General features: G+C 52.1%; 748 protein-coding genes, 6 tRNA genes, 12 pseudogenes, 4 riboswitches and 2 other annotated features (1 of these 772 only partly in view). Of the genes and pseudogenes, 549 read left to right on the forward strand and 217 right to left on the reverse strand.

Annotated elements, in window-relative coordinates:
* From helD to NST84_RS04380, 7 genes are all read left to right on the forward strand, one after another.
* Positions 1-1,127, forward strand: the end of a protein-coding gene (gene helD, locus NST84_RS04350; protein ID WP_342564415.1) for an RNA polymerase recycling motor HelD. Its footprint begins 1,303 nt before the window's first position; only the last 1,127 of its 2,430 coding nucleotides appear in the window; its start codon lies beyond the left edge, outside the window; its stop codon occupies positions 1,125-1,127.
* 97 nt (positions 1,128-1,224) lie between these two features.
* Positions 1,225-1,776 (forward strand): GNAT family N-acetyltransferase, encoded by a 552-nt coding sequence (locus NST84_RS04355; protein WP_342564416.1) that lies wholly within the window; start codon positions 1,225-1,227, stop codon positions 1,774-1,776.
* Positions 1,777-2,043: 267 nt separating this feature from the next.
* Positions 2,044-2,535, forward strand: coding sequence for an NUDIX hydrolase (locus tag NST84_RS04360; RefSeq protein WP_342564417.1), 492 nt, complete (start codon positions 2,044-2,046; stop codon positions 2,533-2,535).
* Between the two features lie 3 nt (positions 2,536-2,538).
* Positions 2,539-3,294 (forward strand): WecB/TagA/CpsF family glycosyltransferase, encoded by a 756-nt coding sequence (locus tag NST84_RS04365; protein ID WP_342564418.1) that lies wholly within the window; start codon positions 2,539-2,541, stop codon positions 3,292-3,294.
* 189 nt (positions 3,295-3,483) lie between these two features.
* Positions 3,484-4,464: a phosphotransferase gene (locus tag NST84_RS04370; RefSeq protein ID WP_342564419.1), complete on the forward strand. Its 981-nt coding sequence runs from the start codon at positions 3,484-3,486 to the stop codon at positions 4,462-4,464.
* A gap of 54 nt (positions 4,465-4,518) precedes the next feature.
* Complete coding sequence (gene aroB, locus NST84_RS04375; RefSeq protein ID WP_342564420.1) at positions 4,519-5,658, forward strand: 3-dehydroquinate synthase; 1,140 nt, start codon at positions 4,519-4,521, stop codon at positions 5,656-5,658.
* A gap of 79 nt (positions 5,659-5,737) precedes the next feature.
* A complete protein-coding gene (locus NST84_RS04380) occupies positions 5,738-6,067 on the forward strand; it encodes a hypothetical protein (protein WP_342564421.1) in 330 nt (109 codons plus the stop codon).
* Positions 6,068-6,642: 575 nt separating this feature from the next.
* On the opposite strand, the gene NST84_RS04385 is transcribed toward NST84_RS04380, so the two are convergent.
* The 3 genes from NST84_RS04385 to NST84_RS04395 are packed head-to-tail and all read right to left on the reverse strand — an operon-like array spanning position 6,643 to position 9,692.
* On the reverse strand, positions 6,643-8,565 hold the full coding sequence (locus NST84_RS04385; RefSeq protein ID WP_342564422.1) for a hypothetical protein: 1,923 nt from the start codon (positions 8,563-8,565) through the stop codon (positions 6,643-6,645).
* A 58-nt stretch (positions 8,566-8,623) separates the two neighbouring features.
* On the reverse strand, positions 8,624-9,547 hold the full coding sequence (locus NST84_RS04390) for a hypothetical protein (protein ID WP_342564423.1): 924 nt from the start codon (positions 9,545-9,547) through the stop codon (positions 8,624-8,626).
* On the reverse strand, positions 9,540-9,692 hold the full coding sequence (locus NST84_RS04395) for a hypothetical protein (RefSeq protein ID WP_342564424.1): 153 nt from the start codon (positions 9,690-9,692) through the stop codon (positions 9,540-9,542). Before NST84_RS04395 ends, NST84_RS04390 begins: the two co-directional genes overlap by 8 nt.
* Before the next feature lie 221 nt (positions 9,693-9,913).
* On the opposite strand from NST84_RS04395, the gene NST84_RS04400 reads away from it, so the two are divergent.
* From NST84_RS04400 to NST84_RS04460, 13 genes are all read left to right on the forward strand, one after another.
* Positions 9,914-11,665, forward strand: coding sequence for a vWA domain-containing protein (locus NST84_RS04400; protein ID WP_342566345.1), 1,752 nt, complete (start codon positions 9,914-9,916; stop codon positions 11,663-11,665).
* Positions 11,666-11,678: 13 nt separating this feature from the next.
* The gene (locus NST84_RS04405) at positions 11,679-15,068 is read left to right on the forward strand and encodes a tubulin-like doman-containing protein (protein ID WP_342564425.1); all 3,390 of its coding nucleotides are present in this window, start codon (positions 11,679-11,681) and stop codon (positions 15,066-15,068) included.
* Between the two features lie 4 nt (positions 15,069-15,072).
* Positions 15,073-17,541: a transcription initiation factor TFIID gene (locus tag NST84_RS04410; RefSeq protein ID WP_342564426.1), complete on the forward strand. Its 2,469-nt coding sequence runs from the start codon at positions 15,073-15,075 to the stop codon at positions 17,539-17,541.
* 695 nt (positions 17,542-18,236) lie between these two features.
* Positions 18,237-19,514 carry a vWA domain-containing protein gene (locus NST84_RS04415; protein WP_342564427.1) on the forward strand — a complete coding sequence of 426 codons (1,278 nt, stop codon included), beginning with the start codon at positions 18,237-18,239 and terminating at the stop codon, positions 19,512-19,514.
* 45 nt (positions 19,515-19,559) lie between these two features.
* The gene (locus tag NST84_RS04420) at positions 19,560-20,195 is read left to right on the forward strand and encodes a beta-mannanase (protein ID WP_342564428.1); all 636 of its coding nucleotides are present in this window, start codon (positions 19,560-19,562) and stop codon (positions 20,193-20,195) included.
* 57 nt (positions 20,196-20,252) lie between these two features.
* Entirely contained in the window at positions 20,253-21,515 is a 1,263-nt protein-coding gene (locus NST84_RS04425; protein ID WP_342564429.1) for a hypothetical protein, read from the forward strand.
* Positions 21,512-24,760 carry a hypothetical protein gene (locus NST84_RS04430; protein ID WP_342564430.1) on the forward strand — a complete coding sequence of 1,083 codons (3,249 nt, stop codon included), beginning with the start codon at positions 21,512-21,514 and terminating at the stop codon, positions 24,758-24,760. Before NST84_RS04425 ends, NST84_RS04430 begins: the two co-directional genes overlap by 4 nt.
* Before the next feature lie 1,343 nt (positions 24,761-26,103).
* Positions 26,104-26,311, forward strand: a riboswitch (cobalamin riboswitch).
* A gap of 334 nt (positions 26,312-26,645) precedes the next feature.
* Positions 26,646-31,865, forward strand: a complete 5,220-nt coding sequence (locus NST84_RS04435; protein ID WP_342564431.1) for a DUF4430 domain-containing protein — start codon at positions 26,646-26,648, stop codon at positions 31,863-31,865.
* Between the two features lie 242 nt (positions 31,866-32,107).
* Positions 32,108-32,944, forward strand: coding sequence for a DUF4430 domain-containing protein (locus NST84_RS04440; protein WP_342564432.1), 837 nt, complete (start codon positions 32,108-32,110; stop codon positions 32,942-32,944).
* The gene (locus tag NST84_RS04445) at positions 32,941-33,885 is read left to right on the forward strand and encodes an energy-coupling factor transporter transmembrane component T (RefSeq protein WP_342564433.1); all 945 of its coding nucleotides are present in this window, start codon (positions 32,941-32,943) and stop codon (positions 33,883-33,885) included. The genes NST84_RS04440 and NST84_RS04445 overlap by 4 nt, the downstream gene beginning before the upstream one ends.
* Entirely contained in the window at positions 33,801-35,474 is a 1,674-nt protein-coding gene (locus NST84_RS04450) for an ATP-binding cassette domain-containing protein (RefSeq protein ID WP_342564434.1), read from the forward strand. Before NST84_RS04445 ends, NST84_RS04450 begins: the two co-directional genes overlap by 85 nt.
* Entirely contained in the window at positions 35,468-36,154 is a 687-nt protein-coding gene (locus NST84_RS04455; RefSeq protein WP_342564435.1) for an ECF transporter S component, read from the forward strand. The genes NST84_RS04450 and NST84_RS04455 overlap by 7 nt, the downstream gene beginning before the upstream one ends.
* Positions 36,155-36,291: 137 nt before the next feature.
* The gene (locus NST84_RS04460) at positions 36,292-38,001 is read left to right on the forward strand and encodes a methyl-accepting chemotaxis protein (protein WP_342564436.1); all 1,710 of its coding nucleotides are present in this window, start codon (positions 36,292-36,294) and stop codon (positions 37,999-38,001) included.
* A 110-nt stretch (positions 38,002-38,111) separates the two neighbouring features.
* On the opposite strand, the gene NST84_RS04465 is transcribed toward NST84_RS04460, so the two are convergent.
* The 5 genes from NST84_RS04465 to qoxA form a co-directional block, all read right to left on the reverse strand.
* Complete coding sequence (locus tag NST84_RS04465) at positions 38,112-39,656, reverse strand: stalk domain-containing protein (protein WP_342564437.1); 1,545 nt, start codon at positions 39,654-39,656, stop codon at positions 38,112-38,114.
* A gap of 251 nt (positions 39,657-39,907) precedes the next feature.
* On the reverse strand, positions 39,908-40,201 hold the full coding sequence (qoxD, locus tag NST84_RS04470; protein ID WP_342564438.1) for a cytochrome aa3 quinol oxidase subunit IV: 294 nt from the start codon (positions 40,199-40,201) through the stop codon (positions 39,908-39,910).
* 1 nt (position 40,202) lies between these two features.
* Positions 40,203-40,799, reverse strand: coding sequence for a cytochrome (ubi)quinol oxidase subunit III (locus NST84_RS04475; protein ID WP_342564439.1), 597 nt, complete (start codon positions 40,797-40,799; stop codon positions 40,203-40,205).
* Entirely contained in the window at positions 40,796-42,739 is a 1,944-nt protein-coding gene (qoxB, locus tag NST84_RS04480) for a cytochrome aa3 quinol oxidase subunit I (RefSeq protein WP_342564440.1), read from the reverse strand. The genes NST84_RS04475 and qoxB overlap by 4 nt, the downstream gene beginning before the upstream one ends.
* Before the next feature lie 74 nt (positions 42,740-42,813).
* Positions 42,814-43,824, reverse strand: coding sequence for a cytochrome aa3 quinol oxidase subunit II (gene qoxA, locus NST84_RS04485; protein WP_342564441.1), 1,011 nt, complete (start codon positions 43,822-43,824; stop codon positions 42,814-42,816).
* A 509-nt stretch (positions 43,825-44,333) separates the two neighbouring features.
* Between qoxA and NST84_RS04490 the strand changes: the two genes are divergently transcribed.
* From NST84_RS04490 to NST84_RS04535, 10 genes are all read left to right on the forward strand, one after another.
* Positions 44,334-45,470: a polysaccharide deacetylase family protein gene (locus NST84_RS04490; protein WP_342564442.1), complete on the forward strand. Its 1,137-nt coding sequence runs from the start codon at positions 44,334-44,336 to the stop codon at positions 45,468-45,470.
* Between the two features lie 585 nt (positions 45,471-46,055).
* Positions 46,056-46,442, forward strand: coding sequence for a GntR family transcriptional regulator (locus NST84_RS04495; protein WP_342564443.1), 387 nt, complete (start codon positions 46,056-46,058; stop codon positions 46,440-46,442).
* Positions 46,435-47,337: an ABC transporter ATP-binding protein gene (locus tag NST84_RS04500; RefSeq protein WP_342564444.1), complete on the forward strand. Its 903-nt coding sequence runs from the start codon at positions 46,435-46,437 to the stop codon at positions 47,335-47,337. The genes NST84_RS04495 and NST84_RS04500 overlap by 8 nt, the downstream gene beginning before the upstream one ends.
* Complete coding sequence (locus tag NST84_RS04505) at positions 47,291-49,300, forward strand: hypothetical protein (RefSeq protein ID WP_342564445.1); 2,010 nt, start codon at positions 47,291-47,293, stop codon at positions 49,298-49,300. Before NST84_RS04500 ends, NST84_RS04505 begins: the two co-directional genes overlap by 47 nt.
* A gap of 118 nt (positions 49,301-49,418) precedes the next feature.
* Complete coding sequence (locus tag NST84_RS04510) at positions 49,419-49,589, forward strand: hypothetical protein (protein WP_342564446.1); 171 nt, start codon at positions 49,419-49,421, stop codon at positions 49,587-49,589.
* A 92-nt stretch (positions 49,590-49,681) separates the two neighbouring features.
* The gene (locus NST84_RS04515) at positions 49,682-50,509 is read left to right on the forward strand and encodes a nucleotidyltransferase domain-containing protein (protein WP_342564447.1); all 828 of its coding nucleotides are present in this window, start codon (positions 49,682-49,684) and stop codon (positions 50,507-50,509) included.
* A 25-nt stretch (positions 50,510-50,534) separates the two neighbouring features.
* Positions 50,535-51,980: a 3' terminal RNA ribose 2'-O-methyltransferase Hen1 gene (locus NST84_RS04520; protein WP_342564448.1), complete on the forward strand. Its 1,446-nt coding sequence runs from the start codon at positions 50,535-50,537 to the stop codon at positions 51,978-51,980.
* Positions 51,977-54,592, forward strand: coding sequence for a polynucleotide kinase-phosphatase (locus NST84_RS04525; protein ID WP_342564449.1), 2,616 nt, complete (start codon positions 51,977-51,979; stop codon positions 54,590-54,592). The genes NST84_RS04520 and NST84_RS04525 overlap by 4 nt, the downstream gene beginning before the upstream one ends.
* Positions 54,593-54,614: 22 nt before the next feature.
* Positions 54,615-55,178 carry an RNA 2'-phosphotransferase gene (locus NST84_RS04530; protein ID WP_342564450.1) on the forward strand — a complete coding sequence of 188 codons (564 nt, stop codon included), beginning with the start codon at positions 54,615-54,617 and terminating at the stop codon, positions 55,176-55,178.
* 396 nt (positions 55,179-55,574) lie between these two features.
* Positions 55,575-56,090, forward strand: coding sequence for a mismatch-specific DNA-glycosylase (locus NST84_RS04535; protein ID WP_342564451.1), 516 nt, complete (start codon positions 55,575-55,577; stop codon positions 56,088-56,090).
* Positions 56,091-56,161: 71 nt separating this feature from the next.
* On the opposite strand, the gene NST84_RS04540 is transcribed toward NST84_RS04535, so the two are convergent.
* Positions 56,162-57,130 carry an MraY family glycosyltransferase gene (locus NST84_RS04540; protein ID WP_342566346.1) on the reverse strand — a complete coding sequence of 323 codons (969 nt, stop codon included), beginning with the start codon at positions 57,128-57,130 and terminating at the stop codon, positions 56,162-56,164.
* A gap of 128 nt (positions 57,131-57,258) precedes the next feature.
* Between NST84_RS04540 and NST84_RS04545 the strand changes: the two genes are divergently transcribed.
* The gene (locus NST84_RS04545; protein WP_342566347.1) at positions 57,259-57,942 is read left to right on the forward strand and encodes a YjjG family noncanonical pyrimidine nucleotidase; all 684 of its coding nucleotides are present in this window, start codon (positions 57,259-57,261) and stop codon (positions 57,940-57,942) included.
* A gap of 130 nt (positions 57,943-58,072) precedes the next feature.
* On the forward strand, positions 58,073-58,756 hold the full coding sequence (locus NST84_RS04550; protein ID WP_342564452.1) for a hypothetical protein: 684 nt from the start codon (positions 58,073-58,075) through the stop codon (positions 58,754-58,756).
* 92 nt (positions 58,757-58,848) lie between these two features.
* Here NST84_RS04550 and NST84_RS04555 read toward each other — a convergent pair whose 3' ends face one another.
* A complete protein-coding gene (locus tag NST84_RS04555) occupies positions 58,849-59,835 on the reverse strand; it encodes a ring-cleaving dioxygenase (protein ID WP_342564453.1) in 987 nt (328 codons plus the stop codon).
* 238 nt (positions 59,836-60,073) lie between these two features.
* Here NST84_RS04555 and NST84_RS04560 point away from each other — a divergent pair, with 238 nt between their 5' ends.
* The 8 genes from NST84_RS04560 (at position 60,074) to NST84_RS04595 (ending at position 68,940) form a co-directional block, all read left to right on the forward strand.
* Positions 60,074-60,901 carry an AAC(3) family N-acetyltransferase gene (locus NST84_RS04560; protein ID WP_342564454.1) on the forward strand — a complete coding sequence of 276 codons (828 nt, stop codon included), beginning with the start codon at positions 60,074-60,076 and terminating at the stop codon, positions 60,899-60,901.
* Between the two features lie 1,277 nt (positions 60,902-62,178).
* A complete protein-coding gene (locus NST84_RS04565) occupies positions 62,179-63,597 on the forward strand; it encodes an RtcB family protein (RefSeq protein ID WP_342564455.1) in 1,419 nt (472 codons plus the stop codon).
* 125 nt (positions 63,598-63,722) lie between these two features.
* Positions 63,723-64,655 carry a manganese-dependent inorganic pyrophosphatase gene (locus NST84_RS04570; RefSeq protein ID WP_342564456.1) on the forward strand — a complete coding sequence of 311 codons (933 nt, stop codon included), beginning with the start codon at positions 63,723-63,725 and terminating at the stop codon, positions 64,653-64,655.
* 164 nt (positions 64,656-64,819) lie between these two features.
* Positions 64,820-65,257, forward strand: a complete 438-nt coding sequence (locus tag NST84_RS04575; RefSeq protein ID WP_342564457.1) for an Rrf2 family transcriptional regulator — start codon at positions 64,820-64,822, stop codon at positions 65,255-65,257.
* Between the two features lie 141 nt (positions 65,258-65,398).
* Positions 65,399-66,046, forward strand: a complete 648-nt coding sequence (locus NST84_RS04580) for a nitroreductase family protein (protein ID WP_342564458.1) — start codon at positions 65,399-65,401, stop codon at positions 66,044-66,046.
* Between the two features lie 484 nt (positions 66,047-66,530).
* On the forward strand, positions 66,531-67,232 hold the full coding sequence (locus NST84_RS04585) for a pirin family protein (RefSeq protein ID WP_342564459.1): 702 nt from the start codon (positions 66,531-66,533) through the stop codon (positions 67,230-67,232).
* 60 nt (positions 67,233-67,292) lie between these two features.
* Positions 67,293-67,622, forward strand: coding sequence for a hypothetical protein (locus tag NST84_RS04590; RefSeq protein ID WP_342564460.1), 330 nt, complete (start codon positions 67,293-67,295; stop codon positions 67,620-67,622).
* 223 nt (positions 67,623-67,845) lie between these two features.
* Positions 67,846-68,940 carry a Glu/Leu/Phe/Val dehydrogenase gene (locus NST84_RS04595; RefSeq protein ID WP_342564461.1) on the forward strand — a complete coding sequence of 365 codons (1,095 nt, stop codon included), beginning with the start codon at positions 67,846-67,848 and terminating at the stop codon, positions 68,938-68,940.
* A 92-nt stretch (positions 68,941-69,032) separates the two neighbouring features.
* Here the strand turns inward: NST84_RS04595 and NST84_RS04600 are convergent, their stop codons facing one another.
* Entirely contained in the window at positions 69,033-69,692 is a 660-nt protein-coding gene (locus NST84_RS04600) for a peptidylprolyl isomerase (protein ID WP_342566348.1), read from the reverse strand.
* Positions 69,693-69,897: 205 nt separating this feature from the next.
* On the opposite strand from NST84_RS04600, the gene NST84_RS04605 reads away from it, so the two are divergent.
* Positions 69,898-71,136 carry an MFS transporter gene (locus NST84_RS04605; protein WP_342564462.1) on the forward strand — a complete coding sequence of 413 codons (1,239 nt, stop codon included), beginning with the start codon at positions 69,898-69,900 and terminating at the stop codon, positions 71,134-71,136.
* A gap of 90 nt (positions 71,137-71,226) precedes the next feature.
* Here NST84_RS04605 and NST84_RS04610 read toward each other — a convergent pair whose 3' ends face one another.
* Together NST84_RS04610 and NST84_RS04615 are read right to left on the reverse strand one after the other, a co-directional pair.
* Positions 71,227-71,835 (reverse strand): hypothetical protein, encoded by a 609-nt coding sequence (locus NST84_RS04610; RefSeq protein WP_342564463.1) that lies wholly within the window; start codon positions 71,833-71,835, stop codon positions 71,227-71,229.
* Positions 71,836-71,855: 20 nt separating this feature from the next.
* A complete protein-coding gene (locus NST84_RS04615; protein WP_342564464.1) occupies positions 71,856-72,035 on the reverse strand; it encodes a hypothetical protein in 180 nt (59 codons plus the stop codon).
* 246 nt (positions 72,036-72,281) lie between these two features.
* Between NST84_RS04615 and NST84_RS04620 the strand changes: the two genes are divergently transcribed.
* Both NST84_RS04620 and NST84_RS04625 read left to right on the forward strand, forming a co-directional pair.
* Positions 72,282-74,180: an ATP-binding protein gene (locus NST84_RS04620; protein WP_342564465.1), complete on the forward strand. Its 1,899-nt coding sequence runs from the start codon at positions 72,282-72,284 to the stop codon at positions 74,178-74,180.
* A gap of 106 nt (positions 74,181-74,286) precedes the next feature.
* Complete coding sequence (locus NST84_RS04625) at positions 74,287-76,203, forward strand: HAMP domain-containing sensor histidine kinase (protein WP_342564466.1); 1,917 nt, start codon at positions 74,287-74,289, stop codon at positions 76,201-76,203.
* 21 nt (positions 76,204-76,224) lie between these two features.
* Here NST84_RS04625 and NST84_RS04630 read toward each other — a convergent pair whose 3' ends face one another.
* Both NST84_RS04630 and NST84_RS04635 read right to left on the reverse strand, forming a co-directional pair.
* Positions 76,225-76,473: an NHLP leader peptide family RiPP precursor gene (locus tag NST84_RS04630; protein ID WP_342564467.1), complete on the reverse strand. Its 249-nt coding sequence runs from the start codon at positions 76,471-76,473 to the stop codon at positions 76,225-76,227.
* 98 nt (positions 76,474-76,571) lie between these two features.
* A complete protein-coding gene (locus NST84_RS04635; protein WP_342564468.1) occupies positions 76,572-77,513 on the reverse strand; it encodes a hypothetical protein in 942 nt (313 codons plus the stop codon).
* A gap of 114 nt (positions 77,514-77,627) precedes the next feature.
* On the opposite strand from NST84_RS04635, the gene NST84_RS04640 reads away from it, so the two are divergent.
* Complete coding sequence (locus NST84_RS04640) at positions 77,628-77,939, forward strand: hypothetical protein (RefSeq protein ID WP_342564469.1); 312 nt, start codon at positions 77,628-77,630, stop codon at positions 77,937-77,939.
* Between the two features lie 44 nt (positions 77,940-77,983).
* Here NST84_RS04640 and NST84_RS04645 read toward each other — a convergent pair whose 3' ends face one another.
* Complete coding sequence (locus tag NST84_RS04645; protein WP_342564470.1) at positions 77,984-79,927, reverse strand: family 20 glycosylhydrolase; 1,944 nt, start codon at positions 79,925-79,927, stop codon at positions 77,984-77,986.
* 83 nt (positions 79,928-80,010) lie between these two features.
* On the opposite strand from NST84_RS04645, the gene NST84_RS04650 reads away from it, so the two are divergent.
* From NST84_RS04650 to NST84_RS04755, 22 genes are all read left to right on the forward strand, one after another.
* Positions 80,011-80,868 (forward strand): AraC family transcriptional regulator, encoded by an 858-nt coding sequence (locus NST84_RS04650; RefSeq protein WP_342564471.1) that lies wholly within the window; start codon positions 80,011-80,013, stop codon positions 80,866-80,868.
* A 789-nt stretch (positions 80,869-81,657) separates the two neighbouring features.
* The gene (locus NST84_RS04655; protein ID WP_342564472.1) at positions 81,658-83,103 is read left to right on the forward strand and encodes an ATP-binding protein; all 1,446 of its coding nucleotides are present in this window, start codon (positions 81,658-81,660) and stop codon (positions 83,101-83,103) included.
* 23 nt (positions 83,104-83,126) lie between these two features.
* Positions 83,127-83,762, forward strand: coding sequence for a response regulator transcription factor (locus NST84_RS04660; RefSeq protein ID WP_342564473.1), 636 nt, complete (start codon positions 83,127-83,129; stop codon positions 83,760-83,762).
* Positions 83,763-84,119: 357 nt separating this feature from the next.
* Complete coding sequence (locus NST84_RS04665; RefSeq protein WP_342564474.1) at positions 84,120-84,860, forward strand: Wzz/FepE/Etk N-terminal domain-containing protein; 741 nt, start codon at positions 84,120-84,122, stop codon at positions 84,858-84,860.
* Entirely contained in the window at positions 84,844-85,485 is a 642-nt protein-coding gene (locus NST84_RS04670) for a CpsD/CapB family tyrosine-protein kinase (RefSeq protein ID WP_342564475.1), read from the forward strand. Before NST84_RS04665 ends, NST84_RS04670 begins: the two co-directional genes overlap by 17 nt.
* 48 nt (positions 85,486-85,533) lie before the next feature.
* Positions 85,534-86,427 carry a UTP--glucose-1-phosphate uridylyltransferase GalU gene (gene galU / locus NST84_RS04675; RefSeq protein ID WP_342564476.1) on the forward strand — a complete coding sequence of 298 codons (894 nt, stop codon included), beginning with the start codon at positions 85,534-85,536 and terminating at the stop codon, positions 86,425-86,427.
* A gap of 91 nt (positions 86,428-86,518) precedes the next feature.
* Complete coding sequence (locus NST84_RS04680) at positions 86,519-87,211, forward strand: sugar transferase (protein WP_342564477.1); 693 nt, start codon at positions 86,519-86,521, stop codon at positions 87,209-87,211.
* Positions 87,212-87,236: 25 nt separating this feature from the next.
* Positions 87,237-88,172, forward strand: coding sequence for a glycosyltransferase (locus NST84_RS04685; RefSeq protein ID WP_342564478.1), 936 nt, complete (start codon positions 87,237-87,239; stop codon positions 88,170-88,172).
* A 9-nt stretch (positions 88,173-88,181) separates the two neighbouring features.
* Positions 88,182-89,528 (forward strand): O-antigen ligase family protein, encoded by a 1,347-nt coding sequence (locus tag NST84_RS04690; RefSeq protein ID WP_342564479.1) that lies wholly within the window; start codon positions 88,182-88,184, stop codon positions 89,526-89,528.
* Entirely contained in the window at positions 89,525-90,298 is a 774-nt protein-coding gene (locus tag NST84_RS04695) for a WecB/TagA/CpsF family glycosyltransferase (protein ID WP_342564480.1), read from the forward strand. Before NST84_RS04690 ends, NST84_RS04695 begins: the two co-directional genes overlap by 4 nt.
* 32 nt (positions 90,299-90,330) lie before the next feature.
* Positions 90,331-91,824 carry an O-antigen ligase family protein gene (locus tag NST84_RS04700; RefSeq protein WP_342564481.1) on the forward strand — a complete coding sequence of 498 codons (1,494 nt, stop codon included), beginning with the start codon at positions 90,331-90,333 and terminating at the stop codon, positions 91,822-91,824.
* Positions 91,790-93,175 (forward strand): oligosaccharide flippase family protein, encoded by a 1,386-nt coding sequence (locus NST84_RS04705; protein ID WP_342564482.1) that lies wholly within the window; start codon positions 91,790-91,792, stop codon positions 93,173-93,175. The genes NST84_RS04700 and NST84_RS04705 overlap by 35 nt, the downstream gene beginning before the upstream one ends.
* Positions 93,176-93,193: 18 nt before the next feature.
* On the forward strand, positions 93,194-94,048 hold the full coding sequence (locus NST84_RS04710; protein WP_342564483.1) for a glycosyltransferase family 2 protein: 855 nt from the start codon (positions 93,194-93,196) through the stop codon (positions 94,046-94,048).
* Entirely contained in the window at positions 94,035-95,228 is a 1,194-nt protein-coding gene (locus NST84_RS04715) for a glycosyltransferase family 4 protein (protein ID WP_342564484.1), read from the forward strand. The genes NST84_RS04710 and NST84_RS04715 overlap by 14 nt, the downstream gene beginning before the upstream one ends.
* On the forward strand, positions 95,222-96,361 hold the full coding sequence (locus NST84_RS04720; protein ID WP_342564485.1) for a glycosyltransferase family 4 protein: 1,140 nt from the start codon (positions 95,222-95,224) through the stop codon (positions 96,359-96,361). Before NST84_RS04715 ends, NST84_RS04720 begins: the two co-directional genes overlap by 7 nt.
* A gap of 45 nt (positions 96,362-96,406) precedes the next feature.
* Positions 96,407-97,507, forward strand: coding sequence for a glycosyltransferase (locus NST84_RS04725; protein WP_342564486.1), 1,101 nt, complete (start codon positions 96,407-96,409; stop codon positions 97,505-97,507).
* Between the two features lie 4 nt (positions 97,508-97,511).
* On the forward strand, positions 97,512-98,852 hold the full coding sequence (locus tag NST84_RS04730) for a UDP-glucose/GDP-mannose dehydrogenase family protein (protein WP_342564487.1): 1,341 nt from the start codon (positions 97,512-97,514) through the stop codon (positions 98,850-98,852).
* Between the two features lie 524 nt (positions 98,853-99,376).
* Positions 99,377-100,750: a sugar phosphate nucleotidyltransferase gene (locus NST84_RS04735; protein ID WP_090717576.1), complete on the forward strand. Its 1,374-nt coding sequence runs from the start codon at positions 99,377-99,379 to the stop codon at positions 100,748-100,750.
* Between the two features lie 138 nt (positions 100,751-100,888).
* A riboswitch (cyclic di-GMP riboswitch) is annotated at positions 100,889-100,968 on the forward strand.
* Between the two features lie 13 nt (positions 100,969-100,981).
* Entirely contained in the window at positions 100,982-103,885 is a 2,904-nt protein-coding gene (locus tag NST84_RS04740; protein ID WP_342564488.1) for a PA14 domain-containing protein, read from the forward strand.
* Between the two features lie 213 nt (positions 103,886-104,098).
* Positions 104,099-105,616: a glycosyl hydrolase gene (locus NST84_RS04745; protein WP_342564489.1), complete on the forward strand. Its 1,518-nt coding sequence runs from the start codon at positions 104,099-104,101 to the stop codon at positions 105,614-105,616.
* Between the two features lie 172 nt (positions 105,617-105,788).
* Positions 105,789-108,341 (forward strand): discoidin domain-containing protein, encoded by a 2,553-nt coding sequence (locus NST84_RS04750; protein ID WP_342566349.1) that lies wholly within the window; start codon positions 105,789-105,791, stop codon positions 108,339-108,341.
* A 353-nt stretch (positions 108,342-108,694) separates the two neighbouring features.
* On the forward strand, positions 108,695-109,150 hold the full coding sequence (locus NST84_RS04755; RefSeq protein WP_342564490.1) for a DNA starvation/stationary phase protection protein: 456 nt from the start codon (positions 108,695-108,697) through the stop codon (positions 109,148-109,150).
* Positions 109,151-109,241: 91 nt separating this feature from the next.
* On the opposite strand, the gene NST84_RS04760 is transcribed toward NST84_RS04755, so the two are convergent.
* Both NST84_RS04760 and NST84_RS04765 read right to left on the reverse strand, forming a co-directional pair.
* Positions 109,242-109,946, reverse strand: coding sequence for an AIM24 family protein (locus tag NST84_RS04760; protein WP_342564491.1), 705 nt, complete (start codon positions 109,944-109,946; stop codon positions 109,242-109,244).
* Positions 109,947-109,990: 44 nt separating this feature from the next.
* A complete protein-coding gene (locus NST84_RS04765) occupies positions 109,991-110,518 on the reverse strand; it encodes a hypothetical protein (RefSeq protein WP_342564492.1) in 528 nt (175 codons plus the stop codon).
* Between the two features lie 271 nt (positions 110,519-110,789).
* On the opposite strand from NST84_RS04765, the gene NST84_RS04770 reads away from it, so the two are divergent.
* The 5 genes from NST84_RS04770 to modB all read left to right on the forward strand — a co-directional run bounded on the left by NST84_RS04770 (position 110,790) and on the right by modB (position 115,239).
* A complete protein-coding gene (locus tag NST84_RS04770) occupies positions 110,790-111,476 on the forward strand; it encodes a M50 family metallopeptidase (protein ID WP_342564493.1) in 687 nt (228 codons plus the stop codon).
* Between the two features lie 187 nt (positions 111,477-111,663).
* Entirely contained in the window at positions 111,664-112,314 is a 651-nt protein-coding gene (locus tag NST84_RS04775) for a hypothetical protein (protein WP_342564494.1), read from the forward strand.
* Positions 112,315-112,570: 256 nt separating this feature from the next.
* On the forward strand, positions 112,571-113,536 hold the full coding sequence (locus NST84_RS04780; protein WP_342564495.1) for a WYL domain-containing protein: 966 nt from the start codon (positions 112,571-112,573) through the stop codon (positions 113,534-113,536).
* 220 nt (positions 113,537-113,756) lie between these two features.
* Entirely contained in the window at positions 113,757-114,545 is a 789-nt protein-coding gene (gene modA, locus NST84_RS04785) for a molybdate ABC transporter substrate-binding protein (RefSeq protein ID WP_342564496.1), read from the forward strand.
* A gap of 37 nt (positions 114,546-114,582) precedes the next feature.
* Positions 114,583-115,239, forward strand: coding sequence for a molybdate ABC transporter permease subunit (modB, locus tag NST84_RS04790; RefSeq protein WP_342566350.1), 657 nt, complete (start codon positions 114,583-114,585; stop codon positions 115,237-115,239).
* Positions 115,240-115,328: 89 nt separating this feature from the next.
* Here modB and NST84_RS04795 read toward each other — a convergent pair whose 3' ends face one another.
* Both NST84_RS04795 and NST84_RS04800 read right to left on the reverse strand, forming a co-directional pair.
* Positions 115,329-116,342, reverse strand: a complete 1,014-nt coding sequence (locus tag NST84_RS04795; RefSeq protein WP_342564497.1) for a helix-turn-helix transcriptional regulator — start codon at positions 116,340-116,342, stop codon at positions 115,329-115,331.
* A 121-nt stretch (positions 116,343-116,463) separates the two neighbouring features.
* The gene (locus NST84_RS04800) at positions 116,464-117,219 is read right to left on the reverse strand and encodes a polysaccharide deacetylase family protein (RefSeq protein WP_342564498.1); all 756 of its coding nucleotides are present in this window, start codon (positions 117,217-117,219) and stop codon (positions 116,464-116,466) included.
* Positions 117,220-117,427: 208 nt separating this feature from the next.
* Between NST84_RS04800 and dgt the strand changes: the two genes are divergently transcribed.
* Positions 117,428-118,837, forward strand: a complete 1,410-nt coding sequence (dgt, locus tag NST84_RS04805) for a dGTP triphosphohydrolase (protein WP_342564499.1) — start codon at positions 117,428-117,430, stop codon at positions 118,835-118,837.
* Positions 118,838-119,051: 214 nt separating this feature from the next.
* Positions 119,052-120,827, forward strand: a complete 1,776-nt coding sequence (locus tag NST84_RS04810) for a methyl-accepting chemotaxis protein (protein WP_342564500.1) — start codon at positions 119,052-119,054, stop codon at positions 120,825-120,827.
* 130 nt (positions 120,828-120,957) lie between these two features.
* On the opposite strand, the gene NST84_RS04815 is transcribed toward NST84_RS04810, so the two are convergent.
* Positions 120,958-121,917 (reverse strand): D-2-hydroxyacid dehydrogenase, encoded by a 960-nt coding sequence (locus NST84_RS04815; protein ID WP_342566351.1) that lies wholly within the window; start codon positions 121,915-121,917, stop codon positions 120,958-120,960.
* A gap of 87 nt (positions 121,918-122,004) precedes the next feature.
* Here NST84_RS04815 and thpR point away from each other — a divergent pair, with 87 nt between their 5' ends.
* Both thpR and NST84_RS04825 read left to right on the forward strand, forming a co-directional pair.
* Positions 122,005-122,610: an RNA 2',3'-cyclic phosphodiesterase gene (thpR, locus tag NST84_RS04820; RefSeq protein ID WP_342564501.1), complete on the forward strand. Its 606-nt coding sequence runs from the start codon at positions 122,005-122,007 to the stop codon at positions 122,608-122,610.
* An 82-nt stretch (positions 122,611-122,692) separates the two neighbouring features.
* Positions 122,693-123,589: a cell wall hydrolase gene (locus NST84_RS04825; RefSeq protein WP_342564502.1), complete on the forward strand. Its 897-nt coding sequence runs from the start codon at positions 122,693-122,695 to the stop codon at positions 123,587-123,589.
* 73 nt (positions 123,590-123,662) lie between these two features.
* Here the strand turns inward: NST84_RS04825 and NST84_RS04830 are convergent, their stop codons facing one another.
* Positions 123,663-124,850 (reverse strand): glycosyltransferase, encoded by a 1,188-nt coding sequence (locus NST84_RS04830; protein ID WP_342564503.1) that lies wholly within the window; start codon positions 124,848-124,850, stop codon positions 123,663-123,665.
* A gap of 303 nt (positions 124,851-125,153) precedes the next feature.
* Here NST84_RS04830 and NST84_RS04835 point away from each other — a divergent pair, with 303 nt between their 5' ends.
* From NST84_RS04835 to NST84_RS04855, 5 genes are all read left to right on the forward strand, one after another.
* Positions 125,154-125,744 (forward strand): TetR/AcrR family transcriptional regulator, encoded by a 591-nt coding sequence (locus NST84_RS04835; RefSeq protein WP_342564504.1) that lies wholly within the window; start codon positions 125,154-125,156, stop codon positions 125,742-125,744.
* A 246-nt stretch (positions 125,745-125,990) separates the two neighbouring features.
* Entirely contained in the window at positions 125,991-128,345 is a 2,355-nt protein-coding gene (locus NST84_RS04840) for a YhgE/Pip domain-containing protein (protein ID WP_342564505.1), read from the forward strand.
* A 375-nt stretch (positions 128,346-128,720) separates the two neighbouring features.
* On the forward strand, positions 128,721-133,316 hold the full coding sequence (gene gltB / locus NST84_RS04845; protein ID WP_342566352.1) for a glutamate synthase large subunit: 4,596 nt from the start codon (positions 128,721-128,723) through the stop codon (positions 133,314-133,316).
* A 955-nt stretch (positions 133,317-134,271) separates the two neighbouring features.
* Positions 134,272-135,201, forward strand: a complete 930-nt coding sequence (locus tag NST84_RS04850; RefSeq protein WP_342564506.1) for an ABC transporter ATP-binding protein — start codon at positions 134,272-134,274, stop codon at positions 135,199-135,201.
* Positions 135,194-135,976, forward strand: coding sequence for an ABC transporter permease subunit (locus NST84_RS04855; protein WP_342564507.1), 783 nt, complete (start codon positions 135,194-135,196; stop codon positions 135,974-135,976). The genes NST84_RS04850 and NST84_RS04855 overlap by 8 nt, the downstream gene beginning before the upstream one ends.
* Positions 135,977-136,025: 49 nt before the next feature.
* Here the strand turns inward: NST84_RS04855 and NST84_RS04860 are convergent, their stop codons facing one another.
* Both NST84_RS04860 and NST84_RS04865 read right to left on the reverse strand, forming a co-directional pair.
* Positions 136,026-136,475 (reverse strand): polymer-forming cytoskeletal protein, encoded by a 450-nt coding sequence (locus tag NST84_RS04860; RefSeq protein WP_342564508.1) that lies wholly within the window; start codon positions 136,473-136,475, stop codon positions 136,026-136,028.
* 24 nt (positions 136,476-136,499) lie between these two features.
* Positions 136,500-137,693, reverse strand: coding sequence for a M23 family metallopeptidase (locus tag NST84_RS04865; protein ID WP_342564509.1), 1,194 nt, complete (start codon positions 137,691-137,693; stop codon positions 136,500-136,502).
* Positions 137,694-137,937: 244 nt separating this feature from the next.
* On the opposite strand from NST84_RS04865, the gene cls reads away from it, so the two are divergent.
* Together cls and NST84_RS04875 are read left to right on the forward strand one after the other, a co-directional pair.
* A complete protein-coding gene (gene cls / locus NST84_RS04870) occupies positions 137,938-139,371 on the forward strand; it encodes a cardiolipin synthase (RefSeq protein ID WP_342564510.1) in 1,434 nt (477 codons plus the stop codon).
* Between the two features lie 167 nt (positions 139,372-139,538).
* On the forward strand, positions 139,539-140,450 hold the full coding sequence (locus NST84_RS04875; protein WP_342564511.1) for a YitT family protein: 912 nt from the start codon (positions 139,539-139,541) through the stop codon (positions 140,448-140,450).
* A gap of 205 nt (positions 140,451-140,655) precedes the next feature.
* Here NST84_RS04875 and ligD read toward each other — a convergent pair whose 3' ends face one another.
* From ligD to NST84_RS04890, 3 genes are read right to left on the reverse strand one after another with little or no spacing between them, the layout of a single operon-like run.
* Complete coding sequence (ligD, locus tag NST84_RS04880) at positions 140,656-141,540, reverse strand: non-homologous end-joining DNA ligase (RefSeq protein ID WP_342564512.1); 885 nt, start codon at positions 141,538-141,540, stop codon at positions 140,656-140,658.
* A 27-nt stretch (positions 141,541-141,567) separates the two neighbouring features.
* On the reverse strand, positions 141,568-142,521 hold the full coding sequence (locus NST84_RS04885) for a DNA ligase (protein ID WP_342564513.1): 954 nt from the start codon (positions 142,519-142,521) through the stop codon (positions 141,568-141,570).
* 33 nt (positions 142,522-142,554) lie between these two features.
* Positions 142,555-143,526, reverse strand: coding sequence for a Ku protein (locus NST84_RS04890; RefSeq protein WP_342564514.1), 972 nt, complete (start codon positions 143,524-143,526; stop codon positions 142,555-142,557).
* 208 nt (positions 143,527-143,734) lie between these two features.
* On the opposite strand from NST84_RS04890, the gene NST84_RS04895 reads away from it, so the two are divergent.
* The 8 genes from NST84_RS04895 to NST84_RS04930 all read left to right on the forward strand — a co-directional run bounded on the left by NST84_RS04895 (position 143,735) and on the right by NST84_RS04930 (position 151,092).
* Positions 143,735-143,908 (forward strand): hypothetical protein, encoded by a 174-nt coding sequence (locus NST84_RS04895; RefSeq protein WP_342564515.1) that lies wholly within the window; start codon positions 143,735-143,737, stop codon positions 143,906-143,908.
* Between the two features lie 63 nt (positions 143,909-143,971).
* A complete protein-coding gene (locus tag NST84_RS04900; RefSeq protein ID WP_342564516.1) occupies positions 143,972-144,154 on the forward strand; it encodes an H-type small acid-soluble spore protein in 183 nt (60 codons plus the stop codon).
* 451 nt (positions 144,155-144,605) lie between these two features.
* Positions 144,606-145,601: a multidrug resistance efflux transporter family protein gene (locus NST84_RS04905; protein ID WP_342566353.1), complete on the forward strand. Its 996-nt coding sequence runs from the start codon at positions 144,606-144,608 to the stop codon at positions 145,599-145,601.
* Positions 145,602-145,705: 104 nt separating this feature from the next.
* A complete protein-coding gene (tsaE, locus tag NST84_RS04910) occupies positions 145,706-146,209 on the forward strand; it encodes a tRNA (adenosine(37)-N6)-threonylcarbamoyltransferase complex ATPase subunit type 1 TsaE (protein WP_342564517.1) in 504 nt (167 codons plus the stop codon).
* Complete coding sequence (gene tsaB, locus NST84_RS04915; protein WP_342564518.1) at positions 146,193-147,026, forward strand: tRNA (adenosine(37)-N6)-threonylcarbamoyltransferase complex dimerization subunit type 1 TsaB; 834 nt, start codon at positions 146,193-146,195, stop codon at positions 147,024-147,026. Before tsaE ends, tsaB begins: the two co-directional genes overlap by 17 nt.
* Positions 147,023-147,547 (forward strand): ribosomal protein S18-alanine N-acetyltransferase, encoded by a 525-nt coding sequence (gene rimI / locus NST84_RS04920; protein WP_342564519.1) that lies wholly within the window; start codon positions 147,023-147,025, stop codon positions 147,545-147,547. Before tsaB ends, rimI begins: the two co-directional genes overlap by 4 nt.
* Entirely contained in the window at positions 147,544-148,593 is a 1,050-nt protein-coding gene (gene tsaD, locus NST84_RS04925) for a tRNA (adenosine(37)-N6)-threonylcarbamoyltransferase complex transferase subunit TsaD (RefSeq protein ID WP_342564520.1), read from the forward strand. The genes rimI and tsaD overlap by 4 nt, the downstream gene beginning before the upstream one ends.
* Positions 148,594-149,029: 436 nt before the next feature.
* Positions 149,030-149,322 (forward strand) — a binding site (T-box leader).
* A 213-nt stretch (positions 149,323-149,535) separates the two neighbouring features.
* Positions 149,536-151,092, forward strand: a complete 1,557-nt coding sequence (locus tag NST84_RS04930) for a 2-isopropylmalate synthase (RefSeq protein WP_342564521.1) — start codon at positions 149,536-149,538, stop codon at positions 151,090-151,092.
* Between the two features lie 384 nt (positions 151,093-151,476).
* Here the strand turns inward: NST84_RS04930 and NST84_RS04935 are convergent, their stop codons facing one another.
* Complete coding sequence (locus tag NST84_RS04935; RefSeq protein ID WP_342564522.1) at positions 151,477-153,432, reverse strand: ABC-F family ATP-binding cassette domain-containing protein; 1,956 nt, start codon at positions 153,430-153,432, stop codon at positions 151,477-151,479.
* Positions 153,433-153,660: 228 nt separating this feature from the next.
* Here NST84_RS04935 and NST84_RS04940 point away from each other — a divergent pair, with 228 nt between their 5' ends.
* From NST84_RS04940 to NST84_RS04985, 10 genes are all read left to right on the forward strand, one after another.
* On the forward strand, positions 153,661-154,302 hold the full coding sequence (locus NST84_RS04940; RefSeq protein ID WP_342564523.1) for a 5-formyltetrahydrofolate cyclo-ligase: 642 nt from the start codon (positions 153,661-153,663) through the stop codon (positions 154,300-154,302).
* On the forward strand, positions 154,292-154,765 hold the full coding sequence (gene moaC, locus NST84_RS04945) for a cyclic pyranopterin monophosphate synthase MoaC (protein WP_342564524.1): 474 nt from the start codon (positions 154,292-154,294) through the stop codon (positions 154,763-154,765). Before NST84_RS04940 ends, moaC begins: the two co-directional genes overlap by 11 nt.
* Before the next feature lie 77 nt (positions 154,766-154,842).
* The gene (locus NST84_RS04950) at positions 154,843-155,328 is read left to right on the forward strand and encodes a MogA/MoaB family molybdenum cofactor biosynthesis protein (RefSeq protein WP_342564525.1); all 486 of its coding nucleotides are present in this window, start codon (positions 154,843-154,845) and stop codon (positions 155,326-155,328) included.
* A 132-nt stretch (positions 155,329-155,460) separates the two neighbouring features.
* A complete protein-coding gene (tatA, locus tag NST84_RS04955) occupies positions 155,461-155,700 on the forward strand; it encodes a twin-arginine translocase TatA/TatE family subunit (protein ID WP_342566354.1) in 240 nt (79 codons plus the stop codon).
* Positions 155,701-155,822: 122 nt separating this feature from the next.
* Positions 155,823-156,593, forward strand: a complete 771-nt coding sequence (gene tatC / locus NST84_RS04960; RefSeq protein ID WP_342564526.1) for a twin-arginine translocase subunit TatC — start codon at positions 155,823-155,825, stop codon at positions 156,591-156,593.
* A gap of 339 nt (positions 156,594-156,932) precedes the next feature.
* The gene (gene groES / locus NST84_RS04965) at positions 156,933-157,214 is read left to right on the forward strand and encodes a co-chaperone GroES (RefSeq protein WP_068720745.1); all 282 of its coding nucleotides are present in this window, start codon (positions 156,933-156,935) and stop codon (positions 157,212-157,214) included.
* 141 nt (positions 157,215-157,355) lie between these two features.
* Positions 157,356-158,987 (forward strand): chaperonin GroEL, encoded by a 1,632-nt coding sequence (gene groL, locus NST84_RS04970; RefSeq protein WP_342564527.1) that lies wholly within the window; start codon positions 157,356-157,358, stop codon positions 158,985-158,987.
* Between the two features lie 495 nt (positions 158,988-159,482).
* Positions 159,483-159,821, forward strand: coding sequence for a hypothetical protein (locus tag NST84_RS04975; RefSeq protein ID WP_342564528.1), 339 nt, complete (start codon positions 159,483-159,485; stop codon positions 159,819-159,821).
* The gene (locus tag NST84_RS04980) at positions 159,818-159,994 is read left to right on the forward strand and encodes a hypothetical protein (RefSeq protein ID WP_342564529.1); all 177 of its coding nucleotides are present in this window, start codon (positions 159,818-159,820) and stop codon (positions 159,992-159,994) included. Before NST84_RS04975 ends, NST84_RS04980 begins: the two co-directional genes overlap by 4 nt.
* Complete coding sequence (locus NST84_RS04985; RefSeq protein ID WP_342564530.1) at positions 159,981-160,313, forward strand: hypothetical protein; 333 nt, start codon at positions 159,981-159,983, stop codon at positions 160,311-160,313. Before NST84_RS04980 ends, NST84_RS04985 begins: the two co-directional genes overlap by 14 nt.
* 90 nt (positions 160,314-160,403) lie before the next feature.
* On the opposite strand, the gene NST84_RS04990 is transcribed toward NST84_RS04985, so the two are convergent.
* The gene (locus NST84_RS04990; protein WP_342564531.1) at positions 160,404-161,633 is read right to left on the reverse strand and encodes a hypothetical protein; all 1,230 of its coding nucleotides are present in this window, start codon (positions 161,631-161,633) and stop codon (positions 160,404-160,406) included.
* Between the two features lie 167 nt (positions 161,634-161,800).
* Here NST84_RS04990 and msrA point away from each other — a divergent pair, with 167 nt between their 5' ends.
* The 11 genes from msrA to NST84_RS05045 all read left to right on the forward strand — a co-directional run bounded on the left by msrA (position 161,801) and on the right by NST84_RS05045 (position 175,097).
* Positions 161,801-162,796 (forward strand): peptide-methionine (S)-S-oxide reductase MsrA, encoded by a 996-nt coding sequence (gene msrA / locus NST84_RS04995; RefSeq protein WP_342564532.1) that lies wholly within the window; start codon positions 161,801-161,803, stop codon positions 162,794-162,796.
* A gap of 212 nt (positions 162,797-163,008) precedes the next feature.
* On the forward strand, positions 163,009-164,085 hold the full coding sequence (locus tag NST84_RS05000; RefSeq protein WP_342564533.1) for a cobalamin-dependent protein: 1,077 nt from the start codon (positions 163,009-163,011) through the stop codon (positions 164,083-164,085).
* Between the two features lie 21 nt (positions 164,086-164,106).
* Positions 164,107-165,792, forward strand: a complete 1,686-nt coding sequence (locus NST84_RS05005; RefSeq protein ID WP_342564534.1) for an ATP-binding protein — start codon at positions 164,107-164,109, stop codon at positions 165,790-165,792.
* 220 nt (positions 165,793-166,012) lie between these two features.
* Positions 166,013-167,566, forward strand: a complete 1,554-nt coding sequence (hutH, locus tag NST84_RS05010) for a histidine ammonia-lyase (protein WP_342564535.1) — start codon at positions 166,013-166,015, stop codon at positions 167,564-167,566.
* A gap of 46 nt (positions 167,567-167,612) precedes the next feature.
* Positions 167,613-169,304, forward strand: a complete 1,692-nt coding sequence (gene hutU / locus NST84_RS05015) for a urocanate hydratase (RefSeq protein ID WP_342564536.1) — start codon at positions 167,613-167,615, stop codon at positions 169,302-169,304.
* Positions 169,291-170,568 carry an imidazolonepropionase gene (gene hutI, locus NST84_RS05020; protein WP_342564537.1) on the forward strand — a complete coding sequence of 426 codons (1,278 nt, stop codon included), beginning with the start codon at positions 169,291-169,293 and terminating at the stop codon, positions 170,566-170,568. The genes hutU and hutI overlap by 14 nt, the downstream gene beginning before the upstream one ends.
* Positions 170,565-171,830: a Zn-dependent hydrolase gene (locus tag NST84_RS05025; RefSeq protein ID WP_342564538.1), complete on the forward strand. Its 1,266-nt coding sequence runs from the start codon at positions 170,565-170,567 to the stop codon at positions 171,828-171,830. Before hutI ends, NST84_RS05025 begins: the two co-directional genes overlap by 4 nt.
* A 30-nt stretch (positions 171,831-171,860) precedes the next feature.
* The gene (locus NST84_RS05030) at positions 171,861-173,183 is read left to right on the forward strand and encodes an amidohydrolase (RefSeq protein ID WP_342564539.1); all 1,323 of its coding nucleotides are present in this window, start codon (positions 171,861-171,863) and stop codon (positions 173,181-173,183) included.
* Positions 173,184-173,348: 165 nt separating this feature from the next.
* Positions 173,349-173,924 (forward strand): GNAT family N-acetyltransferase, encoded by a 576-nt coding sequence (locus NST84_RS05035; protein ID WP_342564540.1) that lies wholly within the window; start codon positions 173,349-173,351, stop codon positions 173,922-173,924.
* Between the two features lie 59 nt (positions 173,925-173,983).
* Complete coding sequence (locus NST84_RS05040; protein WP_342564541.1) at positions 173,984-174,715, forward strand: ZIP family metal transporter; 732 nt, start codon at positions 173,984-173,986, stop codon at positions 174,713-174,715.
* 88 nt (positions 174,716-174,803) lie between these two features.
* Positions 174,804-175,097, forward strand: coding sequence for a hypothetical protein (locus NST84_RS05045; protein ID WP_342564542.1), 294 nt, complete (start codon positions 174,804-174,806; stop codon positions 175,095-175,097).
* A gap of 486 nt (positions 175,098-175,583) precedes the next feature.
* Here the strand turns inward: NST84_RS05045 and NST84_RS05050 are convergent, their stop codons facing one another.
* The 4 genes from NST84_RS05050 to NST84_RS05065 form a co-directional block, all read right to left on the reverse strand.
* Positions 175,584-176,492 (reverse strand): aldo/keto reductase, encoded by a 909-nt coding sequence (locus NST84_RS05050; protein ID WP_342564543.1) that lies wholly within the window; start codon positions 176,490-176,492, stop codon positions 175,584-175,586.
* Between the two features lie 151 nt (positions 176,493-176,643).
* Complete coding sequence (locus NST84_RS05055) at positions 176,644-177,633, reverse strand: aldo/keto reductase (protein WP_342564544.1); 990 nt, start codon at positions 177,631-177,633, stop codon at positions 176,644-176,646.
* A 130-nt stretch (positions 177,634-177,763) separates the two neighbouring features.
* A complete protein-coding gene (locus tag NST84_RS05060) occupies positions 177,764-178,612 on the reverse strand; it encodes an AraC family transcriptional regulator (protein WP_342564545.1) in 849 nt (282 codons plus the stop codon).
* Positions 178,613-178,806: 194 nt separating this feature from the next.
* Entirely contained in the window at positions 178,807-179,118 is a 312-nt protein-coding gene (locus tag NST84_RS05065; protein WP_342564546.1) for a (2Fe-2S) ferredoxin domain-containing protein, read from the reverse strand.
* 340 nt (positions 179,119-179,458) lie between these two features.
* Here NST84_RS05065 and NST84_RS05070 point away from each other — a divergent pair.
* Together NST84_RS05070 and NST84_RS05075 are read left to right on the forward strand one after the other, a co-directional pair.
* Positions 179,459-179,965: pseudogene (locus NST84_RS05070) on the forward strand (general stress protein); the annotation flags it as partial.
* Positions 179,966-180,253: 288 nt separating this feature from the next.
* A pseudogene (locus tag NST84_RS05075) lies at positions 180,254-180,643 on the forward strand (YsnF/AvaK domain-containing protein); the annotation flags it as partial.
* Positions 180,644-180,772: 129 nt separating this feature from the next.
* Here NST84_RS05075 and glpX read toward each other — a convergent pair.
* From glpX to NST84_RS05095, 4 genes are all read right to left on the reverse strand, one after another.
* Entirely contained in the window at positions 180,773-181,768 is a 996-nt protein-coding gene (glpX, locus tag NST84_RS05080) for a class II fructose-bisphosphatase (RefSeq protein ID WP_342564547.1), read from the reverse strand.
* Positions 181,769-181,833: 65 nt separating this feature from the next.
* Positions 181,834-182,634 (reverse strand): pyruvate, water dikinase regulatory protein, encoded by an 801-nt coding sequence (locus tag NST84_RS05085; RefSeq protein ID WP_342564548.1) that lies wholly within the window; start codon positions 182,632-182,634, stop codon positions 181,834-181,836.
* Positions 182,635-182,652: 18 nt separating this feature from the next.
* Positions 182,653-183,309, reverse strand: a complete 657-nt coding sequence (locus NST84_RS05090) for a helix-turn-helix transcriptional regulator (protein ID WP_342564549.1) — start codon at positions 183,307-183,309, stop codon at positions 182,653-182,655.
* Between the two features lie 176 nt (positions 183,310-183,485).
* The gene (locus NST84_RS05095) at positions 183,486-184,436 is read right to left on the reverse strand and encodes an EamA family transporter (RefSeq protein WP_342564550.1); all 951 of its coding nucleotides are present in this window, start codon (positions 184,434-184,436) and stop codon (positions 183,486-183,488) included.
* Positions 184,437-184,659: 223 nt separating this feature from the next.
* Between NST84_RS05095 and NST84_RS05100 the strand changes: the two genes are divergently transcribed.
* Positions 184,660-186,078 carry a PLP-dependent aminotransferase family protein gene (locus NST84_RS05100; protein WP_342564551.1) on the forward strand — a complete coding sequence of 473 codons (1,419 nt, stop codon included), beginning with the start codon at positions 184,660-184,662 and terminating at the stop codon, positions 186,076-186,078.
* A gap of 54 nt (positions 186,079-186,132) precedes the next feature.
* Complete coding sequence (locus NST84_RS05105; RefSeq protein WP_342564552.1) at positions 186,133-186,315, forward strand: hypothetical protein; 183 nt, start codon at positions 186,133-186,135, stop codon at positions 186,313-186,315.
* A gap of 176 nt (positions 186,316-186,491) precedes the next feature.
* On the opposite strand, the gene cysC is transcribed toward NST84_RS05105, so the two are convergent.
* The 9 genes from cysC to NST84_RS05150 all read right to left on the reverse strand — a co-directional run bounded on the left by cysC (position 186,492) and on the right by NST84_RS05150 (position 195,207).
* A complete protein-coding gene (cysC, locus tag NST84_RS05110) occupies positions 186,492-187,298 on the reverse strand; it encodes an adenylyl-sulfate kinase (RefSeq protein WP_342564553.1) in 807 nt (268 codons plus the stop codon).
* Positions 187,295-188,167: an STM4011 family radical SAM protein gene (locus tag NST84_RS05115; protein ID WP_342564554.1), complete on the reverse strand. Its 873-nt coding sequence runs from the start codon at positions 188,165-188,167 to the stop codon at positions 187,295-187,297. The genes cysC and NST84_RS05115 overlap by 4 nt, the downstream gene beginning before the upstream one ends.
* Positions 188,164-189,675, reverse strand: a complete 1,512-nt coding sequence (locus NST84_RS05120) for an STM4012 family radical SAM protein (RefSeq protein WP_342564555.1) — start codon at positions 189,673-189,675, stop codon at positions 188,164-188,166. The genes NST84_RS05115 and NST84_RS05120 overlap by 4 nt, the downstream gene beginning before the upstream one ends.
* Positions 189,676-189,714: 39 nt before the next feature.
* Positions 189,715-190,500 (reverse strand): STM4013/SEN3800 family hydrolase, encoded by a 786-nt coding sequence (locus NST84_RS05125; protein ID WP_342564556.1) that lies wholly within the window; start codon positions 190,498-190,500, stop codon positions 189,715-189,717.
* 22 nt (positions 190,501-190,522) lie between these two features.
* Positions 190,523-191,839, reverse strand: a complete 1,317-nt coding sequence (locus NST84_RS05130) for an STM4014 family protein (protein ID WP_342564557.1) — start codon at positions 191,837-191,839, stop codon at positions 190,523-190,525.
* Positions 191,836-192,681, reverse strand: a complete 846-nt coding sequence (locus NST84_RS05135; protein WP_342564558.1) for an STM4015 family protein — start codon at positions 192,679-192,681, stop codon at positions 191,836-191,838. The genes NST84_RS05130 and NST84_RS05135 overlap by 4 nt, the downstream gene beginning before the upstream one ends.
* A 156-nt stretch (positions 192,682-192,837) precedes the next feature.
* Complete coding sequence (locus tag NST84_RS05140; protein ID WP_342564559.1) at positions 192,838-194,247, reverse strand: nucleoside recognition domain-containing protein; 1,410 nt, start codon at positions 194,245-194,247, stop codon at positions 192,838-192,840.
* On the reverse strand, positions 194,225-194,956 hold the full coding sequence (locus NST84_RS05145; RefSeq protein ID WP_342564560.1) for a FeoB small GTPase domain-containing protein: 732 nt from the start codon (positions 194,954-194,956) through the stop codon (positions 194,225-194,227). Before NST84_RS05145 ends, NST84_RS05140 begins: the two co-directional genes overlap by 23 nt.
* On the reverse strand, positions 194,953-195,207 hold the full coding sequence (locus tag NST84_RS05150; protein ID WP_342566355.1) for a FeoA family protein: 255 nt from the start codon (positions 195,205-195,207) through the stop codon (positions 194,953-194,955). Before NST84_RS05150 ends, NST84_RS05145 begins: the two co-directional genes overlap by 4 nt.
* Before the next feature lie 442 nt (positions 195,208-195,649).
* Here NST84_RS05150 and NST84_RS05155 point away from each other — a divergent pair, with 442 nt between their 5' ends.
* Entirely contained in the window at positions 195,650-195,910 is a 261-nt protein-coding gene (locus NST84_RS05155; RefSeq protein WP_342564561.1) for a hypothetical protein, read from the forward strand.
* A 535-nt stretch (positions 195,911-196,445) separates the two neighbouring features.
* On the opposite strand, the gene NST84_RS05160 is transcribed toward NST84_RS05155, so the two are convergent.
* The 3 genes from NST84_RS05160 to NST84_RS05170 all read right to left on the reverse strand — a co-directional run bounded on the left by NST84_RS05160 (position 196,446) and on the right by NST84_RS05170 (position 199,161).
* Positions 196,446-196,898 carry an SRPBCC domain-containing protein gene (locus NST84_RS05160; RefSeq protein ID WP_342564562.1) on the reverse strand — a complete coding sequence of 151 codons (453 nt, stop codon included), beginning with the start codon at positions 196,896-196,898 and terminating at the stop codon, positions 196,446-196,448.
* A gap of 112 nt (positions 196,899-197,010) precedes the next feature.
* Positions 197,011-197,970 carry a WYL domain-containing protein gene (locus NST84_RS05165; protein WP_342564563.1) on the reverse strand — a complete coding sequence of 320 codons (960 nt, stop codon included), beginning with the start codon at positions 197,968-197,970 and terminating at the stop codon, positions 197,011-197,013.
* A gap of 33 nt (positions 197,971-198,003) precedes the next feature.
* Positions 198,004-199,161, reverse strand: coding sequence for a phosphodiester glycosidase family protein (locus tag NST84_RS05170; RefSeq protein ID WP_342564564.1), 1,158 nt, complete (start codon positions 199,159-199,161; stop codon positions 198,004-198,006).
* 210 nt (positions 199,162-199,371) lie between these two features.
* Here NST84_RS05170 and NST84_RS05175 point away from each other — a divergent pair, with 210 nt between their 5' ends.
* Both NST84_RS05175 and NST84_RS05180 read left to right on the forward strand, forming a co-directional pair.
* Complete coding sequence (locus NST84_RS05175; RefSeq protein ID WP_342564565.1) at positions 199,372-199,953, forward strand: histidine phosphatase family protein; 582 nt, start codon at positions 199,372-199,374, stop codon at positions 199,951-199,953.
* 146 nt (positions 199,954-200,099) lie between these two features.
* Positions 200,100-200,951, forward strand: a complete 852-nt coding sequence (locus NST84_RS05180; protein ID WP_342564566.1) for a GGDEF domain-containing protein — start codon at positions 200,100-200,102, stop codon at positions 200,949-200,951.
* 79 nt (positions 200,952-201,030) lie between these two features.
* Here NST84_RS05180 and NST84_RS05185 read toward each other — a convergent pair whose 3' ends face one another.
* Positions 201,031-201,768: a glycerophosphodiester phosphodiesterase gene (locus NST84_RS05185; protein ID WP_342564567.1), complete on the reverse strand. Its 738-nt coding sequence runs from the start codon at positions 201,766-201,768 to the stop codon at positions 201,031-201,033.
* A 118-nt stretch (positions 201,769-201,886) separates the two neighbouring features.
* Complete coding sequence (locus NST84_RS05190) at positions 201,887-202,492, reverse strand: hypothetical protein (RefSeq protein ID WP_342564568.1); 606 nt, start codon at positions 202,490-202,492, stop codon at positions 201,887-201,889.
* Positions 202,493-202,554: 62 nt separating this feature from the next.
* On the opposite strand from NST84_RS05190, the gene NST84_RS05195 reads away from it, so the two are divergent.
* The 5 genes from NST84_RS05195 (at position 202,555) to NST84_RS05215 (ending at position 207,080) form a co-directional block, all read left to right on the forward strand.
* On the forward strand, positions 202,555-203,103 hold the full coding sequence (locus NST84_RS05195) for a YhcH/YjgK/YiaL family protein (RefSeq protein ID WP_342564569.1): 549 nt from the start codon (positions 202,555-202,557) through the stop codon (positions 203,101-203,103).
* A 176-nt stretch (positions 203,104-203,279) separates the two neighbouring features.
* Entirely contained in the window at positions 203,280-204,203 is a 924-nt protein-coding gene (locus NST84_RS05200; RefSeq protein ID WP_342564570.1) for an AraC family transcriptional regulator, read from the forward strand.
* Between the two features lie 39 nt (positions 204,204-204,242).
* A complete protein-coding gene (locus NST84_RS05205) occupies positions 204,243-205,322 on the forward strand; it encodes a Gfo/Idh/MocA family oxidoreductase (RefSeq protein WP_342564571.1) in 1,080 nt (359 codons plus the stop codon).
* Positions 205,323-205,379: 57 nt separating this feature from the next.
* On the forward strand, positions 205,380-206,111 hold the full coding sequence (locus tag NST84_RS05210) for a ThuA domain-containing protein (protein ID WP_342564572.1): 732 nt from the start codon (positions 205,380-205,382) through the stop codon (positions 206,109-206,111).
* Complete coding sequence (locus NST84_RS05215; protein WP_342564573.1) at positions 206,112-207,080, forward strand: sugar phosphate isomerase/epimerase; 969 nt, start codon at positions 206,112-206,114, stop codon at positions 207,078-207,080.
* Between the two features lie 445 nt (positions 207,081-207,525).
* Here NST84_RS05215 and NST84_RS05220 read toward each other — a convergent pair whose 3' ends face one another.
* Entirely contained in the window at positions 207,526-208,416 is an 891-nt protein-coding gene (locus tag NST84_RS05220) for a helix-turn-helix transcriptional regulator (protein WP_342564574.1), read from the reverse strand.
* Positions 208,417-209,008: 592 nt separating this feature from the next.
* Here NST84_RS05220 and NST84_RS05225 point away from each other — a divergent pair.
* The 13 genes from NST84_RS05225 (at position 209,009) to NST84_RS05285 (ending at position 229,930) form a co-directional block, all read left to right on the forward strand.
* Complete coding sequence (locus NST84_RS05225; RefSeq protein WP_342564575.1) at positions 209,009-210,436, forward strand: sugar ABC transporter substrate-binding protein; 1,428 nt, start codon at positions 209,009-209,011, stop codon at positions 210,434-210,436.
* A gap of 68 nt (positions 210,437-210,504) precedes the next feature.
* Entirely contained in the window at positions 210,505-211,440 is a 936-nt protein-coding gene (locus tag NST84_RS05230) for a sugar ABC transporter permease (protein WP_342564576.1), read from the forward strand.
* Positions 211,437-212,306: a carbohydrate ABC transporter permease gene (locus tag NST84_RS05235; protein ID WP_342564577.1), complete on the forward strand. Its 870-nt coding sequence runs from the start codon at positions 211,437-211,439 to the stop codon at positions 212,304-212,306. The genes NST84_RS05230 and NST84_RS05235 overlap by 4 nt, the downstream gene beginning before the upstream one ends.
* 24 nt (positions 212,307-212,330) lie before the next feature.
* On the forward strand, positions 212,331-219,086 hold the full coding sequence (locus NST84_RS05240; protein WP_342564578.1) for a DUF5695 domain-containing protein: 6,756 nt from the start codon (positions 212,331-212,333) through the stop codon (positions 219,084-219,086).
* A gap of 287 nt (positions 219,087-219,373) precedes the next feature.
* The gene (locus NST84_RS05245) at positions 219,374-221,209 is read left to right on the forward strand and encodes a sensor histidine kinase (RefSeq protein ID WP_342564579.1); all 1,836 of its coding nucleotides are present in this window, start codon (positions 219,374-219,376) and stop codon (positions 221,207-221,209) included.
* A 5-nt stretch (positions 221,210-221,214) separates the two neighbouring features.
* Entirely contained in the window at positions 221,215-222,399 is a 1,185-nt protein-coding gene (locus tag NST84_RS05250) for a response regulator (protein ID WP_342564580.1), read from the forward strand.
* A 203-nt stretch (positions 222,400-222,602) separates the two neighbouring features.
* Complete coding sequence (locus tag NST84_RS05255) at positions 222,603-223,895, forward strand: extracellular solute-binding protein (RefSeq protein ID WP_342564581.1); 1,293 nt, start codon at positions 222,603-222,605, stop codon at positions 223,893-223,895.
* A 131-nt stretch (positions 223,896-224,026) separates the two neighbouring features.
* Positions 224,027-224,908: a sugar ABC transporter permease gene (locus NST84_RS05260; RefSeq protein WP_342564582.1), complete on the forward strand. Its 882-nt coding sequence runs from the start codon at positions 224,027-224,029 to the stop codon at positions 224,906-224,908.
* On the forward strand, positions 224,905-225,723 hold the full coding sequence (locus tag NST84_RS05265) for a carbohydrate ABC transporter permease (RefSeq protein WP_342564583.1): 819 nt from the start codon (positions 224,905-224,907) through the stop codon (positions 225,721-225,723). The genes NST84_RS05260 and NST84_RS05265 overlap by 4 nt, the downstream gene beginning before the upstream one ends.
* A gap of 157 nt (positions 225,724-225,880) precedes the next feature.
* Positions 225,881-226,588 carry an N-acetylmannosamine-6-phosphate 2-epimerase gene (locus tag NST84_RS05270; protein ID WP_342564584.1) on the forward strand — a complete coding sequence of 236 codons (708 nt, stop codon included), beginning with the start codon at positions 225,881-225,883 and terminating at the stop codon, positions 226,586-226,588.
* On the forward strand, positions 226,585-227,484 hold the full coding sequence (locus NST84_RS05275) for an ROK family protein (RefSeq protein ID WP_342564585.1): 900 nt from the start codon (positions 226,585-226,587) through the stop codon (positions 227,482-227,484). Before NST84_RS05270 ends, NST84_RS05275 begins: the two co-directional genes overlap by 4 nt.
* Positions 227,485-227,720: 236 nt before the next feature.
* Positions 227,721-228,419 carry a copper homeostasis protein CutC gene (locus NST84_RS05280; RefSeq protein ID WP_342564586.1) on the forward strand — a complete coding sequence of 233 codons (699 nt, stop codon included), beginning with the start codon at positions 227,721-227,723 and terminating at the stop codon, positions 228,417-228,419.
* The gene (locus tag NST84_RS05285) at positions 228,416-229,930 is read left to right on the forward strand and encodes an alpha-L-fucosidase (RefSeq protein ID WP_342566356.1); all 1,515 of its coding nucleotides are present in this window, start codon (positions 228,416-228,418) and stop codon (positions 229,928-229,930) included. The genes NST84_RS05280 and NST84_RS05285 overlap by 4 nt, the downstream gene beginning before the upstream one ends.
* Positions 229,931-229,938: 8 nt before the next feature.
* Here NST84_RS05285 and NST84_RS05290 read toward each other — a convergent pair whose 3' ends face one another.
* The 3 genes from NST84_RS05290 to NST84_RS05300 form a co-directional block, all read right to left on the reverse strand.
* Entirely contained in the window at positions 229,939-230,490 is a 552-nt protein-coding gene (locus tag NST84_RS05290) for a hypothetical protein (protein ID WP_342564587.1), read from the reverse strand.
* A 99-nt stretch (positions 230,491-230,589) separates the two neighbouring features.
* On the reverse strand, positions 230,590-232,260 hold the full coding sequence (locus tag NST84_RS05295; RefSeq protein WP_342564588.1) for an AraC family transcriptional regulator: 1,671 nt from the start codon (positions 232,258-232,260) through the stop codon (positions 230,590-230,592).
* A 138-nt stretch (positions 232,261-232,398) separates the two neighbouring features.
* Complete coding sequence (locus NST84_RS05300) at positions 232,399-233,421, reverse strand: ABC transporter substrate-binding protein (protein ID WP_342564589.1); 1,023 nt, start codon at positions 233,419-233,421, stop codon at positions 232,399-232,401.
* A 350-nt stretch (positions 233,422-233,771) separates the two neighbouring features.
* Here NST84_RS05300 and NST84_RS05305 point away from each other — a divergent pair, with 350 nt between their 5' ends.
* The 4 genes from NST84_RS05305 (at position 233,772) to NST84_RS05320 (ending at position 240,241) form a co-directional block, all read left to right on the forward strand.
* A complete protein-coding gene (locus NST84_RS05305) occupies positions 233,772-237,131 on the forward strand; it encodes an Ig-like domain-containing protein (protein ID WP_342564590.1) in 3,360 nt (1,119 codons plus the stop codon).
* A 188-nt stretch (positions 237,132-237,319) separates the two neighbouring features.
* Positions 237,320-238,381 (forward strand): SPFH domain-containing protein, encoded by a 1,062-nt coding sequence (locus NST84_RS05310; protein ID WP_342564591.1) that lies wholly within the window; start codon positions 237,320-237,322, stop codon positions 238,379-238,381.
* A 294-nt stretch (positions 238,382-238,675) separates the two neighbouring features.
* Complete coding sequence (locus NST84_RS05315) at positions 238,676-239,659, forward strand: sugar kinase (RefSeq protein WP_342564592.1); 984 nt, start codon at positions 238,676-238,678, stop codon at positions 239,657-239,659.
* Between the two features lie 291 nt (positions 239,660-239,950).
* Positions 239,951-240,241, forward strand: a complete 291-nt coding sequence (locus NST84_RS05320; RefSeq protein ID WP_342564593.1) for a hypothetical protein — start codon at positions 239,951-239,953, stop codon at positions 240,239-240,241.
* A 134-nt stretch (positions 240,242-240,375) separates the two neighbouring features.
* Here NST84_RS05320 and NST84_RS05325 read toward each other — a convergent pair whose 3' ends face one another.
* A complete protein-coding gene (locus tag NST84_RS05325) occupies positions 240,376-240,966 on the reverse strand; it encodes a hypothetical protein (protein ID WP_342564594.1) in 591 nt (196 codons plus the stop codon).
* 200 nt (positions 240,967-241,166) lie between these two features.
* On the opposite strand from NST84_RS05325, the gene NST84_RS05330 reads away from it, so the two are divergent.
* On the forward strand, positions 241,167-242,081 hold the full coding sequence (locus NST84_RS05330) for a L,D-transpeptidase family protein (RefSeq protein WP_342564595.1): 915 nt from the start codon (positions 241,167-241,169) through the stop codon (positions 242,079-242,081).
* A 198-nt stretch (positions 242,082-242,279) separates the two neighbouring features.
* A complete protein-coding gene (locus tag NST84_RS05335) occupies positions 242,280-243,203 on the forward strand; it encodes an SMI1/KNR4 family protein (RefSeq protein WP_342564596.1) in 924 nt (307 codons plus the stop codon).
* A 98-nt stretch (positions 243,204-243,301) separates the two neighbouring features.
* On the opposite strand, the gene NST84_RS05340 is transcribed toward NST84_RS05335, so the two are convergent.
* Positions 243,302-243,766: a VOC family protein gene (locus tag NST84_RS05340; protein WP_342564597.1), complete on the reverse strand. Its 465-nt coding sequence runs from the start codon at positions 243,764-243,766 to the stop codon at positions 243,302-243,304.
* A gap of 99 nt (positions 243,767-243,865) precedes the next feature.
* Here NST84_RS05340 and NST84_RS05345 point away from each other — a divergent pair, with 99 nt between their 5' ends.
* The 6 genes from NST84_RS05345 (at position 243,866) to NST84_RS05370 (ending at position 248,647) form a co-directional block, all read left to right on the forward strand.
* Complete coding sequence (locus tag NST84_RS05345; RefSeq protein ID WP_342564598.1) at positions 243,866-244,807, forward strand: YafY family protein; 942 nt, start codon at positions 243,866-243,868, stop codon at positions 244,805-244,807.
* A gap of 415 nt (positions 244,808-245,222) precedes the next feature.
* Entirely contained in the window at positions 245,223-247,067 is a 1,845-nt protein-coding gene (abc-f, locus tag NST84_RS05350) for an ABC-F type ribosomal protection protein (protein ID WP_342564599.1), read from the forward strand.
* Between the two features lie 37 nt (positions 247,068-247,104).
* Positions 247,105-247,341 carry a hypothetical protein gene (locus NST84_RS05355; protein WP_342564600.1) on the forward strand — a complete coding sequence of 79 codons (237 nt, stop codon included), beginning with the start codon at positions 247,105-247,107 and terminating at the stop codon, positions 247,339-247,341.
* Positions 247,342-247,377: 36 nt separating this feature from the next.
* On the forward strand, positions 247,378-247,854 hold the full coding sequence (locus NST84_RS05360) for a hypothetical protein (protein ID WP_342564601.1): 477 nt from the start codon (positions 247,378-247,380) through the stop codon (positions 247,852-247,854).
* Between the two features lie 57 nt (positions 247,855-247,911).
* Positions 247,912-248,487 (forward strand): RDD family protein, encoded by a 576-nt coding sequence (locus NST84_RS05365; RefSeq protein WP_342564602.1) that lies wholly within the window; start codon positions 247,912-247,914, stop codon positions 248,485-248,487.
* 25 nt (positions 248,488-248,512) lie between these two features.
* A complete protein-coding gene (locus tag NST84_RS05370; protein ID WP_342564603.1) occupies positions 248,513-248,647 on the forward strand; it encodes a hypothetical protein in 135 nt (44 codons plus the stop codon).
* A gap of 196 nt (positions 248,648-248,843) precedes the next feature.
* Here the strand turns inward: NST84_RS05370 and NST84_RS05375 are convergent, their stop codons facing one another.
* The 3 genes from NST84_RS05375 to NST84_RS05385 are packed head-to-tail and all read right to left on the reverse strand — an operon-like array spanning position 248,844 to position 252,121.
* Positions 248,844-251,204, reverse strand: a complete 2,361-nt coding sequence (locus tag NST84_RS05375; protein ID WP_342564604.1) for a hypothetical protein — start codon at positions 251,202-251,204, stop codon at positions 248,844-248,846.
* The gene (locus NST84_RS05380) at positions 251,194-251,532 is read right to left on the reverse strand and encodes a hypothetical protein (protein WP_342564605.1); all 339 of its coding nucleotides are present in this window, start codon (positions 251,530-251,532) and stop codon (positions 251,194-251,196) included. The genes NST84_RS05375 and NST84_RS05380 overlap by 11 nt, the downstream gene beginning before the upstream one ends.
* Complete coding sequence (locus tag NST84_RS05385; RefSeq protein WP_342566357.1) at positions 251,525-252,121, reverse strand: sigma-70 family RNA polymerase sigma factor; 597 nt, start codon at positions 252,119-252,121, stop codon at positions 251,525-251,527. The genes NST84_RS05380 and NST84_RS05385 overlap by 8 nt, the downstream gene beginning before the upstream one ends.
* A 201-nt stretch (positions 252,122-252,322) precedes the next feature.
* Between NST84_RS05385 and NST84_RS05390 the strand changes: the two genes are divergently transcribed.
* The 4 genes from NST84_RS05390 (at position 252,323) to NST84_RS05405 (ending at position 256,761) form a co-directional block, all read left to right on the forward strand.
* Complete coding sequence (locus NST84_RS05390; RefSeq protein WP_342564606.1) at positions 252,323-253,006, forward strand: YjgB family protein; 684 nt, start codon at positions 252,323-252,325, stop codon at positions 253,004-253,006.
* Positions 253,007-253,167: 161 nt separating this feature from the next.
* Complete coding sequence (locus NST84_RS05395) at positions 253,168-254,319, forward strand: winged helix-turn-helix domain-containing protein (protein ID WP_342564607.1); 1,152 nt, start codon at positions 253,168-253,170, stop codon at positions 254,317-254,319.
* Between the two features lie 117 nt (positions 254,320-254,436).
* Positions 254,437-255,708 carry an MFS transporter gene (locus NST84_RS05400; RefSeq protein WP_342564608.1) on the forward strand — a complete coding sequence of 424 codons (1,272 nt, stop codon included), beginning with the start codon at positions 254,437-254,439 and terminating at the stop codon, positions 255,706-255,708.
* A gap of 414 nt (positions 255,709-256,122) precedes the next feature.
* The gene (locus tag NST84_RS05405; protein ID WP_342564609.1) at positions 256,123-256,761 is read left to right on the forward strand and encodes a hypothetical protein; all 639 of its coding nucleotides are present in this window, start codon (positions 256,123-256,125) and stop codon (positions 256,759-256,761) included.
* On the opposite strand, the gene NST84_RS05410 is transcribed toward NST84_RS05405, so the two are convergent.
* The 3 genes from NST84_RS05410 to NST84_RS05420 form a co-directional block, all read right to left on the reverse strand.
* Positions 256,753-257,556 (reverse strand): TatD family hydrolase, encoded by an 804-nt coding sequence (locus NST84_RS05410; protein WP_342564610.1) that lies wholly within the window; start codon positions 257,554-257,556, stop codon positions 256,753-256,755. The genes NST84_RS05405 and NST84_RS05410 overlap by 9 nt on opposite strands.
* A complete protein-coding gene (locus NST84_RS05415; RefSeq protein WP_342564611.1) occupies positions 257,549-258,667 on the reverse strand; it encodes a copper amine oxidase N-terminal domain-containing protein in 1,119 nt (372 codons plus the stop codon). Before NST84_RS05415 ends, NST84_RS05410 begins: the two co-directional genes overlap by 8 nt.
* Before the next feature lie 244 nt (positions 258,668-258,911).
* On the reverse strand, positions 258,912-259,448 hold the full coding sequence (locus NST84_RS05420; protein ID WP_342564612.1) for a DoxX family protein: 537 nt from the start codon (positions 259,446-259,448) through the stop codon (positions 258,912-258,914).
* A gap of 254 nt (positions 259,449-259,702) precedes the next feature.
* Between NST84_RS05420 and NST84_RS05425 the strand changes: the two genes are divergently transcribed.
* Together NST84_RS05425 and NST84_RS05430 are read left to right on the forward strand one after the other, a co-directional pair.
* Positions 259,703-260,119, forward strand: coding sequence for a MarR family transcriptional regulator (locus NST84_RS05425; RefSeq protein WP_342564613.1), 417 nt, complete (start codon positions 259,703-259,705; stop codon positions 260,117-260,119).
* Between the two features lie 228 nt (positions 260,120-260,347).
* On the forward strand, positions 260,348-260,512 hold the full coding sequence (locus NST84_RS05430) for an aspartyl-phosphate phosphatase Spo0E family protein (RefSeq protein WP_342564614.1): 165 nt from the start codon (positions 260,348-260,350) through the stop codon (positions 260,510-260,512).
* Between the two features lie 39 nt (positions 260,513-260,551).
* Here NST84_RS05430 and NST84_RS05435 read toward each other — a convergent pair whose 3' ends face one another.
* Entirely contained in the window at positions 260,552-261,127 is a 576-nt protein-coding gene (locus NST84_RS05435) for a TetR/AcrR family transcriptional regulator (protein WP_342564615.1), read from the reverse strand.
* A 302-nt stretch (positions 261,128-261,429) separates the two neighbouring features.
* On the opposite strand from NST84_RS05435, the gene NST84_RS05440 reads away from it, so the two are divergent.
* From NST84_RS05440 to NST84_RS05450, 3 genes are all read left to right on the forward strand, one after another.
* Entirely contained in the window at positions 261,430-262,593 is a 1,164-nt protein-coding gene (locus NST84_RS05440) for an MFS transporter (RefSeq protein ID WP_342566358.1), read from the forward strand.
* 155 nt (positions 262,594-262,748) lie between these two features.
* Complete coding sequence (locus tag NST84_RS05445; RefSeq protein WP_342564616.1) at positions 262,749-263,339, forward strand: sigma-70 family RNA polymerase sigma factor; 591 nt, start codon at positions 262,749-262,751, stop codon at positions 263,337-263,339.
* The gene (locus tag NST84_RS05450; RefSeq protein WP_342564617.1) at positions 263,336-264,292 is read left to right on the forward strand and encodes a DUF4367 domain-containing protein; all 957 of its coding nucleotides are present in this window, start codon (positions 263,336-263,338) and stop codon (positions 264,290-264,292) included. Before NST84_RS05445 ends, NST84_RS05450 begins: the two co-directional genes overlap by 4 nt.
* 88 nt (positions 264,293-264,380) lie before the next feature.
* Here the strand turns inward: NST84_RS05450 and NST84_RS05455 are convergent, their stop codons facing one another.
* The 3 genes from NST84_RS05455 to NST84_RS05465 all read right to left on the reverse strand — a co-directional run bounded on the left by NST84_RS05455 (position 264,381) and on the right by NST84_RS05465 (position 265,915).
* Entirely contained in the window at positions 264,381-264,701 is a 321-nt protein-coding gene (locus NST84_RS05455; protein ID WP_342564618.1) for a hypothetical protein, read from the reverse strand.
* On the reverse strand, positions 264,698-265,357 hold the full coding sequence (locus NST84_RS05460; RefSeq protein WP_342564619.1) for a hypothetical protein: 660 nt from the start codon (positions 265,355-265,357) through the stop codon (positions 264,698-264,700). The genes NST84_RS05455 and NST84_RS05460 overlap by 4 nt, the downstream gene beginning before the upstream one ends.
* Before the next feature lie 135 nt (positions 265,358-265,492).
* Entirely contained in the window at positions 265,493-265,915 is a 423-nt protein-coding gene (locus tag NST84_RS05465) for a MarR family transcriptional regulator (protein ID WP_047171033.1), read from the reverse strand.
* A gap of 141 nt (positions 265,916-266,056) precedes the next feature.
* On the opposite strand from NST84_RS05465, the gene NST84_RS05470 reads away from it, so the two are divergent.
* Positions 266,057-266,920 carry an AraC family transcriptional regulator gene (locus tag NST84_RS05470; RefSeq protein WP_342564620.1) on the forward strand — a complete coding sequence of 288 codons (864 nt, stop codon included), beginning with the start codon at positions 266,057-266,059 and terminating at the stop codon, positions 266,918-266,920.
* 6 nt (positions 266,921-266,926) lie between these two features.
* On the opposite strand, the gene NST84_RS05475 is transcribed toward NST84_RS05470, so the two are convergent.
* The 4 genes from NST84_RS05475 to NST84_RS05490 all read right to left on the reverse strand — a co-directional run bounded on the left by NST84_RS05475 (position 266,927) and on the right by NST84_RS05490 (position 270,189).
* Positions 266,927-267,901, reverse strand: a complete 975-nt coding sequence (locus NST84_RS05475; RefSeq protein WP_342564621.1) for a hypothetical protein — start codon at positions 267,899-267,901, stop codon at positions 266,927-266,929.
* Positions 267,902-267,934: 33 nt separating this feature from the next.
* Entirely contained in the window at positions 267,935-268,927 is a 993-nt protein-coding gene (locus tag NST84_RS05480) for a hypothetical protein (protein WP_342564622.1), read from the reverse strand.
* Positions 268,927-269,832 (reverse strand): WYL domain-containing protein, encoded by a 906-nt coding sequence (locus NST84_RS05485; RefSeq protein ID WP_342564623.1) that lies wholly within the window; start codon positions 269,830-269,832, stop codon positions 268,927-268,929. The genes NST84_RS05480 and NST84_RS05485 overlap by 1 nt, the downstream gene beginning before the upstream one ends.
* 174 nt (positions 269,833-270,006) lie before the next feature.
* The gene (locus NST84_RS05490) at positions 270,007-270,189 is read right to left on the reverse strand and encodes a hypothetical protein (RefSeq protein ID WP_342564624.1); all 183 of its coding nucleotides are present in this window, start codon (positions 270,187-270,189) and stop codon (positions 270,007-270,009) included.
* A 190-nt stretch (positions 270,190-270,379) separates the two neighbouring features.
* On the opposite strand from NST84_RS05490, the gene NST84_RS05495 reads away from it, so the two are divergent.
* The 10 genes from NST84_RS05495 to NST84_RS05540 all read left to right on the forward strand — a co-directional run bounded on the left by NST84_RS05495 (position 270,380) and on the right by NST84_RS05540 (position 282,147).
* A complete protein-coding gene (locus NST84_RS05495) occupies positions 270,380-270,844 on the forward strand; it encodes a hypothetical protein (RefSeq protein WP_342564625.1) in 465 nt (154 codons plus the stop codon).
* 422 nt (positions 270,845-271,266) lie between these two features.
* Entirely contained in the window at positions 271,267-272,349 is a 1,083-nt protein-coding gene (locus NST84_RS05500) for an outer membrane lipoprotein carrier protein LolA (RefSeq protein WP_342564626.1), read from the forward strand.
* Positions 272,350-272,574: 225 nt separating this feature from the next.
* Positions 272,575-273,756: an alanine racemase gene (alr, locus tag NST84_RS05505; RefSeq protein WP_342564627.1), complete on the forward strand. Its 1,182-nt coding sequence runs from the start codon at positions 272,575-272,577 to the stop codon at positions 273,754-273,756.
* A 211-nt stretch (positions 273,757-273,967) separates the two neighbouring features.
* Positions 273,968-274,249: a ribbon-helix-helix protein, CopG family gene (locus NST84_RS05510; protein ID WP_039878289.1), complete on the forward strand. Its 282-nt coding sequence runs from the start codon at positions 273,968-273,970 to the stop codon at positions 274,247-274,249.
* Positions 274,250-274,252: 3 nt separating this feature from the next.
* Positions 274,253-274,603, forward strand: a complete 351-nt coding sequence (locus NST84_RS05515; protein WP_039870351.1) for a type II toxin-antitoxin system PemK/MazF family toxin — start codon at positions 274,253-274,255, stop codon at positions 274,601-274,603.
* A gap of 207 nt (positions 274,604-274,810) precedes the next feature.
* Entirely contained in the window at positions 274,811-275,365 is a 555-nt protein-coding gene (locus NST84_RS05520) for a TetR/AcrR family transcriptional regulator (RefSeq protein ID WP_342564628.1), read from the forward strand.
* 225 nt (positions 275,366-275,590) lie between these two features.
* A complete protein-coding gene (locus NST84_RS05525) occupies positions 275,591-276,799 on the forward strand; it encodes an MFS transporter (RefSeq protein ID WP_342564629.1) in 1,209 nt (402 codons plus the stop codon).
* 120 nt (positions 276,800-276,919) lie between these two features.
* Positions 276,920-279,148 carry a Tex family protein gene (locus tag NST84_RS05530; RefSeq protein WP_342564630.1) on the forward strand — a complete coding sequence of 743 codons (2,229 nt, stop codon included), beginning with the start codon at positions 276,920-276,922 and terminating at the stop codon, positions 279,146-279,148.
* Positions 279,149-279,688: 540 nt separating this feature from the next.
* Positions 279,689-280,984, forward strand: coding sequence for an SLC13 family permease (locus NST84_RS05535; RefSeq protein WP_342564631.1), 1,296 nt, complete (start codon positions 279,689-279,691; stop codon positions 280,982-280,984).
* Between the two features lie 20 nt (positions 280,985-281,004).
* Positions 281,005-282,147 carry a glycerate kinase gene (locus NST84_RS05540; protein ID WP_342564632.1) on the forward strand — a complete coding sequence of 381 codons (1,143 nt, stop codon included), beginning with the start codon at positions 281,005-281,007 and terminating at the stop codon, positions 282,145-282,147.
* Between the two features lie 57 nt (positions 282,148-282,204).
* On the opposite strand, the gene NST84_RS05545 is transcribed toward NST84_RS05540, so the two are convergent.
* Entirely contained in the window at positions 282,205-283,233 is a 1,029-nt protein-coding gene (locus NST84_RS05545) for a sugar diacid recognition domain-containing protein (RefSeq protein WP_342564633.1), read from the reverse strand.
* A gap of 112 nt (positions 283,234-283,345) precedes the next feature.
* Here NST84_RS05545 and NST84_RS05550 point away from each other — a divergent pair, with 112 nt between their 5' ends.
* A complete protein-coding gene (locus NST84_RS05550; protein ID WP_342564634.1) occupies positions 283,346-283,495 on the forward strand; it encodes a hypothetical protein in 150 nt (49 codons plus the stop codon).
* Positions 283,470-284,195: a hypothetical protein gene (locus tag NST84_RS05555; protein WP_342564635.1), complete on the forward strand. Its 726-nt coding sequence runs from the start codon at positions 283,470-283,472 to the stop codon at positions 284,193-284,195. The genes NST84_RS05550 and NST84_RS05555 overlap by 26 nt, the downstream gene beginning before the upstream one ends.
* Before the next feature lie 419 nt (positions 284,196-284,614).
* On the opposite strand, the gene NST84_RS05560 is transcribed toward NST84_RS05555, so the two are convergent.
* Positions 284,615-285,583, reverse strand: coding sequence for an S-layer homology domain-containing protein (locus tag NST84_RS05560; protein WP_342564636.1), 969 nt, complete (start codon positions 285,581-285,583; stop codon positions 284,615-284,617).
* An 81-nt stretch (positions 285,584-285,664) separates the two neighbouring features.
* Positions 285,665-286,171: pseudogene (locus tag NST84_RS05565) on the reverse strand (SDR family NAD(P)-dependent oxidoreductase); the annotation flags it as partial.
* A gap of 168 nt (positions 286,172-286,339) precedes the next feature.
* On the opposite strand from NST84_RS05565, the gene NST84_RS05570 reads away from it, so the two are divergent.
* From NST84_RS05570 to NST84_RS05600, 7 genes are all read left to right on the forward strand, one after another.
* Positions 286,340-288,319: a translation factor GTPase family protein gene (locus tag NST84_RS05570; RefSeq protein WP_342564637.1), complete on the forward strand. Its 1,980-nt coding sequence runs from the start codon at positions 286,340-286,342 to the stop codon at positions 288,317-288,319.
* Between the two features lie 616 nt (positions 288,320-288,935).
* On the forward strand, positions 288,936-289,781 hold the full coding sequence (locus NST84_RS05575; RefSeq protein WP_342564638.1) for a transporter substrate-binding domain-containing protein: 846 nt from the start codon (positions 288,936-288,938) through the stop codon (positions 289,779-289,781).
* Positions 289,782-289,799: 18 nt separating this feature from the next.
* Entirely contained in the window at positions 289,800-291,134 is a 1,335-nt protein-coding gene (locus NST84_RS05580) for a CapA family protein (protein WP_342564639.1), read from the forward strand.
* 40 nt (positions 291,135-291,174) lie between these two features.
* Complete coding sequence (locus tag NST84_RS05585) at positions 291,175-291,930, forward strand: amino acid ABC transporter permease (protein ID WP_342564640.1); 756 nt, start codon at positions 291,175-291,177, stop codon at positions 291,928-291,930.
* On the forward strand, positions 291,930-292,682 hold the full coding sequence (locus NST84_RS05590; RefSeq protein WP_342564641.1) for an amino acid ABC transporter ATP-binding protein: 753 nt from the start codon (positions 291,930-291,932) through the stop codon (positions 292,680-292,682). Before NST84_RS05585 ends, NST84_RS05590 begins: the two co-directional genes overlap by 1 nt.
* 276 nt (positions 292,683-292,958) lie before the next feature.
* The gene (locus NST84_RS05595; protein WP_342564642.1) at positions 292,959-293,216 is read left to right on the forward strand and encodes a hypothetical protein; all 258 of its coding nucleotides are present in this window, start codon (positions 292,959-292,961) and stop codon (positions 293,214-293,216) included.
* 168 nt (positions 293,217-293,384) lie between these two features.
* Complete coding sequence (locus NST84_RS05600) at positions 293,385-293,861, forward strand: ferritin-like domain-containing protein (RefSeq protein WP_342564643.1); 477 nt, start codon at positions 293,385-293,387, stop codon at positions 293,859-293,861.
* A 100-nt stretch (positions 293,862-293,961) separates the two neighbouring features.
* On the opposite strand, the gene NST84_RS05605 is transcribed toward NST84_RS05600, so the two are convergent.
* Positions 293,962-294,516 carry a CGNR zinc finger domain-containing protein gene (locus NST84_RS05605; RefSeq protein ID WP_342564644.1) on the reverse strand — a complete coding sequence of 185 codons (555 nt, stop codon included), beginning with the start codon at positions 294,514-294,516 and terminating at the stop codon, positions 293,962-293,964.
* 229 nt (positions 294,517-294,745) lie between these two features.
* Between NST84_RS05605 and NST84_RS05610 the strand changes: the two genes are divergently transcribed.
* Together NST84_RS05610 and NST84_RS05615 are read left to right on the forward strand one after the other, a co-directional pair.
* The gene (locus NST84_RS05610; RefSeq protein WP_342564645.1) at positions 294,746-295,237 is read left to right on the forward strand and encodes a DinB family protein; all 492 of its coding nucleotides are present in this window, start codon (positions 294,746-294,748) and stop codon (positions 295,235-295,237) included.
* Positions 295,238-295,383: 146 nt separating this feature from the next.
* On the forward strand, positions 295,384-295,551 hold the full coding sequence (locus tag NST84_RS05615) for a hypothetical protein (protein WP_342566561.1): 168 nt from the start codon (positions 295,384-295,386) through the stop codon (positions 295,549-295,551).
* Between the two features lie 120 nt (positions 295,552-295,671).
* On the opposite strand, the gene cmpA is transcribed toward NST84_RS05615, so the two are convergent.
* Both cmpA and NST84_RS05625 read right to left on the reverse strand, forming a co-directional pair.
* A complete protein-coding gene (cmpA, locus tag NST84_RS05620; RefSeq protein WP_342564646.1) occupies positions 295,672-295,809 on the reverse strand; it encodes a cortex morphogenetic protein CmpA in 138 nt (45 codons plus the stop codon).
* 111 nt (positions 295,810-295,920) lie between these two features.
* Positions 295,921-296,280, reverse strand: coding sequence for a hydrolase/acyltransferase (locus tag NST84_RS05625; protein ID WP_090715390.1), 360 nt, complete (start codon positions 296,278-296,280; stop codon positions 295,921-295,923).
* 132 nt (positions 296,281-296,412) lie between these two features.
* Here NST84_RS05625 and NST84_RS05630 point away from each other — a divergent pair, with 132 nt between their 5' ends.
* Positions 296,413-296,886: a SprT family protein gene (locus NST84_RS05630; RefSeq protein WP_342564647.1), complete on the forward strand. Its 474-nt coding sequence runs from the start codon at positions 296,413-296,415 to the stop codon at positions 296,884-296,886.
* Positions 296,887-296,890: 4 nt separating this feature from the next.
* Here NST84_RS05630 and NST84_RS05635 read toward each other — a convergent pair whose 3' ends face one another.
* On the reverse strand, positions 296,891-297,547 hold the full coding sequence (locus tag NST84_RS05635) for a pentapeptide repeat-containing protein (RefSeq protein ID WP_342564648.1): 657 nt from the start codon (positions 297,545-297,547) through the stop codon (positions 296,891-296,893).
* Between the two features lie 168 nt (positions 297,548-297,715).
* Here NST84_RS05635 and NST84_RS05640 point away from each other — a divergent pair, with 168 nt between their 5' ends.
* Positions 297,716-298,171, forward strand: coding sequence for a DinB family protein (locus tag NST84_RS05640; protein ID WP_342564649.1), 456 nt, complete (start codon positions 297,716-297,718; stop codon positions 298,169-298,171).
* A gap of 149 nt (positions 298,172-298,320) precedes the next feature.
* Here the strand turns inward: NST84_RS05640 and NST84_RS05645 are convergent, their stop codons facing one another.
* Entirely contained in the window at positions 298,321-298,749 is a 429-nt protein-coding gene (locus NST84_RS05645; RefSeq protein ID WP_342564650.1) for an Lrp/AsnC family transcriptional regulator, read from the reverse strand.
* A 128-nt stretch (positions 298,750-298,877) separates the two neighbouring features.
* On the opposite strand from NST84_RS05645, the gene NST84_RS05650 reads away from it, so the two are divergent.
* From NST84_RS05650 to NST84_RS05700, 11 genes are all read left to right on the forward strand, one after another.
* The gene (locus NST84_RS05650) at positions 298,878-299,642 is read left to right on the forward strand and encodes an MBL fold metallo-hydrolase (RefSeq protein ID WP_342564651.1); all 765 of its coding nucleotides are present in this window, start codon (positions 298,878-298,880) and stop codon (positions 299,640-299,642) included.
* A gap of 102 nt (positions 299,643-299,744) precedes the next feature.
* Positions 299,745-299,820, forward strand: a tRNA-Asn gene (locus NST84_RS05655).
* A 5-nt stretch (positions 299,821-299,825) separates the two neighbouring features.
* Positions 299,826-299,914 (forward strand) — tRNA-Ser (locus NST84_RS05660).
* Positions 299,915-300,446: 532 nt separating this feature from the next.
* Positions 300,447-301,352, forward strand: coding sequence for a branched-chain amino acid ABC transporter permease (locus NST84_RS05665; RefSeq protein WP_342566359.1), 906 nt, complete (start codon positions 300,447-300,449; stop codon positions 301,350-301,352).
* A gap of 12 nt (positions 301,353-301,364) precedes the next feature.
* Positions 301,365-302,330, forward strand: a complete 966-nt coding sequence (locus tag NST84_RS05670) for a branched-chain amino acid ABC transporter permease (protein WP_342564652.1) — start codon at positions 301,365-301,367, stop codon at positions 302,328-302,330.
* On the forward strand, positions 302,302-303,081 hold the full coding sequence (locus NST84_RS05675; protein ID WP_042173550.1) for an ABC transporter ATP-binding protein: 780 nt from the start codon (positions 302,302-302,304) through the stop codon (positions 303,079-303,081). Before NST84_RS05670 ends, NST84_RS05675 begins: the two co-directional genes overlap by 29 nt.
* A gap of 5 nt (positions 303,082-303,086) precedes the next feature.
* On the forward strand, positions 303,087-303,788 hold the full coding sequence (locus tag NST84_RS05680; protein ID WP_342564653.1) for an ABC transporter ATP-binding protein: 702 nt from the start codon (positions 303,087-303,089) through the stop codon (positions 303,786-303,788).
* A 69-nt stretch (positions 303,789-303,857) separates the two neighbouring features.
* Positions 303,858-305,054, forward strand: coding sequence for an ABC transporter substrate-binding protein (locus NST84_RS05685; RefSeq protein WP_342564654.1), 1,197 nt, complete (start codon positions 303,858-303,860; stop codon positions 305,052-305,054).
* A 103-nt stretch (positions 305,055-305,157) separates the two neighbouring features.
* Positions 305,158-306,288, forward strand: coding sequence for an alanine dehydrogenase (gene ald / locus NST84_RS05690; protein WP_342564655.1), 1,131 nt, complete (start codon positions 305,158-305,160; stop codon positions 306,286-306,288).
* A gap of 195 nt (positions 306,289-306,483) precedes the next feature.
* A tRNA-Glu gene (locus tag NST84_RS05695) sits at positions 306,484-306,558 on the forward strand.
* A 3-nt stretch (positions 306,559-306,561) separates the two neighbouring features.
* Positions 306,562-306,644, forward strand: a tRNA-Leu gene (locus NST84_RS05700).
* Between the two features lie 72 nt (positions 306,645-306,716).
* Here the strand turns inward: NST84_RS05700 and NST84_RS05705 are convergent.
* Both NST84_RS05705 and NST84_RS05710 read right to left on the reverse strand, forming a co-directional pair.
* A complete protein-coding gene (locus NST84_RS05705; RefSeq protein WP_342564656.1) occupies positions 306,717-307,259 on the reverse strand; it encodes a hypothetical protein in 543 nt (180 codons plus the stop codon).
* A gap of 122 nt (positions 307,260-307,381) precedes the next feature.
* The gene (locus tag NST84_RS05710; RefSeq protein ID WP_342564657.1) at positions 307,382-307,579 is read right to left on the reverse strand and encodes an XRE family transcriptional regulator; all 198 of its coding nucleotides are present in this window, start codon (positions 307,577-307,579) and stop codon (positions 307,382-307,384) included.
* A 142-nt stretch (positions 307,580-307,721) separates the two neighbouring features.
* Between NST84_RS05710 and NST84_RS05715 the strand changes: the two genes are divergently transcribed.
* The 3 genes from NST84_RS05715 (at position 307,722) to NST84_RS05725 (ending at position 308,912) form a co-directional block, all read left to right on the forward strand.
* Positions 307,722-308,087: a helix-turn-helix domain-containing protein gene (locus NST84_RS05715; RefSeq protein ID WP_342564658.1), complete on the forward strand. Its 366-nt coding sequence runs from the start codon at positions 307,722-307,724 to the stop codon at positions 308,085-308,087.
* An 84-nt stretch (positions 308,088-308,171) separates the two neighbouring features.
* A tRNA-Leu gene (locus NST84_RS05720) sits at positions 308,172-308,254 on the forward strand.
* 295 nt (positions 308,255-308,549) lie between these two features.
* Positions 308,550-308,912: a DUF1304 domain-containing protein gene (locus tag NST84_RS05725; RefSeq protein ID WP_342564659.1), complete on the forward strand. Its 363-nt coding sequence runs from the start codon at positions 308,550-308,552 to the stop codon at positions 308,910-308,912.
* 81 nt (positions 308,913-308,993) lie between these two features.
* On the opposite strand, the gene NST84_RS05730 is transcribed toward NST84_RS05725, so the two are convergent.
* Positions 308,994-309,473: a glutathione peroxidase gene (locus NST84_RS05730; protein WP_342564660.1), complete on the reverse strand. Its 480-nt coding sequence runs from the start codon at positions 309,471-309,473 to the stop codon at positions 308,994-308,996.
* 171 nt (positions 309,474-309,644) lie between these two features.
* Between NST84_RS05730 and NST84_RS05735 the strand changes: the two genes are divergently transcribed.
* The 3 genes from NST84_RS05735 to NST84_RS05745 all read left to right on the forward strand — a co-directional run bounded on the left by NST84_RS05735 (position 309,645) and on the right by NST84_RS05745 (position 311,057).
* Positions 309,645-310,073: an organic hydroperoxide resistance protein gene (locus NST84_RS05735; protein ID WP_342564661.1), complete on the forward strand. Its 429-nt coding sequence runs from the start codon at positions 309,645-309,647 to the stop codon at positions 310,071-310,073.
* Between the two features lie 188 nt (positions 310,074-310,261).
* Positions 310,262-310,540 carry a hypothetical protein gene (locus NST84_RS05740; RefSeq protein WP_039870410.1) on the forward strand — a complete coding sequence of 93 codons (279 nt, stop codon included), beginning with the start codon at positions 310,262-310,264 and terminating at the stop codon, positions 310,538-310,540.
* A 97-nt stretch (positions 310,541-310,637) separates the two neighbouring features.
* Positions 310,638-311,057 carry a thiol-disulfide oxidoreductase DCC family protein gene (locus NST84_RS05745; RefSeq protein WP_342564662.1) on the forward strand — a complete coding sequence of 140 codons (420 nt, stop codon included), beginning with the start codon at positions 310,638-310,640 and terminating at the stop codon, positions 311,055-311,057.
* A 56-nt stretch (positions 311,058-311,113) separates the two neighbouring features.
* On the opposite strand, the gene NST84_RS05750 is transcribed toward NST84_RS05745, so the two are convergent.
* On the reverse strand, positions 311,114-312,298 hold the full coding sequence (locus tag NST84_RS05750; protein ID WP_342564663.1) for a copper amine oxidase N-terminal domain-containing protein: 1,185 nt from the start codon (positions 312,296-312,298) through the stop codon (positions 311,114-311,116).
* A 286-nt stretch (positions 312,299-312,584) separates the two neighbouring features.
* Here NST84_RS05750 and NST84_RS05755 point away from each other — a divergent pair, with 286 nt between their 5' ends.
* Genes NST84_RS05755 through NST84_RS05800 form a run of 10 tightly spaced genes read left to right on the forward strand, consistent with a single transcriptional unit; the run spans position 312,585 to position 323,157 of the window.
* Entirely contained in the window at positions 312,585-313,754 is a 1,170-nt protein-coding gene (locus NST84_RS05755; protein WP_342564664.1) for a hypothetical protein, read from the forward strand.
* Entirely contained in the window at positions 313,747-315,015 is a 1,269-nt protein-coding gene (locus NST84_RS05760) for a CpaF family protein (protein WP_342564665.1), read from the forward strand. Before NST84_RS05755 ends, NST84_RS05760 begins: the two co-directional genes overlap by 8 nt.
* Entirely contained in the window at positions 315,009-315,842 is an 834-nt protein-coding gene (locus NST84_RS05765) for a type II secretion system F family protein (protein WP_342564666.1), read from the forward strand. Before NST84_RS05760 ends, NST84_RS05765 begins: the two co-directional genes overlap by 7 nt.
* A gap of 27 nt (positions 315,843-315,869) precedes the next feature.
* Complete coding sequence (locus tag NST84_RS05770; protein ID WP_342564667.1) at positions 315,870-316,742, forward strand: type II secretion system F family protein; 873 nt, start codon at positions 315,870-315,872, stop codon at positions 316,740-316,742.
* Between the two features lie 13 nt (positions 316,743-316,755).
* Entirely contained in the window at positions 316,756-316,944 is a 189-nt protein-coding gene (locus NST84_RS05775) for a Flp1 family type IVb pilin (RefSeq protein ID WP_342564668.1), read from the forward strand.
* Positions 316,944-317,609, forward strand: a complete 666-nt coding sequence (locus NST84_RS05780; RefSeq protein ID WP_342564669.1) for a TadE family protein — start codon at positions 316,944-316,946, stop codon at positions 317,607-317,609. Before NST84_RS05775 ends, NST84_RS05780 begins: the two co-directional genes overlap by 1 nt.
* A 45-nt stretch (positions 317,610-317,654) precedes the next feature.
* Entirely contained in the window at positions 317,655-319,922 is a 2,268-nt protein-coding gene (locus tag NST84_RS05785) for a hypothetical protein (RefSeq protein ID WP_342564670.1), read from the forward strand.
* A 15-nt stretch (positions 319,923-319,937) separates the two neighbouring features.
* Entirely contained in the window at positions 319,938-320,912 is a 975-nt protein-coding gene (locus tag NST84_RS05790) for a TadE/TadG family type IV pilus assembly protein (RefSeq protein ID WP_342564671.1), read from the forward strand.
* Between the two features lie 17 nt (positions 320,913-320,929).
* A complete protein-coding gene (locus tag NST84_RS05795; protein ID WP_342564672.1) occupies positions 320,930-321,442 on the forward strand; it encodes an A24 family peptidase in 513 nt (170 codons plus the stop codon).
* Between the two features lie 20 nt (positions 321,443-321,462).
* A complete protein-coding gene (locus tag NST84_RS05800) occupies positions 321,463-323,157 on the forward strand; it encodes a DUF6382 domain-containing protein (protein ID WP_342564673.1) in 1,695 nt (564 codons plus the stop codon).
* An 8-nt stretch (positions 323,158-323,165) separates the two neighbouring features.
* On the opposite strand, the gene NST84_RS05805 is transcribed toward NST84_RS05800, so the two are convergent.
* Positions 323,166-324,071 carry a TIGR01777 family oxidoreductase gene (locus tag NST84_RS05805; RefSeq protein ID WP_342564674.1) on the reverse strand — a complete coding sequence of 302 codons (906 nt, stop codon included), beginning with the start codon at positions 324,069-324,071 and terminating at the stop codon, positions 323,166-323,168.
* Positions 324,072-324,099: 28 nt separating this feature from the next.
* Positions 324,100-324,564, reverse strand: a complete 465-nt coding sequence (locus NST84_RS05810; RefSeq protein ID WP_342564675.1) for a DUF2621 domain-containing protein — start codon at positions 324,562-324,564, stop codon at positions 324,100-324,102.
* Between the two features lie 172 nt (positions 324,565-324,736).
* Here NST84_RS05810 and NST84_RS05815 point away from each other — a divergent pair, with 172 nt between their 5' ends.
* From NST84_RS05815 to NST84_RS05880, 14 genes are all read left to right on the forward strand, one after another.
* A complete protein-coding gene (locus tag NST84_RS05815; RefSeq protein ID WP_342564676.1) occupies positions 324,737-325,864 on the forward strand; it encodes a deoxyribonuclease IV in 1,128 nt (375 codons plus the stop codon).
* Positions 325,865-325,911: 47 nt separating this feature from the next.
* Positions 325,912-326,808: a formyltetrahydrofolate deformylase gene (gene purU / locus NST84_RS05820; RefSeq protein ID WP_342564677.1), complete on the forward strand. Its 897-nt coding sequence runs from the start codon at positions 325,912-325,914 to the stop codon at positions 326,806-326,808.
* A gap of 115 nt (positions 326,809-326,923) precedes the next feature.
* Positions 326,924-327,691, forward strand: a complete 768-nt coding sequence (locus NST84_RS05825; RefSeq protein WP_342564678.1) for a hypothetical protein — start codon at positions 326,924-326,926, stop codon at positions 327,689-327,691.
* A gap of 15 nt (positions 327,692-327,706) precedes the next feature.
* Entirely contained in the window at positions 327,707-328,771 is a 1,065-nt protein-coding gene (locus tag NST84_RS05830) for a hypothetical protein (RefSeq protein WP_342564679.1), read from the forward strand.
* Positions 328,768-330,345 (forward strand): ATPase, T2SS/T4P/T4SS family, encoded by a 1,578-nt coding sequence (locus NST84_RS05835; RefSeq protein WP_342564680.1) that lies wholly within the window; start codon positions 328,768-328,770, stop codon positions 330,343-330,345. Before NST84_RS05830 ends, NST84_RS05835 begins: the two co-directional genes overlap by 4 nt.
* 13 nt (positions 330,346-330,358) lie before the next feature.
* On the forward strand, positions 330,359-331,408 hold the full coding sequence (locus NST84_RS05840; RefSeq protein ID WP_342564681.1) for a hypothetical protein: 1,050 nt from the start codon (positions 330,359-330,361) through the stop codon (positions 331,406-331,408).
* Positions 331,409-331,420: 12 nt separating this feature from the next.
* On the forward strand, positions 331,421-332,290 hold the full coding sequence (locus NST84_RS05845; protein WP_342564682.1) for a hypothetical protein: 870 nt from the start codon (positions 331,421-331,423) through the stop codon (positions 332,288-332,290).
* A 30-nt stretch (positions 332,291-332,320) separates the two neighbouring features.
* A complete protein-coding gene (locus NST84_RS05850; protein ID WP_342564683.1) occupies positions 332,321-332,593 on the forward strand; it encodes a hypothetical protein in 273 nt (90 codons plus the stop codon).
* Between the two features lie 6 nt (positions 332,594-332,599).
* Positions 332,600-332,743: a hypothetical protein gene (locus NST84_RS05855; RefSeq protein ID WP_342564684.1), complete on the forward strand. Its 144-nt coding sequence runs from the start codon at positions 332,600-332,602 to the stop codon at positions 332,741-332,743.
* A 14-nt stretch (positions 332,744-332,757) separates the two neighbouring features.
* A complete protein-coding gene (locus NST84_RS05860; protein WP_342564685.1) occupies positions 332,758-333,138 on the forward strand; it encodes a hypothetical protein in 381 nt (126 codons plus the stop codon).
* Between the two features lie 29 nt (positions 333,139-333,167).
* Positions 333,168-333,656 carry a hypothetical protein gene (locus NST84_RS05865; RefSeq protein WP_342564686.1) on the forward strand — a complete coding sequence of 163 codons (489 nt, stop codon included), beginning with the start codon at positions 333,168-333,170 and terminating at the stop codon, positions 333,654-333,656.
* 73 nt (positions 333,657-333,729) lie between these two features.
* The gene (locus tag NST84_RS05870; RefSeq protein ID WP_342564687.1) at positions 333,730-334,353 is read left to right on the forward strand and encodes a hypothetical protein; all 624 of its coding nucleotides are present in this window, start codon (positions 333,730-333,732) and stop codon (positions 334,351-334,353) included.
* 1 nt (position 334,354) lies between these two features.
* The gene (locus tag NST84_RS05875) at positions 334,355-336,646 is read left to right on the forward strand and encodes a hypothetical protein (protein WP_342564688.1); all 2,292 of its coding nucleotides are present in this window, start codon (positions 334,355-334,357) and stop codon (positions 336,644-336,646) included.
* Positions 336,640-340,476, forward strand: coding sequence for a hypothetical protein (locus NST84_RS05880; protein WP_342564689.1), 3,837 nt, complete (start codon positions 336,640-336,642; stop codon positions 340,474-340,476). The genes NST84_RS05875 and NST84_RS05880 overlap by 7 nt, the downstream gene beginning before the upstream one ends.
* A 49-nt stretch (positions 340,477-340,525) precedes the next feature.
* Here the strand turns inward: NST84_RS05880 and NST84_RS05885 are convergent, their stop codons facing one another.
* Positions 340,526-341,164, reverse strand: coding sequence for a hypothetical protein (locus tag NST84_RS05885; protein WP_342564690.1), 639 nt, complete (start codon positions 341,162-341,164; stop codon positions 340,526-340,528).
* 328 nt (positions 341,165-341,492) lie between these two features.
* Here NST84_RS05885 and tkt point away from each other — a divergent pair, with 328 nt between their 5' ends.
* From tkt to NST84_RS05900, 3 genes are all read left to right on the forward strand, one after another.
* Positions 341,493-343,541 carry a transketolase gene (tkt, locus tag NST84_RS05890; RefSeq protein WP_342564691.1) on the forward strand — a complete coding sequence of 683 codons (2,049 nt, stop codon included), beginning with the start codon at positions 341,493-341,495 and terminating at the stop codon, positions 343,539-343,541.
* 33 nt (positions 343,542-343,574) lie between these two features.
* A complete protein-coding gene (locus tag NST84_RS05895) occupies positions 343,575-343,892 on the forward strand; it encodes a pyrimidine/purine nucleoside phosphorylase (protein ID WP_342564692.1) in 318 nt (105 codons plus the stop codon).
* A 175-nt stretch (positions 343,893-344,067) separates the two neighbouring features.
* The gene (locus NST84_RS05900; RefSeq protein WP_342564693.1) at positions 344,068-345,588 is read left to right on the forward strand and encodes a M14 family metallocarboxypeptidase; all 1,521 of its coding nucleotides are present in this window, start codon (positions 344,068-344,070) and stop codon (positions 345,586-345,588) included.
* A gap of 121 nt (positions 345,589-345,709) precedes the next feature.
* Here NST84_RS05900 and NST84_RS05905 read toward each other — a convergent pair whose 3' ends face one another.
* A complete protein-coding gene (locus NST84_RS05905) occupies positions 345,710-346,615 on the reverse strand; it encodes an NAD(P)-dependent oxidoreductase (protein WP_342564694.1) in 906 nt (301 codons plus the stop codon).
* Positions 346,616-346,912: 297 nt separating this feature from the next.
* Between NST84_RS05905 and NST84_RS05910 the strand changes: the two genes are divergently transcribed.
* The 3 genes from NST84_RS05910 to NST84_RS05920 all read left to right on the forward strand — a co-directional run bounded on the left by NST84_RS05910 (position 346,913) and on the right by NST84_RS05920 (position 349,611).
* On the forward strand, positions 346,913-348,268 hold the full coding sequence (locus NST84_RS05910; RefSeq protein WP_342564695.1) for a glucose-6-phosphate isomerase: 1,356 nt from the start codon (positions 346,913-346,915) through the stop codon (positions 348,266-348,268).
* 125 nt (positions 348,269-348,393) lie between these two features.
* Entirely contained in the window at positions 348,394-349,026 is a 633-nt protein-coding gene (locus NST84_RS05915; protein ID WP_342564696.1) for a YigZ family protein, read from the forward strand.
* A 3-nt stretch (positions 349,027-349,029) separates the two neighbouring features.
* Positions 349,030-349,611 (forward strand): TetR/AcrR family transcriptional regulator, encoded by a 582-nt coding sequence (locus NST84_RS05920; RefSeq protein WP_342564697.1) that lies wholly within the window; start codon positions 349,030-349,032, stop codon positions 349,609-349,611.
* A 148-nt stretch (positions 349,612-349,759) separates the two neighbouring features.
* Here NST84_RS05920 and NST84_RS05925 read toward each other — a convergent pair whose 3' ends face one another.
* Positions 349,760-350,161, reverse strand: coding sequence for a secondary thiamine-phosphate synthase enzyme YjbQ (locus NST84_RS05925; RefSeq protein ID WP_342564698.1), 402 nt, complete (start codon positions 350,159-350,161; stop codon positions 349,760-349,762).
* A gap of 195 nt (positions 350,162-350,356) precedes the next feature.
* On the opposite strand from NST84_RS05925, the gene cysT reads away from it, so the two are divergent.
* The 7 genes from cysT to NST84_RS05960 all read left to right on the forward strand — a co-directional run bounded on the left by cysT (position 350,357) and on the right by NST84_RS05960 (position 356,024).
* Positions 350,357-351,172, forward strand: a complete 816-nt coding sequence (cysT, locus tag NST84_RS05930) for a sulfate ABC transporter permease subunit CysT (RefSeq protein WP_342564699.1) — start codon at positions 350,357-350,359, stop codon at positions 351,170-351,172.
* Positions 351,169-351,966 (forward strand): sulfate ABC transporter permease subunit, encoded by a 798-nt coding sequence (locus NST84_RS05935; RefSeq protein WP_342564700.1) that lies wholly within the window; start codon positions 351,169-351,171, stop codon positions 351,964-351,966. Before cysT ends, NST84_RS05935 begins: the two co-directional genes overlap by 4 nt.
* 2 nt (positions 351,967-351,968) lie before the next feature.
* Positions 351,969-353,033 carry a sulfate ABC transporter ATP-binding protein gene (cysA, locus tag NST84_RS05940; RefSeq protein WP_342564701.1) on the forward strand — a complete coding sequence of 355 codons (1,065 nt, stop codon included), beginning with the start codon at positions 351,969-351,971 and terminating at the stop codon, positions 353,031-353,033.
* A gap of 70 nt (positions 353,034-353,103) precedes the next feature.
* Positions 353,104-354,123: a sulfate ABC transporter substrate-binding protein gene (locus NST84_RS05945; protein WP_342564702.1), complete on the forward strand. Its 1,020-nt coding sequence runs from the start codon at positions 353,104-353,106 to the stop codon at positions 354,121-354,123.
* 186 nt (positions 354,124-354,309) lie between these two features.
* Positions 354,310-355,098, forward strand: coding sequence for an MBL fold metallo-hydrolase (locus NST84_RS05950; RefSeq protein WP_342564703.1), 789 nt, complete (start codon positions 354,310-354,312; stop codon positions 355,096-355,098).
* Positions 355,099-355,123: 25 nt separating this feature from the next.
* Positions 355,124-355,276 (forward strand): hypothetical protein, encoded by a 153-nt coding sequence (locus tag NST84_RS05955; RefSeq protein WP_342564704.1) that lies wholly within the window; start codon positions 355,124-355,126, stop codon positions 355,274-355,276.
* A 166-nt stretch (positions 355,277-355,442) separates the two neighbouring features.
* A complete protein-coding gene (locus NST84_RS05960; RefSeq protein WP_342564705.1) occupies positions 355,443-356,024 on the forward strand; it encodes a GNAT family N-acetyltransferase in 582 nt (193 codons plus the stop codon).
* Between the two features lie 138 nt (positions 356,025-356,162).
* Here the strand turns inward: NST84_RS05960 and NST84_RS05965 are convergent, their stop codons facing one another.
* Positions 356,163-356,969 carry a Cof-type HAD-IIB family hydrolase gene (locus NST84_RS05965; protein WP_342564706.1) on the reverse strand — a complete coding sequence of 269 codons (807 nt, stop codon included), beginning with the start codon at positions 356,967-356,969 and terminating at the stop codon, positions 356,163-356,165.
* A 42-nt stretch (positions 356,970-357,011) separates the two neighbouring features.
* On the reverse strand, positions 357,012-357,956 hold the full coding sequence (locus NST84_RS05970) for a DMT family transporter (protein ID WP_342564707.1): 945 nt from the start codon (positions 357,954-357,956) through the stop codon (positions 357,012-357,014).
* A 223-nt stretch (positions 357,957-358,179) separates the two neighbouring features.
* Here NST84_RS05970 and NST84_RS05975 point away from each other — a divergent pair, with 223 nt between their 5' ends.
* Positions 358,180-358,896 carry a metal-dependent hydrolase gene (locus tag NST84_RS05975; protein ID WP_342564708.1) on the forward strand — a complete coding sequence of 239 codons (717 nt, stop codon included), beginning with the start codon at positions 358,180-358,182 and terminating at the stop codon, positions 358,894-358,896.
* A 202-nt stretch (positions 358,897-359,098) separates the two neighbouring features.
* On the opposite strand, the gene NST84_RS05980 is transcribed toward NST84_RS05975, so the two are convergent.
* Positions 359,099-360,103: a lipoate--protein ligase gene (locus tag NST84_RS05980; protein ID WP_342564709.1), complete on the reverse strand. Its 1,005-nt coding sequence runs from the start codon at positions 360,101-360,103 to the stop codon at positions 359,099-359,101.
* A gap of 242 nt (positions 360,104-360,345) precedes the next feature.
* Between NST84_RS05980 and cobD the strand changes: the two genes are divergently transcribed.
* The 4 genes from cobD to NST84_RS06000 all read left to right on the forward strand — a co-directional run bounded on the left by cobD (position 360,346) and on the right by NST84_RS06000 (position 364,697).
* Positions 360,346-361,458: a threonine-phosphate decarboxylase CobD gene (cobD, locus tag NST84_RS05985; protein ID WP_342564710.1), complete on the forward strand. Its 1,113-nt coding sequence runs from the start codon at positions 360,346-360,348 to the stop codon at positions 361,456-361,458.
* Between the two features lie 618 nt (positions 361,459-362,076).
* A complete protein-coding gene (locus tag NST84_RS05990) occupies positions 362,077-362,832 on the forward strand; it encodes an adenosylcobinamide amidohydrolase (protein WP_342564711.1) in 756 nt (251 codons plus the stop codon).
* Positions 362,833-363,022: 190 nt separating this feature from the next.
* A complete protein-coding gene (gene cbiB, locus NST84_RS05995; RefSeq protein WP_342564712.1) occupies positions 363,023-363,970 on the forward strand; it encodes an adenosylcobinamide-phosphate synthase CbiB in 948 nt (315 codons plus the stop codon).
* A 22-nt stretch (positions 363,971-363,992) separates the two neighbouring features.
* Entirely contained in the window at positions 363,993-364,697 is a 705-nt protein-coding gene (locus tag NST84_RS06000; RefSeq protein WP_342564713.1) for a histidine phosphatase family protein, read from the forward strand.
* A 48-nt stretch (positions 364,698-364,745) separates the two neighbouring features.
* Here the strand turns inward: NST84_RS06000 and NST84_RS06005 are convergent, their stop codons facing one another.
* On the reverse strand, positions 364,746-365,432 hold the full coding sequence (locus NST84_RS06005; RefSeq protein WP_342564714.1) for a sialate O-acetylesterase: 687 nt from the start codon (positions 365,430-365,432) through the stop codon (positions 364,746-364,748).
* A gap of 227 nt (positions 365,433-365,659) precedes the next feature.
* On the opposite strand from NST84_RS06005, the pseudogene NST84_RS06010 reads away from it, so the two are divergent.
* Positions 365,660-366,461 (forward strand): annotated as a pseudogene (locus tag NST84_RS06010) (polysaccharide deacetylase family protein).
* A gap of 40 nt (positions 366,462-366,501) precedes the next feature.
* On the forward strand, positions 366,502-367,530 hold the full coding sequence (locus tag NST84_RS06015; protein WP_342564715.1) for a glycoside hydrolase family 88 protein: 1,029 nt from the start codon (positions 366,502-366,504) through the stop codon (positions 367,528-367,530).
* A gap of 507 nt (positions 367,531-368,037) precedes the next feature.
* On the opposite strand, the gene NST84_RS06020 is transcribed toward NST84_RS06015, so the two are convergent.
* Complete coding sequence (locus NST84_RS06020; RefSeq protein WP_342564716.1) at positions 368,038-369,747, reverse strand: glycoside hydrolase family 2 TIM barrel-domain containing protein; 1,710 nt, start codon at positions 369,745-369,747, stop codon at positions 368,038-368,040.
* 153 nt (positions 369,748-369,900) lie between these two features.
* On the opposite strand from NST84_RS06020, the gene NST84_RS06025 reads away from it, so the two are divergent.
* From NST84_RS06025 to NST84_RS06060, 8 genes are all read left to right on the forward strand, one after another.
* Complete coding sequence (locus NST84_RS06025) at positions 369,901-370,743, forward strand: AraC family transcriptional regulator (protein ID WP_342564717.1); 843 nt, start codon at positions 369,901-369,903, stop codon at positions 370,741-370,743.
* A gap of 99 nt (positions 370,744-370,842) precedes the next feature.
* Positions 370,843-372,297, forward strand: a complete 1,455-nt coding sequence (locus tag NST84_RS06030; RefSeq protein WP_342566360.1) for a PLP-dependent aminotransferase family protein — start codon at positions 370,843-370,845, stop codon at positions 372,295-372,297.
* A 21-nt stretch (positions 372,298-372,318) separates the two neighbouring features.
* On the forward strand, positions 372,319-373,383 hold the full coding sequence (locus NST84_RS06035; protein WP_342564718.1) for a D-alanine--D-alanine ligase: 1,065 nt from the start codon (positions 372,319-372,321) through the stop codon (positions 373,381-373,383).
* On the forward strand, positions 373,376-374,563 hold the full coding sequence (locus NST84_RS06040; protein WP_342564719.1) for an aminotransferase class I/II-fold pyridoxal phosphate-dependent enzyme: 1,188 nt from the start codon (positions 373,376-373,378) through the stop codon (positions 374,561-374,563). The genes NST84_RS06035 and NST84_RS06040 overlap by 8 nt, the downstream gene beginning before the upstream one ends.
* Positions 374,564-375,231: 668 nt before the next feature.
* Positions 375,232-376,293, forward strand: a complete 1,062-nt coding sequence (gene cobT, locus NST84_RS06045) for a nicotinate-nucleotide--dimethylbenzimidazole phosphoribosyltransferase (protein WP_342564720.1) — start codon at positions 375,232-375,234, stop codon at positions 376,291-376,293.
* Complete coding sequence (gene cobU, locus NST84_RS06050; RefSeq protein WP_342564721.1) at positions 376,290-376,838, forward strand: bifunctional adenosylcobinamide kinase/adenosylcobinamide-phosphate guanylyltransferase; 549 nt, start codon at positions 376,290-376,292, stop codon at positions 376,836-376,838. Before cobT ends, cobU begins: the two co-directional genes overlap by 4 nt.
* On the forward strand, positions 376,835-377,647 hold the full coding sequence (cobS, locus tag NST84_RS06055) for an adenosylcobinamide-GDP ribazoletransferase (protein ID WP_342564722.1): 813 nt from the start codon (positions 376,835-376,837) through the stop codon (positions 377,645-377,647). Before cobU ends, cobS begins: the two co-directional genes overlap by 4 nt.
* Before the next feature lie 450 nt (positions 377,648-378,097).
* Positions 378,098-378,424, forward strand: a complete 327-nt coding sequence (locus NST84_RS06060) for a YnfA family protein (RefSeq protein ID WP_342564723.1) — start codon at positions 378,098-378,100, stop codon at positions 378,422-378,424.
* Between the two features lie 615 nt (positions 378,425-379,039).
* On the opposite strand, the gene NST84_RS06065 is transcribed toward NST84_RS06060, so the two are convergent.
* A complete protein-coding gene (locus tag NST84_RS06065; RefSeq protein ID WP_342564724.1) occupies positions 379,040-380,728 on the reverse strand; it encodes a methyl-accepting chemotaxis protein in 1,689 nt (562 codons plus the stop codon).
* Positions 380,729-381,060: 332 nt separating this feature from the next.
* A riboswitch (PreQ1 riboswitch) is annotated at positions 381,061-381,106 on the forward strand.
* Between the two features lie 10 nt (positions 381,107-381,116).
* On the opposite strand from NST84_RS06065, the gene NST84_RS06070 reads away from it, so the two are divergent.
* Positions 381,117-381,839, forward strand: coding sequence for a queuosine precursor transporter (locus NST84_RS06070; RefSeq protein WP_342564725.1), 723 nt, complete (start codon positions 381,117-381,119; stop codon positions 381,837-381,839).
* Positions 381,840-381,942: 103 nt separating this feature from the next.
* Here the strand turns inward: NST84_RS06070 and NST84_RS06075 are convergent, their stop codons facing one another.
* Positions 381,943-383,037: a Xaa-Pro peptidase family protein gene (locus NST84_RS06075; protein ID WP_342564726.1), complete on the reverse strand. Its 1,095-nt coding sequence runs from the start codon at positions 383,035-383,037 to the stop codon at positions 381,943-381,945.
* A 48-nt stretch (positions 383,038-383,085) separates the two neighbouring features.
* Positions 383,086-383,820 (reverse strand): MBL fold metallo-hydrolase, encoded by a 735-nt coding sequence (locus NST84_RS06080; protein ID WP_342564727.1) that lies wholly within the window; start codon positions 383,818-383,820, stop codon positions 383,086-383,088.
* Positions 383,821-383,968: 148 nt separating this feature from the next.
* On the opposite strand from NST84_RS06080, the gene NST84_RS06085 reads away from it, so the two are divergent.
* Together NST84_RS06085 and NST84_RS06090 are read left to right on the forward strand one after the other, a co-directional pair.
* Positions 383,969-384,826, forward strand: coding sequence for an SDR family oxidoreductase (locus NST84_RS06085; protein WP_342564728.1), 858 nt, complete (start codon positions 383,969-383,971; stop codon positions 384,824-384,826).
* An 18-nt stretch (positions 384,827-384,844) separates the two neighbouring features.
* Entirely contained in the window at positions 384,845-385,348 is a 504-nt protein-coding gene (locus NST84_RS06090) for an N-acetyltransferase family protein (protein WP_342564729.1), read from the forward strand.
* A 48-nt stretch (positions 385,349-385,396) separates the two neighbouring features.
* Here the strand turns inward: NST84_RS06090 and NST84_RS06095 are convergent, their stop codons facing one another.
* Positions 385,397-385,726, reverse strand: coding sequence for a helix-turn-helix domain-containing protein (locus tag NST84_RS06095; RefSeq protein WP_342564730.1), 330 nt, complete (start codon positions 385,724-385,726; stop codon positions 385,397-385,399).
* Between the two features lie 90 nt (positions 385,727-385,816).
* Here NST84_RS06095 and NST84_RS06100 point away from each other — a divergent pair, with 90 nt between their 5' ends.
* The 8 genes from NST84_RS06100 (at position 385,817) to NST84_RS06135 (ending at position 393,024) form a co-directional block, all read left to right on the forward strand.
* A complete protein-coding gene (locus NST84_RS06100) occupies positions 385,817-386,077 on the forward strand; it encodes a YqkE family protein (RefSeq protein WP_342564731.1) in 261 nt (86 codons plus the stop codon).
* Positions 386,078-386,424: 347 nt separating this feature from the next.
* Positions 386,425-387,864 carry an RtcB family protein gene (locus tag NST84_RS06105; RefSeq protein ID WP_342564732.1) on the forward strand — a complete coding sequence of 480 codons (1,440 nt, stop codon included), beginning with the start codon at positions 386,425-386,427 and terminating at the stop codon, positions 387,862-387,864.
* 1 nt (position 387,865) lies between these two features.
* Positions 387,866-389,152 carry an AAA family ATPase gene (locus tag NST84_RS06110; RefSeq protein WP_342564733.1) on the forward strand — a complete coding sequence of 429 codons (1,287 nt, stop codon included), beginning with the start codon at positions 387,866-387,868 and terminating at the stop codon, positions 389,150-389,152.
* Between the two features lie 137 nt (positions 389,153-389,289).
* The gene (locus NST84_RS06115) at positions 389,290-389,793 is read left to right on the forward strand and encodes a sigma-70 family RNA polymerase sigma factor (RefSeq protein WP_342564734.1); all 504 of its coding nucleotides are present in this window, start codon (positions 389,290-389,292) and stop codon (positions 389,791-389,793) included.
* Complete coding sequence (locus NST84_RS06120) at positions 389,786-390,997, forward strand: anti-sigma factor (RefSeq protein WP_342564735.1); 1,212 nt, start codon at positions 389,786-389,788, stop codon at positions 390,995-390,997. The genes NST84_RS06115 and NST84_RS06120 overlap by 8 nt, the downstream gene beginning before the upstream one ends.
* 205 nt (positions 390,998-391,202) lie before the next feature.
* Complete coding sequence (locus tag NST84_RS06125) at positions 391,203-391,709, forward strand: metallophosphoesterase (protein ID WP_342564736.1); 507 nt, start codon at positions 391,203-391,205, stop codon at positions 391,707-391,709.
* 115 nt (positions 391,710-391,824) lie between these two features.
* On the forward strand, positions 391,825-392,289 hold the full coding sequence (locus NST84_RS06130; RefSeq protein ID WP_342564737.1) for a GNAT family N-acetyltransferase: 465 nt from the start codon (positions 391,825-391,827) through the stop codon (positions 392,287-392,289).
* Positions 392,290-392,313: 24 nt separating this feature from the next.
* Entirely contained in the window at positions 392,314-393,024 is a 711-nt protein-coding gene (locus tag NST84_RS06135) for an HAD family hydrolase (RefSeq protein ID WP_342564738.1), read from the forward strand.
* A gap of 520 nt (positions 393,025-393,544) precedes the next feature.
* Here the strand turns inward: NST84_RS06135 and NST84_RS06140 are convergent.
* Complete coding sequence (locus tag NST84_RS06140; protein WP_342564739.1) at positions 393,545-394,663, reverse strand: FAD:protein FMN transferase; 1,119 nt, start codon at positions 394,661-394,663, stop codon at positions 393,545-393,547.
* A gap of 269 nt (positions 394,664-394,932) precedes the next feature.
* Here NST84_RS06140 and NST84_RS06145 point away from each other — a divergent pair, with 269 nt between their 5' ends.
* Positions 394,933-395,505: a TetR/AcrR family transcriptional regulator gene (locus tag NST84_RS06145; protein ID WP_342564740.1), complete on the forward strand. Its 573-nt coding sequence runs from the start codon at positions 394,933-394,935 to the stop codon at positions 395,503-395,505.
* A gap of 102 nt (positions 395,506-395,607) precedes the next feature.
* Positions 395,608-397,704, forward strand: a complete 2,097-nt coding sequence (locus tag NST84_RS06150; RefSeq protein ID WP_342564741.1) for a YhgE/Pip domain-containing protein — start codon at positions 395,608-395,610, stop codon at positions 397,702-397,704.
* Positions 397,705-397,979: 275 nt separating this feature from the next.
* On the opposite strand, the gene NST84_RS06155 is transcribed toward NST84_RS06150, so the two are convergent.
* A complete protein-coding gene (locus NST84_RS06155; protein ID WP_342564742.1) occupies positions 397,980-398,912 on the reverse strand; it encodes a glycosyltransferase in 933 nt (310 codons plus the stop codon).
* 588 nt (positions 398,913-399,500) lie between these two features.
* On the opposite strand from NST84_RS06155, the gene NST84_RS06160 reads away from it, so the two are divergent.
* Positions 399,501-400,223, forward strand: a complete 723-nt coding sequence (locus NST84_RS06160; RefSeq protein ID WP_342564743.1) for a DsbA family oxidoreductase — start codon at positions 399,501-399,503, stop codon at positions 400,221-400,223.
* Between the two features lie 436 nt (positions 400,224-400,659).
* Here NST84_RS06160 and NST84_RS06165 read toward each other — a convergent pair whose 3' ends face one another.
* On the reverse strand, positions 400,660-402,240 hold the full coding sequence (locus NST84_RS06165; protein WP_342564744.1) for an oleate hydratase: 1,581 nt from the start codon (positions 402,238-402,240) through the stop codon (positions 400,660-400,662).
* Between the two features lie 239 nt (positions 402,241-402,479).
* On the opposite strand from NST84_RS06165, the gene NST84_RS06170 reads away from it, so the two are divergent.
* Entirely contained in the window at positions 402,480-402,827 is a 348-nt protein-coding gene (locus NST84_RS06170; protein ID WP_342564745.1) for a VOC family protein, read from the forward strand.
* Between the two features lie 34 nt (positions 402,828-402,861).
* Here NST84_RS06170 and dhaS read toward each other — a convergent pair whose 3' ends face one another.
* From dhaS to NST84_RS06210, 8 genes are all read right to left on the reverse strand, one after another.
* Positions 402,862-403,431: a dihydroxyacetone kinase transcriptional activator DhaS gene (dhaS, locus tag NST84_RS06175; RefSeq protein ID WP_342564746.1), complete on the reverse strand. Its 570-nt coding sequence runs from the start codon at positions 403,429-403,431 to the stop codon at positions 402,862-402,864.
* 64 nt (positions 403,432-403,495) lie between these two features.
* Entirely contained in the window at positions 403,496-403,891 is a 396-nt protein-coding gene (locus NST84_RS06180; protein WP_342564747.1) for a hypothetical protein, read from the reverse strand.
* A 23-nt stretch (positions 403,892-403,914) separates the two neighbouring features.
* The gene (locus tag NST84_RS06185) at positions 403,915-404,430 is read right to left on the reverse strand and encodes a hypothetical protein (RefSeq protein WP_342564748.1); all 516 of its coding nucleotides are present in this window, start codon (positions 404,428-404,430) and stop codon (positions 403,915-403,917) included.
* Between the two features lie 425 nt (positions 404,431-404,855).
* Positions 404,856-405,893 carry an RluA family pseudouridine synthase gene (locus tag NST84_RS06190; protein WP_342564749.1) on the reverse strand — a complete coding sequence of 346 codons (1,038 nt, stop codon included), beginning with the start codon at positions 405,891-405,893 and terminating at the stop codon, positions 404,856-404,858.
* A 94-nt stretch (positions 405,894-405,987) separates the two neighbouring features.
* Positions 405,988-406,173, reverse strand: coding sequence for a CLC_0170 family protein (locus NST84_RS06195; protein WP_342564750.1), 186 nt, complete (start codon positions 406,171-406,173; stop codon positions 405,988-405,990).
* Between the two features lie 29 nt (positions 406,174-406,202).
* The gene (locus NST84_RS06200) at positions 406,203-407,423 is read right to left on the reverse strand and encodes a Ger(x)C family spore germination protein (protein ID WP_342564751.1); all 1,221 of its coding nucleotides are present in this window, start codon (positions 407,421-407,423) and stop codon (positions 406,203-406,205) included.
* Positions 407,423-408,520 (reverse strand): GerAB/ArcD/ProY family transporter, encoded by a 1,098-nt coding sequence (locus NST84_RS06205; RefSeq protein WP_342564752.1) that lies wholly within the window; start codon positions 408,518-408,520, stop codon positions 407,423-407,425. The genes NST84_RS06200 and NST84_RS06205 overlap by 1 nt, the downstream gene beginning before the upstream one ends.
* Positions 408,468-410,156, reverse strand: a complete 1,689-nt coding sequence (locus NST84_RS06210) for a spore germination protein (protein ID WP_342564753.1) — start codon at positions 410,154-410,156, stop codon at positions 408,468-408,470. Before NST84_RS06210 ends, NST84_RS06205 begins: the two co-directional genes overlap by 53 nt.
* Before the next feature lie 233 nt (positions 410,157-410,389).
* Here NST84_RS06210 and recQ point away from each other — a divergent pair, with 233 nt between their 5' ends.
* Both recQ and NST84_RS06220 read left to right on the forward strand, forming a co-directional pair.
* The gene (recQ, locus tag NST84_RS06215; protein ID WP_342564754.1) at positions 410,390-412,225 is read left to right on the forward strand and encodes a DNA helicase RecQ; all 1,836 of its coding nucleotides are present in this window, start codon (positions 410,390-410,392) and stop codon (positions 412,223-412,225) included.
* 15 nt (positions 412,226-412,240) lie between these two features.
* The gene (locus NST84_RS06220; RefSeq protein ID WP_342564755.1) at positions 412,241-414,127 is read left to right on the forward strand and encodes a B12-binding domain-containing radical SAM protein; all 1,887 of its coding nucleotides are present in this window, start codon (positions 412,241-412,243) and stop codon (positions 414,125-414,127) included.
* A gap of 420 nt (positions 414,128-414,547) precedes the next feature.
* On the opposite strand, the gene NST84_RS06225 is transcribed toward NST84_RS06220, so the two are convergent.
* The 5 genes from NST84_RS06225 to NST84_RS06245 form a co-directional block, all read right to left on the reverse strand.
* Positions 414,548-415,510 carry an alpha/beta hydrolase gene (locus NST84_RS06225; protein WP_342564756.1) on the reverse strand — a complete coding sequence of 321 codons (963 nt, stop codon included), beginning with the start codon at positions 415,508-415,510 and terminating at the stop codon, positions 414,548-414,550.
* A gap of 181 nt (positions 415,511-415,691) precedes the next feature.
* Positions 415,692-416,660 (reverse strand): type I phosphomannose isomerase catalytic subunit, encoded by a 969-nt coding sequence (locus NST84_RS06230; protein ID WP_342564757.1) that lies wholly within the window; start codon positions 416,658-416,660, stop codon positions 415,692-415,694.
* Between the two features lie 35 nt (positions 416,661-416,695).
* Positions 416,696-417,088, reverse strand: a complete 393-nt coding sequence (locus NST84_RS06235; protein WP_342564758.1) for a VOC family protein — start codon at positions 417,086-417,088, stop codon at positions 416,696-416,698.
* Positions 417,054-417,695 (reverse strand): class I SAM-dependent methyltransferase, encoded by a 642-nt coding sequence (locus tag NST84_RS06240; RefSeq protein ID WP_342564759.1) that lies wholly within the window; start codon positions 417,693-417,695, stop codon positions 417,054-417,056. Before NST84_RS06240 ends, NST84_RS06235 begins: the two co-directional genes overlap by 35 nt.
* Positions 417,695-418,618, reverse strand: coding sequence for a TIGR01212 family radical SAM protein (locus tag NST84_RS06245; RefSeq protein ID WP_342566361.1), 924 nt, complete (start codon positions 418,616-418,618; stop codon positions 417,695-417,697). Before NST84_RS06245 ends, NST84_RS06240 begins: the two co-directional genes overlap by 1 nt.
* 382 nt (positions 418,619-419,000) lie before the next feature.
* Between NST84_RS06245 and NST84_RS06250 the strand changes: the two genes are divergently transcribed.
* On the forward strand, positions 419,001-419,183 hold the full coding sequence (locus tag NST84_RS06250; protein WP_039870595.1) for a hypothetical protein: 183 nt from the start codon (positions 419,001-419,003) through the stop codon (positions 419,181-419,183).
* Between the two features lie 194 nt (positions 419,184-419,377).
* Positions 419,378-420,094, forward strand: coding sequence for a tRNA (guanosine(46)-N7)-methyltransferase TrmB (gene trmB / locus NST84_RS06255; protein ID WP_342564760.1), 717 nt, complete (start codon positions 419,378-419,380; stop codon positions 420,092-420,094).
* A gap of 121 nt (positions 420,095-420,215) precedes the next feature.
* Here the strand turns inward: trmB and NST84_RS06260 are convergent, their stop codons facing one another.
* The gene (locus NST84_RS06260) at positions 420,216-421,331 is read right to left on the reverse strand and encodes a glycosyltransferase (RefSeq protein WP_342564761.1); all 1,116 of its coding nucleotides are present in this window, start codon (positions 421,329-421,331) and stop codon (positions 420,216-420,218) included.
* 44 nt (positions 421,332-421,375) lie between these two features.
* The gene (locus tag NST84_RS06265; protein WP_342564762.1) at positions 421,376-421,903 is read right to left on the reverse strand and encodes a phosphatase PAP2 family protein; all 528 of its coding nucleotides are present in this window, start codon (positions 421,901-421,903) and stop codon (positions 421,376-421,378) included.
* 413 nt (positions 421,904-422,316) lie between these two features.
* Between NST84_RS06265 and NST84_RS06270 the strand changes: the two genes are divergently transcribed.
* The 4 genes from NST84_RS06270 to rplT all read left to right on the forward strand — a co-directional run bounded on the left by NST84_RS06270 (position 422,317) and on the right by rplT (position 424,998).
* Complete coding sequence (locus tag NST84_RS06270; protein WP_342564763.1) at positions 422,317-423,555, forward strand: glycosyltransferase family 2 protein; 1,239 nt, start codon at positions 422,317-422,319, stop codon at positions 423,553-423,555.
* Positions 423,556-423,651: 96 nt separating this feature from the next.
* Positions 423,652-423,795: a sequence feature (ribosomal protein L20 leader region), on the forward strand.
* 55 nt (positions 423,796-423,850) lie between these two features.
* Positions 423,851-424,348 (forward strand): translation initiation factor IF-3, encoded by a 498-nt coding sequence (infC, locus tag NST84_RS06275; protein ID WP_039870606.1) that lies wholly within the window; start codon positions 423,851-423,853, stop codon positions 424,346-424,348.
* A gap of 57 nt (positions 424,349-424,405) precedes the next feature.
* Entirely contained in the window at positions 424,406-424,606 is a 201-nt protein-coding gene (rpmI, locus tag NST84_RS06280) for a 50S ribosomal protein L35 (RefSeq protein WP_062320217.1), read from the forward strand.
* A gap of 32 nt (positions 424,607-424,638) precedes the next feature.
* Positions 424,639-424,998 carry a 50S ribosomal protein L20 gene (rplT, locus tag NST84_RS06285; RefSeq protein WP_342564764.1) on the forward strand — a complete coding sequence of 120 codons (360 nt, stop codon included), beginning with the start codon at positions 424,639-424,641 and terminating at the stop codon, positions 424,996-424,998.
* Between the two features lie 82 nt (positions 424,999-425,080).
* On the opposite strand, the gene NST84_RS06290 is transcribed toward rplT, so the two are convergent.
* Positions 425,081-425,623, reverse strand: coding sequence for an acyl-CoA thioesterase (locus tag NST84_RS06290; RefSeq protein WP_342564765.1), 543 nt, complete (start codon positions 425,621-425,623; stop codon positions 425,081-425,083).
* A gap of 306 nt (positions 425,624-425,929) precedes the next feature.
* Here NST84_RS06290 and NST84_RS06295 point away from each other — a divergent pair, with 306 nt between their 5' ends.
* From NST84_RS06295 to NST84_RS06315, 5 genes are all read left to right on the forward strand, one after another.
* Positions 425,930-427,009, forward strand: a complete 1,080-nt coding sequence (locus tag NST84_RS06295; RefSeq protein ID WP_342564766.1) for a BMP family ABC transporter substrate-binding protein — start codon at positions 425,930-425,932, stop codon at positions 427,007-427,009.
* 176 nt (positions 427,010-427,185) lie between these two features.
* Complete coding sequence (locus tag NST84_RS06300; protein ID WP_342564767.1) at positions 427,186-428,724, forward strand: ABC transporter ATP-binding protein; 1,539 nt, start codon at positions 427,186-427,188, stop codon at positions 428,722-428,724.
* Positions 428,717-429,790, forward strand: coding sequence for an ABC transporter permease (locus NST84_RS06305; RefSeq protein ID WP_342564768.1), 1,074 nt, complete (start codon positions 428,717-428,719; stop codon positions 429,788-429,790). The genes NST84_RS06300 and NST84_RS06305 overlap by 8 nt, the downstream gene beginning before the upstream one ends.
* Positions 429,791-430,747, forward strand: coding sequence for an ABC transporter permease (locus tag NST84_RS06310; RefSeq protein WP_342564769.1), 957 nt, complete (start codon positions 429,791-429,793; stop codon positions 430,745-430,747).
* 209 nt (positions 430,748-430,956) lie between these two features.
* A complete protein-coding gene (locus NST84_RS06315) occupies positions 430,957-431,328 on the forward strand; it encodes a hypothetical protein (protein ID WP_342564770.1) in 372 nt (123 codons plus the stop codon).
* Here NST84_RS06315 and NST84_RS06320 read toward each other — a convergent pair.
* Positions 431,325-431,777 carry a GNAT family N-acetyltransferase gene (locus NST84_RS06320; protein ID WP_342564771.1) on the reverse strand — a complete coding sequence of 151 codons (453 nt, stop codon included), beginning with the start codon at positions 431,775-431,777 and terminating at the stop codon, positions 431,325-431,327. The two genes, NST84_RS06315 and NST84_RS06320, sit on opposite strands and share 4 nt — an antisense overlap.
* A 589-nt stretch (positions 431,778-432,366) precedes the next feature.
* Between NST84_RS06320 and ilvB the strand changes: the two genes are divergently transcribed.
* The 10 genes from ilvB (at position 432,367) to NST84_RS06370 (ending at position 448,364) form a co-directional block, all read left to right on the forward strand.
* Positions 432,367-434,115: a biosynthetic-type acetolactate synthase large subunit gene (gene ilvB, locus NST84_RS06325; RefSeq protein WP_342564772.1), complete on the forward strand. Its 1,749-nt coding sequence runs from the start codon at positions 432,367-432,369 to the stop codon at positions 434,113-434,115.
* Complete coding sequence (gene ilvN / locus NST84_RS06330) at positions 434,112-434,600, forward strand: acetolactate synthase small subunit (RefSeq protein ID WP_342564773.1); 489 nt, start codon at positions 434,112-434,114, stop codon at positions 434,598-434,600. The genes ilvB and ilvN overlap by 4 nt, the downstream gene beginning before the upstream one ends.
* Positions 434,601-434,782: 182 nt before the next feature.
* On the forward strand, positions 434,783-435,775 hold the full coding sequence (gene ilvC, locus NST84_RS06335; RefSeq protein WP_342564774.1) for a ketol-acid reductoisomerase: 993 nt from the start codon (positions 434,783-434,785) through the stop codon (positions 435,773-435,775).
* Between the two features lie 110 nt (positions 435,776-435,885).
* Complete coding sequence (locus tag NST84_RS06340; protein ID WP_342564775.1) at positions 435,886-437,427, forward strand: 2-isopropylmalate synthase; 1,542 nt, start codon at positions 435,886-435,888, stop codon at positions 437,425-437,427.
* A gap of 311 nt (positions 437,428-437,738) precedes the next feature.
* Complete coding sequence (locus tag NST84_RS06345) at positions 437,739-438,197, forward strand: Ig-like domain-containing protein (protein WP_342564776.1); 459 nt, start codon at positions 437,739-437,741, stop codon at positions 438,195-438,197.
* A 523-nt stretch (positions 438,198-438,720) separates the two neighbouring features.
* The gene (locus NST84_RS06350) at positions 438,721-445,503 is read left to right on the forward strand and encodes a SpaA isopeptide-forming pilin-related protein (protein WP_342566362.1); all 6,783 of its coding nucleotides are present in this window, start codon (positions 438,721-438,723) and stop codon (positions 445,501-445,503) included.
* A gap of 214 nt (positions 445,504-445,717) precedes the next feature.
* The gene (locus NST84_RS06355; protein WP_342564777.1) at positions 445,718-446,260 is read left to right on the forward strand and encodes an RNA polymerase sigma factor; all 543 of its coding nucleotides are present in this window, start codon (positions 445,718-445,720) and stop codon (positions 446,258-446,260) included.
* The gene (locus tag NST84_RS06360) at positions 446,257-446,712 is read left to right on the forward strand and encodes a zf-HC2 domain-containing protein (protein WP_342564778.1); all 456 of its coding nucleotides are present in this window, start codon (positions 446,257-446,259) and stop codon (positions 446,710-446,712) included. The genes NST84_RS06355 and NST84_RS06360 overlap by 4 nt, the downstream gene beginning before the upstream one ends.
* Positions 446,713-446,756: 44 nt before the next feature.
* Entirely contained in the window at positions 446,757-447,254 is a 498-nt protein-coding gene (locus NST84_RS06365) for a hypothetical protein (RefSeq protein ID WP_342564779.1), read from the forward strand.
* A gap of 18 nt (positions 447,255-447,272) precedes the next feature.
* Positions 447,273-448,364 carry a DUF4097 family beta strand repeat-containing protein gene (locus NST84_RS06370; protein ID WP_342564780.1) on the forward strand — a complete coding sequence of 364 codons (1,092 nt, stop codon included), beginning with the start codon at positions 447,273-447,275 and terminating at the stop codon, positions 448,362-448,364.
* Between the two features lie 97 nt (positions 448,365-448,461).
* Here the strand turns inward: NST84_RS06370 and NST84_RS06375 are convergent, their stop codons facing one another.
* A complete protein-coding gene (locus NST84_RS06375; protein ID WP_342564781.1) occupies positions 448,462-449,442 on the reverse strand; it encodes an aldo/keto reductase in 981 nt (326 codons plus the stop codon).
* A 239-nt stretch (positions 449,443-449,681) separates the two neighbouring features.
* Between NST84_RS06375 and leuB the strand changes: the two genes are divergently transcribed.
* From leuB to NST84_RS06400, 5 genes are all read left to right on the forward strand, one after another.
* On the forward strand, positions 449,682-450,764 hold the full coding sequence (gene leuB, locus NST84_RS06380) for a 3-isopropylmalate dehydrogenase (RefSeq protein WP_039870636.1): 1,083 nt from the start codon (positions 449,682-449,684) through the stop codon (positions 450,762-450,764).
* 250 nt (positions 450,765-451,014) lie between these two features.
* Positions 451,015-451,554: a peroxiredoxin gene (locus NST84_RS06385; RefSeq protein WP_342564782.1), complete on the forward strand. Its 540-nt coding sequence runs from the start codon at positions 451,015-451,017 to the stop codon at positions 451,552-451,554.
* A gap of 217 nt (positions 451,555-451,771) precedes the next feature.
* The gene (locus NST84_RS06390; RefSeq protein WP_039870638.1) at positions 451,772-452,179 is read left to right on the forward strand and encodes a hypothetical protein; all 408 of its coding nucleotides are present in this window, start codon (positions 451,772-451,774) and stop codon (positions 452,177-452,179) included.
* Positions 452,180-452,576: 397 nt separating this feature from the next.
* Positions 452,577-453,677 carry an ATP-binding protein gene (locus NST84_RS06395; RefSeq protein ID WP_342564783.1) on the forward strand — a complete coding sequence of 367 codons (1,101 nt, stop codon included), beginning with the start codon at positions 452,577-452,579 and terminating at the stop codon, positions 453,675-453,677.
* Between the two features lie 144 nt (positions 453,678-453,821).
* The gene (locus tag NST84_RS06400) at positions 453,822-455,315 is read left to right on the forward strand and encodes a leucyl aminopeptidase (protein ID WP_342564784.1); all 1,494 of its coding nucleotides are present in this window, start codon (positions 453,822-453,824) and stop codon (positions 455,313-455,315) included.
* An 87-nt stretch (positions 455,316-455,402) separates the two neighbouring features.
* On the opposite strand, the gene NST84_RS06405 is transcribed toward NST84_RS06400, so the two are convergent.
* The 4 genes from NST84_RS06405 to NST84_RS06420 all read right to left on the reverse strand — a co-directional run bounded on the left by NST84_RS06405 (position 455,403) and on the right by NST84_RS06420 (position 458,123).
* Complete coding sequence (locus NST84_RS06405; RefSeq protein WP_342564785.1) at positions 455,403-455,540, reverse strand: hypothetical protein; 138 nt, start codon at positions 455,538-455,540, stop codon at positions 455,403-455,405.
* A 110-nt stretch (positions 455,541-455,650) separates the two neighbouring features.
* The gene (locus NST84_RS06410; protein ID WP_342564786.1) at positions 455,651-455,833 is read right to left on the reverse strand and encodes a FeoB-associated Cys-rich membrane protein; all 183 of its coding nucleotides are present in this window, start codon (positions 455,831-455,833) and stop codon (positions 455,651-455,653) included.
* Positions 455,834-455,871: 38 nt separating this feature from the next.
* Positions 455,872-457,884 carry a ferrous iron transport protein B gene (feoB, locus tag NST84_RS06415; protein ID WP_342564787.1) on the reverse strand — a complete coding sequence of 671 codons (2,013 nt, stop codon included), beginning with the start codon at positions 457,882-457,884 and terminating at the stop codon, positions 455,872-455,874.
* Positions 457,881-458,123 (reverse strand): FeoA family protein, encoded by a 243-nt coding sequence (locus NST84_RS06420; protein ID WP_342564788.1) that lies wholly within the window; start codon positions 458,121-458,123, stop codon positions 457,881-457,883. Before NST84_RS06420 ends, feoB begins: the two co-directional genes overlap by 4 nt.
* A 242-nt stretch (positions 458,124-458,365) precedes the next feature.
* Here NST84_RS06420 and NST84_RS06425 point away from each other — a divergent pair, with 242 nt between their 5' ends.
* The 4 genes from NST84_RS06425 (at position 458,366) to NST84_RS06440 (ending at position 462,030) form a co-directional block, all read left to right on the forward strand.
* Complete coding sequence (locus NST84_RS06425; protein ID WP_342564789.1) at positions 458,366-459,325, forward strand: aldolase catalytic domain-containing protein; 960 nt, start codon at positions 458,366-458,368, stop codon at positions 459,323-459,325.
* Positions 459,326-459,493: 168 nt separating this feature from the next.
* Complete coding sequence (locus NST84_RS06430; protein WP_342564790.1) at positions 459,494-461,620, forward strand: EAL domain-containing protein; 2,127 nt, start codon at positions 459,494-459,496, stop codon at positions 461,618-461,620.
* A 68-nt stretch (positions 461,621-461,688) separates the two neighbouring features.
* A tRNA-Gly gene (locus tag NST84_RS06435) sits at positions 461,689-461,762 on the forward strand.
* A 154-nt stretch (positions 461,763-461,916) separates the two neighbouring features.
* Positions 461,917-462,030 carry a YjcZ family sporulation protein gene (locus NST84_RS06440; RefSeq protein ID WP_209443652.1) on the forward strand — a complete coding sequence of 38 codons (114 nt, stop codon included), beginning with the start codon at positions 461,917-461,919 and terminating at the stop codon, positions 462,028-462,030.
* A gap of 73 nt (positions 462,031-462,103) precedes the next feature.
* Here the strand turns inward: NST84_RS06440 and NST84_RS06445 are convergent, their stop codons facing one another.
* Positions 462,104-463,459, reverse strand: a complete 1,356-nt coding sequence (locus NST84_RS06445) for a dipeptidase (protein WP_342564791.1) — start codon at positions 463,457-463,459, stop codon at positions 462,104-462,106.
* Between the two features lie 233 nt (positions 463,460-463,692).
* On the opposite strand from NST84_RS06445, the gene NST84_RS06450 reads away from it, so the two are divergent.
* The 4 genes from NST84_RS06450 to NST84_RS06465 all read left to right on the forward strand — a co-directional run bounded on the left by NST84_RS06450 (position 463,693) and on the right by NST84_RS06465 (position 466,245).
* Positions 463,693-464,676 carry an RNA methyltransferase gene (locus NST84_RS06450; RefSeq protein WP_342566363.1) on the forward strand — a complete coding sequence of 328 codons (984 nt, stop codon included), beginning with the start codon at positions 463,693-463,695 and terminating at the stop codon, positions 464,674-464,676.
* A 46-nt stretch (positions 464,677-464,722) separates the two neighbouring features.
* Entirely contained in the window at positions 464,723-465,340 is a 618-nt protein-coding gene (locus NST84_RS06455; RefSeq protein WP_342564792.1) for an NUDIX hydrolase, read from the forward strand.
* A gap of 202 nt (positions 465,341-465,542) precedes the next feature.
* Complete coding sequence (locus NST84_RS06460; RefSeq protein ID WP_167336671.1) at positions 465,543-465,695, forward strand: hypothetical protein; 153 nt, start codon at positions 465,543-465,545, stop codon at positions 465,693-465,695.
* Positions 465,696-465,861: 166 nt separating this feature from the next.
* A complete protein-coding gene (locus NST84_RS06465) occupies positions 465,862-466,245 on the forward strand; it encodes a VOC family protein (RefSeq protein WP_342564793.1) in 384 nt (127 codons plus the stop codon).
* 68 nt (positions 466,246-466,313) lie between these two features.
* Here the strand turns inward: NST84_RS06465 and NST84_RS06470 are convergent, their stop codons facing one another.
* Positions 466,314-466,787, reverse strand: coding sequence for an ASCH domain-containing protein (locus NST84_RS06470; RefSeq protein WP_342564794.1), 474 nt, complete (start codon positions 466,785-466,787; stop codon positions 466,314-466,316).
* 53 nt (positions 466,788-466,840) lie between these two features.
* Positions 466,841-468,778 (reverse strand): ABC-F type ribosomal protection protein, encoded by a 1,938-nt coding sequence (abc-f, locus tag NST84_RS06475; protein ID WP_342564795.1) that lies wholly within the window; start codon positions 468,776-468,778, stop codon positions 466,841-466,843.
* A gap of 450 nt (positions 468,779-469,228) precedes the next feature.
* Here abc-f (NST84_RS06475) and NST84_RS06480 point away from each other — a divergent pair, with 450 nt between their 5' ends.
* A complete protein-coding gene (locus NST84_RS06480) occupies positions 469,229-469,606 on the forward strand; it encodes a PH domain-containing protein (RefSeq protein WP_342564796.1) in 378 nt (125 codons plus the stop codon).
* Positions 469,607-469,612: 6 nt separating this feature from the next.
* Here NST84_RS06480 and NST84_RS06485 read toward each other — a convergent pair whose 3' ends face one another.
* Together NST84_RS06485 and NST84_RS06490 are read right to left on the reverse strand one after the other, a co-directional pair.
* The gene (locus tag NST84_RS06485) at positions 469,613-470,152 is read right to left on the reverse strand and encodes a chromate transporter (RefSeq protein WP_342564797.1); all 540 of its coding nucleotides are present in this window, start codon (positions 470,150-470,152) and stop codon (positions 469,613-469,615) included.
* Positions 470,153-470,734, reverse strand: coding sequence for a chromate transporter (locus tag NST84_RS06490; protein WP_342564798.1), 582 nt, complete (start codon positions 470,732-470,734; stop codon positions 470,153-470,155). It abuts the gene before it with no gap.
* A 281-nt stretch (positions 470,735-471,015) separates the two neighbouring features.
* Between NST84_RS06490 and ggt the strand changes: the two genes are divergently transcribed.
* The 14 genes from ggt to NST84_RS06560 all read left to right on the forward strand — a co-directional run bounded on the left by ggt (position 471,016) and on the right by NST84_RS06560 (position 488,995).
* Entirely contained in the window at positions 471,016-472,593 is a 1,578-nt protein-coding gene (gene ggt / locus NST84_RS06495) for a gamma-glutamyltransferase (RefSeq protein ID WP_342564799.1), read from the forward strand.
* Between the two features lie 23 nt (positions 472,594-472,616).
* On the forward strand, positions 472,617-473,864 hold the full coding sequence (locus NST84_RS06500; protein ID WP_342564800.1) for an amidase family protein: 1,248 nt from the start codon (positions 472,617-472,619) through the stop codon (positions 473,862-473,864).
* 775 nt (positions 473,865-474,639) lie between these two features.
* The gene (locus tag NST84_RS06505) at positions 474,640-476,214 is read left to right on the forward strand and encodes a PucR family transcriptional regulator (protein WP_342564801.1); all 1,575 of its coding nucleotides are present in this window, start codon (positions 474,640-474,642) and stop codon (positions 476,212-476,214) included.
* A 64-nt stretch (positions 476,215-476,278) separates the two neighbouring features.
* On the forward strand, positions 476,279-476,899 hold the full coding sequence (locus tag NST84_RS06510; RefSeq protein WP_342564802.1) for an NTP transferase domain-containing protein: 621 nt from the start codon (positions 476,279-476,281) through the stop codon (positions 476,897-476,899).
* Between the two features lie 216 nt (positions 476,900-477,115).
* The gene (locus tag NST84_RS06515) at positions 477,116-478,279 is read left to right on the forward strand and encodes a BMP family ABC transporter substrate-binding protein (protein ID WP_342564803.1); all 1,164 of its coding nucleotides are present in this window, start codon (positions 477,116-477,118) and stop codon (positions 478,277-478,279) included.
* A 107-nt stretch (positions 478,280-478,386) separates the two neighbouring features.
* Positions 478,387-479,919, forward strand: coding sequence for an ABC transporter ATP-binding protein (locus tag NST84_RS06520; protein WP_342564804.1), 1,533 nt, complete (start codon positions 478,387-478,389; stop codon positions 479,917-479,919).
* On the forward strand, positions 479,916-481,037 hold the full coding sequence (locus NST84_RS06525) for an ABC transporter permease (RefSeq protein WP_342564805.1): 1,122 nt from the start codon (positions 479,916-479,918) through the stop codon (positions 481,035-481,037). Before NST84_RS06520 ends, NST84_RS06525 begins: the two co-directional genes overlap by 4 nt.
* 30 nt (positions 481,038-481,067) lie before the next feature.
* On the forward strand, positions 481,068-481,997 hold the full coding sequence (locus NST84_RS06530; protein WP_342564806.1) for an ABC transporter permease: 930 nt from the start codon (positions 481,068-481,070) through the stop codon (positions 481,995-481,997).
* A 208-nt stretch (positions 481,998-482,205) separates the two neighbouring features.
* Positions 482,206-482,694, forward strand: a complete 489-nt coding sequence (gene uraD, locus NST84_RS06535; protein WP_342564807.1) for a 2-oxo-4-hydroxy-4-carboxy-5-ureidoimidazoline decarboxylase — start codon at positions 482,206-482,208, stop codon at positions 482,692-482,694.
* Positions 482,691-483,074, forward strand: a complete 384-nt coding sequence (gene uraH / locus NST84_RS06540; protein WP_342564808.1) for a hydroxyisourate hydrolase — start codon at positions 482,691-482,693, stop codon at positions 483,072-483,074. The genes uraD and uraH overlap by 4 nt, the downstream gene beginning before the upstream one ends.
* A 37-nt stretch (positions 483,075-483,111) precedes the next feature.
* On the forward strand, positions 483,112-484,506 hold the full coding sequence (locus NST84_RS06545; RefSeq protein ID WP_342564809.1) for an allantoinase: 1,395 nt from the start codon (positions 483,112-483,114) through the stop codon (positions 484,504-484,506).
* A gap of 11 nt (positions 484,507-484,517) precedes the next feature.
* Positions 484,518-485,789, forward strand: a complete 1,272-nt coding sequence (locus NST84_RS06550; RefSeq protein WP_342564810.1) for a Zn-dependent hydrolase — start codon at positions 484,518-484,520, stop codon at positions 485,787-485,789.
* 20 nt (positions 485,790-485,809) lie between these two features.
* Positions 485,810-487,039 carry an alanine--glyoxylate aminotransferase family protein gene (locus NST84_RS06555; RefSeq protein ID WP_342564811.1) on the forward strand — a complete coding sequence of 410 codons (1,230 nt, stop codon included), beginning with the start codon at positions 485,810-485,812 and terminating at the stop codon, positions 487,037-487,039.
* Between the two features lie 141 nt (positions 487,040-487,180).
* Entirely contained in the window at positions 487,181-488,995 is a 1,815-nt protein-coding gene (locus tag NST84_RS06560; RefSeq protein ID WP_342564812.1) for an adenine deaminase C-terminal domain-containing protein, read from the forward strand.
* Between the two features lie 271 nt (positions 488,996-489,266).
* Here NST84_RS06560 and NST84_RS06565 read toward each other — a convergent pair whose 3' ends face one another.
* Entirely contained in the window at positions 489,267-490,289 is a 1,023-nt protein-coding gene (locus NST84_RS06565; RefSeq protein WP_342564813.1) for a serine hydrolase domain-containing protein, read from the reverse strand.
* A 276-nt stretch (positions 490,290-490,565) separates the two neighbouring features.
* Here NST84_RS06565 and NST84_RS06570 point away from each other — a divergent pair, with 276 nt between their 5' ends.
* On the forward strand, positions 490,566-491,018 hold the full coding sequence (locus tag NST84_RS06570; protein WP_342564814.1) for an IDEAL domain-containing protein: 453 nt from the start codon (positions 490,566-490,568) through the stop codon (positions 491,016-491,018).
* A gap of 72 nt (positions 491,019-491,090) precedes the next feature.
* Here the strand turns inward: NST84_RS06570 and hemH are convergent, their stop codons facing one another.
* Positions 491,091-492,128: a ferrochelatase gene (gene hemH / locus NST84_RS06575; RefSeq protein WP_342564815.1), complete on the reverse strand. Its 1,038-nt coding sequence runs from the start codon at positions 492,126-492,128 to the stop codon at positions 491,091-491,093.
* A 495-nt stretch (positions 492,129-492,623) separates the two neighbouring features.
* Between hemH and NST84_RS06580 the strand changes: the two genes are divergently transcribed.
* Both NST84_RS06580 and NST84_RS06585 read left to right on the forward strand, forming a co-directional pair.
* The gene (locus tag NST84_RS06580) at positions 492,624-494,909 is read left to right on the forward strand and encodes an FMN-binding protein (protein WP_342564816.1); all 2,286 of its coding nucleotides are present in this window, start codon (positions 492,624-492,626) and stop codon (positions 494,907-494,909) included.
* Positions 494,910-495,126: 217 nt separating this feature from the next.
* Positions 495,127-496,083 carry an HD domain-containing protein gene (locus NST84_RS06585; protein ID WP_342564817.1) on the forward strand — a complete coding sequence of 319 codons (957 nt, stop codon included), beginning with the start codon at positions 495,127-495,129 and terminating at the stop codon, positions 496,081-496,083.
* Positions 496,084-496,480: 397 nt separating this feature from the next.
* On the opposite strand, the gene NST84_RS06590 is transcribed toward NST84_RS06585, so the two are convergent.
* Positions 496,481-497,143: a 3'-5' exonuclease gene (locus NST84_RS06590; protein WP_342564818.1), complete on the reverse strand. Its 663-nt coding sequence runs from the start codon at positions 497,141-497,143 to the stop codon at positions 496,481-496,483.
* A gap of 148 nt (positions 497,144-497,291) precedes the next feature.
* On the opposite strand from NST84_RS06590, the pseudogene NST84_RS06595 reads away from it, so the two are divergent.
* Positions 497,292-497,807 (forward strand): annotated as a pseudogene (locus NST84_RS06595) (TerD family protein); the annotation flags it as partial.
* Between the two features lie 180 nt (positions 497,808-497,987).
* On the forward strand, positions 497,988-498,710 hold the full coding sequence (locus NST84_RS06600; protein ID WP_342566364.1) for a VWA domain-containing protein: 723 nt from the start codon (positions 497,988-497,990) through the stop codon (positions 498,708-498,710).
* A gap of 84 nt (positions 498,711-498,794) precedes the next feature.
* Here NST84_RS06600 and NST84_RS06605 read toward each other — a convergent pair whose 3' ends face one another.
* Positions 498,795-499,352: a GNAT family N-acetyltransferase gene (locus NST84_RS06605; protein ID WP_342564819.1), complete on the reverse strand. Its 558-nt coding sequence runs from the start codon at positions 499,350-499,352 to the stop codon at positions 498,795-498,797.
* A gap of 293 nt (positions 499,353-499,645) precedes the next feature.
* Between NST84_RS06605 and NST84_RS06610 the strand changes: the two genes are divergently transcribed.
* The 9 genes and pseudogenes from NST84_RS06610 (at position 499,646) to NST84_RS06650 (ending at position 508,795) form a co-directional block, all read left to right on the forward strand.
* On the forward strand, positions 499,646-500,539 hold the full coding sequence (locus NST84_RS06610; protein ID WP_342564820.1) for a LysR family transcriptional regulator: 894 nt from the start codon (positions 499,646-499,648) through the stop codon (positions 500,537-500,539).
* 378 nt (positions 500,540-500,917) lie between these two features.
* A pseudogene (locus NST84_RS06615) lies at positions 500,918-501,055 on the forward strand (amino acid ABC transporter permease); the annotation flags it as partial.
* A complete protein-coding gene (locus NST84_RS06620; protein ID WP_342564821.1) occupies positions 501,052-501,804 on the forward strand; it encodes an amino acid ABC transporter ATP-binding protein in 753 nt (250 codons plus the stop codon). The pseudogene NST84_RS06615 and the gene NST84_RS06620, both read left to right, overlap by 4 nt.
* A gap of 11 nt (positions 501,805-501,815) precedes the next feature.
* Positions 501,816-502,832: an LLM class flavin-dependent oxidoreductase gene (locus tag NST84_RS06625; protein WP_342564822.1), complete on the forward strand. Its 1,017-nt coding sequence runs from the start codon at positions 501,816-501,818 to the stop codon at positions 502,830-502,832.
* Between the two features lie 42 nt (positions 502,833-502,874).
* A complete protein-coding gene (locus NST84_RS06630; protein ID WP_342564823.1) occupies positions 502,875-504,056 on the forward strand; it encodes an amidohydrolase in 1,182 nt (393 codons plus the stop codon).
* A 44-nt stretch (positions 504,057-504,100) separates the two neighbouring features.
* Positions 504,101-505,192, forward strand: a complete 1,092-nt coding sequence (solA, locus tag NST84_RS06635; RefSeq protein WP_342564824.1) for an N-methyl-L-tryptophan oxidase — start codon at positions 504,101-504,103, stop codon at positions 505,190-505,192.
* A 36-nt stretch (positions 505,193-505,228) separates the two neighbouring features.
* Positions 505,229-505,708, forward strand: coding sequence for a DinB family protein (locus NST84_RS06640; RefSeq protein ID WP_342564825.1), 480 nt, complete (start codon positions 505,229-505,231; stop codon positions 505,706-505,708).
* A 459-nt stretch (positions 505,709-506,167) separates the two neighbouring features.
* Complete coding sequence (locus tag NST84_RS06645) at positions 506,168-507,505, forward strand: LLM class flavin-dependent oxidoreductase (RefSeq protein WP_342564826.1); 1,338 nt, start codon at positions 506,168-506,170, stop codon at positions 507,503-507,505.
* 27 nt (positions 507,506-507,532) lie between these two features.
* Positions 507,533-508,795: an amidohydrolase gene (locus tag NST84_RS06650; protein ID WP_342564827.1), complete on the forward strand. Its 1,263-nt coding sequence runs from the start codon at positions 507,533-507,535 to the stop codon at positions 508,793-508,795.
* Between the two features lie 471 nt (positions 508,796-509,266).
* On the opposite strand, the gene NST84_RS06655 is transcribed toward NST84_RS06650, so the two are convergent.
* Both NST84_RS06655 and NST84_RS06660 read right to left on the reverse strand, forming a co-directional pair.
* Entirely contained in the window at positions 509,267-509,962 is a 696-nt protein-coding gene (locus NST84_RS06655; protein WP_342564828.1) for a PspA/IM30 family protein, read from the reverse strand.
* A gap of 96 nt (positions 509,963-510,058) precedes the next feature.
* Complete coding sequence (locus NST84_RS06660) at positions 510,059-510,280, reverse strand: PspC domain-containing protein (RefSeq protein ID WP_342564829.1); 222 nt, start codon at positions 510,278-510,280, stop codon at positions 510,059-510,061.
* 400 nt (positions 510,281-510,680) lie between these two features.
* On the opposite strand from NST84_RS06660, the gene NST84_RS06665 reads away from it, so the two are divergent.
* Complete coding sequence (locus tag NST84_RS06665; protein WP_039870832.1) at positions 510,681-511,310, forward strand: YfbR-like 5'-deoxynucleotidase; 630 nt, start codon at positions 510,681-510,683, stop codon at positions 511,308-511,310.
* Between the two features lie 53 nt (positions 511,311-511,363).
* On the opposite strand, the gene NST84_RS06670 is transcribed toward NST84_RS06665, so the two are convergent.
* Complete coding sequence (locus NST84_RS06670; RefSeq protein WP_342564830.1) at positions 511,364-512,080, reverse strand: CPBP family intramembrane glutamic endopeptidase; 717 nt, start codon at positions 512,078-512,080, stop codon at positions 511,364-511,366.
* Between the two features lie 260 nt (positions 512,081-512,340).
* On the opposite strand from NST84_RS06670, the gene NST84_RS06675 reads away from it, so the two are divergent.
* From NST84_RS06675 to NST84_RS06710, 8 genes are all read left to right on the forward strand, one after another.
* Complete coding sequence (locus NST84_RS06675) at positions 512,341-512,706, forward strand: zinc ribbon domain-containing protein (protein WP_342564831.1); 366 nt, start codon at positions 512,341-512,343, stop codon at positions 512,704-512,706.
* A gap of 162 nt (positions 512,707-512,868) precedes the next feature.
* The gene (locus NST84_RS06680) at positions 512,869-514,740 is read left to right on the forward strand and encodes a hypothetical protein (protein ID WP_342564832.1); all 1,872 of its coding nucleotides are present in this window, start codon (positions 512,869-512,871) and stop codon (positions 514,738-514,740) included.
* Between the two features lie 14 nt (positions 514,741-514,754).
* The gene (locus tag NST84_RS06685) at positions 514,755-515,510 is read left to right on the forward strand and encodes an OmpA family protein (protein ID WP_342564833.1); all 756 of its coding nucleotides are present in this window, start codon (positions 514,755-514,757) and stop codon (positions 515,508-515,510) included.
* Positions 515,500-516,732, forward strand: coding sequence for a hypothetical protein (locus tag NST84_RS06690; protein ID WP_342564834.1), 1,233 nt, complete (start codon positions 515,500-515,502; stop codon positions 516,730-516,732). The genes NST84_RS06685 and NST84_RS06690 overlap by 11 nt, the downstream gene beginning before the upstream one ends.
* A gap of 14 nt (positions 516,733-516,746) precedes the next feature.
* Positions 516,747-519,503 (forward strand): DEAD/DEAH box helicase, encoded by a 2,757-nt coding sequence (locus NST84_RS06695; RefSeq protein ID WP_342564835.1) that lies wholly within the window; start codon positions 516,747-516,749, stop codon positions 519,501-519,503.
* A 209-nt stretch (positions 519,504-519,712) separates the two neighbouring features.
* Entirely contained in the window at positions 519,713-519,907 is a 195-nt protein-coding gene (locus NST84_RS06700; protein ID WP_342564836.1) for a hypothetical protein, read from the forward strand.
* Positions 519,908-520,113: 206 nt separating this feature from the next.
* Positions 520,114-520,512 (forward strand): hypothetical protein, encoded by a 399-nt coding sequence (locus tag NST84_RS06705; RefSeq protein WP_342564837.1) that lies wholly within the window; start codon positions 520,114-520,116, stop codon positions 520,510-520,512.
* Positions 520,513-521,132: 620 nt separating this feature from the next.
* Positions 521,133-521,879: a hypothetical protein gene (locus NST84_RS06710; RefSeq protein WP_342564838.1), complete on the forward strand. Its 747-nt coding sequence runs from the start codon at positions 521,133-521,135 to the stop codon at positions 521,877-521,879.
* 413 nt (positions 521,880-522,292) lie between these two features.
* On the opposite strand, the gene NST84_RS06715 is transcribed toward NST84_RS06710, so the two are convergent.
* Positions 522,293-523,486, reverse strand: coding sequence for a transposase (locus tag NST84_RS06715; protein WP_342562212.1), 1,194 nt, complete (start codon positions 523,484-523,486; stop codon positions 522,293-522,295).
* 147 nt (positions 523,487-523,633) lie between these two features.
* Here NST84_RS06715 and NST84_RS06720 point away from each other — a divergent pair, with 147 nt between their 5' ends.
* Entirely contained in the window at positions 523,634-524,317 is a 684-nt protein-coding gene (locus tag NST84_RS06720; RefSeq protein ID WP_342564839.1) for a thioredoxin domain-containing protein, read from the forward strand.
* A 355-nt stretch (positions 524,318-524,672) separates the two neighbouring features.
* Here the strand turns inward: NST84_RS06720 and NST84_RS06725 are convergent, their stop codons facing one another.
* The gene (locus NST84_RS06725) at positions 524,673-526,004 is read right to left on the reverse strand and encodes a DUF3999 family protein (RefSeq protein WP_342564840.1); all 1,332 of its coding nucleotides are present in this window, start codon (positions 526,002-526,004) and stop codon (positions 524,673-524,675) included.
* On the reverse strand, positions 525,946-528,540 hold the full coding sequence (locus NST84_RS06730; protein ID WP_342564841.1) for a DUF2339 domain-containing protein: 2,595 nt from the start codon (positions 528,538-528,540) through the stop codon (positions 525,946-525,948). The genes NST84_RS06725 and NST84_RS06730 overlap by 59 nt, the downstream gene beginning before the upstream one ends.
* Before the next feature lie 164 nt (positions 528,541-528,704).
* Here NST84_RS06730 and NST84_RS06735 point away from each other — a divergent pair.
* A pseudogene (locus NST84_RS06735) lies at positions 528,705-528,890 on the forward strand (HAD hydrolase family protein); the annotation flags it as partial.
* Positions 528,891-529,028: 138 nt separating this feature from the next.
* Here the strand turns inward: NST84_RS06735 and NST84_RS06740 are convergent.
* A complete protein-coding gene (locus NST84_RS06740) occupies positions 529,029-530,444 on the reverse strand; it encodes a glycoside hydrolase family 1 protein (protein WP_342564842.1) in 1,416 nt (471 codons plus the stop codon).
* Positions 530,445-530,570: 126 nt separating this feature from the next.
* On the opposite strand from NST84_RS06740, the gene NST84_RS06745 reads away from it, so the two are divergent.
* The gene (locus NST84_RS06745) at positions 530,571-531,548 is read left to right on the forward strand and encodes a LacI family DNA-binding transcriptional regulator (RefSeq protein ID WP_342564843.1); all 978 of its coding nucleotides are present in this window, start codon (positions 530,571-530,573) and stop codon (positions 531,546-531,548) included.
* Positions 531,549-532,104: 556 nt separating this feature from the next.
* Here NST84_RS06745 and NST84_RS06750 read toward each other — a convergent pair.
* Positions 532,105-532,944 (reverse strand): AraC family transcriptional regulator, encoded by an 840-nt coding sequence (locus NST84_RS06750; protein WP_342564844.1) that lies wholly within the window; start codon positions 532,942-532,944, stop codon positions 532,105-532,107.
* A 201-nt stretch (positions 532,945-533,145) separates the two neighbouring features.
* Between NST84_RS06750 and NST84_RS06755 the strand changes: the two genes are divergently transcribed.
* From NST84_RS06755 to NST84_RS06770, 4 genes are all read left to right on the forward strand, one after another.
* Entirely contained in the window at positions 533,146-533,805 is a 660-nt protein-coding gene (locus NST84_RS06755; RefSeq protein WP_342564845.1) for a ThuA domain-containing protein, read from the forward strand.
* Positions 533,806-533,918: 113 nt separating this feature from the next.
* A complete protein-coding gene (locus NST84_RS06760; protein ID WP_342564846.1) occupies positions 533,919-535,022 on the forward strand; it encodes a Gfo/Idh/MocA family oxidoreductase in 1,104 nt (367 codons plus the stop codon).
* Positions 535,023-535,909: 887 nt separating this feature from the next.
* Entirely contained in the window at positions 535,910-536,899 is a 990-nt protein-coding gene (locus NST84_RS06765; RefSeq protein ID WP_342564847.1) for a glycoside hydrolase family 43 protein, read from the forward strand.
* A 216-nt stretch (positions 536,900-537,115) separates the two neighbouring features.
* Complete coding sequence (locus NST84_RS06770) at positions 537,116-538,645, forward strand: glycoside hydrolase family 43 protein (protein ID WP_342564848.1); 1,530 nt, start codon at positions 537,116-537,118, stop codon at positions 538,643-538,645.
* An 81-nt stretch (positions 538,646-538,726) separates the two neighbouring features.
* Here NST84_RS06770 and NST84_RS06775 read toward each other — a convergent pair whose 3' ends face one another.
* Both NST84_RS06775 and NST84_RS06780 read right to left on the reverse strand, forming a co-directional pair.
* On the reverse strand, positions 538,727-539,602 hold the full coding sequence (locus tag NST84_RS06775) for a GNAT family N-acetyltransferase (RefSeq protein ID WP_342564849.1): 876 nt from the start codon (positions 539,600-539,602) through the stop codon (positions 538,727-538,729).
* A gap of 57 nt (positions 539,603-539,659) precedes the next feature.
* The gene (locus tag NST84_RS06780; RefSeq protein WP_342564850.1) at positions 539,660-540,517 is read right to left on the reverse strand and encodes a helix-turn-helix domain-containing protein; all 858 of its coding nucleotides are present in this window, start codon (positions 540,515-540,517) and stop codon (positions 539,660-539,662) included.
* A 195-nt stretch (positions 540,518-540,712) separates the two neighbouring features.
* Between NST84_RS06780 and NST84_RS06785 the strand changes: the two genes are divergently transcribed.
* A complete protein-coding gene (locus tag NST84_RS06785) occupies positions 540,713-542,416 on the forward strand; it encodes an ABC transporter substrate-binding protein (RefSeq protein WP_342564851.1) in 1,704 nt (567 codons plus the stop codon).
* A gap of 100 nt (positions 542,417-542,516) precedes the next feature.
* Here the strand turns inward: NST84_RS06785 and NST84_RS06790 are convergent, their stop codons facing one another.
* Positions 542,517-543,413 carry an AraC family transcriptional regulator gene (locus NST84_RS06790; RefSeq protein WP_342564852.1) on the reverse strand — a complete coding sequence of 299 codons (897 nt, stop codon included), beginning with the start codon at positions 543,411-543,413 and terminating at the stop codon, positions 542,517-542,519.
* A 225-nt stretch (positions 543,414-543,638) separates the two neighbouring features.
* Between NST84_RS06790 and NST84_RS06795 the strand changes: the two genes are divergently transcribed.
* Positions 543,639-547,022 carry a DUF5107 domain-containing protein gene (locus tag NST84_RS06795; protein WP_342564853.1) on the forward strand — a complete coding sequence of 1,128 codons (3,384 nt, stop codon included), beginning with the start codon at positions 543,639-543,641 and terminating at the stop codon, positions 547,020-547,022.
* A 58-nt stretch (positions 547,023-547,080) separates the two neighbouring features.
* Positions 547,081-549,093 carry a sugar-binding domain-containing protein gene (locus NST84_RS06800; protein WP_342564854.1) on the forward strand — a complete coding sequence of 671 codons (2,013 nt, stop codon included), beginning with the start codon at positions 547,081-547,083 and terminating at the stop codon, positions 549,091-549,093.
* 605 nt (positions 549,094-549,698) lie between these two features.
* Here the strand turns inward: NST84_RS06800 and NST84_RS06805 are convergent.
* From NST84_RS06805 to NST84_RS06815, 3 genes are read right to left on the reverse strand one after another with little or no spacing between them, the layout of a single operon-like run.
* The gene (locus NST84_RS06805) at positions 549,699-550,790 is read right to left on the reverse strand and encodes a Gfo/Idh/MocA family oxidoreductase (RefSeq protein WP_342564855.1); all 1,092 of its coding nucleotides are present in this window, start codon (positions 550,788-550,790) and stop codon (positions 549,699-549,701) included.
* Between the two features lie 18 nt (positions 550,791-550,808).
* Positions 550,809-551,621: an undecaprenyl-diphosphate phosphatase gene (locus NST84_RS06810; protein ID WP_342564856.1), complete on the reverse strand. Its 813-nt coding sequence runs from the start codon at positions 551,619-551,621 to the stop codon at positions 550,809-550,811.
* Positions 551,622-551,654: 33 nt separating this feature from the next.
* Positions 551,655-552,248, reverse strand: a complete 594-nt coding sequence (locus NST84_RS06815; RefSeq protein WP_342564857.1) for a DedA family protein — start codon at positions 552,246-552,248, stop codon at positions 551,655-551,657.
* A gap of 403 nt (positions 552,249-552,651) precedes the next feature.
* Between NST84_RS06815 and NST84_RS06820 the strand changes: the two genes are divergently transcribed.
* The 21 genes and pseudogenes from NST84_RS06820 (at position 552,652) to NST84_RS06920 (ending at position 581,319) form a co-directional block, all read left to right on the forward strand.
* Complete coding sequence (locus NST84_RS06820) at positions 552,652-554,919, forward strand: helix-turn-helix domain-containing protein (protein ID WP_342564858.1); 2,268 nt, start codon at positions 552,652-552,654, stop codon at positions 554,917-554,919.
* Between the two features lie 230 nt (positions 554,920-555,149).
* Complete coding sequence (locus NST84_RS06825) at positions 555,150-556,103, forward strand: ABC transporter permease subunit (RefSeq protein ID WP_342564859.1); 954 nt, start codon at positions 555,150-555,152, stop codon at positions 556,101-556,103.
* Between the two features lie 15 nt (positions 556,104-556,118).
* On the forward strand, positions 556,119-557,018 hold the full coding sequence (locus NST84_RS06830) for a carbohydrate ABC transporter permease (protein WP_342564860.1): 900 nt from the start codon (positions 556,119-556,121) through the stop codon (positions 557,016-557,018).
* A gap of 58 nt (positions 557,019-557,076) precedes the next feature.
* Entirely contained in the window at positions 557,077-558,702 is a 1,626-nt protein-coding gene (locus NST84_RS06835) for an ABC transporter substrate-binding protein (RefSeq protein WP_342564861.1), read from the forward strand.
* A gap of 135 nt (positions 558,703-558,837) precedes the next feature.
* Positions 558,838-559,656 carry a protein phosphatase 2C domain-containing protein gene (locus tag NST84_RS06840; protein WP_342564862.1) on the forward strand — a complete coding sequence of 273 codons (819 nt, stop codon included), beginning with the start codon at positions 558,838-558,840 and terminating at the stop codon, positions 559,654-559,656.
* Positions 559,657-559,755: 99 nt separating this feature from the next.
* Positions 559,756-559,929: pseudogene (locus tag NST84_RS06845) on the forward strand (RNA polymerase subunit sigma-70); the annotation flags it as partial.
* Positions 559,930-560,731: 802 nt separating this feature from the next.
* Positions 560,732-562,081, forward strand: coding sequence for a radical SAM protein (locus tag NST84_RS06850; protein WP_342564863.1), 1,350 nt, complete (start codon positions 560,732-560,734; stop codon positions 562,079-562,081).
* Between the two features lie 4 nt (positions 562,082-562,085).
* A complete protein-coding gene (locus tag NST84_RS06855) occupies positions 562,086-563,300 on the forward strand; it encodes an MFS transporter (protein ID WP_342564864.1) in 1,215 nt (404 codons plus the stop codon).
* The gene (locus NST84_RS06860; RefSeq protein ID WP_342564865.1) at positions 563,278-564,645 is read left to right on the forward strand and encodes a DUF2087 domain-containing protein; all 1,368 of its coding nucleotides are present in this window, start codon (positions 563,278-563,280) and stop codon (positions 564,643-564,645) included. Before NST84_RS06855 ends, NST84_RS06860 begins: the two co-directional genes overlap by 23 nt.
* Positions 564,629-565,675, forward strand: a complete 1,047-nt coding sequence (locus NST84_RS06865; RefSeq protein ID WP_342564866.1) for a ThiF family adenylyltransferase — start codon at positions 564,629-564,631, stop codon at positions 565,673-565,675. Before NST84_RS06860 ends, NST84_RS06865 begins: the two co-directional genes overlap by 17 nt.
* A 16-nt stretch (positions 565,676-565,691) precedes the next feature.
* Positions 565,692-566,588, forward strand: coding sequence for a M28 family peptidase (locus NST84_RS06870; protein WP_342564867.1), 897 nt, complete (start codon positions 565,692-565,694; stop codon positions 566,586-566,588).
* A gap of 661 nt (positions 566,589-567,249) precedes the next feature.
* Entirely contained in the window at positions 567,250-567,951 is a 702-nt protein-coding gene (gene sigK, locus NST84_RS06875; protein ID WP_039870896.1) for an RNA polymerase sporulation sigma factor SigK, read from the forward strand.
* Positions 567,952-568,343: 392 nt separating this feature from the next.
* Positions 568,344-572,150 carry a DNRLRE domain-containing protein gene (locus tag NST84_RS06880; RefSeq protein ID WP_342564868.1) on the forward strand — a complete coding sequence of 1,269 codons (3,807 nt, stop codon included), beginning with the start codon at positions 568,344-568,346 and terminating at the stop codon, positions 572,148-572,150.
* 113 nt (positions 572,151-572,263) lie between these two features.
* Positions 572,264-576,733: an RHS repeat-associated core domain-containing protein gene (locus tag NST84_RS06885; RefSeq protein ID WP_342564869.1), complete on the forward strand. Its 4,470-nt coding sequence runs from the start codon at positions 572,264-572,266 to the stop codon at positions 576,731-576,733.
* A gap of 133 nt (positions 576,734-576,866) precedes the next feature.
* Entirely contained in the window at positions 576,867-577,325 is a 459-nt protein-coding gene (locus tag NST84_RS06890) for a hypothetical protein (protein ID WP_342564870.1), read from the forward strand.
* Complete coding sequence (locus NST84_RS06895; protein WP_342564871.1) at positions 577,326-577,505, forward strand: hypothetical protein; 180 nt, start codon at positions 577,326-577,328, stop codon at positions 577,503-577,505.
* A gap of 94 nt (positions 577,506-577,599) precedes the next feature.
* Positions 577,600-578,160 carry an RNA polymerase sporulation sigma factor SigK gene (gene sigK / locus NST84_RS06900; protein ID WP_342564872.1) on the forward strand — a complete coding sequence of 187 codons (561 nt, stop codon included), beginning with the start codon at positions 577,600-577,602 and terminating at the stop codon, positions 578,158-578,160.
* A 252-nt stretch (positions 578,161-578,412) separates the two neighbouring features.
* A complete protein-coding gene (locus tag NST84_RS06905; RefSeq protein ID WP_342564873.1) occupies positions 578,413-578,724 on the forward strand; it encodes a hypothetical protein in 312 nt (103 codons plus the stop codon).
* 32 nt (positions 578,725-578,756) lie between these two features.
* A complete protein-coding gene (locus NST84_RS06910; RefSeq protein WP_342564874.1) occupies positions 578,757-579,173 on the forward strand; it encodes a hypothetical protein in 417 nt (138 codons plus the stop codon).
* Positions 579,174-579,297: 124 nt separating this feature from the next.
* Positions 579,298-580,269, forward strand: a pseudogene (locus NST84_RS06915) (transposase); the annotation flags it as partial.
* Between the two features lie 561 nt (positions 580,270-580,830).
* On the forward strand, positions 580,831-581,319 hold the full coding sequence (locus NST84_RS06920; protein WP_342564875.1) for a hypothetical protein: 489 nt from the start codon (positions 580,831-580,833) through the stop codon (positions 581,317-581,319).
* A gap of 1 nt (position 581,320) precedes the next feature.
* Here the strand turns inward: NST84_RS06920 and NST84_RS06925 are convergent, their stop codons facing one another.
* The 3 genes from NST84_RS06925 to NST84_RS06935 form a co-directional block, all read right to left on the reverse strand.
* Complete coding sequence (locus NST84_RS06925) at positions 581,321-581,590, reverse strand: S8 family serine peptidase (RefSeq protein ID WP_342564876.1); 270 nt, start codon at positions 581,588-581,590, stop codon at positions 581,321-581,323.
* A gap of 270 nt (positions 581,591-581,860) precedes the next feature.
* Positions 581,861-583,480 carry a response regulator gene (locus tag NST84_RS06930; protein ID WP_342564877.1) on the reverse strand — a complete coding sequence of 540 codons (1,620 nt, stop codon included), beginning with the start codon at positions 583,478-583,480 and terminating at the stop codon, positions 581,861-581,863.
* Complete coding sequence (locus NST84_RS06935) at positions 583,467-585,269, reverse strand: histidine kinase (RefSeq protein WP_342564878.1); 1,803 nt, start codon at positions 585,267-585,269, stop codon at positions 583,467-583,469. The genes NST84_RS06930 and NST84_RS06935 overlap by 14 nt, the downstream gene beginning before the upstream one ends.
* Before the next feature lie 221 nt (positions 585,270-585,490).
* On the opposite strand from NST84_RS06935, the gene NST84_RS06940 reads away from it, so the two are divergent.
* From NST84_RS06940 to NST84_RS06965, 6 genes are all read left to right on the forward strand, one after another.
* Positions 585,491-587,059 (forward strand): extracellular solute-binding protein, encoded by a 1,569-nt coding sequence (locus NST84_RS06940; RefSeq protein WP_342564879.1) that lies wholly within the window; start codon positions 585,491-585,493, stop codon positions 587,057-587,059.
* Positions 587,060-587,125: 66 nt separating this feature from the next.
* Positions 587,126-588,034 (forward strand): ABC transporter permease subunit, encoded by a 909-nt coding sequence (locus NST84_RS06945; protein WP_342564880.1) that lies wholly within the window; start codon positions 587,126-587,128, stop codon positions 588,032-588,034.
* A gap of 23 nt (positions 588,035-588,057) precedes the next feature.
* On the forward strand, positions 588,058-588,927 hold the full coding sequence (locus tag NST84_RS06950) for a carbohydrate ABC transporter permease (RefSeq protein WP_342564881.1): 870 nt from the start codon (positions 588,058-588,060) through the stop codon (positions 588,925-588,927).
* 68 nt (positions 588,928-588,995) lie between these two features.
* Complete coding sequence (locus NST84_RS06955) at positions 588,996-590,855, forward strand: heparinase II/III family protein (RefSeq protein WP_342564882.1); 1,860 nt, start codon at positions 588,996-588,998, stop codon at positions 590,853-590,855.
* A complete protein-coding gene (locus NST84_RS06960; protein ID WP_342564883.1) occupies positions 590,848-591,966 on the forward strand; it encodes a glycoside hydrolase family 88 protein in 1,119 nt (372 codons plus the stop codon). Before NST84_RS06955 ends, NST84_RS06960 begins: the two co-directional genes overlap by 8 nt.
* A gap of 27 nt (positions 591,967-591,993) precedes the next feature.
* A complete protein-coding gene (locus tag NST84_RS06965; RefSeq protein ID WP_342564884.1) occupies positions 591,994-594,018 on the forward strand; it encodes a beta-galactosidase in 2,025 nt (674 codons plus the stop codon).
* Positions 594,019-594,071: 53 nt separating this feature from the next.
* On the opposite strand, the gene NST84_RS06970 is transcribed toward NST84_RS06965, so the two are convergent.
* Positions 594,072-596,333, reverse strand: a complete 2,262-nt coding sequence (locus tag NST84_RS06970; RefSeq protein ID WP_342564885.1) for an FAD-dependent oxidoreductase — start codon at positions 596,331-596,333, stop codon at positions 594,072-594,074.
* A 126-nt stretch (positions 596,334-596,459) separates the two neighbouring features.
* Between NST84_RS06970 and NST84_RS06975 the strand changes: the two genes are divergently transcribed.
* Positions 596,460-597,266, forward strand: coding sequence for an AraC family transcriptional regulator (locus NST84_RS06975; protein ID WP_342564886.1), 807 nt, complete (start codon positions 596,460-596,462; stop codon positions 597,264-597,266).
* Between the two features lie 247 nt (positions 597,267-597,513).
* Positions 597,514-597,606, forward strand: a pseudogene (locus tag NST84_RS06980) (sigma factor-like helix-turn-helix DNA-binding protein); the annotation flags it as partial.
* Between the two features lie 7 nt (positions 597,607-597,613).
* On the opposite strand, the gene NST84_RS06985 reads toward NST84_RS06980, so the two are convergent.
* The 9 genes and pseudogenes from NST84_RS06985 to NST84_RS07025 form a co-directional block, all read right to left on the reverse strand.
* Entirely contained in the window at positions 597,614-597,856 is a 243-nt protein-coding gene (locus NST84_RS06985) for a hypothetical protein (RefSeq protein WP_342564887.1), read from the reverse strand.
* Between the two features lie 268 nt (positions 597,857-598,124).
* The gene (locus tag NST84_RS06990) at positions 598,125-601,265 is read right to left on the reverse strand and encodes an amidase family protein (protein WP_342564888.1); all 3,141 of its coding nucleotides are present in this window, start codon (positions 601,263-601,265) and stop codon (positions 598,125-598,127) included.
* 342 nt (positions 601,266-601,607) lie between these two features.
* Complete coding sequence (locus NST84_RS06995; protein WP_342564889.1) at positions 601,608-602,024, reverse strand: VOC family protein; 417 nt, start codon at positions 602,022-602,024, stop codon at positions 601,608-601,610.
* 68 nt (positions 602,025-602,092) lie between these two features.
* A pseudogene (locus NST84_RS07000) lies at positions 602,093-602,370 on the reverse strand (DinB family protein); the annotation flags it as partial.
* 64 nt (positions 602,371-602,434) lie between these two features.
* The gene (locus tag NST84_RS07005; protein ID WP_342564890.1) at positions 602,435-603,151 is read right to left on the reverse strand and encodes an ABC transporter permease; all 717 of its coding nucleotides are present in this window, start codon (positions 603,149-603,151) and stop codon (positions 602,435-602,437) included.
* Positions 603,151-604,101 (reverse strand): ABC transporter ATP-binding protein, encoded by a 951-nt coding sequence (locus NST84_RS07010; protein WP_342566365.1) that lies wholly within the window; start codon positions 604,099-604,101, stop codon positions 603,151-603,153. Before NST84_RS07010 ends, NST84_RS07005 begins: the two co-directional genes overlap by 1 nt.
* Before the next feature lie 200 nt (positions 604,102-604,301).
* The gene (locus NST84_RS07015) at positions 604,302-605,357 is read right to left on the reverse strand and encodes a HAMP domain-containing sensor histidine kinase (protein WP_342564891.1); all 1,056 of its coding nucleotides are present in this window, start codon (positions 605,355-605,357) and stop codon (positions 604,302-604,304) included.
* 1 nt (position 605,358) lies between these two features.
* Positions 605,359-606,054 (reverse strand): response regulator transcription factor, encoded by a 696-nt coding sequence (locus NST84_RS07020; protein ID WP_342564892.1) that lies wholly within the window; start codon positions 606,052-606,054, stop codon positions 605,359-605,361.
* A 1-nt stretch (position 606,055) separates the two neighbouring features.
* Positions 606,056-606,943 carry an AraC family transcriptional regulator gene (locus NST84_RS07025; protein ID WP_342566366.1) on the reverse strand — a complete coding sequence of 296 codons (888 nt, stop codon included), beginning with the start codon at positions 606,941-606,943 and terminating at the stop codon, positions 606,056-606,058.
* Positions 606,944-607,075: 132 nt separating this feature from the next.
* On the opposite strand from NST84_RS07025, the gene NST84_RS07030 reads away from it, so the two are divergent.
* Positions 607,076-609,775, forward strand: coding sequence for a glycoside hydrolase N-terminal domain-containing protein (locus tag NST84_RS07030; protein ID WP_342564893.1), 2,700 nt, complete (start codon positions 607,076-607,078; stop codon positions 609,773-609,775).
* A 121-nt stretch (positions 609,776-609,896) separates the two neighbouring features.
* Here the strand turns inward: NST84_RS07030 and NST84_RS07035 are convergent, their stop codons facing one another.
* Entirely contained in the window at positions 609,897-610,742 is an 846-nt protein-coding gene (locus tag NST84_RS07035) for an AraC family transcriptional regulator (RefSeq protein WP_342564894.1), read from the reverse strand.
* A 179-nt stretch (positions 610,743-610,921) separates the two neighbouring features.
* Here NST84_RS07035 and NST84_RS07040 point away from each other — a divergent pair, with 179 nt between their 5' ends.
* The 9 genes and pseudogenes from NST84_RS07040 to NST84_RS07080 form a co-directional block, all read left to right on the forward strand.
* Positions 610,922-613,105: an alpha-galactosidase gene (locus NST84_RS07040; RefSeq protein ID WP_342564895.1), complete on the forward strand. Its 2,184-nt coding sequence runs from the start codon at positions 610,922-610,924 to the stop codon at positions 613,103-613,105.
* Positions 613,106-613,232: 127 nt separating this feature from the next.
* Positions 613,233-615,017, forward strand: coding sequence for a histidine kinase (locus NST84_RS07045; RefSeq protein WP_342564896.1), 1,785 nt, complete (start codon positions 613,233-613,235; stop codon positions 615,015-615,017).
* A complete protein-coding gene (locus NST84_RS07050; RefSeq protein ID WP_342564897.1) occupies positions 615,010-616,560 on the forward strand; it encodes a response regulator transcription factor in 1,551 nt (516 codons plus the stop codon). Before NST84_RS07045 ends, NST84_RS07050 begins: the two co-directional genes overlap by 8 nt.
* Before the next feature lie 85 nt (positions 616,561-616,645).
* Entirely contained in the window at positions 616,646-617,602 is a 957-nt protein-coding gene (locus NST84_RS07055; protein WP_342566367.1) for a sugar ABC transporter permease, read from the forward strand.
* A gap of 16 nt (positions 617,603-617,618) precedes the next feature.
* Positions 617,619-618,557 carry a carbohydrate ABC transporter permease gene (locus NST84_RS07060; RefSeq protein WP_342564898.1) on the forward strand — a complete coding sequence of 313 codons (939 nt, stop codon included), beginning with the start codon at positions 617,619-617,621 and terminating at the stop codon, positions 618,555-618,557.
* A gap of 83 nt (positions 618,558-618,640) precedes the next feature.
* A complete protein-coding gene (locus NST84_RS07065; protein ID WP_342564899.1) occupies positions 618,641-620,341 on the forward strand; it encodes an ABC transporter substrate-binding protein in 1,701 nt (566 codons plus the stop codon).
* A gap of 249 nt (positions 620,342-620,590) precedes the next feature.
* Entirely contained in the window at positions 620,591-623,992 is a 3,402-nt protein-coding gene (locus NST84_RS07070) for a glycosyl hydrolase (protein WP_342564900.1), read from the forward strand.
* 81 nt (positions 623,993-624,073) lie between these two features.
* Positions 624,074-625,048, forward strand: a complete 975-nt coding sequence (locus NST84_RS07075; protein WP_342564901.1) for a glycosyl hydrolase — start codon at positions 624,074-624,076, stop codon at positions 625,046-625,048.
* A gap of 10 nt (positions 625,049-625,058) precedes the next feature.
* Positions 625,059-625,324, forward strand: a pseudogene (locus tag NST84_RS07080) (sigma factor); the annotation flags it as partial.
* 228 nt (positions 625,325-625,552) lie between these two features.
* Here NST84_RS07080 and NST84_RS07085 read toward each other — a convergent pair.
* Positions 625,553-627,133 carry a DUF4179 domain-containing protein gene (locus NST84_RS07085; RefSeq protein WP_342564902.1) on the reverse strand — a complete coding sequence of 527 codons (1,581 nt, stop codon included), beginning with the start codon at positions 627,131-627,133 and terminating at the stop codon, positions 625,553-625,555.
* Positions 627,105-627,689, reverse strand: a complete 585-nt coding sequence (locus tag NST84_RS07090) for a sigma-70 family RNA polymerase sigma factor (protein ID WP_342564903.1) — start codon at positions 627,687-627,689, stop codon at positions 627,105-627,107. The genes NST84_RS07085 and NST84_RS07090 overlap by 29 nt, the downstream gene beginning before the upstream one ends.
* A 551-nt stretch (positions 627,690-628,240) precedes the next feature.
* Here NST84_RS07090 and NST84_RS07095 point away from each other — a divergent pair.
* Positions 628,241-630,628 (forward strand): amylo-alpha-1,6-glucosidase, encoded by a 2,388-nt coding sequence (locus NST84_RS07095; protein WP_342564904.1) that lies wholly within the window; start codon positions 628,241-628,243, stop codon positions 630,626-630,628.
* A gap of 70 nt (positions 630,629-630,698) precedes the next feature.
* On the opposite strand, the gene NST84_RS07100 is transcribed toward NST84_RS07095, so the two are convergent.
* The 3 genes from NST84_RS07100 to NST84_RS07110 are packed head-to-tail and all read right to left on the reverse strand — an operon-like array spanning position 630,699 to position 632,564.
* Positions 630,699-631,064, reverse strand: coding sequence for a GntR family transcriptional regulator (locus NST84_RS07100; RefSeq protein WP_342564905.1), 366 nt, complete (start codon positions 631,062-631,064; stop codon positions 630,699-630,701).
* Positions 631,064-631,717, reverse strand: coding sequence for an ABC-2 transporter permease (locus tag NST84_RS07105; protein WP_342564906.1), 654 nt, complete (start codon positions 631,715-631,717; stop codon positions 631,064-631,066). Before NST84_RS07105 ends, NST84_RS07100 begins: the two co-directional genes overlap by 1 nt.
* Positions 631,710-632,564, reverse strand: coding sequence for an ABC transporter ATP-binding protein (locus NST84_RS07110; protein WP_342564907.1), 855 nt, complete (start codon positions 632,562-632,564; stop codon positions 631,710-631,712). Before NST84_RS07110 ends, NST84_RS07105 begins: the two co-directional genes overlap by 8 nt.
* A 189-nt stretch (positions 632,565-632,753) precedes the next feature.
* Here NST84_RS07110 and NST84_RS07115 point away from each other — a divergent pair, with 189 nt between their 5' ends.
* The 3 genes from NST84_RS07115 (at position 632,754) to NST84_RS07125 (ending at position 638,953) form a co-directional block, all read left to right on the forward strand.
* Positions 632,754-633,569, forward strand: a complete 816-nt coding sequence (locus NST84_RS07115; protein ID WP_342564908.1) for a Cof-type HAD-IIB family hydrolase — start codon at positions 632,754-632,756, stop codon at positions 633,567-633,569.
* 272 nt (positions 633,570-633,841) lie between these two features.
* Complete coding sequence (locus NST84_RS07120) at positions 633,842-638,155, forward strand: S-layer homology domain-containing protein (RefSeq protein WP_342564909.1); 4,314 nt, start codon at positions 633,842-633,844, stop codon at positions 638,153-638,155.
* Between the two features lie 192 nt (positions 638,156-638,347).
* Positions 638,348-638,953, forward strand: coding sequence for a DUF1349 domain-containing protein (locus tag NST84_RS07125; RefSeq protein WP_342564910.1), 606 nt, complete (start codon positions 638,348-638,350; stop codon positions 638,951-638,953).
* A gap of 118 nt (positions 638,954-639,071) precedes the next feature.
* On the opposite strand, the gene NST84_RS07130 is transcribed toward NST84_RS07125, so the two are convergent.
* The gene (locus NST84_RS07130) at positions 639,072-639,521 is read right to left on the reverse strand and encodes a DUF1569 domain-containing protein (protein ID WP_342564911.1); all 450 of its coding nucleotides are present in this window, start codon (positions 639,519-639,521) and stop codon (positions 639,072-639,074) included.
* 188 nt (positions 639,522-639,709) lie between these two features.
* Here NST84_RS07130 and NST84_RS07135 point away from each other — a divergent pair, with 188 nt between their 5' ends.
* From NST84_RS07135 to NST84_RS07145, 3 genes are all read left to right on the forward strand, one after another.
* The gene (locus NST84_RS07135; protein ID WP_342564912.1) at positions 639,710-641,125 is read left to right on the forward strand and encodes a PAS domain S-box protein; all 1,416 of its coding nucleotides are present in this window, start codon (positions 639,710-639,712) and stop codon (positions 641,123-641,125) included.
* A gap of 126 nt (positions 641,126-641,251) precedes the next feature.
* Positions 641,252-643,906, forward strand: coding sequence for a hypothetical protein (locus NST84_RS07140; RefSeq protein WP_342564913.1), 2,655 nt, complete (start codon positions 641,252-641,254; stop codon positions 643,904-643,906).
* 8 nt (positions 643,907-643,914) lie between these two features.
* Positions 643,915-644,574: a hypothetical protein gene (locus NST84_RS07145; RefSeq protein WP_342564914.1), complete on the forward strand. Its 660-nt coding sequence runs from the start codon at positions 643,915-643,917 to the stop codon at positions 644,572-644,574.
* Positions 644,575-644,842: 268 nt separating this feature from the next.
* Here the strand turns inward: NST84_RS07145 and NST84_RS07150 are convergent, their stop codons facing one another.
* A complete protein-coding gene (locus NST84_RS07150) occupies positions 644,843-645,046 on the reverse strand; it encodes a hypothetical protein (RefSeq protein WP_342564915.1) in 204 nt (67 codons plus the stop codon).
* Between the two features lie 230 nt (positions 645,047-645,276).
* Between NST84_RS07150 and NST84_RS07155 the strand changes: the two genes are divergently transcribed.
* Positions 645,277-646,149, forward strand: a complete 873-nt coding sequence (locus NST84_RS07155) for a YitT family protein (protein WP_342564916.1) — start codon at positions 645,277-645,279, stop codon at positions 646,147-646,149.
* A gap of 86 nt (positions 646,150-646,235) precedes the next feature.
* Here NST84_RS07155 and NST84_RS07160 read toward each other — a convergent pair whose 3' ends face one another.
* The 5 genes from NST84_RS07160 to NST84_RS07180 form a co-directional block, all read right to left on the reverse strand.
* Positions 646,236-647,159 carry a carbohydrate ABC transporter permease gene (locus NST84_RS07160; RefSeq protein ID WP_277469640.1) on the reverse strand — a complete coding sequence of 308 codons (924 nt, stop codon included), beginning with the start codon at positions 647,157-647,159 and terminating at the stop codon, positions 646,236-646,238.
* A 14-nt stretch (positions 647,160-647,173) separates the two neighbouring features.
* Positions 647,174-648,154: an ABC transporter permease subunit gene (locus NST84_RS07165; RefSeq protein ID WP_342564917.1), complete on the reverse strand. Its 981-nt coding sequence runs from the start codon at positions 648,152-648,154 to the stop codon at positions 647,174-647,176.
* Positions 648,155-648,240: 86 nt separating this feature from the next.
* The gene (locus tag NST84_RS07170; RefSeq protein WP_342564918.1) at positions 648,241-649,935 is read right to left on the reverse strand and encodes an extracellular solute-binding protein; all 1,695 of its coding nucleotides are present in this window, start codon (positions 649,933-649,935) and stop codon (positions 648,241-648,243) included.
* Positions 649,936-650,062: 127 nt separating this feature from the next.
* Positions 650,063-651,520 (reverse strand): response regulator, encoded by a 1,458-nt coding sequence (locus NST84_RS07175; protein ID WP_342564919.1) that lies wholly within the window; start codon positions 651,518-651,520, stop codon positions 650,063-650,065.
* On the reverse strand, positions 651,517-653,265 hold the full coding sequence (locus NST84_RS07180) for a histidine kinase (RefSeq protein WP_342564920.1): 1,749 nt from the start codon (positions 653,263-653,265) through the stop codon (positions 651,517-651,519). Before NST84_RS07180 ends, NST84_RS07175 begins: the two co-directional genes overlap by 4 nt.
* A 259-nt stretch (positions 653,266-653,524) precedes the next feature.
* On the opposite strand from NST84_RS07180, the gene NST84_RS07185 reads away from it, so the two are divergent.
* The 9 genes from NST84_RS07185 to NST84_RS07225 all read left to right on the forward strand — a co-directional run bounded on the left by NST84_RS07185 (position 653,525) and on the right by NST84_RS07225 (position 671,672).
* Entirely contained in the window at positions 653,525-655,840 is a 2,316-nt protein-coding gene (locus NST84_RS07185; protein WP_342564921.1) for an AraC family transcriptional regulator, read from the forward strand.
* On the forward strand, positions 655,837-657,333 hold the full coding sequence (locus tag NST84_RS07190) for an extracellular solute-binding protein (protein WP_342564922.1): 1,497 nt from the start codon (positions 655,837-655,839) through the stop codon (positions 657,331-657,333). Before NST84_RS07185 ends, NST84_RS07190 begins: the two co-directional genes overlap by 4 nt.
* A 279-nt stretch (positions 657,334-657,612) precedes the next feature.
* Positions 657,613-658,548: a sugar ABC transporter permease gene (locus NST84_RS07195; protein ID WP_342566368.1), complete on the forward strand. Its 936-nt coding sequence runs from the start codon at positions 657,613-657,615 to the stop codon at positions 658,546-658,548.
* A 41-nt stretch (positions 658,549-658,589) separates the two neighbouring features.
* Complete coding sequence (locus NST84_RS07200) at positions 658,590-659,462, forward strand: carbohydrate ABC transporter permease (protein ID WP_342564923.1); 873 nt, start codon at positions 658,590-658,592, stop codon at positions 659,460-659,462.
* 114 nt (positions 659,463-659,576) lie between these two features.
* Positions 659,577-661,118 carry an extracellular solute-binding protein gene (locus NST84_RS07205; RefSeq protein ID WP_342564924.1) on the forward strand — a complete coding sequence of 514 codons (1,542 nt, stop codon included), beginning with the start codon at positions 659,577-659,579 and terminating at the stop codon, positions 661,116-661,118.
* Positions 661,119-661,243: 125 nt separating this feature from the next.
* Positions 661,244-665,941 (forward strand): pectinesterase family protein, encoded by a 4,698-nt coding sequence (locus NST84_RS07210; protein WP_342564925.1) that lies wholly within the window; start codon positions 661,244-661,246, stop codon positions 665,939-665,941.
* An 18-nt stretch (positions 665,942-665,959) separates the two neighbouring features.
* Complete coding sequence (locus NST84_RS07215; protein ID WP_342564926.1) at positions 665,960-668,560, forward strand: Ig-like domain-containing protein; 2,601 nt, start codon at positions 665,960-665,962, stop codon at positions 668,558-668,560.
* A complete protein-coding gene (locus NST84_RS07220; RefSeq protein WP_342564927.1) occupies positions 668,557-670,410 on the forward strand; it encodes an S-layer homology domain-containing protein in 1,854 nt (617 codons plus the stop codon). Before NST84_RS07215 ends, NST84_RS07220 begins: the two co-directional genes overlap by 4 nt.
* A 188-nt stretch (positions 670,411-670,598) precedes the next feature.
* Positions 670,599-671,672: an SGNH/GDSL hydrolase family protein gene (locus NST84_RS07225; protein ID WP_342564928.1), complete on the forward strand. Its 1,074-nt coding sequence runs from the start codon at positions 670,599-670,601 to the stop codon at positions 671,670-671,672.
* A 109-nt stretch (positions 671,673-671,781) separates the two neighbouring features.
* Here the strand turns inward: NST84_RS07225 and NST84_RS07230 are convergent, their stop codons facing one another.
* The 3 genes from NST84_RS07230 to NST84_RS07240 form a co-directional block, all read right to left on the reverse strand.
* Positions 671,782-672,303, reverse strand: coding sequence for a DUF3231 family protein (locus NST84_RS07230; protein ID WP_342564929.1), 522 nt, complete (start codon positions 672,301-672,303; stop codon positions 671,782-671,784).
* A 174-nt stretch (positions 672,304-672,477) separates the two neighbouring features.
* Positions 672,478-674,265, reverse strand: a complete 1,788-nt coding sequence (locus NST84_RS07235) for an alpha-glycosidase (protein WP_342564930.1) — start codon at positions 674,263-674,265, stop codon at positions 672,478-672,480.
* Between the two features lie 142 nt (positions 674,266-674,407).
* A complete protein-coding gene (locus NST84_RS07240) occupies positions 674,408-674,716 on the reverse strand; it encodes a spore coat protein (protein ID WP_342564931.1) in 309 nt (102 codons plus the stop codon).
* 199 nt (positions 674,717-674,915) lie between these two features.
* Between NST84_RS07240 and NST84_RS07245 the strand changes: the two genes are divergently transcribed.
* Positions 674,916-675,215, forward strand: coding sequence for an iron-sulfur cluster assembly accessory protein (locus NST84_RS07245; RefSeq protein WP_342564932.1), 300 nt, complete (start codon positions 674,916-674,918; stop codon positions 675,213-675,215).
* Between the two features lie 709 nt (positions 675,216-675,924).
* On the opposite strand, the gene NST84_RS07250 is transcribed toward NST84_RS07245, so the two are convergent.
* Positions 675,925-676,806, reverse strand: a complete 882-nt coding sequence (locus NST84_RS07250; RefSeq protein ID WP_342564933.1) for a hypothetical protein — start codon at positions 676,804-676,806, stop codon at positions 675,925-675,927.
* 294 nt (positions 676,807-677,100) lie between these two features.
* Here NST84_RS07250 and NST84_RS07255 point away from each other — a divergent pair, with 294 nt between their 5' ends.
* Positions 677,101-679,041 carry a DCC1-like thiol-disulfide oxidoreductase family protein gene (locus NST84_RS07255; protein WP_342564934.1) on the forward strand — a complete coding sequence of 647 codons (1,941 nt, stop codon included), beginning with the start codon at positions 677,101-677,103 and terminating at the stop codon, positions 679,039-679,041.
* 190 nt (positions 679,042-679,231) lie between these two features.
* On the opposite strand, the gene NST84_RS07260 is transcribed toward NST84_RS07255, so the two are convergent.
* A complete protein-coding gene (locus tag NST84_RS07260) occupies positions 679,232-680,056 on the reverse strand; it encodes an AraC family transcriptional regulator (RefSeq protein ID WP_342564935.1) in 825 nt (274 codons plus the stop codon).
* A gap of 134 nt (positions 680,057-680,190) precedes the next feature.
* Here NST84_RS07260 and NST84_RS07265 point away from each other — a divergent pair, with 134 nt between their 5' ends.
* Positions 680,191-682,503, forward strand: a complete 2,313-nt coding sequence (locus NST84_RS07265) for a sugar-binding domain-containing protein (RefSeq protein ID WP_342564936.1) — start codon at positions 680,191-680,193, stop codon at positions 682,501-682,503.
* A gap of 66 nt (positions 682,504-682,569) precedes the next feature.
* On the opposite strand, the gene NST84_RS07270 is transcribed toward NST84_RS07265, so the two are convergent.
* The 3 genes from NST84_RS07270 to NST84_RS07280 form a co-directional block, all read right to left on the reverse strand.
* Entirely contained in the window at positions 682,570-683,847 is a 1,278-nt protein-coding gene (locus NST84_RS07270) for a glycoside hydrolase family 27 protein (protein WP_342564937.1), read from the reverse strand.
* A 115-nt stretch (positions 683,848-683,962) separates the two neighbouring features.
* Positions 683,963-684,844 (reverse strand): AraC family transcriptional regulator, encoded by an 882-nt coding sequence (locus tag NST84_RS07275; protein ID WP_342564938.1) that lies wholly within the window; start codon positions 684,842-684,844, stop codon positions 683,963-683,965.
* A 116-nt stretch (positions 684,845-684,960) separates the two neighbouring features.
* Complete coding sequence (locus NST84_RS07280; protein ID WP_342564939.1) at positions 684,961-687,627, reverse strand: cation-translocating P-type ATPase; 2,667 nt, start codon at positions 687,625-687,627, stop codon at positions 684,961-684,963.
* Positions 687,628-687,992: 365 nt separating this feature from the next.
* On the opposite strand from NST84_RS07280, the gene NST84_RS07285 reads away from it, so the two are divergent.
* Positions 687,993-689,075, forward strand: a complete 1,083-nt coding sequence (locus NST84_RS07285; protein ID WP_342564940.1) for a rhamnogalacturonan acetylesterase — start codon at positions 687,993-687,995, stop codon at positions 689,073-689,075.
* Between the two features lie 1,085 nt (positions 689,076-690,160).
* Here NST84_RS07285 and NST84_RS07290 read toward each other — a convergent pair.
* Positions 690,161-691,039 carry an AraC family transcriptional regulator gene (locus NST84_RS07290; RefSeq protein ID WP_342564941.1) on the reverse strand — a complete coding sequence of 293 codons (879 nt, stop codon included), beginning with the start codon at positions 691,037-691,039 and terminating at the stop codon, positions 690,161-690,163.
* 209 nt (positions 691,040-691,248) lie between these two features.
* Between NST84_RS07290 and NST84_RS07295 the strand changes: the two genes are divergently transcribed.
* Entirely contained in the window at positions 691,249-693,930 is a 2,682-nt protein-coding gene (locus tag NST84_RS07295; protein WP_342564942.1) for a glycoside hydrolase family 78 protein, read from the forward strand.
* 159 nt (positions 693,931-694,089) lie between these two features.
* Here NST84_RS07295 and NST84_RS07300 read toward each other — a convergent pair whose 3' ends face one another.
* Entirely contained in the window at positions 694,090-694,671 is a 582-nt protein-coding gene (locus NST84_RS07300) for a hypothetical protein (protein ID WP_342564943.1), read from the reverse strand.
* 122 nt (positions 694,672-694,793) lie between these two features.
* Positions 694,794-695,351: an AAA family ATPase gene (locus NST84_RS07305; protein ID WP_342564944.1), complete on the reverse strand. Its 558-nt coding sequence runs from the start codon at positions 695,349-695,351 to the stop codon at positions 694,794-694,796.
* A gap of 135 nt (positions 695,352-695,486) precedes the next feature.
* Here NST84_RS07305 and NST84_RS07310 point away from each other — a divergent pair, with 135 nt between their 5' ends.
* Both NST84_RS07310 and NST84_RS07315 read left to right on the forward strand, forming a co-directional pair.
* Positions 695,487-695,705 carry a hypothetical protein gene (locus NST84_RS07310; protein ID WP_342564945.1) on the forward strand — a complete coding sequence of 73 codons (219 nt, stop codon included), beginning with the start codon at positions 695,487-695,489 and terminating at the stop codon, positions 695,703-695,705.
* A gap of 117 nt (positions 695,706-695,822) precedes the next feature.
* On the forward strand, positions 695,823-698,216 hold the full coding sequence (locus NST84_RS07315; RefSeq protein ID WP_342564946.1) for a glycoside hydrolase family 95 protein: 2,394 nt from the start codon (positions 695,823-695,825) through the stop codon (positions 698,214-698,216).
* 20 nt (positions 698,217-698,236) lie between these two features.
* Here NST84_RS07315 and NST84_RS07320 read toward each other — a convergent pair whose 3' ends face one another.
* Positions 698,237-699,097, reverse strand: coding sequence for an AraC family transcriptional regulator (locus NST84_RS07320; protein ID WP_342564947.1), 861 nt, complete (start codon positions 699,095-699,097; stop codon positions 698,237-698,239).
* A 464-nt stretch (positions 699,098-699,561) separates the two neighbouring features.
* Between NST84_RS07320 and NST84_RS07325 the strand changes: the two genes are divergently transcribed.
* The 4 genes from NST84_RS07325 (at position 699,562) to NST84_RS07340 (ending at position 706,187) form a co-directional block, all read left to right on the forward strand.
* Positions 699,562-700,575 (forward strand): ATP-binding protein, encoded by a 1,014-nt coding sequence (locus tag NST84_RS07325; protein ID WP_342564948.1) that lies wholly within the window; start codon positions 699,562-699,564, stop codon positions 700,573-700,575.
* A gap of 367 nt (positions 700,576-700,942) precedes the next feature.
* Complete coding sequence (locus tag NST84_RS07330) at positions 700,943-703,327, forward strand: alpha-L-arabinofuranosidase C-terminal domain-containing protein (protein WP_342564949.1); 2,385 nt, start codon at positions 700,943-700,945, stop codon at positions 703,325-703,327.
* A 60-nt stretch (positions 703,328-703,387) separates the two neighbouring features.
* The gene (locus NST84_RS07335) at positions 703,388-705,202 is read left to right on the forward strand and encodes a family 43 glycosylhydrolase (RefSeq protein WP_342564950.1); all 1,815 of its coding nucleotides are present in this window, start codon (positions 703,388-703,390) and stop codon (positions 705,200-705,202) included.
* Between the two features lie 28 nt (positions 705,203-705,230).
* On the forward strand, positions 705,231-706,187 hold the full coding sequence (locus tag NST84_RS07340; protein WP_342564951.1) for a family 43 glycosylhydrolase: 957 nt from the start codon (positions 705,231-705,233) through the stop codon (positions 706,185-706,187).
* Between the two features lie 208 nt (positions 706,188-706,395).
* Here NST84_RS07340 and NST84_RS07345 read toward each other — a convergent pair whose 3' ends face one another.
* Entirely contained in the window at positions 706,396-709,923 is a 3,528-nt protein-coding gene (locus NST84_RS07345; protein ID WP_342564952.1) for a M14 family metallopeptidase, read from the reverse strand.
* A 440-nt stretch (positions 709,924-710,363) separates the two neighbouring features.
* Here NST84_RS07345 and NST84_RS07350 point away from each other — a divergent pair, with 440 nt between their 5' ends.
* From NST84_RS07350 to NST84_RS07385, 8 genes are all read left to right on the forward strand, one after another.
* Positions 710,364-712,148 (forward strand): histidine kinase, encoded by a 1,785-nt coding sequence (locus NST84_RS07350; RefSeq protein WP_342564953.1) that lies wholly within the window; start codon positions 710,364-710,366, stop codon positions 712,146-712,148.
* 3 nt (positions 712,149-712,151) lie between these two features.
* Complete coding sequence (locus NST84_RS07355; protein ID WP_342564954.1) at positions 712,152-713,639, forward strand: response regulator; 1,488 nt, start codon at positions 712,152-712,154, stop codon at positions 713,637-713,639.
* Complete coding sequence (locus tag NST84_RS07360; protein ID WP_342564955.1) at positions 713,636-714,955, forward strand: extracellular solute-binding protein; 1,320 nt, start codon at positions 713,636-713,638, stop codon at positions 714,953-714,955. The genes NST84_RS07355 and NST84_RS07360 overlap by 4 nt, the downstream gene beginning before the upstream one ends.
* 1,502 nt (positions 714,956-716,457) lie before the next feature.
* Entirely contained in the window at positions 716,458-717,840 is a 1,383-nt protein-coding gene (locus NST84_RS07365) for an extracellular solute-binding protein (RefSeq protein WP_342564956.1), read from the forward strand.
* 85 nt (positions 717,841-717,925) lie between these two features.
* Positions 717,926-718,792 carry a sugar ABC transporter permease gene (locus tag NST84_RS07370; protein ID WP_342564957.1) on the forward strand — a complete coding sequence of 289 codons (867 nt, stop codon included), beginning with the start codon at positions 717,926-717,928 and terminating at the stop codon, positions 718,790-718,792.
* Entirely contained in the window at positions 718,789-719,625 is an 837-nt protein-coding gene (locus NST84_RS07375) for a carbohydrate ABC transporter permease (RefSeq protein WP_342564958.1), read from the forward strand. The genes NST84_RS07370 and NST84_RS07375 overlap by 4 nt, the downstream gene beginning before the upstream one ends.
* 601 nt (positions 719,626-720,226) lie before the next feature.
* On the forward strand, positions 720,227-724,348 hold the full coding sequence (locus NST84_RS07380) for a glycoside hydrolase family 3 C-terminal domain-containing protein (protein WP_342564959.1): 4,122 nt from the start codon (positions 720,227-720,229) through the stop codon (positions 724,346-724,348).
* A 338-nt stretch (positions 724,349-724,686) separates the two neighbouring features.
* Complete coding sequence (locus NST84_RS07385; protein ID WP_342564960.1) at positions 724,687-725,769, forward strand: HD domain-containing phosphohydrolase; 1,083 nt, start codon at positions 724,687-724,689, stop codon at positions 725,767-725,769.
* A 90-nt stretch (positions 725,770-725,859) separates the two neighbouring features.
* Here NST84_RS07385 and NST84_RS07390 read toward each other — a convergent pair whose 3' ends face one another.
* The gene (locus NST84_RS07390) at positions 725,860-726,729 is read right to left on the reverse strand and encodes an AraC family transcriptional regulator (RefSeq protein WP_342564961.1); all 870 of its coding nucleotides are present in this window, start codon (positions 726,727-726,729) and stop codon (positions 725,860-725,862) included.
* Positions 726,730-726,878: 149 nt separating this feature from the next.
* On the opposite strand from NST84_RS07390, the gene NST84_RS07395 reads away from it, so the two are divergent.
* The 7 genes from NST84_RS07395 to NST84_RS07425 all read left to right on the forward strand — a co-directional run bounded on the left by NST84_RS07395 (position 726,879) and on the right by NST84_RS07425 (position 738,314).
* Positions 726,879-727,937 (forward strand): glycoside hydrolase family 88 protein, encoded by a 1,059-nt coding sequence (locus tag NST84_RS07395; protein ID WP_342564962.1) that lies wholly within the window; start codon positions 726,879-726,881, stop codon positions 727,935-727,937.
* A 31-nt stretch (positions 727,938-727,968) separates the two neighbouring features.
* Complete coding sequence (locus tag NST84_RS07400; protein ID WP_342564963.1) at positions 727,969-730,566, forward strand: hypothetical protein; 2,598 nt, start codon at positions 727,969-727,971, stop codon at positions 730,564-730,566.
* On the forward strand, positions 730,547-732,121 hold the full coding sequence (locus NST84_RS07405; protein WP_342564964.1) for a glycoside hydrolase family 28 protein: 1,575 nt from the start codon (positions 730,547-730,549) through the stop codon (positions 732,119-732,121). Before NST84_RS07400 ends, NST84_RS07405 begins: the two co-directional genes overlap by 20 nt.
* Positions 732,122-732,424: 303 nt before the next feature.
* Entirely contained in the window at positions 732,425-733,384 is a 960-nt protein-coding gene (locus NST84_RS07410; RefSeq protein ID WP_342564965.1) for an ABC transporter permease subunit, read from the forward strand.
* The gene (locus tag NST84_RS07415) at positions 733,378-734,268 is read left to right on the forward strand and encodes a carbohydrate ABC transporter permease (protein ID WP_342564966.1); all 891 of its coding nucleotides are present in this window, start codon (positions 733,378-733,380) and stop codon (positions 734,266-734,268) included. The genes NST84_RS07410 and NST84_RS07415 overlap by 7 nt, the downstream gene beginning before the upstream one ends.
* 71 nt (positions 734,269-734,339) lie before the next feature.
* Positions 734,340-735,977 (forward strand): extracellular solute-binding protein, encoded by a 1,638-nt coding sequence (locus NST84_RS07420; RefSeq protein ID WP_342564967.1) that lies wholly within the window; start codon positions 734,340-734,342, stop codon positions 735,975-735,977.
* Positions 735,978-736,085: 108 nt separating this feature from the next.
* Positions 736,086-738,314: a helix-turn-helix domain-containing protein gene (locus NST84_RS07425; protein ID WP_342564968.1), complete on the forward strand. Its 2,229-nt coding sequence runs from the start codon at positions 736,086-736,088 to the stop codon at positions 738,312-738,314.
* 508 nt (positions 738,315-738,822) lie between these two features.
* On the opposite strand, the gene NST84_RS07430 is transcribed toward NST84_RS07425, so the two are convergent.
* Complete coding sequence (locus NST84_RS07430) at positions 738,823-740,319, reverse strand: glycoside hydrolase family 43 protein (RefSeq protein WP_342564969.1); 1,497 nt, start codon at positions 740,317-740,319, stop codon at positions 738,823-738,825.
* Positions 740,320-740,490: 171 nt separating this feature from the next.
* Between NST84_RS07430 and NST84_RS07435 the strand changes: the two genes are divergently transcribed.
* The 17 genes from NST84_RS07435 (at position 740,491) to NST84_RS07515 (ending at position 762,882) form a co-directional block, all read left to right on the forward strand.
* Positions 740,491-741,399 (forward strand): ArsR family transcriptional regulator, encoded by a 909-nt coding sequence (locus NST84_RS07435; RefSeq protein ID WP_342564970.1) that lies wholly within the window; start codon positions 740,491-740,493, stop codon positions 741,397-741,399.
* A 250-nt stretch (positions 741,400-741,649) separates the two neighbouring features.
* Positions 741,650-742,360, forward strand: coding sequence for a DNA alkylation repair protein (locus NST84_RS07440; protein ID WP_342564971.1), 711 nt, complete (start codon positions 741,650-741,652; stop codon positions 742,358-742,360).
* A gap of 407 nt (positions 742,361-742,767) precedes the next feature.
* Entirely contained in the window at positions 742,768-744,177 is a 1,410-nt protein-coding gene (locus NST84_RS07445; protein ID WP_342564972.1) for an MFS transporter, read from the forward strand.
* A gap of 139 nt (positions 744,178-744,316) precedes the next feature.
* A complete protein-coding gene (locus NST84_RS07450) occupies positions 744,317-745,273 on the forward strand; it encodes an ROK family glucokinase (protein WP_342564973.1) in 957 nt (318 codons plus the stop codon).
* Complete coding sequence (locus NST84_RS07455; protein WP_342564974.1) at positions 745,270-747,339, forward strand: methyl-accepting chemotaxis protein; 2,070 nt, start codon at positions 745,270-745,272, stop codon at positions 747,337-747,339. Before NST84_RS07450 ends, NST84_RS07455 begins: the two co-directional genes overlap by 4 nt.
* A 90-nt stretch (positions 747,340-747,429) precedes the next feature.
* Positions 747,430-748,068 (forward strand): hypothetical protein, encoded by a 639-nt coding sequence (locus NST84_RS07460; protein WP_342564975.1) that lies wholly within the window; start codon positions 747,430-747,432, stop codon positions 748,066-748,068.
* A 72-nt stretch (positions 748,069-748,140) separates the two neighbouring features.
* Positions 748,141-748,662, forward strand: coding sequence for a hypothetical protein (locus tag NST84_RS07465; RefSeq protein WP_342564976.1), 522 nt, complete (start codon positions 748,141-748,143; stop codon positions 748,660-748,662).
* A gap of 157 nt (positions 748,663-748,819) precedes the next feature.
* Positions 748,820-749,611: a sugar phosphate isomerase/epimerase family protein gene (locus tag NST84_RS07470; RefSeq protein ID WP_342564977.1), complete on the forward strand. Its 792-nt coding sequence runs from the start codon at positions 748,820-748,822 to the stop codon at positions 749,609-749,611.
* 15 nt (positions 749,612-749,626) lie between these two features.
* Positions 749,627-750,715: a Gfo/Idh/MocA family oxidoreductase gene (locus NST84_RS07475; RefSeq protein WP_342564978.1), complete on the forward strand. Its 1,089-nt coding sequence runs from the start codon at positions 749,627-749,629 to the stop codon at positions 750,713-750,715.
* Between the two features lie 245 nt (positions 750,716-750,960).
* Positions 750,961-752,058, forward strand: coding sequence for a Gfo/Idh/MocA family oxidoreductase (locus NST84_RS07480; RefSeq protein ID WP_342564979.1), 1,098 nt, complete (start codon positions 750,961-750,963; stop codon positions 752,056-752,058).
* A gap of 18 nt (positions 752,059-752,076) precedes the next feature.
* Positions 752,077-753,045: a sugar phosphate isomerase/epimerase gene (locus tag NST84_RS07485; RefSeq protein WP_342564980.1), complete on the forward strand. Its 969-nt coding sequence runs from the start codon at positions 752,077-752,079 to the stop codon at positions 753,043-753,045.
* Between the two features lie 32 nt (positions 753,046-753,077).
* On the forward strand, positions 753,078-755,576 hold the full coding sequence (locus tag NST84_RS07490; RefSeq protein WP_342564981.1) for a helix-turn-helix domain-containing protein: 2,499 nt from the start codon (positions 753,078-753,080) through the stop codon (positions 755,574-755,576).
* Positions 755,577-755,609: 33 nt separating this feature from the next.
* On the forward strand, positions 755,610-756,596 hold the full coding sequence (locus NST84_RS07495; RefSeq protein ID WP_342564982.1) for a TIM barrel protein: 987 nt from the start codon (positions 755,610-755,612) through the stop codon (positions 756,594-756,596).
* Between the two features lie 19 nt (positions 756,597-756,615).
* On the forward strand, positions 756,616-757,008 hold the full coding sequence (locus NST84_RS07500) for a DUF6379 domain-containing protein (RefSeq protein ID WP_342564983.1): 393 nt from the start codon (positions 756,616-756,618) through the stop codon (positions 757,006-757,008).
* Positions 757,009-757,078: 70 nt separating this feature from the next.
* A complete protein-coding gene (locus tag NST84_RS07505) occupies positions 757,079-757,267 on the forward strand; it encodes a hypothetical protein (protein ID WP_342564984.1) in 189 nt (62 codons plus the stop codon).
* Positions 757,268-757,391: 124 nt separating this feature from the next.
* Positions 757,392-758,744 (forward strand): sodium-dependent transporter, encoded by a 1,353-nt coding sequence (locus NST84_RS07510; protein ID WP_342564985.1) that lies wholly within the window; start codon positions 757,392-757,394, stop codon positions 758,742-758,744.
* Between the two features lie 205 nt (positions 758,745-758,949).
* A complete protein-coding gene (locus tag NST84_RS07515; RefSeq protein WP_342564986.1) occupies positions 758,950-762,882 on the forward strand; it encodes a glycosyl hydrolase 53 family protein in 3,933 nt (1,310 codons plus the stop codon).
* A gap of 212 nt (positions 762,883-763,094) precedes the next feature.
* Here NST84_RS07515 and NST84_RS07520 read toward each other — a convergent pair whose 3' ends face one another.
* Entirely contained in the window at positions 763,095-763,964 is an 870-nt protein-coding gene (locus tag NST84_RS07520; RefSeq protein WP_342564987.1) for an AraC family transcriptional regulator, read from the reverse strand.
* A gap of 114 nt (positions 763,965-764,078) precedes the next feature.
* Between NST84_RS07520 and NST84_RS07525 the strand changes: the two genes are divergently transcribed.
* Together NST84_RS07525 and NST84_RS07530 are read left to right on the forward strand one after the other, a co-directional pair.
* A complete protein-coding gene (locus NST84_RS07525; protein ID WP_342564988.1) occupies positions 764,079-765,608 on the forward strand; it encodes a glycoside hydrolase family 31 protein in 1,530 nt (509 codons plus the stop codon).
* A 468-nt stretch (positions 765,609-766,076) separates the two neighbouring features.
* Positions 766,077-766,568: a pyridoxamine 5'-phosphate oxidase family protein gene (locus tag NST84_RS07530; RefSeq protein WP_342564989.1), complete on the forward strand. Its 492-nt coding sequence runs from the start codon at positions 766,077-766,079 to the stop codon at positions 766,566-766,568.
* 80 nt (positions 766,569-766,648) lie between these two features.
* Here NST84_RS07530 and NST84_RS07535 read toward each other — a convergent pair whose 3' ends face one another.
* The 3 genes from NST84_RS07535 to NST84_RS07545 form a co-directional block, all read right to left on the reverse strand.
* Complete coding sequence (locus NST84_RS07535) at positions 766,649-768,361, reverse strand: methyl-accepting chemotaxis protein (RefSeq protein WP_342564990.1); 1,713 nt, start codon at positions 768,359-768,361, stop codon at positions 766,649-766,651.
* A 191-nt stretch (positions 768,362-768,552) separates the two neighbouring features.
* Positions 768,553-770,835 carry an alpha-galactosidase gene (locus NST84_RS07540; protein ID WP_342566369.1) on the reverse strand — a complete coding sequence of 761 codons (2,283 nt, stop codon included), beginning with the start codon at positions 770,833-770,835 and terminating at the stop codon, positions 768,553-768,555.
* 55 nt (positions 770,836-770,890) lie between these two features.
* Entirely contained in the window at positions 770,891-771,880 is a 990-nt protein-coding gene (locus NST84_RS07545) for a LacI family DNA-binding transcriptional regulator (protein WP_342564991.1), read from the reverse strand.
* A 192-nt stretch (positions 771,881-772,072) separates the two neighbouring features.
* Here NST84_RS07545 and NST84_RS07550 point away from each other — a divergent pair, with 192 nt between their 5' ends.
* Positions 772,073-773,905 carry a sensor histidine kinase gene (locus tag NST84_RS07550; RefSeq protein ID WP_342564992.1) on the forward strand — a complete coding sequence of 611 codons (1,833 nt, stop codon included), beginning with the start codon at positions 772,073-772,075 and terminating at the stop codon, positions 773,903-773,905.
* On the forward strand, positions 773,856-774,998 hold the full coding sequence (locus NST84_RS07555) for a response regulator (protein WP_342564993.1): 1,143 nt from the start codon (positions 773,856-773,858) through the stop codon (positions 774,996-774,998). The genes NST84_RS07550 and NST84_RS07555 overlap by 50 nt, the downstream gene beginning before the upstream one ends.
* On the opposite strand, the gene NST84_RS07560 is transcribed toward NST84_RS07555, so the two are convergent.
* On the reverse strand, positions 774,943-775,713 hold the full coding sequence (locus NST84_RS07560) for a hypothetical protein (RefSeq protein WP_342564994.1): 771 nt from the start codon (positions 775,711-775,713) through the stop codon (positions 774,943-774,945). The genes NST84_RS07555 and NST84_RS07560 overlap by 56 nt on opposite strands.
* Positions 775,714-775,890: 177 nt before the next feature.
* On the opposite strand from NST84_RS07560, the gene NST84_RS07565 reads away from it, so the two are divergent.
* From NST84_RS07565 to NST84_RS07585, 5 genes are all read left to right on the forward strand, one after another.
* A complete protein-coding gene (locus NST84_RS07565; RefSeq protein ID WP_342564995.1) occupies positions 775,891-777,213 on the forward strand; it encodes an extracellular solute-binding protein in 1,323 nt (440 codons plus the stop codon).
* An 81-nt stretch (positions 777,214-777,294) separates the two neighbouring features.
* A complete protein-coding gene (locus tag NST84_RS07570) occupies positions 777,295-778,173 on the forward strand; it encodes a sugar ABC transporter permease (RefSeq protein WP_342564996.1) in 879 nt (292 codons plus the stop codon).
* Positions 778,174-778,189: 16 nt separating this feature from the next.
* Positions 778,190-779,038 (forward strand): carbohydrate ABC transporter permease, encoded by an 849-nt coding sequence (locus NST84_RS07575; protein WP_342564997.1) that lies wholly within the window; start codon positions 778,190-778,192, stop codon positions 779,036-779,038.
* 307 nt (positions 779,039-779,345) lie between these two features.
* Positions 779,346-780,026: a hypothetical protein gene (locus tag NST84_RS07580; RefSeq protein ID WP_342564998.1), complete on the forward strand. Its 681-nt coding sequence runs from the start codon at positions 779,346-779,348 to the stop codon at positions 780,024-780,026.
* 340 nt (positions 780,027-780,366) lie between these two features.
* Complete coding sequence (locus NST84_RS07585) at positions 780,367-781,263, forward strand: metallophosphoesterase (protein WP_342564999.1); 897 nt, start codon at positions 780,367-780,369, stop codon at positions 781,261-781,263.
* Positions 781,264-781,489: 226 nt separating this feature from the next.
* Here NST84_RS07585 and NST84_RS07590 read toward each other — a convergent pair whose 3' ends face one another.
* Genes NST84_RS07590 through NST84_RS07600 form a run of 3 tightly spaced genes read right to left on the reverse strand, consistent with a single transcriptional unit; the run spans position 781,490 to position 784,517 of the window.
* On the reverse strand, positions 781,490-782,755 hold the full coding sequence (locus tag NST84_RS07590; RefSeq protein WP_342565000.1) for an ABC transporter substrate-binding protein: 1,266 nt from the start codon (positions 782,753-782,755) through the stop codon (positions 781,490-781,492).
* 41 nt (positions 782,756-782,796) lie between these two features.
* Positions 782,797-783,636 carry a carbohydrate ABC transporter permease gene (locus NST84_RS07595; RefSeq protein WP_342565001.1) on the reverse strand — a complete coding sequence of 280 codons (840 nt, stop codon included), beginning with the start codon at positions 783,634-783,636 and terminating at the stop codon, positions 782,797-782,799.
* Positions 783,636-784,517: a sugar ABC transporter permease gene (locus tag NST84_RS07600; protein WP_342565002.1), complete on the reverse strand. Its 882-nt coding sequence runs from the start codon at positions 784,515-784,517 to the stop codon at positions 783,636-783,638. Before NST84_RS07600 ends, NST84_RS07595 begins: the two co-directional genes overlap by 1 nt.
* 144 nt (positions 784,518-784,661) lie before the next feature.
* On the opposite strand from NST84_RS07600, the gene NST84_RS07605 reads away from it, so the two are divergent.
* On the forward strand, positions 784,662-785,114 hold the full coding sequence (locus tag NST84_RS07605) for a VOC family protein (RefSeq protein ID WP_342565003.1): 453 nt from the start codon (positions 784,662-784,664) through the stop codon (positions 785,112-785,114).
* Positions 785,115-785,144: 30 nt separating this feature from the next.
* Positions 785,145-785,846 (forward strand): SDR family oxidoreductase, encoded by a 702-nt coding sequence (locus tag NST84_RS07610; RefSeq protein ID WP_342565004.1) that lies wholly within the window; start codon positions 785,145-785,147, stop codon positions 785,844-785,846.
* A 162-nt stretch (positions 785,847-786,008) separates the two neighbouring features.
* On the opposite strand, the gene NST84_RS07615 is transcribed toward NST84_RS07610, so the two are convergent.
* A complete protein-coding gene (locus NST84_RS07615) occupies positions 786,009-787,232 on the reverse strand; it encodes a sugar efflux transporter (protein ID WP_342565005.1) in 1,224 nt (407 codons plus the stop codon).
* 199 nt (positions 787,233-787,431) lie between these two features.
* On the opposite strand from NST84_RS07615, the gene NST84_RS07620 reads away from it, so the two are divergent.
* Positions 787,432-790,251, forward strand: a complete 2,820-nt coding sequence (locus NST84_RS07620; RefSeq protein ID WP_342565006.1) for a glycoside hydrolase family 3 C-terminal domain-containing protein — start codon at positions 787,432-787,434, stop codon at positions 790,249-790,251.
* A 71-nt stretch (positions 790,252-790,322) separates the two neighbouring features.
* Here NST84_RS07620 and NST84_RS07625 read toward each other — a convergent pair whose 3' ends face one another.
* Positions 790,323-790,706, reverse strand: a complete 384-nt coding sequence (locus NST84_RS07625; RefSeq protein WP_342565007.1) for a hypothetical protein — start codon at positions 790,704-790,706, stop codon at positions 790,323-790,325.
* A 93-nt stretch (positions 790,707-790,799) separates the two neighbouring features.
* Positions 790,800-792,080 (reverse strand): helix-turn-helix domain-containing protein, encoded by a 1,281-nt coding sequence (locus tag NST84_RS07630; protein WP_342565008.1) that lies wholly within the window; start codon positions 792,078-792,080, stop codon positions 790,800-790,802.
* A gap of 163 nt (positions 792,081-792,243) precedes the next feature.
* On the opposite strand from NST84_RS07630, the gene NST84_RS07635 reads away from it, so the two are divergent.
* On the forward strand, positions 792,244-794,505 hold the full coding sequence (locus tag NST84_RS07635; protein ID WP_342566370.1) for a glycoside hydrolase family 3 C-terminal domain-containing protein: 2,262 nt from the start codon (positions 792,244-792,246) through the stop codon (positions 794,503-794,505).
* A 371-nt stretch (positions 794,506-794,876) separates the two neighbouring features.
* On the opposite strand, the gene NST84_RS07640 is transcribed toward NST84_RS07635, so the two are convergent.
* Positions 794,877-795,812, reverse strand: coding sequence for an MBL fold metallo-hydrolase (locus NST84_RS07640; RefSeq protein ID WP_342565009.1), 936 nt, complete (start codon positions 795,810-795,812; stop codon positions 794,877-794,879).
* Between the two features lie 271 nt (positions 795,813-796,083).
* Positions 796,084-796,189: riboswitch (guanidine-I (ykkC/yxkD leader) on the forward strand.
* A gap of 91 nt (positions 796,190-796,280) precedes the next feature.
* Here NST84_RS07640 and NST84_RS07645 point away from each other — a divergent pair.
* The 7 genes from NST84_RS07645 (at position 796,281) to NST84_RS07675 (ending at position 803,745) form a co-directional block, all read left to right on the forward strand.
* Positions 796,281-796,637 carry a multidrug efflux SMR transporter gene (locus NST84_RS07645; RefSeq protein ID WP_342565010.1) on the forward strand — a complete coding sequence of 119 codons (357 nt, stop codon included), beginning with the start codon at positions 796,281-796,283 and terminating at the stop codon, positions 796,635-796,637.
* Positions 796,638-796,952, forward strand: a complete 315-nt coding sequence (locus NST84_RS07650; protein WP_342565011.1) for a multidrug efflux SMR transporter — start codon at positions 796,638-796,640, stop codon at positions 796,950-796,952.
* Between the two features lie 109 nt (positions 796,953-797,061).
* On the forward strand, positions 797,062-797,925 hold the full coding sequence (locus NST84_RS07655; protein ID WP_342565012.1) for an aldo/keto reductase: 864 nt from the start codon (positions 797,062-797,064) through the stop codon (positions 797,923-797,925).
* Positions 797,926-798,524: 599 nt separating this feature from the next.
* Entirely contained in the window at positions 798,525-799,985 is a 1,461-nt protein-coding gene (locus NST84_RS07660; protein ID WP_342565013.1) for a PTS mannitol transporter subunit IICBA, read from the forward strand.
* Positions 799,986-800,082: 97 nt separating this feature from the next.
* Positions 800,083-802,149, forward strand: coding sequence for a BglG family transcription antiterminator (locus NST84_RS07665; RefSeq protein ID WP_342565014.1), 2,067 nt, complete (start codon positions 800,083-800,085; stop codon positions 802,147-802,149).
* A gap of 16 nt (positions 802,150-802,165) precedes the next feature.
* Positions 802,166-802,600 carry a PTS sugar transporter subunit IIA gene (locus tag NST84_RS07670; RefSeq protein WP_342565015.1) on the forward strand — a complete coding sequence of 145 codons (435 nt, stop codon included), beginning with the start codon at positions 802,166-802,168 and terminating at the stop codon, positions 802,598-802,600.
* Positions 802,600-803,745 (forward strand): mannitol-1-phosphate 5-dehydrogenase, encoded by a 1,146-nt coding sequence (locus NST84_RS07675; RefSeq protein WP_342565016.1) that lies wholly within the window; start codon positions 802,600-802,602, stop codon positions 803,743-803,745. Before NST84_RS07670 ends, NST84_RS07675 begins: the two co-directional genes overlap by 1 nt.
* A 70-nt stretch (positions 803,746-803,815) precedes the next feature.
* Here NST84_RS07675 and NST84_RS07680 read toward each other — a convergent pair whose 3' ends face one another.
* A complete protein-coding gene (locus tag NST84_RS07680) occupies positions 803,816-804,232 on the reverse strand; it encodes a hypothetical protein (RefSeq protein ID WP_342565017.1) in 417 nt (138 codons plus the stop codon).
* Positions 804,233-804,274: 42 nt separating this feature from the next.
* On the reverse strand, positions 804,275-805,348 hold the full coding sequence (locus NST84_RS07685) for a M42 family metallopeptidase (RefSeq protein WP_342565018.1): 1,074 nt from the start codon (positions 805,346-805,348) through the stop codon (positions 804,275-804,277).
* Positions 805,349-805,535: 187 nt separating this feature from the next.
* Between NST84_RS07685 and NST84_RS07690 the strand changes: the two genes are divergently transcribed.
* The 17 genes from NST84_RS07690 to NST84_RS07770 all read left to right on the forward strand — a co-directional run bounded on the left by NST84_RS07690 (position 805,536) and on the right by NST84_RS07770 (position 820,316).
* Positions 805,536-805,709 carry a hypothetical protein gene (locus NST84_RS07690; RefSeq protein ID WP_342565019.1) on the forward strand — a complete coding sequence of 58 codons (174 nt, stop codon included), beginning with the start codon at positions 805,536-805,538 and terminating at the stop codon, positions 805,707-805,709.
* 183 nt (positions 805,710-805,892) lie between these two features.
* Positions 805,893-806,342, forward strand: a complete 450-nt coding sequence (gene spoVAC / locus NST84_RS07695; RefSeq protein ID WP_342566371.1) for a stage V sporulation protein AC — start codon at positions 805,893-805,895, stop codon at positions 806,340-806,342.
* Between the two features lie 2 nt (positions 806,343-806,344).
* Entirely contained in the window at positions 806,345-807,385 is a 1,041-nt protein-coding gene (spoVAD, locus tag NST84_RS07700; RefSeq protein WP_342565020.1) for a stage V sporulation protein AD, read from the forward strand.
* The gene (gene spoVAE, locus NST84_RS07705; RefSeq protein WP_042174395.1) at positions 807,382-807,732 is read left to right on the forward strand and encodes a stage V sporulation protein AE; all 351 of its coding nucleotides are present in this window, start codon (positions 807,382-807,384) and stop codon (positions 807,730-807,732) included. Before spoVAD ends, spoVAE begins: the two co-directional genes overlap by 4 nt.
* 158 nt (positions 807,733-807,890) lie before the next feature.
* The gene (locus NST84_RS07710) at positions 807,891-809,363 is read left to right on the forward strand and encodes a methyl-accepting chemotaxis protein (RefSeq protein WP_342565021.1); all 1,473 of its coding nucleotides are present in this window, start codon (positions 807,891-807,893) and stop codon (positions 809,361-809,363) included.
* 266 nt (positions 809,364-809,629) lie between these two features.
* Positions 809,630-810,586 (forward strand): MoxR family ATPase, encoded by a 957-nt coding sequence (locus NST84_RS07715; RefSeq protein ID WP_342565022.1) that lies wholly within the window; start codon positions 809,630-809,632, stop codon positions 810,584-810,586.
* Between the two features lie 2 nt (positions 810,587-810,588).
* Positions 810,589-811,839 carry a DUF58 domain-containing protein gene (locus tag NST84_RS07720; protein WP_342565023.1) on the forward strand — a complete coding sequence of 417 codons (1,251 nt, stop codon included), beginning with the start codon at positions 810,589-810,591 and terminating at the stop codon, positions 811,837-811,839.
* Complete coding sequence (locus NST84_RS07725) at positions 811,836-814,070, forward strand: transglutaminase domain-containing protein (RefSeq protein ID WP_342565024.1); 2,235 nt, start codon at positions 811,836-811,838, stop codon at positions 814,068-814,070. The genes NST84_RS07720 and NST84_RS07725 overlap by 4 nt, the downstream gene beginning before the upstream one ends.
* 112 nt (positions 814,071-814,182) lie before the next feature.
* Complete coding sequence (locus NST84_RS07730; RefSeq protein WP_342565025.1) at positions 814,183-814,707, forward strand: YqeG family HAD IIIA-type phosphatase; 525 nt, start codon at positions 814,183-814,185, stop codon at positions 814,705-814,707.
* Complete coding sequence (gene yqeH, locus NST84_RS07735) at positions 814,707-815,834, forward strand: ribosome biogenesis GTPase YqeH (protein ID WP_342565026.1); 1,128 nt, start codon at positions 814,707-814,709, stop codon at positions 815,832-815,834. Before NST84_RS07730 ends, yqeH begins: the two co-directional genes overlap by 1 nt.
* A gap of 34 nt (positions 815,835-815,868) precedes the next feature.
* Positions 815,869-816,750 carry a shikimate dehydrogenase gene (gene aroE / locus NST84_RS07740; RefSeq protein WP_342565027.1) on the forward strand — a complete coding sequence of 294 codons (882 nt, stop codon included), beginning with the start codon at positions 815,869-815,871 and terminating at the stop codon, positions 816,748-816,750.
* 49 nt (positions 816,751-816,799) lie between these two features.
* Positions 816,800-817,093 (forward strand): ribosome assembly RNA-binding protein YhbY, encoded by a 294-nt coding sequence (gene yhbY / locus NST84_RS07745; protein WP_342565028.1) that lies wholly within the window; start codon positions 816,800-816,802, stop codon positions 817,091-817,093.
* Positions 817,094-817,128: 35 nt separating this feature from the next.
* Complete coding sequence (locus NST84_RS07750; RefSeq protein WP_342565029.1) at positions 817,129-817,731, forward strand: nicotinate-nucleotide adenylyltransferase; 603 nt, start codon at positions 817,129-817,131, stop codon at positions 817,729-817,731.
* On the forward strand, positions 817,703-818,281 hold the full coding sequence (gene yqeK / locus NST84_RS07755; RefSeq protein ID WP_342565030.1) for a bis(5'-nucleosyl)-tetraphosphatase (symmetrical) YqeK: 579 nt from the start codon (positions 817,703-817,705) through the stop codon (positions 818,279-818,281). The genes NST84_RS07750 and yqeK overlap by 29 nt, the downstream gene beginning before the upstream one ends.
* Positions 818,278-818,625 (forward strand): ribosome silencing factor, encoded by a 348-nt coding sequence (gene rsfS / locus NST84_RS07760; protein ID WP_342565031.1) that lies wholly within the window; start codon positions 818,278-818,280, stop codon positions 818,623-818,625. Before yqeK ends, rsfS begins: the two co-directional genes overlap by 4 nt.
* Positions 818,622-819,533 carry a S1-like domain-containing RNA-binding protein gene (locus NST84_RS07765; RefSeq protein ID WP_342565032.1) on the forward strand — a complete coding sequence of 304 codons (912 nt, stop codon included), beginning with the start codon at positions 818,622-818,624 and terminating at the stop codon, positions 819,531-819,533. The genes rsfS and NST84_RS07765 overlap by 4 nt, the downstream gene beginning before the upstream one ends.
* A 15-nt stretch (positions 819,534-819,548) precedes the next feature.
* The gene (locus tag NST84_RS07770) at positions 819,549-820,316 is read left to right on the forward strand and encodes a class I SAM-dependent methyltransferase (RefSeq protein WP_342566372.1); all 768 of its coding nucleotides are present in this window, start codon (positions 819,549-819,551) and stop codon (positions 820,314-820,316) included.
* Between the two features lie 118 nt (positions 820,317-820,434).
* Here the strand turns inward: NST84_RS07770 and NST84_RS07775 are convergent, their stop codons facing one another.
* A complete protein-coding gene (locus NST84_RS07775; RefSeq protein WP_342565033.1) occupies positions 820,435-820,593 on the reverse strand; it encodes an asparagine synthase in 159 nt (52 codons plus the stop codon).
* Between the two features lie 508 nt (positions 820,594-821,101).
* Here NST84_RS07775 and NST84_RS07780 point away from each other — a divergent pair.
* The 4 genes from NST84_RS07780 (at position 821,102) to NST84_RS07795 (ending at position 824,814) form a co-directional block, all read left to right on the forward strand.
* A complete protein-coding gene (locus NST84_RS07780; protein ID WP_342565034.1) occupies positions 821,102-822,439 on the forward strand; it encodes an extracellular solute-binding protein in 1,338 nt (445 codons plus the stop codon).
* Between the two features lie 65 nt (positions 822,440-822,504).
* Positions 822,505-823,401 carry a sugar ABC transporter permease gene (locus NST84_RS07785; RefSeq protein WP_342565035.1) on the forward strand — a complete coding sequence of 299 codons (897 nt, stop codon included), beginning with the start codon at positions 822,505-822,507 and terminating at the stop codon, positions 823,399-823,401.
* Positions 823,402-823,404: 3 nt separating this feature from the next.
* A complete protein-coding gene (locus NST84_RS07790) occupies positions 823,405-824,238 on the forward strand; it encodes a carbohydrate ABC transporter permease (protein ID WP_342565036.1) in 834 nt (277 codons plus the stop codon).
* Between the two features lie 219 nt (positions 824,239-824,457).
* Positions 824,458-824,814, forward strand: a complete 357-nt coding sequence (locus NST84_RS07795) for a hypothetical protein (RefSeq protein WP_342565037.1) — start codon at positions 824,458-824,460, stop codon at positions 824,812-824,814.
* Between the two features lie 274 nt (positions 824,815-825,088).
* Here NST84_RS07795 and NST84_RS07800 read toward each other — a convergent pair whose 3' ends face one another.
* A complete protein-coding gene (locus NST84_RS07800) occupies positions 825,089-825,916 on the reverse strand; it encodes a carbonic anhydrase family protein (RefSeq protein WP_342565038.1) in 828 nt (275 codons plus the stop codon).
* 239 nt (positions 825,917-826,155) lie between these two features.
* Positions 826,156-827,112 carry a winged helix-turn-helix transcriptional regulator gene (locus NST84_RS07805; RefSeq protein ID WP_342565039.1) on the reverse strand — a complete coding sequence of 319 codons (957 nt, stop codon included), beginning with the start codon at positions 827,110-827,112 and terminating at the stop codon, positions 826,156-826,158.
* Between the two features lie 462 nt (positions 827,113-827,574).
* Here NST84_RS07805 and NST84_RS07810 point away from each other — a divergent pair, with 462 nt between their 5' ends.
* From NST84_RS07810 to NST84_RS07830, 5 genes are all read left to right on the forward strand, one after another.
* Complete coding sequence (locus NST84_RS07810; protein ID WP_342565040.1) at positions 827,575-828,819, forward strand: extracellular solute-binding protein; 1,245 nt, start codon at positions 827,575-827,577, stop codon at positions 828,817-828,819.
* Positions 828,820-828,898: 79 nt separating this feature from the next.
* The gene (locus NST84_RS07815; RefSeq protein WP_342565041.1) at positions 828,899-829,777 is read left to right on the forward strand and encodes a sugar ABC transporter permease; all 879 of its coding nucleotides are present in this window, start codon (positions 828,899-828,901) and stop codon (positions 829,775-829,777) included.
* Between the two features lie 56 nt (positions 829,778-829,833).
* The gene (locus NST84_RS07820; protein WP_342565042.1) at positions 829,834-830,748 is read left to right on the forward strand and encodes a carbohydrate ABC transporter permease; all 915 of its coding nucleotides are present in this window, start codon (positions 829,834-829,836) and stop codon (positions 830,746-830,748) included.
* Positions 830,749-830,781: 33 nt separating this feature from the next.
* A complete protein-coding gene (locus tag NST84_RS07825; RefSeq protein ID WP_342565043.1) occupies positions 830,782-832,260 on the forward strand; it encodes an alpha-N-arabinofuranosidase in 1,479 nt (492 codons plus the stop codon).
* A 34-nt stretch (positions 832,261-832,294) separates the two neighbouring features.
* The gene (locus NST84_RS07830; RefSeq protein ID WP_342565044.1) at positions 832,295-833,254 is read left to right on the forward strand and encodes a family 43 glycosylhydrolase; all 960 of its coding nucleotides are present in this window, start codon (positions 832,295-832,297) and stop codon (positions 833,252-833,254) included.
* Positions 833,255-833,349: 95 nt separating this feature from the next.
* Here NST84_RS07830 and NST84_RS07835 read toward each other — a convergent pair whose 3' ends face one another.
* From NST84_RS07835 to NST84_RS07865, 7 genes are all read right to left on the reverse strand, one after another.
* Positions 833,350-833,550, reverse strand: coding sequence for a hypothetical protein (locus NST84_RS07835; RefSeq protein WP_342565045.1), 201 nt, complete (start codon positions 833,548-833,550; stop codon positions 833,350-833,352).
* An 83-nt stretch (positions 833,551-833,633) separates the two neighbouring features.
* Entirely contained in the window at positions 833,634-834,491 is an 858-nt protein-coding gene (locus tag NST84_RS07840; protein WP_342566341.1) for an IS3 family transposase, read from the reverse strand.
* Between the two features lie 11 nt (positions 834,492-834,502).
* A complete protein-coding gene (locus tag NST84_RS07845; RefSeq protein ID WP_342564345.1) occupies positions 834,503-834,799 on the reverse strand; it encodes a transposase in 297 nt (98 codons plus the stop codon).
* Between the two features lie 183 nt (positions 834,800-834,982).
* Positions 834,983-835,297: a multidrug efflux SMR transporter gene (locus NST84_RS07850; protein ID WP_342565046.1), complete on the reverse strand. Its 315-nt coding sequence runs from the start codon at positions 835,295-835,297 to the stop codon at positions 834,983-834,985.
* A gap of 2 nt (positions 835,298-835,299) precedes the next feature.
* Entirely contained in the window at positions 835,300-835,638 is a 339-nt protein-coding gene (locus tag NST84_RS07855) for an SMR family transporter (protein WP_342565047.1), read from the reverse strand.
* A 13-nt stretch (positions 835,639-835,651) separates the two neighbouring features.
* Positions 835,652-836,233, reverse strand: a complete 582-nt coding sequence (locus NST84_RS07860; protein ID WP_342565048.1) for a TetR/AcrR family transcriptional regulator — start codon at positions 836,231-836,233, stop codon at positions 835,652-835,654.
* Between the two features lie 140 nt (positions 836,234-836,373).
* Positions 836,374-837,234: an AraC family transcriptional regulator gene (locus NST84_RS07865; RefSeq protein ID WP_342565049.1), complete on the reverse strand. Its 861-nt coding sequence runs from the start codon at positions 837,232-837,234 to the stop codon at positions 836,374-836,376.
* A 422-nt stretch (positions 837,235-837,656) separates the two neighbouring features.
* Here NST84_RS07865 and NST84_RS07870 point away from each other — a divergent pair, with 422 nt between their 5' ends.
* From NST84_RS07870 to NST84_RS07880, 3 genes are all read left to right on the forward strand, one after another.
* Entirely contained in the window at positions 837,657-839,288 is a 1,632-nt protein-coding gene (locus NST84_RS07870; protein WP_342565050.1) for an extracellular solute-binding protein, read from the forward strand.
* A 111-nt stretch (positions 839,289-839,399) separates the two neighbouring features.
* The gene (locus tag NST84_RS07875; RefSeq protein ID WP_342566373.1) at positions 839,400-840,257 is read left to right on the forward strand and encodes an ABC transporter permease subunit; all 858 of its coding nucleotides are present in this window, start codon (positions 839,400-839,402) and stop codon (positions 840,255-840,257) included.
* 30 nt (positions 840,258-840,287) lie between these two features.
* Positions 840,288-841,190 (forward strand): carbohydrate ABC transporter permease, encoded by a 903-nt coding sequence (locus NST84_RS07880; RefSeq protein ID WP_342565051.1) that lies wholly within the window; start codon positions 840,288-840,290, stop codon positions 841,188-841,190.
* 95 nt (positions 841,191-841,285) lie between these two features.
* Here the strand turns inward: NST84_RS07880 and NST84_RS07885 are convergent, their stop codons facing one another.
* Positions 841,286-841,816: a hypothetical protein gene (locus tag NST84_RS07885; protein ID WP_342565052.1), complete on the reverse strand. Its 531-nt coding sequence runs from the start codon at positions 841,814-841,816 to the stop codon at positions 841,286-841,288.
* Between the two features lie 213 nt (positions 841,817-842,029).
* Here NST84_RS07885 and NST84_RS07890 point away from each other — a divergent pair, with 213 nt between their 5' ends.
* Complete coding sequence (locus NST84_RS07890) at positions 842,030-844,792, forward strand: YhgE/Pip domain-containing protein (protein WP_342565053.1); 2,763 nt, start codon at positions 842,030-842,032, stop codon at positions 844,790-844,792.
* Positions 844,793-844,902: 110 nt separating this feature from the next.
* Here NST84_RS07890 and NST84_RS07895 read toward each other — a convergent pair whose 3' ends face one another.
* Entirely contained in the window at positions 844,903-845,877 is a 975-nt protein-coding gene (locus tag NST84_RS07895; RefSeq protein ID WP_342565054.1) for an aldo/keto reductase family protein, read from the reverse strand.
* Between the two features lie 541 nt (positions 845,878-846,418).
* Here NST84_RS07895 and NST84_RS07900 point away from each other — a divergent pair.
* From NST84_RS07900 to NST84_RS07925, 6 genes are all read left to right on the forward strand, one after another.
* Complete coding sequence (locus tag NST84_RS07900) at positions 846,419-848,167, forward strand: histidine kinase (protein WP_342565055.1); 1,749 nt, start codon at positions 846,419-846,421, stop codon at positions 848,165-848,167.
* Positions 848,164-848,964, forward strand: coding sequence for a response regulator (locus NST84_RS07905; protein ID WP_342565056.1), 801 nt, complete (start codon positions 848,164-848,166; stop codon positions 848,962-848,964). Before NST84_RS07900 ends, NST84_RS07905 begins: the two co-directional genes overlap by 4 nt.
* Before the next feature lie 53 nt (positions 848,965-849,017).
* Positions 849,018-850,298 carry an extracellular solute-binding protein gene (locus NST84_RS07910; RefSeq protein WP_342565057.1) on the forward strand — a complete coding sequence of 427 codons (1,281 nt, stop codon included), beginning with the start codon at positions 849,018-849,020 and terminating at the stop codon, positions 850,296-850,298.
* A 196-nt stretch (positions 850,299-850,494) separates the two neighbouring features.
* The gene (locus tag NST84_RS07915; protein ID WP_342565058.1) at positions 850,495-851,907 is read left to right on the forward strand and encodes a carbohydrate ABC transporter substrate-binding protein; all 1,413 of its coding nucleotides are present in this window, start codon (positions 850,495-850,497) and stop codon (positions 851,905-851,907) included.
* A 63-nt stretch (positions 851,908-851,970) separates the two neighbouring features.
* Complete coding sequence (locus NST84_RS07920) at positions 851,971-852,942, forward strand: sugar ABC transporter permease (protein WP_342565059.1); 972 nt, start codon at positions 851,971-851,973, stop codon at positions 852,940-852,942.
* 3 nt (positions 852,943-852,945) lie between these two features.
* A complete protein-coding gene (locus NST84_RS07925) occupies positions 852,946-853,800 on the forward strand; it encodes a carbohydrate ABC transporter permease (RefSeq protein ID WP_221799219.1) in 855 nt (284 codons plus the stop codon).
* 344 nt (positions 853,801-854,144) lie between these two features.
* Here the strand turns inward: NST84_RS07925 and NST84_RS07930 are convergent, their stop codons facing one another.
* On the reverse strand, positions 854,145-854,975 hold the full coding sequence (locus NST84_RS07930; RefSeq protein WP_342565060.1) for an AraC family transcriptional regulator: 831 nt from the start codon (positions 854,973-854,975) through the stop codon (positions 854,145-854,147).
* 139 nt (positions 854,976-855,114) lie between these two features.
* On the opposite strand from NST84_RS07930, the gene NST84_RS07935 reads away from it, so the two are divergent.
* Entirely contained in the window at positions 855,115-856,401 is a 1,287-nt protein-coding gene (locus tag NST84_RS07935) for a Gfo/Idh/MocA family oxidoreductase (protein ID WP_342565061.1), read from the forward strand.
* A 75-nt stretch (positions 856,402-856,476) separates the two neighbouring features.
* On the opposite strand, the gene NST84_RS07940 is transcribed toward NST84_RS07935, so the two are convergent.
* Complete coding sequence (locus NST84_RS07940) at positions 856,477-856,932, reverse strand: CBS domain-containing protein (RefSeq protein ID WP_342565062.1); 456 nt, start codon at positions 856,930-856,932, stop codon at positions 856,477-856,479.
* A 144-nt stretch (positions 856,933-857,076) separates the two neighbouring features.
* On the opposite strand from NST84_RS07940, the gene NST84_RS07945 reads away from it, so the two are divergent.
* The 19 genes from NST84_RS07945 (at position 857,077) to tyrS (ending at position 882,732) form a co-directional block, all read left to right on the forward strand.
* Positions 857,077-857,508, forward strand: a complete 432-nt coding sequence (locus NST84_RS07945; RefSeq protein ID WP_342565063.1) for a MarR family transcriptional regulator — start codon at positions 857,077-857,079, stop codon at positions 857,506-857,508.
* 36 nt (positions 857,509-857,544) lie between these two features.
* Positions 857,545-858,024, forward strand: coding sequence for a MarR family transcriptional regulator (locus NST84_RS07950; protein ID WP_342565064.1), 480 nt, complete (start codon positions 857,545-857,547; stop codon positions 858,022-858,024).
* A gap of 220 nt (positions 858,025-858,244) precedes the next feature.
* Positions 858,245-858,904, forward strand: coding sequence for a TIM-barrel domain-containing protein (locus NST84_RS07955; RefSeq protein ID WP_342565065.1), 660 nt, complete (start codon positions 858,245-858,247; stop codon positions 858,902-858,904).
* Positions 858,905-858,942: 38 nt separating this feature from the next.
* The gene (locus tag NST84_RS07960) at positions 858,943-861,777 is read left to right on the forward strand and encodes a X2-like carbohydrate binding domain-containing protein (RefSeq protein ID WP_342565066.1); all 2,835 of its coding nucleotides are present in this window, start codon (positions 858,943-858,945) and stop codon (positions 861,775-861,777) included.
* A 291-nt stretch (positions 861,778-862,068) separates the two neighbouring features.
* A complete protein-coding gene (locus NST84_RS07965) occupies positions 862,069-864,369 on the forward strand; it encodes a helix-turn-helix domain-containing protein (protein ID WP_342565067.1) in 2,301 nt (766 codons plus the stop codon).
* A 429-nt stretch (positions 864,370-864,798) separates the two neighbouring features.
* Positions 864,799-865,680 carry an ABC transporter permease subunit gene (locus NST84_RS07970; RefSeq protein WP_342566374.1) on the forward strand — a complete coding sequence of 294 codons (882 nt, stop codon included), beginning with the start codon at positions 864,799-864,801 and terminating at the stop codon, positions 865,678-865,680.
* A 15-nt stretch (positions 865,681-865,695) separates the two neighbouring features.
* Positions 865,696-866,601 carry a carbohydrate ABC transporter permease gene (locus NST84_RS07975; protein WP_342565068.1) on the forward strand — a complete coding sequence of 302 codons (906 nt, stop codon included), beginning with the start codon at positions 865,696-865,698 and terminating at the stop codon, positions 866,599-866,601.
* A 97-nt stretch (positions 866,602-866,698) separates the two neighbouring features.
* The gene (locus tag NST84_RS07980; RefSeq protein WP_342565069.1) at positions 866,699-868,366 is read left to right on the forward strand and encodes an ABC transporter substrate-binding protein; all 1,668 of its coding nucleotides are present in this window, start codon (positions 866,699-866,701) and stop codon (positions 868,364-868,366) included.
* Between the two features lie 36 nt (positions 868,367-868,402).
* Positions 868,403-869,545 carry an SGNH/GDSL hydrolase family protein gene (locus tag NST84_RS07985; RefSeq protein ID WP_342565070.1) on the forward strand — a complete coding sequence of 381 codons (1,143 nt, stop codon included), beginning with the start codon at positions 868,403-868,405 and terminating at the stop codon, positions 869,543-869,545.
* A gap of 334 nt (positions 869,546-869,879) precedes the next feature.
* Entirely contained in the window at positions 869,880-872,210 is a 2,331-nt protein-coding gene (locus NST84_RS07990) for a glycoside hydrolase family 95 protein (protein WP_342565071.1), read from the forward strand.
* Between the two features lie 499 nt (positions 872,211-872,709).
* On the forward strand, positions 872,710-873,393 hold the full coding sequence (locus NST84_RS07995; protein ID WP_342565072.1) for an isochorismatase family cysteine hydrolase: 684 nt from the start codon (positions 872,710-872,712) through the stop codon (positions 873,391-873,393).
* Between the two features lie 72 nt (positions 873,394-873,465).
* Positions 873,466-874,461 carry an ABC transporter substrate-binding protein gene (locus NST84_RS08000; protein ID WP_342565073.1) on the forward strand — a complete coding sequence of 332 codons (996 nt, stop codon included), beginning with the start codon at positions 873,466-873,468 and terminating at the stop codon, positions 874,459-874,461.
* 11 nt (positions 874,462-874,472) lie between these two features.
* Positions 874,473-875,294 carry an ABC transporter ATP-binding protein gene (locus NST84_RS08005; protein WP_342565074.1) on the forward strand — a complete coding sequence of 274 codons (822 nt, stop codon included), beginning with the start codon at positions 874,473-874,475 and terminating at the stop codon, positions 875,292-875,294.
* Positions 875,291-876,043 (forward strand): ABC transporter permease, encoded by a 753-nt coding sequence (locus tag NST84_RS08010; RefSeq protein WP_039871344.1) that lies wholly within the window; start codon positions 875,291-875,293, stop codon positions 876,041-876,043. Before NST84_RS08005 ends, NST84_RS08010 begins: the two co-directional genes overlap by 4 nt.
* A complete protein-coding gene (locus tag NST84_RS08015; protein ID WP_342566375.1) occupies positions 876,043-877,113 on the forward strand; it encodes a ring-opening amidohydrolase in 1,071 nt (356 codons plus the stop codon). The genes NST84_RS08010 and NST84_RS08015 overlap by 1 nt, the downstream gene beginning before the upstream one ends.
* Before the next feature lie 24 nt (positions 877,114-877,137).
* Entirely contained in the window at positions 877,138-877,569 is a 432-nt protein-coding gene (locus tag NST84_RS08020; protein ID WP_342565075.1) for a cupin domain-containing protein, read from the forward strand.
* A 15-nt stretch (positions 877,570-877,584) separates the two neighbouring features.
* Positions 877,585-879,219 (forward strand): PucR family transcriptional regulator ligand-binding domain-containing protein, encoded by a 1,635-nt coding sequence (locus tag NST84_RS08025; RefSeq protein WP_342565076.1) that lies wholly within the window; start codon positions 877,585-877,587, stop codon positions 879,217-879,219.
* Between the two features lie 5 nt (positions 879,220-879,224).
* Positions 879,225-881,009 (forward strand): allophanate hydrolase, encoded by a 1,785-nt coding sequence (gene atzF / locus NST84_RS08030; protein ID WP_342565077.1) that lies wholly within the window; start codon positions 879,225-879,227, stop codon positions 881,007-881,009.
* A 460-nt stretch (positions 881,010-881,469) separates the two neighbouring features.
* Positions 881,470-882,732 (forward strand): tyrosine--tRNA ligase, encoded by a 1,263-nt coding sequence (tyrS, locus tag NST84_RS08035; protein ID WP_342565078.1) that lies wholly within the window; start codon positions 881,470-881,472, stop codon positions 882,730-882,732.
* Positions 882,733-883,116: 384 nt separating this feature from the next.
* Here tyrS and NST84_RS08040 read toward each other — a convergent pair whose 3' ends face one another.
* The gene (locus tag NST84_RS08040) at positions 883,117-883,302 is read right to left on the reverse strand and encodes a hypothetical protein (protein ID WP_342565079.1); all 186 of its coding nucleotides are present in this window, start codon (positions 883,300-883,302) and stop codon (positions 883,117-883,119) included.
* A 216-nt stretch (positions 883,303-883,518) separates the two neighbouring features.
* On the opposite strand from NST84_RS08040, the gene NST84_RS08045 reads away from it, so the two are divergent.
* From NST84_RS08045 to NST84_RS08055, 3 genes are all read left to right on the forward strand, one after another.
* Complete coding sequence (locus NST84_RS08045) at positions 883,519-884,550, forward strand: FIST N-terminal domain-containing protein (RefSeq protein WP_342565080.1); 1,032 nt, start codon at positions 883,519-883,521, stop codon at positions 884,548-884,550.
* 13 nt (positions 884,551-884,563) lie between these two features.
* Entirely contained in the window at positions 884,564-885,595 is a 1,032-nt protein-coding gene (locus NST84_RS08050; RefSeq protein ID WP_342565081.1) for a methyl-accepting chemotaxis protein, read from the forward strand.
* A 170-nt stretch (positions 885,596-885,765) separates the two neighbouring features.
* Entirely contained in the window at positions 885,766-886,488 is a 723-nt protein-coding gene (locus NST84_RS08055; RefSeq protein WP_342565082.1) for a GntR family transcriptional regulator, read from the forward strand.
* A gap of 63 nt (positions 886,489-886,551) precedes the next feature.
* Here the strand turns inward: NST84_RS08055 and NST84_RS08060 are convergent, their stop codons facing one another.
* Positions 886,552-887,943 (reverse strand): ATP-binding protein, encoded by a 1,392-nt coding sequence (locus NST84_RS08060; RefSeq protein ID WP_342565083.1) that lies wholly within the window; start codon positions 887,941-887,943, stop codon positions 886,552-886,554.
* A 330-nt stretch (positions 887,944-888,273) separates the two neighbouring features.
* Here NST84_RS08060 and NST84_RS08065 point away from each other — a divergent pair, with 330 nt between their 5' ends.
* The 5 genes from NST84_RS08065 to NST84_RS08085 all read left to right on the forward strand — a co-directional run bounded on the left by NST84_RS08065 (position 888,274) and on the right by NST84_RS08085 (position 897,885).
* A complete protein-coding gene (locus NST84_RS08065; RefSeq protein WP_342565084.1) occupies positions 888,274-890,658 on the forward strand; it encodes a phosphoketolase family protein in 2,385 nt (794 codons plus the stop codon).
* Positions 890,659-891,058: 400 nt separating this feature from the next.
* The gene (locus tag NST84_RS08070; protein WP_342565085.1) at positions 891,059-892,951 is read left to right on the forward strand and encodes a serine hydrolase domain-containing protein; all 1,893 of its coding nucleotides are present in this window, start codon (positions 891,059-891,061) and stop codon (positions 892,949-892,951) included.
* 210 nt (positions 892,952-893,161) lie between these two features.
* Positions 893,162-893,995, forward strand: a complete 834-nt coding sequence (locus NST84_RS08075; RefSeq protein ID WP_342565086.1) for a PRD domain-containing protein — start codon at positions 893,162-893,164, stop codon at positions 893,993-893,995.
* A 116-nt stretch (positions 893,996-894,111) separates the two neighbouring features.
* On the forward strand, positions 894,112-896,019 hold the full coding sequence (locus NST84_RS08080; protein ID WP_342565087.1) for a beta-glucoside-specific PTS transporter subunit IIABC: 1,908 nt from the start codon (positions 894,112-894,114) through the stop codon (positions 896,017-896,019).
* Between the two features lie 393 nt (positions 896,020-896,412).
* Positions 896,413-897,885: a 6-phospho-beta-glucosidase gene (locus tag NST84_RS08085; protein WP_342565088.1), complete on the forward strand. Its 1,473-nt coding sequence runs from the start codon at positions 896,413-896,415 to the stop codon at positions 897,883-897,885.
* Positions 897,886-898,843: 958 nt separating this feature from the next.
* Here the strand turns inward: NST84_RS08085 and NST84_RS08090 are convergent.
* A complete protein-coding gene (locus NST84_RS08090) occupies positions 898,844-900,838 on the reverse strand; it encodes a beta-galactosidase (protein ID WP_342565089.1) in 1,995 nt (664 codons plus the stop codon).
* 243 nt (positions 900,839-901,081) lie between these two features.
* On the opposite strand from NST84_RS08090, the gene NST84_RS08095 reads away from it, so the two are divergent.
* The 17 genes from NST84_RS08095 to NST84_RS08175 all read left to right on the forward strand — a co-directional run bounded on the left by NST84_RS08095 (position 901,082) and on the right by NST84_RS08175 (position 922,083).
* Positions 901,082-902,050: a sugar ABC transporter permease gene (locus NST84_RS08095; protein ID WP_342565090.1), complete on the forward strand. Its 969-nt coding sequence runs from the start codon at positions 901,082-901,084 to the stop codon at positions 902,048-902,050.
* A gap of 16 nt (positions 902,051-902,066) precedes the next feature.
* A complete protein-coding gene (locus tag NST84_RS08100) occupies positions 902,067-902,954 on the forward strand; it encodes a carbohydrate ABC transporter permease (RefSeq protein ID WP_342565091.1) in 888 nt (295 codons plus the stop codon).
* A gap of 33 nt (positions 902,955-902,987) precedes the next feature.
* Complete coding sequence (locus NST84_RS08105) at positions 902,988-904,625, forward strand: extracellular solute-binding protein (protein ID WP_342565092.1); 1,638 nt, start codon at positions 902,988-902,990, stop codon at positions 904,623-904,625.
* Positions 904,626-904,728: 103 nt separating this feature from the next.
* Complete coding sequence (locus NST84_RS08110; RefSeq protein ID WP_342565093.1) at positions 904,729-907,086, forward strand: helix-turn-helix domain-containing protein; 2,358 nt, start codon at positions 904,729-904,731, stop codon at positions 907,084-907,086.
* Positions 907,087-907,153: 67 nt separating this feature from the next.
* Complete coding sequence (locus NST84_RS08115) at positions 907,154-909,964, forward strand: hypothetical protein (protein WP_342565094.1); 2,811 nt, start codon at positions 907,154-907,156, stop codon at positions 909,962-909,964.
* Positions 909,961-910,653, forward strand: a complete 693-nt coding sequence (locus NST84_RS08120) for a DUF1961 family protein (RefSeq protein ID WP_342565095.1) — start codon at positions 909,961-909,963, stop codon at positions 910,651-910,653. The genes NST84_RS08115 and NST84_RS08120 overlap by 4 nt, the downstream gene beginning before the upstream one ends.
* A gap of 39 nt (positions 910,654-910,692) precedes the next feature.
* Entirely contained in the window at positions 910,693-910,836 is a 144-nt protein-coding gene (locus tag NST84_RS08125; RefSeq protein WP_342565096.1) for a hypothetical protein, read from the forward strand.
* A 5-nt stretch (positions 910,837-910,841) separates the two neighbouring features.
* Complete coding sequence (locus tag NST84_RS08130) at positions 910,842-911,642, forward strand: polysaccharide deacetylase family protein (protein ID WP_342565097.1); 801 nt, start codon at positions 910,842-910,844, stop codon at positions 911,640-911,642.
* Positions 911,643-911,804: 162 nt separating this feature from the next.
* A complete protein-coding gene (locus NST84_RS08135; RefSeq protein ID WP_342566376.1) occupies positions 911,805-913,001 on the forward strand; it encodes a hypothetical protein in 1,197 nt (398 codons plus the stop codon).
* A 216-nt stretch (positions 913,002-913,217) separates the two neighbouring features.
* Complete coding sequence (locus tag NST84_RS08140) at positions 913,218-914,603, forward strand: MATE family efflux transporter (RefSeq protein ID WP_342565098.1); 1,386 nt, start codon at positions 913,218-913,220, stop codon at positions 914,601-914,603.
* 195 nt (positions 914,604-914,798) lie between these two features.
* Entirely contained in the window at positions 914,799-916,415 is a 1,617-nt protein-coding gene (locus tag NST84_RS08145; RefSeq protein WP_342565099.1) for an ABC transporter substrate-binding protein, read from the forward strand.
* Positions 916,412-917,404 (forward strand): ABC transporter permease, encoded by a 993-nt coding sequence (locus NST84_RS08150; protein WP_342565100.1) that lies wholly within the window; start codon positions 916,412-916,414, stop codon positions 917,402-917,404. The genes NST84_RS08145 and NST84_RS08150 overlap by 4 nt, the downstream gene beginning before the upstream one ends.
* Positions 917,401-918,267, forward strand: coding sequence for an ABC transporter permease (locus NST84_RS08155; protein WP_342565101.1), 867 nt, complete (start codon positions 917,401-917,403; stop codon positions 918,265-918,267). Before NST84_RS08150 ends, NST84_RS08155 begins: the two co-directional genes overlap by 4 nt.
* Entirely contained in the window at positions 918,267-919,037 is a 771-nt protein-coding gene (locus NST84_RS08160; RefSeq protein ID WP_342565102.1) for an ABC transporter ATP-binding protein, read from the forward strand. The genes NST84_RS08155 and NST84_RS08160 overlap by 1 nt, the downstream gene beginning before the upstream one ends.
* On the forward strand, positions 919,028-919,813 hold the full coding sequence (locus NST84_RS08165) for an ATP-binding cassette domain-containing protein (RefSeq protein WP_342565103.1): 786 nt from the start codon (positions 919,028-919,030) through the stop codon (positions 919,811-919,813). The genes NST84_RS08160 and NST84_RS08165 overlap by 10 nt, the downstream gene beginning before the upstream one ends.
* The gene (locus NST84_RS08170; protein WP_342565104.1) at positions 919,797-920,864 is read left to right on the forward strand and encodes an aminotransferase class V-fold PLP-dependent enzyme; all 1,068 of its coding nucleotides are present in this window, start codon (positions 919,797-919,799) and stop codon (positions 920,862-920,864) included. The genes NST84_RS08165 and NST84_RS08170 overlap by 17 nt, the downstream gene beginning before the upstream one ends.
* Positions 920,857-922,083, forward strand: coding sequence for an amidohydrolase family protein (locus NST84_RS08175; RefSeq protein WP_342565105.1), 1,227 nt, complete (start codon positions 920,857-920,859; stop codon positions 922,081-922,083). The genes NST84_RS08170 and NST84_RS08175 overlap by 8 nt, the downstream gene beginning before the upstream one ends.
* Positions 922,084-922,746 lie beyond the last annotated feature (663 nt).

Genomic DNA, 922,746 nt, shown 5'->3' on the forward strand with positions numbered 1-922,746 from the left:
TCAAAAAAGTGCAGCGGCAGTCGGCAGTCTTCGATTTTGCTGAGCAATACGAGGAAATCTACGGCGAGCTGCGCGGAAAAGAGCAGGGTGAGGAGAATGTATTCGACTATGCCGAGCAGGAGGAGGGGCTGCTGCTGCGCCTGATCGTGAAGGAGAGCTTCAAGCCGCTGCGCCGGGAGGTCAGACGCCTGAAATTTATTGATGTAACCGGGCTTTACGGCCAATTGTTTACGGACAATGCGGATAGTTACCGGCAAATGACCGATGCTGCGGCTGTACCGGAGCTATGGCCGGAGATTTGCGGGCAGACAAAGGAAAAGCTGGACCGTTCTGAGCTGTTCTACGAGGATGCAACCCCGTATCTGTACCTGAAAGAGCTCATTGAGGGGACCCGGACAAATACCATCGTCAGACATCTCTTTATAGATGAGGGCCAGGATTACTCGCCTTTCCAGTATGCGTTCCTAAAGCAGCTGTTTCCAAGGGCGCGGATGACGGTGCTCGGCGATTTCGGGCAGGCGGTTTTTCCGCAGGCGACCAATTTGGCCGCCAACGATTCGTCATTAACCGGGCTTTACGGTGAAGAAGAGACCTCTTTGATCACTCTTGTCCGCAGCTACCGTTCCACCCGCCAGATCGTGGAGTTCACTAAATCGCTGCTGCCTGAGCAGGAGATCGTCCCCTTTGAGCGAAACGGCGCGGAGCCTTGCCTAACGAAGCTGGGCAGTGCAGGTGAGCGTGCGGTACGTATTAAAGCGGATATCGCAGCACTCCGGGCAGAAGGCCTGGATTCCATCGCTGTCATTACCAAAACAGCCGCCGAAAGCCGTGAAGCCTATAATGCACTCTCGTCAGAAGGCTGTGAGGAGTTGAGGCTTGTTACGAAAGAGACGCTCACTTTTGAAAAAGGCATACTGGTCCTCCCCGTCTATCTCGCCAAAGGTGTCGAGTTCGACGCCGTGCTGATCTACGATGCTTCTGCGCAGGTGTATCACCGGGAGAGCGAGCGGAAGCTTTTTTATACGGCATGTACGCGCGCGATGCACCAGCTGATGCTCTATACGGCAGGGGACTGGACGCCATACATCTTGGGCATTGACGAGACTTTATATAATGCAAAAAGCTGAAGGGTGATCGGCCCAACTCAATTATAATTAAAGTCTGCGTTGCTGCACGCCCCTGCTCCAGGTTATGCTTATTTCAAACCATCTGGAGGACCACACTATGATAAAAGCTTTATCAGAAATGCACCTGGAAACGGAGCGTCTCATCATCCGTCCGTATACCCACAGCGATCTGCAGGAATCGTTTGAGCTTATGCAGAACCCGGAAGTGCTGACGTATATGCATATGGATGTCTTTTCCCGGGAGGAGTATCAGGGTGTGTTCGATTGGCTGATCAGCAGCTACAATACCCCTTTTGACGGGGATTTTAAATATTCATTTGGAATCCGTGAAAAAAATTCCGGGACCTTTGTCGGCTGGTGCGGTGTAGGCACACTCGATTTTAGCGCTCCTGACAAAGAGCTGTATTACCTGATTGGCCGCCAGTATTGGGGCCGGGGTTTTGCTGCTGAAGCGGCTGCGGCAATGGCGGCGTATGCGTTCGGGACGATCGGGCTGGACCGGTTATACGCCAAGGCGGACCCGCGGAATACAGCTTCGGTCAAGGTTCTTGGCAAGCTGGGCTTCACGTTTGAACATGTGCTTGAAGGGCTAGGCGGCGATTTCGCAGATTGTAATGGTGAAAAGATGTTTGTGCTGAACAGGGAATAATTCAAATATGACAACGTATTTAGAAAGACATCCCTGAGTAATAATGTGACACTCCTGCCGCCTGAAGCGGGGGTGTTTTTTTGTGCCTGCCCGTCTGGTGGAAGCTGAACGGTGGAGACGGGGAAATCCGCCCGGCTGTGCATCCGTTTACGAATACTTTATCTGGGTGTAGCTTTTTTAGCTTATCCGCAGGGGGAGGTCGTGGTATAATTTTCCTGTGTGTTCGTATCCGGGAAAGTGAGTGATCTATGCATGCGGCTCAGGCAGATGGCGGCAGCTTTTTTGTTTAATGAAGATAAAGAGATACTGCTTCTGCAAAAAAAGGCCAACAGCCGATTTCTCGGCGGACATTTGGTTCCTGTTGGAGGGCATATTGAGGACGGGGAATTTAGTGATCCGCAGCGGGCCTGCTTAAGGGAAATTGAGGAAGAAACGGGACTGGCGGAGCAGGATCTAGGCGGATTGACGCTCAGGTACATCGTTAACCGGCTCAAGGCCGGACAGGAGATCCGCATACAATACATATTCATGGGCATTGTTGCACCTGGAAGCCGTATTGCTTCCGGTGAAGAAGGTGAGCTGCTGTGGAAGGATACCGGCAGACTTGACGGCGCTCATATAACGGCGTCAACAAGCGCAGTGCTACAGCATTATTTTGAAACAGGAATACATAATAATCACATTTATATGGGCACCATGCATTCGCTGCAGGGGGAGCCTGCGGTGAGCTGGAGCATACTGGATGATTGGGAGGAGTAAGGGATGAACGGTTGTGTATCGATTCTGGGTGTGCCGTTTTCCAGGCTGACGCTTGACGAGACGGTGGTATATCTGGCTGAGCAGATTGACAAGGAGCGCTCCGGACTGTTTCATCTGATTACAGCCAATCCGGAGATTACGCTGGCGAGCCAATCTGATCAGCTGCTGCAGGAGATTATCCTTCGTGCAGATCTGGTCGTGCCCGATGGCATCGGGATTGTGCTGGCTGCCAAAAGAAAAGGCGAACCTGTCCCGGAACGTGTCACCGGCTATGATCTGCTGCTCCGGCTGCTTGAACAGGGAAATAGGCAGGGCTGGAGCTTTTATTTTCTGGGGACGGATGAAGAGACAAGCCTTCAGGCGGTGGAGCAGATTAACGTCAGATATCCGCAGGTGAAGCTTGCCGGCAGGCATCACGGATTTTTCAGCACTGAGGACGAGCCGGGGATTATAGCAGAGATTCAGAGAAGCAAGCCGGATGTTCTGATTCTGGCTATGGGGGCACCTTATTCAGACAAGTGGCTGCATAAGCACCGTCATGGGCTTACGGGAGGGAAGCTTGCTTTTGGAGTCGGCGGCAGTCTGGATGTTATCTCGGGAAAAGTGAAGCCGGCTCCGCCGATCTGGAAAAAGCTCAATCTGGAGTGGGCCCACCGCTTGCTTTTCGCTCCGGTAGCCAAAGGCCAGAAGTCCCGCTGGCGCAGACAGGCTGCGCTGCCCAAATTCGTCTATCGGACGATGATCCGGAAAGGGAATTGAAATGATACATTGAAAGATAAAAACAAGCTTCAGAGAATAAGAGATTATTGGCAGCAAGACAATGTTCTTTATAAATGAAGACGATCAGATCCAGGCTGAAATCAGCTATCAAAATCCTGTTATCCGGTTTGACAGCCGGAACCAGTAAGTGTAACTGTAAGCCCATCATAATTAAGGAATGAGTGCCATATGGAATTGATCGACAGCAGCAGAAGGATTGACCTGATTAAGGATACCGTTTATTGCTTTATCTCGCCCGAAGCTGAAGTCCTGGATATCGAGAGTACGCCGATGAAAATGGGGTCACAGGCTGTAGAGCTGATGCGTAATAAAGTCTGGCTGCAGCCCGCGACAGGAATACAGGGCGGAGCAGCTGAAAAAGAGGAGATCTCGCTAATAACGAAGCAGGCTACTTTTGTGGAACGTTCGGCACTTTCCAGACTCTATTCGCAGGGGGCCAAGGTTCCGTTCAGCCTCTCGGGCCAGCCGCTGCATGAAGGGCGCAGCCTGCTGTGCATTGAGGATATAGACTACAGGACAGATTACAGCAGACTGGATATTCCCGCGCTTCAGCGTAAGGAGATCGAGGCGCTGGCTTATATTCATCATGTTAATTTAGGCTGCAAATGCGATCTGCCTTGGCTGCCGCCGGTGAATGAGGCCTACATTGCAGTAATGATTAATGAAAATTGGAAAATGGCCTGGGAACACGCCAAACAGAATCCGGCCTTTGCCGAAACCTTCGGGCCGGAGACTCTTACGGGAATTGAGAGAATTGCCGGGCGGATTGTGGAGGACATGGTGCCGGTAATCTACGATACAGACACCTATACAATGGTTCATAATGATCTGAATCCGGGCAATGTTCTGGTTTATAACAATGATAAGATTCGTTTCATTGACTGGGAAGAAGCCCGCTATGGCTCGCTGTTCATGGATATTCCCATGCGCTGCGAGACTTTGCAGCAGGCAGAGGAATACCGGAGACATCTTAACACCTTAGGCTGTCATATACCGCAGCAGCATTTTGCAGAGCTGTTCCGGGCGGCTTCCCGTTACCTTGGCCTGCGGTTTATGTGCTGGAATCTGGAAGTATGGCAGCAGAACGAACAGGCCAGAACGGATTTGGTCAAATATATGAAGATGGTGACGGCTCCGCTTTATAGTTAAAGGGGCTGTTGCATATGCGCTGCGTTGTTACTGAAGGAAAAAGGAGGAGAAGTTATGTCCCGGAGTTTCGAGGTTGTACTGAAAAAGGTAGTCGATCACTCTTATGCCATTGAAATCGGTGAAAAGCTGTTCCCGTCGCTCATCCGCGACCTGCAGCAGGGACTTGTCCCCGGCGTAAGCAAGTACGCTGTGATTACAGATTCTTCCGTTGAGCGGCTGTACGGGCGTCCGCTGCTTGAGCTGCTGCGGCAGCATGGCTTTGCGGCAGAGCTGTTTGCCTTTCCGGCCGGCGAGAAATCCAAGACCCGCGAGACCAAAGCGCGGCTGGAAGATGAGCTGCTGAGCCGCTCCTACGGGCGGGACTGCTGCATTATCGCCGTCGGCGGCGGTGCAGTAACGGATCTGGCCGGTTTTTTGGCCGGCACATTCGGCCGCGGGGTGCCGAGCCTGAACTATGCGACTACGCTGCTGGCAGCAGCCGACGCATCGGTCGGCGGCAAAACCGGCGTAAACACCCCGGTCGCCACGAATCTGATCGGCGTATTCCATCAGCCGCGCAAGGTGTACGTTGATCTTGCCGCCTGGCATACACTGCCGGTGCGTGAGTTCCGGAGCGGTCTCGCAGAGACGATTAAGCATGCCTGTCTGGCCGATGCCGGATTTTTCCGTTATCTGGAGGAAAATATCGGCAAAGTCGTTACGCCGGACGGTGAGCTGATCCTTGATCCTGAGACCTGTGAACAGATTGCCTTGCACAACTGCCGGATCAAATATGAGGTGGTTCAGCAGGACGAGCATGAAAGCAACCTGCGGCAGATTCTGAACCTCGGCCATACAGCCGGAAGGGCGCTGGAAGCGGTCAGCGGGTATGCGCTGCTGCATGGAGAAGCTATAGCCGTGGGACTCGTAATCCAGGCAAGACTCGGAGTGAAGCTCGGTTATATGACCTGTGATGAGGCCGACCGGGTCGAAGCCCTGCTGCGGAGAGCGGGCCTGCCGACAGAGGTGCCGGCTTCCATTACGAACCCGATGCTGGTGGACAAAATGTACACGGACAAGAAGGTGCGCAGCGGACAAATCCGTTTTGTTTTCCAGGATGGAATCGGAGCGATGAAGAGGTTTGCGGACGGCTCCTATTCTGTTCCGGTGGCAGAGGACACGATTACGGCACTGCTGCAGGAACTGCGGGGGTAACGGGCCTCCCATTATCCGGTGAAAGCATCTCAGCTTATCGGGGTAAGTAATAGTAAAGGATAAGCAGGAGGCGATTGAAATGGGTAACCCGATTAAGGAATTTAAGAACAGCATCGACGGTCTAAAACAGTCACTGGATGGTGTGAAGCAGTCGGTAGACCGTCTCAAAAAGCCGGTAGACGAAGTAAAAGCAAATGTACAGGAAACACTGGACGAGGCGAAAAGCCGGACGGACGGTGTGAAATCGGAGCTTGGCCGGATGAAGGTCTGTGTGCAGGAGACGAAAGAGGTGCTGGGTGAGGTCAAGAATACCCTATCCGCAGCCTCGGAAATACTGTATACGCAGAAGCGTCATAAACGGCTGTTAAGCCGCAGGAAAAAAGCGGATATGGCCGGCTCGGCAGGGTAATGAAGTTTTTGGAGTAATCAGGTAAGCGGGAACAGGCTGGATTACGCGGAGACTGCGGATTGGTGAGAGGCGGATTTTTTCCTGCGGAAAGAGTAAACAGGATGAATACGAAGGATACCGCGGTGTATAATTAGCTGTTTGGCGGACAAGAAGAGGCCTGCTGCCGATCTAACGGACTGAGATGACGTTATTTGCCTGATTTGAGGTATAGCACAATTCTAACGGACTCCGCAGCCCTTATTGTCCATCTATTCGTGCAAAACTCGGATTGTTGGCTTAAATAAGGATTTCTGAGTCCGTTAAAAGGAAAAACCACTGCCAAACCGGCATTTTACGTCATCTGTGTCCGTTAGGAGTTTCCAGGCCTCTCGGGGACGCGGGGTTTGTGACAGCATCACCCAATCAACTATCATCCGCCAACAAACAGAGCAGTGGTCCTCAGGTAAACGGAAGTCTGAGGCTCGCTGCTCTGTATGGTTTACCGGCTGTCATTCGGTATGCCTCTGAAGGAGGAATACCCGAAGCAAGCAGTTGTTGTATGTTTTTTACCGGTGATTGTGTATGGCTGATACTGTTTAATTTGAGCCAGCCTCTTCATTGGCGTTGGTACCTGTCTCCGCACCTGTGTCCTCCGGCGTCAGATTCAGTTCACCCTCTGCACCCGGGTTCATATTCTGGTGGAAGTCCGTATTCATGTCTGTGCCCGCATCTGCATCGTTTGACCCGGCACTCTCGAGCGAGTCAACCACGAATACGGGGACATACTGCTCTCCGGTTTCCGTCTGCACATAATCATAGCCGCCCTGGTACTGGCCGGTGACTACAGCAGATCCTGTAGCAGAACCAGCTCCGCCTTGCAGGGAAAGGTAACGTCCGTCAGAGAGGCCGACACTCCGGCCGTTATTGTCCCTATAGATGTCAACACTCAGCTTAACGTTCTCATATTGGTGAAGCTCCAGATCGTAAGCGGAGATAAAAAGCGGCTCTGTCACTACCGGGCGAATTCCGGTGAACTGATAGCTGCCGTTGCTTAAAGTGTACACCCCAATCTCACCGGACACGCCGTTGCCAGTATCTGCATTAGCGACCAGAATTGAGGCGTCCTCAGCCTGTAGCTCATAGCTGTCACCGGAAAAGGAGAACAGCACGGAAATACCCTCAGGCTTGATCTGATAACCGGTGTAAGCGGTGCGGCCGTCATCCAGGCTTGCCTCGGCTACCACAACAGGCACTTCGGCCACAGCAGCCAGCTGGCCGGCAAAGGAAATGCCGCTCAGCCGCGCGAAGTCCGGGATAATGTCGCCTGTGCGCGTAGAGATGATTCCATCTTCTTGCAGATCGGCATAATACAACCGGCCGCTGGTATCTATCCCGGCTACGGCGATTTTAGCTCCATCCTGCCCGGAAACAGAAGTGACCAAAGTATATTTCCCTGTCTCATCACCGCCCGGCAGCAGCCGGACGGGCTCGGCGATGTTCCAGGCCAGCTGCGCTGCAGCAATGTCTGCCGAAGTATCCTGCAGCGTAGTGAGGCTGCTGTACAGCTGAATTGCCTCAGCGAACTGCCCGTTCCGTACAAGCCGGGCAGCGCTGGACAACAGCTTTGACGTGCTGCGCTTAATGGAGGCCAGCAGCTTGGACGAGTCGGCATCAAGTCCGGCCGATGCAGCGTAATTACTGTACATCACAGCATGACCTGCAAAAGCTGGTACGTTATCTCCATCAAGATCTTTGTCGAGGATAAGCTGCGCGCTTTCCTCGGCCTGCTCCTGTACCCATGGAGCTGTATAACTGTGACTGCTGTAAGCCTGAGCCATGGATAAGGCACTGTCGAGCATGGGCTGAAAGCTGCCGGCTGCCGCCAGAGCCTTAAGCCCGGCGATATCATGTGCTTCAAACTCAGCTGCCAGCAGCGCCGTCTTGTCGTCTGCTCCTCCATAATAAGCATCCGGAATCAGCAGGAGGTTCCATTTATACGTCTCGCCCGTATCTCCGCCACTGCCGCCGGCTGCAAGCTCGGCCAGGAACTGTTCCTTGAACTGCCGGAATCCCTCCGTCAGCTGCACGGAAATGCCCGACTCCTCCGAGAGCTGGCGGTAAAAGGCTTCATACGGTCCGCCGCTGATGAAATATTTGGCCTTCAGGCTGAGCAGAGAAGCGTAGCTCTCCATGAAGCCGGCGAAATCCTTCGTAACGAGCTGATCCGCAGATGTGCGGACCAGTGTATCAAGGCTGCTGCGGATTGCCGTAATCGGCGCCAGCTCCGTGAGCCGTCCGGCAATTTGTTCCTCTTTATAATGGATAGAAAAATTATCCGCCGCCTGGCGGTACAGCCGCTCGGCGGCAATCAGATCCCCGGCGGTATACATCTGCTCAGCCTCCTGCACCACGCGGATCTTGTCCCCGATCAACAGCACCTTTGAGCCGAGCAGCCCCAACATACATATACACAGAATGATCATAATATTCCGCAGGGTTATGGCTTGTTTGAACGTCATAGTATAGTAGCCCCTTTTTTTCGAAAATAAAGCCTGCCTGAAATCTCCGGCACGCTATTCAAAAATCGGGGTCCCAGCGGTATTTCGCTTCCCTGACTTCGGCTACCTTCTGGTCCAGTCCGTTCCAGGCCTCATACGGGCTGGCGGAGATCAGCCTGGATAAGCGCAGAAAGCGGTCCTTGGGCAGCTCGTGGATATATCTTCCGATCATTCCGGAATAGAGCAGCACATAACGCTTGAGGCGTACGGACGCTCCGGCAACGCCGGCCAGAATGTCTCTGCCCTTATCCATTTCAAGAATTTGCGCCTCATAATTTTTGACATAGCGGAGCGTGCGGTCCTTAATCAGCTCGGGCCGGACCCGGGCAATCTCGCCGATATATTCGGCAAGCAGCGGCTCGAAATCTCGCAGCAGCAGCTGCTCCAGCTCCAGATTCATATCCTTGCGCAGCTGGAAGCCGTGCAGCAGGGCAACACGCTGGCGGGCGATCCGGTCACCGCGCAGCAGGATGGAGATTTCGCGCAGCTTCTCATAGGCCAGCACATCATCTTCACGTAATACAGCAACGGCCTCCTGGCGGTTCAGCTCCAGCCCTTCCCGGATGCGGTCGATATTCCGGCCTAACAGCTCGTTGAGGGAGACGAGATTTTCATTCTGCCGGACTTTCCGCTGCATATAGTAGAGAGCTGCGGTCAGCACAGCTCCACCGGCGCCGCTGAGCGCCATCTGCTGCAGGCTCTGGCCAAAGTAGACTGCCGCCAGTGTGAGCAGCACGACAAGCAGCAGGCGGGTCTGCATTTTGCGCCCGGCCAGCGATGCGGCCTGCTGCTCAACCGGTCTGAGCGCGGCGCGGCCGCATTTGAGACAGCGTTCTTCGCCGAGCGCGGTATAATTGCCGCAGTGCCGGCAGATCCGCAGCTTGCTGTAGGTGTAGCGCGGAGCCTTGAACGGCCGGAAGGTGACAGGTCTTTTCTTAGTCACGGGATGAAGTCCCTCCATTCAGTGCGGCGAGCAGACGCTCATCGATATCATCACGGGTAAGCGGCTTGCGCCGCCTTGAGGCATACAGTGAAATTTGAATGACGGCATAAAGAAACGCAATGCCGAGTATGACGTATGAAATCATGGAACTCTCCCTTTCATGCAGGCGTAAAGTTGAAGTTTACAATGTTTAATTATATCATAATGGCATGCTATTGACAGATTTTAGCTAAGTGCCGCAACGTCCCTATTACCGAATATAACACAAGAGGAGCCATCTTTATGCTTCGTACACAGCTTTGCCCCAGAACAACCAAGAATATGCTGCAGAGGCTGATCCCGGCACTGCTGCTGATTTTGTGCCTCATGACATCACCCTTTGCAACACTTCGGGCTTCGGCAGCCCCGGCTGTATCAGCGGCCGGCCCGTCCCGGATTGATGCGGTGCTGCTGATCGATGTCAGCAACTCCATGAATAAGAGTGACAAGAGTAATATCGCCGGCGAGGCGATGAAGATGTTTATAGATATGCTGTCGACGCAGGGTGACAAGGTGGGAATCGTAGCCTACACCGACAAGGTACAACGCGAAAAGGCTTTGCTTGAAATCGGCTCGGCTGATGACAAGCAGGACCTGAAGGATTTCATCGACGGGCTGAACCGCGGACCTTACACGGACATTGCTGTCGGTATGGAAGAAGCGGTTAAAGTGCTGCAGAACGGCAGTGATCCAAGCCATGAGCCAATGATCGTCATGCTGGCTGACGGCAACAATGACCTCGACGAGGCCAGCGGCCGGACCCAAAGCCAGTCTGACAAGGAGCTGTCCGCTGCAGTAGACGCTGCCAAGCAGAAGGGCTACCCGGTTTATACTATAGGGCTCAATGCTGATGGCAAGCTGAATAAAGACATTCTGGCCGGGCTGTCTGATGATACAGGCGGCAAATCGTTTACAACGAACTCCGCGGACGATCTGCCGCAGATTCTGAGCGAGATTTTTGCCAGCCATCTGAAGCTGAAGATTGTTCCGGTCCAGTCGATCACGGCAGACGGCAGCTTCCAGGAGGTTACGGTCAACGTTCCGAACAGCAGCGTGCTGGAAGCGAACATTTCGATTATGTCTGCACAGCCGGTAACCGCGAAGCTGACCGATCCGTCGGGCAAGGAAGTCGCGATCCCGTCAGATGATGTGCTGCTGTCCAAGTCGTCCACTTATAGCCTGATCAAGCTGCTGTCGCCGGAGCAGGGGGACTGGAAGCTGCAGGTGAAGGGCGTTCCCAAGGACAAAATCGACATCAATCTCGTATTCAACTATGATCTCGAGCTCAAGATCGATGCGCTGCCGTCAGCAGCGTACAAGAAGGGCGACACCATCGACATCATCTCCCATCTGTACAGCAACGGTGCTCAGGTAACACTCAGCAATTTATATCAAGATATGAATGCTGTGCTGCTCGCTACGGACCTTGATACAGGGACTGTGGAGGAAATCCCGCTGGACAATTCCGGGGCGGAATTTAAGGGCGCTTTTAAAATTAAAGAGAGTCATAACTATGAGCTCAAGGTCCGCGCGGAGGAGAGCAGCTTTTACCGTGAAAGTGATGTGCTCAAGATCGATGCCAAGACGGGGGCTGTAAGCACGGCGCCTGCAACCGGCAGCGGAACAACCGGGGAAGAGCCGCTTCAGGAAAAAGAGTCCTCGAACACCCTGTACTTTATCATCGGCGGCATACTCCTGCTGCTCATCGCGGCGGCTGCGGTATGGATGCTGCGCAAGCAGGCGAACCGCGGCTTTGTCGGTCAGATGGTTGTAGAGGTGCTGGACGGCAACACAGGTGAAAAGACGTATCCGCAGTATAAGAAGCTGTCCGGCTTCCGCGGCAAATTCACGCTTCATCAGCTGCTCCAGCTGGCTCCTGAACTGAAGGAGAGCGAGAAGGTTGTATTCACACCGGGCAAAAATGACCGGCTGCTCCTGCGCAGCAGCGAAGGCATCACAGTAGAAAGATCCGGACGGGCGGCTGACGCCTCGCGCGGGCTGGAGCTAAAGAGCGGGGACCGCGTTTCGGTACCGCTGCAGACAGTAGACAAGACCATTCTGTTGGAGTTTTTAATATAGAGGGGGAGAACCTATGAAACCGGTAGTAAGAGAGCATATTCAGCAGCTTGACGTATCGCTTGGCGGGGGAATCGTCAGCGACAAGATCAGAGTAGATACGATTGATAACCCGATTCTGATCATCGGCCTGGGGGGCACGGGGATAGATGCCCTGCTGCGCCTGAAATACCAGATTAACCGCCGCTTTAAGCTGCCTGAGGACCCGATTTCCAAGAAGAAGCGCGATAAGCCGGACAATGTGGAGTTTCTGGCTTTTGAAACGAACGAACAGGACCGCGGCAAAAAATACAAAGGCATCGGCCTTGATCCGCAGAACGAATTCGTGCTGCTGGCGAACGCGGAAATCGGCGGCCTGCTGCAAAACAGAAGCATCCTCGATCCGTATATCACGGAATGGCTGTCGCCGGAGCTGAGTATCACCGATGGCATGAACGGGGCTGCCGGTGTGCGCCAGGCCGGACGCCTGCTGCTGTTCACCAAGATCAACCAGGTCGTCGGTGCGATCGACAAGAAGATTAAGACACTGTCCGTCGGCACTAACAAAAAGCTGATGGTATTTCTGCTTACCGGCCTTTCCGGCGGTACAGGCAGCGGTTCTTTTCTCGATATCGCTTATATTGTGCGCGGGATTATTGAACGTGACTATGGCGCGGCAGGCATCGACCGGGTTAACACCCTAGGCTACCTGTTCACACCGGATGTCAATCTGTCCAACAAAAGTCTGAGCGAGCACACCCGCGAGTATATCCGCAAGAACGGTTATGCTGCGCTCAAAGAGCTGGATTACTGGATGAACGTGGATAGCCGGGGTGAGCGGTTCCGCCAGCAGTACGGCAATATTTTGACGGTTAATTCGCCGTTGCCGCCGTTTAACCTTTGCCATCTGATCTCCGCAACGAATACCGAAGGCAAGCTGCTGGAGAATGCTTACGACTACTGCATGAACGTAACAGCGGAGAATATCACGAACTTTATGGCCAGCGAGGAAAAAGCCTCCGGCGAGGAATTCGCCATCCATGACTATATCAGCAACATCAACACGAACATTGCCCAGATGAACAAAACGTATCCGGCCAACTATCAGTACAACATTATCGGGGCTTCATCGGCCGTGCTGCCGATTGAGGAGATGACCACCTATCTGGCCTACCGCCTGTTCGATAAAATGGACAAGATGTTCCAGCAGGCTCCGGGCCAGGAGGATGTCGAGAAATTTGCCCGCAAGCTGGGCATCGACCTCGATACGATGATCAAAACCTTTGAATCCCGCGTACCAGAACCGCTGCCGGGCTATCAGAACAGCGAGCGGCTGAGCCACGCCAATGTCATCAAGAACCAGGTTGTCGACATGGATACTGAGCTCGAACAGAGCTTCCTGTCCCGTGCGCGCGAGGAATATATCAAGGCGAAGAAACAGCTGCCGGGCGAAATCACCGGACGGTTCGGCGAGGAGCTGGAGCGGATTTTCCTGCATCCGGAGCAGGGTCCGTTCTATGTGTCCCGCCTGCTCTATACCGAGAAGGGCTTCTGCATTCTGAAGCTGATCCAGTCCTATATCGAAGCGCTGCGCGAGAGCCTGCTGCGTCTGCCGCGTGATATCGAGACGGCTCAGGACAGTGCGGAGGAGAAGCTGGGCGATGCGCGGAGCGCTTTTGTATCCAAAGAGAAGAAGAAGAATGCCTATATCGAAGCCAAAATCAATGAGTACTGGCTGCATGCCGATGTGGAGCGTACGGAGCAGATGATTCAGTTCTACGAGGATCTGTTTGAGCTGCTGAATGAAGAGAACAGCCGGATTTACGGGGTGTTTACGGAGATTCTGAGCGCGCTCAGCACGATTTTTGAGAAGAACGGCAATATTCTGCTGAACGGTGATGAGCAGACCGACCACCGCGGCAACAAAACCTACTACTGGAATATCGTCAATGTGCCGGATATTGCGGCGAACATCTCCAAGCTGATGGACCAGAAGGACGGCGACGACCTGATCCGTGATTTTGCCCGCGAAATGCTGAAGCATTCCGGCCGCTGGGTGAGAGAGCAGGAGATTGATATCGTCCGTTCGATTTCCGAGTTCCTGACCGACAAGTTCGGCGATCTGATTACCCGTTCGATGGAAGACTTCCTTGTGATGAAGTACGGCCGCGAGGAGCCGCTGGACAAATTTGTGGAGCGGATTATTGCCGGAAGGCTGGATGAGGATGCAGTGCCGATTTTCCATCTCAGCAACAGCTCGGGCAGCCTGCACTTCCCGTCATGGGGCTTCGTCTCCGTGCCGGTTAAAGCACCGGGTATCCTGAAGGGGATCCGGAATTACCAGAACAATGCGCTCGGCAAATCGCAGTTTACGATTAAAGAGAGCGAGGTTAAGAACCGGATTTTCTGGCTTAACACCCGGAACGGCGTGCCGCTCTTTGTCTATACTCCGCTAAGAGTATATGAAGAAAACTACGAACGCACCATCCTGGATAAGGAAGGGATCGGCCGCCATCTGGTGATGACCGACAAGAACAACTGGACCTATCTGCCGTCTCCGATTCCAGAGAAGTCCTGGGGCGATACCTATATGAATGCCCGTGTGCGTGAGTACAATGCCAGAGTCCGGGCTGATTTTGAGCGGGCGTTGGCGTCCGGGGTTATTATCGAAAAAGGTCTGGATGAAAATACGAGCAGCCGCTACTCGGTGATATTCACCAAACCGTTTGATATCGATAAGCTGCTGAGCGGCTATGATCTGCAGCTTGGGTCTTCCCGTCCGAACCTTGGTGAAGTGAAGAAGGCGGCTGATGAGCTGCGGTCGCTGCGCGAGAACGGACTGGAGCGCGAAAGCGTGAAGGATATTTTCGGCAGCATTAACAAAGAGATGGCTCAGGAAAACCTGATCCGTTCGCCGCAGCTGATTGCCCGTGTGCGTGAAGAGCTGGTTAAATATGATTCACTGGCAGCCAAGGCTGCCGAGCTGGATGCGCTGCTGCGTCAGTACCTTGATGAAGATAAATGGCTGGACCAGTTCATTGAAGCCCTCTACACCGACACCATTGTCAAAAAAGGTGCACTTTACGTCTACGACCGCGACGAGGAAGAAGATGCCTGGGAGCCGTTCGCTAATTTAATGAAGGAACGCAGCTATGTGGAATATGCCGTATACCGTCATTTCCGTGCGCTGGATGAGAAGAGCCGCAGTGTGCTGCTGCGCAAAGCGGCCCGCCGTTCCGGAGAAATGACCGCAGCTGAAGATGTAACCCCGCTGCTCTATAAGCTGGAAGGGCTGTATGTCTCCTTCCTGGAAGCGCGTGACAGTCTGGAATATGAGCGGGTAGAGCATGCCGACGGCGATGAAATGTACGGCTTCTACAAGAGTCTGACCGGCAAGCTGGCCAGCATCCGCAGAAAGCTGAAGTAAGCCTATGATTAGAACAGAAGCACTGGTCTATGCAGAACGATATGCGGCGCAGGAAGAGGCGCTGCACAGCAAGGGGGATGGACGCAGCAGCATCCATTACCCCGCCCTGTTTCTGTTCCTTGGTGACAAGGTATCGGCAGCGATTGAGCCGGTGCTTATGCGCTGTGAGCGGAAATGGGATAATGCCGCAGGAGTGCTGGCGCTGCATGCCGGCGCAGGCCGGGATAGTAAAGAGCAGCGGCCGTCTGGGAGTACAGATTGGGAGCATAAAGAACAGCAGCCGTCTGGCAGTGCGGGCCGGGATCATAAAGAGCAGCAGTCCGCCGGCGGCAGCCGGGAACGGGTGATGACGATGGCCCTGCCGGATGCGGCAGGGCGTGATCCCCGTACAGTGCGCAAGGACGTCTACCGGGAATTTCATGAGGACGGCCGTTATCTGGCGGGGATGAACCGGACGCTCCGGCGGATCACCAACAGCATAGCAGACTATGGACGGCTGTATTCTTCTTTTGACGTAATCCATCTCACTATCATTACGCGGGTCGATGACCCGCTTAATGTGCTGCTGCCGGAGGTTGCCCTGCTGGCCCGGGCGGTGCTTAGCCAGTCGTTCAAATCGGTGCAGACTGACCTGTACACGTTGATCAACGAGCGGGAGCAGGGGGATAACTTCGGATATTCCAGCTCGGCCGGGCTGGCTTTTCTGCGTGAGCTGGACGGAATGCAGCTGCCGGACTATACGTTTAAAGCGCCGCTCCTCGTTACGGAGGACGGATTATCTATTCCTGTGTCCCACGGCCCTTCCGCCCTGTTTGATCTGGTTTACCTGCTCTCGGATAAAAATGAGCGGGGGATGAGCCCGGTGAACGGCATGGAGGATAACTATGAGATTATTGCGCACATCAGTCTGCTCAAGAACCGGGTGCGTCCTTCTTCCGATCAGGCTTCCGGTCACGGCGGCTACAACAATATGACGTTCAAAAGCGGCATCCGCGGCAGTACCGGCCGGCAGGGCTATGCCTCCGCCGGATTCTCGGCGGTGCGCAGGCCGAGCAAGCCGATTGCCATGGCGGTGCTGTACCATGCTTTTCATGTTCTGGCCGCGAAGCTGCAGACCGGCGGCGGCTGGAGCCTGCGCGACCGCCAGGCGCTGCTTGGCCTGACGCCGGAGGCACTGCGCGAGCGTGCTGCGGGTTTACTGCCCGATGAGGCGGGCATCGCCGAAATGACCGGTCTGATGAGCCACGGCCGTCCGTCCTACAGCGAGCTGAAGCCGCTCTCGCTGCGCGAGGCGGAAGCTTTGCTGTTCGGCGACGGCGGCGAGGCGTATTTCCGCAGCAACTTTGCGGATGGTTCCGCTGCGCGTGCTGCGGCCCTTGACCCTGCGCGCGAGTGGGCCACCGTACTGGCGGCTCAGGAGCAGGCAACTCCGCCGGTGACGTTCTACCAGCTGGCGGAGTGGACGGCCGAGCAGGGCGAGGCCGGGGGCAGTGTGCTGAACGCGCTGCGTCAGCACATGAATGGTTTGCGCTCGGCGCTGGCGGGCGCCGAGGAGGAGCTGGAGCAGTTCTACGCGCAGAGCGTGGAGCGCCAGCCGTTCCAGCGGGTGCCGCTGCTGGACAAGCGGACCGTGCGCAATTTCATTCATTATTTGTTTGAGAGTATATATAGTAGGAAATACGAGATTCTCAGGCTGAAGCTGGAGCTGGACATTGCGCTCCGCTATGATGCTGCACTGGAACAGCTGCATGCCGAGAGCAGAGCCAAAGTGCAGACGATGCAGGCGCTGGAAGAAGAGCTGCGCAGCCTTGCGCTGGCAAGCATTGGGCGGTCCGGCGAAGCAGTAGACCAGAATATCATGGAATACTACCGCACTGTGACCGCCGAGGTCATGCTGGACATTGAGACCCGGCGTGGGGCGGGCATTTTCTTCAGCGACCGTTTCATGGGCAGCATCTCGGAGCTGCTGCGCCAGGGCGGAGCGGCTGTTGTCCGCCGCCTGATCGACGTATGCCAGAGAGAGCTGCTGACAGCGGGGGCGTTCACCCTTCCCTTCGAAGAAGAGCTGCTGCGGCGGGCCAATGTTGCAGCGGCGTACGAGAACCGGGAGATTGTGTCCAGGGAGGAGCTGTTCAAGCAGCTCTATCTGGGTCTTGAAGACAGCGCGGCGATCAACGTCCGCCTGTTCGAATACACGCAGGAGCACCGCCATGAGGAAAAATATTTCTTCGGCGACAGCGGCTCCGAATTTCTGCGGTACGCACTGAATGCAGACGGAACAACCAGGATCTACCGCCTGGGCGTTGTCCACGAGCAGCGCCGGAGCGGAGTCGAGAAGCTTAACCTGATGGGCGGCTTCCATCTGGAGGACCTGCTCTATTACCGCAACGGCAAGGTATACTACGAAACCTATGTACAGAACGGTTATAGGCTGCACGGTGTAGATGAGGAGCAGTTGCCTGAGCTTAGGTAAGCAAGGAGTGCCGGAGGTTAAAGTGTGGTAATAATATTAATAAAATACTAGGAGAACTGAGGGGGCTGAGGTGCTTAGGAGTTGATGAACTAGGTGCTGATGTGCTGCGGAGCTAAGGTAACTAAGATGCTAGGTGCTGAGATGTTAAGGTGCCAAGGTGCTAGGGTGCTAAGGTGCTAGGGTGCTAAGGAGCTAAGGTGCTGAGTTACTGAGGTGCTAGGTTAGGTAAGTAAGTGTCTATAGTATTAAGTATAAAGCGTATTAGCATAGCACGTATTCCCGCCTCTGAAATCATCGAATGCTGGTAAACAGCTCAGATGAAAGGCAAAAATGCCTTTGATTTCAGCCAATGCAGGCAAACGGCCCGAATGAGAGGCAAAAATGCCCTTGAATTCGGCCGATGGGAGCAAACGGCTCAAATGAAGGGCAAAAATGCCCTTGAATTCGCCCGATGGGAGCTAACGGTCCAAATGAAGGGCAAAAGTGCCCTTCAATTCGGCCGATGCGGGCAAACAGCCCGAATGAGAGGCAAAAATGCTTCTCATTCCAGTTGATTCGCCAGCTGTGAGCAGCAAGGGAGTTTTTCCGCCGCCTATTTCGCCAGGGAACACACGTCCACGAGGATTACAGGCTGGCTGTGCTCCGGCAGCAGTATGAGTATAAATATTAGTTTGTTTCTGAAAGGATGAGGATGGATGCAGCGGAAAATCAATCTGCTCTTATTGTGTTTCAGCCTGCTTGGCGGCGGAGTGGCGTATGTGCTCGGGGAGCTGCTGCTTGGCCGCAGGCCGTATGATCTGCCGTCGATTATTATTGTCGGCCTTTATTTTGCCATTGTAGCATTTGGCATCCTGGTCGGTGCACTGCTGGCTGAGATGATCTCGCCGCGGCTGAACGGGCTGTCGTGGAAGCAGCGTTATCTGGGACTGTCATGGAAGCTGCTGCCGCTAGTGGTAGTCATGCTGTTTGGTCTCGGCACACTGATGGAGTTTGTATACGAGCTGAATTTTGGCGGCATTAAAGCGGTCAAAAATGTCGTTATGGTCATCGATGACTCCGGCAGCATGCAGCAGAGCGATCCGGCCAACAGCCGATATACCGCAGCCGAAGCGCTGGTACAGCAGATGGACAAAGATAATCAGGTGGCTGTAGTCACCTTCAGTCAGGAGGCTGCGGTGGTACAGCCGCTGATTTCACTTGAAAATACCGAAAGCCGTACCAAGGTATCGGAGGTCATTCGCAATCTGCAGACAACCGAAGGCGGCACGAACATCAGCGGTGCTCTGACCGAGGCTATGAATGTGATCAGCAGTGATGGAGAAGCCGGCCGGGGAGCCATGGTTATCCTGCTGTCCGACGGCTTCAGCGAATTTAACACAGCTACTGAGCTGAATGAATATAAAAGCCGGGGAATCGCCGTCAACACCATCGGGCTTGCGCTGGATGACCAGTCCGGCCCGCTTCTGCTGCAGGATATTGCTACGGCAACAGGCGGGCAATACTACGATGTTACCGATGCAGGACGCCTGGGTGAAGTGTTCCAGCAGATCTATGACCGGCTGGGCGACCGTACCCTGCTGACTGAGCGCAGCGATGCGACAGCAGACAGCCCTTATTATGCTGTTGTGCGGATTCTGGCACTGATACTGATCGGCACCGCACTTGGTATCGGGCTTGGCGTTGTGTTCGACAACCGTCATCTGGCCAAAAGCTTCGGCATCGGCGGCTGGGTAGCCGGTCTCTGCGCCGGTCTGATTCTCGAATTCGGGCTTAGCGGCCAGTCGTTCAGCGATGCATTGATCCGGCTAAGCGCAGTTCTGTTGCTGGCAGCTATTCTGTCACTCTTTACTTATGTGGTACCGGTTGGTGAAGGACGTCTGACCCGCCGCGGGAGAAGAGATGCAGCGGCTGCAGCGCCGGCATCGGGTGAATTCCATTCCCCACGCAGAAACAGGAACAGCAAGGGCTTTTAGAGCCCGGCAGCACAGCAAATGTTAATGTGAAGGGAGTAGACAGTCATGAGGTACGCCGAAGTAAATCCCTCTGCACCGGCAATCAGTGAAGTAACTGCCCGGGTAGAGGACCGGTTTTGTACGCTGAGATGGCGCTGGCCGGACGGCGTGCAGGCGGTCTGCATCCACAAAGAAACAGCAGAGGGGCTGGACCGCGGGGAGCTTCCGCCTTCCGGCATGAAGCTGTACACCCGTGAGGAATACAAAGCGAACAACGGATACCGGGACCGGATGGAAGACATCGGACTGGTGGTTTATACCGTATATGCACGGATCAACGAAAATGGCGAGACGCTGCTTATCAGGCAGCCGGACGGCTCAAACCGGATTACAGTCAGCGCCGGCAAGGCGAGAATTTATTTTTCCATCCAGCACAAAAAAGCGATATTTGCCAAGCAAAAAACAGTACATATGACGATTACCGCTGAAGTGCCGGTGCCGAAGGATGTACTCTGCTATGTCAAAAAGAGAGGCGGGTACCCGGCTTCCCGGGAGGACGGCGTGCTATTCCCGTTTGTGCAGGATTTTGCCGCCGGACGGAACATACTGCCGCCAATCGAGATCGGCAAAGAGGATTTTGTGCGGATTTTTTTCACCGATGGGCGTAAATACGGACAGTATTACGAGCTGGTACCGGAATAAGTGACCAACAGAAAGTAACGCTCAGACAACGAAGAAACGTTTGGGAGGGAAAAGAAAATGTCTTTTTTCAGCCGGTTTATGAAGAAAAGCCAGCCGCAGCCGCGGCCGCTTTTTTATGATATTGTGTGCCCTTACTGCTTCACGAAATTCCAGCCGGAGGAAGTGGTTTTCCGGGCTATGCACAGCCGTGAAGATGATGAAAATTACGCGCTGGGCGAAGATGATGCCTTGAACAAGTATCGTGAGCGCTTCGGGCTCGATACGGTGGATGATATGGAAGCGATACTGAATCCGGCAGATATTCCGGAAGAGTACCACCACTATACGGATCATGTGCTGACCGGGCTCACCGACCGCTACGGGGTGCTGACGCGCAGACGGCTCTGCCCGGCCTGCCATAACGAGCTGCCTGTAACCGCCGGCAAGGTGCCGAGCAACATCATTTCGATCATCGGGGCTTCCCAGGTCGGGAAGTCGGTGTATATGACCTCGCTGATTCATACGCTGCAGCATACGACGGCGGGACATTTTGACGCAGCCTGTATGCCGCTGAATGCCGAGATCAGCCGCAAGTTCCGCACGCTGTACGAAGAGCCTTTGTTTGAGCGCGGCGATCTGCTGGCTTCGACCCAGAAGGAAAAAATGCAGGAGCCGTTCATCTTCCAGTTCGTCTTCAAAGATGAGAGCAAGCCGCCGCTGACGCTGGTGTTCTTCGATGTCGCCGGTGAAGGCATGGTCGACCAGGATTATCTCGGCCTGCACGGCCAGCATATCAAAAACTCCGCCGGCATCCTGTTCATGGTCGATCCGCTGCAGATCCGCTCCGTCCGCGAGAAAATCCGCATCAACTACGGCGACAAGCCAGGTGAGTGGGTATCGCAGTATGATGAGCCGCGCGATGTGGTGCTGACGATGTTCGGCGATTTTATCGCTTATCAGGAGAAGAGTAAAACCGATATTCCGACAGCGGTTGTCCTGGCTAAAAGCGATATGCTGCATTCGCTCAAGGATGAAGACGGGGATTATATCAAGGCGAACAGCAATGTATTCAACAACTACGTGCACCGAAAAACGCTGAATCTGGATGAGTTCCACAATATTGACGGAGAAATCCGCCGGTTTATTGAGAAGGTGGACCGCCCGTTCAAGGATACGATGGATGTTTATTTTGCCAATACAGGATATTTCGCCGTGTCTGCGCTGGGCAGCAATCCGGTCAATCAGAAAATCGAAGGTGTGGTCAGCCCGATCCGCGTAGACGAGCCGTTTATCTGGCTGCTGCACAAGCTGAAATATATTGAGGGGAGCGACGGGCCGTGAACAGATTTTCAGGGTCCGGGATCACCCAGCAGATGTATACCCGACAGCGGCGCGGGGTTTACCGGTCAACCGAGGGCTTCGATACGGTAGCGAAATCGGAAAGCTTAGATAATAATTTTGTCAAAAAAATCCTCCATCCCTTCTGCCTCTACGATGCTCCGGCTGAGCTTAGCGCACGCGGTGAGAAGAATGAGGAGGTTTACCCGGCTGCACTGCACCTGTTCCATACGGAGACGAACGATACGGTGATCGGGCAGAGCCGCTATCTGGCGGCTGATTTTACGGGGCAGCGGAGCGCTTTTTTTGCCCATAACTTTATTGTGCCGCCGATCCGCTCTGAAGAGATTGTGGAGCAATACGGGGACTGGCTGCATGCGGATTTTGCGGTCAGCTATGAAGGCGAGCTTGGCGGGACCTTACCGGAGCTGGACCATATTCCTGTACAGCAGCGAGAAAGCCGGCCTGATCCGCTGACTGTGCTGCGTACGCTCGGTTTTAACGAAGAAACGTTCAAGGCCCTGCTGCAGGCGGTCATGCTCTCCGTAGCCGGGAAGAAAAAAATCTATATTGCGCTCGATGTGCCGATCAGCGAGATATCGCGGCATGCCGCCGGCCTGACAGAGGTCCTTTTCAGCGTGCTGCCTAACGATTTTCGCCGCAGACTGGGCGTGATTACGTATGCTAATGAGCCGCAGAGCCGCAAATACATTCATCTGACCTTTGTGGAAAAAGGCTCGCTGCGTCCCGGGGACCGCAATATCGAAAAGGATTATGTGTTCGATCTGGCTTCCGGCCGGATGCTGAATACTGATTTTGGCGGGACCCGGCAGCCCTTTGCCGAGCTGGTCTGGAAGACGCTTAACCGGAAGGGCAGCATGGAGGATTATGCCCGGTTTGCCGATTCCCTGCTGACAGGGGAAGGGGTGGAGCGTAAGCTGCAGCTGGCTGTTTACAATGAGCTGGCAGTCTTTTATGAGATTGAGCAGGGCGATGAGCAGTTATATACGGACAATAAAATCGCTGTGCTCAGCGGTTTGTTGTCCTACCTGAAGCCCCAGGGAGCGCTGGAGTCACGGGTGCGGCTGAATGATCTGTTTCTGGAACGGTTCGACCGCGAGTATGATGCCATCCGGCAGCGCGGGATTCCACAGCCTGAGGTGCTGGAGCAGTTTAAGGAATATTTTGAGCTGGAAGGACATAACTACCGCGGTAAAATCGTCGATTATTACATCAACGGCATGCTGAATGGTACAGCTGCGGGGCGCGGGGATGTGCTGGCTGCGGCTTATGGCATTATTGAGAGCAATGACGGGCTGAGTGCAGCTTTTTTCAAAAAAGTGCTGGGCCAGCCCGTATTCCGCAGACAGCTGCTGGAGCCCTATATGGAATCCCGGCTGGCTGCTTCGGTTGATTCAAAAGATGTGATGCGCTTCGTGTTCCATTGGGGACGCTTTTTACCGGAGGTGCTGCAGCAGGACTTTGCCCGGGACATGGTCAAGGAGTATCTGCTTGAGAGGCTGGCCGGGGATAACAATCCTGTGGCTGCCGTAGCGGCTGCCCATGATTTTGTCGAGAAGGCGGAAAAAGAGCGGCGCAGAGGCAGCGGCCTCTATCCGGAGGCGATGTCGCTGCTGCTGGAGCTGGCGAATGCGGCGGACCGCTTTTTGCTGAGCCGTGTGGATTTGGACGAGCTGACGCTGGAGCAGCTGCTGGATATTTCGTTCCTGCGCTACCGCGACTCCGAGGACTGGCAGCCGCCGCTCGATTCGATCAGCAGACGCAAGGCGAATGCCCTGCGGGCGGCCTACCGCTGGTTTGGCGAGGAGAAGCCGGATGAGGGGATTTTTGCCGGACTTGCTCCGCGTGAGCTGGACGATGTGCAGCTGCTCGGACGGCGCTGGCTGAAGGATATGCGCGGAGCAGAGCCGTTTGAGCGTCTGCCGCTGGCGTTCTATCATATCAGTGAGCGCGAAGACGGGCCACTGGATTATGATGCACTGCTGGAGCTGGTTATGCGCAAGGCGGGCGGAGATAAAGAAACGGTGTACCGCTTCTTTGACTGGTCGCAGGGCAGCAGGCTGTTCACGGTTTCTAATAAAAAGCTGTGGCCGGGATATAAGCGGGCCATTCTGAAGTACTTCATGAACAAAGACCGTGAAGCCTTCAAAAACCGGGATTTCCGCAAAAGCTATGTAGCTGCCGCAGGACCGGCACTGCAGAATGTTTATAACGAAGCCCGCAGCAAGCTGGCTTCACCGCTGGCGCGGTGGGTCAGTCGCAGCCGATTTCAACTCCTGATCAGCGGCACCATTCTGGGGCTTGTGATCATCGGGGTGATTATTGCAGTCAGCCTGCTGCGCCCGGACCCTGCCGATACAGCGCAGCCGGAGAATAGCTCCGGAACCGGCGCGGTTACCGTTGCGCTTGGCAGCGGCGGTACAGCCGGCACCCGGTTGGTGTTCACCTTTGCCGGTGCCGCAGAGTGCTCCGCCTTTAAGCCGGCGGAGATTGGAATCGTGTCCGGGGATAAGGTGACGGACACGTACGATGTTGTTGCGACGACAGGCAGCTGCCTGACGGCGTTGCCGGAACCGGGAGCCGCGGGTGACAGCGGCTCTGGTGAGGACGGCGCAGCGGCGGGCAACGCCGGCGGCGGAACGGGCGGCAACGCGTCCGGGAACGCGGGAGCCGGGACAGACGACGCAGGGGCGGGCAACGCCGGCGGCGGAACGGGCGGCAACGCGTCCGGGAACGCGGGAGCCGGGACAGACGACGCAGCGGCGGGCAACGCTGGCGGCGGAACGGACGGCACTGCGTCCGGGAACGCGGGAGCCGGGACAGACGACGCAGCTGCGGGTAATGCTGGCGGCGGAACGGACGGCACTGCAGGCGTTGGGGCAGGAGACGGGGACGTGTCCGTCTCTTCTCCGCCGTCAACCGGCCAGCAGGGCGCCGGGGCTTACCAGGTCACAGTTGACCTGAAAGCGGGTGCCGTAATTGCAGCCGGAAGTATGATTACAGCCGGTGAGTACAAGCTGATTGTTCAGCCTGACCCGGCAGCGGGGGCCATCGCTTCACCGGCGGTGCAGCCTTCCGCTACAGCTGGAGCAACGCCTGACGATTCTGCTGGTGCGGGTGGCAACGGTGGAAATGATGCCGTTGGCAACAATACGGTTGATGGGGATAATACAAACAAAGCGGGCTCTAATGATGCTGATGCTGAGAGGACTCCCGGGGCGGAGTAGCCCTGTTTTGCATAACTAATTAATGTACAAATTAACTTGATCCTGAACAGTACCGGTGGCCGGATGGCGGCGCGGGTACGTTCAGGATTTTTTTCTGCGGATGGGGAGGAGTATTACTAAATGTGAGTTACATTGAACCTTGAACTTTGAATCTTGAACAGCTGAACCGTTCACAGATATTCGCAACAGCTCGCAACAATGCGCAGACAGCTGGGCAGGTGCGTTCCTGATAGCGTTCCTAATGATTTTGCAGCGAACGAGCTGGAACTAAGTGGATTTTAGACAACTAGTTTCTGCTAAAATCAGCGAAGGACAGAACTAAGTGGAAATTCGCTACTTATTTGAGGAGAATTCTCCTAAAAGTGCTAAAACCTGGTGAATTAAGTGTCCATTTTCCACTTAGTTACACTGAAATGGGGATTTCGGCGGAATTAAATTGCTTTTTTCCAACTAGCTCGCGTGTCCCCTTATATTTGAGGGTGAAGCAGCCTCAGGATAGGTTAGTTTGAAGGCGGGAACTTGGTGGCGGATCAACGTGCGGTTGGATAGGCCAGAGTAAGAGTAAGTGTAAGAGTAGAGTAGAGTAGTCTGCAAGATGGGATAGTTTGCTGAAGTGGTAGTGTGAGTAATCCGAACAGCACAATCGTCCGGTGATGGCTGGGCGGGTGCATTCCTGATGGCGTTCCTGATGATTTTACAGCGAACGAGCTGAAACTAAGTGGATTTTAGACAACTAATTCCTGCTGAAATCAGCGATGGACAGAACTAAGTGGAAATTCGCTACTTATTTGAAGAGATTTCTCCGAAAAGTGCTCAAACCTGGTGAATTAAGTGTCCATTTTCCACTTAGTTACACTGAAATGGGGATTTCGGCGGAATTAAGTTGCTTTTTTCCAACTAGCCCGCGTGTCCCCTTCTATTTGAGGGTGAAGCAGCTTCAGGATAGGTTAGTTTGAAGGCAGGAACTTGGTGGCGGATCAACGTGCGGTTGGAGAGGCCTGAGTAAGAGTAGAGTAGAGTAGAGTAGAGTAAAGTAGTTTGATAGAAAAGTTGTTTTTGCGCGGCAGGTGTTTGTGGCAATTAAATGTGTGGTTGGAGCGGGCAGGTAGGAGCAGGGAGTCTGTATGTTTAGAGAGCCAGCGTGGTTGAGGTAGCTTTCCTATTAAGAGTATTAAGAGTAGTCTGCGTAGACGACGCCCTCCCCGTATAAGCCAATTGGTTAGAAGGAATAACGCCTAATCGTTTCCGGGCTTATCTAGCTGACATGGGATGGAAAGAGATTGTATCAGCTTTTCCTATGGACATAGAGGGGAATAGTAGATATTATTATGAATAATAAAATTTAATAAGCTATTGAAAAAGGTGCGCGTTCTATCCAGATAGAATCCGCTTAATAGGGAAGGCCGGTGCAAGTCCGGCGCGGTCCCGCCACTGTAAATGCTGAGCGACTCCTGATAAAGGTGCCACTGTCTGGCTGTTTAAGCCGACGGGAAGGTAGGGGGAAGCGATGAGGCATAAGCCAGGAGACCTGCCTTTTTCATGGACGTTTCACTTCTTCGTGGGGTAAGAATGCGGAACACATGCAGATGAACTGCGGCTAAAAAAAGGGTGTATTATGCGTTAGTGTGCCTTTTTGGAATATGAACTTGCTGATAACGGTCTTACTATCCGCAGGCTCCAATGACAGCCGATTAATTTGTATTCTTCCCGGCCGCCCTTAACAGGGGCGGTTTTTATGTTGCAATGGGGGAGCCCAGGCTTCCGGCTCTAATTCTCCCCCTGCTCCGGCAGAGACGGATACTTTCCCCAGAGGATGCAAATCCGGATTCTGCTGTCTGCTGTGCTGTAAAGCAAGTTCATTCTATTAACGGAAAAGAGGTTAACAATGAAGAAGAAATTTTCTGCCCGGTTTCTGAGACTTGGCCTGGCTTTATTGCTGGTTATCTCGATTATAGGAGGCGCAGTCGTTCCTTCCGGGCAAAGCTATGCTGCAGCGGACGCTTCGGCGGTTACAGGAACGGAAAGTGTAACGGAGTCTGTGTACGCAGCGGACGATTCCTCCGCTCAACTGCTGAGTACGCTGGCGGCAGCGGCGGTGAACGAACAGGTTACTGTAAAAGAGGCCACTTACCAAACTGCCGAGTATATTCTTGGCAGCGGTATAAAGTCGGACTGGCAGGCCATTGCCCTGGCTCAGGCAGGCTATCAAATACCGGATAGCTACGCCCAGAACCTTAAGCTCGATGTGCAGAAGGCAGGAGGCAGCTTTGCCAATGTCACTGATTATGCACGTACTGTGCTTGCGGTGAAGGCAGCAGGTCTTAATCCGGAGAATTTTGCCGGGGAAGGATCGTCTGCAGGCTACAACCTGATTGAAAAGATTTATAACAGCGATAGAATCAGCGGACAGACGCTAAATGCTCCAGTGTACGCGCTGCTTGCGCTGGATTCCGGTCATTACACCATTCCGGGCGATGCCAAATGGACCAAGTCTGCGCTGTTAAGCGAGATTTTGGCCAAGCAGAATGCGGACGGCGGCTTTACCCTGTCATCTGGTGCAAGCGACCCGGATATGACAGCGATGGCTCTGGCAGCCCTGGCTGCACACAAGAATGAGCCGGTCGTAGCGACAGCCGGACAAAAAGCCGTAGCCTGGCTCGCTGCCGCCCAGGACAGCAAAGGCGGATATGGCGACAACAGTGAGAGTGCCGCCCAGGCTATCATTGGCCTGACTTCTTTTGGCGTAGACCCGGCAGGGGCTGAGTTTGCTAAAACAGAAGGCGACCTGATCTCAAGACTGCTGAGCTTCTTTAAAGCGGGCGGCGGTTTTTCCCATAATGAAGCAGGCAATGTAAATGCTTATGCAACCGAACAAGGGCTGCAGGCACTGGTCGCCTACAACCTGTTCAGCGGTGGCAACAACGGAAAGCTGTATGACTTTACTAAACCGGCAGCCCAGAATCCGCTGGTATATGTACCGCTTGTAATTGAAGGGCCACAGGGAACGCTGGGTCAAGGCAATGCCTATGCGGGTACTGCCCTCGAAGCGCTGGAGAAGGTTGCAGCCCAGAACGGGCTGGCGCTTACGAACCCATCCGGAAACTACGTTACAGCAATCGGCAATGTAGCGGCGGGAATGTTCGGCGGCTGGGACGGCTGGAGCTATGCCGTAGTCCGCAGCGGGCAGTGGCTGTATCCGGATGTAGGTATGAAGGACTTCAGCCTCAAGAGCTCGGACCGGATTGTTGTATATTACGGCGGGGCTGATACACAGCTGATTGAATCGGTAACCTTGTCCAAGGCGCAGCCCGAGGAATATGAGCCGTTCACGGTTACTGTTAATCAGATCCAGTGGGTTTGGGACAATGCAACCAGTACTTCCAGTCCAGTAGTCTCCAAGGCAGCAGGTGTTGAGGTTGCAATCGGCAGCCAGACTGCGAAGACTGACCAGGATGGCAAAGCCGAGTTCAGTGAAGGTCTGGCGGAAGGCGACTATACGCTGGCTGTTAGCGGTTATGCAGCAAATCAGGCGCCGGCAGTTGTCAAACACACTCAGACACTCAGCGTTGTTTCTCAAAATGTATCCATCCAGCTGTCTGTGGAAGGACCGGAAGGCAATATTGCAGAAGGTACGCTGAAGGCAGCCAATGTTCTGGCGGCGCTTAAAAAGCTGACCGCTTCGAACAATATCCCGCTGCAGATTACTGAGTCCACGTTCGGCAGCTATGTATCCGGTATTGCCGGATATCCGGGTGAAGACTACAACGGGTACTGGAGTTTTGTTGTCCAGCGTGACGGGAAATGGACTTATCCTAGCGTCGGCATGGGCGATTTCGAATTGCAGGCTTCTGATAAAGTATTGGTCTACTTCGGCGGTGCAGGTACGCAGGTTGTTCAAACAGTCCAGGTAACCCCGGAGCATCCTAAGCCGGAGGAACCGTTTACGGTAAAGGTTACCCAAGTAAAGTGGGTATGGAATAATGCAACATTTACAAGTGATCCGGTAGAATCAGCGGCAGCCGGTGTGCAGGTAACGATTAACGGCACAACGGTAACCACGGACGATAAGGGCACGGCTTCTTTTGAAAAAGGACTGTCTGCCAAAGTCTACACGCTGGCTGTAACCGGCTACGTTAAAGGGGCTGCCCCTACAATTGTAAGGCACACGCAGGCCTTCAAGGTGGCTCCCGGAAATGTGACAGCCTCTCTGGCAATTGAAGGACCGCAGGGTCCTCTAGCGGAGGGATCACTTGAGGCATTTAATGCTTATGATGCTCTGCAGCAGCTGACGGCTTCCAAGAACATTGCGCTGCAGGCTACAGAATCCCAGTATGGTATTTTCGTTCAGGGAATCGGCGGAATCGAAGGCGGAGTCTACCATAAGGACGGCTATTGGGGCTTTGTTGTATCCCGGGCCGGTAAATGGATATTCCCTGATACCGGGATGAACGATTTTGTGCTGCAGGCCTCCGACAAGGTGCTTGTCTACTACGGCGGCGGCAGTACACAGCTTGTTGATTCAATGGCGGTTACGCCTGCACAGCCTAAGCAGGGTGAGGCATTCACGGTTAAGGTTATGCAGGTTGCACAGGTCTGGGATGCAAACTATGTACCGGAACTGGTTGTGTCTGCAGCTGCAGGGGTTCAGGTTAGTGCCGGCGGAGTTACAGTTACAACAAACTCAGACGGAACAGCAACCTTTGGGCAAGGCCTTACGGCCGGTACACATACTCTGGCTGTAACGGGATATGCGGAAGGCCAGCTGCCAAGCATTGCCCGTTATACACAGGCATTAACTATTGCGTCTACAGACACGGTTCCACAGCCGGCGACGGCGACGATTTCTGTCACAGGCGACAGTATAAAAGGCACTATTCTCTCTAGTACTACTGTAACGCTGAACGAGGGTGAGACAGCTTACAGCCTGCTGGTCCGCCAGCTTGGAAGCAAGGTAGTGAGCGAAGGCAGCGGCGACAGCGTCTATATTAAATCCATTGACGGTCTCGCGCAGCTGGACCGCGGTAAAGACAGCGGCTGGATGTATTCCGTTAACGGCAGCTTCCCGAATACAAGCGCGGGCAGCTATAAGTTAAGCCGCGGCGATGTACTGGCCTGGCGTTATACAACCAACGGCGGAGCTGATATCGGTAATCCGCCAAATGGCCCGGGAAATACAGGAACAGCGGGATCCGGAAGTCTTGCCGGGGTCACCATTACTGCAGGCAATACGCTTCCGCTCCAGCAGGTTGGCCAGACAACAGCCGTGATCGGCGATCTGATGTCTGCGATAGAAGCAGCCAAGCTTAAAGAGCGTCTGGCGGCCAATGTGGCCAGCTTCCAACAGAATGTAACTCCGGGTACAGCGTCCGTACTGAAGGACAGCGGCGGTGAAGTGCAGCTGCAGATTCCGGCAGGTGCGGTGCTGAGTCCAGTGGACATTATTGTCCAGGAGTTACCTGCGAACCGCCCTGAAGTGGTTTCGGGAATGTATGATTTCCAGCCTGACGGTACGAATTTCCTGCAAACAGTAGATCTGCAGATTGTACTACCGGTTACCACTTCTAATCAGGCCAATCTGGCACTGGCCTGGCTGAACGAGAATTCAGGCAACTGGATTCCGGTTCCGGCGGTGCTTGATATCAGTACCGGGACCATTACCGGTAAGATCAGCCACTTTACTACGTATGCGGTTGTAGACCGCAGCAAGCTTGAGCCGCAGCAGGCCAAGCTGAAAACGGACATCGCGGCTACAGCCAAGACCGTAGCGGCATCCGGAGAGCTGAGCGACTGGCAGGCAATCGGTCTTGCCCGCAGCGGTCATACTGTTCCGGCAAGCTATTTAAATACGGTAAGAGAGCAGCTTGCTGCAAACAATGGTGAATTCCGCAAAGTGACGGACTACGAACGTCTGGCACTGGCCGTAGCGGCTGCCGGAGCAGACCCGCAGAATACCGGCGGCTATAATCTGATTGAGAAAATTTACAATAACAGCAACATGGCTGGACAAGGCAGCAATGGTCTTATTTTTGGCTTGATTGCTCTGGACAGCGGCTCTTATGCAGTACCTGCAAATGCGCTGTGGACCAAAGAACGTCTAATTGCTTCGATTCTGGAGCTGCAGAGCAAGGACGGAGGCTTCCCGCTGACTGCCGGAGGGACCGATGATGTGGATCTGACGGCGATGGCTGTCACCGCACTTTCCTCACATACCGGCCAGACAGCAGTACAGACAGCACTCGACAAGGCGGTTACATGGCTGTCCGGACAGCAGCAGGAGAATGGCGGCTATATGGTGTCGGGTACCGAGAACAGTGAAAGTACCGCCCAAGTCATCATTGCTCTTAGCAGTGCCGGCATTGGACCGGGAGATATCCGCTTTGTAAAAGAAAAAGGCGGACTGCTCAGCCATCTGGCTTCGTTCAGACAGGCTGACGGCAGTTATGCCCATACTGCAGGACAGCAAGGCAATGGTCTGGCTACCGAGCAGGCGCTGCTTGCACTTACTGCCTATGACCGCTACCTGACAGGTGCTGACAAGCTGTTCAGCATTACGCCAGGGACAGTCAGCACTGCTAAGTTTACCGATGAGAACCAAATCTCTGCCTGGGCACTGGCTTCCGTGCAAGAGGCCTTTAATAAGGGCTTGATGAAGGGCGTCAGTGAAACGGAGCTAGTCTTTGCTCCGAAGCAGAAGATCACCCGTGCAGAGTTCGCAGCCCTGCTGCTGAGACTGACCGGTGAAACGCCGTCTGACTCTTCCGCCGCTTCCGGATTCAGCGATGTAAAAGCCGGCTCCTGGTATTACGGAACGGTGCTGAAGGCGAAGGAGCTGGGGATCATCTCCGGAGTGAGCGAAACCGTCTTTAATCCTAACGGTTATATTTCCCGTCAGGATATGGCGGTCATGATTATGAGAGCTTTCAAGCTGGAGAGCAGCAGCACGGCGGGTACCTTTACGGACGAGAGCCGGATCAGCAGCTATGCGCTGTCCGCGGTACGTACCGTATCTCAGCTTGGCTATATGAGCGGCTACAACGGCTCCTTTGATCCTGCAGCTGCGGTAACCCGGGAAATGGCCGCTGTGGTTGCAGTCCGGCTGCCATAAAGTGCTGGATCAGTCCGCACGAAAGGTTACAAAGAAGGGGCAGATTTAGTGCCCGTTTTAAGCTAAAATAAAAGAAGCTGATCGCATAGGGATAGAACGGGGGCAGAAGGCCCTCGTTCTTTCCCTTTTTTCTAAGATAAAAAAAGCTGCAGGTTTTGTTATTCCGTCAAGTTAAGTAAAATGAATCTATTGCAATGCGAATTCCCTGCTTTACGGGTTTATTTCTGGAGGTGCGAAGATTAATGATTAGACCGGCTATGCGCCGTTTGATGTACCCTGCGCTGCTGCTGGCAGCGCTCCTGCTGCCGGGCTGCGCAGCCCCCGGCAACGAGGCTGCCGCCCCTGACGGCGGCAGCCCTAGTGCCACGGCTGCGGCCGCAAGCCCGCAGCCGGCGGCCACCGCGTCTCCGCAGCCCGGAGACGCTGCCGTCACCGCCCCGCCGTCCGCGCCGGCGGGCAGCACCCAGCCGTCTCCCGCAGCCGCGGAGACGGCTTCCCCGGGCGCGGCCGCAGCCGCCGCGCCTGCTACACCGCCTGCGGGCAGCAGCCCCGCAGGCACGGCTACGGCGCCGCCCGCCAAGGGCGCCGGCGCCACCGCGGCGGCAGCGGCGAAGCCGTCCGCTGCCGTAAGCCCTTCCGCCGGCGCAGCGAAGCCGGCAGCCACACCATCGCCGAAGCCGGCAGCAACGCCGCCGCCGGCGAAACCCACGGCGGCACCGCCTGCCGCCGTGGCCGACACAGCAGTCATCTCCATTACAGGAGATGACGAGCACGGGGTGATTCTTGCGCCGGCGGCGTTCGAAATCAAGGAGGGGGAAAGCGCGCTGGATCTGCTGAAGCGGATCACCCGCCAGCATAAGATCCAGATGGAATTCCAGGGAGCCAAGGGCTTTGCCTATGTCGAAGGCATAGACAATCTCTATGAATTGGACCATGGTGCCGGGAGCGGCTGGATGTACCGGGTGAACGGGGAGTTTCCTGACAAGAGCGCCGGAGGCTACACTGTACAGCCCGGAGATACGATAGAGTGGCTGTACACACTTGATCTCGGCAAGGATCTCGGAGCCAAAGCGCCATGAGCAGCGGCTTCCGGGCCATGCATCCGGCGGTAGCGCTGCTCTATTATGCCGGGCTGCTGCTGTTTGCTGCCTTGCTGATGCATCCGCTCTTCCTGATCACCGAGTTTGCCGGAGTAATCATCCTCCTGCTGCTGCAGGGACAGGGCCGGCAGCTGCTGCGCGGGCTGCCCTTCTATCTGCTGATGGCCGGCTCAGTGGCCGTGCTGAACCCGTTATTTTCACACAGGGGGGCGCATATCCTCTTCTACTTATGGGATCAGCCGGTTACACTGGAATCGGTGCTGTACGGGCTGATTATGATGCTGGTGCTGCTTACGATTTTTGTGTTATTCATCTCTTACAATTACACGGTAACAACAGATAAATTTATGTACGCGTTTGCTGCAGTCGCCCCCAAAACGGCGCTGCTGACCCTGATGGCCCTCCGGTTTGTACCTTTATTCCAGAGAAGGCTGCGCGAAATTACGATGATTCAGCGTTTTAGGGGGATCGACGTCGCCAAGGGCAATCTGCGCAAAAGAATGCGGGACGGTATGACCCTGCTGAAGGTACTGCTGACCTGGTCACTGGAGGAGGCGCTGCAGACGGGGGATTCCATGAAGGCACGGGGGTACGGTATCCGCAAACGCAGTACATACTCAGTCTATAAAATGGATCGTGCCGACAAAGCCGTTCTCCTGCTGCTTGTAGTCAGCGGGCTGATTCCGCTGATTCTCTGGCTGCAGGGATATGGAACATTTGAAATCTATCCGCGTATGAAGCCTTTAGTATTCGGCACAGGGGAAGTGCTGATGTATATCAGCTTTTGCCTGTTCGTGCTCATACCGCCGGGCTTGGAAGGAAAGGAGATCTGGTTATGGAGATCATCGCGGCGGAAGGCTTATCCTTCCGTTACCCCGGAGCAGAACGGGACTCGCTCCATGAGCTCACCTTTACGGTAGAGGAAGGCGAGTTCGTTGTGCTGATGGGGCCCTCAGGCGGCGGCAAAACAACGCTGCTGCGCCAGCTGAAGCGCGAGCTTGCGCCGGTTGGGACAGGCAGCGGAATAATCCGTTATGCAGGACTGCCTCTGGCAGAGCTGCCAGAGGAACGGGCAGCCGGGGAGATCGGCATGGTCTTCCAGAACCCGGAGGCGCAGATTGTCATGGATACCGTATGGCATGAGCTGGCCTTCGGGATGGAGAATCTGGGCTTCACCCCGCAGGTGATGCGGAGCAGGCTGGCGGAGATGGCCGGACTGTTCGGCCTGGAGCCGCTGCTGTACAAGCCGGTGCATGAGCTGTCCGGCGGACAGAAGCAGCTGCTTAATCTGGCTTCCGTTCTGCTGCTTCAGCCAAAGCTGCTGCTGCTGGACGAGCCGACCTCACAGCTGGACCCGGTTGCGGCGCGTGAATTCATTCAGACTTTGCACCGGCTGAATCAGGAAATGTCGGTGACTATTGTTATCAGCGAGCACCGGCTGGAGGAGGTACTGCCGCTGGCCGACCGTGTACTGCTGATGGAGGACGGCATGCTGAAGGCGGCATGTCCGCCGCGTGAGCTCGTCTCTAAAGCAGCGGAGGGAACGTTTGCAGCGATTGAGACCTATTTGCCGACAGCAGCGCGCCTGTTCCTGGCATTGCCTGCACAGGGGAAAGCGGAAGCTCTGGCGGAATTCACGCCGCTTACGGTGCGCGAGGGCAGGCGCTGGCTGCACAACCTTGCACCGGCAGCGGCCGGTGAGCCGCAAGGCGGCAATCCGGCTGCCATTCCCGGCAATCACACTGCTGCCTTGCCGCATGACGCTGCTCCTCCGCTGCTAAGCGCAAGAGAGATTACCTTCCGCTATGAGAAGGAGGGCCGTGAGGTGCTGCGCAAGCTGAGCCTGACGCTGCACCGGGGCGAGCTGCTGGCCATCCTCGGCGGCAACGGCGCAGGCAAGTCCACGCTGCTGCATGTGCTGAGCGGGCTGGCCAAGCCGCAGCGCGGCAAGGTGGAGCTGGCCAAAGGAATTACGGCGGGCTTTCTCGCCCAGAATCCGCTGCTCTATTTCAGCTATGATACCGCGCTGGAGGAGCTGCAGCACATGGCTGCATATGCCCGCCTGGCACCGGAGGAGGCCTTCGCAGAAATCGGCCGGCTGGCTGAAGCATTCGAGCTGCAGCAGGTGCTCGGCAGCCACCCGCATGATCTCAGCGGCGGCCAGCAGCAGAAGCTGGCGCTGGCAATGGTCATGCTGCTGAAGCCGGCTGTGCTGCTGCTGGACGAGCCGACCAAGGGCCTCGACCCTGTTGCCAAAATACGCTTTGCCGGACTGCTCCGGCAGCTGCTGGAGCAGGGGATGAGTATTACGGTAGTAACTCATGATGTGGAGTTTGCTGCACGGTATGCTTCCCGCTGTGCGCTGCTGTTTGACGGCGGCATCACAGCGGAGGGAACGCCGGCGGACTTTTTCAGCAGCAACTATTTTTATACAACCGCGGTTAACCGGATCGCGCGGGATTTACTGCCCCGGGCGCTGACCATTGAGGATGTGATAGCAGCATGGTAAGGTTACGCCTGCCGCTCATTATTACTGTAGCGGTATTTCTGGCCGGACTGGGGCTTATGGCAGCATTGAAGGACCGTCACTATATGCTTTTGAGCCTTGTGCTGCTCGGTGCGGCGCTGCTGCCTGTGTTTCTGCGGCTGGAGCGCCGGAAGCTGGAGTCCAGGGAGCTTGTGCTGCTGGCTGTATTGTCGGCCATTGCCGCAGTCAGCCGTATACCGTTCGCCGCATTGCCCAGCGTGAAGCCTGTATCGGCCCTTGTAATGCTCTCGGCCTATGTGTTCGGGGCTGAAGCGGGTTTTATTATAGGGGCAGTGGCAGCGCTGGTGTCCAATATCTATTTCGGGCAAGGGCCCTGGACACCGTGGCAGATGTTCGCCTGGGGAATGGCCGGGCTCAGTGCAGGCTGGCTGCGGAACTCCTGGTGGATGAAAAAACGCGGCGGAATGCTGCTGTTCGGCTTTCTCTGGGGTTTTTTGTTCGGATGGATCATGAACCTGTGGTATCTCATCAGTATGCCCGAAGCCCTCAGCTGGGGTCTGGTGGCGGCTGCTTACGCATCCAGCTTTTATTTTGACCTGGCCCACGCCTTATCAAATGTATTCTTTCTGGCGGTGCTTGCCGGAGGCTGGACCAATGTGCTGGAGCGCTTCCGCCGGAAATACGGGCTGCTGCAGGATTAATCGAAATCATTAGCTTTGTCGAAATGTTCAGCTGACAGCAGATTGTTCGACAAAAATTTAACTTATGCATCATTTTTCGACTTTTTTCGCCGATATAGATGGTATGGCATGATAAGGAGAAGGCGGGAATAAGGATAATGAGGAATTTAAAAGTAAAATTCAAAATGGCAGTTCTGGCCGCTGTTGCAGTAATCCTGGTGATCGGTGTTGGTACTGAAGGCATTATTTTCACGGATAAGCTTGCTGAGCGTTCCCGGGAAACTTACAACCAGAATTTGATTCCCATCTATCTGGTTACTGAAATACGCGCCAACAACCGGGCGATCGAGTCTTTTCTGCTGGAGGATCTGCTGACCCGGGAAGAAGACAGAAGTGAGCAGCTTACCGTTGAAATACAGGACAAAATTATGCAGAACAACGAGCTGATGAACCAGCTGGAATCCATCGAGTTTAAGAATCTGCAAATTACAGCCGGAATTGACGAATATGTATCGATGCTTGAGGATTACCGGACACAGCGGGATAGTATCATTCAGCTGGCAGACAAAAATATGAATGAAGAAGGCTATCAAATCTTTTCAGGCAGTACCTTCAACGATTCCCGGACCAGGATGGTGGGTCTGCTTGATAATGTTGCAGCTTCCCTGGTTGCGGATGCGCAGGCGCATAACGAGCTCACACTGACCGATGCCAAAACCTCCCGGACGATCAGCACCCTGCTGATTACTGCTGCCTGGGTGCTGTGCATTACCATCAGCATCGTGATCTCCCTGCTGATTACCAAACCGCTTAAAGAGCTTCAGATTCTGATGAAACGTGCGGAAGCAGGCGATCTGACAGCAACGGCTGCTTATACCTCCAAGGATGAGATCGGCCAGATCAGCCAGTCTTACAATTCAATGCTTGCCAGCCTCAAGCGGATGATGCAGGGGATTTCGGAGAGCACCGAAATGCTGTCGGCTTCTTCACAGGAGATGAGTGCAAGCGCAGAGCAGACGGCGCGCGCTTCCCAGCTGATTGCCGAGGCTTCAGCCGATATTGCAGCCGGTTTTGAGGCCCAGGCGGACAGCATTACCCGTACCACTGCATCCGTGCAGACCATGGCAGAGGATATTGCCGCAGTGGAACGCAGCAGCAATGATATGGCCGGGCTGATGACCGGCGCTGCCGCTTCAACGGGATACGGTGCCGAGGCGGTAAACAGCATCATTGCCCGGATGAGCGAAATCAATTCCAGCGTTTCTTCAACACAGGCTATTGTCGGCAATCTGGGCAGCCTTTCGGGGGAAATTAATACGATTATTACTACAATCAACGAGATTGCCACCCAGACGAACCTGCTCTCGCTGAATGCTTCAATTGAAGCAGCCAGAGCAGGCGAACACGGACGCGGCTTCGCCGTGGTTGCGGAGGAAATCCGCAAGCTGGCTGAAGCGACAGGACAGAGCTCCCTGAAGGTTACGGATATTATTACGGACATCCAGCAGCAGACCGGCAGCGCAGTTGATTCAATGACGGCCGGGTCAGAGCTTGTAGCGCTGGGTGTGGCGCAGAGCGAAGCCGTTTCATTGGCTTTCGCGGAAATCCAGTCCGCCATTCAGTCGGCTGTTCAGCAGACTGAGCGGATCAGGACTGCAGTCGAACATGTCTCGGAGGAATCAAAATCGGTGTCAGAGGCTATGAAGCAGGTGGGCGAGGCTTCCCGCAAGGGTGCGGAGGATGTTCAGGATGCCAGTGCCGCCAGCGGTGAGCAGCTGTCTGCCATGGGTGAAATGTCCATGTCAGCCCAATATCTGGCCACGCTGGCTGAAGATCTGCAGAAAGAGCTGGCAAGATTCAAGCTTTAATACTTAAGCGCCGGTTTATACACATATTAGACAGCAAACAGCCCCTGGAACAGTTAAGTTCCAGGGGCTGTTAAGCATTCTTGCCGGACCAGCCCGTTATTCAAACGAACTTAGCTAGAGAACGGAGTCAGGCGCCCGCCATCGCTCAGCGTGATGGTTGCCCCTGCCAGCCAGCTGTTGGTGCTTGCTGCGGCATCGTAATAGATGGTATGTCCGTTGTCCTTGATATTGGACAGGGTGGTATCACCGTCGGTTAATACACTCAAATAGGAGTCCGCCGTAACGTTCCACACGCTGGTTGCATCAAGCGTAAAGGAAACAGACTTGGCGGTATTGGCAGTGTCGAGCGCACCGGTCAGGGAACTGCCGTTTGAGAGAACGAGTGCAACCGAACTAATACTGTCTGCTGTGACATCACCGGTCAAAGGCTGGGCATCGGCGTTAAGTGTTACTGCAGCGCCATTGGAGCCCTTGGTGCCCCATTGATCGGCACCCGCAGCCAGCAGAATGCCGGAGTTGCTTGACAGTCCGGTGTTCTTCAGGTTAATCACTGCATCAGTGTTGGTAGCATAGAACAGCGGTCCGGCATAAGCAGTGAGCGAGCCGCCGGTCATTGTCAGCGTGCCGGTTCCTGCCTCGGCATCACCGGAAAAGCTCTGGTAGAGCATAATTCCGCTCTTTTTGGCTCCGGACAGATTGGTATTTTTAAGCGTGATGGAATTGTTGCCTTCAATTACGGCTGCTTCAGAGCCTTGTGATGTAATCAGCGCATCTGAAACGGAAATCGTACCTGTGGAGTAAATCCCCGGCGAATCGGTGCCGATTGTCAGCATAGTGCCGCCGGTAACATTAACAGTGCCGTTTCCCCGGTCAGTAGCGATACTGGCAGAATGGGTGCCGGATGTTGTGATATTGGTGTTGGTAGCATTGACGGTCCCGGTATAAGTGGCATCCAGCCCGTGGGAGGAATCCTCAGTAGTGGTGATGGTTACACCGGATACATTGACTGTTGAGCCGGCACCTGTAGCAAATACGGCATTTGCACCGTTGGCACTGGTTGTAAGCGTTGAATCATTCAGGGTGATGGTACTGCCTCCGGCAGCAAGCAGTGCGGCATTCAGCCCGTAAAAGTTGCTGTTGTCCTCAGAAGAGGTGCCGCCGGCTTTGCTTAAAGTTACACCATTCAGCGTTAGAACACCGCCGGCTGTAACCTTTACTGCAGAGGTATCCGTAGTTACGGCAGAGATGGTATCGTCTGCTTTGCTCGCTGTGCTGCCTTCCAGCAGATAGGTTGCGCTTCCCAGGCTGGCCGCATCCGCAGTACCGGCTGTTTGTTGCGGCAGGGTGCTTGTCCCGCCGTTTGAGGTCAGGCTTACCGTTTTGGTGGTCTTGTCATAGCTGGCGGTCAGCCCGACCGCTTCTGAAATGGCCCTGGCCGGAAGATAGACGGTGCCGTTATAGATGAATGGTTCTACAGTAGCGCCTGTGGCATCCTGCAGCGCGGTTTCCTGGCCGTCCAGCGTAACGACGATATCGTTGTAGGTGACGGCAATCTGTTTCGTGATCGTGTCGGCATAGGCGGACACTGACATGGCGAGTGAGGCGGTTACGGCAGCTCCAACGACAAAACCCTTCATTCCACTTTTTTTACTCATACTTGTTCTCATCCTTTACTGTTAGTATAGGTACTGCTATGTAGAGCCATATATCTGTGCTGTGAATGTCTACATTGTAGAGCCGCTAACTGAGAACCATCTGAGCCTGCGCTGAATGTTGGTTGAATCCGGGCTGAATGTTTGTTGAAAATGCGGGAGATCAGGTGGCATATATCAAAAAAAACAGCCCGCACCGGAGTATATACCGGAAGCGGGCTGTTTCAGCCAAGAAAATGTTGAAGCTGTAGCGCTTAGGAGTACCAGCCCCATACGAAGATGAAGAGGGTACCAAAAAGGGTGATCAAACCTACGAACAAGGCATAAGCAATGTTGACGTAGAGCTCTTTTTTGGTATCTGCCGATTCGCCGATGTGCATGAACACGAACAGCTGCAGGGAGGCCTGGATAATTGCAGTGACTGTCAGAACTACCACATTAGCTGTATGAGACAGATCGCCGTAGATAACAATCAGCGCAGCGGCTGAAAGGACCAGTGAGGCCAGATAGCCCATTACATGGCGGATTGGAAATAGTTGCTTTATCATGTCACATCAGTCCTTTCAGATAGACGAAGCTGAAGATGAAGATCCAGACAACGTCTAAGAAATGCCAGAACAGTGAGAAGATAAATGTTTTGTTGGCTGTAGCAGGAGTAATTCCCCGGCGCCACAGCTGGATCATGATGCCTACTCCCCACAGGAAGCCGAAGCTGACGTGGGCACCGTGCGTTCCCAGCAGTACGAAGAGACTGGAGAGGAAGCCGCTGGTCTGCAGTGTAGCACCTTCATGAACATAGGTGAAGAATTCATCGATCTCAATCCCGATAAAGCCGAGACCCATAAGCAGTGTAATGCCCATAAGGATCATCGTGGCTTTCTTGTGGCCCAGACGCATGGCATGCACAGCCAGGCCGATCGTGAACGAGCTGGTCAGGAGCAGGAAGGTCTCAGCCAGCACCGGTCCGATTTCGAACAGCTCAGGGCCGCTAGGGCCGCTGGCATAACGGTTAACCATTACAAAATATACAGTAAACAGCGTAGCAAAGAGCGGGATTTCAGCTCCAAGGAAAACCCAGAAGCCGAAGATTTTGTTACTGTTTTCTTCAGTTGAATATTCCAGCGGCTTCGACGCATCTATTTTCATACAGTCTCACCCCGCAGTTTCTTTTCAGTAGCAATAACTTCTTCAGCGCTCACATAGAAGCCGTGATCCTGGTCAAAGGACATTGCAGCCAGCATGACAATGACGCCGACTCCGGCAACGATAGCAGGAATCCACATGCTGAATACGAGGAAGAAGCCCAGGAAGAAGAAGATTACACCCAGGATAAACGGCTTCCCGGTATTGTTAGGCAAGTGAATCTTGGTGATTTTATCTTCGAACAATGATACTTTTTTCTGCTTCGCTTCCCAGAACGGATCCAGAGAATCAACTTTAGGCACAACTGCGAAGTTGTAAGCCGGAATCGGACTTGGTGTAGCCCATTCCAGGGTACGTCCATCCCAAGGATCGCTTGTTGTATCTCTCGGCATGTAGCGGGTACTCCAGTAGATGTTGTACACCAGCAACAGGAAACCGATAGCCAAACCTACCGCACCGACGAACGACAGCATATTCAGCGGACCGAAGCCGGTCTCTTCCGAATAAGTGTACATCCGGCGTGTCATCCCCATCAGACCGAGGAAGAACAGCGGGAAGAAGGTTACGTTGAAGGAAATAATGATCCACCAGAAGGCATGCTTGCCGAGACGTTCGTTCAGACGGAAGCCGAATACTTTCGGGAACCAGTAGTGGAACCCGGCAATAACGGCGAATACAGCGCCCGGAATCAGAACGTAGTGGAAATGCGCTACCAGGAACATCGTGTTATGGTACTGGTAATCGGCACTGGCCATAGCCAGCATGACGCCGGTAACCCCGCCGATGGTAAAGATCGGAATGAAGGCCAGCGTGTAAAGCATTGGTGTAGTAAAGGTTATTCTACCCTTACGCAGGGTAAACAGCCAGTTGAATATTTTGACCCCTGTCGGTACAGCAATCGCCATCGTAGTGATGGAGAAGAAGCTGTTGACCATTACGCCCTGACCCATGGTGTAGAAATGGTGCGCCCATACCAGGAAGGACAGGAGAGAGATGATAACCATACTGAATACCATTGACTTATATCCGTACAGGTTCTTTTTGGAGAAGGTGGCAATAATCTCACTGTATATACCGAAGGCCGGCAAAATAACAATGTATACTTCAGGATGTCCCCATACCCAGAACAGGTTGGCCCAGAGCATATCCATCCCGCCGTTGGCCATCGTAAAGAACTGTGAGCCGAACAGCCGGTCGAACATCATCAGTGCCAGTGCTACGGTAAGCACGGGGAAAGCGAAGACGATAATGATGTTAGTGATCAGTACGGACCAGGTGAACATCGGCATCTTCATCAGTTTCATGCCCGGAGCACGCATTTTGAGGATGGTAACAATGAAGTTAACCCCTGTAATCAGCGTACCGATACCGGAAATCTGCAGGGCCAGAGAGTAGTAGTTGTTGCCTACAGTCGGGCTGAATTCCAGACTCGCCAGCGGGAAGTAAGCGGACCAGCCTGCATCCGGAGAACCGCCGATGACGAAGGAGATGTTAAGCAGCATGGCGCCGAAAAAGAAGAGCCAGAAGCTGACGGCGTTGAGGCGCGGGAAGGCAACGTCTCGGGCACCGATCTGCAGCGGAATGATGACGTTCATCAGACCGATGATAAACGGCATGGCCATAAATAGGATCATGATCAGGCCGTGAGTGGTAAAGACCTCATTATAGTGCTGTGCATCAAGGAATTTCATTTCAGGCGCTGCAGTCTGCAGACGCATCATCATGGCGTCCACACCGCCGCGGAAGAGCATCAGGAGGGCAGCAAGGATATACATGACCCCGATTTTCTTGTGGTCCACAGTGGTCAGCCATTCGCGCCAGAGATATCCCCACTTTTTGAAGTAGGTCAACCCGACAAGAATCCCGATGGTGGCCAGTGCAATACTGATCATGGCTCCATAAATGAGGGGTTCGCCGTGAACCTTAAATTTCTCTAAATCCATTAGGGTGGCTCCTTTCAGGTTGTTGCTGTTGCATGATTCATGCTATCTAAGAGCGGATAGCTCTCATGGTTAGGTTATTGGTGCGTGTGTTCATCTACAGGTGAGCTTGGCAGCGGCTCATCTACCTCAGGGGCAGGGTTGCCGTCGAACTCGGTCTGGCTCGAAGGCACAGGAGAAGGATGGATTTCCTTGTTATCCTCGTGTTCTTCACCGCCGTTTTGCATATCCATTTCCGTACCGTCACCGCTCATATGCTCGCTGTGATCGCCAGGAGGCGGACTGAATTCCAAGTGGGTAGAGGAATAAGTCTTGCGTCCGAGATGCTCGGCAGCCAGAAGTCCTTTAAATTCGTCTTCTGTCAGCGCAGGAGCAGTCTCCTTCACTTCCTTAACCCAGTCCTGATAATCTTTATCGGTCATAACAAGTGTTTCAAACTCCATGTGGGCAAAGCCCTTACCGCTGAAGTTCGAGTTCTTTCCGATAAAAGAGCCTACGGTATCACCGGACAGATTGAGGTAGGTAAGCATGTCGCTCATTGCGTACTTCTGGCCGGCAAGCTGCGGAACCCAGAAGCTTGTGATTGTTCCGAAGGAATACAGTCTGAATTCAACTGCACGGTGAACCGGAATGTTCACATAGTTTACCGTTTCGATTCCTTCCTCAGGGTAGCTGAAATGCCATTTCCAGTTAGAGGAGGAGGCATAAATGACAAGCGGATCCTGATCCTTATACTCATTTGCCACATTCTCAACAGCATGGGTGGACTTTACAGTCACAACGGACAGGAAGGCTACAATGATGATCGGGATAATAATCCAGATGGCCTCAAGTACCTTATTGCCCTCCTCATGTTCAGGAATGTAACCTTCATTGCTCTTCTTTGCCCGGTATTTCACCAGGACGAAGATATATAAGATGTAGACAACTGCCAGGACGAAGGCCATCACCGCAATGGAGAGGATAATGGTGTCAGACAGCGTCCGTGCAGCCGGGCCCTTAGGATTCAGTACGGCGAGCGAACTGCATCCCGGAAGAATAAAGAGCAGGCTGAGAAACAAAGCGTATAACGGTCCCTTTTTTTTCATATAGAACTCCTTCCTTCAATAATTCTTTTCATTAGCCGTTCGTTGTTGGCGGGCGAATAATTGACCTGTATCTATATTAAGAATTACTTACCCGAATTGCAAAATACATTTAATGTAAAATAGTCTAGAAAAGACCTCAAAAATGGCGATAAAGTTAATAATGTGTGATCAATTTGTTACAGGTATAGTTATGTATGATAAACATCACTGTAGTGGCGGGCTTTAAGCTTATTTTAAGGTAGTTCAAACTTTGTTCAAACTTTCCCTATTGTTACTAATTTCGTCACATTTATCACGGTTAAAATGTACATTGATTAAACGCTTTCTTTATTGATCTGACAGCATTCGACGAAAGTTGCGCCAAGATTGGCTAAAGGTACCCTTGTGTCATATGTCACAGCGTGAAAAGGTAACAATATTTTAGGCGTCCGGTTACAATCTCTCAAATTTCGTTATATCTATGTATGATAGAGTTAAATGTAAATATACATAGATTGGAGATTCTGCTTGTGTTTAAAAAAGGATTGCTGGTGATTATGTCTTTATTCTTATGTCTTGGTGTGCTGCAGACTACGGCAAGTGCTGCGGGAGCGGGCTCCTCCAGTCTTAAGCTGGGTGTGAATGATAAGCTGACTGAAATTGAAGCTGTTCCGGTAAAAGGAAGCTATTACGTACCGGTGCGTGCCTTATCCGCAGAGCTGAAATGGACGCTTACAGGCCTGACAGACGGGATTGCAGTTGCAGCAGGCAACAAATCAGTGCGTCTGCTTAACAATAACGGCGGACTTAAGCTGCAGGACGGAACCATTGTGCCGATGGACAGCTTTTTAAAGAACGGGAATCTGATGGTTCCGGTGAAGATAAGCAGTTACCTCGGATATAGCATAACCTTTCAGGGCGATAAATATTTACTGAGAGTGCGGGACGGATCTGCGGCAATGAGTGATGAGGCCTTTGTGAAGCAGTATCAGGATAAATTGAAGCCTCAAGCCGCCAGTCCGGCTGCTCCGTCCGGAAACAATGGAGTTAAAGGGCGGACTCTGTATTTGACCTTTGATGACGGACCGTCGGCTACCACAGTGCAGCTTCTGGATATCCTGGATAAATATGAAGCCAAGGCAACCTTCTTTATGATCGGTCCGAACATGAACCGTTACCCCTCACAGGTGAAGCGGATTGTTAAAGGTGATCATGGGCTTGGACTTCATGGCATGACCCACGTTAAAGATAAATTTTATGCATCGCCTTCAGCGGCGCTGGCTGAAATGAATTCGGACAATGCGGTGCTGAAGAAAATCAGCGGGGCGGAAACGACACTGATCCGTCCTCCGTACGGAAGCAAGCCTTACTTTACTAAGAGCTTCCGGGACAAGGTGCTGACCCAGGGCTATCACCTGTGGGACTGGAACGTCGATTCCGAGGACTGGAGATACAAGGAGAACAGCGATAAAATCTATAACTCGGTTATGAGCCAGGTGAATAAGCTGCAAGCCTCCAAGATAAGTCCGGTTATTCTGATGCATGACCAGAAGGCAACACTCAAGGTGCTGCCGCGTCTGCTGGAAACCTTTAAGAAGGAAGGCTATAGCTTTGCTGTAATCACGAAGGATCTGAAGCCGCTGAACTTCTGGAATGATGAGCGCTAAGCGGGGATTTTATTGCGTGTTAATATGTTTGTGAAATGAGGACGGCAGACTTAGTCTGCCGGCTTTTTTGCTGTTTGTGAGCTGCTTGCGTATAAACGTTACTGGTGGCGGAACTACGAAACGAATTGAAATAAGTGTATTTGTTGCAGCTAAAGTAGCATGTAACGCTGCTTTTTCAGGAATAAGTGTATTCCGTGCAACTAAAACCGACAGGATAACCTGATTTAGCTGAAATTACCGCAATATAAGTGTACAGAGTGCAGTTAAAGCCGACCAAGACTCAAAATTGCCTTTTTAAGGTGCACAAAATGCAGTTATCCGGTGAGCTGCTCAAAGGCAGCGATTCTGCTAGGGGCTGAATCAAGCCACCGGCACTGATTTCGATGAAAAAGCGGCGAAAGTCCATCTCCATAACTTCGGACGACAGGAACCCCCGAATAGCTAAATCAAAGAAACGGCTAACCCGCTCAAAGCGGGCAGGCCGTTTCTTTGCGTTGACATTTTTGTGAGACTGTATTAATAATAGTAGTACAGTTAATACACCTAAGATTACCATATTTGTAGTTTAGTTAAAGGAGGGCGCCTATGTTTGAACTGGATGTCCGCAGCCGCAAGCCGATCTATGAGCAGCTGACTGACAAGGTTAAAGAGATGATTATGCATGGCATCCTGCAGGCGGACGAACAGCTTCCATCGGTTAGAACATTGTCCTCACAGCTTACAGTTAACCCTAATACGATTCAGAAGGCGTACCGGGAGCTGGAGCGTGAAGGCTTTATTTATTCCCTGCCCGGAAAGGGGAGCTTCGTGGCACCGCTCGCGCAGGAGCGCAGCGAGAGCCAGCGGATGGAGCTGCGCGGAGAGCTGCTGCGGCTGATGGCGGAGGCGGTATATCTCGGCTTCACCGAGAGTGAGATAAGCGCATTGTACCGGCAGGTTCTGGAACGCAGAGAGGGGGAGAAGCATGATTGAGATTCGTGGGGTAAGCAAAGTTTTTCAGGGTGAAAAGGCAGTTGACAGCCTCTCGCTCACTGTGCAAAAAGGGACGATCTACGGCCTGCTCGGATCAAACGGTGCAGGCAAAACTACGCTGCTGAAAACACTTGCCGGCATTTACCGGCCTGATGAAGGGACGGTTACAGTTGGCGGTGAGCCGGTCTTTGAAGCACCTGATGTAAAGCGGAGGATTATTTTCATGCCGGACAGCCCGTACTTTTTCCCGCAGGCGTCGGTGCGGAGTATGGCTGCTTTTTACCGGTCCATCTATCCTTCCTGGAGTGAGAAGCGGTTCGGGGAGCTGGGTGCGGCTTTTAAGCTGGACCGCAAACGGAAGCTCAGCAGATTCTCCAAGGGGATGCAGCGGCAGGCAGCGCTATGGCTTGCGCTGAGCTGTACGCCGGAGGTGCTGATTATGGACGAGCCGATCGACGGGCTTGATCCAGTCATGCGCCGGCAGATCAAGAATCTGCTGTTCCAGGAAGTGGCGGAGCGCGGCCTGACTGTCCTGATCTCCTCGCATAATCTGCGCGAGATCGAAGATTTGTGCGATCATGTCGGCATCATGCACGGCGGCCGGATGCTGGTGGAGAAGGAGCTGGATGACCTGAAGGCGGACACGCATAAAATCCAGGTGGCCTTCCGCGACGAACGCCACGCGGGCGCGCTTGCCGCGAAGCTGCAGATCCTTCATCAGGAGCAGCGGGGCAGTGTCAGCCTGTATATCGTGAAGGGCGACCGTGAGCGGATCGCACAGGCTTTTCATGTGTATGAGCCGTATGTGTTTGATCTGCTGCCGCTGACGCTGGAGGAAATCTTTATTTATGAAATGGGGGATGCCGGTTATGATGCGCAGCCGATTCTTCTTTAACAGCAGTGTCATCCGCCAGGATCTGCGCCAGCACGGCTGGATCGGAATCATTTATTCGCTCGGTCTTATATTCGCGCTGCCGCTGCAGCTGTTTCTGAGTAATGACCCCAATCCGGAACGCCGGTCTGTAGACAATCTGTTCTTCATCGGCGGAGAGATCCAGATGCTGTTCTCCGTTACAGTGCCGGTTGCGGCAGCCCTGTTCCTGTTCCGTTATCTGCAGGCCAAAGCGCCGTCCGACCTGTGGCACAGCCTGCCGCTGCGCCGGGAGCACCTGCTGGTGTCCCATACGGTAAGCGGACTGATTCTGGTACTGGGACCCGTCTGGCTGACTGCTGCTGTGACCGGAATGGTGCGGGCACTGGACGGTAACATGTATATTTACTCCTGGGCAGACGTAGGGATATGGTGCCTGACGCTGACGATCCTAACCCTGTTCCTGTTTATTTTCAGCATGTTTGTCGGCATCTGTACCGGCCAATCCGTGCTGCAGGGTGTGGTAATCTACATTCTGCTGGTTCTGCCTGCTGTACTGCTGATGCTGGTTAATGAACATTTCAGCATGTATTTGTACGGTTACCCGGCATGGTACGGATCAAGGGGCCGGAGTGAAGTCTGGTCTCCGCTGATGCATATGATCTATGTAAAAACCAATCCGTTCACCGCCGGTTATCTGTGGCTCTATTCGGTACTGTCCGTCCTGTTGTTTGGGCTGTCCTTCCTGCTGTACCGTAAGCGCCACGTGGAGAAGACGGGTCAGGCCATTGCCTTTACGTACTTTAACCCGTTGTTCAAAGCGGGGGTTATGCTCTGTGCCATGCTGATCTCAGGCACTTATTTTGCTCATCTCCGGCAGCAGCAGCTTGGCTGGATGATCGCCGGCCATCTGATCGGTGCGCTGATCGGCTACATTGCCGCGGAGATGCTTATCCGCAAAACCTGGCTGATTCTGACCCGTAAGGCACCGCTGGAGTTTGCCGGATATGCGGCGCTGCTGGGGCTTGTGCTGTATATTCCAGTGTCCGGACTCACCGGCTATGAAAACCGGGTGCCGGCTGCGGATCAGGTTGTAGGCGTATATGCCGGAGATCGATATGCGGCATATGGTGCTTATTGGAACGATGAATTCTCTCCAAAAGGAGAGGACCCTCTCACTGCAGATCGGGATTATATCGAGGCTGTCCGCAAGCTGCATCAGGAAATGGTAAGCGCGCGTCCCGAACATCGGCAAGGTATGAATTACCGAGAATTTTCACTTGTGTATAAGCTGGATAACGGCCGAACTCTGAACAGGACTTACCTGGTTCCAGCAGTCGGCTTTGAACCGGAGCTGCGGACGGTGATGGAGAGTGAGGGGTATAAGCGCAAAGCGTATATGCTCTCCCGGTTAGATGGGGACATCGAAGGCTTCCGCCTGAGTAACTATACAAGGGCGCTTAGTATCTCCGATCCACAGGAAGTTACAGAATTTAAAGACATTTTAAAACGTGAAATCTTGAATATGACCTATGAGGATCAGACGGACGACGAACGTTCTTATGCGGGAGTTCAGTCTATGGGCAAGCCTGAAGAGACCGGGTATCAGCTTTATTATAACTATGATTGGAGAGCTTCCTTTAAGGAGCTTACCGCCTGGCTTGAGCAGAAAGGCTACGCCGAAAAAGTACGTACGAATCCTTTGGATTTCTCATCTGTGGAAATTGTGCCGAATGACTACTTCAGCCGCTTCACCGGCAACGACCGTTATGATCCTGAGCGTCATCTGGAGTTGGCCCGCAGCGAAGATCGTGCGGCAGAGATTACGGATACTGAGGCTATCTCTGATATCCTCGAGCATACGCATTATTACTCAGCCTCGGGCGGGGGATATCTGGTGAAGCTGGCATATAGAGAAGGAAGAGTAGATTATGTAATCCTGCGCGAAGAAGATTTAACCCCGGCAATCAAGGCGGTTCTTCCATAGTGTTCAGGTTGACAAAAACTGGAGCCGTGGCTTATGCTGTTGGAAAATGCTAACATCATGTACAACATATCTTTTTAAATTTCAAAACCAAGCAAAATATTAAGGAGGTCAGGAACAGATGAATACTTACAATAATGCACTCAATCACAATAATAGCTTTGAGAATCTTCTACAATCCGAGAATTCACGTATGTATTCCATCTCTCTGGCCTCCCTGGATCATAGCCTTGTCTCAGCAGCAGGTTATTTATTGACGGCACCGGTATTAACCGGAAGCGGCAACATATAACAGGCAATCTGCTGCAAACAAGGGTAAGGCCATGGACAATAGAGTCCATGGCCTTTTTTTATCTTTTAGGAGCGGAAAGGAGCTTGAAAAGAATGGCTGAAATCCAAGCTGAAATTATACGCCAGCTGCGCACGATTGAGGCGGAAGAAGATGTACGTATACTGTATGCCTGCGAATCGGGCAGCCGGGCCTGGGGTTTTCCGTCCAAGGACAGTGACTACGATGTGCGTTTCCTGTACGTGCGCCGGCCTGAAGCGTATCTGTCGATTTTTGAACCAAGGGATGTTATTGAACGGCCGATCAATAATTTGCTGGACATCAATGGCTGGGACTTGAAAAAAGCGCTGCTGCTGTTCCGCAAATCCAACCCGCCGCTGCTGGAGTGGCTGCAGTCCGGTATCCGTTATGAGGAAAATTACACGGTGGCAGAGCGAATCCGCCAGCTGTCACCGCTCGGTTTTTCGCCGAAATCCTGCATTTATCATTATCTGAATATGGCCCGCGGCAATTACCGCACCTATCTGCAGGGCAGTGAGGTCAAGATCAAAAAGTACTTCTACGTGCTCCGCCCGCTTCTGGCCTGTGCCTGGATTGAGAAATATAACGAGATTCCGCCGCTGGAATTCTCTGTGCTGGTAGAAACGCTGATTCCGGAGGGAACACCGCTGCGTGAGACCGTAAACCAGCTGCTGATTCGTAAAATGTCCGGCGATGAGCTGAATGTAGAGCCGCGGCTTGAGGTTATAAATAACTATCTGGAGCAGTCCATTGCCCATTTTGAAAAGTCGGCTTTCCTGTTTGAAGCGGCTGGCGGCGTATCAGATGCACAACTGGATGAACTATTTTACAGAGCACTGGCGGAGGTCTGGGATGAACAAGACTCCTGGCCTGCAGGACTGAACTGGTCAGGAGGCCGCTAGGCAACTATGATGGAGGGAACTAGAGATGCATTTAATAATCAGGGCAACCGGAGCCGGGGCGGGGATGCTATCCCATCTGCTGGCCAAAAACCCGAATAACCTGTATGACCGGACGGAAAAAGAAGCGAGAATCCGCATCGTTTTTACCGCTTCTTCCGAGGAAGAGGCGGAGGCAGTCATCTATGTGACGCCGGATCCGGTAGAACTTGTGAAGGGAGATTCCGCGGCACACAACGATATTACGCAATATATCAATGACCGTGAATTTGTGGCCAGCAGCCTGTTCTGCTCCTATATCCGTGCGGCACTCGGTACGGCGCTGAACGGCAAGCCCAAAGAGGCTTATCTGCCTTGGGTTTCACAGCCGCTCCAGCTGGAGCTGGGGTTTGGCCCTGTGGCCTCCAATCTGCCGGACCGCACCGTGGAAGAGCTGTTTACCGCCCTTGGCTATGAGGTTTCACTGGAGCGGGGAGATGCAGAATATTCCTTTGCACTAAAAGCGCGCAGCTCAGCCCGGTATATCCGGCTTAAAGGGCAGCAGACGCTGCAGACCGCACTGCAGCAGCTGTTTGTGCTGATTCCCGCTCTAGATGATTACAAGCATTATTACATCAGTGATGATGAGGTGGACAAAATCCGGCGTTACGGCGCAGGCTGGCTGGAGCAGCATCCGCAGCGGGCGCTCATTCTGAAGCGCACGCTGCGTTTTGCCGGAACAATCAGGCAGTATGAGGCGATGGCGGAAAAGGATCTGCGGGAAGCTGCCGGCAGTCCTGGAACACCGGCGGACAGCCCCGCCTTGAAAGAACCTTCACCGGCCGGTTCCGCCGAGCTGCCGGAGGTTCAGGAACCGCCAAAGGTCCGGCTCAACGATCTCCGTTATGAGGCGATTGCCCGGAAGGTCGGGGAGCTGGAGGCCAAAGCCGGCATCGTGGACTTCGGCTCCGGTGAAGGCAAGCTGTCGGCCAGGCTGAGCAGTGTGCCGGGTGTCCGCGAGATTCTTGCAGTGGAGCCGTCGGCTGCTGCACGGCTCCGGGCAATGGAACGCTTCGCCAAGCTGGAGGGCAGACCGGGAGCGGTTGTTCCCGAGCCCGTGACGGGCTCGCTGTTTTATTTTGATGAGTCGCTGCGCGGCAGGGATGTTATGATTCTTTGTGAGGTTATTGAGCATATCGATGAACACCGGCTGGACCGGGTGATGGACAATATTTTTAGCCAGTATGCCCCCAAGACACTGATTGTGACAACGCCGAATAAGGACTACAACACCGTTTACGGGATGGAGCAGGAAGAGATCCGGCACGCTGACCACCGGTTTGAGTGGGGGCGCGAAGCCTTCTCGGCCTGGTGCAGCCGCTGGACTGAAGCTTTTCAATATACAGCTGAAATTACAGGAATCGGTGAAGGCTCTGCGGAGCATGGATACCCGACGCAGATGGCGGTATTTACGAGAGGAGAACACCTGCAATGACGGAAAAAAATGAAGCACAGCGGACCATTCCGTTTCCGCACGGAGGCATTATCGTGCTGGTCGGGCCGTCAAACAGCGGTAAAACCACTCTGCTTCGCAGACTGGTAGAGGAAGGTGTGCTGCTGGAGACGGAAATGGTATCCTCGGATACCTACCGTACGCTGGTCGGAGATGTCGAATACCTGGACTGGAGGGGAAGGCCGCGGGAGGAGGCTGATATCCTTTACAATGATTATCAGAAGCTCTCCGGCCTGGCCTTTGAGGCGATGAACACCGTGGTGTCGATGCGCAGCAGACTGGGCAAGCTGACGGTGGTCGACGCTACGCATCTGCAGCCGGAATACCGCCGCAAATATATAGATATCGCTGCGGAGCATGATTTGCCCTGTGTGGCCTGGGTGCTTGATGTGCCTGAGCAGACACTGCTTGCGCGGGACAAGACGCGGGAGCAGCCGCGCGGCAGACAGCGGGTCAAAAGCCAATATAGCCAGTTCAAGCGCTCCCTGCGCGGGCTGCGCGATGAAGGCTTTGACTTTACATACATGCTGAAGGAGCCTGAGGCTGTGCAGTTTGTGCGCCGGGACAATCCGTTGCTGGCTGATATCGGTACCGGGATTGATGTGATCGGGGATATTCACGGCTGCTATGATGAAATGCTGGAGCTGCTCGGGGAGCTGGGCTATGCTGCCGGTGAAGACGGGCTGTATAGGCATCCTGACGGCCGGACACTGGTCTCGGTCGGCGATGTTATGAGCCGCGGTCCCCGGTCGCTGGATACGATGATCTTCTGGAAGCGGCACTGCGATGCCGGGATCGCCAGGATGACTGACAGCAACCACGGCTGGAAAATCGCCCGCTACCTCAGCGGCCGCAATGTCACCTTGAGTCACGGTGACGAAAATATCGCCGCAGAGCTCGGGTTATTAGCAAAGGAAGCCGGTATGGAAGCGACGGCAGCTTTAAAAGAAGAGCTGAAGCAGTTTCTTCTGTCTGCCCCCAGCCATCTGGTCATGTGCCGGGACGGGGTGCGGCGGCTTGTCATCACCCATGCCGGCATCCGTGATGAATATATCGGCAGACAGTCGCGGCGTATTCAGGATTTCTGCCGTTACGGCGACACCGATGGTATGGATGCTATAGGGACGCCGGTACGCAAAGAGTGGTATACAGGCCATGAATCAGGTGAGCTGATTATCTGGGGGCATGATCCGCGCCCGTATCCGGCGGTGGTGATGAATACGATTAACATCGATCAGGGAGTGGTATTCGGCGGCTCCCTTACGGCTTACCGCTACCCGGAACAGGATTTTGTCAGCGTAAAGGCGCACCGCGATTATGCGGAAGACGCGGACAGCCCGCTGATCCGTTGGGAGCGCGGACGGTTTGCTCTGCCTAACCTCGGCAAGCTGGTGAACGGCTATTCTGTCTTTACAGATGCATACGGCGAGCTCTCGGTGCGCGGGGATTATGTGAAGGCGGCGGTCGACAGCGTCTCCCATTATACAGTGCCGCTGGAGGAGCTGGTGTACATTCCGCCGACTATGAGTCCTACGCCGGCTGTGTCGGCTGATGAGTCTTACCTGGAACATCCGCAGGAGGCATTTGACTACTTCCGTTCGCAGGGAGTTACCACAATGGTAGCCGAGAAAAAGCATATGGGCAGCCGTGCTGTCCTTCTCCTTTTCCGCGACGACCAGGCAGCTGTATCCTATATCGGGCGGCCGGTACTGGGCACTATCTATAGCCGTACAGGCCGGGCGTTCTTTGACAAGGAGACGGAAGCGCAGGTGCTTGCCCGGCTGAATGCCGATCTGGTGCAAGCCGGTTATTTTACCAAATACAATACGGAAATGCTGCTGCTGGATGCAGAGATTATTCCCTGGAACCTCAAAGCGAGGGAACTGATTGCCACCCAATATGCCCATGTCGCCGAAGCGGCAAAAATGGACCGTGAGCATCTGTTAACCAAGCTGCAGCAAGCTGAGGCGGCGGGCCGCGATGTATCGGGCTGGGTGCAGGAAATGGAAGCGAAGCTGCATAATGTCCAGGTCTTCCGCCAGGCCTTCCAGCAGTACTGCTGGGATGTGAGCGGGCTTGAGGGCATCCGGATCGCCCCGTTTCATGTGCTGGCCCATAGCGGGCAGAGCTTTTTTGACCACAGCCATATCTGGCATATGGAGCAGGCCAGTCTGCTGGCCGGAATTTCGCCGTTGTTCATGGAGACAGAGTACCGGGTAATCCGCAGCGGGGCTGATGAAGCAGAGGTCATCAAATGGTGGCAGGACATGACAGAGGACGGCCATGAAGGGATCGTCATCAAGCCGGAAACCTTTATTACAAAGAACGGCAGGCAGATGGTCCAGCCGGCCATCAAGGTGCGGGGACGGAAATACCTGCACATTATTTACGGAATTGACTACCTGCAGCCGGATAACCTGAAACGGCTCAAGCAGCGCAGGACCTCCAAAAAAGAGCGCCACGCCCTGATGGAATGTGCGCTCAGCGTGGAATCTGTAAACCGGTTCATCCGCAGGGAGACACTGGAGCGCGTGCATGAATGCGTGCTGGCTGCCCTTGCGCTGGAGTCGGACCCGGTTGATCCCCGGCTGTAGCAGGAAGAGGGGGATTTATACGATGTTGAATGCGGGAGCTGAGGTTTCCCTGAGCAAATTTATGACCAAGATACTGCGGCATACGCCGGAGGAGTACGGAATAATCCTTGATCCGGAGGACGGCTCCTGCCTGCTGGAAGAGCTGCTTGATGTACTCACTGCAGCTCCTAAATGGGCCGGTATTACAGAGGCGGATGTCCGGCGGACGGTAGCGAACAGTGAGAAGCAGCGCTTTGCCATTGAAGGGGAGCGGATTCGTGCGCGGTACGGGCACAGCCATACCAAGGTAGCCTATCCGCCGGGAGAGCCTCCGGCCCTGCTCTATCACGGAACGCACCGGGCTGCGCTGCCCGTCATTCTGAGGGAAGGGCTGAAGCCCATGGGCCGGCAGTATGTCCATCTGTCGGAGGGTCTGCATTTTGCATCTCTGGTCGGCCGCCGCCGGGGTGAGCTTGTGCTTCTTGCCGTAGATACGGTTAAGTCAGCGGATTCCGGTGTAACCTTCTATTATGCGGGCAATGAGGTGTGGCTTGCAGGAGCTGTTCCTGCGGACTGTATAGCTGAGCTGGAGAACGCGGAGAATTAATTATATATAACGTCTGTAAAACGCTAATAAAACGCCTCTCGTTCCCCACATTAGGGGAAACGGCGGGCAGCGGATTGAGCCCCCTATCAAACGCTAACCTCAGTCAGTGGGTTCAAGGTCAAATCAGGTTAAGTGTACTTTGTACAATTAAAAACAGAGGAAATTAATCATTATTAGAAAATAAATGTATTTTGTACATCTATTTTCCTCAAAAAAGCCGGTTTCGGGTGTTTTCAGCAAATATAAGTGTACAGAGTGCAGTTAAAACCTGCAGCGGAGCTAATTAGTCAGGTTTAGTTGCAGAAAGTACAGTTACTTCGGTTATAACTTAATTGCGTTCTATATAGATTGAACTTGAAATATTTAAGTTAAGGGAAAAGTGGCGGAGGGATGTTCATGGAAGAAGTGCCGGATCACCTGGAGAACGGCTTGCAGATCGTATTCATTGGCTTTAACCCGAGCATCCGCTCCGGGGAGCTGGGGCATCATTATGCGAATCCGCGCAACAATTTCTGGAGGATTCTTCAGCAGTCCGGCCTGACGCCGCGCCTGTATGAGGCTGCGGAGGACGGCGGGCTGCTTAAGCTTGGCTACGGCTTCACAAATATTGTAGCCCGGCCTACGGTAGGCGCGGAGGATATCACCCGTGAAGAATATACGGCCGGGCGGGAGCAGCTGCGCGGGAAGCTGGAGCAGTACCGGCCGCAGATTGCCTGCTTTGTGGGCAAGGGGGTCTACACGGAGTTCAGCCGCAGATCCAAAGCGGAGTGGGGCTTCCAGACAGCAGAGCCCGTTGTCGACGGGGTACGCGAGTTCGTCGCCCCCTCCTCCAGCGGGCTGGTCCGGATGCCGATGACGGAGATTGTAGGCATTTACCGGCAGTTATATGACTTCATCCAGGAGAATGGCTGAAGGCAAAAAACACCTCCCTCAAATACGAGGGAGGTGTTCCTGTGTCAGGCAGCAAGCTGCTGCAAAGTCCGTTACGTTTCAATCAGCAGCAAAATAATGGAGGACAGCGACAGGCAGACGCTGACCAGATAAAGTACGGCCACAACCTGCTTCTGGTTCAGTCCGGCCTTCAGCAGCCGGTAGTGCACCTGGCTGGCATCGGCCTGATAAATCGCTTTGCCCTGAAGGAACCGCTTGATCACGACAAAGATATTGTCGAAGATCGGCACGCCGAGCGCCAGAATCGGGATGAACAGAGACAGCATCGTAGCCTGCTTAAACGCCCCGTCCAGCGCAATAACGGCCAGAATGAAGCCCATGAAGGTAGCGCCGGCATCACCCATGAAGATTTTGGCAGGGGCTTTGTTGAAGCGCAGATAAGCCAATGTAACACCCACCAGGGAAATCGCCATGATTGCGGAAGCGGATTGACCCTTGGTAAGCGCAACGATAAACAGTGTAATGGCTGAAATCGCTGTAAGACCGCCGGCCAGACCGTCCATGCCGTCAGAGAAGTTGATTACTGTCGTAACGCCGAAGATCCAGACGATCGTCAGAATAAACTGCAGGATGAACGGCAGGGAGACATAATCTCCCGAGAACGGGTTAATGAAGCCGGTAAAGGCATTGCCGGACAGAAAGACAAGAATGGCCGCCGCAATCTGGACAACGAATTTGGGCAATGCCGGGAAATCCTTGCCTTTGGTTTTGTACCAGTCATCAATAGTACCTATAGTGAGCAGAAGCACCCCGCCAATAAAGAGGGCGAGCGTCTCCAGCGAGAAATCACGTGCGAACAGCAGGTATGTAATGAAAAACCCGATAAATATCGCATAGCTGGCTGTCAGGGGAATAGGCTCCCTGTGGATTTTGCGCTCTACATCCTCGCGGGGCCTGTCCACAAAATCAAGCCGGAACGCAAGCCTGCCAAGCGGAGGGATGAGCAGATAAACGATACAAAACGATACCAGAAATGCCAAAACGTAAAAAATGACAATCACCACCGTTGATTTTTTTAAAAGATAAGCTTAAGATGTTCCACGATAAATTGTCTTATGTGCAGGGCTGTCTCGATTATATCGCAGAGGGCATTACCTTGTCGATTGTACATAAATTTTGGAGGCTGATGATGAAATACGATGTAATTCTGTTTGATGCGGACGATACGTTGTTTGACTATGGCATGGCTGAGGGCCAGGCGTTTCTGAATGTGTTCACCCATTTCGGGCTGCCGGCCGGAGCACAGGAGTATGCTGACAGCTACCAGGAAATTAACCGTGCGCTGTGGGCTGATCTGGAGGCGGGGCAGATTACCTCTGCTGCGCTGCGGGTGGAGCGTTTCAACCGGCTGTTTGTGCGGCATAATCTGCAGTATAATCCGGAGGAATTCAGCGCGGCGTATCTGCGGTTTCTGGGGGAAGGCACGTTTCTGATCCAGGGAGCGGTTGAGCTGTGCGGTGCGCTTGAAGGCTGCAGACTGGCGATTATCACGAACGGGTTCAGGGATGTGCAGCTGTCCCGGATTAAGGGCTCGCCGCTTGCGGAGACGTTTGAGCAGATCATTATTTCGGAGGAAGCGGGCCATCAGAAGCCGGGGGCGGGGATCTTTGATTATGCATTTGACAAGCTTGGCATCTCTGATAAAAGCAGGGTGCTGATTGTCGGCGACTCGCTGACCTCCGATATCCGGGGCGGGATTAATTATGGCATTGATACCTGCTGGTTCAATCCTTTGGCCAAGACTAACAGCGCCGGTGTTACGCCGACCTATGAAATCCGTGAACTGTCAGAGCTGCTGGATATCGTAAAATAAAAAGCGGCTTGGCGGCGGTAACGGCTGTGTTTTGCCCAGGTGAAAGGTTGGAAGGCTTCTTCCGGTGTTTAATATATTAGGACACAGTATTTATTTCCACATTATCCTAATATACGGGGGAGGACTTTTTATGAAAATGAACAAAAAATGGCTGATCACCGCAGTTGCCGCAGGTATGGCGCTGACCGGTTCAGCCGGTGTATATGCCGGAGCCAAGCTTCAGGAGATCAAGGCTTACCTGAACAACAGCATTGGTGTAGTCGTGGACGGCACGCCATACTGGCTGAGAGACGGCAACGGCAAAACCTTAAGACCGATTACCTACGAGGGCCTTACGTATTTGCCGGTGCGCTCGGTTGCTGAGGCGCTGGATGTGCCGATTACGTATGATGCCGCGAATTATAAAGTCCGGATCGGCAGCGGTGCGGAAGCGGGAGCCTCTACAGGCTCTGGTTCGGGTTCAGGTTCGGGAGCTGCTGCGCCTGTAGAGAGCACGATGCGGCCGGTTAACCTGCCGCAGGATTTTCCGATACCGAGTGACGCTATTATCGCGACTACACTGGATACGGATGCCGACGGCGTGAAGAAGGCTGCATTCAGTTATTCCACGCAGGAATCACTGGAGACGATGGGTTTTGTATACAATGAATATGTCAAAATCAAACGGCTCGACAATGCCTCGCAGACGGTGTCAGCAACCACAGTGAAAATTACCGGCCGGCTGGGCGGCACAAGTCCGGTTTCGATTACTGGCAAGCCGTCTACGGCGCGTCCCGGGTTTAATATCTTTACCATTACCTGGTCGGAGAGCTGAGGGCTTACGGGGACAGGTGCAAATAGAAACAGCTGCGTTCCTGTGCGGAACGCAGCTGTTTAAGCTGGGCTAGTGTATAAATGTTGTTTGACTCAGGATTGCTGGCGGGTATCCAGCGGTTTGAGGTAAGCTTCGATCTGCTCCCGCTTTGCTTCCAGGAACGGAGGCAGGGCAAGGGATTCGCCGAGATGCTCCAGCGGCTCGTCGGTGGCAAAGCCCGGACCATCCGTAGCCAGCTCGAACAGGATGCCGTTCGGCTCGCGGAAGTACAGGGACCGGAAGTAGAAGCGGTCCACAAAGCCGGAGTTGGGCAGCTGCACGGCGCGGATCCGCTCGATCCATTGTTTCAGCTCCGTATCGTTGTCTACCCGGAAGGCGACATGGTGCACGCCGCCCCGGCCGAGGCGCTCCTGCGGCAGATCATTGCGCTCCTCCAGATGCACCTCAGCGCCGGAGCCCCCTTCGCCGGTCTCAAATACCACGATGTCCGGCTGTCCGGCCGCCGGCGAAGGATAGCTTCCTTTGCGGCGGAAGCCCATCAGATCCTGCAGGACGAGCGTTGTCGGCTCGGCGTCCTCTACGGTCAGATGAGCCGGGCCAAGGCCGGTGATGCCGTATTCCGCCGGCACCGGGCTGGCCGGCCATGGCTTGCCGCCGGCTACCCCCTGGTTGTTCTGGTCGGAGACCAGCAGGAACCGCTGGCCCTCATGATCGCGGAAGCCGAGTGTAAGGCGGCCGCCGCGGTCAGCGGTTCCGGCGTCATGGTCCACGTTGAAGGCTGTAAAGCGCTCCTTCCAGTAATCCAGTGCCTTATCATCCGGTACGCGCAGCGACAGGGCGGAGATGCTGTTGTTACCGTCCCGGTTGCGTCCGGCGTTCGGGAGCTCAAAAAAAGTCAGCTCTGTGCCCGGATTACCGGCTTCATCGCCGTAGAACAGGTGATAGACGGAGATGTCATCCTGGTTGACTGTCTTTTTGATCAGCCGCAGTCCAAGTACTTCGGTGTAAAATTTGTAGTTTTCCGGCGCTTTGGCTGTAATGGCGGATACATGGTGCAGGCCTTTTAGTGTTAAACTCATGATAGATCCTCCTCAGGATTGTGTTGTTATGGAATGGTGTAAGCGTATTTTTTGAATGTTGTGAGTGAAGTTCACAGCAGGAAAAGGTGTAGCTCACGGATGCTTTTCATTATTTCATTATTTACAAAAGGACTGGAGTTATTTTAGTGAAATTATTTAAGTTACTATAATTTTAATAGTAAGTTAGTTGAATTGCAAGTGGAAACTACATATCGGTCTTAAAAAGGAGTGTACTGCCATGCATACAAAAATCAGCCTGCTCAACCAGTTGAAGGAGCTCGGAATCAATCCGAAAGGAACCTTGCTGGTCCATTCCTCCTTAAAAAGCATCGGAACCGTGGAGGGAGGCGCAGATACCGTACTGGATGTACTGTCAGAGTATATGAAGGACGGGCTGCTTGTCCTGCCTACACATACCTGGTCGTACATAGATGCGGCTAATCCGCGCTTCTCTGTGCAGGGTTCACCATCCTGTGTTGGCGTTCTGCCGGAGCTGTTCCGGAAACGTCCAGGCGTTATCCGTTCATGGCATCCTACCCACTCTGTTGCTGCCCTTGGGCGGGATGCCGAAGCTTTTACCGCCGGGGATCATTGCTGGGATACTCCCTGCGCCCGGGGTTCTGTCTATGGCAAGCTGCTGGACCGGGAAGCGGAGATTATGCTGCTTGGCGTAGATCTGCGGCGCAACACTTTCATTCACGGCATAGAGGAGTGGCTGGATATTCCAGGCCGGATGACCGATGAGCCGGAGCAGCTGTACACGGTTACGCCGGACGGAACCGAGATTGCCGTACCGTCGCGCAGGCACTGCGGACTGTCGTGGTCGCAGCATTTCTGGAAGGTGGAGCATGTGCTGGAGGATGGCGGAGCGCTGCGGAGAGGACAGTTTGGCGATGCCCCTGTCATGATTTGCGGGGCTGCGGAGACTACAGACATCCTAAGCCGCATGCTGGCCGTGAATCCGGACCTGTTCGGAGATAACGAGCCGCTGAACGGCCGGTTTGTACCTGAACCGCTGCCCAAGACTTCGCGGGGATTGCCGCAGTATGGTACCGGCCCGAGTTAGTGGACGGGACGTATGCGTACATAGCTGTTTATTTTTCAGCGCTGCTGTAGATCATATTGGCTGTCTTTGAGTTTGAGTTTGGTATTAGCTATAGGTTGCTCAAGGCTGGTGGGTATTTGTTGAGCAGCGAGCAGCAGAAGGTAATTGATTGACATTGTCTGGGAATACATGGTAAGCTGGCTACAAATTTACGCCGCAGATGGCTTAGGGAGGAGCAGGAACAATGCAGACGCTGAACAGGGATGAACACATTAGCCGACTTTTTGACCGGGAGCTAGCCATACCTTTCGCACGTCCGGCATATTCCTATCCAGAGGAAACTCAGGTTTCACGCAGCACTCCCTTGCCCTGGGTCAGGCAGATCTGATTCTGCACCCTTATCTATGGCAATATCGGGATCTCAGGCTGCGTGTACCGCAGCCTTTTTCTTTGACCTTTTGTAAGAGGCGGAGAGAAGGGCGGCGCGACGCAGCCTTTTTGCTGTTATTAGGCAGAATGCAGGCAAGGTTAGAGGAGAGAGTCCCGCTAACGGTACTGAACCCCGAGCTCTAGCACCTGAATAAAGGGGGGGATCCCACTAGTGGTACTGAAGCCGGGCTCTCGCACTGAAATAAAGGGAAAAATCCCACTAAAGGTACTGAAAGCCGGGCTCTGACACTGAAATAAAGGGAAAAATCCCACTAAAGGTACTGTAAGTCGGGCTCTAACACTGAAATAAAGGGAAAAATCCCACTAAAGGTACTGTAAGTCGGGCTCTAACACTGAAATAAAGGGAAAAATCCCTTTGATCGTGGCGCCAGCGGCGTCTTAACCCCCATATTCCCTGAAAGGAGAGAGAGTAATGAACACAGTATTGAGATGGAATGAGCAGGATATAGAGCGGGAAGCAGTACATGGCATACAGCCGGGCACAGGTTGTGATCTGAAGCAGGCTCCAGCCCCAGCCCCAATCCCGGCAACAGATCCCGAGCCACTTCTGTATCCGCAGTCCCTTCGTTACGCCACATCCAGACGGCGCGGCGGGGAGCGCGGGCTTTATCCATCCGGCAGCTATCCATCTCATCCCGCCCTCTCCCCCTCCCCCTCTCACAGGGAGCAGCGGTTTAGGCGTGGTCTGCATTAGCCGCAACACGGCACAGCCGTGCTGCGGCCCCAGATCCAGGATGAGAGCCGCCGGATTGCGCAAGGTTTCGCTATGCCTGTTTACAGGCAGGAGCAGAGACGGGCGCAGGCCGGCGGCTTTTTATATATAAATTAGAACTACAGGAGGAGAAATAATGAACAAAAGCATCAAATCGCACGGCAACAACCACTATCAGCTGGAACTCCCGCACGGATCGCTGCATGTGTTCGCCAATCAGGAAATTTTCGGGTCTTTTGAAGAAAAAGTGTTTGAGATGGCTGATAACAATCTGCGGATTCCGCGCAATAAATATATGGCTTATACACCGGATGCGCATGTCGGCGTGGGGACCTGTATCGGCACAACGGCGGTGTGGAATATGAAGGACGGGATGGTCTCGCCTTCGATTGTCGGTGTGGATATCGGCTGCGGGATGCGCGTGCACACGACGCCGCTGCATAAGCGGGACCTGCAGGATAAGGAGATCCGCCGGAGACTGATCGAAGCCATCGAAAAATATGTCCCGACCAATGAACGCGTCAACAGCAACTATGCCGACATCGATATTATGGAAGTTGTGCGCAGCGGCCTAAACGGTCTGCCGGAAAAATATATCCCGTCCCCGCAATGGATCACCCATGTGGAGGAAAGCAACTTCCGTTATGACCATACTGCGCTGGAGCAGCTGCCGCCCAAAATCCGCAAAAATGCCCATGGCCAGCTCGGGACTCTGGGAAGCGGTAATCATTTTTGTGAAATTCAGTACCTGGAGATCGCTGAGGAGCATAAGGAGCTGGCGGCAAAATGGGGTCTTTTCGACGGCGGTGTTGTCGTCATGATCCATTCGGGCTCGCGTGCCTGGGGAGCAATGGTCGGCCGGGAGCATACGAAGACTATTAAAGAAGCAATGCATCTCTGGGGTGTAACGAACCCAGATCCGAACCTGAACTACGCGCCGGTCAGCAGCCGTGAAGGCCAGACGTATCTGAATCTGATGTACTCTGCGCTGAACTTTGCCGTGACCAACCGGCATATGATTGCGTTCGGGGTACAGGAGGGCTTTCGTGAGCTGTTCGGACCACAGTTTGAAATGCCGGTGCTGTATGACCTGATGCATAACTATGCGTTAAAAGAGTTCCACCGCGGGCAGCCGATGCTGGTGCACCGTAAGGGGGCGACACGGGCGCTGCCGCCGGGGCATTTTTTGAACACGCCGGTGTACAAAGCTACAGGGCATCCGGCGCTCATCCCCGGCTCAATGGGTACCTCATCGTACATTATGCTCGGCCGCGAGGAGGGCTTGAAGAACTTTTATTCCATTTGTCATGGAGCCGGCCGGGTGCGTTCGAGAAGAGCGACACGGCTGGCGGTGACTGTGGATGAGTTCAGCCAGTCGCTGCGGGTCGGTACGGACGAGGAGATTACGGTTAACCACCGTTCCCTGGATACCATTCTCGATGAATGTCCGCAAGCCTATAAGGACGTAGACCAGATTATCGACAGCATCACAGGTGCCGGGCTGGCTGATGTGGTAGCCAAGTGTAAACCAATGGCTGTAATTAAAGGCATTTAGCTCTGGAAATTCCCGCTTAAATCGGTCAGACAAATTCAAATCCAATGTTCTGGGCCAGTCTCTGGCTTGTCCCTATCAATGTATGGTATATTATTCTCACAAAAAACAAAGTAAGGAGATTGGAAATGGAAAAAACACTCGTCTTTGGACACAAAAATCCGGACACGGATACAATCTGTTCAGCTATTGCGTATGCGGCACTAAAGAAAGAACTGGGCTGGGATGCTGAAGCGGTACGCCTGGGAGAAGTAAGCGGGGAAACTCAATTTGCGCTGGATCAATTCGGCGTGGCTGCACCCCGTCTTGTTACAAATGTTGCCGGAGAAGCCGCTCAGGTGATTCTGGTTGACCATAACGAACGCCAGCAGAGTGCAGACGGAATTGAGCAGGTCCGCGTAGTTGAAGTAATCGACCACCACCGGATCGCCAACTTCGAAACCGCACATCCGCTCTACTATCGTGCTGAGCCTGTAGGCTGCACAGCGACTATCCTGAACAAGCTGTACAAAGAAAACGGTGTAACCATTCCTAAAGAAATTGCCGGCCTGATGCTGTCCGCAATCATTTCCGATTCCCTGCTGTTCAAATCGCCGACCTGCACCGAGCAGGACGTAGCTGCTGCACGTGAGCTGGCTGAAATCGCTGGTGTAAATGCAGAAGAATACGGTCTGGATATGCTCAAAGCCGGGGCTGACCTCAGCGATAAGAGCATTGCCCAGCTGATCTCCCTGGATGCTAAAGAATTCAAAATGGGAGACTACAAGGTAGAAATCGCCCAGGTCAACGCGGTTGACGTTAACGATGTGCTCTCCAAGCAGGCTGAGCTGGAAGCAGCTCTAACAGCCATTATTGCTGAAAAAGAACTGGATCTCTTCCTGTTCGTAGTAACCGACATCCTGAACAACGACTCTGTAGGTCTGGCGCTCGGCCGTCTCGCTGGTGCAGTAGAGCAGGCTTACAATGTGAAGCTGGATGACAACAAAGCGCTGCTTAGAGGCGTTGTTTCCCGCAAGTCACAGATCGTACCTGTACTGACTGAAACAATCGCTAAGCTGTAGTCATTATTAGAGGACAATCAGGCATACCAGCTGACGGTCCATATTTTTAAGCAGCAAGCCTCTGCCTTGGACCTGTGGTCGTTAGGGCAGGGGCTTTTTTTGCCAAAATAGGCTCCGGCGTTCTATACTTAATGTACATCAATGTGTCAGAAAGGAGCACTGGCATGACAAAAACACGATCCAGCGGCGTTTCTCAGCATAAATCCTTCGGACTGGTGCTGCAGGCACTCGTAGTCCTGGCCCGTAAAGGGGATACCTGTTCAAGCTGTGAAATGGCCGAGCTGCTCTCCTCTGAGGCGACGCTGCTGAGAAAGACGATGGCTAAGCTCACGCGTGCGCAGATCCTGATAACCAAAGAAGGGCGCGACGGCGGCTACGGCCTTAACCGTGACCCTGAACAGCTGACGCTTGCCGAAATTTATCAGGCTCTTGAAGCAGCGGATACATGCAGCAAAGCGGTGAATGAAACGATGTGCGGCAATGCGCTGGGTGAGCAGATGATGGACGCCTGCGGCGATATTTTTGCGGAAATGGACCGCAGTATGCTGGCTGTGCTGGAAAAATATACACTGGCTGATATGGTGCGCAAGTCTGGTTGTTGACAGGATGCTTTTTTGTGAATTATACTGTGCATAATAAATTACAGTTAAATGTGTAACAGCATAGAGGAGCAGATATTTTTTTGACGTTAACTGTGCTTTTATAAACACAGAATTGGGATCAGGAAGAGGAGGAGTTAGACAATGTCAACGGAATTGAAAGCGGAAGTGGAATTTAATAAGGTGATCCGGGAGCGGCATTCGGTACGGAAGTATGATCCGTCCTGGAAGATTTCCGACGAGGAAATTAAAGAGATTCTGAATGATGCCATTCTGGCCCCGTCCTCATCCAATTTGCAGCCTTGGCGCTTTATCGTGGTTACAGATCAGGAACTGAAGCAGCAGCTGCTGCCAATCGCCTACAACCAGCAGCAGGTCGTTGATTCTTCCGTTACAATCGCTGTTCTTGGAGATATCGAAGCCTACCGCAATGCGGAAAAAATATATGAGTACGCTGAGGCAGCCGGATTCATCACTGCAGAAATAGGCTCAGCGATGGCTAAGCGCAGCAGAGACAGCTATTCGGCCATGCCGGTCCAAAAGCTGAAGGAAATCGCCCTGGTCGACGGCGGCCTGATCTCCATGCAGCTGATGCTGGCAGCCAAGGCAAAGGGTTACGATACCGTACCTATGGGCGGCTTTATTCCCGAAAAATTGCGCGAGCTGTTCAGCATTTCTGAACGTTATGAGCCAGTGATGCTGATCTCTATCGGTAAAGCGGCGGCGGAAGGCCGCTCCACAGCCAGACTGCCGCTGGATGAAGTGACTCATTGGAACGGTTTTGAGGGATAAGCGCGTAATGCAAGGCTGAAAGAAGAGAAGACGGGTCAAGCCGAGCATGGCGGAGACCGGCAACGCCGTGTAAGCCGGAAACAACCGGGCAGATAGCGGTCAGCCTGATAATTCAATAAGATTAAGGAGCAGTTGGCCTATGCTGACTGCTCCTTTTCTTTTGGACAGATGAATTGACAGGCTGCTGTAAACGTTGAACAGGCCGCTAGCCAGCCGAAATTGAGGGAGTAAAGGGGAAAATCCCACAACTCAGGCCGCTGCTGGTCTGATCCCACCGTCAACCACCCGGCACAGACAGCTGCTCCCTAGCTCAGCCGACAGCTATTTCTGGTTTCCCGCGGTTTCTGCTATATTATTGTTAGTGACTGCTGCACAGAAAGGCTTTATGCGGCTGAATAACTATTGTTTGCAGTAAAAACGACCTTTTGTATAAAGCAGCCATCATTAAAGTGTAAGCTCATCAGACAATCAGGAGGGAATCCTTATGATCAAGGTTTATTCCGCGGAATCGGCGCACCAGTTCGATCACGGCTGGCTGAAGGGCAGCCACAGCTTCTCGTTCGGGGATTTCTATGATCCGGACAATACTGCTTTTGGCCCGATGCGTGTCTGCAACGATGATACGATTGCGCCGGGCCGAGGCTTCGGCGCCCATCCGCACAGCGACATGGAGATCGTCTCTATCGTGCTGTCCGGCAAATTACGTCATGAGGACAATCTGGGCAATGTTGCTGAGACGGAGTTTGGCGGCATTCAGCGGATGTCAGCCGGGACCGGCGCAATCCATACCGAACACAATCCTTCGGACACAGAGCCGGTACGGCTGCTGCAGCTGTGGTTTATGCCGCGTACCCGCGGAACGGCACCGTCCTATACAACCGGGCGGTTTGATCCCGCCAAGCTGGAGGGCAAGCTGCTGCCAGTAGTAGCACCAGAACGTGCAGAAGAGATCGTGGACATTGCCCAGGATATGACAATCTATCTGGGCCGGGCTGCGATAGGCCAGGAGCTGGCCTTTGAGCAGGAGGCGGGCCGCCGGATTTTTATTTACTTAATTGAAGGACAGGTTAAGCTGCCGGATGATCAGGTTCTGCGTCCGGGAGACTCGGCCCGGATTGAGGGGAGCAGCAGCCTGAAGCTTACTGCGGAAGAGGATGCCCTGGTCATGGTCATTGATCTGCCGTAACTTAGATCAGTCTTGGTCACGCTTATGTAAACAATCCTATTTTGAAAGGGGGAACCAATGATGCAGCAGCAGGAAAGGGTGCTGGTGAAGCACTCCGTAACCGGACGTATGCTTGTTAACAGCACAGAAGGGCCGACTTATACTTTTAATCCTCAGGGGGAGCTTACACTGATTAAGCTTTACGGTGTAAAGACTGCGCAGGGAGCGGCCGTAGTGGAATTGAAAGCAGAGCTGAACGTGTTCCGGTTTGAAGAGCCGGCGGAGGGCCCGGTTATCAAGCATTGGTATTACGTCGGGGATAATCCCGTCCAGTATGATGCTGATGCAGAATGTCTGAGCATCACCGTACAGTCGGAAATTGAATACCGGCCGGATGAATACTGGGAATAGGGGCGCGTTTGCGCCTCTTTTTTAAATATAAGAATTGATATGTTCTAGACTAGCCGTTTCTGTTTGTCATTACATAGTACGTTATATTGATGTACGCTTTTGGATTTATTTCGCAGGATCTCCTAAGAAAAGGACAAATGATCTTGACAATAAAAGTTGGGTATACTAGCTTTGTTATGAAACGTAACACCTTTAATGAAATGAGACAGGAGAAATGAACACAATGGAATTGTTTACAGCAATGGAGCGGGACGATTACGAGGAACTGCTGTTCTGCCAGGATAAGGCATCAGGTTTGAAGGCAATTATTGCCATTCACGACACTACACTGGGACCGGCGCTGGGCGGGACGAGGATGTGGACCTACGCGACCGAAGAGGCCGCTGTCACTGACGCGCTCCGGCTTGCCAAAGGGATGACCTACAAGAATGCGGCGGCCGGACTGAACCTGGGCGGCGGTAAAACCGTAATCATCGGCGATCCGAAAAAAGACAAGAATGAGGCGATGTTCCGCGCCTTTGGCAGATACATACAAGGACTCAACGGGCGTTATATTACAGCTGAGGATGTCGGAACGACTGAAGCGGATATGGATATTATTCATCAGGAGACGGACTTTGTAACCGGGATCTCGGCTACGTACGGTTCTTCCGGTAATCCGTCACCGGCCACAGCCTTCGGAGTGTATCAGGGGATGAAGGCGGCAGCCAAAGCGGCCTTCGGCAGTGATTCGCTGGCCGGCAGAACGGTTGCGGTACAGGGCGTCGGCAATGTCTCGTTTACGCTGTGCAAATATCTGCATGAAGAAGGGGCAGAGCTGATTGTTACGGATATTAATAAGGAAGCGGTAGCCCGGGCGGTTGAAGCTTATGGCGCCAAGGCAGTCGATCCGGCTGATATTATCAGTGTACAGTGCGATATCTATGCACCTTGCGCACTTGGGGCGACGATTAACGACGAGTCGCTGCCGGTGCTTAAGGCCAAGGTGGTTGCAGGTGCAGCCAATAACCAGCTGAAGGAGCCGCGCCACGGGGATGCCCTGCATGCGATGGGCATCGTCTACGCACCCGATTATGTCATAAACGCCGGCGGCGTGATCAACATTGCCGACGAACTGAACGGCTACAATCAGGAACGTGCTTACAAGCAGGTCAGCAAAATCTATGACAGCATTACACGCGTGCTGGAGATTTCCCGCACCAGCGGTATTCCGGCGTATGCCGCAGCGGACCGTCTGGCTGAGGAGCGGATTGCCCTGCTGCGCAACACCCGCAGCACCTTCCTGCGCAATCCGCATCATGCTATCAGCAGAAGATAACAGCCAGCCTGTACCGGAAGCCATCCGGTGCAGGCTGCTGGAATAAGAAGAAGCCCGTCCCCGGATAACCCGGAGAGGGCTTCTATGCTGTACTATTGTGCTTTTTCCGGCTCCGGATAAGTAACGCCCAGCGTGTCTACCGTAACCTTGGCCATAACCGGCGGGGTATCCGGCCGGTCGGAGCTGTCGCGCGGCAGGTTAACGATCGACTGGACCACATCCAGGCCTTCCGTTACCTTGCCGAAAGCGGCATAGCTCCCGTCGAGGCTCGGGTATTCGGCAGCCATTATGAAGAACTGCGAACCGCCGGAGTTCATATCCTGGCTTCTGGCCATGGACAGCACGCCTTCGGTGTGCAGCAGGTTATTCGTGAAGCCGTTGGCCGAGAATTCGCCGGCTATGCTGTAATCCGGACCGCCCATACCAGTGCCGTCAGGATCACCGCCCTGAATCATGAAGCCCGGAATCACACGGTGAAAAATTGTTCCGTCATAGAAGCCCTTTTGAATCAGGGAAATGAAGTTGTTCACCGTATTTGGGGCAACCTCAGGATAAAGCTCGGCCTTGATAATGCTGCCGTTATCCATTTCAATGGTGACAACCGGATGGCTGGCTGTTGCCGAAGGGACGCCTTCGGTGGCTGCGGTTTGGTTTCCGCTGGCGTTGCCTGCAGCATTATTGCCTGCAGCGTTGTTGTCTGCCGGCTTGTTGCCGCAGCCTGCTGCGAAGATCATCAGCAGGGACATCATCATCAGCAGAATGACAGGGGTTTTTCTTATGCGCTTCACGTTCTAAATCTCTCCTTTAATCTTAAGTAGACTGGTTTGCTCATCCATCATCATACATGGTTTGTCCTGTCGGATGCAAAGCCCGGGAATTAAGGTGATTTGGCATATCGGAAAAAGAGGTCTAGAATAATAGATACTTCAGGGTTTAACAGAAGGGGCGGTGGTTGTTTTGGCATTTTCATGGAAAAGGAATCTGATCGTGCTCTGGATAGGGGTGTTCTTCTGCAGCACAGCCTATTCGATTTCGATTCCGTTCCTCTCGATTTTCCTCAGTGACCAGCTCGGAGTAACCAGCCATCTGGAGATCTGGTCGGGTGTGAGCTTTGGGATTACCTTTCTGGCCAGTGCGCTGATCTCCCCTTACTGGGGGTCTCTGGCTGATAAATACGGGCGCAAGCCGATGCTGATCCGTTCAGGCTTCAGTCTGGCCGCACTTTATCTGATCAATTATTTTGTACATGACCCGTATGTGTTTCTGGCTGTGCGAGTGCTTCAGGGGCTGCTGGCCGGATTTGTTCCGGCGGCGATTGCGATGGTGGCGACCAATACTCCGGAGGAAAAGACGGGTTATGCGCTCAGCATAATGTCTACGGCAGGTGCCACAGGCAGTATTATAGGCCCTCTGATCGGCGGGGTGGTCAGCTATTATTCGAGCAACCGCAGCGCTTTTCTGTTCTCGGCGGCAATTGTGCTCATTTCAGCGCTGATCGCGACCTTTTTCGCCAAAGAGGAGAACTTTAACCGTTCTGCAGCAAGGTCGCGTGTCAGCGATGACATCCGGGAGGCAGTCAAAAATAAAGCGTTCATCACACTGCTGTCCTTAGCTGGAATCAGCACCTTTTCGGTAATGATACTGGAGCCGCTGCTGCCGATTTATCTGCTGGACATGGGCATCTCCAAGAACTCGGCCTCGCTTAGCTCAGGGATTGTTTTCTCCGCTGTCGGGATAGCAACGGTAATAATGGCTCCGCAGTGGGGCCGGATCGGCAGCCGCAAGGGCTTCGGCTTTATCCTGTTTATCGGTCTGATCGGCGGGGGCATCGGCAATATCCTGCAGTATTTTGTCTCCGGCTATGTGGAATTTGCGATTCTGCGGTTTGTCTACGGCCTGTTCTATGCCGGGGTGCTGCCTTCAGTCAATGCGATGATTGTCCAGAGTATTGAACCGGGCTTCCGCGGCCGGGCGTTCGGACTGAATCAGGCGGCTTCCCAGCTGGCAACGATGGCCGGGCCGATTATCGGCGGACTGCTGGGCGCGTTTATTCCCATCCGCTGGGTATTCGTCATTAACGGAATGATGCTGCTTGCAGCAGCACTGCTGGTAAAATTGCGGAACCTGGAGGCCAAGGTTGGTGAAGCGCGTGTGCATGGGGAGGCAGCGGATGCAGGGGCAGCCGGCAATATGTAAAGTAAGTAACTACTCTTTTATATCACACAAAAAGGCCGGAAGCACCGGAAAATCATTTCCGAAAGTGCTTCCGGCCTTTTGCTTAGTCCGTTAACCGTCTTCTCCGTTGGAGCCGTTCAGGATATCGGTTCCCGGCATGGCATTAACCGGAGGGGAAACCGGGTCCACGGCAGTCCCGGGCTGCAGCTCATCTGCATCCGGAATATCCTCCAGCGGCTGTTCTTCCTCGCCGTCGAAGGCTTCCTCATCGCTGGCATAATCGATCACGCTGCCGGTCAGACCGGCAGCTCCGGCGGCGAACACCGCATCCGATTCCAGCAGCTCGTCCCGCTCAGGGGCAGGAGAGGCGAGGATGCCGCTGTCCCGGTCAGCCCTGCGGCCAAGCGCCGGCTGCGGTTCATTGACGCCGATATCGGCAGCCAGTATGGTGTCGGCTTCCAGCGCCGGGTCAGAGCCTTCATCCGCGATGCCGTCAACATAATCAACAGGCCGTTCATTAGCCGGGTCATGTGTGGCCAGCGATGATTCCAGCGGCTGACGCTCTGCATCCAGGGTTACACCGCTGACGCCCTGCTCAGTAATAGTGCCCAGCGGACGCAGATCTTCTTGCGGAATATCCTGCTCGGGCGAGACACCGCCCATTTTCTGATAACGCTCATATGCAAAATCGGCTTCTGTTTTGTTGAAGTCATTCCCCATAGCCGTTCATCTCCTTAGCTTTATGTCTGTCCCTCTTCGGGAACAGCATGATTAATGGCTGCCTCCTGATCCTTATCCGGCAGTGCATCAGGATAAGTGCCTTCCTGGAACAAGCCGAAATCCTCATCGATATCCCGCTCGGTTACCAGATCGTCTTTATCCGGTTCTGGGCTTGCGGCAGGTTTCTTATTGTCGCTCATTGCCGAACCTCCTTACCTGAATCTATAGTATTTCTATACCCGTTTAAGCGGCTGCGAATCTGCACCTCAGGGTCTTTATGAAGCCTTCTTAATATATTCATTCTTCATTTTGATTAACCATGCTGATAAAAAATTCAGGTATTTCGCGGAAATAACCATTTGGAGGCAGGGAAAGTGCGAAGGTTGTCGAAACTAAGAATCATACGAACTAATAAAATCCAACTTATGATTTATTGAGGTGTCAAAATGAAGCTGCCATCACCAAAAAGAGCGGCCGCCATATTCATGCTCCTGCTCTTGACCGTTCTGGTAACTGCAGGCTTTACTATCGGGCGGAACGGTGAGCGGGACATCGTCCTGCTGGACTGGGAGCTGAAATGGGCGCATTCCGGGGAGGAATCTGTTGCCGGAGCGGCAGCGGCCCCGCAGGAGGACTGGCTGAAAATGTCGTCGGATAGAAGCAGGCCGCTGCCGCCTGCAGATGCGGATGCAGCCTGGCTGCGTTTTGAAATCCCGCAGGCCAAGACTCATTCAGCGCTGCTTATTGATAAAATATATGGAACAACACTCAAAGCCTACCGGAATAACACGCTTATATATGATTCCAGACAGATGGTTAATTTTACCGGCAGTAAAGTCCTGATTCCGTTATCAGCCCAGCAGGGCGACGGACCGCTGTATTTGTGGAGCAGCGGGGGCGACAGAGGCTTCGGGGTAGGGGGGCAGATCAGGGCAGGGAATTATGACGGCCTGATGACTCTCTATGTCAAACAGGATTTAGTGGATGTAATCCTGGGAACCTCGCTTATTTTTATGGCGGCTGTCTTACTGGTATGTTTATACTTTATACGGGTGCAGATGTTCTCCGGCGGTTACTATCTCGTCCTTGTGATCCTTGCCTTCGGTGTTCTGTTTATTACATACTCCCCGTTTCTGTCACTTATTCTGGATAGCAGGGAGCATCTGGTGGAGGCCTGCTTTGATACGGCTTTATATATACTGCTGCCGGCTTTTACCTTATATTTTGAACGGATTTTCGGACCCGGCAAAAGCAGGCATCTTGTACGCTTCCGCAATATTCAGCTCGGGTATTCGTGTTTTTGCTTTGCGTTCCTTATACTGAATGCGCTGCTGTCGTACCGGCTGGAACAGCTGTACAGGATCATGACGGTTGACGTGCTCGGAGTGCTGATGATTGTGCAGCTGTCCTATCTGCTGGCCATGGCCGTGGTGTATGCCTACAGGGGCAATAAGGATGCGGCGATTTTCTCCACCGGTTTCGCCGTCTTTGCCGTCATTTCACTCAGCGAACTGATGTTGTACTTCACATCCAAGAGCCCATTCCATCTCTTTTGGTGGAAGTGGGGTGTGGTGGCATTCATTCTCTCACTGATCGTTATTCTCGGCAGGGGCTTCGCCAGAAACTATGAGCAGGCGCTGAGCTATTCCCGGGAGCTGGAGCAGTTCAACAATACCGCGCAGCGCTCGGAAAAAATGGAGATTATCAGCGAGCTCGCCGCCTCCGTCGCCCATGAAGTGCGCAATCCGCTGCAGGTGACGCGCGGGTTCCTGCAGATTCTGGGCGAACGGTCTGCCCGCAAGGAGAAGGAATATCTCAATATGGCGATGGAGGAGCTGGACCGGGCCTCTCTGATCATCACGGACTTTCTCACCTTTGCCAAGCCGGGAATGGAGGAAGTGGATGTATTTGAGCTGTCGGGGGAGTTGCGGCATGTTGCCGGTATTCTGGGCCCGCTGGCCAATCTGCAGGGGGGGACGATTGAACTGCAGCTGCAGGAAGGACTTCATGTACTGGGGAGTCCCGCCAAGTTTAAGCAGGCTTTTATTAATCTGATCAAGAACAGTGTGGAGGCGCTCGGCGAAGAGGGGCTGATCACGGTGTCAGCCTGGAAATCCGGCCAGCATATCATCATCAGTGTGAAGGATAACGGGGAGGGTATGAAGCCCGGCGAGCTGGCCCGGCTGGGTGAGCCTTTTTATTCAAATAAAACCAAGGGAACCGGCCTGGGGCTGATGGTTACCTTCAGGATCGTTGAGGCGATGAACGGCACCATTCAGTTCCACAGTAAAAAGGGTCAGGGAACCGAGGTTATTGTGAAATTACCAGCTGATCACAGTAAATAGAAAAAATTGATAATATTCGTTTATTTAAAGGGATAAGGGCATTGCTGGGCGAAATACTAGTTGTGTCCTGTCCCGCAATACCAATACTTTCTTTTGGGGTGCTTGCATGCGCTTGATCGGTAAAAGTGTACATATAACAGCGATGCTTCTGCTGCTTCTGGTGACGTTCGGGTCGCTGACAGCCTCAGGGGAAGGCCATTATGCTGCAAATGAAATTACAGAATGGCAGATGCAATGGGGCAGCCGCACAGGGGATACTGGCCTTGAAGTCCCGTCCGGGACTCAGGGAGGCTGGTTCAGCAGTGGAACGGCTAAGCCTGCAAGTGAGCTTCCGGATGGTATATCCTCGGCCTGGACCCGGATTGAGCTGCCGGCTGTTCAATATGTGTCGCCTGCTGTTTATATCGGTAAGCTGTATGCCCTGCATATCAAAGTGTTTGTCGAGGACCGGCTGATTTTGGAGGGTGACCGCAGCTATATCAAGGATAATTACTCTTTGCTCGTCCCGCTGGACAGCGGGGATAGCGGCAAGACAATGTATATCTGGGCTTCAACGCTCCAGGACCGGATCGGAATCAAGGATAGCATTGTTGTCGGTGAGCATAGCGAGCTGATCCGCAGTTATGTCAAAAACGGGCTGATTGATGTCATCCTGGGCGGTTCCTTTATTTTTGTAGCGCTGGTGCTGTTTATGTGCGGATTCTTTCTGGACAGGGATCATTTTTCGATTGCGGTACCATTATCCATTGTTATTGCAGCTACAGGGGTATTGTCTATAACCTACTCGCCCTTCATTTATACTTTTTACAGCGCCTACGGAGCGTTAAACATTATCTTTCTTGACCTGGGGCTGCTGTCACTTTTGCCGGCGCTTACCTTTCTGTTTGAGAAAATATTCGGCAGCGGCCGCTTCTCCATCATCCGCCGGTTCCGCATTTTTCAGACGGTCTATTCCGCGATCTGCATCGTGTGCCTGATCATTAATACGCTGGCTGACAACCGTTATGTAGAGTTTTATTATTTTATATCCACCACGGTAATCGGCTTTATTATGATCGCACAGTTCACTCTGCTCATAGCCTGTGCCATTCTCTTTTCGCTCAAAAAGAACAAGGATGCGATCACATTTGCCATAGGCTTCGGCACCGCCGCTTTGACAGGGGTAACCGAGCTGGTCTGGTATTATATCAAGAACGGCAACTATGATCTGTTTTACTGGAAATGGTCGCTGGTAGTGTTCATTCTTTCGCTGATTGTCATTCTGGGCCGCAGGCTGGCCTTAAACCACCGGCAGGTGGTCAGATATTCACGGGAGCTGGAGCTGTTTAACAATGAACTGCAGCGTTCCGAGAAGATGGAGATTATCAGCGAGCTCGCCGCTTCAGTAGCGCATGAGGTGCGTAATCCTCTGCAGGTGACAAGAGGGTTCCTGCAGCTTCTCAGCGAGAAGGCAAGCGGCAGCGAAGAGCAGTATTTATCAATGGCGCTCAGTGAGCTGGACCGTGCTGCAAATATCATCACCGATTTTCTGACCTTTGCCAAACCGGAATTCGAGCAGATTTCAATCCTGAATGTCCGTGAGGAGTTCAAGCACATTGAGAGTATTATGCTGCCGCTGTGTCATCTGAACGGGGGGAAAATGCTTATGCAGGCCGGTGAGGGCTTGTGGGTCAAAGGCAATTCCTCCAAATTCAAGCAGGCTTTCATCAATATTATTAAGAACAGCATCGAATCACTGGGCGATGAGGGTACGGTACAAATGATTGCTTACGGTGTCGGTGATTATGTGTATATTCATATTCAGGATGACGGAGAGGGTATGGACCGCGAGGTGCTGAACCGGCTTGGGGAGCCGTATTTCTCGAACAAAACGAAGGGGACGGGCCTTGGCCTGATGGTGACCTTCCGGATCATTGAAGCCATGACGGGCGAAATCCGTTTTGAAAGCCAAAAAGGAGCCGGAACCGAATCCGTTACGACTTTGCCTCTGGCAAAGCCTCCGGAAGGTTCAGGCTCCCTGTGAAGTCAGAGGCGTGATGTATGCTTACCAGGAACCGAGGGTGGTGACATCCGTTTTCATAATACCTGAGGACGGACTTGGAGGGATGACCAGATAGAACTCATTGGAGCCTTCCTCGACCGTTTTGAGTGTAATATGATCAGGCAGATTGATACCTAGTGCTTCTCTGAGAGCTTCTTTCGGATCGGTAAGCAGCCTTGCTTTGAAACCCGGATCTTCCCATGCTTTCTGAATCACTTGATTCTTAAAAATCGCCTCTGACACAATAATCATCCTTCCCCGAAATGGTAATATTACCCGGTAAGCATACCATAGCATTTTATTTGAATCTATGACTATTTTTGGTTGTTAGCAGTATTTTCATAGAAAAATTAGCTTTTCATATGCCTGGACAGCCAATATTGCAGGCCGCCCCCCTGCAGCAGCTCTTTTTCGGCTTCAATCGCTGCGGCAATCTGCCGGAGATTGTCTGCCAGCATCTGGTGAAAGGCGGTAAGTGCGGATATACGGAATGCTCCCGAGAGCAGCCGCTCATGATTGTCTGCAGCAATGGCCGCATACTGCCGGAGACCGCCGAAGTTATAAATAAACGCTTTCACTTCATCGGGTTCTATAACGTCAGTAGCGTTCCGGGACGGGAGCTGACGGCGGACCATTGCCAGCAGACAATTATAGCTGCCTTCAGCCAGATCCTCTTCCCAATCCTCATAATCGTCGAGCAGCTGCAGGGTGATCAGCACCTCCTGTATAGCAGTTTCCGCGGCAGCGATCGAGGATTCCATGCCGCTGAGCAGCAGAGCAGCTATGGCAGACAGCTTGAGGGGCGCCGCTTTACCAGCTATCCGGCTGCGGTCGTTATAGTAATAATCGCCTGCGCTTTCGCCGCTGACGCAGTCTGACCATTCAAAGAGATACCGTTTGAAGTAGGTCCAAAAGGAGGAGCCGGCAGGAAAAAGCGGGCGGTAGAGCTCCAGAAATTCCGCGTACAGCAGGTTGGCCAGCGGCAGCAGCTCAGCCGCAGAGCTGCGCCGGTTGTCCATCAGATCATCCTGCAGGAAGAAGTAGAGCATCAGCAGAACATTGCCGGAGGACATAATGTGTGTCTCCCTTGGACCTAGCCCGCACTCCCGGCGTAGCCAGAAAGGGAGGAGGTAGCAGATGTAATTCTTTTTGCTGCGGGCCTGAAAGACATCAAACTGCTCAAGATAAGCCAGACCCCGTGTATTCAGCGGCTCCGGGAATCCGGAAATGATGACCCTGCATTCATGAAATACGGCTTGAAGCTCCTGTTCATAATCGTTCAGCCAATCCATAAGCCTGTCCCCTGTCACTATAAGATTGCCGGTAAATCAATAGCTGTCTGGTATCCTGATTGTATGCTGCAGCAACGTCTTTTTCAATTAGAATCTGAAGGGGGGATAAAGCGGATGAAATGGTTTACATTCGGGCAGATGCTGATGCAGATCCGTATCGGCCAGAAGGCTGCTACACCTGACGGGCGCACCGTAATCCGCACCTCCGGCGGGCTGGTCTGGCAGGGCGGCAGGCTCAGCGGAACTGTGGTTGAAGTAAGGGATTATCTGTTCTCGGACATCTGGACTATTTCCGAGGATGAAGCAAGTCTGCAGACGGGCGGCGACCGGGAAGCCCATGAGCGCAGGGAGCATGAGATGCTGGTGAACCAGTACGAGGAAGCACGGCAGACATTCCTTGAAGAGAGAAAAGGCCTGGCAGATTAAACCGGAATTATCCGGTCTGCCGGGCCTTTCATTCATTCTTTTATTCAGGGCAGGGTCTTCGTCTGCTCCGGCAGCGTCTGCAGCAGGGCGGTGTAATCCTCCCTGAGGCGAAGCAGCCTGCTGATGCTCTGATCAAGTCCGCCCGGCCGGTTGCGGCAGATCCACAGCCCGCGGTATTCATGCAGCAGCAGGTCAAGATCCTTGATCTGTCTGCGGATGACCGCGGGATCAAGGGCTGCGGGCTCTTCCGCCAGCTGCAGCTTGATACGGGCCAGCTGCACGGCATGCTTCACAAAACGGATGCCGTTCTCCAGCTCCCGCAGGACAAGTCCGGCATCGCTGCAGCCCGGGGACAGCGCCTCAAGACGGTTCTCGATTCCGAAAATATAGGCCTCAAGCTGGTCAAGCTGTACGGGGGTCAGCTTTCGGGCAATGCCCATGTTGTCCAACCGGCTGCGCAGCAGCATCGACATCTCCGAGTCATTGGGACGGGAAACGCCGGATTCCAGCTTGTAATAGTTGCCGAGGTCAAGCAGCAGTTGTCCGATCCCGCCTGAACGGTCGCGGAAGACGGAGCGGTTCAGGTATCCGGCAACATCTGCCTCCAGATTGTCCCGGACATTCCAGGCCAGTGCGGCACCGTATGCGTATCCGGCATAGCTGACCGGCAGATGCTGCCAGTGGCCGAAGTCACCCCAGTCGGTAATAAGATAGCCGATTGCTCCGTTCTCTTTGCCATGGACAGCCGCGCTGCGCAGATTGGCCAGCATATTGTCGGTGCGGCCGGTAATAGAGTTCCAGGAGCTGGTTCCCGGGCACACGTAGAACGGGATCCGGGCCTCGCGGAATTTCCGGGTATCGGCTTCGAACGGATGCTCTGCACTGTAGCCCCATTCCATCGCAATGATATCCTTCGGGAGCTGCGGAATCAGCTCGGGATGCTGGATGATAATATCGCCCCAGAACTGCATTTTTTTGCCGCGCGCTGTTACGAGCTTATGAATTTGCAGCAGGAAAGACAGATACAGCCGGCCTTTGCCTGCCGAATCAGCCAGTGCTTTGCTTTTGCCGAGTCCAAGCTCATAGGTCTCATCACAGCCGACATTGAACTGGGAGGAAGTGAAGTAGGGAAGGAGATCATCGTACATGGTTCCCAGCAGCTCAAGTACCTCAGGGTTTCCGGTATGGAAGGTTCCCGGCTGCATGAACAGGCCATCCGGATAGAGATCATGGTCATACAAATTATCCGGCAGCATAAAGCCCGCGGGAATTTCCGCCAGATGATTGAATTCCGGACGGGTGAGCCAGTGTTCCATATGGCCGAAGCTGTTCTGATTCGGTACAAGCTCAATATACCGCTCACGGCAGTAGGCATCCAGCAGCAGGATTTCATCTCCGGTAACAGGTGTCTCCAGCTCCCATACCTGCGGAAAGGACTCGTAGGCAAAGGGAGAACCTTCTATATATAACTGCAGCTGGTTGAGCTTCAGATCAGCCATCAGATCAACGATCTGGTACAAAGTCTCAAGCTTCGGGATTTTGTTGCGGCTGATATCAAGCATCAGGCCGCGGGCGGCAAAGTCCGGCTGATCGCGGATGAACAGGAAAGGCAGTTCTCTGCCGCACTGCTCCAGAATCTGTTTTAGCGTTGCAACCGCATAAAAAGCGCCTTCGGCAGTGCCGTAAGTTAGGGTAATACCACCTGCTCCTACAGCTATTTCATATCCCTGTGCGGGCAGCAGCGGACTGTAGCAGAAGCAGGCTGCAGGCGGGACAGAAGCGCTGCGGCCGGCCGACAGAGACAGGCTGAGCTGGAGAATGCGGCTGATTACCTGTTGAAGCCTGCGGGCAGCAGGCAGTATATCCCGGTTCTCTGCTGAAGAGGAAGGGAGAACAATATGGCCTTTTTGCGGAATCAGGAATAGCCCCTCAGACTCTTTAAAAATCTGCGGGCAGGGCAGAAGCTGCAGGCCGGATCTTTCAGGCATAGCATAAACACCTCTCATTCATGTAGAATATGTTCACTTGCAAATAACGATAACATTCCGGAACAAAGGGAGGAATAGAGGGTATGCCCAAGGTCATGGATTATATGATCAGCCCATTTCCCATCAGAATCATTGATCCTAAGCTGGATGCTTCCATGCTCCGGCTGACCGCCATCCGGATCGGGCAGGCCGGTCATCTGCCGGGCAGAACGCTGTTCCGCAGCGGAGTGGTATTCGGGCATTGGGCAATGGTCTATATAGCGGCCGGGTCCGGCAGTATATCAGAGAATGGCGGGAAGCAGCAGCAGGTGCGTGCAGGAAGCCTCTTCTTCTTCCGCCCGGGCTGCAGCTACAGCTTCGGACCGCAGCCGGGCGGGAGCTGGGATGAATATTACATCAACTTTACGGGAAGCAGAGCGGATGAGTGGCTGGAAGCAGGACTCATAGCAGGCGGGAGCGCCTTTCAGGCCGGGAGGCCGGAGGAGCTGCTGCCTGCCTTTGAGGAGATACTGGATCTTATGGACGGGGGCATTCCTGCCGATGCTGACCGGGCGGCGCTGCGGCTGGAGGCCATGCTGCTGGAATGCTCCTGCATAATCCCGGATCATCCGCGGTTCCGCCAGCATGAAGCGCTGCAGGAGATCCGCGCTGATCTGGAGGCCTGCATTTATGCTCAGCCTGATTTGCCGGGAATTGCCGCAAAGCACCATATATCGATGTCTACCCTGCGCCGGCTGGTTCGCAGGAGCAGCGGATATCCGCTGCATGAATATATTCACAGATTGAAAATGGCGGAAGCGAAGCATCTGCTGCTGAATACCTCCCTGCAGATCAAGGAAATTTCCGGCATGCTGCATTACAGTGACCCGTTTTATTTCTCAAGGCTTTTCAAAAAGGTTACGGGCATCTCTCCACAGCTCTGCCGCAGCAATGCCCGGTAGCAGAATTTTGTCGGATTATGCTGATTTATGTTGACACTCGTAAAAACAGGGTGATATTATTTAGATAATATTAGTAATTATTTAGTGCTTTTTGACTATGCGTTTACCGGAGATGAAATCATGAGAGAGTTTTATTGCATTACTTGCCGTAGTCTCCATAAGATTGATGAGCACAATAATCAGACTGTCCGTGTCATGTCCACCGGCTATCATATCGTTGGTGAGCAGCGGTACCAGATTTGTATTTGTAATATGAAGCAGCCGCAACCATTATAGGGTACAGGGGCCGGCTAAGCCGGGATGCCCGCAACCGATATTGTTTAGCTGGTAACAGCCTGTCCGTTTTACGGACAGGCTGTTTTGCATTCCGCAACTTTCTGTAAGAACACGTAGTACTAGTTATAGGAGAATGGAATAAAATTAAAATAAAATCGAAAAAAATTAGCCCGAAATGTTATTTATTTGAAAAGAAAACGTTGTCAATTAATAGTGAAACTTGTTATTGTGATTTTTCTCATGTATGATGCTTTTAAACAAGGCTTAGATAAGCTCGCATTTTCCAAAATAGGTGGAGAATAGGGTGGTGGGATGAAAATCAAAGCAACCGCGGAAGACAGAATGATAGCATTTTACAGATATTTTTCTTTGTCCCTCACATCTCTGATGTACCTCCTGGACCACACGGGGCCTTCCGTCATTTATAAATCCCTACTAATTTTCTCGCTTTTCTTAATGGCTCAAGCGTTTGTAATCATTTACCGGAGGCTCCGGGCCAGACCACGGGTTCTTATGCTGGCAGTCAGCGTAGAGATGGCTGGCGTTATTGCACTGACCTTACTTACTGGCGGGTTTGACAGTGTGTTTAAGCTTTATGTACTTAACCCTGTTCTGATTGCAGCAGGATCATTATCCATGTATTTCGGGTGGAGTCTGCTGCTGAGCTACATTGCGATTGTAACCGGATTTTGTTATATATTTGTGAATTCTGCAGGCAAATCGTTATCTGAAGCACTGCTTCAGAACGGCAACCTGTTTCTAGCCCTGGTGCTTGCGGTTATAGTAATGCAGATGGTTAACAGGATCAAGCGGCAGCGGGAAGAAGCGAACGCGCGGACCAACGAAACCATGGAGCACATTAAATCGCTCTATCACATCGTCGAAACCTCCAGCCAGCATGACTTCATGAATATCGGCCAGGTCATAACAGATTACGTGGTGAAGCTCACCAAGCTGGATAAGGCCTTATTCTGGTTTGCCAAAAAGAGCGGTGAGCCCGCTCCGCAGAGCCGGCAGACCGGCTGGCAGCATGAAGAAGAACGTTTCTTGTTCACAGAGCTGGAAAAGCATGAGCACGAGTGGAGGCTGCAGCGTGAGCCGGTGTTCAAAAGTATGCCGGGACTTGGCGATTTTTTGCTGATGCCGGTGAGAATGAGCACCCGATTTGTCGGTATGATCGGCGTGAAGCTGGAATCCTCAGAGGGACTTGAAGGGCGCAGATGGTATATTCAGCAGCTGATGTTCCTGTCAGAGCTAAGTGCCATTATTCTGGAACGGCATGAATTGGGTGTCATCGAAAACCGGCTGATCATCACGAATGAGCAGAACCGGATCGCGGATGAAATGCATGACAGCGTATCGCAGAGCCTGTTCGGCATCGTATACGCAACCCATTCCCTGAAGCAGACCTGGCGCAAGATGTCCGACTCTGAGCTTGAAGAGCAGATTGACCTGATTCATGATTCGGCAACCAGGGTTGCCAAAGAGCTGAGGATTACGATTTACAGCCTCAGCTCGAAGAAGAGCGGCGGACCAACCTGGCTGGGGATGGTCAGATCTCATCTGAAGAGCCTGTCGAGGCTCAATGATGTGGAAATTGAACTCAAAATAACGGGGGATGACTTTAGCCTCCCTTATCCTTACCACAAGGCGCTCTTCCGGATTATTTCCGAAGCGACAGGCAATGCCATACGTCATGGTGCAGCCAGCCGGGTGGATGTTGAGCTGTCTCTGAAGCCTAAATGGATCAGACTGTCTATTTCTGATGACGGTATCGGTTTCGATACGGATCTGTTGTGGACTACATCTGAAGATACGACCGGCGGGCTTGGCATGAAGAATATGCAGTATCTGACTCAGTCGTTGGGCGGAGAGTTTCATATCTCCAGCAGCGAGAATGCAGGAACCAGAATTTTAATTTCGATACCTGTCGGCGTGGCTGAATTAAAGAATGCATAAACTTTAGGCAGGAGGTCATTCAAGTGAATATCGTCATTGTTGATGATCACCCGTTAGTAAGAAGAGGATTGGCGGCAGTTATTTCCATGCAGCCGAATCTGCATTTTGCAGGCGAAGCAACGAATGGCCAGGAAGCTCTTCAGGTTATAGAAGAGACACAGCCCGATCTTGTGCTGATTGACCTGCGGCTGGCCGACGAGTCTGGTCTTGATGTAATCAAGGCTGCGCGGGCGCACGGGCTAACCAGCAAGTTCATTCTGCTCACCTCTTCAGCAAGCAGGGAGGACTTTCTCAAAGCGGAAGAAGTATTAGTGGACGGGTACGTGCTGAAGGAAGCTTTGCCTGAGGAATTGCTGTTCGCTATCCAGCTGGTTTATAAGGGCCGCAAGTATTATGATCCGGGTCTGATGGAAGATAAGATGCGGATGAGCGGCAGCAGCCCTACCGATGAATTGACACCGAAAGAGAAGGAAGTGCTGATCGAACTTGGCCAGGGGGCATGCAACAAGGATATTGCTTCGCGCCTGTTCATCAGTGAATTTACCGTCAAAAAGCATGTAAGCCAGATTCTGGCGAAGCTGCAGGTAGCCGATCGTACACAGGCGGCGCTGTATGCCAATGCAGTCGGACTGACGAAATATGAAATGTCTTATGATTAACAGCACTTTTTAATATTCATATAGGCGGCAGAGCACGGACAGGAATGTCCGTGTTTTTTTTATGTACACTTTTCCTGAAACTGACACGGGATGTACTGTATTTCAAGGGTTTAAAAGAGGGGAAAACGCCAGCCGTCGGGTTTTCTCTCATCTGCCGGAGAGGTTTTTCCGGTCATATGGTACTAAAGTATACCATTCTGCCCCGCTTAGGCACCAAATTCACTCACACGAAAGTGAACATTAAAGTAATGGGAGGAGCCATGTGATAACCCGTACAGATTGATAGAATAAGACACAAGATATCTGAAACTTTCATGAATGCTTTCAGAACGTAATGAATGCGGAAGGAGGGTTACTGTGGAAAAGACGATTTTAGATTACATTAACCTGATTAAGAAGAGGCTCTGGCTGATCACGATTTTTGTATTAATCTCCTGTGCCACCACCTTCTATGTCAGCAAGAACTTCGTTACACCCGTCTACTCCGCCTCCGGACAGCTGCTGGTCAACAACACCGCAAATGTACCCGAGAGCAACAATCTCAACAACTTGAACTTCAGCCTGAACCTCATCGAGAGCTACAAGGAAATTATGAAGTCCCCCGCAATCCTGAGCGGTGTCGTGGCCGATCATCCCGAGTTTGGCCTGACGGAAGAACAGCTGGCCGCGAAGCTGCAGGTAAGATCCTCCGAGAAAAGCTCAGTCATTAACCTGAGTGTAGAGGATGAAAGCTACAGCAAGGCTGCCAACATCGTAAATGCGGTTTCGCAAGGCTTCATTCGCAGCCTGCCGTCACTTATGATGCTGGACAATGTTACCTTCCTGACCCCGGCCGATCCAGCCAATCTTCCTGCTCCATCCAATGGCGGTGTCGCCATGAACCTGATTATCAGCTTTGTCATTTCACTGATGGCTGCGATCGGAATCATTCTGCTGCTGGAAACGCTGAATGGAACACTCCGTTCCGAGAAGGAAGCAGAATTCGATGTCGGACTGCCGGTCATTGCCAGCATCCCGGTTATCCGTAAACGTGATTTAGGCAATGCCGGCAGCGCCAATGCAAGAGTAGGGGAGGGTACTTATGTTACGGCTGAATAGAAGCTTGATTGCAGACTTGAATCCGTCCTCGCATATCTCCGAATCCTTCCGCTCGCTCCGTACTTATATCCGGCAGCTCGGGCTGACGGGGGGAGACAGCGGCAAGGTGCTGCTGTTCACCTCTGCTGAAAGCGGTGAGGGCAAGACGACGGTGCTGTCCAATCTCGCCGTATCCTTTGTACAGGACGGCAAGAAGGTGGCGGTGGTTGACTGTAACCTGCGCCATCCGGGATTGCATTCTGTGTTTGAAGTAGAAGGCAGCGAAGGGCTGGCTGCTTACCTGAGCGGCCAGGAGGCAGCGAAGGATATCGCCGTATACGGCAATCTGGCTAACCTGGCAGTTATCCCTGCTGGCAAGACCCGCATCAGTCCGCCGGATCTCCTCGGCAATGACAAAATGGGCGCACTGCTGGATGAGCTCAAAGACAGCTTCGATCTCATCCTGCTGGACACTCCTCCGGCCGTTGAATTCAGTGATGCCCGTATTCTGGCCCCGCTCTCTGACGGAGTGATCCTGGTGGCCAGACACGGCAAAACGAAACGCGAAGCGGTCCGCAAGGTGAAAGGGCTGCTTGAACAGAGCGGTTCGAATATTCTCGGCATCGCCATGAATCAGGCCAGATAAAGTCCCAAGTTTCAAAATCCTACACATAACGATCAGGAGGTAAGTGCGATGATGAAAAAGGTAAAGAAGGTAATTATACCTGCAGCTGGGTTAGGAACGCGCTTCCTTCCTGCGACAAAGGCCATGCCTAAGGAAATGCTTCCGATTATCAACAAGCCGACCATCCAGTATATCGTGGAAGAAGCTATCGCTTCCGGCATTGAGGACATTATCATCGTTACCGGTAAGGGCAAGCGGGCGATCGAGGATCACTTTGACAATGCGTTCGAGCTGGAATCCAGACTGCTGGAGGATGGAAAGCTGGAGCTGCTCAAAGAGGTTCAGCGTTCCGCCAAGGTGGAAATCCACTATATCCGGCAAAAAGAAGCAATGGGCCTGGGGCATGCCGTATGGTGTGCACGGCGCTTTATCGGAGACGAGCCTTTCGGCGTTATGCTCGGGGATGACATCGTAACAGGCAACACGCCTTGCCTAAAACAGCTGATCGACCAGTACGAGGAAACGCAGAACTCGGTAATCGGAGTGCAGGAAATTCCGGATGAATTCACTAACCGTTACGGGATTATCGAACCGGATCTGCAGGACGGACGGCTCTACCGGGTTAACAACTTTGTGGAAAAACCGCCGCTGGGCACAGCCCCTTCCAACCTGGCCATCATGGGTCGTTACGTCTTTACGCCAAAAATCTTTAAGTATCTTGATCTGCAGGAAAAAGGTGCCGGCGGCGAAATCCAGCTGACCGATGCCATCCAGAAGCTGAACCAGAGCGAACGGGTATACGCCTATAACTTCGACGGAACCAGATACGATGTCGGTGAACGTCTTGGCTACATTCTGACTACACTGGAATTTGCCCTCCAGAACGATGATCTCCGCTACCCGGTAATGGATGCAATGGCAGAATGGCTCAGCAAAGCCGGACAAACCACAATCAGCAGCTAACAAAACTAGGCAAATGCTTTCGAAGTGAGTTTTGTACGAAGTGAATCAAGGAAGTATCGCTAACAAAACTTTTAGGAGGAATGAGGAGAAAATGAGCATGCAAAAACTGCCGGAAGACTACGAGGCCGTCCTGCCGAAACTTTACATGCTGCATGCCAAAGAAGGAAGCAAAGGGATGGATTCCTATCTGGTAATGAAGCGGATCATTGATATTCTTTTCTCCGCCCTTGGTCTTCTCGTACTGCTGCCGCTCTTCGCTCTTGTGGCCATCCTGATCAAGCTGGAGGATCCCAAAGGCAAGGTGTTCTTCCGGCAGAACCGGGTTGGCAAAGACGAAGTGCAGTTTCCAATGTATAAATTCAGATCCATGGTGTCCAATGCCGAGGAGCTGAAAGAAAGTCTTATGGCTTACAACGAAGTGAGCGGGGCGATGTTCAAAATCAAAAATGATCCCCGCATCACCCGGATCGGAAGATTCATCCGCAAGACGAGCATTGATGAACTGCCTCAGCTCTGGAACGTGCTGATGGGCCATATGAGTCTGGTCGGTCCCCGTCCTCCGCTCGTTGAAGAGGTGGCGCAGTATACGGATTACGACAAGCAGCGGCTGCTGGTTACGCCGGGCTGCACCGGATACTGGCAGGTAAATGCCAGAAACAGTGTCGGTTTTGACGAAATGGTGCAGCTGGATCTGACTTATATCCATATCCGGAGCACAATGCTGGATCTTAAGATTATTTTTAAAACCGGCCTGATGCTGCTCGGTTCCAAGGATGCTTATTAAAAATATGGGAATTGGGTGATTGCCGATGACTGAGTACGGAGACATCCCTAAGGTTTCCATTATTATCTGCACCTACAACAGGTCGGCTCTGCTGGTTAAAACCCTTCAGTCGCTGACCGGACTTGAAAATCTGCATCAGGCTGAAATCATCGTGGTAGACAACAACTCACCGGATGATACAGCAGCAGCGATCAGGGATTTCATCAGAAGTCATGGTGCAGAAATGGATATCCGTTATCTTCTGGAGCCGGTACAGGGATTGTCGGCGGCCCGGAATACAGGAATTCTGGCTTCCAAATCGCAGATCATCGCTTTCCTCGATGACGATGCGATACCTTGCCGGAATTGGATTACAACAATAATCAGCACCTTTGACGAACGGCCGGAAGTGATGGCCATGGGCGGCAAGGTTGCCCCGATCTTCGAAAGCAAGCGTCCGGACTGGCTGATCAAGCCGTTCGAGCTGCCGTACACGATCGTGGATCTGGGAAATAAGGTCAAGGAATATCCGAAACGGCTGCATCCGTGCGGAGCCAACATGGCGATGCGCAAGCCGGCATTCGATATCAGCCTGTTCCCGCTGGATCTTGGAAGAAAGGGTGACTCCCTGATCTCCGGTGAAGAAACGTGGCTCTTCGGACAGCTGGAGAGACAAGGACACACGATCCTTTATCATCCGCAGATGGCCGTTGACCATTTCGTGGCGGCAGGGCGCCTGACCGAAGACTGGATTATGAAAAGGTATTACAGCCAGGGCATCTCCAACGCCATGAAAAGCGAAGGACTGAAGGGCAATCTGCTGCTGTTGGGCAAGACGGCCGCCAAAATAGTGTATGTTATGGCCGACTCCGTCTTCTCCAGAAGCCAGGGTAAAAAGCTGCTGAACAGATGCCGGCTGGAAAGCATTCGCGGGACGCTTCATATGTTTTGGAACCGGAAAAGGGAATCTGCAGCGGGGTGAGGGTAGACGATGACTAATTTTGAGTGGGGCACTAAACTAAACGCTTTACCATACGGAATGCTCTACCTTGTGTCCGCACTGTTTCTGGGGACCGCGGTTATTTACCAGCCGGTATTTGCGGTAGCGGCCGTACTCTTGATTATTATACTTACTGTCTCCATCTCACGACCCGATGTAATCAGTTACTTCGTACTGCTGACCACAGCGGTCTCGATCAACTTCCTGTTCAGCGGCAGCATGTTCGGTATCGAAATTCTCTCGCTCTACAAGCTGATGATCCTGATGCTGCTGGTACCCTGTATTCTGGTGAACGGACTGAGGTTCAAGCTGAGTGCTCCCTTGCTCGCGATGTTCATCCTGGTGATTATCACCTTCGGCTTCTCCATCTGGCTGCCGGAGATGAGCTCATCCATTGCGGTAAAAGCTTTTATCGGACTGTCGCTCCCCTTCGTATTCCTCCTGATCAACTGGAAGAAGGAGGTTGCCGACAAGCAGATCCGCATCCTCGCGATGCTGCCTGTAATCAGTGTAGGGATCGGGATCCTGCTGCAGATAGCGGGCATGCATTCCCTTCTCGCCATAGAATTCACAGGTGCTGTACGGCTGCAAGGTGCTAACATTGCACCGCATCTGGCGATGCTGGCCTTTATGGGCGTAGCGATCTGCTTTATCGAGATCAAGCGCAGCCAGCAGCATTCCCGCTTATTCTACACCTTGCTGGGCCTGAACTTTCTGATTCTGGTCGGAACAGGAACGAGAGGGCCGATGCTGGCACTCGTACCTATGGTTCTCTATTATTTCTTCGACATCTCACGGCAGTATTTAAAAGGCAAATCACAGTATCTGATCCCGCTGCTTGGCGGGGGGATTGTACTCGCAGGCGCAGTATATCTGCAGCTGGACAATCTCAGAAAACGCTCATTCGAGCGGACTACGGAGACGGGGATTGACCTGTCGGGCCGGACGGAGGCCTGGGAATTCTTCCTGAACAAGGCATCCGGTTCGCCTTGGGCGGGCCGGGGACTTGGATCAGCCACTGTAGCCAATGACGGTACGCTCTATTACGGATTTGTTGTTCCGCATAACGAGTACATCCGGTTTTACTACGATGGAGGGTATATCGGCGCCATTCTGCTGCTGCTTTCCTTACTGGCTGTGTTTCTTATGGTTTACAGAGCTTTGGCGCCGCGGGTCAGACCTTATTATGCTCTCTTGATTGCAGCGTTTCTCGTATATTCCTTTTCAGATAACACGCTGTCGACGGTCCAATTCATTATTCCGTTCTGTTGGTACCTGAACTGCCTGTATCGATCTTCACAGCCAACCGATTCCCCACAAAAAGAAGTGATACGATGAATCAAGTGAATATGTTCGATGTTAACTTTAATAACTATGATTTCATGGATTTGCTTGATTACATCGACAAAACCATTCAGGAAAGGAACCAGTCCTACATCCTGACCTGCAATGTCGATCATGTAATCAAGCTTCGCAAGGACAAAGAATTTCAGGCCGTTTATTCAGAAGCGGGCGCAGTCGTTGCAGACGGGATGCCGCTGATCTGGGCTTCCAAAATGCTTGGCAAGCCGCTCAAGCAGAAGGTATCCGGCTCCGATCTCTTCAGCCGTCTGGGCAATGCCTTTGAGCAAAGGAAGTACCGGCTGTTCTTCCTCGGCTCGGCAGAAGGCATACCGGAAAAGGCGACGATGAATCTGAAGGCGGCTTTTCCGGGAATCAACGTTGTCGGCTGCTATTCACCCTCCTACGGCTTTGAGCATAACGAGGAGGAGAACCGGCACATCATCAAGATGCTGACAGACAGCCAGCCGGACATTGTATTCGTCGGCGTGGGCGCACCGAAGCAGGAGAAATGGATCTACCGCCATTACACCTCGTATCAGGCACCGATTTCGATCGGTGTCGGCGCAACCTTCGATTTTCTCTCCGGTTCCGTGAAGCGGGCGCCGGACTTTATGCAGAAGACAGGGCTTGAATGGTTCTGGCGGCTAAGCCAGGAGCCGGGGCGGCTCTGGAAGAGATATCTTGTGGATGATGCCCAATTCCTGGTTCTGCTGCTCAAGGAGCTGCGCAAGAAAGACAGAGTGAAGGGCAGAAGCCTTGAATAATAACAGTTGCCGGCAGGAGGTGGGGAACAAAGATGACAGAGCAGAATGAGGGCAGTATATCACTGCCATCCCTGAACACGATGAAATCCGGAGCGGTTGCAGTGCTGATCTGCGCTATATGTCTTGGCCTCCCGCTGCTGATCGGGTTCGCCAGTGCACAGCTTAGTGCCTCCGACAGTCTGCAGGGAGCCATTCTGGCAGGGCTGCTCTTTCCCGCCTTCCTGCTGGCGCTGCTGAAGCCCAAACAGCTGATTGCCTATACGCTGCTCATCTGGGCAGTGGCTCCGGAGCTGCGGCGGATCGCTGACTGGTCGGAAGGGGTGTACCATTCCGTATCGCTGCTCAGCCTGGCGCCGCTGCTGACGGGTGCAACCCTTGCCATCCCGGTGCTGCGCGAGATTCACAGGATCCGCAAATCGTCATCCCGGATTATCCTGCTGTTCTCGGTGGCGCTGGCTTACGGCGCAATGATCGGCCTGGCCAAGAACGGCATGGGCTCGGTGTACGATCTGGCGAACTACATCGTACCGCTGCTGCTGATTCCGTTCTTTGCGGTTACCCGGTTCACGCCGAAGGATATTGACCGGCTGCTGTACGCTTTTGCCAACATTGCAGTGCTGGTAGCCATCTACGGTATCATCCAGTATCTGACCGTTCCGCCATGGGATGCGTTCTGGATGCGCAATGCGGATATGATCTCGATTGGCACACCGTATCCATTGGAGGTCCGGGTGTTCTCCACGCTGAATTCACCCGGACCGGCCGCCACCTTCCTGGTATTCGCCCTGGTGCCGATGATCCTTGAGCGGAAATGGCAGGGCACGCTGCGCTGGATCGGCGTAATGCTCGTCGTAATCTGTCTGCTGACCACACTGGTACGCTCGGCCTGGCTGGTACTGCTTGTGATGCTGCTGGTCTACATCGCCTCCTCCCCGTCGAAAGGGAAGTGGAAGACGCTGCTTCAGCTGGGATTTGTCGCCGCCGCACTGTTCTGGATCGTTCCCAAGCTTCCGGGAGCAGAAGGACTGGTCGCACGGATGGAGACACTGACCTCGGTTCAGGAGGATCACTCCTACAATGAACGTCTTGCCCTCTGGCAGAACATGGTGCCGCTGGTAGCCTCGAATCCAGTCGGCCAGGGGATCGGCAGTGTAGGGCAGAGTACCAAGCTGGGTAACGGAGGAGAGCTTGGCGAGTACGGCAACATGGATAACGGGTTTATCGCATTGCTGCTTACCTTCGGAGTACTGGGAGCTTTGTTCTTCTTCGGAGCCCTTGGCGCAGTTATCAAGGAAATTGCCGTCAGAGTCACAAGCAAGGACAGTCTTCAGCCTTACGCCAGGCTTTCACTGGCGGCCTGGACAGGAGCGGTAGTCAGCCTGCTGTCCGATAACGGCTTCCCGGGACTCAAGGGATATCTGATCTGGATGCTGATCGGCCTGGGCCTCGGTGCCAAAGAGATTATTGAAAGCAGAAAGAAGGGAACACCGCATGCAGCAGTCGAACGCCAAATCACTTCCCACTAGCACGGTCCTGTCCTCGCTCAAACGGTTTACCAAGAGCAAGAACAACAGCTCGGCGGCAGTCAAAACCATGATGGTCAGCATACTGATCCTGCTAGTCAATATGCTGACCGGTGTGCTGACCGCCCGCTACCTCGGGCCGACCGGCCGCGGGGAACAGACGGCGATGGTGAACTGGTCACAGTTTCTGGCATTCAGTATGAGCTTCGGGATTCCGTCGGCGCTGATCTACAACGCCAAGAAGAACCCCGATGAAGCCGGAGTGCTGTACCGGGTGGCGCTGCTGATCGGCCTCTTCTTCGGGATCACGGCGATGATTGTAGGGATTTTCGTTTTGCCGTACTGGCTGGATTCCTTCAGCTCTGAGGTTGTATTGTTCGCCCAATGCTCAATGGTCCTGTGTCCGCTGATTGTGGTCTCACAGATCAACAATGCGGCCTTCCAGTTCAGAGGCGATTACAAAACCTTCAACTGGCAACGGTATCTGGTTCCGCTTCTGACGCTGGCGGCCATCGGGATTCTGATTCTTACCGGCAGCATGAATCCCTATACCACTGCACTGGCTTATCTGGTTCCGTCCGTTCCGCTCTTTATCTGGATGACGCTGCTGCTGCTGCGTACCTACAGAGTCAAGATGAGGGACACTTACCGTAATTTCAAAAGACTGTTCACCTACGGGCTGGGTTCTTACGGTAATGACCTGCTCGGCCAGTTCTCTACATACATTGACCAGATCATTATTGCCGGCCTGCTGCGGCCTGCTGATCTGGGGCTGTATGCAGTAGCAGTCAGCTTGTCCAGAATGGTCAACTTTTTCTCGAATTCGATTACTGTGGTGCTGTTCCCGAAAGCCTCCGAGCTTTCGAAAGATGAAGCAATCTCGCTGACCTTCAAGGCTTTCCGGATCAGCACCACCTGCACCCTGCTCGGCGCGCTGTTCCTGATGCTGGTTGCCCCATTAGTCATCCCGCTGCTGTACGGCAAGGATTTCAACACGGCGCTGACGGTGTTCCGCTTGCTGCTGCTGGAGGTAACAATCAGCGGAGGCACCCTGATTCTGGCTCAGGCCTTTATGGCGCTCGGCAAACCGAAATTTGTCTCCATCCTGCAGGGCGTGGGACTGCTTCTAGTCATCCCGATGCTCTTCCTGCTGGTGCCAAGGTTCGGATTGTTCGGAGCAGGTGTGGCGATGCTGTCATCGGCCATACTGCGCTTCCTGTTCATTATTCTTAATATCAGATACAACCTGAAAGTGAAGCTTCCCCGCCTGCTGATCAGCAGGGAAGACATCCAATGGATGAAGACAACGATGAATTCTTACATCCGCAAGAAACCGGCGGATACCAGCAGTTAAGTAAAGGAGGAAACCTTCATGGATTCAGTAACAAGCGTGCTTGGCAGCCCGGGCAGTTACCCGATTTCGGTTGTCATCATTGCTCAGGATGACGAAGTTCGCATATCCAAAGCAATTCAGTCCTGCCGGCCCTTCGCCGACGAGGTAGTTGTAATCGACGGAGGAAGCAAGGACGGGACGGTGCAGCTGGCCGAAAGCCTCGGCTGCCGGGTATACGTCAACCCATGGCCCGGATATGCCAAACAAAGAGAATTCGGAGTGGAACGCGCCGTCCATGATTGGGTCTTCCTGATTGATACCGACGAAGTGGTCAGCGATGAACTGGCACAGGATATTCTGCAGCGCAAGCCGGGTCTGACAGACCGGGGGGTAGCCTTCTCGCTTTACCGGATCGGTGATTTCCTGGGCAGATGGCTGGACAAAGGGGAGTACCTGGTCCGCCTGTACAACCGTAAGGAGTATGGCATCCGCAACTCCCTTGTGCATGAGATGCCCGAGGTTGAGGAGGAGCGGACGGTCCGCTTGAACGGTGTGCTCTGGCACCAGGGCTTCCGCAGCATCAATGACCATGTGGCCCGCTTCAACAAATACACCGATCTGGAAGCACAGGCTGCATTCGAGAAAGGCAGGCCGTTCAAGCTGAGAAACCTGCTGCTGCGGCCGCCGGCACGCTTCCTGCAGAAATACTTCCTGCATGGCCTGTTCAAGAAAGGCATTTCCGGATTTGCGGTATCCGTATTCTGGGTGATGTATGAATTCATGGTCGGCTTCAAGCTTTACGAATTAACCAGCTCCGGCAGGCTGGCCCGGCATAATGCGCAGGGTCAGGCGGAGAAAGGGAAGAAGGGGGAGAGAAGCTATGCCGTACAGTGACGGACTGAACATTATGACGACCGGCCTCAGCTGGCCATCGCTGCAGCCCGGCGGGCTCAACACGTATTTCAAATCTGTCTGCGAGCAGCTCTCTACACGCAACCAGGTGCATGCGCTGATCTGCAGCCAGGAGACACCGCCGACTCCCAAGGATCTGATCATCCATAATGCGGGCGATCCCAAGGAGACGATCTGGAAGCGCAGGGATGCCTTCCAGCGTAAAGCGGCAGATCTGATGGGCAGCGGCAGCGGACGCATCGACATCCTGTACTCGCACTTTGCCCCCTACGGCGTCGGGCCGGCGATTGAGGCAAAGAAGCGGGGGATTCCGGTCATCATGACCTTCCACGGTCCCTGGAATGAAGAGATGAAGATCGAGGGCCAGGGCATCAAGCACCGGGTCAAGACGACCATCGCCAAGTCCATTGAACGCAAAGCCTACAAGCTGGCAGATAAATTTATCGTCCTTAGCGAGTACTTCCGCGACACACTGCATCAGCTGCACGGAGTACCGCTGCACAAGATTGTCGTGATTCCGGGAGCGGCCAATATCGAACGCTTTGTTCCGGCGAACAACCGGCTGGCGGTACGGCGGACACTGAATCTGCCGGAGGGCGCAACTACCGTACTGACCGTACGGCGGCTGATGAACCGTATGGGACTGCTACAGCTGCTGGATGCCTGGAAGCAGGTGTCGGAGCGCTTCCCGAATGCGATCCTGCTGATCGGGGGCAAAGGCCCGCTGCGCGGCGAGCTGGAAGAAAAAATCGCCGATTACGGCCTTGGCAACAAGGTCCGGCTGCTCGGATATATTCCTGATCATGAGCTGGCTTCTTATTATCAGGCCGCTGACATGTTCGTGGTTCCTTCACAGGCGCTGGAAGGCTTCGGGCTGATCACCGTTGAGGCGCTGGCCTCCGGACTTCCGGTTATGGCTACCCCGGTAGGCGGCAACAAGGAGATTCTCCAGGGCTTCCGGCCGGAGCTGCTGTTCAAGAGTGCGGCCAGCGGGGATATGGCGGAGGGCATGATTCATATGCTCAGCAACCGCAAGCTGCTGCCGACCCGTGAAGAATGCCGCGGCCATGTACTTGAGAAGTACACCTGGCAGCATGTCGGGGATCAGGTTGAATCGGTATTTCTGGAGACTTTGGGAAAGGGTGTGGCTGCAGGATGCTAAAAGTCGCCTATATTGACCACACCGCCAAATGGAGCGGAGGAGAGGTAGCCTTATTCAATATCCTCACCAATATCGGAGAAAATGTGGAGCCGCTTGTCATTCTTGCCGAAGAAGGTACGCTTGCCGAACGGCTGCGTGAAAAGGGTATTGATGTCCGCGTGATTCCGCTGGATGAGAGTATCCGCAGCCGCGGCCGTAATGCCGTCAACCTCGGTGCTCCGGCTGCAGCCGTCAAGCTGCTGGCTTACGGCAGTAAGCTGGCTCCCCTGCTGAAGCAGGAGAAGGTGGACTGCGTGCATACCAACTCGCTGAAATCAGCGTTTTATGGCGCAGTTGCCGCCAAAAAAGCGGGCGTGCCGCTGATCTGGCATATCCGGGACCACATCGGTGCCCCGTACCTGAAGCCGGTAGTCGCCAAGGCCATCCGCACGATGTCGCGCATGCTGCCGAACGGGGTCATCGCTAATTCGCACTCTACGCTGAGTGCCCTGGAGCTGCCGCGGACGAAAAAGACACTCGTTGTCTACTCCGCATTCGCCAAGGCAATTAGCGAGGGCGTCCGCAGGCAGGACCAGAAGGATTTCAACGTACTGCTGGTCGGACGGCTGGCACACTGGAAAGGCCAGCATGTCGTACTGGAGGCGGCCAAAGCCTTCAAGCAGGACAGCAGAGTGAAATTCTGGCTGGCCGGTGATGCGCTGTTCGGAGAAGAGGCATACAAACAGGAATTAATCCAGACGATCCGGCAGAATGATCTGACGAATGTCAGCCTGCTGGGCCATGTGGATGACATACAGGGACTAATGCAAAAAGCCGACCTGCTGATTCATACGTCGGTTACGCCTGAGCCGTTCGGCCAGGTTATTGTTGAAGGCATGGCAGCCGGACTGCCGGTTATTGCCTCCAATGAAGGCGGTCCGGTGGAGATCGTAGTGCCGGGTGTAACCGGAATGCTGATCCAGCCCGGGGACGCAGGGGTACTCGCAGAATCCATTACATGGATGCTGGAGCATCCTGAAGAGCGCAGAATGATGGCGGAGAACGGAACGAAACGGGTGAAAGAGCATTTTGTCATCGAGAACACTGTCAAGGACATTGTTGACTACTACAAAGGTCTTCTGGCGGCAACCTGATCTTGCTTGATGATGCGGCTCCATAAAACTTTGAGGATGATTTACATGAAAATTGCGATAGCGCACGATTACTTAATCCAAATGGGCGGGGCGGAAAGAGTAGTGGAAGTATTCCACCACATGTATCCGGAGGCTCCGATCTTCACAACCGTGTTTAACGGAAGCCGATTGACCGACAACCTCAAAGACGCGGACATTAGGGCCTCCTGGCTGCAGAAAATTCCGGGAGTGAAGACCAATTTTAAAGGGGTGCTGCCGCTATATCCCATGGCCATCCGTGATCTTGATTTTCGCGGGTACGATATCGTCCTGAGCTCAAGCAGCGCTTTTATGAAAAGCATTCAGGTACCCGAATCGACGTTCCATCTCTGCTACTGCCATACGCCGATGCGCTTTGCCTGGGACTATGACACGTATATGGAGCGGCAAACCAATTCCGGTCTGTTCAAAAGACTGCTGAAGGTCTACATGCAGCGGCTCAAGACCTGGGATCAGCGGACGAGTAAAAATGTTAATCAGTTCGTAGCCAACTCATCCGTCGTGAAGACGCGGATCCAGAATTATTATCACCGCGATGCGGATATTATTTTCCCGCCGATTAATACGGCACGCTTCACCAGCTCAAAATCAATCGGTGACTACTATCTGATCGTCTCGCGGCTTGTATCCTACAAGCGGATCGATCTCGCGGTAGAGGCTTTTAACCGGAACGGGCTGAAGCTGTTCATTGTTGGAGACGGGCCGGACCGCAAGCGTCTGGAAGGCATGGCCAAAGGCAACGTATCGTTCCTGGGCCGGCTGGAGGATGCCGAGGTAACGGGGCTGATGTCACAGTGCCGGGCCTTTATTTTCCCGGGCGAAGAGGATTTCGGCATTACGCCGCTGGAGGCGAATGCTGCGGGAAGACCGGTTATTGCCTACCAGGCCGGAGGAGCGCTGGATACGATCGTACCTTATGTGAACGGCGTATTTTTCCAGCATCAGGAAGTTGACGATTTACTGAAGGCCATAAACGAAGTGGAGTCCTACGCATGGGATATCAGCCGGATTATGGGGCATGCCCGCAAGTTCGACGAACAGGCGTTTATGGTGCAGTTCAAGCAGTATGTAGAGCAAGCCTACGTTAATTTCCTTAAAGGAGGATGATTGTATGAAGCTGGCAGTTATCGGTACCGGCTATGTCGGTCTTGTATCAGGCGTGTGCTTTACATTGAATGGTAACCATGTGATCTGTGTCGATAAGGATGAGGAAAAAATCAATAAGCTTAACCGGATGGAGTCCCCGATCTATGAACCCGGTATTGAAGCACTGATTGAAATGAACCTGCGTGAGGGCAGATTGTCCTTTTCAGCGGATCTTAAAGAGTCGGTACGCCGCTCTGATATCGTCATTCTGGCTGTAGGAACCCCGTCGCTGCCGGGCGGCGAAGCGGATTTGCAGTATATCGAAGGAGCGGCTGCTGAAATTGCCGAGGCGATGGAAGGCTACAAAATCATCATGACCAAGTCAACCGTTCCGGTCGGCACGAACGAACGGATCCGCAAGCTGATTGCTTCCCGCACCAACCACCCCTTTGATATTGTCTCCGCTCCTGAATTCCTGCGTGAGGGCTCCGCGATCCGTGATACCCTGCACCCGGACCGTATTGTGATCGGTCTTGACAATCCGCAGCTTGAGCCGACCATGCGCCAGCTTCATCAGGGCTTTACGGAAAATATCTTTATCACGGATATCCGCAGTGCGGAAATGATCAAATATGCATCCAATGCATTCCTGGCGACCAAAATCTCCTTTATCAACGAGATCGCCAACATTTGTGAAAAAGTGGGAGCTGATGTGACCATGGTGGCGGAGGGCATGGGGATGGACCGGCGAATCGGCTCCTCGTTCCTGCAGGCCGGCATCGGTTACGGAGGCTCCTGTTTCCCGAAAGATACCAATGCGCTGATCCAGATCGCCGGCAACGTGGACTACGAGTTCAAGCTGCTGAAATCGGTGGTCGAGGTGAACAAGGACCAGCGGTTCATGATCATCTCCAAGCTGCATGAATCGCTCGGCAGCCTGCGCGGCGCTGTAATCGGCATCTGGGGCCTGGCCTTCAAGCCGAACACTGATGATGTCCGTGAGGCTCCGGCCCGCGAGATCGTGGAGGCACTGGTAGCGGAGGGCGCTACAGTGAAGCTGTACGATCCGATCGCCGCCGCTAACTTCCGGGCACAGTACGATCATCCGCGGCTGCGGTGGTGCGGCGTGCCGGAAGAAGCTGCGGATGGCAGCGATGCTGTCTGCCTGCTGACCGACTGGGCGCAGTTCAAGGATATCGATCTGCATCACCTGGCCGGCACTATGCGCCGCCAGATCCTGATCGACGGCCGTAATCTCTACTCCAAGGAGCAGATTGAGGGCACGGGTCTTGAGTATCATTCTGTCGGCCGTCCGCAGATGGGCGGGCTTAGCGGCTTTTCCCAAAGCGTTGCCGGTGCGGTTTAAGGTTAGGCTATACGCATATACGCTTGCAAGCTTTTAAATCTAGTGTCTTTTGCATAGTGCAAAACTATGACATAACTATAGCCCTTGAATTTTAGCTCTTAATCTTTGGCTCTAAATTTTTAGCTGCCGCCAACCAAGCTGCAATTCCGGATCTTTAGCAGGGAGCTTTCCCTGCGTGAACAGCAAACAAGCTGCTTCTGGAATACTTGGCCAGGCAAGCAAAAGTTCTTAACAATTAAACTGTTATGGAATGGAGCGGAGAGGAATTTTGGAGCTGTAGGAGCGAATGCGTCCGCCTTTGTCTTCGGATTTCTACCGCGGCCAGCGGTTCAAATCAGGGAATCCGAAGACAACAGCGGCCGGAAGCCCAAACATTCCTTGGAGTGACTCTAATAAAAGTGCAATCTCTAAGAATCTTGCGCAGCAATAAAGAATTCCAGAGGAGCATCCTAGCGTTCATCAGCATACAGCTCCCAATAACAACCCGAAATTTTCGCGTCACACATACCAAGGAGGGGTTCCCCATGAAACTAGTACTTCTATCAGGCGGTTCAGGTAAACGGCTCTGGCCATTATCCAATGACTCACGTTCCAAGCAATTTCTGAAGGTACTGGAAAGCCCGGCGGGTGAACCGGAATCGATGGTACAGCGGGTCTGGAGACAGCTGGAGGAAGCGGGGATGACGGGCTCATCCTACCTCGCTACAGGCCGCAGCCAAGTAGAGTCCATCCAGAGCCAGCTCGGCAGCCATGTGCCGATTATCGTGGAGCCGGAACGCCGCGATACCTTCCCGGCCATTGCACTGACAGCGGCTTACCTGTATTCCATCGCCGGCGTATCTCCGGCGGAGACAGTGGCTATCCTGCCGGTCGATCCTTATGTGGAGGCTTCCTTCTTCGATACGGTAGTCCGGCTGGAGCAGACGATGGAGGAGAGCGGCGCAAATCTGGCGCTGATGGGCGTAGTGCCTGAGCATGCGTCAGAGAAATACGGATATATCATTCCGACCAGTGATGCGGCGGGGGCAAGCGGCTACCTTCAGGTGAGCCATTTCCAGGAAAAGCCTGACCGTGTGCAGGCAGAAGGCCTGATCAGCAAAGGCGCCCTTTGGAACTGCGGCGTATTCGCTTTCCGCCTCGGTTATCTGCTGGATATTCTGCAGAGCAAAGGATTGCCGCTTAATTACGAGGAGCTGCAGAAGCAATACAAACTGATGGCTTCCATCAGCTTTGATTACGAAGTGGTGGAAAAAGAAGAAAAAATCGTCGTTCAGCCGTATGCCGGCTTCTGGAAGGATCTGGGCACCTGGAATACGCTGACCGAGGAGATGAGCAGCAACCTGGTCGGCAAGGGCGTGGTTACCTCCGATTCCGAACGGACCTGCCTGATCAATGAGCTGGACATTCCGATTACAGTCATCGGGGCCAAGGACCTGATCATCGCGGCCAGCCCTGACGGAATCCTGGTTACGCATAAGGCGGAAAGCCCGCGAATCAAGGAAGTGCTGAAATCGCATGAACAAAGACCGATGTACGAGGAACGCCGCTGGGGTCACTATAAAGTTATCGACTATGTGAAATATGATGAGGGCAATGAAGTACTGACGAAGCGGATTTTTATCGAGCAGGGAAAAAATATCAGCTACCAGCTACATCACAAACGCAGTGAAATCTGGACTTTTGTGAGCGGGGAAGCAAGTATTGTCATCAATGAAAAGATGCATAAAGTGAAGGCTGGCGATGTCGTACGCATCCCGGAAGGAACAAAGCATGCGATCCTGGCGCTGACCGATGTGGAGTTTATCGAGGTGCAGAGCGGGTCTGAGCTGGTGGAAGAGGACAACATCCGGATTACGCTGGACTGGGAAGATATTGAATTACACCAGTTTATTTCATAGGCCTAATTTATCTATTTAACCAAGTTCCACAAGGCTGAAACAGGTATTTAGAACCATTTATTAATAAATCTTCATTTTTGCTATAAACCTACAACTTCATAGAGTCGATACTTACGGTAAGAAGGATAACTCCTTCAAAAACGACAAAGGCAAACCTACTCGAAAGATAGGGACGCAAAGCTATAGGGCCTCTACCAAGTGGCAGCCTGGCTACCGAAAGGAAGATAAAAGTTGAAAGCTTACCGTAAGTCTCGTCTGTTGTCCGCCGTGTTGTCTGTGGCCGTATTTTTGTCTGCTGTGCCAATGGGCTTAGGACTTGCCCCGTCATCTGCGCATGCTGCTTCTGTGACCGGAGCACCAGTAAACCCTAACGCTTCAGCGGAAGCAGTCAAGCTGTTGAACAACCTGTACTCTATTTCCGGTAACGGGATTATTTCAGGTCAGCATGACTATTTTGAAAGTCCTGATGAAATCAGTAACAAGCTGAAGGCGACAAGCGGGCAATACGCAGCGCTTCACGGTTATGAGCTTGGAGCGATTGGCGGACAGACAGAGAGTGGAGTAGCTGCGCAGCGTAAAAACATCGTCTGGAGCGCGACCAACTGGTATAAGGCTGGCGGAATCGTAGCCATGACTTTTCACCAGAACCTGCCCGGCACCAAATATGACTGGGGAAATGTACAGAAGAATATCAGCCAGGCTGAATTCAACAAATACGTAACACCCGGAACCACAGAGTACAACGCTCTGATTGCCGATCTTGATAAAGTGGCCGTTTCGCTCAAAAGTTTGCGGGATGCTGGAGTTCCTATTCTCTGGAGACCTTACCATGAAATGAACGGCGGCTGGTTCTGGTGGGGCAAGAAAAATAATTTTGCCGCGCTGTGGAATATCATGTATGACCGTTTTGTTAACGTTCATCAATTAAACAATTTGCTGTGGGTGTGGAATCCGAATGCTCCCAACTCCAATTCCGATCCTTATGAACTGACTTACCCGGGTGCGGATAAAGTGGATGTGCTCGCAGCAGATATATATAATAACGACTTTTTGAACAAATATTATGACAGCCTGCTCAGCCTTGCCGCCGGTAAACCGATTGGTATCGGTGAAAATGGTGAAATGCCAAGTATTGCAAAGCTGAAGCTTTCCCAGCAGAAGTACGTCTTTATGATGAACTGGGGAAAAATGCTGTATGAAAACAACAGTACAGATACCATCAAAACCTTTATGAATGACAGCTACACCCTGACACGTGACACGTATAAAACATGGGTAGCACCGAAAGCTACACCAACAGCCACACCAACACCAACAGTAAAGCCGACAGCAACACCGACAGCTACGCCAACACCGACAGTGAAGCCAACAGCAACACCGGTACCAACAGCGGCACCAGTGGCAGCAGCCCCGGTACCAGCACCTGAATTGCAGGAGCCGGTGGTTAACGGACTTAAAGGCGAGTATTTCAAAAACATGACACTGACCGGTACTCCGGTGCTTGTGCGCAATGACGAACAGCTTAACTTCAGCTGGCGGCAGACAGCCCCGGCCCCGGTGCTTCCGGTTGACGGATTTTCGATCCGGTGGACCGGCCAGATCAAGCCGGCCTACAGCGAAACGTATCAGTTCGTTACCAACTCGGATGACGGTATCCGCGTCTGGGTTAACGGCACAGCAGTCATCGACAGCTGGATGAAGCAGAGCGGTACTGAGCGCACCGGCAGCATTGCCCTGCAGGCCGGACAATTGTACGACATTAAAGTTGAATATTATGAAAATGCAGGCGATGCAAGTGTCCGTATGATGTGGCAGAGCCCAAGCCAGCCGAAGGTAGTTGTTCCGGCAAGCGCATTGTTTGTAAAGAATCCGGCCAGTCAGGCAGCAGCAGCACCGGCAGCAACGGCTACACCAGTACCAACTGCGGCACCAACGGCTACACCAGTACCGACTGCAGCACCAACCGTAGCACCAACGGCTACACCAGTACCGACTGCAGCACCAACCGTAGCACCAACGGCTACACCAGCACCGACTGCAGCGCCAACCGCTTCGCCGGCACAGGCTGCCAAGCCGGGGCTGGCAGCAGATTCGGCATCACAGGAATCTGTAATGAATGGCCTAACCGGTGAGTATTTTAAAAATATGACACTATCCGGTACTCCGGTGCTTGTGCGCAATGACGAACAGCTTAACTTCAGCTGGCGGCAGACAGCTCCAGACCCGGTGCTTCCGGTTGACGGATTTTCGATCCGCTGGACCGGCCAGATCAAGCCGGCCTACAGCGAAATGTACCAGTTCGTTACCAATTCGGATGACGGTATCCGCGTCTGGGTTAACGGCACAGCAGTCATCGACAGCTGGGTGAAGCAAAGCGGTACCGAGCGTACCGGCAGCATTGCCCTGCAGGCGGGACAATTGTATGACATTAAAGTTGAATATTATGAGAATGCGGGCGATGCAAGTGTCCGTATGATGTGGCAGAGCCCAAGCCAGCCGAAGGCAGTTGTTCCGGCAAGTGCATTATTTGCAAAGAATGCTGCTGACAATGCAGCAGTAACAGTAACGCCGTCGCCAACAGCAACACCGACTCCGGTGCCAACACCAGTACCAACACCGGCGCCTACACCAGTGCCGACACCAGTACCAACACCGGCGCCTACACCAGTGCCGACACCGGTACCAACAGCAGCACCGGCAGTAAACGGACTGCAGGCGGAGTATTTTAACAATATGCAGCTGAGCGGAGCTCCTGCTCTGGTGCGTACTGATGCTGTGCTGGATTTCAACTGGCGTCAGGGTTCGCCGGATGCGGCAATCGGCATTGATTTTTTCTCCGTACGCTGGAGCGGAAAAATTAAACCGCTGTTTAGTGAAACCTACAATATATATACCACTTCAGATGACGGCATCCGCGTCTGGGTCGATGGCACACTGATCATCGACAGCTGGGTGAAGCAGAGCGGAACCGAACGCGTAGGAAGTATCAGCCTGCAGGCCGGGCAATTATATGATATCAAAGTGGAATATTACGAAAACCAGGGCGATGCAAAAGCCAAGCTGATGTGGGAAAGCCCAAGCCAATCCAAATCGGCTGTACCTGCCAGCAGTTTATTCTTGCCCTCCGCTTCCTGATCATGCAATAAAGCGTGTTCTGCTAAATCCGCCGCCGTCACTGATGCTGGTTGAGCTGTTACAATACTAAATCCTCAAAGTCCACTTAAGGGCCCTGCTTACCGGCAGGGCTACTAAGCTATAGTCCTCATTTTGGTCGCAAGAAAAAATCCCCTCCCGGGAAAGACATCTTGAGCACCTGTGCGGCTATGCGGCTGGAGAAAGGAGATAACATTGAACACTTACCGCAAGTACCGGCTATATACGACAGTCCTGCCCATTATATTTGTCCTTTCTTTGCTGCCCTGGTCCGAGGTGCGCAGTCTTCCTGTAACCCAGACACCTGTAGGCCCGGCGGCAGAAATTACCCCGATTAATCCGGACGCTTCCCCGGAGGCGGAAGATTTACTAAGTTATCTGACAAACCTGAGCGGTACCGGACTGATATCAGGGCAGCATGATTATCTGGAGAGCCCTGATGAATTTAACAAAAAGCTGAAAACACTCAGCGGGCAATCTGCTGTGCTGCATGGCTATGAGCTTGGAGCGATTGGAAATCAGCCGAAATCTCTTATAGCGCAGCAGCGCCAGTGGGTTGTGGACAGTGCGATCAGCTGGCATAATGGCGGAGGCATTGTAGCGATGACCTTCCACCAGAACCTGCCGGGAACCTCGGACGAATGGAAAAATGTGCATATGGGTCTAAGCCAGGAGAAATTTGATGCTTATGTTACCCCGGGCACTGCACAATATAACAAGCTGATTGCCGATATTGATGAGATTGCCGGGTATTTGGGGCAGCTGCAGGAAGCCGGAGTTCCGGTACTGTGGCGGCCTTACCATGAAATGAACGGAGGCTGGTTCTGGTGGGGGCAGAAGGATAACTTCGTCAAGCTCTGGGACATTATGTATAACCGCCTGACCGTGAAACATGGACTGGATAATTTGCTGTGGGTCTGGAATCCGAATGCGCCTAATGAGTCGTCTGATGCCTATGATCCTTATTTTCCGGGCATTGACAAGGTGGATATTCTGGCAGCAGATATTTACAACAATGATTTCAAGCAATCCTATTATGATAAGCTGCTGAAGCTGGCGGAAGGGAAGCCAATTGGAATCGGCGAAAGCGGAGAGCTTCCAGACCCTGTAACATTGTCTCAAACCCAAAGTAAATGGGTATATACGATGACATGGGGGAAAATGCTGACGGAGAACAATAATGCTCAGAAAATAACCAGTTTTATGAACAATAAATACATTGTTTCCAGGGATGACTATATCGTTAACCTGGCCAGCAAGGTAAATAAGACAGCAGGTGTGCAGACCAAGGGATTGAGAGCACAATATTTCAATAATATTGAGCTGTCCGGCGGGGCAGATCTGATCCGCAATGACAGTAAAATCGACTTCAACTGGCATCAGGATTCGCCGGCCGTCGGTATCGGGAAGGATCTTTTTTCCGTCCGCTGGACCGGAACCATCAAGCCTTTGTACAGCGAAAGATATACCTTTATATCCTCTTCAGATGACGGAGTACGCGTCTGGATCGGCGGCCGGCTGATTATTGACAGCTGGAAGAAGCAGAGCGGCGACAGCCGGGAGGGAAGTATTCTGCTGAAAGCCGGAACCCCATATGACATCAAGGTCGAGTACTATGAGGATCACGGGAATGCAAGTATCGGTTTGCAGTGGAAGAGCGCCAGCCAGAAGCAGGGGGTTATTCCCCAGAGCGCATTGACCCCTCCTAAGTAATCTACCCCCGGAAGAAAGCGAGGACAAGGGAATGAGGACCAGAAATAAGAAGAAAAAAACAATTAAACCTCTCCATCTACTGCTCAAATTCGCAGCATTAGCTATCTTGTTTCTAGTGTCCGTTTCTGTCTTCGGAGAGGACGGCACGAAGCAGGGCGAGGTAGAGGTGGACATGACCAGGCTGTCATCAGCAAGTGATGCAGATCAGGCATTGCCTGACGGGACTGTGCTATGGCAGCTGGGTAAGCAGGACGGGTCGGCAGCAGAGTTCGCGGCTGCAGGTTCAGCAGGTGCCAAAGCTGCTGCCTATACTGTTTCTTCCAGCTCTGCTAAAACGCCTTCCAATCTTCAGAGCATTCCTTCGGGGCTGAGAGGGGATACCAATCCTGAGCTGAGTATCACCTATAATCTGAATAAGATCCCGGAGAACGGGGTCTTATTTCGCGTAAGCATCATTGATGCCTACAAATCTGTTCCCCAGATGAGTGTTTTCTCCAACCGCCAGCTGTCAGGCATTATCCAGATCGCCGGGGTAGCCGGTACAGACAGCGAATATAAATTCCGTAAAACGTATGAGCTTTATATTCCGAAAGAGCAACTGGTGACCGGGAGCAATGAGCTGAAGCTGGAGGCGGCGCGCGGAATCTATTCATCCGGTATGGAGGATAAATACAACTGGTGGACCTGGGATGCCCTAAGCCTGGAGTCGCTGAATGAGCCGATTCAGGAGCCGATTCACGGCAGCTATACGCTGACAGGCACAATGGTCAACAATAAACAGTTTTATTTTGACGAAGGCGCAGTCACTCATCTTCCTTATATTATGAAGTGGCTCGGCATTGCATACAGCGGCAACATCATGCGTACCAGCTGTGCCAGTGACGTTGGCCGCTCCTGTTCTAACATGGCGGATTATTATAAGGTTCTTCAGGACTACAATATGCAGTCGGTTGCTCTCTACCTGTATACGGGAGACATCAAGCTGAATGCCGACGGCTCACTGCCGGCGGATGCAGAGAAGAAGCTCACTGATTACTTCCAGCAATACAGCCCGTACTTCCAGTATTATGAGGTGGATAATGAGCCGGGGCTGTTCAACCGTTCCAAGGCAGTCAATCTGGCAATTGCCGAGTGGCTGAATACGAAGGGCAAAACCATTGCCCCGCATCTGCAGACGGTCGCACCTGGCTGGGCCTACTGGCCCGGATACAATACCGATTCCTGCGGTAATCAGAAAGGGACAGTCAAACAGTGCGGTGATCCTGACGGCTGGGAGCGTGATCCGGAGCAGCGGGGCGAACTGGAAGAGGTTACGGATCTGACCAACGGGCATTCCTACGGGGAGTCTTATATTTTCAGCAACGGCGGCAGCTTCACCGAGAACCTTAAAACGTTCGGCGGTGCGGCAGACGGGCTGGGCAAAAAAATGCTGACGACTGAATTCGGCACCTCGGATTCGCATACCGATGCTTACCAGTACGGGGCTTCCGAGCCTACGGCAGCGGTGTTTGACCGGATCATGCGCGCCCATATCGGCTACGCGGATATGTTTGTGCAGCACGCCGCTTTTTTTAAAAATTTCAGTCTGTTTAAATACGGCTTCAATCTGGAAGAGCATGATCCGGCCAAGACAGAAATCTACTACACAAAGAATGATGAGGATTCCCGGGTTAGCATCATGCGCAGGCTGAGTCTTGCCTATGCCACACACGGGGCACCGTTAACCTATCAGATCAGCAACAAGGATGAGCTGGCTGACAAGCTGGTCTATGTCCGGGCTGTAGATACCTCAACCCTGGAACCGCTGGCCGGCAGCGGAGCAACCTCTAACAAGGTGCTGGTGAATTTCGTTAACTTTGAAGAAACGGAACAAACCGTAACCGTTAAGGTCACTATGCCGGAAAAAACAGTGTACGAAGGAGAGCGGTACGGCAACGGAGATACTTATGAGGCAGCGCGCAGTTATGTATCCGGACAAAATGCAGCGCCTGAGCTTGAGTTCACCGAAACCCTGGCGCCTGGAGAGGCGGTGCAGTATATCCTCGAGCCATCTTCCGAGGTAGCCGATGCTGCACCGCAGGGCTTCAAGGCCGCGGCGGTCAAAGGATTATCGATGAAGCTGAGCTGGCTGGAGGCTCCCGGAGCAAGCTATGAAGTGCTCCGGGCCGACGGCTCGGGCGGGGATATGAAGGTTATAGCAACCAATGTCCAGAGCACCGGATATACCGACAGTAAGCTGCAGGAGGGTACCCTTTATACTTACGCTGTAAGAGTAACCGGATCGCGCCTTATGTCGGGTAAGGTCCAGATTACCGCGACAGGCCTGGTTCCGCTGGACCGCTCAGAATGGAAGGTTTCATCTAATATCAGTACTGACGTATCCAATCCGGGAGGTGCCATTGACGGGGACCGGCGTACACGCTGGGATACCGGCAAACATCAGGCTTCCGGAGAATATTTTCAGATTGATCTTGGCAAACCCCATAATGTAGAGGCAATAGAGCTCGATTATAGTTTGTCCTCCTACGACTATCCGCGCGGCTACGAACTGTACGTTTCAGATGACGCGAAGAACTGGAAACGGGTGGTTAGCGGAAAAGGACAGCTTAGCATGACCCGGATCCCTTTTCCTCAATTAAAGACACGTTATATTAAAATTGTGCAGACAGGATCTGGAGGGAATTACTGGTCCATTCAGGAGCTGCAGGTATACTCAAGAGAATAGGGTACAGGAAGGCAGGATATCTGCGTTCTTGTATTGGGAACCCCGCCGCTGCCGGCAGGGTTTTTTGCATTGAATAGGAAAGCCGAATTTGCGCATTTTATAAAAGCGGGTAAAGGCCAGCAATACCACTCATGTCAGATTTTATCCTGCAGCCAGGTGATATATGTCAATATAGCTGTGAATGGCTGATTGTGATACAAATAACAGGTTTCTCCTATCAGGTATGCTAGAATTTGCAGCAGAAAAAACGTAAAACACCTTGCAGACAGCATATCTTTGTGTTATATTGTATATAGATTTAGAACAAGTCTAAATACAATAACAAATAAATTCATTATAGGAGGCTATTTAAAATGAGTACTCAAGTCAATAACCAGACCGAACTGTATGCCGCACTGAACCGCCAGACCGCTAACTGGACCCTGCTCGGAGTGAAGCTGCATCACTACCACTGGTATGTGAGCGGAGCGCAATTTTTCGCCCTGCATGCCAAGTTTGAAGAGCTCTATACAGAAGCTGCGACTTATGTGGATGATCTGGCTGAACGTCTGCTCGCAATCGGCGGCAAGCCGGCCTCTTCAATGACCCAATACCTGGCACTCTCCGAGCTGAAGGAAGCAGCCGGCGGCGAAAGCGCCAAAGAAATGGTTGCCCAGCTGATCAAGGACTTTGCCCATGTCTCCGAAGAACTGAAGAGTGCCATCTCCGCTGCGGAAGAGCTCAGCGACCAGCCGACAGCTGACCTTCTGATCGGAATCAGAACCAGTGTTGAGAAGAATGCCTGGATGCTGAACGCGTTTCTGGCTTAAGCATACTTAATTGCAGGCCCTGCAGTCTGCCTGAGCAGATTATGCAGTAACATAAGAAAGCCCGTGCGCTACCCGCACGGGCTTTCTGGGCTTATTTAATGAAGACACCGCCGAACGGCAGCGCCTCACGCAAAAAACGTTTGATGATCCCATCCTCATCATGCTCCCGTTCAAAACGGCGGCTCTGGCGGCCGGCCTGAAACAGTACCGGACCGTGGCCGGTCATCTTCCAGTGGTAGCTCATATGCTGGCTGGCCAGGTGATTGCCGTAGACGGTAAGCTCAAGCCTGGCATTCTCCGGATAGGCAATAATACTGCCTGCATCGACGTACAGCGGCTCTGTAGGATGCAGCTCAGCCTCGCAGACCGTCCCCTCGGTAAGAATACCGATGCTGCCGTACCCGGCAAATTTCACCTTCACCACATCGCGGGTTACCAGCATGTTCTTCATGCTCAGCACACGGGTCTGCATTGTAATGCCTTTGCTGTAGAAGAACAGATGCCTGAAGTCGTAGAGCAGATCGCTTTTGCCGTCCAGCTGCAGGGTTTTGACCCGGTAGCCTGGCGGCAGCGCTGCGGTAAATTTGCAGGGCCCGGACAGATCCGAACGGATCAGCTTCCGCTTACGGTACATGCCCTTGACATCCATCAGCCGGTCCGCCCGTCCGGAGGAGGGACCCTGATAGGCGATGATTTGCTGGGGGTGCAGCACATGGACCTCTTCATTCTCTCCGACAGTAAAAGCAATAGCTTGTCCGCTGCCGCTGTCGCCTTCATCCTGAATCTCAACGTTCATGGTTCACACTCCTTTCCTGTGAAGCGGAAATAAAGGGTAAGGCCTTAACGCAGTCTGTCACGCAAGGTGTCGCTTTTTCTGGAGCGGTGGCGCATGGTAAAGCGCAGCAGCCGGATGATGACGAAATAGCCGAGAATAAGGGCAACACCGGTAATCACGGTAACCTTGATCCGGTTATAATAATTTTCCCGCGCAGTGCGGTCATTTTTGAGTTCATCAACAACTAGGCTCAGCTGGCGGTTCTGCTCCTGCAGCGACTCATTCTGGGCACGGTACGTCTCCATCTGCTCCAGGGTCTGGCCCAGCTGGCTTTGGGTTTCGCCCAGTGCGTCAACGGTCTGGCCGAGCTGCTCTTTGGTCTGCTGCAGCTCTTCGACAGTCTCCTGGTAATTCTGCTGCAGCTTGTTCACTTCGCCGGGCAGCTCAGAGAAGTTCTGTAATCCATTATATAAATCACTGAAATAATTGGCTTCTGCTGCCGGTGCCGGCAGATAAACGGAAAGGCCGAGCAGCATCAGGGCTGATAACGACAGCTTGTTCCATGTGCGGGTTAAGCGTTTTATGATGTTCATATCATTCACCACCTGAAAGTAGGTTCTTACTGCTATTATTTTAGCATAGAGAGGGTTGGATAGGCACTTTTGATCGAAGCCTGACAGTATTTGGCGTTCTCTGGAGCAGACGTTGTACTTTGATAGCGGATGATTGTGGTTTAAGGATTTTTACCCTGCCGCTCCCGGCAGTAACCAAAGAGTAATACCGTGATTCGGACAGTCAGGTTTCATTTGGCTTTCCCTCCGGCAGGATATTGACGTATACTGTGAACGGGAAGGGGCTGAAGGTATGAATAAATGGCTGAAAACACTGCTGTTTCTCGCAGGCTCTGCGCTTTTGACGCGTCTGATTCCGTTCTCCTCTATGTTCCGCAACCTGGATACGATGTTCCATGAATTCGGGCATGCACTGGTAACGCTGCTGCTCTCGGGCCAGGTGCTGAGGATCGAGCTGTATGCGGATCATAGCGGTGTAACCTATTCTGCGGTTGAAGCAGGCCTCAGGCCGGTGCTGGTTTCCCTTTCGGGTTATCCGCTGGCTTCACTGTCTGCGCTGCTGCTGTTTTATTTATATGCCAGAGGGCGGGAACGCTGGGGGCTGCTGCTATCCTCGCTGGTCGCTCTCATTATGCTGGTGCTGTATGTCAGGGGCGGCTTCGGCATGCTCTGGCTGGGCGGCTTTATTGTCCTTAATCTGGCGCTGCTGTACTTTTGGCCCAAGGCAGTCAAATACTATTATCTGTTTCTGGCTTTTTTGACACTGGAGGAGTCGGTAATGAGCACATTATTTCTGCTCTCTGCTTCGCTGCTAACTCCCTCAAGGGCGGGGGATGCGGCGAATCTGGCCGGACTTACCTTTTTACCGGCAGTAGTTTGGGCGTCTTTATTTTTTCTCTTTTCATTAATATGCGCCAAATGGTCGCTCGGCTGCTTTTTCTGGAAAGAGCGTACGCAGGGCTACAGGAGAAGCCGGTGAAGCTCGGGTGAGGATTTCGTCAGATTTAGACAAACGGACATCATTTCGTAAAGAGGCAATCTGCTTTTAAGTAGATTGGCTCTTTTTTTGTCGATAATATAGAGGCGAACGTATATTCCGTGACAAGGAGTTGTCCGCCATTATTGGTACATTAATAGAAGAACCAAAAAAAGAAAGAGGTGGAAATATGCAAGCAAGTATCCAGCCTGCGTTTACTTGGAGCCGAAGCCGGATTTTTGCCGGAGCTTCACGGAATTTAATATTGCTTGTGGAATGGAAAGGCCTGAACCCGCGTGAGGAGGTGCGCAAAAAAAGCCGCAAGCTGGCAGCAAGAGAGATTGAGCTGCGGATCTGGCTGGAATCACACCTGACCTTTATCGGGGCTCATGGCTGTACCGCTGAAGCTGGTGAAGGGAGATCCTTGCTGTTCAGGCTGGGCAAGATCCATAGCGGAGCACGCAAGTACATCTGCCTGGAGTTTAAAGCCGATGGCATGCCTGCCGGAATTCATGAAGCGCTCTGGCTGCAATGGCAGTACAAGCAGCCGCCGGTGGAGCGGATCAGGGAGCTGCCGCTGCAAAAGCTGGGGCTCGAGTATACGCATCATACCGATGCACTGGCTTTGGACAGCAGCTTTCATGTTGAGAAGCATCTGGAACTGCTGAAGATAGTGAAGGTGCTGGAGGAGGCAGCACTGTTAAATAGCTACAGTACCGATCCGGTGCTGTCGGAGAGGCTGCGCAGGCAGGCGGACAAACTGCTGCTGCTGGCAGCACGTTCAGGTGATATGCAGCTGGTGAAGGAGGCGGAAGTGCTCTATAAGCAGCTTGAAGCATAATGCCGCTGCTTACGTTAAGGGAAAAACGGACAGCAGACCTTCAGCCGGATAAGCAATATTACGACATACATAATAGATTCATCCGAAGTTCAATAAGTCGCTGTACAGATTATGCAATATATAAATGTGGTAATGTAGTAAAATAGTTCTATTATCTTTTTGTGACTCGGTTATTAGATTCTCATTCATGGATAAATATAACTAATTTATATAAAATAATGGGTCTATTTTACCATATATCAAGGGGAACTGAAAAATGACAGACCGATTAATCCGGCTGATGCGCATCATCACGTTAGTGCAGGCAAAACCTGGGATTCTGGCGCGTGAGCTGGCGGAACGCTGCGGCAACAGCGAAAGAACGATTTATCGGGATATGGATGCGCTCAGCGCCATGCATATCCCGGTTACCCACTTGGGACATGGGAAGGGATATGCTTTTATCGGTAATTTTGCATTGTACCCTTTAGATCTTACGGATGTTGAGGCGGCTGCATTTGCGCAGCTGCGTATCCTTATGAAGGATATCAAGCCTTTGCTGCCTGCCCAATTTGAAACGGCCTTTGAAAAAATAATGGCTGCGCAATATAAACGAAATGCGGAAAGGGAAGAAACGATGGAAAGTGCGAAAAGGGAGGCCTGGCAGCCCGGTGCGGACCGGCATCCCATGCAGCTTGAGCAGCCGGTTTTTCTTACGGAAATACTGTCTGCTGTAATGAAGCAGCGCAGCATGCAGGCAGACTACTATGAGAACGGGAAGGAGGAGCAGGGGCTGCAGATTGATCCGTATTGCCTTGTTCCGCTAGAGAACCGGATCTACCTGATCGGTGCCTGTCAGCGGTTTGGCCGGATCCGCGCTTTTCAGATTAACGGCTTCTCCAACGTAAACCTGCTGGACAACTGGTTTTCCAAAGAGCGCTTTGACCTGCAGGCTTTCATGTCACAGAAATGGAATCTGAATCAGGACAGTGTGCAGATTGAATTCAGAATCAGATTCTCTGAGCGGATGATGGAACGGCTGAAGTATGAAGAACTGCCGGTGAAGCCCAGCAGGGTGGACAGGCGAAACGGCTGTATGCATTTTAAAGTGGCTATTGAGGAGGATATCGCTTTTGTCCGCTGGCTGATGAAGTTTGAGGAGGAGGCCGAAATTCTCGAGCCCTTCTATTATAGGGATGTGCTGAGATATCATATGGAGCAATGGCTGATGCTTTACAGATAATCCAGGACCGGGCAGGAGTCGTACCTGATCCATCCTGGATTTTTAAGCCCTTTATACAGATGGCTAAACTTCATTGTTGAATTTGACCTTTGTTTAATTCCATAACATATACTAATTATGTCTAAATATAAACAAACATAACTAAACGATAGTAAACTAAAATAGTATATGCTAGAATAACATCAAAATATATTAGATGCAATTCTGGGAGGTATCACAAATGTTCAAGTTCAAGAAATTAGCGACTGTTGTTATGTCGGTATTGCTGGCAACGGGGGTATCTGCGGCAGCGGGCGGCCATACAGAGGCGGCAGCCAAGAAAACGGAAATTATCGTATCCGCAGCAGCCAGCCTGCAGGACAGCCTGGACAAAATTGCGGTTCAGTATGAGAAGCAGCATCCGGATATCGACCTTGTATTTAACTACGGTGCATCAGGCACCCTGCAGAAGCAGATTGAACAAGGCGCGCCGGCCGACCTGTTTTTCTCTGCCGGTGACAAACAGATGACAGCGCTTGTAGACGGCGGACTGATTACTGAGAAGAAACAGCTTTTAAAGAACCAGCTGGTGCTGGTTGTTCCTTCGAACTCCAAAACAAAAATCACTACTATTACACAGCTTACTGACAAGGCCTTCAAAAAGGTGGCCGTCGGCCAGCCTGAATCCGTGCCGGCCGGCCAGTATGCCCAGCAGTCATTGACTGCCAAGAATGTATGGGATACACTGCAAAGCAAGCTGGTGTTTGCCAAGGATGTCCGCCAGGTGCTCTCTTATGTAGAGACAGGTAATGCAGATGCAGGCTTCGTGTACAAGACGGATGCCCTTACTTCCAATAAGGTGAAGATCGCACTTACTGTAGGCGGCCATGTACATAAGGCTATTAATTACCCTGTAGGTATTATCAAGGAATCTGATCATCTGGCAGAAGCTAAGGCTTTCTATAACTATGTTCAGACCAAGGCAGCAGGCAGCGTCTTCACAAGCTACGGCTTTTCACTGGCCAATTAATTGAGAATAGAGATAAGCGGGGTGAAAGCGGGTGGAGATTAACTGGACTGAATTTTTCGCCCCGGTCTGGCTTTCAGTCAAAATCGCTGTTATTACCAGTATTATTGTATTTATTCTGGCTACCTGCGTGGCCAAGCTGATGGCAGGCCGGAAATTCCCGGGCTACAGTCTGCTGGAGACTGTACTGATGCTGCCGCTTGTCCTGCCACCCACCGTAGTCGGGTTTGTGCTTCTGGTCATTCTGGGACGCAGGAGCTGGATCGGTGAGCTGTATGAACGTTTTACAGAGCAGACGATTCTCTTTACGTGGGGGTCAGCGGTTATTGCGGCTGTAGTTGTTGCTTTTCCGCTGGTCTACCGTACAGTCAAGGCCGGCTTTGAGGAAGTGGATAGGGATCTTGAGAATGCTGCGCGTGCTCAGGGAGCCAGCGAGCTGCAGGTTCTGTGGTACGTTACCCTGCCGTTAGCCAGCCGTGCATTGGCTGCCGGCTTTGTGCTGGGCTTCGCCCGCGGGCTTGGCGAGTTCGGGGCTACCATCATGGTGGCCGGAAACATTCCGGGGCGGACCCAGACTGTGCCGACTGCTATTTATGTTGCTGTTGACGGCGGCAATATGACGCTCGCCTGGATGTGGGTCATTTCCATCATCGTTATTTCAGCACTCATGCTGATGTTCGTTAACCGCCGTTCCTGATATCCAAACAGTACGTTTACAAACAAAACTCCGGCTTTGCCTGTACGGTCAGGCAAAGCCGGAGTTTTTACGGTTTATGCATCCGGGATCTAAGTTTCGTATATAATTTCGCCGGTTCCTGTAAGATCATAGCTATGAATCGAATTAAGCTCGTTCTTGAAGGCCGGGGAGCGGAGAATATCGAGCACTGCGTTAACCCAGTGTTCATTCTCCGGCTTCTTGAGCATCACCAGATCATAACGTTCCCGGATCAGCGGAATAAATTCCAGGCCGTCAATAATCTTGGCGGCCTTTTCGATGCCGATGCCCACATCGGCTTCCCCGCGGGCCACACGGCCGGCTACAGCCAGATGGCTGTTCTCTTCGGTCTCATAGCCGCTGAGTCCGGCTGTGGAGATTCCGTGCAGCCGCAGCTGCTCGTCCAGCAGCACCCGTACGCCGGAGCCGCGCTCACGGTTAATCAGCTTCAGGCCCGGCTGCTGTAAATCCTGCCAGCTGCAGATATTCCGCGGATTACCCTGCTGTACATAGAAACCGGCGCTGCGTGTCAGCATGTGTACGACGAGATAGGAGAAGCCGACCAGCAGCTTGCGGATATACGGGAGGTTATACTCTCCGGTATCCCCATCCAGCAAATGGGTGCTGACGATATCAGACTCGCCGTGATACATGGCGATCAGACTGTCCAGACTCCCGGCGTAGGAACGGAGGGGCCGGGAAGAAGGCAGATTGCGTTCCAGATGGGTGGCCAGAATATCAAGCGACATATCCTGCCCGGTAATCACAATGTTAGTTACAGCAGTCTTCGCCGTCCCGGATGCAGACGGGGGGAGGTGAAGCGGCGGGGAAAAGGTGGCCGGCGGCAGAACAAACGGCGTGCCTGTCTGTAAAGGGACAGGGGCAGCGCTTTGCGGAGCTGCAGATGTACCGCTGCTGCGCGAATTCTGCTTATAGGCCTCCAGATCCGAGTGGTCCACCCGCATCTGCTTGCCGACGCGGTAGGAAGGCAGCTCACCTTTTTTGATCAGGTCATATACCTTTAATTTGGAAATCTTCAACAGCCGGGCGAGTTCCTCGGTTGTATAGGAAGTGTTCTCGGACATGGGATAAAGCCTCCTAGAGGTGCACTGCGGCAGCGCTCATCAAGTCTTATATGAATAGATCAAGACTACCCTATTTTGCGGGCCTGTGCAATTAAAGAACCCACAGAAGGCGGAGCGGGCCCTAATAGGCGAACTGCCTGCCATCCTCCGCCTTCTCGGAGGCTGACAATCCGATAAGCTCAGAAACAGTAACAAACCGGTAGCCCTGCTTCTCCAGGGCAGGCAGAATAATCTGCAGCGCCTCACGGGTCTGGGACTGTCCATGAACATAATCATGAAAGAGCACAATATCGCCGTTATGGGCGTTCTTGATGACTTTGTTCGAGATATTCCAGACGCCCGGGCGGTCCCAGTCGCGTGTATCCTGATGCCAGGACCACAGTACAGGCTTAAGCCCCATACGGTTCGATACATTGACGAGCGTTTCATCATACATCCCGCCCGGCGGCCGGAACAGGCTGCTGTGCCGGCCGGTAACCTTTACGATCTCGTCCTCCGTCTGCTTCAGCTCCTTCATGGCCTGTTCTACCGAGATGGGCCGTTTAAAATACACATGATTATACGTGTGATTGGCCAGCTCATGGCCTTCGGAAATAACCCGGCCGGCAATTTCGGGATAGGCGGCGATTTTTTTGCCGATGGCGAAAAAGGTGCACTTCGCGTTATATTCCTCAAGCACATCGAGAATTTTGGCAGTGTCAGTCGGGTCGGGACCATCATCGAAGGTTAGGGCGATCACTTTCTGCCGGACCGGCACTTCCCAGATCATATCGCCTTTTTGCTCATGATACTGGCGGTCTTTGATATCGGAACGGGCAAAAGCATGGCTTGACCAGCTGGCCAGCAGCATCGACAAAGTAAGTAGTGCGGCAGACATTCGGCGGAATCTTCTCATGGGTTGTCAGTTTCACTCCATACCGGACCCGTGAACTCAAACGGGCGTTTTGACCTTAGAATGCTCCATCCCGGTGCTGAAATATTCACAGCTGGCGAATGCGGCGTTTTTTCTATTTTAGAGTGAAAGTTTTGCCGGAAATGACTTATAATGAGTTACTAAATACAGAACATGGATAGGGGCAGCGGATATGACACTAATTGAGAAAAGAGAGCACAGGCAATATCCGGAGATTACCCGTCTGGAAACGTCAAGAGCCGCTTATGAGCGCGATTATTCCCGCCTGATTCATTCACCGACCTTCCGCCGGCTGCAGGGCAAGTCACAGGTATTCGGCGCCGGAACCGGCGATTATTACCGGACCCGTCTGACCCACTCGCTCGAAGTAGCACAGATTGCCCGGGAAGCGGCCAAAAGCCTGCTGCGTTCCTATCCCGAGGTAGAAACCGGACAGGCGGACAACCCGGGGCTTGTCATTGATCCTGAGGTGGTGGAGTGTGCAGCGATCGCCCATGATTTTGGCCATCCGCCATTCGGTCATAAGGGTGAAGAAGTGCTGGATAACATCCTTGAGCAGCTGATAGTCAAAAAAACAGCCGAGGAAGCGCTGAAGTCAGGCGCAGGCCCGGTACAGAAGCAGACAATTGAAGGGAATATGAAACGGCAGTATGAGCATTTTGAAGGCAATGCGCATAACTTCCGGCTGATCATGTTTCTGGAGAAACGCGAGAATATCGACGGGCTGAACCTGTCGGATGCCGTGCTGCTGGGGATTAACAAGTATCCTTTTCCCGGTACGGTGCTGAAAAAGGGACTGTATCTGTCAGAATGGGATTATATTTCGGAGATCCGCAAGGACTGGGGGGTTCCGGCAGGGAAGAAGACGCTCGAAGCCCAGCTGATGGACCTGTGCGATGATATCGCCTATTCGGCGCATGATCTGGAAGACGGAATCAAGGCGGGCAAAATCGAAGTCCATGAGCACTTCATGCACGATAGCTATATCCAACGGCTGATTGTGGAGAAGATTACGACGCTGGAGGATGCCTTCTGGAAGGGCTGGCAGCCTGAAGCCATTCATATCAAAGTGGAGGCGGTGCTGAGCGAATTTCTCCGCGTCTGGATGGACAAGATGCCGACCTGCGAAAATGACTATTCCCGCACACGCCGCGAGGTGAAGGCTTACTGGGTCAGCACGTTTGTCGCCAGCCTTGGGGTTATTCAGGACGGGGACTGGAAGAAGGTCACGTTCATCAAGGAAGGCATCGAGGACGAGGATATGCTGCGTACGGTCAGCGTGCTCAAAAGCTTCGCCTGGGTCACCATGATCCGCGATCTGCGCGTGCAGCGCCTGCAAAAACGCAGTGAATGGATTCTACGCCGGCTGTGGGCGGCATTCAATGATCCCGCGACCTCCAAGGCGATTATCCCGAGCGACTGGCTGCAGCGCTTTGAGAAGGACCAGCGGCAGCAGAAGCCGATCTGGACCTGGGAGCATATGGTGATTGATTACATCGCCGGAATGACGGATGCTTTTGCCGAAAAAATATACAATGAGCTGTACGGCCTGAAGGTAGGCTCCATTTACGATCTGGATTAACGCCGATCTATAGCCCGGACTCCCTCGCGGAGCCCGGTTTTTATTGGGGAAAAATAAAGCGGAACAATCCTCTTGGAATACATGACATTATCTAAAAATATCTTTAATTCCTGCCGAAATATAGAGAGTAATGTATCGTTTTGCCCGTTTGTGAAAATGAAAGCAACCGGTTGGAATTGCGTGGAAAGTTTCTGAGATCAGAGGAGGCATATTTGTGGGAAAAGAGCGGAAGCGCATGGACTCCGTTTTAAAGCAGACAAAAGGTACTTTACAAAAGGTCATGGGGGCAAGAAAAAAAAGTGTCGGGGCTAAAGTGGCCTCAGGCTACGCAGCCTTAGCAGTACTGGTACTGCTGATCGGAGGGATCTCTCTCTATCAAATGTATAATATGCAGAAAAACACCGGAAATATCATCGAAAATTCGATACCGGCGCTGAATCAGATACATGATATCAACTACTATACAGAGCATGTTATGGCGCTCAGCATGCAGCACATTCTCAATACAGACAGTGCAGAAAAGGCGAAGCTGGAAGAGCAAAGAAATCAGGTTATCCGTAAAGTCGCCGATGTGATGAAGCTGTACAGAGCGTCGCTGGCCGGTGAAGAAGGATCGGAGCAGCTGTCAGGCCTTAGTGACAAATGGGAAGAATATATGACGATCAACAATCAGGCCATTAAGCTCAGCAACGAAGGGAATGAGGAGCTGGCGCTGGAGGTCTCCAAAAAAGGAATCGAAGCCTTTAATGCCATGCAGATTGATCTGGAGGCGCTGGTAAAATACAGCCAGGAGGATGCCGAGCAGGAAGGCCGGCATTCAGAGGAAACCTTTCACACCTCGATTATTGTCAATAGCTTAATCATTGTGCTTGTCCTGGCAGGAATAGGCCTGATTAATATGGTCATCCGCAAGACCATCATCAGACCGATCAAAACGGTAACTGCCCACCTGCAGCGGATCGCGGAAGGCGATCTGACCTCAGAGGACACTTTAATCCGGAACGAGGATGAAATCGGACGGCTGGCCAAAACGGTTAATGACACGAACCGGACGCTGCTTACAATCGTCGGACAGATCCGTAATGTTTCGGGAGTCATCGCCGAGCAGGGCGAAGAGCTGGTGCGCACGGTGTCAGGAACCAAGGAGGGGAGCAGCCAGATTGCTGTTACGATGGAGGAACTGGCCAATGCGGCCGGCAGCCAGGCGGAATCAGCGGTAGAGGCTTCCAAGGCGGTGGAAGACCTGAACAGGCTGATCAGTGACTTTGCCGGAAAAGGAAACGAGCTGATGCAGCATTCCGGTCAGGTGCGGACCCGGGGTGAGCGGGGCAGAGCGCTGATGGAAAGCTCGGTGGCGCAGATGGAACAGATCGCCGAGGTCGTATCCCAGTCAATGGATACGGTAGAGGAGCTGAACCGGAAGAACGAAGGGATCTTCCGGCTGGTCGGCTCGATCCGCAATATTTCGGAACAGACCCATCTGCTGGCGATCAACGCGGCGATTGAAGCGGCCAGAGCCGGAGACAGCGGCCGCGGCTTTGCGGTTGTGGCCCAGGAGGTGCGTAAGCTCTCGGAGGATGTACAGCAGACCGTATCCGAAATTACCGGCATCACGCAGGGGATTCAGACGGATTCCAGAGAAATGGTTGAGCAGCTGCGGGAAGGTGTTCTGAAGACCGAGGAAGGCGGACGGCAGATTCTGGAGACCGGCAGTGCCCTGGCTGAAATCAACCAGTCAGTGGTTGTGATGGCCGGCACGATTGAAGATATGGGCGGCGATATCCAGAGAATGGCCGGCGCCAGTGAGACTATGAATGAATTCAGCCAGCACATCTCGGCACTCGCCCAGCAGTCGGCAGCAGGGGTCGAGGAGACGTCAGCCTCGGCCAATGAGCAGGTGCAGGCAACCAGTGAAGTAGCGGCCGGCATCGGCGAGCTGCGCAGCCGCCTGGTTGAACTGGAGGAATCCGTTACGCGGTTCCGGATATAACGATGACCAGCGGCAGATAATGAAAGGGGGATTCCCGGCCAGGTAATAATGGCTGCGGGAATCCCCTTTTTTGAGGCTGTATTCAATAGGAAGCCGGCCAGCGGAAATCCGGCTGAAAGTCTAAACGGTATTAATATTGGCGGCTGTAGTCCACCAGATTGCGGGAAGGCTTGCCGTCCTTAAGATAAGCTTGTACATTCTCCGTAAAGAGCCCGGTAATCCGGTCGGCATAACGGTCTGTTGTACCGGCGCAGTGCGGAGTGATAATGACCTGCTCCATGCCCCACAGAGGATGATCCGCAGGCAGCGGCTCAGGGTCAAATACATCCAGGCCGGCTCCGGCGAGCTGTCCGCTGTTCAGCGCAGACATAAGAGCTTCCGTATCCGTGGTTGCCCCGCGTCCGATATTAATATAATAAGCTCCTTGCGGGCAGGCATTGAACAAATCTGCATTAAAGAGCCCCTGCGTCTCATCGGTAAGGGGCAGCGTGTTGACCAGAAAGTCAGCTGCTCCTGCTGCTTCCTGCAGCCGGTCAGCGGTATAGACCTTATCAAATCCGTCAACGGCTTTACCGGAACGGCTGACTCCGACTGTATTCATCCGGAAGGCCTTGGCGATACGGGCCGTTTCGCTGCCGATGGAGCCCGTACCGGCAATTACAACGGTTTTACCGGTCAGCTCGCTTTCTTTACCGTCAGAATGCCATTTACGTTCCAGCTGATTGCGCAGCGCGGTGTGCAAATTGCGGGTAAACATCAGCATGAACCCGATAATAACGGCTGTGATCGGCTCGGCATGGACCCCGCTGGCATTCGTCAGAAGGATGCCGCGCTCTTCCAGCCGCTTTAAGGGCAGCTTCTCCACGCCGGCAGACCAGGTCTGAACCCAGCGGAGCGGCGAATCCGGCTGCAGCAGCGTATCTGCTATGCCTTTGCCCCAGCCGATTACAATTTCCGCACGGGCAAGCTGATCGAGATCCGGACTTTTGGCATTTCCGAGTGTAAGGGTATAACCCGGAGCGGCAGCGAGAATGGTCTCCTGCTGCTGTGAAGTAAGCGGCTGTAAACAAACGATGGATTTAGTGATGATGGTTCCCTCCCGTTATGCAATTTTCGTAAAATGGGCTATCCTGTATACAATAAGGATAACAAATCTGCCCCGAAAGGTGAAATTCATATGGAAAACCGCTTGACTGGCCGTGATACTGAACGTCTCTTTATAGCCGTAAAGCTGCCTGAGGAGCAGGCTGAACTGCTGGGACAGGAAGCCGCAGCCTTGTCCGCCAGGCTGAAGTTCGCCAAATGGACATATCCTGATGATTATCATATTACCCTCCAGTTTCTGGGTGACACCCCGGCTGCCGAAATTCCCGGACTGCTGGCTGCCCTTGAGGAAATTTCTGCCGGACAGAAACCCTTCAAGCTGCGTCTCGGGGACTTCGGAACCTTTGGTGCTCAGGAGTCGCCAAGGGTGCTGTGGGCAGGGATTTCAGGTGAAACAGAGCAGCTGCAGAAGCTGCAGCAAAAAATCGTTTCTGCGACTTCCCCGCTCGGGTTCAAAGAGGAAAAAAGAACCTATTCCCCTCATCTGACCATTGCCCGGAAATACCGGGATGAGCGCGCTTTCAGCGCCGGACTGCTCAGGGATTTGCGAAGCCGGAGAGATAATATAGAGAACAATTGTTCGGTAAAAGACTGGACGGTAGAGGCTTTTGTGGTGTATGCTACTAGAATGCATGCCATTCCTATGTATGAAATGATCGGAAAAATGACATTTTTCTAAGCTAAAATCGACAAGAAAGTTTTCAAAGCTTCCATTTTCGGTTACATACAATAGGAATGTGCCGTAAACTAGGAGGTAAGTGATGGAGATTTTTAAACAAAACCGCTGTATCGCGCTGCTGGTTGGCGTAATTCTAGTGTGTTTCTCAGCGATAAGCCTGTTTAGCCCCGGCGTGATTACAGAAGGACAGAATACACAGCAACTGGATTCAATAGGCGGAGCAGGCCATGCCGCAGCCGCAGCATTAACAGATCAGCAGCAATCGGCTACCGCATATAGGATAAGCAGGACCGTTATAAATACCCCTGTTTTTTATACATCGGCAGCTGGTCTCAGCCATTACTGGCAGGACAAGCATAAGGCGGAATGGTTCGGTCCTGACAAGCTGAAGCTTGCGAAGGCAGCCGTAAAACAGCCCGTTCAGCCCAAAGCTACTCTGATGAAGGCCCCGCCGGCAGTGCAGACAGCACTTAAGCAGGCGGCAGCCAAGGGGAGTCAGACCGTAAACAAAGTGAGCACGGCATCTCAGCACAATCCCCCCCTTAAATTGTTCTTCTCCCGGACAAAGCTACTAAGCCAGGAACAGCAAGCGGAAGCAACCTGGAGCTACGCCGTATCCGAAGAAGACCTGCTACTGCTGCAGAAGATTGTAATGGCAGAAGCGGAGGGTGAACCGTACCAGGGCAAGGTGGCAGTCGCCAACGTTGTTCTGAACCGGCTACGGTCAGCCAATTATCCCGACACTATATATGAGGTCATTTATCAGAAAAGCCAGTTCAGCCCCGTAGCAAACGGGCGTCTTAAACGTGTCACACCGAACGAGGACAGCATCAAAGCGGTCAATGCCGCTCTTTCCGGAGTGAAGGAGGTTACGGACGATACGTACTTTTTCCTGTCGCTGCAGCTGGCCCAGGATCTGACTGTTCATCATTCCCGTACCTATGCCAAGACCATCGGCAATCATACCTTTTATAAATAAAGGCCCCGGCAAACTGCAGACAACCAAAAAACCTCCAACTCTGCATTAGCAGGATTGGAGGTTTTTTGAATGTTCAGGGTGTAACATAAACAGCCTCTTCTGTCCGGGCCTGGGCCCGGGCGCTCCGCAGCTCAGCTGCACCGTCCGCGGTCTTGCCCAGCAGCTGCAGTACAGTGGAAGCGCAGTTGTGCGGCTGCTGGCGCTCCAGGGCAAGCCGGCGTCTGCGCTGCTCCTCGATCCCCGCATATTCCCGCAGCAGGAGGGAGAACCATTTGTCCACTACCTGTGAATCAAGCACCTCGGCAAGGCCGAGCTCCACGAAATACTGGCAGTTCTTCTCCTCCTGGCCGGGAATGGCATTGTAGAACAGCATCGGGATTCCTTTGGCCTGGCCTTCAGTACAAGTCATCCCGCCCGGTTTCGTTATCAGCAGGTCAGCAGCATCCATCAGCTTGTTAATTTCACTGCTGTAGCCCAGAATTTTCACATTGGGATGATTCAGCAGGGGGGTGGAGCGCATTTTGGCAACAAGCTTATCATTACTGCCCATGCAGAAGATCAGTTGAATCTGATCCATTCTTGCAGTGAGCGAATCCATGACATCGCCCCCGAACATCAGCCCCCAGCCTCCGCCCATAATCAGTACTGTCGGAATATCGGCGAGCCCGAGCTCCTTCCGCAGAAGCGTTTTGTTAGAACGCTCCCAGAACTTGGGATGTACCGGTATACCGGTGACTGTGACCAGCTCAGGCGGAACTCCGCGTCCGGTAAGGATCGATTTGACCCGTAAGGTGGAGACCAGATAACGGTCAGCCTCGGGATTCACCCAGCTGCCGTGCGCATCATAATCTGTAATCAGAGTGTAAAGCGGGATATTGAGCCCCTGCTGCTTCAGCCTGGAGATGACGGCGGCAGGAATCGGGTGGGAGCAGATGATCAGATCGGGCTTGAGCTGCTGCACCACCTTTTTGGCATGAGTATAAAAAACCCGGTGCAGTGCTGCCCGGGTCAGCCGATTCAATGATTTATGATATTGGGTTTTATACATCATGCCGACCAGTCTGGGCTGGCTGCTGACTGTCTTGCGGTAAGCAGAAAGAATCCAAGGCGCAACCGTAGGATTCAGGAATTTGCCCAGCTCAATGACCCGGCATTGAACGTCCGGGTTAAGCAGTCTGATTCCTTCGGCCAGAGCATAGGCTGCCCCTGTATGGCCCGTGCCGAAGCCTTCCGAAAACAGCAGTACTCTTTTCTTTCGCATAAGTTCACCTGCTACTTTCCTTCATGGGTAGAATTGCGGGTTCTCTTCTTAGATCGAATACGAGATACCTCGGGTAAAAGTTCCTCTTACATTATACAAGGGAATTAGCTTCTTTTCTCACATTATACAAATAAGACGTAAATGGAAAGTTAAAACACTGCAAAAAATAAAAATAAAGAAGCGGGCAGGGTATTGCCAACTATAAGCGAAAGTGATAAAGTGGATCTTGACCGAATGACCGGATTAGTAAAATGGTCAAGTCGAGGTGGCAGCGATTTTTACTGGAAAGGGAGTGGATAACAGGTGGCTGTGGTAGATCGAAGGCAGCTGGTGCTTCAGGCCGCAACGAAATGTTTTTCATTATTCGGCTATAAGGCAACGACAATGGATCAGGTCGCAAAGATTGCCAATGTCGGGAAAGGTACGATATATACCTTTTTTACGAACAAGGAGCAGCTGTTTGATGAGATTCTGCGTGATGTCATTAGCGAGATGAAGCATATCGCCGAGCGGGAGATCAGACGGGATAAGCCGTTTTTTGATAACCTGCACAGGGTACTGGATGCACTGCTTGAATTTCGTAGCGAACACGAGCTGTTTATCAAGCTTTCCCAGGAAAGTCGCGATTTCGGAACGCCGCAGGCCGGTGACGGGCTCGACAAGCTTGAGAGCGTAGTGCTGGAATATCTGGAACGGGAGGTGGAACAGGCCATAAAGCATGGAGAGATCAAGCCGTGCGACTCCAAGATCGTATCTATAGTAATGTTCAGGCTGTACATCGTGCTGACTGCTGAGCTTAATAAGGTGCATGTACCTTTGAGCAAGGAGCAGATCAAGGATTATTTTCATTTGTTTTTGGCAGATGGCCTGGCTGAGCAAGCATTGAACTGCTGATGAGGGAATGGCGCACAGGCTGTCCGCTTTCCCTGAAGGCGGTGCTGCATCGTGAGCATTCGTAACATCTTGAGCGTTTGTAGCATCAGGTGAAGTTAATTTTTTTTGCTCTCGATTGACCGAATGGGGAAAATGGTCATCTGGTGTTACTGCAACTTTCATCAGGCTAGCAATTCAGCAGTACCCGGAGATAGAGAGAATTATAGCATTATAAAAAGAGCATATGATTATAAGGAGAGAACCAGAATGAAATCTTTATCCGTCTTTTTTAAGGACCTGGGCGCGGCGCTGAAAAATCCCAAGGTGCTGATTCCCATGTTCGTCGTCCTGTTCATTCCCGTACTGTATAGCGGATTGTTCCTCAAGGCATTCTGGGACCCGTACGGTAAAATGAATGAGCTGCCTGTTGCCGTAGTTAATGAGGATAAAGGCGCTGAATACGAGGGCTCCCAGCTTACCGCCGGCAGTGATCTGGTGGAGGAGCTCAAAAAAACCGACGGGTTCAAGTGGAATTTCGTAACCCGGGCCGAGGCTGAGGCCGGGCTGGACGATGATACGTATTACATGGCGATTATCGTTCCGGAGGACTTCTCTGCCAGCGCAACGACGCTGCTGGAGGCTGATCCGCAGCCGGCCAAAATCATTTATGAGCCTAATGAAGGCTATAACTTCCTGGCCGGTCAGATCGGCGGAACTGCCGTAAAGGATATCAAGACTAAAGTCTCTGCCAAAATCACAGAAGCCTATACGACTTCTGTATTCGATAAGATTACGGATATCGCTGACGGGCTCGGCGATGCCGGTGACGGAGCTACGCAAATTGCTGACGGCGCGGCCAAGCTGGATGACGGTGCGCTCAAGCTGAAGGATAATCTGCTTGTGCTGACTGAGGGCACCGGCAAGCTGGTAGAGGGTGTAGCTCCGCTGACCGAAGGCGTAACCGCCCTTAATACCGGTGCCGCAGCGCTGGAGAGCGGCAGCAGCGCCCTGGCAGGCGGACTTGAGCAATTGTCCGCCGCACATAAGAAGCTGCAGGCCGGCGTAACGCAGACTGCGGACGGCAGCAAGCAGCTTAGCGCAGGCCTGAAGAAGACTGAAGCCGGAGCGAAGGCTCTGCAGGCCGGTACACAGTCGGCAGTAGACGGAACAGCGAAGCTTGCGGCCGGCACACAATCTGTTGTGGACGGCAGCAGTAAGCTGGCGGCCGGACTGACGGACGCGAATGAAGGCAGTGCGAAGCTGGAAGCCGGCCTGCAGGCTTCCAAGGAAGGCAGCGCGAAGGTTAGCGCCGCTGCCAAAGCAGTATCAGACGGCCTGCAGCAGCTGGCCAAGTCGAACCCGCAGCTTGCTGCAAGCGCAGATGTGCAGAAGCTGCTGGCCGCAAGCGCTGCTGTAGCCGAGGGCACAGCGCAGCTCGATCAGAGCCAGCAGCAGCTGCTGGCTGGCGCGACCTCGCTGCACAGCGGCCACGGCCAGCTGGTGCAGGGCGCGAACCAGCTGCAGGCGGGAACGCAGCAGCTGGACGCGGGGGTTACGCAGCTGCATGAAGGTGCGCAGCAGCTCAATGCAGGCAGCACGCAGCTGCTGGCCGGGCAGCAGCAGCTCCTGGCCGGCGCAGCGAAGCTGGAAACCGGCGGCGGCACGCTGTCGGCCGGGATGCAGCAGTTCGGCGCGAAGCTGGACGAAGCAGCCGCAGGCGGAGCGAAGCTGGCTGACGGCGGCAAAGCGCTGGAGGCGGGCACCTCTAAGCTGCTGGCAGGCGCAGGCCAGCTGAGCAGCGGCCTTAGCTCGGTGGCGGACGGCTCGAAGAAGCTCAGCGACGGTGCAGGCCAGCTGAAGGACGGCCTCGACGAGCTGAAGTCCGGCTCCGGCGAGCTTGCTTCGAAGCTTGGAGACGCAGCTTCCCAGACCAGCACCGTGAACAAGACGGATGCGCTGGTGTCCATGTTCGCACAGCCTGTACAGATTGAAGAAGTGAAGGTCAGTGCAGTACCGAATTACGGCACAGGCTTTGCTCCTTACTTCCTGTCGCTCGGATTGTTTGTAGGCGCGCTGATCTGCACGCTGGTCATTCCAATGAGCAGCTCCGAAGTTCCGGGTGCCAGCCGGTTCAACCGTTTCATCAGCCGTACGCTGACCTTCTCGATGATGAGTGTGCTCCAGTCGCTGATGGCAGCAGTTATTGTACTGTACGGCCTTGGCCTTGAGGTACAGAACGTAGCCTTGTTCTACGCGTTTACCTTCATAACCAGCATTTCGTTCATGTGGATGATCCAGGCGATTGTAACCTGGCTGGATCAGCCTGGACGGTTTGTTGTCATCGTGATCCTGATCTTCCAGCTGACAACCAGTGCAGGCACCTTCCCGCTGGAGCTGATTCCCGGCTGGATGAAGTTCTTCAACCCGCTGCTTCCGATGACTTACAGCGTCCGCGGATTTAAGGCAGCAATTTCCACCGGTAATTACGATGTAATGTGGAGCGATGCGGGAGTATTGGCCATTTATGGGATAGTATTCCTGGCCCTGACCTTCACTTACTTCATGACCCGCAGCCAGGAGAATGAAATTACTGTAAAAAGTGAACAAGTGTTGACTGTATAACGAGTTTGCCGGAAATGTACCAAACGCAGCAAAGGACGCCCCTGCAGGGGCGTCCTTTGCATTTTCATATGCGGGAAAGTCTAAAAAAAAGGGTGGAAAGTGAAAATAAAAACCGGTTGAAGCGGTTTCAATGTATAAGGGCTTATTCATTCAAAATGCATAATTATGCACTATAAAGTTTTTTTACACTTTTGCTCAGTAAAGCTGTACCGTAAAAACAAATGTTAATCAAACTCATAAAAAACTTTAAATTGCACTGATGTAAGGTCGATGATAAACTTATATAACCAATCTGGATTGAATAATTATTAAGAATTTCCTTGTAACATTTTCCTGAGAATTAGGTACAACTTTAGAATAGAAAGGTTGCGTATGATGAGACACACTGAACTGCCCAACAAACAAGGTCTTTATGATCCCCAGTTCGAAAAAGATGCATGCGGCATGGGCTTTGTTGCCCATATTAAAGGTAAACCTTCCCATGATATCGTAAGCAACGCTTTGACTATGCTCTTTAATATGGAGCATCGCGGTGGACAGGGAAGCGAGCCGAACTCCGGTGACGGAGCCGGCATTATGCTGCAAATTCCGCACCGTTTCTTTGCCGGTGAAGCCAGTAAGCTTGGCTTTGAGCTGCCGGATCAGGGCCAATATGGCGTGGGTATGATCTTTTTGTCTCATAACGAGGAGATCCGCGCCGGTCATGAAGCTCTGCTCAGCGAAATTATTGCTGAAGAAGGCCAGGTGGTGCTGGGATACCGTGATGTTCCCACCTATGATGAAATGCTGGGCAAAACCGCTAAGGCTGCCAAGCCTTATGTACGCCAGGTGTTTATCGGCCGTTCGGCAGGCCTTGCTGATGAGCTGGCCTTTGAGCGCAAGCTGTTTGTAATCCGCAAGCGTGCAGAGCTCGCTATCCGCTACGGCGGTGTTGAAGAGGCTGAATCCTTTTATATGCCAAGCATGTCCTGCCGCAAGATCGTATACAAAGGCATGCTGACAACTGAGCAGGTCGGCCAGTTCTACCTCGATCTGCAGAATGAAGAGCTGGAGTCGGCAATCGCCCTCGTCCACTCCCGTTTCAGCACCAATACGTTCCCGAGCTGGGAACGTGCCCACCCGTACCGCTTCATGATCCACAATGGTGAGATCAACACGCTGCGGGGGAATGTGAACTGGATGCATGCCCGCCAGTCCTTGTTCAAGAGTGAAATGTTCGGGGAATCCCTGGGCAAGATCAAGCCGATTGTGAATCCGGATGGTTCCGATACTGCTATGTTCGATAACACTTTTGAATTCCTTTATCTCAGCGGACGCTCGCTGCCGCATGTGGCCATGATGATGGTACCTGAGCCTTGGAGCAACCATGAGACTATGAGCGACGATAAGAAGGCGTTCTATGAATACCACAGCACCCTGATGGAGCCGTGGGACGGACCTGCCGCAATGGGCTTTACCGACGGTGTGCAAATCGGTGCGATGCTTGACCGTAACGGTCTGCGTCCGGCGCGTTATTATGTAACCAAAGACGATATGATTATTCTCTCCTCGGAAGCGGGAGTGCTTGATATTCCGGCAGAGGATGTACTATACAAAGACCGGCTGAAACCGGGACGCATGCTGCTGGTTGATACGAAGCAGGGACGGATTATCTCCGACGAGGAGGTTAAAGCCCAAATCGCTTCTGAAGAGCCTTACCGGCAATGGCTGGATGAGCATCTGATCGGTCTTGATCAGCTTCCTGAAGCGCCTGAGCTTCCGAATCCTAAGCATGACAATGTGCAGCAGCTGCAGCAGTCGTTCGGCTATACCTTTGAAGACCTGCGCAAGGTGCTGGAGCCTATGGCTTCCACCGGCGCCGAAGCGGTCGGCTCGATGGGCTATGATGCCCCGCTGGCCGTGCTTTCGGACCGTCCGCAGCGTCTATACAACTACTTTAAACAAATGTTCGCGCAGGTAACCAATCCGCCGATCGATGCCATCCGTGAGGAGCTGGTTACTTCCACCGCGACTACAATCGGTCCGGAACGCAACCTGCTGAAGCCTGAGCCGGAGAGCTGCCGGCAGATTTCCCTGGATTCGCCGATCCTCTCCAATGAGGATTTCGCCAAGATCCGCCACGTCCGCCGTGCCGGCTTCAAGTCGATGTCGATTCCGATCCTGTTCCCGGCTGAGCTTGGGGCCGAAGGTATGCGCATCGCCCTTGAGCGCATGAATGAGGCGGCTGACCGTGTAATGGCCAAGGGCCACAATATCCTTATCCTGTCTGACCGCGGCGTAGACCGTGAGAATGCGGCTATTCCGGCGCTGCTGGCTGTATCCAGCCTGCATCACCATCTGATCCGCTCCGGATCACGGACCAAGGTCAGCATCCTGCTGGAGTCCGGCGAGCCGCGTGAAGTGCATCACTACGCGCTGCTGCTCGGTTACGGTGTGAGCGCTGTTAACCCTTATCTTGCTTTTGAGAGTCTGGACGACATGATCGGCCAGGGTCTGCTGCGCGGCATCTCGCATGAGAAGGCTGTTAAGAACTATATCAAGGCTGCAACGAAGAGCGTAGTTAAGATATTATCCAAAATGGGCATTTCCACAATCCAGTCCTACCGCGGCGCACAGATTTTTGAAGCTGTCGGTTTGAGCACAGAATTCGTGGACCGTTACTTTACCTGGACGCCTTCCCGTATCGGCGGGATCGGCCTTGAAGAAGTGGCGGCTGAAGCACTTTCTCATCATAACCGTGCCTTCACCGAGAAGGACGGCAATGACAAGGTGCTTGACTCCGGCGGTGATTACCAGTGGCGCAGTGACGGGGAAGATCATCTGTTTAATCCGCAGACCATCCATCTGCTTCAGCATTCCGTGCGGAGCGGGGACTACAGCCTGTACAAGAAATATGCGGCACTCGTTCAGGGTGAGACCAAGAAGCACCAGACGATCCGCTCCATGCTGGAATTCAAATCCGTGAACCAGCCGGTTCCACTGGATGAAGTTGAGCCGGCGGAATCGATTATGAAACGCTTTAAGACCGGTGCCATGTCGTTTGGTTCCATCAGTAAGGAAGCTCACGAGACACTGGCTATCGCAATGAACCGCATCGGCGGCAAGAGCAACACCGGCGAGGGCGGGGAAGACCCGGCCCGCTTTATCCCTGACGCTAACGGCGATTCCCGCCGCAGTGCGATCAAGCAGGTGGCATCGGGACGCTTCGGTGTTACCTCGAACTACCTGGTGAACGCTGATGAAATTCAGATCAAGATGGCACAGGGAGCGAAGCCGGGTGAAGGCGGACAACTTCCGGGACGTAAGGTATACCCTTGGGTAGCTGAAGTACGCGGTTCTACAGCAGGTGTAGGTCTGATCTCGCCGCCGCCGCACCATGACATCTATTCCATCGAGGATTTGGCAGAGCTGATTTATGATCTGAAGAACGCCAATCCGCGGGCCAGCATCAACGTGAAGCTGGTATCCGAGGTGGGTGTCGGAACGATTGCTGCCGGCGTAGCCAAAGGCCGTGCCGACATTATCCTGATCAGCGGTTATGACGGTGGTACCGGGGCTTCCCCGATGAACTCGATCCGCCATGCCGGTCTGCCGTGGGAGCTCGGGCTTGCCGAGACTCACCAGACGCTTATGCTGAACAATCTGCGTGACCGTGTTGTACTGGAAACCGACGGAAAAATGCTCAGCGGACGCGACCTCGCGGTAGCAGTCCTGCTGGGAGCGGAAGAATACGGATTCGCAACAGCGCCGCTCGTAGCGGTTGGCTGTATCATGATGCGCGTCTGCCAGATGGATACCTGTCCGGTCGGCGTAGCTACCCAGAATCCGGATCTGCGTAAAAACTTTACCGGCGATCCGCAGCATGTCGTTAACTTTATGACCTTTGTAGCCCAGGATTTGCGCGAAATCATGGCAGAGCTTGGCTTCCGCACCATCGAAGAGATGGTAGGACGCACTGACTGTCTTGATGCTGTACGTGCTTCGGACCACTGGAAGAAGAAAGGCGTTGATCTGAGCAGTCTGCTGCACACTCCGGCTATGCCGGAAGGAAGCACACGCTTCCGCAGCAAATTCCAGAACCACGGCCTGGAAGAGACAATCGATGTATCGAAGCTGCTCGATCTGGCTGCTCCGGCGCTGGAATCCGGCCAGGCGGTAGAGGTATCGCTGCCGATTACCAACGTCAACCGTGCCGTAGGTACAATCCTGGGAAGTGAGCTGACCCGTAAATACGGAGCGGCAGGGCTGCCGGATGATACCATCCGCCTGAACTTCACCGGCTCTGCCGGACAGAGTCTAGGAGCGTTCGTGCCGAAGGGAATTACGATTACGGTCGAAGGCGACTCCAATGACTATGTAGGTAAAGGATTGTCCGGCGGCAAGCTGATTATCAAGCCGTCACCTAAGGCTACCTTTGCTGCAGAAGACAACATCATTATCGGAAATACGGCGCTCTACGGGGCAACCGGCGGTGAAGCGTATATCAACGGTATCGCTGGTGAACGGTTTGCTGTGCGTAACTCCGGCGCGAACGTAGTTGTTGAAGGCGCGGGCGACCACGGCTGTGAATATATGACCGGCGGCCGCGTAGTCGTACTGGGTGCGACCGGCCGCAACTTCGCGGCAGGGATGTCCGGCGGTATCGCCTATGTCTATGATCCGGAGAACAGCTTCATCAAACGCTGCAACCTGGAAATGGTTCTGCTGGAGCGTGTTGAGGAGGCTGACGAAGCAGCCGAGCTGCACAAGCTGATCTCGCGCCATGCTGAGCTTACCGGCAGTGCTGTTGCAGGCCGGATTCTCGACAGCTGGGAAGCTGCCCTGCCTAAGTTCATCCGTGTCATTCCGAAGGACTACAAACGGATGCTTGAGCAGATCCGCAAGGTGGAGCAGACCGGCCTGACCGGCGAAGCTGCCCTGATGGCTGCTTTTGAAGCCAATATGCGCGAACTTGCGCGTGTCGGAGGCTAAATTAAACCTGCTGTGTTAAGCAGCTTGGTGTAATAAAGAGTAAAGGGCTGTATTCTTCCGCTTGGCGGAGGATACAGCCCTTTTTTATACCGGTATAGATGATGCTATCCCTCCATCCATGATAAACAGCTGGTAATGGATTAACTAAATTAAAGCAGACCTGTCTGCTCAGCCCAAACTGCATGATTGGATGAATAAAGGGAAAAGTCCCATTAAACATCCACAAAGTAGGCAGGAAGAGCGGTAATAGAGGGAAAAATCCCATTAAACATCCACAAAGTAGGCAGGAAGAGCGGTAATAAAGGGAAAAATCCCATTAAACATCCACAAAGTAGGCAGGAAGAGCGGCAATAAAGGGAAAAATCCCATTAAACATCCACAAAGTAGGCAGGAAGAGCGGTAATAAAGGGAAAAATCCCATTAAACATCCACAAAGTAGGCAGGATGAGCAAAAATAAAGGGAAGGATCCATTACTTAGGCAGGTTTGGAAGGCGGCAGTTAAATTAAAGTTTGTTAAGCCATTAAGGGATTTCTTTTAAAATTTTTTATATATGCAGTGTTACCGTCCTATTAAATCGTCTAATAGTTGGTTAGCTCTTCCTTTTCCCCCTGTTTTCAGGAAAAAGGCAGGATGTGGTAATATGAAAAATATATAAAATGAAATGGTTATATAGCTTGAACTTGGAAATTAAGTTAAGGGAAAAGTGGTGGAGGGGAATTTTGGAACTGTAGGAGCGGTAGCGTCCGCCTGAAAGCTTTTCGCAGAAAAGCTCGCTACGGAAGCATAGGCAGTCTGCGGATTTCCACCGCAAGCAGCGATATAAATAAAGAAATCTGCAGACAACAGCGGCCGGAAGTCCAAATATTCTCTGGAGTCACGACTAATCCCAAAACAGGATATTTCTTTGTTCAATGAGCATTTCATTTTATAAACAAACGAAAGGAAGTGAAGGTATGCCACTTACAGCAGAATCAGCGAACAAGCCTGTAGCCAGCCTGATGGGGGTGACTAAAAAAATAGGCTCCAAAACGCTGGTCAGTGATCTGACGCTGGATATTCCGCCCGGACAGATCTTCGGGTTCCTTGGTCCCAACGGGGCCGGCAAAACGACTACGATCCGCATGATGGTTGGTCTGATCTCGATCAGCCGCGGCGATATTCTGATCTGCGGACGAAGCATCAAGGATCACTTTGAAGAAGCAGTCGCCAATATCGGGGCAATCGTCGAAAATCCCGAAATGTACAAGTTCCTGAGCGGCTACCAGAATCTGCGCCAGTATGCCCGGATGGTACCCGGCGTTACGAAGCAGCGGATTGATGAGGTTGTGCAGCTGGTCGGGCTGGGCCAGAGAATTAACGATAAAGTCAAAACCTACTCGCTCGGCATGCGCCAGCGGCTGGGCGTAGCCCAGGCCCTGCTGCACCGGCCCAAACTGCTGATTCTAGACGAGCCTACAAACGGGCTTGACCCGCAGGGCATCCGGGAGCTGCGCGATTATTTGCGGCGGCTGTGCCAGGAGGAAGGAACGACCGTGTTTGTCTCCAGTCATCTGCTGTCTGAGATGGAATTAATGTGCGATAGCGTAGCGATTATCCAGAACGGCCGGCTGGTGGATGTCAAGCAGCTCAAAGCTGTAGGAGATACTGTACTGCCGGTCACGGAGACGCTGTTTGAGGTTAATGATCCTGAAGGAGCACTGGCCTTGCTTGGCCGGGGCGTGTTAAAGAGCGGGGGAGTCTCCCTGGAGGCCGGACGTGAAGAGATTGCCGAGCTGAATGCGGCACTTGTGGCAGCCGGCTTCAAAGTGTACAGTATCAGAGCGTTGTCCCGCTCACTGGAAGATCAATTCCTGGAAATTACCGGAGGTGAAGGCATTGGGTGAGTTTACAGCTCTCGTACATAATGAGAACATCAAGATTTACAGCCGGGTCCGCACATGGGTGATGCTGTTTATTTTGGGGCTCATGAGTGCAATGTTTCCGGCACTGATCTATTTTACAAGCAATTCTGATCCGGTTGGAGTGTGGGATAATTTTCAGCTGACGGTTACAATCTCCTTCTTTTTGAATACCATCTTTACGGTGGTGATTGCTTCTGATGCTGTGGCTGGTGAATTTTCCTGGGGAACCATCAAGCTGCTGCTGATCCGTCCGTGGAGCCGCTCCAAAATTCTGCTCTCGAAATACATCTCGATGATCCTGTTCAGTCTGCTCAGTACCGCTGTGCTGGTTGCCTTCGGATATGCGTCATCACTCATTTTCTCCGGGCAGGATACCTCTGATGTAACCAATCTGATGTCCTGGACCCCGGCGGAATACTCATTGATGGATTTGCTCTGCCGCTACATTGAGCTGTTCCTGACAGCGGCTCTTGCCTTTATGGTCTCCAGTGTCTTCCGGGCAAGCGGGCTGGCGATCGGTCTGTCGCTGTTTATCATGTTCACCAAAAATATTTTTGTCCAGATTTTTAATCCTGAACGCTTCGAGTGGGCCAAGTATCTGATCTTTACCCATATGGACCTGAGGGGCTATTTGCTCAGCGATACAGGTCCGGGCGGGGTCAGTCTAGGTTTCTCGGTCGCAGTGCTGGCTGCCTACTATGTGCTGTTCCTGGCCGTTTCCTGGTTTGTCTTCAGTAAAAGGGACGTAGCCGCATAACCGGGGCATCTGATGCAAAAAAAAGTGAGGCTAAGCGGGCACTGCCCGCTTAGCCTGCTTCGCGTTTACCCTGCTGCTTGGATCTGCGCTTGCCTGCTTTTTCTGTAACCTGTGCTCCGGCGGAAACATCTGACAGCAGGCCGGCGGACTGTTCGGCGGTAGCGATAGAGCCGTTCAGCACACTGCCTTCCATAATGCTCAGCGTGCCGGCCATAATGCTGCCGTGAAGCTGGCCGGTGCCGGTCATGGTCAGCCGCTGGTCGGCGGTGACGTCTCCGAACACTTTTCCGGCAATGATAATTTCTCTTGCTTTGATAGTGGAATGTGCAGTTCCCTGTTCACCGATTGTAACCGTACCCTGACACTGGATTTCACCGCTGAAGTTTCCTTCAATCCGCAGATTTGTATCACACTGCACCTTGCCCTCCAGATTGCCGCCGCGGCCGATCAGCGAATCGGTTGACCGGAACGGCGCTGCCTGCTTACGCTTCTTCCACATAGTATAACCTCCTCATATCATGTTCTACGGTTTGACATAACCTAAAGGATTGACCGCTGTATTCTGCTTGAGCACCTGAAAATGAAGATGCGGCCCTGTACTGCGTCCGGTATTGCCGAGTGTACCGATTTGCTCGCCTTTGCTGACCTTATCCCCGGCAGAGACTTCCATGCTGTTCAGATGCATGTACCAGGTTTCCAGGCCGCTCGCATGCTTGATAATAATATACTTGCCTCTGGCCCCCATCTGGTCGGATGCGGTAACTTCACCGTCCATGGCCGCATAAACCGGGTCGCCGATGCTGCCGGCAATATCGATTCCCGAGTGATAGGCGGAGACCCCCTTAAAGGGGTCAGAGCGGTAGCCGAAGCTGGAGGTAATGACTTTGGACTGGGTAGGCCAGAGAACAGCCGGCGCCAGCCGGGCCTTTTCTGCAAGGGCCTGCTTGGCCTGAAGCTGGGCTTCTGCGTGTTGAACCTCTTTTGCCTCTGTAATCGTGGCGGAAAGGCTGGTAAGCATCTCATCCAGCAGGCTGCGGATCTCTGCGTAGTCATCCCGCGCCTCCTGAACCATTCCAAGAGGGTCATCCTGATAGACGGCGATATATTCACCGCCAACCTGAGGGGTTACCGTGCTGCTGATTGCTCCTGAAATCGCCCCCAGACGGAAGCGGACGGCAGGCAGGGAAGAGACAGCAGGGCTGGACTGCAGTCTGGCTGCACTGTAGCTAATGGACGGGGCTGCAGCTGTGTACGCGGCGAATGCACTAGCTGATGCCGGCTCTGTGCTGATCCCGGAAATAGAAGCGGAGTCCTTAACCGAATCCGAATCTGAATCAGCATTTTCTTCTGTATCAATCAGCGACTGCAGCTGGGCTTCAAGCTCGCTTACGCTTTTCAGCTTGTCTTTGATCACCTCGGCTTCTTCAGACAATTCCGTTACCTGGCTGCGGAGCTGCTGCAGCGTCTGATCCTTGTCGGCTACCTTAACCTCCATCCGGAGATTGGCCAGCGACAGGGAGGCGGCCTCAGCCTCCAGCTCTGCGATGGAGCGTGAGGAATGAATATGCATGGAAGTAACCAGACTGGAAATAGAAAGCGCGGCAGCGGCCGGAAGAGCCAGGGCCAGCGGCCTGGACAGCTGAAGCTGTCTGACCGGACGTCCGGCTTCGCGGACAACGAGCAGGGTAATCCGGTTATCCTTTGGCTGGGTTTTCATAGCTTCTCCTCTCTGCGGCTGTACAGCCGCCTTGTACTTGGCTGTGAATCCGGCATTCCTGTAATCAGCGGGCTCATCCGATTTGTCCTATTACTCTATGTATTCCGGCTTTTGGATGAACATGACAACGGTTTGCCTGAATAAAGAGGGAGAGTTACGGCAAAACCTGTACTAGAATCAGTTTGTCCGGAGCAGCAGCTTGAGGCTGCCGGACCTGCCTGGTGTGATCCCTGGAGGTGACGGTTTGAATATCATTGCACTCTTATTGGCTCTTTTTGTGCTGCAGACTGCAGCTATCCTGCTGCTTGAATACCGCCGTCCGCAAAGGGCGCTGGCCTGGTTATTCCTCAGCTTCTGCTGCCCTCCGGCAGGTCTTGCGCTATATTATTTCCTGGGGCGCGATTACTGGCAGAGACGCAGAATCGGCAAACGCTGCACTCCGGCGCGGCGCAGTGAAATCCGCACCCATGTCAGCAGCAAAATCAAAATCATCAAAAAAACAGAGGAGTGCGGAAATGCTAAATTTGCCGGCCGGGGAAGTCTGCTCCGTCTGCTTTCCGGACTGACCGATATGAAGATTACCGGACGCAACCGCTGCCGGGTCCTGCCGAACGCCGGGGCTGCTTATGCGGCTATGCTGGAGGCGATGGAGGGTGCGCGGGAGCATATCCATCTGGAGTTTTATATTTTCCGTGATGACGAGATTGGTGACCAGTTTCAGGATGTCATGGTCCGCAAGGCCCGTCAGGGGGTCAAGGTCCGCCTTTTATGCGATGGCCTGGGCAGTCACGCGCTCAGCAAAAGGTTTATCCGGAGTCTGAAAAATGCCGGTGTGGAGGTTCATTTCTTTTTGCCGCCGCTGGTGTCGCTGCTGGAGCGCCGGTTCAATTACCGGAATCACCGCAAAATTATGGTGGTTGACGGACTGGTCGGGTTTACGGGCGGAATGAATGTCGGAGATGACTATCTGGGCAAAGATCCCAAGATGGGCTACTGGCGCGATACACATTTAAGGCTGGAGGGAGATGCAGTATATGACCTGCAGTATGTATTTCTGAAGGACTGGAAGCTGGCGGCAGGAGAATGGCTGAGCCATCCGCGGTTTTTTCCGGATCATCAATGCAGCGGGGAGGAGTCTGTGCTGATTGTGGCCAGCGGGCCGGACGGGGCGGTGGATGCATCACAGGAGATGTTTTTTGGCGCACTCGCGGCAGCCAGAAAGCGGATCTGGATCACCTCGCCTTATTTTATACCGGACCCCACAATTTGCCGGGCACTGAAAAATGCGGTGCTGAGCGGAGTGGACGTCCGGATCATTATTCCAGCCAAACCGGATAATAAGCTGGTCTATGCTGCATCCTTATCGTATCTTGAGAATCTGCAGGACGCCGGAGTGAAGTTTTACCGCTACACAGCGGGCTTTATGCATGCCAAGGTGATGATTATTGATGAGCTGCTGGCGACGGCCGGCAGTGCCAATCTGGATATGCGCAGCTTTTATTCCAACTTTGAGCTGACAGCGGTGCTGCTGGCCCCCGATATGGTTACCCGGCTGGCGGATGCTTTTGAGAAGGATTTGAAGCACAGCGAGTATATTGATCCTGATAAATTCATGAGCCGGGGCAGAAATGTCAAGTTGATTCAAGGTCTTTGTCAGCTGTTATCTCCGCTTTTATGACCAAAAATAGGACTAAACCTTAACTTTTCTAAGGCGCGAATATGTTCCATCCCTTATTTGACCGTCTTTTATGATATAATATAAGTACGAGAAGAAATATAAGAAAGTATATCTTAAACCTTATGCTTTCAGTTATTCTTTGGACACTTATTTATAGGGGGAGTTCTATGACTGTGAGCCAGCAAATCTTTACGAATGAGGATCAGAAGAAGCCGCAGAAAGCATCCTTGAAGACCGCCAGACTGCGGTTTGCCCAACGGGTGGTTATGATGGTGCTGGGTGCATCGATGATGGCGGTGGCCCTGGAAATATTTCTGGTTCCCAATGAGTTGATTGACGGCGGAATAACCGGTATTTCGATTATGCTATCCCATATTTTTCATATTCCTCTCGGCATTCTGCTGACCCTGCTCAACCTGCCGTTCCTGATTATCGGCTACAAGCAGATCGGCAAGACCTTTGCCTTATCCACTTTATTTGCTGTTATTATCATGTCTGTCGGGACGCAGCTGCTTCATCCTGTTAATCCGATTACAGTCGAGCCGCTGCTGGCAGCCGTGTTCGGCGGGGTTATTCTGGGTGTCGGGGTCGGGCTTGTTGTAAGATACGGCGGATCGCTTGACGGTACGGAGATCGTGGCCATTCTGGTTGCGAAGAAGCTGCCCTTCTCTGTCGGAGAAGTAGTCATGTTCTTCAACTTTTTTATTCTTTCCGGAGCGGGCTTTGTGTTCGGCTGGAATAACGCCATGTTTTCCCTGATTGCTTATTACATTGCCTTTAAGATGATTGATGTTACACTCGAGGGTCTGGACCAGTCGAAATCGGTCTGGATTATCAGCGACAAGTTCCGTGATATCGGGGAAGCGCTGACGGAGCGTCTCGGACGCGGGGTGACGTATCTTGATGGCGAGGGCGGTTTTTCCGGTGAAAATAAAAAAGTGATCTTTGTAGTCATTACACGTCTGGAAGAAGCAAAGCTCAAATCCATTGTAGAAGACTGGGATTCTGACGCGTTTATTGCGATCGGCAACATCCATGATGTAAAAGGCGGCCGCTTCAAAAAGAAATCCATTCACTAGCGTAATCCGGGGGAACGGGTGCGCTGACCGAAGGAAGGTATATTTACGAAAGTCAGAGCAATCAATCCGGTATCTGCAGCAGGCTGTGCCGAATTCTCATCTATAATACCTTCCGTCCGTAAGCTGGACGCCTGATAAGCCCGCAGCCGGTTAGAGGCATTGCGGGCTTATTGCTGTCTGTATGCTGTCGTGCAATCACGATAGGTTAGGGCAGCTTTGCCGCAATCTCGCCTACAGGCTGTGGTGCTACCCTGGCAATGAGATCCCCCGTGCGGTTCAGCCGTTCTTCAATATTCAGCAGGTGAAAATCAAGCGGTGATACGTTGCGGGCAACCTCCTCCCACAGAAGCGGGGTGGATACGGTAGCTCCCGGACGGGCCCTCGGAGTATAAGGGGCAGCCAGTGTTTTGCCGCCGTAGTGCTGGAGATAATCGAAGTATATTCGATCGCCGCGGTGCTTTTTCAGGCGCTCCAGTGTGAACAGATCGGGGCGCTTCTCCGTGACATATCGCCCGATGAAATGTCCGGTTTTGCGCAGCTCTTCAAAAGTAATGCCCTGCTGCACCGGGACAATAATCTGCACGCCTGTTGCCCCGGAGGTTTTGGGAACCGAGGCCAGCCCCAGTGATTTGAGCACATCGCCGACCAGGGCCGCGGCTTCCATAATGCGCGGTTCCACCTCCAGGGAAGGATCGAGGTCAATCATCCATTCACAGGGCAGGCTGCTTCCGGCGTAATGCAGAGAAGGATGGAACTCCAGCGCAGCCAGATTCCCCAGCCATAGCAGCTCCGGCAAGCCGTGCAGCACAATATATTCGATCCCGTCCTGCACGGCAGTCCTGATAAATCCGGGCCGCGGCTGCGGGGCATTTTTCTGGTAAAAAGACATTCCGGGCACGCCGTGCGGGTAACGGATCACGGTCAGCAGCCGGTTTTTGCAATAGGTCAGCAGGTAGGGTGAAAGGGCGGCCAGCTTCTGCAGATAGATCCGTTTGGTAATGCCCATCTCCGGCCAGAGCGGCTTCTCGGGATTCGTAACGGTAAGCTCCTGGCCGTCAATGGTAATTGTGCCTTTAAGCGTTGCCGGCATACAGACTCACCTCCTGTAAAATGATGCTCAGCCCCTCTGCTCCAGGCGGCAGGCTTCCGGCGGCAGATCTACCTGTGTCTGGATGACCGGCTGGCGCAGCGTGCCGGAGGGGTTCCACTCCATAAAATGCAGCTTGAACACCAGGCTAGGCCTGATCCATACCGCGTCCTTGCTGCGCTCAGGCATTGCTGCAAAGGGCGATGCAGACATGGTCAGGTTGTGGGCCTGTGCAGTCAGATTACGCCAGTCCATGGCGGTCATTCTGCCGGCTCCGGCATGTCCGATATAGTGCAGCCGGCCCTCTTCATCGTAAAGGCCGAGCAGCAGGGCGTTAACAATGCCGTCCCGGAAGGTGACCCCTCCGGCTACAGCGGTTACGTCCAGGATGATTTTGCGTTTTTGCCAGCGTTTATCCTTGCCTCCCAGGGCATAGGTGCTGTTGATGTCTTTGCAGACAATCCCCTCTAACCCTCCGCTGCTGGCAGCGGTAAACAGCTGCACCGGATCGGTATAGCTTGGCACATTCTGCACATGGGGATGGGGCAGCAGCATATCCTGCAGCATCTGCTGACGCCTGGACAAAGGCTGATCCAGCAGCCACAGCCCGTTGCAGTACAGCATGTCAAAAACCATATAGAGCACCGGAACCTGCGGCAGCACGGCCCGGACGGCGGCTTCGCTTCTCACGCCGTCACGGCGCATGACCTCATGGAAGGATGGCTTGCCCCCGCTTAGGGCAATGATTTCACCGTCAAGGATGAAGCTGTCTGCCCGGCAATAGCGGTCTTGGACAGTCAGCTCGGGATATTGCATCGTACGCCGGTTGCCCCGGCGGTTAACAAGCTCTATGCGGCCGCCGTCGTAATAGGAAAGCATACGGACCCCGTCCCACTTGATCTGGGCGATCCACTGGCTGCCGGAAGGAAGCTGCGCAGCAAGTACAGGCTCAAACGGCGTAACAGGCTTCAGCTTGAAATCCATCAAACCGCCTCCTTGGGAGCTGGACCGTTCACGTTAAGAGACGGTCTCTTTGCTTTTTGTACTGCGCCGTTTGGCTTTGGGGGCAATGACCGGAATAGGTCCGGTTGCTTCGCTGAGGACCGGAGTTCCGGCTGCAGCTTCAGCGCCGCTGGCTTTGGCTGTTCTTTTCCGCGTGCCGGCAGCCGTCTTAGGCTTGCCTGCAGCGGCGGCGGGAGCAGTCCCGGGATCGCTCGGGATATGCTGAACCGCCTCGATGCTGGCCTGCAGCGCGGCCATCAGGTCAATCACATTGTTCTCCTGGCGGGCCGGGGCAATATGGAATTCCTCGCCGGAAATTTTATGCGAGATCAGATCCAGCATCCGCTGGCGGTAGTCATCGGTGTACTTGGCCGGCTCAAACGGAGTGGACAGCTGGGAGATCAGCAGCTTGGCCATTTCCAGCTCCTTGTCGCTGACCAGGCCTGCTTCCGGCAGTCCCGGAACCTGTGTCACCGGGCGAACCTCATCCGGATAAAAAATCGTCTCAATCGCCAGGCAGTTCTCCAGCACCCGGATCGCCGCCAGGCTGCTTTTGGAGCGGATGGAAATTTTGGCGATACCAATCTTACCTGTCTGGCGCATTGCCTCCATCAGCAGCCGGTAAGCATTACTGCCGGCCTGGTCGGGGGACAGGTAGTAGGTTTTTTGAAAATAAATCGGGTCGATCTCCGTCAAATCCACGAAATCCAGAATGGTGATGCTTTTGCTGCTCTCCTCGGTCAGCTGCTCCAGCTCCTCCTTATCGAACAGGACAAATTTGCCCTTTTCATACTCATAGCCCTTGCCGATCTCTTCCCAGTTCACTTCCTTTTCACATACAGGACATTTACGCACATAGGACAGCGGGCTTCCGCATTCCTTATGGATGTAACGGAGTGAAATGTCTTTATCCTCGGTGGCCGAGAACATTTTGACCGGGACATGCACAAGGCCGAAGCTGATGGCCCCTTTCCAAACGGTATGCATCGATATCGCCTCCTGAGTAATAAAAGCTGGATAAGTGCTGTACGAGCTAAATTCCATAATGTAATTACTGTTTAGTATGGTGTGCGGGCACAGTTTCTACCCTGATGCATTTTTTGCGAGCCTTGGGAAAAAATAAAGCCGGATTTGAAAAGAGCTGCCATTCTGGCATGTATTTGTCCTGTATGAATAATGCGGAGGGAGGGCGAACATGGATAATGGACGCAAGGAATGGCTGGACGATCTGTCGGAGCAGGATATTCCCGCCGAGGTTGTAGATTGGGCCAATATTGTCGGCGACCCGGATGACTGGGGAGCTGGCCCGGAGAGCGGATATCTCGATGCTGAAGATACGATTGGTGAGCCGGAGGCGGATGAGGTGTAGCAGGCTGATTGGAACGGTATTAAATGGTGCAGATAATATACAAACTTTAAGGAGAGCTAAATCATGGACGTAAAACGGGCAAAGGACATATATGCTTCCAAGGAGATGATCCCGGTTCATCTGGACGGGGAGTCGGTATGGATTGAGCGGGTGGATGAGGAGAACGGTATGGCAACAGTGCAGGTGGGCTCACGTCCAACCAACACGCATACAGTGGGAGTAGAGCGGCTGGAGGAGGGCAAATAGCTGCAATTTGTGCAGTTAAAAGTAGCGTGATACGGTATCTGCACCGGGATCACTGCAGTTTGTACAACTAAATCTGCAGATTATGATTAATAGTATGATTATCCCGACTTCCATTTGCACAGAATACAGTTAAAGTGACTTGTGACGGTAAAATAGCCCGTTTTAACTGCACAGAGTGCAGCCAATGCGGATGGCGAGCGGATTTTATCGGGTTTAAAATGGTTCTATCGGTGGCAGAGCAGCGTTGTCCGGATACGGAATGGCTGCTCTGTTTTGTTGTGTCGTTTAACTGGCGTGCTGCTGCAGGATGTTTGCACCTCCGGTTGCATTCGGGAAGAGGGGCGGCCGCCTTCCTCCAGTTCGAGCTGCCGTACAGCTGACACAAGGGTTGACGCTTGCGGCAGTCTGCTCCTATATTGGGGAGGTGAATTTGAGGAAAAGAGTGATGAGCGTGCGTCCTATATTACTTGGTGTCTGTTCGGCGCTGTTTTTTGCGGTGACCTTTGTGCTTAACCGGCGGATGGAGCTGTCAGGAGGAAGCTGGGCCTGGAGCGCCTCGCTGCGTTATCTGTTTACGCTGCCGTTTCTGGTGGCGATTGTCGCCGGGCGGGGCCGGCTGAAGCCGCTGCTGGCAGCGATGAAGGAGCGCCCCGGTTCCTGGCTGCTCTGGGGAACAGTCGGCTTTGGCCTGTTCTACGCGCCAATCTGCTTCGCGGCTGCCTATGCACCAGGCTGGCTGACCGCCGGAACCTGGCAGATTACCATTATCTCCGGTTCACTCCTGGCCCCGTTCTTCGGGCAATGGGTAGCCGGAAGCGGAGGAGCACTGGTCTATAAACGCGGGCGGATTCCGCTGCGCGGCCTTGGGCTGTCCCTGATTATTCTGGCTGGTGTAGTACTGCTCCAGGCAGACCATGCCCGTGAACTGGCACCGTCCCAGGTGCTGCTTGGCATCATTCCTGTCCTGATCGCTTCCTTCGCGTATCCGCTTGGAAACCGCAAGACCATGGAACTGTGCGGGGGCCGGCTGGATGTGTTCCAGCGTGTTCTGGGCATGACACTGGCCAGCCTGCCGTTCTGGATTATCTTATCGCTCATCGGTTTCGCAGATACCGGGCTGCCCTCCGGCTCCCAGGTTGGACAGTCCGTCATAGTCGCTTTATCATCCGGTGTTATTGCGACTGTATTGTTTTTCCGGGCTACGGACATGGTCCGCAGCAGCATGAGCGGAATGGCTGCGGTGGAAGCCACCCAGTCGCTTGAGGTACTGTTCGCTCTGGCCGGTGAAATGCTGATTCTGTCCGCTCCGCTGCCTTCCCTGCTGTCCTGGACCGGCATTGCTGTCATTATCGCCGGAATGGTGCTGCACAGCCTGTTTTCCCGTCACTCCCCGGACAAAAAACAACGGCAGCTGCGCTCCTCACTTCCTGCAGAGGTCAGGGAATAGAGGGGGTTGTTGCGGGACAAGTAGCATACCGATATAATTAAAAGTAATGCAATGCTATGTCGGTTCATGTCTAAAAAGGATACTATATAAGGTGGAGTTGCAGCTTGGACAATAATGTTGAAACGGTATTTACGTACCGTTCGCACAGCCTTCAGGAAACAGAGCTGCTTGCAGCTGCGATCGCCGGCGCGGCATCAGAGGGCATGGTGATCGGCCTCGATGGTGACCTGGGTGCCGGCAAGACGGCTTTTTCGCAGGCTTTTGCACGCCATCTGGGTGTAGAGGGGATTGTGAACAGTCCTACATTTACTATTATCAAAGAATACAACGGGCGCCTGCCGCTGTACCATATGGATGTGTACCGGATTTCCCCGCAGGAAGCGGACGAGCTGGGGCTTGATGAATATTTCTACGGGCAGGGAGTCTGCCTGGTGGAATGGAGCAGTATCATTACAGATTTGATGCCGCAGCGGCATCTGCATCTATACATGGAGAACGCCGGACCGGAGGAACGCCTGATTACGGTGACGGCGGCCGGTGAGCCTTATGGCGGAATATGCCGCGAGCTGATCCAGAAGTGGGGTAACGAAGATGATGAACTTAAATAACGGGCCGCGCAAGCGGCTTTTGGCGCTGGATACCGCAACGGCCATCCTGGGCGTTGCGGTTACAGAAGACGGCAGGGTGCTGAATGAGATTAATGCTTCCGGGGAGCGGAATCATTCCGTACATCTGCTGCCGATTATTGAGCAGGTGATGCAGGCTAGCGGGACTGAGGCATCGATGCTGAAGGGGATCGCTGTCGGTGTCGGACCAGGGTCTTACACCGGAACACGCATTGCGGTATCCGCGGCCAAGACACTGGCCTGGGCCTGGAAGGTGCCGGTTGCCGGCGTTTCCAGCCTGCATGCGCTGGCTTGGGGCGGGTATGCTGCCGCGCAGGAGCAACTGGCGGCAGAGCCGGCTTCAGCGGCAGCGGAAGCCGGCGGTTTCGGCCCGGACTGGATTGTGCCGCTGATCGATGCGCGCCGCGGACAAGCCTATACCGGGCTGTTTGCAGCTGACGGGTCTGATGCGCCGCAGCAGCTGGAGCCGGACGCGATCCGGCTGATGGCCGATTGGGTAGAGCACCTGGCCGGACGGCTGATTCAGGCGGAGGCAGAGGGCGGCAAACCTCGTACGGTGTGGTTTGTCGGCGAAACTGCACAGCATGGCAGCGATGCTGCCCTTGAGCCATTGCTCGGCGAGGTTGAGGTGCGGCCGGTTCCATATGAACTGGAGGGCCGCTGGGCAGGATTTCTGGGAGAGGCCAGGCTGCTTGCGGGCAGTGATGATATCCACGGGTTAATCCCGAACTATACCCAGCTTTCCGAGGCGGAAGCCAATCTGCGCCGGAGCAGAGAAGGGAGTACAGGCCGCGTATGATGGAATCTAAGCCAGCGGGAGAACAGGGTAATGAGCTTGTTTTTCGCTTGATGAAGCTTGAAGATATCCCGGAAATTCTCGTAATTGAGCGGGAGGCCTTTACTATGCCATGGACAGAGGAAGCGTTCCGCAATGAGCTTACGCATAACCATTTTGCCAAATATATGGTGATGGAGCGGGAAGGCCTCATTATCGGATACGCCGGGATGTGGGCCATTGTTGACGAGGCGCATGTGACGAACATTGCACTGCTGGAAGCTTACCGGGGACGCAAATGGGGCGAGCGGCTGCTGGATGAGCTGATGAAAACGGCGGGCTTCCTCGGCATGAAATCAATTACACTTGAGGTCAGAGTTTCAAATGAGGTGGCCCAGAATCTGTACCGCAAAAAAGGCTTCCATCCGGCGGGAACCCGCAAGGGCTACTATTCAGACAACCGTGAGGATGCGCTGATTATGTGGGCGGATCTGCCGGCTTACGGGGAGCAGGGACTGATGGAAGGAAGAGTGGATCTGAAATGAATACAGAAGCGGGCGCAGCTGCGCCTGTACTTATATTGGCTATCGAGACGAGCTGTGATGAGACCTCGGTAGCTGTTGTCAAAGACGGCTGTGAGGTGCTGGCAAACATCATCTCCAGCCAGATTGAAACCCACCGCGCCTTCGGCGGTGTTGTTCCGGAGGTTGCCTCCCGCAAGCATGTGGAGGTTATTACACTTGTAATTGAAGAGGCAATGGCAGCGGCAGGTGTAGAGCCGCAGGAGCTTACGGCCATTGCGGTAACACAGGGCCCGGGTCTGGTCGGTGCACTGCTGGTCGGTGTTGTAGCCGCCAAAAGTCTCGCCCTGGCCTGGGGCAAGCCGCTGATCGGCACGCATCACATCGCCGGGCATATTTATGCCAACCGTCTGGTTAAGGAGCTGCAGTATCCGTGCATGACGCTGGTTGTATCCGGCGGACACACGGAGCTGGTGAACATGGAGCGCGAAGGGGAGTTCCGGATTATCGGACGCACCCGTGATGATGCAGTGGGCGAAGCCTATGACAAAGTCGCGCGCGCCCTGGGCTTCCCGTATCCGGGCGGCCCCCATGTCGACCGGCTGGCTCACGAGGCGGAGGAGGCCGTAGCCCTGCCGCGGGTCTGGCTGGAGCCGAATTCGTATGATTTCAGCTTCAGCGGTTTGAAATCAGCTGTGCTGAATGTAGTCAACCAGAGCAAGATGAAAGGCCTGACTCCGGATGTGGCCGGCATTGCCCGCGGCTTCCAGGAGTCGGTGGTCGAGGTGCTGGTAGAGAAGGCCGTACGCGCCGTCAAAGCCAACCAAGCTAAGCAGCTGCTGCTCTGCGGCGGGGTAGCCGCCAACAAAGGGCTGCGCGAAGCACTGGTGTCCCGTTGTGAACGGGAAGGCATTGAGCTGATCATTCCTCCGGCGGTATACTGCACGGACAATGCGGCGATGATCGGTGCGGCAGCCTATGTGAAATGGCGTCATGACGGCAGTACACCGCTCGATATGGTGGCCGATCCCGGCTTATCGCTGGAGCAGTGGTCCGTTTCTGCCTATTGACATCCTTGGAACGGGAAGAGTATAATCAACCCAATTCAAAACATTAAACGCGATGAAGAGAAGCAGTAAGGTCATTCCGGGTTAAGAGAACTGCGGGTAGGTGCGACGCAGTCGAAGGAATCCTGAACTCGTCTTGGAGCGGAGCGGTGGAAGCGGGATGTTTCATCCGGATGCATTTCCGGAAGAGAACACTAAGCGGCATGTAAGCATGCCGGTCCTTTCGTACACCGGCTACGGGTAACCTCCGTGAGAGGGTGGTCAGACAAGTGCAGGGTGATGCTGATGTCATCCGGATAATCTTGCCTGACTGTTGAGTGGATATTCTGCGAAAGCCTGATAGGGGTGAACCGGGATATCAACAAGAGTGGTACCGCGAAGGTGAACAGCCTGTCGTCTCTTGAATGAGACGGCAGGCTTTTTTGTATGCTTATAAGGATTAAATGCGATGAACGGGAGTAGTAGATGATGAAGGTGTACAGAGAGCTGCGGGTTGGTGCGACGCAGTCACCTGAGAAGCATTGAATCTCGCCCGGGAGCGGAGCGGCGGAAGGAAGGATGTACGCTGCCACGGAAGTCCCCGTTACCGGACACCTGTACTTGTCTGACCCTGCCTGCAAGGGGTGAAGCCAAGTATGGGGTGAGCTGGACGCAGCTTGCGGTTCCTGATAATCAGGAACCGGATGCGTCAAAAAGAGTGGTACCGCGGAGGGGTGACCCGCCGTCTCTTTATAGAGACGGCGGGTCTTTTTGTCTTATCAGAAGTTATGCAGAGGATTTAGCGTTGTTTTGCAGTTAACCGGGCTTGAAGCCCGGAACTTGACTGCGTTTGGATCGGGTGCTGCCGGCAGCAGTGGGCGGGAATAGAAGCAGGGTGCAAGTCGACGTGTGCCCCGTACAGTGGAAGAACAGCTTATATCAACTTACATTTCAGGAGGGTTCATGATGATTATTCCGGTAAAAAAACGTATTCAGATTTTTGACACGACACTGCGCGACGGCGAGCAGGCACCTGGAGCGAGCCTGACCCCTGAGCAAAAGATTGTTCTGGCCCACAAGCTTGCCGGGCTGGGAGTGGATGTACTGGAGCCTGGCTTTCCCGTTTCAAGCCCCGGTGATTTTGCCGCTGTAGAGACCATTTCACGCAAGGTGCAGGGCGTAGAAATCTGCGGCTTTGCCCGCGCGGTCCGCGGGGATATTGATGCGGCTGTCCGGGCGACCCGGGATGCGGCGCGGCGGCGGATTCACCTGTTCATTTCCTCCTCGGATATTCACCTGCAGCATCAGCTGCGGAAGAGCCGGCCTGAAGTGGTTGCGGCGGCACGCGAGATGACAGCTTACGCCCGGCAGTTCTGCGATGTGGTGGAGTTCACCGCGATGGACGCGGCCCGGACGGGAATCGATGATCTGATTGAAATGGTTGAAGCGGTCATTGAGGAGGGCGCTACTATCATTAACCTGCCGGATACAGTCGGCTACGCGCTGCCGCAGGAATACGGCGAGATGTTCCGGCGGGTACGCCTTGGAGCCCGGGGCGGCCAGAATGTAAGCTTCAGCGCCCATTGTCACAATGATCTGGGCCTGGCCGTTGCAAACAGCCTGGCCGCGATTGAAGGCGGGGCAACGCAAATCGAAGTAACGGTGAACGGTGTCGGTGAGCGTACCGGAAACTGTGCTTTGGAGGAGCTGGTTATGGCGCTTGAGACCAGAGGAGATGTGCTTGGTGCGGAGACGGGAATTGTGCTGGATAAGCTGTATGATACCTCACGGCTGATCAGCGGGGCAATGCATTTCCCGATCGCCTTCAACAAGCCGGTCGTCGGCCGGAATGCCTTCCAGCATGAATCCGGCATCCATCAGGACGGTCTGCTGAAGGACCGCAGCACCTATGAGATTATGGACCCAGAACGGCTGGGAATTCCGCGCAGCATGATTATTCTGGGCAAGCACTCCGGCCGGCATGCGCTGAAGGACCGCGCCGCCAAATACGGCGTTGCCCTGGACGCGGCAGAGCTGGATGCGCTCTACGAATCCTTCAAGGAGAAGGCAGACCGCCAGAAAGCGGTCAGCGACGACGAGCTGCTGCGCATGGTCAGCAGTACGACGGGACAGCAGGCCCAATTCTATGAGCTGGGCGATGTCCAGGTGCTTGCCGGCAGCGCGCCGCGCCGGGTGGCGGCAGTTACCGTGCGCAATCTGCAGAGCGGTACGGAGGAAGCCTACACGAGCACAGGCAGCGGTCCGCTGGAAGCAGTCATTTCAGCAATTGGCCTGGGGATTGCTGAAAGTATCGGCTTCGCCGGCCTTGAGCTGCATTCGCTGGGCAGCGGGGAACAGGCCCAGGCTGAAGCTGCGGTTATGGTGGAATGGGGCGGCGACAAGTTCAGAGGCACAGCCATTCATCAGGATATAGTGATGGCGGCCGGGATTGCCTATGTGGCCGCCTGCAATGCGGCGCTGCTCTCCGCCCGCGTGGAAACAGCCGGGGAGACAGCTGTGTAGAAGCAATTGCTCACGATAAAGTGTTTTGTCTGAAAAAGTAGAAATTTAGCGAATGCTGGTTTTGTCAAGCTGTGGACAACGTTATCCACATATTCCGCCTTTGTTGTGTAAAAACCGTGTAAAATCAGCAATAACGCCTGTTTCGTGCACCTCTCAGATGTGGAGTTTTTGGATGTTAGGTTTATGTGGAAAATGTGGATAATGTGGATAATTCGGTGGATAAAAAGTGCTTGACAAATGAAATGCTGATTTTATGCATAAAAAAAGCCCCCTAAGGGCTTTTTTTATTTGAGGTTATACACGAAAACTGTGGATGAGCATGTGGATAACTAATTATGAACAAATCTGGAACAGTTAAAAAATATTTTTTTAATGCCATTTACATTATTCGTCAGCGAGCTGCTCCCATTCGTCAAACTGCTGGCCAAGCTGCTCTTTCTTCTCCTTCAGATCCTTTTCATGCTGCTGAAGCGCCATATAATCCTGATAAACCTCAGGTTTTGTCATTTCATTCTCAATGAAGGCAATCTCCTCCTCAAGGCGGGCAATGGTTTCTTCCAGCTCGGAAATCCGCCGCAGGCGGTTACGCTCTTCCCGTTTAGCCGCTTTGTCCGCTTCAAAAGAGGAGGCGCTGCCTTTGTCGGCAGACGCTGCTTCAGCATCAGCAATCCGTGCGGCTTTGGCTGCAACCAGCCCGGCTTCCTCCAGGGCAATGGCCTCGAGCTCTTTTTTCTTATCAATATAATCATCGTAGTTGCCGAGATACTGGTCAATGCCGCCTGGATGCAGCTCCAGGACACGTTCGGCCATCTTGTTCAGGAAATAACGGTCATGGGAAATGAACAACAGGGTACCTTCAAAATCAATCAGCGCCGCCTCAAGCACCTCACGGCTGACCAGGTCCAGATGGTTGGTAGGCTCATCGAGAATGAGCATATTGGCGCCGCGCAGCATCAGCTTGGACAGCGCCACCCTGGCTTTTTCCCCGCCGCTCAGCGCAGCAATCTTCTTCAGGACATCTTCGCCGCTGAACAGGAAATTGCCGAGAATGGTGCGGATACGTGCTTCTTCCAGCATCGGATATTCACTCCACAGCTCTTCCAGTACGGTGTTGCGCGGGTTAAGCCGTGTCTGTTCCTGATCGTAATAAGCGATCTTGACCTTGGCTCCCCAGTTGACGGTTCCGGCGGACGGCTGGCGGGTGCCGGTGAGGCACTGCAGCAGCGTCGATTTACCAATCCCGTTCGGCCCGATCAGTGCAGCTGTCTCGCCGCGCCGCAGCTCGAAGGAGGCATTGCGGAACAGCGGTGCTGATGCCTCGTTAAAGGATACGGCAACGTCCCGCAACTGCAGGACTTCCTTGCCGGACATAAAATCAGGCTCGAAGGAGAAGTTGGCCTTTTTGAGATCGCCCATTGGCTTGTCAATACGGTCCATCTTCTCCAGTGCCTTGCGCCGGCTCTGCGCACGCTTGGTTGTAGAAGCGCGGACGATATTGCGCTGAACGAAATCCTCCATCCGGGAGATTTCATCCTGCTGCTTCTCGTACTGTTTCATGCGGATCTCGTACTCCGCCGCCTTCAGCTCCATGTAGCGGCTGTAATTACCGGTGTACCGCCGGGACTGGTGGCGTTCAATTTCGACGATCGTTGTGACCAGCCGGTCGAGGAAATACCGGTCATGGGAAACGACCAGAATACCGCCGGCATAGCCGCGCAGATAATCCTCCAGCCAGGTCAGTGTCTCAATGTCCAGATGGTTCGTTGGCTCATCCAGCATAAGCAGGTCGGGAGCCTGGAGCAGAATACGGGCGAGTGCCAGCCGTGTCTTCTGTCCGCCGCTAAGTGTGGAGATGGGGGTGTCCGGCGCAAAATCCCCGAAGCCCATACCATGAAGCACACTGCGGATCCGGGTATTCATTTCATAGCCGCCGTGGTCCTTGAACCAGTCTGAGCGCTTGGCGTAACGCTCCAGCAGATCCTCGTAACGCTTCTGATCATCGGCAAGCTTGGGGTCGGCGATGTCCGACTCCATCTGCCGCAGCTCCGCCTCCGCTTCAATTAATGGGGCAAACACAGCCAGCATTTCCTCCTGAATGGTTTTGTCTGATTGCAGACCGCTGTTCTGGGCCAGGTAGCCGACGGTCGTCTCTTTGGATTTATGAATTTGTCCGCTGTCGAAGGACATTTCACCTGCGATAATCTGTAAAAAGGTGGACTTGCCGGCCCCGTTGACACCGACCAGTCCGACCCGTTCCTTCTCATTCACCTGCAGGCTGATGCCGTCCAGCACGCTTTGGATACCATATGATTTCGAAATTCCTGTCGCTTGAAGAAGCATACTGATTGAACCCTCCGCCCTTGCTTATTCGCCCGGGCGCTATGGCCCGGCTGTATATCTTGCTTATACTACAGTTTACATGAAAAGCTTCTGCGGCGCGAGGGGGAGGGTTTCTCCGATTCGCCTAACAAGGAAAATGATCCAACCTTGGCGAACCGGCGAGAAGAGTGGTAAACTGAGTTTACAAACGATAATAAGACTGGCAAAAACAAACGGGAGGCGGCTGCAATGACAGGCCAAAGTGCCCGGCCCGCTGATTGGAAACGGGAGCTGCGTGCAGCGGCTGCCGCTGCACGCAGCATACTGCCGGAGGACCAGAGAGTGCGGCTGTCTTCTCTGGTCTGCAGGCATGCAGCGGAACGGCTGGCTGGGGAAGATGTGAAGACACTGCTTGCCTATGTCCCTTTCCGTTCGGAGCTGGACAGCCGTCCGCTGATTGACGGCGCCTGGGCAGCGGGCTGCACTGTACTGCTGCCCCGTGTGATACAAGCCACAGGAATGATGAGCCTGCATCCGGTAAACTCTTGGAAGGAGCTTGCACCGGGAGCATACGGCATACTGGAGCCTGCAGCTGCTTCCGCAGACAGTGAGGGGCGGCTGCCCCGGCCGGATATTATATTCGTACCCGGACTGGCCTTTGACCGGCGGGGCGGACGGCTGGGCTACGGACGCGGATATTACGACCGTCTGCGGGCCAGACTGGACGCTGAGGCTCCGCTGCAAGGAAGGGATCCGTTATGGATTGGTCTGGCTTTCGGCCGGCAGATCGTTGAGGAAGTGCCCATGGATGATCATGACGCTTACATGGACATGGTAATTACGGAAGACGGCGTCATGGATTGCCGGAGGGAGAGACAGCATGGAATTTAGCCATTTTAATGAGCAGGGCCGGGCACGGATGGTGGATGTCAGCGATAAGGAGATCACCAAGCGGTCAGCATCTGCGAAGAGCAAGGTAATAATGAATCCTGGAACGCTTGAGGCCATCAGGTCCGGAAGAGTCAGCAAAGGGGATGTTCTGGCAGTTGCGCAGGTAGCCGGAATCATGGCTGCCAAGCAGACATCGGACTGGATTCCCATGTGCCATCCGCTGCCGCTGACCGGAATTGATATCAGCTTCTCGGATAACAGCAAAGATGAACTTTATATAGAAGCAACCGTGAAGACGACCGGAAAGACCGGAGTGGAGATGGAGGCGCTGACAGCCGTTTCGGCAGCGGCGCTGACTGTCTATGACATGTGCAAGGCGCTGCAGAAGGATATGGTTATCGGACCTACGATGCTTGTCTCCAAGAGCGGCGGAAAGAACGGGGATTACGAGCTGGAAGCTTAATCACTGCAAGTGAGAAGTGCGGCAAGGCTGCACACTGCGGCCTTCCTTACATAGAACATTAGAGGGAGGAACAACCTATGGCGTGGAAAACAGCAATCCTGACGGCAAGTGATAAAGGGTCCAGGGGCGAGCGGGAAGATACGAGCGCCCAGGTTATCCGCGAGCTGGTGGAAGAGGAGCTCGGCGGTGAGATTATCGAGGTCAGAATTGTACCCGATGAGCAGGATGAGATTATTGCCGCTCTGATCGAGCTTACCGACTACTTTAAGGCGGATCTTGTACTTACGACAGGCGGAACCGAACTGGCTATCCGCGATGTCACACCGGAGGCGACCCGGCGGGTAATTGAACGGGAGGTGCCCGGAATGTCTGAAGCGATGAGAAGCATAGTTATGCAAAAAAACCGGGCAGTCATGCTTTTCCGCGGCATTTGCGGAATCCGCGGACGGACGCTGATTGTCAATCTGCCGGGCACGCCGAAGGGTGTGCATGAGAATCTGGCGGCCATCATGGATCAGCTGCCGGAGGCGCTGCTTATGGTAACGGGACAATACCGCCAGTAGCTGAGGGTGGCCCCGCCTGTGTACCGTCTAAACTGCTCTAAAGCTGTTGGATGTGTGACATAAGTTATGGTATTATTAAGCTGCTGCTTAAGTTATCATGAACGGACAAAGGGCGAGGAGGAAAAGCAAATGCTGAATGGTATTGGTGCTCCCGGAATTATTTTACTGGTGATCCTGGCGCTGCTGCTTTTTGGCCCGAATAAGCTTCCTGAGCTTGGCCGGGCGGTCGGACGCACCTTCCGTGAATTCAAGGACGGGGCGCGTGAAATTATCAATGAGCCGGAACAGGCCAAGCGCAGTGAAGCTCCTGCTCCGCCGGCCCCGCAGACATTAGCTGCAGATCTTCCGCAGGACCGGAAGCTGCCGGAATAACAGATTTACCACGCGGGGGCGTTTCTCTCAGTCTGCTTCAGACCGGGCGGCGCCCCCTTTTTTTTTGTAACAGGCCGTGTATGGGCCGGAATTCTACATATGTTATTTGGGTGGTGTCAGTCATGTCTCTGGAAGCGGAAGAAATGTCAGTGGTTGATCATCTCACCGAGCTGCGCAGAAGAATTATCTATGTGCTGATTGTGTTCACTGCCGGCTTAATCGGTGGATTGTTTGTGGCTAAACCGGTGTACCTGTATCTGATTAATGCTGATCAGGCCCAGGGCTTTGTACTGCATGCCTTTTCCTTCTGGGACGGCATCGGGATGTATATGAAGATAGCTATGGCTGTCTCGCTGGCCGTCTCCCTGCCGTTCATTGTGTATCAGCTGTGGGCGTTCATCAGCCCGGGGCTGCGGCAGGAGGAGCGGAGTGCGGCGCTGCGATATGTGCCTTATGTTGCCGTTTTGTTTATACTCGGCCTCTTATTCGCTTACTACATTGTATTTCCTATGGCTTTGTCCTTTACCATCACGATTACCCGGAGCATGGGGCTGGAGGAGACGTACGGAATTACCGAGTACTTCAGCTTTATGTTCAGCCTGTGCATTCCGTTGGCGCTGCTGTTTGAGCTGCCGCTGATTGTGATGTTCTTGACCAAGCTGCGGATTCTGAATCCGCTGCGGCTGCGCCGGATGCGGCGTTATGCTTATTTTGCGCTTGTGTTTATTGCCGTTGTTATTACGCCGCCGGACTTTATCTCGGATTTTCTCGTTACGATCCCGCTGCTTGTCCTATATGAGTTCAGTGTGTTTCTGTCGGCGCTGGTCTACCGCAGACAGCTGGCAGAGGATGCGGCGCGGGAGGCGCGTTATGTGAAGCAGGAAGATCACTGATAGCGTGACGACCGGTTTGGGCACCGGGAGGCATATTTTGCCTCCCGGTGGATAGAATGTATGTGAGTGTGCGCAAAGACAACCCTGTCAGCCATATTTTTCCGCATTAAGGATCTGATTTTACGTAAAAGGACTTGAAATCCGGCTTCAAGTTGAGTATCATAAAAATTGTTGTTAGCACTGAAGCAGGTTGAGTGCTAACGTTGCCGGAGCATACGGAATTGGCAGGCAAAAGCTTCGTCAAACGATTGTTGTTCCGGCCGGGTGAATCGCGTATTCTCCGGTATTCCAATTTTGTTTTCAAGCTAAACCACATAATTTCAAAGGAGGCTATTTTTCATGATCAGACCATTAGGTGAACGCGTATTGGTAGAAGCAAGCGAGCAACAGGAAACCACTTCTTTCGGTATCGTGCTTCCGGACTCTTCCAAAGAGAAACCGCAGGAAGGCAAAATTATCGCAGTAGGTAGCGGAGCTCTGAAAGACGGAGTGCGTGTACCGCTGGAAGTTAAAGAAGGCGACCGCGTGATCTTCTCGAAATATGCCGGAACCGAAATCAAATACGAAGGCAAAGAATATTTGATTATGAAAGAAAGCGACATTCACGCGATTCTTGACTAAGCAGAGTGTTTATAAGGATAGCGGTAAATATACTTAAGTTTTAGCGCACGTAACACAAAGCAGGTATATGCTTTCGAAGCTAGTTTGTTCGATGCATATTCCCAGAAGTAACGCTCACAAACTTTTAGGAGGTTAACACTAATGGCAAAAGAAATTAAATTCAGTGAAGACGCCCGCCGCTCGATGCTCCGCGGGGTTGATGCTCTGGCTAATGCAGTAAAAGTTACACTGGGTCCTAAAGGCCGTAACGTAGTTCTTGAGAAGAAATTCGGCAGCCCGCTGATCACTAACGACGGTGTAACCATTGCCAAAGAAATCGAACTGGAAGATGCTTTCGAGAACATGGGCGCACAGCTCGTTAAAGAAGTAGCTACCAAGACTAACGATGTAGCCGGTGACGGTACTACAACTGCAACCGTTCTGGCTCAGGCTATGATCCGCGAAGGTCTAAAGAACGTAACTGCAGGCGCTAACCCGATGGTTATCCGCAAAGGGATCGACAAAGCGGTTAAAGCTGCTGTCGCTGAACTGCAGAACATCGCTAAGCCAATCGAAGATTCCCAGGCTATCGCTCAGGTAGCAGCTATCTCTGCTGCTGATGACGAAGTAGGCCAGCTGATTGCTGAAGCTATGGAAAAAGTGGGCAAGGACGGCGTTATCACCGTTGAAGAATCCCGCGGTTTCCTGACTGAGCTTGAAGTGGTTGAAGGTATGCAGTTCGACCGCGGCTACATTTCCCCGTACATGATTACTGATACGGACAAAATGGAAGCTGTTCTGGACAACCCGTACATCCTGATCACTGACAAGAAGATCAGCAGCACACAGGAAATTCTGCCGTTGCTTGAGAAGATCGTACAGCAGGCCCGTCCGCTCGTGATCATCGCTGAAGATATCGAAGGCGAAGCACAAGCTATGCTGATCGTGAACAAACTGCGCGGAACCTTCAACGCTGTTGCTGTTAAAGCTCCTGGCTTCGGCGACCGCCGTGAAGCTATGCTGCAGGACATCGCTGCCCTGACTGGCGGCCAAGTGATCACTGAGAAGCTCGGTCTTGACCTGAAGAGCACTTCCATTGATCAGCTGGGTAACGCACGTCAAGTGCGCGTAACCAAAGAAAACACTACAATCGTTGACGGCAGCGGCGACAAAGCGGACATCAATGCCCGCGTTAGCCAAATCCGTTCCCAGCTGGAAGAAACCACTTCCGAGTTCGACAAAGAAAAACTGCAGGAGCGTCTGGCTAAACTGGCTGGCGGCGTAGCCGTAGTCAAAGTCGGAGCAGCAACTGAAACAGAACTGAAAGAGCGCAAGCTGCGCATCGAAGACGCCCTGAACGCAACCCGCGCTGCGGTTGAAGAAGGTATCGTATCCGGTGGTGGTACAGCTCTTGTGAACGTATATAATGCAGTAGCAGCAGTAGATGTAACCGGCGACGAAAAAACCGGCGTTAACATCGTTCTGCGCGCTCTGGAAGAGCCGATCCGCACAATCGCTGCGAATGCCGGCGAAGAAGGTTCCGTTATCGTGGACCGTCTGAAGAAAGAAGAAGTAGGCATCGGCTACAACGCTGCAACCGGCGAATGGGTGAACATGTTCGAAGCCGGAATCGTTGACCCTGCCAAGGTAACACGCTCCGCGCTGCAGAATGCTGCATCCGTAGCAGCTATGTTCCTGACTACCGAAGCTGTCATCGCTGACAAGCCAGAGCCTGAAAAAGGCGGCGGCATGCCAGATATGGGCGGCATGGGCGGTATGGGCGGCATGATGTAAGACGATTTACCCGAAACCTTGAGAGGCCTGTTTACAGGCTTCTCAAGGTTTTTTTGTTTTAAGCGCAGCCTGAGTTGGGAAAATCTATCTAAGTGGAAAAACGCTATCTAATTCCCCGGTGAACCCCGTTCCCGGGAAACTAAGTGGAAAAGTGCTACTTGATTTTCCCGAAATCGCTCCAGAAGCGGTAGACCGTCCGAAATAGATGACGTTTATCCAACTAGTTGTCTTAAATGTCGGGAAATAGTTAAACTAAGTGCCGAAAATCCAACTAATTTAGCAGGCTGAGATGATCGCTGTTAACTAATTATAATAATGAAGCCGAAGTCTGCCCTGCCCCGCCCCGCACAAAAAGCTAAGCCTTTCGCAGTCCATCTGGACATGCGGGAGGCTTTATTTTATTTCTGCTGGATTACCCAAACCATTCTAGCAATGAAAGAATAGAGTATAGCAGTTGATCCTGCGGCAGTAGCTCCTATAGTTCGCGGCCTCGGGATGGACAGGTTCACCCGGTTACAAACTACCCTGACCACAGGAAATCAGACCACAATAAACGGGGTGATATGGATGGATTTTACTGCATTGACTGAACTGTTCGCTAATAATAACGGCTCAGTCGTGCTAAATGTCCTTTTATCGGTTGCTCTAATCTGGGCTATCAGGCAGATCGCCGGCAAAGAGAAGGTCATTCAGAATTACCAGAAACGGGATGAGGAGAATGAGAAGCAGCTGAACGAGTATAACCGTTCTTTGGTCAAGCTTTTAATTGAACGGGAGACCCGGGAGCGGGAGAAATCCGATAAAACCAATAGTGAGGAGGTCGTCAACAAGTGAAGCTCCTCGATCTTTTTAAGAAAAATGTAATCAAGCCCAGCTCCGTAAAGCGGGAGATTGAGAACCTGGGCAGAATCCGGGAGGCCTATGAAATGAATGATCTGGAAAGTCTGTTAGACCTGCACCAAAACGGCCTGGGCAAGAGAGGAGATGATTTACATGGTCATCGTTGATTTGATTCTTATTACGCTGGAAATAGCTGTTTTTATCGTGTTTGCTGCTTATGTACTGCGGTACCGCAAATTTTTTATCGGAAAAGGGCCGAACCGCACGTATAACCTGTATCTCCGGAGTGTATGGATAACGTATTGCACGGTTTCGCTGCTGTGCCTTAACCTGTTGTGGGGCCGGCTGAATATTGTATTTGGCTATAATATCGACAGCTTGTCCAATACGATCAGAGAACTTGTAATGATTCTGACGCTCATCCTGCTCCTGTTTGCGGGGCTGATGCATAAGGATCTGTGGGATATCAACGAGAAGGATAACTGAGCGTGAAAATAGAGCAGCGGTCCTCCCGGAACAGGAAAACCGCTGCTTTGGCTGTATATGGACTTGGCAGCCGGAAGTGAAGCGGCCCTGCTACCTGATCTTTTTAATGGTCTCAAGGTACTCTACCAGCTTGTCCCATGTCTTCGTAATGCCCTGGAGCATGCCCATAGCAAACACTTTTTGCAGGTCGTCAGGGTGGCTGTTCATTCGCCGTAAATGCCTGCGGAACGCAGCCATTACAAGCAAATGAACCCCGGCTTGCGTGTACTTATAGAGATACCACGGCAGGGAAGGCAGGTAGTCATGAATCGCAATGATGCATTCGCGGCTGCCGGGGAGCTGCAGAAATTCCAGCCTGCTTTCAGAGGCGAAAATTTGCTTCGTGAGTACACCGCCGGAAATCCGGTAGACAGTGCTTGCAGCGCTGCTCCGCTCCGACAGATAAGTCAATTCCAGGATTGCACAGCGGCTGCCCCGCAGACAGATACGATGCAGGTTGTCATCGTTATTATCAATACGGATCAGCGGCTTCAGGAGACTGCCCAGCCATTCAAGATAATAGCGGGCGGTCCAGCCGGCATCCGTATTTCCGGGCAGAACTACGCGCTGGATAGAGCGGACGTCCGGGGCCGGCTTGTGTGTATGGCCGGCCGGCGGCTTGTCCGGCGCGCCGGGCTGCCTGTCAGGCCGGGTGCCGGCCTCGACCGCAGCAAGCAGCATCCTGCCTGCGTTTGCCAGCTCCGCCGGAACCGGGTGCGTTCCGGCGGAGCTGGCAGGGAGTCTGGTAGGTATCGTTGTAACAGGCACCCCGTAAGAGCTGAGAATCCGCTCCGTCGCCAGCATGCTGGCCAGAGAGCTGGCGTGCTGCTTGTGACGGAGATCCCCGGAGTCAAGTCCGTTCAGGCAGACAATGTGCCTGATTCCGTTTGTGCAGGCTGACCGGGCAAATATATCCGCTTGTATGGCGCTCATGTCGGCAAGGCTTGCCTGTGTCAGCCGGGCCTGCGACATAACAGAATGAGCCAGATAAATAGCATAGTCTGCGCCTTGCAGCGCTCTAGTGGCAGACTGCAAGGAGAACAGGTCACATTGCCGCCTCTGCATATGCGGGAGCAGATCTGTCTGATCTTTGTACACGTTTCTGCTATAAGCTCTGTTCCCAGCCAGCACAATGACATCGCAACACTCCATCAGAGACAACAGCAGATCATAATCCATGTATCTGTCTGCACCGGCTATAGCAATGACAGGTCTCCAGCCGGGCCTGTTATTCCGGTCAGTGCAGAGTATTATATTATCTGTATTTTTTCCTGAATCCATCTCTGATCCCTGCTTCCATCCCGATACATTTCAGTTTGCTCCATTATACAGGTCTCAGGGTAAAGCAAACCAGCCGAGCCTAAAGTACTGTCCATTTGGGGCAAAAAAGAGATTCAGCTATAATGGGTTCATATATTAATTTTTGAACAACTGGGGAGGCAGGCCGGATGAATGAATTACAGCAAGCAGGGCAGCGGCTGGAGCTCGCCACCTTCGCCGGCGGCTGCTTCTGGTGTATGGTCAAGCCGTTTGACGAGCTGCCGGGGATTGTTTCTGTGGTGTCAGGCTATACCGGCGGGCATACAGAGAACCCGACTTATACCGAGGTCGGAACGGAGACGACGGGGCATATAGAAGCGGTACAGATTACCTTTGACCCGGGGCTGTTTCCTTACCGGCGGCTCTTGGATCTTTATTGGCAGCTGATTGATCCGACAGACCGCGGCGGCCAGTTTATGGACCGCGGGCATTCCTACAAGACGGCTATCTTTGTGCACAGTGCGGAGCAGCAGGCGGAGGCGGAGGCTTCCAAGGCTGCACTTCAGGCAGAAAAAAGATTCAAGGGACCGGTTGTAACGGAGATTCTGCCGGCGGCAGCGTTCTATCCGGCTGAAGCGGAGCATCAGGATTACTATAAGTCGCATCCGCTGGATTACAAGCTGTATCTCAAAGGCTCGGGCCGGGATGATTTTCTGCAGCGGCACTGGCAAAGACACAAAGATGAGGATCAGCTGCGTTCCCGGCTGACAGCTCTGCAATACGAAGTTGTCCGGAACAAGGGTACAGAGCCGGCGTATGACAATGCATATTGGGATGAACACCGTGATGGCATCTATACCGATGTGCTGAATGGTGATCCGCTGTTTAGCTCACTGGACAAATTCGATTCCGGCACCGGCTGGCCGTCCTTCACTGCACCGCTTGAGCCGGGGCTGATCCGCCGTGAGGCAGACTTAAGCGGCGGGACAGCGCGGACTGTGCTGCGGAGCAGGTTAAGCGGAGCATATCTTGGACAGCTGCTGTATGACGGCCCGGAGCCCTCGAAGCTTCACTACCGGGTCAATTCGGCAGCGCTGCGTCTTGTCCCTCTGCAAGAGCTTGCAGTGAACGGGCTGGAGCGTTACAAGACATTGTTTGCGGCAGGCAATGCCGGCCGTGAATAATCAGCAGCTAAAAGGAAGCCGTCTGACGACGGCACAGGCAAAATATCAGGAAACCTGGCCGCTTATATAGGACCAGGTTTCTTTTTGATCCAGGCAAACTGTAGGCATTGGTTAAAATATGACAAATATTGCGACTTTTCCGGTAGACTTGTGAAATAGGGTATAATAGGAGATAAGCATTATTTTTGTGCGTATACTGAAGGAGTGACCCAATGTATACTAATCAGCAAAATGCAGGAGAACGCCTTAAAATGATAGCCGAGCAGCTTGCAGAAGACGTTACTTTGCGTCAATACGAACGTCAGCCTGATTTAAGGCAGCGCTTTGGTCCTTCCGGGATTGCACGAACCAGACAGGACTCCCTATATCATTTGCGGTACCTTGCACAAAGCGTGTCGCTGGAAAGTCCGCTTTTGTTCATTAATTATATTATCTGGCTTAAAGTACTGCTCATGCAGTATAAAATTACGGCTGAGGATCTGCGGATCAATCTGGAATTGATGAAGGATGCCATCAGCACAAAGGTGAAGCCGCCGGATCGAGAGCTGATCCTGAGCTACCTGGATATGGGCATGTATCATATGCGCGGTGAGGAAAGTGTACCTTCGTTTTTGCAGCCGGACAGGCCGTATTTCCGGGAAGCGGAGCAGTACCTCGGGCTGCTGCTGGAGGGGCAGCGGCGTCAGGCTGCAGAATTCATAATGAAATTATACGATGACAGCATACCTGTCCAGGATATTTATCTGCACATCTTCCAGCAGAGCCAGTATGAAATCGGGCGGCTGTGGCAGCTTGGACAAATTACAATAGCCCAGGAGCATTTTTGTACAGCATGCACCCAGAGTATTATCTCCCAGCTCTACCCCCGCTGGCTTCAGACGCAGAGCGGCCGCAAAAGGCTGGTGGCAACCGGTGTGGGAGAAGAGCTGCATGAAATCGGCCTGCGGATGCTGACTGATTTTTTTGAAATGGAGGACTGGAATACCTTCTATTTAGGCTCAAACATGCCTGTGGAAAGCCTGATCCGCTATCTGATGGAGCAGCCTGCCGATCTGCTGGCCGTTTCGGTTACAATGACCTTTCATGTGTCAGAGGTAGCCCGGCTGATAGAGAAGATCCGCAGTATTAGGGAGCTGGACGGGCTGAAAATTATAGTCGGCGGAATGCCGTTTAATATAGACGGAGATTTATGGAAAAAGGTTGGCGCAGACGGGTACGCCCCCGATGCCGGGACTGCGCTTGAGGTTGCGGCACAGCTTGTTCCGGATACCCGGTGCCGGGAGAACTGATACAGAAGGCGGGATACTACAATGACCGGCAGAGAACAGGAAATCAGCGTTCTGAGAGTAACGATCGAGAATCTTTCAGAACAGTTAATTGCAGGCAAACACCGGGAAGAACAGGCTTTGTCCGAGTTTTCTGCCATGAACAATGAACTGATTACGATGCACCGGCTACTTGCCAAGAATAATGCCGAGCTTAAAGCGCTGAAAGAGGAAGCGGAAACTGCGAGCAGGGCAAAAAGCCTGTTTCTGGCAACCGTTAGCCATGAAATCCGGACACCGATGAACGGGATCTTGGGCATAACCGAGCTGCTTGAGACAGAAGCCGGTACGGAAGAACAGCAGAATCAACTGCAGGTAATTCGTGAATCAGCACAATATTTGCTGCAGATGATCCGCAATTTGCTCGATTTCTCCAAAATTGAAGCCGGAAAAATGGAAATCAACAGAGTACCCTTCCGCATACAGGAGCTGATTGAGCATGCGTTAAGGCTGCTCTCACCTGCATCGGCAAAGCGTGAAAATAGCCTAACCTACCGGATTCTGAACGGGGTTGCGGATCAGCTGGAAGGAGACTCACCCAAGATTTTGCAGGTGCTCATTAATCTGCTGGGCAATGCGGTGAAGTTTACACAGAACGGGAAAGTTGAGGTTACAGTGAGTCTGGCCGCCGGGGATGAAGCCAGCCAGCGTCTGCGCTTTGAAGTCCGGGATGAGGGGATTGGCATATCGCCTGAAGATCAGGCATCCCTGTTCCGCCCGTATTCACAGGTAAGCCGTGATGCAGAGTTGTCTGCTGAGGGAACCGGGCTCGGTTTGTCCATCTGCAAGTCCATGGTGGAGCTGATGGGCGGGACGATTTCGGCCGAAAGTATGCCCGGAACGGGCTCGGTATTCCGTTTTGAGCTTACGCTGGACAAGCGGGCCAGTCTTCCGGAAACGAAGCCGGCCAGCGGGCCGGGCTTGCCGGAGAGCAGATTCAGCACGCTGCCGGTGCTGGTTGCCGAGGACAACGGACTGAACAGCACCGTGCTGCTGCGGCAGCTGCAGAAGCTGGGTGTAACCAACATCCATCTGGTCGGTAACGGCCAGGAGGCTGTGGAAGCCTGGCAGCAGCAGGAATATGGACTTATTCTGATGGATAGCAGGCTTCCGGTCATGAACGGCCAGGAGGCGGTCCGCTCCATCCGCCAGCTGGAATCCTCCATGGCAAGGCCGCGGGTTCCGATCATCGGCGTGACCGGGGAGGAAGGTGAGGAGAGCCGCTCGCAATTCATCCAGGCAGGACTTGATGACTGGACGGTCAAGCCGCTGAGCCTGCAGACACTGGGCAGGCTGCTGGTGAAATGGTACAGCACGGAGCCGTACATTCCTATCCTGCAGGAGGACACGCTGTCCGGCATCCGGGAGATGGACGGGGAAGACGAGCCTGAGCTGCTGCGCATGCTGGTTGCGATTTTCAAGAAGGATACTCCGCAGCGCCTGGCTGCCCTGAAGGAAGCTGCAGCCAGGCAGGACCTGCCGGAAATAGCGGCAGCAGCCCACAGCCTGAAATCAGGCAGCCTGAGCATTGGAGCGCAGTATTTCGCCCATCTGTGCGCCGGGGTGGAGCGCCATGCCAGAGCCGGGGAGTACGATCATACTGTTCAGCTGCTGCCGAAGCTGGAGCCGGCATATGATGAAGCTTGCCGGGAGCTGGATAAGCTGCTGTAGAACGGCTGCAGAGAGCAGAAGGTACCGGTTGCCGGGACTTCTGCTCTTTTTGCTGGACACAATCATATATGGGCGGCAGAGGCATACTATTAAATATGGCAGCATCATGGCCAGAAACGGCGACGAAATCAGACTGCACTTATCAGTAATCAGTAATATTGAAGCCGGTACCTTTTGCTAGGTATGGGCTTTTTCTATTACGCAGAAGCAGGTGAAGCCCATGCCGGGAAAAAATAGTACTGCAGTAATTGTCCGCGGCCATTCGCTGACACTGGAGGAAGTGGTTAAGGTAGCACGTTATCACCATCCGGTGGAGCTGGGGGAGGAGAGCTGCCGGAAGGTGGAGCGGACCCGCAAATATGTGGAGAGGCTGCTGCTGGAGAAAAAAGTGGTATATGGCCTGACTACAGGCTTTGGCAAGTTCAGCGATACGTACATCTCCCCTGACGATACGCAGCAGCTGCAGCTTAATCTGATCCGCAGTCACAGCTGCGGAATCGGAGCGCCGCTTCCGGAGGAAACGGTCCGGGCTATCCTGCTGCTGCGGATTAATGCCCTGTCCCTTGGCTATTCCGGCATCCGCCTGGAGGTGATCTCGCTGATGGCCGCCATGCTGAACCGGGGAGTCGTACCGGTGATCCCGGAAAAGGGCTCGCTTGGCGCCAGCGGCGACCTGGCCCCGCTGTCGCATATGGCGCTGGTTCTGATCGGCGAAGGCGAAGCGGATTATCAGGGCATCCGCCTGCCGGGGGCAGAGGCGCTGGTGCAGGCCGGACTTGCGCCGATTGTCCTTGAGGCGAAGGAAGGGCTGGCCCTGATCAATGGCACACAGGTCATGACGGCGGTTGGCGTCCTGGCCTGCTGGGATGCCATGCGTCTGGCGGACTGGGCGGACTGCACGGCAGCGCTGACCTGTGAAGCGCTGCTGGCGGTGCGGGACGCCTTTGATCCGGCGGCCCATGCTGTCCGGCCGCATAAAGGCCAGCAGCAGTCAGCAGGCAACATCCGGCACATGACCGCAGGCAGTACCCTGATGACTAATCAGGGGGAGCGGCGGGTGCAGGATGCCTATTCGCTGCGCTGCGCACCTCAGGTGCACGGGGCGAGCCGCGATGCGCTGGCATATATCGCCGGGAGGCTGACCACCGAGATGAACTCGGCCACGGATAATCCGCTTATCTTCGCTGATGATGAGCGGGTCATCTCCGGCGGGAATTTCCACGGCCAGCCGGTTGCGCTGCCGATGGACCATCTGGCTGTCTGTGCGGCAGAGCTGGCCAGCATTGCCGAGCGGAGGATCGAGCGGCTGGTGAATCCGCAGCTGAATGAAGGATTGCCGCCGTTTTTGACTGAAAACGGCGGACTGCAGTCCGGCTTCATGATCGCCCAGTATACAGCTGCCGCTCTTGTATCGGAGAACAAGTCACACGCCCATCCGGCCAGCGTGGACTCCATACCGTCCTCCGGCAATCAGGAGGACCATGTCAGCATGGGCACCATCGCCGCCCGCAAAGCGCGGCAAATCGTCGATAATGCATATGGCGTGCTGGCGGTTGAGCTGCTGTGCGCGGCGCAGGCCGCAGAGTTCCGCGGTCCGCAGCAGCTGGGCAGGGGAACGAAGTGGCTGTATGACCGCTGCCGTGAGCTGGCGGCCCCGTTGACGGAAGACCGGGTGCTTTCCGGAGATTTTGCAGCTGTTGCAGAGTGGATGAAGCAGCCGGGCGTACTGGACAGATTGTTTGCCCGGGTAACTTTTGGCTCCTGCGCGGAGTGAAGCCGGGGGCGCCGGAAGGATTAAGAAACGGAGGGAAAGCAGTCATATGAGCCGTAACGAGGAGAGAATCTGCCGCGCTCCGAGAGGGAGCAAGCTGAATACCAAAGGCTGGACACAGGAAGCTGCGCTGCGGATGCTGATGAACAATCTCGATCCTGAAGTGGCAGAGCATCCGCAGCAGCTGGTTGTCTACGGCGGCATCGGCAAAGCGGCCCGCAGCTGGGAAGCTTATGATGTGATTGTCCGGACACTGAAGACACTGGAGAACGACGAGACCCTGCTGATCCAGTCCGGCAAGCCGGTGGCTGTATTCCGCACCCACCAGGATGCCCCCCGCGTTCTGCTGGCGAATTCCAATCTGGTTCCGGCATGGGCAACCTGGGAGAGCTTCCATGAGCTGGACCGCAAGGGCCTGATGATGTACGGGCAGATGACCGCCGGCAGCTGGATCTATATCGGTACTCAGGGCATTGTTCAGGGCACGTATGAGACCTTTGCCGAATGTGCCAGACAGCATTTCGGCGGTACCCTGAAAGGAACGATTACGCTTAGCAGCGGCCTGGGGGGCATGGGCGGCGCCCAGCCGCTTGCAGTGACCATGAACGGCGGAGTGTTCATCGGCATCGAGGTGGACCGGACACGAATCGCGAAGCGGATATCATCCGGGTACTGCGATGTTCAGGCCGGTACGCTGGAAGAAGCGCTGGCCATGGCGGAAGCAGCCCGCAGCGCGGGCCGTCCGCTCTCTATCGGCCTGCTCGGCAATGCGGCGGAGCTGCTGCCGCAACTAGCAGCAGGCGGCTTTGTGCCTCATGTCCTGACCGACCAGACCTCCGCCCATGATCCATTGAACGGCTATGTGCCGGCCGGCTTCACGGCTGAAACAGGCCGTCAGCTGCGCAGCAGCGACCCCCAGGCGTACACTGCTTTGGCCCGGGACAGTATTGCCCGGCATGTTGAGGCGATGCTTGTGCTGCGGCACAAAGGGGCTGTGACCTTCGATTACGGTAATAATATCCGGCAGGCTGCGTATGATCAGGGCGTCGGCCGGGCCTTTGATTTTCCCGGTTTTGTGCCTGCTTATATCCGCCCGCAGTTCTGCGAAGGGAAAGGGCCGTTCCGCTGGGTTGCCTTGTCGGGTGATCCGGAGGATATCTATAAAACGGATGCTGCGATTATCCGGGCTTTCCCCGGGAATGAGGGCCTGCAGCGCTGGATTCGTCTGGCCGGGGAGAAAATCGCCTTCCAGGGCCTGCCGGCCCGGATCTGCTGGCTCGGCTACGGCGAGCGGGCCGCGTTCGGCAAAATCCTCAACGATATGGTTGCTTCCGGGGAGCTGTCCGCTCCGGTGGTCATCGGCCGGGATCATCTGGACGCCGGCTCCGTGGCCTCGCCTAACCGGGAGACGGAGCGCATGCTGGACGGCAGCGACGCCGTCTCCGACTGGCCGCTGCTGAATGCGCTGGTCAACACAGCCGCAGGAGCCGGCTGGGTGTCGCTTCACCACGGGGGCGGAGTGGGGATGGGCTATTCGCAGCATGCCGGAATGGTTGTGGTTGCAGACGGTACGAAGGAGGCGGAGGCCCGGCTTGAGCGGGTGCTGACAGCAGACCCCGGCATGGGGGTGGTCCGGCATGCAGATGCCGGCTATCCGTTGGCTGCCGAAACCGCCCGGGCTCATGGCATCCAAATGCCGATGCTGGACCAGAGGGAGGAGCTGCGGAATGATCCACATTGATGGCGCCGCGCAGATTGCTACGCTGGGCGGCGCCGGAATGAAGCCGAAGACCCGCAGGGAGATGTCAGATCTTGGCCTGATTGGGGACGGCGGCATAGTCATTGAGGACGGGAAGTTTGTGTTCGTGGGGAGTAGCGAAGAGGCCAAACGTTATGTGGATCAGCACGCCGGGGGCAAGCCGGTTACGGTGCTGTCTGCTGCCGGGAAGACGGTCACTCCGGGCCTCATTGATCCGCATACTCATCTGGTGTTTGCCGGCTCCCGGGAATTCGAGCTTGGCCTGCGGCTTCAGGGAGCCAAATATCTGGATATCCTCCAGGCCGGAGGCGGAATCCTCTCTACTACAGAGCGGACCCGTGAAGCTGGTGAGGAGCAGCTGATCGCTGAAGCGGGGCGGCGGCTGGACCGGTTTCTGGCCCACGGGGTAACGACTGTTGAGGCAAAGAGCGGCTACGGGCTGCGGCTGGACGATGAGCTCAAGCAGCTGAGGGTTGTGCAAAAGCTGAATGCGGTGCATCCGGTAGAACTGGTATCCACCTTTATGGGAGCGCATGCTGTACCGCCGGAGTATAAGGGTAACACGGACGCTTTTGTCCGGACGGTAATAGAGGAAATGATTCCGGCGGTCGCCCGGTCGGGGCTGGCGGAATACTGCGATGTGTTCTGCGAGGAAGGGGTATTCACCGTGGAGCAGTCCCGGGAAATTCTGCAGGCGGGCAAACGCTGGGGGCTGAAGCCGAAGCTTCATGCTGACGAGCTCGTACCCGGGGGAGGGGCTGAGCTGGCCGCTGAGCTGGGTGCTGTCTCCGCCGATCATCTGCTGCATGCTTCACCGGAAGGCATCCGCCGGATGGCCTTGCGGGGGGTGATCGCCGTGCTGCTGCCGGGTACCGCCTTTTTTCTGATGGTGCCGCCGGCCGATGCGCGTTCGATGATTGACGCCGGGGTACCGGTCGCCTTGTCAACCGACCGCAATCCGGGCTCCTCGCCGACGGAATCGCTGCCTTTTATTATGAATCTGGCCTGTTTAACGATGAAGATGTCCCCCGCCGAGGTCCTGACGGCCTGTACCCTTAATGCCGCTCATGCGATTGACCGTGCTGCGGATATCGGCAGTATTGAGGCCGGCAAGCAGGCCGATCTGGTCATCTTTGACGCGCCAAACTATCAATACCTGCAATACCACTACGCGGTGAATCTGACGGATACGGTGCTGAAAAAAGGCAGGATTGTCATCCGTGACGGAAAGAGGGTGACGGCATGAGCGGGCAGCACGGACATAAACTGCGGATCAATGCGGTCAGGCTGCAAAAAAATATCGAAGCGCTGGCCCGGTTCGGACTGAATGAAGCTACGGGAGGCCTGGACCGGACGACCTTTACTGCGGCTGAGCTGGCAGCCCGCGGATGGCTGGAGGAGCAGCTGTTCGGGCTGCAGCTGGAGGTAAGGGTGGATGAGGCGGCCAATATCTGGGGCCGGCGGAGCGGGGCGGAAGATACGCTGCCTGTTATTGTCTTTGGTTCCCACATCGATACGGTGCCTAACGGAGGCAAATATGACGGTGCGCTTGGTGTACTGCTGGCGCTGGAGGTTATGCAGGTACTGGCGGATAACAACATTGTTACCCGGCATCCGCTGGAGCTTGTGTCCTTCAGCGCTGAAGAGCCGAACCCCTTCGGGCTGTCCACCTTCGGCAGCCGCGCAGTCAGCGGCAAGCTCAGCCGGGACGATCTTACAGGGGTAAGCAACGGGCAGGGACAGCTGCTGACTGATGCGCTGCGGCTGGCCGGCGGAAATCCCGGGCGTTTTGAACGGGCCCGGCGCAGTCCGGAGGAGCTGGCAGCCTTCCTTGAGGTTCATATCGAGCAAGGCAAACGGCTGCTGTCCCGGGCTGTCCCGGTCGGAATCGTGACTGCTATAACCGGGATTTACCGGGAGGAGGTTACCGTCTCAGGAGAGGCCAATCATGCCGGTACCACCCTCATGGCGGACCGGAGGGATGCGCTGATGGGCGCGTCGGAAATCATGCTGGCCTTTGAGCAGCTCTGCCGCGAGCATCCGGCGGATGAAGTGGTAGGCACTGTCGGCCGGATCAGCAATGAGCCGAACGCCGCGAACATCATCCCGGGACAGACGGTTTTTCATCTGGAAGTCAGAGCAGCACAGCAGGAGCAGAAGGACTGGGTCATGGAGGCCTGGGGCCGGCAGGCTGTATCTATTGCAGAGAGCAGAGGGCTGCAGCTGGACCGGCGGCTTATCCTGGATCAGCCGGCCCAGCCGATGGCCCCGCTGCTGATCCGGCTGTTTGCCGCCCAGGCCGGCAGGCTTGGCATTAAGACCTATGCGCTGGGCAGCATGGCCGGTCATGATGCCGCGCACATGGCGTCTTTGACCCGCAGCGGCATGCTGTTTGTACCCAGCCTCGGGGGAAAAAGCCACTGTCCCGAAGAAGAAAGCCGGATAGCGGATATTGAACAGGCCGGTAATGTGCTGCTGCAGTCTATTCTGGCGCTGGATATAGAATGAAACCAATAGATAGGGCAGGGGTGAAGCTGCTTGCGGACATTATATTCGGCGGATATGGTATACACGCAGAACCAGTTCCGGCCAGACCTCGCTGTGCTGGCCGAGAATGGCCTAATAGCAGAGATAGGCAGCCGGGAGGTGCTGCAGCGGCGGTATCCGGATATCCGGCACATCCGCTGGGATGGCAAGGCGATCGTTCCCGGTACAATCAATGCCCATAACCACTCCTTTCAAAGCCTGCTGCGCGGGATAGCCATAGATAAGCCTTTTCTGGAATGGCGGGATCAGGCGCTGTACCGCTATTCACCGCTCCTGGATGAGGAGGCGGTTTATACCGGAGCGCTGCTGGCCTTTGGTGAAATGCTGCGCTATGGAGTGACGACAGTTTGTGATTTCTTTTATGTACACGGCGGCGGAACTTCGCATGATGAAGCTGTCATCCGGGCTGCGGGTGATCTGGGCATCCGCCTGGTGTTCGCGCGGACGATGTATGATTGGGCCGGGGCTCCCGCAGCCTACCGCGAAACGGTACCTGAAGCGGTGGAGCGGACGAGACGGCTGGCGGTTAAATACCAGGGCAATCCGCTGGTTACGGTTCATCCGGCTCCGCACAGCCCGCATGCGGCTTCCCCGGAAATGATCCGGGCCGGGCACCGGCTGGCCCGGGAGCTGGATACACCGTTTCATATCCATGTTGCCGAGGAAATGTTCGAGGTTGAGGAGACGCTGCAGACCTACGGGCTTCGGCCAGTACATTATCTGGATTCACTTGGTGTACTTGATGAGAGGATAATCGCTGTTCATCTGGTCTGGCTGGACGACTCCGAGATTGAGCTGATCGGCCGGAGAAAAGGCTCGCTCGCCTATTGTCCGTCCAGCAATATGTTTCTGGCGGACGGCGTGACCCGCATCCCTGATCTGCTGAAGGCCGGTGTCAAGGTGGCGCTCGGTACAGACGGGGGCTGCAGCAACAACCGGATCAGCGTGTTTGAGGAAATGCGCATGTGCTCGCTGCTGCAGAAGGTCAGCCGGCTGGACGGTACCTGCATTACTGCTGCCCAGGTTTACGAGATGGGAACCTCACGCGCCGGGGAAATGCTGCGGCTGCCGGCCGGCTCCCTGGAAACCGGACAGTATGCGGACTTTGTGGCCCTTGATCTCCATGATCTGTCCCTTGCCCCGCGGCAGGAGCTGTTTGCCAATATGGTCTATGCCATGCAGCCGGGGGCGGTCTCTTCAGTGGTTGTGGGCGGCAGGGTTGTGTTTGACGGTGGTAAACTGCTGACGGTACCGGAAGCTGCTATAGGCAGACGGGTGGATGAGCTGTTCGACAAATGGGGCAGATCAGGGTGAAATGCTTACTACACAGACTCACTCTTGTTGTTAACAGGGTAGAGCGGCGATCCGGCAGGAGCCGCAGAGCCGCTGCCCTGCCGGCTTCCCCGTTTCAAAAGTTACGGTCTGCGGCTATAATCTATCTAGATCAGTTGTCCGCCCCGGGCGGAAGAAGGAGCTGTTATGTACATAAGAATGCTGAATCCGGCCGATGCGGAACCCTACCGGGCCTTGCGGCTGCAGGCCTTGCAGCTTCACCCGGAGGCCTTTCTAAGCTCCTATGAAGAAGAGAAGGAGCTGCCGCTGGAGGTTACCCGCAGCAGGCTGGAGCCTGCGGAGGACAGGTTTACCCTGGGCGGGTATACAGAGCAGGGGGAGCTGGCCGGCGTGGTTACTTTTATCCGGGAGAGCAGGGAAAAGCTTCGCCATAAGGGCAGTGTGTTCGCGATGTATGTGAGTCCCGCTGCGCGCAGGCGGAAGCTGGGGCATTCCCTGATGAGGGAGCTGATTACGCATGCCGGGCAAATGCCGGGGCTTGTGACGGTGAATCTTACCGTATTTTCGGACAACCAGCCGGCGAAGCGGCTGTATGCTGCCCTCGGCTTCACTTGCTACGGCACTGAGCGTAAGGCGGTAAAGCTGGACGGGCGGTATCTGGATGAAGACCTTATGACACTGGAGCTGGGGTCCGGACAGCAGGAGGAAGAGCAGGAGCAGGATCGGGATAGGCACCAAAAAGCCCGCCCGGTCATAAACTAAGCTGCCCGCCGCATAAATGGGGTCAATGAAATTCTGTTCTGACAAGAGGAGGAAATAATTTGGAGACTGCGCTGCTAGGCAGCTTTTTATCAGCAATGGCAACGGTGCTTGGTGCGGTACCCATACTGTTCGTGCGGAAATTGTCCGAGCGCTGGAAGGATATCTTAGTCGCTTTTACCGCGGGCATTATGGTGTCTGCTTCGACCTTCGGCCTGATGCCGCAGGCGATTGAAGAATCGGGGATTATCGCTCTGACGCTCGGGCTGATCACCGGTGTGCTGCTGCTGGATCTGATTGAGAAAAATATTCCGCATATCGATGTCGAAAACAAACCCGGCTTTGCCAATATGGATTCCAAGGCACTGCTCGTCATGATTGCGCTGTTTATCCATAACATTCCCGAAGGGCTGAGCACAGGCTTCAGCTATGCCAGCGAGGAGGCCAGTCTCGGCCCTATGGTGGCGATTGCGATCGGGGCACAGAATATGCCTGAAGGACTGATTCTTGCTGTCTTCATGATGAACTCCAAATTTACCCGGTGGAAGGCGCTTGGAGTCGCCACACTGACCGGACTGATGGAGATGGTATCGGCGGTTGTCGGCTATTTCGCAGCAAGCTCACTGCAGCATACGGTAGGTTACGGGCTGGCTTTTGCCGCAGGTGCGATGCTGTTTATCGTCTACAAGGAACTGATTCCGGAGAGCCACGGCCATGGCTATGAGCGGCCTTCGACCTATTCGTTTATATTCGGGCTGCTGGCGATGGTGTATATAACGCAATTTTTCAGCTGACGGGGCGGGAGAGCGCCCACATTTGCATCAGGCCCGCAGAGCCGATATACTGTACGCATTCGAAGGCTTAAGATAGGGAGTGGACAGGATGGACAGACTTATACAGCAAGCTTCGTTATCTTTTGTTCTATTAATCCTTTCATATCTCAGTGTCTATTACGCGTTGCCCAAACGCACGTCTTTTACGCGCTATAGTGTACTGGTGTTGCTGATAGCCAGCGGCACTCCGCTTGCAATCCTGCTGGTGCAGGAAAGTCTCAGGGAGGCTGCGGACGCGAACATCGGATTGGGGATGGCTTTTTTGCTGACCTGGGCGATTACGGGACTGGTGTTTCTGGTGTCGCTGGTGTTCTGGATTCTCCGTTTGCGGAAAAAATCGTAGCAAGTGTTCAGAAACGTTGCCGGATTAACCCGCTGTAGCTTAAAAAGAGGGCGCTATTCAGCTTGTAATGCCGTTTCGCGAACCTAACGGACTGTAATGACGCTATTTGTTCATTCGGGTATCCTTTTGCAGGCTAACGGACCGTAGCGCCTTTATTTCCCTGTAAAACAGCCATTATTGGGCGAATGTGTGCACATAAGAGCGCTGGTGTCCGTTAGCTTGTGAGAATGCCGGTTTTGCCGCAGATAACGGCATCTCAGTCCGTTAGCTTGGAGAAGAGGCCCGGCAGTTATCAGCAGGTGTATAGTAAAAAAGCACAAAACAGGCTATCCCGTAGCTGTACTTCGCAGCAGGGATAGCCTGTTTTGTGTACTGGTTGGCTCTGGTCTGCTTGTTCGCCGGAAAGGCTAGTTATGCCGGCTTACTAAACTCGTCTAAGCCTGGCAGTAGACGGTGGAGAGGCTAGCACCACTAGCACCACTAAGCCTAGCGGTGCGCCGCATAGACGCTTGCCTTGCTGGCCTGGCGGACAGCGTCAGCTTCGGCAGCGGTGAGCGGCGCTGCTTCGGCGGCAGCGATATTCAGCCGTAGCTGCTCAAGGCTGCTCGCCCCCGGAATGACAGCCGCAACCGCCGGCTGTGACAGCGGGTAGTGCAGCGCGGTCTGCGTAACGGTCCGGGAAGCGGAAGCCTGCAGTGTCAGCTTGTCCTGCAGCGCAGCCAGCTCCGGCACCGAATAATCCAGATACTCCTTGTCCAGCCTGGAGCGGCCGTTATCGGTCAGGATGCCGCGCGCCAGCGGTCCGCGGGCAATAAGGCTGATGCCATGCTGCTCAAGCAGCGGCAGAATGGATTCTTCCGGCCGCCGGTCAAGAATGCTGTATTGGCTCATCACACTTACAATATTGGAGTGTTTTACATATTCGCGGACCACAGCGGGACGGATGGAGGAGATGCCGTAATAACGGATTAATCCCTCCTGCTTCAGCTCTTCAAAAGCCTCAATTGCCTCACCGATATTGTCTTCCATCGTTCCGCCATGCAGCTGATATAGGTCGATATAGTCGGTCTGCAGCCTGCGGAGGCTGTCATGGATTGCGGATTTGATATAGGCTTTGGACGCATCCCATGACCAGCCTTCCCGGCCGGGAATCCGCCGGTTGCCCACCTTAGTCGCCAGAACAACATCGCTGCGGCGGCCGTGTATGGCTTTGCCTACGATTTCTTCATTGCGTCCCGCATCATACAGGTCGGCTGTATCAAGGAAATTGATGCCGAGCTCCAGTGCTTCGTGGATGATGGATACAGCCGGCGCTTCCTCTGTTCCAAGAGACATGCAGCCCAGCCCCATAGCGCTTATATATAAGTCGGATTTGCCTAACCGGTTCTTGTTCATGATGCATCTCCTTCGGTGACGTTATGTGTCCATTATAGCATCCCTGATGCAGAAGACGGCAAATGTCCCCGTCCGGCCTTCCGGCCGTGCAGGTTCATTTGCCGTCTTTATCATGCCTATTCTGCAGTCATCCTTGCGGTTATTCCCGCAATCAGCCCCGCAGAATAGCTTCGATCTGCTCCAGCTCTTCCGCACTCAGCTCGGGAGCATTCAGGGAGGCTACCGCATCCTCAATCTGGCTCACCTTGCTTGCGCCGATCAGCGCCGAGGTTACTTTGCCGCCGCGCAGTACCCAGGAGAGGGCGAGCTGCGACATTTTCTGTCCGCGGGCTGCAGCAATGTCATTCAGCTTGCGTACCTTGCCGATAACCTCCTCGGTGATCTCCTTTTCGGAGAGGAACACGCTTGGTCCGGCTGCACGGGAATCTGCGGAAATTCCGTTCAGGTAGCGGTCGGTCAGGATGCCTTTGTACAGCGGCGAGAAAGCGATGGTGCCGATGCCTTCTTCAGCCAGCACATCCTGCAGCTCGTCCTCAATCCAGCGCGACATCATCGAGTAGTTCGGCTGGTGGATCAGGCAAGGCGTACCCAGACGGCGGAGAATCTGCGCCGCTTCACGGGCTTCGGCCGGACGGTAGTTGGAAATGCCGACATATAGCGCCTTACCCTGGCGGACAATGAGATCAAGAGCGGCCATGGTTTCTTCCAGCGGCGTATTCGGGTCCGGACGGTGATGGTAATAAATGTCGACATAATCAAGACCCAGCCGTTTCAGACTCTGGTCGAGGCTCGACACCAGGTTTTTCTTGGAGCCCCATTCGCCGTATGGCCCGGGCCACATGTAATAACCGGCTTTGGTGGAGATGATCAGCTCATCACGGTAAGCGGCGAGATCCTGGCGGAGAATCCGTCCGAAGTTCTCTTCAGCGGAGCCGGGAGGCGGTCCGTAGTTGTTGGCCAGGTCGAAATGGGTGATACCCAGATCAAAGGCGCGGCGCACCATGGCCCGTCCGTTCTCGAACAGGTCATTACCGCCGAAATTGTGCCACAATCCAAGCGAGATCGCGGGCAGAAGCAGGCCGCTGCGGCCGGTACGGTTATATTTCATCTGGTCATAACGTTCAGGACTGGCGATATACATGTTAATCCTCCTAAGGGTTTGAATGGTTGTTCCTTATGATTACTCATAGCGGAAGCGTTTACGATTGAAGTGGACATGTTCTATTGTAGCGGAACCGCCAGGCAAAAGCGTATGTCAGCATGGAAGATATTTATAGCACAATGTCGTTATTCGCATGCCGGCTGCGGTAGTCTTTGGGAGAACAGCCCTTAACTCTTTTGAACATCCGTGAAAATAGCAACGGGTCCTGGTAGCCGACGGAGCGGGCGATTTCACCGACAGTACAGCTGCTCTCGGCGAGCAGCTCACAGGCTTTGGCGATGCGGAAATTCAGCAGATACTGCTGCGGCGGCAGACCGACCGTCCGTTTGAACAGGGCGGACAAATACTTGCGGTCCAGCTTCAGGGAAGCCGACATCATCTCTACAGTGATATTTTCACAGTAATGGGCATGCAGGAAATGCAGACATTCCTCAACATACAAGCTTTTGGCCCGCGGGAGCCTTGCACTGTCCTTCGCCTCCGGAGCGGTACGCAGCAGAAGCGCAAAAAACTCATACATAATCGCTTTAAGCGGCAGGTCAAGCCCCTCAGCCGAATCAGATGCTGCTGTCAGCCGGTCGTAGAGGGCAGGCATCAGCTGCTGATCCATCGGAAATACAGGCTGCTCGGGCGACAGCGAGGTCCGGGACAAAAGGGATTCAATCTCTTCTCCGGTAAAAGCGACCCAGGAATAGGTCCACGGCTCCGTGCTGTCCGCTGCATAATAAGTCACGATATGGGGATAGGTCAAAAAAGCCTGTCCGGCCTGCAGCTTATGCTCGGTTTCCCCGACGGCAACCCTGCCGGTGCCTGCATGGATAAAGTGGATTTTGTAAAGGTCGCGCACGCCGGGACCGACGGTATGGCCGGGAGCACAACGCTCGAAGCCCCAGTAATGCAGATGCAGATCCGGGCTGCTGCGCAGCGGGCGCTGCGGATTATATTTAAATATGGCCATCCTTCAGCCTCTTTTCCTGTGTAAAGTGGTCTTGGATAATAAGTGCGTATGTATTCACCATTATACAATAGTTTTGCAGCGGCGTAAGACAGCGCAAAAAGTCCCTGCGCCCTTCCGGGAACGGTGAGGGACGGGGACTTTTTTACATGGAACGCCTTATGTTACGGAAAAAGACACAGTACAGCGCTATAACGTCAGGCTTCCATTTTCAGCATAACCAGCTCATCCACCGGTTCGCCGCCTACCAGATGCCCTTCCACAATGCGCGGAACGTCATCCGTTGTTACATTGTAATACCAGACGCCGTCGGGGTAGACGAGAACAAACGGTCCGTTCCCGCACAGCCCGAGACAGCTTGTTTTGTTGATTTTCACAGTTTTATGGATGCCCTGTTCGACCAGCTGCTCCTTGAACGCCTGCATCACATCCTCGACCTCCTGGTTGTTGCAGTGCTCGCTGCAGCAGAACAGGAGATGCTTTTTTAATATCTTTAATCGCATATTCATAGGTAACCCTCCTTCGTCATGTGAAAAGGACTGACATACTTTACGAGGAGTATAGTCTTTTTTAACGGTGGTGTAACGGGGTTCCAGCTATTGTTCCTAAAGGCTTAACAAATGGGCTGATGCCGTAATTTATGTGTGATAATACCTTACTTTTGCGGGATAGATGTGATGGGAATGTGTCTGAGGATAGGATTTCCAGCAAGATTTCTGTTTCGAAAATTTAATTGGGGAATCACGTAAAAATGTACAATTTCCAGTTTAGCAGATAAGGGTTTGGTTAATTAAGAAATGTGAAAGAGTGACCACAAAAATAAAAAAAAGCTATCAGGAGGGAATCGTTATGAATAAGAAAATTGTAGGTGTGTTCCATACCGAATATGAGGCTTCACAGGCTATTGAAGATCTGAAAAGTCACGGATTTCTGACAGAGGACATCTCCGTGATTGCGCGAAATAAACGAGATGTCGAAGCGATTAATGAAGAAACAGGTACGAAAGCGCCGGAAGGCATGGCCTCTGGTGCAGCAACGGGCGGACTGCTCGGCGGAGTAACCGGCCTCTTGGCAGGGATCGGTGCCTTGGCTATTCCGGGAATCGGTCCGATCATTGCTGCCGGTCCAATCGCCGCCACACTGACAGGTGCAGCCATTGGAGCAGGCACAGGCGGCCTGGTAGGCGGCTTGATTGGTCTCGGCATTCCGGAGGATGAAGCGGAAAGCTATGAAAACTATGTAGACGAGGGACGGATCCTGGTCATGGTCGATGCGGATGATACGCGTGTCAGCGATGTGTACAGCGTATTCCGTAACCATAATTCAGCTAACGCCGAAAGATATATTGAAGATACCAATGTGACGGGAGCCCGCAGAGAGGCGGCGGATCGTTCTGTATCGGATGTTACGGATGCCGCGTTTAACGGATCAGGTCTGGAAGGCCGGAACGACACCGGGTTAGACACGATGAATTCTGCTCCGGTGCATGATCTGCCTGCTGACAGAGCGCAGGAGGATCTCAACCGGCCGGGGATGAAGGCTGATCTGTACTCCGGCACACCTGACGGCATAGGAGATGTGGACAACCGCAGCTCTCTTGCTTTTGAGGGGGAGGACGAAGAGGCCCGCAAGCTCCGCCTGCGTGAAGAGCAGCTGGATGTGTCCAAAAACAGGGTTCAGGCCGGTGAAGTTAGTGTACGCAAGGAAATAATCGAGGATCAGAAGACCATTAATGTCCCTGTATCTCATGAGGAAATTGTAATCGAGCGGCGCTCGGTCAACAATGATTCCAGCGCGACGCCAATCGGAGGCGATGAAACCATCCGCATTCCGGTCAGCGAAGAGCAGGTAGAGGTTCACAAGAATACGGTCGTTACCGGTGAAGTGGACATTCACAAGCGTGAGGTTCAGGGCACTGAGCAGGTAAAAGATACCGTGAAACGTGAAGAAGCCCGGATCGATAAGACCGGTGACGTTAAGGTCAACGGCAGCAACGAGCTGCTGAGAGACAGAGACCACAGCCGCACGCGTTAAGCGGCGGTATAGGCCGATAGTTCGTTATTACTGATAAAAGGGTTTGCCCGGGTCCTGCTGGACCCCGGGCAAACCCTTTTTTGCTGAACTGTATGCGCTAAGCTTCCGGGCTTCGCGGCAGCTTACACCTTACATAAAAGCAACGTTCTGCCGGTCAGATGCGCCTTGCGGAATATCCTTGCCGGGCAGAAAATGAATGCTGCGGATGTAGCGGATCGTCCGGCTCTGTGCCCGCATAATGACCGAATGCGTCTCGGCGCGCTCCTTGCCGATGAAACGCACACCATTCAGAAACTCGCCGGAGGTAACGCCGGTAGCCGCAAAGATCACATCGCCGGTGCCGACCATATCCTCCATCGACAGCACGCGGGCCGGATCATCGAGCCCCATCATCAGGCAGCGCTGCAGCTCGAACGGGCCTTCCGGCAGGAGCCGGCCCTGCAGCTCGCCGCCGAGGCATTTCAGGGCAGCGGCGGCCAGTACGCCTTCCGGCGCTCCGCCGCTGCCCATGTACAGATCGACATCGCTGTCGGGCAGTGCTGCAGCGATGGCTCCGGCCACATCGCCGTGGCCGAGCAGCTTGATCCGCACGCCCAGCTGGCGCAGGGTGCTGATCAGATCTTCATGGCGCTTGCGGTCGAGCACCATCACGGTCAGCTCGGACAGCGCTTTGCCTGTAATCATGCTCGCTTTGCGCAGCGTAACCTCGGCGGAATCGTCCAGGCTGAGCTTGCCGGCCAGCTCGGGGCCGCAGGCCAGCTTCTCCATGTAGATATCCGGCGCATGCAGCAGGCTGCCGCGGTCGGCAATCGCGATAACCGACTGGGCGTTATGCAGCCCGCAGGCTACGACCTCTGTTCCTTCAAGCGGGTCAACGGCTACATCTACAGCAGGGCCGTTTTTGGTACCAACACGCTCGCCGATATAGAGCATCGGTGCCTCATCCATTTCGCCTTCGCCGATCACGACGGTTCCGTCAATGGAGACGGAATCAAACATGGAACGAATGGCTGTTGTGGCGGCATCATCCGCCGCGTTCTTGTCGCCCCGGCCAATCCAGCGTGCTGAGGATAAAGCGCCCAGTTCCGTTACCCGTACAATCTCCAGTGCCAATTCGCGTTCCATATGTGTTTCCCTCCATTTGTAGGTTATAGGTTTGATATCTACTATCTCTGCCAGCGGCTTCGGGGTTATAGATGGCCCATAATGATGCCGGCGGTTTCCTCTATTGCCTTATCGGTGATGTCAATTACTGGACAGCCCAGCTTCTTGAACAGCACCGCGGCGTATTCCATTTCTTCATGAATCCGCTCCAGGCTGGCGTATTGTGACCCGGCAGGCAGGCCCAGCATCTTCAGGCGCTCGGAGCGGATCTTCAGCATATATTCCGGCTTCATCGTCAGGCCGATAATCCGGCTCGGCGGCAGGCTCAGAAGCTGCTGCGGCGGAGCAATCTCCGGTACGACCGGATAATTGACAACCTTTTTACCGCGGTGGGCCAGGAAAATGCTGAGCGGTGTCTTGGAGGTGCGGGACATGCCCAGCAGCACGATATCGGCCTTCAGCATCGCGCCCAGGTCACGGCCGTCATCGCAGGCAACGGTGAACTCGATAGCCTCGATCCGCCGGAAATAGTTCTCATCAAGCTGGTGCAGCAGCCCGGGGCGGGCCTGCGGCGCATCATCGAAGGTATCGATGAAGGCCTGCATCATCGGGCCCATAATGTCCACAATCCGCAGGTCCAGCCGGACCGCTTCCTCGCGGATCATCTCCCGCAGCTCAGGCTGCACCAGTGTATAAGCGACAAAACCCTGCAGCTGCGCCGTTTCCTCCATCAGCTTGCGGAGTTCATCCTCATGCCTTACATTGCCGTATCTCCTGATCGTGACACGCTGATTCTGGAACTGGTGAATAACGGCCTGCACTACTGCTTCTGCCGTATCGCCTATTGAATCCGAGCATATCGTGATGTAGTGCGAAGATTGCTCCATGCGGTTCTAGTCCTCCCGTTATCCTTTGGCTTCGAGATCGAGGAGCAGCTTAACAATGGAAGTTTTGGTCAGCCGTCCGGTTACTGCAAGTCCAGGGACAGAATCTTCCGTGCCGCCCGGTACGACTACCGGCAAGCTGTCTACCTCGTGAAAAATCATTTTATGTGCAGCATCCAGCACCGGCTCATCAGGCGATACCGTTACTACCTTGGGCACCCGGGTCATGACCATGCTGATCGGCATGGATACCGCACCTGGATTGCCGAGCGTTACCTTCAGAAAATCCTTGCGCGAAGCGACTCCGGCCAGCCTGCCGTCCCCGTCGCAGATAATCAGGGTGCCGACATCCTGCAGGAACAGGGTAACGACAGCATCCTGGATCGTGGTTGTCTCACGGATGACTACCGGGATACTCTGAATATCCTTGACCTTCGTTTCACGCAGCAGATAGCCGCTGCCCAGATGTGCGACAGAGCGCTGGCCGGGAAAATAGCCGACCTTTGGCTTGGCGTCGATGTATTCCAGCATGACCAGAATGGACAGGTCATTGCGGATCGTCGGGCGGCTGAGGTTCAGGCTTTCGGCGATCTGGTCGCCGGAGATGGGTGCTCGTTTTTTTACAATTTCAATAATTTGCAGTTGCCGGGATGTCAGTTCGATTGCGGGTCCCTCCATTTTCCGGATATTATCAGGTCTCTCCTATGGGAAAAGGAGTGCTGTCGCCGATTCCCCCTCTCAATCAGACGTCTTATTAGTAATAATATCCCTTAACTTGTTTATATAATACGCAATAATGATCATTAATGCAACATATAGTACGTCATAAATAAATTTATCAGGTGGAAATAGCTTTATTCCTGCGCAGCAGCATCGAGTTGCGGAACGGGAAGGACGGCGGGCTGGCGTTTCTTTTTAAACAATAGCTCTTTCAGCGCACCGGCGTTCACGAGCACCGTTCCGGCGATGATGGTGAACACGCCAAGCAGCGTAATCCAGGTCACGGCCTCATTGTAGAACAGATAACCCACACCAACGGCAATCGGCGGCGAGATGTACAGCCAGGTGGACGGGAAGACGGGATTTGTCTTGGCGACCAGCCAGTAGAACAGGGTATGTCCAACCATGGAGCCGATTACGGTCAGGTAGAGCAGAGAGCCGGTGGTTGTGAGCGAGAGCAGGACCTCAGGATGCCATTGTTCAGTAGCCAGCGACAAAATGAACAGCAGAACACCTCCGTACATCATCTGTGCGGCATTCAAGGCAACGGGCGAGACACCGGAAAAGGCAGTGATCACTTTTTTCGAATAAATGGCTCCGGCTGCGTAACAGCATTCTCCGATTAGTACGACAATACAGCCGGTGATCCATAGCGGGGACACGTCCACCACAAGGCTTGGCAGTACGAGCAGCAGTACGCCAGTGAAGCCGATGATGCAGCCGTACAGAGAGTAGGAGGGTGCTTTTTGGCGGAGAAAAGCGGTCTGCATCAGCAGGATCATCATCGGCCCGGTAGCCGACAGCACGGCGGCGAGTCCTGACGATACATATTGCTCGGCCCAGTAGAGTGCGGAGAAGGTACCGAAGGTGAGGGCGGCGCCGGTAATCAGCATTTCTTTGCGCAGGAGCAGGGAGAAGCTGGCTTTGCCTTTGATGACCATCCAGAGAAACAGGACGGCACCGGCCAGAAAGAAGCGGATTCCGGCAGAGAAGAAGGGCGGTAATCCGGCGTCTACACCGATTTTGATCGCGAGAAAGGTAGTACCGAAAATCAGACAGACGAGTGAATAAGCAAGCATAATCATATAAAATTCCCCTTTGCGGTTGTAATGTGGCACTCTGGTGAAGCAGTTTGGATAATCATAAGGGCAACGGCACAGAACAGTTAATAAGTAACAGAACAGATGAAGGGCGGGATGCTGTACAATAGGGAAAACAACAAGAGCTACGGTGGGCAATGGGTGGGCAGTAACGCTGTCTCCGTAGAGGATACGGCTGCGGAAATTGCTGAGGGGAGTGCATACGCTTATGAAACAACCGGTCAACATGGAGCAGAATCATCCGCTTTTCCGGCAGGTTTATGATTATATGGTGAACCGGATTATGCGGGAGGAATGGAGGGTGCATGACAAGCTGCCGTCGATCCGGATGCTGGCTGAGGAGCTGCAGGTGCACCGGCTGACTGTTTTTAAGGCGTACCGGGAGCTGGCCAGCAGCGGCAGAGTCTATGTAAAAGACAAATCCGGCTATTATGTGGCGCCTGCCGGCATGCTGCGGGAGGAGCCTGCGGCCGAAGCAGCTGCCGGGGGGCCCGCTTATTCGCTGACCAATCCCATGTCCGATATTCAGCGGATGCCGGTCCAGTACCAGTTCTCGCAGGCGCTGATCGATCCGGGTCTGCTGCCGAACCTGTTTCTGTCTGATTATGTTAAAAAAGTGTTCGACCTCTATCCCAAGGTCATGGGCACGTATTCTTCTGTTCAGGGCGATCTTGAGCTGCGCGGCGTGCTGAGCCGGCATTATCAGGAGCACTTCAAGCTGCAGCTGTCGCCTGCTGAACTGCTGATTACCTCAGGGGCCCAGCAGGCGATCAATCTGATTGCCGGTCTGGTGCTCGGGCCGATGGATTATGTGCTGGTGGAGCGGCCGACGTATAGTGTGGCCCTGGATATTTTCCGCCGGGCGGGTGCCCGGCTGCTGCCGGTTACGATCACGCCGGAGGGCTATGACCTGGAGGCGGTCGAGGAGCTGATGCGCACCTGCCGGCCGCGGATGTTCTACATCAACCCGACCCATCATAATCCGACCGGCTACACCGTGCCGGCGCGCCAGCGTAAGCTGCTGGTGGAGCTGGCCGAGCGGTACCGCTGCCTGCTGGTCGAGGATGACCCTTTCCGCGACATCTATTTCGGCGAGGCGCCGCCGGCGCCGTTCTTCGCCTACGATACGGAAGGCTGGGTCATCTACATCAGCAGCTTCAGCAAATACGTGGCGCCGGGCCTGCGGATCTGCGCGGTGGCCTGCCGCCATCCGTTCATGGAGCGGCTGATTACGGCCAAGTCGATGGCCGACAACGGCTCGCCGCTGCTGAACCAGAAAATCTTCCTGCACTACTACACCTCGCCGCGCCTGCAGCAGCATCTGGGCAAGCTGCGGATTGCGCTGCAGGTGCATAAGGAGATTATGGAGGAGGAGCTGGCCGGCAGCGGCTGGGAGTGGAGCGCGCCGGAGGGCGGGCTGAACCTGTGGATTAAGCTGCCGGAGTCCGTCTCCGCTGCCGCGCTGTTCCAGCACAGCATGGAGCAGTCCATCTCCTTCGTTCCGGGTGAGCTGTGCGACCCGCTCGGGGAGATGACCTCCTGGCTGCGGCTCAGCTATTCCTTCGCCAGTGAGAACGTGCTGCGCGAGGGGATGCGCAAGCTGGTGCGGCTGGCGCGGGAGCTGTGACCGTTCGGCGTCCGACGGGAGGACTGTTGGATGGGCCGGGAGCCGGGCTAGGGAGTGAAATCAAAGGCAAAAATGCCTTTGAATTGGCCTGGAAGTGGGCTAGGGAGTGAAATCAAAGGCAAAAATGCCTTTGAATTGGCTGGAAGTGGGCTTTGGGGTGGAATCAAAGGCAAAAATGCCTTTGAATTGGCCTGGAAGTGGGCTAGGGAGTGGAATCAAAGGGAAAAATCCCTTTGATCCATAATCCATCTGCTTGCTGCCCGCTAGCCCGCAAAACGAAATGAATCTGAGCCAAACAATAGTAGTAGCTCCCTATCTAAAACTTGCTATTCCTCGGAGTAGCACTCCATACCAAGTAACCAGCCACAAACAAAGCGCGCCCTGTCTGGATGAGCAGACAGGGCGCGCTTTGTTTATTGATTTAGTTTTAGAGAAGTGTGTTCCGTAAGCCAGGCTAATAGTGTGTTAACACTTTCCTCCGGCGTCTGACCGGCTGTGTGGAGCGTCAGCTCGGGACCGGGCGGTATCTCATAAGGATCGGAAATACCGGTGAACGAGGGAATTTCGCTGCGGCGGGCTTTGGCATACAGTCCCTTGACGTCCCGGGATTCGCAGACCTCTAATGCACAGTCTACATAGACTTCAGCGAAACGCGGAAGAGTCTGACGGGCATAGTCACGCATCTCCGTGTAAGGGCTGATGAGTGAGACTACAGTAACCACACCATGACGGTTAAGCATGTCAGCAAGGTACACCGCCCGGCGGATATTCTCGAACCGGTCCTCCCGGCTGAAGCCGAGTCCTTTGCCGAGCGCGCGTCTCAGTTCGTCTCCGTCCAGCCACTCAGCGGCAATGCCTAATTTGGTCAGCCTGTCCGTCAGCATAGAGGCAATGGTCGATTTGCCAGCGCCGGACAGACCGGTCAGCCAGATTGTCATGCCTTGATCAGCGACGCCGGTTGTCCTCCCGTCACAAGTCACTCCAGCCCCAACATCCGCCCGGCTTACCGAACCATCTGTAGTCACTCCAGCCCCAACATCCGGCCAGTTGGACGCGACAGCAGTTCCGTCATCAACCCGGTATGCAGCATCATCGTGAGCCGCTCCTGACTCATCATTTCCTTGAGCTGCCGCCTGATCGCAAACCGCCCCAGTCCTATCATCTGCTACAGCCGCTGCACCGACCTGAGCTATTCCGGAACTTTCACCATCTGCTCTCATACTCTCACCTCCGTTATCCCATAAGGGATCCGCTCAAGCAGACCCCGGCCGTATACCTGCTCCAGCTGGAGTTCGGGCATATGGATGTATCCGATGTAGCAGTCGCAGACCTTCATCCGGCAGCTCCGTTCAGCAGCGAGTCCCTCAAGTCCGTCGCGGTAAAGATTGCCGATGACACCACGGTCTTTATAACAGCGTTTTACGGTGCCGGCGCCCTGGACATAAAAAACATGTTTGCCGGCATTGCAGCTTCTGCCCAGGCTGTCATAGTCGGCGGCATTAATACGAAAATGCGGATCAATACCGCTAAGAAAAGCGAGATCCTCAGGTGTATAGTAATCCGGCTTGTCTTTGTAGGCGTTCACCCACAGGTAGACTTCGTCCGGCAGGGCGGCCCGCAGCGAAGCAATCGCCGGAAAAGCGCTGCGGATGCCCACACTGCCCACACTAAGCGGAACCCCCTGCCGATGGACAGCCATGCACTGGGCCAGAAATTTATCCTCACTAACCTGTCCCGGGTGATAGGTAGCCCAGAAGGAGGCTTTGGCAGGGTTCAGTTCCGGCAGAAAAGCAAGGTTAGCCGACAAATTGGTCTGAATCGCAACCTTGTCTACATGCGGGAGGCGGGAAAGGGTAACAAGCGCATCTCTGTACCAGCGGTGGATCAAGCCTTCGCCATAAGGATTAAAAAAGATAGACAGCCGGTGCCCCGCTTCACCCTGCTCCGCAGCCCACCGGACAAAGGCCTCAACGCCTTCGCGGTCTTTGGCCAGTGTTGCTGCGCTGTCTCTGGTTTTGCCGAACGGGCAGTAGGGGCAGTCATAATTGCAGGAGGTGAGGGCTCCTCTATAGTAGAGCACCGCATTCATGGCAAAATAAATCCTTCCATACGCTCCCGGATGTCCCCCGAGATAAACCAGTCACCGATCGAGTCGGAGTAACCCAGCCCCTCAGGGGTTAACCGCAGAATATCATTCTGGTCCCCGCGCTGAGCATCACGGTGTTCATCATCCTGAATAGTATCCCGTGCATCATTCTGAGTCACACCCTGATCCCCGTGCTGGTCCTCAAGCAGCTCCACACTCCGGTCCTCATACTGCAGCTCACCCAAACCGCTCTCCAGCAGCAGGCCAAGCTCGGGATAGTCGTCCCACAGCGAAGTTGAGAAGCGTTCGCTGTAATCAGCCAGCCGCAGCCCCTCGCTGTGCAGGATGGCCTTCAGAATGAACCGCCGCTTCTGCTCGGCGAGACTCAGCACGATGCCGTAATCTGCCGTGTCATAACGCTCCGCTGACACGTAGTCGGCAATGATGCTCTCCGTGGCCTTGCGGCTGACCCCATAGCGGGAGGCGTAATGCACCTCCCGCGTGTAGGAGCGGGCGCCGCAGCCGAGCCCGACCATGCCTTCCTCCTGGCAGCTGTAGTCGAGGATGGCCTTGTCCGTGCCGGCCTCTTCTTTGGCGAACCGCCGCATCGAATACTGGCGGTAGCCATGCTCAGCGAGCAGGCGGCAGGCGGCAATATAGCACTCATGCCGCAGATCCTCGTGACGCAGCAAATCGCCCGGCTTCACGATCGTATGCTCGCGGGTGTAGAGCGGATAGATAAAAATCTCCTGCGGTTCATGCAGCAGCGCCTGTCCCAGCGAGTACAGCCAGGAATCCACCGTCTGGCCCGGCAGCCCGTAGATCAGGTCGAGATTGAGGATCGGGAACTGGTACCTCCCGAGCAGCTCCAGTGCCTGGTATACCACCTCAGGATTTTGCGGACGGTAAATAGCTGCCGATTCGGCTGCGACAAAGCTCTGAATCCCCATGCTGACGCGGTCGACGGTGTTGTCTTTGAGGATAGACAGCTTTTCTTCCGTAATCGTCTCAGGAGAGGTTTCCACCGAGATCGAAGCCCGGGAGGTGTCCAGGCCCATAATTTCCCGGGCAATCCGGAACAGCCGGCTCAGCTGCGGTGCAGCCAGCAGGGTCGGCGTACCGCCGCCGATGGCAAACCGGGCATAAGGCTTATGGCCGGTAAAGGCCGACCACTGCCGGGCCTGCCGCTCCAGCGCATCAACATAGCGGGCATGAACATCAGCACGCTTGTCCGGCAGGGTGAACAGGTTGCAGAAGCCGCAGCGTGCGCCGCAGAACGGGATATGCATATATAGAAAGAACGTTTCCGCAGGCTCATTGAGCCACAGCTGCTCCAGAGAAACGGGCGGCTGGAAATCGCGGTACGCGGTTTTGTGCGGATAAGAGTAGAGATAATTGCGGTACGGATTAGCGGTGATCTGCTGTTTCCATTGCTCGGCCTCCCCCGAAGAGAGAGACGGTCTTACGTCATTTGTACTGGGTTGCTGCAAAAAGTTGCCGGTAGACGTCATACGTTTCTCCTTTCATCCGGATTGAACCGGTGTACCAGGCTAGAGGATAAACTCCCGGTAAGGGACATTCCAAACCGTCTCATGTGCCAGCCGGTGCCCCTCATAGCCATCTTCCCCGTAGGCGGTGCCATGGTCTGAAAAAGCCATGCAAAAAACCGGATTGTCGCGTTCCCGGAACCGCGCGAACAACCGTCCCAGCTCCCCGTCGGCATAACGCAGGGCGGCGCGCTGGCTGTCTACGGAATCCTTCCGGGCACCCGGCAGGAACATGTGGTTAGGCCCGTGAATGGCAGACACGTTGAGGAACAGGAACAGCCGCTGATCCAGCGGGGTGTTGTCCAGCACCTTCAAGGCATGATTCACCTGATGCTCCGTGGAGCGCGGATTCGTGACACCGAAGGTCATCCGCCAGTAGCTTTGCTGGAAGTAACCGGGCAGGATGCGAGCTAAGGGCACTTTTTTGGTGAAAAAAATAACCCCGCCGATGCACACTGTACGATAGCCCTCTCCGGCAAGTCCGGATACAAGATCCGGGGTGTCGAACAGCCAGGTGTGGGGATGGGTTTTCATCCCGGTGTTTTTGGAATGGAACAGCCGCACATGGGAGGCTTTGTCCGTGTTAGCGGGAGTCGGCAGGAAGCCGCCGAAAAAGGCATGGTGTGCGGCGTAGGTGAAGCTGCCGGGGGTGTGCCTTTTTTCCCAGGAGCCGGTGCCGCAAAGGTTAGGGCAGTTACCTTCCTCCAGCACGGCAGCATCATAACGCAGGGTATCGAGCGTAATCATCAGAATATCATGGGTGCCGACAATGGCATTCATATCAGTCATGATCGTTAATATAGCACCCTTTCTAAGTGGATAAAGTCCGGTATTCCGTCAGTTTTTTCATTTCCCATTCGTAAGTGCCGAGGCCTTCATATTCAACATCGTACAGCAGGTCGCCAAAAGGGTTCACATCAGCCACATAAGTGCGCTTTACGCCGCCTGACCCGGAAGAGACAAGAACATCGATTCCTGCGACCGCCGAGCGGGGGAAAGCGGCCAGTGCCTGCACGGCTGTGCGCCGTACCTGTTCCTGCTCCGCTTCCGTCAGTCCGGCCTCCAGCGGTGTCATCCGCCGGCTGCGCAGGTGCAGGTTAGTAATCGGTGTCGTGCTGACCCGGGCTACAGAATGGCCGGCTTCACCAAGGACGACCAGCTGGCGGATATCAAAGGAACCTCCTGCTAATCCGGCCTTGGGAATCCATTGCTCGGCATATGCGCCGTGACTGTAGAGCCAGTTAATGATTTCCTTCAGGACTGCAGAGTCCGTGTAGCGCCGCAGCTTACCGGCATTATAGTACACTGGGGGACGGGTAATGTACTGCTCGACCCCGATGGTAGTCACAGCCAGCTCAGCCCCCGTGGTTGGATTAATCTGATAAGCAACCACGCCGGAAGCGGCTGAGCCGCAAGCCAGCTTGATGAAGACCCGGTGCATCCGCTCCGCCAGCATCAGCTCCCTGAGCGATTCATATCCGCTCGGCGGCTGGCTGCCGCCAAGCGGCCGGGGAACCGGAACGCCGGCCGCTGCCAGAAGCTGCTGCGTCCGGCGCTTGTCCGTCATCCCGGCAATATCGCCGGGATGATTCTGCCAGCGGGCGGCCGGCAGCAGTGCGGCGGCTTCGCGCTGAAGCCTGGCCAGCAGCCGGCAGTAGCCGCGGAACCACTGGGACGGGTGGTGTAGCACACCCGGCGTATCCTTCAGCCGTCCGGCGGCCCGGACGCTGAGCGGGTAGGGATCGCACTGCTGCCCGAAGGGGTGCAGCGAATCATCCTGCTCCCCGGTATCCGGGGCGCCGAGAGCAATAAGGGCCCGCTCGGCTTCGAAGCTGCCGCCGGGCGACTCCAGCCGCAGCAGCGGGACAGCCTGTGCGGCTGGCATTTGCTGCTCTGCTTGCCCAGCCGTCAGTCCGCCCAGTGCTTGCCGCTCCAGCAGCTCCGCTACCCGGCCGCCTTGTGCCTGGCGCTCCAGCAGCTCCGCCAGCGAAGCACCCTGCAGCAGCTCATGGTACGAAATGAGCAGAGCAGGGGGCAGCCCAAGCCTGCTGCGTGCCTGCTGAATCCCGGCCGAACGCTTGTCGCCGGGGCTGCACAGCAGGACCAGCGGCTGCGCTTCCTGCATCATTCAGTGATGGACGGATAACGCCAGTCTTCGTCGTCATCGCTTTTTTGCTGGTCGCTGACATTAACCGGCAGGCCGGTGGCTTTCCAGCGGGCTATCATCTCATCCGACATATAATGATGGCTTAAGTCCAGTGTCTGCAGGCCTTTGATCCGCTCAATGGCCAGCAGCGCCTCCGCGCCCTTGTCACTAAGCGTTCCAAGCGACAGGTCAAGCGTATGAAGCTGATCGAGGATAGGTGCATTAGCCAGCGCCTCGGCGATCTCATCCTCAATTTCACTATTTTTTAGCCCGAGATAGGTCAGCTTCGGAAACTTCTCCGGTTGGATCAGCGGCAGGAGATCTTCGAGACTTCCGTCAAATCCATAATTATCGACGCCGAGGTAGAGCTCCAGCTTGCGCAGATTCGGCAAAGAGCCGGCTGCGATCTCGGCGAGCACTTTTTTACTGAGACCGCCTGTAATAATAATCAGTTCCTCCAGCTTGTCATGCTGCAGCTTGCTGAGGCCAAGATCGGTCCCGCCTTGTATGGTGAGTGATTGAAGCTCCGGGTAGGCAGGGAGCAGGGGGGAGAGATCGGTCTGCGTTATCCACGAAATTTCACATTCCTCGTAGCTCATGTCTCCGATAAACAGCTTGCGCAGGGCCGGAAAGCTTCCGCTGTGCTTAACAAGCGCCTCCACAACCTCATCCGAGCTGTTCTCGTAGGCCTGGCCCCAATCCCCGATGATGAGGCTGGTCAGCTGCGCAGCCTCAGGGCTGGCGCTAAGGCGCTCAATCTCCGTATTCATTCGTTGGCCGTCTTCATATTCATCGTATCCGACAGCAAGCTTTACTTCCGTCATCAGTAATCCCTCCCGGAAAATGTTGGATTCAGTTTCACCCTAACATCTGGGCAAAAAGGAGTCAAATTCGGGATCATAAAGCATCTGAATGGATACAAATTAACGCAAAAACACCCGCCACTCTCAGTTACGGGAGAAGCGGATGTATATGAATACTCAGGCCCAGCCGAGCAGCCGGACGATCTGTGCGATGGCAAAGGTGACGCCGATGGCGATACCGAGCGGAATGACGGCGGAGAGCACCGCCCATTTCAGGCTTTTGGTCTCTTTGTAGATATTGACCAGCGTGGTGCCGCACGGATAGTGAAGCAACGAGAACAGCATCATATTCAGCGCGGTCAGCCAGGTCCAGCCGTGGCTCAGAAACAGCTCCTTGATGCTGCCGATGCCCTCAACGTCAACCATTGCGCCAGAGGACATGTAGCCCATGAGCAGGATCGGCAGCACAATTTCGTTGGCAGGCAGCCCGAGAATGAACGCCATAATGATGAAGCCGTCCAGACCGAGCAGCTGGGCAAAAGGATCAAAAAATGCCGCCATATGATTAAGCACACTGTCCCCGCCGATAACCACATTGCCAAGTATCCAGGTGAGAATGCCGGCCGGAGCGGCAACGACAATGGCTCGGGTCAGCACGTTCAGTGATTTTTCCTTGGAGGAGCGGACAATCGTCTTCCAGATCTGCGGGCGGCGGTACGGCGGCAGCTCAAGGGTGTAGTGGGTCGGCACGCCGCGCAGCATCGTTTTGGACATGACCCAGGATACAGTCAGGGTAACGGTGATGCCTACCAGTACGATTCCCATTAGAACAAGCGCAGTGGAGAAGGTGCGCAGCGCACCTGTTGCTGAGGCACCGACCATAAATAAGGAGGACAGCAGGATCAGCGTCGGCCAGCGCCCGTTACAAGGCACGAAATTATTGGTCAGAATCGCCAGCATCCGCTCGCGCGGCGACTCGATAATCCGGGTGGAGAGAATGGCGGCAGCGTTACAGCCGAATCCCATCGACATGGTCAGGGCCTGCTTGCCGTGTCCGCCGGATTTTTTGAACAGACGGTCCATATTAAAAGCGACCCGCGGCAGATAGCCGAAATTCTCCAGCAGCGCAAACACGGGGAAAAAGATCATCATCGGCGGCAGCATGACGCTAATAACCCAGGAGGTACCGCGGTACAGTCCGAGAACAAGTACGCCGTGCAGCCATGAAGGTGCACTAACAGCTTCAAAGCCGGCAGTCAGATAGCCCTCAATCCAGCCGAAAAAAGAAGCCAGCCAGCTTGACGGATAATTCGCCCCGGCAATCGTAATCCAGAACACCAGGCCAAGCCCGGCGAGCATAATCGGGAAACCCCAGAGCTTCGAGGTGACGATCCGGTCAAGCTTGTAGGTGCTGCCCAGCTTCTTTTTATCCTGATAGGAGACAGCTTCACGGCAAATGCCTGCTGATACCCCGTATATGCCGGTGACAATCTCATCGCGGATTGCGCCCTTGTCGGCCAGATTTCGGGCTGCTGTCAGCAGGGAATCCAGCGGATCGGTACCTTTAATGGCATGCAGTGACTCCATGTCCGGCTACCTCCTTATGCGCAGGGCTTGTGCTGCGCCCCATATGGCTTTTGAGTGAGCTCAGCAGACTGCTGTCACCGTCCAGAAGCCGCAGGGCAATCCAGCGGGCGGGATAACGTGAGCCTAACGTCTGCTCCACCAGCGGCAGCAGCTCGGCAATACCCTGCTCAATCTCATTGCTATAAGTAATCTTCAGCGGCTTGCCGGTGAAGACGCCTGTCGCCACGCGCTCCAGCTGGTCCAGCAGTGCCCCGATTCCGGTCTGATTGCGTGCCGAGATGGCCACGACCGGAACACCGAGCTGCCTCGCGATGGCTTTCAGGTTAATATCGATGCCAAGCTTCTTCGCTTCATCGATCAGGTTGATGCACACTACGGCCCGGCCTGTAATCTCCAGCACCTGAAGGGCGAGATTCAGGTTACGCTCAAGCGACGTGGCATCCAGCACAACCAGCGTCACATCCGGCTGCTCAAAAATAATATAATCCCGGGCAGCCTCCTCATCAGCGGAGTTAGAGTACAGTGAGTAAGTACCCGGCAGATCAACAGCACGGTAGACATGCTGATTATGGGTGAACTCTCCCTCGGCGGTAGTGACCGTCTTGCCCGCCCAGTTGCCGGTATGCTGGCGCAGTCCGGTCAGCAGGTTGAATAGGGTGCTTTTACCAGTGTTAGGATTGCCGGCAAAAGCGACAGTATAATGGCTCATGCTTCCCCACCTCCAAGCAGTACCCCGTAAATCAGCGAGCTTTCTTCCCGGCGCAGGGCGATCGTTGTATTGCTTACCCGGAAAGCGACAGGATCTCCAAGCGGGCTGCGCCGCAGCACTTCCACGGTATTGCCTACAACAAACCCGAGATCAAGCAGCCTTCTGCGCAGGATGCCCTGAACGTCAATGCCGCTGATGCGCAGCGTGCTGCCGTTTAATGCTTCAGACAAGGAAATAGCGGCTACAGCCATAGCAGTTCCTTCTTTCATATGTTTTATCTGGATTGATCTTAAATAAGTCTCCATTATGCACATGCAATAAAAAATTGTTCTTTGCCACAATATTAGTATATGTAAACAACTTTGTCCCTGGAACAAAAAAGTTTCCGTTGGGAAAGAAGGAGCGCTTGGAGGGAGATAGTCGGGAGTTTAGGGGAGTGTAGAGAGTGTAGAGATTGTGGGAGATGGGGAGATGGGGACAGAGTCAGAGACGTGGAGAATGGAATGACAGGAGCGACTCTTGGCACGGCACGAGTGGCGGAATGGCGAGGCTGGAGGGGAGAAGAGTATGGTTAGGGCATGAGTAGCAGGATGGCGAGGTGATGGGGAAAAACGGCTTCTGTTTCTGGTCTGAGTGGCGGAATGGCGTGGTTGAAGGGGAAGCGGGATTATGATTCCGGGCTAACGTAGCGAAATGAATATCCTGAACGGCAAAAGTTACTTGCTGCCGGGACAGGTACAACTGGGGGTGCAGGTGGAAACAAAGTTTAATGCCTTCATGCGGAATGTTCTAGCGGATAAACATGAAGCGAGCTGGTGCAGACGTCCGGTCATGGAGTTAGTTGGATTTTTGCTATCTATTTGTTTGTATTATTTGCTGCAATTAAATTTAGTTGGAAAAACGCCACCTAATTCGCACGAAATGCTGCTTTGTGGGCAGAATCGGCTGATTTAAGTAGCATTTTTCCATCTAGTGTTCTCGGTATGGCCGATTTCGCTGATTTAGGTGACGTTTTTCCACTTAGTTGTTGTGGAGCGCCAGCCGGGTGGGAAGGTTAGCTCCAAAACAGTGTTCCTTGCTCAAGCGCACACGTAAACTGTACAACCAGCTGCTACCACACACGTAAACTGTACAACCAGCTGCTACCACACACGTAAACTGTACAACCAGCTGCTACCACACCTGTAAAGTGTATACTGAATCGCTCTACCGTACTTGTAAAATTTACAACTGACAGCTCACCCGCACCGTAAACTGACACCTGGCCGCTGACCCGCACTCGTAAACTGACAATAGACCTGCTCACCCGTACCTACCATCGGTACAACCAGTCGTCCACCCGCATCCGTAACTATACACCGACCTGCACACCCGCTCCCGTAAGCTCTACACCTGGCCACTCACCCGCATACGTAACCTATACACCGATCTGCTTAGCTCCACCCGTAAACCATACAACCAACCATATCCCTGTCAGCACAACCGGCACTCAGCCGCCAAAATCCAGCGTTCTGCCGGTTTCGGCCAGTGTCTTCATGTTGCTGAGGATCTGCCACCAGGCGCTGTCGCTTGGCCCGTATGAGGGATCATCCGGATGCCAGCCGTCGTGAATCAGCGTCAGCCTGGTGCAGCCGCCAACCGGCGTCAGCAGCCAGGAGATGACAGATTCATAATCCTTGCCGTCCTTCACATAGGAAGGACCGGCGAAATGCGTGAACCGCAGCGCCTCCTGAGGCTTGTACTCCAGTAGAGTGCCGTACACGTGCACTGTTTCGTCGCCGTCGGCACCGGGGCATACATACTCAAGCGCTTCTCCCTCCGTGAAGCTGGAACGGATGGTGCTGCCATAATAAATCTGTGCCACTTTGTCAGACGAAACGAGACAATCCCAGACTGCGGCAGGCGCAGCGCCAATGTAAAATTCATACTTTAATGCCTTCATAACATTTCCTCCTCCTGAAATTCCCCAGCGTGTTATGTGCTGCGTGTCTTAATCACACGGACAATATACCAAAAAATCACTGACAGCTACGGTCAGTGATTCCGGACAAACCTTATGACTCCGCATAATAAGCGGAGATATCAGCAGCTGCAGCTGTAAGCTTGCGCTTCAGGGCAGCGGGTTCAATAATCTGCAGCGACCTGCCGTAGGGCAGCAGGAAGTACGGCGCGTAGCTGAGCAGCGTAGTCTCATCCAGCAGGAAGACGGCCTCTCCGGCCGTGCGCTGCTCCAGCGAATGGCCGAACAGCCAGTGGCTGCACAGATCGTTCAGCACTTCTTCGCCGGAGGCGATTATGACCCGGACAAGCGCAGCCTGCTGGTCAGGACCGGGCAGCAGGTTATCCAGCAGAAACTGCCGTGCCGAGAAGCCTTCAGGCCGGCTGAAGGAACCGCCGCTGCGCTCAAGCTGCACAATCCGGTCTACCCGGAAGCTGCGGATCTCCCCGCGCTGACGGCAAAAGCCGGCCAGATACCAGCGGCCCTTCCAGTGTACCAGCCCGTAAGGGTCGACGGCCCGCGAAGAGGCCGCTTGCCCGCTGCTTTTGCGGTACTCCATCTGCACGGTCAGCCCGGCGGCAGCGCACGCCTCCAGCTCCGCCAGCAGGGGAGTCAGAGGAACGGAAGGGGCATGGAGCATCTCCATGCCGGACTCATGGCGCTGCATTCGCAGCAGCTGCTCGTCATTGCTGTAGCGCTTGAGCTTGGCGATCGCGCTGTCCAGCGCCCCGATGTACGGGTAGCCGCTGCCTTCCGCGAAGGCGGCAGCCTGCACCAGCGCGCGCCGCTCATCGTCATCGAAGAAGAGCGGCGCCGTGCTGAAGTGCTCCGGAAGCCGGAAGCCGCCGCCCGGTCCGGCATCGGCAATGACCGGCACACCGCTGGCGCAGAGGGCATCGATATAGCGGTAGACGGACCGCACACTGAGCTCCAGGGCTTCAGCCAGCTCGGCGGCAGTTCTTTTGCGCTGCTGCAGCATCCAGAGGATGGACAGCATGTAATCGGCTTTGGACATCGGATGCAGCCCTCCCGTTACATTAGGATAGGATTACCGGGTAACGACCAGCGCGTTACTGATCAGCCGTCCCGGAGTGGTCAGGTATTTACCGCTGTAGTACAGGCCGCTGGAGGCACCGCCGTCCAGGTTCATGGCCTGATAAGCGCCGGCCTGCTTCATGATCTGGGCCAGCTGCGGGATCGTTGCCCCGCCGGTGGTCAGCAGGATCAGCTTGTGGTCACGGGTGATGCCCAGTGCACTGCGGGCTCCGCCGCCGGTCAGGATTTTGGGGTCTTTGAAGCCTTCGGCTGTGACATTCAGCGAGACGCTGCCGTTCACCAGCAGCCGGGGACCGGCCTGCAGCGCGCCTTCAATGCTGCCGCTCTGGTATCTGGCGCTGAATTCACTCCCCGGAATCAGCTCGGCCAGCAGATTGCTGTCGTAGGCAAAGACAGTCCGCTTGTCGCCGGGGCTGTTCTTCAGCATTTTGCCGCCGCTGACAATGTATCCGTAGGGAGCTTTGTAGGCTCCGTCAGTATAAGCATCAAAAAAAGTACCATTGATGGCCGCGACGGCCCCGCTGCGTTTGGCAATGCTGCCGAGCGCTTCCGTTTTGCCGACTGTATTGCCGGCAAGTACAGCATCTAGGCGGACAGAAGGATGCATCAGGGGAATGGTTACGGTCTGCACGCTGAACGATCTGGAGCCGACCTTGTATGTATGCTTGGCGCTGACCGCTATTGAAGTTTCCGGTTTGACCAGTGCTCCGCTTACCACCGGCAGGACCGCTTCTTCTCCGGCAGATGTAAGGGTAACAGAACCCTGCTCTTTATTCCATTTTAGACTGATGCCCAGTGCCGTGCTGACCACGGACAGAGGCACATAGGTGGTGCCGTTTCCGCTAAAGGGCAGAGCGGTTAGGGTTACACCCTTGCCGTTAACGGTTGCAGAGGCTTGGCCTACGGCAAGCAGAACCGAGGCGTTTTCCCCGGAAATTTCAATTTGTTTCGTGGAGGCATTCAGAACCGCGGTATTCCCGAACAGGCCGTTCAAAAAGCGCAGCGGAATATAAGACTGGCTGGCTTTGTCCACAAAGACGGCGTTTTTGGGGGCTGCAGAAGCCGAGGCCGTTGAATCCGGCTGAAGGGAGGGCAGCGTGGTCAGTAGAAGCAACAGAATCAGACAGACGGCGGAACATTTTTTTAACATAAACAGAATCTCCTTTGACTCCAATCGGTATTTCCTGTAGTTCAGGATGATTATGGAACCTGCCCAGAATGATGCATCCGGAGGCACTTCATATATATCGTCAATTACCGGCAGAAGGGTTAGTTGTGTTCCGGCACATGCGTCCCGTCGGCTTTTTCGTATATAATCTAAAGAATCAATCTCAATCTGCAAAAAAGGCGGTCTGTACCAATGACAACAACGATAGGTCTAATCCGGCACGGCAGCACCCTTTGGAATAAAGAAGCACGCATACAAGGCCATACGGATAATCCGCTTGATGATGAAGGGCTAAAGCAGGCGGCTGAAATTGCCGAGCGGCTCAGCGGGGAGGAATGGGAGCTCGTCTATTCCAGTGATATGCTCAGAGCCAGACAGACGGCGGAGGTGATCGCCGCCCGGCTCGGCTTTACGGTTGCAGGACTGGTTCCGGGAATCCGGGAGATGAGCGGCGGTCTGCTTGAAGGAACGAATGAGCAGGAACGCGTGGAGCGCTGGGGCAAAGACTGGAGAACGCTTGAGCTGGGGCTGGAGACCCGAGAATCCGGACGGCTCCGGGGCAGCAGCGCTATTGAAGAACTTGCGGAGCGCCATCCGGGCCGCCGGATACTGGTGGTCAGCCACGGGGCGATCCTCCGCAGCGCGCTCAGCGGACTTGTGCCGGACCTGGACTTGAGCCAGCTGCTGAAGAATACATCGCTTACCCGGATTATAAAATCAGGCGATACCTGGACCTGTGACCTTTACAATTGTGTGGAGCATTACGGAATTTAACCGGGTCCTGCTCTGCCGGAATGGTCATCCAAAAGATTCCATGGAGAAACAGAACCTGCCTGCCGATAATAATAAGCATAGGAAGGTTTACCTGCTTTTTGATAACCGTCCTGCTTAGTTGAAAGCAAAAGGGAGTGCTCCTGTTCATGGAAGAAGCGCGAAATTATATGTTTGCTATATTCTCAGTCCTCCTCGCAGCAGTGACAGCCTACTCCGTTCTCCGGATTGGACGGAATTTCGCGGCCAAAAGCCAGAAAGCCCGTGCGCTGCGCACGAGTCTGATTATTCTTATGCTTAGCTGCGGATTATGCGGCATGCATCTGTTTGGTGTACAGGCTGTATCCGGCTTCAGCCTGGCCGGCAGCGGCCTGTTTGTCCCGCTGGGGCTATATGCTCTGACCCTGTCCTTTCTCGTCTGGCTGTTCCACCGGACAGGACTGATCATGGCCGAAAGGGAGCAGTTGAAAGAGCTGGCCTACAGGGACAGCCTGACCGGCCTGTTCAACAAGAATGGCATGGATCACTTCTGGGATCACTGCAAGCCCAATGAGCAGCTAGCTGTCCTCTATCTTGATCTGAACCGTTTCAAGTCGATCAATGACAAGCTCGGCCACCATGTCGGCGATTTGCTGCTCCAGGCAGTCGGCGGTACGCTGCAGCAGTTTTCCAGCAAGGGCAAACGGCATATTTTCCGGATCGGCGGCGATGAGTTCGTCATTATTGCCAAACGCTGCAGCTATAAGGAAGCTGAACAGCTGGCTTTGCAGGTACTGGAAAAAACAACCCGCAGCTACCAGCTGGAGCAGCATGAGCTGTTCGTGTCGGCCAGCGTCGGCATTACGGCAAGCCAGGGCCGGGTTGATCCAGTGCGTCTGCTGAAGGAAGCCGATTCTGCAATGTACAATGCCAAGCAGCTGGGCAGAGGCCGCTATGCGGTTCACAAGCAGGGAAATGTCATCCAGCCGGTGAGCTGGCTGGGCAGACCGAAAGCGAATTAAGCGCAGTCCTTTAATATGAAGAGTCCGGGCAGCGCAGCCGATATAACGGCTGCCGCCCGGACCCTTTTTTACTGCAATATTATGCCTGTCTGTCAGCCAGCAGTCCGGCCAGCACATCCGGGTAGTCGGTGATAATGCCTGCGACTCCGGCAGCGATCAGGGATTTCATTACTTCAGGATCATTGACGGTCCACGGGTGATACACCTTTCCCGCAGCAGCAGCCCCGGCTACAAACTCCGGCAATACTGCATAATGATAAGCATGCAGCGCGTCCGCATTCAGACTGGCCGCATAGTCCCACGGACGGTACAAGCCTTCCGAATACAGAATCCCTGTACGGATCTCAGGGGCCAGTGTTTTACAGTAAGCCAGAGAGTAGTGGTTAAAGCTCGACAGCACCACGCGTTCACTCATCCCGTAATCCCGCACGGCGGCGATCACCTTTTCCTCCATCCCCGGATACAGGAACGTTCCGTTCTTCAGCTCAATGTTGAGCACGGTATCCCGGTCCTTCAGCAGGTCCAGCAGCTCCTCCAGCACAGGCAGGCGTTCTCCGGCAAATGCCGGCCCAAACCATGAACCGGCATCCAGCTCCAGCAGCTGGCTCAGCGTCTTGTCCTTAACATATCCTTCAGCTCCGGCAGTCCGGCGAAGATGTTCATCATGTATAATCACCAGTCCTCCGTCAAGCGACATCTGGACGTCCATTTCAATCCCTGTAGCTCCAAGCTCAAGTGCTTTGCGGAATGCCGCCATCGTATTTTCCGGGCAGACCGCAGATGCGCCGCGATGCGCAAAATTGATGATGCTGTTCATAGGTTGTTTCCCTCCGGTTTATGGATTTCCTGCTCCTGCTTGCTGCAGGCTCTTGTTCATATTCCATATTACAGCAGGAAATCCTGTCCGTCCTGATCTATTCTTACCCGGGGACACACTAAGCCGAGACAATCTCGCGGATAGCCTCATGCACATGCTGAGCTTCTGAAAAAGCCAGGGAATATTGCACATCCGACTTTCTGGCCGGTGCCATTCCAGGGAGAAAGGGGATGGACAGGACAGGTGTATCGGCGCTGGCAAAATAGATTTTGAGTGTAAGCTCGCTGACCTCCTCGGCATTTCCGCTGGAAGAATCATCTGTTTGCTGGGAGCTGTGTGCAGCTCTGGCCGCTGCCGTACCCGGTCTGACAGGGCTGCTCGTGATCCGGCTTGTTTTGCTGACTTTGGTGAGGGTCAGGGCATTTTCAACAATCTCTGAACCCAGTATCGTGTCAAAAGTGTACGCTTGCGCCGTCGCCTGCTCTCCTCTGCGGGGATTGCAGCTGCCGATGGCCAGCGTTCTGCCGGCTTCATCAAGGGCAATCATATGCGACTTGTCAGGAGTTACGAACCGCCGGGGAAATGGCAGGTTAAAGGAGCTGAGCGCCCGGGCCAGCTTCCCCAGATTGGATGAGGGGTGGGAGAGCCGGAACTTCAGCACCGCTGCCGCCAGCAGCAGGCTTATCCCCAGCACAGCGAACATGTACATCAGGAAGATCAGCATTTTTTACGCCTCCTAAAAAGGGTTTGTGAAGCGTTGCTAGTAGAAGAATATGCCGGGAAAGCGTGAACAAATGCATAGCTGCGGCATATGGAATCATTTATTCTTTTTTGTATGCCGCAGGTGCGGTGATAAAATCAGAGAATCAGGAGATGATCGGCTTGATCGCAGATACACTGGGACATTTGCTGGAGAATGAGGCTGCTTACGGGGAGGAAATCCGGGCGGGGCTGCGTTTTTTGCGGGACACGGATTTCAGCGGACAGGCGGCGGGACGTCATGAAGTCGATGAGAATATGTTCTATTTCATTAATGAGTATGAAACCAAGGATGCCGGGGACTGCTTCTGGGAAGCACACCGGATTTATCTGGATCTGCACTATATCCTGGAAGGCACGGAGCGGATCGGCTATGCGGCCATTGAGCAGCTTACGGTAAAGGAAGAATACAGCGCGGAAAAGGACGCCGTGTTCTTCAGTGGTGAACTGAAATCTGCGGTAACTGCAGGACCTGGGGCACTGGTTGTCTGCTATCCGCAGGACGGCCATATGACCGGAATCGAGGCCGGCAGCAAGGAAGCAGTGCGCAAGGTTGTACTGAAGATTAAGCTGTAGCATGTAGCTGCTATATGTGTGTAATCGGGGAGCCGGACAGGCTCCTTTTTGCGTTGCTTCCAGAGGCGGTTCCGGTATTTGTTTTTGCGTACAGGGTTAAGGTACGATAGCCTTAGAATATAACATGACTATCATAATCCGCACAAAATGAACCACACATACAAGGAGCCGCACTTATGAGCATTTATCTCGAGCTTCCGGATGTGGACAAGCATTTTCCTTTCCGCAGCCTGATCTGCGGCGGGGATGAGCTGTGTTATCCGCACTGGCATAAAGAAATCGAAATGATTTACGTAACTAAGGGAAGACTAAATCTGGGAATAAATGATACTCCAATCCGCATGGAACAGGGGGAAGTGCAGTTTATCAACGGCGGGGATGTGCATTATTTTCTCGCTTCACCGGAAAGTGAACGGGTGGTACTTCAGTTTGATCTGAGCCTGTTTCAGGAGCTGGCCGCCACCTGCGGCAATGATTTTTCGCTGCGGGATGTGTTTACAGCGATGGAGCATTCCAGCTCCAGCTGGCCTCAGGAGACGGCCGGGCGGATGATCTCCCTGATCGAAAGTATATATGAGGAGGACACCCGGCGCGGGGAAGGGTACGCCTATCTGATCAAAGCCCGTTTATTTGAGCTGCTGACCGTGATTTTACGGGAAGTGCCCAGGAATAACGCCGGCAGGCTGCCAAAATTCTCGGAGAATACCCTGTCACAGTCCCGGGAGACGCTGGAGCGGCTGGAGCGGATTTTTATCTATGTCGAGCAGCATTACCAGGAGCCGATTACCCTTAATGAGGTGGCCGGACATATGGGCTTCAGCCCGTATTATTTTACCAAGCTGTTCAAAAAGCATACCGGCATGACCTTCATCGCCTTCCTCAATGAATACCGGCTGAACAAAGCCAAATGGATTCTGCTCAACGAGGATCTGCCGATGTCTGCCGTAGCTGAGGCCGCAGGGTTTGGCAGCGTGAAGACGTTCCACCATTTTTTTAAGTCGGCAACCGGCATTTCACCGCTGAAATATCACAAGACAATATTCAGGAATAACAGGGCAAGAATGCAGGAAGAAAGCGCTTCGCAGAGTTTGTATGATTAGAGGCAGAGAGTTCACAACAATGTTGGAGGGAAATCAGGGATGACCTTAAAAGTGGGAATTATCGGCTGCGGCGGCATCGCAACCGGCAAGCATATGCCGGCACTAAAGAAAGTGGAAGGCGCTGTTATGGTGGCTTTTTGCGATATCGTGCCTGAACGGGCCGAGCAGGCCAAAGCGGAATTCGGAGATGAGAACGCAGCGGTATACACAGACTATAAAGAGCTGCTGAAAGATACAACTATAGATGTGATTCATGTATGTACCCCGAACATTTCCCATGCGGAAATTTCGATTGCTTCGATGGAGGCAGGCAAGCACGTCATGTGCGAGAAGCCGATGGCGAAGACGACTGAGGAAGCACAGGCCATGATTGATGCGGCCAAGCGTACCGGAAAAAAGCTGACGATCGGCTACCAGAACCGCTTCCGGTCTGATTCCGCTTACCTCCACCGGATGTGTGAGAACAATGACCTCGGAGAAATCTACTACGCTAAAGCCAAGGCCATCCGCCGGCGCGCGGTACCGACCTGGGGCGTATTCCTGGATGAGGAAGCACAGGGCGGCGGCCCGCTGATCGATATCGGCACCCATGCGCTCGACCTGACGCTGTGGATGATGGACAACTACAAGCCGAAATATGCGGTAGGCAATGCTTATCATAAGCTGTCCGGCCGTAAAAACGCCGCCAACGCCTGGGGCCCGTGGGACCCGGAGAAATTCACGGTAGAGGATTCGGCGATCGGCTTCATTACCATGCAAAACGGCGCGACCATTGTGCTTGAAGCCAGCTGGGCGCTGAACACCCTGGATGTCGGTGAAGCGAAGACGACGCTTTGCGGTACAGAGGGCGGAGCCGATATGGAAAAAGGCCTGCGCATCAACGGCGAAGAGTACGGTAAAACATTCGAGAAGCATATCGGCCTGGATGCTGCCGGCGTAGACTTCTACGACGGTGCGGGCGAAGATCCGGCACTGGTTGAAGCCACGCAGTGGATCGACAGCATTATTAATGATACAGAGCCGGTTGTTAAACCGGAGCAGGCTCTGGTGGTAACCCGGATTCTGGAGGCCATCTATAAGTCATCCGAAACGGGAATGCCGGTATTTTTTGAAGACTAGGCCCAAAATTAACATCAATGTAATCAATATAGATCCATTTAGGAGTGTGTCCGAGAAGTGACAAGAGTAACTGTATGGAATGAGTACCGCCATGAGCTGCAGGAAGAGCGCATCCGCCAGGTGTATCCGCTGGGCATCCATGCGCAGATCGCCGGATTTCTTGAGGAAGCCGGGTTTGATACGGAAACCGCTACGCTGGATGAACCGGAGCATGGCTTGACGGAAGAAGTGCTGAATAACACGGATGTACTGGTATGGTGGGGCCATATCGCCCATCAGGAGGTCGCAGACGAGATCGTGAACCGGGTGTACAACCGTGTGCTGCAGGGAATGGGACTGATTGTGCTGCATTCCGGCCACATGTCCAAAATCTTCATGAAGCTGATGGGCACCAGCTGCGATCTGAAGTGGCGCGAAGCGGGCGAGAAGGAACGCCTCTGGGTGATGGACCCGAGCCATCCGATTGCCGAGGGCATCGGAGAATATATTGATTTGGAGCAGGAAGAGATGTACGGGGCGCATTTTGATGTGCCGGCACCGGAGAGCCTGGTTTTTGTCGGCTGGTTCGAGGGCGGCAACGTGTTCCCGAGCGGCTCAACCTACCGGCGCGGCAGCGGCAAAATCTTTTATTTTCAGCCGGGCCATGAATCCCATCCGACTTATTACCATAAAGAAATCCAAAAGGTTATCATCAACGGCGTAAACTGGTGCGCACCGACCAAGCGCGATTATCCGGTATACGGCCATTCCCAGGCTCTGGAGCCAATTCGTGAAAAGGTGGGCGTATAGATGAAATTAGGCGTATTTGATCCCGTATTCGGAAGTTTGACTCTTGAAGAGATGCTCGATAAAATCGCAGCTGCAGGCCTGAACGCCGTCGAAATCGGCTCAGGCGGTAACCCCGGGAACCCGCATTGTCCGACGGACGAGCTGCTGGCCAGCGAGGAAGCCCGTAGGGCTTACCTCGAAAAGTTCACCAGCCGCGGCATCATGATCAGCGCGTTCAGCTGCCACAATAACCCGATCTCACCTGACAAGGAAGAGGCCCGTCAGGGCGATGAAATTCTGCGCAAGTCGATCAAGCTGGCTTCACTGATGGGCGTTCAGGTTGTTAATACCTTCTCCGGCACGGCCGGAGACAGCGATGACGCTAAAGCGCCGAACTGGCCGGTTACACCTTGGCCGACTGTGTACAGCGACATTCTGACCTGGCAGTGGGAGCAGAAGCTGATCCCTTACTGGAAAGAGATCGGCCAGCTGGCAGAGGAGCATGGCGTGAAGATCGGCATCGAGCTGCACGGCGGCTTCCTGTGCCACACGCCTTACACGATCCTGAAGCTGAGAGAAGCAACCTGCGATGCGATCGGTGCTAACCTTGATCCGAGCCATCTGTGGTGGCAGGGGATTGATCCGGTCGGCGCAATCAAGATCCTCGGCAAGGCCGGAGCGATCCATCACTTCCACGCCAAGGACACTTACCTCGATCAGGATAACATTAACATGTACGGACTGACCGATATGCAGCCTTACGGCGATGTGCAGACCCGGGCCTGGACGTTCCGCTCGGTCGGCTGCGGCCACAGCCTGTCCGAATGGTCGGATATTATGAGCGCGCTGCGCACCTACGGCTATGATTATGTGGTGAGCATCGAGCACGAAGATCCGCTGATGTCGGTGGACGAAGGCTTCCAGCGTGCTGTAACTAACCTGCAGTCGATCCTGATCCGTGAGCAGCCGCTGGATATGTGGTGGGCTTAAAGGGTTGGAGTAACATAGTATTGTAAAGAAGCCGTTCCCGGGAGGGACGGCTTTTTTTGATAAGAGGGTGTGTTTTTTGATAAAAAAGTGTATAGGTTTTTGGGTCACGGCGATGCCCCTGCACCAGCCTACATTGAAGCCCCGCTTAGTGGGGTTATTTTACTTTGGAATGGTTTGTTTTGAGGTTTAACTGTAGTTTGTGCAACTAAAATAGCTGTTTTCTGCTGAAAATGAAGTTTAACTGTACTTTGTACACTTAAAAACACAGAATAACGCTAAAATGACGCTGCCGGGCTCATTTTAGCTGCACAAAATACACTTATAACGCATAAAACCAAATTTATGCCTGATTTAGTTGTACAAACTGCAGTTAAGCTGCATCTCGCGTCTCCAACTGCACTCCATATAAACTCAAACAGAACTCAAACAGAACTCAAACAAGGCACTACCGCTCCTTCACAAACTTGCTGCGAAAAGCCGAAGGGGAGAGTCCCTCTTTCTTGGAGAAGCAGGAGGAATAATGCGATACATGATGGAAGCCGACTTCCTCGGCAATACGTGCTACAGACCAGGAGGTCTGGAGCAGCAGCCGCTTGGATTGCTCGATCCGGTAATATTGCAGGTAGGCCATCGGCGTCATGCCGAAGACCTTCAGCATGCTTTTGGCCAGATAGTTCGGGTGGTAGTTCAGTTCCTTTTGCAGAACAGGATTGGTGAGGTCGTGCATGTAATTGTTCCGGATGTACAGCTCAATCTGCTCCGCCAGATGGATTGCGGTTGCATCGCTCGGTGAAGCCAGGCTCCGGTCCAGATGCTGCAGGAAGGATTGAAAGCTGGCCTGCCGCCGCCAGTTGCGGAGGGATTTCGGCTCCGATTCCTGCTCAAAAAATAACTCCAGCAGCTCCATGGCCTTGGCGGAGATCTTCAGAATCCTCGGCAGAAAGATGGAGCAGAGATCAGTGTGATGGACATAGGCTTTATTCTTGTGCTCCTCGAACAGGAGCTGCTGATTAAGGAGACACTCATTCATATCGGCACATTCCTGCCAGCTGCCAAAGGTCTGAAAGTGAATCCAGATGATTTCGGTCGGCACCGTGCAGGGGGCGAACCCGTAATGATGGCCGTCCGGCAGGAGGATCACGCCTTCACCTTCACCCAGCTCGCGCAAAATACCATTTTCCCCGACCGGCAGAAGGCCTTTGACAACCACGATTAAATCAAACACCCCTATGCAGTTGCGGTCTATATGATAATCACCAATCTCGTAGGAGGCATGCCCGCAGTCCACAAAATAGGGAATCGGCGGCGAAATAAAATGCAGGATGGGCGCGTTCATATAACAGGCTCCTCCATCTCCATAGGTTGCAATTATGAAAAGCATACCGGTTTGCCTTGTCTGTTTCACCCAATGTATCCCAACTCTTAAAAGAAGTAAAGGGTTATGTATCGCAGTGAAAATATATAATCATTTGTCTTTATTTTGGACTATTTTTTTGTTGGACAGGTTGATTGAGACCCCGGCACACCTCATCCGCGCAAAAAGATTGAAATTTTATAAATATAGGTTGTAATAACGGTTTTTCAATTGAAATGGGGGGTGCTAAAATGAAGTAAGCGCTTCCGTAACAGGGGAGGGGAAGAGCAGTAACACTCAATTAAAACAGGGGAGATCACGAAGCTTGGATTCTTTGTTAAACGATTATCTTGAAGCTTGAGCTGTTGTAAGGGGGGAGGAGTTTAACCTGATATCAGGCCAGATCCGCTTTGAACCTGTTAAACATCATGTTTCTTTTGATAATTGCGTTATAAAGCTCAGACTTGTAAATATACTGTAGGGGAAAAGTGACAGGGTTTGTTAAGCTGCAGAAGGACTTTTGCTTTCGATTTTATTTAAACGTTTAACAAAAGATGAGGGGAGATCAAAAGCAATGAAAACAGCTAAAAAACTTGGAGCAGGTCTTATCCTGACTGCATTGATGGTGAGCACCGCCGGCTGCGGGAATAACGCGTCGAACACGGAAAACACAGGAAATAAGGGAAACACAGGGAACACGGCAAGCAAAACTGCGGAACCGGCCAAAACCTCCGAAGCCTCTGCGGAAAAGGTCAAAATTGTCTACTCGATGTGGGGCAGTGCGGCAGAAGGGAGTACGACCCAGGCGGTGGCGGACCGGTTCAATGCATCGCAGGACAAAATTGAAGTCGAAGTGCAGGCAATCCCTTGGGAGAACTACATGACCAAGCTGAACACGCTCGCAACGGCAGGGCAATTGCCGGATACAGGAATGCTGAAGGAGGATGGCGTCATCCAGTGGTCCTCCGAAGGCATGCTGAATGATGTAAGCGCTATGTATGAGGGCAGTGACAGCAAGCCGCTCGACAGTCTGGCCTACAAACACAATGGCAATACCGTGGCCTATGCTGCCGCCAATGAAATTCTCCTGCTCTATTACAACAAAGACATGTTTGATAAAGCAGGAGTTGCGTATCCTCCGGCTGTGCTGGATCAGGCGTGGACATGGGAGCAATTCGTAGATACAGCCAAGAAGCTGACGATTGACAAGAACGGCAAGCATCCCGGCGAGGACGGGTTTAATGAGCAGGGTATCGTCCAGTTCGGCGCTTCCGTCGAAAATCTTCCATGGCAGCTGGAAGCCTGGGCGCTCAGCAATGGCGGGGGCTTCTATTCCGAAGACGGTTCAGAGGTACGGATCGGCGAAGACGCCAGCATGGAAGCCATCCAGCGGGTGGCTGACCTGTATCTGAAGGACCATGTTGCCCCGCTGTCCGTCGGACAGACCGATGACGGTATCCAGCGGACAGTGATTGCCGGTACAGTCGCTATGGCGACAAACGGCCAGTGGAATGTAGGAACCAGCCTGAACTCGGCCAAGGAAGAAGGACTGAATTATGGGGTAGCTGTCCTGCCTTATATGAAGGATAAGGTGACAATCAGCACAGGCGGCGCCAACGTTGTTTTCTCCCAGACCAAGCATCCGAAGGAAGCAATGGAATGGCTGAAATGGTATAACTCGGAGGAAAACAACTGGGAGCTGATCTCCTCCGGCATTTGGATGCCAACGCTGGATAAATGGTATAAGGATGAGACGCTTACCCGCAAATGGGTGGAAAATCCGAACTTCCCGCCATACGACGAATACAAGTCAGCAGTCGTTGATTATGCCCAGTCCCCGGCCGCAAGACCGGCTGCCTGGTTCTATACGAACTATACAACTGACTTCAATACGCTGCTCGGCTCCGTTCTGGGTGATGTCTGGACCGGAAAAACAACCGCCAAAGAAGCGATCACTAAAAATCTTGAAGCGCTGAAAGCTGTACACGCCGGCAACAAATAAAGAAATGAGGCCCGGCCGCCGGCACTGCTGTGCGGCGGCCAGCCTCCACTTGTGAGGGAGCGCGAGATATGGAAACCATTACTAATCTACAGAAACGCCGTCCCCGTAAGCATTCCCGCATTCATGCAGGCGAGGCGCGCGTTGCGTATATCTGTCTGATTCCTGCTTTTCTGGGACTAATCTTCCTGACGTACCTGCCGCTTGCCGGGGTGCTGGGGATCAGCCTGACCAACTGGACGGGGCTGAAGAGTCCAGAGTTCATCGGCCTTGATAACTATATCAAGCTGTTTACAACCGACCCTTATATTAAGGATTCGATTATTGCGACGATTTATTTTGCTTTCCTTTCCGTAGCCGGAAGCATGATCTATTCACTGTTTATTGCGATGCTGCTTAACCGGAAAATTCCGGCAAGGGGCTTTTTCCGGGCTGTGTTTTATGTGCCGTATGTATTGCCTGCTGCTGCCATCTACGTGGGCTGGTCGTGGCTTTACGAGGGGAATTTCGGCTTTTTTAACTATCTGCTCTCGGAAATGGGCCTGAATAAAATCCTTTTTATCGCGGATTCCAGCTATGTCGTTCCGTCGCTGTCTCTGATTTCAGTCTGGCTGTCGGGGAATCTGATCGTTATTTTCCTCGCTGGTCTGCAAAATGTTCCGGTCGTCTATCATGAAGCAGCCGAGATGGATGGAGCGGGCGGTTGGAAGCGCTTCCTGCATATTACCCTGCCGTGCATGACACCGATCATTTTCTACAACCTGCTGATGAGCCTGATTGCCAATCTCCAGGTTGTCACACCGGCACTGGCCTTGACAAACGGCGGCCCTGGCAACTCGTCACGGTTCCTGACTTATCTGATGTATGACCAGGCCTTTGTAAATTACCGGCTCGGTTATGCCTGCGCAACCACGCTGATTATTTTCGCTATTCTTGCTGTCTTTACTACTGTGCTGTTCAAGACGTCGAACCGGTGGATTTTTAATGAAGGAGGCGACGACAAGTGAGTGTAGCAGCATACGGCAGATTAAAAAGTAAAAAGCGCAGAAACAGAACAATGAATATCCTGACCTTTGCCGTCGTCGTATTATTTGCGCTGATCGCCATTTTCCCCATCTGGTGGATTTTCCGCACCTCGCTCATGACCAATGCGGAAATCTATCAGTATCCGCCTTCGTTACTGCCGCAGAACTGGCTGTTCTCCAACTATGAGAAGACGCTGGAGATCTTTAAATTCTGGAAGTATCTGTGGAACACGATGGTTATTATCACTCCCTCCTGTCTGGCAGGGACCTTTACGGCTACGCTGTGCGGATATGCCTTTGCAAGGCTGCGGTTCAGAGGGAAAAGCCTGCTCTGGGCGCTCTGCGTAGGCTCCATGCTGCTGCCGGCCATGGTAACGCTCATTCCGCTTTATATCGGCTGGACGCGGGGTCTTGGCTTCAACGACAGCTACTGGCCGCTGATTCTGCCTTACTTTTGCGGGGGCGGGGCCTTCAACATCTTCCTGATCCGCCAGTTTATTGTGTCGATCCCGCGCGAGCTTGATCAGGCTGCAACCATTGACGGTGCGGGCTACTTCCGCATCCTGTTCAGCATTATCATGCCGGCGATCCGCCCGGCGATGATCGTCGTTGCCCTGTTTATCTTCATCGGGCTATGGAACGATCTGCTCCAGCAGATGATTTACATTAACTCCAGCGATAAGTATACGATTGCGCTCGGCCTGACCAACTTCAGGGGCCAGCTCAAAAGCGACTGGCCGCTGACGATGGCCGCAACCTGTCTGTCGTTTGCGCCGGGTGTTCTTTTTTACCTGATTGGTCAAAGGTACTTTGTAGAGGGAATTACGCTCACCGGATTAAAAAATTAGTCCGAACGGGAGGTTATCATGGGAATGAACTCACGAAAACTGAAGCCGCTGGCGGTTGCGCTGCTGATGCTTTTTCAGGCAGTACCGCTGTATGCAGGTGCAGAATCCGCGGCAGGTGCAGAACTGCTGGCAGCCGCTGTAAAGAACGACATCGCCAATGCCAGCCTGTCTGCCAAAGTCGGTGATCTGGGCCAGATTGAGGAGCTGTACATCAACAATAACCCTGTCAATAAAAAAGGGGCACCGATCAATTTTGTGCTGCCGAATACGACCTCACCGCAGAATGATGTCCAGCACCAGTGGATGGGTGAAATGATTTTTTCGTACCGTACAGGTGACAGCGGGCAATTCCCCGATAACAGAGACGGCTTTACAGAAGTGGATACCAATAAAACACTGGCCGCCGGCGGATCAACCAGAGTCTCCACCATCAACCCGGATAACCCGTATATCAAAAAAACAGCTTCAGCAGACGGCAAAAAGGTAGAAGTCAACTTTCTGGGACAAAATCTGGATTCAACCGCCCAGCGGGTGATGAAGGGCTTTGACGTAAAGTCGGTATTCGATATGGATACTGAAGACGGTTCGTTGCTGTGGGAAATAACGCTAAAGAACAAGAGCAGCAAATATATTGAATTCGGTGATATCGGCCTGCCGATGCCCTGGAACAACAAATACCGTACCTTATCCGATACTTATGATGACCGGGTAACCGTGCATAATTTTGCCGGTGCGGACAGCGGGTATTCCTATGCGATCCGTACCAGCGGCGAGGGCAACTTCATGCTGTTTAGCCCAGTGCCGGAGAGCGGCGCGCGGATCGAATATGTGGATTACTGGATGCAGGAAAGCGGAGAGCTGCGTGCCGGCAACACGTTCGCGAACTGGACCGGCGACAGCGGCGGCTGGTACCCGGGGCTGAATGTGCTGTATATCCACTCGAAGGATATCCGGAAGACCGGACGCGGCTATTTTACCGATGCCTCCAGTCTGGTGCTGGGACCGGATCAGGAGCAGACGTACAAGTTCAAATTCTCCGCCGTCCGGGCAGGCGACAACACGCCGCAGGCTAATGCCCAGAGCCCGAATAACAGCTCCACCTCAATGGAAGACCGTGAAGCCAATCTGCGGTCCATCCTGTACAAGTCAGGCATGATCGATGCCGTGGCGGTGCCGGGTTTCCAGACCGCGATTAACATGCCTGCCAAGCTGGATTTGCACTATGATGACAGCCTCATTGACGTACAGTCGATCGAGATTCAGAGCGTTGACGAGAATGATCCGTTTGACGAAGAACATATCCCGGACATCAAGCCCGGCAAAACAAGAGCAGAGATGGTCAACAACTCCCGCACCGGCCGCGGCCTGGCTGACGGGAATCCGGGCTACGATGAAGCTTACGAGTTCGTAGAGACAAAGGTAGTTGACGGTGAACAGCATCATATCTATTCGCTGAATTTCGGTTCCATCGGCAATAACAGTGTGCGTGTGAATTACAAGCTGAAGGTTGGCGATGAATGGGTCGATAAATTCACCCAGTATGAATTCAATGTGCTGGCTGAGCTTGACCAGACGTCACAGGCTCATTCGGAATTTATGGTGGAGCAGACGCAGGATAAGGACCCGAAAAGTCCGACGTACGGCAACTATTTTGACTGGTATCTCACCGGCGGCCTCGACAAGAACACTAGCCACTGGGGGGATGACTGGAGCCACGATAATATCAACTTCATGACGATGAAAAATGTGCTTGATCCCGATCCTGCTGAAATCAGCTCCATCGAAACGTACCTGATCGACTTCATGTGGGAACGGTATATGAAAAATACACAGAAAAGCTATACGGTAGCGAACTACCTCAGAGATTCGGGGGCTTTTACGGATAAAGAGCAGCCGTATACCCGGGCGTTCTCGGAAATGATGGAAGCGACCGGCTTCTTCAACATGTACCGGATTCAGAAGGCCTATCCAAGCTTGATTGAGTACCGGGAGTCCCCGCAATATTATCTGGAAAAAGCCTACGGAATCTATTACAACCGGGTGTCCAGCGGAGCCATCGGGTTCTACGGCGAGCAGCAGATCCCGGATATGATCGAGGCGCTGAAGGAAGAGGGCATGCTTACAGAGTCAGCTAATCTGCAGCGGAAATTCGCTCTGGATAAAGGCCGGAATATGACCAATGCCAGTTATCCGTACGGCTCCGAGTTTGAGTATGACAATACCGGAGAGGAAGGGGCTTATGCGGCAGCCAAGGCGCTGCGCACCTACTATCCGAATGACGGACGCGCAGCCGCAGCCGAGCAGAGCATGGAGATGGCTGACTGGAAGACACGCGCCATGCGCGGTATTCAGCCAACCTGGTTCCATTATTCGGTACCGGTGTTCCGCGGCGGCGAAGGCTGGTGGAATTTCCAGTACACCGCCTCACTGGCAGGCTATATTATGGATGACTGGCTGCGCTACGAGGATGACGGCAGGTCGGAGGAGCAGACCGCGATCGCCCAGCAGCGCAACTATGCAGCAAAGATTTCTAACTTCAATGCCGTTAACATGGGGCAGATTGCGGCGCAATCTGTGGGCAGCACCTCGTGGAGATATTCCATGTATAAGGGTGGAACCGGCACCAAGGATGTATTTGACGGCGGCTCGCGGGTGATGAATAATGGCTGGAATGATTTTTCCGGCGAAGCGGAGGAAGGCCTGTACGGTTCCCTGCTCAGCATCAGCGCCGATATTGTGACTGATCCGGTATTCGGGCTGTTCGGATACGGCGCCCAGGTTACGGACGGAGGAGACAGCTATCAGATCACGCCAAAAGACGGGTTCGGCCGACGGATCAATCTGCTGGATGAGAAGATGTATCTGGTGTCCGGGAACGATAAGGTGACAAGCGCGGACATCCGCAAAGACGGTAAAGCTTTTACCCTGCAGCTTGAGAATACGACGGAGAAGGAGCATGCTTCGCGGATTACCTTTGACGGGGCGGGCATCGGGAACGGCTACTATACAATGAAGCTGGACGGTGCAGACGCCGGACAGTTCTATGTACAGAACAATAAAGGTACCGCCATGTTCCATATGAGCAGTGCAAAGACGGGTGAGCTGGTCATCGAAAAGGCCGATACCGGCGAAAATGAAGCTCCGCAGGTGACGGCAAAGGTTGCGGTGGAAAAGCCGCAGGCGCTGATTCCGTTTATGCTGAACGGCATTGTAACCGATGACGGTGCGCCGGGCGGCAGCCTCACCTACCAGTGGGAGATCGTCAGCACGCCGGAAGGCGGCAAGCTTACCTTTAATCATCCGAAGGCAAACATTACACAGGCTACGGGTTCAAAAGAAGGCACCTATACGCTCCGGCTTACCGCAGGTGACGGGGCGGAGACCGGCTCCGGCGAGGTAACCTTCCAGCTGGCTGCGCCGCCTGAGAAGCAGCCACCGGTAATCAGCCAGGTGTCTGCCGTACAGGATATTGCCAACAGCAGCATTGTCATATTGTCCGGTACAGCCATTCCCGATCCGGTGCACAGTGCGGTATTTGAGCCTGAGCTGACCTATGCGTGGACGGTTAAGCAGAAGCCGGAGGGTGCCGGTGAGGTTATTTTTGTCGCCGGTAATAAAGAGACAGCGTATGCCCGCGTCAGCAAGGCAGGCACTTATGTGTTTACCTTTACGGCATCAGACGATGACAAACTAGGCAGCAAGGATGTCACGATTGAGATCAAAGAGGACACTGTGGATGCATACCGCGCACTTAGCACAGTAACCAAAAAGGACATAGCTCCTGTTCTTCCTGGAAAGGTAAATGTCCTGTCGGAAAACGGCTACGGGGAGCGGGACATTCAGTGGGATACCATTGATCCGGCCAGCTATGGAGCTGCGGGTCAGTTTGAAGCCAAAGGCACAGTCACAGATAGTGATATTGAGGTGCGCGCTGCCGTATATGTCGTGAATTCCGGGCTGTCAAATGCCGCGCTAACCGCTAAACCGTCCGCCAGCTTCTCCGGCGGTGACGGGTATCCGGAAGCGATGAACAACGGCATTGAGCCCAAAAGCTCAGGCGATTTCTCGCCGAACCGCGGTGCACCGAACAGTGCATGGCATAACTGGGGCCGGGAAGGAGATCCGGCCTGGGTCACCTATGAATGGGATCAGCCGTTCCTGGCCTCCTCCATGGATGTCTACGTATTCCAGGACGGCGGCGGAAACTTCCGTCCGAAGGAGATGCAGCTGATGCTCCGTGACGGGGACGGCAAATGGTATACCCCGAGAGCCGTGAAGGGGCTTGGCAATGAGCTGAACAAATACAACACAACCACCTTTGAGCCTGCTTATATTACAGGCGTACGGATGGATATGAAGCCGACCGCCAATGGCAGCGGGATTCTGGAATGGAAAGTCTACGGCTATACAGGTGCGGTAGTTAAGGCGGAGCTGATTAAGGTATATAACTACGTTAATACTTTGAACGCTGCGAACTTTAACGCACCGGGTCTTGCGCCGGTTGAAGCGGCTAAGGCTGAAGCTTCCGCTGTGATTAAAAATCTGGCTGCCACAGACGGCGAAGTTACCCAGGCGCTGGAGAAGCTGCTGACCGACTTGCGTCTGCTCAGTCCGCGCGATAACAATATGGCCTATCTGGCCAATGTATCATCCAGCTATACCTCGCCATGGGAAAGCCTTGCCGCGGTGAATGACGGGAAAAAGACAGGAACTAACCTGTCGCACTGGGGAACCTGGGGCAATGCAGGATCAGCGGAATGGGTGCAGTATGACTGGCCGCAGGGTGCTGTCATCCAAAGCTCCAATCTGGTGCTGTGGTCGGATGCAGGCGGAATTACGCCGCCTACCAAGTACGTGTATTCTTATATTCCACTGAACAGTGTAACGAATGAATGGGTTACAGCGGGAACAGTCACCGGGGGCATCAAGGTGGTTGAGCATAATCCTGCAGAATCCGTGAACCCGTATGCGTTCGATCCCGCGCTTGAGGTTAAAGCGCTGCGGGTTACGATGACGAAGCAGTCAGCCGCAGGGGACAATGGCGTGGGCTTATGGGAATGGGAGGCAATCCGTCAGGAAGGGCAGAAGCAGCAGCAAGAGCCGCCATCTGCTGCAGAGGTTAAAGGTGTGGATGTCAGTGTAGCTGATGCTAAGGACGGGAAACTCACTGGTTTAACCTCAGCGATGGAATACCGGCTCCAGGGAGCAGATGCCGGGGACTGGACGGCCGTCACAGGTACAGAGGTTACAGGGCTTGAAGCAGGAACCTATGAGGTGAGATTTAAGGAAACGGCAACGCATTATGCGAGCCTATCCCTTACAGTTGTCATAAGTAATCCGGTTGTGGAACCGACGCCGGAGCCGACGGCAACGCCGGAGCCGACGGCAACACCGGAGCCGACGGCAACGCCGGAGCCGACGAAGACACCGGAGCCGACGAAGACACCGGAGCCGACAAAGACGCCGGAGCCGACAAAGACGCCGGAGCCGACGGCAACGCCGGAGCCGACGAAAAGCCCGGGGCCTACACCGACACCAGCACCAACCTCACCGCCGGCAACAGTGTACGTACCAGCCCCGGAGCCTGTGACCAACACCGTTGAAGGAGATGTGATTAAGGTTGGAGCGCTGAAGCTGGATACGTTAACTGGCATAGCAGCAGGGTTAGCTGTCAGTCAGGAAGATATCAATAGAGCACTGGCGGGTGCCAAGGCAGACAGCAATGGAATAAAGACTATAAGAGTGCAAGTACCGGTTATGGCAGGGGGAAGCGGATATACGATTGAGCTTCCTGCCGCTGCACTGCGCTCGGATCCGGCAAATGTGCTAATTGAGGTCATAACAGGCTTCGGTACAATACTGGTGCCTTCTGCGATGCTGGATCAGACGGCTGCGGATGCCAAAGTTGTTGAACTGACTATAGGAAGTGCCGGCACCCCTAAGCTTGATCCGGTTACCCAAAGTATGGCCGGCAGCAGACCAGTAATTAGTCTGGCTGTCAAAATAGACGGAGCAGCAGCAGCTGAGAATAGCCTGAATGCACCAGTGGAAGTACGGATTCCATACATTCCTGCTATTAATGAACTGGCAGCTTCCGCATATCTGACAGTCTGGCATACTGACGCAGACGGCAAACCGGTTCAGATCAGGCATGCTAAATACGATGCGGTTAAAAAAGCAGTCGTATTTACCACTGCACAGCCGGGTACGTATGCCGTTACCTACACCAAAAAGAGCTTCAGTGATGTGGCGCAAAACGCCTGGTACCAGCCGGCGGTAGAAATGATGGCCTCCAAGGGCTTCATAGACGGGACCTCGTCTGCAGACTTTAGCCCGGACAGCACGGTTACGAGAATTGAGTATCTGGCGTGGCTCGTAAGAACACTGGGCCTCACAGCGGAATTCGATGCGAACTTCAATGATATTCATGTAACTAACCAGTACTATGAGGAAATGGGAATTGCCAGAGCTCTCGGAATCGCGGTAGGCTTTGGCGGCAGTTTCAATCCCGGTGCGGAGATCACCAGACAGGATCTGGCCGTGCTGACCATCAGAGCACTGAGGGCAGCAGATCCGGGATTACAAGCTGATATTACCGGAGACCTCAAGGAATTCACAGATAGCGGTCAAGTGGCAGCATACGCAGCGGAAGATCTGGCGGCAATGGTTGAGCTCGGCTACATGAACGGCCAGGGCCATGCAGCCCTGAATCCTAAGGGCACGGCAACCAGAGCACAAGCAGCACAGGTGCTGTATAAGATTTATCTGCAGCAGCAATAAGAGCATCAGGGAATAAGAGCATCAGGCAATAAAAGAAGCGGCCTTGGTCCTGAAAGAACGGGACCGGGGCCGCTTTTGTGTCAGTATAGTTAACAAAACATAAATTTATCAGAACATCCATCAGATATTGATGTCAGATATAAAAGTGATTATATCAGGCTTTCAGACGGAAAATTCGTTTTCTGAACCGGCAGATGTCTTAAGATTCCTGTGTCTTTTTTCATGCAGGGCCTGGAGTTATCCCTTATAATAAATGAAATTTAAAGCCTTCTAAGGGGGAATGAAGAATGCGGCGCTGGAACGATATCACTTATCAGAGCAAGCTGATGCTCGCCTTCTTCCTGTTAGGTATTATTCCGTCAATGGTCATCGGCACGATGGCGTACTTCAAATCAGTCGGGACACTGGAAGACCGTGTAAATGAAGACCTGGGCGTGATTGCCGGCCAGCTGAATGAAGCAATCCAGCGGCAGGTCGAGGATGTGGACCGGTTCAGCACCTTTCCTTATTTTACACCGGAAATCTTCAAAATTCTGAACCAGCCGTATGTACCGCGCGATCAATGGAGCTACCAGGAGATCGAGAGCCAGCAGCAGTTCGCCAAGCTTCTCGTTACGTACCCCTCGATCTTTTCCACGATTCAGGGTCTCGTCTTCTATAGCAGTACTGGAAATACTTACGGGTACAGAGTCAGCGACAGATCCTCCATTAATGAGGCCGTCGATCCGGAGAGTGAGGAGTGGTACCAGGAAACGCTCGACCGTGACGGTGGAATCGCCATTTCCGGGCTCCGGCTGGAACGGCAGTTCAACAGCGCGCCCTTTCAGACCATTACGGCTTCGAGAGTGCTGCTGAATGATGATTTTACGGCGGCAGGTGTGGTGGCGGTGGATATCCGGCCGGATTTTATGGATAAGATTGTCCGCTCCTTTCAAATGGAGAGCATGCATGTAATGGTTGCTGATGAAAAAGGGGAGCTGATCTACTCTACGCATACGGCCGACAACCAGCGTTTTCTCAGCGCAGCCAGAGAACAAGCCGTTCACAACGGCGCGGCACGGGGGATGATTACTGTTCCTGCACTTGGCGACGGGCTGGAAGCGGCTACCGGTGTGTATGCCCACAGTGAATACCTTGGCTGGACCAGCTATCTGCTGATCGACCGCGACGAACTGCTGGAAGATGCCAACGTTATCCGGAATTTCACGATGATTCTGGTGCTGATTATAACGGTGTTGGCAGGGCTGTTGTCGCTGCTGCTGGCCCGCGGGCTGGCGAGGCCGATCCGCAGCCTGATTTCCTCCATGCGTGATGTGGAGCGGGGACTGTTCGTCACTCCGGCGGCACCGCCGGTGCAGGGCGAAATCGGGCAGTTGCATCTCAGTTATGTCACCATGGTGAAACGGCTCGGTATACTGGTCGAATCCATCGAAGAGAAGGAGCGGCAAAAAAGAGAAGCGGAGCTGTATGCACTCCGGGCGCGGATTACGCCGCATTTTCTTTTTAACACGATTAATTCGATCCGCATGCTCGCTGTACTGCAGCAATCCGAGGGGATTGCCCGCCTGCTCCAGTCGCTGAACAAGCTGCTGCAGGCTAATATGAAGCTGGACAGTGAGCTGGTTCCGCTGGAGGCTGAACTGGAGCTGCTGCGCCATTATATAAGGCTTATGGAGCTGCGGTATACGAACCGGTTTGAGGTGGAATGGGTCGTTGACGAACATGCACTGAAGGCGATGGTTCCGCCGATGATTCTGCAGCCGCTGGTGGAAAATGCGATTTTTCACGGGTCGCTGCACAGCGGGGGCGGGCTGATGCAAATTGAGGTCGGAGCAGAAGTGAATCCGGAGAGCATGGAACTGCAGATCTGGATCAGTGACAACGGACACGGCATTGAGCAGGAAACGCTGGAGATGCTGAACGGTGAAGGAGTGCCGCCATCGTCAGGCCGGTCCGGTAACAGCATCGGCATCTCTAATGTGCGTGACCGTATCCGGCTCCGCTACGGCCAGCCGTATACCCTTAGGCTGGAGAGTGTATCCGGAGCAGGAACGAGAGCATTGCTGCACCTGCCGTACAGACCGGAGAACGGACAAGGCAATCACAATACATTGGGGGAGTGAGCGCGATGTGGAATTTGCTTGTGGTGGAGGATGAGACGATCGTCCGGCTGGGACTCAGGTATATGCTGAACTGGGATGCGCTGGGGATTAACTGGAAGGCTGAAGCCTCGAACGGCTTTGAGGCGCTGGGGGTGCTTGCGGAGGATGAAATCCATATCGTAATGACAGATATACGTATGCCTGGCATGGACGGACTGGAGCTGGCACGACGGATTAAGGAGCAGTACGGGAAAGTGCAGATTATCTTTTTCTCCAGCTTTGAGGATTTTCCTTATGTTAAAGAAGCAGTGCGGATCGGAGTTGTGGATTATCTGCATAAGCCGACGATGGCGGAGGAGGAGATTGTAGCTGCCCTGCGCAAGGCGGCGGCAACGCTGGAGGAGCTGCACCAGAAGAAACAGCCGCAGGGCTATACAGACAAAGACCGCGAGAGCCTGCTGCTGGAGCTGCTTACAGCAGATGAGCCGCCTGCCGGCTATGAGCAGAGATGGCGGCAGCTCGGACTGGAGCAGCGCTACAGCCGGGGCTGGCAGCTCGCAGTACTGCGTATGGCTGAGGGGAATACGGCAGAACCGGCCGGTCTCGCCCGGTTTATGTCCTTCCGCTATTACATGGAGGAATACACCTCCCGTGAATGGGGTGGTCAGCTGCTCAATGTAGAAGATAGGGAGCTGGTCTGGCTGCTGCCGCTGGATGCGGCACAGGCGGACGGCGGAGCAATGCGGGATTATCTGGAGCAGCTCGACCGGGGGCTGGATAAAATGCTCGGCATCCGCCTTGTGTACACCTACAGCAGCGGAATTTTCCGGACAGCAGGAGAATTGCCAGAAGCTTACCGGGCTGCAGCCGCACAGGAACCGGAGACCGGCGGGCGGTTCAGCGGAGTGATCCGGCTGGCAACGGCTTATATTGATGAGCATCTGCTGGAGGATCTTACGCTTGCCAGAACGGCGGAGCAGATCCACATCAGCGTAAGCCATCTGAGCCGCCTGTTTCTGAAGGAGACCGGCCAGCATTTTAATGAATATGTAACAGCCAAAAAAATGCTGCTGGCCCGCAGGCTGCTGCGTGAGAGTAACGATAAGATATATGAGGTGGCGGAAAAGCTGGGATATGCGAACCCGCATTATTTCAGTAAATTGTTCAAAGATGACACGGGGTTGACACCACTGGAATTTCGCAATCAGTAACAGTTGAACGGTGAAATAGCAAAACTTTGCGCTAAATAGCAATTTTCATCTATTTCTCGGCCGGATTGAGTCCATAGAGTCTGCAGCTGCCGGAAAGTAAGCAATAAATAGCTGTAAAGCAGCAATTCGACACGGTATTTAACCTGACGCATAAACGGTAAGATTGGTTTAAGGAATTCAATTTATGTCAGGGAGGCTAACATATGAGTAGGAAAAAAGGGTTCTGGCGGTCATCGTTATGGAGTCTCAGTCTATTAGCCGTTCTTGCCGGCTGCGGCGGCAATGCCGCATCGGACAGCAACACATCAGCGGCGGGCACAGCCACAAATGCCGCAGGCAACGATGCTGAGAAAGAGCCGGTTGTGCTGAAGCTGACAACCTGGAATCCGATCAGCCAGACGGTCGTGGATAAATTCCAGGAGAAATACCCTTACATCACAATAGAGCATGACAAGGTATATGATCAATTCCGCGAAATCATCCGTACCCGGATTGTCTCCAAGTCGGATATGGATATGCTCTGGCTGTTCCCGAACCAGGTGGCTGAGTTCTCGAAAGAAAATGTCCTGATGGATATTACGGGCAGCCCTTGGCTGGATAATTACCTGGAAGCAGCAGTAAAGCTGGGCACGGTAGACGGCAAAACCTACGGCGTTCCATACAACAGCCAGCCGATCGTAATGTTTTACAATAAAATGCTGTTCGGTGAGCTTGGCCTCGAAATTCCGCAGACCTGGGATGAGCTACTCGTTGTCAGCGAACAGATTAAGGCCAGCGGCACCGCACCGATGGTTATCGGCAGCAAGGACGGCTGGGCAACCCAGTTCATCACTACCTCCCAGTTCGGCCTGTACCAGCACGACAACCCGGATGTCTTCGCACAGCTGGCCAGCGGGGATAAGAAGTGGACCGATCCGGAGTTCAGCACCTATTTTGACGGGATGAAGGAATTGGCGGATAAAGGCTATCTGCTGGAAAATTCCGTCGGACTGAGCTACGACCAGGTGGCACAAGTATTCAAAGAAGGCAAAGCAGCAATGTGGCCGATGGGTGAATGGGGCTACAGCGAGAACTTTGATGCTGACTTCTCCGCCTTTGAGCTTGGCGCATTCCCGATCCCGGTTAACCGCGGTGACCAGCCGCTTGTAACGAATCTGGTATCTGACAACCTGCTGGTCGGCGTGTCCTGGAGCAAGCATCAGGAAGAAATCAAGCTGTTTATGGACTTCGTCGCAGATCCGGAAATCGCCAAAATCTGGTCTGATGAAACGAAGCAGGCCGTGACGGTTAAGGGGGGCACTTCCGAAACCTACAGCCCGCTTGCATCATCGCTGCAGCCGCTGGTAGATGCCAGTGAAGCACAGATTTTCCCGAGCATGACCTCATCCATCGAGCCGGTAATGTTCCCGATCTTCCAGCAGATTCTGCTGAAGCAGGATGTGGATACAGCCAAGCTGCTGGAGCAGATGCAGGCTGCACAGGATAAGGATATTTAGGTCCCTTTTTAACAACTGAAATCAACATACGAACAGAAAAGAATAGGCGAAGGTTCAGAACAAGGACAGCTCTGTCTTTCGCCGGCTTTTCTTTTTTTTACCCATTTTGGGGTAAGAAACGGAGGCGCAACATGAAATTCATGAATTTCCGCAACTATATAATGTTCATTCTACCAGCGCTTCTGATCTATCTGCTGTTTTTTGCCGGACCGATCTTTAGTGGCCTGTACTATGGCTTCACCGACTGGAACGGTTTTTCATTCAAGGCGGATTGGGTGGGGCTGGAGAACTTCCGGGAGGCTTTCCGTGATCCGCTGCTGCTGACCGCGCTGAAAAATATGCTTATTCTCTCGGTTGTGGTTATTGTCCTGCAGCACAGCTTTTCGATTCTGCTCGCTGTGCTGCTCGACCAGAAGCTTAAAGGGATTGTCTGGATGCGGGCGGTTATTTTCTTCCCGGTCATTCTGAACACCGTCGTCATCGGGTATGTGTGGAGCTACATGTATGCGCCGATGGTCGGGTTTCTGCCGAAGTTTTTTGATGCGATCGGTTTACACGGACTGGCTGCCCTGGACTGGCTGGGTGACCCGAAGCTGGCGATTTATGCGATTGCCCTTGTTATGGTATGGCAGTACACAGGCTATTCGATGATGATCTATCTGGCCGGCCTGCAATCTGTATCGGGTGAAATCTATGAGGCTGCGAGCATTGACGGTGCCGGGCCGTGGAATAAATTCTGGCGGGTCACCCTGCCCCTGCTGATTCCCTCAGTCATTGTGAATACCGTGCTGTCCGTTATTGGCTGCATGAAAATGTTCGAGCATGTGTTTATCATGACCCAGGGCGGACCGGCCAACTCGACCCAGACCTTCGGCATCATGATCTACCAGTATGCCTTCAAAACCTCGCAAATGGGCTACGGCACCGCGATGGCCATGATTCTGTCCGTGATGATTCTGGCTGTAACCTATGTACAGATTAAACTGCTCAGCCGTCTGGAGGTGGCGAATTGACAACAACCCTGCAGAAAACCTCAATTTATACCGTACTCATTATCGCCCTGATTATCGTGCTGGTGCCGATGGCGGTACTGGTCTCAGTCTCGCTACAGACACCATCGACGGTGAACCCGCTGAGTCTGCCTAAGGACCCGCAGTGGAGCAATTACTCGGAAGCCTTCAAGACTGGCAATCTGCTGCCTTATTTCGGTAACAGCATTCTCGTATTGGTTATGACCACAGCCGCTGCCATCGGTGTTTCTGTATTGGCTGCCTACGGTCTGCACCACGGCAAACGCTACAAATCGGATGCCATGTCGACCTTTTTCCTGATGGGCCTTATTCTGCCGGCCTTCTCCGGCACGATTCCGGCGTTTCTGGTGCTGCGCCAGGTAAATCTGCTTAATACACATATTGGGCTTTCCCTGATCCAGATTGCTTCGGGGCTGGCTCTGCCGATCTTCCTGTACGTAAATTTCTTCAAAACCGTTCCGGCTGAAATTGAAGAGGCGGCGCTGGTGGACGGCTGCGGGCCTTGGCGGACGTTTGTGCAGATTATTTTTCCGCTGACGCTGCCGATTACCGCTACCTGTGTGATTGTGGTGGCGATCAATTCCTGGAATGACTTTTTCAATCCGCTGGTCTATCTGTCCTCGCCGGAAATGCGCACGCTGCCTGTCGGCCTGATGGCTTTCAAAAGCCAATACAATACCAACTGGCCGCAAATGTTCGCCGGTGCCGCGCTGGTGGCGCTGCCGATCATCATCCTGTATCTGTTCGTGCAGCGGTTCATTATTAAAGGTCTGGTGGGCGGCGCGGTTAAGGGGTAGAGGAAAGTGAGGATGGAGCGGAGCAAGTTATTAACTAATGTACAGAGTACAACCGGATCACGACACTCATCCGCGTTACTGCAGATGAAGCTAAGGCTGGCAGTTCAACTTATAGGGCAATTTTAAGCTTAATTAAATGGCTGAGGAGTGTGCGCTAATGGAAGCTGGAAAAAAGGCGGGGATTCCCCTGCACGGGCTGGTCGTTTCCTGCCAGGCGCTGGAGCATGAACCGCTTCACGGCACCCAGCATATGGCGGCAATGGCCAGGGCGGCGAAGGAGGCGGGAGCGGCAGGCATCCGCGCCGGCGGAACTGCCGACATCAAGGCTATTAAAGCAGAAACCGGCCTGCCGGTGATCGGACTCGTCAAAAAGCAGACCGAAGGCTGCGAAGTTTACATCACGCCGACACTGGAGGCTGCGCTTGAAATCCATGCCGCCGGCGCGGATATTGTAGCCATCGACGGGACGGGACGGCCGCGGCCGGACGGGCGTTCCCTGCAGGAGACGGTTGCCGGACTGAAGCAGGCCGGAGTAGCTGTAATGGCCGATATTGCAACGTTTGAAGAAGGTGTACAGGCTGCGGCGTGGGGGGCCGATTATATCTCAACCACGCTGAGCGGCTATACCCGCGAGACCGCAGGCACAGAGCTGCCGAACCTGGCCCTGCTGGAAAGGCTGGCCGCGACGCTGCAGGTTCCCGTCGTGGCCGAGGGCGGTATTTGCCAGCCGGAGCAGGCCGCCGAGGCGCTTTGCCTCGGGGCGGCCTTCGTCGTGGTCGGCTCGGCCATTACCCGCCCGCAGTGGATCGCCGGGCGGTATGTGGAGGCGATGCGCGGCGCTTCACCTGCCGGGGGCGGGTCGTGAGCCGGTATTACATCGGCGCCGATCTCGGGGGCACGGGCATCAAGGCTGCGCTGGTTGATGCCCATGGCGTTATTGCCGCCCGCAGCAAGGCGGCAACGCCGGTCACTGAAGGCGAGGCAGGCATTCTGCACGCGCTGAAGGACGTCATCCGCGCCCTTCTTGCCGAAGGCGCGGACGTCAAAGGCATCGGCGTCGGCAGCGCCGGGCGTATCGACGCCGCGGAAGGGATTGTCCGCTATGCGACGGACAATCTGCCGGGCTGGACCGGCATGCGGCTGGCGGAGGCGTTGACAGCCGAATTTGCTTTGCCCGCCGCGGCGGAGAACGATGCCAACGCTGCCGCGGTTGGCGAGGGCTGGCTTGGCGCAGCCGCCGGGCTCAGCAGCTTCGTGATGCTGACGCTGGGTACCGGCGTCGGCGGAGCGTTCATTCACCGCGGCGCGCCGGTGTCCGGCAGCCAAGGGGCCGCAGGGGAGTTCGGCCACGCCGTACTCTACCCCGGCGGACTGCCCTGCAACTGCGGGCAGCGCGGCTGCGCCGAGCAGTATCTGTCCGGCACGGCGCTGAGCCGCCGGGCGGGGGCAGTTGATGCCGGCTGGGACGGACGGCGGCTGCTGGAGGCTTTTGCCGCCGGACATCCGCTGGCGGCCGGCGCGGTTGAGGCTTATCTGGATGATCTCAGCTATGCGGTGCATAACATCCAGTCGTACTTGGACCCTGCCGCTGTTATGATCGGCGGCGGGGTGGCCGACTCCCACACTATCTGGTGGGAGTCCTGGCAGAGCAGGCTGGCTGCGTTATCTCCGCTGTCCATTAAGGTGCTGCCGGCCAAGCTTGGCAATGAAGCCGGAATGCTTGGGGCGGCTAAACTGATAATGGATAGGGAGCAAGGCTAGAGACTGCCGGGGTGCCGGACTAATTTTGGCGGAAGTGGAAAGGCCGTGGGAAAGGGTATGGGGATGTTACGGATAGCCGGGCGGTTTGCAAATTAGAATGACCTGGGGCTATACCGGGTGTAGTATGGGAGGAAAACGGGGATTTTGCTGCAAGCCGGATAGAAGGGGTAAGGAAAAAAATGAAAAGCCCTGGCGGGGTTCCGCCGGACTATCCCTAAACAAGGAGCGAATTTAAAATGCTGTTAGAGGTTATTGCCACAACAGTGAATGATGCGGTTACCGCTGAACGCCACGGTGCTGACCGGATTGAGCTGATTACGGGGATTTTTGAGGGCGGCCTGACGCCGAGTCTGGGGCTGATTGAAGCTGTGCGGGAGGTAGTTTCTATCCCTGTCCGGGTGATGGTGCGGCCGCATGCGCGTTCCTTTTGCTATGACGCGGAGGACATTGCCGTGATGCTGCGGGACATTCGCCGTATCCGCGCTGCCGGCGGCCTTTCGCTGGTCACAGGTGTGCTCCGCGCAGACCACTCGGTGGATGTGGAGCTGCTTGAGCGGCTGCTTGAAGCTGCAGACGGAATGGATGTGACTTTTCACCGGGCGTTTGATGAAATCCCCGATCAGACGGGTGCGCTGGATATATTATCACAGTACAAGCAGATTACGGATGTGCTGACCTCCGGCGGCAAGCCTACTGCTCCAGAAGGAGCGGAGCGGATTGCTGTGCTCCAGCGCCTGTCGTCTGCCCGGCACAAGCCTGCGATTCTGGCCGGCAGCGGGCTGACGGCAGAGGGGCTTGAAGATTTTTTGGAGAAAACGGCAGTAGGCAGTGTACATTTCGGTTCTGCAGTAAGAGAGGACGGCAATCCGCTTAGACCGGTTGATCCCGGGCGGCTTGAGGCTGTCCGGCAGATTTTGAATACATGGAAGAGGTGAGCTTTTTGTCAAAGTCGACGCTACACGAACTGCGCAAAGCCAAAAAGCTGGAGATCAGCGCCACCGTTGAGGCCGGCCCTTTTCAGGCAGCCTGGTCTTCCCTTGATGCCTATTCGGTTCCACGCTGGTATGAGGATGCGAAGTTTGGCATTTTCATTCACTGGGGGGTATATTCTGTGCCGGCCTTCGGGACGGAGTGGTACGCCCGCAATATGTACAGGGAAGGGACTGAGGTGTACGAGCATCACCTTGCGACCTACGGTTCACCTGATACTTTTGGCTATAAGGATTTCATTCCGCAGTTCACAGCAGAGAAGTTTGATGCCGAGGAATGGGCGGCTTTGTTCAAGCGGGCGGGTGCCGCGTTTGTTGTGCCGGTGGCTGAGCATCATGACGGCTTCGCGATGTATGACTGTCCTTACTCCGAATGGACTGCCGCCAAAATGGGCCCGAAACGCGATATTGTCGGAGAACTTGGAGCGGCTGTACGCCGGCATTATATGACCTTTGGTGTGTCCAGCCACCGTGCGGAGAACTGGTGGTACTACAACGGCGGGCGGGATATTCCGTCCGATGTGCAGGACCCGGCATATGCGGAGCTTTACGGACCGGCGCAGCCTACCTATGGCGATCCGGCTTATCCGCTGCCGATTCTTCCGCCAAACGAGGAGTTTCTGGACGACTGGCTGGTGCGTACCTGCGACCTGATTGACCGTTACGGGCCGCAGCTGCTCTACTTCGACTGGTGGATTGAGCAGCCTGTCTTTAAGCCTTATCTGCAAAAGCTGGCTGCCTACTATTACAACAAAGCTGCCGAGTGGGGCCAGGGGGCGGTCATCAACTACAAATTTGATGCTTTTGCCGAAGGGACAGCTGTCTATGATATAGAGCGCGGCCAGCTGGCCGACATCAACCCGGATGTTTGGCAGACCTGCACCTCGGTCGGCGAGACGGCCTGGTGTCATATTGCCGACCACAAATACAAGACCTCTGGAGCGATCCTCGGCGACCTGGTCGATATCGTCAGCAAAAACGGCGTCATGCTGCTGAACGTAGGGCCGCGTGCGGACGGCACAATTCCGGAAGAGGAGCAGACGCTGCTGCGCGAAGTGGGCGACTGGCTCGCCGTGAACGGCGAGGCCATTTACGGCACCCGGCCTTGGAAGGTTTACGGGGAGGGGCCGACGCAAATCGTCAGCGGTACCTTCAACGATACGAAGCGCAGCCCCTTTACTGGGCAGGATGTACGCTTTACATCCAGAGGCGATAAGCTGCTGTATGCTTCCATCATGGACTGGCCCGAGGACGGAACAGCCGTCGTCGGTACCCTGGGCAGCGGCTGCAAGCTGCTGTCCGGCGAGATCGGCAAGGTGGAACTGCTCGGCTGGAAGGAGCCGCTGGAGTGGAGCCGCGAAGTAGCGGGATTGACGGTGCAGCTGCCTGACGCGGTGCGCTCTCAGGGTATCCTCGTGCTGAAGATTGAATATGCTGCTGCGGAGATGGCTAGATAGTTAAACGGTCATGGACGGGCGTCTGTGCGTAGAGCGGAGGTAAGTGCGGAGAGGGAGTAGATGGCAAAAATGCCTCTGAATGCGCCGAAATCCGGCGCGGGGCTGAAATCAGAGGCAAAAATGCCTCTGAATGCGCCGAAATCCGGCGCGGGGCGGAAATCAGAGGCAAAAATGCCTCTGAATGCGCCAAAATCCGGCGCGAGGCGGAAATCAGAGGCAAAAATGCCTCTGAATGCGCCAAAATCCGGCGCGAGGCGGAAATCAGAGGCAAAAATGCCTCTGAATGCGCCGAACCCCGGCGCGGGGCTGAAATCAGAGGCAAAAGTGCCTCTGAATGCGCCGAAATCCGGCGCGGGGCGGAAATCAGAGGCAAAAATGCCTCTGAATGCGCCGAAATCCGGCGCAAGACGGAAATCAGAGGCAAAAATGCCTCTGAATGCGCCAAAATCCGGCGCGGGGCGGAAATCAGAGGCAAAAATGCCTCTGAATGCGCTGAACCCCGGCGCGGGGCGGAAATCAGAGTCAAATGTGCCAGTCAGTAAGTGTTTCCGCCCAAACAACGCTAGAAATCCCGTTGTTCCATGCATCTGCATTTATCCACACAACAAGCAAGGCCCCGCCATCCAAGTGGCGGGGCCTTGAGCTTTAAGTTTTATCCGTTACTGCGCGGTACCCTGCCCGCCCAGCACCTTCGGCAGCAGCGTAAGCAGCCGCTCACGCGTCAGCGCGTCGCTGAAGTTCCATTTGCTGTTGTCCAGCAAATAGGCACGGCCCTGCTGCACGGCCGGCAGGCTGCGCCAGGCCGGGCTTTCGAGCAGCGCATCCATCGCTGCGCGGGAGTCTTCCCGCTCCGGGATAAGCATGAAGACGCGGTCCCCCGCGTAGTCATGCAGCCGCTGCGGATCGACCTCGGCGAAGCCGAGCTCAGCGTCCAGCATCGCCTGGATCTCCGCAGCCGGCCGCAGGCCGCCCGGCGCATACAGCGCGCTGGACAGCCCGCTTAGTCCCATGGCATACAGATGCTTGCCATGGTCGAAGATCAGCGCGGAGGCGGTTTCGCCGGGCGCAAGCACGCCGCTGTCGTACAGCCGCTGCCACATGGCGGCATTCCTGGCCGCGAAGCCGGCCAGCCAGGCCTCGGCTTCGCGCTGCTTGCTGAGCCAGCCGCCGAGTGTCCGCATGCGCTGCTCCAGCGGGGCGAACGAATCGAAGGTGAGGGCGGGGGCAATGCCCGCGACCCGCTTGTACACCTTCTCATCGGGATTGGCGATGATGATCAGGTCCGGGCGGAGCGAGGCCGTCAGCTGCGGATTCAGCGGGAATCCGACATTGGCCAGCCTTTTCAGCCGGTGCTTATAGACGCTGTTGCGGGCGAATTCCTCGTCACCGCCGACCGGCTTCACTCCGAGGGCCAGCAGATCACCGAGCGTCTCCCCGTGATAGACGATCCGCCTTGGCCGCTCCGGAATGTCCACGGTATGACCGGTCCAATCCTGGACGGTGACTTTTGCGCGCTGCATCACGGCATATTGGCCGGGCGTAACCCCGGTGATCTGGCGGAAGCGGCGGCTGAAATAATATTCATCGGAGAAGCCGGCCAGCCGGGCGATTTCACGCAGCGGCTCGGCCGATTCCAGCAGCAGCTGCTTCGAGCGGCCGATGCGCAGCCCGGTGAGATATTCAAGCGGCTTTTGGCCGGTGAGCTTTTGAAAGAGCGGCGTGTACTGCCAGAGGGAAACTCCGGCCTGTTCAGCCAGTTGCTTAACCGTGATGCTCTCCATATAGTGCTCTTGCATATACTTGATGGTGCCTTCCACGGACTCGGCCGGACTCGGCGCCTCGTCGGAAGGGTAGTTATGCTCCAGCAGCAGGAGCAGCAGCTCCTGGAATTTCAGCTGCAGCCGGTACAGCTGGACTTCACTGCGGTCATCCGGGCTTGCTGTCAGTTCTTCGGCCAGCCGGATGACCCGGGTGAACGGATGAACAAGCAGCTCCTGCCTGCCGGGCAGCAGCTCCTCTGTATAAATCCCGGGCTGCCCGGCCGTCTGGTAGACATGGAACGAGAGCTGATAATAATACAGCGTCGTTTCCGGGTTATCTGCCGTATATGTAGTTCCGGGAGACAGGAGAAAGCATCTGTCTGCATTCAGGTCAACGGTCCCGCCCGGAATCGTAAGCATGCCGCTGCCTCCGGTACAGATAAGCAGCAGATGAGACTTTGCTGTCTGCGGCTCCGCAGGGAACATAGCGGGCTGGACAGCCAGCACAGCACCTGTGAGCTGAAACAGCAGGGAATGCAGCGGGGCGGGCGGCGTAGATGATGGCAGCATGAGCGGACCTCCCTTTATAAGTGAGAATGATTATCAAATAAACTCATTGTAGCCAAAAAAAAGAAGCTTATCAACGGTTGTTGATAAGCTTCCTGCTTTTAGAGTCAGAGTTCCGGCATTGCCTAATCTGCAAGTGACTTATTTTCCGCCCATCAGGCGCGGCAATTCTGTAAGCAGCCATTCTCTGGTCGAAGCGTCAGCAGAGGTTTTCATGATGTCCTGCGTGTAGACGTAGCCATTTTTGACGGCCGGGAGGCTCTTCCAGATCTCACTCTGTATCATGGTATCGGTCGATTGCTTGGCTTCATCAGCTACTGGAGTCAGGACAAAAATCCGGTCACCCGCATATTGGCTGATTACCTCCATGGAAATTTCCTGGAAGCCGGTGCCCTCATCCAGCAGAGTCTGAATAGGAGCAGGGGCTTTGAAGCCGCCTTCGCCGTAGAGCACCTGTGATAATCCGGTCGCAGCCATTACGAACAGCCGGTCGCCAGGATAATAGGTGAAGACGGAAGCTGTTTCGCCCTCTTTGATACCGGCAGCCTTCAGCTGCTCCCACATAGCTGTTTCACTGGTTTTGTACTGCGCCAGCCAGTCTGCTGCTTCCTGCTTTTTACCCAGCAGCACACCAAGCTTGGTCATCCGTTCCTCCAGCGGGCCGAAGGTGTTGAAGATAATGGTCGGCGCGATTTTGGACAACGCTTCAAAATCGGCCTCATCCGTTCCGGCATAGATGATCAGGTCAGGCTGCAGCTCAAGTGTCTTTTCCAGATTGATCGGGAAACCGACATCCTCAACTCCCGCCAGCTTGTCCTCGAAAATCTGGCCTTCCCCCATAGACAGCGGGTAGCCGACAGCCTGCACACCAAGTGCAATCAAATCGCCGTAGGTTTCTCCCGAATAAACGATGCGCTCAGGATTTACCGGAATCTCGACCGTATGGTCCATGTAATCTGTATACGATTGTGTGCCTGCTGCAGCAGTATCAGTGTTCCCGGAAGCTTCCGGTGACGGCGCTGTAGTGGCAGCGGCGCCCGTTGCTGTATTTGCGGCGTTACCGCTCTCTGTCTGTCCGTTGTTATTTCCGCAGGCAAGCAGAAGTGCACTCATCAGGAAGATGACGCTCAGCACGGCTAAGGGTTTTCTTGCTTTTTTTAACATAAAAGTACCTCCCCAATGAATTACGTTTTTATTTACTGAGAATCATTCTCGCTTGCATCATCATAAGGTAAAGCTTTCTGCGGCTCAATGGACAAACTCCGGGGGCGGAATTGATTTTGTACAAAACACAGCTGTATCCGGACTGAAAATTAAATTTCGGCTTTTTCAGATTAAATTCAGATAGGGCTGTTATGATGCATGCAGTATGCCGACTGGCGGATGATTATACATATATGATTGCTAAGTATTATCGTTGTTATGAGAATAAAATGAGTCTTTAGTACCCTGTATTCAAGTCGAAAAATGTCGATAAATAATAAAAATCATTATTCATTCAGGAGGGTACAAGATTGAGAAAAAGTAGTGTTAACCGTTTTTTACTGATGGCCTTGTCGTTGATTCTGGTGTTCGGAAACGGAGGCCTGGCGATGGCAGCTACAGCAGTTACTGTCTCCAAAATCGTGCTGAACACAAGCGAGCTGTCCTTATCCTTTGAAGATACCTATGCGCTCACAGCTACGGCGGTATACTCCGACACCACCTCGGGTGATGTGACCGTAAATGCTGACTGGTCGAGCGATAAGCCGGCCGTTGCCTCGGTATATAACGGAATTGTAACCGCCAAGGCGGAAGGCACAGCAACCATTGTTGCGGTCTATACATACTCGGACGGAACGAAATATTCACAGGCGGCTACCGTCACCGTCACCAAAAAAGTTAAAGCGCTGACCCAGAATGTGCAGTCACTCGACCTGCGAAAAGGGGAGTCGGACAGTATTATTCTGACGGCAACCTACTCGGATAATACTACCGATGCCACGGTGGCTGATCATGCGGTCTGGAGTACAAGTGATGCGGCGGTTGCGACTGTCGTTAACGGCAAAGTGAAGGGAGTTGCATCCGGCACAGCCACAATTACAGGTGTATACGGCAAGAAAACAATCACCGTCACCGTAAACGTCGAGGTGGCCAAGCGGATAACGGTGGATCACCCGGAGCTGGCTTTGCTTTTGAACGATAGTGCTGCGGTTGTGCTGACCGCCACTTTTGCAGACGGGACGACTGAGAATGTAAGCTCACTCGCCGCCTGGTCTACCAGCGATGAATCGGTTGCCGATGTACTGAAGGGTGTTATTACCGGTTATAAGCAGGGCTCGGCGGTGATCACGGCCAAGTATGGCACCAAGACGGCTACCGTTCAGGTGACCGTTGACCAGACCAGCAAGCTGACTGTTGATGATCAGAGCGTATTCCTGAAGCCGGAAGCAGCCCAGCAGCTTAAACTGACAGCCGTCTACCCGGACGGGACGACCAAGGATGTGACAAGCACGGCAATCTGGAGCTCCAGCGACTCCGGGGTTGCTTATGTTTATAAAGGCAAGGTGTACGGCTACACAGCCGGAACGGCAACCATCACAGGCACCTATGGAGATAAATCCGTGCAGGTCGAGGTGGATGTTGCAGTAGCGCGTTATCTGGACATGAGCGAGGAGCAGCTTAGTCTGAAGACCAGTGCCAGCCACACGCTTACGCTCACGGCAACCTATGCCGACGGCAGTACGGAGGATGTAACATCTGAGGCAGTCTGGAGCTCAAGCGATGAGCTTGTGGCTTTTGTCAAAAAGGGTACGGTAACCACCTACAAATTAGCGGGAACGGCTACCATCAGCGCGACTTACGGCACTCTGGAAACTACGCTTGAGGTTGAAGTCGGCTCTGTGAGCAAGCTGATTGCCAGCAGCGAAAATCTATTCCTGCAGACCAGCGGTACGAAGCAGCTCAGTCTGACCGCTGTTGCCGGAGATGGTTCCTCGTCTGATGTGACAGCGAACGCCACCTGGACCTCCAGTGATAAAAGTATAGCGATCGTCAGCAAGGGGCTGATTACCGGATATTCAGTCGGCTCAGCTACCATTACAGGGACTTACAACGGTACAGCTGTTACGGTTACAGTGGATGTCGGAACGGCTAGACATCTCGCGCTCAGCGAGACGGCAGTGAATCTGGCGGTAAATGACAGCATAAATATTGTGCTGACGGCGACCTTTGCCGACGGAACGACTGCTGATGTGACCAGCAAGGCTGTGTGGAGTTCCAGCGATGAAGCTGTAGCTTTTGCGGATATAGGGACGATTACGACTTATGCGGAAGGCAATGTGACAATTACGGCAAGCTACGGCTCGAAGACAGTGACGCTAACCGCCGCTGTAGGCAAAAGCAATAAAATTACCGTAGACGATGACAGTGTATTTTTGCGGATCAACAAATCGCAGCAGCTGGTGCTGACCGCACTTGATGCAAATGGCGTCTCCAGCGTGGTGACAGACAGCGCAGTCTGGACTACCGCTGACGATAATATTGCTACTGTGACCAAAGGACTAATCACCGGCTACAAATCGGGTTCGACCACGGTTACTGCGGTATACGGCGGCAAAACCGTCACCATCACAGTAAATGTAGAAACGGCCTCCCGCCTGAATCTGACCATCAGCAAGCTGAACCTTGGCATTGATCAGAGTAAAGATGTGACCGTGATGGCCAGCTATGAAGACGGCACTACGCAGGATGTAACGGATGACGCGGTTTGGAGCTCGGATCATGAAGACATCGCGGCAGCAAGTGACGGTACGATTACTGCTTATTCCGCAGGCAGTGCTGTAATAACGGCCTCCTATGGCGGCAAAAAAGCCACAATCAAAGTAACCGCAGGCACCCCAAGCAAGCTGACCCTGCAGGCCAAGACGGTAAAGCTTGAGGCCGAGGAGACTTATCAGGTAATCGCAACAGGTAAGTACAGCGACGGCAGCGATATGATTTTGACGGATGAGGCGGAGTGGAGCTCCAGTGATGATGAGGTGGCAGAGGTTGAGGACGGCCTGATTACGGCTCTCGATACCGGGACTGCAGTGATTACGGCCAAGCTGGGCGATGTATCGGCAGAGATCACTGTTAATGTCGGACTTGTAGATGAGCTGACGGCAAATGTAACGCTGATTACGCTATCGCCGGCTGACAAAGAGCAGATTACGCTGACGGCGACCGACTCCGAGGGTGTGGAGAGTGATGTAACGGCGGATGCGGACTGGAGCTCAGCCAAGATTACAATTGCTACGGTGAAAAAAGGTTTGATAACCGGGGTAGCCAAAGGCAAGACGACAGTAACCGCATCCTACGGCGGGCAAAAAGTAACGGTCAATATCGAGGTCGATCAGATCTCATCGATTAAAGCATCGGTCAGCAATCTGGCGCTGAAATCCGGAGAGTCGGCCAAGGTGACTGCAACCATTACCTTCAGCGACGGTAAAACGAAGGATGTTACCGCTAAAGCGGAATGGCAGAGCGGCAGCTATAAAATCGCAACGGTTACCGGCGGAACCGTAAAAGCAGTAGCCTACGGCAAGTCTTACGTTACTGCCAAATACGGCGGTAAAACAGTCAAGGTGCCGGTAACCGTAGATGTATTGAAATACCTGGAGGTCAGCCAGATGAACCTCAGCCTGAGCGTGGGCCAGTCGGTGCAGCTGGTTGCTACGGCAACTTTTGAAGACGGCAGCGAAGCAGATGTCTCGAAGACTGCAGTCTGGGCCTCGACCAAAGAGCTGACTGCCACAGGCAAAAACGGGCTCGTAAAGGCGAACAGCAAAGGCACAGCCTATATCTCGGTAAAATACGGCGGCAAAACGGTCAAAGTTAAGGTTGTCGTAAAATAACTGATTTCATTTCGGTTACACTGATGCTTTAATGGCAGCAGGCTGCTGGTGGGCCGCATTCTCCGGTTTGGAGGGTGCGGTATTTTTTTTGAATAAAATAGTTATTAACAACTTGATAATATCATCAATCCATGCTAAAGTAATGTTAATAACAAAATGTTAATAACAACAAACGGGAGGTAATGTCCATGTTCGGATTCAGATTCGTGAAATTCCAGCCCAGTGAGTATGTGCTCAAGGTGAAGAACGGCAAGGTGGTGCGTGAGGGAGTGGGGCTTTCTTTTCATTACTATGCACCGACGACTTCCGTTATTGTGGTGCCGGTATCCTCGATTGATGTTCCGTTCATGTTCGAGGAAATCACGGCTGATTACCAGACCGTTACGGTGCAGGGACAGCTGACCTACCGGATTGTCGATTACCGCAAAACCACCCAGATTCTCAATTACACCTACAATTTGAAAAAGAACACCTACCTGTCTGACGATCCGGGCAAGCTGGCCCAGCGGGTAATCAACGTCGCCAAAGTGCTGACCAAAAAACAGCTGGAGCAGCTGCCGCTGCGCGAAGCGATCCAGTCAAGTGAACGGCTGGCCAAGACGATTACCCTTGAGGTTGAACGTAACGCAGAGATTGAGAAGCTGGGCATTGAGCTGATGGGCCTCTCGATCCTGGCGATTGTGCCGAATAAAGAAACGCTCCGCGCGCTGGAGGCTCAGGCCCGGGAGGAAATTCTCCGCAGCGCCGACAATGCCCTGTATGAACGCCGCAATGCGTCGATCGAGCAGGAGCGCCGGGTGAAGGAGAACGAGCTGAACACAGAGATCGCCGTGGAGACGAAAAAGAAGCAGATCCGCCAGACCCAGCTCGATGCCGAGCGGTTCGTGAAGCAGAAGCAGAATGAGATGAAGGAAGAGCAGCTCAGCTTTGATACGGCGCTGGAGGAGAAGAAGCAGGAGCTGATCGGCCTGACCGTCGCCAACCAGAAAGCAGAAGCGGATGCTAAAGCCTACGAGCTGTCGGCCGTGATGAATTCGCTGCAGGGCGTATCGCCAAATGTGCTGCAGGCGCTGACCAATGTCGGCATGAAGCCGGATAAGCTGATTGCCATCGCCTTCCAGGAGCTGGCCGAAAATGCCGGCAAGATCGGGCAGCTGAACATAACGCCGGATCTGCTGCAGGGTATTATGGCCGGATCGGCAGGCGGCGCGGGCAGTGGTGCCGGTGCGGCGAGAGGAACGGGTAGATGATGAGCAGCAGTGCAGGAGTAAGAAGACCATTGGGGAAAGGATGAGCGGCAGGGCAGTTGTAGCCAGATGGTAGTGGGAGCAGAGATGGTGAGGGCGCGGTAGGGTTAAGATTAGCGGTGCAGGTATGGTGAGAGTTGAGAAAGTAGCTACATGACGATGAGTAGTGGGAGCGGAGATGGTGAGGTCGCGGTAGGGTTAAGAGTAACGGCGCAGGTGCGGTGTGAGTTGAGAAAGTAGCGATGATGGAGGCAATTCTGGAGGTAATTCTGGAGCATTGAGAGGAGCGGGTGGATTATGAGCAGCGGGGGACGGGTGTCGGAGAATAAGATCGTGCTGGTTAAGCGCAAGACCCGGCTCGAAGAGCTGGTTGTCCGCTACAACACGGTCCAGCAGGCCCAGTTCTACATTGAGCGGCTGGGCGCGGATTTCAGCGATTACATCAGTGAGGACCTGACCTATCGCCAGGCGGTGGAAACTGCGGTTATCGAGCTGAGCGCCCTGGGCCGGGTGCAGCTGCTGGAGCGTCAGCATGTGCCGAATTTTATTTTTGGCGATGAGGACACTGTAGTCGTTCTGGGACAGGACGGTCTTGTGGCCAACACGCTGAAGTACTTGCGTGAGCAGCCGCTAATCGGGGTGAACCCTGATCCGCTGCGCTGGGACGGCGTGCTGCTCCCGTTCACCGTCAAGGATCTGCGGCTGCTGCTGCCTGAGGTGTTCCGCAGCCGCCGGCAGGTGCGTGAGGTGACGCTGGCCAAGGCCAAGCTGAACGACGGCCAGAGCCTGTACGGCGTCAACGACCTGTTCATCGGCCGCAGGACGCATGTATCTGCTCGCTATCTGCTGCAGCACGGGGCCGCCGCTGAGCAGCAGTCCTCCAGCGGCATCATCGTCTCCACCGGCCTGGGCTCCACCGGCTGGCTGCGCAGCGTGCTCGCCGGGGCGGCGGGCATTACCCGCAGCGCCGCCGGTCTGGGGCTGGCCCCCCGGGAGGGGGCAGGCGGAGCTGCCGGAGCGCCAGCCGGGACAGAGAGCCGGCTGGCCTGGGATGACCCTAACCTGTATTTTACGGTTAGGGAGCCCTTTCCGAGCCGGACGACTTCGGCCGGCTTGGTGTTTGGACAGATCGGCGGCAACGAGCCGCTGCGGATTACCTCGCAGATGCCGGAGGATGGCGTCATCTTCAGCGACGGCGTGGAGAGCGACTTCCTGGAGTTCAACTCCGGCGTGGAAGCAGTAATCGGCCTCGCCGAGAAACGGGGCCGGCTGGTTGTTTGAGCAGACTGAAGGACTGTTCAAGATACGGCATGGCAGGTGGACATACGGGCGTACTGCATATTGTGAATTTGCACATTGTTCGATGCCCGATTTCCAGCGCTCAATGCAAACGCTCAACGCTAACGCTAACGCTAACGCTAACGCTCAATGTTAACGCTCAACGCTAACGCTCAACGCTAACGCTCAATGCAAAGGCTGCCTCCGCCTCAGAAAATCTGCGGTAGACAGCCTTTTTTGCAGACACTAATTCCGTTACCTTAACAGTAACTCTGAGATTGCTGACTGCGCGGAATGAGAGGCAAAAATGCCCTTGATTTCGGCGCACGAGACCAAATGTGCGGAAGGAGAGGCAAAAATGCCTTTGATTTCGGCGCACGAGACCAAATGTGCGGAAGGAGAGGCAAAAATGCCTTTGATTTCGGCGCACGAGACCAAATGTGCGGAATGAGAGGCAAAAATGCCCTTGATTTCGGCGCACGAGCCCAAATGCGCGGAATGAGAGGCAAAAATGCCTTTGATTTCGGCGCACGAGACCAAATGCGCGGAATGAGAGGCAAAAATGCCCTTGATTTCGGCGCATGAGCCCAGATCCGCGGAATGAGAGGCAAAAGTACTCTTGATTCCTGCAGCAGCAGCCAACATAATCCTCGCGGTTAGCTACATACATAAAAGAAGGTTCCCGGGTGTATGCCCGGAAACCTTTTTTAGATGCTGGATTACTGGAAGCTGCGGCCCTGGTTCATGGACGAGCCGTAGTTCTGGTTCGGGCTGCCCATGGAGCCGATTGCTCCGAGGGTGCCGATCCGGCTGATCGAACCTGATGGGTTCATTGTGCTTCCGGCTGGAGTATGCAATGGCTGCTGATTAAAGGAGGAGCTGTAGGATGGTGTATATCCATGTGCTCCTGTATTATAGCTTGTTTGTTCCGAATTGTAGCTGGCAGCGCCAGTATTAAAATGCGGGATACCGGTATTGTAGCCTGTATTTGTATTATAGCTTGGAGTTGTGTGTGTATTATAGCTTGGAGTTGTGTTATACCCTACATTCTGGGAACTCTGCTCCAGCTGTCTCAAGGCTTGAGTTACCTGCTGCAGCTGCTGTACGGCGGTAGAATGACCTTGCAGTGCCTGCTGGATTACCTGGCTTGCTTTGTGCTCACGTTGAGCCAGTTCCTCCAGTTTGGCCGCGTTCTGCTGCTCCTGCTGGAGAAGCTGCTGGTAGTTCTGGCTGGCCTGCTGGGTCTGGGCGACAAGCTGTTGAATGATGGTTTCACACTGGCTGATCTGGCTGGAAAGATTTGAGTTCAAAGTTTGTTGCCTCCTTGGCAGTTTCGGTTTGGTAGTGCAGGCTTATTATCTCTGGGGACTGGCTCCAATATGCATGATCATTTGTTGACCGGACTAGCCGGACTAAATAGGTACAGGCTGTACTGCAACTTAACGGCGGAAACGCCGTCTATTCATAAAAGAGTTTTCCAGAAGAACCCATAACATGGAGGTGGGGCAACATGAAAGGGCAAGGAAACGCCGGATCAAACAGAACCAGCAGGCTGCATGGCATCAAGCTGCCGCTGGTATTTTTGCTGTTGTTTACGGCCTGTTTTGGCGGAATAGCATCAGCTGCTGCAGGAGCGGCAACGTCCTCGGAGCTGATTGTCGTCAACAAGAAAACGAACACATTAGGCTTTTTTAGCGGCGGAAAGCTGGAAAAGGTATTTCAGGTCGCAACAGGTAAAACGAAAAATCTGACCCCGGAGGGAACGTTCCGGATGGTGCTCAAAGCCAAAAACAGGCCTTATTATAAGGAAAATATCCCCGGCGGCGATCCGGCCAATCCGCTCGGCGACCGCTGGCTGGGGCTGGAAGTGAACGGTACGTACGGCACCACTTATGCCATTCACGGCAATAACAATGAGTCTTCGATTGGCAAATATGTCAGCGCAGGCTGCATCCGGATGCATAATGACGACATCCACTGGCTCTATCCGAAGGTGGCCAAAAACACGCCGGTTATCATCACAACCTCCAGCCTCGATCTAAAAAGCATTGCTGCTAAACACGGCTATTCTGTCGGGCCGACAATGCTGGCAGGCGCTTTTATCGTGGAGGGCGAGACGGTTAAGGTGAAGGATTCTTTTGTAATGGAAAATTCTCGGGTATATATTCCTTTGCGGGAGTCGGTGGCCCTCCTTGGCGGGAGTCTGACACAGGAGCCTGCTACCGGTTCGCTTATTATAAAAATCGGTAATTATACAGCAGTCCATAAACCGCTTAGCGGGAAGGCCAGGGTCAACGGTAAAGAAGTTACGATCCTGGCCTCGCAAAATATAAACGGCCGTCTGTACATTCCGCTCAGCAGCCTCACCCCGCTGTTCGGTCTATCTTTTACGTGGAACGCCAAGGAGGGAACAGTAAAGCTGTAAGAGTAAAGAGGCTGCACGTTTCATATCCTTTACTTAAGACGGTTCCTTCAGGGGCCGTTCTTTTTTATTTCGGAATCCTGTGGACTGGCTTCTCTACAAGGGCATAAGCTGCTATGACTCCCCTGGTGGAGAAAAGCTCCGCATAAATGGTATAATTTTCACAAGTATAAGTGTTATGAAACTGGGAGGCCTGAAACGATGAGCGAGCAGCTTGTGGAACAATTGGAATTATGGCACGAAGAGGACGATTTTGAGGAAATTGTGGATGCGGTGACGGAAATTCCCGAGGAGGACCGGGATTATGTGCTGGTCAACCATTTAGGTAGAGCATTGCTTAATCTGGAGCGATACGAAGAGGCGCTGGAGCAGCTTATGTCCGTTGAGGAGGAAGGCGAGGAGGATCCGCTCTGGCATTACCGTGTCGGGTTTTCTTATTACTATCTGAAGCAGTATGACAAAGCTGTGGTTGCATTTGAGAACGCTGACCGGCTTGATCCTGAAGACGAGGATACACTGGAGTTTCTGGCGCTGAGCCGGCGCAAAGCCGCCAAGAAAGCAGCCAAAGCAGCTGCAGCAGAAGCATCCGGCAAAAAAACATCAGGGGTACGGCCTCTGCCAAAGTTTGATGGCGCTAACTTTTGGGCAGACAGCGCAGAAGAGCAGGATGACTATGTGTCTGAGCCGCTTACGGACGAGCTGGCTGCTTCCGTGGAAGAACAGCTGGTGTTTAAGCTGCCAGCCTTCTATATTGCTATGATGAAGCAGCAGAACGGCGGGATTCCCCGCAATACTAAATACCTGCTGGGTAACCAGGCTGTAGAAGCCGGCAAGGATTACATTATCATTTCCGGCATCCGCGGCATTGGACGGGAAAATAAGCTTTCCCTTTGCGGTAAGCAGGGCAACCTGGCAGTCATCGACGAATGGAATTATCCTGAATTCGGCGTAGTGATCTGCGATGCGCCGTCGCCGGATCAAGGGGTTGTAATGCTGGATTACCGGCCTGCCGGCAATGACGGTGAGCCCGAAGTAGTCTACGTCGATCTGGCAAACAACCGTAAGGTTACATATTTGGCCAAAAATGTGGAGAGCTTTATCCGCGGCCTGGTGAGCACAGAGTAGCCTGTAGATGTTGAGTTTGAGTTACGGAAGCATGATGTGCTGCCGGAAATGATAAAAAGACGGTTCCCGGGATTAAACGGGTGCCGTCTTTTTTGTAATTACTGTTTGCTGGCTACTACGTTATCAAGAAACAGATCCGCGTCGCTATTAAATTTCCAGTTCACTCCGAACTTATCAACCAGTATTCCAAAGCATGAAGACCAAGGCGTTTGGGATAACGGCATGATGACATTTCCGCCAAGGGATAAATGCTTAAAATATTCCTCGAGTTTCTGCTTATCGTCCATGACCAGATTTATCAGAATATTATTACCTGTCACCAGTTCACCTGTTACCGGCTTCATGGATGGTAAAATGTCTGACATCATAATTTTCCCCCCTGTGAAAGTAATGGAAGACTCCATAATCATATTTAACTCGTTTTCCGGCATCGGGTAATTTGGATCTTGCGTCATATCCCCGAACTTCGCTATTTTTACTTCAATTGCATTTAAAGCCTCGGAATAAAAATTAATCACCTGTTCAGTAATTCCATCAAAGTTCAGATAAGCAATAGCGGACATAAATATAACCTCCTTCTTGTTATAAAGGAAGTATAATAGATAATAGGTGACATCTTATTGTCACCGTTTAATACGGAACTCAAATAAAGAGGTGAGCCGATGGAAAAGGTCGAGCGACTAATCTCTATCATCATGATTCTCCTGAAGAAGGATGTCGTTTCCAGTACAGATTTTGCACAATTATTTAATGTCTCCAAAAGAACCGTGCTTCGTGATATGGAAACCTTGAGTTTGTCCAACATTCCCATTTATGCAGTCAACGGAGTTTATGGGGGCTACGGTATTATGAATGAGTACAAGGTCGATAAACGTCTTTTGAGCAGCACCGACTTATTGAATATCCTGACTGCGCTCGGCGGACTGGAACAAATTCTGATTAGCGAAGAAGTTGAACGAACGATAAAAAAAATGGAAGCAATGGTTAGTCCATCGGCCGCGAAAGGCTCCATCCGGATTTCTTTTTATGATTGGGAGGGCCGGTCTGAGCTCAGCCAAACCCTGAAGGCGCTTCAAGAATCAATAATAACAAGAAGAATAGTCTCATTTGATTATGACGATAAAGATGGTAATGCGACGAAAAGAACTGTTGAGCCCTACCTGCTTCATTTCAGCGAATCAAGCTGGTACCTGAAAGGATTCTGTCTAGAGCGTATGGGATTTAGGACATTTAAACTATCCCGGATAAATCATCTTCAAACGAATGAACAAACGTACACCCCAAGAGAGGACTTTGCGGATCACGAGCAGAAGGTAAGCTGTCAGCCGGAGCTGGTCACAGTCAAGGCATTAATATCACCCGGTATAAAGGATCAATTCATTGAAAGACACGGACAAAAGAGTATTGAATACTATAGTCCCGAACTTTATATGGTAACCTTTTCTGTTCCGTGCAATCGAATCGGATTTAAATTTTTGGCCGGATTTGGAACAGAACTGGAAATGGTAGAGCCCCAATCCTACGTTCAGGCATTCCGAAATTATTTGCTTGAGATGGTGAATAAATATAAATCAAGTACTGATACCCCCACCCGGCAAAAATAATTATAACCGTTCTTCCCCTTATCACCGCCGCGCGGATTGTTTATATTATAAGTATTACTGATTTCGGACAATGCGGAGGATACCGGCTGATGAATAACTAACACGTTTCCTGTACAACGACCAATTAACTTGTGATGTGCATTAGCACATGCCACGGGACACCTGCTTAGGGTGTACGGTCAGGGATACGTGTGTCTGCCGGGACTCATGCGACATAGAAATTAGGTTGGCAAAAGATAGACGATGCGCCTGGAGTTACTTTTAGGTGTACAGTTATCCTGCCGCTTATTTTCTGTACGCTGCTCCCTTCATACGTTTCCTGGACCGCAGCCTGCTGGCTGCGGTTTTTTGCTGCTGTTTCTGTTACGGATGCGGTAGTCAGCCTTGGAGGCTAATAAGAAGCGGAGGAATTTATATGACCATAACGACTATTATAAAAGCTAAGAATTTAAAAAAAGAATGGGAAGGCGCCCCTTTATTCGAAGGGGTATCCTTTGAAATTGCCGAAGGCGAGCGTGTCCTGCTATTCGGCCGCAACGGGATCGGCAAAACAACACTGCTGCAGGGCCTGCTGGGCAGGCTTGCTTTTGAAGAGGGGAGCGTCTACAGCGGCCTGGAGCGCGGGGAATGGGGTGCGCTGGATCAGCAGCTGGAGACGGATTCCGGCGTCAGCGTCCTTGAATTTGTGCTGTCAGCATCGGATGAGCTGGCGGCTCTTAAGTACCGGATGGAGTCGCTTGCCCGCAGACTGGAAGAGACAGGCGGCACGGATGAGCGGGCTGTTGCTGAATACGGGGAGGTATGCGACAGCTACCTGCTGCTGGACGGATACGGCTGGGAAGCCAAGGCGGAAAAATGCCTCCGGCAGCTGAAGCTGGACCCGTCACTGTGGCACCATCCTTACTGCCAGCTCAGCGGAGGACAGAAGACACGCGTCCAGCTGGCTGCGCTGGTCGCCCGGCAGCCCAGGCTGCTGGTGCTGGATGAGCCGACCAACCATCTCGACGAGGAGACAATGGTCTGGCTGGAGGAATGGGTGCGGACTTATCCCGGCACGGTGCTGTATGTGTCGCATGACCGTGTTTTTATTGACCGGACTGCAACAAGTGTGCTGGAGCTGAGCCCGACAGGCTGCCGCCGCTATCCCGGAGCTTACACGCAGTACAGAGAACAGAAGGAGCTGGAACTCAAGACCCTGGAAAGCCAGCACAAAAAACAGGAGCTGGAAAAAGAAAAGCTGCTGGAAAGCATCCGCCGCTATGCCCTGTGGTTCCAGCAGGCGCATACTGCCGCCGGGCAAAATGATTTCCGGCGGGCCAAGTCGAAGAAGAATGTCTCACGCCTGCACGCCAAGGAAGCCAGCCTGGAGCGGTTGGAGAAAAACCGTGTAGAGCTGCCGAAGGCGGCACCTCAGCTGAGCATGAAGCTGGAAGGTGAGGATTTTCAGGGAGATGCGCTGCTGGCAACGGAGGACATTAGCCTGGGCTACCCAGGCGGGCCGCAGCTGCTGGAGCATTTTGCGCTAACGTTGCGTAGGGGAGACCGGCTATCGGTGCTTGGTCCTAACGGTGCGGGCAAATCCACACTGCTGAAGCTGATTACAGGCGGGGTGCAGCCGGCTGCCGGCAGGGTGCGCATGCATCCCCGCACGAAAATCGCTTATTTTGCCCAGGAGCTGGAGCATCTGAACCCGGAGCTGACCATCCTTGACAGTCTGCTCGAGCTGCCGGGCATGACGCAGACGGAGGCGCGGACGATCCTCGGCTGCTTCCTGTTTCCGCGGGAGGATGTTTTTAAACGAATCGGCGATCTCAGCCTGGGCGAGAAATGCCGGGTTGCTTTTCTCCGGCTGTATTTCGGCAAGGCCAATCTGCTGGTGCTCGACGAACCGACTAACTACCTAGATATTGATACCCGTGAGCGGGTAGAGGAGGCGCTTGCTGCTTATCCCGGCGGTCTGGTTATCGTCTCGCATGACCGTTATCTGCATACGCGAGTGGCTAACCGTTTGCTGCTGCTGGGCCGGGGGAAGAGTCCGCAGTTCTTTTCCGGTACATTTGCCGAATATTATGCTAAAGAACGCAGCCGGGTGCTGACCCCGGAAGAGCAGGCCCGTGAGGGTGAGCTGCAGCTGCTGGAGCTGCGGATGGCCGGTCTGATGAGCAGAGAAGCTGCAGAAACGGAAGCAGAGGACCGGGAACTGCTGCAGGAGATTTTGACAGTACGCCAGGCAATCCGTGACAAAATAAAGGAAAACTGACATATGAAGAGAATTAAATAAAAGGAATTTAAAAGAAATGATTGGGGAAGCACTCTCAAATGACTTGAAGGCAACGGAAAGCATTAAGCTGAAGGGCTATGCGGAAGAGCAGGACAAAATCCCTGATAAAGGCGAGGCAACCAGCTCAATCAAAGTATCCGATGTAGCCAAGCCAGTCACTAAAGCGGTAAAGGTTACGGTGACGGAAAACCGCGGGCGCTATCCGGGCAATACGGCGATCTGGAAGTTTACTTTTAAGGTGCAGAAGCAGTAAGGGCAGCGGATTATCTGCCGGGCTTCAGGAGGGACGATGAATAAAAAACAGCGTATAGCAGCAATTATCGTGATCTTGGCAGTTATTACACTGATGTTCATGTGGCTTCGCCCGGAGCCTTTTGAAAGGGAATATCGCAGTGTGATTTATACGAATGAAGCCGGTCAGACAGGAACCACAGTCCTCGCGCTTTCAGGGGAAACGTTCCGGGGACTTCCGGGAAAAAGCAGCTTTACCGGCAGTCTGACTGCGGACAGTGATCTGGTCTACGAACTTAAGCTTAAGGAGAGCGGTGGCTACTTTTTCGGCCACATCTATACTTTTACAACAGATAACCATATTAGGACAATAGGGATAGTTAATGCGTCACTGGATCTGAATAAGCTCTGGGTCATGCTGCGTGATGTTAATGAGCGGTATGGACTCAAAGATCAGGACGGCTATATTGCCGGTCCTGCGGGTACGCTGGAGGAGGCGCAGCAGGTGGCACGGGATATTATCAGCCCGGAGTAACGGAACAAGGGGACCGGAAATAGCCTATAGTGAAACTACACAGCAGGGAGGATCTCTATGGAGAACAGTATTACGGATCGGCTGGCAGAGGATGACTTTGTAGGCTTTTGGAAAAGATTACTGACTAGCGTCCTGGATACTCTGATTTTGGCACTTCCCATGTACTTCATTAACGGCTGGGCCGTTTCGGCGGCTGAGCAGTACCAGTCGGGGATTCCGCTGTGGCTGCAGTGGGTTCTGCTCTCGCTGTTCAACATCCTGATGGTTGTAAAATTTGGCGGAACCCCGGCCAGGCTGATTCTGCGGACGCGGATTGTGAACGAGGAGGGCAAGTATCCCAGTCTGAAGCAGGCGGTGATCCGGTATATTTTTCTTCTGGTAAACTCACTGCTGGCGGTTATTGTTACCGCCGGAAACGGTACTCTTTCCAAGCTGCCTGAAGCTTATGCGAATTGGGCGCCGCTGGCCAGCGATCTGACAGGCATTTTGTCATTTGTCATTATTATTGACTGCCTGTTTCTTGTATTTAGCATGCGTAACCGGGCGCTTCATGATAGCATGGCCGGAACCTATGTGATTAATCAGAATGCTCTGCTCGATAATGATTACCAGGCAGGAAAAGATAACGTGTAAAGCCTGAACGTGTGTAAGAGTGAGAATGAAGGGCAAAAATGCCCTTGAATTTTGCCAACGCGGCCAAATGGGCCGAATGAAAGGCAAAAATGCCTTTGAATTCGGCCGACGCAGGCAAATGGGTCGAATGAAGGGCAAAAATGCCTTTGAATTCGGCTGACGCGGGCAAATGGGCCGAATGAAGGGCAAAAATGCCTTTGAATTCGGCTGACGCGGCCAGATGAGCCGATTGATGGGCAAAAGTGCCTTTGAATTCGGCCAGTCATAGTTTTATCTAAAAAAGACGGTCAACAGACAGCTATATAGCTGGTGTTGATCGTCTTTAGTATGTTGCTTTACGTGTCGGCAGCGTTCGTCTAGCTTACCTCAAGCACAGCCTTGATGAATCTTTTCATTGCCGTCGGCGCGCCTTCACTGGCCCACTGCTCCAGGGATTCATCCTGCCGGCTCATATAGGCATCCAGCTTATCGACCAGCAGCTTATCAAAAGTTGCAGGTGCTTCGGCACGCTCCGCCTGAAGCTCCATGATCAGCAGCGTCCAGCTGTAGCCGCCCCGGCCGTAGCTGTGCTGGGGATAGCGTTTGGCCAGCTCCAGCACGGACTCCAGCGTCTGGCCTGCAGCCAGCTCAGCAGCCAGATAACTGCCGATATAGCGGTGACTCGGGTCTGTCTCTATCGACAGAGCGAGCTGCTGCCGGGCTTCGTCCAGCCGGCCCTGATACATCAGGGCGAGGGCATTGAAGGAGTGGTCATAGCTGTCAGGCTCCTGTCTGTTCATCTCCAGATACAGCGCATAATATTTGTTGTAGCTGCTCCAGTCAGAGCGGTCCAGATAATAATCTGCCAGGTTGAAGGCAAAGTTGGCATCCGGACGCAGCTCCACCAGCTTTGCTAATAAGGCCATTGCTTCATCCATGATCCCGGCATCTTTTGTGTAAGAATGTTTAGCGAACAGGAGGTGAATCAGCATTTTGAGCGCATGGTCATCCTGCGGATTCCCGGTATAATCCTTACGGTAGGCTTCCAGCGCTTCCTCCAGCTTCCCGTCTGCAACGAGCTTATCCGCAGCGGTCATCGTCCGCGATTTCAAATAGAAGAACGGCAGATTGCCTACCGTTTCCTCATTGAGCCGGTAGCCATTGCTGCGTGTAATGACATGGCCCTGTGCATCGTAAGCATCGATGCTCCAGGAGAACCGGCTGTCCGGATTAGCGAAGCCGAGCAGGGAGGCGGGTAAAACCGACAGCCAGCCTTCTCCGTTTTCGCTGGTAGAGAAGCCTGCTATAGAGAACCCCCCGCTGTTATACAGCTCTGTGACCGGGATTGCAACCTGATTACCTGTAATCCGTTGCCGGGTGATATGACTGAAGCGACCACCGTTGTCATCGACTGTTGTAGACAGATTGTAATAGGCAGCTCCGGCAACAGCTTCCCATTTGAACTGTATAGTATCCCCGGTTAATACTTGTGAGTTAACAGGAGACTGCAGCTCCAGCAGCGGTTGGAGTGTGATGTCATGTATGACCGAGCTGCCAGCCTGGAGCTCGATCCAGTCGTCAGACTGCACCGGCCAGGTCCAGCCGTCGATCTGCTCAAAGCTGAAGCCGAGCTGGATCTGATAGAATCCGGGAATCACGCCGGAGAACTGGAAGTGTCCATCAGGATCCGTAACAATCTGATACGGCTCGCTGTCATACCGTACACTGTGATACAGCTCGCTTTCCGCGCGCAGGAAGATCCCGGCCCGGGCTAACGGAGTGCCGTCGCTTTTGGTGAGGGTACCAGATATAGTGGCCGGAGCATCGAAGCCTAGCTTCACAGCTTCCTGCAGCGCCGTCTGAAGCGCGATAAGCTGCTCTTCCGTGGAGGAAGAGGCGTGATAAACCGCTTCAGCCGGATTGTTTATACTGCTGCCTTCTGTGCCGCCGCCGGAGCTGGCAGCGGCGGCAGTGTTCTGTTCCGTACTGCTGTCCGGCGGATTAAATTCGGCTTCCTGTTCAACCCAAGCCTTACGGTATTCCTCTAGTGCGCTGGTTACCAGTGTAAGCGCTTCGCTACCTTTACCTTGCGTGAACAGTAGCCGCCCCTGCAGCCAGGCTGCCCGGGCATCCAGTTCGGATTCATTGTACTGGACAGTAAACGCCGACTGTTCAAGAAACTCTCCGGCTCTTGCGTAATCTCCGGCATTCAGTGCCCGCTCGGCCCGGAGCAGAGTCAGCCCGCGTGCAGCTGAAGACTGGCTGCTGACCCTGCCTACGGCAGCAGCGATAGCCTGATCAGCCTGATCCCCGGCGTTCCCTGCGGCATCATATTCGTAAACCAGCTGCTTAACTGCATTTTGTAGTGAGTAATCAGCCGGCCCTTCCTGAATGTATTCCCTCAGCAGCTTAATCCGGTCTTCGGGCAGGAGTAAAGGGACTCCCTTACCTACGTCCGGGTTCACCTGGCTCATAGACCCGCCTGCGTATACGTTGAACCAGTAGGCCGGATAAGGGCCGGCCGGCTCTATGACCGTCTCACGAATGAGCTGCATGCGTGCGCTGCCGCTGCTGGCAGCAAGCTTCTGCAGCAGTTCAGTCCGGGCGTCTGCGGAAGCCTGCAGCGCCGGACTTAAGTCAGCACGGGCCCAAGGCCGGGTAAGTCCAATGACCGTCAGCAGGGTGAGGGGAAGCAGCAGAAAAAGCACCAGATGCTTAACCTTAACTCTAATTTTCATGCTGCTTCACCGCCTGCTCATAGAGATCCTTCCAGTAGGTGCTACCTCCGGTTTCTATTAATTCCCGCCGTTCCTGCGGCTGAATAGATTGCTGTTGCTCAGTAGTCATTTGCGGTGCATAGAACAGCAGAACTCCTGTCGTAAGCACTGCTGCTGCAGCACCGAGTGTCCCCAGCGAGATTTCCAGCTCTTTGTTCCACAGAGCGGCAAGACGTCCCCGGAAAGTAGGCGGATGGGTCTGTTCCAGCACCCGGTCATGGCCGGAGAAGGTGACATGAGTAAGTTCTTCTTCCAGCCGTTGCCTGATCATTTCGCGTCCGTTATCCATTAGCAATGTCCTCCTTCTCCAAAATCAGCCTGAGCAGCTGCCTCCCGCGGGCGAGTCTTGATTTCACCGTGTTTTCCCTGGTCTTCAGCTGGGAGGCGATCTCTCGCACACTCATTTCATGAAAATAATACAGGGTCAGGCTCTCACGGTAGATATAGTCCAGGCTGCGGATCGCATCCGAAAGCTTTGCATTATGCCATTCAGCCATAAAAAGCTCTTCCGCTCCAGAAGCGGAGCCGCCCGCAGCCTCTGCCCACTGCCCGCTATCCGCCGCCGGAAAAATACTCCGCCAGTTCCAGGTCCGCTGCTTCATCCGGCAGCGGTTGACCGTAATCGCTATCAGCCAGGAGCGGAGCCGGGCGGGCTCTTGGAGCTGGCTGATTTTGGCATATGCCTGGATAAACGTATCCTGCACAGCTTCCTCGGCAGACTGCCGGTCCCTAAGCAGCAGACAGGCCGTTCTAAGCAGCATATCCCCGTACTCATCCATCAGCTGACGGAGGGCGGACTCATCCCTGGCCTTGATTCTCTCTATAATATCCAGATGCAGCTCCCCTCCCTTTACTAATAAGATGCGGGCTGCAGCGATATGGTTGCAGGTGCACGGAAAAATGGATACTCAACTGCTTAATGGTTCAATGCCGGAGAGGTTGTCTAAAATAAGATAAGCTTTCCCGGCAGGCAGCTGTGGGCGTTTGCAAACCATAGACTGCAACCTTTAATACATCCAATGCGTCAGAACCATTACTTATTTCATAAAGATAGCTAAACTAACCAAGGAGATGACAGCATGGCAACAACATTCAAAAAAATAGCAGGAATCATGATACTGGCCAGCGCACTCGGGCTGACGGCCTGTAATTCTTCGGACAACACCGGAAACAGCGCAGCGGCGACAACTGCCCCTACTGCAGAGGCATCTGCTTCGGCCCAGACGGCGGCCACCGCCAGCCCTTCACCGGCGGCAGCAGAGGAGTCCGCCCGGCCGGCAGCCACGGCAGCACCGGATACAGCAGCCGGCAACGGAGCTGCGGCAGAAGACAGTGCAGCCCGGCTGAAGGAGCTGCTGGAGCTGGCCCGGCAGGGCAAGGTTCCCGGTGTGGAATATGCCGCACACAGCGGAATGATTGACGAAGTCGAGGCGGCATGGGGCGAGCCGGATACCAAAGAGTCAGCCGGCAAAGGGATGTACTCCACCTACAATGCCAAGCATGTTGTCTTCGGCTGGAATAAGGGCAGCCGGATTTTTGATGTCCGGTCCAGCGCTGCCGATCTGCAGCAGCTGACACTGAAAGAAATTGAGCAGACGCTCGGCAAGCCGGATGATACAGCTGTGAACGGCAGTGACAGAATTTATATTTATCAGGCCGGTAAGGAGTACGAGCTGAAGTTTATTATTCCGGAAGAAACCGGTAAGGTCGATCATATTTCGGTCTTTTCCGAGCAGGACTCCTTTAACAATATGGCGGGTTAACAGCAAAAAAAGAGTGAATCTGCAGTCTGGCTGCGGGTTTGCTCTTTTTTTATCGGATCAGCTGTGCTCACGCTTGTTCTATGACGTTAGTGCTGGAGCAGATGGAAGCCGGGCTGATATAATACACCCATGGACTCATCCGTGGAAAAGAGGATTTTGTGATGCTGCTCGAATTAGATGAAAGTAACTTTACTGTGGCATCCGGCGGAACAGCCATCCAGCTGCTGCCCAAGGAGTTTGCACTGCTTGAATTTATGTACAGGAACAAAGGGCGTACCTTTACCCGCGGTCAACTGCTGGACAAAGTCTGGCCGCTGGAGTATCCGGTGGAGCGGACCGTAGATGATCATATATACCGTCTGCGCAAAAAACTCCGCCCGTTCAGCGGACTGGCACTCCAAACTGTCCGTGGCTCCGGCTACAGCTTGTCTCTCCCGGAACCGGCAGCTGTCCCGCTGGTCAATCCGACAACTCATGACCCGGAGCTGCGCGAGGCGATGCGCGAGGTTTTTAGTAAATTCCATGTCTACGGACAGGGCAAATCCATGCTCAGCCTGGCTGGCCAGAAGGACACACTCGGCTACGCGCTGGACCCGCAGGTTGCGGTGACCCTCCATTTTGTACAGGGGGATCTGGAGTGGTTCATGCATACAGAGGAGGTTCCGCTTAAGGACCGGCTGTTCCATTTGTTTGTATTTTACATGTTCACTGGAGATCCCAAAAGGAAGCTTGCCGTATGTGAGCGGGTGATTGAAGCTCAGGTGATGCATGAGCGGGATCAACTGGAGCTGGACATCCTGACGATCCTTGATCTGTTCATCGTAGCGGGTGTACCGGAGCGGGCCTTAGCGCGCCTTCCCCGGTCCTATCAGGCAATCTCGGAGCGAGGCTATAAAAACTTTGTGCCGGTAACCATGATTACCGAGCTGTTTGCGCACCTTGCTGCAGGGTCAGAAAATGATGTGCTTAGTCGGCTGGATGAGGCTATAGGGCAGATTTTGCAGGAGAAGCCCTTTTTAAGAGAAACCGGCAACTATAAGCTTGTAAAAGGACTTTGGCATCTGCGGGAAAATAGGCCTGCTGAGGCGGAACAGCTGCTGGATGAAGGGATTGAGGTGCTGGAGCGCTCGGGGTTTATTCCGCTTCGGCTGTACGGCTTTTACCGGATTTATTATTATTGCCGGCTGTATCTGCCGCCACATGTGCTGCACCGCAAATATGAACGCAGATTTACGGAGGCAATGGAGGAGAGCGGGTTAAGCCGTTATGAGCAGCCTCTGGAAAACCTGCTGATGCGGGTGCTGAATCCCTAATTTATAATCCTTAATCTCTGAATTCCCTCTGATAATGCTCTGACAATTCCCCGTTACATTAAGGTCATAAGATGACTTGATTCATCGAGACTATATATGTATCTGGAGGAATGACGGATGGAAGCTTCACCAATGCAGGGGAAAAGCCTGCTGCATAACAAGGTCTACGTGCGTGTATACAGCGCTTTTGCCACCGCCAGCTTTGGCGACTGGTTCGACTCTCTGGCTATACAGGTACTGGTTGGATACCGCTGGCAGGTCAGCCCGCTGATGCTCGCATTGATCCCGGTGGCCATCGCGCTGCCCAGTATTCTGCTCGGCTCCGTGGCCGGAGTAGCCGCCGACCGGCTGAACAAGCTGAAGCTGATGCGGGTATGTGATCTGCTCACCGCTGTCCTCACGCTTGTACTGTTACTTGCGCCTAATATGTTCTGGCTGCTGCCGCTGCTGTCCTTGCGCTCCGCCATTTCAACGGTCAACGTGCCTGCCCAGCAGTCCCTGACCCGCAGTATTGTCAGAGAGGACCAGCTGCTTCAGGCCTCCTCGCTGAACGGGCTCGTGAACCAGGGCTCCAAAATCGCCGGCCCGCTGCTGGGCGGCCTCGCGCTCACCTTCCTTACACCGCAGTGGTGCATCGTACTGAATGCTGTGCTGCGCGGCTGCTCTTATCTGCTGCTGCTGTCAGTGCGTAATATTAAGGCACAGGCAGAGCCTGCACAGGAAGCTGCCGAAGAGAAGGTTCCGCTGCGGACCATGTGGAAGGAAGGCTGGGGCTTTATGCTGAGCAGCCGAATCCTGCTGAATATGATGTTGTACGGACTGGCCGGGGCTTTGGCGATCCAGGTGATTGATTTTCAGTTCACCAGCCTGTTCCGGGTATATTCTCCGACCGGAGAAGCAGTGCTGGGCTGGATGGTTGCTGCGTCGGGTGTGGGCGCGGTGCTGACCATCCTACTACTGGGTAAATTGAGCAGTGCAGTAAGCTATACATGGCGGCTGGGCATAGGCTACATGCTGATCGGTATATCAGTTGCGGGACTCGGGCTGCTGCAGCCGGGCGCCCCGGTCATCTGGGTGCTGCTGCTTGGTTTCGTCCTCGGAGCCGGGAACGGGGCGTTCGCAGTAGCCTTCAACTATATGCTGCAAAAAGAAACCCCGCCGCACATGACCGGCCGCATCTTCGGCATCCAGAACACTGTGCTCAGCGCCGTGCTGATCATTGCCCCGCTGCTCGGCGGCCTGCTGGTCGAGTTCGCCGGGCCAGGCCGGATCTTCCTGATCTTCGGCCTCATCCAGACAGCACTGGGGGTGGCCGGCCTGGTCTTCGGCCGGATACTCTGGCAGGAGAAGCGGGAGGGTAAGGCCAGCCGGATGGAGCAGGCGGGATAGAGGGAGGCAGACTTAAATAGGGACGGTGTTAAGCTGCGCACCGCTCCTCACGCCGGCTGCTGTTGGTACATGAAGGAGGCCAACACATGGCATAGGGGGGCAACACAACATCTGACTGAGCTCAGCCCCGCCGCCAATGCTCTGACCGGCACAGCAATGCTCCCGCCAGCACAGCAATGCTGCTGCATTAACTGCACTTTGTACACCTATAAGTAGCTTTTTGAGCTAATTCAGACATATAAGTATATTCCGTGCAGCTATATTCTCCATTTCCCGCCGTTTTGCGGGAATGGAGCCTTTTTAGTTGTATGAACTGCAGTTAAACCGCTCTAACAGGGCCAAACGGGCTGTTTTAGCTGCACGAAGTACAACTATCTTTATCCAGCCTATCACTACATAAGGAGGTTCACAGTAATGAGTGAATTTACATCAGGTCATATTTTGCGGGCCGCGGATCGGGACATCGTCAGGAAATATGCAGTTAGCGGTTCAGTAATTATGCAGCTGAATGAACAATACATAGCTTATCTGATAGAAGATACGTATAACAGTGGACCGGCTCCTGAGCATATTCAGCTTCTATCAGAGGAGGCGCCTGTGCTATATTTCTATAACTTTGCGGACCATGAGTGGGGCTACCAGCTGATTCACCAAGGAAAAGAAATCGCGACACTGCATATTGCCTATGAGTATGAGGAAGAGATGGTTCTTCATACTGCAGAGGTAAGATATCCAGAGTCAGACTTCAGGGAGCTGTTGTTTGGCGGTACTCTAGAAAAAATCCGGGAGGAGCTTGAGTCTGCCTCTGTATTTGAGCAAAAGCTTCAAGAACTGTTCGACAACAGCCGCCCGGAGCAATTTCAGCTGCTGGGGGCATCCGGGGAGAAGATTGAACAACTCCTTGAAATTCTAAGCATCTCCTTCATTAACCGCAATATTAACGAAGCTATGGAACTATCCGATAAATTCAAAGAAATTCTCGGCATAGAAGAAATGTCCTACATCCGGCATGAACGGGTCGTAGAATCCGAAGAGTATGACGAACTATTCTAAGCTTCCCGTACCCTTATGCAGCCGGTAAAACCGCTGCGTATTGGCGCTCAGCAGCGCTTCCGCCTCTGCAGGCGAATAACCGTGCAGCGCGCCCCAGGCTGCAGCAACATCCCGGATCATGGCCGGGTGCGTAGGCCGTCCTGTGAAAGGACCCTCAAACGGCCAAGGGCCGTCCGTCTCCGCCATAACCAGCTCAGGCGGATAACGTTTGGCCAGGACCTGAATCTCCGGTTCGTAGACGATATCCGGAGTGAAGGAGATATAGTAGCCGCGTTCAATCATCCTGGCGACGGCTTCTTCCGGCCCCTTGAACCAGTGAAAGTGAGCATCCCGGATGCCGTGCTTGTCCAGCAGATCACAGGCGGTGAGCGCATCCTCATAGACGGCATGCAGCACCACGGGCTTACCTAGCCGCGCGGCCAGGCCAAGCAGGGTGTCCAGCAGCCGGATATATGGCTCCGTCTCAAAAGCTTCGCCGCGCTCAAGCGCTTCAGCCCGGCTATAATAAGGCAGGCCGATTTCACCTACAGCGGCCATATCTGCGGCATGCTCTTCGATGAAGCGGAGCAGCGCCGCCAGCTCATCTTCATCCGGCAGCGGCTGCTCGGGATGATAGCCGTAGGCCGGCTTAATCAGCTCTGGAGCCTTCCCGGCCAGCTCCAATGTACGGGCGCAGGAGCCCAGGTTCATCGAAACCGCAACCAGGGATTCAACCCCTTGCCCGCGAAGTTCAGCCAGCATGTCCTCCAGCACATCCGGTTCATACTGCTCAAGATGTATATGCGCATCAATCATTGGCGGCCTGCTTCTTCACCGTTGCCGGATATTCATCGAACGCCATAAAGGTGACAGATTCCGGCTCCAGCGCCGTACCTGACTTTGCCGTTTTATAGACAAGCTCCAGACTTCCGATGCTTTCCAGGAATCCCGTCGTCACGTTGACTTCGGCCGTCAGCCGGTTATTCTCCACTTTGTAGTAAGTAACTGTGCCGATACCTGCGCTTCCGCCGATGTTCGGATCATCTGCGCGGTCCGGCAGCCGCAGTTCCACCTGTGCAGGCAGTGTGCCGCCAAGCTTCAGCGAAACCAGCATATCCTTGCCGTTAGCGGTAATGCTGGAGGTAACAAGCTGTCCGGCTGCCTCCCAGGCCTCAGGTACATCCAATTCCTTCCATGTCTGCGGCTTGATAACGTGAATCTCCTGCTCGACAATGCCTGTTCCAGTGCCCAGTGTCAGGATAACTACAGCTTCAGGCTGCCCGTCCTGATTGACATCCGCATAATACAGCTCCGGCGGATGGCTTAAATCCCGGGCAGTCTCCCAGCCATACTGGTGCTTCTGGCCTTTTACCTCAAGCACAAAGCCTTTGTATCTGGTTTTGTCTTTAAGAGCGGCATAAATTTTGACCTCCGGGTGATTCTCAGCAACCGCAAGTGCTTCTGACGGCTTACGCACAGTTGTACTTACACTGCCAGAGATAATGGATACTGTATTCTTGTCCTGATCAAACCGAAAGTCAGCGCCGGATACCAGATTGAGTGCTGAAGCAGGAATGTACATCCGCCCGTTCCGCAGAATAGCCTTGCCCTCAAGCGCAGTGGAACTGCCGTAATAGAGCACAAGCTGGCTGCCGGGTTTGATCATTGTGCTGCTGCTTTCGTCACCAATGGTTAAAAGCTTTTGCCGGTTGTCCCACTGCAGTCTGGCAGGGTAGAACTCGGTGAGCACCCGGACCGGAATGTATACAATGCCTTGGTCAAGAAACGGGTGCAAAGGGGTGAGGGCGGATTCTCCGTCAACAATCAGTTTAAGCGGTGCAGCGGCATACGTTCTATCTATATCAAGAGCCGACGGGCATGCGGCAATCAACATTGCTGCAGCTACGCTGGCGATCCATCTTTTCATAAGTAAATCCTCCATTTATATAAGCTTTGCGTTAATCTAGCAGAAGTCGCTCCTATTAGTATAAAGCAAATTGAACGCGTGAAGGTCACTTTCTGTTAACATTGATAAGACAAGCTTGTTACGCTTTGATGGCGGCATCCTGAGATGGAACATATGCTCGGGAAAATAGTAAAAAAATGCCCCGCAGATGGACGATAGAGCGTTGTCCTTATCTGCGGGGCATTGCAGCTTGCAGGGTATTCCATTATACTGAACGCTTCATTCCGGGAGCAGCGGCTGCAGGCCGGAAAGCGGCGGAGTTGTCTTTTTTGTGGAACAGGCTGCGCAGGTAACCCAGTACCCAGCGGTCAAGACCGATTGCACCGGCATTTGCGGCCGACACGATAATGATGACTTCCATCAGCAGCAGCTGAACATTCGTGCTTACAGTGCCCGAGAGCAGGTAGGCAGCATTCATAACCAGCCCCATCAGGGCAGCAAAGGTAGTGAAGGTACCCAGGATCAGTCCAAGACCAACCAGGAATTCACCGGCAGGAATCAGCAGATTGAAAAAGCTTACGTTCGGCAGAGCAGCATGCTGGAGGAAGCTTCCCCACCAGGCTTGTACAGTAGCGCCTTCCCCGGCGCTTTTGGCAATTGCACCACCCAGGAAGCCTGAAGCATCGAAGCCCCCGGTCAGCTTATGCCAGCCGGCCTCAATCCATTGATAACCTACATATATACGGAGCACAGTCAGCAGCATCATAGCGATTTTATTAGTACGGAACCAGTTGTTAAACATGAGATCCACTCCTTAAAAGTATAGTATGGTTGTTTTCTCTTTGTAGTATCGGATGATCATCTTCGATAGCTTTATAATAAGTGATTTTTTTCACATGAGGTGTGATATAAATCACAATTATCGAATTAATTTTTATATCAAACTAAAATTTGAATATTTTGAAAACAAACCATAAAAGGACTTGCGCAGAATACGCTTTTACCCTGTGACGGTCCGGGCTTGACACAAAATTTGGTTAAAATTAACATGGGACTATGGATGAGAATAAAATATTGGCGGTCATTGGCCGCATTCACCGGAGTGGCAACAGATTTATTGAACGGGAGCTTAAAAAGCATAATATTCACGGTATTGCCCCTTCTCATGGAGACATTCTGTATCAGCTGTTCATCCGGGAAAATATTACGATGAATCAGCTGTCCGCCTCGATTGATAAGGATAAGTCCACGATCACAGCGCTGGTGGATAAACTGGTACGGCTGGAATATGTGAAGCGGGAGCAGGATGAGACGGACGGGAGGATCTTCCGGTTGTCCCTCACGAGTAAGGGAAGGGAGCTGCAGCCGGTCTTTGAGGAGGTATCGGCAGCGATGCTGGCGGCAGTGTATGAAGGCTTTACACCGGAGGAGAAGGGGCAGTTGCTCGGTTTGCTGGAGCGGATCAAGCTGTAAACCAGACTGAGCAGAGCAGACTACACTTGACATCATAATCAAAGCAAGGTATTTAATATGGGAAAAGGCCTCCGGTACATAGCCGGCAGGCCTTTTCCTTTTGGATTTTTATAAATACAAACGCATCTGAGTCCATACGGTATTTTGAATTTATATGCAGTGATGCACTGAGCTTACCATCCTATATTTTGACATAACCCTCTAAAATATGAACGGGAGGTCGTGCAGATGGAGAAGCTCAAAGTCCTGCGCAAGCAGATTGAGTTAGAACGGGCCAGACTTAATCAGATGGAGCAAACCCACGGACTGCTACACCCCAGGGTGATCAGACAGTCGATGAAGCTGGATGAGTTGATTAATACATATACAAGACTGGATTCAGGTAATAAATAAAAGTGATCCGTTCAGTCCGGATGACCGCCGCTAATGCAGCTACTGTCTAATTCCCTCGAAGGCAGAAGCTGTAATTGTTGTAACATAAGCTTCATCAAGAACATCCCCGGTAATCAGCAGCCTGTAAAAAATTGGGCCATACAGCAGATCAATACAGCAGCCGATATCCAGATCAGGCTTCAGCTCCCCCCGAGTAACCCCCCGTTCCAGCAGCTGGCGGGCTTCCTGCCGCCGGGGAGCGAAAAACCGTGTCCGGTAAGCTTCGGCCAGCCCGGTATCAGCTTGCCCCGCACCGATCAGCCCGGTAATGACCTTGCCCTCCCGGCTGCACAAAAAAACCGCCAGATTTGTTGCATGTCTGATAATATCTTCCCTTACAGAACCCGTATCCGGCACAGGTAACCGTGCCGTAGCTGCAGAGAGGTAGCCGTCCATGACTACTGCTGCTTTGTTAGGCCACCATTTATAGATGGTGGCCTTGCTTACTTTGGCCCGTTCGGCGATTTTATCGACCGTCACCGCTTCAAAGCCCGTTTCCAGCAGCAGCTCATAGGATGCAGCCAGAATGGCAGCCTCTGCTTCGTTATTGCGCGGGCGTCCCCTTTTTTTATCCATTATCATGTCCTCCTGGTTCACAACATCTCAAAGGCAGTATTACTTCCTAAATCTAAACTGTACGTTCATTATACAAAACATCGGGAGAAAATAGCTAATCCTTAACGGGAGCAGCAGGCTTTTTTGAACCGGAAAACTTTTTTGGTCTGCCTATTTACAAAACTAAACGTTCAGTATAATATAAAGCCATAATTAATAAACTAAACGTACAGTATTTAAAAAAGAAAGGTGGAGTTAATATGAATCAGTTAAGTCAAATCAACGGGGTGACCGGGGGAAGCAAGGCTGCGAAGAGCGCAGCAATGCCCGGCTGGATTACCTTTTTGCTGGCAGCTTCCTGCGGACTTATTGTTGCCAATCTGTATTATGCCCAGACGCTGGTCGGACCGATTGCTGCAGCAACGCACCTGTCATCCGGAGCAGCGGGGCTAATTGTCACCCTGACACAGATCGGATATGTGATCGGACTGTTGTTCGTGGTTCCGCTCAGCGATCTTATTGAAAACCGCCGCCTGACTGTAATCTCGCTCCTTGTTGTCGTCGCTGCGCTGGTTGCAGCCACATTTGCTCCGAATGCAGCGTTATTCCTGGGCGCTTCTCTGTTCATCGGCCTTGGTTCTGTAGCAGCCCAGATTCTGGTACCTTACGCTTCATTTCTTGCTGCTGAAGAACACCGCGGCCGGGTAGTAGGCAATGTAATGAGCGGGCTGCTGCTGGGAATTATGTTCGCCCGTCCGCTGGCCAGCTTCGTCTCCGGGCTGTGGGGCTGGCATGCCATCTATGCCATTTCTGCTGTTATCATTGCCTTGCTTACTTTACTGCTGTCCAGAGTGCTGCCCAAGCGTCAGCCTGTGCCTACGATCAACTATGGCGGTCTGATCCGCTCACTGGGAACACTTTTGATCAATACACCGGTACTGCGCCGCCGCGCGCTTTATCAGGCCAGCCTGTTCGGAACGTTCAGCCTGTTCTGGACGACTGTTTCCCTGCGGCTGGCAGATACTTATCATCTGTCCCAGCAGGGGATTGCCCTGTTTGCCCTGGCAGGTGTTGCCGGAGCAGTCGCTTCCCCGATTGCCGGAAGACTGGCTGACAAGGGCTGGACCCGTCCGCTGACCGGACTCGCTTTTCTGCTGGCGGCGGGCGCCTTTCTGATCGCTTACTTATTCCAGGGAAATTCCGCAGTAACGCTGGGCCTGCTCGTTGCCGCAGCCATCCTGCTCGATATGGGGGTTTCCGGAAATCTGGTGCTCGGCCAGCGGGCGATTTATTCCCTGGGCAATGAAGCCAGAGGACGTTTGAACGGTCTGTTCATGGCGATCTTTTTCATCGGCGGAGCTATCGGCTCGTCACTGGGCGGCTGGGCCTACGCTTACGGCGGCTGGGGGCTGACTTCATTGATTGGCATCACTGTTCCAGCGCTGGCTTTCGTGTATTATCTGACTGAGAAGAAGCAGCAGGCTTAACCGCCTCCGGACACTTATAACGTTAAGAAGACCGCTCTCTTGGCTGAACTTCGGCCTGGGCGGTCTTTTTTTGTAATGAAAACCAGCTGCCGGCGTATTAGCTGAGGTAAATCACTTGGCCCGGTGAATTTGCGTAAGAAGGGAGAGCTTGAGAGATGCAAGAGCGCGCATTGCTGCAATCGTTTTGGCACAGGAGAGTGAAGGAAGAGGAGTCGGCAGGCACAACCGCCAGCGCGGATACGGACAGGCTGTTCACTGAGATTTTTGAAAAATACTATTCGAGAATATTCAACTATACCGCGTACCGCGTCAGCTGCCGTTATACGGCCGAGGATCTGACCAGCCAGGTTTTTGAAAAAACATGGTTCAGGCTGCACAGCTACTCCCCGGAAAAAGCGCCCTTTGAGGTGTGGCTGTTCGCCATCGCCAGAAATGTCGTGAACGATCATTACCGCAGCCGGAAGAGAAATCTGTTTTTTTCGCTGGAGGCGGTCCGGGAGCTGGTATCTGGCAAAAAAACACCGGACGAGCAGCTGCTGGAAGGGGAGCGCAACAACCGGTTGAGCACGGCACTGGATACTCTGACAACCAAGGAGCGGAATATTGTGGCGCTGAAATTCGGTGCGGATCTGAAAAATAAGGAGATTGCCGGCCTCACCGGCATGTCCGAGAGCAACGTCGGCGTGATCCTGTACCGGAGCATGAAAAAGCTGAAAGCTGACATAGGGAGCGTGGAGCAGCTGTGAAAAAAGACTATATGCAGGAGTTTGCAAAAGCTGTTGATGACGGTGTGCATCTGAACAATACTGCAGACTGGAGCGGACCGCAGGAATCACTTGAGCTGCTTGAGCTGGGCCGGGCACTGGCCGGAGCGGATTACAGCAAGGCTCATAAGGCGGCAGTGCTTGCCAATGTACAGAGCCGTACCCAACTTAAACAGGAGGCACAACAAATGAAAATAAAAACACAGTGGAAACGCCCGGCTATGGTCATGGCATCCCTGCTGGTAGCCGGTGCGCTGAGCATCAGCTTCGTCAAGCCGTCCTTTGCCCAGGAGCTAATGGGGAGAGTACTGCAGAGCATTAACCTCGGTAACATTATTGCCCATGAGATGGATGCCGCACAGCTTCCCGATTTTCCAAAGGAATGGGAGGGCAAGCTGTTCGACAAGGACGGGAATGTAATCACTTCCGATTCACAAAAGGTTGATGAAATTTATAACGCTGCCGGAGAGCAGATCGTTAATTTTGACGGGGATAAGCTGATTACCAAAAGTGAACAGGAGCAGCGTGATAAGGAAGCGGCAGAGCGTATAGTGGCCGTGAAGAGCCGGGCGGAGCTGGACCAATACGCGATGTTCAAGGTTAAGCTGCCGGAGTATCTGCCGGAGGGCTTTGCTTTTGACCGGGGGGAATTCTACAAGTCGGAGGAAGGCGTTAACGGCAAGTATCTCGATCTGTTCTTTAGCAGTGAGCATGAAGGGCAGGACCTCAAAATGCATTTCCGTTATTCCGACAAGGAAACGGCCTACGAAATGTCTTTCGACGGTAAAGTGGAACCGTTAAAGATTAATGGTGTTGACGCCGTAATGATGGATGACCGGAATCTGGACTGGGAAGCCGACGGCGTGTTGTACAATATTGTATCCCACGGTTTGGACCGGGAAGAGGTGCTGAAGATCGCCGAATCGCTCCGTTAACCGGAGGCTGTACGGTATCGGCTGGAAATATAAAAGAGGAGCCCGCCCTGGTGCGGGCTCTTTCTGCTGCCTTGGGGCAGGCCAGACATCAGGATTTAATATAGTGCAGGCAGCGCCGGAGGAAACGTCTGGTATATACAAAGGAAGCATACAGCAGCAGAGCCAGTACGAGTCCTAACGGAAAACTGAGGATACGCGGCAGATCATACCCGGGATAAAGGGTGAGTGAGACGCCCTTCCAGCCGAATAATCCTAGAAAAGCTGCTATTACGGATAGGATTGAACAAACTGCGCTGCCGGCTGTCCACACACCCAGAATTGGAAGCATAAACAGGCTGACAAAGATTTTGCCGGCAAGGGATGCAGCATTTTTGCGGAAAGCAGTAGCGTTATTCATTCCGTTATTCATTCTGGCGTTCCTCCTGGACCGTTGAGTTTTATGATCTTCGTTACCGTGGAGGCCTTGTCGATATGCAGGCTTTCCGTATAACACACCTCCTGAATGTGGCAGCCCGGTCCGATGCTGATCCTGCTGCCGCAGACCCTTTCAGCTGATGTATGCTCAAGATTAAGCGATTCGCCTTCCAGCAGGCGGCAGTCTAATCTGTGAAAAGGTCCCTTGAGCAAAGGAAAAGCAAGCAGGGAGCCGCTCACGGTCAGGGAGCCCTGTGTTATCAGCTGATTTATTCTGCTGCGGGCGCTAAGGCGGATGATTACCGATTCGGCAACGGTCAGCCGGCCCAGCTGAACAGCCCCTTTTGCCAGAAAGGTTACTGCCGTAATATCTTCTGCCGCCGACAGGTATCCGCTGGACCGGACATGCCCTGCCTCCAGGCTATGTACCCTCAGGCTTCCGAAGCTGTCGACCTGTTCCGCCAGACAATGCCTGGCAATCCGGCATTCTCCCGAAACCTTAAGCCGGCCTGCAGTCACTGTTCCTGACGCTTTGAAATGGCCAAACACATCAACTGTGGACGCAGTCAAATCTTTACGCCGGGTATGGGCACCTCTTACCTTAAAAGGAGGCATATCTGCTGTCACCGTTTTGGCGGATGGATTAAGCATATAGTGATCACCTTCATCTAAATTTATTTTAATAATTAAAATATATATTCATTATAATATATAGTCAATAAAATAAATTTCGCTCCGGCATACAAAAAAAAACCGCCTCATCAACGAGGCAGTGCTGGACGGAGCTTATTGGCTGGTAATTTCATTCATCAGGCTGTTGATCTGGTGAAGAGTATCTGTAAACTTGTGCAGCTCGGCGGCCTCAAACCTGTCGAACAGCTGCAGAATCCGCCGGGTGCCTTCACCGGTAATTTCGATGTTGACCACCCTGCGGTCCTCATTCGTGCGGACCCGCTGAATGAGGCCGGCCTCTTCCAGCTTGTCACACATGGAGGAGGCAGCGCCCGGTGTGACAACAAATCTTTCGGCGATTTCCGTTATCTTCAGGCTGCCGGCCAGCTGTAGCTGAAACAGGAGCATGAGCTGATTCTGGCTCAGGGTTTCTTTCTGAGTGATGCGTTCAATGAATACCTGTGATTTCTGCTGAACGGCAGCCATTGTATCCATAAGGCCAAGGATAGCCTGTGATTTTTGTTGATCCGTGCTCATCGGCAGACACGCTCCATAACTATTTTAGTTATTAAAATATATAGAGATTATAACTTTATTGCCCGGAAGCAGCAAGAAATGTCCTGCGGTGAGAAGGATATCTTATTTATAATTGGCTTAACCGTTGCAATCAGGGAGGAGGTGGAGCCTATTGATTATATAGAATGTCTGCAGAGAACGATTGATTATATTGAGGAGAGGCTTAAGGAGCCGCTTTCTATTGAAGAATGCGCTCAATATGCCGGCTTCTCCAAGTTTCATTTTCACCGGCTGTTTGGCATTCATCTCGATGTCACTCTGATGGAGTATGTCCGCAGAAGGCGGCTGGGGTATGCGATGCTGGAGGTTATGCAGGGAAAAAGAATACTGGACATTGCACTCGATTACGGCTACAGCTCAGAGCGGGCGTTCAGCAGAGCCTTTCAGCAGGAGTTCGGCCAATTGCCCAGCAGCTGCAGGAATGCAGGCTATATTATGCCGCCTAAGCCGGTATTGGGCCAGCAGGTTAATCAATTACGCGGAGGTGGAACAGTGGATTATTTAAGTGAGGTATCTATTGGCAGCCTGGAGTCCATGGATGTTGTGAGCGGAAAAAAAATCAGCCGTAATCCGGAGGAGGAAGTCATTGCAATGGTCACGGATTGGGCCCTGCACAACGGGGTGGCCGGAGCAAGGCAATTCGGGTTCGATGTGCCTGTTACTGACGGGGAGCAGGAAAAGGGTTTGCGCGGCTATGAATATTGGATAGCGGTTGATCAGCAGCCCGGCTCTCTGGACTCCAAGCTAAGTTATAAGCATGTGGAAGGCTGTAAATATGCTGTGCTGCGGATTACCGAGCCGTTCGCTGATCCTTTTGAGCGGATTCCGCTGGGCTGGAAGAAGCTGGCGGCCTGGGTAAACAGTAAGGGGTACCAGACTTCTTGTACCCAAGAGCGTTTTTGGCTTGAAGAAAAGCTTGAGCACGGCAATTCAGTCTTTATGGATCTCTACTTTCCAATTGAATAGCAGCTATCAGCGCAGCCCGACATCATGGAAGCGGTTGGCAATCGGCTCATGCAGCAGCGTCCGGATCGACTGGATAGCTGCTGTTTCCGCTGCCCGGGCAGCGTGAAATAAGTCTATGAAGGAGCTGCCGGGTTCAGACAGAGCGCCAGGTGTGCTGTTCATCTCCGTAGAGTCCAGCATTTTTTCATACAGGGTGGCCAATTTAGCATAGTGCCCGGCTACCTCTTGTGAAGCAGCCCAGTAGCTTACGGCAGACCGTGTATATTGTGCGGTATCACGTTTGGCTGCGGCGTAGACAGAGATGGTTTCATAGGCGCCTGCAGCATCATAATTGCCGGAATGCAGCGCGTTAAGGATAGCTTCATAGGCGGCGAGCCCGCAGGCATAGTCTGCTTCGGGAAGCATAATATCGGGCGATTCTGCTCTGAATACTGCCTGGATGTAGGATTCCTTGATGACCTGCAGCACATCGGTTTCAAGGAGATTTTCATAGATCTGATAATAACAATAGGGCGATTGATTCAGGCCCAGTTCGGCAAAAGACAGCTCCTGTGCCCCGGCCGACCGGCCGTCCAGGTAGTAGAACAGCTGCTTTGTTTCGTGGTAACCGTTCACAATAACAAATCCGTCCTTCCACAGGACGGCGGCGGTGCCGCGGTCGATGGAGCTTTTGATGTCCCGGACAGCCTGACGCTGATAAAGGGGGAAGGTTGGTGTGAAATGGAATCCGCCCCACTGTGAAGCAGTAACACCGATCAGGTCGCAGGCCACCAGATGCTCTGCCATCCAGTTGTAGGCGGTAGCTGAATCGGTATGAAGCTGCCGGTGGACAGAGAAGCGGAAGCACGCCCCGGTCATTCCGGCGAGCATCGGCTTGGGCAGGCTAAACCAGCCCTTGGCCGCAAGTACACCGTACAAAGCATCTGTAAAAGAAAGGGACTCCGCTCTGAACTGAACGGAGGGAAGTATAATTGCGCTCATAGATCATCCTGCTTTCTGGAGAGGAGTTGTTAGCTACCTGGCGGTATGGGCGCCCCACCGGGGAACAAGCGACCGTTTACGGTCAGGGTAGCGTCCGGAGATCAGGCGGATGAGTAACATAGCCCGGTCTTCCAGAGCTTCAGCCTGTCTAAGCACGTTGCCTAATGAAGCCTGCCGGCTTTCCGGCAGCTTCTGCCCTTTGGAAAGGGCAGGCAGTACTGCCTGGATCTCCGGACCAGTAAGATCTGTGAGCTCCCCGTATAGAAGGAGAACCTCGTCAAGGCCCGGTAACCGCCACTGAACCTCCTGCAGATAATCCCTGATTTCTATGCGTGAATAGAGGTAGGAAGCTAATAGATAGCCGGCACCTTCAGCATGGTAATCGTTTTGCTCTAGTGCATTAATTACATATCTGTAGGCCTGCCGGCCGGAGGCAATCTCCTGATCGGGAAGCGTTTTGTATGGAGTTTCCCAGTCATACAGTGCGAGCCGCAGTGATTCCAGTACAGCATCTGTCAGCGGAATGCTCACCTGATCCCCAAAAATCCGGCAATACCAAAAGGAGGTAAAATTGATCCCAAAATTGTCGTACAGCAGTACTTGTGTACCTGTGGAACTGCCGTTCTGAAGATAAAAGATTTCAGCTTCATCGTCATAGCCTTGAATAACGCCGAACTCTGGTATCCAATATACGGCACCAATACCGGAATCAATGCTTTGACGGACCCAGTTGACGGCATCCTGCTGATAGCTCCCGAAGGAGCTGTGTCTTGAGCGTCCGGCATCGTAGACGGTATAGTGCCCCAGGTTATCGATGCCAGGGCTATGCTCGGTTCCCCACTGTCCATAGGCGGTGACCGAATGGGGGAGCAGCCTGCGGTGGGCAGCGAACTTGAAAGCCATGCCGCTGAGTCCGGACAGCATAAACTTGGGCCCGTCAAACCGGCCGGCTGCGGTCAGAATAGCGTAGGCTGCATCTGTAAAGGATTTTGACTCCCGGCGCATCTGAATATGATCCAGTATCATTAATTTGGTTCCTCCGGGTTCAGTAAATGGAGTACAGTCCTGCATCTGGCGGCAACTTTATCCTGCAGCCATTTAGGGCTGGTAAGCTCCAGCCAGTCTGTCATCAGCAGGTGGCGGATGAACAGCTCTGTATCCAGAAAATCCACCTCGTAGAAATCTCCGCTGTGAAGCCGCGCCGGGAAGCCATACCAGTGTCCGTCCGGCGGGGCAGCTGTCAGCCGGAGCCGGGCAGTGAACGGCTTCAGCCTGCGTCCTGTCTCCGTCTGGGAGCCAGGGTCAGGCCCGTCCGGGAAATGCTGACCGGTCAGCTGCAGCTGAAGAATCGAGGACAGCAGATAGTATCTGGGCTGTCCCGCCTGCTGATCCGCAGGTCTTGCGATAAGATGGTCGGCATCGTAATGATTCTCAAGCCTGAGCGGACAGAGCTCAAGCTCGCCGTCTGTACCGTCGTAGATCAGCTTTACGGTGATCCGGCTTCGGATGGCATGATCCAGCAGCTCAAACATCTGCAGGCTGCGGGGGTTTACCGCAAAAAGCGGCAGCCGTGCCTCGCGCTCCAGCTCCTGCTGTCCGGTCAGGCGGCTCAGCAGATGGCCGATCCGCCGTATCCCCGGCCCGTTCTCGTAATTATACTGGCTGTAGCGGTAGGCCAGGTATTTAAGGATTTGCTTCTCCTGATCGGTCATATACAGATAAGGCAGCATAAAGCTGTCATCCTCATAGCAATAGCCGCGTTCCCTGGCTACGTACTGAAGCGGTGCACACAAGGAGGAAGCCATATATTCAATATCCCGCTGAGCCTGGCGCTTGGAGATTTCAAATTGCTCTGCGAGCGATCTGCTGTTCGGATAGCGGCCGGTTCTCACCTGCTGGTCGAACCATTGGATGCGGTGTGTATGGCTCAAGGAAAAGTCTCCTTTTCAGAGTAAATAATAAATAGTAGATAAAAAGATTATGTCGCAGCGGCCCCTATATGCTCCAGTATAGGCAGCCTCTCGTTATGTGACAATCCGGATATGAGACAAGACTGGCCGCCCCCGACTTATATCAGGAAGACAGCCAGCCGTTAAGCAGCAGCTTCAGATAGCGTCCACTTTAACCTGCGGCGCTTTACTGCACCGTTTGCATACCTTAACTCCAGTGCCGTCGCTTTTTACTTTCGGATAAAGCAGCTTGATGCGAGTGCTTGTACAGATCGGGCATGTCCCGCGGCCCCGTGTAGGAAGGGACCAAAGCACACGTCCGCGTTTTGTTTTGGGCATAGGTCTGCGTTCCTCATTTCGCTAGTTTAATTGTTACATCCGGAGTATATAACAGGTGGTACGACATAAAATGTCGTATCAGTTAAGGGGGAGGAAATTTTGTGGTAAGATAACCGCAATTGCTGCTCTGCCTGTCTCAGCAGCGGGTAAAAGCCTGTTTAATAAGGAGGGGATTATCATTTATACCATTTTGGAGGAGCCTGTTGGCGAAGCTTACCGTACACTAATTCAGCTTGCACTGGAAGTATGTGATACTTTTATTCTGGTCAAAAGGGATCAGATGGCGCTGGAGACGGAGGGGGTGGAGCTGCTGGAGCGTCTGCAGCCGTACCATATTAAAACGCTGAAGGAGGACGACTGGCCGGGGACAAAGTTATTCGGGCATTACGCTGACGTTCATTATTTCCGCTGTGCGCAGGAAGCCGCCGCTATTCTTTTGGAGTATACCTCAGGGCTTTATAGCTGGGTGCAGCCCCGGCTGCCGGATGACCTCTGTTTCCTGAAAAACGGGGAACCCTGGCTGACTAACACCGCTCATGAGCATATGAGTTTTCTGGACACCGGTGTGGAGGAAGAGTTGGTCAGATTAGAGCGCAGCGGCCTGCTGATCCGAGACCTGAGCGGATTTAACTGGTCGTGGGATGCGCATACATAGGTTTATATAGATAAGTTTAAGCCTGCTCAGAGTGCGGGCTTTTTTAGTGCTGATTTGTTCAGTAACTTGTTCAGATACGTTTGATGTGGGCAGACAGTTAAATGTGGGCGGAGGCAGAGAGTGAATGAGTAAATGAGTAAGTGAAGGAAGAGAGGAAAATAAAGGGGAAAAGGAAATCAAGGGTAGTGGTGGCCCCTTTGATGGCACTGCCAGCGGGCCAAAGGCGCCGGATCAAAGGGAAAAATCCCTTTAATCTCATCCCGGACGAGCCATACACCCCGCCCCGGGCCATTAATCCCCCATTAATCCCGGCCCCCGCGATTATCCTTCCGGCTTGTCATGCCCGTCTGCATATTGCGGCCAAGTCCCTCATAGACATGTACTAATCAATGCTTTTCAAAACAGGTTAAGGGGATGATGTCATGCGCCGGATAACATGGGTACTCGCGATCATTATGAGCGTGGCCCTGGTGCTCGCGGGTTGCGGGAAGAAGGATGCCGCTTCCGTGGTAAAGGATTTGAATGCTGTGTCTGACAAGCTGGAGAGCAAGCAGGGGGCCTATCAGGGGGCAGGCACGATGACCCTCTATACCGGTGAACAGCCGCAGGAGTATAAGGTGGAGGTCTGGTATAAGAACCCTTCGTACTACCGGATCAGTCTCTCCAATGTACAGAAGGATGTAACGCAGATTGTGCTGCGTAATGATGAAGGGGTATTCGTGCTCACGCCAAGCCTCGGCAAAAGCTTCCGCTTCCAGAGCGACTGGCCGGACAATCAGGGTCAGGTGTATCTGTACCAGACGCTCCTGCGCGGCATCACCGCCGATAACAACCGCCTGCTGACGGAGGAGGGCGACAATTACGTATTCGAGGTGGCAGCGAACTACCAGAGCAGCGCACTTGTGCGGCAGAAGATCTGGCTGGCCAAAAACACCTATGAGCCCAAGCAGGTTCAGGTCTCCGACTCCGAAGCCAAGGTTGTGGTGGATGTGAAGTTTGACAGCTTCAAGTTCGATCCGGAATTTACCAAGGATTCTTTTGATATGCAAAAGAATATGGCAACCGGCACCCCTTCCCAAAGCACAGTGGCCGAGGTTGACGAAAACGGAAATCCGGTAGCGGCGCCGGCCGGGGAAGAAAACGCGGAGCAGGTAACAGCGGAGCTGGGCGATTTCGGGGTTATTGAGCCGGAATACATACCGGCAGGCGTAACCTTCAAGGACTACCACAAAATCGAAGGCAATAAGGACCATGCGGTGCTCATCCGTTATGAAGGGGATTACCAGTATACGATTATGGAAGCCCGCCCGCTGGACCGTGCCGTATCGCTGGCTCCGGCAACGCTGGTCGATCTGGGATTCACTGCAGGGGCACTTACCGGTGACGAGCAGCAGACGCTGACCTGGATGAATGACGGGGTAGAGTTCCGGATTACGAGTGCAAATTTGCCGCTTGACGAAATGATGCAAATTGCCGCTTCTATGCAGTCACAATCGGGTAAGTAATATTCTGTAGGCGGATACAGCGCATTGTGGGAGCCAATCCTCTACAAGCTGTATCCGCTTTTTGCACTATTTGACGACGATGACAGGACCTATGGTGTATCCGCAAAAAGATAGCCCTGCTCACATTGACAGCATCCTTCGCTAAGATTACCATTGGCAGTAAGACTATCAACGCTGCGGTTATCCGTGACGGTGTTTTACTACAATTAAGAAGGTGACCCTGAAGTGCAAGCAAGCTATCGACCTACAGTTGCCGAAATAAATCTGGATGATCTGCGTGCCAATTATGAAGCTTTCCGGGCGGCTTTGCCGGCGGAGACTAAATTTATGGGATGCGTCAAAGGAAATGCGTATGGCCACGGGGCAGTGGAAGTGACGCGGGAGCTTGAACGCCTTGGAGCGGACTATGTTAGTGTAGCTTTTTTGGATGAGGCATTGGAGCTGCGTCAGGCGGGAATACTACTTCCTATCCTGGTACTGGGCTATACCTCACCGGAAGGCATTGCCGTAGCCTGGGAGAACAAGGTGACCGTAACACTATTCACACCGGAGGTGCTGGAGGCGGTAAAGCAGCTTCCTGCAGATCCGGAGCACCGGCTGAAGGTACACATCAAGATTGACAGCGGGATGGGAAGGCTAGGGCTTTTGCCGGCTGATGCCCCCGGCTTCATCGAAGAAGTGGGCCGGACAGCGCAAGCGGAGCTGGAGGGCATGTTTACCCATTTTGCCAAGGCAGACGAAGAAGACAAAAGCTATACACTGTTGCAGTACCGGCGGTTCATGAGCGTGGCGGAAACGCTTCGGGACAAGGATATACATATCCCGATCATACATACGGGCAATAGCGCTACGGCCATTGATACACCTTTCCTATCCAGTAACATGGTGCGTGTAGGCATAAGCTTGTACGGATTTTATCCATCATCAGAGGTAAACCACGAGCGCGTGGCTTTACACCCGGTAATGACGCTGAAGACACAGGCGGTATACATTAAGACACTGCCGTCCGGCTACGGCATCAGCTACGGCACCCGCTACTTCACGGACAGCGAAGAGATCATTGCAACGCTTCCGGTGGGGTACGCAGACGGATATTCCCGCATGCTGACAGGCAAGGCGGAGGTGCTAATACGCGGACGCCGCGCTCCGGTCGTCGGAACAATCTGCATGGACCAGTGTATGGTAACGCTCAAATCTTTCGCTGGAGAAGCGGAACAAATCCAAGCTGGCGAAGAGGTTGTACTCATCGGCCGCCAGGGCAACGCCTATATTACGGCGGATGAACTGGCACTCCATTTAGGCACGATTCACTACGAAGTAATCTGTATGCTGGCTCACCGTGTACCCCGCGTATATATACGTGAGGGTGCTGCTCCCAACCTGGTGAACCCTCTGCTGCAGTCTTAATCCGGTGACACAATATTGTATACAGGAAAAGAATACAAAGGATAATCGTAAGGGCTAGTGTGACATATAGTCTATACGTACCGCCATTTCTAGTTTATAATGGGATGCAGCATACTTGATATACTATCTGCATATATTCCTTGTATAAAATTCCTTGTATATTGCAACACTGGAACACAAGGGCAGAAGGCTTGTGGGGGTGGAAGAGAAGTTGGCCAATTTGCAGAACACCAAAAGAATTATGATCAGTTTGCCCGATCATCTTTTGCAGGAAGTGGATGGGATCGCCCAATTGGAGAACTCTAACCGGAGTGAATTGATCAGGCAGGCCATGAAGCTGTATCTGACGGAACGGAGAAAGCGTACAATCCGGGAATCGATGCAGCGGGGATACATGGAGATGGCCAAGATCAATTTGACGATGGCAAGCGAGGCATTTCTCGCAGAGGAAGATGCAGACAGTACTCTTGGCCGCTTAGTAAGCGGGGTGTAGATATTGATCGTTAAACGCGGCGACGTTTTTTTTGCCGACCTTTCGCCGGTTGTAGGTTCAGAACAAGGCGGAGTAAGGCCGGTACTGGTCATACAGAACGATATTGGCAACCGGTTTAGCCCGACGGTAATTGTGGCAGCTATCACTGCCCAGATCCAGAAGGCCAAGCTGCCGACGCATGTAGAAATTGATGCGGCTGCCCACGGCTTTGACCGGGATTCCGTCATTTTGCTGGAGCAGGTTCGGACGATTGACAAACAACGCTTAACCGATAAGATCACCCATCTGGACGATGATACCATGAAAAAGGTGGATGATTCGCTGCAAATCAGTCTGGGCCTGATTGATTTCTAAATCGGGACAGGAACCAATAATCGCAGAATATGAGAGGGCGTGCTGCTTAAGCAGTGCGTCTTTTTGATATTTGGGTACGGCAGCCAGGACATATATATTTTGAAAAAAGAATCAGCCGTATGCTATAATTAGACCGGATGGTCGGTTTAGAAGGGGGTTACCGGTATAAAAGGACGTTCGGACGGAGAAGAAACGAAGAAACGGATTGTGCAGCAGGCTGCACAGCTGTTCGTGCAAAAAGGATATGCAGCGGTAACGATGAACGAGGTCTGCACGGCGGCCCAAGTAAGCAAAGGCAGCTTATATCACCATTTTCCGAGTAAGGATGAATTGTTTCTGTCCATTGTTGAAGAGGATACAGAGCAGTGGCTCGCAGAATGGGATGCGATACAGGACAAAATCACAGGGATTGAGGACCGCTTTTACGCGCTGGGTGAACATTACGCCAATGACTTTCAGAATCCGCTGATCTGTGGACTGGAGGAATATGCAAGGTCGAGGACTCACTCGGAGGAGATTTATCTGCGGCTCTCACAGCTGTACAATTCCGGGGCAACAGCCTGCCGTAATTTGCTTCAGGAGGGCATGGACTCGGGCTATCTGGCCAGCGGAGACCTGAATCATTATGTGGTGATTGTCTGTGGTATGCTGGAGGGAATCGGCAGAGTCAGAGAGATTACGGCACCCTCGGAGGGGACGGCGGACGTGATGAAGTATTACCGGGACGGCATAAAACTGCTGCTGCAGGGGCTCCGGGCCTGAAGGTTTGATGGAAATGTTTAACGCTGACGCTGAACCGGACGGTTTAATGGCCAGTCTGCTGAAGAGTTTTTTCATGCTATTAATTAGACCGGATGGTCGGTCTTTTACTGGTGTATGGAATGATATATTTACATGAATGATACATGCAGAATAAGCGGAAATTAAAAAATGCTGCTGCATGACGGTTCAATAACAACTTAATGTGTACTAACGGAGGGAAACACAATGTCTTTGCTGTTAAGAAACCGCGGTGCAATGCTGATGCTGATGATCAGTATCTTTTTAACATTTACGGGGATCGGGCTCGTGGTGCCGATTCTGCCGACTTATATGAATGAGCTGCACATCGGGGGCAGTGTCGTCGGGATGCTGGTCGCTGCTTTTTCACTGACCCAGCTGATTGTATCGCCGCTTGCCGGCAGATTGTCTGACCGGATGGGCCGTAAAAGAATTATCGTGCTCGGGCTGGTGGTCTTTTCCCTGTCTGAGGTAGTATTCGGTGTGGCTGAGCTGCCGTGGATGCTGTTCGTGGCCCGGATGCTGGGCGGGATCGGAGCGGCGATGATTATGCCTGCAGTTATGGCATACGTGGCAGATACCACTTCAATGGATGAGCGGGCTAAAGGTATGGGGATGATTAATGCGGCGATCACAACCGGGTTCATTATCGGACCGGGGATCGGCGGCTATCTGGCAGAGTTCGGTATCCGTGTTCCGTTCTTCGCAGCGGCAATTGCGGCGGCTTTTGTAGCTATTATCACATTCATTTTATTGCCGGAATCGCGGGCTACAGCGGCTGCCAATGATAAGGCGGCGGCTCAGCAAAAGAATGAAAGTCTGGTTGCACAGCTGGTGCGCTCATACCGGGAGCCTTATTTTGTCGGACTGGTCATCGTATTCGTTATGTCCTTCGGCCTTGCCAACTATGAAACGGTGTTCGGATTGTTCGTCGATCATAAATTTGGCTTTACACCTAAAGATATCGCTTTTGTGCTGACCTTCGGCTCGATTGCCGGGGCAGTGGTGCAGCTGACTGCTTTTAGCTGGATTTTGAACCGTTTTGGCGAAAATAGAGTGATTTCCATCAGTCTGCTTGCTTCGGGCGTATTCATTCTGCTTACGCTGTTCGTTCATGGCTACTTCATGATTATGGCCGTGACGTTTATCGTCTTCCTGGCGATGGATATTCTGCGTCCCGCTGTCGGCACCCAGTTGTCCAAAATGGCCGGAGAAACGCAGCAGGGCTTCGTCATGGGGATGAACTCTGCGTATACCAGCCTTGGTAATATTGCCGGACCGATTGTTGCCGGTGTCCTGTTCGATCTGGATATTAACTTCCCGTATGCGGCAGCTGCGCTTGTGCTGGTTCTCTGCTTCCTGCTGTCCCTGAGCTCGGCAAAACGGATGGCCCGGCGGGGTGTGCAGGTTAAGTAAGCTTTTGGCGTGCAGTGTGGTGATGCAGTATCCTGTTAACTTTGGCGCAGCGGCAATCTGTGATACTATTTTAGGGTAGGCAATTATGATATCAGCACGTGTGCGGAAAGAGGGATACTATTGGCAGCAGAGAATACGAATGCCGGCAGTCTGCAGGATGATGCTGCACTACGGCAGGAACAGGAACTGATCCTTGCGGCAATTGCCAAGGAGCTGAGCATCAGCCTGAAGCAGGTGCGGACCACTGTAGGGCTTCTGGACGAAGGGAATACCATTCCGTTTATCGCGCGCTACCGTAAGGAAATGACGGGCGAGCTGGATGAGAATGTGCTGCGTGATGTGGAAGAACGGCTGGGCTACCTGCGTAACCTGGGCGACCGCAAGAAGGATGTAATCCGCAGTATCGAGGAGCAGGGCAAGCTGACGCCTGAGCTGCAGGCGCAGATTATGAAGGCGGTCAAGCTGCAGGAAGTCGAGGATTTATACCGTCCTTACAAGCAGAAACGCAAGACTAGAGCAAGCGTGGCCAAGGAAAAAGGGCTGGAGCCGCTGGCGGACTGGGTGCTTGAGCAGCGCCGCCAGGGTCAGCCGCTTGAGGAGGCCGCTAAATATATAGATGCGGACAAAGGTGTGGAAAGTGCCGAATCCGCACTGATGGGTGCAATGGATATTATCGCAGAGAACATCGCCGATGATCCGGTTATCCGGGCTTGGGTCCGCCAGTATACGGCGAGCCAGGGCATTCTCGTCTCGGAAGCAAAGGATGCGGAGCAGGAGAGTGTCTACGAGAACTACTACAGCTACCGCGAACCGGTACATAAAATGCCGCCGCACCGCATTCTCGCCATCAACCGCGGTGAACGGGAAGGTGTGCTGAAGGTCGGGATCGAAATCGTTCCCGATAAAATTCACGGTTTTATCACGCGCAAGCTGATCAAGGGGCCGTCCCCGGTCAAGGAACTGCTGGAGACTGTGACCGAGGATGCCTACAAGCGGCTGATCGCTCCTTCAGTAGAGCGTGAGGTGCGCGGGGAAATGACGGAGAAGGGCGAGACGCAGGCGATCTCGATTTTTTCGGGCAATCTGCGCAGCCTGCTGCTGCAGCCGCCGGTCAGAGGGCGCAACGTGCTCGGCGTTGACCCGGCTTACCGCACCGGCTGCAAGCTTGCCGTTGTTGACGACACCGGCAAGCTGCTGGAGGTGGCCGTGACTTATCCGACGCCGCCGAACAACAAGAAGAAGGAAGCGGCGGCGAAGTTCAAGGAGCTGATCGCCAAATACGGCATCAAGCTGATTGTGATCGGCAACGGCACGGGCTCCCGGGAGACGGAGCAGTTCACCGCCGAGGTCATTGCCGAGATCGGTGATCCGGAGCTGGCGTACCTGATCGTAAACGAGGCAGGAGCCAGCGTCTATTCCGCCTCCAAGCTCGCGGCGGAGGAGTTCCCGGATCTGGATGTGGCCGAGCGCAGCGCGGCATCGATTGCCCGCCGCGTGCAGGACCCGCTCGCGGAGCTGGTCAAGATCGACCCGAAGGCGATCGGGGTCGGGCAGTACCAGCACGATGTCTCGCAGAAGCATCTGGAGGAAAGCCTGAAGGCCGTCGTGGAATCGGCCGTTAACCATGTCGGCGTCGACGTGAATACGGCTTCGCCGTCGCTGCTCTCTTATGTAGCGGGAGTCAACTCGACGATCGCTAAGAATATCGTTAAGTTCCGCGAGGAGAACGGCAAGTTCACCACGCGTAAGGCACTGCAAAAGGTACCGCGCCTCGGCGCGAAGTCCTATGAGCAGTGTATCGGGTTCCTGCGTATTCCCGAAGGGGACAATACGCTGGACCGCACGCCGATCCACCCGGAATCGTATCCGGTGGTCGACCGTTTGTTCCGCGAGCTCGGGCTGGACGTAGCGAAGCTCGGCAGCCGCGAGATCGCAGCTGAGCTCGCAGCGCAGGATGCCGAAGGGCTTGCCGTGAAGCTGGATGTCGGCGTGCCCACGCTGCGCGACATCCTGGAGAGCCTGCAGCGTCCGGGCCGCGACCCGCGCGAGGAGCTGCCGCTGCCGATCTTCCGCACGGATGTGCTGAAGATCGAGGACCTGGTTCCCGGCATGGAAATGCAGGGAACCGTCCGCAACGTCATCGACTTCGGCGCCTTCGTCGATATCGGCATCAAAAATGACGGGCTGGTCCACATCTCCCAGCTCAGCGGCAGCTTCGTCAAGCATCCGATGGACGTCGTCTCCGTTGGCGACAACGTGACCGTCTGGGTGCTCGGCGTCGACCTCAAGAAAGGCCGGGTCAGCCTGACCATGCGCCAGCCGCGTGAAACTGCGGGCAGTGTGAAGTAGCGGGTACACGCAGCGTAAAGTAGGCTGTAACTGGAGTTATGCTACGTGCGCATTAATGTGCGTTTTTAAAACTAACTGATGAGGATGTCCCCGCGCCGGAAACGGCGGTGGGGGCATTTTTTTGTTTCAGATCGGGTTTCTGCTGCTGGGAATACTTCTGCTGGCTCATCGAGCGCACATTCAAACGGACCCAGACGACGTTATTTTCACATTTCCAAGCCATCTTCCGGGTTAGCGGACCCCAGTGACGTTATCCGTGAACAAATCGTGAAAAAGGCGGCGTATTCGCATGAATAAGCGCAACTGAGTCCGTTAGCCGGACAAACTATAGAAAAACAGGCAAATAACGCTTCCTGTGTCCGTTAGAGTAGCTGTTTTTGTCAATCATGAACAGTAGTGGCAAACGTATTTTCAAGTTACGGTCTAAGAATATCCTATTGGTCAACTGCACAATGCATTTCGTCCGTTCATCAATATTTTTTCGTTCTGTTAGCCATTATACTGAAAGCGTGTTCAACATGAGTGCTAGGGGGATTAACAATGGAAGGATTAACAATTGGCTGGTATGGGGCATTGGCGGGGCTGGCGTTGGCCATTATTCTGATACTGAGAAAGCTCAATCCCGTTTATGCTTTGTTTCTGGGGGCGATCGTCGGGGCGTTAATCGGCGGTGCCAACCTGGAGCAGACTGTAAGCGTTCTTGTAAGCGGTACACAAAGTGTAATGGGGACTGTGCTGCGTGTACTTGCGGCTGGTGTGCTGGCCGGAGTGATGATGGAGTCGGGCGCGGCAGAGACGATTGCCCAGGCCATTGTGCGTAAGTTCGGCGGCAGCAAAGCTATTTTGGCTTTGGCGCTGGCGACGATGATTATTACCGCAGTAGGTGTTTTTATTCCGGTAGCGGTACTGATTGTTGCGCCGATTGCATTGTCAGTCGGCAATAAAATGGGCATCTCCAAAACAGCGCTGCTGCTGGCACTGTCCGGTGGCGGTAAAGCGGGGAACATCATTTCGCCCAATCCAAATACGATTGCTGCAGCCCGCGGCTTCGAGCTTGATCTCAGCCATGTCATGCTGGCGGGCCTGATTCCGGCGGTATGCGGTCTGATTGTAACGGTAATTGTGGCTTCACTGCTGAAGAAAAAAGGGAATATGGTTACAGACGAAGAAGCACAGAACGGTAACATTGACACTACGAAGTACCCGCCGCTCGGCAAAGCGATTGTTGCACCGCTCGTTGCAGTCATCCTGCTGATGATTAATCCGATCGGCTCGCTGTCCGGCATTGACGCATTGGCTAATTTTAAAGTGGATGCACTGTACATCCTGCCGATTGCCGGGATTGTCGGTATGCTGGCTATGGGCCAGAGTAAAAAAATCCTGCAATACACTTCTTCCGGACTTAATAAAATGACGGCAACCGTACTGATCCTGATCGGCGCCGGCGGAATTGCCGGTCTGATCTCGGCCTCCGATCTTTCCACACAGGTAGTGCAGCTGATTGAAACAGCAGGCATTTCGGGTACATTCCTGGCACCGATCTCCGGGATTTTGATGGCGGCAGCTACGGCTTCTACCTCCACAGGTGTTATTCTGGCAACCGGCTCCTTCGGGCAGGCCATTCTCGATATGGGTACCGCTCCGCTGGCGGCAGCTGTTATGGTACACACCGGTGCGACTGTCATCGACTCGCTTCCACAGGGGAACTACTTCCACGTAACTGCGGACAGTATGAAAATGAGCATCAAGCAGCGTATGGGCGTAGTGCCTTACGAGGCGATTGTCGGCGGAACGATGGCGGTTGTGGCTACGATTATCTACGGATTTTTGTTCTAAACTAAACATGGGGTGAGGAAATGAGAGAGAAAACCTTTGTACTGGCACCGGATTCTTTTAAAGAGAGCATGACCGCGAAGGAAGTCTGTACGGCAATGGAAAAAGGGCTGCGGAAGGTTTATCCCGGTGCTGAATATATACATGTTCCGATGGCGGACGGCGGGGAGGGTACGGTTCAGTCCCTGGTAGATGCTTCGGGCGGGCAGATGTATACAAAAGAAGTGACAGGGCCGCTGGGCCAGCCGGTTAAGGCACAATACGGCATCATGGGCGACGGTCTGACGGCAGCGATTGAGATGGCTTCAGCCAGCGGAATACAGCTGGTGAATAAGGCAGACCGCAACCCGCTGATTACGACCACCTACGGGACCGGCGAACTGATCCGGGAATGCCTGGACCGCGGCATCCGCAGCATCATCATTGGCATCGGCGGCAGCGCGACAAATGACGGGGGCACCGGAATGGCGGAGGCGCTTGGCGCAAAATTCCTGGATGCCGCGGGTGGGATGCTGCCGCGCGGCGGCGGCAGTCTGGACCGTTTGGCCAGCATCGATGTGTCGGGGCTGGATGAGCGGCTGCAGCAAGTGCAGCTGATCGTGGCCTGTGATGTAACCAACCCGCTGTGCGGTGAACGGGGCGCATCCGTTGTATTCGGACCGCAAAAAGGCGCTACGCCTGAGCTGGTGCAGCAGCTCGATGCTAATCTGGCCCATTATGCGGAAGTAGTCAAACAGCAGCTTGGCAAGGATGTCCGCGAACTGCCGGGTGCCGGAGCGGCCGGAGGGCTTGGCGCGGGACTGATGATTTTTACCCGGGCCACACTGCAGCGGGGCATCGAGATCGTGATTCAATATACCGGCCTGAAGGAAAAAATAGCGGATGCCGATCTGGTGTTCACCGGTGAAGGCGGCATCGACTTCCAGACCAAGTTCGGCAAAACGCCTTATGGCGTAGCCGCCACTGCCAAGGAAAGCGGAAAAAAAGTCATCGCCCTGGCCGGCTACATCGGCGAAGGCATTGATACGCTGTACGCCGAGGGCATCGACGCGATCTTCGGCATCGTTCCCGGCGCCTCCGAGCTGGAAAAGCTGCTGAAGGACGGTCCGGCCAACGTCGAGCGGACCTGTGAGAACATTGCCAGAGTGCTGAAGCTGGCCGATTAAAGATTGAAAAAGGCTACCTCCTGAGCGGACTATTCCGTGGGGGCAGCCTTTTTTTAGCTACTTATACAGTGCCAACAAACCATAAGTAAGCTCCAGCAGCTGTAGCAGGTTGCGCGGATCCTTGCCGGTCAGACTCTCAATCCTTTTCAGCCTGTATTGCAGGGTGTTGCGATGGATGTTTAACGCCTCAGAGGTCTGGGAGACACTACAGTTATGGTTGATAAAGCTGCGCAGCGTCTCCAGCAGATCGGCGGTATCCTCCAGCTTGACCACTGTACCCGCACTTGCGGTCAGCTTCGCATGGCTCAGCTTCACCAGAAATTCATGCTCTGCGTAATGGATAATCTGCCGGTCTGGTTTAAGTGCCAGCAGAATGCCCATGGCCGATTTAGCCTGCCGGTAGCTCTCGGCGATGTTGGCCTCCTGCTTGCCGGCTGCCAGCAAAGCACGGGGCTGTCGATCAAGCAGCTGAGGGATCAGCGGCGTGCAATCCTCCTGATTCTGGACCAGGATCAGCCAGCTGTCCTCCTCGATGTGGAAGGAGGGATGCGTAAGCAGCAGCTTGGATTGTGTCTCCGGCGGGACGAAGTTCTTGAGCAGCAGTACCGTGGTTTTGAGCAAAAGATCAAGCTGATAGGCAGAGGCTTCCTTGCGCAGCTTCTGCGTGTAGGCTCCCTGGTGGGACAGCAGCAGCTCCAGAAAGGCCTTCTTGCGGCTTGCTTCATTGGCAAGATCCTCAAGGGTGTTCCTTTGTTCGATCAATAGCGAGACGGTGGTCCGGACGATGTTACAAAACGGGCGGACCTCATCGGGATTGCCGGATATGCCGATTACACCGACACGGTTGCCGGCGATGACAATCGGCTCGTTGGTGCCTTTTTTCTCAAAACGGCCGTCCTGCCAGACCTCGATCATTTTACCGGTAGCCAGAGCTTTGACCGCCCCTTGATGAACCGTACCGACCCGTTCCCGGGTTCCGCTGCCGATGATAATGCCTTCATGATTCATAATGTTAATGTTATAGGGGATGTCCATCATCATCTTGTCTACAATTTCCTGTGCCTGTTTCTCTGAGAGCTGCAGCAACCGTTTTATCCTCCTCTGCCAAACATGACCTGCGGCATGATCATATACTTTGTGCACATGAACAAAATTATAACGGTTTCATCAGCTTGATTAAAGCGGGAGATGTGTCTTTTTGGAGAAACCGGTTAATGAAGCTGATAGGGTACGTTTAGGCCTGACAAAGCCGGATGATCCAGCAACAAAAGCTGCCGCCGGACCGTCTAATTTATATCAGCAACAAGCTAAGGAGGGATTTTATGCATACTGGAAAAAAGACAAGTAAGCTGGCCCAGGCTGCCGCCGCGTTCGTACTTCTTGCTGCCTGCAGCAATACACCGGCAGCAGAGCCGGAGGCTACAGCAACGCCGGTACAGACAGAGCAGCCTGCCGCAAGCCCGGTGCCAAGCCAGCCACCGGAACCGTCAGCTGAGCCTTCTGCATCCGCATCCCCGGCCGCTGTGCCGGATGAAGGAACACCGCCCACCGCACTTGAAGCAGCCTCGACAGTAATGAATGCACTGAAGAACGGCAACATGGAAACACTGTCCGCGTGGGTATCGCGGGATCACGGAGTACGCTTTTCGCCATATGGCTATGTGGACACTGAAAACGATCTGGTGTTCACCCAAGAGGAGATTAGCGGTTTAATGAAGGACTCCGAACAACGTTTATGGGGGAGCTTCCAAGGAAGCGGAGAGCCGATTAATCTGACTTTTGCAGAGTATTTCGAACGGTTCGTATATGATGCAGATTTTGCCGATGATGCGCAAATCTCCCTGAACACGGCGGAGAATAAAGGGACGATGATCAACAACATTAAAGAAGTGTACCCCGCCGACAAATATGATTATGTAGATTACCACATCAGCAGCATCGATCCGCAGTATCAGGGGATGGACTGGCGCAGTCTGCGGCTGGTGTTTGAGAAGATTGGTGAAGATCGGATTCTGGTAGGGATTGTGCATGATGAGTGGACGCCTTAACCGAATAGGAATGTAAAAGAAGGCGCAATCCCGTCACGGTGTGGGAGCTGCGTTTTCTTTTGATTTTGGGCTCCATTCCCAAAGGTATGAAACGTTTAATGCTGTTAAATCGTAGTAAATAAAAAAAGTGAGGTGTTTACCATGAATAATAAATCGCTTACGACTGGCGTCTCTTTAGGCCTTTGCTTCGGAGTTATATTTTGGGTAGCCCTTGATAGCGTATTGTTTGGAATTATTTTCGGAATCATTTTTGGAGTTATATTCTCCCAGACTAATACTAAGGAGTAAGTTTCATACTTGCCAGGCATGAATCTATATAGAGGAGAAAAACAGTAGGGCTAACATAGTATTTAATGAGTTACAACATATAAAAGGCCGTGCCTACCTTCAAGGTAAGCACGGCCTTTTTTTAAAGCGTCTTATTTCAACTTAATCGCGGAACCCGCACCAGCAGCACTGCCATCAGAAGCCTGCACAGTTGCTGTGTAGCCTTCCGGCAGGTAGGTCACAACGGAGGCGCTGGAGATGACCTGCGGGTACATGCTGTTAGGATCTGGCTTGGTAACGCTGAAGTAGATTACAGCGGTTTTATCTTTGCCGAATTCGATCTTGTCGATAGCCAGGCCGTAGCCCGGGTTCGGCAGGTTGTTGACGGTGACGGTGGCTTTGCTGATGCCGTCGGCCGCTTTTTCCAGCTTCACTTCTGCATCGTATTCGTAGGCTGGAGCTTCAGCGCTGTCGTCGGGAGTAATAACTTCCTTCGCGAATTTGGCTGCATCATAGATCCAGACCGCCGCTTCGGTGCGGGTTACCGCATCGGTCGGACGGAAGGTGCCGTTGGTGCCAAGGGTTACGATACGGGTGTTGACCAGAATCTGCAGGCTTCCCATCTGCTCGTTGGACATTTTGTCGCCGTCGGAAACCATCGCGTACATCATCGTTACCGGGAAGTTCCCTTTGCTCTGCAGCGCTTGGGTCAGCAGATGCGCGAACTGGGCGCGGGTGATCGATCCGTTCGGATCTACGGTTTTGTCCAGGGACAGACCGTTCTGCTTGGCCGTTACGAATGCGGATGCATACCAGGCATTATCTTTTACTTTGTCAAAATAGTCGCTCGCCTTACCGGATTCGGTAGGGGAAAGCTTCAGGCCGCTGACGATGAACTGCACGCCTTGGGCAAAGGTTACTTTTGATTTTGGTGCGAACAGATCGCTTGTTACTCCGTTAACAATGCCTTCACTGTGCAGTGCGTTGATCTTTGCTTCGTTAGCATCGCCCTTCATATCGGAAAAGGCAAACGCCGATGTTCCCATGGATACTGTTGCCGCCAGGATACCGCACGCTATTGTCAGTTTTTTAGCGCCAGTCTGGAATGATAATTTCTTCATGTGCCTCACCTCTTATACTCCTAGATGGGGAAAAGCGGCAAAAGGTTGCAGACTCGCGCAAATTAATTGCAATTTTAAAAGTTAGCCGCGCAGCAGCGACTCCGCACCGTCCACAAAAATCTCCGTCCCCGTAACATGGAACGACTCATCCGAGGCCAGGAACAGCACCAGATTCGCGACCTGCTCCGGCTTGCCGGGAGCCTGCTCCAGCGGATGGCTGCCCTCCGGAAATTCTACCGGAATTTTTACTTCCTCCAGAGCATCGCTCTTATAAGTATTATCGTCAATTTTCGTATCTATAGCCCCCGGGCAGACTGCATTCACGCGAATCGCGTACTGGGCCAGCTCAAGCGCCGCCATTTTCATAAAAGCAACCTGTCCTGCCTTGGAGGAAGCATATGCCGCCGCACCCACATTGGAGAACACCCGGTTGCCGTTAATTGAGCTGGTGATGATAATGCTGCCGCCGTGTTCCTTCATTAATGGAACGGCATATTTCACGGTGGTGAAGGTGCTGCGCAGATTGGTGTTCAGCGTCTCATCCCACTCATCCACGGTAAGCTTCTCAATCGGGGCCATCGTCCCGTGCTGAAAAATTTCAAAAGCCTTCCGGCGCGTCAGTAACTTAATACCCGCATGACCCAGTATGAACCACTCACAGCAGGGCTCCGGCGTTGATCTAAGCTGCAGTTTCGCAGTACACTTAAGCGATGAGAGCGCTATTATCACTTTTAATATAGAACTGGAGAACAATAGATGAATCAGCAGCAACGCGTACAGCGGATGAATATCGGGATTTTTGCCCATGTCGATGCCGGGAAGACGACGACTACGGAGCATCTTTTATATGAAAGCGGACGGATTCGCGCACTCGGCAGTGTAGATAGCGGCACAGCTGTGACTGATTCGATGGAAGTGGAGCGGCAGCGGGGCATCTCGGTGCGGGCGGCGCTGGCCTCTTTTAGCTGGCGGGGCGTGCAGGTGAACCTGGTCGATACGCCGGGCCATGTCGATTTCCTGTCTGAGGTGGAGCGGAGCCTGCGGGTGATGGACTGCGCGGTGCTGATCCTCTCGGCGGTCGAAGGCGTACAGGCACAGAGCGAGATGATCTGGAATGCGCTGCGCAAGCTGGGGATTCCTACGCTGATTTTTGTCAATAAAATGGACCGGACCGGCGCGGACCCTGAAGCGGTGCTGGCACAGGCGCGGACCTATCTGTCTGGTGACATTATCCCGGTGCAGCAGCCGCTTGGTTCGGAGCAGGATTATAAAGGTGCGGCCGATCTGTGGTCCGGTGAGGCAGAGGCGGATGCGCGGACTGAGCTGCTGGAGACACTGGCGGAACGGGATGAGTCGCTGCTGGAGCTGTACATGGCGGGCGGAGAGCCGGATCTTCTTTATTGGAAAAAATACATGCAGACCGCCGCTGCCGGCGGGCGGCTGTTCCCGCTCGTATACGGAGTTGCAGCCAAGGGAATCGGCATTACAGAGCTGCTGGATGCAATGACCGACTATTTCCCGCGGGCCGGGGGAGATGCGGAGCAGCCGGTGTCCGGCATTGTCTACAACATCCAGCGGGACAAAAGCATGGGCCGGATGGCCTTTGTCCGTCTGTATGAGGGGACCATCCGCAACCGTGACACGGTAACGAATTACTCCCAGGAGACAGAGGCCAAAGTAACGCAGATCCGCAAGGTGGAAGGCGGCCGTACCGAGGATGTCGGCGCGCTTGAAGCCGGCGACATTGCGGTAGTCTACGGCCTGTCCGGCGTGCGGATCGGCGATGTGCTGGGCCGGCCGGATGCGGTTCCGCAGGAGACGAAGCTGGCTGTGCCGCTGCTGACCGTGCGGGTGTTCTGGGATGCAGACATGGACGACCACAAGGTCATCGCTGCACTGCAGGAGCTGGCAGATGAAGATCCGCAGCTTGGCGCGGAGTGGCTGCCGGAGGAGCGTGAGCTGCACATCAAGGTGATGGGGCCGATCCAGCTGGAGGTGCTGGACAGCGTAATGCAGAGCCGGTACGGCCTGAAGGTCACCTTCGGCCAGCCGTCGGTGATCTACAAGGAAACGCCGCGCGCAGCAGGCGAGGGCTATGTCGCCTACCTGATGCCAAAGCCGTGCTGGGCGATTCTGCGGTTTCATATTGAGCCCGGCCCGCCGGGCAGCGGTCTCGTATACGAATCGGTCGTGCGAAGCTCCGATCTGCTGCCGCAGTACCAGAACGAGACGGCGCGCCGTGTACCCGAGGCGCTGCAGCAGGGATTGTACGGCTGGGAGGTCACCGACCTGAAGGTGACGCTGGTGGAGGGGAACCATCATGTGTGGCATACGCATCCGCTGGATTTTGCGGTCGCTACGCCGATGGGGCTGATGGACGGGCTGAACCGGATTGGCACCCGGCTGCTGGAGCCGATCCTGGCCGTGCGCATCGCCCTGCCGGAGGAGAACGCCGGCCGCGTGATGAACGACCTTGTGCAGATGCGCGGCAGCTTCGAACCGCCGGTGCTGCAGGGCGAGCGGATGGTCATCGAAGGCCGGCTGCCGCTGGCTACGTCACTGGATTATCCGGTGACGCTCAGCTCCTACACGAAGGGGCGCAGCACCTTTGCATCCGCTTTTGCCGGCTACGAGCCGTGTCCACCGGACGTTACCGCCGAGCGTACGCGCCGCGGTGTGAATCCGCTGGACCAGGCGAAGTATATTTTGAGTGTACGGAAGGCTTTACAGGGGTGAAGCAGTTTAAGCTGTCATGTTAAAAGCTGGTGCGTAAACCTCACCCCAAACCTGCAAACCGGCGCCGTATATCCACTCTGACGCAATCCGAGCTGACGGATAAGTGTATTCTGTGCAACTAAAAACCTGAAAAGTAACATATTTCTGTAGTTAACTGCATTTTGTACAACTAAAAACAGTCAAAAGTCAGAATTTCCGCGAAAATCGTTATTTTAATGGTACAGAATGCAGTTATATAGCAAATTAGCTCCAATATCCCAACTTTAGTTGTACAGAGTGCAGCTATTCGGAATCCATCAAAAGAAGAGGGTAAAACACATCTCTTTCAGGCACCCTATATGTTGCAGCTTTACATAAAAGGGAGTAGCCGCGACTTCTGCCTTCCATTTATATAGTAGAAAATAATGGCTGTAAGGGCTCTTCAGAGCACAAACTGGACTGTGGCTATAAAGCTGCATTTATCGACTAGATTCGCCAGCTTTCGTCAAATACTTTGCCGGTTTACCTTGACACAGTGTATATGCCATGCCATAATGTTTCAGACTAAAAGACTATGATAAGTTGGACATCATCTGACAGAATGATTGTTCCGTTACTAAACGAGGGGGAAGTTATAATGATGAAAAAGAAATTTGTACCAGGTGTTCTGACCTTGTTGCTGGGTGCAGTAATTGCAGGTTGCGGAAACAATAATGCAGCTGATTCCGGAGCGAAAAACAATGCTGGGGCAGACGTAAAGACTATCACTGCTGCAACGAGCGGAGTGAGCAATCCTTTCAGTTATGAAAAGGACGGTCAGCTGACAGGTTACGATGTAGAAGTTATGAAGGCTGTTTTCGAAGGTCTTCCCGAATATAAATTGGATGTACAAGCTATTGAATTTGAAGGCATTCTGACTGGTCTTGATAACGGGCGTTTCCAGCTCGGCGCGAACAACTTCAGCTCTAATGAAGAAAGACGCAGCAAATACGATTTCTCTCTGCCGATCATTGAGAATGCCAATGTATTCGTAGTACGCAAGGATGACGAGACGCTCAAGTCCGTTGAAGATCTGAAAGGCTATAAGGCTGTAACAGAAGTAGGGAACTCCGGCGCAACACTGCTTGAGAACTATAATGAAGCGCACCCGGATGCCAAAGCAGAAATCATGTACACTGACGAGAACTTCGTGAAGCAGTTCGAAGGAATCGAAGCAGGCAAGTACGATGTGCGCATCATTTCCCGCGTATCTGCTGAAAAAGCGATCAAAGAGCACGGCTTTACCAACCTGAAGGTTGTTTCCTTCTCCACCGAGAATAGTGATCCAGGTTCTTACATCCTGTTCTCTAAGTCCCCAGACAGTACACTGCTCGATGCAGTCAACAATAGAATCAAAGAAATGTATAACGACGGCACATTGCTGAAAATCAGCGAAGAACAGCTGGGCGGCGACTACCTGCCTAAAAAAGAGCTAATGGAGTAACAGCAGAAAGGTGATCGTATGAAATTTCTAGTCTCGGGAGATGCATTATTTTCCAGCAGTAATTTGTATAAGACGATGGACCCGGAGCTGCTTGCAATTTTGCAGGGAGCCGATGAGGCCTTTACCAATGCAGAGTTTGTAACACCAAGACGGAATACAGCTCCGGCTGCAGGCCGCGGTTATCAGACAAGCGTGCGTCCGAAGGCGCTGGATGAATTCAAGCATTTGAATATCCGTTATGTCAGCTTTGCGAATAATCACACGGGTGATTATGGGGTTGAGGGCATGGTCGATACCATTGAAGAAGCAGAAGCGCGCGGACTATTCCCTTTGGGGGTTGGCATGAGTCTGCATGATGCCCGTAAGCCGGTATTTATTGATACACCAGACGGACGGATTGCCATTATCACCATTGATGTGACGAGAAGTGAGGTCTTTGCAGCCTCTAATCCGGGTAACGGGGTTCCGGCCCGTCCGGGCGTTAACCCGCTCCGCTGGTCGCGTACGTATGTCGTGAACGATCAGGATTTTGCCGCTTTAAAAGAAATCAGTGAACGGATCGGCATTGCTCCAAGTATGGAGGAAGGCAAGCGGATCGAGACCTATAAGAGCAAATCGGAGAATCACTATGAGTTCGGCTCCCTGTTTGAAGGCTATTTAACCTTTGAAAAGGGAGAGCATTCCCGGGTCAAAACGGCAGCGCATGAGCAGGATCAGCAGGAAATCTTCCGTACGATCCGGGACGCGCGGGAACGTGCTGATTACGTGTTTGTCAGTCTGCATACGCATGAAGGGGAGAATGAGAACTGGTACTCCGATTATCCGGCAGAGTTCATAGAAACCTTCGCACGGGGTGCAGTGGATGCAGGAGCGAGCTGTGTATTCGGACATGGTTCCCACTTCACAAGAGGCGTGGAGCTGTACAAGGGCCAGCCTATTTTCTACAACCTGGGCAGTCTGTTTATGGAGTTTGAGGCGGGAGAGTCGATTGTATCTCCAGAGATGTTCACCGCCTACGGTTATGCGGAGAATGAATCTCCGTCTACCCTGCACAAGAATAGAACCAAGGATAGTGAAGGGAACTGGCAAGGCTTTTACAGCGACCGTAAATTCTCGGAGAACTTCCTGGTTATGTTCGATTTAAGCGTAGAGGACAACCGGTTTGATTACCATCTGATTCCGATTGATCTTAGACTGACCCACCCGACGGTGACCAAGCGCGGGTTGCCTGTATTAGCTTCCGAGGAAGCGGCTGCCTCCCTGGTTAAACGGCTGAATGCTGTAAGCCAGGAACGGTATCGGACAGAAATTACTTACGAAGGTGAGCGTTTAACCGTCAAAAAACGTAAATAACTGCGTCACGTTAATTCATCGTGGAAGGAAGTAAATCTGCATGGGAGAGATTTTTGATATAAACGCGGTGTTCACATCCATTCCTCTTCTGTTAGAGGTCCTTCCTGTGAGTCTGCAAATCACTGTCATTTCAATGATAGTCGGCCTTGTGTTTGCTTTGCTGTTTGCGATTATCCGGATGAAAAAAATCCCTGTGCTAAGCCAGCTGGTCACTGTTTTTATCTCATTTATACGGGGAACGCCTATCATCGTACAGCTGTACCTTACCTATAACGGGATCCCGCTGTTTCTGAAGTTCATTAATCAGGAGTATGGGACAGATTACAATATCAATGCCGTACCGGCGATGCTGTTTGTCCTGGTTACCTTCGCATTTAATGAAGCGGCCTACAATTCGGAGACCATCCGCGCTGCACTGCAATCGGTGAATAAAGGCCAGATCGAGGCTGCTGAATCGCTGGGGATGACCTATCTTCAGGTGCTGAAAAGAGTCATCATGCCTCAAGCGCTTGTTGTAGCTATTCCTCCGCTCGGCAATGCCTTAATTGGACTACTAAAGGGAACTTCCCTGGCCTTTGTTGCCGGTGTAATCGAAATGACCGCTAAGGGTAAAATAATCTCAGGCAGCAACTTCCGCTTCTTCGAGGTATATCTTGCACTCGCCATTATTTATTGGGTCATGACTATTATTATTGAACAGATCCTCAGATACATGGAGAGAAAATTCTCTATTCCGGACTCCGCACAAGCCGTGAACCGCGGCGGCTGGTTTTCCTGGGGAAGGAGAGGAATCTGATGATCAAGGTAAGTAACTTATCCAAGTCCTTTCATGGCAATCTGATTCTGGATGATCTTTCGGTCGAGATTGAAAAAGGGGACGTAGTCGCCCTGATCGGTTCCTCCGGTGCAGGTAAATCCACCTTTCTGCGTGCCTTGAACTGCCTGGAGCAGGCGGACAAGGGTGTGCTGGATCTCGAAGACTTCAAGGTCGATTTCAGCACGATTACCAACAAGCAGCGGCTGGAGCTGCGGAAGCAGACGGCCATGGTCTTTCAGCATTTCAACCTGTTCCAGCACCGGACCGCACTGGATAACGTCAAGGAAGGCCTGAAGATTGTCAAAAAAATGAATGACCGCGAAGCCGCACAGATTGCCCTGGAGCAGCTGGAGCAGGTGGGGCTCTCGGACCGGTCTCATTATTATCCGAAGCATCTGTCCGGCGGCCAGCAGCAGCGTGTGGGCATTGCCCGCGCACTGGCGATGAAGCCGAAGCTGCTGCTCCTGGACGAGCCTACCTCAGCGCTTGACCCTGAGCTGGTTGGCGAGGTGCTTCAGACGATCAAAAAGACCGCAGCCACCGGCCAGACGATGATTCTCGTTTCGCATGAAATGAGCTTCGTATATGAGGTGGCGAGCAAAGTGCTCTTTTTGGACAAGGGGAAAATCGTGGAGGAAGGCACGCCGGATCAGGTATTCAATCATCCCAAATCCGAGCGGGCCAAGGAATTCCTGCACAACTATTTCCGCAATAAAACCGGCAATCAGTAAGATCAGCTTGTTTAGAAGAAGAACCCCGGAGAACGCGTGAAATTGCGCTTCCCCGGGGCTTTTTTTGTAAAGGAAAAGAAACGAATAATAATTAAATTGGTAAATATTATAAATGTAGTATTAACTGCTGAAGAAACATGTACCAAATGAAATTTCATGTTTGTGCGGGTGCAAAAAGGATTATAAAGTAAGAAGGGACATACCAAGATTGTGTTGGCCGGAAAGTGTGAGTCGTGCTGAATAAAGTATATTCTTTTAGAGATGAGGAGATTGCACATGATCATTCTTGGAACTATCGTTGCAATTGTAACCGCTATCATTATATCCTCCTTCCTTGGCCCCTACGGACTGTTCACGATGCTTGCTGTTGGTTTTGGTTTCCTGTTCAGCATTCACGCCCGGCTCCGGGAGGTACAGAGTGACCTGAAGCAGATTAAGCAGCACCTGGGAATCGCGGAGGCAAAAGAAACTGTCGTGAGTAATGAGGAGATCGAGGCGGAGCTGGAGCGGGAGATGGTGGTGGTTAGGGAGTGATGGTTTAAAATAATGAGTGCGTGCTCTCCGTGGATGGAAAATGGAGGGGGCGCACTTTTTTTTTGTGGATCTCCTAGTGCTGTGTAACAACCCGTTCTGTAAATCACACACTGGGCTTATGTGCATATAATTGAGGATATAAATGCTAATATTATGGAGGTTAAGCTCATGTATAAGGTTTATCCGTATTGGTTTAGAGCACAATTCGTCCCTGTTTGGGCCACTTCAACACAAGATGCACTCGAATTAATGAAGAGTTCCGTACAAGGTGAACGAAATGATGAGCTATTTTATGATCAGCTCATTAAGCTAGCTCCGAACCAAGAACAGGTTGAAGTTATTACGGCTATTCGGAACGATGAAAGAGGACACAATCAAATGTTTCGACAAATGTATAGGGAACTAACAGGTCATGAAGTAACGGGAAATAGCAATGAGGCTCCAGAAAAGGTTGATTCTTATATTGCCGGGTTGCAAAAAGCCTTTCAGGGTGAATTATCTGCAGTTGAAAAATACCGAAAGATATGGTTCGGCCTCCCGTACGGCATTTACAAGGATACTTTGTATGGAATTATTCTCGATGAACAAAAACATGCGGCTAAATATGATAATCTGTTACTACAAAACTTAACTGTAAAACAGTAATAATCATTTGGACAGCACTTCATAAATTCACAGATCCTTATACTGCGCGGAGATGTTCCCCTCTTACGGGGAGTGATGCAGACCTTATTGAATCGTACATCTACTCCCCGGCCTTCTTCCGCGCCCTGAACCGCCGCACCTTCATCAAATTCCCGCACATTTTATCATCACAGTACCGTTTCGAACGGTTACGCGTATCATCGTAGTACACCCAGAGACAGTCCGGATTGTCGCAGATACGGATGCGGGACAGTTCCTTCTCCAGCACAGCCTCGGCAAAAGAGGCGGCGATCTCGGCCATGATCTGTTCCCAATCACTGCGCTGGGGGAGGAGGACGAGCTCTGGAGACTTGCCGGGGGGAGTGACAATTTGCCGGATAACCGGACCAGCCGTCATATAACTGTTCAGCTGGTCAAGCAGTGTCTGATCCGGGGCAACTCCCTGTACAAGCTGCTGGACCTCCGTCCACAGCAAGCTACGCAGCTGTTTAAGGTGTTGTAACTCCTCTTGCGTTGCCGGTGCAGCTGCCGGTAGCCCATGCCGTTCCAGCCATTCTGCCAGCCACTGCGGATCGTCCAGACGGTCGCGGTCACCACTGCGGTCGCCAGTCCGCCAATCCCGCCAATAACTGTTAATGAAATCATCCCAAAGCATGGTTTATCCCTCCTCCCGCCATTCATTGTTCCCTTGATTGTAACAGTTAAAACTAAGTATTGCTAGTTACTTGATTCAGTTTTGGAGTTGTGCTATATTTTCGTTGTAACTGTTATTAGTTTATTTAAGTGGTTACAGAATGATGCACTAACTATTGAAGGACAGACAGCAGAGTAAACATACTAAGAACTTTACGTTAACCATTTATTAAACCCATAGGAGGTCTATCATGCAAAACAAAATCAGTGAGGTATTGCTCGAAAACTGGGATTATGCCATGGACACCGAGGACTGGGCGCCGCCGCTGAGTGATGCTCTGGAGGGTGTAAATGCCGAGCAGGCGGCCTGGAAGCCGGGGGAAGCGGGCAACTCGATCTGGGAGACGGTTAACCATCTGACTTACTACAAAGAGCGTCTGTTACGCAAGCTTAAGGGGCTGGAACAGCTTCCAGACCTGGAAAACAACGATGCCACATTTACCGTTACGGAGAGCGGGGAAGAAGCCTGGACACAGGCCGTTACCAAGTTGAAATCGGTACATGCTTCCTTGCGTGAGATTATCGAAGCCCTCGAAGAAGGCGCGTATGACTGGGGCGGCTCCGGACATGCTCCGGGTGAAGAAGTAATGAGCCTGATCCTGCATGACTTTTACCATACCGGACAAATTGTATTGATCCGCAAGCTGCAGGGCTCGTGGCCGTCTACACGCAGTTTTAACTAGGTTGACCTTATCCCAAAAAAATAGCCGCATCTCCCGCCATTAAAGTACTTTCCCAGGCGCTGTGAGGTGCGGTTGTTTGTTTCAACTTCAAAAATCCGGGGTTAATGGATGTCATAACAGTTCAAATTTGAAGGGAGAGATTGATGATGGAACCGAATTACAAGGACAGAAGTGTCGAGGTCGAACGCACGGAGGTACGCAAGCACTCGGATTCCAGCGCTGTCGCATCCACCTTTATTAAATACGCTGCCTACATTATTATTATCTTCGGAATATTATTCTTCCTGGTACGGTACGTTTTCCCGATGTTTTAATTAAAAGGGGAGTAAGTACTCACCACAGTGCCACATGCCGATCTCAGCTATGCCCCTTACGGTACGTTTAATCAAAAAGCCGCGCCTACCTGAGGGTAGACACGGCTTTTGCTTTTTGAACTATAAATCCCGTTGAGCGAATTCACGGGTCTCCCCGGAGTTTCGATAAAAGAACCAGCATTCATTCAGCATTTTGATCTGGCGCCGGTCTTTTTTGAAATAAGCCTTCATTAATTGATTGCAGAGCCACTGCGGCAAGTGTACCCCTCCTCTAAGCATGCATCCTATGTACAGATAGCATATGGGTTAAGGTGCCTAAAGGTGCGGCAGCGGTTGACAATTTGGCTCGTCCGGCTCTTATAAGAAAGATTAGTGCACGCCTTCTTCTTCCTCTTCGTACCACTGCTCTAATTGTGCCTGCAGGGCACGGATCTCTGTCAGCAGCGAGATGAGCGGGTATTCCTTCTCCTGTATGGAGGCAAAAGCGCTCTCCAGCCGGTTAATATAACCCAGCCCCGACTCCAGCACATCCCCTTCACGCAAAAGCTCAAGCGCGTCACACTCCGCAACCGCCAGTGGCAGATCCGGCACATTGTCGGCGGTCAGCTTGGCAATTTCCTTGTTCAGGCGCAGATTAAGCGCACTCAGCTGGTACGCGTACTCCTCAGGCATTTCTACAAACTGCAGTTCCTGGTGCTGCTGCAAAATCACATACCGCATTTTCGGCATTTTCTGTGTCTCCCTCCGTACTTGTCTTCCTTCTTGACAGTGTAGCCTATGAGCAAGTTACAATTCAAGAGGTGATGTTATTTTTGCACCGTTAAAAAGGAGGCGGACGCTACGTCTGGTACAAGCATCAGTATGAGCAATGAGGAGCTGCAGCAGTGGATTGAGCGGATATCGCTCAGCAGCTTCGGCGTGCCGTTCCGGCACAAAGCCAGCTTTAACGGCAGACTGACGACAACGGGCGGGCGGTATTTTACCAAAAGCCATAATATAGAGATTAATCCGCAGCAGCTTGCCATTCATGGGCATGAGGAGACGGAGAAAATCATCAAGCATGAGCTCTGCCACTACCACCTGCATCTGGCGAAGCGCGGATATATGCACAGGGATGCCGATTTCAAAAGCCTGCTGGCCAAAGTCGGCGGGAGCCGCTACTGCCAGACACTGCCGGGGGCTAAAGCACGTAAGCCGCAGCCTTACCGGTACAAGCTGGTGTGTACTGCCTGTGATATGGAATATCCCCGCAAGCGGCGGGCCGATCCGGCACGCTACCGCTGCGGCAAATGTGCCGGCAAGCTCAAGCTGCTGACACTGGAAGCCGGAAAATAATTCGTTACTTAATAACCAGGCCCAGCAGTCCGGCAAAAGAAGCTGCCTGATCTGCAGAGATAATGCAGCCAGGCAAATCTTCGATGTCCACCTGCAGCCCGCTGAATTCACAGCTGCTCAGATCGGTGTCCTTCAGCTTAACTCCGGCCATGACAGCCTGATCGATTGTGCAGTCTTCGAATGAGACCTTCTGAAAGTCTGCCTGATAATAATCGGCGCTGTTCAGCGAGCATTGCGAGAAGCCGATAAGCTTAAGCTTGCCGAACCGGAAGCTGGAGAAATCGCAGAGCGAGTCAATCACAGAGACATTCTGGAAGCGGGCGCGGGTAAAGTCGGTGCCGATCATTTTGCATTGTCTGAACTCGGTACGGTGGACGAAGGCCTCACTGAAATCTACATTAGAGAGGTCGCAGTTCTCAAAGACCACATCCGTCAGCTCGATGGCGCGGAGGGTGGATTCGCTGATGGTCACATTTTTAAATAATACCTTGTCAAAAGAGACCTTCTCCGCCTCCTGATACTCCAGTTGAATATCGCTGATCTGGCAGCGGCTGTATTCCTCTTTGGTCTGCAAGGCATCTATATGCTGCGGTGGTAAAAGAGCGGGATCGGGGATTTTCGGGAATTCAATCTTTTCGGTTTTATCACTTTTGTTCTTCATGTATGCCCTGCCTCCAAGGTAACAAATGTTTATAAATGAAGATTACCTTCATCTGGTAATCATTATGCGGTAAACTCTCGCGTGAATGCAAACAAACATTCTGTGCTGGATGCTGCCAGAGAAACATAAAAGCGGAGCAAATAAAGAGACAAAGAGAGGAAAACGGAAATGAAGACGATTAAAAGCATGATGGATCATTTGTACTGGGCGGACGGACGCATCGTGGAAGCGCTCGAGGATAGTGAGACGACGAGCAAAGACCTTCTGAAGCTGGTTCGGCATGTTGCGGTTGCGGAAGGGGTCTGGTTGTCCCGATTGCAGGGTAAGGGCAGTGCGCAGTATTCATTGTGGGAGGATGCGGAGGACGTGGCGGCGATTCGGACGATGTTCGAAGAAAACGCAGAGCGATATCGGGTGTACATCGCAGGGTTGGAGGAATCCGGCTTAGATGAGATGATCGACTATGCGAACCAGAGCGGACTTCCGTTCCGGACGTCCGTCCAGGATATTCTGCTGCAGGTCCTTTTGCATGGGCAATATCACCGGGGGCAGATTAACCGGGCGCTGCGGGGCGAATCAGCAGAGCCTGCTCAAGTTGATTACATCACGTTTGCGAGACTCTGACGGGATCTTAATAAAGGCACGCTTAAAAAACGGGCAGTCAAAATGTAAAGTGGCTGAGTTTAAACATGGTGAAAACCAGCTCTAAAGCGAAAAGAGAAAAGTGGCTTAAGCAAATAAAGAATAAATTCGCGACCATGCAGCCCGCTGCCTTATTTGAGTTGTCCCATCCCCAAATTTACCCGGTAATTCCCGAACTCCAGCAGCTCATCCAAAAAAGCATTCAGCTCCCCCTGATCCTTCAGCCGCACACGCATCCAGTAGCAGCCTTCGCCGCTGACCCGGTGCAGCTCAATTACACTATCATGGTTTTTGGCAAAATGCTGAAAAGGAGGGTGTGCGGCGTTCGAGCTCAAAAATACGGTGACAAAAGCAAGTATGCTCTGTCCGATTTTGACCGGGTTCCAGCGCACGGTATAGCCTTCGATGATCTCCAGCTCCCGCATTCTGCGGATACGCGCGCCTACGGCCTGTCCGGTCATATGCACCAGCACCCCGATGTCTTTATGGCTAAGTGTAGAATCCTCGATAAGGTATTGCAGGATACGGAAATCGGTATCGTCGATAAGATGGGAAGTCATAGTAGGTTAATCCTTTCCGGATGAAAGTAGAATCGGCTGATCTGTTTCGCGCCGCAATGTATTGTACAGCGCAGAGCTTCTATAATGAATTGTAGCAGAAGTCAGACTGAAGAAAGAGGGTTTCCCATATGAAAATCCAACTGATCCGCAATGCCGCCCTTTGGCTGCAATATGGTGGTCTTACGTTCCTGATTGACCCTATGCTTAGCGAACAAGCGGCCAACCCGCCTATCATCAACACGGCTAATGACCGCAGAAATCCGCTGGTTCCGCTGCCCGGTCCGGCAGAGAAGTGGCTGAATCCCGATGTTGTGCTGGTAACCCACCTTCATCAGGATCACTGGGATGCTGCTGCCGTTTCGCTTTTGGCGTATGACCTGCCTGTGTTGTGTCAGGAAGGGGATGAGGACCGAATCGGCGGGCAAGGCTTTACGAATGTTACTGCGGTGCCTGATGACAGGCCGCTGGTTGTCCAAGGTGTGACTTTAACACGAATAGGCGGTCAGCACGGTACAGGAGAGATCGGGGAGCTGATGGGTAAGGTGTCCGGTTTTATTTTCCGGGCAGAGGGTGAGCCTGTGCTGTATTTGGCGGGGGATACGATATGGTGTGAAGAAGTCGAGCAGGCTCTGGAACAGCATAGTCCCGGGACGGTTATTGTGAATGCCGGAGGTGCACGCTTTGTGACAGGAGGGCATATTACGATGGATGAGCAGGATGTTGTAGACGTTTGCCGCCATGCGCCGGAAGCTGCAGTCATCGCAGTTCACATGGAAGCTATTAATCACTGCCTCGTAACCCGGGACATGCTTAAAGATCGTCTGGCCGAAGAAGGAATGCTGGAGCGTGTAAGCATTCCTTTGGACGGGGAGTACTGCAATCCGCTTAGATAAAAGCCATAATGGCATTCCAATGTAACCGTTCTAAAAAAAGTCTGTGCCGCCGCTTGACGGGAACCCGAAATCATGATAAATTATTTCTTGTTCATGTAATGTTCCCTGATAGCTCAGTTGGTAGAGCACTCGACTGTTAATCGAGTTGTCACAGGTTCGAGTCCTGTTCGGGGAGCCATTCTTGGAGAGATACCCAAGTGGCTATAAGGGGACCCTCTGCTAAGGGGTTAGACTGCGTAAGCGGTGCGAGGGTTCGAATCCCTCTCTCTCCGTCGGAATACAGAAATGAAGCTCCCGGTTTTCCGGGGGCTTTTTTTGTGCTTGTTTAAGTTAATGCTACGGGGTACACAAATTTGATTTGTTAAAGTTTCGTGTCTTATGTCAGCTATTCTCACCGAAAACTACAGTAAACTATATAAAGATACAGAATACTAATAATGCAAACCGTTTTTCCTTTAATCAGTTGAAGAACTGCTGCTGTGAAGAGACAAATGTTATATTTTTTACGGAAAAATAAAGTATTGTATTAGAAAAGGAACTGAAATTCAAAAGAATCATCCTCGAAAATCCTCTGTTTTTCTCCGTTTTACTCCTGATTTCAAGGAAATACAGGAGTATATAACTCATAACTTACATTTTGTGTTATGTAATATAACTCATTATTTCGAAAATTATATTAAAACCTTGTATTTATTAGTGACGAATTCAAAAGTGTGTGTTAGTATAAATGACATCTTATAAGAAAAACAGATTGGGAGACAGAGAAAGGGGAATTTTAATTAATATGGGGAAAAGGGGATGGCGATGGAGTACTTCATTCAGCAACTAATTAACGGAATTTCCGTAGGCAGCATTTACGCTCTGATCGCCCTTGGCTACACAATGGTTTACGGGATTATCAAGCTGATCAACTTTGCTCACGGCGATGTGTTTATGGTCGGCTCGTTTATCGGACTGTACAGTGCCAGGTTTCTGGCTAATGCCGGACTGCCTCCGGTGCTGGTACTTCTGCTGTCGCTGATTATCTCGATGACGATGAGCTCGCTGCTTGGGATTACCATTGAACGGCTGGCGTATAAGCCGCTGCGCAAGTCCACGAGAATTGCTGCACTTATAACGGCTATCGGCGTATCATTCCTGCTGGAGTATATCGGAGTGCTTATCCTGGGGCCGCAGGCCAAGGGGTTCCCGGATATTATGGAGAAGAAGCAGTATCAGCTGTTCGGAAGCTCCATTCAAGTCGATTCCAATCAGGTCATGATTCTGATAACCACTATCGTCCTGATGATTATTTTGCAATATATCGTACGTTACACTAAGACCGGCAAGGCAATGCGGGCTGTATCGTTTGATATGGAAGCGGCGCGGCTGATGGGGATCAACGTTGACCGTACCATCTCGGCTACCTTTGCCATCGGATCTGCGCTTGCTGCAGCCGCCGGTGTAATCTTCGGTATGACTTACAATTCCGTTGATCCGTTAATGGGCGTAACACCGGGACTTAAAGCTTTTGTAGCGGCAGTACTGGGAGGAATCGGAAGCATTCCGGGCGCGCTTGTCGGCGGATTGCTGCTGGGAACAGTGGAGACTGAAATTTCGTCGCTTGGTTATTCATCCTGGCGTGACGGTGTTGCCTTTGCCGTGCTGATTCTGATCCTGATCTTCAAACCATCCGGGCTGTTCGGTAAGAATGTCCGGGAGAAAGTGTAGGTGGGGGGCAGCATGAAGAAGCTGAATAAGAAATTCTGGCTGGGCATTATCGTTGCCCTTGCGTTCTATGGTATCGTTCAAGTTCTTCTAACAACGGGAATATTTAATGATGTAACAAGGTCAATGCTGCTTTTGGTTGGCGTTAATGTCATGCTGGCGGTTTCGCTTAACCTGATTAACGGGATTACAGGGCAGTTCTCGATCGGGCACGCCGGCTTTATGTCTGTTGGCGCTTATACTTCAGCTATTCTGACGCTTGATTACAACGTACCGTTTGTGCTGGCTATTATTGCGGGCGGCATCGTAGCGGCGATCTTCGGGGTGCTGATCGGGATGCCTACGCTTCGGCTCAACGGCGATTATCTGGCGATTGCTACACTGGGCTTTGGTGAGATCATCCGGATTGTTTTGCTGAACACTGAATATGTGGGCGGCGCTTCCGGTCTGAGCGGTATTCCGGCAAAAACAACCTGGACGATCATTTTCCTCTTCACCTTGTTCACGGTTGTTCTTATCAATAACTTTATCCGTTCTACACATGGCCGTGCCTGTCTGGCAATCCGCGAAAATGAAATTGCCGCTGAAGCTATGGGGATTAACACCACCATGTACAAGGTTATCGCTTTTACCATCGGCGCGTTGTTCGCAGGGATGGCGGGCGGTTTATCGGCACACACGTTCTACGTTATTACTCCCGGCAGCTTCAACTTCCTGAAATCATTCGAAATTCTGGTCATGGTCGTTCTTGGGGGACTCGGCAGTACGGCGGGTTCAATTGTAGGAGCGGTATTCGTTACTCTGCTCTACACTTATCTGCGTGAATTCCCGGAATGGCGGATGATTATTTATTCCATCGTGCTGATCATGATGATGATTTTCCGTCCAAGCGGCCTGCTCGGCAAAACTAAACTCAATTTCGGCAAGCTCGGTAAAAAGGAGGCCAAAGCAAATGGCAGCATCGACAGCAGTACTCCTTGATGTCAAGGGAGCCAGCCGTTCCTTCGGAGGCCTCAAGGCGCTGAGTGAAGTTTCCCTTTATATTAACAAAGGGGAACTGATCGGTCTGATCGGACCGAACGGCGCCGGCAAAACAACACTGTTTAACCTGTTAACCGGGGTGTACCCGCCCTCTACCGGTAAGATTCTGCTCAATAATGAATCGGTAGGCGGCATGAAGCCTTTTAAAATCAATCACAAAGGTGCGGCGCGCACGTTCCAGAACATCCGGCTCTTTACGGCTATGACCGTATTGGAAAATGTCAAAATCGCCTTTCACCAGCATGCCAGACATTCCTTGTTCAGCTCTATGCTCCGTCTGCCGAAGCACTTCAAAGGTGAAGAGGAAATCACGCAGAAGGCGATGGATATTCTCAAAATTTTTAATCTCGCTGATCAGGCCCAGGAAACCGCCGGCAACCTCAGCTATGGTAATCAGCGCCGTCTGGAAATCGCCCGGGCGCTTGCTGCCGGACCCAAGCTGCTGCTGCTCGATGAACCGGCGGCTGGTATGAACCCGAATGAAACCCGGGACCTGATGAATCTGATTGCCTGGATCCGTGAAGAATTTGATCTGACCATTCTCCTGATCGAGCATGATATGTCGCTGGTGATGGGGGTTTGCAACCGGATCTATGTCCTGGACCGCGGAGTCCTTATCGCCGACGGAACGCCGGTGGAAATCCGGAACAATCCGAAGGTTATTGAAGCGTATTTGGGACAGGAGGCGTAAAGGCGATGCTCACAGTACAGGGAATCAACGTTTACTACGGTGCCATTCATGCATTGAAGGATCTCAGTATCCAAGTGAATCAAGGGGAAATTGTAACGCTGATCGGTGCCAACGGCGCCGGAAAGTCAACATTGCTCAAGACGCTGTCCGGGCTGCTTAAGCCTAAAACAGGGAGCATTGAATTTCTGGGCAAATCCGTTACCGGCCAGAGTGTCCAGGCGATTGTCAAAGACGGGCTGATTCATTGCCCTGAGGGACGGCGCGTGTTCGCCAATATGTCAGTGGAAGAGAATCTTGAGCTCGGAGCTTACCTGCAGGACGGCAAAAGTCTTACCGCCGATTTCGAGAGGGTCTACAGCATGTTTCCGAGGCTGCTTGAGCGCAAGAAGCAGCAGGCCGGAACGCTGTCCGGCGGGGAACAGCAGATGCTGGCCATGGGCCGCGCCATTATGGGCCATCCCAAGCTGCTTTTGCTGGATGAGCCGTCGATGGGGCTTGCTCCGCTGCTGGTACAGGATATTTTCAAAATCATACAGGAAGTCAATGCGGCCGGAACAACCGTCCTGCTGGTTGAACAGAATGCCCATCAAGCGCTTAAGATTGCCCACCGCGCCTATGTGCTGGAAACCGGAAGAGTGGTTCTGGAGGGGGACGCCAAGGAACTTGCGGATTCGGAAGAGATCAGGATGGCCTATCTCGGCCACTAGATAGATTTATCTCAAGCATCACAGATCCAACACATAGAAACTATAATATTTGGGAGGCTGGGAGAAACTATGAAAAAAATTGGGGCCATTATTTTGTCAACAGTACTGACTGCGGTATTAGCGGCAGGCTGCGGCAACAACACAGAGAACAGCACGAACTCTGCAAGCGGCGGAAATGCTGCCGGGGACACCATCAAAATCGGGGCCAACCTAGAGCTAACAGGCGGCCAGGCTTCTTTCGGCGACTCCGCATCCAAAGGTGCTCAATTGGCTGTAGCGCAGATCAATGCGGCGGGCGGTATTCTGGGCAAACAGCTTGAGCTGGTTATTGCCGACAATGCCTCGAAATCCGAGGAAGCAACACAGGCGGCACAGAAGCTGATCACCAACGATAAAGTAGTTACGATTATCGGCGCATCCACCTCCACGAATACACTGGGTATCGTTCCGGTTGCTACCGAGAAGAAGATTCCGCTTGTAGCTGTTGGTGCTACCAACCCTAAGGTTACTGTTGACGAGCGCAGCGGCGATGTGAACGAATGGGTATTCCGCGCAGCCTTTATCGATCCTTTCCAGGGTGAAGTTATGGCTAACTTTGCAAGCAACAACCTCAGTGCTAAAACAGCAGTAATTTATACCGATACTTCAAGTGACTACTCCAAGGGTCTGCAGAAATTTTTCGAGGAAACCTTCAAGGCTAATGGCGGGGAAATTCTGAGCCAGGAATCCTATCAGCAGAAAGACTCCGACTTCAAAGCGGTTCTGACCCGTATCAAAGCAGCTAATCCGGATGTTATCTATCTGCCGGGCTACTATGAAGAAGTAGGTAAAATCGTAAAACAGGCCCGTGAGATGGGTATCACTGTACCGTTCCTGGGCGGAGACGGCTGGGATTCCCCGCAGCTGGCTGAAATTGCCGGTGCCGCAGCACTTGAGAACACTTTTATGTCCAACCACTATTCACCTGAAGATACGGCTACAGAAGTAACTACATTCGTTGATGCTTACAAAGAAGCTAATGGCGGTGCAGTACCTGACGGTATGGCGGCTCTCGGTTATGATGCGCTTAAGCTGGTTGCCGATGCGATCACCCGTGCAGGCGAAGCTGACCCGGCGAAGATCAAGGATGCTCTGGCAGCAACGAAAGATCTGCAGCTGGCTACAGGTAAAATCACCCTGAACGAAACCCATGACCCGGTTAAAGCGGCTGTCGTGCTGAAATTCGTTGATGGTGTTCAGACTTTTGAAGCTAAAGTTAATCCTTAAGCGATTCCTCCGCATATAATGTGGGGAATGAATAATGGACTCTATAGAGGAAGGCTCCTTTGCGGGCCTTTCTTTTGTCATCCTTAATGGAGGAGGAATGGTCATGATTATCGGAGTGCCAAAAGAGATCAAAAACAACGAAAACCGGGTAGCCCTGACCCCTGCCGGTGTAGAGGCCTTATGCAAAGCAGGCCATAAGGTGCTGATAGAGCAGTCGGCCGGTGCGGGCAGTGGCTTTAGTGACAGCGAGTATGTGGGAAAAGGGGCACTGGTGTATGCTGCGGCTGCTCAAATATGGAGTGAGGCCGAAATGGTGCTCAAGGTGAAAGAACCTCTGCCTGAGGAATACGGTCATTTCCGCAAAGGGCTGATTCTGTTTACTTATTTGCACCTTGCGCCTGAAGCGGAGCTTACTAAAGCACTGGTGGATGGGGGAGTTACCGCTGTAGGCTATGAAACAATCCAGCTTACAGACGGCTCGCTGCCGCTGCTGATCCCGATGAGTGAGGTTGCCGGCCGGATGGCGGTGCAGATTGGAGCAAGACTGCTGGAAAAGCCGCAGGGCGGCAAGGGTGTTCTGCTCAGCGGTGTACCCGGTGTACAGCCTGGTGAGGTGGTTATCGTGGGCGGCGGAATCGTAGGCACTAATGCGGCCAAGATGGCCCTTGGTTTAGGTGCGCGCGTTACTGTGCTGGATAATAATGCTGCCCGGCTTCGCTATCTGGATGATATTTTTGGCGGGCGTCTGATTACTGTCATGTCGGACTCCTATCATCTGGAGCAGGCCGTTCACAAAGCAGATTTGCTGATCGGTGCTGTGCTTATCCCTGGTGCCCGTGCACCCAAGCTGGTAAAAGAATATATGGTGCAGCAGATGAGTGAGGGCTCTGTCATAGTAGATGTGGCAATCGATCAGGGAGGTTCTATTGAGACGATCGACCGCACGACTACCCATGAGAATCCGACTTATGTAAAGCATGGTGTTGTGCATTATGCGGTAGCCAATATGCCCGGTGCGGTGGCCCGGACCTCCACGCTTGCCCTTACCAATGTAACAGTGCCCTATGCGCTGCAGATTGCAAACTCGGGCATTCACAAGGCAGTGCTTGATAATCCGGCGCTGGCCCGCGGGCTTAATGTAGTTGCCGGTCATGTCACGAATGCGGCGGTAGCCAAGAGTCTCGGCTATGAACCAATCGACGGAGCAGAGGCCTTGGCGGCAGATGGCGGATAAATCGTTTGAAATCCCAAGCATTCTCTTGCGCATTGCAGAGCTTAGACGGGAGGGACAGTTTTTGATTATTGCATCTAATTAATCCGTCGCCTCCCGGATGGCCAGTCGATTAATTTTTATTGAAAAAAGTACTTGTCAAAGTGGAAAGAGTTTGATATACTCATTTTTGTTGTGGTAAACACAATTGATCAGCAAGGCCCGTTGGTCAAGGGGTTAAGACACCTCCCTTTCACGGAGGTAACAGGGGTTCGAATCCCCTACGGGTCACCATATGCGGTAGTGGTGGAATGGCAGACACGCTATCTTGAGGGGGTAGTGGGCGTATGCTCGTGGAGGTTCGAGTCCTCTCTACCGCATAATAAAAGGAACGAAGACCTTGATTATCAAGGATTTTCGTTCCTTTTGCTTTATGGACAGAAAGATAAGATTTACTGGTTCAGGACTCCCGCATATTGCGGGTAGAGCTGGCGGATGCAATCCGGGCAGATGTCGTGAGTAAACTGCAGGGAGAGCTGTAATTGCAGGAAACGTTCAACCGTAATCCATTCCTCCTTGCTGCCGCGGACAGACTTGCAGGAGGCGCAGATGGGCACCAGACTGCCGGAAATACGGCGCGGACGCAAAGGGTGATAGCCGCGGACCTGATCATGCTGATGCAGCTCAGCGGGCCCCTTGTCATGCAAGGAGAGAACGAGCAGCTGGATTCCAGAAGAGCGTTCTGTAAACAGCGGAAAAGCATCCAGACTAAATAAGCGGTCGCTCAGGGCAGGGGTATGAAGAATAAATTCAGATCGGGAAATCAGGCGCCCGCCCTGAAGGATATCCTGTATCGCATTATCGAGCGCTGTGAGCTGGACAGGGATGGCGATCCACTCCTCGAAAAGCTCAAGGTAATGGATTCCGGTTACCCTGGCCGCCGGGGATAAACCGCTGCGCTCCAAATAGGCGCTCCACTGTTTGTTGATAAACAAGATGAAGCCGGTACTGTCCATCACAAGCGCATTATGTGTAACAGTGTTTAAAGAAGAGATAAGGGATGAAGATAAGCTTAATGGCAAGGTTATCGCTCCTTGGATGCTTGCAGGATAGGTAGTCAAGACGGAGGCAGGTTCAGAAGCTCAGATACTTGGCGCCGGTAACGCTCGGCTTTTCGTGTACCATGAATCAGATTGGACAGGCGATAAGGCGGGATGCCGTACAGTTCACAGAATCTCTTCTGATCCAGCTGCATTTCTGTCAGCCGCTGCTTGATCGCCCAGCCATAGGGAGTTACAGGACGCTTGCTGTTCAACAGACTTCACCTCTTATCGACTATCCAGTCGTATGATATAATCAGCTGAAACTAATAATAACCAATTATAAACTTTTTTACGTCATTTTACAATATAAATAACGTATTTGCGTCAAAAAATGCTGTGAAAGGCGGTCGAACGATGCAAACCATATATAACCGTATAGAAGATCTGATCAAGCAAAGGGGGATTACGAAAAAATCCTTTTGTGAGCAGCTCAATATCAGCTTAGGCAATTTTGGGGACTGGAGAAGCGGGAAGTCCACGCCGGGAACCCTTCATCTGATCAATATCGCTGAATTTTTCCATGTAAGCCTGGATTGGCTCATGCTTGGCAAACAGACTGCCGATAAGGTCCGTGAAGAAGGAGAGGCGTATTTGTCTGCCCAAACGCGGCAACTGAGTTGCCAAAGTGAAGAGTTGCTGCCCAAAGAGCAGGAGTTTATCAAGGAATACATAGCGTTCACCCGGTACCGCAGGCAGATGCAGGAAGAAGAAAATTCCTGAGCAGGTGTCTTTACAATTGCCGCAAACCAGTTTATAATATTGAATGTTGACCTCAGACAAAGCTTTAACTTTGCAACACACCGCGCGGTAGTGGTGGAATGGCAGACACGCTATCTTGAGGGGGTAGTGGGTGTATACCCGTGGAGGTTCGAGTCCTCTCTACCGCATAACAATTTGTACAGAACAACAGGGCAGTGATTCTTGAGCAATTAAGAATCACTGCCCTGTTGTTTTTATTAAGGAGTGACCGTCAAATCTCCTGGAGGCTCCATGTTTCCTTACTATTACAAAGGCGGGGAAAATACACTGTTTGAAATACGGCAGCTTTCATTCGAACAGTGAACTTTTGTTTAGCTTGATGAAAGCGGAGGAAGGTAAGACGTGGCTGATCGAAAATTAATTGTGTAAAATATTATTGTTAGTGATATAATTTATTTATCAATGAATATCGGAGGAGATTATATGACAGTTAGTGTAGTACTGGTTGCGGTCATTGCTTTATTACATATCTATATCCTCTATCTGGAGATGTTCCTGTGGGCCACACCGAAGGGACAGAAGGCCTTTGGCACGACGGCGCAGGTGGCGCAGGATTCGAAGTCGCTCGCTTTTAACCAGGGCCTGTATAACGGATTTCTGGCGGCGGGGCTGATCTGGGGGATCTTGTATCCGGATGCGGCAGTTGGCCGTAATATTGAGCTGTTTTTTCTTAGCTGCGTCATGATTGCCGGGATTGTCGGGAGCCTTACAGCCAAAAAAACCATTCTGTATATTCAGGCTGTGCCTGCACTTGTCGCAATCGTTGCGGTTCTCATGAAGTGGTAACTTTAGCATGACACAAAAACTCCCTGTACCTGGCTCAAGGCCGGTTGCAGGGAGTTTTTTTGCATAAAAAGCAGAAATAAATTAGTCCAGCAGCTTGGCGATATCAGCCTCAATCTGGTCAGGGGTGGTCGAAGGGGCAAACCGTTTCAGCACACGGCCATCCTGATCCACCAGGAATTTGGTGAAGTTCCATTTGACGCTTTTTGAACCAAGAACGCCGGGTGCTTCTTTTGACAAGTATTTGAATAATGGATGGGCGTTATCGCCTTTGACATCGACCTTTTCATACATCGGGAAGGTTACTCCGTAATTAATCTCGCAGAACTCGGCGATATCCTCACTCTCTCCAGGCTCCTGGCTGGCAAACTGATTGCTCGGAAAGCCGAGCACCTCAAAGCCGCGGTCCTTGAATTTATCATAGACCTCCTGGAGACCCTTATACTGGGGGGTGAATCCGCACTTACTGGCTGTGTTCACGACGAGCAGGACTTTGCCTTTGTACTTGGAGAGCGACTCTTCCTGGCCGCGCAGGGTGTTGGCTTCATAATCATAAATGCTCATGAATCAGGCCTCCAAACATAAATTTATCACAATTTAATTTTACACTATTTATTGCAGGATGCAAGCGGACGGAATGTGACAACATTAGCAGTATCGTTTCAAAAAATACCTGTTGTTTAATTTCTAAGTGTGTGTAAATCCAAAATTGAGTCCAAAAGGAGCAGATTAACGATGACCACATTAAAAGCTTTGTACACAGCGACAGCAACCGTTAAGGGAGGACGCGAAGGTTCGGTTGAATCCTCGGACGGCGTTCTGAAGCATGATTTGAAAATGCCTAAAGAGCTTGGAGGACCCGGAGGCAACGGCACCAATCCTGAGCAGCTGTTTGCAGCGGGATACGGGGCCTGCTATGAAAGTGCGCTTGCTAATATTGCCCGTAAAGAGGGTGTTAAGCTGCAGGATGTTTCGGTTACTTCCAATGTGCTGATCGGCAAGGACGAGAGTGACGGCGGCTTTAAGCTGGGTGTAAGACTGGACGTTAGTCTGCCGGGTATCGAACGTTCACAGGCTGAGGATCTTGCCAAAAAGGCACATGAATTCTGCCCTTACTCCAAGGCAACCCGCGGAAATATTGAGGTGGAGCTTAATATCGTTTAAGTTGACTATAAAGCTGTATTTTTGGAAAAAATGGCTAAATAAAGACAGAAGTCTTGTCTGTAGGACAAATAGCGGGCGGCAGCGCGTACTTCGGTTGACATCACCCCCAAAAATCTTTATTATGTCTAAGTATCTGTTAAAGCTACGTGTGCTATATGTACCAAAAATTTAGATAATGGGTGATGAAGATGTCTTACAGACCGAAAATTACGAATGTGACCAAAGCCAGCAGCAATGATAAAGTGGGCTTGTACGAATTTATTATTAAAACTGCTGACGGAACACAATGCCGCGCCTTCTACAGCCGGAATCCGGAATGGAAAATGACGAACATCAGCCGCCTGCTTAAAACCCCATGCCCGGTGTGCCGCAAGGACTTCATCTGCAAATGCATGGAAGCATACACTGCTGAATTCGAAGATCAGATGATCGGTGATCAGTGGATTGAAAAGGCGATTGCCGAATAAGTAACGGACGGATAATGAATGCGCGGGAGCGAATCCCGCGTTTTTGTTTTTTTTATGGACCGGTGGATAGGGTGGAGTACGGAAGGGGTGTGCGGGTATGGAGAACGGAAAAAGCCGGGAAGCCGGGCATACAGTGGTGCTGATCGACGGTGTCTGCAATCTGTGCCAGGGGCTGGTCCGGTTCATTATTCCACGTGATCCCAAGGGCCGGATAAAGTTCGCCTCTCTTCAGAGTGACAAAGGGCGTGAGCTGCTGCTGGCCGCAGGGCTTGAAACAGACCGGCTCGATACAGTGGTTCTGCTCGAGAACGGCAGAGTTTACATCGAATCTTCTGCTGTGCTGCGCATCGCAGGTAAGCTGCGGTTTCCATGGCCGGCGGCTTATGTTTTTGTGATTGTACCCCGTCCGCTGCGCAACGTGCTGTACAAGGTGGTGGCAAGGAACCGTTATCGCTGGTTTGGCAGAGATGAGGCATGCCTGCTTCCATCGCCGGATATTAAGAGCAGATTCCTGTGAGGATAAAAAAAAGCAACGGGAGGGTTCCCGCTGCTTTTTTTGTGCTGCTTAGAGATTTATTTAAGCGGTTCGGAGGAAAGCGGGTAGCTCTGCACAAGCTTCCATTTGCCGTCAGCCGTCTTTCTTACCGTGGTGACTGTTGTACTGCGGTTGTCCTGGAACTGTGGTCCCTTGAGTTTTTTGATGGATTGTACAGTATAAAGGGCAGCTGTGTCGCCTGTGTAATCGATAACCTGCGACGATTCAACGGTACCCTGGAGGTCGTAAGCCTGGAAAAGCTGTGCTGCTACAATTTTATTCTGTTCATAACCAGGGGAAGATTCATCTATCGTGGACATCAGTCCTTCAAGATCTTCCTTGTTGGTGTATTCCATATTGGCAACAAATACAGCCTTGATGGCATCTTCATCCGCTTTTGGTACGGTTACAGCTGCGGTCAAGGCGCCCTCCGGCAGGCTGTAATTCACGGCCTGAAGCTGCAGACTGCTGATCTTCCAACCGGCGTCCTTGGAACCGCGGGTGAGGGAATAAATATATTCCATCTGGCTGTTCGGCATAAAGGGTCCGCTGAGTTTTTCCGTCGTCTCGATGGTATGTACGGTTACTTCATTTGTTTTGGAATCGACGATGTTCAGCTGGTCCACGGAAACGTTAAGGTTATAGGTTTCGAACTGCTGCTTGAGCTGCGGACCGATCGCGGCCAGTGGTGATTTGGCATCAATGAGACTGATAAAGCCATCATAGTTTTCTTCATTAGAATACTTCACATACTTGCTGAAAAAATCAGCAACCGAGGCAGTATCATCAGTAGCCTGCAGGCTGGTAATCTCAACCGTTCTGGTAGTTGCATTCCATACTACGTTATTGCCTGTAGCTTCGCTTACAAACCGGACAGGTACGTAGGTGACATTTTTGATCATTTTGGGAGCGGTCTGGAGCGGTTTGACGATGCCGTTAATGCTGGCATTTTTGCTGCCGAGTTGCAGCTTGATGATTAGGCCCTCTTTTGTTGCGGTAATCGTACTTGTTTTGGCATCGAATACGACGCTCAGGCCCAGTTTCTCAAAAATGGGACGCATCGGTACGAGAATCGAGTGGCCGTCATTGAGCGGGGCGTTCGTGGTCAGCTGCAGCTGCTGCTGGTCGATCTGCACTGTAATCGGCTTTTCGGCTGCTGATGCGGAGAGGCTGATTGCACTGGATAAAGTCAAAACGGCGATAAATCCGGGTAATAATTTCATCTGCGGTAAGTCTCCTTTTCATATAGTATTCTATGTTTGGCAAAATTTTACCAACTACTAGTATAACCTGAAATACACTTTGGGTATATATCCCATAATGGATAGGGTGTGTCAGCAGTCTAGCAGTCTCTAAATGGATTATTTTCAAAAAAAGATTGCCGCAATACTGCATATATGCTACTATAGCTGTAAATTAAAGGATTACGAGCGGAAGCACCGTTCAATGACCGTTTCTACGGTTATTGACGGTGCTTTTTTTGCTTTGTCAGAGAGGAGAGTGGCTGTTATGGCGGCGAGGATTGTGCTGGCCGTACGCGAGAGTCAATATATTGAACCTTTATTACACTATTTGCATCATAGCGACTACGGAGAATTGCTGCGGATTTCCGCTTTCAGCAGACCGGATACCTTCATGGAATTTATGGGGAGCGGCGAGCCGGTGGATGCAGTTGTGGGCGATCTTGCTTTTATTGAAGCATGGCTGGTGGAGGGGAAGAGCATAGTGCCGTGGGCAGTTCTCAGTGAGGATGGAAGAACGGCGGGTAACAAAGTGAATCTGGCAGGTGGTTCCGTTATCCAGAAATATCAGTCTTTGCCGTCGCTGCTTGAATCTATTCTACAGCTCTGCGAGGTCAGGCGTCCCCGGGCAGATTCTGCCCGCAGAGAAGAGACCCTGCTGCTTGGAGTAGTCTCGGCCAGCGGCAGCAGCGGCAAAACAACCCTTGCGCTCAATATGTCCAAGCAGCTTGCTGCAATGGGGCTGTCCGTTTTCTATTTAAATCTGGAGAGTGTGGACAGCAGCGGTCTGCTGGTGCGGATGCCTGCGCTCAAGGCGCAAGGGCTGGAAGGTCTGCTCTATGAGCTGAAGGCCGGACATCTGGAAGGCGGGGAGGACTTAGCAGGAAAGGTTGAGCTGGACCGTTATGTATGCAGGCATGAGGCTCTGCGCTGTGACGGGTTCATGCCTGTGGAGAACTTTAAAGAGATGCTGCAGATGACCGAGCCGGATACGCTGGATTTACTGGAGCTGCTTGCTGCAGCCGGTCATTATGACCTTGTACTTGTGGACACAGGAAACATTGAGGAGGAGCGTACCCAGGCTGTACTGAAACGCTGTGGTGTGCTGCTCTGGATGCTTAGAAACGATGAGGCGAGCCTGTACAAGACTATGAAGTGGATGGAGCATGGCAGCTATGCCCATTCAGGCTGGCCGCAGGATATTCAGGACAAAAGCCGGTTCATTCTGAACTTTGCCGCAGCATCGGGCTACAATAACCCGGCTCCTGAAGGGATTGAGCTGGCAGGGCAGCTGCCCTATATCCCGTCCTGGGCCTTGCAGCATCATGTGGAGCTCTGCCTGGAATCACCGCCGTTTATAGCAGGTGTACAGCAGCTGTGCCAGAGCATCATCGAGCCGCTGCTCCCGGAAGTATTCACGGGTAGCCTGCATGCATGAGGAATTGTTCAGGAAGCTGAAACGGGAGATCCGGGCCGGGCTTGATGTTACAGCAGCCGTTGGGAACCGCGAGCTCAGCGGCTATATTGAGCGGACGATTCTCGGGATGCAGAGCCTGCGTTATTTGACCGCCCAGGAGAAGCATGAGCTGGTAAAGAAGCTGTTTGATTCCTTCCGCGGCCTCGATATTTTGCAGCCCCTGGTTGATAATCCGGCGATTACGGAGATTATGATCAACAGCCATGAGGAGATTTTTGTAGAGGAGGAGGGACAGATCCGGCGGCTGCCGCTGGCTTTTGAGTCGAGGAGCAGGCTGGAGGATATCATTCAGACTGTGGTCTCCGGTGTGGACAGGGTAGTTAACGATTCTTCGCCGATTGTGGATGCGCGGCTGCGGGACGGCTCGCGTGTCAACGTGGTGCTGCCTCCGGTTGCCCTGAAGGGGCCGGCCATGACCATCCGTAAATTTCCCGAAACGCCGATGACGATGAATGATCTGGTGCGCCGGGGCGCGCTGAGCGGGGAAGCGGCGGAGCTGCTGCAGATTTTCGTGGCGGCAGGCTACAACATTTTTATCAGCGGCGGGACCGGCTCCGGGAAGACTACCTTCCTTAACGCCTTGTCCCAGTTCATACCGTCCCAGGAACGGGTCATTACAATCGAAGATTCAGCTGAGCTGCAGATTGTTACAGTGCCTAATCTTGTCTCGCTGGAGACGAGAAATGCCAACACGGAGGGTCGCGGCGAGATTACGATCCGCGATCTGATCCGCTCCTCCCTGCGGATGAGACCCAACCGGATTGTGGTTGGGGAGGTCCGGGGAGCGGAATGCCTTGATATGCTGCAGGCGATGAATACTGGTCACGCAGGAAGCTTGTCAACGGGACACTCCAACAGTGCCGGGGATATGGTCAGCAGGCTGGAGACGATGGTGCTCAGTGCAGCCGATCTTCCTGTAGCAGTAGTCCGGCAGCAGATCAGCTCAGCCATTGATATTTTTGTGCATTTATCCAGGCTGCGGGACCGCTCGCGCCGGGTGGTAGAGATCTGTGAAGTGGCCGGATTACAGGCAGGGGAGGTGGTGCTGAATCCCTTATACGAGTTCCGTGAGACAGGGGAACGGGAGGGAAAGATTGAAGGCAGCCTTACTGCTTGCGGCAATCCCCTGCTGCATGCCGGGAAGCTGAAGCTGGCCGGCATTTATCAATACCCGCTGCAGCAATTTACAGCCGGACCCGGGATGAAGGAGGCGGTATGCTGAAGCCGGATAAGAAGCCTGCTGTCAGGCAGAGAAATGTCAGAAAACCGGTTCTTGCAAATGCCAAGGAGGTGAATAACAGGCCGCAGCTGCCGGATTATACCGTATACGTTCTGTCTCCCCGCCTGAAGATAGCAGCGTGGCTGGCAGGCGGGCTGCTGATGTTCGGCATTGGCTACCTGTTCTATCATCACCTCCTGATTTCCCTGCTGCTGGTGCCGGCCGGGGCTTATACGCCGCGGATTTTGCGCAAATATCTGCAGGACCGGCGGCGATCTGCGCTTAACCTGCAGTTCAAGCAGACCTTGTTCTCACTTTCCTCCTCGCTGTCCGCCGGACGCTCTGTGGAGAATGCCTTCCGCGAAGCAGCAGCTGACCTGCAGCTGCTCGACCCTGAAGGGAACAGCGATATGCTCGCAGAGCTGTCGATTATCTGCGCGCGGATGGAATACAACCAGCCCATTGAAGAGGCGCTGCATGATTTCAGCCGCCGGGCCGGAATGGAGGATGTGGAGCGGTTTGCCGATGTCTTTACGGTCTGTAAGCGTACTGGCGGTGATCTGGTCGAAGTGGTGCGCCGTACCTCCACCATTATTGGTGAGAAGCTGGATATCCAGCAGGATATTGCAGTAAGCATTGCCCAGAAGAAGTTTGAAGCCAAAGCTTTGCTGGCGGCACCGCTGCTGATGGTACTGTTTATGAGTCTGACGGCAAGTGACTATATGCAGCCGATGTACACCGGCGCAGGCATGGCTATTTCTACCCTATCTTTAGCCGGCCTGTTCCTGTGTTACCGGTGGACCACAAAGATTATGGATATTCCGTTATAGGCGGTAAGGCCGTTTGGAGGTGAGGACATGCGGTGGATAAGCGGTACGGCAGCCATTGTGCTGCTCCTCGGCTGGCTGCTGCTGCGCGTGAAATGCGGCCCGCGTTACAGTAAGCTGCGCACTTTGCCAATGGAGGGACTGCGGCTGCGGGCGGCGGGGGAGCCTTTTCTGCTGTTGATTGAGAAATGGCGGATCGGCAGTCATCTGCCCTCCGTCGTGTTCAGAATCCAGCGCTCGCTGCAGCGGAGCTACGGTGTCCGCTATAGTTCGGAGCGGACGCTGCTTTTCACAGGTGAAATCTTTAGCTTCAGCTGGCTGTTCATGCTTGGCGGCAGTTTGCTGACCTTGCTTAGCGGTGAGGAGGCGGGAATTATTCTTGGCGCACTGCTGGCACTGATTCTGCCGGTTGCCCTGGTCAGTGACCTGCACAAAAAAGTAAAGCTGCGGGAGCAGAGTATTATGCTGGAGCTGCCGGAGCTGCTGAACAGCATTGTACTGCTGGTTGGTGCCGGTGAGACGGTGCAGCGGGCGATAGTGCGCTGTGTAGAGAGCCGGAAAGGTGATTATAGTCATCCGCTCTATAAAGAACTATTTACAATGATTACTGAATGGGAAGGCGGCTATTCATTCCAGCAGGCGTTTGAGAATTTCAGCAAGCGCTGCGCAGTTCAGGAGGTGTCGCTGTTCACTACGACAGTGCTGCTGAATTACCGCAGGGGCGGCGCGGATTTTGTATTGTCTCTGCGTGATCTGTCGCGGATGTTATGGGACAAACGCAAGGCACTCAGCAGAACGCGCGGGGAGCAGGCTTCCTCGAAGCTGGTATTTCCGATGGTGCTCATCTTTTTAATTGTAATTGTGCTGGTGGGAACACCGGCGATCATGATGCTCAAAATGTAGGAGGATGAAGACAATGATGATAACAATAGCTGAAGCTGCCAGACGCTTGTGGAAGGACGAAGAGGGACTAGGCACGCTGGAAATGATTATGATCATCGCAGTACTGATTGCAGTAGTACTTGTATTCCGTACAGAAATTGTCAAGGTGGTCAAGGATCTGATCAGTACGGCGGGAAGCAAGAGCCAGGAAGTTTTTGATTAATGAATCTGCGGAGTGAGGAAGGCAGCTTTACTGTTGAAGCCTCATTGCTGCTGCCTATCATCATGGGGATTATTATGCTGCTTTTGTTTTTCAGCCTGTATACCTATCAGAGGACGATGCTGCTGCAGGCCTCCTCGGTTACAGCCGAACGGGCAGCATACAACTGGGATAACAGCCATAAGGGTACAAACGGAGATTATGCTGCCGGAGAATATGATTCCTTGTACTGGCGAATCGGTGAAGATGGTTTACTGGCTTCTCTTTTTGGTACAGGGGCATTAAACGGGGGAGTGAAGCTGGCCGTGCCGGCTTCCGGTGTCCCGGAGCCTTTGCCGGAGCTAAAGCTTAAGCAGTCTGCGGACAGGCTTCCGGCAAATATGACCGGAGAGCTGGTATATAGCTACGGTCTGACAAGCCGTACGGTAAGTATCGAGTTAAAGCGCATGCTCCAACTGCCAGTGCTGGATGGGCTGCTGGAGGATGGCGCAGCGCCTGTGGTAACGACACAGGCTATAGTCACAGAACCGGTAGAGTTTATCCGTACTGTCGAGCTGATGCGCTATTATGGGGCGAAGTTTAAGAACGGCTCTAAACAGGATAGTGGCTCCGGAACAGGAATGGACAAGCAGGACGCTGCTAAGATGCTGTCTACTCTGAAGAAATGAGACGGCTTTCAGAAAGTCAGAATAACAAGAGGAAGGAGCAGGAGGATGAGGCGTGTATATCATGTGTTGCCGGGACCGGGTCAGGCCATAAGGCGGAAGCCCTTATGGATTAATGAAACTGGCGGGTCAGTCTCTATTTTTCTGATCATGGCGCTCGCCTTTGTCTTCCTGTTTACCGCTGTTCTGATTGACTATGCAAGAATTGCCGCTGCCAATGTACAGCAGGAGCGTCTGGCAAGGGCTGCGGTCCGCTCTGTAATGTCTTCCTATGATCTCAGCCTGCAGCAAGACTATGGATTGTTTGCTTTTGGGGGTGACGATGGGGACCAGCTGCTGTCTACAGTCCTGAATGATAATTTATTTGAGAGTGGACGTGGAGATGCTTTTAACCTGTTGCCGGTCAAGCTGGACAGCTCTTCGCTGCAATGGAGCCGGCCGATCGGCAGCTATGGGATTTTCCGGCGGCAAATTGCCGAGGAGATGAAGTACAAAGCCCCGGTTGATTTTGCCCTTGAACTGGCCGGCAAATTTAAGCCTTTGTCGGCGGCAATGGGAGAAGCCTCGCGTTCAACAAAGGTGCTGGGTAAGCTTCAGCCCCTCTACGATGACCGTGAAGCTGCACTTGATTTGATGCTCAAGCGGAGGCGGCAGGCAGCGGAGAGCGAAAGAAGCCTCCAGGAGATGATTATGAATCCGCCGCAGGATTATATCAGCAGCCGCACGTTAAGCAGCGTAGCTTCTGCAGCCGATATCGTAGCGATGTATAACGATTATGTAGGCAAGTACTACACCGATCTGTACCGTGACAGGGAGAAGGAGTATGCAAAGTATCAATATGACATCAGCCGCTATTTGCAGCAGTCGCAGATTTTGCTCTCCGGAATACCGGAAGCTATAGCTGCTGCAGGGCAGAAGCATGATTCTCTCATGGCTGAAGCCAGAGCAGCGCTGCAGCAGGCAGTGGAGCTTAATACGCAAATGAAAAATGTGCTTGAACAGTCCCGAACGAGCGGAGCAGAAAATGGCCAGACTTCGGCAGACGGCTGGGACATTCCCGGGAGCAGCAGTACCGGACTGGAGACAGAGGCACTTGCTAAACTGCGTGAGCAGGAGGAAGCGCTGATTCTGGGGCCGGAGGAGCTCAGTGTAATGGAACGGAATATGACTATTCAGGAACAAGCAGCCCGGGCTTTTGAACCAGCTGTATCTGCTCTGCCTGGCGGACTTGCTGAAGCTTCGGGGCTGTACGCTGATTATTCAAGCATAAACAAGGCGGTATTAGATGCTTCGCAGGCTGTTAACGGGTATCTGCAGAATTATGGCAATACAGGTGCCGTAATTGCTGCTGAGGCAGCCCAAATCGAGTCGCACCGTACCTCCGACAATGAACGAAAGCAGATGGAGAAAGAGGCTAAGGGCAAGCTAGGGGAAGCGATGAAGCTGGTGGACCAGCTCCGCAGCTTTGGTGACAGTGCGGCAGCAGCACAGCAGCAATACAACACACTGCAAAAATATTATAACGAGAATATCCTGTTTAATCAGGCTCAGGAAGCTGCAGCGGCTGTAGATCCCGGCAGCGCAGATATTTACTCTGCCGGCAGCTCTGCGATGGGAAAGGTGGATGTACTCTATGCATCCATTGGCAACGTAATGACGGGTGCAAGAGACAGGCTGTTCCAAACAGAGTATGCGGCCCTTTATTTTCCGCATTTTGACCTCTCTGCACTGACTGCAACAGTAGCTGACTCCGGCAGCAGTGCAGCTTCAGCGCTGGCCGGCCAGCTCGATCCCCATGCCCAAGAGCTGGAGTATATCTTGTACGGATTTCATAATCCTGCAGGCAATGTGGCAGCCGCTTATGGGGAGATATTCGCGCTAAGACTGGCAATCCGGACGATGGAAGGTTTTATCGAAAATGCCCGGCTCAGCAATCCGCTGGCCATTCTGGCTGCAGCACTGCTGTATGGGGTTGAACAGGCGGTCCAGGACATGCTCCTGCTGTGCAGGACAGGAGAAGTTGAAATGTCCAAATACCTGCCTGTAAAGCTGGATTACCGTGATTATTTACGGCTGTTCATGCTGGTGCACGGAGCAGGGGAAGCACAGCTCTCCCGGATGCTTGCTTTGATCAGGCTGAGTACAGGGATCAATCCGCAGGAGAGGTTTACTTATGCTGCTGCTGAAATTCGCATGGGCTTGCGGCTATGGTTCCTGCCGGGAGCAGTCAAGCTGCTGGATTATACCTCCGGTTTGCCGGGCGGGGTGGAAGGTAAGGCGTATTACCGTGCGGAGCAGGCTGACTTTTCCTATTAACAGAAGGAGGGAAGAATGAAGTGCTGGAAGCAGAGTCCGAAGAAGCAGCGGAATGAAGGCAGCATGGTTGTTGAAGCGGCGATGGTCCTTCCGTTGTTTCTGCTGTTTGTCCTGTTCCTGATTTTTATTATTCAGATGACCCTGTACTCAACGGCACTGCAGAGTACCGCCTCGGACACGGTCAAGGTGATTTCCACGCATATTTATCCGGCGGCGCTGGCAGCGCAGAAAGGGGCGGCTGCAGAGGATACAACTGGCGAAGCAGCCGGAGGCATGTCCACCGGAAAATGGACTGTTCCCCGCTTGTCAGTCGAGGATTGGAGCAGCAGCTACGTGGAAGGGCTGCCTGCACCTGTCGATGAATGGGTCAAAGCGGCGGTGCAACGGGCGGAGGGCCCTTTGCAGGAGCTACAGGCTGAGGCTTCGGAAGCTGTACTTGATCATGTGCTTAAACCGTTAATGAAGCCCTATCTGGCCACAGACTGGCTGGATTATGAACGGCTCCATGTTTCGAATGTTACTATTCCTGATCTGAAGCAGGGTACGCGTCCTTATTTCGGGCTGGTAGTCAGTTATGAGCTGCCGATGAAGGTGCCCTTTCTGAATAAGCCGATTGTCCTTGAAGCCAGCAGCCTGGAACGCATATGGGTGGGGAACACAGATGCGTCCGGCCAGGGCGGGGAAAGCGGGAATGAAGGGCAGCAAGGATTTATTATAGTCCTGGAGAAGCCTGATCCGGGAGTTGCCAACAAGCAGGGCAAAATTAAAGTTAAGGTTCCCGCGGGGGAAACGGCGAATCTGTCGATCTTTTATAAGAGCGGCCAGAGTACAGCCAAGTATTTAGGCTGGAAGCAGGCCGATGAATCCGGCTATATCGAATGGGAATGGAAGATCGGGGTGAATACGACACCCGGAACTTGGACATTTGTCGTTACCCTTGAGGATGGTACCAGCCTTACGGAGACTTTTACAGTTGTAAAAAGATTTTAGCGGAAGGAGGGAAACCGATGGCAGGGTGGGCCTTTTGGGGCTGTCTGTTCATTCTGACGGCAGCCTTTGTCACAGACTTGCGGTGGATGAAGATACCTAACTGGATTTCCGTACTTGCCTTAATAACAGGGTTAATGTCAAGGATTGTTGTATCCGGATGGCACGGGCTTTTATTCGCACTGGCCGGTGCGGCTGCGGGATTTGCCGTTCTGCTGCTTATGTATTTTATGGGAGCAGTCGGAGCGGGGGATGTGAAGCTTTTTGCCGGTATTGGTGCCTGGACAGGGATATGGTTCAGCCTTCAGGTCATCATGTATTCGATTTTATTCGGGGCGGTAATCGGCTGGATCATCGTGCTGTTCAGACGGGATACCGTTAGAAGAATCCGCAGTACGCTCAGCAGAACCGCCGGACTTTTGCTGCTGCGCAGGCCTGCACTCTTAAGAAGCGGCACTGACGGTGAAGTGCTACGGTTTCCGTTTATGCTGGCCGTGATTCCCGGATTTCTATATACCTATTTCTGCTTTTAGATCGGGAGGTGAATAATGCATTGTTCGGATTAAACTGTGACTTTATACAACAGGACGGTATCTCCATGCAGCTTGGTACCATTGAAGGATTATCCCTGGCGGAGCTCAATATGGTACAGGCGAAGATGCTGATGAACACTTCAATCCCCCATCATCTGCGGCTGCTGCTCAGGGAAATTGATCTTAAGGTAACGCTGGAATATGCCGTCTCCCGGCGCAAAATGCTTAGCCATTTGCTGAAAAGTGAAAAGCTCAGCATGGCGGACCTATTCGGATTGCTGCTGCAGATTGCCCGGGGGATGGAAGAAGGCAGGCAGTATATGCTGAGGGTAGAGCAGTATGCTTTGCACAAGGACTATATTTTTATTGAGGGACCGCTGGGAAGCGGCAAGGTATATCTTACCTACATACCACTGCAGCACGCCGAATCACTCATACCTCCCGGTGAAGCAGTAAAGGCACTCGTGATGGTGCTTATGGCATCGGTGACCGAGTTATCGGGAAGCGGGCTGCAGAGATTGCTTCAGTATTGCGGCAGTGGAGATTTTTCCCCGTCCGGGCTGAAAAGCCTGCTGGCAGAGCTGCTCGCCGAAGATCATTCCGCAGGTAAGCTCGCAGATCATCCAGAAGCTGTCCCTGTAATTGCATCTTCTCACGGCGGAACTGCTGTATCCGGAGAAATGACTGCACAGCATAAGCAGGGACCGAGGGCTTATGTAACGGGAGTACCTTCTTCGGCACCTATACCTCCTGTAGCTCCTCTAAAACAAAGGCATTCCTTAAACCGCCTGGAGGAGACCGCAGCTAACAGCAGTTATGGCAGGGAGCAGGGCTGGGGAAATGTAATGCCAAAGCTGAGGTTGGGCGAAGACGAGGATGCCGCTGATCTGGATGATGCTGAAGAAGGAATGGCTGCCGTCTCTTCTCCTTATAAAACTTATACTGCATTGGGAGCTGTTCTGGCCGATGCTCTGCTCTGGAAGTTCCTGTACCTGGACAGGCCGGAAATGCTATGGCTGGCTGTTTGTCTTGCTGTTACTGCTATACTTGCGGTTGTATGCTGGATGGTGTGGAGAGGGAGGATTATGTCTGTACGTAACCTTGGCGGGAGCGAAAGCAGGGAGTTGCCGGAGACTGAGGCAGCGGAAGCCGGGAAAAGCCGCATGAGCCGTAAATTGCAGAATGCAGAGTGGGACTTCGGCAGAAATCCGGTAGTGCCGGCCAAGCCTCACGTTCAGCAAGGTGCTGAACAGAAGCCGCCTATACAGGTGAGACAGGATTCCGGCAGCTTTTTATCCGGAAATGCAGGGCCGACGCGGCCTCAGCCCGCTGCAGTGGCGGCAACTGCACTGTTAACGGCCAGCGATAGCGCGTTTACCGGACATGAGAAAGTGCAGCCCGCCCGTGCTTGTCCTTTCCTGGAACGCACCGGCGCAGAGGAGGATGGTGCACCGGAAAAGATTGAGCTGGACCGTGGCAGCTTCATCATCGGCCGGTCACCTGATGTGGCCCAGTATGTAGAGAAGTCTGAGGGGGTCTCCAGAGTGCATGCGGAAATATCCAGAGGCCCGGCCGGTTATATCATTAAGGATCTGGACTCGCGAAATGGGACTCTGTATCAGGGGAGCCCGATGATTCCTTATAAGGAATACCCGCTGACTGAAGGGAGCGTCTTTACAATTATTAAGGGCAGCTACACCTTCCGCTCTGCTTGAACAGATCATTATTCCTTTGATTTCAGCTGTTCGATTGCAGGCTGAAGAGTCGGGTAGATGAAGGAGAAGCCGTGGTTTACTGCTTTGGCGGGCAGTACCCGCTGGCCCTTCAGCAAAATTTCCGACAGTTCGCCGGCACCGGCCTTTAACACAAAAGCAGGAACCGGGAACCAGTGCGGACGATGATAGACCTTGCCGATCATCCGGCCGAACTGCTCGTTAGTCACCGGATTGGGGGCGGTGGCATTAACGGGTCCGGCTATTTCCGGGGTAATGATGCAGAAGTCGATCAGCCGGGCAATATCCTCAAGGTGAATCCAGGACAGCCACTGCTTTCCGCTGCCGATTCTGCCGCCGAAGCCAAGCTTATAGGGCAGCTTCATCTTTGGGAAGGCTCCGCTCTCGTTGCCGAGCACAACACCAGTACGCAGCTTGATAAGCCGTATATCCTGATAAGCAACATCTGCAGCGGATTCCCAGGTCTTGACTACCTCTGAGGGGAAATCCACTATCCGGGCAGGAGAGTCCTCATTAAAAGTATCCGTTAGCGATGTGCCGTAAATGGCGACAGCTGAAGCCTGAACGATAACAGCCGGTTTATGCTCCAGCGCCGCAATCAGCTTGCCGGCAGCTTCAACTGTTTCAAGCCGGGATTGCATAATGGCCCGCTTCCCGTCAGCGCTCCAGCGCTGGCTGAGTGACGCGCCGGCAAGATTGACCAGCGCATCGGCATTTTCGGCTATTTCCGGGGTGGCTGCGAGGTCATCCCAGGTTGTATAGCTTAACGCAGGGTGAGAAGAGGCGGCTATGGGCAGCGTACGTCCGGCTACAATGAGCTGATGTCCGGCTGCAAGCCACAATTCTGTCAGCTCACGGCCGATAAAGCCGCTGCCGCCGCAGATAATATATTTCATGCATAAATCCTCCGTTTCAGGATGCGGCCTACTTGATCAGATGACGGTAGGGAGAGTAGTCGATTCCGTTCTTTTCGAGAAAAGAAACAAGGAACTTGTTGTCCCGGCGCGGGGTAGCTACGATATAGCCTTTAATGCAGTGTTCCCGGGTCACCGCCGGAGCTTCACTTTCAACAGCGATTTTGCCGATCTCGGCAGCGATGGAATGCTTGGCAATATCACGGAAGGGTCCGGGTACCGGCTGCACCAGCTGGTCCAGAAAAGCCTTCATCTCATCACTCCACAGCGGCCGGCTGCGTTCCACCCAATAGTTCTGCCAGTCCAGCTTGGACTTGCCGTCCGCTTTGGGCAGCACCTTGAGGAACTTGCGGAACATGAAAAAACCGCCGATACACATGCAGCCCAGCAGTAAAAAGGTCCAAAATGCGATGGAGTTCATAAACCAGTTGCTTGGTCCTGACGATAATATCCTGAATCCCGATACAGAAAACATGTATACACCGCCTTTGACAATGATGATTGTCACAAACCTGAATCTCATCTAAAGTATAGCGTATTTGTACAGTTTTGCGAAGCAGAAGCGGCCTGCCGGGGCTTGCCTAGATTTATTTTCCCGATCACGGTAGAATAAGGGTTAATTCGTGAAGGAAAGAGGGAAATAAGGCATGCTGAAAATAGGTTCACATGTGTCCTGCGCGGACAAGGGTCTCTTGAGCGCAGCCAATGAAGCAAATGAGTATGGTTCCAGTTCGTTCATGATATATACGGGGGCGCCGCAGAATACACGCCGCAAGCCGATTGAAGCGATGTACCCTGCTGAAGGTAAGCTGGCAATGAAAACAAACGGCGTTGAAGAGATTGTTGTTCATGCTCCCTATATCATTAACCTGGGTTCCTATAAGGATAATACCTATCAGCTTGCTGTTGATTTTCTGCAGGAGGAGATCCGCCGTACCCATCAGCTGGAGGTCAAGCATATCGTGCTTCATCCGGGGGCTTATACAGACAAGGATGCCGAATACGGTATCCAGCGGATTGCCGATGGACTGAATGAAGTGCTTGGCGGTACGAACGAGACGGAAGTGCATATTGCCCTGGAGACGATGGCCGGTAAAGGTACAGAAATCGGCCGCAGCTTCGAGGAAATTGCCTCTATCATTGACAAGGTCGAACATAACGAGCGCTTGTCGATCTGTCTGGATACCTGTCACATTCATGATGCCGGCTACGATATTGTTGGCGACCTGGATGGGGTGCTGCGTCAGTTCGATGAGATCATCGGCCTCAAGCGGCTTGGTGTAATCCACATCAATGACAGTAAAAATCCGCGCGGAGCAGGTAAAGACCGTCATACTCCGATTGGTTCAGGCTGGATCGGCTTCGAGACGATTAATAAGGTCGTCCACCACGAGGCGCTTGCCGGACTGCCGTTTATTCTGGAGACCCCATGGATCGGGAAGGATGCCAAGAAGCTCCGCCCGATGTACGAGATCGAAATCGCCCTGCTGCGCGGTAATGTGGCAGAACGCTTTGGTGCAGAATTTCTGCAGGAAGTGGAGGAGCTGCATTCGTTTTTCGCCAAGCAGGAGCTTGATTCGCGCCGGTACGTGCTCGATGTATGGGAGCTGCTCAAGAATGACGCCAAAGCCAAAAAGGCTGACCCGCGTGAACCGCTGGAAAGGCTGTATGATAATGTTCTGGCAGCCGGTCTTTTCCCGCAGCTTAGCGAGGAAGCTGTCAATCAGCGCCTGATCGCCTGGCTGGCAGGCAGACAGGCACTCGTGAACGCTTAAGCAAAACTACAGAATGTGCTAGAAGATGAGAGGATGGACAGGGGACTATGGAATTACATGTAAAAAGAGATCATTCTTCAGGCGGACAATATCCGGACCGGGCGCGTATGCTTATTTCTTGTCCGGACGGGCCGGGTATTGTAGCTGCTGTTTCACATTTTTTGTATCAGCATGGAGCTAATATCGTCCAGTCAGACCAGTACACAATGGACCCGGACGGCGGTATGTTTTTCATGAGAGTGGAGTTTGATCTGCCTAAGCTTGATGAGCGGCTGGATGAAGTACGCAATATTTTTGGCGGAGTGGCTGAGCGCTTTAAGATGGAGTGGCAGATTTTTAATGTGTCCCATAAGAAAAGACTGGCGATCTTTGTTTCCAAAGAAGACCACTGTCTGGTTGAGCTGCTCTGGCAATGGCAGGCCGGTGATCTGGATGCGGATATTGCGATGGTTGTCAGCAACCATACCGATATGCAGGCGTACGTCGAATCCTTTGGGATTCCATTCCATCATATTCAGGTTACGGCTGACACTAAGGCTGAAGCCGAGAAGCGCCAGCTTGAGGTTATCGGCAGCGACATCGATGTAATCATTCTCGCCCGCTACATGCAGATTATCTCACCATCGTTCATCGAGCATTACCGGCACCGGATTATCAATATCCATCACTCGTTCCTCCCGGCGTTCGTCGGCGGCAAGCCTTATGCGCAGGCATACCAGCGCGGGGTTAAGATTATCGGAGCGACTGCCCACTATGTAACAGAAGAGCTGGATGGCGGACCGATTATCGAGCAGGACGTGCAGCGGGTCAGCCACAGCGATGATGTGAACGAGCTGAAGCGGATCGGCCGTACGATTGAGCGGGTTGTGCTGGCGCGTGCGGTTAAATGGCATATTGAGGACCGTATTCTGGTGCATCACAATAAGACTGTAGTGTTTAACTAACCTAATAGTTTTGAAGAGCATTACAGGTAAAAAAGCATTTTACCGGCATTTTGGCGATCTCTGCCAGAATGCCTTTTTTGTTGCCCAAAAACCGGCTTTTGAAGGAGGTTAAGACTTGGCTTCACAACGCGGACAACTGTTAAAACGCAATTATTTGTTTGCTTTTCTGATTCTGTTCACCGGATTTGGCGGGCTGCTCGGCTACGATCTCTATTTCAAACCCTATGTGCTGTCCCAGACAGTAGTCAAAATTAAAGCGGCTGACGGCGGGTTTATTCCGAAAAATGTTCAGCTGCAGCAAAGCGATCTCTATCTTGATTCAGTCCAGACCAAGGACATTCCCTCAGGCGTTATTACACAGTTCAGCCAGGTAAAGGACAAGATCACCAATGTGAATCTGATGGACGGCAGCATTCTCACCTCATCGCTGGTGGATGTCAGTGATCTGGAGCCTCAGGCGGATGAAGGGATTTTCCCTATTCCCAAGGAAGCGATTTACGCAATTAACGGCTCGCTGCGCAGCAGGGACAAGGTAGATATCTATCTGGTCGAAGGCGATAAAGCGGATCGGGCAGGGAGCAGAAGCGCTGATAGCGGAAGCAGCCTTCAGCCGTCAGGTGCAGCTGTTCCCGGTAACGATTCTGTGAATGCTGAGGCGGCTGCACCTGCCCGAAAGGTATTTCTGAGCGGCGTAACCGTAAATTATGTGCGTTCAGAGGATAACAATGATGTGCTTGATTCGGAAAACGGCAATACCAACAACCGCGTTACTTCTACCGGTAAGGTGGCGGCGCCGGAATTAAAGCTCAAGAAAAGTGATGGTGAGCTGCTGGGGCAGTATCTGGAGCAGGGCCTGAAGCTGTGGATTGTACGTGTCGAATAGAAAGGGGGAGCATATATGAAAATATTCAGTCTGGGCATCGAGCAGCTGACGATTAATGAGATCAAGCTGGCCGGATTTACGGTTATTACGCAAAATGTTTTGCCTGAGCCAGCGCAAGCCGCAGGCCATCTGCTGCTGGTAACAAGTGAACAGGTGCCTGTTTCCGTTTTAGCTGAACTAAGCCGCCAATACACACAGTCTACGATCCTCTACCTGTATCTGCAAAGAGGGGTGCACGGCTATCAGGCCATTCATATGCTATGCGAAGGTCTGGGGATATTCTTTGTACCCCCGCGTTCTACAGCACCGGCAATTATCGAAAAGCTGCGTTACATCGTAGAGGAGGAGCGTGTGGAACGCGGCAATCTGGTCGGTTTTTTCGGTTCAGGTCCGGGAATCGGCTGTACCAGTGTCGCCAGGCTGTTTGCCAGACGGATTGCTGCAGCAGGGTTTCGTGTGATTTTGCTGGGACTGGACCTGTATGATCCCGGCTATGACCGTAAAACGGCAATCAGTCTCGACAGACTGCGGCCGCGGATCACCGGTAAAATGCTTCACGGCGAGGATTTCGAAGGGCTGGTTAAGCAGGACGGATATGTTTATCTGCCCGGAAACTTTGACTATTTGAGCGTCCATGATTATCAGGAGGAGGAGATTGCCTACTTGCTGGAAGAAGCACGTGTGCATGCAGATGTGGTGGTGGCTGACTTTGGATCGATTCCCGAAAGCGCCGCATGGTATACCGGAATGCAAAAATCAGCACTGCGCATGATGGTTACACATCCGAGGCACGAATACAGGCTGCAGTCGCTTATGGAGCTGGCCGGGCATATGGATCTGCAGCCGCAGGATTTTCAGTGGATCATCAACCGCAGCAATGTAGAGGAAATGACCTCACCCAAAAATCTGGCCCTGCGCTTTGGCTGTGAAATTCTGCTTGAGCTGCCGCACTATCAGCCGCTGCTGGACACCCTGCCTTTAGGGAAAAAAGAGCTTCAGCAGACGGACGATAAGGTTCATGCCCTGCTGGTGTCACTGGGGCTTGCCCTGGAAGTTCGGAAGAAGGGGATCTTTCAATGATTGAATACCGCGAGGAAATGTGGCAGAAGCCGCGCAGGCTGAGCGGACAGCGGTATGTCAGGCCCGGAGGGCTAAATCAGCACCCGCAGGAAAATGAGCTGTCGTTCATTCAGCCAGATGATTGTCCAGATGATATATTGCCGGCAGTCCGGCCCCTCTTTTCCCTGAAGCAGAGTGTGCTGCGAACCAGTAAGCCCGGGAAAGAAGATTTCTATGCTTTTTTGCAAAAGATGAAGCAGGATATGAATGCCGGACTGGAGCGGGAGGAGGACGGCTATTTCGAGCTGAATGCCAAGGCGCTGATTGGTGATCCGCAGGCGGTAAGCTTTTTCATGAATGAAATTGAAAAATATTTACGCAAAACCCCGTTTACCGGCCATGTGCCGGAGGCTTACGGTACTGCGGCAGAGGCTCTTTTCCACGAATGGAAGGGGTTTGGTCCGGCCTACCGCTGGTTTACAGATAGAGCCTACAGTGAATCGACCGGACTGCAGATGATCGGGCGGCAGATCTTTTACAATCACCGCGGCAAATTTGTAGCTTATCCGTATGATATGCCCTCGCTGGACCGGGTAGAGCAGCTCAAGCGATCTCTCCTCAAAAGCGATCCGAACAAAAAGCTCAATAAAGATAACCCTTCGGTAGAGTTCAAAATGGATGATCCGCTGTGGCCCGGCCGGTTCATCCGGCTCGCAATCTGGGTATCGCCCAGGGTGTGGGACGGATTTACGACCATTTCCATGCGGCGCCAGGTGGTGGAGTTTCTTGATCTGGAGGATCAGGCGGGAACAGAATGTATCCCGGCGGAAGCCATTGAGCTGATCCGGGCACTGGCTGGCACGTTCCGTAACACAATCATCGCGGGAGCTGTAGGTTCAGGCAAAACAACCTTTGCCAACACGATTGTTGGCGAACAGCTGCTGGGCTCCAGCTCCTGCATGGGTGTGGTGATGATCGAGAAGCATCCGGAGTCGATTCTGCCGTATCAGATTAAAGGTCACCGGATTATTCCTATTCAGGCTGCCAACGAAGAGCTGATGGAGGTAGGGGTAGAGTCGCTGCGCCATGATCCGAACATCCTCTACATGACGGAAATGAGGTATAACGAGTGGGAGTTTTATCTGTGGAGCGGTGAGAAGGGCTATGACGGGATTACGGGGACTTTTCATACGGTGGATTCTGAGGATATTCCATACCAGGGTGCTTTTGCAGTCTCGACACGGATCGGCGGCAGCCTGAAGGGGCATCTGATCTCCGCGCTGAAGTCCTGTGAGCTGGTGTTTATTCTGGAAAGTGTCCCGGACGGGAAAAAGCGGCTGGCCCGGATCTCCGAGGTGTTTTATGACGAAGAGCGTAATTCGGTATTTGCCAATGATCTGATGCGCTGGGAGGAGGAGCGGGCAGCCTGGAGCTATAATGACAAGCTGACCGGAAAGCTGATGACCAAAATGAGCAAAAAGAATGCCGCAGCTATGCGCAAGTTCATCCGGGAACTGGGGCACCTGGCAGCAATGAAGCCGATGGAGGAGCCGCTGAAGGAAAGCCTGAAGTCAAAGATTGTGCTGAACGAATGAGGGGGCGGTAGGCGTGGAGCTTGTCTTTTACATCATCCGCCTGGCCCTGCATTTGCTGGTGGTTTATGGCCTATGGCTGATGGTGAAGCCGCTGGTTGAACGGCATTTGCGGCAGCTTGGGCAGAAAATCGATCTGCAGATGAACCTCAGGAGGAGCCTGCTCCGCAAAAAAGTCAACAAACCAGACAAGCGGATCTGGCTGTACCGGCACTTGGATGATCTGCTGTATTTTGCACACCGGAGATATGAACCCGGAATCAGTATAATGCGGTTCACGATGCGCACCGTATTCTTATTCGCGGCAGTCTTCCTGTCCACACTGCTTACGCTTAGGGAGCTGCCTGGCCATATGAGCTTCAGCAATCCTTTTCTGGAAGGGATCAGCTTCGGGGAACGGATGCCGATTGAGGAGGCCTGGCGTCTTCCGCTGTTTGTATCGGTCATTGCGGCGAGCATTCCGTATCTACGGATGAGATACACCTATGCCCAGCGTAAGGTACGAGGCAGCTACGATCTGCTCGACGTGATCAAAATTGCTTCCAAATTCACACACCTGTCGGTGGACAGTATTTTATCGAGGACGGCAGATCATCTGACTGTGGACAATGTGCTGAAAACTCCGCTGAGACTGCTGGGTGCGGGATTTGCCAATTACAGCAATGAATTCGAATTGAAGGAGGAGGCGATGCGGTTCTCGGGTGCGATTGGCACTACTTTTGCCATAGAGTTTGTGTCAGATCTGCTGTATTGCGAAAAAGAGGGCACCCGTCATCTCAAAAGCTCACTCATGATGCTGAACCGCTCGATGGAGCAGCAGCGCGAGACTATTTTGACGGTAAAAGCAGGCAGCCGGGATGCGATCAGCCTTGGAATTTACGGTAACTTAGTTGTGCTGGTCTCCTCTGTCGGAACCTTTATGTATATGCTGAAGCCTGACGTCTATTTCAAATTGCAGTTTCAGACAAAGGTGGGGCTTGCCTTTCTAATGGTCATTATTTCCGGGCTGTTTCTTTCCTTTATTATCAGTACGATTCTTGCCAGGCCCAAACTGGACTACCACTGAGGTGTTATAAAGATGGAACGATTATTGCTGTTGGTTGCCGTGTGTGGTGTTACTTATCTCTCTCTGCTTGTTTTTGTGAGCAGCAGCAGCAAGCAGGAACGTTATGCATTACGGCTGGGAATCAAGTGGACAGCGCTTGGCGAAAAGGTTCAGAATGCACGGCTGCAGCAGCTGCTGCAATCCAGCGGACTTTCGGTGTCTGCAGGTAAAATCACGATTTTCCGCTATTCGGCGGCACTGTTGTACCTGGCGGTTCAGGCGGTTGGCGGGTTTGTGCAGGTGGCCCCTTTTTCCAGTACGGACTTGTTGGTAGCTCTTCTAATTCTGATTATCAGCAGCCCGATGCGTTACCTGCCGTTTGGCTGGCTGCTTGCCTGGCTGCATCAAAAGACACTGATCCAAAAGGACGGTGAGCTGATCTCCTTCATCCGGCTATATGAAAACAACCGGCTGCGTAAGCGCGGGTATGTGCAGTTCGGTGCATTTTGCGCAGGGACGGCCAATCAATTTCATTATATCCGGCAGGAGCTGTACGAGCTGTCTGAGCGGGCGGTGGATGAGGGGACGGAGAAGGCGATTGAATGGTTTTGCGGCGGATTCCCGGCAGGGCATGCTTTTATCAACGATATCCGTTCGATTCTGCTGGCAACTGAAGGAATGGACGACGACAACGAGGCTGCTAATTATTTGCGGGAGCAAGGCAAGATTATTACCAAAATCTCCAGTGATCAGTATCTGAAAAAGTGGTCCTTCATCGGCGACGTTTCCACCATCATCAACGTGATTCCTTCTATCGCTACATTCCTGATGATCGTATCGCTCGCTATGCAGTACATTATGCTGATCAAAGGTAATTTTAACGGAGTAGGGATGTTTCAGTGATACAGGTGTAGCAGCTATGGAGTTATAGTTATGAGGATTTTGTTATATTCAAGCAATGACCAAAAATATAAAATAAAAAGGGAGATATTTACAATGAAAAAAGATGCTATTTCGACTGGTTTGTTCATCGCTATCGGGTTCCTTTGTGTGGCCATTGTTATCGCTATCCTCATTCCCGTAGTCCGCGATGTAGTGGGTGCTGCAGATGACAACAGACCGACGATCCCTGGTGTAAGCATGAGCCGGCCTCTGGAACAACAACCGCTTGCTGCTGATAGTAGAACGATCCTTCCTTTGGTCTGATCCGGTATGAAAAAAGATTCAATTTCAGTTGCCATGTTTTTGGCTATCGGTTTTGTGATTGCGGGGATTTTTATCGCGGCAGCTACCAATATAATCGGCGGCAGCCAGGATGATATCATCGAACATACCAAGCAAGTTGAGCAGTACTAGAAGGAGGGACTGAATTGAAGGAAACGGTCCTCCGGGCTTTGTTCATGTGGCTGGTCTTGTTTATCCTCTTGCAGCCTATTTTTACCTATATTGATTATCTGCTTGATCTGCAGGTCAAAGCCAACACTTCTTACATCACGCAAAAGGCAGCTACTGAAGGACTGGTTACCAGCTCTATGAAAAATGAGGTTATTGCCAATCTGAAGGCTGTCGGCTTTCCGGAAGCTTCGATCGTTATTTCAAGCAATACGGAGACGGTACAGGAGCGTAAACAGCGGCTAGACGTGTATATTAAAGCTCCGCGGTTGAATTTGTTTCCTTACAACTTTTCCAGTGGGTCGCAGCCGGCTCATTATTATGGGCATGGTTCTATCATGAGTGAATATGTAGATTAATTGAGGAATGGGTCTGAGCTATGGACTATGTGATTAAACTGGCTTTTGTCCTGCTGATCTTTGTCTACTCCTGGTTTTTTCAGATTCAAAATCAGGAGTGGGACATTCTGCGCAGCATGCTGAAGGATGCCAACAACATGGCTGTACATGATGCGTCACAGGAGCTTAATGAAGCCGAGCGGGCACGGGGCCGCCTGGTCATTGATCCAGCTGAAGCGTACTCCACCTTCCGGCAGACGCTTCAATACAATCTGGGACTTGATGACGGCTTATCCCCACTGGCAGGCAGCAGACTGCAGGATCAGGTGAAGATTGTTAAGTTCGTTATCGTGGATGATTCCACAGGAGTGACTTTTCCGCTTCTTTATGAAGACAGTGTTTATGGCATTACCAAATACATACAAGGTCCTTCGGTCATCGCTGTTATCGAGACGCAGCATCCCGTCCTCATTTCACGGTCAAAAGTCCAGGAGGCTATTATCGTACCGGCGGTGCAGGAGTATCGGACGGATGATTAGGTGAGTGAATTATTAGCGTAGAGTGACTTAGGAATGACTTTGAAATCTAATAACTATTAAAGGAGAGATCAATATGAAAAAAACGGTTATTAAAACAATTCTTACAGCGGCAACAGTATCCATGCTTGTCCTGCCTTATAGCGGGGGGGCTGAAGTATTTGCAGCGCAAACTAAACCGGCAGCAACTCCGGCGGCAAAAGCTACAGCAGCGCCAATTATGAGAGACAATCTTGCTAAGTATGGGCTGGTTAAGAAAGTTGAACTGCCGGTAACTATTGAAAAAGAAGGGCTTAGTTATACGCTCGAAAAAATTATGATCTATGAGTCCAGCTCAGCAACGGCCCAATCTCTCATTAAAAAATACGGGTATTACGGGGATAAGAAATATTTTATTTGGACAAAAATCACGATCCAGAATAATAGTAAGTCAGTTATACAGGTTACTTCAAAAGATTTAAATGAAAAGTGGCAAATGCATTTCGGTGGTGATAAAAGGGCAGTTACGGATATGCCCCGAAAATTGTCTTCTAAGTTAAATAGTACAGAGGCAATATGGGACTGGAAACTTAATCCAGATCAAAAGATATCTACTTATCAAGCATTCTTATATGATGATGTATTTTCAGAATTTAATATATTTCTTAAATCTAAAAGTGGTTGGGAAGGTATAGAGGTTGCGGTAGGAAAAGGTAAGTAGGATGAAAAATATATTAATATGGTTTACTACTTTTATAGTTACTATAGTTATTCTAATTTCACCTATAAATCAGTTTGTTTATGCAGCCGATACTAAGACTACTTCTGTGGCGATACCTACTAAAACAGGATTGACAGGTTCTGATAATAGTGCCAAGACCTTCATTCTTGATTTACCAAGTGGAGTTAGTGCATCTGCTATCAAAACTAATACGTTAAAATATAATGGGAATAATGATTTAATTGGCTCAATTTCAATTGAAAATGGAAAAGTAAAGATTATTCTCAAGGGCAATGCACAGGACAGAACATATACTGTTACTGGTAAAGATACACTACAGTTACCTGGAAAACCTATCAAGTATGTAAATTTTGAGAGTGTACCCGGAAACTCCATCTGGCGTTACTCTGACGGAAGACGCTGGCAAATCAATAATTATATTCCTTCCAGAGATACTAATGAAACCTATGACGTCAAAGCTGCAGATAGCGTAACTCCATCAGAACTTCCCCCAGTTACACCAGTAACAACAAAGTCAAGACCCGCAGATCCAAGTACAGCCACATGGTTAACTGATGATGGAACAATCGTCCCTTACAGCAGCATTGTACAATCCAGTATTAAACTTGAAACAAAAGGTTTTTTGGAAGATTCAGCAACTGTAGATGTTCAAAACGATCAGGTTATAGTGAAATATTCTATTCCCTCTAGACGCTTTAGGGCCGAACAAGTGCCAGAACATTTTGATAAGGGGGATTGGGTCGAAGGGCGACTATACTATGTGACTTTGCTCTATAATTATTCCGCCACCGCCAAACTAACCACCTACAGCTACGCAGGCAACGTTACCTTTGATTATGCCTTGCCGGAGGGTCCTTCGATCAGCGGGTATGTCAATGTCTTAAAGCCAGATCCCAATCCGTATAAATTTGCTAACGCAGATGTAGAGGTGCAGCTCACCATTACCGGAGATATTGCCAACTATACCGATGTTTCAAATATTTCGGAGTGGGTGTTTTATGCCAGAGAGGCAGAGAGTACAACCTCTACCACGCAAAAAAGCTATACAAAAACACTGAAAAATACAAGTCAGCCTTTTAAATTTAAGATACCCGCCTCAAAAATAGCCAGTGTCCCTGATAAATATCAGCAGGAGTACAAGCTGACTGCCATTGCACGATTAATTAATCCTCTAATCACGAAAACAGGAAAGATTGAATATTTACCAGTAGAATTAGGTGCCACAGTTGAGGTGTACAAGCATAAACCAAGCATAGAAATGGATCCCGTCCCTCCATCAACTAAAGGTAAGCCCCCGGTAGCTTCACTCTTTGCTCCGCCCCTTGTTAAAGCGGGAGAGGAGTTTCAGGCAAATGGTTCGGGTTCCTATGATCCGGATGGAGATATTGTGGGCTACTACTTTGAATCGGCTGGCGCTACTTTTGAGGGATATTCATCCACCGGGGCGCAAGCTACGTTATGGTATCCCAATACAAAACTAGGGCAGAACACAGTAAAGCTAACCGTGTCGGATAAAGATATGTTAACGGACAGTGCAGGAACCTTTGTCTATGTTGTTGAACCGATCCCGGAAGCAAAGCTTGAAATTAGCGGGACCCTCAAGCAGAACCGCAAGGTTATCATTCAGGATCGGAGTACAAGCCCTAAGCATTATCCGCTGGATTATAACAAGAGTAAGATTACCATTAGTGCTGTTCCAGGCTATGGAGGCACGGATGCCGGAATTAAATACAGCGGTTCTTTGTTAGCTACTACATATAAGGAAGTCCTTTTTAAAGAACCAGGGTTATATAAGGCTACGATTTATGTAGAGAACAAATTGGGATATCGTGCGACAACTGAACAGACCTTTGAGATTGTGCCGGATGATGCCCCAGTCATGTACATATCCATTCCAGGGCGTGTTTACCGCGATCCTGCCAACGGAAATAAAGCAGTAGTCAGCATAGACGATTTATCGTATTCCCCGGACGGGGATCACATTACCCGGCGGACTTGGGAATACCGGTATGATTCGGACAATGACGGCAGCTTTGCTGATGAAAGCTGGGTTACTTTCAGCGGTGCTAATGAGCATCGGCTGAATTTGGTATTAACACAGGTAGGAAAATATGAAATCCGTCATGTTGCATATGAAGGATTCGGCCAGCCTACAATCGAAGCGTATGTTACAGCGGCAGACCGCCGTTTTGCGGATACAGGCGGGCAGGATCTGGATCAAAAAACAGTGGAAGTGCTTAACCTGGCGCCGGAAGGGGGCTGGGCATGGTGAGACGGATTTTATATGTGTTCCTTTGCTTGTCCATGCTGATATCCATGTCACCCGAACATCTTCCGGTATCACCGCCTAAGGCAGCTGCTCTGGATACTAATATCATTCAGTATGCAGATGTAGTGGTTCCAGCCTGGAGTGAGACTAAGAATTACCATTTTTATGGTACATGGTGGGGAAAGATCCAGGTTGACGCACCGGAGACGTTAATTACAAACCTTGCTTATAATAAAACTACCAAAGAGTTTACTTACACTGTTGTGCCAGTAGCGTATAGACTCCAGCGTTACATTGAAACCGATACCTCTTATTATTCATCTATGGTGCAATTTAATGTACAAATGGATGTCAGAGATGATGTTCCCGAAACGGATTATGGTTACTATGCTTGGGATGTCCCAAGATTATACAATTATCAGACGCTCAGACAGACTAGAAGAACGGAGTGGGATAACACCAGCGAACGGGCATTTCATGAATACTATGACACGGATGTGAATCTCAATATAGTAGAGGGCGCCATTGACCAGTACGAACAGGCCAAAGCTGATCCCTGGGCATATCAGTACAGTCTGAAGGGACCTGCAACTAAAATCCGATTTGCTGTGCAGCTTAGTGATAGTCATCAGGAGCATTATTCGACAGGTGGAGGGTCGAATATGGCTTATATTCAAAAAGAGTTTATTTTAGATCTAAAGATTAACACCCCGCCAACGCTATCATTAACGACTCCCAGCGGTCAAACCCTTTTAAATGATGCCGGATTGAGCGCTCTTAACATCGAGGGATATGTACAGGATGCGGATAACAACGATGTAACTGTTAGTATTGAGGTTCCAGATGTCCTTTACAAGAAAACGACGGTTCTTCAGGCTGGTTCCAATAAGCGGTTCTCCATTCCGATTGACTCCATAACAGATGCTATTGCGCCTGGTGATTATACGTTAACAGTGAAGGCTGTTGATCCGTCAAACACCTCAGCCTCTGCATCAATGACATTTAAGGTGAGGCAGAGGCTGAAAAGGAGTATGTTCGTCCTTATAAATACGCCAATTACAAATAGTACAACGTATACCGATTATGAAGGAGATCCCAAAATTGCTGAGCGGTATAAATACCAGCATAATCCTAATTATTTTGATAACAGCATGGGACTACTGCCGGATCAGGAAACCTGGCGGGGCTCGCCGTATGAATCCTTTTCACTGACGGGCCTCTACATAGCAACCTATCAGCCGCGTGACAACCCTCTAGCAGACGATCGTTTCGCGGAATACCGGATGTGGGGGAGAGAAAATGTAACGCAATTATCATTTCAGGTCCACCGGAAGCCGATAGCCCAGTTTTCAGCAAAATTAGCAGGCGGGGCTTTGCAGTTAGCGGACAGCTCCTATGATCTTGACCATATTGCAAGGCCGGACAAAGGATTAACTGCCCGGGAATATCAATATAAAAAAGGAGACGCGGAGCTTTGGACAGACGGCGTGCCTACTGGGGCTTTGTCTGCAACAGAGCTTTATACGATCAGGCTCAGGGTGCGTGATATGGACGGGGACAAGGCGATTGGCGTCTGGAGTGACTGGTGTGTCCGGACAGTGGGAACAGCTGCAGGAAATCTTGCGCCGGTAGCTCTTTTTACAGTCGAACCAAGTATTGTATCCTACAGGAAAGCAACAGCTATCACTGATAAGTCGTTTGACCCGGACAACGATCCGCTGGATACGTATCAATGGTCTGTAGTCAAAGACGGATGGCAGACTGTATGGTCCTATACGGGAGTAGCAAGTACACCACCTAATATTGCTGCTTATGGCGTAGGCAGTTATGTGCTTACTCTTAAGGTACGTGATAGCCGCGGACTTTGGTCTAATGCCTACAGTCAAACGGTAAAGGTGATGAATCATCCGCCTGTGGCCAACTTTATTATGCTAATCGAAATCTATCGGGATGATATTGTAGCAATCGAGAATCTTACACCGAATCCGGATGAAGACGGCGATAAGGTTGCCCTCACATGGAATGCAAATTATAAAGGTGCTAATTACTATGTGGGCAATAGCAGCAGCCAGAAAGTAACGGTTCAGAGTCTGATTAATTTATATGGATTTACGCCAAAACAGGTTATCGCGAACCCTTGGGAGCTGACTTTAACAGCCTCAGACGGGGCACTTAGCTCAACAGCAACACGCCCTTTTAAAGTGCTGAATCATGCGCCAACAGCAGCTATTCAGGGACCGGTTAATGCATACCAGTTCGATACGGTTAAATACATTTCCGGGGATTATGACGCTGATACGGCTGATCAAAGTTCTTTGCGGTATTTTTGGCAGGTAACAGACAGCGGCGGGCAAATAAAAAGCTACACTACTCCAGGTATTACAGTGAATTTCCCGGAAACAGGTATTTACCGTCTGGAGCACTGGGCGATTGACCAGATTGGTGCTAAATCAAATGTTGCCTCATTAGATGTTAATGTGGTACCCAATCTGGCACCGGCGATGATATTAAACCGGCCTGCGGGGACAGCTGCCAATCCAACCATTATTGATGCTGAGCTGCAGGGAGATCCGCTGATAGAGTGGGCATACTCTGACCCGGAGAATGATGTACAGGAAAAGTACCGCCTGGAGTTCTTTACTAAGGACAGCATCCTTGCCAAAAGTGTGGAGAACTCAGACCCGGCTGGATCTGTACGGCAATATCAGGTGCCAAATCTGACTTTTGAACGGTTTGAATACTTTACAGTTTACGGCAGGGCCTATTCAAAGCTGTCCTGGTCTGAACCATCCAATGAAAAAACGTTTATTATCGATAATCCGCCGCAGCCGGGCTTCACGGTTATGACGAATACCGGACGCAATGCAGCGCTTGTACCGATCCACCGGACCGATATCCTAACCATTAACGGGACAGCCACTGATACGGATATCCTGAAAGGCGACACTATCAGCTACAAATATTATCTTAAGCCGTCGGGCGGTACGGAAGGGCTGTCCAGTACGCGAAGCACTTTTACTAAACAGTTCAGCACCAACGGCACGTTTACCGTAAGGCAGGTTGTAACAGATTCGCTCGGGCTCAGCAGGGAGCTGACACAGACGATTACAGTGGCCAACCGCATTCCAACAGCAAGTTTCACGTATCCGGGCAGCAGCAGCCAGAGCACTCCAACTGTAATGAACACACTTACTCCTGTGATGAAATGGGATTATCAGGATGAGGACGGGGATGCGCAGCAGCGCTATAAGCTGAGGATTATTAATGCGGCTACTGGTGCAGTCACTGTACAGTCAGGGGAACAGACTTCATCCGCGCAGCAGTGGCAGATTCCCGCTGGAGCGTTGGCAGAGAATCAGAAGTACGCTGTGGAGATCGAGGTGTATGACGGGTTTAACTGGAGCAGCGTGTCTCCGCGCAAGTACTTTATGGTCAACCTGTTGACTGTGCAAGGCGCTGTGCGGCATACGGCGGAATGGAACGGTAACCGGCAGGCTTATAATATGAAAAAAAGCAGAACAGCAGAGAGTCCGCGGGGCTATAGCGTTTTTTGGGCAGGGGAGAGCTTTGTGCTGCAGGCGAATGCAACAGGGATGCCGGATACCGTTGAGGTCACAATGACAGGAGGGTATCATACTGTGCTGGCTGCGAATGACAGCAGCAAGACGCTGTGGAGCGGTGAGCTATACGATTCCTCGTTCGATAAGCTGCCGGGTGGGCCAGTTACGTTTACCTTTACAGCGAGGAATACATTCAACACCAAAACAGACATTGTGACGGTGACGATACAGGGAGATTGGCAGGATTATTTTCAGAGTCACCGGATTAAATAGTAGTCTTTGCAGGAGTATAGCTATATAAACACGGACTGAGGCTGGATCGCTAGACGATTCCCTCGGCCCGTTCTTCTGCAAGCAGGAGTCTGCGCGCGTTAGAGGCTGCTACGGCAGAGGCAGGTACTTTTGCAGTATTTATGTAAGCAGTGCCTTGGGTGAGATGCATGTAGTAGGACAGCTTGCCGCTGTAGATTTTACTCGCGCACAGCGACTCTGCGAAATCCTCGGGTGTCACGAAGCAGGATGGCTTAGCCACCGGCCGGCAGGAGGCCTCTTCACAGACCGAGGCGACAAAATGCGAACAGAAATAAGCGTCCTCCCGGTCGAATTTTACGTTCAGCAGCACTCCGATCAGGCCGAGCAGATGATATTTGTAGCGCTCCTGATTTTCCATCATGCCCTGCACATGGTTGTGCATCGTTTCATATTCCTCATGGCTCACGTTCATCTCATAAATAGCGCAATCTGCCGTATTGTAAAAGGGATGCTCGAAATGCTCGCGGATCAGTCCGGCGACAAACGGGTTATGCACTTTTTTCCGGCCGAAGCTGTATACCTCCTGCAGTCCGCGGTCAAAGGCAATGGAAGCATGATTCAATTCAGCCTTGGTGAACCATTTAATTAAGCCGCTGAAGGCTGTGCCCGTTCCGGTCAGTACAATGTAGATGTTTTTGCGTACATGCATGCTCTGAATTCCTTTCTGCTGGAAGTTATGGATAATCCGGTAAAACCTCGTTTAGTAACTTCATCTTACTGTATAATCCAGCTCCGGGAAACAAACTTTAGTCTTAACCTGAAACTAGACTAAAGGCTAAGTACCTGGTCTTGAGACCAGTATGCAGCGGGCGCGGCCAGATGATATTTGCGCATGCGCCAATGCATAGTCCGGCGGGATTACGCAGAATATAAGCTGTTCAGAGCTTGTGTTCTGCAAAAACAATTGGTAATGCTTCTGCATTAGTGATACAATAATAGTCAAAATGACATTCTTGATTTAGAGGAGGATTATTTTAATGACTGAGCAGGCAAAAGAGCAAGCGATCCATAAGGAAGAAAATTCGACGGTGGATAACCTGGCGATTACCACAATCCGTACGCTGGCTATCGATGCTATCGAAAAAGCTAATTCCGGCCACCCGGGTATGCCGATGGGATCCGCACCGATGGGTTACCAACTGTTTGCCAAAACAATGAACCATAATCCGGATCACCCGACATGGGTTAACCGTGACCGTTTTGTATTGTCCGCCGGACACGGCTCCATGCTGCTGTACAGCCTGCTGCACCTGAGCGGATACGACCTGCCAATGGAAGAATTGAAGCAGTTCCGCCAATGGGGCAGCCTGACTCCGGGCCATCCTGAAGTTGGTCATACTGCAGGTGTTGATGCGACTACCGGCCCGCTGGGACAAGGTATCGGTATGGCAGTAGGTATGGCAATGGCTGAAGCTCAGCTGGCTGCTACTTATAATAAAGACAACCATGATGTAATCGATCACTACACATACGCAATCTGCGGCGACGGCGATTTGATGGAAGGGATCTCCTCGGAATCTGCTTCCCTGGCCGGACACCTCAAGCTGGGCAAGCTGATTGTAATGTACGATTCCAATGATATTTCGCTCGACGGCAAGCTGAACCTGGCATTCTCCGAGAATGTTGCACAGCGTTTTGAAGCTTACGGCTGGCAGGTTCTGCGCGTTGAGGACGGTAACGATCTTCCGGCACTGGGACAGGCTATTGCTGATGCACAGGCAGACACAAGCAAACCGACCCTGATCGAAGTTAAAACGGTTATCGGCTACGGAAGCCCGAACAAACAGGGTAAAGGCGGCCATGGCGGTACGCACGGTTCCCCGCTGGGTGCTGACGAAGCGAAGCTGACTAAAGACTTCTACAAATGGGTATATGAAGAGGACTTCTTTGTACCGGATGAAGTTCGTGCACATTTTGCTGAAGTGAAGGAAAAAGGGATTGCCGCAAATAAAGCATGGGACGAGAAATTTGCAGCTTACAAAGAAGCATATCCTGAGCTGGCAGCACAGTTTGAAACAGCAATCAACGGCGGACTTCCTGAAGGCTGGGATGCACAGCTTCCGTTCTTCACAGCAGAAGACAAAGCCGTGTCCACACGCGTTGCTTCCGGTAATGCACTGAACGGACTGGCAGCCGGAGTTCCGCAGCTCGTGGGCGGTTCTGCTGACCTTGAAAGCTCCACAATGACTCACCTGAAAGGCCTGACCCAATTCACTTCCGAATCCTATGACGGCCGCAACATTTACTTCGGCGTACGCGAATTTGGTATGGCTGCAGCAATGAACGGGATTGCCCTGCACAGCGGTCTCAAAGTATTCGGCGGAACGTTCTTCGTATTCACCGACTATCTGCGTCCGGCTGTCCGTCTGGCTTCCATTATGAAGCTGCCAGTAACCTATGTTTTGACTCATGACAGTATCGCTGTCGGTGAAGACGGCCCTACCCATGAACCAATCGAGCAGCTGGCTTCCCTGCGTATTATCCCGGGTCTGACTGTAATCCGTCCGGCTGATGCCAACGAAACCTCCGCAGCTTGGGCTTATGCGCTTGAGAACACAGCTAACCCTGTGGCACTGGTGCTTACCCGTCAAAATCTGCCGATCCTTGCCGGAACTGTAGATGGTGTGCGTGAGAACATCAAACGCGGCGGATATGTTGTATCTGATGCCAAGAACGGTACTCCGCAGGCGCAGATCATTGCTACCGGTTCAGAAGTGCAGCTGGCTGTAAAAGCTCAGGCCGCTCTGGCTGAAGAAGGCATCGATGTGCGTGTAATCAGCTTGCCAAGCTGGGATCTGTTCGAGAAACAGGACAAGGCTTACCGCGATTCCGTTATCCTGCCTGAGGTTAAAGCGCGTCTGGCAGTTGAAATGGCACAGACCTTCGGCTGGGAGCGTTACACAGGCGATCAGGGCGACATTCTCGGTATCACTACATTCGGTGCTTCCGCGCCTGGCGATATCGTAATGAAAGAATATGGCTTTACAGTAGAAAATGTAGTCAGCCGCGTTAAAGCCCTGCTATAATAGACGGAATCAACATAAAGGGGAGAATAGCGCATGAGTCAGTTTACCAACGCAACAGTTCAAAAAGCAGCCAATGTTTACTATGATGGAAAAGTAACCAGCCGCACCGTAATTCTGGAGGATGGCACCAAGGTAACCCTTGGCATCATGCTGCCGGGTGTATATGAATTCGGTACGGAAGGTCCGGAAACGATGGAAATTCTGTCCGGTGATCTGAAGGTACTGCTTCCCGGTACTGACGTCTGGAAAGAAATCAAAGGTGCTGAAACGTTCCACGTTCCCGGCAACTCCAAGTTTGCGCTGGAAGTATTCGCATTAACTGATTATTGCTGTTCTTACCCGAACCTGTAATTTCATCTGGACTATAGAAAGAAGCTCTGCTTAATCGCAGGGCTTCTTTTTTTTTTTGGGACAAGTTCAGCATTCCTGAATTGTGCGCAGAAAATGTTGAATATTGACGATATCCCAACATTCTCATATACTTCCACTAGCTGCTAGAGTAAATAGAATAGTGGGAGGCGAAAATATGAAACGTTCGTGGGGGGACAGGCGGGTACATAAAGTTCTGTTAGGCTTGTGGGGATGCATGCTGCTGACTCTGGTATTAGCAATAAAACCGGCGGAAGCAGCGGATGCGATTGTGAATCCCAATCAGGTATATTCCTATACTATTATGCAGAGAGATATTGAACGGTTAGTGAAAGCGCATCCGGACCTGGTATCGATGGAGTCGCTGGGACAGAGCCCATACGGGCGGCAGCTATGGGCTGTGAAGCTGGGCAGAGGGGAATCTGTACTGTTCCTGAACGGCTCTCATCATGCCAGAGAATGGATGACCAGCACGGTGCTGATGAAAATGATCGATACTTATGCGGGGGCCTACGTTAACAATACGAATATTGCTAATTACAATGTCCGCCGGCTGCTGGACGAAGTGAGCATCTGGATCGTGCCGATGGTGAACCCTGACGGAGTTACTTTGTCCCAGCAGGGGACGGCAGGACTGTCGGCAGAGCTTGCCAAGACGCTGCGACTCTATAACGGCAACAGTTCAAACTTTACCCGCTGGAAGGCGAACATGCAGGGTATTGACCTCAACCGCCAATATCCGGCGAACTGGAACGCTATTAAAAATGCAGGCTCGTTTCCAAAATATCAGAATTATAAAGGGCAGAGACCTGCGCAGGCGCCGGAAGTCCAGCTTATGATGGATTTTACATACCGGATCGATCCGGAAGTAACGATTTCTTACCATAGCTCCGGCGAGATCATTTTTTGGCATTTTAATACCTTGAGCAGCAATGTGGCACGCGATCAGGCGATGGCAAGAGAGCTGAGCCGGATAACCGGATATTCGCTGGTAGCACCGGAAAAGAATCCTTCAGGCGGAGGGTACAAGGACTGGTTCATTCAGGAGTTTGGCCGTCCGGGTTATACCATTGAAATAGCTAAATACGCCGGAGAGAGCAATGTGCCGTTAAGCCAGTTTGCAAGCGTCTGGAATGATAACCGGACAGTAGGGCTCTATTCCGCAATGCAGTCCTATTCCTTATGGCTGAACAAACAGAAGGTCCAGTATCTTCAGCAGCCGATGAGTGTGTTGGCCGGAACAGAGCTGTATTCAAAGATTGGGACCTTAAACGGCGGTATTAGTATACAGCCGCAGATGCTTCAGGTAACCGCCAAAAAAGGTGACTGGTATCAGGTACGGGCGGATGAAGGCACCGGCTGGATTCACCCCGCTCCTGGAAAGATGGCTATAGTCGAGGAGATAGCGGCGGCAGCTGAATTGAAGGTGAGTGTACCGGCATATAAATACCCGGATACTTATGCTCCTAAAGTAGTGATCCTGGAACCGCAGACGGTTCAGGTATCGGGCAGATGGGGCAACTGGCTGCTGGCCCGGACACCGGGCGGGAACTGGTGGATTGACGGACGGATGGCCGAGCTGCAGTGGCCTGTGGGGGATCACGAGCAGGGCGTGATAGTTGAAGATGAAGGCTCGGGTCAAATCATACCGGAGCCGGCAAACAGCTCGGAGTTATAATCGATGAGTTATCAGCACAAAGAGGGTGCTTCCCGGCCGCATCGCGGCTAGGAAACACCCTCTTTAAATGCATTTATTAAATACCCGGTCGGCAAACTGCCGGTCAGACCAGGGAACAAGCCTATTCCTGGCTTGCAGCATCAGAACCGATCTTCCGGCCGATCCATTCTTCGTAAGTTTTCACTACTGCGGACAAATCCTCATCCCCGTAGCCCTGCGTAAACCCAGCCTGGAACATGCTCTTGGCCAGACCAAGCATCGGGGCAGGTACACCTGTGGAATCGCTGAGCGCTGAAGCCAGCTTGAGATCCTTCAGCATCAGTGCCAGCGAGAACTGGTTGCTGAAGTCATTCTCAATGATTTTACGGCCTTTCAGCTCAGCTTGCTTGCTGCCTGCAGAGCCGTTCTGGACCAGTTCCAGGAACTTGTCTGCCGGAACACCGTTCTTTACGGCAATGGAGAAGCCCTCGGCAAGGGCAACGTTATGAATGCCGACCATTGTATTATGAGCCAGCTTGGCGACTGCACCGCTGCCATTCTCACCCATATGCAGCAGCAGACGGCCCATTGTATCAAACAGGTCACGATTCTCTTCAATAACCTTGGCATCTCCGCCGACCATGAACACAAGCGTTCCTTCAATCGCTGCCGGTTTACTGCCGGTTACAGGCGCATCAAGGAAGCTGCCGCCGCGTTCTTCCACGGCTGCCGCAACTTCTTTGACCAGTCCGGGAGAAATGGTGCTGGAGTCAATAATGACCGCACCCGGCTTGAGCACGGCCAGAATACCGCTCTCCCCGAAAAAAACCTCACGGATCGAATCGTCATTGCTGATCATGGTAATAATAACATCCTTGTCCTGTGCTGCCGCCTGCGGGGTAGCTGCAACAGCAGCGCCTGCTTCCTCCAGGGGCTTGGTCTTAGCCGACGTACGGTTGTATACCGTAACCTGATATCCGCCTTTCAGCAGATTTTCCGCCATGGGAGCACCCATGGTTCCGAGTCCGATAAAGCCGATTTGTTTCATTCCATCTCCGCCTTCACTCTGTAGGTTCGCTGCCGGAGCTGAAACGGCTTGTCCGCCGGTTTCATTCCTCCAGCTGTGTTTTAACCATTCTATCACGGCACTTGGGGTTGTTCCACCGGGAAGGCGAACCATGTCAGGATGGAAAACGTTTTCATGTAACTTTCAAAAACATACCCTAAAAGCCGGAGGATGTGCTCTAAGACCTTGCCAGCCCCGGCAAATTAAAGTATCCTAGATTATAAAGTTGTAACAAACGGTGTCAAATTCAAAGAGATAAACAGGAGGTTACCATAACCGATGTCTAAAAAGATTAATTTTGACTACAGCAAAGCACTTTCCTTCTTTAACCAGCATGAAATTGACTACTTTGCTGCTCCGATTAAACTAGCCCATGAGCAACTGCATAACAAAACTGGGGCCGGCTCCGATTACCTGGGCTGGATCGATCTCCCGACCGCATATGACAAGGAAGAGTTCGCCCGTATTCAGGAAGCGGCCAAGAAGATCCAGAGTGATTCCGATGTTCTGATCGTTATCGGGATCGGTGGTTCTTATCTGGGAGCGCGTGCTGCAATTGAAGCACTTACTCATTCCTTCTACAATAACCTGCCTAAGGAACAGCGCAAGACGCCTGAAGTATACTTCGCAGGGAATAACATCAGCTCTACATACATCACGCACCTGCTTGACCTGGTTGAAGGCAAAGACTTCTCTGTTAACGTGATCTCCAAATCCGGGACAACCACTGAACCGGCAATTGCGTTCCGCATTTTTCGTGCAGCACTGGAGAAGAAATACGGCAAGGAAGAAGCACGCAAACGCATTTACGCTACTACTGACAAGGAGAAGGGCGCACTCAAGAAGCTGGCTACTGAAGAAGGCTACGAGTCGTTCATCATCCCTGACGATGTAGGCGGACGTTATTCCGTACTGACACCTGTAGGACTTCTGCCGATTGCTGTAGCAGGCATTAACATTGAAGAAATGATGCAGGGTGCCGCAGCCGCAGCCGATGAGTTCAACAATCCGGATGTAGCTACTAACCAGAGCTATCAATATGCTGCAGTGCGTAATGCATTGTACCGCAAAGGCAAGACTACAGAAATTCTGGTTAACTACGAGCCTTCCCTGCACTTTGTCTCCGAATGGTGGAAACAGCTGTACGGCGAAAGCGAAGGCAAGGATTACAAAGGAATTTATCCTTCTTCTGTTGACTTCTCGACAGATCTTCACTCCATGGGCCAGTTCATTCAGGAAGGTAACCGCAATATCTTCGAAACGGTTATCCAGGTTGAGCAGGTTCGTCACCACATTACGCTGGAAAGCGACGCTGACGATCTTGACGGATTGAACTTCCTGGCTGGTGAAACGGTTGATTTTGTTAACAAAAAGGCTTTCCAGGGAACGCTGCTGGCGCACACAGACGGTCAAGTGCCGAACCTGGTTGTGACCATTCCGGACCAAACTCCATATACTTTCGGTTATCTGGTTTACTTCTTTGAAAAAGCCTGCGGGATCAGCGGATACCTGCTTGGCGTTAATCCGTTTGACCAGCCGGGTGTGGAAGCGTACAAGAAGAACATGTTCGCACTGCTGGGCAAACCGGGCTACGAAAAAGAAAAAGCCGAGCTGGAATCCAGACTTACTGAATAGCACTACAGCACAGACGCAGATCATTCATATCATGTAGTAATTGGGAGCAGTCCATAGGTTATCCATACCGGGGCTGCTCCTAAACTATATCAAGTTATTAAATACAGGTAAGGACTGGATTAAGGATGCTTGAACAATATCGGACGGTGCGTTCTCCCGGGTCCCGGGAAGTCGTAATTCGTAAGTCGCGGTTTATCGGCCATGTAATGCCGGTGGACAATGAAGAAGAGGCTATGCAATTTATCGAAGACATCAAGAAGCAGCACCGCAATGCAACGCATAACTGCTCTGCTTACATGATTGGCGAAAGAGATGAAATTCAAAGACAGTCAGATGACGGGGAACCGAGTGGAACGGCCGGGAAACCGATTTTGGAAGTAATCCGCAACCAACAAGTTAAAAATGTGGCAATCGTCGTTACCCGTTATTTTGGAGGCATTATGCTGGGGGCAGGCGGACTTATCCGGGCATACGCTGACGGCGCTGTGCTGGCGCTTGAGGCTGGAGAAGTAATTACCCGGGTGCTGAGGCGCGAGATCTTCGTGCAGATTGACTACACGTGGCTGGGCAAGGTCGAGAATGAGCTGCGTGCCAAAGGCACCAAAACCGGGGAAACCTCCTTTACGGATACAGTAACGCTGCTGTGTCTGCCGCGAAACGATGAAGGTGACGCTTTTGTAGCATGGATAACGGATCTTACCCAGGGGCAAGCGCTGGTTACAGAAGGGCGGCGGCTTTACTTTAGCGAAGGGGAATAAATGATGGCAAGAAGAGCAGTGGAGCGGGAGTTGTCGAGAGAGAGGATTCTGGAGGCGGCCAGGCATCTGTTTATCACCAAAGGATACCGTGCAATTTCAATGCGCAGCATCGGACAGCATCTGGGATACAGCCATGGCTCACTCTATTATCATTTCAAAGAAAAGGCGGAGCTATTCTACGCCATTGTGGTTGAAGATTTCAATCATGTGGCCGCTCTGCTTAGTGAAGCAATGAATAACCCTCCTGAACAGGGCATGACCCGGGTGGAGCAGCTGGTGATGGAATTTATCCGTTTTGGACTCGATCACCCGCATCAGTATGAGATTATGTTTATGATCCGGGATGAAGAGCTTCTGGCTTATTGCCGTGCAGAACAGGGGCGATGTTTTGAGTTATTCGCAAGTATTGTGCGCAGGCATATGAAAGAAGAGGGCTATGTCTCCGAGGATTGGCAGAGTGTTCCGCTGACGTTGTTTTTGTCCGCCCACGGATTTATTTCTTATTATATCCAGGATAAAGTATCATTTGAAGATGTTAAACCGGCAGCCCTTAATCATATCAAGGTGCTCAGCCGCAGTCTCTAGGTTGCTCTTTTGTCGGGCTTTCCGCTTTAGGGCTGTGCATTGGTATAACTTTGCATAGTGAAAGTGTTATAGAAGCTATAAATTGCATAGAGGCGGCTCCGCCCGGAAATGGCGGAGCCGCATTTATTTCATTTTTCTGCAGAAAATGCTATCCCTCGATGATCTTTACATAATACTGGCGGTGTCTGGGCCCGTCGAACTCACAGAAATAAATGCCCTGCCAGCGGCCGAGCAGCAGCGCACCTTCATGAATAATGATGCTCTGGGACGGACCGGCAGTGATAGATTTCAAATGGGACGCAGTATTTCCCTCGGCATGGCGGTACTTCGGATGCTCCCAGGGATAGACCTCATCCAGTCTCATCAGCACATCATGCTTAACATCAGGATCGGCATTCTCGTTGATGGCAATACCTGCAGTGGTGTGTGGACAGTAGACAACGGCAATTCCGCTGCGCACACCGCTCTTTTTTACATAAGAGGCTACTTCCCGGGTTATATCACGTAACTCGTCCCGCTTACTGGTCGAAATTTCAATAGTTTGGAGCATAATGGTACCCCCTCCTTAATGCCTTCTACAATGAATATATTATAGTTTACCCCAAAATGAACGAAAGTAATTGACGGACACAATCAGCTTTGGTAAAGTAGTGATAATTATAATACCAAGTATATTAATAGGAATAATTATGGGCGTAATGGCTACTATACCGACCGGATATCCGGAGGTGGGAGGACGCATCAATTGAATTCGCTGCTTAGACACAAGGGCTGGACGTGGGGATTTCGCACAACGATTTTATTGTACTTTGTAGTGCTGATTGTTTTGCCGATACTCGGCGTATATTACAATTCCTTTTCGCTTGGCTTCAGCACCTTTATCGAAGCTGTAAGCGACCCGATTGCCTGGAAATCCGTACTGCTAACACTGAAGCTGGCGGTCATTGCTACGGTCATAAATGTCCTGCTGGGCACCATGATTGCCTGGGTGCTGATCCGCTACCGTTTCCCCGGTAAGGCGCTGCTGAACAGTCTGGTTGATCTGCCCTTTGCCCTGCCGACGGCAGTCGGGGGCCTGATGATTCTGCTGCTGCTGGGGCCGGGCAGTCTGATTGGCAGGCTGGCTGAGTCACTCGGCTTCGAGATTGTTTTCCATCAGCCGGCGATTGTCATTGCTATGATCTTCGTAACATTCCCGTTCGTGATCCGGGCGGTACAGCCTCTGCTGGAGGAGCTTGACCCTTCCGAGGAAGAAGCGGCCTATACGATGGGTGCTAAGAGCAGCCGGGTATTCCGGCAGGTGATTCTGCCTTCTATGGCTCCGGGGATGATTAGCGGCGGTATGCTGGCCTTCTCCCGGGCGCTGGCCGAATTCGGTGCAGTTGTGCTGGTAGCGGGCAATATTCCGGGCCGGACACTGGTATCTTCCGTTTTTATTTTCGGTGAAGTGGAAAGTGATAACCCGGTTGGTGCCGCTGCGGTGTCGGTCATTCTGCTGACCTTGTCCTTCCTGATTCTCTGGCTGATTAATTTGCTGCAGATGCGGGGGAGAAGATCATGAGAAGACTATGGATTATCCTTACCTATCTTGTATTCATTCTGCTGATTGCCGCCCCGCTGGGAAAAATGGCAACTGAGGCGTTCAAGGGCGGGTTCAGCGGATTCTGGGCATCATTGTCGAGGCCGGAGGCGCTGCATGCGCTAATGATGACGGGGTTCGTCGTAGTGGTAGTTACGCTGCTCAATACTCTATTTGGCATTATGCTGGCATTGTATCTGGTACGGGCCAACTGGCTGGGCAAACGGCTGAAGGGGCTGCTGAATAGCATTGTCGATCTGCCGTATGCTGTATCGCCGGTTATCGGCGGGCTGATGATCGTGCTGCTGCTCGGTCCGGACAGCGCGCTGGGAGCGCTTTTTGAACAAATCGGGGTCAATATTGTTTATGCTTTTCCCGGCATGGTCATTGCTACACTGTTCGTGACCTTCCCGCTGATGGTGCGCGAGGTAATGCCGGTGCTGCAGGAGATTGGTTCACAGCAGGAGGAAGCCGCTTCGACGCTCGGGGCTTACGGCTGGACGACCTTTTGGAAGGTGACCTGGCCTTCGATCCGCTGGGCGGTTATCTATGGCGTCATCCTGACGGTTGCCCGCTCGCTGGGTGAATTCGGGGCCGTGCTCGTGGTATCGGGTAACATTATGAATAAGACGCAGACTGCAACTACGCTGGTCTACCAGGATGTAGAGAACTTTAATGTAACCGCTGCGGGCGGTGTGGCTTTGGTGCTGGCGGCATTCTCCGCAGGTCTGCTGCTGCTTATGGAATGGAGTAAGAGAAGAAAGGGTGTGCATTAGGGATGCATGTAGAGGTTCGGGGACTAAATAAGCATTTTGGAGATTTTCACGCCGTGAAGGACGTTAATTTCGGCATTACCAAAGGTCATCTGATTGGCCTGCTCGGCCCAAGCGGCGGCGGCAAAACCTCGATTCTGCGCATGCTGGCAGGCCTGGAAACACCGGATAGCGGTGAAATTATTTTTCATGGCAAAACGGTTAACAATCTTCCGCCGCAGGAGCGTGAAATCGGCTTTGTGTTCCAGAACTACGCGCTCTTTAAGCACATGACTGTATATGAAAATATCGCTTTTGGGCTGAAGGTCAAGAAGGCGAACAAGAATACGATCCGTGACCGGGTTACTGAGCTCGTTGAGCTTACCGGACTTAAGGGGTTTGAAAAGCGGTATCCTCATCAGCTGTCCGGGGGGCAGCGCCAGCGTGTCGCTTTTGCCCGGGCGCTTGCGCCTGAGCCGCAGCTGCTGCTGCTGGATGAGCCGTTCGCGGCAATTGATGCGAAGATCCGCCAGGAGCTGCGCTCATGGCTGCGTGAGCTGATTGAGCGTGTCGGGATCACCTCGATCTTCGTTACGCATGACCAGGATGAGGCGATTGAAGTGGCCGATGAGATCATGATCATTAATCAGGGGCGGCTGGAGCAGAAGGGTACTCCGTGGGATATTTACAAAGAGCCGAAGACGCCGTTTGTGGCAACCTTTATCGGTGAATCGACACTGATCGAGAGCGCAAGCGAGCTGAAGGGCTTCAAGAATGCGGGCGGCGGAAAGCCGACCAAGGCGCTGATCCGTCCGGAATACATCGAGGTAGGTCATCTGAACGAGTTCAAAATGGCTTCAGCCACTGAGCAAGGCGTCGTGAAGCATCTGCATTTCCGCGGCAGCGAGTGGCTGGTCGAGGTAGAAGTGAACGGGCACAAGCTGGTAACCTACCGGTCGCTTGAGAAGGAGACACTTACACCGGGCCAGGAGATTTCCGTGCTGGTCCACCGTGCCTACCTGTTCAATGACGAACGCAGCTGGATTCAGGAAAACGGGCTGAAGGAAGATCCGATGCCTGTGTTTATCTAAGTAAAGGATGTGTGCCGGTATGAGGGTTCACAAAAGGAGCAGACAACTGCACGGATGGCTGGCAGCCCTAATGCTGGCATTGCTCGCACTGGCTCTGGCCGGCTGCGGAGACAGTAAGGAAACGGTGGATGGTGAAGCGGCTCCCCAGCAGGGAGATATTACTCTGGTAGTCGGAGCCTATAGCGTGGTGAAAGATGCGATGGCTGACATTCTGCCCCTGTTCGCAGCGGACTGGAAGGCCAAGACCGGCCAGACGATTGTTTTTCAGGAATCCTATGAAGCTTCGGGAACACAAGCCAGAGCCATTGCCGGCGGATTTGAAGCGGATGTAACCCTGCTCGCGCTTGAAGGGGATATTGAGAAGCTGGTCAAAGCGGGACTGGTGGCGGATACCTGGAAGGAGCACGGCGCGGACGGCATGATTACCCGTTCAGTGGTGGCACTGGGGACGCGTGAAGGCAACCCGAAGGGAATCAAGGACTTCTCCGATCTGGCCAAGCCGGGTGTGAAGGTGCTCTATCCCAACCCCAAGACCTCCGGCGGAGCGCAGTGGGATATCAACGCGATCTATGGAGCGGGGCTGAAGATGTCCGAGGAGCAGACCGGGGTAAAGGACCCTGCGGCTGCAAAAGCTTTTTTGGAGCAGGTACACGCCAACGTGGAATCTCTGGATAAAAGCGGGCGGGCCTCGATGGCGGCTTTTGAATACGGCGTAGGGGATGTCATCGTAACCTATGAAAATGAGCTGCTGGCGCGGATCGCCAAGGGCGTGAAGTATGAAGTAATCATCCCTAAAGATACGATTCTGATTGAAAATCCGGCGGCTGTCGTGGACAAATATGTCGATGAGCGGGGCACGCGGGAAGCTGCCGAGGCGCTGGTCGACTATCTGTCGACACCTGCTGCGCAGGAAGCGTTTGCCGAGCACGGCTTCCGTCCGGTGAACGAGCAGGTATATGCAGCCAATGAGAGCCGTTACCCGGTTCCGGCCGGGCTGTTCGGTATAGATTACCTCGGCGGCTGGACGGAAGTCCGGGAGACGCTGTATTCCAAGCGCGGCGTCTGGTATCAGGTGCTGGCGGGGATTTAGCGGCTGGAAGGCTGGCTGGTGGGTATGATTAAGTGAAGAAGCAGGGCCGTTCCTCCAGGGTTGAGGGGCGGCTTTTTTTGATGCGGACAACGGGGCGGAGTGGAGAGAGTGGATGAGATGAACCGCGATATGTACTATAATGAGGGTTACTAATCTTAGCTGTTTGAACTGAAGGAGCGAGGACGAATGGATACGTTGGTGTTTTTGGGGACAGGCGATGCAATGGGCGTACCCCGGGTGTACTGCAGCTGTGAGACCTGCATGGAGGCCAGAACAGGCGGGCAGAATGCCCGGCTGCGCTCATCCGTGCTTATAGATAACGGCAGTGATTTCTTTGCGATTGACTGCGGGCCGGACTGGCGGCGGCAGATGGAGCTGCAGGGGCTGCGCCATATGCGCAGGCTGCTGATTACCCATGCCCATTTCGACCATATCGGCGGGCTGCCGGAATGGGCGGATGCCTGCCGCTGGATGGGCTACAGAGGAGAGCTATATGCTCCGGCCGAGGTAATTCCTATTATTCTGCGGCAGTACCCGTGGCTCGGGGGCCACATTGATATGATTCCATGCGATAACGGGATTGAGCTGGACGGCTGGCAGATCAGCACCTGGCGGGTGAACCACGGCAAGAACGGCTACTCTTACGCCTACAAGCTGGAGAAAGCTGAGTATACGTGGGTGTATTGCTCAGACTCCATCTCACTCGGACCGGAGGAGTACGCTCCCATGCATGGAGCTGATCTGCTGGTGCTGGGCACCAGCTTCTACTATGAAGCCGCTGAGCTGTCCACCCGCTCCGTGTATGATATGACGGAAGCGGCAGAGCTGCTGAAGATAGTCCAGCCAGCCCGCACCGTCTATACGCATATGTCGCATGACGTTGACATCCGTAAAGACTACATTTTGCCGGAGGGCGTTACGCTGGCGGTTACGGGGATGAGGCTTGCGCTGGGGCGCGGGCAGAGTGAGGTTTAAGGGGCAGATGGCTTAAAGAGGTTAAATGAAAAGCAGAATTGCCTTTGATTCCGGCGCAGATGGCCAAATGAGGGAAATGAAGGGCATAAATGCCTTTGATTCCGGCGCAGATGGCCAAATGAGGGAAATGAAGGGCATAAATGCCTTTGATTCCGCCGCGGATAGCGAAATGGGCTAAATGAAGGGCATAAATACTCTTGATTCCGGCGCAGACGGCCAAATGAGGGAAATGAAGGGCATAAATGCCTTTGATTCCGGCACATAAGATAAATCACTTCCATAAAAAGGTTTTCCAAATATAATTCCGGAAAGGAGATTTGATTAGACAAGAGGAGGTTGACGATATGTCTGAACCGGTAATTCCGATTTTGCTTGATATTCCTGAGAGTATAGAGACGGAGAGGCTGCTGATCCGGGCTGCGCGCTGGGGTGACGGGGCGGAGATGAACGCGGCGATTATAGAGAGTCTGAAGGAGCTGAAGCCGTGGATGATTTTTGCCCAAAAGGCGCAGAAGCCTGAGGAAACTGAAATCTATGCACGGGAAGCGCGGATCAATTACTTAAAGCGCTCTAACATGCATATGAACATCTATAACAGGATTGACGGAACGTTTATCGGCTGCAGCGGACTTCATCATATTGACTGGGATATCCGCTCTTTTGAACTGGGATACTGGATCAAAACGGCCTGTTCAGGAAAAGGGTATATGACGGAGGCGGTCCATGCGATCACGAATTTCGCTATTCAGGAGCTTGAAGCTAACCGGATTGAAATCCGCTGCAGTGGCCTTAATGCCAAAAGTGCAGCCGTAGCGGAACGCGCCGGGTATAAGCTGGATGGTATTTTGCGGCTCAACACCCGCGGCTTTGACGGGGAACTGCATGACAGCAAGGTGTATGCAAAGGTGCGCGGAGCCGAATATTAGCCGGAAGACCGGACACTACTAAGGGGATTTAGAGGGCTACCCCGACCGGACTTGAGAGGAGTGGCAACAAAAAAGAAGGGTGCGCTGCGCCGGTTGATTTGTGAACCGGCGGCAGCGCACCCTTTTGTATAGGAGTAATTATTCTACTGTCTTCAAAATAAACTTGTCGATCGCATACTTCACGCCGTCTTCATTGTTGCTGAGGGTGACGAAATCTGCAATTTCCTTAAGGGCAGGAATGGCATTGGCCATCGCCACACCAAGACCGGCTGCTTCCAGCATCTCATGGTCATTCCAGGAATCGCCGACAGCAATCGTTTCGGACAGCTCGCAGCCGAAGTGGGCGGCCAGGAATTCAAGCGCAATGCCTTTGGTGCCTTCGCTATGCATGATCTCGAGGAAGTGTGGCTTCGATTTAGTGATGTGAACGGAATCGCCCAGCAGCTCACGCAGGATCGGGGACAGCTCGTCCAGGTAGGCAGGGTCGTCGATGATGAGCATTTTTGGGGTCTTTTGCGGAACAAGCTTATTCTCCCAGTCCGGCTCAATAAAGTATTGGGTGCGGTTCAGCTGGGAATATTCAATCAGCTTCTGGTTTTCCTCGCGTGCATACAGCTTGTCGTCGATATAAGTCTGCAGGTGCAGATCATGCTCCACACAATACTGGAAAAGCTTGCGCACTGCGTCCTGCGGTACATAACGCTCGTAGAGCACTTTTTCGTCCATCAGGTTCTTAACCAGCGCGCCCTGGTAAGTAATGATCGGCACATTGAGGCCGGTCTGGCGGGCAATAGCCTGGGCAGAAGCATAAGCGCGGCCGGTTGCCAGTGTAACTACAACGCCTGCAGCAACAGCCTGTTCGAGCGCGGTCTGTGTGGCAGGGGTTACTTCCTTGTCATCATTAATCAGTGTGTCATCGATGTCGATTGCAATCAATTTGTACATTCGCGTTCTCTCCTAAGGGTTATTGTTCTAGTATAAATGAAATTATGCGTCTGATGAAGCCAGGGGACCGGATTCCCCTTCAGCATGTCCGTCTTTGTCAGGCGCTGGACTGAGCTCGGCAGTAAGCATGGCCGCAAGGATGAGCAGACAGCCAAGCCCGGCGGACAACCCCAGCTTCTCACCACCAAAGACAAGTCCGGTAAAAGCGGCGAACACCGGCTCCATCGCGTAGATAATGGCCACCCGGGATGGTGTGGTGTATTTCTGGCAGGCCGTCTGAATCCAGAAGGCAAACGCGCTGGTCGGCCCGATAGAGATCAGCAGCGCCCAGAGCACGTCAGGCTCTCTGACCAGCTCCCTGCTCTGCAGCAGCGGGCCGCTGCCGTCAACAATCAGCGAGGCCACGATGCTGAGCAGACCGACAACAGCAAGCTGCAGCGCAGCCAGCGGCAGAGCCGGATAGCGCGGCGCATATACGCCGGTATAGGCAATCTGCAGAGCAAAAGCGACCGCACAGAGCAGAACCAGGCTGTCCCCGAGTCCAAGCGAGAATGCAGAACCGGTGAAGGTCAGCAGATACAGACCACCTACGGCAATAGCTGCACTGATCCACGTATAGCGGGAAATAGAATGCTTCAGCAGCGCGAGTGACAGGAAAGGAACAATCACGACGGACAGGCCGGTGATGAACCCGGTATTGGAGGTGCTGGTATACAGCAGCCCCATCGTCTGCAGACCGTAGCCCATGAACAGAAAAAGGCCCAGCAGCAGGGCATGCAGAACCATACGCCAGCTCAGCTGTTTCCATTCATGACGGTAAAAGACAGCCGTAATCAGCGCCAGCAGCAAGGCGGCGCCCGTGAACCGGATACTGTTGAAGGCGAGCGGCGGCAGTACCCTGACAGCGTGCTGGACGATCAGGAAGGTGCAGCCCCACATCAGCGCCACCAGCAGCAGGCTGAAATCAGCGATTCGTGAGCGGCTCACTATCGTCATCCTTTCATGAAATACAGAAAACGTATCAAGTTGTCCAAATTGTATCCTAAAACAAAGGGGAGGACAAGCCGAAACTATACAGAAGCCCGGCGGCTATAGGGTTTTGACATGTATAATGCAGCTGAATGCTGGACAAAAAAACGCTCTCTTAGTATACTTTGGTAACCGCACATTTGTTCTTATTTTGACATCCTAGAAAGGGGCGGTTTCAAAGATGATGGGCAAATCCCATTTTATTATCAGCACCGGGATTACGCTCTCTGTGATGAATCTGCTCGGTTACGAAATCACGGTTCCGGCTGTGGCTGTGGCGGCGGTCAGCTCGCTGCTGCCAGATATTGATGAGCCCAATTCGCTGCTGGTGCGCAGCGCTGTACCCGAATCGATGCTTAGGCTGCTGCAGGTGGCGTTGATCGGGGCAGGGATTTATCTGTATTTTGCCGGCATAGTTGATGCGCCATGGAATATCGTGCTGGCACTGCTGGTAGGCAGTGTATCGTTCCTCCCGGGCAGAAGGCTGCGGCAGCTGGTTATGCTGCTGATCGCCCTGGCGCTGTTCGCGTTCGCCGCTGATTACGATCCGTGGAATTACATCGCCGCCTGCATACTCATTGTAGCTTCTGTTGTCCCGCACCGGGGAATCACGCATACCCTGTATGCTGTAGCAGGCTGGGGAGTACTGCTGTACTTTGTTTCCCTTGGTATGAATGACGGCGGCAGCCTGTGGATTGCCGGAGCCATGTCATATGCGCTGCATCTGCTGGCTGACTCGCTGACCCAGCGCGGAATTACCCTGTTGCCGCCGCTGCCTTTCAAGCTGCGCCTGAAGCTGATGAGCACCGGGACGAAAAAGGGCAGCAAAGTGGAGAATGTATGCATTGTGCTCACGCTGCTGCTGGTTGCATATGTGTTCGTTATTACCCCTGTCTGAGGGGGACTCGCCGATAGGCATGATAAGGCTCTCCGCTGGCTGCAGCGGGGGCTTTTTTGTGTTTATAGGGAAACTTGCAGCTGTTTCGGGGGATAGGCAGATTCCCCGGACTACATGCCGTTTTTAGTAAAAAACCAGCCGACCCGGATCGTCCGGAAGGGCTGGTTTATTTTGCATACTAATCAGAGGTGTACCCGAAATGCTATTCCTCCAGGAATACCAGTCCGATGAAGTCCTCCGGCTCAATCCGCCCAAAATAATGCTTCAGATCAAGCCCGGACAGCGCTTCTCTGACCTCTGCATTCTCGTAACGATTGCCGCGCAAAGCATTCTCGACATCTACTACGTCACCGACGCCGAAGAAATCGCCGTAGATTTTGATATCTTTAATGTAGGAGTCCTCAATATCCATGCGGATATCGACCAGGCCGGCCGGGAATTTGCGGGTGTGCTTCACATTGCTCTTCGGCGACAGGCCGTAGTTCCAGTCCCAGTTCTGGTAGTGCTCCTTGGAAATTTCGTTAATGCGGACCCAGTCATCCATCGTCAGCTTGTACTGCGGAACCTCAGAAGGCTCCATGCCGAAGATCGATCGCAGCAGCCCGTCGCGGAACTCCTCAATGGTCATTTCTGTGTTGCCGAGCAGACCTTTAATATTAGCAACCCGGCTGCGCACGGACTTCGTGCTCTTGGATTTGAACTTCTCCGGATTTACGTTCAGGGAAGCTTGTACATCATCGAGGTTCAGGTCGAACATCAGGGTGCCATGGCTGAACATCCGTCCGCGGGTGGAGAACTGGGCGTTGCCGGATATTTTTTGCTCGCCGACCTGCAGGTCGTTGCGTCCGCTCAGCTCAGCGTTTACTCCCATGGACTGCAGATAGTCGATGACCGGCTGGGTAAATTTGAGGAAATTGTGGAACGATTCGCCGTCATCCTTGGTGATGAAGCTGAAATTCAGGTTGCCGAGGTCATGGTACACTGCTCCGCCACCGGAGAGCCGGCGCACGACCTGGATGTTGTTTTCTTTTACATATTCCTGATTGATCTCTTCAATTGTATTCTGGTGCTTGCCGATGATGATGGACGGGCTGTTGATATAAAAGAGCAGGTAGCTGTCGTCCATCGGGAGGTTTTTGAGCGCGAACTCCTCAATGGCCAGGTTGATCGAAGCATCTGTAATGCCGGTGTTATCAATAAAAAGCATAGTATATTCCTCCGCCTGTACATGGTTAACTACTGCATTTATTCTAAACTAAAAGCCCGCATTTCACAAAATAGAAAGTGTATTTCAGCATAGATGCACAGGGGCCCTGGAGCAGGGGCGATTTGTGCAGGCCGGTTACAATGGCAAAATGGTCCCACTTACATGATTGACGCGCTTCTGCGGTAAAGGCAATAATTGGGCTATAGATGTTTAATTCGAAGGTACGCTGAGGGAGTGAAATGATGCTTGAAAAATATGGCCACGGCGGCGATTTGCTGACGGCAGCGGAGCTTTACGGGGAAGGCGACAGAGATAGGGATAGTAACAGGGGGAGCGCTTTTGTTGATTTCAGCGCTAATATTAACCCGCTCGGTCCGCCGCCTGCCGTGCTGGAGCTGCTGCAGGATGCTGCTGCTGCCGTCACGGCATATCCTGATCCGGGGCACCGCCGGTTAAAGGCGCTGCTGGCCGCAGAGCTAGGCGTCAGCACAGAATGGATTACTGTGGGCAACGGGGCTGCGGAGTCCATGGCCCTGCTGCTGCTGGCTGCAGCACCGCGCAGGGTGGGGATCGTCGAGCCCTGCTTCTCCGAGTACCGCCAGCTGGCAGAGCAATTCGGCGCGGAGGTGCTCTCCGTTCAAGGAACGGAGAAGCAGATGTACCGGGCGGAGCCGGCGCAAATTGCCGGGCTGCTGGAGCAGGTGGATCTGCTGTTCCTCGGCCAGCCGAACAACCCCAACGGCGTCCAGTATGCGCTGGACGACCTGCGGCTCCTGGCCCGCAAGGCAGAGGCCTGCGGGACCTTGCTTGCCGTGGATGAAGCGTTCATTGACTTCATCCCGGAGGAGCGGCGGCAATCGCTGCTGCCGGAGCTGGCCGGGTTCCGTCATACGGTGCTGATCCGCTCGATGACGAAGTTTTTTGCCATTCCGGGGCTGCGGCTGGGGTTCACCATCGCAGCCCCGGAGCTTGCCGCGAGAATGAGCGGCAAGCAGGTGACCTGGAGCGTGAACGGGCTGGCGCAGCTGGCCGGGGAAGCGTGCCTGCGCAGCGGGCGCGGGTATACCGCGCGCACGCGGGCGCTGATCGCAGCAGAGCGGGAGCTGCTGCGGGCGGGCCTGGGGCGGCTCGGCTGCAGCGTGCCGCCGGGCGAAGCCAACTTCCTGCTGGCGGAGCTGCCGGAAGGGTGGACAGCTGCGGCCGCGCAGGAGCAGCTTGGCCGCCGGGGCATCCTCGTGCGCAGCTGCGCGATGTACCCGGGCCTGGCTGCCGGGCATATCCGCGTGGCCGTCAAGGGGCCGGAGGACAACGCCCGGCTGCTGCGGGAGCTGGAGGCAGTTTTGGCCGGGGAATGAGCCTGTGGCGGCCGGATGCCGCAAGGTTAGTGAATTAATGCTGGTGTTGTTGGATGCTGCTGTTTACCGTTGAATGCTACTGGATGCTACGGAATGCTACGGATATTCACTAATACGCGGGTATCCATCTGGCTGGGATAAGGGCAGCCAGGCTGAATAAGCGGGTGCCTACACAGTTTGGTAGAAGGCAGGTAACTGTCAGTGATGAAATTTGCTCTGCGGAGCATTTCAATTCAATTAAGTGGAATTCTGTCATTTATTTCGGGGCCAGGTCCTCTTGGGAAGAAACTAGGTGGAAAAAGGTCACTTAATTCCGTCATTTTTGCCCGTAGTTAGGATTTCAGACCGAAATAGGTGTGGTTTTTCCAACTAATCATCAAAACTGCGGAGAAATGAAGGAATTAGGTGTCAAAAATCCAACTAGTTGTTTGAGGTAGTGGAGCAGACCCTAACATAAACGGTATCGTGAGCGGAAGGAGTGGATAGTGAGAATAGAGGGAGCAGCATTGAATTATTGGAGTAAAAGTAGAGTAAGGGATTAAGAAGGGTACATGAGTAAGTAGAGTGTGCAAGCAAAGAAACCTAAAGTAAAAGTAAAGGGAAAGGGCGTGACTAGGTATGGCAGAAGTGAAGACTCCCTTTGAGCTTGCTGGCGGGGCGCGGACGTACCGTTCCGGCGTCTGGCCCGGGCTGGTGCTGGAGTGGAAAAAGGAGCACCTGCTGCTGGAGTTTCCGGCCGAAGCGGACAGCATTTCCAGTGCAGTGTACGGCGGAGGAGGAGGCCGGTTAAAGCGGGCTGTGAACCAGTATGTCCGCCGTGATTATGAGTGCAGCAATCCGGTACGCGATATGGAAAACAAGCTGGCAGAGTGGGGCTACCCGCTGGAGGGCTGCGCAGGCCTGATGACGGCAGTGCCGCTGGAGCATGCGGCGGTTGCGGAGGAGGATACCGGCTCTGCGGGAATCTTTTGCTGCGTAACTGCGGCTGCGGGCAACGCGGCCCGCGCCGGGGTAGAACGGAGTGTGCTGAAGGCTTACCGTCCGGGCACGATCAATATTATGCTTGGCATAGATGGTCTGCTGACTCCGTCGGCGATGGTGAACGCTGTAATTACGGCAACCGAAGCCAAGGCCGCTGCCCTGGCGGATCTCGGCATCACTGATTCCGAGAATGGACTGACCGCCACAGGCACGACGACAGATGCAATTGTGCTGGCAGTCAGCGGAAGCCGCCGTTACGGGGCGGAGCATGTGTACGCCGGTACAGCGACTGATCTCGGCGGAGCGATTGGCCGGCTGGTTTATGCAGCGGTAACAGGCAGCCTCCGCTCAGTGCTTGCTGTGCAGGAGCAGGCAAGGAAGACTGGGAAATGAGCATTCTTCTGCACGGGATGTGGAGCGCTCAGCAAACGGGCGCAGGTTCGCGGAAAATATGGAGCGCTCAGCAAACAAACGCCGGCTTGAGCAGAATGTGGAGAACTCCCCAAACAGAAGGTGCGCTGGGCCAAATAGTGCAGGCTCAACAAATAAGCACTGCGCCAGGCCGGCCACGGAGGACTTGCCCATGACGGCCGCAATCCAGCTGCTTGCAGCGTATATATTGGACCGCCTTATAGGCGATCCCCGCAGCCTGCCCCATCCGGTTGTGCTGATGGGAAAAGCAATTACCGCGCTGGAGCGGGCAATCCGCCGCTTAACTAGCCAACCGCGCAGCCTGAAGCGTGCCGGCATTCTGCTGCCCCTGCTGGTAGCAGGCGGAAGCTGGCTGGTAACAGCAGTGCTGCTCTGGCTGCTGTCCCGGATCTCGCTTTGGCTGGCGCTGGCGGCTGAAGCCTGGCTGATCTCTACAACCATTGCCTCCAAAGGACTGAAGGATGCAGGGACGGCGGTCTATGCAGAGCTGCAAAAAGGTGATCTTCCTGCAGCCAGGCAGGCGCTCGGCATGATCGTCGGCCGGGATACGGCACACCTGGACAGTCCGGAAATTGTGCGCGGTACGGTGGAGACGGTTGCCGAGAATATAGTGGATGCAATCATTTCTCCGCTGTTCTACGCGTTGCTTGGAGGTGCGCCGCTCGCTATGGCCTACCGCGCTGTGAACACACTGGATTCGATGGTCGGCTATAAGAACGACAAATACCTTAATCTCGGCTGGGCCTCTGCCCGGCTCGATGATGCAGCCAACTACATACCGGCGCGTATCACTGCGCTGCTGTTAACCCTCTGCGCCTGGCTGCTTCGGCTGGACTGGCGCAGATGCTGGCAGACCGTGCGGCGTGATGCCCGCCTGCATCCCAGCCCCAACAGCGGCTACCCCGAATCGGCAGTAGCCGGAGCACTGGGCATCCGCCTGGGAGGGGTGAACGTCTATCACGGTGTGGCCTCATTCCGCGCCTATATGGGCGAGTCCCTGCGCGCTCTGGAGCCGGACGATATTATTGTTACTTCCCGGCTGATGCTGCTTTCTTCCACTTTTTTTGTGGTCCTTTGTGCAGCGGCAGCCTTCATATGAAACGGGGGCTGAGCGGCTTAATATGAATAACTTGGGACGAGGGGAGTCTCGCGGCAAGCACACGGTAGAATTGGTACTGCTGCGCCATGGGCACACGCAGTGGAATAAGGAGCGCCGTTATCTGGGCAGCACCGATCTGCCGCTGCTGCCCGAAGAACGGGAGAAGCTGGCTGCGAGCAAAGAGCTGCCGGAGCTTACCGGCGAGTTCTGGCGGGTGTACTGCAGTGATCTGCTGCGCTGCAGGGAGACTTTGGAGGTAGTGGCGACAGCACTGGCAGCACGGGCTGTATACGATTCACGGCTGCGGGAAACTTCCTTCGGGGAGTGGGAGGGCTGCACTTATGAGCAGCTCAGCGATAATCCGCTGTATAGAAGCTGGATTGATGATCCGGCGGCGGTTACACCGCCGGGAGGAGAAGCCTGGACTGCTTTTACAGCCCGTCTGGAGCAGTTTCTGGCAACGCTGCTTCAGGAAGCAGGAGAATCAGAAACGCCAGCCGTAAACCGCCCTGATCCCCAAAGGGAAAGCGGGCAGCCAGGCAGTCAGGCAGCCGTCCTCCACAGTCATAAACCGCAGAAGCTGCGCGTATTGATCATCACCCACGGCGGCGTGATCCGCCATCTGCTGGCTGAGACACAGCCGGGCGTCACGTTCCGCACTGCAGCAGCACCGCCTCCGGGAACGGCGGTAGTCATTCAGCTGCAACACACGCCAACCCGCGCTTAGCGCGGGTTTTTGCTTTTTAAGCATACAGGCATAACAGCTTTAATCTATCTACTGGAAAGTCAGCCAACCCTCAGCCATGCGCCGGCCCAATTCTTTTGCCGAAGCAGCGTCATAATGCAGATAGTCACCTTTATGGGTGAGCCCAGCCGAATCCGCCAGAAAGAACTTGTCATAAACCGCGGCTGCTGACTCCAGCGCCACGTTAATCTGATCGGTATACGGGTATTCTGCCGGGCGGATGAATCCGCCCAATTTTGCCGCAACAAAAGGAACCTCCTCTGCATTCAGCTCCTTCCGCAGGCTGGTAATCAGGCTGAATAACCGGTCTTTGTAGACCGCCGCATCAGCCTCCAGTTCGGAATCGCTCTCCCCTTGGGCCCAAAGAATGCCGCTTAGCTGACCGCTCTCCAATGCCAGGCGTGCCCGGGAAACAGCCCGCTCATACAGGTCTCCGCCGGGTACCCAGCGCTCCATTTTTGTTCCGCCCACTGCACAGGGAATCAGCCCAACCTTCCCGCCGTTAAATGTGCTAAGAACCGTTCGTGCGAACGTCAGTCCGGGACCTACACCGACCAGCTCCGGCTTGTCATTATGTACCGGTTCTTTTGCGTTCAGCCAGACCCCGTTCCCGTCCAGCTTGTAGATATTTTTCTCAGGCTCCGCGTTTATGTCCGGTTCCTCCAGTACTCCCCTGCCGGCCATATTGGATTGTCCGATTAACAAGAATACGCGCATACTGCAACACCCCTGTTTATTTTTTCCACAGCTCTCAATTTCAAAAAGGATACTAGCACAGATAGATTAGAATGACAATGACCAGCGATACGGGAGACGGGAAGCGGATACATGAGCAGAAAAAAGCTCGAATCTTACAAATGAAGCTTATTTTTTTCCATTCCAGTGCCCTGGCGGAGCGTGATAGGATTTTGGTAATGAGAGAGTTTTGCTTAGGAGGTAGAGGAATGCCGAAGATTTATCTGGCTTTTCCAGAGGGGAAGCATAAGGTACTGACCATGAGCTACGACGATGGTAAGAAGGCCGATAGACGGCTGGTGCCAGTCTTTAACCAGTATGGGATCAAGGGCATGTTTCACCTGAACTCCGGGCGTCTGGGGCAAGGGGACCGGATTACCGGGGAAGAGGCAGCGGAGCTGTACCAGGGACATGAAATTTCAGCGCATACCGTTACCCACTCGACGATTACCAGAGCCCGCAGGAGCTAGTTGTCCGGGAAGTACTGGAGGATCGTGAGCGTTTGGAGACGTTAACCGGTTACACGGTGCGTGGAATGTCTTATCCGAACGGTTCGTACAGCCGGGAGATCAAGGAGCTGCTGCCGCATCTGGGCATTGAATATGCCGAGTTGTTCCGAGTACCGGACAGTTTGGCATGCCTGAGGACCTGCTGGAGTGGAAGCCGACGTGCCACCACAAGGAAAATCTGTTGCAGCTCGGTGAACAGTTCATTTCGCTTAATAAGCGGCAGTATCTGTACTTGATGTACGTGTGGGGCCACAGCTACGAGTTTGACAACGATGGCAACTGGGAAATTATTGAGCAGTTCTGCCGGCTGGCCGGTGGACGGGAGGACATCTGGTACGCTACCAACATGGAGATTGTCGACTACCTCAGCGCCTACCGCCAGCTGAAAATTGCCGCATCAGGGCAGTTCGTATGGAATCCGGGGGCAGCATCGGTCTGGCTTAGTATAGATGATGACAGAATTGTGGAAGTTAAGGGCGGCTGCCGGACAGTTCTCGTGTAATAACGGCAGTTCATAATTTAACGGGGAGGCTTTTTGAATAATGAAGCTGGACTTATCTAATCTTGATCTGAAAAAGGTTACAGACAGCGTAGCCGATTACACACTCGGCATGGACCTGACCTGGAACTGGCCTTGCGGGGTTGCTTATTACGGAGTCAGCCGGGCTTTTGAAGTTACTGGAGAGCAACGCTATCTGGAGCGGATGGCCGACTGGTGTGCCGAATATATAGAGGCAGGGCTGCCGGCTGAGTGGACGGTTAATACCTGCGCGATGGGCCATATGCTGCTCACACTCTACGAACAGACGAAGGAGCAGAAATACCTTGACCTGATTGTCAGCAAGCTGGATTATCTGCAGAACCGGGCTCTGCGTTTTGGTGACCGGGTGCTTCAGCATACGGTTTCGGTCAAAAATGATTTTCCGGAGCAGGCCTGGGCCGACACACTGTTCATGGCAGCCTACTTCGAATTGCGTGCAGGCGTGCTGCTTGGGGAGAAAAAGTGGATCGATGACGCACTCCATCAGTTCTTCTGGCACATCAACTACCTGCAGGATGAAAACACCAGCCTATGGTATCACGGATACAATCACATTGAGCAAAATCACATGTCCGGCCTCTACTGGGCCCGCGCCAACGCCTGGGCAGCCTACACCATGTCCAGAGTCGGTAAAATTCTGCCGGAAGCCTACCTGTATCCGCCGTATATGCATATTTCCAGCTCACTTCGCGATCAGCTCGCAGCGATCAAAAAGCTGCAGAAGCCTGACGGCCTCTGGGGTACCGTACTCGACCATCCGGAAGCGTACGGTGAAGTGTCGGCTACAGCGGGAATCGGCGCAGCTATGGTCATGCAGGGGAACCCGCTGCACGGAAAGTATGTCAACCGGGCGCTGCAGGGCCTGCTCGATAATATCGCCGATAACGGCCGTGTGCTGAATGTATCCGGCGGAACGGCAGTAATGAACGATCTGGCCGGCTATCTCGGCATTGACCGGAAGTGGGCGCAGGGCTGGGGGCAGGGACTGGCGCTTGCGTTCCTCTGTGCGGTGATTGAACAGGCGCGGTAAGCGGGAACATTAGGCCGGGTCAGCATCTGTATCCTGCTTGCAAAAAGTCAGGCGGGCAAAGACGAGACTTTGTTAGTGACTTCGCAAAAGGCTAAACGGAGCAGTGTAGCTCTTCATTGGATTATGTCGCAAAAGCCCGGCAGAACACTTTGGCTCCTTCATTAAGTAACTATACGCAAAAAAACAGGCGAACCGGTATTGCTCCTTGGATTGGGAGCGCTGGTTCGCCTGTTTTGTTGCAATCCCGGCCCCGCTAACGGACCCAGGAGACGTTATTTACTGGATTTCAAGAGTATTTCTGATCTAACGGACTCAGCAACCGCTATTTGCCGTCATATGACCTCGGAGGTGTGTTTTGGCGCTAAATAAGGTCATCTGAGTCCGTTAGGTTAGGCCGGGGGACGAATTGGTGCAGATAAGGTCATCTGAGTCCGTTAGGCTGTTTGTAAGGTTAAAAAAGCCCGCGCCGCCAGGCGGGGGCTTTCAATCACCAACCACCAAACATCCTCAGTCAGTCCACGACTGATAGATCCGCCGCACCTCGCGGAACGACTGCTTGGGCTTGCGGTATTCGTTGACCAGACCTTTGTTGTTGAAGCCGCGGGCCCGGTCGCGGAAGTTCCTGCTGCTGCTCTTCAGGTCGCCGCGGATGTCGGCGAACTGCCAGATGTACGTGCCGCCGATCTTGGGATCAGCGCGGAAGATATTCAGCGCTTCGGTCACGATATGCGCCTGATAGTCCTCGCTGAACAGCCGCGGCTCCCAGCCGACGTCCCCGAACAGTCCGGCGCCCCCGAACTCGGTCATCAACACCGGCGTGTCGCCCGCTCCCAGCTGCTCCGCACGCTTATGGAACTGCTCCAGCATGCCCTTGAAGCCGCTGACCTCGCCTTCGTACCAGCCAAAATATTTGTTGATCCCGATCACATCAAATAATGGCAGCAGAATATCCTCCAGCGGATGCATGGTGGCATAGGTGACAAGCCGTGAGGTATCCAGCTTCCGCACAAGTCCGATCAGTGCCTCGGTGAACGCATAGGCTTCCTGTGTGCGGGTATCGATTTCATTGTGCACAGACCAGAACGCCACGCTCGGATGATGATAATGCGTGCCGATCATCTCTTCAATCATGGTCAGGGCACGGTCCCGGAACAGCGGCTCGCTGACGGTCTCATTCGGCAGGAAGCAGCCCCAGATCGGAATCTCGCTCCAGAATACAAGCCCATGCTCATCGAGCAGGTCGAGCCAATAGGAGCTTTGCGGATAATGGGAGCCCCGGACGGTATTGCAGCCCAGCTCCAGAATGATATCCAGCTCCTTGTGCATCAGCTTCGGCGGAAAAGCAAAGCCCCATTCCGGATGCTCCTCATGCCGGTTCACACCCTTCAGATAGACCGGGGCGCCGTTGATCAGAATCCGGTGGTCTCTAGTCTCGATTGTGCGGAAGCCGATCCGCTCAATCTTATCATCATGCTCTGTCCGCAACTGGAATGTATATAATTCCGGCTTGCCCACATTCCACAGACGGACCTCCGCCAGCTGCAGATTAATCACATGGTTCAGCACCTGGCCTGCCTCAACCAACACTTCCTCCGCATGCAGCTCCTGTCCGCCTTCACTGAGCACCAGCCTGGTCACCAGCGCATCCGTCAGCAAAGAGCGCAACTGCACCTGTACAGACACCTCAGCCTCTGCACCCTGCAGCTCATAATCAATCTTCAGCTGTTCGATATAGAGGTCCGGCAAAAACTGCAGCTCCACCGAGCGGATGATACCGCCGTAATGGAACCAGTCCACCTGCTCCGTCGGAATAGTAAAGCTGTCCAGCGTGCTGTCAGTCCGGATAATCAGCTCATGCTCTCCTGCAGCCAGGGACGGAACAAGGAACTCAAAGGGCGTAAAGCCGCCGTAGTGGTAGCCCAGATGCTGCCCGTCCAGATAAACATCGGAATGGCCCTGCACCGCATGAAAAATCAGCCGGACATGCTGCTTATCACTCAGCGTGAGTTTTTTACGGTACCAGCCGACGCCCTCATATTCATACATTCCCAGCTCGTTATTCCAGCAGGAAGGGACGTGAAGAGCCTGCGGAGAATGTGGAAAACGCTCAAACCATTTTTCCTCAAGGCCTGCCTTTAAAGGATCTTTCGCGAAATCCCAAGGCCCGTCCAGCAGCTCTGTTACGCGGATATTATGCTGACGAAAAGTTCTTAACAAGTGTGTGTGCCTCCCCGTTATTGTGCGATGGCATTGCCTTTTACAGGCATCGTGTTAGTATGGATAGTATCATTTACCACTCGGGCAGTGAATAGAAAAAAACAATAAAGTCTTGTATAAATCGCGCCTGCAGCAGCAAAGGGGAGACTGTGCTTGGAAGAGAATGCCTATAACCTGAATGACCTGAGCGTGCATATTCATTTTGTGCTGGATAAAGTGACTTTTCCGGGCTGGGAGGACATCCGCAACATGGTCAATGTCCATAGCCTGTACTGGATTCATGAGGGTGAGGGGATTTTCAGGACTAATGTGGAGCATAAGGTGCAGGCAGGAATGCTGGCTTATCTGAAGCCCGGCCTCAAAATGTCCATGCGTTCAGAAATGGAAGCCCCGCTGCGTATCACGATGCTGCTGTTCGATTGTGCGGAGCTCGGCTATGATGCGGTCTGGAGGAACGTCCGGCCCATAGAGACACTGCGGCTTCCCTTTCTGAGCCAGTATGGCCCCGGGCAGGCTGAGGTGATCGGCGCTATGTTCCGGGAGATTAACCAGGAGTGGCTGCCGGGGCAGACTGCCGGAACGGCCGTTTCCCGTGCCAAAACACAGATTCTGCTCCATAAGCTGCACCAGAGCGTCCGGGCAGACTGGAATGTGATGGAGTCGGGGGCTTTTGCCGCTTTTGAGCAGATTAAGAGCAAGCTTGAGAATGCCTACATGGACCATCACCGGATCGAAAAAATGGCGGAGGAGTACGGTATTTCAGCTTCGTACCTGCGTAAGCTGTTCCTGAAATATACCGGTATGGGGCCGAAGGAATATCATATGCATATCCAGAACCAGCAGGCATGCCGCTACCTGACGTTTACGGATTATCCGGTGAGGGAAATTGCCAAGCTGTGCGGCTTTTACGAGGAATACCATTTCAGCAAAATGTTCAAGCAGCTGAACGGCGTATCGCCGACAGCCTACCGCAGCAGCCAGCGGAACGGGGAGTGAAGGACCAGGAGGAACCACAGGCGGGGGAAAATGCCGGGTCTGTGGTTCTTTTTTTACGGAAAAGATTATGCCATGATAGCTACAGGGGGCGAAGAACGGATGTTTAATGATTTCAGGCTCATTGCCGGGCGGCCGGTGTATGTGCAGGTTAAGGATTATATGAAAAGCCTCATTCTGAGGGGTGCCCTCCAGGGGGAGCAGAAGCTGCCCTCTACCCGGGAACTGAGCCTGCTGCTCAAGGTCAGCCGTAACTCCGTGATCTCCGCCTACATGGCGCTGGAGGATGACGGGTTCGCCTATACGGTGCAGGGACAGGGGAGTTATGTCAGTAACACGGCCCTTCCGGAAAATACAGCAGCACCTGCCTGGAGCGTGGACTGGAAAAGCCGCTTAAGCAGCAGGGCGCTGCTGGCCGAAGAGCTGGATATTATGAAACGCGGCATCCGCGCGGGGAAGGACACAATTTCTTTTACCAGTATCGCACCTGATGAAAGCCTGTTCGATCTGGACAATGTAAAACGCGCCTTTCTGGAGCGGATGTCTGTAGAAGGCAATGTTCTGCTGAACTACGGCTATGCCAAGGGGTATAAGCCTTTGATAGATTATTTGAAGCAATATATGGAGCATAAGGGCGTAGACATGCGCGGCAAGGATCTGCTGATTACGAACGGGTTCACGGAGGGTTTTGATATTGTACTGTCAGCGTTAGGCCAGCGGCACGGGAAGGTGCTCTGTGAGAATCCGACCCATCATACGGCGCTCAAAAACCTGCGGCTGAACGGCTTCGGCATCCGTGGAGTGGCCATGGAGCGTGACGGCATCCATCTCGGTGAGCTGAAGCGGGCGCTGGAGGAAGGGATGTATGATTGTGCCTACCTCGTGCCGTCCTACCACAATCCGACCGGCATTGTCATGTCCCCTGAAAAAAGGCTGGGCGTGATGAAGCTGATGGCCGACTACGGTGTGCCGGTGATTGAGGACGGGTTCAACGAGGAGCTGCGCTATTCCGGCTCGCATGTGGCTCCGCTGATCGCGGCGGCCGGGGGCGGCAACAGTGTGATTTATCTGGGGAGCTTTTCCAAGGTGCTGTTCCCGGGCCTTAGAGTAGGCTGGGTGCTGGCGGACCAGGAGCTGATCTATTATCTGGAAAGTGTCAAAAGAGCACGGAGCATCCACACTTCGACGCTTGACCAGTCCATTCTGTATCAATATTTGCTCGGCGGAAATTTGGAGAAGTATCTCAAACGGGCCAGAACGGAATACAAGCGGAAGTATGAGCTGACGATGGCTTGCTGCAGGGAGCTTTTGCCGGATTGCAAGGTGAGCGGGGACGGGGGATTGCATCTGTTCGTCACGTTTCCGGATGGCTTCAGCACACGAGAGCTGTTGGCGGCGTGCCGGGAGCAGGGGGTTATTTTTACGGTGGGGGATATGTTCTTTACAGACGGAACAGGACAGAACACGCTGCGGCTGGGCTTCTCCAGGGTAGCGGAGGACGATATACGCAAGGGAATCGGGATTATCGGCAGGACAGCACGTCAACTACTCGGATGAGATGAAAAGGGGAATGGGGATATGTTAAAAGTAGGCGTAATTATGGGCGGAGTGTCCTCTGAATACGAAGTGTCGCTGAATACCGGTAAAGAGATGCTGAAAGCTTTGGACCGGAGCAAATATGAGGCGGTGCCGGTTGTGATTGAGGAGCGCGGGCAGCTGATCGATGCGGTAAAAGGGCTGGATTTCGCGTTGCTGGCGCTCCATGGCGCCTACGGCGAGGACGGAACGGTGCAGGGAACGCTGGAAACACTCGGTATCCCCTACTCCGGGAGCGGTGTGCTGGCGAGCAGCCTGTGCATGGATAAGCATCTGTCCAAAACCATTCTCCGCAGCAAAGGTGTGATGACCCCGAATTGGCTGTGCTGGGAGAGCATGGAGGACTATTCAGAGGAAGCTGTGGGACAGCTGGGCTACCCGGTTATGGTAAAACCGAACGCCGGCGGCTCCAGCATCGGCATGTCCAAGGTGGATAACGCGGAGGGGCTGCGTGCGGCGGCGGAAAAAGCTTTTGCCGAGGATCGGGCGATCCTGATCGAGGCCTTTACCGAAGGGCAGGAGATTACCTGCGCGATCCTTGGCGGGGAGCTGCTGCCGGTGATCGGCATCCAGTCGCTGGGTGCGGAATGGTTCGATTACAGCGCCAAATACGAGCAGGGCGGGGCAGATGAACAGGTTATCCAGCTGTCACTGGGCACACATGAGCGGGTGCGGACGGCGGCGTTCGCCTGCTACAAGGCGCTGAAATGCTCTGTCTACGCCAGAGTGGATATGCTGCTGCAAAAGGGCGTGCCATATGTGCTTGAGGTGAACACGCTGCCGGGCATGACCGGAACGAGCCTGCTCCCGCGCAGCGCTGCCGCTGCCGGGTATACATTCAGCGGACTATTGGATGCGATTATTGAGGGCTCGCTGCTGGAGCGGGGGAATGGTGCGGGGCGGAGTAAGGGCGCTGCCGTGCTGATGCAGAAAGTGGATGGGCCGGGCGAAGCAGTGGCTGAGGGATATAATACGGAAGCCGAGGCGGCCGGAGCACACGCAGCACCGGAGGAAATAGGCATACGGGAGGTGGCCAGTCATGTTTAATGAGCAGGTGTCTCCGTACACGCAGGGGTGGATTGCCCCGCGTGTGCGGGAGATCGCGCCTTCGGGCATCCGCGCTTTTTTTGATCTTACAGCAGGTAACAACGAGATTATATCACTTGGTGTCGGGGAGCCGGACTTCAAAACCCCGGAGCATATCCGGGCTGCCTGTATCCGTGCGCTGGAGCGCGGCGAAACCACATACACGCCGAACAGCGGACTGCCTGAGCTGCGGGAGGAGATTGCGCATTATCTGTCTAACGGCTTCGGACTGAGCTATCAGGCTACCGATGAGGTAATCGTTACCGTAGGCAGCAGCGAAGCGCTGGATCTGGCGCTGCGTGCGTTCACTGCTCCGGGTGACGAAATCATTATCCCTTCGCCGAGCTATATCGCCTACTCGCCGATCGCCCATCTGAACGGCGGCACGCTGGTCGAGGTGGAGACTACGGCGGAGCAGGGCTTTAAGCTGACAGCTGAAGCCCTGGAAAAGGTGATCACACCGCGCTCCAAGCTGCTGGTGCTGAACTTCCCTAGCAATCCTACCGGGGCGGTGATGTCTTATGAAGACTGGCTGCCGATTGCTGAACTGGTGAAGCAGCATAACCTGCTGGTGCTGTCAGATGAAATCTATGCCGAGCTGACCTATGACAGCAGGCATGTCAGCATTGCCTCGCTTCCCGGCATGCTGGAGCGGACGATCCTGATCAGCGGCTTCTCCAAAGCGTTCGCCATGACCGGCTGGCGCGTCGGCTACGCCTGCGGCAGCCGCGAGCTGCTGGCTGCGATGCTCAAGATTCATCAGTACACCGCGATGTGCGCACCGGTGCTGGGACAGATCGCTGCCCTGGAATCGCTGCGCAGCGGGCTGGCTGACAAGGACCGGATGAAGGAGGTTTTCCGCCAGCGCAGAACGCTGTTCGTCGAGGGTCTGCGGAGCATCGGGCTGGACTGCCGCGAGCCGGAGGGGGCGTTCTATGCCTTCCCGTCGATTGCCCGCACCGGAATGCGGTCGGAGGAATTTGCACTGAGGCTGCTGCAGGAAGCAGGAGTTGCCGCTGTTCCCGGGCATGTGTTCGGAAGCGGCGGCGAAGGGCATATCCGCTGCTCTTATGCAGCTTCCACAGCTAAGCTGACCGAGGCGCTGGAGCGGATGGAAGGCTTCATGAAAGTAAAAATCTGATTGTAAGATCATTCCGTATCCCCTATCCTTGAAGAAAAGGGGATACGGAATAAAGCGTGCGCGCATGCTGCTGTGTACCGGCAGCGGCAGGGGTCCCTTTCTTTTGAAGGGGCTTTTTTCTGCGGCAGATTGCATAATGCCGGATCTGCCAGGCTGTGGAGCTGTAACGGACACAGATGACCTTATTCGCTGATTTTAGCCTTTTTGGCGCGGCTAACGGACTCCAGTGACTTTATTACTCTCAAAACCCGCCTCAAGGGCCATTTAGCCGGCAAATAAAGGCATCTGAGTCCGTTAGTGCGGAGAATTGCCTGTATGCTGATTGATAAGGGCTATATGGTCCGTTAGAAGGATTGGCTCACCTTGTACTGCTGCAGCGGTGAGGAGAGGTTTAGGTGCAAGTGGTGAGCGGCTGGCGGAAGATGATGAGTGGATAGTGACAGAAGGTGAGCGGGCTTGAGGCATATGGTTAGCGGACTAGTAGCATATGGCGAGTAGCAGGGTGTAAGAGGGCTAGTAGCACATTGTGAGTAGTTAGTGGCAAATAGTGAGTGGATAGGGGCAGAAGGTGGTGGGCAGTAGTCGAGAATATACGGTAAGCGCTAAAGGGCAATTGGCTTGGCGAGCAGGGTGAGGCTAGAGGTAGACGATACATAGGAGGAATACTGATGCATTCAACAATTGAGCAGGTAATCTGCCGGATTAAACCGGCAGATTTGGAAGCCATTAAGCGGGCAGAGCAGCGCCTGGACATCTTGACCAAGCCGCCCGGAAGTCTAGGGCGGCTGGAGGAGCTGGCAATACAGCTGGCGGGGATTTCCGGCACGGAGCAGCCGGCTTACGGCAAACGTACAGTTGTGGTTATGGCTGCTGACCATGGGGTGTGCAGCGAAGGTGTCAGCGCTTTTCCGCAGGAGGTCACGGTTCAGATGGCCTACAATTTCCTCAGCGGCGGAGCAGCAGTGAATGTGCTTGCCCGCCAGGCGGGTGCAGAGGTGAGGCTGGTCGACATTGGCATCGCCGGAGACCTAAGCCATCCCGAATTGCTCGCCCGTAAAGTGCGCTATGGCAGCGGCAATATGGCGAAGGGCTCGGCGATGAGCCGGGAGGAGGCGCTGCAGGCTATTTTGGCTGGAGTCAGTGTGGCAGAGGAAGCGGTGAAAGGCGGAACGGAGATTTTTATTACCGGCGAGATGGGCATCGGCAATACGACAGCCAGCGCAGCAGTGCTGTGTGCGCTTGAAGGTGTTCCGGCTGAGACAGCAGTGGGACGGGGCACCGGGATTGACGATGAACGGCTGCGGCATAAAATCGCCGTTGTAGAGCGGGCGCTGAAGCTTAATGTACCTGATTCCGCGGATGCGATTGATGTACTGTCCAAGGTAGGCGGACTTGAGATCGCCGGGTTGGCCGGACTTATATTGGGAGCTGCTGCGGCCCGGGTTCCTGTGGTGCTGGATGGCTTTATTTCGGGTGCAGCAGCACTTGTTGCCAAAGCGCTTGCCCCGCTGTCTCACGATTATATGATCGCTTCCCATATCTCCGGCGAGCAGGGGCATAAGCTGATGCTGGAGCGGCTGGGTCTTACAGCGCTGCTTGATCTTGAACTCCGTCTCGGCGAAGGAACAGGCGGTGTGCTCTGCCTGCACTTTGTTGAAGCCGCCAGCCGGATTATGCGCGAAATGGCTACCTTTGAAAGCGCAGGAGTCTCGGGAGCGGATAGCCGATGAGTATTCTGGTAACGGGAGGAGCGCGCAGCGGCAAAAGCGGCTTCGCCGAACGCCTGACGCTGTCATTGGCAGGACAGGCGGTGTATGTGGCGACCGGACAAGCTTTTGACGATGAGATGAAGGCGCGGATTGACCTGCACCGGCGGCAGCGCGAAGAAAGCGGCGGACAATGGGAGACGGTGGAAGAGCCGCTGGATTTGCCGGGGCTGCTGCAACAGCTGTCGGGAGGTGGGGCAGTGCTGGTGGACTGCCTGACCCTTTGGCTGTCGAATGTCCTGCTGGCTGTTGAGAGTGGGCCGGACAGGCAGGAACGGGTCGAGGAGGAGATCGCCCGGCTGGAGGAAGCTGCCGCTGCCTTTCAAGGGACGCTGGTTCTTGTAACAAACGAAGTTGGTGACGGGATTGTACCGGAATATGCACTCGGACGGCTGTACCGGGATCTGGCCGGCAGGATGAATGCAAGACTGGCGGCGGGTTGCCAGCAGGTGTTTCTGGTAACTGCCGGAATACCGATAGAGCTGAAGAGCAGGGAGTACAAGCTGTGAGTGCGCGCAGGGACGCCGCTGCCGCTTTTCAGTTTCTGTCCCGCTTCCCGGTTAAGGATGGCGGGGATTTTTCCCCCGAGCTGCTGCGGCGCAGCGTGGCGTATTACCCGCTGGTCGGCGCGGCCATCGGGCTTAGCGTTGCGGCTGGAGCAGCAGCAGCGGTCTGGCTGCTGCCGGCCTGGCCTGCCGCAGTCATAACTCTCATTCTGTGGGTAGGGCTGACCGGCGGGCTGCATCTGGACGGCTGGATGGACAGCGCAGATGCACTGCTCAGCTACCGTTCACGGGAGCGGATGCTGGAGATTATGAAGGACAGCCGAGTGGGGGCCATGGGCGTGCTGGCCTGCGTGCTGCTTTTGCTGCTGAAAGCAGCGCTGCTGGCAGCTTTTATCGGGGGCAGCCGTTACTACGAGCTGCCACTGCTTCTGCTGCCGCCGGTGTGGAGCCGCTGGTACATGGTGCGGGCAATGGCCCGCTTCCCCCTGGCCCGCGGCAATGAAGGGCTGGCAGCGAGCTTCGCTGCGCTGCCTCCCCGGCAGGAGCGGCGCGCCATGCTGCTCGCCGCTCTGCTGACGCTTCCCGCAGCCGCAGCACCTTTGGTGCTCGGCGCGGGAGGCGGGGCATGGCCGCAGCATCTGGCTGCGGCCTGCCTGGCACCGCTGACTGCCGCGGCCTGCGGCGGATTCGCGGCGCGGCGGATCAGCAGCCGGCTCGGCGGGCTCACCGGCGACGTGTACGGCGCACTGAACGAGCTGCTGGAAGCAGCATTGCTGCTGCTTCTCGTGCTGCTGCAGCACAATCTGCTGTAGCTGATGTACAGGAGCACAGCACTTGGCCGGCTGACGCAGCTATCAGTACCGGGCTGGCTGCATCAGCCATATCGTAAGCCATTAGTATCCGGCCATCTGCATCAGCCATCAGTATCTGGCCATCTGTATCTAACCATCTGTATCTAACCATCTGTAGCAGAGCAGATATCTTTACCCGTCCGTTTTCCCTTGTATCCAGTCGGCGAAATCTGGAAAACGAATTAATATGGCTGGTTTACTTAACAGAGATGCGTTGCCGCTAGCTTGACGATTTGCAGAAAGTTCAGGAATTCCCCGGTTTCGGGTGTAATTTCCCGGCGCTAAAGGCAACCTTTTCGGGACTGCATTAGGTGAGCGGCGTTCGGTAGGCTGGCTGCACCTTGTACGGGAGAGTTGGAAGATGAAGTCTGTATACAAACTAACGGGCTTGTCCTGAAAAGAGGGATAATAATGTTCATGGCCATAATGCTGTTTATAGTAGCCGGGCTGGCCGAGATCGGGGGAGGGTATCTGGTCTGGCTCTGGCTGCGGGAATCACGCCCGCTCTGGTATGGGATCGCAGGCGCAGTTATCCTGGTTGCATATGGAATCATTCCTACTATTCAGAAATTTCCGTCCTTTGGCAGAGTGTACGCCGCATACGGCGGGGTGTTTATTGTTCTGGCAGTTCTGTGGGGCTGGCTGGTCGACAAAAAAACACCGGACATGTACGACTGGATCGGGGCCGCAATCTGCGTAATCGGGGTCTCCGTCATTCTGTGGGCACCGAGAAGCTAGGATATGTTCGAGAAGTCAGGTTATATATGTGTAAGTGCCGGACTGGGGAGGCTATTATACACTAATTGAACTTGAATATAGTCCGCAGCAGTACAACGGAAAAGTGTAATGTAGCCTGCGCGGAAATCCGTATGAAGCAGTAGCACCAAACAACCTTCTAACGGACTCAAATGACCGTATTCCCCGTCAAAAGCACACTTTAAAAATCTAACGGACCTCAGCGCCCTTATCCGGTCATATTGAGCCCAAAAACACCCCGCAGACAGACAATAAGGGCGCTACGGTCCGTTAGCCTGGTCAAATGCAGTAAACGGAAAGAATAAAGGCGCTACGGTCCGTTAGCACTCAGCAAGCAGTCAGTAGGCCGTTAGCAGTCAGCAGGCCGTTAAAAGTCAGCAAGCAGTCAGTAGGCCGTTAGCAGTCAGCACTCAGCAAGCATATAGCACTCAGTCAGCATTTAGCAGTCAGCAGGCCGTTAGCACCCAGCAGGCACTCAGCAGTCTGCCAATAGCCAGCAATCCGCAGTCATACCCCCGGTATAATAAATATTGTACGTAAAAAAGGACACCACGAAAGACAGCCGCCAAGCGGTGCTTCCGTAGTGTCCTTTTATTATTAAATCTTGAACTGAGCGACCGCCTGTTGAAGCTTGACAGCCTGCTCGTGCAGGTGCTCTACAGTCAGGGAATTGCCCTCCAGCTCCTGATACTGGCGGGAGGAATCCTCGGCAAGTGAACCGGCGATCGACTGCGAGGTGGCTGTGATCTGTGCAGCCTCTTCAACAGAGGCGCTGACTTCCTCTGTGCCGGCGGAAATTTCCTGGGTTGCCGCGGATACGGACTGGATGCTGTGGCTGATACTCTGGATCAGAATGAGCAGGTGGTTGAAGGCATCTCCGGCGGCAACGACCTTGCCGACCCCGGAGGATACTTCCGCGTTCACATGATTCATCTCCTCGACCGAACGGTTCATATCCTCCTGCAGGCTAAGCAGGAATTCACGGATCTGCTCATTGGATTCCTTGGACTGTTCGGACAGCTTGCGGACCTCTCCGGCAACAACGGCGAAGCCGCGGCCGTGTTCGCCTGCACGGGCTGCCTCAATAGAAGCGTTAAGGGACAGCATCTGGATCTGCTTCGTGATTTCGGTGATTCCCTGAACCACCTCGCCGATCATCTGCGAGCGTTCATTCATGATGCGGAACTGCTCAAGTGAATGCACCGAAACCTGCTCTACCTGGCGCATCTGTTCAACGGCACTCCGGGCGGTCTCATTCCCGCCGGCCGCTTCCTGTGAGGCCTCGCTGATCTGCTCGGTGACCTCACCGGCTGCAGCAGCAATATGCTGGATGCCGACATTGATTTCCTCCATCGCCTTGGAATTCTCAAAAGCGCTGGCGGCAATTGTTGCGCTCCCCTTGCTGATCTCAGTCACCGACTCAGCGGAGCGCTCGGCCATTCCGTTGAGTACCTCGACACGCTTCTTCAGATCATTGGCATCGGCGACAACGGTATTGGAGGTTTCCAGTACCTGGCTGATCATGTCCTTCAGCTTATGGCCCATGCTGCGGAAGCTTTCCGACAGCTGGCTGACCTCATCGTTGCCCTTGATGATCAGCTCCTGGGTGAAATCACCCTCTGCCAGCTTGTTGCTGTAGGCGGTGAGCCGGGTGAGCGGCCGGGTAATTCTGCGGCTCATGAAGTAGGCGGCTGTGAGTCCGACAATCAGGGAAGCCAGCGTGATGGCAACACTCGTCCAGACAATACTGTCTATTTTATCCTGAACAAAACCTAGATCATAACTCACACCAATCAGCATAGTGCTGCCGGGAATTCCGACGTAGGCTGTTCTATGTATACCATGACTGTCGCTATATGTGGTACTTACTCCTGTTTTACCTTTCGAGGCCTGGTCCATTACCGGGGTTACGGCAAGCGATTCGTCAGGCTTCAGCTTGGAGTCGTGATCGGCAGTCAGCACGGTGGCTTTGCCTTCGGCGAGATTGATCAGAAAGATGGTCTCCACATCATGCTGTTCTTTTTTATCCCGGAAATAATATTCCAGATTGGTTGCAGCCTGTTCACTTTTGTTAAGCGTCTGCTGGGCGTAGGTTGCATTCATTCCCTTGTAGGAATCCTGTGCTGCGGCAGTCAAAAGCTTGTTAATCTGCGGCATAACATAGCTGTCGATGGTACTCATGGAGATAAAGTAGAAGCTGATACTTAATACAAGCGACGTTAGCAACAGTACTGTAAACAAAAGAAGCGTGAATTTGCGGCTGATTGAATTTTTAAAACGTACCATTTCATTCTCTCCTTCGTGATTAGGATGCATCTATATCCCTCTGCAATGCCTTACAATCAAGCAGGCACAATATATTCCATAGGTATAGGTCATATATAAGGATATTGGACTCGAAATACGATTGATAACTATTCTATAGAATTAACCTCCGGTTGAATAGTGAAAAATGCAACAATCACGCAGAATTTTCTGAAAAATTTAATAATATTCGAATAAGTTATGTGATTTTCAAAAATATACAGGGGAATTACTGAATTTGCCGGAAATAAAATTTCATGGCTTGTTAGCTTCTCTTGTGGTAGAGTAGTAATGTTTTGTTCCGGCATAACATCATAACCGCGGTTCGTAACCATCCCGCGTAACCAAAACTAGGAGGATTTAAAGATACATGTTTAATTTGCTGTGGGGAATTGTGTTTGTCATTGTCAATTTTGCCTTTTTTCTGGTCTGCTACCGGCTGTTCGGTAAAAAGGGCCTGTATGCCTGGGTTGGAGTAGCAACGGTTATCGCCAACATCCAGGTGGCCAAAACCATCGAAATGCCGTTTGGCATTGTAATGACGCTCGGCAATACGATGTACGTCACGCTCTATATGACCAGCGACCTGCTGAATGAGAAATACGGCAGAGCTGAAGCGCGTAATGCGGTCTGGTTCGGTTTCTTCACGCTGCTGATGACGACGGCGATTATGCAGATGGTGCTTGTGTTTGAGCCGCAGGAGACCGATATCGCACAGTCTTCCCTGGAGACAATCTTTGGCATGATGCCGCGTCTGGCCCTGGGCAGTCTGACTGCTTACTTTATCAGCCAGTTCCTGGATGTACGCCTGTACTCCTGGATTCGTAAATATTACGGCAGCTCCCGTCAGCTGTGGATCCGCTCGAACGGCAGCACGATGGTCAGCTCCTTTGTAGATACGCTGATTTTCTGCACCATTGCGTTTGCCGGACTGTATGATCTGAAGGTGTGGACGGAGATTCTGCTGACCACCTACCTGTCCAAATTCCTGCTTACCGGTGCCGGTACACCTATCCTGTACATTGCCCGTTCCTTCAGCTTTGCCGAAGAGACAGGGAGCCGCAAGGATACCGAAGCCCGGATTGATGTATAAAAGAATGCTTTAAACGCATATAAATAAAAAAAGCAGCAAGCCCCCGGAAAAGGGCTTGCTGCTTTTTTTGTATAGTAGCTGCAGTACAGCAGAATGGAGCTGTCTACAGCTGAATTACCGACAGTTCCTTAGGGTAGCTGGTAAGAGTAACTGGACCTTCGGCGGTAATAAACACGTCGTCCTCAATACGTACACCGCCGAGACCCGGTACATAAATGCCCGGCTCGACCGTAAACACATTGCCGTTCTCGATAACGTCTGTGTTCAGACCATGCAGCGAAGGGTATTCATGGGTGTCCATCCCCAGGCCGTGTCCGACACGGTGCATGAAGTATTCGCCGTAGCCGGCAGCCTCGATAACATCGCGTGCAGCCTTGTCCACCGAACCAAAGGTGGCTCCGGCTGTGGAGGCAGCGATCCCGGCCATATTGGCGGCCAGAACGGTGTTGTAGATCTCAACCAGCTTGCTGTCGATATCACCGACAGCAAAGGTGCGCGTTATATCGGAGGCGTAGCCTGCAGCATATACGCCCATATCGAACATCAGCAGATCGCCGGGCTGAATGATCCGGTCCCCTGGTACGCCATGCGGCAGGGCCGTATTGGGTCCGGAGAGGACCATCGTATCAAAGGAGGGGCCGGAAGCGCCGACTTTTTTCATCAGGTATTCAAGCTCGGCAACCAGCTCGATTTCCGTTACTCCGCTCTTGATATGGCTCAGCCCGCGGCGGAGCACCTCCTCGATAAGCTCAGCGGCATGCTTCATCCGGCTGATCTCCTCCGGAGTCTTTCTGGCCCGCATGGCCCGCAGCAAAGGACCGATATCGCTGAAGCTTCCGGCCGGAACAGCTGCGGATAACAGCTCGTAGCGGCTCACGGAGAAGTGTTCCTTTTCAATACCGAGTGTTCCTGGTGCTGTACCTCCAAAACGGGATTGAAGCAGCTCATACGGATTATCCGTATCGCTGTGTGTCAGAATCGTCTTGACTGAGGAGGCCGCATGCGCCGCCTCACTGTCGAGCGCCGGAACAATCAGGACCGGCTCCACGCCGCGGATCAGCAGCAGGCCAAGAAACCGCTCATGCGGGTTCGAGGCAAAGCCGGTCAGATAATAGACATGCTTGGGATCGGTGACGAGCAGTGCATCCAGCCCGCTTCCCGCCATTCCCTGCTCCAGGCTTTTCAGAGCGTCGTTCATTTCAGGTATTCCCCTTTCGTATAACCCTTCTAAACAACAATTCTCTAATTATAGCAGAGATTCCGTCAATGTCCCGATAAGCGCCTGCGGACTGCCTTCATATACTCCGCCGTGATAGCAGAGGATGGTGCGGACCCGCAGGTCCTTCAGCTTCAGCAGGCTGCGCAGCGCCAGCGGCATATCCGGTGTGGCGACATCCCACGGTCCGGCCAGCTCGCCGTCCAGGACACGCAGCTCATCGGCAGCAAGCAGCAGCTCCTGTTCCCGCTGGTAGAGGCAGATATGTCCCGGTGTATGCCCGGGAGTGTGGATAATCTCAAGCCCGCCGCCCCAGGGCAGACGTTCAGCATCATGAAGCTCTTCGATTTCCGGCAGCTGCTTCAGCTGCTCCAGAAAGCGCTCGAACGATTCCCGGCGCTCCGGCGGCAGCTGGGCTATCCGTTCCGGGGTCATTTTGAGCATCGGCCGGCTGCCGCCTATAACCGGCAGATCACCCGGATGAGCAAAGATCCGGACACCGGGGAATTGACGGGCAAGTGCGGGAAGATTCCCGATATGGTCTGTATCCTGATGGGTTAGAATGATCCGTTTCAGACTGGCAGGAGCTTCGCCTGCTTCCTCAATGGCCTTAATCAGAGCCTCATACTGGTCAAACATGCCGGTGTCAATCAGCGTCAGCCCGTCCGCATCTTTAAGCAGTACAGGATGCACCTGGGATTCTCCCAGCGGGATAGTAAGCACAATAACATTTGGTCTGATCTGCATCGTTAGCTCCGGGAGCATGTCCCGGACTCACCTCCTGAAAGTTTGGGGCTATTCTTTTCTTACACCCCTGATATAATGTAACATTATCTTAGATCAACTGCCTGGTAAAGGCCAGGCCGGGACTGCAGTCGGCAGGGTCCTGCACAGGAGAGGGGAATGAGCGGCTATGCATAATAAAATTCTGCTTGTCACCGGAGGCAACTCCGGTATGGGACTGGCTACAACGATTGAAATGGCCCGCCGGGGAGCGAAGGTGATTATGGCCTGCCGCAGCCGGATACGCGGCGAAGCCGCTCTGGCTGAAGCCCGGCGCCAGAGCGGTTCGGAAGATATTACGCTGATGCTGTGTGATCTGGCTTCCTTCCAGAGCATCCGCAGCTTTGCTGAGGAATTTCTGGCGGCCTATCCGGTGCTGGATGTGCTGATCAACAATGCAGGAGTCGTTACGATTAAGCGGGAGCTGACGGCAGACGGCTACGAGATGGATTTCGGTGTCAATCATCTGGGGCATTTTCTGCTGGCCAATCTGCTGCTCGGAGCGCTGAAGAAGGCGGAGCAGGGCCGGGTTGTCGTTGTAGCTTCCGGGGCTTACAAGATCGGCAAGCTCTATCTGGAAGACCATACGCTGTCGCGGGGTTTTAATCCTGCCAAGGCCTATGCCCGCTCCAAGCTGGCCAACCTCCTGTTCACGCGTGAGCTGGCTGCCCGCCTGAAGGGGACTGCAGTAACGGTTAATGCGGTGCATCCGGGGGCAGTGGGCACCAGCATCGGGGTAAACCGGGATACCGGCTTCGGCCGCTCGGTGCTGAAGCTGCTGTCCTACTTCTTCCTGACGCCGGAGCAGGGTGCAGACACTGCCGTTTATCTGGCAACAGCTCCGGAGCTAGGCAATATAAGCGGGCAGTATTATTACCGCCGCCAAATCCAGGAGCTGTCGCCCAGGGCTGCAGATGCCAAGGAAGCAGCGCGTCTGTGGCAGTGGAGCCTTGAACAGACCGGACTGGACTTATATAGATTTTTATAAATAGGGGGAAAGAACAGCATGGCATGGAACAATTACAGCATAGAAGATGCATCGCTGGAGGATTTAGGGGCAATTGTGGAGATTTATAATTCAACAATCGCGGGGCGGGTGGTTACTGCCGATCTGGAGCCTGTGAGTGTAGAGGACCGGCTGAAGTGGTTCCATGAGCATAACAGCCATCACCGTCCGCTGTGGGTGCTGAAGCAGGAGAATGAGATTGCTGCCTGGTTCAGCTTCCAGTCCTTCTACGGGCGTCCTGCATATAACGGGACCGCTGAGATCAGCGTGTATGTGAATGAAAAATTCCGCGGCAAAGGAGCCGGCAGCATTTTGCTGGCCAAGGCGCTGGAGGAATGTCCGCGTCTGGGTCTGCAGAATCTGGTTGGCTTTGTGTTTGGACATAATGAGCCAAGTCTTGCCCTGCTGCGCAAGTTCGGGTTCAAGGATTGGGGAGTGCTGCCGGGTGTTGCCGTATTGGACGGCATCCCGCGCGATCTGGTTATTATCGGACGCAAGCTGTAGCTTCCTGAGCTGTGCAGGAGCAGCCTGCTTCCCGGAGGAAGGCTGCTTCTATTGCGGCGGACATTCCGAGGGATCAATCCAGGCGTCCGACCACTTTTCCAGATCACGCATCACGGATTCCAGACCCTGTCCTTTATCGGTCAGGGAATATTGAATTCTGACAGGCGTTTCGGGAAAAACTTCACGCAGCACGATGCCTTCCTGTTCCAGCTCCTTCAGTCTTTCAGACAGAAGACGGCCGCTGACGGGCAGCGCGGCCTCGATGGTGCTGAAACGCTGCGGCCCCTGGAGAAGCTGATAAATGATTAAGCCCGTCCAGCGTCTGCCGATAATATCCATGCTTTTTTGCAGCTTTGGACACAGGTCTACGGATTTCATAAGGCTCACCTCTTACCTTACATTATAAACGGAAAGACTGCCTGCTAAAACAAATTTGAAGTAAATACAGAAGCGGAAAGGACGATTACCATGGCTAAAAAGAAGCAGAATACCAGCACGCCGCGCCCCGCTGCAGCGGATGCACCTGCTACACTCAAGGACTTGCTGAGCAGCGATGTGCTGAATAAGCTCAAGGCACAGTCGGATGCGCTGAAGGCTGAAGAACAGGATAAAAAGGAAGCTGTACGCAAAGCTGCAGAGGATCAGCGCAAGGCTGAGCAGAAGCGGCTGGAGAACGATTTTGCCCATCTTTTGGAGAACAGCAATCAGGACTGGCACAAATTTAAATAATTTTTTACCGGACTGGCGGGTTGACAATTTACACCAGCGCCGATTATATTGGGTTTACTAAGAACAGAAGGGAGGCCGACGGGTCATGACTGGAACAAATGTACAGACACTGCCGCTAAGCCAGATCACAACCGCATATGAACCATCTGATCCCAGCGCCTTCGTCCGGGAGACATGATGCGCAGCTGTGCTCATCTGTCTCAATCAAATAAGGGTATGCATTGAGCCGGCGCAGCCCGGAGCCTCAAGCTATTCTGCCTTACCCGGAGCCGTATGATCAGAAACTGATCTGCGGCTCTTTTTGTTGTATCTAAACCCGAGAGGAAATGAAAATATAAATGAATAACATGAATCAGCAAGCGGGCTATGAGCCCCGCTATAAACATGAGGTGGCTCTTCCCGGCGGCGACCTCAAGGTATATGCCAGCGAGCAGCTGTTTGGCTCCCTGGATTATAAAGTGCTTGAAATGGCCAATAACAATCTGCAGATTCCCGGTATTGAATATATGAGCTATACCCCCGATGTGCATGTCGGTGTCGGAACCTGCATCGGGACTACCGCTGTCTGGGACGCTGCCTCAGGCTATGTCTCGCCGTCCATCGTGGGCAGCGATATCGGCTGCGGCATGCGGGTGCATCTGACCAACCTGCACAAGGACGATCTGCGCGAGGTGAAGCTGCGCCGCAAGCTGGTGCGTGCGATTGAGAGATATCTGCCGATGGAGCAGCAGCAGCGCGGCCACTATGGTGACATCCGGCTGGAGAATATTGTCCGCAAAGGCCTGCAGGGCCTGCCGAACAAGTATATCCCCGACAGCTACACACCGAAGAAATCGAGCGCGCTGTCCCATGTGGAGATCAAGCGGCTCGGCTTTGACGAGGAGATTCTGAACGAGCTGCCTGATATGGCCTGGCACCGCGGTCACCGCCAGCTGGGCACACTTGGCGGCGGGAATCATTTTGTAGAGATTCAGTCGATTGAAATCGCTGAGGAGCAGCGGGCCGTGGCTGAAGCCTGGGGCCTCAAAGACGGGCAGATTGCCGTGATGATCCACTCCGGCTCACGGGCCTGGGGCGGGATGGTGAACCAGTTCTGCACACCCGCCTTTGCCAAGGTTATGGGCCAGCTTGGGCTCGGCAGCGCCGATCCGCGGCTGATCTACGCTCCGCTTGCCCACCCGCAGGCCCGGCGGTACGTCAATCTGATGTACTCCGCGCTGAATTATGCGGTGGTGAACCGTCACCTGATCGCTTACGGTGTGCGCGAGGGCTTCCGCGACGTGTTCGGTACCAAATGTGAGCTGCGCACGCTATATGACCTGATGCACAACTACGCTTGGGAGGAAGAGACCTCCTCAGGCACCAAATTCGTGCACCGCAAAGGGGCTACCCGGGCGTTGCCGGCCGGCCATCCGGATAACCCGGACGTCTATGCCGCAACTGGCCATCCTGCGCTCATTCCTGGCTCTATGGGAACTGCGTCGTATATCATGGTCGGGCAAAGCGGCGGGGAAGAAAATTACTACTCCATCTGCCACGGGGCCGGCCGTATCCGTTCCCGTTCAGCCACGAAACGGCTGGTGTCGGTCCAGGAATTTTCCCGTTCGCTGAACGTCGGCAAGGAGGATGAGATTGTAGTAAATCAGCATTCCCTGGAATCTATCATTGACGAATCCCCTCAAGCCTATAAGAATGTAGATGAGATCATAGAAAGCGTTACGGGCGCCGGCCTGGCTGCTGTGGTAGCCAAATGCAAGCCGCTCGCAGCGATAAAGGGGACGAAATAGGATGAAGCAGGAGTATGAGAAGCAGGCTGTAGTTTTTCCTTATGATGCAGGTGCTGGCGGTCTGATAAAAGGCTATGACGTATATGCCCGGCTCGTTGACGGTATTCTTAAAGCCCTGTATACACGCTATGATGTCCGCTATGAGCTGTACGCCAGCGATGATCCGAACAGCGAATACTGGAAGCTGCTGCAGGAGGATGTACAGTCAGGCAACCCGGAGGTTGAGCATGTTGCGCGGATTTTTGACCGGCTGGAGGACAGAACCTTTGTTTACGACGATGACAAGGAGCAGCCGGAGTACAATATCCATTTGTCGATCCGCAATAATGTGCTGGCCTACCCTTCTATGGGTGTAGCGCTTGCCAGAGTGCCTGTATTCCAGGAAAACGGCATTAATTTTCAGGATTTTGTATTCGCCGCGTCGGATGCACAGCTGCAGGCTTTTCTCGGCAATGTGCGCAGACGGCAGCGGGAGCAGAACATTAACAAGGTGACAGTGTTTACCGACCGCCGCAACGGGGTCTGCCGTGAGGATGAGCCGATTACCCGGGCCGCTTCCCGTGAGGAGGTCGTGCTGGATGCCGCCGTCAAGAAAGAAATTTACCGTTCGCTGGACCAGTTTTTTGATGCGGACCGCAGCTTTTATGTTAAATATGATATCCCGTACAAAAGAGGCATCCTGCTCTACGGCCATCCCGGCAACGGCAAAACCACGCTTGTAAAGTCCATAGCCGGCAGCGTGCCCGGACCTGTAGTGTACTGGCAGATTACCGAGTACACCAGCAGCGAGTCAGTAAATGAGGTGTTTGAGGCTGCAGCCCGGCTTGCACCGATGGTGCTGGTCATTGAGGACATTGACTCGATGCCCCAGGAGGTCCGTTCGTTCTTCCTGAATACACTGGACGGGGCAACCTCGAAGGAAGGGATTTTTCTGATCGGAACGACCAACTACCCGGACAAAATCGATCCCGGTCTCATGAACCGCGCCGGCCGCTTCGACCGGGCCTATGAGATCAAAATGCCGAATGAGGCGCTGCGGCTGGAGTTTCTGCGGCTGCGCGGCTTCTCCGCTTTTGCCGGTGAGGAAGGAGTCAGCCTGGCAGCCCGCCTGACCGGGGATTTCTCGCTCACCCAGCTTGGTGAGCTGTATGTCAGCGCCGCACTGGAGTGGCATGAGAAGGGCACGGCCGATGTCGAGCAGCTTGTCCGCGGCATGCGCGGCGAGCTGGATAAGGGCCGCAAGCGGGAGTGGCTGCGGGATGCCTCGTCCACGATCGGATTTTACTGAACCTCTGCTGTATAGTTTGAGCCATGACGGCCGCTGATGCTTAGCGGCCGGCCATGGCTTTTTATTATGGAATATTAGTTTGGGGAAATCTGTAACTTTTGAGATGCTGAAACGTGGTTAGTGTGAGGGGGGAGGGAATGAAGCCGGATTCGCTGGATCATCACTATCAGAGTTATGTTCACGATATACATCGTTATTTGTACGCCCTCTGCCGCGATCACCACCTCGCCGAGGATTTGACACAGGAGACGTTTTACCGGGCCTATCTGTATCTGGAGGATTGCCGGGAGGAGCGGATCAAGCCCTGGCTGTTCCGGGTAGCCTATAATGCCTTTATTGATCATACGCGCAAAGCGCGCCGCAGTGTTCCGACAGAAGACTGGTATTTCAACAGTCTGCCGCATCCGGAGACTACGGAAGAGGTATTCATGCGGCGGCAGCGGATGGAGGCATTGGCTGACTCTGTCGGCAGGCTTCCGGAGGTGCAGCGCCATGCGCTGCTGCTGCATGATTTTCACGGGATCGCTTATAAGGATGCCGCGGACATCATGGAGGTCAGTCTGCCGCAATATAAGATACTGATCTTCCGGGCGAGGCAGAAGCTGCGGGAAGAAGAACGGAGGAGTAGCGGATATGAGTGAAGAGTTTAAGGAAAAGCTGCGCAAATACAGTGAAGGCAGCCTGCCGGAGACAGAACGGGCGGAGATGGAACAGGAGCTGGATAAGCTGGAGGCTTATCAGGGCTATCTGGATGAGCTGATGGAGCGGGATGAGGAGCAGTCTGCGCAGAAGGCAGCGTGGAGGTCCGGCCCGATGACGGCTGATGGCGGAGGTAAATCGCCGTTAAAAAAGAAAAAAAAGGCGGCTAACAGAGAGAAACGGATAATCCGCCGGGGCAAATGGAAGGCCCGCATCTCTAATACGATGACTGTGCTGTCAGCCTTTCTGACTATTACAGTTATTAGTTCGATCATAACGGCTGTTTATTACAGCACGGGAGAGCGGGGGGAAACTTACCGGGATGTTATCTCCTCAGCTATTGCAGTTTCACGCCCCAATACAGTCGTACATTTAAATTCCGATGCCACAACTTTTTTCAGAATGAATTATTCAGGCAGACTGCTGAAGCAGGTCGGAAGTGATCAGGTCGATGCGGGCAGCTACTCTACCCAGATGTTGTTCGGGCTTGGGGGAGTAGGAACCTATAACTGGACCGATGAGCGTACTTCCCGCCAATTTTTCACCTATCCGCAGGATGGCCAGTCTCAGGGTATTGACGATAGTGAGCAGTGGGAGCGTCTTGATAAGCTGCCGGAGGGCACGGTGGCCGAAGCCTATCTTTCTCTCGACCAGCTGTACAGCACAGATGAGCTGCTGAAAAAGCTGGAGCCGCTGAATGTGCTGCCCGTCTGGTTCGCCGTGGATGATGGCCTCAGTACCGCCAATGCTGTGGTAACCAGCCCGCTGGGCTTCCCTTATCAGCCGATCTGGCATGCTAAGGATATGACAATACAGTCGGCTACAACGGAGAAGCGGGGCTGGTTCAGCAGTGTAACCTCCAGCTCCTCCAGTTCACCTTCCGTTGAGGATTACGGGAGCAGCGGGCTCCGTGAGCAGAACTTTCTCGATACGCTGCGGCTGCTTGGAGAATATAAACTTCTGTCCGGGAATGCCGGATTATTCTTAGACTTGGAGAAATCGCTAAACTATATTGAGAAGAATGGAGTCCAGCTATACGGCGTGGTTGTTACTGGACCGGTTAAGGAGCTGCTGGGGCTGCAGGAGGATACATGGATCAGTCAGATCCGGATCGGTGAGGTGCGGCTGTGGAACTGGCGGGACTAAAGCTGGGCTGAGGCGGACAGATTCAGGGCTGGTGTAACAGGGGCATACCTTTCGCGAAAAGGGGTGTCCCTGTTTGCGGATGATAGCGCTTTACTTGCTTCTGCCTGCTGCAAATCGTACAATAATCTGAAAATATGCATTCGCTGAAGCCATGATAGATACACAAGATTATTATGCAGATTATGCAGATTAGGAGCTGAATCAGATGAAAGTAGGAGTCGTATCCGATACCCATATGCCGCGGTCAGCCAAGGCGCTGCCGCAGGCGCTTGTGGAGGAATTCCGCCACGTCGACCAGATTCTCCATCTTGGCGACTGGGTAGCTATGGAAATTTATGATCTGCTGGCCGAGCTTGCCCCGGTGGAGGGGATTGCCGGCAATAACGACGGCCAGGAGATTATCAGCCGTTTCGGAGAACAAAAGATTGTTACCCTGGACGGGGTACGGATCGGATTGATCCACGGGCATGCCCCGTACTCGCGTAAAGGGACGGACGGTAATGCACTGCTGGCCTTTGAAGGCCAGGAGGTGGACTGCATCCTGTTCGGCCATTCCCATCAGCCGCTGATGCGCAGGGAGAACGGCGTCCTGCTGTTTAATCCTGGCTCGCCTACCGACAAACGGCGGGAGAAGCAGTATTCCTTCGGAATCCTGGATATTGAAGACGGTAAAATCAGCGCCCGGCATGTCTTCTACGACTCCAAAGAGTAGCGGAGGCAGGGCTTTTATCCAAATGATCCATCATTCTCTCCATGGTCAGGCAGGGGAGGTTATTTTACAATTTCCCTATAATAAAAGCCGCAGTGCTGAAAAGAGGGAATGAAGGATGGAAGCTTACCGTTTGGTGGAGGCGGAGTGGCAGGATGCGGAGCTGATTACGCCGCTGTTCAATGATTACAGGGTGTATTACGGGCAGCAGCCCGACCCCGCAGGAGCTTTAATATTTTTGCAGGAAAGGCTGAAGGCAGAGGAATCTGTTATTTTTATGGCGGTAAAAGATGAGGCTGGCAGCAGACAAGCCGGTGGCTTCGCACAGCTCTACCCGTCGTTCTCGTCGCTGACCATGCAGCGGCTGTGGGTACTGAATGATCTGTACGTAGCGGAGCATTTGCGCGGGCAGGGTCTGGGCAAGCTGCTGCTGGAAGGCGTACGCGAGTATGCCTTGAGTACAGGAAGCAAAGGGCTGACGCTGACCACCATGACGGATAATGTCCGGGCACAGCGATTGTATGAGGCTCAAGGGTACGTAAGGGATGAAGAATTTTATACGTATGATCTTATTTTTAAATGATAGCTTCAAGTAAGGAGAATTATCGTGGATAACAGCAGTAAATTAGCGGTGTTTTTTGATCTGGATGATACGCTGTACGACCATCTGGTGCCGTTTCGTGAAGCGGTGCGTGAGGTGCTGGCGCCGGATGAGGGCAGTCTTGATTACGCGGAATTATTTTATACTGTAAGGCATCACAGCGATCTGCTCTGGCCCAAGTACCTGAGCGGTGAGCTTGAGCTGGAGGAGACGCGGGTGCTGCGGCTGGAGCTGGCTTTTGCCGAGTATGGCATAGCGCTTAGCCGGGAGCAGGCGGAACAGGTGCAGGCGGCCTATATCGGGCGGCAGTACACGATTGAAATGATCGACGGGGTGGAAGAGCAGATCAGGCGCTTCCTGGCTATCGGGCATAAGGTGGGGGTTATCACCAACGGGCCGAAGGAGCATCAGACGAGCAAGCTGCGGGGTCTGGGTATCGACAAGCTGATTCCCGCAGAGATGATCTTTATTTCAGATGCGGTTGGACTGGCCAAGCCGGACCCGGCGATTTTCAGGCATGTCAATGAAGCTACGGGAACTACTCCGGACAACTCGCTGTATGTCGGCGACACCTGGGATAATGATGTGGTTGGCGCATTGTCGGCCGGCTGGAAGGTATGCTGGTACAATCCCCGCGGCAGACAGCCGCGTACGGAGCATGTGCCGAGTTATGTTTTTGCGGATTATGAAGAGTTTAGCAGGCTTCCTCTGATCTGAGGGTCTGGTGGAATACAAAGATAACAGCAAGCGGCAGAGCCTGGGCTCTGCCGCTTTTTTTTTCATATACAAATATTATATAGTTTGAGCTTATCGATGAGGACGCTTCTGCGATAGAAATAACCACGCTAACCCACTGCAGCTCCAAAATTCCTCTCCGCTATTCTTTCCTTTGTGTATAAATCCATATAGCTGCACTTTCTGCAATTAAACCAGTGGATATCAGCTTTTTCAGCGGATAGCTGCATTTTGTACAACTAAATCAGCCTGAAACAGCAAAAATCAGCATTATTCCCTTTTTTAATTGCATAGAGTGCAGTTAAGCAGCAGAGGCGCGGGAAAAACAGGTGTTTTAGTTGTATGAACTACAATTAAAGCTATATTGCTTGAATGGATAATTCCATTTAGCATGACAGAAAGCACGCCTGGATATGAGATTAAATGTAAAACTGATGGATAGGTCAAAGATAGGAAAAGGAGGGCTGAGTGCCCCCCCTTTTTTTTGTATGTGCATATAAAGTTATTCTGCAAAAGTATACGTCGGATCAGTCAGCTGCAGTCTGTCTCTGATTCCTGAGGTAGCATAGATCTTATTGTCATCAGTAATGAAGAAGGCCTCAATATTTTCCGGCAGAGCTTCCAGATACTTCATACCCTCTTCCAGACCCATCAGGAATACACCGGTGGACAAGGCATCTGCGTCTGTTGCATTCGGACTCATAATGGTAATGCTCTTCAGCCCGTTCTGGGAAGGATAGCCTGTCCGCGGGTCAAGAATATGATGGTAACGGACGCCATCCTGCATGAAATAACGCTCGTATACGCCCGAAGCATCAATAACTTCATCAGTGATCTTAATGGTGCCCAGCTGTGTGCCGCGGCTCTGATCCGGGTCCTGCAGGCCGATGTTCCAAGGGGAGCCGTTCGGCTTGTTGCCAAGGGCGATAATGCTGCTGCCCCCAAGGTTAATCATCGCGCTATCCAGCCCCTGCTCCTTCAGGTAGTCAGCGATCCGGTCAGCGGCATAACCCTTGCCGATTCCGCCCATGTCCAGCACCATGCCTTCTCTGGCAAGCTTGATTGTCTTGGCGTTCTCATCAATAATAATATCCTTATAATTAATCAGGCTCTTCGCTGCATCGATATCGGCCTGATCAGGGACATGCTCGCCGCCTTCGCCAATCGCCCACAGGTCCACCAGCGGCCCGATTGTCGGCTCATACAGTCCGTCCATATCCTCGGCATACTTGATCGACTGCTTCACAATATCCAGTGTTTCGTCGGATACAGCTACTGCTTCCTTGCCGGCGGCCTGGTTCACGGCATACAATTCACCGTCTTCCTTGGTGCGGCTGAACTGGGTATCCATACGCTCCAGCATGCTCTGGATATCATCCATATTTTGCTGGGTGGCATCGTTACCGAATATCTTGATGTTCACAACGGTATCATAGATATAAAAAGTCTGCGCCAGTGACTTGGTTCCGCCTTCTTCCGCTACAGTTGCGCCTCCCGGGGTTTCGGTTGCAGCTGTATTGCCGCTGTCGTCCCCTTTACCGCTGACGGCAAACCAGACAACAACAGCCGCAATAATGACCAGTCCGGCCAGAATAAGCAGCATTTTTTTGTTTTTAAACATATTCCACCATCCATAATGTAGTTTCTAGATCACATCCTTCTTATCATACCCCAGAAAGAATGGCAATGGATACTAATTTCATGACATTTTACGGATAACCTGAGGCCTGTCCATTGATAAACGATTGGATATAAAAGATAAGGAAGAAATAAATTTTAAATAAGTGGTTGTCTTATTCCCGCAGACATGTTAAATTACTTATTGACCGATTGACCAGAAAATGAAATTAGTCAATTCTGGTGTTTTCCAGAAGAAAGGGAGCCCAAGTCATGTCGATCGACCGCAAAGCGTTAATTCTTCAGGCAGCAACCAAATCCTTTGTCCAGTTCGGTTATAAAGCGACCACGATGGAGCAGGTATCCAAGATTGCCAATGTCGGCAAGGGAACGATCTATACGTTTTTCAAGACAAAGGAAGAGCTGTTTGAGGAAATTCTGGACAAGGCCACCCAGGAGTTAACCTCAGTCATGAACCGGATTGCCGCTGAGGAAAACACTTTTACCCATAAGCTGTTTAATCTGCTTGATTCGATTCTGGAGTTCCGCTCCGATCATGAGCTGTTCGTGAAGCTGGCCCAGGAGGTGCGTGACATCGGGACAGCGCAGGCCCTGGAAGGGGTGAAGCGGATGGAGGATTATGCGCTGGACTTTCTGCGGCAGCAGATTGAGACAGCCATCACCAGAGGTGAAGTCAAGTCCTGTGATTCCAGTGTGGCGGCATTTATGATTCTGCGTCTCTATCTGGCGCTGACAACCGAATGGAACAAAGCGCATGAGCCGCTGGATGAGGCCCGGATCAAGGAGCATATGATGCTGTTCATTTCTAACGGTATTCTCAAGTAAAGTTGAACATTCTAGCCTGTGAAGGGCTATTTTTTTCCTTAAATAATGAATGATCATGAAAGTTTTCATACATTTACAAATTAAAGAACGAGGGTGAAACCTGTGAGAGCCATTAATGTGTTCTGGAAAGATTTAAAGATTCTGCTCGGGAAACCGATGCTGCTGATTACGCTGCTTGGTGTGTCGGCACTGCCGATGCTGTACAGCGGGTTCCTCGTGGAAGGCTCCTGGGACCCTTACGGAAATACAGGCAAGCTTCCTGTTGCTGTAGTCAACCTTGATAAAGGAGCGCAGTACGAGGGGAAGACGATGGATGTCGGCAATGATTTTGTGGATGAATTAAAAACAAACACCGATTTCAACTGGAAATTTGTTGATGCGGCCGAAGCTGAAGACGGTATGGCGCACAACCGCTATTATATGACCATTACGATCCCGGCGGACTTTTCGCAAAATGCGACTACCCTGACTCAGGAGAAGCCGGTGCAGTCGGAGATTATTTTTGAGCCGAACAGCGACTATAACTTTGTCGCCGGACAGATCGGCAACAGTGCGATGAACAAGCTGAAATCGAAGCTGTCCGCGAAGATTACCGAGGCTTATACGCGCAGCATGTATGAGCAGGTAGATACGATTGCATCAGGCCTTGGAGATGCCGGCAGCGGGGCAACTGAGCTGCAGGAAGGCGCTGACAAGCTGACAGACGGCCTGTCTACGCTGAAGACTAATCTGAGCAAGCTGTCCAGCGGTACAAGCGAGTTGCAGAGCGGACTGAAGCTGCTCTATAAAGGGGCAGGCAGCCTGAAGGACGGCACAGGTACGCTTACAGGCGGCGCTGCCGATCTGGCCGGCGGTCTGAGCCAGCTCTCGAAGGCGGAGCAGCAGCTGCAGGCCGGCGCTGCGAAATCGCAGAGCGGGGCCTCGCAGCTGGCCGCCGGACTGGAGAGCGCCAAGGACGGCAGCAGCAAGCTGACCGCCGGGCTGACTGCCTCCGAGGCAGCAAGCGGCCAGCTTGCTGCCGGCGCTTCGCTGGTAGCGGCCGGGCTTGACCAGATGCTCGCAGCGACCCCGGAGCTGCAGGACAGCGAGCAGTTCCAGCAGCTGCTGGCTGCGAGCAAGCAGGTGGCCGCCGGCAGTACGCAGCTGCACAGCGGCCAGGAACAGCTGCTGGCGGGCAGCACGCAGCTGACGGAAGCGCAGCAGCAGCTGTATGACGGCGCTGCGGCACTGAGCAGCGGCGGAACGCAGCTGGTCACCGGTCTCAGCACATTCGGCGACAAGCTGAATGATGCGGCTTCCGGCAGCAGCAAGCTGGCTGACGGTGCGGTGGCCCTGAAGCAGGGTGCTTCGCAGCTGACTGAAGGGCTGACTAAGCTGGCCGGAGGCGTGGACGGCCTGTCCGAAGGCGCCGGCAAGCTGACAGACGGTGCCGGTGAGCTGCAGGACGGCTCCGGCAAGCTGGCCAGCGGCAGTGAAGAGCTGGCCCAAAAGCTTAATGACGCGGCAACGGAAACCGCCAGCGTCAACTCCAGCGATGACACTGTCAGCATGTTTGCTGAACCGGTCAAGCTGGTTGAGAACACCGACCGCAAGCTGGATCATTACGGGCTTGGCATCGCGCCTTATTTCTTATCGCTTGCACTCTTTATGGGTGCCCTGGTGTTTACGACTGTATTCTCCCTGCGGGAATCGAATGTGCCGGACGCCTCTCCGATGGGCAAATTCGCCAGCCGTACGCTGATGTTTATGCTCGTCAGTGTATTGCAGTCACTGCTTGCCGATGCAGTCCTCCTGTATGGCTTGAAGCTGCAGGTGCAGAGCGTACCGCTGTTCTACCTGTTTACTCTGATTGTCAGCTTCACCTTTACCATGATTGTCCAGGCGCTCGTTACCTGGCTGGATAATCCGGGCCGCTTCCTGGCGATCGTGCTGATGATCTTCCAGCTTACGTCCAGTGCCGGCACCTTCCCGTTGGAGCTGCTTCCGCAGTGGATGCAGAAGGTTAATCCATGGCTGCCGATGACCCACAGCATCGTCGGCTACAAAGCAATTATCGCCAGCGGCGATTACGCCCTGATGCGCGAGCAGATCGTATATCTGCTGAGCTATGCCGCCCTGTTCCTGTGCCTGACGTTCTTCTATTTCCTGCGCCAGAACGGCAAACGGACGAAAACGCCGGCTCAAGAGCTGACCGCTTAAATGAACTGAAAACTCCCGCACGCCGGGTAAGGCGGTGCGGGAGTTTTTGTGTGCGGAGCGGCGGATGGCTGCGGGCAGCGCAGCTGTGGGGGAGGGGGCGGTTCTCCAGGCTTATATCTTTGGGCGGCTGAAGGTGTGGCGTGGATGATACCTCAGTGCAGTAATATGTAAAGCTGCGAAGCTCCTTTACAATGATGCATTGCGGCAAGGCGCCGCTGATCTTTGTCTGTATGGCTTATTACCGATGAGGAGCTGGAGTACATGCTGAACGTCTGCTAGTCCAGCATGTACTCCCTATATTTGTTCTTCCGGGGATTCAGGACAAATCCAATGCCGCTGACATAGCCGGATACAGCGTTGAAATTGCGCTTCAGCGTAAACTTGCCGGTCAGATAAGTGAGCGTCCAGAGGAGGGCGGCATAATTTTTTACCGGTGCTTTGCGCAGATTAAGCAGATAATAATGATTCACCGCTGTCGCACGGGCTACGCGTCCTGCCTTGTCGCGCGAGCTTGGCGACTCATGATGGGTGATCTTCATCTCTGGATTAATGACAAGCTTGCCGTATTTGCTGGCCAGATGGCACATGTAAATGTCATCGGCCACGGCATAGCTGGTCATCCAGGGGTAGGGCTTCATATCCTTCAGTGACTCCCGCTTAAACGACATATTGCAGCCGTGAAAGAAGTCAGTCTCAAAAATATTCTCCGTCTCCCCCCAGAGCAGCAGCGAGCCGGCGAGGGTGCTGGCCGACAGTCTGCCCGGTGAAGCCGACATCTGGCAGGTCAGCCTGCCCAGGAGCTTGCCGGAGGCACTGCTGGATAAGCCCTTGGCGATGCCGCCGACGCCGACAATGGAGGGATCCGAGGCATAGGTGTCGAGCATCCGGCGGATATAGAGCGGATCATCCAGCTCGGCATCATCGTCGAAGCTCAGCACAATATCCCCGTCGATCAGCCCGAGTGCTTCATAGCGGGAGAGCCAGACGCCGGGTTTGGTTTTGCGGTAATAATGAAGCTCGGCATTAGGCATCTGGGCCAGCACTTTGCGGAAATGCGCCAGTACACTATCCTCAATCTCGCCGTCATCAACAATCAGCAGCTCAATTGAAACATCCTCCAGCTCGGTCTGCCTGCCGATGGATTCAATGCACAGCGTAAGATCACTGATCCGGTTGCGCGTGGGAATGACTATGGATACATCATGCATGCTGCTGCTCCTTCCGGGACGCTTGTGCCGTCCTGTAGACTTGGATTAAGTAATCTTCCGGATAATCTTGTTAACCCAAGTGTACCCTCATCCCGGGGAGGCCGTATATACCACTTTTGTGTACTTTTTTGCGGATTTTCTGAAATTTACAGCTGTGTGCCAGCAGGCAGTTAGGCTTCCAGTGCACTGCTTTATTGATTTTGTTGAAAAAAAGGCACTTATTATCTCGCGGTTTGCCCAGCAGACTAGTTTAGTTGGAGAAAGAGTACTTAAAAGTATAGATTGTACTCCTGATACCGCATAGTGGACAATTTAGATGACGATTTTCCACCTAAGTTCCATAAATACTGAGAAAGGCTAGAATTAAGTGTTGAAAATCCAATTAGAATCTTGAACGCGCGTCTTTAAGTTTGATTAACCCCGGTACATGTGCGGAGCCGCAGAATACGTTTGTAATTTTCGGTTTATAACTATATAATTGTAAGTGACATATTATTTGTTAATGAACCTTGATGATGTATGTGATAGGACAGATATTGCCGAGGGTTACATTAACTAAACATGCACAACTATTAGGAGGAACTCACTATGAGAATAGATGTATGGTCTGACTATGCCTGCCCTTTCTGCTATATCGGCAAAAGACGGCTGGAGCACGCACTGAGCCAATTCCCGGACCGTGACAAGGTAGAGGTTGTGTTCCGCAGCTTCCAGCTTGATCCGACAGCACGGACGGATGAAAGCAGAGACATTCATGAAATGCTTGCATCCAAATACGGAATGACCCGCGATAAAGCCAAAGCGATGAATGAACAGCTTGCAGAGCAGGCACAGGGTGTCGGCTTGCAGTTTAATTTTGATACGCTGGTGCCTACGAATACTTTTGACGGACATCGCCTGAGTCATTATGCTGCTACCAAAGGTAAAGCTAAAGAGCTGACTGAACGTCTGCTAAAAGCGTACTTCACCGATTCAGTGAACATCGGCAAGCATGATGTCCTGGCCTCGCTGGCTGCAGAAGTGGGACTTGATGCGGATGAAGTATCCGCAGTCCTGAACAGCGATGCTTATACAGCTGAAGTGAATCAGGATATTGATGCGGCACGTCAGCTGAATGTGACCGGCGTTCCGTTCTTTGTCTTCAATAATAAATATGCCGTATCAGGCGCACAGCCCGGCCCGGTATTCACCGAGGTGCTCGACACCGTCTGGGCGGAAGAGCAGAGTAAGCCTGCCCTGCAGGTTATCGGCCAGCCCAAATCGCAGACTCCGGACGGCGAAGGCTGCGATGACGGCTCCTGTAGCATCTGATTACTGCATCCGCTGGGCGGATTGCTGATCCGATTAAGGGAATGCTGGTCAGATTAAAGGATAGGCGGATTTGAGCTGAATAAGAGCAATACGGTCCGTTAGAATCACCAGTGCGGATGTTTTATAGGTTGTACAGTACTGCTGCACCGCTGAGTGTGTTAAGAACAAGAGTGTTGAATAGCGAGGCTGAGCATAGTGGTAAACTGGAGCGCAACCGGACAACTGGAGCGTACCGGGTAAACCGAAACACAACCAGACAAACTAAAGCTTACCGGACCAACCGGAGCACAACCAACTGCAACCAACCGGGGCGCAGCCAGTCCAACTGGAGCAATAAGGCACGCATAGCCGCCGCATAGCATACACAAAACCGCCAGATCTCCGGCAAGTGGAGATCTGGCGGTTTTTCGCGGTTAATATGTGCAGTAAACCCCCGCTACCTAAACGAAGTCACAAGTCCCGAAAGCAGTGTCCGCACATCATATTGATACTGGTTTATCGGCTCAACCGGGCGGCCTACACCCATGAGGGTATAGACAGCGATACGTGCGGCGCGCACGGAGTATTCTTCGGTGAACACGACGTCGTCCGGGATTTCACAGAACTGGCTGATGAACGCCAGGTTGGTCGAGCCTGCCGGCACAACCTGCGGCCGGTCGGTGCCAAGCCGCGGCATAAACTGGGACGTAATGTACGGCATCATGCACGGGATACAGTTGGCAGTGGCCATGATCCCGTCCCGGTGCGCCTCAAAATGCAGATGGCCGATCAGCTCCTGCATAATCTCTTCCCCGGTACAGTCGCACATTCTTTTGTTGACGAAATCACCGACCTTGTCCGGATACAGTCCGTAGCCCCAGAATACCTTAACATGCTCAGGCTGATTGCGGAAATGCGGCTGGAAGGCCAGCACCACCGACATGAACCAGCTTGAATCCTTGAAGGTGACAAGCGCGCCTGTGCCGGCCCGGTTGCGGGTGAACCGCTCCATCAGGTCAAAGAAGACGGAATCCTGAAAGGTGACGGTAAAGGATTCCCATTTCGATTCGTCCACATAGTCTGCGAACGGGGAGGGATTGCCGAGTCCGGGCTTTTTGGCGGCGATGTTCTCCCACAGCTTCCAGGAGCTGCCCTTGCCGTTTAGCTCAGGAGCGGAGGTCATCGAGCCAAGACTGGCGCTTTCGGTCATCGAGCCGTTCGTGACAATGACGAGATCGCCCTCTTTTACCTCAATTATATCCGCCATACCCTGGCGCAACACATTCATTTGCGTAACCGTAATGCCGTCGCCTTCCTTAAACTGCAGGTCGGTTACGGTACATTTCAGTGAGAAGTCCACACCGAGCGGCTCCAGATACTTTTGCAGAGGCAGAATGATGGAATCATACTGGTTATACGGAGTGCGCGTTACCCCCTCCAGTGTCTGAATCCGCGGAAACTCATGCATGAAGCGGAGCATGTACCGTTTGAACTCAACTGCGCTGTGCCAAGGCTGGAAGGCGAAGGTGGTCGCCCACATGTACCAGAAATTTGTCTCAAAAAAATGCGGCCCAAACCAGTCATTAATCCGCGCCTTGCCCATCGCTTCCTCCGGTGTAATGATCAGCTTGCCCAGCGCCAGCCGGTCGGCCATATCGAAGCCCATCGACAGCACATCCTGGACCTCGCCATTCCGGTCAATTAGCCGCGCATTGGAATGAGTGGGATTAGCCTTATCGAAGGCGATAATTTCCTCGCGTACCGATTGTCCCGGATGGTCAATGGAAGGAATGGTGCTTAGCAGCTCCCACAGATTCTCATACGCTTCATCGTTAAGCATCCGTCCGCCGCGGATCACATAACCTTGCTCTACATCGCCTGCACCGTCATTGCTGCCGCCGAGGATATGCATTTCTTCAATAATATGAATGTTTGCTCCCGGAAAATCACAGTCCCTGACGAGATAAGCCGCACCCGCAAGGGATGCAATGCCGCCGCCTACAAAATAAACCTGCCGGTTACCGTACTCTTTTGCCACAAAAGTCGCCTCCATAGGGTTGTTAATATGATGTGTCCTTCTCTTACTGCCCCTAATGTAATCCAAGCGCGGAATAGAAGGTATAATCAAAACCGCCGGAGTGTAATGATTTTGGTCATTTGGCTTAAAGTGTCTAGTTTTTTGACAATAATACCAGAAAAGGAACTTTTATCTGAGCGTCGAATAGCTAGGGGAGCCGGACAGGCGCAAATTTTGCTGACAGACAGGAGCTGGATAGGATGATTAAGGGTTTTGGCGGAGTATTCTGGAGAACTAACAATCTGGAGGCGGTAAAAAAATGGTACAGTGAAGTGCTGCAGCTGGATATCGGAGAGTGGAACGGGACGGTGATCAGACCGCAGGCGGGAAATGAGACGGTTTTTTCATTTTTTTCCGGGGACGACCCTTATTTTCCGGCAAATCAGCAGGTAATGCTGAACTTTGAAGTGGATGATCTGAACGAAATGATCGCGCAGCTTGAACGCCTTGGTGTACCCCTTACAAAGGACAAGCAGTCCGGTGAATACGGAACCTTTATCTGGATTCTAGACCCTGACGGCCGGCTGGTTGAGCTGTGGGAGAGATAACGGATTGTACGAAAAAAAGCTGCGCGCCGCAGGGTCACGTCAGCTTTTTCTCGTATTTATGCAGCGCTTTGGTAAAATTGCCTTCGATCATCGCGCTGAGCTGTTCAATAATGTGCTTCGGCTGCTCCTTCATTCCGCTGCGCATCCATTGAATAATGAGTCCTGTAAAGGCCAGAGTGTAAAAATTGGCGATAAACGCCTTGTCCTTGCTGCTGACCTCCATACCTGCTGAAAGTTCCTGAATCACGCCCATCACGAGATCATTGGTTACCTCATACAGATAGGTATCCAGATGACTTCTGCCAAGTGAATCCAGTGTGTTGCAGCAGAAGGCTTTATTATTTTCGATATAGCAAAAGATCCTGTAAAAGCCGTCCGTCCAAGTGCTGTAGCTGCGGTACCGGGCAATGCTCTCAACCGCCTCTGTCTGGTAAATCCAGCCGAGCAGCTCGAAAATATCCTGAAAATGATAATAAAAGGTCTGGCGGTTCAAGCCGCAATCCTCCACCAGATGTCTTACGGTGATTTTGTTCAGCGGAGTATGCTCCATCAGCTGCTTCAAGGAGCCGGCCAGCGCTTTTTTAGTCAGAAGGGAAGTGGACATAGGGTCACCTCATTTTGGGAATCCTCTGATACAATAGCAAATCCGGATACGTTAAAGGACTGTCTCAGTCCTGACGCCTGCGCTTAACCAGGTAATAGATTCCTTCAGCGACGAGCCCCAGCGCAAAACCGCCCAGCGTGTACATTACGAAAGTGAGAAAGCCCGCCAGATCCTCCCAGCCGGACATATCTCTATATGTGTAGCTGAACATCAGAATAAGTCCGGTAATCAGACCGGCTGTAGACAGGCACCACACCAGCCGGCCCCCGAGCCAGCCGAGCAGATTGAACAACCCGGACACCACCAGTGCAAGCAGGCCAAACCGGAGAGTAATCATCAGATCAAAAGGTTCGGCAAGCACGGCAAAGCGGTACAATAGCAGGACTGCCCAGAACAGGAGGCCGTAAACGGCCATCCAGCGGAACCAGGTTTGGCTTTTGGCGGTTGGCAAAAATCTCATAGCCCGTTCACCCCATTATCAGTTTATACCTTCTCCAGCTCTTCCGCACTCTGCAGCAGATGGGCCAGCAGGTCCGGAATGTCTTCCATTTGCTCCTCGGTGATCTGCCGCTTGAACGAGAGCTGGATACAGTTGTTGTAAATACCTTTGACTGCACCATAGCAGAAGCTGAGGGATTGCTCAGGCTTCAATTCAGGCCCCCAAACGCCGGTCAGAATGCGTTCAATTGCCGGGCACTGCCGCGCTGTATCGGTTACTTCCATATAAAAGCGAAGCAGCAGGCTGCAGCCGGGATTGCTGTCCGGGGTCTCCAGGATTTCATCGCTGAGCTCCTTCACGGAGGAGAGGAGAACAACCTCGGAGGTTACCTTGAATCCGCCGGTCAGCTTGAAGGCAAGCGTGAATTCCCTGGACATTACGGCCAGATCAAGCAGGTCGGTGCGGCCCGTAATCATCAGGATACCGTCCAGATTATCGTAGTCGTACAGCTGGTTTTCAAAGGCAATTTTGATATTGTCAAAAACAGTAGGGTGGAACAAGCAGGCACCTTCTTACGTTTTTCTGTTTATTGTATCATGACGCAAATGAGAGCGGAAATGTTCCGGGCGGCGGGCCTGGAAATTGCCGGGCAGCTCAGCTGGGAAATACGGATGTCATTGTGTGACCGGGCGGTGATAAGTAAAGGGTGTGTCCCGGCAGTTAATGCTGCCGGACACACCCTTTTATAAATTAGCAATCTGATTAATGGATCGCCTTAACTGGCTTAAGCAGATAGCTGCACTTTGTACACTTATTTCGGCGTATTATCGAGTAAATGAGAGAATAACTGCAGTTTGTACAACTATATTCGCTAATTTCACGATATTTCGGGTAAAATGCAAAAATAACTGCACAAAGTGCAGTTATTCTGTACAACCACTATAAAACAGGCAATATGGCTGCACAAAGTGCAACTATCTGCTTATTAGTTCGCCGGTGCAGGCGCGGTGTACTTCAGGAACGTCTTCGGAATCGGGCTCTCGAAGGTCAGCAGGTCACCGGTCGTCGGGTGGACGAAGGAGAGCACGCGGGCATGCAGGCCGAGCCGGCCGACAGCCTTGGTTTCAGCGCCGTATTTCTTGTCCCCGGCGATTGGATGGCCGATGTCGGCCATGTGGACGCGGATCTGGTTTTTGCGTCCGGTCTCAAGCCGCACTTCCAGCAGGGAGAAGTGGCGGTTCGCCTGGATCAGCTTATAATGCGTTACAGCATGCAGGCCGTCGCCTTCATGCGGGCTGGAGTACATTTTGAGCGTGGAGGTTTCCTTCAGCCAGGAGCTGATGGTGCCTTCGGCTTTTTTGACGGCTCCTTCCACAAGCGCCACGTAGGAACGCTCCTTGACCATGTCTTTCCAATTGATCTGCATCTTTTGCTGCACCGCTTCGCTTTTGGCGAACATCATAACGCCGGAGGTGTCGCGGTCCAGCCGGTGCACCACAAAGATACGGTTACGCGGATTGCCGAGGCGCACATGCTCCATCAGCTGGCGGTACGCGGTCTGTTCATTTTCATCGCCGGTGGCGATCGACAGCAGTCCGGCATCCTTCTGGATGACAATCAGGTCATCATCCTCATGGACGATAGTCAGTCCGGCCATTTCCTTGGCCTGCACCTGCTTCTCCAGATCGATAGCTACGGTCTGGCCCGGCTGCAGCGCATAGTTATGCTTCGTCACCGCTTTGCCGTCCACAGATACTTGTCCGCGGGAGAGCAGGGACTTGACGGAATTGCGTCCGCGTCCGGCCAGGGTCTCCAGCAGAAACGGCAGAAGCTCGGCCGGCTCCTTTACAGTATAGCTTTTGACCGGAGGGGCAGTCTTTGCTTTTGCTGTCTGGCCGGGCTTGCCGCCCGGTTTATTGGAACGGGTTCTTGCACCCGGTTTGTTCTGGGATTTGGCCTGGGAGGAAGCAGCAGGTTTAGCGCCCCGTCTGGACGCCTCATTAGGATTTCTTCTTGTATTCATGTGCACATTCTCCGTCCTGTAATAGAGTACTCCTCAATATACCACGGCCGCTGAAGAAATACTATGGAACCGCCGCCGGGCTTAGGAAGAAGCGCTACAGATAAATCAGCAGTCCGGCAAAAATTGCCCCCGCCGCTCCTGTGCAGACCCAGCCTATAACAGCCGCATATTTACGTTCCCGTACCCAGCCGCTGGTTCTGTAAATATTCCGGTCTACAGACAGCAGCACCAGCGCCGAGAACAGCAGCACCATAGCGGTGCAGGCGAGCAAACGGATCATACAGATCTCCTCCTTTACCAAAATCAGATTTATCTGTCCTTCAGTCCTACCCTCTGCAGATGCATATGAAGCGAGACGTCCACACCTACGCTGCTGTACAGCTCTTCCCAGTCCTTTTTACCGTGAATATGCTGCTTCCAGTAGCCAGGATGCCGGGCCCGGATCAGCTCGCCCATCCCGAAAATATCGGAGTGATCCAGCTGAGTCTGCTTAATCACACCGCTGACGACTCCGCGGATCTGTGTATTGAATTCCTGCTCAATTTGCTGCAGGGCGGCAGAGGTGCTGATCGGCTTTTCACTGTCAAAGTGCTCATCCAGGTCTCCTTCGAAATAGAGCTCATATTTAAAATAAGGCTTGCCGTCCCGGATCGAACTGGTTGTCTTGGTGAACCGCCGGTTGATTTTGATAACCACCGTACCAAGCTCCCTGGTCGTGAACAGGGTGGAGTAGCCGCCCGGGTCCATGCCCTGGATCGCCATGAATGCGCCGATCTCCAGCGGCTTCGTTGTGTTGATCATCCGGTTGCCGCTGAAATAGGCCAGCCCCTCGATTAAGATGTTTTCTTTATCGCGGAGGGCGACGTAAGGCAGATATGCGCTTTGTCCCCATTTGGATTCGGCTGACCAGAACCGGCCGAGATAATCACGGGGGAATTTGCCTGAGGCAACCGCTTTTTCCATCATAGATAAAATGTATAGGGTAGGTACCCGCTGTAAAGGCGGATCTACATCCATGAAACGTGAGGCTCTTCCCTCGGAGACAAGCAGCCAGGTTCTGCGCCGGATTTCGGGATTGCGCCGCAGGTAGTCATTCAGCTCATCCATATTGCCCCGGGCGATAGCCTCGCTGATTACAATAACCCGCAGGTGGACGAGATAGCGCGGATCGGCAATCTGCTGCTGCAGATTGTTCATCGCATCATCCAGCGTGTGGCCCGTCACAGTAACCACCCACACCGGACTGGCCTTGGCGCCGTCGCTTGAGCTGCCGCTTCCCGGACCCAGAGGCACCCTTCCCGGAACGGCAATCTGTGCTGTAACGCTGATGGCATGCCCGGGCAGCTTCACATTGTCCAGATGGGTTACCTGCTCTTCTGTAGCCATTTCTTCAGGCGAAGCCGTATCGATCGACAGCCCGAGAACGAGCGCGCGGTCCTCAATCTCCACCTCGTCCCAGCAGCCTGTCAGGAACAGGGTGAGGATTGCCAATGCCGCTATAGCCGAACTGAATTTTCGGACCCTTTTCATCAGGCAGCACCACGCTTTCCGGGACGGCGGAGCAGGTACATGCTCCAGAGCAGGCACAGATATACAGCCAGAATGATCATTGAGGCAAGGCCTAAAGCCAGAGACCAGGTATAGGTTTTAAATACGTTCGCCGGAAGGGAAGCAACTATAAATGTAAGCGGAAGGATCAGGGTAGAGCTCATCCGCTGATCCCGGAAAGCAAACACATGCTGCAGCAGACAGGAGGCCAGATAGTAGGTGCTGTAAAGGGTGGTGTAGACGGAAATGACCCACAGCACAATGAAAATAGCGTCCAGCCGTTCCAGAAAACCTTCGCCTACCGCAGCGGAACGGGCAGACTCCAGTGTGGGGTAGATCAGCAGCTTTGTTTCTTCCGACCCGAACAGCCCGATGGCGGCCACGACAATCAGCAGATAGATAATCCCGGAAACCGCTATGGCAAGAATGCCGGCCCGTACAGCCTGCTTAGGCTTTTGCATCAGGGGAACCAGCAGCACAATGATAAAAGAGCTCTGGAACAGGAAGCTGGCTTTTACCGCCCCTTTCCAAAAAGCCGCAGAGGGCATCACCAGTATAGGCTGCAGATTCAGCAGGTCCATATTGCGCATTGAAATCAGCGTTATAAGCAGAACCGGCGCAATAATCAGCGGCAGGTAGAAGAAATGAATATACGTAAACTTAACGATATTTCTTCTGGAGGAGAGCTGGCAGAGCAGCAGCATGAGGAATACTGTAGCTTCAATAGGTGTTTTTTTAAAAAGAACGGTGGTAGCTACATCCCCAAACTGGCGCGCGGTCAGTCCTGTCAGCAGGACGAAGATCAGCAGGATCAGTAAGGCGAATATGAACGAGAGCGGTTTCCCGATCAGGCGGCGGCTGAAAACAAACAGGGATTCCCGGGGAAACCGGCGGCATAAGGCAGCCAGCGGCCAGAAGCAGACGATGGAAATAACGACCCCGCTAAAAGCCACTAAGGGAGCACTGCTCCCCCCGGCAGCAGCCATATAACGCGGAAAGCTGAGTATGCCCACACCGATAATCGTGCTACCTATTACGGCTGCGGCCCGCAGCGTTGTGATCTGACGGGTAGGGGTCATCCGTTTCACCTCCCTGCTGGAGAATCTGGTCTTCATATACGCCGGGAACAGCTTCCGGGAGCCTTGTGCTGTCCGTTGTATGCAAAAAGCTGGGACGCCGGCGCATCCACCATAGCGGCACCCGCACCAGTGTGTCCTTCCAGTCGCGCCATTTGCCGGGAATAAACGGGGACATATACGGCACACCGAAGGATTCCAGGAACAGCAGATGGTTAAAGATAACAATGGTGCCGATCATAACGCCGTACAGCCCGAACATGCCGGCCAAAAGAATCAGCGGAAACCTCAGCATCCGCAGAGCAATCGCAGCATTATAAGCCGGGGTGGCGAACGAGCCGATGGTCGTCAGCGCCACGATCACCACCGTAATCGGGCTGGCCAGCCCGGCTTCTACCGCAGCCTGTCCAATGACGAGCACGCCGACAATGGACAAGGCCCCGCCGATCATCTGCGGCAGCCGGATGGTGGCTTCGCGCAGCACCTCCATCGATACCTCCATAATCAGTACCTCCAGTACGGCGGGAAAAGGAACGCCTGCCCGGCCCCCGGAAATAGCGACAGCGAAGTCAGTGGGCATCAGCTCCGGGTTGAAGGAAATGACAGAGACATAGAGCGCCGGGAAAAACAGCGAGCTGGCCAAGGCGATCAGCCGGATGATCCGGATCAGGCTGCCCATGATAAACCGCTCGGTGTAGTCGTCAACCGTCTGGAAAAACTGGTTGAACAGGGCCGGCACAATCAGCGCAAACGGCGAACCGTCTACAAGGAGAGCTACTCTTCCTTCCATCAGTGCGGCAACGGTCTTGTCAGGGCGTTCCGTGTTCTGCACCTGCGGGAAAGGGGAGAGGGGCTGGTCTTCAATGAACTGCTCGATATATCCGGCATCAATAATGCCGTCGGTATCGATAATGGAGATTCTGCGCATGGCTTCAGCTACTAGCTGCGGATCGGCGATGCTGTCCAGGTAACATAAAGCGACCCGCGACTGGGTGCGTCTGCCAAGCGGACTGATCTCGATCCGCAGGTCTGTGCTCTGCAGCCGGTAGCGGAGCAGGGCCAGATTGTTCTCCAGCTTTTCTACATAGCCTTCCCGCGGCCCGCGGATAACCTGCTCGGTCTGCGGCTGGTCTACACCGCGCAGGTCTACCTGCCGTATATCCAGCAGGAGTGATTCGGTTACGCCGTTTATCAGGAGGGCAAGACTGCCTTTGACGATGGCAGGCGGCAGGTGATCAAGCTTCTGCTCTGTATTGCCCTGCGTCACCTGCACTGCTTTTGCCCAAATATAATGGATAAGGTGATCAGGGTCCTCAGGAACACCAGGAGAGTTCTCCGGGCCGGGCAGCAGCGGTTTCAGGATATGCTCCCGGATTTGCTCCTCATTTACGAGTGACGATAAAAAGACTATTGCAGCCTCATGCCTTCCGAACAACAGAAAATCGCGTATCACAAGATCACCGTTAGCACCCAGCACAGCCTGCAACTGCTGAAGATTATCTGCCAGGCTGCGGCTCAGGCTGCCTGCTCCGGGAGCCTGCGGGGAGCCGGGCTGCTTCTTTTTTAAATAGGATTCATATTTTTCATTCCAGCTTTGCAGCGTTTCCGCCTCCTTTGGAAGGGCTGTATGGAAGATCACTATAAAGTTTTGCTTGCTGCAGCCCGTTTTATGTAAGACGGGGCGGAAGGATATGTTGCCGGCCTGCAGAAACAGAAGTTTTTTTGTCCTTTCTGCGGTTGCTCATTGTCCTTTTGCCCGGTAAACTAAAGAGAGAATGACTCAAGCTGATGCTTCCGGAAGAGAAGCTTTTTCTGCTAAGAAGCGATATACCACAGTCCATTCCCACAATACTTTTAGGAGTTATGATAGCGATGAACATGCAAGCACCTACTATGGAGCAGGCGCAGGCTGAACTGCAGAAATATTACGGCTATCCCGACTTCCGGGAAGGCCAGAAAAAAATCGTGCAGCACCTGCTGGAGGGCGGTGACACCCTGGGCATCATGCCGACCGGCGGGGGGAAATCGATCTGTTACCAGGTTCCGGCGCTGCTGATGCCGGGTCTGACCCTGGTCATCTCACCGCTGATCTCATTGATGAAGGATCAGGTGGACGCCCTGACTACGGCCGGAATTCCGGCAGCCTATATTAACAGCACCCTAAGCGGCAAGGAAGTGAACGAGCGGATCCGCGCCGCACGCCGGGGCGAGCTGAAGCTGCTCTACGTTGCACCTGAACGGCTGGAGCTGGACTGGTTCCGCCTGGAAATGGCGGGCCTTTCTATTTCCTGCGTAGCTGTAGATGAAGCCCACTGCGTATCGCAGTGGGGTCACGACTTCCGTACCAGCTATCTGGCGGTGGCGCCGTTTGTTGAGGAGCTGCCGCAGCGGCCGATCCTGGCCGCTTTTACCGCTACGGCAACGCCGGAGGTCATGGAGGACATGGTTCGGCTGCTCCGCCTGCGCCAGCCGGGCGTGTTCATGACCGGACTCGGCCGGGACAACCTGGCGATGTCAGTGCTGCGCGGAGAGAACAAGCGCGAGTACGTGCTTGACTATACCGCCAGTCATTCGCACCAGCCGGGTATCGTGTATGCCGCGACCCGCAAAGAGGTCGATGATCTCTACCAGCGGCTGCAGGCGTCAGGGATCGCCTCCGGGCGCTACCATGCCGGCATGAGCGACCAGGAGCGGGCGGACAGCCAGGAAGGGTTCCTGTATGACGATATCCGCGTCATGGTGGCGACCAATGCGTTCGGGATGGGGATCGACAAATCCAACGTGCGTTATGTAATCCACTACAATATGCCGAAGAATATGGAGGCTTATGTCCAGGAGGCCGGACGCGCCGGCCGGGACGGGGAGCCGAGCGAGTGTATCCTGCTGTTCAGCGCGCAGGACATTATGACCCAGAAGTTCCTGATCGAGCAGAACCCGCAGGACCCTGAGCGCAAAGCCAATGAATACCGCAAGCTGCAGCAGATGATCGATTACTGCTATACAACCCGCTGCCTGCGCAGCGCGCAGCTTGCTTATTTCGGTGAAGACGATGAAGACAAGCTCTGCGGGATCTGCAGCAACTGCACAGATGAGCGCGAGCTGGTCGATATGACCGTGGATGCGCAGAAGATATTCTCCTGCATCCACCGGATGCGGGAGCGCTTCGGAGTGGCGCTGGTCGCCTCGGTGCTGAAGGGCTCGCGCAACCAGAAGGTGCTGCAGTACGGCTTCGAGCAGCTGCCGACCCATGGCGCGATGTCGAGCCGCACGGAGAAGGAAATTACCGAGAGCATCAATGTGTTGATCTCGGAGGGGTATCTGGCCCTTTCAGAGGGCCAGTATCCGGTAGTGCGGCTGCAGCCGCTGGCAGCCGAGGTGCTGCGCGGCCAGCGCCAGGTGCAGCAGCGGGTGGCCCGGCCGCTGGTTACCGGCGGTGCCGGCTCGGGGCGCAGCCGCAGCCGGGGCTACGACCATTCGCCGTCTGCGGTCAATGAGACGGTGTTTGAGCAGCTGCGCCTGATCCGCCGCGATCTGGCGGGGCGGGAGCATGTGCCTTCTTATATTATTTTTAATGATGCGACCTTGCGCGAGATGAGTGTGGTTTGTCCGCAGACGGAAGCGGAAATGCTGAGAGTGAAGGGTGTCGGTGAAGTGAAGTACCGGAAATACGGCCAGCCGTTTCTGGAGTTTTTTCAAAATGAAATGTAAAGAAGGTTATAAGGCATGAGAATCGTCCTGGCGACATTAAACGCCAAATATATCCATACCTCGCTGGCCATCCGTCTGCTTAAGGCGTACAGTGAGCATGAATTCCCGGATATTATGCTGGCTGAATATACCATCAAGGATCCTGCGATGAATATCGTGTCCGATCTATTCCAGAAGAAGCCCGATGTTATCGGCTTTTCCTGTTATATATGGAACATTGAAGAAACGATCAAGCTGGTCAGCATTCTCAAGCAGGTGCTGCCGGAGGTCCAGATTGTACTGGGCGGCCCTGAAGTGTCGTATGAGCCGCTCTATTGGATGAAGCGCGAGCCCGGCGTGGATTTTGTGGTAAACGGAGACGGGGAAGAGACGTTCCATCATCTGCTGCAGGAGCTGCGGGATGAGCGCAAGTTCCACTTTGTATACGGGGCTGCTTACCGCAAAGGCGAGGAGCTGATCGTCAACCCTCCGCGTCCCAAAAGCGATCTCAACACCCTGCCGACACCGCACCGGTTCGCCGATGATCTGCCGGATCTCAGCAAACGGATCGTTTATTTTGAGACCAGCCGGGGCTGTCCGTTCAACTGCCAGTTCTGCTTATCGAGTATTGAAGTCGGCGTGCGCTATTATGATATTGAGCGGGTGAAATCGGATCTGCTCTATCTGATCAACAACGGGGCAAAGGTTATCAAGTTCCTCGACCGGACATTCAATATCAACCGCAGCTATGCGATGGAGATGTTCCAGTTCCTGATCGACAACCACCAGGGCTGTGTGTTCCAGTTCGAGATTACGGCGGACATTATGCGGCCGGAGGTGCTGGATTTTCTGTCCGAGAATGCGCCGCCAGGGATTTTCCGCTTCGAAATCGGTGTGCAGTCGACCAATGATGAGACCAATGAGCTGGTCAAGCGCCGCCAGAATTTTACCAAGCTGTCCCGTACCGTGATGAAAATCAAAGCCAGCGGCAACATCGACCAGCATCTGGATCTGATCGCCGGCCTGCCGCAGGAGGATTACGCAACTTTCCGCAAAACGTTTAATGACGTATTCGCTATGGAGCCCGAGGAGCTGCAGCTGGGCTTCCTCAAAATGCTGCGCGGCACCGGGCTGCGTGCCCAGGCTGCCAAATACGAGTATACCTACATGGAGCATGCGCCATATGAGATTCTTAGCTCGCATGTGATGTCCTTCGCTGATATCATCCGGCTGAAGCGGCTGGAGGATGTGCTGGAGAAATACTGGAACAGCCACCGGCTGGATCATACGGTCAAGTATCTGATCCGTCATGTGTTTGAGTCCCCGTTTGATTTCTTCCAGGCGTTCGGCGATTACTGGGAGGAGCGGGGCTGGCAGAAGATCGGCCATCAGCTGGAGGATCTGTTTACCCGGCTGCATGCGTTCCTGACCGATAGGGATACCCCTTCGATGGAGATCATCACCGGGCTGATGAAGCTCGATTACTTCCTGGGGCACAAGTACAAGCCGCGCAAAATCTGGTGGGACAATGCACTGGAGAAGCCGGAGTGGGCGCGCCACATGAAAGAAATCGTTGCTCATCCAGAGCGCGTCTCCGCAGTTCTGGCGGAAGCTGGCTACACTGAACGTGAGCTGCAGAAGTTCATGGTGCTTGAGGTGCTTCCGTTCCGGCTCGCGCCTGTGCTGGATTCTATCAGCGGGCTGCGGGCGGATGCTGCTCCAGAGGTTTTGCTGGTTACCGCAGGAGAAACCGCTGGCAGTGAAGGTGCAGATGCTGATCTTATGGTGGAGAACGTGCCAGCTGCAGCTGTTGCAGTAGCTGAAGCTGCACCGGAAGACGTCGGCGGAAGTACCCTGCTGATCGTGCTGTATCAGCAGGATGAGAGCCAGCGTGCGCAGTATTATGCTTTGCCTTTGAGTTAGTGGTTTTCTTATAGCAGGCAGACGGCTAACGGACCGGGCAGCCTTTATTTGCCCGCTATAGGGAGATTTGGAGCTGTAACGGACTGAGGAGACCTTATCACAGGCGAAACTCCGCGGTTTGGCGCTAATCAGCATGAATAGGTGCATCTGAGTCCGTTAGGGCCGGAAGTGGGTCGAAAATCAGCAAATAACGGCGTCTGGGTCCGTTAGAGTAGAGGAATGTCCGCTGTTTTTTTACTTCTAACCTGCTGGCGAGGGCGTTGTGACTGATGAAAATCAGATGTTACTGGCAGATGAGCGACTGATGGACGTAACGCAACAGAACAAGTAGCATAACGGTTTTACACATACAAAGAAGCCGTCCCTGCAGCCACAACGTGGCACAGGGACGGCTTCTTTGTGTTATACACTCCAGAGCATTCAATTCGCCGCCGGCTGAAGCAGAAGAGACTCTGCCGGAAGGTGGCGCACCAGCCAATCCAGCACGTCTGCGGTGACTTCCTCGTGGTTGACCTCGTTCAGCATTTCATGACGCCCTTCCGGGTACAGGCGGTATTCCACATCGCCGAGGCCTTGCTCTTTGTAAAGTGCGGCCAGGCGCAGCACACCCTGGCCGTTCATGCCAACCGGATCTTTGGCACCGGAGAACAGATAGACCGGTTTATCCTTGCACAGCTTGAGCAGCGTCTCCTGACAGTGGATGTCTCGAAGGAGCCGGAAGAAATCGCGGAAGAAGCGGGTGGTGCAGATCGCCCCGCAGAACGGGTCGGCGATATAGCGGTCCACTTCCTGCGGATCGCTGCTCAGCCAGTCAAAAGCGGTCCGGATCGGCGAGAAGGAGCGGTTGTAGGCTCCGAATACGATGCCGTTCAGCAGCACGCTACGGTGACGCTCACCCTGGAGCTTCAGCTGCAGCGCTGCGAGCGATTCTCCGGCCTTCAGCATGGTGCGCGGCCCGTTGGTGCCGCTGAGAATGTAACCGGCATAGATATCGCTGTCTTCCTCGCACATCAGCTTCTGGGCCAGAAAGGAGCCCATGCTATGGGCAAACAGGAAGACCGGCAAGCCCTCATGCCGGGAGCGGGCGATGTTCGCAAGCTGTACCAGATCACGCCGCATCCAGTAGAAGCCGTTCTCACCAGTGTCACCGAGCAGATTGACCTTACCCGCCGTTTTACCGTGACCGCGGTGGTCATTAGCGTAAACGGCATATCCGGCGGCCGTCAGGGCCGAGGCAAAGCGTGTATAACGGGCAGCCGTCTCGCACATGCCGTGGGCAATCTGCACAACACCCCGGACCGGAGCCGCCGGTTCAGGCAGCCACACATAGACGTGGATATTTACCCCCAAGGGATCGGTCATCGTAAAGCTGTTTTCCCTCATTGGATGTCCTCCTGAAAGTTTTGGGAGCGACTCTACTGTGAGATTACTCCGTACAAAACTGCTTCGAAAGCATACGCTTAGTTTTGGGAGCGACTCTACTGTGAGATTACTCCGTACAAAACTGCTTCGAAATTATACGCCTGTGCCTCAATCCTATAGTCTATTCACACATGTGCCTGTACTATGGCAAATAAGAGCGCAGTACAGTGGAATGTCCTTCAATACCATAGGCGCCGAGCGTAGACGGCAGCAGGTAGCATTCCCCTGCGGCATAAGGCTGGGAGCCGCCTTCCCAAGTGAGATGGCCGCTGCCTTCGCAGATGACCAGAATGGTGAAGCTATCCGGGGTTGTAGCGAGATTCCATTCGCCGTTTACAATCCCTTTTTCAACGATAAAGTAAGGGGAGGAGGCAATCTGCAGCCATTCTCCGGCTACGGCACTGTCTGTTTTCATAGAAGTGGCGCCAGCGCCCGCATAGGCGGTAACATTCAGCGAGTCCTCAATATGCAGCTCACGCGGCTTGCCGTCAAGGCCCGGGCGGTCGTAGTCGTAAATGCGGTATGTAGTATCTGAGTTCTGCTGGATCTCGGCTACAACGACTCCCGCACAAAGGGCATGTACAGTACCGGCAGGAATGTAAAAAGCATCTCCTGCGGAAACCGTGATTTCCTGCATGGTATCCATTACGGTGCCGTTTTCCAGCGCAGCCTTCAGGCTCTCGCGGGTGACATTTTCCTTCAGGCCGTAGATGATTTTGGCACCGGGATTGGCATCGAGCACATACCACATTTCTGTTTTGCCCAGTTCGCCCTTCGGCAATCCTTCGTAATCATCAGTAGGGTGTACCTGTACTGACAAGTTGTCGTTGCAGTCAAGCAGCTTGATCAGCAGCGGAAAACGGGTGCCGTCTTCTGTAATGCCTTTGCTGCCGAACCATTCCTTGCCGAATTGTTCGCGGATCTGATCGAGGCCTTGTCCGGCCAATTCGCCGTTAATAACCGAGGAAACACCGTTCGGATGGTCAGCGATCATCCAGCCTTCCCCGATATGGCCTTCCGGCAGCTCGAGGCCAAATTTCTCCAGGGCACGGCCGCCCCACACGCGTTCTTTAAACTCCGGCTGAAACTTGAGTGGATATGGTTTTGTCATTACAGTAACTTCCTCTCCGTTTGGTTTTTACGTGTCTATTTACTGCGTGTGGACTCAAAGAACTCCAGCTTCTCTCCATCCGGCCCGTCAAAAAAGAAATAGCGGCTGCCGTTCCCCAGCGTGTTGATATCCGTTAGTCCGGACAGCTGCAGCGCGGCAATCCGGCTGTGCTCAGACTCAATGCCGGTGACGGTAAAGGCGACATGGCTGACCTTGCCTTCGTCCGGCAGCCCGGTCCATACCCGTTCGATCAGCTCGATCTCTACACTGGCCTGGCCCGGAAAGCTCAGGAAGGCGAGGCGCAAACCGTCGCCAGGCTTACCGATAATATCCTGCAGGGAGAGGCCGATTACTTCCTGGTAAAATGCAAGGGACTGCTCGAGCTGTGCTACCTTAATGCCGATGTGCTCCATTTTGCTTACTGCCATCCTGGATTTCAGCTCCTTTTTTCTTCTCAACTGCAATGACATACGGGGCGGCCGCACGCTGCAGCTGGCGGTAAATGATGCTCTGCGCAAGGCGCTGGGGCAGGCCCGCGGCCCAGGCCTCCACAGCGGCGGCTTCGCGGTCGCCGCCGTCGTGGCCGGGGTAGAGCACGGCTGTAATGATGCCGCCCGGACGCAGCAGCGTCAGGGCGGCATCCAGCGCAGCCAGCGTGCTCGCGGTCTCGGTGATGATGGTCTTATCGGCATCGCCTGCCGGCAGATAGCCGAGATTGAACATCACCGCCGAGACCTTTCCGTGCCACTGCGTCGGCACGGCTTCAACCATCGCTGCGTGGCTGCGCGCAAGCAGCGTTACGGGAGCAAGCGCAGCCGGCGCTTCCTCCCGGGCCAGCCGCAGGCGCTCCTCCGCAAGCGCAAGCGCCGCAGGCTGGATGTCAAACCCGTACACCCCGCCGCGCAGCCCCGCGCATCTCGCGAGAAACAGCGTATCCGCACCGGTGCCCACGGTGGCGTCAATAGCCAGTCCGCCGGAAGCCAGGCGCTCCGCCGTTAATTTGTGGGCAAAGCTGAGCACGGACAGGAAGCCCATCAGCTCTTCCTCCAGTACTTACCCTGCCAGCTGTCGCGTGCAACCAGCTCGGCATCGATTGCATTCAGCACTTCCCACTTCTTCAGGCTCCAGAGCGGCCCGATCAGGGCTTCGCGCGGTGCATCCCCCGTAAGGCGATGGACAATCATCTCCGGCGGCAGCAGCTCCAATGAGTCAACGATCAGCTTGACGTACTCGTCCTGCTCCATGAACCGCAGCAGGCCGGCTTCGTACTGCTTGACCATCGGGGTTTTGCGCATAAGATGGAGCAGGTGGATCTTGATCCCCTGCACGTCCATCGCAGCTACGGCCGATACGGTCTCCAGCATCATTTCATGGGTTTCCTGAGGCAGCCCGTGAATGATATGGGTGCAGACCCGGATGCCGTGGGCACGCAGCTTGGCGACAGCGTCGACATAGCACTGGGAATCATGCGCGCGGTTAATCAGATCGGAAGTGGAATTATGAATCGTCTGCAGGCCCATCTCAATCCACAGGTAAGTCCGCTGGTTCAGCTCCGCCAGGTATTCGATAACATCATCCGGCAGGCAGTCAGGCCGTGTGGCAATGGATAATCCCACTACGCCAGGCTGCTGCAAAATAACCTCATAGTATTCCCGCAGCTCCTCTACCGGAGCATACGTATTGGTGTAGGCCTGGAAATAGCCGATATATTTGGCGTTCGGCCACTTCAGATGCTGGCGGTCGCGCACCTTATTGAACTGGGTAACGAGATCGTCGCGGCGGCTGCCGGCGAAATCACCGGAGCCTCTGGCGCTGCAGAAGGTGCAGCCTCCTTTGGCAATTGAGCCGTCACGGTTCGGACAGGTGAAGCCGGCGTCAAGCATAACCTTGAACACTTTGGTATCCATAGTTCCGCGCATTTCGTAGTTCCATGTATGGAACCGTTTATCTCCCCACATCAGCGGAGTGGAGGTCTGTAAAAGACTCACGGTAAAGCTCCTTCCCTAAATATAAGAACGTTTATTTTGAGAGCCGGACACTATCTGCCAGGCCGGCATAATCCTTATATTTGTATCGTACAGGCGTATGATCTGTTTAAAGAAGTACAGCCATTTCTTTCTAACCCGTCTATTGTAACAAAATTCAGCGTCAAGCGTAACATTGGCACCCGGAAAAAAGGTGAAAAATAGGCAGGGAAAACCCGCTATTTTACTTGTTAATGCTTACACCATATGTTATATTTAAATTGTAAATAAACCGATTACAGTAGCTGAAAAACTCCAATCTTGAATTCATACTTTCGTGTTGTCCCGCCCATACTAAACCTAAGAGGTGATCACGATGAATTCTCAAACAGCTTATGCTGAAGGAAAAGGTTCGATTGATGTACAGCTGACCCCCGATGAGGCCCTGGCGCTTACCGGCGTTGAATTTAACGGAAATCATAAGATCAAGACCGAAGCACAGCGCAAGATCAGAAATGCTTTTGAGAAGAAATTTGATTTTGATTCGCCGGCAAGGTAGACTATGAACTGTTGAAAATGGACCCCAATTCCAAATACAACGAGTAACTGAAAAGGGATTCTCCCGCGGCGTCTTCCTGCCCTCCGGAGAATTCCTTTTTGCTGTTTTAGGGTAAATCTCTTTACTTTTGCGGACAAGTTCGGCACAATGTTTCAAGTAGCAGTAATGTATAAGAGAATAAGCGGAGGAATACTATGCGTTTACGCGGAAGAAAAGGAATACGTGAAAGCCTGGAAGAACAGACAGACCTGGTAGTTCTCGATCCACGCAGCCTTAAGGGACGCTGGTCGGAAGTGTTCGGCAACGACAACCCGATTCATGTGGAATTCGGGATGGGCAAAGGGCAGTTTATAAGCCAGATGAGCTTTAAATATCCCGGTATCAATTTTATCGGCGTTGATATGTATGATGAGCTGATCCGCCGTGCGGCGGAAAAGGCGAGACTGGTATGGGAGCCGGCGGGACATGAGACCCCGCCGAACCTGAAGGTGGCACTGGCGAACATCGACTATGCCGAGGAAGTGTTTGCACCGGGTGAGCTGGAGCGGATTTATCTGAACTTTAGTGATCCCTGGCCAAAAAGCAAGCATGCCCGCCGGCGCCTGACCCACCCGCGCTTCCTCGACAAATACCGCGGCCTGCTTAGCCCGCTCGGTGAAATTCATCTGAAGACGGATTCGCGCAGCCTGTTCGAGTTCTCATTGAATGCTTTTGCCGATTTCGGCCTGCAGATGAAAAATATTTCGCTGGACCTGCATACAGAGGGCGTTATCAACGAAGAGCATGTCATGACGGAATATGAGACAAAGTTCTATAACCGCGGCGTAAACATTCACCGCTGTGAGGCGATTGTCGGTGCAGAAGCGCTGGCGCGCTATCAGGCAACCCGCCTGGATAAATACCGGCTGTAACAGCGGTTACGGCATCCATTAGACGGCAACAACAAAAAGGCAGTTACGGATTTCTCCGTAACTGCCTTTTTTGATACCTGTAAGTGTGTAGGGGGAGGCTGTTCCCTTGTTCTGGTCTGTCTTAATCCAGCATATCAATAATGCTCTGGGCGCTTTGCAGCGGATGGAATTTAGCTATAGCCTCAAGATGGCTTTTCCGTTTGGCCTGCACATCATCGTAGTGGTAGAGCAGCCGCTCCATCCATTTGTCTACGACCTCCAGGGAGGAGATCGCTTCACCGAGGCCGGCTGAGGTAAAGTAACGGACGTTCTCCTCCTCCTGTCCCGGCAGCGGGTTGTGGAAAAGCATGGGAATGCCCTTGGCCAGGCCTTCGCTGCAGGTCATACCGCCCGGCTTGGTAACCAGCAGGTCAGAAATTTCCATCAGCTTGTCGACGTCGCGGGTGAAGCCAAGCAGTGAAATGTTCGGATGCCGGTATGCGGGATCAGCCTTCATGTCATTCAGCAGCTTCTCGTTTCTGCCGAGGCAAAAGACAATCTGCACCTTCTCCCGCCAGCCGGCCAGCGCCTCGTTGACCACGCCGTCGTTCATCATGCCCCAGCCGCCGCCCATGACCAGGACAGTCGGCAGGTCCTGGAGGCTGAACTGCTCCAGAATCTCCTGCCGTCCGGGATGCTCCCAGAAGCTCGGGTGCACCGGCATGCCGGTTACCTGGATTCTGGCGGAGGGAACGCTGCGCCGGCGCAGTTTGGCTTTGACCTCAGGGGTTGAGACCAGATAACGGTCCACCTCCGGACTGATCCAGCTGGCATGGGCGTCGTAATCGGTGATAACCGTGACCAGCGGCGCCTTGAAGCCCGGGTTCAGCCGTTTCAGGCGGGAGACAACAGCGCTCGGGATAAAGTGCGTGCAGATGATGATATCGGGCTTCAGCTGTCTCACAATATTCTGGGTATGTGTATAAAATATGCGGTGCAGGGCAAGTGTGGTAAGACGGTTAAATGATTTTTGGTGACGGTACACATACCCCATCAGCCGTGGCTGTGAGGTCACTGTCTTGCGGTAAGCCGATACAATTAGCGGAGCCATTTTGGGGTTCAGAAAATTCCCCAGCTCCAGTACCCTGGTTTGAATATGGGGCGATAGCTTGCGCAGGCTGCTAGACAGCGCGTAAGCTGCCTGCGTATGTCCTGCGCCAAAACCTTCCGACAGCAACAATACTCTTTTTTTGCGCAATGTTTGATTCACCTGTTCCCAAATGGTTTTGCCGGGGGCGGGCTTCAGAACCACAGAGCAACTGTGCCTGCGGCAACGCCGCCGCCGATCACTGCACCTGCCATTACATCGGACGGATAGTGCAGCCCGAGATAAATCCGCGAGAAGCCGACAATGCACGCCAGCGGCAGCAGAACAACGGTAAGGGCCGGATAAGCCGCCATATAAGGAACCGTAGAGGCAAAGATAGCTGTAGTATGGCCTGAAGGAAAAGAATGATCCTTAAGCGGATTGTGGAACGTATTGGTGCCCGGCAGCGCCAGATAAGGCCGCATGCGCGGGTACAGCTTTTTGGCGATTGCAACGGGCAGATGGCTGACCGCCAGTGCAGTGAGGGCCTGAAGGCCTGTCGTCCGAAGCGGCTGGGGAGCAAAGGCCCAGATGAGCACATTGATACCGATAGCGCTTGTTGCGCCGCCCAGATGGGTAAGATAGAAGAGCCAGAAGTTCAGAAAAGGGTTATGCAGGCGGCCGTTGATCCATTGGAAAAGGCGGCGCTCCCAGAGTAGTAATTTCATGAATAAATGTCTCATATCTTGTCCCTCCGATAGTCCGGCTGAGGATAGTTGGCACTTCTGCTGCCAATTACGAATGTATACCCCGAAGCTGACTTTATCATACGTTTTATAGGTAGTCCATTTCAAGGAAAAGCTCTGGTGAAGCGCGGAAATTGTCAGTTTTGACTTGAGAACCCCTGACACCGTACAATGATTCAAGCGGACCGGACGCGTTTAAAAGGTAACAGAGAAAATGAGGAATCCGTCACACCGGAAAACCCTATAACATCTTTTAAACGGGATATAAATAAATGAACGCCTGGCCGCGGAAAAGGGTAAGCGCTTGTCTATTGTAAGGGATGCAACAAAAGGGTCAGCAACATCGTTTAACATGCCATAGACAGAAAAGAATGGCATATCAACAATGAAAAAGGGGGCATCAAAAGATCATGGCAGACGCTCTGTTTGTTACGCTCCAAGTGATCTTGGCAGCAATTGCAGTCTATCAGTTCACGTTTTCGCTGTTCGGACTGCACAGGAAGAAGAGAAAGGAACATTTTACACCGGAAAAGTCTTTTGCAGTTCTGGTAGCCGCGCACAATGAGGAAGAAGTGGTCGGCGCGCTGATGGAAAATTTGAAGCAGCTTAATTATCCCCGGGATCTGTACGATGTATTTGTCATCTGTGACAACTGCACCGACGGGACGGCCAAGATCGTAAGGGAGCACGGTATGAACGCCTGTGTCCGCACGAATAACAATCTGCGGGGCAAGGGCTATGCCATTGAATGGATGCTGAAGGAACTGTGGGCCATGCCGCGGCAGTATGACGCTGTAGTCATGTTCGACGCTGATAATCTGGCGCACACGGAATTCCTGATGGAGATGAATAATGATCTCTGTTCAGGTGCCAAGGTCATTCAGGGGTACATTGACACCAAGAATCCGGAGGATTCCTGGATCACTGCAGCCTACGGTGTATCCTACTGGTACATCAACCGCCTGTGGCAGCTTTCGCGTCACAATCTGCAGATGGCGAATTTCCTCGGCGGCACCGGAATGTGCTTTGAGACAGCCCTGCTGAAAGAAATGGGCTGGGGCGCTACCAGTCTGGTAGAGGACTTGGAATTCACGATGCGCAGTGCCTCCAAGGGCGTCTATCCGAAGTTTAACTATGATGCCAAGGTATTCGATGAGAAGCCGCTGACCTTCAAGGCTTCCTCGAGACAGCGCCTGCGCTGGATGCAGGGACACTTTACGGTGGCCCGCCGCTATTTCTTCCCGCTGCTGTGGCAGAGTATCAAGGAACGCAGTTTAACCAAGTTTGACCTGGCCCTGTATGGAGCCAACGTCTACATTGTCCTGCTGACGTTTCTGATGACTGCGGTTATGTGGGTAGACACCGCACTGTTCGATGGTCCGAACATTGCTAATATTTATGGTCATCTGCCGATCTGGCTGAGCTATCTGGCGATCGGAGCGAATATTCTGACCTTCCTTCTGGCCATGGCGCTGGAGAAGGTGAAGTTCAAGAAGGTATATCTGTATCTATTGGCCTTCCCGGTTTATCTGCTGTCGTGGTATCCGATCACGTTCTACGCGTTCTTCACGCAGAACAACAAGCAGTGGAGCCACACAAAGCATACGCGGGTGGTCCGGCTTGAGGAAGTTCAGAGCAAGCAGGTATAATTTAATGCAAGGTTGAGGTTTATAAACTTCTATTTTCAAAAGTGTTGACAATGCTGTAAACAATGGTGTATAGTATTCAAGTATGCAAAACATAGGGATTGCAAGCAGAAGCACCGGCTTCTCACCTGACTGGCAATACGTCAGCTGGTTTTGATCTCAATGCTTTATGAATGTTATAATTCATGAACGTTGATCAAACACGGGGTGTCGGGAGTTACCGGCGCCCCTTTTTTATGGAGAACCACAACAAATTGTCAAATAGATCCGGAGGTGGAGCGTTATCAGTAAGGAACATATGATCAATGATGAAATTCGGGCCAGAGAGGTCCGGTTGGTTGGAGCGGAAGGTGAGCAAATCGGAATTACGCCGATCCGAGAGGCGCTGCAAATGGCGATTGATCTGAATTTGGATTTAGTCAACGTAGCTCCGCAGGCGAAACCGCCGGTATGCCGCATCATGGATTACGGCAAGTTCCGTTATGAAACACAGAAGAAAGAGAAGGAAGCGCGTAAGAATCAGAAGATCGTTGATCTTAAGGAAGTCTGGTTCCGTGCTAACATTGAAGAACATGATTATCAAACCAAGTTCCGCAATGTGATCAAATTCCTGGGTGAAGGCGATAAAGTGAAGTGCTCCGTTCGTTTCCGCGGACGTGAGATTACCCACGCTAATATCGGCCAGAAAATTCTGGAACGCGTTAAGAACGAAGTGGTTGATATAGCTGTTGTGGAGCGCCAGCCTAAGCTGGAAGGACGCAGCATGATTATGATTCTGGCTCCTAAGCCCCAATAAATTTGGAGTCACTTGCACAGCAATTTGGCGCCGCATAATATTCAAGGAGGAAACACCATGCCTAAAATGAAAACACATAGCAGCCTGAAAGGCCGCTTCAAGATCACCGGATCCGGTAAAGTTCTGCGCTACAAAGCCCACAAGAACCACTTGCTGTCCCACAAGTCCAAACGTGCTAAGCGCGTACTGAACGGCAATCCGGTTATGGCTGCCGGTGACGTTAGACGTTTGAAACAAGGACTTGCTAACTTGAAATAGTTTGATCACACATTTTTGGGAGGTTTATTAATATGGCAAGAGTTAAAGGCGGATTTGTAGTTCGTCGTAGACATAAAAAAGTATTGAAGCTGGCTAAGGGTTATTTCGGTTCCAAGCACCGCATTTTCAAAACTGCTAAAGAGCAAGTAATGAAATCGATGGTTTACGCATACCGTGACCGTCGTCAGACTAAACGTAACTTCCGCAGACTGTGGATCGTTCGTATTAATGCAGCAGCCCGTCAAAACGGTCTGTCCTACAGCAAGCTTGTACACGGCCTGAAACTGGCTGGCGTAGAAGTGAACCGCAAAATGCTGGCTGACCTGGCAGTAAACGACCTGAACGCATTCAACTCCCTGGCTGTTGTAGCCAAAGAGAAGATCAACGCGTAATTGTTATAAATAACCGAAAAGCACCGCCTGCGGGGGAACCCGTGTGACGGTGCTTTTTTTGTGCGGCTATGGCGTGCGGCTGTTATTCCCAGTACTTGGTGGTGCTGAGCTGTGAAGCAAGTTTCTTACTGCTTGCGCGTCTGATCTTCCGGAGCTCGGACCGCTCTTCTGCAGATTCGCTGATCAGCTTCTCTTCATCGGTCTCAGGAATGATCGCTGGTACAGGCGCCGGTGTGCCGTCCTCTTCAATGGCTACAAAAGTCAGGAACGAGGTAGCGGCAACGGCGCGTTCGCCGGTGTAGAGGTTTTCAGAGATGATTTTAACGAATACCTCGATGCTGGTGCGGCCCGTCCAGGTGACAAAGGATTCGAAGCAGACGGAATCGGAAGGCCGGATCGGCCGCAGGAAGTCTACAGAATCAGTTGAAGCTGTGACGACATTTTTACGGCAGTGGCGCATGGCTGAGATCGAAGCCACTTCATCTATAGTGCTCATCAGCTTGCCTCCGAACAATGTCTTGTGATTGTTGACATCATTGGGGAAGACGCGGCCGGTTTTGAAAACGCGCGATTCACGGCTGTACTTAAAGGGCAGATTGGTTTGAGGATCGTTATGTTCTTCCATGATTCAGGGCTCCCTTTTCTTACAATATGTAAGCATTCATGATAATAGAAAATGGTTTGGCGTGCAATAATATTATAGACAACTAACCGTAGGAATAAGCAATTTGAGATATTCTGACGTATCATGACGGCTAATCTGACGTACCGTGTCACGGGAAGCGTTTTCTTGTGAAAAAATGCAAATTATTATTGACCTGAGGTCATTTATGGACTGGATTTTAGGGTTTTTTGCAGGTATAATTTGAGCTAATGGTATGTCCAAGCAGAAGACAGAAGACATCCAATTTTTTAAGGGGGATCACAATCGATGAAAAAGTTTTTGAAAACGTCGCTCGTTATGTTGACCGCTTGCACAGCTATCCTGGCAGGATGCGGAAACAACAATAACGCCAACTCAGGAAATGCTGCTAATGGTGAAACTGGTACCAACGCTGGAACAGCTACCAATGCACCGGCTGCTGAAGCTCCTAAGTCCGATGTGAAAATTGGTCTGGTTACTGACGTAGGCGGAGTTAACGACAAATCGTTTAACCAATCAGCTTGGGAAGCTCTTCAATCCCTTGAAACAGAGGCTGGCGTTGAAATTAAATATCTGCAGAGTAACTCTAATGCTGACTATGAGCCAAACCTTAACCAATTCGTTAAAGGCGGCTACAATCTGACTTGGGGTATCGGTTTTGACCTTGGCGACGCTTTGCTGAAGGTTGCTCAAGAAAACCCGGATGCTAACCTGGCAATCATCGACAGCGTTGTTGACGCTCCTAACGTGGAATCCGTAACATTTGCTGAAAACGAAGGCTCCTTCCTGGTTGGTGTAGTTGCAGGTCTGACTACAAAAACTAACAAAGTAGGCTTTATCGGCGGTATGGAAAGCCCGGTTATCAAACGTTTCGAAGTTGGCTTCAAAGCCGGCGTAGAAGCAGTTAACCCTGAAGCAACTGTAAGCATTACGTATGCAGGTGCATATGACAAGCCTGACACTGGTAAATCCCTGGCTGCTACATTGTATAACGCTGGCAACGACATCATCTTCCCGGCTGCAGGCGCAACTGGTAACGGTGTATTTAACGAAGCTAAGTCCCGTAATGATGCAGGCGGCGACAAAGTATGGGTTATCGGCGTAGACAAAGACCAATCCCTGGAGTTTGGTGACGATGTAACGCTGACTTCCATGATCAAACGTGTTGACGAAGCGGTTAAGAAGGTTTCCCAGCAAGTGGTTGACGGAACATTCAAGGGCGGTACTACAACTGTACTGACTCTGAAAGACAACGGTGTAGGCCTTCCTGAAACTTCCAAAGCTAACGTTTCCGCTGAAATCCTGGCTAAGGTTGAAGAATACAAACAACAAATCATCGATGGAACAATCGTTGTTCCTGGCGAGTAATAATACTTGTCCAGATTCTTTTGCGAAACAGCATAGAGCAGGGAACAAGGCCGGTCTTTAAGCTGGCCTTGTTCCCTGTCAATGCATTGGTTTTTGTCAGGCATAGATAGCCGCCCTTTCCAGGGCGGTTAACCGTGTCTGTAAGGTTCTATATATTCTGTGATGAGGGTGATTCCATGAGTGCTGCGGCTCCTGTCGTAGAGTTGAAGCAAATCACAAAACGCTTTCCCGGTATTGTCGCGAACGACTCCATTAGTCTGACGCTCCAAAAAGGGGAGATCCATGCACTGCTTGGTGAAAACGGGGCAGGCAAGTCAACCTTGATGAATATCGTATTCGGACTGTACCAGCCCGATGAAGGCAGCATAGAAATCGACGGGAAACCGGTTATTATTGATAGCCCCAATAAAGCTATTGAGCTTGGCATTGGTATGGTTCACCAGCATTTCAAGCTTGTTGAGCCTTTTACGGTAACCGAGAATATCGTTCTTGGGATGGAACCGAAGAAGGGCCTGAAAATCGACTATAAATCCGCAGCGGAGCAGGTTCGTAAGCTCTCCGAGCAGTATGGCCTCCAGGTTGATCCGAATGCCCGGATTCATGACATTTCGGTCGGCATGCAGCAACGGGTAGAAATTATGAAAACCCTGTACCGCGGAGCGGATATACTTATATTCGACGAGCCAACCGCTGTACTAACGCCGCAGGAAATTACAGAACTAATGGCGATTATGAAGCGGCTCGTTGCAGAGGGAAAGTCTATTATTCTGATTACGCATAAGCTTAAGGAAATTATGCAGATCTCTGACCGTGTAACCATTATCCGCAGAGGGAAAGTTATTGATAGTGTCACTACTTCTGAAACTAATCCTAATGAACTGGCTGAGAAAATGGTTGGCCGCGGAGTAACCTTTAAGGTGGACAAGCAGGTTCCGCATATTGGTGACAGTGTGCTTAAACTCACAAATGTCAACAGCAAGAGCAAGGATGGCGTTCCCGTCCTGAACGGTCTCAGCTTTGAAGTGAAGGCAGGGGAGATTCTGGGTATTGCCGGTGTTGACGGAAACGGACAAAGTGAGCTGATTCAGGCTATTACCGGCCTGCGCAAAATCGATTCAGGCTCCATTACCGTTTCGGGCCAGGAGATTGCCAACCTATCGCCGCGCAAAATCTCTGAAATGAACGTATCCCACATACCTGAAGACCGGCATAAACACGGTCTGGTGCTTGATTTCAGTGTCAGTGAGAACATGGTGCTCGAAACCTATTATAAGAGCCCTTATAATCAGGGCGGATTCCTCAAGATGGATGTTATTGACCGCCATGCCGAGGATTTGATCAAGCAATTTGATGTGCGGACACCTTCAATTGAGACTAAGGCCCGCTCCTTGTCCGGCGGTAATCAGCAAAAAGCGATTATTGCGCGGGAAATAGACAAAAATCCGACACTGCTGATTGCAGCACAGCCTACACGCGGTCTGGATGTAGGGGCGATTGAATTTGTGCAGAAGCAGCTGATTGCCCAGCGTGACCAGGGCAAGGCTGTTTTGCTCATTTCCTTCGAACTGGATGAAATTATGAATGTATCCGACAGAATTGCCGTTATTTACGAAGGGCATATTGTCGGCGAAGTATTCCCGCAGGATACAAATGACCGGGAACTCGGTCTGATGATGGCGGGAAGCTTGAAGCGGGGAGGAAATGCGGGTGCATAGACTGAAAAAAATCTTCGCAACAGACAGCTATATTGTGCCTCTGGTTGCGATTGTAATGGGCTTCCTGGTCGGAGCCGTTGTTATGCTGATTGGCGGATATGACCCAGTAGCTGCCTACTCCGCGCTGTTCAAACGTGTATTTGGCAGTCCGTATGATTTTGGTGAGGCCATCCGCGAGATGACGCCGCTGATGTTCACCGGTCTTGCTGTAGCTTTTGCATTCCGTTCAGGGATGTTTAACATCGGTGCGGATGGACAGGTGCTGATCGGTATGACTGCTGCTACTCTGGTCGGGATCAAACTGGCCGGTTTACCGTCCTTCCTGCTGGTTCCGCTTGCTGTAATTGCTGCAGGGCTTGCCGGTGGACTATGGGCCGGTATTGCCGGCTACCTGAAGGCCAAACGCGGAATCAATGAAGTTATAACTACGATTATGCTGAACTGGATTGCGCTGTATCTGTCGAATTATATTGTTAGGAACTTCCTCCTGCTTAAAGGCCAGAACCGTTCCGAAGACATTCCGGCATCATTGTCCATGACCTTCCTGAACGGGGTATTCGATAACGCACGTATTCACTGGGGGACGGCTATTGCGATCTGTGCGGCTATCTTCTTCTATGTCTACTTATGGAAGACCAAACAGGGATATGAGATGCGTGCTGTAGGTCTCAATCCGAATGCTGCCGAATATGCCGGGATGAGTGTAGGACGTAACGTGGTTAAAGCCATGTTTATCAGTGGCGCCTTTGCCGGTCTTGCCGGTGCGGGTGAAGTGCTCGGCGTATTCCATTACCAGTCCGTATTTGCAGCTTCGCCAGGGTACGGCTTTAATGGTATCGCAGTAGCCCTGCTGGGCCTGACACATCCGCTGGGTGTAATTCTGGCAGCGATCCTGTATGGTATGCTCACTTACGGTGCTGCAGGTATGAGCTTTGGCGCGGATGTTCCGCCTGAGCTGATCCGCATCGTAATCGGTTCGATTATATTCTTTATTGCAGCTCAAGGAATTGTCCGCTGGGTGCTTAAGCCCTTTTACCTCAAGCGGAAGAAAGAGAAGGTGTCATAGATGGATCTGCTGACGTTAGGACAATTGCTCAATACGACGCTTGTTTTTTCCACGGCGCTCATTTTCGCTGCTCTTGGCGGCATCTTCTCTGAACGTTCCGGTGTGGTCAATATCGGTCTTGAAGGTTTAATGATGTTTGGTGCCTTTGCTGCTGCTGTAGGGGGACACTATGCCCAGGATGCAGGAATGGGAGCATGGGCTCCATGGGTTGGTGTGCTCTGTGCCATGGCAGTCGGAGTAATCGGCTCGCTGATTCACGCTGTTGCCTCCATTACCTTCAAAGCGGATCAGACGATCAGCGGTACAGTAATCAACTTTCTGGCGGCAGGAAGTACGCTGTATATGGTTAAGCTGTTTTTCGACGGGGCAGGCGAGTCTCCGCTGATTGACGGATTCAAAAAAGTGTCAGTACCTGTACTTTCCAAGATTCCGGTGATCGGTGAAGGGATTTTTAACTCGTATCCGACAACCTATCTGGCGATTATTCTCGTCATCGTGATTTATTTCGTCCTCTTCAAGACACCGTTCGGACTCCGTCTGCGTGCGGTTGGTGAACATCCAAGTGCTGCGGATACTCTGGGTGTCAACGTAAACCGGATGAGATATATTGGCGTTATGCTGAGCGGTATGCTGGCAGGTATTGGCGGAGCGACGATCACTCTGACGACTACAGGCACGTTTGCGCACAATACGATTTCCGGTCAGGGCTTCATTGCGATTGCCGCAATGATCTTCGGTAAATGGAATCCGCTGGGTGCCTTCGGAGCTGCCGTATTCTTCGGCTTCTCGCAGGCAATCCGTAACTATGTGCAGCTGTTTGAATGGTCCAAGAGCATTCCGCAGGAATTTATATTCATGATTCCTTACGTGCTGACTATTATCGTGCTGGTGAGTGCTGTAGGCCGCTCCTCTGCTCCAAAAGCATTGGGTGAACCTTACGATCCTGGTAAACGTTAAACTTAATAAATCAATGCGATCGTGTGACAAAAGAAGCGCATGTCCAGTTTTTCTGGATATGCGCTTTTTTAGTTTTCCGGCGGAGTGGCGTTCCTAATCAGGTCTGTTATCCCGTCGAGCCGGGACAGGTGTACAGGCGAACCGAAGCCTTTAAGAATAGACTGAGGTTGAACCTTACGCACAATCAAGAAATTTTCAGGAGGGATAAAATGGCACAGCCCGTTACGAAGAAACAGGTTATGAAGCTGGTCGGCAAGCATATAGTGGCAGTAAAAAAAGACGGCTCCACGGTGACAGGTAAACTGGTGCGCGTCTCTGGTGATCGTCTGGTTCTGCAGCGTGTCAGCGGTAAAAAAGTGCAAACCAAAGCACTGATTCCGCTGGTATTGTTTGATCTGCTTGCTGTCGGCACGGCTCCTTATGCAGGTTATGGCGGCGGTTATGGTTACGGTGGCGGACCTTATGGCGGTTACGGACCAAAACCCGGCTATGGCGCTTACGGGCCTAAACCCGGTTATGGCGGTTATGGGCCTGGACCGGGTTATGGCGGAGGGCCTTACCCGCCAATCGGATTCTTTTAGACCCAATTGAACTGCTTCTCAAATTCATAGCAATAATTCTGCGGCTGATAACGGGCTACGCTGTAGCCCATTTTTTCATAAAAGGAGATACCTGCCGTATTTCCGGTATCCACAGCGACCTTGGCCCGCTTACAGCCGCGGGATAATGCAAACCGTTCCGCACGGTCCATCAGCAGATTTCCCCAGCGCTTGCGCCGTGCTGCCGGAGCTATGGCCAGCATATCAATATAGAGCAGATCACCGTGCAGCATGAAATGGACAAATCCCAGCGGATCACTTTCATAGTCCGGACAAGCTACCAGGGTTACTCCTTGGCTCAAACGGCGGGGCAAGTCTTTCCTGACCTGGTTAATAATAGTCTGCGGCAGATGCGACAACGGGACGAGCTGCTTCTCAATCAAGTCCATAATGACGCTGTCATCCTGCTTGGGTCTGCGGTAACGAATCATCGCGCGCCCCCCTTTCCACGCATTGTCGTACATCATATGCCTGGAGGGGTGTGGGCGTTACGGAAAGTAGAGAACAACGTTTTGTGACAGATTAGGAAATATGGGTATTGACTTATCCATGTGAGGAATCATATAATGTGTCTAAACATTTTAACGAACATACTTGTATCGGCAATGATGAGGACGAAGTTTTAAGGGCTCTTTTGCTCAGAGAGTGAGAGGATTTGCTGCAACCTCCACCGAAATCCCTTATATACGAGCTCACCTCGGAGCTGTTTTCCTGAAAGGTCCATCAGTTAGGAGCGGTGGAATTATTAGGGGGAATCGTTTGGTCCGCGTTACGGACTTCAGGTTACAAAGATTTGGGCCCTGCCTACATCGATGGATTTTTGTTACCTGATAAGGCGTTGCATCGTGAGATGTAATGCAAACATGGGTGGTACCACGGAAGCTAAACCTTTCGTCCCTCACGCGCTTTATTTCGGCGCGTGGGGGGCGGAAGGTTTTTTTGTGTAAACCTACTACTGCTGAATAAAAGACGGTCTGTCATTTGCATAATGAATGTTAACTATCGAAGGGAGGAATACTGATGAGCGCGCAAACACCGGAAGTGCGGTCTACAGAAGAATTACGTGAGAAATGGAAAAATCCCGAGGTGATCTCAGGTTCTGAAATCCTGCTGCGCAGTCTGGTTCTCGAAGGCGTAGACACGGTATTCGGTTATCCGGGCGGAGCCGTATTATACATTTACGACGCTCTTCACGGATTCGATGATTTCAAGCATATCTTAACCCGCCACGAGCAGGGTGCGATCCATGCAGCTGACGGATATGCCAGAGCAAGCGGCAAACCAGGTGTCTGTATCGCGACTTCTGGTCCTGGAGCCACTAACCTGGTTACGGGAATCGCAACTGCTTTTATGGACTCGGTTCCGCTGGTAGTCATTACAGGAAATGTCTTCTCCAGCCTGATCGGAACAGATGCCTTCCAGGAAGCGGATATCACAGGGATTACAATGCCAATCACGAAGCACAGCTATCTGGTACGGGATGTTGAAGACCTGCCGCGCATTATTCACGAAGCATTCCATGTTGCGAATACAGGACGCAAGGGTCCTGTGCTGATCGATATTCCGAAGGATGTCTCGGCAGCCAAGACGCTGTTTACACCGGTGCAGCATCAGGGAGTTAATCTCCGCGGCTATAACCCGCGCACGGTTCCAAACAAGCTTCAGCTTGATAAGCTGATCCGGGCGATCTCGGAAGCTGAACGTCCGATTATTATTGCAGGCGGCGGTGTTATCTACTCCGGGGCGCATGAGGCAATGACCGAGTTTGTAAAACGGACGGAAATCCCGATTACAACAACCCTGCTGGGACTCGGCTGCTTCCCTAGTGCGGAGGAGCTCTGGATGGGAATGCCCGGTATGCACGGAACCTATACCGCAAATAATGCTATACAGCAATGTGACCTGCTGATTAATATCGGTGCCCGGTTTGATGACCGCGTAACCGGCAAGCTGGACGGCTTTGCGCCAAAAGCTAAAATTGTCCACATTGACATTGATCCGGCAGAAATCGGCAAGAATGTAACACCTGATATTCCAATTGTAGGCGATGTGAAGACCGTTCTGGAAATGCTGATTCCGGATCTTACACGCGCCGCCAATGCGGATGCCTGGAGAACGCAGATCGCCCAGTGGAAGCTGGATAAGCCGCTCCGCTACAATGATTCGGAGACAGAGCTCAAGCCGCAATGGGTTATTGAAATGATCAATGATACTACCAAGGGCGAAGCAATCGTTACTACTGACGTAGGACAGCATCAGATGTGGGCGGCACAATATTACAAGTTCAATCATCCGCGTTCATGGATTACCTCCGGCGGTTTGGGTACGATGGGCTTCGGTTTCCCGTCAGCGATCGGTGCGCAAATGGCACATCCGGAACGGCTGGTCGTTTCCATTAATGGTGACGGCGGTATGCAGATGTGTTCCCAGGAGCTTGCGATCTGTGCCATCAATAATATCCCGGTCAAAATCGTAGTAATCAATAACCAGGTTCTGGGTATGGTACGGCAGTGGCAGAATCTCATTTATGAGAAACGCTACAGCTACACAGATCTCGCCGGCAGCCCGGATTTTGTAAAGCTGGCTGAAGCCTACGGTGTAAAAGGACTGCGGGCAACGAATAAGCAAGAAGCAGGCGCAGCGTGGAAAGAAGCACTGGAAACGCCGGGACCCGTTCTGGTGGAGTTCGTTGTTCCAAAGGACGAAAATGTCTACCCGATGGTAACTCAAGGTTCAACCATTGATCAAATGCTTATGGGAGATGAATGACAGTGATGAAACACACGATTTCTGTGCTTGTGAATGACCAGCCAGGCGTACTGCAGCGGGTATCCGGATTGTTCGGACGCCGCGGCTTCAATATTGAGAGCATCACTGTCGGGCAGTCCGAAGAAATCGGACTGTCCCGGATGGTCATCGTTACACTCGGAGACCAGCATACGCTGGAACAGATCGAGAAGCAGCTTTACAAGCTGATTGATGTCATTAAAGTTGTGGATCTCGGCTCCAAGCCAATGGTTGCCCGCGAGCTGGCCTTGATTAAGGTCAAAGCCGAGCCGGCCGAGCGTCCGGAAATTATGGGTGTAGTCGAGACGTTCCGCGCTTCCGTTGTTGATATCGGTACGAACAGTCTCTTGGTCCAGGTGGTAGGGGAGACTCAGAAGATCGACGCAATGATCGAGCTGCTGAAACCATATGGTATCAAAGAATTGTCCCGTACCGGAGTTACTGCAATGATCCGCGGGAATGCCTGATCGGTATAATTTACAGCTTTAACGAATTGCTGCTTGTGTGCATTAATTTGATAATATTATAATGAATTGCCCGCGAAAGAGCGGGGACTTGAGGAGCAGCGCAGAGCTGCGGAATCAGCCTTGGGCACTCTTGAAGTACCCGCTCTTTACGATGGGTCCTAAATTAAAGGAGGATATTGACAATGGCAGTTACAACGTACTATGAACAGGATGCAGAACTTAGCGTATTAAAAGGAAAGACAGTTGCAGTAATCGGGTACGGTAGCCAGGGACATGCCCAGGCGCAGAACCTGCGCGACAGCGGTCTTCAGGTTGTTATCGGCCTGCGTGAAGGTAAATCCTTTGAAACCGCCAAGAATGACGGCTTTGAAGTATTGTCTGTAGCTGAAGCAGTATCCCGTGCAGACGTAGTGCAAATTCTGTTGCCGGACGAAACACAGGCATCCGTATATAAAAATGATATCGAGCCAAACCTCAAAAATGGCGCAGCTCTGATGTTCTCCCACGGCTTCAACGTGCACTTCGGCCAGATCGTTGCTCCTAAGGATGCTGACGTATTGCTGGTAGCTCCTAAATCCCCGGGCCACATGGTTCGCCGTACTTATGTAGAAGGCTTCGGCGTTCCTGGACTGATCGCTATCGAGCAGGATGCTACAGGAAATGCTAAGGCAATCGGACTTGCTTATGCTAAAGGCATCGGGTGTACCCGTGCCGGAGTTATCGAAACTTCCTTCCGTGAAGAAACCGAAACCGATCTGTTCGGTGAGCAGGCAGTTCTTTGCGGTGGTGTATCCGCGCTGATCAAAGCCGGCTTCGAAACATTGACTGAAGCAGGATATGCTCCTGAAATGGCGTACTTCGAATGTCTGCATGAGCTGAAGCTGATCGTTGACCTGGTGTATGAAGGCGGACTTGCTACTATGCGTGATTCCATCTCTAACACTGCCGAGTACGGTGACTATGTAACTGGACCGCGTATCGTTACTGACGAAACCAAAAAAGCAATGAAGGCTGTATTGACTGATATTCAGCAGGGTAAATTCGCCCGTGACTTTATCCTTGAGAACCAGTCCGGCCGTGCCTTCCTGACTGCTACCCGCCGCAATGAAGCTGCTCATCCGGTAGAAGTAGTCGGCAGCCAGCTGCGTGAAATGATGCACTGGATTAAGAAATAAGCTCATATACTTAATCAGTATCAAAACAATAGTGTAATCCTCAGATGCGGCCGTGAATTTGCGGGCCGCATTTGAGGGTTTTAGCACAAATTTTTCAGGAGGTGCTCAGCTTGCGGAAAATCTATGTGTTCGACACGACACTGCGTGACGGAGAGCAGTCGCCGGGTGTGAACCTGAATACGCATGAGAAGGTGGAAATCGCCTACCAGCTTGAAAAGCTTGGGATCGACCGGATGGAAGCGGGGTTTCCCGCTGCATCGCCTGGTGATCTGGCTGCAGTGAACGCTGTAGCGCGTGCGGTAAAGGATGTTACTGTAATCGGACTCTCGCGTTCCAGGGAGACCGATATTGATGCAGTCAAAGAAGCATTGAAAGGCGCGCAGGATCCTTGCATTCATATTTTCCTGGCGACATCGCCGATTCACCGGCAGCACAAGCTGCGTATGGAGAAAGCCCAGGTGCTTGAAACGGCCCAATCGGCAATCCGTTATGCAAAGAAATATTTTTCTAAGCTGGAGTTTTCCCTGGAGGATGCCGGACGGACCGAACGTGATTTTATGGCGGAAATGGTGGCTATGGCAATCCGTGAGGGAGCAAATGTGGTCAATATTCCGGATACCGTCGGTTACCTCAACCCGGCAGAATACGGAGCTATCTTTAAATTCCTGAAGGATACAGTGCCTGACATTGAGAAGGTCCAGCTGAGTGCCCACTGTCATAATGACCTGGGAATGGCTACGGCCAACACGCTGGCTGCGATCCAGAATGGTGCGGACCAGATTGAAGGTACCATTAACGGGATCGGGGAACGTGCCGGTAATACGGCGATTGAAGAAGTGGCACTGGCGCTGGAGACGCGGAACGAATTTTTCGGTGCAAAGACTTCGCTGGTGCTGTCCGAAATCGCGCGTACCAGCCGTCTGGTCAGCAGGCTGACCGGGATGGCCGTTCCGGGTAACAAGGCAATTGTCGGTGCTAATGCTTTTGCGCATGAGTCTGGTATTCATCAGGACGGTATGCTCAAGGAGAAGACTACTTATGAGATCATGACCCCGGAAACAATCGGGCTGAAGGAGAGCAAGCTGGTGCTGGGTAAGCATTCCGGCCGGCATGCCTTCCGTGATAAGCTCAGTGATCTTGGATATGACCTGTCCGAAGAAGAAGTGAATACTGCTTTTGCAAAATTTAAAGATCTGGCAGACAAGAAAAAAGAGGTCTCCGATGAGGATATTCTGGCCTTGCTGGAAGAAAAGCTGGGGGATACGCCGGAAATCTTCAGTCTGCAAACGATCTATGTTACTTACGGCAATGAAGCTGTTCCTACCGCCAAAGTTGTCATTAAAGGCCAGGAAGCTGAGCCGGTAGTGGCTGTAGCGGAAGGGAATGGTTCGGTTGATGCCATTTATAACGCGATCGATCTGGCTACAAGTGAAGAAGTTACTCTCGGGGACTACTCCATTAAGGCTGTCAGCCGCGGTAAGGATGCACAGGGTGAGGTTCATGTAGTGTTATCCCAGGGTGAAGTAGCAGCACAGGGACGCGGACTCAGCACGGATATTCTTGAAGCCAGTGCCCGCGCTTATCTGGATGCGCTAAACAAGCTGCTGGAGAAACGTAAAACGTACACACGGCGTGACCATGCTCAACTATAAGAAACAGTGAATTAGTTGGATTAAATGATATAAGCCATGCAATCTGCAAAGACTTTTGCGGAATGCATGGCTTTTTTGTACTAGTATTAAAATAGTTTCACGGCTACCTACCTTAATATCATAGGATAATGTATTCAGTTTTTCAGTGATTTATCAGTGATTTATCAGTGGAATATAGTTACAATGTAGCTTGTGATTACAACGTTTTGATGCATTTATTTTTCGGTTGGGCAAGATGCCTAGGACATTTATAGTAAGAAATGAAGTAAGCAGTGATATATTTAACAATTAATGAGGGAGAGGGAAAATTCTTGAGTTTAATAAGACAAAACAAATGGTTCATCTGGCTCGGAATTATTATAACTGTAACAGCAATTGCAACTGCAATAGGCTTGTTTACAAAAGTCAATGCAGATGGTGAAACTCAAATTACTGAGGATATTGTGCAAAGTGTAACTCTGTCCGTATATGAGAACGGTACACAGGTTACCAGCAACGTGTATAAGCTTGATTCTATAGTTAAGCTAAATCTGACTTATCAGCTTCCTGATGCGAAGTATGGTGATGGCGCCACTTATACCTATACGCTGCCGTCACAATTAAAAATTGACCAGACCTATTCAGGCACACTGGTTAACAGTGAATTTCCTGATGGTGTCGGAACTTATACTATAGGTACAGATAACAAAATCTTACTAAAATTCAATGGTAATATTGACGGATTATTTGATATAAAAGGGGGCTTCTGGGCTGAAGCTAAGCTAAGCTAAGCTCGACTACAGTTACCGGCAGCACAACGCAGGTGCTTCCTTTTCCGATAGCGGGAAATGCGAGTAACTCCATTACTCTCCAGATCCTGCCCAATAACGGGAAGGCTGTTTCAAAGTCCGGGGTTCCGCTTCCGCAAAAATATAACGCAAGCAAGATTGAGTGGACGGTGGATGTAAATACTTCATTAAGCAAGCTGACTAATGCGTCGGTTACAGATGCAATTCCGACAGGTCTGGATCTGGATCCGGCCTCAATAACTGTTTATGGACTAACTGTCGATGTCCAGGGGAATGTGACTCTGGGGAGCCAGATAGATCCGGTATTATATGATACAACTGCAAGCACGTTAAGAAATCTGAATCAAAATTTAATAATGACATAAATGAAGCTTACAGGATCAAATTTTCCACTAATGTTACAGGTACAAGTGTAACAAGCTTTACTAATACAGCTACATTAAACGGTAATGGAACATCCCAGAGCGGAACGTCTGCAGCAGTTGCTGTCAATTACGGGAAGCCGCTGGAAAAGACTGCGGGCAGTTTTAACTCTGATTTAGAAACAATTGGCTGGCAGATCAAATTTAACTATGATGAAAAGACTATCACGGCAGACAAAGCCGTATTGACCGATTATTTTAACATAAGCCAGGACTATGTTCCCTCTTCGATAAAAATCTATAAAGTGAAGCTGGACCAAAATGGTGCCGGAACCGATGACGGGTTATTGGTTGAAGATACAGATTATACTGTGACTTCGCTGCCGGACACAGCTACAACAGCAGGCTTCAAGATTCAGTTTAAATATGATATTCAATCTGCATACCGGATTATTTACGATACCAAGGTAGCGGAACGGGTATACTCTGGTGAAAGTATCGTAAATAAAGTAACTTACAACGGCCAGACTGTTCAGGCGTCCACTTCTACTTCACAGCGGATTTTGAACAAACAGGCGCCTTCGGGAATCAACTATTTGAATAAAACCGTTGACTGGACAATTAAGGTCAATGAAGACAACAGAACGATGACTAATCTGGTGTTGACTGATAAATTTGATAATGCAGGCTTAAAGCTAATCGGCAAACCGGCTATTTCTCCAGCGCTGGTAGAAAATGTTGATTATACCATTACCAATTTAGGTACAGGTGACTTCAGCTTAAATGATGGATTCAAGATTACTTTCCTAAGAGCTATCACTGAAGCATACACTATCACATACACTACCAGTTTCGATTATTACAAGCTGACAACTGCCTCGAACTATTTTAAAAATACTGCTTCCATTACATGGGATGAAAAAACAACAACCGGAGCGCAGACATCCACACAAACGTTCACTCCGCGGACAGAAGTGATAAAGAATGGTCTCAAGTCCGGTAGCTATAATGCCTCCACTAAACAAATTACCTGGACGGTGGGCGCAAACTATAACAAAAGAGAGCTGGCTGCGGGTGCGGAGCTGGTAGATACACTGCCGGCAAGCCAACAGATGGTTGACGCAAATACTGATTCTGTAAGAGTATATAAGCTTACTTATACTGCTAACGGGGATCCTGTACAGGGAACCGAAATAGGCACTGCCGATTATGAAGCAAGTTTAACCAGTGATGGGCGGAAGCTTAAGGTTAAATTTACAAAGGATATTGATTATGCCTTTTATGTAGTCTTTAAAACAAATTTCATTGCCGGGGATAACAATACGGATAAAGTAACGAATAACGCGATTCTTAACAATGCACAGTCTGTTGCAGTATCGGAAACATTAACTGCTGCCGATGTAAGTGTACCTTACGGCGGACAATATGTAACCAAAACCGGGGCAAGAGATTCTTCGGATCAGACCATAATAAACTGGACAATGACCATTAATGCGAACCAGTCTGTGGTCAGCAATGCGCAGGTTGTGGACACCCCGAGTACCAACCAGGTGCTCCTGCCTTCGAGCTTCCAGATCTTTAAGACCACAGTAAACTCAGGCGGGACAGTGGCAGCGACAACTACTAAGCTGATCCAGGATACAGACTATACACTTGAATTTCTTACAGACTCGAGCGGTAAGGACATCTTTAAGCTTGCTTTTAAGAATACGATTTCCGAACCATATATTCTGAAGTATCAGACTGTAATTACGGCAGTTGGTACTGTACCGGTAACCAATGCCGTGTCTTTCACCGGAACGGGCTTAGCTTCGGTAAGTAAACCTTACTCCTACAGCAACAGCTTTACGATCGTAGATACCGGAGGTACGGGCAGCGGGGTTAAAGGCTCGCTTAAGGTGCTAAAAACGAATGCAGACCAAACCGTTAATCTGCCTGGTGCCGAGTTCACTCTGGGCCGCATTGTAGGTACAGAACTCAAGGAGACCAAGACGGCGACCAGCGATGCTAATGGTAGCCTGGAATTCAAGGACCTGCGGGCAGGTAAATATAAATTGAAGGAAACCAAGGCACCTGCCGGTTATGTACTGGATACTACAGAGCGTACAGTGACCATCAACTCTTCCACGCCTGTACAAATGACTGTAACCAATCAGCCTTACGGCTCGCTTAAGCTGATAAAGGTTGATAATGATGATGCTACAAAGAAGCTGGCAGGAGCACAATTTAAGCTCTATAACTCCAGCAATACTTTAGTGGGAACGGCCACTACCAATGCCAGTGGTGAGGCTGTATTTAATAATTTGCTTTTCGGGAACTATACCTATCAGGAGACTGTGGCTCCAACCGGATACGATTTAGATTCCACATTGAAGACTGTTACAATTGACTCCGAAGTCCAGAAGGTGGAGTCAATTAAGAATACAGCTACAATAGGTTCACTTAAGATCATAAAAGTGGATGCAGCTAACTCAGCGAAGAAGCTTGAGGGAGCAAAATTTGAGCTGTACAATTCCAGCAATGCTCTGGTCGCAGCAGCAACTACCAATGCCAGCGGCGAAATCATTTTTAGTAACTTAAAGGTTGGATCGTATAAGCTGGAGGAAGTAAAAGCTCCAACTGGATATGACTTGGATTCAACGATACGCCCTATCACGATTAGCTCAAGCGTTCAGCAAGTGCTGCCTGCGATAACAAATACGGAAACAGCAGGTTCGCTTAAACTGATTAAGGTCGATGCGGCTGACGCAACGATTAAACTTGCCGGTGCAAAGTTTGAGCTGTCCAATTCCAGCAACACTGTAGTTGCAACGGCTACTACTAATAGCAGCGGTGAAATTGTATTCAATAATTTGAAGCTTGGGGATTATACGCTGAAGGAGACTGAAGCTCCGTCCGGGTATGAATTGGACTCGACAGTACGCAATGTCAAGATTGACTCGAAGGTGCAACAGGTACTGACTCCGATCCCAAATAGAGCTACTACAGGCTCACTCAAGCTTATAAAAGTTGATGAAGCTGATACCACGAAGAAGCTTGCAGGAGCAAAGTTCGAACTCTACAACTCCAGCAATGCCCTGGTTGCAGCGGCTACAACCAATGCTCAAGGTGAGATTGTATTTGACAATTTGAAATTTGGAGTTTACCGGTTAGAGGAAGCCAAGGCTCCGACCGGATATGATCTGGATTCAACAGTGCGTAACATCACCATTAATTCCAAAGTACAGCAGGTTCTGGATCCTATTACGAATAAAGAAACGCTTGGTTCACTCATGTTTGAAAAGGTGGACTATAACAATTCAAATAAGAAGCTTGCCGGAGCAGAGTTCAAGCTCTACAATTCCAGTAATGCTGTGGTAGGAACGGGCATTACTGATGCCGCTGGGGAATTGGAATTCAATAACCTGAAGCTTGGAGACTATACATTGGTGGAGACCAAAGCCCCAGCCGGATATGAATTGGATTCAACGGTACGGAGTGTGAAGATTGTTTCGGGTACTCAAAAGGTTCTGAATCCCATCACAAATAGAGAAATCATAGGCTCGATAAAGTTCGTTAAGGTGGATGCAGCTGATGCTGCGAAGAAGCTTGAGGGAGCAGTCTTCAAGCTTACGAATTCAAACAACGTTGTGGTAGCCACGAAAACCAGCAATGTCAATGGTGAAATTGTGTTTGATGACTTGAAGGCTGGCGTTTATAAGCTGGAGGAGACTAAAGCTCCAGACGGATACGAATTGGATTTAACAGTACACAGCATCACGATTGATTCAAGTGTGCAGAAGGTGCTGGATCCGATTAAGAACCAAGAAACATTGGGCTCACTTAAGCTCGTTAAGGTAGATGCAGCAGATACAGCGAAGAAGCTTGAAGGAGCAGAGTTCAAGCTCACGAATGCCAGCAATGTGGTGGTAGCGACGGAGTCTACCAATGCCAGCGGTGAAATTATTTTTGCTGATCTGAAGCTTGGATCATATAAACTGGAAGAAACGAAGGCTCCGGCAGGATATGATCTGGATGCAACGGTGCGTAACATCACGATCAGCGGTAAGACACAGCAGGTGCTGTCACCGATTACAAACCAGGAAACCCTCGGCTCACTGAAGCTTGTCAAGGTAGATGCAGCTGATACTACAAAGAAGCTTACAGGTGCAGAATTCAAGCTTACGAATTCCAGCAATGTTGTGGTAGCTACGGGGACAACCAATGCGAGTGGTGAAATTGAGTTTAATGATCTGAAGCTTGGAGCCTATAAACTGGAGGAAACGAAGGCACCATTCGGGTATGAGCTGGATGCAACGGTGCGCAACATCACCGTTAGTGTGAAGGCACAGCAGCTGCTTACTGTTAAGAACCAGGAAACCTTAGGCTCGATCAAGCTGGTTAAGGTCGATCAGGATGAAGTGACTAAGAAACTGGCCGGAGCAGAATTCAAATTGTATGATGCCAGCGACAAACTGGTGGCCACAGAGACTTCGGATGCAAATGGTCTCGTTGAATTCACTGGTCTGAAGCTTGGTGCTTATACATTTAAGGAAACTATCGCACCGGTTGGCTACGTCCTTAACGGCACGGAGCGCAGTGCTACTATTACTGTAGCTGCACCAATTGCGCAGCAGCAGATCACCAACAAAGAAATTCTAGGCTCACTGAAGCTGATTAAGGTCGATCAGGATGAAACGACGAAGAAGCTTGCAGGAGCAGAATTTAAGCTGTATGATGCCAGCGACAAACTGGTCGCGACAGATACCAGTGATGCCAATGGCGTAGTTGAATTTAAAAATTTGAAAATGGGAGCATACACCTTCAAGGAAACCGTTGCTCCAACCGGATATGTATTAAACGGTATTGAACGAAGTGTCAATATTACCTTGATCACACCGAACGTTCAGCAGGAGATTGCTAATAAAGAAATCCTGGGCTCGCTCAAGCTGACTAAAGTAGATGTGGATGATACCTCTAAGAAGCTATCAGGAGCAGAATTCAAGCTGTATAATTCCAGCGATGTTGTAGTGGCAACAGCTACTACAGATGCCAATGGCGTTGTTGAGTTTAAAGACCTGAAGCTCGGAGCTTATACCTTCAAGGAAACGGTAGCCCCGGTTGGTTACGTCCTGAACGGCACAGAGCGCAGCGCTAACCTTACTATTGCTGTACCGAATGTGACACAGCAGATCACCAATAAGGAAATTCTGGGCTCACTGAAGCTGACGAAGGTCGATCAGGATGAAGTGACGAAGAAACTGGCAGGAGCAGAATTCAAGCTTTATGATGCCAGCGATGTTGTGATAGCAACGGCTACTACAGACGCAAACGGCGTTGTCGAGTTTAAGAATCTGAAGCTCGGCACATACACCTTCAAAGAAACAGCGGCTCCAGTAGGTTACATTCTGAATGGTACAGAGCGTAGCGCTAGCCTTACTATCGCTGTACCAAACGTGACCCAGCAGATCACCAATAAGGAAATTCTGGGCTCGATCAAGCTGACGAAGGTTGATCAGGATGAAGTGACGAAGAAGCTATCAGGAGCAGAATTCAAGCTTTATAATTCCAGCGATGCTGTGGTTGCAACAGCTACTACAGATGCCAATGGCGTTGTTGAATTTAAAGACCTGAAGCTCGGAACTTACACCTTCAAGGAAACAGTAGCTCCAGTTGGTTACGTCTTGAACGGCACGGAGCGCAGTGCTAACCTTACCATCGCTGTACCAAACGTGACGCAGCAGATTACCAATAAGGAAATCCTGGGCTCACTGAAGCTGACTAAGGTAGACGTGGATGATACAACGAAGAAGCTGGCGGGAGCAGAATTCAAGCTGTACAACTCCAGCAATGTGTTGGTGGGAACAGCCACTACAGATGCTAACGGGATTGTTGAATTCAATAACCTGAAGCTCGGCACATACACCTTCAAGGAAACAGTTGCTCCAACAGGCTATGTCCTGAATGGCACGGAGCGTAGTGCTAACCTAACCATCGCTGTACCAAACGTGACGCAGCAGATTACCAATAAGGAAATTCTGGGATCACTTAAGCTGACTAAAGTTGACCGGGATTACACAGCCATTAAACTCCCAGGGGCAGAGTTCAAGCTTTACAATTCCAGCAAAGTTTTGGTAGCAACAGCCATTACGGATACGAATGGTGAAATTGTATTCAATAATTTGAAGGTGGGAGAATACACCTTCAAAGAAACAATAGCCCCGACAAATTATGTTCTGGACAGTACAGAACGAAGCATTACCCTTACTTTTGCCGCACCAAATGTGCAGCAGCAGATTGCCAATGAACGGGCAACCATTTCGCCAAATCCGGGAACTCCGGCAGCGACACCAACCGCTTCGACATTACCGGGAGCTGTGGCTACACCTGGACCTTCAGCAACAGCTACTCCAGGTGCAACAGCGACACCGGGTGTTACTGCAACACCTGGCCTGACGCCAGCACCAACTGCAAGTCCGGAGTCGCCTGCTGTAAGCAGTGCACCAACACCACAAGCTACAACAGCGACTACCATTGCGGATATTCCGATTGAAGGTGAGATTCCGCTGGGCGGCATTCCGAGCATCAGTGAGGAGCCGTCACATGGTACGGTAGTGGTTACACCGGATGGAAAATGGACTTATACCCCTGATCCTGGATTTACCGGTAAGGATAAGTTCACCATTACTGTAACGGATGAGGACGGCAATGAGCAGGAGATTATCATTGAAATAGGTGTCGATGAAGTGCCACTCGGTTCGGTACCTGACACTGACAATGGTACGGATAATGGGACTAACTCGGATAACGACAATAACAGTCTGCCTGGAAATCTTCCTAAGACAGGCGAAGAAAGTCCGCTTCCACTGTATCTGGTAGGTGGAGGACTTGTAGCTCTCGGTGTCTTCCTGGCAGTAAGATTGAGATCACGCAACAAACCGGAATAATGATTTAAAATAACATTCACAGCTATAAAAGGAACCCGCCTGAAGTGTAACTTCGGGTGGGTTCCTTTTAGCGTTCAAGGATATTAATGGACTTTTACAGGAGAATTTACAGTAAAATAGGTATGGGAATTATTTATCAAAAAAAAACGTCACGGGCTGCAGGGGAAGCGAATTGCCCGGCGTCTAACGTTATGAAGAAGGAGGGGAGAATGACTTGGAAGAGGCGGAATGGATTTCAGCCGTGCTTGACGGCCAAAGCCAGGCTTTTGGAAATCTGGTTAATCGTTATCAGGGCATGGTATACAGAGTGTGCATCAAAATAACGGGAGAAGCCGAGTCGGCCAAGGATATGGCTCAGGAAGTTTTCATCAAAGCCTACAAGGCGCTCCCCTCCTTCAGGGGACAATCCTCATTTTCCACCTGGCTGTACCGGATTGCTTACAGGACTTGTCTGGACTGGAAACGGGCCAATGACAGGGAATGGCGCCACCGCAGTACAGCAGATTATACGGAGAATGACTGGGTTACCTCACAAACCCCAGAGCAGGCAGCACTCAGCAAGGAAGCTTCAGAGGAGCTGGATCAGAATTTGAACAGCCTTACGGAACCGTACCGGTCGGTCGTGCAGCTGTATTATTTTCAACACCACTCCTATCAGGAAATTGCCGAACAAAAGGGTGTCTCAGTCAAAACAGTAGAATCACAGCTCTACAGAGCCAGGCAGATGATGCGAAAAAGCGGGGAGGAATGGCGATGAATTGTGCAACAGTTAAAGAATGGATGCCGCATTATATTGAAGGCACACTGTCTCCGGAGGTGGAGCTGAACATCCGCCTGCACATTGAAGCTTGTCCCGACTGTGCATCGTGGCTGGAGGAAGCCGAAGGGCTTGCCGCATTGTGGAGTGAGATGGAAGCAGGACTGGACACGCTTGAACCTATGGATTGTCCTGACCTAACTGAAGGTGTAATGGCTCAGATTGGACAGCTTGAAGCAGGACGCCGTGAACGCGCCGTAAGAGCTACCATGGCAAGACGCCGCACTGCACCGGGCACATCCTGGATGCATTATGGAGTCGCTGTAGGGCTTACCTTTCTGCTGCTGCAGTTTGGAGTATTTGAAAATCTGGCCTATGGCATTAGCGAAATCAACGGACAGATGTCGACATCGGTTACCGCATGGTTTAATGCCCAAGGCGGCCATAAATAGAAGCACAACAAGTAATGCTCACAAAACTTTTAGGAGGATATAGCATGATTAAGAAAAAACGCTGGCTTACCTTTTTCCTGGCGCTTGTACCGGGTCTGGGACATTTATACTTGGGGTTCAAAAAGCTCGGGCTGCAGTATATGCTTGGCGCCTCGGCGTGTATTATTTTCATTCCTTCCATGCCGACGGTGTTCCCGTTCGTGCTTGCCGCTCTCTGGTTCTATCAATTGTTTGATGCCCTGCAAAAAGCGGCCTGGATGAAGCTGACGATTGCCGAGCATGAGCAGATGATGTTTCACCCTGACGGCTACGGGGCACCGTGGAGCATGGGCTTACCTCCGGTATCGGAGTATCCGCAGGATGATATAAACCCTGTATGGGTAGGTATCGGCAGCGTGGCGGCGGGTTTCCTGCTGCTGGTGGCTACTGCTTTTCCATGGCTCTGGCGCATTCTTACGGACATGAATATCGGATCAATCCTGTTGTCGCTGGCGCTGATCGGATACGGCTTCAGAATGCTCAAAAAAAATTCAAAAGTTTAAGAAATGGGGATTTCATCCATGGGGAGATGGAAAATCGGCAGCTTCTCTGCCGCAATCGGCTGCATCGCAGTAGGTGTTTTAATAGTTCTGGCTCAATATGATAAAGTTTCATACGACACCTTGGGGTATATCTGGCCCGCGCTGCTTATTTTGTTCGGACTGGAAATGCTGGTCAGGCTGTTCATCCGGTCGGATGTCAAGACCCGTGTCAGCGGCTGGGCCATTCTGCTTATTATAGTGCTGGTACTGGCAAGCGGCGGACAGACCGTACTTGCCGGCGGAACACTGGGCGGAATTTTTGGCCGGACACAGCTGGTTCCGCTTAGCGGGACAGTGGATGTGCAGTCCAAAATCGAGCGTGTGAAGATTGAGCTGCCTAGCGGAAAGGTAAAGATCCAGGGAACAACGGGCAATACGCTTGAATATGAAGGCAAGCTCGAACTGCCGGGCAGCTCGGAAGATGAAGCTGTTGCGGCCATGGAGAAGAAATGGAAGGTGTCCGAGGAAGGAGATACGCTGGTACTGAAGCTGGATTTGGAGACTAACTGGCTGTCGAACATCCACTTCGGGATCTATACCAAAGAACCGTATTTTAATATCAGCCTTCCGCAGAACCTGGAGGTTGAAGTGGAGACCAGTGACGGGGCGGTGGAAGCCGGTAATCTTGCGGCAGGCCTTGAGGTGGATACGAGCAACGGGACGCTGGATATCCATGATGTCAGCGGCGGAGTGGATGCCCATACCAGCAATGGAACCATTTCCGTTCAAAATGTGCAGGGGGAAACCGAGGTTTCCAGCTCCAACGGTGCAATTACCCTTACCAATATAGATGGTTTGGTCTCAGCAAATAGCACTAACGGCAGAATCACCGTTAACTCTGCTGTTACGGGCGACTGGGATCTGGACTCCAGCAACGGTAAAATTACAGTCAGCCTGCCGGCGGTGACTGACGCTAAAATCAAGGCAGAGACGAGCAACGGCGGACTGAAGGGGAATGTTAACTGGAACCGGGATGGCGACAACGAGGGGAAAGCAGTACTTGGTGACGGCACCCATGAGGTTTCCCTGTCGACCAGCAACGGTGCAATTACTGTAGATACTGCCGAATAAAAATATAGAGGAGCAGCCGCCCGGACGATGTCCGTTGACGGCTGCTCCTCTTTTGCCAGTAAATATAAGGTTAATGTTGAGCTAATAGTCCGGTTTACTACCAGGCGTAAGCTTTCGGTGCGGCTCCGCCGGGGCCTGGGAAAATCTCATCAAGCCGCTTCAGCACGCTCTCCTCCAGCACAACTTCGAGGCAGCGCAGTGCGCTTTCGAATTGCTCCAGTGTGCGCGGACCGATAATCGGCGCTGTGACTGCAGGGTTGGCCAGCAGCCAGGCAAGAGCGATATTATCCTGCGGCTCGCCAAGCTCGCGGCTTAATTCCGCAAAAGCCTCCAGCTGGCCCTTATGCTGCTCAATGCGCTCGGCATTGCCGCCGCTGCGGCTGCCCTCGATCTTCATAAGCGCATTGCGGCCGAGCAGTCCGCCGTCGAGCGGGCTCCACGGAATTACGCCAAGGCCAAGATTCTGCGCTGCAGGTAGCACCTCAAGCTCGGGCAGGCGGCAGGTCAGGCTGTATTTATGCTGTTCGGATACGAGGCCAAGGAAGCCGCGTGCTTTTGCTTCAGACTGGGCCACGGCGATATCCCATCCGGCAAAATTGCTGGAGCCGACGTAACCGATTTTGCCCTGGTTCACGGCAAGCTCAAAGGCGCCCCACAGCTCGTCCCAGGACACGCTGCGGTCCACATGATGCATCTGGTACAGCTCGATGTGATCAGTCTGCAGGCGCTGCAGGGAGCCTTCCAGGTGACGGCGGATAATGTAGGAGGAGAGACCGCTTTCATCATTAGGGCCATCCAGCTTGTCGCTCATGGCGCCATAGACCTTGGTGGCCAGCACGACTTTCTCCCGCCGCCCGCCGCCCTGCTTGAACCAGCGGCCGATAATCGTCTCTGTAAGTCCGGAGTTCTCACCCCAGCCATAAATGTTGGCTGTATCAAAAAAATTCACGCCTGCATCAAGTGCAGCGTCCATAATGCGGAATGCTTCCTTCTCGTCCGTAATCGGGCCGAAATTCATCGTTCCCAGGCACAGACGGCTTACCTTCATACCGGATTTTCCAAGCTTCGTATACTGCATTTCACATTCACTCCTTCTATGAAATAGACCAGCGTTTTATGAATAACTACAGCATTTATATTGTAACCATCCGGGAAATGAAGAGCAAACGCGCATACGGTTTGGAACAAAGGAATCCTATAGGCTCTGCCTATCACTTTCATAGAATCTATATCTTTGTCCTTTGGCGCCCGTTATGATACAACAATATACAGAAGAACTATGTCTGCGTATAGCAGAACATCTAAGGAGTGACGGAAATGAGCGAGGTTAAAAAAATCGCCGTAATCGCCGGGGACGGAATCGGACCTGAGGTTGTGGCTGAAGCAGAAAAAGTATTGAAAAAAGCGGAAGAAGTATTCGGCTATGCCTTTGAAACAGAGCACGCCCTGTTTGGAGGGATTGCCATTGACGAGCGGGGAACGCCGCTTCCGGAAGATACGCTGGAAATCTGCCGCAGTGCAGATGCCGTCCTGCTGGGGGCTGTCGGCGGACCGAAGTGGGATAACAATCCGAAGGAGCTTCGTCCGGAAACAGGACTTCTCGGTATCCGTAAAGCGCTGGGCCTGTTCTCCAATCTGCGTCCGGCCAATGTGTTTGACTGCCTGAAGGATGCATCCACCCTGAAGCCTGAAGTACTGGAAGGCACGGACCTGATGGTTGTGCGTGAGCTGACCGGGGGGATCTATTTCGGGGACAAGCTGCGCCGTCAGGGTGAACACGGTGAAGAAGCAGTAGATACATGTGTATATAATGTAACGGAAGTAGAGCGCATCGTGCGCCAGGCCTTTGAAATTGCCGGTAAACGCCGCAACAAGCTGGCCAGTGTCGACAAAGCAAACGTCCTGGAAACTTCCCGCCTGTGGCGCGAGGTTGTTAACCGGATCGCTCCTGAATATCCGCAGGTTGAGCTGGAGCATGTGCTGGTAGACAACTGTGCTATGCAGCTGCTGCGCCGTCCGTCGAGCTTCGATGTTATTGTAACTGAGAACATGTTCGGTGATATCCTGAGTGATGAAGCTGCAATGCTGACCGGATCAATCGGTATGCTGGCTTCAGCTTCGCTGGGTGAAGGCAGCTACGGCCTGTACGAGCCGGTACACGGATCTGCTCCTGACATCGCCGGTCAAGGCCTGGCTAACCCGATTGCGACGATCCTGTCGCTGGCCCTGATGTTCCGGATGACCTTCGGCTATGAGGATGCTGCTGCAGCTATTGAAGCTGCTGTTGCCGAGGTACTTGATGCCGGACACCGCACCAGTGATATTGCCGTAGATAAGAGCAAGGCGATCAGCACTACCGAAATGGGCGACCTGATTGTTGCTGCAATCCGCAAAGCATAAAACTGCCACTATATTCCTTCTTTGACTCAGAAAGACAATAAACTTCACAAAAAGTTTCTTATTTATAATAATTATAAAAAAGTAATGAGTGTAATATTGACTTTGATTTAGTGCGATGATACCATTTGGTCTATAGCAATGAGTAAGTGGTTAAACCATTCAATCAGAAAAAGCATATTGCCGCATACCCTTTGCAAAGGAACGTGCAAGTAATTGTTTTTCTTACATAATCAAAGGAGGAATTTAAGCAATGGCAGAACGTTTGGTAGGTAAACCAGCCCCGGATTTCACAATGGAAACAGTGACCGGTGATGGTAAGGATTTTGGTAAGGTCAGCTTGTCCGACTATCGCGGCAAATGGCTTGTATTCTTCTTTTATCCGCTCGATTTCACATTTGTATGTCCGACTGAAATTACAGCACTCAGTGATGCAGCAGCTGATTTCGCAGAACTGGATACAGAAATTCTCGGCGTGAGCGTTGACTCCGTTCACAGCCACAAAGCATGGCTTACTACACCACGCGATATGAACGGCCTTGGCCAAGTGAACTTCCCGCTGGCTTCGGATATCACTAAGAAGGTTGCCAGTGATTACGGCGTACTGATCGAAGAAGAAGGCATTGCACTCCGCGGCCTGTTCATCATCGATCCGGACGGCGAACTGAAATACCAGGTAGTTAATCACAATGATGTGGGCCGCAGCGTAGAAGAGACACTCCGTGTACTGCAGGCACTGCAATCGGGCGGTCTGTGTGCCATGAACTGGAAACCGGGCGACAAGAACCTGTAAGGGTTGTATGCTCTTTGAGAGACTAATGAGAACCTCCTTGCCGGAAGATTTTCCGCCAAGGGGGTTTTTTGCAACAAAATGCCTGTATCTTGTCAGGGTATGGTTTGAAATTAGGCGCCAAGGTTAATATAATGCCTGTAGGAGAGGAATCTCTGGCATTATTTTGTAATACAATAATAAGAAATCAATGGAACTTACCCAAGGAGGGTGAACAATAATGAGCTTTTGCTGTGGAGCGAGTATGGTTGGAACGAAGGGAACCCTTAAACATTATCGCACGCAAGTCCATAATGTTCCCCTGCTGTTTTGCCCGGTATGCCACCGGGTAGAGGTACATTACAAAGTCGAGAATGAGTATGAGATCCTTGCGGAATATGCTCATGGAGATGGCGTTACTGACGTTGATTTTCAGGATTATGTAATGGAAGACGAGGAAGCGATCTTCGAAAATGTTATTAATATGGAGAGTGAAGATCCGCTGGCGATTATCCGCAGCCAGATCGACATGGCACTCGACCTTCTGGCGGTAGCCAAGCAGATTGGCGACAGCAAATGGGAGCGGGAGCTTAAGAAGCGTCTGGCCGTGATGAGCCAGCGTCGTCACCGCCTGCAGCAGAAGGCCTGACAACAGCTTCAGCCGGCTGTAATTCTTACGCTGGCCTATAACATTACTCTAATGGTTTTGGCCGGAGATGGCTTTATAGCAACAGGGGCCTCCGCATCAGCGGAGGCTTTTTTCTGCGTGAATTTATATTAAAAACCGGGTTTTTCACTGTATTACGATATTCACGGTAAAATTAGTATGCCTTAAGAATCATTTTAACAAGTTTTTTGCCATTCGACAGTTTCTCTGATTGCGTTGTCTTCTTCTCTTGGATATGATTGGAATATAGTTGAAACGGTTGGATAATATAATACGATTTCCGAATGTTCTGGCGGCTTCGTCATATACTCATTTACATAGTAATTTGATGTCGCTTTAGCGTCTAAGCCAAATGCAGTAAAAGGGGGAACTTCGTATCGTGATAAGCCAATTTCAGGAAAGCCTGCTCCTGCCAAGCACGTTTCAATCCGTGATATTGAACAATTCATACGAGGATGTGCTGGAGCACATTGACAGCGGAATTATGCTTTTTGATGAAGAGGGAGTCCTAACTTTTGTAAATAAACAGATGTACGGCATACTTGAATTGCCCCGCCATTCCCTGCTGGGCTACACTATGGCTCATCTGCTGGCGAATATTCAGCTGAACCGTTTTAAGAAGAAGCAGGTGCTGCGCGGATACCGTGAAATGGTTCGAAAGGGTAAGCCGAATTATGAATTTATAGATGAATATGGCCGCTACTGGCGGGTATCAATGCATAGTGGTGAACAGATGAAGGGCAGCTACCTGTTCACGTTTAAGGAAATATCGGATTACAAGCTGATCGAGCAGACAGCTTACCAGAATGACAGCCTGGCTATGCTTGGCAAGTTGTCAGCTTCTATTGCCCATGAAATCCGGAATCCGCTGACGGCAATCCGCGGGTTCATCCAGCTTCTGCATCCCCATCTGCATCAACTGGGCAAAGAAGAATATGCCAAGATCATACTGGCTGAAATTGACCGGGCCAATGACATTATTCATGAGTTCCTGACTTCATCGAAGCCTTCTGCTCCCCAGGTCACCATGATTCCTGTATCTGCACTTCTTAAAGAGGTTGTTTTACTGACAGAGAGCGAGGCCTTAATGAAGGGCTGCCAGATTAATCTCCATCCGTTTCAGGGAGACATGATCATCTCCGGAGATGTGAAGCAAATGAAACAGGTAATGCTGAATATGATAAAAAATGCAATGGAAGCGATTACAGAACGCGCAGATGATTATGTAGGCAGGATTGAGGTCGGGGCCCGCAGAGAAGGTGCAGAGGTCCGCATCTTTATCTCTGATAACGGCAAAGGCATGGATACATGCACGCTTGACCGATTGTTTAACCCGTTCTTTACTACTAAAGAGAATGGGACGGGGCTTGGGCTGTCCGTCAGTGACCGGATTATCAAGAATCATGGGGGCTGCATTTCGGTCAGCAGCAGAATTAATGAAGGAACACGTATTGTCATCTCCCTCCCACTAATGCAGTAACGCGGGCTGTTATCTGGAATAGCCATGCATTATAATATAATGAACCTAAAGAGGCTGATTTCTGTATGCACGGCTGGTGCGGGAAGTCAGCCTTATCTGCGTGAACAGGGTTCACAGATTTCAAGAGCAGCTGGAGGAGATGCAATGAATATTGAATGGAATAACGGGGCTTCCTCTGCTGAAGCAGCGGGTGATGCTTTATGCATTATTATATCTGAGACTGAACTGGATAACGGAAGCCTTGCGGCAGAATGGAAAGCGGGCATAGAGCATGCGGCCAAAGCCGGACTTTTTGCGGGTAAGCTGAATCAGACCTATATCCTTCCTTTGGGAGAACAAGCACCATACCCTGCGCTCATACTGGCAGGCAGCGGAAAGGAAGCCCCGGTTGCCTGTGAGCTGAGAGTGCTAGCTGCACATATATCCCGGGCTGCTGCCCGGATGAAGGCGGAGGTGCTTGGCATTCAGTTGCCCGAATCCCTGCTGTCTCAAGGGGCATTAGCGGCACAGGCACTCGCAGAAGGATTGGTGCTGGGAGTATACCGCAGGAAGCATTATAAACAGGAACAGACTCCCTATAAGGGACCTGCTTCGGTAAACCTGTTTCCGCAATCCTCCGTGGAAGCTGGAGTGGAACTAAGCATGCGTTCAGGAATACAGCGGGGATTAGCATTTGCAGACGCAACCCATCTGGCCCGTGACCTGACCAATCTTCCAGGGAATCTTCTGACTCCGTCCGGGCTTGCAGCGGCAGCCATTGAGGTAGCTGAGCGGCATGGACTTCCGGCAGAGGTGCTGGATGAACGGGAGATTGAGCAGAAGGGCATGGGCGGCCTGCTCGCTGTAGGCAAGGGCAGTGTACATCCGCCGCGGATGATTGTCATCCGTTACCAGGGAACCGGAGAGTGGAGCAATGTTACAGGGATAATAGGTAAGGGAATAACCTTTGACACCGGGGGCATTTCACTCAAAAGAGCCCCGGGCATGGAAGATATGATCAGTGATATGGGGGGGGCAGCGGCTGTACTCGGTGTTATGGAAGCGCTGGGCAGATTACGGCCGCGGATTAATGTGGTAATGGTTATCCCTGCCGCTGAAAATATGCCTTCTGCAGGAGCCTTTAAGCCGGGTGACGTGATTACTACGCTCAGCGGCAAGACAATAGAAGTGCTGAATACCGATGCTGAGGGCAGAGTGGTGCTTGGGGATGCCTTAACTTATGCCCGGGAATGGGGAGCAGAACGGCTCATAGACGTAGCTACGCTTACAGGAGCTGTTCTGTCTATTCTGGGGGATGTTGCTACCGGAGCGGTTACGAACGATGGACCCTTTATGCAGACCCTGCTGGAGGCCTCGGAGCGATCCGGAGAGCAGATCTGGCAGCTTCCTGCATATCCCGAGTTCCGCGAGCTGCTGAGAAGCGAAGTAGCTGATATCCGTAATGCTGCCGGCAGATTTGGCGGAGCGTCTACTGCAGGGCTGTTTATCGGTGAGTTTGCTGAAGGGCTGCCATGGATTCATCTGGATATTGCCGGCACGGCATTCCTGTCCAGAGAGCGGGGCGTTAATTCCAAAGGAGCCACGGGAGTCATGGTCCGGACATTGCTGGAATATCTGCTGCACCTCAATATGGAATAACAAAAGCCGTAAAGACCGGAACCCGGACTTTACGGCTCATTAGCATGAACTGTGACTGGCAGCTTCTTAAGTGCGGTCTGTAGCAGTTCAGCCGTTGCGTTTAGTCTTAACCTGATTGGTGAAGGACTGGATGCCATTCATTAATTTATCGCGGGTGTCTTTGTTTCTAAGCAAATATACTGCTCCCAGTGCTGCGGTAGTAAATAACGTTTTTTTCGTATTCATAGTTATTCCTCCTTAGGTAGTGGTCTAGCTGCAATTGCTTATAACAAACATACCCCGATGCCAGGGAGTTTAAACCTGATGTATGAAGTTGGAAGCACCAGAATGCCGGTTTACAGCTTGCTGTCAGCCGCCCCTGAGCGGCAGGAGAGCGGAGAATCCATTGAGGCTGCCGCGCAGCTCTTGCTCTTGTCGCAGCCGGCACAAGCCCCCTGCTTGCCTTTCTGCACATGACGATAGATCATCCAGCCCGAATAGCCGAATACGGCCGCTACAATCACGATATTGACAATCATTAGTTATTCCCCGCTTTCTTCATGAACATTCCCGGATCTTATGACCATCCCAACAACCGTCCGCCTTGAAAAATAATAAGCGATACCAGGTACGCCAGCGCCAGCGAATAGCCCATAGAGAAGAAAGTCCACTTCCAGGACGCTGTCTCTTTCTTGATTACGCCTACAGTAGCCAGGCAAGGAATATAGAGCAGGATGAAGGCCATGAAGCTGACGGAGCTCAGCGGTGTAAACACCTGGGCAATCTGATTTTCCAGCCCGGCGTTATCCGGGGTGTGGTAAATGATATTCATCGTGGATACAACGACTTCTTTGGCCAAGAAGCCGGGAACCAGCGTAGATCCGGCTTGCCAGGTTCCGAAGCCCAGCGGCTGCAGCAGCGGCGCAATCAATCCGCCGAACTTGGCCAGAAAGCTTTGATCCATATCCACATTAAAGCCGGTTGGGCCGGCATAGGACATCAGCCAGATGATAACGGAACCAGCCAGAATGATGGTTCCCGCTTTGCGCAGGAACCCCTTGCCTTTCTCCCAGGTACTGCGGCCAAGTGTCTTTAGCTGCGGCATGCGGTAAGGAGGCAGTTCAATGATAAAGACGGAAGATTCATTTTTGAACAGATGCTTGGAGAACAGCTTGCACAAAATCAGTGCAAAGACAACGCCCATGACATACATCGCCAGGACTGCTGTGGCTTGCCGGGCCGGAAAGAATACGGCGGCGAACAGCAGGTACACCGGCAGCCGGGCAGAGCAGGACATCAGCGGCATCAGCAGTGTTGTCAGCATCCGGTCCTTAGGCTGTTCAATGCTGCGTGCAGCCATAATAGCCGGAACGTTGCAGCCAAAGCCGATAATAAAAGGAATAAAAGCTTTGCCGTTCAGCCCCATCCGTTCCATGGTACTGTCCATCAGCAGACAGACGCGGGCCATGTAACCTGAATCCTCCAGGAAGGAAATCATCAGGAACAGGACGAAAATCTGCGGAACGAAGACGAGTACGCCGCCGACACCGCCAATAATGCCGTCGACAATCAGTGCATGGGTAAACTCTGAAGCCCCGATGCTCTGCAGCAGAGAATTGGCACCGTCACTGAGCGGGCCGGAGATAAATCCGTCAAGGATGTCGGACAAGGGCCCGCCGATCCAGTCAAAGGTGGCTTTAAACATGGCATACATAAAAATAAGGAATAAGGGGAGTCCCCAAAAACGGTGAGTCAGGATCGAATCCAGTCGTTCCGTCAGATTATGCGGCTTCTGGGCGGTTGTATCCATGGCCTCAAGACATAAGGAATGGATATATTCCTGCCGGGTCGAACGAATCCATTGCGGCAGCGTTAAGGCCAGCTTTCTTGTCTGCAGCTCCTTCTGCACCGTATCGCAGATTTCGAGCAGACGGCTGGTGTCAAAGCGCTCACGCAGCAGCGCTAGGACTACCGGATTCTGCTCCATAAGCTGAAGGGCGATCCAGCGGTGATTGGGCAGCCCGGCGGTCTGCTGCAGATCATGCTCAATAGCCCGGATCGCCTGTTCTACCCGTTCACCATAATCAAGCAGGAAGGTTACCGGCGGAATGCTGGAGGTTTCCTTGAGGACAGTAAGCACCTGGCCGCTGCCTTTGCCGGTTCTGGCAACGAGCGGCAGCACGGTAAGACCGAGCCTTTTCTGCAGAATATCAGGGCTGACCTGAATACCGCGTGACTTTGCAACATCAATCATATTAAGACACAACACGGTAGGTTTTCCGTATTCCAGCAGCTGAAGGGTGAGCAGCAGATTACGCTCCAGCTGTGAAGCATCAACAATGTTAATCAGTGCTTCCGGTGATTCTTCGATTAAATACTGTGCGGCTACGCCTTCATCCCGGGAGAGCGGATGCAGGGAGTAGATCCCCGGTAAATCAATCAGCTTGCCCGCACCGTTCTTCAGGCTGCCGACTTTTTTCTCTACAGTTACACCTGCCCAGTTCCCGACATATTCGTAGGAAGAGGTCAGCGTGTTAAACAGCGAGGTTTTCCCGGTGTTAGGGTTACCTACAAGGGCGATTGAGCTCATGAAACATTCACCTCAATCATGGAAGCTTCCTTCCGGCGAATCGCAAGCAGCTGTCCGTTGCACTCCAGTGTGATGGGACCCATGAAGGGGCCTTTGCCTTTCAGCCGGATCACAACACCCTCAGACACCCCAAGATCGGCAAGCCGTCTCCGCAGAATAGGATTCATACCTTCAATTCTATAAATGGAACCTGCTGAGCCCGGTTGTAAGCGCAGTAAAGAGCAAGATGTAGAGGCCATTTAATAATCCCCCCCAAAAGAGACTGATAATCAATCTCATTAATTTCTTGTAATGTAGCATTTTGGCCGGGAATTGTCCGTGATTTTAATCATGGCTGCCCTGCAGCGAAAACAGATATGGAAGATAAGAGAATTAAACTTTACATTTTATTCTTCATTAAAGTATGATTGTACGATAATGATTGCATAGTAAGCTTATGCAGACGGCATTAATGAAGGATACGCTGAAGGGAGAACAAATTGTGAAGAATAATCAGAGTAAAATTGTCGATTGTACCATCCGTGACGGAGGCCTCGTTAATAATTGGGATTTCAGCATTGAGTTTGTACAGAAATTGTATGCCGGTCTGAACGAAGCCGGTGTTGAATATATGGAAATCGGCTATAAAAATTCCCCTAAACTGCTTAAGGGAGCGGAAAATGCCGGTCCATGGCGGTTTCTGAATGATGATTTTCTGCGCAAGGTTATTCCCCAGAAGGGCAACACCAAGCTGTCCGCGCTGGTTGATATCGGCCGGGTAGACGAGAATGATATCCTGCCGCGCAGTGAGAGCATGCTGGATCTGATCCGTGTAGCCTGCTACAGCAAGGATGTAGATAAGGCGCTGCAGCTGGTACAGATTTTCCATGACCGCGGATATGAAACCACCATTAATATTATGGCATTGTCTAACGTAATGGAGAATGAGCTGCTGGAAGCCTTTGATATGATCCGCGACAGTGTAGTAGACGTTGTATATATTGTAGATTCTTATGGCAGCCTTGATCACAACGATATTAAATACCTGGTGGACAAGTTCAAAACCCACCTTCCGAACAAACGCCTTGGCGTTCACACCCATAACAATCTGCAGCTGGCTTTCTCCAATACTCTTATTGCTGCTGAGCTCGGAGTAGAACTGCTGGATGCCTCCTGCTACGGAATGGGCCGTGCAGCTGGCAACTGTCCAACTGAGCTGCTGGTGACCCATCTGAAGAACACTAAATATACGCTGCGCCCGGTGCTTGATATTATTGAACAGCTGATGATTCCGCTCCGTGAAAAAGAAGAGTGGGGATATATCATCCCGTACATGATTACCGGTACGCTGGACGAGCATCCGCGCTCGGCAATGGCGCTTCGTGCATCTGAAGACAAGGATAAATCGGTTGATTTTTATGACAAGCTGACAACACCTGAGGTTACCTTCGGGGATAAATAGCTACTATCAGGGCAGAAGCACTGACCTCTATTCAGAGGCAGTGCTTTTTTCTTTTAGATTGTATAGCAGGAATGTAACTTTACGGGACTGTAAAGCCGATATTTATTAAAGGACTTGAATACAGACATTCATACTAATCATAGATATCATTTCAGACGCGAGGGACTTATGAGACAAGAAGAGAGAAAGACTATTCAGGCGGCAGTTATAGGGACGGTGCTGTTCCTTCTGATCCAGATTTTCCGGAATCCGCTTAGCCAGATTGAGAATCAGGATGTCATGCTGGCGCTCTACCTTATAATCGGCTGCTGTAATATAGCTTTCGGTTTTGCGATATTTGCCCAGGGCAGCCTGTTTTTCTCCGATACATTATCCAAATCCAGATTGTATATCTCCGCGCTCTTTTTAGGCGTCTGCATCTTTGATTTTTTACACACCCTGAGCTTTGTGGGCGTTCCGGCGATCTCCTCGATCATCAGTCCGGACCAGTCCCTATGGCTGTTAACCTTCTCGCGTCTGGTCAGCGCATGCGGCATATTGTTTATTTTCAGCAAGGAAGACGAACCGGTATCTATAAGAGGCAAGAAAAAGGTGTTCGGCGTGGCGCTTGCTGTTATCGCGGTCTCGCTGCTGGTGCTGGTCTTTAGCGATGTCCTTACACCGGGCTTGCAGACCTACTCCTGGCTGAGCACCGTCAAACATCTGATCGATATGGCGGTGCTGTTTATCTATCTGCTTAGTGTCGGAATGATCGTCTATCCCGGACGAATTGAAAAATCCGCTTCGCTGCTTATTATTATCCGTGCTTTAATCTTTTTCGCACTGGCCCAGGTCTTTTTCATGAACCTGCTCAGTGTTGGGGAGATGGATAATCTTTTTGGCATGCTCAGCAGCGGGGTCGCTTATTATCTGATGCTGACCGGAGTCTACCGGCTGACGATCGAAGAACCGTTCCATGAGAATCAGCAGGCTGAAGCAAGAATTAACTATCTGGCTTATCATGATGATCTGACAGGGTTGCCCAACCGGCGGCGGCTGATGCAGCGTGTGGAAGAGATGATGGCCCATAGTGTAAAAGCAAAAGGGAACGGCGGTTTCTCGGCGGTGGCCATCATGAACATTAACCACTTCAAAAATATCAATGACTCCCTGGGGCATAATGCCGGTGATCTTCTGCTGCAGCACGTGGCCCAGCGGATTCAGGATGAGGTAAAACTGCATGAGGAGCTGTTCAGCATGGGAGCGGATGAGTTTGCGTTCCTGATGACAGAACGGACAGGAGTAGAGAGCTGCCTGGTCCGCGCATCCAAGCTGCTGCAGCTGTTTGAAACACCGGTTCAGCTGGAATCGGGGGAGTATCATATTTCGTTAAGCCTGGGCATGAGCATTTATCCAGGAGATGGTAATACAGCAGAGCAGCTGATTCAGAATGCAGATACAGCTGTACATAATGCCAAAGAACAGAATGTTGATATCCGGCGCTATATCCCGTCCATGCAGATGAAAGCCAAAGAGCGTCTGAAGCTGGAGAATGACCTGCGCCGGGCGCTGGAGCGGGATGAGTTCTATCTCGTCTATCAGCCTCAGGTACTGCTTGAGACAGAAGAGATTGTCGGCATGGAGGCACTGCTGCGCTGGGAGCATCCCAAACGGGGAAACGTGTCTCCTGTAGAATTTATACCCATTGCTGAGGAGAGCGGACTGATTGTGCCGATCGGCGATTGGGTGCTTAGAACAGCCTGCAAGCAGAATAGAGACTGGCAACTGAAGGGATACCGTCACATCTGCGTATCCATTAACTTGTCCATGCGCCAATTTTTGCAGCCGAACCTCGCAGGCAGAATAGATGCCCTTCTGCAGGAGATCGGACTAGATCCGCGTTATGTTGATCTGGAGATCACGGAAAGCATGACTTTGGATAAAGAGACAGCATTTGACCAGCTTAACCGGCTGAAGCGGCTGGGGGTGTTCATCAGCATCGACGACTTCGGCACTGGCTACAGCTCGCTGCATTATCTGAAAAATATGCCGATTGACCGGCTGAAGATTGACCGTTCCTTCGTTTCTGATGTGATGGAAGACAGCAATAATGCGGCGATTGTTTCTACGATTACGTCCATGGCTCATCACCTGAAGCTGAAGGTAACGGCAGAGGGCGTGGAGAACAAGGAACAGCTGCAATTTTTGCGTCAGCAGCATTGTCATGAGGCTCAAGGCTATCTGTTCAGCAAACCCATCAAAGCAGCAGAATTTGAAGCGTCTTTCCTGAAGCCTTTGCTCGGCCTGCCGATGTAAATGTAAAATGCAAAAGCCAAAGGGTTGCATTTTATTCTGTGGAATGATACAATATTTTTTGTATCCTCGCGGGTGTAGTTCAATGGTAGAACTTCAGCCTTCCAAGCTGATAGCGTGGGTTCGATTCCCATCACCCGCTCCAATATGACATTTTCAAACCCTTGCCCTGCAAGGGTTTTTTTGCGTCCATTTTGCGCCTATAGAGTGGAATAAATAACACTGTATATTAACCCAGTCAATGCAGAGCCCCCAGGCATATCTTAAGCTGTACCCACTTGCAAAGGAGGAAGGAATCCATGAGCGAGAACGTTGCAGGTTATGGCGGAGGATTTGGCGGTATGACATCTACTGCTGCAATTCTGGTCCTGTTTATTCTGCTGGTTATCATCTCCAAGGCATTTGTACTGTAGTTCCAAAAAATAATAAGCCAGGGTTTCCGCGCGGTTGGCGGAGACCCTGGCTTTATTGGTGTGTCAGACCGGATTAGACGGTCTTCAGAAACTCGACAATGGTCAGCAGGCCCTTGTCAAAGTTCTCCAGGTTGAAGTGCTCATCCGGAGCATGCAGGTTCTCGTCATCCAGGCCAAAGCCCATTAGGACAACCGGTGCCTTCAGGATACGGGAGAAGCTCTCCATGATCGGAATCGAGCCGCCGTCTTTGGTGAAGAGGGCGCGTGTACCGTAGACTTTGCCAAAAGCATCTGCTGCGGTCTGCAGAATCGGATCGGACGGATCAATATTGAAGGCGCGCGCTTTTTCCATCTGCTTCACCTTTACGGTAGCGCCTTTCTGGATGTTAGCCTTCAGGTGCGCTTCCACAGCATCAAGGATATGCTGCGGGTCCTGGTCGCCTACGAGGCGGCAGGTGATTTTGGCATGGGCTTCCTTCGGAATGACAGTCTTGCTGCCTTCGCCCTGGAATCCGCCGTAGACGCCGTTAAGCTCAAGGGTCGGACGGGCGCCTACACGCTCAACAAAGCTGTAGCCTTCTTCACCGTAGAGCTGCTCCAGACCGAGGGATGCTCTGATCTTCTCTTCGTTCACGCCCTGCTTGGCGAATTCCTCGCGCAGCAGCGCAGACAGCTCAGGCACCCCCTGATAGAAGCCTTCCACAGCTACACGCCCCTGTTCATCATGCAGGGAGCTGAGCAGGGACACCAGAGCATGAAGCGCATTAGGGACACCGCCGCCGTATGAGCCGGAGTGCAGATCCGTTGAAGCCGTGTGAACAGTGACCTCCATGGAGCAGAGACCGCGCAGTCCGGTACAGATCGCCGGGCGTCCGCGTTCCAGCAGCGCTGTATCGGAGACAAGCACAGCGTCAGCCGCCAGCTTGTCCTGGTTGGCTTCCAGGAACGGAGGCAGGTTCACGCTGCCGATTTCTTCTTCGCCTTCGATGCAGAGCTTGATGTTAACAGGGAGAGTGCCTTCCTGCTTGAGAATGGCTTCAATTGCCTTGATGTGCATGAACACCTGGCCCTTATCGTCGGTTGCTCCGCGTGCATAGAGCTTGCCGTCACGGATCTCCGGCTCAAACGGAGGGGTTGTCCAGAGATTCAGCGGATCAACAGGCTGTACATCATAGTGGCCGTAAACCAGAACTGTCGGTTTACCGGGAGCATGCAGGTAGTCCGCATAAACAACGGGATGACCTGCCGTAGGGTGGATCTCGATGTTCTCCAGTCCGGCGCGCTTCAGGGTTTCAGTCAGCCAGGCAGCGGCGGATTGAACATCCTCCTTGTGTGCGGAAAGAGCAGAAATACTTGGAATGGACAGCCATTGCTTCAGTTCAGCCAGCTGGGCTTCACGCTCAGCCTGAAAATATTGTTCATAGGACATAAGGGATATGTACCTCCTTGGAGTTTCGCTGCGCATAACCGTCAGGTAAAGCTTAAAACCTCAAACCGGGCCGTTAATTGACCACCGGCTGGTTTGGCAGTGTAATGCCTTCATTATACTGAAGAAGCTCCCGGAATCAAAGCAGTCCTGCAGTTATTGATTACGCCCCATAACCATGCTAGACTTAACTGACTTATGAGCAGACAGGAGCGGAAGTGACAGTGTCAGTAAACATGGAACCAGGCAAGGAACAGGAAGGGCAATTGAACCGGCAGGAAGCAGATCCTGCTTATATTTATACGTATGCGTGCTCAGGGGACGAGCAGGATTTATGCGGGATGGAGCTGCGCTGCCTGTTCGGTAAGAATATTCCGCAGGGGATTTTCGGGAGCGGAATCTGGGTTGAGCCCAGCCGCAGCCCGTTCATCAAGGAAATGATCGAGGTCATGTACACAGGCGACAGCCTGCCGGAGATTTATGATCAGACGGAGCAGGTTGAGCTGAACGGGAAGACGTTTAAGGTTATTTTTGTGAAGACCAACGATCTGCCGCCTGAGCAAAAAATAGAATACAACGAACGCAGAGTGATTGAGCGGGAAATCGGCCTGCGGATTGAAGGCGAGGCGGACGTCAACCGTCCGGAGCTGGTATACGGCATCGTAACCCTGGGCGGCCGCTGGTATTTTGGAACCTACCACAAAAATAATGCGACCTGGTTCCGCCAGATCAAGAAGCCGCGCAGCTATTCGATTGCCCTTAGCACAAGGGTTGCCCGCGCTGCAGTTAACATGGCTGTACCGCAGCCGGACGGTATCCGGGCCATTGATCCCTGCTGCGGTATCGGGACGGTTATGATCGAAGCGCTATCCATGGGAATCGATATCGTCGGCCGGGACATCAATCCGTTTATCGCCCAGGGAGCGCGGACCAACATTGCCCATTTCGGCTTCGACGCCCCGGTTACCTTAGGTGATATCGCAGATATTACGGAGCATTATGATGCAGCCATTGTGGACATGCCTTATAATCTGTACTCCAGTATTACACCTGAGGAGCAGTTCGACATTCTCGTCAACGCCCGCAGAATTTCTGACCGGGTTGTCATTGTGGCGATTGAGGCGATGGATGAGATGATCAGCAAGGCCGGATTCGAGATTATCGACCGTTGTGTAGCCCGCAAAGGGGCTTTTTCCCGTCATTTGATGCTGTGCGTATAAAGGTGACCCGTCACCATATCCTATCTTTGGAGTGGAGGTACCAGCTATGGAAGAGAAATGGTTAACCTGGGCCAAGGAGATTCAAGCCATTGCCCAGACCGGGCTTGCCTATGCGAAGGATGTCTACGACATTGAACGTTACCAGACGCTGCGTGAGCTGAGTGTAGATATTCTGGCGAACTATACCTATGAGAGCAAGGAGAAGATCCGGCTCGCTTTTGCTACGGATGAGGGATACTGTACGCCCAAGGTGGATATCCGCGGGGTGATTTTTAAGGACAATAAGATTCTGCTGGTCCGGGAAAAGCTGGACGGGAATTGGGCGTTACCCGGGGGCTGGGGGGATATCGGTCTGTCGCCGAGTGAAGTAGCGGTTAAGGAGATTGCCGAAGAGTCGGGGTATGAGGCGGAAGCGGTGCGGCTGCTGGCGGTGCTGGACAAAAAATTTCATGATCATCCGCCGGAGCCGTATCATGTCTATAAATTTTTTATTTTGTGCCGGATTACGGGCGGGGAAGCGGCGGGAGGCGTGGAGACGTTCGGGGCAGGCTTCTTTGCTGAGGATGAGCTGCCTGAGCTGTCGCAGGAACGGAACACCGCAGAGCAGATCAGGACCATGTTCGAATTCTTAAAAAATCCCGAAAAGCCAGTCATATTAGACTAATTCTGCGCATATAATGTAGTGCAGGGCTATTATAAGTTTTATTAGACAAAAATTGGTTAATAATTATTATGAAAGCAGTTACAAAGTAAGCCGCTGAGCCTTTGTATCTAAAAATTAGTTGCGGAAATTCTACCTTTTTAGGCCAGGCGGTCTACATTTTTTCCTCTACTGTGACGATAAGATATTTTAGGAGGGGATCGCAATGGAACAAGAAGAGTTAAGACTTCCGCTTAAACAGGATACTGCGGCACGTCCTGCCGAGGGCAATATCGCTGCCGGACTGGTATGGGGTGTTCTGATCAGCATTCCCTTATGGATCTCGGTAATCGGCTGGATCATGGGGATATGGCGGTAATTATTACTTTAAATAATAGGCACTCCAAATAAACTTATAAGACTTATAGGAATGAAGGCTGCCTCTTAGAGAAGAAGCGGCCTTTTTGAATTGCATTTCAGAATGGACCTCTGAAGAATTAGAGAAGCGGTTGACAGGCTGATATTTAGGATGAAGGAGATTGGTTATGAACAACATATTACTGGAATCGCATAGTATCTTTGGAACTCCGGATATTATAGAAACATCCGCTTATTATGAACAAAAGCTGGGATTCCGGGCAATATCCTATTTGGATACACAGGAACCCCATATCTGCCTGTACCGGGATTCCACTGAGATTATTCTAACGGATTCCGGCGGACGTCCGGTTATCCCTAACCGGGAGCTGTACGGTTACGGATATGATGCTTACTTCATTACCCGAAATCAGGACGCGCTGCAGGATGCGCTCGAGGCTGCAGGCGTAAAGTTCATCCGCAAATTAACCGATACGGATTACGGTAACCGTGACTTCGTGATAGAGGACATTGATGGACGGTGGATTGCATTCGGTATTAAGCAGTCCTGAGTACATACGAATCATGAATAAAAGAGGCTGCGCCCCTGGTGAAGGAGCACAGCCTCTTTGGTTGCTGTCTAGGGGAGCGGCTTCACATGCACTACACGGAAGTTCTCGCATACGACCGGCATTGCCGGATCGAACGACATGCCGTAACGCTGGAATTCTCTTGTAAAATAAACCTCGTGCTCATAGCGCCACGACTCCAGTGAGCGGTCATCCTCGCCCTCGGAATAGGCGAACTCTGCTGTAACTTCATTGAAGGGGACGGTCTCGATACGGGTGGTTTCAATAATCGCCCGCGGCGCGCCTGCTCCATCCAGCAGAATGGAATATCCCCCGGTGAAGGGCAGGCTGATGCCCTGTTGTTCATACACTGTCTTATTGGAGGCGGTCCCTGTCTTGATTCCCTGCAGCACCAGCTCCAGAAGCTGATCCGCAAGCCTCGGGCTGTCGCCGAAAGCCCAGGCGCTGTCGTATTTATCCGCGGCCTCAGGGTGCTCCTCTACGTAAGTCTTCCAATATTCTGATATTGCTGTGTTTTCGGTCATTACACTCACCTTTATCTTTTTATTAATTAGCGGTCAAAAGATTTCTGCCGGTATTACTGCTCCGCATCGCTCATCCAGGCTGCATAGAGCTCATCCAGGCCGGCCTGCTCCGTGTCACGGGTAAGCTGCAGGTCAGCCAGCTTCACGGCATCACTGGCGATAGCAGGGTCCAGCATTTCAGCGTCAATCCGGCCGATCCGCTCCTCTGCAGCGGATATTTCCTGCTCCCAGGCGGTGGTTGAACGCGGCTTACGGGAGGAAGCTGCGCTGCTTGCAGAGACCGGAGCGTTGTACTGGGGACTGCTCTTGCCGGCAGGTTGGCTGCCGTTAGCGGCAGGCAGGCTGGAGGCAGCAGCACGCTCCGCCTGCTTCTCCTTGTAATACTCGTAGTTTCCGTTAAAGGCATGGAACCGGCCGTCTTCAATCAACCAGAGCTTGCCGAAGCAGCGGTTAATGAAATAGCGGTCATGGGAAACAGCCAGTACCGTACCCTGGAATTCCTCGAGAGCCTCTTCCAGCGCTTCCCTGGAGTCGATGTCCAGGTGGTTGGTCGGCTCATCCAGGATAAGCAGGTTCGGCCGGCGGTGCATCAGCACCGCGAAGCGCAGCCGCGTCCATTCTCCGCCGGACAGATTGGCGACGGTTTTGAAGACATCGCCGCCGTAGAAGAGGAAGCGTGCCAGCTGTCCGCGGGCCTCGCCTTCCTCCATGCCCACTTCCTCGCGGAAGTAGCGGAGCACGGACAGCTTGCCGTCCTCGGGCACAGCCTCCTGGGCAAGATAACCGACGGCCGCCCGCGAGCCGAGCGTACAGCTGCCGCTGTCCGGTGTCTCCTGGCCGAGGATCATCCGCAGCAGCGTGCTCTTGCCGGCACCGTTGCCGCCGATCAGGGCGGCCGTTTCGCCGTATCTCAGAATGTCACTGGCACCTGTGAATAGGGTACGGCTGCCGTAGCTTTTGCTGATCCGGTCGAGGATAACAGCCTGATTGCCGGTCCGGTCCTCCTGCTGCAGTTGCAGATCTATTGCTTTGCGCTCCAGAATCGGACGTTTGATCTTGACCATCCGGTCCAGCGCCTTCTGCATCGAAGCAGCCCGGCGGTGGAAGGAAGGGTTAGGCGGATTGGAGCGGTTGCCCCATTCAATCAGGCGCTTGATGCTTTCCTGCATCTGCTTAATCTTCTTCTGCTGCTCCTGGTAATCGGCGAACTGCTGGAGCAGCCGGGCTTCCTTCTCCACCTGATAGCCGCTGTAGTTGGTGTGATAGGTGATGGCTTCACCGTCTTCAATCTCGACTACCTTTTTGACTACGGCATCCAGAAAATAGCGGTCATGCGAAATCGCCAGCACAGTGCCTTCGTAGGCCAGAAGATATTGCTCCAGCCATTCGATGGCTCCCATATCCAGGTGGTTGGTCGGCTCATCGAGCAGCAGAACATCCGGGCGGCGCAGCAGCAGCTCGGCCAGTCCGACCTTGGTTTTCTCCCCGCCGGAGAGGGAGGTGAATTCACGGTCATATTGGGCGGCGGCGATGCCGAGCCCTGAGGCAACGCGCTGAATGGAGGCATCGATTTCATACCCGCCGGCTGCTTCGAATTTCTCCTGCAGGACGCCATACTCCTTGAGCAGCCTGTTCCAGGCCGCTTCATCCGTCCCGGCGTCAAGGCTGGACATCTGCTGCTCCAGCTCCCGCAGGCGGCTCTGCCAGGCGAGAGACTCAGCGAAGCTGCGCTGGAGCACGGCATATACCGTTTCTCCGGTGCCGGCCTCCTGAATTTGGGCAAGGAGGCCGACTACGCTGCCCCGGCGGATAGAAATCTGGCCCTGATCCGCGCGTTCTTCACCGCTCAGCAGGCGGAAGAGGGTTGTTTTGCCGCAGCCGTTGCGGCCGATCAGGCCGATTTTTTCGCCTTGGCGGATATCGAAGGTGATGTCGCTCAGAACAAGCTGGGCCCCGTGGTATTTCTGGACATTTTGGCATGAGATAATCATAGGTATTCTCCTTTATATAATGCCTGCCGCCGCTGTTCTCCCGGATGGAGCACTGAAAATGGACACAAAAAGACCGCGAGGAAATTTCCCCGCGGCCCTGAACGTTCTCCGGTAGTATAGCTTATCCGTTGAAGTGTGGCTGGAAAGGCATTTCACAATTGTGTAGTGTTATTGAGTTCTTGTAAATGGACAGACTTCTCCCGTTGTTGGCATTTACATGAACGATGCCAGACATGATAGTAATCAGCCGGCTGTTAACACTATTAGTCACATTGTGATCCATTCCCCACACCTCCTCTTTTACAAATTTAAGGTTAGTTTAACCAATATCTCCGGAAGATGCAAGAGAAAAAAGCCGGGCAACCGCAATCATATATTTTTAGCGGCACAAGTAGGATGTAAAAGGGCAGGGACGGCTGCCTGAATTTATTGGAGAAAAGAGGCGGGGGTATGACGATTTTTAACGGTCTTCTGGGGAACGCGTCGCAGGTGGAACTTGCCGATGTACAGCGCGAGTATGCACAAATTCTGGCTCCGGGTGAAAAAATTGAACGGGCGTACAAACTGATCAGAGATATGTTTATTTTTACCGATAAGCGGCTGATTCTCGTCGATAAACAAGGTGTGACCGGCAAGAAGACACAGTATCACTCCATTCCCTATAAAAGCATCTCCCATTATTCGGTGGAAACGGCAGGCCACTTTGATCTGGATGCGGAGCTGTGCCTGTATGTATCGAGCAGTACGCTGCCGCTGAAAAAGACGTTCAATAAATCGGTCAATATTTATGAAGTACAGGCGGTGCTGTCCCAGTATATTTTGAAATAAACGGGATTAGACGGTATACGGAAGCACGAACGCTCCATAGGCAAAAGCGGCCACGATCACCAGCGCGGGATGCAGCTTCAGCCACTTCATTGCGGCAAAAGCAATAGCGGCGATAATCAGTGTCTGCCAGATCCCGATGGCTTCCGCCGGGCTCCGGGCCATTGTAATGGTAAGCACAGTCATCATAACCGCGATAACCGGCTGTACAAGCAGCGTCATGCCTTTTACGACAGGCGACTGCTTGTATTTCTGCATAACCCGGAGCAGGATGATCAGGGCAGCAGCCGAAGGGAGAACCGTAGCCAGCAGCGCAAGAATTACACCAGCCCAGCCAAATACATCGTAACCTACAAAGGCAGCGATTTTGGTGGCGATCGGGCCGGGTAAGGCATTCCCCAGCGCCAGCATGTTGGAAAACTGCTCGTCGGTAAGCCAGCCGAAATGCGGGACAATTTCCTCGTACATCAGCGGGATGGAGGAGGGGCCGCCGCCGTAGCCCAGCAGATTAGCCATAAAAAAACCGTATATCAGTTCGAGCCATTCCATTTAGGCAGCCCCTCCCTTGTTGTTCTTCTTCGCGAGGACCCGGTAATGTACCGTTCCATAACCTAGAAAAAGCACAATCACTATGGCCGGATGCAAATGCAGCACTTCCAGCAGTACCAGCGCAAGCAGCAAAAAGGCAGCCCCGATCCACTTCCCCAGTCCTTTGAACGCTTTTTGAGCGAATTCGTACGCCATCATCCCTAGCATAACCGCGATTACAGGTGAAACCGCAGCAATCATACCAGCTACTGTCTTCGAGCCGCTTAAGTAGCTGACGGCAGAGAGCAAGGCAATCATCGCAATACAGCTGGGTAAAATATGAGCCAATACAGAGAGCAGCGCACCGCGGACACCTTTGAGCTTGTATCCGAGATAGGCTGCCATTTTGGTGGCGATCGGGCCGGGAAGGGCATTGGCGATGGCCAGCGTCTCCCCGAATTCATCATCGCTCAGCCAGGCGTACCGGGTAACGGCATCATGCCGGATCAGCGGAATGACGGAGGGACCTCCGCCGTAGCCGAGTATTCCCGTTCTACACATGGCGACGGCAAGCTGCACATAATCATTATTGGCTTTTTTCACAGGACTCCTCCTAAAAGATGTATGTATAGCAGACGGACAGTGGCCAGGTAATGCATTTACTCTTTCCCGGCTGTCTCCGCTGAAAGAAATATGGTTTTGGAACATTCTATACCAGGCGGTGGCAGTCAACTACAGCAATAATCCTGTTTGGCTGAATCTTTGTGCACCGTATACAAAAATTTGTGATTTGGATTTGAGTTTGCTGTGAGCTCATTGACAGGAGAATTTGCCGTACGGTTAAATGACGGTAACTTAAAGCGAACTGTAGAGGGGGATGGCGCATGACGACACAGCCGGTGACTGGTACAAAAACAATGGTGGTCAGCCCTCATTATCTGGCGTCTGCCGCCGGAGCGGAGATCCTGCACAAGGGGGGGAATGCTTTTGATGCGGCGGTAGCGGTCAGCGCAGCGCTGGCAGTGGTTTATCCGCACATGACAGGGCTGGGCGGCGATGCTTTTTGGCTCACGTACAGCGCAGGCGAAGGGCGCGTACGGGCCTATAACGGCAGCGGACGGTCCGGCTATGGCGTCCGCCGGGAACTGTATGCCGGGGAAGCGAATATTCCCCGGCGTGGAGTACGCAGCGCCATTACGGTGCCCGGAATGGCGGACAGCTGGGCGGCGGTCCAGGGCGAATACGGCCGCCTGGCCTTCGCGGAGGTGCTGGAGCCGGCGATCAGCTGCGCCTCCGCGGGGTTTCCGCTGTCCCCGGACCAGCACGGGGGCAGCTTGCTTGCCGGAGCCGCGCTGAGCCCGGAAGCGGCGGCGGTGTACCTGCCCGGCGGGGCGGCTCCGGCCGCCGGGGCCAGGTTTGTGCAGCCGCAGCTGGCCGGGACGCTGCGTGCTCTGGCGTCGGGCGGACGCGACGCCTTCTATAAGGGGCAGATTGCGCAGGATATAAGCGATTATATGCGTATTGCGGGCGGGTATCTGACCTGGGATGATTTTGCCGATCATCACGGGGAGTGGACGGAGCCCGTCTCGACAGAGTATCACGGCTACAGCGTCTATCAGGCGCCGCCGAACTCGCAGGGCTTTGCGGCACTGATGGCGCTCAATATACTGGAGCGCTTTGATTTCAGCGGCATTGAGCAAGGATCCTATGAGTACTATCACCTGCTGGTGGAGGCGCTGAAGCTGAGCTTCCGTGACCGGGATCAGGTGCTGACCGATCCGGCATTCGCTCCGGTGCCGCTGGACCGGCTGCTGGATAAGGGATATGCGCAGCAGCTGGCAGCTTCCATCTCCATGAGCCGTGCGGCGGCGATTTGCAGCGAACCGGTCGGCCGGGATACCGCTTACGCTGCAGTGGTGGACGGTGAAGGAAATGCAGTGTCATTCATTCAAAGCCTTTATTTTGAATTCGGATCTGGGGCTGTTGCCGGGGATACGGGTATTCTGCTGCAGAACCGGGGCTCTTTCTTCTCGCTGGACCCGCTGCATATCAATAGGCTGGAACCGCACAAGCGTACTTTTCATACGCTTATGCCGGCGATGGCGTGCCGGGACGGCAAGCCTGCCTATCTGTACGGAACGCAGGGCGGGGAAGGGCAGCCGCAGACGCAGACATTGCTGCTGACTAGGATGCTGCATTACGGCATGAATCCGCTGGAGGCGGTGAGTGCCCCGAGGTTCGTATGGGGCAGAACCTGGGGAGATCCCACCCAGGAGCTGAGGGTGGAGCAGCGTGCAGGGCAGCAGGTACTTGATGCGCTGGCGGGGGCCGGACATCTGGTGCGGACGGCGGCAGCTTTTGACGGTATCATGGGCCACGCCCATGCCATTGCAATAGGTGCAGGCGGTCTCCGCAGCGGCGGCACAGATCCGCGCTGTGACGGGGCGGCGATCGGGTGGTAGCTAACAGGAAGGAAGTGGGAGAGATGATCCTTAGTAACAATTATGGCGCATTTATTGCACCGGAGCTGGAGGTAGCCGGCTTGCAGCAGGGCGAACTGAAGGGCTTACGGTTCGCGGTAAAAGATGTCTTCGCAGTGGCCGGGCACCGCTCTTCCGCCGGGAATCCTGCCTGGCTGCGCAGCCACGAACCTGCGGCGGCACATGCGGCTGCTGTTGACAAACTTCTGGCCGCGGGAGCGTCTTTGCGCGGAGCGGCTCATACGGATGAGCTGATGTACAGTCTGGGAGGCGAGAACTACCATTACGGTACGCCTGTGAATCCGCGCGGCACTGGACGGATTCCCGGCGGTTCATCCAGCGGCTCAGCGGTGGCGGTAGCCTCAGGTGCAGTCGACTTTGCACTTGGAACGGACACAGGTGGTTCGGTCCGCGTTCCTTCGGCTTATTGCGGAGTATACGGCTTTCGTCCAACACACGGGGCTGTCTCCATGGAGGGAGTTATTCCGCTGGCCCCCGGATTCGATACGGTAGGTTGGATGACGGACAGTCCAGAGCTGCTGCTGAGGGTGGGTAGAGTGCTGCTAGATGCTGGTGTAGGGAAGGATGTCATCCATCTGCCCGGATTCGGATCTGGCTCTGGTTCTGACTTAGGCCGTACTGATGCTGATGGCGGAATGACCAGGCTGTATCTCCCTGCGGACTGCTGGGCGCTTGCAGATCCGGATATTACCGTCTGTCTGAGGCAGGGGCTGAACCGGCTGCGGGCTGCAGCCGACGAGACAGTGGAGAATGTGATTTCAGCTGAAGGCCTGAAAACATGGATGGATGTGTTCAGGGAGCTGCAGGCGTCCGAGATCTGGGCGACCCATGGCGCGTGGATCGGCGAGGAGCAGCCGGTCTTCGGGCCGGATATATCGGCCCGCTTCACTTGGGCGGCAAGCCTTGCCGGGCAAGAACATAGCAGGGCAGCTGCGCTGCGGCAGGAAATTGCCGGCCGGCTGCGGCAGCTGCTCCGGGATGACTGCTGCCTGGTCATCCCGACTGTACCGGGGCCGGCCCCGCTGCTGGGCGGAGATCTGCAGCAGCTGGAGCGTAACCGCAGCGGTGCCATGATGCTGAGCTGTATTGCCGGCCTTGCCGGCCTGCCGCAGATCACCCTGCCGGTGGAGGGGCCGGAAGGTTTGCCGATAGGCCTGTCCGTTATCGGCGGACCCGGGCAGGATCTCCGTCTGCTCTCCTGGATCGCGCGGGTTTGGCGCCTGGGCGAATAATGCCCATGCTGTCTGTTAGCTGGCCAGCCCGCACGCAGTGGGCTGAAGCTTATCCGGCATGTGGTATAGGAAAGTGAGCAAGGGTCGGAATATAGCCGTGCGGGTATCGGACTAAGCGGTTAACGTGATTTGGTTACAGCCTGTCCGGCATCCGGCTCAGCGGAAACAAGATGCGGAAGGTAGTGTGCTGACACTACCTTCCAGCCTGTCAGAGTCAGAATGAACTGAATGGGAGAGCTATCAGCGTAACCTGGAGCAAAGGAGGGAAATTCGGGGATTGTAGATGTACAGAGTGCAGTTATTCTGATTTCTTATTTTAAGAGAGTACCTTTTGTTTTGCGAATAACTCCACGCAGTCTACTGTTTCCATGTTTGTTCACTACACTTGACACATAACCACGTAAAAAGACCTGGCCAATATCATCCAACCACCTCGTTACCCCAACTACCCAATTAGTTACCTGCCAGTGAGCCGTGCTGTTGCATTAATCCGGCTGTCTGTTCTCCTTCTCCGCTGATTCTGTACGCCATTTTCTCTATTGAAATTAGAGAACGATTAATCCCGGATGTACCCGCAAGGCACACCGTGCCTCTCCTTATTTCTCCAGACTCAATCCGATTCGTTAAAATTATGTGACTTACGTCAATATACTTAACATATTCTCGTGGTATTTTCACTTTACTCTTTCCAATAGGGGTTATTTTATCTATAATGTTACATAAAGTAACATAAGAGACGATCATTTATAAACGTATTTATTTAAGGAGGGGTGGCATGCATCTTACTGTTGAAGAAGCGTTGTCCATTTATCCTTTATCCGAAGCGAGGCTTATCGCGGGGGCCAGGGGCAAACACAGAATTGTGAAGTCGATCAATGTGATGGATGCGCCGGATATCTCGGACTGGATAAAAGAGGGCGAAATGCTGTTAACGACTGCTTATCTGATTAAGGACAGTCTGGAGGATGCCTCTGCTCTGCTGCAGACGCTGAACCGGCGCGGCTCGTCGGCGCTGGGGATCAAGCTGGGCCGTTTCTGGGATACCGTGCCGGAGGAGCTGATTGCTGAAGCGGAGACGCTGAACTTTCCGCTGATTGAGCTGCCGTTTCAGTTTACCTTTTCGGATCAGATGAACGGGCTATTTCGCGCCGAGCTGTCGCGCAGCACCAGTATGCTGCAGGGAATTATGGAAAAGCAGCGCAAACTGATGCGCTTTGCGCTGCGCTCGGGGCGCAGCGGCCCGCTGTTCGAATCCGTATCAGAGGTGATCGGTTATAAGCTTGCAGTTGTAAGCGCCAGGGGAGACGTGGTCTACAATAATTCAGAATATGGCGGCCGCCAGCTGCTGGAAGGCTGGCCCTGGCAGAACCGCAGCCAGCGCTTCCGGATCGGTGACAGAACGGGTCTGCGTCTGCCTTTGATGCAGGGGGAAAAGTGCTCTGGCTATCTTTTATACTGCCCGGTTGACCCGCTTCTGCTGCCTGTGGAAGAGTGCCTGTTTATCCAGGGGGCTGAGCTGATTTCGTTTCATATTCATTCGGGTTATGAGGATTATTTTGAGCTGGCTGAGCACCGGGAGTTCAGCGCCCTGCTCCGCCGCTGCCTGAGCGGAGGGCTGTCCTGCAGTGAGCTGTCCCAGGCTGCACTGAGGCTGGAGGTCAAGCTGCTGCATGCGCCTTTTCAGCTGCTGCTTACGGATACAGCTGCGGGCGGGGAAGAACGGCAGCTGGAGCTGCTCCGGCTGAAGGAGGAGTATGCGGAACATCCTGCGCTGCGCGAACTGAATGCCATGCATGTCCTGATGGATGAAGGGCTTGTGTCACTGTTTCCGGCAAACGGCCATAGTGCAGAGCAGTTCCGTGAGCTGATTAACGAATGTTTTCATAATGTGAAGCTTGATAAAGGATATTATCCGCGTGCTGCTGCTAGTAGTGTCAAAGTGAAGCCGGAAGGACTGAAGGAAGCCTTTGCCGAGGTGAAGGAATGTATGCTGACGGCCCTGCACTGGGGGGCATTCGGGAATGTGGTGCATTACCGGCAGCTGGAGCTGAACCTTTTGCTTGGCCAGATTCCGGCAGATCAAATGACCAAGTATATTAGCGGCAATCTGCGCGGGCTGCTGAGCCGGGAGCCGGAATATGTCAAGGAAATGCTACACACGCTGGAGGTCTATCTGGAGAACGATGGGCATGTCAACGAAACAGCCAAAAAACTGTTCATCCACCGCAACACAGCCACTTACCGGATCGAGAAGCTCAGTGAGCTGCTGGATGTCGATTTTAAAAAAATCAATGATCTGATGAGACTCAAGCTGGTGTTTGTGTTCCGCAAAATGCTGGAGCGCGAATAAAGCTGCACAGTAAATTCATAACAAAAAAGGCAGGCGCAAGGCGCTGCCGGAAGGAGCGGGAACAATGAAAGTAGCCGGTATTTACCTGGCAGCAGGGACGGCCAGACGGGCGGGAGCACCCAAAGTGCCGCTGAAACTGTCTCAACAGGTCCCGCTGGAAAGTCTGGTGGTCCGTGAGCTTGAACGCTGCGCACTTGATCCGCTGATCGTGGTTGTCAGGGCGGATGATAATCTGGAATGGTTGCCGCCTGCCACTGAACCGGGCGCAAGACGGACTGAAACCTGCCTGACCGCTCATCTGGGCCTGTCTTTTTCCTTGCGCTGCGGACTGAATGCCATTCTGCCCTTGCAGCCTGATGCTGTGGTGGTGGCGATTGCTGACCAGCCTTTTGTTACAGCGTCGCTTGTGAACCGGCTGAAGGACATGTATGTGCGGAATCCGGAGCTTGATTATGTGGCTGGTACGGCTGAAGGGCTGGCCATGCCGCCGGCGCTCTTTTCCAGAAAGATGTTTACCGTATTGCAAGGATTGGACGAGGAAGAAGGGACAGCGGGAATTCTGCGGTCTTCGGATTATAAAGGGGTTGTGCTGGAGCCTGGACCTGCGGGCATTTTTATGGATACTGCTGCGCGGTTTGATTATGATGAAGCCTCTACAGAGTGGAGTGTTCGCAGGGAAAACTGACATCAAACGGCGTAATATCAGATGAATGTGAGTAAATATCACATATTTTAAATTTAATTTCTTGCAGTTTAGTGCATGAGGCACAAAAAGCACCGAACTTCTTATTATATAACACAAACGTATGTTATGTAAATTTACGTAAATGCTCCGGCTCAGTATAGTAGAGATACATTAGTGGTTTAGCCATTAAGAGAGATATCCTGGAGGAGGAGAATTATGAAAAAAAGGGGTCAGGGATTTACGGTAGGCTTAATGCTGATGGTGCTGCTGTCGGTAGTGCTGGCGGGCTGCGGAAGCAACAACAATGCGGCGGCTACGAATACAGCTGCAACAGAGGCGCCGGCAGCGGCTAATGCGGGAACGGCAACAGAGGCGCCAGCGGCAGCAGAGAAGCCGACGGTTGCTTTTGTCTACATCGGGCCTCCGGGTGACGGCGGATATACGTATCAGCATGATCAAGGCCGTCTGTACATGGAAAAAGAGCTCGGCATTACAGCGGACTTCGTCGAGAATGTTCCGGAAAGTGCCGATGCGGAGCGCATTATTACTGAGCTGGCACAAACCCACGACATTGTATTCACCACAAGCTTCGGATATATGGACTTTACTCTCAATGTAGCTAATAAATTCCCCAACGTGAAATTCCTCCATGCTTCCGGCTACAAGACGGCTGAGAATATGGGTACCTACTTCGGTAAGAACTATCAGGCAAGTTATCTGTCCGGTATCGCTGCAGGCAAAATGACTACGAAAAATCATCTTGGTTATGTAGGAGCTTTTCCAATCAGCGAAGTTATCTATAATCTGAATGCTTTTACACTCGGTGCACAAAGTGTCAATCCGGACATCAAGGTAGATGTGGTCTGGACCAACACCTGGTATGACCCGGCAACAGAACGCCAGGCGGCAATCAGTCTGCTGGATAAAGGTGCAGATGTTCTGCTGGCTTATCAGGATTCACCGGCTACCCTTCAGGCAGCAGCTGAACGCGGGGCTTACGCAGGCGGCAATGACTCTGACATGAGCAAATATGCGCCGGACAGCTATCTGACCAACCCTGTATGGAACTGGGGCCCTTACTATGTGAAGGCTGTTCAATCGGTAATGGACGGAACGTGGAAGAGTGAGCAGTACTCCGGAGACATGGCTGACGGCATGGTTGAGCTGGCGCCGTTTGGCAACAAGGTTCCGGATGATGTGAAGGCGCTGGTAGAGGAGGCAAAAGCCAAAATCGTCAGCGGCGAGCTGGATGTATTCACTGGTCCGATCTCCGATAACCAGGGCAACGTCAAGGTGCAGGAAGGGCAGACGCTTACGCTTGAGGAAGTGCTGGGCATGAACTGGCTTGCCAAGGGAGTAGAAGGTACAATCCCGCAATAATAGCTTTACTCTAAAATCATACTTCTTGTATCTATGGGTGGGGCGGGTTCCGGATGAATGGAGCCTTCCCCACCCGTACTACAACTATAAGGAAGGAGCATCCCAATATGCAGGACCATTCGGTTGAAATGCGCGGGATTGTGAAAAAATTCGGTTCTGTAACGGCAAGCGATCAAGTCGATTTTTCAGCAAACGCGGGTGAGGTTCACGCGCTGCTTGGTGAGAACGGAGCAGGTAAAAGCACGGTCATGAGCATGCTGTCCGGTGTATACCGTGCAGATGAAGGTGAAATTCTGATTCACGGCAAGCCGGCCAGAATCCGCTCCCCGAAGGATGCGGCACTGCTGGGAGTCGGGATGGTATTTCAAAACTTCAGACTGGTGCAGAGTCTCACGGCAGCGGAGAATATCGTGCTTGGCGAAAAGTCGTCTTTCTGGCGGGGCAGCAAGTGGATCAGGCAGAAGCACGAGGAGATCGGGGCGCTGGGGGAGCAGTTCGGGCTGAAGTTTCCGGTAGACCGTCCAATCTGGCAGCTGTCCGTAGGTGAACAGCAGCGGGTAGAGATCGTCAAGACGCTTTACAGGGGGGCGGATATTATCATTCTGGATGAGCCGACCTCCGTGCTTACACCGGGGGAAGCGGAACAGCTGTTTGAAACCCTGAAGGTGATGAAGCAAGCCGGTAAGACCGTAATCATGACTACCCATAAAATGAAGGAAGTGTTGGCTTCCTCTGACCGGATTTCCGTCATGCGCAAGGGCCGGATGATTGCTACGCTGGCTACGGCAGGGACGGATGAACTGGAGCTGGCCCGCCTGATGGTCGGCAGAGAGGTCGCGATCAGCCGCCAGGAGCGGGAAGAAACGCAAGGAGAGCCGCTGCTTGTCGTTAACCGCTTGGAGGTCTCGGCCGATCACGGCCGCAAGGCGCTCGACGGCCTGTCGCTCAAAGTGCGCGAGGGGGAAATTGTCGGCGTAGCAGGTGTGGCAGGCAACGGGCAGAAAGAGCTGGCAGAGGTACTTACAGGACTTAGAGCCTGGAAGAGCGGGGAGATCCATTTTGACGGCAAACGGGTAAAAACGGCTTCGGTCCGCGGTGCCATCGATGCGGGAATCTCCCATGTACCGGAGAACCGGATGAAGAGCGGGCTGGCCGGACGGCTGGGTTCGGTGGATAACCTGCTGTTCAAATCTTACCGTACAGAGGAGCATTCCAAATTTGGCATTCTGAAGGCTGCAAAGAACCGATCATGGTCGCAGGAGCTGGTTCAGCGCTTTGACGTAAAAACACCGGAGCTGGATACGCCTGTGCAACAATTATCCGGCGGGAACCAGCAGAAGCTGCTGTTCGCCCGTGAGGTCAGCCATAAGCCAAAGCTGATGGTTGCCGTTCACCCGACACAGGGGCTGGATGTGGGTGCTACAGCCGGAGTACACGAGCTGCTGATGGAGCTGCGCGGCTCGGGCAGTGGTGTGCTGCTGATCTCCGAGGATCTGGATGAGCTGCTGCAGCTGTCAGACCGGATTCTGGTCATATATAACGGTGCCATTATCGGCGAAAGCGATCATGAGCATGCGGACAGGGAGCAGATCGGTCTGATGATGGCCGGAATCCGGCATAGGGAGGAGAGTGCGGTATGAGTCCGAAAAATGCAGGCAATACAGCAGCGGCGGTGCTGGAACCGCCAGCCGCCAAGCCCGGCAAACGCTTCGGGCTGCGGCTGGAATACGATTCAAGCCGTACCCGCTCCCCGTGGTGGTCGCCGGTTCTGTCCGTTATCCTGGCATTGCTGCTCTGTGCGCTCTTTATAGTCGCAAACGGGATGAACCCGGTAACCGTCTATGAAAAGATGTTCCGCGGCGCCTTCGGCACCTCCTACGGCTTTACGGAAACGATGGTAAAAGCGATTCCTCTGCTGCTGTGCGGGCTCGGTATCGCTGTCGCCTACCGGATTTCCGTCTGGAACATCGGGGCTGAAGGGCAGCTGACCGTCGGCGCGATGGCGGCCACGGCGGTTACGATTTATTTTCCCGGCCTGTCTTCCTTCTGGGCGATTACGCTGATGCTGATCTTCGGTACGGCGGCGGGGGCGCTATGGGGCTTAATGACGGCCATTCCGCGTACGCACTTTGGTGTCAATGAGCTGATCACTTCTCTGATGCTGAACTATGTTGCGCTGCTTGCTCTGGACTATGTGGTGTTCGGTCCGTGGAAAGATCCCGCGGGCTTCAATTTCCCCGGTTCTCCGATGTTTACGGCTGCCCAGTCGCTGCCGGTCCTGGGGACGACAAGATTACATATCGGACTGATCTTCGGCCTTGTCGCCGTGCTGATCTATTTCCTGATGGTTAAATTCACCCGCTGGGGCTATGAGCTGAAGCTGATCGGCGCCAATCCTGCGGCTGCGCGTTATGCGGGCATTCATATTAAAAAGCATATTATCATCGTAATGCTGATCAGCGGCGGGCTGGCGGGCATCGCCGGGATGGCCGAGGTGTCCGGGGTGACTCACAAGCTGATGCAGGGAATCTCGCCCGGCTACGGGTACACTGCAATCATCGTCGCCTGGCTTGCCAAGCTGAATCCGCTCGGCCTAATCGTCACCTCCGTCCTGTTCGGCGGCCTGATTGTCGGCGGCTACAGCGTGCAGACCATCGGCCTGCCTTCGTCTATTTCAGAAATGCTGCAGGGCTCAATCCTGTTCTTCCTGATTGCCGGCGATATGATCCACCGTTTTCGTATACGCCGGAGCGCTTAGGCGGCGCTTTAGAGAGAAGGGAGTTAGACTATGGATTTTACTACACAGTTATTGATAGCAGCCATTTCCGCCGGAACCCCGCTGCTTCTGGCTACGCTTGGCGGCATTCTGACCGAACGGGCAGGCATCATCCAGCTTGGCGCGGAAGGTCTGATGCTGATGGGGGCCGTAAGCACTTGTATCGTCTACATCCGCAGCGGTAATCTGCTGCTGGCCCTGCTTGCTGCCATCGCTGTGACTGCACTGCTTGGTCTGGTTCATTCGTTCCTCTGTGTGACGCTTCGGGCGAATCAGACGATGTCAGGACTGGCCATGACGCTGTTCGGCAGCGGACTAAGCGCTTATCTCGGCAAATCGATCAGCGGCCTGCCGCTGCCGGGAACTTCACCCAAGCTTAATCTAAGCTGGCTGGAAGGTGTTCCGGTAATCGGGGATATTTTTGGACGGCTGGATTATCTGACCTGGTTCAGCCTACTGCTGGTGCTCATGCTGCATCTGCTGATTCACCATACGTCCTGGGGGCTGCATCTGCGGGCTGTCGGCGATAATCCGGCGACAGCGGATGTCATGGGCATCCGGGTCCAGCTGATCCGCTACAGCTATGTGACAGCTGGTGCTGCACTGATCGGTCTGGCGGGAGCAGATATGGTGCTGGCCTATGCGCCGACCTGGAATGAAGGGCTCACGGCCGGCCGCGGCTGGATTGCCGTCGGACTCGTCATTTTTGCTAGATGGAATCCGCTGCGCGCGCTTTTCTGTGCATACTTCTTCGGCGCACTGGATTCACTCGGCTTCCGCATCCAGCTGCTGGGCAGCGCAATTCCGCCGTATTTCCTGAAAATGATTCCTTATGTCGTAACGGTTCTGGTGCTGATGTATCTCGGTTACCGTAACCGGAATAAGCCGTCGGGGACTCCCGAAGCATTGGGTACGCCGTATATCCGCGAGCAGAGGTTTTAATAAAAGAAGCTTTTCCTGATTATCTGTTATAATCATTGAAATCCATTTATTGTAGTTCAAACTTTTAAACGGTTGAATACAGTGAATGGACTTTTTTTACCCTTGAAGTTATATGAGAAATATCATTGCACAGTTATTAAAACTACAGAAACGGGGCGGAAGTATGAGCGCAGAGAAAGGTACCTTAACATTAGAGCAAATTAACCGCATGAGCCGGGAACAGTTTGTAGCGGCGCTTGGCGGAATTTTTGAACATTCACCCTGGGTGGCGGAGAGGGCTTATCAGCAGATTCCGTTTCATTCAGTGGAGGAGTTGCACCGTGCAATGCTGCAAACGGTGCGAAGTGTGCCTGACAGTCAGATTACAGAGCTGCTTAGATCCCATCCGGATCTGGCCACCAGGCTGCAGGTCACACCATACTCGGCGGCGGAGCAGCAGGGGGCAGGGCTTGACCGGCTGACAGCGGAAGAATTCGGACTGCTTACAGGAATGAATGCTGCATATACAGAGAAGTTTGGCTTTCCATTTATTCTGGCGGTTCGCGGCAAAAACAAAGATGACATTATTGCGGCGATTTCCGAGCGTGTTCATCATCCGCTGGAACAGGAGCGGGAGCAGGCCTTGTACGAAATTGGCCGGATCACCGGCTTCCGGCTGCATGATCTGCTGCCGGAGCCTGAAGGGTCAGCATTATGAGCGGGCGGCTGACCACCCATGTGCTGGACCTCGCAAGAGGAGGTCCAGCAGCCGGGATGGCGCTCCAGCTCTGGAAGCTTGACGGCGGGGCGGGAGAGCTGCTGCGCGAAACGGTGACGAACAGCGACGGGCGGCTGGATGCTCCGCTGCTGACTGGCGAGGAGCTTACCCCCGGGAGCTACGAGCTGCTGTTTATGGCCGGGGATTATTTCCGCGGCACTGCGCTGGCAGCGTCTGGTGCCGGAGCAGCTGCGGCAGACCCGGGGGTATTTTTTCTCGAACAGATTCCGCTCCGTTTCAATATTACGAATACCGCAGAGCATTATCATGTTCCGCTGCTTGTAGCACCCGGAGGGTACAGCACGTACCGGGGAAGCTGACACAATAAACAGAACCGATGGCGGAGGTGGCTGGACCATGAAGGAATCGTATGAGCTTATCATCAGGAACGGGGATGTAGTGCTGCCCGGAGAAGTGGTAAAGCTGGACATTGCAGTAAAGGATGGGAAAATAGCTGCGCTGGACCGGGATTTGCCGGTTCTTCCGGACACCCGGGTCATCGATGCGCAGGGGCTGTATGTGCTGCCCGGCATGATTGATATGCATGTCCACTTTAATGAACCCTCCTTCGGACACTGGGAAGGCTTCCGCAGCGGCTCGGCGGCGCTGGCCGCCGGAGGCTGCACCTGCTATGCCGATATGCCGCTGAACGGCAATCCGCCTACGGTGAATCTGGCTGCGCTGCAGCTCAAGGGCGAGGCGGCAGCCGGAAACTCCGCCGTCGATTATGTCCTATGGGGCGGACTCGTTCCCGGCAACCTGGATGAGCTGGAGGAGCTGGCGGCAGCCGGAGTTACCGGCTTTAAGGCATTCATCTCTAATCCCGGCGGTGAAGGGGAAGGCCGGTTCCGTGAGGTCGATGACGAGACCCTGTATCAGGGGATGAAGCGGATCGCCGCTTTCGGCGGTATTCTGGCACTGCATGCAGAGAGCGAGGAGATTACGGCAACGCTGTCTGCTGATGCGGTGCGGAGCGGACGGACCGGTGCGCGGGATTTCGCTGCTACCCGTCCGGCGGAGGCTGAGCTTGAAGCAGTGGCGAGGGCGCTGCTGTACAGTGAGCGTACGGGCTGCCGGCTGCATTTTGTGCATATCAGCACGGCAGCGGCAATTAATATGATTTATGAAGCGAAGCTCCGCGGGCTTGATGTATCGGCGGAGACCTGTCCGCATTATCTCGTTATGAACGAGAACAGCCTTGAGGAGCTGGGGGCGGTGGCCAAATGTGCACCGCCGCTGCGCAGCCCGGAGGAGCAGGAAAAGCTGTGGCAGGTGCTGGCTGCCGGGCGAATTGAGCTGATTGCCTCCGACCATTCCCCCTGCCCGCCGGAGCTGAAGCTCGATCCCGGCCTGAGCTTCTTCGAAGCCTGGGGCGGCATCTCCGGGGCGCAGAGCAGTCTGGAGCTGCTGTTCCACGAAGGAGTGAATAAGCGCGGACTGCCGGTTGCGCAGATTGCTGCGCTGCTGGCGGAGCAGCCGGCCCGGCGGTTCGGGCTGGATCACCGCAAAGGCTCAATCACACCCGGACTGGATGCTGACCTGGTGCTGCTTGACCCGAACCATCCCTACACCCTGAAGCCAGAGGATCTCCTGTACCGCCATAAACACAGCCCTTATACCGGCATGACTTTATCCTGTAAAGTAAAGGCAACGATTAGCCGTGGAGCTGTAGTATACACTGCAGAAGCTGGCCTGCTGCTTGAAGGCAATGGTGAGTGGCTGCGGGTCAACGAAGGGCAGTTTTCCCGATGAATGCGCCGGCAATGAAAGTCCCTGCACAACAGATGATGGAGCTGCTGGAGGAGCTTGCCGGCTTCAGCGCTCCGGGACCGGGTGTATCCCGGCTTCTGTATACGCCTGAATGGCTGCAGGCACAGAAGTTTCTGCAGGAGAGGATGGCTGGGCTCGGCATGGAGGTCAGGTCGGACAGGGTTGGTAATGTCTATGGTAGATTTACAGGCTCGAAGCCGGAAGAGAAAGTCATCTTAACGGGCTCGCATATTGACACTGTGCTGAACGGCGGGAAATATGATGGTGCTTATGGGATTGCCGCTGCTGTGACTGCGCTGCATTATTTGCGGCAGACCTTTGGACAGCCGGTGCGGACAATAGAGGCCGTCGCCTTCTGCGAGGAGGAGGGCAGCCGTTTTCCGCTCGCCTACTGGGGCTCGGGCAATGTCACCGGGCTGTATAACGGAAGCGAGGCGGACAGCTGCGCCGATTCTGCAGGAGTGACAATCGCTTCAGCGATGGCGGCTTGCGGATTGGCGGGCGGCCCTGAGGACTGCGGAAGTGCAGCCGCAGCAGACAGTGCAGAGGGGGCTATCCCTCTCAGAGAGGATATCGGCGCATTTGTCGAGCTGCATATCGAACAGGGGATTGTGCTGGAGCAGGCAGGCCTGGAGATCGGGATCGTTGAGGCAATCGCCGGACAGCGGCGGTATAGTGTAAAGGTAGCCGGCAGCACGAACCACGCTGGCACCACACCCATGGGGCTGCGCCGCGATGCGCTTGCCGGCGCTACGGAGATGCTGCTGGCCATGGAGCAGGCGGCAATTGCAGCCGGTGATCCGCTGGTCGCTACCTGCGGGAAGCTGAAGGCGGCGCCGGGCACGCCCAATGTGATACCCGGGGAAGTGCTGTTTACACTTGATATCCGGCATAGTGAAGCGGAGGCGCTGGAGCATTTTTGCTCCGTCCTCCTCGCTGCGTTTGAAGGGATTGCCGCAAAGCGGGGGCTTACCTTGCAGTTTACGGCTACCCTGGCTACAGCTCCTGCGCCTATGGACACGGGATTAAATCAACAACTTGAGCATATAACACGTCAGCAGGGAAAAAGCTTCCGCAGAATGGTGAGCGGAGCAGGCCATGATGCCCAGCTCTTTGCTCCCATTTGCCCTACGGCCATGATTTTTGTGCCGAGCAGGGCAGGCATCAGCCATTCACCGGAGGAGTATTCTTCGCCGGATGAGCTGGCTGCCGGGCTCAATCTGCTTACGGCAGTCTTATATGAACTGGCCTATACAGAAAGCTGAACATCAGAGGAGAGGTTTGTATGAAGCGGTACGAAGATTTGGCGCCGTCCTTGCGGTGTATTATGACTCCGGGGCCGGTTGAGGTTGATCCGCGTGTGCTGCGGGCCATGTCTTTTCCGGTGCTGGGTCAGTTTGATCCCGAATTTACGGATATCATGAATGAGACGATGGAAATGCTGCGCGGGCTGTTCAAAACGAATAATAAATGGGCTTTTCCGATCGATGGCACTTCACGCTCCGGCATTGAAGCGGTGATGGTCAGCCTGATTGCTCCGGGCGACCGGGTGCTGATTCCGGTCTTTGGCCGGTTCGGCCATCTGCTGCATGAAATCGCCGAACGCTGCGGAGCTGAGGTCTATACGATTGAGAAAGAATGGGGCAGTGTGTTTGCGCCGGAGGAAGTGATCTCGGCGATCCGCAGCGTGAAACCGGATGTGGTGGCCATTGTCCACGGCGAAACGTCGACCGGACGCATGCAGCCGCTTGCTGAAATTGGGCAGGCCTGCCGGGAACAGGATGCCCTGCTAATTGTGGACGCTGTTGCTACCATTGGCGGCGTACCGGTAGAAACAGATGAGTGGATGCTGGATGCCGTTATCGGCGGGACGCAGAAATGCCTGTCCATTCCTTCCGGTATGGCTCCGGTTACGTATAATGAGCGGGCAGAAGCCAAGCTGCTGAAGCGCAAACAGATTGAACGCGGGCTCCGGACTGGCGAGTTCGAGGCAGGAGAGCTGCCGCCCGTGCGCAGCAATTATTTTGACCTCAGCATGCTGCAGGATTATTGGAGCCCCCGGCGGCTGAATCATCATACCGAGATGACATCGATGCTGTATGCGCTGCGGGAGGGGCTGCGGCTGGTGCTTGAAGAAGGGCTGGAGGCGCGGCATGCCAGGCATGCCTTGCATGAGCAGGCGTTGGTTGCCGGACTGACGGCAATGGGGCTTACGCTGTACGGCGATGCGGACTGCAAGCTGACAGTGGTGGCCTGTGTGCTGATTCCGGAGGGAATCGACGGGGAAGCGGTGCGTACAATGCTGCTTGATCATTTCGGGATTGAGATTGCCAGCTCGTTCGGACCGCTGAAGGGTAAAATATGGCGCATTGGCACGATGGGCTTCAGCTGCCGCAAAAATAATGTGCTGCGCCTGCTCGGGGCGCTTGAGGCAGCGCTTTTGCGGCATAGCCATACGCTTTCCCCCGGCCGTAGTGTTCAGGCAGCACTTGACGTATATGAACAAAAAGGGTGATAATCTTCTGAACGGCAACTGGAGAAATGGTATTTGGAAGCTTGCGGACGGCCCTGCCGGGCCGGCTTTACCCAGGAAACGGCTTGCGTCCCGCCAGGGGCGTCAGAGCCGTTTTTATTAAAATATAGCTAATTGGAGGGAGTGGAAGTCATGTCATTCAAAAGAAAACCTTTGGCGGATTGTGTGCCTGAGCTGGTTGCAACAGCACGCGGCGATCAGAAGGCAACCCTTGTTATAACGGGAGGGAAGCTGGTCAATGTGGTTTCCGGAGAAATACTGGAGGGGATGAACGTTGCGGTGCAAGGGGGGCGCATCGCCTATGTCGGGAAGGATATCGCTCATACCATTGGAGAGAACACGCAGGTTATTGATGCAGCCGGCAAATATATCGCACCCGGATTGCTTGACGGCCACTGCCATATTGAAAGCACGCAGCTGACGGTTACGGAATTTGCCCGGGCGGTGCTGCCGCTGGGGACGACGGGCGGATTTTTTGATGCCCATGAAATTGCAAATGTCTTCGGACTGAAGGGCATCAAGCTGATGCTGGATGAAATGCGCGGTACCCCGCTGGCAGCCTATATGCAGGTAGCTTCCTGTGTGCCGTCGGCAGGGGCAGAGTTTGAAACCACCGGCGCCTCGCTGGGACCGGCTGAAGTGGCGGAGGCTTTTACCTGGGGCGAGGATGTGATTGCGCTTGGTGAAGTGATGAACTTCCCGGGCGTGGTCTACGGGGATGACAAAATGATAGGTGAAATCCAGGCGACGCTGCGTGCCGGACGGTATGTTGACGGACATTTTACCTGGCCATCCAGTGACTGGAGGCTTCCGGTCTATGCTGCCGCCGGTGTAACGGGTGATCACGAATGTGTAACGGCAGAGGATGTTATCGAACGTGTCCGGCTGGGGATGTATGCTAAAATGCGCCGCGGCTCCGCCTGGCATGACGTTGCCAAAACAATTACCGCGCATACAGAGCACGGGCTGGACTCCCGCCGGATGATGCTGGTCACCGATGACCGCAGTTCGGAGTCGCTGCGCGATGAAGGACATATGGATTTTGTTGTACGTCATGCGATCTCCCAGGGAGTGAAGCCGGTAACGGCCTTCCAGATGGCGACGATTAATACCGCTGAGCGCTTCGGGGTGGCCCGAGATATCGGCTCGATTACGCCGGGCTCCTGTGCGGATATTATTTTGCTGGACGGAAATCTGGCTGATGTGCATGTAGTAACGACCATAGCTGCCGGGGTGGTGGTGGCCGAGAACGGGATTATGACAGCTGAGCTTCCCGCTTATACCTATCCTGAGGAAGTGCGGTCTTCGGTACATCTGCAGCAGCTTCCCGTGCCGGAGGATTTCATTATCCATGCTCCCGTGGAGTCGGGCAGCCTGGCTACCCGGGTAATCAAGGTTATCGAGAACCATGTGGAGACGGAAGAACTGATCGTTGAGCTGCCTGTAGAAAATGGTAAGCTGCAGATCGGCAGCGGCCTCTGCAAAATCGCCGTATTCGAACGCCATAAAGGAACCGGCAACAAATCGGTAGGCGTAGTTGATGGAATCGGCTTCCATGAGCCTGCGGCGATTGCGATGACCGTGGCCCATGATAGCCACAATGTGCTGGTGATCGGTAATGATGATGTCCTGATGGCAAAAGCGGCAACCGCCGTAGCTGAAGCCCAAGGCGGCGTAGCTGTGATTACCGAGACGGGCAGCACGTTATTCCCGCTGGCCATTGCCGGCCTGATGTCGGCAGAGCCGTTCGAAGTAGCGGCGGCCCAGTCGGCGGCGATCAGCACCACTCTGTATGATGCGGGCTGCACGCTGAACTATGCTTTTATGACGCTGTCCCTGCTGGCGCTTGCCGTTATCCCGACCCTGCGGATTTCTGACAAGGGTCTGGTGCGGATCTCGCCGGAAGACGGCATTCAGCTGGTGCCTTTATTCTGCTGACCCGCCTCCTGTAGGAATAACTCCATAGTATAGAAAATGCCTTCAGCCGGTTTCCGGTCTGGAGGCATTTTTTTATGATCTAAAAAGAGAACTGGCTTCGACGCCACGCTCTCTTTTTGCTTATTTCAAGTTCAATCCATTTAGGTGGATTTCGCTACTTAATTTCGGCGTTCTGCGGTATTGGCGACCATTAGGTGGAAAAACGGCATCTATTTCGGGCCATTTACCGCGCTGAAGGCAATTTTGGCGAAAATAAGTTGCGTTTTTCCACTTAGTTAGGCTGAAACTCACCATACAAACGCTCAATAAACGCATAAGTCTCCGCCCAGTCCAAGCTGGCTGAATTACAGAGCAGAATTACACTGAATTGCTGTTCATAGAACCTTACAATAATGCTCCGGAAGCCTGCGTCTCCGCCTGTATGCCAGATGGTTTTCGCGCCACAGCGTTCCTGAATCATCCAGCCGTAGCTGTAGCCGCCCCAATATTCGGTCAACGGCGCGCCGGCGGAATCCAGACCAGGTGTAAAAATAGCCCGTTTAGCCACCTCTCCCAGCAGCTGATTGCCGTAAAGCGCATCATCCCACTTTTTCAGATCCTCTAAGGAAGAAAAAACATTAGCCGTGCCGGTGGCAAACGTGTCTGCATAATTGCACTTCCAGTTCGCTCCGCATGGTTCATATCCATATGCGCGGTTAGGGACAACTGGTTGCTCTTCATTAAAAACCGTCGAGTTCTCCATCCCGATGACCCCGAATATATATCTTTTCAGGTAGTCCCGCAAAGACAAGCCCGTAATCCGTTCGATAATCAGCGCCAGCAGCACATAGTTGGAGTTGGAATAATCAAATTTACTTCCTGGAGGGAAGCGGGGCTGATCCTGCTGTACAAGCAGGCTGAGGACCTCGGCATTATCGGAGTGCAGCGCGTGCTGGCGTGCTTTTTGCCACAAAAGCTCATTGTAGTCTATGAATCCAGCCGAGTGGTGGACCAGCTCATAGATGCTCACTTCATTGGCATAATGCTTAAGCTCCGGTACGAACCGGGTCAGCTTGTCAGTGGCGCTAAGTTCTCCCCGTTCTATAAGCTGGAGAATGGCCATTCCGGTAAACGGTTTAGAGACAGAGGCCAGATTGAAAACACTATCTAGTTGTATAGGTACCCGGAGCTCGCAATTAGCGAGACCGAGCGTTTCCTGATAAACTGTCTTCCCCTTAAAGTTGGCGATAACACCAATTCCGGGGGTACTGTCATTAAATGCTGTAAAAGAAGCTTTTAGTCGGATACTGCTCATTCCTGTCGCCTCCGTACCATTTTCTTACAAGTATTCATTGCGGAGAGGAGCTTTTCCTGCCTAAAAGGGTTTACAAAGTTACAGTTTTGTCATAAGGGGCATAACATTAACCGATTCATCACAATTTGAAACATTTTTTTGTCGATTTTACAGAAAAACATTAACAAACCCGCGAAAATGGACGATAATACTTTTAAATTAATTATAATTGTTTTCCAATTGCCGACGATGAGACAAGCTGCTGCAAGTTTAAATATATGGAACGGGGTGTATGAGATGATCAGATTAGGAACACAGGACATCGTAAATATCACGATGAAGCAAATTGCCGGTATTTTTAAAATGGAGCCGCTTGAGCTCAGATTTGTTAACGATTTTCAGGGTGAGCAATATCTGCTAACCAATGATAAGCTGCATCTCAGCAACCAGCAATACTGGGCCAAAGTGATGGATTGCGTATTTGATAATCACGTTAGACCGGTCCTGATGTGCGAGGTGCTGTATTTCCTCCGTAATGAATTTATGGAAAGTGACATTAAGCTCAAATTCTCTTATGATTTTTCGGAAGGGTCGCAGGGTGCGGCGACAGCATCAGCGGAGGTCAGCTTTAATGATACACCTGACCTGCAGCCGGCCGAGATTGCCGAACTGATTGACTTTGCCCTGTCTATGCAGGATAAAGTGTGGTTTGAGGAACTGACTGCCAAATACAAACAATTGACCGCATAAACGACATAAATGTAAATTAACAAAAGCCGCCTGCTTCCGTGCTGTATTGACGGAGAAGGCGGCTTTTTGTTGTCATTGCAGCGGATGAACGGCTGCCGCAAGCCAGCCCTGGGCGTTCTCCTGGATGAGTCCGGCCAGGAAATTCAGCCATTCTTCACTGTTGTTAAGGCAGGGAGCTGCCAGGAAATCCTCCGCAGCTCCTCCGCCCGAGGCATAAAAATCACGCCCCTCTACGGCCAGCTCATGTAGCGTTTCAAGACAGTCGGTCACGAGGCCCGGCGAGAAAATCATCGGTCGGCGGATTCCACGTCCGGCCAGCCCCTTCAGCACTTCCTCTGTGGATGGGCCGACCCACTCCTCCCGGCCGAACCGCGACTGGAAACTGACCTGCCAGCTTCCCGGCTCCCAGTTCATTGCTTCTGCCAGCAGCCGGGCTGTTTCATGGCATTGCTCGGGATAGGGATCACCAGTATCCGCATATCTGCGCGGAATGCCGTGGAAGGAAAGTACCATGAAATCGGGTTTTACCTTGAGTGGCTCAAGCTGGCGGAGCAGATGATGTTTCATTGCAGAAATATATCCGGGTGCATCATAGTATGTATCTATAAACCGCAGGGCGGGTACAAAGCGTTTCTTTACCGGACCTGAGGCGCTTTTTCGACCGAGTGCAGCGAAGCAGGCCGCGTCATAGACAGAAGCGGTAGTGGTAGATGAATATTGCGGAAATAAAGGAACAACTACAATCCGCTGTACCCCGGCTGCTTCGAGCGAGGCTATGGCCTGTTCCATGCCCGGCTGGCTGTAGGCGAGCGCAAGCTCAATCCGGTAACGGCTGCCAAGCAGCGCTTGCAGACCCTTTTGCTGGGCCAGTGAGTGCAGAAGCAGAGGCGATCCGTCTTTATGCCAGATGGTGCTGTAGAGCAATGCGGACTTGTGCGGCCGCACACGCAGAATGATTCCCCGTAACAGAGGCTGCCAGAACAGAGGAGAGTAATCAATGATCCGGCGGTCCGACAGGAATCGGCGCAGATAAGGGCGTACAGCCTTGGCGTCCGGCGCATCAGGTGTTCCTATTTGGGCGAGAATGACTCCGATAAGAGGCGGGTTCATTGCTTGAAATGCTCCTTTCATAAACATGACATCGTTTTAAAATATCATAGTTTTTGCATACTGCACAATGCATAAAGTCATACGGCTCTCATAAGACGGAGTAAATGGGAGAAATTGAGAGTTATCGAAAATATTTTTTTTCTGTTAAATACAAATAGTGATGTTTCTTATAGGGTGTGTGATTTTATATACAGAGAAAGGAAGCCGGGATTTGTTACCATCAAGCCAGAAATGACCTCACTGAGGTTTTGAAATTTTATGTGAATTAATTCACCTTTTATGTGATTTTTTTCACCTTTCGCAGCGGGCTATAGTACAACAAGAGGAATCCGTTTCTAAAGAGAGATGTAGCGGGGCGTGCACTAACGGGAGAGGGGGGATGTTTTCTTATGAAGAAAGGGATTGTTCTTCGTAAGAAAGGGCAGAAGAAGACCGGCAGGAGGATTGTTTCGAAGAGCTACATACTACTGGGGATTTGGTAAAGGAGAGTACGCATTGAAAAAATTATTTTCTTTGACAATCAGCGCAGCCTTGCTGCTTGCGCCATTTGCTTACACGATTAACGCACCGGCTCTGAAGCTGACTGTGGATGCCGTTTCGGCCGCTTCGGAGGAAGCACCGGCAGCTACAGCCAAACCGGCTGCGAAGCCAACGGCTAAACCAACACCTAAAGCTACAGCTAAACCAACCGCCAAGCCGACGCCAAAAGCAACTGCGAAGCCAACTGCTAAACCTGCGACAACGCCAAAGGCTACTGCCAAACCAGCTGCAACCGCTAAACCGGCAGCAACGGCTAAAGCAACCGCCAAACCGGCAGCTACAACGAAACCGGCAGCAACAGCTAAACCTGTGGCAACCGCCAAACCGGTTGCAACCGCTACGCCTGTAACCGTTAAAGAAAACGTATATAAAGACGGAGTTTATGTTGCTTACGGCAATGCCTACTCCAAAGGCACCGAAGGCGCCAAGGTTACGATCAAGGACGGAAAGATTGCCGATATCGAGCTGATGAGAACCAGCCCTAAGCTGATCGACCGCAATGTCCGTGATAACTACAGCGGCGTGTGGGTAGCATACGGCCTGATGAAGGAGAGACTGCTTGGCAAAACAAGTGAAGGCGCAGCAGCGGTTGACGCTGTATCCGGTGCAACCCGCACCAGCAACGGCTGGAAGCTGTCTGTAGACAGAGCATTTGCAAGAGCGCTTGAAGTGAAGCCTGCTGATGCTGAATATTTTGCAGGGGACCACATGGGTATCGACCCTGAAGGCAAATACGCTGTATTCGCAAGCTATGATGAGAATAGTCTTACTGCAGTGAAGCTGTACCCGCTGACTGCAGCCGGCGATTTTGTAGACGAAAAAGCCTACACTGCCGAGCAGACTGCAGCAATCGCAGCGATTACTCCTGTACTGCTGGCTAAAGGCTCCTCCGCCCAGGCGGTTCCGGGCTTTGAAGTGGAGTCCAGAGCAGCTATCAACGCATTCTGGGATGCCGAGCAGAACGCTTCAATTAATAATACTTCCGCTTATGTTGACGGATTCTACTCCTCCTACGGTACTGCAAGAAGCGTGGGCGTAGAAAAGGCAGATATCGTAATCCGCAACGGCAAGCTGGTAGATGTGAAGCTGTACAGACTGGGCACCAATCTGATTGACAGAGGTACAACAGCTTATGCTGAAGTGGTAAAAGCAAATGCTCCAATGACCGCCAAACTGCTGGCCAACGGATCTTATATCGCTAATTATGATGAAAAGGTTGACGGGATCTCCGGCGCTACTGAAAGCAGCCACGGCTGGAACCAGGCTGTAGAAAGAGCATTTGAAAAAGCGCTGAAGGTTTCTACGGAAGGGCAATATTTTGACGGTAAATTTGCAGGTGTGGATAACCAGTCCAAAATCATGCTGCTGGCTGATATTGAAGCTGATGAAGTGACCGGCCTGACACTGAGCCTGTTTGGCACAGACGGCAAGCTGATTGCTGATGCTAAGCTGACTGCAGAGCAGAAAACACTGGTAGACCAGCTGAAGGCAGGCCTGCTTGAAAAAGGCACAGCACTTGCCGATGTTACAGGCCAGGAAGCACTTTCCGCAGCAGCAAGAGCAGCACTGGCTGACGCTCTGGCTAATGCATCTAAGACACAAGGCGAGTACAAAGACGGCACATTCACCGCCTTCGGTGACGCTTATGATAAAGGTACGAACAAAGCTGACGTTACCCTGCGTAACGGCAAGATCGTTAACGTAGTACTGTCCCGCGTAGGCATGAATATGGTTGACCTGGGCAAAGCCGCTTATGCAGAAGTGCAAAAAGCGATTCCGCAGCTGACAGCAAGCTTCCTTGCTGCCGGCACCAGAGAAGGCGTGCAGCAGGTTGATGCCGTATCCGGCGCAACAAGCAGCAGCAACGCACTCAAAGCGGCAGTTGACAGAGCTTACGGTAAAGCAGAAGTTGAAGAAGCAGACAAAGCGGCTTACTTCAATGGAATCTTCATCGGTGCTAGCACTGACAAGTCCGTAAACGTTATGGTTACTGTGAAAAACAATGTTCCTGTAGCAATGCTTGTCTACTACCTGGATGCTAATGGTAAAGTTAAGACTCCGGAATATCTGACAGCCGCGCAGCTTGCGGTAAAGAGTGAGATTGAGTCTACTTCGACCGGCAACAGCCTGCACAAGTACGGTTACAAAGCAGCGGCATTCGGTGCCAACGATGCTGAAAAAGCCGTGTCTGCCAAAGCAGTAGAGGCTATCAAAGCCGCTCTGGAAGCAGCAGGCAAGTAAGTACTATCCAGTTTAAGCAAGGGGTTATCCTCAGCCGTGCAAATGGCGGGGGATGGCCCCTTTTGGTGTATTATTCGGGTATATTATAGTAGACTTATTGTAACTGCGGCATATTTCAGTATGAGATTCGTATAGTAGTTAAAGGGATTTCGCAGACAATGTCAAAAGTTTACTATATACAGCAGGTGTTAGCCTGTTAATAACGGGAGGCTCCAACATGACACTTATCAAACAGCTATCTCCACAGGATGAATTTACCGGATTTTATCTGCTCAGAGAGCTGGCAATCAAACAAACGAACGGCACTCCTCCAAAGGATTATTTCGATATTGTACTAGGTGACTCCAGTGGTCAGATCTCGGCCAAGTTCTGGGATGTCAGCACTGCGGATAAGGAAACCTTTTTTCCGATGGCGCTGGTGAAGGTCCGCGGGATTGCCCATACTTACCGTGAAAAGCTGCAGGTTAAGGTTACCAAAATGCGTCTGGCCGAGGAATCGGACGGCGTGTCCCTGACCGAGTTCATCCGTTCTGCCCCGATTCGGCCGGTGGATCTGCTGCATACGATTAAAGGGGCGATGTCCAGTATCCATGACCCGGAGATTTCGGCGCTTGTTGCCTTTTGTGTCGGTAAGGTTGAGGAAAAGCTGATGCATTATCCGGCAGCCAAAACACATCATCATGCCTATTACGCCGGACTGGCCTATCATATGGTGCGTATGCTGGAAATCGGTGATTTCCTGTGCAAGCAGCGCCCGTTCCTGAACCCGGACCTTATGCGGGCAGGGATTATTCTGCATGATATCGCCAAGCCGGAAGAGATGATCTCAAGCTTCGGCATTGTCTCCGACTACAGTGTGCAGGGCAAGCTGATCGGCCATATTTCCATGGCTTCGAACTGGATTACAGAAGCGGCCATCCGCACTGGCGTGGATCTGGAGTCGGAGAAGGTGCTGGCGCTTCAGCATCTCGTATTGTCTCATCATAATCTGGGCGAATGGGGCAGTCCGGTTCAGCCGCAGACGGCTGAGGCTGTCGCCCTGCATCATATCGATGCGATGGATGCCAAGCTGCAGATGGTGGAGGATGCGCTCGATACCACGCCGGAATCAGAGGAATGGACACCGTTTATCCGTGGATTGGAAAATAAAGCAGTCTATCGGCTGAAACTATAGGCAGCCGTAATAACTGAAAATAGCCTCGGCGTGCAGCCGAATCAAAAAGCAGGTTCACCCGGTTTCGGGGGAACCTGCTTTTTTGGTGTGGGGATTGGCCTTGGAAAGGGGGAGAGAAGTGGAAAAGGGCGACAAGTTAAGGGCAAAAGAGCCTTTGATTCCACTCGTATGGAAATGGGCGAATGAAGGGCAAAAGTGCCTTTGATTTCGCTGGCGGAAGGTAGCATGAATAAAATAAAAGACATGGTAAGCGGATTGGCTGCAGTTGGTGGAAAAATCCCACTAATGCTGTATAGAGAGGCGCACTAGCCTCAGCAATGCAATGGCATTTATCCCGCTATCAGGTGTGCAGATAGGCGGGCCGCCCAAATAGCAGCGGCCCGACCGTCACGCCCCACTAAAAGTAAGGCTTAATAGATGGAGCCGATGGCGGTAATGCGGGTGCCTTGGCCGGCTGCTTCTTTCGTGGAGCTTTTTTAGGCGGCGATTTAAACGGGGTGTAGCCGCCTGCGAACATTTTTCCGGCGGTGTAGCCCTGGTTGTCTGCGAGTAGAAGCGGCTCGAACTTCTGGTCCTGCTCCATCAGCTTCAGCATTATCAGCGCTGCGGCACGGGCGTCGTCAAGCGCATCGTGGTGCTTCAGGCTGATGCCAAAATGATGGGATATCACATTCAGTTTATGGGACGGCAGCTCCTGGAGCATTTTTTTGCCGAGTAGGTACGTACATAAATATTGAAAGTCAGGGTAGCTATTCCCTGAGGCATCCAGACAATAACGCAGAACGCTCATATCAAAGGCGGCATTATGCGCAACAACAATTTCGCCCTTTAGCAGCGGCTCCACCGTGCTCCAAAGCTCCTCAAAGGTAGGTTGTCCCTGGACCATAGAGGGGGTGATGCCGTGAATCGCGATGTTCATGCCGTCAAACCGCTGGCGGGGATCGATCAGCCATACATGCTCAGCCGTTATTACACCGTCCCTGACCTGGACAAGTCCCAGGGAGCAGGCGCTGGAGCGGCTCGCGTTCGCGGTTTCAAAGTCAATTGCAGTAAAATTCATTGGTAAAGCCCCTTATCTATCATATGTAACATTAATATTAAAGTAGTGAGAGACTAAATACAATCTGCTGAATTTACAAAAGGCTGATAGTATGATATTCCTTAACTATGTAAATTTGGAAGTCTGCCATAGGTGAGGAGCTGAGGGAATGCAACTGCTGAAGGGTCAAAAAACAGACGTAACAAAGGGAAGAAACTTGAGCGGGCTTATATTGTCCTTTGGATGGTCAGCGGGAAATGAGGAGATGGGGATTGATGCCGCCGGATTTTTGCTGTCGGAGCAGGGGAAGTGTGAGCACGATGAGGATTTTATTTTTTATGGTAACCCGGTATCTCAGGATGGTTCCGTCAATCACGCTGCTGCAGGAAACGGGGACAAGGAGAGTATTGCTGTAGCACTTTCCCGTCTTCCGCAAAAGGTTGCCCGGATCGCGCTGACACTGACCATTTATGAAGGTGAACAGCTGAACCACCGGATGAAGGATGTGTCCGGCCTCTATCTCAGGCTGCTGGACCGGGAGAGCGGCGAGGAGCTGCACCGTTTTGATTATGGCTCTGATCTGTCAATGGAAACTGCGATTGTAGTGGGAGAGCTGTACCGTCATAACGGGGAATGGAGATTTAACGCCATCGGCAGCGGATTTAACGGAGGACTTGCTGCGCTGTGTGTGAACTATGGACTGGAAGTGGAAGAGGCCGGTAAGGCGGAGGCTGCTGCTGCGGCCGAAACTGTAATCAGAGCTACAAATGATACAGCGGCTCCGGACAAGCAGTCTGCATCAGCGTCTGCCAGGTTGTCCGCACAGTCGCCAGGGAATGCCCCATCTAACCCGACTCCACCGCCAATAACAGCACCATCGACAACGGAACCAGTGGAGGCCGTAAAACCACCTGTCCTCTCCAAAATAGATCTGCGCAAAAAAATCGTCCAGTTCACCCTCGAAAAGAAGCAGCTGACCGGCGTAACGGCCAGAGTAGGTATTGTCCTGGATATCAGCGGCTCCATGAGGAATCTGTATGCGAGAGGCGTGGTACAAGAAGTGGTTGAGCGGATACTTGCTGTGGCCAGCAAATTCGATGACAACGGTGTACTGGATGTGTGGGTATACGATAACGAGTTCAGCCGGATGGAGTCTGTTACAGAGCGTGACTTCGGCGATTATGTCAAACGGCATATTCTGGATAATCGTTCTATTCATAAGTTTGGATTTAATAATGAGCCGCCTGTCATGGAGGACGTGATCCGCAAATATATGAAGGAAGAGAAGAAGGATACCACTCCGGTGTTTATTATTTTTATCAATGACGGAGGCGTCGTAAGGGCTACGAAAAAAATCATTAAAACTGCAGCCGTCCAGCCGATCTTCTGGCAGTTTGTCGGCATCGGGCATTCCGACTTCGAAGTGCTGGAGGGACTGGATAACATGACGGGGCGGGTCGTGGACAATGCGGATTTTGTGCATCTGGACCGGATTGAGGAGGTTACGGATGAGGAGCTGTACGACCGGCTGCTGAACGAATTCCCGCACTGGCTTAAGGCGGCGAAGGAAAAACGGATACTCCGGTGAGATGCTGCAAAAGCAACAGGTAAAACAAGGCTGGCTCCAAGACAAGGGGCTGGCCTGTTTTACATTATAAAGGCTCCAGTCAGCTTAGAACCCTGTCGCATATAACGGTTGTTCAGCATCCTGTTCAGGTGAGGACAGCAGATCCAGGCGGAAGCCCTTGACCAGTGTTTCGCCGTTCATAATATCCGTTTCGTAGGCCCGTTTGAAGCCCAGATGCTCATACAGCTTGATGGCAGAGGCCATCATGTCGGAGGTGTGGAGGTGCAGGGCAGCGGCGCCCCATTCACGGGATCTGCGCACGGCTTCGCCGATGAGGAGGGTGGCAATTCCGCGGCCGCGGGCGGAAGGGGAGACGGCAAGCAGGCGCAGCACGGGAGCATGAATGCCCAGCTCGGGCCTGCCGTAGGCGGCTTCCGACGAGGTGAACAGCAGCATGCTTCCGGCAATCTGCTGATCAATCTCAGCCACGATTCGTGCGGCCGGTGCATCTCCGTGAACAGAATCGAGGATGGAATTACGGTATTCCAGCCAAAAGGCTTCAGACAAATAAGCGGAGTATTGGCTGTAGGCATCCAGCAACACTCCCGCAATAGCATCCCGGTCGCTGTCTAATGCGTCACGGATAATAACCTCTTTTGACATATTCCAATATCCCCCTTCATCCTGCGGATTAGGTCATTTGATTGCTGTCATTATACCTGATAATTCACAGTGATATAACTGGGATTTAAATATTCCGATAATTGGATAGAAAAGTTCTATCTATAATTGTGATGAATATAACGGAAAACGCTCCGAAATACGTTTTATGAGTGTTGACAAAAAAATGAGCCCTATCTAATATATATACAAAATCTGTAGGAGAGCACATCTATAATTCATTGTTAATTCATCGGAATAGTTAAAATTATAAAGCTTTTCAGGGAGGGCTTGGAGTGAACATTGATAATATTGAGGCTTTTGTCTACATCAACCACTATGGAAGCTTCAATAAAGCGGCTGAAGTACTGTATATTTCGCAGCCTACGGTAACGGCCCGTATTCAATCGCTGGAGCGGGAGCTGGATTGCCGGGTGTTCGACCGCCTGGGCAAGCAGGTTCATCTTACGGATAAAGGCAAGCAGTTTCTCCCGTACGCCCAGCAGATTCTCCAGGTGTATCAGAGCGGCAAGCATCAGCTTCAGGCCAAAGGCCATATTCCCAATGAACTGCGGATCGGCAGCACCGTATCGGTGTCCAACTATCTAATGCCGCAGCTGCTTCACCGGCTGAAACGGAAATATCCGCATATTACGATCAAGCTTACAACGGCTTCGACTGATCTGCTGATCGATAAGCTGAAGGCCAAGGAAATTGATCTTGCTTTTATCCGCAAAGTGGTTAACCCGGCTATTCAGACATATCCGTTCTGCGAGGACCCCATTTCGCTGTATGTGGATGCGGGACACCGGCTGGCCGCGAGCGGCCGCGCAACGCTGCAGGATATCCGTTTTGAGACGCTGGTGTTTTTTGAATGCGGGTCACTGGACTGGATGCGGCTGCATCGCGTATTCGAGAGCATGGAGCAACCGCCGAATATTGAATACCACGTGGATAATCTGGAGACGGCGAAAAAGCTTGTGCTGAAGCAGGCGGGCATCTGCTTTTTGCCGGCGCTGAGCGTGCAGGAGGAGGTGGCGGCGGGAACGCTGATCCGGGTGGATATCGCAGAGACGGAAGGGATCTCCCTGCGGACCAGCCTGATCTCCCTGAACGGGGAGAATGCGGAGTTTATTGAGACGCTGCTGGAAGCAGCCCCTGGCAAAGTGGATAATCGACTAATTGTATAGATGTATTAAAAAACTCTATTAGCGCAGGCGCAAATGCAGTGATAAAGTTAATTGCATATAATCACGACTAAATCGATAGGGATTATAAAGTTAATAAACTGGAAGAATGGAGGGCTTGCGATGAGTGAGGTTTACCGGCTGGCAGAGCTGAAGGATGCAGAGCAGCTGCTGGATGTTACATACCGCGCCTATCAGCTGATCCGCGAGCTCGGGCTGCATTGGCCGGCGGCGAACGCCGATCTGGCGCTGATCGAAGACAACATAACGGCCAACGAGTGTTATGTGCTTGAAGTGGATGGAGCAGTTGTGGCTACCATTACACTCTCGAAGGAAGAGGAGATCCGCAAGTTCAGCCCGCTGCCTTTTGTAAAATGGTTTGCCACGACGAACTGGAAGTTTTTTGAGGCCTATCTGGCGGCGGCGCTGATCTTCTGGGGACTTACGTTCCTGATTGAGCGCGCGACATCGGTGATTGAAAGACGGATTAATCTGTATAACCGGGGGGGAGTGGCATGATCAGGCTGTCACAAATTTCAAAATCATTCGGCCGCCATCAGGTGCTGAACAATATAGATTTAACGGTTACCAAAGGTGAGGTAGTGGTCATTCTCGGCCCAAGCGGCTCCGGCAAAACAACCCTTCTGCGCTGTGTGAATTATCTGGAGAAGCCGGGCAGCGGCGAGATCGCCATCGGTGATTTCAAGGTGGACTGCAAGCATGCCCGCAAGCAGGAGATTTATCAGCTCCGGCAAAAGACGGCAATGGTATTCCAGCAGTACAATCTGTTCCGCCACAAAACCGCGCTGGAGAACGTGATGGAAGGCCTGCTCGTAGTAAAAAAGCTGTCAAAGGACGAGGCGCGGAAGCGGAGCATTGCCCTGCTTGAAAAGGTCGGCCTCGGCAGCAAGCTGGATGCTTATCCGAGCCAGCTGTCCGGGGGCCAGCAGCAGCGGGTGGGTATCGCCCGGGCACTGGCGCTGGAGCCGGAGGTTATTCTGTTCGACGAACCAACGTCTGCGCTGGACCCTGAGCTGGTCGGTGAAGTGCTGGCCGTTATCCGCAAAATCGCCAAGGAAGGCATCACAATGATCGTAGTGACGCATGAAATGGGCTTTGCCCGCGATGTAGCCAATCATGTAGTCTTCATGGACGGCGGCGTCATTGTTGAGGAGGGAACTCCTACTGAGCTGTTTAACCATCCGCGTGAGGAAAGAACGAAGCAGTTCCTGAAACGGATCACACCTGAACTGAACTATTCCATATAGGAGGCAAAATCATGGCTATTACCATCAGCGTACTGGATCAAAGCCCGATCTATCCGGGAGAAACGGCGGAGGAAGCATTCCGCCATACGGTCAAGCTGGCGCAGCTGTCCGAAAAGCTGGGCTTCCGCCGCTTCTGGGTCTCCGAGCATCATGATTCCGAGCAGGTAGCCGGCTCCTCCCCGGAGGTGCTGATCTCGCATCTGCTCGCCAAAACAGAATCGATCCGGATCGGCTCCGGCGGCATTATGCTGCAGCATTACAGCCCGTACAAGGTGGCTGAGAATTTCAATGTGCTGGCCTCGCTGGCTCCGGGCCGGGTGGATCTTGGAGTAGGACGCGCTCCGGGCGGTCTGCCGCGCAGCACTCAGGCACTGCAGCAGGGAAAGACGGATACGGCTACCCTGACGGACAAAATCGTCGAGCTCGAGCAGTATGTACATAACCGGCTCGGGGAAGAGCATCCGCTGGCCGGGCTGAAAGCAGGGCCGCTGCCTGTTACGGCACCTGAGCTGTATGTGCTCGGTGCAAGTGTAAGCAGTGCAGAGATAGCTGCTGAACTGGGGCTGCCATACGTGTTCTCGCTGTTCATTAACGGCGATCAGGCTGTGGCGCTGGAAGCGATCCGTGCTTACCGCAGCGGGTTTGCAGCTGCGGAGGGCAGAGCGCCGCAGGCAATTATTGCGCTCTCGCTGATCGCTGCGGATACCGAGGAAGAGGCGAAGGAGCTGGCAGGCGCGCACAAGCTGATCCGGATTACGCTGGAGAGCGGCAAAACGCTGACGGTGGCTACCCGGGAGCAGGCGGAGGAATTCACCCGCCAGGCTAAGGAAGCTTATACCATCGAGGAGCGGGAGCCTGAGATTACCAAGGGGACGAAGGAATCCGTCCGCGAGCAGCTGCTGGCACTGTCCGAGGCATCCGGTGTCGATGAGTTTATTGTAACGACGAATGTGCAGCCTTTTGACAAGCGGCTCCGCTCGTTCGAGCTGCTGAGCGAGGCATTGGCTGAGGTGGCGGCGGAGGCTTAGAGTTTAAAAACAAAGAAAATGACATGAGGAAGGGGCCTGCATATGACAAGCAAAGCTGCAGAGCTGAGCGCGGAAGCGCTTGGAGAACAATTAACCGGGATCCGCCGTCATCTGCACCGGCACCCGGAGCTGTCCAATGAAGAATATGAGACTACCCAATATATTGCTTCGCAGCTTACACAGGCGGGAATTAAGATTCTGGATTACGGGCTGGCAACCGGCGTAATCGCAGAGATCGGAAGCGGCAAGCCCGGTCCGGTTATCGCCCTGCGGGCCGATATTGATGCCTTGCCGGTTCAAGAGGAGACGGGTGCGGAGTATGCATCCCTGTTTCCCGGCAAAATGCATGCCTGCGGGCATGATTTTCATACGGCGGCATTGCTCGGCGCCGCTTATCTGTTAAAGCAGCAGGAGGAGCGGATGCCGGGAACGGTGCGCCTGCTGCTCCAGCCTGCGGAGGAGAAGGCGCAGGGCGCGCAGCGGGTGATTGCCAGCGGGGCGCTGCAGGAGGTGCGCGCCGTAATCGGGCTGCATAACAAGCCCGACCTGCCGGTCGGCACGATCGGCATTACCGGCGGCCCGCTGATGGCCGCCGCGGACGGGTTCGCCGTTGAGGTGAAGGGCAGCGGCTCGCACGCAGCTGTACCTGAAGCGGCTATTGATCCGATTGTAGCAGCGGCACATATTGTGACTGCCCTGCAGTCGGTTGTCAGCCGCAATGTCAGCCCGCTGCACAGCGCGGTTGTCAGTGTGACGCAAATCCACAGCGGCAATTCGTGGAATGTAATTCCGGAAAAAGCCGTGCTGGAAGGCACGGTCCGCACCTTTGATGAAGCGGTGCGCACCAAGGTGCTGGAGCGCTTCGAGCAAGTGGCTTCCGGAGTTGCTGCAGCACTGGGCGCAACGGCTAAGGTCCGCTGGATTGAAGGGCCGCCTCCGGTAATCAACGACGAGGGGCTGGCTGCGCTTGGGGTTGAAGCCGCTGAAGCGCTTGGATATCAGGCTGTGAAGCCAGTGCCTTCTCCGGCCGGGGAGGATTTTGCCTATTACCAGCGCGAGGTGCCGGGACTGTTCGTATTCGTCGGCACAAGCGGCAGTCGGGAATGGCATCATCCGGCGTTTAATCTGGATGAGCAGGCGCTGCCGGTGGCTGCAAGGTTCCTTGCAGAGACGGCTGTGCGTTCTATAGCGTACTACGCCGTAAACGGGGGTGCTGAATCATAGCAGAACATACGCATTACGATGTCATTGTCGTTGGCGCGGGCTCAATGGGCATGAGCGCCGGCTATGAGCTGGCCCGGCGCGGAGTAAAGGTGCTGCTGGTCGATGCTTTTGATCCGCCGCACACGGAGGGCAGCCATCACGGGGATACCCGGCTGATCCGCCACGCTTACAGCGGTGATCCGGCCTATATCGGCCTGGCTCTGCGGGCGGATGCGCTGTGGCGGGAAGCCGAGCAGCTCAGCGGTTCAGAGCTGCTGGTCCGCTCGGGCGTGCTTAACCTTGCAGACCGCAAGGTGTATTCCTTCGGCGGACGAGTGGCAGAAGCACAGCAGCGCGGGGTTCGGGCCGAGCTGCTGGAAGCCGCAGAAATCCGGCGGCGCTGGCCGGGGCTTACGCTGCCGGAATCCTTTACGGCGATGTATGAGCCGGAGGCCGGTTATTTGTACAGCGAGCGCTGTATCACCGCCTACCGCAAGCTGGCTCTGATGCACGGCGCGGAGCTGCTGACAGACACGCCGGTGCTGAACGTGACGGCCCGCGAAGGCAGCGTAACTGTCCATACAGCCGGCGGCGATATTCACGGGGCGAGCGCTATTCTTAGCGCCGGAGCCTGGTTCAGCGGGCTGGCGCCGTTTGTGCAGCTGCCGATCAAGGCAGTGCGCAAGGTGGTCGGCTGGTTTGAGAGCAGCACTGATTATGCTGCCGGGAGCTTTCCCGGCTTTACGCTTGGCGCGGAAGAAGGCGGTTACTACGGCTTTCCAAGCATAGGCGGATCAGGCCTGAAGATCGGCCGGCATGATACCGGACAGGAATGGAAGCCGGGCGAGCCGCTCAGGCCGTTCGGAAGTGAAGAGAGCGATGAAGGAGACCTCCGCCGCGTGTTGGAAGCTTACATGCCCGGTGCGGCCGGACGGCTGCTGAAAGGCTCTGTCTGCAAATATGAGCATACACCGGATGAGGATTTCATCATCGACCGCCATTCGCTTTACTCCAATGTGTTGATCGCCGGAGGCTTCTCGGGGCACGGGTTTAAATTTTCCAGTGTGGTTGGAGAGATTCTTGCGGACTTGGCTATCGTTGGTACTACGAGTCATAATATCAGTCCTTTTGCCTTATCACGCTTTGCTACCGCCTGATTATCCGCAGGCAGGACTTACCTTGGAGGGGATTACATGAGCAGCACACAACTCAAAGCTTACTTGAACACACACTTGCAGCTGGTGCAGGCTACAGACGGATTAACGGAGGAGCAGCTGAAATGGAAGGCGGGTCCGGGGATCTGGAGTGTCACTGAGGTGCTGGCTCATCTGGCGGATCACAGCATTGTGGTGTCGTTCCGCATCCGTGATATCCTTGCAGGCACGACAGCGCAGCTGCCGGCCTTCAATCAGGATGCCTGGGTCAGCGGCCAGTATGCGAATGACGGTAACGCGGCTGATATATTAGAACTGTTCCGCAGTCTGCTGCACTATAACAGCTTGCTGCTCAGCCGGCTGGCTGCCGAGGACTGGGAGCTGAGCGGCATTAATTTCAGGGGCGACACGGTCAAAATCAGCGACATCGTCCGCGGCTTCATCGACCATGTGCAGAACCATCTGGCCCAGATTGAGCGGATTAAGCAGGGAGCGGCGGCTGCGGCATTGGTGCAGTGACGCTTCTATGCTTTCGTGGCAGGCGAAACAAGTGCTTTCTTTAAAATTTTCCAGGGACGGTGGGTCCGTAAAAACTAGTTGGATTTTTGCTGCTTATTTCTTCTATTTCTCTTGATTTCTAATGAATAGTTGTGAATTCGGCACTTAATGTGGCTCTAAAGCACCTTTACGTTACAAAACAGCAAAATGAAGTGTTGTTTATCCAATTACTATCCTCATTTCCCACAGTCATTCTAAGAAATAGCTGGCAATTTTCCACTTAACCCTTCCAGTGAACGTCTGCAAAATGAAATTCAATGAAGATAATGCTATCAAAACTAAGCGTATGCTTCCGAAGCAAGTTTTGCGAAGAATTTCAATGAAGCGGATGCTATCAAAACTAAGCGTATGCTTCCGAAGCGAGTTTTGCGAAGAATTTCAATGAAGTAAATGCTATCAAAACTTTAAGGAGGAACGATCATGGCCAAACCAAAACAACTGAAGCTGGGCGCACTGCTGCACGGGGTGGGCGGCAGCACATCGATGTGGCGTCATCCGGATGCCAAGCCGGACGCAAGCGTGAACTTTGAGTTATACAAGGAGTGGGTGAAAAAAGCGGAGGAAGGCAAGCTGGATCTGATCTTTATCGCAGACGGCCTGTATATCAACGAAAAGTCCATTCCGCATTTCCTGAACCGGTTCGAGCCGCTTACGCTGCTTAGTGCATTGGCTGGTGTCAGCACCCATATCGGTCTGGTCGGCACATTGTCCACCTCCTACAGTGAGCCGTTTACAGTGGCACGCCAGTTCGGCTCGCTTGATGTCATTAGCGGCGGCCGGGCCGGCTGGAATGTGGTGACTTCACCGCTGGAGGGCTCTGCCTCCAACTACAGCAAAAAAGAGCATCCGGACCACGGCAAACGCTACCGCATCGCCGAGGAATATCTGCAGGTGACACGCGGCTTGTGGGATTCCTGGGAGGATGATGCTTTTGTCCGTGACAAGGAAGCCGGTATCTTTTTTGATCCGCAAAAAATGCACACGCTGAACCATCAGGGAGAGTTCTTCTCCGTGAAGGGACCGCTGAACATTGCCCGCTCGAAACAAGGCCAGCCGGTAGTGTTCCAGGCAGGCTCATCCGAGGTCGGCAAAAACTATGCTTCAAAGGAAGCAGATGCGATCTTCACCGGGCATGATACGCTGGAAGACGCGCAGGCATTCTACAGCGATGTTAAGGCGCGGATCGCTTCGTTCGGCCGCAACCCGGATGAAGTTCTGATTTTCCCGGGCATTGCACCGATTATCGGTGATACTCCGGAGGAAGCAGAAAGTAAATACCAGGAGGTTGCCGGACTTGTAACCATTGAGAATGCGCTGAATTATCTGGGCAGATTCTTCGAGCATCATGACTTCTCGCAGTATCCGCTGGATGAGCCGTTTCCGGATGTCGGTGAACTGGGTCGAAACAGCTTCCAGAGCGGCACGGACAAAATCAAAAAGGATGCCAGGGAACGCGGCTTGACGCTGCGTCAGGTAGCTCTGCAGTCGGCTACGCCGCGCAGCAGCTTCATTGGCACACCGGAGCAGGTGGCCGACCAGGTCCAGCAGTGGTTTGAATCCGGCGGCGCCGACGGATTTATGATCGCAGCTGCTGTTCCGAACGGGCTGGAAGAATTCGTGGACCGGGTCGTGCCGATTCTGCAGGAACGCGGACTGTTCCGCACAGAATATGAGAGCGACACCCTGCGCGGCAATCTGGGGATTCCGGTGCCGGAGAACCGTTACGTCAAGGCTTCGCAACCGGCAGGACAGATTTGAAGGCGGATTATAAGTCGCATGGTTAATATGGATACTGGCAATCTGGAAGTTACTGGTGACACTCTGATGCCCGGTACTCCGGATTTGGAAGCTATGATGAGCTATGCCGGACAGTTAAAGGAGAAGGTCACGGCAATCCGCCGTGACCTTCATGCTCATCCGGAGCTGTTGTACGATGTTACCCGCACCTCTGGGATCGTCGCCGGACTTCTGGAGGAATGGGGACTTACCGTTCAGCGGAATGTCGGCAGGCATTTCGGGATGGGCGTTGTTGGTACGCTGCAGGGGCTGGCGGGCAGCGGACCGGTCATTCTGCTGCGGGCTGATATGGATGCACTCCCGATACAGGAGCAGAATGAGCTGCCTTATAAGTCAGTGAATGCCGGCATCATGCATGCCTGCGGCCATGATGCCCACACCGCCATGCTCCTGGGGGCGGCCAGAACACTGGCTGCTTTCCGGGAACAGCTGGCCGGAACAGTAGTGTTCGTCTTTCAGCCTGCTGAGGAAGGCGCGGTTAAAAGTCCGCTGGACGGCAGACTATTCTCCGGCGGACGCGATATGATCGAAGCCGGCATTCTGGAGGGAGCCGACTACGCATATGCGCTGCATGTGATGCCGGAGCTTCCGGCAGGAATGCTGGGCATTCATCCGCATTATGCAATGGCGGATTCCAGTCATTTCAAAGTGGAGTTCCAGGGCACAGCCGGACATCACAGTGTCCCGCATAAGGCGGCGGATGCGATTCAGATGGCAGCGCAGTTCATAGCCGGCGTCAACGGCCTGATGGCCAATCAGATTGACCCGCAGGAAGCGGCGGTGCTGGCCTTCGGTACATTGCAAGCCGGCACGGCGGTTAATGTGATCGCTGATCACAGCGAGTTGACCGGGACGTTCCGGGCCTTCTCGAAGTCAGCGGTGGCCGCGATCACTGAAGGGCTGCGGCGCCATGCTTCAGCGGCGGCCGGGGCTCACGGCGGTGATTACCTTCTGGAGCTGCGCGAGGGCATCGCTGTTGTTAACGACGCTGCGGCAGTGGAGCGGATGCTTCGGGCAGCCCGCGGAGTGCTGGGTGAAGCGCAGGCTATACTGCTGAGCCAGCCCAACCTCGCCGGGGAGGATTTCGGCTGGTATCTTGACCGGGTACCCGGCGCGTTTGCCTTTATCGGCTGCGGCAATGCAGCTGAGGGGATTACGCATGCGATCCATCAGCCGCAGTTCAACATTGATGAAGACATGCTGGTGCATGGTGTGCGAATATGGGTGCGACTTGTGATGGAACACAGTTGAATGGAATGTGTAATGGAAGGGAGATTCCGGGAGCCGGGTAGCGGCTGCCGGGGTCTCCTTTTTTGGATATGTGGAGAGATAGAGTAGCGTAGGAAATATAGAAAGGTGATGAAGTAAACAGTAATTTGGGATGTGATGTGTCTAACGGACCGTGCAGACGTTATTTCCGGAATTACGTGCGCCGCGGAAATGTAACGGACTCCAGTGACCTTAACAGGTGCGAAATGCTGTAGATTGCAGATGAAATGGGCAGATAGCGTCATCTGAGTCCGTTAGCCAGCGGAAATCCGGAAATTTCGCAAAATAACGCCTCCTGTGTCCGTTACAGCCGGGTGCTGATATTCCTGTAATTTTTCGTAACGATCATTGATATAACGGTTGCCTATCTGCCTGCAACGCAAAGCAGCGACCCCCGGATAACCCGGGGATCGCTGCTTATTTACCTGGAATAGAATGCTTGCTTAACCAAGCTTATTTGCTGCTGTCCGACTGCTTGCTGCGCAGGCGGGCTAGTTCGGCTTCCACTGCGCCTTGCAACGCAGGGTCGATGGCAGGAGCGGCAGGCTGAGCAAAAGGACCAGCCTGTGCTTCCCACTCATTGATCTTGTCTTCCATCCGCTCAAAGCCGCGGGTGGCAGCGCCAGCGTTGATTACGTGGCCGCGTACCGGGGCTCCCGGGTAAGATGATGCTGCACTGTTTTGCGCTGCGCGTTTGTTAGCTTCTGCCGCTTTGCGGGCGCGTTCGGCCAGCTCAGCTCTTTTGGCTTTCAGCCGGGTGTGCTCTGCTTTGGCATTTTGCAGATTAACTTCAAGGGCAGCCAGGGCCTGCAGGGTTTCTTCCAGAATGGTTTCGGTCTCCTGCACGCTTTCCAGATAGCGCAGCTTGGCTTCCACTGCAACTCTGGCCGCAGGCTCATTGCCTTCGCTCATCGCCTGGATTGCTGCAGCTTCACTGCTGTCTGCCTGTACCAGATACTCGGCTTTGCGGCGTTCCAGCACGCTTGCTGTTACTTTCAGCTCACGCTGTTTGCTTTCGGCGCTGCTGATTTTGTCATCGAGGTCGCGCAGATATTGGCCGGTCAGCAGAACCGGATCCTCCAGCTTGTTCAGTCCTTCGTGGATAGCCGCCTTAGTCAAAGTTGTAATACGATTAAAGATGCTGCTCATGTTCATTTCTCCTTTAAATTTGAATTTGATTTGAATTTGATTGGGATTGGGATTGGGATTGTCTGATCTAAACGTTAACCTATAACGCTTTTTCGATTAATAGTGGTCAAAACTATCTGTAAATCCGTTGCCGTAGGTCTCTTTTGGAATAATGATGCTGGCGATAATGTAGATGACCAGGACAGTGCCGAAGCTGAAGAATGCAGCGGCAGCAACAAGCAGTCTAACGAGGGTGGTATCCAGGTTAAAGTGGCGGGCCAGCCCTCCGCACAAGCCTGTAAGCATTTTGTCTGTGGTGGAACGGTACAATTTTTTCATTCATAATCTTCCTCTCTTGTTATGGATACACCCGAAGGCCTCTTCTCAATATCCGTTATCTATGTGTTAATTGTACGGCGATTTGAAGCTGCGCAAAACGGACCGGGGACTGTTTTTGAATCCAGACCTAAGGCGGGGACGGGGTCCGCAAAAAGGCGGGGCCGGAGCTGGTCAGGCCAGCCTTGCCAGCTTCTTTATACATTTTCGGGGTCCCCGCAAAGTACCTGAGTCAGCATCCATGAGAGGCCTCACTTTGTGGGGGGGGGTTAACATAAGAAGCCATCCGGTTAAATTCCCGCTTAACATTCCCGGCCTATACTATGAGTAGCTCTACCTCCCGATCTCAATGAAATGAACTGACTTTCCTGCAAAGACTATGAAGAACAAGGAGGACTGGCCTGTGGGGATTCATAAGTATTTTCGTTCACTGAATGAGCTGGAGCGGATTATCCGCTGCCCGGGTAAATTCAAATTCGAGGAGCATAGCGTAGCTGCCCATTCCTGGAAGGTCGTACAGTACGCCAAAACGCTGGCCGATATTGAGGAGAAAAACGGTGCGGTGATCGACTGGAAAAAGCTTTACGAGATTACGAGCAGCCATGATTATGGCGAGATTTTTATCGGGGACATCAAAACGCCGGTGAAGCATTCCTCGCTGCAGCTGCGGTCGCTGATCCAGCAGGTTGAGGAAGGGATGATCCATAACTTTATTGAGGAGCATATCCCGGAGGAATTCAAAAGCATCTTCGTCCAGCAGCTGCGTGAGGGCAAGGATGAGTCGCTGGAGGGGCTGATTCTTGAGGTTGCGGATAAAATGGATCAGGTGTATGAGGCGTTTGCGGAAATGCAGCGGGGCAACACGGAGAAGGAATTTGTGGTCATGTACCGCAACGCGCTGATCAAGATCAAGAACATTGACCTGAAATGCGTGGAATATTTCCTGGCAGAGATCCTGCCGGATATGGTGAACGAGGAGACGTTGTCTCCGGTGGATATCAGAAGAATTACAGAAGAGGCACTGGCTCTGTAGGTGATGAGCGGTACTCTTTTTTTAAAATATAAGAATTTGTATGTTTTACGCTATCAATAATCCTTATATTTCTCGCAGAAACGGTTACCGCCTTCTCTGAAGGACGGCATGGCCGTTTCTACTTGTTTAGCCAGCTTTCTCTTGTTATAAGAATATAGTGCCGCGGAAGCGTTAAAGGATATATGCATTAAAATGGTTAAAAGGATTGACTCTGTCGCCTGTGCGACAAGCCCGAAGAACAGTCCGCCGCTCAGCGCAAACCCCATGAACCGGATGCTTTCGGCATTGAGCTTATAGTACTGCAGGTGGGAGACCGCGAACAGAACGGCCGTAATAATCACCGCCAGGCTGAGCTGTGGAATCAGGCCATATCCAAGCTCCAGCCCGGACAAGGCACCAAAGGTTTCATTATGGGCAAGCACAGGCAGCGCCAGCCCCCGGAAGGCAATCTCCTCAAGTACAGGATAGGCGATAATAAAATTAATGGTATTGAAGCGGCCTCTGGGTGAATAGCCGGAGCGTCTGGCTACCAGTCCGTTAATGAGCAGAATGAGAAGACACAGCGGCAGTACGGCAAGAAAATCATGCGGCAGGTTGTAGACAAAATTGTCCTTGATGAACAGACTCAAGGCAATAAGCAGAGCTCCCCAGTAATAAACGGCGAACCGTATATGATGCTTGCTGAATAGTCCGATGAGCAGTTCAATGATTTTAAAGGAGAATGCTATAAGTACAGCGGTGATCAGTGCAGTCAGCATCAGCAGGCCCACGTCCTTTTTACAAATTATTCCTCATGCTACTATAATTTATCTTCCAGATGCAGTCCAGCAATAGGATAAAAATATTAAAAGTTGTATAGATACGTTATGATGAAGGAAGGATAGAGTGGTTTATACAATTAATATGCAGGCTGTAGCGCGGGGTTGTCTGGGCTATTGTGGTGCATTCATGAATAAATATAGCAGGGAAGCGCGCTTCCTGACGATTGTTACAGATAAGCGACATGATCAGAGGAAATGAGGGATGCCAAGTGAGTTTTTTTGATAAGTTCAAGGCAGGGGTAAGCGAGGCGGGCAACAAAGCCAAGACTGTTGTAGAGGTAAACCGCCTCAAACTGCAGAACAGCGGCAAGCAAAGTGAAATCGACAAGCAGTATCAAGCGATGGGCAAACAGCTGTTTGAAGCCACCCTTCAGGGCTCACCGTTGCCAACTGATGCTTATGCGGTAAACATGAGCCGTATTCTTGCGCTGAAAGCGGAAATTGAAGCCAATCTGGAGCAGATTTCTGCACTGGGTGATGTGAAAATATGCAAAGACTGCAACAGCACTGTGCCGGCGGATGCGCGGTTTTGTCCGAACTGCGGGCATACGTTTGAGGCCCCGCGGGAGCCGTAATTATGAAGGCGCTGGAAACAGCGCTTTTTTTTATTCCAAAATTAATATAACACATTGGAAATAAAGGAGTTGTTATATATAATAAGATAGAACTACATAAATATCCCAACCTGGGACTTTAGTCTAGCTAAAATTAGTATTTTTTTAAAATGGAGGTTAATAATGAAAGAGTTTTTGGTGTCACCTTTGTTTTACGGATTCTATATAGGAGCTATGGTAACAATTTTTGTGATATGCGGTATAAAAGTATTTTCTCCGTATAAATCAAGCAAAAAAGCAGCGAAAGAAATTGAATTAAAGATCAAGGAATTAGAAGAGATATCTGATGAAGCAGAAAAAATCACAACATTCACGGAATGGGTGAACAGCAGCAGTATTCCATACATAAAGAAATGCCTGGCCCCTGCCTGGGAGCATTATTACAAAAAATATATGGAGTATAGACAAAACGGAACCCCGTATACACCTGATGTATATGAGTTTTTATTTGAAGAGCAGTTTGTAAATGAATTTGGTAAAAGAAAATTTGCGGAGATCGTTGGTGGAATATTTCTGTCCATGGGCATAATCGGTACATTTATCGGAATTGCAACTGGTGTATCCAATCTGAGTATGAATGATGGTTCTGCAGCTATGCAAGCTGGTATAGATGGATTACTGCAAGGTATGCAGGTGAAATTTTTATCTTCGATTTGTGGTATTGGTTTGGCTCTTGTCTGGCAGTGGCTAGATAAAGGATACTTCTATCCTACTTTAACGAAGTCATTTGGCATAATCAGACGGAGTCTGGACGAGGCATTTCCGACGCAGGATCAGAGCACACTGCTGTTCAGTCTGGATCAAAGACAAGAGAAGCAAATGCAGGATTTCCAATCCTTTTTGTCCGAAGTGTTAATTCCAAATATGGTTAACGGTGTGGCGAGTTCAATCCAGCAAGCGATAGCTCCGCAGATGGAGCAGACCCAGCAGATCGTTTCGGATCTGATGCAGTCAACCTCGCTTAATCAGTCGCATGGCATGCAGCAAATGGTCAATCAATTTGTAACCCAGTTAAATGAACTGACCGGCGACCATATGAAAAACTTAGGTGAGACGCTAAATTTAACTCTGGAATGGCAGCAGAAGGTTCATTTTGATATGTCGGCTTTAGTGCAAGCTATGCAGGAATCAGCAGCTGGGCAGGCTGACATGGCAAACAAAACTACAACTCTTGCTGAACAAATACATAATTATACCGAAAGAATAACGGATTATCAGAGTGTTCTGGAGAAAAGCGTATCCGTTCTAAACGATGCCTCAGAAAAAAATATTGAGACACAGTCCGTTACCTCGGAATTATTAAATAAAATGATAGAAGAGCGGCAAATATTTAACGACTATTTTGACAAACACCTGGGTACTTTGAAAGAAAATGTAGATTCAATACATAATCATACCGAGCAGCAGCTTACATTCCAGAGCCGGTTTGATGAAAGCTTGCAGCACATTCTAAATATTACACAAAGTCAGCAGACGCTGGCGGGAAGCTTGTCCAAACAGGCGGAACTTAGCCAAAGGTCAAATCTTGAACTGGAAGCAATCTTTGATAAGTTTACTAACAATAATGAGACTTTTGTTAACCTGCAGGAAGATCTGCAAATCCTGTTCCAAAGTATTCAGGAAGAACGCAGAGAAATAGATGATGTATCTGACCGGCTGCAGGAAACACTGGTGGAGCAAATTTCAGGTATGGATGAACGTGTTGAATCCTTACGTTTTGTATGGGAATCAGCAAGTGAATCATTAGCAAAAACGAACAAGCATCTTGAAACCTCAATGAATCAATTTACTGATGATATGCACCGCGGTTTACAAAATACATTTACACAATTCGATCAGGAGCTTACTAAATCAGTCCAGCATCTGGCTAGTGGTGTCGATGCCATACAAGAAGGATTGATCGACCTTCCGGATGCCATGCAGACACTAAAGCAGGCAGTCAATGAAATAAACCGCCAGTCCAAACGGCTGATTAATCCTGTAACTATAGAATAAGGTGCTGATATATTATGGCTAGAGTAGTTCGAAATGAACGGCAAATGTCGCGGGTACATGAGGGTGAGAAGGAAAGCTTTTGGGTATCATATACGGATTTAATGTCAGCTCTGCTTGTTATTTTCGCCTTGGTTCTTATGGTTACTATATTTAACACGCAGTCTGCATATGAAGAGAAAGAGGCTGCAGTAATTGAAAAAGAGGCAGCTATAAACAAAACCAATGAAATGATTGCGGATGTAGTAGGGGTAAAGTCACAGATCATCCAGGAATTAATTGCTGCTTTCGCAGATTCCGATCTTGCTTTAGAAGTAGACCCACAGACAGGAGCGATCCGGTTTTCCGGAGGAGTATTTTTTGATACCAATAGCAGTCAGGTATCCGTTGACGGACGATCATACTTGCAGCAGTTTATCCCGCAATATATTCAGATATTGCTGTCCGACCGTTTTCGGGGAGAAATCTCCCAAATCATTGTAGAGGGTCATACGGACACGGCAGGGGGCTATTTGTATAATTTGAAATTGTCGCAAGACAGGGCATTATCAGTTGTGCAGGAAGTATTCCAGCCTGGTTTTCCTGACTTTCCATTTAAAGAGGAACTTAAGGGTGTTATTACGGCCAATGGCCGCTCCTTTAGTATCCCTATTTTGAAGCAAGATAGCACTATTGATCCGGAAAAATCCAGACGTGTAGAATTTAAGTTCCGTCTAAAGGATGATCAAATGATTGATCAGCTGCAGCAATTAGGTGAAACTAATGGAAATTAACCAGTTTTTTTATGACTTTTCTTTTAAACCAAGATTATTAGTAGAAGAAAGAGATAAGCTGGAGAAGAAGTTTAAGAATCGGGAGGCAGCTATTATAAAGCATAGAGGGAAGCTTATCCTTCCCCGGCTGCTTGAAGTCATTCGTTCAACCGATTTCGATCATCTAACAGAACTGGCTCAAAACCTGAAGAAGATGGAAGTATTGATGCTGATTTATAATGACTATCCTTTTCCGGAGGAGAGTCCGGAAACCTTGGCGAAGATTAACCGGATTTTGACCGCGAGATACTCGGCAGTAGTCGGCAAAACAGCATGGAATATTTTTCAGCATCAGGTGGATAGTTCGGCTGTCCAGGATCTCCTCAGCCTGATTTATGAAGTGGATTCTTTCGGTTTTCTTATGTTGGATGAAAAACTGCAAGCTTATATGGAAAGTGCAATTAACCATAATAATGGATTGGCTGAAGGACTGGTATATGCTGTTCTAATGGCTGGAATAAAACTCGATAATGCCTTCCATTCGTTAAGAATAGAAAAAGAATCTAATCTTGAATCTTTATTAATGGATGATGTTTTAAAAAAGGCACTAAGTTCTGATGAGTTTATTAAGCGGGAAGGTACAACGTTTATAGTTAGAGTCCTTAATAATTATTCAATGGATGAGTACAAACAACTGATGCGGATTTATTTTGAAAACAGGGATTATACCCAGTTCCATACCACAATAGTCCAGCAGGCTGTGGAGCGTTTAAGAGATCCCCGGGAACGATTAACTGATTGGCAATTTTTGAATGAGGGGTCAATACGTCAAGTACAGCGATGGCTTATTCAAAGAAAACTGCAAATCATTTTTGAAAAAGATCAGGATAACAAGCGGTTGAATTATTGGAAAAGATTTATTGATTATATGAGCGATGTGGAACTCATCCAGGATCCGATGATCGCGTTCATTTACTTTGAAGAATTTGTAATTGTTGAATATGGAAATATAGGAGCGGCATATTTCTATCATAGAGAAGGGTTTGACCGTTTCATTCATCCAATGAGCCGCTCAAAAGCCTTTATTAATAGCAGAAGCCAGCAAAATAGAGAGGGTATGTTTAAAGTACCGTATTCATATGAGCAGGGTATTCCGTTGTTTATCAGGAAACTGGATCATCGGGGTGGCTGGCAGAGCAGATTCGATGATTCTATGAGAGAATACTTAAACGGAGAATTCTAAGAGGAGAACCTAAAATGGCGGGGATGTTTGGTTTTTTAAACAGAAGAAAAGGTACATCCGAGGGGGCTTTGTTACCCCAAGTTGATATTAATCGGAAACTGGTCCCGGACGGAATCGACTACCGGATTACCCGTGAGAGCCAGACGCTGCATTTTCCATTAAATTTACGGATATCTGAACTCCGGCAACTTGCACATGCTGATATTCTCGAATTGCTGGAGGATTTGTGGTATGAGGAATTCCTGGAGAAGCGGGGAGACAGCTACTGTTTATCTTATGAAAAGTTTGCAGGTATTCCGCATGAATTACGGGAGAGATTGGATATTCCGCAACCTGTGCGTTTGGAACTTAAGCTGGGGCATGAAAGTGCGGTAGGCAGCCCGCATTTTAAGTTCGTACTCGAAAAAAAACATGAAAAATGGGCGCATTTGGAGAGGACTGCCAAGAATGTGGGTCCGTGGATTATCCTCCCAAATCAGCAAACACTTCTCATGGATGCCGAGCAATATCAATTTCAGCGGCTGATTGATCAAGCACCTAATCCGTTAGACCGGGATAACATTTTCACCTATGTTGCAGAGGTAAGAGCTACGGCTGTTAGGAATTGTTATGCAATGGATGACTACCTCCAGCATCAGGAGTACTTATTTGTTGATAAGGTGGATATTGCTCTGAATTATGATCAAAAAGCAATCACTTTTGCTCCTGAATATGGGTCCTCAGATCATGTTGCACCTGAACTGCTGGCTGATATGAGTGCTAATTCCAGTCGCTATGCTATGGATGATAAGCAGCGAAAAGTGTTCGTCAAACCGTCCGTTGTCGAAAATGCACAGCGAATTCGACAATTGCCGCGTATTAAAGGAGCAGACATTCCTAAATTTGCCGAGAACCCGGAAGCTTATTTGCCGGAAATGGAGGGACTCGACCTGGCTCTGTTTGGTGAACGGGTCAAGTCGCTGGGAATCCGTGTGTACCGGGCGCAGCCGTTTGTACATGCTTCTGAACAGGAAAGAGGCTGGTTTGAACTCGATTTTGGTTTCTCTGCACAGGATGAGAATGGCGAAGTGGGGCAGATATGGGAAGCTCCTGAAATGCTTAATCTTATCAACCAGGCCCAGCAGAGCGGTGAAGAATTCATTGAATGGAACGGGAACTGGCTAAAGCTTCCACAAAATGCTGAGGGTTTTGCAGAATCTATGGAGAAGGCCAAAAGTGAGCTGTTTTCTGCCAACAGTCTTGTAGATATTACTAAACTACCCTATGTTCTTGAGATTTTTGAGAACATAGGACAGTTGGAGTATAATCAACCCATTTTACAAGCACAGCAGGAGATGCAGGATCTTGGGATTTTCAGCAAACTACCTCCTGCGGACTTGAAGGCAACATTAAAGCCGTTTCAGACGGATGGTTATGTATGGATGAAAGCATTACATTACCGTAAGCTCGGCGGATTACTGGCGGATGATATGGGTTTAGGGAAGACCATTCAGGTTATTTCTTTTCTTTCGTATCTACAGGAAATAAATAGTCTCACTCCTACATTAGTCGTTGTTCCCAAAACGCTTATGGACAATTGGGAGAAAGAAATACGTAAGTTTGCCCCTGGATTGCTGCATTTGTTGTATCTTCACCGTGGAGGAGAACGTGTGAAAGATGCAGAAGTACTCAAGCGTAATGGCATTACAGTCACCACTTACCATACCTTAGCTAAAGACCAGCTGATTTTCGGTCAAGTAGACTGGCAGGCCATTATTTGCGATGAAGCTCAAGCTATTAAGAATCCTTCAACAGCCGCTTCCAAGGTATTGAAGGCTATGAAATCGAAATTCCGTCTGGCTATGACAGGAACGCCGGTAGAGAATGGATTAAGTGAATTGTGGTCTATTATGGATTATGTACAGCCAGGATTGCTTGGGAGTTTAAGAGAGTTTAAAGAGGAATTTGTAAACAAACTGGATAGTGAAACAAGAGACATACAAACGGAGCAACAGTTGCTTGCACGTATTTCCATGGTATATAAACGGCGTACCAAATCAGAAGAATTGGGAGATCAGTTGCCGCCTAAGCAGTCTGTTATGACAAAAGTGCCTTTGGGTAAAGACCAGGCGAAATTATACAGTGAAGTAATCACGTTGGTCCGCAATAAGGCAATGGATGGACTGCAGGCTATTCAAAAGCTTAAAGCGCTTAGTTCCCATCCTGCTCTTGTGGCTGACCAATTTATGAATATACCTTACGAACAGGTTCCCAAACTGAAAGAAACCATTGAAATTATACGTAAAGCAAGAGACAAGGGTGAGAAGGTACTTATTTTTTCAGAATATATTAAAATGCAGGAGATTTTGCGCAAAACCATCCGTGATTGTTTTGAAATAAACCCGATGATTATTAACGGCATGACAGATCGTAGACAGGAACAGGTTGATCTATTTAACGGGAAACAAGGTTTTGACGCCATGATTTTATCACCGAAGGCGGCGGGGACGGGGCTCACAATAACTTCCGCTAATCATGTCATTCATTACACACGCTGGTGGAATCCAGCGGTAGAGAACCAGGCTACAGACCGTGCTTATCGGATTGGCCAGGAAAGGCCGGTTTATGTCTATTATCCCATTGTTGCCGACGTGAGTCGTCTGACAAAACAGGGGACTGTTGAGGAAATTGTACACCGGCTTTTGAGCGATAAACAGGAGATGGCTTCTTCGGTGATTGTATCGAGTAGAAAGCTAAGTGTTGAAGATGAGGTCTTGAAAACGATAGATTAAAAAATCTGATGCAGAAAGAAAGGAGTAGGAATGTGAACACAACAGCTGCCTTTTCAGCATCAATCGAAGCCTATTTGCACTACACCCGGATGCCCGCTACATTAATGATTCATTTGAGCAGGTAGCCGGCGGGCTGGGGACGTTCGAGTGGAGCTTTTGCCATAACATTCTTGAATATACGGAAGATCCGCAGCGGTTTCTCGAGTTGATTGCCGGTTGCCAGCAGGCGGGGGGGGTATCTGTCGCTGATTGCCCATAATCCGGCAGCCGAGGTGATGAAAAAGGCCATTCTGAACAAGGACCCGGACAGTGCACTGGCCGCTATCGGCAACAGTCAGGAGTACAGCGGACTGATTCAGACTGATTATACTGTGATTCTTACGAACAGCTGGCGCATTGGCTAAGCAGTGCAGGCTATGAGATTGCAGGGCATTTTGGGATACATAATCTGTACGGATATATTACTGATAATGAAGTGAAGCAGGATAAGGACTGGCATAACCGGATGGTGCAGCTGGAGCTTGCGGTCGGCAGGCAGAGCCCGTACAGGGACATTGCTATTTTTACACATATTATTACCAGAAAGATTTAGGATTATTTTCATTTCAGTGTGGATGATTTCGATCTTGTGATTGAGCAGATGGAGGACCGTCATAATAACCGGCTGATACCGGTAGAGACAGCTTATTTTTATCACCGGACAATTGCGATGTTTGCGGATAAAGGGATTAATCTTGTACTGGATACGGTAATTGATAATGCCTTCAGCAGAGCAGATTTTGCGGAATGCCTGGCTGAGTATCCGTTGCTGCGGGTCGGTGTCCATTGTCCGCCGGAAGAGCTTGCGCGCAGAGAACGGGAACGGGGAGACCGGCGGATCGGACAGGCGCTGGAGCAGCTGGCGTTCGTCGAAGAAGTGTATGATGTTGAGGTGGATATTTTTACAGATAGTGTGGAGCAGTGCACTGAAATAATCGTTCAGCAGGTCATGAAGAATAGCGACGGGTAGTGCGGAATTTAGCTTGATTTTTGCCACCTAAATTCTATGTGTTTAGGATATGCTGCTATTAGTCAGAAAAAACGTCATCTAATTCGGGCTATCTATCGCGCTGAGGGCAGTTTCGGCGAAATTAAGTTATTCAGAATAGTTGGCTTCATCTGAAAATTAGGTGGCGAATTTTTACTTATTATGAATGCTTCATGTATAGACCCAGCCCCGCTGTGCGGGGTTATTTTGCATTCACTCCAGAAGAAGAAGCAGAGGCCGGGCAAGTGAAGGAAAAAATTCATTTCAATAAATTAATTACATATAGTAGGAAAATGACTCGACAGGCATGTCCCGCAATTTATTTATAAGACTTTTTTAGCTCAAAACCAAAATTAGCGATAAAAGATCAAACGGAGAAAAAACGGGGTTAGAGATGGAAAAACATCTGCAAATCCTGGTTACTTAAAAAAAGGGGAGTACACACTTTAGAGTGAATATTCTTCTTTATTCTTTGTCAAAAAAAGTTGTGATATTGGTTCTGAATTGATTATTTGATAATAAATTTATTAATTGACATAATTGCCTAAAAAATGATATGGTTTTTTATGTTATAAAATACTATATTTTAGGAGATGGTGTGATTGTTCAGAATTTCTAAGGGCTTTTCTAAAGGTTTTGTGTCACTTGTAGCAATTATTTTTTTATGTACTAGCATCTTATCCCAAAGTGCCAAAGTAACTGCTGCTTCTGCAGACGAGGATCAGGTATTTACAAGAATTGAGAATAATCAAGATATCGCTAGCCAAATTTATCAACAGGTTGATGAAAGTGGTGCTCTCGAACAAGGTTTAATCCAAATGCATAAAGAGTTTTCCAAAAAGCTCAGTTATGATATGGAGAAAAAACATATTTTAAAAGTGAGTAGCTTTGATTCAGAGTTTTATTTTGTATATTATCCTTTACTGGGTGGAGAAAATAGCAGCAACTATATTATTACAATTAATAGTGATGGAGAAGTACTTGAGACACAACTGATCCTTGGATTGAAAAATAAGAACGGTCAAGTACATTCCATTATTCAAATTAATGGAGTAACGAAAATTGATGCTCAAGTTAGTGAAACTGGAAAAATTATTTCTGGTTATAAGTATCTACCTGATGGTAGTAAAATCGATCTTGCTCCAAAAGTCGGAATACAAAGTTTTTGGTCATGTATGAATAATTGTTTAGCTTCTCAAGGAGTAGCTGCTTGGGCTATTACTGTTTTAGGAATTTTATGTGCTGCTGGATGTGCTGCTACTGCAGGGTTAGCTTGTTATGCCTGCTTAGCAGCAGCCGATATCGGTGCAGGCGCAGCAGTTGGTTATTGTTTAGCACAATGTGATTGATCTAGGGAAGGACATGAATTATGAAAATCAAAAGAGTGGTAATAACTTTTAATATTTTGGCTATTATTTTTTTTCTATTCACTCTTCTAGGGAAAAGTTTTTTTGAATATGCACCTCTAATAGGATGGATTGGGGGCTTTATTTCACTAACACTAAGCCTAATCTTTATGACTGTATTTAATATTAGGAAAAGAGGATAGACTTTATTACAGCCGTTTTTCCATACTATGGGAACGGCTGTAACTCAATTATTAGGCAACAGCAAAAAAATGCATATAAGTGTTTTTTAACATGAGCATTTTGCATAATTCATTTCCAGGAAAAAGATAAGGCTATACTGCATGATAAATTTAGGTTTTGAGAAAAGAAGAGCAAAAATGGACAGACGGGCAGAATTTGCGGAAAGGCTAAATTTAAGCGGCAGTTACGACTCTTTGTCTCGATACAGCGAGCGCAGAAGCAAGCAGCACAATGGCATTCAAATATTGGTGAGTCGTAACTTTTTGAATACCCCAAACATGCAATTGGTCTGCGGTTAGATAGGTCTTCATTCGAGAATTACAGCGTTCTACACTGGTTCGCTTGTTGTAGAGTTCCTTCCAGCCCCGACTTTCTCGGTGCGGCATTGCATAGCGGCGAAGGTCTTGCTGAGTGTCGACCTTGACCACCATCCCATAATTGGAAGTGGAGCAAGCCGTCATGCCTAAAGGACAATCCACTTTCCCCGTAGCGTGTGGACAACGAAACTTCAAACGTTCCTTTTCCTGTCCCCAATACGTCATCGGAAACCCCATCGAACAGCAAGGTGTCCCTTTGCTTGTCATACCTGCAGGGGGTTCCTTTTCATTCCGCGGATTCATTGGAATAATCGCTTGGGCCTTGACGCTGCGAGCCGTTTCGTAGTTTTTCATTTGGTCATATCCTGCATCCAGCATGAAAAAACGAGGCTTGAATCGTTCGACGGTTCGCTTCATGAGTGTAGGTCCCTCATCGCCATCATTCACATGAGCAGGTGTAACGTTTAGGGCAATCGGAAGTTCACTCTTCGTATCGACGGCCAGATGCAGCTTATAGCCAAACCACTTAACTTTGTTGCCAAACGCATCGAGTTTTACTCCCCAATTGGCATTGCCGGTGAGTTCGCTTTTTCGCTTAGGTTCTTTTTTCTCGTAAGCGTGAATGGCTGCGCTGTCGATGGCGACATGAGTGCCGCCTAGGATTCCAGCTTCTTGGCACTGAGCGACAAGATCCTCAAACAACTGCTGGGCGAGGTTTTTGCGAGTCAAGTCGGCAAAAACCCGGCTTAACGTAGAGATCGAAGGGGCGAAGATGTCCAGCCGAAGTCCACATTGGTAACGGAAACGAAGGTCAAACTCCAGTCTACGCGCTAGGCCGGTGAACGTATCGATGTTCTCTAAGGGAGCCGCGAGTAATGCGCGAAGAATGCCTTGACGGCAGTGCCCATCCGCTCCTCGGGGTGAAGGGTTTCTCAATTGCCTCGCATACGGTCGTAAGTCCAGTGCACTAAAAAAGATAGGCAGTCGTTCTTTCGATTCGATTTTTTGAAGCTCCTCAAAGGAAAATAGACTTTCTTGGAGAATATACAAAAGGGGCTTCCTCCTCTTGAGTGTTTTGGTTTCGTCACCAAAAAACTTCTCCAAGTTGGGGTGAAGTCCTTTTTTATATCCAAAATCCCTTTGTATAGCAAGGGCTTAGATTAATGCAAAATGCTCACATAAATATAGGGGTGCTAAATGAAAAATAATCACAAGAAATATACTATTGTATTAGGTTTTGTGGTGATAATAGTAGTTATACTATCTTTTTTTAATATTTTTAATGAAAAAACAAGTGCAAATGAACTCCCGACTTTAATGGATGCTAAAGGTAAATTGGATATTAAAAAGGGAGATTTTGATCTTGAGAACCAACCTTTCTTAGGTGAAGAAAGTGCTCCTGTTAAAGTAATTGAATTCTTAGACTTTAAATGTCCTGTCTGTAAAAACTGGGATAAAGAAGTGTTTCCAGAATTTAAAAAGGAATTTATTGACACTGGAAAAGTGCAATTTTACTTTATTAACTTTCCTTTTCTTGGCCCTGACTCCATAGAAGCTGCACTTGCGGCAGAAACAATCTATAATCAAAATTCTAAATTATTTTGGGAATTCAAAGAGAAATTTTTGGAAAATCAAGGAAGTGAAATGAAAATTTGGGCAACTGAAGAATTTATATTAAATTTTGTAAAGGAAGAGATCGATGGAGTTGATTTTAAGTTATTTAAGAAGGAATTACAGAAAAATAAGTATCTGCTAGATGTAAAGAAAGATTTTAAAATTTCAGCAGCTAATGGGGTTTTCGGTACCCCTACTTTTCTTGTGAATGGAATTGGAGTAGATACAATTCAACTGAGAGAGAAGGTTCTAGAACAACTTAAATAGATTCAATATCTTATTAAATTTCCCCAAGTGTGCATAAACGAGCGATATCGGACGAATGAAAAATCACATCGATTTTATTCAGCAGCTTTTTTACGGATACAGGAGGGTGCAGCATGCGTAAATATAGCCTGATTCACCTTTGGTTCACATCTGAAGGCAGATCCGGATACAAATATTCCGGACAAACACTGTTCGCTTAGTGAAGACATTATTACGGTAAACAGCTGGATGTATATGACGGCAGTTTATTTTTGCAAAAGGATCCAGCTAGTCAACAAGTAGGTAGCAAAACAATAAGCCAGGCGTGGAGGGTCACAGCAATCTTCCACGTCTGGCTTATTTATGGCTGCTTTGTCTACTTCCGCCCCAATTTCCGGGCCAGAAAGATAATAAGCAGCAGTGACACAGCAATGATCACAATGTTGAACCCGGTCCGCCCCTGGAACCAGCTGGTCTGCGGGGTGTCCGCTGCAGGTGACTGCCGGAGCTCTGCCGCCCCGAGTCCGGCCAGCATTTTGCCTTCTCCGGCAATATAATCCTTGAAGTTTACAATATCATATTGCGGGGCAGCAGCTTCAGCATTACCGTAGAGCAGGCGGAGCGGCTGCTCACCTTCTGCAGCAAAAACAAGCCGGTCCAGCAGATATTCTAGCTTCAGACCCTTAACGGATAGCGGTGCGTCATCCTGATTATATATGACGATCCGCAGCGTGGAGGCAGAGGAAGCTCTGTCGGGAATAATGGCTGTAGAGTCAATTTCGGTAGCCTTAAAGTCCAGCCGGTATAATTCCCCGCTGCCCGCTGCGGGCAGCAGTCTGCCTTCACCGTCATAAAGCTCGAACCGGCGGGTAAAGCTGCCGTTGCCGCCGATTTCCAGCTGCAGCCCGGAGATGTTCAGCCGGGCCGGATTCTGAATGATGATTTCCGTCTGCCGTTCCTTTTGCTGAATTTCATAAACGGCATCCTGCTGCTGCCTGAAATGATCTGTATGCGTCACCCTCGTGTCTCGCAGCAGAGTAAGGGAAGGGAAAGTGAGATTGGCCGCGTTGTTCTCGGCAATCAGCCGGTAATAGCCGTATCTATAGCTCGCGCCCAGTTCAATGCTACCCTGCACACGCCCGTTCACATTATACAGATCTCCGTCCGCTATAGGCTCCCAGGCCACTCCGTCATAGCTGCCGAGCAGCTGTGTGTGGAGCAGGAAATTTACGTCCGGCAGCCCGAGCTCCAGCCGGTTGCCCAGAATGTCAACATTCTCAGCCAGGGGTGTTACCTTGTAATCGAACAGGGTGCTGGCGCCTTTTTTGGCGCTATGGATCAGTGTAGCGGAGTAGGTAGTGAGCCGTTCCTCCGAGAATTCTTCGCTGCTCTCCTTATAAAATGGAATAAAGGTGCCGGTATTGTCCATAATCCGCAGGTCACGCAGATCAGCCGCTGCACCTGCATATACCTCAGGATCAAGATATAGCTCGGTGTAGGGGCTGTGTTCCGGAAGCTCGATCACCTTGGAATATTTCCATTCAGGGTGTGCAACAGCGTCTCCGGTAACCTCTTCTGCCGCGGCAGACAGAGGCTGCCCGGAGAACAGCGCAAACGGGCTGAGCGCGCCCAGCAGCAGAAGCGCCGTGCTACTCTTGATCAGAATCCTGTTCCTCCTGCTCCGGTTGCTCTGGTTGTGTCTGCGCATAGGCTTCCTCCATTCTGGCCGATACCCGCTGATAAAGATAAGAGATGCCCAGCAGGCATATACCGAAGCTGAAATAGGCAATGATTTTGCTGCCCGTTCCGAGAAGCTGAAGATCGTAGAGCAGCAGCTTGCCGGTAGCCAGCAGTGTGAGGCCCAGTCCGAATCGCCGGATATACACGTATCTGCGGCGGAAGCCGAACATGATGAACAGCACCGCCAGCAGCAGGTACGTGATACTGTATACCAGCCCGCCGTCTGTCTGCCGCAGCTGCATGCTGAGGAAGGCGGTAACGACTGCCAGCAGATAGACGCCCATGATGACCGGATACAGCTCGGCATTGTTGTATTCCCGTCTGAGCAGCACCTTCAGGAGGCGCCCGCCGTTCAGCCAGACGAACACGTTGAACAGCAGCAGCAGTCCGAAGGAGATGTAATCGGCCGCTGTATTATCGCTGAAATCTGCCCGCAGGGTATGCTGGCCGAAGGTGAGTCCCACTGCGATAACATAACCGACCGCATAGAGGAAATAAACCATATAGCCGATCACGTTGTCATACAGTACCTTGATCCGCGGCAACACATAAGCGAGTCCCAGCGTCAGCAGCGCCGCCAGCAGCATTTTGTAGAACGAAGCCCGGGTGAAATCCTCCGGGACATACAGGTCGTAGAGATGCATGGCTTCATATATAAGATAGGCATACAGGTTCGCTACAGCCGCATATTTAAACCAGATTCCGATTTGAATATCGAGGGGAGTACTGGTCAGAACAACCTCGCGGTCGGTATGCCGGACCGCATAGACAAAGGCGACGATGAGCAGGCCTGCCGTGATAAAGGTGTATTTTAGCGCAAAATACGAATTGTCATAAAGAATCAGCGGAGCGGCGGACGACGATTGTACCAGCACATCGACGAAGAAGAAAATGCCCACCGAGAGCAGCAGAATGCCCCAGCCGGTCCGCTCCACAGCCTTGAAGCGCTGCAGATGGCCGTATACCGTCAGCACAACCGCTTCGATCAGCCAGCCGATCGACCACCAGACAGCGCCGAACTGGAACGGAATCATCAGGACAGCGAAGGTGAGCGCAGTAGAATAGAAGAGCACCATACTTTCTTTTTCCTGGGCCATCCGCTTCTCCAGCAGCTGTCCGAGACCCAGATACATCAGGCAGAAGACCAGGGCAAGCGCCCCTTTGTATGCACCGAGACCCGCATTAATGAACAGCACGTACAGGACAAGACAGCTGGTCAGTGTATTGCAGGCAAGCAGTGCGAAATCCCACCAGGACAGCTTGGTCCGGAACTTGAACGGATACCACAGCGTCATGCCCAGATACATGGCAAAGGTCAAAACGGAATAGAACATGCTGATGCCGTGGCTGTCCGACAAGATAATCAGCAGCAGCATCGAAGGTGTATTGAACAAAAAGCTGATGTAATTGACCACAATCCACCGCTTGCGCAGTGAGATCATCAGAATCAGCAGATTTAACAGGAACAAATACCCCATAGCTACATAGACGGCAGAGCCTTCCAGACCAAACGCGCCTATATAGGAAAAGAGCGGAAGATAGCCCCCGGCCAGTCCCAGCGAGCAGATTGTCCTTGACTCATAACGGAGCGACAGCAGCACGGCCGTAAGGGTGATGAGCACCGACAGGCCCAGCCCCGTATAAATACCGATAATCTCCAGCAGAAAATAACTGTAAAACACAGAGCCGTAAAGCACGGAAATCCCGCCGCCCAGCAATCCGAGCGCAAAGGTGCCCCGGCCTCTGCGGAACAGCCATTCCCCGCCGCCCAGCATTAAAGCCCCGAGCAGGAAAAAAGCGCTGCCCTTCATATAGCCGCTGAACCAGTTGGAATAGGTATACTTAAAGCCTGCACCGACAGCCAGGATCAGCAGCAGGATACCCAGCCAGTTGATCCAGTTCAGCCCGATCTTCATCTCGATCCGGTTCTGCCGGCGCCTCCGCTGAATCGTCTCCTCACTGATCCCTTCGGCTGCAAAATCATCCAGCCGGCTGTCCATCTCTGCCGCCAGCGGCTGCTCGGCTGTCCGCAGGGCTTCCCGCTGGCGGTGAATGCCTTCACTCAGTCTGGCGGACAGCTCATCCAGCATTCTGCGCATATCCTCGCGGTCTCTGCTGAGCAGCCGTTCTGCCGTGCGGTACATTTCGGCGATCCGCTGCTTGGTTCGTACCTCGAACGCGGTCAGCCGGTTATGCTGGCCCGCACTTTGCCCGGCAAAATACGTGTGCAGCTTCTGCCGGGACAGCTTAAGAATACCGAGCTTCTCATCGAGAATCTGCTCGGTCAGCGCCGTGCGCAGCTCGGCATTCTCCTGCTTCAGCCTGGCCTGCTGTGCCTCAGCCTCGGCCAGCGCCTGCTCCACTGCCGCCGCTTTTCTTTTGAGCAGCTCATTTTCGTTAACCAGATCGCTGCCCTCATAGGCTTTGACGAGATCGCGGTATTCAGCGGCAAGTGTATCCTGCTGTTCTTTTATGGATCTTAATCGGTCCTTAAATTGCTCCATAAGCGCCCCCAATGGCTTTTAATAAATGATCCGAATCAATGGCGTTCTGTATTAATGTTTCCATTTTACTATAGGTGATACGGCAAAATCTTCCTTTTTTATGAAAGTCAGCGGATGGATTACTGTTTATTACCCTTTATCTGCATAGTTGACATGAACCGAGATGGGGGGACATTACAGCCCCAGGGACTCATAAGGGAGAGACGGTCAGAAGGCTGCAGGAGCTGCTCGGGGTTACGAAGGAAGAGACCATGTCCTTTGGCGACGGGGAAAATGATATCTAGCTGATGGCCGCGGCCAAATACAGCTTTGCGATGAGCAACGGTTGTGAAAATACGAAGCAGTCCGCCCAGCTTGATTATCCGTAAGATGATGGAGCTGCAAAACGGAATGCCGGTATAGCCGGCTTTTTAATAAAGTAACTAAAAACCGCAAGCCTCCGGGGATGGAGAGCTTGCGGTTTATTTTTATACAGGTGAACGTAGCTGTTACTTCAGGCTCTGGCCGTCAGTAGCAATAACATCCTTGTACCAGTGGAAGGATTTCTTGCGGTAACGCTCCAGCGTACCTGTGTTGTCGTCGTGGCGGTCCACATAAATGAAGCCGTAACGTTTGCTGAGCTCTGCCGTCGATGCGCTGACCAGGTCGATACAGCCCCAAGCAGTGTAACCCATAATGTCAACGCCGTCCTCCAGCGCTTCGCCTACCTGAACCAGGTGGTCATTCAAATATTTAATCCGGTAATCATCGTTAACTGTCGGCACGCCGTCTTCGCCTGTAATCAGCACATCCTTCGCGCCAAGACCGTTCTCAACGATAAACAGCGGTTTCTGGTAGCGGTCATAGAACATGTTCAGCACGTAGCGCAGACCCTGCGGGTCAATCTGCCAGCCCCATTCGCTTGCTTCCAGGTATGGATTGGCTGCACCGCTGAACAGGTTGCCTTCCGTCTGCTTGCGGCTGCTGTCATCGCCGGTTTCGCAGATACTTACATAGTAGCTGAAGGAGATGAAGTCTACCGTGTGCTTCAGAATTTCCGCATCTTCCGGCTCCATATGAATCTCGATGCCGTTTTCACGGAAGTAGCGTTTCATATAGCCTGGGTATACGCCGCGCGCATGCACATCGCCGAAGAAGTAGTTCATATGCTCTGACTTCATTGCTGCGATCACGTCATCCGGGTTAGGAGTCAGCGGGTAAGTCGGCATACTGAGGATCATGCAGCCGATTTGGGCTTCGGGATCGATTTCGTGTCCGATTTTGACAGCCGTTGCACTGGCTACCAGCTCATGATGGATGGCCTGATACAGATCCTGCTTGCTCAGCTGTTCCTTGGGAGTGTAAATTCCGCCGCTCATGAACGGTTCGTGCAGAATGGAGTTAATCTCGTTAAAAGTCAGCCAGTACTTTACTTTGCCCTTGTAGCGCGTGAACAACGTTCTGGCATAACGCTCGTAGAAGCCAACCAGATCACGGTTAACCCAGCCGTTATATTGCTTGGAGAGGTGCAGCGGTGTCTCGTAGTGAGAGATGGTCACCAGCGGCTCGATTCCATATTTATGGCATTCGTCGAACAGGTCGTCGTAAAATTGCAGGCCTTTTTCGTTAGGCGTAAGCTCGTCCCCGTTCGGGAAGATACGCGTCCAGGCAATGGAGGTACGGAACACCTTGAAGCCCATTTCGGCGAACAGCTTGATATCTTCCTTGTAACGGTGATAGAAGTCGATGCCGACCAGCTTCATATTATCTTCGGTAGGTGCTTCGGTGATGGGTCCTTTGATACCTTGCGGAGCCACGTCCTGGGTGGACAGGCCTTTGCCGTCTTCATTATATGCGCCTTCCAGCTGGTTAGCTGCTACTGCACCGCCCCACAGGAAGCTTTCAGGAAATTTTTTTGCAGTCATTTAAATCCCGCCTTTTATAGTTGTAGTAAGAGTTATGGTAAGCTATTAATATGTCCTATAACTGCATGCTAAATGTTGAAACGCGTTACATGTCAAGAACTTTTTTGTGAAAATAAGGAGAGACCTATGTCGAATCTTGAGCAAATCGCCAAGCTGTCGGGATTTTCCAAAGCCACCGTATCAAGAGTGCTGAACCAGTCCCGCCATGTAAGCCAGCCGACCCGTGACAAAATTCTGGCGATTATGGAGGAGCTCGACTATGTGCCGAACGGCAACGCCATCTCCCTGTCCAAGGGGCTGACCATGCAGATCGGGCTGGTGACGGAGGGTATCAATGAGGTTATGCTGCCGTTCCTGAACAGCTTTGTGGAGACGGCCAGCCAGTACGGCTATCAGACGATTATCTATACCTCAAGCGGTGATCCGAGAAAAGAGCTGCAGGCGTTCGAGGATATGCGCAGAAAAAGAGTGGATGCGCTTGTCATCAGCACCTGTGTCAACGATCTTGCGCTGCTGGGCAGCTACTGCAAATACGGGCCGATTGTCTCCTGGCAGCGGATGGAGCTACCGCAGATTGCTTCGGTGGCAATGAACCAGTATGACGGTTATACGCTGGGGCTTGAGCATGTGATTAGCCGGGGGCGCACGCGCATCGCTAACGCTTATGGCAGGCCGAGCAGCATCAATACGCTGGGCCGGATTAAGGCTTATGAGGATGCCGCCCATAAGCACGGGTTAGCGGAGCTGCCGCAGTGGTCCCGCACCGGCATTCATTCCATCCGGCAAGGGGAAGAGCTGGTCCGGGAGATGCTGGCGGTGGAAGATCCGCTGCAGCGGCCGGATGCCGTTCTCTGCTCCAACGATCTGGTGGCGGCAGGCATCGTCAGCGAGGCGCGCCGCCGGCAGCTGCGGGTGCCGGAGGATCTGGCCGTCGTCGGCTTCGACAATACAGAGCTTGCCCATACGCTGGGGATTACATCCATTTATAATCCGATCGCCGACCAGGCGAAAAATGCCTTTCATCTGCTGCTCGCGAAGCTGGGAGGCGCAGGGGAGCAGCAGCAGAAACTGCAGTATTTCCTGGTGCAGCGGGCGACTACGTGAGTGATATAGTAAAGGTAGAAAGCTAAGGTAGGCGTAAGGAAAAGGTGCAGGTACAAGTCCAAGTAGAAGCACGGGTAAAGGGGCTGTCCTGCTGGTCATAATGATGACTGGCGGGGCGGTTCTTTTTTATTGCAAAAGGATGAAGTCTGCGGGAGTCGGGAGTCGGGGTTCGGGAGTCGGAAGTCGGGAGCTGCGAGGCTGTGCGCTGAACAACTAAGTGGAAATTTGCTATCTATTTTCGGAAAAAACACCGCCCTGAGGTCACTAGTTGGAAAAACGTCACTTAGATCTGCTGATAATGCCCCAGATAAGGGATTCTGCCAAGAATAAGTGTTGATTATCCACCTAATGATTAGAAAAACGGAGAAAAGTTGGAATTAAGTGTCGAAAATCCAACTACATATTGGGGGGGGGAGGCAGTCTCGGCGTGGATATGGTATTGGCAGGTATGTCCCAGGTTTGGCAAAGAGTATTGTGTCCTTATAGACCTGACAGGGCGGAGCTGCTGCAGCCAGCCAGGTCACCTATACCTTCAGGGAAGATTCGTGAGGCAGCTTTACCGGTAACTTGAAGGTGTACTATTCCTGAACTGTTTGAATACCCGGTTAAAGGTCCGGACATTCGTAAACCCGCAGTCGAGCGCGATATCGATAATCGGCTTGTCGCTGCTGAGGAGCATTTCTTCGGCTTTGTTGACCCGTATATGATTCAGGTAAGAGATGTAGCTCATGCCGGTGGTGCTTTTGAAGAATCTTGAGAAGTAGAACAGACTCATCTCCGCCTGTCTTGCTGCATCCTCCAAAGTAATGACCTCTGCAAAATGGTCTTCCAGATAATCAAGTACGTTCTGCATTACCTTCATACTGCTCATCCGCCGCATGTCTTTTTTCTGGTCGGCCGGTTCTGTAGGCAGATGGCGCAGCAAGAGTCCGCAGAGCTCGTTCAGCTGACCGGTAATGACCTGCTCGTAGTGAGGCAGCTTATCGTTAAACTCATGCTCCAGCTGAAGCATAAGCCTGGAAATGTCGGCCTTCCCGGAAGCTGCAATGCCTGCCTGATTCTGGACCTCTGTGCAGATAAAAGGGTCTGTCAGCCGCACGTCCTTAGGCCAGCCGCCGGGACTTGCAATCAGCTGAGGGTTGAAAATAACGAGCTGAATGACCGATTCCCGGTCCGTGCTGTCGTAATAATGAATGTCCCCGCTGCTGCAAAAGGCCATATCACCTTTATAGAGCACACGGCTCTCCAGATTAATGCCCATACGGATGGACCCCTCACATACATACACAAATTCCAGATCGGTATGCCAATGCGCCAGGAAATTAATATTGCTCACACGCCATGAGCTGAACGGAAGGCTGGACGGATACATGCGGTTTTCGTGAAAAGCCTTCATAAAAGGGCTCCTTTGGAAGCGGGCACGCTGACGGGTGCTGCCGGTGAGATTTTATTAGATAATAGCAAAAAATGACCATAGCGGCAATGAAAATGACGAGCCGGACGAGAGCGCTTGCATTACAATGGAATGGAGCAAACAGGGAAAAGGGATTGAATTATTTATACAACAATAACCTGGACAGTAAAGGAGCATATAGAGATGGCTAAAAAAGCACTGATTGTAAGAGGCGGCTGGGACGGGCATGAACCGGTGCAGGTATCGGAAATTTTCGCGGGACTGCTGGAGGCAGAGGACTTTGAGGTAGAAATCTCCGACACGCTGGATAGCTTCAAGGATGAAGAAAAGCTGCTCGGGCTCAGTCTGATCGTCCCGATCTGGACTATGGGCGAGATCAGTAACGAGCAGCTGCAGCCTGTGCTGAAGGCGGTAGCTTCAGGCGTAGGGCTGGCAGGCTGTCACGGCGGGATGTGCGATTCCTTCCGCAACAGTGTCGAATGGCAATTTATGACCGGATCACAATGGGTAGCCCATCCGTTCAATGACGGGGTGGATTATGTGGTCAACATGGTGCAGTCCAGCTCCAGTCCGCTAATCGAGGGAATTAAGGATTTCAAAGTAAAGTCGGAGCAGTATTACCTGCATGTGGATCCGTGCATTAATGTCCTGGCGACCACAACATTTCCGGTCAGCGAAGGCCCTCATTCTGCCAATGGCGTAATCACCGTGCCGGTTGTGTACACCAAGAAGTGGGGCGAAGGCCGCGTATTCTATAACTCCCTGGGCCATCATGCGGATATCTTCGATATTCCGGAAGCAAAGGAACTGATGCGCAGAGGGTTTGTGTGGGCAGCGAGATAAATACGCAAAAGCAACTATATAGCAGACAACAACGGCCGGAAATCCAAACATTCTGGAGTCACGGCTAATCTGAAATAGAGTATTAAACTTAACAATGAACAGGTGGGATTGCTTTGGATAAAGTAAAAGTCGGGATTGTCGGCTGCGGGAATATCAGCGGGATTTATTTTGAAAACCTGACCAAGCTGTTCGTCAATACAGAGGTTTATGCCTGCGCTGATGTGTTTAAGGAACGGGCAGAAGAGGCTGCGGAAAAATACGGTGTGCCGCATGTATGGTCCACAGAGGAGCTGCTTGCTTCACCGGAGATTCAGATTGTAGTCAATCTGACCACTCCGAAAGGACACTTTGATGTATGCAAGCAGGCTCTGCTGGCCGGCAAGCATGTCTATGTTGAGAAGCCGCTGTCGCTGGAGCTTGCGCACGGGCAGGAGCTTGTAGATCTGGCTGCGGAAAAAGGGCTGATGCTAGGCTGCGCACCGGATACCTTCCTGGGGGCTGGAATCCAGACCTGCCGCAAGCTGATTGACGACGGATTTATCGGCGAACCGGTGGCAGCTTCAGCGTTCATGGTCTGCCACGGGCATGAGAGCTGGCATCCGGACCCTGAATTTTATTACCAGGCAGGCGGCGGGCCGATGTTCGATATGGGACCTTATTATCTCACGGCGCTCGTATCGCTGCTGGGTCCCGCTGCAACGGTCGCGGGCATGACTAAAACTTCCTTTGCCCAGCGGACCATTACCAGTGAAAAGAAATTCGGCAAGCAGATTGATGTCGAGGTGCCGACACATGTCGCCGGAACAGTGCAATTTGCCAGCGGGGCTGTTGCCACAATGATCACAAGCTTCGATGTATGGGACAGCACGCTGCCCCGCATCGAAATCTATGGCACCCGGGGAACCCTGATCGTTCCCGATCCCAACACCTTCGGCGGGCCGGTCCTGCTGAAGCCGGCAGGCGGCGCCGGATTCATGGAAATCCCGCTGGTGCACAACTACGCCGGCAACAGCCGGGGGATCGGAGTAGCCGATATTGCAGACTGTATCACTAGCGGCAACCGTCCGCGGGCAGGCGGCGAGCTTGCCAATCATGTGCTGGAGATTATGCACGCCTTCCACACCAGCTCGGATACGAAGCGTTACGCAGAGCTTGCCACCAGCTGTGAGCAGCCAAGACCGCTGCCGCTTGGGCTGATCAAGGGCTACATTGGCTAGGAAGCTATCAAGATCTTCTCTGCAGCTCATTTGGGGGCTGCAGGCGGATCTTTTTTGGCAGAGGCGGAGTTGGAGCAGACGCCCTCTGCCGGTCAATGTGCTGTACCGCTTGGGAAAGACTGGGAGTAGCGATTGTTTCCCTGGTGGCGGGAGTTTTAGCGGGAATGGAGCGCTAGTTACCTAAGGCTTCGGCTTAGGTAACTACGGCCGGCCGGTTAGCGGATCAATAGAGGGAAAAATCCCACTAAAGGAGCAGAGAGTGGCTGGTTTGCGGAGCAATAGAGGGAAAAATCCCACTAATGGAGCTGTAAGTGACGGGTTTGAGGAGTAATAGAGGGAAAAATCCCACTAATGGAGCTGTAAGTGACGGGTTTGAGGAGTAATAGAGGGAAAAATCCCATTAATGAAGCTGAGAGCGGCCGGTTAGCGGAGCAATAGAGGGAAAAATCCCACTAATGGAGCTGTAAGTGACGGGTTTGAGGAGTAATAGAGGGAATAATCCCACTAAAGGAGCAGAGAGTGGCTGGTTTGCGGGCCAATAGAGGGAAAAATCCCATTAATGAAGCTGAGAGCGACCGGTTGCAAACTTTTCTACAGCATCTGCACATTATCCATAATTTATGGTGGTAAGTTCTTTAGTTTCTGTATAGGACAGGGAAACCGAAGAGAGTACAATGAAAGGGTCTTGGAGTATTCTGATGTAAGCGTTAGCAAAAATGGGATGAAAGATTCCGCCGGTTGACGCAAACAACAACAATGTAGCTCCAGAATAACTTTGATCGGCAGTAATGAAACCGGTTTACCGTAAGTTAGCAGTACAGACAAGCCCTAATAACAGTATTTCCTGGCTTTAAGCCAAACTATAACCCTAAAAGGAGTCAATAATCATGAGCAGCGTCAAACCTAACCAACCGCTAGTAAAGCATATTTTTACAGCCGATCCGTCCGCCCATGTGTTTGAAAATAAAATCTACATTTACCCGTCACATGACCTGGACCATGACGGTCCGGATAATGATAACGGTGACCAGTATAAAATGGAGGATTATCATGTGCTGTCGCTGGACAACTTCGATTCTCCTGCTGTGGACCATGGCGAAGCGCTGCATCTGAGAGATGTACCATGGGCTTCAGCCCAGATGTGGGCGCCGGATGCGGCGTATAAGAACAACCAGTATTATCTGTACTTTCCGGCGCGGGACAAGGACGGAATCTTCCGGATCGGCGTAGCCACCTCACCGACTCCGGCCGGACCGTTCAAGGCGGAACCGGACTACATTCAAGGCAGCTACAGCATTGACCCTGCTGTGTTGGTGGATGAGGATGATCAGGCCTATATTTACTTCGGCGGACTGTGGGGAGGCCAGCTGGAGAAATGGCAGACCGGCACCTTCCAGCCGGAGCAGACCGAAGGGCCCCCTGCAGACCAGCCGGCAATCGGGCCGCGCGTAGCCAAGCTAAGCGAGGATATGCTCTCTTTTGCAGACGAGCTGCAGGAGATTTCGATCATCGACGAGGATGGCAATCCGATTACTGCGGGTGACGAGGACCGAAGATATTTTGAGGGGCCATGGGTTCACAAATATAACGGCTACTACTACCTGTCCTACTCAACAGGCTCAACGCACAAGCTGGTGTACGGGATCAGCCGCAGCCCGCTTGGACCGTTTACTTATAAAGGCATCATTCTTACCCCGGTCATCGGCTGGACCACGCATCACTCGATCGTCCAGTTTGAGGATAAATGGTACCTGTTCTATCATGACAGCTCCTTGTCGGAAGGTGTGAACCACAAGCGCTGCGTGAAATACACGGAGCTGAAATATAATGAGGATGGCACCATTCAGACGATCGATCCCTACCCGGCCGCAGAATAATAATTAAATAATGTTGCGCCAAAAAAAGCACAAGAACCCGCAGTTGGAGGCTCTTGTGCTTTTTACTGCGGGGCCGCAGATACACATAACGTTATTTACTGAATATAGCCGGATGTCCGTATCCTCCTAATTGATGACTTGAAACTTAAGGTTTCAAACCGCCGCCGCCAGGTACAATAAAGACACAATAACAAGCAATAGACAGGAGTGCAGCCGATGTTATTCAGCAACCCCGTAATCCCCGGGTTTCATCCCGATCCCAGCATATGCCGGGTTAATGACGACTATTATTTGGTTACCAGTACCTTTGAATATTATCCGGGGGTACCGATTTTTCATAGTAAGGACCTAGTCCATTGGCGGCAGATTGGCCATTGCCTGACCACTCCTGCGCAGCTGCCGCTGGGGAATGCTTGGAGCTCTGGAGGTATTTATGCCCCGACCATCCGTTACCATGACGGCTGGTTTTATATGGTCACTACTAACGTCAGCGGCGTCGGTAATTTCTACGTCAAAACCAGAAATCCGGAAGGGCCGTGGTCAGCTCCTATTCCTGTCAAGCAGGGCGGTATCGACCCTTCCCTCCTGTTCGATAATGATGGCCGCGTATACTTCCAGTCGTCGTGCAACGGGACTGAAGGACATGCTATCTACCAGTGTGAGATCGATATCGAAACCGGAGAGATGTTGACTGAAAGCCGGTATATCTGGAAAGGAACTGGGGGTGCTCACCCGGAAGCTCCGCATCTGTACAAGATCGACGGCTGGTATTATCTCATGATTGCAGAAGGCGGCACCGAATACGGGCATATGGAGACGATTGCGAGAAGCCGGCAGCCATACGGGCCGTTTGAGTCCTGTCCGCACAATCCGGTGCTCACTAACCGGAGTATGGACAGCAGCATCCAGGCTACCGGACACGCTGACCTGATCGAGGCACACGACGGAAGCTGGTGGGCGGTATGCCTGGGTATCAGGCCGGTTGCCTATCCGAAGGCTCATCATCTGGGGCGTGAGGTGTATCTGGCTCCTGTCACCTGGACAGAAGAGGGCTGGCCGCTATTCGGCCGCGATACACATATCGATCCGCAGATGGAAGCGCCGGAGCTGCCTCAGACTGCTTGGCCGGAGTCCCCGGTCAGAGACGATTTCAACGAGAAGCAGCTGGGCTTCGACTGGACCTTTTTGCGCAATCCCCTGGAAGGCAGCTGGTCCTTACAGGAGCGTCCGGGGTATCTGGTGCTGCACGGACATGAGATTAACCTGAGTAATGCCGGTGCTCCGGCTTTTGTCGGCCGCAGACTCAGCCATTTCTCCTGCAGCATCGCGGCGGCGATGGAGTATGAGCCGCAGTATGAGGGGGAGGAAGCCGGATTAACGGTCTTCATGAACGAAAAGCATCATTATGATCTCGCCGTAACCCGGGTAGAGGGCCGCAAAAAGGCAGTTTTCCGTAAAACGATCGGCTCTCTGCAGACCGAACAGACCTGGGATTGTCCGAAGGGGCCAGTTCAGCTTAAGGTCCGGGCCTTTCCCAAGACAATAGTCGCTTCACTTCAGACGGCACAAGGCGACCTTATTGACCTTGGCTGGGGCGAGACCCATCTGCTCAGCACAGAGGTTGCCGGAGGCTTTACCGGTGTCTTTATTGCCATGTATGCTGCGGGTTCCGCAGAGGGGCAAGCTGCTCCGGCAGCTTTTGACTGGTTCGATTATGAGCCGGCAGAGCAGGAAGACAGCCAGTAGAATGTTTTTAAATCAAACAAAGTAAGAGAAAAGCGGCAGAACAAGACTTGATAGAAAGTCTTAGACTGCCGCTGTTTTTGTTCAATCAGCATACTCAAATTGCAGCTGGAGCGAATCACAAACCGGCTTATAGCCAATCTTTTGATAGATGCTGTTAGATGTGGGATTTGCCAGGTCTGTATATAAGACGCATTTGGTAAATCCCTTATCCAATGCCAGCTGGCTTATTTGCGCCACAATGGAAGTTGCGTAGCCCTTGCTGCGCTCATATGGAGGAGTATATACAAAGGCCACACCAATAGCTGTCTGCATTACCCTTGTGTATCCCGCCATAGAAACGGGGATGCCATTGTCCTCTAAAATATAGAGTTTTTTCGATTCTATCCGGTAAAGGTATGGGCCTGCCTCTTGCGGGATGGACATTTCTGTCTTACCATAAATCGCCGCTGCATTGAATGCTTCCGCCCAGTATGGGAAAAAATGAATATCCTTATTCTCGAGCAATCGAACAATACCAGGCTTTTGAATGCCCGGGTTTACTGCCGTGAGTTCGTATATACGCTGGTTCATTACTGTTTTAAACGTTATTCCCTTGCTCAGGGTATATTCCTTGGCAAAATATTCTGCCAGCGTTTTTTCGGTGGTCACACCTGGAATATCACGGTCTTTCAGCCCCTCGATGAGACAGCTTACAGCTTCCGGATTAATGTTGTTGTCTGTTGCATAAAGCGTAATATTGTGCGGCGGCGTCATTATGGCGGTAAGCTGTATGCCCTTGTCATCCGAAATCGTTGCCATAAGCCAGTTTACAGGGTCACGCCAGTCTGTTTTATCTTTTCCTTCATGTCCCATGATGATATTGCCAAGAGGAATCAAATTTTGCGCTTCATGACGCATCAGCACATCATAGGTATCCTTGTAAAACGCATGCACATCCGTATACAACTTGAACTGCATTCCACTTCACCCTTTCTTTGGCTCGACGCTTATTCGAAATTGCTCGGCGTTACAGACTTATTTCCCCCTATAAGCCTTCGGCGACACGCCGTAGGCTTTTTTGAATTGGCGGGTCAGATAATTGCTGTCATTGAAGCCGCACATATAGGAAATCTCCGTGATGGAATGCCTGCTCCCGCGGAGCAGGGTACAGGCCAGCTCCAGCCGCAGGCGCTGGATGTAGGCGATGGGGGTCGTCTGATAGTACGCACGGAAGATACGGTTCAGATGCCTGACCGAAATCCGCGACTGCGCGGCGATATCCTCCAGTGAAATCTGCTCACAATAATGATCCTCGATGTAGGAGATGGCGCTGGCCAGATGCATCAGGCTGTTATCCGTTCCGGCTTCCTGATTCTCATAGTGCCTGGACAGATAAACTACCAGCTCCATGAACCGTGAGGCTAGCATCGTCTGGTAGCCCTGCTGCTTCTCCTCGTATTCTTTAATCATCGCTGCGATGAAGGCGGAGACATGCTCGAGGCTGGCGATCGGCAGATTCAGCTTGCTTTTGAACCCGTTGATACTGCGGTAAAACGGCTCCAGCACAAACAGCGCCTGATAGCCGTTCAGGGTTCTGAGATCCGGACCTGCTGATTTTAGCATCTCTGCCTTATACATTATGTTGCAGATTTTAAAGTCATACGGCGCCATATAAGCATGTGGTGTGCCGCCGCTGATGACGAAGACGTTCCCTTTTTTGATAAAGGATTCCTCATCATTGACGACATGAGTCGCGTGTCCGTTAAGCACGATAACCAGCTCGGAGAAATCCGCATGCTTATGGAGCGACATGTCCTCCTCATGACCGCCGTACTGGATAAAGAACGGAAATTGCTCATCTGTTGTGAACCAGTTCAGATAGACATTACTCACAGGCGGTACCTCCCGGAAAATGGGCGTTCGTGTCTATATAATGCTATTTTATGACCTGAAAATCAAGGTATCCGGCCAAAGGCACAGAGTAAAATGAGAGCATCACCAAGAACAGCACTGATAGGCGATGAGGTTTGCAACCGCATTCAAGAAGCTGCTTATGCATCAGATTAGAGCTAAAGGGGGATTTATCAGATGAGTCATAAGGTATCGAAAAAGCTGGGGGCAGCTCTGCTGGCAGGCTTACTGCTGGTATCGGCCGGCTGCAGCAATTCCGGGAACAACGCAGCAGACAGTACGAACGGGAACAGCGGTAATGATACGGAGCCGGTGACCTTTACGTTTTTTGGAGCAGATGCCAGCCCGAACTGGAATAACATGCAGGACGATGTAGGCAAAGAAATTATAGCGAAGACCGGTGTTACCTTACAGGCGGAATTTGATGTCGGCGGCGGGGGCGGACAGGATCGGATTGCCATGATGGCCGCAAGCGGCGAGTACCCGGATATTATTTTCGCCAAAGGGGAGATTGGCAAGCTGGTGGATGCGGAAGCCCTTATGGATCTGACTGATCTGATCGATAAGCACGCGCCCAATATCAAAAAGGTCATGGAAGGCAACATGAACCGCATGAAATACAGCAAGGACAACGAAGCGATTTACTCGATTCCGACGAATGTCGGCGTAGGCGAACAGAAATTTGACGCAACCAACGGCTTCCAGATTCAGCACCGGGTTCTTAAGGAACTCGGCTATCCTGAAGTGAGAACGGTCAAGGATTTTGAGAATGTGCTCAAAGAATATTATGCCAAGCATCCAACGACTGACGGCCAGCCGACCATCCCGATGACACTGAATGCCGACGGGTGGAAGATCATGATTACCGTAACCAACCAGGGGGATATCACGACTGGCGGGGCCAATGATGGAGAGTATTATGTGAACCCGGAGACGTATGAGACGATGCTTCACTACAAAAAACCGGAGGAGAAGGAGTATTTCCGCTGGCTGAATCACATGTACAATGAGGGGCTGCTCGATAAGGACTCTTTTGTGCAAAAGGATGACCAGTACAAAGCGAAAATTGCCAGCGGCCGCGTGCTTGGTCTCAGCTCAGTGGAGTGGGAATACCAGGATGCGGAGAATGCCCTGAAGTCTGCCGGCAAAGACGAGTATACGTACGCGCATTTCCCTGTTACCTTAAATGAAGAATACAAGGATCATGCAATGCAGGCTGTCGGCGTAGACGGCTACGGTATCAGCATTACTACCGCCTGTGAAGATCCGGTCCGGGCGATCAAGTTCCTGGACTGGCTGTCCTCGGAGGAAGGGCAGGTGCTGAGAAACTGGGGTGTTGAAGGCAAAACCTACAATGTGGAGAACGGGAAACGGGTGATGCCGGCCGAAATTCTCGATCAGAAGGTTAATGATGCAGGCAATTTCACCAAAAATACCGGGGTTGGCTTGTATTCCATTTTTGGAGTCCGTTATGGAGACGGTGTGAAGGATTCTACGGATAATTACTATACTACCAACTTCCCGGAACAGATCCTGGCCGAATACTCGGATGCGGAGAAGGAATCTCTGGCCGCGTATAACGCAACCACCTGGAAGGACCTGTTCCCTGCCGAAGACAAATTCCCGGTAAAAGAGTGGGGTGCACTCTACAATATGCCTGTACCGACGGACGGAGACTATCAGGTCATCTACCAGAAGACCCAGGATATTGTCCAAAAGCGGATTCCGGAAGCCATCCTCTCCGGCACAGCCGACTTTGATAAAATCTATGATGACTTTATTGCCGAGCTGAACAAGGCCGGTGCCGAGAAGATGGAGAAGGAATATACAGAGCTGGTTAAAGCGAGAGTGTCGCTGTTTACCGGCAAGGATGTTAAATAGCATATGGTAAAAGAGGGCTCTGCCGGATTAGCGGCAGGGCCCTTATCTGTTGTCGGGCACTTGTGCATATGCAGGGAGGAGGCAGGCCTGCGGCAGCGGTTCAGCCCTTCGGGATGCTGCGGTAGCGGGAGGGCGAGAAGCCGGACATTTTTTTAAACAGTCTGGAAAAATAGTAGGGGTCGCTAATCCCGACAGCCGAGCTGACCTCCTTAATGCTGAGCTCCGTCAGATCGAGCAGCTGGCCGGCCCGCTGAATCTTAAGCCGCAGGAAGTACTCAATCGGAGGGACTCCTGTCTCCAGATTAAACAGGTGGATCAGGTGCTGCTGGGACAGGCCGACATGCCGGGCCAGCTCCGTTAGCCGGATGGATTCTTCCATGTGCTGGTTCATGTACTGGATCGCCTGCTCCAGATAATGCTCCCGTTTTTTCTCCTGTGCTGATTTGCTGGTATTAAGCCCGATGCCGGACAGCAGCTGCCGGGTGGTCTGGGCCACATGCACATGCGAGGTCAGTGAATACGTCCGCTCGGCCAGCAGCTCATAAGCGGGCTGAAACCATTCGGTGAATCTCGCTATTCCGCTGGGGGAAAGGGTAAGCGGCACTGCAGCCAGGCCGAACAGGCTGACAAGCCGGGCAGCATGGTCTCCTTTGAAGTGGAACCAGTAAATGCTCCAGGGGTTCCCGGCAGCGGCCCCGTAGCGGTGGGGAGTGTCCGGCGGAATAATCACCATGTCTCCTTCCCGCATTGCCATCCGTTCCCCGTACCGCAGTTCAACCCATCCCTCGCCTGTTTCACAAAAAATAAAAATATGCGCCGGCGCCCCTTCAGGGCGTTCCCGGAAATGATATTCCGCCTGCGGAAAGTATCCGATATCCGTTACATAGAGCTCTGAAGTCAGCGCCTCCTGCTCCAGCTCCTTCAGCCAATAATCTGGAAGAACGTACAGCTTCTCCTCAGTGAAGCCTTCACGCTTTTGTATCATGCGGGCGGTCATGGCGAGCCTCCTTACTTTTCCTTAAATATAATTATTTGTATGTTTCGCGTTATAAATGATCCTTATATTTCTCGCAGAAACGGATACCGTCCTGTTTAGGACGGTGTAGCCGTTTCTACTTGCCGAATATGAATATAATCCATCACTTCCCGCATTTCGTCAATTGGAACCTTCCCGGCCGGAAGCTAAAGTAGAACTATAAAAGCAAGGGAGGCTAATGCAGACATGAATCAGACAATGAATGCTCATACGCCCGGAGAAAGCCCGGCAGCGGCGGAACAGGTACTGGTATGGGAATCAGAGGTGCTTATTCCTACGTATGAGGCGGGAAAAGCTGACCCGAATCCGATGTTCCTGGAGAAACGGGTCTATCAGGGAAGCACAGGCAAGGTATATCCTCATCCCGTAATTGAGTCCATCTCCGATGTAAAAGCCGATAAAAATTACAAGCTGGTCATTCTCGAAAACAAATATGTACGGATTGAGATCATGCCGGAGATCGGCGGGAGAATCTACCGCGCCTTCGACAAGACGAACCATTATGATTTTGTCTATTATAACCGGGTCATCAAGCCCGCGCTGGTGGGTCTGGCGGGTCCGTGGATTTCCGGCGGAATTGAATTCAACTGGCCGCAGCATCACCGTCCGAACACCTTTGGCCCGGTAGAATACCGTTTTGGGCAATCTGAGGATGGAAGTGCCTCTGTCTGGGTAAGCGAAATCGACCGGATGTACGGCACCAAGGTTACGGCAGAATTCAAGCTCTATCCCGGCAAAGCCTACCTGGAGATTAATGCCCAGCTGTATAACCGGACAGCAGAGCCTCAGACCTTCCTGTGGTGGGCTAACCCGGCAGTAGCGGTCAATGACCATACGCAATCTGTATTTCCTCCGGACGTAACAGCTGTATTCGATCATGGTAAACGCGATGTATCCCGTTTTCCGGTCGCTACCGGAACGTATTATAAACAGGATTACTCCGAAGGCGTCGATATTTCCCGCTATAAGAATATTCCAGTCCCGACCTCTTATATGGCCTACAAATCGGATTATAATTTCGTCGGCGGCTATGACCATGGTGTTCAGGCCGGTCTGCTGCATGTGGCGAATCATCATATCTCCCCCGGCAAAAAGCAATGGACCTGGGGCAACGGGGAGTTCGGACAGGCCTGGGACCGCCAGCTGACCGATGAGGATGGCCCGTATATTGAGCTTATGACCGGTGTCTATACGGACAACCAGCCTGACTTTACCTGGCTGCAGCCGTATGAAGAGAAGACGTTCACGCAGTATTTTATGCCCTACAAACAGATCGGCATGGTGAAAAATGCGTCCATAGAAGCTGCCGTTAACCTGGAAGTGGATACAGCTACCGGCGAAGCCGTTGTCCAGGTATACGCAACTTCGCTCCTGGAGCAGGCTACAGTGACGCTGCAGGGCAGAAACCGTAAATATGTAGAGGAAAAAGCAGATTTATCACCGGAGCAGGTGTTCAAATCCATCGTAGCGCTGGATGCCGGTGAGCAGGAGCATGAGCTGCGGCTGTCGGTCAGAGCGTCAGATGGCCGGCTGCTGATTGCATATCAGCCGAAACGCCCGGAAATTGAGCAGATTCCGGAGGCCGCGAAGCCGCTGGGTGAGCCGCATGAGCTGCGTTCCACTGAAGAGCTGTATCTGGCAGGGCTGCATCTGGAGCAGTACCGGCATGCTACCTTTGAGCCGGAAGCCTACTATCTGGAAGGCCTGAAAAGAGACAGCGGCGATATCCGGCTGAATGTGGCTTATGGTACACTGCTGCTGCGCCGGGGGCTTTACAGTGAGAGTGAGCCGTATTTCCGCAAAGCCATTGAACGGCTGACCTGGAGAAATCCGAATCCGTACGACAGTGAAGCCTACTATCAGCTGGGTGTGGCCCTGCGCGGCCAGAACCGGCTGGATGAAGCCTTTACTGCCTTCCACAAAGCGGTATGGTCGGCGGCCTGGCAGGATGCCGGCTACTTCTCCCTTGCCCAGATTGCCAGCTGCAAGGGCGAATACGCTGAAGCGCTTGATCTGGCTGAACGCTCACTGGTCCGCAATTCCCGCAACTACAAGGCACGCAATCTGAAAGCGGCTATGCTGCGCAAGCTTGGCCGGCATGAGCAGGCACTCGCTCTTGCACAGGAAACTACGGCGCTGGATGTAGCTGACTTCGGCGCTTATAATGAGCAGGCGCTGGCCATTGCTGCACTTGGTGATGCGGCCGCAGCAGAAGGCGTACTGGCGGAACTGAGTCTGCTGATGCGCGATGACGCACATAACTATCTGAACCTGATCGCCGATTATATGGGCTGCGGTCTGCTGAATGAAGCAATTGAAGTTGGCTTGAGCATTATTCCGGCTGAAGGTACAGTGTATCCGATGGTGCATTATGCTCTAGCTGAGCTGTACGCGCTCACAGGCAACAAGGATAAAGCTGAAGCACAGCGTCATGCCGGACAGTCGGCCGACCCGACTTACTGCTTCCCGAATACCCTGTTCGAGCTTGGCCTGCTGGAGAATGCGGTTCGGGCTAATCCTGAAGATGACAAGGCTCATTATTATCTGGGGAACTTCTATTATGATAAAAAACGTCCGGAAGAGGCAATTACCGTCTGGGAACGCTCACGTGAGCTGCGCGGGGACTTTGCAACCGTACACCGTAATCTCGGACTCGCTTATTTCAACAAACAGGGTGATCCGCAGGCAGCGATGGATTCACTGGTGCAAGCCTATGCCTGCTCGCCGGAGGATGTGCGGATTTTGTTTGAGCTGGATCAGCTGCGCAAGAAGCTGGCCTTACCTGCACAGGAGCGGCTGGATATACTCGAAGCTAAGCGGAGCCAGGTGGAGCAGCGGGATGATCTTTTTGTAGAATATGTTACGCTGCTTAATAATCTGGGACGTTACGACGAGGCTCTGGCGGCACTTGACTCCCGCAATTTCCATCCCTGGGAAGGCGGGGAGGGCAAGGTAACCGGACAATATAAATTTGCCCATACCGAGCTTGGCAAGGAATTGCTCAAGGATGGCCGCCGTGAGGAAGCTTTGGCTCATCTTCAGCAGGCGCTTGTATATCCGCTGAATCTTGGCGAGGGTAAGCTTGCCGGGGCGCAGGAAAATAATATCTACTATTATATAGGGCTGGCGTACGAAGGCCTTGGACAGGAGCAGCTGGCTGCGGAGAGCTACAGAACAGCTTCGCAGGGGCTGGAGGAGCCCTCGAGCGCGATGTATTATAATGACCAGCCGCCGGAAATGATCTTTTATCAAGGGCTGGCCTGGCGTAAGCTCGGCAATGAGAAGGAAGCAAAGCGCCGGTTCAATAAGCTGATTGATTACGCGGAGCAGCATATTTTTGACGAAATCAAAATCGATTACTTCGCCGTATCCCTGCCGGACTTCCTCGTATTTGAGGATGACCTGAACCGCCGGAATGTGATTCACTGCCGGTATATGCGCGGACTGGGGCTGCTTGGACTGGGCCGTGCCGGCGAAGCCGCCGGAGAGCTGGAAACGGCACTGGAGCTGGAGCCTAACCATCAGGGAGCGATCATTCACCGCCGTTTGTGCGGGGAGGCAGCGGAGTAAAGCAGGCGTTCTAACATCAGATCCCACGTCAGATCTCACATGAAGGGTTGCGGATACTTTGATTAACAGCGGGCGATATACAACAACACTGGATTCAGGCTGGATGTTCCAGCCTGATCCGCAGAACCAGGGTGAACAACAGGGCTGGCAGGCGGGGGGCTTGCCTTCCCCGGTTCCTGTTTCCGTTCCTCATACCTGGAATGTGCAGGAGGGACTTGAGGAGTTCCGCGGTGCAGGCTGGTATGAACAGAATTTGGATCTTGCCGGTGGAAGGGCAGACAGCAGAGTCAGACTCTTTTTTGAAGGAGCCTATAGGGATACGGATATCTGGGTGAACGGTGCACTGGCCGGCAGTCACTATAATTCGGGATATACGTCGTTTGAGGCGGATATTACACCGTATATTCTGGCCGGAGGGAACAACAGACTGGTAATCAGAGTGGACAACCGGAACAGTGACACGGCGCTCCCTGTGAGCAACAGCTTTGACTGGGCCGATGACGGCGGGCTGATCCGGCCGGTAACGCTGGTGGTAACGGGCAGTACGGCGGTGGAGCACCTGCGGCTAGAGCCAAAGGTTAACTTCAACAATGACGGCCGCGGGCATACAGGCGGTACAATTTCTGCTCATATCAAGCTCTGTGAGCCTCCGGCTGCTGCTGTCCAGGCAGAGATTAAGGTATACCGGAATGAAGCTCCGGTCTGGCAGGGGACAGAGGAGATTATAGCCGGTGCTTTGACCTGGAGCTTTGCCGAAATAGGGCTGGCTGAAGTCGATTTGTGGCATTTTGATCATCCGCATCTGTATGAGCTTGAAGTTGTGCTGCGTACCGGAAGCGGAATTCAGGACCGGATTGTCCGTTCCTTTGGTTTCCGGGAGATCATGGTGCAGGGCCAGCAGCTGCTGCTTAACCGTGAACCGGTCCGGCTGATGGGCGTGGAGTGGATGCCAGGCTCGCACCCGGATGCCGGGATGGCCGAGAAGCTGGAAGATCTTAAGGCGATGCTGGTCAGGCTGAAAGAGGCTAACTGCATCATCACCCGCTTCCACTGGCAGCAGGGTAATGAACTGCTGGACTGGTGCGACCAGAGCGGTCTGCTGGTCCAGGAGGAGATTCCACACTGGCAGCAGCCGGCTGAACCGGGGAAGGACACCCGCCAGCTTGCTTTGAGCCAGGCCAAAGAGATGATTGCCAGCCACTCGCATCACCCTTGCATCTTCGCCTGGGGAATGGGCAACGAGCTGGACGGCCAATCAGCGTTAACGAACGAGTATATGGTGCAGCTTAAAAAGGAGTTTCTGCAGCTTGATTCAACCCGGTTGGTGAACTATGTAAGCAATACGCTGCAGCTCCAGCCGGCATCCGATGCTACGGGGGCGGGGGATATGCTGATGTGGAACGACTATATCGGCACCTGGCATGGTGATCTCGATGAAGAAGAGGTTATCCGGCAGATCATCGCTGATCATCCGGACAAGCCGCTTGTTGTAGCGGAATACGGCCTGTGCGAGCCTGCCTTTGAGGGCGGGGATGCCAGAAGAATTGAGATTCTCAGGGATAAAACAGCGATTTACCGCCGTTATCCGGCGTTTGCGGCGCTGATCTATTTCAGCCTGAATGATTACCGCACACAAATGGGCGAGGAAGGAACCGGCCGGCTCATGCAAAGAGTGCATGGATCGCTGGATCTTTACAACCAGACGAAGCCCTCCTATGCCGCTTTGCGGGAAGAGTCTTCACCGCTGAAAATTGACGGAGAGCCGGTATGGAAGGCTGGAGGACTTGAGCTGACGCTGGAGTGCCGGAACGATATTCCGAGCTACTCAGTCCGAGGATATACCTTGTCGGTTGCCCTGCCGGGCGGTGAGGTGATCTCGCAGCAGCTTCCTGATCTGGTGCCGGGAGAGGTGCGGACGGTGCATGTGGACCTGCCGGATGGTGCCGGCAGTGCCAGCGGAACTAACGATGGTGCTGGCAGTGCAGGCGAAGCTAAGGAGAATTGTGCCCGTACTGCGACATTGTCCATACTCCGTCCTACCGGCTTCAGTGTGCTGGAGCTGCAGCTGTAGCGAACTGGATTTGTAGCGTTACTTTAAGTAATCAGGATTTATGGATAGGAAAGTTTAAAGCCCATGAGAACGGTTGTTTAACCTTCTCATGGGCTTTTTGTTGTCAGTTAGCTGAAGAGGCAAAAGTGCCTCTGAATCCAGCCCAGGTGGCTAACTCGGCCAAATGAGAGGCACAAATGCCTCTGAATCCGTACCAAATGGCCAACTCAGCCAAATGAGAGGCAAAAGTGCCTCTGAATCCGGCGAAAGTAGCTAACTCAGCCAAATGAGAGGCAAAAGTGCCTCTGAATCCGGCGAAAGTAGCTAACTCGGCCAAATGAGAGGCAAAAATGCCTCTGAATCGGGCGAAAGTAGCTAACTCGGCCAAATGAGAGGCACAAATGCCTCTAAATTCGGCGAAAGTGGTCATCCCGGCCAAATGAGAGGCACAAATGCCTCTGAATCCGGGGAAAGTGGCCAACTCAGCCAAATGAGAGGCAAAAGTGCCTCTGAATCCGTGCCAAATGGCCAACTCGGCCAAATGAGAGGCAAAAATGCCTCTGAATTCGGCGAAAGTAGCCTTTCCGGCCCGGAGGCCGCGCTCCAGGTAAATCAATATTTGTCCCTTACTTATCTGCTTTAAGCTCATCGGCCCCAAGCTCATTCCCCACAGTAACACTATTCCCCGACACAATAGCCTCATCGACCGCGAACGCCAGCCTCACATCGGTCAGGGCATCCGCCAGCGAATACGCGGAAACGCCCGTATGCAGGAAGTCAGCCATATTCAGCAGCGCCTGCCCGATCCCGATCTCTTCATCCGAAAGCGGGGCAGCCGTAAAAGGGTTACAGAACAGGCTATGCTGTCCTGCCCGCAGTTCTCGCAGACCCAGGCTGTCCAGACTGCCCTCCTGTCCGCCTTGAACCCGCATAATATTCAGATGCTCTGTCTCTTCCGTCCCCAGCCGGCGGATAATCTCATTATCGCGGATTTCCCCGTGCGACCCGCGGATCAGGACGCGGTTGGTGCGCAGCGGTGAGAAGTATTGGGAGCGGGTGAAGTCGAGCACGGCGCTCTGGCCGGAGGGGAAGACCATGATGGCAATATCCTGCTGCTCTGTTTTCAGGATGTCCTCTGCTGCACGCCCCCGGTAGGAGAAGTCCATAATCGGGAGCTCGACCCGGCGGGCGGTAATTTCACAGGCTGTGCCTGTGACGGGGAGCCACCTGCGGATTAGGCTGATGCCGTGATACCCGTGCGCCACCGAGACTTGAACATGGCCGATTTGCCCCAGCTCTCCTGCCTTGATATAGGCGGTTCGCGCCTGATGATGCGGCAGCAGCGGATATTGCTCGGCCACCTGGATCAGCGGGCTGCTCACGGCAAGAGGGCGCAGCCGCTCATATTCAGCCGGAGTAGAGGCGGTAGGTGTTTCAGCCAGCACAGGAATGTTCAGAGCTGCCAGCTCCAGAAGCAACGGCGCAGCCGCTGTTTTGGACACCGCCAGCACCACAAAATCACTCTCAGCCGCAAGGCGCTCCACCGAGCTGTATACAGTAAGGTTATATTTTGCGATCAGCTGCTGATATTTTGCCGGATTACGGATCAGCACACCGCTTACCTTAAACTGCTGCGGCAACAGGTTAGCGAGTCTGAGATACATCTCCGCCCGCCAGCCGCTGCCGATAATGCCGAACCGGATAGGCTTATTGACCATTAAAGTTCACCTTTTCCCTTAGAGAAAAATTAGTAGAAGCGTGCCGACCGCGAAGCAGTAGTACGAAAAGTAGATCAGATTGCCCTTGGCCATAATGCCGATAAACCAGCGCATGGCAAAATAGGTGGCCACCAGCGTTGTAAGGAAAGCAATGACGTAGGGGATGGCCAGCTGCGCCCGGTTTGGATCGTTCGCAATATCGGATGCCCCCAGAATCAGGCCGCCGATGCTGATCGGAATATACAGCATGAACGAAAATTTAAGCGCCGTTTCCTGCTTCATGCCGACCGCAATGGAGGCAATCACCGTCGAGCCGGAGCGGCTGATGCCGGGAATCAGCGCTACCGCCTGGGCCAGACCGACAATAAGCGCATCCCTGACTGTAAGGTTGCCGTCCCTCTTTTGTCCCCGGAGATTGCGGATCAGCCACAGGGCGACCCCTGTAATCAGCAAGCTGATGGAGACGGTATGTACGGAAGTGAAAATCCGCTCAATCGTGTCTTTGAACAGCACTGCAGCAACAGCTGCGGGGATCGTACCGATAATAATGTAAAGACAGAACATGAAGTCGGCCTTATACTCTGCACGGCGGGTCTGCATATAACGGTAACCGCCCGTGATTAACGACTTGATATCATTCCGGAAAATAAACATGATAGCAATTAGTGAAGCAGTGTTGGTCAGTATTTCAAACGACAACCCGTTCTGCTCCATGCCAAGCAGACGCTGCGCGATAATCAGGTGTCCGCTCGAAGAGACGGGGATCGGCTCCGTCACTCCCTGAACGATCCCGAGCAGCAGATATTTTAGCCAGGTTACTATGTTTTCCATTTGTTCCTCCTGATTGATGAAATGTATCCCTCTTTAGGCCTGTCTGTTTCTGAACCGTTTCAAATACACATAGAAACCGAAGCCCAGAATAAATACGGCAGCCGTCGGAAGGATGTATGGCTTGATGATTTCGTCCACATGCTCCCATTGTGAGCCTAGCTTATAGCCCAGATAAACGTACAGTGAAGTGATAGGAAGCATCGCTAAAAAGGTATACAGACTGAATTTTAACACATTCATTTTGGCCATTCCGCATGGTACGGAGATGAGCGTTCTGACCCCGGGTATAAACCGCCCGTAAAACGCAACGCCGCTGCCGTATTTTTCGAAAAAACGGTCGGATGCCACTAAATGATGAGGGCGGATAAAGATATACTTGCCGTATTTTTCAATAAAGGGCCTCCCGCCGAACCGGCCGATCGCATACAACGTTAACGGACCGAAGGTTCCTCCTACTGTGCCTGCCAGAATCGTTAATACCAGCTTCATGTCTCCGAGATAAACCCAATAACCCGCAAGCGGAAGCACGAGCTCGGCCGGGACAAACTCAAAGGACAGGGCAATGACTATACCGGCGTACGACAAATCTTTGAAGAACAGGATGAATTCTGTAATCCATTGCGTCATGTGGTTTCCTCCAGGCATTTAATCGTTTTTTTAGGGAATAATCGTTTGATTTAATCTCTACTAAAATAAAGATTAACAATTGCTAGTAGGAGTTGTCAAAATTAAGAGCTTATTTTAGCATAATATAAAAGAATAAATAAAGGGGTGTCCATGCAAAGTTCGACATTTTGCGAGTATTTTACAGGACTGAGGGCTATCATTTGTGTTATCATAACAACAAGTGAAGGTAGACTATAGTCATAAATAGGATATAATTACAAAAGAGAATTTTCATAACACATACACATCACATGCAATCCGTTACTCTCCGTAATTCAGAAGATTATCAGCAGAGAAGCCCATTGCATGCGGGGCTTCTCTGTTTGATTTGTTAGCGGTTACATAGTTAATAGGGGGACATGCAATGAAGAAAATACCGATGATGCTGCAGCTGGCAGTCATTCTATTCTGTATCATGGCCATACCGACTGCCATACTGACGTGGTACAGCGGGGCGCAGATAATAGAAAACTCAGAGACGGCCATCGGAGAATCTGCATTAGCCGGGCTGAATGCTAACCGTAAGCTGAACGAGAATGCCCTGGCCAATCTGGCCCAGGACACGGCGCGTCTGGCTGCCGCTAATGTATTTGAACCGATCCGCGGCTTTGAAACCTACAACGAAGTGAATGCAAGCTACACTAATTACACCAAGGCGAAGTCTGTGCTGAATGAGCTGCTGAACTTGAACCGCCGTGTTGACGGTGTAAGCTCCTCCTATTTTTATCTGACGGATTCTGATTATGTCATTTCTACTGATAACGCTATCACAACGCTGGAGCGTTACGAGCCGATGGAATGGACAACAGAAGCCCTTGAGAATCAGAGGGGAATCAGCGGAGTGTGGGTCCCGCGCAAGCTGGCCTCTGGTGAACCTGTGGTGTCTTATGTCTATCCGCTGAACCGTCTTTCCTCTCCCACAAGCGGATTGATCGTCGTCAATATGAAGGAGAGCCAGATCGGTAAATATCTGAATATAACAAAAGCAGAGGACAGTAACTCTCTGCTGCTGGGAGCAGACGGGAAAATCATTTCGCACAGTGACAAGGCGCTGCTCCTTACTGACGGCTTGGAACTGCCGTTTGTGCAGGAAATTCTGAATCAGAATTCCAGTGAAGGCTATGCTTTCCGCGAGCTGGACGGTAACCGGATGGTTTACGCCTGGAGCCGCTCGGCACTCTCCGGATGGTGGAATGTAAGCTGGAGCTCGATGGATGAGCTGATGACCAAATCCAGGGAAATGCAGGGCAATATTATTGTGCTCACCGGAGCGATGATAGTGCTTGGTACTGTTCTGGCAGTCATCCTGGCAATCTGGCTGTCAAGGCCGCTCAGACAGCTGGTGCGGTCGATCCGCTCGAAAAGTAATTTGGAGGTGGCCGGGAAAAATGAGCTTGCCTTCCTCGATATGGCATTCAAACGGATGCAGGAGGAGGAAGAAGGGCTGTTCCGGCTGCTGCAGGAGCGTGAGGAGGATACCCGCAGCTTCGCGGTTCACCGGCTGCTGCGCGGGGAAATTCCGCCGCGGCTGGCCGAGGTGTTCCCGGAGGCGTGTTACAGGGTTGTTGCAGTCTCGATTGACCGGTACAGAGTATATGTCGGCAATACCAATGTGGAGACCCGCAGCTATCACCGTTATCTATTGAATGCCAAGTACGAGAGCCTGTTCCCTGAAGGAATTGTGGCCCACTCTGTCTATCATACTGACGGCAGTATTGTAGTGGTGCTGAACTTTGCCCAGGAGGATCACGGCTGCAGCAACGATTCGCTTCAGCAGGCGCTGGAAGCGATCCGTGATGAATCGCTTGAGCTGCTGGAGCATACTGTCACCATTGGCGTAAGTGATATAGCGGATGCACCTGAAATGGTTGCCGAGCGGCTGTTTGAAGCGATGGAATTAATTAAGCAGCGCATGATTAAGGGTGCCGGAAGCATTATGTACTGGCAGGAGGAAGAAGAGCACAGCCGCAAATATTTGGATTCCGAAAACAGCGAGCGGCGGATTCTCAACTTCCTGGATGCCGGAGATCTGGATGGGATTAGCAAGGAGCTGGAGAATATCCGCTGTATGATCAGTGCCGAGCAGCATATTTCGTACGATAATATTATGTTTATCTATCACCAGCTGATCGGTGCAACAATCAAGCATCTGCGTGAGAATCATATCAGCACCGGAAGAACCGTTATGGGTAAGGGGGATATTTACAGTGTGCTGGCAGCAATGGATACACTGGATGAGCTGGAGGAGTATCTGCAGGCGTTTTTCCGGGAGATTGTCCAGAACCTGGACCGCGGCACCGGCGAGACGAATCACGGGGAACGGGTTATCCAGTATTTGCAGGATCATTATAAAGAAGAAATTGTCCTGAAGGATATGAGCACCGAATTCGGTATCAGTTACTCTTATATGCGCAAGATCGTCTATGAGCTGACCGGAAAAAGCATGATCGATTATCTGAACCAGCTGCGGATCGACAAAGCCAAGGAGCTGCTGCTCGATACAGATCTGACGATTAAGCAGGTGGCTGCAGAGGTCGGCTACTATAATGTCCAGAGCTTCAACCGCTTTTTCCGCAAGTATGAGGGTATGCCGCCAAGCAGTTACAAAACGGCCAAGAGCAAGAGCTCCTAGGAGACGGCTCATGGCCGTTTTTCTTTTGTGAATATATGTTAATGAAAACGTTTTAGGCTATCAAAAATGATCATTCACCCTCCTGAAAGCCCTTTAAAACCGCGATTCTATCAGTTTTGATGGAGAGCAGCATTACTCATGGTTTTCAAAAGCGGGCAATGGGGCTAGCATAGAAGTCGAGCCGGTCAACACATCCGGCACAGAGATGAAATGGTTCAGGAGGTGAGATTTTGAAAGTTGCAAACGCTTCAAAGACAAATCAAAATGCTCTACTAAGAAAGAATTCGCGCTTCAGTTTTTTACAGCGTGACTGGCAGCTCTACTTGCTTGTAGCAATTCCGCTGGCTTTTGTAATCGTATTCAAATACTTCCCGATGGCCGGGCTTGTAATCGCTTTTAAGGATTATAAGATCGCAAGAGGCTTCTGGGGCAGTGAGTGGGTCGGCTTCCAAATATTCCAGGATATTTTCTCCAAGCCTGATTTCACAAAAGCGATCCGCAATACGCTGCTGCTCAACATTCTTGATCTCATATTCAGCTTCACGATGCCGATTATACTGGCCCTGATGCTGAATGAAGTCAAAAGTGTCAAGTTCAAACGCGTTAACCAAACCTTATTGTATCTGCCTCACTTCCTGTCCTGGGTTATTATCGGGGCCATTGCGTATCAGCTGCTTAGTGAAGGTAACGGGGTCGTCAACAATCTGATTGAAATGATGGGCGGTACCCGTGTGCCATTCCTGCAAGAGGATACGAACTGGCTGGTCAGCTATCTGGCCATCGGCGTATGGCAGAGTATGGGCTGGGGAACGATCATTTACCTTGCTTCAATCAGCGGGATCAACCCGGAAATGTATGAAGCGGCAACGGTTGATGGAGCCGGACGCTGGAGAAAGGTATGGAATATTACCATTCCATCCATCCGTGCAACCATAGTAACGCTGCTCATCATGAATCTCGGAAAAGTTATGGAAGGCTCGTTCGAGCGTATCTGGTCTTTGCAGAATAGGGCCACCACAGAGTTCACAACGACCATACCGGTGCTGGTGTATCGTTGGGGGATCGAATCCGGTAACTTCAGCCGGGCGACAGCGGTTGGATTATTCCAGTCCGTAATCGGAATCATTCTTGTAATCACGGCTGACCGTGTTGCCAAAAAACTTGGCGAAGACGGCATTTTATAGAAAGGAGAGAACCCGATGAGCGCATCAACCGGCAATCCTGCCGCACCAAGCAAAGGTCGTTTTGATATCTGGGATATTCTAATTAAATTCGTTATTATTCTATTCTCACTAGCCTGTTTATTACCGTTCCTGCATGTGGTATCGAAGTCCATGAGTGCTGACTCTTTTGTTATTGCCAATCAGGTATTTCTGTGGCCTAAGGGCTTCACTCTGGATGCATACAGCAAAATTTTTGCTGATGCGAGTATCCTCCGCTCCTTGTACATTTCGGTTATCGTGACCGTAATGTTCACCGTGCTGGGAATGGTTCTGACCATCTGCGCAGCTTATCCGCTGTCCAGAGCCCAATTTAAGGGCAGCCGGGTTATCACCTTCATCTTCCTGTTCACCATGTATTTCAGCGGAGGGATTATCCCGGATTACATGAACATTAACAATCTGGGTCTGATGGATACGATCTGGTCACTGGTTCTGCCGCTATCCTTCAGTGCTTTTAACCTGCTGATTTTGAAGACGTCACTGACAAGCAGTATTCCAGTGAGTCTGGAAGAATCTGCGCGGATCGACGGCGCCGGACATTTCCGGATTCTCTGGAGTATTGTGATTCCGCTTTCCAAGCCAATTATTGCTACACTGTCGCTCTTCTACGCAGTTGGCCGCTGGAACGCCTATCAGGACGCTCTGTTCTATATCAAGCATGCCACTGATCTGCGGCCGCTGCAGCTCAAGCTCTACTATCTGGTCATCCAGGCCAGCGAGAGCTTCCAGCTGGAAGCCACTACCGTAACACTCAGTAATCCGGAAGTTCTTAAAGCGTCGGTCGTAGTCTTTGCAACTTTACCTATTCTTTGCGTCTATCCGTTTGTTCAGAAATACTTCGTACAAGGTACGATGCTGGGCGCAGTCAAAGAGTAGCTGTAAATTCCGCAAGCAGCAGTTATACAGTCCGAAAATTCAAAATGGGGGTATTACAATGAACAAAAAGGGTTATGTATCCTTAATGATGGCATCTGTCCTGACAGCCGGTTTGCTTGCCGGTTGCTCCAGTAATAACAACAGTGCAGGAAGCAGCAACGCACCTGCCAACAATCTGGCAGAAGGTGAATTTGCCGATTATTCACAGGGCTTCCCTGAGAAAGTAACGATCGATATTCCGGTCTATGAGCGTGCGTTCGAAGGCTGGAACGTAACAGACAACTATTACACCCGCTGGGTTCAGTCCGAGTTCGGTGATAAGAACAACATCGAGGTCAACTTTATTCCGATCACCCGCAGCAGTGAAGTAACGGATTATGAGCAGCTGCTGGCATCGCACAAGGCTCCGGATATTATTTTCCACTATGACATGCCGCAGGCGCTGACTTATTACGGTGAGGATGTTATGCAGCCGCTTAATTATGAAGAAATAGAAAATTATGCTCCTACTTACTGGGCAAATATGGGTGAAACGATCCAGCAATACGGTACAGTGGACGATCAGAACATCTTCTTCTTCGCAGCACGTCCGGAAGCGGACAACTTTGTCAACATGATCCGTAAGGACTGGGTGGAGAAGGTTGGCATGAAAGTGGAAGACTTGACTTCCCTCGAGAAGTACAATGAAATGCTGGTGAAATGGAAAGAAGCGGGACTTGGCGTAACTGCCGGTAACCTGATCCAGAACAGCTTTAACTACAGCTATGCCTTCCGTGAATGGCCGGTTGATCCGGAATACCGTGCGCTGTACTCTGACCTGAGTGTAGCTGACTTCACGACCGCAGATACTGAGCGTTTCCTGCGCAATATGAACTATCAGTACAACAACGGCCTGATCGATAAGGAATTCTATCTCCGCAGCGATGATAACAAGGTAAAAGCGGAATTTGTTGCCGGCAAAACAGGTACTTATGCAACCTATCTGACCAACAACGCTGACGTTTTCGCAGCTACTTTGGCTAACAATCCGGAAGCGGAATTTGCTGTAATCCCTACTTATGCATTGGTACCTGAAGGCAATAAGCCTCAGCAGCGTGCCTACTGGCCGTTCGGCTTCATCATGGGGATCAACTATGAAACTACAGCAGAGGAACGTGCTGCAGTCTGGATGTACCTGGAATGGCTGAGCCAGCCGGAGAACCTGTTCAAGTTCCAGAACGGTGTGGAAGGCGAGAACTATACGCTTGACGCAGAAGGCATTGCAGTGAAGAACCCTGATTTCAAGGGCGAATCTGTTCTGGCACAAAACAACAACAAAGACTACTGGGCACTGGTAACTGAAATCGCTCAATATCCGGATGCCGACAAGACACTGAAATCCAACATGCGCAACTGGTCACCTGCCGGCTATGAATACCTGGCTGAAGATATGGTGAAATACTACAACGAAGCTGCTGAATTCCGCACACCGGATGCAATGTTCACTACAGTACTTGAAAAAGTTAACGAGTATAAAGCAGACCTGAACTCCCTGTTCCAGGATCTGTATGTGAAGACTGTCCTGGCACCGGAAGCTGAGTTCGACGCAACCTATGCAGAAGCCAAAGAAGCCTTCCTCAAAGCAGGGTACCAGGAAATCCTTGATGAGAAGCAGGCTGCGATCGATGCGGGTAAGTTCCGTTAAGATTACAGGCTAGGACTAACTGAATAGCAGTTATAAAAAGTCCCCGGCGGATATCCACAGTAGTGGAGGTCTGGCGGGGGTTTTCTGTTATTTGCGGGGGATGTATACTAATTGAAACTTGAACGGAGGAACAGTATGGAACATGAGGTCTTTAAGTACAGCTGGGTAGGCAGTGATGAATCGTATTTAGATCATGTAGAGGTTAATACACAGCAAAATATAGTTATCGGGCACTTCGGCGGGAGCACTGCGGCAGGAGCCGATAAAAATGAAGACGGGGCCTTTGTGTTAAACGGGATTAATAACAGCTGGGAATTCGTTATGCTTCTGGATGCACACAAAACCGCAGAGAGTGCAGAACTGCTGATCAATACAATTGACAGTGAAGCAGATGTTATCCTGAGCCTCCTTTCCCAGCCGGTTAACAGAGCATTTATCGCGCTGGAGGAGTTTGTATTATCTATTTTCAAGTCGGAAGCTTTTTTGAAAAAATGCAGGCAGGTTAAAGGGGAAACAGCATGCCTGATCTGCTGCCGGATGGATAATTTCATGTGGTGGTTGTCTGTGGGAGATAATTCGGTGTATCTGCTTCATCCTGAGTTGGCTGCCCGCGGTCAATATTTATTGAACCAGCGTAATTTTTATGAATGGATCGGCTGCGTCAACACATTTGATCAGCCTGTGACCTGCTACTCTTCTGGAATCCGCGAGCTGCGCAGCGGACTTAACCGGATCGTGATGACTACAGACGGTCTTTTGGAGAACGGTACAAGGTTACTTGAGGACCCAAATAAGCTGTATCTTGCATTCACTGCCGAAGACGATTTAGAGGAGTGCGTGAAGGATTCCTTATTGCAGGTGCGTCAGGAACTAGGCCGGGATAGCGCCACCGTAATCGCCTGGAGTTACTACAATGATAGGACAGCAGCAATGCCAAGTGATGAACCGCGTTAGATAACTGTTTAGAGGCCCGTACCTTTTTCACCCGTACATGCACTTCTGGGCACTAACCCACATACAATAAAAGGACCATGAACCCGTAGCTCTCATCATTTGATTAAAGAGTTAACGCTGCTAGTGTCATATGTAAGAAATAACGCTTTTCCACAACCACTCTCCGAGCAGGATGAAAGCAAATTACTAGGTATGATGGCAGAGGGTGATGCCAAGGCTAGAAATCTGTTAATTGAACATAACCTGCGCTTAGTCGTACACATAGTAAAAAGGTTGTGGGCACGATACGATGTAAATTGGTTTAGAAGATTTAATTCTGGGACTGTTTAACTTTATGTGGTCCATTTAAAATCTGGGTTTTATACAGCTTAAAAAAGTTCGCATCACTCTTATGTCAAAAAGGGGCTATGCAATTTTTTCGTTCAGGCAGTTAACAGGTTGATTAAATGTGTTAGGTGAAGGACTTAATTCATTATGCCACTAATGGCAGGAGATTCAGATATATTATAATACCTTCCTTGATAGCTTGCGTAAGCAGGACATTGAGGATTTTTTTTTGCTAAAGAGCAAATAGATTTGTCAAATAAATCAACAAATAAATATCGCAACAGCGGATTTAATATTATCTGTATTTTTTCACAATTTATACACTTATTTAGCATTGATTTCTAAATTGATTATAAGTTATATTATGAAAGTAATCCAAATATTTGAATTAAATTAAATAAAAAAGGATGGTGAGGAAAATGAAGGAAGAAGTTAAACTGCAAAAAGAAGAGCCGATGTTTCTGGCAGAACTGGAACCTGTAAGAAGATGTTCGATGGATGAAGAAGCAACCTTTGGGCCTGTTGCAAACTAGATTTTATTAATTACTACATAAAATTTAAAAGGATGGTGAAAAAAATGAAGGAAGATATTAAATTGCAAAAAGAAGAACCAATGTTTCTGGCTGAAATGGAGCCAGTAAGAAGATGTTCCATGGATGAGGAAGCAACGTTTGGACCTGTAGCAAACTAAAGAAAGAATAGGGCCGAATATTCGGCCCTATTTTTATATAGTCATGAGGAGGAAAGCATGCATCCATACTTGAAGAATAATGTCGTGCTCGTTGAAGGGCCTAAAGCCTTCGGTGTTTATGATCTGAACGAAGGACGTTTTCATCGTATTAATAAAGTTGCTGGTTCTATCCTTGAAGGGCTTCAAGGAACAAAGGCTTTGAATACATATTCTGATAATGAAATAAACTTTTTGCTGACAGCTAAGGAAAAAAAACTAATTGAATTTCAAGATGAGGAACGCTACCGGGAACAAACAAAGCTGCAGGACGTCACCCGTTCATTCCGGCCAATACGATTTGCATGGATTGAAGTGACGTCAATGTGTAATCAAAAATGCCTGCATTGTTTTTTAGGAAATGATTTAAATCGTTATACACATCAAGCTAAAGAAAAGATATTCGAGCATATCGATACACTTGTTGAAGCGGGAGTGTCCCAAATTGTAATTAGTGGTGGGGAACCTTTACTTCATCCAAATATAGAAGAAATATTATTGTATGCCGCAAGATCACCTATTTCAGTTACTTTGCTTACCAATGGCACAAGCCCAAAAGCGCTTTCCATTGCTACGCTGTTAGCGGGTTTAAGCATAAATGTTAAAATCCCTTTACTAGGATGGAAAGAAAGTCATGATCAAATGACTGCTTTACGAGGCAGTTTTAGAAAGGCTATTAAAACGATTCATCATTATATACGTTCGGGAGTAGCGATCGAGCTAGGAACGACGGTTACCTCGCTTAACATAAATGATATCGCGAAAATTCGGAAATATGCGAATCGGGTACGATTGGCTTTAGAGGTGAGTCCTATTTTTGCTACTGGATGTGCTAAAGATAATAAGGAAATATTGTTAGCCCATTCTCAAAAAACATTTACTCAGGTATGCCGAGAAGACAAAAAGAAAGCCGTTGTTAACCTGAGAGAATTCCCTGCGCCTAAACGATTCATTCAGCCTAAGCAACCAACGGATTATCAATCAGTGGACTTAAGGAATTTCCTTACTGATTGTCATGAGTGTGGTCAGAAAATCACAGCAATAACGTCGAGTGGAGAAGTTACGCCTTGTCTGCTTCTCAGAGGCCCAGCATTTTCAATGGGCAATGTGAATGAGCATCCTTTAGCTGATCTACTCACCCCTAAGTTTCCCTCCCGTAAAGAATTTGACGATAAATTGAAGCTTTCTAATGTTATTGACTGCGATAAATGCGAAGCACGTTTTGTATGTAAAGCAGGAGGATGTCCGGCTACTTCACAAGCCTTAAAAGGAACAATACACGTTAAAAATCCGTTATACAGTAAGTGTTTTTATCTGGATGAGGATAAAGATTTAAAACAAGAGAAAATACTAGAGATTGTTAAGGGTTGATACTATGAATAAAAATATATGGCTACTTCTTCTGGCAAAATGGACATCTAATTTCGGGACGCATTTTCATATGCTTGCTTTTCCGTTATTGGTATATGAAAAAACACAGTCAGTCACTCTGCTATCTTTGACGTTTATAGCTGAAACTTTACCTTGGCTTTTAATAGGCCCGGTTATTCCCCATCTGATAAAAAACAGATTTTCTCCTAAAGCGATTCTGCTATATTGTGACTTTTTTAGGTTCATCATTGTTCTAGGAACAATATATTTCATTGATCATACTTGGATTGTACTTAGTTTGATTTTCATATTAGGTACGCTGAATTCTATTCATGGTTCGTTTAGAACGAGTATTGTGAAATCCAATACAGATGACATTACATTAAAAACGACTCTAGGCATCTCACTAGGAATAGATGATGTAATCAGCATGATTGCCCCGGTTTTAGGAGCTCTTATGATCTCAAATGGAGTATCATCCTTTAATCTGCTTTTGCTGGACGCTTTAACCTATTTAATGAGTGCGATCTTACTTATTGGTGTCAAAAGTGAGAGATATACCGGTGAAGAGGCAACTCAAGAGAAGCAGTATTTTGTACGTGAGGTGACCAGAGGGTTTCATATTATCTGGAATCATCCTCAGCTAAGATGGCTAGCCACTATTGAAGGAATACGCTCATTGGTCGAAGGAATCTCCATCCCGTTGTTAATGCTCTATGTAGTGGATGTCTTATCCAGTTCCGATGCTACATTTGCCTGGTCTAGGGCTTTATCTGCAGCCTGTGCAATCCTTGCGTCACTGTTTTACATTAAGTGGAGTTTAAAAATATCAACAGAGAAGTTTACCAAGGTGGGTACAATTATTTTAATTGCCTCAATGGCTATTTTTTCGGTAATTCATCACACCGTTTTGTTTTTTATAGCCTCTGCATTATTGGGCTTAGGAATGGCCATTCGTCAGCTTGTATCTGAAAATCTTCTTATTCAAGTTACACCGGCTAGAGATCTCCCAGAAGTTGCCTCTGCTTTCAATGCAGCAATTTCAAGCTTTTATGTTATAGGTTACGCTATATCCATTTTACCGGAGCAGGGAATTCCTGTTACTTATTTCTTTGCGCTCAGTGCAGTTCTCCTAATTGCAGGGCATGTTCTTACCGTTGGAAAACGTTCTATAAACGATTCAGAGGAGAGAAGCAATGGAACCCAAGTTAACCTTTGATTTAGATAGGTTGTTATTAAACGGCAATCAAATAAAGAAGATTACCCGTAATATATTTAAGGAGCAAAAAGTAAAAATATTTTATGCTATTAAAGCCAATTCAGATGAGCCGGTTCTTTCTTCTGTATTTAAACAAGGTATAGGAGCAGAGGTTCTTTCACTGAGAGAACTAGAATTAGTTCCAAACCATGTTGAAGTAATTGTAAACGGTCATTCAAAAGGCACGGCACTTATTGAAGCTGCATTAAAAAGAGAGTCCTGTACTTTTATGGTTGAAAGTGTAGAGGAACTTAGGCGAATTGAAGAGTATATAAAGCTTGCTGGAATATCTATAAAACCTAATATTGGAGTTCGAGTATCCGTTTCAGACAAAGCTAGAATCGGGTTACCATTAACGGATTTGCATTTATTAGATGAATGGATCAAACCAGAGTCTACCCTTCGGATTAACACTCTTCATTTGCATGCTGGATGGAATGTAAAAGAAGACGAAAAGGTTCATGAGATGCTGAATCGGATGAACATTATGCATGAATATATCCAGAAGAAGGGTGGCAGGATTACATGCTGGAATTTTGGAGGATCATTTGCTGAGGCTTCAAGTTACCCGCAACAGTTGCAGAAAAGACTCCAGCTCTATCACCGACTTCTTCCCGAGAATGTATCAGAAGTGTATTTTGAGCCAGGCAGATATTTAGTAGGAGATTGCGGTAAATTAGAAGCGCAAGTGATTGAAGTGAGAAGTAATCAGACCATTATTAATTCAGCTACATATGGATATATGCTTTCAGGTGCTACGGCTAAGTTGAAATATGTACTAAAAGGAGAAAAAAATGAAAAAAGTTTGTTGTTAAATGATGCTGAGTCTGAAAACCAAACAGTATTATCTGGAATTTGGCCAAGTGAAAATGATTGCTTAAATGTTAGTTATTCCGGGCGTTCTTTGGAAATTGGAGACACCATTTATTTTGAGAATATGGGGGCTTATCTTGCCAGCTCTATGCGCTCTCTAAGTGATGAAGAATTGCTCACATACCAATACCAAAGTAAGCTCATAAATCTCTGGCAGAATGCAGACGATATGCAGCAATCTTTATTGCTTCGCTTCTGGTGCTTCAACATCAGGCAATTTAAAACACTTCCCAAAAAATTAATTGAGTTAGAAAAAATATTACAGTTAATTTCTTTGGAATTTCAACCAGGGACTTTGTACACGGAGAATGAGGTGAATGAAGTTTTACTCCAATACAATCTTGATTTTTGTACGTTAAGACGTGATCTGGTTGAGCAAAAATTCCTTCATAGACAGGAAGGAGCGAAAGTAGTCTATGAAAGAATCGTGTAACTCCATTATCTTGGCTCCGTATGTAGCTGTAGGATACAGTCAAGGAATCTTAAACTTGGGATTTGGTTCTCTAAACGTAAAAGTGACCGAAAAAAATCTTCAACTGATTGTTTTGGAGTTATGCGCATTTTTTAAAAACGCCCATGAAGAAGAGGAAGCGTATAAACTTCCTTTTGAAAAAGAACTCATTCATGAAGGTCTGTCTATACTTAAAAGCAAAAGCTATTTGGTGAGGGACTCCGTATGGAAAGAAGTTCCTGTGTTTTTTCAACGGATGTCGTTGGCCCTTCTTTCTGAGGGTATAGATCCGGTACAAGCTTTTAAGAATATTTCAACAAAAGAGATTATGATTATGGGATGCGGAGCGATTGGGACTTCAATGGCAATGCTTTTGGCTACTATAGGGATAAAGCGGTTAATTCTAATCGATGAAGACCTCTATGATGAGAGTAACACAGGAAGAAGTACTCATATCACGCCTAGTATGATTGGAAAGAATAAAGCACAGGCCCTAAGAGATATAGTAATAGAAAAAAATCCTTTAATAAATGTAGAGGCTCACTCTAAAAAGCTTGAACAGGATGTGGAATATATTCTTCCTTCTTGTGGTTTTGTTATTTTAAGTGCCGATTCTAGTTATCTACTTAAAACAGTAAACGCGATTTGTGTCAGGCAAAAGATTCCGTTTATGCAGGTAGGGTATGCCCACGATCAAGCGGTTTGGGGTCCCCTTGTTGTACCAGGAGAAACAGGCTGCATTGCTTGCAGAAGTCATACATTGCAGCCATCATCCTTAAACGAACGTGAAAAGGAGCTTTTAGCCTTTATTAACACAGGTTATATTGCCCCGGCACCGTCATATCTGGCACAATTTTCGGTTAGCTTAGCAATAGAGGATCTTGTGCGCTTTTTTACGAATCGAAGAGCAAGGGCCTTAAATCATCAAATTGCAGTATCTATGCATGATTTACAGGTTCAAAATTTAGCATATCATTCATCGGAACATTGTTTCTGTCAAACGCGTTATTAGAATAAGGATGTCTATGGTGGGGACCAAATTGATGCCAATTACTAATGATAATATTAATCGAGAAGAAACATCCCGTTTAACCTTACAGTATTTAAATGAACTGTCGAATGAAATTGGTCCAAGGGCAGCAGGATCAGAAAATGAACAAAAGGCAGCTGACTATATTATTACTAAATTTAAGGAGTTTGGATACAATCCGCATATCCAGCCGTTTACTTCTGAAGTGCAAGACAATAAAATAATAAGCTCCAGTAATATTGAGATTATTAAAAAGGGCATTTCTTCAACTGAAATAATGATTGGCGCACATTATGATTCCGTCGAAGTGGGTGAAGGTGCGGATGATAATGCATCTTCAATTGCTGTTATGCTTTATATAGCTGAAAAACTAAATAACTGGAAAACTTATTATACGATTAGACTTGTAGCTTTTGGAGCTGAAGAAGCTGGATTAAAAGGTTCAAGATTCTATGTATCCCAAATGCGAGATAGCGAAATTCAGAAGACAATGTTAATGATAAATATGGATAGTCTTATTGCTGGAGATCATATGTACGTTTATGGTTATGGTTGGAGAACAACAGAGATAGGGGGACAGCTAGCTAAGATTTTTAATGATTATAGGACTAGCATCTATACAGAAATAAATGAGTCTGTTGCTGGAGATTGGAGTGATTACGCTCCATTTAAAAGAGCGGGGATACCTTGTCTTCATTTAGAGGCTACAAATTGGCAGTTGGGCGATAAAGATGGCTATACGCAAGTTGATGAATCATTAGGGGTTATAGGGAAAATATGGCACACAAAGTATGACACGATTGATTACATCAGTCGAACTTTTCCAGGCAGGATAGAGAACCATCTTCTGGTCTTTTCTAGGCTGTTACATGATATCATGACCAAAATAAAGTAACAGGAATAATTCAATACACTGAAGCCAGAACTTCAAATGAACAGAAAAAGATAGATGAAGCAACAAAAGACAGCCGATTATAAGAATCGGCTGTCTTTTGTTTAATTAACGGGTAGTTTAGTTACAATGATTAGATCATAGAGTGTAATTTAATATTGAGAGGTTGTAGACACGATACGAAGTAAAACTCAACTCACAGCATTTAAATTCCTGCAACAGGTGATTGTGTTCGATAATTCTGTCCGGTACATTCTCAGACGCTGAAATTCTTCTTTAATGACTTCTTTACGACAAGGTAAAGTATTTTTGATACTGTACTCCTAAGCAAGTCTTACTTCGAGTATGTCAATATCCAGTAGAGCAGAATAAATTGTCGTACCATCTAATGCTGCTCAAGCAACAACGTCTGATATATGTTCATACCAACAGGACCTGGTTTAGTTATTAAGGTACAGTGTGATGTATGTGGACGAGAACTGGATCTTTCCGAATGGTGATCCACATAGGTTAGCTTAGAAATCAGTTGTTTAAGTTATTTATGATTCTGTTTTGGAGGTACAGGCACTTCTGGGCACTAACCCACATACAATAAAAGGACCATGAACCCGTAGTTCTCATCATAGACCGGTTTCATTGTACATGTGCGGGAGGTGTCGCCAAGTTGCCAGGGATCATAAGTACAATCGCGCTGCTGATTAAAGAGTTAACGCTGCTGGTGTCGTATGTAAGAAACAACGCTTTTCCACAACCACTCTCCGAGCAAGACGAAAGTAAATACTTAGGCATGATGGCAGAGGGTGATGCTAAAGCCCGGAATCTATTAATAGAGCATAATCTGCGCTTGGTAGCCCACATAGTTAAAAAATTCGATAATACTGGGGAAGACATGGAGGACCTGATCTCCATTGGCACCATCGGATTAATCAAAGCCATTGAGAGCTATCGGCCGAACAAGGGTACTAAGCTCGCCACTTTTGCGGCCCGATGTATTGAAAACGAAATCCTAATGCACCTTCGGTCATTGAAAAAGACGCGTAAGGATGTCTCCCTCCACGATCCAATTGGGACAGACAAAGAGGGGAACGAGATCACGTTGATTGATATACTTGGCTCCGAGACAGATGATGTGATTAAGGAAGTTGACTTAAAAATCGAGAAGAGCAAAATCTACCGCAACCTCGATATTCTCGATGAACGGGAGAAGGAAGTCGTCGTCGGCCGTTTCGGCCTGGACACCGGCGGGGAGGAGCGGACGCAGCGGGAGATTGCGAAGGATCTGGGGATCTCGCGGAGTTATGTGTCGCGGATAGAGAAAAGAGCGCTGATGAAGCTTTATCATGAGTTTTATAAGGCAAAGCGATGAGAACACAAAGATAAGCTTGAAGTAATGTTTTCAAAAATAATTTAAGGTTATATAGGCAAATTATCTGCGGATAATTTGCTTTTTTTTTTTAATTCCTAATTCCGATTTTCCTTTTAAGAATAAGCTTCCGAATTCCTTATCTCCAACTTCGCAGATACGAAAATAAGTGTTGTTTTTCACAAGGTTAAATGTTATGCAATGCCAATAAACACTTCTTTTGTCGAAAGTGTTTTAAAATTGTATCTTTATGTTTATTAATACCCGTATTTGAGGAAAGGAGGAATATTTTAGAATTAATTGCAGTTTCAGCACCCACAATAAAATATTACATATTGGGAGGTATGTGTAACATGCAGCAAAAGAAGCCCCTTTCTTTTTTGCTAGCATTAATTTTGCTCATTCAGCTTTTTTCCGGCACTGTATTTGCTTCTGACAATCGTTCGCTGGATTTGCCGCCTGTTGAAACCATCCAGGTTCCAGAGAGCCCGGTTCCTTCTACAGACCCTTCATTACTGGAGCCAGTGTCTACTTTAGATAAGGCACAGCCCGATGACCCCGTCTCAGTTACCGAGATTGTGTATCAAAGAACACCGGTTCCCGGTAAACCTTCACCCTCGCTCGAACTGAAAGATAAACGTACCTCTAACACCAAGACCTATCAGCTTTCCGAAGACACCTATGAAACCCTCATCAGCACTGAAGCTCTCCATTATCAGGATCGCAGCGGAGATTGGCAGGATATTTCCTTATTGCTCACTGACGAAGAAGATATTGTTGAGCAATTAAACGAGCCGCTATCCAAAGATGCTCTGCCTGAGCTACAGCTGCCTTTAACTACAGACTCTGCTGCCAGATCAAGTGTAAACCGAAATGCAGCAAGTCTCCCCCAAGATGCTTACCGTGCTTTACAAGTACCCTTTGATATTAAAATCAACAAACAGTTCACAAAAGGATACACGATTGGCAAAGGGGACGACCGCCTGTCCTTTGTACCCGTAGGCGCTAACGCTTCAAAAGCGGAACCGTTAGTAAGTGAGGATGGAAGCTCCGTTATCCGGTACGTATCTGCCTGGGAATCCACTTATGTAGATCTCCAGCTGATCCCTGACGGCGTCAAAGAAACCATTGTTCTTACTTCATCATCCGCACCTGCTACGTTCAGTTATGAGGTGACTTCGGGAATCGATGAAAATTTGATTCAGGGAGACCTGCGAATTGAACCAGCTTGGCTTATAGACGATGCAGGCGTTTTTCGTGACGTTCCGCAAACAGTACGGACAGAAGGCGGTAGAACCTATCTCGATTTAAAACCGGATCTTAGCCATTTAACATATCCTGTGCGGATCGATCCGACAGTGGTTCTGCGTTCTACCAACAACCAGACCAAGGACACAACCATTAATGCCTATGAACCGAACCGGAATTATGATGATGCCGCCCGGCTATACACAGGTAAAGATGTCAATGGTAACCACTTCCGCTCTCTGGTTCAGTTTGATCTGAGCCAAATTCCTGAGGGAGAATACCGCGTCATTGATGCCTATCTTACGCTCTATCAAACAGCTGAAAATGAATATAACAACAATACAAAAGTAAATCTTCAACGGATAACGAATGTGTGGGAAGAAAACACCGTCACATGGAATACACAGCCTGGTTATGCAGCTAATGCAGAAGGTGAGCCTTACGCTACTTCTGCCGTTGTTGGAGAAGGTGCACAGGCCTTTTACATCAAGGAGCTGGCAGAAGAATGGCTGAACGGGCTTCATCCAAACTATGGTGTAGAGCTGCATGCAGATGCAGTTGGAGCACCGAATGTAAAAAAATACGTTTCAGCCGATACAAGCGCACAAGCGCTGCATCCGGCACTGACCTTGCAGTACACACTGCCGGATCAGACCTGGAGTGGAACGACATCCAGTGCAGATTCCTTGACATCCTTTAATCAGAAAAAAATAGACTATACCTCCGACGGATATAAATGGATGCTGGTCCGTGACGGCAGTGACTTCCGTCTGGACGGGATGAAGCCGGAGGAGAATACCTGGTTCCATACCAGTGCTATAGAACTGAATGCAGCCAATGGCTCCATGATGATTGACCAAGATAATGCTCTGCATTTAGCTTATAAATCGCTGGATGGGCCGGTCAACTATGTGCGGGGAACCTACAACGCAGTTACCCACCGCTGGGAATTTGGCACTCCAGTGGCGGTTAATACGGACTCTTCAGTAAACTATCCGGATCTCGTGGCGCATCGTGCTGTCTCAGGCGGGGGATGGAACGTTCATATTGTCAGCTCCAAACACAATGCAGCTACCAATAATGCACTTTACAACCGTATAGATATCACTTCAGCCGGAACAGTCGGAACACCAAGTACGGCAACCGTGCTGGATAGCGGAACACTTGGAGTGCCTACATGGCCGTCCATTGATTTCCAGCATACTTCAGCTTCTGTAAGCAACGGTAAAGCCGTCAAGGACGGAACCCCACATTTATATGTTGCCTGGAATGCAGGAGGAGCAGGAGACGGACTTGGCATCCGCTACAAACAGGCGTCTTACAGCGGAGGGGGCTGGAGCTGGAATGCTGAACAGCCGGTGGATGAAAACCAATATACACTAACCGACCGTGACTGGTTCCTGAGCGTGTATGACGGCAGCCGGTCAGTAGTCTTCGGTTCGCTCCGTAATATTGCAGATCAGCAGAATCTGCTTGTGTATACTATGCAGGCTCCAACCAGAGTTTTGAATTTATTTAAAGGCTCCGTGCCTGAGGGCAAGCAGGCGCTTTACGGATCTGGCAGTTATGATGCGCAGGGAAACCTGTACTTTACAGGACGTTCAGGAAGTACCGGAGACTTTGTCTACTTTAAATGGAACCGCGCTGCCGGTACATTATCCCTGCCGGAGCTGGCTGTACCCCGCAATGGAACAGCTTATGCAACGATGAAGCGCGGAGACAGCTACAGTAAGATTGAGCTTGCTACGACGAATCAATCTGGTGAAGATGCAAGTCTCTTTGACATCGAGCACAAGATCAGCCTGGATACTATTGAACGCAAGTTCACCCAGTATTCTTATGATTCCGCATCAAGACTGAAATATATTTACCTTCAGAGCGGGGATGGCATTGATTTTACCTATGATGCAGCAGGGAATTTAACCAGACGTCAGCTGGACGAGCAGCCTGACACAAACGGGACGAATTTGCTGATCAACGGCAGCTATGAAGTAACGGAGCAGACACCGGGAGTACCTCCAGAACAAACAGACCCGAACTACGGCTGGAAGACGTATACAGAGCCGGGCAGCAGCGCGGATTTCCAGCATGTTGACCAGCCCGTCAGCCGGGGCAATAAAGCCTACAAGCTGCAGGTGAGTGAACTGCCGGTCTATAAGAGCAGCTTTGTATATCAAACGATTGGTGTGACTGATAATCAGCCGTTCCGCTTAAGCGGAAAAATATATAAAGAAGCTTTAAATCAAGCCTCTGCAGTACTGGCGGTGGAATTTCTGACAGAAGATCTCGCTGTACTGGGCAGCTATGAACAAGAATCCGCGGATGCCTCTTCATCCTACGAAACCCTGTTGAAGCAGGGCCGGATTCCAAAAGGCACTTTATACGCCAAAGTGTACGTTAAAGTAAAAGCTCTGGGAGATCAGGCTTCGGGCACGATTTACGCAGATCAGATCAAATTGGAATATGTAGACGGCAATCTGCTAAATAATCCGGGGCTGGAACGGACCAAGGACGATACTATCGTTCAATGGACCACTTCGATCGGCAGAGTGGTCAGTGCTACCGTTACAGCCGATTCAGATGCCTATGAAGGCAGTAAGGCGTTGAAAATAGCTGCAACAGATATCCCGACAGCTGCCTATGCTTACATCCACCAAACGAAAGGTATTGGTGCAGGTGAGACCTATTCATTAAGTGCAGCCTTCAAGGCAACGGAATTAACGAATGCAAGAGGAGTAATGGTTGTACAAATGCTGGATCAAAACGGCGGCCAGCTTGAGTGGAAGGAAGTAACAAGTAATACAGTAGGCAGTTACCAGACATTGTCGGTTAATGGAACAGCACCAGCTGGAGCCGTCTATATCAATGTTTATATAGGCATCAAGGGCGCCGGAGGCGGGGGCCAAGGAACGGTATATTGGGACAAAGCACGTTTGGAAATCAACCAACCATAAGCCATTATTCCGATAAAGCGAGGGGAAGCTGTTTGAAACCATTATCTCATTTTCGTTCAAAATGCCGTTCCGGTCTTATCATAATGCTTACTGTGTCGTTTTTGGTGCCGCCTATGCCGGCGGTACCAAATAAAGCTTATGCGGATACGGCTAACAATTCAGTAAGTTTAAGCAACCTGGATACAACCAAAGCTCTGTACGATATCTATGCAAATACCCCTCAAAGAGACATTCCCGGCGGGGAGAATATCTCCAGCCTGACCGGAGTTCTAAACGTAACAGAGACAGATCTTGTCTTTCCGGGCCGTAATGGCCTGGATGTGTCTCTGACGCGGATTTACAGCTCCCGGGACAGTAACTTGACGAATCCAAAGGCTACGACTACGAACACTTCCAGCCCTTATTACTATACCAACGATTCCACAAGCGACAAGTACACACATAATGAAAAGCGTTATAACCTGGGAGCAGGCTGGTCGTTTGCTTTTCCTTCCGTAGAACTGCGGGGAGGAGAGACCTTCCTGCACCTTGCGAACGGGAATGTATACCGGATTACCGGAACCGGAACGACACGCACTATCGAAGGCTATACGCTTCAGGACATGACCTTCTCCACGGCTACCGATACCATCGGTGGAGCAACAGCTGCGTTTAAATTGAGCAATACACTGAATACTGCTAATTACTTTGACTCAACCGGTAAATGGATCGGAACCCGCGATGCTTTCGGCAACGAAGTAACAGTGGCTTATGTATCCAAGCCGATTTTTGGCGGAACCAGTGCTTCGGTCATCAGTGCAATTACCAGTACAGGTAACCGTGTTATAAGCTTTGATTATCCTGATGCTGACACGGTTGCGGTCACATATCCTATTGATGGCACAAAAACCGGAAAACTGGTTTACAACAAATCTGCAATCTCAGGTCAGACCAATGAAATGCAGCTGTCTTCTGTAGACTCTTTTATTAATATAGACACTGCCAATAGTTCGAATAACAAGAAGCTGACCACCGCGTACAGCTATGCATCCAAAAGTGCAGCATTTGATTACGAAACTGCAGATACTAGTAAACCAAACGGCACAATCACTTATCAGCTACTGACCAAGATCACTTACCCTACAGGAGCCTCCAGCAATTATGGATATGAGGCTGCTGCCCAGAAAAAGTTTCTTGGTACAAAGGGTTATCTGGAATATTACCGGATTGGTGAACGTTATGACAGCTTGAAAGGACCAACCGGTACAGTACAGAAGACACAGTATACCAAATACTCATTTGAAGCAGGAAAAAATTTCTCTGGATATGGTACAGCGGGTGAGAGTAACCCGGATAGTTTATCTTCAGGCTTTACAATTAAAAACAGCATGAGGACTTTTACCGATCCGGATACTGCTGTGCCGACCCAGGACCGCCTGCTGGAAAGCTTCACTTACAATAACAAGCATCTGCTCGTAACTTCCTCGGCAGAAAAACAAGGGGAATATAAAGAAAATAAGGTCTACACCTACGATCCCCAGCGTGAATTGCCGAGCAATATCAGACAGAACCTATACAGCATTGACGGAACGGATCAATCCTCATTTACAGAAGAACAATACACCTATGATAACTATGGTAACGTACTAACCTATATTAATCCTAAAAATTACAAGACTACGTATAGCTATCACAGTACATTCAAAAGCATTCCGATAACTACAGAAACAACCTATGGGATCGCTACAGGCAGTCCGGTAGCAGAAAAATATGTACAGACGGTCTCTGCCACCAAACCAGAGGTTACAAAATCCGAACAGAAGTATAAAAATACTTTGGCGGACACTGTCGAGCAGACCGATACGACGGAATATACCTATGATACTTACGGCAATGTTTTGACAGTAAAGCTCCTGCTGGAAAATAACCGCTCACAATTGACAACGTACACCTATGACAGCAACAGCTTGTTTCCGGTAAGTGTCAAACAAAATGTAACGAAAAACGGGACAACACGCTCTGTTGAGGAAAAATACGAATATACCTCGGGAACCGGCTGGCAAAAGGGTTATCTGGATCCCAATGCAGTCAAGGCAGGTACAAGTGCAGCTGCAAGCCGCAAATATGAGACAGAGTATGACCTGATTGGCCGGGTAACCAAAATCAGGTCCTCCATGAATGCTGGTGAATCGGTTAAACCGGAGCGAACATTCAGCTACACCTATGATACCGCCAATCAATCCTATACTGTCCAGGGGGTAGATGAAGAAGGAAATAAGACTAGCAGTCTTTATGACGGCCTTGGCCGTATCCGTGAAGTGAAGGCACCTGCCGCGAATGTTGTTATGGACAGTACAACATTGGCGCACACGCCGGCAACGAAGCAGTCTTATACGTATAACGGACTGGGCGAAGTAATTGGGGTTAAGGATGGACTGAATCATACTACTTCTTTTGAGTACGATAACGTGGGAAGAATAAAGCAAACAACGACTCCGCTCGGGCAAATCTATGGCTCATCCTATAATGACATGCTCCGCAGTATAACAACGACAAGACCGATTACAGCAACTACACAAGCGGTGACAGAGCAAACTACAGATGAGCTGGGCCGAATGACGAATGTAAAGCAGCTAAATAGCAACCCTACAAGCAGCGATGTATTACAGCGATCCATTGCATATGAAGTAGGAAGCGATCCTTTTCAGATTCAAAATACGGATAGTAACGGTAATCAGACTACGTATCAAGGCAACGGCCTGGGTCTGTTAACTAATCTGGAACAGACTATTAATGGCCTTAGCCAGACATCCACGTATGGATACAACAAGCTTCGGCAGATCACCAGCAAACAGGTTGAAGGGCAAATTTTAACCACCTATGACTATGATGAGCGTGGACAGCGGATTTCCAAAACGGATTCCAACGAGGGAACGGAAACCTATGGATATGATGACAACGGCAACCTTGTTGAAGGCACGGACAGACTCGGCAATCCCGCTCAGCACAGCTATGATGAACGGAATCAATTGACCGGCTGGAACTATGGCGCTGCAGGCAATGCCGTAACGGCAAGCTTTACTTATTATAAGAACGGATTGCGTAAGTCTATGACGGACGAGACGGGAACTACGCAATATCTTTATAACCGGGACTCTACTTTACGCAAGGTTACTTTTCCTGACGGGAAAACGATACAGTACGAATATGACAACGCAGGCAACCGCACCAAAATGACCGATCCGTTTGGAGCTATTACTCTATACACCTACGATGACGATAACCGCCTGACCAAAGTGTCATTGAAGGAGAATAGTTCTTCAGCAGAAGTTACGCAAGCTTCCTATACCTACTCAGGCAGCGTGCTGGATAAGGTGACTTTAGGCAATGGAATCGTCACGCAGTATTTATATGAGGATGGCTTCGGTCGGCTCACGGGACTGAAACATCTGAAAGGCACAGAGGTACTGAATGAATATAGCTATACGTATGATGATAACGGGAATATTACTCAGCGGACCTCCAACGGTAACACAGAAACATTTACGTACGACGAATTAGACCGTATCATTTCCAGTTCAGAGGGTAATGAACAATATGGATATGATGTAAAAGGCAACCGGACGGTACAGCTGTCAACCGCTTCGAGCCCGCACACAGATACAATGGAATATAGCTATGACGGCGCTAACCAGCTAAAGCAAGTGACACGTAACGGATTTACGACGAGCTATAAGTACGATGGCGACGGTCTGATGCGCGAAAAAAATGATGGTAGCACGACCCGTTATTATTATGACGGAGAGAATATCATCGCCGAAGGAAGTGTATCGGGAAATACCGTCAACTTCAAAGCCCGTTATGTCCGCGGATTGCAGTTAATCAGCATGAAGAACCAGTGGGGGACAGTGGGATACTATCTCCAAAACGGACATGGCGATGTCGTTAACCTGTACAGACAGGATCAGACCCTTCTGAACACCTACGATTATGATATTTGGGGTGATCCAACTGTAAAAGAAGAAGCGGATCAGTACACGAACCCGTTCCGCTACTCCGGGGAATACTGGGATGAAGGGCAGCAGCTGCAATATCTTCGTGCACGCTGGTATGATCCGGGTGTCGGAAGATTTATCACAGAAGACACTTGGGAAGGCAGACTGAACCATCCGGATAGCCAGAATCCGTATATTTATGTGGTGAATAATCCGCTTAGGTATGTGGATCCGAGCGGGCATTATTATTGGAGCGGAGCAGGAGCTATTGCTGGGGGATTTATCAATGCTGGATATCAATCGGTTAAAGCGCTTTTAACAGGTGATGACGTTCTAGCAGCTGCAGCAGGAGGAGCAGTTGAAGGTGCTATAACCGGGGGATTTGCAACTTCAGGGGTGCCAGCATTAATGCTTGCTTCTGGTGCTGTTGGGAGTGCGTTTGGAAACGCAGTTGAGCAACTTGTTGCAAATGATGAACCATTTAATCTCAAAGAGGTATTATTTGAAGGATTTAAAGGCGCAGGAACTAATTTTAATACCCCGACTAATAAAGCTCTCTCATATGGTATTGATACGATAGAGGTCATTCTAAGTAGATTAGAGGGTTGAAACAAGTAATACCAGGGCCGGGTAAAAGTTTTAACAAACTTCTATTCAGGCCCTGATGGTTTCGGAGGGGATTAATATACTCTATATACTTGAACTACTTTCACCTATAGTAACAATAGGGGCAGTTATCTTTTTGACTAGATTTTTGGTAAATAGAGCTAAACCACAATTTCCTGTTCGTTTAGAAGAATATGCTTTCCCTATAATATTTAAAACTCAAAAATGGCTGTATTTTTGTTGCATAGTTATTTTTTTGATTGGAATGTTAGTGGTGTTTAAGGGAGTGAACGATGATAACATACCTGGAATATGGATTGGATTAGCAATTACTTTTGCAAGTATCATAGCGATGATTTATCTATTCCGTAGAGCGTATTTACTCACAAAAAAGACAATAACAATTCAGACTATGTTTAAAAAAAGGCAGATAAATATTCACCAAGTGAATAAGATAGAGGTAACTAATCAGTATATCTATCTCTTTTACGATGATAAAAAAAGAGTGGAACTAGATCCCTTTATCGCAAATATGTCTTTGTTTTTAAATCTAATACGGCAATTAGCATTACAAAATGATGAAAGGAGGCTTTAAATGTCCATAAAAACGCAAGCACTTATTGTTGGGTTCTTTTCTGGTGGAGGATTAACTGCTACTGTATGGCTACTTTTTGATGAATGGTCAAATTCAAAGAAGGTTCTGTATACCTTTTTTGCAATCTTAGTGGGCGTTGCAGGATATTGGATGGCTATGAATTCTAAAAGAAAAGGTTGAGATTTTTATCATAACCCTTGTGGCTCTATTATTTGTGTTGGATTGTATAAAGCGAAAGGGATTCTGCAGTATCTAATGGTTATCGAAATGATATTTGTATTTATGGTTTTTAGGTTTAGTTCTTAATACATCGCATCGTGTCCACAACCTCAAAAAATTCGACAATACAGGCGAAGACATGGAGGACCTGATCTCCATCGGCACCATCGGATTAATCAAAGCCATTGAGAGCTATCGGCCGAACAAGGGTACTAAGCTCGCCACTTTTGCGGCCCGATGTATTGAAAACGAAATCCTAATGCACCTTCGGTCATTGAAAAAGACGCGTAAGGATGTCTCCCTCCACGATCCAATTGGGACAGACAAAGAGGGGAACGAGATCACGTTGATTGATATACTTGGCTCCGAGACGGATGATGTAATTAAAGAAGTGGATCTGAAGATTGAGAAGAGCAAGATTTATCGGAATCTGGATATTCTGGATGAACGGGAGAAGGAAGTAGTAGTGGGGCGGTTTGGGTTGGACAAAGGCGGGGAAGAAAGGACGCAGCGGGAGATTGCGAAAGACCTCGGCATTAGCCGGAGTTATGTTTCGAGAATTGAAAAAAGGGCGCTTATGAAGCTTTATCATGAGTTTTATAAGGCGAAGCGGTGAGCGTGTAATCTACAATGTATTGCTGATATCAATAGCGTTTATTGTAAGCAACTTGTCTGCGGATGAGTTGCTTTTTGATTTAGTTCTCGGAATGTATGACACGTCTATTGTGGGGAATTTTTGGGAGTAAAGGCCTGCGGGCAATTAATGTATATCATTTCCAGTTCAGAGGGTAATGAACAGTATGGCTATGATGTAAAAGGCAATCGGACGGTACAGCTGTCAACCGCTTCGAGCCCGCACACAGATTCAATGGAATATAGACATGACGGTGCTAACCAGCTCAAACAAGTTACCCGCAATGGCTTCACAACGAGCTATAAGTATGATGGCGACGGTCTGATGCGCGAAAAAAATGATGACGGCACAACCCGTTATTACTATGACGGAAATGACATTTGGGGTAATCCAACTGTAAAAGAAGAAGCGGATCAGTACACGAACCCGTTCCGCTACTCCGGGGAATATTGGGATGAAGGGCAGAGCTGCAATATCTTCGTGCACGCTGGTATGATCCGAGTGTCGGAAGATTTATCACAGAAGACACTTGGGAAGGCAGACTGAACCATCTGTATAGTCAGAATCCTTATATTTATGTGGAAAACAATCCGCTTAGGTATGTGGATCCTTCAGAACAACTAGCAGAGTGGGTAGCTGTTTTATTGGCAACCATAATTGGAAGCGGGTTAGTTGCGTTCACAGTGGAGTTATTTAAAGGTGGCTCTTCAAAAGAGGCTGCTATAGAAGGTTTAGGAGCAGCAGGAGGGGCAGCTTTAACAGGAACTTTATTAGCTTTAGCAGGACCTACAACTGGATTTATAAATATAGGATTAGCAAATGCAGCAGGTTCGGCTTTTGCTGATATGATTGTATCCTCAATTAATAATGATCAACTTCTTACACCTGAATTTGCTGCGAGTATAATAAGTTCAGTTGCCGGACAAATAAGAAACGATGAATTGTCTTTATTTTTAGATTTGTTGATAAGTAGTTTGAGGACTTATTTAGAATGAGCATTTTGCATTAATCTAAGCCCTTGCTATACAAAGGGATTTTGGATATAAAAAAGGACTTCACCCCAACTTGGAGAAGTTTTTTGGTGACGAAACCAAAACACTCAAGAGGAGGAAGCCCCTTTTGTATATTCTCCAAGAAAGTCTATTTTCCTTTGAGGAGCTTCAAAAAATCGAATCGAAAGAACGACTGCCTATCTTTTTTAGTGCACTGGACTTACGACCGTATGCGAGGCAATTGAGAAACCCTTCACCCCGAGGAGCGGATGGGCACTGCCGTCAAGGCATTCTTCGCGCATTACTCGCGGCTCCCTTAGAGAACATCGATACGTTCACCGGCCTAGCGCGTAGACTGGAGTTTGACCTTCGTTTCCGTTACCAATGTGGACTTCGGCTGGACATCTTCGCCCCTTCGATCTCTACGTTAAGCCGGGTTTTTGCCGACTTGACTCGCAAAAACCTCGCCCAGCAGTTGTTTGAGGATCTTGTCGCTCAGTGCCAAGAAGCTGGAATCCTAGGCGGCACTCATGTCGCCATCGACAGCGCAGCCATTCACGCTTACGAGAAAAAAGAACCTAAGCGAAAAAGCGAACTCACCGGCAATGCCAATTGGGGAGTAAAACTCGATGCGTTTGGCAACAAAGTTAAGTGGTTTGGCTATAAGCTGCATCTGGCCGTCGATACGAAGAGTGAACTTCCGATTGCCCTAAACGTTACACCTGCTCATGTGAATGATGGCGATGAGGGACCTACACTCATGAAGCGAACCGTCGAACGATTCAAGCCTCGTTTTTTCATGCTGGATGCAGGATATGACCAAATGAAAAACTACGAAACGGCTCGCAGCGTCAAGGCCCAAGCGATTATTCCAATGAATCCGCGGAATGAAAAGGAACCCCCTGCAGGTATGACAAGCAAAGGGACACCTTGCTGTTCGATGGGGTTTCCGATGACGTATTGGGGACAGGAAAAGGAACGTTTGAAGTTTCGTTGTCCACACGCTACGGGGAAAGTGGATTGTCCTTTAGGCATGACGGCTTGCTCCACTTCCAATTATGGGATGGTGGTCAAGGTCGACACTCAGCAAGACCTTCAGAATAAGTAAATTGCCGGCAATCTTGATATTCTCGATGAACGTGAGAAGGAAGTCGTGGTAGGGCGGTGGTTTGGTTTATCGATATCTTTGACTTTGAGCTGGCTGATTAAGATGTTTATGTAAAACTAACACTCCTTGTGCATGATTTCAGGAGAAAGCAAAAAATTCTAAACCGATTTAGCTCGGTTGAATCGGTTTAGTTTACTTAGTTGTTGAGAAGAGGGCACTTATGAAGGCGTCTCTTATAAGGCGAGGCGTTTGGGAAATGGATGGGTACCTGTCATTGGACGGGTGCCTTTTTAGCGTTATATGGTTTCTGAATTTATTTGGAAAGGAAAGTCTAGAACCTGCTAACGAAGTTTGAATAAGATTTAACATGTGGATACTAAGTGAACATTATTGAATTCATAAATAATTTATCCGAAAATCTTTCGTTACGGTATTACCTATTGTGGAATTTTTGTTACAATATGGATAATTAAACTGGAGAGGTTGATGTTGATAATGATGGATTGTTTAAGAAAAGTGTTAAAACTCATATCGTTCTCGAGTTTATTACTTATGGTTATAGGAATGAGTACGGCTTGCGACCTATCTTCGGAAAATAAGTCTTCTTTTTACGAATCGACTAACAGTACCTCTTTAGGTGATGAAGATATCCAATCCATTGCTTTAAATTCAACCGAGACAGATGTATTTAATGTTTTTGGTGAGCCAGATTTTAAGGATGAAGTGGAGTCACCGAAATCTATGCATTACATTTATGGAAAGGAACAGTCCCGTTTCGACGTCGATTTCCTATTAATGAATGATAAGGTAACGAGATATCATATAGGCAGCACTAAATATAAAACAATCCGGAACATTACGTTAAACAGCCCTAAGGAAGATATTATTTCCGCATATGGTAAAAACTTTTATACACGATCCGATACAGGAGCGGAGGTTATTGGTTACTTTGATAAGGTGAATGACACTAATCTTGAATTTGGATTTTCTAAAAACAAAGTCATTACGATTATTTACTCTTATTATACATATTCTAAATGAGCTACGGAATAATGATGACATTGACTGATAAAGAATATTCCTTTAAATGATGGAGTGAGGATGATCTATCAAAAGCTTGTCCATTTTGATTATATTCTTGGATTAAAATTGCTGCATACCCAGATGTATAAGCTGTTGCAAAGGATACTCCTGTATCCAAGGTCATTTTTTCATTTAGATATGAAGAAATAATATCCTGGCCTGGAGCAAAAACATCAACTTTTTTGTTTTTGAATTCTTCGGTATATAGCTCTCCTGTGGTGTTTAACATGCCGTCACTGATACCATCAGGAAAATAATAAATTCCTTTATCCTCAAGATTTTACTTTTACCACACCCATTGCTGAATGAATGGGGCAGCAGTAGTATAACCTACCTGAACTTGTGATTATCTCCAAACTACCCTCAGAATCATCAGATACCACCGTATTTAAAGTCAAAATAAATAGAGTCTGTAGATGACCGCCATGAGCGTGGTCGCATGGGGAATAAGAATGAAACGGAAATAAGTGAACTTTCGTTACAATCAATACAGCAACTATTACCTCGACGTGGCCATATTATTCCTGCGATAATCTGTAGGAGAGACTCCGGTTTCTTTTTTAAAGATGCGGTTAAAGGATCTATAGTTCTCGAACCCGATGAATTCAGAAATCTCAAAGGTTTTGTAATCAGTGGTGATTAGCAGCAGCTTCGCCTTCTCAACTCGCAGCCGGGTAAGATATTGAATAAAGCTTTCTCCAACGGCTTTTTTAAACATCGTGCTGAAATAAGGTACGCTGTAATTAATAGAAGCAGCCAGTTCCTCCAGCTTATAAGGATAGCTGAGATCTTCACGCATGTGTTGAATGATTCTTGAGATTGAAGCATCAATCTTGCGGCTACCCTCCTGCAGCTGTTGAAGCTTGCTGAAATAAGCACAGGTGGCCTCATGCACCGAGTTGAAGGTTTGGCACAGCTCTAATTTTTTGCGGAGGTCTGCTTCTAATTCTGCACCGCCTTCGGCTCCAACTAAGGCGTGGCTCATATTCAGAAAAACCCGCAAATATAAGGATTTTATCTGCTCTGGGTCCCAGCAGTGCTCCAAAGCTTGTCGGTAGAGAGAATTGCGTTCCTGCTCCAGTGCCGAGGCATTTAGATACGGCTCCAGTAACGCCTGCTGCAGCACCTTGCTCCAGAACCGATTTAGCGGCTCAGGTATGCTGTGGAATTGGGCTACTGTTCCCAACTCCTCGATACGGATGCTTTCATCGTAGCGGTAGAAAAAAGGGTATGGTGCGGACGACAATTGTTTAAGCGCATCTGGATGAAGCTCTAATCCGTGCTCGAACCGGCACTGAAGAGCAATACAGTTCATTTTTAGATTGGTAGCAGTGGACTCGAGCACCTGCTGTAGAAATCCGGGGTACTCCAGACTCATAGTATCAGTGTAAATAGCTAGAAAACGTCCCTTATCCAGGGCAATGACTTTATTCGCGCCAATATTGCTGAGCAGTTCCTTTAACACATTGGCTCCGGCAAATTGCCACAGCTTCAGCTCTTCTTGCTGGTCAAACGAAAAGCGCAGGGAGTTTCTGTCGAGCTCAAGCAGCAATGCTGTAAAAGAGTTGCTGTAGATCGAGAGCTGGGCCTCCTCCAGGCTACGTAGCCATTTGGCTTCAGCAGCAGGGTTCAGCAGCATATCCAGAAACAGGCTTTGTTCAATCTCAATTTCGCTCAAGCGTACCTGCTGCTCTAGCTGGAGCTGCTTTTCCCGAGATTTATCAAATGATTCTACTTGAGTCGCTAATGCTTCCATGGTTCTGGTGAGCAGCTCCGGGTCGGAAAGACAGTCATCCTTGATGAGATAGGAAGAGGCTTTCAGCTGAATGGCTTGTTGGGCATAATGAAAATCCTGGTGGCAAGTTAGGATAATAACCTTTGGCACATGTTCCCCGCTTTTTTCAATTTCCCTAAGCATCTCCAGCCCGTTCATAACCGGCATCGTAATATCTGTTACGACCAGTTCCGGCTTATGCTTCAGGAACAATTCCAGCCCGTCCATGCCATCCTCAGCTTCACCAACCAGGCTAAACAGGTCGTCACGCTGCTCAATAAAATGGCGGAATATTTCGCGGGCAGGAGTTTCGTCTTCCACGAGTAGTACTTTATGGTGCTTCATGTGGCTCCTCCTTTATCATTACGGTTTCAAGCAGCAGCGTGATCCGAATGGTGAAGCCGTCCCCATCTGAATTCAGCTCGATATGCGCCCCGGTTCCGAATAGCAGCTTCATTCTCATCCACACGTTCAGCAGCCCGATGCTCTCGGTCATTTCCTCTCGTTGCAGATGGAGCTGTAATTGGGTCAATTTATTGTCCTCCACCCCAATTCCATCATCTATAATCTCCAGTATAATTTGCTTTGCTGTAAAATCATTGAAGACATGTACAGTGATATGCCCTTCGTTCAATTTCTTTGGAAGAATGCCATGGAAGATGGCGTTCTCGATAAGCGGCTGAAGGCTTAGCTTAGGAATAAACATCCTTTGCAGCGGTTCCTCAACCTCGAACAAAAGGTGAACCTGACATTTATAACGGATATTTAGCAAGCCTACATAATCTGTTAGATAATCAAGCTCTTTCTCCAGTGGAACGGTCTGTTCAAAATTTTCCATCGAGTACCTTAATAGTGCAACAAGGCGTCCCATCAGCATGTTGATTTTGTCGTAATCCTTCATAAGTGCGAACATGCGAATGGTATTCAGCGTGTTGTACATGAAATGGGGATTAATCTGTGATTGGAGCGCGCGTATTTCCAGCTTACGTTTTAAATCCTCAGATTCACGCAGATCTCCGAGCAAGTCTTGAATTCGGACGGACATAATATTGAGCATACGACCGAGATCTCCAATTTCATTGTTCGCAAAATGAGTGACCCGCGCATTGAAGTTCCCCTTTTTAATGGCGTCGACCTGGCGTTTCACGGCTTGTAGTGGTTTATATAGCTGATAGCCGAAGCCGACAACACAAAGAGCACCAAGCAAAACAAGAATCAGGAGAAAATAGGTTACCGTGTCGCGAATGATTTGTGTGCTGGCGGTAAGCTCATTGGAGGGGATCTCCGAAACCACAATCCAATGATCATACGTAGAGGTCTGCTTGACGGAGACAATGGAGGTGCCAACAGCAAATTGTGTAGGACGATCTATTTCCTTCCAATGCTTAAGAATGTTATGTACACGCTCGTTCTGTTCCCGCGTCTCCAGCTTACTGGTGGTAGCAATGGTCTGACCGTCTTCCGTAAGCAGCGAAATAGAGCCGTGGTTGCCGAGCTGGATATTCTCAATTTGCTTCTGATACTCGTCGTTGCTCATGGAGATCAAGAGCACTCCCTTTAAGTCTTCATACATGAAGAAGGGAACCCGTGAGATGTAATAGGTAGATGAGTCCAGTATTCGCAGTTCAGGCAGCGAGTGCTTATCAAGAAAGAGGCCGGTCTGTCCTGAGGACAAATAGGCTTCGATCAATGGTTTATAGGGAGAGCTATCCAGCGTAGCAGGTGCCTCTGATGAGGAGAAGACTTCATCTGTAATTGCTGAATATACGAGTAGTCCCTCTACATTTCCGATGATTGCTGAGGCTGTACTGAGTACAGAGATCAGGTCTCTTTTGCGGACAACCTCTTCAAAATATTGTTCTGACGGTGTAACCAATGCATCTTGTATGGAGGTATTGCGTGAATATTGTTCACTTAGCTCTCTGAATCTGATCATGGTTAGCTCAATCCGGTCGACGACTTGATTAACGAGCTGGGCATTGAGACGATTTACTTGTTTCTGTACCGTATTGCTGGATACGCTTACAGAAATATAAGACAGGACAATTAAGGGGATTACAGAGATCGCGAACATGACAACAATCATTTTGAAATAGAAGCTGCGTCTTAAAAAACTAAAAAAGGATGACTTCAAATGACCACTTCCATTATTATTATAATTTATTTTTAATTTAATTTTAATTTATATTGATTATAGTACATCAGCACTCTGGCATAAACACAAATAAAGTGAAATATTAAAAACGGTTACACATTGGCGAAAATCCGGCATGTTCACAATTGCTGCTCTCTTTTATAATCCAAAGTGTCACATACAAGAATGCGCATTCAAAACTGAAGTAATGGGGGATGACAATGAGCCTTACTAAAAAACAAGCATCTTTGACGTTAGCAACGGTGTTACTAGCTTCAACAATAGCGGGTTGTTCCAGTAATAGTAATAGTAATAGTAATAGCGGTAGTGGTAATAGTACAGCGAATAGTGCTGAAACAGGGGCAACATCGGCACAGGCTAAGCCGACCAATATTAAGGCGATGACGATTCTCTTCGGCGATCCACCGGCAACACAGAATAACAAAGCCAAAGAGGATTTGGAGAAGCGGGGAAATGTAAAGCTGGACATTACCTTCGTACCTTCCGAGGCATATGCAGATAAGCTTTCAGTGGCGATCTCTGCAGGAAATTCCTACGATCTTATGTTGATGGACGGCGGGAAAAATGATAATTTCGTCAATCTTGTGAAGATGGGTGCCTTTCATGATCTAACTCCGTACATCGAAAAAACGAAAAATCTTAGTCTAATCGATGAGCAAGTGTGGAATGGTCTAAAGGTAGAAGGTAAGGTCTATGGAATTCCACGTCCACGTGGTCTGTATGGTGGCGGGGAAGCTAGTATTATCATCCGCAAGGATTGGCTGGATAAATACAACATACCTTTACCTGAAACGATGGATGAGTTGACTCATGCGCTTGAAGTGTTTAAGGAAAAAGACCCGGCAGGCGGCGGCAAAACAATCCCGCTTACAGCCTTTGCAGTTGGTACTCCGGGACCTTTCGGAGGAGTAGCTCCAATGAAATTTGCATATGGTCTTCCAAATGATTGGAAGATTGAGGATGGAAAGGCAGTTCGTGACTTCCAAACTCCTGAATACAAAACTTATCTGGATTGGCTTAAAGATGCTTGGAGCAAAGGTTTAATCGACAAGGATACACCGGTTCTTAAGGGACAAGCACAAACACGCAGCAAATTTTTATCGGGTACGGCAGGTGCATTCATCGGTAACGTAACTGATCTTTTGGAAACCAATCTTGAGAAGCTGAAGCAGATCGATCCGAATGCTGAAATGGCGATCATAGATATGCTGAAGGGGCCTGATGGAAAGACCGGTGTAGCTATTTATTCCGGATACTACGGACTGTGGAGCATACCAAGCTCTGTACCAGATGATAAGGTTCAGCAAATAATCGATTTCCTTGACTTTTCGGCTTCCGAAGAGAATGCGGATTTCTCTAAGGCAGGTATTAATGGAGTTCACTCCAGTGGACTTGAAAATGGCGTAGCTGTGCAGACAGCTGAGCAGAAGAAGCAGTATGACTTGGAAAAACCTAGCAATTTTGTATTGGAGAACAGAGTGAATCCTTACGTATATGCCAATTCCCAGGAGCAGGATATCCTGAAGGTTCAGATGGAGTCGCTGGATCGAATTAGCAAAGTTGGGATCGAGAATCCGTTCCTCAGCTATACCTCTGAGACCGCTAGTAAGAATCCTAATCTGCTGCAAAAGATGAGCGCTGTGATGACGAAATATGTGCTTGGTGAAGGTAGCTGGGATAATGTGCAACAAGAAATCGATGCCTATACTAACGGAACGGGGCTACAGATCGCTAAGGAAATGATGGATCAATACAACGCAGATCATTAAAGAAGTCAATTTGGTAGATGAGAAAGGGGGAATCCCCTTTCTTTTCAGGATAAGGGGGTTTTCTACATGCAGACAGCGATGAGTTCGAACCGCTTTCTTAAATATTGGCCATTCTATGTACTGGCGGCACCGGGGCTTATATATTTCTTGCTTTTTAATTATTTACCGATGTCCGGTTTGTCATTAGCCTTTAAAGATTATAGTCCCTTCAAAGGCATTTTAGAAAGTCCGTGGGTAGGGTTTGATAATTTCAGACAATTCTTCGGAACATCCGATTTCTATATGCTGTTGAAGAACACATTGCTGCTCAGCTTACTGAATATGGTTATTTATTTTCCATTTACGATTATTTTGTCGCTATTAATCAATGAAGTACGGCTCAATGTATTTAAACGCTTTTCCCAGACCATTGTCTATTTGCCACACTTTTTATCCTGGGTCGTTATTTACGGAATTACGATTTCCTTTTTTGGTCCTTCGGGTGTGATCAATCACTACTTGGAGCAATGGTTTGGTACAAGTGCGAGCTTCCTGGTCAGCAATGAATGGTTCCGGCCACTGGTCATTTTCCAAGCGATTTGGAAGGATGCGGGCTGGGGGACGATTATTTTCTTAGCAGCACTTGCCGGAGTCAATCCGGAGATATATGAAGCGGCAAAGGTGGATGGAGCCAATCGCTTACAGAATATTTGGCACATCACTTTACCGGCGATCAAAAGCACGATTGTGATTTTGCTGCTCCTGCGTTTAGGCTCATCGCTTGATTCGAATTTTATGCAAATATTCTTGATGACGAACAGTCTCAACCTGGACGTTTCCAATGTATTTGATCTGTACGTCTACCGTGTCGGCCTGGAACAGTTTAATTACAGCTTCGCCATTACGGTAGGTATGTTTAAATCTATTGTCAGCTTGATCCTTGTTGTCGGAGCGAATTATGCGGCAAGACTGCTGGGCGAAGATGGCATATTCTAGAATTGGAACAGGAGTGGGGCGTCATGAGAGTACGGTTCACCTGGTTTGACAGCATCATTGTTGTGTTCATTAGCTTAATAAGTCTACTGGTAATACTACCTTTTCTTTATATTATTGCAGTATCGTTCAGCCCGGCAGCAGAATCGATGTCAGGAACCTTCTACATTTGGCCGAAGAGCTGGACGCTGGATGCCTACAGCTATCTCCTGCACGCAAACAGCTTTATGGGCTCCATTAAAAACTCACTCATCATCACGATCATGGGAACCTGTATCAGCTTGTTTGTATCCATTACCCTGGCCTATGCAATCTCGAAAAAGTATCTGCCGGGCCGACGGGTAATGCTGCTGCTTATTTTCTTTACGATGATCTTTCATGGCGGATTGATTCCTAACTATCTGGTCGTGAAGAATCTGGGCTTAATCGATTCGTATTGGGCGGTTGTGCTTCCAGCAGCTTCCAGTGCATTTAATATTCTAGTAATCCGCTCGTTTTTCCAGAGCCTCCCGGAGAGCTTGGATGAAGCGGCGCGTATTGACGGTGCTGGCGAGTTCAGAATTTTATTCTCCATTGTACTTCCGTTATCGAAACCGATTATTGCAACCTTTACGCTGTTTTTTACGGTGCAGTTCTGGAATGACTTCTTCTCCTCTGTAATCTATATCAATGACACCTCGCGCTGGCCAATTCAACCGCTGCTCCGGCAGATGGTCGCGATCGGTTCTTCCAATATTTCAGCAGAGGCATCCGTCGATGCCTCACTTGCGGCCAATCTTGGACCCAATGTACAGAATGCAGCGATTCTGCTGGCCATGCTGCCGATTATCATAGTCTATCCGTTCCTGCAAAAGTATTTCGCGAAAGGCGCGATGCTAGGCTCGATTAAAGAGTAAAAGCTACTTACAATCAGGATGTCATTGTTATCTCTCGCAAGTAAAAAATGATTGGGGGGCGTTGCTATATGCTCGGCACGATTGAACTGCTTCATGGTTTGGACATGGGAACGAAGGAAGGCTTCAGGGAGAAGCTGTTTCTGGAGGCTCGCACGCAGGAATATCGTAATTTTCGTGATGATGCACTGAATATAGAATGGGTTGAGGAGGTTCGGGCATACAAGAACCAGCTTGATAAGCAACCGATTACCGCGCTAACGTATTCAACGTTTAAGCTGTTTTCGGAGCAAGGGTCAAGAGTGGAGTACGAGAGCTTGTATTTTGCAAGACGCTTGCGTCTGAACGCATATGCCTTGCTGGTATTAATGGATGAGCGGCCAGAGGATGTAGCCAGCCTGGAGGACATCATTTGGGCGATTTGTGATGAATATACATGGTGCGTTCCTGCGCATCTTGCGAATAAAACGGGGGACCAGCTTCGTTACACCATCGATTTGTTTGCAGCTGAGACGGGCTGGGCATTATCAGAGATTGTAGAACTCACCAAGAGCAAGCTTGCTCCAGAGATTATCGAGCGAGTGGAGAGAGAGGTTACGGCACGTATTCTGGAACCCTTTATGGAGCTTCGGCCGATGCATTGGTGGGAAACCGCGACGAATAATTGGGCTTCTGTGTGTGCAAGCTCGATCGGAGCATGTGCGATCTATTGGATTGAAGACAATCAGATTTTGGCGCCGGTGTTATCTCGTGTTGTTCAGGTGCTGCGCAATTATTTATCAGGCTTTGGAGAAGATGGAGCTTGTACCGAAGGCTTGTCTTATTGGAAATATGGCTTTGGCTTTTATGTTGCTTTTGCTGAATTGTTACGTGAGAGAACGAGTGGAGTGGTAGATCTATTACAGTCGGAGAAAGTAAAATCCATTGCGTTATTTCAGCAGCACAGCTATTTATACGAGAATTTTACGATAAGCTTTTCGGATGGCTCTTTAACCTCATCCTTCCATGCCGGCTTAACCTCGAGGCTAAGTGAGCGAATCGGGCAAGTGCAAATTCCGGATATGAAGTATCGCTCCAGGTTTGGTGAAGATCACTGTCACCGCTGGATTCATGCTGCGCGGAATATTTTCTGGGTGAAGCCAGAGGGAAACAAGTCGGCAGACTCTACGTTAGCTCCTTCCAGTTGTTACTGGAAGGATGCAGAGTGGTTTGTGACACGATCGCAGGTTCAAGGGCATACGGCGGTATTCGTAGTAAAGTCTGGACATAACGATGAGCATCATAATCATAATGATGTCGGTAGCTTCATTCTGCATTTGGATGGGGAGACCTTTCTGGTAGATGCCGGTGCAGGAGAGTATACGAAGGATTATTTTAGCTCTCGAAGATATGAATTTGCAGTTGCCGGGTCACAGGGACATTCGGTTCCGATCATTTGTGGGCAATATCAGCAGGCAGGCAGGGAATATCGCGGTGAAGTTATTCAAGCTGAGTTTGGTGAGCATACCGACCGATTTGTAATCGAACTGTCCGATGCGTATCAGGTAGATTCCTTATTAGAATGTCGGCGGACGTATCAATATGAACGTGCGAGTGGTGTGTTGAACTGTACGGATGAATATAAGCTTGCTGAACCTTGTTCGGACGTTCGCAGCAGGTTTGTAAGCTTTCTACAGCCGGTAGAAATAGCAACAGGTAAGCTTCTATTACGTGGAGAACGACATTCCGTGCTGGTTCAATATCATGCACTGACATGTACACATATGTGGAGTGTTACAGAATATATAGATCATCATCATGATGTGAGAACCCTGTACATGCTTGATGTGATGCCGCGGGATATGAAGAATGAAACCACTGAAGGTACTGAATTCAAGGTAGAGGTATCATTCACACCATTATGGGAGCATGAGGGGAGCAGATATGAGTAAAGAGTTTGCGGATGCAGTGTTAAAGCGCCTTGAGCCAAAGGTAGACCGGATGCTGGAGCAGATCGGCGATAAATGTCCTCATGTTGCAAGGGAAGATGGAATCTATGATAACACGGGCAGTGACTGGTGGACTTCAGGCTTTTGGCCGGGACTATTGTGGGTGATGTATTCTGTCACTGGCAAAGAGCGATACAAAGAAGCTGCATGGCGTTGGGATGAGGAGATCGAGCAATGGTTCGTTAAGACGAATGAAGAGCTGCATCATGATGTAGGTTTTCAATTCTTAATGACTGCCGTCATTAAGCATACGTTAACCGGTGATAAGGATGGCCTGCGCAGAGGGCTCGAAGCCGCTAATTTCTTAGCGGGACGCTTCAATCCGGCTGGAGGCTTCATTCGTGCCTGGAACATGGACAAGTACGGTTGGGCGATCATTGATTGTATGATGAACATCTCTTTATTGTATTGGGCTTCGCGTGTATCAGGCGATCCTAGATTCAAGCATATCGCTTCTATTCATGCCGATACGGCTCTCCAGCATTTCATTCGCCAGGACGGCTCGGTAAATCATATTGTGAGCTTTGATCCGGAGAGCGGAGAGTTTCTCGAATCGTTTGGCGGACAGGGTTATGGGCCGCATTCGGCGTGGAGCAGAGGGCAAGCCTGGGCGATCTACGGTATGGCTAATACCTATCGTAATACAGGAGAGATTCGTTATTTGGAAGCTGCCAAGCGTGTTGCTCATTACTACATAGCATCCCTGCCGGAGGATTCCGTTCCCTATTGGGATTTCCGTGCAGAGCAGCGGGATGGGCAAGAGGAGCCAAGAGACAGCTCAGCAGCGGCCATTGCAGCATCCGGGCTGTTGGAAATTGCGAAGCTTGTGCCAGCAGTAGAAGCTGAGCTTTATTACAATAAGGCATATCGTATTCTGCAATCTTTAACAGAGCATTATGGAACGTGGGATCAGCCTAACCATGAAGCGATTCTAATTAAGGGTACAGGGCATAAGCCTGCTAATTCGAACATTCATGTTTCACTTATTTACGGCGATTACTTTTATGTTGAGGCAATAGCTAAAATAAGTGGCTGGCAGCAATGCATATTCTAAACTACTAGAAGCAGGGGAGGTAAGAATATGATTGATGAGAGGCTTCCGAAGATTTGGTATGGTGGGGATTATAATCCTGAGCAGTGGGACGAGGCTACGATGGAAGAGGACATCCGGATGTTTAAGCTTGCCGGCATTGATCTTGCAACCGTTAATGTCTTCTCATGGGCTAAATCGCAGCCAGATGAGAATACCTATCAGTTTGAATGGCTTGATCGTATTATGGACCGACTTTCTGAAGCTAATATTTCAGTGTGCCTGGCTACCAGTACAGCTGCACATCCTGCATGGATGGCGAGAAAATATCCGGATGTTCTGCGGGTGACGTTTGATGGACGCAAAAAGAAATATGGCAGCAGACATAACTCCTGTCCGAACAGTCCTACGTATCGCCACTATTCGCATGAAATGGCTAAAAGATTAGCAGATCGATATCAGAATCATCCTGCGCTTGTGGCTTGGCATGTATCGAATGAATATAACGGCTATTGTTATTGCGATAATTGTGAACGCGAATTCCGTAATTGGCTGCAGAAGCGTTATGGTACCTTGGAGAAGCTGAATACAGTATGGTATACCAGCTTTTGGGGTCATACCTTTTATGATTGGGAGGATATTGTTGCTCCTAGCGGATTAAGTGAAGAGCAGCCAGGCAATAAATCTTATTTCCAGACGATTTCGCTGGATTATCGCCGTTTCCAATCAGATAGTCTATTAGAATGTTATCTGATTGAATATGAGGAATTGAAACGTGTGACTCCGAAAATTCAAATAACAACGAATCTAATGGGAACCTATTACGGCTTGGATTATTTTAAATGGGCGAAGCACTTGGATATCGTGTCTTGGGATAACTATCCTTCTATTGATACTCCGCCAAGCCATACCTCGATGTCACATGATTTAATGCGCGGTTTAAAGAGTGGTCAACCATTTATGCTGATGGAGCAGACACCAAGCCAGCAGAACTGGCAGGCTTACAATGCGCTGAAACGCCCAGGTGTGCTGCGGCTTTGGAGTTATCAGGCGGTTGCACACGGTGCCGATACATTATTATACTTTCAATTGCGACGTTCGATCGCAAATTGCGAGAAGTATCATGGGGCAGTGATTGAACATGCTGGACATGAACATACGCGCGTGTTTAGAGAGAGTGCGGAGATTGGTAGAGAGCTGCAAGTATTGTCTGATCACATCCTGGATTCACGGCTATCCTCAAAAGTTGGGATTATATATGATTGGGAGAATCGCTGGGCAATTGATTTATCCAGTGGTCCGAGTAAGCTGCTAGATTACGTTAATGAGGTTCATAAGTTCTATGATGCCGCGTATCAGCTGCATATTCAGACTGACATGATTGGTGTCGAAGAAGATTTGAATGCATATGAGGTCGTAATTGCACCGGTTATGTACATGGTCAAGCCAGGCTTTGCTGAACGTGTTGAGCAATTCGTACAGCAAGGCGGTATATTCATTACAACCTACTTCAGCGGTATTGTCGATGAACAAGATAGGGTACAAGTAGGAGGATATCCAGGCGAGCTTCGTAAAGTGCTCGGAATCTGGGCTGAGGAGATAGATGCATTACTACCGGATCAGTTCAATCAAGTGGTGATTAACGATACAAAGGGGTATTTGCAAGGGGAATATCAGTGCAGCATACTCTGTGACCTCATTCATTCAGAAGGTGCGGAGGTCGTTGCAACCTATGGTTCCGATTTCTATGCCGGTATGCCATCCTTGACCGTGAACTCGTTCGGGAAGGGACAAGCCTGGTATGTCGCATCCAGCTGTGAGTCTCGATTACTACAGGACTTATTGCGAACGGTATTTGCAGAAAAGCAGATTACACCAGTGCTTGATGCACCAGCTGGTGTTGAGGTGACGAAGCGCAGCAAAGAGAATCAGAGCTTTATATTCGTGCTTAATCACAATCCAGAGCCCGCTGCGATTCCTCTGCAAGGAGAAGTGTACATTGATCTGCTAAGTCGCGAAACAAAAACTGGCGTGTGTGAGATACCTGGTCAAGGGGTTTGGATCCTCTCAGAATAAAGCAAAGAAATAATAATCGGCTACTCATATAAATGAGTAGCCGATTATTTGACTTAATAGACGCGAATCTCAATAATCTCTGCAGAGGGGCAACCGTTTGTAGCCTCGACGGTAATTCGGAGTTTGGTTACAGCAATCGACTGCGCTAAGGTATGAATATGTTTTCGTTTATGATTGTTGGTCATATGCGCTAACAGTATCCATACACCATCAGAGCCCAAAGCTTCAAGCCGATAGCTCTTCACAAGCTCTGGAATGACTCTAAATGGTGTTGTGTGATGATGAAGATTAATTAGATCTTCATTTACGTCATCATTTAACGTGATATGGATTTGATCGATCATGACAGGGCGAGGCTGATCTTGCCAGCTTAGTTCAAGGTAAGCTTCCTGCCCAGCTATTAGCGGCTCGGAGATCCATAGATGTGGAACACCATAAGGCCGGGCATAACCGTCAATAATATGATCTGGCGAATAGGCTTCTGTATCAGGATAAGCCCGGAAACAAAGCGGATGACGATCGAACGGATTACGGTTCCATTGCAGTAGCGGTTGCTCTATATCACGGTCCTCGAGATCTGTTGATACAACATGACGTTGCAGCTTAGAGAATGAAAGTACTCCAGTTAGTGGTTCCCTTGAAGCATAAATGTTCAATGCAGGATTCTCTTTTATGATGATGAACAGGTTCTGTGGAACATCAGGTTTCCAAGGTAAGTCGATCGATACCCATTGTGTATCACCCTTTACGATGCTTGTTGATCCAGTGATTTCAAGCTGATGCGGGATATAGTTCTCGGCTCTGCCAGTGCTCCAGCCTTGTATTTCGATGATTGTATCTGATGCTGAATCAACAAGCAGCTCAATACGTTGCAACTCAGGTGCTACAGGAATCAGTAATCCAATATCTGTAGTGAGCTGGTGGGCTTCAGCTTGTTGCTCGCAAGCAAGCTTGCGTAATGAGCTGGATGACGTGACCGTCGCGGTGCGGGCTTTATCTTGCTCATCAATATTCCGTACTCCTATCAGCGAAGCATCCTGGCGAAGTAAGGTTTGCTGAAGCTCTGTAACATGCTGTTCGGCGATGCTTCGTGGTGTGATCCGATGCTGCACTGCCAGTGCGGCTCCGGTTCCCGCTGCTTCGCCAATGACGGCACATGTTGCCATAACTCTTGTTGTTCCAAAGGCGACATGGGATGCACTGATATTACGGCCTGCAAAAAGCAAGTTGCTCACATTGGCAGAGTATAGTGAACGGAAGGGAAGATGGTAAATACCGTCAGGTTGCATATGTTTGGAGCCGGATTCGGTTGAATATACCCCTTGTGGTGGATGTAAATCAATGGACCAGCCACCAAAGGCGACACGGTCATTAAACTCACGTTGTGCGATAATATCGTTCTGGTTCAGCACATAATCGCCAACAAAACGGCGGTATTCCCGTTTGCCCGGCAAAGAGCCTATCCATTCTAAGGTCATGTTAGCAGCTTCGGGGAATTCCCCGGAATTTTTAATATAATCCCATATTCCATAGATAACAGCCCATAGCTCGTCGCGAATACGTTCATTATCATGCACAGTGTCTAATTCTCCACCCCATTCAATCCACCAATAGTGGCAACCCGAGGTTCCGCTCTTAATGACGCGTTTCACAGGGATCGAGGTTGAGGTGATATCCTTGGCGAAGCTTGGTGCAACATAGGTAATGGGTTCACCAGCATCCTTAGTATAGAATAAAATCGTGCTGCCCAGCGTAATTTCATCGGCTTCGAGGGGGGCCCAGCTCTCGTTATATTCGTGTTGAGCTTCTCTCCCTAGTCGATATTGCGCACCTGCCAGAAAACCGATAAGTCCGTCTCCCGTACAATCGAGGAACATGTCGCTTTCAAATCGCAGTTGTCGTTCAGAGCCCATCATCCAGCCGCTTACTGAAGTGATCTCCGTTGATTCTGAGCATGCATTCGTCTCAACATCACGAACGTCAGTATTTAGGAACAGTTGGATATTAGGCTCTGCCCGAACCGCTTCTAAGATTGTTAAATCCCAGATGTAGGGATTGCCTTCCGGATTGCGGTATTGATTTTCAATAAATAATTCACCCATGATGCCTGTTTCACGAGCATATCGATTATTACCATGAGCCGTTGCACCGCATACCCACACGCGAACCTCGCTACTAGAGTTACCACCCAGGACGGGACGATTATGAACTAGGGCCACCTGCTGTCCAAGTCGGGCTGCCGCGATTGCAGCACATACTCCGGCAAGACCGCCGCCAATAACGGTAACCTTTGAATGGATGGTTTCTTGTCTCATTGGTTGACTGACCTCCTGTATACTAAACAATAATTCTTTGTTTAATAACATTGTAAAGGAATGATGTCAGATTATTAATGCATGGAATTATCATGACCATATCCAAAATTACAAGGAGTGAACGATATGCTCGATGATATATTGGAATATGTTCCAACCGCTATTTCACACGAATATATGCAGCAAAAGCAAAAGTTCCTGTTACCATCTGACACCTATTCTGATTGGGTACTTTTTGCAATCACTGAGGGCAAATTTAACTTTCGTATAGATGAAACGGAAGGCACAGCCGGCTTTGGGAATATCGTATTTTGCCCTCCGGGTATCCTTTTCGAGCGCGAAGTGGTTGAGACCGTTTCATTCTTTTTCTATACTTTTGAGTGGAGAAAATGGAGTACTATTGTGAAGGAGTCTCTTCCATTTCCAATGGGTCCCATTACCTTTATAGATCATGATCGCTTGATCTCAACTTATACCTATATGAAGCGAGTGTCAGCGCTACTTAATAATGAGCAGCAACTGCAATCCATAGAAATGTTATTCTCGGATTTATGGCATCAGTATTGGCTGCAAAAAAAAATGAGTGAGCAGGATTACCCCTTACGAAAGCCTTCCCCCTTAATGATTCAGGCTAAAGAATGGCTTCAGCAAAATGCCTATCAGCCTGTCAAAATCAAATCATTTTCTTCACTAGTCAACATTTCACCAGTGCAACTAACCCGCCAGTTTCAATCAGCATTTGGGGTGACACCGCTTGAGTTTTTAACTTCCTTACGTATTGAACGAGCCAAGAAGCTACTTCTTGAAACGTATTTCAACCTGGACGAAATTGCAGAGTTATGTGGGTATGAGAACGGATATTATTTAAGCCGATTGTTTTCGAAGAAGGTTCAGATCAGTCCATCAAAGTATCGGCTTATGTATCGGATTTGAACAGAAGCGGCTTTCTTATGCGGCTGCATGCTTTTTTGAATACGGAGATATGAATCGAATTCTACAGCGGTACATGGGTGCTGTGACGAATAGCTATAAGCGGAAAGAGTACAATCCGGAACTTGATTGTTGACCGGCTTGGAGTCAGTGTGAATATTGATCCAGAGTTTATTCTTGAAGTAGATAAAAGCGGAATAAACTATTATTTAGATGAACTACCTGAGTGGGCACAATGATAGAGAATTACAAAAAAATACAACGTGAGATTGCGAAGGACTTAGGGATCTCGCGTAGTTATGTGTCGCGGATAGAGAAAAGGGCACTGATGAGGCTCTCTTGAACCTTGTTCAAAATAAATAGGCCAAAACACTAATACCTCCGACCATCAATGCAATAATAAAGAGCCCGCCTCCCGTAATCACCACTGATTTTCTTTTTTGGGGGTCATCTGCTGTATTCTTATAAGCACTGATAAAGAATAGTGGTAACCCTAGGAAACCAAGCATAGCCCAATTCCCAATGGTCTCTCTTTGCTGATTAAATAAAGAATAATGTTCGAAAAATTTAATTAAACCAATCAGAATAGACATGCACGCAATCAAAATCATACCTATTGACAGAAATAGATCGTATTTGCGCCGATTTTTTACGATATGAAATATAATTAGGAATGCTAATCCGATAGACAAAAATAAATATAAAGGCAAAGGAAGACTGTTATAAAAGCTTATTATAGCGAACACTCCTAACTCTTAGCACGGATGGTGTAATTTATGGTTATTGTAATCTGTAACGGCAAGAAAGGCCATCCCTTTTGGGACGGCCCTTCTTGTAAGTCTGCTTGTAATTGAACCTCTTTTACTTCACAGTCTCCAGCAACCTGGAAACAATCGTAGCAAACTCTGCTCTAGTAATATCTTTCTCAGGTTTAAATGTATTGTCAGCGTAGCCTGTAATAATATTATTGGATGCGAGTGCATCAATGGAAGCATAATACCAGGCATTTTTTTGAACATCTGTGAAGGATGCATTTCCTGTACCAGTTAATTTAAACGCTCTAGTTATCAGCGCCGCTAATTCACTGCGGCTAATCTTCTGGTCTGGACGGAAGCTTCCATCACTATATCCGTTCATCAAGCCTGACCCGGCAGCTGCACCAATAAAGGTATTTGCCCAATGCGTTGACGATACATCTGTAAAGTTACTTGCTTGACCTTCAAGTCCCATGTGAGTTGCAATGACCTTAATGGCTTCGGCACGGGTCAATCCTGAATTCGGACGGAAAGTACCATCGGCATAACCCGTCAGTAATCCCTTAGCAATGAGCGTGTCAATGCTTGCTTTTGCCCAATGATTCATTGTATCTGTGAAACTGACAACTTCCGGCTGAGGTGCTGGTGTTTCTATAGGTGTTGTTGTTGCTGGAGGAGTCACTGTGCCTGCTCCAGTACCTGGAGCCGGGTTAGTTGTTCCATTATCTACGCCTGGATCAGGATTAGTAGGGTTTGAAACGTATTGAAGTGCCGGAGCAAAGGTTGTAAGGATTCTGGCTTTACTTTGCTGCTCAAGTGCATAACCCATCCCGAGAATCTCCGCATCATCCCATGCTCTGCCAACAAGCTGCATAGAGATAGAATATCCGCTGTCATTCGTTCCTACAGGAACTACTACCGTAGGCAATCCGACAGTAGACGTTAGTACGCCCGTTCCGCGGTCAGAGCTTAATTGGGAAGCCGCTGCGTCATTGTTGTATACGTCACTAATAAATCCCGCATAGACAACAGCATCCACTTTATTATCGTCCATCCACTGTTTGATAACTTCCTTATAGTCTGTTCTATACTTGATATAATCTTGAACCGCCTGTTCAGTCATACGAGTTGGAGTACTGTATGCTCTTTGATTATAAATAAGCACCTTATCTGAAGCCAGTACACTTGCTCCATCAATGTAAGGGAAATCTTCATGAAGCTCAATGTAGCGTGCCCAGCCTTCAGTAGATCCATTAATGCCCGAAGGACGACTAGGACCTGATGGTACTGCAGACATTTCAACCATTGTTGCACCGGCTGCTTCAAGCTCTGAGAACTTATCCATTACGGCTTGTCCGGTATCATCATCGGCAAATGTGGATACAAAGGATGCAGGAATATATCCGATTTTTTTACCTTGCAATGCATCAGAATCTAGTGATTCCTTCCAGTCGGCCGGACGCTTATTATCAGCATCGGCAGTCACTGTAAAGATATCCTTTGGATCTGTACCCGTTGTAGCATTCAAAATAATAGCCAGGTCCGTTACGGTTTTGGCAATAGGGCCTGCATAATCCTGTCCCCAGGTGAGTGGCATTACACCAGTAACACTTGCTATACCGTCTGTACCACGGAAGTTAGTTAAGCTTGCGCCAGTAGATGGTGCATAAAGAGATACCCCTGTTTGTGATCCCATTGCCGCAGCTGCGAAATCAGCGGCGACAGACACGGCCGATCCTCCGCTGGAGCCAAACGATGTTTTGGATGGATATAGCGCATTCCATGTCTGCATCCATCCGCTTTCACTAAAGCTTCCGCTATTAGCAAACTCGGAGGTATTGGTCTTGCCAATAATAACAGCTCCAGCTTCTCTTAGTTTAGCAACCTGGAAGGCATCAGCATCAGGCTGCCAGCCTTCGAGAGCCTTTGTACCGCCTGTAGTCGGCATATCTTTGGTATCATATAGATCTTTAATGGCAATAGGAATCCCTAACAGATCCCCTTTTGCACCTTGCGCCCGGGCATCATCAGCAGCTTTTGCCTGGGTTAGCGCCGTTTCAGATACATGCAGGAAGGCATGTAATCCCATTTGACCTTCATCATAAGCTGTGATTCTATCTAAATACGCTTGAGTAATCTGGACAGAAGTCGTTTTACCGTTCATCATATCCTGCTGCATTTGTGCAATGGATTTATTCGTCACATCGTAAGGGGATGAAGTTACTAGTGCTTTGGCTGCAGGAGCATTTGGAATAACCAGGCTGTCTCCCGTATCAAGTCCCTCTATACCGGATATATCCCAGTTACTGATTGAACGAATTTGTGCGTTGGTTAATCCGGTCACATCCAGCTGACTATTAAGTCCATTAAGCCTAGTAACTAGATTGTTCAATCCTTCTTCGCCGGCTTCTCCAACTTGTACATAATGTACCAGGGATTTCGACTCGCCCGGCCCAATATCTAAGGTATTAATGAACCCGTAGAAATTCGCATCATTTCCGGATTTAGCTAAAGGTGTTGTGAATGGATCCTTTTGCTGATTACCCAGACCGGTTAATCCACTATTAAATGGAGATGGAGAGCCAACCGCAATACCAAGTGGTTTATTGTTTCTAGCGCTGCTGTCTACTACAATCCATGAATCATCTGTGGTTACCTCCAGGTCATTGGAGTAGGTTGCCTTTACTACTGAAGCATTTGCCGCTGTACCATAGCCTAAAGAGCCACCGAAGGATACATCGACCTTTACAGCTTCCGTATTAACATTAGTGAATGTATCAAAGAATCTCGTTCTATTATTTTTTGTATCGACATACACCGCTCGAGTAACCGTTACATTTCCCAGGTTTACAGATTGAGTTGAAGTGAAAGTATTAACGCCATCGAATTTCAAGTCAAACCCGCGCATCATTTGACCATTCATCAGTGAAGCTGAAGCGGAGGAGACTTTAACAAAAATATTGCCGAAGCCTTGTACTTGTGTAGATCCGACTGTTCGTAAGCTTCCTGTGTCTAAGCTGGGAGCAAAAACATCGTGAATCTCCCATACTGTGCCGCTTTCTGAAGTGACTCTAGTTAAAGCATCCGCTGTTTGGAACGGAATGACTCCGGAAGCCATGACGGATAACGCAATTGAAGTAGCAATGGTTTGCTTTTTGCTCCAATTATTTTTTGCCGGTAAAAAGTCAGGTGGAGTGGAGCCAGAATGATTTTTTTTAGTTTTACGCAGACGTTTAGACTTATTCATTTAGTGATCTCCTTTTCCTCTATGTATATTATTAATTTATGTTAGGGAATATAACATTGTTAATGTTTTCAGTCAATAATTAATATAAAAATTAATATATTTCAAGCTGAATACATGAAGGAAAAGGTTTATATATAATTTTATGTAATAAATATAGCGAATTAAAGGCGTTATATATAACATTATATGATACTATTGAGGGAGGTTGTTCTATAGATCGCAATCTGATAGAGGAGCGAATGCAACGGGAAATCGTGATAGAAGAGGGGGCAGAAGAAGACGCCGGGCACGTTGCCCGGCGTCTTCTCATGTTAACCAAGTACGAGTGCGCTCTCCGTTATCTTAACCTTGAGCTGCATCCGTGTTCATATAGTTAATCGCCCACATATGGCCGTCCAGGTCCTCAAAGGCCCAATGATACATGAAGCCGTAATCCTCAGGCTCTTCGTACGATTTCCCGCCCAGGGAGACAGCAGTATTCACGATTTCATCCACCTTTTCCCGGCTCCCGAAGGCCAGTGCGATCGTCATTTGTGCATACTTTTCCGTGTCAACGGTCTCCTTCTGCGTAAGCGACTTTAATATTTCTTTGGTGAGCAGCATGACCTGCAGGTTATCGCCGATTATGATGGCTACCGAGTCTTCATTATCGGGGAATTGCGGGTTAAGCTCGAAGCCGAGTCCGGTGAAGAACGCCTTCGATTGTTTTACGTTGTTTACAGGCAGATTGATGCTCGTGAAGGTGGACGTTAATGCCATTGTTAAACACCTCATCATCAGATTAGTTGGAATCGTAATGTTTTTGTTCGCTGCTCCTGTGAGATAGGTTAACCCCAGACACGTACTCTTGGAATCCTTGCCGTTCTTAGATAATCCAGCAATTGGCCGGTATGGACGGATTCATGATAGGCTACTCTAGCAACATGTCACCCAAACTTCTTATCTTATTTACGGTAGAAAAAGGCTGTTTTTCAAAAGGGGAATCAAATGCTGTCAGACTGCCCCGATTTTGGATAGCCAGATGATAATAATATTCGCTTTCTAGAACATGCCTAATCATCTCCCTGCAATTCATTGCTTCATTATCAGGTTTCCATGTTAGTTTTACGAATGAATGTTCGAATAAAAGAAAACATAATGAGCGGATATCCTGGGGTATATACGCTCATTTATCGCTGCTCTGCAAATCTCCACCAGGCAAATGTTCCGGCTATTCCGGCTACTCCCGTATACGCAAGAATCATGATGCTGCTCAGCTTTAAAGAACCGGTGCCTTGAAATACTGACGGGATGGTCCACGGAAAATAGGGGGCAAATCCAAAGGAGGCCAGCACGCTGGAAAGAATAACGATAATCAGGATGAGTCCCAGTGGCGCCAGGTATCCCTTGGTCACATTGGCCAAAAGCGTGCCGGGGGTGGTAACAAAGATATACAACAGTGATGTTAAAAGGAACCTCAAGAAGATACTCCAGATGACAGAGGCTGACCCGCCCTCAATACCCAGGATAGCCCCCGCGGCAAAGCCTACGGCAAACATATAGATGGAAAGTAACAGGCACCATACCAGAATGACAAGAAATTTGGACAATACTATTTTCGGTCTGGAAACGGGCTTGGCAAGCAAATCTTTAATGGTTCTATCTGAAAACTCCCGTCCAAATACCCATGCCGCGATAAAGGTATATCCTATAAGTCCAAGCGGGGCAAGCGTATCAAGCAATTCGGTCAAATACTGTTCCCAATGGATACCGCCGGCGTCACCGGATAAAACAATGCCTACTCCCATCATGATCGGTCCAAAGCCTAAAACCAGAAACATCAGCCAAAACACATTGGCGCGGATAATCTTGCGGGTCTCACAATATAAAACAGAAAATAGACTCATTATTTATTCCCCCTGGTCATACCAATCGTGCGGAGAAAATATCCCTCCAAATCCTCCGTAATCACCTGAAGCGAGGTTGGCGGCTGATTGCATTTCACCAGCAGTTCAGCTATCCGTTCAGGACGATCCGCTGCGTGGTCACCGGTTAATTTAATAAAACCGTCTATAGTCTCCGCAAATGCATAACCATGCTCTACAAGCACCTTCTTTAAAGCATGCTTGTCCCGTCCGCCTACCACTAAGCTTTTCTGTAAGGATTGCTCCAGTTGATCCATAGCAACTTCTTTAACAAGATGGCCATGATGAATGATTCCAATGCGTGTGGACACTTTCGCTAGCTCCTCTAGCAGATGGCTGGATAAAAAAACAGTTACTCCGAAATTTTTCGCCAAGTTATATAACATATCACGTATCTCCGCCACGCCTGCGGGATCAAGGCCATTGATCGGCTCATCCAAGATTAGAATTTGCGGATTGTGAAGCATCGCTTTGGCAAGTCCCAGGCGCTGTTTGTTCCCTAAAGAAAGATGCTTTGCTTTCTTCTTTTGGTGCGGCTCAAGTCCCAGCTTATAGATAACCTGATGTACGGAATCTTTGTCAGGCACCCCTTGCATCCGCCTTGCGATGTCAAGATTCTCAGCTACAGTCAGATCAGGATAAAAAGTAGCCTCCTCCAGATATCCAACGCTGCTCCATAATTTATAGTTTCCGGCATGGACCTGTTCACCCAACATATAGAGCTTGCCGGAGGTTGGCCTCAGCATCGCCAGGAGCAGCTTAATAGTCGTTGTCTTCCCGGCGCCATTCAGTCCCAGAAATCCGAATATCTCTCCCCGGTGCACCTCCAGCGAAAGATTATTTAATACGGTATAGTCTCCATATCTCTTGTGCACCCCGTCAATTTGTATAGCGGGCGTTCCGGCACTCTTATTCTTTGATAACATTCGCATAGCCTTTAACTCCTTCACGTTAATTCCTAAGTACTACAATCATTTTTACATCCAAAGATAAAGCTGCTTTAAAAGAAAAATAAAGGTTTATAAAGAGGATATAAAAAACTATAAAACGCAAAAAATAGGCTGCTGCCGGGTGTGAACACCCGGGCAGCAGCCTTTATCTTGGTTGCAGAAAGAAGAAGGGAAATAATAATTCAGCGATATGCCGGCAGGGGGAGGCTGAACCTGATCCCCAAACCGCCATATTTGGAGGCGTAGGCAGCAATTTCGCCCCCGTGGTGTTCAATAATAGATTTACAGCTTGCAAGGCCCAGCCCCAGACCTCCCTTTTGGATTTGCCGGGATTTATCCACAGTGAAAAATTTAAGGAACAGTGAAGAAATATCCTTATCCGGCACTCCAACTCCATTATCCTCGATTTGGAAGTAAGCATAATGTCCTTGCACGTATCCGGTCATATACACCTTCAGCTCATTTTCCCCCCCATATCTTACGGCGTTGCTAAAGAGGTTGCCGAAAACCCGGCGGATCATCGGTTCATTGGCCATAAGCAAAGTATTGTCAGTGAATGAATGACGGTAAACAAGCCGGTAGTCAAGGCCTGCCAGCTCATAGTCATATTCAAAAGCAATTTGTTCAAATAATTGTGATGCTTGTACGGGGACTGCTACCATTGATTCCAGCTCCAGCTTTTCTTTAGTGAAGCTGGAGAAATCATTGATAAGCTCGACCATATAGGCTGACTTCCTTTGAATCAATTCATAATATTCCTGCTTTTCAGTTTCAGGTAAGTCCTTATGTGCAGCCAGCAGTTCAGTAAAACCGTTAATGGATGTCAGGGGTGTTTTCAAATCGTGGGCAATCGCCGCGATGATATCGGTTTGCTCTCTGTGGGCAAGTTGAAGCCTATGCTCCATTTTATTGAAGTGTTTATAAAGTTCTCCGATCTCGTCGTTACTCCTCAAAGCCAGCGGAGGCATCGGATGTACAATATTTACTTCTTCCAGCCGGGTATTCAGACGCCGGATGGGCTTTTCTATGAAAAAATAAATATAGATGATCAGAATAATAAATATAAATAGCGCAATGACAAATATGGGCAGAAGCAAGGCTATATACTGTGGGTCCAGCAATGAAGTGCTTATAGGTGAATACACTGCAAACACGAACTTCAGGTACAATCCAATGGAAAACATCAAAATGATAAGCATCAGAAGGAATAGAAGGGGGAGCTTCATTTTCAGTTTCATACTATTGCTCTCTTTCCGTATATTTATATCCTATGCCCCATATGGTTTTTATAAAATTTGATTCAGGCCCCAGCTTCTTACGGATATTTTTAATATGGACCGTTACGGTATTTAACTCTCCGTATTCATCTCCCCAGACATTTTCATAGATCTGCTCACGAGTCAGTACCTGATTGGGGTGACGCACAAGAACAGATAAAATTTGAAATTCCTTCGTAGATAAGTCGAGCTTCCTGCCATGCAGAAAGGCTTCAAACGTTTTATCATTCAAAATGAGCGGAGCATCAGCCTTTTCGTTACCGGGACTAAGCTCTTCCCACTCTTTAAACAGCCTGTCCACTTTTCTGAAATGGGCTTTTATTCTTGAGGCAAGCTCCTGAATACTGAAAGGTTTGGTCATGTAATCGTCTGCACCTATTTCGAGACCGACGATTTTGTCAATGTCCTTATCACGAGCACTTAAAAACAGGATAGGAACATTATAAGATGCCCGGATGCTTCTGCAGACATCATGTCCATCCAGATCAGGCATCACGATATCCAGAACGATGAAATCAATCTGGTTTTCTTCCAATGCAGCCAAGGCTTCTTTTCCGGAGTATGCCGGAATTATTGCAAATTGCTCGTACCTTAAGCTTTTTGTGATGAGTTTTACGATTTCTTTATCGTCGTCTACAACTAATATTGTTTTTGACATCTTATACCTCCAAGCTCCTATACCCGGTAGCCGTCATTCCAAAATATTTTTTAAATGCATTACTAAATTGTTCCGGTGTGGAGTAACCCACTTGGGCTGCAATTCCGCTGACCGAAGTGTCTGTTGTGAGCAATAGACGTGAAGCGGCGCCCATTCTTGCCTGTAGCTTCTTATCTTTAAAGGCCATACCGTATTGCTTGTATACCATCCGCTCCGTCTGTCTGGTGCTTAGCCCCAGCTGGCCAGCAAGCTGCTGCAGCGTAATGGAATCATAGTGGTACAGGAAGCTGTTTTCAATCATTAGCAGTCTGCTGTCGTCAAGGGTCTTTAGCGGGAGGCATTGGGTGGACGCATGATTCTTACTGTATTGTCTTATCAGCCGGATCACAATCATCTCAAGAAGGTTAGTTGCCATGTGATGAACACCGGCTTGCTCCAGAGAGAGCTCATCCGCAAGCATTTCAAACAATTCCAGCATATTTCCGCTATCCAGTCCGATCCAGAAGGGAGTGGACAGCAGCAGCTGCGGAAGAGCCGGCTCCTTCACGAAGGTTCGCTTGACTAACGGGAGAGTGGAGTTACCGGGTAAAATCTCAAAGAAGATGCAATATTCCGCCATCGGATCCTCCGGGTGGGGGATCTGCTCATGAGCGACCTCCGGTCCAGTTACATATATCGTCCCGGGTGTGATTGCATAAGTTTGCCCTTGCGCGTACAGAGTGCCCTGTCCGGCCGGGATATAATGAAGCTCATAGCTGTTTTGGCTGTGGCTGTGCTCAGGCATCGGTCTGTAAAAATAGCCGAATTTGACATACAACACATTCAGCACCAGGCCTTCAAGGTTCAGCTTGATATCCATATTATCAATGTTGATGCTGGGTAACTTCATGCTCACAGACGTTCCCTCCTGTAAAAATGCGACACCTTTCCGGCTCCCTTGTCATCTCTAAGGATAACGAATCTAACCTCCCATTGATATAATTATTTTGCATTCAGACTCAGCCGTTCAGGAGGATAACAAATGACAAGACGCATGTATCAGAAAGGGAATTACGCCGGCACGTATACAGAGGTTCCTGCTGTCAACCCCGGCAATGCGTGGCGGGAGGGCATGATCAGCGGAAACGGGGAGAACGGGTATATCACGTCTGGCTCGCCCTACTCGGACAGCTTTATTTTTCAGTACATGTGGTTTAACTTTCCTTCCAGAGACCCCAGAGACATTCCGAAGGAACTAACCGCTCAGCTCCCGGATGCCCGGCAGAACGTCTTTAACCAGAACGATAGCTGGAAGATTACGGACGAGACTGGCGGAACGAGAAAAAGAACCTTTTACTATTGCTACCATCCGGGACATCAGCTCAGGGTTAACATACCCAATAATGGAAGTTTGTACGGTTATGAGAGATGGACGAACTATGAAACGGCAGAGACGGGAGTACGCTACAGCGATGAGGATGGGGAGTGGGTGCGTACATCTTTTACCTCCCGGGAGGATAACGTTTCGATCACGAAAATCACTTCATCCTCTGCAGGGGTCAAGCTTCACTTAACCCTCTCTATAGATGACATTACAGCTTTGAGCGGGGCATACGATGGTTTCAATGATTTGAAGGCACTCCAATATAAAAAGCTTGTGGATGCCAGTGCGGATTATCTCGCCCAAGTTGTTCATTACCCGTCCTATCCGGGAAGCGAGCTGGCCCATGGGGGGTACGCAGGCTTGACCCGGGTTGTTGTGGTTAACGGTACCAAGGAAAAAGTACTGCTTGCTGACAGCGGCGATGAACCGATGAATGTGTCCGGGACGGCAACTCCTGCGGTTCAGGTTAAGGATGCCGATGCCGTATATCTAATTACACGCTCTAGCAGAACGCATTCCATGGGGAAAATAGAAGACTTCTCCGCAATGACACAATACGATATTGTTGATCAGCTCTTTCAAGACACGAATGCAGTTGTGCAAAAATATTCAGCTCCGGGCGGCGGGTTCGATTATGATGCGGCTCTTGCAGTCCATGCGGAGAAGCATTCAGCAGAGTTTAACGCAGTAAGCTTCAGCATTGAAGGCGACGGGCAGGATAAGGACGCTGATAATCTGGCCCTAATCCATGCGCAAAAGTCAGCTCCGCAAAGGGTCAATCCTGCTTTTATGGAGCAGGTGTATAACCAGGGGAGGTATGCCATGATCTGCTGCAGCGGAGCAAGCGCGCCGCGCTTGTATGGCATGTGGACGGGAGAATGGAATCCTGGCTGGCGCGGCATTTATACGCTGGATGCCAATGTGAATCTGCAGGTTGCCGCCATGAATACGGGCCATTTGACACAAGCACAGCTTGGATATATTACTTTTTTCTTGAGGAACACTCCCGATTTTGAATATAATGCACGGATGGCGTACGGCATGCATGATGCGCTGCAGATATCCGTTAACTCTGACGGCGACCGCGGGATGCACGTAGAATATGACAATGATTTTCCATTTGAATACTGGAACGCGGGGGCAAGCTGGTGTCTTTTGCCTATCTATGAGTACTGGCAGTGTTACGGCAATCAGCAGATTCCGATTAACGATAACATGCGGTTCGATGAACTGAAACCGGTTCTTGGTGTTCGTGATGGAGGCCTGAATGATGAGGAATTCGCATTGCTTAAAGATAAAGGCTATTTGAATCTTGCAGAGGATATTCTCCTCCCCCTGCTAACCAAGCAGGCTAACTTCTGGGAGCAGCTCTGCACGCCGGAGTATTACACGGATGTTAACGGCAATGCATGTCACCAGCATGGCAAAACCGCGCTGAATCCGGGTGAAACATACCTGATCATTCCGGCGTATTCACCCGAGAATCATCCCATTGGCTACAACAGCACGATCACAGCTAATGCCACCATGGATATTTCAGCCGCGCGGGATGGTTTATCCATGGTCATTGCAATGGAGCAGGCAGTTAGGAGAGAGGGCTATGAACACGCAATAGCTAAATGGGAAGCTTTGCTTAAGCTGCTGCCGGATTATAAATATGATTCGGACGGTGCCTTACGCGAGTGGGCTATGAATGAATACATGGAGAATAACAACCACCGGCATTTGAGCCATCTTTATGCAGCATGGCCCGCCTATGAAACGCAGAACAATCCGGAGTTGTCTCAAGCTGCCAAGACCGCGATTGCCAACAGGGATCAGTATAATACCGGGGATGATACCGCAGGGCATGGCTGGATGCATAAGGCGCTGGTCCAAGCCAGGCTCAAAAATGGTGACGGAGTGCTCTCCTCACTGCTTCCAATGATGAGGGATGCCGGGTACTACAGCTCCTTGATGACAGATCATGATTCGAACAGAAGGTGTAACTGCTACTGTTCGGATACCTCCTTCGGCACAGTGGCAGCCGTCAATGAAGCACTAATGTTCTCGAATACCGGAGAAATAGAGGTTCTTCCTGCTTTGCCTTCCGAATGGCAAACCGGCTTCATCAATGGACTTATGGCAAGAACATGGGTCGAGCTTAAGGCGTTATCCTGGGATTTATCCGCAAGAACCGTACAAGTGACCCTGAACTCTCTCCGGGATGATAATACCATCCGTTTAAAGTTAGGGCTTCCATGGATAAAGGCTATGGTAAGCGGTAGTGAAGCCAAGGTAGAGCAGAAGGAGCAAGAAAAGTATATTCGATTGATCCTAAATGCAGGCGTAGAGGTTACCGTTGTGTTTATATTGTAATTCAAGGACTGCCCTTAGATGAGACCTGTCATTTGAAAGGTCTTTAGTTTTGCCGAATTTCTTGTCTATGGTCATGCATAAATAACTGCTTGTCCATGGTTAAAGATTGCTGCCAACCGTTCTACTCCAGATCATCCGGAAAAGGTTGAGCCAGCAATCCGGCCCGGTAATGTTTGGGTGAGGAGCCCTTTACTTTCTTAAACATTTTAGAGAACAGTAAGGCGTCGTTATAGCCTACAGATCTGGAAATGTCCGCAATGGAAAGCTCGGCGTTTGCCATCATTTCGCATGCCTTATTCATTCTATGGCGAATGAGATACTCCTGAATGCTGAGTTGCATGTTCTGTTTGAACAACAAGCACAAATAGCTTCGGTTGAGTCCGATAAATCGGGCAATATCCTCAACGGTAATCTTATATGGATAGTTCATTTCAATAAAGTTCCGTACTTTCTCGACGTAAATCTCTGTCCTTGATTCCATATTTTCTGAGGAGGTCACCGGACCGGACTCAATCAGAAGAGACAGCAATAGATAAAGCAGACCTGTCAGCTTGGTCTCCTGAGCTTTGCCTAATCCTCTCGACTCTATCATCATCTGTAAAGACTGTTCTATCCTGTTGTCCCGGTCATAGCAGAAGATAGGAGAGCTCTTGGATAAACCTGCCTGCTTGAGAAGCGGTTCTGCAGATGTCCCGTCAAACCCGAACCAACAATAAGACCAAGGGTTTGCGGTTTCAGCCTGATAGTATGTGACTATGTCCGGATAAATTAAAAAGCCCTGCCCCTTCCGCAGCTCATAACGGGCACCGCCAACCTCAAAGAACCCTTCCCCATCCAAAACATAGTGGAGTAAATAGTGGCTCCTTACCGCCGGCCCGAAGTAGTGACCCGGTAGACAATCCTCAATGCCAAACTGAGTAAGATGTAAGCCCATATGCTGTTTACTGCGGGGCAAATATTCGATCACAGCAAATCTCCTTAAAATTAGTATCAAGCATTATAACATATTTAGTAATCATCGTGCTATGTACTAAATGTCTATATATAGTATATCCTTTTAGGGACAAACGCTATTAACTTAAGGAATTATCAAGTATTAAACCATGAATGGTTAAGGTTTGCTTATCGAAAGAAGGGAGTTTGGTCATGGGTATCATCGTTAAAGAACAAGCAGGGTTGTTCCATCTGCAGTCATCGGGTATGAGTTATATCATTCAAATTATAGACGGGTACCCAATACATATCTATTGGGGAAGCAAACTGAATCACCGGGAGCCAATGTCTGATATGCTTATCCATACTCCGGATAAAGCCGGGTTAGACCGGCTGCCTCAAGAATACCCGCAATATGGAAGCGGAGACTTCCGGAATCCGGCATACCAGGTTGAGCTTATGGATGGAACACGTATTACGGAGCTAACATACAAGGGTTATCGGGTGACTAAGGGTAAGCCGTCTCTGCCTGGTCTTCCGGCCGTTTATACCGAGGATAAGGCAGAGGCGGAAACACTGGAGTTGGAATTAACCGATGCTTATTCGGGTCTTAAAGTGACACTGTACTACAGTATCTTCGCGGACCGGAACGTTATCGTTCGCTCGGCCCTGTTCAGCAATGAAGGCAGACAGGAGTTGCGGCTTCGCCGCGCCTTGAGTGCAAGTGTCGACTTTCCAGGCACACGGAATTTTGATATTATGTATCTTTCCGGCGCCTGGGCCAGGGAAGGGAATATTACCCGTAAACCGCTTCATCAAGGAGAAACCCGGATCGACAGTAAAAGAGGCATGAGCAGCCACCAATTTAATCCTTTTGCGGCTTTGGTCGCTCCCGAAACGACGGAAGGTCAAGGTGAGGCATTCGGGTTCAGTCTTGTTTATAGCGGCGGCTTTGAGGCGGATGCCGAAGTCGATTCCTTTGGCTCTGTACGGTTCAGCATTGGCATCAATTCCTTTGATTTCGCATGGCTGCTTAGTCCCGGTGAAAGCTTTCAGACACCGGAAGCGGTTATGGTTTATTCCGGACAAGGACTGGGAGAGATGTCGCGGACGTATCATCGCCTGTACCGCACCCGGCTGTGCCGGGGAAGACACCGGGATGAAGAACGTCCTGTTCTGGTCAATAACTGGGAGGCAACCTATTTTGACTTTAACGCGGACAAGCTGGTATCAATCGCGGAAGAAGGAGCGAAGCTGGGAATCGAGCTGTTTGTGCTGGATGACGGCTGGTTTGGTAAACGGGATTCGGACAATTCCTCTTTAGGCGACTGGTTTGAGGATCGCCGGAAGCTTCCCGGCGGACTGGCTGATGTTGCGGAACGTATTAACGGGCTGGGACTAAAATTCGGACTTTGGGTTGAACCCGAAATGATCTCTCCGGACAGCGAGCTGTACCGCAAGCATCCGGACTGGTGTCTTCATGTCCCGGGACGCAGACGCAGCGAAGCCAGATGGCAGCTGGTTCTGGATTACACCCGCCAAGAGGTGCGCGATTATATTTTTGACTCGCTTTCCGCTATATTTTCCGGCGTTCCTGTTTCTTACGTTAAATGGGATATGAACCGGTGTCTGACGGAAATTGGTTCTGCCGAATTGCCGGCGGAACGGCAATCAGAGACTGCCCACCGCTATGTTCTTGGATTGTATGAGCTGTTAGAACGTATCACACAGGCGTTTCCGGATATCCTTTTCGAAAGCTGCTCCAGCGGAGGAGGCCGCTTCGATCCGGGTATGCTTTACTACATGCCGCAGACCTGGACCAGTGACAATACGGACGCGGCGGAACGGCTTAAGATTCAATTCGGCACGAGCCTGGTTTATCCCGTAAGCGCAATCGGGGCTCATGTATCGGCTGTACCGAACCATCAGGTTGGAAGAATAACTCCGCTTGATTTTAGAGGCAATGTTGCTATGTCCGGAAATTTTGGATACGAATTGGATTTGACGAAATTCACTGACGAAGAAAAGGAAACGGTCCGGCGCCAAATCGTTACCTACAAAGAAATTCGCGGCTTAGTCCAAAAAGGGGATTTATACCGGCTAAAAAGTCCTTTTGAAGGAAACGAGTCGGCTTGGATGTTTGTGTCCGAGGACAAAAAGGAAGCCTTGGTTTATTATTTTCAAGTGATGGCGGTGCCGAACGCACCCCGGAGTTATCTGCAGCTGGCCGGTCTTCAACCCGAAACCGAATATGAAGTTTTGCCGGAAAACAACGGGTCCAGGTCTATTTATGGGGGAGATAGACTGATGAAGTTGGGACTGCCCCTGTCCTATCAACAGAAGGACTATGAAAGCGGCTGGTTCAGAGTCCTAGCTACAGATACGCTGAGGGATTGAGCACAATGCTCTGCCGGTGTCAGAATCTGAAGCAGTAATTCATCATAATTTCGGTTAATGAATGCCCCTTTCATATGAGAAGGGGCATTTTGCATGAAGCGGTCTATACGGCCCGGGAGGATTAGCGATGTTTTTGTTCCGCATGATGAACGATATGAAGATGAAAAAGAAATTGGCCCTTACCTTTATCTCTGCTGCCGTTCTTCCTTTGATGTTATCCGGTCTGTTCTTAACCGGAAAGCTTCGGGAGATCGTCATCAAAGATGCGTTAACTCAAGTTTCAGACAATGTGGAGCGTGTTCAAAAAAGGACCGAAGAGCTGCTTAAGGTACCGCTGGATCTTTCTTACCGGCTGACGGTTGATAACAGGATGAAAAGAGTAGCCACCCAAAAATACGAGGATTACGCCGATGTTATTCAAGCCTACCGCGAGTATACGGATATCCGGGACTACATTCAATTGTACAAAGAGATATCCGGCATTCATGTGTACGCCGTGAATCCCGGGGCGCTCAATAACTGGGAGTTCATTCAGCCGGATGAGCGGATTATGGCAGAAATCTGGTACAAGGAAGCTATAGAGCAAAAAGGGCTTGCCGGCTGGAATCTGATCAAGGAAGAACAAAACGCAGCGGAGCGGCTTAGCCTGATACGTTCGTTTCCGGCTGACTCACTTGGACGCAAAGGCGTCTTGACTATTAATGTAGATCAACAGCAATTAAGCTCAATTCTGGATCAGGAGTCCTTTACCACAATGATCGTGGATAACCGGAACCGGATTGTCGGCTCCAATGAAGCCGGTTATTTCGGAAGGGAATTGTCAGAAATGGATGGAGACCCGCAGATCCTTTCCGGTCAGGAGGGAAGCTACGACACGGTCATCAACGGCAGCTCCTCTAAAATTGTTATCGCTAACCTGGAGCCGGAAAATAGCTGGAACGGGCTTCGAATCATTTCAATTTTTTCTTATTCAGACATTACGAGGGATGCCAACCGTGTTATTCGCCTCGGGGCTATTGTAATAGCGGTTAGCCTTGTGTTTGCTGTGGTGCTTATATATGCCTCTGCCGCACTGTTGTCCGGGAGACTTCTTCGTTTAAGCAAGCATATGTCCAAGGTGGGTTCCGGTTCATGGGAAGCTTACCTCCAAATTGATGGCAAAGATGAAGTCGGATTGCTGTCGAAGCAGTTTAATTCGCTTATCAGAAGCGTGCATGAACTGGTTCAAGAAGTTCAGGAAACAAATAATCAAAAAAACCTGGTAGAGCAGAGACAGAATGAGATGAGATTCAAGATGCTGGCAAGTCAGATCAATCCGCACTTTCTTTTTAATTCTTTGGAATCGATCCGGATGGAAGCCCATATACGCAGGCAGGATGATATCGCGGAAGCGGTATGGCTTCTCAGTACGCTTCTGCGCAGCAGCCTGGAGGCCGGTAACGGCAGCATTCCTCTTAGCGAGGAGCTTGAGCGTGTGCGCTGTTATCTTGATATGCAAAAGTTCCGGTATGAAGACCGGTTGGAATATCGCTTAATGTCTGATCCTGATTTGGAAGAAATGTCTGTCCCACCGTTAATTATTCAACCGCTGGTGGAGAACTCCATCATCCATGGTCTGGATAACCGTGAAGAAGGAGTAACGGTTACGGTTGAAATAAGCAGGGTCCCGAAGGGAGCGAAGGTTAAAGTGAGTGACAATGGAGCAGGCATCACGCCGGAACGGCTTGCCGGTATCCGGGCGGAGCTTGCCGAATCCATACATGAGCAGGAGAGCGAGCGGATCGGTATTCGCAACGTGAACGACCGGCTTGTGCTGCTGTACGGGGGACCGAGCGCCCTGAACATTGAGAGCAAGCTTGGGCAAGGCACTGTCATTACGTTTTATATTCCTGGAGGTGTAGCTGTTGATTAAGGTCGTTATCGTGGACGATGAGCCAAAACTCAGGCAAGGACTGCAAACGCTAATTCCATGGGAAAGTGTGGGTTTTACCGTTGCAGCTGCCGCAGGCAATGGCAGAGAAGCATTAAAGATCATTAAGGAGGAGGCTCCGGAAGTCGTTATAGCAGACATCCGAATGCCCGTTATGGACGGCTTACAGCTCATTGAGCATTTAAGAGCGGCCGGCCATAACATGCAATTCATTATTTTGAGCGGATATGCGGATTTTGAGTATGCCAAGCAGGCGATCAAATATGGTGTGGTCGGATACCTGCTTAAACCGGTGAATATCGGTGAAATGCTGGCTACTTTAAAACTTGTGAGGGGACGGATTGAAGAGGAAAAACAGAAGCGAAAAAGTCCTCAGGCAGAGACACTAGACCGGGACTTATATCTGCATCGTCTGCTGGTCCCTCAGGAGAAGCCGGGAGAAACAATAAAGCCTGGTGCCGGCATAGGACAACCAGAATTGCTGTGGAGCAGTTACGAAGTCGTAGTTATTGTTCCGCGTGTTCCTGAAGCAGATTTGCCGGATGCGCTCAACCGGCTGGCGGCCGGGCTGAAAGCACTGGCAGAGGAGCGGAATATGGGGGCTGTAACGGTCATTTCTCCCCATGTGGTGCTTCTGCTCAACACGCCGCTTCGCGGATCTCAGCGGCGCGATCATCTGTACAGCGAGATCCGGAATATTGCCAGCGGTATCCGGTTTGTTGCTGCAACCGGCGGGGCCGTCACCGAAGCCCGGCATATTTACAATTCTTATGCGAAAGCCAGAGAAGCGGCAAAGCTGTCTTTTTTCAGTGATAGAGACCGTCTGCTGGAGCCTGAATATCCTCCTGTGTGCCCGCCGGTACCGACCGGTTTACCGGAAGAACGGAATGAAGAGCCGATGAGGGATTTAATCCTCCGCCTGTACTACTGCCTGGATGTAGGAAACAAGGATATGGTGGCGCCGCTGCTACATGAGGCAGCAGCCGTTTATTGCAGGCAGCGGCAAGATGAGGATTATGTTAAACAAGCCTTCTTTTTTCTTTGCAATGGAATCATTCATAAGCTTGCCGCCGCCTCCCGTTTAGAAGGGAAAGAGACAGAGAAGGTTTCACATTTCTTGAACGGGATCTATCAGCATGATCGTCTGCAGAAGCTAATAGAGGATATCCGCCGTTTTCTTCTGGATTTTGTGGAAGAATCGGAGACACAGGGCAAAGAGCTCGAATTTAAGAGAATGATCGATTTTATTCATAAGCATTATGCGGAAGATTTGAAATTATCAACATTGGCCGGTTTGCTTAACTATAGTACCCCTTATTTGGGGCAGCTGTTCAGAAATAAAACCGGAGAGTACTTTAACACCTATCTGGACAAAGTGCGTATCCAAAAAGCCAAGGAACTGCTGGCCCAAGGGATGAAGGTGTATGAAGTGGCAGAGCAGGTAGGTTACACGAGCGTAAATTACTTTTTCAGCAAATTTAAAAGGTATGAAGGCCGGTCACCGTCGGACTATAAGAATCCATAATTTTTAGATGATTTTTCCCGAAATCATTGGTATGGGAACCCCCTCCTCTCTAATCTATGATAGTTATGAAGAGAGGGGAGGAAGTATGAAACCGATAACGTTAAATGCGGAAAACGCATACACAAAAAGAAAAAAGAGCGCTTGGAGGGAGTTCAAAAATCAGAAGTATCTTTACTACATGTCTATACCTTTTGTTCTTTGGGTGTTTGTCTTCCAGTACTTGCCTTTGTGGGGCTGGACGATGGCCTTCCAAAAATATAGACCCGGAGTGAGCTTTTTTGAACAGAAGTGGGTAGGCTTTGAGCACTTTCAAACCTTGTTCAAGGATGACCATTTTTATCAGGTGCTGCGAAACACGCTGGCTATGAGCTTTATGGGGCTGATTGCCGGTTTTATCGTGCCGGTCGTTTTTGCACTGCTCCTCAATGAGGTTCGTGTTCAGGCATTAAAGAGGTTCGTCCAGACCGTTTCTTATCTTCCGCATTTTGTATCCTGGGTAGTCGCTGCAGGGATCGTTACCAAAATGCTTTCAACGGACGGCGGAATTGTAAACGATATCCTTCTCGGCCTGAACATTATTGATAAACCGATTCAGTTTATGGCACAGGGGAACTTATTCTGGGGAATCGTGACAGGTTCAGATATATGGAAGGAAACAGGCTGGAATGCCATTATATACCTTGCTGCCATTTCCGGGATAGGCCCGGAATTATATGAAGCGGCAAGGGTGGACGGAGCGAGCCGTCTCCGGCAAATATGGCATATTACACTGCCTGGCATCAGGCCGACCATCATCGTTCTTTTAATTATGTCGATTGGCCATTTACTGGGTACGGGCTTTGAAAAGCAATTCCTGCTAGGAAATCACCTAGTCATCGATTACTCTGAAGTGCTCGACTTGTATGCGCTTAATTATGGTCTGGCTATGGGCAGATATTCCTTCGGAACGGCAATCAACATTTTCAACTCGGTGATAAGCCTGATTCTTCTGTTTGCCGCCAATGGTATATTTAAGCGATTTACTAACGAAAGCATTATGTAGAGAGAGGATGGGTGGCATGGGGGTTGTTAACAGCAATGCTTCAACCGGCAGATTACAAATAAAACACCGTTCGAAATCAACACAGGACAGGATACTTGCATGCGTCGTTTATCTGTCCATGTTTGTAGTAACCGTATTGACGATATATCCGTTCTTAAACGTACTGGCGATCTCCCTCAACGATTCAGTAGATACCGTCCGGGGAGGGATTACCGTCTGGCCGCGGCAGTTTACTCTGGATAACTATAGTCTGATTTTCACTTATGGAAGTCTAATGACCGGCTTTAAAATTTCCGTACTGCGGACGCTTATCGGTACTGCAGCAGGTCTGGTCAGCGGTTCTATGCTTGCTTACACCCTTGCGCGAAATGACTTTCAGGCAAGGAGATTTATATCCATCTTTCTGGCGGTTACCATGTATATCTCCGGCGGCCTGATTCCGGGATTTATTTTGATGAGAGATTTGAACCTGATCGGTACCTTCGCGGTGTACATTCTGCCGGGCCTTGTAAGCGCCTTTAATGTTTTCGTGATCCGCTCCTTCATTGATGGACTGCCGTATGCGCTGCAGGAGTCAGCCAAGCTTGACGGAGCCAACGATTTTACGATTTACTGGCGTGTCATTTTGCCGCTGTGCAAGCCGGCTCTGGCTACCGTAGCCCTTTTCCTCGCGGTAGGACAATGGAACTCCTGGTTCGATACGTATCTGTTTAACGGGTCCGACGAAGCTCTAACAACGCTGCAGTATGAGTTGATGAAAATTCTGCAAAGCACAACCACAAGTGCAACGAATTCCCAGGACGTGGCGAATATGGCTGAACGAATGTCACAAATTTCGCCGGAATCCGTCAAAATGGCAATTACTATTGTCGTCACAGTGCCAATTCTTATCGTCTATCCCTTCCTGCAAAAGTATTTTGTCAAAGGGATGACGCTCGGAGCTGTAAAGAGTTAGATTGTTTCTTGAATGGGTGTGTCCAGGTTAACAAGCCTGTCTCATACAATCAGTATTTATCCATTATCTAGGGGGTTAGCTTCATGAAGCCAGAAAAAAGAGGGCTAGTGCTGTCTTCCGTGCTTGCGCTGACTTTAGCGTCGACGCTTGCCGGTTGCGGCGGTAATAACGGCTCAGGAGAAGGCAGCAACATGGAAGGCGGTTCGTCCGGGTCTGATTTAAAGCCGGTCACGCTTACTTATTTTTCAGAGGACAGCAGTACCAATTGGAATAACATGCAGGATGAAGTAGGTAAGGTTATTGCCGAAAAAACCGGTGTGACACTGGATGCCGAGTTTGCAGTGGGTGATCCGGTCCAAAAAATGTCGCTGATTGCGGCGACCGGCAATTATCCTGATTTGATTGCTGCAAAGGCGGATGTCGGGAAGCTTGTCGACGCCGGAGCTGTAATCGATTTAACGGAATTGATCGACAAGCATGCACCTAATATCAAAAAAATGCTTGGAGATAAGCTTGTTCGGGCCAAGTACAGCTTGGATGATCAGGCGATCTACGCGGTGCCAACCTGGTCGTCCGTTGATGAGAAGAAATTCAGGGCTGAGGGGGGATTTGAACTGCAGCACCGGGTTGTCAAAGAAGCTGGTTATCCGGAAATCCGCACAGTAAAGGATTTTGAAAAAGTCATCCAGGATTATATCACCAAGCATCCGACGGACGAAAACGGAAATAAAAATATCGGTCTTTCCCTGAATGGAGATGACTGGCATATGTACCAGGTTACCAACTCGGGGTTCCAGACGACCGGCGGACCGGACGACGGGGAATATTTCATTGATCAGGAAACGCATCAGGCGACCTATCATTTCCGCCGTCCGGAGGAGAAGGAATATTTCCGCTGGTTAAATCATATGAACGACATCGGACTGCTTGATCCGGAAAGCTTTGTGCAGAAGACCGACCAGTTTAAGGCTAAAGTGGCTTCCGGCCGGGTTCTTGGTTTGGCTGATCCGGAATGGGATTATGGAGACGCGCAAAATGCACTGAAGGCTGCCGGGAAATTTGATCAAACCTACGGCCATTATCCGGTCACGCTGAGTGAGGAATACAAGGATACCAGCTTCTGGCCGGCCGGCTTTGACGGAGGATACGGAATCTCGATCTCCAGCAAGTGCAAGGACCCGGTGCGGGCCATCCAATTCCTTGACTTCCTTGCATCGGAAGAGGGGCAGATCCTGAATAACTGGGGAATTGAAGATAAACATTACACGGTTGAGAACGGTAAACGGGTAGTCATCCCGGCTGTACAGGAACGTATGGACAATGACAACGCGGCGTTCCAAAAAGAATCCGGTGTTGGTCTTTATTGGAACCTGATGGTCCACTACGGAGACGGTATTAAGGATTCCACCGGAAACTACTTCACCCGCAATTACCCTGAGCAATTGACGGCAAGCTACAGTGAACCGGAGAAAGAAGCTCTGAAGGCTTACGGCGCCGAACATTGGAAAGATCTTTTCCCGGCAGAAGATGAATTTGAGTCCAGAGCCTACGGTGCTGCTTACACGATGTCACTCGCCAGCGACGATCCTGCTGTTATCCTAGGAGCCAAGATGAAGGATATCACATGGAAGAGAGTCCCTGAAGCCATTATGTCCAAGCCGGAAGAGTTCGATAAAATTTGGGATGCCTATATGGCAGATCTGGATAAGGCCGGAGTTAAGGAAATGGAAGAGGCTTATACCAAGCATATCCAAAACCGTATCGAACTGTGGTCTACTAAATAAATTGTTGATCCAGCGGGCTCGTTTCCAGCATGACAGGAGAGGAAATGAGCCCGTTGTTCTGTGGAGAGAACTCATTAGACACAAACGAGTGAGAGAGATCACAATATTAATGTAAGCGGTTAATATTGTGAGGAAACCATACTGCGATCAAATTTGCCGGGAGGAAAGCTGATGCGGTTAAACATCAAAAGAAACCTATTAGGCTCGCTGTGTTTAATGATGTTGTTTTCTTTAGTAACAAACCTGGGTGTGGACGATTCAAAAGCTGCTGCTTTCACAGAAATTTCTGACCCTGTTACTTCTTCTAATGGAGGGATGGAGGAGCGGCAGATCAATGATGGTCAAACGAGTGTCATCAAAGCCACTTATGCGGATGCAGTGTTGAACGGTTACGGCATCGAGAAACGCGGGCCTGTCTATGAGGATCAGGACCAGCTTTACGATGGCGACGGCTATATTTCTTTCTTTTTCGCGGAAGATGCTTCTTCTCCGGATGAGGCCGGGAATGCAACCTTTAAGGTGAACGCTGCAGAGGCCGGATTATACAAGCTTAGCATAGGCTACTATATTCCTGAGGGTTACGGCGGAAAGGCAACCGGTATACAGGTTAATGGGATCGGTGCTGGAGAACTTATGCTGGATGCACCTGCGGCAGGCACTGTACAGGCTGAGAAAATGGTCAGTAAAGTACTGCTCAACGCTGGAGAAAATACGATTAAGATTACTCGGGGCTGGGGTTATTATGGCATCGAGTTTATCCTGCTTGAACCGGCCAATGCCCAGCCAGTTGGAAACTTGCTTGAGGCAGAAGACGGGATGATGAGCGGCAGCGTCTCGATCGGGGCCGCAGGGGATGGATACTCGGGTGACGGATACGCGGCATTTCAACAATCGGGATCACTTACTCTGAATTATAAAGCCCCTTCTGCCGGAATGTTTGACATTCTCATAGGGTATAGCTCGCCAAATGGTGAGAAGAAGACCAGTGTCGTGTTGAACGGAAACCTAACCGAAATTACTCTGCCTGAGACCGTCAGCTTTGAGGAGATGCCTGCAGGAAAAATTTGGTTGAATGAAGGCGGTAATATCATCGAGTTCCTGGCCAACTGGGGTTGGTATAATATCGACTATGTTAAGCTGACGGCTGCCGCCAAGCCGGAGCTGCCTGAAGTTTCAACTGTCCTGGTTAATCCGGATGCAACTCCCGAAGCCCGGGCGCTAATGAACTTTCTGGATAGCCAGTATGGTCAGAAATTGATTTCGGGTCAGCAAACGCTGGAGGACACAGAGTGGATCTTCCAGCAAACCGGGAAATATCCGGCGATATTTGCCACCGATTTAATGGACTACTCCCCCTCACGTGTCGAGAAAGGAGCTACTTCAACCGAAATTGAGAAAATAATGGCTTGGCACAAGCGCGGCGGCATCGTATCGCTGTGTTGGCACTGGAACGCTCCGAAGGGAATTGGAGGGGAAGAGCCCGGTCATGAATGGTATAAGGGATTCTATACGGACTATACGACCTTTGATGTAGAGTATGCGCTCAGCCATCCGGATTCCGAGGATTATCACTTGCTTATCCGGGATATCGATGCAATTGCGTTCCAGTTGAAACGACTGCAGGATGCAGGAGTACCGCTGTTGTGGCGGCCGCTTCATGAGGCGGAGGGCGGCTGGTTCTGGTGGGGTGCAAAGGGGCCGGAACCGGCTAAACAGCTATGGAGGTTGATGTATGACCGGCTGACTAACCATCACCATCTGAACAATCTCATTTGGGTGTGGAACTCCGAGAAGACGGAGTGGTATCCGGGAGATGATATGGTGGACATTGCCAGTATCGATATTTATAACCCTGCAGGGGACTACAATCCAAGCATCGCAAAGTACGAAAGTCTGGTTTCACTGGTGAACGGGAGCAAGGTAATTGGACTGGCGGAAAACGGACCTATCCCTGATCCGGAAATGCTGCAGGCTTACAATGCACACTGGAGCTTTTTCACTACCTGGACGGGCAGTTTTATTAAGGATGGAACTACAAACTCACCTGAACATTTGAAAAAGGTCTATGGGCATGACTATGTTGTCACCCTTGACGAACTTCCGTCTGATCTGTATACCTCACAAAAGTTTGAGGCAGAGAATGGAGAACGCTCCGGCCTGAAAGTCATGGATAAGGAAGCCGGGGCTTCCGGCAGCCGATATGTTACAAGCATGGATGCCGAAGATGGACAGTTAAGAATGAAAGCAGCCGGGGCAGCCGGTACCTATACGCTCACCATTCGTTACAAGACAGGCAATGGACAGAGGAAGAACAGTATTTCGGTTAACGGCAACGAGGCGGTTGAATATACGTTTGCGGATACAACAGAGTGGACCGATATGGTAATTGGACCGTACACGCTGCAAAAAGGAGAGCAAACGTTTGAGATCATTACCGGTCAAGGCGGGACGGATATTGATTATATCAAGTTAACGCGTGTTACACCGTCTGCTGAAACCACGGACGGTACTGTTATCAGCAACACAGGAAGCGTTGGGTATAACGGGGGGCCGGACAATGCCGAAACGCAGTTTATCGAGGTGGACGGGGCAGAGCTGATTGCCGCGCTTAGACAACAGATCAACAAGCCTGCAGAGTCGCAGCTGTTCGTGATTAAATCAGATAAAAGTGAGGCGGCAGAGTTCAGGTTCCCGGCATCGGCACTTGTAGAGGCAGCCGTTATTACGCCGGATGCGGCAATCATAATCGAATGGGACACGGCTTCATACCGTTTCCCGGTGGCCCTGATCAACGTCGATGAAGCCGCGGCTCGTCTGGGAGCCAAGACTGCTGATGTCCAGATCTCGATTCAGCTGAAGAAGCTCGACAGCGGGCAAGCCGGAGGGATCAGTATACGGGCTAAGGATAACGGAGTCCTGCTAAACCCTGATATGTATGAATTGAAAGTCCTTGCTTATTCGGGAACACAAGCCTTCGAAATTAAACATTTCGGCAGCCGGTATATCTCCCATACGTTCACAATTCCCCAATCTGCCGGCAATGGATTAACAGCTTTAAGGATGGATCCTGCCACAGGAGAGCTATCCTTTGTGCCCGCTTTAACCCATGCGGCAAATGGCGCTACGGTTATAACTATTAAACGTAACGGCGGCGGTATGTATATGACAGGCCAATTGGAGCGGAGATTTGACGATCTCAGCGGTCACTGGGCCAGGGAGGATATTGAATTCATGGCGAACAAGCTGCTTGTTCGTGGAGTTGATGTCCATCGCTTTGCCCCGGACCGGTATATGACACGGGCTGAATTTATTGTGTTAATCGCAAGAGCACTGGGACTCGATGTTTCCGGGACAACGGTTGAATTCTCCGATGTTCCGTTAAGCAAGTGGTATACCGGGGCGGTTGCTGCCGCCGTTGAGGCAGGTCTAATTACAGGCTATTCAGACAATACATTCCGGCCGGATGCTTTGATTACACGTGAGCAAGTGGCAGTTCTGATTGTCCGAGCTGCGGCGTTCACAGGGCATGCAATCGAAGCAGCACAGGGCTTAACCCATGATCAGGCCGCGGCTAAAGATTGGGTAAACCGTGCGCAAGCTGCCGTCATGGTAAAGCGTCTGCTGATTTACTTAAACTTTATAAATTCTTAGTCGATTGAAATCAGATGCACGACTGGATTGCCGTAAGGATGCGGTTCCAGTCGTGTAAATTTAATAATTGGAGTCCAGAAAATGAATAAAATGATTCATGCAGCACCGTGCAATCCAAATGCGACTCAGGAAGTAAAGAACGTACTACGCTATTTAAGCGAACTGTCCGGCAAGGGGATTATAACGGGCCAGCATACCCAAACCACCGTACAGAAAGAACTGAAATATATTGAAGAGGTAACCGGAAAACTGCCGGCTCTTTGCGGATTTGAACTGCTTGCTTACTCTCCTAACATTAACTATGAGGATGCCAGCGAGGCTTGCCTGATTGAGGTGGAGGAAAATAAAAATACGCTGGATCAGGCTTGGGACTGGGTTTTAAATAAACAGGGTCTTATTACCTTTACTTGGCACTGGTTCTCACCTTTCGGCAGCCGGGATAAAGGATTCTACACTGAACACACCACATTTGACGCATCCCGGGCAGTGACCGAAGGAACGGAAGAACAAAAAATGCTAATAGCAGACATGGACCATATGGCGGAATTGCTCAAGCCATTCTGTGAGAAGCGGATTCCAATTTTATGGCGTCCTTTTCATGAATCGGAGGGCGAGTGGTTTTGGTGGGGCGCCAAAGGTCCCGAAGTTGCCAAACAGCTGTATCGTATGATGTATGAGCGGTATACAAACCATCATGGCTTGAACAACCTGATATGGGTTTGGAATTCACCGCTGCCCGAAGGGTATGTAGGCGACGATGTCTGTGATGTTATCACGCTGGATACCTATCCGCCAAAACACACTCACACCGACTTAGAGGACGAGTATAATCGGCTGGTTAAGATTACACCGGCGAACAAGCTGACCGCGCTTGGAGAGATCGGTGTTCTGCCGAGTATCCCCCGCCTGTCGGAGTCGCATATCCCCTGGGTGTGGTACATGACCTGGTCCAACGAATTCGGCACTACCGAAGAATGGACAACTAAAGAGGAACTTCGGCGTGCTTATGAGCATCCCTTCTCTGTTACATTAGACACGCTGCCGCGGCTGTATTAACTGAAAGTAGATGGGATTAACATCGCATCTTGTCCATAGCTTCCAAAAATTCGACCATACAGGCGAAGATGGAGGACCTGATCTCCATAGGCACGATTGGATTGATTAAGGCGATTGAGAGCTACCGCCCGAACAAGGGTACACAGCTCGCCACGTTCGCAGCCTGATGTATTGAAAACGAAATGAGATCACTTTGATTGATATCCTCGGCTCCGAGACGGACGATGTCATTAAGAAGTTGATCTTAATATTGAGAAGAGCAAGATCTACCGGAATCCCAGCGGTGAACTCAAGATCAAAAGAGTATTTAATACCAGATACGCCACTCATCTTATCGCAATGAAGGACGGCAGTATCGTGGCCCAGGGGCGCCCGGAAGACATCGTAACGGAGGAATTAGTCGAACACGTTTTTGTTTATCCTGCAAAATCATTAAAGATCCAGTCACAGGTACACCGCTAGTGGTTCCTGTTGGTAAGCGAAAAGCTTATTCCGGATATTAGATTAGTCCTTCGCTCCGGCCGGTTCCGGCAAATCTAAGCTCCAGTCCACATCGGTGTACTTTTTATTTGTAACTGTCCGGATCAACGTCAGCTTTTCTGGTATGGCAGTGATGCCAGGGATATCGAAGTATGAAGGACTGTCAACACCTGCTTGGGGTGCTTCAATGATGACAGTCTCTCCAAGCTGTGCTTGGCCAGTAAACTGAGCATTATATGTTTTTCCCGATTCATCCTGAACGACCCAATGATCCTCCTGGAAGCTGTTCACAAATTCACCGCTGATCAGCAGTCTGCCGGAAGGCCCGCTGCCTGTCCCGTTATCGTTGATCTTAAAATCATGCAGCTGCAATACATCTCCTTGTCCTTTAAAGACTGCTGGCTGGTTCTTTAAGTCAGCCGGGACAAAGGTTAACGAATCGTCTGTCTGAATGGGCAGCGAGTAACCGTCCAGCACTAGCCGGATTTGGGTGCTGTCATAGAGCTGGTAAGGAAGTGCATAAGTCCATTGCTGAGCTCCGTTTGCCGGGTCTTCACTCTTAAAATATCCAAACTCGAAATTGGAATATCCATTAAAACCGTAATTATTGATGCGGCCGATTTCTTCACCAGCTTCATTTTCCAAATGAAATTGAAGTGAAAGCTTCTCACTGAGCTCCGCCGGGCTACGCTTACTGGCTTCATCCGATAAACCGGTCTCAAGCTGCAGTAAAGCACCGGTCGGCGTCCGGATAAGACGCTGGGCCGTAACACTCAATCCTGCCGGCGTCGTATAAGACTGATCCATCATTTCAATGGCAGTGGACAGCTCTTTTGACTTGCTCATATCAACGTTATAGCTAAAGCTCCAGTCACCATCCAACCCGGTTGAAGCCTCATTTTTGACATTGAGTTTGTCAACAGTGCTCTCAATAATAATATGATCTCCGGGAATCTGCTCGTACACATAGGTTAACCAAAGCTTGCCGTTCTCAGAGGCTGTAATTTGGCCGTCCCCTTCATCCTGCAACGGAGCATCTGTCCGGAAAAACGCAATTTCCTGTCCTTCCTCATTTTTGATCTGAAGCCTTCTATGATCTAGAACATTCTTCCAATTGTGATTCGTCTGTCCGGAGGAATCTGTCAGCAGAAGTGAGAATACAATCCGTGTGTCATCGGCGATCACTTCTTCAAGCGATAGCGTGTAGCCCTGATCTGTGATGCTGACTTCAGGCATTTGTACAATTCCTAATGATTGGGCATTCTGCAGTCCGGGATCTGTCCAGTGCATAATCTTGTTGATTGGCATCATCGTATGAGCCTGAAATATTCGTTCACCTCCGGTTTCATAAGAGACATCCGTTTTCGTCAAGCCATAGAGTACTAGAATAATTGCTAGTCCACCAAGTACGCCTGCTCCCCAGCGCAGTCCGGTGAATCGTTTTCGCTTGTCGGCTGAAGGGAGAGGATGAATATTGGTTTGCCGTACCTGGTCCATAACCTGCTCCGTAAAACGTCCGTTAAGCGAAGCGGATATAGATTTTTTGTAAGCTTGCATTTCATCATCCAGCCACTCGTCAGCATTCGTATGATTTAGTCTGGCCATAAGCATCCTCCTTCATGGTATTCCCGGGCCATAGCTTTCTTAGTTTGCGGCGCGCCTGATACAGACGGTTTTTCACCTGATGCATGTTCAGGCCTGTTACTGCCGAAATCTCCTCGTAGCTTAAATCCTCTGTGTAGTACAGAAGCAGTACAATGCGGTAGCGCTGCGGGAGCTTTTGAATCAGACGTTGAAGCTCGACTTCACTTTCTCTGCGCATGTACCGCTCTTCCGGTGTAGGGGAGTCATCGATTTGTACATTCAACAGATCATTTGCAAAGCTGAAGCGCTTGCGCCGCTTGGCTTCTCTGAACACATTGACAGCGATGGCATACAGCCAGGCTGAAAAGCTGGATTGCAAACGATGACTGCGAAGCTTCCTGTAGGCTTGAATAAAAGCTTCCTGAGCCTGATCCTGTGCATCCGGAGGCGAAGATCCCATTTCCAGCAGAAAAAAATATAGCCTTGAGCTGTATTTATCAATCAACACCGCAAAAGCCTCCTGATCCCCCTCCAGCACCCTTTCGATGATCAATCTATCCTCGACTGGTTCTGTCATTACAGTCCTCCTATTCTGACGTCTATATCTATAAGACGGGTTGAGGCGATAAATCTTCTTATTTTTTTGTGCTGGATAGATATATTATCTGGAGAATTATGGTTTTTTTCTTTGGTTTCCAATTTTAGCGGGTAATGAGCAATATAGATATAATGCTAAAAGCAGCTATAGTTCCTGATCGAACAGGGGTGGCCGGATATTCGTACGCTTTTGCAGTTAATATAAAGGGTAGCTGTTATCAACTTTCATAGACTTGCCCTCCAACCTATGAGAGCGTATTCTTGAACATATACGAGATCTACTATATAGATTGAACTTAAGAATTTATGTTAAGGAAAGAGTGGCGGAGGGGAATTTTGGAACTGTAGGAGCGATAGCGACCGCCTTTGTCTGCGGATTTCAACCGTTAAAAACGGTATAAATCAAGAAATCTGCAGACAACAGCGGCTGGAAGTCCAAATATTCTCTGGAGTCACATGCAATCCCAAAACAGCAGTATTATTCGTTCAATCTATATAGATTACGAGAATCCTGGAAAGTGAGGCAAGTGAATGATAAGAGCATCTGAAGATAATCAGTATTATGAGCTGTCGAGTCCGACAATTCTGCCCAAGGCTTCGGGCTTCCTGTGGAATGAGCAGATGATGATCCATGTGAACTGCCGGGGGTATGCGGTGGCCCAGTTTATGCAGCCGGAGCCGGCGAAGTATTCGTATGCACCGAATCTGGAGGCCAAAACCTTCATGCAGCCGGAGCAGCCCTATTATGCCCATCATCCCGGCCGGTTTGTTTATGTAAAGGATGAGGAGAGTGGTGAACTGTTTTCTGCTCCGTACGAGCCTGTCCGCATGCCTTCGGATCACTACACCTTTGCTGTAGGCAAACATAATATTGTCTGGAAAATAGAGAAGAACGGCATCGCCATTGAAATGACGCTGAGCCTGCCTAAAAATGAGCCGATGGAGCTGTGGCGGGTGAAGGTGACTAATCTGTCCTCCGCCCCCAGAAAAATCAGTATCTATCCCTATTTCACCATCGGCTATATGTCCTGGATGAACCAGTCCGGCGAGTATAAGGAAGCCCTGCAGGGAATTGTCGCTACAGCGGTTACTCCGTATCAGAAATATCAGGACTACGATAAGATTAAACATCTGAAGGACAAGACGTTCCTGCTTGCCGATCAGGCTCCCCATGCCTGGGAGATTAATCAGGAAGCTTTTGAAGGAGAGGGTGGAATCGGCTCACCGTCAGCACTCAAAAGCGAACTCCTCGCTAAAGGAGAAGCACGTTATGAAACGCCCGTTGCGGTTCTTCAGTACAGCATCGGCCTGGCCCCGGGTGAAGAAAGAGAATACCGTTTCGTGTTTGGACCCGCTCATGATGAGCAGGACATTGCAGACATCCGCCAGCGGCTGTTCCTGGATACCAACGCAGCTGGTGAAGACGGATTTGTGCTCGCCGAGCAGGAATATGCGGAATACATCAAGGAAGGCAGAGGTGTCATCGAAATCACCACTCCGGATGCGGATCTTGACAATCTCGTAAATCACTGGCTCCCCCGGCAGATGTACTATCACGGGCAGACGAACCGCCTGACGACAGATCCCCAGACCCGGAATTATCTGCAGGATAATATGGGGATGAGCTATATTAAGCCGCAGACAGCGAGAGGGGCGTTCCTGACAGCCTTAAGCCAGCAAAATGTAAGTGGAGCTATGCCGGACGGCATTATTTTGCATGAAGCAGCTGAACTGAAATATATTAACCAGGTGCCGCATACCGACCACTGTGTCTGGCTGCCGATCTGCCTCATTACCTATCTGGAGGAGACGGATGATTACAGCATTCTGGAAGAGATCATTCCATACTCGGGCGGCGGGGAAACAGGTACTGTCTTCGAGCACATTGACCGGGCCATGCACTGGCTGATCCATGAGCGGGATGAAAGAGGCCTGAATTATATTAATCAAGGCGACTGGTGTGACCCGATGAATATGGTCGGCTATAAAGGCACAGGCGTGTCCGGATGGCTGACGATAGCAACGGCGTATGCTTTTATGGTCTGGGCGGATATCTGCGAACACAGCGGCCGGCCGGAGAACGGAAAAGCATTCCGCCTGGCAGCGGATGAGACGAATGCGGTGGTCAATCAGTATTTCTGGGATGGCGAGTGGTATGCGCGGGGAATTACCGATGACAATGTAGTGTTCGGTATCAGCGAAGATAAGGAAGGCCGGATCTTCATTAATCCGCAGGGCTGGGCGCTGTTAAGCGGTGCGGCCGATGAGGAGAAACGGGAGAAGCTGATACATTCCGTCAGCGAACAGCTGGAAACCCCGTACGGTGTGGAAAAGCTGGCGCCCTCCTATACCGCGATGCGTGAAGATGTGGGCCGGGTAACACAAAAGCATCCGGGAACAGCCGAAAACGGGGCAGTCTATAACCACGCCGCAGCCTTTTATATCTATGGCCTGTATGCGGCGGGCGAGCAGGATAATGCCTACCGGCTGCTGCGCAAAATGATCCCGGGACCTGACATCGAGGACATCATCCGCCGGGGCCAGCTGCCTGTCTTCATTCCGAACTATTACCGCGGAGCGTACAGACAATTTCCGAAGACGGCCGGACGCTCCAGCCATCTTTTTAATACAGGAACTGTGCCGTGGGTATACCGTTGTCTGATCGACGGCCTGTTCGGGCTGCAGGGTAACCGTGAAGGATTGCGGGTGCGGCCGCAGCTTCCTTCGGATTGGGATAAGGTTACGGTAAAACGTAACTTTAGAAACGCGCAGCTGCACATTGATATGAAACGTGAAGCCGGAGTTACAGCTACAGAGGTTTATCTCGACGGTGAGCTTATCCGGGATGGTGTTCTTAAAGGGCTGGAAGCCGGCGGGCAATATAATGTAATTGTTAAGCTTGCGGCGGCTAATGCCTGAGTAACATAAAATGCCCAACCGGTTCCAGGGACAGCAGAATCCCGGAGCCGGTTGGGCATTCACACTTTATTTAGTAGATTTCCTTTAAAAGGGCGATCACTTCATCCATTGTGAGGCCGAAGGATTTGTAATAATCCGTATCGGTCACCATCTGCTTCAGGATCATTTCATTGCGCTTCCTAATCTTCTCATCGGCCGACAGACCGGTGACAAAGCAGCCTTTACCTGTAACAGTATAAATCAGACCGTTTCGTTCCAGCTCCTCCCAGGCTTTTTTTACGGTAATGATACTGACAGACAGCTCAACGGCCGCCTGGCGGATGGGAGGCAGAATATAGCCGCTTTCCAGCTCGCCTTTAAGAATCTGGGCACTGATCTGATCAAATAGCTGTTGATAGATTGGTTTATCCGAGGTGTTTGAGATTGCAATATTCATTAGATTTCCACTTTCAAAAATCGTTTGTAGCCAATATGATAAGCCAAAAAGGTGAATATTGCAAAAATCGCGATAGAGGCAAGTAGGATGGAGAGTTGAGTAGTCATGCTGTCAGCACCGCTTCCCTTAAACAGGTCATGCACTAACGGGCTTTGAATGCCCAGCCATTCTGCAGCCCCGGCGAATAGGGTAGCAGCAGTAATCGATACGATGGAGGCCGCGCCGTATTTATATGCTGTTTTGTAATACATAGTAAAAAAGATAAGATTGAAGATTGCCAGCATCACCAGACATAGCCCCCAGAAGCCAATGGACGGCGCAAAGAAATAGTAGGTCATATTCGGATATAAGCGGACACTGATCAGACCGTAGATTATGGCGATTACAATATGCAGCAGCTCCAGAAGGACGATGAAAGTCACCTTCGCTTTGACAACATCCTTTTTGGCTACGGGCAGCATGCCGGTGAACATGAGATCATTTTGGCTTTTATACCCGCCGAACATATTCGGTACCGTTAAAAAACAAAAGTATAGGATAACAAGGAAATACAGCCAGCCCGGGATTAACATCAAGGCGCCTGTCAAAAAGGGTAGTATGTAGAAGAACGGATTTACGCCTAATTTGAGTTCTTTTAGCAGTAAATTATACATAAGCTTCCTCTTTTCTTGAGTAGTAGATCATAATTTCCTCGAGATTCGGAATTGCAGAGACAATGCCCGGCGACGGTTCAAAATCTTTCGTATGGATCAGGCCGGTAAAGCCGAAAGAATTCGTTTTATAGGAAATCAGCCGGTCTTTGACTTGTTCCAGCTGCTCCTTTGTTCCATTCAGCAGGCGAAACGCATCGACAAATGCTTCCTTCTCGGCACTGTTCACAATTTGCCCGTCATGGATGTAGGTGATATAGTCAGCGCATTTTTCCAGGTCGGAGGTGACATGGGTTGAAAAGAGAATGCTGATTTCGCCGTCCTGCACCAGCTCCTGAAAAATGCTCAGCAGATTATCACGGGCCGCAGGATCAAGGCCGCTTGTCGGCTCATCCAGGATAAGCAGCTTGGCGCCATGCGACAAAGCGAGGGCCAGGCTGTATTTGACCTTCATTCCGGTTGATAGTTCGGCGATTTTTTTATCTTCAATCAGATTGAATTTTTTCAGATACTTGCGGTAGGTGTTGTCATCCCAATTACGGTAAAAGGTTTTGATTACATTCGTTAACGTCTTGATTTTATTGCGGCTGTAAAAGTTGATGTCTCCAAAGGCGTATCCGATTTCCTGCTTCAGCTCGACTTCGTGCTGCGTTATGTTTTTCCCAAGGACATGAATCTCGCCGCCATCCATGCTGATTAAATTCAAAATGGATTTGATGGTCGTTGTTTTTCCCGCACCGTTAATTCCGATGAAACCCATGATATAGCCCTTTTCCAGTTGAAAAGACACATCTTTTAATGAAAAGTGTTCATAATGCTTATTTAAATGTTTGATATCCAATACCAGCATGAGATGTACCTCCTTGTTGAGATTGTGTATGTCGTGCATACACAATATATCATCGGGAGATTAGGGTGTCAATTCCTGTGTGAGATCGTTATTACACTAATTTCGTTACCATGAGCACGGTTCATCATTATTGGGTAAAGAGTTTAGATATATCACCCAAAAGTATGAGTAATTTCAGGAGGAAACAGGATGACAATCAAGCTTATCGCAGTAGACATGGACGGCACCTTTCTAAATAAAGAGATGGGATATGACAAAGAAAGGTTCCTTAAACAGTATGCAAAGATGAAGGAGCAGGGAATCCGGTTTGTTGTGGCCAGCGGCAACCAGTATTATCAGCTGAAATCTTTTTTCGGAGAGATCCAGGATGAAATCAGTTATGTGGCTGAAAATGGCGCTTATATCGTCGATCAGGGACAGGAAGTGTCCGCAGTGGATATTCCCAAGGAGGATATAGAGCTGGTTCTGAAAGAGCTGGTCTCCAATAAAAAGTTTCAGATTGTGTTATGCGGCAAAGAAAGTGCCTATGTGCTGGACAGTGTATCGGACACCTTTTTTACTATAGTAAACAAATATTATCACCGGTTAAAAAGAGTGGGCAGCTTCGATGAGGTGAATGACCAGATTCTTAAATTTGCCCTCTCCTGTCCGGATGAGGAAACGCTTCAGTTAAGAGATATGCTGCGGAGCAGCATCGGAAGCACGGTAACTGCTGTCTCCAGCGGGCATGGAAGTATTGATCTGATTGTGCCGGAATTCCACAAGGCTTCCGGTATTCAGCTGCTGCAGGACAAATGGGGTATAAAAGATGACGAAACGATGGCCTTTGGTGACGGAGGCAATGACATTGAAATGCTGAGACATGTAAAATACAGTTTTGCCATGGAGAACGGATCGGATGAAGTGAAAGCGGCGGCAAAATATATGGCACCGGCAAACATTAACAGCGGTGTATTGGAAGTGATTGATCAGTATTTTGCGGGGCAGGGTCCATTTCAGGATTAAGAATGCCAGGGCTGTGCAGAATGGACTGATAGAGTCCGCACTTTACATTCATATAACATTCATTTAAGCAACTTATCTGCGGATAAGCTGCTTTTTTAGCTTTAGGGCGCGGATATTACAAGCGGTTTACCCGATGAGCTTCAGTCTGGTGCGAGTAACAAGGGGTGTCAGGTTTTACACTAAGAAGCCTTTGTGAAAACATAGCAAAAATATTTATCCGTTAAACTTATCAGGTGTGCAAATAATAGTTTTACGGATAGGGAGGCAGTGATTTGAAGAAGCTTATTAACAAGTCAATCTTGGTGGCGCTGGTTTTCATTATGGCCTTTGGATTTGCGACCAACGGATTGACAGTCTTGGCAGAGAGCAGCAGCTTAAATGAAGAACTTCAGATCCGGGCAGACCAGCCGCTGGTTTTGCTGGAGGGAAATTCGGCATGGAAGTATGTTGACGACGGTACCGATCAGGGTACGGTCTGGCAGGCAGTTTATGATGATTCCGGCTGGAAGTCGGGACTGGCTCCCCTGGGCTACAAGGATAACGGCAGCGGGGTCAGCACTACTATTTTTGGCGGACTGAATACAAATATAAGCTATGGCAGCAGCAAATCCAAGAAATATATGACTTCGTATTTCCGTACGAATGTCAATGCAAACCTTGAGGCAGTAAAGGCTCTCGGTAAAATTGAGGGAACGCTTGCCTTTGATGATGGCGTTGTTTTGTATTTGAACGGAACAGAAATTTATCGTGAGGGCATGCCTGCAGGCGCGATTGATTACTCAACACAGAGCACTTACTCTAAGAGCGATCCTAACATCTCCAAAGTGGATCTGACTGATGTAGTAAAGGCAAACCTGAAGGACGGCAACAATGAGCTTGCTGCCGAAGTCCATCAGGCAAATGGAAGCAGCTCGGACCTGTATTGGGACATGAAGCTGGCCGTCTATCCGGCAGCTGAGCCGGAAGTTCCTGGTCAAGGCAAGCCGGAATCTGTTGCGCTTACCTTTAACGGAAACCCGCAGACCCGTATGGGATTTGCCTGGTATGCTCCTGAGACAGTAACGGGCACTAAGCTGGAGGTAGTGGAAGCATCTAAAGTAACGGGCAGCGTCTTCCCGGACGAAGGTATTCTGACCTTTGAAGGAACTACGGTCGCCGCGAGTGTCTACAACTCCAAGGCAGACAAATCTGCCGGCAAATCGTCAGTTATCTCAAGCCATAAAGTGCTTGCGGACAACCTTCAACCGGGCACTACATATGCGTACAGAGCCGGTGACGGACAAGAAGGCAACTGGAGTGACATTGGAACCTTCACAACAGAAGCAGCAGTGAATGCTTCTTATCAGTTCCTGTATACTACGGATTCCCAAGGTACAACTGAAGAGGATTTTGATATCTGGAACCACACCCTGCAGGAGGGACTCGCCAAATTCCCGGATGTTGAATTCATTCTGAATTCAGGAGATCTGGTGGATAACGGGGATATTGAAGAGCAGTGGGGCTGGTTCTTTGACAAGCCAAAGGCGATTCTGCAGAATATCCCGCTGGTCCCTCTGGTAGGTAATCATGAGAGCAAGAGCTACAGCAATTACACGGGGCATTTTAATCTTCCAAATGTTTCGAATACAGGTGCGAAGCCGGATGGATCTGTCTATTCCCTGGACTATGGCCCGGCACACTTTATGGTGCTTAACACCGAATATTACGGCAAAAGCTCCAATGCGGCAAACAACGAAATCTACTATAAACAAGTAGAATGGCTGCGCAGTGAAGTAGCCAAGTCCGATAAGCAGTGGAATATTGTGCTGCTGCATAAATCGCCTTACTCCGTAGCGAGTCACACTAATGATACGGATGTTCTGTTCTACCGTGCAGAGCTGACAAAGGTGTTCGATGAGCTGGGTATTGATATGGTGATCGGCGGACACGATCATACGTATACCCGCAGCTATCAGATGCTGAACAATGTGCCTTTGACTGATATTGTTCCGGATTCCTCCGGCACAGTGACAGATCCAGAGGGTACGCTCTATCTGATTACCAATGCGGCAGGCAACAAGAAATACAATGTTGCTTCCGGTACCTTCCCGTTTGCTGCCAAATACGAGCAGCCAGGCAAGGAAATGTTCTCAGGCTTCACTGTTACAGAAAACGATCTGAGTTACAAGTCTTATACAACCACAACTGGAGGCACAACAGACCTCTATGACGGTTACGGCATTCATAAATCAGATGTAACGGTTCCTTCCGTGCAGAACGCTCAAATGATTACCGGCACAGACGGTAAGCTGACCTTGTCCTGGGAAGCTCCAGCTACAGAGCTGCCGGTATCCGGTTACCGTATCTATGAAAGTAATGATCTGCTTGGAGCCAACTGGACTACAGAGGTTTCAACTGAAACCGGAAAAACGGCTTACAGCTACACAGTGGATAATACAGATTCCGCACGGGATTACCAGTTTGTTATTAAAGCCGTTAGCGGCCGGAACCAGTCGAAAGGCGTCATTGCCAGCCAGCCGGAAGTAAGCAAAGTGACCGTAACCTTTAACGGTGATCCGGTCAGTTCAAAAGGCTTCACCTGGTACACACCGCTGGGTTCAACAAACAGTGACCTGCAGGTTGTAGAAGCAGCTGCCGGTGCACCGGATTTCACCAATGCCATTACGTTCAGCGGCCGTTCTGCGGTTTCTACTAATGCAAAAGAAGAGCTGGTACACAAGGCAGAAGCTACTGGTTTGAAAGCCGGAACCGCTTATTCATACCGGGTAGGGGATCAGGCGCTGGGCATCTGGAGTACCGCCGGAACCTTCAGTACAGCTCCTGAGTCAGGTGCATTCACTTTTGTTGATCTTGCAGATACACAGGCAAAATCCGAAGAAGAAGCCATTCTGTCCTCGGAAACGCTGGCAAAGGCGCTGGCAACAGTACCAAATGCACAATTTGTAGTTCATAACGGGGATATCGTAGACACAGGAACGAAGGAAGTGCAGTGGGACTGGCTGCTTGGACATTCCCAGAACAGCCTGCTGAATACAACCCTTGTTCCATCGGCAGGAAACCATGAGGATGAGGCTAATGCCTTCTATGAGCATTTCAATATTAAGGAAGCCCCGGGGTCTGCAACAGAGACGGGAGCCTATTATTCCTATGATTACAGCAATGCCCATTTCGTTGTACTGAACAGCAATGAGGACTCGGCAGAGTATGCCAATTTCAGTACGGACCAGGTGGAGTGGCTTAAAGCAGATGTAGAGGCGGCCAAGAAGGCCGGGGCACAGTGGATCATTGTTAATATTCACAAAGGTCCTTACACCACCTCGAATCACGCAACCGACAAGGATATTATCGGCGCAAATGGAGTAAGATCCAAAATTGCACCGCTGATGGCTGAGCTTGGCATCGACTTTGTCCTGCAGGGCCATGATCATATTTATGCCCGCACCAAACCGATTCAGGCAGACGGAACAGCTGCAGCTACAGAAAAGATTACAGAATCCCTTAATGGAACAACGGTGGAGTATACCGTGAACCCGGATGGATCGATTTATCTGATTCCGGCTACTGCCGGTGCAAAGGTCTATTACAAGAACAAGAAAGAGGCTCTTGGAGATAGCTATTACAATCTGTTCGAGGTTGCTGATGAGAACCATGCCGCACCGTATGGTCCGGACCCGAGCGACAGCTCACGTCCGAAGCGCGGCCAGGTCCAGAACTTTGTAGGCATCACAGTCGACGGCGGCAAGCTGACGGCAGTATCCTATGAAATTGACCAGAATAAGAACAACGCAGAGCCTTACATTATTGAGCAGTTTGGTATGATTAAGAAGGAGAAAGACGGAGAAGTGACGCCTACACCAACGCCGACACCGGAAGTACCGACAACAACTCCGTCTCCAACACCAACTCCGGCACCAGCGTTACCGGGAAGCTCGGTGGATTCAACAACGGCACCGACAGCATCTCCGACAGCTGCACCAACAGCTGCACCAACAGCTGCTGCTACACCAAGTCCTACACCTGCCGGTAACGGAGCGACGCCTTCAGCGGAGCCTGTTCTGACCGATGTAAGCAGTCACTGGGCCGCTTCAGCGATCCAAAAAGCAGTGCAAGCCGGTTTCGTCAACGGGTATGCGGACAATTCCTTCCGTCCGAATAAGCAGGTGAACCGTGCCGAATTCGTTACTATGCTTGCCCGCGCACTGAAGCTTCCGGAGAGCAGTGCAGGCACCTTTAAGGATGCTTCGGCTATCCCTGCCTGGGCCAGCGCTTATGCAGCACAGGCTGCAGCAGCAGGTATTATCAGCGGTTATGAAGACGGGACTTTCCGTCCGGAACAGCAGCTGACCCGTTCGGAATTAACAGTAATGATCGTGAGAGCCCTTGGCATTACGGTAGATCCACAGGCCAAACTCTCCTTCGCAGATAGCAGCGATGTTCCTAAATGGGCAGTTCCTTATATCGCAGCTGCTGTAGAACAATCTCTGGTCAGCGGTACCGGCCAGAACCGGTTTGCCCCTAACCAGAACGCAACACGGGCAGAAGCAGTGGTTCTGATCATGAATATGCTGGAGAACGTAACCGAATAATCTTCCCAAATAAAAACCTTGATTGGCCTCGTGCCTTTCAAGGTTTTTGTGTGTGTGTATTAAAAACGGTTTGTTCAGATTGTGCTATCAGGTGAGCGGAATTGTTCTACACAGAATGGTAGCTTTAATGATAAAATTATTTACTGTAGTGTGAAAATTTACTAATCATAAATGAGCTGGAGGGGAAGTTGAATGGATCATAAGGATTTCAGCAACTTTAAATGGCTTAACGAGAGCAGCATCCGGTTTGAGAATGAAGAAGTGATATTATACGCTCCTAAAGATAGTGATTTTTTCTGTAACAATGGGACTGTTTCGGAAGAAGGAATTACGCCAAGCTCGCTTACAAACGCTCCGTTTTTTTACACAGAGGTTTCCGGTGATTTCGTGATGCGGGTTAAGGTAGGGCATGATTTCCGGGATGTTTATGATTCGGCTTCGGTTATGGTCATGAAGGATCTCGCGGTGTGGGCCAAGCTGTGCTTTGAATTGACGGATTTTAATACCCATGCGGTTGTAAGTGTAGTAACAAATCCCTTATCAGACGACGCAAACGGCAACAATATTGACGGCGATTCGGTATGGCTACAGATTACCCGAGTCGGCCAGGCCTTTGCTTTTCATTATTCGTTAGACGGCGACCAGTTCTACATGGTAAGATTCTTCAATTTACCGGTGGAGGAGACTGTAAAGGTAGGCTTCGTTCCTCAGGCTCCTAATGGTAACGGCGGTGACAGAAGCTACTCTGATTTCTCTTTAGAAAAGAGAACTGTGAAAAATATTAGAGCAGGTGTGTAGGAGAGAGTAAAGTATGTTGCCCTACGTCTGAGACTGATTTAATCTATAAATAACATGCCAAAGCGGTGCTCATCATAGGGAGCACCGCTTTTTCCTTTGAAGCTATAAAAAAGCTATGCTAAACACCAAACTGCCTTAAATGATGATCCAAATGCTTATAAATGCCCTTGCCCCATTGTCCGGGCGTTAACGGACCGAAGAAGGGGTGAGGGTGGGGAGAGCATTGATCCGGGCCGTCCTTTTGAAGCTTTATAATGCGTAGTTTAAGCTTTTCTTTTTCTGCTTCAAAATCTCTGTTATCCGAAATGAGGGTCTCGGGGATGGTTGACATATTATGCGGCAACGGTTTGTCATTATAAAAAACAGGTTTTACGAACCGGCCGATCACTCTTCCCAGCCAGCCTCTGGGGGGAAAGGCGTTACCCATCGGGATATCTTGAAACGCTGAACAATGAGCGAGCATTTGAGCGGCCTGCATGGTTCCCCACTGACGGGTTGAATGAGGACTTAATTGATCTATGCGCTGTAATATCTCCGCAGCATGTGTTTTATCGTAGATATCTTTCATAGGAACACTCCAATCTGTTCATTTTGATGATATCTCCTGAAGCATCATTAACCTTATAAGCATCCTATCAACTTGACAGGATGCTGTCAAACTTGGGAACTGGGTAGCTTATAGTCTGATTTTTCATAGATATGTGCACTGCGTAGTGCTACTATATATTAAAATAAACTGGCTGCGGGAGCGGTTATATGAGTGTTTACTCAGTTCACGACATTATGCATTATTCGCTGTTTTCTTTTGCGGAGTACAGTCCCGATCCGATTTACATTCTGGGGAACGATAAAAAGGTAATTTACGCTAATCCTGTCTTCGTAGAGCTATATGGATGGTCAATGGAAGAGCTGAATCAGCTTGATTTTCCGCATATCCCCCTGGAGCTCAGGGAAGAGCTTGCCCAGATGTATATTTTTATTGATCAGGGCCGGAGGTTGTTTGCCCTTGATACGTTTCGCATCAAACGAAACGGGGAACTGATCAGTGTCAAAATAACCATTTCTCCGGTAAAGGATCCGGAAGGATTCATTAAGGCTTATGTATGTGTGCTGAGGGATGTAACGGAGATTAAGTTCTCTGAGCTAAAGTATTACAAGCTATTTAATGAAGCGAATGACCCCATTTTTATCTATGAGCAGAGCCCGGACGGGAAGCCGTCCAAATTTCTGGACATTAATGAAGCAGCCTGCCGGATGCTGGGGTATACACGCCGGGAGCTCCTGGACAAAACACCGTACTGCATAGCATCAGAGTCGTTGCTCCACGAGGTTGACCATCTGTTTGAAAGAATCCTTGAAGGAGACGGAATATTCGTTGAATGGATTCAGGTAACACGGGAAGGGAAGCAGATCCCAGTAGAAATCAGTGCCAAGCCGTTTAAGCTGAATGGCCGCAAAATGGTCATTTCGATCAGCCGCGATCTGACTGAACGCAAAAGAACTGAGGAGTTTCTCCGGTATACAGAGAATATTTCCATGATCGGTGAGCTGTCTGCAGGCATTGCCCATGAAATCCGCAATCCGCTTACCAGTATCCGGGGATTTGTTCAGCTCCTGTTCGCCCATTCCGCAAAAGGTAGAGAATTTCATCAGATCGTGGTATCGGAGGTGGACCGGATCAATTCGATTATCGGTGAACTGCTGCTGCTGGGCAAAGAAGCTCCTTCCAGTCTGGCTGACTATGATCTGGTCCAGCTGTTAAGACAAGCCGTCGTGCTGCTGAATGCCCAGGCGCATATGACGAACATTGAGATTCTCATGCATACCAGTCTGGTCTGCCTTACGCTTAAAGGATCAGCCAACAAGCTGAAGCAGGTCTTCATCAATGTGCTTAAAAATGCAATTGAAGCAAGCCCGGACGGAGCAGAAATCATCGTAGAGCTGGACCGCACAGAGGATAGTGCCATCATCCGCGTCAGGGATCATGGACGGGGCATTCCGGCAGAATACATAAATCAGATCGGCTCGCCTTTCTTCACGACCAAATCGGGAGGACACGGGCTAGGGGTTATGATCAGCAGAAAGATTATACATAATCATAGAGGAACGTTTCTGTTCAAGGCGAATCAGCCTGCCGGTACAATTGTTGAGATTACACTGCCTATAATGTAGCGGTACGCGCTATAATGAAGGGGTTCAGCATACAAGCCGGCCTTTGAACGGCAACAAAGAAAAAGAACAAGAGAAGACTGCGCCGGATAATCCGTTTTGGTTCTCTCTTTTAAAATGGAGGCTATTATGTTTCAGGTAACAGAAGCAACAGGATGCCCTTTTGACAGAACCTTTTTATTGAAGGAAGAACGCCGGGTTGATATCCGCGATTTCGGGGCGGGTACAGACCATTCACCTGTGGTGAATACTACGGCGATTAATAACGCTATTCAGGCTGCATCAGCAGAAGGCGGTACCGTGGTTATTCCTGAAGGCAGCTTCAGAGTATATACGATCCGGCTAATGAGTGGCGTTAATCTTTACTTGTCCGCAGGCAGTGTGCTTTCCGCAGCCAGAACAGATATTGTACAGTCCTATGAGCTGCAGGCCGGAGAGGGCGGCAATTATGATGAGCCTGAGGTTAATTTATATGTAGGTTTGCAGGATCACGGCCATACGTATTTTGCCAACAGCCTGATTTATGGTGCAGATATCCGTGATGTGATGATTTATGGGCCGGGGCTGCTGGATGGAAGCTCGCTGAATGATCAGGGGGAGCTGGAGCAGATTCTGATGGGCGGGGACCCGCATGAGCCTGTACACCGTAACGAGCCGGGGCATCAGGGGGAATGGTTCGGGAACAAGGCGATTGCACTGGTGCGGTGTGAAAATATAGCCTTTTGCGACTTTTCAATTCTGGCCGGCGGCCATTTTGCGATCATTACGACCTGTGTGAAAAATATGTACGTGGAGCGCATTTTGGTCGATACGAACCGCGATGCGTTTGATGTGGACTGCTGTGAGAATGTGACGATTGTGCATTCTACCTTTAATTCACTGACTGATGATGCCATTGTGTTAAAAGCCTCCTACGGCGTCGGAACATTCATGCCGCTCCGTAACGTGCTGATTGAAGACTGCATCGTCAGCGGCTATGATACCGGCTCCGTATATGCGAAAACGTATACACAGGACAAGCTGATCGCCACGGACCGCTGCGGCCCTACTGCCAGGGTCAAGCTGGGCACGGAATCCACCTGCGGGTATGATCTCGTAACGGTACGGCGCGTCCAGTTTAAAAGATCGAGAGGCTTTGCGCTTGAAGCCGTCGACGGGGCGGATTTGAGCCATATTATTTTTGAGGATTCCACTATGGAGGATGTAAGCAGCTCGCCGATTTTTATTAAAGCTGGAGACCGCGGACGTTTTCCGGTAACGGGAAACAGCACCGGGGAAGACTTCATCCCGGGCGGGGATGCCCCGCCGAATGTAAGGCTGGATCAGACGCATTGGGTGCTTCCGGCCAAGGAGCCGTACCAGGTGTATCCGGCGAGGCGCTATCTTCCATCATATAATAGAACACATAATGTTTCTGCAGATGGCAATTCTTCCTTTTATATTGTTGACTCCAAGCAGCCGCTCCGGCTCAATCCGGCCAATGTCCATGAAGAGAACGGCAAATGGTATGCTGTATGCTACGATGAGCTATCGAAGAAATATGTGCCCGATTATAGCAAAGAGCTGCAGGAAAGCGAGCTTCCGCTATATGCCAATGCAAACGGCAGTGATCATATTGCTTATGTTCATGATATTATCATCCGGAATATTACGGTCAACAATGCCGATCCCCGCTATCCGATTGAACTGATGGGCCTGATGGGCAGCCGGATCAAGAATGTATCTGTTACCAACATTAAGGTGGAGTACCGCGGCGGTCTGAGCCTGGAGCATGCAGTGGAGCAGCGTCAGCTGAATACCAACTGGGAATATGTCCAGTACGGCGGACAGAAGCGCAGTGTGCAGTCGCTGCCGTGGCTGGTGAACACCTTTTTCCTGAAAAATGAAGGGCTGCTGCCCCGCGTGGAATGGAATCCGGAAGCCGGAATGTGGCAGGACGCGCCGTTTAATGTACCGGAGCTGCCGGAGGTATATCCGGAGCCGAGTAACTGGGGGATTCTGCCGGCATATGGATTGTATGCCAGACATGTGGAGAATCTGTATCTGGACGGGATCGAACTCCGTTATCTTACAGAAGATACCCGGTATCCGATTGTGCTCGATGATGTCGTGAACGGCTCGCTTCAGAATATCAGCGTTGACCATGCTGAAGGAGTAGAAGAGGTTGTCCTGGTGAGCAACCGGTTCAAACGGCCGGCAGGCTTGGAATATGTGCCGGACTATCCGTATCAGCAGACTGCGGTTAAACATGTAGCGATCGACAGCCGCTTATCTGTTAAATCTATAGAAGTGGGGGCGCCTGCTCCGGGTACGCCGAAGGACAGAGCTTATCCGCATGAAACCGTGGCTCTTCCCGGAAGCGGATATAATTATCCTGTTGTGACTGGAGAATATCCTCTGCCGCAGACAGTCTTCCGGCCGTTCTTCTCTTTTGTTCCGGAACAGAGTGTCCGGGCGGGGGAGCAGTTGTCCTTTACGGTTATAGCCAGACAGCCTGCGTATGAGGCCTCTGCCCATGAAACCGACGGCAAAATTTATAATGAAACCCGGTCGGTTAAGGACCCGGTGGTGCGCGGGATTGCTGAACCGATGATTTTGACAGCAGGGGAGTTGCCTGAGGGGGCGTGTTTTGATCCAGCTTCCTTTGTTCCTGGCCGGGTCTGTGTGTTCAACTGGACGCCTGGTACTGATGATGTGCGTGATGAGCCGTATATAGCAGAATTTATTGCTGATGACGGGATCATTCCGGTTAAGCTGGAAGTCAGCATTAAGGTGACGGGATGAGTTATATAATGCGGTATATTAAAAGTGTAGATCCCAAACGGCTGATTATTATGGTTATCGGCAATATTTTTCTGGGTATGGGGATCAGTATTTTCAAATTGTCCGGTATGGGGAATGATCCCTTCAGCGGCATGGTCATGGCTCTTGGAGAGGTAAGCGGGATCAGCTATGCTACATTTGCAATCATTGTGAACCTTGTACTGTTTGTCATTCAACTGATTAGCGGCCGGAAGCTTATCGGACCAGGGACTTTGGTAAATGCTATTCTACTCGGTTACATTGCTACGTTCTTTTATAATATCTGGCCGGATTTGCTGGGCGAGCCTCAGCTGTTATGGCAACGGGTAATGACCGTGGTGATCGGCGTGGTGGTGTGCAGCTTCGGGGTATCCCTGTATCAGACCTCGGATGTGGGAGTGGCGCCCTATGATGCTCTGTCCCTGATTATGAAGATTAGAGCGCCAAGGATTTCTTATTTCTGGCACCGGATGTTTACCGACGCGCTATGTGCGCTGATCTGCTTCCTGGCAGGAGGCATCATCGGACTCGGGACGCTGGTGTCCGCATTCGGCCTGGGACCGATCATTCAATTCTTCGATGTGCATTTTACGAACAAGCTGCTTGGCAAAAAGAGTGAAAAAGCAAACGGCGGTCCTGTTTCGCTGTAAGTGCGCTGAACGATAATGGTGCGTAACAAAACAAGGTATCCCGGACTCCGCAATCTGCTGCGGACCGGGATACCTTGTTTGATGTTTGGAGTAAATCCCAATGCATCAGTGCAGGCCTGGCTAGGCCGGACTAAATAAAGGGGAAAACCTACGGTACCACCCAAAGTGGGCGGAGCGGGCAAATGAAAGGTAAAAATGCCTCTGCTCACGCAACGCCTGTTCGATCCACCCTGCTAAAAAGAGCGCCCATAGATTTTCAGACACTTGCTCAGTCCCTGCGGTCTTCTTTGTCTTTCCGATCAGGGGCAATCCCGGGAGCGGTTACTTCCGGATCATCACCCAGCACCGCACCTACGATTTCGTCCAGCTTACTTGACGCTCCTGTATCGCTATCCGCTCTGGAATCAGGTTCAGGGATCGGGTGAACCCCCGGTTCACGCCCGTCCAGCGGAGCTTCCTTATTGTCCTTCATTGGATAATCTCCTTTCTATGTGCAGACTCTATTTTAGAATGTGCCGCCAAAAGCCGTTCTATGTAACGATAACCGCCACCAGGCAAAGTGAACCATATAGTGTTGTTCTTTTACCCTGGCGCCCGGTATCATTTGCTAATGTTGTGATAAATATTATAGACTGTTTTCTGTGAGCTTTTATCCAAGTAAGCTTATAAGATGGCGAATTTATTCAGAAACGGGGAAGATTAATGAATGTAAGAAGACAACCGAAATCAAATAAGCTAAGAATTTTTTCAAAAGCATTATTAGTAACCATTGGCGCCCTGATCGCAGCATATGGCCTGGAAGCCGTATTAATTCCCAACAACGTCTCGGATGGCGGCGTGACCGGTTTGAGTATCGTTGGGTCAGAATTGTTCGGACTCCCCTTAGGAATGCTGATCGGGATTATTAATATCCCTTTTGTATGGCTTGGTTATAAGCAGATCGGTAAAAGCTTTGCCCTTTATTCCATTCTGGGAATTGCTTCACTGGCTGTCGGCACTGTACTCATGCATCATGTGCCGACGATTATCCAAGGAGATACCCTGCTGGTTACGGTGGTCGGCGGGATTATCATCGGTTTCGGGATGGGTTTAGCTTTGCGTAACGGCGGAGCGCTGGACGGGATTGATATGCTGGCCGTGCTGCTGTCGCGGAAGCTACCTTTTGGTACGAGTGACCTGATCCTGTTCCTGAACACCTTTGTGTTTATTGTCGTTTCAACTGTGTTTGGTCTGCAGGGAGCGATCCTGTCGGCTCTTGCTTATTTCATTGCTTCAAAGGTTATACATATCGTGGAGGAAGGCCTGAGCGGCTCCAAAACGTTTAAAATCATCACCAATCAGCCGGAAGTCATGGTTGAAACGATCCGCGACCGACTTGGCCGGGGAGCAACCTATACCGATGCTTACGGCGGCTACTCCAATGAGCAGTTCAAAGAAATCACCTGTGTCATCAACCGTCTGGAAGAAAGTAAAATTAAAGATATCATTCATGAGATTGACCCGGGTGCTTTTGTCGTAGTGTACGATGTGGCCGAGGTTAAAGGCGGTAACTTTAAAAAGAAAGACATTCACTAGTCACGATATGATGCATTAGCGATGAAGAGCAGGAAGACCGGTAACGGTGCTTCCTGCTCTTTTTTGATGCCGCTGCCCAATCTCCATCATCCTTTAACCGAACCGAGCAGCACGCCTTTAACAAAAAACCTCTGCGCAAACGGGTACAGGATAATCATCGGCAGGGAAGCGATGACCATCGCAGCCAGCTCAATGGTGCGCGCGGTGACGGCCCCGACGCCGCCGGTATTGTTTAGCAGATTGGCTACGGCAAGATTTGTACCGTTGTTCATACTCATCATATTCTCAACTGCACGGTTAGACTGGATGAGCCGCAGAATTAAGTACTGCAGTGTCTGCAGATCGGTAGACTGCGTATAGTAGAGCGTCGCGCCGTAGTCATTCCAGATGTTAACGGCTGTGAACACAGACAATGCGGCCAGTACCGGTTTGGATAAGGGCAGAACAATCTGGAAAAAGATACGGTATTCGCTGGCCCCGTCCATTTTGGCGGATTCAAATAAGGCTTCCGGAATGCCCTTGTAATTGGCGTTGAAGATAATGACATTCCAGAATCCGCCGAACAGGACAGGAAGGATGTAGACCCAGTAGCTGTCATATAATCCAAGCCAATTCATCAGCATATAGGAAGGAATCAGTCCGCCGCTGAAATACATGCTGATAAAGCCGATCGTAATGTAAAAGGCTTTGCGCCGCAGATAAGGGCGGGAAAAAGCATAAGCAAACATCGACGTGTAGAGAATGGATACAGCTGTGACAATCACGGTACGTGATGCTGTAATCCAGGCTGCATACAGAATGCCCTGATCTGATAAGACGGCTTTCCAGCTGGCGAAGGTGAACTCCCGCGGCCATAAGAACACAGGGCCACGGAGTAAATCGCCGCCGCTGTTAAATGAACTTATGACCGAAAACCAGAACGGATACACGGTCATGATCATGAGCAGGATCATTATTGCAATGGTTAAACCGTTGAACAGCCGCTCTCCGGCATGGTTTCCGCCCACCATAACAGTATTCCTCCTTAGAACAATCCGGTTTTTGTTATTTTGTTGGATACCCAGTTTGAGCTCACCAGCAGGATCAGGGCAAAGACAGATTTCGTCAAGCCGATTGCGGTCGCTGATGAGAATTGGAAATTGAGCAGTCCCGTCTGGTAAACATACGTATCAATAACCTGGCTGGCAGGCAGATTTAGCGTATTTTGCAGAACATAAATCTGGGTGAAGTTGTTGTTCAGCATGCCGCTGACAGCGAAAATAACGAGCACCATCAGGGTCGGCAGAATGCCGGGAATGGTCACATGGAGCATCCGCTTAAACCGACCCGCTCCGTCAATCGCCGCTGCCTCATGGAGGCTCTGGTCTACTCCGGCCATGGCCGCCAGGTACAGGATGGCGCCCCAGCCGAGATCCTTCAGCAGGCCCGTGGCAATGGCCACACCCCAGAAATATTTCGGATCAGCCAGAAATTGCAGTGGCGCGTCAATGAAGCCCAGATGCAGCAGCATATAGTTGACGATACCGTCGCTGTTCAGCAGCGTAATGAACAACCCGCCAAAAATAACCCAGGACAGGAAATGCGGTAAATAAGTAACGGTCTGGACAACTGCTTTGAAGCGGGAGCTGCGGATTTCATTCAGCAGCAGGGCGAAGAGCAGGGTACACGGGATACTGACAGCAGCCCCAAGCAGGTTAATGCCGAGTGTGTTGCGGATCATCGGCCAGAACTGAAAGTTGGTAAACAGTCTTTTGAAATGGGCCAGGCCGTTCCAGTCTGCGGTAAAGATCCCTTTGACGCCCATAACCGGCTCAAAGTCCTTGAAAGCCATAAGCAGCCCGAACAGCGGCGTGAAATCGAACAGGAAAATCAGGAACACAGCGGGCAGCAGCATCGTTTTCAGCTCCAGCTGAGTACGGAAATCGTAGCCAAGCCTGAAGGATTTTTGCTTGCGGACCGCTTTATCCTTTTTCTTGGCAGAAGTTAAGGGCTCAATCATTGCCATACCGGTTTCCTCCAATCCGGCTTGTGCCTGCAGCGGTCTGTCCAGCCGCAGGCTACAAGCCCCTTGTCATCGTGTAAACAACCTGATCAGGAATTTATGCCTTTGGCATGAACGCCGTACTCATCGCTTTTTTGCTGGATGTACTGGTTACGCTCGGCGTCAAGCTTTTCAATGCCCAGCTTCTTTAACTGCTCAATCAGTTCATTGTACAGCTGGTTAAACTCATCGTCGGTTTTGGCCATCACGATCTTGGCAATCTGCGCTTCTTTGTAAGCCTTGATCTGCATTTCAAGATTGGCGTTGTCGCTGTTGGCAGGGAACAGATCGGCCGGCAGCTCCAGGGCGGAACTGTCATAAATATGAGTCTGTTCATCTTTACCGTAGGCTGCCTGCACTTTATTGGCTGTTACGGCTTCTTTGTCCGTTTCCTCTGTAGGAGGCTGCTGCACCGAATAGGAGAAGGTAGTGTGATGGAACGGCCAGATTGCGCTGACGGCTGTATTCATATAATCTGCAGCGTCCTTCAGCCCTTTTTCGGTTTTGACCAGTAATCCTTTGTCGTCAAGAGTGTAATGCTCCCCTTCAAAGCCGTAGATATGCAGCATCATTCCTTCCTTGCTGGTCATATAGCTGAGCCATTTAGCGAGCTTCTCAGGGTATTTGGTATCTTTGGAGATCAGTGTTTTCATCCAGCCGCCGCCGGCACGTTCGCTCTTGTCCAGTGTCGGGATTTTACCGCTGGAGGGCAGGATAGGCCCTTGGGATTGCCAGTAATCGTTAAGCTGGAACGAGGTATTGGCGGTATTTCCGATAAAGGTGAAGACCCGCCCGGAGGCGACATCGGCCTTAACTGCGGCATTGTCGACGGTCATCTGCCCCGGCTCAAAGTAACCGCTGCGCATCGACTGGTTCAGGAAAGACAAGGCGTCTTTCGTTTCGGGAGCAAGGAGCAGGTCCCTGTAGCTTCCGTCTTTATCGACAACCATCGCACCGAAGGTGTTCTGGAGGAACTTGAGTGTGCTGTCCTGGTAGCCCTTGCCGTCAACCAGCAGCGGGATCACCGGTGCGCCGTCCACCTTAAGGTTTTTGGCTTTATCATAAGCGGCCAGCAGGCCCTCTTCGGTACGGATATCTTCAAGCGTCATACCGATCTGCTCCAGAATGTTTCCGTTGACCATAATGCCCAGATTGGAGGCGTAATCGACCAGGTCAACGTAGAATTCACCGGATGGGGGATAGACACTGCGGGCATCTGCCGAATTGATATGGCTCGGGTAGGAATAAAAGCCGCCGTCGCGCTCTTCGATGACTTCCTTTACGTCAGCAGGGAAGTCTTTAAGAATGTGCGATTCCGGATCGTATTTGGTCAAAAACTCCTCCAGGTCCCAAACCTTGCCGGATTGAATCAGCTTCTTGACCATCACATCATTCGTAACCGTCAGAACGTCCGGGAAATCCTTGCCGGATACGAGCATCAGATTCAGCTTCGTATCGCCATCCTGGGCCGGGATGTTAAATTCAAAGCTCAAGCCGGTCGCTTCTGAAATTGCACCTTGTACCGATTTCGGGTCCGTATTCCAGGTGGCCGGCGGATTCCAGAAATCAATGCTGGAGAACCAGACGGCCTGATCCAGCTTTCCGCTGTCCGCTCCGGCTGAATCAGGTGATGGTGATGCGGCATTGCCTGCATTGCCGGTACTAGAACCGGAGTTGCCGCATGCTGTTACCAGCAGTGATAAGGCTAATAAACCGCTTAGTACCAATGGTTTCATTCTTTTCATTTCTCTTTAAACCTCCCCGTTTGTTGTAATGAGGCATAAGACAATTCTTATGCTAAACGTTCAGCCGTCCAGGGCATAGGGCTGGAGTTTGCTGTTTTGGTGTTTTGTTCACGGATTGAATCCGCTTTCACAGCTTGCGGTATTTGCTTGGGGTTACACCGTAATGTTTTTTGAACAGCTTGTTGAAGTGAAAATAATCCTTGTAGCCGGTACGCTGAACGATCTCCTGGACCGACAGCTCCGGATCTGCGAGCAGCTGGCGGGCCAGCTGCAGACGCTTGGCTGCCACATATTCTGTATACGTTGAACCGGTTTCCCTTTTGACAAGGGCGCTTGCATATCCGATGCTCAGGCGGAAGTTCCGGGCAACCTCGCTCAGCAGCAAATCCTCAGTAAAGCTCTCATCGATATAATCCAGCACCCGCTTCGCAAGCCCGCTCGGATTAACCGCCGGTTCTCCGGCTGCATTTTCGAATCCTGATGCAATGCGGGCGAACAGCTCTTCAAGGGTGCAGTGCTGGCGTGCAATATTCTCATAGGTCAAGGGCTCAGGGCCTGAGTCCCATGAAGAACCGCAGTATTTGTAATACAGGCTGACAATCTGATTGTAGACGATGGCAGCTTGATCGGCCGGCAATAGACAGCTTCGGCAAACAGCGGCTATGGAGGCGGTATCTGCGGCAATGTCGTCCATATTCCGTTCTTTAATGGATACCTCCAGCCGGAGCAGCGTTTTGCGCAGATCGGCGGGAGGCGAAACGGGCTTGTAGCGCAGCACCTGTTCTGTCCGGTATAAGGCAGAGCTGAACAGCGCAATATCAGCCTCCTGATGAAGGCGGGCGAGCAGAGTCTCCGGCAGGCCCTGACTGCTGATACCAGTCCACTCGGCATATTGCAGATGATCTGAAATATAAGTCAGGAGATCCAGCGGGTGGTTGTCCTCGTCGTACATGAGCAGAATGGACAGCTTATTGTGGCCTGTACGCAAGCGGAGCTCCTGAATGTGCCCGGCCGCTGCAGGGCTGGTCAAAGCCGGCCAGTCAGCGGAGGCTTCCGCAAACAGGCAGTTGATGAAGCGGAAGTGCGGGAAGCTGGTAGAAAGTTGCCTGTTCTCCATGAATCCGGCAATGGTGATACTGTTATCCGGGTCGAGCAGCTCGAACAATTCATCAAGAAGCAAATCCAGCTCTCCTGCAGCAGGCTGCTTCCTGGCATCGAGGTACTCACCTACCCGTTTGGCTGTGTCCTCCAGCTGGTCCTGCTCCACCTGCTTGAGCAGATAATCAAATGCGCCGTAACGGATCGCCTGCTGGGCATAGCTGAAATCCGCATATCCGCTGATCAGCACAACCTGGGTGGAGAGACCGCTCTTCTGTATATGCTCCAGCAGCTCCAGGCCGTCCAGGCCGGGCATCCGGATATCTGAAATAACCAATTCCGGCTGTTCCTGCAGGACACGCTGCCATGCGCTGGCCCCGTCATAGGCTTCGCCGATGACCTGAAAGCCGAGACTCTCCCAATCTATCAGCTGTGAAATGCCGTAGGCGACCCAAGGCTCGTCGTCAACGATCAATACTTTTCTCATCGTAATGCTCCTTTCGTCTCATCCACGGAGATATGAACGGGAAAATCCAGCGTTACAACCGTCCCCTGCACCGGTCCTGCTTCAATCCGGAGTGCTGCCTGTTCACCATAAAACAGCTTGAGCCGCCGGAAGCTGTTAGCGAGGCCGATTCCGGAGTCCTGCGGTCCTGTACGGTAATCGCCGGTTAGCTCTGCCTGCCGCAGGAAGGACTGGAGTTGCTCCAGCTTGTCCTGCGGGAAACCAGCTCCGTCATCAGCGACAACCGCCCGTATGGCGTCCGGATGAATCCGGCTCAGCGTAACAGTAACCGTGCCGGGCTCGATTTTACGCTCAAGGCCATGGAAGACAGCGTTTTCAACTAAGGGCTGCAGCAGCAGCTTTAGTGTCCTCACCTCGTATAAGCCTTCTTCCACCTCAAAAGCGATCCTGATCTTTCCCCTGAACCGGAAGTCAATAATCCGGGCGTATTCGTGCAGGTGGGCGACCTCTTCCCGGAGGGTCACAAAGTTGTCCCCCTTCACGGAGTATCTGAACAGTCTCGATAAGGATGCGGTGATCTCAGCAATGTCGCCTGCTTTGTGGTAAAGGGATAAGGCCCGGATGCTTTCCAGCGTATTATACAGAAAATGAGGGTTGATCTGGTTACGGTAAGCGGTAATTTCCATCTGCTTGCGGTCCAGCTCAGATTCATACATTTTACGCTGGGCATTCTGTACGTCATTGCCCAGCTGTACAATGGAATCCAGCATATGGTTGATGCTAGTCCCGAGCACACCGATTTCATTATGGTAGCTGTTACGGAATCTGGCCTGTCCGCCACTGCGTGCATAAGTATTAACGAATTCCAGCAGAGCGCGTATAGGCCGCAGCAGCTGGAAATAGAACAGCAGCAGAAACAGCAGGAACACCAGCGAAATAACAGCATAGGCAACGACGTTCAGCCGTTTGACCAGATCCAGTTCGGACAGCAGCTCTGCCCGTGGGATGTCACTGACAATCCTCCAGCCGTTGGCCAGTGTTTTTTTGAGCACAATATACGTTTTACCGGAGCTATGCTGATCTACATCTGCCAGGACGCGGGCATCAGGCCCGTCAGAGCCGGTTATGATACGGTCCCGGTCATCGGTCAGGAACAGGCGTGAATGTTCGGTCAGCTTCGATTTGCTCAAGACAGAGGTGAAGTTCTTGACGTCCATAAAAAATACGCACATCCCGCGGTAGTCCTTGAGCACCCGGTTATTCTGCAAATTGTACACGGGTACTGAAATGGTATAGTAGGTTGTTCCGGCCTGATCAGAAGCGCCCAGCTCATACTTCATTTCATCCACCGAACGCAGCTGGACCGGAGCGAATGGTTTACCGACACTGGTGGCGAGCTCCCCTTCCCGGTTATAAAGCTGAATCCCCATAACCTCCTCCTTCAGGGCAAGGGTGCTGGAGAACTCGGCAACGATTTCCGGATTCATCAGAATCTTTGTGAGCGGATCGTCACTGCTTAAATAATTTTGCAGGATCGTGCTGTAGAGCAGGGAGTAAGAGATACCGTCCATGTCCTTAAAAAAGTTGGCCAGTGTCTCCTCCACCTGCAGCACAATTTTGTCAGCCGAGTCCGCAACCTTCTTTTCCACCGTCCGCTCGGCAATTTTATTGGATACAGCAAAAGAAACAAGCACGATAATAAACGTCAGGCCGATTAAATAGAGCAATTGCCTGAATAAGCCCGCATTGTGAAATGGATTGCGCATAGGTCCCCTCCCGGCGATTCTTGGACATATCATAACTTATTCTTTATTGGTCCGCATAAAAAGCTTGAAAAACACTATGGATTACCCGGTAGGATTTTCTCTTATACAATGGGCTGCTGCTTGTGGGATGCAGGTAAAATCAGTAAAATGTCAAAGAGGTTATCTGAAGTATATTGTGTGAAATGCCATTAGCTGGGATGATAAAGGTTGCATGGGAAATATGATATGCTCTACAGAACGGATGTCAGGAGGAATAGAGTTGAGCAAATACTTGCTGAAGCTGCTTGCCTATAGTCTGGTGCTGGGCATCCTGCCTACTGTCATTATCGGCTTCGCCTCCTATTCTACAGCTTCAAGGGATATGGAGACGAAGGTCAAGGAAATGAATATGCAGTGGCTGGATCAGACGCAGATGCGTGTCGAGCAGATTCTCAGAACTACAGAGAAATCGGCTACCCAGTTTGCCAACTCCTCGCTTGTCAGGGAATCCATAAGCAGCCCGTTATCTTCATATAACTTTGAGGCCGTCCGCCAGCTAACCAAGGAGCTGTATAACCTGCAGTCCAGTGATGCCATTATTACGCAGGCGTACCTGGTCAGCCTGGAGCAGAACTGGGCGCTGGGCCTGAATGTAATGAAGCCGCTGGATCAGCTGGAGAACTATCAGGAATTTGTAGGAAATGCCAGACAGCCGAAGAGCATCTTCTGGTATACAGGGGTATCGGCTCCCGGTACAGAAGATTTATACGAACCAGTGAAAACGATTACATTAGTACATAAAATCCCTATCCTGCCGCGGACCAATGAACCGCAGGGGCTGCTGGTCGTGAGCATTGTTTTATCTGAGGTCCAGGATGTCATGCAGCTGTCCTCCAACGTATCCAGCCGGAATTATATTCTGGACCGGACGGGGGCGGATATTCTGGCTGCCGGACCGGATAAGGCCAGATATGCAGAGATTAACAGCGAGGTGCTTGACCGGCTTAACTCTGATACGAAACGGCCGTCAGGAATATTGAATACGAAGCTGGACGGAAAAGAAGCGGCTGTCATGTACCGTTCCTCCGGCTATAACAGCTGGACCTATATCTCGGTGGTGGATATCGGGGAGATCAAAAAGGATACGCGGAAAATAGCCGGATTTACCATTCTGGTATGTCTGACTATCCTGCTGATTGTCGTTACTTTAGCTTTGTATGGAAGCCGCAGAATGTATTTGCCTATCCGTAATCTGCTTAAGGTGGCGCGGACCTACGGGGATTCCGATTCAGACCAGCGTACCCCGCGCAGCCGGGATGATCTTGAATACATCAAGTCGAGTTTTCAGTCCCTTGCCGGATCACGGGACCAGCTGGAGAAGCAGATGATGGGCCAGACCAGCCATCTGAAGGAATATTTTGTGTTAAAGCTGCTCACCGGCCAGATCAGCGAAAACGACTATTTATTCCGCTCAGACAAATACGGCTTTCCTGAAGGCTGGAAGAGTCTCGGGGTGCTTGCCCTGCAGATTGATAATCTGCAGGAGACCCGCTGCCGGGAAGAGGACCGTGAGCTGCTGCTCTATGCGATCAGCAATATTGCCCAGGAGGTGCTGCCTGCCTCGCTCCGTTTTCCGCCGATCACGCTAAACAGTTCTCAGGTTACGCTGATTGCTACAGATAAGGAAGACAGGGAGGCGGTCAGAAAGATTCTGTATGAGGCTGCAGAGTGTATTAAGCTAAATGCCGAGAAGGTGCTGCAGATTAAGGTGAGCATCGGAATCAGCAATCCGTATGTCCAGCTCACAGATACCGTCTATGCCTATGCGGAAAGCCTCAATGCCCTAAAGGCGCGGATCAGCCTGGGACCGGAAATGATCATTCATTACGGCGATACCGGCAACCATGCAGCAGACAGTCATTATGAATACTCTCATCTGAAAATTCTGGAGGACCGGGTAATCTACGCCATCAAGGAAATGCAGCCGGACAGCGCTTCTGAGCTGCTGGGCCAGTATCTGGACACCCTCGTCCATAAGGACCGCCCGCTGTATGAGCATCAGACCATGCTGCTGCAGCTGGCCTCCGGCATCCTGCGGATCGCCCAGGAGCAGGGAATTCCGGTCAAGCAGGTGCTGGAGGGTGAGAGCAGCCTGAGAACCATATTTCAGCTGCAGACCCGGGAGGAGATTATTCACTGGTTCGAATCCAGACTGTTCAGGCCTCTGATCAGGCTGCTGACAGACTGCTCCAAAATCCAGTACGTTAAAATTGCCGACAGGCTGGTGAACCTGATTCATGAGCAGTACGATCAGGATATTACCCTGGAAATGTACTCGAAGCTGCTGAGCTATCATCCGGTGTACTTAAGCCGTATTTTCAAGCGGGAGATTGGGATCTCGTTCAGTGATTATCTGACGGATTACCGGATGAAGATGGCCAAGGAGATGCTGGAGACGACGGATATGAGGATAGCGGAAATCAGCGAGAAAATAAAATACAAAAATATCAGCTCCTTTATCCGCAGCTACAAAAAAACCTATCAGATTACCCCGGGCCAATACCGGGAGAATATGATGAATGGAGCCCAGGAATGAACATGAATGTCTGCCGTGGTATAGCTATCCTGTTGTTGACGGCTGTTCTTGCCGGCTGCGGACCTGTGGATGGAAACACAGCCAAATCCTCCGGCCCGGATCGATTCTATCTTTCCATAGGCGCCACCTTGATCGGTGAGCTGCCGCCCAACAATAATGCAGTAGAGCAGGCTATCGAAGCTTATACGGACACCGAGCTGCAGATTGACTGGATTCCGATGTCTGCCTATGATGACAAGCTGAGGCTGATGATTGCAGCAGGAGAGCTTCCCAAGCTGGTTAAGCTGGGCTATACACCGGACTATATAAGCACGATCAGAGCCGGCCAATTCTGGGAGCTCGGGCCGCTTCTGAAGGATTACCCCCATTTATCAGTGCTGGACAGCGAGTACTACAGCAATATCTCGGTGGAAGGGCGGATCTATGGGATCCCCATTGTCCGTGATCTCGGCCGGGCGACCATCCAGTACCGCAAGGACTGGTTCGATAAGCTGGGCCTGAAGGTTCCGGTTACGCTGGAGGACTGGTACACTGTCGTGCGCGCGATGACCTTGGAGGACCCTGACGGGAACGGAAAGCAGGACACTTACGGCATGGTGCTGGATAAAAGATTCAACCAGGATGCCAGCTCGATGCTGACCCGGATTTCTGTATCCCAGGGCGGGCCGAACAAGTGGCTGGTGGAAAACGGCAAATTTATTCCCGAATTCCTGACCGGGACCTTTTATGAAACCATGCAACTATTCAGAAGGCTGTACGCGGAGAAGCTGATTAATTCTGATTTTGTAGTTATCGATAATAATGAAACCTCCAGAATCTATGATTCAGGTCGTGCAGGCATCCAGATCTCCGGAGGGAACGTCCAGAGCTGGATGGATAAATTAATCAAGACAGTGCCGGACGCGAAGGTGGATGTAGCCTTTCTTGCCGGACCAGCAGGCAGCCGTCTGCCGGGTGAGCCGGGCAATGCCGGATTCTTCGCAGTTCCCAAGGATTCTGTAAAAACACTGGAGGAGGTCAGGCAGATCCTCGAATTTCTCGACAAGCTGTTTGAGCCTCCGATGCAGACTGTAATTACAAGAGGAATTGAAGGCCGGCATTGGTCTGACCAGGGAGATTATGCCGAAATTACGGACCGCACGCTGGATCTGAGAGAGGTGAAGCCGTACCGGGATCTGCTGCCCAATCTGGCAGAGTATCAGCGTTCGATCAAGCCCGTCCGTCAGCCTGAGCTGTACCAGAAGAATCAGCAGATCGGCAAAATGAACAGGGAATATACCGTAGAGAATCCGGCCCTGACACTGGAGTCGGACACCTATAGAGAAAGAGGCAAGGAGCTGGAGACCATTATTCTGGATGCCGAGACCAAATTCATTATGGGCATGATTGATGAGGAGGGCTGGCGGGCGGAGCTGGCCAAGTGGCAGGCGGCAGGCGGCACTCAAATGTGTCTTGAATATGAGCTGGCCTACAGCAGCAGGGCGGCGGAATAACCGGCGGGTTGAGATCACAGATCTCACCCGTTTTTTTTGTTTATATCACGCTGTAGCCATGGTTATCTGAAATCAACGGTAAAGGATATATGAAGGCTATTGCAGGCTTCTGAATCACCGGAAAGCCTTATGGACAGCGGCCGGACAGCCGCAGCGATTAACAGGTTGCCCCGGCCTTATAGCCGGTCACGGCAAACTGAAATAAGATGGGGCCAGAAACCAAACAGGACCATAAGGAGGTTACAAAAGGTGAAGCAGAATGTCTCAACTTCTGCAGGGATGCCCGGCATTAAAGCCCCCAGAGGCAAGGCGGGTACCCTGCTGCGGGATATTATCCGGGACAAGTGGCTGTATCTGATGCTGCTGCCCGGTGTCATCTATTTCATTATCTTTAAGTACGTCCCGATGTACGGGGTATCGATGGCTTTTATGGATTATAAGCCGTACACCGGTTTTCTGGGCAGCCCTTGGGTGGGCTTCAAGCATTTTGAACGGTTTTTCTCGGAGCCGCAGTTCGGCATGCTGTTCCGCAATACGGTTATTCTGGCGGTCTACAATCTGGTGTTCTTTTTCCCGATGCCGATTATCCTCTCTCTTATGCTTAATGAGGTTAGAAGGGCTAAATTCAAAAATTTCGTGCAGACCCTGATCTACATTCCGCACTTTGTATCCTGGGTCGTGGTTGTCGGGATTTTCTATATTCTGCTAACAACGGAGAATGGGATTCTGAATGAGCTGCTTTATCGGATTACCGGCGAAAAAATAGCCTTCCTGCTGGAAGCGGAATGGTTCCGGACGATGATTATCACCCAATCGATCTGGAAGGAAATCGGCTGGGGAACGGTTATATTCCTGGCTGCCCTGGCCGGAGTCGATCTGCAGCAGTATGAAGCGGCACGGATTGACGGAGCCAGCCGCTGGCGCCAGCTGTGGCATATTACACTGCCGGCGATACGCAGCACAATCATCATCCTGTTTATTTTGCGGCTGGGCAATTTCCTGGATTCCGGGTTTGAGCATATCTTCCTGATGATTACGCCGACCAACCGCGAGGTGGGGGAAGTATTCGATACCTACGTGTATACCAAAGGGATGACCCAGGCCCAGTACAGCTACAGTGCGGCGGTCGGATTGTTCAAATCGGCAGTAGGGCTGGTCCTGGTATTAGGGTCCAACTGGCTGGCCAAAAAATTCGGAGAAGAAGGGGTCTACTGAACCCGCTGGATGAACAAGGAACGGAGGAGGAGTATTCTACTATGCTTCAAGATAAAACCATCGGTAACCGGATTTTTGACATTATCAATTACACGCTGTTAATTCTGATCGCTCTGGTCTGCGTGCTGCCCTTTGTATATGTGCTGGCGGTTTCCTTTACCAGTCCGGCAGAAGTCGCGAGGGGCGGGTTAATTCTGTGGCCGAAGGAATGGTCACTGGCCTCATACCGGTATATTTTCTCAACGGATACGCTGTTCCGCAGCATGCTGGTGTCCATCTACATTACGGTAGTGGGGACTTTCATCAACCTGCTGTTCACTTCACTTATGGCCTATCCGCTGGCAAAAGCAACACTCAGAGGCCGCCAGTTTATTCTGCTTGCTGTACTGTTCACCATGCTGTTCGGCGGGGGCATGATTCCTACATACTTCGTAGTCAAGGCGATGGGGCTGACGAACAGCCTGTGGTCGCTGATGATTCCGAATGCGATCAGTGCCTTTAACCTGATTGTGCTTAAAAATTTCTTTCAGCAGATTCCTGACGGCCTGGAGGATTCGGCACGGATCGACGGCTGCACCGATGTAGGCGTGCTGTTCAGGATTGTGCTGCCGCTCTCGATGCCGGCGATGGCTACCTTTGGACTGTTTTATGCGGTCGGTCACTGGAACCAGTTCTTCAGCGCCATCCTGTATATCAACGACAGCCGGCTGTACCCGATTCAGGTGCTGCTCCGCCAGATCGTAATTTTGGCACAGGGCAGTATTGGTGACACCTCGATTGATAACTTAGAGATTCAGCCGCTGACCATACGGATGGCCGTCATCGTGTTTGCTACCGTTCCTATTCTGCTGGTCTATCCGTTCCTCCAGAAGCATTTTGCCAAAGGGGTAATGCTCGGATCGGTCAAGGGCTAAGAGGGCTAAGGATGCTTGAAAGGCAGTAAACAGGCTATGAATGCCTGTAGCTCCTGATTAAACGGGCGTTACAGGCTTACCATAGAAATTTCTACAACCGGAGGGGTTAGGTTAATGAAGAAAAGAATGGCGTTACTAATGGGAGGCGCGTTACTGGCCACATCTGTATTGTCGGCATGCGGCAGCAAAAATGAGCAGAATGCGGCGGGCGGCAATACGGATGCGGCTAAGGGTAACACGAATGCACCTGCTGTGGAGGACACTTCACCGCTGGAGCTGTCCATTGCCGTACACCAGGCCGCTGAGGCGCCTGCCAAGGGAAATCCGATGGAGCAGGCTATTGAGAAATATACAAATACCAAGCTGAGTATCCAGTGGATTCCGAATTCGGGCTATGACGAAAAAATTAACGTTATGATTGCCTCGGGAGAGCTTCCCAAGATCCTGAAGGTCAGCTATGTTCCAACCATTATCAGTGCCATGCAGGCTGATGTGTTCTGGGAGATTGGACCTTATCTGAAGGATTATCCGAACCTTGCTGCCCAGCCTGAGACTTACTATAACAATATTAAAGTGGACGGAAAGCTATATGGACTGCCGGTATTCCGCAGTGTAGGCCGTGCTGTTCTGCAGTACCGCAAGGACTGGTTCGATGAATCCGCCCAGAAGGTTCCAAAGACGCTGGATGAGTGGTATAACGTGCTGAAGGCTGTAGCGGAGAATGACCCGGACAAGAACGGGAAGAAGGATACCTACGGAATGATGCTGGATAAGAACTACAATCAGGGTGTAGCTTCGACCTTAACCAGATTTTCTGTTATGCAGGGCGGCCCGAATAAATGGGAGGCCGATGATCAGGGAAACTTCACTCCTGAGTTCATGACCGATGTATTTAACGATACTCTGGATCTATTCAGACGACTGTATGCCGAGAAGCTGATCAATCAGGATTTTGCTGTAACGGATGCCCAGACCATCGATAAGGCATATGAAGCAGGCCGGGTAGCTATGCGCATCTCCGGGGGCAATGCCCAGACCATGCAGACCAATCTGGTGAAGGTCGTGCCTACCGCCGTTATGGATGCGGTTGCACTGGAAGGGCCTGGCGGAATCCGTGTTCCTGCCGAGAGCGGAAATGCCGGAATATTAGTATTGCCGAAGTCCTCTGTTCAGGATGAAGCGGAAATGAAACGGGTGATGACGTTCCTCGACCAGCTGCTCGACAAGGAAATGGTCAATCTGATCAATAAAGGGATCGAAGGGACGCATTACTCAGTAGAAGGGGATTTTACCATTCCACTGGATAAGGATGCTGATGCCAAGGAAGTGAAGCCTTACCGGGATACCCTGCTTCAGCGCGGGGAGTCCTATAACATGGATAAGCCGATGAAGCAGACAGAGCTGTTCCAGAAGAACAATAAAATAGTAGCAGACAACGAGCAATATGTGGTGTCCAATCCGGCCCTTACGCTGATCTCGAATACCTATACAGAACGCGGAAGCGAGCTTGAGCAGATGATTACGGACGCGGAAACCAAGTATATCATGGGCAAAATTGATGAAGCAGGCTGGAACGCCGAAATTGAGAAATGGAAGCAGGCCGGCGGCAGCAGCCTGATGGAAGAGTATAAGGAAGCGTATCTGAAAAACAAATAAGATTTGCCGGCTGGAGTAGAACCGTCTTATGAACCTGGAAAGGAAGTCAGACGGTTTTTTTAGAATGAAGATGAAAGCGCTTAGATGAGCACCGATTTATCATTTTTGAAACAAGGAGGACACACATGTACAAGCAGACTAAAAGAGCCATGAGCCAGCTCATGGTACTTGTGATGCTGGTAACGGCTGTGTTTGGCCTGCAGCCTGCCCCCGCAGAGGCGGAGGGCAATGCACAGGGCGGCCAGATCGAGGTATGGGACTTCGGAGGCGTACAGGCAGCGGGAGATTCCTATATCAATCACATTACAGTGGATACACTCAATGGTTTAGGTTCCTTTATCGGGGCCGGCTGGTTCAGGGAGAATACCGCGTTCGGCGACTTAACGGTAATGACCCCAGCCGGGGGCGGTTACCACAGACTATATTATTACGACGGTGAAGGGAACGGCGCATTATCTTACGGCAAGCCTACGACCAAGACCTTCAGCGACGGCTATGTCAGCAAGGGCTCTGTCTATTCCGCCGGCAACGGGGATGCTTCAGCCAAATACATCCGGCTGGAGAATGTTAAAGCCGGAGACAAGATCACGGTATACGGCTTTGTTACCAACGGGTCCGGGCCGGCAACCGTTAATTTTGCCCTGAACGGCAGCACCACCGGTGAAGTGGTGAGCAGAAGCACCGACACATTTACTTCAGCGGGACAGATCCTTGAATATCATGCACTGGACTCGGGAACCTTGCAGCTGTTTTATTCGGAGTCAGGAAGCTATAAACCCAATGTGGCACGCATTACCAGAACCCCGGGTGTTACAGTGTCCGGTGCGCTGGACCTGAATGGGCACGCGCTTTCCGGTCACTCCATTGTTTTTCAGAATCAGTCCACCGGGGAGCTACTGCCGGCTGAGCTTGCCGCTGACGGCACTTACACGGCCGCTCTTACAGCCGGCTACACGTATAACGCCGTTCTCCGGGGCGTCGGCTCTGAATATGCCATTTCGGACACCTCCAAGACCGTAGCCGTTACGCTTGCTGATCTGGGCAGCGGCATTAAGAATGTCCAATTAAATGTGGTTAAAAGCTCCATGGCAAAGCTCAGCGGTACCCTTAGCGGATTTGAGTCAGGCTACAGCCTGAACAGTCTGAAGCTTAGTCTGGTTCCGCCCCAGGGAAGTCTTGCTCCGGTTGTAGAGGCTGTCCTGGATACAGCAGCGCTGACTTACTCGGCAGATCTCCGTGCCGGAGAGCGTTATACCCTGACCCTTTCCGGCGTGAATGATTACGTGCTTACAGGCGAAGCGGATGTTAACATCAGCGCGGATAGGGTGCGGCCCCTCACGGTTGCGAAGGCAGCGGTCTATAACGCAACCGGTGCTTTTACCGGATTGCCGTCCGGGGTCACCGTCAGCAGTATCAAATTTACGAATCTTAATGACGGGTACAGCTATACCGGAAACGTTACGGGCGGCGGTTACTCCGTCAAGCTGAGGGATGGCGCTTATGCAGTGACCGCCGTTTGCTCTGACCCTGCCTATACAACTGCAGGACACACCGTTGTTAAGGGAGAGGGCGCGGCAAAGGATCTCAAATTCTCAACCTCCAAGGCTCCGGCCGCTCTTCCGCTGGTTCAGGATTTGTATGTAGGCGACAGCGCCAGGGAGCACCATTTCGGCTCGGTCAAGGAGGCACTGGCAGCAGCCGCGAGAATGAATCCTTCCAGCGAGGCTGAGCGGATTACGATCCATATTGCCCCCGGCACTTACCGGGCCCAGCTGAAAATCGCCACTCCTTACATCAGCCTTGTCAATGCCGATCCGGGTAAGGAGGTTAAAATCACGTGGTACTACGGGGTTGGTTACGATTATTACAGCGCAGGGCCGGATGGGCTGTACAATGAGGACCGGGCTTTTGATAAATACCTGAAGGGCAATCCGGGCAGCTTCAAATGGGGAGCTACCGTATTTGTTACGGGTGCTGCCACCGGCTTCAGGGCAGAGAACATCGTGTTTGAGAATTCTTTTAACAAGTACATCACCGAGGAGGAGCTGGAGGACGGAGTTGAGGTAACAACGATCAACACGCCTACCAATCTTACTCCTAGAACAGCTTCACTGGATGCCAGATCGAGAGGGGCAACAGAACGGGCGGCTGCCATCGCGGTCGAAGCCGACCAGGCAGAATTTTATAAATGCAAATTTTTGTCCAACCAGGATACGCTGTTCACGGGCAACACCCGCCAGTATTACAAGGACAGCTTCATAGAAGGCAATACCGACTATATTTTCGGCTCGGGCAACGTTGTATTCGATAATAGTACGCTTAACTTTGCGGGCTACAGCGACCAGGATTCTGGAGGCCATATTACAGCAGCCAAGCCTTCTTCCGCAGCTGATCCGTCCTTTCACGGCTATCTGTTCAGGGACAGCACAGTCACTGGCAGCTCTACTAATAACTTTAAGGCATCCGGAGATTTCGGGAGACCGTGGGGACAGGATGCCAAGGTGACCTTTCTGGATACCAGACTGGAGAACAGCTCTATCATCTATCCGGAGGGCTGGGCCGGCATGGGCGGCTCCGTTCCGGAAAAGGCAGACTTCTATGAATACAACACGACCTATAACGGTGTGCCGGTAGACACTTCAGCGAGAAAAGGGAAGGTGCTTAGCGCAGCATCGGCTGTGGTCGATGTGACCCCATATTTTGGCGCTGACTGGGTGCCTCACTATTATGAGCCGGGTACCTTGACGCCGCCTGTGCTGCAGGCTGACTCCGTCAGCGAATCCCGGGCAATAATCAGCTGGCAGGGTGCTGTCAGCAGCATCGGCTCCATCCTTTATGAGGTATATCAGAATGGACAGAAGGTTGCGACAACAACTGAAGCCACTTATGCGGCGGATCATCTGGCCCCGCTGACAAGCTACACCTTTAAGGTCAATGCCGTCAACACTGCCGGAAATACGGCGGAAAGTAATGCTGTAGAGATAATTACCGCTGAGCAGGGGCTGCCTGCTGCACCGGTCATAACGGCTGAATCCGGCGGCGGGAATGCCACGATCTCCTGGTCAACAGTAACAGGCGCTACCTACTATACCGTCAAAGGCAGGTCTGCCGGCAGTGACGGATTCGACATGCTGCATACGGTTAGCCCGGCAACGGTTACCTCTTATACGTACTCGGAGTTAACCAACGGAACAGTCTATCATTTTGTTGTCTCCGCTTCCAATGAGCACGGGGAAGGCCCGGATTCCAATGAAGCTGCAGTAACCCCGGAAGCCGGAACTGCACCCGGCACTGTTATTAAACCGGAGGATTTCACCGGCTTTGACATCGGCAGTCCCGGCACACCGGGCTCATCAATCTTTGATGAGGATACTAACCTGTTCACGCTGACCGGTTCAGGAACGGGAATCAATAAGAATGCCACCGGACTGGATCAATTTTATATGAAGGCAGTCAAGGTCAAGGGAGATTATACGATCAGCGCCAAAGCGGTCTACAGTGAAGGCCAGCTGGGGGCGATGAGCTTAACACTCAGAGAGAGCCTGGACCCGAACAGCTACCATTACACACAGGCAGCCACCGCTACAGGCGGACGAAAAATGTTCCGGTACAGCGGCTCTTCCAACGGCTCCAATTCTGTAATGCCCGTGAAGGGAACGGCCTACCTGCAGATCACCAAAACCGGTGACAAAATCGTTTCCATCGTCAGCACCCTGCCGATCCCGGCTAATCCGGTTGCCTCGGAGACGCTTGCGATCAGTACAGCTACCGCTAAGCAGCTGGGCCTGGATGAGAACGGTAATCCCAAGGAGTTGTATGCGGGGCTGATGGTGAATGCCGCCAATGCATCTTCTTCCCTTAAGGCAGTATTCGAAGATGTCAAAATTGTGATGGCCGATGGTACCGTGCTGTTTGACGCCAATGCCGGCAAGCCGGTCGCGCCGAAGAATATCCAGGCCAAGCCTTACAATGCGGGCGCCCGGATTACCTGGGATGCGTTAAATACAGCCACTTCCTATACGGTACAACAAAGCATAAGCCCGGAAGGGCCGTTTACAGAAGCGCTTACCGTTGGAGGCTCTGTGTATGAAGCCTTCGTTACAGGGCTGGAAAATGACAGAACCTACTATTTTGCCGTTACTGCAAAGAATGCCAGCGGGGAAAGTGTGCCGTCACAGGTGGTAAGTGTCTCGCCTACTGCTTCAGCGGATTTGCCTCCGGTTCTTACGATGACTTCGGCTGAGCCGGCCGCCCGGGTGTTCAGTGCCCTGCTGCCGCTAAGCGGGACCGTGGATAAGGAGAGCAGCCTGACAATCAGAAATAACGGAATCCCCGAAAAATGGAACGGGACGGAGGAGTATTTACTTTTACACAAAGGAGATACGTTCAGCGCGAAGCTGATTCTGGTGCCGGGCCTGAATGAAATTGAAATCAAGGCTACCGATACGTACGGCAATGAAACCGTTATTAAGTATACCGTCACTTATACGTATAGAGCGGGCAGCATTGGCTTCTATGATACACAGGGGCAAGCCGTTACTGTACTCGAAGCAGGACGGGAAATTTGGATACAGGCAGAAGCTGAAAATTATATCGCTGACACCAAAGATGTTCTGCTGTTTATCGGCCTGTATGACGAACATAACAACCTGATCAAATTCATCAGTACGGCTGAGACCCTGTACAGTGGTGAGACGGATACCCTATACGCCCGGCTGAGGCTTCCTGATGATGTGGACGGCTATACGCTCAAAGCCTTTGTCTGGGACAACATGACTGACATGCAGCCTGTTTCTGAAACGGCCGAGTTACAATCCAATTAATCTGCAGGAGGATGAACCATGAAGAAAAGGATGATCTCAACTGCGTTATGTGCGCTGCTTGGCGCTTCATTTCTGGCTGATGCCGTGCCTGCTCATGCTGCCCAGGCGCCGGCGGCTATACCGGCGTTTCCTGGGGCCGAGGGCGGGGGGATGTATGCCAGCGGCGGCCGGGGCTATGACGTCTATGAAGTGACCAATCTGAATGACTCCGGGCCGGGGTCTCTAAGGGACGCTGTGAGCGGAGACAACCGGATGGTCGTATTCCGTGTATCGGGGACGATTCACCTGGCCAGTTCGCTCGGCTTCACCAACAGAAAAAACATTACGGTTGCCGGACAGACCGCTCCTGGAGACGGGATCTGCATCGCCGGCTTTAACACCGACATCAGCAGTGCAACCAATATTATTATCCGGTATTTAAGATTCAGACCCGGTTCGGCCAACATCTCCAGTGAGCCGGATGCCCTGGGCGGCCGGGGCTCCAATTATGTGATGATTGATCATGTCTCGGCCGGCTGGTCGACGGACGAAGGTTTATCCTTTTATGAGAATAACAATCTGACCGTGCAGTGGAGCATCATCAGCGAAAGCCTTACTTTATCCGGGCATGTAAAAGGAAAACACGGGTACGGCGGGATCTGGGGCGGCAATGCGACAACCTTCCACCACAATCTGCTTACCAGCCATACCAGCAGAATGCCGAGAATCGGAAACGGCAATACGCCCGGCAATATCACGATGTCTAACAATGTGATTTACAACTGGGGCTTTAACAACACCTATGGCGGCTTAACCACGCTGCAGTCCAATGTCATTAATAACTACTACAAGCCGGGACCGTCTACCCTCCAGTCTGTAAAAGGCAGAATCATCAATCCCGGTGACGGTGAGTTTTTTGTGGACGGGAATTACATGTACGGCAGCCCGGAGATCAGCGCGGACAACAGCAAGGGGATTCAGAATGCAATCCCGGCTACGGTTCTCTCCAAGGCCCCGTTTCAGAATGACAGCTATACAACCGTAAAGATCACGGATGCCGAGCAGGCCTACCGGGATGTGCTGGACATGGCTGGTGCGGTGCTGCCAAGAAGGGATGCCGCAGATGCCCGGGCCGTACAGGATGTAATAGACGGAACCGGCCGGACGATCAACCGGGAATATGAGGTGGGCGGTTACCCGGAATTACAATCCGCTGAAGCTCCGCTGGACAGCGATCATGACGGCATGCCGGATGCCTGGGAAGAGGCTCATGGCCTGAATAAGCTGAACAAAGCGGACGGCAAAACCATCAGTCCGAACGGGTACAGCAATCTGGAGAATTATCTGAACAGTCTGGCAGATATGACCCATGCTGCAGACAATCCTGTGGTTAAGCTGAAATCACCTGTGTATAGCGCTTTGTTTGCCGAAGGCGGAGCCATCCAGATTGATGCAGAGGCTTCAGACATGGATGGAATTGCCAAGATGCAATTTTACAGCAATGATGTGCTGCTGGGGGAAGTAAAGAAGGCCCCATACAGCTTCACTATGGACAATGTGGAGGACGGCACTTATTTTATCTCGGCGCGTGCTTTTGATACGAAAGGAAATGCAACCCAGTCCACCTCCCTGCCGGTTCATGTCAACGGTCCCGAGGTGTCTGCAGATTGGAAGTCTGCCGATATCGGCAATACGCCGGTGAAGGGCAGTGGAAGCCTGGACGGCTCCGGTACGCTGACCGTGAAAGGGTCCGGAAAAATCACCGGCCGCAGTGACAGCTTCCATTATGTATACCAGCCGGTCAGCGGCAATGCATCCTTAACCGCCAGACTGGATTCCATCGCCCTGCTGGACAACAACGCCATTTCGGGCCTGATGATCCGGGACAGCCTGGAGCCGGACGCAGCTGCAGCGGTGATCAGCACCTCCATCGTGAAGGCAGACCGGGATGAGCTTGGAAACGGGGATAAGGATGACACGTTCTATGCCACCTATTTCTCATCGCGGATGAACAAAGGAGAGACTATCCGCACGCTGAACAATGCAGATTATCCGCAGGACTATTTGCCAAGCTTAACCGATAACACCTTGCCGATCTGGCTGAAGCTGGAGCGTGTAGGGGATACCATTGTTGCTTTTACCTCCTATGACGGTGAGCATTGGAAAGAGCTGTTCAGGGATACCTTTGCTATGGATAAGGAGGCTTATATCGGATTTGCCGTCGACGGGACCCAGCCTGCGATCGGGGATAAATACTATAACACGGCTAAATTCTCGAATGTGCAGCTCAGCAGCTCCTTTACGGTAACGGATATCAAGCTTACAGATGCACTGGGAAATGAAGCAGCGCAGCCGGCTCCTGGGCTGACCGCTGTAGCCGCAGTTACTGTTGAGCGGAATTCGATTGCTGTCCCGGAGGGTGTCGTTGTTATCCAGCTGTGTGACGCAGAGGGCAATATTCTCTCCTCGTCTTATGTGAAGTCAGCCTTTGGGGTGAACGGGACCAAGACTGTAAAAGCCATGTTCAGCACTCCCCTGCAGCTTACAGGGCTGCAGATAAAGGCTTATGTCATCAATAATGTGCAAGAAGGACAGCTCATTTCCAACGAGAAGTCCGTGCAGTTAGGAGGAGGCTTATGAACAAGAGGATCTTCAGAGCATGCATAGCATGGATCATATTCTCATTGCTGGTGCTTCCGTTCGGCATTGCCGGTGTATCGGCAGCCGCAGCCTTAACGGCCAGCCTGGAGGTAGATCATAATACAGCAGCAATCAAGGTGACCAGTACAGCCAATGAGCAGGACACAATAACGGTATTGATTATGCAAAAGCAGACCGGATCCATCGTCTATGTGGATCAGGCTGAGCTTAAAAATGGACAGCACACCTTCCAGACCGTGCTTCCAAAGGGAGAGTATTACGGCTCCGTGAGCTCGGCCGGCAGTGGGAAGGCAGAGCTGCAGGCTTTCACAGTTGAGCATACCGAGACGATAACGGGCTTCAGGCCCTTGCAGGCTATTACAGTTGCCAAAGGCGGCAAGCTTGTGTTGCCCGGCTCCGTAATTGCTGTATTCGACAGCGGGGCTAACCGGGAGGTAGGTGTGAAATGGTCCGGCGTGCCGGATACCGGTACAGCCGGCCCATTCACGGTTACCGGTAATGTGAACGGAAGCCCGAAAACCGTGGAACTGGTGGTAAAGGTTGGTGAAACGGCTGCAACGCCTACACCAACGCCGGCGGCGACCGCCACACCAACACCACCGCCGTTGCCAGGCGGACAGACTGGAGCAGCGACACCGAAGCCTTCGCCTGAAGCGGCAGGCTCTGCCATCACGCTGACTGCCGTGCTTGATCCGGCGACGGCTGTCGCGAAGGCAGAGGTCTCTGCAGCAGCCGTCAGCACGGCCTTGTCCAAGGCAGCAGCGGATGCCAGGGGAATCAGGACTGTGGAGATCATTATAACGCAGGCTGAAGGAGCTAAAGCGTATGAGCCGGTGCTGCCGGCCAGCCTGTTTGCAGGAGATCCGAAGCAGGTAATCCAGCTGGTTACTCCGGTTGGAACTATTGAACTGCCCGGAAATATGTTCGAAGCTGCGCTTATAGCAGGCAGCTCCACTGTTTCCGTGGTTATTGGCTTAGCGGATGCGGCGGCAATAAATGACCCGTCGCTGAGAGCAAGCGCCAGCAGTAAACCGGTCATCGAGCTGACTGCGAAGGTTGACGGTGCAGCCGTTGAATGGAGCAACAAAAATGCACCGGTTAAAGTATCTGTTCCATACACACCTAGGCAGGACGAACTTAACAGCGGTGAACATCTCGTAGTCTGGTATATTGATAAGGCGGGGATGGCAACCAAGATACCCAATACGAGATATGATGCGGCGGTAGGCAGGGTAACCTTCAGTACCACGCACTTCAGTAAGTTTGCCGTTTCCTATGCATTCAGGACTTTTGCTGATGCGGCTAAATTGACATGGGCGCAGCAATCGATAGAAACACTGGCCTCCAAAGGTGTAATCAACGGAATTTCGGATACGTCCTTTGCACCAGATACAAACATCACCCGGGCGGATTTCCTAGTTATTCTGGTAAGGGGTCTGGGACTTACAGCCAGCTTCAATGATAACTTTAGCGATGTTAGTCCTGCGAAATACTACTATGAAGCGTTGGGAATCGCCAGGGAGCTGGGGATCACAGATGGAGCGGGCAATAACCTCTTCAAGCCGGATACGCCGATCTCCCGCCAGGAGCTGATGGTTCTCGGCAGCAGGGCCCTTTCGCTTAGCGGGGCGGCAATGCCGGCGGGCAGCGCTGACGATATCCGTAAGTTTAGCGACAGGTCGGAGGTGGCAGCCTATGCTGTAGCAGATGTTGTTAAGATGGTAAAGGAAGGAATCGTCAGCGGCAGCGGTAGCAAGCTCAATCCGCATGCCAATGCGACCAGAGCAGAAGCTGCGGTTATTGTGTATAGAATTATTAATAAGCTGTAGCTATATTATTCTTTATGGTGCGCCTCCCTTGTGGAGGCGCATTTTGAGCTGAATCAACATTAATACGAATTCAACATTACTTTATATGGGGGGAATTAGCTGTTACTCAAAGCTATTGCCAAAAAACCGCCTTTAGGGGTACATTACTACTGCGTGTATAGAAGCTGAGAAGGAAGGTAGCTACAGTTATGACAGAAGCCATTGAGGTATATAGAGCAACGGAGAATAATGTAAAAATCATCGGACGGACCCACTATTATAATGATGTGCGGTGGCTGGCCCTCTCCGGCAGCGGTGTTGAATTCACCTTTTATGGCCGGAAGGCGCAAATCACGTTAAAAGGGGATGCTGTTGCCTTAACCGGCAATAACCTGGCCCGGATCGCTATCTGTGTAAACGGTGTGCGGGTGATTGATGAACAGCTTGACCGGCCGCTGGCAACGTATACTGTGTTTGAAAGCGACACAGAGCAGGAGATTACGGTAACCGTCATCAAGCTGTCCGAGGCGGCAATGTCGACCGCAGGGATTGTGTCTATCACAGTCGATGCTGCGGAGGGCATTAAGCCGGCCCCGGCCAGCGTACATAAGATCGAATTTATTGGAGATTCCATTACCTGCGGTTATGGTGTGGATGATGAGGACGGGACGCACTCTTTCTCCACCGCTACTGAAGATGTTACCAAGGCCTATGCGTATCTGACCGCCCGAAGGCTTCAGGCAGACTACAGCATGGTATCTTACAGCGGATACGGGATTATCACAGGCTATACGGAAAATGACCAGAAGCTGACTACACATCTGCTTCCGGATTACTATGAAAAGGTGGGTAAATCCGAGGGCAGATTTGATAATAAGCTGCTTCCCCAGCAGCTTTCCTGGGATTTCAGCCGGTTTGTACCCGACCTGATTGTTATTAATCTGGGTACAAATGATGATTCCTATACCAAGGATGACGCTGTGCGGCAGGCCGAGTATGCCCGGGAATATGCCGGATTTCTAAAAACAGTCCGGCGCTGTAATCCGCATGCGAAGATACTGTGTACGCTGGGAATCATGGGGGACAGGCTCTATCCTTATGTGGAGCAGGCGGTTAGCTGCTATTCTGCTGAAACGGGGGACAATACTATTTCCACGATGAAGTTTGAAGTGCAGGAGGCAGCTGACGGCTATGCTTCCGACCTTCACCCGTCACCGGTTACTCATCATAAAGCGGCTGATAAACTGGCTGCCCATATCCAAAAGCTTATGAAGTGGGAATAGATGAAAAGAGGGGCCTGCGGTTTTCCGCAGGTCCATTAAGGCCAAAATCAGACTTGATGACTTGTAGCAGCACACCGCTGATTCCGGCACTGCATAATCCAGCAGGTCACTATACCTTCACGGCCTCCGGTCTTTTTACCTGAAGCGGCGGAGGGATCAGCCAGCCGTTTTTCTTGGTTAAATGCAGAACTTTTAGACCAAGGGCAGCTTTGGTGAGGTGATACTTGGCAAACAAGGCGCCTACATCCTCGCGGATGGATATTCCCATGGCCTGGCTGCAGGCGACCAGTCCGGCTGCGCTGTCTGCAGCCAGCATGGCTGCAATCTCCGGGTCAGTAAATCTTGCGCCGACCGGGATGTCTTCGAGCTTGGCTTCAGGACGTAGCGGCATAGCTGGCGCAGACGCCAGTCCCTGCTCGGCCAGCAGCGAATCCAGTTCGCTGATTTCCAGCTCAGCCTGATCAATCATAGCCCCTAAGATCTTCTTCAGGTCATGATCACCGGCATGATATGTGTACGCCCGGTAACTGGATAATGCGCCCTTGGCTACTGTCGAGGCTGTCCATACGCTAAAAATCTCCCCGTAATGCATCGGCTCGTCTTTAGGGTTGCCGCCTAAAATTCCTGTCATGGATATGCTCCTTTGTCATTAAAGTGGTCTTTAAAGTGAAATGTGTAACAAAGATAGCATGCCCTGAATTGTCCGGAATTTGCAGACTTCTTTTTACGGAAACACTGGAAAAAGAAAAGCTGCTTTACTCCTGAAGAGGAGTAAAGCAGCTTGGTTGTGCAGTTTATGCTGAGCTTAGTCTTTAAATAGTATTCTGAAGCTGAAGGGTTCGAGCGCAAGTGTGATCTCGCCATTGTCTGCTGCGGCGGCTTCTCCGGTGAAGGCATCCTTCCAGCTGCCCTCAAGTGCCTGTGCCAGGGTTGCCGGTTCCGCGGATGGATTCATCCAGACCGTAAAATGTTCTTTATCATTGTAACGTTCATAGATCAGCGGGCGTTCCTGCTGGTTGTTCTTCAGGAAGCTGAACTCTCCTGTACTCAGAACCGGATGGTCCTTGCGGAGCTGGATTAGCTGTTTGTAGGTTTGATGCAGACCCCGGTCCTGCTCCTCTTCCTCCCAGATCATGCATTTACGGCAATCCGGATCTCCTTCGCCATCAAGGCCAATTTCATCCCCGTAATAAATACAAGGCGTTCCGGTAAAAGTAAGCAGGAAGGCGACCGCCAGCTTGAGCTTGTTTTTGTCGCCGCCCAGCTGGGTAAGCAGCCGCGGGGTGTCGTGGCTGGCCAAAAGATTGAACAGCACTTCATTGGCTTGCTGCGGATAACGCATCAGCAGGCCGCCGATATATTCCGAGAAGGTCTGTGCATCCATATCGTCGCTTTGCAGGAATTCAATCAGCCGGTCTGAGAGCGGATAATTCATGACGGAATCAAACTGGTCGCCATGCAGCCAGCGCAGGGAATCATTCCAGTTCTCGCCGATAATATAGGCATCGGGGTTAATGGCCTTAATCCGGGTGCGGAATTCCTTCCAGAAATGATGGTCGATTTCATTGGCAACATCAAGCCGCCAGCCGTCCATGCCGAGTTCCTTGAGCCAATACTCGGCAATATTCAGCAGATATTTGCGCGTTTCCGGATTGGCTGTATTCAGCTTGGGCATCTCGGCGAAGAATCCGAAGGCATCGTAATTAGGTTTTCCTTCTTTGACCTGAACCGGGAATTCGTTGATATGGAACCAGTCCGCATATTTGGAATTCTCCCCATGTTCGATAACATCCTTAAACTGGGGAGAATTGGAGCCGATATGATTAAACACGGCATCCAGGACAATCCGGATTCCTTTGGAGCGGGCTTCATCAACCAGTTTTTTGAGCAGCTCCAGATCGCCGAAGTGAGGATCAACCTTCATATAATCGGTGGTGTCATACTTATGGTTGGTAGGTGCCTCAAAAATCGGAGTGAGATAAATGGCCGTAATCCCCAAATCCTCCAGGTAGTTGAGATGGTCGATAATCCCCTGTAGATCCCCGCCGAAAAAGTTATCCGTAGCAGGCTTACCACCCCATGGTGAAATTTTATCAGGATCATTGCTTGTATCCCCGTTCGCAAAACGCTCAGGCATAATCTGATAAAATACCGCTGATTTGGCCCATTCCGGAGCCTGGAAAATATCAATTTCATGGATATACGGCCAGTCATAGAAGCCGTTTGGTGATTCAGGCTCCCCGGTATGAATCCCGTTCTCAGTCATCCACACGGTTTCTTCACCGGTATGAAAGCGGAAGGCATAGGAGAAACGGCGATGGTCCGGCTTTACCGTCGTTTGCCAATAATCGAAGAGCCGGTCGGTCCCGATTTTGCGCATTTGATATTCGTGATTATAGGTTTCCCAGTCATATTTATCTCCTGTCAGTGCATAAACACGTTCCACGTTCTGCTTTTTGGTCCGGACACGTAAATGAAAGGTCTCCTTGTCGTATGGGTAGGCCCAGTTGCTGTGCGGAACATGATGCAGACTTTCCAAATGAATATTGGTTGTAAGGTTAGCAGAGCTTATAGCTTGTTCATTGGATATCATCCTAGTTCCTCCCGGATTTATGATGTTGGCGTATGCTGTTTATTGTTACCTTATCAGGAGCAATAAGCCGGAGCCTTATTATTGCCGTCAAAAAAAAGCCCGGAGTCCGGGCTGCGGAAATGATGCTAACAATTCTTAGCGGTTATTTTTGCAGCTCAAGCGCTGTTTCAGCTTTTTTTAAATCATGCTCTACCTGTTCGGTTATATCATAAGGATGGTACATTTCATTTTCAATCATATAGGCGGCAATTTTCTGATGTGTTTCGATGGCAGTATCCAGCTGGGCTTTTAGTACTTTGTGTACTTTGGGGGTCGCAGTCTCCGTAAGGGCAATCGCGTAGGTGCGTACGGCCGTTTTTGCCGATAACAGCATGTCAGTGGCAATCGCCAGATCATCCATAGGTGCTATAGCGTTAACCAGCATTTCCTTCGTTTTGGTTGTGGTTGGCATCGTAACCCCTCCTTGTGAATTCTAAAGTGCTACATTATAAATAACCCGTGCCGGAGGAACTAAACAGCAAAGTTCCATCCCGGCGGGGGATGAGTAATACTCCTCTTTAAACGGACTACGCTAAATTATATATAGTACCTTATAATATGTTATAATGGACTTCTTACTGCAAATTATGAAGAATAGAGGTCGCCAGAGGATGAAATGTAAAATTAACCGCAATGCCGCTAAAGTCCTGAAAGACATGCTGAACACTCCGGAAGCGGAAGGCAAGAAAATCCGCGTAGTGATTACCCAGAATCACGGGGATCACGGTCACTATGATGTGACTCTGGATACACCGACTGAGCATGACGAAATTGTAGCAACCGACAAGGATATCGAGGTACTGCTGGATACACGTGAGCCCCTGCTGGACGGAGTATGGGTTCAATACTTCTACGTACCGCAGGAAGGTTTCTTCATCACAAATCCATCTACCGGATTCCTTGAAAAATAAGCAGTGCTGTCTATGCGAAAAGCGTTCAACCCTTAGCCGGGTTGAACGCTTTTTTTGTAGACTTAGAACAGACGCGAAGAGGGGATTTCTCTGAATATTGCAAAAGGAGGGCCGTTAGCTAAAGTGAGCCGATTGGGCGAAAGTGGCAGGCTATGCCGGATGTGGACGAGTAAGAGCGATTAGAGGGGAAAATCCCATTATTTGAAGCGAGATGAGGCTGAAAGAGCGATTAGAGGGAAGAATCCTATTATTTGGGGCGGAATGAGGCTGAGAGAGAGTGATTAGAGGGAGAAATCCCACTATTTGGAGCGGAATGAGGCTGAGAGAGGGTGATTAGAGGGAAAAATCCCATTATTTGAAGCGAGATGAGGCTGAAAGAGGACGATTAGAGGGAAAAATCCCACTACTTGGAGTGAAATGAGGCTGAGAGAAGGAGATTAGAGGGAAAAATCCCATTAATTTGGCCCGCTCAGCTGCTAGTACACTGCACCCCGCTCCGGCCGAGGAACCCTGTACTGCACTCGCACTGTGCTGACCAGCGTCGCCCCGCTCCGGCCGTGGCCCCTTCACTGCACCCTAGCACCGTGCTGACCCGCGGCACTCCCGCCTTGCATCCTGCTCGCACCCTGCTCGCACCCCGGTACTCCACATTTTGGTACTTCATGCGCTGCCGCCCCTTTAATGCTAATCCGTGACAAGCCCGCGCTTTTTACAAATAGCACAAAATCGACTGCTCAATCCAATACATAAACCGGGATGCCGGACTCAGGCTCTCGTATGTTTTCATCTTCAGGTACATGTCCAGGCCGTCTGAAACGTCATGCCACAGATCGGTGAACACAAAGTCATATTGGCCCTGAGACATTTGCTGCTCAGCATATTCAAAGGCATCTGCCTGGATAACCGTGACCTTCTGCGCATTACCGAACTGGGGCAGAATATGCTGGCTGAACAGCTTGATCACGTCCTCGTTGCTGTCCACTATCGTTACCCTTTGCACGTCTTCTTTTTCCGAAACCATGTAGGCATAATAGCCCATCCCCAGCCCGTACGTCAGCACATTACCGGACGCCCCGGCGACAGCTTCCTTCATCGTCTCGATCTCATTCGGCGTAATGGTCATCCAGATCCGGTTGTTCTCAAGCACCGCCGGGAATCGGAATTCCGTCTCAAAGAAACCAATCTGCGGCATCAATCGTCCTTCAGGCGTGGTAATAATGTCATTGCAGACAAAAGCCTCATAAGGCTTATACTGTTCATATTTCAGTTCACTGCTGCCGATCGTAACCGCGGGAATTTTGATGTTCCTGAAGTACGGATTAGCGTAATATTTCTGAATATCGAGCCTGTGCAGCATTTTGCTGAAATAGGTGTTATAGAGAGCCGTATCCTCAGCGTTGTCCACAATATCCAGTCCCAGTGCAGCCGCGAAAAGAACCCCGAATGCATATTCTGCAGATACGCCGAATCCGGTGATCTCCTCTATCTCTTCTTTACTTATGTTATCCGGCCGGTCATTCAGGTACTGGCTTAACAAAGCCAATACTTTGTAATTATCTTCGTTAATACGTTCTGTTTTATTGGTTTCCATGGTGCCACCTTTTAGATGTAATATAGTAACCGAAGTTCATTTATGTAATATATCACATATCAATGAACGGATAATATGCTCTTATTATCCCTAACGTGAGGGCCTGTCAGGCCATTTCCGCAAAATAAGAGCGCTGGGGTCCGGTTAGCCCGGCTAAAAGTGAGATTTTGGCGAAATAAGGTTGTCTGAGTCCGTTACAGCGCTCAGGCTCTGATGTTCCAGCTGTTTGCACGGCGGGTAATCGGTTAATGATTGAGTGAGTGAACACCAAGACAGGCGCAAGGGGGTTATACGATGTGGAATAAGTTGAAAGAGAAGCTGTATGACCGGAAGGAGCCGGCCTTTCCGCTGGCGCTGTTCCGGATCGGGTTCTCGCTTGTATGGATGCTTGAGCTGCTGCAGATGATGACGATGAGGGACCTGATTTTTCAAAAAGACAGCCTGGCCGCACAGGTGCCTGTCTTCCTGACCGCCCTGTTTGTGCTCTGGATGATAGCTTTGTTCCTGCTGCTGATCGGATATCTGACCCGTCCGGCTGCGATTGTCAATTATGTAATCAGTGTTTATATACTTGGCTTTGTTGTAGTAAATGAGGCGAACAACTGGCAGGTGGATTCGCTGTTTCTGACGGGTTCATTCCTGCTGATGTTTATGCCTGTGTCAGCGTGCCTGTCCATAGAGAGTCTGATGGAGCGCCGTCGGCAGGCCCGGGTCCGTGTGCGGAAGCTGCCCAGGCCTCAGGCCCGGTTTATTCATACCGCGTTTCTGATTCTGTTGATCGGGCTGTTTTATCTGGATTCAATGCTGTACAAGCTATCCTCAGACATGTATCTTTCGGGACTGGGCCTCTGGGCGCCGGCCTCGCTTCCGTTTACCACCTACTATGATGTCTCCTGGCTGATCGACCACGAGTGGCTGGTACGGCTAATGGGCTATTCTCTGCTTGTTTATGAAGGAGTGTATATTTTCCTGGTATGGTTCAAGCGGCTCCGGGTATGGATGAGTCTTGCCGGAGTACTCCTGCATGCCGGTGTATTGTTTGTTTTCCCGATTCCGGCGATGAGCCTGCTGGTGATCACGATCCATCTGGCGATTATTCCGGAGAGCGCCTACCGCAAGCTGTATGACCGGTGGATCGCGGCGAAGCGCAAACGGCTGACGGTCTACTATGACCGGCTATGTCCGCTGTGCCGACAGACGGTCGGCATCCTCTCGGCACTGGATTTCCGCAAGGCAATTGAGTGGAAGGCACTGCAGGATTTTGCGGCTGAGGAAAAGCTGCTGGCTGATATTCCGGAGGCAGATCTCCTGCATGACATTTATGCCGTGGAAAAGGGAGAGAAGCTGCATAAAGGTGTGGATACCTACGCCGCCGTTCTACGGTCTATGGGCTGGGCTTATCCGGCCGGCCTCCTGCTTGGCCTGCCGCCGTTTCATGGTATCGCGGCCGCTATTTACGGCAAGGTAGCAGCCAAACGTAAACGGGAGGGAGGCTGCACAGACAGCACCTGCGGCATCGGTATCGTGGCTCCGCCGGAACAGGCGACCTCTCCCTTTGCCGGAAAGTTCTGGCCGGCCGGAACCTTCCTGCTGTTATGGGGGGTCTCGTTTATAGTCATTTCCTTCGGGACACCGGCCTACGGGAAATATCTGACCGGCGAAAACAGCAGCCTGACGGCTGCCCTCAGGGATACGGCCGCAGTCTACAAGCGGGTAACCTATCCCGTGCTGGGCTGGACCAATCATGGTGTGTATACTGAAACACATTATAAGGAGTATGGGTTTCAGACCCGGCTGGTTTATGTAGACAGGGAATCCTCCGTGCCGCTGCCGATCATGAACGATAGCGGCTTCTCCCGGGGTTATAAGGTCGGCCGGCAGTGGGATAACTGGGCGTACGCCTCCGTTAAACCGGACATTCCGTACGAGCAGGCCAAGAACAGCATGCTGGATTACGCCGTCTTCTGGGCGGAAGACAGCGGAACTGACCTGCATTCCGGCAGCGGCACTATTGTGATCCAGCGCAAGCCGATTGAGGTAGCGATGGATTATTTCCGCCCTGGACTGCTGCAGGACAATATGGATCAGCCGTGGAGCCGGATCGGAGAAATTGCAGCCAGCGGCGGCAGCCTGCAGCTTATGATGGACGGCGCTGCCGGCAGCGGAGAGCCGGGAACCTGGGGCGAGGCGGTTGAGGATGCGGTCGGCGCTACTGCTTCAGCTATGCAACCATAGCCTCGCTGCAATTACCTTATGAATGTAACCGTGTCGCATCAGCATCCATTAACGGCATGTTCCGCAACATCAGCTCTATAGCCACAGCCGTGCCACACTTGCAGCCGCAGGCGCATTCGCGCTTGCGGCTGCATTGCGTTCAGCCTCAGCTGCGGCCGCCCCGTATCCACCGCCCCCGAACCAGCACAGCTCAGGAATACAGCTTTCTGAACTGGTTCGGGCTGAGCTGCTCGTGCTTTTTGAACACGGTGCAGAAATAGTTGGGGTCCTCGAACCCGGACAGGAGAGCCACCTCTTTTACCGGCATATTGGGACTGCGCAGCAGCAGCTCCTTGCTGTTCTTGATCCGCACCGAATGAATGTACTGGAAAATCCGGATGTTCGTCGTTTTCTTGAACACGGTGCACAGGTGCTGCGGCGTAATGCCGGCCACTCCGGCCATCTCCTCCAGTGTCAGCGGTTTGTGGGCATTCTGCTCGATATAGTCAAACAGCGGCTTCAGCTTCAGATTGAGCGTAGAAGCACTGTTGTGCGGATGGACGGAGGCATACTGGACTATTTCAATCAGCAGGGAGTAGATTTGAGCGGACCATTCCAGACTCCGCAGGGCATAGTCGGCCTGCTGAATATCCATCATGCTCTGGATTCTGGCCGTAAAAACCTCAGGCTTCGAAAGATAGTAGACCCCCGGAGCGGTAATCCCCGCCGTCCGCTTCAGAAAGCTCTCCACCTGATGGCCGTCGAACACAATCCAGTTCACCCGCCAGGACGGGCTGACCGCATAGTACTCATGGGGAGTCCCCTTGAGCAGCAGCATCGCGGTGCCTTCTTTTACCCGGAAGGTTCTGCCGCTGGTGATCAGCTCGCCTTCGCCTTCCACACATTGAATCCATTGATACAAGTAGCCGTCCGGACGGACAATATGCTCCTGATCCCAGTGAATACCCGCATCCACAAGGTAGTAGGGAAGCTCCTTGTCTGATTCCGTAATAAGGGGCAGAAGCCGTCTGTACATAGGATCACGACCTTAATATATTAATGTTTATATGAATATCCTTAGATTGTTCGCAGGGAATAACATCACTACAATATAAATATAACAAAGTTTGTGTAGCGCTTACAAATCTATATTAAGGATGGTACATCACAATGAGCAGGCTTGAAACCAAAATCAATGACGGCTGGGAGTTCACCCTGCAGCAGCCTGAGGACGGAAATTTTGCACCCGTAAAGCTGCCGCATGACTGGGCGATCACCGCTCCGGTAAATACGCAGATGAAGCAGGGAGAGGCTCAGGGCTTCAGGGACCGCTGGGGAACAGGCTGGTACAGAAAGCGGCTGACCATCAGCGGAATGAAGGACGGCTATGTGTATAAGCTGCATTTTGGCGGAATCTATGAAAATAGTACAGTCTGGGTCAACGGCACAGAAGCAGGCGGCCATAAATACGGCTATACCAGCTTTGAACTGGATATCACAGACCTGATTCATGAAGGCGATAACCTGATTCAGGTTAAGGTGGATAACACCGTGTTCCCGGCGGACAGATGGTATTCGGGTGCAGGCATTTACCGTGATGTAACCCTGCTGGAGCTGCCGCAGAAGCATCTGGTGCCTTATGAAATTCAAGTAACAACGAAGATTAAAGGCAGCACAGGTATTGTCAATGTAAAAACCGGCATTACAGCGCTCGTAAAAGCCGTTCTCACTGATGCAGACGCAGACATCTCCTACACGCAAGAATCCAACGAGCAGGGCGTTATCCGGTTTGAGGTTCCATCAGCGAAACTGTGGAGTCCGGAGCAGCCGCAGCTGTACCGTCTGGAGCTGTCGCTTTTTCAGGGGGATGAAGCTGTTGACCATTACGGTCTGAACGTCGGCATCCGGGAAATCAAAATGGTTCCGCACAAGGGGATGTATATCAACGGGCAATTAACTAAGGTGAAAGGGCTGTGTATCCACCAGGATGCAGGCTGTCTCGGAACGGCTGTAACGGCGGAGATCTGGAAAGACCGGCTGCTTGCCTTCAAAAAAATCGGCTGTAACGCGATCCGCACCTCCCACCATATTTTTATGGCAGAGCTACTGGATCTGTGTGATGAGCTGGGCCTGCTGGTGTACGAGGAGCCTTTTGACAAATGGACCGGCGGGGCTTATGGGCGTTATTTCGAGACCGAGTGGCAGCGTGACCTGGAGGGGATGGTGAAGCGCGACCGGAATCATCCGTGCATCTTTATGTGGGGTGTCGGCAATGAGGTGGAGCATCAGGGGCAGGCCTCCATGCTGAAGATTCTTAGTATGCTGAGAGGGCATCTGCTGACGCTGGATGATACACGGCCGGTATCGTATGCGATGAACCCGCATTTTAAGGTTGAGAGCAATGTCGACGTGTCCAAAATCGAGGATATCCAGCAGTTTGTTGACGAGGCGGATGAGACGGAAATTTATGATGTGGCCGAACGGGTGGAACGGATCCGCCGGATCGGGGAGATCGTCGATGTGGTCTGCTGCAATTATCAGGAGCAATGGTACCCTGAGATTCATGAGGCTTTGCCGGATAAGCTGATTCTGGGTACGGAGACGTACCAGTTTTTCCGCGGCCACCGCGAGCAGATGCAGAATTTTACGCCAGATATACCGTGGATGGATGTGGAGCAGCACGATTATGTAATCGGCGGCATGCTGTGGACCGGAATTGACTACCTCGGGGAGTCTATGGGGTATCCGGCCAAGGGCTGGGCGGGCTCGCTGTTCTATACGAATAATGAGCGCAAGCCGCTGTCTTATCTCTATGAAAGCTACTGGTCGGATAAGCCGATGGCCTATCTGGCCGTCATGGATTATTCCCTGCAGGACGAGGGCACCAAAGAGCACTGGGATACGCCGCGGTATGCCAGCCACTGGAACTTCCCGCAGTTTAACAAGACCGTGATTCCGTACATGATTGCTACGAACTGCGAAGAGGTCACTCTTGAATTGAACGGTAAAAGATTTTATGTGGACAAGCCGGCTGCCTACCCGGGCCGGATGATTACCGGCTATCTGCCTTATCAGCCGGGTACAATTACTGTAAAGGGGTATATCGGCGGCGATGAAGTGAGCCAATATGTGCTGAAGACGGCAGGGCCTGCGGTCAGGCTGGTGTTTGATCAGGAGGCGGTCACTCTGGATGCTGATAACGTATCGCAAAAGCTGCTCACTGTCCGGGCAATAGATGCCGATGGCGTGCCTGTGTTCCGCGATAGCTCCAAAGTCACTTTCGAGGTTGAAGGCCCGGCGGAGATCATTGCGGTGGACAATGGCGACCTCAGCTCAAGCGAGCCGTATGACCGCAATTGGATGCATCTGTACCACGGCTGTCTCAGCACGGCTATCCGACTGACCGGGGAAAAGGGGCGCATCGTGTTGTCAGCCTACTCAGAGGGAATGTATCCGGCACAGCTAGTCATTAATGTAGTGTAAGGGTTGCATCATAAAAAGGGGTATCCCCAGCCTTCTGCTGACGGCTTGCGGGATACCCTTCACTATTTATGCAAAGCTATACAATCTCACGCCATGCGGCGGTACGGTTGTCTGCAGTGTACCTGCGGTAAGCTCAGCCGCTTCACCGCTCCACAGCTCTGTACCGGCTGCTGCGCTGAGGCCGATCTCTTCCAGAGCCAGCTCCACCTGCAGCGGGCTCTCGCCGGTGTTGAATACGGCGGCATAACGGGTACCGTCGTTGTGCCCGGAAGTCCACACGATGAGCTCGCCCTTGCAGAGGGCTTCTCTTGCGCCGTGGCTCTCCTGCTGGATGCGGAGCACTTCGCGGTTGGTCAGCAATGACAGTGTCCACTCGTCATTGTCACGCAGCTCGCCGCCGAAGATGAGCGGCGAGCGGAAAATGCTCCAGAGCGACATCATCGTCAGCTGCTCGTCACGCGTGAACCGGGTCCAGCGGTCTGCGCCGCCGCCGTCCACCGAACGGATGCCGATATGGCCGAGCGGCAGCATATCGCAGTCCGGCCAGCTGCCGTCCACGGGTACGCCCTGCCACTTACGGCAGCGGTCGAACATGTCCAGCAGCAGCGGCCACAGATCCCAAAAATCATCCGTGACCCGCCACATATTGGCGTGCTCTACGAAGAAGTCAGCGTATTCCACCGGAGCCGGGCCCGGTGACAGGCTCAGCACCATCGGCCGACCGCTGCGCTCGATGGCCTTGGAGATCAGGGCAATCTCCGGCTGATGGGTATCATACAGCCTGGACGCGGCGATGTCATCCACCTTGACCAGATCGACGCCCCACTGGGCATACAGCTCAAAGAGGGAATCATAATATTCCTGAGCACCTTCCTTCGAGGCATCTACTCCATACATATCCGTGTTCCAGGGGCAGATGGAGTTGGTATGGGCGATGTCGCGGGCTGTTGCCGTTGTACCGAGCAGTGCTGTACCGGCATGGGCAGCCTGGCGAGGAATGCCGCGCATAATATGAATGCCGAATTTCAGCCCGAGGCTGTGTACATAATCAGCCAGCGGCTTGAAGCCCTGGCCGTCCGCTGCCGAAGGGAAGCGGTTCTCCGCAGGCATGAGCCGGGAATATTCATCCATTACCAGCGGCACGAACGGCCGGTATTGGGAGGAGTTGGCATAAGGCTCATACCACTGGATATCAACGGTGATGTAATTCCAGCCGTAGTCTTTAAGATGTTCTGCCATATATTCCGCATTGCCGCGGATTTCGGCTTCCGTTACGGCTGCGCCGTAGCAGTCCCAGCTGTTCCAGCCGAGCGGAGGAGTAGGTGCTGCAAGCTTATGTGTCATTGTGAATCCCCTTTGCTGATGGATTATTGCTCTTATTAACCTCATCTTAATGTAGGAGATTATTAATATCTATAGTAATCTTGCAAGCGTAATAGCACTATATTGCTGTTTCTAATTAATCGAAGAACAGCCTGCGGTAGGTGAGGCTCTCGCCCCCGCTGCGGAAATCACCCGGCGTCAGCCCGGTCATGCTGCGGAAGGCCTTGATGAAATAGCTGCCGCTGGAATAGCCGATCTGCCCGGCAATGTCTGCAATGCTAAGGCTCGTTCCCCGGAGCAGCTCCATCGCCTTTTCGGTGCGGACCCGAGTCAGATAGGCTCCGGGCGTCAGTCCGGTACTGGCCGAAAACCGGCGGATCAGATGGTACTTGGATAACGCCACATGCTCGGACAGCTGATCGATGCTGATCATCTGCGCATAATGCTGCTCTATGTATTCAGCTGCCCGCCTCACGTTATCCGACCAGTTCTCCTTGTCCCGCTGGGTGGTTACCTGCATTCTGGCCAGCTCCGTCATGAACTGGTAGATGGAGGAGGAGGCAATCAGCGGGTCGGAGATCCGGCCTGCTGCCGCATCGGCGACAATCAGCTTCAGCAGCCTGACCGGGGGACAGTCTGCAGGCAGATGCGGGACTTCCCCGGCTTCGCGCAGGAATTTTCGCCAGTGGGGCAGAATCAGCTCGGGGCGGAACAGCAGGAACAGGAACTCCCACGGCTCGGACGCCCCCGGGTCATAGTAATAACGGTGGGGTCCGGGAATCTCCGCAAGAAAAGCCTGTCCGGCCGTGACCCGGTGGGTCCGGCCCCAGGATTCAAATACACCCTCTCCGGAGAGCGTGTACTGGAACAGCAGAAGCGGACCATCGGTCCGTTCCAGTCCGTCCCAGTGGTATGACGGGGTGGTGATTGAATCACTGCCGGCAGCGTAGAGTACGCATAGGCTGAGCTCTTTATCTTCGGCGAACCGGAAGCCGTAGGTGCCTTTGGACATATCCATAGCTAGGCTGGCCTCCTCATTAAAATAATATTCACTTGTAACTTTATCACACGCACCCGCAAAAAACAGCGCCGCTCCCGCAAGCAGGAACAGCGCTGTTTTAACGTTTCTTTACATTACGCCCGGGCACTTTCCGCTGTCTTGGGGCTGAACGCTCTGCGGATCAGCTTGGCCAGTTCCATCAGGATAACAGCTCCGACTGCCAGGCCTGTTGCTGTCAGCCAGTGGGACATCCCGAACGTATCCGGAATGGAGAAGATTTCTCTGATGCCCGGCAGTACGGCAACACCGTAAAAGGCGAGGCAGACCAGAACGGCTCCGATAACATATTTGTTGCTGAAAAAGCCGGCTTCCACCGAAGTCTGAGTGTTAGAGCGGGCGGCAAAGGTCTGAAGCGTACGGGACAGGATCAGCGTAGTGAACGCCATCGCTACACCCATGTCGTCGGAATGCTGAAGACCCAGGTACAGGGAGACAATAACCGCTGCTCCGATGAGCACGCCGCGGGTAATGATTGCCTGCATCAGTCCGCCTGAGAAGATGCCCTCGTTAAGCTCTCTCGGCTTTCTGCTCATCACATTAGGTTCCGCTTTTTCCATACCCAGCGCAATCGCCGGCAGGGAGTCATTCGCCAGATTGATGAACAGCAGCTGAATTGCCGTGAACGGATTAATCCAGTCAAAGATCAGGGCGAACAGGATGGCGATAATCGCCCCAAGGTTGCCTGAGAACAGATAGGCAATCGCTTTTTTAATATTATCGAACACCGTCCGTCCTACGGAGACTGCGTTAACAATCGAGACGAAGTTATCGTCGGTCAGAATCATCGCAGCCGCATCCTTGGCAACATCGGTACCGCTGCCCATCGCCACGCCGATATCGGCCTGCTTCAGGGCCGGTGCGTCATTTACACCGTCGCCGGTCATGGCGGTTATTTTACCTTTACGCTGCCATGCGCGGACAATCCGGATCTTGTTCTCCGGGGAGACCCGGGCATATACGCCGATCTGCTCCAGCTTGCTGTCGAGCTCGGCATCGGATAAGGCATCCAGCTCCTGGCCGGTGATGGCAATATCCGTATCACTCATCAGGCCGATATCACGCCCGATGGCCTGGGCGGTGGTTTTGTGGTCACCTGTAATCATGATCGTGCGGATGCCGGCGTTTTTGGATTCAGCGATGGCGCTGTAGACGGCTTCACGGGGAGGGTCAATCATCGCGGTTAAGCCTACGAGCACCAGATTTTTTTCATCCTCAAGCGTAATTTGTGTAGCGGTATTCGGTACCGTTTTGTAGGCATACGCCAGAACACGCAGCGCCCTGCTGGAGAAATCCTCATTGACTTTGATGAACCGTTCACGCAGCTCCTGTGTAAAAGGCACTTCCTCTTCATCAATCAGGACATGCGAACATACGCTAAAGAGCACATCCGGTCCGCCTTTGGTAATCATTTTCTTTTGTCCGCCAAACGTATGCAGGGTACTCATCAGCTTACGTTCGGAGTCAAACGGGAGCTCTGCTTCCCGGGGGAAGTTATCGCGGATTTCCTGGTAATTCTTATCCAGGCTATTACTGAAGGCGATCAGCGCAACCTCAGTCGGGTCGCCCAGCTCCTTGCCTTCTTCATTAATATTGGAGTCGTTACAAAGAACAGCAATATGCAGCAGCCTGCGGGCTTCCGGGGACCATTCATGATGTTCAAGCTTGAACTGGTCCTTTTTCCCCTCCGGCAGATAATAGTCGACGACCGTCATTTTATTCTGGGTGAGGGTACCGGTTTTGTCCGTACAGATGACACCGGCCGAGCCGAGCGCCTCGACAGCCGGCAGCTTGCGGATAATCGCATTCTGCTTGGCCATCTTGTTCGTGCCTACAGACAAGACAATCGTCACGATGGAGGAGAGTGCTTCAGGAATAGCGGCCACCGCTACCGCAACAGCAAACATCAGAGCGTTGAATATGGCTTCCGTAGTATCAACGTTAGTATCCGACAGCCATACACGGCCGGCCTGAATACCGAAGATGATGACCGACAGGATCAGAATAGCAATACCGAGCTGTTTACTGAAGGCTTCGAGCTTGCGCTGCAGAGGCGTCTGCTTGGCTTCGGCGCTTTCGAGCAGCTCAGCGATTTTACCGATTTCAGTAGTCAGAGCAGTACCCGTTACGAGAAAAACACCGCGCCCGTATACCACCAGGGAACCGCTGAACACCATATTGCGGCGGTCGCCGAGCGGGGCCTCCTGGTCAATGGTGTTGGTGTGCTTTTCAACAGCCTCGGATTCCCCGGTCAGCATACCTTCATTAATCTTAAGGCTTCCGGATTCGATGATCCGGCCGTCGGCAGGAACAAAATCACCGGCTTCCAGAATAACGATATCACCGCGGACCAGCTCGCGGGCCGGAACAGTCCGGGGGGCGCCGTCACGCAGCACTTTAGCTTCAGGTGCCGACATCTGCTGCAGGGCAGCCAGTGAGCTTTCCGCTTTACGGGTCTGAATCACACTGATGACGGCATTGAGGATCAGAACGAGGAAAATAATGAGCGATTCCATGACATGTCCCATAAAAATCTGGACGGCAGCTGCGATCAGCAGCACGACCACCATCGGGTCCTTGAAATTTTCCAGGAAAAGCTTCCACAGCGGATCTCTGTCCCGTCCTTTTATTTCGTTGTATCCATCCTTTTCCAGCCGCCTCTGAACCTCTGCCGAGGTCAGCCCTTTTGCCGAGCTTTGCTGCTCCTGTAAGCTGTCAGATACACTTTTGCGGTAATACTCCACTAATGATTTCTCCTCTCTGCAATGCTGTGTCTTTTTGTCTGTAGTACATAAGCTTCGATTTATTGGACTAATACCCGTTACATTCGTCTTCTACTCAGGCAGGATACCTCAGTTTGCCCAATAATCTCGGTTTGAAATCTGTTTGTAAAAGCTACGGTTTAAACGGGAAGGAGGTTTCAAAACAAACACAAACCTGTGCGGTTCTGCGGATCAATGTAGAGTAATCATTTGATGTGATTATAGGCGGGGGCTGGATTTATTGCTAAAATGGCATAAGAAGAAAGGGGTTTTATGAAAAAAATTTCATCAAAAGTCTGGAATTCAGCAGGATAGAGAGGCGGATTGAAATGGAATTTAGCTGTGTTTTGAAACCGTATCCAGAATGCAAATACGATGAGGGCCGCGGAAGCGGCTATGCTGCTGCGCCGGGGCTGTCTTCAAATGAGGATTTGCGGGACTCATGGCCGGGGGATTATTATTCGCCGCCTGTTCCCACGCTGCTGATGGATGTGCCAAACGGCAATTACAATGTTACAGTAAAGTTAGGATTATCGGCTCAAGAGGGGATAACAGGCTTGCGGGAGGGAGTGGGACATATCAGACTGCTGCGGCAAAATACGGAAGCTGACCAGCAGGTTACGGCCTCCTTCGCTGTTCATGTTAACAACGGCCAACTGCTGCTTGCCTTGGGAGCAGGCTCTGTAATAGAGCAGGTCGAGATCAGGCGGAACGCAGAAATTCCAACACTATTTCTCGCGGGAGACTCCACTGTTACGGACCAGGCATCATCCCAATACCCGTATTCCGGCTGGGGGCAGATGCTCGGGCTTTTTTTGCGGGAGGATCTTGCTGTTGCCAATCATGCGTGTTCCGGGAGAAGCGCCAAAAGCTTTATTAAAGAGGGCCGCCTGACCAGAATTGCCAAAAAGCTGCGCAAAGGCGACTTCCTGCTGATCCAGTTCGCCCATAATGACGAAAAGGAGACAGAGGACGGGGCGGGGCCGTTTACTACCTATCCGTATTATCTGAAGCAGTATATTGAGCTTGCGAGAGAAAAGCAGGCCTATCCGGTACTGGTATCTCCGATGCACCGGCGGTTCTTCGAACCGGACGGCACTATCCGGAATACGCACGGAGATTACATTGAAGCTATGCGCCAGCTTGCCCTGCGGGAGGAGGTACCTTTCGTGGACCTGGCTGGCCTCAGCAAAGCTTATTTCGAAGAATTGGGGGAGGAGCGTACCAAGCGGGTTTTTCTGTGGGCGGAGCCCGGAGAATATCCTAACCTGCCGGAGGGCGCTGAGGATAATACCCACTTCACGGAAGCAGGAGCTGTTGAGATTGCAAGGCTGGTGATCCGGGGAATCCGTGAGGCAGGGTTTGAGCTGCTTGGCAGGCATTTTATCACGGAAGAAGAAGCTGCGGCGGTAATGAACCGGATTCTGTAAGGCTTCAGCCGGAGTGATACATGTGGTGACAGACAGTCATACATGTTTTGAGAGGTGAGCTGCGGGTTATGGAAACTTTTACGGCGCTAAAAGGGCAGTAGTTGCTGAAGCTGCCCGTCTCGGGATGAGGGTCATGCGGTGCGTGTTGCCGTGACAAACAGTCTGGCAAATTCGTACGACGGCAAGCAACGGCCATTCGGGTTAATAGGCCTGGTGCAGCTGAGGCTGGTGCGTTAGAGCTGAAAACCAGGCATATGTAAAAGTAACTTGTAAGAGTAGAAGTGTAAAAGTAGAAGAGTATGACAGTAAGAAGTGTGAGAAGTGTAGTAGTGCGTGAGGATTACGGAAGTGTAAAGGCAGGTTAGTTAAAACTAATATTATGTTCTTACAGAGTGGCGAGTGAGCGTCGGGCTACTATTTCAAGCAGCAACTTGTCTGCGGACAGGTTGCTATTTGTGCTGGCTTAAAATGTGCCAACCCAGAGTCCGTTGGGAGCATGCCACTAAAGGGAAAAATCCCACTAAATGAGCTGAAACCCCGGTCGAAGCACGTCATAAAAGGGAAAAATACCACTAAATGAGCTAAAACCCCGGCCGTAGCACGCTATTAAAGGGAAAAATCCCATTAAATGAGCCAAAACCCCGGCCGTAGCACGCTATTAAAGGGAAAAATCCCACTAAATGAGCTAAAACCCCGGCCGTAGCACGCTATTAAAGGGAAAAATCCCATTAAATGAGCTAAAACCCCGGCCGTAGCACGCTATTAAAGGGAAAAATCCCATTAAATGAGCCGAATTCCCGGTCGTAGCACGCTATTAAAGGGAAAAATCCCACTAAATGAGCCAAAACCCTGGCCGTAGCACGCTATTAAAGGGAAAAATCCCACTAAATGAGCCAAAACCCCGGCCGTAGCACGCTATTAAAGGGAGAAATCCCATTAAATGAGCCAAAACCCCGGCCGTAGCACGCTATTAAAGGGAAAAATCCCATTAAATGAGCCGAATTCCCGGTCGTAGCACGCTATTAAAGGGAAAAATCCCACTAAATGCGAGCCGGACCATTGGTCTGCCTCGACCCTAGCCCGGATCACTCCCCTGCCCGCACGCTAACGCGATACTGGCGGGGGGCCATGCCGATCTTCCGCTTGAACAGCTGGTGGAAAAATTTCAGATCGGCATAGCCGACGGCTGCAGCGATCTCGGCTACGCTGCGGCTGGTGTCCGCAAGCAGCCGGCAGGCGGCATCCATGCGGATATTATGCAGATAGCCGGTGAAGCTCATGCCGGTCTGGTGCCGGAAAAGCCGGCTGAACTGGCGCTGGCTGAGGTTAGCTGCGGCGGCAAGCCCGCTTAGGGTCAGTCCGCCGGCATAATTGCTTTTTATATAGGCGATTGCTTCTTCGACCGCCACCGATTGCGGCCTGGCTCCGGCAGAGGTGCCGCTCTGCAGCTGCTGCCTGTAAAGGCCGGTCAGGATCCGCACGATGAGTGCAGCCATTACAGCCAAATACCCCGGCGGTCTGGCCGAGAATTCGCTGTACAGCTCCTGAAAGAGCAGATGGTAGGCGCCGGCGGAATCTTTTATGGAGAACCAGTCTGCATGTTCATCTGCGAAACAATCACATATATCCCCAGCCTGCGGAAAAGCATCCCGGAGCCCGGACACATAAGTCACCGGAAACAGGCAGTTATACACAATCAGCGGACGGTCCTTCTTGGTTGTTCTGGGCCGGAACACGTGGCTGCGTCCGACGGGAATAAAGAACAGGGTGCCATGCTCCACCGGCAGCGCCTCATCATCAATATAGTGAACCCCCGAGCCTTCACTGACATACGTAATCTCGACGAACTCATGGGAGTGCTCGTGCAGCTCGAAATTTTCGTAAGCACGGTTCACATAGACGGGAGTATCCGGTCCAAAAAATTCCTCGCCCGACATGACGAAGCTGCTGCGTCTAACCGTCATTTATAGGCCACCCCTTTACAAAGTTGTTCACCTGATTTCATCCTACGCATTCAGGCTGTGAATGTCCAGATACCCCTATAATAATGTCCGGAACAGCCCCCATAAGCCAGTAGTCTGCCCCGTACAATAGACGTAGAAATGCCGGAAACGGAAGAAACAGGAACGGGACCGGTCTGAGGACTACATCTTATTTTTAAGGAGCGGCTTAAATGAATGAATGTAAAGTGTTAAACCTGGCGGTGAACTACAGAACAAATCCCCTGGGAACCGATGATCCAAGCCCGCGGCTCAGCTGGCAGACCCGTGCAGACACAAGAGGCTTCCTGCAGTCCGCTTATCAAATTCAAGTAGGCCGGAATCCGTCCTTTGCAGCAGAAGAAGAGCTCGAATGGGATACCGGAAAAGTTACATCAGATTCCAGTGTGCACATAGACTACCAGGGGAAGACCCTGCTTCCGCGCACCCGCTATTCCTTCAGAGTCCGGGTATGGGATTCAGGGGATAACGTCTCAGCCTGGAGCGGACCGGCACACTGGGAAACCGCACTGCTCTCACAGCAAAATTGGCAGGCAAGCTGGATAACGGCATCATCTTCCGGGCAGTCCGCACAGAGCAGCAACGACCCGTGTGATTACTTCCGGACAGAATTTGAGCTTCCCGCCGGGACAGTCTCAGCACGGATCTATGCAACTTCTCTCGGCTTATACCGCATATATGTAAACGGTTCACCGGCGGATGACACGCTCTTCAATCCCGGCTGGACGAGCTACAACAAACGGCTGCAGTACCAGACCTATGATGTGACACAGATGCTCACAGCAGGCAGTAATGCGCTGGGCTGTATTGCCGGCAACGGTTGGTATAAAGGGTTTTTGTCCTGGGACGGAAGCAAAAACCATTACGGCGAACAGCGTGCTGTACTTATTCAGCTGCATATTACGCTTGCCGACGGGACCGAACAGGTCATTGTCACAGACGGCAGCTGGCGGACTTCATCCGGCCCGCTGCTGATGTCAGAGCTGTATCACGGCGAGACCTATGATGCGCGGCTTGAGCTGGACGGATGGTTTTCTCCGGGCTTTGCGGATCAGAAGTGGAAGCCTGCGGCCCTCACGGATGCTCCGCCTCCGCTGCTGGTCGCCCAGGAGAATGAGCCGTCCCGGATTGTTGAGACTATCGAGCCGATCGCAGTCATAAGCACACCGGACGGCGGTACTGTACTGGATATGGGCCAGAATATGGTCGGCTGGGTCAGATTTACGGTGAATGCTGAAGCCGGAACAGAAATTATACTGCAGCATGCCGAGGTGCTGGACCGGGACGGCAATTTTTATACGGGGAATTTGCGTTCCGCGCAGCAGACGGTGACATATATCTGCCGGGGCGGAGGCCCCGAGACCTTTGAGCCGCATTTTACCTTCCAGGGCTTCCGCTATGTGCAAGTAACAGGTGTGCCGCACGATCAGCTATTGGAACCATTCACCGGCTGCGTTATTCATTCAGACCTGGAGCATACCGGCAGCTTCAGCTGCTCGGATGAGCTGGTGAACCAGCTGCAGCATAACATTTTGTGGGGGCAAAAAGGGAACTTCCTCGATGTTCCGACCGACTGCCCGCAGCGTGACGAAAGGCTCGGCTGGACAGGGGATGCCCAGGTGTTCATCCGGACGGCTGCTTTTAATATGAATGTGGTGCCTTTTTTCGAAAAATGGTTAAGAGACCTGGCTGCGGACCAGGAGGCGGACGGCCGAGTGCCGCATGTCATTCCTGACATTCCAACAGCAGGGTACGGTTCTTCGGCCTGGGGGGATGCCGCCGTCATTTGTCCCTGGACGCTTTACCAATGCTACGGAGACGTCCGCATCCTGAAGGAGCAGTATCCGAGCATGAAAGCTTGGGTCGAATACATCCGGGCCCAGGGTGAGCATGAATTTCTGTGGAATACCGGCCATCACTTCGGCGACTGGCTGGGTCTCGATGCCAAGGAGAACAGTTATATCGGGGCAACGCCGAAGGATCTGATTGCGACCGCTTTTTTTGCCTATTCAACAGAGCTTCTGGTCAAAACTGCAGAGATCATCGGACAGCAAGAGGAAGCCGGGAAATACCGCGAGCTGCACAGCAATATTATCCGCGCTTTCCGGGAAGAGTTCGTTACGCCAAGCGGACGGGTAGCCTCGCCGACACAAACGGCCTATGCTGTAGCGCTGATGTTCGATCTTTTGGAGGAAAAGGACCGTCCGCGTACGGCCGCGATGCTGGCTGATCATGTAAAAGAAAACGGAACGCATCTGACGACCGGATTTGTGGGAACGCCTTATTTATGTCTTGTGCTGTCCCGCTTCGGATATACCGGGCTGGCCTATGAGCTGGTGCTGCAAAAAGAATACCCTTCCTGGCTCTATTCCGTCCTTCAGGGCGCGACAACGATCTGGGAGCACTGGGACGGAATCAAGCCGGATGGCTCCTTCTGGAGTGACGATATGAACTCTTACAACCATTATGCCTACGGGGCTGTCGGTGACTGGATGTACCGGGTTGCCGCAGGAATTGAGCTTATCGAGCCGGGCTACAAAAAAATCCGCATCCAGCCGCAGCCGGGCGGACAGCTAACTTGGGCGGAAGCCTCCTACAGCTCAGTCTACGGGGTAATCAAATCTGCCTGGAGCAAACAGCCGGATGGTACATTGGAGCTGAGTGTTGTCATCCCGGCCAATACTACGGCCGAGCTCATTCTGCCGGACGGGCAGCAGGGGGAGATTAGGGAGAGCGGGGAGGCGCTGGAGCATACAGCGGGAGTATTATCTGTGGAAAAAAATACAGCCGGCCGAAAGCTGACGCTGGGATCGGGAAGTTACCGGTTCACGGTTGCTGCGGAGCAGCAGGCTTGACAGCTGAGGTAAGTGGTTTTCATCAGAAAGCAGAGTAATAGATTGACTCTGTAAAAAGAAAAAGCGGCAGTAAAGGACGGGAAATCCAGTCCTTTACTGCCGCTTTTTTGATTGAGCCTCAGTTTCCCTTTACTAAACACGAAAGCTTCCTGCCGGGCTTTAAACTTTAATTACATTTTTGTGGAAGTTATCGTCCCTGTCGAGAGATTCAGCTGAGATCCAGGCATAGTTGAAAATACCAAGCTTCTCAGCAACCTGATAGGCACCTGGGCTCTCCATAGCGAAGATAACCTCGGGATCTTTTGTGAACAGGACCTCCAAGTCAGATGAAGAATTGCCAGCGTCTTCGACTAGTTTTTTGACTACATCCAGGTCGGAAATTTCGTCAGAAGGAGCACTTATTTCCCCTTCACCAAACATCTCAGCTAACTCCTCTTCATCGAATTCAAAATCCTCGATATCTGATTCGTCCCAGGAACAGTCAAATTTAAAAATAAGAGCAGACTGCTTGAAAATGGACAGATTCCATCCGTGGTCCTCGGCGTACACATAATGGACAAGCAGATCTTTATTGGATTCAACAATAGAGTCTGATGGTCTGAATTCATCTCCCGAGATTACGAACGTAGTCCAACGGTTGTCATCCTCAAATACATAACCCTGTTCACCTGCACGGTTGATGAGTTCAATTGCTTTTTCTTTGCTGCCCAACAAATGATAGCTTTGACTAAATTCGCTCATTTCGGTTGCTCCTCAGAATAGGATGGACATTAGGTAATATGCAGATCATTCCCCGAGTTAATAATAACTGGAGGCTTCTATCTTCTCAACTTTTCGTGTCCGTATTCAGCTACTATCAACCGTCACAACTCAAACCGCTCTTTAATTCTCAGCGCCACCTCAGCAGCAGACAGGTTTGTGTTGTTGATTCTTATATAATGTTCTCTCGTAATTTCACCCTCATGTGAATTCAGCCGGTGCTGCTCCATCGTCTGCAGCAGATTCTGCTCCGAGCGGGCGACATCCCGTTTGGTGGGTTTATGTTCAAGCCGGTGCGGGGTTTTGTTCCGTTCAAGCCGCTCCTCAAGTGCGGTCTCAAGCTCAACCAGATAGACCTCGCCGCCCCGGTCTTCGATGATTTTACAGACGGCTTCAATGTAATCCCGGTCATTCTGCAGATCAAAGGCCCATACATAGGTGAAAATCATTCCATACATCCCGCTGCCGGCAGCCGTCTCGAATATGTCCTGGCGGAACTTAGTGACGAGCTCCCACATCTCCCCGCTGAAGCCGAAAAAAGGAGCCAGCAGCTCAATCGTCATATGGTTGTGAAACAGCTTCAGTTCCGTGAGCTTTTCCAGCTCATGCCCGATCGTCATTTTACCGGATGCCTGCGGGCCAAATATAATGATCAGCTTCATGATCTAACTCCCCCTGTGAGCATATAGCTTCATCATAGCATAAGTAAAATAACCGGTCTGTACCATTTAATCGGCTCTTTATAGGGTAATGAACAGTAAGCTGGAGTGATTACACTTGAACAAGGGGGCTACAATATGCTTATTCTGAGAATTCTGGCCGGATTAGCGCTGTTCATTCTTGGGCTTCTATATATTGTGCAGAGCAAAGTGACTGTAAATATTACTACACCTAACAAGGTTGAGACCAAAAAGTATACCAAAGGCGTCCCGCTGATTTTATCCAGAATCGCCGGCGCAGCCATGATGATTATTGGCGTGCTGATCTGGGTTTTCGGGTTCCCGCATTTTTCCTGACAGATGATAGTTTTATCCAAAAGAAAGATAAGATCAGACATTCATCCGGCTGCCCGGGATTGCTAGGATTAGAAGGAACGTGCACACATCAACCGGATCAATGGAGGTCACTAAATCGTGAATATACAATTTTCTACGCCTGCCGTCTATTGGACAGAGGCGCTGCCTGCAGGAAACGGTAATCTTGGCGCAATGGTATTTGGCGGGATTGAGAAGGAACGGATTGCCCTGAATGAAGATACCTTATGGTCAGGTTATCCCCGTGAATGGAACAATCCGGGGGCAAAGGAGGTCTTGCCGGAGATAAGATCCTTAATCGCGGAAGGGCGCTATGAGGAGGCGGACCAGCTCTGCCGGAAAATGCTCGGTCCCTATACGCAGTCTTATCTGCCGCTGGGGGACCTCAATATAACAATGGAGCACGGGCAATCTGCTGAGCGGGGCAGCTACAGCCGGAAGCTGGAGCTTTCATCCGGTATGGTCAGCACGCAATACACTATTGGCGGTGTACGATATACACGCGAGGTGTTTGTGTCGTACCCTGATCAGGTCATAGCCGTAAGGATGACGGCCAGCCGGGAAGGGACGCTGAGCTTCCGCGCCAGACTGGACAGTCCGCTCCGCCATAAATTCCGGCTGGAGCAGGGGCACCTTACTATTTACGGCCATGCCCCTGAACATGTAGATCCGAATTATTACGCGTCTGCCGAACCCATCCGTTACGGGGAGCCGCAGACCTCCCGGGGGCTGCGGTTTCAGGGAAGGCTGGCGGCAAGCCATACAGGCGGAAGCCTGCACGCAGGAGCGGAGGGGCTGCATATCACGGGTGCAACCTCGGCCACCCTGTATTTCAGTGCAGCGACAAGCTTTGACCCGCTGCTCCGGGTCAGCAGTCCGGACCGGATTCCTGAGGAGGTGACGGCCCGGATCATTGAGGCCGTTAGCAGTAAGGAATACGCTGCGGTCCGGGAGGCACATCTGCAGGATCACCGCTCACTGTTTGACCGGGTGAAGCTGCACCTGGGGACAAGCAAGGCTCCTGCAGATCTGCCGACCGATCAGCGTATTGCTGAGTACGGAAGCAGTGATCCCGGGCTGGTGGAGCTGCTGTTTCATTACGGCAGATATCTGCTTATCGCCAGCTCGCGGCCGGGAACCCAGCCTGCCAACCTGCAGGGAATCTGGAACCAGGAGACCCGGGCTCCCTGGAGCTCCAATTATACGCTGAACATTAATGCGGAAATGAATTACTGGCCTGCGGAAGTGTGCAACCTGGCTGAGCTGCATGAACCGTTCATCGGCTACATCGGCAGCCTGGCCGTTAACGGCCGGAAGACGGCCGAGGTGAATTACGGCGCCAGAGGCTGGGTCGCCCATCATAATTCCGACCTGTGGGCCCAGACAGGGCCAGCCGGTGCTTATGGTGACGGCGATCCCATATGGGCGTTCTGGCCTATGGGCGCTGTGTGGCTGACACAGCATTTGTGGGAGCATTATCTTTTTAGCGGAGATGAGGTTTTCCTGCGTGAGACCGCTTATCCGGTAATGAAGGATGCGGCGCTGTTCTGTCTGGACTGGCTGATCAAAAATGAGGACGGGGAATGGATTACTGCACCGTCCACCTCACCGGAGCATAAGTTTAATGCCGGAGGGGGGCTGCATGCTGTCACTGCGGCAGCCGCAATGGATCTGTCGCTGATTGCTGAATTGTTTGATAATTGCATGGAATCGGCCAAGCTGCTGCAGACGGATGAGGAATTCGCCAGTTTACTGGGAAGTACGAAGGAACGTCTGCAGCCTCTGCGCATCGGCCGGCAGGGCAGGCTGCAGGAATGGTCAGAGGATTATCCGGAGCAGGATGTCCATCACCGCCACGTTTCCCATCTGATCGGTGTCTATCCGGGCCGGCTGATCTCGGAGAAGTCGGCTCCTGAGCTGTTCCAGGCAGCCAGAACCGCGCTGGAGATCCGGGGGGACGGCGGAACCGGCTGGAGCCTGGGCTGGAAAATCAGCCTGTGGGCCCGGTTTAAGGACGGTAACCGGGCAGAGCGGCTCATTTCCAACCTGCTGACTCTGGTCAGGGAGAATGAGACTGCCCGTAACCGGGCCGCGGAAGGCGGTGTTTACGCTAATCTGTTCGATGCCCACCCGCCGTTTCAGATTGACGGTAATTTCGCCGCCACCTCGGGCATTGCAGAAATGCTGCTCCAGTCCCATCAGGGATTCATGGAGCTGCTGCCGGCCCTGCCGGACTCCTGGCCGGAAGGCTATGTAGCGGGACTAAGGGCCAGAGGCGGCTATGAAGTGGACATAGACTGGAGCAACGGCAGCTTGTCAGGCGCGGTTATTAGAGCTTCACGCACACAAACCTGCAAAGTGCTGGCTGGCCGGAAGATTCAGATTAGAGAAGCTGGAGCCCAAGCAGAGAATCATACAGTTACTGTATCGGACGGGATTGCCGAATTCCCGGTGGAAGCCGGCAAAAGCTATACCCTTACAGTCATTAAATAGCCTGTTCAACCCAAAAAACCTCATTGTTGAGGTTTTTTGGCGTTTACCGGCAGCTGCTCCGCGCTGAAGGTCAGCCGGTAGGCGGACGGCGAGAAGCCGGTGTTTGCCTTAAATGTCCTCGATAAATAGGAAATATCGGGTATTCCTACCCGGTCACCGATTTCCGCCAGCAGAAGATTCGTGGTCACAAGCAGCAGCTTGGCTTCCTCGAGTCTTTTTTTATTGATGTATTGGATCGGAGAGGTCCCGAACTGCCTTTTGAAGACACGGATAAAATAATTGGGCTGCAGGTGTGCAAGCTCCGCCAGCTCTTCAATGGTCAAATTCCGGTGGTAGCAGCGCTGGATATGCGTGATTACCTGCTGAAGCGGTTCAGAGACCGCTGCCGGCTTCAGCCCCTCCTGAGTTACCGCACTCTTTTCCAGATAGTAGGCTATCAGCTTGAGCATGGCGGATTTAACGAGCAGCGGCCCCGTGACCGAAGGGTCTTCATGGTATTTCAGCAATTCGCGGAATAGCTCTGCAGCCCAGCCGTCATGCTCCGCATTGATCCATAGCGGCGTCTGCAGCAGATCAAACAGATTACGCTCCCCGATCCGTGCCGTAAAATGGCACCAGTACTTCGTGTACCTGGGACCGGAGGTATAAGAGAAGGACTGCTCGACGCCCTGCGGCATCAGGAACCATTCCCCGGGCCGGGGAGTGTACTCCGTATCACCGATTTTCAGCCAGCCTTCGCCGTCGCAGATCAGGTAAAACTTATTATAGTCAGGTGTATAATCCAGCTCCCGCCAGTCTGTCCACACCTGATTGTACCCTGCGGCCGTTACTCGCACCTCCAGGTTTTCCATGTACATCCGGGTTAATTGCTGATAGTTCACATCTATACTCTCCGTTCCTAAGCAGTAGGTATCATGTCTTCTTTTATTATGATTTTAGCATGCAGCGCCGGAATCCAGCCATTATTTGCAGAATAGGAAGAAAGTCCTTAAACTTTATTAAATCCAATATTTACAAAGCGGGCTGGTCAGCGTACAGTTCTGTTAGGGATTGTTTTATTTAGGTTAAGCGCTTAAGCTATTTTCACGCCAGGATATTCGCTTCTATTCCTATAAATCAGGGTACAGGTTCTTAGGAGATTTTATAAAGGAGGATAGTAGTAATGGTATACAGTGAAGATGAGTTACGTGCATCGTTGATTTGTGCAGTTCCCATCATTCTTGACAGGCATTATCAGTCCATGATTATGAAAAATAACGAGTTTGCCTGGTTTATTGAAACACATAAGGAGTTGCTGGATTCAAGCTTTACTAAAATTTTATTACATATAGTAGAGGCCCTGTACATGAATGCTGAAGATTATGAGAGATATATGGATACGCTGAACCGGGAGGGTAAACAGCAGGGGATATACATTGCAGACATATTTGGTGAACACTTTGATATTATGCTGGAGATGAGCAAGGATCTGAATCTGACAGCCCAGAACATTATGTTCCGGATTATCGAGGACCAGGTAGATGATTCAGAGAACAGGCTGCATTTCAACGGACGTCTGATGGAATGCAACTGGGTCCGGTTTACCGGCTTCGCCCGAGGTTATTTATCAAATAAAAATGAGGTAATTGACAGCCTGCATGAACAAAAGATTGCCGTAATGGGTCAGATGGCAGCCGGAATGGCGCATGAAATTCGTAACCCGCTCGCTTCTATTAAAGGCTTCGCCCAGCTTGTGAACAACCGGCTGAAGGAGCCGGAGATTAAGGCGGCAGAATTGCGTACTTACCTGGATATCACGATTAAAGAGATAGATAACCTTAACAAGCTGGTTACAGATTTTCTGGTTCTCTCCCGTAAGGGGGAAAGCGTGAAGGAAAGCGGCGAAATTTTCAACGTGATCGAGGTTATCCATAGAGTGAATAATATCGTGAACCAGCTTATCCTTAGTGATAATATTATTCTAAATGTGGATTGTTCTGCAGAGCAGGTACTGACACTGGGAAGCGCTTCTCAGCTGGAACAGGTCTTTCTGAATATTTTTAAGAACAGCATCGATGCTTTCACAGCTTTCAGTGGCAGAATTGATGTTACCATTACGACCCGGGCGGAGACAAACGAAATTATTCTGATTTTTGCCGATAATGGTGCGGGGATTCCGAAGGATAGGCTAAACCGGATTTTTGATCCTTTCTTTACCACAAAGCAGAAGGGAACGGGTATCGGATTGTCGATCTGCAAACAGCTGATAGAAATGTACGGAGGGACGATCCGGGTAGATTCCGAGGTTCAGGTGGGAACCAGCGTTACGGTCACTCTGCCTTGGGTATGCGATGCGGTGTGTGTAGGCGATGGGATTTAGCAATCGGTAAAGCAGGGGACCTGTCCGGGCGGCAGGTCTTTTTTTGTTGCAGGAGCAGGCAGATAAGGGAGAAGCGGCAAGGGGAAGAAGGACGAAGATATGATTCGCTAACGGACCGTATGTGTTTATTGCTTTCAAAATCAGTACGATTAGGCACTTAATGTTCTAAGCTGAGGATGCAAATTAGGTTAATATATATATTAACTAAATAGGGAGCCCAAGTCCCGCTTAAATATATATAATCATATAATTCAGCAATAATGGATTGACTCATCACGGATCATCTGCCTATAATACTTTTATAATTATGAATGTATTAATAAATATGTTAACTAAATAAACGTTTGTGCAGAGAGGACCAAAACCAATGGATAACCAGACCAAGCTGAAGGTGTATGCGCAAAAAGCGGAAGCGCCGCTGGGCGATTTGTTCGGCATTTTCTTTGAAGACCTCAATCATGCAGCCGACGGTGGATTGTATGCTGAGCTGGTTCAGAACCGCTCGTTTGAGTTTGACCCGATTGATCATCCAACTTACCATTCCCTGACTGCCTGGGAAAAGGTGGAGTGGGGCGGCGGGCGTGCGGAGCTGCGTGTAGAGAGCGAATCCCCGTTCCATCCCAAAAACCCGCATTATGCGGTAATTGAAATCGCTGAGCCGGGAGACGGTGTAGGCTTGTCCAATGTCGGCTTCAATACAGGTATTCCGGTTAAGGACGGCGGGAATTACCTGTTCTCAGTGTATGCGCGGCGCAGTGACAGCTTTGACACTCCGGTACGTGTCCTGATCGAAGACAGCAATGGAGCGGTATGTGCTTCAGCGGAGCTGAACGTCGGGTCAACGCAGTGGCAGAAATACGAAGCGGTGCTTACCGCCGGCTGCACCGACAATGCCTGCAGGCTGGTCATTCTGACCGGCGGGCAAGGCAGACTGGAGCTTGATCTGGTATCCCTGTTCCCTGAGCAGACTTATCTCGGCCGCCGCAACGGGCTGCGCGAGGATATTGCTGTGCTGCTGGCTGATATGAAGCCGAAATTTATGCGCTTTCCCGGCGGCTGTCTCGTGCATGACGGGTCTCTGAACCCGGATGACCGGAATTCCATGTACCGCTGGAAGAATACCATCGGTGAGCTTGCCGAACGTCCGGCGAGACGGAATAACTGGCAGTACAATCAGACACTGGGCCTCGGCTACTATGAATATTTCCAGTTCTGCGAAGACATCGGGGCCAAGGCGATTCCCGTATTGCCCGGCGGATATGATCCGCACCACAAGCGGATCGTGCCTATCGACGAGCTGGGACCGTGGATTCAGGATGCGCTTGATCTGATTGAATTCGCTACCGGTGATGCTTCGACAGAGTGGGGCGGAATCCGCAGCTCGCTCGGCCATCCCGAGCCGTTCGGGCTGGAATATATTGCGATCGGCAACGAGGAGGTTGGCGAGCCGTTTTTTGAACGGTATCCGTATTTCCATAAGGCGATCAAGGAGCAGTATCCTGATATCCAAGTCATTAACAGCAGCGGCCCGTTTGCTGCCGGCGGCGAATACGAGCGGGGCTGGGCCTCGGCAAGGGAACACGGCTCGGACCTGGTAGACGAGCATTACTACCAGTCGCCGGAATGGTTCCTGGCTAATATGGACCGCTACGACAAGTTCAAGGCTGATGAGCCTAAGGTGTTTCTGGGTGAATACGCTTCCTGGGGCAATACCTACTACAACGCCCTAGTGGAAGCTGCATTCATGACCCGTCTGGAGCATAATGCCCATGCAGTCGGTCTGGCCTGCTATGCGCCGATGCTGTGCAATGTCGACTATGTGAACTGGAAGCCGGATATGATCTGGTTCAATAACCATGAGGTGTTCGGTACGCCGAACTATTATGTACAGAAGCTGTTTATGAACCATCACGGAGACCGGCTGCTGCAGATTGCTGCCGAGAATCTCCCGGAGAAGCCGCAGGCTGCAGAAGAGCCGGTGAGCGGAAAGATTGTGCTGGCTGCTGAGAAGTCGGCTGCCTCTTACCGCAACATTACACTCACGAACAACCTTACAGGTGAGCAGAAGGTGATCGCAGACCCTGTGGAACTTGACGATACAGAAAGCACTGTCAGCAAGGAAGAAGGACAGCGTTCCTTCCTGCTGGAGGATACGGACTGGAGTGACTATACGCTCAAATTAACGGCCCGCAAAACAGGCGGCGTCCGTGCCTTCCTGATCTTCTTCGGGATGCAGGACGGAAAAAACCGGCTGAATTGGGAGCTTGGCGGCTGGCAGAACCAGGACAGCACGCTTAGTGCGGTCGTTAACGGACGGAGCTCCTGCCTGACTCAGAGCCTGTTCACTGTAGAGAATGATACCGATTATGAGCTGGAGCTGCATATTTCCGGCCGCCGGATTACGGCGTCGATTAACGGTGTTGTAATCAACTCGGCGGAGGACCGTCAGCCGGACATTCAGCCGCTGTATTATACAGCAAGCCTGGAGGATGCAACCGGAGATGTGATCGTCAAAGCGGTAAATGTTCTGGATACACCGCTTACTGTTGCAGTAGAGCTGCAGGAGCTGGACGCTGTGTCGTATCAGGCTGAAGTACACGAGCTGTCGGGCATTGAGCTGGATGCCGAGAACAGCTTTGAAGAGCCGCTGAAGATAAGCCCGTCCAGCCGGACTATTGCTTTTGAGGGCAGCAGCTTTGCTTATGAATTCCCGGGACATTCCGTAACTGTATTCAGAATCCGCAAGGCTTAGGCAGAGTGGAATGATCTTTTATCCATAACATTATCCATATTTCCGCAAGGAGGGCTTATCTTGTCAGAATCACAATCACCCTATTCAGGTTATCTGTTAGTCCACTTTATCGGGGAGCAGCCTGACGGCGAACAGGTCTACTTCTCTTACAGCGAGAACGGCCTGCACTGGAAGGATCTGAACGGCGGCTTGCCGGTTCTGTGCTCAGAGCTGGGGGAAAAGGGCGCCAGAGATCCCTTTATCGTCCGTTCGCCGAAGGAAGGCAAATTCTATCTGATCGCCACCGATCTGCGCATTGCCAGCGGCAAGGGCTGGAGTGCGGCCGTAGAGGAAGGAAGCCGTGATATTATCGTCTGGGAATCACCCGATCTGGTGAACTGGTCAGAGCCTTGGCCGGTTACTGTCGGGGTAGAAGGAGCCGGCTGTGTCTGGGCTCCAGAAGCTATATACGATGAGGCTGCAGACGAATTTCTTGTATTCTGGGCTTCGGCTACACAGGAGCAGCATGAAGACGCCCGGAAGCACAAAATCTACAGCGCACGCACGAAGGATTTCCGCAGCTTTACACCAGCAGAGAAATACATTGAGCGCGACAATCATATTATTGATACGACGATTATTGAGGCCGGCGGCAAATATTACCGTTATTCCAAAGATGAGACAACGAAGAATATCCGGGTGGAGGAAGGCGCGTCGCTGGACAAGGATGCCTTCAGCTATGTAAATGCTCCGGTTCTGGAAGACATTATGGGCGTGGAAGGCCCGGAAATCTTCAAGCTGAACGGCCGTGATGAGTGGTGCCTGATTGTAGACCGCTATGCGGAGGGAAAAGGCTATCTGCCGCTCCTGACCTCAGACCTCAGCAGCGGACAGTTCCGGGTGCTTGAGGACGGCGAGTTCGACCTTGGCAGAACTAAAAAGCGTCACGGCGGCGTGCTGCCGATCACCTTTGAAGAATCCAGCCTGCTGCTGCAGGCATTCGGGGACGGCCACCAGGTGCTGCCCGGACAATTCGCTGATCCGGATCTGGCCAAGTTCGGCGGTAAGTACTACCTGTATCCGACAACAGACGGCTTCACGGGCTGGTCGGGAACGCAGTTCCATGTCTTCTCATCAGATGATCTGCAGCTGTGGAAGGACGAAGGTGTCATTCTTGATCTGGCGACCGATGATGTGCCGTGGGCAGTCAGCAGCGCCTGGGCTCCGTGCATCGCGACCAAGGACGGCCGCTACTACTACTATTTCTGCGGCAAAAAGCCGGACGGGGACAGCGCCATCGGCGTGGCCGTTGCCGATACGCCAATAGGTCCGTTCACCGCGCAGCCGGAGCCGCTGATTACACTGGAGCAGATCAGCCGCCTCGGGCTGGTAATGGGACAGGCGATTGACCCGTCCGTCTATGTCGAGGAAGACGGGAAGATTTATCTGCTGTTCGGAAACAGTCATGCCGCGATCGTTGAACTGGGTGAGGATATGGTTTCGGTGGTTGAAGACACCATGCGGAATCTGGAAGGGCTGCACGACTTCCGGGAAGCAGTCACCGTACTCAAACGGGACGGACTGTATCACTTCACCTGGTCCTGCGATGATACCGGCAGCGAGGAATACCATGTGAACTACGGAACGGCAGAGCAGCTGTACGGGCCGGTTAACTTCCTGTATACCGTACTCAACAATAATAAAGACAAGGATATGCTCGGTACCGCCCATCATTCCATCATGCTGGACCCGGATACCGGACAGTATTGGATTGCTTATCACCGGTTCGTTACACCGCTGACCCGGTTCAGCGACTATAAAGGCATTCACCGTGAAACCTGCATCGCTCCGTTAAGCTTTGGTGAGGACGGTCGGATGCAGCCGGTGAAGCTGTAGAAGCAGATATTCAGGAGGCTGATTAGAGATGAAAGAAACCATTACCAATCCATTAGTCCTGCAGCGGGCAGATCCCTGTATTTACCGCCACAGCGACGGCTATTATTATTTTACTGCTTCGGTTCCCGAGTACGACCGGATTGAGCTGCGGAGAGCGCGGACGCTCGGGGAGCTTGCCTGCAGCGAGCCGGTTGTCATCTGGATCAAGCATGTCACCGGCATTATGAGCGGTTATGTATGGGCGCCGGAGATTCATTACATCGGCGGTAAATGGTATGTCTATTTCTCCGCAGGCAGTGATGATGCGCCTTTTGCACAGCGTCTTTATGTACTGGAGAACGGATCAGACAATCCGCTGGAGGGAAGCTGGGAAGAGAAGGGGCGGATTTATACTGCCTGGGATACCTTCTCGCTAGATGCTACAACCTTTGAGCATGAAGGGGCACAGTATCTGGTATGGGCCCAGGAGGACCCTTCGGTCCAGGGCAATTCCAGCCTGTTCATCTCGAAGATGGCCAACCCGTGGACGCTGGAAGGCGGACAGACGGTACTTACCCGTCCGGAATATGACTGGGAAATCATCGGCTACCGGGTCAATGAGGGAGCAGCGGTTCTCAAAAAGAACGGGAAAATCTTCTTAACGTATTCAGCCAGTGCCACCAACCATAATTACTGTATGGGGATGCTCACGGCAGCAGCTGACAGTGATCTGCTGGACGCCGGCTCGTGGACCAAAGCTGCGGTTCCTGTCTTTACATCAAGCGAGGAGACAGGCCAGTATGGACCGGGGCATAACAGCTTCACGGTATCGGCTGACGGCTCGCAGGAGCTGATTGTCTATCATGCGAGAAATTATAAAGAAATCACGGGTGATCCGTTGTTTGATCCAAATCGCCATACCCGCGTACAGCCGGTAGAGTGGGATAAGCAGGGTCAGCCGGTATTCGGACTGCCGGTGCCTGACGGTAAAGAACTGCTGCTCTAAATAAAACATGTAAACCTACCGATTGTGGCAGTGGGTGCAATAAACGCCTCAAATGTAACTACCGGATCCCCTGGAGCTTAATTGATCCGGGGGTTTTTAAAATCTAAGTGTAAAGGTTAGCGTACGTTTGATACTGCTGACAAAAAAACAGGGAAGCCCTCAGCCTTAACGGCTGGAGGGCTTCCCTGTTTACTTTATAAAATAACGACTATTGCAGGTTGATAATATTGCTGATGATGACAGCAGCCTGAGCACGGTTGGCAATGCCTTTTGGCGCAAAGGTGTCGGCAGTCATGCCTTTCACAATGCCTTCCTGGGTAAGCAGCGCTACAGCGTCTTTACCGTAAGAAGCAATGCTTGCTTTATCTTTGAAGCCTGCAAGGGCGGCATCGGCATTGGTAACCGATTTGTCTTTGAATTTGGTCAAAGCATTGGCAGCGATGATTGCCATCTCTTCACGGGTGATAGAGCGGTTAGGCTCGAACTTGCCGTTGCCTACACCGTTAACCAGACCATTCGCTACACCCGCAGCCACATAGCTGTATGCCCAGTTTGTAGCTGCAACATCACTGAAGCTGGCCGAAGCGTTTTCCAGCGGAAGAGCGAATGCACGGACAATCATCGTGATGAATTCAGCACGGGTAACTTCCTTGAGCGGTGCGAAGCTGCCGTTGCCTACGCCGTTGATAATGCCTTTAGCACTTAATTCTTCGATAGCAGATGCAGCCCAGGTTACTTTACCGAGATCGGTGAAGTTGCCTGCCGGAGCTGGTGTAGCTGTCGGCTGCGGTGTTGCAGTTGGTGCAGGTGTTGCGGTTGGCGCAGGTGTTGCAGTTGCAGCCGGTGCACCTGAACCCGGACTAACCGGTTCGGATTCCAATACGCCAGGGTCCATGCCGTCAGCTTCTGTAGCTGCTGGAGCGGAAGCGTAGATTGCATTAGCCAGTAGTCTAAATTGGTTCTGCGGATGATACTTATTAAGCAGATCGTTGGCGAACAGGGTTACATGGATACTGTCTGTCTGGTAATCCAGAGCCAGTACCTGATCTTTGGCAGCATCGCTGTTCGGCCACCAGCCGGCTTTAAAGAAGTCATCACCGTTTCCGTATTTCGCCAGGATTTCTGCGCCTGCCGGAACGGAAGTAATATAAGCGGCAGATACAGTGTACAGGTATTCACTTTCTGCATATGGAGCGGTAATCAGGCTGTCCTGTGAAATGGTTGCTTTGAACAAGCCTTCATGTGCAGCAGTTCCATTCGATTTGTTGACTGGATTAGCATAATTCAGACCAGGCAGGATATTCAGAGATTTAATGCTGGTCAGCATAGGACGTCCGTAGCCGATAAACGGCTTGCCGCTGGCGATCAGGTTAGTACCGGAGTTAACCAGTACATCTGCTGCAACTGTGTCGGTAGTCACTTTAAATCCGAGGTCTGCCAGGATGTAAGAAGGTGCTCCGGCAATCGCTACATTAGCCGTTTTCAGCAGTTTACCCGTTTTATCCCCAGTTGCGTAGAACGGTACGATATCCAGCAGATATTTGGAAGCTACGGTCCGCAGGTTAGATCTGGAAACCAGGAAGCTGCCCTTTTCATAGCCGGCACCGCCGTTTTCAAGCAGGGTTACGGCCTTTTTGTTCGTAAGCAATTCGTTAACCGCTTTGATCGCGTCGTTGTTGCTGTTGCGGATCACGTAATTTTGCGAGAACGGATACTGATCCAGGTTCGTCGTCGGAATTACGATATTGCTGACTTGCGTGGTTTTACCAGTGAAGGCACCAACGCTGCGGCTGATGTAACGGTCGAATCCGCGCATATCTGCGAAGTTCTGCACGGTATCGGAATACATGGCATCGAAGTCGGATACATCCAGTCCATCATACAGGACAAGGTTGGCATAGCCGCGTTTGATCTGATGCATGTTCACGACATAGGTTCCTGCAGGATAAGTGGTGCCGTCTACAGTTACCGGCGTAGTTGTCTGTTCAACTTTTACACCGTTACGGAGCAGGTATTGCACCATTTTGTACGTTTCCAGCGCGTTCTTCTGCAGCTCGTTAGCTACAGGAAGCACATAATATTCAGGGAAGAAGTTGGTGTCTTCGGTTTCACGCTCACGGCCGATGGACTCGTAGTTAGCATTAACCAGATACGGATCAACTTCTTTGTGGTCTTCATTGTTAATACCGCGTTTGAAGATTTCAAGCTGGTTCAGGAACAGCTCTTCTTTGTTGTCCTGTACATAATTGGTAGCTGCCAGTGCTGCATAGTAGAAGGCATCCAGGGAATCCTCATTCAGCTCTGGCACTTCAATGGTATGTCCAAGTGCACCCTGGTGCATGGCATAGACAGCAGTGTATGCCGGGGAAGCATCGTCCCATCCGGTTGCATTGCCGTATTTATTTGTATACTTCGGATCTTTTTTTGCTAATCCTTCGGCTTCCAGATAAGGGATGTGATACTCGTCGTACTTGGTATTGGCGATACCTGCATTACCCATCGCATTAGCTTGTTCAAGCATATTCTCTATGACCAGGTCATATTCGATATTCGGATCATGCGGCGGCGTACAAGGCTCAATCAGGAAGCCGCTCACGAAGCCGTGCATATCCAGGAAGCTCAGCGGAGTCCACTTGGCAATCTGTGCAGTAACAGCCTGAGTTTCAGGTTGTGTCTGGTAAGAGTTGTCACGGTTCGGGTCAAGCAGGGTAGAAGTCGCACGTGTATTAAGCGCACGGCCGTCCGGATTTTCTACATAATCCAGCAGGAAAATCACATTGTCTAGCGCCTTATCGATGTTAAGGGTTACCGGAACTACATTGCCTTTATCATCTGTTGTATCATAGTTGACGATTTGCTCTGTCATCAGTGTTTCCAGGAACTTAATAATAACGTCTACGCCATTGGCTTCATCAGCATGGATGTTGTTCAGCCAGATTGGCACTTTATAATCCTTAAGCTGACCGCTCTTGATCATTTCCTGCAATTTCTCAGGATCGTTGTTCATCAGCGGCAGCGTTTCGTTCAGATATTGGTCTACGGACGCTTTGTCTTTGGCGACAATGGAGAAGTGGATCGCCCGTCCCTGTGTGGACGTTCCGATCTGCTGGTACTCCACATAACGGTTGTATTTGTTTTCTTCAGTAGTGATTCTATCAATCGCCGGTTTGATTTCATCATATGTATGATAGGAATCATACGGGTTCAGGTCCACTTGCTTCTCTACAAGCACGTCACCGGAAGGTGTTTTTGCAGTCAGGTTGTATACCCCGGCAAGATTCACATACTCTGCACGGATGCCGGTGGTGGACAGGTTGACACCAAAAGGCATATCGAAGTATACCAGAGCGGTCACCGTAGAAGCAGCGGCAGGCTCATAGGATACTTTTACAAAAGGATCTCCCGTATAAGCTCTAACATTTCGGTCATTGTTCCATTTCTTCCATTCAGTCAGCGGCTTCATTGTATCCGCGGTTTTGCCGAATGTCCAGGTAAGCTGATCTGCTGTAACACCTTCAGGCAGGGTCAGCGTAACCGGCATGGTTCTGGCATCCGTCATCGAAGCCTGGTAGACTTCTTCCGATACGGTGGCCGAAGCTTCGGTATCCGCAGGGACTGTTGTTGTCTGTGCCTGAGGCTGTACTTCGGTAACTACTGCCCCGGCATAAGCGGATGGAATGATACCGGATAATGTAAGGGTTAACGCGATTAATAAGGATAAAAATTTCTTAGTCATCATTTACCTCCCAGTGTGTTTATATGGTAATTGTCTGATAGATTGCTGCCCGGTAAGGCAGACGGAATCTGCTTATGCAGATTTATGCATCCCTCCTGTAGATTCGTACGGCAAATCTCCCATGAATATGTAATATTCACATTGCATGTGACGAATTAATATACATAAAACACACTTAATATACATATAGAAAACTATAATATAGTATTTTAATTAAAATCGGAAGCTTTTTCATAGATTTACGCAAAAAAATTATATTTTAAAAATGATAACGCTTAAAAATTATATGCCGGGCCATCAGCTCTGCCATCCAAAAAATGCGGAGGGATTCCAAAAAAATAGCGTTTGATCCTACTTGCCTTTCTATTACAATGAAAGAAACGAGTCTTGGCCTTTCCGCAGCAAAGCGGGTTCCGTCAGGCACTTAAAGGATGCTGCAAATGAAAAAAAGTAAAGACCGGCTGCTGGTGTGGCTGAAGCTTCCGAAGATCCGCAGCCGTTTTTTTGCCGCGATGATCATGGTTTCACTGCCCCCGCTGTTTATTCTGGGGTATATCTCTCTGGACATCACCAAAGATACGCTTGTACAGAATCATATCCGCACCAATGAGGATCACCTGAAGACTTCCAGCGAAGTGGCGGATCTGCTGCTTGGAAATATTATTAATATGAACCGGATTATATTGTCCAGCAGTGAATTGAGAGAAGAAATAAGGCTGAGCGGAAACTCAGCGGACCGCAATCTGTCTGTACTTGATGTGAGGACGGCCAACAGGCTGCAGAATATCGTTGTCTCGAATCTGTTCGATCTGCAGAATATTGATTCCGTCTGCCTGTTCGACCGCAATTTCCGGTCCGTCTGCTATGGCCGTTCCGAGCAGGCCGGCAAGTACGGCTCGGATGAGACCAAAGGCCAGATCGCCGCTACCGACTGGTATCTGAAAGCCAGAAACGCTAACGGCAAGGAGGTGTTCTTCGGGTACAATGTCCTGGAAGACAATCCCGGGGAAGGGACGATTTCAAGTGTAAAGCTGCTGCGGGACCCTGACCGGTTAAGCGGGGAGAGCATTGGCCTTTTGATCATTAATATTAAGAACACTATTTTTCGCAAATCAATCAACGAAAGTGACGAAAGCGATTTCATAGTATTGGATAATGAAGGTTCGCAGGCACATTCGCCGATTATTTATGATCTGAAGCCGGAAATTACCGCGAACATCGGGATTACTCCGGCGGATGATGCCGGGAGTATATTTACGAAGCTGACCGCGGGCGGTTATATTTACAGCCAATACCGCAACAGCACAAGCGGATGGACTTTTGTCCATTTTGTAAGTATGAAAACGCTGATGAAGCAGTCCCAGCAGATCGCTACGATTACTATGCTGATTGCTGCTATTATCGCTGTTACGGCCCTGGTGGTTTCTTTTGTTGTCTCCGGTACGATTACGAAGCCGCTGCTGCAGCTAAAACGGATGATCAGCGACTGGGCTAAAGGTAATCCAAGCTCGGAGGCGGGTGAGGCCTTTACGGCGGACGAGGTCGGCGTCATCGGTGAGACCTTCCGCAGGGTGACTGCAGAATATCAGCTGCTGAGTGAGCGGCTGCTGCAGTCGCAGCTGAAGGAGAAGGAGGCGGAGCTAAGGTCGCTGCAGGCGCAGATCAAGCCCCATTTTCTCTACAATACGCTGGATTCTATCTACTGGATGTCGATGCTGGAGGAGAAAAATGACATTGCGCAGATGGCCCTCTCCTTATCGGAAAGCTTCAAACTGAGCCTCAACAAGGGCAAAGAAACGATACCGGTCTATAAAGAGCTGAAGCATATCGAGCATTATATGATTATCCAGAATCTGCGCTATGACAACCGGTTTGAATATGTGGAGCGGATTGAGCCGGAAGTGATGGGCTTTGAGATCATGAAGCTGCTGCTGCAGCCGCTGGTGGAGAATGCCATCTATCACGGGCTGGAGCCGAAGATCGGAAGAGGCACAGTATGCTTGACGGGAAAAAAGGACGGCGATTATCTCATCTTTACCGTGACTGACGACGGGGTCGGAATGGAAGACATCCAGAAGACGAAGCAGGGCTACGGGATGCGGAATGTGCAGGACCGGCTGCGGCTTTACTACGGCCCGTCCAGCTCTTTTTCGATCACCAGTCAGCCTGATGCCGGAACATCAATTGAACTGCGTTTTCCGTACGCAATGGTGAAGGGGGAGTAGATCATGCTCAAGGCGGTCGTATTTGATGATGAAAGTATTGTGCTAAAAGGTCTGGAGCGGCTGATCAACTGGGAGGAATACGGTGTGAAATTAGCCGGAACCGCCATGGACGGCATTTCCGCACTTGCCCTGTTCAGACAGCTCCAGCCGGAAATTGTGATGACGGATATCCGCATGCCGGGCATGGACGGCCTGAAGCTGATCGAACTGATCCGCCAGGAAGCGCCGGAGACGATGTGCATCGTATTCACGGGCTTCAATGAGTATTCTTATGTTAAGCAGGCATTGAAAATGGGCGTGATCGATTATCTGGAGAAGCCGGTGACGATTACTACGATCCGCGAGGGCATCCGTAAGGCGGTCCGGAGAATCCATGAGCTGAGTGAGCTGTCAGAGCTCAAGCAGAAGTGGAAGTCAGGTGTACTGGAAAAAGCGACCTTAAATCTGCTGCTCTCAGGTCCGAAGGCGGACCGGCAGATGCTGGAGGAATGGACACAGCAGTTTGGCGAAGCTGCCACACGGGTGCAGGGGGTAACGGTCATCACGGCTACGGAAGAAATCAATGTGCCGCAGCCGCATGATTGCCGGGTTATTTATGTGCGGAACGGCCCCGAGAATATCTATATGGTTGTACATATGGAGCCTCCGCCTGGGGGTTGGCTTGATGCGCCCGGTAATCAGCCGCAGGGCGCCTGCGGCTCCGGCCGGACCTACGAGGACCCCGGCAGCGCAGCCCTCAGCTATAATGAAGCGAAAAAAGCGCTGAAATACGGACTCTATCTGGAGGAGCGCGGCTGGACCTCTTATGAAGAGATCAGTGACGGGGGCGCTGAGGTTCACAGTTTTACGGATCAGGAGGAAGAGGTCTTTTTGGCAATGCGCAGGGCCGACCCGGAGATCGTGGCAGAGAAGCTGGATCAGCTGCTGGAGGAGCTCCGCCTGGAGAAACCGAATCCTGAGGATGCCGAGACACAAGTGCTGCTGCTGTATTTTCACGGACTGGAAATCTGCCGCGAGACCGGCGGCAATATGGAGGAGATTAAACCCCGGGTTAAGCTTGCCCAGCTGGAGCTGCGGAAGCAGGCTTCACTCGAAGAGCTGCTCCAGTGGACGCGGACAGAGCTGCTGGCTCTTATGAGCTGGATTGTCAAGGTCCGCCATCAGACCAAGCACGCGGCCGTAGAAAAAGCCCTCGGGTATATTCAGAGTCATTACGGGCGCGATCTGACCCAGCAGGAGGTAGCCGATCATATTCAGATGAACACGACGTATTTCAGCCTGCTTTTTAAAGAAGAGATGGGCATTTCCTATATTAAATATTTGACCAGAGTGAGAATGGAAAAAGCCAAATTGCTGCTCCAGGAGGGAAAAACCATCAACGACACCAGTGAGCAGGTGGGGTATTATCACGCCCGTCATTTCTCGGAAATTTTCAAAAGATATACCGGTATGACTCCGGGGCAATACCGTCTGTCGGGGAAAAGGGTATGAGGAGCGCTGCCGGATGGAGAGTTGTTACCGGACTTTTGGCAGTCTGCGTGCTTCTGTCAGCCTGCAGCCGGATGTCCAGCCAGCCGCCTTCCGGACAGGAGCCCGGGACGGCCATTCTGTTCCTGTCCGCCAATAAGGAGGGGGAAGGCAGCGCCCGCATTATCAGTGAGCTGAGCAAGGAATATCAGGCGGAGCATCCCGAAGTAGATTATAAATTTGAGTACGTCGCGGAAAGCGACCTGTACCAGCGCATCCAGCTGCTCGCTGCCAGCAATGACCTGCCGATGCTGTTTAATTACCAGTACGGCAAGCCGCTCAGCGACCTGATTCAGAGCCATGCAGTGCTTGAGCTTGAGCAGACCTTCAGGCAGCTCGGAATGTACGATCTGCTCAATCCGACTGCAGTTCAGCTCCTGAAGGGAAATGTAGGCGATACCGGCTTGTATGCGCTGCCGCTCGAAATGAATATAGAAGGCTTTTGGTACAATAAGGAGATTTTTGGGCGCTACGGACTCCATGAGCCGCAGACCTGGGAAGAGCTGCTGGACATTTCCCGTATTCTGAAACAGGAGGGCGTGCAGCCTTTCGCTGTTGCCGGTAAGGAGAAATGGCCGATTACCCGGCTGATCAACGCCTATATTATCCGTAAATACGGAGTGGACGCGATGGAAAAGGTCGACAGCGGACAGCTGGCGATTACCGATGCCGGGTTTGAGGAAGCGGTGCAGACCGTTCAAAATATGGGGCTGAAGGGATACTTCGGCGATGCGGTGAACACCATCAATATGGATACCTCTGTTGACATGTTCCTGAACGGTGAAACCGCCATGTTCTATATGGGCAGCTGGCAGCTGCGCGCCTTTAATGACGAGCTGCGGAACAGGATCGGCGCGGACCAAATCGGCTTTTTCAGCATCCCGCTGGTGCCGGGCGGGGCAGGCCGTCTCAATGAATATCCCGTAAATGCCGGATTAACCACTTCATTTTCAAGAGGGGGATACACCGATGAGGTCAGCGGCTGGATGCAGTATGTCTTCACCAGATACGGGGAGCGTGCGCTCAGCGAGCTGGGCATGGTCACCGGCTTCAAGGTGGACCCCATGCCGCAGAACCTGCCTTCCCTGACCCGGATGGTGCAGCAGAAAATCAACGAGGTCGAAAAGGGCGCCCTCTGGTTCGAAGCCCGCTTCAGCACCAAAGCCCAGACGTTGGCCTGGAACAACGCCCAGATCCTGATCACCAACCCGTCCTTCTCCCCCAGAGAGTACCTGAGCCAGCTTCAGGCTCAGTTTGATCGGGATAGGGAGGGGGAGTAGGATGGTTGGGAGTGAGGCTAAGAGGAGTAATAGAACGTATTGATGTTGCAGGAGAGTAAGAGTAAGAGTAAGAGTAAGAGTAAGAGTAAGAGTAAGAGTAAGAGTAGTGAGTATGGAGTGTAGTAATCGGGAGTGTTAGGTAACAGAGGGAGTGAAGGGAAGAAGGGAATTGAGGAGAAAGTTAGTGAGCGAGGGGGAGTAGGGGGAACTAGAGGTAGACTAGGATGCTGGGTCCTGGAAGTGGGGATTTAGATGTTGCGAGTCGTGAAGAGTAGCTGCATGTGTTATGGAGAGTGTTTAGGCGTTACTAAGTAACCAGAGGTTTGTAAGCTGCCGATAAGAATATAATGTACCAAAGCCTGCGGGATTAGACGCAGGCTTTTTGCTGTTTAAGCAACTATAGTACCTCTTCGAACTAAGTCGCTCCCAGCACACTTGGCAGATAGAGGGAAAAATCCCACTAACCAGGCCGAAGCGGGGCGCTCGAGGCGAAAATAGTGGGAAAAATCCCACAACTGAGCCCGAAGCGGGGCGCTTTAGGCGTGATTAGTGGGAAAAATCCCACTAACCAGGCCGAAGCGGGGCGCTCGAGGCGAAAATAGTGGGAAAAATCCCACAACTGAGCCTGAACTAGGCCGCTCGAGGCGTGATTAGAGGGAAAAATCCCACAACTGAGCCTGAAGCGGGGCGCTTTAGGCGTGATTAGAGGGAAAAATCCCACAACTGAGCCCGAAGCGTGGCGCTTTAGGCGTGATTAGTGGGAAAAATCCCACAACTGAGCTCGAACCGGGCCGCTCGAGGCGTAAATAGTGGGAAAAATCCCACAACTGAGCTCGAAGCGGGGTACTTTAGGCGTGATTAGTGGGAAAAATCCCACTAACCAGGCCGAAGCGGGGCGTTTTAGGCGTGATTAGTGGGAAAAATCCCACTAACCAGGCCGTATCAGGCCGCTCCAAGGGTCAGTAGTGGGAAAAATCCCACAACTGAGCCTGAAGCGGGCCGTTCGAGGCGAAAATAGTGGGAAAAATCCCACTACCACGCGGCCTGCCCATCCCTGTTTGCCCTACCCAAGGCGGGCCACCCACCAGGGAGTCCGCCATTTGCTTCCTGCTATCCCCCACAATCTAAATAAGATGAGCCAGGAAAATAATAAAAAGTGAGAAGAATCGGTGGGGGATTTTGGAACTGTAGGAGCGGAGCGTCCGCCTGAAAGCTTTTCGCAGAAAAGCTCACTTCGGAAGCATAAGCAGTCTGCGGATTTCTACCGCGAACAGCGGTCTAAATCAAAGAAATCTGCAGATAACAGCGGCCGGAAGTCCAAATATTCACCGCATGACGCCGAGCTTTAGATTGATCTCCGAGCGCATCTTACTTATAACACCTCCTCCCCTGAAAAATAAGGACATTTTACAAAAAAAGCAGCGCTTATGAGCGCCCGAGAAACCCCTTACAATTACAAGTGTAAGCAAGCACAACCTACATTCGATTAGGGGGATACAGGAATGAATAACTGGACAGTGCGCATCAGGGGAGTAGCTTTGGCGGCTGCCTTTACAATGGCTTTGACGGGCTGCGGTAACGGAAATAATGCCGGTAACAACGCGGGAGCAGAAGCGACGACAGCACCGGCAGAATCAACTCCGGCGGCTGCAGAGTCAGGTACTAACACAACAGCGGGCAGTGAACCAGTCACGCTCAATATGCTGGTGTCGGGTACAAAAGCAGCGGAAGGAGCAGACTTCGAGCTGGATACCCTGCCTAAGCTGGTCAAAGAGAAGTTCCCGAACGTTACGCTGGAGGTACAGAAACTCCCGGATGAGCAGTATTACACTTCGGTAAAAGCTAAGCTGGCGACCGGCGAAGGCCCGGATATTTTCCTCGTGTTCCCGAACATGGCTAATATGGGTGCGATTGAAGTGGCAAAAGCAGGCTACGCCGCCGACCTGTCCGACCTCAGCTTCTGGGACCGGATCAGTACTTCCGCTGCCAACGACATGAGCTATGATGGCAAAAAATATGCCGTCGCCAAAGGAATGGACATCCTCGGCACCTACTACAACAAGTCCCTGTTCGAGGAGGCAGGCATTACTGAAGTTCCGAAGGACTGGACCGGCTTCCTGGCGGCAGCAGAGCAGCTGAAGGCGGCGGGCATCACCCCGATCGTCATGGGCGACAAGGACCCGTGGGTGATCCAGTTCGGAATGTACCAGCTGGCGGCGAACAGTGTGTACCCGGCCGATGCTGATTTTGACAAAAAGCTGCAGACCGGTGAAACAACGCTGACAGACTCCAAGTGGGTGAACACGGTTAACCAGTACAAAGAGCTGTATGACAAAGGTTATGTGAACAAAGGCTCGCTCGGCATGGCCAGCGCACAGGCGCTGCAGCAGTTTGTTGACGGCAAGGCGGCGATGATTTTTACAGGTACGTGGGATCTGCCAGCGATTTCTGCTGAGGGCGCAGCCCAGTTCGAACGCGGTTTCTTCGCCCTCCCGGGCAATCAGGCCGGACAGCCGGTATATGCATCTGCCGCGACAGCTGCAGGGTATGCGATCAACGCCGGCTCCAAAAACCTCGACACCGCCAAGCAGGTATTCGAGTATCTGTACGCAGAGGATTCCCCGCTTTTCCAGGCCTGGGTGGATGCCAACTCGTCGATCAGCGTGTTTAACGGCGTAACGCTCAAGAACGAGATTTTCAAGGACGTTCTGGATGAAATTCAGGCTACCGGACATGCGTTTTATTTTCCGAATCAGATGTGGCCTGCCGGCGTGAGCGATGTGATGCAATCCAAGTTCTCCGAAATCATCGGCGGCAAAAAGACTACAGCTGAGGAAGTAACCAAAGCGATGCAGGATAAATACACCGAGTTGTTCAAGCAATAGAATCACCAGTCATCATGGGGGGGCGCTGGTCCCCCTTGGTGCAACTTACACCGGAAAGGGAAGAAGCAACATGAACAATTCCGTGATGAAAAAAACGCTGTACCTCTTTGCGGTACCGGCCCTGCTGTTTTATTGTCTTTTTTGGATTTTCCCCATCTTCAAACTGTTTCAGTACAGCATCACAGACTATAACGGTTACGTTCAGAACTTCAACTATGTGGGGCTGGACAATTTCAAGACGCTTTTTCATGAGGAAATTCTCGGACTTTCCATTAAAAACACCCTAATCTACACCCTGATCACCGTCGTTCTCGGCAATATCATTGCGCTTGCACTAGCTCTGCTGTTAAATGCGAATATTCGAGCAAAAGGCCTGTACCGTTCGGCATTCTATATTCCAACTCTGTTCAGTGCGATTGTTGTGGGGTTTATTTGGAGCTATGTGTATATGCCGGATGAAGGGATGATTGCTTCTTTATTTCATACACTTGGAATCGACTGGATCGATACGAATTTTCTCGGGAGCTACTCCAAAGCGCTGTATTCCATTATCGGCGTAGATATTTGGAAAAATATCGGGACCAGCACGATCATCTTTTTGGCCGGATTGCAGACTGTACCGGAAGATATGCTGGAGGCGGGCAGAATTGACGGGGCGGGGCGCTGGCAGCTGATCCGTTTCCTGAAAATCCCGATGCTGGCCACCTCCATCACCATTAACGTAACACTCAGCGTCATCAACGGCCTCAAGGCATTTGACTATCCGTTCATCATGACCAACGGCGGTCCGGGCACTTCAACTAACACCTTAATTTACGCTATGTACAAAATGGCGTTCACCGACCAGCTGTTCGGCAAAGCGTCGGCGCTCGGCATCATATCTTTTGCGATTATTATCGTCATCACCGGAATATTCGTAGTTACCCTGAACAAACGGGAGGTCTCAGCGTGAGTACTTCATCTATGGGCAAAAAAGCCCTGACCCACCTCGCCATTGCGGCGCTGGTTATTATCAATCTGATCCCGCTGCTGATCGTCTTATCCGGGTCACTGCGTTCGCCCAAAAATATGACCAACCCGCTGAGCCTGTTCAGTGAATTCACCTTAGCCAGCTACAAGATCGCCTTCACGCGGATGAACTTTCCTATAGCGTTATGGAACAGCGTGGTGCTGACGGCAGTATCCGTCATCTTTGTGGTGCTGCTGGCGGCGATGGCCTCGTATCCACTGGCGCGGATTAACAGTAAACTCAGCAAGTTTCTGTATCTGTTTTTCCTCTCGGGGCTGGTTGTGCCGGGACAGATGGTGCTTATTCCGATCATCCAGATGATCAAGTCGCTGGGCATCCCGATGACCCAATACACGCCGATCCTGATGTTCATAACGTGCAGCCTTCCGTTCTCCACCTTCCTGTACACGGGCTTTGTCCGCAGCAGTGTGCCGGTTGAGTTGGAGGAGGCTGCCCACATCGACGGGGCCGGAACACTCCGCAGATACTGGCAGATTGTTTTCCCGCTGCTGCTTCCGGTAACAGTATCGGTTGTCATCACACAAGGCGTGTGGATCTGGAATGACTACTTCTTCAACATGGTCTTTATCACAAAAGCCTCCGCCTCACCGCTGCCTGTTGCCATGCTCGGCTTCCTTGGGGACCAGCAGAATCCGGCACAGTGGAACGTATTGTTTGCTGCTTGTATCCTGTGCGTACTGCCGCTGCTGATCGCGTTCTTGGCGCTGCAGAAGTATTTCGTCGGCGGTTTGACGGTGGGTTCGGTGAAGGGCTAAGGGGAGAGAGTGCGCTGACTGTTGTCTCAAAGCAGTGCTCCAAGACGGCCGGTGATAAAAAGGCAGCTAATCCTGTGCGCTGCCTGACCAGCAGGGCTGATGTTAGCTGCAAGGGGAGTTGCTGATCCTGCTCGGCAGTTAATTCCAGCAAGGCTAATATAAGCACGAGGGGAGCTGTTATCCTGCCGGAACGCTAACGGACCGTAGCGCCGTTATTTGCCCAAAAGCGTGGGTTTCAGCAGGCTAACGGACACCAGCGCTCTTATTGCCCTCCCAAGCGGCCTATTTCGGCTTAATCTGGAGATTTAACGCCTCTGGTGTCCGTTAGCAGGTAGATAAGCCGATTTTTTAAGAAACAAGCGCAGCTGAGTCCGTTAGAATCTCTGGCCTTCCCGTGTGGGGAGGCCATTTTTTTGGTTGTAGCAGAGTTGCTGCTAAACGGCGGGGGCGCTGGTGCTGCTATTCCGTCAGCCAGCTTTCCTTTTGCCATCCAGTAACCAAAATTTGCGGAGTAAAGCAGAAAAATGTGTAGCTTATCCGCCTTTTAGTAAGCGGTTACAATGATGGAGAATTCTTAAATGAACCGAAAAGGAGCTGTGACATGAGTCGAGTATGGAAAAAAGCATTCTTCAAAAAAGCGGCGGTCTTGAGCCTGGCTGCGGCACTGCTGATACCGGCAGGTACAGTATCGCTGCCGCTTCAGGCAGCGGCGGAGGACGTAGCAGCAGTTACCTTCCAGCGTGATGTAACGAACAAGCCGGTTTTTGACGGCGTGCCGGGTCATCTGAAGGCCTTTGTGGAGCTGGTGCTTGCAGATATGAGCAATGACGATCTGATCTACTACACCGACCAGAAAAGCGCCGGCAATGCCCGCACCATAGCCGGAGGGTACGAGCTGCCCGGTACGGCGGCCGGAGGTGTTGACCGTGTAATGGGCGTCAGCACCGATATGCCGTCCATGCTGGCCCTGGGCCAGAGCTGGAACAAGGAGCTGGTTAATGAGGTCGGCACAGTCATCGGCAATGAGCGGCGCGGCGAGGTAGCCAGCACCAATCCCAATACGCTGATGTTCTCGGCCGTATCCGATCTGCGGACCAATCCGCTCAGCGGCCGGTTTGAGGAAGGGTATGCCGAAGATCCGGTGCTTGCCGGCTCGATGGTCAGTGCCATGTCGGAAGGAATTACCGGCTACGGGGAGGCCGGCAATGAGGACGGCTTCTGGCTGAAGGTGCAGCTCGGCACCAAGCACTTCACGAACTACATCGCCCAGTGGTTCAGACAGAGCGGCCAGTTCTCGGCAAGTGCGCGTGCGCTGAACGAATACCAGAATAAAAGCTTCCTCGCACCGCTGGAAGCCGGTCTCGTCCAAAGCATCATGACAACCTACGGGCGGACGAACGGGGTGCCAAACCATATCTCGCCTAACATTATCCGGGCAAGCAATGCCAATCCGTACAGTATGATGCCGGTCGGCGATTTTATTTTTGCCGATCAGAATATGACTAACGGCTTCAACAACGGATACCAGAATTATACCGATGCGGACGGTAAGGCTGCGCTGCTGCTGCTTAGCGGCAACCATGCCAATGCCAATGGATCGACGCAGGCTAACCTCAAAAATGCCATCGCGAACGGCACGTTCGGCGTCACCCGTACGGACCTGGAGAACGGCGTGCGCGGCCAGATTGAAATGTGGGTCCGCACCGGTTACTTCAATGCCAAGAATGCTGACGGTACGCCGGTGCTGTACCCGTTCACGCAGCTGGCCAAGGATAAGAGCCCGCAGGATTCAACGCTTACGGACAGCCAGGCGGTTGCGCTTGAAGCAGCGCGCGAAAGTGTAGTCCTGCTGAAGAATGACAATGGCCTGCTGCCGCTTGCGGGGTCGAGCGATGTGGCCGTGACCGGGCTGTTCGCCGATACCCGGTTCAAGGCAACCTACTCCGTCTCGAAGACACCGGCGCTGCCGGATGCCGGCCTCTCCCCGCTGGGAGCGATCCGTGAGGCTGCCGGTGCGGAGCATGTAACCTACGGGACGGGTGCTCCAATTGTTGCCTTCGAGTCTGTGGCGAACGGCAAGACCGTCACGGCAGCCACGTATGCGGCCGGTGCACAGCTGACTGCTTCCTTTACCGCTCCGGCTTCAGTAACGGCGGCTACCTATACAGCAGCTTCACCGGTTACAGAGGATGCTGTTACAGTAACAGAAAACGTGTATACGTATCAGGCCGGAGGAAAGTTTTATACGGATGCACAGGCCTTTGAAGCCTATGCCTGGGGGCAGGGCGGATACAGCTTCCTGTCGCTGGCGAACGGCAAGTGGATGAAGGATGTCACGAGCGGCAGCAGCCGGACGGTACAGAATAACGATGCCACCAAGCTGAATCTGGTGGAGAATCCGTTCTCGAATGTTGCGGATGCCAGCACGCTTCCCGGCCGGTTCCGCCATGAGGTAAATGCAGACGGCACGGTATCCCTGATTGCCGGAACCTACACGGAAAGCTTCGCCGGCGGGTTCGAAACGGTGTATTATACCGGCGGGCGATTTGTTACACTCGGCGCAACAGAAGGGCTGGAGCTGTCGGCAGCTCCGCTGGCGAACAAAGCTGGAGCTGCGGCGCGTACAGACAGCCAGAAGTACCGTGAGGTCGTGCTCAAGAAAGCGGGAGCGGATGCACAGGTCTGGGCGGCTGACAACGATTATGCCGTAGTTGTGGTCGGTACCCCGGCCCGTCACAGCGCCGGAGAAGGCGCCGACCGGTCGGATCTGAACCTGGGAGAGGATCAATACAAGATCGTATCCGAGGTGGCGAAATCTTTCCCCAAGAAGACCATCGTCATCGTCAAGGCCAATGCTCCGGTCAACATGAAGGAGATCCAGAACAATGAGAATGTGGCCGCGATTCTGTATCAGCCGTATGCCGGCCAGTATGACAGCAAGGCGCTGGCTGAAGTATTGTACGGCGATTATGCGCCGACAGGGCGCCTGACCTCCACCTGGTATGCGGGTACGGAGTCCTTCCCGGCGCTGAGCAGATATTCCCTGCCGGAAGGCGTTGCCGCTCCAACAACTCTTGCAGAAATTGATCCGCGTTTTACAGCGGACATGACGAATGGTGATCCGCTCGACAGTAAAATGACTTATATGTACACCGATGCAGAGGTAACCTATCCGTTTGGTTACGGGCTAGGCTACAGCAGCTTCAGCTATTCGAATCTTAAAGTTCCGGCAGGTGTAAGCGGGGATCAGCCGTTTACCGTAAGCGTTGACGTTACGAATACTGGAACTGTTGACACCTCGGAGGTTGTACAGCTGTACATCAAGCACAATGCGTCCTCCTACGGCGGACATACACCGAAGAAACAGCTGGTCTCCTATGCAAAAGCGGACATTGCCGCCGGCGCGACCCGGACGGTGCGGCTGACAGTCAAGCCGTCAGATTTTGCCGTCTGGGATGTTAACCGCAATGAGTATGTAACAGAGGCCGGCAGCTATACGCTGATGGCCGGTACATCTTCGGATGCTGTGCTGCTGGATACAGTATTCGCCTACAGCGGAGAGGGCATCGCAGTGCTTGCAGCAACTGAAGCTCCGGTGAACGTATTTGATCACAGCTTCGCATCCAGGGATGTTGTATACCGCGAGGTTTCGAAGCTGCGCACAGCCGACGGGCTGAAGGCGAAGCTGTCCGAAAACGGCTATTATGCGGTAATGTCCAAGAACAGTAATGCCTGGACAGCCCTGAATAAAGTCGATCTGACCGGCGTGAACGGAATCACGCTGCGGGGAGCCTCTGTCAATGCAAGCTCGGTCATCGAGGTAAGGGCAGATTCTCCGAATGGAACACGGCTGGCGGTATTGACCTTTGACCAGACCAAGGCGGCCACCCGCGATGTTCCCGGCAGCACCTTCAAAGTAATCGAGCTGGATTACACAGAGGTTACGGAGAGCTTCCTGACCAGTACCTCCGGCATACATGACCTGTACCTTGTGTTCAAAAACCCGGACATCCGGGTGGACAGTATCCAGCTGCATGGAACAGCACCCGAGCCTGAGCCTGCCTATCCTGGCGGCACAGGCAGTGTACAGACCCCTGTAACCCAGAACCCTGCTGCCGGCAGCACCGGTACGGAAGAGACCGGCAGTACGCCTCCGTCTCCGGTTCCTGCTCAATCCCTGTTCAAGGATGTAGGTGATAACTTCTCCTGGGCAGCGGAAGCCATTAACAAGCTGGCGGCTGCAGGCATTATTAAGGGAACGGCTGCAGACACCTTTGAACCGGGCAAGCCGATCACCCGTGCGGATGTTGTCCTGCTGCTTGTGCGTGCCTTCAGCCTGCAGGGCGGGACGGCGGCGGCTTCCTTTACGGATGTGAAGCCTGACGCTTATTATGCTGAAGCGCTGGCAACTGCCAAGAGCCTGGGAATTACCGAAGGGGACGGCGGCCGGTTTAACCCGCAGGGCCAGATCAGCAGGCAGGATTTGTTCGTGCTGATCATGCGGACGCTGAAGTCAACAGGCAAGCTGGACGTGACCGGAACAGCTGCCGACCTGGCAGGCTACCGCGATGCTGCACAGGTGTCCGGCTATGCTGCGGAAGCTGTAGCTACGCTGGTGAAGGCCGGTCTTGTTAAGGGAGACGGCACAGGCCTGAATCCGAGGGGAACGGCAACCCGGGCAGAGGCGGCGACTATTTTGTATAGAATAATGAACAGCTTATAAACCGTTGTCGGGAGTGCCGGCAAGCCATAAAACGGCTTGTGCGGCACTCTTTTTCTGATAAAGAAGAAAGGTGAGGGCTGGTGCAGAAACGCAGGCGCCGGATCAGGTTTATTGGAGCAATCCACCGAATGACCCAAGAAATCGCGTAGTCCTAAATTCATACCCGGTGACTTGCCTGCTCATTAGCTCATACTAAGGATTCATTTTCCGCAAACAACCACAATAAATGCTTTGATCCTGCCCTAACAAGGCTTAGAATACTATCTATCAGATGGATGATCATCGCGATCCGGCACGTCTGTGCAATTAAGGTAAAGAAGGCGGGGGCGAGTCCATACATGTCGCTTGAGGCATATGATATTTTTATCGGAAAAAAGCTAACCAGCAATATTTACAGCACTGCAGGCATCCTTTTAATCGCGAAGGATACGGTGCTGCTTCAGAACCATATCGATAAGCTGGCCAATTTCAGAATCAAGCTCAGGGTTGTGGAGGAGGCGGTCGAAGATACCGGCGGTGAGCAGCAGCAGCCTGAAGCCGGGGATCCCCCGGAACCTGAAAGGCTCCGCCCTTCAAGCATTGAATCACGCAGACAGGCCAAGCACACGGAAAAGCATCTGCAGGAAATCGACCGGCTTGTGCGGGCTAACGGCATCGTGCCGATTGATGATGTTGAGGAGAAGATTCTTCCTTTCATTAAAGATACTGCGAAGCGGTTTAATCTGTTTCAGGTGTTCTCGGAGCTTAAGGAGCAGGAGGATTACCGCTATAAGCAGAGCATAGGTGTTGCGGTCATCGCTACTTCACTTGGCCGGCGGCTTGGACTGGATGATGAAGAAATGGAGCTGCTGGCAACCGCCGCCTGTGTCTATGACATTGGTTTGGTCAGGCTGCCATCCTCACTGACCGCTAAACCGGGCAGACTGGAGCAGCATGAGTTCGAGATCATGAAGCAGCATACGGTGCTCGGACATGAGCTGCTGTCCAATTCGGCTGTTGATCCCCGTATTGCCCTGGTTGCCCTGCAGCATCACGAGAGGGAAGACGGCAGCGGCTACCCCCACGGGATCAAAGGTGACCAGATCGACCGGCTGAGTAAAATCGTCACCCTGGCTGACATTTACATGGCCATGATTTCCGACCGGCCGCACAGGCCTGCGGTTTCTTTTTTTGAAGTCATCAATATTATTCATGAAGGTATCATACATAACCGTTTTGACTCTTTTATCGGCATGACCTTTCTCGATTCGCTGCTGGCCAGCCAGGTCGGCTGCGCCGTTCATTTATCGGACGGAAGAACAGGCACCATTGTGCTGACTAATGCGAATTACCCTACCCGGCCGCTCGTTGCCCTGGCGTATAATGAGTTCCTTGATTTAAGTAAAACGAGCCTGGTGCATATCAGGGATGTTATCGGATAAGACGGGGAGCTACAATTCTATATGGTACAAGAGAGCAGCTACTCTGAGGAGAAGCTGCTCTCTTTCCGTTTACCCGGTACTCCGGCGGCACTAGGAGCCGGAGCTGTGCAGCTTCCGGTAATCACGCGGCGGCATCCCGGATATGCTCTTGAACACCTTGCCGAAATGGGTAAGGCTGTCGAATCCGCAGTGCTCTGCAATCAGGGTAACGCTCCAGCCGTTCTCCCGCAGCAGCCGTTCAGCTTCCCGCACCCGGATCAGATTGACGTATTCCGTAAAGCCAAACCCGGTGACTTTTTTGAAGCTGCGGCTCAGATGACTTTTGCTGATATAAAAGGCTGCGGCTATATCGTCGAGCTGAAGCGGCTCCCCGTAATGCCTATTGATATGCCGGACGATCTCGGTCACCTTGCGCTGGGAGGGCGAGGCCGGATCATCCGGCTGGATTCCCCGCTTCTGGACGGTACGGGCAATATAAATCAGCAGCTCGGCCGTCACACTCTGCAGCTGGAGCGCATGACCCGGAGCCTGCTCCTTCATTTCATCCAGCATGGACATCAGCATCTGCTCAACCTGCAGCTGCTCCTGAAGATTCAGCCGGATTACCGGGCTGTGCCGGGTAAACGGGGCGAGCAGCAGCTCCCGCTCATCGGGCTGCAGCGCAGCAAAAAAGCCGGGTGAATAATAGACGACAATCCGTTCATGATTCGGCTTGCCGGATTCAGAGGTTTTGTGCAGGGCATTGGAATCGACCATTACAAGGTCGCCGGGTCTGATCTGGTAGGCGGTGTCTTTGACGAAATAATTCCGTTCACCCTGGAACAGGTAGAAGACCTCATATTGAAAGTGGTAGTGGTTGCTGTTCATTGAATAAGGGCCGGTGCGCCGGTCGAATTCAAGCTTGAAGAGATCCAGGTCGCTGCCGAAGCGCAGGATATCAGGATAGGACGGGGCAGACATGCAGGACTCCTTTCGTGATGGCGGATGATTTTTATATTATAGCAAAATAAATGGAATAAGGCGGATTATTGCGCTTTATTGCGGAGTAATCCCGCTTTTATTGTGTTAGTCTGGTTACGAATCTCAAGCAATCTATACGGGAGGACGATATGGGGACTGATGTGATCAGGCAGAAGGAGAAGCTTGCCCAGGGACTGGATAAGCTTTGGAATAAGCTGCACGGCCGGGAGGAGCATGACAATCTGGATGTGTGGGAATGGGTGCAGGGGGTCGCGCTGTACGGGGTTATCAAAGCCTATGAGGAGACGGGTCAGGAACGGTATATTGCTTTTTTGCAAAAATGGTGTGAGGACAATGCAGAGAAGCTGCGGCACGGCTCGGTGAACTGGGTTGCGCCTGCGAGTGCACTGCTTAGTGTATACAAGGAAACGGGAAATACGCGTTATCTGCAAAGCTGCCGGGAGGTAGCAGACTGGTGTGTGAACGGGGCACTGCGGACATCGAACGGCGGCTTCGCCCATGTATGGGGCCCGGGTGCAGGCGGACTTGCGGACTATAAGAACCAGCTGTGGATTGACACTTTGTTTATGGCGGGGCTGTTCATGCTGCGGTTTGGCGTTGCGGAGGGGGACGATGCCAGTATCCGCGGGGCGCTGGAGCAGTTCGATATACATGCGGGCTGCCAGTTTGATCCGGAAAGCGGGCTGTTCTCCCACGGCTACCATTGCCTGCAGGACATTCAGCTTGGCGAGCATTGGGGACGCGGCAACGGCTGGGCTGCTGTAAGTGTAGTGGAGCTGCTGGAGCTGCTGCAGGGGCAGCCGTATGACACTGCACGGTTCGGGGAACTGTTCAGGCGGCATATGGAGCAAGCGTACGAACTCCGCATGGAAGACGGCATGCTGCGGACGCTGCTGGATGTGGAAGAGGCTTATCTGGAGACAAGCGCCTCCGCATTATTCGCCTATGCTGCACTCAAGGGCTACCGGCTCGGCCTGCTGGATGAACGCTTCAGAGACTGGGGCAAGCAGATGACAGAGAATATTCTTGCCGGTCATCTGGCGGAGGACGGGACGGTGCTGCATGCTTCCGGCGGCACAGACTGTCAGGATAAGGCGGGCTATTTGCAGGTGCCTTACGCACCCAGACCGTATAATACCGGAATCGCGCTGATGCTCTTTAGTGAAGCGCTGGTTCATCACTGTTAAGGAACAACATTATCTGGAGGTGCAAAAGAGCATGTCTATACTGCGTTTAAACTGGCTGACAGCACAGCAGGCAGAGCGTACCCCTGTAAGCTTCGGTACGCCGTGGAGCCAGGGGGCGCTGCAGCCCGGAGAGCCGGTGTCATTACAGGACGAGACCGGGAACAGAGTTCCCGTTCAGACGAAGATCAACGCTTACTGGCCGGACGGCTCAGTGAAGTGGCTGCTGCACAGCGGGGTATTGGATACCAAAGCAGCTTATGTTATGCAAAAAGGGGAGGGGGCAGCCCCGGGAGACCGCATTACCGCATCCCGGGCGGTAGACGGCTCGGTCCAGATTGATAGCGGGCTGCTTTCCTGCACAATCCGCCCGGGCGGCCAGCTGATTTCATCCCTGCTCCGCAGGCAGAGCGGGCAGCAGCCCGTATCTGCACAATTAACTGCGCTGATTGAGAACCGCCAGGAGCAGGAAGGTCTTGAGACCGTTTCCATCCATAAGCTGATCGGATATACAAACGTTATAATACTGGAGGAATCCGGCCCTTTGCGGGCTGTCGTCAAGCTGGAGGGCAGCCACCGCTATATGAACAGCAGTGAGCGTCGTTTTCCGTTCGGCATCAGGCTTTATTTTTACGCGGAAAGTGATGAAGTCCGGATTGTGCACAGCTTTGTGTTTGATGCGGATGAGAACCGCGATTACCTGAAGGGGCTGGCCGTGCATTTTCAGATGCAGGCTGCGGGGGAGCTGTGGAACCGCCATGCCGGCTTTACCGGGGATACGGGCATGTTTTATGAAGCTGTGCAGCCGCTTTATACCTATAACAGCAGCATTCATCCGCTCTACGAGCGGCAGCAGCGGGACGGCCAGTTTGTCCACATTAACCCGGACACTGAACCGGCGCTGCTGGATAATGTGCGCGACAATGCGGCCTGGAGCAACTTCCGGCTGCAGCAGGACTCCTGCGACCACTACAGCATTGTCAAAAGCACCGTCCGCCGCTGCGCCTACATTCCGGCGGCGCAGGGCAACCGTTCCAGCGGAGCCGTCTTTTTCGGCAGCGAGAGCGGAATTATGGCGGCAGCGGTCAAGGACTTCTGGCAGAAAAGCCCGATGGCGCTGGAGATTACCGGCGCCAGGGAAGACAACCCCTGCCTGAGCGTCTGGCTCTACAGCAGGTACGCCGAAGCCTATGATTTCCGGGCGTATGACACGGAATCGCATGCCTTCTCCTACGGGGATATGAATAACCATCCGCAGGGAATTGCCAACACCAACGAGCTTACGCTCAAGCTGTTTGACCGGATGCCGGGCAAGCAGGCGGTGCTGGATTTTGCCGCAGATGTGCAGGGGGATGCGCTGCTGGTTGCCGCCCCGGAAGTATACGCGGATACCAGGGTGTTCGGCACCTACTGGCATCCGCCGGGGCAGGAGCAGTACCGGACGGCTGCGCATGAGCGGGCGCTGCTGGGCTTTATGGATTTTTACATCAAAGAGGTAGAGCAGCGGAAATGGTACGGCTTCTGGGACTACGGGGATGTGATGCACACCTATGACCCTGTGCGCCACAACTGGCGTTATGATGTCGGCGGCTTTGCCTGGCAGAATACGGAGCTGTGCAACACCTATGTGAACTGGCTGCTGTTCCTGCGCACCGGGGATTATGACATCTTCCGGTTCGCCCGGGCGATGACGCGGCATACAAGCGAGGTGGATATGTATCATCTCGGCGAATATGCAATGCTGGGCAGCCGCCACAATGTGCGCCACTGGGGCTGTAAATGGAAGGAGCCGCGGATTTCCATGGCCGGGCATCACCGGTTCTTCTATTATCTGACGGGGGATGAGCGGATAGGCGATATTATGGATTTTGTAAAAGATGCCGATTATGCCCCGCGGATTGACCAGAGCGCGGATGCAGACGGCTGTTATCAGGTGCGGACCGGTCCGGACTGGTCCTCGTATGTCTCCAACTGGATGACCCGGTGGGAGAGATGCCAGGATACGAAGTACCGTGACAAGATCCTGACCGGCCTTAGGACGATCAAACAGGCGCCGAACCGGCTGGCCTCCGGTTCCCATTTCCGGTATAACCCGGAGACCGGGGAGATGGGGTATTTAAGTGAAGGCAATTACCAGTATCATATGGTCATCTGCTTCGGCGGGCCGGAAATCTGGTTTGAGCTGGCGGAGCTGACCGGGGATGAAGAGCTGCGGGATATGCTGGCCCAGTTCGGAGACTATTTCGCCATGACACCGGAGGAGCGGAAGGTTACATCCGGCGGCTTGTTTAATGAGAGCAATGACAAGGCCTGGGATGGCCTGCGGTTTGGCATACGTATGCCGGCTTATACGGGTTACCGTTACGGGAAGCCTGAGCGGATGCAGCAGGCGCTGGATATGCTGAACGCTGCAGCGGATCACAGCTCCAACACTCCCGGCCAGATTGATCCGGCTGGGAACCCGGTGTATGTGAAGGTGGCGGAAGCGGAATATATCCGCCCGGTCCGTGAGATCCCGTATGCCAACACCAACGGGATTTCGCAGTGGAGTCTCAACTATATGGAGACAGCCAGGCTACAGGAGCTAATGAAGGATAAGGGAGGAAACAGCGATGCACACAACTCACACTAGCCTGCTTACGCCGCTTAATCTGGTATCGCCCCCGGCAGCCCGGACGTCCGGAAGTATCGCGGTGGTCTGGGATAAACCGGAGGTATCCGGGGATGTCGCTTGTTACCGGGTGTATGTGAATGATGTCATTCACGGCATATGCACGGCAGCAGACTATACAGTGACAGGGCTTGCGCCTGCGCAGGAATACAAAGTGCATATCTGCGCCGTAACTGCAGCCGGAGAAGTGTCTCTGCCAAGTAATGTGATCATAGTGTCCACGAAGCCGGAAGGGGAGCTGTTCGATATTACCGTGTTCGGTGCGGTAGAGGGCGGTGAAGTACTTAATACAGCCGCGATTCAGGCGGCCATTGATGTCTGTACAGCCGGCGGTATGGTATATGTGCCGGCAGGCGTATTTTTAAGCGGGGCCATCTTTTTAAAAAGCAGCATGACGTTGTTCATTGAGAAGGGCGGGGTGCTGCTGGGCAGTGCGGAGCCGGCGGATTATCCGCTGATGACCTACCGCTGGGAAGGCCGGGAACAGCTCTGCTATGCCAGCCTGGTGAATACGCAGGAGTGCAGCGGCGGCGGGCGGCTTAAGGATATCACGATTGCCGGCGGCGGAAAAATTGATGCGAACGGGGCAGCTTTGTTCAAGGCCGAAATGGCCGAAGCGAAGGGCTTCCGCGGCAGGGCCGTCTGCCTGCGGAGCACGGATGATGTGTACCTGAAGGACATTACCGTCCGCCAGTCACCCGCCTGGTGTGTGCATCTGATCTACTGTAATCAGGTTACGGCAAACAACGTCAGCATATATACGAAGAATGATGAGCATGGCCGCAGATATGCAGATGTTTTTAACGGCGACGGGCTGAATCCGGACTCCTCCAGCGATATTTATATATTCAACTCCATGATTGCCAGCCAGGATGACTGCATTGCCATCAAATCCGGCCGGGATGAAGAGGGCAGACGTGCCGGCATTCCATCAGAGAATATCCGGATTACGAACTGCCGCTTCAAAAGCGGGTTCGGCGTAGCCATCGGCAGCGAGATGTCCGGCGGCGTCCGAAATGTCACGGTCAGCGACTGTACCTTTGAGGATGTGTACAGCATCGGAACGGTAAAAGCGCCGAGAGGCCGGGGAGCGGTCATCGAGAACATCGTGTATGAGGACTGCACGCTGCGTAATTACAGTCTGGAGCACGAGGATTGCCAGTGGTTCAGGGGAGCGATCAATATTGACCAGTTTTACAGCCATAAGCAGTATGATCTAGACCGGGCTGAGGAAGTAACCGATGGTACCGGAATTATCCGTAATATTACTTTCCGCAACATCGTGCTCGACACACATGCCGGCAACGCTGTTTTCATGGCCGGGCTCCCCGAGCAGCCGCTGCAGAATATCGTACTGGAGAATGTGTCAGCTATCGGGAAATACGGGCTGAAAGCCTACAATATTGAAGGGTTGGCAATGAACAACGTGTCCGTGCTTTCGAGGCTGGATGAGCCTTATCAATTTTATAATAGAATTCCTGGCAGCCTATCAGGCTTCCAAGTAAGCCCTCAATAAAATGCAGGCAGCCTGCCGGAACTGACATTCTTCCAGATGATGAACCGGATTCTGTTCTATAGCTTTGCTTACCAAAGAGCGCTGCCCCTAACCGGGCAGCGTTCTTTTTGCATGTCAGGAAATTGAGGTGAAAAGCCCGCCGTATAAGGGTTCGGAAATGGGATAATGCCGCAGAAATGAGTCTATTGTGCCCTTTTACGGCTGCCGGGTATAGTGTGGGTATTCAACCCGGGGCCGGAAACGGCTTACGGGAAGAGCGCAGACAGATCTGTCAAGCCTACTTGTAAGGGAAGGGATGTACACATGGACCGGAGTTTTGCAGAGCGCAGAACACAGGCAATACCGCGGCCCGTTAAGCAGAAGCGGATGGCCAGGGGCTTTTGGAAGGATTATCAGTTATACCTGCTGCTGTTTCTTCCGATCGCCTATTTCATTATTTTCAAGTACGTGCCGATGTACGGCGCAGCAATCGCCTTTCAGGATTACAGCATTTTTAGAGGAGTGAGCGGCAGCGAATGGATCGGGTTTGAGAACTTCAGGGAGCTGTTCGCCATGAGCCAGTTTTATACGGTAGTACGCAACACGCTGCTGCTGAATTTGTTGGATCTGATCGTATCGTTCCCGGCGCCGATTATACTGGCCCTGCTGCTGCATGAGCTCAGCACGGTCTGGTTCAAGAAAATATCGCAGACGATCCTCTATCTGCCGCACTTTATCTCCTGGATTATCATCGGGGGACTGGTTTATCAGATTTTCTCGAACAATGGCGGTCTGGTAAATAACCTGATTACGTCGCTTGGATTCGAATCCGTACCTTTTCTGACGGAGAAAAATCACTGGCTGCTCGTCTACCTGGGAACCGGGGTCTGGCAGAGTGCAGGCTGGGGAACGATCATCTACCTGGCGGCACTGACAGGAATCAATAAGGAGCTGTATGAAGCAGCAGAAGTGGACGGAGCCGGAAGATGGCGGAAAATGTGGAATATCACGCTTCCGGGTATCCGCCCGACCATTGTAGTTATGCTGATTATGGCGCTTGGCAAAATCATGACGATCGGATTTGAGCGGCCGTTTGTGATGGGTAATGCGCTCGTCATGGATTATGCGGAGGTTATCAGTACCTTTGTGTATAAGGTGGGCCTGCAGTCGGCGCAGTTCTCGCTGGCAACCGCGATGGGACTGTTCCAGGCGCTGGTCGGACTGATCTTCGTCATCGGGTCCAATGCGATCGCGAAGAGGATGGGGGAACAGGGACTATGGTAAGAGCAGCAGTCAATAAAATCCAGCGGACGACCAAGGTGTCGGACGTACTCATCATGATTTTCATCGGGCTGACCGTGCTTCTGAGCATTCTGCCGTTTCTGAATATCATTGCGGTTTCCCTCAGCTCAAAGGAAGCGATTATTTCGGATAAAGTGACGATTTTTCCGGTCGGCTTCAATCTGGAATCCTACAAGCTGGTGTTCGAGGATGTGCGGATGCTGAAGTCGATGGGAATTACCATCTTTCTGACGCTGGTCTATACCCTGCTCAGTATGGTGATGAGTATCTGTGCGGCTTATCCGCTGACCAAGGAGCATCTGAAGGGCAGATCCTTTTTCTCGATGCTGATTATCTTCACGATGTTTTTCAGCGGCGGGATGATCCCTGAGTATCTGCTGGTGAAGCAGCTTGGCATGCTGGACAGCTTGACTTCGCTCATTGTTCCGGGGATGATCAGTGCCTTTAATCTGATTATTCTGCGTACGTTCTTTACCTCCATACCGAAAAGCCTAGAGGAATCCGCCTATCTGGACGGCAGCTCGCATATCGGTACCCTGCTGCGGATTGTGCTGCCGCTGTCATTGCCGGTGCTGGCGACGCTCAGCTTGTTCTATGCAGTATCCAGATGGAACACGTACATGGACGCGCTTTTCTATATTACCAATTCGGAGCTGTATCCGATTCAGCTGAAGCTCTATCAGGTGGTCATGAACAGCATGGTAACGGACTTGACGGCGCAGGAAGGTGCTATTCAGACGGAGGTTGTGGCCGAAGGCATCAAGGCGGCGAGCATTATGTTCGCGACCGTGCCGATTCTGATTGTGTATCCGTGGCTGCAGCGGTACTTCGTCTCCGGGACGATGATCGGAGCAGTCAAAGAGTAGGTTGATCATTCCGCGCTTGCGGAATTGAAAGACATATTGCACAATATCAAGACAAAGGGGAGTATACACACGTGAAAACAAAGCAAAAGAAATGGTTCACGGCATCTGCGGCAGCCCTGGTTCTGGCAGGTATCCTGTCAGGGTGCTCCGGCAATACGAATTCCAATGAAGGCGCATCCTCCGCCTCTTCTTCGTCGGCTTCCGGGGGAGAAGCCGACAGCACTAAACCTAAAGATCCCGTTACGCTGAGAGTGGAAGTGTTCGACCGCGGCAATGCGCCAGCCGGTGCAGGTCCGGTTACCGACAACTACTGGACACAGTGGATTCAGAAGAACTTCGGCGATCCGAACAACATCAAGATGGAATTCGTGCCGGTTCCGCGCAATCAGGAGGTCGACAAGCTGAATGTGCTGATGGCGACCGGTGATGCCCCGGACCTCGTCTTTACCTATGACATGAATACGATCTACAACTATGTCAAAGACGGCGGTTTAACAGAGGTCGGTGCCCTGATCGACGAATACGGCCCTAACCTGAAAACGTTCCTCGGCGACGATGTACTGGCTTACGGCGTGTTCGACGGGAAGCAGTATACGATTCCGGCCAAACGGCCGCTGCAGTATACCCAGTCCTCCTACATCCGCAAGGATTGGCTGGATAAGCTGGGCTTGCCGGTTCCAGCGACTACCGGACAATTTTACGAAACGATGAAAGCGTTTAAAGAGCAGGATCCCGGACAGGCGGGCAGCAAGCTGATTCCATACGATTTTAGCGCCATTGACGGGACAACTTATACGAGCCCGATGGTGCTGATCAACTCTTTTGTCAAAAACCTGTCTGAAGAAGAGGAGTACATGTACACCTCAACGAGCTACATCCCGGAAATTTCCAAGCCCGGCTACAAGGACGGCGTCCAGTTTCTGAACAAGATGAATGCGGAAGGCCTGATTAACCCGGACTTTGCGCTGGATAAAGACGGCAAGCAGTTCGAAAGCGATGTCGCCAACGGATATGTCGGTGCGTTCACCGCACTGGCTGCACATGCAAGCCTGATGGGGCCGGGCAAGGTGTTTGATACGCTGAAGCAGAATGTCCCCGGTGCGGAGTATGTGGCTATGGATGCGTTCACGGACGAGGAAGGCAAAACGCCAAAATCGCTGTATGATCCAATCGGCATGCATATTCTGATTCCGAAGACAAGCAAGCATGCGGCCGAAGCCGTCAAATATCTGGACTGGATGTCCCAGGCAGATGTGCTCTTTACGCTTCAGAACGGTAACGAAGGCGAGCATTATAATCTTGAAAACGGCTTCCCTGTGGCCATTACAACGGATGAAGCGAAAAAGACCTTCTATAATAACAGCGACATCGCCATTATCTCGAACGGCAAGGATTTCGGCTCCGAGGAGAAAAATATTGAAGCGACCGCGCTCCAGACACCGGACTATAAAGAGCTCTCCAAGCAGACGATTCTAAATGCGCTGAAGGACGGTTATACGCTGGTCCGGTTTGAACGGCCGATTGAGTCGGAGATCAAATACGGGGATACCATCAAGGCCAAGGCAACGGAAGCAATAGTAAAATCAATCGTGGCCAAGCCGGAAAAGTTCAGTGACACCTATGACGCTTATGTTAAGGAATTCCTCAAAATCGGGGGACAGCAGGTGCATGATGAACGCAAGGCGGCTTTTGCCGAAATGAAAAAATAATACCGGTTTCCGGCAGCAGCAGGCCCCTATTAATCTATGGGGTTTGCCTGCCGGTATTTTCACGTATAAAGGATGGGGAAGAAAGTGAAGGTAAGTAACAACTACATTATGAGAATGCTATTAACCTACCTGCCTATTCTGTTTGTTACCGTCAGCATTCTGACTTTCATTTTCTTCTCGATCATGAATCAGTTCAATGTGAACAACGCGCTTCAGGCCAACCGGCTGACGGCTAAATATGTGGTTAACATGACCGATACGACGCTCAAGGGCATTTCGTTCGAGGCTCAGCAGGCGATTGATACAGCCGGTACGCTGCAGCAGTTTCTGGATGCCCCGTCCGACGGGGCGCTGGATTTTGATGCCTCGAACATTCTGAGCAGCATGATGGTCCGCTACGGACTTATTGATTCGGTGTATCTGTACCGGGCGAGGGACGGGGCCGTGCTTGACCAGAGTACAATCCGCCCCCTGGAGCAGTTTGCCGATCAGGCATATGTCCGTACCGCGCTGGACCAGGCCTATACCGGAGTCTGGTCCTCGCCGCGCATGAAGGAGAGTGCGGGCATCCGGGGAGCTGCACAGGAGAAGGTAACCTCTCTCGGCTTCAAAATTCCCCGCAATTCCGGCAGCCTCGGTTATCTGGTCATCAACGTCAAAACCTCATCGCTGCGCTCGTATATCGGCCAGGCGGTTGACTATTCCATTACAGAAGCGGAGCTGTATGATGCGGCGGGCCGGGCTTTTTTCGGGGAGGAGGAGACGCTTCCGGGGAAGAACAGACTGAGTGTAGACATTGAATCGGATTATACAGGCTGGACCTACCGGGTCGGCATCCGCGGCGGCCAGCTGCTTGATGTGCTTTTCCACGGGAGTACGGTCTGGGTGCTGCTTGGCTTTGGGGCAATCGCTTTTGCCATAGGTACTACCTTCTATGTGACCCGGAGGAATTACAGGCCGATCGAAATGATTCTGCACCGGATCGAGCGGTTTTCACAGGCAGTTAAAACATCTGATTCCAAGGGCGGCGCAAACGAGTTCGCCTTCATTGACCAGGCGATTGAGCGGCTGATTACGAACAATATGGCTTTTCAGGAGCAGCAGCAGGAGCATCTGGTAATCCGGAGACAGCAGTTTCTGCAGACCCTTTTAAAGGGGGAATACGAGGATGACCGGGAGGCCTGGGAGCAGGAGCGGCAGCATTTCGGCCTGACCGGAGGCCATTATATTATAGGGCTGCTCGAGCTGGATCATTATGTGGACTTCTGTCTGAAATACAGCCAGAATGACCAGTCCCTGTTCAAATTTATTACCAGCAGTGTGGCCGGTGAGGTAGCGGGACAGAGCGGTCAGCGGATCGTCGTGGAATGGATCACCAGGAACCAGCTGGTCCTGCTGCTGGCGGATGAGACAGGCGGGATGCTGGAGCAGAATATGCTGCAGATAGCGGAGCAGGTCCGCGCCTGGGTGGAGAGCCACCTGGAGTTTACGGTGACCCTTGGAATCGGGACGGCAGTGGACAATGAGCCGGAGATAGCAATGTCGTTCGAGGAGGCCTCCGCCGCTGTCAGCCGCAAGGTGTCGCTTGGGGTGAACCGCGTTATTGACTCTGTAGAGGTGAAAGAGAACAAGGACGGCGAATGGTTTGTGTATCTGGAAATGATCCGCTCGATGGTCCGCCAGCTGCGGATGGCCGAGTCCGGCTGGGGAGACGATCTGAACCGGCTGTTCGGCGAGATGGGCGTTAACCGTCTGCGCAAGGAGGATGTAGAGCGGCTGCTGCATTATCTGATTTTTCATCTGGAATATGAGCTGGAACGGACGCTGCCCGAAATCAGCGGAGACTGGCAGCAGGAGGCCAAGCCGGGTCTGCTGGCTTCTGTGGAGCAATCCGATACGCTGGCCCAGCTGGAGCGGGATTTCGCTGACATTATTACCCGTTTATCGGTCTTGATAGCGGAACTGTCCCAGAGCCGGCGGTACAGCACACAGATGAAGGAGATCCGCGATTATGTCGCTGCGCATTTTCTGGACCCCGATCTTTCGCTTACGCTGCTTAGCGACAAGTTTCAGATCAGCGCCAAATACTTGAGCCAGCTGTTCAAGGAGAGCATCGGCCAGAACTTCAGCGACTTCCTGATCGGGCTGCGGATTGAGCATGCCAAGCAGCTGCTGCGTGACACGGACTCCACGGTGCAGGATATTTCCCATCTGCTCGGCTATGCCAATGCGACCTCCTTCATCCGCGTGTTCAAAAAAATCACCGGTATCTCGCCGGGGCAGTATCGTGAGTTGCAGGCAGGAGCGGCAGTTTCCGGGGGAGAAAGGAAGGGGTAGCGGCCGCTGCGGGAGATCATTGACGTGTTTGTGATGGCTAATGTCCCTTCAAATGCTTCCCCGCTCAGTCGCGGTCATACCTGTTAAAAAATTAGGGCTCTGTTGCAGACGCTGACATTTACATTGAAAAATGTGAAGCGTTCGCAGAAACGTCGATCCTTCCATTAGTCTAGCGGACCGCACAGCCCTTATTTTCTCCGAAAACACGATTTTGGCGGCCTAACGGACCGAGGTGCGCTTATTGCTGGCTGTGCGGGCATTTATGGGGTTGAATTTGGCAAATAAGAGCACTGGAGTCCGTTAAAATTTGCAAAGCGGGCATATGGAGGAGATAAGGTCATCTCTGTCCGTTAGTGGCTACATTTGAACTATTTCGCGGACGTTGGGGAAGCTCAAGCTCAGCGAGCGTGCCGCGATTTCCAGGTATTCCGGTTATATAAAAGAAGCCCGGCCCGTCAGCTTGAAGCTGCGGGCGGGGCCTCTTTTGTATGCCAACCCTTGCATCACTTTATTTATATTCGCACACGAAGTCTGTAAACTCAGCTGCTGAACCTTCGCCGGTGGCATACAGTCCGATCAGCACGCCGGTAAAGCCGCCGGCGACCTCGGAGGAGAGGTATCTGGTATGCGCTGTTCCGAGCGGCAGCTCAACGCCGTCCGCCTGCTGGAGGAAGAAGCTGTAGCGTTCTGGCGCGGATTTGATAATCAGCGTCGCTTCCTGCTGGTCGTTCAAGGCAACAGTATGCTCGACCGATTTGACATCCCCAATGTTCAGCCGCTCAATCACCCGGTAACCATTCTGGTCTTTTACAATAGCCAGATCATAGTGATGCAGCTCATCCATGTACAGGGTGAGGCCGGCCTCACCGCTTCCCGTAAGCTTCACTTTGCAGGAAATAACGGCATCGAAATCTCTCTGCCGGATGCCGATAAAGCTCGGGGAAGCTGGGACATCAAGGGTGACCCCGGTGCCTGTTAAGGTTGCTTTGTCAGGTCCTAGAACGTAATTCTCCGCCGCCGGATGACGCAGGTAACACCAGTCGAGGCTCCAGTCCGTGTTGCCGAAGGTGTAGCGCTTCTTATCTTCCTGGACTGTGCTTTCCGGAAAACGGTCGGTCTCAAAGCTGCTCAGTGTGGTACCGTTATGTCCTGCGGTGAACCAGCCGTCTTCATCAAAAGTAACCGGAGTAAGGAACACCTCGCGTCCCAGGTGATGGAAGGTCAGCCAGCGGCCGGTCTGGCGGAAGCCCAGATGCAGCATCCACCAGTTGCCCTCAGGGTCCTGGATAAGGTCGCCGTGTCCAACGCCCTGCAGCTCATAGCCGCCGAGATTGCGGTTGGTCAGTACCGGATTGTGTACATAGGACTCGAGCGGGCCGGCCAGCTGCTCACTCCGGGCATAAATGACCATGTGGCCATACTCGGTACCGCCTTCAGCTGCCATCAGATAGTAACGTCCGTTGATAAGGTACATATGGGGACTTTCCAGATAACGTCCGCCGGTGCCCTGCCAGATCGTCCGGCTTGGAGAAAGCTTCTGTCCGGTAGCGATGTCAATCTCGCATTGGACAACACCGCCAACACCATTGTCGTCCTGGCCGTTACTCATAAAGTAGGCTCTGTCGTCTTCAAAATACAGATCCGGATCGATTCCCCCCTGATCAACAAAGATAGGCTCCGACCACTCCCCGTAAATATCGTCGGTCCATACATAGAAGTTCTGGCGCAGCGTATCGTTGGTTGTTGTCATATAGAACCGTCCGTTGTTGTGGCGGATCGTCGGGGCAAATACCCCGCCGGAGCTGCCCACTTCGCCAAGCTGTACCTGGCTCTTCCGGGTCAGGCAGTGGCCGATTTGCGTCCAGTTGATCAGATCCTTGCTCTCAAACAGCGGTACGCCCGGGAAAAATTGAAAGGAGCTGCAGACAAGATAATATGTATCTCCTGCCCGGCAGACGCTGGGATCTGGATAAAAGCCTTTGATGACCGGATTGTTGTATATCATAATATCCACCTCGTTTATGAATTCTTAAATATATGAATCTAATATCAGTGCTAACTAATGAAATTAAACAATATCACTGTTAATCTTGCAATGGATTGGGGTTGATCAGAATTGTTAAATCGATTAAATTAATATAAATATGAATTCAATTGCAGGGGATGAATAGCACCGATGATCAGGGCAAACGGGGACAAGCAGTATCTGCCGCTGTATGAAGCACTGGCAAGCGAGGTGAGATGGCGGATCATGAGCCTGCTTGCCGGTCAGGAGATGAATATGAAGGAGATTGCCTCCAGGCTGGAGCTCAGCCCTTCCATTGTTACCATGCATATCCGCAAGCTGGAGCAGGCCGGACTGCTGGGGAGCCGCAGAGTACGGCTGAACGGGGGGACGCACAAGCTGTGTTTTCTCAAGGAAAAACATATTGAAATCGAGCTGCCGTCGGCACACCGCAATGCGAGGGTGAGGGAGCAGAGTATATCTGTCGGCCATTATACCTCCTTTGAGGTTCACCCTACCTGCGGGCTGGGTACCCGTGAGATGGAAATCGGAGTGTGGGATGATCCGCGCTACTTTTATGACCCCGAACGGGTGAATGCGTCGATCCTCTGGTTCGGCAAAGGGTACGTGGAGTATAAAACGCCAAATTATCTGCTCCCCGGCCAGCATGTCGAAACACTTGAAATTTCGATGGAGCTGGCCTCGGAGGCGCCGGGTCTGAAGGATGACTGGCCGTCTGATATCGGCTTCACCTTCAACGGCGTCCAGCTTGGCACCTGGACCAGCCCGGCTGACTTCGGCAGGGCCGCGCGCGGCAAATACACCCCGTCATGGTGGCACCGCAATGTGAACCAGTACGGGCTGCTGAAGACCATCCGCATCGACGCCACAGGCACCTGGATCGACGGGGAGCGGATGTCGGAGGTAACCCTCGAAGACGTCCGGCTGGAGGAACCGTTCTGGACGCTGCGTTTTGCGGTCGACGAGCAAGCCGCCCATGTGGGCGGGCTGACGCTGTACGGAGCCGGGTTCGGCAATCACGACCAGGATATTGTGATCCGTGTGCAGCTGGAGGGCTGAGAGTGCTGGATGGTTCTTTGTGGAACGAATAGAAGGATGAACGAAGTGGAAAATCGCCAGCTATTTCCGGACAATTTACCGGGAAAAGATAATTAGGTAGCGAAAATCCAACTAATCGTGGAGCCCACCCGTGAGAAATCACCCGTCAACAGCCAGCAGCCAACCTGCCGCTCCGCTAACCCTCACTCACTTGCGGCAAGGACAGCTGTGAAGTACACTTTCACTATCTGATGCTAAGGACGTGTTATGGATGAATGCAGAAACGGTAATGCAGGAGCTCGAAGCCCTCGGCAAGGAACGCACGAAGAAAATGTACTGCTCAAACGGTGCACAGGAGCCGCTGTTCGGCGTGGCGACCGGGGCGATGAAGCCGATTTTTAAACAGACTAAAATTAATCAGGAGCTGGCTGAGCAGCTGTACGCAACAGGTAACTATGACGCGATGTATTTTGCCGGAATTATTGCCGATCCCAACGGGATGACCGAAGCCGATTATGACCGGTGGATGGATGGGGCCTACTTTTATATGCTGTCCGATTTTGTGGTGGCGGTGACGCTGGCAGAGGCGGATATTGCCCAGCAGGTGGCCGATAAATGGATTGCCAGCGGCGAGGACCTTCGAATGTCGGCGGGCTGGAGCTGTTACTGCTGGCTGCTCGGCAGCCGGAAGGACGCAGAATTTGATGCAGACAAGCTGGCCGGCATGCTGGAGCTGGTGAAAGATACCATTCACGATGCGCCCGAACGGACCAAATATTCCATGAATAACTTCCTCTATACAGTGAGCATCTCTTATGTGCCGCTTCATGAGCGGGCTGTTACAACAGCCAAGGCGGTAGGACCGGTAGAAGTCGGGGACAGCAAGGGGAAGAGCAAACACATTCATGCCTATGCGAATATTGAGAAGGCGATGGAAAAAGGGCAGAAGATCGGGTTTAAGCGCCGGCATGTGAGATGCTGAGGATCCGCAGACAGATTTATGGTTAAAGGAAAATAGCTTAAAGGGACAAGCCGCCGGCTTGTCTTTTTTTATGTATTGCCAAGAAAAGCCCTCTGTGATATTTTTGTGATGAAAATATTTACTTCATGTTAACCGTTGTCTTTAACGTTAATCGTTGTCTTATTGTAAACATTTCCTTTTTTTCGGTAAAAGATTAACAAAAGCATAGCTGAATTTAATCTGCCGCTATGAAGCGCAAGCCGGACCGGCAGAAATGAGCAAAAATGAACGAGGCAAATGATTAAATATGAAAAAGCCCGGGACCCGGCGGCGTTCTATAATGAAAGCGGAATCAATGATAAAGCGCAAAGGAACGGGAAGCATAAGCTGGATTTTTGCGGATTATGAAAGCGATTAAATAAAGGGAGATGGATATTATGCAATCGACGAATTTGGCAAATGAACTTCTGGTACCCGCAGCGGCAACGCCACAGGCTGACGGCAAATTAAGCTTCAGGGAAAAAATCAGCTATGGCCTGGGGGATTTAGGCTCCAACCTGATGTGGGGGATTGTCGGAAGCTTCCTGCTTTATTTTTATACAGACGTTGCCTTAATTCCGGTAGCTGCTACAGGGACGCTTATTCTGGTAGCGCGGATTCTTGACTCGATCATTGACCCGGTTATCGGCGGGATGGTTGACCGGACTAACACCAGGCACGGCAGAGCAAAACCGTATATTCTGTTTGGCATTGTACCTTTTGCCATAATGCTAATCCTGACCTTCACCAGCCCTGACTTTTCAACAACCGGCAAAATCATCTACGCCTCCGTTACATATATTATCGCAGGTCTGCTGTACTCTCTGGTCAACGTTCCTTACGGTGCGCTTATGCCGATGATGACCAGAAGCGGGGAAGAAAAGAACCAGCTGTCCAGCTTCCGGATGGTCGGTATGGCTGTCGGCAGCATTATCGTAACCGCTTTAACAACACCTATGGTCAAGTTTTTTGGCGGGGGCAATGAGAAAACGGGTTATTTGTTCACTACCGCAGTATTCGCCGTACTCAGCGCTGCTATGTTCCTTATTGTCTATAAAAATTGTAAAGAACGTTATGTAGAACCGGTATCTGCTGTTAAAGAAAAAGGAGTCTTGCTTAAGACATATAAAAGCGCATTCAAAAATACACCTTGGGTAGCTACGATATTGTTCTCCCTGCTGCTCTTTGTCCGGACAGGTGCGATTGTCTCGATTACGATCTTTTTCTGTCTGCATGTGCTGCATAACCCGGGAATGATCTCCATCCTGCTTCCGTCGCTGTATGTGTCTATACTGTTCTCTGCCGCTATTACTCCTGCTTTCCTCAAGAAGTTTAAACAGCGCAAGGGCAATATTATCGCCAACATTATCTTTATGGTGGGACTGGCTTTCATGCCGCTGCTTGAAAATAATATGACCCTGTTCGTGGGACTCTGGTTCCTGGCCAATGTGTTCGGCGGAATCAGCTCCGGTGCCGTGTTCAGTATGATTGCTAATTCCGTTGACTACAACGAATGGAAATTCAACAAAAAAGCCGAAGGTACCCTGTATGCCGGCTACAGCTTTGCTACAAAAGTCGGAATGGCGCTGGGCAGCGCCGTTGTCGGATATACCCTGGCTCTGTCGGGCTATAATGCCGAAAATGTAACACCTGCCGCGTCCTCTGCCATCAATGTATTATTCTTTGCCATTCCGCTGGTGTGTACAGTACTGCAGATTATCGCTGTTTCCTTCTATAAGCTGGATGCGATTCATCCGCAGGTTGTCCGCGAGCTGGAACAGAGAAGAAACGCAGTATAACTCCGCCGTAATTCGGATTTCCAACTGGAATTTTGCAGTGCTGTAAGGTTTCGGACTTATGGCATTGCTTTTTTTTGTAAGTGAGAGTTACTATGAGTAAATGGTTTATTATAAGTGTATAATTAGGAGGATCATTAAAATGGACAAAAGCCAGAAGCTGTACGTAGGAATTGACCTGGGAGGAACCTCAGTTAAGGTGGGCTTATGCGACCGGAACGGGGAGCTGCTGGCCGTATATGAAGGGCCGACCGAGGCGGAAAAGCGCGCCGAAGGCGTGCTGCAGAACATTGAACTGTATGTGAGAGAGCTTGTTGCGCGCGAGGGCTGTGACTGGGAGCAGATTGCCGGAATCGGAGCGGGCCTTCCCGGGTTTCTGGATATGGAGACGGGAGTGGTCAAGGCTTCGCCCAATCTGGGCTGGAGGGATGTGCCGGTAAAGGCCATTCTTGAAGAAAGACTCGGAAAAGAAGTACGGATCGACAATGATGCCAATGTGGCTGCACTCGGAGAAGTGTGGAGCGGCGCAGCTGCGGGAATCCCGAATGCAGTCTGCTATACCCTTGGAACTGGCGTAGGTGGAGGTATTATTATCAAAAATGTGCTCTGTCAGGGCTACAGCGGCATGGGCGGCGAAATCGGGCATCTGGGCGTTGTGCCTGCAGAGGAAGCGATTACCTGCGGCTGCGGACAAAAGGGGTGTCTGGAAACGGTGTCCTCCGCTACCGGCATTATCTATATGGCCAAAGAAGCGGTAATCCGCGGCGAAAAGACCCCGCTTGCCCATATCCGTGAAATCACCGCCAAGGATGTGCTGGATGAAGCCAAAGTAGGTGATCCGGTGGCGGTACGGGTTGTAGACCGGGCTGCAGATTATCTGGGGAAATCGATGGCACTGCTGTCGGTCGTGGTCAACCCGCAGCGTTTCGTGATCGGGGGCGGTGTAGCGAAGGCCGGCAGCTTCCTGCTGGATCAGATCGATAGCTATTTCCGTAAGTATGCTCTGGAAAATGCCAAGGCCAATGTGGATATTGTACCTGCCATCCTGGGCAACAATGCCGGTGTTGTCGGAGCAGCCGGGCTTCACGTATTCGGATGATCCAAGTGAAGGTGAGTGTACGGAATTCCCTTTTCGTCAAAATCCTGCTGGTCTCTTTGATGTGTATGACCGTTCCTATGACCTTCTCGCTTTTGTATGCCAATGATTCAGTGTCCACCAGCCTGTACGCAGAAAATGCCGGTTCAGTAGCCGCAATCGCCAGTGAGAAAAGGAGCGAAATCGATCTGGCGGTCGGCCAGATTATGGGCCAGTCGGTAAGCATCGCTACCCAGCCGTATATCGTTGACTATATAAATGAAGCGGATCAGCCGGGACAGCCGGCCGGTGTCATGAAAGAGCGGATCGCGGATTATCTGGAGGATGTGGTACAAGGCTCACACGGACTCTATGAAAATATCTTTATCGTTGGGGTGGAAGGAACGATTCTGATCGACGGAATTGGCGGGGGCTCAGCCGGAAGCAGTGTCGGCGGTGCTGCCCGGAGCTGGCTAAAGGAGGCAGGGGGGAATAACGGGGCAGTGATTACCGAGTCAGCCCAGATGTCACCGGTAACGGGACGGCCTGTGATTACTAACGCAGTAATTATTCCCGGTACAGCAGAAGCGGGCCCGAACGGGCTGCTGGTTACATCTATTGATCTGGGTGAGCTTGCCGGTAAAGTGAATCAGACCGAGAGCGGGCTGGAGCTCAAGACGATGCTGGTTAATGGTGCAGGGCTGGTCGTGTCCGCTGCAGAGCCGGAGTATATTCTGACCCTGGACCTCAGCAGGCAGCAGGGTGATTTACTTGATTATTACAACGGGTTCAAGGCCGCTCAGGCGGGGTCCGGAGCTTTTACCCTTGAAGGTGTCCGTTACTTAAGCGCCTATGAAAAAAGCGGAGTGCAGGATGTATATGCGGTTTCATATATGCCAATGAGCCGTTATACCGAGAAAGCGGACGAGATGAAGGATAAGCTGATTGTTGTCATGGTGGCGGCAATCCTGCTGTTTGCGCTTATTATTACCGGCTTTGCCAGATCGGTAACGAAGCCGATTGCGGCCGGATCCGCTTATCTCAGAGAAATGGCAGACGGTAACTGGCAGAATGAGCTTCCTGTGAGGTATATGAAGAAAAAGGATGAGACTGGCCTGTTAATGAGATCGGTATACCAGATGCAGCAATCTCTCCGTGCAGCCTTCGGTACCGTCAAGCAGGAATCCATTAGGCTGAATGATAATGTGGAGACGGCAAAAGGCAGTATTACCGAGCTGAACGGTCAGATCCAGATGGTCTCAGAGATTACCCAGGAGATGTCGGCAAGTACAGAGGAGACGGCTGCGGCTGCCGATGAACTGCGGTTTATGGCCAGCGGGGCCGAAGCTGCAGTCCAGGCTATGGCTGAAAATGCCGTAAGGGGCGCAGCTGATTCCCGGTCCATTTACACGCGCGCTGTCGGGCTGAAGGAGGGGACCGAGCAGTCAAGGGAGAGAGCAGCTATTCTTTTGCAGAATCTCAAGGAGAACCTCAACTCGGCTATTGCCCATTCCCAGTCCGTACACCGGATTGAACTGCTGGTGCAGACGATATTGGGAATTGTTACGCAGACCAATATTCTGGCTCTGAATGCGGGAATTGAGGCTGCACGGGCCGGGGAGAAGGGTAAAGGCTTTGCGGTAATTGCGGATGAAATCCGCAAGCTGGCGCAGCAATCGGGCAGATCAGCAGCTGAGATCCGCGAGATGACCTTGGAGGTGCTGAAGGCTGTTGAGCATTTGACTCACTGCTCGCAGGAGGCGATTACCTTTATGGATCAGACGGTGCTGGAGGATTATGAGCTGCTCGTTCAGAGCGGGGAGCAGTATTACCGGGATGCCGCGTTCTTTGAGGAGCTGCTTGGTGCGTTCAGTGAAGCGGCGGGAGAAATCCGGACATCCATTCACAGTATGGCGGTCAGTATCAGTGAGATTACACAGGTGAACAGCCAGTTCGCCGGGGACACCGCGCTTATCGCTGAGCAGGCGAACGGGATTTTGCAGCAGAGTGTGGTTGTAGCCGGTACTATCGGACAGACACAAGTAAGTGCGGATGAGCTGAGAAACGGAATCGCCCGCTTCAAGGTGTAGTCCGGCTTGCTTTTTACACCCCCCTGTATTATTCTAACAATGATTAACTACGGATTAATGGTTTACTAATAAATATGGGGGAGATGCACTATGGCTACAACATGGCATCAGGATGTACGGAACCGGAACCGTGAAGAGTTCATTCTGGCCGGGCAGCATGCGCTGATCGAATGCAATTTTACGAATGTAGGTCTTAAGGACATATGCGAACGGGCGAACCTGAGTAAGGTTACGTTCTATAAATGCTTTAATTCGTTGGACGAGCTGATCTTTGCGGTACAGCAAAAAGTACTGGGTGAGCTGACGGTGTTCATTGAGCAGAACTCCTCCTCCCGCAGCAGCGGACTTGAGAGCGTGGAAGGCTACCTGGATGTCTGGATTCAGTTTCTGGAGAACCATCCGGATTATCTGAAATACATCGGCTTTTTTGACCACACCTACCGTGACCACTATCCGAATGAGGAGCTGCAGGCGACCTATCGTGAGCTGGTCAGTGATGGTACAATTGGACGGGTGCTGCATAACTACATTGAGCAAGGTGTGCAGGACGGCTCGATCCGCCCTGAGCTGCAGCTGCAGAAGACGAGCCTGTTTATTTTCGAGATGATCATCAGCCTGATGCAGCGTCTCGCTTTCCGCGGTAAGCTGCTGCAGGAGGAGCACGGCGTTGATGTGAAGGAGCTTGCCGACACTTCGAAGGCGTTTGTGCTGCATTATTTGAAAAAATAGTGTGGCGCACGGGCCAGTGGATGCGTCGGCGGTTGACGGCGGACTTAGCGGATTCCTTGGGGAATCCGCTTTTTGTGCGCAGAGAAGATGTACGCCGGCGGGCTGGACGTTGAAATCAAAGGCAAAAAGGCCCTTGATTTCGCCCTATGCGGGCCGAACGGTGAAATCAAAGGCAAAAGTGCCCTTGATTCCGCCCTATGCGGGCCGAACGTTGAAATCAAAGGCAAAAAGGCCCTTGATTTCGCCCTGAGCGGGCCGAGCGTTGAAATCAAAGGCAAAAGTGCCCTTGATTTCGCCCTGAGCAGGCCGAACGTTGAAATCAAAGGCAAAAGTGCCCTTGATTTCGCCCTGAGCAGGCCGAACGTTGAAATCAAAGGCAAAAGTGCCCTTGATTCCGCCCTATGCGGGCCGAGCGTTGAAATCAAAGGCAAAAATGCCCTTGATTTCGCCCTGAGCGGGCCGAGCGTTGAAATCAAAGGCAAAAAGGCCCTTGATTTCGCCCTGAGCGGGCCGAGCGTTGAAATCAAAGGCAAAAAGGCCTTTGATTCCGCCCTATGCGGGCCGAACGGTGAAATCAAAGGCAAAAGGCCTTGATTCCGCCCCCGGCGCGTCGCCCGCCCCGCAGAAATGTGTGCGTTTTCTCTTGCCAAGCAAGACAAATAATGATAAAGTAATACTAAAGAGTTACTTATAGTTAACCATTAATAATAGATAAACTATTAAACGGCAAGTTAGGAAAGGAAGCGCGCATATGAAGCTAGGAATTATTGCTGCGGTCAACGAGGAAAGCTTTGTTCAGGCCAATAACAGAGGATTAAGTTTTCTGGAGTTTACCATTAATGAGGGAGACAGCGTAGATGAATTTACCCGTCAGGTTGATCAGATCGCTGAGTGGTCTTTCAAATATGGGATAGAGATTGGTTCGATCGGGCGCTGGAAATCGCTGCGGATTGACACGCAAGGTGCGATCATCCGTGAAGAGCTGGAACGCTGCTTTAAGCTGATTGATGCGGCAGCCACACTGAATTGCCCGAGCTTCGTGGCCGGCTGCAACTATGTGGAAGAGCTGTCGCTGTATGAGAACTGCACGGCGGCGATTTCCTTTTTTAGTGAACTGATTGCCTACGCCAAACCTAAGAACGTCGCCGTCTCCTCCTATAATTGCCGTAAAGTGAACTTTGTAAATACACCGGACATCTGGCGGATCATTCATGGACATCTGCCGGAGCTGGGCATCAAATTTGATCCATCGCATGCCCGCTTCTTCGGAGGGGACTATCTGCAGGAGACGCTGGACTGGGGACACCGGTTTACGCATGTACACCTCAAAGGCTCACTACTTGTGAACGGACAGAAGGTGGATGAGCCGCCAGCCGGGATGGACCAGACCGATTGGCCTTCATTCATAGCTACATTAAGAGCGGCCGGTTATGACGGCGGGCTCAGCATTGAACCGCGCAAATCGGCGCTGCCGGACCATCTGGCGGACAAAGGCGTTGATTTCTCTGCGGCCTATTTCAAAAAACTGTTGCTTGAAGATTAATAAGAGGTGATTACATTGACAGGTAAATTAAAATACGCGCTGATCGGCGCAGGCGGCAATGCGGAGAAGAAGCATATCCACGGCTATCTGGCCCTGGAGGATGTTGAGGTTGTAGCCATTTGTGATATCGATGTAAGCAAGGCAGCCAAGATGGCGGAGAAATACAATGTGCCGGGTGTGTACAGTGACTATAAGGAGATGTTCCTCAAAGAACGTCCTGATATCGTCAGCATTGTTACACCGAACTATCTTCATGCTGAGATTACTGAGTTTGCCTTGGCGCATGGCGCCCATGTCCATTGCGAAAAGCCGCTCAGCATCAGCAGTGAGGAGGCTCAGCGCATTATTGCTGCCCGCGACCGTTCCGGCAAGCAAGTGATGATCGGCCTGAACAACCGGTTCCTTAATGAAGCAGTCTTTCTGAAAAAGTGGATTGATGACGGGAATCTCGGCAAAATCTATAACGCCAAAGCCGGCTGGATCCGCCGCAGCGGCATTCCTGGCAGAGGAACGTGGTTCACCGACAAGGACCGTTCCGGCGGCGGGGTTATGATTGACCTGGGCGCCCATTATCTGGACCTGGCGCTGTATTTTATGGGCTTGCCCAAGGTTTCTTACGTAGCCGGCAGCATCCACCAGAACTTTGTCCATACCACTGCCCGGAACCGCAACGGCTACAAAGGAATGGAAGGCGGCCTGTTTAACGTGGAGGACGCAGCAACCGGTTACCTTGGACTGGAAAACGGGGCCAGCCTGTCGTTTGATTTCAGCTGGGCTTCCAACATTGAAGAGGACCGCTTCTACGTGGAGCTGATGGGCTCAAAGGGCGGAGCCAGTCTTGTTAACGGCCAGCTTAAGCTGTTCGGCGAAAGCTCGGACATCTGTCTGGACATCACTCCGAAGCTGAAGCTGAATCCGACGCTACAACTGAAGAACGAGTTTAGGCATTTTGTCGACAGTATCCGGCAGAACGGCAGTGAACTGGTTGCTCCCGCGGAAGACGGCCTGTATTTTGCGGAAATCGTAGATGCTTTTTATCAAAGCGCTGCGGCTGGGGCACCGGTGATATTAAAACAGGAGCAGCCGGTAGCTTCTATCAGATAAAGCTGTAATATTGTGCGCGGCATGCGGCATTCCCGAAGAAAGGTTCGGGGGTGGCGCATGTTTTTGTTTATAAATGATAACGTTTACAAAAATGAAAAATAAGCGCTTGCCAAACAAATCCGGAAGTGATATTGTATGAACAGGAAGTTTACTTCTAGTAAATCATTGAACTAAAGATAATAATTTATTGGTAGTAAATAACTTTGGATTTTTATTCAATATTCATTATTCAGGAGGAAACTAACATGAGCAAAAAATTGAGATTCGGATTTATCGGCTGCGGCGGGATCGCCAATCAGAAGCATTTCCCGGCACTTGCCGCCCTTAGTGAAGAAGCAGAGCTGGTGGCATTCTGCGATATCGTGGAGGAGCGTGCGGCTAAGGCAGCCAAGCAATACGGGATTGAAAATGCAAGCGTATACACGGATTATAAGGAACTGCTGAAGGACGAAACGCTGGATGTTGTGCATGTCCTGACTCCCAACGTGTCCCACTCCTACATCACGGTTGATGCGCTGGAAGCCGGCAAGCATGTACTGTGCGAAAAGCCAATGGCCATTAGCACCGAGGAAGCACAGAAAATGCTGGATGCCGCCAAGCGTACCGGCAAAAAGCTGACAATCGGCTACCAGAACCGCTGCCGCGTTGATTCCCTGGCTCTGCATGAAGCCTGCGAAAATGATGAGCTTGGTGAGATTTATTTTGCCAAAGCCCATGCTGTTCGCCGTAAAGCTGTTCCGACCTGGGGTGTATTTCCGGACAAATCGAAGCAGGGCGGCGGCCCGCTGATTGATATCGGTACCCATGCGCTGGATCTGACCCTGTGGAACATGAACAACTACAAACCAAAAATGGTGGTCGGCTCGACGTACCAGAAGCTTAGCAACAACCCGATGGGTAACATGTTCGGACCTTGGGACCCTGAGACATTCGAAGTGGAAGATTCTGCTTTCGGCTTCATCAAAATGGAGAACGGTGCAACAATCTATCTCGAAGCAGCCTGGGCCCTCAACGTGCTGGACGGCAAGGAAGCTCAAGTTACGCTGTGCGGAACCAAAGCCGGTGCAGAAATGCGCGGCAAGGCGTTCCTCGATGAAGGTTATGTTGTGTTCAATACGGCACAGCACGGCCAGCTGGTTGAAACCGGCCCGTCTGACGGCGGTGGTGTAGCCTACTTCAGCGGAGAGAGCCGGAGAGCAAACGATGTGGAAGCACGGATGTGGCTGGATGCGCTGCTCAATGACAAAGAGCCGCTGGTGAAACCGGAGCAGGCCCTGGTTGTAACGCAAATTCTTGAAGCGATCTACAAATCGGCAGAAACAGGCGAGCCGGTATTCTTCTAAAAAGAAGGTGTGGTAACAATGAAACTTGGAGTATTCTCCGTACTGCTGCAGCAGCTGCCTCTGGAGGAGGCGCTGGATATCATCGCCTCCAAAGGACTGGATGCTGTGGAGCTCGGAACCGGCGGTTATCCCGGCAATCACCACTGCAAGCCTGACGAGCTGCTGGCAGATGCCGGCAAGCTGAAAGCCTTCAAGCAGCAGTTTGAATCCAGAGGACTAAGCATCAGCGCACTGAGCTGTCACGGTAACCCGCTGCATCCGCAGAAGGCTGTAGCTCGGCAGTACCATGAAGAGTTTATGGAGACGCTCGAACTAGCCGAACGTCTGGAGGTTCCGGTTGTTGTCGGCTTCTCCGGCTGTCCCGGTGACTCAGATGAGGCAAAGTATCCCAACTGGCCGGTTGCACCGTGGCCGAACGAATACGGAGAGCTGCTGGCCTGGCAGTGGGAACAGAAGGTTATCCCTTACTGGAAGGAAACCGGCCGCTACGCCCAGGACAAAGGGCTGAAGATTGCGCTTGAGATGCATGGCGGCTTCTCCGTCCATACACCGGCTACGCTGCTGAAGCTGCGAGATGCAGCGGGTGAAGCCATCGGGGCCAATCTTGATCCAAGCCATATGTGGTGGCAGGGCATTGATCCGCTGCAGGCGATTCAGATTCTCGGCCGGGCCGGCGCCCTGCATTACTTCCATGCCAAGGATACCGTAATTGATCCGGTCAACGTTAACCGTTACGGGGTAACGGATATGCAGCCGTACACTGCACTGCTGGACCGGGCCTGGAATTTCCGCTCTGTCGGCTATGGCCATGACAGCAAGACCTGGGCTGATCTGATCAGCACACTGCGGCTGGTCGGCTATGATTATGTCATCAGCATAGAACATGAGGATGGCCTGATGTCGGTTGGAGAGGGCTTCTCCAAAGCGGTGGATACACTGAAGCCGCTGCTCATCCGTGAGCCGGCAGCAGAGATGTGGTGGGTATAATCTACAGATAACAACGGGAAAGGAACTGTGCAATGGAGAAATCAGGGCATCCTATATTGCGGATTATCCCCCGCCTGTCATTACAAACGTCGATTCTAACCGAGCGGGATTCCGGCTCCATTGCAAGTCCCGATATCCTGATTGTCTATGTACTGCGGGGTAACCTGACGGTGCAGCGGCAGGAGCTGAAGCTTACGCTCGGGCCGCATGAGTTCATCCTGTTTAATTCGCTTGAGGAGCATAAGCTGAATGCCGGGAAGGATGTTCTGGCCGCCCGGTTCAGGGTTCCCCAGGAGCTGCTGACCTTCTTTGGCGGCCAGGAGGAGACCAGGTTTTTCTGCTGCTCTGTGCGGGAGCGCAAGGATAGCGATGATGAACTGCGAAGCATGTTCACTGAGATTCTGCAGGGACGCATAAGGAATAAAACGATGCATCCTGTGGTGGAAATCAAACTGACCTTCGAGCTGCTTCATCTGCTGCTAAGCCATTATACAGTAAAAACAGGGGCTCCCGGCTCCACGCTTGCCCCGAATAAGCCAAATCAGCGGCTGATGGAAATCTGCTCTTATATGCTGGCGAACTACCGGCAGCCGCTGACCCTGAATGAAGTAGCCGAAAAACATTATGTTTCCGTGCCTTATCTCTCCAAGTCGTTCAAGAAAGAGGCAGGCATGACTTTTTCGGAATACCTGAATCAGATCCGTCTGGATCATGCGATGGCCCATCTGCTGTATACCGATCAGCCGATTACGCGGATCGCTCTGGACAGCGGGTTCCCGAGTCTGACCGCGTTTAACAGGGTCTTCCGGGAAGCATATCAGCTGACACCTTCCCAGTACCGGAAGGCGGCGCTGGAATCCGGTCCGGTGCTATCCGGTGAAGAGGAAGGATCAGTGCTTCCTGCAAATGCCGATCTGGGAGAGCTGGAAGCGCTGATCAGCAATCATACGATGCCGGATGCCTCCATTGTGACGGTGCAGGCTGTGCCGGAACAGGCGGCCAGCTACCGGAGAGTCTGGAAGGAAATCATCAACATCGGCTACGCCCGTGATCTGCTAAATTCCGATCTGCAGGAGCAGCTGCCGCTGATCCGCACCGATCTGGGCTTTACGTATGCCCGGGTATGGGGAATCTTCAGCGATGAGATGATGATCGAGGACCCGTCGGACCCGGATAACGGCTATAACTTCAGCAATCTCGATAAGCTGATTGATATTCTGATCCGCAACAATCTGCGGCCGTACCTTGAGCTGGGCGACAAGCCAAAGCTGATCCAGAAGAATGCCGCCCAGAAGATGGGGAAGGCTCCTGCAGTACACCGGCAGAGAGGAACGGAGGAATGGAGACGGCTGATCCGCTCCTTTCTCATTCACTGCATCAACCGCTACGGCAGCGAAGAAGTGGAGAGCTGGTATTTTGAGCTGTGGCATTCCAGCAAGCATGCGTTTCTGTTTGAGGGAGTGGACCATCTGGTCAGCACCGCCTACCAGCCGGGCGAGATGGAGCAGTGGTTCAATGATTATTTTGTCCGCTTTGACCTGACCTGGAAGGAAATGAAGGAGCTGCTTCCTGCTGCAAACCTAGGGGGCTGCGGATTAAGCATGGATCTGGAGGGGCGCTTCCTGCCGCTTTTGCTGGACAAGTGGAGCCGGAGGGAGATCATCCCGGATTTCCTGTCCGTCTATCTCTATCCGTATGAGTTCACTACGCCTGCAGACGGGAGTGCTCCGGTGTTCGCCCATTCAGCCGACGAGCAGTGGATTCTTCATACGATACAGGCGGTCAGACAGTCTTTGACCGATCATGGCCTTGCGGATTTGCCGCTGCATGTGTCGGAATGGAATTTCAGTATATCTAACCGGGACCCGCTGAATGACAGTATCTTCAAAGCCTCGTATATTCTCAAAAATATGACGGAGGCGCTCGGGGAAAAGGTGCTGATGGGCTACTGGCTTTACTCCGACATTTTCAGCGAGTTCAGGGACTCCCGCCGGCTACTGCACGGGGGAGCGGGGCTGATCTCCAAAAATGGAATCAAGAAGCCCGCCTATTATGCCTTTGCCTTCCTGAACCGGATGGGCAAGCAGCTGATCGGCCGGGGCCGGGATTATATGCTGACCAAGCGCAGCGGTGACTGTTACCAGCTCCTGTGCTTTCATTACCGGCATTCTGAGCTGGGCGGTTACGGGGAGTCAGAGCCTGTACCTGCGCCGGATGAGCTTCAGGAGCCGGGAACCGGGTCTAAGCCGCTGGAGCGTAAGTTCCGGCTGGAGGGTCTGAAGGACGGCAGCTACCGGCTGAAGCGTTCCTCTGTCAGCAGCGAGCGGGGCAGCATTCTTAAAGAGTGGAAAAAATTCGGTGCTGTCCACGATATCCGGCCTGATGAAATTATGTTTTTGAAGCAGATCTGTGTGCCGGACATTTCCGTTGAGCATGTGGAGGTGAAAGGCGGACGAATAGAGATCAGCAGCTCACTCCGCGCTCACGAAATGTGTCTGATTGAGCTGGAACTGCGGATGGATACGTTATAACCAATACTATACTAAAAGAAACGAGGGATAAACATGTCCAGTATTAAACGGGCGGTAAGCTTGTACAGCTACCAGGATGAATATGTACGCGGCAAATTGACGCTGGAAGGCTGTCTGCAGGAGCTGGCGGAGATTGGAGTGGAAGGAGTAGAGGTCATCACGGACCAGATGTTCCACAATACGCCGGAAACCGACGATGCGAGCATCAGGAACTGGAAACGGATCGTTAAGGAAACGGGGATCGTTCCGGTCTGCAACGATATTTTTATCAATACGAACCTGTATCATAACCGTATGCTTACCAAGAAAGAAAACTTGGATTTCCTGAAAAAAGAGCTGGTCCAGGCCCATAAGCTCGGCTTCCCGATGGTCCGCCTTGTTTCCGCCACACCGGCCGATATTATTGAGGAAGCCCTGCCGCTTGCCGAAGAGCTGAATGTCATCATGGCGCTTGAAGTGCATGCGGGAATGGCCTTTGACAATGTTATGACCCAGAGATTTACCGAGATCATGTTCAAGCTGAATTCGCCTTATCTGGGTCTGGTCGTGGATACAGGAATTTTCTGCCGCAGGCATCCGCGCGTATCCACAGCCTTTTTCCTTGATCAGGGCTTGAATCCTGAGATTGTTAAATACATCGACGATATTTTTGCCGGCGGCGGAGATCCGCTTGAGCTTTCCCATAACAAGCTTCCGGAAGACCTGGAAAAGATGGTTCGTTCCCGGATCGACAGAGAATACATTCTCTTCGCGGGCGGATATGAGAACAAGGATTTCTCCGTGCTGGACCCTTATATGCCGTATGTGAAGCATTTCCACGGCAAGTTCTGGGAAATGACGGAGGAAGGCACTGAATACTCCATCCCTTATAAGGAACTGATTGATTACCTGAAGGACAAAGGCTATGGGGGGTATATTGCCAGCGAATATGAGGGCGGCCGCTTTGCCCTTCCGGGAACCGAGATTGATGCGGTAGCCCAAGTGAGAATGCAGCAGGATATGCTGCGTTCCTATATCTAAGCAGAGGAGAGATGAGTATATGTTCGATAACTATGTCCTAACCGATAACAGTCTTGAGAATGTCAAAAATGACGGGGAAATCACCGGCTACAAAATGCGCACGCGCATTACCTACTACCGCGGTATTCCGCTTTCCATGGTCCATGATATCCAGGTTGAGGTTGACGGACAGGAAGTTCCCCGTGAAAGTATCCGTTTTTCGCCGGATGGGGAGATTTATTTTACCCTTGAAGAAATGAAGACGGTAACCAGCTATAAGTGGGAGTATGGGCAAGAAGGCATTGTGTATGTGGAGCAGCCAGGCGGGCTTGCCCCAGGCGAGCATAAGGTGAAGCTGACTCAGGTCTCGCGTGTTGCGTACATCCCCGTACCTTTTGCCGGAACGCAGACAAAGACATTGATGGTGCAATAATACAGTTTAATAGCTGAACGAGAGAGTCCGCAGCGATGCGGGCTTTTTTGTTGAGAGTGTCCTTGAATTCGTGAAAAGCGGGCAGATCGCTGGAATCAAAGGCAAAAATGCCTTTGAATTCGTGAAAAGTGGGCAGCCGGCTGGAATAAAAGGAAAAAATACCCTTAAATCAAGGCAATGCAGCCAAAAAACTCCCCAGGCGGGAGTTTTTTGGCTGCATATTTTGGCTGCTAATAATGCCGGAGCCTTACCTGGCTGACTAATGCGGGCGGGTGAGTTTTCGCTGACATATTTTAACGCGGCAATGAATTGGAAAAGTATATGACACATATACGTTATATAAGCTATAATGGGGCATAAAAAATAAAAAATGGGGTCAGGACATGAATCAACAAAAAGGTCAACAAAGCCTGCTGACTGAGAAAAAAGAACGTTTCTCGAGCAGCGGCTTCATTTTTGCAGCCATCGGCAGCTCGGTGGGTCTGGGGAATATGTGGAAGTTTCCTTATATAACAGGGGAAAACGGGGGCGCAGCCTTTTTCCTGCTCTTCATTGTCTGCCTCGTGCTGATCGGCTTGCCGGTGCTGCTGGCTGAGCTGGCGATCGGACGCAGCGGACGCGGAAGCGCCGCAACCTCGTTTATCCGGGCCGGAGGCGGAAAAGCCTGGAAGGCTGCCGGTATTTTGCAGGTCATCGCGCCGTTTCTGATTCTTTCATTCTACTTGATTGTTGCTGGCTGGACATTGCAGTATGCGGTTATTTCCTTTAACGGACAGCTGTTCAACACTACGGATTATGCGGGTGAATTTGGTTCCTTTATCTCCGGTTACATGCCGATTGTCTGGCAGGGCGTAGCCATGCTGATTACAGCGGCTGTCGTTATTCTCGGCGTATCCGGCGGGATTGAGAAATTCAATAAAGTCCTGATTCCAGGGTTGATTGTACTGTTAATTGTACTGATGATCCGTGCCGTTACACTGCCGGGCTCATCTGCAGGGGTTTCCTTCTTCCTTAAACCGGACTTTTCGGTGCTGACGGCGGAATCCGCACTGGTCGCACTGGGACATGCCTTTTTCTCACTGTCGCTCGGGATGGGGATTCTGCTGACTTACGGCTCCTATGTAGATAAAAGACAGTCACTTGGTACTGCCACACTGGCTATCGGCGCAGGCGATCTGCTCTATGCGTTCATTGCCGGCCTGATTATTTTCCCGACAACGTTCTCGTTCGGGATTGCACCCGATCAGGGGCCATCGCTGATCTTTGTTGCGCTTCCGGCGGCGTTCTCTGCGATGCCTTTCGGTGCCTTCTTCGGCGGCCTGTTCTTCATCCTGCTGGCAATTGCCGCTCTGACTTCGGCCGTATCGCTGCTTGAGGTTCCTGTATCCTATGCAATGGAACGCTGGGGCTGGAGCCGTCCGCGTGCTGTCTGGATTCTGTCGCTGGTCTGCTTCCTGGTCGGTATTCCGTCAGCGATGTCGCTGGGCATGTTCCCTGAGCTTACATTCGGCGGAAAAGCACTGTTCGACTGGATGGACTTCATCACCTCCAACATCATGCTGCCGCTCGGCGGCCTGCTGATTACCATTTTTGCCGGCTACTTCTGGAAAAATGCGGCTGATGCAGCCGGACTGAATGCCCGCTGGTTCCGCATCTGGCTGTTTACCCTGCGTTATGTAGCGCCGGTGCTTGTATTCCTGGTGCTGCTGCATACTTCGGGAATCATCAAATTCTAAGCTGAAGGTACACGCTTGTTAGCCCCGGGACTTGTCCCGGAGGCTTTTTTGTATGCCTATAGCCTCCATTAATACCGCCTGTACAGCTCTCTGGCAACAACACCTTGCTTAAACATACAAAATGTTAAATTAACTACGTTCTCAATGCTCCGCTATCTTTGGTATATTGATTTGTAAGTGTTTACATAGAAAGGGTGATCAGCGTATGAGAACGAAGAGAAAAATAACCTCTGTATTGCTCGCCGTCATGCTGACCGTGAGTTCATTTTCATTCGGTACGGCTAAAGCGGCAGCAGCAGAGCCAAGCAGTCCGTATATTGTGAACGGAGGGTTCGAAACGGATTTTTGGGCCGATAAATCATGGAGTGTGGATACTGCCGCGTGGGATCAGCTGGATCTTCAGCATTACGCTTATGCCAATGATTCCTGGCTTATACCGGATGAAGGTGCACACGCTTTCAAATACTGGATGAAGACCACAGCCTCCGCAGGCACGTCGTTTACGGTGCAGCAGAATGTTCCTGCACTTCCGGCCGGCAGCTATGAGCTTACGGTTAAGTCGATGGGAGGCAGCGGCAAAGAGGCCGGCAACGTTAAGTTGTTCGCGGGAAGCGAGCAGGCAGCAGCTGTATCTACTACGGGTTATAACGCCTGGGGGACAGCCAGCCTCAAGTTTGTCCTCACCCGGAATACCGAGAATCTGGCCGTCGGAGCGGATGTCAGCGGCGGTGCGGGTTCGTGGGGGTATTTGGACAGCTTTGAGCTGAAGCAGCTGAGTACAGATGCGGTACCTCCGGTAGCTGCGGATATTTTTGTGAAGAAGGTAGAAGGTCTCCGGCCGGATTTTATCAAAGGCGTGGACATCTCCAGTATCATCTCGCTGGAAAACAGCGGAGTCCGTTTCTATAACGAGGCCGGGCAAATACAGGATATTTTTACAACCGTGCATGAAGCAGGGGTCAATTATATCCGGGTACGCGTGTGGAATGATCCCTTTGATTCGGCTGGGAACGGCTACGGCGGGGGCAACAATGATCTGGCAACGGCCATCGAAATCGGCAAAAGAGCGACGGCTAACGGCATGAAGCTGCTGGTGGACTTCCATTACTCCGACTTCTGGGCCGATCCGGCCAAGCAGCATACGCCAAAAGCCTGGGAAAACCTGAGCTTTGCCGACAAGAAAACGGCGCTGTACAACTATACAAAGGAAAGCCTGCAGGCCATGCTTGATGAAGGCATTGATATCGGAATGGTGCAGGTGGGCAATGAAACGAACGGGCAATTTGCCGGGGAATCCGACTGGACCAAGATGAGCGAGCTGTTCAGCGCAGGCAGTAAAGCGATCCGGGAGACCGATCCTGGTATCCTGGTGGCGCTGCATTTTACCAATCCGGAGTCGTCAGGCAGATATGCCACCTATGCAAAGACGCTGCAGGCCAATAATGTGGACTATGATGTCTTCGCAAGCTCGTATTATCCGTTCTGGCACGGGACATTGAGCAATCTGACAGCCCAGCTGAAGCAGGTTGCCGACACGTACGGTAAAAAAGTGATGGTCGCCGAAACCTCCTACGCTTTCACAGCCGAGGACGGGGACGGGCACGGGAATACTGCGCCGCAGAGCTCGGGTCAGGTGCTGGATTATCCGATCAGCGTGCAGGGCCAGGCCAATTCGGTGAGAAATGTGATTGAAGCGGTGGCGAATGTGGGTGAGGCAGGCATCGGGGTGTTCTATTGGGAGCCGGCCTGGCTTCCGGTAGGTCCAAAATCCGAGCTGGAGCACAATAAGCAGATCTGGGAGCAGTACGGCTCCGGCTGGGCTTCCAGCTATGCTAAGGAATATGATCCGAAGGATGCAGGCGTATGGTATGGCGGAAGTGCGGTGGATAATCAGGCGCTGTTTGATTTTGCCGGGCATCCGCTGGCTTCACTGAATGTATTCAAGTATGTCAACACGGGTGCGGTTGCTCCGCTGGCCGTTGATGAAATCAAGGATGTAACGGTTACTGCGATTGCCGGCGAGCCGGTCCAATTACCGTCTGTTACCGATGTGACCTACAATGACGGAAGCACCGGAACAGTGGCTGTTACCTGGAATCAGACAGAGCTGGAGCAGGCGATCAGCACGGGTGCGGGCAGCTATGTGATCAGCGGAACGGCTGCGGACGGACTAGGCGTGAAGGCTTATCTCGTGATCAAAAAAGAGAACTTTATCCTTAACGCAGGCTTTGAGCAAACCGACCGGAGCATGTGGAAAATCACTTACGGCGCGGAAAGCAGCCCGCATACCGATTATCAGAACAAAGCGGCAGATGCCAAAACAGGCAACTATTCGCTGCACTTCTATTCGGCTGCCGGAGTCCACTTCAGCGTATCACAGACCGTGTACGGCCTGAAGCCGGGCTATTATAATCTTTCGATGTTCATTCAGGGCGGCGATGCGGCCAATCCCGAAATGAAGCTGTTTGCCATAAACGGCAGCGGCGAGGTCGTCTCAGCGGCTACGGGAGTGAACGGCTGGACACAGTGGAACAATCCGGAGATCGGGGATATCCTGGTGACGGACGGCAAGCTGACTGTCGGAGCCTATGTAAAAGCGGACGGAGGCGCGTGGGGCACGCTGGATGACTTCTATTTAAGCTACGTGAAGGAAGCTGGCGGACAGGAGCCTAATCCGGGAACGGAGAATCCAGGAACAGAGAATCCGGGAACAGAGACACCGGGGACAGAGACACCAGGAACGGAGAATCCAGGAGCAGAGAATCCGGGAACAGAAACGCCTGTTACACAGCCGTCTACGGGTACAACCCAGTCCCCGGCTGAGCTGATTACCCTTAGCGGGGATAACGGCAACGCGGTAATCACCCGTACGACTCAGGCGGACGGGACCAAGAAAGACAAGGTCGATTATACTGCGGCAAAAGCGGCTGAAGCCGTCAGCAAGGCGGCAGCAGCCGGACTGGATACCGTGCGTCTCGTTCTGCCGGATACCGATGATAAGGTGTCAGAGCTGGAGATCGGCTTAGCCGCTGATACGCTGAAGGCGCTGTCTGCCGGCAAAGTGAATCTGGAGATTAACACAGTTAATGCGCGGCTGATCCTGCCGCAGCAAACCTTGGCACTGCTGGGCGGGGATGTCGAGTTCAAGTTCACTCCGGTGAAAAATGAGAGTGCGGTTAAAGCAGTCGGTGAACGGGCGAAGCAGGAGCCGGTTGTTCAGGCGGCAGCAGGTACCGGAGAGGTCAAAGTCGTAGGCCGTCCGGTTGTTATTGAGACAGCAGTGAAGGATCATCCGGTAGAGCTGATTCTCCCGCTGCCGGTCAATGTGATTCCGGCAGATGAAGCAGCCAAGCAAGCGTTCCTGGCTAATCTGGCCATCTATGTCGAGCACAGCGATGGACAAAAGGTGCTGCTGCAGCCGGAGGTTGTCCAGTATTCGGCAACTCAGCTGGGGCTGAAATTCAGTGTCAGCAAATTCAGTACCTTTACTATCCTGAATATAGCAAACTGGGCGGCTTCGCAATTGCCGGCTCACGAACCGTATATGCAGGGTTATCCTGACGGCACATTCAGACCGGACCAGGCGATGACCAGAGCGGAGATGGCAGCTGTATTGTCCCGGATCGGTGCAGGTCAGACTGCAGCTGGCGGTGCTGCTGGGGATGCAGTCTATAAAGACCAAGCCCGTTTCGGATGGGCAGCCGAAGCTATTGCACAAGTAACAGCGGGCGGCCTGATGAGCGGCTATCAGGATGGCAGCTTTGGCCCGGATCTGTTCATCACCAGAGCGGAGATGGCAGCGATTGTTGTCCGCTGGATGAAGCTGGACGGAGCAGCAGCAGCTGCTCCGTTCACCGATACCGCCGGGCATTGGTCAGCCGGTAATATCGCACGGGTTCAAGCTGCCGGCTACATGAACGGCATGCCGGACGGCAGCTTCTCACCGGATCAGATGCTGACCCGGGCGGAAGCCGTAACGATCATTAACAGGGTACTGCAGCGCGGACCGCTGTACGGCATCCAGACCTCTTCGTGGACAGATGTATCCACCAGCCACTGGGCATTCCGCGATATCGTAGAAGCTGCTGTCAGCCATAAATATAGTGACAGAGCAGATGGCGGGGAAGAGCGGGAGTAGGAATAGGTTCTACAGTAAAATGAATGCAGGCAGACTTCTGCCTGCAAGACATGGCGGCTCAGGGTGACAATCCCTGGGCCGCCATTTTTGACGATCAGGTACAGCGGAATCAGCCCGCCGTGAACCCGACAACGAGGAAGAACAGGGTATTGCCATAGCCTTTAATACAATTGACATTCTGGAGACGGTTCTGCCGGGCCTAGCGCGAGAGCCTAATCATAGTAAATGGCATCGTACGGAAACTCCAGCTTCTTCAGCCGGTATTCCTTGGGGGTCATGGACATATATTCGCGGAACACTTTGCCGAAATAGCTGGGGCTCTCAAACCCGCACTGCCGGCCGATTTCCTGAACGGAGAGATCTGTCGTACGCAGGAGGGAGAGCGCCGCTTCCACCCGCCGTTCCCGCAGATAAGCGAGAGGGGAGGTCTGTTCGGATTTCTGAAAGAGCCGGCACAGGTGGTGCTTATTGACCCCGCAATGCTCTGCAATCATATCCAGAGTCAGCGGCTCGGCGTAATGAGTCTTCAAGTATTTTTTGGCTTTTAACATAATCGAGCTGGTAGCAGCGCTGATCTCCTTGGTGATCTCCCGGCTTGTTCTGACCAAATCGAGCAGCCAGCTGTAGACCTGGGCGGACAGCACATATTTGTCGGTCACTTTTTCCTCGGCAATCGTCCTCAGCAGCTCCCATAGTCCCGTGACCAGCGGGGAATCGGCTTCTCTCTGTATGACATGCCCCTCCTGCGCAATAATCAGCTCCCAGATACGGTTTGCCTCGTCACCCCGCAGATTCAGCCAGAGAATTTCCCAGGGCTGGCCCTGATCCGAATAGTAATAACGGTGATTGCTTGGAACCCGGACCAGAAAGCCCGTGCCCCTGGTTAGAGGAATCAGCTGCTGCTCCACCTCGATCCAGCCCTGACCGCTAAGCGTATATTGAAAAATAACATGCCCCGAGTCCGGGCGCTCATTGCCTGCAAAGCTGTATTCGGGACTGCTGATTCTCTGCCAGCCGATAGAGCTGAGCGTCAATATTGAAGTATCGTCATTATGAAAAGCATAGGATGCTGGCTCTGACATCATTCTGCCTCCTGAACTTAAAAGTCAATTTTGTTATATTATATAGCACAACTTTTAGATTGTCTGCGGCTGGCTGCACAGGTAAGATCGGAGTAGAAAAAGGAGTGAGGTCAGATGGATCAGACGACAAAATGCAAACAGCTTATCAGGCTGCTTCCGGGGGAATGCTGGTGGGGAGGACGCGCTGCTGATGGCAAAAGCATGCCCTACGGGACGGAGCTGTTCCGGGCGGATCTGGATGAGCACCATTACGGGAATCAGGCTTGTCCGCTGCTGCTCTCCAGCCAGGGAAGATATATCTGGAGTGAAGAGCCCTTTGCATTCCGGTTTGAAGACGGTGTCTTGTCGATATCCGGACAGGGTGAACTAATCAGCGGAGAGGGCTACGGCAGTTTAAAAGGCGCATTCGGGCAGGCATCCCGCAGCTACTTTCCGCCTGCTCCCGGCATACCGGAGGAGCTGCTGTTCACCGCACCGCAGTACAATCTGTGGATCGAGCTGCTCTATGAGCCGGCTCAGGAGAAGGTATTGCAGTATGCGCATAAGGTGCTTGAGCACGGGTTGCCTCCGGGTGTCATCATGATTGATGACAGCTGGCATGAGCCATACGGCACCTGGACCTTTCATTCCGGCAGATTTCCTGATCCCGGCCGGATGGTTCAGGAGCTTCATGATCTGGGCTTCAAAGTCATGCTGTGGGTCTGTCCATTCATCAGTCCGGATTCGCGTACATTCCGCCAGCTTGAGCCTGCCGGAATGCTGCTGAAGGACCGGGAGGGCAAAACTGCCCTGCGGAAATGGTGGAACGGCTTCAGCGCCGTGCTGGACTGCACTAATCCGGAAGCGGTCAAGTGGATTCAAGCGCAGCTGGATACCCTGCAGCAGGAGTACGGAATCGACGGGTTCAAGCTGGACGCCGGCGACGCTGAGTTCTATGAGCCGGACGATCAGGCTTTTGTTCCATCCACGCGCAGCGGACACAGCGAGGCTTGGGCCAGAGCCGGCCTGAAATACAGGCTGAACGAGTACCGGGCCTGCTGGAAGCTGGCCGGACAGCCGCTGGTTCAGCGGCTGAAGGATAAAAGCCATGACTGGGAGGAGAACGGGCTGGGCGCACTGATTCCCGACGGGCTGGCCCAAGGCCTGCTGGGCTATGCGTACACCTGCCCCGATATGATCGGCGGGGGGGAAATCGGCAGCCTGACCTCAGCCAGGATCGATCCTGAACTATTCGTCCGGTATGCCCAGTGTTCTGCGCTGTTCCCGATGATGCAGTATTCGGCTGCACCGTGGCGGGTGCTGGATGAGGAGCATTTGGCTATCTGCGTAGAGGCAGCCCGGCTGCATGCGCAGTTCGGCAGCGAAATCCTGGAGCTGGCCCGCCGCGCCTCCGTTACCGGCGAGCCGATCATGCGCCATATGGCGTACGAGTTCCCGGGCCAGGGCCTGGAGGCCGTCAAGGACCAGTTTATGCTGGGTGGCAGCGTTCTGGTTGCTCCGGTTATCCGCAAAGGGATGAGATCCCGCAGCGTGATTTTCCCGGAAGGAACATGGACCGGGGATGACGGCAGCATCGTTACCGGCCCTGCTGAGCTGGAGATTGAGGCCCCGCTCAGCCGGCTGCCGTATTACCGGAAGGGGTAACGCTGTGTCATCTGCTGTATGGAAGCTGTACGGCAGATTTCAGAGAAGAGCAGGCTGCAGAGGCCGTTAATCCCCGCAGCCTGCGTATTGAGTGGGCCTGCCATGCTGTGCGGTGACTGTAACGGACCGTAGCACCGTCATTTTTCCTATATAACGCTTCTGACAAAGCTAACGGACTGTAATGCGCTTAAATCATCCCCGGGAGACATTTTTAGGCCAATTTATCGAATGTAAGGGCACTGGTGTCCGTTAGACTGAAAATATATCGATTGTACCGGAAATAAGAGCATCTCTGTCCGTTAAAAACATTCAGCATTACCTGCTCATTCACCGGTTCGGTTATGGTTTGCTGACCCGCCCGGGACTTTCGGAAGGTGCCCGCCGATAATCGCCCGCCATTTTGGGTAAATAAAAGGTAGTCGTTTGGATAACCTATTACTCTAATATGGAAGAAATGAGGCGATAAGCATGTCAACTTTGAACAATAGCCACCAGGAGGCTGTCGAGACGGTCCGCAAGCTGATTAAGGGCATTGATACGGCGATGTTCACTACGATTTCACCTGAAGGTCTGGTTTCCCGGCCGATGAAAACGCAGGAAGTGGAATTTGACGGGGATCTGTGGTTCCTGACCAAACGGGATACCAGCAAGTTCGACGAGATTCTGCACGACCCGCGGGTTAACGTGGTATACGCAGATAAATCCTATGTATCTATCCGCGGTGTGGCGAGAATCGTAGAGGATGTGGCCAAGAAGAAGGAATTCTGGAATCCGGGCTATGAGGCTTTTTTGAAGACCAGCTATGATGATCCGGAAGTGATCCTGATTCAGGTGCATGCCGAAGCGGCAGAGTACTGGAAGAGCGGCAATCTGGCCGAGAAGGCGACCTACATGTTCAAAAGAATAACCAACCAGAATACGGAAGATTCGAACCTCAATCAGACGGTTGAACTGGAATAGCACTGAAGAGGATAGCATGACAAAAAGGAGCCCGCTGCGAAAGCGGAGCTCCTTTTTGGTTCGTGGCTGTATGCTGAAGCTCAGATTTTGAACTGGTTCAGAATCTTCTGGAGATCATCGGCCAGACTGGCTAATGCCTGGGCTGAAGAAGAAATCTCTTCCATGGAGGCCAGCTGCTCTTCGGTTGCGGCAGAGATATTTTGCGAGAGGGAAGAAGAGTCCCTGGCAACCTCGCTAACCTGGCCGATAGAGGCATTCACGCTAACGGCACCACCGGCGAGCTTTTGCAGAGCAGCAGAAATGTCCCCGATCTGGGCAACGAACCGGCTCACCGCCTCATCAATGTTGCGGAAGGAGCTGCCGGCATCGTCCACTACGATCAACCCGGCATGCACTTCTTTTGAAGCGATATCCATCGTATGCAGTGTTGTCTCTGTATCCTGCTGGATAAGGTGTATAAGCTGCGTAACCTGCTCGGTTGATCTGTCCGACTGCTCGGCCAGCTTCCGCACTTCACCGGCTACCACTGCGAAGCCTCTGCCATGTTCCCCGGCTCTGGCTGCTTCAATTGATGCATTCAGTGCAAGCAGATTGGTCTGGGCTGAAATCCCGGAGATCACACTAACAATCTGCTCTATTTGACTAGAGCGGCTATTGAGGCTGTTAACTGCTTCATAGAGGCTGCTTACATTTGTAGAAATCGAGTGCATTTGTGAGGTAACCTCTGTAATGGCCTGATTGCCCTCAAGCGACATTTGGGAAGCGTGGAGTGCATCTTGTTTCATTTGTTCTGTATGGCCGGCAATTTCCCGGGCATAGCCGGTCATGTCAGAAATGGAAGCCGAGCTCTCTTCGACAATATCCACCTGCTTCTCTGTACCGGATACCAGATCCTGAACCGTCTCGGCAATATGGCCGCTGGCATGGCTGTTCTGTTCTGCGCTGGCACTGAGCTCCTCGGATGTGGAGGCAACAAAATGAGAGGACTCCTGGACTGTGCTGAAAATAGACTGTAGCCTGCCGGTCATTGCATTAAAAGAAGCTGTAAGCTCACCAATCTCATCTTTGGAGGTATAGCTGCCTTTGACCGTAAAATCACCGCTTTGCGCCTCAGCCAGCAGATGCCTGACTTCCTTAACCGGTTTTACGATCATCCGGGCAATCAGAGTGCCCAGCAGCACCAGGAGCGCCAGTGCAGCAAGAATAACAATGGAGGAGATAATAAGAATGCGGATTACACTGCTCTGATTTTCGGTGTTTATAGTGCCTGCACCATCCACTTTCGAGCGCTGCAAGGCTTTAAGCGTATCATTAACCAGTTTTCGCTGTGATTCAACTTCCTCAGTATAAAGAGCGTAGGCCTCTGTATTTTTATTTTGGATAGCCAGTTCCACGACCCGGTCCCGGGAGATTTTCAAAGCATCGGCGTACTCATGATATTGGGTCATTAACTGGCGTTCTTCTTCTCTGAGATGGGTTGCTTCAATCTCCTGAATCATGCCGTCAATTTCCTCCCAGGCGGAGATGATCTCCCCGTTAAGCTCCTTGGTCCGAGCGGCATCTGTGGTTGCGAGGATTTCCAGCGTGTAGGCATCACTTGCCCTGACGTTTACCCGGATTTGCATAACGGTATTAAGCGGTATCAGATTTTCTTCATACATGACTGTTGATTCATCAGCCATTTTATTGGTGTATTGCTGTCCGAGAATCCCCACTGTTAATAAGGAAATGGCGCTTACGCAGATAAGGATCATAAGCTTTTTGGCAATGCTAAGGTTTTTCAGAAGCTTCATCGGAGTTCCCCTTTATTATCTGTAATTTGAATTGTTTTTCAACTCTCAGATATATCGTCAGTCTGGTCCGGTTTTTTAAGGAAAATAGAGGGGAATAGTACTTTTTTCGTTGTGTAAAATATGGAAAAAGGGCTTTAGTCCCCCTGGGAGACTAAAGCCCTCTGTAGTAACGGTATGATTTTATAAACAGATCAGCCTTGTACGGCTCTCAGTCGGTAGGTGCAGCTGGCGAAGTCGCCGCGCAGATCGGACACGATGAGACCGATGCGCATCAGGCGGTCGCCGCCGTAAGGTGTTCCGCCGAAGGCCGGCTGGAACGGGGCAGAGCTGTCTGCTGCAGCAGCCGCTGTACTGCCATGGCTGTCCGTGCTGTCCGCTGCGCCGGTCTCCAGCACATAATCCAGCTCAGGATCAAGTCCTTTAAGCGCAAGCCGGGTAATTGGGGCATTAGGCTTGGCAAGTACACGGAAGTACGCGACAAAGGCTTCTGTCTTGTCTTCACTGACAAACATCCAGGCGGTATCCCCGCTGCCTTCGAACGGGCTCATCAGCCGGTACATATCACCTTGCTGGACAAGCGTACGGATTTCTTTGTATTGGGCGATCTGCTTGGCAGCCAGGTTCTTTTCTGCTTCGGTGAAGGCAGTCAGATCCAGCTCATAGCCGAAGTTTCCGCTCATGGCCACGTCGCCGCGGATCGCAAGCGAGGTTGTGCGCTCAACCTGGTGGTTCGGCACGGCGGAGACGTGTGCGCCCATGCTGCTGGCCGGGTACACAATGCTTGTGCCGTACTGGATCGCCAGACGCTCGATGGCATCGGTGTCATCACTGGTCCAGGTCTGCGGCATGTAGAACAGCATGCCCGGATCGAACCGGCCGCCGCCGCCGGAGCAGCTCTCGAACAGGATGTCAGGGAAACGTGAAGTCAGGCGCTCCATCAGGTTATACAGGCCGAGCATGTAGCGGTGGGCCGTTTCCTTCTGGCGCTCAGGAGCTGCAGCAGCAGAGACAACCTCGGTCATGTTGCGGTTCATGTCCCATTTAACATACGTAACCGGCGCGCTTGCAAAGACGGCGCTCAAGGTTTCATACAGATAATCGCAGACCTCCGGACGTGAAAGGTCAAGAATCAGCTGGTTGCGAGCCTCGGTACGGCGGCGCCCTTCAGCATGCAGGCACCAGTCCGGGTGTTTGCGGTACAGCTCGCTGTCCGGCGAGACCATTTCCGGCTCTACCCACAGGCCAAATTGCAGGCCTTCCGCATTTACGCGGCCGGCAAGGTCAGCAAGACCGCCTGGCAGCTTGCGGCTGTGTTCGAACCAGTCGCCGAGCGAGCTGTCGTCATTATCACGCTTGCCGAACCAGCCGTCATCAAGTACGAACAGCTCGATGCCGAGCGGACCGGCTTCCTTGGCAATGGCTGTGATTTTGTCGGCATCAAAGTTAAAATAAGTCGCTTCCCAGTTGTTGACCAGAATCGGACGGGCTTTGTCGCGGTGAACGCCGCGGGAGAGGCGGGTCCGGTACAGCCGGTGATAGGTGCGTGACATGCCGCCGAGACCTTCGCCGGAATAGACCAGCACCGCTTCCGGGGTCTGGAAGGTCTGACCCGGCTCGAGCAGCCAGGAGAAATCAAACGGGTTAATCCCGATGTTGACACGGGTTGTTCCGAACTGCTCAACCTCGGCAACCGCAGCGAAGCTGCCGCTGTAGACCAGGCTGAAGCCGTATACATCGCCGTGGTCTTCATCCGCGCCGTGGCGCAGCAGGGCCATGAACGGGTTAAGCTGATGGCTGCTTGAGCCGCGGCGGCTCTCCAGCGCTACCGCTGCGCCTGGTACAAGCGCGCGGCGCTGAATATGACGCTCTCTTACCCAGGCTCCGCTGAGGTGAAGGGTATCGTAGGCGGAATCGGCAAAATCAACCGAGGCGCTCAAGGCCTGCTCCAGCCGCAGCGGCTCCGAGCCGTTATGCTCAAAGTGTACGGAGCGGGCAATCGCGCTGTGATCAGCAAAAACAGTGTACAGCAGCTTTACGGTAAGCCCGGCGTAGTCGTCCTTCAGGATAAGCTCCAGTGTCTGTGCTTCATCATCGCTTTCAGTATAGACAGCGGGAAGTCCTTCCAGAACCGGCTTGCCGGAAGTAATAGCATATCCTGCATATTTCAGCTCTGTAATCCGGCTGCCGTCGGCAAGCTGGGCCTGGTAAGCAGGACGGCGGAAATCACTTGTGCCGTATTGCGGATACTCCTGCGGCAGGGCATCCAGTGAAAGGGACGGTTTGCCCGGCACCGGATTCGGGGAGAACGATGACCGCTCGCGTAGCTGGAGCGCATCAGTCAGACTGCTGTCGTGGCGGAGGCGTGATCCCCAATACACATGGGACGGATAGCCTTCGACGAGTTGGATAATATAGCTGGTATCTTTGGATTGAAGATGGAACAGGCCAAGCGATTCGTCTACATAAATGTTCATGCTCATGTAATGAACTCTCCTTTATTCTTGTAATGATGATATCTGTACAGCCGGATTACTCCGCTGCCGCACCGCAGCTTCCCCGGACAATCAGCTTTGTGCCGATCATCGTATGCGACGGCGCTTCACGGCCTTCAAACCGCTCGGCAAGCAGCTGGACCGCAGCCCTGCCCATCTGCTCGGGATAGGCGCGGATGGTGGTCAGCGGCGGCTGGACATAAGCCGCCATCTCGATATCGTCGAAGCCGACAACCGCCATCTCCTGCGGTACCTGCACCCCGTGATCATGCAGGGCGCGCAGGGCGCCGACGGCAAGCGGATCACTGGCAGCGAAGCAGGCGGTCGGCCGCTTCGCACCTGCCAGCAGCTCGTCCATCATCCGGTATCCGTCGGCGCTGCTCCAGCTGCCAGTGCGGATCAATCCGGGATCGTAGCAGCCCTGCTGCTGCATCACCCGCATGAAATGATGGGCCCGGCGTTCGCCGCCGTCGCCCCCGCCGATAAAAGCAATCTCGCGGTGGCCCAGGGCAAACAGGTGACCGAGTGCCTGATCCACTGCCTGGCGGAAATGCGTCCGCACCGAGTCATAGTCGGAGCGTTCCTGATACTGGTCAACGAGCACTATAGTGTCGGGATCGTTATGCAGTCCTTCAATCTCTTTGAGATCGAAGCCGCCGACAACGATAAGACCGTCGCCGGGCCGGAGCAGGTGCTGCGGTGCCCGTCCGCGCAGTGTCTGTCCGAGCCGGATGCCGAGCTCCTCACAGCGCAGCTCGACTCCGCGGCGGATAGAGCCGTAATACGGGTCATCCCTTTCTTCCTCGGGAGAACACCAGAGCAGCAGCGAAACGGTTTTGCCGCCCAGCTCGGTATCCCGTTTCAGCTGTTTCAGCCGGGCAGGCTTATACTCAAGCTGCTCCGCTACCGCAAAAATCCGGGTCCTCGTATCGTCGCTGACAGCCAGGGTCAAGTCGTTATTTAATACCCGTGATACAGTAGCTGCGGATACTCCGGCTTCACGGGCGATGTCTTTAATCGTTGCCAAGCCGACCCCGCCTTTTTTAGTTAATAAATTTACTAAATAATGATTACGCTTTTATCCTACCACCCGGACGGGGAACTTTCAAGCAGACTTTTGCCGAGAATGGAAGCTGTTCTGCTGCAGCTGTTGTCTTCTAAAGCCGGGACGATTGTGTTACCATGTTGGATATTCATTGGAGGGCGGAGGAGAACGGGCTTGAATATTGCAGCATTTATCAGAAACTGGTTTGGACGGCTCCGCTTCAAAAGCAAGGTGATTGCGATTTTTCTTCCCTTGCTGATTTTGTCTCTGCTTATTTTGGGCGCATTGTCCAGTCATTTATTCAGCCGTTCGCTGATTGAGCGGACCACACGCAATGTCGCGGACGAATCACAGCTGATTCTCTCCCGCACGGATTATATTCTGCGCAGCGCAGAAACGGCAGCCAATATTATGGTTACGAACATCAACCGTCTATATGAATCTTATCCGGGGGGCCAGAGTGTTCCGCTGGAGGAGGTACGCTTTGCCAATCTGATGCAGAGCCGGCTGTCCACGGACCTGTCCATTTTCCGGGAGGTTGATGCGGCGGTCTTCGTCGGCAACGACGGCACAGTCTATTCATCCTACACTTCCGGCGGAGAGGAAGGAGGCATTGCCGCAAGCAGCATGCTGGAGGAAATGCAGACAGCCGACAGCTACGGTGTGTCCCACTGGTTCGGGATGGAGCAGCGGAGTTATCTGACTCCTGACCCGGCGGCACCTATACTGACTCTCGGCAAAATGGTCATTAACATCGACAGCGGCGAAACGCTGGGCACGCTTTTTCTGATGATCCGGGAGGAGCAGCTGTCAGCCTTTCTGCAGTCAAGTGATCCGGCTGCGCCAAAAGCGTATTATTTCATGGATGAGCGGGGGCGCATTGTAGCTGCAGCGGATAAAAGCAGCCTGCTCCAGCCGGTGGAGCAATCGGTAGCAGCTGAAATCGGGGCGGCCGGCGGCCTTGCCGGTGAAGCGAGCTTTTCCTATCTGGAGGGCGGTAATCTGGTTACCGTCAGCCGTTACGGCCGGATGGGCTGGGAGCTGATCAATGTGGTGTCTCTGAAGCTGCTGACGGCCGATGTACAGCAGAATGTGCGGCTGACGGCGCTGGTCGGCGCACTTTGTCTGATTTTTTCCCTGTTCGGGGCGAATTTGCTTTCCCGGATGGTGGCCAGTCCCCTGGAGCGGCTGACCCGGGCGATGCGGCAGGTGGTGAGCGGTGATCTGCGGCCGGTTGCAGCAGCAAGGACGGAGGATGAGATCGGGACGATTGCCGAGGCGTTTAATTTTATGGTCGGACGGGTCGGTGAGCTGCTGGGCAAGGTGACGGAGGAGCAAAAACGCAAGCGGGAATATGAGCTGGCGCTGATCAGCGCGCAGATTAAACCGCATTTTTTGTATAACACACTGGATACCATTTACGTGCTGAATGAGCTGGACCGCAATGAGGAGGCGCGGGATACGACGAAGGCTCTGGCGGATTTTTACCGGATGGTGCTCAATAAGGGCAGAGAGCTGATTATTCTGGAAAAAGAAGCGCAGATCACCGACGATTACCTGTCGATTATGCAGATCCGCTACCCCGACGTCTTCCGCTATGAGATCGACATTCCCCCAGAACTGTCAGGTACGCCGGTACCCAAGCTGTCGCTGCAGCCGCTGGTGGAGAATGCAATCTATCACGGGCTGAAAAAGAAAGGCAGCAAAGGCTTCATCCGGATTCAGGCAGCCGTTGCCGGAGGTAAAGTGGTTGTCCAGGTGACGGACAACGGGGTGGGCATGGATGCGGAGCGGATGGAAGCGATCATGTCCGGGCATTCGCCTGAGGAGGAGACGAGGTCGATCGGCACCTATAGTGTCCGGCAACGGCTCAGTCTATATTTTGGTGAGGAGTACGGACTGACGGTGCGGAGTGCTGCCGGAGAAGGAACAGTGGTGGAGCTGTCTTTGCCGCTGCTTGGAAACGAAAAGAGGGATGTGCACGATGTACAAGGTGATGATTGTTGATGACGAGCCGCTGTTCCGCGATTTTTTGCGGCTCAAAATGGACTGGCAGCGCCACGGCTACCAGGTATGCTGTGAAGCAAGAAACGGGCAGGAGGCACTGGTGGAGGCGGAGAAGCATCAGCCGCATCTGGCGCTGGTTGATATTAATATGCCGTTTATGGACGGCATTGAGCTGGCGGGCAAGCTGAAGGACCGCTTTGAGCGGATCGTGATTGTGTTCATTTCGGGACACAATGAGTTTGAGTATGTGCAGAAGGCGGTGCGCACCGGTGTGCAGGATTATCTGCTCAAGCCGTTTAACGAAGCGGAGATGACCGAGATGCTGGAGCGCATCCGGCCGAAGCTGCCGCGCCTGTCCGGCGGCCGCGGGGCTGACCCGCAGGTGGCGGAGGGCGGCGGGGCTCCGGCTGCCGTCCGTCCCGGACAGGAGACGCCCGAACCCGGTGCGGTACGCGACGCGATTGTGCTCGGCCTGCGCATGAAGGATGCCGACGTGCTGGACGAGGTACGCAAAGCAGTAAGCCAGCTGCGGGGGAGCCCCTGGGGAGACGAATATGCGGATGCGATGATGATGGGGCTGCTCTCGCTGGCGTTAACCTTTGCGGGGGAACGCGGCTTTGCCTACAGCCGGGTCTGGGACAGCGAAGAGGACAAAGCGCCGTATGAGCGGCTGAAGGCATGCGGGTCCTGGGATGCGGCCGAGGCGTGGCTGATCGCCCTGTACCGCAGGGTCATCCAGCTGACCGAGGATGTGAAGCCGACCAAGGCTTCCAGCCTATTCAGCGCAGCTATCCGCTATATTGAGCAGCATTATGCGGATGCCGAACTGTCAGCCGAGCAGGTGGCGGGCGGCGTCTATGTCGACTCCAGCTATCTGCGCCGCGTGTTCCGCAAGGAGTCCGGCCACTCCATTGTCGACCATATCACCCATATCCGCATGAAAAAAGCGCGGGCCCTGCTGCTGGAAGGCAACCGCAGACTGGCCGATATCTCCCAGAGCGTCGGTTACGCCGACCCCAACTATTTCAGCAAAAGCTTCAAAAAGCGCTTCGGCGTGTCGCCGACGGAATATGAGCAGCTGGTGCGGAAGTAGCCGCTTTTGTGCCGGGTGTTCTGGCTGCCTGTCTGGCTGGACAATAGGCAGGCAGTGGCAGGTGGGTTGTATAGCCGGACGGCAGGCAGGCGGCGACAGCGGCGGGTGCGTTGTCTGACCGGACGGCAGGCGGGCTGAGGAGCTTGCGGAAACGGAGATTGGGAGGGCAACGGGACCTCTGAATCCAGCCGGAGCTGTGGCAGGGACGAAGTGAGTGGAGCCTGGTGTCAGGGGCGAAATGAGAGGCACAAATGCCTTTGATTTGGCCGGAAGCGGCCCAGTTGGCGAAATGAGAGGCACAAATGCCCTTGATTTGGCCGAAAGCAGCCCAGTTGGCGAAATGAGAGGCACAAATGCCTTTGATTTGGCCGAAAGCGGCCCAGTTGGCGAAATGAGAGGCATAAATGCCTTTGATTTCGCCGGAAGCGGGCAAATGGGCGAAATGAGAGGCATAAATGCCCTTGATTTCGCCGGAAGCGGCCCAGTTGGCGAAATGAGAGGCACAAATGCCTTTGATTTGGCTGGAAGCGGCCCAGTTGGCGAAATGAGAGGCATAAATGCCTTTGATTTCGCCGGAAGCGGGCAAATGGGCGAAATGAGAGGCACAAATGCCTTTGATTTCGCCGGAAGCGGCCCAGTTGGCGAAATGAGAGGCATAAATGCCTTTGATTTGGCCGGAAGCGGGCAAATGGGTGAAATGAAAGACAGAAGTCAAACCATTACAAGTGTTGCACCCCGTCACCCTCCGCAGGGGTGACTTTCTTTTTGTCCCGTTTTTTACGGGTTAGGCCCGTTTAGTGCCTTAAGATTGGCTGCGGTCCAGAGCTATAATGTGAATGTGGCAAGGACAGGATAGCCTAAAGACATATACTCGCACGAGGGGGACTCAACAATGAACAATCAGCGCAAAGGCTTAAGTGCACTAATGATAACGCTTTCCATGACTCTGGTGCTTTCAGCCTGCGGAGGAGGCAACAATGCAGCTTCTGACAACAATACGGCTGCAAATACGCCGGCAGAGGGTAGCGCAGTAAAACTGAAGGTATACGCCCAGCATTTTGACGACGATACAAAGGGGCCGTTTGACTACGCAGTAGCTGAGCTGAAAAAAGAAATGCCGGAGGTAGAGATCGAGCTTGACCCGGCGGTGCAGGACGGCAACCAGAAGCTGAAGACTTATGCCGCTACCGGCAACATGCCTGATATTTACTTTACAGACTGGGCGACACTGCAGACTTTTGCCAAGTCCAAGAATGTAGAAGTACTTGATGATTACGAAGCTACCACCGAATACAAAAACAGCCTGAACCCGGGCGTAGAATCGCGCCTGATTGCGCCGGACGGACATGTGTACGCATATCCAGACACCGGCATCGAGTTCCAGGTAATCTATTACAACAAGACTATTTTTAATGAATTAGGCATTGCCACTCCAATCAAGACCTACGATGAGCTGGCTGCAGCAGCCGGTAAATTGAAGGAAGCGGGCTACGTGCCGATGTCGATTTTTGCAAAAGAAAAATGGATTACCTCCGCGTTCTACAACGGTCTCGTAACCCGTGAAGAAGCTGCCGGCTTTGGCGCATTGGATCAGCAGGGGCTGACCGAGCTGCCGCAGGCATTCGTAAGCGCAGCAGAGGAAATGGAGAAGCTGCAGCAGGCCGGATTGTTTGACGCCAACGCAACAAATACCAACTATGACCAGGCGTCCTCCCAGTTCTACCAGGGGCGTGCCGGAATGTTCGTCAATGGCCAATGGGAAATCTACAGCTCGGCTGAGAAGCTCGGTGACCAGGTAGACTGGATGTACTGGCCGGCCAAGGACGAGGCAACCTACGAGGCGTCCAAATATAACATCGCCGGAGCGGGATCCCCGCAGGGCTATGCGGTATCTCCGGCCAGCGAGAACAAGGATACTGCAGTAAAAGTAGCCGCCTTCCTGGCAGCCAAATCAGCCGAGTACAAATATACCCAGCTGGGCAGCCCGATCGTTTCGCCTAAAACCGATAAGCCCATCGCATCCGATGTACCGGTTATGATGCAGCGGATTGCTGATGAGCTGCTGCCAAATGCCAAAGAATACGCGAAGCTACTTAGCAATACCCAGATTCAGAATGCCATCAATGACAACACCCAGAATATGCTGGTAGACGGATTCACTGCAGAGGATTTTGTCATCAACCTGAACCGCACGCTCGGCAAAGAAAACCAGTAGTTCAATCATTTTGATGCAGTCCCGACCCTGTGGCCCATGCCACGGGGTCAGGCTGTAACGGAACAAGGAGGAATGAACCGCATGAATAAATACTTGGGAAATAAACCGGCACTGGCGCTGTTTCTGCTCCCCGCCCTGTTATTATACAGTGTTATTCTGATTTATCCGGTCCTGCAGACTGTATTCCGCAGCTTTTATGACTGGGATGGTCTGAGTACCGCCAGTTTTGCAGGTTTGACGAATTACCGCGAGCTGTTCAGCGATCCGCTGCTGGGAACTTCGCTTAAGAACGGGGCTCTGTTTGCCCTGGTACTGGCTGTGTTTCAAATCGGACTCGGCACTATTCTGGCACTTGTGTGCGCGAATCCGCGGGTTCGCGGACGCAAGCTGCTCAAAACGGCGTATTTTATCCCCGTGGTCCTGTCAGTTACCGTTGTCTGCCAGCTGTGGATTGCCATGTATGACCCGACGAACGGACTTGTAAACAAGCTGTTTGATGTGCTGGGCATCCCTTATCAGCAGAACTGGCTGGTTTCGCCGACACAGTCGATTATTGCGATCGCTTTTGTCAACGCCTGGCAGTTCATGGGCTATCAGTTCTCGCTGCTGTACGCCGGTGTAAAAGCTGTTCCTGAGGATTATTTCGAGGCTGCGACAATCGACGGCTGCGGCAAATGGCGGGCACACTGGCATGTTACCCTGCCGCTGATGCGCGAGACATTCAAATTTTGCTTCACGATCGCGATTACTTCCGGTATTGGAGCCTTTGTACAGATGCTGATCATGACCAACGGCGGACCGGGCACGACCAACTATACGTTGACCTTTATGATTTACCGGTATGCTTTTATGGAGAGTAACTACGGGTATGCCTGCGCAGTATCGGTTCTGCTCGTGATGATCTCGCTTGTAGCGACCGTTGTTATCAACAAGGTATTCGACCGCGGACAGCATGCCTAATGGAAAGGAGCACAACATGAACTCAAAAACAACATCATTCCGGTCCATCGGCAGTTTCCTGCTGCAAATTCCGCTGTGGCTGTATTTTATCGTATCCGTTTATCCGCTGTTTTGGATGATTTCCTATTCCCTGAAAAATAATGACGAGATCTTCGTCACTAACCCATTCGGGTTCCCGGCCCATTTCCGGTTTGAGAACTACGTTAACGCCTGGACACAGTTTAATATTCCGCGTTATTTTATGAACAGCTTCATCGTTTCTATTATTTCTACATTGTGCATTCTGCTGCTGGCGCTGATGTTTGCCTTTGCCGTAGCCCGGATGCAGTGGAAGTTCCGCACGGCGGTCAGAACGTATATGATTGTCGGAATGTTCATGCCGCTGCAGGTCATTATGATTCCTTTGGCCATTCTGGTTCGTGATTTTCACCTTACTAATACCTATGGGGCGCTTATCATTCCCTACATAGCTATCGGTCTTCCGTTCTCAACAATGGTGTTCTACGGGTTCCTCGTGAGCATTCCCCGGGAAATAGAGGAGGCGGCCTGTATCGACGGAGCGAGTATTTACCGGCTGTTCGCACAGGTCATCCTGCCGCTGGCGCTGCCGGCGATTGCGACCATTGCGATTTTCCAATTCCTGAACAACTGGAATGAGTTCACTCTGGCCTATATTCTTATTTCAGACGAAAATATGAAAACACTGCCGCTAGGGCTGCTTTTTTTCCAGGGCTCTTACAGTACGGACTGGGGAGCTATGGGGGCAGTTATGACGATTGCTTCGGTTCCAATGGTGCTTGTTTATCTGCTGCTGAGTGAGCAGGTGGAGCGTGCGATGACGGTGGGTTCGGCGGTAAAAGGCTGATTGCTCCGGCAGAGTAAAGTTTGCATGACTTTTTAAGGAGAGTTTAGATGACAACCGGATTTTAAGATTGGAAAATCTTAAGGTCCGGTTTTTTTGCTGAAGCCCCGCCGCCAACCCTGGACCACAAGCCACCAACCCCAACCCCAACCCGTAGCCGGCCATTAAGGATAGTGTCTTTACTCTGAATAATCACTCTTGACGCCTGGAAGCGCCAAATCTATAATCTAACCAAACGGACGAAGAACGTCCCGTACTTCAAGCTTATTGGAGTGCGGGACTTTTTTGTATTGGAGAGGAGAATTGGGTAATGGGATTTCCTGAGGAGCATTCGAAATGGGTTGATTTTCATAAGAAACGGAGGAGCGGTGAACGGCTGGACCGCCTTGAACGTGGACACGGACATGGAGAAAAGTTGTTTGTCGAGCGGGTATGGTGGCCGATTTTTGGTCATATGGATGACTTGCATCCTGAGTATGAGGTTTCGGACTGGCGGGGAAGGCCGTATTTTGTTGATTTTGTGTGGAATCGGGGTCAGATTAAGGTAGCTATAGAGGTAAAAGGCTATGGCCCGCATGTGCAGCAAATGGACCGGACAAGGTACAGGCAGGAGCTTAACCGGGAAACTTATCTGCAGATAGCGGGCTATCAGGTAGTCGCGGTTCCTTACGATGATTTGGAATCAGCACCAGATCTGACAATCTCATTGTTCAAGTCCTTATTGGCTCCAAGTCTGCTGATAAATACTGATGAGTTAGAGCATCACTACACCAGACTGGAAAAAGAGATTATGCGCATAGCGGTACGTTGGAACGGGCTGATCCGACCTGTAGATCTGGCAAACGGGTTGGGAGTTGACTCGCGTACAATCCGTAAATCATTAACCCGGCTATGTGAAAAAGGAAAGCTAAGACCCGTCCCGGCGAAAGGAAGCAGTAGGGTCTGCCGCTATGAATGTGTTCCTTCCATGATGAGTAACGGAATATGGTAGAGTAAGGCCGCACGCTGAAAGGAAGGACAAAAATGCCCTTGATTCCGGCGAAAGTCGGCCGCACGGCGAAAGGAAGGACAAAAATGCCCTTGATTCCGGCGAAAGTCGGCCGCACGGCGAAAGGAAGGACAAAAATGTCCTTGATTCCAGCGAAAGTCGGCCGCACGCCGAAAGGAAGGACAAAAATGTCCTTGATTTGGCCTAGGTCAGCCGAAAACCGGCCGCACCAGGCCAGATCGCAATCTTTTCCTTCTATATAATACAGTCTAGTCCAAGAGCTTCGCCGCTGAGCCGAATACTATGCTACTATATTCAATCTACAATTGAAGAGGTGGTATAAATGAAGCGGAAGTCAGCAGCGGGGAAGCGGCGTACCCGGCAGCCGGGGACACGGTTAATTTCCAGGTTAAACGCCGGCTTAAAAAAGAAACGGAGCAGCTCTCCTCCACGGCCCGGACAACCCAAGCCAAATCTGAAGCGCAAAGCAAAGGCCTACACCGTAGATTTTGCGGTAATCGGAGACAGTCATGTGGGCTATGGTAACAGCTTGGCCATCTTCAAAAATTTGTTGCCGAAGGCGGCAGGCAGCGGAAATAAACGGTTTTTCATTTTTGGCGGGGATAATACCCAGGCCGGGGCGAATCACGGGAATAATGCGGACGCATATTACAAGGATTTTAAAGACACTGTTACCAGTACACTCGGCAGCACTCCCTACAAAGCATCTATCGGAAACTGGGAGGCCAGTACCCGGGCGCTGTTCACCAAGTATTTGGGAGCGGTAACAGGGAGAATCAATTTTCCGGGGACACAGGGGCTGGTCCGGTATGTGTGGCTGGACTGTGCACTGGGGAGCTTTTCGGCAGACAGCATCAGCCTGCTCAAAAATCTGGACGACCGCTACTATTATATTATCGACTTTCACTGGCCGCTCCAGATCAGCGGAATTACAGTGGAGTCCAGTCATGTGCTCAGCGCCGCGGAGACGGCTAAATTTTTTGCGGCGATTCCGGATAAGGCGAGAGATAGGGTGCTGGCTATTTTCACTCATCACGGCCACAAATTTTTCCGCAAGCTGACCAATATTTATCCGGGTTTCACCAAGACCAAATTTTTCGTAACCGGCTGCTCCGGCGATTATAAATGTAAGCCGAGCGGCGACCGGGGGTACTATAATGGGGTGCTGACGATTAACGGATCTGATGTTACGGTTGATGCGTTTAAAGTAACTGTATAATGTGAACCGGCTGTATGTGCCGAACCCAAGCTCCGCGTTGCGGGGCTTTTTTTGTAGGAAAGGTTTTTGGGGGCTATTCCCTGTGGAGGGATTTTAGCTTTTCCAGGAGCGTATCCGGTGAAGCTTACAAATAAACAGGAACGGAATTAAACACAAAGCCGCGCATCTCTGCGCGGCTTTGTGCCGTATCCCATATTGTCGGCCTGCCTGCCGAGAAGCTTCAGGGTCACTGCACGCTGAGATTGTCCCAATTCACCTGGAATTCCTCCAGCATGCCTTCCTTGGTCAGCTTGCCGCCCAGATAACCCTGTATGCTGCTGGACAGCTCCTGCGGCATGCCGTTCGGCAGGCGCGACCAGTTCCAGGTCAGGGCCTGATCCTTATCCGTATATTCCAGCACCTCTGCGCCCAGTGAGCCGAGATCCTCTACGGTCCCTTCAATGCTGTCGAGCGCAGGGATGAACTGGAACTCCTTGGTGATGTAGGTTTTGCCGGTTTCGGAGGTGACGAGCCAATCCAGAAATACCTTGGCCTCTTCTTTGACAGGGGAGTACTTGTTGACAACCCAGTTGCTGGGTACGCCTACATACAGCTTGTCGTTGTCTTCGGCCGTATCGTCGATAGGCATCGGCAGGATGCCGAGATTCAGCTCCGGATCAATGCCGTCGATCTGGCCCTGGGTCCAGTTTCCCTGCTGCATCATCGCTGCTTCTCCGCTGGCGACCATGGTAACCTGCGTATTGTAGTCAGTCGAGAGCGGATTCCGGTTGCCGTACTCCACCGTCAGATCCAGCAGGTCGATCCACCGGGAGAACACCGGGTCCCCGGCAAAGGTCTTGGAGCCGTCGGTCAGCCCGGCGATAAAAGCCTCAGGATCGGGCTGCTGGGCAAAAGCCACGTTCACATTGTGGTTGCCGAGGACGAACCACTCCTGATACCCGTTGGCAAACGGCGTAATGCCCGCCGCCTTCAGCTTCTCGGCCGCTTCTCTCAGAGCGGTGAGCGTCAGTGGCTTCTCGGTGATTCCGGCCTGCTGGAACAGGTCCTTATTATAGATAAAGCCATAGCCTTCCAGATTCATCGGCATGCCGTACAGCTTGCCGTCAACGGTCATCTGTTCCGCGGCGAGCGGCTTTACATCCTTGGCCCAGGCTTCGCCGCTGAGGTCCTCCAGATACTCCAGCCACATGTCGCGCTCATTATTGCCGCCGATGGTGAAAATGTCCGGCTCATCCCCGGACGAGAACTTGGCGCGCAGGGAGGCACCGTAGTCGCTGCCGCCACCGACACTCTGGATTTCAAGACGGATATCCGGGTGTTCCTTTTCAAATTCCGTTTTCAGTGAAGCCAGCGCCTCGGAGATTTCAACCTTGAACTGGTAGATATGCACCGTTTTTATTCCATCCGCATTGCCGCTGCCGCGTCCGCAGCCGGAGATGAGTCCAGCCAGCAGCAGAGAGCAAGCGAGGAGCATTCCGCGTTTTTTGTTCATATCGATTCATCCTCTCAGCCTGAAAAATACATTACCATGTGTCAGCCCTTCACAGAGCCCTGGGCAATGCCTTCAATAATATACTTCTGCATCAGCAGGAAAAAGATAACCACCGGCGTAATGCCGAGCACGAGGCCCGGGAGCGCCAGATCCCACTGCTTGGTGTATTGTCCGAAGAAGCTGTAGGTGGCAATCGGAATCGTCCGCAGCTCCGGGCTCTGCAGAATCAGTGAAGGCATGAGGTAATCATTCCAGATCCACAGCGTGTTCAGAATGATGACCGTTACAATAATCGGCTGCATAAGCGGCAGGACTATCCGGAAAAACGTACCATAAGGGCTGCTCCCGTCCACCCGCGAGGCTTCTTCAATGTCAATCGGGACCGACTTTACAAAGCCGTGAAACAGAAATACAGTCATCGGGGCACCGAATCCCAGATAAGCGAGGATCAGCCCGGCAGTTGTGTCCATCACACCAAGGCCGCTGATAATTTGTACCAGCGGAATCATGATAGCCTGAAAAGGAATGACCATAGCCGCCACGAGCGCGATATAGAGAATACGGTTGTACAGGCTGTTATTCCGGACCATTTTATAGGCAGACATGGAGCACAGGAAGGCCAGCAGAATATTACTGGCTACCGTGACGATCAGCGAGTTCAGAAAAGCATGCGGGAAAGCAGTCGCTTTCCACGCCTCGGCGTAATTGCTCCACTGGAATGCTGCAGGCAGTGCAGCGGAATCCGACAGAATCGCACTGTAGCTTTTGACCGAGTTGGCCAGCAGAAAATAGAAAGGAACAAGAAATACCAAAGCCAGCAGAATGAGCAGCAGCTCGGCCACCAGCAGGGGGATTCTGTACTTTTTGACGGTAGTCTCCATCACAGCTCCACCTCTCTTTTCTTGGTTGCCCTAACCTGCAGCAGGGAGATAACGGCCACAATGACGAAGAAAACCATCGCTTTCGCCGAGCCCATCCCGAACCGGCTGATCGTGTAGGCTTCATTGTAAATATTGAGCGCTACCGATTCGGTAGCCTTGAATGGACCGCCCTTGGTCAGCGACAGGTTCAGATCGAACAGCTTGAAGGACCAGGAGATCGACAGGAACAGGCAGACTGTTACCGCCGGCATGACCAGCGGAATGGTTACATGGCGCAGCGTTTGCATCAGCCCGGCACCGTCCACCCGGGAAGCTTCAATCAGGCTCTGCGGGACGTTGTTGATCGCAGAAATGTAGATGACCATCAGATAGCCCGCATTTTGCCAGACAAACACAAGGACGATGGCCCAGAACGCCGTCCCTTCCGTACCGAGCCAGGGCAGATTAAAGAACGGCCAGCCGGTGGCTGCGCCGATTGAAGTAAACCCTCTGACGAAAATAAACTGCCAGATGAACCCGAGCAGCAGGCCGCCAATGACATGGGGCACAAAAAAGACCGTCCGCAGCAGGTTGCGGGTGAACAGCTTCCGGGTCAGTACGTAAGCGAGCGCGAAGCCGAGCAGATTGGTCAGCACAAGACCGAATAAAGTGAATTTGGCGGTAAACCAGAACGAATTCAGAAAGGAAGGGTCCTTGGTGAAAATATGTAAATAGTTCCTCAGCCCGGTCCACTCGACATGACGCGAGATCCCGTTCCAGCTGGTAAACGAATAATACAGCCCCAGGAAGAACGGAATCAGAACAATAACAAAGAAAAACAATGACGTCGGCCCGACAAAAATAAACTGCTGCATCAGGCGTGATCGCTTACTACGGTCCATCATTCCTCACTCCTTTGTGTAAAGTTAAGCATTTGATTAAATAACCGGAAGGGGGATTAACCGAATCATTTTTGCTTAATATTGACAGCCCTTTCATAGTGACGTTATGGTAGACGGGTCAGATGAAAAGGGAGGCTGAGGGAGTTGGCAGGACTATTAGGCAATCATTTTGTTACGCAGATAGGCATTCTGGTGAATGATGTGGAGAAGGTAAGCGCAGCGTACGCGGAGTTCTTTGGGCTGGAGCAGCCGGAGATTATAGTGACGGATACAGCTGAACTTGCACAGACCCGGTATAACGGGGAAAAGACGGAGGCGCGGGCCAAGCTGGCCTTTTTCGACATGGGGTCTGTACAGCTGGAGCTGATTGAGCCGGACCACCAGCCGAGCACCTGGCGCGATTATTTGAATGAGCACGGTGAGGGTCCGCATCATATTGCGTTTGTGATTGAAGGGATGCAGGACAAGATCATGTTACTTGAAGGCAAAGGGTTTGCGCTCCAGCAGAAGGGTGAGTACACGGGCGGGCGTTATGCGTATATGGATACCTTTAAGGAATTGAAAGTGCTCGTAGAGCTGCTGGAGAACGATAATTAATAATGGATGACCGATAGAGGAGGACTACGGATGGAAAATATTCTTATAACCGGTGCCGGACGCGGACTGGGTCTGGACCTGACCGCTGAGGCGCTGGAGCGCGGATATTCAGTGATTGCGGGAGTACGCAACCCGGACGGGCAGGCGGAGGGATTGTCTAAGCTTGCCGCTGATTACGGGGATAAGCTGACCATAGCCAAGCTGGATGTGACGGATGAAACAGGAATCGCTGCGCTGGCTGCTGAGCTTAAAGAGCAGGGGCGCACGCTTGGTGCCATCATCAACAACGCAGCTGTGCTGACTGCACGCAATACACCGGTTGAAGCGCTGGACCTGGAGGACATGCTGACCACTATGGACATCAACCTGTACGGTCCGATCCGTGTGGTCAAACACTTCCTGCCGCTGCTGACCGAAGCAGAGCCTTCGATCATTAATATCTCGTCGGAAGCAGGCAGCATCACCAATGCATACCCCGGAGATTATCCGTACAGCATTTCCAAAACAGCGCTAAACATGTTCTCCCAGCAGCTGCACGTGTATCTGCAGGAACGCGGAGTGCATGTGCTCAGCGTCCACCCGGGCTGGATGCATACGGATATGGGCGGAGAGCAGGCGCCGACAGACCCGCGCCACAGTGCCGGGGGCGTGCTTGATCTGATTGAACAGCGGACAGCACCGGAAGGGCAGTTCAGGTTTGTGGATTATACGGGTAAGGATATGAAGATTTAAACCTTCAATAACGGGATACTTCCCGAAAAGATAGGGATAGGCACCGTCCAGTCGGAGCCTATCCCTTTTTATTAGCTACAGCAGTCCTCGGGAATATTTTCGTTTCGGCTCATTAACTTTTTTTTCAGCGCGTAAGCCTAGCCTTGCCCGCAAGTCTCTTCATCACAGCGATCCCCCTGTTTGAACCGGGCGTTTATCATTAATTCCCGCTCCGGATCTAGGAACCACCATCAGCACAAAAGAAACAACGAGCAGCAGCAGACACCCCCAATAGGCATGACGGTAACCGAGCCATTGGGCGGCTGCACCGCCTGCCAGACTGCCGAACAGCCTGCCCAGTGTAGAAGCATTAGTATAAAGAGTAGAGGCATAGCCGGGCAGTTCCGGCAGCAGATCCTGGATGTAGCTGATGCCGATTGCCGAGATTACCGCCACAAAAAAGGCCAGCAGCACCTGGCCGGCAATAATCTGCCACAGCTCACCGGAGAACAGAACCAGCCCGTAATAGGCTCCGCCCAGCACAATTCCCCACAATAGCAGCAGGCGGTTGGAATATTTGGCCGACAGAATACCGAGCAGCAGCATAAAAGGGATTTCGAGCAGCGCACATACACTGGATACGGAAGCCACATTCTGTGTGCTGCCGCCCAGCGTATTAATAATGAACAGCGAGATATTCAGATTGTTCATCCAGTGCCCGGAATAGAGAAGCGTCATGACGAGAAAAGGAATAAGCACCTGGGCATCCTGATGCAGCTTCAGCGGTTTTTGAGGTAATGCCATAGCCGGTTTTGCTGCCGCCGGACGTTTTGCAGTGCAAAGCATCAGCACGGCATTTAACACAAAGATCAGCGAGGTGCCGGTAAAAATACCCTGAAATCCGGTATGCTTCAGCAGGACCGCACCAATCAGCGGGCCGGTAATGAAGCCCAGGGAGAACATCGAGCGGAGCGTGGAATTGGCAAAAGCATGATCGGTGCTGCTGCTGGCATTCACAGCCTCGCGTGCGCTGGCGAACAGCTGCGGCATGGCCGGTGCGCCGATCGCGGTAAATACCGTCATATAGGCCAGCAGCAGATAGAACTCATGGATGAATAAATATCCCGAGAAAGCGATGGCATTGAAAAACATGGCCGTAACCATAAGGGTTTTGCGGTTCATTCCATTATCGGAACGTTTGGCAATCAGCGTGCTGAGCCAGACGCCGCTTATCAGCGTGACAGCAGTGAAGATGCCGAAGACACCTGCCGATACGCCTATCTCCGAAGTGAAATAAACAGCCAGAAACGGGGAGCTGATGGAAATACCCATTCCCTGCAGTATCATACAGATCATAAACGGGGTGTAGCCTGGAATGCTGAAAAGCTGGCGGATACGGATTGACATAGGGATGAAGGTCTCCTTTTGCGTTCATTGCAGTATTCGTTTTGATTTGTATTTATTATATTGAGTTTTTTATACAGAAAGAAATGTCTAATTTTACACTGATTTTTCCGTCAATTGTGCTGGTATTTCTGAAAGCGTTTATCTTTTATGATTAGATAGGATGTAACCGTTATCATATAGACCGAAGGAGTGACTGTGGATGGAAACCGCGAATTATCCTTTTCAGCAGACTGGACTGCCGCTTAATGAACGTGTGCAGGATCTGCTGTCCAGATTGACTTTGGATGAAAAAGTAAGCTTGATGCCGCAATATCAGGCGGAGATTGAGCGTTTGGGCGTAGGCGCCTATAAGCATGGTACGGAAGGAGCGCACGGCATATCCTGGCTGGGCAAAGCCACCTCTTTTCCGCAGCCGTCCGGGCTGGCCTGTACATGGAATCCTGAGCTGATGAAACAAATAGGCTCGGCGATTGGTGATGAAGCGAGAGCTTTTTACAAAAAAAATCCGGAAATCAACGGCTTGACCCTCTGGGCGCCGACAGTTGATATGGAGCGCGATCCGCGCTGGGGACGTACAGAGGAAGCTTACGGGGAAGATCCGGAATTAACCGGGCAGCTAAGCACTGCGCTTGTCAAGGGAATTCAGGGCGATCATCCGGTATATTTGAAAGCGGTAGCAACGCTGAAGCATTTTCTCGGCAACAACAATGAAATTAACCGCGGGGTCGATTCATCCAGCATTGATCCGCGCAACCTGCGTGAATATTATCTGGAAGCGTTCAAGCCGGCATTCAAGGAAGGCGGCGCACAGTCGATGATGACTGCCTACAATTCGCTTAATGGTGTGCCGGTTATTTTACACCCTGCGGTGATGGATGTAGTTAAGGGTGAATGGGAGATGGACGGGTTTATTGTAAGCGATGCCGGGGATCTGTTCGGTATTGTTAAGGATCACAAGTATTATGAATCCTTTGCCCGGTCCATGGCAGAATCCATTAAAAACGGGATCGACAGCGTGACTGAAGAGACGGCGGAAACGATCAAGGTCATTCATGAAGCACTGGCTGAAGGGCTGCTATCCGAAGAGGATCTGGACCGTGCGCTGTTCAACACCTTCCGTGTCCGCTTCCGGCTTGGTGAATTTGATCCTGAGGAAGGAAATCCGTACGCAGCGATCGATGATTCGGTGATTCTCAGCAAGGAGCACAGTGAGCTGTCACTGGAGGCGGCCAAGCAGTCGATTGTACTGCTCAAAAACGAAAATGCCGCACTCCCGCTGAACCCGCAGGACCTTTCTAAAGTAGCTGTAATCGGACCGCTGGCGGACGAAGCCTTCAGAGACTGGTATTCCGGTACATTAGCCTATGGCGTTACTCCTTTGCAGGGGGTGATCAAAAAGCTGGCCGGCAAGCAGGTCACCTTTGAAAGCGGGGATGACCGGATTGTTCTGACGTCGGCTGACAGCGGACAGGCTGTGGGAATGACCGGCGAAGACGGCAGACTGGCTGTGCTGCATGATGTTCCGGAGCGCGGGGAATTGTTCCGCCATACCGCCTGGGGCTGGACCGCCAATACGCTTGCGGCAACAAGCCGCGGCCAGTATGTCACGCTGAATGATTCAGGAACTTTGACGGCTTCCGCTGATGAAATTTACGGCTGGTACGTGAAGGAATCGCTGAACCTTGTGCCGGGTGAAGACGGTACCGTGAGCCTGCGCACCTGGAACGACAAGCCGATTGCAGTTTCTGCAGACGGTACGCTCCGTTCCGCAGAAGAGGATACAGAGGCAGAAGCGCATAATTTCCGCAAAAATATCGTTGTTAACGGCGTAGACGCTGCAGTTGCAGCAGCGAAGGCTGCCGAGGTAGCCGTTGTGTTCGTCGGTAACCATCCGCTGCTGAACGGCAAGGAAGAGATCGACAGACCGGATATCGTGCTGCCTGCAGAGCAGGAGAATCTGGTAAAAGCGGTCTACGCCGCCAATCCGAACACCGTTGTAGTCATCGTCGGCAGCTATCCGATTTCATCGACCTGGATCGATGAGCATATTCCAGCCGTGCTGTACACTTCACACAGCGGACAAGAGCTTGGCAATGCAGTGGCAGAGGTATTGTTCGGCGGCTACAGTCCGTCCGGCAAGCTGAATATGACCTGGTTCCGTTCGGTGGACCAGCTTCCTCCGTTGATGGACTACGATATTATTAAGGGCAAGAGAACCTATATGTACTTTGACGGTGAGCCGCTGTACCCGTTCGGCCATGGCCTGAGCTATACGCAGGTAGCCTACAAGCAGCTGGTGCTTGAGAGTGATGAGCTGCAGCAGGACGAAACAATCAGCCTGAGTGTCGATCTGGAAAACACCGGTGCAGCTGGGGGCGATGAAGTTGTCCAGCTGTATGTGCAAGCTTTGTCTACCCGGATCAAACGTCCGCTTAAGCAGCTGAAAGGGTTTGATAAAATCAGTCTGGCGGCTGGAGAGGCGAAGACGGTTACGTTTACCCTGCCAGTGTCTGAGCTGGCGTTCTGGGATGTAAGCCGTGAGCAGTATTGCGTTGAGGACGGGGAGTATAACATTCTTGTCGGACGTTCCTCCGGTGACATCCAGCTGTCTGCGAAGATCAGAGTGCACGGCGATACTGTGCCGGCCCGTAATCTGTATCTCCCGGTAAAAGCCGAGAATTATGACGATTACGAAGCCGTTTATCTGGATGAGTGCAAGGCAGGCGGGGCATCGGTACATCCGCTGCAGGACGGCGCCTGGATCAGCTTCCATAATGTTCAGATTACCAAAGGAGCTGCGGCGGTTGAAGCACTGGTCTCGTCAACCAGCGGCGGCAGCATTGAGGTAAGAACCGGAGGTCCCGCTGGCAAGCTGGCGGCAACGCTGCAGATTCCGGCAGGCGCACAGCAGGAATGGCACAGTCTGACGGCCGATGCCGGTGTAGATGCCGGAACAGCCGATGTGTTCCTTGTCTTCACAGGTGATGTGCTGCTGAGCCGCTTCAAATTTATCCATTAGAATCGTTGGTAAAAGTAAACCCGGCAGGCTGCGGAATCACGCAGTCTGCCGGGTTATTTGTGCTGTACGTATCAGTCTCCGCCACCGCCGCCGCCCGAATCTCCGCCGCCACCGGAATCCCCGCCTCCGAAGCTGCCGCTGTCCGGGCTTCCGTGACTGCTGTGGCCGCTGTCATGGCTGCTGCCCCAGCTGCTTCCGCCATGGTGATGGTCATGATGATGGTTGTGACTGCTGGAATGATGGCTGTGATGCTTGTTGGTTCCGTCAGAATCATCATCCCGGCGGTGATAATCACCCGTAATAATGTTCGGGTCCGCTCCCGTAAAAAAATAATTGTCGGATGGATTGCCGCTCCTGTAATGCCTGCCGTTTCTGCGTGCATTACTGTTACTCCGTACAACAGCCTGAACAACGATAACGACAAAAACAACAGCAAAAATGATTACTATAGTCAAGCTGGCCCCGCTCCTTTTTTAGAAGATGATAAAGAGGACTTCTACAGCGATCATACCATAATTTGCAAAATATGTGTGTAACGCTGTTCAGTGCTAATACATCCGCCCCATATCCTTCCTGTACTGTCTGGGAGTCATTCCCGTACATTTCTTGAACACCTTAGTGAAGTAACTCTGATCGTTAAAATGCAGCCGGGTGGCTATATCAGATAAGGTGATGCCGGGCAGCTCCATCAGGCGTTTGGCCTCCTCAATCCGCTCGCGCTGGATATAGTCGCTTACAGCAAGTCCCGTTTCTTTCTTGAACAGGTGGGACAGATAGCTTGCGTTCAGTCCGGCAATTTCTGCGAGTGTGCCAAGTGTAATTTCCTCATACAAATGGTTAAAAATATAATTCTGGCACAAGGCGGAGGTCCGGGACTGTTTGGATCTGCGGTTATCACGGACATGGTCGGCAAAATCGCACAGCGCGGCAGTCTGCGCCCGGTCCACCGCCGGAATGTCGTTCAGCTCCTCGATGTGTTGAATATGAAAATCGCTCAGGGTATAAGCCATTTCCCAGAACAATCCGCCCTCAATTGCTGCCCGGGTCGCCAGGGTGATGGAGGAGATGGCCAGGTTTTTTCTGCTGCGCAGCCGGCTTTTTTTGGACAGCAGGCCAAAGCTTTCTTCGGAAAAATCCGCCTGGCTCGCCAGCACCCCCTCCTTATCCCCGTTCGCAATATAACGGAACATTTCGCGCTCCAGCATCGGGTCATGATGCAGCCAATCGTTTTCGCGCCGGTAGGAGAGGTCCAGGTCCGGCCCGTCGCTGAGATGCTCTGCCTGCTGCTGTACGGGGCCGGCCCGGAGAAGATCTGTCACGGACAGCTCTTCTCCGGTTACAAGCGTGTATAACAGGAGTGCTGCATGATACCATCGTATCCGGCTCAGTACCGGCAGGCTGCGGTAGTACTTAAGCCAGCCTTCCTGCAGGCTCGGGGCCAGATTATAATCGCGCATCAGGTCAGCTGCATTGTCCGCGGTAATCGGTGCGGAGAGAGCCGGACCGATAATCATGGTTCCGGCTGAGCCGGACTGCCCGCCAGGGAGCCGGAGCAGAATGAACTGCTCCAGAAATCCGGTCGTGTACAGGAGCGGGAGAGGAAAAGCGCCGTTGTGGCCATCCATCGGCTGCTGGCCGGAGGCGTAGTCCGCAACCTCGTCCAGCAGACTGCTGCTTCCCTGAAGCGGTGTCCGGTACTCAAAAGACGCAGGCAGACTCAGCCGGACACTGCCGCCGCGATCCAGCAAGCCTACCGGAACCCGGTAGGCTTCATAGATTAGCTTGCAAATATAGGCGGTTCGTTCCGCAACGTCTCCAGATTCAAGCATAAACGCCCTCCTTTTGTCCAATAAAAATACCAAAAAACAAATGATAATGCCATAATTATGTCCTGAACTTCGATAGAATAATAAAAAGAAAACGCATTCCTAGGAGGCTGACTCAGTGACAAAGACGAAGACTGCAACCGACATCCGCGATCTGATCGCGCAAATGACGCTCGAAGAAAAGGCCGGGCTCTGCTCGGGGCTGGATTTCTGGAATACCAAGGGCATTGAACGGCTCGGCATTCCGTCGGTAATGGTAACGGACGGTCCGCACGGCCTGCGGAAGCAGCAGGGAAGCGCGGACCACTTAGGTCTGCACAACAGCGTACCGGCGACCTGTTTTCCTTCGGCGGCGGGACTGGCCTCTACCTGGGACCGCGACTTAATTGTACGGGTTGGTGAAGCGCTTGGTGCGGAATGTCAGGCGGAGAATGTGGCTGTGCTGCTCGGACCCGGCAACAACATCAAGCGCTCACCGCTGAACGGGCGGAATTTTGAGTATTTTTCAGAAGATCCGTATTTGGCTTCAGAGCTGGCTGCCAGTCATGTTAGAGGTGTACAGAGTCAGGGTGTGGGCACGTCGCTTAAGCATTTTGCCGCTAATAATCAGGAGCACCGCAGAATGTCGATCGACGCTGTCATTGATGAGCGGACGCTGCGGGAAATTTATCTGGCCAGCTTCGAAGGAACGGTTAAGCAGAGCCAGCCGTGGAGCGTGATGTGCTCTTACAATCAGGTGAACGGCGAGTTTGCCTCCGAGAGTGAAACGCTGCTGACCAAGGTGCTGCGCGACGAATGGGGCTTCGAAGGCTTTGTCGTTTCCGACTGGGGTGCGGTAAATGAGCGGGTGAAGGCGCTGCAGGCGGGACTTGAGCTGGAAATGCCGGCAAGCGGCGGGATCGGGGATGCCAAGATTGTGGCGGCTGTGAACAGCGGCGAGCTGCCGGTGGAAACGCTGGATAAGGCTGTGGAACGGATGCTGACTTTTGTATTCAAAAGCGTGGAGAGCCGCAAGGAGAATGCGTCCTTTGATAAGGAGCTTCATCATGCGCTGGCGCGTGAAGTAGCCCGGGAGAGCATGGTGCTGCTGAAGAATGAAGGCGGCCTTCTGCCTCTGGCGAAGAGCGGAACCATCGCCATTATCGGCGAATTTGCCAAAAAACCGCGCTATCAGGGCGGCGGCAGCTCGCATGTGAATCCGACACAGCTGGATGATGCTTTTGCCGAGATGCAGGCGGTGGCCGGAGCTTCGGCCAGCTTCCTGTATGCGCAGGGGTATGAGCTTGACAGTGATGAGGTTAATGACCTTCTGCTGAAAGAGGCGAAGGATATGGCGGGCCAGGCGGATGCGGCCGTGCTGTTCCTCGGACTGCCTGACAGATACGAGTCGGAGGGTTACGACCGCAGCCACCTGTCGCTTCCGGCCAGCCATAAAGCGCTGATCGAAGCGGTTGCTGAAGTGCAGGGCAATGTTATCGTTGTGCTGAGCAACGGTTCTCCGGTAGAGATGCCATGGCTGTCCGAAACAAAAGCGGTGCTGGCGGGTTATCTGGGCGGACAGGCTTTTGGCGGCGCAGTTGCCGATCTTCTCTTCGGTGTCGTAAGCCCAAGCGGCAAGCTGGCTGAGACGTTCCCTCAGAAGCTGAGTGACAACCCGTCGTTCCTGAACTTCCCGGGCGAAGGTGATAAGGTGGAGTACAAGGAAGGGCTGTTCGTCGGCTACCGTTATTATGATAAAAAAGAAATCGAGCCGCTTTTCCCGTTCGGCTACGGGCTGAGCTATACCAGCTTCGAGTACAGCAGCCTGCAGCTGAGCAAAAATAGTATTCAGGATACTGAGACTGTAGAAGTTACAGTCACCGTGAAGAACACCGGCACAGTAGCCGGCAAAGAAACGGTACAGCTCTATGTCAGCGATGTGAAGAGCAGTGTAATCCGTCCGTTGCAGGAGCTGAAAGGCTTCGCAAAACTTGCATTGCAGCCGGGCGAAGCGCGTGAAGTTATCTTCACACTGGATAAGCGTTCGTTCGCTTATTATGATGTGCAGCTGGGAGACTGGCATGCCGAGAGCGGGAAGTTCACGATTGCCGTGGCCGCTTCCTCGCGCGACATCCGGCTTACAGCACCGCTGGAAGTTACCTCGACCGTGAAGACAGCCGGCAAATTCCACCGTAACACTACAGTCGGCGACCTGCTGGATAACCCGCTCACTGCAGACCGAGCGAAGCATTACGGCAGTATTTTCGGCCTGGAGAATGCGATGGAAGACAATCCGGAAATGTTCGTTGCCATGATGAAATATATGCCGCTGCGTGCGCTTGTTAATTTCGGACAGGGCCAATACACCGAAGAGATGCTGGCTGATGATTTGCGCGAATTTAACGCTCTGGCGGGGCAGGAGCAGGCTGCCTCAAGTATATTGAAGTAGCTTACAGTAGCTAAAATGAGAGATTTGTAGACCTCGCCCCGGATGGGGCGGGGTCTTTTTTGGGAGACGGATGTTTAAGCAGGGTGGCGTAGCTAGTGTGGGAGGAATTAAGGGGATTTTTCCCTTTAAGTCGGATGGATGTGGCCCGTTTGGGAGTAAATAGAGGGATTTTTCCCTTTAAGTCGGGTGGGTGTAGCTCGTTTGGGTTGAAATAGAGGGATTTTTCCCTTAAGTCGGGAGATCCGTTACACTGCAGCTCATGATTAATTAACTGGGCATCATTCAGCGTATCTGGCCCCGCTCGCAGAGCAGTACCAGCCTTCTCTAAAGTGGCGGCTGCTCTGCGCGATTGGGCTTAATGTAGGAGAGTTTCAGACTTGTCTGCTCAGCAAAAATTCAAGATTGCGCTGGAACACGCCTGCTGCATCCCAGTCCCGGTATGCCTCGGGAACGGGAATATCGGCAGCCGGGGGCTTGAACTCCGGTCCGCTGAAAGGTTTACAGATGGCCAGCAGGTCACTTATGTACTGCTGCATATCCTTAATGCTGGCTGCATCACTTACAGGTCCGTGCCCGGGAACGATGTGGCGGGCACCCAGCTTTCCGAGCGTCTTCAATGCGCTTAGCCAGTCAAGCGGATCGCCATCAGTAAGCAGCGGATGATTATTGACCGCGACAGCGTCTCCGGCGAAGAGAATGGAATCAGCCGCAAGATGCAGAACCGAATCACATTCCGTATGGGCCCGGCCGAGCGACAACAGCCGGGCACTTCGCCGGGAACCGTGAATCCACAGCTGGCTCTCATAAGTAACATTAGGATAAGTAACAATCAGCGTATTTATAGATTCGCGGATTTCCAACAGGTAGCCGTGGCGGAGCGCAAGTTTCGCCCGGACAGCTTCATCCGGTTCGGCATCAACAGCTTCAGCCGCTCCGGCAATATCCGCGTTGAGCTGCGGAAGCAGAGGTGTCATCCGCTCGAGCCACTGCGGCTGGGTTGCCTGCATGCGTGCTCTTGTCCGGGTGGAGGAGACAATAGGCACGCCGGGAAAGCACTGATTGCCCCGCACATGGTCACCATGCCAATGGCTGTTAACAACATACCCAATCGGCTGATTTAGCAGCTGCAATGCAGCTTTTCGCAGGTCCAGGCCCGCTTGAGGGGTGTTAAAGGTGTCGAAGATCAGCGTAAAGCCGCCCATATCAATGATGCCTGCATTGCTCATAGCGCCGCCTTGCCCGGAGGCAGTCAGGGCGTAAATACCCTCGGTCAGCTGGTTAATACTGAAGTGTCGTGAGTGGGGCATTGTTCATCTTCCATTCTCTCAAAAAGTTATAAATACATAATAATACCATTTATTCTATTATGTAAGCCTGTGTTTAAAGAGAGTTGTCTGCAAGCTAAGCTGAAAAGCCTCACCCGGTACGCTGCAGATTCCGGATTTGTCAGGGGAGATAAGGGGTCGCAATATGCGGGGGTTGATGCTGAGCCGCTTAAGAGATGGACAACGAAACTAACTGCCAACCAAAAGCTTGCTTTCCCGCATATAATTTGCTAACATACGATGTAACTTAATCAAATTGGTTTTCTAGGGTTCCGCGGCCGGTAACGGCCGGGCTGGTCCGAGGGAAAACGCACGGATTCCAGTCCGTGTCTACACGGAGGGATAAAAGCCCGGGAGGTATCGTCAGCGATGACGGTGGCCTTCCGGGCTTTTGTGTTGCCGCCGGAAGGCCCGGATTAAGATTTCGTGCAAAGCGGGAGGAGAAAAGAGATGAGCAAGAGCAGTAAGGCATGGCTGAAAATTGTAGGCGCAGCCTGTTTTGAGGTGGTTTGGGTGATCGGACTGAAGCATGCAGCGGCCCCGTGGGAGTGGGCAGTTACCGTACTGGCCATTATTATAAGCTTTTATGTTCTGATCTCTGCGAGCAGTAAACTGCCTGCCGGAACGGTGTATGCAGTATTTGTCGGGCTGGGGACGGCCGGAACCGTACTGACGGATATGATTTGGTTCGGACAGCCGTTTCAGCTGGTGAAGGTAGCGTTAATCGTTCTACTGCTTGCGGGTGTTATTGGACTGAAGCTGGCTACCAAGGATACCGCGAAAAAGCAGATTAAGGAGGTGTCTTAAATGGATTGGATTATGCTTGTTGGTGCCGGGCTGTGCGAAATGCTCGGTGTGGCGATGATGGCCCGGCTGCAGTCGCGCCGCAACTGGCGGACACTGTCTTTGCTGATGGCAGGCTTTGGCGCCAGCTTTATCCTCCTATCCCTGGCGATGGAGACTCTTCCCATGGGGACAGCTTATGCGGTGTGGACCGGTATCGGCGCTTCCGGCGGGGCCATCCTCGGTATGGTGCTGTACGGGGAATCCCGGGATTTGCGGCGGATACTCTGCATTGTGCTTATCCTTGGCGCCGCAGTCGGCCTGAAGCTGACCGGCTGATTTTTTGCAGCAATATGTTAAAGATTTAGACACCTGTACGATGTTTCGGACGAAGCAACATGGTAAGTATAGTAAGTATACAATCCATCTGTTAAGGAGACATCCACATATGAACAACAGCACTCACAACCGGATTAAGCTAAGAAACGGCGCCTCTGTGCCGAGAATCGGCCAGGGCACCTGGAATATGGGAGAAGATAAAGCAAGCCGGTCCGAGGAAATTGCTTCTCTGCGACTGGGTGTCGAGTTAGGCATGAATCTGATTGATACCGCTGAAATGTACGGGGAAGGGCGGTCCGAGGAGCTGGTCGGTGAAGCTATCCGGGACATCCGTGATGATGTATTTCTGGTGTCCAAGGTGTACCCGCATAATGCCGGCAAAGACCGGCTCATCTGCAGCTGTGAAGGCAGCCTGAAGCGGCTCGGGACGGATCATCTCGATCTTTATCTGCTGCACTGGCGCGGCAATATTCCTTTGGAAGAGACCGTTGAAGGGATGGAGGAGCTGGTGGCTGGCGGTAAAATCAAACGTTGGGGCGTGTCCAACCTCGATACAGAGGATATGCGGGAGCTGCTGAGCATTCCCGGCGGTGAGAACTGCGCTGTGAACCAGGTGCTTTATCATTTGGGCTCAAGAGGCATTGAACATGAGCTGCTGGCCTGGGGCCGGAGCCACCACATTCCGGTCATGGCATATTCTCCGCTCGCCCAGGCCGGCAGCCTGCGCAAAGGGCTGACCGAGAACGGGACGGTCCGGCAGATTGCCGCAGAGCACGGGGTGACCCCGCTGCAGATCTTGCTGGCCTGGAGTATCCGCGAAGGCGATGTAATTGCCATCCCCAAGGCAGCGTCACGCAGGCATGTGGAAGAGAATGCGGCGGCCGGCCGGATCAGGCTGAGTGATGAGGAACTGCACCTGCTGGATGAGGCTTTTCCGCAGCCGGCCTGGAGAGTTCCGCTTGATATGATTTGATTTGATGGCTGTCCGTGATTTCGCGGGCAGCTTTTTTAGTTAGTATATGATGAAGTAAGCTGTGTAGCGGACGTGTTGCCAGGGTATAAATAATTAAAATTTTAATTATTCAGCTATACTGGATATTTGCTAATAAACTTTGTCTGCCGAAACGAGCGAAATGAAGGGCAAAAATGCCCTTGATTTCGCCCGAGGCGGCGAAAGGAGCAAGATGAAGGGCAAAAATGCCCTTGATTTCGCCCGATGAGGCGAAAGGAGCGAAATGAAGGGCAAAAATGCCTCTGATTTCGCCCGATGAGGCGAAACGAGCGAAATGAAGGGCAAGAATGCCCTTGATTTCGTCCGAGGCGGCGAGTGAGCGAAAAGTAGGGCACAGGTTCCTTTGATTTCGCTGTTTTTTTTGTGAATTAGGTCATAAGGCCTGGAAAAAGCCTATGGCAACAGCTCTTAAATGTTGTCAACAACGTTCATGACGAAACCGTATTTTGAATTTGGTGACAAAGAAAGCGCTTTGAATTACGATGTGTGCATAGGGGATGAACTTACAACAAAGCTTAAGGGTAGGAAGTCCCATTTAATTCAATAAGGGGGCATTTTAAATGGCCACATCGGCAACTACGCCAGCAACACAACCTTCATCCGGCGGAACAAGGGTGAAAGTCCAACAATTCGGCCGCTTGCTCAGCGGTATGGTTATGCCAAATATCGGTGCTTTTATCGCTTGGGGTCTGATCACGGCACTGTTCATTCCAACAGGCTGGATTCCAAATGAAAGTCTGGCTGCTCTTGTAGGGCCAATGATTACTTACCTGCTGCCGCTGCTGATCGGTTACACCGGCGGTACAATGGTACACGGTAAACGCGGCGGTGTTATCGGTGCTGTCGTTACAATGGGGGTTATCGTCGGCTCCTCCATTCCAATGTTCCTTGGAGCAATGCTCGTTGGACCGCTGGCCGGCTGGATTCTGAAACAGTTTGACAAAGCTGTTGACGGTAAAATCAAAGCCGGCTTCGAAATGCTTGTCAATAACTTTTCACTTGGTATCATCGGCGGCGGCTTGTCCATTGCTGCACTGAAGGGGATCGGACCACTGGTTGAAGGTCTTACCAACATTTTGTCCAATGGCGTGCAATTCCTGGTTGATCACAATTTGCTTCCGATCGTCAACATTATCATCGAGCCTGCAAAAGTGCTGTTCCTTAACAATGCGATCAATCACGGGGTTCTCGGACCGATTGCGCTTGAAGAATCCCAAAGAATTGGTAAATCCATTCTGTTTATGCTTGAGTCTAATCCGGGACCAGGGCTTGGTATCCTGCTGGCCTACTGGCTTGTAGGACGCGGTTCTGCAAAAGCTTCTGCGCCGGGTGCCGTAATCATCCACTTCCTTGGCGGTATCCATGAAATTTACTTCCCGTACATTCTGATGAACCCGCGTCTGATCCTTGCGGTAATCGGTGGCGGTGTATCCGGTACATTCACTTTCCAGATGCTGGGTGCAGGTCTGGTAGCTTCTCCGTCACCAGGCAGTATCTTTGCTTATTTCGCTATGACGCCTAAGGGCGGGTACTTCCCGATGCTGGCCGGTGTAGTTGTGGCAACCGTAGTTTCTTTTGTCCTTGCAACGCTGCTGCTGAAGACAGTGAAGAAAACGGATGAGGAAGAAATGGATCTGGAAGCAGCTTCTGCAAAAATGAAAGACATGAAGTCTGCCGGTACTGCAGCTTCTCCAACAGTTGCAACCGCAGCTGCCAATAACGTTGCTGCTAATGTACGCAACAAAGCTGATGTGCATAAGATTGTCTTCGCTTGTGATGCCGGTATGGGCTCCAGTGCAATGGGTGCTTCGGTACTGAGAAAGAAATTGCAGACTGCAGGCGTGAATCTTACGGTAGTGAACTCGGCAGTAAGTGAAATTCCGGCTGATGCAGATATCGTTATTACCCAGAAAACGCTGACCGACCGTGCGATTGCAGCCAATCCTAATGCAGAGCACATCTCTATCGACAACTTCCTGAAGAGTCCGAAGTACGATGAGCTGGTTGAACGTTTGAAATAAACGAATACCGTTTAGAAATGACGTATAACGCTAAATAAGGAGACGCTGGCCCCCGGGAGCCAGCGTTTGTCTCCATTTAGGGCGGAGGTACACGGTTATGAGGAAGGTTACCGCCCGGCAGCGCCAGATTATCTGGCTGCTGCTGGGCGTAAATGAAGAAATCACAGCCGCCGAAATCGCCGAAGGAATCGGGGTAAGCGTGAGAACCGTTCACCGCGAGATGGAGGATATTGAACAGACGCTTGCGGATTTCGGTCTGGATCTCATCCGTAAATCGGGAAAAGGCATACAGCTGAGCGGGCCGGAAGACGGTATCGCTGAGCTCCGGCTATTCCTGCGCCAGGAGAAGCCGGCAGAGTATTCCAGTGAGGAGCGTAAAATCTACGAGCTGTGCACGCTGCTTGAGTCAGAAGAACCAGTGAAGCTGTATACTCTGGCCCACTGGCTGAAGGTAACTGTGGCTACAGTCAGTTACGATCTGGATGAATTGGAGCCGTGGGTCCGTAAATTTAATCTTCAGCTGGTCCGCAGGAGGGGCTACGGGGTTGAAATAACGGGCAGTGAGGTGGATAAGCGCAGGGCGATCGGCCGGCTGGCTGCCGAGCATCTGGATTTATCGGATCTTGTAGGACACACTCCCCAGCTGGCCAGCAGCCCGGTATACAAGCTTTTGCTGATGACCGTCGGGAAAAACAATCTGCTGGAAGTGGAGAACACGCTGTGGGATATGGAATGGCAATGGACTGCAGAGCTTCCGGAAATCGTTTATATGGAAATGCTGCTGGGCCTTGCCGTCACCACCAGGCGGATCTCCATCGGTCAGGGCATTGAAAGCGGCGGTGACGCCGGCTATCCCAGGATGTCCGACCACCGCAACATCTCCGGGGCCGAGCAGTTTGTCCAGCGGCTCGGACTTGCGCTCGAGGAGGATATTCCGCGGGCGGAGATTCTGTATATCGCCGGCCTGTTTGACCGGGCCCAGGATTCATTCCCCTCCGGCGGAATCGCCTACGGGGATATGGAGCTGATGGAGACGGTCTACCGGCTGACCGAAAGTGTGGTAAGGCGGACGGGGCTGCCGTTTCAGAGCGACCGCTCCCTGCGCGAGGGTCTGCTTGAGCATATGGACCCTGCCTTCAAACGGCTGCGTGAGGGAACGCGTATCCGCAATCCGCTGCTTGGTCCGATCCGCAAGGATTATGACTACCTGTTTCAGATTGTCAGAGCTGCGGTGGAGGATCTGCAGCTGGACCTGGAGATTCCGGATGAGGAAGTGGGCTTTCTGGTCATGCATTTCGGCGCTTCCATTGAAAGGCTTAACCAGCTGAAACGCAATGTACGGGCGATTCTGGTCTGTGCCAGCGGGCTGAGCTCCTCCCGGCTGCTGGCCACCCGGCTCGCCAAGGAGATGCCGCAGATTGAGATACTCGGGAATATTTCCTGGTATGAAGCAGCCCGTCTTCCCGAGGTGGATTATGATCTGATCATCTCAACGATTGATTTGCCGCTCGACAAGGAGCGCTATATCAAGATCAGCCCGCTGCTGACCGGAGATGAAATGGAGAAGCTTTTGAGTTATATTCAGAATATCACGCTGCGTGAACGGGAGAGCGTTCCGGGCGGCGAGAACGGCCATTCCGTTAAGGATGATCATGCGCTGGACCGCCTGAAGAGCTATAAGGGGATACTGGATGAGACGGTCAGCCTGCTGGAGCGGTTCCGCTTTTATCCGCTGGATAATGAAGGTATTCCCCTGCAGGCTACGATTGCGGCGATGCTGGATTTCCTTAGAGGTACCGGGGTAGTCGGGGATGCGGACATTCTGCTGGAACGGCTGCTGGAACGGGAGCGGATGTCGAGCCAGGTCATCCCGGATACGGGGCTGGCGCTCTTTCATACCCGCAGCAGCCACATTCTGCTATCTTCGCTGACCCTTTACCGTCTGAACCAGCCCGTAGTGCTGGAAGGCAACACCGAGGTAAGAGTAATCCTGCTGATGCTTGCCCCGCGCAAGCTCTCCAGGGAGAGCCTGGAGGTTCTGAGTGAAATCAGCGCCATGCTGCTGAATGCGGAGCTGGTAAAGCTGCTGGAGGAACGGACAGAGTCCGAAATCCGCAGCTACCTGTCATCTGAACTGCTGCATTTCTTCGAAAATAAAATGTGAAAGCGGGAGAAACCATATGAGTATACTGTCAGAAAACAAGATTATTATGAACGGTGCCGCAAAAGACAAATATGAAGCGATCACCATGGCCGGCAAGCTGCTGGTTGATGCAGGACATGTAACAGAAGAATACGTGCCAAAGATGCTTGAGCGCGAGGAAGTTGTATCTACCTATATGGGCGGCGGGCTGGCTATTCCGCATGGTACCAAGGAAGCGAGACCTTTCATTAAATCAACCGGTCTTTCCATTATCCGTTTTCCGGATGGCGTTGACTTCGGCGGCGATGAGCCCGCTTTTGTCGTAATCGGAATTGCAGCTGCAGGTGACGGGCATATGGAAGTGCTTACGAATGTAGCCATGATATTCACTGAAGATGACGCGATTGAGCGGGTAATGAACGCCCCTACGCCTGCCGATGTCATCGCCATTTTTGAAGGAGGCCTCGAATAATGAAGGCTGTTCATTTCGGCGCAGGCAATATCGGCAGAGGATTTATCGGTCTGCTGCTCTCACAGGCAGGCTATGAAGTCTGTTTCGTGGATGTAAATGAAGCTTTTGTATCCCAGCTGAAGGAGCGCGGCGAATATCCGGTGACTCTGGCAAGTGAAGGACAGGAAACGGTTATCGTAAAAAATGTGACGGCGATGAGCAGTGTTACCCATGCGGATGAAGTGGCGGCTGCCATCGCTGAAGCCGATCTGGTTACAACCGCTGTCGGTGTATCGATCCTGAAGCATATTGCCGGTGTGATCGCCGAGGGAATGAAGAGACGCGTAGCCGTTTCGGATGCACCTCTGCATGTTATCGCCTGCGAGAACGCCATCGGCGGCAGCGCCCAGCTCAAAGAGCTGGTCTATGCGCAGCTCGATGAGGCAGCCCGTGCCAAAGCGGATACATCTGTAGCATTCCCTAACGCGGCAGTAGACCGGATTGTGCCGCTTCAGCAGCATGAGGATATCCTCAAGGTTGTTGTCGAGCCCTTTTATGAGTGGGTGGTGGATGCTTCCCAAATGATTCCGGGATATACTCCGGTTGAAGGCGTGCATTATGTTGAAAATCTGGAGCCTTACATCGAGCGCAAGCTGTTCACCGTGAATACAGGACACTGCTCTGCGGCGTATCTCGGCTTCCTCCGCGGCTACGAAACCATTCAGCAGGCAATGGCGGACGAGAGCCTGACGGCACTTGTACGTGAAGTGCTGGAGGAGACTGGAGCGGTGCTTGAGCAGAAGCATGGCTTTGACACCGCAGAGCACAGCAAATATATCGACAAAATTCTGGAGCGCTTCCGCAATCCGGCCTTGACCGATGAAGTATCCCGTGTCGGCCGCTCGCCGATCCGCAAGCTGTCGCCGAATGACCGTCTGGTATCGCCTGCGCTGCAGGCTTATGACCGCGGATTGAGCTATAAGGCGCTGACCCGTTCCATGGCCGGAGCTTTGCTGTTCCAGGCGGCTGATGATCCGGAAGCGGTCGAGCTGCAGGCAGCTATTGCCGAGCTTGGCGTGGAAGCTGCGCTGACCAAATACACAGGTCTGGCTGCTGATCATGCGGTACACCAGTCCGTGATGGCCGAGTACGCGGCGCTGAAATAGAAGATTAATATTACCGTGACAATAAAAAGAGCAAGACCCTTCCGATGCCGGAGAGGTCTTGCTCTTTCTTTTACTTTTGAACCGGTTCCCAGTGCCTGAGCTCGCCGATCGAATCACGCTCGGACGAATAGCCCCGCAGCTCGATGGAGTCTCTTTTTACCATAAAACCATAATGCACATCCGGCTCGTTGGCAAACGTTACTTCAATAACATAAGGATTATACGGTTCATAGCCATCCTCGCGGTGTGGAACCGTCCAGAACGTCCAGGTTTCATCGGGGTATTTTTGTTCCAGATAACGGTTCAGCTCAACCGATTTGCGGGCGATTTGAGCATCAATATAAGCTGGACGATACAAAAAGAAACCGATGGACAATAGAACGTATAAGCCGGCTGCAATATAAATCCACTTTCTTCTGGACTTCCGGAATAAGAGAGAGACAAGCAAAATGACGAAAAACGGGATAGCGGCTAATCCATATTCCATTAGTTCAACAGGATGCATGTCTTATCTCCCCTTTATTGCAGCTTAGCTGTTTTCCAAAATAGTCTGCAGCGTTGTCCGGTCCAGTCCTTCAACCAGCTTGATCAGCAGCTCCTTGGCTGCCTCGTAATCGTCGCTGTGGATGACGGAAGAGGCGGTATGAATGTACCGGGAGCAGATACCGATAACCGCAGACGGGATGCCGATGCCGCTGGTATGAACCGCTCCGGCGTCAGTTCCGCCCTGGGATACAAAGTACTGGTATTTGATCTTATGGGTGTCGGCAGTATCCTGCACGTATTCAATCAGCCCGCGGTGGGTAATCATCGTCGGATCATAGATGCGCAGCAGTGCCCCCTGGCCTAGCTGGCCGAAGGCCTGACGGTCACCGGTCATGTCAGCAGCGGCGCTGGCGTCAAGGCCGAAGAAAATGTCCGGATTCAGCAGGTTGGCGGCGGTACGGGCACCCCGCAGGCCTACTTCTTCCTGCACAGTAGCACCGGCATAGACAGTGTTTGGCAGCTGTTTGCCGTGCAGTGTCTTGACCAGCTCAAGGGCGAGGCCTACACCGTAGCGGTTATCCCAGGCTTTGGCCAGGATTTTTTTAGGATTGGCAAGCGGAGTGAACGGACAGATCGGCAGGATCTGCTGCCCCGGCTTGACGCCGTAGCTTTCAGCTTCTTCCTTGCTGTCGGCGCCGATATCGAGATACATTTTACTGATTTCACCGGTCTTGGTGCGCTCCTCCGGGCTGAGCAGATGAATCGGTGTACTGCCAACAACCCCTGTAAGTACGCCGTTAGGTGTAATAATCTGCAGCCGCTGGGAAGCGACAGCCGAGGCCAGCCAGCCGCCGAGCGGCTGGAAGCGGATCATCCCGTTGCCCGTAATGCCGGTAACCATAAAGCCTACTTCGTCAAAATGTCCGGCAACCATAATTTTCGGGCCGTTTTCTGCGCCGCGCAGCACGCCGAACAGGCTTCCGAGCCGGTCCTGCACAAATTCATCAGTGTAAGGTGACATAGCGTCCTTGACGTAAGCGCGCAGTTCACGCTCAAAGCCAGGTGCTGCAGGGAATTCTGTGAGTGTTTTGAACAAGTCCAATGTTTCCTGATTCATATCTGTAACGCTCCTTTTCTTGACCTTAGAAGTTCAGATTCAACCTATATAGTATGAACTTCACCGGCCTGATTGTCTATCTTTAGCAGACTTTAACGTCTCCCGCAGGCGGACACCGGGAGCTGACCGGCTGAATAACCTGTTGTAACGGGTCTGCAGGCAGGAGCCGGGAAAGGAAGAGGAGCGAATGAGGGTTGCAGGAGGTATTTCCGGACCTTTTACCGAAAAAAGTGTCCCCCGCAGGGTGCGCACGCGCGGCATTAAGCACAGATACCGCCGCCGCAGCAGCCGGGACAGCGAGATTATGCTGATCCTGGTTCTGTTCTTGCTGCTTATAGTGGTGCTGCTGTTTTTTTCCTGAGTATGCAGGGACATAACAAGCCGGGATATGGTGAACAATAAGGAAAAACTTCTAGGCGAAGAAGAGCCGGAGGGAAGCAGACAGTGAGACTGAACTCTGGGCTTCCCTTCGCACATATCCAGGAGGTGTCCAATTTTGCCGGCAAAAACAAAGAAAAGCGGTGTGAAGCTGCGGCTTGACACCATGACTCCCAAGGACTACGAAAAATTGTCCAAGCCGTTTGTACCCTCGCGTCCGGTGTTCAAAAACTGCATCCGCGCCTTTCTGTCAGGCGGCCTGATCTGTGTGCTGGGACAAGCCATCCAGGAGGCCTTCATGGCGATCTTTGATATGACCTCACGGGAAGCTTCATCCCCGACAGTGGCGGTTCTGATTCTGCTGTCCGTCATTCTCACCAGCTTCGGGGTGTACGATAAGCTTGCCCAGTGGTGCGGTGCAGGTACGGCCGTGCCTGTCACAGGCTTTGCCAACAGTATGTGCTCGGCAGCCCTTGAACATAGAGCCGAGGGCCTTGTGCTCGGCGTCGGCGGCAATATGTTCAAGCTGGCCGGTTCTGTTATCGTGTTTGGTGTGGTCGCCGCCTTTGTAGTCGGTGTAGTTTATGCCGTTATGGGCTGGGGAGGTGCTCACTAACGATGGAACAGCTGGGCAGCCAGACCTGGAAATTTACCACTCGTCCTGTCATCCTTGGTTCATCTGCGGTAGTGGGTCCTGAGGAAGGCGAGGGACCTTTGGCCTCGGATTTTGATTTTATTTATGATTCGCTTGAAATGGGCGAGAAAACCTGGGAGAAGGCCGAACGCGCCCTGTTTGAAAAAGCTTCCAAGCTGGCGCTGATGAATGCCGCGATTGAGCAGGAGCAGCTGGAGTTCTTCGTCGGCGGAGATCTGATGAACCAGATTATCAGCAGCTCCTTTGCCGCACGGAAGCTCGGTGTGCCTTACCTTGGTGTATTCGGAGCCTGCTCGACTTCAATGGAGAGTCTGGCGATTGCTTCGATGATCATTGATTCAGGCGGCGGGAAATACGCACTGGCGGGAACCTCCAGCCATAACTGCACTGTGGAGAAGCAGTTCCGCTATCCGACCGAATACGGCTCTCAGAAGCCGCCGACTGCCCAGTATACGATCACCGGCTCCGGCTGTGCGATAGTCGGCCGTAACGACGGTACTGCGCCGGGTACACAGGTTCATGTGGTTTCAGCAACAATCGGCCGGATCATGGATCTGGGCCTGACCGACCCGTTCAATATGGGGACAGCGATGGCGCCTGCCGCGGCTGATACAATTACCGCCCATTTCCGTGATACGGGCCTCGCTCCCGGACATTATGACCTGATTGTGACTGGCGACCTTGCGTCGGTAGGGCTCCCGATTGCCAAAGAGCTGCTGGCCGAAGAAGGCATTCCAATGGAACAGACGACGTTTGATGACTGTGGCCTGCTTATTTTTAATCTGGATAAGCAGAAATATGTAATCGCCGGAGGAAGCGGCTGCGGCTGCTCTGCAGTTGTCACGTACGGGCACATCCTGAAACGGATGCGCAAAGGCGAACTGAAACGGGTGCTTATTGTGGCAACCGGGGCGCTGCTGTCTCCGTTGTCATATCAGCAGGGGGAGAGCATTCCATGCGTAGCGCATGCTGTAGCCCTGGAGATCGGAGGTGAGGGACAATGATTTATCTGTGGGCTTTTCTTGTCGGCGGAGCGATTTGTGTCATTGGCCAGCTGATGTTTGATGTACTGGCGCTGACGCCGGCCCATACCATGAGTACACTCGTGGTGCTGGGAGCGGCAGCCGATGCTTTTGGACTTTATGATCCGCTTGTGAAGTTTGCCGGAGCCGGGGCCAGCGTGCCGATAACAAGCTTTGGCAATTCCCTGGTGCATGGCGCGCTAACCGAGCTGCAGCGCGACGGCTGGGTCGGTGTAGTGACAGGCATATTTGATGTAACCAGTGCCGGGATTTCGTCGGCGATCGTGTTTTCCTTCCTGGCGGCACTCGTTGTGAGGCCAAAGGGCTAAATATTTACGTCAAAATGAACAATATTTGAACACAGACCGCTAAATAGCGGTCTTTTTTCCTTGTATCATAGGTAATAAATATCAAATAAATGTCGATTATTGACGATATATAACGTTGAGTGTTTTTTACATATACAAAGACAGGGGACGTGCAGAGATTGCAGAATCAGCAGAGAGTCGAATTATTTTGGAACAGGAACAAAATTATCATTGCTATTTTTTGGGCAATAACGGTAGTAGGTGTGATTCTGGCCTTTCAGACTCCCAAGCTTTGGGGAACAAGCGGGGTAGCGGTTCCGCTCGCCATAGCACTGACCGTATGTAACAGCCGGCGTAAAGGGGTAATGGTCATACCTTGGATTATTACAGGAATCCTTACTCTGATGGCTGTTTATCTGACAATGGGTTCTATAAATAGCCTGGTTGTGTTATTGCTTTATTCTTTACTGCTGCTCTATCCTCACTACAAATATTATGCTATCGCTTCCGGTATAAGCGCTGTCCATACCCTGATTCAGCTAATGAGCGGAACCCAGGTTTTAGTTGAAGGGAACAAGCTGCTGAACTATTTTACCGGACTAGGACTGTATCTCATCATTAGTATCGTGCTCTTTGTGGTTGCGTTCCTGAATGAGAAGCTTCAGCGTCACAGCGAAGAGCAGCGGCAGCAGGTTGCCGCCACAGGGGAGCAGGTGAGTTTCCTGCTGGAACGGGTGAAGACCGCAGTGGACGGACTTTATGATTTTACCGGCAGATTCAAGGTGGAGGTAGAAATGGCCGGAGCTATAACCAATGAAGTAACAATCGGATTCCAGGAGGTTTCCAAAGGCATTGAATACCAGGCCAGCAGCATAGGTGAAATTACGGAGGCAGTTTCGGTATCTGACCGGCATATCCGTGATGTAGCCGGGTATTCGCAGGAAATGAAGAAGCTGTCGGCGGAAACGGCTGCGGTCAGTGAACAGGGCAGCGGAAATGTAGCCTTGCTGGCGGACCAATTCTCTGATCTTAAGGAAATGATGGAGCAGACCTCGAATCAGATGCTGGAATTCAGCCGGCGCAGCCAGGACATTCATGGAATGCTTGAGGGGATCACACAGATCTCCAGACAGACGAATCTGCTTGCCCTTAATGCCTCTATTGAGGCAGCGCGTGCGGGTGAACATGGGCGGGGCTTTGCCGTGGTTGCCGGAGAGGTGCGGAAGCTGGCCGAGGACTCCGGCAAACAGGCGGATTCGATCAGCGGTGTGATATTCGGCCTGCAGCAGCAGACAGATCTGCTGATCACCCAGTTTGAACAGAGCCGCAGTATTCTGCTGACAGGCAGCGAGTCGGTGCAGCGCACGGAAGAGGTATTCCGGTCTATTCTTCAGAATGCCCATAAAGTACTGGAGCAGGCAGGCGATGTGGAGCAGAGCTCGGCTGGCATGAAGCAATTCTCCGAAAAAATCGTGAGTGAAATTACAGAGTTCTCCAGCGTGACCGAGCAGTCGAGCGCCGCAACGGAAGAAATACTGGCCGGAGTGGAGGAGCAGCGCACAATGACTGACAATATGGTAGGCAGTTTTAAACAGCTTGAAGGCCTGATTATCAGCTTGAATGAGCTGGTGGGTGATCGAAAGCAGGCTTAGCTGGAAAAAGGGACCGGCAGGGCAGCGGATCTTCCTTTAAGGAGGGCGGCTGTCCTGTTTTGCTGTCCATTGCAGCAGTCCTGAAACGTCCTTTGATTTTTGTGATTTTTTACAAGAAATAGGCAGAATAGCTTCTTACAATTGTAAAACGGGCTATATGTTTAGTATCCTGCAACTTCAAAGTCTTCAATAATGTACTTTGGGTCCTATAATCATGTAAAATATATTTATTACTGCTTATTCTGACATAGGAGGTCTAATCATATATGCCCGTACGTCAAGAATCCACGCAAATTATGAAAGCTGTTCGCTCTAACCTGGAATCCTGTATACTTGGAAAATCTTTTGAAATAGAACTGCTGCTTACGGCACTTCTGGCCGGTGGACACGTCCTGATTGAGGATGTGCCGGGAACCGGTAAAACCCAGCTTATACGGGCATTATCACGGTCCATGTCCGGTGACTACCGGCGGATCCAGTGCAATCCCGATATTCTGCCGAGTGATATTACCGGCGTGTCCGTCTATCATCCGCGTGATGAAATGTTCTATTTCCGGCCGGGGCCGGTTATGACTAATATTCTGCTAGCCGATGAGATCAACCGGGCAACAACCAAGACCCAGTCGGCTCTGCTGGAGGTTATGGAAGAACGTAATGTCACGGTGGACGGGGAGACTTATCCGCTTCCGCATCCGTTCATGCTCTGTGCGACTCAGAACCCGATTGATTTTGAAGGCACCTACACACTGCCGGAAGCCCAGCTTGACCGCTTTATGCTGCGGATCAGCCTTGGTTATCCGGATAGCGAGACCGAGAAGAACCTGCTGCTCAGCCACCAGTCGGGCCAGCCTGTGGACAAGCTGACACCGGTAACGGGCATGGAGCAGATTGCAGCGATCCAGGAAGAGATCCGTGAGGTGTACATGAGTGATACGGTTCTGGGTTACCTGCTCGACATTGTACGCCAGACACGGGAGCACCCGCTGGTGCTGCTTGGTGCAAGCCCGCGTGCTTCGCTGTCCTTCATGATGGCCTGCAAAGCATATGCTTTTCTGCAGGAGCGCGATTATGTGCTGCCGGATGATGTCAAGATTCTTACGCCTTATGCCCTGGGGCACCGTATCATTCTGCGTCCGGAATCGCGGCTGGACAATGTTAACGTGGAGTCCCTGCTGCAGAAGCTGCTGCAAGGCATCCGTGTGCCTGTTACGATGAGGCAATAGCGATGAAGAGCTATCTGAGTGGAGTAGCAGCAGGAATCCAGCCGCGGAAATTCGCCGGCATACTCGCGATATGGGCTGTTACCCTCCTCTATGTGCTGTTTCAGGGCGGCAAAACATCCTTCATGCTGTTTATTATGGTCTCAGTCCTCATTCTTTATTTAATCGTCGGCGCGGTCAGCGGCGTCCGCCGGGCCAAAGGCACGCGCAGCCTGTATTCTGAGCAGGATAAGCCTGAGCTGCTGTATGCAGGCGGATATCTGCGTGTGAAGCTGCAGGTGAGCATTCCGGGATTTCTCCCGCTGCCTTACGTGGTGGTCAGGGAAATTCTCAAGCGCCATAACGGCGAGTCGTGGGTTTTTGAGGAGAGTCTGATTCCCAGCCTGAGAGGGCAGGGGGAGCTGCAGTTTCAGACACCGCCGCTGGAGCGCGGCAGCTACACCTTTGAGCAGACAGATATCCTGGCAGAGGATATTTTCGGGCTGGTAGAGCATAAAGGAACTTTCCGGGCTGAAGGGCAGTTCCGTGTTCTTCCCCGGGCTATCTTCGTACCGCGCTGGCAGCTGTATGAACGCCGGTCCCGTCTGGCCGGACTGCAGACCTCTCTGCTGCATTCACGGCGGGAGACAACGCAGATCAACGGGGTACGCGACTATGTCTATGGCGACCGTTTAACCCGTATCCACTGGAATGCGACGGCCAGAACCGGGCAATGGAAGTCCAAGGAATTCGAGCATGAGTCCGTCCCCAAGACGATTCTTGTGCTTGACGGCAGCGCAGCGGCTTACGGCAGCTCCAACCAGTTTGAGCTGGCGGTTTCCGTTACGGCTTCGCTGCTCAGCTATGGTATCCGTGACCGGATCGGTATCGGCCTTTGCTGTATAGACAGGAATACCAAGGTTTTTGTGCCTGCCGAGAGCGCGGCAGAGCGCCAGAAAATGATTCAATACCTGATTGATATTAATGCGGAAGGCCGCGGACCGGTGCTGCCTGAACTGGAGAAGAGCCACCGGATGTTTCCGAAAGGCGCCTACTTCGTTCTGATCAGTCCGCAGAGCGGCCAGCCGGTGCTGGATGTCATGCGCTGGGCGGAGAGCCGGGGAATGACCCCTGCCCATATCCAGGTGCGTAACCCGGCCGCGAACAATGCCAGCAGGGAGTGGAGTGATGTTCTAAGATCACGCGGAATAGCAAGCTACAGCGTGAATTCCCTGCAGGAGCTCCCTGCTGTACTCGGAGGTGATGCTGCAGTATGAGCCGATGGTGGAACGGAATCAAATCTTCCTGGCATCATTCCTTCAGCCTGCTCTGGCTGATGCTGATCGGCCTGCAGTGGGTATCCTTTACAGAGCCGTTCTGGCTGCAGGCTACAACAGAGGTTGTGCTGCTGTCGCTTGCGGCAGTAGCCGTTATTGAGATTCTCCTGCCTGTAAAATGGGGAGTGAGGCTGTTCCTTGAAGCAGCAGCTGTACTGTACATTACGTACAGGCTGATCCTGAACAAGGGGACCTTTGTTCCTGATCCCTGGGCTGTGACGCTGCGGGACCGTCTGCCCGATATCGCGGCCGGAATGGTCCCCTATATCTGGTTCGCCCTGGCAGCTGGCACGCTGCTGCTGCTGTCCTCCTGGTGGGTCAACTCCAAAGCACGGATTCTCATGTTTCTTACCGCTAACATCGTTGCTTTTGCGGCGCTTGATTCCTTTACCACCTCTGTCCTGTGGCAGGAGGTAGCCTGGACAGTGGCGGCAGGTATGGGCTGGCTGGTTACGCAGCACCTGCGCAGCTTTCAATTGCATTATCCGCGCGGCTGGACTTATCTGCTGCGCTATCCGTTCAAGGTATTGATTAATGTCGCCATTATTTTCTCGCTGGTTATTGTGACCGGGGTGAATATGCCTGATGTGCGGCCAACCCTGACCGATCCTTATACGGCTTGGCAGGACTGGAACGGAGACGGTAATCCGTCAGGACCGGGAGCCTCCGGCAGCTCGTCTTCCGCCACCAGCAGCGGCGGCGGGACAGGCAGCGGCAGCTCGTCTTCCGGCTATAGCCTGAACGATGATAACCTGGGCGGCGGCTTCAGCTTTGACTACTCGCCTGTAATGACAGTTACCTCCAATCAGCGCACCTATATGCGGGGAGAGTCACGGGCTGTCTATTCCGGCAGAGGCTGGAGTGATGATGACCGGTGGAACAGAGGTCCGCTGGTACGGGCTGCTGTTGGCACGGAGCTGGAGCGGGAAGCAGCCCCGAAGACGCAGACAGAGCCGCTGCAGCAGACGGTAAGGCTGCTTGGCAATAATGATTATCCCGTGCTGTTCGGCGCTTATTCCATCTCCAGAGTAGATACGATAGACGGTGAGGAGACCAGCAACGGCTTGTTCTGGCGGAGCCAGGACAATGAGATGATCTGGGGCTCTGATGATGTTCTGACCTACCCGCAGACGTATGTCCTGACCTCTGAGGTTCCGGTTGTGCCGGTTCAGGAGCTGAGCCGGCAGACATACAGCCAGCTGTATGAAGGCCAGGATAATGAACAGTATCTGCAGCTGCCGGATAATTTCCCGCAGCGGGTCAGCGATCTGGCTGAGGAGATTACAGCAAGTGCACAGACTCCTTACGAGAAGGTTGCACTGCTGCAGCAATATTTACAAGTAAGCTTTCCTTATACCAATCAGCCGGATCTCTCACGCAAAAAGAGCAGGGATATGGTCGAAAGCTTCCTGTTTGAGATTATGGAAGGCTACTGTGACTATTACTCAACTGCGCTTGTAACCATGGCCCGGACACTTGATATTCCGGCCCGCTGGGTTAAGGGCTACGCTCCGGGAGAACAGGCCCAGCTTCCGGATAATCTGATGGCACAGGGTGCGACCAACAATAATTATACGATTACGAATGCTGATGCCCATTCCTGGGCAGAGGTCTATTTCGGGGACTACGGCTGGATTCCGGTTGAAGCAACCCCGGGTTTTACTGTTCCGCTGCTGACCCAGAGCGAGGAACAGACTCCGGTAGAGCCGGAGCAGGAAGAGGAGCAGGCTGTAGAGCCGGTACAAGAGCCGGCGCAGACGGCTTCCGGCGATAGTCTGAACATTGGAACATGGATTGTGGCGGCAGCAGCTGCCGTGCTGCTGCTCTGGACAGGTTATCTGCTCTGGCAGCACCGGTTAAGCCTGCGCTTCCTGCTGCAGCGGCTGCAGAGCGGCCGGCCGCTGACCCCGGTGCAAAAAGTGGTGGCCGAAACAGAGCGGTGGGTAAGGTATGTGCGCAGAAGGGGCATGCTTAAGGAAGAGCATGAAACACTGCGTGAGGCTGTCAGCCGCTGGAGCCGGGAAACCCCGGAAGCTGCAGGCAGTTTTACTTCACTGCTGCGGCTGTTCGAGCAGGCCAAGTACAGCCCTGATATTATTGAAGACAAAGACTGGCGCAGCGTGTATACTGAAGCTTTGCAGCTGCAGCGGAGCCTTAAAGGGCGCAGGTAGTCTGCGCCCCGCACGCAAACATGACACAGGTTCATTTGCGAAGTGCAAAGAGTGTGATATAGTTTTTTGAAAGACAGGAAAGCATGTGCGCATGAAAATCGAGGTGAAATGATTGTTTGAACGATTAGTTCCCAAACTCCGGGTAAATACGGTATTTGATATTGATCTTGAAGATTTGTACCGTAAAGGATACCGCGGCATTATTACAGACCTGGATAACACGCTTGTAGGCGCCAAAGCGCCTCTGGCTACTCCCGAGCTGCTGCTGTGGTTTGCAAAGGTGAAAGAGCTTGGATTCAAGCTCATTATTGTATCTAATAATAATATGGACCGGGTGTCCCGCTTTGCCACGCCGCTGGATATCCAGTTTGTTCATCAGGCGCGCAAGCCGGTCAATACCCCTTTTCTGAAAGCTATGAAGCTGATGGAGCTGAAGCCGGAACAGACAATCGTAGTCGGTGACCAGATGCTTACAGACGTGCTGGGCGGTAACCGTCTGGGGCTGTATACAATCCTGGTCCTGCCGATTTCGGTAAAGGATGAAGGCTTCGGTACAAGAATTAACCGCCGCGTCGAGCAGATTGCGCTGACACGGCTGCGTAAGCAAGGATTGTGGCATGAGGAGGATAAACATTAATGAGTCAACACAATGAAACTGAGCGCCCGGTGAAATGCAGCGGCTGCGGTATCAAGCTGCAGACCGAGAACAAGGAGCTTCCGGGCTATATCCCGGAGTCGGCCTTTGAACGGGAACCGGTCATTTGCCAGCGCTGTTTCCGGATTAAGAATTACAATGAGGCTTCTTCGGTATCCGTAGATCAGGACGAATTCCTGCATCTGCTGAGCGGGATCGGCGAGAAGAATGCGCTTGTGATCCACATCGTGGATTTGTTTGATTTTGAAGGCAGCCTGATTTCCGGGCTTCAGCGGTTTGTCGGCAATAACCCCGTCATCCTCGCCGTGAACAAATGCGATCTGCTGCCTAAGGTAACGAACTGGAACAAGCTGCGCAACTGGATGCAGCAGCGCTGCAAGGAGCACGGCCTGCGGACAGCAGAAATCGTCCTCGTCAGCGCCAAGCGCAACCAGGGCTTTGAGCGTCTGCTGGAGACGGTCAGTGAGCTGCGCGGACAACGTGATATCTATGTTGTCGGGGCAACGAATGTGGGCAAGTCCACACTGATTAACCGTCTGATCTCGGACTACAGTGATCTGGAGCAGGAGCTGACCACTTCACGTTATCCCGGCACTACACTGGATATGGTCAAAATTCCGCTGGATGACGGCCACTCTATTATTGATACTCCGGGGATTGTATACCCTTGGCGTTACAGTGAGCTTGTAGAACGGCGTGATCTGGGCGCGGTAATGCCTGAGAATCCGCTTAAGCCTGCGGTTTATCAGCTGAATGAGGGACAGACGCTGTTCTTCGGCGGCCTGGGACGGTTTGATTTTATCCAGGGTCCGCGGCAATCCTTCACCTGCTACATCAGTACAACACTGAAGATTCACCGCACCAAGCTGGAGCGGGCAGATTCGCTGTACCAGGATCACCGCGGTGAGCTGCTGACGCCGCCGGCGGCAGCCGATATGGACAAGCTGCCGCAGTGGCAGCGTCACGAATTCCGGATCGGCCGGGGCAGCCAGACTGACCTGTTCATCTCCGGGCTCGGCTGGATTAAAGTCAACGGGACGGAAGGCGCAGTTGTTGCCGTACATGTTCCGCGCGGCGTGAAGGTGCTCACCCGCCCTTCGCTGATCTAAGCGCTTCTAACCTACACTCAGGAGGATCATGCCTATGACCGGCAATCACACGAATACGGACATGCTGCTGGGCGTCATGGGCGATCCGATTGCCCAGTCCAAGTCACCGCTGATGCATACAGCAGCGCTGAAGGCTCTCGCTATACCCGGGGCCTATGTGCCGCTGCATATTACCCCGGACCGGCTGGGCGAAGCGGTGCAGGCCATCCGCACGCTCGGCTTCCGCGGAGTCAACGTGACGATCCCGCACAAAATTGCCGTCATGGACTATCTGGACAAGCTGGATGCCAGTGCGGTTGCCGGCGGCGCGGTCAATACGATTGTCAACGATAACGGAATCCTGACCGGATATAATACCGACGGCATCGGCTATGTACGCTCGCTGAAGGCTGAGGCTGTCCCGGATCTGTCCGGTGCCCGCATTCTGGTGCTGGGAGCGGGAGGGGCAGCCAGAGGTATTATCAGCGCTCTGCTGCAGGAAGGTCCGGCTTCCGTCGTCATTGCCAACCGCACCGCTGATAAAGCGCAGGAGCTGGCAGCCTCATGGCAGGCTGCAGGCACTGTTACCGGAGCGGCAATGGGGGATATAGCCGGGCTGATCCCGGATGCTGATATTGTCATCAATACCACTTCTGTCGGAATGTTTCCTTACCCGGATGAGACGCCGGTGGCATCGGGTCTGTTCAGTAAAAACCAGGTTGTCAGCGATCTGATCTACAACCCGCTGCGCACCCGGCTGCTTGAGGAGGCTCTGCAGGCAGGCTGCACCATCCACGGCGGTCTGGGAATGTTCATCTATCAGGGCGCGTATGCCTTTGAATACTGGACGGGGCAAGCTGCTCCGGTAGATGTCATGCGCCAGACGATGCTGGAAGCTTTCGGTGTCACCGGGGCAGACATGGAATTACTTAAATAGGGTAATTATAATACTATTAATATTTGTTAATTAAGGGGTTTGTTCATTTATGTTAACTGGTAAACAAAAACGTTATCTCCGCTCTTTGGCCCATCATCTCGATCCTGTGTTTCAGGTCGGCAAAGGCGGCGTTAATGACCATCTGATCCGTCACGTTGAGGAAGCCATTGAGAAGCGCGAGCTGATGAAAATCAGCGTGCTTAATAACAATGCTGACGATCCTAAGGAAATCGGCGCAGAGCTGGCCGAGCAGTCAGGATCTGAGCTGGTACAGGTAATCGGCAAAACTATCGTGCTCTATAAGGAATCACGCGACAACAAAACGATTGAACTGCCGCGCTAAGGCATATTAACCGGAAATAAGAGGAGGTACACCTCTTGAAAGTTGGAATTATGGGGGGAACCTTTGATCCTCTTCACATAGGCCATATGCTGGCGGCGGAAGCCGCCAGAGATTCTTATTCCCTGGATGAAGTCTGGTTCATGCCCTCGCATATCCCGCCGCACAAGCATGAAGCCGGAGCTTCCGGTGCTGACCGTCTGGCTATGGTTAAATGTGCGGTTGAGGATCATGAAGCGTTCGGCATTCTCGACTGGGAAATTGTCCGGGGCGGTGTCTCCTACACCATTGATACCGTACGCAGCCTGAAACAGGAATATCCGCAGCACGAGTTCTATTTTATTGTCGGTGCGGATATGGTGGAATACTTGCCTAAATGGCACGGAATCCGCGAACTGGCGGAACTGCTGACCTTCATCGGTGTGGGACGTCCAGGAACTCCGCTTGATCTGGCTGCCCTGCCGGATTTCATCTCCGGCAGGGTGCTGCTGGCAGACATGCCGCAGGTGGATATTTCATCAACAATGCTCAGGTCTAGAGCGGCCGCCGGCCGCTCGATCCGCTATATGGTACCTGAGCAGGTGTATGAATATGTGCAAAGGAGTGGATTGTATGGCTTACAGCCGCGAAGCGCTGATTGAGGCCGTTTCTGCCCAGATGCCGGACAAGCGCTGGCAGCACACGCTAGGCGTAATGGAGACCTCAGTCAAGCTGGCGAAGCATTATGGAGCTGATCCCGGGCAGGCCGAAACGGCAGCTATCTTGCATGATGTAGCTAAATACTGGCCGGTAGAGCGGATGAAGGACGTTATTGTACAGAACGGCCTTTCAGCTGAGCTGCTTGAGCATGACAAGCAGCTATGGCATGCCGAGGTGGGGGCGTTCGTCGCCGAGCATGAGTATGGGATCACAGACCCGGGTATTTTAGGGGCGATCAGGTACCATACTTCAGGCCGCGAAGGGATGACTCTCCTGGAGAAGGTTGTCTGTCTGGCGGATTATATCGAGCCGGGCCGGGACTTCCCCGGAGTGGATGAGATCCGCAGATTGTCTATGGTGAGTCTTGAAGAAGGACTGATCGCCGGCTTTGATTCCACGATCAGCCTGCTGCTGCAGAAACGCCGGATCGTATTTCCGCTTACCGTGCTTGCACGTAATGATTTAGTAAGAATACTGGAGGAAAAAATATGAGTGTACAATCAAACAAGCTGTTCGAGCTGGCCCTGAAAGCGGTCGAAGATAAAAAAGCGATGAATGTCGTTGCCCTGGATCTGCGCAGTGTATCACCGATCAGTGATTATTTCATCATCTGTCATGGTAACTCTGACACCCAGGTACAAGCGATTGCCACTGAGGTGCGCAAAGTGGTCCACGAAGCCGGCGGCGTGATCCGCGGGATTGAAGGCATGGATGCCGCCCGCTGGGTGCTGATGGATCTCGGGGATGTTATCGTGCATGTCTTCCACCGTGACGAACGGGAGTATTACAATATCGAGCGTCTCTGGTCTGACGCCAAGGTTGTGGAAACGGTATGAGTCTGATTGCAGGTACTATCGTTACACTGGAAGTACTGCGTGAAGTTTCACCTTACGGGTACTTCCTGGGTGCAGGTGACCAGGATGTCATGCTGCACTATACCGAGCTTGTAGGCAGCAAGCCCAAGATCGGCAGCAAAGTGGAAGTGTTCATCTTCTTTGATACGGAGGACCGGCTTGCAGCAACAATGAAAAAGCCGTTTCTGACGCTCGGCGAGCTGGCACTGCTGGAAGTGGCCGACATTCATCCGCGGCTCGGCTGCTTCCTGGAGATGGGGCTTGGCCGCCAGCTGCTCTTGCCAATCGGTGAGCTGCCTGAGCTGATCGAGCTGCGCCCGCAGATTGGCGATAAAGTGTTCGTGCTGATGGAGCATGACAAGCAGGGCCGTCTGCGTGCCAAGCTGGCCGGTGAGCAGGAGCTTGCTCCGCTGGCTTTTTCCGCGCCGGAATCCTGGAGGGGCCAGAACGTTACAGCAAGAGTCTATAGACCCCTGCAGATGGGTACTTTCGTAGTCATAGACGGCGGAGTACTCGGCTTTGGTGTAATCGGGATGATTCATTCCTCCGAACGCAGCCGTCTGCTGCGCCTGGGGGAACAGGTTGAAGCACGAGTCTCCCATATCCGTGAGGACGGCCGCGTTAATCTGGCGATGACCCAGCGCAAGGAAATCGGCCGGGATGTAGATTCCGCAGCTTTGCTGGAATTTCTGCACTCCCGTCCGGGCGGCGCAATGCCGTATTCGGATGCAACACCACCGGAGATTATCAAGCAGCGCTTCGGCATCAGTAAGTCTGCCTTTAAGCGGGCGATGGGCAAGCTGATGAAGGAAGGCCTGATAACCCAGAAGGAGAACTGGACTTATCTGGCCCAGCCTGAAGAGAACGCTCCGGAACAGAATCAGGAATAGAAAGCGGTGTGCGCATTGTCTTCCTACGGGAAATTTGCTTATGTATACGATGAACTGATGGCGGACATGCCGTATCCGGACTGGCTGGCCTTTGCTGAAGCCGCATGGGTTAAATACGGCAAGCCGCGCACAGTGGCTGAGCTTGGCTGCGGCACAGGCAGCATAACCATTCCGCTGGCTGCAGCAGGCTATCACATGACCGGGATTGATCTTTCCTCAGACATGCTGGCCGTCGCCCAGCAGAAGATGGAGCGGCATCCGCAGGGACGCCGTTTTCTGCGTGAGGGAAGCGTGCGCTGGATCAGGCAGGATATGACGGAATGGGAGCTGCCGGAGCAGGTTGATTCCGTCATTTCCTTCTGCGACTGCCTGAATTACGTGCTCGAGGAGAAGGAGATCCAGGCGGTTTTCGCCCGGACTTACGCCGGACTTGCGCCTGGTGGGACGTTCCTGTTCGATGTACATCATCCGAACACACTTGTCCGCTACGAGGAAGAACAGCCTTTCGTACTGGATGAACCGTCTGTATCCTACATCTGGACCTGTGAGCTGGATGTGCCGCGCCGGGAAATTGAGCATCATCTGTCCATTTTCGCCAGGGAAGAGGGAAGCGGGCTGTACCGCCGGTTTGAAGAAAATCATGTACAGCGCGCGTACGATCCGCAGTGGCTGACAGAAGAGCTCCGCAAGGCAGGCTTCAGTGAGGTGCAGTTGTATGCTGATTTCGAATGGCTTCCGGCAGATGACAGCGCCCAGCGCCTGTTCTATGTAGCTGTGAAATAAATCTTATGTATAACTAAGGTCTCTACTTCAGGTAGGGGCCTTTTTGCTGTTATGTTGCTTAATAAAAAAAAGGAACCGGTCCTGTACATGCTGTACAGAACCGGCATCTTCCAACCTTTTACCGGTGCTCAAACAAGTCGATGGCACCCAGGACAATATGTGCCAGACCAAAGCCAAGTACGCCTGTTGCGGCCAGCTTATACCTGCTTCCCAGAAAAGCTGCGCCGGAAGCGGAAACTACGGTACCAAGAACGGTGGGGATCAGACCTTCACGCATTTGAAACACTCCTTCTCGGTGGTTTGGGAGACAGAATTATTGTCCGCTTTTTGTACCCGGATTATGTATGGCTGATACCGGGGTATGTTGTTTTAAATGATGGTAAAGGAAACGGTCTTAAACCGCGCGGAAACTATCTTTTTTTGCAATAACGAACCAATATTTTACTATTATCCAAAAGGTGTACCGGTTTTGTTTAAAAGAATCCGGAGTAAAGTAGCATGCTTTTCGTAAATTCAATGACTCATTTGCGGAAAAAGGCAGACAGCATGCATAACATTACGGAGCGGGGAAGAAATATATGTTTTTTCTGTCTCAAAAGTTTCTATTTGCTCTTTCAGCTGAATACATTATAACAGTCTAAAACATTTGATAAATCTGTAAAAGGAGGGAGCGGCAGCCGCTGTCAGGACGTATTCTGCACAAAGTGTCCCACTCGATCAGTATTGAGTTGTATCCGTTTACATTGTTTCGGGCAACAACTATTTCCTATACAGGAGGGTCATGCATGAAAAACAAATGGATTATTTCTTTACTGGTTGTCTCCATGCTTGTATTTTTGGCCGGCTGCGGCAGTAAGTCTAACTCAGGCAAATCCGGCGGAGAGTCCTCTGTCCTGAATGGCGGTGCCGGTGATGCGGCCACGGAGCTGTCCTATTGGACGTTTGTCGAGCTGCACGGGCAGCATTTTGAGAAAATGCTGGAGAAATGGAATGCCGCCAATCCTGACCGCCAGATCAAGCTGAATGTAACGGTCATGCCGTACGATGATATGCATAACAAGCTGTCCATCGCCGTGCAGACAGGGGTGGGAGCGCCGGATATTGCCGATATTGAGCTCGGTAAATTCCCGGATTTCCTGGCCGGGGAGCCGCAGCTTGAGCCGCTGAACGATGTGGCAGAGCCGTATAAAGGTACGGTTGTGCAATCCCAGCTGGATCTCTACGCCAAAGAAGGCAAAATCTACGGACTATCCACGCACGTAGGGGCGACGGTCGCTTTTTACAATACCGAAATTCTCGATGAGGCCGGGGTGGATTATAAGAGCATCGTAACCTGGGATGATTTCAAAAAAGCGGGCATTCAGGTCTACGAAAAAACCGGCAAATACATGGGCACCGCCGACACCAGCGCAATCTGGCAGGCTTCGCTGCTCCTGGCCCAGCAGGAATCGGATCTGACGGATGCTGACGGCAAGCCGCAGGTGAATTCTCCTGAGATGGTTAGAGCGATGACAATGCTGAAGGATCTGCAGGACAATAACGTGATTTCAACGATCGCTGGCGGCCAGCCGGATACGGAAGAAGCTTACGGTGAGTTTAATTCAGGCAACTATGCGACCGCCTTTATGCCGCTGTGGCAGATGTCCCGCTACACCAACTACATGAAGGACCTGAGCGGCAAAATCGCCATCGCCCCGCTGCCCGTCCTGGAAAAAGGCATGCACAGATCCTACGGCGGCGGCGGTACGGGAACAGTTGTGACCAAGACGGCTAAGGATGTTCAGTTGGCAAAAGATTTTATCGCCTACGCAAAGCTGTCGCTTGATGCCAACATTGAGATCTGGAATACACTCGGGTTTGACCCGATCAACATGAGCGTCTGGGATATGAAGGATGTAACCCACAATCCGGAGAACCAATTCGTTAAATATTTCGTGAACAACCCGTTTGATGTGCTGAACGAAATTAAAGAGGAGATCAACCTGATCAAATCGACCTCTGCCTCACCGACGATCAACAATGTACTGTGTACGGTGACGCTGAATGAGATTTTTGAGGACGGAAAAGACATCCAGCAGGCACTCGATGATGCCCAGACCCAGATCGAACAGGAATTGAAGTAACAGGTACGGTTACTCTTTAGGGCTGTCCACCCCGTGGGCAGCTCTACTTTAAAGGAGCAGAAGCCATGATCAAAAACTTCCTCTATTCGCAAAAGGTTGCTCCCTACGTCTTCGTGCTGCCTTTTGTGCTCGTATTCATCATTTTCTGGGTCTACCCGCTGCTGAGCTCGTTCGGTATGAGCTTTCAAAAGGTCACGCTCGGCCAGGAGGCCAGCTTTATCGGGGCAGATAATTACACCAAGCTGATGGGAGATACGATATTCTTCAAAGCGGTGCGCAACAGTGCGGTGTATATGATCCTGACCCTGCTGATCCTGATCCCGTTCCCGATGCTGTTCGCCGTGCTGATCAACAGTAAAGCCATGTGGGGCCGTGAGTTTTTTAAATCCTCCTTCTTTTTCCCGGCGTTGACCTCGGTGGTGGTGGCGGGGACGATTTTCCGGCTGATGTTCGGGGAGATGGAGGGCTCGCTGATCAACAGCATTCTCGGTGTGTTTGGCGTGGAGCCCATTAAATTTTTGAAGGGACAGACTACCGGATTTATCGCTCTGGTGGCGCTGGCGAGCTGGCGGTGGATGGGGGTGAACATGCTGTATTTTCTATCCGGACTGAAAAATATTCCCGACGACTACTATGAAGCCGCCTCCATCGACGGGGCCTCCGCCTTCCAGCGGTTTACCCGGATTACCATCCCTCTGCTGAAGCCGACGACCATTTATGTGCTGACGATCAGCATTTATGCCGGACTGGCCATGTTTATCGAGAGCATGATGCTCTGGAACGGGAATAACTCTCCCAAGAACATCGGGCTGACCATCGTCGGTTATCTGTACCGGCAGGGGATCGAGAAAAATAATCTCGGCTACGCAGCGGCGGTCGGGATCGTGCTGCTCATCATCACTATGGTGATCAATCTCACCCAACTGGCGTTTAGCGGTATGTTTAAGAAGGAGGAGGATTAACGTATGAACACAGGGACGCTCCGCAAAATCCTCCTGTTTGCCTTTTTCAGTGTGCTGTGCCTGCTGATTCTGGTGCCTTTCTACGCCGTGACGATTGCTTCGTTCAAGCCCGGAGAGGATCTGATCCGCTACGGCCTTAACCTGCGGTTTGACTTGTCGGCGATGAGCCTGGACAATTTCGTCTTTTTGTTCACCGGTGAGCATGCCTATTTCACCTGGTTTTTCAATTCGCTGCTGCTGACAGTGGTACAGGTTGTATTAACGCTGCTCGTCAGTGCCACTGTTGCTTACGGCTTTTCGGCCTATGAATTCAGAGGAAAAAACCTGCTGTTTGTCTGCGTGCTGCTCATTATGATGGTGCCGTTTGAGATTCTGCTGCTGCCGCTGTACACTTTAACCTTTAATATGGGGCTGATGAACAGCTATTCGGCGATTATTCTGCCGGGTGTGGCTAGTGCGGCGACGATCTTTTTCTTCCGGCAGTATCTGCGGGGGATTCCCAAGGAAATGATTGCAGCCGGGCGGGTGGACGGGGCGAATGAATATGCGATTTATGTACGCCTGATTCTGCCGGTGATGAAGCCGTCTTTTGCGGCGATGGCGATTCTGAACGGGATGAACAGCTGGAACAACTTCCTCTGGCCGTTTATGGTGCTGAGTGATGAAAATAAATATACCCTGCCGATCGGCCTCAAGACGCTGCTGACTCCATATGGCAACAATTATGATCTGCTGATCGTTGGCTCATTCTTTTCTATTCTGCCTATATTGGCGCTGTTTCTAGGGTTCCAGAAGTATTTTATTGACGGGATGACGGCGGGCGCGGTGAAGGGTTGAGGCTGGTGAAGAGTGGCTGATGAAGGGCTATAAGTCTAACTACCCTTCACCTGCCCCTAGGCAAGATAAGTATATAGACCGGTTATAAATTTAGCAGGCAGTTTACCCGGAGCGGTAGGCGGCTTGCTTTTTTTATTGGTATATCATTTGCTAATATGCTGATTTCGTTTTATTATTTGAATATATGGGAAATATTACTTGAGTGCGGAGGTCTTAGTCATGAAGCAAAGTGTGCTTAACATTACATTATGTTTTGTGCTCATAGCAGGGGTAGTTACCATGCACGACGTATTTCCTGATTTTAGTTACAGGGTGCCTTTCACTATACTGTTGGCGCTGGCCGTGTTATATATTTTTTCAAAAGCGGGAATCCGGAAGCCTGCATCGTACAAAGGGATTTCGCTGCTATTCCTGTCTTTGTTTATATTTACCTGTGTGTACCATGCGGTTCTGTCGGCGGTAACCGGGGACGGCTTGTTCGATAACAGCTACTGGATTTTCTTGTGCGTTATCTACGTTTTGTCCTGGCTGCGGATGCGCTTCAGCTTTAAAGGGAAAGGCGGCACTGCATTATAAGCAACTCATCTACGGATGGGTTGCTTTTTTCTTTGCTCTTTACTGGCTGCTGGCGAGGGAGAAGTACGGGATAAATCCCGTTGAATTTGCGAATGCGCTCCGGGGAAGGGTAATCAAAGGCAAAAATGCCTTTGAAATCACGCATCTGAGCTGAAATCGGACATCTGCCTGCGTACCTCCGTAGACTACCCGTCCTCCCTTATGCAACCGCCTAGAAAAGGCGATCCCCGTCAACGCGGGGATCGCCTTTTTGCAATAGCATCAACCGATGTGCTCATTCATCGCTGCCGATTTTCCTGCTGCCCAGCGGTTGAACAGGACGGTTATCGTGAGGGAAAATCGCAGCGAATTGGCCGATCTGTTCCGTGGACCAGGTTACCGGGTTCTCCAGGACGATCCATTGGACGCCTTCGGTACATGGCGGGGTGGTGAGCGAGCCCTGGTAACGGAAGGAGTGAAGATCGGCGGGCAGCAGCCCGGCCGGATCGAAAGACCCGTCAACCACGGTTTCCTGAGTGCTTTCTTCGGCTGGTAGCATGGACCAAAGCTGGTTCAGGGCGGTATTTTCACTGCCGGCATTGATCAATACACCGAGTACGGCAAGCGAGCCGTCTTCACTTTTATGTACCAGATGAAGCTCCATCTCCGCATGCTTGCCGTCAACCTCATGTTCGCTGGGCAAATGGAAATGGAATTGCTGCAACAGATAAGTCTTGCCCTCGATAGTAAGCTTATTGTCCTGGTTGTTAAGATTCACCTGGATCGTGTGGCCATTGTTGACGATAGACACAGGTGAAGGAGAGTACTCAGCTTTGACAGGGGAGAGGTGATCATCCGCCTGCACTTTATCATGCGGGATATTAACCGGCGATTGGGCCGTACCGGTATTACAGGTAGCGAACAGCTGATCCAGCTCCGCCCAGTGTTCGGGAGAGGTATTGCCTTCATAAGACCAGTGTGTCTGGTGCGCGGTGGACGGGGCGGTGGTTTCTTTTGCGGCTTGTTCGTTAAGGTTGAAAGGGTTATTGTTTCCGCAGCCTGCCAGCACAGTCAGGACTGCGGCTGGGAACAAGAGTCGTGACACCCGTTTAGTAACTTGCATCCTTCATCCTTCTCTCTAATGATTTGGAACATTGTTATTTATATTGTAAATAATGGATGTTGTAGCGGCCAGTGAACAAAGTCTCAATTGCGGGAATAGTCCTTAATATCCATAATAATCCAGAACCTGAACTGCAGCATAAAAATGCCCCTCCGCATCCAAAAGGAGTCGAAAGGGCAAGGAAACATAGATATGGCTGTCTTAAATGCTCGCTCTCACCAATCTTCTCAAAACAGCCGTTACTCAGCAGTGCTAGTCGCCGGACGGCGGTTCACTTCCTCCACCTCATGCACATTATAGAGCACGCGGGCCAGCAGATCCTGGCTATAGTTGCCAAAATGCTTGCCGTAAATGGTCAGGCCGCGTTTGTTGACCGGCTTGTCGGTGACAGCGATGCGGAAGGTTAGCTCGCTTTTGTAATCAAGCTTAATGTCGTCCAGCGTAATGTCGGAAATCCGGCAGCCGTCGATAAAGCTTCCTTCGTTATTGATCCGGATCAGCTTCAGCATCCCGTATTGGTTCAGGTGCGGCGGCCACCAGTCCGGGTTGAACGTTCCGCGCTGGTCGCCGAAGTCGCCGGGGCTGGTCCAGTAACCGATTTCGATCCCGTTAAGGTAGAAATACAGATCGGACGGATAATTGTCGCTGAAGCCCGGCGCCTCCGATCCGATCTCCATGGAGAACTGAATCTCACGGAAGGTCTGGTTGGCTTTCAGGTAATTCGGGATACGATATTCCAGAAAGCCCTCCGCCATCCAGATAATCTCGGAATCAATCCGCTGGGGATCAGCGAAGTAGCGTGGCTCGTCGAAGTCGCCGATAATGCTGTCTTTGGTCGCAAGGCCGCAGGTAGGAACCGCCTGATAGTTACTATAGTGGCCGACTTGGATCTCCACCTCATACAGGTTGTCGACGTCTTTGCTGCGCAGATCCACCATCAGCTTATCCTTGTTCAAATAGCAGACCTTCTGGATGCCGTGCTTACCGACGGAGGTGTTAATTTCAATCAGGCCGCTTTCCTCCAGCTTCTTGATGTGCATCGTGATGGCACCGTTGCTGAGGTTCAGCTTCTTGGCAATTTCATTCAGGTTTAGTTCCTGATTACCCGCGAGCAGCTCCAGAATTTGAATCCGGATTTCAGAGCTTAGTGCTTTGAAAATATCAATGCCACTCATTAGATCTTTAATATATATCATATCGAACCTTCTTCCGCAGACGTCATAAATAACTATTTTATAAAATTATAAACTAATTGAGGTGAAAAGGAAAGCTTTCTTCCTTTATTTGTGTGTTGTATTTAAATTTACGCTAATATTCGTTATATTAAATGATTTGTTTTAAGTTTTAATAAACATGATCCTGTGAAATCGTCTGAATAACCGTTGTTTTTTTCAGAAAATAACAATTTACAATTTTTATTTTGAATATATATAAATAGTTTTATATTTTTGTGTTTACAAGGAGGTTTATATATGCTATTTTATACCTGTAAGCGAATACATTCAAATGTTTTTTAACTAATTAATAAAGATGTGAAATGGATGTTGCCGAAATAAGAGGCGGCATTCAGCCGGACGGCAAGAACCAACGCTGAGTTAATTGTTTGCAAGAACATTTTTGTAGATGATTTACTAATTTTAATCATTTAGGAGGAAAAAGTGTTGAATAAAAAGTGGGGTTTTTCAGCAATAGCACTTGTTCTATCATTATCTACGGTATTGGCAGGCTGCGGGAACGATGACAAAAATAATACAATCACGTTCTGGACGCCGCTGACTGGTGATGACGGAGCTTATATGGATCAGCTGGTCAAAGACTATAATGCTACTAATCCGGAAATTAAAGTGAAGCATGTTATTACCGCAGATATGTATACAAAGGTTTCAACCGTACTTAACTCCGGCAAAGGCGTGCCTGACCTGGCGATTATCCATGCAGACCGCGTGCCGGGATTCGTGAAGCAAGGCCAGCTGGAGCCAATGACTGCGGTAACTACAGCACAGCCGGAGATTAAAGAAGACAACTATCTGCCGCAAGCATGGAATACAGGTAACATCGACGGAACACAGTATACTGTGCCGCTTGATATCCACAGTAACGTTATGTACTACAATAAAGATTTACTCGCGAAATACGGAGCGGAATCCTTCCTTGATGATAACGTAGTAACGATTGATGAAATGCTGTCCTTGCAGGGCAAATTGGATGAGGGAGATTATGTTGTCAATGATGCCTTGCTTGGCTGGGTCATTCTGGCACAAATTCAGGACCTTGGCGGAGACATCCAGGAGGATGGCAAACCTGCCGTAAATACACCTGTAATGAAACAGGCATTTGAAAATGTTAAGAAAATCAACGACGCCGGCCTGATGACACCATTTGGTGAAGACGGCTATCTGATGTTCCAATCCGGCAACGTACTGTTCTCTACTGACGGTACATGGAGCTCTACCGCACATGCCGGAGTAGAAGGTCTCAATTTCGGAGTGACCAACGTCTATTCCCCAACGCCGGACAAGTTCACCAACAGATCCTCATCCCACTTGTTCGCGATGCTGAAGAACAAAGACAGATCGGAAGAAAAAGTAGCCGGAATCGGCAGCTTCCTGGAGTTCATCCGCGAAAATTCCATGGAGTGGGCAAAAGCCGGACAGACTGTAGCCAGTAAACAAGTAATCGAGAATCCTGAATACCAGAACTATATGCAATCCTTCTTTACCTCAAATGAAAAAGAAATCGAATCCCTCTACATCTACACTTATGAGTACTACCCATACATTGCCGAAGCCGTTGATACGTATTGCGGAGATATCGTCCGCGGCAACGTGGATATCGACGAAACACTGGCAACGATGCAGAAGTTCGTAGAAGACAAGATTGCCGAAGGAACAAGCGCACAGTAAAACGCAAACGGAAATGATTGTATAGAGCAATGTGCCGGAGGCGGCACATTGCTTTATGCCAAAGGAGAAAAGATTGCCTATGAAAAAGAAATTAAATTTGGCGCCTGTTTTCTTTGTAGGTCCACATGTCATCCTATTCATTGTATTTATTTTACTGCCTACGATCTACGGGATTTATGCTTCGTTCACCAAATGGAATCTGATGAATGATCCGGTCTGGGTTGGTCTCGACAATTATAAGACCATTCTGTTTGACAACAGCTCTACCTTTCATACGCAGTTTAATAACGGTCTAAAGAACACCCTGATCTTCGTTCTGCTCAGTGTGCCGCTGTTAATCGTACTTCCGCTGTTAATTGCAGTGGCACTTGAACACAAGAAAGTGAAGGGTAAGAGCTTGATTCAGGCTATTTTGTATGTTCCGGGGCTGATTTCCATCTCCGCCGGAGCTTTGATCTGGCTGCTGCTGTTCAACAAACAACTGGGGATGGTTGGTAATGTGTTCGGTTCCGAAGTCTCCTGGCCGACTCACCAGCCGTATGCCTGGATTCTCATTATTATCATAACGATCTGGGGTGGCGTCGGTGGTAACCTGATTATTTACCGTGCTTCAATCAGTGGTGTAGCCCAGGATTTATATGAATCGGCAGAAATGGACGGAGCAGGACCGATCCGCAGATTCGCGAGTATCACATTGCCGTCGATCCGTTTCCCGCTCGTTTATACCTTTGTTATGACTACGGCAGGAGCGTTCAACGTGTTCGGCCAGCCGCTGATGATGACTGACGGCGGTCCGCGCCAGAGCACACATGTACTGATGATGTATATCCGCCAGCTCGCATTCGGTAACGGGGAGTCTATCGCAGGAATGGCGTCGGCGATGGCGGTATTATTGGGACTGGTTATTTTGCTGATATCGGCTCTGCAATATTATGTAATGAACCGGAATGCAGCATAATCCCCGGATAAGACAAATGGATCAAGCAGCGAATTTAAAAAGGCAGGTGTACCCGTATGGCAAACCAAGTGGCTGGGCAGCTGGATAAAGCTCCGCTTGTAAACGGACAGCGCGCACAGAAAAGCAAAGGCTCAGGCATTAGCATCTCAAAATATATCTCCTATCTGTTCCTGATCATATTGTGTGTAATCTGGATCGTTCCTGTAGTTTTCGGAATCACAACCTCCTTCCGGTCGCAGACCGAGGTCGTCAGCTCCGGGTTCAGAATGTTCCCAAAAGAGTGGATTTTTGATAACTATATCGCGATTCTGAACAACACCTCTACGGCGCCTATCCTGCGCTGGCTGATGAACTCCCTGTTTATTGCCACCATGCATACATTTCTCGTAATTGTGGTTATATCGATTACCGGTTACGGCTATTCACGGATGAAGTTTAAAGGCAGAGATACGCTCTTTTTCACCCTGCTCGGCATTTCCTTTTTCCCGGGTGTCGTGAACCTGATTCCTTCCTACAAAATCATTGATGCTCTGGGCTGGGTGAATACCTCCTGGGCGATGATTATCCCCGGACTTGCGGGTATGGGCAACCTCTTTCTGGTCAGACAATTTATGAATGGTATTCCAAAAGAACTCGATGAATCAGCCCATGTGGATGGTGCGAACCATTTCCGGATTTACGCCTCGATCATTGTGCCGCTGATGAAGCCGATTCTGATCGTATGCGGCTTGTTCTCGTTCACTGGCTCGTGGAATGACTTCCTGTGGCCGGTTATCGTCTTCACGGATGTGGACAAAATGCCGGTTACGGCAGGACTCCTGCTGCTGCAGGATATTTACGGCAACTACCGGATGATCGGTCAGCTGATGGGTTCGGCGATTCTGGCTATTATTCCTACACTGCTGCTGTTCCTGTTCGCACAGAAATATTTTGTACAATCGATCAATTTGAATTCAGGGATCAAGGGCTAATATAAATAGACTTCACCCAAGGAGAGAGAAACTATGACTGCAAAGCTTGTAATCAACGCCGATCTTCCTAAGAGCAGGATCAACAAAAATATTTACGGGCATTTTGCCGAGCATCTGGGCAGATGTATCTATGAAGGAATATGGGTTGGCGAGGATTCACCGGTTCCTAACACGGACGGTATCCGTAATGACGTCGTGGCTGCGCTGAAGCAGCTGGACATTCCGGTGCTGCGCTGGCCGGGAGGCTGCTTTGCCGATGAATATCACTGGAAAGACGGGATTGGCCCGAAGGAAGGCCGCAAACGGATGGTAAATACCCATTGGGGCGGTGTAGTAGAGAACAACCATTTTGGAACGCATGAATTTTTCCGCTTGTGCGAGCTGCTCGAATGTGAGCCTTATATTTGCGGCAATGTGGGCAGCGGCACCGTTCAGGAAATGTCGGAGTGGGTCGAGTATATGACCTTTGACGGCGAATCGCCAATGGCGGCCTGGCGTCAGGAGAACGGGCGGGAGAAACCGTGGAACCTGAAATATTTCGGTGTCGGCAATGAGAACTGGGGCTGCGGCGGCAATATGCGCCCTGAGTATTATGCTGATCTCTACCGGCGTTATCAGACTTATGTTCGCAACTACGGCGACAACCGGATATACAAAATTGCCGGCGGTGCTAATGTGGATGACTATAACTGGACTGAAGTTGTAATGCGGGAAGCGGGCAAAATGATGGACGGGCTCAGCCTGCATTCCTATACCATTCCCGGCAGCTGGGAAGAGAAACGCGCAGCACTCGGATTCGATGAAGCCGAATGGATCGAAACGATGCAGAAATCCCTTCATATGGACGAGCTCATTACCCGCCACTCGGCGATTATGGATAAATATGATCCGGAGCAGCGGGTAGGATTAATCATAGATGAGTGGGGAACCTGGTTCCTGAGCGAGCCGGGCACAAATCCCGGGTTTCTCTATCAGCAGAATACACTCAGAGATGCGCTTGTTGCGGGCATCCACCTGAATATTTTCCACAATCACAGCGACCGGGTTAGAATGACGAACATTGCCCAGATGGTCAATGTGTTGCAGGCGCTGATTCTGACAGAGGGGGACAAGCTGCTGCTTACGCCTACCTACCATGTATTTGAGATGTATAAGGTGCACCAGGATAATGAACTGCTGGAGGTTGCCTTAGACAGCCCGCTGTACACCTATGGCGGAGTGACGGTTTCGCAGCTTAGTGTTTCAGCGTCCCGGGACGATGAAGGAAAGATCTATGTCTCCATCTGTAACCTGAGCCATGAAAAGGATGCCGATCTGAATCTTGATATCAGAGGCACAGCCGCCGGCCGGGTGTCCGGACGGATTCTGACACACGCAGAACTGGGTGCACATAATACTTTTGAAGCACCGGCCATTGTAGCGCCGGCTGTCTTCGAAGGGGCGAAGCTTGCAGATGGTATTCTCGGCTGCACGCTGCCACCGGCATCTGTTGTTGTACTTACGCTGGAATAGATCCATCTCTGACATGACCAAAGGAGCAACTGATATGAGCACTTTTATAGAGTATATCAACCCGCTTGTGGAGCAGCGCGCTGATCCCTGGGTGTACAAGCATACAGACGGATATTATTACTTTACCGCTTCCGTACCGGAATATGACCGGATCGAAGTGCGCAGAGCCGCAGCAATCGAAGAGCTTGCAGAAGCGGTACCTGTTGTAGCCTGGCGCAAATATGACACCGGACCGCTCAGTGCCAATATTTGGGCACCTGAAATCCATTACCTGCAGGGTAAATGGTATATCTATTTTGCCGCCGCGCGTACAACCGAAACACAGGATGGCCTGTTCGACCACCGGATGTTCGTGCTTGAGAATGACTCGCCGAATCCGCTGGAAGGCAGCTGGGTGGAAAAAGGCCAGATCAGGACGGCCTGGGAATCCTTTGCCCTGGATGCAACGACCTTCCAACATAAGGGTATTCTCTACTATGTATGGGCCCAGAAGGACCCGGACATTCCCGGGAATTCCAACCTGTACATTTCGGAGATGAGCAACCCGTGGACCCTGACCGGGAAGCAGACGATGATCGCCCAGCCGGAATATGACTGGGAAAAAATTGGCTTCAGCGTCAATGAAGGAGCAGCGGTGATCAAGCGGGGCGGAAAGATCTTCATGAGCTTCTCGGCCAGCGCCACCGACTACAACTACTGCATGGGGCTACTCACTGCAGATGAAGACAGCGATCTGCTGGACGCAGCCTCGTGGAGCAAGCATCCTGAGCCGGTGTTCCGGACCAGCGAAGAGAACGGCCAGTTCGGTCCGGGCCATAACAGCTTCACCGTGGGCGCGAACGGGGAGGATGTGCTGATCTACCACGCACGCAGCTACAAGGACATTACAGGCGATCCGCTGTATGATCCGAACCGCCACACCCGCGCCAAGGTGATAGGCTGGAAGGAAGACGGTACACCGGACTTCGGCGTGCCGCTGCCGGATAATAAGTAGCAGTGACATGGCCGGGTGTGGTGAAGGGCAAAAATGTCCTTGAATCCGCCCGACGCTGCTAAATTGGCGAAATGAAGGGCAGAAATGCCCATGAATCAGCCCGACGCGGCTAAATCGGCGAAATGAAGGGCAGAAATGCCCTTGAATCCGCCCGACGCGGCTAAATCGGCGAAATGAAGGGCAAAAATGCCCTTGAATCCGGCCGACGCGGCTAAATCGGCGAAATGAAGGGCAAAAATGCCCTTGAATCCGCCCGAAGCGGCCAGGTTGGCGAAATGAAGGGCAAAAATGCCCATGAATCAGCCCGACGCGGCTAAATCGGCGAAATGAAGGGCAGAAATGGACCTCCGTCAAGAAAGTAGACGTAACTTTAAAAGAATTAAGCTGCCTTCTGCTTAAATTTCGCTGCAAATTGAACCGGCGAAAGATAGCCTAGTGCACCATGGATTCGTTTGCGGTTATAAAAAAACTCAATGTACTGGTAGATCGCGTCATAGGCTTGTTTCTTCGTTTTGAATCGGGTGCAGTACACAAACTCTTTCTTAAGTAAGCTGTGGAAAGATTCAATACAGGCATTGTCATAACAGTTACCTTTACGACTCATACTGGCTTTCATACGGTACTTCTTCAAACGCTCACGGTACTCCTTGGAGGCGTATTGTGAGCCACGATCGGAATGGTGGATTAGGCCTTTCTTCGGGCGTTTCGCCTTGTGAGCGTCGTCCAGGGCATCTAAGACGAGGTCGGTAGTCATTCGATCGCCAAGCCTCCAGCCTACGATTTCTCGGGTGCAAAGGTCGAGCACGCTGGCCAGGTACAGCCGTCCCTCACGGCAGGGGATGTAGGTAATGTCTGCAACCCAGGTCTTGTTGGGTTTTTTTGTCTTAAATTGCTGATTTAGCAGGTTCGGTGCAATGGGTAACTCGTGATTAGAATCGGTCGTATGCACACGAAACTTCTTGGCGACACAGGAGCGCAGGCCGAGTTCTCTCATGTATTTTCCAACGGTACGTTCGCTGACCTTTTGCCCTTCACGCTGCAGGAGGATAGTGATTTTAGGGCTGCCATAGCGACCATGGGTATCGTGAAAATGATAAGTAATCCGCTGGCATAGCAACGCTTTTCGGGCTGCTTGCGGACCTGGCTTGGCCGTTCTCCACTTGTAATAGCCGCTCCTTGACACCTGTAGTACGCTGCACATCCTCTCCACACAGAACCGGGAGCGATGATCTTCGATAAACTGGAATCTTAGTTCTTTGGATTGCTGAAGATGTGCACTGCTTTTTTTAGGATTTCCATCTCTTCTGCCATTCTAGCGATGGTTTGATCTTTTTCCTCCAGTTGCCGTTTGAACTCACTCGTTTGCTCTGGGCTGGAAACGGGTTCGTTCTGGAACTGCCGGTATTTCCCTAACCATTGATGTATGGTTTTTGCAGGGATATCCAGCTCCTGGGCTAACTCCGCCACCGTCTTGGTCTGCTCCTGGATATACTTTACCGTCTGTCGTTTAAATTCCTCGTTGTAGCTTTTTCGTGTTCCACTCATGTGGACACCTCCTCGTTAATTGTATTTTCTCTCATTCTCTTAACGAGTGTCCACTATTTATACTAACAGCAAAATGCCCTTGAACAAAAGCAGCGGCAGTCATGGACATTGATTTTTGTCCATAAGCTGCCGCTGTTTTTTTACCTATATTAGTTTACATCTATCCATCTTCGCCCGTCCGCCTTACGAAATCAGCTTCAGCCCCACGGCAGCAGCCAGCACCATTCCGATGAACAGAACACGGCGCCATTCTTTGGATTCCCCGAAGAAAAACATGCCGACCAGCGCGCCGCCGACTGTACCGATCCCAGTCCAGATTGCATAAGCCGTACCCATAGGCAGGTCTCTCATAGCGAGACTCAGACAGGCGAAGCTCAGCACAATGCCGGTGATAAAAATGAGATAAGCCTTTTTATTGCGGTCCCGTTTAATCCGGTTCATGCCGAGCACACCGACAACTTCAAACATACCGGCGAACATTAAGGTTAACCACGCCATCGTTATGCCGCCTCCTTTGTTTTGGCTGAGCCGCTGTACAGCTTCAGGCCGAGTACACCCGCCAGCAGCAAGGCGATCAGCAGAAGCTTGACCGGTTTAACCGGCTCATCGAACAGAATCATTTCAGCCAGCACGGTGCCGGCGGTCCCGAGACCGGTGAATACCGCATACACCGTGCCGACCGGCAACTTAATGGAAGCGGTAATAATGAGATAGAACGATACGACAAGCGCAACTACCGTTGCCCCCCATGTAACAACATTGTCCGCGTGCTTAAATCCGATCACCCACACTACTTCAAATAATGCTCCGATAAAAATGTAAATCCAGCTGCGGTTCATCTGTAATCCTCCTCTAGTTGTTTCTGATTCCGCGCCAGTAGACGAGCCATGAGGCATCAAGTCTGAGGGCAGCACTTTCCATATTGCCGTACAGCAGCTCAACAAACATTCCGTCCAGTACCGCTATGAAAGCGGCTGAAGCTGTTACCGCAGTGACTTCCGGATGAACAGTTCCGGCATGCGCGGCAGAAGTAAAATGCTGTTCGAGCAGCTTACCTATTGTGTCGAGATGCCGGTTGCTGAACTCCACAACCTCTTCGCGGAGATGGGATGGCGGAAAAAAAGCCATGCGCAGAAAGAACCGGGTGTCGTCCTCCTGCTCGTAACGCTTGCTGTAGCTGTGCAAAAATCCGTACAGCATATCTTTTAGCGGAGCTGTGCTGCTTCTCTGCAAATAGCTTTCGGTAAACTGCAATTCCCGCTCGGCTGCATCGCGGAACACGGTCAGGAATAACTCATCCTTGCCTTTGAAGTGGTTGTAAATCGACTGCTTCTTGATTCCCACCTCGGCAGATATATCGGCCAGCGAAGCCCCTTCATACCCGTTTTTGGCAAAATGGGCCAGTGCAATTTCCCTGATCTTATTGGATGTCATCAGCTCAATCCTCCCTTACGAACGTTCGTCAGTTTATTTAAACACAGGTTTACCTTTAATGCAAATGTTTTAACTGTATATAAAAACAGAGCCGGTCTCCCGTGAGGCCCGGCTCTGTTTACTTTTCCGGCAAATATCCCTTACTCATAGAACAACAGCCGCTTGGCGTACGCATTGCGGAAATCCGTTGGCGTCAGTCCGACGATCTTTTTGAATGATTTCATAAAATTATGGCAGTCCTTATAGCCGAGCTGGAGCGAGACCTCACTGATATTCTGGTTAGTGTCAGACAGGAGGAACTTGGCCAGCTCCATTTTTTGCTGCAGAATGTACTGCTTGAGCGGGATGCCGGAGATTGTGCTGAAGAGGTGGGACAGGTATTTTTCGTTATAGCCAAAGTATGCAGCGATCTGCGATACCTTGATATGCTCGCTGCGGCTCCATTTGATGTAGTCCACAATATCGTTGTAAAGCTGCTCCTGCTTGGTTTTTCTGAGCGGGCTATGCTCACTCTGAAACACCTGATTGTAAAGCTCGCACAGAATGACTGTGGTCATATAGTTGTTGAGCGTCTTCTGGTTGTAGGCCCTGACAGAATCCTGGAGCTGCTTCATCATGACGATGATTTTCTCCAGGCTTTTTACCGTGCCGTATTGCGGGAGCAGCAGCCGGTTCTCTGCCGGTTTAATGGTATGTCCGGTGTCTGTAATGTCCGTTACGGTAAGCCCTTCCTGCGCTTTGAAGTGGAGCCAGTAGAAGCTGCAGTTGGACGATTTATAACCGAATTGCTTGGTGTAGGGAGGGAGCAGCAGGTACTCGCCTTTGGAGACGGTAAAATAGGTAGTGTCTCCTGCCAGATAGAGCACGCCTTCAGTCATTACAATTAGCTCGTAGTCGAGCAGAATCCGGCTCAGATGAATCCAGTCGGGGGAGGGGGCGGCGAACTTGCCTGTGATCTCCAAATCGACCGGCGCATCCACGATCAGCTCAAAAGCAACCATACACATGTCCCCTTTTTTTTCTGACTTTACTACACTTGTTACTCCATTATTGGGGAAAAAGCATCCCGAGTAAAGCGCTTACCGCAGAAAAAAGTTTAGCTCCTCGCTAACCTTTTTACACATATTCGAACATTAGGCTATTTGCTCCATTTCCCTAAACAGGTAAGCTGTAAATATACAAGTTATCACCTAACAGTCCTGAAGAAGGAGGGAACGGGCTAAAAGCCAGCTGGTTATTCAGATTTCTGTCAACAGCGGTATTCAGCTTATTTTAAAGCTATAAAATGTAAGCGGATTCAATTTGGGGTCTGGCGTTATTCGAGCTTTCCATCAATGAAAGAAGTCTGAAAGTATTCAGGAGTTTTCATGTTCATTTGTTTGTTTTAGAAAATCATGAAGGTTATCTAAGGGGAGGAAGAACAATGAAGAAATTTCTGGCGGGATTATCCGCAGTTGTATTAGGCGCGGCGGTACTTTCGGGCTGCTCCGGCGGAGGCAACAATACGGACACAGATAACGGGGCTGCTGGCGGCGGGAACACAGGCAAGAAGGTTAAGCTGACCGCGATTATGACCAAACATCCGTTAACCCAGGAATTCGCCAAAATGAAGTGGCTGCAGGAAGCGGAGGAGCGCGCCGGCGTTGAAATTGAATGGCAGGAGGTTACCGCGGACTGGGATCAGAAGAAAGGCACGCTGCTGGCCAGCGGTGATATCCCCGACCTGATTGTCGGCGTGAACTCGATTACAGATGCCGACTTCTCGCAGTTCCCCGGGCTGTTCCAGGATATGACTGAATTGATCAAGGAATACGGCCCGAATGTGCAGGCGATGTTCGATGCCAAGCCGGAGACGAAGGTGATTGCCACCCAGCTTGACGGTAAAATCTACGGCCTGCCGAAATACCAGCGCTACTGGCCGGAAACGACCACCAGACAATACATTAACCAGCAGTGGCTCGATAAGCTGGGGCTGGAAATGCCTACAACCTGGGATGAGCTTTATGATGTGTTAAAAGCATTTAAAGATCAGGATGCCAACGGCAACGGGGATCTGAATGATGAGATTCCGATGGATTTTGCCCCGACCGGAACGGTAGCGTTCGGAGCGTTTATGCCGACTGTGCTGCTGGGCAGTGAAGGGATTACCCTTACGGATAACAGCGGGCTCGGTTATTTTGTCGAGGACGGGCAGGTTAAGAATTTCTTCACGGATGAGCGCTACAAAAAGCTGGTGGAATTCCTGAATAAATGCTTCAGCGCCGGCCTGATTAACCCTGAAGTGTTCACTCAGGATTACACCAAATACCAGGCGGTAGCCCGCGGCAACGGGGAAACGGCAGCAGTTGGCTTCACCTGGGGCTGGGAGGTTACCGACCGTGTAGGCAATGCGCTGGCTCCGCAGTACACATCGATGTCTCCGCTGAAGGTGAGCGCAGATTCCACTGTACAGAATTCCTGGAGCTATGACTATAACTCTCTTAACTATGGTGTGAACACCGTCCAGATGTCCGCTGCCTCCAAGCATAAAGAAGCTGCCATGAAGTTTATCAACGAGCTGTATGATCCGGAAGTGAGCATGCAGGTGCTGTTCGGCTCCCTGGGTACTAACATCGGCGACAACGGTGACGGCACATTCAGCATTCTGGCTCCTCAAGATCCGGCAATGGACCCTGGCACATGGAAGTGGACCTCCTCGTGGGCGGACAACGGCGCCATGTACATTGCTGACTCGCTCAAGCTGACGCTGGGAACCGATATGCAGTCGGTAGGCAAACAGACCGAGCCGCTGAAAGCCGCGCTGGATTCCATTGACAAGGATAACGACGTGCTGCCGAGCATGTTCATCAAATACAGTGCCCAGGATAACAACACCATGAGCCTTAACAATACAGGCATGATGTCGCTGGCGCTCTCCAAATGGTCGCAGTGGATTACCAAGGGCGGGATTGATTCCGAGTGGGATGGCTATGTGAAAAATATTGAAAAAACCGGCGTATCCAAAAACATTGAGATCATCCAAAAATACTACGACGACTATAAAAGCAAGCAGTAAGGGGTGATTTCCGTGATTTCAAAGAATCTGCATGAACGTCCGGTTCAGCCCAGAGCCCACAAAAAGCCGACGGTCATCAACACCTTCCGGCGGGATTACCAGCTGTGGATTATGATTTTTCCGGCCATTGTCGTCATTTTTATTTTTAACTATATTCCGATGTACGGGATTCAGCTGGCTTTCCGCGATTATGATTTCAGCAAAGGGCTGACCGGCGGCGCGTGGCGGGGACTGTTTTATTTCCGGCAGTTTTTTGAGAGCTATCAGTTTATGGATTTGATGAAGAATACGGTCGCGATCAGTCTGGCTACGGTGATCCTTAGCTTTCCGGCCCCGATCATTCTGGCGCTCTTGATCAACCAGGTCCGCTGGAAGCGGGCGAAAAAGACGCTGCAGACAACCGTTTATCTGCCGCATTTCATCTCTATTGTGGTTATGGTCGGACTCTTGAATGTGCTGTTGTCGCCGAATTCAGGCGTGATCGGACATCTGCTGACCTCGCTGGGGCTGGGGGATGTCAACCTGCTGGGTTCAACCCGGACGTTTGTGCCGGTCTATGTATTATCTGAAATCTGGCAGCATTGCGGCTGGAACAGCATCATCTATCTGGCCGCACTGTCCACGGTGGACCCGCAGCTCTATGATTCTGCCAAAATCGACGGGGCCAGCCGCTGGCAAACGATCAAGCATGTTGATATTCCGGCGCTGATCCCGACGATCATCATTCTGTTCGTGCTCAGTATGGGGAGTGTGCTCAGTACGGGTTTTGAAAAAGTATTCCTGATGCAGAATGCCCTCAACCTGCCGGTTTCGGAGGTCATTGCCACCTACGTGTACAAAATCGGAATTATCAGCAACCAGTTCAGCTATTCTGCAGCCATCGGCCTGTTTAATACGGTGATCAATTTTATTTTCCTGTATGCGATGAATAGGATCGCCCGCAAATCATCGGATATCAGCCTGTGGTAAGGGAGAAATTCCGGAAGGAGTGGAGTAACCGTGCCGTTTGTTCATAAAAAAAGCCGGCGCCTGAACGACATCCTCTTTGAAGGGGCCGTCTATCTTCTGTGCCTGCTGATCTTTTTAAGTATCGTTTACCCGCTTTATTTTGTTATCATCGCTTCGGTCAGTGACTCAACGCTCGTGTCGACCGGCCAGGTGACGGTTTTCCCGAAAAATATCAGCTTCTTCGGCTACAACGAAATCTTCAAGGATTCGCGGATCTGGACCGGTTACAGTAACACCATTCTGTATACGGTGCTTGGTACGGCGGTCAACCTGCTGTTCACACTGCCTGCGGCCTATGTGCTGTCACGGCAGGAATTCCGGGCCAGACGGTTTCTGATGCTGACGTTTGTGATCACGCTGTTCTTCAACGGCGGGCTGATCCCGACGTATCTGCTGATGAAGGATCTGCATATTACGAATACGATGTGGGTGTTTATTTTTCCGTTCTGTGTCAATGTGTATAATCTGATTATTGCGCGTTCCTTCTTTGAAAGCTCACTGCCGAAGGAACTGTTCGAAGCGGCCTCAATTGACGGCTGCAGCCACTTCAAATTTTTCATGAAGGTTGCCCTCCCGCTCTCCAAAGCAGTGGTGTCGGTAATCGGGCTGTATTATCTGGTGGCGCACTGGAATGATTTTTTCACCGGGCTGATCTATATCCGCAGCAATGATCTGCAGCCGCTGCAGATTGTACTCCGCGATATTCTGCTCTCCAATCAGGTGTTCTCGCAGGGTGCGGGAGCGGGCGGCTCGGCCGGCGGTTATGCGCAGCAGTATGCGGATCAGGTCAAATACGGGGTAATCATTGTGTCAACGCTGCCGATTCTGCTGGTGTATCCGTTTATCCAGAAGTATTTTGACAAAGGCGTTATGATTGGTTCGGTTAAGGGGTGAGGGTGCTGTCCCCGCGGGCCGGATGAAGGTATGGCAATAAAAAGAGGCTATCCCGTTAGCAGTTAAACCTGCTTCAGGATAGCCTCTTGTATGTTTTAAGGAGTGTATTGCTGGACAATGGAAGTGATGACGCCATTCTCGATAGTCAGATGATAAGGTGATCCGCTGAGATCGAACACATCGGTCTTGGCAAATTCCTCAGTGAACTTCTTGAGCGTAATGCTCTCATTCCAGTTGATGTCCAGATCCTCAATCTTGCCGGTGTGGTCAAAAATTTGCATCGTCACCGCCGCATTGGCTGCTACCGGGTAGTTGCTGAGCGTCTCGCTGTCATTAACGATATAGTAGCCGTCCAGTGCACCGCCAATCTCTGCGGCAGCTTCCGGCTCCCGCTCGGCAAAGATACGGTCGGCCTCAGCGCCCTCATACCATTCAACCGGATCCGCTATCAGCTTCAGGCTGCCGTCCGTGTTTGTCTGCAGTCCGTGGATATATACTGTCAGGTGCTCTGTCTGAGCTCCGCTCTGCGCTTCTGCTGTTGTCCCTGCCGTGCTTGCCGTCGTAATGAGGGAAAGGAACAGCAGGACCAGCACAGGCAGTAGAACTTTCGGTTTGTTGAGTAACATCTTATCATTTCCCCCTTGGCAAAATATAATCCAAAAAAATTGCTCATATTCATTCTTTACCCGCCCCCCTATTGTTCAAACGGGGGATGTACCGTTATTAACGTTGATTTGCAGAAAATGTTGCAATTATTTTTTGGGGCAGGGGCGGTTTGTAAAAACTTTCTTCCCGGGGCATATTAAAATATCCAAAAAACGGGCGGAAGGTGAGCAGGTTTGAGAAATATTTGGCGGATCTATAAGAGCGACTGGCGGAATCTGTTCAAGGTTCCCATAGCGGTACTGCTGATTGCGGCTCTTGTTGTACTGCCCTCAGTCTACGACTGGGTGAATATCGCGGCCGTATGGAACCCCTACAGTAATACTTCCGGAATCCGGATTGCCGTGTCGAGTCTGGACCGGGGGGCTGAGGTTAAGGGCAGGAGCTTTAATATCGGCGATGAGGTGCTTGCCAGCCTGCAGACCAACCATTCACTGGGCTGGACTTTTGTGGAGGCGGATGCAGCGGTTGCCGGTGTCCGGCGCGGAGATTATTATGCCAGCATCCTGATTCCCGCCGACTTCTCGCAGCGGATGGCCGGAATCCTGGAAGGCAGGCTGATAAAGCCTGAGGTGCAATATACCGTCAATGAAAAAATAAATGCGATCGCCCCAAAGATTACGGAGAAAGGCGCCTCGACGGTTACCGCACAAATCAGTGAGAAATTTACGGAAACGCTCAGCGGTACAGTACTGACTGCCTTAAAAGAGATTGATCAGGAATTCCAGTCAGAGCTTCCGGTCATCCGCCGGGTGGAGCAAGGGCTGTTCCGGCTTGAAGACAGTCTGCCGGAGATTGAGAAGGCGGGCCGGCTGGTGCTGAAGCTGCAGCAGGACTGGCCGGAAATTGCCGCTTCCGCCTCACGGATCGCCGCACTTCAGGATAAGCTGCCGCTGGCCGGACAGGCTGGTGCGGCAGCGGAACTGCTGGATGCGCACTGGTCGCAGATCAGCACTGCCGCCGGTCTGCTGCAGAATCTGGAGGAACGTCTGCCTGATCTGGAGAAGGCTGCGGGGCTTGTTACGGAGCTGGACAGCCGCTTCAGCGAAGTGGATGATGTGCTGGAACGGGCTTCCGGAGGATTGGCAGATGCGAAGGAGATTGTAGGTACGGCAGCACAGACATTGCCGCAGGCAGACAGGCTGGCTGAAGCCGGAAGCAGCTTCGGCCGGGAGCTGGAGCAGTTCCTGGCGGAGAGCAGTACGGCGTTCACTGCCGTACCGGAGGCGGTGCTGCAGAATCTGTATCTCCTGCAGCAGGCGGCGGATGCTGCGGTGCAGCTGGCCGGGCAGATGCCGGCAGCGGGTGCAGAAGCAAGCGGAGAGCAGGCGGCACGACAGCAGAATGGCACGGAAAGCACCGGGGCAGAGGCTCCGGTGGTACGGCTGCTTACGGGTCCGCAGACGGATGAAGCTGACGGGCTCAGGCAAGCCGCGGACCGCCTGGCTGCAGGCAGCGAGATGCTGGCGCATACCTCCAAGCTGCTCCGTGCCGTTGATGCGCTCACGCCAGAAGCTGTGGGCGACGGCGATTTGAGTGCGCTGAGCGCAGCGCGTGCCCGGTTCTCCGCTGCCGCTTCACAAGCCGGCAGTCTGGCCGACGCGCTGCAGGGCGGCTCCCGGCCGGGCAGTGCCGAATGGCAGCAGCTCAGCCTTACAGCCGGTCAGGCGAGGCTTGCTGCCGACAGTCTGCTGTCCGGCTTCGGAGCAGAGACACTGCCGGCAATTCAGACCGGCCTGCAGCAGCTGAGCAGCAATGCCCGGTTGGCTGCCCAGGCACTGCAGCAGGCTCCCGCGCGGCTGGAAGCGCTGGATACGATGCTGGAGGAAGCGGGGAGTGTCATCCTGTCCGGCCAGCAGGCGCTGACTGCGCTGCAGCAGCACTTGCCTGCCATCCGCAAAGAGGTGCACGCTGCGGCAGGCAGTATAGCTGGCCATATGGCAGCGTTGGACAGCTTTGCCCGCAATGAGCTGCCGCGTATTCTGGCTGCACTGCCCGCCGCCGGCAGTGCAGTGCATGAGGCCGCCGAATTTGCCCGCAATGAGCTGCCGGCCGCAGAGCAAAAGTTCCGCGCTGCTGCTGATCTGATCCGCACCGGGCTTCCGCGGGCGGATCTGGGGGTGCAGCGGGCCGCCTCGCTGGTCCGGGATGATCTGCCTACACTGGAGGAAGCAGTCCGCAAAGCGGCAGATACGGTCCGGCGGGTCAAAGAAGAGGTTAATTTGGATGAAATTGCCCAGCTGCTGGGCGGGGACATTAAGAATAAAAGCGATTTTCTGGCGAACCCGGTCGTGCTGGCTGAGCATCAGCTGTATCCGATCCCCAATTACGGCTCGGCTATGACGCCTTTCTACGTTGTATTGTCACTGTGGGTTGGAGGAACCCTGCTCATTTCACTTTTACGTACCGGAGTCGACACGGGGGGCAGGCAGTACCGGGGATATGAGCTGTATTTCGGCCGTCTGTTTACCTTTGTGACTGTAGGTATTTTGCAGGCGCTGGTTGCAGTATTGGGGAATCTGTTTATACTCCATTGCTACGTCGCCGATAAGGTCTGGTTTGTCCTCTTCGCCGTGCTGATCAGTATGGTGTTCGTCACGATTGTATTCACGCTCGTCTCTGTGTTCGGGAATATCGGCAAAGGCATTGCAATTGTGTTCATGATCCTGCAATTTTCCAGCTCGGGCGGCACCTTTCCGGTCAGCACAACCGGACATTTCTTTCAGGTGCTGAATCCGTTTATGCCGTTCACCTATGCCATCAGCCTGCTGCGCGAGGCGGTGGGCGGCATTCTGCCGGAGGTGGCTGTCCGCGATTCGCTGCGTCTTGTCCTCTTCGGCCTGCTGGCGCTGCTCCTGGCTCTGACCTTACAAAAACCGCTTGCCCCCTTTATCCGCAAATCTGCTGAGCAGGCAGAGAAGTCAAAGCTGATTTCGTAAGTCTATCATCCATGCAGCAGCGCTGAACAGCAAACAGAGCAGCGGTCCCCTTAGGAACCGCTGCTCTGCTATGTCTATCCGGCTGTTGCTAATTTCAGCCGGTCAGCCTTTTACCTCGCCGGGGCGAAATCGGCCACCTGGCTCAGGATGCTGTCGATCGTCTTCAGCGTGTCCGGCTGGAGGACGATGTCCACGGCCTGCGCATTTTCTTCGACCTGTGCAGGCTTGCTTGCCCCGATCAGCGCGGAGCTGACGCCCGGCTGGCGGAGCACCCAGGCCAGCGCGAGCTGCGACAGCTTCACGCCGAGGCCGGCGGCGACTTCATCGAGCTGGGCCACAACGCCCAGCACATCGTCGCGCAGGTAGCTGCGGATGACGCCGTTGACCGAGTCATCGGCGCCGCGCGTGCCTGCCGGGGCCTGCTGGCCCGGCTTGTACTTGCCGGTCAGGATGCCCTGGGCCAGCGGGGAGAAGACCACCTGTCCCAGCCCGGCTTCCCGGGAAGCCTCGAGTACTTCCTGTTCGATATAGCGCTCGAACATGTTGTAGATCGGCTGGTTGGAGGCCAGCGGACGCAGGTTCAGCCGGCGGCTGATGCCGCTGGCCGTGGCGATCTGCGCCGCGCTCCATTCGCTGACAGCGGAGTAGAGGATTTTGCCCTGGGCGGTGAGGTCATCCAGCGCCCGCAGCGTTTCTTCCACCGGTGTGTCCTGGTCAAAACGGTGGCAGAAATAGACGTCGATGTAATCGGTACCAAGCCGGCGCAGACTGGCTTCGCATTGTTCCATGATATGCTTGCGCGACAGGCCGCGGTCGTTCACGCCATCGCCCATCGGGAAGAATACTTTGGTACTCAGCACATAATCGGAGCGTTTATACTGGCTGAGCGCGGCTCCGATCGCTTTTTCCCCTTCACCGCGGTTATAGGCATTGGCTGTGTCGAAGAAATTGATACCGCATTCAAAAGCTGCAGCCACACATTCATCAGCAGCCTTCTGCTCTGCCGCAGTCCCGTAAGTCAGCCAGCTGCCCAGTCCAATCTCACTTACCTTTAACCCCGTATTGCCAAGCCGTCTGTATTTCATCCTGTTCCATTCCTCTCTGAACCTTTAAGGTAGTAGTTTCGAAACAATCAAGTTAATAGTATCACAACTTTATATGGTAACGGCATGTAGAGTTGCTATAATTGGGAGAGAATCCGCGCTGACCAGCCGGAAATATGTGCAGGAAGTGTAGATACAAACCAAATTCTACCAGGAGTGTGAGAAGGCATGTCTATCCCTTTTTCCGGATCTAACAAAGTCATTCTGTTTCAGGGGGATCTGATTGCGAAGCAGTGGCTGAAGGTTGTGGGGGAAAGCGGTATTTTGAATAACAGCTCTCTTTAGCATGACAGATTTCCGGAGTTCCGCAGTCTCTGTCCGTTACGGGATGCCTCAGGCAAAAGGTCTAACCCGGAGCCCCGGGACACTTGATGCAATGCAAATTCTTCCTTAACAGATAATCCGCAGACATGCTAATATAATGACAGACAGGGTTGAAAGCCCTTACTTTATCGCGGGCCGCCATGGTATGGTTTTGCGGACAAGGGGAGGAAGAGGCCGCGTGCAGTGGCTGCAAACAAGGTTGAAATTTAATACGCTCAGGAATCAGATGCTGCTCGGTTTCCTCGCTGTCATGCTGTTTATTCTTACGCTGGTCGGCTATCTTACTTTTCATTCAGTCTCGACCCTGCTTAAAAATAACGCCGAAAAACATATTCAGCAAACGGCTGTTCAGGCAAACGGCCGTCTGGAAGGCATCCTGGAACAGATCAACTCTCTGACGACGCTTGTGTCGACCAATGAGTATATCCAGCAGCTGCTGCTGCGTGATGTGGAGGGTCAGGCGCCAACCTTTGCGGAGCGGCAGGCCTTGCCGCCCGTTATTAACCTGGTCCAGCTATACACGGACGGTATCAAATCCGTTGAGCTCTACAACCAAAAGGGCACGAGGCTGTATCCGCTCGACGGAAGCAGCCTGAGAGGGAAGGTGCCTGAAGACCTGATCGAGCTGGCAACCAGAAAGGAGGGCAGTCTCGTCTGGTACGGGATTGATCCGCTTGACCCTAACTCCCTGCTGGCGGTCCGGCAGATCAGTCTGATCGACCGCTATTTTACGACAGGCGGCTATTTGCTTATCCGAGCCGACCGCGGCAAGTTTGCACTGGAAGACTCATTATCCGCGGAGGGGGAGAAAGAGACGATCCTGCTTCTCGCTTCCGACGGCCGGCTTATCACCTCAAACGATGATACCATTTCGCAGGAAACAGCAGCCTTGCTTGCCGGAAAATCGGGGGATCAGACAGCGTCGATCGGCAACCGTTCCTTTGTCGTGGTCAAACAGCGTTCCGCCGTAACCGGATGGACGCTGCTTATCCTGACACCGGTTAACGTCATCACCCAGGGGATTTCGGTCCTGCGGACGACGATTGTTGTATCGGCTATTATCGGCACTGTACTGTTTACCGTGCTTTCTTTTTTCCTGTCCACCCTCATTACCCGGCCTGTATTCAAGCTGATCAAAGCGATGAGAAGCACCCGGCTCGGCATTCTGAAGCCCACTGAATATGCATCATCCACTATGGAAATTCAGGAGCTGAATTATTCCTATAACAAAATGGTGGACAACATTAACGAGCTGATCCAGCTGGTGTATGAGAAAGAGCTGTCCCGGAGCCACACGGAGCTCAAAGCGCTGCAGGCCCAGATCAATCCGCATTTTCTGTTCAATACACTGGATGTGCTGTACTGGTCGCTGGTGGATAAAGAGGAGGATGAGCTGGCAGGCTATGTTGTCGCGATGTCTGATTTATTCCGTTATACCATTACAGGACAGAGTGAGGAGGGCTGGGTGAAGCTCCGCGATGAGCTGGAGCATATCGCCCGGTATCTGTTCATCATGAAGGTACGGTTTGAAGACCGGCTGGAATGGGAGATTGAAGCTGCTCCCGAAGCGCAGGATACAGAGCTGCCGAGGCTTCTGCTGCAGCCGCTTGTAGAGAATGCTATTTTGCATGGAGTGGAGAGCAGGATTGAGCCGGGCCGGGTGAAGCTGACGGTTGCCCGCAAGGGTGAGCGGATTGCCATCACTGTGGAGGACGACGGAACCGGTATGGATGAAGAGAAGCTGTCCTCCCTGATGAATGAGCTGGAAAGCGGAAAGGTATCCTCTGCAAAAGCTTCCGGGGTCGGCATTGCCAATGTGCAGAAGCGGCTGCAGCTGTTTTTTCCGGGAACGGGGGAGCAAGCTGCAGCCATGCGGATCGACAGCCGGAAGGGCCAAGGCACCACCATCAGCATCCAAATACCTGTCCGAGGAGGCACAAGGCCATGAGGAGCCGAAATATTCTTATCGTCGATGATGAACCGAAATCAAGGGAAGGATTAAAGAAGATGCTGGGGGTATGGTCTGCCGGCCAGTTTGAGGTGCTTACTGCCAGCAATGGCGTGGACGCGCTGCAGATTCTTGAGCAGATTCCAGTCGAGCTGATGATAACCGATATCCGCATGCCGGAAATCACCGGTCTTGCCCTGGTCAGCCAATTGCGGGAGCGGGGAATCCAGTCACAGCCGTCGGTTATTCTTATTTCCGGTCATGCCCAGTTCGAGTACGCCCAGCAGGCGATTCATCTGTCTGTTGTGGACTATTTACTGAAGCCTGTCAGCCGGGACAAGCTGGTGGAATCGGTGGAAAAAGCCCTGAAGGCAGGCGAGGAACGGGAGCACCTCCTCTTCATGCGGAAGACCGCCGATCCGCAGCTGATGGCCATCAGAAATGAGGAGGCCGCCTTAAGCGACCCGGTCCGCCAGGCCATTCAATTCGTGGAGATGCATATGGAAGAGGCAATCAGCCTGCAGGAGGTCGCCGGGCTTGTGCATCTGAACAGCAGTTATTTCAGCGCGCTTTTCAAGGAGCAGTGCCAGATGAATTTCAGCGAATATGTCGCCCGCAGAAAATTGCAGAAGGCGAAGGAAATGCTGCTGCGAACCAATCTGCCTATAGCTGAAATTGCCGGACGTACCGGTTACCAGGCCGTGAAATATTTTAATAAGCTGTTCAAAGAGCACGAAGGAATGAGCCCGGGGCAGTACCGGTCCATGAGGAACGAGACGAAAGCGGAAGTCAATTAACGGCTTGAATGCAGGGGGAGATACCCACGAAGAAAATCGGATTATATTGTGTTATGCTCCTGGTCCTGCTGCTGGGGGCAACTGCCTGTGACGGGAATCAAGAGGACAACGGGTACAGCGCTGAAAGCAGCGCTGAAAAGATCACGCTTAAAATGATGCATTCCTGGCCGGACAGCAGCAATTCAGCGCAGAACAAGATGGTAAAGGATATTATCAGCGAGTTTGAAGCGGCCAATCCGAACATAACCGTTAAGACGGAGGCGCTGGAGACCGAGCAGTACAAAAGCAAGCTCACTGTGCTTGCCGCGTCCAATGATCTGCCGGACATCGGATTCACCTGGGCAGCCGGGTCGATGGACCCTTATGTTAAAGGCAACAAATTTGCAGCGCTGGACGATCTTTTGCAGACAGAGCTAAGCGGAAAGTTCGTAGCGGGCACGACGGAAGCCTATTCCTTTGACGGGAAAACCTATGCTCTGCCGGTTGAACTAAACATTGTTCCGGTCTACTATAACAAAGAAATTTTTGCGAAATACAGCTTGCGGATTCCCCAGACGCTGGATGAGCTGAAGACGATTATCCGCATTTTGGATTATAACGGAGTTACTCCGGTTACCCTCGGCGGCAAGGAAGGCTGGCCGTCCTCCTTCTGGTACATGTATCTGGCTGAACGGATCGGCGGTCCTGAGCTGCTGGATAAAGCTGTTGCAGATCAGGACTTTACGGACCCTGCTCTCCTTGAAGCCGCCAAAGCTGTGCAGGAGCTGGTTAACCTGGGCGCCTTCGTAAAAGGCTATAACGGATTATCCAATGATGAAGCCAAAGTCCAGTTTCTGAACGGGAGAGCGGCCATGTTCGTTACAGGGACCTGGGAGCTGCCGGACTATACGACTACTGTGGGCATACCGCAGGAATTCAAGGACAACATTGGATACTTCAAGTTTCCGGCCATAGCTGGCGGTAAAGGAAGTGTAGATGACTGGGTCGGCGGACCGGGCACCGGTTTATTTGTATCCCGCAATTCGGAGCATGCCGCAGAGGCTAAGCGTTTTGTCAGCTTTTTCATTGAAAAATGGGGCGAGCATTCCGTTGTGGATGCGGGTGTCATCCCCGCTACCAAAGTAGATACGGCGTCCATCAGGTTGCCGTGGCTGTTCATTGATCTGCTGGATGAACTGGGTAAAGCCCGCAAAGTAACGCTTTATCTGGATACCCAAATGAAGCCGGGCGCATCCGGCATACACATTAACCAGGTCCAGGCGCTGTTCGGTAAAGCGGTAACGCCGGAGGAATTCATCAGGAAGCAAGATGAGGCGCTCAAAGCAGATAAGTAACATGAAATGAATAGCAGAGTAAGGAGACACCGGGGAATGATCGCTGGTGTCTTTTTTTATGCCCTTTAAGGCAGCTGAATCCAAAAATAGTGGAAGTTTTGCCAATGACAGGTTCCTTATGGGGAGGCATGATCAGCTATATAATTATGAATGCGGTTACATAAACCGCAGGCTTAAACAAAAGGGGAGGCAAAGTATGAAAAGGTTGAAACGTGTGTTTACAGGGATTTCTGCACTGCTGGTGATGTCAACTGCACTTGCAGCGTGCGGCGGCAACTCTAATTCTGGCTCAAACTCTTCCGGCTCTGAAGCAAGTCCGGCAGCATCAGCTGCTGCATCCGAGGCTCCGGCCAAAGGAAACGGAGAAAAGGTGACGATCAATCTCTGGAGCTTCACCGATGAGATTCCGAACATGACTAAAAAGTACCTGGAGACCCACCCGGACGCCAATGTGGAATTCAAAACGACGGTGATTGCAACGACCGACGGCGCTTACCAGCCTGCACTTGACCAGGCACTGGCGGCCGGCGGAAAGGATGCACCGGATATTTTCGCGGCTGAAGCGGCATTCGTCCTCAAATACACGCAAGGTGATGCTTCCAGCTATGCGGCTAACTATGCGGACCTCGGACTTGACGATCAAATGGTCAAGGATGCGGGCATTGCCCAATACTCGGTTGATATCGGCAGCAAGGACGGCCAGTTGAAGGGTCTCGGCTACCAGGCGACAGGCGGAGCCTTTATCTACCGCCGCTCGATCGCCAAGGATGTATTTGGAACCGATGATCCGGCTACCATCAAAAATGAAGTCGGACCCGGCTGGGAAAAGTTCTATGAAGCCGCTGCGAAGCTGAAGGCCAAGGGCTACGGCATCGTTTCCGGTGACGGGGATATCTGGCACGCCATTGAGAACAGCTCAGAAGAAGGCTGGATTGTCGACGGCAAGCTGCATATCGATCCTAAGCGTGAAGAGTTCCTTGATCTCTCCAAAAAGCTGAAGGACAACGGCTACCACAACGATACAACAGACTGGACAGAAGCCTGGTTCGCGGATATGTCCGGCGCCGGCGCCCAGCCTATCTTCGGTTTCTTCGGTCCAGCCTGGCTGATCAACTATACAATGAGCCAACAGGTTAAAGACACAAATGGCGACTGGGCCGTTACCGAATCGCCGACAGGCTTCTTCTGGGGCGGTACCTGGCTGCTTGCCAACCAGGACGTTACCAAGGACGACGCCAAGAAGCAGGCTGCAGCAGACTTTATCAAATGGGTAACACTCGATACCTCCGAAACGGGCCTGCAATATTACTGGGCTAACGGAACAATGAAAGAGGGCGAGCAGGGTACCAAGGACAGCGTTGCCTCCTCTGTGGTAATGGCGAAATCCAACGGTGAAGTGCCGCTGCTCGGCGGCCAGAACATGTTCGACGTGTTTGTTCCGGCCAACGCCAACGCTTCGGGTAAGAACCTGACCCAGTATGATGAAACAATCAACAAGCTGTGGCGCGATCAGGTGCGCGAATATACAGCAGGCAACAAAGACCGCGATAAAGCGATCGAAACGTTCAAGCAGCAGGTCAAGGACCAGCTTGGCATCGACAGCGAATAAAAAAAGAAAGTGAAGGGGCGGGGAGCTATCCCGTCCCTTCCTATCCACTAAAGGGGTGAAATCATGCGCCGCAAAGGTGTGAGCTACGCAAAATTCGGCTACATTTTTACGTTTCCATTTGTCCTGGCCTTTCTGATTTTTTCGTTATATCCCATTTTATACACCGCAGTAATCGGTTTCACTGATATGCAGGGATTAATACCCAAGCCGATTCATATTCTGGATAATCCTTTTCAAAATTTCAAGGATCTGCTCTTTGATAATGTCTCATTCAGAAAGTCCCTGATCAATACCGGACTGCTCTGGATCGTCAACTTCATTCCTCAGATCGCACTTGCGCTTCTTCTGACCGCGTGGTTCACGAACAAGCGCCTCAACATAAAGGGACAGGGGGCCTTCAAGGTTCTGCTGTACATGCCTAATATCATTACCGCAGGTACAATTGCCGTATTGTTCAGCACTTTGTTTGCCTATCCGATGGGTCCCGTGAACAGCCTGGTTAAATTGATGGGCTGGTCTGATGCTCCAATTTTCTTCCTGCAGGACAAGACAACAGCGCGCGGCATCGTGGCGTTCATCCAGTTCTGGATGTGGTACGGCAACACGATGATTATCCTGGTCGCTGGCGTTATGGGTATTAACCCGGCTCTCTTCGAATCTGCGGCGATCGACGGTGCGAACGGCTTCCAGACCTTTTTCCGGATTACCCTGCCGAGTCTGCGGACCATTCTGCTGTTCACGCTGATTACATCGATGATCGGCGGCTTGACGATGTTCGATATCCCTCAGCTGTTCCTGGCGGGCGGACCGGATGACTCTACGCTTACTACGTCGATGTTCATCTACGGGCAGGCCTTCAAGGGAAGCTATATGTATAACCGCGCTGCTGCGGCAAGCATGATCATGTTTGTCATTGCAGCTGTACTGTCCAGTCTGGTGTTCTATTTAATGCGCGACCGCGACGCCGAGAAATTGAAAAAAGCAGAGAAAACTTATAGAAAAGCTGCTAAAGCATCAGCTGCGAGGGAGGTGTAGAACATGAATCCGAGTCCTAAAGGTGAAACCGTTACCCGTAGAATCAACAAAACGATTATTTATATCGTCTGCATCTTTTTGGCGGTGCTCAGTATCCTCCCGTTCTGGATCATGTTCGTGAATGCTACCCGCTCTACAGCGGAAATTCAGAGCGGGCTCTCGCTGCTTCCTTCGTCTCACTTGATGAGCAATCTGAGAGTGCTGCTGGATAAAAGCTTTGACCCCATACAGGGCTTTATGAACTCGTTCATTATTTCCAGCTCAGCCACCATCCTGACCGTGTACTTTTCCTCATTGTCAGCCTATGGACTGGTAACGTATGACTGGAAGCTGCGCAAGCCGTTCTTTACCTTTATCTTGTGTGTAATGATGATTCCTTCCCAGGCCAGTGCGATCGGGTTCTATCAGTTTATGTATAAAATCCACTGGACCAACAGCTTCCTGCCGCTGATCTTGCCCGCGATTGCCGCACCTGCTGTGGTGTTCTTCATGCGCCAATATCTGCTCGCAACGCTGTCTCTGGAGATTGTGGAGGCTGCGCGTGTCGACGGGTCGGGTGAATTCAAAACCTTTAACCGGATCATCCTGCCACTGATGATGCCGGCAGTAGCAACACAGGCGATCTTTGCCTTTGTGGCCAACTGGAACAACCTGTTCATGCCGCTGATTCTGTTGACACAGAAAGAAAAGTATACGATGCCGGTTATGGTGAGCCTGCTGCGCGGCGATATATATAAAATGGAATTTGGCTCGATCTATATGGGCCTGGCGCTGACAGCCCTGCCGCTGTTTGTGGTGTATTTCCTGTTATCGAGGTATATCATTGCTGGCGTAGCGCTGGGTGGCGTGAAGGAATAACCCGAAGAAGCTCCGTATCCGATTTAATGAGCCTTATTAGGGAAAAGAGAAGACGGAAGAGTCCGGCTTTACTATCATTTTGTGCTTTCGAGCCCTGTTAGAGATCACTCAACAGGGTTTTTTTGGTGCCCATAGAGGTTAAGTGGATTTTTGCTACTTAATTTTGGCTTTTTTTGAATTTTGCAATCATCAGGTGGAAAAACGTCACTTAGTTCAGGCTATAACCCCGTTTAGGAACGAAAACGTCCGATCTAAGTAGCATTTTTCCAACTAATATCTCCTCACGGCAGTTAGCAGAGAAAATAGATGGCGATTTTCCACTTCGTTGCTGCTCCCGCAACCCCTCACCGGTTCTGCTTCCTGTACTGCAGCGGCGAGCGTTTGGCGATTGCCTTAAACACGCGGCCGAAGTGGGCGATGCTGTCAAAGCCGGTGTCCTCGGCGATCCGCGTAACGGAGTCGCTGCTCTCCCTCAGCCGCCGCTGGGCCTCCTGGACACGGATCGTGTTCAGGTACTCAATAATCGTGAAGCCGGTCGTCTGCTTGAACAGGCGGCACAGGTACGGGACACTGAGGTAGAACCGTTCCGACAGCTCCTCAAGCGTAACGGCACCAGTGTAGCGGGCCTGCAGATACTCGATAATCTCATACACCTTGCGCTGTTTCTCGTCATTGGCCGGGGCGATTGCGGCCTGAGCGCTTTCGCGGATACGGTTCATTTCAATCAGGAACTGGATCAGCAGCGTCTGCAGGTAGAGGCTCTGGTGGCCCCGCGGCTCCTGCTGCTCCTTCAGCATCGCAAACAGCAGGTTCTCAATGGTGCCCTGTTCATGCGCATCCGGCCGCAGCAGCAGGCACTGCTCGCTGAAGAAGGGGAGCTCCAGCCCTTTGCCGCCAAGCATCTCCTGGAGAAATTCCCGGCGGAAATTGATCAGAATGCGTTCATGGCGTACCGTGCCCTTGGCCATCGTCCGGTGCAGCTCATTGCGGTTGATGAAGATCAGATCGCCCTTGCGCAGGGAATAGACCAGATTATTAATGTAGTAGCTGCGCTCCCCGGCAAGCAGATAATACATTTCATAGGTTTCATGAAAATGGTCGGTGTCCATGCTGAAGGCGCCGGCCCTTTTCACCTGCTCCACACAAAACAAAAATTCCTGCTTTTCCTCCTGCATATTGCCCACTCCTAAGTTAAGGATAATATATGCATAAAATAGCTTATTTTCAGCAAAAACCGTTTAGAAATGAATGTATTTTATACTATACAATATACGTAGTAAACGCATTCAAAACAATAGCGATGGAGTGATAACAGTGGGAAGCAAGAAATATGCTTTTGTGGGCACGGGCGGCCGGGCCGAATTCTTTTACGGGGAGATTACAACGAATTACCGGGAGACCGCGGAGATCGTGGGCCTGTGTGATGTTAACGGGGCGAGAATGGCTTACGTAAATACACTGCTGACCGACAAATACAATTACCATGCTGTTCCAACGTATAAGGCGCACGAATTCGATAAGATGATCGAAGAGACGAAGCCGGATACCGTAATCGTTACCAGTGTGGACCGTACACACCACCGTTATATTGTCCGGGCTATGGAGCTGGGCTGTGATGTCATATCCGAGAAGCCGATGACTACGGATGTGGAAAAATGCAAGGAGATTCTGGATGCAATCGAACGTACCGGCAAAAAGCTGCGTGTAACCTTTAACTACCGCTATGCGCCGCACAACACCAAAATCCGCGAGCTGCTGATGGACGGGACGATCGGCGAGGTGCTGTCCGTCAACTTTGAATGGCTGCTCAACACACAGCACGGGGCAGATTATTTCCGCAGATGGCACCGCGATAAGCGGAACAGCGGAGGGCTGCTGGTCCACAAATCCACGCATCATTTTGACCTGATGAATTTCTGGCTCGGCTCCCGGCCGGATACAGTATTTGCAATGGGCGATCTGCGTTTCTACGGGCGGGAGAATGCCGAGAAGCGCGGGGTTACCGAGTTCTATCAGCGGGTGCACGGAAGCAAGGCAGCCGAGAACGACCCGTTTGCTCTGCATCTCAAGGACAATGAGCAGCTGAAAAAGATGTATCTGGATACCGAGCATGAGGACGGGTACTTGCGCGACCAGAGCGTTTTTGGCGATAATATCAGCATTGAAGATACTATGGGCGTTATGGTCAAATACAAGAATAAGACGATCATGAACTACTCTCTGAATGCCTACCTGCCGTGGGAAGGCTTCAATATTGTATTTAACGGCACCAAGGGCCGGATGGAGGTCAAGGTTGTCGAGCAGTCCTACGTCAATGCCGGAGGCGGCAAGGATCAGGAGGGTGCGGTAAAAGATAAGCGAATAACCATCTTCCCGCAGTTTGCTGCCCCGTATGAGGTTGAGATTGAGGAAGGTGTCGGCGGACACGGCGGCGGTGATCCGGTGATGCTGCGCGATATTTTCGAGCGTCCGGCGGATGACCGGTTCAGCCGGGCTGCCTCGCACATTGACGGAGCCCAGTCGATTCTGACCGGGATTGCCGCCAACCAGTCGATCGCCACCGGCCTGCCGGTGAAGGTGGATCAGCTGCTCAAGCTGTAAATTACGTTGTTAAAAGAATAACAAGCCTGAGGCCGTCCTGACAGCGGGGCGGTCTTTTTGTGCTGCCGCCTGCTGCTATAACAAGGATTTAAAAGAATGGCGGATGACATCCCCGCGGCTGATAATGCCGACCAGCACACGGTTGCGTTCAACCGGAACCTTTTTTATCTGTTTTTTGCCGAGGACCGCAGCGATCCGTTCAATATCTTCGTCCCAGGGAACCGTAGTAACTTTCTTTTTGGCGATGGACATAACGTTCAAATTCAGCAGCCGCCGGGTCCGTTCTTCGAATTCATCCTCGTCGCCTTTAATCACATTGACCTGGAAAAAAGAGTCGACAATCAGATCATCATGCTTGCCGATATACCGCATAATGTCCCCGTCGCTGATGTAGGCGACAATTTCGTTGCGGTCGTTGATGACCGGCATACCGCTGATCCGGTGCTCGATGCATTTTTCGATAAAGGTCCGCACGGTATCATATTCCTTCACCTTGTACACCTGTCTGATCATGATTTCATGAGCTTTCATTGGCTTCCCCCAACTGTGAATGGACTAGCTTTTATCTAAATAACTTGTATAATGAAACTATATACTTGTATTATACAAGCCGGAAGGTTGAAGTCAATAAATATCTGACATGCAAAAACGTGGAAAGAGAGGCTGCCGCACAATATGGAACGAAGCCCGCTAGAAGCAATTGAACTGGAGATGACCATTCTCAGCCGCCGGCTGACCTCTATCAGCACCTACAAAAAGTACGGCATTCTCGATCACTCGGCCTATTTGCTGCTCCACCAGATTGCTTCGCACGGCTCCGCCGGTGTGAAGGCGCTGGCGGATGAGTTCCACCTGGACATTTCAACAATCAGCCGTCAGGCGTCGGCCCTGGAGCAAAAAGGCTATGTATTCCGGGTTCCCGATCCGCAGGACGGCAGAGCGTACACGCTGCAGATGACAGAGCTGGGAGCTGAAACGCTGAAGAGTGATACGGAGGTCCGGCGGGATAAATTCGCGCAGCTGCTGCAGGATTTTAGTGAGGCGGAGCGTGAGCAGCTGGGGCAGCTGCTGCAGAAGCTGAATGATGCTGTTTTTCGGGCCATGTAACATCCAGACTGACTATACAATATACGGAGGTATCCTATGAATGTTCAGGAGCATCAGGAAGAGCAGCTGCTGAAGGTGTTTGAGAATATCAGAAGTCTGACGAACCGTACGAACTGGAATGATCCGCTTCCCTACGGTGAATTTCTGATGATGTTCATGATTGATGTGATGATGAAAAAAGAGGGCGCCCGCCCCGATACGCCGGATTGCCGCGGCATTATGGTCTCCAGGTTAAGCGATCTGCTGCAGATCAGCAGGCCTACCGCTTCGCAGACCATCAGCACGCTGGAGGAAAAGGGATATATCCGGCGTACGACATCTGCATCTGACCGCAGAGCCGTTTATATCAGCCTTACCGGTGAAGGGCAGGCGGTATTCCGGGAGCGGATGGCCCGTTATTCAGGCATCTTAAATGAAATTATCGAGAAGGTGGGCCGGGAAGAGGTTGATCAGCTGCTCGCCACCTGTGACAGGCTGCGTAATGTGGTGGAGGAAGTAAGGCGGCGATATACTTGAGATCGGACGGTGAACCTTGCAGGAGAGTGATGATCTCTGCAAGGTTTTTTTGGGGATAGGGGAAATTGGCTGGACCGGAGGGAGTTGCCCCCTGTAAACCGGGAATGCTGTACGCCGGATACCGCAGATGTACCTGTTCAAGCCGGGCATATGCCCCTATGCTCTTCTCGTATGGCAGAAATGGAAGCGCTTCATAAACTGCGAGGGGAGCTGGGAACATTTGAAGTCTTTGGCTAAAAGGATCGGGGTCAGTCTGCTGCTCTGCATGGTGGTAGCTGTACAGGCCGGTGTAACAGGAATTACAGGGAATGTGGCGGAAGCGGCGGACAAGGCGCTGGCCCAGAAGCCGTATATGGGCTGGAGCAGCTACAGCATGCAGGTGTATGAACCATCCGGCAACTGGATATCGGCAGAGCGCATCAAGGAGCAGTCTGATGCCATGCACGAGAAGCTTCAGGCCTACGGCTATGATTATATCAATATTGATGCAGGCTGGAACGGGGGCATGGATGAATACGGCCGGCCTATACCTAACGCAGAGCGCTATCCGGGCGGGTTCCAGGAGGTTATCGACTATGTGCATAACAACGGCCAGAAGATCGGGATTTATCTGATTCCCGGTGTATCGATCGACGCCTATAACCAGAATCTCGAAATTTACGGCACCAACGGGGAGTGCAGGATACAGGATATCACCTATAAGCCGCTGACAGTTATGGACTATTGGAACTCCTATACTTACAAAATCGATTTTACTAATCCCTGTGCCCAAAAATATGTGGACTCGATCGCTGATCTTCTCGGGGAATGGGGCATCGACTTCGTGAAGTTCGACAGCGTTACACCAGGTTTGGCATACTGCTTCCAGAAGTCCGCATAGTTGTGGTCAAGCGCCCATGACAGCTCGAACCAGATATCGTGGCGGTCCAGCGCCAACTGCTGACCAATGAGGAGGTCATCGCCGTCAACCAGGCCGGACATCCGGCGCATCCGGTGTCCACGAACAGCCAGCAGCAGGTGTGGTATGCCAATAACGGTGACGGGACATACAATGTGGCCCTGTTCAATCTCGGCAGCCGCAGCGCTGCGGTGGATGTGCGCTGGAGCGACATCGGCCTGGAAGGACCGGCCACTGTCCGCGATCTGTGGAGCCGCAGCGAGCTGGGTACATTCGGAACCGGCTTCAGCAGCGGACCGCTGGAGCCGCATGCCTCAAGGCTGCTCAAGGTTACGGCCGCAAGCGGAACTTCTATTGTCAACGATGATGATACGAATGTCCGCTACACCGGCTCCTGGAAGCGGAACGGCGGCAAGGAGCAGACTCCGGCCGCTCAGGACATTGCGGTGACCATTTCGGAATCAGCGCAGTCCCCCGGCGGAGGTAATCCGACTGAGCCCGGCGGCACTGTAACGCAATCGGTCTATATCAATGACAGCGACAGCAGCATTGCCTATAGCGGAGCCTGGTCCTCGCAGTCAGGCAGAACCCACGGGGATTACCGCGGGGATGTCCACTACACCGAGACGGACGGCGATTATTTTGAATACACCTTCAAGGGAACGGGTATCGATCTGCTGACGGAAAAGGATCCCTCGCAAGGGGATATCCTAGTCTATCTGGACGATGAAGCCAGCCCGCAGACGGTAAGCACCTATACGCCGGGGGACAAGGAAGCCCAGCAGGTTGTCTACAGTGTGTCGGGACTTGCCGATGAAGAGCATACGCTGAAGGTAGTAAAGGGCTCAGGCCAATACATGCTGCTGGATGCGCTGAAAATCAGCGTCAGCCGGCTGTTAGATCCTGCAGCAGCAGAATTTGATAAAGCGCCGGGCAGACAGGCGGATGTGACGGTTGCGCTTCCGGCAGGCAGTGATTCGCTGCTGGAGGTCAGAAACGGCACGGCCGTGCTGGCAAAAGGCGGAGACTATACAGTAAGCCGGGACGGGATCACCATCCGCAGGGATTATCTGTATAATCTGCCTTCAGGTATAGCGGAGCTGACCTTCATGTTCGACGGAGGAGCCAGCGCCGTGCTTGAGATAAACATCAAGGGCTCAGCGATGGTCCGCTATTCGTTCATCAACAATGATGATCCGGCTATTGTTTACAACGGCTCCTGGTCACGCAGCACCGGCCGGGGGATGGGCGATTACAAGGATGATGTGCAGTACGCCGAGCAGAATGGCGACTTCTTCGAATATACCTTCAGCGGTACGGGCATTCAGCTGTATACCGAAAAAGACGCCTCCCAGGGCGACATGGATATTTATGTTGACGGAGAATTCAAGGAGACGGTCAGTGCCTACAATAACGGCCGTCTGGCCCAGCAGAACCTGTACAGCATTACAGGACTGCCGGAAGGGCTTCATACCCTGAAGGCGGTGAAGAAATCAGGCAGCTTCATGCTGCTGGATATGCTCAAGGTGGAAATTCCCGATCTGATCAATCCGGTAGCGGCTGTCTTCGACAAGTCTGCCCCAGCCGGACTGGAGGTGAAGCTGCTGAGCCAGCCTTCCCTGTTCGGCGGTATCAGACAAGGTACTTATACACTGGCTGAAGGGACAGATTATACACTTACAGGCGACACGGTAACAGTGAAGCCGGAGTATCTGGCTGCACAGCCGGATGGCACACTGCAGCTCACGTTTGCCTTTAACGGAGATTACCTGAACGATGTCCACTATACGGAAGCCGACGGGGATTATCTGGAGTATACATTCAGCGGCACCGGCATCACCATGAGCGGACCTAAGGGGCCTGAACTGGGCGACATGGATATTTATCTGGATGGTGAATTTATCCAGACAGTCAGTGCCGCCGGCAGTGAGCGGCAGGTCCTGCAAAAGCTCTTCAGCCTGACGGACCTAAGCAGCGGGGTCCATGTGCTGAAGGCGGTTAAAGCCTCAGGCAGCCTGATGCTCATTGACCAGCTCAGCTATATTGTCGGCGGCGGAACCGGCGGGCCTACAGATCCGGGCGGGCAGCCTACGCCTGGGCCGTCTGCTACAGCAACTCCGGCGCCGACAGCAGCTCCGTCACCGGTGACGGCTATTCCGGGCGGGGTCCCGGCAGCAACGGCCTCCCCGGCGGCATCGCCTTCCGCATCCCCGGTGCCAAGCACGTCACCGGCGGCAGATCAGGATGCCGCGAAGCAGCATAAAGCCTATATCAGCGGCTATCCGGACAGATTATTCAAGCCGGAGCAGAAGATTACGCGGGCAGAAATGGCAGCGCTGCTGGTTAAGGCATCCGGCCGTGAAGGCGCGGGAGCAGCACAAGCCTTCAGTGATATAAAGGCCGGTCACTGGGCCGCAGAGGCCATAACCGGTGCAGCCGCTATGGGGCTGATGAACGGGTATCCGGACGGCAGCTTCAAGCCGGACCGGCAGATTACCCGGGCGGAATTTGCCAGCCTGATCGTGCTGCTCGGGAACCTTACGGCAGCGCCAGGGACCGGATATAGCGATGTTAGCGTCGGTTACTGGGCTGAATCCGCTATCCGGCAGGCGCAGGGAGCCGGCATCCTGAAAGGCTATGCCGACGGCACCTTCCGCCCCGGTCAGGCGGTAACCCGCGCTGAAGCAGTAACTGCCGTGAACAGGGCGCTCGGCAGAGGCCCGTTATCCGGTGCGGCAGTCTCCCCTTGGAGCGATGTGCCGCTGACCCACTGGGCCTTCGGGGATATTCTGGAGGCTTCGATGGATCACACCTACACGGAAAAGAGCGGGGGCGGTGAGGAACTGGGCGAATAATGCTTTTTATGGGTACAGTTAAGCACGAGCATGAGAAAAAATACAAGGAATGAAAGCGAAAAGGAGCCGGCAGCGGCTCCTTTTTTCGCCGGGCAGCCAAGGCCCGGATAGCTGCAGAAATCCGGCATTGTGCTGCGGAAGCTGCAATAGAATAGGCTACGGATAGGTTAAGCTTATGATGGACTATTGCGGATTCAAATAGGGCTGCGTCCGACTCGGGACTTGACTGCCGGGCAAATTGTTTTAAGCTTATATAATGATAGCGCTAACAATCGGGAGGGGAATAAAGCCATGCTCAAGTACTCCAAGGTATTCCGCAGATTTCTGATCTCTTATATGGTGATTCTGGTCATTCCCGGCATTGGCGGTTATATGTCATACCGTACCTCCATTTCCGTAACGGAATCCATCTCCATTGAGAACAGCGTGATCCAGCTGCAGAAAAGCCAGGAGCTGCTGGAGCGCCGGATGGCTGAAGTGGAGGGGCTGACCCGGCAGCTGGCGATTAACCCGGAGCTGAACGTGCTGCTGAATGAAAGAAGCGGGGAAAAGAATGTCTACGGGATCTGGAGAACGATGCGCAATGTGCTCACCTTCGGACAGACCAATGATTTTTTGCAGGATTATTATATTTATCTCGCCAACTATGACCTGGTGCTGACCTCAGGCTCCTCCTACCGTCCGGAGCATTATTATGAAATCTATCATTATAATGAGCTGCCGCTTGAAAAGTGGCGGACGGAGGTGCTCCAGAAAACACACCGCAGTGAAATCAGTCCGCTCAGCTCCTTTGTCAGCAAAGGTGTGCAGACCTCGGTCATTACCTACATGCAGTCGCTGCCGCTCGACAGCTTCAATGATTCGTCGCCTGCCGTAGTGGTCGTAATCATTGACGAAAAAATTATTGCCAGTCTCCTCTCCGGCCTGACCGAACGCTATGGGGGCTGGGTCCATATCAGCGATGCGCAGGGCAGGACGATTGTGCTGCAGGGGCAGGATGAATCCTATATGGAGGACCTGCATGCAGACGCTTCGTTTGATCCCGGCAGAGTCAGCCAGTTTTACCGGAACGATCTGGTCATTACGACCACTTCAGATACGAACGGCTGGGTGTACCAGGCGGGCATTCCCCGCAGCAGCCTGATGGAGAATGCCAACAGAATCAAGTATACCTCCTGGCTGATAACTGGAGGCACACTGTTCCTCGGCCTGCTGGCCGGGCTGGTGCTGGCATACCGCAACAGTGCGCCGATCAACCGGCTGCTCAGCGTGATGAAGGAACAGTTCGGCAAGGAGGAATCGGCGGAGCAGAGCGAATTCGATTTCCTGAGCGGTAATATCGCCGATATGATTTCCAAGAACAGGCTGCTGGAAAGCGAGCTTACACGCCAGCTTCCGCTGGTGCGGGACGCTTTTGTCAAGCGGCTGATTGCCGGGGAATTCGAGTCGCGGGAAGAAATCGCCTCTGCAGCCGCCCAGGCTGATATCGGCCTTGATCAGGGAGCCGGTTATGCGGGAGTGATCCTGATCAGCGGATATAACGGCATGGACAGTGTGGAAATCCTGAATGAGCTGAACGCGGCCAGGCTGCTGGTGAAGCAGGCGTTTGTATCCATGGCCGGAAGCCTGCCGGTAACGGATCTGGGCTCTGATAAAATCGTCGTCCTGTTCTTTACGCACAGCGGAGAACAGGGGGCGGGACCGGAGCAGGAAGCCCGTATTACCGGCATTATGGAGAATCTGGCCCAGTTCGTCCTGAAGGAATACCGGATCTCGGTGCAGGCCGGCTTCGGGGATTATTTCCCATCGGCTACCGGGGTCAGCGGCTCATTCGAGCAGGCGAAGCAGGCGCTGGAGTATGCTGTCTATACGAACAATAAAGGGGTTCTCTGGGCTCATGAAGCACAGCTTGAGAACAGCAGCAGCACTTATTATTATCCGCTCGATACAGAGCAGCGGCTGATCAGTACACTGCGGGCCGGAGAGCTGGCGGAGGCGGTGCGTATTCTTGATACGGCCTTCGAGCAGAATCTGGAGGAGCGGGAGCTGTCCGTTGAGATGAAGCACCAGCTGATCGGGGAGATCAAGGGGACCTTTCTCAAGCTGCTGGATCAGAAAGCTTTTATGGAATCCCCGGTCTTCGAGGGTGCCAGACGGCGGATCATTGACATCAGCTCTGCGGAGCCGCCGGACCTGATCAGAGCCGAGTTCCAGGCGGTTATGGAGGAGCTGTGCGGTTACATTGGGAATAAGAAAAAAGCGGCCCATACCCTGATCGTCAAGCAGATGTATCAGTATACCGAGGATATGTACGCCGATTCCGAGCTGACCCTCTACCGGGTGGCAGAGCATGTGGAGCGGCCGGAAAAATACATCTCCCAGCTGTTCAAGGAGGTAACTGGGGTCAATTACTCCGATCATCTGGTGAAGGTAAGGATGGACCGGGCAGCGGTACTTCTGAGGGACAGCCGTTATACAGTCGATGAAATAGCTGCCCAGGTGGGCTATAACAGCTCACATTCCTTCCGCAGAGCCTTCAAGCGTTTAACAGGCATCTCTCCGAGTGCTTACAGGCAATCGGGGGCAGAATAGAGGCCGGGCTCCGGTAAGGCTAATATATGAATTAGCGTTTGCGGCTGCATCATCTGTTATGGAGGATGCAGCCGTATTATTTTTGCCGGAGCAATATGTATTCGCTTACAAAACAGTGGAATAGAGGCCGTACAGGGAAGTGCTGCACCCTGCAAACAGGGTGAAATGTACGCAAAATACGGAAGTGTACCTGTTCAGGGACCGCGGTTATCCTCTATGATCAACTCGTGTAGAAAACGCTATCACACAAAAAATCACAAAACAAAGCCTATGCTTCCGAAGCGAGTTTTGTACGAAGCTAATCACTGAAGTATACGCTAATAAAACTTTTGGGGGGAGATCAACCTGCAAAAAGAAATCGTCCTGCACAGCCGGACAGTGCCCCGCAGTAAAGGCCGGGCCAGACTGCAGGCTGCCGGAAAAAAGATAATGAAGCACTGGCAGCTGCATCTGCTGGTCATCCCGCCGCTGCTGTTCTTCCTTATTTTTAAGTATTATCCGATGGCGAACGCCGTCCTGGCCTTCAAGGATTACAACGTTATTAAGGGAATCTGGGGCAGCCCCTGGGTCGGGCTCAAGCATTTCCGGCTGTTTTTTGAAAATCCGATGTTCTGGACGCTGGTCAAAAATACGCTGCTGCTCAGCGGCTACCTGCTGCTGGCCGGGTTCCCGATTCCGATTCTGCTGGCTCTGATGATCAATGAAATCCGCGGCGGCCGGTTCAAGCGGTTTGTCCAGCTGGTTTCGTTCGCGCCTTATTTTATATCCACAGTGGTTATGGTGTCGATTATCATGCTGTTCCTGGCACCGCGCCTGGGCTTTGCCAATATTGCGCTCAATTTCTTCGGGCTGGAATCGGTGAATTTTCTGGGCGAACCCGGGATGTTCCGCTCGATTTATGTATGGTCCGATATCTGGCAGACGGCCGGCTACAGTGCAGTGATCTATCTGGCGGCACTCGCCGGAATCGATCCGACGCTCTACGAGGCAGCCAGGGTGGACGGTGCTTCACGGTTTCAAAAAATCCGCCATGTGGACCTGCCCGGGATTGTGCCGACGATTGTCATTATTCTGATTCTGAATGTGGGCAATGTGATGGCGATCGGCTTTGAAAAGGTCTATCTGCTGCAAAATCCGCTCAATATTGTCAATTCGGAGATTATTGCCACGTACGTCTACGGAATCGGCCTGCTGAATGCCAACTACAGCTTCGCCACCGCAGTCGGACTGTTCAATTCACTGATTAATCTGGTGCTGCTGGTAACCGTAAACGGGCTTGCCAAGCGGATCACCAGCAACAGTATCTGGTAAGAGAGGAGTTTCTGTATGGCAGCTTCGTCCGCAGTTTCCCGCAAAATCAGAGAGTCCGCCGGTGACCGGATCTTTCTGGCCGCAGTGTACACGGTGCTTATCCTGGTGGTAATCGCTGTGCTGTATCCGCTTATCTTTATTGTCAGCAGCTCGATCAGCTCTCCGGCAGCCGTCACCTCAGGCAAAGTCTGGCTCTGGCCGGTCGATATTTCCTTCAAGGGCTTCAGGGTGCTGTTCAATACGCCCGAGATTATCAGCGGGTATGGCAATTCTATATTTTATACGGCGGCCGGTACGCTGATCAGTGTAATCCTGACGGTTATGATCGCTTATCCGCTGTCGCGCAGAACTTTTTTTGGACGCAATACGTTAATGATGATCATTACCTTCACTATGATCTTCAGCGGCGGGCTGATTCCCACCTATATGGTGGTAAAAGAGATGCATCTGATCGACACCCGCTGGGCGCTGCTCATTCCGAATGCCATCTGGGTCTGGCAGGTGATCATTGCCCGTTCCTTCTTCCAGGCCTCGATTCCCGAGGAGCTGCTGGAGGCCAGCGAGATTGACGGGTGCAGTGATATGCGGTTTATTCTCAGTGTGGTGCTGCCCCTGTCGAAGCCGATTCTGGCGGTGCTGGTGCTGATGTATGCGGTAGGGCAGTGGAACGCTTACTTTGATGCCCTGATCTACCTGAAATCGGCTAATCTGTTCCCTCTGCAGCTGGTGCTGCGCAGTATTATCATCCAGAACAACAGTGCCGGGAACATGGATGCAATAGCGATGGTGGAGCGCCAGCAGATGGCGGAGCTGCTGAAATATGCGCTGATCGTCGTCGCCACCTTGCCTGTGCTGGTCATTTATCCTTTTGTACAGCGGTATTTCGTACAGGGAATGCTGGTCGGCTCAGTCAAGGGCTGAGGCAGCATGCCTGCGGCAAGGGGGTGAGGCCTTTTCCGGTACAGCAGCACTTTTACATTTCGGCCTTGTCCAACAATAAAAAGGGAGTTGATCTGCTTTGAGAAAAAGTCTGTCAAGTTTCGTAATGCTGGCTACCGTATGTGCGGCGGTGCTCAGCGGCTGTTCGGGCAACAACAATACAGCAAGCCCGTCCGCTACAGCATCCGGCAGCAGTAATGCGGGGAGCGCTTCCCAGCCCGTAGAGGTCAGCGTATTCGCTGTCCAGGAATCAGGCATCGATATCCCGACTAATAAATTCACCACCTTCATTCAGGACAAATTTAATATCAAATTTGACTGGCAGATCAATCCGTCCGACGGCGCCAAGGAGAAACGCCAGATTTCCCTGGCCAGCGGCGATTATCCGGATGCTTATCTGCTGACTGCCTACATTGATGAGTTCTCCCAGGGTGATGTACTGAAATACGGGCAGCAGGGTGTGCTGATTCCGCTGAACGACCTGATTGAGCAGTATGCGCCCAATATCAAGGCTGCCATGGAAAAGACACCGGCGATGAAGTCGCTGATTACTGCGCCTGACGGCAATATTTACGGGCTGGGAGCGTATGCCGAATGCTTCCACTGCTCCTACCCGAACAAAATGTGGATCAATACGGAATGGCTGAAGAAGCTGAATCTGGAAGAGCCGAAGACAACAGAGGAATTCAAACAGATGCTGGAGGCCTTCAAAACACAGGACCCGAACGGCAACGGCAAGGCCGATGAAGTACCGCTGAGCGGATCAACTGAAGATTTCGGTGTCCGCATTATCCCTTATCTCATGAACAGCTTCGTTTATGACGATGACCGCAATTACCTGAATTTGACGGACGGCAAGGTGGAGTCTGCAGCGGTCAAGCCGGAGTGGAAGGAAGGTCTGGCCTATATCAAATCGTTGTATGATGCCGGCCTGATCGATCCGGGAGCCTTTACCCAGAATGCGGAGGCTTTCAAAAAAATCGGTGAAAATGCCGAGGCCGAAATCCTCGGCGCGGGGGCGGGCATGCATCCGGCGATCTTTGTTAACATCGATGCAGGCAATACCCGTTCGGCGCATTACAATCCGCTGGCTCCGCTCACCGGACCGCAGGGTATCTCCTACGCCACGCATGATGCCGGCGGCGTATCGCCGGGTGCCAAGTTCGTCATTACCAACAAAGCCAGTGAAGAGGCGCAGATTGCCCTGATCAAGATGGTTGATTACATGTTCACCCCGGAGGGCCAGACCAATGCGGCCAGCGGTATGAAGGGGATTGACTGGACCGATCCGGCTGAGGGAGACGTGGCTCTCGGCAAGGATGTCAAGCCGGTAATCAAGGCGATACCGGTAGCCGAAGGCGAAGCCCCGCGCAATGCGGGCTGGAGCGGCATGGGGCATTTCTATATGCCGAAGGAATACCGCGACACCTGGGTTCAGGGAACCGACATTTATGCCTCAAACGGATACGAACGCAGACTTTATGATGCGACCCTGCTCTATGAAGGTCATGAGCCGAAGGAGCTGTTCCCTCTCTGGGCGATCTGGATTGACCCAACCGAAATTGATGAAGCCAGCATGCTGCAGACGAATTTGAAGAATTACATCGAGCAGAATGAGCTGCAGTTTATTACCGGCAACAAGGACCTGAACAAGGACTGGGATGCTTATGTCAAAGGCCTGAAGGATCTGAAGCTGGACCGGTACCTGGAAATTCTGCAAAAGGCTTATGATGCTTCAGCCAAATAACCATACAGCCTAAGTGGCTGGTAAAGAGGTGAAAAGATGAGTCACCGGAGCAGCGGCGGCAATGATATCATTGCCCCGCGCCGGGGGCTGCCCGGCATGCGCAGGAAGCTTGCCGGAAGGTCCCCGCTTACCGTTGCCTTTCTGGGCGGCTCCATTACGGAAGGAGCCGGCGCTTCAGAGCCTGAAACGTCCAGCTGGCGGGCGCTGACCGGGTTGTACTTGCAGTCGGTGTATGAAGGCCGCCAGCTGCGCTGCATCAATGCCGGTGTCGGCGGCACCGATTCCTCGTTCGGGGCCCACCGGCTGGCGGAGCATGTGTTCCATGCGGGCAGCCCTGACCTGCTGTTCGTTGAGTTCAGCGTGAATGACGGGGGCGACCGGGAGGAATCGGTGCGCGGCATGGAGGGGATTGTCCGGCAGTGCCGTCGGCTGAATCCGCTTATGGACCTGATCTTCATCTACACGGCGGCCGATAAGAACCTGACCGGCCGCAAGCCGTTCAACATTGCGGTGCATGAGGAGGTGGCCGGCTATTACGGCATCCCGTCGGTCGACTGTGCAGCGGGAGTATATGACATGATCCAGGCCGGCGGGCTGGACTGGAAGCAATGCGCGCCTGACGGTTATCACCCGCTGGATGAGGGGCATGCGCTGTATGCCGCTTTTGTAAGGAGGTATCTGGAGCAGGCACTGCTGGAAGGGAATTCACCGAGTGGAATGGCGGCAGATAATCTTCTTCTGCCGCCTGTTCCGCTCGTCCACTGCAACTATGAATACGGAGAGATGCTGGATTGCAGCATTGCCTCGTATTCCCCGGACTTCTGTATAAGTGAGCTTCCGTCCGGTGAGCCGCTGATAAACTGGCGGTTCTCAACCGTGCATGCCTGGACAGATGATCCGGCGGCCGGCTTCAGCTTTGAGGTGACCGGACAGTGTGCCGGGCTTGTCCTGCTGTGCGGGCCGGACACGGGCATCTTTGAGTATTCACTGAACGGCGGAGCCTTTACAGAGGTTAATCTGTTTGATGAATGGTGCCCGGGTGCTTACCGGCCGGTGCCGTTTATGTTTCCGGTGCAGGCGGCGCGTGCCGTAGTGTCGATTACCATCCGCAATACGGATCGCCGGGACAGCCGCAGCACCGGCACGGGCCTGCGGGTGCTGAAGCTGCTGCACAGCTGAGGCTCCGCATACGTTTTATTGTATAAAGGGCTGCCGGGCTCTGCCCGGATGAGGCGTGGCAGGTTGTAGTCTGCCCATTCCACACGCCTCTCATATCTAGTTGGATTTTTGCTGCTTAGTTCTATTGTTTTTCATTGATAGGGCCATTTAGGTGGAAAAACGTCACTTATTTCAGCTCAAAAACGGCTAATGGCGCGAAATTCATGGATTTAAGTGACGTTTTTCCAATTAGTAATCTCATTTCGAGGTTTGATTGAGAAATAGATGTCAAATTTCCACTTAGCCTGAGCGGTATCCAAAGGTTTCGGGTTTAAGCAGACAGGAGGATGTGCAAGTGAGTGATTTGAAGTTATGGTACACCAGTCCTGCCGAAGGCTGGTCGCAGGGGCTGCCAGCGGGCAGCGGAAGAATGGGCGCTGTCATTATGGCATCCCCGCAGCGTGAAGTATGGAGCATGAATGAAGTGACCTACTGGTCCGGCCGGGAGGAAGTGATTCCAGGTCCCTTCGGAGGCAGGGAAGCGCTTGAAGAGATGCGCGGATCCTTTCTGAGCGGCAATTATGCAGAGGGTGACCGGCTTGCCAAGCAGCATCTGCAGCCTGTGAAGCGGAACTTCGGCACGAATCTGGCGCTGTGTGAGCTGGAGTTTTCTTTTGACCTGCCGGTTGAAGGAATGGAGGAGGACGGCTTGCGGTTCCGGCGTGAGCTGGATCTGGAGCATGCGGTCATCCGGAGCGAATGCCAGTATCCCGGCGGATATACACTGTTTCGGGAGGCAATTGCCTCCCATGCCGATGATGTAATTGCCGCGAGAATCTGGAGCGGACAGCCCGGCGGCGTATCCTTTACGTTGGGTGCCGGGGGCGGAACGGATTCCTTCACGATCAGCCGGCTGGACGAAAATACGCTGCAATTCCGCTGCCAGGCTACCGAGCAGGTACACAGTGACGGCACCTGCGGGGTATGGGCTGAAGGGAGAATCAGGCTGGAGCTTACCGGAGGCAAGCTGTCCATAGAGGAGGGCCGGTGGACGGTCGCGGGGGCGGATGAAGCGCGCGTATACTTTACCGTCTGCACGGATTATCCCGATCAGGCAGCAGGCTGGGAAGAGCAATGCGCCCGTAGTCTTGAACAGGCTGCCGCTAAGGGTTACGCCGCATTGAGGGAAACTCATGTTCTTGATTACTGCGGAGAATTTGCCAAGGTATCCATCCGGCTGGGTGAAGCTGCCGCTCCGGTAATTCCAACCGACAGCCGCATCCGCAGGCTGGCTGAGGAGGACGGCAGCCGTGACCCGGGCCTGTTCGCCTTGTTCCTGCAGTACGGGCGATATCTGATGATTGCCGGCTCACGGGCGGATTCACCGCTTCCGCTGCATCTGCAGGGCATCTGGAATGACGGCGAAGCCTGCCGGATGGGCTGGAGCTGTGATTATCATCTGGATATCAATACCCAGATGAATTATTATCCGGCAGAAGCCGTAAATCTGGGCGCAAGCCATCTGCCACTGATGCGTTATTTGGAGCGGCTGGCGCAGGCGGGAAAACGCAGCGCACAGGATTTTTACGGGAGTGAAGGCTGGACAGCCCATGTATTCTCCAACGTCTGGGGCTTTACCGCTCCCGGCTGGGAGACCTCGTGGGGGCTGAATGTCACCGGGGGGCTATGGCTTGCTGTCCAGATGATCGAGCATTACGAATACAGCCAGGATCGTGAGTTTCTGCAGCGCCAGGCCTATCCGGTGCTTAAAGAGGCGGCAGCCTTCTTCCTTAGCTACATGACGGTTCATCCGGAGAAGGGCTGGCTGGTCAGCGGACCGTCCAATTCGCCGGAGAACAGCTTCTCTCCTGACAGCAGCGGGGAATCGTGGCAGCTGTCGATGGGGACGACACTGGATCAGGTGCTGATCCGCGAGCTGTTTACCTTCTGCCTGCGGGCAGCGGAGCTGCTGGAGCAGGACGAAGAGCTGCAGGCACGCCTGACCGGGGCAATTGCCCAGCTGCCGCCGCTGTTGACCGGCAGCCGGGGCCAGCTGCAGGAATGGCTGGAGGATTATGCCGAAGCACAGCCGGAGCACCGCCATCTCTCCCATCTGAGCGCACTATATCCTGCCAGTCAGATTACACCGGAAGAGACCCCTGACCTGAGTACTGCGGCCAGGATCACCCTGGAGAACCGGATGCAGCAGGATGATCTGGAGGATGTGGAGTTTACTGCAGCGCTGTTTGCACTTTACTTTGCCCGTCTGTATGACGGGGAACGGGCTTACAGGCATATTTCCCATCTGATCAGCGGGCTGTGCTTCGATAATCTGCTTACCTATTCCAAGGCCGGTATCGCAGGAGCGGAAAGCAATATTTTCGTCATTGACGGTAATTTTGGCGGGACGGCTGCGATTGCAGAGCTGCTGCTCCAGAGCAGGCCGGGGGAGATCCGCCTTCTGCCGGCGCTTCCTGCAGCCTGGGGCAGCGGATCGGTGTCCGGGCTCCGGGCAAAAGGCAATATCGAAGCGGACATTGAGTGGTCGGACGGGCAGCTGGTCAGGGCCGTGCTGCGCACTCATTCAACTGGTACAGTATCTGTGCGCGTACAGGAGCAACGGACGGTAATCCATGCTGAAGCAGGTTGCAGTTATAAGCTGGACGGCCGTCTGCAGCGGATATAAGCAGGCTAAGAGCCTGACCACTGATTAATCAATTGGAATAGACGCTGCTTATCCAATATAAGCAGCGTCTATTTTAACTTTTCTCACAAGACATTTGCTGCCGAAAGAGTGCGGTATCTGTTTGCGCGAATGGGGCGCGTGAATACATTAGTTTGAAGCTGTAAAGTGTTGGATTGCAGCAAGCCGTCCGGGACCTGATGTCCTGGACGGCTTTTTTGGCTGTGCAGTTTACCGCTTTCCGGTGCAGCTATACGTCCTGTATTCTGAAATCACTTAATCATACGTAAAACTGTGTATAGGAATGCACATTATGTAAACATAAATAACATAAGGTGTTATATTTATAGAAAAATACGAAATAATATCTAAAAAACTTGTAATAAAAACGAAGACATATCCGTTTTGTTGTAATATAATCTAACTCATAAGAAAGAAACGAAAACAAATGTTATATAAACTAACGCAAAAAATGTGCTTGTTTAGGGGAGGAAACGATATTATGCAGATCACAGCATCACCTTATGTGTGGCCTTACGACGGGGCCATGGATCCCCGGAAGACAGCGCTCATGATTATTGATATGCAAACCGATTTCTGCGGCAAGGGAGGGTACGTAGAGCAGATGGGTTACGACCTTTCTCTGACGGCTAAGGCAATTAAGCCCATTCAGCAGCTGCTTGAGCGTATCCGCCGTGTTGATGGCTTCACCGTCATTCATACGAGGGAAGGGCATAAGCCGGATCTATCCGATCTGCCTGCCAACAAAAGGTGGCGCAGCAGGCAGATCGGGGCAGAGATCGGATCTGTTGGTCCTGCAGGACGGATTCTTGTCCGGGGCGAACGCGGCTGGCAGATTATTGAGGAGCTTGCACCCGCACCCGGGGAATTTATTATTGATAAGCCCGGCAAGGGAAGTTTTTACGCAACGGACCTTGACCTGATTTTGCGGAACAGGGGAATCACCCATCTGATTCTTACAGGCATCACAACCGATGTATGTGTCCACACCACTATGCGGGAGGCGAACGACCGGGGGTATGAATGTCTGATCCTGGAGGACTGCACCGGAGCTACTGATCCCCGCAATCATCAGGCTGCACTGGAAATGGTCAAAATGCAGGGAGGCGTATTCGGGAGCGTCAGCCATTCTGCAGAGGTCCTCAAAGCGCTGGAGCAGTATTAGACTGCCGCGCTGCTGAACAGTATTACTAACCATCACAATTACATCATAACGGGGGAATATCCTATGTGGAAAATGTCCAGAAAAGCAATGCTCGTCCTGTTATCGTCACTGATGCTGCTGATTACAGCCTGCGGCTCCGGAAAAGAACTCAAGGCTGACGGCCAGGGGGATTCCGGAGAGCTGAAGAAGGTTGTACTGAGGCTGAAATGGATTCATCAGGCCCAGTTTGCCGGCTTTTACACCGCTGTGGAAAAGGGGTACTACAAGGATGCCGGACTGGATGTGGAGATACGGCCGGGCGGATCGGATTTTCCGTCGGTGCAGATGGTCGCTTCCGGCAGTGAAGAGTTCGGGGTAACCGGAGCGGACCAGATTATTATTGCCCGGGAAAAGGGAGTGCCGGTCAAGGCCGTTTCAACAATTTACCGCAAAACCCCCTTTGTGATGTTCGCGCTTAAAGAGTCGGGTATTTCCACTATGGAGGATCTTGTCGGCCAGAAGGTGGGCATTAAGCTGGGCGGCAATGAGGAGCTGACGTTCCGGGCGATGGAGAAAAGCGCAGGCATCGAAACCTCGCAAATTGAGGAAATGCCGATAAAATATGATCTTAGTCCGCTGCTGACCGGGCAGGTGAAGGCGTGGCCGGGATATGTGATCAATGAAGTGCTGGCTGTGCAGGAACAGGGCAAAGAGGTGAACATTATTGATCCGAATGACTACGGCATCAATTTCTATGCAGATACGCTGTTTACTACTGAATCTGTCATTGAAAAAGACCCTGAGCTGGTCAAGAGCTTCGTGCAGGCATCCATGAAAGGCTGGGACTATGCACTGAAGAATCCGGAGGAAGCGGCGGAATTCGGTTTGAAGTATGGTGACAAGCTGGATCTGGAGCATGAGGTAGCGATGATGAAGGCCAGTATTCCGCTGCTGGAGCCGGAGCAGCTGCCGCTCGGATCGACGGAGGAAGAGGCATGGGGTACCCTGCAGAAGAGTCTGATTGAGCTTGGTTTTGTGAAGAAAGAGCAGGATCTGAAGTCACTGTTTACGAACGAATATCTGGAATAGGAGGCGGTCTTATGACGGCGGTAATTAAGGAACAGAAGAACTTCATGGCAGAACATCGTCCCTTACAGAAATCCAAAGAGCGTGAAGTGATGCTCTCGTTATCAGACTGCTCCCTGTCCTTTGGAGAGGTACAGGTGCTTAACCGGGTGAATCTGGATGTATACCGGAATGAATTCATTTCGATACTCGGGCCGAGCGGCTGCGGAAAATCGACCATGCTGAGACTGATGCTTCAGCTGCTGGGTCCCGACAAGGGAGGGCAGGTCACCTATACTTCCTCCGACTTGTCGCTCGGTATGGTCTTTCAGAAGCCGGTGCTCATGCCTTGGCTTACGGCACTCCAGAATGTCACGCTTCCCCTCGAGCTTGGCAACAAGAAAAAGTTCACTAAGCAGGAAGCGCGGGAGAAGGCGGAAAGCGCACTGCGTCTGGTAGGCCTGCAGGATTTCATGAATCATTTTCCGCATCAGCTGAGCGGCGGCATGCAGCAGCGGGCGGCGATCGCAAGGGCGCTGGCAGCTGATCCGGCGGTGCTTTTAATGGATGAGCCCTTTGGTGCCCTGGATGAATTAACCCGCGAAAAGCTGAATTTCGAGCTGCTCCGTCTATGGGAGAGTCCCGAAACCAGCCTTAGCAGCATCGTTATGGTTACACATTCAATCCAGGAGTCGGTGCTGCTGTCTGACCGGGTAGTGATGATGTCGCCCCGGCCCGCCGGAGTTACGGATATTATCCCGGTTCCTCTGCCCTCGCCGCGGGAGGCCGGGATGGAAGAGCTGCCGGAATTCCACTATACGGTCAAGGAACTGAGAAAGAGGGTGAAGCATTTATGACAGCCAAGCTTAAAGATAGCCTGTATCCGCTCGGATTCGGCCTGGGGTTTCTGGTGCTCTGGGAACTGGCCGTTCGCCTCTTTTCCATTCCGGTATATTTGCTGCCGGCTCCCACAGCGGTCTTATCAGCGGTTGAAGCCTCATTAGGCTCACATATGCTTGTTACCCTGATGGAATCCCTGGCCGGATTTATGCTGGCCAACATTCTGGGATTTGTTACAGCCGTTATTTTCGTACATTCCAAACCGATTGAGAAGGGGGCTTTTCCGCTGGCAATCGCCCTTAAGACAACACCGCTTGTGGCTTTGGCCCCTCTGCTGGTTGTGTGGCTGGGTACCGGATATTCCTCCAAGGTAGTGGCATCCACGCTGATCTGCTTTTTCCCGATACTGGTGAACAGTGTCAAAGGACTTAAGGCGATTGAATATGAGGCCTGGGAGCTGTTTTCTACTTATAAAGGGACGAAGTGGGAAATTTTCTGGAAGCTGCGCCTGCCGACAAGTCTGCCTTATATTTTCTCCGCGCTAAAAATCTCAACCTCCCTGGCGATTGTCGGAGCTATTGTCGGCGAATTCGTCGGTGCGAATAAAGGGCTTGGATACGTTGTTCTGGTCTCTTCCTATCATATGGATACTCCGGTAATGTTCTCGGCGATTATCGCTTCGGCGGCTTGCGGGCTGCTGCTGTTCTGGTGTGTCGGACTGCTGGAGAAGAAAGTCATCTTTTGGACAAGGAGTGATGATCTGTGATGAAATGCTCCGTGATTAAAGTACCTGCCGGTGCTCCGCATGATACGACAGGACTTAAGGCCTCAATTGAGGCGGGGATCCTTGATCCTGCACATGTAGTTGCCGTGCTGGGCAAGACTGAGGGCAACGGCTGTGTCAACGATTTTACCCGGGGATATGCGGTGATGGCCCTGAAGCAGTTCTTTGCTGCTTATTCCGCAGACAGCCAGCCGGCTGTGTCCTATATCATGTCAGGAGGCACGGAAGGCATACTGAGTCCGCATTTCACCGTAATGAGCCGCAGTGGTTCGCCGGAAACGGGAGGGGCCGGGCCTGGGCTGAAATCACTCGCGATCGGTGTCTCCAGAACGAGGGATTTCCTGCCGGAGGAGCTGGGGCGCCTGAGCCAGGTGGATGCAGTGGCTGAAGCGGTGTCCCGTGCGGTCCGTGATGCCGGTATTGCGTCTGCGGAGGATGTGCATTTTGTACAGATTAAATGCCCGCTTCTGACTGCAGAGCAAATGCATGAAGCCCATAGCAGAAAGGCTGAGCCTGTGACTGAGGATACCTATAAGTCGATGGGGTATTCCAGAGGCGCTTCCGCCCTCGGCGTTGCTGTGGCGCTTGGGGAAATCGGCCGGAAGGGGCTCCAGGATGAAGAGATCTGCGTGAACTGGGAGCTGTACAGCGCGGTTGCTTCGACCTCTGCCGGGAGTGAGCTTTCGTGCTGTGAGATCATTGTATTCGGTAATTCTTCCGCAGCGGAGGGTCCTTATTATATTGACCATGATGTTATGAAGGACTCCATTGACGGAGCGGCACTGCAGCGCATGATCGACCGGCATGCCGGAGATGAGCTGATTCAGGTGCTGGCCAAAGCGGAGGCTGACCCGACAGGCTATGTAAGGGAGCGGCGTCATACGATGCTCGATGATTCAGATATCAACCATACCCGGCATGCCCGTGCTGTTGTCGGCGGGGTTTTGGCTTATGTATGCGGAGATCCGATGATCTATGTATCCGGCGGCGGGGAGCATCAGGGTCCGGCAGGCGGAGGGCCGGTAGCGGCCGTATTCCGCAGAAATCAATAAATGAATCTTATGGAGGAATGACATATGCTTACACAGGAAACCGAGGTTCTGACGGCAGAGGAAATGACATGGGAGCTGATGCCTAACCATATCGAGCTGTATCACCGGGAGATTGTCTCTGCGGCGCAGGCGGATAAGCTGGGGATTCGGATGAGCTCTATTTTATGGGAAAAGCTCGGTGTCGGCGGGCAGGTGGTTCCGCATTATCACGACGTGGTGGAGATTATTCATATTACCGTAGGCGAGGTTAAGCTGCTGAGCGGCGGCGAGTGGAGCAGCTACCGGGCCGGAGATACCTTTCATGTGCCTGCCGGCGTTGTTCATTCGGTAGCCAATGCGGGGGATACGCCATCTGAGCAGATCAGTATTTTTCTGCCGGCAGAAGCACAGGTAGCTCCAAACTCCTTTTTCGGCACAACCATTATTGAAGATATCTATTCCTCGAAGCTAAAGTAAAGGCGGCGGAGCTCCATGGCGAACAATGTAATCACAGGTCTGACCTGCAGCGACATCCTGTTGATTCCCGATCTCAAGGAGGCAGTAGTGCTTGCCGGAGCGGGCGGCTTGCACCGTTACATAAATCGCGTAAACGTGATGGAGGTCCCGGATGTTATTGATTGGGTCCGGCCGGGGGAGTTCCTGATTACGAGCGGGTTCCCCTTCCGTGACCAGCCGGATTTGATTTCAGACATGATTCCGCAGCTGAACCAAAAGGGCGTTTCTGCCCTGGGGATCAAAACCAAACGTTTTATTGATGAGGTTCCGGCCAGGGCGCTTGAGCTTGCCGACCAGCTGGATTTCCCGATTTTTGAGCTGCCCTCGTCCACATCATTCTCTGATGTAGTCAGGGATATCATGGAGCGGGTGCTGGTGCAGGAAGCCAGGGAGCTCTCCCAGCTCCAGAGCCGGTTTCAGAAGCTGTCGAAGCAGCTGCTGCACGGTGACGGCATTGAGGACTTTCTGCGCACGCTGGACGGAATGCTGCACAATCCGATTGTGCTTCTGGATGATATGGACCATCTGTTCTGTTCTCCGCAGGCCGAGGAGCTCGGATTTCACCGCCAGTCACCGGTCTGGCTTCAGCTCAGGGATGAGGCGAGTCTGGGCATTTGCTTCATCACCCTTGGAGAACGGCGGATCAGGGCTTATGTGTCTACAGTTAATGACAAGCAGATGAACCAGTGCCTGCTGATCTTGCTTGAATGGAACCAGGAGCTGACTATGGTCGATCAGCTGACTATTGACAGGGTAGGTGTTCTGGTCGGACTGGAAATGATCAATGCGAACGCCCGCAGAGAAGTGGAGCTGAAGTACGTGGATCAGTTCCTGCAGGACTGGATCAGCGGCAGGATTGTGGCCGGCGAGGATCTGAAGCTGAGGGCAGAGGCCTGCGGCTGTCCGCTGCCTGATCATGCAATGACTGCAGCGGTGGTGGGCTGGCTGGATATGAAGCCTGAGGTGAAGCAGCTGCAGCAGGCGGTGAAGAGAATCAGGACCAGGCCGGATTTACAGCATGTGAAGATGACGATCATGGAAGGCGAGCTGGCAGTTACGATAGCGGATAACGGGGACAGCCCGCTCGCCGACACTCTGCAGCGCCTGCTTACGGAGCTTAGTGCTGTTTGTGCCAAAGATACATTTGTCTTCTGCATCGGAGACAAGGTTAGCCGTCCTGATCTGGTGCATTTCAGCTATGAGTCAGCAAAAAAGATTTATCATATCCGCGAGATTTGCGATTTTCGTGAACCGTTCATAGATTATAGAAAGCTGGGCGTCTTCAGGCTGCTGTACCATTTGCCGGAGCTTGAAGAAATCCGGGAGTACCGGGATCAGTATCTGATTCCCCTGCTTGATTACGACAACAAGCACAACGTATCCCTGCTGCAGACGCTAACCCAGTACTTCAAGAACAGCCGCAATGTAAAAAAAACCTCAGCCGCATTGTTCACTCATTATAATACCGTGACCTACAGGATTGAACGTGCCTGTGAGCTGCTGAACCTGAACTCAGATGACGGGGACGATATGCTTGAGCTTCATTTGGCTCTCAAGCTGCATGAGATGAGGCCTTATGAGAAGCAGCGTAACCCGCAGAATAGGAGATGAACGATATGGCTATGGCCGAATTTCCGCTCAAGCTGTCTGCAGGATGGCTGCGGGACCAATACAGAAGCGGAGTGCTCACGCCGGAGACGGTTATCCGTGAAATTATCCGGCGTTCACAGGAGGATCAGGAGCTGAATATTTGGATTGAGCCGCCGGACTACGGGCGGATACTGCCCTATCTGGAGGCTATAAGCCATTTGGACAGAGAGGATTATCCGCTATGGGGAATTCCGTTTGCGGTCAAGGATAATATAGATGTGCAGGGCTTCCCTACCACAGCTGCTTGCCCGCAATTCAGCTATATACCGGACAGACATTCCTCTGTGGTGGAGCGCTTAGTCGGTGCCGGGGCGATTCCTGTAGGCAAAAGCAACCTGGATCAATTTGCCACCGGACTGGTCGGCACAAGAAGTCCGCATGGGGCGGTGCATAACGCGCTCAGACCGGAATATATCAGCGGCGGCTCCAGCTCCGGCTCGGCAGTTGCTGTTGCCCGCGGCCAGGCAGTCTTCTCGCTGGGCACGGATACTGCCGGCTCCGGGCGTGTACCGGCAGCGCTGAACGGTCTGGTAGGGTATAAGCCCAGCCTGGGTGCCTGGCCTACCTTGGGAGTAGTCCCGGCTTGCGCCAGCCTGGACTGTGTCACGGTGTTCGCGAACAGCCTGGAGGAAGCGTTGCTGGTTGACCGGCAGGTGCGCGGCCTGGATGTATCCGATCCCTGGTCCCGCAGTATCCCCCGGCAGGCAGACCGTCGTCCTGCCAGGCTGCTGTTTCCGGCAGAGCCGCTTGGCTTCTATGGCCCTCATGAGGAGGAGTACCGGCTGGCCTGGCAAGCAGCGGGTGATTCGCTGAAGGAGCTGGGGATTCCGGTGGAATACGTGGACTGTACAATGTTCTTCGAAGCGGCTTCCATTCTGTATGATGGCCCCTGGGTAGCGGAGCGCTGGGCAGGTCTGGGAGCATTTGTGGAGAATAACCGCGCTTCCGTGCTTCCTGTCACAGAACAGATTTTATCGTCAGGAAACGGGGAACGGCATACAGCCTCCAGCTTGTTCCAGGCCATGCACCGGCTGCAGGAGTACAAGGCTAAATCCCGCGAGCTGCTGCAGGACGCGGTGCTGGTCATGCCCACTTGTGGAGGCACCTGGACCAGAGAGCAGGTGGAGCTTAATCCGGTTGGCGCCAATTCGGATATGGGCCGCTACACCAATCACTGCAATTTGCTTGATCTGTCTGCGGTGGCTGTCCCTGCCGGAGAAGCTGCGCAGGATTTGCCGTTCGGGATCACTTTATTCGCGCTGGCGGACAGCGAGCATCTGCTGGCGGGAATGGCAGGCCTTTACCTTGGGGCTTCCGGCCTGGAAGATACGGAGCTGGCTGGGAAAGTTGAAACAGCAGATACAGCAGCAACCGTGCAGCAATATACTACGATTGCCGTCTGCGGCCTGCATATGCAGGGCTATCCGCTCGAAAAACAGATGACCGGTCACGGCGCTTATTTCTGGCGCGAGTCCAGAACGGCACCCTGCTACGATATGATCAGACTGCAGACTGCACCTGCCAAGCCAGGTCTGCTTAAAAAAGCCCGAGGGGGAGCCTCCATTCAGCTCGAGCTATGGAAGATGCCGGTTCAATCGGTTGGCGCATTTGCAGCTCTGATTCCCGCGCCGCTTGGGCTTGGGAAGGTGGAGCTTGAGGACGGAAGTGAGGTTATAGGGTTTATCTGTGAAGGCTATGCCGAGGCAGAAGCGGAAAATATAACGGCCAGCGGCGGCTGGCGTTATGCTTGATGCTAATCCCTGTAGCGGCCGGATTGACAACAAATTGTGAATTGGCTATACTTTCTGTAATCTTATAGTTTGTATACGTTGAACGAGCGCAGTAGCAGCTTAGTCCCTGTCACAGAAAGCCGGGGGGTGATGGAACCCGGTACACACGAGGGCTGCGAAATACACTCTGGAGTATCTTGGGTAATGCCAAGCGGGAGCAAGCGAACGATAACTCGCTTATGAGTGGTACGGATGGGCTGATTATAGGCTTCCCGTGCAATTTGGGTGGTAACACGGTTAATTCAATCGTCCCTGTGTCTGAAGAGACAAGGGGCGATTTTTTGCGTTTGCCGGGCTGGCTGGTTGTATGCCAACATAGCAGACATTGGCGGTCCGCGGATCTCTGCCGTACCCCGGGTGATGCTCATCCACCAACGTATCCCACTAACCATACTGATCACTAACAAAGGGGCTGTACATGTTGAATATTATTGATGAACTGGAATGGCGCGATGCCATTAATCAGCAGACGGATGCGGAAGGACTGCGCGAATTAACGAATACTAAGGCGGTTTCACTGTACTGCGGTGTAGACCCGACCGGAGACAGTATGCATATCGGGCATCTGATCCCGTTTATGGTGCTCAGACGCTTTCAGCTGGCAGGACACCGTCCGGTGATCCTGATCGGCGGAGCTACCGGAACGATCGGCGATCCGAGCGGACGCCAGAGCGAGCGCTCCCTGCAGACACTCGAGCAGGTGCAGGAGAATGTGGATGCGCTGACTGCGCAGATGAAGAAGCTGTTTATCTCTGATGATGACGCCAATCAGGTCCGTCTGGTCAACAACTATGACTGGACCAAGAACATCAATGTTATTGAATTCCTGCGCGATTTCGGCAAAAACTTCAGCATCAACACCATGCTCGCCAAGGATGTAGTCTCCAGCCGTCTGGACAGCGGGATTTCGTTCACCGAGTTCTCGTACCAGATTCTGCAGTCGATCGATTACCTGCACCTGTTCAAGCATGAGGATGTGCAGCTGCAGATCGGCGGCTCCGACCAATGGGGCAATATCACAAGCGGCCTGGACCTGATCCGGAAAAAAGAAGGCAACGAAGCAAAAGCATTCGGCCTCACCATCCCGCTGATGCTCAAAGCGGACGGCACCAAGTTCGGCAAAACTGCAGGCGGCGCTGTGTGGCTCGATCCGAAGAAAACAACCCCTTACGAGTTCTACCAGTTCTGGGCGAACACAGATGACCGGGATGTAATCAAATACCTCAAGTACTTCACGTTCCTCAGCAAAGAAGAGATCGAAGCTCTTGCTGCCAAAGTGGAGTCCGAGCCGCACAAGCGCGAAGCACAGAAAGCACTGGCGGAAGAGATGACCCGGTTCGTGCACAGTGAAGAATTGCTGGAGCAGGCTAAGCGTATTACCGCAGCACTGTTCAGCGGTGATATCCGCTCCCTGACTGCCGATGAGATTGAAGAAGGCTTCAAGGAAATGCCGACCTTCACTGCCTCGACCGAAACGAAGAATATCGTCGAATGGCTGGTTGACCTTGGTATCGAGCCGTCCAAACGCCAGGCGCGCGAAGACATTACCAAAGGTGCAATCTCGATCAACGGCGAGCGTGTAAATGAGCTTGAGGTAGAGATCACCGCTGAGCAAGCCATTGGCGGCAAGTTCATCATCGTCCGCAAAGGCAAGAAAAACTACAGCCTGGTAAAACTGGTTTAATTCCCAACTGATAAGTTAGGCGGCAAAAGCACACAAAAAGGCTATCCCGGTCATTTCACATGACCAAGGGGTAGCCTTTTTTGTTTTGGTTGAAAGGAAGCCCGTCCGTTAGCTCGGTTGGCGGGCTGAGCACAAGGAGTTTGTGGGAAAAATCCCACAAACTGCACCGTCAGTAGGCTGAATAGAGGTCATTAGTGGGAAAAATCCCACAAATAGCGCTGTCAGCACGGACATATTCTTGTCTCATTTGCTAATTGATAATTATTCTCAAACGGTCTATTGTTACTATATAGCCGGAATAATAGCCGGGTAACTTCCTATTCTCCCTAGTGGGCCCCAGCTTAGGCTCCCAGTTGTTCCTGCTAGTCTGCCAGCTGTTCCTGCTTAGTCTGCAAGCAGCTCCAGTTCATCCTCCAGCCCGGCCAATTTCCTCCGGATAGCGGCGGCAAGCTCCGTGTCGCCGTCTTTTTCCGCCTGTGCCAATCCTTCCTGTGCCTGGCTGATTTGATACTCCAAATAGGCAAAATCGGATGAGGCGCCCGGGTGTGCTGAGCGTTGGGAGTAAGTCATGCTTCACACTTCCTTTTTACATATTGTAGTCATTCCTGGCTGTCACCAAGTATGTCCATGATACAGGCTTTCGATGGTGCGCTCAACCAAAAGCGACATTATTCACAGACAGCAGGACCATTCTGGTTTAACCATAAGATAGTATCAAAAATTAAAACTAATTTTTTTGGAAAAGTTTGAAAGAGTGCTCCCCGCACAGAAAGGTTGTTATACATAATGAAAGCTTTATCGTTTAATACGCTGGACGATGCAAGGCGTCAACTGGAGGAACTTGGAGAGAACCGCGGACTGGTGCTGTTTGCTTCAGCTGCTGCTGTCAGAGAATTGTCTCCGCTGGCCCCGCCGCATGCCGTACTGTGCTCGACCAAAGGCGAATACACTCCTGAGGGTTACCGAAGCGGCGTTATTACCGGCTTTGAATACGATGTACGCATGACGGGAATTGTTGAAATTCTGCAGCCGCCGGTTCTGAGCAGTGCCGGGCTGAATGCGGCCTATCAAAAGGTAAAAGACAATGCCAACGCTTTTCTGCTGCTGCTGTGCGACGGCGCGGCTGCGATGGAGGAGGCGATTCTTTCTTCGCTGTTTTTTATTGCACCGGAGTTTAAGGTGATCGGCGGCAGTGCAGCGGATGATGAGAGCGGCGAGACGTACATCTATATCGGCAGCCGGCGGGTAAAGAATCTGGGTATTTTTTTCAATATGGCTGCCCGCACCTCGCTGATCAAAGAGAATATATACGTCCCGACAGGCAACACGCTGCTGGTAACGGAGGCGGATGTGTTTGGCAGAACGGTATTTTCGTTTAACGGCCGGCCTGCGGCTGAGGAGTATGCCCGTGTGCTGGGCGTACCGGAAGAGGAGCTGACGCAGCATTTTCTCAGCAGTCCGCTCGGCAAAAGATATGAGGACGATCTGATTATCGCCTCCCCGATGACGGCCAATCCCGACCGCTCGGTCACCTTTTACAGCCAGGTGATGTCCAGTACTTATGTAGAGGTATTAGGTCTGGCCGACCCGCTGGCCGTGCTGGAGGAAACTCTAGGCGCAAGCCCGTACAAGCCTTCCTTTGTACTCAATATTAACTGCACTCTGCGGGACCAGCTGTTCAACCGTGACCGGCTGTGGGGCGCATTCGACGACAAGATGCTCAGCTTCTGCGGCAATACTACCGGGTTCATCAGCTATGGAGAGCAATATTATAAAAAGCATGCCAACCAGACCATGATTCTGCTGCTGGTTGAATAGGGGGAAATCGGATATGCAATGGATGACCAAGCTTCGCTCACTCCGGATGAAATCTCCGGCAGATACTGAGATTCTGATTCCAGAAGCTGCCGTGCCTGCTGGCGCGGTTGCTGAATCTTCAATTGAGCCTGTACCTGAACCGGTATCTTATAGCGTTCACGCTTATGCCTTGGCCGAGCAGATCCGCCTTGAGACCGGAGCAATCCTGCAGCAGGAGGGGCGGATGGTTGAAGAATTTGCAGCCCTGCGTGCAGGCAGCGGCGAGCTGATCAGTCAGGTCGGCGGGACACAGCAGCTGCTTGAACATCTGAAGGCAAACAGCGGGCAGACTGAAGACCTTATCAATGAAATGTATGGCAGCCTGTCGTATTCCTCCAATAAAATCGAATTCGCGAAGGAAGCCAACGTACAGATTTCCGAGGAAATGCAGAAGGCGTCAGCTGTATTTACCGAATTTGTTACCTTGAACGAGGAGCTGCGCCGGCATTTCACCAGTATTGAACAGCTGGCGAGAGTCATTACGGATATCGCCGAGCAGACGAACCTGCTGTCGTTAAATGCTGCTATTGAAGCAGCCCGGGCAGGTGAGCATGGACGCGGCTTTGCAGTTGTGTCCACGGAGATCCGTAAGCTTGCCGACAGCACCCGCAACCATGTGAAAGAGATAATGGGCTCACTCACGGGAATGACCGATGTGATGGAGCAGCTGCACAGCAAATCCGGCGACGGAACCAGGGCAATGACTGAAACGGCTGAGCGGATCAGCCAGTCTACCGTTTTTATGAATGAGATTGTGGAAGCGGAGGAGGAAGTGTTCGAGCATCTGGAGAAAATCCAGGTGTCCCAGGAGAGCAGCATGGAGGATGTCGAGCAAATTAACAGCGGCCTGCTGCGTATTCTGGAGAAATCCGGCCAGGATTCGGACCAGTTCCAGAAGCTCGTAATGGCGGTCCAGCAAAAAGCCGATCATTATCAGCAGCTGCTCAACCATTTGCATCAGATCGAACAGCTGCAACAGCTTGACATTACGCAGGAAATGCACTGAGCGTGCGCTTGAATTGAATATCTGTACAGCATGAACCCGCAGCCTGCCTGAATCCCGGCTGCGGGTTTTTGCGGCCGTCCGGCCGGATGACGGTATGACAGAGACACTGATTATGCTATAGTTAACAGTAAGCTTTACGAAGTGACAGCAGACCTGAAAGGGAGTACTTCATGACACAATTTGTCTACAAGCAGATTATTGATGACCTCAAAATGAAAATTTTTGCCGGAGCATACCCGGATATGCGCCTGCCCGACGAACGGACGCTCAGCGAGACCTATCAGGTCAGCCGCAGCTCAATCAAACGTGCACTCGCCAAGATGGAGAGTGTCGGCATTATTTTCAAAAAACGGGGCTCAGGCACCTTTATCAATCCCTTGTACATAAAAAATGAATCGATTTTCAATTATGAAGGCTCTAATCTGGGGGTGACCGATAACTTCCAGATGCATGGCACGAAGCCCAAGGTTAAGGTGCTGAATTTCGAGGTCATTCCTCCGACCAAAGAGCTGCAGCGGGATTTGTTCCTCGGGCCCCATGATTTTGTGTATAAAATCGTCCGGCTCCGTCTGTTCGACGATGAACCGTTCATGATTGAAACCGGTTATATCCCGATCAAAATTGTCCAGGATCTTAACCAGACGATTATCGAAGGCTCGATCTTCAATTATCTGGAGGATTCCCGTAATCTGGCGGTGACCAAATCATTTCTGTCCGTGTTTGCAGAGCCGTCCGAGGCCAATGACCAGGAGCTGCTGCACCTGTCGCCGAATGAGCCTGTCAGCATCATGGAAGGGATTTTCTTTCTGGATAACGGGACTCCGCTTGAATTCTCGCATATGAGATTCCACTACAAATATCTGAAATTTAATACTTTTGTATCGGTCACTTGACCGCTGGTCCGGGAAATTTCCCGGACTGTTTTTTTGTTGGCTGGGAGAAGAGAGGCAGGAGGATTAAGGCGCAGAAGTAAAGATGCCGAATTCGGCTGTGAAAACAATCGTCGTGCCGGTTGAAGCCAGCTCTGCTGAAGCGAGGCCGATCTCACCGTTCATCAGTGTCACAATCCGCCTGCAGATTGCGAGACCAAGTCCGGTGCCTTCTGTCTGACGGGTTATATTGTTATCTGCACGGTAAAAGGGAAGGAAGAGCCGGGATTGTTGTTCAGGAGGTATGCCGCTGCCGGTATCCTGTACACTAAATTGCAGCCGGACTGTATCAGAAGAAGCCGAAAGAAGATGTACTGCAACCGAAATGCTTCCTGCTTCGGTGAATTTTACCGCATTCCCCAGTAAATTCAGCAGCACCTGCCGCAGCCGGCCATCATCTCCGGTTACAAGCTCTGGAATGTCGGAGCCGATAGAAACGTTAAGCTGAAGCTGCTTGTTCCAGATAGCCGGAGTAAGCAGCTCCAGTGTCTCCGCTATGGATTCCCGCACACTGAACGGCTCAGCCAGCAGCTGTCCGAAGCCGGACTCCAGCTTGCTGTAGTCCAGAATGTCGTTGACGATCCGCAACAGGGACTTGCCGCTTTTTTGGATGGTGGAAACGTACTCCTGCTGGTGGTCATCCAGCCCAGTTGCGGCCAATAGCTCAGCCATGCCCAGCACGCCGTTCATCGGCGTTCTGATTTCATGATTCATCATGGCGATGAACTCATTTTTGGCCTGGTTGGCCAGCTCCATGGCTTCTTTCTCAATGAGCAGATGCTTTTGTTCATTCAGCAGCTGTCTCTGCACCGATAAGGAAGGGAAAATCACTTCTTCCGGAGAGTGATACCTGTAGAGGGGCGATTTAATAAACTCCAGGTCCATCATTACATACTCATGCTCTCTCATGAGTTCAGTCTGCAGGGAAGCAGAGATAGCAAGTGCATTATAGGCGCATACAGAGACCATTCCATATTCACGGACAAAACAGCAGGTCTGCCGCTCATAATTCATCAGGTTGCCGCGGATTTTATCCTCGCCATGCTCTCCCCAGGTCATCACATTAGCCCACGTACGCAAAGAAAGGCCTTTATGCTGAAAGGTTCCCGTTACATCCTCAAAGTGACTCACAATATGCTCAAAATCAAAATCTCCCCGGGAGCCGTAATAATCAATGTTGTTTGCATAATGCAGATATTCAAGCTGGTCAGAAGGGAGGAATTCAGCCAGTTTATTTAAGATAAGCTGATAAGTGGCTGCTTGCTCAATGAACAAAATATGATGGCCAAGCTCAATGGCAGTTGTAATATAAGTCAGCGCATTATCAACATAACGATCGTAATCCTCGAACATATAGATGATATGTCCCCCGTCATTAACGCTTGTCAAAGAATTTAACATGATTGTCTGTGTACTCATAACTATAACTCTCCGATCTCAGCATTTAATTAACATTATAGTTTAAAATGTCGTCCCAGTCACTTCAACGCAGCTTCGAGTCTAGTGCGCTAAATGTTATTTATTTCGCAACTCAGTACTTTTAGCGGATGATAAAAATTGGGAAAATACATGAAAAAGAATGGTTTTGTCTATCGATTACCAGGATATTTCATACTATGTTCAAAATTTCACAAAATTGGACCGTATCACTTGTCTAAAAGGTTGTATTTATTTTTATCAGAGGTATGATGTACCTGTAGAGAGAAAAGATTGGAAATTATAATTACAATCAATTAGGGAGTGGAGAAAATGGGATTATCGACCATGAGTGTTGATTATTCATCAAAAACGTATCTGGAGAAGCTGGATGCTTACTGGCGGGCAACAAACTATATTTCCGTAGGACAGCTGTATTTAAAAGACAATCCGTTGTTAAGAGAACCGCTTAAGGATGCCGATGTCAAAATCAAACCAATCGGACACTGGGGCACTATCCCCGGCCAGAACTTCATTTATGCCCATCTCAACCGTGTAATTACTAAATATGATCTGAATATGTTCTATATTGAAGGACCGGGTCACGGCGGCCAGGTTATGGTGTCCAATTCCTATCTGGACGGCAGCTACACTGAAATTTATCCGGAAATTACCCGGGACATCCCCGGCCTTAAAAAGCTGTTCAAGCAGTTCTCCTTCCCGGGCGGCGTAGCTTCCCATGCTGCACCTGAAACACCGGGATCAATTCATGAGGGCGGCGAGCTGGGCTATTCCTTGTCACACGGCGCCGGCGCTATCCTCGACAATCCGGACCTAATCTCCGCAGTTGTCATCGGTGACGGCGAAGCTGAAACCGGACCGCTGGCTGCATCATGGTTCGCCAACCGCTTCATCAACCCTGTTACAGACGGAGCTGTGCTGCCGATCCTGCACCTGAATGGCTTTAAGATTAGCAATCCAACCATTTTGTCCCGCCAATCCAAGGAAGAGATCACTGCTTACTTCACGGGCATGGGCTGGGAACCGTTCTTTGTCGAAGGCGAAGATCCGGAGCAGATGCACCCTGAAATGGCTAAGGCACTGGATACAATCGTTGAACGGATCGCTGCCATCCAGAAAAATGCGCGGGAAAATAATGACCTTACCCGTCCGCTATGGCCGATGCTCGTCTTCCGTTCCCCTAAAGGCTGGACTGGACCGGCACAGTGGGACGGCGTACCGAACACGGGCTCGTTCAGGGCCCATCAGGTACCGATTCCGGTGGATCAGAAGAATATGAAGCATGCTCCGGCGCTGCTGGACTGGATGAACAGCTACAGACCGGAAGAGCTGTTCGATGAGAACGGCCGCCTGTTTGCCGAAATTGCGGAAATTCTGCCTACTGGCGACAGACGTATGGGCATGAACCCTGTTACCAATGCCGGTAAGCTGATCAAGGACCTGAACTTACCTGACTTTACCGACTATGCACTGGACAATTCTGTTCCGGGTCAAGTTGTAGCACAGGACATGGCTGTTCTCGGTAAATATCTGAAAGAGGTTGTCCTGCGGAATGAGCCTGACCGCAACTTCCGGATCTTCGGACCGGATGAAACGATGTCCAACCGTCTCGCGCCTGTATTCGAAGTAACCAAACGCCAATGGCTGGACCAGGTTAAGGAACCAAACGATGAGTTCTTGGCTTCCTACGGCCGTGTTATCGACTCCCAATTGTCAGAGCATCAGGCGGAAGGCTTGCTTGAAGGGTATGTGCTGACCGGACGTCATGGCTTCTTCCACAGCTATGAAGCGTTCCTGCGCGTTGTGGATTCAATGATTACCCAGCACTTCAAATGGCTGCGCAAGGCAACCGATCAGGGCTGGCGTGCCGATATCCCTTCACTGAATGTCGTGGCAACCTCGACTGTATTCCAGCAGGACCACAACGGCTACACTCACCAGGACCCCGGTCTGTTAGGCCACCTGGCTGACAAAAAGCCGGAATTCATCCGTGAATATCTGCCGGCGGATGCCAACTCCCTGCTGGCTGTATTCGATACTGTGCTGAATGACCGCCAGAAGATCAATCTGATCGTCTCCTCCAAGCATCCGCGTCCGCAGTGGTTCAGCGCAGCAGAGGCGCAGGAGCTGGTTGATAAAGGGCTGAAGATTATTGACTGGGCAAGTACTGATAACGGCGGTGAACCGGATGTGGTCTTTGCTTCCGCCGGTACAGAACCGACGATCGAAAGTCTGGCTGCCATCTCCATTCTGCATGAGAAATTGCCGGAGCTGAAAATCCGTTATATCAACGTAGTGGACCTGCTGAAGCTGAGAAGCCAGAAGCTCGATCCGCGCGGCTTGTCCGACGAAGAGTTTGATCAATTTTTCACAAAAGACAAACCGGTCATCTTCGCTTTCCACGGCTATGAAGGCCTGATCAAAGACCTGTTCTTCGACCGTCGCAACCACAACCTGCATGTGCATGGCTACCGCGAAAACGGCGACATCACCACTCCGTTCGATATGCGCGTGCTGAACCAGATGGACCGCTTCGACCTGACAAAGGAAGCTGTACTGAGCCTGCCGGAGTCCGACGAGCATACTGCCATCGCCGCTGAGATGGACGCCATGGTCAAGAAGCACAATGCCTTTATCCGTGAAGAAGGCATCGACCTGCCGGAGGTTGAAAGCTGGGTCTGGAAGGGCTTGAAATAAGTTTGGTATATTGGTTTGAGGCCTGCTCCCTTGTTGGGGGCAGGTTTTTTTGTTCAAGGCAAAAGTGGAATGCGGAATGCTGCTAACGGACCGTACAGCCTTTATTTGCTGTGTGGAGAGCATTTTCATAATCTAACGGACCGTAATGCTCTTATTGCTCCTATATGGGTGATGATTAGAAGCAAAAATTGACAAATAAGCGCACTGGAGTCCGTTAGCCTGACAAAAATGGATTTTCAGCAGAAATAAGAGCGCTGGAGTCCGTTAGAGCTTGGTGCAGGCTGGCTTGCAGCACTATAGGAAAAATTTGCATCCTATTTCCAGTAGAAACGTAGTAGCCGTTATACAGACTTATGGAATTAATTTACTATAATACCAGCATTACAAAAGGAGGCTGTACATGAACTTGAAAAGAATGTTTGCATTATTCAAGCCGCCGGTTATTTGTCTGACGGCTATTCTATTACTACTCTCCGCCGGATTTCCTGCGTATGCGGCAGAAGGAGGAGGGCCGGCTAATGATGAAAGCCCTTCCGGAATCAGGTTGTCTGCACTTGAAGCCGTTATTGATTCTTACATAACCCCTGCCCGTATGGTAACTACTGCTGCCCTATCCGTTGCTGTTGTCAACAACGGCGAAACTATTATTAACAAAGCCTACGGCTTAGCGGATGTGGAACACAATGTCCCCGCTGATACGGATACAGTATTTGAATGGGGCTCCGTCACGAAGCTGCTGGTCTGGACGAGTGTGATGCAGCTGGTGGAGCAGGGGAAGCTGGATTTGCGGACAGATATCCGCGAGTATCTCCCGGAAGGCTTTTTCAAGAACCTGAAATATGATGAGCCGATTACGCTGCTCAATCTGATGAATCACAATGCAGGCTGGCAGGACCGGTATACAGGTTTATATTATTCGCAGGAGGAAGAGGTTCCCGATCTGGCTGAGGCGCTGCGTATCTTTGAACCACGGCAGGTTTATAAACCAGGCACTATTGTAGCCTACTCCAATTACGGCGCTGCCTTGGCAGGCTACATTGTGGAGCAGCAGAGCGGACAGCCATTTTATACATATGTTAGAGAGTATATTTTTGGGGTGCTGGGGATGAACGCTACTTCCTTTCACCCGACGATGCAAGACAACCCGGCTGTTGCCGCCGCAAGAGATAAGGTCCAAGGCTATACCGCTGACCGGAAGCTGATAAAGAAGAATAGAGCCTATATGGGGATTTATCCGGCAGGAGGTGCACTTGGTACTTCAGCAGATGCTGCAAAGTTCATGGCTGCGCTTATGCCGCCGGCAGGCAGCAAGAGTCCATTGTTTCAGAGTAATGCAACACTTGAGCAAATGCTGATGCCAAGCCTGGCATATGAAGGCACTAATGTGCCGAGAATCGCCCACGGTTTTTTTGTAAATCAGCATGCAGTCCGGACACTGGAGCATGGCGGCAATACATTAGCTTTTTCAAGCAGCTTTGTAATAGATCCTGTTTCCGGGTTCGGAATGATTGTCATGGTTAACCAGCAAAATGAAGGCCAGTATTGTGTCGGGCTTGTTGACAGAGTCTTTGGTACTTACACAGCAGAGGCTTACACAGGCGAAATGCCGGACAGCTCGGAGGTAGAAGGGACCTACATACGCGCACGGCGGGTAGTTCAGGGATTTGGAAAAATGTTTGAATATCTCAATCTGGCTGAGCTTAAAGCGGTCAACAAGCGCGTGTATAACTGGAATGGAGTGCCCTCTAACCAATATGCACCCGATGCCTATGCCAAGATATACTCTTCAGGTTCCGAGTACTTTGTAAGAGATAACCAGGGGAAGGTTGTCATGCTCTCAACCCCTTACAGTGATTATTTACCGCTTACAGGCTTCGCGGCCCATAGTACCGGGATCTCCCTGATTGTTCTCGGACTCGGGGCAGCACTTAGCATAATTGCACTTGTTATTGATGTAATAAGCTGGATCATACGCCGTTTTAAGAATGTGAAGAAGCCTTTATCCGGGATCGATAAATATCATTTGGGCGTTAGCCTGACCGGTCTTCTCATTGTTCTAAACAATGTAGTGATGATAAACCGCAGCCTGAATTACACTTCATACGCTTTACTGCGCGTTCATCTTATATTTAACATGCTCTATGTTCTGCTGGCCGCCGGATACATAGTAATGCTTCTCCTGAGGCTGCGGCGCTCGAACAGCAAAAGAATGAGAAAAGTAATGTACGTGCTGTCCGGCCTGTCGGCTGTATTATTCAGCGCGCTGATCATCGGTTGGGATTTGTACTTTTAGCATGCGGGGCGGATGCATAGTTCAGACTGCGGCTGGTTAAAATTAGGTTGCAGATTTTTTTGAAGAGTGGTTGACACCGTTTTCAGCTTGTGTTAAATTGTTTCCGAGGCTTGTTACCGGTAATGCGGGCAAAACCACAGTGGAAATGATTCTGTCATGTCCATTGTTGTTTTGCCCTTTTTTGATTCCTCAAACACAGGTGGGTTTCTAGTGATCATCAAACAAATTTTTAACAACAACATCGTCAGTACGCTTGATGACAAGAACCAGGAGCTGCTGATCCTCGGCCGGGGTATCGGTTTCCAGTTCAAGGCAGGCGACACGATCGATGAAGGGCGGATTGAAAAAATCTTCCGTCTGCAGGATGCCTCCATCTACGAGCGCTTTAAGGCGATTGTTACCGAGGTGCCGATCGATATTTTGCAGGTGACGGATGATATTGTCAGTCTGGCACGCATGCAGCTGAATAAGCAGATCAGTGACGGGATTTACGTATCCCTGTCGGATCATATTAACTTTGCCGTTCAGCGGATGGCCCGGGATCAGATTGTCCGTAACCCGCTGTCGTGGGAGGTGCAGCACTTCTATAAGGCTGAGTATGATGTGGCCAAGGAAGCGCTGACGATTCTCCGGGAGCGGCTGGGGATTGATTTTCCGAAAGAAGAGATTTGCAATATTGCGCTTCATTTCATAAATGCTGAAGTCAATGATTCGATGAACGATGTGACGCATCTGATGCAACTGCTGCAGGAGATTATGAACATCATCAAATATCATTTCAGTGTGGATCTGGATGAGGACAGCGTCAACTATTTCAGATTCATTACGCATCTCAAATATTTCTGCCAGCGGGTAATCACGCATTCCAGTCATGATGACACGGAGGAATATCTGTACGAGGTTGTCCGCAAGAATTACCCGGAGACGTTCAAATGTATTATCAAGATCGAAACGTTTATTCTCAAAAACTATGATTATGTCATGACGCATTCCGAGCAGCTCTATCTGACACTGCATCTGGAGCGGCTGATGAAAAGGAAATAACCAGGGCTTGTTACTGTTCAATCAGGCAAAACCCGGATGAGGCACGGCACGCGCGAGGGCGCGGAGACTGTGTGTTCGTTCGGGTTTTTTAGTTGCCAAAAATAGGGGGAAATAAGATGAAACATCAGGAAACGGCACAGCAAATCGTCCAGTCTGTGGGCGGGGTGGACAATGTCAACTCGGTTTACCACTGTGTAACCCGGCTGCGTTTTGAGCTTAAAGACAACAGCAAGGCCGATCAGGCTGCACTCAAAAAGCTGGATATGGTCATGGGCACCAACATCTCAGGCGAGCAATTCCAGGTCATCATCGGTAACGATGTGCCGAAAGTCTACGATGAGATGGTAAAGGCTTACCCTGCGCTAAAACAAAGCGGCGAGGGCAGCAAAAAAGAGGATGGAAAGAAACAGAACGTCATCCTGAAGATTTTTGAAACGATCGCAGGCGTATTTGCGCCAATGCTGCCGGCTATCACAGCTGCAGGTATTCTCAAGGGTCTGCTGGCCCTGTTCGTAACGCTGGAATGGCTGACAACCGGAACGGATACGTACCGGATTCTCTCGGCCATTGGTGACGGTGTGTTCTACTTCCTGCCGATTCTGATCGCTTTCAGCGCAGCCCGGAAATTCGGCAGCAATCCGTTTATTGCGGTTGGAGTAAGTGCGGCATTAATGTATCCGGATATGGGGGCATTATTGTCGAGCGGTAATCCGGTTGCTTTTCTGAACATTCCGGTTACTGCCGTATCGTATGCTTCATCCGTTATTCCGATCCTGCTGGCCGTATGGCTGCTCTCTTATGTTGAAAAGACAGTGGACCGTTTCATCACGCCATCTCTGAAATTACTGCTTGTTCCGTTAATTTCGCTGCTTATTATGGTTCCTGTAACACTGATTGCAATCGGACCGCTGGGAACCTTTATCGGCGACGGCCTGTCCGGCGGCATAAACTGGCTGCTCAATGAAGGCGGGCTGATCTCCGGTATCGTCCTTGGCGGTGCAATGGCCCTGATTATTATGACGGGTATGCACTACGCGCTGGTTCCGGTTATCATCAGCAATCTGGCTACACTTGGCTTCGACAAATTCCTGCCGCTGACTTATATCTCAAATATGGGACAGGCTGGAGCTACACTGGGCGTATTCTTTCGGGCAAAGGATAAAAAGCTGAAATCCGTAGCACTCTCCACCAGCTTCACCGCGCTTATGGGTGTTACCGAGCCGGCGATGTACGGTGTGAACATGAAATATAAAAAGCCGTTCATCGCGGCGATGATTGGTAGTGCGGCAGGGGGCGGCTTCGCGCTTGCCTTTGGTGCCAAGGCTTACGCACTTGCCGGTAACGGCGGTATTCCGGGTCTTCCGGGACTGGTGGGACAGACGTTCTGGTACGCTTTTGGCGGAATGGTTATTGCCTTTGTAGTCGGCGCTGTCGTTACAGTGCTGCTGGGATTCCAGGAAGAGGAGGATGACGCTGCACAGATCTCCGGCAATATTGCTGCTAAACCTGCTAATGAAGCACCTGAGGCTGCTGCTCCGGCATTGGTTGAAGTAGAAGCAGCTTCCGCAACTGCAGACAGCACGGCTTATGCGCCAATGACAGGTAAAGCGATTCCTTTAAAAGAGGTCAACGACCCTACCTTTGGTGATGAGCTGATGGGCAAGGGGATTGCTTTTGTGCCGACAGTTGGTGAGCTGGTATCTCCAGTTAGCGGTACGGTAATGAACGTATTCAAAACCAAACATGCAATGGTCATCCGTGACGCTAACGGCATGGAACTGCTGATCCACGTCGGCATCAACACCGTTAAGCTGCGCGGCCAGTTCTTTGATGCTCATGTGCAGACCGGTGACCGGGTGCAGGCGGGCGACAAGCTGCTGACCTTCGATCTGGAGCAGATCGCGCAGAATTATGATATTACGACCGCGATGGTTGTTACGAACACTGCTGATTACAAGCAGATTCTGCCGGTTAAGCTGGGTCCGGTTGGGTTTGGTGAGCCGGTGGTGCGGGCGGAGCTGTAGGCTGGACGTTAAGCCATGCTGGGTGAAGCCTCAAGATTGGACAGTAGACGACATTAATCCGTACCTAATTCGGGAATTTCCCGGGCAATTAGATCAATTTTGTAGTACTAACTAGGGATGGTTTTTACAGGCGCAGCAAAGACGGAGCACTTTTTACAAAAAAATATAATATAGATTGAACTTGAAAACTTAAATTAAGGGGAAAGTGGCGGAGGAGAATTTTGGAACTGGAGGAACGGAAGTGTCCGCCTTTGTCTGCGGATTTCCACCGCGAACAGCGGTATCAAACCAAGAAATCTGCAGACAACAGCGGCCGGAAGTCCAAAATACTCTGGAGTCACGGCCATTCCTAAAATTTACACTTTATAGTTCAATCTATATAAAACCAAGGAGATGAGCGCATTGAGCATACAGCAAGGGTTTCCGGAAGGGTTTTTGTGGGGCGGAGCGATCGCTGCCAATCAGGCGGAAGGTGCATTTGATGCGGACGGCAAAGGGCTGTCTACCGCGGATATGGTGCCTTATTTTAAGAAAAAGGATTATACCAATCTGAAAGAGCTGATGCATGTCACCAGCGAATCCATTCAGCGGGCAATGCAGCACACTACGGCTGAGGGGTATCCGAAGCGCTACGGGATTGATTTCTACCACCGTTATAAGGAAGATATTGCTCTGTTCGGCGAGCTGGGCTTCAAGGTGTTCCGGATGTCGATTAACTGGGCGCGGATTTTCCCTAACGGGGATGATGCTGAGCCGAACGAAAAAGGGCTGCAGTTCTATGACGATATGTTTGACGAGATGCATAAATACGGGATTGAGCCGCTGGTTACCATGTCCCACTATGAAATGCCGATGTCGCTGGTGCTGAACTATGGCGGCTGGAGAAACCGCAAGGTGATTGGGTTTTATGAAAAGTATGCAGAGACAGTGATGACCCGGTACAAGGATAAGGTTAAGTACTGGCTTACTTTTAATGAGATCAACACGACCGTCATTGAACCGTTCACCGGCGGCGGCGTGGTTGAAGATACAGTGGATAATATCCGTGAAGCGTCTTACCAGGCGCTGCATCACCAGTTCGTGGCCAGCAGTCTGGCAACGAAAAAGGGCCGCGAGATCAATCCGGACTTCCGCATCGGCTGTATGCTGGCGCGCATGATTCACTATCCGGCAACCAGTAGCCCTGAAGATGTACATCAGGCGCAGGTGGACAACCAGCTCAATCTGCTGCATACCGATGTGCAGGCGCGGGGCAGTTATCCTCCGTTTGTAAAGCGGTATTTTGCCGAAAATAACATTAATCTGGTTGTAGAGCCGGGAGACGAGCAGCTGCTGCGTGAGCACACCGTAGACTTCATCTCCTTCAGTTACTACACTTCGCTTATCTCTACAGTTGATCCGGAGAAATACGGCGTGACCGGCGGGAACCTGTTCAGTACGGTGAAAAACCCGAACCTGCAGGTAACCGAGTGGGGCTGGCAGCTTGATCCGATCGGCCTGCGAATTGTGCTCAAGGAGCTATATGACCGTTATCAGCTTCCGCTGTTCGTCGTGGAAAATGGTCTCGGGGCAAAGGATAAGGTGGAAGAAGACGGTTCAATCAACGATGACTACCGGATCGATTATCTGCGCAAGCACATCACACAAGTAAAAGAAGCTGTTCTGGACGGCGTTGACGTGATGGGCTACACCAGCTGGGGGGCGATTGATATCATCAGCGCCTCAACCTCCGAAATGTCCAAACGTTATGGAGTGATCTACGTGGATCAGGACGATGAGGGCAAAGGTACGCTGAACCGTTTCAAAAAGAAAAGCTTCTACTGGTACCAGAAGGCGATTGCCTCAAATGGTGCGGATTTGGATTAATAGCAGGACAGTGTGACGCGGTAGAGCTTTGCTGGTGCAGAGTTGTTGCGGGGGAATATAGCTGATATAGAGCTAGTGCAGATCTAAAGCAGATGTATTACAGAGCTAGTGCATTTCTAATGCAGAGCCATTGCTTAGTCTGCTGTTGGCAGGCTAAGGTTCAAGCGCCGGAGCGTTTAGTTGCAGTTTGTGCAGTTAAAAACGGTAAATTGCTGCCGCCGCTCCATATAAGTGTATTCTGTGCAGCAATATCTGCCCGTATCGGCCAAAAGTGGGTTTTGCGGACATTTTAATTGTATGGAATACACGTATATGTGTTTTCCGGAACAAAAGGGCTGTTTTAGTTGTATCAAGTACAGCTATGCAGGTTAGTTAGTTGGCAGGAATGATCGGCAGGGTATCGCTGACCAAACTAAGTGGAAATTTGCTATCTATTTCAGCTCCGACTACCCGAACAAGAGGATGCTTGTTGGAAAAAGCACACTTCATTCTGCTGTTATCGCGCTAAAGTAGCTTAACGGGCAGAAATAGATGCTGTTTTTCCACCTAATTATATAAAAATCTAATAAATGGTGGAATTAAGTAGCGAAAATCCAACTAGCTTTCGGGGAGCTATAAGTGACGTGAGTATGCGAGTAGGTAGAAGTAAGTGTGAGGGTAGACGTATGCGTAAGAGTGGGCAGTTAAGTAACTGAACACCTGAGATAGCGCAAATAGCAAACGACGTTTGTTACCTAACAGAAACAACCATTAAACATTACTTACAACATCTAAAAAGCAGTATGCAGCGGAATGAATCCGGCTGCGTACTGCTTTTTTTGCGATCAGATGAATGCGATCAGACGAATGCGGCCAAGTGAGAGTGACAAGTATATGGGCCTGACGTGTGTGACCAGCATATACGACTTCATTGCAGCATTACTCCCTCTCGATTGGTGCGCGGTGCTAAGCCGCACCCTCATTCCCCCAGCGCAATGAGCCGGTATTCATACGGCTCAAGCGTCAGAGGGCCGGCCGGCACAGCCCCGCCGGCCACAGCATCCTGCCCGCTCCGCGGCAGGATAACAGTGCCACCGTGACCGTCCATGTTCACGACGGTCCACAGCTCGCCCGCCGCGCCGCGCCGCGGGCACACCACAGTGCCCGGTGTGACGTCGCTGCGCAGCGTCACACCGGCCCGGCCGGCGTAATGCCCGATCAGCGCCTGCAGCAGCTGATCGCCGTCCCCGCCGGCCGGCAGCGAGCCGAGCATAACGATGGCCCCCTGGCCATACGGCTGCTCGGTCGCAAAGGCCAGGCCCGGCGTCCGGCCCTCCGTGATCTCACCGATCACGGAAGCCCCGCCGGGCAGCGGCTCAAACACCGCGCTCCATAAGGACAGCGGCGCGGACAGGCCAAAGGCCTGCCCGATGCTGCCGGTCCCCTCCATCGGGTAAATGTATTTGGTATGCACGCCTGCATACCGCTCAAGCTCACCCAGCGCGGCATCTGTATGCAGAGTGTGCTCCGCGGTACGGCCCCCGCTCAGCGGGCCGGCGATCCAGATGCCGCCGGCGTCAGCGAACGCCAGCGCTCTGTGCATAAACTCCGGCGACAGATAGTGCACAAAAGGTGTGAACAGCAGCTTATAGCCGCTGAGATCACCGCCTTCCGGCACCAGATCGCGGTGAAGGCCCATGTCGACAAACCTTTTATAGAAATCGCCGAGCAGGGAGCGGTAGTTCAGCTGCTTGTGCGGCTCGGTGGCGAGATAAGCCTTGGTCCGGTCCGAATAGGTGATGGCAACCTCAGCCTGTACCGGCCGGGTAGCCAGCATATGCGGCTCGATCGCCAGCCTGGCCTCTGAAGCAGCCCGCACATTATCGTAGCCGAGCGCCGGGTCACCCCAGGCGCTGAGAATCGAGCTGTGCGTCTGCTCGCTGCCGGAACGCTGCTGCCGCCACAGCCAGTAGCAGAAAGCTCCGGCGCCAAGCGCGTAAGCGGATACGGCTTCAGCAATCAAGTACCCGTCCGGATGCGGCTGGCCGTAGCTTGTAAGCGATCCGGCATATGCCGGGCTGGTCTCCATTAGCCAGAAATCCTCTCCCGGTTTGATATTGCGCCACAGATCACAGTTCAGCAGATAAGCGTGCCGGTTGGCCTGGGAAGCGTACGTGTCATATGAAGCGAAATCCAGCTCCCGGAACAGCTGCTCATTATCCACATGAAAAGCGACACTGCTGTTGTGGGTGATTGGCGCATCCGAATAGCGGCGCAGGATAGCAGCCTGTTCAGCGGCAAATTCAGCGATCTTTTCCATCTGGAACAGCCGGTACATCGTAACAAGCGAGGAGTTATGCAGGAATGGAGTGGCTACCGGCTGAGGTACCTGCTCAAACGCCTGATAGGTATGGCTCCAGACGGCTGTTCCCCAGGCTTCATTCAGCCGGGCAATGCTGCCGTAGCGCTGCTCCAGCCATTTATGCCACAGTAACCGGCAGGTTCCGCACATGCACTCTGCCACATGCGCCTTGAATTCATTATCGAGCTGCCAGGCAGCAAGACCGGGCAGCCGGCCCAGCTCTCTGGCCAGATGCTCGGCAATGATAGCAGCCCGCTGCCGGAAATAAAGGTTATTCGTGCAGATATGCTGCCTGGACCCGTGGCTCATGACTGTGCCGTCAGCCCGGACAAACAACCGCTCCGGATGCCCGTGCGTGAGCCAAACCGGCGGTGTTGCGGTCGGAGTACACATAATGGTGTCAATGCCATGATGATGCAGTTGCCGGATGTACTCTGCGAACGGGCGGACATCTATGCTGTCTTCCTCCGGCTCCAGCTCCGACCAGATGAACTCGCCCATCCGGACAAGGTTGATCCCGGTTTCCTTCATCAGCTGAAGATCCTGCTGCCGCTCCGTCTCCCCCCACAGCTCGGGGTACCATGCGGCGCCGTAATACAGTTTATGCTTCACTTTGGGCTTACCTCCAGGACATTATAATGAGGGAATTAATCTTCCGGCATCATAGTTGCTGCCTGTCAGGCCGGCAATAGTAAAGTTTTGCCGGCTTTGCACTTTTTTGAAGCAGGCTGTTCTGCAGAAGGAATACATTACAATCCAAAAAGTCTGATTGCCGGAAAAAGGTAACAGCCACATAATGGGAACCGCAGCCCAAGAGATTAGACAAGGCTGCATATCCTATCGGAGGTGAATGTAATGAAACAAGGAGCGGCGATGGGAACAGCGGAGATCCATACTGGCAGCGCCTACCGCAGCAAGCGGGAGCTGATCTTCAAACGTCTGAAGCGTGATAAATGGCTCTACATCCTGCTGACCCCTGGACTCCTGTATTTTCTGCTGTTTAAATATGTGCCCATGTGGGGGATTCTGCTCGCGTTCAAGGATTTCCAGCCTTTCCTCGGCTTCATGAAAAGTGAATGGGTGGGCCTGGAGCATTTCCGCACATTTTTCCAGAATCCTGACTTCTTCATGCTGCTGCGCAACACACTTGTATTGTCGCTGCTTAATCTGGTGTTCTTTTTCCCGGCGCCGATTATACTGGCACTATTATTAAATGAGATCCGGCTGTCCTTCTACAAACGGACGATTCAGACGCTGATTTATGTGCCCCATTTTATATCAATGGTTATCGTCGCCAGTATATCATATGTCTTTCTGACCACACAGGGCGGAGCAGTCAACGAATTTTTGTATACGTATACAGGCAGCAAAATCGACTTTCTCGCCGATCCTGACTGGTTTAGGCCGCTGATCATTCTGCAGACAATCTGGAAGGAATGCGGCTGGGGGACAATCATCTTCCTCGCTGCGCTGGCCGGTGTGGATGTAGAGCAATATGAAGCTGCTGTTATGGATGGAGCAAGCCGCTGGCGGCAGATCTGGCATATTACACTGCCGGCAATCCGCAGTACCATTGTTATTCTGCTGATTTTGCGGATGGGCACCATTCTGGACAACGGGTTCGAACAGATCTATCTGATGATGAATGCGCTCAACCGTGAAGTTGCTGAAGTCTTCGATACATATGTGTATGCGCTGGGGATTACCCAGGGGGCATTCAGCTATAGTACGGCTGTCGGACTGTTCAAATCCATCATCGGGGTAGTACTGGTGCTCGGCACCAACTGGCTCGCCAAAAAATTCGGCGAATCGGGACTTTACTAAGAAGGAGGCAACGTGCGTGGTTAAGAAGCAATATCGGAGCACGGGTGAGGTTGCATTTGACATCTTCAATTATATTATCCTGGGAATTATCGGAATCGTCGCCATTCTGCCTTTTCTGTTCGTAGTCGCCGGTTCGTTCGCAACAGAGGCGGAAATTACAAAGCGTGCGGTTTTCCTGATTCCTACAACGATCTCGTTTGATGCCTATAAATTTATCTTTTCAACGGATACGATTGTACGAAGCATCGGGGTCTCATTATATGTTACGGTCATCGGGACGATTGTGAATTTGTTCTTTACGGTAACAATGGCGTATCCGATGGCTAAGCGTTATCTGATGGGCCGTAACTTGATTCTCAATCTGGTTATTTTCACTATGCTGTTCGGGGGAGGCATGATCCCCACTTATCTGGTTATCCGTGACCTCCACCTGCTGGATACCTTAAATGCCCTGATTTTGCCGGGGGCAATCAGCGCGTTCAATCTGATTATCGTTAAAAACTTCTTCCAGGAGCTGCCGGTGGAAATGGAGGAGGCGGCACGGATCGACGGCTGCAGTGAGCTGGGCCTGCTATGGAAAATCGTGCTTCCGCTCTCAAAGCCGGTGCTGGCAACCTTTACGCTCTTTTATGCGGTAGGACACTGGAATAACTTCTTCTCGGCGCTGCTCTATATCAATGATCCGTCCAAATGGCCGCTGCAGGTCATGCTGCGCCAGATCGTTATGCTGTCCCAGTCGGCGGCCGGCGATCTCAGCCTGATGGACCCGAATTTTGTCCAGCCGCCTGAGCAGTCGATCAAAATGGCCGTAATCGTGGTCGGCACGCTTCCGATTATGTGTGTCTACCCGTTTCTGCAAAAGCACTTCGCCAAAGGGGTGATGCTCGGTTCAGTCAAAGGTTAATCTGTTATGCTAACATATAAAGGGAGGCCAATCATGAAAACGCTAAGCTCAACAGGAAAGAAATCCGTTAAATTCAAAAAGCGGTTGTTTACGCTACTGTCAACTATTATGATTGTAAGTGTAATGTCCGGCTGCGGAAGCAACAATGGAGCGAATAATGCAGCCGGAACAAACGGGGCTGCGGGCAGTGAAGGAACAGCCAAGCCGGAGACTACAGCGGGAGCGGAAGCAGAGAAACCGCTGGATCTGACGCTGATGCTGCCGATTTTTAAAACCAACTATCCGAAGGATGACAGCCCCGTTGCGGCTAAGCTGGAGGAGCTGACTAATACCAACATCCATTTTGAATGGGTGCCGAATGCTTCTTATACCGATAAATTTAACATCACACTTGCCTCAGGCAAGCTGCCGGATATTATTTATGTAGGCGATACCAAGGCTTCCAGCTTCGTTAACGCAGTCAGATCCGGCGCGTTCTGGGAGGTTGGACCTTACCTGAAGGACTATCCTAACCTGAGCCAGGCTGACCCGGTTATTCTGAACAACTCGGCCATTGACGGCAAGAACTACGGGATTTACAGAGGCCGGGCGCTGGGCCGCAACGGCGTAGCGTTCCGCAAAGACTGGCTGGAGAAGCTGGGACTTGAGAATCCGCAGACTGTGGATGAATTCTATAATATGCTGAAAGCGTTTAAAGAGCAGGACCCGGACGGCAACGGCAAGGATGACACCTACGGTATGGTCATGGTGAAGTGGACCGGCGGCTGGGCCAGCGGCTTCGACACCATTAAACTGTGGTACGGATCTCCGAACAGATGGGGTATCCAGGATGGCAAGCTCGTTCCTGAGCATGAATATCCGGAGTATCTGGAAGCGCTTAAATTTATGAAAAAGCTGTACGACGAGCAGCTGATCAACTCCGACTTCGCGGTTATGGACAGCTCCAAATGGACAGATCCGATCGTGAACAATCAGGCGGGCGTCATTGTCGATGTGGTGGATACTGCAGCGCGCATTGACGACAAGATCCATGCCGCACTGCAGAAAGACGGCAAAGACGAGCCTGACCGTCACTACATGGATGTCATGGGCGGCGTTACAGGAGCGGACGGACAGCTGCACACCCTTCCGACTTCCGGCTTCTCCGGCATGCTGGCTATTCCGAAATCTTCAGTCAAAACCGAGGATGAGCTGAAGCGTATACTGGCTTTCCTGGACCAGGTGAACGACGGGGATTTGCAGACGCTGCTGGGATACGGGCTTGAGGGTGTCCACTATAACCTGGTAGACGGTTATATCGAGCGTTCAGCGGATACCGTCCTGCTGGAATCGGAAGTAGAAGGCCTCAACCAGATGATTCCTTACATTCCTGATTCAAATGCTAAGGACGCGAAGCAAATCAAACAAACTGCACTGCGTGATAAGCAGACGCTGGTACAGGAAGAGAATAAGGCGACTATTGTTGTGAACCCGGCTGAAGCACTGATCTCTACCGTTTATACGCAAAAAGGCTCCCAGCTTGATAATGTGATCAATGATGCGCGCATCAAGTTTATTGTCGGACAAATTGACGAGGCCGGCCTGAAAGCAGCCTTTGATGTATGGCGGAAGACAGGCGGAGACGATCTGGTAAAAGAAATGAACGAACTGTACGCAAAAACGGCTAAATAGCGTCCGGCCCCGCTCCATGCACCGGCCGGAGTAGCCTCATTACCGCCGCAAGGCTGCAATGCTAAACTATGAATTCGGCTGGTGAATACACATGGAGAATGGAATGACAGAAAAGCGGAAGAGCTTCATACGGGGATGGAGAGGGCGCAAGGGGCGGTATTACCGCCATAATCTGATTATTGTCCTGATTGTCTCGTCCATTCCCGGCCTGATCATAGGATTGCTAGTTTATTGGATGGCAGGCGGCAGCCTGGAGGAGGAGCTGCTCGAGATGCATAACCGGCAGATCGAGCAGCGTGCCGCCAATATTGATGACCAGCTGTCCAATCTGGAGCTGATGCTGGCTCACTGGGCTTTTGACCCGAAATTTGATTACAGTCTGAAGAATATGGATTTCACCAAAAATCACGAGCGTGCCTGGGACATCACCAAGACGCTTTTGGTCATGCAAGGCTCCAATTCCATGGCACGGCAGGTGGAGCTGTTTCTGGCGGGCGATCAGCCGGTGCTGTTCGGCACGGAGTATGGTACTGTAACTTCCTCCGGAGCTGCAGCTTATGAGCAGCTGATGAAGACGGAGCAGAGCACCTACTGGACAGAGACGGCTTTTGAACCGGCTAAGCCGCAGCAGAAGGAGCTGACCCTTGTGCATCATATTCCCGGCGGCAGCTTAGAGCCGTTCGGGGTATTGCTGCTGCGGATGGATACGCAGAAGGTTTCCGACATGCTGCGGACCATGACCCCGTATAACAGCGGGGAAGTGTATATGCTGCAGAAATCGGGCGGCTTGTTCATCTCCGGGAACAGTACTGACGATGAGGCCAAGCCTTTTGTTCACTCGCTGCAGTCGGCGATTGAAGCAAGAGGCGGCCGTGGCAGCACCTCCTTCCTGTATGACTGGGACGGGACTACCTATGCGGTGACCTACGGTGATTTTTCCCGGATTGCCAGTGAATGGACTTATGTATCCGCTTCACCGATTTCGAGTATAACCTCTCCGGTGGTGGAGCTTTCGAGAACCATCATTACAGTCAGCCTGAGCGCGCTGCTGCTTGCAGCTGTTCTGTCCTGGATTGCATCGAAAAGAATCTACTCCCCCTTCCGCCGCCTGCTGCAGACGCTGCTCCCTGAGCATGACGTCTCTGATGGCCGGGAGGATGAGGTAACGCTGATTGAGCGGCATTGGCAGAATCTGCACGGGCAGCAGAATGCCCTGCAATATACGCTTTCGGAGCAGCTGCCGCATGTGCAGCGCAGCTTCCTCCACCAGCTGTTTCAGGGTTATTTGTATGCTTTTTCCGAACATGAGCTGCAGAGCCGGATGAAACAGTACAAATGGAATGTAGATGATTGTGTCTTTGTGGTGCTGTATATCCAGCTTATAGGCATATCCAGTCTGGAGGGTAAATTCCGCAGCGGGGATGAGAGCCTGGTGTCTTTTGCGGCGGTGAACATTATCGGAGAGCTGGCCGCTGAGCATTTTGAGCACGCAGAAACGGTTAATCTGCACAATCTTACAGCCGGTATTCTGCTGATCGGGCCGGGATGCGGGCCAGAGACAGCCAGAGTACAGGCTTTCGGCGAAGAGCTGGCCGCCACCATCAACCGGATGCTTAAGCTGCAGGCTACCGTAGCCTACAGTGCGCCGATGGACAGCATTTCGGCCATCCCGCGTTCTTTTGAAGCAGCCAAGCAGGCGGCCAGTCACCGCAGATATGGAGGCGGTAACCAGGTGGTCAGCCTGGAGCAACTGGAGCGGGAAGGAGAGGGCGCACATATGCCGCAGTATTCGTTCGCTCTGGAACGCGGACTGATTCAGGCGTTGCGCACCGGCGAGGCGGAGGAGGCAGACCGTCTGCTGGAGGAATTCCTCACTACGCTATCTGCTGAAGGTGCCAAGGTCATTGATGTACAGCAGGGAATGCTGCATCTGCTCGGTGCGGTACAGCATGCAGTGCTTGAGGCGGGGATTGCGCCGAACCAGCTGTTTAAAGGCAAGAATCTGTATGCCGGCCTGTCACAGATTCATGAGCCGGGTATGATTCTGCCCTGGTTCCGCGATCATGTTGTTTCGCCTTTTCTGAAGGAGCTGTCCGAGCGTTCAGACGCCGGAATCCGGCGGACGATTGATCAGGCCATGCTATACATTCAAGAGCATTATATGGACAATATCTCACTCGACAGCTGTGCGGATTATACGGGTACCAGCCCTTTCCTGCTCAGTAAGTCTTTTAAACGGGTGACCGGGCAGAACTTCATTGATTATTTAACGGAGCTGCGGATCGAAAAAGCCAAAGAGCTGCTGCGTGACACGGATCTGAAAATGAACGATGTTGCGCAGCAGGTCGGCTATCAGCAGAGCTATTTTAACCGGATATTCAAAAAACAGGAGGACATCACACCGACACGCTACCGTGAGCTGAGCCGGCATGAAGGGGAGAAGGATACCGGGAGCCGGTGAAGCTGTATGCTGGTGCTATGACGTGCTCTAAGGCGGCTTGTGCCAGCCGGAATGGACTGCCTGTGTGATGTCTCAAAAGGAGATGACAGCCTTGTCCTCAGCCTTGCCGATTCATCTACATTGGCTGACTAAACCCGCAGCTGCTGCGGGGGTTACGTGGGGAGTCCCCTGGACCAAAGGAGAGCTGAACCGTGAGACGCTCTCAGCTCTATATCTTGGCGGACCGGACGGCCATTCCCGTCTGCCGCTGCAAAGCCGTCCGGCCGCTTATTGGCCGGACGGAACTGTTAAGTGGTCTTTTCATTCTGCAGTCTGCCCGGAGGGCGGTGCGGAAGGATATACACTGGAACGTTGTGCAGAGCCGGAAACCGTCCAGTATACAGCAAGGGTGTCCGTCCGTGAGACGGAGGAAGCTTACCTTGTGGATACTGGTGCCATTGTATGTACTGTGGGCATACGCGGTTCTGGACCTTTTACGCAGATTTTGCGCCGGACGCCGTCATTAGCCGGCAGAACGGATAGCGATTGTAGATATTCCGGAGATTTGAAGAACATGAATGCAGGAGCCGGGTACCAGGACACAGCAATGGGCTCGGAGCCACAGGCGTTCGGTTTAGAAGAGCATGCGAACCGATTAGAAGAGCATGCGAACACTATAGGTCAGCTGGTATGCAGCGGAAGCGAGCTGGTCTGTCTTCGCGAGCAGCGGGACACGCTGAGCGGTGAGCTGACACTGCGGCAGGAACGGTTCACCGGCGTGACCAGACAGGCTGCGCTGGAAGAGAACGGGCCGCTGCGTGCCGTGATTCGCCTTGAAGGTAGGCACCGCAGCAGGAACGGGGCCGGGGAATGGTTACCCTACACGCTGCGCCTGTATTTCTATGCCGGACTTGAGTCGATCCGGATGGTGCATACCTTTCATTACGACGGTAACCCGCAGGAGGATTTTATCAAAGGGCTGGGTATCGAATTCAAGGTGCCGCTAAGCGGGCCGCTTTACAACCGTCATATCCGGTTTGCGGGCAGTGAGGGCGTCTTCAGCGAATCACCGAAGACCCTTCATACCCGCAGAACCAAGGGCAAATATGCGGAAATGTTCGCTGAACAGCTTGAAGGCCGCCTGCTGGAGTTTGAACCGGAAGAGGACGTTTATTTCACCGGACTGCTCCGGGATTCTGCAGTCTGGGATAGCTTCCGGCTGGTTCAGGACTCCTCCGAGCATTATGCCGTCCATAAGCGGACCGGGCCGGACTGTGTCTGGATCAAGGGAGCAGAGGGACGGCGTGCCGGTGGGCTAGGCTATATCGGCTCAGAGCGCGGCGGTTTGGCCGCCGGGGTGAAGGACTTCTGGCGGAAGCATCCTTCAGGCCTTGAGCTTAGAGGTGCTTCAGGTGACGAGGCGGCGCTGACAGTATGGTTCTGGTCGCCAGAGGTACCGGCTATGGACCTGCGCCATTACGATACGAAGACCCATGTAGAGTCCTCATATGAAGGTGCCGAGGAGCTGCGGGCCACTCCGTACGGCATCGCTAACACCCGTGAGCTGACCTTATGGTGCACCTCGGGCACACCGGGCTCTGCAGAGCTGTTGCGGATGCAGCAGGAGGCGGATAATACTCCGCTTCTCGTCTGTGAACCGGAGTATTATCACCACAGCAGGGCATTCGGGTTATGGAGCCTGCCTGACAGAAGCACACCGGCCAAGGCTTATCTGGAGGAACGGCTTGACGGCATTATCTCCTTTTACCAGGCGGAGGTGGAGCAGCGCAAATGGTATGGCCTATGGGATTACGGTGACTTCATGCACAGCTATGATCCCGTGCGGCATGTCTGGAACTATGACCTCGGCGGCTGTGCGTGGCAGAATGCGGAGCTGGTGCCGAACATGTGGCTGTGGGTGAGCTTTTTGCGGAGCGGGCGCGCGGATATATTCCAGATGGCAGAGGCGATGACCCGGCATACCAGCGAGGTGGATGTGTATCATTTCGGGGAGTATGCGGGTCTTGGCTCGCGGCATAACGTGGTGCACTGGGGCTGCGGCTGCAAGGAAGCGCGGATCGCCATGGCCGGATTGCACCGCTATTACTATTATCTGACCGGCGATGAGCGGATCGGCGACATCATGGACAGTGTGAAGGATGCGGACTATACGACCGTGAATCTTGACCCGATGCGGGCTTATTTTCCCAAGGATGAATTTCCGACACATGCCAGGGTGGGCCCGGACTGGGCGGCGTTCAGCTCCAACTGGATGACCCGGTGGGAACGATACGAAGAGACAGCTTACCGTGACAAAATATTGACCGGCATTGACTGCATCAAAGCAGCCAATCTGCGGCTGATTTCCGGTCCAACCTACGGCTATGATCCCAAAACAGGCATCCTCAGCCCGATGGGCGATGACAACTGGGGACGGCATCTGGCAATCTGCATGGGCGGGCCGCAGGTGTGGTTTGAGCTCGCCATGATGCTGGAGGACCCGGTGTGGGAGGATATGCTCGCGGAATTCGGCGTCTTTTACAACCTGCCGCAGGAAGAAAAGGATGCTTATGCCGGAGGAGCCATTACAGGCAAGCTGCGGTTTGAGCACCCTGTGCTGAGTGTCGCTATTGCTGCATATGGAGCCTGGTATAAGAATGACCGGGCAACGGCAGACCGCTGCTGGAGCATCCTGCTGGAGAACCCGTTCGGAGCCGTCAATCTGCAGGAAGAGCAGATCCCGGTTACTTACATGGACGAGCTGAATGAGATTGACTGGATGAATACGAACGAAGCTTCACAATGGTCGCTTAATACGATCATTGCGCTGGAGCTGATTTCTGAAGCACTTCCTGAAGCGATTCCTGAACGGGATTCGGTAAAGGGGGCAAAAGAATGACAGCTCAGCAGACAGCGCTGATCCCGGAGCAGTGGCGGGAGATATACCGCAATACGCTGGGGGGGCCGGAGCAGGTGGCCGGCTTTCGGATGGAAGGTGACGGCGCAGTAACCTTTCCGGTGGGCAGGTTGCGGCTGGAGAGTACCCGGAATGCCTCGGAGGGGCAGAAGGCGAATGTTGTATTCTGGTGCCCGGAGGTTTTTCCGGGGGACCTGGCAGTGTCGTGGACATTCCGGCCGCTGCGCGAGCCGGGACTGGCCATTCTGTTCTTCGCTGCTGCCGGTGCCGGGGGGAAAGACCTGTTCGACCCGTCGCTGCCGGTGCGGACCGGGGAGTATGATCAGTATCATCACGGGGAGATGAACGCTTTTCATATATCCTATTTCCGGCGGATGTGGGCGGAGGAGCGTTCCTTCCACACCTGTAACCTGCGCAAAAGCTACGGCTTTCACCTGGTCTCGCAGGGAGCTGATCCGCTGCCCGGTATTGCCGATATGACTGCTGCCTATCAGATGCTGGTCGTGAAGCGGGGGCCGTCTGTAACCTTTGCCATCAACGGACTGCCGCTGCTGCAGTGGACGGATGACGGCTCATCCTATGGTCCGCTGCTGGCCGGCGGCCGGATCGGCTTCCGGCAGATGGCTCCGCTGATCGCAGAGTACAGCGATCTGACTGTTTATGCGCCCTGAGAGGCTCAGAAGCTGCTGAGTATGGGCGCACAGTAAGTAATGAAAGGCATAAATGCCCTTGATTTCGGCCGGAGCGGCCAAATGGGCAAAATGAGAGGCAAAAGTGCCTTTGAATTCGGCGGAAGCGGCCGAGTGGATACTATTTTACATGAGATACCATTATCCAGATTCAAGGAGGCGTAACAGCAATGCCAGTAGTATATTACTGCTATCCGCAAGGCCGGCATAAGGCGCTGACAATGAGCTATGATGACGGAAGACGGGCGGATGAGCGGCTGGTTGGCCTGTTTAACAAATATGGGATTAAAGGAACCTTCCACTTGAACTCCGGCCTGCTGGGTGATGGCGACCGGATTACAGCGGAGGAGGTGCCGCAGCTGTATAAGGGCCATGAAGTCAGCGCCCATACGCGGCGGCATCCGACGATGGCCCGCTGTCCGCAGGAGTATATCGTCGAGGAGATCATGGAGGACCGCAAAGCGCTGGAAGCGCTGCTCCGCCAGCCGGTCCGCGGGATGTCTTACCCGAACGGATCGTATACGGAAGAGATCAAAGAGCTGCTGCCGCATCTTGGCATTGAATATGCCCGGACCGTGCAGAGCACCGGCAGCTTCGGCCTGCCGGAGGACTGGCTGGAATGGCCGGCGACCTGCCATCACAACCGGAATCTGCTTGAGCACGGGGAGAATTTTATCGCCCTGCACAAACGGCAGTACCTGTATCTGATGTATGTATGGGGCCACAGTTATGAATTCGATAACGATAATAACTGGGAGCTGATGGAGAAGTTCTGCGCCATGGCCGGCGGGCGGGATGACATCTGGTATGCCACTAACCTGGAGTTTGTTCATTATATGAAGGCTTGCCGGAATCTGATTTTTGCGGCGAGCCGGGATTTTGTATTCAATCCGAACGCTGCGTCAGTGTGGCTGGAGGTTGACGGCCAAGTAATTGAAGTGCCGGGCGGGCAGACCGTGGACTTGGTTTAATAACGGAAGCAGGCTGGGAGAGCGCGCTTGCACCAGTTGCAGGCGGGGCAAACGGATGGGAGACAAGGAGGCGCTACTGTGGATAACATTAATCAAACCAGTAATCAATCGCTGCACCGGCTGGCCGGAATCGATATTTCGGCTGCCGGTCCAAGATGCAAAATGCTGATCGGAGACCTGGACGGGGACGGCAGGGCTGAGCTGCTGCTGGTTCAGCCGGATAACCGCCAGGATGTGCGGTATATTCCGCATCAGGTGCAGTGCCTGACCGCCTTTGATCTGGACGGCCGTCTGTTGTGGCAGACCGGGAAGCCGGATGAAGGGGCCGGAAGCCAGGGCTCGGATTACCCGGCCCAGGTTTATGATATTGACGGTGACGGTGCGCTTGAGGTGTTGTGTGTCATGGATGACAAGCTGCAAATTCTGGAGGGTGCAACCGGAAAAGTAAAGGCAGTACACGAGCTTCCGTCTGCAGAGGCCCATGACTGCATTATTATTGCCAACCTTAGCGGCAAGGACCGTCCTTCTGACATTATTCTTAAAGACCGGTATCACCGCCTGTGGGCACTTGACAGCAACCTGCAGCTGCTCTGGACTCATGAGGGCAATGTAGGACATTATCCGTGGGTGTATGATCTTGACGGTGATGGACGCGATGAGGTTATGGCCGGATATGATTTGTTGGATGCAGACGGTAAACGGCTGTGGAGCTGCCGTGATCTGGAGGATCATGCGGACTGCCTCTGGGTCGGAGATGTGAACGGCGACGGGCTTCCCGAGCTGGTGGTCGGGGGAAGTGTCACGGTAATGTACAACCGGGACGGAAAAGAGCTGTGGCGGTACGAGGGCTCCATTGAATCCCAGCATCTGGCGCTTGGACGTTTCTGTCCTGAGCTGCCTGGGCTGCAGATTGCCGGACTCGACCGTATGGTCCGTGAAGATGACGGCAAGGGTCTCAAGGGAAAAGACGCCATGTTCCTGCTCGATCAGCACGGCAAGGAGCTCTGGAAAGAGGAGCGCACAACAGACGGCTGGCTGACAATCGTCGATGCGGTCAGCAGCTTCTGGAAGAACGCGCCTGATTACATTCTGGCTTACCGGCGCGGTGAAGGTGTGCTGCCTGCGCTCTATGACGGCAAAATGAATAGGGTTGCACAGTTTGCCGAGCAGGGCTACGCCGTGCACGGGGATCTGCTGGGCAGCGGCACCGAGCAGGTCATCATCTATACGGATGAGCTGGCGGCAGTCTATGCCGGAGAACAGCTCACGCTTCAGCCGGTACATCCGGGCCGGGCGTTGCCGCAGCCCAAACGGCTGTACAGCTCCACTCTGTATCCCGGCGGGGAAGTAGCGCCGTAAGGTCAAAATATTCCCGGATCAATAACCCGTGAGGCATAAGCCCTGCGGGTTTTTTGCTTATTATAGAGCGGTGGAGGCACAGCGGCCGGACGTCCAATCATTCTTTGGAGAATGTATAGTTTGCTCTGGTTAACAGACGAAAAGGTGATTTTGTAGTAAACTGGAAGGAATGTTTTGCGCTCACTCCAATCCTACAGAAAAGAATGTGATATGTTTATGCAGCTTCAGGCTCAAATACGCAGTAAAAAATGGCTGGAGAAATACCTTTCCGGGGAAGGAATGGATTACAGGCAGATCATCGCCTTGTTTATTCCCATCCTGATCGATCAGGCCTTCATCATCGGGCTGAATCTGGTAAACACGGCGATGATTAGCTCATCCGGGATGGCTGCGGTCAGCGCAGTGAACATGGTGGACTCGCTGAATATTTTTCTGATCAACGTGTTCGTGGCCATTGCGACTGGCGGAACCGTAGTAGTTGCCCAATATAAAGGCAGCGGCAACGACCGGATGGTCTCACAGGCTACTGCCGGTTCAGTCACCTCGGTGTCGCTGATCGCTGTGGGCATCGGTCTTCTGCTTATGGCCTTCCATTCGCCGGTATTAAACCTTTTATTCGGGTCGGCCTCCGCCGATGTGCTGGATAATGCCCGGATCTACATGATCGGCAGCAGCATCTCTTATCTCGGGATTGCGGTAGTTCAGGCAGTCTGCGGTGCGCTGCGGGGTGTCGGCCGGACACGGGCTTCTCTGATGCTGTCGCTTATCATGAACCTTTTATATGTAGTCCTGAACATTGTTTTTATTAATCTGCTGCACATGGGTGTGCTGGGGATGACACTGGCGGTTAATATCGCGCGGTATACAGGTATGATCTGTGCCCTCGTCTACCTGTTCAAGGTGGATACTGTACTGCGTGTGCGGGTCCGCGATCTTCTTCACGTTCCGCTTGAAATGCTTCGCAAAATTATGTTCATCGGCGTACCGTTTGCCGCAGAGCAGATGTTTTTTAATGGAGGAAAGCTCCTGACCCAGATCTTTATTGTCAGCCTGGGTACCTATGCGATCGCAACCAACGCCATTGCCGGCTCATTAGCCATGGTGTTTCAGATTCCGGCCAGTGCGCTGTCGCTGACAATCGTGACGGTAGTCGGTCAGAGTATCGGGAGGGGGAATGTTGCGGATGCGAGAAAATTTATCAAATCCTTCCTCTGGATCGGTTCCGGCTCGCTGGCCTTGATCGCACTCATTCTGATGCCGTTGTTCCACCCGCTGGTGTCGATTTTTTCGCCGCCTCCGGAAATTATCGATGATTTATTTATCGTGCTGCTGGTCAATGCCATTGCCCAGGTTCCACTGTGGGCGGTCAGCTTTATTTTGCCGTCGGCACTGCGGGCAGCAGGGGATTCACGGTTCACTTCCATTACTTCGATGCTGACGATGTGGCTGTTCCGGGTGGTTTTCGGCTATATTTTGGGGATCGTGCTCGGCTTCGGTGTCCTTGGTGTATGGATTGCGATGAACAGCGAGTGGGCGGTGCGCGGGGCTGTTTTCCTATGGCGTTTTAAAGGAAAAAAATGGTTTGCACACAAGCTGATTTAAAATTGCAGGGAAAAGAATAGGAAATGAACGTAGAAGCCTTTTTGACTTTGTTAAAACGGATACATTTCCTTTATTGGATATAATAGTTTTATCCGCTCCGGGAGAATGTAAATTTTGTTTGACAGGGGGGATTGTATGGACCATAATACAATCCATACTAAACATATAAGGTTTATAGGAAGGGGAGATTGAGACATGCAATTTACAGTTTCTTTTAAAAAATCGCTATGGTCAGGAACACTGGCAGTTCTACTAATGGCGGTGATTGCCGGCTGCTCCGGGCAGAACAATACACCTGCTGCAAGTGAGACCGCCCAGCCAAGCGCAAGCCAGGCGGCGGATGCCGGGAACAGCACCAGCGAGCCCGCGGCGGGAGGGACTTTCGTCTATGGACGCCCTGCTGCAGTGACCTCGTTTGATTTGCATAACCAGATTACCTCGAACAATGCGTTTGCGATTGATAAAGTGTTTGAATCCCTGGTTGCTTTTAACAGTGAAGGGGAGATTGTGGACTGGCTGGCTGCCTCCCATACCATCAGTGAAGACGGCTTGACCTATACCTTTGTGCTGCGTGACGGCCTGAAGTTCTCTAACGGCAACGCTGTTACAGCCAAGGATGCTGTATTCTCGCTGGAGCGTCACCTGAAGGTCGGCGGTCCGCTGGCGATTGCAGCCAAGGTGGATAGCGTAACTGCACAGGATGACAAAACGCTGGTAATTAAACTCCAGGAGCCGTACACACCATTCATCTCCGAGCTGTCCAACTTCTCGAACGGCATTATCCCGGCTGATTTCGGCGGGGTTACCGAGGAAGAATTCTTTAAAAAGCCAATCGGCACCGGCCCGTTCGCCATTGAAGCCTGGGACCCTGCGGGCGATGTGAGGTTCGTCAAAAACACGAACTACTGGCAGGAAGGCAAGCCGGCGATCGATGAGCTGGTCTATAAGCTGATCGAAGACGACAGCCAGGCTATTAACCAGCTGAAGGCCGGAGAGGTTAACGCGATCGAAGCGCTTGCCCTGCAGAATGCTGAAGAATTGAAAAACGGCGCTGATACTGCTGTAGTCACCAACGGCAGCTGGGTAACTGAGCAGCTGTTCTTCAATACACTGGATGAGCATTTCAAGGATGTGCATGTCCGCCGCGCGCTGGCACTGGCACTTGACCGTGAAGGCCTGACCAAGGCGCTGACCTTCGGTTATGCCAAGACGGCAAACTCCCTGCTGCCGACAACCATTCCTTACAATGCGAATGACACGATAAAAGCGCTGAACTATGATGTAGAAGCTGCCAAAGCTGAGCTGGCTAAATCCGCATTCCCTAACGGCTTCAGCACCAAGCTGCTGGTGGCCTCCGGCAACAGCACCAGAGCCCAGGAAGCGCAGATTATTCAGGCGGCAGGCCAGGCGATCGGCATCAAAATTGAGATTGAATCCATTGAGCTGGCTTCCTTCCGTGAACGGTTCTTCGCCTATGATTTCTCTGCTATGCTGAACAGCGGCCAGGCAGATTCTCCGGAAGCAAACTCGATTCTGGCTTTCCAGACGGATCCGGAAGGCTTCAGCAAATCGTACTGGACGCATTATACCAATGACGAAGTAACCAAGCTGCTGTATGAAGGACAAAAAACGGCAGACGGCGACGCCCGCGCAGAGATTTACACCAAGCTCCTGCAGACGCTGGCTGATGAAGTACCTTACATTCCTCTCTACTATCCTGACATCCTGATCGGTGCCCGCTCTTCGGTAGAGGGACTTACTGTATTGCCTAACGGCAGCGTCCGCTTTGAAGATGTGCGGATGGGTCAATGATGATTCCGGGCAGGCTGCAAAGTTCTGCAGCAGCAGGTAATCGTACATCCTACAGATGGCTGACGGCGGCTCTGATTAGAGCCGCTGTCGTTATCCTCTGTGTGATGACCGCTGTCTTTTTTCTGATCCGCATCGTTCCCGGCGATCCCGCAAAAATGATTTTGGGTGAATACAGTACACCCGAAGCCATCGCAGCCATGCATCATACACTCGGGCTGGATCTTCCGCTGTGGGAGCAGTTCATCCGGTTTGTGAAGCTGCTGTTCACCTCCGGTGACACCGGTAATTCCATTATCTCGGGAACCTCAACTCGGGTGCTGATTGCCGAGCGTGCGCCGGTAACCATGCTGCTGATACTGATGGCCTGTGTCATTGCTGTAGTGATTGCCCTCCTGCTTGCTACGGTTGCGGCTACGAATAAGGACAAGCTGGCGGATCATCTGATCCGTATTTTTCCGACGATTACTCTGGGTATGCCAATCTTCTGGGTTGGCATCCTTTTCATTATGCTGCTTAGTGTCCGGCTCGGCTGGTTTCCTGTCGGCGGCGTAGGCGAAGGCTGGTCGGGCATGTTGTACAGCCTGACGCTTCCGGCGGTTACAGTCGCTTTTTCCCAGATTCCAACGCTTGTCCGCTCTTTAAGGGCGCAGATGCTGGAGGTGCTGGAATCCGACTTCGTGGTTACTCTGAGGGCTGCACGCATTCCCGGCCGGGTTATTCTGTTCAAGCATGTGCTGCGCAATTCGGCACTGCCGACGCTGATGCTGCTGGGGGTTAACATTTCCTATCTGATTGGCGGCACGCTGGTCGTTGAGCAGGTGTTTGGCATTAAAGGCATCGGCAGCCTGCTGTTTACTTCCATTTCAAACCGGGATTTTCCGGTCATCCAGGGAATTGCGCTGTACTGTGCGGTTTCTGTGGTGATTATCAGCCTGCTGGTCGAGATTGCAGCCAAGTGGCTTGATCCCCGGACGAAAGGAACACGATGAAAACTACAACCAATTATCCTGAACTGCAGACGGACGGAACCGGGACTTCGCTGATCCGCCGGATTCTGAATACCCCATCCCTGCTGGCAGGAGGCATCATGTTTGCTGTGCTGATCCTGCTGGCTATTTTCATTCCGTACATCAGCCCGTATAACCCTACTGAGCAGAATTTAAGCGCGTTTCTGCAGCCGCCGTCCGCCGAGCACTGGCTTGGAACAGACCAGCTGGGGCGGGACCTGTTCACCAGACTGATCTACGCAGCCCGGACGGACCTGACCATTATGGTGCTGGCGGAGATTATCCCGTTTTGTACCGGAATTTTTCTGGGAATGGTGGCAGGCTACTATGGAAAACGGGTCGATAACATCATTACTTTGATTACGGATACGTTTATTGCCTTTCCTTTTTATCTGATTGTCATTATTGTGGCCTTTGCCAGCGGGGCGGGCCAGCGCGGAATTTATATCACTTTTATTCTCGTCGGCTGGATTGTGTTCGCCCGGGTGGTCCGCGGGCTGAGTGCCTCATTCCGTGAACAGGAGTGGATTGCTTCGGCTCAGACGCTGGGGCTGTCCGGTCCACGCATTATTTTGCGGCATCTGCTGCCGAATGTGCTGCCGCAGGCTGTGGTCGTCCTGATGACGGATATGGTCGGCCTGCTGGTTGCAATTGTCACGCTCGGCTATCTCGGCATTGGTATCGCCCCGCCGACTCCCGACTGGGGAACGATGATTGCGGACGGGCAATCCTTTATCTCGACCGCCTGGTGGCTCTCGGCCGTGCCGGGCTTCGCCGTGGTATATACGGGGATTGCCCTGTCGCTGGTGGGCGACGGGCTGGCAGATCTATGGAGGAAAAAATAATGGCTACAACACCCGTTTTGGAAATAGAGGGCTTGACGCTGACTGCCAAATCGCAGGAGGTGCTGGTCAAAGAGGCCAGCTTCTCACTGCAGCCGGGCGAGAGTCTGGGCCTGGTCGGCGAATCAGGCTCCGGCAAATCGCTTACGCTGCGGGCGGTGCTCGGCCTGCTTCCGCGAGGTGTGCAGCAGACAGGCGGGGTGATCCGCAGCGCGGCGGACAGCGCCATGGTGTTCCAGGACCCAAGGGGCGCCTTGGACCCGCTCTGTCCGGTGGTCAAGCAGGTAGCAGAGGTTGTGTATTACAGACAGCGGCTCAGCCGCAAAGCCTCGCGCGCCGCGGCGCTGGAACTGCTGCATATGCTCGGACTGCCTGAATCGCTGCGCAAGGCGGACCGGTATCCAAGCCAGCTCTCCGGCGGCCAGTGCCAGCGGATCGTCATTGCGATGGCTCTGGCCTGCAAGCCGGGTATTCTGCTCTGCGATGAGCCGACTACAGCGCTTGATGTCACCGTGCAAAAGCAGATTATGGAGACGGTGGGCCGGCTGCAGCAGGAGCTGGGGTTTGCGATGATTTTTGTGACGCACAACCTGGCGGTAGCTGCTGCGATGTGTTCCAGGCTGGCCGTGATGAAAAAAGGCGAAATCGTCGAGCACGGCAGTACGCTAAGTGTTCTGCAGAGCCCGCAAAACGCCTATACCCAAATGCTGATTAACTCGGTGCTGCCAGTGCCGGAGCTTGTACCTGAAGGGGGCGGAGCTTTATGGACTTAAGCCTGCAGGTTAACGATGTGACCGTGCGTTACGGCGGATTCACTGCGCTGGATAACATCCGGCTTGAGGTACAGCAGCACACCACCCTCGGTCTAGTCGGAGAATCCGGGTCAGGCAAATCTACCCTAGCACGGGTAATTGCCGGACTGATTATCCCGGATCAGGGCCAGCTTCTGCTGGGGACAGAGCCGCTCTCCCGGAAACGGACCCGGGAGCAGCGCAAAAGCATCCAGATGATCTTTCAGAATCCGGATGCCTCGCTGAACCCGAAGCATTCCATCCGGCAGATTCTGGCCGAAGCGCTGCTGTTTCACAAGATCGTGGGCCGCGCGGAGGTGGAGAAGCGATCCAGGCAGCTGCTGGAGCGTGTGCAGCTTGAAGGAAAAGCGCTGGATAAATATCCGTATGAATTCTCAGGCGGACAGCGCCAGCGGATTGCGATTGCCCGTGCGCTAAGCGTAGAGCCCAGCCTGCTGATTGCCGATGAGCCGACCAGTGCGCTGGATGTATCCGTGCAGCTAAATGTGCTGGAGCTGCTGGGGGCGCTCAAATCAGAGCTTAATCTGACAATGCTGTTTATTTCCCATGATATGGGTGTTATACATGCTGTAAGCGATAAGGTTGCCGTCATGCAGCAGGGAAAGCTGGTTGAGGTCAGCCCGAAGGACAGGTTCTTCAGCCGTCCGGAAGCGGCTTACAGCCGTGAGCTGCTGTCTGCGGTTCCCCAAATGCCGACTATGAAACCATCAGGAGGACTTCATGAACCAACAATATAAAGGATATGTACCGCTGACACGATCTGAATTTAGCACGTTGACCAGCCAGTTCGCCCGGCTGCTGTCAACTGAACATCCTCCGGTTATTATTCCGGCTGAGGCGATTCTGGGTATTGAGGCGGTAGCTGCAGGCATATCTGCACCGGGCCGCACGTTTATTAATGTTGTAACCGGCCCTTACGGCAGTCTGTTCGGCCAGTGGCTGGAGCGCGGCGGAGCAAGAGTGGTGGAAGTGAAGGTTCCGTTTGACGAAGTGGTACCGGCGGAAATGGTTGATGCTGTTATTGAGCGGGTTAAGCCTGATGCGCTTTCCTTTGTGCAGGCTGAGGTCGTTACCGGCGGTTCAAATCCGGCAAAAGAAATCCTGCGTATTGCGCGCAGCCACAACCTGATCACAGTAACGGACTCCGTTTCGGCAGTCGGCGGGGAAGAGCTGCTTGTGGATGAGTGGGGCGTTGACTTTGCCGCTGTCGGTGCGCAAAAAGCACTGGGCGGACCCAACGGGGTCAGTGCGGTCAGCATTTCGCCGCGCGGCTGGCAGTTCCTGGAGTCGAATAAGCATGCGCCGCGCAATTCGATTCTGTCTTTGCTGGATCTGAAGCCACCGACGGACGGGACAGAACCGGTACGTGTCCCGCCTAACATTCCGGCGCTGGAGGCCAGAGCACTGATTGAAGCGCTGGCGGCGGTTGAGCAGGAGGGGCTGGATCAGGTCATCCTGCGCCACGAGACTGCGGCTGCTTCAGCCATCGCAGGTATTAAGGCGCTGGGGCTGGAGCCTTGGCAGAAGGACAGCGGGCATTATTCCACGCTGACGACAACCGTCCGCATCGGCGGGGATCAGCGGCTTAGAATTGCGCAGCCTGTTGGAATTGTAGCCCCCGGAGACGGAGAATTGAACGGCCGGCTGCTGCGGATTAATCACTTTGGCGTGAATGCAAGCCTGCCTAGCGTGGAAAAGGCCATTACAACGCTGGCTGGACTGCTTGAACAAGAGGCAGCTTCAGCGCTGCAGGCGGTCCGGGCAGCATGGGGGAATGCCCATGCTTAACAAACATCCGGAGGCGCTGGATTATAAGGCGATCCGCATCGCAGGGATTGAAGACAAGCGGTATGACATTTCCATCAGAGACGGCAGATTTGCGTCGGTGAAGGAGACGGTGCTGGGGGAACCCGCGGGGCAAATGGAGCAGTTGGGACAGGAAGGGCACGGAGAGCAAAACGGGCAGCCTGGACCGGATGGAGCTGCTTCCCCTCAGGCTGATCTCTGGATCAGCCCGGGCATTATCGACCTGCATACGCATCTGGCCTGGACGGACTTTGACCATTCAGACCAGCTGAAGCGCAGCAGCGGCGAGGTGGAGGTTATGCAGGGCGCGGCGTTTGGAGCTACCCTGCGGACCGGTGTAACGACCGCGCGCGATGCAGGTGGAATCACGCCGCAGACGATCCGCCATCTGGTCCGGAATTATGGCCATCCGCTCAGGGTAGAGACCAGCAGCGAAATGCTGGGGGCAGCAGATGCGCTGGGGACAAAATTCCTGGAAGGCCGGCTTGCCGAGATTTATGCTACCGGAGCCGGCTGGGTCAAGATTATGGCAACCGGCGGTCTCGGCGCACCTGCAGAGAAGGTGCTTGATCCGGTCTTTTCGGAAGAAGAGTTCAACTTCATTGTCCGCCATGCCCATGCCAATCAGATCAAGGTGCTCGTTCATACCTGGGGCGGTGTAACCATTGACTGGTCGATCTCGGCAGGAGTCGAATCGATCGAGCATGGGATGTTCCTGACCGCTGACCAGGCCGGAAGGCTGGCCGAGTCCCGGACAGCTTACGTGTCTACGGCATCAATCTACCGGATTGCCGCAGATCCTGCCGGCGTGCTGGCGCTGCCGCCGGTGATCTGCGACCGCGCCGCCCGGGCAGCCGAGGCCCATTCCCGGGCCATCGGCTATGCCAGAAGCGCAGGCGTCCGCCTCGGCTTCGGCACAGACTATGCCACGCCGGCGCTGCACGGCTATAACCTGCAGGAGCTGGACACGCTGCTGGATTACGGCCTGACCCGTGCGGAGGCGTGGGAATCCGCTACCTCCGGCGCGGCTGAAATCCTCGGGCGCGGGGACGACTTGGGCCGGATCGCCGAAGGCTATCTGGCCGATGCCGTAATCTGGAACGCCGATCCGTTCCAGGCGCGGGATGCCGATGTGCTGCGGGAGAGCATCGTGTCCGTTATAACCGGGCAGAGTGAGGCGGAGCTGGCGGGCGGTAAATAGGAGGTTTAAGCTAGCTCTTATAGTGAAGTATCGGCTAGGCCGTATAACTGAGGTTATACGGCTTTTTGCTGTTGCAGCCGGAGGCAGGCTGATGGGTGGGAGATAGGCAGCACTTGCCGTTAGAGTAAAATTGGACCTGGCCGTATAACGAAGGTTATATGGCTTATTGATGTTTGGCTGGTTAGCGAACTGGTGCTGATGCTGCGTTCCCTGAAATCGTGAGCTGGTCAGAGAGAGCGGCGGGATGTATGCTGGGGAGCTTTATTTTGTCGGCATATTATGTTCAAAGGTTGGTTAGTGTTCTGTATGCTAATTTAGAGTTATGTTTATTTGCGGAAAGTGGGTGGAAGGGGAGGTGCTTGAGGTGTTTGAGGTGTTTGGTGATAAACTTCCGCCGGGATGAGGGTTCCTGCATAACTAAGTGGATTTTCGTCACTTAATTCTTCTGATTCTGTTCATTTCCAAGGATTAAATGGAAAAACGACACTTAATTTAGCCCGAATCCCAGCTTTAGGGGCGAATTAGTAAAATTAAATAGCATTTTTCCACTTAGGTTCCCAAAAGCGGTGTCCACTCGAGAATTAGATGCCATTTTTCCAATTAGCTTGATCAGTAACTCCTCCCACACCTGCAGGTTCATCCGTGTTTTATAAAAAAGTAACT

Source organism: Paenibacillus sp. FSL R7-0345, from assembly GCF_038595055.1.
Classification (GTDB): domain Bacteria; phylum Bacillota; class Bacilli; order Paenibacillales; family Paenibacillaceae; genus Paenibacillus_AQ.

Bases quoted from the DNA above. Each gene is read 5' to 3' on its own strand.
- NST84_RS04355 (WP_342564416.1), top strand. From the start codon at position 1,225: ATGATAAAAGCTTTATCAGAAATGCACCTGGAAACGGAGCGTCTCATC.
- NST84_RS04360 (WP_342564417.1), top strand. From the start codon at position 2,044: ATGGCGGCAGCTTTTTTGTTTAATGAAGATAAAGAGATACTGCTTCTG.
- NST84_RS04365 (WP_342564418.1), top strand. From the start codon at position 2,539: ATGAACGGTTGTGTATCGATTCTGGGTGTGCCGTTTTCCAGGCTGACG.
- NST84_RS04370 (WP_342564419.1), top strand. From the start codon at position 3,484: ATGGAATTGATCGACAGCAGCAGAAGGATTGACCTGATTAAGGATACC.
- aroB (WP_342564420.1), top strand. From the start codon at position 4,519: ATGTCCCGGAGTTTCGAGGTTGTACTGAAAAAGGTAGTCGATCACTCT.
- NST84_RS04380 (WP_342564421.1), top strand. From the start codon at position 5,738: ATGGGTAACCCGATTAAGGAATTTAAGAACAGCATCGACGGTCTAAAA.
- NST84_RS04385 (WP_342564422.1), bottom strand. From the start codon at position 8,565: ATGACGTTCAAACAAGCCATAACCCTGCGGAATATTATGATCATTCTG.
- NST84_RS04395 (WP_342564424.1), bottom strand. From the start codon at position 9,692: ATGATTTCATACGTCATACTCGGCATTGCGTTTCTTTATGCCGTCATT.
- NST84_RS04400 (WP_342566345.1), top strand. From the start codon at position 9,914: ATGACATCACCCTTTGCAACACTTCGGGCTTCGGCAGCCCCGGCTGTA.
- NST84_RS04405 (WP_342564425.1), top strand. From the start codon at position 11,679: ATGAAACCGGTAGTAAGAGAGCATATTCAGCAGCTTGACGTATCGCTT.
- NST84_RS04410 (WP_342564426.1), top strand. From the start codon at position 15,073: ATGATTAGAACAGAAGCACTGGTCTATGCAGAACGATATGCGGCGCAG.
- NST84_RS04415 (WP_342564427.1), top strand. From the start codon at position 18,237: ATGCAGCGGAAAATCAATCTGCTCTTATTGTGTTTCAGCCTGCTTGGC.
- NST84_RS04420 (WP_342564428.1), top strand. From the start codon at position 19,560: ATGAGGTACGCCGAAGTAAATCCCTCTGCACCGGCAATCAGTGAAGTA.
- NST84_RS04425 (WP_342564429.1), top strand. From the start codon at position 20,253: ATGTCTTTTTTCAGCCGGTTTATGAAGAAAAGCCAGCCGCAGCCGCGG.
- NST84_RS04435 (WP_342564431.1), top strand. From the start codon at position 26,646: ATGAAGAAGAAATTTTCTGCCCGGTTTCTGAGACTTGGCCTGGCTTTA.
- NST84_RS04440 (WP_342564432.1), top strand. From the start codon at position 32,108: ATGATTAGACCGGCTATGCGCCGTTTGATGTACCCTGCGCTGCTGCTG.
- NST84_RS04445 (WP_342564433.1), top strand. From the start codon at position 32,941: ATGAGCAGCGGCTTCCGGGCCATGCATCCGGCGGTAGCGCTGCTCTAT.
- NST84_RS04450 (WP_342564434.1), top strand. From the start codon at position 33,801: ATGGAGATCATCGCGGCGGAAGGCTTATCCTTCCGTTACCCCGGAGCA.
- NST84_RS04455 (WP_342564435.1), top strand. From the start codon at position 35,468: ATGGTAAGGTTACGCCTGCCGCTCATTATTACTGTAGCGGTATTTCTG.
- NST84_RS04460 (WP_342564436.1), top strand. From the start codon at position 36,292: ATGAGGAATTTAAAAGTAAAATTCAAAATGGCAGTTCTGGCCGCTGTT.
- NST84_RS04465 (WP_342564437.1), bottom strand. From the start codon at position 39,656: ATGAGTAAAAAAAGTGGAATGAAGGGTTTTGTCGTTGGAGCTGCCGTA.
- qoxD (WP_342564438.1), bottom strand. From the start codon at position 40,201: ATGATAAAGCAACTATTTCCAATCCGCCATGTAATGGGCTATCTGGCC.
- NST84_RS04475 (WP_342564439.1), bottom strand. From the start codon at position 40,799: ATGAAAATAGATGCGTCGAAGCCGCTGGAATATTCAACTGAAGAAAAC.
- qoxB (WP_342564440.1), bottom strand. From the start codon at position 42,739: ATGGATTTAGAGAAATTTAAGGTTCACGGCGAACCCCTCATTTATGGA.
- qoxA (WP_342564441.1), bottom strand. From the start codon at position 43,824: ATGAAAAAAAAGGGACCGTTATACGCTTTGTTTCTCAGCCTGCTCTTT.
- NST84_RS04495 (WP_342564443.1), top strand. From the start codon at position 46,056: ATGTTTGAACTGGATGTCCGCAGCCGCAAGCCGATCTATGAGCAGCTG.
- NST84_RS04500 (WP_342564444.1), top strand. From the start codon at position 46,435: ATGATTGAGATTCGTGGGGTAAGCAAAGTTTTTCAGGGTGAAAAGGCA.
- NST84_RS04505 (WP_342564445.1), top strand. From the start codon at position 47,291: ATGAAATGGGGGATGCCGGTTATGATGCGCAGCCGATTCTTCTTTAAC.
- NST84_RS04510 (WP_342564446.1), top strand. From the start codon at position 49,419: ATGAATACTTACAATAATGCACTCAATCACAATAATAGCTTTGAGAAT.
- NST84_RS04515 (WP_342564447.1), top strand. From the start codon at position 49,682: ATGGCTGAAATCCAAGCTGAAATTATACGCCAGCTGCGCACGATTGAG.
- NST84_RS04520 (WP_342564448.1), top strand. From the start codon at position 50,535: ATGCATTTAATAATCAGGGCAACCGGAGCCGGGGCGGGGATGCTATCC.
- NST84_RS04525 (WP_342564449.1), top strand. From the start codon at position 51,977: ATGACGGAAAAAAATGAAGCACAGCGGACCATTCCGTTTCCGCACGGA.
- NST84_RS04530 (WP_342564450.1), top strand. From the start codon at position 54,615: ATGTTGAATGCGGGAGCTGAGGTTTCCCTGAGCAAATTTATGACCAAG.
- NST84_RS04535 (WP_342564451.1), top strand. From the start codon at position 55,575: ATGGAAGAAGTGCCGGATCACCTGGAGAACGGCTTGCAGATCGTATTC.
- NST84_RS04545 (WP_342566347.1), top strand. From the start codon at position 57,259: ATGAAATACGATGTAATTCTGTTTGATGCGGACGATACGTTGTTTGAC.
- NST84_RS04550 (WP_342564452.1), top strand. From the start codon at position 58,073: ATGAAAATGAACAAAAAATGGCTGATCACCGCAGTTGCCGCAGGTATG.
- NST84_RS04555 (WP_342564453.1), bottom strand. From the start codon at position 59,835: ATGAGTTTAACACTAAAAGGCCTGCACCATGTATCCGCCATTACAGCC.
- NST84_RS04560 (WP_342564454.1), top strand. From the start codon at position 60,074: ATGCATACAAAAATCAGCCTGCTCAACCAGTTGAAGGAGCTCGGAATC.
- NST84_RS04565 (WP_342564455.1), top strand. From the start codon at position 62,179: ATGAACAAAAGCATCAAATCGCACGGCAACAACCACTATCAGCTGGAA.
- NST84_RS04570 (WP_342564456.1), top strand. From the start codon at position 63,723: ATGGAAAAAACACTCGTCTTTGGACACAAAAATCCGGACACGGATACA.
- NST84_RS04575 (WP_342564457.1), top strand. From the start codon at position 64,820: ATGACAAAAACACGATCCAGCGGCGTTTCTCAGCATAAATCCTTCGGA.
- NST84_RS04580 (WP_342564458.1), top strand. From the start codon at position 65,399: ATGTCAACGGAATTGAAAGCGGAAGTGGAATTTAATAAGGTGATCCGG.
- NST84_RS04585 (WP_342564459.1), top strand. From the start codon at position 66,531: ATGATCAAGGTTTATTCCGCGGAATCGGCGCACCAGTTCGATCACGGC.
- NST84_RS04590 (WP_342564460.1), top strand. From the start codon at position 67,293: ATGCAGCAGCAGGAAAGGGTGCTGGTGAAGCACTCCGTAACCGGACGT.
- NST84_RS04595 (WP_342564461.1), top strand. From the start codon at position 67,846: ATGGAATTGTTTACAGCAATGGAGCGGGACGATTACGAGGAACTGCTG.
- NST84_RS04600 (WP_342566348.1), bottom strand. From the start codon at position 69,692: ATGATGATGTCCCTGCTGATGATCTTCGCAGCAGGCTGCGGCAACAAG.
- NST84_RS04610 (WP_342564463.1), bottom strand. From the start codon at position 71,835: ATGGGGAATGACTTCAACAAAACAGAAGCCGATTTTGCATATGAGCGT.
- NST84_RS04615 (WP_342564464.1), bottom strand. From the start codon at position 72,035: ATGAGCGACAATAAGAAACCTGCCGCAAGCCCAGAACCGGATAAAGAC.
- NST84_RS04620 (WP_342564465.1), top strand. From the start codon at position 72,282: ATGAAGCTGCCATCACCAAAAAGAGCGGCCGCCATATTCATGCTCCTG.
- NST84_RS04625 (WP_342564466.1), top strand. From the start codon at position 74,287: ATGCGCTTGATCGGTAAAAGTGTACATATAACAGCGATGCTTCTGCTG.
- NST84_RS04630 (WP_342564467.1), bottom strand. From the start codon at position 76,473: ATGATTATTGTGTCAGAGGCGATTTTTAAGAATCAAGTGATTCAGAAA.
- NST84_RS04635 (WP_342564468.1), bottom strand. From the start codon at position 77,513: ATGGATTGGCTGAACGATTATGAACAGGAGCTTCAAGCCGTATTTCAT.
- NST84_RS04640 (WP_342564469.1), top strand. From the start codon at position 77,628: ATGAAATGGTTTACATTCGGGCAGATGCTGATGCAGATCCGTATCGGC.
- NST84_RS04645 (WP_342564470.1), bottom strand. From the start codon at position 79,927: ATGCCTGAAAGATCCGGCCTGCAGCTTCTGCCCTGCCCGCAGATTTTT.
- NST84_RS04650 (WP_342564471.1), top strand. From the start codon at position 80,011: ATGCCCAAGGTCATGGATTATATGATCAGCCCATTTCCCATCAGAATC.
- NST84_RS04655 (WP_342564472.1), top strand. From the start codon at position 81,658: ATGCTGGCAGTCAGCGTAGAGATGGCTGGCGTTATTGCACTGACCTTA.
- NST84_RS04670 (WP_342564475.1), top strand. From the start codon at position 84,844: ATGTTACGGCTGAATAGAAGCTTGATTGCAGACTTGAATCCGTCCTCG.
- galU (WP_342564476.1), top strand. From the start codon at position 85,534: ATGATGAAAAAGGTAAAGAAGGTAATTATACCTGCAGCTGGGTTAGGA.
- NST84_RS04680 (WP_342564477.1), top strand. From the start codon at position 86,519: ATGAGCATGCAAAAACTGCCGGAAGACTACGAGGCCGTCCTGCCGAAA.
- NST84_RS04685 (WP_342564478.1), top strand. From the start codon at position 87,237: ATGACTGAGTACGGAGACATCCCTAAGGTTTCCATTATTATCTGCACC.
- NST84_RS04690 (WP_342564479.1), top strand. From the start codon at position 88,182: ATGACTAATTTTGAGTGGGGCACTAAACTAAACGCTTTACCATACGGA.
- NST84_RS04695 (WP_342564480.1), top strand. From the start codon at position 89,525: ATGAATCAAGTGAATATGTTCGATGTTAACTTTAATAACTATGATTTC.
- NST84_RS04700 (WP_342564481.1), top strand. From the start codon at position 90,331: ATGACAGAGCAGAATGAGGGCAGTATATCACTGCCATCCCTGAACACG.
- NST84_RS04705 (WP_342564482.1), top strand. From the start codon at position 91,790: ATGCAGCAGTCGAACGCCAAATCACTTCCCACTAGCACGGTCCTGTCC.
- NST84_RS04710 (WP_342564483.1), top strand. From the start codon at position 93,194: ATGGATTCAGTAACAAGCGTGCTTGGCAGCCCGGGCAGTTACCCGATT.
- NST84_RS04715 (WP_342564484.1), top strand. From the start codon at position 94,035: ATGCCGTACAGTGACGGACTGAACATTATGACGACCGGCCTCAGCTGG.
- NST84_RS04720 (WP_342564485.1), top strand. From the start codon at position 95,222: ATGCTAAAAGTCGCCTATATTGACCACACCGCCAAATGGAGCGGAGGA.
- NST84_RS04725 (WP_342564486.1), top strand. From the start codon at position 96,407: ATGAAAATTGCGATAGCGCACGATTACTTAATCCAAATGGGCGGGGCG.
- NST84_RS04730 (WP_342564487.1), top strand. From the start codon at position 97,512: ATGAAGCTGGCAGTTATCGGTACCGGCTATGTCGGTCTTGTATCAGGC.
- NST84_RS04735 (WP_090717576.1), top strand. From the start codon at position 99,377: ATGAAACTAGTACTTCTATCAGGCGGTTCAGGTAAACGGCTCTGGCCA.
- NST84_RS04750 (WP_342566349.1), top strand. From the start codon at position 105,789: ATGACCAGGCTGTCATCAGCAAGTGATGCAGATCAGGCATTGCCTGAC.
- NST84_RS04755 (WP_342564490.1), top strand. From the start codon at position 108,695: ATGAGTACTCAAGTCAATAACCAGACCGAACTGTATGCCGCACTGAAC.
- NST84_RS04760 (WP_342564491.1), bottom strand. From the start codon at position 109,946: ATGAACGTTGAGATTCAGGATGAAGGCGACAGCGGCAGCGGACAAGCT.
- NST84_RS04765 (WP_342564492.1), bottom strand. From the start codon at position 110,518: ATGAACATCATAAAACGCTTAACCCGCACATGGAACAAGCTGTCGTTA.
- NST84_RS04770 (WP_342564493.1), top strand. From the start codon at position 110,790: ATGAATAAATGGCTGAAAACACTGCTGTTTCTCGCAGGCTCTGCGCTT.
- NST84_RS04775 (WP_342564494.1), top strand. From the start codon at position 111,664: ATGCAAGCAAGTATCCAGCCTGCGTTTACTTGGAGCCGAAGCCGGATT.
- NST84_RS04780 (WP_342564495.1), top strand. From the start codon at position 112,571: ATGACAGACCGATTAATCCGGCTGATGCGCATCATCACGTTAGTGCAG.
- modA (WP_342564496.1), top strand. From the start codon at position 113,757: ATGTTCAAGTTCAAGAAATTAGCGACTGTTGTTATGTCGGTATTGCTG.
- NST84_RS04795 (WP_342564497.1), bottom strand. From the start codon at position 116,342: ATGTCCGAGAACACTTCCTATACAACCGAGGAACTCGCCCGGCTGTTG.
- NST84_RS04800 (WP_342564498.1), bottom strand. From the start codon at position 117,219: ATGTCTGCCGCACTACTTACTTTGTCGATGCTGCTGGCCAGCTGGTCA.
- dgt (WP_342564499.1), top strand. From the start codon at position 117,428: ATGACACTAATTGAGAAAAGAGAGCACAGGCAATATCCGGAGATTACC.
- thpR (WP_342564501.1), top strand. From the start codon at position 122,005: ATGGAAAACCGCTTGACTGGCCGTGATACTGAACGTCTCTTTATAGCC.
- NST84_RS04825 (WP_342564502.1), top strand. From the start codon at position 122,693: ATGGAGATTTTTAAACAAAACCGCTGTATCGCGCTGCTGGTTGGCGTA.
- NST84_RS04830 (WP_342564503.1), bottom strand. From the start codon at position 124,850: ATGCGAAAGAAAAGAGTACTGCTGTTTTCGGAAGGCTTCGGCACGGGC.
- NST84_RS04840 (WP_342564505.1), top strand. From the start codon at position 125,991: ATGAAATCTTTATCCGTCTTTTTTAAGGACCTGGGCGCGGCGCTGAAA.
- gltB (WP_342566352.1), top strand. From the start codon at position 128,721: ATGAGACACACTGAACTGCCCAACAAACAAGGTCTTTATGATCCCCAG.
- NST84_RS04850 (WP_342564506.1), top strand. From the start codon at position 134,272: ATGCCACTTACAGCAGAATCAGCGAACAAGCCTGTAGCCAGCCTGATG.
- NST84_RS04860 (WP_342564508.1), bottom strand. From the start codon at position 136,475: ATGTGGAAGAAGCGTAAGCAGGCAGCGCCGTTCCGGTCAACCGATTCG.
- NST84_RS04865 (WP_342564509.1), bottom strand. From the start codon at position 137,693: ATGAAAACCCAGCCAAAGGATAACCGGATTACCCTGCTCGTTGTCCGC.
- NST84_RS04875 (WP_342564511.1), top strand. From the start codon at position 139,539: ATGACTGTGAGCCAGCAAATCTTTACGAATGAGGATCAGAAGAAGCCG.
- ligD (WP_342564512.1), bottom strand. From the start codon at position 141,540: ATGCCGGCAACGCTTAAAGGCACAATTACCATTGACGGCCAGGAGCTT.
- NST84_RS04885 (WP_342564513.1), bottom strand. From the start codon at position 142,521: ATGGATTTCAAGCTGAAGCCTGTTACGCCGTTTGAGCCTGTACTTGCT.
- NST84_RS04890 (WP_342564514.1), bottom strand. From the start codon at position 143,526: ATGCATACCGTTTGGAAAGGGGCCATCAGCTTCGGCCTTGTGCATGTC.
- NST84_RS04895 (WP_342564515.1), top strand. From the start codon at position 143,735: ATGGATAATGGACGCAAGGAATGGCTGGACGATCTGTCGGAGCAGGAT.
- NST84_RS04900 (WP_342564516.1), top strand. From the start codon at position 143,972: ATGGACGTAAAACGGGCAAAGGACATATATGCTTCCAAGGAGATGATC.
- tsaB (WP_342564518.1), top strand. From the start codon at position 146,193: ATGATGAACTTAAATAACGGGCCGCGCAAGCGGCTTTTGGCGCTGGAT.
- rimI (WP_342564519.1), top strand. From the start codon at position 147,023: ATGATGGAATCTAAGCCAGCGGGAGAACAGGGTAATGAGCTTGTTTTT.
- tsaD (WP_342564520.1), top strand. From the start codon at position 147,544: ATGAATACAGAAGCGGGCGCAGCTGCGCCTGTACTTATATTGGCTATC.
- NST84_RS04930 (WP_342564521.1), top strand. From the start codon at position 149,536: ATGATTATTCCGGTAAAAAAACGTATTCAGATTTTTGACACGACACTG.
- NST84_RS04935 (WP_342564522.1), bottom strand. From the start codon at position 153,432: ATGCTTCTTCAAGCGACAGGAATTTCGAAATCATATGGTATCCAAAGC.
- NST84_RS04940 (WP_342564523.1), top strand. From the start codon at position 153,661: ATGACAGGCCAAAGTGCCCGGCCCGCTGATTGGAAACGGGAGCTGCGT.
- moaC (WP_342564524.1), top strand. From the start codon at position 154,292: ATGGAATTTAGCCATTTTAATGAGCAGGGCCGGGCACGGATGGTGGAT.
- NST84_RS04950 (WP_342564525.1), top strand. From the start codon at position 154,843: ATGGCGTGGAAAACAGCAATCCTGACGGCAAGTGATAAAGGGTCCAGG.
- tatC (WP_342564526.1), top strand. From the start codon at position 155,823: ATGTCTCTGGAAGCGGAAGAAATGTCAGTGGTTGATCATCTCACCGAG.
- groES (WP_068720745.1), top strand. From the start codon at position 156,933: ATGATCAGACCATTAGGTGAACGCGTATTGGTAGAAGCAAGCGAGCAA.
- groL (WP_342564527.1), top strand. From the start codon at position 157,356: ATGGCAAAAGAAATTAAATTCAGTGAAGACGCCCGCCGCTCGATGCTC.
- NST84_RS04975 (WP_342564528.1), top strand. From the start codon at position 159,483: ATGGACAGGTTCACCCGGTTACAAACTACCCTGACCACAGGAAATCAG.
- NST84_RS04985 (WP_342564530.1), top strand. From the start codon at position 159,981: ATGGTCATCGTTGATTTGATTCTTATTACGCTGGAAATAGCTGTTTTT.
- NST84_RS04990 (WP_342564531.1), bottom strand. From the start codon at position 161,633: ATGGATTCAGGAAAAAATACAGATAATATAATACTCTGCACTGACCGG.
- msrA (WP_342564532.1), top strand. From the start codon at position 161,801: ATGAATGAATTACAGCAAGCAGGGCAGCGGCTGGAGCTCGCCACCTTC.
- NST84_RS05000 (WP_342564533.1), top strand. From the start codon at position 163,009: ATGTATACTAATCAGCAAAATGCAGGAGAACGCCTTAAAATGATAGCC.
- NST84_RS05005 (WP_342564534.1), top strand. From the start codon at position 164,107: ATGACCGGCAGAGAACAGGAAATCAGCGTTCTGAGAGTAACGATCGAG.
- hutH (WP_342564535.1), top strand. From the start codon at position 166,013: ATGCCGGGAAAAAATAGTACTGCAGTAATTGTCCGCGGCCATTCGCTG.
- hutU (WP_342564536.1), top strand. From the start codon at position 167,613: ATGAGCCGTAACGAGGAGAGAATCTGCCGCGCTCCGAGAGGGAGCAAG.
- hutI (WP_342564537.1), top strand. From the start codon at position 169,291: ATGATCCACATTGATGGCGCCGCGCAGATTGCTACGCTGGGCGGCGCC.
- NST84_RS05025 (WP_342564538.1), top strand. From the start codon at position 170,565: ATGAGCGGGCAGCACGGACATAAACTGCGGATCAATGCGGTCAGGCTG.
- NST84_RS05035 (WP_342564540.1), top strand. From the start codon at position 173,349: ATGTACATAAGAATGCTGAATCCGGCCGATGCGGAACCCTACCGGGCC.
- NST84_RS05045 (WP_342564542.1), top strand. From the start codon at position 174,804: ATGGACAGACTTATACAGCAAGCTTCGTTATCTTTTGTTCTATTAATC.
- NST84_RS05050 (WP_342564543.1), bottom strand. From the start codon at position 176,492: ATGAACAAGAACCGGTTAGGCAAATCCGACTTATATATAAGCGCTATG.
- NST84_RS05055 (WP_342564544.1), bottom strand. From the start codon at position 177,633: ATGTATATCGCCAGTCCTGAACGTTATGACCAGATGAAATATAACCGT.
- NST84_RS05060 (WP_342564545.1), bottom strand. From the start codon at position 178,612: ATGGCCATATTTAAATATAATCCGCAGCGCCCGCTGCGCAGCAGCCCG.
- NST84_RS05065 (WP_342564546.1), bottom strand. From the start codon at position 179,118: ATGAATATGCGATTAAAGATATTAAAAAAGCATCTCCTGTTCTGCTGC.
- glpX (WP_342564547.1), bottom strand. From the start codon at position 181,768: ATGGAACGCGAATTGGCACTGGAGATTGTACGGGTAACGGAACTGGGC.
- NST84_RS05085 (WP_342564548.1), bottom strand. From the start codon at position 182,634: ATGGAGCAATCTTCGCACTACATCACGATATGCTCGGATTCAATAGGC.
- NST84_RS05090 (WP_342564549.1), bottom strand. From the start codon at position 183,309: ATGGAGGGACCCGCAATCGAACTGACATCCCGGCAACTGCAAATTATT.
- NST84_RS05095 (WP_342564550.1), bottom strand. From the start codon at position 184,436: ATGATTATGCTTGCTTATTCACTCGTCTGTCTGATTTTCGGTACTACC.
- NST84_RS05100 (WP_342564551.1), top strand. From the start codon at position 184,660: ATGAAACAACCGGTCAACATGGAGCAGAATCATCCGCTTTTCCGGCAG.
- cysC (WP_342564553.1), bottom strand. From the start codon at position 187,298: ATGAGAGCAGATGGTGAAAGTTCCGGAATAGCTCAGGTCGGTGCAGCG.
- NST84_RS05115 (WP_342564554.1), bottom strand. From the start codon at position 188,167: ATGAATGCGGTGCTCTACTATAGAGGAGCCCTCACCTCCTGCAATTAT.
- NST84_RS05120 (WP_342564555.1), bottom strand. From the start codon at position 189,675: ATGACGTCTACCGGCAACTTTTTGCAGCAACCCAGTACAAATGACGTA.
- NST84_RS05125 (WP_342564556.1), bottom strand. From the start codon at position 190,500: ATGACTGATATGAATGCCATTGTCGGCACCCATGATATTCTGATGATT.
- NST84_RS05130 (WP_342564557.1), bottom strand. From the start codon at position 191,839: ATGATGCAGGAAGCGCAGCCGCTGGTCCTGCTGTGCAGCCCCGGCGAC.
- NST84_RS05135 (WP_342564558.1), bottom strand. From the start codon at position 192,681: ATGACGGAAGTAAAGCTTGCTGTCGGATACGATGAATATGAAGACGGC.
- NST84_RS05140 (WP_342564559.1), bottom strand. From the start codon at position 194,247: ATGGAGTCACTGCATGCCATTAAAGGTACCGATCCGCTGGATTCCCTG.
- NST84_RS05145 (WP_342564560.1), bottom strand. From the start codon at position 194,956: ATGAGCCATTATACTGTCGCTTTTGCCGGCAATCCTAACACTGGTAAA.
- NST84_RS05150 (WP_342566355.1), bottom strand. From the start codon at position 195,207: ATGGCTGTAGCCGCTATTTCCTTGTCTGAAGCATTAAACGGCAGCACG.
- NST84_RS05155 (WP_342564561.1), top strand. From the start codon at position 195,650: ATGAATATCCTGAACGGCAAAAGTTACTTGCTGCCGGGACAGGTACAA.
- NST84_RS05160 (WP_342564562.1), bottom strand. From the start codon at position 196,898: ATGAAGGCATTAAAGTATGAATTTTACATTGGCGCTGCGCCTGCCGCA.
- NST84_RS05165 (WP_342564563.1), bottom strand. From the start codon at position 197,970: ATGTCCAAAGCCGATTACATGCTGTCCATCCTCTGGATGCTGCAGCAG.
- NST84_RS05170 (WP_342564564.1), bottom strand. From the start codon at position 199,161: ATGTTAAAAAAATGTTCCGCCGTCTGTCTGATTCTGTTGCTTCTACTG.
- NST84_RS05175 (WP_342564565.1), top strand. From the start codon at position 199,372: ATGACAACAACGATAGGTCTAATCCGGCACGGCAGCACCCTTTGGAAT.
- NST84_RS05180 (WP_342564566.1), top strand. From the start codon at position 200,100: ATGGAAGAAGCGCGAAATTATATGTTTGCTATATTCTCAGTCCTCCTC.
- NST84_RS05185 (WP_342564567.1), bottom strand. From the start codon at position 201,768: ATGAACAGCATCATCAATTTTGCGCATCGCGGCGCATCTGCGGTCTGC.
- NST84_RS05190 (WP_342564568.1), bottom strand. From the start codon at position 202,492: ATGCTGATCTTCCTGATGTACATGTTCGCTGTGCTGGGGATAAGCCTG.
- NST84_RS05200 (WP_342564570.1), top strand. From the start codon at position 203,280: ATGAGCATTTATCTCGAGCTTCCGGATGTGGACAAGCATTTTCCTTTC.
- NST84_RS05205 (WP_342564571.1), top strand. From the start codon at position 204,243: ATGACCTTAAAAGTGGGAATTATCGGCTGCGGCGGCATCGCAACCGGC.
- NST84_RS05215 (WP_342564573.1), top strand. From the start codon at position 206,112: ATGAAATTAGGCGTATTTGATCCCGTATTCGGAAGTTTGACTCTTGAA.
- NST84_RS05220 (WP_342564574.1), bottom strand. From the start codon at position 208,416: ATGAACGCGCCCATCCTGCATTTTATTTCGCCGCCGATTCCCTATTTT.
- NST84_RS05225 (WP_342564575.1), top strand. From the start codon at position 209,009: ATGAAAACAGCTAAAAAACTTGGAGCAGGTCTTATCCTGACTGCATTG.
- NST84_RS05230 (WP_342564576.1), top strand. From the start codon at position 210,505: ATGGAAACCATTACTAATCTACAGAAACGCCGTCCCCGTAAGCATTCC.
- NST84_RS05240 (WP_342564578.1), top strand. From the start codon at position 212,331: ATGAACTCACGAAAACTGAAGCCGCTGGCGGTTGCGCTGCTGATGCTT.
- NST84_RS05245 (WP_342564579.1), top strand. From the start codon at position 219,374: ATGCGGCGCTGGAACGATATCACTTATCAGAGCAAGCTGATGCTCGCC.
- NST84_RS05250 (WP_342564580.1), top strand. From the start codon at position 221,215: ATGTGGAATTTGCTTGTGGTGGAGGATGAGACGATCGTCCGGCTGGGA.
- NST84_RS05255 (WP_342564581.1), top strand. From the start codon at position 222,603: ATGAGTAGGAAAAAAGGGTTCTGGCGGTCATCGTTATGGAGTCTCAGT.
- NST84_RS05260 (WP_342564582.1), top strand. From the start codon at position 224,027: ATGAAATTCATGAATTTCCGCAACTATATAATGTTCATTCTACCAGCG.
- NST84_RS05270 (WP_342564584.1), top strand. From the start codon at position 225,881: ATGGAAGCTGGAAAAAAGGCGGGGATTCCCCTGCACGGGCTGGTCGTT.
- NST84_RS05280 (WP_342564586.1), top strand. From the start codon at position 227,721: ATGCTGTTAGAGGTTATTGCCACAACAGTGAATGATGCGGTTACCGCT.
- NST84_RS05295 (WP_342564588.1), bottom strand. From the start codon at position 232,260: ATGCTGCCATCATCTACGCCGCCCGCCCCGCTGCATTCCCTGCTGTTT.
- NST84_RS05300 (WP_342564589.1), bottom strand. From the start codon at position 233,421: ATGTTAAAAAAAGCAAGAAAACCCTTAGCCGTGCTGAGCGTCATCTTC.
- NST84_RS05310 (WP_342564591.1), top strand. From the start codon at position 237,320: ATGTTCGGATTCAGATTCGTGAAATTCCAGCCCAGTGAGTATGTGCTC.
- NST84_RS05315 (WP_342564592.1), top strand. From the start codon at position 238,676: ATGAGCAGCGGGGGACGGGTGTCGGAGAATAAGATCGTGCTGGTTAAG.
- NST84_RS05320 (WP_342564593.1), top strand. From the start codon at position 239,951: ATGAGAGGCAAAAATGCCCTTGATTTCGGCGCACGAGACCAAATGTGC.
- NST84_RS05330 (WP_342564595.1), top strand. From the start codon at position 241,167: ATGAAAGGGCAAGGAAACGCCGGATCAAACAGAACCAGCAGGCTGCAT.
- NST84_RS05335 (WP_342564596.1), top strand. From the start codon at position 242,280: ATGAGCGAGCAGCTTGTGGAACAATTGGAATTATGGCACGAAGAGGAC.
- NST84_RS05340 (WP_342564597.1), bottom strand. From the start codon at position 243,766: ATGTCCGCTATTGCTTATCTGAACTTTGATGGAATTACTGAACAGGTG.
- NST84_RS05345 (WP_342564598.1), top strand. From the start codon at position 243,866: ATGGAAAAGGTCGAGCGACTAATCTCTATCATCATGATTCTCCTGAAG.
- abc-f (WP_342564599.1), top strand. From the start codon at position 245,223: ATGACCATAACGACTATTATAAAAGCTAAGAATTTAAAAAAAGAATGG.
- NST84_RS05355 (WP_342564600.1), top strand. From the start codon at position 247,105: ATGATTGGGGAAGCACTCTCAAATGACTTGAAGGCAACGGAAAGCATT.
- NST84_RS05360 (WP_342564601.1), top strand. From the start codon at position 247,378: ATGAATAAAAAACAGCGTATAGCAGCAATTATCGTGATCTTGGCAGTT.
- NST84_RS05365 (WP_342564602.1), top strand. From the start codon at position 247,912: ATGGAGAACAGTATTACGGATCGGCTGGCAGAGGATGACTTTGTAGGC.
- NST84_RS05370 (WP_342564603.1), top strand. From the start codon at position 248,513: ATGAAGGGCAAAAATGCCCTTGAATTTTGCCAACGCGGCCAAATGGGC.
- NST84_RS05375 (WP_342564604.1), bottom strand. From the start codon at position 251,204: ATGAAAATTAGAGTTAAGGTTAAGCATCTGGTGCTTTTTCTGCTGCTT.
- NST84_RS05380 (WP_342564605.1), bottom strand. From the start codon at position 251,532: ATGGATAACGGACGCGAAATGATCAGGCAACGGCTGGAAGAAGAACTT.
- NST84_RS05390 (WP_342564606.1), top strand. From the start codon at position 252,323: ATGGCAACAACATTCAAAAAAATAGCAGGAATCATGATACTGGCCAGC.
- NST84_RS05395 (WP_342564607.1), top strand. From the start codon at position 253,168: ATGCTGCTCGAATTAGATGAAAGTAACTTTACTGTGGCATCCGGCGGA.
- NST84_RS05400 (WP_342564608.1), top strand. From the start codon at position 254,437: ATGGAAGCTTCACCAATGCAGGGGAAAAGCCTGCTGCATAACAAGGTC.
- NST84_RS05405 (WP_342564609.1), top strand. From the start codon at position 256,123: ATGAGTGAATTTACATCAGGTCATATTTTGCGGGCCGCGGATCGGGAC.
- NST84_RS05410 (WP_342564610.1), bottom strand. From the start codon at position 257,556: ATGATTGATGCGCATATACATCTTGAGCAGTATGAACCGGATGTGCTG.
- NST84_RS05415 (WP_342564611.1), bottom strand. From the start codon at position 258,667: ATGAAAAGATGGATCGCCAGCGTAGCTGCAGCAATGTTGATTGCCGCA.
- NST84_RS05420 (WP_342564612.1), bottom strand. From the start codon at position 259,448: ATGTTTAACAACTGGTTCCGTACTAATAAAATCGCTATGATGCTGCTG.
- NST84_RS05425 (WP_342564613.1), top strand. From the start codon at position 259,703: ATGGATGAGAATAAAATATTGGCGGTCATTGGCCGCATTCACCGGAGT.
- NST84_RS05430 (WP_342564614.1), top strand. From the start codon at position 260,348: ATGGAGAAGCTCAAAGTCCTGCGCAAGCAGATTGAGTTAGAACGGGCC.
- NST84_RS05435 (WP_342564615.1), bottom strand. From the start codon at position 261,127: ATGGATAAAAAAAGGGGACGCCCGCGCAATAACGAAGCAGAGGCTGCC.
- NST84_RS05440 (WP_342566358.1), top strand. From the start codon at position 261,430: ATGCCCGGCTGGATTACCTTTTTGCTGGCAGCTTCCTGCGGACTTATT.
- NST84_RS05445 (WP_342564616.1), top strand. From the start codon at position 262,749: ATGCAAGAGCGCGCATTGCTGCAATCGTTTTGGCACAGGAGAGTGAAG.
- NST84_RS05455 (WP_342564618.1), bottom strand. From the start codon at position 264,701: ATGAATAACGGAATGAATAACGCTACTGCTTTCCGCAAAAATGCTGCA.
- NST84_RS05460 (WP_342564619.1), bottom strand. From the start codon at position 265,357: ATGCTTAATCCATCCGCCAAAACGGTGACAGCAGATATGCCTCCTTTT.
- NST84_RS05465 (WP_047171033.1), bottom strand. From the start codon at position 265,915: ATGAGCACGGATCAACAAAAATCACAGGCTATCCTTGGCCTTATGGAT.
- NST84_RS05475 (WP_342564621.1), bottom strand. From the start codon at position 267,901: ATGAGCGCAATTATACTTCCCTCCGTTCAGTTCAGAGCGGAGTCCCTT.
- NST84_RS05480 (WP_342564622.1), bottom strand. From the start codon at position 268,927: ATGATACTGGATCATATTCAGATGCGCCGGGAGTCAAAATCCTTTACA.
- NST84_RS05490 (WP_342564624.1), bottom strand. From the start codon at position 270,189: ATGCCCAAAACAAAACGCGGACGTGTGCTTTGGTCCCTTCCTACACGG.
- NST84_RS05500 (WP_342564626.1), top strand. From the start codon at position 271,267: ATGCGCCGGATAACATGGGTACTCGCGATCATTATGAGCGTGGCCCTG.
- NST84_RS05525 (WP_342564629.1), top strand. From the start codon at position 275,591: ATGTCTTTGCTGTTAAGAAACCGCGGTGCAATGCTGATGCTGATGATC.
- NST84_RS05535 (WP_342564631.1), top strand. From the start codon at position 279,689: ATGGAAGGATTAACAATTGGCTGGTATGGGGCATTGGCGGGGCTGGCG.
- NST84_RS05540 (WP_342564632.1), top strand. From the start codon at position 281,005: ATGAGAGAGAAAACCTTTGTACTGGCACCGGATTCTTTTAAAGAGAGC.
- NST84_RS05555 (WP_342564635.1), top strand. From the start codon at position 283,470: ATGCATACTGGAAAAAAGACAAGTAAGCTGGCCCAGGCTGCCGCCGCG.
- NST84_RS05560 (WP_342564636.1), bottom strand. From the start codon at position 285,583: ATGAAGAAATTATCATTCCAGACTGGCGCTAAAAAACTGACAATAGCG.
- NST84_RS05570 (WP_342564637.1), top strand. From the start codon at position 286,340: ATGAATCAGCAGCAACGCGTACAGCGGATGAATATCGGGATTTTTGCC.
- NST84_RS05575 (WP_342564638.1), top strand. From the start codon at position 288,936: ATGATGAAAAAGAAATTTGTACCAGGTGTTCTGACCTTGTTGCTGGGT.
- NST84_RS05580 (WP_342564639.1), top strand. From the start codon at position 289,800: ATGAAATTTCTAGTCTCGGGAGATGCATTATTTTCCAGCAGTAATTTG.
- NST84_RS05585 (WP_342564640.1), top strand. From the start codon at position 291,175: ATGGGAGAGATTTTTGATATAAACGCGGTGTTCACATCCATTCCTCTT.
- NST84_RS05590 (WP_342564641.1), top strand. From the start codon at position 291,930: ATGATCAAGGTAAGTAACTTATCCAAGTCCTTTCATGGCAATCTGATT.
- NST84_RS05595 (WP_342564642.1), top strand. From the start codon at position 292,959: ATGATCATTCTTGGAACTATCGTTGCAATTGTAACCGCTATCATTATA.
- NST84_RS05600 (WP_342564643.1), top strand. From the start codon at position 293,385: ATGTATAAGGTTTATCCGTATTGGTTTAGAGCACAATTCGTCCCTGTT.
- NST84_RS05605 (WP_342564644.1), bottom strand. From the start codon at position 294,516: ATGCTTTGGGATGATTTCATTAACAGTTATTGGCGGGATTGGCGGACT.
- NST84_RS05610 (WP_342564645.1), top strand. From the start codon at position 294,746: ATGCAAAACAAAATCAGTGAGGTATTGCTCGAAAACTGGGATTATGCC.
- NST84_RS05615 (WP_342566561.1), top strand. From the start codon at position 295,384: ATGGAACCGAATTACAAGGACAGAAGTGTCGAGGTCGAACGCACGGAG.
- NST84_RS05625 (WP_090715390.1), bottom strand. From the start codon at position 296,280: ATGCCGAAAATGCGGTATGTGATTTTGCAGCAGCACCAGGAACTGCAG.
- NST84_RS05630 (WP_342564647.1), top strand. From the start codon at position 296,413: ATGAGCAATGAGGAGCTGCAGCAGTGGATTGAGCGGATATCGCTCAGC.
- NST84_RS05635 (WP_342564648.1), bottom strand. From the start codon at position 297,547: ATGAAGAACAAAAGTGATAAAACCGAAAAGATTGAATTCCCGAAAATC.
- NST84_RS05640 (WP_342564649.1), top strand. From the start codon at position 297,716: ATGAAGACGATTAAAAGCATGATGGATCATTTGTACTGGGCGGACGGA.
- NST84_RS05645 (WP_342564650.1), bottom strand. From the start codon at position 298,749: ATGACTTCCCATCTTATCGACGATACCGATTTCCGTATCCTGCAATAC.
- NST84_RS05650 (WP_342564651.1), top strand. From the start codon at position 298,878: ATGAAAATCCAACTGATCCGCAATGCCGCCCTTTGGCTGCAATATGGT.
- NST84_RS05665 (WP_342566359.1), top strand. From the start codon at position 300,447: ATGGAGTACTTCATTCAGCAACTAATTAACGGAATTTCCGTAGGCAGC.
- NST84_RS05670 (WP_342564652.1), top strand. From the start codon at position 301,365: ATGAAGAAGCTGAATAAGAAATTCTGGCTGGGCATTATCGTTGCCCTT.
- NST84_RS05675 (WP_042173550.1), top strand. From the start codon at position 302,302: ATGGCAGCATCGACAGCAGTACTCCTTGATGTCAAGGGAGCCAGCCGT.
- NST84_RS05680 (WP_342564653.1), top strand. From the start codon at position 303,087: ATGCTCACAGTACAGGGAATCAACGTTTACTACGGTGCCATTCATGCA.
- NST84_RS05685 (WP_342564654.1), top strand. From the start codon at position 303,858: ATGAAAAAAATTGGGGCCATTATTTTGTCAACAGTACTGACTGCGGTA.
- ald (WP_342564655.1), top strand. From the start codon at position 305,158: ATGATTATCGGAGTGCCAAAAGAGATCAAAAACAACGAAAACCGGGTA.
- NST84_RS05715 (WP_342564658.1), top strand. From the start codon at position 307,722: ATGCAAACCATATATAACCGTATAGAAGATCTGATCAAGCAAAGGGGG.
- NST84_RS05725 (WP_342564659.1), top strand. From the start codon at position 308,550: ATGACAGTTAGTGTAGTACTGGTTGCGGTCATTGCTTTATTACATATC.
- NST84_RS05730 (WP_342564660.1), bottom strand. From the start codon at position 309,473: ATGAGCATTTATGATTATGAAGCCAACACCCTGCGCGGCCAGGAAGAG.
- NST84_RS05735 (WP_342564661.1), top strand. From the start codon at position 309,645: ATGACCACATTAAAAGCTTTGTACACAGCGACAGCAACCGTTAAGGGA.
- NST84_RS05740 (WP_039870410.1), top strand. From the start codon at position 310,262: ATGTCTTACAGACCGAAAATTACGAATGTGACCAAAGCCAGCAGCAAT.
- NST84_RS05745 (WP_342564662.1), top strand. From the start codon at position 310,638: ATGGAGAACGGAAAAAGCCGGGAAGCCGGGCATACAGTGGTGCTGATC.
- NST84_RS05750 (WP_342564663.1), bottom strand. From the start codon at position 312,298: ATGAAATTATTACCCGGATTTATCGCCGTTTTGACTTTATCCAGTGCA.
- NST84_RS05755 (WP_342564664.1), top strand. From the start codon at position 312,585: ATGGCGGCGAGGATTGTGCTGGCCGTACGCGAGAGTCAATATATTGAA.
- NST84_RS05760 (WP_342564665.1), top strand. From the start codon at position 313,747: ATGCATGAGGAATTGTTCAGGAAGCTGAAACGGGAGATCCGGGCCGGG.
- NST84_RS05765 (WP_342564666.1), top strand. From the start codon at position 315,009: ATGCTGAAGCCGGATAAGAAGCCTGCTGTCAGGCAGAGAAATGTCAGA.
- NST84_RS05770 (WP_342564667.1), top strand. From the start codon at position 315,870: ATGCGGTGGATAAGCGGTACGGCAGCCATTGTGCTGCTCCTCGGCTGG.
- NST84_RS05775 (WP_342564668.1), top strand. From the start codon at position 316,756: ATGATGATAACAATAGCTGAAGCTGCCAGACGCTTGTGGAAGGACGAA.
- NST84_RS05780 (WP_342564669.1), top strand. From the start codon at position 316,944: ATGAATCTGCGGAGTGAGGAAGGCAGCTTTACTGTTGAAGCCTCATTG.
- NST84_RS05785 (WP_342564670.1), top strand. From the start codon at position 317,655: ATGAGGCGTGTATATCATGTGTTGCCGGGACCGGGTCAGGCCATAAGG.
- NST84_RS05790 (WP_342564671.1), top strand. From the start codon at position 319,938: ATGAAGTGCTGGAAGCAGAGTCCGAAGAAGCAGCGGAATGAAGGCAGC.
- NST84_RS05795 (WP_342564672.1), top strand. From the start codon at position 320,930: ATGGCAGGGTGGGCCTTTTGGGGCTGTCTGTTCATTCTGACGGCAGCC.
- NST84_RS05805 (WP_342564674.1), bottom strand. From the start codon at position 324,071: ATGAAATATATTATCTGCGGCGGCAGCGGCTTTATCGGCCGTGAGCTG.
- NST84_RS05810 (WP_342564675.1), bottom strand. From the start codon at position 324,564: ATGTTTTCTGTATCGGGATTCAGGATATTATCGTCAGGACCAAGCAAC.
- NST84_RS05815 (WP_342564676.1), top strand. From the start codon at position 324,737: ATGCTGAAAATAGGTTCACATGTGTCCTGCGCGGACAAGGGTCTCTTG.
- purU (WP_342564677.1), top strand. From the start codon at position 325,912: ATGGAATTACATGTAAAAAGAGATCATTCTTCAGGCGGACAATATCCG.
- NST84_RS05830 (WP_342564679.1), top strand. From the start codon at position 327,707: ATGAAAATATTCAGTCTGGGCATCGAGCAGCTGACGATTAATGAGATC.
- NST84_RS05835 (WP_342564680.1), top strand. From the start codon at position 328,768: ATGATTGAATACCGCGAGGAAATGTGGCAGAAGCCGCGCAGGCTGAGC.
- NST84_RS05845 (WP_342564682.1), top strand. From the start codon at position 331,421: ATGGAACGATTATTGCTGTTGGTTGCCGTGTGTGGTGTTACTTATCTC.
- NST84_RS05850 (WP_342564683.1), top strand. From the start codon at position 332,321: ATGAGGATTTTGTTATATTCAAGCAATGACCAAAAATATAAAATAAAA.
- NST84_RS05855 (WP_342564684.1), top strand. From the start codon at position 332,600: ATGAAAAAAGATTCAATTTCAGTTGCCATGTTTTTGGCTATCGGTTTT.
- NST84_RS05870 (WP_342564687.1), top strand. From the start codon at position 333,730: ATGAAAAAAACGGTTATTAAAACAATTCTTACAGCGGCAACAGTATCC.
- NST84_RS05875 (WP_342564688.1), top strand. From the start codon at position 334,355: ATGAAAAATATATTAATATGGTTTACTACTTTTATAGTTACTATAGTT.
- NST84_RS05880 (WP_342564689.1), top strand. From the start codon at position 336,640: ATGGTGAGACGGATTTTATATGTGTTCCTTTGCTTGTCCATGCTGATA.
- NST84_RS05885 (WP_342564690.1), bottom strand. From the start codon at position 341,164: ATGCATGTACGCAAAAACATCTACATTGTACTGACCGGAACGGGCACA.
- tkt (WP_342564691.1), top strand. From the start codon at position 341,493: ATGACTGAGCAGGCAAAAGAGCAAGCGATCCATAAGGAAGAAAATTCG.
- NST84_RS05895 (WP_342564692.1), top strand. From the start codon at position 343,575: ATGAGTCAGTTTACCAACGCAACAGTTCAAAAAGCAGCCAATGTTTAC.
- NST84_RS05900 (WP_342564693.1), top strand. From the start codon at position 344,068: ATGAAACGTTCGTGGGGGGACAGGCGGGTACATAAAGTTCTGTTAGGC.
- NST84_RS05905 (WP_342564694.1), bottom strand. From the start codon at position 346,615: ATGAAACAAATCGGCTTTATCGGACTCGGAACCATGGGTGCTCCCATG.
- NST84_RS05910 (WP_342564695.1), top strand. From the start codon at position 346,913: ATGTCTAAAAAGATTAATTTTGACTACAGCAAAGCACTTTCCTTCTTT.
- NST84_RS05915 (WP_342564696.1), top strand. From the start codon at position 348,394: ATGCTTGAACAATATCGGACGGTGCGTTCTCCCGGGTCCCGGGAAGTC.
- NST84_RS05920 (WP_342564697.1), top strand. From the start codon at position 349,030: ATGGCAAGAAGAGCAGTGGAGCGGGAGTTGTCGAGAGAGAGGATTCTG.
- NST84_RS05925 (WP_342564698.1), bottom strand. From the start codon at position 350,161: ATGCTCCAAACTATTGAAATTTCGACCAGTAAGCGGGACGAGTTACGT.
- NST84_RS05935 (WP_342564700.1), top strand. From the start codon at position 351,169: ATGAGAAGACTATGGATTATCCTTACCTATCTTGTATTCATTCTGCTG.
- cysA (WP_342564701.1), top strand. From the start codon at position 351,969: ATGCATGTAGAGGTTCGGGGACTAAATAAGCATTTTGGAGATTTTCAC.
- NST84_RS05945 (WP_342564702.1), top strand. From the start codon at position 353,104: ATGCTGGCATTGCTCGCACTGGCTCTGGCCGGCTGCGGAGACAGTAAG.
- NST84_RS05950 (WP_342564703.1), top strand. From the start codon at position 354,310: ATGGATACGTTGGTGTTTTTGGGGACAGGCGATGCAATGGGCGTACCC.
- NST84_RS05955 (WP_342564704.1), top strand. From the start codon at position 355,124: ATGAAAAGCAGAATTGCCTTTGATTCCGGCGCAGATGGCCAAATGAGG.
- NST84_RS05960 (WP_342564705.1), top strand. From the start codon at position 355,443: ATGTCTGAACCGGTAATTCCGATTTTGCTTGATATTCCTGAGAGTATA.
- NST84_RS05965 (WP_342564706.1), bottom strand. From the start codon at position 356,969: ATGTACAAATTGATTGCAATCGACATCGATGACACACTGATTAATGAT.
- NST84_RS05975 (WP_342564708.1), top strand. From the start codon at position 358,180: ATGATGGGCAAATCCCATTTTATTATCAGCACCGGGATTACGCTCTCT.
- NST84_RS05980 (WP_342564709.1), bottom strand. From the start codon at position 360,103: ATGCTTTTTATTGATAACACCGGCATTACAGATGCTTCGATCAACCTG.
- cobD (WP_342564710.1), top strand. From the start codon at position 360,346: ATGCTTGAAAAATATGGCCACGGCGGCGATTTGCTGACGGCAGCGGAG.
- NST84_RS05990 (WP_342564711.1), top strand. From the start codon at position 362,077: ATGGCAGAAGTGAAGACTCCCTTTGAGCTTGCTGGCGGGGCGCGGACG.
- cbiB (WP_342564712.1), top strand. From the start codon at position 363,023: ATGACGGCCGCAATCCAGCTGCTTGCAGCGTATATATTGGACCGCCTT.
- NST84_RS06000 (WP_342564713.1), top strand. From the start codon at position 363,993: ATGAATAACTTGGGACGAGGGGAGTCTCGCGGCAAGCACACGGTAGAA.
- NST84_RS06005 (WP_342564714.1), bottom strand. From the start codon at position 365,432: ATGCGCGTATTCTTGTTAATCGGACAATCCAATATGGCCGGCAGGGGA.
- NST84_RS06015 (WP_342564715.1), top strand. From the start codon at position 366,502: ATGAAGCTGGACTTATCTAATCTTGATCTGAAAAAGGTTACAGACAGC.
- NST84_RS06030 (WP_342566360.1), top strand. From the start codon at position 370,843: ATGTTTAATGATTTCAGGCTCATTGCCGGGCGGCCGGTGTATGTGCAG.
- NST84_RS06035 (WP_342564718.1), top strand. From the start codon at position 372,319: ATGTTAAAAGTAGGCGTAATTATGGGCGGAGTGTCCTCTGAATACGAA.
- NST84_RS06040 (WP_342564719.1), top strand. From the start codon at position 373,376: ATGTTTAATGAGCAGGTGTCTCCGTACACGCAGGGGTGGATTGCCCCG.
- cobT (WP_342564720.1), top strand. From the start codon at position 375,232: ATGCATTCAACAATTGAGCAGGTAATCTGCCGGATTAAACCGGCAGAT.
- cobU (WP_342564721.1), top strand. From the start codon at position 376,290: ATGAGTATTCTGGTAACGGGAGGAGCGCGCAGCGGCAAAAGCGGCTTC.
- NST84_RS06060 (WP_342564723.1), top strand. From the start codon at position 378,098: ATGTTCATGGCCATAATGCTGTTTATAGTAGCCGGGCTGGCCGAGATC.
- NST84_RS06065 (WP_342564724.1), bottom strand. From the start codon at position 380,728: ATGGTACGTTTTAAAAATTCAATCAGCCGCAAATTCACGCTTCTTTTG.
- NST84_RS06070 (WP_342564725.1), top strand. From the start codon at position 381,117: ATGTTTAATTTGCTGTGGGGAATTGTGTTTGTCATTGTCAATTTTGCC.
- NST84_RS06075 (WP_342564726.1), bottom strand. From the start codon at position 383,037: ATGAACGACGCTCTGAAAAGCCTGGAGCAGGGAATGGCGGGAAGCGGG.
- NST84_RS06080 (WP_342564727.1), bottom strand. From the start codon at position 383,820: ATGCTCCCGGAGCTAACGATGCAGATCAGACCAAATGTTATTGTGCTT.
- NST84_RS06085 (WP_342564728.1), top strand. From the start codon at position 383,969: ATGCATAATAAAATTCTGCTTGTCACCGGAGGCAACTCCGGTATGGGA.
- NST84_RS06090 (WP_342564729.1), top strand. From the start codon at position 384,845: ATGGCATGGAACAATTACAGCATAGAAGATGCATCGCTGGAGGATTTA.
- NST84_RS06095 (WP_342564730.1), bottom strand. From the start codon at position 385,726: ATGAAATCCGTAGACCTGTGTCCAAAGCTGCAAAAAAGCATGGATATT.
- NST84_RS06100 (WP_342564731.1), top strand. From the start codon at position 385,817: ATGGCTAAAAAGAAGCAGAATACCAGCACGCCGCGCCCCGCTGCAGCG.
- NST84_RS06105 (WP_342564732.1), top strand. From the start codon at position 386,425: ATGAATCAGCAAGCGGGCTATGAGCCCCGCTATAAACATGAGGTGGCT.
- NST84_RS06110 (WP_342564733.1), top strand. From the start codon at position 387,866: ATGAAGCAGGAGTATGAGAAGCAGGCTGTAGTTTTTCCTTATGATGCA.
- NST84_RS06115 (WP_342564734.1), top strand. From the start codon at position 389,290: ATGAAGCCGGATTCGCTGGATCATCACTATCAGAGTTATGTTCACGAT.
- NST84_RS06120 (WP_342564735.1), top strand. From the start codon at position 389,786: ATGAGTGAAGAGTTTAAGGAAAAGCTGCGCAAATACAGTGAAGGCAGC.
- NST84_RS06125 (WP_342564736.1), top strand. From the start codon at position 391,203: ATGAAAGTAGGAGTCGTATCCGATACCCATATGCCGCGGTCAGCCAAG.
- NST84_RS06130 (WP_342564737.1), top strand. From the start codon at position 391,825: ATGGAAGCTTACCGTTTGGTGGAGGCGGAGTGGCAGGATGCGGAGCTG.
- NST84_RS06140 (WP_342564739.1), bottom strand. From the start codon at position 394,663: ATGTTTAAAAACAAAAAAATGCTGCTTATTCTGGCCGGACTGGTCATT.
- NST84_RS06145 (WP_342564740.1), top strand. From the start codon at position 394,933: ATGTCGATCGACCGCAAAGCGTTAATTCTTCAGGCAGCAACCAAATCC.
- NST84_RS06155 (WP_342564742.1), bottom strand. From the start codon at position 398,912: ATGCATGATGTATCCATAGTCATTCCCACGCGCAACCGGATCAGTGAT.
- NST84_RS06160 (WP_342564743.1), top strand. From the start codon at position 399,501: ATGAGAATAGATGTATGGTCTGACTATGCCTGCCCTTTCTGCTATATC.
- NST84_RS06170 (WP_342564745.1), top strand. From the start codon at position 402,480: ATGATTAAGGGTTTTGGCGGAGTATTCTGGAGAACTAACAATCTGGAG.
- dhaS (WP_342564746.1), bottom strand. From the start codon at position 403,431: ATGTCCACTTCCCTTCTGACTAAAAAAGCGCTGGCCGGCTCCTTGAAG.
- NST84_RS06180 (WP_342564747.1), bottom strand. From the start codon at position 403,891: ATGAGATTTTTGCCAACCGCCAAAAGCCAAACCTGGTTCCGCTGGATG.
- NST84_RS06190 (WP_342564749.1), bottom strand. From the start codon at position 405,893: ATGAATACAAGAAGAAATCCTAATGAGGCGTCCAGACGGGGCGCTAAA.
- NST84_RS06195 (WP_342564750.1), bottom strand. From the start codon at position 406,173: ATGATCCGTTTGCTCGCCTGCACCGCTATGGTGCTGCTGTTCTCGGCG.
- NST84_RS06200 (WP_342564751.1), bottom strand. From the start codon at position 407,423: ATGAAAAGGGTCCGAAAATTCAGTTCGGCTATAGCGGCATTGGCAATC.
- NST84_RS06205 (WP_342564752.1), bottom strand. From the start codon at position 408,520: ATGACCCCTACCCGTCAGATCACAACGCTGCGGGCCGCAGCCGTAATA.
- recQ (WP_342564754.1), top strand. From the start codon at position 410,390: ATGAACATGCAAGCACCTACTATGGAGCAGGCGCAGGCTGAACTGCAG.
- NST84_RS06220 (WP_342564755.1), top strand. From the start codon at position 412,241: ATGAGAATCGTCCTGGCGACATTAAACGCCAAATATATCCATACCTCG.
- NST84_RS06225 (WP_342564756.1), bottom strand. From the start codon at position 415,510: ATGAGGGAAAACAGCTTTACGATGACCGATCCCTTGGGGGTAAATATC.
- NST84_RS06230 (WP_342564757.1), bottom strand. From the start codon at position 416,660: ATGACAAAACCATATCCACTCAAGTTTCAGCCGGAGTTTAAAGAACGC.
- NST84_RS06235 (WP_342564758.1), bottom strand. From the start codon at position 417,088: ATGGCAGTAAGCAAAATGGAGCACATCGGCATTAAGGTAGCACAGCTC.
- NST84_RS06240 (WP_342564759.1), bottom strand. From the start codon at position 417,695: ATGGGCTTCCTGTCCGTGCTCAGCTTTGCCCACAAATTAACGGCGGAG.
- NST84_RS06245 (WP_342566361.1), bottom strand. From the start codon at position 418,618: ATGTGGGGAGATAAACGGTTCCATACATGGAACTACGAAATGCGCGGA.
- NST84_RS06250 (WP_039870595.1), top strand. From the start codon at position 419,001: ATGAATTCTCAAACAGCTTATGCTGAAGGAAAAGGTTCGATTGATGTA.
- trmB (WP_342564760.1), top strand. From the start codon at position 419,378: ATGCGTTTACGCGGAAGAAAAGGAATACGTGAAAGCCTGGAAGAACAG.
- NST84_RS06265 (WP_342564762.1), bottom strand. From the start codon at position 421,903: ATGAGACATTTATTCATGAAATTACTACTCTGGGAGCGCCGCCTTTTC.
- NST84_RS06270 (WP_342564763.1), top strand. From the start codon at position 422,317: ATGGCAGACGCTCTGTTTGTTACGCTCCAAGTGATCTTGGCAGCAATT.
- infC (WP_039870606.1), top strand. From the start codon at position 423,851: ATGATCAATGATGAAATTCGGGCCAGAGAGGTCCGGTTGGTTGGAGCG.
- rpmI (WP_062320217.1), top strand. From the start codon at position 424,406: ATGCCTAAAATGAAAACACATAGCAGCCTGAAAGGCCGCTTCAAGATC.
- rplT (WP_342564764.1), top strand. From the start codon at position 424,639: ATGGCAAGAGTTAAAGGCGGATTTGTAGTTCGTCGTAGACATAAAAAA.
- NST84_RS06290 (WP_342564765.1), bottom strand. From the start codon at position 425,623: ATGGAAGAACATAACGATCCTCAAACCAATCTGCCCTTTAAGTACAGC.
- NST84_RS06295 (WP_342564766.1), top strand. From the start codon at position 425,930: ATGAAAAAGTTTTTGAAAACGTCGCTCGTTATGTTGACCGCTTGCACA.
- NST84_RS06300 (WP_342564767.1), top strand. From the start codon at position 427,186: ATGAGTGCTGCGGCTCCTGTCGTAGAGTTGAAGCAAATCACAAAACGC.
- NST84_RS06310 (WP_342564769.1), top strand. From the start codon at position 429,791: ATGGATCTGCTGACGTTAGGACAATTGCTCAATACGACGCTTGTTTTT.
- NST84_RS06315 (WP_342564770.1), top strand. From the start codon at position 430,957: ATGGCACAGCCCGTTACGAAGAAACAGGTTATGAAGCTGGTCGGCAAG.
- NST84_RS06320 (WP_342564771.1), bottom strand. From the start codon at position 431,777: ATGATTCGTTACCGCAGACCCAAGCAGGATGACAGCGTCATTATGGAC.
- ilvB (WP_342564772.1), top strand. From the start codon at position 432,367: ATGAGCGCGCAAACACCGGAAGTGCGGTCTACAGAAGAATTACGTGAG.
- ilvN (WP_342564773.1), top strand. From the start codon at position 434,112: ATGACAGTGATGAAACACACGATTTCTGTGCTTGTGAATGACCAGCCA.
- ilvC (WP_342564774.1), top strand. From the start codon at position 434,783: ATGGCAGTTACAACGTACTATGAACAGGATGCAGAACTTAGCGTATTA.
- NST84_RS06360 (WP_342564778.1), top strand. From the start codon at position 446,257: ATGAATTGTGCAACAGTTAAAGAATGGATGCCGCATTATATTGAAGGC.
- NST84_RS06365 (WP_342564779.1), top strand. From the start codon at position 446,757: ATGATTAAGAAAAAACGCTGGCTTACCTTTTTCCTGGCGCTTGTACCG.
- NST84_RS06370 (WP_342564780.1), top strand. From the start codon at position 447,273: ATGGGGAGATGGAAAATCGGCAGCTTCTCTGCCGCAATCGGCTGCATC.
- NST84_RS06375 (WP_342564781.1), bottom strand. From the start codon at position 449,442: ATGCAGTATACGAAGCTTGGAAAATCCGGTATGAAGGTAAGCCGTCTG.
- leuB (WP_039870636.1), top strand. From the start codon at position 449,682: ATGAGCGAGGTTAAAAAAATCGCCGTAATCGCCGGGGACGGAATCGGA.
- NST84_RS06385 (WP_342564782.1), top strand. From the start codon at position 451,015: ATGGCAGAACGTTTGGTAGGTAAACCAGCCCCGGATTTCACAATGGAA.
- NST84_RS06390 (WP_039870638.1), top strand. From the start codon at position 451,772: ATGAGCTTTTGCTGTGGAGCGAGTATGGTTGGAACGAAGGGAACCCTT.
- NST84_RS06400 (WP_342564784.1), top strand. From the start codon at position 453,822: ATGAATATTGAATGGAATAACGGGGCTTCCTCTGCTGAAGCAGCGGGT.
- NST84_RS06405 (WP_342564785.1), bottom strand. From the start codon at position 455,540: ATGAATACGAAAAAAACGTTATTTACTACCGCAGCACTGGGAGCAGTA.
- NST84_RS06410 (WP_342564786.1), bottom strand. From the start codon at position 455,833: ATGATTGTCAATATCGTGATTGTAGCGGCCGTATTCGGCTATTCGGGC.
- feoB (WP_342564787.1), bottom strand. From the start codon at position 457,884: ATGAGCTCAATCGCCCTTGTAGGTAACCCTAACACCGGGAAAACCTCG.
- NST84_RS06420 (WP_342564788.1), bottom strand. From the start codon at position 458,123: ATGGCCTCTACATCTTGCTCTTTACTGCGCTTACAACCGGGCTCAGCA.
- NST84_RS06430 (WP_342564790.1), top strand. From the start codon at position 459,494: ATGAGACAAGAAGAGAGAAAGACTATTCAGGCGGCAGTTATAGGGACG.
- NST84_RS06440 (WP_209443652.1), top strand. From the start codon at position 461,917: ATGAGCGAGAACGTTGCAGGTTATGGCGGAGGATTTGGCGGTATGACA.
- NST84_RS06445 (WP_342564791.1), bottom strand. From the start codon at position 463,459: ATGTCCTATGAACAATATTTTCAGGCTGAGCGTGAAGCCCAGCTGGCT.
- NST84_RS06450 (WP_342566363.1), top strand. From the start codon at position 463,693: ATGGAACCAGGCAAGGAACAGGAAGGGCAATTGAACCGGCAGGAAGCA.
- NST84_RS06455 (WP_342564792.1), top strand. From the start codon at position 464,723: ATGGAAGAGAAATGGTTAACCTGGGCCAAGGAGATTCAAGCCATTGCC.
- NST84_RS06460 (WP_167336671.1), top strand. From the start codon at position 465,543: ATGGAACAAGAAGAGTTAAGACTTCCGCTTAAACAGGATACTGCGGCA.
- NST84_RS06465 (WP_342564793.1), top strand. From the start codon at position 465,862: ATGAACAACATATTACTGGAATCGCATAGTATCTTTGGAACTCCGGAT.
- NST84_RS06470 (WP_342564794.1), bottom strand. From the start codon at position 466,787: ATGACCGAAAACACAGCAATATCAGAATATTGGAAGACTTACGTAGAG.
- abc-f (WP_342564795.1), bottom strand. From the start codon at position 468,778: ATGATTATCTCATGCCAAAATGTCCAGAAATACCACGGGGCCCAGCTT.
- NST84_RS06480 (WP_342564796.1), top strand. From the start codon at position 469,229: ATGACGATTTTTAACGGTCTTCTGGGGAACGCGTCGCAGGTGGAACTT.
- NST84_RS06485 (WP_342564797.1), bottom strand. From the start codon at position 470,152: ATGGAATGGCTCGAACTGATATACGGTTTTTTTATGGCTAATCTGCTG.
- ggt (WP_342564799.1), top strand. From the start codon at position 471,016: ATGACGACACAGCCGGTGACTGGTACAAAAACAATGGTGGTCAGCCCT.
- NST84_RS06500 (WP_342564800.1), top strand. From the start codon at position 472,617: ATGATCCTTAGTAACAATTATGGCGCATTTATTGCACCGGAGCTGGAG.
- NST84_RS06505 (WP_342564801.1), top strand. From the start codon at position 474,640: ATGCATCTTACTGTTGAAGAAGCGTTGTCCATTTATCCTTTATCCGAA.
- NST84_RS06510 (WP_342564802.1), top strand. From the start codon at position 476,279: ATGAAAGTAGCCGGTATTTACCTGGCAGCAGGGACGGCCAGACGGGCG.
- NST84_RS06515 (WP_342564803.1), top strand. From the start codon at position 477,116: ATGAAAAAAAGGGGTCAGGGATTTACGGTAGGCTTAATGCTGATGGTG.
- NST84_RS06520 (WP_342564804.1), top strand. From the start codon at position 478,387: ATGCAGGACCATTCGGTTGAAATGCGCGGGATTGTGAAAAAATTCGGT.
- NST84_RS06525 (WP_342564805.1), top strand. From the start codon at position 479,916: ATGAGTCCGAAAAATGCAGGCAATACAGCAGCGGCGGTGCTGGAACCG.
- NST84_RS06530 (WP_342564806.1), top strand. From the start codon at position 481,068: ATGGATTTTACTACACAGTTATTGATAGCAGCCATTTCCGCCGGAACC.
- uraD (WP_342564807.1), top strand. From the start codon at position 482,206: ATGAGCCGGGAACAGTTTGTAGCGGCGCTTGGCGGAATTTTTGAACAT.
- uraH (WP_342564808.1), top strand. From the start codon at position 482,691: ATGAGCGGGCGGCTGACCACCCATGTGCTGGACCTCGCAAGAGGAGGT.
- NST84_RS06545 (WP_342564809.1), top strand. From the start codon at position 483,112: ATGAAGGAATCGTATGAGCTTATCATCAGGAACGGGGATGTAGTGCTG.
- NST84_RS06550 (WP_342564810.1), top strand. From the start codon at position 484,518: ATGAAAGTCCCTGCACAACAGATGATGGAGCTGCTGGAGGAGCTTGCC.
- NST84_RS06555 (WP_342564811.1), top strand. From the start codon at position 485,810: ATGAAGCGGTACGAAGATTTGGCGCCGTCCTTGCGGTGTATTATGACT.
- NST84_RS06565 (WP_342564813.1), bottom strand. From the start codon at position 490,289: ATGAGCAGTATCCGACTAAAAGCTTCTTTTACAGCATTTAATGACAGT.
- NST84_RS06570 (WP_342564814.1), top strand. From the start codon at position 490,566: ATGATCAGATTAGGAACACAGGACATCGTAAATATCACGATGAAGCAA.
- hemH (WP_342564815.1), bottom strand. From the start codon at position 492,128: ATGAACCCGCCTCTTATCGGAGTCATTCTCGCCCAAATAGGAACACCT.
- NST84_RS06585 (WP_342564817.1), top strand. From the start codon at position 495,127: ATGACACTTATCAAACAGCTATCTCCACAGGATGAATTTACCGGATTT.
- NST84_RS06590 (WP_342564818.1), bottom strand. From the start codon at position 497,143: ATGAATTTTACTGCAATTGACTTTGAAACCGCGAACGCGAGCCGCTCC.
- NST84_RS06605 (WP_342564819.1), bottom strand. From the start codon at position 499,352: ATGTCAAAAGAGGTTATTATCCGTGACGCATTAGACAGCGACCGGGAT.
- NST84_RS06620 (WP_342564821.1), top strand. From the start codon at position 501,052: ATGATCAGGCTGTCACAAATTTCAAAATCATTCGGCCGCCATCAGGTG.
- NST84_RS06625 (WP_342564822.1), top strand. From the start codon at position 501,816: ATGGCTATTACCATCAGCGTACTGGATCAAAGCCCGATCTATCCGGGA.
- NST84_RS06630 (WP_342564823.1), top strand. From the start codon at position 502,875: ATGACAAGCAAAGCTGCAGAGCTGAGCGCGGAAGCGCTTGGAGAACAA.
- solA (WP_342564824.1), top strand. From the start codon at position 504,101: ATGGGCATGAGCGCCGGCTATGAGCTGGCCCGGCGCGGAGTAAAGGTG.
- NST84_RS06640 (WP_342564825.1), top strand. From the start codon at position 505,229: ATGAGCAGCACACAACTCAAAGCTTACTTGAACACACACTTGCAGCTG.
- NST84_RS06645 (WP_342564826.1), top strand. From the start codon at position 506,168: ATGGCCAAACCAAAACAACTGAAGCTGGGCGCACTGCTGCACGGGGTG.
- NST84_RS06650 (WP_342564827.1), top strand. From the start codon at position 507,533: ATGGATACTGGCAATCTGGAAGTTACTGGTGACACTCTGATGCCCGGT.
- NST84_RS06655 (WP_342564828.1), bottom strand. From the start codon at position 509,962: ATGAGCAGCATCTTTAATCGTATTACAACTTTGACTAAGGCGGCTATC.
- NST84_RS06660 (WP_342564829.1), bottom strand. From the start codon at position 510,280: ATGAAAAAATTGTACCGTTCCACCACAGACAAAATGCTTACAGGCTTG.
- NST84_RS06680 (WP_342564832.1), top strand. From the start codon at position 512,869: ATGAAAGAGTTTTTGGTGTCACCTTTGTTTTACGGATTCTATATAGGA.
- NST84_RS06685 (WP_342564833.1), top strand. From the start codon at position 514,755: ATGGCTAGAGTAGTTCGAAATGAACGGCAAATGTCGCGGGTACATGAG.
- NST84_RS06690 (WP_342564834.1), top strand. From the start codon at position 515,500: ATGGAAATTAACCAGTTTTTTTATGACTTTTCTTTTAAACCAAGATTA.
- NST84_RS06695 (WP_342564835.1), top strand. From the start codon at position 516,747: ATGGCGGGGATGTTTGGTTTTTTAAACAGAAGAAAAGGTACATCCGAG.
- NST84_RS06720 (WP_342564839.1), top strand. From the start codon at position 523,634: ATGAAAAATAATCACAAGAAATATACTATTGTATTAGGTTTTGTGGTG.
- NST84_RS06725 (WP_342564840.1), bottom strand. From the start codon at position 526,004: ATGCGCAGACACAACCAGAGCAACCGGAGCAGGAGGAACAGGATTCTG.
- NST84_RS06730 (WP_342564841.1), bottom strand. From the start codon at position 528,540: ATGGAGCAATTTAAGGACCGATTAAGATCCATAAAAGAACAGCAGGAT.
- NST84_RS06740 (WP_342564842.1), bottom strand. From the start codon at position 530,444: ATGACTGCAAAAAAATTTCCTGAAAGCTTCCTGTGGGGCGGTGCAGTA.
- NST84_RS06745 (WP_342564843.1), top strand. From the start codon at position 530,571: ATGTCGAATCTTGAGCAAATCGCCAAGCTGTCGGGATTTTCCAAAGCC.
- NST84_RS06750 (WP_342564844.1), bottom strand. From the start codon at position 532,944: ATGAAGGCTTTTCACGAAAACCGCATGTATCCGTCCAGCCTTCCGTTC.
- NST84_RS06755 (WP_342564845.1), top strand. From the start codon at position 533,146: ATGGCTAAAAAAGCACTGATTGTAAGAGGCGGCTGGGACGGGCATGAA.
- NST84_RS06765 (WP_342564847.1), top strand. From the start codon at position 535,910: ATGAGCAGCGTCAAACCTAACCAACCGCTAGTAAAGCATATTTTTACA.
- NST84_RS06770 (WP_342564848.1), top strand. From the start codon at position 537,116: ATGTTATTCAGCAACCCCGTAATCCCCGGGTTTCATCCCGATCCCAGC.
- NST84_RS06775 (WP_342564849.1), bottom strand. From the start codon at position 539,602: ATGCAGTTCAAGTTGTATACGGATGTGCATGCGTTTTACAAGGATACC.
- NST84_RS06785 (WP_342564851.1), top strand. From the start codon at position 540,713: ATGAGTCATAAGGTATCGAAAAAGCTGGGGGCAGCTCTGCTGGCAGGC.
- NST84_RS06790 (WP_342564852.1), bottom strand. From the start codon at position 543,413: ATGACCGCCCGCATGATACAAAAGCGTGAAGGCTTCACTGAGGAGAAG.
- NST84_RS06795 (WP_342564853.1), top strand. From the start codon at position 543,639: ATGAATCAGACAATGAATGCTCATACGCCCGGAGAAAGCCCGGCAGCG.
- NST84_RS06805 (WP_342564855.1), bottom strand. From the start codon at position 550,790: ATGGTCAATAAGCCTATCCGGTTCGGCATTATCGGCAGCGGCTGGCGG.
- NST84_RS06810 (WP_342564856.1), bottom strand. From the start codon at position 551,621: ATGGAAAACATAGTAACCTGGCTAAAATATCTGCTGCTCGGGATCGTT.
- NST84_RS06815 (WP_342564857.1), bottom strand. From the start codon at position 552,248: ATGACGCAATGGATTACAGAATTCATCCTGTTCTTCAAAGATTTGTCG.
- NST84_RS06820 (WP_342564858.1), top strand. From the start codon at position 552,652: ATGAAGAAAATACCGATGATGCTGCAGCTGGCAGTCATTCTATTCTGT.
- NST84_RS06830 (WP_342564860.1), top strand. From the start codon at position 556,119: ATGAGCGCATCAACCGGCAATCCTGCCGCACCAAGCAAAGGTCGTTTT.
- NST84_RS06835 (WP_342564861.1), top strand. From the start codon at position 557,077: ATGAACAAAAAGGGTTATGTATCCTTAATGATGGCATCTGTCCTGACA.
- NST84_RS06840 (WP_342564862.1), top strand. From the start codon at position 558,838: ATGGAACATGAGGTCTTTAAGTACAGCTGGGTAGGCAGTGATGAATCG.
- NST84_RS06850 (WP_342564863.1), top strand. From the start codon at position 560,732: ATGCATCCATACTTGAAGAATAATGTCGTGCTCGTTGAAGGGCCTAAA.
- NST84_RS06855 (WP_342564864.1), top strand. From the start codon at position 562,086: ATGAATAAAAATATATGGCTACTTCTTCTGGCAAAATGGACATCTAAT.
- NST84_RS06860 (WP_342564865.1), top strand. From the start codon at position 563,278: ATGGAACCCAAGTTAACCTTTGATTTAGATAGGTTGTTATTAAACGGC.
- NST84_RS06865 (WP_342564866.1), top strand. From the start codon at position 564,629: ATGAAAGAATCGTGTAACTCCATTATCTTGGCTCCGTATGTAGCTGTA.
- NST84_RS06885 (WP_342564869.1), top strand. From the start codon at position 572,264: ATGCCGGCGGTACCAAATAAAGCTTATGCGGATACGGCTAACAATTCA.
- NST84_RS06895 (WP_342564871.1), top strand. From the start codon at position 577,326: ATGTCCATAAAAACGCAAGCACTTATTGTTGGGTTCTTTTCTGGTGGA.
- NST84_RS06905 (WP_342564873.1), top strand. From the start codon at position 578,413: ATGGAATATAGACATGACGGTGCTAACCAGCTCAAACAAGTTACCCGC.
- NST84_RS06920 (WP_342564875.1), top strand. From the start codon at position 580,831: ATGGTTATAGGAATGAGTACGGCTTGCGACCTATCTTCGGAAAATAAG.
- NST84_RS06925 (WP_342564876.1), bottom strand. From the start codon at position 581,590: ATGTTAAACACCACAGGAGAGCTATATACCGAAGAATTCAAAAACAAA.
- NST84_RS06930 (WP_342564877.1), bottom strand. From the start codon at position 583,480: ATGAAGCACCATAAAGTACTACTCGTGGAAGACGAAACTCCTGCCCGC.
- NST84_RS06940 (WP_342564879.1), top strand. From the start codon at position 585,491: ATGAGCCTTACTAAAAAACAAGCATCTTTGACGTTAGCAACGGTGTTA.
- NST84_RS06945 (WP_342564880.1), top strand. From the start codon at position 587,126: ATGCAGACAGCGATGAGTTCGAACCGCTTTCTTAAATATTGGCCATTC.
- NST84_RS06950 (WP_342564881.1), top strand. From the start codon at position 588,058: ATGAGAGTACGGTTCACCTGGTTTGACAGCATCATTGTTGTGTTCATT.
- NST84_RS06955 (WP_342564882.1), top strand. From the start codon at position 588,996: ATGCTCGGCACGATTGAACTGCTTCATGGTTTGGACATGGGAACGAAG.
- NST84_RS06960 (WP_342564883.1), top strand. From the start codon at position 590,848: ATGAGTAAAGAGTTTGCGGATGCAGTGTTAAAGCGCCTTGAGCCAAAG.
- NST84_RS06965 (WP_342564884.1), top strand. From the start codon at position 591,994: ATGATTGATGAGAGGCTTCCGAAGATTTGGTATGGTGGGGATTATAAT.
- NST84_RS06970 (WP_342564885.1), bottom strand. From the start codon at position 596,333: ATGAGACAAGAAACCATCCATTCAAAGGTTACCGTTATTGGCGGCGGT.
- NST84_RS06975 (WP_342564886.1), top strand. From the start codon at position 596,460: ATGCTCGATGATATATTGGAATATGTTCCAACCGCTATTTCACACGAA.
- NST84_RS06985 (WP_342564887.1), bottom strand. From the start codon at position 597,856: ATGTCTATTCTGATTGGTTTAATTAAATTTTTCGAACATTATTCTTTA.
- NST84_RS06990 (WP_342564888.1), bottom strand. From the start codon at position 601,265: ATGAATAAGTCTAAACGTCTGCGTAAAACTAAAAAAAATCATTCTGGC.
- NST84_RS06995 (WP_342564889.1), bottom strand. From the start codon at position 602,024: ATGGCATTAACGTCCACCTTCACGAGCATCAATCTGCCTGTAAACAAC.
- NST84_RS07005 (WP_342564890.1), bottom strand. From the start codon at position 603,151: ATGAGTCTATTTTCTGTTTTATATTGTGAGACCCGCAAGATTATCCGC.
- NST84_RS07010 (WP_342566365.1), bottom strand. From the start codon at position 604,101: ATGCGAATGTTATCAAAGAATAAGAGTGCCGGAACGCCCGCTATACAA.
- NST84_RS07015 (WP_342564891.1), bottom strand. From the start codon at position 605,357: ATGAAACTGAAAATGAAGCTCCCCCTTCTATTCCTTCTGATGCTTATC.
- NST84_RS07020 (WP_342564892.1), bottom strand. From the start codon at position 606,054: ATGTCAAAAACAATATTAGTTGTAGACGACGATAAAGAAATCGTAAAA.
- NST84_RS07025 (WP_342566366.1), bottom strand. From the start codon at position 606,943: ATGAAGTTACCCAGCATCAACATTGATAATATGGATATCAAGCTGAAC.
- NST84_RS07030 (WP_342564893.1), top strand. From the start codon at position 607,076: ATGACAAGACGCATGTATCAGAAAGGGAATTACGCCGGCACGTATACA.
- NST84_RS07040 (WP_342564895.1), top strand. From the start codon at position 610,922: ATGGGTATCATCGTTAAAGAACAAGCAGGGTTGTTCCATCTGCAGTCA.
- NST84_RS07045 (WP_342564896.1), top strand. From the start codon at position 613,233: ATGTTTTTGTTCCGCATGATGAACGATATGAAGATGAAAAAGAAATTG.
- NST84_RS07055 (WP_342566367.1), top strand. From the start codon at position 616,646: ATGAAACCGATAACGTTAAATGCGGAAAACGCATACACAAAAAGAAAA.
- NST84_RS07060 (WP_342564898.1), top strand. From the start codon at position 617,619: ATGGGGGTTGTTAACAGCAATGCTTCAACCGGCAGATTACAAATAAAA.
- NST84_RS07065 (WP_342564899.1), top strand. From the start codon at position 618,641: ATGAAGCCAGAAAAAAGAGGGCTAGTGCTGTCTTCCGTGCTTGCGCTG.
- NST84_RS07075 (WP_342564901.1), top strand. From the start codon at position 624,074: ATGAATAAAATGATTCATGCAGCACCGTGCAATCCAAATGCGACTCAG.
- NST84_RS07085 (WP_342564902.1), bottom strand. From the start codon at position 627,133: ATGGCCAGACTAAATCATACGAATGCTGACGAGTGGCTGGATGATGAA.
- NST84_RS07090 (WP_342564903.1), bottom strand. From the start codon at position 627,689: ATGACAGAACCAGTCGAGGATAGATTGATCATCGAAAGGGTGCTGGAG.
- NST84_RS07095 (WP_342564904.1), top strand. From the start codon at position 628,241: ATGATAAGAGCATCTGAAGATAATCAGTATTATGAGCTGTCGAGTCCG.
- NST84_RS07100 (WP_342564905.1), bottom strand. From the start codon at position 631,064: ATGAATATTGCAATCTCAAACACCTCGGATAAACCAATCTATCAACAG.
- NST84_RS07105 (WP_342564906.1), bottom strand. From the start codon at position 631,717: ATGTATAATTTACTGCTAAAAGAACTCAAATTAGGCGTAAATCCGTTC.
- NST84_RS07110 (WP_342564907.1), bottom strand. From the start codon at position 632,564: ATGCTGGTATTGGATATCAAACATTTAAATAAGCATTATGAACACTTT.
- NST84_RS07115 (WP_342564908.1), top strand. From the start codon at position 632,754: ATGACAATCAAGCTTATCGCAGTAGACATGGACGGCACCTTTCTAAAT.
- NST84_RS07125 (WP_342564910.1), top strand. From the start codon at position 638,348: ATGGATCATAAGGATTTCAGCAACTTTAAATGGCTTAACGAGAGCAGC.
- NST84_RS07130 (WP_342564911.1), bottom strand. From the start codon at position 639,521: ATGAAAGATATCTACGATAAAACACATGCTGCGGAGATATTACAGCGC.
- NST84_RS07135 (WP_342564912.1), top strand. From the start codon at position 639,710: ATGAGTGTTTACTCAGTTCACGACATTATGCATTATTCGCTGTTTTCT.
- NST84_RS07140 (WP_342564913.1), top strand. From the start codon at position 641,252: ATGTTTCAGGTAACAGAAGCAACAGGATGCCCTTTTGACAGAACCTTT.
- NST84_RS07145 (WP_342564914.1), top strand. From the start codon at position 643,915: ATGCGGTATATTAAAAGTGTAGATCCCAAACGGCTGATTATTATGGTT.
- NST84_RS07150 (WP_342564915.1), bottom strand. From the start codon at position 645,046: ATGAAGGACAATAAGGAAGCTCCGCTGGACGGGCGTGAACCGGGGGTT.
- NST84_RS07155 (WP_342564916.1), top strand. From the start codon at position 645,277: ATGAATGTAAGAAGACAACCGAAATCAAATAAGCTAAGAATTTTTTCA.
- NST84_RS07160 (WP_277469640.1), bottom strand. From the start codon at position 647,159: ATGGTGGGCGGAAACCATGCCGGAGAGCGGCTGTTCAACGGTTTAACC.
- NST84_RS07165 (WP_342564917.1), bottom strand. From the start codon at position 648,154: ATGGCAATGATTGAGCCCTTAACTTCTGCCAAGAAAAAGGATAAAGCG.
- NST84_RS07170 (WP_342564918.1), bottom strand. From the start codon at position 649,935: ATGAAAAGAATGAAACCATTGGTACTAAGCGGTTTATTAGCCTTATCA.
- NST84_RS07175 (WP_342564919.1), bottom strand. From the start codon at position 651,520: ATGAGAAAAGTATTGATCGTTGACGACGAGCCTTGGGTCGCCTACGGC.
- NST84_RS07180 (WP_342564920.1), bottom strand. From the start codon at position 653,265: ATGCGCAATCCATTTCACAATGCGGGCTTATTCAGGCAATTGCTCTAT.
- NST84_RS07190 (WP_342564922.1), top strand. From the start codon at position 655,837: ATGAACATGAATGTCTGCCGTGGTATAGCTATCCTGTTGTTGACGGCT.
- NST84_RS07195 (WP_342566368.1), top strand. From the start codon at position 657,613: ATGCCCGGCATTAAAGCCCCCAGAGGCAAGGCGGGTACCCTGCTGCGG.
- NST84_RS07200 (WP_342564923.1), top strand. From the start codon at position 658,590: ATGCTTCAAGATAAAACCATCGGTAACCGGATTTTTGACATTATCAAT.
- NST84_RS07205 (WP_342564924.1), top strand. From the start codon at position 659,577: ATGAAGAAAAGAATGGCGTTACTAATGGGAGGCGCGTTACTGGCCACA.
- NST84_RS07210 (WP_342564925.1), top strand. From the start codon at position 661,244: ATGTACAAGCAGACTAAAAGAGCCATGAGCCAGCTCATGGTACTTGTG.
- NST84_RS07215 (WP_342564926.1), top strand. From the start codon at position 665,960: ATGAAGAAAAGGATGATCTCAACTGCGTTATGTGCGCTGCTTGGCGCT.
- NST84_RS07220 (WP_342564927.1), top strand. From the start codon at position 668,557: ATGAACAAGAGGATCTTCAGAGCATGCATAGCATGGATCATATTCTCA.
- NST84_RS07225 (WP_342564928.1), top strand. From the start codon at position 670,599: ATGACAGAAGCCATTGAGGTATATAGAGCAACGGAGAATAATGTAAAA.
- NST84_RS07230 (WP_342564929.1), bottom strand. From the start codon at position 672,303: ATGACAGGAATTTTAGGCGGCAACCCTAAAGACGAGCCGATGCATTAC.
- NST84_RS07235 (WP_342564930.1), bottom strand. From the start codon at position 674,265: ATGATATCCAATGAACAAGCTATAAGCTCTGCTAACCTTACAACCAAT.
- NST84_RS07240 (WP_342564931.1), bottom strand. From the start codon at position 674,716: ATGCCAACCACAACCAAAACGAAGGAAATGCTGGTTAACGCTATAGCA.
- NST84_RS07245 (WP_342564932.1), top strand. From the start codon at position 674,916: ATGAAATGTAAAATTAACCGCAATGCCGCTAAAGTCCTGAAAGACATG.
- NST84_RS07250 (WP_342564933.1), bottom strand. From the start codon at position 676,806: ATGGAAACCAATAAAACAGAACGTATTAACGAAGATAATTACAAAGTA.
- NST84_RS07255 (WP_342564934.1), top strand. From the start codon at position 677,101: ATGTGGAATAAGTTGAAAGAGAAGCTGTATGACCGGAAGGAGCCGGCC.
- NST84_RS07260 (WP_342564935.1), bottom strand. From the start codon at position 680,056: ATGTACAGACGGCTTCTGCCCCTTATTACGGAATCAGACAAGGAGCTT.
- NST84_RS07265 (WP_342564936.1), top strand. From the start codon at position 680,191: ATGAGCAGGCTTGAAACCAAAATCAATGACGGCTGGGAGTTCACCCTG.
- NST84_RS07270 (WP_342564937.1), bottom strand. From the start codon at position 683,847: ATGACACATAAGCTTGCAGCACCTACTCCTCCGCTCGGCTGGAACAGC.
- NST84_RS07275 (WP_342564938.1), bottom strand. From the start codon at position 684,844: ATGGATATGTCCAAAGGCACCTACGGCTTCCGGTTCGCCGAAGATAAA.
- NST84_RS07290 (WP_342564941.1), bottom strand. From the start codon at position 691,039: ATGACGGTTAGACGCAGCAGCTTCGTCATGTCGGGCGAGGAATTTTTT.
- NST84_RS07295 (WP_342564942.1), top strand. From the start codon at position 691,249: ATGAATGAATGTAAAGTGTTAAACCTGGCGGTGAACTACAGAACAAAT.
- NST84_RS07300 (WP_342564943.1), bottom strand. From the start codon at position 694,671: ATGAGCGAATTTAGTCAAAGCTATCATTTGTTGGGCAGCAAAGAAAAA.
- NST84_RS07305 (WP_342564944.1), bottom strand. From the start codon at position 695,351: ATGAAGCTGATCATTATATTTGGCCCGCAGGCATCCGGTAAAATGACG.
- NST84_RS07310 (WP_342564945.1), top strand. From the start codon at position 695,487: ATGCTTATTCTGAGAATTCTGGCCGGATTAGCGCTGTTCATTCTTGGG.
- NST84_RS07325 (WP_342564948.1), top strand. From the start codon at position 699,562: ATGAATGCTGAAGATTATGAGAGATATATGGATACGCTGAACCGGGAG.
- NST84_RS07330 (WP_342564949.1), top strand. From the start codon at position 700,943: ATGGATAACCAGACCAAGCTGAAGGTGTATGCGCAAAAAGCGGAAGCG.
- NST84_RS07340 (WP_342564951.1), top strand. From the start codon at position 705,231: ATGAAAGAAACCATTACCAATCCATTAGTCCTGCAGCGGGCAGATCCC.
- NST84_RS07345 (WP_342564952.1), bottom strand. From the start codon at position 709,923: ATGACTAAGAAATTTTTATCCTTATTAATCGCGTTAACCCTTACATTA.
- NST84_RS07350 (WP_342564953.1), top strand. From the start codon at position 710,364: ATGAAAAAAAGTAAAGACCGGCTGCTGGTGTGGCTGAAGCTTCCGAAG.
- NST84_RS07355 (WP_342564954.1), top strand. From the start codon at position 712,152: ATGCTCAAGGCGGTCGTATTTGATGATGAAAGTATTGTGCTAAAAGGT.
- NST84_RS07360 (WP_342564955.1), top strand. From the start codon at position 713,636: ATGAGGAGCGCTGCCGGATGGAGAGTTGTTACCGGACTTTTGGCAGTC.
- NST84_RS07365 (WP_342564956.1), top strand. From the start codon at position 716,458: ATGAATAACTGGACAGTGCGCATCAGGGGAGTAGCTTTGGCGGCTGCC.
- NST84_RS07370 (WP_342564957.1), top strand. From the start codon at position 717,926: ATGAAAAAAACGCTGTACCTCTTTGCGGTACCGGCCCTGCTGTTTTAT.
- NST84_RS07380 (WP_342564959.1), top strand. From the start codon at position 720,227: ATGAGTCGAGTATGGAAAAAAGCATTCTTCAAAAAAGCGGCGGTCTTG.
- NST84_RS07385 (WP_342564960.1), top strand. From the start codon at position 724,687: ATGTCGCTTGAGGCATATGATATTTTTATCGGAAAAAAGCTAACCAGC.
- NST84_RS07390 (WP_342564961.1), bottom strand. From the start codon at position 726,729: ATGTCTGCCCCGTCCTATCCTGATATCCTGCGCTTCGGCAGCGACCTG.
- NST84_RS07395 (WP_342564962.1), top strand. From the start codon at position 726,879: ATGGGGACTGATGTGATCAGGCAGAAGGAGAAGCTTGCCCAGGGACTG.
- NST84_RS07400 (WP_342564963.1), top strand. From the start codon at position 727,969: ATGTCTATACTGCGTTTAAACTGGCTGACAGCACAGCAGGCAGAGCGT.
- NST84_RS07405 (WP_342564964.1), top strand. From the start codon at position 730,547: ATGCACACAACTCACACTAGCCTGCTTACGCCGCTTAATCTGGTATCG.
- NST84_RS07410 (WP_342564965.1), top strand. From the start codon at position 732,425: ATGGACCGGAGTTTTGCAGAGCGCAGAACACAGGCAATACCGCGGCCC.
- NST84_RS07415 (WP_342564966.1), top strand. From the start codon at position 733,378: ATGGTAAGAGCAGCAGTCAATAAAATCCAGCGGACGACCAAGGTGTCG.
- NST84_RS07425 (WP_342564968.1), top strand. From the start codon at position 736,086: ATGAGAATGCTATTAACCTACCTGCCTATTCTGTTTGTTACCGTCAGC.
- NST84_RS07430 (WP_342564969.1), bottom strand. From the start codon at position 740,319: ATGATATACAACAATCCGGTCATCAAAGGCTTTTATCCAGATCCCAGC.
- NST84_RS07435 (WP_342564970.1), top strand. From the start codon at position 740,491: ATGATCAGGGCAAACGGGGACAAGCAGTATCTGCCGCTGTATGAAGCA.
- NST84_RS07440 (WP_342564971.1), top strand. From the start codon at position 741,650: ATGAATGCAGAAACGGTAATGCAGGAGCTCGAAGCCCTCGGCAAGGAA.
- NST84_RS07445 (WP_342564972.1), top strand. From the start codon at position 742,768: ATGGATATTATGCAATCGACGAATTTGGCAAATGAACTTCTGGTACCC.
- NST84_RS07450 (WP_342564973.1), top strand. From the start codon at position 744,317: ATGGACAAAAGCCAGAAGCTGTACGTAGGAATTGACCTGGGAGGAACC.
- NST84_RS07455 (WP_342564974.1), top strand. From the start codon at position 745,270: ATGATCCAAGTGAAGGTGAGTGTACGGAATTCCCTTTTCGTCAAAATC.
- NST84_RS07460 (WP_342564975.1), top strand. From the start codon at position 747,430: ATGGCTACAACATGGCATCAGGATGTACGGAACCGGAACCGTGAAGAG.
- NST84_RS07470 (WP_342564977.1), top strand. From the start codon at position 748,820: ATGAAGCTAGGAATTATTGCTGCGGTCAACGAGGAAAGCTTTGTTCAG.
- NST84_RS07480 (WP_342564979.1), top strand. From the start codon at position 750,961: ATGAGCAAAAAATTGAGATTCGGATTTATCGGCTGCGGCGGGATCGCC.
- NST84_RS07485 (WP_342564980.1), top strand. From the start codon at position 752,077: ATGAAACTTGGAGTATTCTCCGTACTGCTGCAGCAGCTGCCTCTGGAG.
- NST84_RS07490 (WP_342564981.1), top strand. From the start codon at position 753,078: ATGGAGAAATCAGGGCATCCTATATTGCGGATTATCCCCCGCCTGTCA.
- NST84_RS07495 (WP_342564982.1), top strand. From the start codon at position 755,610: ATGTCCAGTATTAAACGGGCGGTAAGCTTGTACAGCTACCAGGATGAA.
- NST84_RS07500 (WP_342564983.1), top strand. From the start codon at position 756,616: ATGTTCGATAACTATGTCCTAACCGATAACAGTCTTGAGAATGTCAAA.
- NST84_RS07510 (WP_342564985.1), top strand. From the start codon at position 757,392: ATGAATCAACAAAAAGGTCAACAAAGCCTGCTGACTGAGAAAAAAGAA.
- NST84_RS07515 (WP_342564986.1), top strand. From the start codon at position 758,950: ATGAGAACGAAGAGAAAAATAACCTCTGTATTGCTCGCCGTCATGCTG.
- NST84_RS07520 (WP_342564987.1), bottom strand. From the start codon at position 763,964: ATGTCAGAGCCAGCATCCTATGCTTTTCATAATGACGATACTTCAATA.
- NST84_RS07525 (WP_342564988.1), top strand. From the start codon at position 764,079: ATGGATCAGACGACAAAATGCAAACAGCTTATCAGGCTGCTTCCGGGG.
- NST84_RS07530 (WP_342564989.1), top strand. From the start codon at position 766,077: ATGTCAACTTTGAACAATAGCCACCAGGAGGCTGTCGAGACGGTCCGC.
- NST84_RS07535 (WP_342564990.1), bottom strand. From the start codon at position 768,361: ATGAAGCTTCTGAAAAACCTTAGCATTGCCAAAAAGCTTATGATCCTT.
- NST84_RS07540 (WP_342566369.1), bottom strand. From the start codon at position 770,835: ATGAACATTTATGTAGACGAATCGCTTGGCCTGTTCCATCTTCAATCC.
- NST84_RS07565 (WP_342564995.1), top strand. From the start codon at position 775,891: ATGAACAATCAGCGCAAAGGCTTAAGTGCACTAATGATAACGCTTTCC.
- NST84_RS07570 (WP_342564996.1), top strand. From the start codon at position 777,295: ATGAATAAATACTTGGGAAATAAACCGGCACTGGCGCTGTTTCTGCTC.
- NST84_RS07575 (WP_342564997.1), top strand. From the start codon at position 778,190: ATGAACTCAAAAACAACATCATTCCGGTCCATCGGCAGTTTCCTGCTG.
- NST84_RS07580 (WP_342564998.1), top strand. From the start codon at position 779,346: ATGGGATTTCCTGAGGAGCATTCGAAATGGGTTGATTTTCATAAGAAA.
- NST84_RS07585 (WP_342564999.1), top strand. From the start codon at position 780,367: ATGAAGCGGAAGTCAGCAGCGGGGAAGCGGCGTACCCGGCAGCCGGGG.
- NST84_RS07590 (WP_342565000.1), bottom strand. From the start codon at position 782,755: ATGAACAAAAAACGCGGAATGCTCCTCGCTTGCTCTCTGCTGCTGGCT.
- NST84_RS07595 (WP_342565001.1), bottom strand. From the start codon at position 783,636: ATGGAGACTACCGTCAAAAAGTACAGAATCCCCCTGCTGGTGGCCGAG.
- NST84_RS07600 (WP_342565002.1), bottom strand. From the start codon at position 784,517: ATGGACCGTAGTAAGCGATCACGCCTGATGCAGCAGTTTATTTTTGTC.
- NST84_RS07610 (WP_342565004.1), top strand. From the start codon at position 785,145: ATGGAAAATATTCTTATAACCGGTGCCGGACGCGGACTGGGTCTGGAC.
- NST84_RS07615 (WP_342565005.1), bottom strand. From the start codon at position 787,232: ATGTCAATCCGTATCCGCCAGCTTTTCAGCATTCCAGGCTACACCCCG.
- NST84_RS07620 (WP_342565006.1), top strand. From the start codon at position 787,432: ATGGAAACCGCGAATTATCCTTTTCAGCAGACTGGACTGCCGCTTAAT.
- NST84_RS07630 (WP_342565008.1), bottom strand. From the start codon at position 792,080: ATGCTTGAATCTGGAGACGTTGCGGAACGAACCGCCTATATTTGCAAG.
- NST84_RS07635 (WP_342566370.1), top strand. From the start codon at position 792,244: ATGACGCTCGAAGAAAAGGCCGGGCTCTGCTCGGGGCTGGATTTCTGG.
- NST84_RS07640 (WP_342565009.1), bottom strand. From the start codon at position 795,812: ATGCCCCACTCACGACACTTCAGTATTAACCAGCTGACCGAGGGTATT.
- NST84_RS07645 (WP_342565010.1), top strand. From the start codon at position 796,281: ATGAGCAAGAGCAGTAAGGCATGGCTGAAAATTGTAGGCGCAGCCTGT.
- NST84_RS07650 (WP_342565011.1), top strand. From the start codon at position 796,638: ATGGATTGGATTATGCTTGTTGGTGCCGGGCTGTGCGAAATGCTCGGT.
- NST84_RS07655 (WP_342565012.1), top strand. From the start codon at position 797,062: ATGAACAACAGCACTCACAACCGGATTAAGCTAAGAAACGGCGCCTCT.
- NST84_RS07660 (WP_342565013.1), top strand. From the start codon at position 798,525: ATGGCCACATCGGCAACTACGCCAGCAACACAACCTTCATCCGGCGGA.
- NST84_RS07665 (WP_342565014.1), top strand. From the start codon at position 800,083: ATGAGGAAGGTTACCGCCCGGCAGCGCCAGATTATCTGGCTGCTGCTG.
- NST84_RS07670 (WP_342565015.1), top strand. From the start codon at position 802,166: ATGAGTATACTGTCAGAAAACAAGATTATTATGAACGGTGCCGCAAAA.
- NST84_RS07675 (WP_342565016.1), top strand. From the start codon at position 802,600: ATGAAGGCTGTTCATTTCGGCGCAGGCAATATCGGCAGAGGATTTATC.
- NST84_RS07680 (WP_342565017.1), bottom strand. From the start codon at position 804,232: ATGGAATATGGATTAGCCGCTATCCCGTTTTTCGTCATTTTGCTTGTC.
- NST84_RS07685 (WP_342565018.1), bottom strand. From the start codon at position 805,348: ATGAATCAGGAAACATTGGACTTGTTCAAAACACTCACAGAATTCCCT.
- NST84_RS07690 (WP_342565019.1), top strand. From the start codon at position 805,536: ATGAGGGTTGCAGGAGGTATTTCCGGACCTTTTACCGAAAAAAGTGTC.
- spoVAC (WP_342566371.1), top strand. From the start codon at position 805,893: ATGACTCCCAAGGACTACGAAAAATTGTCCAAGCCGTTTGTACCCTCG.
- spoVAD (WP_342565020.1), top strand. From the start codon at position 806,345: ATGGAACAGCTGGGCAGCCAGACCTGGAAATTTACCACTCGTCCTGTC.
- spoVAE (WP_042174395.1), top strand. From the start codon at position 807,382: ATGATTTATCTGTGGGCTTTTCTTGTCGGCGGAGCGATTTGTGTCATT.
- NST84_RS07715 (WP_342565022.1), top strand. From the start codon at position 809,630: ATGCCCGTACGTCAAGAATCCACGCAAATTATGAAAGCTGTTCGCTCT.
- NST84_RS07720 (WP_342565023.1), top strand. From the start codon at position 810,589: ATGAAGAGCTATCTGAGTGGAGTAGCAGCAGGAATCCAGCCGCGGAAA.
- NST84_RS07725 (WP_342565024.1), top strand. From the start codon at position 811,836: ATGAGCCGATGGTGGAACGGAATCAAATCTTCCTGGCATCATTCCTTC.
- yqeH (WP_342565026.1), top strand. From the start codon at position 814,707: ATGAGTCAACACAATGAAACTGAGCGCCCGGTGAAATGCAGCGGCTGC.
- aroE (WP_342565027.1), top strand. From the start codon at position 815,869: ATGACCGGCAATCACACGAATACGGACATGCTGCTGGGCGTCATGGGC.
- yhbY (WP_342565028.1), top strand. From the start codon at position 816,800: ATGTTAACTGGTAAACAAAAACGTTATCTCCGCTCTTTGGCCCATCAT.
- yqeK (WP_342565030.1), top strand. From the start codon at position 817,703: ATGGCTTACAGCCGCGAAGCGCTGATTGAGGCCGTTTCTGCCCAGATG.
- rsfS (WP_342565031.1), top strand. From the start codon at position 818,278: ATGAGTGTACAATCAAACAAGCTGTTCGAGCTGGCCCTGAAAGCGGTC.
- NST84_RS07765 (WP_342565032.1), top strand. From the start codon at position 818,622: ATGAGTCTGATTGCAGGTACTATCGTTACACTGGAAGTACTGCGTGAA.
- NST84_RS07775 (WP_342565033.1), bottom strand. From the start codon at position 820,593: ATGCGTGAAGGTCTGATCCCCACCGTTCTTGGTACCGTAGTTTCCGCT.
- NST84_RS07780 (WP_342565034.1), top strand. From the start codon at position 821,102: ATGAAAAACAAATGGATTATTTCTTTACTGGTTGTCTCCATGCTTGTA.
- NST84_RS07785 (WP_342565035.1), top strand. From the start codon at position 822,505: ATGATCAAAAACTTCCTCTATTCGCAAAAGGTTGCTCCCTACGTCTTC.
- NST84_RS07790 (WP_342565036.1), top strand. From the start codon at position 823,405: ATGAACACAGGGACGCTCCGCAAAATCCTCCTGTTTGCCTTTTTCAGT.
- NST84_RS07795 (WP_342565037.1), top strand. From the start codon at position 824,458: ATGAAGCAAAGTGTGCTTAACATTACATTATGTTTTGTGCTCATAGCA.
- NST84_RS07800 (WP_342565038.1), bottom strand. From the start codon at position 825,916: ATGCAAGTTACTAAACGGGTGTCACGACTCTTGTTCCCAGCCGCAGTC.
- NST84_RS07805 (WP_342565039.1), bottom strand. From the start codon at position 827,112: ATGATATATATTAAAGATCTAATGAGTGGCATTGATATTTTCAAAGCA.
- NST84_RS07815 (WP_342565041.1), top strand. From the start codon at position 828,899: ATGAAAAAGAAATTAAATTTGGCGCCTGTTTTCTTTGTAGGTCCACAT.
- NST84_RS07820 (WP_342565042.1), top strand. From the start codon at position 829,834: ATGGCAAACCAAGTGGCTGGGCAGCTGGATAAAGCTCCGCTTGTAAAC.
- NST84_RS07825 (WP_342565043.1), top strand. From the start codon at position 830,782: ATGACTGCAAAGCTTGTAATCAACGCCGATCTTCCTAAGAGCAGGATC.
- NST84_RS07830 (WP_342565044.1), top strand. From the start codon at position 832,295: ATGAGCACTTTTATAGAGTATATCAACCCGCTTGTGGAGCAGCGCGCT.
- NST84_RS07835 (WP_342565045.1), bottom strand. From the start codon at position 833,550: ATGGGCATTTTTGCCCTTCATTTCGCCAACCTGGCCGCTTCGGGCGGA.
- NST84_RS07845 (WP_342564345.1), bottom strand. From the start codon at position 834,799: ATGAGTGGAACACGAAAAAGCTACAACGAGGAATTTAAACGACAGACG.
- NST84_RS07850 (WP_342565046.1), bottom strand. From the start codon at position 835,297: ATGGCGTGGTTAACCTTAATGTTCGCCGGTATGTTTGAAGTTGTCGGT.
- NST84_RS07855 (WP_342565047.1), bottom strand. From the start codon at position 835,638: ATGAACCGCAGCTGGATTTACATTTTTATCGGAGCATTATTTGAAGTA.
- NST84_RS07860 (WP_342565048.1), bottom strand. From the start codon at position 836,233: ATGACATCCAATAAGATCAGGGAAATTGCACTGGCCCATTTTGCCAAA.
- NST84_RS07865 (WP_342565049.1), bottom strand. From the start codon at position 837,234: ATGGTTGCTTTTGAGCTGATCGTGGATGCGCCGGTCGATTTGGAGATC.
- NST84_RS07870 (WP_342565050.1), top strand. From the start codon at position 837,657: ATGAAGAAATTTCTGGCGGGATTATCCGCAGTTGTATTAGGCGCGGCG.
- NST84_RS07875 (WP_342566373.1), top strand. From the start codon at position 839,400: ATGATTTTTCCGGCCATTGTCGTCATTTTTATTTTTAACTATATTCCG.
- NST84_RS07885 (WP_342565052.1), bottom strand. From the start codon at position 841,816: ATGTTACTCAACAAACCGAAAGTTCTACTGCCTGTGCTGGTCCTGCTG.
- NST84_RS07895 (WP_342565054.1), bottom strand. From the start codon at position 845,877: ATGAAATACAGACGGCTTGGCAATACGGGGTTAAAGGTAAGTGAGATT.
- NST84_RS07905 (WP_342565056.1), top strand. From the start codon at position 848,164: ATGAGGAGCCGAAATATTCTTATCGTCGATGATGAACCGAAATCAAGG.
- NST84_RS07910 (WP_342565057.1), top strand. From the start codon at position 849,018: ATGCTCCTGGTCCTGCTGCTGGGGGCAACTGCCTGTGACGGGAATCAA.
- NST84_RS07915 (WP_342565058.1), top strand. From the start codon at position 850,495: ATGAAAAGGTTGAAACGTGTGTTTACAGGGATTTCTGCACTGCTGGTG.
- NST84_RS07920 (WP_342565059.1), top strand. From the start codon at position 851,971: ATGCGCCGCAAAGGTGTGAGCTACGCAAAATTCGGCTACATTTTTACG.
- NST84_RS07925 (WP_221799219.1), top strand. From the start codon at position 852,946: ATGAATCCGAGTCCTAAAGGTGAAACCGTTACCCGTAGAATCAACAAA.
- NST84_RS07930 (WP_342565060.1), bottom strand. From the start codon at position 854,975: ATGCAGGAGGAAAAGCAGGAATTTTTGTTTTGTGTGGAGCAGGTGAAA.
- NST84_RS07940 (WP_342565062.1), bottom strand. From the start codon at position 856,932: ATGAAAGCTCATGAAATCATGATCAGACAGGTGTACAAGGTGAAGGAA.
- NST84_RS07945 (WP_342565063.1), top strand. From the start codon at position 857,077: ATGGAACGAAGCCCGCTAGAAGCAATTGAACTGGAGATGACCATTCTC.
- NST84_RS07950 (WP_342565064.1), top strand. From the start codon at position 857,545: ATGAATGTTCAGGAGCATCAGGAAGAGCAGCTGCTGAAGGTGTTTGAG.
- NST84_RS07965 (WP_342565067.1), top strand. From the start codon at position 862,069: ATGCTCAAGTACTCCAAGGTATTCCGCAGATTTCTGATCTCTTATATG.
- NST84_RS07970 (WP_342566374.1), top strand. From the start codon at position 864,799: ATGAAGCACTGGCAGCTGCATCTGCTGGTCATCCCGCCGCTGCTGTTC.
- NST84_RS07975 (WP_342565068.1), top strand. From the start codon at position 865,696: ATGGCAGCTTCGTCCGCAGTTTCCCGCAAAATCAGAGAGTCCGCCGGT.
- NST84_RS07985 (WP_342565070.1), top strand. From the start codon at position 868,403: ATGAGTCACCGGAGCAGCGGCGGCAATGATATCATTGCCCCGCGCCGG.
- NST84_RS07995 (WP_342565072.1), top strand. From the start codon at position 872,710: ATGCAGATCACAGCATCACCTTATGTGTGGCCTTACGACGGGGCCATG.
- NST84_RS08000 (WP_342565073.1), top strand. From the start codon at position 873,466: ATGTCCAGAAAAGCAATGCTCGTCCTGTTATCGTCACTGATGCTGCTG.
- NST84_RS08005 (WP_342565074.1), top strand. From the start codon at position 874,473: ATGACGGCGGTAATTAAGGAACAGAAGAACTTCATGGCAGAACATCGT.
- NST84_RS08010 (WP_039871344.1), top strand. From the start codon at position 875,291: ATGACAGCCAAGCTTAAAGATAGCCTGTATCCGCTCGGATTCGGCCTG.
- NST84_RS08015 (WP_342566375.1), top strand. From the start codon at position 876,043: ATGAAATGCTCCGTGATTAAAGTACCTGCCGGTGCTCCGCATGATACG.
- NST84_RS08020 (WP_342565075.1), top strand. From the start codon at position 877,138: ATGCTTACACAGGAAACCGAGGTTCTGACGGCAGAGGAAATGACATGG.
- NST84_RS08025 (WP_342565076.1), top strand. From the start codon at position 877,585: ATGGCGAACAATGTAATCACAGGTCTGACCTGCAGCGACATCCTGTTG.
- atzF (WP_342565077.1), top strand. From the start codon at position 879,225: ATGGCTATGGCCGAATTTCCGCTCAAGCTGTCTGCAGGATGGCTGCGG.
- NST84_RS08040 (WP_342565079.1), bottom strand. From the start codon at position 883,302: ATGACTTACTCCCAACGCTCAGCACACCCGGGCGCCTCATCCGATTTT.
- NST84_RS08045 (WP_342565080.1), top strand. From the start codon at position 883,519: ATGAAAGCTTTATCGTTTAATACGCTGGACGATGCAAGGCGTCAACTG.
- NST84_RS08050 (WP_342565081.1), top strand. From the start codon at position 884,564: ATGCAATGGATGACCAAGCTTCGCTCACTCCGGATGAAATCTCCGGCA.
- NST84_RS08055 (WP_342565082.1), top strand. From the start codon at position 885,766: ATGACACAATTTGTCTACAAGCAGATTATTGATGACCTCAAAATGAAA.
- NST84_RS08060 (WP_342565083.1), bottom strand. From the start codon at position 887,943: ATGAGTACACAGACAATCATGTTAAATTCTTTGACAAGCGTTAATGAC.
- NST84_RS08065 (WP_342565084.1), top strand. From the start codon at position 888,274: ATGGGATTATCGACCATGAGTGTTGATTATTCATCAAAAACGTATCTG.
- NST84_RS08070 (WP_342565085.1), top strand. From the start codon at position 891,059: ATGAACTTGAAAAGAATGTTTGCATTATTCAAGCCGCCGGTTATTTGT.
- NST84_RS08080 (WP_342565087.1), top strand. From the start codon at position 894,112: ATGAAACATCAGGAAACGGCACAGCAAATCGTCCAGTCTGTGGGCGGG.
- NST84_RS08085 (WP_342565088.1), top strand. From the start codon at position 896,413: ATGAGCGCATTGAGCATACAGCAAGGGTTTCCGGAAGGGTTTTTGTGG.
- NST84_RS08095 (WP_342565090.1), top strand. From the start codon at position 901,082: ATGAAACAAGGAGCGGCGATGGGAACAGCGGAGATCCATACTGGCAGC.
- NST84_RS08105 (WP_342565092.1), top strand. From the start codon at position 902,988: ATGAAAACGCTAAGCTCAACAGGAAAGAAATCCGTTAAATTCAAAAAG.
- NST84_RS08110 (WP_342565093.1), top strand. From the start codon at position 904,729: ATGACAGAAAAGCGGAAGAGCTTCATACGGGGATGGAGAGGGCGCAAG.
- NST84_RS08115 (WP_342565094.1), top strand. From the start codon at position 907,154: ATGTCTCAAAAGGAGATGACAGCCTTGTCCTCAGCCTTGCCGATTCAT.
- NST84_RS08120 (WP_342565095.1), top strand. From the start codon at position 909,961: ATGACAGCTCAGCAGACAGCGCTGATCCCGGAGCAGTGGCGGGAGATA.
- NST84_RS08125 (WP_342565096.1), top strand. From the start codon at position 910,693: ATGAAAGGCATAAATGCCCTTGATTTCGGCCGGAGCGGCCAAATGGGC.
- NST84_RS08130 (WP_342565097.1), top strand. From the start codon at position 910,842: ATGCCAGTAGTATATTACTGCTATCCGCAAGGCCGGCATAAGGCGCTG.
- NST84_RS08135 (WP_342566376.1), top strand. From the start codon at position 911,805: ATGCTGATCGGAGACCTGGACGGGGACGGCAGGGCTGAGCTGCTGCTG.
- NST84_RS08140 (WP_342565098.1), top strand. From the start codon at position 913,218: ATGCAGCTTCAGGCTCAAATACGCAGTAAAAAATGGCTGGAGAAATAC.
- NST84_RS08145 (WP_342565099.1), top strand. From the start codon at position 914,799: ATGCAATTTACAGTTTCTTTTAAAAAATCGCTATGGTCAGGAACACTG.
- NST84_RS08150 (WP_342565100.1), top strand. From the start codon at position 916,412: ATGATGATTCCGGGCAGGCTGCAAAGTTCTGCAGCAGCAGGTAATCGT.
- NST84_RS08155 (WP_342565101.1), top strand. From the start codon at position 917,401: ATGAAAACTACAACCAATTATCCTGAACTGCAGACGGACGGAACCGGG.
- NST84_RS08160 (WP_342565102.1), top strand. From the start codon at position 918,267: ATGGCTACAACACCCGTTTTGGAAATAGAGGGCTTGACGCTGACTGCC.
- NST84_RS08165 (WP_342565103.1), top strand. From the start codon at position 919,028: ATGGACTTAAGCCTGCAGGTTAACGATGTGACCGTGCGTTACGGCGGA.
- NST84_RS08170 (WP_342565104.1), top strand. From the start codon at position 919,797: ATGAACCAACAATATAAAGGATATGTACCGCTGACACGATCTGAATTT.
- NST84_RS08175 (WP_342565105.1), top strand. From the start codon at position 920,857: ATGCTTAACAAACATCCGGAGGCGCTGGATTATAAGGCGATCCGCATC.